This window comes from Stenotrophomonas lactitubi, assembly GCF_002803515.1.
Classification (GTDB): Bacteria; Pseudomonadota; Gammaproteobacteria; order Xanthomonadales; family Xanthomonadaceae; genus Stenotrophomonas; species Stenotrophomonas lactitubi.
The window spans coordinates 1,462,057-2,380,964 of record NZ_PHQX01000001.1; the positions used below are offsets into that span (position 1 = coordinate 1,462,057).

A 918,908-nucleotide genomic window follows, 5' to 3' on the forward strand; every position below is an offset into this window, starting at 1 on the left:
GCATTGTGATTGATGACCAGACTGTGAGCGATCTCGAGACTGTGGCCGGCTGCGGCACCCGCCTGCGCCAGGCTCGCGAGGCCGCCGGACTGACCCTCGAAGACGTCGGCCAGCGCCTGCGCATGCCGGTTCAAGTGGTGAAGTCGCTCGAGCAGGAGCAGTGGCAGAAGCTGGGGGCGCCGGTGTTCGTGCGCGGCCAGCTGCGCAGCTATGCCCGCCTGCTCGGTGTCGACGTCAGCGAACTGCTGGAACAGGCCCAGGTTGGCCCGGTGGTTCCGCCGACCCTGGTCAGCCACACCCATACCCCGCGTGCGCGCCGGATCGCCGAGAATCTCGGCCGCCGTGCGCTGTATGTCGGTATTACCGCCGTGCTGGCGGTCCCGGTCTGGTTCGCCACCCGTGGCCACTTCGATGGTGCCGCGCCTTCGCCGAACACCGCCTCGCTGGACGTGATCCCGGCCGCCGTACCGGTTACCCCGGCCGGTCCCGGGTCCGCCGCTGCCGCGCCGGCCGAAGTGACGGCCGCGCCCGTCATCAAGCCGACTGCCACCCCCTACGTCGCTTCGCTGGCCCCGGTACCACGCGCCGCGCCGGCGCCAGCCGCCAACCTGGACATGCAGTTCAGCGGCGACAGCTGGGTCGATATCGGTGGCCCCGATGGCGCCACCGTGGAGAAGGCGTTGATCAAGTCCGGTGAAAGCCGCAGCTTCACGCCGGGCCAGGTTGCCCGCGTCACCTTGGGCAATGCTTCGGCGGTCCAGGTTCAGCAGAATGGCGCTATCGTCGATCTGACGCCCTATCAGCGAGCCAACGTGGCACGCTTTCAGGTATCCTCTGAAGGCTCCGTTGTCCCGGTTTCACACTGAGGCGCGGTTTCACCACCTTCGATAATCCCAATGGTCCCTCCCGATGGGCGGGGCGAGAGTACGCATGGCGATCGACGACCTGCTCGACGAGCACGAACAAAGTGAACGCGTCCGCAGCTGGCTGCGGAAGAATGGTGCCAGCATCCTCGGTGGCGTAGTCATCGCCATCGGTGCCATTGCCGGCTGGCAGTGGTACCAGAAGGACCAGGGCGGCAAGCTGGCCTCGGCCAATGTCGAGTACCAGAAGGCCCTGGCGGGTCTGCAGGCAAACAAGCTCGATGACGCGGCCAAGGCGGTCAAGGCGCTGGAGGCTGGCCCGTCCAGCATCTACGGCGACCTGGCGGCGCTGCAGCTGGCCAAGGCCCAGGTCGATGCGGGCAAGAATGAAGAAGCGCTGGCTACCCTGCGCGCGGTGAAGGTCGAAGGCGACCTGCAGCGCGTGGTCGACCAGCGCGTGGCACGCCTGCTGGTGGCTACCGGCAAGGGCGATGAAGCGATCAAGCTGCTGGGCAGCGCCACCGACAGCAGCAGCCTGGAAATCCATGGCGATGCGCTGATGGCGCAGGGCAAGCGTGACGCGGCCCGCGAACAGTATGAGAAGGCGCTGAAGACGCTGGACGTGGCAGCGCCGCAGCGGCGTCTGCTGGAAACCAAGGTTATGGACGCCGGCGGCACCGTCGCCGCCCCTGCGGAGTCGGTTTGATGAGTCAGAAGGTCATGATCACGCGCGTCGCCACCGTACTCCTGCTCGGTATGGCGCTGTCCGGTTGCAGCACCATGAAGGGCTGGTTCGCCGGCAAGGACGCAGCAGCGAAGAAGGCACAGGAGCCGGCTGAACTGGTGAAGTTCGAGCCGACCCTGAAGGTCAACAAGGCCTGGTCGGTCAACCTCGGCAAGGGCGAGCGCCGCATCGGCGTGCGCCAGGGCCCGGCAGTGGCCAACGGTCACGTGTTCGCCGCGGCGATCACCGGTGGCGTGCACGCCATCGACCTGCAGACCGGCAAGAAGGTCTGGACCTGGGAGCCGAAGAAGGAAAAGAAGAAGGCCAAGCTGCGGCTGTCCGGTGGTCCGGGCGTCGGCGAGAACCTGGTGGTCATCGGTACCCTCGATGGCCAGGTGATCGCGCTGGACATCAACGATGGCAGCGAGAAGTGGCGCGCACGCGTGCCGAATGAAGTCATCGCCGCGCCGGCCATTGCCCAGGGCATGGTCTTCGTGCGCAGCAATGATGGCCGCGTCACCGCGTTCGATGCCGGCAACGGCACCCAGAAGTGGTTCAACCCGAGCGAGCTGCCGGCGCTGACCGTGCGTGGCAACGCGGCGGTGGTGGCCGGTCCGGGCGTGTTGTTCATCGGCAAGGACGAGGGCAGCGTTGCTGCGCTGGCCATGCAGGACGGCCGCACGCTGTGGGACCAGAATGTCGGCACCGGCGAAGGCCGTACCGAGCTGGACCGCATGGCCGACGTCGATGGCGCCCCGGTGCTCGACGGCAATACGCTGTTCGTGAGCAGCTTCAAGAACCAGACCATGGCCATCGAAGGCCCGACCGGTCGCCCGATGTGGGCGCGTGACCACGGCGGTGCCGGCGGTGTGGCGGTGTCTTCGGGCAATGTTTTCGTTACCGACAACAAGGGCGGCGTGTTTGGCCTGGACAAGGCCAGCGGCGCGGCGATGTGGTCGCAGACCGCACTGGCCCGGCGCTCGCTGACCGGTCCGGCGCTGCACGGCGACTACGTGGTGGTCGGTGACTACAAGGGATACCTGCATTGGCTGCAGGCCTCCGATGGCGCGATGGCAGCGCGGGCGAAAAGCGGCGGTGATGCGCTTCTGGCCCAGCCAATCGTCGTCGATGGGGTGCTGCTGGTGCAGAACGTTGATGGCAAGCTGACCGCATTCCGGTTGGCAAATTAATACGGAGTAATCGCGATGCTGCCTTTGGTCGCCCTGGTTGGACGGCCGAATGTCGGCAAGTCGACCATATTCAATGCACTGACCCGAACCCGTGACGCCCTGGTCCATGACCAGCCCGGCGTCACCCGGGACCGCAACTATGGCGTCTGCCGGCTTGACGAGGACAACCATTTCCTCGTCGTCGATACCGGCGGCATCGCAGAGGAAGAAGAAGGCCTGGCTGGTGCTACCACGCGCCAGGCCCGCGCTGCCGCTGGCGAAGCTGACCTGATCCTGTTTGTCGTTGATGCCCGCGAGGGCACCTCGGCGATGGACGATGAGATCCTGGCCTGGCTGCGCAAGCTGTCGCGCCCGACGCTGCTGCTGATCAACAAGATCGACGGCACCGACGAGGACACCGTGCGTTCGGAGTTTGCCCGCTACGGCTTCAGCGAGATGCTGACCGTGTCGGCTGCCCACCGCCAGGGCCTGGACGACCTGCTGGACGAGGTCATTCAGCGCCTGCCGGAAGAGGGCAGCGGCGAAGAGCTGGACAACGATCCGAACCGCGTGCGCATCGCTTTCGTCGGCCGCCCGAACGTGGGCAAGTCGACCCTGGTCAACCGCATCCTCGGCGAAGAGCGGATGATCGCCTCGGACGTGCCGGGCACCACCCGCGATTCGATTTCGGTGGACCTGGAGCGTGACGGTCGCGAGTACCGCCTGATCGACACCGCCGGCCTGCGTCGCCGCTCGCGCGTGGACGAGGTCGTCGAGAAGTTCTCGGTGGTCAAGACCATGCAGTCGATCGAGCAGTGCCAGGTAGCCGTGCTGATGCTCGACGCCACCGAAGGCGTGACCGACCAGGACGCCACCGTGCTCGGCGCCGTACTGGATGCCGGCCGCGCGCTGGTGATCGCGATCAACAAGTGGGACGGCCTGACCGACTACCAGCGCGAGCAGGCGGAAACGATGCTGTCGCTGCGTCTGGGCTTCGTGCCGTGGGCCGAGTCCGTGCGCATCTCGGCCAAGCATGGCTCGGGCCTGCGCGAGCTGTTCCGTGCGGTGCACCGCGCGCACGAATCGGCGAACAAGACCTTCACCACCAGCGAAGTGAACAAGGCGCTGGAAGTGGCCTACGAGACCAACCCGCCGCCGACCATCCGCGGCCATGTCTCCAAGCTGCGTTACGTGCACCCGGCCGGCGCCAACCCGCCGACCTTCATCGTGCACGGCACCCGCCTGAAGGAACTGCAGGAGTCGTACAAGCGCTACCTGGAGAACTTCTTCCGCAAGCGCTTCAAGCTGATCGGTACGCCGGTGCAGTTCATCTTCCGCGAGGGTGCCAACCCGTACGAGGGCAAGAAGAACGTGCTGACCGAACGGCAGGTCAAGGCCAAGCGGCGCTTGATGAAGCACGTCAAGGGCAAGTGATTCACAGGAAGGCGGCCGCAGGGCCGCCTTTTTCGTTGTGGCGCGTTACGGCGCACTTTCTCAGGCGCTGCCCCAAGGCAGCAGCACCCCGCGGAACCTCATCCTGCCCGATGCCAGGCGGTCATAGGCCTCGGTCGCGTGGTCCAAGTCAAACGTCTCGACCATCGGCTTGACCTTGCCGGTGGCGGCAAGCGCCAGCACTTCGCCAAGGTAGTGCTGGCCACCATGGGTGGCGCCGATCACGCGCTGGCGCATCATGTGGAACGGTACGCCGTCGGACGAGATCGAGAAGGGCTGGCTGAAGTCCAGCCCGCACAGCACCACGCGTCCATCGACACGCAGGCCGGTCATGGCTTCTTCGGCCGAGCTGAATTCGTTGGTGGTCACCAGCAGCACGTCGGCGCCGCCGATCGCCTTCAGTTCCTTGCCACTGGCAACGACCTGGTCGGCGCCCAACTGCAGGGCAAGTGCATGCTTGTCCGCGGAATGCGTGATTGCGATGGTCTCGAAGCCACAGGCTCTGGACAGCTGCAGGGCGACGTGGCCAAGCCCGCCGATGCCAAGTACCGCGATCTTTTCCCGTGGCTGGGGTGCCGCATCGCGCAACCCGCTCCAGGTCGTGTAGCCGGCACACATCATCGGGGCCGCGTCCACGTAGGAGAGTCCGTCAGGCAGCAGTACCGTGCCTTCGGCGGAGATCGCGATGTACTGGGCATGGCCGCCCTGCGCGGCGAAGCCGGTGGTGCGAGGTGCATCGCAGTTCATTGCCGTCTGTCCGGACAAGGGACGGTTCTCGCGGCAGTAGGGGCAACGCCCGCAGGACGACTGGACCCACGTGGTGCCCACGCGATCGCCCACCCGGCGCGAGTGCACGCCGGCGCCCACCTCCACCACTTCTCCGACTACTTCGTGCCCCGGCGTCTGGGGATAGATGTCGCCACCGTAACCCTGGGTTGCCCATACATCGGTGTAGCACATGCCGGACGCGTGAACCTTGACCAGTACCTGGCCCGGTTCGATCGCGGGTACCGGGACGTCCTGTACCTGCCACGGCTTGTTCGGCCCGGTCATCACAACCGCCTTCATCATCTTCATCGTCTTGATCCTGTCTCGGTGGATGAGCGCCGAGGGCCTGCGCCCGCGACAGCGCTGAGCGTAGAATCCGCTGACTATCAAGACAATCGCTTCAATATCTGACGACATGGTGAATCTCATTCAGCAATCGGGTGGGGGTGATCTGGCCGCCTTCACCGCGTTCCTCGCGGTGGCAGCGCATCGCAGCTTCCGCAGTGCGGCCGCGGAGTTGAACATCACGCCGTCGGCGATCAGCCATGCCATCAAGACGCTGGAGCAGCGGCTGGGCGCACGCCTGTTCAATCGCACCACGCGCAGCGTCTCGCTGACCGACGCCGGCGAGCGCCTGGCGGAAAAACTGCGGCCAGCAATGGCGTCCATCGAGGAGGCGCTGCAGTCGGTGGATACCGAAGCGGGCACGCCGCGTGGCACCGTCCGCATCAATGCCAGCGAAGGGGCGATACGGCTCGTGCTGAAACCGGTGCTTGCACGGTTCCTGCGCCAGTACCCGCAGGTGCATCTGGACATCGTCAGTGACGGCAGATTGGGCGATATCGTTTCGGACGGTTTTGATGCGGGTATCCGCCTTGCCGAAGCCGTGCCGCGGGACATGGTGGCGGTAGCGGTGACGCCGCCCATGCGGTTCGCGGCGGTTGCCTCACCGGCGTACCTGGACGCGCGCGGCCGGCCACTGCGGCCACTGGACCTGCATCAGCACGACTGCATCCGCTTCCGGTTCGAGAGCGGGGCGATCTATCGCTGGGAGTTCGAGCGCCAGGGCGTCACCGAGCGGGTGAACGTCTCCGGGCCGATCACGCTGACGGACCAGCCGCTGATGGTCGACGCCGCCGTTGACGGCATCGGTATTGCGTTCGTTCCCGAGCATCTGGCGCTGCAGCCGTTGGCCGATGGTCGCCTGCTTCGGTTGCTTGCGGACTGGTGTCCCGAGTTCCCCGGTCTTTCGCTGTACTACCCGGGCCATCGGCATGTTCCTCCCGGGTTGAAAGCGCTCATCGGTGTTCTTCAGCAGCAGGTTGGAAGCAGGCAGCCGGCATAGCGCCGGGCTACGCTTGTGGTACATCTGTAGAGCCGAGCCCATGCTCGGCTGCTTTTCGCGCATTGCCGCGCGCCAGCCGAGCATGGGCTCGGCTCTACAGATCCTGGTCAAGGCGGGCCGATGCCACGTGCGCGATAATGCGGCCATGAGCATTCCAGAGCTTTCCCCCGAGCAGGCGCGAGTGCGCGTGGCCCATGGCGCGGTGCTGATCGACGTGCGCGAGGCGCATGAGCGGGCCGGCGGCATGGCCGAAGGCGCGCGTGGCGTGGCCAAGGGCGAGTTGCTGGCTGACGCGGCCGCGCACCTGCCGCTGCCGGACCAGGAAATCCTGCTGATCTGCCAGAGCGGCAAGCGCTCGGCCGATGCGGCGCAGGCGCTGCTGGATGCGGGCTACACCAGCGTCGGCTCCGTCGCTGGCGGCACCGTCGCCTGGCGCGAGCAGGCGCTGCCGCTGGTGCAGCCGCTGACCAGCGCCGCCGACCGCGATTTCTACGACCGCTATTCGCGCCATCTGCTGCTGCCGCAGGTGGGCGAGGCCGGCCAGCGCCGCCTGCAGCAGTCGCGGGTGCTGGTGCTGGGTGCGGGCGGGCTGGGCGCACCGGCCGGCTTCTATCTGGCGGCGGCCGGGGTAGGGCATCTGCGTTTCGCCGACCACGACCGTGTCGAGCGCAGCAATCTGCATCGGCAGATCGTGCATACCGAGGCCAGCGTCGGCCAGCTGAAGGTCGATTCGGCGCGCGAGCGGCTGCTGGCATTGAACCCGTCCATCGAGGTCGAGGCGGTGCCCGAGCGGGTGACTTCGGAGAACGTGGACCGCCTGCTGCAGGATGTCGATGTGGTGCTGGACGGCTCGGACAACTTCCCGCTGCGCTACCTGCTCAACGACGCCTGCATCAAGCACGCCAAGCCGATGGTCTATGCCGCCATCGAGCGCTTCGACGGCCAGGTGAGCGTGTTCGACGCCGGCCGCCAGCGTGGCGTGGCGCCGTGCTATCGCTGCCTGTTCCCGGAGCCGCCGCCGCCGGAGTTCGCGCCCAACTGCTCCGAGGCGGGCGTGCTGGGCGTGCTGCCGGGCCTTGCCGGGGTGCTGCAGGCCACCGAGGTGCTGAAGCTGCTGTTGGGCATCGGCGAGCCGTTGGTGGGGCGCCTGCTGCGCTTTGATGCGCTGGGCATGCGCTTCCGCGAGACCGGCATCGGGCCGGACCCGCAGTGCCCGGTGTGTGCGCCGGGCGTGCCGTTCCCGGGGTATATCGATTACGCCGCGTTCTGTCGGGGCGGGTGAGCCGCGTCGGGGCGCCATCCACGCATGGCGTGGATCTACTGGGGTGGGCGAACCCGGTTGGGCCTCCTCCACGCATGGCGTGGATCTACTGTAGAGCCGAGCCTACGCTCGGCTGCTCCTCGCGCTGAGGCCAGAATCAGCCGAGCGTGGGCTCGGCTCTACAGGTCATGGCTTCGGGATTGTGCCAACCAAGGTTGGCACCTACCGAAGCATGTGCATGGTTTCGGGATGATGTTGGGGGTCGCTGTCCGCATCGTTCCATCTCCAAGACAATAAAACGCAACGTACATGCTATTGCCGTCATCGGTGTTGCTCTATCGTTGAGTCCGATTTCGATTTCCGGGGAACCCACCGCATGGCGGTAGAAGCAGCGACCAGCGAGCTGGTCAAGGTCGTCGCCCTGTTGGGCGCAGCGGTGGTGATGGTGCCGCTGTTCCGTCGGCTCGGCCTGGGCTCGGTGCTGGGCTACTTCGCCGCCGGCCTGGCGATCGGCCCGTTCGGGCTGGGCTGGTTCTCCGACCCGCAGGCGATCCTGCATACCGCCGAACTCGGCGTGGTCATGTTCCTGTTCGTCATCGGCCTGGAAATGCGGCCCTCGCACCTGTGGAGCCTGCGAAAGGAAATCTTCGGGCTGGGCACGCTGCAGATCGTCACCTGCGCGCTGGTGCTGACCAGCATCGCCAAGCTGTTCGGGCTGCCGTGGCAGATCGCCTTCATCGGCGCCACCGGCTTCGTGCTGACCTCCACTGCGGTGGTGATGCAGCTGCTGGCCGAGCGCGGCGACATCGCGCTGCCGTCGGGGCAGAAGATCGTCTCGATCCTGTTGTTCGAAGACCTGCTGATCGTGCCGCTGCTGGCGCTTGTCGCGTGGATGGCGCCGGCTGCCGGCAGCGCCGACGGTGAGGGCTCGCGCTGGATGTCGGTGGCGATCGGCGTGGGCGCCATCGTCGGCCTGGTGCTGGTCGGTCGTTTCCTGCTCAATCCGCTGTTCCGCGTGCTGGCCGAATCGAAGGCGCGCGAAGTGATGACCGCCGCCGCACTGCTGGTGGTGCTGGGTGCGGCGCTGCTGATGCAGCTGTCCGGGTTGTCGATGGCGATGGGCGCGTTCCTTGCGGGCGTGCTGCTGAGCGAATCGACCTTCCGCCACCAGATCGAAGCGGACATCGAGCCGTTCCGCGGCATCCTGCTGGGCCTGTTCTTCCTCAGCGTGGGCATGGCGCTCGACCTGGGCGTGGTGGCTGGCAACTGGCCGATGATCCTCGGCCTGGTGGTGGCGCTGATGGCGGCCAAGGCGCTGTGCATCTACGTGGTCGCGCGCATCATGGGAAGCGACCACGCGCAGGCGCTGGATCGTGGCGTGCTGATGGCGCAGGGCGGCGAGTTCGCCTTCGTGCTGTTCTCGGCCGCAGCGAGCGCCGGCGTAATCAGCCTGGACATCAATGCCAACTTCACCGCCGTGGTGGTGCTGTCGATGGCGCTGACGCCGCTGGTGGTGCTGGTCTACAAGCGCGTGGCGCCGAAGCCGACCGTCAGCCTGGAAGGCGTGGACACCGCCGATGGCCTGTCCGGCAGCGTGCTGCTGATCGGCTTCGGCCGCTTCGGCCAGGTGGCCAGCCAATCGCTGCTGGCGCGCGACGTGGACGTGACCATCATCGACAACGACGTGGAGATGATCCACAACGCCGAGCGCTTCGGTTTCAAGATCTATTACGGCGACGGTACCCGTCTGGACGTGCTGCATGCGTCCGGCGCGGGCAGTGCGCGTGCGGTCGCGGTGTGCGTGAACAATGCCGAGGATGCCGACCGCATCGTCGAGCTGGTGGCCCATCAGTTCCCGCAGGCCAAGCTGCTGGTGCGCTCGTTCGACCGCGAGCATTCGCTGCGGCTGATCCATGCCGGTGTGGATTTCCAGATCCGCGAAACCTTCGAGTCGGCGCTGCTGTTCGGGCAGGCCGCGCTCGTGGAGCTGGGTGCGGAGGAAGACGACGCGCGCGAGATCGCCGAGCAGATCCGCGAGCGCGACGCCGAGCGCTTCGAACTGGAAATGGCCGGCGGCAACCTGCGTGCCGGTGCGCACATGGTGTTCGGCAGCGCGCTGCCGGGTGTGCCGACGCCAACGCCGTTCACCGCGCCCAAGCGCAAGGCACGCACGCTCAATGCGGATGAAGTGCCGGAAGAAGAAGAGGAATGATTGCCACGCGCCGCGCTTCGCGCTCGCCGGGCATGGCCCGGCGCTACCGGGGTGTCGCGCGATTCGTGGGTAGCGCCGGGCCATGCCCGGCGAGCGCAGCGGGCGATCGCGGCGGTGGGCGAGGGGGCGTGAATCGGGGACAATAGCGTCCCCGCCGCCCCACGCCCGCACCCGATGACCGACTCCGCCCCCCAGCTTCCTGCCCGCATCCTCGATGGCCGCCGTATCGCCGAGGACCTGCTCGACAGCCTGAAGGTGCGGGTTGACGCCCGTGTTGCCGCCGGTGGCAGCCGCCCGGGCCTGGCCGTGGTGCTGGTGGGGGGCGACCCGGCCTCGACCGTGTACGTGCGCAACAAGCGCCGCGCGGCCGAGAAGGTGGGCATCGAAGCCTACGACTACGATCTGCCGGCCGGCACCACCGAGGCCGAGCTGCTCGACCTGATCGACCAGCTCAACGCCGACCCGAAGATCAACGGCATCCTGATCCAGCTGCCGCTGCCGGGCATCCCCGATGCGCGCCGCCTGATCCAGCGCATCGACCCGCGCAAGGACGTGGACGGCTTCCACCCGGAAAACGTCGGCCACCTGGCCCTGCGTGAGTTCGGCCTGCGCCCGTGCACCCCGCGTGGCATCACCACGCTGCTGGGCCACACCGACCAGCCGGTGCGCGGCCGCAACGCCACCATCGTCGGCGTCAGCAACCACGTTGGCCGGCCGATGGGCCTGGAGCTGCTGATTGCCGGCTGCACCGTCACCAGCTGCCACAAGTTCACCCCCAAGGATGTACTGGAACAGGCCGTGCGCAACGCCGACATCCTGGTGGTGGCGGTGGGTCGCCCGGGCATCGTGCCGGGCGAGTGGGTGAAGCCGGGTGCGGTGGTGATCGACGTCGGCATCAACCGGTTGGACGACGGCCGCCTGGTGGGCGATGTCGGGTTCGAGGCCGCAGCGCAGCGGGCGAGCTGGATCACCCCGGTGCCGGGCGGCGTGGGCCCGATGACCGTGGCCACGTTGATGCAGAACACGTTGGAAGCGGCGGAAGCCGGGGTCTGATCGGTACTACCGGCCGCTGGCCGGCACAGTGCCAGAGGGGTGGGATTCCTGCTGGCGTACAGGTGTCTGAGGGATTGTGCGGACCAACGGTCCGCACCCACCTAAGGCGGAGGATCTGGCCGGAAGGGCTGTTGGGGGGCCTGCTGTTGGTGGGTGCCGACCGTTGGTCGGCACAGTGCCAGAGAGTGGGATTCCTGCTGGGGTATAGGTGTCTGAGGGATAGTGCGGACCAACGGTCCGCACCCACCAAGGGCGGAGTGCATCCGCCAAGGGCAGTGATCCGGGGGCCCTGAACAGATCTTCGCCCGCGCGACACTGCGTCGCATCTACCCCCTGCCACAGGCCGCCAAAACAGGGTAAAATGTCGCGCTTCCCCACATCTCGGGTATGCCGATGCTGCGCATCCAGGCTGAAGCTCTCACCTACGACGACGTCTCGCTCGTCCCCGCTCATTCGACCATCCTGCCCAAGGACGTCAACCTCGAAACGCGGTTGACACGCGACCTGAAGCTCAAGCTTCCGATCCTGTCCGCGGCCATGGACACCGTCACCGAAGCACGCCTGGCCATCGCCATGGCACAGCTGGGCGGCATGGGCATCATCCACAAGAACCTGAGCGTGGAGCAGCAGGCCGCCGAAGTGGCCAAGGTCAAGAAGTTCGAGGCCGGCGTCATCCGCGACCCGATCACCGTCGGCCCGGAAACCACCATCCGCGACGTGCTGGCCCTGACCCAGGCGCGCAACATCTCCGGCGTGCCGGTGGTGGACGGCGGCGGCCAGCTGGTCGGCATCGTGACCCATCGCGACATGCGCTTCGAGACCGAGCTGGACGATCCGGTCCGCCACATCATGACCAAGAAGGATCGCCTGATCACGGTCAAGGAAGGCGCCGCGTCTGATGAGGTGCTGCAGCTGCTGCACCGCAACCGCATCGAAAAGGTGCTGGTGGTCAACGATGATTTCGCCCTGCGTGGCCTGATCACCGTCAAGGACATCCAGAAGAACACCGACTTCCCGAACGCTGCCAAGGACATCGCCACCCGCCTGCTGGTCGGCGCGGCCGTCGGCGTGGGCGGCGATACCGATCGCCGCGTGGAAGCGCTGGTCGCTGCCGGCGTGGACGTGATCGTGGTCGATACCGCGCACGGCCATTCGCAGGGCGTGCTGGACCGCGTCAGCTGGGTCAAGAAGAACTTCCCGAACGTGCAGGTCATCGGCGGCAACATCTGCACCGGTGAAGCCGCGCTGGCGCTGCTGGACAGCGGTGCGGACGCAGTGAAGGTGGGCATCGGCCCGGGCTCGATCTGCACCACCCGCGTCGTTGCCGGCGTGGGCGTGCCGCAGATCACCGCGATCGACCTGGTGGCCGAAGCGCTGCAGGACCGCATCCCGCTGATCGCCGACGGTGGCATCCGCTACTCCGGCGACATCGGCAAGGCGCTGGCTGCCGGCGCGTCCACCATCATGATTGGTGGCCTGCTGGCCGGTACCGAGGAATCGCCGGGCGAAACCGAGCTGTTCCAGGGCCGTTCGTACAAGAGCTACCGCGGCATGGGCTCGCTGGCTGCGATGGAGAAGGGGTCCAAGGACCGCTACTTCCAGGACGCTGCCACCGCCGACAAGCTGGTGCCGGAAGGCATCGAAGGCCGCGTGCCGTACCGCGGCCCGGTGGGCGGCATCATCCACCAGCTGATGGGCGGCCTGCGCGCCACCATGGGCTACGTGGGCTGCGCCACCGTCGAGGACATGCGCAGCAAGCCCAAGTTCGTGAAGATCAGCGGCGCCGGCCAGCGTGAGAGCCACGTCCACGACGTGACGATCACCAAAGAGCCGCCGAACTACCGCTCCTGATGCGGGACGAGCAAAGAGGAACGAGGAAGCTGATTCCCGTTCCTCTTTCTCCATCTGCCGCTGAAAAAATCTGACGTTTTCGTTTTCCCTACTGCATTGCCGGGGCGCCATGACCAACATCCATAACGACAAGATCCTCATCCTCGATTTCGGCGCGCAGTACACGCAGCTGATTGCCCGCCGCATCCGCGAGCTGGGCGTCTACTGCGAAATCTGGGCGTGGGACCACAACCCGGCCGAGATCGCCGGCTTCGGCGCCAAGGGCATCATCCTGTCCGGTGGCCCGGAATCGACCACGCTGCCGGGCGCGCCCGCCGCGCCGCAGGAAGTGTTCGACAGCGGCCTGCCGATCTTCGGCATCTGCTACGGCATGCAGACCCTGGCTGCCCAGCTGGGCGGTGCCACCGAAGCGGCTGACCAGCGCGAATTCGGCCACGCCGAAGTGAACGTGATCAACCCGGATGCCCTGTTCAAGGGCCTGAGCGACCACGGCGGCGAGCCGAAGCTGAATGTCTGGATGAGCCACGGCGACCACGTCTCCGTTGCACCGCCGGGCTTCAGCATCACCGCCACCACCGACCGCATTCCGGTGGCCGCCATGGCCAACGAAGAAAAGCGCTGGTACGGCGTGCAGTTCCACCCGGAAGTGACCCACACCCTGCAGGGCCAGGCGCTGCTGCGCCGCTTCGTGGTGGATGTGTGCGGCTGCCAGACCCTGTGGACCGCCGCCAACATCATCGACGACCAGATCGCCCGCGTGCGCGAACAGGTGGGCGATGACGAAGTGATCCTGGGCCTGTCCGGCGGCGTCGATTCGTCGGTCGTGGCCGCGCTGCTGCACAAGGCCATCGGCGAGAAGCTGACCTGCGTGTTCGTGGACACCGGCCTGCTGCGCTGGCAGGAAGGCGACCAGGTGATGGCGATGTTCGCCGAGCACATGGGCGTCAAGGTCGTTCGTGTGAACGCTGCCGACCGTTACTTCAACGCGCTGGAAGGCGTGAGCGACCCGGAAGCCAAGCGCAAGATCATTGGCAACCTGTTCGTTGAGATCTTCGACGAAGAGTCGAACAAGCTGAAGAATGCCAAGTGGCTGGCGCAGGGCACCATCTACCCGGACGTGATCGAGTCGGCCGGCAGCAAGACCGGCAAGGCGCATGTGATCAAGAGCCACCACAACGTGGGCGGCCTGCCGGAGCACATGAAGCTGGGCCTGGTGGAGCCGCTGCGCGAGCTGTTCAAGGACGAAGTGCGCCGCCTGGGCGTTGAGCTGGGCCTGCCGCGCAGCATGGTCTACCGCCATCCGTTCCCGGGCCCGGGCCTGGGCGTGCGCATCCTGGGTGAAGTGAAGCGCGAATACGCCGAGCTGCTGGCCAAGGCCGATGCCATCTTCATTGATGAGCTGCGCAAGGCCGACCTGTACGACAAGACCAGCCAGGCGTTTGCCGTGTTCCTGCCGGTGAAGTCGGTGGGCGTGGTGGGCGATGCGCGGGCCTATGAGTGGGTGATTGCGCTAAGGGCCGTGGAGACGATTGATTTCATGACGGCACATTGGGCGCATCTGCCGTATGAGTTCCTGGGTACGGTGAGCAACCGGATCATCAATGAGTTGCGGGGGGTGTCGAGGGTTGTCTATGACATCTCGGGGAAGCCGCCGGCGACTATTGAGTGGGAGTGAGTTGAACCTCAGTTGAGGCCCCTTTAGACCCAGGCGGCTGGCCCCAAGCCCGCGTAACTGCGGGCTTTTTTGTGATTTAATCCCTCTCTGGCAACTGGATGCCGTGGGCGCTTCAGACGAGTTAGCGATGGAGCTGAATTCGCGGCGCCTCAGATATTCAAGGGGAGAGGGATATGAGGCTAATTTCGAATTCTGGTTTGCAGCGCGTGCTTGAGCTGATACGTCCCTTTCTTGAGCCGGGAAATCGACTTGACTGCGTAACGCCTTCGTTTTCCCTCTACGCGTTTGCACAACTCCGAGAGGCGCTGTGCTCCGTGGAGCGAGTCCGACTAATCGTTCCTGCTGACAGTGAATCTCTTGATCTACTCGGTACGGATGATGATCGTGCCGAGAGAAATCGCCTGCAGACACGTTGGTTGGCAAATCAGTGTGCGAAATGGATCAGTGAGAAGGTGGACCTGCGTCTGGCAAAAGGACCGGTCCCGCAGGGGGCTGCTGTCATGCGGGCGTATGGTGGGGTGCCTGCACAGGCCGTACTGGGATCATTCTCCTTCAGCAATTCAGGTCTCGGTGTGACGCCGAGTAATCCTCTGAATTTGATTCAAGCCTCAGAAACTGCCGATGAAGCCCTGCAGCTCGCTCAGTGGTTCGATCGCCAGTGGGTTGGCCTGGAAGGTGTCGAAGTCCACGCTGGGCTAGAAGGCAAACAAGAATCGATTCTTGAAGCGCTAAGAGGCTTGGGCGAGCACCGCGACCCATGCACAATCTACAACTTGATGCTGCATTACTTGTTCCGTGAGAACGGTGACAGCCTCGATGAGGAGCGCATTGTCAATTCCGCCACCGGTATCCGCAACACCGTGGTGTGGAAAAAGCTTTTCAAGTTTCAGCGCGATGGCGTGGTGGGGGCCATTGACAAGCTGAATCGCTTTGGAGGGTGCATCATTGCCGACAGTGTGGGCCTGGGCAAAACCTTTGAGGCCCTAGCTATCATCAAGTATCACGAGCTGCGAAACGACCGCGTGTTGGTGTTGGCGCCCAAGCGTTTGCGCGACAACTGGACGCTTTACAAGGCCAACGACAAGCGCAACATCCTTGCGGCTGATCGGTTCAACTACGACGTGCTCAACCACACTGACCTGTCGCGTGATGGCGGCCTTTCGGGCGACATCGACCTGTCTCATGTGAACTGGGGCAACTACGACCTGGTAGTGATCGACGAGTCGCACAACTTCCGCAATAAGGCCACGCACAAGAGCAAGGAGTCGCGCTACGACCGCCTGATGCGACGCATCATCCGTGAAGGCGTCAAGACCCGCGTACTGATGCTCTCGGCCACGCCGGTCAATAACCGCTTGGCCGACCTGCGCAACCAGATTGCATTTGCCACCGAAGGCGACGACAGCGCACTGTTGGAACACGGCATCGCAAGCATTGAGGCCACGACCCGCAAGGCGCAGGCGCAATTCAATCGCTGGCTGGCGCTGGGCGAAGCTGAAAAGACCCCCAGTCAGTTGGTAGAAATGCTGGGTTTTGACTACTTCACCCTGTTGGACCATCTCACCATTGCACGCTCCAGGCGCCATGTGGAGAAGTACTACGGCACCAGCGAGACAGGCTGCTTCCCTGATCGACTGCCTCCCATCAACATCAAGGCCGATGTGGACCTTGCGGGCGAGTTCCGTGCCATCCGCGACATCAACCAGGAAATCCGTCGGCTCACCCTTGCCAGCTACGCGCCGCTACGCTATGTGCTACCTCACAAGCAGGCGGCCTACGATGCCAAGTACAGCACCCAGCTGCGTGGCGGCGAAGGTTTCTTCCGCCAGGTAGATCGTGAGGAAAGCCTGATCCACCTGCTGCGCGTAAATGTGCTCAAGCGCATGGAAAGCTGTGTGTCGGCCTTCACTCTGACCGTACAGCGCCAACTCAAGGATGTAGAGAGCACGCTGGTACGCATCGAATCCCATGTCGAAGTGCTGGAGGAAATCGACGTTGCTGACGTCGATATCGACGACCCGGCGTTCGAGGCCTTGCTGGTCGGCCGCAAGGTCAAGGTGCTACTGGGCGATGTGGATCTGATCCGCTGGAAGCAGGACCTACTGGAAGACCGCAATCGCCTGGCGACTCTGCTGGCGGCCGCGTGTCAAGTGGATGCCGCGCGTGATGCCAAGCTGGCAGCCCTGCGCGACATGATTGCCCGCAAATGCGCCCAGCCCATCAATACCCACGATGGCAAGGCCAACCGCAAGATCATCGTGTTCACAGCCTTCTCCGACACGGCGCAATATCTCTACGCCCAACTTGCCCCCTGGGCTAGGGATACGTTGAGAGTGCATTCGGCAGTCGTCACAGGCAGCGCCGGCATTCAAACCACCATGCCGGGTTTAAGTAAGCGCATGGGTGACGTGCTTTCGACCTTCGCCCCGCGTGCTAAAGAGCGGCCGCAAGACCTGGCGGATGAAGGCGAAATCGATCTACTGATCGCCACCGACTGCATCTCCGAGGGGCAGAATCTCCAAGATTGCGACTGGCTGATCAACTACGACATCCATTGGAACCCGGTGCGCATCATCCAGCGCTTCGGGCGTATCGACCGTATCGGCTCGCCCAACCAGCGCATCCAACTCGTGAACTTCTGGCCCAACATGGAGCTAGAGGAATACATCAACCTGGAGCAGCGCGTCAGCGGCCGCATGGTGCTGCTCGATGTCTCGGCTACTGGCGAAGAAAATCTGATCGAGCAGCAGTCCGGCAACGCCATGAACGACCTGGAGTACCGGCGCAAGCAACTGCTCAAGCTGCAGGACACGGTGATCGACATGGAAGACCTGTCGACTGGCGTGGCGATCACGGACCTTACCCTGACCGACTTCCGCATCGACCTGGCCCAGTTTCTGAAGAGACACCCCGGCAAGCTGGACACCCAACCGCTGGGTGCTTATGCGATCACCACCACGCTGGATGCCGACATTCCGCCCGGCGTGATCTTCTGCCTGCAAGCGTGCGGCCCGGCAGCAAAGCTCGCCACAACGCCCGACTACCCGCTGGCGCCGCACTACCTAGTGCATGTCGGCGATGACAGCGCCGTGTTGCTGCCGTACGCGCAGGCCAAGCGCATCCTGGATCGCCTCAAGCGCTTGGCACTGGGGCGCGACAGGCCAGATGACAGTGCCTGCGCGCGCTTCGATAGGGCAACCAAAGGCGGCGAAGACATGCGCCACGCACAAAAGCTGCTCGCTGCGGCGGTGGCCTCCGTCGCCGGAAAGCAAGAGGAACGGGCCGTGGCCAGTCTTTTCACGCCCGGTGGCACCCACGCCATGAAAGGCGAGTTCGCCGGTAGCGGCGACTTTGAGGTGTTGGCATTCCTCGTTGTGCTGCCCGATCAGCAATGTATTTGATTACAAGGACCAGCATGAGCTTTCGCACCGCCGAACCTGCATTGAATGATGTCCTCGATGGAATTGCATCGGGACAAATCCAGCTCCCTGACTTTCAACGCGGTTGGGTGTGGGATGACACCCATATTCGTTCGTTGATCGCGAGCCTCTCGCTCTCTTACCCGATTGGCGCGGTCATGTTTCTGGAAGCAGGCGGGGTGCCATTTAAGCCCCGACTGTTTGCCGGTGTGAACCTGCAGCCTGCGCCTGCTCCAAAGACCCTCGTCCTTGATGGTCAGCAACGTCTGACCTCCATGTACTTGGCGTTGCGCAGCGGCCAGTCAGTGCCGACGCGCACGGAGAAAGGCGCGGATATTCGTCGTCTTTATTTCCTCGACATGAGCAAATGCCTGGATGAATCGGCGGACCGTGAAGATGCCGTGCTCTCGGTGCCAGAGACGCTGCAAGTCACGTCAGATTTCGGCCGAAAGGTCGATCTGGACGTCAGTACGCCACACCAGCAGTACAGCCAGCGGCTCTTCCCCGTGGCATTGTTGTTCGACATCCAAGGGTTCATGGCCTGGGAAAGCGGCTTCAGCGCGCACCATCAGTTCGCAGCGGAAGCCATGCAGTTCATGCAGCGGTTTCGCAACGAAATCTGGCTACGCTTCCAACAGTTTAAGGTGCCCGCCATTGAACTTACCCAGGACACGCCACGCGAGGCCGTGTGCCAAGTTTTCGAGAAGGTCAATACCGGTGGTGTCACGCTGACCGTGTTCGAGTTGATGACAGCCACCTTCGCGGCGGATGAATTCAACCTGCGCGATGACTGGGATGCGCGACAGGAGCGACTAACCGCCAAGCACGATGTGCTCATGGCGGTAGATGGCACTAGCTTTCTCACCGCAGTAACGCTGCTGGCCAGCTATCGGCGTCACAAAGCGCTTGGCACATCTGTCAGCTGCAAGCGTGCCGACGTGCTGAAGCTGCCGCTGGCGGACTTCAAGGCGCTGGAATCCGATCTGGAGAAAGGATTTAAGCGGGCTGCCGAGTTGCTGGCAGAGGAGAAAATCTTCGATGACCGAAGCCTGCCGTATGCCACGCAACTCGTTCCGTTGTCGGCTATCTGTGCGCACTTGGCAGACCGCACGACGCAACATGGCGTCAAGCAAAAGCTGCTGCGCTGGTACTGGAGCGGTGTTCTGGGCGAACTGTATGGGGGCGCCAACGAAACCCGTTTCGGCATGGACATCCAGGATGCGGTCGCCTGGGTCGAAGGCGGCAGCGAACCGCGCACGGTGCGCGACGCCAACTTTTCGCCGACGCGTCTGCTGTCCCTGCAAAGCCGCCTCGCAGCCGCCTACAAGGGGCTGGCGGCCTTACTCATGAAACACGGTGGTCGCGATTTCATCAGCGGTACGCCGATCGACCTCAACACTTACTTCAACAACGCCATCGACATCCACCATGTGTTCCCTCGCGCCTGGTGCGAGAATCAGAAATTGCCCAAGGAGAAATGGAACAGCGTGATCAACAAGGCACCTCTGGCCGCTGGTACCAATCGTTTCATCAGCGGGGATGCGCCCAGCGTGTACCTCGCACGCATCCAGAAAGCCAAGCAGGTGGCCCCAGATAACCTAGACGAGTTTCTGCTCTCCCACGTGATCCCGGTGCCTGCGCTGCGATCGGACGACTTCGATGCGTTTGTCCGTCAACGCGCTACCGCACTGTTGAATCTGATCGAGCAGGCCATGGGCAAAGCCATTTCCGGGCGCGACAGCGAAGAAGCGGTCAAGGCATTTGGAGCGGCACTCTCGTGATGAACTGGTCAGATGTCGTCAGTGTCCTGAGTCTCCCGGATAGCGCGAGGGTGGATCAGCGCGTGCCCAAGAAGCTGTTGCTGGAGAACGGTGCGCCCACGGCGTCTGACAAGCGCTTGATCTCCGATGCGATTGAATACATTCAGTGGCTGGCCGCCCTGAAGCCCAACACCATCGGCGTGCCCGAGTACCGCGATACGCAGCGCGAGTACCTGGAGGTCGCGGTGCTGGCCGCCACTCTGCGCGGAGCCGCCAAGCCGGCCAGCTTTTCACGCCTTGCAGAATTGGTGCACCGGGCCGTGCCTTATCCGGTGCTGTTGCTGCTGGACACAGAACGGGCTGAAGGGGCAACACTGACTCTCTCGCTGGCGCATAAGCGCTGGGCGCAGAACGAGGCGGGCAAGATCGTGCTAGATGGCGATATGGTGTCGACCTCGCTGTTTCAAGCAGTCGATGGCAGACCTCGAGCTGATGCGAAGGCAGCTTCCCACATCGAGCAGGATTTCATGCAGTCGCTTGCGATTGCGCGTCAGCCCCAAGCTTCGCTACATGCCCTCTATGAAGGCTGGATCGTATGCGTGCAGGCCATGCACGCAGCGCGACGGACAGGAATCTATCAAACCGCTACAACACCCGAACAGACCGCAGCGCGGCGACAGGCTTTGATTGATTGCAAGTGGCTGGAACGCGAAATCAGTCGCTTGCGGGCCGAGGCGGCCAAGGAAAAACAACTGGCGCGCCAGGTGGAACTGAACCTGACGCTCAAGCGCATCCAGTCCAAGCTGGCCGCTGCACAACAACAGCTTTGAGGATTGAAAGAATGACGGAGAAGACCATGGAAAAATTCACGGCAGCCAGCCATGAAGCCCAGTCCGCCAATTTGGTGGCGGCCAATATCGAGCAACTCAAGGCGCTGTTTCCGGAGCTGATTACCGAGGGTGCGGGCGGCGCGGCAGTGAATGTGGACGTGCTCAAGGTGCTGGTGGGCGATGCCTGCGTCACCGATGCCGACGAGAAATACGGCCTCAACTGGCATGGCAAGCGCCGTGCGCGGCAACTGGCGCTCACGCCCAGCACCGGCACCCTGCGCCCCTGCCCAGAAGACAGCCTGGATTGGGAGTCCACCCAGAATCTGATGATCGAGGGCGACAACCTCGAAGTGCTGAAGCTGCTGCAAAAAAGCTATGCCGGCAAGGTCAAACTGCTCTACATCGACCCGCCGTACAACACCGGTAAGGATTTCGTGTACCCTGACAATTTTCAGGACAACATCGAAAACTATCTGAAGTTAACCGGTCAAATTGAAGGCGGGCAGAAGATCAGCAGCAATACCGAGGCCAGCGGGCGGTTTCACACTGATTGGCTGAATATGATCTATCCACGCTTGAAGGTGGCGAAGAGTTTGCTTAAGAAGGACGGTGTCGTTTTTATCTCGATCGACGACAATGAACTTCATAACCTTCGCATGCTTTCGGATGAAGTGTTTGGCGAAGAAAATTTTGTTGCCGCCGTTTCTGTTGTCAACAATATGAAAGGGCGCAACGACAAAAAGCACATTGCCGCTTGTCACGAATACGTTGTTGTCTACGCAAATCCTGGTTTTGTTTCTAACGGCTTGCCGCTGACTGAGGCGCAGCGCGCCGCATTCAAGTACGAGGACGAAAGTGGTCAAAAGTATGCACTTCGAGACCTGAGGAAGCGCGGCGGTCCGGATCGTCGCGAGGATCGCCCCAGGATGTATTTTCCTATTTATTGGGATGAGGTGACTGGCGTATGTTCGTTGAGTCGAAAAAGCGACGCCGATGTCGAGATTTTCCCTCTGCGTGGAGACGGTTCTGAAGGGTGCTGGCGCTGGGGATATGAGAAAGTGGAGCAGCATCTGGATTGGATGCACGCCAAACGATCTGGGCGTAGTGGCAGGTTGGATGTTGAGCATCGACTGTATCTTGATCCGTCGATTGCAGTAGATGATGCCGATGATGAGCCTGATGATGACGAAGACGAGGCTATTGAGCGCACTTCGAAGCCAAAGTCGGTGTGGCTTGGCGGCGAATTTTCAACCGATAGTGCAAAGCGAGCGTTGAAAGAGTTGATTCCGGGAGAATCATTCGATTTCCCTAAATCAATCGATTTTCTTCGTACCTGCGTACTGCTTGGTTCGAGTGGGAATGACCTTGTTGCCGATCTTTTTGCGGGTTCTGCAGCAGCGGGACAAGCCGTGATGCAGCAAAACGCAATCGACGGTTCTGCGCGACGCATCCTGACAATTCAGCTTCCTGAGCCGTTGAGTCCGACTGAAAAGAACCAGAAGGCAGCAGCCACGGTATGCGACAAGCTTGGACTTAAGCGAAACATCGCTGAGTTAACGAAAGAACGTCTACGTCGTGCTGGAGCCAAGGTTAAAGCGGACAATCCACTGTTCGTGGGCGACACGGGTTTCCGCGTCTTCAAACTCGATACTTCCAACATTCGCGCTTGGAATCCGAAGCCTGATGACCTAGAGGCCACGTTGCTCGGTCATCAGGATCACTTACTTGAAGGCCGCAGCGAGGCTGATGTGCTCTATGAGCTGTTGCTAAAACTAGGCCTCGACCTATGCGTACCCATCGAAAAGCGCCGCATCGAAGGGCTTGATGTGCACGCCGTGGGCGGCGGTGTGCTGCTGGCTTGCCTGGCCGAAAAGATCACCCGTGAGCAGGTGGAGTCACTGGCCCAGGGCATCATCGCTTGGCACAAGGAACTCGCACCCGCTGGCCCGGCTGGAAAGGAGAGCACCTGCGTGTTCCGCGACAGCGCCTTTGCCGACGATGTGGCCAAAACCAATCTCGCCGCCATTCTGGAGCAGCACGGCATCCAGAACGTGCGAAGCTTGTAAGGGGGGTGCCATGAGACTTCACTTCGAGCCCAACCTCGACTACCAGATGCAGGCCATCGAGGCTGTATGCGATCTTTTCCGTGGTCAGGAGATCTGCCGCACCGACTTCACGGTGACCATGAAATTGCCCGATGAAGCGCAGATGTCACTGGGCGTGGCGCAGTCCGACCTTGGCGTTGGCAACCGCTTGACGCTGCTCGACGACGAGCTGCTCAAGAATCTGGCTGACATCCAGTTGCGCGGTGGCCTCCCGCCTTCTGGCTCGCTGACTTCGGGCGACTTCACGGTGGAAATGGAGACCGGCACCGGTAAGACCTATGTGTATCTACGCTCGATTTTCGAGCTGAACAAACGCTACGGCTTCACCAAGTTCGTGATCGTGGTGCCTTCAGTGGCGATCAAGGAAGGTGTCTACAAGAGCCTGCAAATAACTGAGGAGCACTTCAAGGGCCTCTACGCGGGCGTGCCCTTCGATTACTTCTTGTACGACTCGGGCAAGCCTGGGCCGGTGCGCAACTTTGCCACGAGCGCCAACATCCAGATCATGGTGGTGACGGTGGGTGCCATCAACAAGAAGGATGTGAACAACCTCTACAAAGAGAGCGAGAAGACCGGCGGCGAAAAGCCTATTGATCTGATCAAGGCAACCCGGCCAATCATCATCGTGGATGAACCGCAGAGCGTGGACGGCGGCCTGGAAGGCCGTGGCAAGGAAGCACTGGACGCCATGAGCCCGCTCTGTACGCTGCGCTACTCCGCCACCCATGTGGACAAACACCACATGGTGTTCCGCCTGGATGCCGTGGATGCGTACGAGCGCAAGCTGGTCAAGCAGATCGAGGTGGCATCGGCCACGGTAGAAGACGCGCACAACAAGCCTTTCGTGCGTTTGGTGAAGGTGGAAAACAAGCGCGGCCGCATCAGCGCCAAGATTGAGCTGGATAAACAGGTCGCCACTGGCGTGCAGCGGGTTGAGGTGACGGTCAGCGATGGCGACGACCTTCAGCAGAGCGCCGATGGCCGCGCGATCTATGCCGACTTTCGGGTGGGTGAGATCAACACAGCTAAGGGCGAAGAGTTCATGGAACTGCGCTATCCCGGCGGCGAAGTGTTCTTGCCGCCTGGCCAAGCCCATGGTGATGTGGATGCGCTGGCCGTGCAGCGCGAGATGATCCGCCGCACGATCAAGGAGCACCTAGACAAGGAAAAGCATCTGCGGCCATTGGGGATCAAGGTATTGAGCCTGTTCTTCATCGACGCGGTGGACAAGTACCGTCAGTACGGTGCGGACGGCCAGCCGGTCAAGGGCGTGTATGCGCAGATGTTCGAGGAGGAATATCGCCGGGCCGCCAAGTTGCCCGCCTACCAGAGCTTGTTTGCCGAAATTGACCTGGCGTCCGCCGCCGAGGAGGTGCACAACGGCTATTTCTCCATCGACAAAAAGGGCGGCTGGACCGACACCGCCGAGAACAATGTGGGTAATCGGGAAAATGCCGAGCGGGCCTACAACCTGATCATGAAGGAGAAGGAGAAGCTGCTGTCCTTCAGCACGCCGCTGAAGTTTGTCTTCTCCCACTCCGCGCTCAAGGAAGGCTGGGACAACCCCAACGTGTTCCAGATTTGCACCTTGCGCGACATTCAGACCGAGCGCGAGCGACGCCAGACCATTGGTCGCGGCCTGCGTCTGTGCGTCAACCAGGATGGCGAGCGGGTACGCGGCTTCGAGGTCAACACCCTGACTGTGGTGGCCACGGAGAACTACGAACAGTTTGCCGAGAACCTGCAGAAGGAAATCGAGAAAGACACGGGCATCCGCTTTGGCATCGTGGAGCCGCACCAATTTTCCGCCATTGCCGTGACCGGCGCTGATGGGCATGCCGCACCGTTGGGCATGGAGCAATCGAAGGCGCTGTGGGAGCACCTGAAAGCTGCCGGCCATATCGATGCCAAGGGTAAGGTTCAGGATTCACTGAAAGCGGCGCTGAAGAACGGCACCTTGGGGCTGCCGGCCGAGTTTGATGCGCAGAAAGCCCAGATTGCCGAAGTGCTGCGCAAGGTGTCTGGCCGGCTGGACATCAAGAATGCCGATGAGCGCAAGCAGGTGCCGCTGCGCAAGGGCAAAGATGGCAAGGCCGTTTATCTGAGCGACGAGTTCAAGGCACTGTGGGACCGGATCAAACACCAAACAACGTACCGTGTGCAGTTCGATAACGCCAAGCTGGTGGCGGATTGCATCGCGGCGTTGCAGAAGGCCCCGGTGATTGCCAAGGCACGGCTGCAATGGCGCAAGGCCGACATCTCTATCGGCAAGGCAGGTGTCGCCGCGACAGAGAAAGCGGGCGCGGCGACCGTGGTGCTGGACGAGGCGGATATCGAGCTGCCGGATTTGCTGACCGACCTGCAGGACCGCACCCAGCTCACCCGGCGCACCCTCGTCAGCATCTTGACGGGAAGCGGCCGCCTTGACGACTTCAAGCGTAATCCGCAGCAGTTCATCGAATTGACCGCCCAAACCATCAACCGCTGCAAGCGCTTGGCCCTGGTCGATGGCATCAAGTACCAGAAGCTGGGTGGCCAGCATGTCTATGCGCAGGAGCTGTTCGAGAAGGAAGAGCTCACCGGCTATCTCAAGAACATGTTGCTGGATACACAGAAGTCGGTCTATGAGCATGTGGTGTACGACTCGACCACCGAACGCGACTTCGCCGATGGGCTGGAGAAGAACGACGCCATCAAACTCTACGCCAAGCTTCCAGGCTGGTTCAAAGTGCCCACGCCGCTGGGTACCTACAATCCCGATTGGGCCGTATTGGTAGAAGAAGACGGAACTCAGCACCTGTACTTTGTGGTGGAGACCAAGAGCAGCCTGTTTACCGATGACCTGCGCGACAAGGAAAGCGCCAAGATCGAATGCGGCAAGGCGCATTTCACTGCGCTGGAGGGGGGGGAGAACCCAGCCCGGTATGTGGTTGCGCGCTCGGTTGGTGATCTTTTGACCGAAGCGGCAAAGGGCTAGTATTTCGCTGCTACCCAAGGGATGAGAAAGGTCGACTAGTATGCGTCTCAAGCGTCCTTCGATGGATGCTTGAGACGCTGATTCTCTAGCTGCTGGACTGGAAGAATGAGCGTTACAGGCCTGAATCTAATCTAGATCGAATGCTACTTGTCGACGGGTCTTAGCGTCTTGGAAGCGCACTAGCCACGTCCCGGCGGCTGTTAGTCTGGTCGAATATCCCGACAAGCCCACTCAACCAACCCCCGGCAAGCTAGAAACAGCCCATCCACAACCCCCTCATCCAAATGCCGCTCCGGCTCCGCTGCCACCCGGCAGCGGTCTGCCGAGTGCAGCACCTCCAGCACCGTCAGCAACCCCACCAACGCGCGCTCGGTCCTCGCCAGGCTCACTCGGCGGCCGGGTGACACATCGTTCTCCGGCCAGGGCAGCCCATCAGCACCCTCGCAGCCGCGCATCCGCTTGAGGATGCCGAGCAGGGAGTTCAGGTCGGGCAGTGGAGTGTCGTCGTTGATGGGCTCAACAACGGTGTACGAGGAGAAGGTGTCGGATTCGTTCATGGCGTCGGTTTCCTTGGCTGTGCTTAACAGCGCCACCGCGCAAGCGGGGTGGCGGACGATGCGTGGCTGCAAACCGGGACGAAGTAGTGCCATGACCGGTGGGCCCGAAGACCCCCACGCACCGCCCGCCATAAAGGCCGACGGATTGCCCGCCGGCGCCGGTTAAGGACGGCGCCGACGGGCAAGCGTAAACAACAGGCACATCGAACGTCTCGGGTTTGCAGACCCGGTGCCACCCGTTGTCGGTGGCGCGCCATGGTGTTTACGCTGCCGCTTCGAATGCAAATTCAAATTCGCGAAGAAATCGCGGAATTTGAGAGCGAGTATCTATTGTTGCATGCACCCGCCGTGCAGCACGCGACGCCACAAGACGCATTCGTGCAGATGCTCTGCTGATTACGAATCAAAGTGCCGCAATCGCCCATGCCGCAAGCGGATAGCGCGACGGCCTTCTTTACAACAGTTCTTAGTAAGCTTCGGCAGACAACGGCGCCCGATCAGCCGTACACCCCGAAAATCGGTTCAAACACGACACCGCCAACGAGCTTCGCAGCCTCAACCAACGCTGTCCTCAACCACCACCGCATTCCCCACCAACAACTCAATCATCGCCCTTGCAGCCGCCGACTGCCGCCGATGCGGCGCATAGATCACCGAGAACAGCCGCGATCTTCCCCGCAGCTGCGGCAACACCTCCACCAGCTGCCCACGTTGCATCCGCTCGCGCACGATGAACTCGTAGCTCTGGCAGATGCCGATGCCCTGTTCGGCCAGCGACACCACGCCCAGCACATCGTCGGAGGTCTCGATGGACGAACTCGGCAGCCAGTCTACGTCGCGCCCGTCGTCGCGGAAGATCCATGGTGCCAGCCGCCCAGTGCGCGGCATCACGAACGGCAGGCACAGGTGCTGCTGCAGGTCGTCCAGCGTCTGCGGCGTACCGCGCCGTTGCAGGTAGTCTGGCGCGGCCACCAGCAGCAGCGGCGCGTCTTCCAGCTTGCGCGCTACCAGCCCGCTGTCCGGCAGCTGGCCCAGGCGGATGGCCAGGTCGAAGCCTTCGGCCACCAGGTCCACGTTGCGGTTGGTGATGTTCAGTTCCACCTGCACCTGCGGGAACTGCTGCGCAAAGCGCGCCAGCACGGGCGGCAGCCGGTAATGGCCATAGGTGGTGGGCACGCTCAGGCGCACGCGGCCGGCCAGCGCACCATCCTGGGCCAGTACGTCGCGCTCGGCGTCGTCCAGCAGGCCGAAGGCGGTGCGCACCTGTTCCAGATAGAGCCGCCCGGCGTCGGTCAGGCCCATGCGGCGGGTGGTTCGCTGCAGCAACTGCCGGCCCAGCCGCGCTTCCAGGCGGGTGACCGCGCGGCTCAGCACCGAGGGCGTAGTGGACAGCGCCACCGCGCCGGCGGTGAACGAGCCGTGCTCGACCACCGCCAGGAACACCTCCACATCGCCCAGGTAGACGAACTTGCGGCTCATTTGGCTCTCCGGGGAACAGATGTTTTGCGATGGGGCCAATTTATCGCCGCCGAAGCGATGAATAAAGTGGCGGCCATTCCCCGATAGGAGCTACCCCGTGAACATGATGACCCGGCTGGCCGCAGCGCTGGCCCTGACCCTGGCCGCCAGCGGCGCGCATGCCGCCAACGTGCTGGTGGTGCTGTCCGACGAAAACCACCTGGACCTGAAGGACGGCAAGGTGCTGTCCACCGGCTTCTATCTCAACGAGCTGATGCAGCCGGTCAAGCTGTTGCTGGACGCGGGCCACGAGGTGACCTTCGCCACGCCGCAGGGGCAGGCGCCGACGGTGGATGCGTCCTCGGTGACGCCGGCGTACTTCGGCAACGATGCTGCGCAGCTGACGCTGCACAAGGACCTGCTGGAGAAGCTGGCGCTGACCTCGCCGACGGCCTCGCCGGTGGTCAGCCTGGCGCGCGTCGAGCAGCAGGGCTACGCGCGGTTTGATGCGGTCTACATTCCCGGTGGCCACGCGCCGATGCAGGACCTGCTGAAGAGCCCGGCGCTGGGCCGGCTGCTGGCTGACTTCCACCAGCGCAACAAGACCACCGCGCTGGTCTGCCACGGGCCGATCGCGCTGCTGTCCACGCTGCCGGATGCTGCAGGTTTCGTGGCAAAGCTGGACGCGGGTGCGATGCCGGCTACGCCGAAGTGGATCTACAGCGGCTACCAGATGACGGTGATCAGCAACCAGGAAGAAGAGCAGGCGAAGCCGCTGCTGGGCGGCGGTGAGATGAAGTTCTACCCGCAGACCGCATTGCAGCAGGCGGGGGCGAAGTTCAGCAGCAACGTGACGCCGTGGACGGGGCATGTGGTGGTTGATCGTGAGCTGATTACCGGGCAGAACCCGGCTTCGGCGTTGGAGGTGGGGCAGCGGTTGGTGGAGCGGTTGAAGTAGGGCGGGCCTGCAACGCATGCGGTGCCGTGGCACCATGATGGGCTGGCCTCGTCCCTTTGGGCGAGGCCAGTTTTCCAGGGTAGCCAATCACCACGACATGCGTACGTCCGTCCTCTTTATTCTCTCCGCCCTCTGCCTGACCCTTCTGTCTGGCTGCGCCAGTGGGCCGGACTACCACCATTCCAGTCGCGAGATTACCGGCGCGTTCGTGGCCGACGACGGCAAGCTGTACCTGCTGCCGGTCTATGACGAGCCGATGCGCTTCGATGCAGCCCCGTTCCGTGATTACCGCGCCCTGATGGACAGCCCGCTGCGCGAGGCGGTGGTCTGCGCGCAGCTGTACTTCCGTGAGGACTGGCGCGTGCCGGCCGACAGGACCAAGGTGCATGGCAGCTACGCGCTGCTGCTGCGGCCGGAGCAGGTGACGCCGGAACAGGCGGCGCAGTTCAAGCTGGAGCGGTTGGAGATCAGCCCGCGGGTGGCCAAGGCCATCAATGGGTTGACGCGCCGGCCGTACATTCTTGAAGCCCGGACCCGTTACGAGCTGGCGGCCAACCCGGACTGCAATCTTTCCAGGCAGGGCGGCAGCTATTACAGCGCGCTGTTCGAGAGTGATGGCGAGCGGGTGACGTTGCCGGACGCTGCGGCGCTGGCCGCGAAGGCGAAGCTGGCGCAGTCGATTACCGCGCGGGCTGAGCGGATTCGGCCGGAGGATACGGACAAGCCGGGGGTTGGGACGACGGCCGGGAAGGTGCTGGGCGCGGCGTTGGTGCCTGTGGCCGTTCCGGTGTTTGTGTTGAGCCTGCCGTTTTTGGGGCCGGATCATTGGAAGTGATGGGGGGTTGAAGCCGAAGCATCCACGCGTGGCGTGGATCTACTTGGGCGTCGCCAATGCCTGAAAGTTCATCGTGGAGATCTGTGTGGCAAGCGCATTGGAAGGTGTTTTGAAGACCGTGGGCTTCATTGTCCTTGCGGCGCTTCCGTTGGTGATCCTTTGGTTCATCCTTCGGCGAATGTCAGCGACTGCCCGTTCTGCGTTGGGATCAGGGCTGCGATTGAATTCCCCTCGCCGGATTTCCGGTACGTCCATGACCTTGGTGATGGTGGATGGGAAAGAGGATCGGGAGCACTACTTCTTTGATGCGGAGTCCTTCTACCTGCGGCGCGGCCCGGTGCCCACGGCCGTTCCGCTCTCGCAGATCACCTCCGTCACCCGAACCTCCGATGTCATCTACGGGCGCTATGTCTGGCAGGTGTGCTTCAGCAAAGCAGCGGGCAGAAAGAGCGTAACGTTCACCAACAACCTGACGCTGTTCAACCGCGATTTTCTGCTTTTCCTGGAGGCGGTGCGGAAGGCCAATCCCCTGGCGACCGTTGAGCGAGCGGGCGTCATCTTCTAACCGTGGTCCGCGACATGGGTAGCGCCATTCAAGGGGGCGGGCCCGTGAGGCTACACTGGCCACATACGCCCGATGGAAGCTCGCCCATGTTCAACGGAAAGGTTGCGGTAGTCACCGGCTCCACCAGCGGTATCGGTCTTGGCATTGCCAGCGCGCTGGCGCGGCAGGGCGCCAACATCGTGCTGAATGGATTTGGCGATGCGGCGGAGATCGAACGCATCCGTTCCAGCCTGGAGGCCGAGTTCGGTGTACGGGTGGCGCATGATGGTGCCGACCTTTCGCGTGGCGATGCGGTGCGGGATATGATCGCCAACGCCGTTGCGACGATGGGGCGCATCGATATTCTGGTGAACAACGCGGGCATCCAGCACACCGCGTCGATCGAGGAGTTTCCCGTAGCGAAGTGGGATGCAATCCTCGCACTGAATCTCTCGGCGGTGTTCCACTCAACGGCGGCGGCCTTGCCTTACATGAAACAGCAGGGATCCGGTCGCATCATCAACATCGCGTCGGTGCATGGGCTGGTTGGGTCGGTGAACAAGTCGGCCTATGTGGCGGCGAAGCACGGCGTGGTGGGGTTCACCAAGGTGACCGCGCTGGAGAACGCGGGCACGGGCATCACCGCCAACGCGATTTGCCCGGGTTGGGTGCGAACGGCGCTGGTCGAGCAGCAGATCACGGCATTGGCCGAGAAGGACGGCACGGATCAGGAGTCCGCGGCTCGCGCGCTGCTGGCCGAGAAACAGCCCTCGTTGCACTTCGTGACACCCGAGCAGCTGGGGGAGATGGTGGTGTTCCTGGCATCCCATGCTGCGGCACAGATCACCGGCACGGCGCTGCCGGTGGATGGCGGCTGGACGGCGCGCTAGCTGGTCGGCTGCCCGCCGGGCATGGCCCGGCGCTACCGGGAGATCGGTGTGGGGTCCGGTGTTATCGGGAGGTTGGCGCGGTGGTTCGGCGTTACCGAAGGCGGGTGGGATCGATCAGGGGAATCTCGCCGAGGGCGCCCAACGCGATGCGATGGCTGCAGAACCCCAACGAGGTATCCGCGGCGGGCTGCACCTTGTGGCGCGGCACGCTTTCGATTTCCCGTACCTCATCGACGGCCAGAGCGAGCGTTTCCGCGCCGGCCTGCATCAGCAGCATGGCCGGGCAGCCATGGGCGAAGGCGGCCAAGCCAGTGGCCTGGCGCAGATCGACCACCGGCAGGGCGTGGCCGCGCACGGTGAGGTGCGGGCACGTACCACTGCCGGGGCGATCAAAGGTTTCCGGGCCGCGGATTTCAATCGCGGCTTCGACATCGATGGCAAACAGGTGGGTACCGGCCCGCACAACAACAACTTCAATGAAGGCCGGCGACGACGGGGCCGGTTCACCGGCCGAAGGGGAAGAGGGCTGCAAGAGGAACCTGTGGAAGGGTATTTAGACTGCGTCGCAATGATGCCGTGTTGACGTGGTGTAACGCGTGCTTGACGGGTGAGCGGCCAACACGCGTTGCATGCGTCGTTCAGCGGAATCAAGGTGCCTTCACGGGTTGGCTTGGGCCGGGGGATTGCCAGCCATGGGCTGGCATTACTGGGGTTTGGCGAAGACGTCCAGGCCTTTGCCGGTTTCCAGCAGCGACTTCAGGCTCGACAGCACGATCGGCCAGCCCTGACGGATGCCGGTATCCATGCCGCTACCCGGTTCCAGCTCGTCATGGGTCACCGTCAGCTTGACCATGTCCTCATAGGGCACGATCTCGAACGTCACCCGGCTGTAGGCCTTCGGGTTGTCTGCCTGCGAGGCGGCTGCCCAGGTGATCACCAGCCGCGAGGGTGGGGTGTTTTCCACCACTTCGCCCACCAGCTCGACCTTGCGTTCGTCGTTGGCGCGCACGTGTTGCCAGCGCGACCCGGGCTTCCAGTCCGATACGTTTTCATGGCCCCAGTAGGTGCGGGCAATCTCCGGTCGGGTGATGGCCTCGAACACCTTCTGCGGCGTGGAGGCGATATAGATCACGTGGATGAAACGGGTGGATTCAGCGCTCATCGTCATTCTCCTTCCAGTTCCTGTTTGAGGTCATGCAGCAGGCTCAGGCGCTGCTGCTCGAACTTGCTTACCCAGCGCGTATAGACGTCGTGCAGCGGCACTGGGTTGATGAAGTGCAGCTTCTCGCGGCCGCGCCTGACGGTGCTGATCAGGTTGGCGTCTTCCAGCAGGCCAAGGTGCTGGGTGACCGATTGCCGGGCCATCTGCAGGTGCTCGCAGAGCTGCCCGAGCGTCTGCCCGTTGCGCTCGCACAGCAGGTCCAGCAGCGTGCGGCGCGTGGGGTCGGCCAGTACCTTGAACACCTTGTCTGCATCCATGGGGGCCTTCAGTTCCAGTTGTCGATCTTGATGTCGTGCGGGCTGGGCTGGCCGTGGCCGGTTTCCAACAGGGATTTCAGGCTCATCAGGAAGATGGCCCACTTGGTGCTGCAGTGGTGCATGAATTCCACGCGTTCTTTCCAGCCTTCGTGAGTGAACAGCACGATGCAGTAGTCGCCGTCCTGGTGCAGGGCGAAACGCGCGGTGGTGCCGATCCATTCCGGCGGGCCGTCGATGAATTCCCACAGCACCCGCTCGTTTGGCTGCAGTTGCAGCAGCTTCATCTGCATGGCGCCGATTTCCTGGCCGTTGGCGGTGAAGCGGGCGGTCACGGTGCCGCCGGGGTGGCGGTCGCCGGTGGTGTCTTCGGCCCACCAGGCGGCGATGCCTTCGGGGGTGGCCAGAGCCTGGTAGACCTGGGCCAATGGGGCGTTGATGCCGACTCTGTGTGCGATATCCACCATGATTGCGGCTCCACGGTGGGCGGCGGGGTGCCGTCCGTGGGATCACAATAGGCAGGTAAATACCTGCATGTCAACTGCGCTGCCGTGAACGCACTACCGGTCAGCGGCGCGCAATGGACTTTTGGCCGTGGTGATGCCTGGTGCGGGGCGGCATTCTGGGCGGAGCTGGGCGATTGCAGTCGTTCGGGTTTGTTGAATGAAAGGAGCACTACGCGTGAGTGATGCAGGAAAAGAGGCGCTGACGATCCGTCGCGCCAGTGTGGCCGATGCGCCTGCGGTGCTGGGCTTGTTCGATGAGGTGATTGCGTGGTTCGTGGCCATCGGCAACCCGCAGCAGTGGGGCACCGAGGCGTGGTCGTCCATTCCGCGCCGTATCACCCAGGTGACCGATGCCTGCGGACTGCCCGGTGCGTGGGTGGCGGACACCGCGCAGGGCGAGGTGCGTGCGTTCCTGGCGTTGGGTGAGGCGATGCCGTATGTGCCTGCGGCAACCGAGCCAGAGCTGTACGTGCGCGTGCTGATTGCTTCGCGCGATGCGCTGGTGCGTGGTATCGGCCGTCGTTTGATGGCGTTCTCCGACGAGCAGGCACGCGCGGCGGGATTGGATTACCTGCGCGTGGATTGCTATGGCGGTGGTAGTGGCGAGCTGGTGCGCTTCTACGAATCGTGCGGTTACGAGCGGCTGTCGACCTTCAACGTGGATGGCTGGCCGGGACAGGTGTTGGGCCGTCGTCTGTGAGCTGACGGCGTCTCAGTTCTCTGCGTCCTGCAGCGCCGCATGCAGTTTGTCGGTGATCTGCTGCAGCGCGGCCAGGTCATCGGCTGAGAGGTGGTCGAGGAAATTCCGGCGCACGCTGGTGACATGGACCGGCCTTGCTGCGCCAAGCTGGGTGCGGCCTTCTGCGGTCATGCGGATCACCACCACATTCTCGCTGTCGGTGTCGCGCTCGATCAGGCCGCGGCCGGCCATGCGGGTGAGCTGGTGCGAGAGCCGGGTCTTGTCCCATTCCAGGTAGTCCAGCAGTTCGCGCTGGCGGCGGCAGCGATCCTTTGCCTTGCTCAGTTCCATCAGCACGACGAAGTCCGCACTGGAGAGCCCGGTGCTGCGGGTGATGTCGTGGACGATGCGGCCGGAGGTGATTTCGGCCATGCGTCGGAAGCCGCGCCAGGCGGCCCACTCGTCGGGGGTGATGGTGGGTGGGGTCATGCGCTCACGTTGCACGTGTCCGGTTGACGTGTCAACCGGAACGTTCTACGGTTGATATATCAACCATTCCATGGGCCGCCTCATGCTGCAGCATCCGCGTATCGCCATCATCGGCGGAGGCCCCGCCGGCCTGACCGCCGCCCTCATCCTGCATCGCGGCGGCCACCGCGTGTGCGTGTACGAGGGCGAGTCGTCGGGGCAGCAGCGCACCCAGGGCGGCACGCTGGATCTGCACGAGGATTCCGGCCAGCTGGCGCTGCAGCGCGCCGGTCTGCTGGACGCGTTCCGGGCCGTGGCGCGCCACGAGGGACAGGAACAGCGGACAGGCGATCCGTGGACCGGAGAGATTGTCGCCGGTGGATTCGGGCCGGAGGGGAGCATGGACAAGCCGGAGATCGACCGCGGCGACCTGCGCCAGTTGCTGCTGGATGCGCTGCCGGCCGACACGGTGCAGTGGGGCCATGGCCTGACCGAGCTGGTGCTTGCACAGGCAGGCCACCACAGCCTGCGCTTTGCCAACGGTGTGCAGGCCGGGGCGGACATCGTGATCGGTGCCGATGGTGCGTGGTCGAAAGTGCGCGCAGCGCTGAGTGCCTGCCAGCCGTTGCCGACCGGTATTACCTTCTTCGAAGGCTGGATCGCACAGCCTGCGGCGGATATCGCGGCCATGGTGGGGCAGGGCAGCCTGTTCTGCTTTGGCGGCGAGGAGGCGATGTTCGTGCAGCGCAACAGCGGCGATCGGTTCTGCGTGTATGCGGCGCTGAAGCGGCCTTCTGATTGGCTTGATGCGCAGATCGCGCAGAAAGGCATGCGCGCGCTGGTGACAGGCAGCTATACGGGTTGGGCCCCGAACCTGCGAAGGCTGCTGGACGCGTGCACCGACTTCGTGCGACGGCCGATCTACAGCCTGCCGGCGGATTTCCGTTGGGCACCGCGCAAGGGCGTGACGCTGATCGGCGATGCTGCCCATCTGATGCCGCCGGTGGGCGTGGGCGTGAACCTGGCGATGCTGGATGCCTCGGATGTGGCGATGGCCCTGTGCACGCAGCCGGATGCAGTGAGTGCCATCCGTCAGGCCGAAGCGGTGGTCTGCGAGCGCGCCAGTGCGCTGATGCCGGAAGCCATCGACGGGTTCCAGCGCTGGTTCACTACCGAGGCGAATGCTGACGGCGGTTGAGGCCGCTTGCATCGCGGCATGCGTCACTGCGTCGCAGTCTCTCTGCAGGATGCGGTACATCGGTTCAGCGCTAGAGTGGGCTCACCCCATCCAGGAAGGAGACGCGCATGTACTACAGCAGTGGCAACTACGAGGCCTTCGCACGCCCGCGCAAGCCGGCGGGCGTGGACAACAAGACGGCGTGGTTCGTCGGCTCGGGCCTGGCCTCGTTGGCCGGTGCGGCGTTCCTGGTGCGCGATGGGCGCATGCCCGGCGAGCGCATCACCATCCTGGAGCAGCAGCAGATTGCCGGTGGCGCGCTGGATGGCCTGAAGGTGCCGGAGAAGGGTTTCGTGATCCGCGGCGGCCGCGAGATGGAAGACCATTTCGAGTGCCTGTGGGATCTGTTCCGCTCGATTCCGTCGCTGGAGATCGACGATGCCAGTGTGCTGGACGAGTTCTACTGGCTGAACAAGGACGACCCGAACTATTCGCTGCAGCGTGCCACGATCAACCGGGGCGAGGACGCGCATACCGATGGCCTGTTCACCCTGAGCGAGCAGGCACAGAAGGACATCATCGCGCTGTTCCTGGCCACCCGCCAGGAGATGGAAAACAAGCGCATCAACGAGGTGCTGGGCCGCGATTTCCTGGACAGCAATTTCTGGCTTTACTGGCGCACGATGTTCGCGTTCGAGGAATGGCACTCGGCGCTGGAGATGAAGCTGTACCTGCATCGCTTCATCCACCATATCGGCGGGCTGCCGGACTTCTCCGCGCTGAAGTTCACCAAGTACAACCAGTACGAATCGCTGGTGCTGCCGTTGGTGAAGTGGCTGCAGGAGCGCGGCGTGCGGTTCCAGTACGGCACCGAGGTGACCGATGTGGACTTCGCGCTGCAGGAAGGGCGCAAGCAGGCCACGCGCATCCACTGGACGCGGGATGGCCAGGCCGGCGGCATGGACCTGGGCGCGGACGATCTGCTGTTCATGACGATCGGCTCGCTCACCGAGAATTCCGACAACGGCGACCACCACACCGCTGCGCGCTTGAATGAAGGCCCGGCACCGGCGTGGGACCTGTGGCGGCGCATCGCGGCCAAGGATGCGGCGTTCGGGCGCCCGGACGTGTTCGGTGCGCATATAGCGGAAACCAAGTGGGAATCGGCAACGGTGACCACATTGGACGCGCGCATTCCGGCGTACATCGAAAAGATTGCCAAGCGCGATCCGTTCAGTGGCAGGGTGGTGACCGGCGGCATCGTGAGCGTGCGCGATTCACGCTGGCTGATGAGCTGGACGGTGAACCGCCAGCCGCACTTCAAGAACCAGCCGAAGGACCAGATCGTGGTGTGGGTGTATTCGCTGTTCGTGGATACGCCGGGCGATTACGTGAACAAGCCGATGCAGGATTGCACGGGCGAGGAGATCACCCGCGAGTGGCTGTATCACCTGGGCGTGCCGGTGGAGGAGATCGACGAACTGGCGGCGACCGGGGCGAAGACGGTGCCGGTGATGATGCCGTACATCACCGCGTTCTTTATGCCGCGCCAGGCCGGTGACCGCCCGGACGTGGTGCCGGAGGGCGCGGTGAACTTTGCCTTCATCGGCCAGTTTGCCGAATCGAAGCAGCGCGATTGCATCTTCACCACCGAGTATTCGGTGCGCACGCCGATGGAAGCGGTGTATACGCTGCTGGGCATCGAGCGCGGCGTGCCGGAGGTGTTCAATTCCACCTACGACGTGCGCACGCTGCTGGCGGCGACCGGCCGCCTGCGCGATGGCAAGGAACTGGACATTCCGGGACCGGCGTTCCTGCGCAACCTGCTGATGAACAAGCTGGACAAGACCCAGATTGGTGGGCTGCTGCGTGAGTTCAAGCTGGTGCAGGACGACTGAGCGAGCGCGCTATAGGTAGCGCCGGGCCATGCCCGGCGGCTTCTTTCGGCACCGCTTCGCTCGCCGGGCATGGCCCGGCGCTACCGTAACGCTGCGCCATCGGTTGAGCGGCTGAGGTATTCCCAGGTATCGATGCTGTCAGTCATGGCAGCCAGCTTGCCGCGTACCAGTTGCAGGGCATCGCTGCCCAGCAGCAGGTGTGTCGGTGGGTTGGGGTTGTCGATCACCTGCAGCATGGCCTGCGCGGCCTTGATCGGGTCGCCCAGCTGATGGCCGCTCTTTTCCTCGCGTGCGCGGCGGATCGGGTCGAACAGCGCGTCGTAGTCGCCGATGCTGCGCGAGGCCCGCACCATCGAACGACCGGCCCAATCGGTGCGGAACGAACCCGGCGCGATAGCGGTCACGTGGATGCCGAACGGCGCGACTTCCTTGCCCAGCACTTCGCTGATGCCTTCCAGCGCGAACTTGCTGCCGCAGTACCAGGCGATGCCGGGCAGGGTGATGAAGCCGCCCATGGAGGTGATGTTGAGGATGTGGCCGCGACGGCGCGCGCGCATGTGCGGCAGCACGGCCTTGATCAGCGCGGCAGGACCGAACACATTCACTTCGAACTGATGGCGCAGTTCGTCCAGCGTGGATTCTTCGAGGATGCCTTCGTGGCCGTAGCCGGCGTTGTTGACCAGCACGTCGATGGCGCCGATGTCGGCTTCGACGCTGGCCACCAATGCATCGATGGCGGCGGCGTCGGTGACGTCCAACAGGCGGCCGAAGGCGTGACCCGGCGCGAGGGCTTCGAAATCCTGACGGGCGGTTTCGCTGCGCACGGTGCCGACCACGCGATGGCCGGCCAGCAGCGCCTGCTGTGCGAGGGCGCGGCCGAAGCCGCTGCTGACGCCGGTGATGAGGAGGAGGCGGGATACGGTCATGGGCGAGGGCTCGTGGCTGGGGTCTTGCACGTTAGTGGTTGAGTGCGGGGCAGCCCAGGCCTAGGATTCGGTCGTTCTTGCCTATTCCTATGGGGCGCCCGATGCGATTGACCGATGATCCGCTGCAGCATCCCGCACAGGAGCGCATGGTCGGCCTGTTGCAGGCGCTGGCGGTGGACGAGGGCTACACGCTGACGGCAGTACCCGGTGTGCGGCTGCTGCGCTCGAACCGGCCACTGGCGCGCACGCCGGTGCTGTACGACCCGGGCATCGTGATCGTCTGCCAGGGCGTGAAGCGCGGGTATCTGGGCGGGCAGGTCTACCAGTACGACGCGCAGCACTACCTGGCGGTGTCGGTGCCGGTACCATTCACCATGGAAACCGAGGCCACGGCGGAGGCGCCGCTGCTGGCGATCTACCTGCATCTGGACCTGCAGCTGGCGGCGGATCTGCTGATCGAACTGGGCGAGCGCGCCGCCAGCACTGAAGTGCCCGCACAGAGCATGATGTCCAGCCCGATGCAGGGCGCGATGCAGGCCACCGTGCTGCGCTTGCTGGAAGCGCTGGCTGATCCGTTGGAGGCAGACGTGCTGGGCCCCTCGCTGGTGCGCGAGCTGTATTTCCGGGTGCTGACCGGTGCACAGGGCGGGGCGATGCGCGAGGCGCTGGCCATGCGTGGGCGCTTCGGCCGCATCGGCAAGGTACTGCGGCATATCCATGCGGCCTATTCGACGACGCTGGATGTTGAGGCGTTGGCGGCGCAGGCGGAGATGAGCGTGGCCACGTTCCATGATCACTTCCGCAGCATTACCGGCACCTCGCCGATGCAGTACGTGAAGTCCACGCGGCTGCACCAGGCGCGGCTGCTGATGTTGCGGCAGGGCATGACGGCCGAGGCAGCATCGTTGGCGGTGGGGTACGCCAGCCCGTCGCAGTTCACTCGGGAGTTCAAGCGCTTGTTCGGGTTGCCGCCGGCGGCCGAGGTGGCGCGCATGCGGCGAAGTTTTGCGTTGCCGCCGGCGCCGGCCGATGCGGTGTATGTGTCTTCGCATTGATTGCGGCATTCGCCGGGCATGGCCTGGCGCTACCAGGGAAGCCCGTGTCAGGTAGCGCCGGGCCATGCCCGGCGAACGAGGCGGTTGACAGGACGTCTACCTACTAGTAGGTTTGCACCCATGAAAGAGACACTCTCCCCCAAGGCCCACGAGATCCTGGCCCAGGCCCGTTCGCTGCTGGAGGCCGGTGGCTACAACGGTTTCAGCTATGCCGATGTGTCCGCGCGGGTGAACATCAGCAAGGCCAGCATCCACCACCATTTCCCCAGCAAGGCCGACCTGGTGCGCACGGTCGTGGAGTTGTACCGCGCCGAAGCCCGCGAGGGCCTGGCGCTGCTGGACCGGCAGCTGGGAGACCCGTTGCAGGAGCTCAATGCGTACGTGGACTACTGGTCGACCTGCATTGCCGGTGGCACGGCGTCGTTCTGCATCTGCGCGATGCTGGCTGCCGAGATACCGATGATTCCGCTGGAAGTTGCCGACGAAGTGCGCGGGCACTTCGAGGATCTGACCAGCTGGCTGACCGTGACGCTGGAGAAGGGTGTAGCCAGCGGCCAGCTGCGCCTGCAGGGCACGCCTGCCGACGAGGCCAAGGCCTTCATGGCGTCGGTGCATGGCGCGATGCTGGCGGCGCGCGGTTTTGGTGATGCAGCGACGTTCGCGGCGCTGGCACGGTTGTCGATTGCCCGGGTGAGCGCGGCGGTCTGAGTGATTCCCGGAAGGCCTGCGCGAAGCGGGTCTTCTTTTTGTCCATCGAATCTACCTACTAGTAGGTTCATAACTCCAGCTGAGGTTGCCATGAGTCATCCGCTTTCTCCCTTGGGCGTCGTACACACCGCGATCAGCCTGATTCCCATCGTCGCCGGCGTTTACGGATTCATCCGCCATCGCGCTATTGATCCGGCTACGCGCGCCGGCAAGCTCTACCTGCTGGGATTGGTGCTGTCGGTGGTGACGTCGTTCACCGTCTCCAGCACCGGGGGCCTCAATCCAGGCCATGCGTTTGGTGTGGTGATCCTGCTGATTGCATTCGGTGGCGTGCTGGCGGCGCGGCTGCGGTTCCTTGGTCGGTTGGCGCCCTATCTGTCGACATTCGCGCTGTCTTTCAGCTTCCTGCTGTCGCTGGTGCCGGGCGTGAATGAAACGCTGACGCGACTGCCGGTGGCGCATCCGATTGCGGCCGCGCCGCTGGCGCCGGTGATCCTGCAGACGCTGCTGGGGTGTGCGGCGGTGTTTGCGATCGGCTTCGTGGCGCAGTGCTGGCGGATACATGCGCGCAACACACGCGCACGCGGCTGACGCTGCGCGGGACCGTCCGGGTGATCAGTCTGCCAGCGGTGCTGGTGCGTGTTCGCCGTAAGTGGCGTTGGCGCTGCCGCAGGTCGCGTACGCCGCCGCGTTGGCAGGCAGGCCGGTGGCTTTGACGCCACGCCGCGAATCGCCCGCGAGCACTTCCACGTAGCGCTCTGCTGCCAGCGTGTCGTCGGGCAGAACGTAAAGCAGCACGCGCTGCAGGGTGGATTGGCCGTCCAATGGCTGTGGCTGGCGGAATGCAGGAACCTGCACGCGCGCGCTGTGCCATTCCTGCGGTGCGGCGGCAGTCTGCCAGCGAACCCGCAACGGCTGCTCGAGATTCAACAGCGCGACACCGGTGGTGTGGTTGGACGCCGTGCACGCAGCGGGGGGCGCAGCAATGGGCAAGATGGCCTCGTCGCCGATGTCCAGCGTCGCGCCGTTGATTTCCAGGCGCACGATCGGCGCGGCGCCGTAGTTGTGCGTCCTGAACTGCACCAGCCCTTCCACGCGGCTGCGCTCGAGCTCGTATTCGGTAGCGCCGGCCAGACGCGCCAGCGCGGGGGTAACCTCGACGTGGTCGGCATAGTGGTAGTAGAGGTGGACGATGTCTGGCCCCCCCGATGTGCCCCACACGGGGGTGAGCGCTGTGGTATCCGGATAGGACTGGCGATGCAGTGGCAGGCGGGTGCCGGTGCCCCCGGGCGGGGCGCCGTAATGGTAGTGCTCGATGCCTGGTTTCAGTCGTGCGTTGTCGTAGGGGAAGGCGCTGTCTGCATCGGACTGTGCGTTCGGGTAGCGGTGGAAGGCAACGAAGCGCTCGGGACTATCGCCTTGCATCGGCAGGTCGGGCCCGGCACCGGAATAGGTGGAGGCATAGGGTGAGGTGTCCAGCCACAGTGCATTGCCACTGAGGTTGATGTGCGTTTCTGCGATGGCTGCGCGTGAGCCGCCGGTGGTGGTGTCCACGGTACTGTGCAGCGCGTGCCCCAGCGGAACGATGAGCAGGGCGAGGACAGTGGGCAGGAACATCAGGGCATGCACGCCGCCCGGCACGTGTCCGCGCTCGCGCACCATGTAACGGACCCAGGCCAGCAGGAGCATCACCAGCAGCGGCACGCCAACCCACAGCGCGAGGGTGACCAACGCCACTACGCCCCAGCCGAGATTCGGGGTGCAGACTGCGATCAGGCCGAGCGCGGCGAGGAAACTGGCCAGTACCAGCGAAACGCCGATACCGAAGCGGTAGTTCCTGTACGGGGTAGCAGTCATCACCGTTCCATCGGCAGGCCGGGGCGTGCCTGCATCTTGCCGGGTGGATGGCTGCGTGGAAAGACCGGGCGGCTGTCAGCAGCCCACCAGCCGGTCGGCGCTGATGCCACTGCGATGCTGGTTGCGGTATTCGATGGGGCTGGCGTCGACCATGCCGCGGAAGTGCCGACGGAACGATTCCTGCGAACCAAAGCCCGCCTGTTCGGCCACCCATTGCAGTGGGCGGTCGGTGGTTTCCAGCAGTTCACGTGCGTAGGCCACGCGCTCGCGGATGAGCCAGTCGATGGGCGACAGGCCGGTGGCTTCGAGGAACTGGCGCTGCAGGGTGCGCTGGCTCAGCGCGGCCTGTTCGGCGAGGCTGCCCAGCGAATGCGGTTCGCGCAGATTGCGCCGCATCCATTCCATCAGTTTCGCCAGCCGCGTGGGCTCGCCCAGCGGGATCGCGCGGCTGACGCGCTGGCTGCGTTCGGCATCGCGCCACGGCGCCAGCACCAGCCGCTCCGCTACGAGGTTGGCCACGCGTGCACCGTAATCCTTGCGCACCATGTGCAGCATCATGTCCATGCCGGTGGCCGACCCGGCCGAGGTGATGATGCTGCCGGCGTCCACATACAGCACGTCGTCGCGTACGTGGATGCGCGGGAACTCGCGGGCCAGTGTTTCGGTGAGCCGCCAGTGGGTGGTGGCCTGGCGGCCATCGAGCAGGCCGGCCCAGGCGAGCACGAACGCGCCTGAGCAGATGGAGGTGATGCGGGCGCCGCGCGCATGGGCGCGGGTGAGGGCATCGAGCAGGGCCTGCGGTGGGCGCTCGCTGGGTTCGCGCCAGCCGGGAATGACGATGATGTCGGCGTCGTCGACCGCACTCAGATCGTAGGGCAGCTGTACCTGTGCGCTGCCGAGCATGCGCAGTGCACCGGGCTCGCCAGCGCAGAGCTGGGTGCGGTACCAGGCCACGCCCAGTTCGGGGCGGATGGGTGCGAACAGGCCGACCGCGCAGCCGAATTCGAACAGGCCCTGGCCGTGGCAGGCCACGATGGCGACGGTGGGCGCGTTCGGTTCGGCAGGCAGGGTGGGCATGGCTTGATGCTACCGACGCAGGCACGTGCCGCTGAGTGGCGCGCGGGCATGAGGTGATGCCCGCGGGGTATATGGAGCAGTCGCTCCCTTCTTGTAGAGCCGAGCCCACGCTCGGCTCAATACCGGAAGGGGGGATGCATTCTGACGCGGTCGCGAAGAGCAGCCGAGCGTGGGCTCGGCTCTACAGACAGTAGTGCACCGGCGCGGCCGCCTAACCTCATTACCAGCGGTCATGTGGCTGGCGCGATGTGACGGTCACATGACGCGATATCCGCTGTTGCGCGTTGGGCGCGGGCCCTTGAATGGAGGTGTGTCTCCGGCCCACCCCCACGAGCCCCCATGCCTGCTGCCCATATTCCTGCGCTGTCCACGCTCTCCCTTCTGATTGCGGCCGCCCTGGCCGCTGCCCCGGCGTATGCGGCTGATGCCGATGCGCCGTCGGCGACCACTGCCACTTCTGCGAACCTTGCCGCGTCCACGCTGGATGCGGTGGTGGTGACCGGCTCGCGTACCAGTACGCGCACGGTGAAGAACAGCTCGACACCGATCGACGTGATTTCCGCCGAGGACCTGGCGGCTACCGGCCAGGCCAACCTGCTCGAAGCCCTGCAGCGCAGCCTGCCGTCGCTGAGCCAGATTGGCGGTTACCAGAGCGACCAGGAAAGCCTGATCCGCGGCTACCAACTGCGCAACCTGTCGCCGGGTTACACGCTGGTGCTGGTGAACGGCAAGCGCCGCAACGCCAGTGCGTACGTCAGTGGCGCCAACGGCGGTGGCTATCCGGGCCACGCCTGGGCCGATCTGGCGCTGATTCCGGTATCGGCCATCGACCACGTAGAGGTGCTGCGTGATGGCGCATCGGCCATCTACGGTTCGGACGCGATCACCGGGGTGATCAACGTGATCCTGAAATCGCAGGCGCACGGTGGCGATGTGTCGGTGGAGAGCGGGCAGAGCACCGATGGCGACGGCAGCCGCACCAGCGTGCGCGCCAACATCGGTCTGCCATGGGGCGAGGATGGCTTCATCAACCTGTCCGGTGAGAGCACGCGCCAGCACCATGCGATACGCACGCGTCGCTACATCGATGGCTACCTGAGCTATCCGGCGGTGGATGGCAACGGCAACCTGGTGGCGCTGCGGCCGAACAACCGGCTGCCGGCCGGGGCGTCGCCGAACCCGGCCGAGGCCGGACGCGATGCGGAGGCCAACATCATCCTCAGCTCGCCGTCGTATGCGTTGAAGGCCTTCGCGGTGAACGTGGGCCATGGGCTGGGTGAGAACGCGCAGTTCTACGCCAATGCGACGGCCAGTGACCGTACCGCGCAGGCGATCCAGAACTTCCGGCTGCCGGCGACGATCTTCACCACCTACAGGGCGCCGGGCGTGCTGAGCGTGTTTCCCGACGGCTTCCTGCCGGTGCTGGAAACCAAGGAGAAGCAGTACACCGGCACGGCCGGGGTGAAGGGCCAGGTTGCGGGCTGGGACTACGACGTCAGCCTCACCAGCAACCGCAATACGGTGCGCACCTACACCCGCAATTCGGTGAACTATTCGCTGCCATATCCCGGCTCGCCCACCGACTTCTACGACGGCAAGCTGGACTACCAGCAGGGCATCGCCAACCTCGACCTGCGTCGTGGCTTCGAGGTGGCCGCCTTCGCCTCGCCGCTGGAAGTAAGTGCGGGTGCCGAGTACCAGCACGAGCAGTACGAGCGCGGGGCAGGGCAGTGGGAGTCGTACACCGGCTTCGGTGCGGCCGCCTTCGTGGGCTATTCCACCGCCGATGCGGTGAAGGCCACCCGCAACAGCAAGGCGGTGTACGCCGGTGCGGCGACCAACATCACCTCGCGCTGGTACCTGGATGCGGCCGCGCGCTGGGAAGACCATTCCGACTTCGGCACGGTGTCGACCGGTCGGTTGACCACGCGCTTCGACTTCACCGATGCGCTGGGTGTGCGTGCCACGGTCAGCAATGGCTTCCATGCGCCGAGCTTGGGGGCGCAGTTCTACCAGGCCACTGGCAGCTGCCCGTGCGGCACCACGCTGGTGGCGCAGGTCGCTTCGCCGGCAGCGGTGGCGCTGGGCGCTACGCCGCTGAAGCCGGAGAAGGCCACCAACTACAGCCTCGGCGTGACCTGGGACCCGAGCCCGGCCTTCCATCTGGCGGTGGATGCGTACCAGATCGACATTCGCGGCCAACTCGGCCAGTCCAGCCAGATCGGCTACAACGCGCAGGACCCGGCGCGGGTGACCGACAACAGCGGCACCGTGCTGACCGCCGCGCAGAAAAATACGATTGATGCGCTGCTGGGTACGGCCGGCATCAGCATCCTGCCCGGTGATGCGTTCTACGCCAGCTATTTCACCAACGTGGGCGACACCCGCACGCGCGGTGTGGAGCTGACCCTGGAAGCGAACCAGGAAACACAGTGGGGCAAGCTGCGCTGGACCTACGCGGCCAACGTGGGCCGCACCACCATCCAGAAGGTGAGCGCGATTCCGCAGGCGCTGCAGGGGCTGCCGAACATCAACCTGCTGACCAAGTCGAGTGAGTACGCGCTGCGCTTCCGCACGCCGTCGTACACGCAGGTGGCGGGGCTGGGCTGGCAGAACGGGCGCTGGCGCTCGAACGTGGACTTCACCTACTACGGCCCGATCAAGCGCCTGAACAACGGCGTGGAGTACAAGCAGCCGCCGGTGCTGGTGACCAACCTGTCCGGTGGGGTGGAGCTGGGCGCGGGCTGGAGCGCGGCGCTGGGCATCAACAACCTGTTCGACAAGCGCACCCGCAAGGTGCCCGCGTACGCACGCAGCGCCACCGATGTGGCCAGCATCGAGACCACCTGGGACAGCGGTGATGTGCTGAGCAACGTCGGGACGTTCTGGTACGGGCGCGTCAACTACCGGTTCTGAGGTTCATGCCACACGCAGCCGAGCGTGGCTCGGCGCTACATGGGAGCGTTTCATGTCATCTGCATTGAATGTGGTTGCGTTGATTGGTTCGCCGACGGCATCGGCCAACTCGCGCACGTTGCTGCTGGTGCGGCATCTGCTGGAAGAGCTGCGCGAGCGGGTCAACATCAGCGTGGAGCTGGTCGAGCTGGCGCCGATCGCGCGCTCGCTGGGGCAGGCGCTGCAGCGCAGTGAAGTGGAGCCGCAGGTGGAGCGCGCGCTGGCCACGATTGAATCGGCGCAGCTGCTGGTAGCGGCCACGCCGGTGTATCGCGGGTCCTATCCGGGCCTGTTCAAGCACCTGATCGACTTCATCGAACTGGACGCGCTGGTGGATACGCCGGTGCTGCTGGCCGCCACCGGTGGCAGCGAGCGCCACGCGCTGGTGATCGACCATCAGCTGCGGCCGCTTTTCAGCTTCCTGCAAGCGCATACGTTGCCGATCGGGGTGTATGCCACGCCGGCCGACTTCGACGGCGACTGCATCAACAGCGCTGCACTGCAGGCGCGCATCCAGCTGGCGGCCGAGCGTGCAGCGGGACACGTGGCGCCTCGGGCGGCGGCGCTGCCGGCGCCGCTGCGCAGGATCGCCTAGGACGTGGCGGTGCAGCTGCGGCACTTGGCGTTCCTCACGCCCGGAAGCTATCTACCGGAACAACCCCGCGCGGGCCTGGACGCGACGCTGGCGTTGATCGCGTTTGCCGAACAGCTGGGCTATGACGGCGCGTGGGTGCGCCACCGCCACCTGGAGCCGGGCATCAGCTCGGCAGCGGTGTTCCTGGCGGCGGCCAGCCAGCACACCACCCGCATCGAGCTGGGCAGTGCGGTGATCCAGCTGGGCTATGAAACACCGTTCCGTCTGGCCGAGGATCTGTCGTTGCTGGACGCGCTGGCCGGTGGCCGGCTGCAGGTGGGCGTCAGTACCGGCGCGCCGCCACACGGGGAATTGGTTGGGCCACTGCTGTACGACAGCGACCCTGCGCACATCGACTTTTCCCATGGCCGGGTGGCGCGCTTGCTGGAGGCGCTGCGTGGTGAGCCGTTGGGTGCCGCAGATGCCGAAGTCGGCAACGCCGCCACGCGCTATCGCCCGCGACTGCAGCCGCATGCGCCGGGGCTGGTGGACCGGGTCTGGTATGGCGCTGGCTCTCTGCAGTCGGCGCGTTCGGCGGGGGAGCAGGGCCTGCATCTGCTGCTGGGCAACGTCAACCGCGCCGAGCTGAGTGATGACTTCTTCGGTGCCCAGCTGCAGCACCTGCAGGCCTATCGCGCGGCATTGCCGTTGGACAGCCCGCGCCGCGTGGCGGTGGGGCGGGTGCTGGTGCCCACCGATGGTGTGGATGCGGCCACGCGGCAGAGGATCGAGGCCTTCAGTGCGCAGCGGCATGCGCGCACCCTGGCGCCGCAAGGGCCTCGCCGCACCATGTTCGCGCCCGACGTGGTCGGCAGCACGGCGCAGATCATTGCGCGGTTGCAGAGCGATCCGCTGCTGCAGCAGGTGGACGAGCTGCGGGTTGAGCTGCCCTATGAGCTGCCCGAGCAGGACTACCGGCGCATCCTCACCACGGTGATCGAGGACATCGCGCCGGCGCTGGGTTGGCGCGCGCCCGCGCAAGCGGCGTGACGTTACCAGCGTCCATAACGGCCAGCAGTCTGCTTATTGCCAACCTGCATCTGCATGGCCGGATCCGACCGTGGATTGTCGAGTTCTGGCGCTGGCATGCAGCCTTCCTTCTCTAGCATCGATATCGAAGCGGCAGTGCATTGCCGGCCCCTACGAGGACGATTCCGTGGCTGTAGACGCAACCCACAAACCCATCCTGTTCCTGCTGGACCGCGAGTTCGAGGACGGCCAGTTGCCCGGACAACGCTTCTTCTGCCGGCACAGCCTGCTGCTGGAAGGTGCGCTGTCGAGCATCGACGGCCTCGACGCGCAACTGGATGTGCGCCGCATCGGTTTCAGCCGGCCGCGCCGCGAGGTGATCGCCGAGATCGGCGAGCAGGACCAGTCGCTGCCGAAGCTGGTGCTGCCGCAGGGTGTGGTCAATGAACACGCAAGTGGTGAGTACCAGCAGCGCCAGTACATCTCCGGTGCCGAACCGATCCTGGCGGCATTGAATGGCCTGCTCGGCATTCCCGTGGCCCATCCCTGAGCGAGGACGTGACCATGAGCTACCTCACCAGCGTGTTGGACAAGAGCCCGGTGGCCGACGGCAGCACGCCGGAACAGGCGCTGCGCAACAGCCTTCAACTGGCGCAGCGCGCCGAGCAGCTGGGCTATCACCGTTACTGGTTTGCCGAGCACCACGCGGCGCCGACGCTGGCCAGCCCGGCACCGGAAGTGCTGGCGGCGTGGGTGCTGGCGCAGACCCGGCGCATCCGCATCGGCAGTGGCGGGGTGATGCTGCGCCACTACGCACCGTACAAGGTGGCCGAGAACTTCAACCTGCTGGCGGCACTGGCGCCGGGGCGCGTGGATCTGGGCGTGGGCAAGGCACCGGGCGGTCTGCCGGCATCGACTGCCGCATTGGCCGCCGGTCGCCCGGCATTCGCCGATTTCGACCAGCAGCTGCGCGACCTGGAAGGATATCTGTCCGATGCGCAGGCTGATGCGCAGGCGCGGCCGATTCCACAGACGTCGCCGGAGCGCTTCCTGCTTGGCGCCAGCCCGCAGAGCGCGCGGCAGGCGGCCGAACTGGGCTGGCGCTTCGTGTATGCCGCGCATTTCGACGGTGACCCGAAGCACATCGAGGCCGCCTTCGAGGCGTATCGCACGGTGTCCGCGCACGTCCCGTTGCTGGCAACGGTGGCCTTCGCCGCGCCCACCAGCGAGGCCGCTGCGCGCCATATCGGCGCGTTGCGGGTCTACAAGCTGCACCTGGGCCCCGGACAGACGGTGAACCTGCCCAGCCCCGAGGCCGCTGCCGAGTACGCACGGCAGGTGGGTGTCAATGATTTCCGCGTCGAAGAAACACGCCCCAGCGTGCTCTCTGGCGACGCGCAGCACGTACGCAGCGAGCTGGATGCGCTGCATCGACGCTTCGGCGTGGGTGAATTCATCCTCGACGCGCCGGTGGCCGACCTCGACGCACGCCTGACGTCCCTTGAACTGCTGTCGCCCGCTCCCCGCGCGGCGGTGGCCTGACTGCTGGAGCGACCCCATGAGCACGACCCCGCGTCCCATCCCGTTCGGCATCATGCTGCAGGGCCCCGGCAGCCACATGCATGCCTGGAAGCATCCGTCCAACGTGCCCGATGCCAGCGTCAACCTGGGCTATTACATCGACATCGCGCGTACCGCCGAGGACAACGGCATCGCTTTCGGCTTCGTTGCTGACGGCCTGTACATCAACGAGAAGTCGATCCCGCATTTCCTCAACCGCTTCGAGCCGATCTCGCTGCTGTCCGCACTGGCGACGGCAACGAAGAAGATCGGCCTGGCCGGCACGCTTTCCACCTCGTACAGCGATCCATTCACCGTAGCCCGCCAGTTCGCCTCGCTGGACCTGCTCAGCGGTGGCCGTGCCGGCTGGAACGTGGTGACCTCGCCGCTGGAAGGTTCGGGCCGCAACTACGGCCGCCCGCATCCGGAACACGCGCTGCGCTACCAGATTGCCGATGAGTACCTTGAGGTGGTGCAGGGCCTGTGGGATTCGTGGGATGACGATGCGTTCGTGCGCGACCGCGACAGCGGCACGTTCTTCGCACCGGAGAAGTTCCGTCGCCTCGACCACAAGGGCCGCTTCTTCCAGGTTGAAGGCCCGCTCAACATCCAGCGCTCGCCGCAGGGGCAGCCGGTGATCTTCCAGGCCGGTTCGTCCGACGATGGCATTGCGCTGGCAGGCAAGTATGCCGATGCGGTGTTCACCCACGCGCCGTCGCTGGAGGAGACCCGTGCATTCACCCAGAAGGTGAAGAACTCGGCGATCGCCCATGGCCGCAGTGCCGGTGACGTCAAGATCTTCCCGGGCATCGGCCCGATCGTTGGCCGTACGGCGGAAGAAGCCGAAGCCAAGTACCAGGCGATTGCCGCGCTGGCCGGGCTGGACGATGCACTGGCGTATCTCGGCCGCTTCTTCGACCACCATGATTTCAGCCAGTACGACCCGGATGCGCCGTTCCCGGAGCTGGGCGATATCGGTTCCAATTCCTTCCGCTCCACCACCGACCGCATCAAGCAGGACGCGCGTGAGCAGGGCCTGAGCCTGCGCCAGGTGGCACTGCAGGCGGTCAGCCCGCGGCCGAATTTCATCGGCACGCCGGAGCATGTGGCCGATGAGCTGATCCGGTGGTTCGACGCCGGTGCCAGCGATGGCTTCATCCTCGGCTTCGCTGCGCAGCGCGAAGGCCTGGATGATTTCGTGACCCTTGTGCTGCCCTTGCTGGAAGCGCGCGGCTACCACCGCAGTGAGCTCGAAGGAGAGACTCTGCGCGACCACCTGGGCCTGCCACGCAAGGCGAGCCGTTATGCGACCGACGCCGAGCCGGCGCGGAAGGTGGGATAAGGCGATGAGCGGAGATACCTCGGTAGCGCCGGGCCATGCCCGGCGGAATTCGCCGGCAACGGGCGTACTGCCCGAGATCGCGGCACGTGCCGACGAGGCCATCGCGATCCGCCATGACCTGCACCAGCACCCGGAACTGGCCTTCGAAGAACACCGCACCAGTGCCCGCGTGGCGGAACTGCTGCAGCAATGGGGCTACGCGGTCAGCACCGGCATCGGTGGCACCGGCGTGGTCGGTACGCTGCAGCGCGGGCAGGGCAGTCGCCGGTTGGGCCTGCGCGCCGACATCGATGCGCTGCCGATCCATGAAGAATCCGGGTTGGCCTATGCCAGCCAGCGCGAAGGCCTGATGCACGCCTGCGGCCACGATGGCCACACCGCCATCCTGCTCTCGGCCGCCCACTACCTGGCACACCACGGCCGATTCGATGGCACGTTGCAGCTGGTGTTCCAGCCGGCCGAGGAAACCGGGTCAGGTGCTTCGAAGATGATCGCCGATGGCCTGTTCGAGCGCTTCCCGGTCGATGCCATCTATGGCCTGCACAACTGGCCGGGCGTTCCAGTAGGGCACTTCGGCTTCGTCGACGGACCGGCGATGGCTTCGGTGGACTGGGCGCGGCTGCGGGTGATCGGCAAGGGTGGCCACGGCGCCGAGCCGCAGGGCAGCGTCGACCCGATCCTGGCCGCTGCACACATCATCACCGCGCTGCAGAGCGTGGTGTCGCGCAATGTCGATCCGCGGCAGATGGGCGTGGTCACCGTCGGTTCGATCCATGGTGGGCAGGCCGCCAACGTGATTCCCGATGTGGTCGAGCTGAAGTTGACCGTGCGTGCGTACCTGCCGGAGGTGCGCGATACCCTGCGCCGACGGGTCACCGACATTGCCGAGCAGACCGCCGCTGCGTTTGGCGCGCGTGCCGAGATCGAATTCCCGCGCGGCTTCCCCAGCGTAATCAATCATCCGGAGCAGACGGCTTACATCCGCGAGGTGGCGGTGCAGGGCTTCGGCGCCGGGCAGGTGGTGGAGGCCTTCGCACCGCGTACCGCCAGTGAGGACTTCGCCTTCCTGCTGCAGGCGCGGCCGGGCAGTTTCGTGTTCGTCGGTAACGGCGACAGCGCGCCGCTGCACAGCCCGCGCTATGTGTTCAATGATGCGGCCATCGCCCCCGCGGCCAGTCTGTGGGCGCGTTTGGCCGAGCACTACCTGGTGGAGGACGTGGCATGAGCGTGCGGTACGACAACGATCGCTTCCTGTACACCGCGGTGGATGACCCGCTGGCGCGGCCGTTGTTTGATGGTCTGGAACAGGAATACGACAACCGCTATGCAGACGTGCGCCGGCGCATTGGTGGCAGCGCCCGAGAAGAGCTGCAGCGCTATCCTGCGGAGGCCTTCGCGGCCCCGGTGGGTGCGTTCGTGCTGCTGCTGCGCGACGGCGTGGCAATCTCCGGCGGCGCGTTCATGCCGCATCGCGATGAGGATACCGCCGAATTCAAACGCATCTGGACGCTGCCCGGTCTGCGCCGGCAGGGCATCGCCCGCCGCGTACTGCAGGAACTGGAAGACCAGGCTGCGCGGCAGGGCTATCGACGCGTGTTCCTGACCACCGGCTTCCGCCAGCCGGAGGCGGTCGGCCTGTACCTCAGTCATGGCTACACCGCGCTGTTCGATCTGGATGCGGATCCGGAAACCATCGCGCATCTGCCGTTCGAAAAACAGCTGGTGCCGCAGCCGCAGCTGGACGTCGCGCCCGCCATCGCACTGCACGGAGCGGTGGCATGAGCACACCGTCCACCGCTATCGAGGGCATTCCCCGCCAGCCGGCCACGGCGCTGAAGATCGTGCCGGCGCGGCACCCGCTGCAGGTGATCGGTACGGTGCTGGCACTGGCGCTGATCCTGATCGGGCTGCAGTCGGTGCTGGGCAATCCGCGCTGGGGCTGGGGCACGTTCGCCGAATGGTTCTTCGCCCGCCCGATACTGGCAGGGCTGGGGCGCACGTTGCTGCTGACCGCGCTCGGTACCGGCCTCGGCTTCGCGCTGGGCACACTGTTGGCCTTGGCCCGCGTCTCCGGCTCACCGCTGCTGTCGGCGGTGTCGTGGGGCTACGTGTGGCTGTTCCGTTCGATTCCGCTGCTGGTGCTGTTGCTGCTGCTGAACAACCTGGGCTACCTGTACAGCACCATCGAACTGGGCGTGCCGTTCACCGGCATCAGCCTGTTCTCGTACCCGACCACGCAGTTGATCGGCGTGTTCACTGCGGCGGTACTCGGCCTCACCTTGAACCAGGCGGCGTTCTCGGCGGAGGTGATCCGTGGCGGCATCCTGTCGGTCGACCACGGCCAGTACGAAGCGGCCGCAGCGTTGGGCCTGCCGCGCGGCCGACAGGTGCGCCGCATCATCCTGCCGCAGGCGATGCGTTCGATCCTGCCGGCGGCGTTCAACGATGTGATCGGGCTGGCCAAGAGCACCTCGGTGGTCTATGTGCTGGCGCTGCCGGAGCTGTTCTACACCGTGCAGGTGATCTACCGCCGCAACCTGGAGGTGGTGCCGCTGCTGATGGTGGCCACGGTCTGGTACCTGGTGATCCTGACGGTGCTGTCGCTGCTGCAGCGGCGGGTGGAGCAGCGTTTCGCGCGTGGCCAGCTGCAGCATGAGCGCAACGTGTCGCGGGTACCGTCGACGCCACCGCGCCCGGTGGTGCCGGCCATTGCACGCGTACCCAGCCGAGCGGCTTTTGCCGTGCCGATCGAGGCGGGCACGGGCGCCGCCGTTTCATTGCAGGGTGTGGGCAAGGCCTTCGGCGAGCAGACGGTGCTGGATGACGTGCACCTGGAACTGAAGGCGGGCAGCGTGACCGTGCTGATCGGTCCGTCCGGTGCCGGCAAGTCCACGCTGCTGCGGCTGATCAATCATCTTGAACGCGCTGACAGTGGCTTCGTAACGGTGGGCGGCCAGCTGATCGGCTACCGCCGAGACGGCGACACCTTGTACGAGCTGCCGGAAGGCGAGATCCGCCGTCGCCGCGCCGAAGTCGGCATGGTGTTCCAGGGCTTCAACCTGTTCCCGCACATGACCGCGCTGGAGAACATCATCGAAGCGCCCATCGCCGTGCGCGGCATTTCGCGTGCACAGGCCGAGCAGCAGGCGCGCACCCTGCTGGAGCGGGTGGGGTTGGCCGACAAGGCCGATGCCTTCCCGCGCCAGCTGTCCGGTGGCCAGCAGCAGCGCGTGGCCATTGCCCGCGCGCTGGCGCTGCAGCCGAAGGTGCTGCTGTTCGACGAGCCGACCTCCGCGCTGGACCCGGAGCTGGTGTCGGAGGTGCTGAGCGTGATCGAGGAGCTGGCCAGTTCCGGCACCACGTTGGTGATCGTCACCCACGAACTGGGCTTCGCCCGGCGTGTGGCCGACCACGTGGTGATGATGGACCAGGGTCGGGTGATCGAGCAGGGCACGCCGGACGCGCTGTTTGAAAACCCGCGCCAGCAACGCACCGCCGATTTCCTGGCCAAGACCCTGTAACCCCTTTCGAGAAACCCCATGAGCCCAGCATCGCAGCGACGTCCCGCACGCAGCACCCTGTTGATCGTCGGTGTGCTGGTCATCGGCATCGCCGGCATCGTCTACTCACGCGTACGCCAGGGCCCCGATGGCGTGCCTGTTGCGGCGACATCGCTGGCAGCCAGCAACGCGGAGATACTGAAGGGCACGCCCGATCCGAAGGCGCAGGCACTGATTCCGGCCGGCTACCGTTTCGTCACCCCGGGTGCCTTCACCATCGCCACCCATCCCGGCCAGCTGCCGTTGGCCGACTACGGTGCCGACAGCAAGGAAGTGGTGGGCGTGGAGCCCGATATCGCACGATTGATCGCAGACGGCCTCGGCCTGAAGCTGGTGGTGGTGCCGGTGGCCTGGGCCGACTGGCCGCTGGGGCTGGAATCGGGCAAGTACGATGCGGTGCTGTCGAACGTGACGGTCACCGAAGAGCGCAAGAAGAAGTTCGATTTCTCCAGCTACCGTTTCGACCTGCTGGGCATCTACACCCGCACCGATGGACCGATCCAGAAGATCGCCACGCCCGCCGACGTGGCCGGGCTGAAAGTGGTTGTGGGCGCCAGCACCAACCAGGACCAGATCCTGCGCCAATGGGACAAGCAGAACATCGCCGCGGGCCTGAAACCGGTGGAGTACCAGTACTTCGATGACGCAGTGATCGGGCGGCTGGCGGTGATCACCGGTCGCGCGGATGTATCGTTCGAGCCGAATGCCACCGGTGCCTATTCGGCACGCGATGGCAAGGTGCGCCGGGTCGGCCTGTTCCCGGGCGGCTGGCCGGATGCGGCGGCGATCTCGGTGACCACCCGCAAGGGCAGCGGTCTGGCCGATGCAGTGACCCAGGCCCTGAACACGCAGATCAGCAGCGGTACCTACGCGAAGGTGTTGGCACGCTGGAACGTGGCCGAAGAAGCGGTGCCGCAGTCGCAGACCAATCCGCCGGGGCTGCCGGGGTTCTAGCGATGCCGCTTGGTAGGCGTCGAGCTTGCTCGACGGAAGGCATGCCGACCAAGGTCGGCCTCTACCGGAGGGCGTGCCAACCAACGGTTGGCACCCACCGGAATGCGAGGCGGGACATGCCGACCAAGGTCGGCCTCTACCGGGGTCAGGACTGCCAATCAATGTGTTCCGGACGGGCGCCTGCATTGCCGTGAAAGAAACTGATCGCGGCAAAGCACGCTTCGACGTCGATGCACCATGCCAGCGGATATCCATCCACCTGGCCGTTGTCGAGCCGGAAATAGGCGTTGCCGGCGCGATGTTCGTTTCCGCAGGAATGGAAGCCGCCGTCGCCCGGCTCGTGCAGGTACATCAGCCACGCGTGTTCCGCATTGCGCAGCATGCGCAGCGTTGGCCCATCGGGCACCGATGCCCACAGCTCGAACTGGGGCATCGATGCGGCCAGCGCCAGTGCGCTGGCCAGCTGTTCGTCGGTCGTGGCGGCAACCGGGCCGCCATTGAGTAGAAGTTCGATCACTTCGGTTCCTGCAGGGGCGTCATTACCAGCGTGCCTCAAGCATACGGAACGGGCCATCGAGCAGCACCCCGTCCTTGTCGAAGTTCTGTACCGATCGCCCATCGACGCGCACGTCCTTCGGCAGGGTGCGGCTCGGCCACCACACACGTACCGGGCTGCCCTTGCGCAGTCCCTTGCCGAGCGAGACCTGCAGCGTTCCATCGCGTTGGCGCGCCTGCATCTGCAGGGTGCCATAGGCAGTGGGCAGGCGGTCCACGGCCAGGCCTTCACCGGCCACCCAGGAAGGCGGCGTGCCCGGCAGCAGCGACAGCGCATCATCGTCCTCGCGCATCAGCATGCCGAACAGGGTGCGGCCGTATTCGGCGCCGATCCAGGTGTGCGGCATGTCGCCCAGATAGCGTGGGAAACGCAACCGCGAATGCACGACCTCGGCCAGCACCTGCCACTCCAGCGGCCTGCGATCGTGCAGCAGGCCCTGCAGCAGTTCGTCGGCCGCTTCAGGCTGGCCCAGGTGCACGTAGCTCAGCACGTTGCGGATTTCATACGGCGTGTAGGCATACAGCGCACCGGGCTGGTTGCGCTTGCGCACATCGTCCAGGTAGCGGGCGAAGGTGGTGCGCAGGGCCTCGGCGGGCAGCACGCTCTGCGCACCGGTCGGGTCGAGTGCGATCGACACACCGGTCGGGTCGCCGTCGCCCAGGTCGGCCGATGATGGAATGAAGTCGATGCCCTTCCATGCCATGGTTGCGCGGATCGACGCATGCAGTGCGTCATACAACGCCTTGTACTGTTCGCGCGCCCACTTCGCGGTTTCGTGGTCGCCCAGTGACTCGGCCAGCCACGCGCCGTCATGCCAGCCCTTCAGACCCCAGTAGTCGTCCCAGTAGCTGTGGGTGGGCGAGGGGTAGCCCTCGTGGCTGATCGACGGCGCAAGAATGCCGGCGAAGCGCTCCGGTGCAGGCTGGTCGGCCATGTAACCCGGCACCAGCGTGCGTTCGCGCAGTTCCTGCAGGAAGCGCAGCGCGGCCTTCACCTTGGGCAGATAGGCACGTACGCTTTCGGGCCCGCCATCCAGCCGTGCGACGTCGGCCACCAGGGTGACGTACTGGCCTTGGCTGTCGTACTCGATGTCCGAGCCGAAGCCGGTATTGACGCTGCCATCGTCGTTGAGGATGGGCGACACCAGGCCGTTGCCGTGCACGCCATGTTCGCTGTACCAGGCCAGGTAGTCGCGCGCGACCTTGGCTTCGCCCATGCGCAGCAGCACGGCCGAGGTGGCCATGCCGTCGCGGATGAAGGAACGGTTGTAGTTGCGTGGGCCGGGCTGCATCGCCGGGCCGGTCTGGTTGATCAGCATGTACGCGGCCTGCGCGCGCAGCATGTCCACCAGCGACGGATCGGGCAGGCGCAGGCCGACCTGGCCCAGGCGTGCCTGCCAATCGGCGGAGGCACGGCTGGCCAGCGTGTCGAAGGCCTTGTCGCCATCGCGCGGCAACGATGTGAGGTCGAGGGTCGGTGCTTGCGGCAGCACGCCATTGGCATCGGCGGTGGCGGTGCCAAGTGGGAAGGCCACCACCACCGCATCGCTGGCACCGGGGGCCAGGCTGACGCGATAGCTCAACGCCGCCGCTGCCAGGCCTGCGCCGTCGCTTGCCTGCTGTGCGGCAGGCAGTTGCCCGCTGGCGATGGCCGACGTGATCTCGGTGTCGCCTTCGTTGCCGAAGGGCGCGGCGCCGGCGGCATCCACCGCAGTGAGTGACTGCAGCAGCGTGCGGCCATTGACGCGCACGGCGTTGCCTGCAACGGCCACCTCGCGGATCGGCGACAGCCCGCCGTTCTGCCACGGCGGGTTCATCTGCATCGGTCGCACTGCGAGGGTCAGCGTGCCTTCGATCGCCGTGCTGCCGGTGTTGCGCAGGCGATGGCGCACGAAGGTGACCGGTTGCCCGTCGCGCTCGATGGCGAAGGCTTCGCTGCGTAGTTCCAGCCCCGGTTGCGGCGACCAGGTGGCCGATGGCATCGGCTTCCAGCCATCGCGAAGGGCGTGCTGCACGGGGTGTTCGGCGGCACCCGCCGCGCGGCCATCGGCACTGCGCCAGATCGGCTGCACCAGCGGCGCACCCTTGTAGGCCTCGATGTTGCCGTACTCGTCGAAGATCGATTTCTGCCGGCCCGCGTGCACACCCACCGCGGTCCAGTAGGTCTGCTGCATGTGCAGCGACGCGGGGAACAAGGCGCGCTGCGCGCCGCTGGCGGCGATCTGGTAGCGCTTCATCGGCGTCATCACCGCCTTCGGGCCGAGCAGGCGGAGGCGCTTGATCTGCGGTGCATCGCCTTCCACGGTCAGCCGCAGCGCCTGCAGATCGAGCGGGGCGTCGGCCGCCAGCCAACTCTGCTGCCGGCTCGCTGCCTGCGCATCGCGCGCCAGTTCGTGCCAGTGGCCCTTCGCATCCTGTGCCTGCAGGCGTGCAGCGCCGTGCACGTTGGCCCAGTCCACCGCCAGCCCGGTGCTCGGCTGCGCACGGGGCAGGGTGATGTCGAGCATGTGGATGCCGCCCTTGCCAGCGGGGATGGCAACCGAGCCGCCGCCCTGCCACAACGCAGCAGACTGGGCGGCATCCAGCCCGGTTATCCGTGCAGTGAGCGCGGTGTCGAGCGGTTCCATTTCGAAGATGGAGACGCCCCAGTCGGAGGTGCGCTGCGGGCTGGCCAGGCGCAGGTAGCGGGCCTGGCGCGGTGCAAAGTACAGGGTCTCGATACCGCCCAGTGAATCGGCCATGACGTAGGCGGTCTGCCACTGCTTGCCATCGAGGGAGGTCTGCAGTGAATAGCCTTCGGGGTTGGAAACGTCCCAGGTGAGGCGGGTACCGGCCAGCATTGCCGGTTTGCCGAGATCGATCTGGAACCAGTGGCCGGGACTGAACGCGCCACCGGTCACCGTCTTCGGATCGTTGTCGATCAGGTGGCTGATCGCCATCGCCGGAACCTGCTGCGATGACGCGCTGGCCTGCCATTGCGCACGAGGTGGCAGGTTCTGTGCGCTTACGGCTGCAGCCAGTGCGAGGGTCGGCAGCAGCAGGGCCAGGGCAAGGCGCCGGTTCGGCGGGCAGGGAGCGGTCCAGCGGTCGGCGCACAACGTCATTGCGAAGGCCTCACATCAGCAGGGCCCGGGAACGGGCGGGCCTACGCTAGCAAGGGATGTAACCGGTTACATGACGCGTCGCAATATTTCCCGGACATGCTCCAGCCCGACGTTTCATGAATGCGCACAGATCCGCTCGCGCAACCAGCGATGCGCCGGATCGCGATGCACGCGCTCATGCCAGAGCATCACCATCTCGAACCCCGGCACATCGAGGGGTGCTTCAACCGCCTTCAAGGCCGGATCCTGCGCGACCAGGCGCGACGGCATCATCGCCACCAGATCCGTGCGCAGCAGCACGCTGCGCAGGAACAGGAAGTGCGGCACCGACAGCACCACGTTGCGACGCGCGCCGGCATGCGCCAACGCGCTGTCGGTGCCGCCATGGAAGCCGCCGCCATCCGGTGACACGATCACATGGTCCAGTGCGCAGAACTGCTTCAGCGTCGGCCGCCGCTTGAGTCGTGGATGATCGCGGCGCCCGGCCAGTACGTAGCGCTCCTGGAACAGCGGGCGATGATGCAGCGAGGGAGGCGCGTCGGAGGTGATGTGGAGCGCGAGATCGATCTCGCCGCGTTCGCTCTGCGCCACCATCTGGGCTGGTGCCAGGCTGACGACCGCAATGCGGGTGCCGGGTGCACGCTGGCGCAGGTCGGCCATCGCCGGCAGGACGATCGTGGTTTCGCCGAAGTCCGACGCCATGATCCGCCATGTCTGCGTGGCCTGGGCAGGATCGAACGCCTGTACCGGCGCGACCGCGCGCTGCACTGCGGCCAGTGCCTCGGCCAACGGCTCGCGCAGCGCATCGGCCCGCGCGGTGGCACGCATGCCGCGTGGCCCCGGCAGCAGCAGTGGATCATCGAACAGGTCTCGCAGGCGCGCCAGCTGCACGCTGACGGTGGGCTGGGCCAGATGCAGGCGCTCGGCGGCGCGGGTGACGTTCTGCTCTTCCAGCAAGGCCTGCAGGGTCACCAGCAGGTTGAGGTCGATACGACGCAGGGTATTGTCCATGGCAATGCCGGGGATTGCAGGAATTCATTTCAACTATAGCGCGGCGACGCCTAACGTGGCCGGCATCCCCTCCTTGGTGCCACCATGAACGTTCTGCTTGTCTACGCCCACCCCGAACCCACTTCGCTCAACGGCACCCTGAAGGCCTTCACGGTCGAGCGCCTGCAACGTGCCGGCCACACCGTGCAGGTGTCCGATCTGCATGCCATGCAATGGAAGGCGCAGATCGACGCCGACGATCACATCGGGCGGGATCCTTCGCTGCCGTTCCACGCTTCACTGGATTCTCGCGAAGCCTTCAAGACCGGCCGTCAGAGTGCAGACATCGCTGCCGAACAGGAAAAACTGCGCTGGGCCGACGCGGTGATCCTGCAGTTTCCGCTGTGGTGGTTCTCGATGCCGGCCATCCTCAAGGGGTGGGTGGACCGCGTGTACGCCTATGGTTTTGCGTATGGCGTCGGCGAGCATTCCGATCGGCACTGGGGCGACCGCTATGGCGAGGGCGCGATGTCCGGCAAGCGCGCGATGCTGGTGGTGACCACCGGCGGCTGGGAGTCGCACTACGGTCCGCGCGGCATCAATGGGCCGATCGACGATGTGCTGTTCCCGATCCAGCACGGCATCCTGTTCTATCCCGGCTTTGACGTGCTGCCCGCGCATGTGATCTACCGCAGCAGTCGTATCGATGACGCGTCGCTGCCTGCCGTGCTGGAGGGTCTGGGTGCGCGGCTGGATGGGCTGGCGAGCGATCCGGTGATTGCCTACCGGCGGCAGAACGGCGGTGATTACCTGATCCCGTCGCTGGAGCTGCGGCCGGAGTTGGCTGAGGGAGAGGCAGGGTTGCGAGTTCACCTCGAACCGTGAGTGGCGCATTCGCCTCTGGAAACGCGACGGAGATTCTGTAGGTTAGGCAGTCCAGCGGCGCTCGCTGTAGCCGCCCTCAGTGAACTCAAGGATACGCAGGTCCATTGAAGACGGAATTCAACTTCACCCTCAGATACCACTTGCCTGATACCTCGATTGATCAAGGTGTCCTCGAGCGGCGCCTGCTCGATGCTGGATGTGGAGATGCACTGCCGGGCATAGGGAGCGTGGCGAGGCTGGCGCTGGAATTCTGTCGTGAGGCGAGCAGTGCCGCTGAGGCGATGCGCTCCGCGCTGGCAGACGTCCAGCGTGCCGTACCCGATGCAGAGCTGATCGAAGTCAGTCCCGATCTGGTAGGGCTGACGGATTTCGCTGATCTGCTGGGCATGTCACGGCAGAACATGCGCAAGTTGCTGCTCGCGCACCCGCAGACGTTTCCGGCACCGGTGCACGAAGGCAGCGCGTCGATCTGGCACCTGGCCGATATTCTTTCGTGGATGCAGGCGCGCGGCAGCCAGAAGGTCAGCAGCGAGCTGGCGGAGCTCGCTGCTGCGGCGCTTCAGATCAATGTGGCGAAGGAGCAGGAACGGCTGGTTAGCCATCCCGGCTGAGGGTCGCTGCGCGACAGGCCATTACAGTTCCACCCGCTCCCACCAGCGCGTTCCCGCGGTCGGTGCCTGCATGTCCAGTGCCTCGCCCATCATCGGCGTGGCCACCGGCACGTTCTTCGCCGCAGCCAATGCGCTGATGCGTTCGAACGGCTGCTGCCATTCGTGCAGGGCCAGGTCGAAGGTGCCGTTGTGGATCGGCAGCAGCCACTTGCCGCGCAGGTCCAGGTGCGCCTGCAGGGTCTGTTCGGGCTGCATGTGCACGAACGCCCAGCGCTGATCGTAGGCGCCGGTTTCGATCATCGTCAGGTCGAACGGGCCGTACTTCTCGCCGATGGCCTTGAAGCCATCGAAGTAGCCGGTATCGCCGCTGAAGAAGATGCGGAAGTCGCCGTCCTGGATCACCCACGAGGCCCACAGGCTGCGATCGCTGTCACCCAGGCCGCGGCCGGAGAAATGCTGGCCGGGCGTGGCGGTCAGGCGCAGGCCAGCGGCTTCGGTGGACTGCCACCAGTCCAGCTGTTCGACCTTGGCCGCATCCACGCCCCAGGCAATCAGCTGGTCGCCTACACCCAGCGGCGCGATGAAGCGCGCGGTCTTGCCGGCCAGCTTCATCACGGCCGCGTGGTCTAGGTGGTCGTAGTGGTTGTGCGAGAGGATCACGCCGGCAATCGGCGGCAGTTCGTCGATGCTGATCGGCGGTGCATGGAAGCGCGCCGGTCCCATCCATTGCACCGGTGAGGCGCGTTCGGAGAACACCGGATCGGTCAGCCAGTACTGGCCGCGCAGCTTCAGCAGGATCGTCGAATGGCCGAGCCGGAACAGGCTGCGGTCAGGCGCTGCGTCCAGCGTGGCGCGGTCCAGCGTCTGCACCGGAATGGGGTGGTTGGGCACGGTGCCCTTGGGCTTGTTGAACAGGAAGGTCCACCAGATCTCCAGGCCATCGCGCAGGCCCATTGCCGGCTTCGGCAGGGCGTTGCGGAACTTGCCTTCGCGGTACTGCGGCGAATCGGGGAAGTCGGGGAGGGACCAGGATTTGCAGAAGGTATAGGTGGTCACGGCGAGGATTCCGAGCAGGAGGACAAGGAGCAGGCGCTTCATGGGTGACGTCCGCAGGGTACACTGCACAGTGTAGTTTCCGATTTCCGGAAAGTACACTGGCGGGTGTAAAATGGGTGCGTTCGTTCAGCTATCTGGTCCCGCCATGTCCCGTTCCCCGCAACGCCTTACCGACCGCAAACGCGAGGCCATCGTCCGCGCGGCGGTGGAGGAGTTCCGGTCGGCCGGCTACGAGGCGACCAGCATGGATCGCATCGCGGCGGTGGCTGGCGTCTCCAAGCGCACCGTCTACAACCACTTCCCGAGCAAGGAAGAACTGTTCGCGCTGATCCTGGAAGAGCTGTGGCACAGCAGCGTGGCCAGCGTCGAGTTGCCGTACCGTGCCGACCAGCCGCTGGAGGTGCAGCTGCTGCAGCTGCTGCGGCAGAAACTGGACCTGCTGGGCGATGCCAACTTCATTGATCTGGCGCGGGTGGCGATGGCCGAGATCATCCATTCGCCGGAGCGTGCGCAGGCGATCGTCTGCCGCATGGGCGAGAAGGAGAGTGGCGTCAGCGCGTGGATCCGTGCGGCGATTGCCGATGGGCGGCTGCGCGAGGTCGATCCGGAGTTCGCCGGCCATCAGCTGCAGGGCCTGGTGAAGAGCTTCGCGTTCTGGCCGCAGGTGACGATGGGCCAGGCGCCGCTGGCACCAGCCGAACGTACGCGCGTGGCCGAGTCGGCGGTGGCCATGTTCCTCGGCTTCTACGCGGTGTAGAGCCCGGCCTGCGCGATCAGTGCGCGCCCAGATGCCTGAGGTAAGCGCAGAACATGTCGGCCACCGCATCGGCATAAGTGCGCATCTGCGCTGCGGTGCGCGGTTCACTGGAGAATTCGCGGCCGGTGGCACCCAGCGTGGTGTCGATCAGATCGACCGCCAGCTGGCGCGTGCCCACCGAGGCCTGCGGCAGCACTTCGGCCATGAACGCGAGCATCGCATCGTCGGACTCGCTGCGTGCTTCCTGCGCTTCCGGCGCATCGCGGTACAGCGGCGCGGCATCGTTCAACGCGCCACGGGTCTGCGCTTCCTCGCATTCCGACACGATGAAGGCATGCACCAACGTGCGCAGGCGCTGCAGGTGCGGTTGCCGTGTGTCCTGCAGGATGTCGCGCAGCATCGCGCCGGTCTGCTGCCACTCATCGCGCTGCAGACGGAACAGGATTGCTGCCTTGTTGGGAAAGTACTGGTACAGCGAACCGACGCTGACGCCGGCGCGTTCGGCCACCCGCGCGGTGGTGAACCGAGGGGCGCCTTCATGCTTCAAAACCTGAGCAGCGGCTTCGAGGATGGCCGCGACCAGGTCGTTCGATCGTGACTGGCGAGGCTGTTTTCTCGAGGAAATCTGCGGCGGGCGGCGCTCGGACATGGCGGTTTTCCAATGCGAATAGGCGGAACGGGGGATCGTCCGTATTCTTGATTGCGACGAATCATTCGCATTCTAACTCCGCCACCGAGAGGAACCTCCGCCCATGTCCACCCTGATCTCCACCCCGGTTGCGCCCCTCCTGGCGCGCCTGTTCACCGAAGCCGACAGCGCGCTCAGCCCGGCCTTGACCGCTGTTTCCGCCGAAGAGCGGCAGCGACTGCTCGGCAGCCGTACCGAATACCGGCGCCTGTACGGCGAGCTGCTGAAGGACCTGTGGCTGCCGGTGTCGCCGGAAACCGGCAGCCTGCTGTACCTGCTGGCGCGCAGCAGCGGTGCCCGTACCATCGTCGAGTTCGGTACGTCGTTCGGCATCTCCAGCATCCATCTGGCCGCTGCGTTGCGTGACAACGGCGGCGGTCGCCTGATCACCACCGAATTCGAGCCGGAGAAGGCGCGCCGTGCCGCCGGCCACCTGCGTGAAGCAGGCCTGGACGACCTGGTGGAGATCCGCGTAGGCGATGCACTGGAGACGCTGGCAGTGGACCTGCCCGATACCATCGATCTGGTGCTGCTCGATGGCGCCAAGGTGCTGTACGACGATGTGCTGGACCTGCTGCAGGAGCGCCTGCGCCCGGGCGCGCTGGTGGTGGCCGACAATGCTGACGACAGCCCGCGCTACCAGCAGCGCATGCGCTCGGGCAGCGCCGGCTATCTGTCGGTCCCGTTCGCCGAGGATGTCGAACTGTCGATGCGCCTCGCCTGAAAGACGCTCATGCCAGCTGCCGGAACTGTTCCGGCGGCAGGGCGTGTGCATACAGATAGCCCTGGCCGACATCCACTCCCAGCGCACGCAGCAGTTGTTCCTGTGCCGTGGTTTCGGTGCCTTCAGCGACGACGATGGCACCGCAGCGGTGCGCCACCTCCACGATGAAACGGACGATGGACTGCGACTTGGCATCGGCCAACGTGGCGATCAGCGCCCGTTCGATCTTGACCTCGGCCACCGACAGCTGCGACAGCAGGATCAGCGTCGAGTAGCCGGCGCCGAAATCGTCCAGTGACAGGCTCATGCCGGCGGCCAATAGAACCACGACGTTGGCGTCGACGACGTCGCGCTCGACGATCTCGGTCCACTCGACGATCTCCAGCCGCAACATTGCGCCGGGTATGCGTTGCTGCTCCAGCAAGGTGCACAGCCGCACGCCGAAGCCGGGTTGGCGCAGCGATTCGGCGGACACGTTTACCGCGATCGTCAGCGTGTGCCCGTCATCCCGGCAGTGGCCAAGGAAGGCGGTGGCCGCCTGCAGCGTGGCCCATTCCAGTTCGGCCAGACGGCCGCGGCGGCGCAGCAGTGAAACCACCCGCATCGGCGCAATCAGGTGACCATCGCCATCGCGCATCCGCAACAGCGCTTCGGCGCCGACCAGGTGGCGGTCATGCAGGCGGAACTTGGGCTGGTAATACAGCGGTGCATCGGCGTGCCGCAGCCAGTGGTCAAGCGCGGTCTCGATCAGTGCATCCACCTCGCTGTCGCGCTGGATGGGATCGTCGAAGAACACCACGCCGGATTCGATCGTGTTCAAGGCCAGGGTGACGGCGCGGAACGGGATGGAGTTGTCGTCGTGCATGGGTGGGGTCAGCTCGACCACCGCACAGCGGAACACCGGGCGGAAGCCCGGCCAGTCATCGCCGATCACCGTGGACAGGCGGTCGGCCAACGCAGGCAGCTCGGCATCCGCGCGGAGATCGGCAAGGCTTGCGTCGAACAGCAGGATCGCCAGCGCGTTGTCTCCGAACTGATAGACCTCCATCGTGCCGGCCGGCCTTGCATGCAGCAGGGTACGGCGCACGGCTTCGGCAGTGTGTGGGTTCCACAGGCCGCTGTCATTCAGGGAGCCATAGCGCAGCAGCAGATCCTGCAGGTTGCCCATCTCGGTCACGATCAGGCACGCGTTGCCACGGTCTTCGCTGCTGCGCCAGTGGCGTTGCAGACGCTCGTCGAGGGCGCGCAGGTTGGGTAGGCCACTGATCGGATCGATGCGCATCCAGGCATGTTCACGTTGGCGCTGGGCATCGATCTGCGCGTCGTTGTAGACCAGTGCGAATACCGCCGCCAGCACCAGCAGCGACACCGGCAGGGCCAGCACCCGCTGGGTGGCCAGCTCCAGCAAGGGCAGCTGCGCGCTGCCGATGATCGCCACGCCCAGCGCCAGGCCAAGCAGGGTCACCGCAATGCGCACCCCCCAGGCCTGCAGGATCAACCGCAGCGAGAGGTGGGTGAGCATATGCGGGTACATCCGCCCACGCAGCCAGATGCCTGCAAGCACCTGCAGCGCCGCTTCCAGGCCGGCGGGCAGGAAATACTGGGTGCCGGAGAACTGATAGCGCGCCAGCAGGCTGGCCAGCAGGCAGGTGACGCCGCCCCGCCAGCCGCCCAGCAGGCCGCTGATCAGCAGGATGTCGATGCCGAGGTTGAGCTTGACCACGCCTTGCGCGTAGCCGGCCACGAACCAGGAGTTGAACAGATAGATCAGGCCAAGAATCGCGCCGATGTAGACGCGGCGCCCTTCGATGGCTTGACCTTGGCGGCGGGTGGCGATCAGGAACACGCCGATCATGCCGATCACTGCGGTGGCCTGCAGCAGGTACAGCGGCAGGCTGGGCAGGGCGCTGTCCAGGATCCGGGTCGAAACCCTTGATAGCGCATCCATAGCCATAGCCGGTCCTGTGTGCGGCCAACTGCCAGTAGCCGCAGGGTAAACCACGGCCGCGTGTGCGGCCAAACCGGGGTTGCCAGCCTGTGCTGAGCGTTAGTAACGCGGATCGGCGATCGCAGGCAGCACCAGCTCACGGACGAAACTGGAGGGCGAGAGCTGCAGCAGAGCGCGCACCATCGCCACCACGTCGTGCACCGGCACGTACTCGCCATTGCCGCGTGCGGCGGCCTGCTGCAGGGGCACCGACAGTGCATCGTCGGTATTGAGGTAGCCCAGCTGCAGCGTCGTCACGGCCAGCCGCTGCTGGCGGAAGCCTTCGCGCAGGGCATCGGCGACGCCGTTGAGCGCGAACTTGGACGCGCCAAAGGCCACCTCGGGGCGGCCACTGCGCGGCAGCGCCGAGGTTGAGCCGGTCAACACCAGCTGCGGGCGGCGTCCGCCGAGCACGCGCGGCAGCAACTGCTTGAGCAGCAGCAGGGTGGCGGTGATGTTGACGTCCACCAGCTGCGCCAGCGCGCTGTCACTTTCGTTGAGGAAATCGTAGTCGTCACTGAATGCGGTCTCCTCCCAGATGCCGAGATTGTGGATGAGCACATCGAGATCCGGCGGCGACTGCGCTGCGATGCTGGCGGCCGCCCGTGCCGGCTGGCTCAGGTCTGCTTCTATCCAGTGCAGGTCGACGCCCCCGCCGCAGTCCAGCTGCGTGGGGCGTGTACGCGACACACCGATGACGGTATCGCCGGGCTGGCAGAGGCCTTCCACGAAGGCGCGGCCGAGGCCTTTGCTGGCGCCGATGACCATGAGTTTCATGCGATGTCCTTTGCTGTGAAGTGTCCGCTTCGGAGAGAATCCAGGCTGTGACCGGGGCCGGAGCGGTGGAGATGGAAGCAGGATCGAGCGATGGCGGTGTCATGCCCTTGCCGTCGCAGTGGTGCAGCGCGCTGCGCGATGCAGAGATCGAGATGCAGAGCATCGGCGTGTCGCGCGCTGATGTAGCGCGGGTGCGACGCCCGGGGTTGCCGGATGCGTTCCTGAAATCGGAAGTGATCGATGCCTTCAGCGAGCTGGATGGCGAGATCCTTCGTCTGCGCTGGTTGCGGGCACAGGGACAGCCGGCGCCCAAGGTGCTGGATACGGCGGAGGAGGGGGGGCGGCGCTGGCTGCTGATGAGCGCGTTGCCCGGCCATGACCTGGCATCGTCGCCGACGCTGCAGCCCACCCAGGTGGTCGTGCTGCTGGCCGATGCGCTGCGCGATCTGCATGCGCTGCCGGTCGCCGCTTGCCCGTTCGATCATCGCCTCGCTTCGCGCCTGCCAGCGGTAGCCGCGCGCGTTGCCGCGGGGCAGATCGATGCGGATGATTTCGACGATGAGCGCCTGGGCAAGAGCGCGGAACAGGTCTATGCCGAACTGCTGGCAACCCGTCCGGCGGATGAGGATCTGGTGGTAGCGCACGGCGATGCGTGCCTGCCGAATCTGCTGGCGGTCGACGGCCGCTTCAGCGGCTTCATCGATTGCGGCCGGCTGGGCGTGGCTGATCGTTGCCAGGACCTGGCGTTGGCCGCTCGCAGCCTGGTCCACAACTACGGCGACACCCGCTGGGTCGCGCCACTGCTTGCCCGTTATGGCATCCGTGCCGATGAGGATCGGCTGGCCTATTACCGCCTGCTGGACGAGTTTTTCTAGGAGCATGCGCAGTCCGCTGGTGTTGCATGGCGCGTCAGGATCGGCCCTCAACAGCGGTTGAGGTCAAGCGCAGCGGCCTGAACGGCGACTGGCCGATAGCCTCGGTGGATCTTTTAAAAGGACGAACGTTCGTTCATTGTTTGCCGCATGAACCGTACCGACCGCAACGAACAGCGTGCCTCGCAGATCCTGCAGGCTGCCCTGCAGTGTTTTCTGGTGAAAGGCTTCCACCAGACCAGCATGCGCGACATCGCGCAGGCGGCCGGCGTCAGTCTGGGCAATCTCTACAACCACTTTCCCGGCAAGGAGGCGCTGATCCTGGCCACGGCCGAAGTCGAACAGGATGAGCTGCAGCCCCTGTTGCAACGCTTGACGGACTGCAATGGCGAACGTGCGCAGGTGCAGGTGTTCCTGCAGGATTTCCATGCCCTGTGCCGGCAGCCGGAATGGGCGCTGCTGAGTGTGGAAGTGCTGGCCGAGAGCGCGCGCAATCCGGCGGTGGCGGCGGCATTTGCGGGCAACCGCGCGCAGTTGCAGCGCGGTCTGGCCGAGGCCCTGCAGGAGGTTGCGCGGCGTGAGCGCCGGCGCCCGGCACTGGCGGCCGCGCTGCAGGCACAGGTATTGCTGGATGCGATTGAAAGCGATGCGCTGCGGCAGGGGTTGGGCGAGGGGCGCGAGGCGGATGCCGACGTGCTTGATCCCGGCCTGCTGGCAGCGCTGCTTGGGGGGCGTTCGTGAGCAGCGACGATCGACGGTTGCATGGGCTGGACCTCGCACGCTATCTCGCGCTGGCCGGCATGGTGCTGGTCAACTTCCGTCTGGCGATGGCCGTTGAAGCCGACGGTGGCGGGGTGCTTGCTGGATTTTTCCATCTGCTGGAAGGCAAGGCCTCGGCAACCTTCGTGACGCTGGCCGGGGTGGGGTTGATGCTGGCCACGCAGCGACAAGCGTGGTGGCAGGCGAGCATGCAGACCTGGCGGCGGGCAGTGTTCCTGGCCGTACTCGGTCTGCTCAACCTGACCGTGTTTCCCGCCGATATCCTGCACTACTACGCGGTGTACTTCGCGGTGGCGGTGCTGTGGCTGCGCGCCTCGCCTCGTGTTCTGCTCGGCAGCATGGTTGCTCTGGCGACGGTCTCGTTCTGGGCCCTGCTGCGCTGGGACTACAGCCAGGGATGGAACTGGCAGACGCTGGCTTACGAAGGTCTGTGGCAATGGCCGGGTGCGATGCGCAACCTGCTGTTCAACGGTTTCCATCCCGTGTTGCCGTGGCTGTGCTTCTTCCTGCTCGGCATGCTGCTGGCGCGGCTGCCGCTGTCGCAGCCACGGGTGCAGCGCGCCCTGCTGCTGCTCGGCCTGTTGTTGATGGGCGCCGGCCAGGCGTTGCAGCAGTGGGGCCACGGCACGGCGTGGCAGCTGTGGCTGGCGACGCAGCCGATGCCGCCCGGTCCGGCGTATCTGCTGACCGGCGCAGGCGCGGCGTGTGCACTGATCGCCGCGTGCCTGTGGCTGGTGCGCCTGCATCCCGGCGATTGGCTGGAGCCGTTCACTGCGGCCGGACGGATGACGCTGAGCCTGTACGTGGCGCACATCCTGATTGGCATGGGCGTGCTGGAATCGCTCGGCCTGCTGGACGGAAGCGCCAGCCTGTCGTGGGTGTTGATGGCCGCGTTGCTGTTCGTGATGCTGGCTACCGCAGCAGCCTGGTTGTGGTCGTGGCAGTTCGCACGTGGTCCGCTGGAAGCGGTCATGCGACGCGTCGCCGGCTAGTTCTTTTGTCGCAGGACACCGATGTTGTGACCCGTTAGCCTGTGCGGATGCAGGGTCATCTGCGATAGTAGGTGTCGTCACCAAAGCACGCCTGCATCCATGTCATTCGCTTCGGCGCAGCAGATCGTTGAGGTCCTGCAGCAGTCCTACGACATCAACGCGACAGCGGTGGTGCCGCGTCCGGTGGGTGCCGACGCCAACGCGTGCGTCTTCCGCATCGATGCCCGCCACGACCACTGGTGGTTGAAGTGCCGCAACTATCAGGTTGCCCCAGCGGTCTGGGACAGCCTGCATTGGCTGCGTGGCACGTTGGGCATCGAAGAGATCGTTGCGCCCTGGCCGGCATTGACCGGCGGTGCCTCGGTGCAGCGCTGGGGCCTGCAGTTCACGTTGTTCCCCTATATCGAAGGGCAATCGGGCTTTGAGGCCCCGCTGAGCCGTGCGCAATGGCGCCGACTGGGCGAGGTGCTGCGGCGCCTGCATGAGGCGGAGATTCCGACGGCGCTGCGCCAGGCTTTGCCGACGCTGCGGCTTGAAACCGCGGCCGTCGATACGGTGGGGACGTGGTTGCAGGATCCCGCAACGCTGGCGCAGGCGCAGGATCGATCCGGCAGTGCATTCCTGGCGCTGTGGCAGCAGCAGCAGCCGCGCATCGCCGAACTGCACCAGCGTGCCGAAGCGCTGCGTCGTGCGTTGCAGGACGAAGCACCCGCGCTGTGCCTGTGCCACGCCGATCTGCACGCCGGCAATCTGCTGATGGGACAGGACGACGCGCTGCACCTGATCGACTGGGACGGCCTGGCGCTGGCCCCGCGCGAGCGCGACCTGATGTTTGTTGGCGCTGCGGTGGGTGGCCGCTGGGGGCGTGAGCATCCGCTGGGCTTCGCCGAGGGATATGGCGACGACCTCGGCGATCCGCGCTGGATTGCGTGGTACCGGCATTGGCGCATCCTGCAGGACCTGATCGAGTTCGAGCAGATGCTGCTGGGGCCCAGCGCGGCGCAACGCTCGCTGCAGCAGCACCGGCAGTCGCTGCATTACCTGGGCGAGCAGTTCGCGCCGGGCAATGTATTCGATGCGGCCGAGCGCGCGTATCGGGTGCTGTAGGGGGTGCGGCCGGGCTGCGCCCGGCACCCGCAGAGGCCGAAGCCGAAGCAACAGCAACTGCCGAAGCAACAGCAACCGCGGGCATTCCTTGGGAGGGCGGGGTGGGTCCGGTTGCGGGGGACGGCGCAAGTACGTCCATGTAGCCTCGGTCGCGCCATCCATGGCGCTCACGCCCCCGCAACCGGACCCACCCCGCCCTCGACAGATCTCCGCAATCTGTTGGGATGGCATGACTTGCTCTTGGTGGGTGTCGACCTTGGTCGACACGTAGATCCACGCCATGCGTGGATGTTTTTCGATCAATTGTCGAAATGTTCGATTTCGATGGAGATTCATCCACGCATGGCGTGGATCTACCAGACACCCGGAAACTGTCAGAGGTGGGGTGGTGTCGGATTGCGGGGTGTCAGCCGCATGGATGCGGCTGCCAAGCCTACAGGGACGTATTTACGGCGTCCCCGCAATCCGACACCACCCCGCCATCCCGCGGAATGTCGCTGTTGAAGTTGCTTCGGCTCCGGCCTCTGCGGGTGCCGGGCGCAGCCCGGCCAGACCCCTTACTCTGCCGGCTTGGCTGCCGCGCTCGCGGCGACGCTCGCTGCACGCCGTGACAGCACCGCTTCGCGATGGGCGATGTAGGCGTTGGCGCCTAGGATGATGCCGGCGCCAATGATCGTCCAGCGATCAACCGTCTCGGCGAACAGCAGCCAGCCGCACAAGGTCACCAGCGGCAGCTGCAGGAAGCTGATCGGGGTCAGCGCGGAAACCTCGCCCAGGCGCAATGCGCGCGTCCACAGCAACTGGCCGATGGTACCCAGCACGCCGGTGGCCAGCAGCCAGACCCAGGCGATGCCGGCGGGCCAGATCCAGACGAACAATGCTGGAATCAGTGACAGCGGCACCCAGAACACGTAGGTGTAGAGCACCACAGTGTCGGCGCTGTCGATGCGGGTGAGCTGCTTGATCTGGATCGCCACCAGCGAGCTGAGCACGGCGGCGGCCACGGCGATCAGGCTGCCGGACGTGAAGCCGGCGGTGCCCGGCCGCACGATGACCAGCACGCCGATGAAACCGACCACCACCGCCGCCCAGCGCCGCACGCGTACCTTTTCGCCCAGCCACAGTACCGCGGCGATGGTGACGAACAACGGGGTGGAGTAGGACAGCGAAACGGCCTGCGCCAGCGGCAGGTGCCCCAGTGCCCAGAACGCGCACAGCATCGACCCCAGGCCGATCGCGCTGCGGACGAAATAGCGCGGCAGCTGCTGGGTCTTCAATGGCGCATGGCCCGGGCGCAGCAGCATCGGCAGCAGCGCAAGCAGGCCGAAGGCATTGCGGAAGAACGCCACTTCCTGGGTCGGCACGTAGCGGGTGGCATAGCGGATCGCCACCGCCATCAGGCCGAACGCCATGGTGCTGCCGAGCATCAGCAGCGCCGCCCGCAACGGGGTGGCGCTGGCGGGTAGGGCCGGTGTGCTCACCACTGTGCGCCGAGCAGGCGGGGCTCCGGTTCGATCGGCACGCCGAATTTCTCCAGTACCGAGGCGGAGATCCGCCGCGCCAGTGCCAGTAGTTCGGTGCCGCTGGCGTTGCCGTGGTTGACCAGTACCAGCGCATGGCTGGCGGCAACGCCGGCATCACCCTCGCGGAAGCCCTTCCAGCCGCAGGATTCGATCATCCATGCGGCCGAGACCTTGCGGCGGTCGTCACGGTCTGCGGGGAACACCGGCAGCTCGGGGAAGTGCTGCAGCAGCACTTCCACCTGTTCCAGCGGCAGCACCGGGTTCTTGAAGAAGCTGCCTGCATTGCCCAGCACATCCGGGTCGGGCAACTTGCGGCGACGGATCGCGATCACCGCATTGGCGACGTCCACAGCGCTGGGCAGTTCCACGCCCTGTGCCTGCAGTTCTTCGCGGATGCCGGCGTAGCCCATGCGCAGGTCATGCAGCAGAGGCAGCTTCAGTTCAATGGCGGTGATCAGGTAGCGGTCCGGCTGCTGCTTGAACACGCTGTCGCGGTAGGCGAAGCCACACTGTTCGTTGTCCAGCCGTACCCAGGTCTTTTCCTGGCAGTCCCAGGCCTCTACGGTCTGGATGAATTCGCCGACCTGGGCACCATAGGCGCCGATGTTCTGGATCGGCGATGCACCGGCCGTGCCGGGAATCAGCGCCAGGTTTTCCAGCCCGGACAGGCCTTCCTGCAGCGACCACATCACCAGCCCGTGCCAGGACACGCCGGCTCCGGCGCGGATCACGGCGTGGTCCGCACGGTGTTCAAGGAAAGTGATTTCGCGGTTGCCGAACACCAGCACGGTGCCGGGCAGGTCGTCGGCGATCAGCACGTTGCTGCCGCTGCCGAGCACCAGCAGCGGGCCGTCGGCCACGTCCGGCAGGGCCAGGACCTCCGGCAGCAGCGCGGCATCGTGCAGTTCCAGCAACTGCGCGGCGCTGGCCTGTACGTGGAAGGTGTTCAGGGCCTGCAGCGGTGCGTTGCGGGTGAGGGTCCAGCGCAGCGGTGCTGCAGTGTTGTTGGTGTCGTCCATGGGGGTACTCACAGCGGTGCCACCGCGCCGCGGCTGGGCGCCTCGCGTCGGCGCCGGATCGCCTCCACACAATCGGCAACCAGCGCCGGGCCCTTGAAGATCAGACCGCTGTAGCACTGCACCAGCGCCGCACCGGCCGCCATCTTGGCCACGGCGTCGGCACCGGACAGGATGCCGCCGACACCGACCAGCGGCACCGATTCGGGCAGGCGCGCGCGCAGGCGGCGCAGCACCAGAGTGGACTGCTCCAGCACCGGTGCACCGGAAAGCCCGCCGGCTTCATTGGCCAGCGGATCGCCGGCAACCCGGCTGTGGTCGATGGTGGTGTTGGTGGCGATCACACCGTCCACCTGCAGTTCGCCCAGTACACGTGCGGCGGCGTCGATGTCGCGCTCGTTGAGGTCAGGGGCCACCTTGACCAGCATCGGCACGCGCCGGCCATGCTGCGCGGCCAGCGCTTCCTGGCGCTCACGCAGCTGGCTGACCAGCTGCCGCAGTGCGGTCTCTTCCTGCAGTTCGCGCAGGCCGGCGGTATTGGGCGAGGAAATGTTGACGGTGATGTAGTCGGCCAGCGGGTACACCTTGTCCATGCAGGCGATGTAATCATCGGCGGCCTGTTCGTTGGGGGTGTCCTTGTTCTTGCCGATGTTGATGCCGAGCAGGCCGCGCCGGTTGCGCGCGCGTTCGACGTTGCGCACCAGCGCATCCACGCCTGCATTGTTGAAGCCCATGCGGTTGATGATCGCGTTGTGCGCCGGCAGCCGGAACAGGCGCGGCTTCGGGTTGCCGGCCTGCGGCCGCGGCGTGATCGTGCCGATCTCCACGAAGCCGAAACCCAGCGCGAACAGCGCATCGATGTGCTCGCCATTCTTGTCCAGGCCAGCAGCAAGGCCGACCGGATTGGGGAACGTCAGCCCGAACACCGTGCTGGGCATCGGCGCGATGCGTGCGGCCACCAGCGGCGTGGTGCCGGTGCGATAGGCCAGGTCCAGAGCGGACAGGCCGAGACCGTGGGCGCGTTCGGCGTCGAGCGAGAACAGGAAGGGGCGGGCAAGCGAATACATGCGTAGATTTCAGTCCAGCGTGCCGAGGAAGGCTCGGGTTCGATATTCAAAAGCGACCTGGCCGTCGACCGCGTGGTCGGCGAACAGGTCCTGCAGCGCAGCCAGCATCGGCGCGTGGCGCGGATGGCCGGGCTGCGGCGCATAGGAAGAAGACAGCAGGCGCCCACTCAGGGCGTCCAGGTCCAAGTGCTGCACGTTCGGCAGCTGCACCATGCCGCGCAGGCCGGAGCCGAACCAGGCCTGCATGGTGGCGTCGTCCTGATAGCGTTCGGCCACCGCGGTGTAGTCGGTGCCGTAGTCCAGCAGCAGTTGTTCGTAGCCGACCAGGAACGGACTGGCATCGAGCAGGCGCGAATTCCAGTAGATCAGCGCCAGCCCGCCCGGGCGCAGGATGCGCTGCCACTCGGCGCGCACGGCCACGGTGTCGAACCAGTGAAAGGCCTGCGCGGCACTGACCAGGTCAACGCTGGCATCGGCCAGGCCGGTGGCCTCGGCGCGGCCATCGACGGCGGAGAAGTGCGGATACTGCGGCGCCAGCCATTGCTCGGCGGCGGCGCGCATCGCCGCGTTGGGTTCGACGGCGACCAGTGGATGGCCGGCGGCCAGGAACTGCCGGCTGGAGATGCCGGTGCCTGCGCCGATGTCAGCAACCAGCGCGCTGGTTGCTACGGCCATGGGGCCATGCAGCCAGTCCATCAGCGCGACCGGATAGTCGGGGCGGTAGCGGACATAGTCCGCAACGCGGCTGCTGAAGCGTTCAGTGCTGTCCGGGGAGGTCATCGTGCTTTCACCAGCGCAGTCCAGGTTTGGCGTCGGCACCGGCCGCCACCATCGCGAAGATCAGGATGGCCACCAGGCCCACCGCAGCGAGGATGTTGAGCCAGCCCATGATCAGCCCGGCCAGGGCCATGCCATCGCCGTCCTGTTCGCCAGCACGGCGGCGGATCTCGGCGCGGGCCAGGTGCCCGGTGATGATCGCAACGAGGGCGGCGACACCCGGCAGCACGGTCCAGCTGCAGATGCCCGCGATCAGGCTGACCACGGCCAGGGCGTTGCTCTGTCGGGGTGGCACGCTCATCGAGTCCTCCGTGGCAGTGCCGACATGATAGTGCCTCTGCTCCGGCAATCCCATGGGCAGTGCCCTGTAGAGCCGAGCCCGTGCTCGGCTGAAGCTTCGGCTGGTACGGCATCGCCCGCGCTGCGCGCGCAAGCCGAGCGTGGGCTCGGCTCTACAGATTCAGCCCATCAACACCTGGCCGCCATCGACGTTGAGCACGTGGCCGGTGATCCAGCGCGCCAGCGGCGAGCACAGGAACAACGCGGCGTCGGCGATCTCGCGCGGCTGCCCGAAGCGGCCGAACGGAATCTTCGCCAGGGTGCCGTGGTACAGGGCGGGATCTTCGACACGACGTCGATCCCAGAGACCATCGGCGAATTCGATCGAGCCCGGTGCAATGGCGTTGACCCGGATCCGATCCGGGGCCAGTGCCAGCGCCTGCGAGGTGGTGTAGTGCGAGAGCGCGGCCTTGGCCGCCGCATACGGTGCACCGCCGGGACGCGGCTGCTGCGCGGCGATCGAAGAAAGATTGAGGATGCAGGCATCGGACGAGGCGCGCAGCCACGGCAACGCAAGGCGCGATGCGCGGACAGCGGCCATCAGGTCGATCTGCAGGCTGGCGGCCCAGCCGTCTTCGTCATCGGCCATGCCATAGCCGGTGGCGTTGTTGACCAGCACATCGATGCCGCCGAGCGTGTCGGCAGCGGCCTGCAGCCAGGCGCTGATCCGGGCAGGATCACCCAGATCGGCGGAGAAGGTGTGCAGTTGCGTGCGCTGTGCCTGCGCATCGGCCTGCAGGGCGTCGAGGCCGGCCTGGCCGCGCGCGCACGCCGAAACCTGCGCACCGGCGCCGGCAAACGCCAGCGCCAGTTCGCGGCCAATGCCCTTGCTGCCACCGGCGATCAACACCCGGCGGCCGGTGAAATCGAGGGTCGGAGCCCCTGTGGGGATCCGACCCTGAGTGGTCGGCACGGCGTGGGTCGGATCCCCGGAGGGGCTCTGACCCATGTGCATGGCCGGACCGTTTGTCATCACAGGTCGAACTTGATGCCCTGGGCCAGCGGCAGCGAATCCGAATAGTTGATGGTGTTGGTCTGGCGGCGCATGTAGACCTTCCATGCATCCGAGCCAGATTCGCGACCACCGCCGGTGTCCTTCTCGCCACCGAAGGCGCCACCGATTTCCGCGCCAGAGGTACCGATGTTGACGTTGGCGATGCCGCAATCCGAACCGGCCGCCGACAGGAAGCGCTCGGCAGTCTTCAGGTTGGTGGTGAAGATCGAGGAGGACAGGCCCTGCGGCACGCCGTTCTGCATGTCGATGGCTTCGTCCAGCGTGCTGTACTTCATCACGTACAGGATCGGCGCGAAGGTCTCGTGCTGCACCACTTCATCGCTGTTCTTCAGGCCGGTGACAATGGCCGGCAGCACGAAGTTGCCGGCGCGGTCGATGCGCGTACCGCCGGTTTCGATGGTGCCGCCGCTGGCCTTGGCCTTTTCGATGGACGCCAGGAACTGCTGCACAGCACCGTCGCTGTTCAGCGGGCCCATCAGGTTGGCCGGGTCGGTCGGATCGCCGATCTTGCCTTCCACCTGCTTGTAGGCCTTGACCAGCGTGGCCAGCACGTCGTCATGGATGGATTCGTGCACGATCAGGCGGCGGGTGGTGGTGCAGCGCTGGCCGGCGGTGCCGACCGCACCGAACACGATGCCGGGGATCGCCAGCTTCAGGTCGGCGGTTTCGTCGAGGATGATCGCGTTGTTGCCGCCCAGTTCCAGCAGGCAACGGCCGAGGCGATGCGCAACCTTCTCGGCGACCGTGCGGCCGACCTGGGTGGAACCGGTGAAGCTGATCAGCGGCACGCGCTTGTCGGCCACCATCTTTTCCGACAGTGCGGTGCCGGCGTCGTTGATCAGGAAGAACAGGTCCGGGAAACCGGCATCGCGCAGCGCTTCATTGCAGATGCGCATCGAGGCGATGGCGGTCAGCGGGGTCTTGTTGGACGGCTTCCACAGGCAGATGTCGCCGCAGATGGTGGCCAGGAACGAGTTCCATGCCCACACCGCGACCGGGAAGTTGAACGCGCTGATGATGCCGACCAGGCCGAGCGGCTGGTACTGCTCGTACATGCGGTGGCCGGGGCGCTCGGAATGCATGGTGTAGCCGTACAGCATGCGGCTCTGGCCCACGGCGAAGTCGGCGATGTCGATCATCTCCTGCACTTCACCATCGCCTTCTGGCTTGCTCTTGCCCATTTCCAGCGCGACGAGCGAACCGAGGGCATCCTTGTGCTTGCGCAGCGCTTCGCCGCACAGGCGCACGGCTTCACCACGACGCGGGGCCGGCGTGGTGCGCCAGACCTTGAAGGCTTCCTGCGCACGCGCGATGACGGTTTCGTACTCGTCTTCGGTGGTGGCGCGGACCTGCGCGATCGGCTCGCCGGTGGTCGGGTTGATCGGGGTGATCAGCTCACCGCCGGTAGCGCTCGACCACTCCCCGTTGCCCAGGTAGGTGCCAGCGTTGATCGCGTCCAGACCAAGGGACTTGAGCAGCTCGGAAGACATGCAGACTCCTGTGTTTCGTTACGTTGTGTTTGGTGCCGTCGCGGGCAGGTGGGGGCGCGACGAACTGAGCCGACGATGGTAGCAGAGGGGCAAGGAGGGGCTTTGATGCGCTGCGGGGTTGACGGTCGCCGTGCAGTGGGTCAGGCGCGAAGCGCCTGTTCAGGCAGGCAGGGCTTCGTCCATCCCGCGGGCAGCTTTGCGGGCGACCGGTTGCGGCGACCATGCGGGCGGGCTGCGATGCCACTGCCAGGCGCTTTCGATGATGGGCGCCAGTTCGGTCCACTTGGGTTGCCAGCCCAGGATCTCGCGGGCGCGGGTGGAAGAGGCAACCAGACTGGCTGGATCGCCCGGACGGCGCTCGGCCATTTCAAATGGAATCTCGCGCCCGGTCACCGCTGCGGCAGCGGTGATCACCTCGCGGACCGAGAATCCGTGACCGTTGCCGAGATTGAAGGCGTGCGCGCCGGGGGTGTGTTCCATGTACTCAAGGGCAAGCGCATGGGCCTGGGCCAGGTCCTGCACATGCACGTAGTCGCGCACGCAGGTCCCATCGGGCGTTGCATAGTCTTCACCGAACACTTTCATGGCTGCGCCAATGCCCAGCGCGGCACGCAGGACATTGGGAATCAGGTGGGTTTCGCAGGCATGCGCCTCGCCGATGCCGTGGTCGGGCAGAGCGCCAGCAGCATTGAAGTAGCGCAGGCAGGTCGAGCGCAGGCCGTAGGCCGTCGCTGCATCCGCGAGGATCCGCTCTGCCATCAGTTTGCTGGCGCCGTAGGGGTTGATGGGCGCCTTGGGATGGTCCTCATCGATTACATCTGCCTGTGGATTGCCGAAGACGGCGGCTGTGGACGAGAACACGATCCGGTCGACGCCATGGCGGCGCATGGCCTCCAGCAGGTTGAGGGTGCCGGTGACGTTGTTGGCGTAGTACGCGTAAGGATCGATAACGGATTCGCCCACCAGCGAGCGCGCGGCGAAGTGCATTACAGCGTCGAAGTGGCGACCCTGAAACGCGCGCTTCAGTGCTTCGGCATCCAACAGGTCTGCCTCAAGCAGTTCACCCCAGCGGACGGCACCACGGTGGCCGGTGGAGAGGTTGTCGAGCACGGTTACGGTGTGGCCGGTTTCGGCGAGGTACTGGGCCATGTGGCTGCCGATGTAGCCGGCGCCGCCGCAGATGAGGATGTTCATGCGATTAACCATGAGCTAGGTGGTTCAGGCTTCTCTGCGGAGTTTTGCCTGGATGAAGGACGAGAGTTCTTCCCTGAATCGGTCGGGTGCGAACTGTTCAGCCCTTGCACGACATGCCTCTGCCGAGATGGGCTCTGAAAGCGACTCAAATCGAGCAACAGCCTCATTGATTGCATCAATGGATTGTTCGTGGAAGAACAATCCAGTTGCTGCGCTGGGGTCGTCACTCTCGATCACAGTCTCAAGCGCACCACCCTTGGCATATGCGATGACTGGAGTTCCGGAAGCCATTGCCTCAAGTGGAACAATGCCGAAGTCTTCCACGCCTGGGAAAACAAGGGCTTTCGCGTTGGCCAGATGTTCTTTCAACGCGGAGAACGGTTGCCGCCCAAGTACGACAACCCTTTCCGTCGCGCGCGCGCGCATGGCAGCGAGTTGTTCGCCCTCGCCAATGATGACCAACCGCTTCCCGCTGCGCAGAAATGCGTCCATCACAAGGTCTGCCTTCTTGTACGCGGTCAACTGACCGAGAAGAAGGTAGTAGTCCTGTTTCTCAGCGCGTGCTTCAAAGTCATCCACTTCCACAGGAGGGTGAATGACTTCTGCCTGCCGGCGATAGCACTTGTCTATCCTGCGCGCGATGAACTTCGAATTCGCGATGAAATGATCGACACGCGAAGCGGAGACAGAGTCGGTGAGGCGCATGTAATGCATCAACGGCCGCATCAGAAGCCGGGTAAGCCATCCAGCATCCGCAAGGTAGAGTGGATACATATCCCAGACATACCGCATTGGGCTATGGCAGTAACAGATGTGTAGTGCATCAGGATGCGTGATGACGTTCTTCGCCGGTCCAGACTCGCTCGAGATGACGAGGTCGTATCCGGTGAGGTCCAGTTGCTCCAAGGCGACGGGCATGAGCGGGAGATATTTCTGATAGCGCTTCTGGGCACCCGGCAGCCTGGACACAAATGTGCGCTGCACGCGATGGCCTGCAAGCTTCGTGCGCTCTATCTCCGGCGTCGCCACATGCGTGAAGACATCGGCGTCTGGATAGAGTTTGAGCAGTTGCTCAATGACCTTCTCGCCACCACGCCAGGTGACGAACCAGTAGTGGATGATCGCTACTTTCATACTTCCAGTACTTTCTTATAAATGGCGGCGGTCTCCATCGCGACGACCTTCGATGAGAATCTGTGCAGCTGCGAGTGAAGTGCCTGCTCCGACAGCGCCTTCTGAAGCGGCTTTTCGTATGCAACACGCAACAATGCAGCTGTGGCTGAGTCGATATCTCCCAGCGTGTAAAGAAGCCCGACGCCATGTGTACGTACAAGCTCGACATGTCCAGTAACATTCGAGAGAACAGAAGGGATGCCAAGGGACATTGCCTCCAGTACAGCCAAGGGAAGGCCCTCCCAGCGCGAAGTCGAGAGATAGACGTCTGCGGCCGCCAAGTGGTCCAAGGGGTTATCAACCTGGCCGAGGAAGCTGATGTTGCTCACTCCCTCTGATGCAGCTCGCTCTGTCAGCGTCGGAGAGTCAGCACCGGTACCTATCCAGATGAAGTGCATGTCTGGCCGGGCCTTGGCTACGGCATAAGCCTCCAGCATGTTCTTCTGATAGTCGAATCGGCTGGCCGTGACAACGATAGGGACGCCTTCCCGGGCGCGCAGGTGTCGGCGCGCGCGGTCACGCATGGCATTGATTTCACTTGGTTCGTGGCTCGTCACGCCATTGGGGATTACGGTCGATGGCCGCTTTCGCCACAACCCGAGCATCTGTGCCTGCGATTTCTCTTCGTCTGATACGTGAACTACGTGATTCACCCAGAGTGAGCTCACATTCTCATAAAGGCTATAGAGCTTTCTGCCGATTCGACCGTACTCTCCGACGTGAATTCCGTGCGCCGTGTGAACGCCCGGAATCCCCGTTACCGCGGAAACGAAGCGGGCATACAATCCCGCGCCCTTTCCATGTGCGTGGACAATGTGAATTCCGTGGCGGCGCGCATACATGGCCAAGCGCCAAGCCTGACGAAAATCAAACTTCCTGTGGGGAATGCGGAACATTCGGCCGCCAGCAATTTCGTTGAATCGGGCCCAATAGGGCTTCTCATCAGGGCAGGCCACGTATGGCACGATCCAGTCCGCGCCATCACGCATAAGCAATTCCAGATGTCGCGGCCCGCCGCCGTGGTCGGCGCGGGCTGTGATCATCAGAACCTTTGTCATGCAGGTGGACTGCTGTGGTTTCATGTGCTGCCACTTCGGGTGCTTATGGAATGAGATTAATGAAGATCTTCTTTCACTTCCTCATCCGTGGGACCTTCTCTCTTTGTAGAGCAAGTCGGTCATAGGTTGCGATAACAATGCCCATTCCAATGAATACAATTATTTTGGAGTGTGCTATGAAGTTGTCGCCCATCCAGAAGAGAATGGAAAATGCAACCCATGGGTAAGTTAAAAGTCCAAGGGCTCGGCCAGAAGTCATGCTTTTCCATGCTCTCTGGGAAATCATGCCGATGATCAGGAAGTAGGCGATGGAGAAGATTCCAATGTCGGAATAGACATATCCGAATGCTGAAGACCAGATGTAACTTCCATCAAGTCCTGATTGCGCTACTGCTCCGAATTCGCTGAGCCAGGCATCCTCCTTGGTGGGCATCCCAAAAAGTGCAGGGAAATCAATCCATCTATTTGCAATTGGAATGTATGTCAGGAACTTGAAGGCGTGTACGCCAGTATCAGAATATGGGAGTTTCATGGCGCCATCGAGTATCGCCGCAAGTCGGTTGTAACTGGCAGCCGTATAGCCTGCTACGTTCCTCCCTAGAATCGCTACTTCATCGCTTCCTCGAAGCCAGGCCATTGCAAGGAAAAGGCCTACGACAATCAAAGAAATTGCAGCAAATGATGTAAAGCTGCCGGATAGTTTGAGTTTCCCAATGCTGTACTTATGGGAAAGATAGACAATAGCCAGTCCAAACACGCATGGGAGCAGGTCGTATCTTGCTACTTTGACAAGCGCGCTGTAGATCGCAATCAAGGTGGCGATCAACAATATGGAACGTAGTGTCCATTGGCGTGTGCCGGTAATGTACTCCCTGTCCATGGTGCGCCACAGGCCCCACCAGCAGGTGGCATAAAGTGCCGGTAGCGCGTTTGTCATGGCGCCTGTTGCGTCAAGGTCCATTTTCGCACTTCGCCCATCGCTGACCCAGCCGGTAAGTAGATTTGGGTTGTTCTCCAGCAGAAGTGCAATGGATATCAGATTAATCATCGACAATCCCACTATGGGGAGCGCAATGAAAGACGCCCGCATGGTTCGACGGTTGTCCAGTGGATCCGTTGGATTAGATGCCCTGGATCCCAGGACTGTCGCACCAAATATGAACGCGACAAGGCATCCGCCAACCAGGATGTGGGACGGAAGATGCATGAACATATAGTTGTTCTCATGCATGATGCCTTGATATGCAGACGGCGGAACCATGGTGCACGCCCAGAAGAATGCATAGGCGATCATGGCGAAGCCAACCGGCGAAATCAGTATGATTCGGGACGTGCGAATTTTCACGATACAGTGACTATTGGGCGATGGTTGTGGGGCATGGATGGACTAGGTGAGTGTGGATGCAGCAACTGGGTTGCCTGATTTCCCGCTTCCGGTAAGCAGCCTCGCTACGGGCTTTTCCACAAGCCAGTAGGCAGTAGAGGAGATCAGCAGAATGGCGACCGAGGCGACAGTAAGTACCAAACCTGCCGGGGCTCCTCCGAGACTGAGGCCGCCTTTCAGTAAGGTTCCAAGAGCCAAGGTGAAGAATCCATGCGTCAGATATATCGAATATGAGGCGTCGCCCAGCCAGCTTGCTCGACGCAACAATGGTGCGGAAGGAGCAAGCAGTGCAAGCGTTACCAGCACCGCACTGGGGAATCCATATATAACCAGCCTGTCAATGCCCGTTCCCTCAACCTCTCCTCGAAGAAAGGCGAACGCGAAGAGACCCGCTCCGATAGCCATTAAAGCCCACCGTATTGGTCGGAGGGATTGCGATGCCGGCTGATGTTTGGAGAGAGCCCATCCTATGCACACACCAAGGAGGAACTCCGCGACCAAGGGTGATGAAACCACGCTGCGTATGCCGGAAGGAATGGCGGGAAGAAGTCCTGCGCAGGCAATCAGCAAGAAGGGGAGTGCGATCCATGCAAGGCCCTTCTTAAGCCAGCCTAAAAGGATGATGGAAGAGAAAACGAGGTAGAAGTACATTTCAAACGACAGCGTCCATCCTTGGTCGAGGACGGGGTGCAACGATCCATCCGCTCTGGTCACTGGTATAAGGAGATATGAGCCCGCTATGACGGAGAGGGAGTATTGATGGGATTTAAGCGCTAGTCCGCCAAGCCACATGAGAAGCAGCACTGAAGTCCATATCCAGTAGGCAGGATAGATGCGAAGCACTCGCTTCCGCAGGAAGTTCCGTGCCGAAGAGAACCCTGACTCCAGCTTGGAAGTGCTTCTGAAGATAATGTAGCCACTTATGACGAAGAATAGGTCGACGCCCGCCGCCCCAAGCCCCGCCAGCAGGGCGAGCGTGGAGCTGAGAGAAGCAGAGTAGTAGCTGTCCAGGGTCAGTCCAACGTGATGAACTACCACTGCAAATGCTGCGACGGCCCTGAGTGCTTGAATGGAGTCAAGCTTTCCATGCCCGGTTTGGACGACGGGCTTCGGAGTGGCGAATTGGTTCATGCGGCACTTCCGAGTTGCGCGTATAGAGCGAGGTACTTGTTCAGCCACGCCTCGGTATCCATGAATGGGCGTGAAGATACCTTGGCTGCGGCTCCCATCGCCATGCGCTCTTCGGGGTTGCTTGCGACTTGATTCAGAAGGCTGAGAAGCTCGCCGTCGTTGTCTGGGTCAAAGAGGAAGCCATTCTGGCCGTGCTGGATCATTTCAGGTATCCCACCCCGGAGCGACCCCAGAACAGGCTTGCCGAAGGCGAGAGCCTCAAATACCACTCCCGGGAAGGTGTCATTCCAGAGAGAGGGTACGACAACGGCATCGACTTCCGGGAAGAAGTCTCGCTGTTTGATTCTGCCCAGGAAGCTTACCCGGCCGTCCTTGGTTTGTTCTTTGAGAGATGCTACATACTTCTGGTCGCCATCGCCTGCGATCCAGAGTTGCGCGTCCTCGTGCTCGAAGCGTGAAAAGGCCTGAAGAAGGATCTCAACGCCTTTGCTTGGATCTAGACGGCCGATGAAGCCGAAGCGAGTGCCCTTGTGTTCAATCCCAAGGGCGCCGACTTCGAGAGATTTTGGATTCCGCGTATTGTTGATGACCGCTTTGATGGGTACTTCCCGGAAGTAGCCGTGCTGAAGATGGCGATCGAGAATGAACTGGCTGACCCCGACCACGGCAGAGGGCGCGCTGCTCGCTTTTCGGTGGGGAAGGCGTAGCAACTTGCAGTCCGTACATTGAGTCTCGCAGTTGTGCTCATTGCGAAACATCGAGCTCCGGGCACAGATTGAGTACTGGTCATGCAAAACCTGTACGACGGGGATGCCCAATGATTTTATGGTCGCCCACGACGAGGCCGACCAGCCAGGCAGGCTGTGTACTGACACGACATCAGGTTTCTCCAGCTCGAGAACCTGTTTCAGGTGGCTCTGCATCAAGTGGCTGTAGCCATCCACCGTATGCCAAGCGAGTTTGGATAGCGAAGATGCGATCTTCTCCTTTGTTGGCCAGTACAAGTTGCGGATCCCTGCGCGCCAAATGCGCACGCCTTCGCGCTCGTGGAGGTCAAGCGTCCGCCCTGGCTGGGTGGAGACGAGAACACACTCGTGGCCTTTCTCCTTCAGGGCGCGGATCAGCGTCCAAACGGTAAGCTCTACGCCGCCGCCGTCTGCCGGGTCGTCATATGTGTTCAGGAACAATATTTTCATGGGTGCATTGGTTTCGGACGATTCAAAGCGGGAAGCTCTTGGAAATTCCCAGTCGAGAGTTCCTGCCGTCGCGGACTGCCCTGAGTAGCAGGCGATACCGCGGGAACCTCTGCGTCTTGATCGCAAAGAACGTCAAAAGTCCGAGGTAAATGCACTGGTTAATGTTGTACTCGATCCATGAGCTCATCCAGATTTTGCTGTCAAAGTAAGCTTGATTGCGCGCTGCGTAGAATGCGCGGAAATCTGACCCGCCCCTCAGCCAGCCTAGGAAGGTGTTGGAGTAGCTCTCCTTCAAATTCCAGGACTCCTCGAGATCTTCAAGTTCTGCGTCTGTAACAAGGCAGATCGCGCCGCCTCGAGCAGTTATGCGCCTTGTGTACTCGGTGTCATCGGCATATAGAACGAAGTCGACGTTCGGGAGGCCAATGGCTTCAAAGAGCTTTCGTGAAGCCATTAGTCCGCCATAGGGTGCATATGGGATATGAACAGCAGAGGGCGCCGCGCCGGGCGGTGTCTTGGGTCCAATGCGACGCTTGATCTTGAAGAAGAGTTGCCGATAGTGGAATCCGAAGAAGCTTGAGCGCAGAGGGTAGGCACGTTCTGGATTCATGCCTTGTGCGATATCTGCCTGATGGCTCGGCCGAAACCCCAGTGCTGCCGACCTCTCAGTCCCGTAGTCTCTGGTGGTGATCTGAAGCTGTGAATGAAGCTTCTTCAGCGCCCCCTTGCGTGGTGCGTTGTCATCGTCCATGAGCCAAATAAACTCAGCGTTGTCAGCGAGTGCTGCCTTGATTCCCACCGAGTATCCATTTGCAGATCCACTGTTACTGCTCAGGCGGACAACGCGAAGTTTATCCCCCCATTCATTCTCGATGATGCTGAGGTCGGACGTCGATGCGTTGCTCACAACGATTGCCTGATTCACTCCCTCGGATTCGAAAGCGCGGCGAAGCAGTTCACGCAGATACCCGACGCGATCCGCATAGGTTACCGTCACCAATGTGGTTGGTCGCGTAGTGGTGTCGATTTCTAGTGGCTCAATCATTGTGACGTAAACGCAGAACGATAGGGGCTGCCAGGGTTATTCCCACCAATCCGAGCGATATGGAAAGAACAAGCCTGAGCAAGGGGGATGGAATAAATGCTGCGGCTGCCATTACGGCAATTCCGATAATCACCGCTGTAAGCATGAATACCGAGGGGCGGCGTAATTCTGGGATGGCTATGCTCGAACATGCGCTGAGGAGGAGATAGTCGAGTGCCATTCTTCCGGACCAAGCTATCGCTGCGCCAATGATGCCGAAATGGTTTAGCAGTTGCCACAGCGCGACTGCATAGACGGGGAGTTCTATAAGATGCAGCTTGGCGGTGATGCTTGGGCGGCCCGACGCCTGCAGAAGTGCGTGCGGAATTCTGGCGATGGAGTTTAGGATCAGGCCGATGCAGAGCCAGTGCAACAGTGGCGTTGATTGCCGGGAGAACTCCTCATTGATCCACAGCGAAAGTCCTTCGGGCGCTAGAGCATATATGCCTAGCGCAATCGGATAGACGGCGGAGAACATCAAAAAGGCCGCACTCGTGTAGAGCGACTTCAGCTTGTTTGGCTCCCGCGCGCTCCAGCGTGCTGCGAATGCCGGGAAAAATACGCCTATGAGCGCGATTGGGATAAAGCTGAGACGATTGACCAGGTCGCCTGGCACTGCATAAAAAGGGAGCAGGTGGAGAGCGACCACGCTGCCGATCACAACCTTATCCAGTTGTGCCATTAGAGGGCTGATCAAGTTGCTCAATGTGATCCAACTGCCAAATCCGAGAAGCTCCCTTAGATTGCTTCGGTTGAAGCGACCCGAGCTGACATCCAGTGCACCTGTGTGCGCGGAGATTCGAAAGTAGAATGCCGTGGTTGCGGCTCTGGCTACAGCAAGTGCAATCGTTGCTGGCACCAGGCTATGCGACCATGTAAGCATCAGCAAGGGAGCGCCGAAGTTAAGCATTCCCATCACGAGGCGAACCCGATTGATTGCGTGAAACTCTGCTCGCGCTTCCAGTAGTCCAATCAGACCGGCCGACAGGATTACGAAAGGGAGGCCGAGAGCAAGAATTCGAAGGCTGAGCACGCTCTCGTCCCGGAGCGTGGTATCCAGCTTGAGTATCTGGACAAGTAGCGGTGCTGCGACAATCAGCAAGGCGCACGCAACGAGGCCGAGGACGCCCATGGTCAATAAGGCTGTCTTTGTGACGTCGTGTATGTCTTCGGTGCTTTTGCTTCCAAGTCTGTCAGAGACGAGCTTCGTAAGTGCGCGTCCGATGCCAAAATCGAAGATGCTGAAGTAGCCAATCAGAGCCCAAATTATCGTCAATAGGCCAAAGCGTTCGTTGCCATAGCCGGCCAATAGGCTCGGTATGGCTAAGAAGGCGAAAGCGAGCGGAATCCCGGCACCAGCCAAGTTCCATGCGATGCTATGGGCAAAGGAGTGATTTTTCTTTCTCATTGAGCCCGCATGCTGTTTGGAGCTGTTGTGCTGCGAAGGCGGGAAGCAAACTTGCTTGAATGCCAGCTTGTTCCTCGATCAGTAGGCGTTTTTGTCTATGAAACCCTTGAAAACCGTCATGACGACAATCTTCAGGTCAAACGAAAGTGACCAGTTTTCAATGTAAAAGAGATCACATTCAATGCGTTTGTGAAGATCGGTAGAACCCCGCCAGCCGTTCACCTGGGCCCAACCGGTGATGCCTGCCTTGACCATGTGCTTCTTCATGTAGGACGGAATCTCGTGCTTGAACTTGTGCACGAATACCGGCCGTTCCGGCCTCGGGCCAACAATCGACATGTCGCCCAGCAGGACGTTGATGAACTGCGGTAGCTCATCAAGGCTGGTCCTGCGCAGGAAGCTTCCTACGCGAGTAGCGCGATTCTCGCCGGCCTTGGCCCAAACCGCCCCAGACGCGCCTTCTGCGTCAACTGGCATCGAGCGGAACTTCAGCATCCAGAACGTCTTGTTGTTCCAGCTCATCCGTTCCTGTCGATAGAAGACTGGACCTGGGGAGCTGAGCTTCACTGCGAAGGCAATCGCCAACATGATCGGGGAGATCATGAGCAGGATGAGGCCGGCAAGGATGCGGTCTTCCAGTGCCTTGATCAGACGGGCGCCGCCTTGAAGCGGGGTCTGCTGAAGATTGATGACGGGAAGGCCGGCAACTTGTTCGACAGAGTGATTCAGCAGGTGCAGTCCGAACATGTCGGGCACGAATTTGATGTCGGCCGTTGAGTGCTGCAGCTGATTCAGGGCAATCGCAATGTTGTCTTCATCGCGCATCGGGAGCGCAATCCAGACCTGATCGATGTGATTGGCCTCTACATAGGCGCCGAGCCCGTCCAGCTCTCCCAGTTTGCTTGCGTGCTGAACACTGCCGCGATCAGACGGTGTCGCAAACCAGCCGCGCACGTCGATGCCTGCCCAGGTGGCCGACCTCAGGGAGCTGACGATGTGCTGCGAGTCGGTGGTGGCACCCACGATGACCGCGCTGCGCAGGTCCGTGCCTCGGGCTCGGATCCAGCCGGCTATGGTGCGAACGCCAATTCGGAGGGCAAATGCGCCAGCCAGGCTCAATCCAAACCAGGCAGCAAGCCAGATCCGTGAAAGCTCATCGGTCACCTGGATGGCAGTGGAGTAGGCGAGAAGGCCGCCGAAGATCACGGCAAGCTTCATCAGGACCTGGCCAAACTCCGCGAGCAAGCTGCGCCCGCGCCAGCTCTCGTACAATGATGACGATCCAAGGACGAGAAGTGCGAAAAGCAGCGTGATGGCGACCAGCCGGACATAGTTCATCGGCATCTGCAGTTCGCCGAATCTCAGTGCATGGGCCGCCAGTGCGGCTGCTACCAGAACGACGGGATCTCCGATCCTCAGGGCGAGACCCAGTGCGGGTCCAAACCTGCTTCCTGAAGCGTTCCAAAGTCCGGCATGGTGCCGGGCGGGCACGTAAGACATGTCGATTTCTTCCTTGTTGAGGATCTGTGCATCCAGCAATCGCCTCGCTGCCCGGGGGCTGGCGGCGCCGATCCGGCGGTCAGTCCAACCAGTTAGCTGTTACAATCGATCACACGATGATAACAGAACCTTCACCCTGTCGTGACACAGGTCCGGTTTTGGGAGTGTCAGGAGCTGGGGTGCGTCGCTCGGTTGAGCTGGGTGGCACGTTGATGCAGGTATACTGGTTGGCTAACTTTCGTATGCGAAGCGTGGGTGGCTGGCGTACGTACTTCATGTCGACCGCCAGAGGATTGGCTCATGTTCAACAAGGTGCTGTTGGTCTGCATCGGAAACATCTGCCGAAGCCCAACCGCAGAGATTCTCATGCGGCACCAGCTTCGGGATCGCGCTGGGGTGCATGTCTCCTCCGCAGGGCTTCAGGCATTGGTCGGTCGGCCGATAGATGAGACCGCAGGAGAGTTGCTTCGGGAGAAGGGGCATGATCCTGGCTCCCATCGAGGGCGTCTGGCGACACCGTCTGTGTTGTCGGCGGCCGACCTGGTGCTGGTGATGGAGCAGTCCCATGTGGCGAGAATTGCCCGTGAGGTTCCCCAGGTGAGCGGCAAGACATTCCTGCTGGGCCATTGGGATGGGAAGGCAGAGATCCCCGACCCCTATCGCCAGCAGCGGATCGCGTTTGAACACGTCTACGGTTTGATCGAGCAGGGCGTCGCCCGCTGGGCAAGCCATATCAAGTAATTGCCGCGCTGGTGCGGTGTTTTCAAGAAACGGATGCTATGACCAAGGAAACCAGTGCGCGGCCCACCCGCGAAGACGACGAGATTGACCTGCGGGATCTGCTGGGCGTACTCATTGATCGCAAATGGTGGATTCTGGGCACGACCTTCCTGTTCGTGCTGGTTGGTGCTGCCTACGCCATCTTGACGCCACCGGTGTATCGGGCCGAGGCCACGGTGCAGGTCGAGTCGAAGATGCCCACCATTCCGGGTCTTTCGGATCTGACCTCTTTGGGGGGCGGTGGCAGCACTGCGTCCACTACGGAAGTTGCGCTGCTGACGTCGCGTACGATTGTCGGTACCGCGGTTGACAAGATGCAGCTCGAGACGGTCGTCGAGCCCGTGCGTTTCCCGTTGGTGGGTGGGCTGATTGCGCGCCGCTTCTCGGGTGAAGCTGAAAACGAGGTGGCGGCTCCCGTTCTGGGGCTTTCCCGCTATGGCTGGGGTGGTGATGAGCTGAAGATTCATCGCCTGGACGTTCCTGCTCGGTTGCTTGACGAACCGATGACTCTTGTCGCAGGTGACAATGCCGGGGAGTACTCGCTTCTCGATGACGAGGGCGAGGTGATCCTTGCCGGTAAGGTCGGCATGCCTTTCGAGGCGCGCGGGATCAAGATTGAAGTGGCGAGCCTGAGCGCCAATCCGGGAATGCGCTTCAAGCTGGCCAAGCAGCGCCGCCTTGACGTCATCGCAGGGTTGCAGGAAGACATCCGTGCATCCGAACAGGGCAAGGACTCCGGCATCCTGCGCGTCAGCTATGAAGACACCGATGCGGATCGAGCCCAGGCGCTGGTGCAGAACATTGCCGAAGCGTACGTTCGGCAGAATGTCGACCGTGGCTCTGCTGAGGCGGCAACGCAGCTCGCCTTTGTGAAGGATCAGCTGCCAACCGTTCGCAAGCAGGTTGAGGATGCGCAGGCGGCCATGGCGGCCTACCAGTCCCGTTCAAATTCCGTCGACATCACGATGCAGACCAAGGGGCTGCTCGAGCAGGAGGTTGCCGTTGAGGCAAGCATCCAGCAGCTGCGCCTGAAGCAGGCGGAGATGGATCGCAGCTTCACGCGTGAGCATCCCGCCTACCGTGCGATGCTCAACCAGATCGGCGAGCTTGAGGCGCGCAAGAGTGGTTTCCGTCGTGAGGTCAGCGCTCTGCCTGATACGCAGCAGGAGCTGCTGCGACATACCCGGGATCTCCAGGTCAGCAACGAGCTTTACACTGCGCTGTTGAACCAGGCGCAGCAGTTGGATGTTGCGCGGGCTGGCACGGTGGGCAACGTCCGGATCGTGGACGATGCGATCGTCGATATCAGCAAGCCGGTGAAGCCTCGCAAGTCGTTGATCGTTCTTGTGTCGTTCCTGCTGGGCGCATTCCTGTCCACGGCTGCCGTGTTCCTTCTGCGCATGCTCAATCCTGGCGTGGAAGATCCGGCACAGATCGAAGAGCTGGGCCTGCCGGTGTATGCAGCCATTCCGCTCAGCAACTCACGCAATCTTCTGAGGGTTCAGAAGGGCAAGGGTGGCAAGAAGCGCGTGGTGGCAGATGGGCGCTCCCACCTTCTGGCTGCCGCCGAACCTGCAGACCTGGCAGTGGAAGCATTGCGCAGCCTCCGCACAAGCCTGCACTTTGCGATGCTCGAGGCCAAGAACAATATTCTGGCCATCTCGGGGCCGCGGCCCGGTGTTGGCAAGACCTTCATTTCGGCGAATCTGGCGGCCGTGGTCGCCCAGGCGGGCCAGAAGGTTCTTGTCATCGACGTTGATATGCGAAAGGGCACCCTGCACAAGGTGCTGGGCGTATCGCATACGGGTGGTCTGTCTGACGTGCTGGCCGGTAAGGTGACTCTGCAGGATGCCATCCATACCGTCGCGGGCCTGGAGGGAATGCATTACATCACCCGGGGTGATATCCCGCCGAACCCGTCCGAGCTGCTGATGCACCCGCGGTTCCTGCAGCTGCTGGAAGACCTGGCCAAGGAATACGACCTGGTGATCGTCGATACGCCGCCGATTCTTGCTGTCACCGACGCTGCCATTGTGGCCAATCATGCGGGCTCTACCTTGATGGTGACCCGATTCGGCGTGAACCAGCCGAAGGAGATCGAGCTCTCGATGAAGCGCTTCGAGCAGAATGGCGTAAAGGTGAAGGGCGCGATCTTCAACGCCGTCGAGAAGCGTGCGACGGGCTACTACAGCTACGGCTATTACGAGTACGCCTCAAACGAGAAGTGATTGCTGCAGGGCGGGGTTGGGTGAAGAGCCTTCTCCCGCAAGACAGAAAGGGCTGGTTGCACGCGCAACCGGCCCTTTCTTTTGGCTGCAGGGTGCTTGGTCAACGCAGGCAAACGAGAAGGGCCGGCTGCGCTGGCAACCGGCCCTTTCTGGGTTCTCTGTCGAACGGGGCGGGTACCCTTCAGTCGTCGATTCTGTCCAGATTGTCGAAGAAGAAGTCCGGATCCCGCTCCGACGTCAGCTGGTACAGCGCATAGTTTCGGCTCAGGCGTGCACCGCCATCTCGATACAGCGGATTCCAGGCGAACGTCGCACGCGCGCGTGTCGAACGAGGCAGCAGGAAGTCGAAGGGGATCGAGATGAAGATGCCCTTGTCGAAACTGCCTTCGCCAAAGTCCTTGGAGGAAACGTCGGTCTTGGTGGCGTATGCCCCCATGTTCACGCCGTTGTCGAAGGCGCGTGCGACCGAAACCGTGGCGCCCCAGTCCTTGGCCAGGTAGCGGCCGGCACTGATCATGCTGGTGATCTTGTGCTCATCGCCCCATTGATAATAGAAGCTGGCGTGGCCGGTGGTGGTGCTGTAGTCACGGAAGCTGAAGCGCTGATCGAAATCGCGTTGCTTCACCCAGTTCAACTCGGCACCCACCGCCCAGCGTTCATTGAGCGGGCGGTAGAGGATCTCGCCGCCCACACCGCCATACATGGCCTCGAACAGGCCGGCATAGGCGGAGCCGTACAGGTCCTTGCCCAGCTGATGATTGCTGGTCAACTGCAGGTTGGTCAGAGTCAGGTCTTCGGTGGTCAGGTAGCGACGGATGTTGGTGCGGACGCGGGGCAGGTTGCTCGGCGCGTCGTAGCGGAAGCGGTCGTAGTTGTTGTATGCGTTGTAGCTGGCGGTTCCGCTAAGCCAGGTGTTGCGCGTGAAGTGGAAATTGGCCGAGTACGTGCCTGCTACCTGGAACAGGAAGAAGCCATCCGGACCGCCCAGCTGCTGCTGGTATCCGATGTTGAAGGCGCCGTCATAGCGCCGAAGTGGCGCCGTATACAGGCTCTCACGGCGCTGCTGTGCAGGAGATGCCTGTTCGATATGGCCCGCCAACTCGTTCAGTGGGGTGCGATTGTCGAGGTAGCTGTTGAAGGTGCTGCGCTCGATGCTGCTTTCGACAACGGGTACACCCAAGCGGGTGTTCTGGATCGTGAACCACGTCGTATCGGAAGGCAGTTCTGCATCAAGAATGCGTGCCGCGCGGCCGATGCCCTGTGCCGGGTAGTAGAACCGGCGCTGTTCTCCACTGACGATGACTTCCGACCCGCGTCGGCTGATGCCCGTGACGCGAAGACCGGCGTTGTCTTCCAGGGTGCGGCTCAACGTGGGCCAGTCAATGTCGTCCATTGACTGTGCCGGCGTCGTCGCTGATGCGCGCGCGACCGGGGGAGGATCCAACAACTTGGGCGTGGACTTCGCCTGCGCCACATTGCCGCGCAGGGTGATGCCGAACATGGCCGTGTCACCACGCTCCCAGCCAAGATGCAGCTGCACGTTGTGATTCAGTGCATAGCTTGCGCCCAGGTTGATCGGGCTCCTCTGCGTTTGATTGTTGTTCTGCGGTTCGTGCTTGTAGTCGTTGCCGTCGTACTCAAGCTTCAGCTGCAGGGGTTCCCAGGGTGTCTGGTAGGCGATGCCGCCGAAGATGCCGACGGGGCCGCGGAACATGCCCTTGCTGTTGAAGTTGCCGGTGCCTTGCGCGCGCGGGCGCTCTTCAAAGCGGTCGCTGATCACCCGAAGCGGGTTCGAGAAATCGCCTCGATTGCCGATGTAGCCGGTGGCGAGGCCGAGGCTTGCATCGATAGGTCCGAACCGCTTGCTTGCAACCAGGTATTCGCTGGAGAACAGGCCGGTGCCGCCGATATCGCGGAAGCCTGCGGAAAGCTCAGGTGCCCATCGGCTTTCCTGCCACAGCCGGACCTTCAGATCGATCGATTTGTCCTTGTAGTTCTGTTGTCCGCTCAGCCATTCCGGGCCGTAGCGTCGGTTTGCCACCGAAACGTACCGGAATGCACCTTCAATCCACGGAAGGGGCTGCATCACCACGTTGTAGCGACTGTAGGGCGAGGTGTGGCTTGCGGTGAAGCTCACATCGCCGTCGTCGGCCATGCGCGCGGTCGGTGTCTGCAGCAGGCCAACGCCGCCCCAATCGCTCGCGGTGGGCGCAGGGGCGGTCTGTGCCTGCAATGCGGCGCTGACGCCCAGGCTGAGAAGGGCAACACTGGCGCGTGCCAGTGGGATGGAGCGATGGCGCATCAGTATGAAACTCCGGGTGCATCCAGCACCTGGGTGGCAAGGAAGCGCACGGCGTCCTCGTTGACATCGGGGGCGATGGCGCGGATCTTCGTCGCGCTCAATGGCACGTAGATCACGGCGCCAGGCGCCAGGTGCATGGGCGCGCTGCGGTTCCACAGCGCCACGCCGAGCTGCTGTACCTTGCCGTCGGGCTGGATGATGTAGAGATCATCCCGGCTTGCGGCGGGCAGGATCGGGCAGGCGCTGCGGTAGCTCCGCGCGTCGAGCGTGAATTGATGCCTGAGCCTGCACGGCTGAACTACCGCGCCAACAACCTGCACGGTATCGGGTCGGCCGGGATAGACAAGGCGGTCGCCCTCAAGCGAGGGCCGGTTTTCCGCGGAACTGGCTTCCAGTCGACGCGGATCAAGCAGCTGCGACTCGCGCCCGGTCACTGGCAGATCGCCGAGTTCGCGCGCCAACTGTGCAGCCGCGTCGGCAAGCTCCGGCGCATCCTCTTGAGAGGCGAGCGTTTCGAGGTCGAAGAGCAGGCCCGCTTTCAGACGGGTCTGGGGCAGCAGTGAGCGTTGCCGAAGCAGCGCCGCGCCCAGCATGTAGGCCTCTGCATCCGGAGCTGCTGCGAGTGCGGCCGCGCTGAGGCGAGCCCCCGCAGGGAGAGTGTGCGCGCCGGGATTGCGGACATGGCCAGCCGTCTCGACGCCGATCGGCGATGAGGCGTGGGCATGGAAGGTCAGGGCCAGTGCCAGCGCAAGGAGAGTCGATCGCACTGTCATCGGTTCTGCAGGTCCTGCGAGTAGGGCTTGAGCTGGACAACTTCCAGGCTGGTGTCGGGCGCGATGGCCTGGATGCTCTTCCAGATGAATCCGTTGGCAGGATCGACCCAGTAATGGTTGTCCCGTTTCCATCCGTTGCCTGAAAGTCGTTCGCGGACATGCAGCAGGTCGCGATCGCTCTCCAGTATCCGGACCTTTTCCCTGCCCAAGGTGGCCAAGGTGCCGGTGACGTTCATTCCGTACCTGTAACCAGGCATGGCGTCGTAGCGCCGCTGCACGGTCGTGCCGTCTGCTATCCGATGCAGGACGTGGAAGGGAGACTCCCCTTCAATGGTCATGTCCTGCAGTTCGGGGGTGCTGCCGTGGGTCCCCACGACGATGCCATTCCTGAGAAAGACGATGCTTCGCTCGGAGCTGTACCAGGCTTGGCGCCCGGAATCGATGTTGCCGAGTACCAGCACCGCGCCGCCCGCTGGGCCGACGACCTTGATCTGTGGGTAGCGATTGGCTGCAACCTGCGCTGCCGTGGGCTCTACGTCAGGCTTGCCCTGCAGTGCGATCTGAACCGACTTGACGCTGGTCTTGCCCACAACGCCGCAACTGGTTGCGGCGACGAGGGCAAGCAGGGCCAGCGCCACATGGCGCTGGCGGATTGCGTGTCGGGTAGCCGCCTGAGCGATCCTGCTCATGGTGCGGGCCACCTTACTTGTCCAGGTCGCTGCGCGCGCTGGCGGCGTTGCTGATGATGGAGGTGAACGGCAGCAGCTGGTTCACGAACCTGCTCCACCGGGTCACGCCAGCGGCACCGACAAACACGACGTCGCCTGGCTGCAGGTCAAACTGGCTGGCAACGGCAAATGCGGTCGGGGACTTGGCCTCCAGGTGGAACACCTGCGACGGGGTGCTCTGCAGGTCGTTCGATCCGCGGATCACGTAGACAGCGTTGCCGTTGGAGGTGGTCTGCAGCAGGCCGCGCGCGCGCCCAAGTGCCTGGCTCAGGGAAATTTCGCCCGTCTTGAAATTCATTGCGCCGGGCTGGTTTACTTCACCGACCACGAAGACTTCCTTGTGGTCGAGGTAGGGCACATAGATGTGGTCCCCGGCCTTGAGGAACACGTTGGTGTCACCGCCGCCATTGCGACCGAGCCGATCGAGGTCGATGGTATAGGTGGTGCCATCCCGCGTCAGGCGGATGCCCGACAGATCGGCCTGCGCCGGGTCCAGGCCCGCCTGGCTGATGGCATCGCCCATCGTCAGCGGGGTTACCGTCAGCGGAACGGTGGCGGCCTGGCGCGAGGCGCCGGTCACCCATACGCGCTGGCTGGCGTAGGTCAGCATGGAAACGTCGACCTGCGGCGCTTCGATGTAGCGAGCCAGTTTGCTGGAGATTTCTTCGCGAAGTTCGCCGGGCGTCTTGCCCGTGGCGGCGATCTTGCCGATATAGGGATAGAACAGCGTGCCGTCGGACTGCACGAGGCGACCGGCAGCGTTGAGCTGTTGCTGGGGGCCTGCCGGCACCGTCAGTTCCGGATGATCCCAGACCGTGATGTAGAGGATGTCGCCGGCGCCAATGCGATATGGGCCCGGTTGATACTGGACCAGGGCGGCGGGGAGGGCCGCGATATCACGGCTGGCACGCTCCATGGCGATCAACTTCGGCGTGATTGGAATCAGATCGATCTGGTCATTGCCGATGGGCTGATCATCGCGAGCGAAGGTGCTCGAGCGAAGGTGCTGGCCTGGAGCCCACATGCAGCCGGTCAGGGTGAGTGCCACCGTCATTGTGGCTACGAAACGCTTGCAGTCCATCGAAATCTGTTCCTGGCCCGAACGGGCATGAAAAAACCCTCGCCGAACGTCGCCCGGCGAGGGCGGGGTACTGCTTCGGCGGACCGATCAGTTCGTGCCGGTGGTGCCGGTGGTGCCGGTCGTACCGGTGGTGCCGGTCGGCGGGTTGGTGGTGCCGGTACCGCCATTGTTGCCCGCGTCATCCTTGCTGCTGTCCGCAGCAACGCTGTACAGCACGCCGGCGGCGGCAATGCCGAGGCCCACGGTCGCTGCAGTGGTCAGGGTGCCGGTGGCGGCAGCGCCAGCAGCTTCAGCACCAGCAACTTCGGCACTGGTTTCAGCGGCGACCGGAGCTTCCTGAGCGAACACCGGCGAGGACAGGCCCAGCAGGGCCAGGGCGGCAATCATCTTCTTCATCTACGGGGTCTCCTACTCCGTGAGGGAAATTTTTCCACCGCTATGTTGGCTGCTATTCATTTGCCCTGTCAAGGAATGTGAAGCGGTTGTGAAGCCTGGTTCGCGGAATTCAGAAGTGTTCGAAGATTTCCACCCTGCCCGAGACGAACTTCGCCAGTGCGATGACCAACTGATGCGTGTGTATGTCCGGCAGGCTGAGGGGCAGGATCACTCCGGCGACCATGGCGGCCAGTACAACAATGGCCCTGGGCCGGCCCGATGGCGGTGTGATGCGCATTGCCCATGCACCGCAGGCCAGCCCTAGCGTCAGCCCGGCAACGATCTCGGACAAACTGTGGGCATGCAATGGAATTCGTGACCAGGCAATCGCCGCTGCAAGAGCGCATCCCGCCGCCAGGCCGATTCGTCGGTGGGCGCGGTTGGGGCCTGCCAGAATCGCACCCACAACAGGATAGACAACGCTGGACATGGCCGCATGTCCTGAAAAACCGGTGAAATGCAGGCTCTTGATGCCCACCCCCCAACCCATGAAAGCCAGCTTGGAAACGAGCGTCACGGTCGCAGTAAGCACGATGGCGATCAGCCACCGGAATTTCAAAGCCCTGTCGGTGGGTGGCAGGGTAAACAGCAGCACCAGCGCCATCGGCAGCAGCCAGCGGCTGTCGCCAAGGGTGGAGAGCGTTCGCCAGACGTCGGACATCCAGTTCACAACGGGTCGCGGCGGGCCAGCATATCTACTCTGAATCCCGTGCAGAACATCCTCCGCTTGGTCCATTCAGCTGGACACGGTATCCTTTGCCGCTGCCGATGGCCCCGTAGCTCAGCTGGATAGAGCGTCCCCCTCCTAAGGGGAAGGTCGCCCGTTCGAATCGGGCCGGGGTCACCACAATCAATAAGTTAGGCAGCCGCAGCGGTGGGCATTTCCCACTGCTTCCCGGATATCCACAGGATTTGGTCCCAGCGGTCCCAACGGTCCCGCTCAGTACTTGAGCTTGGCCACTGCGCCATCGTCGCCCTCAGGCGTCAGATGCGTATAGTACTTCTCGGTCGTGGCGTAATCGGCGTGCCCAGCCAGGATCTGCACCCGTCGCAACGGCACCCCGGCCATGACCATATGGGCGCAGAAGGTGTGCCGTAGCCGATGCAGGCTGCCGCCGATTCCAGCCGTTTGTCATCCGAGGCGGACCAGTCGGACAACGTGTCCTTGTGCGCGACTACAAGCGGAGCGGGTAGGGGAGACCGGGCGCCGCACCGGTGGCGTAGTCGGGCTCACCGCACAACAGGCGCAGTTCGTTGTCAACGTTCGGCAGCAGCTGGCCTGCGGTGATCCGGTTCAGATGGCGCAGCACTTCGGCGGCAATCGCCGCGACAAGCGCCTGGATGGGATCGTCACCCGGGCCAGCCGGTGGCACCGGCAGACACCGAGAAGATCGCTGCGCGCTATGCGGACAGGCTGCTGGCGCTGCGCGGCGAGATGATCGCCCGCACGGAGTCGATCGCCGCTATGAACGCTGGGCACGAGGATGCGTTCCGGCAGCAGATCGAGGCGGAGCGACTGGTGCCCGAAAACGTGACGGGGACTTGGTCAGCCACGGGCGACGACCGGACCCGGCACAGTCATCAGGCAATGAACAATCAGGCGCGCCCCTTCGGTGTGCCGTTCCAGACCCCGAGCGGCGCGCTGCTGCGCTTCCCTGGCGACACGTCGCTGGGCGCGGGGGCGGAGGAAATCATCGGGTGCCGCTGCACGAAGCACTACCGGGTCGACATGGTGGCGGAGGTGAAGCGTGGCCAGTAAGTTCGGCGCTCAGGTACGTGCCTTCACTGAGAAGGCCAAAGTCATTCAGGGCGCCATCTTCCGAGAGTGGGCAACGAAGCTGATGGAGGCGGCCAGCACCCCGGAGGGTCAGGGCGGCAGGATGCCGGTCGACACAGGGTTCCTGCGCAACTCGGTGGCCGCCTCGGTGGAGGGCATGCCGACTGATGGCGCACAGGCGCCGGCGCTGGTGTTCGCCACCGTGGAGCTGGGCGAAACCGTGTGGGCCGCTTGGACCGCGAAGTACGCCACCCTCTGCGGCCAGATTGCGGCCATGTGCTATTCCGCCCAGATCGAAGCCGCTTACCAGAAGCTGGTCCGCATGACCGGCGCCACCGTGTCGCTGCAGGAGTTCGCTGCACTCTACGCCCACGATCCGGGCAAGAAGCGGCCCAAGACCCCGAAGGCGGTAGAGGGCGCCTTCGGGATCTATCGATCAGCTGGACGGGCTCAAGTAGAGAGAACAGGCTGATCTATACGGCTAGTTACACGCAGGTAATCGAGGTGCGAACCATCGGGCTCTTTACGCCATCACTGTCTTCCAAGTAGCGGTCCAGCACGATGACGCTGCCTGAAACTGGGTAAGCGGTGGTGCAGCGGGCCACGGCATTAAGCGTGCCTGGCGCGCTTCCAGGGGAAACATACTGCGTAGAGTTCTGGCTACAAAGATAGTTTGGCGGGCAGGTCACAACTTTGCTGCGAAGGTAGAGCGGATAGGTAGGAGACCCTACAAACTGCACGGTGTAAGGGATGTCTCTGCGGGGTGGCCCAGTGACTGCCGGCACATTGGTGATCGTCAGTGGCCGGCAATCGGTCTCACCCTTCTTGAACGTGCGGTAGCCCTTTTCCACCCCTTTCATGGCCGCTGAGCGGAACGCCGAGTCTTGAAGTGCCGCGGCGTCTTCGGTGTTGCTGTGGAATGCTACCTCGATCAGTGCGGTTGGCATCTCGGGATCACGCACTTCTGCTTTGTTACTGCCATTGACGAGGGCTGGCCTGATGACGAAGTCCGAGTAGTTCTCCAGCGCATTAATCTGTTCTTTCATGTAGCAGAGGATGTTGTTGGAAAGCTGCACAGATGATGGGTCATCTAACTGAGTCATCACCAGTGCCCCGCGTGCCGTCGGTCCGGCTGCGTTGGTATGTAGTGAGATGAAAGTTTCGGCATTGATGTGGTTGGCATACTTCGCTCGAGCCATCACGTCTTCGTCATATTCTCGAAGACTTTCATTGCCGGGTTTCCCGTTGGGATACAAATTCCAGATCTTGGGGCCTTCGTTTGGCAGTAATGACTTGATGTAATAGCGGGCGGCCAGATCCTTCCATGGAAGGTTGCTCTCCGGCTCGATGAAAGGCATCAAGATGTCACGGGTATGGCGAACGTCGGTTGCGTACATGTAACTGCGGGAGGTTAGGTACGTATCTAGAGTCGAGGCGTATTGCGGTGTGACGTCGTCCTCGTAGACGTTCGTGGTGCCGGCGTAGGGGGTGGGGCGCTCGTACTTCCACACATTCTCGCCATGGTGGAAGTACTTGCCGTGGCCTGGATTGATCAGAACCAGACCTGGTAAAGGGCCACTCGCGGCGCGGGTGCTGCGCTGGTCCTTGCGCTTTAGTAGGCGCTCTGGTGGGAAAATTTCGTTGATCGTTTTACCCCCAATTCGTGCAATAACGTACTTGAATCCGACAGTTCCGGACAGGTACTCGTAAAGCTCCGCTTCTACTTCGCCTAATTTATCGCCGAATTCTTCACTGAACTCTGTTTGTCCTTTAGGGGTATAGCCCGAATCTAGATCTATCCAGACGATGCCTGTGGAAAGGTCGGGAGTGATTCTGACGAATACATGCTTTTCTTGGCCGGGAAGTCGCGGTTGCCTATCGACAAAACGTTGTAGCTCAGGCTCGAGTTGACGGAAAATCGTCGTACTCTCCGCCACTGAGGGGAGCGGTCTTTCATCTTTGTTTTGTGATTGTTGCGAACTTGCAGTGCTGGCGAATGCCAAAGAAAGTGCTAACCCTGCGGCCATAAAAGCCGATTTCTTACTGCACGTAACAGACATCATGCATCTCCTTTGCTGATGGATCCCCGCCTTCGAGGGTATCAGCAATGGGTGTGCGATATGAACACTGCGCGTGTCTATATATGTTGAGAAAAAGTTAATGTGATCAGCGGTGGCTCTGCGAACACGAGTGTGCCCCGTAGGGTAATTCCCAGGCATCGGCGTGTGGTTGCCCAATGGTGTCGACCCGGTAGGTCGGGCATTATGGCCCTGCCGGATCCAGGGCCGAAGGCCGCTCAGCCCGGAGGCGCCTGAGTAGCGCCGCCCCGGCCCTTCCCTGAGTTGCTTAGCGGCCACGGACTTCGCCCATTTGCTCGGTCAAAACGGTTAGAGACTGCTGAAAGGCTGCGGTGAAGAGAGCGCTACTGTCATTCATATGCTTGGCGGCAATGGTGGGAAGAAGCTGTCGCCAGGCATCGGCTAGGTTGTCGGGTGCGGGGTGGGTCAGTACTACCTCGTTGTCGCGGGGATACCTTGGCTGAAGATGCCCGCACGGGTGCTCATTCGGCAGGTGCAAAGCTGTTGCTGATCCCTCAGCACAACCTGGTGCTGGCCACGCGCGGCTCTACCCAGTTCTTCCTCCGCATCTACGAGTTGGCAGGCCAGTTCCCGCGCCGACTTCACGATGGAGCAACTCTCCGCAGAGCTAGGTCTGGTCATTGACCAGCTTTGGCCGAACTACGAGAAGGCGGTAGCCGAGGCGAGTCTTCCGCTAGAGAAGCTCGGGACCGAGTTGGTGCTTGGAGGCTGGTCGCCCAAGAACGGCCGGATGGTGGCCACGGCCTATGCCACGAGCGACAGTTCCCGCAGAACTGTGGTGCAACCATTGGATGGGGGCTTGGCTTCGCCCGGAGAGCCGTTGGCAGTCAGGCCGGACAGCTTCGCCGCAGCTGATTTGCTCGCAGCAGGAAAGAGCCAAGCTGCTTGGCTCAACAATCAGGAGGGACGTCAGGTGGCTGGGGGGCGGCTGCTGGCTGGGTTCCTGCAGAAGAACCAAGCCGTCGTGAAGGACCTCGGAGCCATATGAAATTGCCGGGGGCTATAGGCAATTGTCCCCGCTTGCGCGGGGACTGTTGGTTCTGAATCGGTCAGGCGTCCTGCTTCAGCCTACTGCTGGCAGTAGAACTCGGCAGAGACTTCGTTGGTCCGGTCGTAGTAGTCATTGGGCATGTTTCCGTTGCCGGAGTAAACGAGTTCCGCGCGCCGCATGTAGCTGATGGCGTAGGTCCCAGGCACGTTACACGTTGCCGGAATTGCTCCCGTGTAAGTTTGGCCGCCGAATGTGTGCGAGTACTCGGTGCAGGAGTAGCCCCCGCCAAGATTTTCGGGTTCGGGTCTGCAGTAGCCAAAGCTTCCCCCCATATTTTGCGCCCAGCCCGTGTTCGCGTCAGACGGGCACGAGCCAAGACCCTCTGGACCCCAATCCCCGTAGGTGTAGAGGCCGGAGGGTCCTTCCACTCCGCCTTGGCACGTGTTTGTCCACGAGACGATGTAAGGCGCGATACCCTCGGTATCTAGCAGGAGCACGCGGCCAGTTTGAACCCACTGGCCTGCGAAGGCATTTTGAGCAACGCCGGCTGACATGAGAAGAAGAGATGCGCACAGTAATCGGTGACGCAACGTTGGGCGGGCAGTTCTACGATCGTTTCGCTTCGAATTCACTTCCGTCTCTCCATGAGTAGGGTAGTGCTGCACAGCACGCGAACAATCTCAGTGCGCCGGGTGGCTAGCAATCAGATAATTGCCTATACGGCTGTAGGTCGATTCCTATGGCGAAGTGCGAGATGTGCTCTGTAGGCCAGTCTGAGCGGTTAAGACTGACGATTGAGCGAATCGCAGCGGTTGAGACGTCCGGCCGTACCCTTCCGGCCATGCTTCTATCGCACGGCTATCAAGGTTTCCGCTCAGCGCCACCACCCTCTGGTTGGGTCCAGATGGGGGGCGGCTGGTTGCTATGGTGGAGCGGTCGGCAGGTCGCGCATGTGTCGCCATCCCAGGATGGCGGTGCGCGCGTGCACATGGACGTCAGGAAGATGTGGCAGACCAAGGACGTGCGTGCGGCCAACATCCAGCAGGGCAAGCGCTATGCCGAGCGGTGGTGCGCGGCCAGGCTTTACCCCGAGCTGAAGCTGCGGAAAGCGGTAGCCCGGCTAGTGGACAGTACGCCCACCGAACTGCCGCCGCCGATACCCGGATTGCCACCCACCCCAGAGCAGCTGCAGCAGGTTCGGCGTCTGGCCGAGGCGGGCACAACGGAGCTGGAGCGGGTCAAAGAAGCGCTCGAGCCGCGCAAGCCGCCGGCAGCGACCAAGCCCGAGGCGAGGGATCCGCAGAAACCGCGGGTGAGGGCAGGGCTGCAGCAGCTGCGGCGGGGCGTTTGAGCGAAGTGGCCCCGAGCCGGTCCCCGGCCACCTCTAAGCTATTGATTAATAGATAGGTGGAAGGGCCCTCCTAAGGGGAAGGTCGCCCGTTCGAATCGGGCCGGGGTCACCACAGTCGATCGTGAAAGTCCTCATGGTTCCGGCTTGCAGGTGGCAGCGCGGAACGGGGCGGGTCACGGCCTGCCGTCTTTGCTGGTAGCTGCCCTGGGCTAGAGTGCGGAGTGACATCCCCTCGCCAATGATCATGTCCGAGCACCTGCAGCCTGTGCAGTCATTGCACTACGCCACCATCGTCAGCTGGCTTGATTCGGCCGCGGCCACCCAGCGTTGGGCAGGGCCCGGCGTCGCATTTCCGCTGGCGCCGGATCGCCTGGCCCACGCCCTGGAACTGGAAGTCCGCCCTGGCTGGGTATTGCTGGACCCGCAGGACAACTGCCTTCGCTTCGGCCAGTACTGGCTGACCAGAGCCGATACCGCCCATCTCGGTCGCATCATTGTTTCTCCGCAGGCGCGCGGGCGTGGCCTTGGGCGTGTGCTGATGCAATCCTTGAGCAGGCAGGCGCTGAAGGAAGGCGTCCGGCGGCTGACACTGCGCGTGTATCGCGACAACGTGGCCGCGGTGGCCTTGTATCGCAACCTCGGATTCGTCGCGATTGAACAGGAATCTACGGCGGAGCTGCTGTTCATGGCCTGTCCCGCCGATTGAGCGGAGGGTGCCGGGCTCTGCACTCGCGGTGCACATCACCTGCACGCGCTGCTGCAGCCGGACTCGGCAGTCTGGTGGCGTCCCCAACGGTTGCCTAGGAGCGCCCCCATGAATACCCCCGGCACCCCCAAGCCTTCCTGGCGCCAGCGCAACGTGCTGCTGACCGTCGCTGCAGTGCTGCTGGTGATCGTGCTGATCCTGCTCTTCGTGCCCTGGTAGCAGCGCGGCGGCCGCCACGCGCGGCGCGATTCCCCTTCCACTTCAATGCCGCCGGTAGCCCATGGCCCGGCGGCATTTTTGTTGCGCGCGTCCACCAGGCATCTCGCCCGGGCTCCGAAAATGCGTGACGAATTGCCGGAAAGGGCGGTCGGGCTGCCGGATCCGTGCACGACGGCCGAGGGGGCGGTTGCTACAACTGTGCATGTGAGGCCGGGACGGAAATCGAAAGACCCCCGGGCTATCCACTGAGCAGCGGCCCTCGGCGGGCCGACGACGGGGAAAACAGACATGTGGCAGTCGACGACGTCGCGCATCAGCGCGGGCGGTGAATCCGTTCATCCTGGAAAAAGTGCACGCCCCGGCCGGACCGGACGATGCCTGGCCGCGGGCCTGCTGTTGCTGCTGTCGGCGATGCTGCCATCGCTGGCCTGGGCTGCAGCCTACGCGACCGGCGGCAGCAGCCCGTACCGCAACACCGTGCTGTGGCTGACCTGGGGTGGCGGCACCGACCTGGGCACGCACGGGGTGACGCTGAACAACGGGGACACGTCGTCGATTTCCATGCCGATCGCCTCCGGCATCGACCTCAACGTCACCTGCAGCCTGGCCAACATCAGCGGTGGTGGCCTCCTGCAGAGCTATCGTCCAGGCAATTTCAGCGGTGACAGTCTGGATGACCTGTACAACGTCGGTGGTACCGGCGGCGCCAATCAGCTGATCGCGGGGATATCGCGCAGCAGCGGTACATCGTCTTTCGAGATCAACTGCGTCTCGACGCTGGGCGGCACGCCCTACCGCCTGCGCGGCGTGGTGATGGCCGATGCCGAGTCGATCAACAACAGCGGCGAGTTCGTCGAGGCCACCGCGCGCGGTACCTGGAACGTGGTCGAAGTGCGCAAGAACGTCGGTGCTGGCCCATACAACGTCACCAAGTCGATGATCGGTGCGAACAGCGTGGTCCGCTTTGGACCAGGCAACGACAACAACACCGCTGCGGTCACCTTCCTCAATTTCGACAATGCCGCGCATGCGCCGGGCAGCTTTGCGGTGAACATGGGCTTTTCGATGCGCGGCAGCGGCACCACCGCCATCGCCATCGGCCTGCTGGTGCCGTACGCCGACTTCGGCGACGCGCCGCAGAGCTATGGCGATGCCATGCACGTGGTGGACGATCTGCAGTTCCGGCCAGATGGCCTGCCGCTCAACGCCACGCCCACCAACATCAATACCGCCGGCTATACACCGGGTGGTCTGGCACCGCCGCTGACCGACTTCCTCGGCACCGTTGGGCCCGATACCGAACAGCGCAGCAGCTACAGCGTCGATGCGAAGGGCGACGACAACTTCCCCGCAGGCAACCCCAACGAAGAAAACGCCTGGCCGACGACGTACGCGCTGACGGTGATGCAGGCCGGGACCCCAATCAATCAGTCGGTGGCGTGTGTGGGCACCGGCAGCGTGGCCGGCTGGATCGACTTCAACCGCAACGGCACATTCGACACGGGCGAGCGCAGCAACATCGCCACATGCAGTGGCGGCGGCGCCAATCTGAGCTGGACCGTGCCCACGCAGGTAAGTGCGGGTACCAGTTACGTGCGCCTGCGCTATGCGACCAATGCGGCGCAGATCCAGCAACCGACCGGCGTGGCCGATGACGGTGAAGTGGAAGACCACCGGATCACCATCACCGCACCCGCGCTGAAGGTGGTGAAGGGCAACAATGCCACCGGCGGCATCTGGAACTACGGCCAGGCTGGCACCCAGTACACGCTGACGATCAGCAACACCACCAATGTGCCGACCGGCAATCCGCCGAACGTACCGGCAGGTGCGATCACCGTGCGTGACCAGCTGCCGGCCGGCATTGTGCCGAACTGGACCGGCACCCTGACCAGCGGCAGCTGGAGCTGTACTGCGAGCGGCCAGGCGGTGACCTGCACCAGCAGCCAGGTGTTGTCGGCAGCCGGCACCCCTGGTGACAGCAGCAGCTTCACCCTGCCTGTGATCGTGTCCGCATCGGCAAGCGGCCTGTTGCGCAACCACGCCAGCGTCGGTGGTGGCTACGATCCGTTCAACGGTGGCAATCCGCCCGCACCGGGCGAGGCCTGCACCGACGCCAACCACTGCACCCGCAGCGATGTGACCGTTCCGGTTACCCGGGTGAGCTATGCAAAGCGCTCCAACACCACCGGTCCGGTGGCGGTGGGGGCGACGGTGAGCTACACCGTCGATGTCACCATTGCCGACGGCAACAGCCGCGACGTGCTGACCCTGACCGATACCCTCGGCACCGGCCTGGACTTCGGCAGCGTGACCAATGCCGGCGCCTTTACCTGCAATGCAGCCAATCCGCTGGTGTGCACGCTGCCAGCGGGCACCGTGCCGGGCACCTACAGCCTGACCTATGCGGCCACCGTCAACGCGCAGGCCAGTGGCCAGGTGGTCAATGCGGTGGTGGGCACCGGTACCGATACTCCCACCTGCAGCAGCAACTGCACCACCACCACGCCGGTGGCGGCGCCGCGCATTTCGGTGTCCAAGGCCAGCGCTACGGCCGGCCCGGTCGCGGTGGGCGACAGCGTTGCCTACACAGTGAGCGTGGTCGTTGCCGATGCGCGCACCACCGCGGTGACCACGCTGACCGACACCCTGGGCACTGGCCTGGACTTCGGCAGCATGACCAATGCCGGCGGCTTTACCTGCGTGCCCGGCAATCCGCTGGTGTGCACGCTGCCAGCCGGCACCGTGCCGGGAACCTACGCGTTCTCGTATACCGGCATCGTCAATGCGCAGGCTGTTGGCCAGGTGCGCAATGCTGTTGTACCGAGCGGTCCTGACAATCCGACGTGTGTCGGCGCCTGTGATACCACCACGCCACTGGCCAGCCCGCAGGTGACCTACGCCAAGCAGGCCTCCACCGGTGGACCGGTGCGGGTGGGCGACAGCATCGGCTATACGCTCAGCGTGACCGTTGCACGTTCGCGCACCACCGATGTGGTCACCCTCACCGATACGCTGGGCAGCGGCCTCGATTTCAGCAGCGTGACCAGCGCGGGCATCTTTACCTGCAATGCGGCCAACCCGCTGGTGTGCACGCTGCCCGCCGGCACGGTTCCGGGTACCTACAGCCTGAGTTACACCGCCACGGTCAACGCGCAGGCCAGCGGCACGGTACGCAATGCCGTGCTCGGCACCGGCCCCGACACGCCTTCGTGCACGACCAACTGCGATACCACCACACCGGTGGCGACGCCGGGCGTGAGCTATGCCAAGTCGGTGAACAGTGCCGGCCCCGTGTCGGTGGGTGACAGCCTGGCCTACACCTTGACCACGGTGGTAACCAACTCGCGCACCACCGACGTGGTGACGCTGACCGACACGCTGGGCATCGGCCTGGATTTCGGCAGCGTGACCAGTGCCGGCGCCTACACCTGCAATGCGGCCAACCCGTTGGTGTGCACATTGCCGGCCGGTACCGCACCGGGCAGCTACAGCCTGTCGTACACCGCCGTGGTCAACGCCCAGGCCACCGGCCAGGTGACCAATGCGGTGCTCGGCAGCGGCGGTGACAACCCGAGCTGCACCGTCAACTGCGATACCACTACGCCGGTGGCAGGCAGCCAGATCGATTACCGCAAGACCTCGGCCGCCGCCGGCCCGGTCAAGGTGGGTGACAGCATCGCCTACACCCTGACCACCGTGGTCAGCCGCTCGCGCACCACCACTGTGTTCAGCCTGACCGACAACATGGGGCAGGGCCTGGACTTCGGATCAGTCACCGCCAGCACCGGCTTCACCTGCAATGCGGCCAATCCGCTGGTGTGTACGTTGCCGGCCGCCACCGCACCGGGCACCTACACGGTCAACTACACCGCAACGGTGAATGCACAGGCCAAGGGCAGCGTCAGCAATGCCGTGCTTGGCAGCGGCACCGGTACCAATACCTGCACCACCGACTGCACCACCACCACGCCGGTGCTGGCGGCGACGGTCACCTACCGCAAGTCCTCCAGCACGGCATCGCCGGTCAACATGGGGGATGCAGTGGACTACAGCGTTGAGGTGGTGGTCGCCAACTCGCAGACCAGCGATGTGCTCACCCTCACCGATACCCTGGGTGCGGGCCTGGACCTGCAGTCGGTGACCCAGCCGGGTTCCTTTACCTGCAATGCCAGCAATCCGCTGGTATGCACGCTGCCTGCGGGAACCGCACCCGGCACCTACACGCTGGGCTACCGCGCGCTGGTCAATGCGCAGGCCAGTGGCAGCGTCCGCAACGCGGTGCTGGGCAGTGGTGGCGATACCCCGACCTGCATCGGCACCTGCAGTACCGAGCACGTGCTGGCCGAGCCGCGCGTGGTGCTGGAAAAGCTGTCCGGTCCCGCCAGTGGCAGTGAAGTGCGCCCGGGTGACCGGCTGCGCTATACCCTGCGGGCCACCGTCGAGCGTGCTTCGCTGCGGCAGCCGTTGCAACTGGTGGATACGCCCGACGCAGGCCTGAGCGTGGATACGCTGCCGGCCGGCTGCGCGCAGCAGGGGACCGACATCGTCTGCACGCTGCCGACCGGTACCCCGCTGGGACAGCATGAATTCGTCTACCAGGCCATCGTCAACCAGGAGGCACGCACCGAGGTGCTGAACCGACTGCGTGGCCAGTACCCGGATGGTTCGCCGCCGCCGGAGTGCACCACCTGCGAAACGCGGCACAAGGTGATTTCGGACTTCGCGCTGCGCATCACCAAGTCCGCCAACCCGCGCTTGGTGAAAGTCGGCGACCTGGTGCGCTACCAGTTGGTGGTCGAGAACGTCGGCAGCAGCCATTGGCGCGGCGGCGTGGTGGTCGATACACCGCCGCCGGGCTTCAGCTACGTGGATGGCTCGATGCGCGTGGCCGACGACGACGGCGCGTTCTCGCTGGGCGGCAGCCAGACCCCGCTGCGCATCGGCGCGGTCGACATTGCCGTGGGCCGCAGTGCCACCATCACCTACCTGCTGCGTGTCGGTGCGGGCGTGCGTGCCGGCAACCACATCAACCAGGCCGTGGCCACTGCCGATGACGGCACTCCGCTGTCGAACGTGGCGACCGCTGAAGTGCGCATGGACGCCGATCCGCTGCTGGAAGACAGCCTGGTGTTCGGCAGCGTGTTCGATGATCGTGATGGCGACGGCTGGCAGGACAGCGCGGAACTGACCGGTGTACGCGTGCAGGGCGGATTCGCGCCCGACGCTTACGTGCCGGGTTCGACAACGCTGGATCGTGGCGATGGCCCGCAGCCGTTGGCCGATGCCAGCGCGCCGCTGCTGCATGGCGTGCAGGTGGGCGTGGTGCATGGGCTTGCGTCTACCTCGGACACGGTCGAGAGCCACCAGGTGGTGATCCGCCAGCGTCTGCGCGAGCTGTCCTTCACCGATGATTTCGTGCTGGAAAGCGCACAGGGTCATCGCCTGCAGCTGGATGCGAAGGGTGTCACAACCGTGCAGCGCAGTGGCGAGGCGGCCAAGGGCCTGACCGCGGCCGAGCCGGTCGTGCATCGCGAGATCGCGCGGGTGGCCGAGGGCTATGAGGTTGCCTACGTGATCGGCAACCACGGCATCCAGGAGCAGGGCATTCCCGGCGTGCGCCTGGCCACGGTGGAGGGCCTGCTGATCGAGACCGATCCGTTCGGTCGTTACCACCTGGCCGATGTGCACGGTGGCGATGCGCGGTTGGGCCGCAACTTCATCGTCAAGCTGGATCCGGCAACGGTACCGGGTGGTTCCGAGCTGACCACCGAGAATCCGTTGCTGCGTCGGGTCACCCAGGGCGTGCCGACCCGCTTCAGCTTCGGCGTGCGCCTGCCGCCGTCGCCGCAGGCGGCTGCCGAGCGCGCCGAGCTGGCCTTGGGCGAGGTGTTGTTCGCCCCGGGCAGCAGCGAACTGCGCGCCAGCTATCGCCCGGTGTTGGCGAAGATGGCCGAGGTGGTCGATCGCTACCAGGGCGGCGACGTGGTGATTGCTGCCAACGGCGAAAGCCAGGCATTGGCCTTCGCCCGTGCGGTAGCCGTGCGTGATGCGCTGCAGGCCGAGGTGGCCGAAGGGTCGCGTGCTGGCCTGAGCGTGCAGCTGCGTACCGATGTGCGCGATCCGCACTCGCTGGTCGCTGGTGTCGATGCCGGTGGTGCGTTGCTGGGCAACGTGCTGTTCGACACCGACAAGGCGGTGATCCGCGAGGAGTTCAAGCCGCTGCTGGCTGCGATCGCCGCGCGCCTGGAGAACATGGGGGGCGGTCAGGTCAGCCTGGTCGGCCATACCGATGTGCGTGGCAGCCACGTCTACAACCAGGCGTTGGGCCTGCGCCGCGCCAACGCCGTGTTCGAAGCGCTGCGCGTCCAGCTCAGCCCCGCCGTGCAGCAACGTCTGCGTGTGCGCAACGAGGAGACCGCCGCCACCCGCGCGGCGGCCCGCCAACAGGAGGCCCGCCGATGAGCGCCCATCACTCTGTTGCCCGGCGTTCTGCCCGCCTGCACCGCGCTGTGTTGTACCAGGCGCTGCTGTTGGGCCTGGCAGCAACCGCGCAGGCGGCGCCACCGCCGGCCAACGCCGCGTCCAGCGACGCCGCGCCCATCCACTGCGAGAGCAACCAGTGCAGCGCCGACGGCGACCTGCTGTTCACCCTGCGCTCGCGCAGCTTCGATGAGCCGGTGACCGAAGGTACGTCGACGCGTTCGTCGTCTCAGGTACTGCAGCCGGACCGCCGCGTAAGCATCGCGCTGGATGAGCCGGGCAAGGCGGCCGTGCGTGGTGAGTTCATGATCCGCTTGCCGGAGGGCGGCGCGATCTGGGCCACCGAAGACCCCGCCATGGGCCAGCCCGAGCTGTCGATCTCGGCGCCGGGGATGGTGGCCTTCGACCAGGGCCGCATCGTGCGGCCGGTCGAATTCTTCGTGCGTGGCAACTACACCGCGTTCATCAAACGCCTGGAAGTGAGCATCTACCGCGGCAGCGACAGCGACCGGGTCGCGCCCCTGGCGACCTTTGAACTGCCGGTGGCTGCGGTCGGGCAGGGCAGTTGGGACGGTACGCTGCCGGCGTCCACGCCGCTGCGTCGTGGCGACCGCCTGGTCTATGTGCTGCGCGCGTACGATGCCGAAGGCAATGTCGATGAGACCTCGGCGCAGTCCATGCAGCTGGTGACGCTGGCCGAAGTGGAGCGTGGCAACCAGCAGCTGCGTGACGCCCTGGAAGATCGCCGCGGTACGGCCGTCGATGCCAATCAGGCCGCCTCGTTGTCGCTGCTGGAGCAGGTGTTCGACAGCAACGGCCTGCGTCAGCAGAACATTCCGGTGTACGGCTCGCGCGTGCGCCTGCGGGGTCGTGACCTGCCGCTTGGCGCGGCACTGAAGATCAACGGCGAAAGCTATCCGCTGGACCAGGACCGCAAATTCGCCGCCGAATACCTGATGCCTATCGGTCATCACGCGTTCGATGTGCGGGTCGAGCGCCCCGATGCACCAGCGATCGCGCGCACGCTGGAGGTGGATGTCAGCGGCCGCTATCTGTTCGGTGTCGGCCTGGCCGATGTCACGGTGTACCAGAACAAGGCCAGTGGTGCGGGGCGCGATGTCGCCCGTGGCGAGCGCGATGATGATGTGCTCAGTGATGGGCGGCTGGCGTTCTACCTGAAGGCCAAGACGCGCGGCCGCTATCTGCTGACTGCACAGGCCGATACACAGAACCGGCCGTTGGACGAACTGTTCACCGGCTTCACCACCGCCGATCCGCAGGACCTGTTCCGCAGCCTGGACCCGGACCTGTATTACCCCACCTATGGCGACGATTCGCTGACCCAGCGTGACGTCGACAGCATGGGCCGCTTCTACCTGCGCATGGACTGGGACAAGAACCAGGCACTGTGGGGCAACTACAACACCGGCCTGAGCGGCACCGAATACGCCCAGTACGTGCGTTCGCTGTACGGTGCTGCGCTGTTGTGGCGTTCGCGCGGCGCCAATGCATGGGGCGATGCGCAGACCGAACTGCGCCTGTTCGGCTCGCAGGCCGAGACCGCGCCGGGCCACAGCGAGTTCATCGGCACCGGCGGCAGCCTGTACTACCTGCGCCACGCCAGCATCCTGCGCGGCTCGGACCAGGTGGTACTGGAAATCCGTGACCGCACCACCGGCCGTGTCGAGCAGCGGGTGTCGCTGGTGCGCGGTGCCGACTACGAGATCGACGCACTGCAGGGACGCATCCTGCTGACCCGGCCACTGGCCCAGGTCAGCCGCGAGAACCTGCGCCGGATCAGCCGCGACGTGCCGCTGGACGGCTACGAGCAGCGCCTGATCGTCGACTACGAATGGGTACCGACCGGCTTCGACAATGACGACATCACCGCCGGCGTGCGTGGCAAGCACTGGTTCGGCGATCACGTGGCGGTGGGGGCTACCTATGTGGACGAACAGCGCGCCGGCCAGGACTATTCGCTGCGCGGTGCGGACCTGACCCTGCAGGCCGGGCGTGGCACCTACCTGAAGGTCGAACACAGCCGCAGCGAGGCGACCAGTGCGCCGGTGTTCTTCTCCGACAACGGTGGCCTGAGCTTCACCCGCCTCAACCCCGAGGGGCAGCGCGAAGGCGAGGCGACGGCGGTGGAGGCACGGGTGAACCTGCGCGAGCTGGGCTGGACCCAGCGCGACTGGAGTGCCGGTGCCTGGTGGCGGCAGGTCGAGGGAGGCTATTCGGTGGGCCGCTTCGATACCGGCCAGCGCGTGCGTGAGCAGGGCGCCGAGCTGCTGGGCTACGTGACCGACGATTTCAGCCTGTATGCGCGATACAGCGAAGCGCGGCGCGGCAATGAATCGTTGATCCAGGCCCAGGCCACCGTCGAGTGGCGGATCGGCGACAACGACCGCGTGTCGGCCGAGCTGCGCCGGGTGCAGGAAGACCGCGGCATCGGCAGCAATGCCGGTGTGCTGGCGGCAGCGCGCTACACCCATCGCATCGGTACCGCGCTGGACCTCTATGGTGGCGGCCAGCTGACCGTCGATGACGATCATGGCCGCTACGCGGACAATGATGCGGTGGTCGCCGGTGGCACCTACACCTTCGCCAACCTGTCCACGATCGGTGCCGAGGTCAGTGATGGTGATCGTGGCAGCGCCGCGCAGGTCAATGCCGAGTACAAGTTGACCCCACAGCACAGTTTCTATGGTGCGTTCACCCAGTCCACCGACCGCAGCGAGTACGACCCGCTGTTCAGCCCGAACGCGCAGGATGGCTGGACGCTGGGCCAGCGCTGGCGCCTGTCTGACCAGGTCAACGTGTTCAATGAGAGCCAGTTCCTGAAATCCGGCGAGGAATCGGGCCTGGCCAACACCTTCGGCATGGATTTCTATCCGGCGGTGGGCTGGAACGCGGGCTTCACCCTCAGCGATGGCAAGCTGGATGCGAGCAGTGGCCAGGTCGACCGCAAGGCCATCAGCCTGTCCGGTGGCCGTACGTCGCCGGGTACCGAGTGGCAGAGCAAGGTGGAGTGGCGTCGTGACACCGGTGCGGAGCGGCGCACGCAATGGGTCAGCACCAATCGCCTCAGCCATCGTCTCAATGACAGCTGGCGGATTGCCGCGCGGTTCAACTACGCCGACACCGACGATGCGATCAACCCGGTGGCCGGTGCACGCTTCATCGAAGGCAATCTCGGCTTCGCCTACCGCCCCTGGGACAATGACCGCTGGGCGTTGTTCGGCCGTTACAGCTATCTGTACGACCTGTCGACGATGGGCCAGGTCAACGGCGTGGACTACGACCAGCGGACCCAGGTGCTGTCGCTGGAGGGCGTGTACCGCATCGACCAGCGCTGGGAAGTAGCGGCCAAGCTGGCCCGCCGCGAAGGCGAGGTGCGCTATGGTCGCGGCACCGGCCCGTGGTTCGATTCAGCGACGAACTTCGGTGCCGCGCAGCTGCGCTATGACCTGTACTACCAATGGCATGGCCTGCTGGAGTACCGCCTGCTGGACGTACGCGATGGCGGTCGCCGGCAGGGTTGGCTGGCCGGTGTGGACCGCGATGTCGGCCGCAACTTCCGGGTCGGCGTGGGCTACAACTTCACCGACTTCAGTGACGACCTGACCAAGTTCGACTACACGCACCGCGGCTGGTACCTCAACCTGGTGGGTCGCTATTGATGACAGGGCAACGCCAGACCATGCCTGCCAAGCCCTCGGCGGACACTACGGGTGGTGCCAGGCCATGCCTGGCAAAACAGCAACGTCGCTACCCAGTAGTGCCAGGCCATGCCTGGCAAAACAGCGGTCCCTCACTCCTGCTTGAGCAGCTCCACCAGCTGCCGCAACCGGTAAGGCTTGGGCAGGAATTCCACCTGCTCGGGCAGCGGCGGCAACTGCGAGCGCGCATAGCCGGAAGACAGAATCATCCGCGCCTGCGGCTGGTCCCGCGCCACATGCTCGCTCAGCTCGATGCCCGACATGCCGTTGGGCATGCTGATGTCACTGAACACCACATCGAAACGCGCGCCACCCTGCAGCAGGGCGACTGCTTCCTGCGCATCCGCCGTGGTCGCCACGTCGATGCCGAAGTCGCGCAGGGCCAGGCCGATCATCTCGCGCAGATCGGTCTGGTCCTCCACCATCAATACGCGGATTGGATCATCGGTCATGTGCGGGGTCCTCGGTTGCAGGGAGCAGCAGGCTGACCGTGGTGCCGACACCGGGCGTGGTGGACACATCAACGAAGCCGCCACTCTGGGTGGTGAATCCGAACACCTGGCTCAGGCCCAGACCGCTGCCCTTGCCGATGTCCTTGGTGGTGAAGAAAGGCTCGGTCGCACGCTCGGCGATGTCCGGGGCCATGCCATGGCCCTCATCGCAGACGCTCAACGTCACATAGGTCCGTTGCCGGGATGTGTCGGCGTCGGGGTCCATGCGGTGTTCCAGCGCGGTGGCGATCAGCACCCGGCCGTCGCCAACCGTGGCGTCCGCAGCGTTGCCGACCAGGTTGGTGAGCGCTGTCTGCAGCTGCACGGTGTCGCTGAGTATCGCAGGCAGGCCGGCAGCCAGCGCGGTTTCCAGGGTGACGCCAGCAGGGCAGGTGGCCTGCAGGGCGGGCAACCAGTCGCGGATCCGCGCATTGATGTCCAGCGTTTCACGGATCAGGGTCTGCCCGGTGCTGAAGGCCAGCAGCTGCCGGGTCAGCAGCGCACCACGATCGCTGGCCGCCTGCGCGGTGGTCAACAGGGCGTTGGCGCGTTCATCATCCCCCATGCGTGCGGACAGCAGGTCCAGCGCATTGACGATGGTGGTCAGCAGGTTGTTGAACTCATGGGCCAGGCCGCGGCTGAGCTGCCCGACCGTCTCGAACTGCTGGGTCTGGCGCAGCGCCCGCTGCGCGTCGCGCAGGAGCCGTTGCGCCTGCCACTGTTCAGTGATGTCGCGGGTGATCTTGACGAAGCCCACCAGTTCACCGTTCTCGAGCACCGATTCGATGACCACGCTGGCACGGAACGGAGAACCGTCACGGCGCACCCGCCAACCTTCGGCGGCATGGTGCCCGCTTTCCGCCGCCAGTCGCAGCAGGTGCTGCGGCTCGCCGGCATCGCGATCGGCCGGCAGGTAGAAGCGTCCGAAATGGGTACCGATGACTTCTTCCGAGCGATAGCCCTTGATGCGCTCCGCGCCGGGGTTCCAGCTGCAGACGATGCCATCAGGGTCGAGCAGGTACAGCGCATGGTCGCGCACGCTGTCGATCAGCAATCGCAGCTGTCGGGAAGGGTCCGTCAGCACGGACGGCGTCGAAGCGGCAGCGACCACGATGAAATGCGTATTACCTGTGTGAGGCACGAGAACGTAGGCAGTGCAGTGTGAAGAAGATGTGCACGCAACGCCCGTGCCATAGGTCGTATGCGGCTGAATGCGACACGGAGTAACATCAGCCCCCTTTTCCAATGTGGAACCGACCTGCATGCGTCCTGGTGCGACTACGCGTGACCGCTGGATCTGGATGACCTCGGCGGTGCTGGTGACGGCGACGGCCGCGCTGGAACTGGTGGTGCCGCTGGGCTATGCCGTATGGCTGGCTTATTTCATGGCCATCGGCGTCACTGTGTTCCAGCGCAGCGCCCGGGTGCCGTTCGTGGTGGCCGTCAGCGCCTGCGTGCTGCTGGCGGTGGGCTACAACGTGGCGCCGGCCAGTACCAATTCGTCCTTCTCGTTCGTCAACCGGACCATCGGCGGCGCCGCTTTCCTGATGATCGCGCTGATCGCATCGCGTGCGATCCAGGCGCGGCGCGAAGCCATGCGCGCGCTGTGGCTGCAGGAAGCTGAGAACGCAGTGGCGCTTGGTCTGCGCGGCGAGCTGGCACCGGAACAGATCGCCGAGGCGGCGGTGACGGCACTGGCAACCCACATGCGTGCGGACGTTGGAGCGCTCTATCGACTGGATGGAGGCCGCCTGCAGCTGACCGGTGGACTGGCGTTGCCGACCGGCATCCCGGCGACGCTGGGCCTGCAGGAAGGGGTGGCAGGGCAGGTGGCCCGCGACCAGCTGGCGCGGCACCTGCAGGGGGGCGACGCGACCACGCTGGAGCTGCAGACGAGCCTGGGACGTGTGCCTGTGCGCGAGCGCATCCTCGCCCCGATCAGCAGTGACGGTGCCGTGGTCGGTGTGATCGAGCTCGGTCGCTCGGTTGTGGGTGAGCAGCGCGCGCTGGATGACGAACTGTTGGAGCGCTGCGCCGAAACGATCGGCATGGCACTGCGTACCTCGATGCTGCGCGGGCAGCTGATGGTGCTGCTGGAGGAGTCGCAGCGCCAGGGCGAAGAGCTGCAGGCACAGCAGGAAGAGCTGCGCGTGGCCAACGAAGAGCTGGAAGAGCAGAGCCGCAGCCTGATGCAGTCGCAGAGCCATCTGGAACAGCAGCAGGCCGAGCTGGAGCAGAGCAATGTGCAGCTGGAAGAGCGCACCCACGAGCTGGAGTCGCAGAAGCAGGCGCTGCTGGTCGCGCAGGGCCAGCTGGTGCGCAACAGCAACGAACTGGCCGCCACCTCACGCTACAAGTCCGAGTTCCTGGCCAACATGTCGCACGAACTGCGCACGCCGCTGAACAGTTCGCTGATCCTGGCCAAGCTGCTGGCCGACAACAAGGACGGCGCGCTCAGCGACGAGCAGGTGAAGTACGCCCGCGCCATCCTCTCCTCCAACAACGACCTGCTGGCGCTGATCAACGACATCCTCGATCTGTCGCGCATCGAAGCGGGGCACGTCGAACTGGCCGATGAAGTGGTGGTGGTCGACAGCGTGCTGCAGCGGCTGCGTGAGACCTTCGAGCCGATGGCGCGGCAGAAGGGTCTGACGCTGCAGATCGAGGCCGATGGCCTGGCCCCCAGCCAACTGGTGGCCGACAACCAGCGCCTGCAGCAGATCCTGAAGAATCTTCTGGCCAATGCGGTCAAGTTCACCGAGCACGGCAAGGTCAGCCTGCACGTTCGCAGCGGCGGCAATGGCCGGATCCGATTCGAGGTCTCCGACAGCGGCATCGGCATCGCACGCGATCAGTTGCAGCTGATCTTCGAAGCGTTCCGCCAGGCCGATGGCAGCACCCGCCGCCGTTACGGTGGCACCGGCCTGGGTCTGTCGATCTCGCGTGACCTCGCGGTACGCATGGGCGGCGATATCCAAGTGGACAGCGAGCCGGGCCGCGGCAGCTGCTTCATTCTCGAACTGCCTCTGCAGGGCGCGCCGATGGCCGAGGCCGCCGCAGACGCCGCAGTGGCCGTGCCCGTTCCCATGCAGCGGGCTCCCGCCGCGACGGTGGCACCTGCACCATTGGCCCAGCGCTCCAGCGCCACTCCGGTCGCCGCGGTGGCCGATGACCGTGGCCGGCGCCACCACGCAGGGCGGTTGATCCTGGCCGTGGAAGATGATGCGGTCTTCGCCGAAGCGCTGGTGACGCTGGCGCATGAGCTTGATTTCGACTGCGTGGTAGCCACCACCGCCGAAGAGGCGTTGGCGCTGGCGGCGGACCTGCGCCCGAACGGCATCCTGCTGGACATCGGCCTGCCCGACGTCTCCGGCCTGACCGTGCTCGAACGGCTCAAGCGCAATCCCGATACCCGGCACATTCCGGTGCACGTGGTCTCCGGCATGGACCGCAGCCAGGTGGCGCGCGAGCTGGGTGCGATCGGTTTCGCGATCAAGCCGACCACGCGCGAGCGGTTGGTGGCTGCCATCGAACAGCTTGAACAGACCAGCCAGCGCGACGTACGGCGCCTGCTGATCGTGGAGGATGACAACGACCTGCGCCGCAACCTGGAACTGCTGCTGGGCCGCGATCAGCTGCAGATCGCCGCTGTCGGCACGCTTGCCGCAGCGGTGGAACAGCTGAGCACGGTCACCTTCGACTGCATGGTGATGGACCTGTCGCTGCCCGACGGCAGTGGCTACGACCTGCTTGAGCACATGGCGGGCAACGATGACGTCGGCTTCCCGCCGGTCATCGTCTACACCGGCCGTGCCCTCAGCCGCGAGGAAGAGCAGCGCCTGCGCCGCTACTCCAAGAGCATCATCATCAAGGGCGCGCGTTCGCCCGAGCGCCTGCTCGACGAGGTGACGCTGTTCCTGCACAGCGTGGAGGCCAACCTGCCCAGCGACCAGCAGCGCCTGCTGCGCGAAGCGCGCCGCCGCGACACCGTGCTCGATGGACGCACCGTGCTGCTGGCCGAGGACGATGTGCGCAACATCTTCGCGCTGTCCAGCGTGCTGGAGCCGCTGGGGGTGACGCTGGAGATCGCCCGCAACGGCCAGGAGGCCGTTGATCGGCTGGCCCAGCGTGAGGTGGACCTGGTGCTGATGGACATCATGATGCCGGAGAAGGATGGCCTGCAGGCGATGCGCGAGATCCGCGCGCAGCGCCACCTGCAGGACCTGCCGATCATCGCGCTGACCGCCAAGGCCATGCCCGACGACCGTGAGCGCTGCCTGCAGGCCGGTGCCAACGACTACATCGCCAAGCCCATCGACGTGGACAAGCTGGTGTCGCTGTGCCGGGTCTGGTGCTCGCGGCAATGAACGAGCAGGCGCTGTTCGACCTGGAGCTGAAGGTGCTGCTGGAGGCGCTGTATCAGCGCTACCACTACGACTTCCGCAGCTATGCGGTGTCCTCGCTGCGCCGTCGCGTCAGCCAGGCCATGCAGCGCTACGAGTGCGAGCGCCTGTCGGATCTGCAGCATCGGCTGCTGCACGAACCGGAGCTGTTCGCCCAGGCCATGCAGTTCTTCACCGTGCAGGTCTCGGAGATGTTCCGTGACCCGGAGTATTTCCGGCAGATGCGCGAACAGGTGGTGCCGGTGCTGCGCACCTACCCCTCGGTGAAGCTGTGGGTGGCCGGCTGCAGTACCGGCGAGGAAGTGTGGTCGCTGGCGATCCTGCTGCATGAGGAAGGACTGCTTGAGCGCAGCATCGTCTACGCCACCGATATCAACCCCGCGGCACTGGCCACGGCCGAGGCCGGTGCCTACGGCATTGACCGCTTGGCGCAGTTCAGCCGGAACTACCTTGCCGCTGGCGGCACCGGTTCACTGTCGGACTATTACACCACCGCCTACGACGGTGCGGTCTTCGACCGCCAGTTGCGCCGCAATGTGGTGTTCGCCGATCACAGCCTGGCCACCGACACGGTGTTTTCAGAAGTGCACCTGGTGTCCTGCCGCAATGTGCTGATCTATTTCAACCGCGACCTGCAGGATCGGGCGGTGGGATTGTTCCGCGAAGCCCTGGTGCATCGCGGCTTCCTCGGCCTGGGCAGCAAGGAGTCGCTGCAGTTCGGTCGCCATCACGATGCGTTCGAAGCCTGTTCGCGGGAGCACCGTCTGTACCGGAAGGTGGCCTGATGGTGGCGATGTCCCGCCCTGAAATGGTGGTGATCGGCGCATCGGCGGGTGGCGTGGCCGCCCTGCAGATCGTGCTTGGCGCGTTGCCGGCCACCCTGCCGGTGCCGGTACTGGTGGTGCTGCACCTGCCGCGCGACCGTTCCAGCCGCATCGCCGATGTGCTGGCACCGTACTGCGCGCTGACCGTGCGCGAAGCGGAGGACAAGCAGCCGCTGCAGGCGGGAACGGTGACGTTCGCGCCGCCGGACTACCACCTGTTGGTGGAGGACACGCAGGCCATCGCACTGTCGATGGACGATCCGGTGCTGTTCTCGCGGCCGGCCATCGATCCGCTGTTCGAATCCGCCGCAGCCGTGTTCGGCACGCGTGTGCTGGCGATCCTGCTGACCGGTGCCAGCAGCGATGGCAGTGATGGCGTGGCCGCGGTGCGCACCGCTGGTGGCCAGGCCTGGCTGCAATGCCCCGAGGAGGCCGAGGCATCGATGATGCCGGCCTCCGCCCTGCAGCATGCCGGCGCCGACGCCGTGCTGCCCCTTGAACTGATGTGTCGCCGCCTGAAGGAGTTGTTTGCATGAACCTGCTGCCGCCGGACCCTGCCCAGTCGCAGGCCCCGGTCAACCTGCTGATCGTCGACGACGTACCGCAGAACCTGGTGGCGATGGAGGCGCTGCTGCGCCGCGAGGGCGTCAACCTGCTGCTGGCCGATTCCGGCGCGCAGGCGCTGGAACTGCTGCTGGAGCATGAGGTGGCGCTGGCGCTGCTGGACGTGCACATGCCGGAGATCGATGGTTTCATGCTGGCCGAGCTGATGCGCGGCTCGCAGCGCAGCCGCGACGTGCCGATCATCTTCCTGACCGCCTCGCCGGACGATCCGCACAGGGTCTTCAAGGGCTACGAGACCGGCGCGGTGGATTTCCTGCACAAGCCGGTGGCGCCGCAGGTGATCCTCAGCAAGGTCAATGTGTTCATCGAGCTCTACCAGCAGCGACAGCTGCTGAAGGCGCGCAACGAGGCGCTGGAGCGCGCGTTGAAGCTCAACGAGACCATGGCCGCGGTGCTGACCCACGACCTGCGCACGCCGTTGTCGGCCATCCTGCTATGTGCCGACAAGCTGTCGCTGGAGCTGCCGGCCGACAATGCCGGCGCGCAACAGACGCTGAGCTATCTGGAAGCCAGCACGCTGCGGATGGCGCGCATGGTCGAGCAGTTGCTGGACTTCTCGCGGATCCGCAGTGGTGGCCTGCGCCTGCAGAGCGGTGCCTGCGACCTGGCCGAGGTGACGCGTGCGGTGTTGGTGGAGGCCGGTGCCGGTCATCGAACCGATCGGATCGCACTGGATGTGCGCGGTGATTCGACCCTGCAGGGCGACATGGATCGTTTGGGGCAGATCATCGCCAACCTGGTCGGCAACGCACTCACCCATGGCGCTGATGCAGCGGTGCAGGTGCAGGTCGATGGCAGCGATGCGCGTGTTGTCGCGCTGCGCGTAAGCAACGCCGGCCATGTCGATGAAGCGTTGCTGCCGCGTCTGTTCGAACCGTTCAAGGCAAGCTTCCACCAAAGCAACGGCTTGGGGCTGGGCCTGTACATCGTTGACCAGTTCGTGCGTGCCCATGGCGGGCAGTTGAGCGCGCGCAACGACGCAGGACAGGTGGTGTTCGAGGCACTGCTGCCGCGCCGCGCCGATGGACGCAGCCCGGCCGTTTCCTGAATTCTTCAGCTGACGCGTGAGCGTACTGAGACGGACGCGTCCGCAACTGCTACCGTGGCACCACTCTTGCAAAGGAAGCTCCATGCCACTGCGTGCCATCGCCTACATCAGCCAGTCCAAGCCGGATCTTTCCGCCGAACGTCTGCAGATGCTGGTCGAGGACGCCGCGCGCTTCAACAAGCTGGCAGGGGTGACCGGCGTGCTGCTGAATGACGGCGAGCGCTTCCTGCAGTACATCGAAGGGCCACCCGATGGCATCGATTCGGTGTATGAGCGCATCCTGCAGGCTGGCAGTCATGTCGACATCGTCGAGCTCGCGCGCGGCCGGGTCGGCCAGCGTCAGTTTCCGTACTGGGCGATGCGCGTGTTGCCGGTGGACGCTGCGCTGCTGCGCCAGCTTTCCGCAGGGGACTGGGCGGGGTTCGCCCGTACGGTGAACGGTGACAGTGCACTGTTCACCGCGGTGGATCTGTTGACCGAGGTCGTGCGGCCGGCGCTCAGCGCAGGCTGATCGCTAGCGCTGCGGTGCGCAGTACGCCGCGTGCAATGCCTGAAGTACCCCCAGCGCCGGACCGTCCAGCAGCCGATAGTGCAGTGTCTGTGCCTGTCGTCGCGTTGCCACCACATCCAGATGGCGCAGCACGGCCAGATGCTGTGACAGCGCCGATGCGCTCAGGCCGGTCACCGCCTGCAGTTCCGGCACGGGTGCTTCGCTTTCCACCAGACGACACAACACACGCAGTCGCGCCGGGTGGGCCAGTGATTTCAGCAGGGCGGCCGCCTGTGCGGCATGCGCGGCCATCGCGGCGCTGTCGGTGGTGATGCTGGGCACGACTTGACCCGATAGTTCAGGAAAGTCTAATTTAGGGAAATCTAAATTAAAGGGCAAGCCGATGCGCGAGATACAGCGGGGCAGGGCGTGAACCTGCCATGGGCGGCAATTGCAGGCGGCGGCCTGATCGGTACGTCGGCAGTGGTGCTGCTGGCCACGCTCGGTCGGGTGGCCGGCATCAGCGGCATCACTGCAGGCGCCGTGGCCGCACCGCGAGGTGATCGTGGCTGGCGCTGGGCCTTCCTGCTCGGATTGATGGTGGCTGCGGCGGCGGTGCTGAGCTGGCAGGCGGGCGCTGGACAACCGGCGCGCGCGTTGTTGCGTGACGCACTGCCGGCCTGGCAATTGATCGCTGCCGGTGTACTGGTGGGCGTCGGTACGCGGCTGGGCAATGGCTGCACCAGCGGCCACGGTGTCTGTGGCCTCGCCCGTGGTTCACGACGATCGCTGGTGGCGGTGTTGGTGTTCATGGCCTGCGCGATGCTCACCACGTTCCTGGTGCGCCACGGCGGGGGTCTTGCATGAGCCGCAGCTTGTGGGCCGCATGTGCTGCCGGTGGCCTGTTCGGCGCCGGCCTCGCGCTGGCCGGCATGACCGACCCGCGTCGCGTGCTCGGTTTCCTCGATGTGGCCGGCGACTTCGATCCCACGCTGGCCTGGGTACTGGCGTCGGCACTGCTGGTCAGTGCACTGGGTCAGTTCTGGCTGCGGCGGTGGCACCGCCCATGCTGCGCCGAGCGCTTCCAGCTGCCGGCAGCGCAGGCGGTCGATAAGCGGTTGCTGCTGGGCGCGGCAGTGTTCGGCATCGGCTGGGGCTGGGTCGGGTATTGCCCGGGGCCCGCGCTGGCCGCGTTGGCGGTGAGGGCGCGCGAAGCGTTGTGGTTCGTGCCGGCGATGGCGGGTGGTTTCTGGCTGCATGACCGCTGGCTGCGCTGAGGTTTCACGTTTGCCTCACCGGTGCAGGGTTCAGATCACTTTTCCCGGGGAAAGGAGCATGGCATGGCACGGATGAAGTGGAACGGCAGCGCGTTGTTGGCGGCGGCACTGGCGACAGCGGCGATGCCGGCGATGGCCTGCACGCGCGCGGTGTATCTGGGCGACAACGGCGATGTCATCACCGCCCGCTCGATGGACTGGAAAGTGGATGTCGCCACCAATCTTTACGTGTTGCCGCGTGGCATCGCGCGCACTGGCAAGGCCGGGCCGGGCTCGATCGCATGGACTGCGCGCTACGGCAGCGTGGTGGCCACCGGCTACGACATCTCCACCACCGATGGCATGAACGAGAAGGGCCTGGTCGCCAACCTGCTGTGGCTGGTCGAGTCGGAATACCCGGCTCAGCGCAGCGGCAAGCCCGGCCTGTCGATCTCGTTGTGGGCGCAGTACGTGCTGGACAATTTCGCCACGGTGGAAGAAGCCGTGACCGCCCTGCAGCGCGAGCCGTATTCGATCGTCACCGACAAGGTGCCTGGCGAAGACCGCCAGGCGACGCTGCATCTGTCGCTGTCCGATGCCAGTGGTGACAGCGCGATCGTCGAGTACATCGGCGGACGCCAGGTGATCCACCACGATCGCCGCTACCAGGTGATGACCAATTCGCCGATCTTCGACCAGCAACTGGCGTTGAACAGCTACTGGCAGCAGATCGGTGGCACGGTGATGCTGCCCGGCACCAACCGTTCCGCCGACCGCTTCGCGCGTGCGTCGTTCTACATCAACGCGATTCCGAAAGCGGAAGATCCGGTGGAGGCGCTGGCCAGTGTGTTCAGCGTGATCCGCAACGTGTCGGTGCCGTTCGGCATCACCACGCCGGGCGAGCCCAACATTTCGTCCACCCGCTGGCGCACGGTCGCCGACCACAAGCGGCGCCTGTACTTCTTCGAGTCGGCACTGACGCCCAACACCTTCTGGGTCGACCTGACCAAGGTCGATTTCGGCGGCAAGGTGCTCAAGCTCGATCTCGGCCGTGACCAGCGCAATACGTTTGCCGGGGATGCGCTGCAGCACTTCGTGCCCAGCGCGCCGTTCACCTTCCTTGGCGTGGAGGGTTAGCGCGAGGCTGTGTCGCCAGCGCCCGGCAACGTTGCGGGCCGGTAGCGGCGCGCGCACACTCGTTGAATGGGCGCGATCTTCCATCTACGACACTACGGCCAGGCCACCGGCCTGGATCGCCACGACTATGCGCAGTGGGTGTTGCCACTGCAGGGTGAGCTGCAGTTCGAGATGGAGGGCAGGGGCGGCCGTCTTGACTTGTTGCAGGGTGCCTTCGTGGCTGCCGGCGAGGCACACGACCAGGTGGCCGACGGCCCCAACGGTTTCGTGATTGTCGACTGCGGGCCGGGTGTGCTCGATGACGCGACCCAGGAGCACCTGTGCCGGCAACGCTGGCTGCATCTACCTGCCTCATTGCGGCAGCGGCTTGCCCGGGTACAGGCAGGGCAGCCGGTGCCGGCGCTGCTGCCGGAACTGCTGCGGATGTTCGCCCCAGCGGGCAGCGGCGCGCGCCTGCAGGGTTTGTGCGCTGCCGTGGAGGCAATGCCCGGACAGGTGTGGTCGGTAGCGCGCATGGCCGCCTTTGTCGGCATCAGCGAAAGCCGTCTGCATGCGGTGTTCCGGTGTGAGTTCGGGGTCAGCCCGCAGGCCTGGCTCAGTGCCAGCCGGCTGCGCTGGGCCAAGCACCAGTTGCGGGTCAGCCCGGCATCGATCAGCGACATCGCACTGGCCGCTGGGTATTCCGAGCAGAGTGCACTGACCCGCGCGCTGCGCCGCGAATGCGGGCAGACCCCGGCAGCATGGCGGCGGGCGGGCGGCCAGTAGCCTCGGTCAATACGCCGTTCCCTCTGTCGCCTACACTTCGCGGCCTGTGCTCTCCCACCAAGAACCTGCAATGCGCAACAACCCGATTGCTCTGGGCATCGCCAATGGCATTGCCGCCGGTGCGCTGTGGGGCGTGGTCTTCCTCGCGCCCGCCGTGCTGAACACCTTCAACGCACTGCAGCTCTCCGCTGGCCGCTATCTGGTCTATGGCCTGATCGCGGTGGCCCTGCTGCTGCCGCGCTGGAAGCGCTTGGCGCCGAAGCTCGGCCGCGCCGAATGGATCGGCCTGTTGTGGCTGAGCCTGGCCGGCAACCTGGTGTACTTCCTACTGTTGGCCACGGCGGTGCAGTGGGCCGGTGGCGCCGCTGCTTCGTTGATTGTCGGCCTGATTCCGGTCGTGGTCACCCTGGTGGGCGTGCGCGAGCAGGGCGCGGTGCCGTTGAAGCCGTTGCTGCCGGCGCTGGGCCTGTGCGTGCTCGGGGTGGCGATGGTCGGCTGGGAAGCGCTGATGTCCGAACACCTGGGCACCCCCTGGCGGCAGCGCCTGATCGGCCTGCTGTGTGCGTTCGGTGCGTTGTTCTCGTGGGCGCTGTACTCCATCGGCAACAGCCGCTGGTTGGCACGACGGCCTGATCTTTCCAGCCATGACTGGTCGCTGCTGACCGGCGTCACTACCGGCGGATTGTCACTGCTGCTGGTGCCGATGGCGTTCATCGGACACGCTGGGACTCATACGGCCGCGCAGTGGAGTGGGTTCTGGGCCATCAGCGCGGGCGTTGCGGTGGTCGCTTCGATCCTCGGCAACGCGTTCTGGAACCGCGCCAGTCGCCTGCTGCCGCTGACCCTGACCGGGCAGATGATCGTGTTCGAAACCCTGTTCGCGCTTCTCTATGCCTTCGCCTGGCAGCGACGTTGGCCAAGCCTGCTGGAACTGCTGGCGATCGTGCTGCTGGTCGGCGGCGTGCTGTTGTGCGCGCATGCGCACCGCACGCCCCGCGCGATCACCGAACATGTCGGCTGAATCGACGCATTGAAGCCGACGATCACCGTTTTGTCTCAATTGCAACCAAATGCCGGCACGTTGGCCGATGATCGCCGCAAAGAAATATTGCGCCGCAACACTTGACAGCGGCCATCGTGCCGGTGTTTTCTGTACGCCATGGTCCTTGATGCCGCCAACGCCCGTCTGATCGCCCCCGCTACCGCGGGCCGTTCGACTGCGCCGGTCGCCATCACCACCACCATTACCACCACCACCGTCACCACTGCCCTGGTGCGGCCCGTCGTCTTCGTGTAACTCCCGAAAACAACGGCCCCGCACCATCCAGGTGACGGGGAAACTCGACCACCTGCATGCGACGGGGCCTCCAACCGAGGTCTGCATGTCTTCCATCGCCCCCGCCCATTCGCCTGCTGCGTCCGCTCTGGCTGCGCCGTCCACTGTCGTGCACAAGTTCGGCGGCACTTCGGTGGCCGACGCTGAGCGCTATCGCCATGTTGCCGGTCTGCTGCTGGCCCGCCCCGAGTCGTTGCAGGTCAGCGTGGTCTCGGCCATGAAGGGTGTTACCGACGCGCTGATCGAACTGGCGCACCTGGCAGCCCAGGGCGATGCCGGCTGGCAGGAAGCCTGGCATGCACTGCGCGCACGCCATCGCGGCGCCGCTGTAGCGCTGCTGGGTGAGCAGGTGGGCGACACCGTGGACTGGATCGACGCGCGCTTCGATCAGCTGGCCGAGGTGCTGGCCGCCCTGGCGGTGATCGGTGAACTGCCGCGCGAAGTGCTCGACCGCGTGCAGGGCCTGGGCGAAGTGTTCTCCGCACAGTTGCTTGGCACCCATCTGCGCGCGCTGGGTGAGGACTGCGCGGTGCTGGATGCACGCGATGTGCTGGTGGTCGGCCATGGCGAACTGGGCGTGGATGTCGACTGGGATGCCAGTGCCGGCCGTCTTGCCGCGTGGCGGCTGCAGCACCCGCAGCTGCGCGTGGTGGCTACCGGGTTCGTCGCCCGCGACCGCCAGGATCGCGTCACCACGCTGGGCCGCAACGGCAGCGACTATTCCGGTGCGATCTTCGCCGCGCTGTTCAATGCCGATGAACTGCATATCTGGACCGACGTCGACGGCGTGCTGTCGGCCGACCCGCGGCTGGTGCCGGAGGCTGTGCAGCTGCACGCGCTGAGCTACGACGAGGCCTGCGAGCTGGCCTACTTCGGGGCCAAGGTGGTGCATCCGCAGACCATGTCGCCGGCAATCCGGCTGGGCCTGCCGATCTTCATCCGCAATACGTTCCATCCCGGTCATCCGGGTACCCGCATCAGCGCCGAGCGCTCGCCACGTGGTCCGGTAAAGGGGCTGACGCTGAGCGCGGATCTGGCCCTGCTCAATCTGGAAGGCACCGGTCTGATCGGCGTGCCGGGTACCGCCGAACGCGTGTTCGCCGCACTGCGCCAAGCGCAGGTCTCGGTGGTGATGATCTCGCAGGGGTCCTCCGAACATTCGATCTGCTGCGTTGTCCGTGCTGGCGAAGCGGCGCGTGGTCGCGATGCCGTGGTGCAGGCGTTCTCGCACGAACTGGCTGCCGGCCAGGTACAGCGCGTGCAGGTCAGCGAGGGCGTCAGCGTGCTGGCCGCGGTCGGCGATGGCATGGCGGGCCAGCCTGGCGTGGCTGCGCGGCTGTTCGAATCGCTGGGCCGGGCGCAGGTGAACATCCTGGCGATCGCGCAGGGGTCGTCCGAGCGCAACATCTCGGTGGCGGTGGCAAGCGCCGACGCGACCCGCGCGCTGCGTGCCGCGCATGCGGGGTTCTGGCTGTCGCCGCAGACGTTCGCGGTGGGCGTGATCGGTCCGGGCAATGTCGGCGCCGCGCTGCTGGACCAGTTGCTGGCAGCGCGCCCGCAGCTGCTGGCCAAGGCCAATGTCGACCTGCGCCTGCGCGCGCTTGCGTCACGCTCGCGCATGCGCCTGGAGGCCGATGGGCTGCATGAAGACTGGCGGCAGGCATTGCAGGACGCCGGACAGGCCAGTGACCTGGACCAGTTCACCGAGCACCTGCTGGCCGCACATCTGCCGCATGCGGTGGTGATCGACTGCAGTGGCAGCGCAGAGGTTGCCGAGCGCTATGAAGGTTGGCTGGCCGCAGGCATCCATGTAGTGACCCCGAACAAGCAGGCCGGTGCCGGGCCGCTCGCACGCTACCAGCGCATCCGCGCGGCGGCCGCCGCCAGTGGCGCGCGCTTCCGCTACGAGGCCACGGTGGGTGCCGGCCTGCCGGTGATCACCACGCTGCGTGACCTGGTGGATACCGGCGACGAAGTGCTGGCGATCGAAGGCATTTTCTCCGGCACGCTGGCCTGGTTGTTCAATCGCTTCGACGGCAGCCAGCCGTTCTCGGAACTGGTCGCGCAGGCACGCTCGATGGGCTACACCGAGCCGGATCCGCGCGATGACCTGTCCGGTGTGGACGTCGCGCGCAAGCTGGTGATCCTGGCCCGCGAGGCCGGACACGCACTCAGCCTGGAGCAGGTGCAGGTCGAGAGCCTGGTGCCGGCGTTGCTGCGCGAGGGAAGCGTGGACGACTTCATGGCCCGTCTGGGCGCATCCGATGACGCGCTGCTGGCACGGCTGCACGACGCCCGCGAGCGCGGTGCAGTGCTGCGCTATGTCGCGCGGCTGGGACCGGACGGTGCCTCGGTCGGCCTGCAGGAGCTGCCGGCGGACCACGCGTTCGCCAACCTGCGGTTGACCGACAACGTGGTGCAGTTCCGTACCCGCCGCTACTGCGACAACCCGCTGGTGGTGCAGGGCCCGGGCGCGGGTCCGGAAGTCACCGCTGCCGGTGTGTTCGCCGATCTGCTGCGGGTGGCGGCCGGCGAAGGGGCGCGCCTGTGATCGCACGCGCCTTCGCGCCCGCATCGGTGGCCAACGTGGCCGTGGGCTTCGACATCCTGGGCCACGCCATCGCCGGTATCGGCGATACGGTGAGCGTGCGTCGCATCGACGAACCACGGGTGCGCATCGATGCGATCCGCGGCAGTGCGGTGGAGCTGCCGCTGGAAGCCACCGGCAACACCGCTGGCGCGGCGCTGATATCGCTGCGTGAGGGGCTGGGACTGGGCTTCGGTTTTGCCATCGAGATCGACAAAGGCATTCCCTTCGGCTCCGGCATGGGCGGATCGGCTGCCTCCTGCGTGGCCGCACTGGTGGCGGCCAATGCGTTGTTGGATGTGCCACTGCCGCGTGAGGCGCTGTATCCGTTCGCACTGGATGGCGAAGCCGTGGCCAGCGGTGGCCGCCATGGCGACAACGTCGGCCCACTGCTGCTGGGTGGTGTGGCGCTGTGCACGGCCGATCGCCTGGTGCCGGTTCCGGTACCGGCCAGCTGGCACAGCCTGCTGGTGCATCCACATGCGGTGCTGGAAACCCGGCGTGCGCGGCAGGCGCTGCAGGGCAGCTACGCGCTGAGCGAATTCGTTGCGCAGAGCGCCAACCTGGCGCTGGTATTGAGTGGTTGCCATCGCAGTGATGCATCGCTGGTGCGCGCCGGCCTGCGCGACGTGCTGATCGAGCCGCGGCGGGCGGGCCTGATCGTTGGCTTCGACGCGGCGCGTGACGCCGCACTGGCTGCAGGCGCGATGGGCGCAGGCATTTCCGGCGCCGGGCCCAGCGTATTCGCCTGGTTTGAAGATGCCGACCAGGCGCGCGCGGCAGCGGAACCGGTGCGTGCGGCCTTCGCCGCTGCTGGTTTCGACAGCGATGCCTGGATCTCGCCACTCGATGCACCCGGAGCCCACTTGTGCTGAATTCTCCCTTCCTACCGGATATCGATCCCATGCAATTCGTTTCGACCCGTGGCCAGTCGCCGGCTGTTGGACTCAGTGCGGCCATCGCCGCCGGGCTCGCGCCTGATGCTGGGCTGTACGTTCCGCAGGCGCTGCCGGCGCCGCGCACGCTGCAGGCCGGTGCGACCCTGGCCGACACCGCCGCTGACCTGCTGGCGCCTTTCTTCGACGGGGATGCGCTGGCCGATGCCTTGCCATCGATCTGCCGTGAGGCCTTCGATTTCCCCGTGCCATTGCGTGCGCTGGGCAACAGTGGTGATCACGTGTTGGAGCTGTTCCATGGGCCGACGGCTGCGTTCAAGGACATCGGTGCGCGTTTCCTGGCCGGTGTGCTGTCGCGGCTGCAGACCGGCAAGGACCGCGACCTGACCATCGTGGTGGCTACCTCCGGTGACACCGGCGCGGCCGTGGCGGCGGCCTTCCATCGGCAGCCCGGTGTACGTGTGGTGGTGCTGTATCCCGATGGGCGGGTGTCACCGCGACAGGCCCATCAGCTCGGCTGCTTCGGCGACAACATCCAGGCGTTGCGGGTAGCCGGTTCGTTCGATGATTGCCAGGCGATGGTGAAGCAGGCGCTGGCCGACCGCGACCTGCAGGCGCAGGTGCCGCTCAGCTCAGCCAACAGCATCAGCCTGGGCCGGCTGCTGCCGCAGATGAGCTATTACGCGCACGCGGCGCTGACCCATCATGCGCAGCATCAACGGCGCTTGAACCTGGTGGTGCCGACCGGCAATCTCGGCAACGCGATGGCGGCGGTGCTGGCACGCGCGCTGGGCGTGCCGATCGGGCAGATCGTGCTGGCCACCAATGCCAATGCGGTGCTGCCGCGCTACTTCGGTGGCGACCAGTACCAGCCCGAGGCCAGCATTGCGACCGTGGCCAATGCCATGGATGTCGGCGCCCCCAGCAATTTCGAGCGGCTGCGCTGGCTGTACCAGGGTGACGATGCCGAACTGCGCGCGGCGTTCCGCGCCTTTGCAGTGGATGACGTGACCATCCGCGCGACCATCGCCAGTGTCCATGCCAGTAATGGCGAGCTGTTCTGCCCGCACACGGCCACGGCGATAAAGGTGCTGCAGGATCTGCGCGCGGGCGGCGCCAAGGGCGATTGGGCGGTAGTCGCTACCGCGCACCCGGCCAAGTTCGAGGCGGTGGTGGAGCCGCTGATCGGCGAGACGGTGGCGGTGCCGCCGGCGTTGGAGGCGCTGCTGCAGCGTCCAGCGCATGCCGAGCCACTGGCGGCCGATTACGCGGCGTTGCGCGAGGTGTTGTTGCGTTGACGGAGGCGTCTGCGTGGTTGCCGGCCGCTGGCGGGCAACCCGATACCGATCGGGCACTCAGCCCAGCACTTCACCGGCCAGACTGCGCAGGCCATCCTCGTCGAGGATCTCAACGACGTTCAGATGGGGCAGGGCGATCAGACCCTGCTGGCGCAGCTTGGTGAAGGTGCGGCTGACCGTCTCCATGGTCAGGCCCAGGTGATCGGCGATGTCGCCGCGGCCCATTGGCAGCGAAACGCGCAGGCCATCCCCGCCCAGCTTGGCCTCGCGCGCGGCCAGGCGAAGCAGGAAATCAGCGAGTTTTTCCGCCGGTTGCAGGCGCGCCAGCGCCAGTGCGGCATCCTGCGCAGCATCCAGCTCCTGGCAGGCGCGCTGCAGCAGCTTGCGCTCAAGGTGCGGATAGCGCGCGCGCAGGCCCTTCATCTGCGGCAGGGCGACGCGGCAGACGCGGCTGTCGGCGATGGCTTCGATGTCATAGCGATGGTGGTCGCTGCCGCTCAGGCCCAGGTAATCGCCGGGCAGCACGAAGCCATTGATCTGGCGGCGGCCATCGGCAAGCGTGCGCACCAGCCGCAGCGCGCCACCGGTCAATGTATAGACATGCTGGCGCTCTTCGCCGCTGCGGGCGAGGGTGCTGCCCATCGTCAACTGCTGCGACACGGTCACCTGTTCCAGCGCCTGCACCTCATCGGGCGACAGCGCAGAGCACACCGCCAGGTGGCGTACCGAGCAGTGCAGGCAGTCCAGCGTGGCGCAGGACGGCGCGGCGGGGTCGTTGGTGGCGGGCGGAGCGCCGGAAGGCCGGGACATGTTGCGTGGGCGTATCGCGGGCGGGGGAGGGCTTTATGATACTTCAAGCGGCCGTTGGACCCCGTATTCCACGGTCACGCGATGCGGGGCGCTAGAATGTCGCCCCCTCCCACGTCCCGTTCCCGCAGGAGTTCCGCCCGTGATCAAGCCCCGTACCCCGCCCGGCACCCTTGAACTGCTGCCGCGCGAGCAGATTGCGTTCCAGCGCATGCTGGACGTCATCCGCCGCAACTACGAGCGCTTCGGGTTCCTGCCGGTGGAGACGCCGGTGTTCGAGCTGTCCGATGTGCTGCTGACCAAGTCCGGCGGCGAGACCGAGCGCCAGGTGTATTTCGTGCAGTCCACCGGCGCGCTGGCCAACGCCGCCGAATCCGGCGACCGCTCGCTGCCGGAAATGGCGCTGCGCTTCGACCTGACCGTGCCGCTGGCGCGGTACGTGGCCGAGCACGAACACGAGCTGACCTTCCCGTTCCGTCGTTACCAGATGCAGCGCGTGTACCGCGGCGAGCGTGCGCAGCGCGGCCGCTTCCGCGAGTTCTACCAGTGCGACATCGACGTGATCGGCAAGGACAGCCTGAGCGTGCGCTACGACGCCGAAGTGCTGGCGGTCATCCACGCGGTGTTTGCCGAACTGCGCATCGGTGACTTCAGCATCCAGCTGAACAACCGCAAGCTGCTGCGCGGCTTCTTCGAGAGCCTGGGCGTGGCCGAAGGCGAGCGCCAGCTGGCGGTGCTGCGCGAAGTGGACAAGCTGGACAAGCGGGGCCCCGACTACGTGCGCGAGACGCTGGTGGGCGAGGGCTTCGGTATTCCGGCCGAACAGGTCGAGAAGATTCTTGCCTTTGTCGCCGTGCGTTCGCAGGGTCATGCCGATGCGCTGGCGCAGCTGGCGGCGCTGGAAGCCGGCGCCGGTTCGTCGGAGATCCTGCGTGCCGGCGTGGCCGAGCTGCGCGAAGTGCTGCAGCTGGTGCAGGCACTGGGCGTGCCGGAAAGTGCGTATTGCCTGAACTTCTCCATCGCCCGTGGCCTGGATTACTACACCGGCACGGTGTACGAGACCACGTTGACCGACCACCCGCAGATCGGTTCGATCTGTTCCGGTGGCCGTTATGAAGACCTTGCCAGCCACTACAGCAAGTCCAAGCTGCCGGGCGTTGGCATTTCCATCGGCCTGTCGCGCCTGTTCTGGCAGCTGCGCGAAGCCGGCCTGATCGAGGGCATCGAGGCCAGCAGCGTGCAGGCGCTGGTAGCGCTGATGGACGAGCAGGGCATGCCGCAGTCGCTGGACATTGCCCGTCGCCTGCGCGCTGGTGGCATCAACACCGAAGTGCAGATGGAGCCGAAGAAGATCGGCAAGCAGTTCCAGTACGCGGCCAAGGCGGGTATCCGTTTCGTGGTGCTGGCTGGCGAGGACGAACTGGCGCGCGGCGTGGTGGCAGTGAAGGACCTGCTGCGCGAGCAGCAGTTCGAGATCTCGCGCGACGAACTGGCCAGCACCCTGCAGGTGGAACTGGAGCAGTCGCGGGTCATGGCGTGAAGCCCGCCGCCGCAGGGGCGCTGATGCTGCTCCTGCTGGCAGGCTGCCAGAGCGATCCGGCGCTGCGCAGCACCCGGATCGGCCCGGCGCAGTACCAACTGGTGGTTGATCGCTGCCACGTGATCGACCGCGCGCAGCTTGAGCAGGATCTGCAGGTCCTGGCCGAGCGTGCGTGTGCGGGTCGGGCAGGGGGGCTGCAGAACCTGCAGTCCCATCCGAGCCGGCAGGGCAGCCTGTTCGGCGAATGCCTGCGGCGCGGCGCGCTGCAGGCGGAGGTTCACTGCCAGCCCTGAGTCGGGCCAGGCTCTTTATTTGAAAGCAGAACGCCCACCATTGGTGGGCGTTTCGCGTGCCTATACGAAGAGCAGTCGAGCATGGCTCGACTCTACAAAAGCCGTTCTCGATCACTTTCCCGGCGAGATCCACCAGATCGCGGCCAACTGTCGAAGGCGGGGTGGGGCCGGTTGAGGGGGCGTGAGCCGCATGGATGCGGCGACCGAGCTTACATGGACGTACTTGCAGCGTCCCCCTCAACCGGACCCGCCCCGCAAATCCTCAGGAAACCAGCTTTTGACGTTGCTTCGGCTTCTGCGGGTGCAGGGCGCAGCCCTGCCGTACCCCCAAAGCCCACGATTTGACGCAGCGCGCAAGAATGCGTTAATGTACTAACACGCTATTACATTGATGCAAGAGTCCTGCCCGTGAAAGCCCGCCCCGACATCGCCGCCAAAGACCCGCAAGCCGATCTGGACGCCCTGGCCCAGGCCTTTGCCGCCCTGCGCGAGCCGGAACAGGTGGTCGCGTTCCTGCGTGACCTGTGCACGCCGGCCGAGCTGGAAGCCATGGCCGACCGCTGGAAGTTGGTGCCGCTGCTGCAGCAGGGCGTGCCGTACCGCGAGATCCACGAGCGCACCGGCGTCAGCGTGACCACCACCGGACGGGTGGCACGCACGCTCGAGCATGGCCATCGAGGCTATGCCGCCGCCGTCGACCGCCTTGCTTCGCGCTGATCCGCGCCCCGTTCCGAACTTCGAGACCTCCCCCATGAGTGCAACCCAGGCAGCGCCGGCGCGAGACCGGCTGCGTATCGCCATCCAGAAGAGTGGCCGGCTGGCCGAACCCGCCCGCAACCTGCTCAGCGCCTGTGGCCTGAGCTGGCGCGAGAGCCGCGACAAGCTGTTCTGCTATGGCGAATCGCTGCCGGTGGACCTGTTGCTGGTGCGCGACGACGACATCCCCGGCCTGATTGCCGATGGCGTCTGCGACCTCGGCATCGTCGGCCGCAACGAACTGGACGAGCAGGCCGCTGCGCGTCGCCAGATCGGTCTGCCGGATGCTTACCACGCGCTGCGTGGGCTGGGCTTCGGTCAATGCCGGTTGATGCTGGCGGTGCCGGAAGAGTGGCAATGGCAGGGGCCCGCACAACTGGCCGGTACCCGCATCGCCACCAGCTACCCGGCCATCCTCAAGCAGTGGCTGGTCGCGCAAGGCGTGGATGCGCAGGTGGTGGAGCTGTCCGGCTCGGTGGAGATCGCGCCGCGCCTGGGCACCGCCGACCTGATCTGCGATCTGGTCTCCAGCGGCGCCACCCTGCGTGCCAACCAGCTCACCCCGGTGCACAACCTGCTCGACAGTGAGGCCGTGCTGGCCGGTGCGGTGCGCGTTCCCGATGATGCCCGTGGCGCCCTGCGCAGCATGCTGCTGCGTCGCCTGGACGGTGTGGTGCAGCGGCAGGACCGCAAGCTGCTGATGTTCCGCGCCACAGAGGACCGCGTCGACGCGCTGGCGCAACTGCTGGCCGATGCCGAACCGTTGGTGCGTTTGCCTGCCGATGGCGGTGCGTTGCGCCTGCAGACCATGTGCCCCGGCCCGTTGACCTGGCAGCGCATGGAAGAGCTGGAGCGTGCCGGCGCCCAGGGCCTGATGGTATTGAGCGTGGAGCGGTCACTGGCATGAATCGTCTTATCTGGTCGCAACTTGATGAGGCCGCGCGCAGCGCGGCGCTGACCCGCCCGGTGCAGACCGTGGCGCAGCAGACCCGTGATGCGGTGGCCACGCTGATCGCGCAGGTGCGCACGCAGGGCGATGCCGCGTTGCGCGCGATCACTGCGCGCTTCGATGGCGTGGACCTGCAGGATTTCGAAGTTTCCGACAGCGAGTTCGCTGCCGCCGAAGCCACCGTGCCGGCCGCGCTGCGCCAGGCCATGGTCGAGGCGGCCGAGCGCATCACCCGCTTCCACAAGGCGGGGATGGGCCAGGGCTATGCAGTGGAAACCGCACCGGGTGTGGTCTGCGAGCGCATGCTGCGGCCGATCGGCCGGGTTGGCCTGTATGTGCCGGCCGGCAGTGCGCCGTTGCCGTCCACCGCGCTGATGCTGGGAGTGCCGGCGCACTTGGCCGGTTGCCCGCAGGTAGTGCTGTGCACGCCGCCGCGTGCCGACGGAACGGCCGACCCTGCGGTGCTGGTGGCTGCGCGCCTGACCGGCGTGCAACGCGTGTTCAAGCTGGGCGGTGCGCAGGCGATCGCGGCGATGGCCTATGGCACCGGGAGCATCCCGGCGAGCGACAAACTGTTCGGGCCAGGCAACAGTTTCGTCACCGAGGCCAAACAGCAGGTTGCCCAAGACGGTGCCGCCGCCATCGACATGCCAGCCGGTCCGTCGGAAGTGCTGGTGATTGCCGATGCCGGCTCCAATCCGGCGTTCGTCGCCGCCGATCTGCTGTCGCAGGCCGAGCACGGCCCGGATTCGCAGGTACTGCTGCTGACCGATGACGCGGCGATGCTGGCCGCCGTCGAGGCTGAAGTGGAACGCCAGGTGGCCTTGCTGCCGCGGCAGGACATCGCCCGCCAGGCACTGTCGGCGTCGCAGTTGATCCAGGTGGAATCGCTGGCGGATGCGTTTGCGATCAGCAACCGCTACGCCCCTGAACACCTGATCCTGGCCCTGCGTGAACCGCGCGACTGGCTGGGCCAGGTGCAGGCGGCCGGTTCGGTGTTCCTCGGCGATTACACGCCGGAAGCACTGGGCGACTACTGCAGCGGCACCAACCACGTGCTGCCCACCGCCGGTGCCGCGCGTGCCTACAGCGGTGTCAGCGTGGCCAGTTTCCAGAACCTGATCAGCGTGCAGAGCGCGAGTGCCGCCGGCTTGGCCGCGATCGGTGGCTGCGCGCGCATCATCGCCAGCGCCGAAGGGCTGGACGCGCACGAACGTGCGGTGGCGCTGCGCATGGAGGTGGCCGCATGAGCGCGGACATCGACGGCGTGCTGGCCTTGGTGCGCTCGGATCTGCAGGCCTTCGCCGGCTACAGTTCGGCGCGCAGCAGCGCTGTGCAGGGTGAGGTGTGGTTGAACGCGAATGAATCGGCGTGGGCCAATCCGGCCGATGCCACCGGCGGCAGCCGCCGCTACCCGGAGCCGCAACCGGCTGCGCTGCGTGAAGCGCTGGCATCGCTGTACGGCGTGCAGCCGCAACAACTGCTGGTAGGCCGCGGCAGCGACGAGGCGATCGATCTGCTGGTGCGCGCCCTGTGCGTGCCCGGCCGCGATGGCGTGCTGGTGACGCCGCCGGTGTTCGGCATGTACGCGGTCTGCGCACGCCTGCAGGGTGCGCCGTTGATTGAGGTCCCGCTGATCGATGATGAAGAGGGCCTGCGCACGGACCTGGATGCGGTGATTGCCGCTGCGAAGGGGCAGGGCGCCACGCTCGTTTTCCTGTGCGCGCCGTCCAATCCTGCCGGCAGCGATATCCCGCTGGCGGAGATCGAGCGCGTGGCCATCGCCCTGCGTGGGCAGGCGCTGGTGGTGGTGGATGAGGCCTATGTCGAGTACGCGCAGCGCGCATCGGCGGCCACGCTGCTGGCCACGCACGCCAACCTGGCGGTGCTGCGCACATTGTCGAAGGCGCACGCGTTGGCCGCCGCACGTATCGGCACCCTGATCGCCGCGCCTGAACTGATCGCGGTGCTGCGCCGCTGCCAGGCGCCGTACCCGGTGCCGACGCCGTGCGCCGAGCTGGCCGTGCAGGCACTGCAGCCGGCCGCGCTGGCACGCACCGCCGAACGCGTGGCCACGGTCATCGCTGAGCGCGAGCGCCTGGGCACCGCGCTGGTTGGCCTGCCGGGCGTCCTTCGGGTGTACGCATCGGCCGGCAACTACCTGCTGGTCCGCTTCGCCGATGCGCAGGCTGCGTTCGACGCGCTGCTCGCCGCTGGCGTGGTGGTGCGCGACCAGCGCGCTGCGCCGCAGCTGGGCGATGCGCTGCGCATCAGCATCGGCAGCCCCGAGGAGAACGACCGCGTGCTTGCGGCCCTGTCGGCACGGAGGGCTGCGGCATGACGCCCATCCTGTTCATCGACCGCGACGGTACCCTCATCGAGGAACCGGCGGATTTCCAGATCGATGCCTACGAGAAGCTGCGCTTTGTGCCGCAGGTGATCCCGGCGCTGCTGAAGCTGCGCGATGCCGGCTACCAGTTCGTGATCGTCACCAACCAGGACGGCCTGGGCAGCGAAGGCTATCCGCGCGCCAGCTTCGATGGCCCGAACGACCTGATGCTGCAGATCTTCGAAAGCCAGGGCATCGTTTTCCGTGATGTGCTGGTCGACTGCAGCTGGCCGCAAGACAACGCGCCGACGCGCAAGCCGGGCATCGGCCTGATGACCGCCTACCTCCAGGACCGCAGCATCGACTGGGCGCGCTCGGGCATGGTCGGCGACCGCATCACCGACCTGCAGTTCGCCGACAACCTCAACATCCGTGGCTTCCAACTGCGCACCGAACAGTTTGGTGGTGAGTGGGACTGGCCGGGCATTGCCCACGCACTTGCCGATGCGCCGCGTACGGCGGTGGTCCAGCGCAATACCAAGGAAACGAAGATCCGTGTCGAACTGGATCTGGATAGTGCCGGCGACGCGCATATCCACACCGGCCTGCCTTTCTTCGACCACATGCTGGAACAGATCGGCAAGCACGGTGGCTTCGCCCTGGACATCCGCGCCGAGGGCGATCTGCACATCGACGAACACCACACCATCGAAGACACCGGCCTTGCGCTGGGACAGGCCCTGCGCGAAGCACTGGGCGACAAGCGCGGCATCGGCCGTTACGGCTTCACCCTGCCGATGGATGAAACCCTGGCCAGCGCTGCGCTGGATTTCAGTGGCCGCCCGTATTTCGTGTTCGACGGCGAGTTCAAGCGCGAGCGTGTGGGCGATATGCCGACCGAACTGGTCCCGCACTTCTTCCGATCGCTGTGCGATGCCAGCGGCCTGAATCTCAACCTGCAGGTGCGCGGCGACAACGACCACCACAAGGTCGAAGCCTGCTTCAAGGCATTGGCGCGTGCGTTGCGGCCTGCGCTTGCGCGGCAGGGCACCGCATTGCCGACCACCAAGGGGGCGCTGTGAGCGAGGTCGTGCTGATCGATGCCGGCGGCGCCAACCTGGGCTCGGTGCGCTACGCACTGGAGCGGCTCGGCGCCACGGTGCGCTTGGTCCGCGACCCCGCTGGCCTGGCCGGTGCGCGACGGGTAATCCTGCCCGGCGTGGGTGCGGCCGGCCCCGGCATGCAGCGTCTGCATGCGCAGGGCCTGGTCGAGCCGCTGCGCCAGCTGCAGGTGCCGCTGATGGGTATCTGCCTGGGCATGCAGCTGTTGTTCGATCGCTCCGAAGAGGCCGGCGTGGATACGCTGGGATTGATCCCCGGCGTGGTGCGCAAGCTGGTGCCGGCCTGTGGCATCCGTGTGCCGCACATGGGCTGGAACCGGCTGCTGCCGTTGCGCCCGTCGTTGCTGCTGCAGGGGGTTCCCGAGCGCGCCAGTGCGTACTTCGTGCACAGCTACGCCGCGCCGCTGAACAGCCATACCGTGGCCGCCTGCGACCACGGTGGCCTGTTCACTGCGGTGGTCGAGCAGGGCCGCTACTTCGGTGCCCAGTTCCATCCAGAGCGGTCCGGCGATACTGGTTCGCTGATGCTGCGCAATTTCCTTGAGGGCACCGCTGCATGAGTTTCATCGTCTATCCCGCGCTGGATATCCGTGATGGCCGCGTGGTGCGGCTGCGCCAGGGTGACTACGCGCAGGAAACCCACTATGGCGACGATCCGTTGCCGCGTGCGCAGGCGTTCGCCGCGCAGGGCGCGCAGTGGATGCATCTGGTCGACCTGGATGCCGCACGTGCCGGTGGCTATACGCTGGCGCCGCTGTTGGCCGCAATCCGTGCGCAGACGCCGCTGCAGGTACAGACCGGTGGCGGTGTGCGTGGCCGCGACGACGTGGCGCGCATCCTCGATGCCGGCGCCAGTCGCGTGGTGATCGGGTCATTGGCGGTGCGCGAGCCCGAACAGGTGATCGGCTGGCTGGCCGAATTCGGCCCGGAGCGGCTGACCATCGCCCTCGATGCGCGCCAGGACGCGCAGGGGCAGTGGCAGTTGCCGGTGCACGGCTGGACCGAAAACGCGGGGGTGACCCTGGATGCGCTGGCCGAACGCTACGCGCAGGCGGGCATGCGCCATCTGCTGTGCACCGACATTGCCCGCGACGGCATGCTGGCCGGCCCGAACATCAGCTTGTACCAGCACCTGGCGGCGTTGCTGCCAGGCGTGGCGGTACAGGCGTCGGGCGGTATCCGCGATGTGGCCGATGTGGCTGCGGCGCAGGCCGCCGGTTGCGGCGGTGCGATTCTAGGCAAAGCGCTGCTGGAACAGCGGATGGACCTGGCGGAGGCGCTGGCATGCTGAGCCGCCGCATCATTCCCTGCCTGGACGTACGCGATGGCCGCGTGGTCAAGGGCGTGCGCTTCCGCGATCACGTCGACATGGGGGACATCGCCGAACTGGCCCAGCGCTATCGCGACCAGGGCGCCGACGAGCTGGTGTTCTATGACATCGGCGCCAGCCCGGAGGCACGGTCGGTGGACGTGGCCTGGATCGAGCGCATCGCGCGCCTGATCGATATCCCGTTCTGCGTGGCCGGTGGCATCGACAGCGTGGAGACAGCGCGTCGCGTGCTGTTCGCTGGTGCGGACAAGATCTCGATCAACTCACCCGCGCTGGGCCGCCCGGAACTGATCAGCGAACTGGCTGAAGAATTCGGCGTGCAGTGCGTGGTGGTGGGTGTCGACTCGGTGCGCGAGGAAGACGGCCAGTGGCGCGTGCGCCGATTCAGTGGCGACCCGGACAAGACCCAGGCGGTGCCGTTGCGCACGCTGGACTGGATCGTCGAGGCGCAGCGCCGGGGTGCCGGCGAGATCGTGCTGAACTGCATGGACAGCGATGGCGTGCGCCGCGGCTACGACGTGGAGCAGCTGCGGCAGGCACGTGCGCTGTGCCAGGTGCCACTCATCGCGTCGGGTGGTGCGGGTGCGATGGAGCACTTTGCCCAGGCCTTTGACCAGGCCGACGTTGACGGTGCGCTGGCGGCCAGCGTGTTCCACAGTGGCGCCATCGCCATTGCCGACTTGAAGCGCTACCTGCGCGAGCAGCAGATCGAGGTACGAGATGTCTATTGATGTGCGGCCGTCGCCGCAGGCGCTGGAAACGCTGGACTGGGACAAAGGTGATGGACTGTTGCCAGCCGTGGTGCAGGACATCGACACCCTGCAGGTGCTGATGCTGGGCTACGTCAGCGCCGAGTCGCTGGCAGCGACGCTGGCGATCGGCCACATGACCTTCTTCAGCCGCAGCAAGCAGCGCCTTTGGACCAAGGGCGAGCAGTCCGGCAATGTGCTGGTGGTGCAGGCGATCAGCGTCGATTGCGATGCCGATACGCTGCTGGTGCTGGCGCGCCCAGCAGGCCCCACCTGCCATACCGGGGCGGAAAGCTGCTTCGATGGCGCGCCGAAGGACTTCCTCGGTGGCCTGGACCAGCTGGTCGCCGTGCGTGAGGCGCTGCGTCCGTCCGGCAGCTACACCACGTCCCTGTTCGAAGGCGGCATCCGTCGCATCGCGCAGAAGGTGGGCGAAGAAGGCGTGGAGACGGCGTTGGCCGGAGTGGCACAGGACGATGAGGCATTGCTGGGCGAGGCCTCGGACCTGCTGTACCACCTGCTGGTGCTGCTGCGCGCGCGTGGGCTGTCGCTGGAAGATGCCCGCGACGTGCTGGAAAAGCGCCATCGTTGAACAAGGTGTGCGGACCAACGGTCCGCACCTACAATATGGCGTCTTCTTTTTCCCGGACCGCCCCCATGAAACTGCCTGCCGTCTGGCTGTGCTGCCTGTTGCTGACCTCGCCGGCCTGGGCCGCAGACACCGTGGTCAGCGGCAAGGTCTATCTGGAGCGTGACGGCAAGCCGGGCCGCGGTGCGACCGATCCGGGCCTGGCCGGCGTGCAGGTGTCCAATGGCGAAACCATCGTCAAGACCGCTGCCGACGGCAGCTACAGCCTGCCGGTGCGTGACGGCCAGACGGTCTTCGTCATCAAGCCCGATGCCTATTCCTTCCCGAAGGCCGCCGACGGCCTGCCGTCGTTCTGGCGGCACTACCGGCCGAACGGTTCGCCGGCGCTGAAGTACGGCGGCATCGCGGCCACCAGTGACGTCGCCCGCAACTGGGATTTCGCCCTGCAGAACGACCGGCATGACAGCCGTCGTGGCTTCCAGATGCTGGTGTTCACCGATTCGCAGACCGCCAGCCTGCAGGACATCGGCTACTACCAGCAGTCGATCGTGGCGCCGCTGGTGGGGCAGACCAAGGCGCGTCTGGGTACCACGCTGGGTGACATCGTCAACGACGATCTGACCCTGTACCCGGCGATCAACAAGGTCACCACCGAACTCGGCGTGCCGTGGTTCCACGTGCCCGGCAACCACGACCTGGATTTCGATGCGGCCAATGACGCGCATTCGCTGGACAGCTGGCGCAACATCTACGGCCCCGATACCTATGCGGTGGAAGAGGGCGGCGCCAGCTTCGTGTTCCTCGACGATGTGGTGTACGACCCCACTGCCAAGCCGAAGTATGTCGGCGGCCTGCGCGAGGATCAGTTCGCCTTCTTGGCTGCGTATCTGAAGGGCCTGCACAAGGACCGCCTGCTGGTGCTGGGCATGCACATCCCGCTGTTCGATGCGGCGCCGGGGCGCGAGACCTTCCGCCATGCCGACCGCCAGCGCCTGTTCGACCTGCTGAAGGACTTCCGCAACGTGCTGGTGCTCAGCGGCCACAGCCACACCCAGCAGCACGTCTACCACGGCAAGGCTGACGGCTGGCAGGGTGCCAGGCCGCTGCATGAGTACAACGTCGGTGCCAACTGCGGTGCGTTCTGGTCGGGCGTGAGAAATGCCGCCGGCGTACCGGACAGCACCATGAGCGATGGCACGCCGAAGGGCTATGCGCTGCTGGACGTGGCCGGCAACGGCAGCTACCGACTGCAGTACCGGGTGGCCGGTGCGGCAGCCAGCGAGCAGATCGGCCTGCATGCGCCAAAGGTGCTACGCAAGGGCGCGTACCCGGCGTGGGGCATCTACGCCAACGTGTACATGGGCGAGGATGCCAGCGTGGTCGAGTATCGCGTCGATGGCGGCGCCTGGCAGCCGATGAAGCAGGTCAGCCAGCCTGATCCGCGGCTGATGGTGGAGAACGTCGCCGACGATCTGGCCTCGACGTTGCGCGGCTACGACCGTTCGCCGGAAGCCACCGCTTCGCCGCACCTGTGGCGTGGTGCGTTGCCGACCGATCTGGCCGTGGGCAGCCACAAGGTCGAGGTGCGTTCCACCCAGCCGGATGGTGCGGTGTTCACCGCCAGCACCAGCTACAACCTGCAGACCGCGCAACCCTGAGCGCGGGCCGGGCTTCCGTCACGCACCTCCATCACGAAAGGACGCAGCATGGACATCCGCTTCATGGCCGGCACCACGCCGGTCACCCTCAGCCGCCACTGGTTCACCGGCGCGATGATGCTGCAGAGCGCCAGCGAGAAGGTCTGGGTGCAGCACCCGCTGCATCCGGGCACGCACTTCTCGTTCTCGCTGGTACAGTCGTGGCAGCGCCATATCGCCGGCCATGAAGTGCTGGTGGAGCGGACCCGGCCGCTGCTGTTCGCCGGGTTCCGTCCGCAGCGCCTACGGGTGCTGGTGGATGGCGTGCAGGTGGCCGAGCAGGAAGGCATGTGACCCTGGGTGCCGCTGTCGCCGCGCTAGGCAAAGGCCGGCCGATGCCTGAGAATCGGGACGATTCAATCGATCCAAGCAGGCCAGCGTGAACGTTGCAGCAGTGTCCCCGGTTCCATCCGAACCCGCCCGCAGCGGCGTTCCACGCAGCCTGGTCGTCGCCGATGTCGGCGGTACCTTCGCCCGTCTGGCGCTGGCCGAGACCGTGCCGGGGCAGGCGCCGCGGCTGGGCAGCTACCGCACCTACGCCTGTGCCGACCACCCCAGCCTGGCGGCGATCCTCGCCGATTTCACCGCCAGCCTCGGCCAGCCGATGGCCAGCGCGGTGGTCGCCATCGCCGGCCTGCTCGACGGCGACACCCTGATCAACGCCAATCTGCCGTGGACGGTATCGCTGTCGGCAACGCGCCGCGATTCGGGCCTGCCCGACCTGCAGCTGATCAATGATTTCGAAGCGGTGGCGCTGGCCATTCCGTACCTGCAGGCCGATACGCTGGTGCCGCTGAACGGCGACGCCGATCCGGCCAAGACCTTCCCGGCGCTGGTGCTCGGGCCGGGCACCGGCCTGGGTGCGGCACTGCGCTTCGCCGATGGCGAGCGCCCGGTGCTGGCCAGCGAGATCGGCCACGCTGCGTTGGGCGCCGGCAACGCGCTGGAACTGCACGTGCTGGGCCAGTTGCTGCAGCGCTGGCCGCACGTGGACAACGAACGCGTGCTGTCCGGCAGCGGCCTGATGAACCTGTACCCCTGCCTGTGCGAACTGCGCGGCGTGGCGCCGCAATGGACCAGCACCGAAGCGCTGATCGCGGCCGCGCGGCAAGGCGACGATGCGCTGGCGGTGGAAACCCTGCAGGTGTTCTGCGCCTGGCTGGGCAGCCTGGCCGGTGACGCCGCGATCGCCGTCGGCGCGCGCTCGGTGTACCTGGCCGGTGGCATTTCCACCCATGTGCAGGACTTCCTGGCCGACGGCCGTTTCCGTGAGCGCTTCCTCAACAAAGGTGTGCTGACCGACGTGCTGCGCCAGGTGCCGGTGTGGCGGGTGGAACATGGCCAGCTGGGCGTGCTTGGTGCAGCGGCCTGGCACGCAGCGCGGACGCCCGCGCACGATTGATCGGCGCCGCCGGCATCGGGCCGGCGGGCGCAGCATGCAGACGGAGGCGAAGATGGTGGATCGCAGGCAGTTCCTGCAGGCCGGTGCACTGGCCGCAGGTGTGGCAGCGTTGCCGGTGGTGAAGGCGCGCACGCAGGGCGGGGCCAAGGTGGTATCGACCTGGGACTTCGGCGTGCCGGCCAACCAGGCCGCGTGGAAGGTGCTGGCGCAGGGCGGCAGTGCGCTGGATGCGGTGGAAGCCGGTGCACGCTGGGCCGAAAGCGAGCTGTGCAACCCCACCGTCGGCCATTGCGGCAACCCGGACCGCGACGGCGTGCTGAGCCTGGACGCCAGCATCATGGATGGTGACGGCCGCTGTGGCGCGGTCGCTGCTCTGGTCGACATCCTGCATCCGGTGTCGGTGGCCCGCAAAGTGATGGAGAACAGCCCACACGTGCTGCTGGTGGGCGAGGGCGCCCAGCAGTTCGCCGTGCAGCAGGGCTTCGAGCGCCAGCACCTGCTGACCCCGAAGGCCGAAGCGGCGTGGCGCGAATGGCTGAAGACCGAGAAGTACGCGCCGCAGATCAATGCCGAGCGCCGCGGTCTACCCGGCAACACCGACAACCACGACACCATCGGCATGCTGGCACTGGACGCCAAGGGCAATCTGGCCGGTGCCTGCACCACCAGCGGCATGGCCTGGAAACTGCACGGCCGGGTGGGCGACAGCCCGATCATCGGCGCCGGCCTGTACGTGGACAACGAAGTGGGTGCCGCCACCGCCTCGGGTGTGGGCGAAGAGATGATCCGCAACGCGGCCTCGTTCCTGGTGGTCGAGCTGATGCGCCAGGGGCGCTCGCCGGCACAGGCGTGCCGCGAGGCGATCGACCGCGTGGTGCGCAAGCGCCCCGAGGTGAGCAGGACCCTGCAGGTCTGCTTCCTGGCAATGAACAAGCAGGGCGAGGTCGGTGCCTATGCGCTGCATCGCGGCTTCGTCTACGCGGTGTGCGATGCACAACGCCAGGATGACCTGCGCGACTCGCCGTCGATCTATGCGAGCACGCAGGCGTGAACGTGCGCCGCACGCTGGAGATCGCCAGCAATTCGGTGGCTTCGGCGTTGGCCGCGCAGGCCGGTGGCGCAGACCGCATCGAACTGTTCGACAATCTCGCTGAGGGCGGCACTACGCCGTCGTTTGCCAGCATCGCCATCGCCCGCGAGCGGCTGCAGATTCCGTTGTTCGTGCTGGTGCGACCACGCCCGGGTGATTTCCACTACGACGTGCTGGAAACCGAGCTGATGCTGCGTGATATCGCGCAGTGCCGCGCGCTGGGTTGCGACGGCGTGGTGATCGGTGCGCTGGATGTGCAGGGCGACATCGACCTGCCGCTGTGCCGGGAACTGGTGCAGGCGGCTGGTCCGCTACAGGTGACCTTCCACCGTGCGTTCGATGCCGCGCGCGATCTGCCGGCGGCGCTGGAACAGGTGATCGGGCTGGGCTGCCAGCGGGTACTGACCTCCGGCGGTCAGGCCAGCGCCGAAACCGGTGCCGAGGTACTGGCCGCGCTGGTCGCACAGGCGGCCGGCCGGATCAGCGTCATGGCCGGCGCCGGGCTTGGCCCGGGCAACATCGCCGCCGTGGCGCGGCAGACCGGCTGTACCGAACTGCACGCCTCGGCCAAGGGGCAGCGACGCTCGGCCATGCAGTTCCAGAACCCGGCCCTGCGCGGCCTGGACCCGGACTGGAGCCAGACCGACGCGGCGACAGTGACCGCACTGCGGAAGGCGCTGGACGCCTGAGAGCTGCCGGGGTTGGATCCCTTCGCAGAAGGGCTCCGACCCCGACCAAGCGCTATCGGGTCAGCACCCCTCTACGAGAGGATCCGACCCGGGTACCCCATTCGCCACGGACAAAACCGTTCTGCGCGCGAGTGTCGTGATCGTGTCATCGACATCTGCGCCGCTTCCGTAGCGATGTTTCGCAACTTATTGATTCACTTGGATACCTATAGGCGATAGCGACACGCAGCGGTCGGATGCTGCGTCGCCGCATGCCGGGCGTGGTTCAGCTGTGCTTTAGTTTGGATCGATCCACAGGGGAGGGTGATCGAATCGAGAAGGATCGATTCAACGCCCGGGATCGCCATCCGACCGCGCGCCCACCATCCAAGAGCAACCACCCATGGCTCAGTCCGTCCGCAACCGTCGTCATCTGCTGTCCCAGGCCCTCGTGCTTGCCTTGCTGCCCTTCGCAGCGGGCGCACAGGAAGCGGCCACGTCGTCCACCAAGGACCTCGATGCCGTCACCGTTACCGGTTCGCGCATCAAGCGCGCCGGCGTCGAAGGTCCGGCCCCGGTCAACGTGATCACCGCCGCACAGATCCAGAAGGAAGGCTTCGTCACCGTCTACGACGCGCTGAAGACGCTGACCGAAGCGACCGGCACCGTCGAAGCGGCGTCGCAGTGGGGCTCGCACACACCCAACGCGAGCGGCCTGAACCTGCGCGGCATGGGGCCCAACCGCAGCCTGCTGCTGGTCAACGGCCGCCGCGTGGCCGACTACCCGCTGCCCTATGGCGGCGAGACCAATTTCTCCAACTACAGCAACATTCCTGCCGCTGCCGTGGAGCGCATCGAAGTGCTGACCGGCGGCGCGTCGGCGATCTATGGTTCGGACGCCATCGCCGGCGTGGTCAACGTCATCCTGAAGACCAACTACGACGGCGACGAAGTGCGCGTGCGCGGTGGTACCTCGACCGAAGGCGGCCGCGATACCTGGGACCTGTCCTGGGCGGGTGGCAAGACCGGCGACAACTGGAGCGTGACCTACGCTTTGCAGTACACCAAGCGCGATCCGCTGTTCGGCCGCGACCGGCCGCAGATGGACGACGCTGATGATGCGCTGTACCCGTCCTGGAACATGGAGCAGCGCAAGGTCGGCTTCCGTCCCACCGCAGGCCTGGCGCTGATCGACCCGAGCAACGGCCAGCGCCTGGCACCGCCGGACGGCACCTGCGAGAAATTCGCTGGTGAGTACTACACCGCCGATCGGCTGGTCTACAACTACAACGCCAATACGGTGAGCAACACCGGCCGCCTGTGCGGCATGAGCGCCGACTACGCCAACTGGCTGCTGACTGGCGGCTCGGAGAACGTGTCGGGCAATCTCTATGGCACCTTCGATTTCGGTGATGGCCTGCAGGCCTGGAGCAACCTGGCGGTGTACCGGTCCGAGGCGATCTGGGGCACCAATCCCCCCAGCGTTTCGTTGATCGACGATGCCAACGGCTATTACTGGGATGCCAACCGCAATCGCCCGGTGCTCGGCGTGCGCCAGTTCACGCCGAACGAAGTCGGTGGCCTGGACACGCTGCGCAATACCAACCGCGAGTTGTCGTGGGATATCAGCGCAGGCCTGCGCGGACGCCTGGCCGATCGCTTCGACTGGAGCGCCACGGTTGGCCGTTCCTACTACCGCGTTGAAGAGCGGCAGAACGTGGTGGACGAACAGAAGTCGTACGACTTCTTCCTCGGCCCACGGCTGGGCACCACCGGCGACGGTGAGGCCATCTACGCATTGAACGAGGCGCGCTGGTGGAACCCGATCACCCCGGACCAGTACTGGCAGATGGGCACGGTCGCGAAGAACCGCGCATCCTCCTACGTCAACCAGGCCTCGGCCGACATCACTGGTGAACTGTTGCAGGGCTGGGCTGGTCCGATTTCGTTCGCGGCGGTGGCCGAAGTGGCGAAGCAGGGCTATCACCTCAGCCCGGATCCGCGTGCCGGCATCGATTTCGACCTGCAGAACGTTGATCGTGGCGGCGGTGAGCGCACCCGCTATTCGGCCGGTGTCGAGTTCAAGATTCCCTTGGCCGACAGCCTGATCGCCACCGCTGCGGCACGCTACGACCGTTATGGAAGCTACAAGGCCGACGGCGGCGGCGAGGCGCTGGATGTCGGCAGCCAGAAGGAAACCACCTGGAATGCCGGTCTGGAATGGCGACCGTTCGAGTCGCTGCTGGTACGCGGTTCCTACGCGACCAGCTTCCACGCGCCGGACATGCACTACCTGCTGGGCCAGGCCAGCAGTTCCGAGGTGCTGACCTACGACCGCCTGCGCTGCATCGAGAGCGGCGCGTATCTGGTCAACAACTGCGGCGTGGGCAATACCGATGTCTGGTATGCGTTCGACGTGAACCGTCGGGGCACGCCACTGCTGCGCTCGGAGACCGGCAATTCGTGGACGGTCGGCTTCGTCTGGGACGTACTGCCGAACCTGTCGATGAGCGCGGATTACTGGGCGATCAAGCTGGAAGACATGATCGTCGACGTCGGTGCGGACGAAGTACTGGCCAGCGAAGCGGGCTGCCTGACCGGCAAGAACATGGACGGTACGCCGTGGGCGAACCCGGCGGGTGGCGAGTACTGCGCCGGCATCCTCGCCCGGGTGAATCGTGACAGCAGCGGGCGGTTGGTGTCGATCGAGCGCGGGCCGTTCAACCTGGCCAGCCGTGAGGTGCGTGGCATCGACCTGAGCGCGCGTTATCGGCTGGAGACGGCCGCATGGGGCAGCTTCCAGCTGGGGGTGAACTACACCAACCAGATCTCCACGAAGGAGCAGCGCTACGCCAACGATCCGAACCCCGAGCGCCGTGACCGTGATCTGCGCAGCAAGCTGCGCGCGAGCTTGGCCTGGCAGGGCGGCAACTGGAACGCGAACGTGTATGCCGACCGCATCGGCTCGGTGCCGGGCGTGCGCTATCACTGGGGCACCGACCGCCTGGACAACCCCGGCGGCTGCCTGCCTTTCGCCGATGGCTACGTGCCCAGCGACAGTCCGTCGTTGAACTGCCTGGAGCCTGCCACCCGTCCGGATGGATCGGCCAATCCGAACCCGAATGCGGGGCAGCAGACGGCGCGCTATTACGGCCGGGTCGGGCCGTTCATTACCTGGAACTTCAATGTCGGCTACCAGGTGACCGAGTTCATGAAGGTCAATCTGTACGTGAACAACGCGTTCAACGCGACCAGCTGGAACCACAAGGACCCCTACAAGGTCGACTACGATTTCGCCCCGACGCGTCTGCTTGGTGCGGTGGGCCGCGAGTTCGCGCTGGAGTATGTGTTCACGTTCTGAGGGACGGCGGCGCCGGGCATGACCCGGCGCCAGCCACGGGGTGACGGGCAGCCACGCATGGCGTGGCTCTACTGGGCGCGCGCGGGATGACGTGCAGCCACGCATGGCGTGGCTCTGCTGCGGCTTTGCAGTAGATCCACGCCATGCGTGGATGGGCCGCTGGCCGGGCGGGGTGGATTTGACCTTCCCACGATGGCAAGGTCTAGGCTGGTCATCTCTCCAGATGGAACCAGGGAAACCAGGCCATGAGCACCTCTAGCGTTACCGCCGTCCCCGGGACGGCTTCCACCCTCAGCCTGCCGATCGAAGGCATGACCTGCGCCAGCTGTGTTGGCCGGGTCGAAGCGGCCCTGGCCAAGGTCGAGGGGGTCGCCAGCGTGTCGGTCAACCTGGCCACCGAGCGCGCGGACATCCGCTCCTCTGGCCCGGTCGACCGCGACGCTTTGATCCAGGCGGTGGAAAGCGTGGGTTATGAGGTACCGGCGGCGACCACCGAACTGGCCGTGGAAGGCATGACCTGCGCGTCCTGCGTCGGCCGCGTGGAGCGCGCGCTGTTGGCGGTGCCGGGTGTCAGCCAGGCCAGCGTCAACCTGGCCACCGAACGAGCGACCGTGCGCGGCGTCGCTGGCATCGACGCACTGGTGGCGGCGATCGACAAGGTCGGCTACGCGGCGCACGCGATCGATGGCGGCACCCAGGTCGATGAGGAAGCGGCGGAAAAGAAGGATGCCGAGCGGGTGGCGCTGAAACGCGACCTGATCCTGGCCAGCGTGCTGGCAGCACCGGTGTTCGTGCTGGAAATGGGTTCGCACCTGATTCCCGGCATGCATCACTGGGTGATGTCCACGATCGGCCTCCAGGCCAGCTGGTACCTGCAGTTCGTGCTGACCACGCTGGTCCTGGCCATTCCCGGCCGGCGCTTCTACCAGAAGGGCTTCCCGGCGCTGCTGCGCTTGGCGCCGGACATGAACTCGCTGGTGGCGGTGGGTACCGCGGCGGCGTTCGGCTATTCGGTCGTGGCCACCTTCATCCCGCACCTGTTGCCGGCGGGCACGGTGAATGTCTACTACGAAGCGGCGGCAGTGATCGTCGCGCTGATCCTGCTCGGCCGGTTCCTGGAGGTGCGCGCGAAAGGCCGCACGTCAGAGGCGATCAAGCGCCTGGTCAACCTGCAGGCCAAGGTGGCGCACGTCAGCCGCGAAGGGCGTATCGTCGATATCCCGATCAACGAGGTACTGCTGGGCGACCTGCTGGAAGTGCGTCCGGGCGAGCGCGTGCCGGTGGATGGTGAGGTGACTGAAGGTCGCAGCTTCGTCGACGAGTCGATGATCACCGGTGAGCCGATCCCGGTGGAGAAGTCGGCAGGCAGCGGCGTGGTCGGCGGCACCGTCAACCAGAAGGGCGCACTGACCCTGCGTGCGACGGCGGTGGGTGGGCAGACCATGCTGGCGCAGATCATCCGTCTGGTTGAGCAGGCGCAGGGCTCCAAGCTGCCGATCCAGGCCGTGGTCGACAAGGTGACGCTGTGGTTCGTGCCGGCGGTGATGCTGGCGGCCCTCGCTACGTTCCTGGTGTGGCTGATCTTCGGGCCGTCGCCGGCGCTGACCTTCGCGCTGGTCAATGCCGTGGCCGTGCTGATCATTGCCTGCCCGTGCGCCATGGGGCTGGCGACGCCGACCTCGATCATGGTCGGCACCGGCCGCGGCGCCGAGATGGGCGTGCTGTTCCGCAAGGGCGAGGCGCTGCAGTTGTTGAAGGACGCCAAGGTGGTGGCGGTGGACAAGACCGGCACCTTGACCGAAGGCCGCCCGTTGCTGACCGACCTGGAGATCGCCGACGGCTTCGATCGCGCGCAGGTACTGGCACGGGTGGCAGCGGTGGAGTCGCGCTCGGAACATCCGATCGCCCGCGCCATTGTCGAGGCAGCGACGGAGGAGGGCATCGCGCTGCCGGCGATGGTTGATTTCGAGTCGGTGACCGGCATGGGCGTGCGTGCCATCGTCGATGGCGCACGCGTGGAAGTGGGCGCCGATCGTTTCATGCGTTCGCTGGGCGTGGACATCGGCAGTTTCGCCGCGCTGGCCGATCGCCTGGGCAACGAAGGAAAGTCGCCGCTGTATGCCGCCATCGATGGCCGCCTGGCGGCGATCATCGCCGTCTCCGATCCGATCAAGCCGAGTACGCCGGCCGCCATTGCCGCCCTGCACCAGCTTGGCCTGAAGGTGGCCATGATCACCGGTGACAACGCCGCTACCGCGCAGGCCATCGCCCGCCAGCTCGGCATCGATGAAGTGGTGGCCGAAGTGCTGCCGGAAGGCAAGGTGGAGGCAGTGCGCCGGTTGAAGGCGGCTTACGGTCAGATCGCGTTCGTCGGTGATGGCATCAACGATGCGCCGGCGCTGGCCGAGGCTGATGTCGGCCTGGCCATCGGCACCGGCACCGACGTCGCGGTGGAGTCGGCCGACGTGGTGCTGATGTCCGGCAACCTGCAGGGCGTGCCCAACGCCATCGCGCTGTCGAAGGCGACCATCGGCAACATCCGCCAGAATCTGTTCTGGGCCTTTGCGTACAACACCGCATTGATTCCGGTCGCGGCCGGTGCGCTGTATCCGGTATGGGGCGTGTTGCTGTCACCGGTGTTCGCCGCCGGTGCCATGGCCCTGTCCAGCGTGTTCGTGCTCGGCAATGCGCTGCGCCTGCGGCGCTTCCAGGCGCCGATGGCGGACGCGTCCCATGCGGCCCACTGAAGGAGCAATTGCATGAACATCGGTGAAGCATCGAAGGCATCCAGCGTGTCGGCCAAGATGATCCGCTACTACGAGCAGATCGGCCTGATTCCGCCGGCTGACCGCACCGGCGCGGGCTATCGCGCCTATTCGCAGGCCGACGTGCATCGGCTGCGTTTCATCCGTCGCGCGCGTGATCTCGGCTTTTCGGTGGCCGAGATCACCGACCTGCTGGGCCTGTGGAACGACACGTCGCGCCACAGCGCCGACGTCAAGCGCCTGGCCGAGCAGCACATCGATGACCTGGAACAGCGCATCGAGAACATGCGGCAGATGGCCGACACGTTGAAGTCGTTGATCAGCTGCTGCGCCGGCGATGATCGACCCGAGTGCCCGATCCTGCAGCGGCTGGGCGAGGGCGAAGAGGGCGCTGCGCCGGTTGCAGCGCCCGCCGGGGCAGTACGCAGGCGCGCGCGCAGGACCTGACGAAGACAGATGGAAAAGAAAATGCCCGCCCCGGCAATTGCGCGGGGCGGGCATTGTTCATGCAGTTGGCAGCGTGATCAGGCCGTACGTGGCGGGAAACCCGCTTCGGTCAGTGCCGCGACGATCTGTGCTTGGCTGGCCGACGTCTGTACCTGCACGCGGCGGCTTGCCGGGTCGGCCGACACGGTCGCTGCCGGGTCGACCAGTTCGATCGCCTTGGTCACGCTGCGCGCGCAGCCACCGCAGGTCATGCCTTCCACATGGAATTCCATCTGTAGCTCCTTCGATTCACTTGGGGGTGGAGGCAGTGTGCACCTTGCAACGATGGCAGGGTCAAGCGTTCCCCGGAGCGAAGGCACCACAAAAAACGGCAGCCACCTGTACCAGCGCGGCTGCCGTGGAGGATCGTCCCCGCCCACAGGCGGGGGTGAGGCCTTAGAACTTCCAGTTCACGCCGAAGTACAACTGGCGGCCGGCATACAGGTTGGACAGCAGACGGGCCTGGCTGTCATTGCCGATGTAGCTGCGCAGTTCCGACTTGGTGGCGTTCAGCACTGCCGCGGTGACCGTCCAGTCCTGCGTGAGGTTGTAGGCAACGTTCAGGTCGAGCTGGCTGTACGGCTTGGTGTAGGCGGTCATGCCATTCTGCAGCCCGCCAACCACTTCACCGCGACGGTTGTACGAGGCGCGGGCCAGGATCTTGTCGTTCTCGTAGAACACGGTCACGTTGGCCTGGTTCTTGGCGCTGCCGACCAGCGGCGACGAACCGATCTCTTCGCCATCAAGCACGATCGAGGCCAGGTTGGTGTCGTTGTAGGTGTAGTTGGCCTGCACACCAAAGCCCATGTCGAAGGTGTACTGGCCGTACAGTTCCACGCCCTGCGAGACGCCATCACGGCCGTTGGCCTCGGTGCGGTACTTCTGCACGGTGACCGTCTGGCCGCCGACGGTCATCTGCTGATCGCGCACCACCGGCACGGTGAAGTTGTCCACGTTCTTGCGGAACAGCGCGACACCGGCTGCGGAACCCGGCTTGAAGTACCACTCCAGGCCGATGTCGAACTGAACGGCCTTGAACGGTTCCAGTGCCTTGTTGCTGCCCGACCCATACCAGCCGGGAGTGTCGGTGCCGCCAGCGACGCGGCGGTCGTTGCTGTATTCCTCGCTGATGTAGGTGAGGCCGCCGGGATAGGCAATGCTGGTATAGCCCGGGCGGGCGATCACTTTCGAAGCCGCGCCACGCAGCACCAGGTTGTCGGTGATATCCCAGGCGATGTTGAAGCTGGGCAGGAAGTCGGTGTAGGTCTTGTCCAACGAGGCCAAGGTGAAGACCTTGTCGCTGGCCTGGGTGTCAGGCACGCGCACGAAGCCGCCCTGGCAGCGCAGGGTGGGATCGGCGGCCGGGTCATCGCAGCTCATCGGCGCGCCGCTGGCGTTGTCCACGAAGTAGTCGTTGAAGCGTTCGACCGAATCGCTGGACTGGGCAAACTGCCTGGTGCGCACCACGCGCACGCCGACGTTGCCGCGTACGCGCTCGGTACGGAAGTTGGCCTGGAAGTAGCCCGAGTAGATCTTCTCGTTGACGTCGTAGACGAAGTCTTCCTCGGTGCGGTTATGCGAGCCGCCGTAGGTCTTGTTCAGGTAATCGATGTAGGCCGGGTAGTTGATGCCCGGGAACACGTTGGCGTTGAAGCCGCCGGCAATGTTGCTGATCGGGTTGGACAGGAAGAAGCCGGGCTGGGCATCGCCGGCAGTTGAATCGCAACCGGCCTGGTAGCGGTTGTTCTTGTAGTCCGCCGGGTCCAGGCCCTGGCACACCCAGTAGGTATTGCCGGTATTGCGGTGCACCTTGCCGTCCCGGTACTTGGTGCCGAACTGGATCGAATCCAGCCAACCGGCTTCGAACAGTTTGGTGAAATCGGCCTGGAAGTAGTTCTGCTCGACCTCGGTCTGCATCCACGACGAGTCGGTGGAGCCGGTGTCCACTTCGGCGATGCCGGCCATCAACTGCTGCTGCAGATCCGGTGAGAACTGTGCCGATGGCGTACCGGTCAGGTCCCAGGCGGTGTAATTGACAGACTGCCAATCTTTTCCGACCTTTCGGCGCGGCTTGGCCGACATCCGGAAGTTCATCGACGGGCCGCCTTCAGACCAGGTGCGGCCGCCGGTGAACGACGCCTTCCACAGCGGGCTGATGTCCCAATCGATGGTCAGGTCGGCGGTCTGCGAGAGCGCTTTTTCCTTGCTGTAGCCACCGGTCAGCTGCGGGGTAGGCATGGTGCAGTCATCCGGGCCCCAGCCGCCCGGTGCCAGGCCGGCCGCCTTCGCCTGCTCTTCGCTGCAGATATATGTCTTGCCCGGCAGCTTTTCGAACTGTGCGCCGGTCACGATGCTGCCACTGGGGTCGAAGTCCAGCCCATTGAGCAGTCGTCCGCCAGCCCAGTTCCCGTCGCCGTTGAAGCGCGCCATGCTCCACTCCGGCACCTTCAGCATGTTCTGGGTGTAGTCACCCTGCAGCTCGAAGCGGAAGTAGTTGGCGGTCAGGGTCAGGTTGTCGATCGGCTTGAACTGGAAGGTCAGCTGGCCGCCCGTGCGCTCGCGCTTCTCTTCCTTCACCGCGAAGTTCACCGAGGTCGGCATGAAGAACTCGCTGTAGTTCTTGCCGGTCTGGTTGTTGAAGCCGGACTTGCCCCACCAGTAATGGATGCCGTCCTGTTCCAGCAGGTTGCCGTTGGCATCACGGGCGGTGGTGCCGTTGCCGTACCACTGATAGTCCTCGGTGCTGGCTTCCATGGTGCGGCTGGTGCGATTCTGCTGGGTCACGCCGACCAGCACGCCGAAGCGCTCGTCCTTGCTGTGCCAGGAATACAGCGCCGACACCTGCGGGTCGACGTCGTGGCTGGTGTCGGACGAGGTGCCTTCCAGGTTCACGTAGCCGGAATTGGCTTCCATATCCAGCGGGCGGCGGGTGTGCAGGATGACCGTGCCGCCGATGCCGCCTTCGTCGATGCGAGCTTCCGGCGACTTGAACAGCTCGGCGCTGGACAGCATGTTCGACGGCAGCAGGGTGTAGTTGAACGAGCGGGTGGCTTCGTTGTTGGTTTCCGACGAGGCGACGAAGTTGCCGTTCAACTGAGTCAGGGTCAGGTCGGGCGCGAGGCCGCGCACGCTGACCGACTTGCCTTCGCCACCGCTGCGGGTGATGACCACGCCGGGCACGCGCTGCAGCGCGTCGGCCACGTTCTTGTCGGGGAACTTGCCAACGTCCTCGGCGGTGATCACTTCGACCACGGCGTTGGCGTCGCGCTTCTGCTGCAGGCTCTTTTCGATTGCGTAGCGATAGCCGGTGACCTGGACGCTGTCCAGGGTGGTGGCGTCCTGCGCGCCGGTCGTTGCCGCCTGCTGCGCGGAAGCGCCAAGCGGGGCGACGGCGGCGGCCAGGGCCAGCGCGATGGCCAGCGACAACGCGTCGTGGCCCTGCGTACGTGTTGAATGCTTCATTGCCATCTCTCCCTCTCTCCTGGATTGATCCGGTGACTGACTGACGCGGAAACTTGAATCGATCTAATTCGTGATGCCGATCTTGCCTTCGCCCTGCAGATGCAGCGAGCGCCTGGCAGATAGCGCGGCACGTCCTGTCTTGCTCCCCAACTCCGGGCCATCGCGCTGTCGTCTTGGATCGATCTAAGCGATGGGCGGGGCGATTTTTAGCACGGCAACGGCGCCGACGCATGTTGCTGCGCAATATGGCAGCGACGTGTCGTACAAATGACCCTTCGGGGAAAATTGCTGTAAGCGGTTACATGCGCAAACGGAGTGGGTCGGCCGGGCTGCGCCCGGCACCCGCAGAGGCCGAAGCCAAGGCAGCAGCAACAGCAAGGGCAACAGCCGGCTCTGGGTTGTCTGTTGGTTGGGCGGGTCGGTGTGGGTTGGCAGGACACGCCGTAAACCCATCCATGGGGCTCGATGGCGCCATCCATGGCGCCAACGGTCCTGCCAACCCACACCGCCCCGCCCCCGACAGATCTCTGGTGACGGACGGCTTATCCACGCCTTGCGTGGATCAAATTCGTCGAAATCGAATATTTCGATAGTTCATCGAAGAGCATCCACGCATGGCGTGGATCTACCGTGTCGACCAAGGTCGACACCCACCAGGAGCACCCAATGCCATTCCAGCAGATCGCGGGAAACTGTCGAAGGCGGGGTGGGTCCGGTTGCGGGGGCGTGAGCGCCATGGATGGCGCGACCGAGCTTACATGGACGTACTTGCAGCGTCCCCCGCAGCCGGACCCACCCCGCCATCCCACGGAATGCAGCTGTTGCTGTTGTCGTTGCCGTTGCTTCGGCCGTTGCCTCTGCGGGTGCCGGGCGCAGCCCGGCCGAAGCCAACCCTTCATGCTGCGCCGCAGAATGCATTGGGCGAAATTCCCATGCTCTACTTGAATCGATCTAAATCCGCCGGGGTGCGGATTTATACCGATGGAAACGAGGGCTCGGCCTGTGCGGCCGGTCCTTCGCTGCCGCCCTGCCGCCAAGGAGTCCTGCCCGTGACCAGGTTGTCCCACCGTCGTCCCGACCGCCGCCTGTCGGCACTGTCCCATCGGCCCTTCGCCCGCATCGCCTGCCTGTTGGCCCTCGCGGTGACGCCCTGGCTGCAGGCCGCGCCGGCCGCGCTGGAGCGCGAGGTCAACACCTTCATCGGCAGCAAGGATGACGGCAACACCTTCCCCGGTGCCTCGGCGCCGTTCGGCCTGATCCAGGTCAGCCCGATCGGCAGCCACTATTCGGGCTGGCGCTACGACGACGACAAGATCCGCGGCTTCGGCCACTCCTTCCTGTCCGGCGCCGGTTGCTGGGAGCAGGGTGGGCAGGTCTCGGTGCTGCCGGTGACGGGCAGCATCGGTCCCCGCGGCGACTTCGATACCGCCAACCCCAAGCAGTTCGACCACAAGGCGTATGCCTCGGCCTATACCCATGACGGCGAAATCGGCCAGGCCGGCTACTACAAGGTGCGTCTGACCAGCTACGGCGGCATTGATGCGGAAGCGACGGCGCGTACCCGCGCGGCTGCCGAGCGTTACACCTTCAGCCAGGGCAAGGGCGATGGTCACGTGCTGGTCAATGTCGGTCAGGCCAACGAGCGCCACTCGGTGATCGGCAGCGTGGTCGACGTGGTGGGTGACCGCGTGGTCGAAGGCAAGCTGGTCACCAAGAGCTTCTGTGGTGGCCATCAGTACACCACCTGGTTCCGTATCGAATTCGACCGTCCGTTCAAGGCGCATGGCACCTGGGGCGAGGGCGGTGGCCTGCCGGGCGCGCGCCACAGCATGGAAGGCGAGCAGAAGCCGAATGGCGCGTGGCTCAGCTTCGACCTGGGCAAGGGCAAGTCGGTTACTGCCGTCAGCGCGATTTCGCATGTGGACGCCGAAGGTGCGCGCAACAACCTGCGCGCCGAGGGCATGCAGGGCGGGGCGCTGCTCGGCTTCGAACGCATGCGCGCGCTGTCGCAGCAATCGTGGCGTGAGCAGCTGGCACGCGTGCGTGTGCAGGGCGGCACTGCCGACGATCGCACCGTGTTCTACAGCGCGGTCTATCACGCACTGCTGCAGCCGATGACCGGCAACGATGCCGATGGCCGCTACCGTGGCTATGACGATGGCATCCATCGCGCCGATGGCTGGACCTACTACGAGTACTTCTCGCTGTGGGATACCTACCGTGCGCAGAACCAGTGGCTGGCACTGACCCGTCCGGACGTGGCGCGCGACATCGGCCGTACTCTGCTGGCGATCGACGAGCAGGGTGGCTGGTTGCCGCGCTGGGGCTATGCCAACTTCGAGACCAACATCATGACCGGTGATCCGGTCACCCCGTTCATGGTCGACCTGTGGCGCTTCGGTGCGCTCAAAGGCCGTGAATCGCAGGCATGGGACGCGCTGCGCCGCAATGCCTTCGGCACGCCGCCGCTGAACTCGCGCATGGCCGGCCGTTCCGGCAATCCAACCTATCTGGACAAGGGCTACGTGGTCTACGACCGCGCGTTCCCGTCCAAGGGCATGGACGTTGATCCGCACCACGGTGGTTCGGCTACCTTGGAATACGCGCTGGCCGACTGTGCGCTTTCGCAGATGGCCGATGGCCTCGGCCATGCGCAGGACGCGGCGACGCTGCGTGAGCGCGGTCGCAACTGGCGCAAGGTGTGGGACCCGCAGGTGCGTGATGCCGAGACCGGCTTCACCGGTTTCCCGCGTCCGCGTACCGAGGATGGCCAGTGGTACACCCCGGCCGATGGCCACTACAGCCCGCGCTCGCACCATGGTTTCCATGAAGGCACGGCTTGGCAGTACCAGTGGCTGGCGCAGCAGGACGTGCCGGGCCTGGTCGAAGCGATGGACGGCCGCGAACAGGCCGGCCGCCGCCTCGATGCCTTCTTCGCGATGGATGCGCTGCAGGCCGACCCGCTCAATGCCGCCCGCAAGGAATGGGTGGTCGGCCCGTACAGCTACTACAACCAGTTCCGCTACAACCCCAACAACGAGCCCGACCTGCATTCGCCGTGGCTGTATACGCTGATCGGCCAGCCGTGGAAGACCGCCGCGGTGGTGCGTGCGGCGCAGCAGCTGTTCACCAATGCACCCAACGGTGTGACCGGCAACGACGACCTCGGCACGATGTCGGCCTGGTACCTGTTCAGTGCGATCGGCGTGTACCCGGCGGTGCCGGGCAGCGGCGAGTTCCTGCTGCACACGCCGCGCTTTGCCAAGGTCGAGGTCGAGCTGGGCAATGGCCGCACCCTGCGCATCGAGGCGCCAGGCGCCGATGGCCGCCGCCTGCAGTACGTGCAGGGCGTGCAGGTTGATGGCCAGGCACATGCGCCGGTATGGCTGGGCTGGAACCAGCTGCAGCAGGGCCCGAAGCTGCGCTTCGCGCTTGACGGCACGGCGCCGACGCAGGGCTGGGGCACGGCGGTGAAGGATCTGCCGGTGTCCTGGTGTGCGGCACCAGGCAGCCAGCTGCACTGAGCCGGGCTGTGCCGTTCGAGGCAACCCAGCGAACGGCACGGCACGACAGGGCCGCGATCCATTAGGCTTGAGCATCCATCGGAGTGCGGGAAGACGATGAACGACAACGGCGGCAGTTCCAGCAAGCGTTCCGGCAAGGCGGTGACGGTGACCGACATCGCCCGTGCCATCGGCGTTTCGCGCGCGACCGTGTCGCTGGTGCTGCGCGGCAGCCCGCTGGTCAACGTCGATACCCGCGCCCGGGTGGAGGCCGAGCTGCGGCGCCAGCGCTACGTCTACAACCGTGCTGCAGCGAACCTGCGGCGACGCACATCGTCCAGCATCGCGCTGGTGATCAACGATCTGTCCAACCCGTTCTTCGCCGAATTCGCCTCCGGTGTGGATGAAGCGCTGGGTGGGCGTGGCTACGTGACCCTGCTCGGCAGTACCGGCGAGTCACCCGAGCGCCAGCAGGCGGTGCTGTCCACGTTGATGGAACACACGCCTGCGGGCCTGATCCTGTCACCGGCCGAAGGCAGCGATGCCACGCTGCTGCGGCAGGCGCTGGGTGCCAATGCCAACGTATTGCTGTTCAACCGCGAACTGGACGGCGCCGAGTGGGACTTCCTGACCCTGGACAACCAGCATGGCGCCTACCTGGCCACCCGCCACCTGATCGAGCGCGGCCATCGCCAGATCGCGTTCTTCGGTGGCCACGCCGCATCGAGTTCCTGCCACCAGCGCCGCGCGGGTTTCCAGCAGGCACTGGCCGAAGCCGGGCTGGCGCTGCCGCCGGGCTGGATGATCGAATCGGCACCCAACCGTCTGGAAGCGGCCGCGCGCACCGACGAACTGTTCGTCGACGGCCATCGGCCGAGCGCGGCGGTCTGCTACAACGACACCGTCGCGCTGGGGCTGATGCTGGGCCTGAACTCGCGCGGCATCCGCCCCGGCGGTGACTTCGCGGTGACCGGCTTTGATGATATTTCCGAAGCGTCGGTCGCCGTGCCGCCGCTGACCACCTTGACCGCCGATCCTCGCGAGCGCGGCCGGCAGGCGGCGTCCCTGCTGCTGCAGCGGCTGGAGGAACCGGATGCGCCACCACGGCGCACGGTCGCCCCGGTACAGTTGCGCATCCGCGAAAGCAGTGCCGCACGTCCGAACTGATGCTCTGCTGCTGAACTGATTGCACCCTTCCACGCACCAACGACCTTTCGCGCATCGAGGCGCGTACCGCATGCCGATCTCCGCAACGCCCCGCCCATCGGGTTCCCCGGGCAACCAGCCTGCCGTCACCAACGGCAAGGCGCTGGCCGTGGTCACCACCATCTTCTTCATGTGGGGCTTCCTGACCTGCCTCAACGACATCCTGATTCCGCATCTGAAGGCGGTGTTCGAACTGAACTACGCCAAGGCGATGCTGGTGCAGTTCACTTTCTTCGGCACCTACTTCCTGATGTCGTTGCCGGCCGGGCGGCTGGTGGCAGCGCTGGGTTACAAGAAGGGCATCGTGGCCGGTCTGGTGATCGCCGGCATTGGCGCGCTGGGCTTCTGGCCGGCCGCTGAGCTGCGCGTCTATGGCGCCTTCCTCGGTGCGTTGTTCGTGCTGGCCACCGGCATCACCGTGCTGCAGGTCGCGGCCAACCCGTATGTGGCGCTGCTTGGCCCTGAGCAGACCAGCTCCAGCCGCCTGACCCTGGCGCAGGCGTTGAACTCGCTGGGTACGGCCATCGCGCCGATCTTCGGCGGCATGCTGATCCTGTCCAACACGGCCATGAGCGGTGAGCAGATTGCTGCACTGCCGGCCGCCGAACAGCTGGCCTACCGTACCGCCGAGGCGCACGCAGTGCAGGGCCCCTACGTGGGCCTGGCCATTGCGCTGGTGCTGCTGGCCCTGTTCGTATTCCTGTTCCGCCTGCCGGCGCTGAACGACACCACCGAGCAGGCTGACGAGGGTCATCAGCACAGCTACCTGGACGCGCTGCGCAAGCGCCATCTGCTGCTGGGTGTGCTCGGCATCTTCTTCTACGTCGGCGCTGAAGTGTCGATCGGCAGCTTCCTGGTCAACTACCTGTCGATGCCCACCATCGGCGGCTTCAGCGAGCAGGAAGCCACCCACTATGTGTCGGCCTACTGGACGATGGCGATGATCGGTCGCTTCGCAGGTTCGGCACTGCTGGCGCGCTTCTCGCCGAGCCGACTGCTGGCGATCTTCGCGCTGGTCAATGTCGGCCTGCTGACGCTGACCATGATGACCTCCGGCAATGTCGCGCTGTACTCGGTGGTAGCGATCGGCCTGTTCAATTCGATCATGTTCCCCACTATCTTCGCGCTCAGCATCGAGCGTCTGGGCCCGCTGACCAGCAAGGGCTCGAGCCTGCTGATCATGGCCATCGTCGGTGGCGCCGTGGTGCCTTACCTGCAGGGCGTTCTGGCCGACCACGTCGGCGTGCAGGCCAGCTTCATCCTGCCGCTGCTGTGCTACGGCTACATCATTTTCTACGGACTGGTCGGCGCCCGCGCGCCGGCTGCCGGCACGCAGGGAGGCTGAGTCGAAAATGGGTTCCATCGTCTGCTTCGGCGAAATTTTGATCGATCTACTAGCGCAGCCACCGGCCTCGGCCGATACACCGCGCGCGTTCCTGCAGTACGCAGGCGGTGCACCGGCCAACGTCGCGGTGGCCGCCGCACGGCTGGGCGCGAAGACCCAGTTCGTCGGCATGCTCGGCCGCGACATGTTCGGCGACTTCCTGGCGGAGAGCCTGAGCGAACACGGCGTCGGCACCGACTACATCGTGCGCACCGACGCGGCCAAGACCGCGCTGGCCTTCGTGGCGCTGGACGCGGGCGGCGAGCGCAGCTTCAGCTTCTACCGTCCGCCTGCCGCCGACCTGCTGTTCCGTGACAGCGACTTCCAGGCAGGCTGCTTCGATGGCGCGCAGTGCTTCCATGTCTGTTCCAACAGCCTGACCGAAGCGGACATCGCCGAAGCGACGTTCGCCGGCATGGACCGCGCACGCACGGCCGGTGCGGTGGTCAGCCTGGATCTCAACCTGCGTCCGGCGCTTTGGCCGGCCGATGTCGACCCGACACCGCGGCTGTGGCAGGCGCTGGAACGCGCCGACCTGGTCAAGCTGTCGCGCGAGGAACTGGAGTACCTGGCGGCACCGCTTGGCGATGACGGCGAGGCGCTGGTGCTGCGGCGCCTGCTGGCCGCGCAGGCACGCTGGGTGATCATCACCGACGGCGCCGCCACGCTGCATTGGTACACCCGCGAGACGCAGGGCAAGGTCACCAGTTTCCGCGTGCCCACCGTGGACACCACCGCCGCCGGTGATGCCTTTGTTGGTGGCGTGCTGGTCGGGCTGCTGGAGCGGGGTGGGGCGGGTGCGGGTTTTGCCGCGTTCTGCCAGGACCCGCAGGCGATCGCCGCCACGCTGCGCTTCGGCGCCGCCGTTGGCGCACTGGCGGTGACACGGAAGGGCGCGTTCGCTGCGATGCCCTCGTTCGATGAAGTGCAGCAATTGCTGCAGGCACAGGATCTTCCCGCATGAGCACCTCGCCTGATTTCCGTTCCCCGGCCTTCCTGCGCGCGCACATCTCCGACACCATGGCGTTCTACCACCCGCGCTGCATCGACCCGAAGGGCGGCTTCTTCCACTACTTCCGTGACGACGGCAGCATCTACGATGCCAGCCATCGCCACCTGGTGAGCAGCACCCGTTTCGTCTTCAACTACGCCATGGCTTACCGCGAATTCGGCAATGCCGAGTACCGCGATGCGGTCGAGCACGGCGTGCGCTACCTGCGCGAGGTGCATCGCAACCCGGCTACGGGCGGCTACGCCTGGACCCTGCGCGATGGCGTGGTCGAGGATGACATGAACCACTGCTACGGCGTGGCCTTCGTGCTGCTGGCCTACAGCTGTGCATTGAAAGCGGGTATCGAAGAAGCCCGCACGTGGATGGATGAGACCTGGCAGCTGTTGGAAGCGCGCTTCTGGGAAGCGGAGCACGGCCTGTACAGGGACGAGGCCGACGGCCAGTGGAACTTCACCGGTTACCGTGGCCAGAACGCCAACATGCACATGTGCGAGGCGATGCTGGCTGCATTCGAGGCCAGTGGCGAGCAGCGCTATGTCGAGCGCGCGCTGCAGCTGGCCGACAACATGACCCGCCGCCAGGCGGCCAAGGCCGGCGGTCTGGTCTGGGAGCACTACGGCGTCAACTGGAACATCGACTGGGACTACAACCTGGACGATCCCAAGCATCTGTTCCGGCCATGGGGCTTCCAACCGGGGCACCAGACCGAGTGGGCCAAGCTGCTGCTGATCCTGGACCGCCACGTGCAGGCCGACTGGCTGCTGCCGACCGCGCAGCATCTGTTCGATGTGGCCGTGGAGCGCAGCTGGGACGAGGCGCGCGGCGGCCTGTACTACGGCTTCGCACCGGAGTCGCGCCGCCAGCCCGGCATGGACGGCGCGCCGATCGGCGGCGACAGCTTCGTCTGCGACGACGACAAGTACTTCTGGGTGCAGGCCGAGACCCTCGCCACCGCTGCACTGATGGCCAAGCGCACCGGCGATGAGCGCTATTGGCAGTGGTACGACCGTATCTGGGCGTACTCGTGGGAGCACTTCGTCGACCATCAGTACGGCGCGTGGTTCCGTATCCTCGACGCAGACAACCGCAAGTACAGCGACGAGAAGAGCCCGGCTGGCAAGGTCGATTACCACACCATGGGCGCCTGCTACGAAGTGTTGAACGTCGTTCGTTGAACATCGTCCGAATGCAGTAGTGCCAGGCCACGCCTGGCAAAAACAACAGGAGTCCGCACGTGCATCGCCTTCCCCTCGTTGTCCGTCTTCTCCTGCTGCTGATCGCGGCGACCACATTCCCTGCAACCGCCGCACCGCTGCAGGCGCAATGGGAATTCCGCCTGCTGCCCGGCGACGCGCAGGGCGCGGCGCATCCGGGCCTGCAGCAGTGGCGCGCGGCCACGGTGCCGGGCAGCGTGCATACCGATCTGCTGGCGCACGAGCTGATCCGCGATCCCTACGTCGGTGCGCCCGAAGCCGAGCTGCAGTGGATCGGCCTGGCTGACTGGGAGTACCGCGCCCGTTTTGATGTGGACGCCGTCACCTTGGCCAGGCCCAACGCCGAGCTGCGCTTCGATGGCCTGGATACCTATGCCGAGGTGAAGCTCAACGGCAAGCCGCTGCTGCGTGCCGACAATGCCCACCGCACCTGGCGCGCCCGCGTCGAAGGTCGCCTGCGAGCGAAGGGCAATGAGCTTCAGATCGTGTTCCGTTCGCCGATCCGCACGCTGCTGCCGGGCGTGCAGGCGATGCCGCACAAAATCGCAGGCAATTATCCTTCGCCGTACGGCGATGAACCCAAGGACGCGATGGTCGGCAACTTCGCGCGCAAGCCGGCCTACCACTTCGGCTGGGACTGGGGCCCGCGCTACGTGACGGCTGGGGTCTGGCGCGGCGTTGACCTGCAGGCATGGGGCGCGCATCGGTTGACCGACCTGGCCGTACGCACCGATGCGCTTGATGCAGGCAAGGCCAGGCTGGCCGTGGTGCTGCAGATGGAGCAGGGCGCGGTCGCCGGTCCGGTGGCGGTAGACGTTGAGGTGCGTGATCCCGATGGCCGCAGCGTTGCACGGGTGCAGCGCACGGTCGAGCTGAAGCCCAGCCAGAACAGCGTGGAGGTGCCGGTTGAACTGGCCAAGCCGCGGCGCTGGTGGCCGGTCGGCCATGGTGCGCAGGACCGCTACACCGTAATGGCCTCGCTCGACGGTGGTGTCGATTCCACGTTGAAGCGCGAGCAGCGTATCGGTCTGCGCACGGTCGAGCTGCGCCGCGAGCAGGACGACAAGGGAGGGCAGGGCTTCGCCTTCGTGATCAATGGTGTGCCGATCTTCGCCAAGGGCGCGAACGTGATCCCGTTCGATGCCTTCCCTGCGCGTGTTGATGCTGCGCGACTGCGCCAGGTACTGGTCGCCGCGCGCGATGCCAACATGAACATGCTGCGCAACTGGGGTGGTGGTTACTACGAAGACGATGCGTTCTTCGATATCGCCGACGAACTGGGCCTGCTGGTCTGGCAGGACTTCATGTTTGGCGGTGGCATGCAGCCGGGTTACGACCCGGCATTCCGCGCCAGCGTGGTCGCCGAGGCGCGCGACAACGTGCGCCGGCTGCGGCACCATCCCAGCATCGTGCTGTGGTGTGGCAACAACGAAGAAGAAACAGCATGGAAGGATTGGGGCCACGGCCGCGACCTGAAGGCCGCAGATCCGGCGTTTGCAGCGAAGGTCTGGCAGGGTTACGTTGACCTGTTCGGCAACGACCTGCGCCAGGTGGTGAGCGAAGACGGGCTGGGCGTGCCGTACTGGTCCAGCTCGCCGAGCAACGATCTGGACGAGAAGGCCAACGACTCCACCCGCGGTGACAAGCACTACTGGCAGGTGTGGGGCAATCCGGCATTGCCGGTGCAGGCCTATCTGCGCGAGACCCCGCGCTTCATGTCCGAGTACGGCCTGCAGGCCTGGCCTGCAGTGGCGACGGTGGACCAGATCGCTACCCGTGCGGAGCAGCGCATCGACAGTCCGGTGATCCGTGCGCATCAGAAATTCATGGCCGGCGAGGGCAATACGCGCCTGCTGCACTACATCGAGCTGGGCTACGGCACGCCGAAGGACTTCGAGGACTTCGTCTATCTGAGCCAGGTGATGCAGGCCGATGGCATCGCCCTGGCGGCGTTGCACCATCGCGCTTCGCGGCCGTACACGATGGGCTCACTGTACTGGCAGCTCAACGACGTCTGGCCAGGTGCGTCGTGGTCGAGCGTGGACTACTTCGGCCGCTGGAAGGCGCTGCACTTTGCCGCGCGCCGCTTCTTCGCGCCGGTCACCGTGGTCGCGCTGCGCGATGAGGGCAGGACACGCGTGCGCCTGATCAATGACCAGGCCGCGCCGTTGGATGCGCGGTGGCGCCTGCGGGTGATGGACGTGGAAGGCAAGGTACTGCGCCGTCGCGAGCAGGCGGTGACGCTGGTCGCTGCCGGGGTGACCGATATCGGCAATTACGTGGATGCCGAACTGCTGGCCGGCGCCGATCCGGCGCGGACGGTGGCGGTGTTCGAGCTGCTGCAGGGCGGCAGGGTGACGGCGCAGCAGGTCGTTGGGTTCGTCGAAGCTAAGGATCAGGTGCTGCCACGCCAGCAGCTGAAATCAACCCTGACGATCGACGGTGACCACTACCGCCTGCGGCTGCAGAGCGCAGCGCTGGTGCGCGCGGTCTGGATCGATTTCGGCGCGCTCGACGTGCAGGTGGAAGACAATCTGCTGGACCTGCTGCCGGGCGAAACCCGTGACATCGCCGTGCGTGGCCCGGTGGATCTGACTGCGCTGCGTGAGGCGTTGAAGGTGCGCACCCTCAACGATCGTTGAGGGTGGCTGAACCACGTTCTGGTAGGTGTCAACCTTGGTTGACACATCGGCCGTATGCCAACCAAGGTTGGCATCTACCAGGAGCGGTACCCGGTAGCCGATGCCGCAGAGCCCATCGGCGGGCCGCGCTTACAGTTGGATCTGCTGGAAGTTCTCGACGCGATCATGGCCGTTGGCGGCTGCGCCGATGCGCGGCATCGGGTAGTCCTCCAGGCGATCGATCAGGCGTGTCTGCAGGCCGGCTTCGCGAGCGGCGTCCAGTTCCTCGACGACGTCGGACAGGAACAGAATCTCGCCAGCGGGAACGCCGATGGCCTGCACGATGTGGCGATAGCTGTCGGCCTCGCGCTTGCCACCGACTTCGGTATCGAACCAGCCCGACACCAGCGGACTGAGGTCACCGGCATCGCTGAAGCCGAAGAACAGCTTCTGCGCCGGCACCGAACCGGAGGAGTACACATACAGCGGCAGGCCCGAAGCGTGCCACCCCTTCAGCACCGGCGCTACTTCCGGGTAGAAGTGCGCGGTGTAGTCGCCACGACGGTAGCCCGCATCCCAGATCAGCCCCTGCAGGGCCTTCAGCGCGGTGTGCTTGCGGTCCTGGTCGATCCAGCCCTGCAGCGTCTCGGCCACCAGGCTGTCCTGGCAGGCGCCGCCGATCTCGGTGGCGACGGCGTCCAGCCAGCGACGCACCTCCGGCTGCTGGCCATGTTCGGCGACGAAGCCGGGCAGCGCCTGGCGTGCGTACGGGAACAGCACGTTCTTGACGAACGAGATGCTGCTGGTGGTGCCTTCGATGTCGGTCAGGATGACGCGGGGCTGCATTGATCAGGACGCCTGGGTCGGAATGTAACGGGGGAATTTCTGCGCGATGTCGGTGCCGGTGAAGTGACCGACCCAGCCATCCGGCTCGGTGAAGAAGCGGATCGCCACGAAGCTCGGCTCATCGCCCATGTCGAACCAGTGGGTGGTGCCGTCGGGCACGGCGATCAGGTCATCCTTCACGCACTCGATCTCGTAGACCTTGTCGCCCACGTGCAGGGTGAACAGGCCCGAGCCGGCGACGAAGAAGCGCACTTCGTCTTCCTTGTGGAAGTGTTCGTCGAGGAACTTCTTCCTCAGCTCGGCGCGGTTCGGGTTGTCCGGCGCGATCGAGGCCACGTCCACGCTCTTGAAGCCGCGCTCGGCGACCAGGCGGTCGATGTCGGCGCGGTAGGCGGCAAACACCTCGTCCTGGCTTGCGCCCGGGGCGACCGGCGCGGTGGCCTGCCAGCGTTCAAAGGTGACGCCGATCTTCTGCAGTTCGGCAGCGATGATCGCGCCGTCCTGGGTATCCAGCAGCGGCGATTCGGGGTGGGTATCGTCGTAGATGCGCAGTCGGCTCATGGCGGCAGCTTGAACGTCTCGGGGGGAGGACAGGGTAGCAGGGTGGCGTCGATGGCCAGATTCCAGAATGGCATCTGGCCTTACCGGAAACGTCAGCGGCGCAGCTTGCGCAGCTCCAGCTCGCAATGCAGCAGGAACTCGAACGCTTCCATGTGCCGGCGCGCTTCGGCCATGTCGCGGCCCCAGGCGTACAGGCCGTGGCCGTCGATCAGGTAGCCCCACAGGGTCTGCGTGTCGAGCAGGGCGTCGACCTGGGCCGACAGCACGTCCATGTCCTGGGTGTTGGCAAACACGGGGATGTCGATGGCCATCTCGTGGGTGCTGTTGCCGGCGAAGGCCTTCAGCAGTTCGTAGCCCTCCACCCGGATATGCCCCTGCGGCGCATACAGGCGCGAGGCGATGGTCTGCACCGGCGAATGGGTATGCAGCACGCAGCCGATCTCCGGGAAACGGCGATACAGCTGGGTATGCAGCAGGGTTTCGGCGGAGGGGCGCAGCGGGCGGCCGACGGCCTTGCCATCGAAGTCCACCACCATGATGTCGTCTTCGATCAGCCGGCCCTTGTCCTTGCCGGACACGGTGATCGCGGCGTGGCGGTCATCCAGGCGGTGGGAGAAGTTGCTGCTGGTGGCCGGGGTCCAGCCGGCCTGGGCCAGTTCGCGGACGTTGTCGATCAGCAGCTGGGCCAGTTCGCTCAGGCGCGCGGTGTCGTAGGGGAAGGTGGGGGCGTTCATGGGGGCGATTTTACTGGATTCGGCCAACGGCTGAGCCCCTCGTGGCTGGTCGCGTAGAGCGGTTCATGGGGTGGGCGGGGCAGGTGGGCCGTGCAGGGGACGCTGCAAGTACGTCCCTGTAAGCTCGATGGCGCCATCCATGGCGCCAAGGCCCCTGCACGCCCCACCCGCCCCACCCCTGACAGGTTCCTGCGGGCGGCCAGCCACGGAGTGAAGAAGGAAAAGCGAAAGCGGATCGCTTCGCTGCGCTTGCTCGGAGCGGAGCATGGCTCCGCTCTACAGCAGATTCGTCCCCGAGCATTCATTTCCGGGAACGCTTCATCCACGCATGGCGTGGATCTACCGACAGCTGCGTGGACCTGTCGAAGGCGGGGAGGGGGGAGGTTGCGGGGGCGTGAGCCGCATGGATGCGGCGACCGAGCTTACAGGGACGTACTTGCAGCGTCCCCCGCAATCTCACCCCTCCCCGTCAAACCCTCAGAGCCGCCGGTGCCGTTGCTCTGGCTTCAAAGGCAGGTGCAGGGCCGCAGGCCCTGCAATGCAGAAAACCTCACTTCCCCCGCAGGCGGCTGTGCTTGAACCCGTAGAAGAAATAGATCACGAAGCCGACAAACGTCCACACGCCCATCAACATCCAGTTGTGCAGCGTCATCGCCGACAGCAGCGCCAGGCAGCTCAGCACGCCCAGGCTGCAGATCAACCACGCGCCCCGGATGCGGAACGGACGCGGCAGGTCCGGCTGCGTGCGGCGCAGGATCAGTACACCGGCACAGACCGCGGCGAAGGCGATCAGCGTGCCCATCGAGGTCAGTTCACCGAGGATGTCCAACGGGAACAGCGCCGCCAGCAGGGCGATGCCGATGCCGGTGATGACCGTGTTGATATGCGGCGTGCGGTACTTCGGGTGGATCTTGGTGAACACCGGCGGCAGCAGGCCGTCGCGACCCATGATCATGAAGATGCGCGGCTGGCCGATGATCATCACCAGCACCACCGACGACAGGCCGATCAGCGCACCGATCTCGACCACCACCCGCAACCAGCCCAGCTGCGGATGCGCGGCCACGGCGGTCACCACCGGCTCATCGGTGCCCAGCAGCTGGTAGGGCACCAGGCCGGTCATGACCGCAGCCATCGCGATGTACAGCACCGTGCAGATCACCAGCGACAGCATCATGCCGATCGGCATGTCGCGCTGCGGCTTGTGTGATTCCTGCGCTGCCACCGATACCGCTTCGAAGCCGATGTAGGCGAAGAACACCATCGCCGCACCGCGCAGCACGCCTTCCATGCCGTACTTGCCGGGGCCTTCGTTGGCCGGGATGAACGGGGTCCAGTTGCTGGTGTCCACGTATTTCCAGCCGACCACGATCACCAGCACGATCAGGCCGGTCTTGAGGATGACCATGGCCATGTTCATCGCCGACGACTTGCTGATGCCGACGTAGCACAGCCAGGTCAGCAGCAGCACCAGGATTGCGGCAGGGATGTTGGCGATGGCGCCGGTGGGGCGCAGCTGCGCGTCCAACGGGGCGCTGACCAGCGCAGCCGGTAGATGGATGTCGAAATGGCTGAGCAGGCTGAGGAAATAGCCGGTCCAGCTGACCGCCACGGCCGAGGCGGATACGCCGTACTCGAGCACCAGCATCCAGCCGATGAACCAGGCCGAGAGCTCGCCGAAGGTGGCGTAGGTATAGGTATAGGCGCTGCCGGAGACCGGCACCATCGCCGCGAACTCGGCATAGGCCAGGGCGCAGAAGGCGCAGCAGATCGCGGCCAGCACGAACGACAGCATGATGGCCGGGCCGGCGTGGTTGGCGGCGGCCTGGCCGGTGATGACGAAGATGCCGCCGCCGATCACCGCGCCGATGCCGAGTGCGGTCAGACCCCAAGGGCCGAGGTGGCGACGCAGGCTGAGGCCGTTGGCGTCTTCGTGGGCGGCGTGCGGGTGCTTGGTGGCCCACAGTTGCTTGAACATGTGTGGTGGTCTTGTGCGGTGCGCCCCGTGAACGGGCGAGGGCGGAAATGCTTGCGGATATCGACGGGCCGGCGCAGGAGCCGGCCCGTCGGGAGGATCAGGGCGACTTGGCCAGCTTGCTGTGGCGCATGCCGTAGCCGAAGTAGATCAGCAGGCCCAGCACGGTCCAACCCACGAACAGGTGCCAGTGCACCACGAACGCCTGCCAGAACAGGAACAGGCACGACAGCGCACCCAGCGGGCAGATCACCCACACCAGCGGCACGCGGAACGGGCGGTGCAGCTCCGGGCGGGTGTAGCGCAGGATCAGCACGCCCACGCAGACCGTGGCGAAGGCCAGCAGGGTACCCATTGACACCAGCTCGCCGAGCACGTTCAGCGGCACCATGCCGGCCAGCGAGGCGGCGATCACGCCGACCACGATCGTGGCCCAGTACGGCGTGCGGAAGCGCTTGTGGACCTTGCCGAACACCTTCGGCAGCAGGCCATCGCGCGAGATGGTGTAGGCGATGCGGGTCTGGCCCATCATCATCACCAGCACCACCGAGGACAGGCCGGCGATCGCGCCGATTTCCACGGCGGTCTTCAGCCAGGACAGGCTCGGGTAGGCTTCCAGTGCGGTGGCCACCGGCTTGTCGGTGCCCAGCAGGTGGTACGGCAGCATGCCGGTCAGCACCGCGCAGACGATGATGTAGACGATGGTGCAGACCGCCAGCGAGCCGAGCAGGCCGATCGGCATGTTGCGCTGCGGGTCCTTGGTTTCACCGGCGGCGGTGGAGACCGCATCGAAGCCGATGTAGGCGAAGAACACGATGGTGGCCGCGCGGAACACGCCACTCCAGCCGAACTCGCCGGACACGCCGGTGTTTTCCGGGATGAACGGATGCCAGTTGGCCGGGTCCACGTGGGCCGCGCCGATGCCCACGAACAGGCAGATCACGAACACCTTGATGGCCACAATGATCGCGTTGACGAACGCGGACTGGGTCACGCCCACGTACAGCAGGCCGGTCACCGCCGCCACGATCAGTACCGCCGGCAGATTGAACAGCTTGCCGGAGGCGGCGAACTCGTGCCCGTTCCAGGCGATCGGCGCCGCACTCAGCGCGTCCGGGAACGGCATGTGCAGCGTGGTGGTGATGAAGCTGATCAGGTACGCCGACCAGCCCACCGCGACCGAGGCCGAGGCGAACAGGTACTCCAGCACCAGGCACCAGCCGATGAACCAGGCCATGCCCTCGCCGAGGGTGGCATAGGAGTAGGAATAGGCGCTGCCGGAGACCGGCATCATCGCGGCGAACTCGGCGTAGCACAGGCCCGCCAGCGCGCAGGCGATCCCGGCGAACACGAACGACAGCATCACCGCCGGACCGGCGTGGTTGGCCGCGGCCTGGCCGGTGAGCACGAAAATACCTGCGCCGATCACCGCACCAATGCCAAGCATGATGAGGTGTTTCGCCGTGAGGGTCCGTTTCAACGTGGCTTCGCCGTCCAGGCTGCCTTCGATGGGTTCGCCGGCATCGACGTGCCCGGCCGGTTCGACCGGCTTGACCCTCAACAGAGCTTTCAGCATGCAGTACTTCCTGATGATCGGATTGGGAGGGCTGCCGGTACATTGCCAGCGGCCCGAATGGTGAAGGCCGCGCAAACGGCCCGCTGTACCTTAGCCAATGCTGAAGGCACCGCACAAGCGCAAACGCAACAATGAGCGGCGATAATGACCGGTATTTTTCCGGGCACCCCGCATTCATGAGCGAAACCACCGAATCCCTTGCCGTGCTTGACGATCGCCTGCGCCGCCTGCTGCATGACTATGCGCGCAAGGAACCCGCCCACGACGCCCTCGCTGCCGAATTCGGCACATTGATCGACGATGTGGAGGATGCGTTCCGCCGCGAGCGGCTGGCAGGCCATTTCACCGCCAGCTGCTGGCTGGTCAGCGCCGATGGCAAGCGCCTGCTGCTGACCCATCATCGCAAGCTGCAGCGCTGGCTGCAGCTGGGCGGCCACGCCGACGGCGACCGCGACCTGGCCCGGGTGGCGCTGAAGGAGGCCGAAGAGGAGTCTGGCCTGACCGGGTTGGTGCTGGACGATCCGGCGATCTTCGACCTGGACAAGCATTGGATTCCGGAACGCAAAGACGTGCCGGGGCACTGGCACTACGACGTGCGTTTCGTGATCCGTGCGCTGGGCGGGGAGGATTTCGTGCTCAGCGAAGAGTCGCTGGAGCTGGCCTGGCGGCCGGTGGCCGAGGTCGCCGGCGATCCGCAGTCGGATGAATCGATGCAGCGCATGGCGCGGCGCTGGCTGGCGCGCTGAAAAAAGCATCCACGCATGGCGTGGATCTACTGGTCGCGCGATCTCTTGGTAGATCCACGCCATGCGTGGATGGCGCAGTATCCAAACGGGCGCAATGCCAGTAGATCCACGCCATGCGTGGATGGCGCAGTATCCAAACGGCCGCAATGCCGGTAGATCCATGCCATGCGTGGATGGCGCAGTATCCAAACGGGCGTAATGCCAGCAGATCCACGCCAAGCGTGGATGGCGTGGTGCCGGATGCATTCCGCCGGGGCCCGCCCGGCGGCGCGCCACTCAATACAGGATGCGCGTGCGCAACGTGCCCGGAATCGCCGCCAGCTCGTCACGCACCGCGCTGGCCTGTTCCTCGCTGGCGGTGATGTCGATCACCACGTAACCCACCTTCGGGTCGGTGCGCAGGAACTGGCCGTCGATGTTGACGTTGTGCCGCGAGAAGATCTCGTTGACCTTGGACAGCACGCCCGGCACGTTCTGGTGGATGTGCAGCAGGCGCAGGCTGTCGGCGTGCTCGGGCAGGGTCACTTCGGGGAAGTTGACCGCCGACAGGGTGCTGCCGTTGTCGCTGTAGCGCACCAGCTTGGCGGCCACTTCGATGCCGATGTTGTCCTGTGCTTCCAGCGTGCTGCCGCCCACGTGCGGAGTCAGGATCACGTTGTCGTGGCGGGTCAATGGTGATTCGAAGATATCGCCGTTGCCCTTCGGCTCGACCGGGAACACGTCCAGCGCCGCGCCACCGATGTGGCCGCTGGCCAGCGCAGCATCCAGCGCATCGATGTCGACCACGGTGCCGCGCGCAGCGTTGATCAGGTGCGCGCCACGGCGCATCTTCGCCAGCTCGGTGCTGCCGATCATCCACTGCGTGGACGGCGTCTCCGGCACGTGCAGGGTGACGATGTCGGCGCGCGCCAGCAGGTCATCCAGGCTGGCCGCGGCACGGGCATTGCCCAGCGACAGCTTGGTTTCCACGTCGTGGAAGATCACCTGCATGCCCAGCGATTCGGCCAGTACGCCCACCTGGGTGCCGATATGCCCGTAGCCGATGATGCCCAGCACCTTGCCGCGCACCTCATGGCTGCCGCTGGCCGACTTCGACCAGCCACCGCGATGGCATTCGGCGTTCTTCTGCGGGATGCCGCGGGTCAGCATGATCGCTTCGGCGATCACCAGCTCGGCGACGCTGCGGGTATTGGAGTAGGGCGCGTTGAATACCGGAATACCGGCCAGCTCGGCCGCATCCAGGTCGACCTGGTTGGTGCCGATGCAGAAGCAGCCGACCGCGATCAGGCGCTTGGCCTCGGCCAGCACCTCGGCGCTGAGCTGGGTGCGCGAACGGATGCCGACGATGTGCGCCTCGGCGATGCGCGCCTTCAGTTCGTCCTCGGGCAGTGCCTTGGTGTGCGCCTCGATCTGGCTGTAGCCGGCGGCGCTGAACACCTCCACGGCGGTCTGGCTGACCCCCTCCAACAACAGCACGCGGATATCCTGCTTCGGGAACGAGGTCTTCTTCGGCGACATGGGGCGGCACGGCCAGTGGGACAGGGGCTGACCACTATGCCAGATCGCAACGCCCATGGTGCAGTGCGCAATTGGTTGCAACTGCAGCTATTGATGGCGCTGCAGGGCTGGACGCTGGGCCCGGCCGCTGGCACGCTTGCCCGTTCTTCACGCACCGCGCTGGACCGTCATGACCGATTCCCGCATCGCCTCGTTGCAGCAGGCCTGTCCCGGCCTGAAGCTGAAGACCGACCCTGCCGACCTGGAGCATTACGGGCGCGACTGGACCCGGCGCTGGACGCCGGCGCCGCTGGCGATCGCGTTGCCGGCCACGGTGGAAGAAGTGCAGGCGGTGATGCGCTGGAGCGCGGCCGAAGGCGTGGCAGTGGTTCCGTCCGGTGGTCGCACCGGCCTGTCCGGCGGCGCGGTGGCGGCCCATGGCGAGCTGGTGCTGAGCCTGGAACGGATGAACAAGGCGCTGGACTACGATGCCGTCGACCGTACCCTGGTGGTGCAGGCCGGCATGCCGTTGGAGGCGCTGCACAACGCCGCGCTGGAGCACGGCCTCATCTATCCGGTGGACTTCGCTGCACGCGGCTCGTGTTCGATCGGCGGCAACATCGCCACCAATGCCGGTGGCATCCGGGTGATCCGCTACGGCAATACCCGCGAATGGATCGCAGGACTGAAGGTGGTCACCGCCACGGGCGAACTGCTCGAGCTCAACAAGGGCCTGATCAAGAACTCCAGCGGCTACGATTTCCGCCAGCTGCTGATCGGCTCGGAAGGCACCCTGGGCGTGATCGTCGAGGCCACGGTGAAACTCACCGACCCGCCGCCGGCCAGCAACGTGATGCTGCTGGCGCTGCCCAGCTTCGACGTGCTGATGCAGGTGTTCGCCGCCTTCCGCGCGCGACTGCAGCTGCAGGCGTTCGAATTCTTCACCGACCGTGCGCTGGAGCACGTGCTGTCACACGGCGCGCAGGCACCGTTCGATGAAGTACACCCCTATTACGTGGTGACCGAATTCGCTGCCGGCGATGAAGCGCAGGAAGCTGCGGCAATGGCCGCCTTCGAAGACTGCATGGGCAATGGCTGGGTCAGCGACGGGGTGATCAGTGCCAGCGATGCCCAGGCGGCGCAGCTGTGGCGCCTGCGCGAGGGCATCACCGAGGCGCTGGCGCGCTACAAGCCCTACAAGAACGATGTCTCGGTGCGGATCTCGTCGATGCCGGCGTTCCTGGCCGAGACCCAGGCGCTGATCGGCGACGCCTACCCGCATTTCGATGTGGTCTGGTTCGGCCATATCGGTGACGGCAACCTGCACATCAATGTGCTCAAGCCGGATGACACCAGCGATGCCGACTTCGTGACCCAGTGCGAGCACGTGACCAAGCTGCTGGCGCAGGTGCTGGCGCGCTTCAATGGCAGCATTTCGGCCGAGCACGGCATCGGCCTGGTCAAGAAGGGCTACCTGGACAGCACCCGTGGCCCGGCCGAGATCGGGCTGATGAAGGCGGTCAAGCGCGCGTTCGATCCCGAAGGGCGGCTGAATCCCGGAAAGTTGTTCGACCTTTGACACGGGCAAAGACTTCACCCAGCCGTTACGCTCCACCCACCCAATCGATGAACTCCCTGACCATGATCCGTCCGCTTCTGCTGGTTGCCCTGTTGTCCCTGCCGCTGGCCGGCTTCGCTTCGAGCTTTGCCGGCACCTCGGCCGGGTCGGCGACGGGCGCTTCTTCGGGTTCCTCGGGCAGCAGCTCGGGCGATGACAAGGTGGTGCTGGCTGCACGCGATGATGCGGCGGCTTTTGTCGCCAGCGATGGCCAGATCCGTGGCGCACGCCTGCAGGCGGCACTGGTGCACCTGCGCGAGCACGATGCAGCTGCACAGCAGCAGAGCGACCTGCAGCTGGCGCGCGCGCTTCTGGCGCGTTGATCCAGCGCCCGGGTAGTGCCGGCCGCTGGCCGGCAACCTCATGACATCTGTTCGGAGCGCAGCCACGCATGGCGTGGCTCTACTGCTGATCGCTCACGCTGCGCATGCGGCTGAGCGCCTGCAGCTGGACCCGACCGGGCTGAGCCCGGCGCAGCAGCAGGTGGCGACGCAGACACTGAGTGATGTGCAGTCGCTGCTGCCGGAAGGCCTGCTGCGGGCATTGCCCGCGCAGGTAAAGGTCGGCTGGCGTGACGACCTGCCCGCGAACGTACATGGCCGTGCCTTCGCCGGACGCATCGCGCTGCGTCGCGACCTGCTGGATGATGACGTGGCCGGTGCCCGCCGCGCGCGGCGTAGCGCGCTGGTGCATGAACTGACCCATGTCGCCGACCGCACTGTTGCGAACTGGTCGCGCAGCGCCCGCTGGCGTGACCTTGCAGGTTGGCAGCGCAAACCCTGGCACCTGGGCCGTGGCGACAACGCCTTCCGCGACCGCAGTCCCGATGCCTATGAACTGACCGACCCGACCGAGTACCTGGCGGTGAACGCCGAACACTTCGTGCTCGATGCCGAGTTCGCGTGCCGGCGCCCGGCGCTGGCGCAATGGTATCGCGCACACTTCGGTACGCCGCCATCGTTGCCTGCGCCGCACTGCGCGGGCACCGTTCCGTTGCTGCAGGCCGACGCGGAAGAGGGCGCCGCGTCGCTGCTGGCACTGGACCCGGCCCGCGTCTACGCCGTGGACTATCTGTTCGCCGAAGGCAGTGCGCAGCCGATGAGCCGCTGGGGCCACAGCATGCTGCGACTGGTGATCTGCCGTCCTGGCCGCGCACCGGGACCGGACTGCAGGCTGGACCTGGAGCATCACCGGGTGCTGTCCTTTCGCGCCTTCGTCGGCGACGTGCAGATTTCCAACTGGCGCGGCCTGACCGGTGGCTATCCTTCGCGCCTGTTCGTGCTGCCGCTGCAGCAGGTGGTGGACGAGTACACCAAGGTCGAACTGCGCGGACTGGCCTCGCTGCCGCTGCAGCTGGACCGCAGTGAGATCGCCAGCCTGCTCGAGCGCACTGCACAGGTGCACTGGAGCTATGACGGCCGCTATTACTTCGTCAGCAACAACTGCGCGGTGGAGACGGCGAAGTTGCTGCAGGCAGGTGTTCCGCGTCTGGGCGAAGCCGGCCTGGCACAGCTGAGCCCGCGCGGGCTGCGGCGACGGCTGGCGCGGCTGCACGCCCTGGACGAGCAGGTGCTGGCCGATCCCGCGCAGGCACAGGCGCAGGGCTACTACTTTGCGTCCGCGCGCGATCACTTCCAGCAGTTGTTCTCGGTTGCCGCAGCGCAGATGGCATTGCCGGCGCGCGATGTGCGCGCATGGCTGGCGCTGCCGGCGCAACAGCGCGCACCGTGGCTGCTGCGCGGTGATGTGCGTGCCAGCGCCGGCCTGCTGTTGTTGGAACAGGCGGCGCAGCGGCGCGCGGAACTGCGGTCACGCGACGCACTGAAGCGACGGTTGCTGGCCGACCCGGACAGCGCGGCCACCCGTTCGCTGCGTGCGTTGCTGGAACAGAGCGGCCAGTGGTTGCGCCCGGGCCAGTTGCTGGCCGACGCTGGTTACGGCCTGCCGCAGGCGGAAGAACAGGCGGAAGTTGCACGGGCAGTGGCCGCTGCCAGCGCACAGACGGTACCCGCCTGGCAGGCGCTGCGTGTGCAGCTGCGCGCGCAGTTGCCGCCATCACAGCAGCGCGAGCTGGATGACATCGACCGCAATCTCGCTGTGTTGGGTGCGCGGGTGCGTGAGCAGGCCGCCGAAGTGCCGCCTACTGGCGCGGCAGCTCGATGACGAAACGACTGCCTCCGGCCGTGCCCGGCGTGCAGTAGACCTGGCCGCCGTGCGCATCGGCGATGGCCTTGACCACCGCCAGGCCGAGGCCACTGCCGCCGCCCAGGCGCGATCGTGAGCCGTCGCCGCGCATGAACGGATTGAAGATGTCCGCGTGCAGGGTCGGGTCGATACCGGGGCCTTCGTCCTCGATCGCCACCTGCACGTGGGCCACGGTGTCATGCACGGCGATGCGTACCTTGCCCGGGTTGGCATAGCGGCGCGCGTTCTCCAGCAAGGCCAGCAGCGCCTGCCGCAACCGCGTCGGGTCGCAATGGGCGGGGTGCTCTTCGCGGCTGGTTTCCAGCTCCAGCACGAAGCCGGCGCTGCGGAAGGCAGGATCGACCAGGGTCATCACCGAATGCACTTCGGCCACAACGTCGGTGCGGGCGCGGCGCACATCGAGGCGGGCATTGTCGGCCAGGCTCAGTACCCGCAGGTCCTCGATCAGCCGCGACAGGCCCTCGACCTGCGCCAGCAGGCTGCGGAACTGCGACTCATCAGGCTGGAACACGCCTTCGGCGAGGCCCTGCAGGCGGCCGCGCAGGATTGTCACCGGCGTGCGCAGTTCGTGGGCGATGGCCGCGTGCCACATTACCCGTTCGCTTTCCATGTGCTGCAGGCGGCGCGCCATCGCATTGAAGTCGTCCACCAGCGCTGCGACCTCGCCGGGGGAGTTGGCCTCGGCCGTGGCGCGCGCGCCGAGATCGCCGCCGGCCAGCGCACGTACGCTGTCCACCAGTGAATTGAGCGGCGACAGGATGCGATGGGCCAGACGGAACGAGGCGGCGATCGCCAGCGCCAGCCCGGTCAGGATCACCCCGACCATCCACGCCAGTTCAGGCCCAGTCGGCAGCCATCCTTCCGGCTCTTCGGCGCTGGCCGGGAAGAACTCGATCAGTACCGCATACAGCAGCCACGAAGAGAGGATCACCATCACGATGACGCCGACGACCATCAGCGACATCGACACGATGATGTGCCGGCTGAGCCCGGAGCGGCGCATCAGCGGTCTGCCATCAGGCGGTAGCCGACACCGCGCACGCTGGCCGGAATCTGGGTGAGGCCCACTTCGTCCAGTTTGCGCCGCAGCTTGCTGACATGGCTGTCCACGGTGCGTTCCAGCGCTTCGCTTTCCGGCAGGCATTCGTGCATCAGCTCGCTGCGACTGAAGATCCGTGACGGCGCCAATGCCATGCAATGCAGCAGCTTGAACTCGGTCAGCGTCAACAGCAGCTCGTGGCTGTAGCCGTCGCCTTCCACATGCACCGCGTGGGTGGCGGTGTCGATCAGCAGCGGGCCGACGCGCAGGGCACTGGGCGCATCCGCCCGCGAACTGCGCAGCGTACGCCGCAGTACTGCGCGAACGCGTGCCGCCACCTCGGCGGGGTTGAACGGCTTGACTACATAGTCATCCGCGCCCATCCGCAGTGCGGTCAGCTTGTCCAGATCCTGGTCCAGCGCGGTCAGCATGATGACCGGCGTTTCGCCGCGCTGGCGCAGCTGGGTCAGCACGCTCCAGCCATCCAGCCGCGGCAGCTGCACGTCCAGCAGTACAAGGTCCGGGCGCATGCTGCGATGCATGTCCAATGCAATCTGGCCATCGGCCGCACGCAGGGTGCGCAGGCCCTCGCGTTCAAGGTAGGCGGCAAGAATGTCGGCGATCTCGGCTTCGTCCTCGACGATCAGGACCAGCGCCGCGAGGGCAGGGGAGGCATGCATGGCAAGGCGAGGCCGGAAGGTGCTTGCCCTCCATCGTATCTCCACAGTTCCTCCATCGAAACCCCATCATCGCCACGCACACTGCGCGCTTCATGATTCGTCAGCCGCGTCTGCGGCACTGTGCACAGCAATGAGAACCTTCAGGACTCCGGTCGCGCTGGTCGCGACCTTCGCCTTGGCCATGACGGCCTGCTCCCGCCCCGAACCCACCGTCGAAGCCGTGCCGCGTGTCAGCGTGGTTACGGTCGGCCCGCAGGTGGTGCAGCGTGATGATGAACTGCCCGGTCGGGTGGCGGCGGTGCGCACCGCGCAGATCCGTGCGCAGGTCGGCGGCATCGTGCAGCGCCGGATGTTCGAGCAGGGCGCGGAAGTACATGCCGGGGAGCCACTGTTCCAGATCGACCCGGCGGCGTTCCGCGCCGACGTCGATTCGGCGCTGGCGGCCCTGCAGCGCAGTGAGGCCGCCCTCGGCCGCAGCCGGGTGCAGTCACAGCGGCTGCAGGCACTGGCCGCCGCGCAGGCGGTCAGCCAGCAGCATCGCGACGATGCCAGCGCCGAGCACGAGCAGGCCCGCGCAGCAGTCAACGAGGCACGCGCGATCCTGGCGCGACGCCAGCTCGATCTGCGCTATGCGACGGTCAGTGCACCGATCGATGGCCGCATCGACCAGGCATTGGTGACCGAAGGCGCGCTGGTCGGCGTCGCCGATGCCGAGCCGATGGCGGTGGTGCAGCAGATCGACCAGGTCTATGTGGACGTGCGCCAGCCTGCATCGCAGCTGCAGTCCCTGCGGCGCGGTGCGGTGGACGGCGAGCTGCCGGTGACGATCATCGGCGCGGCGGGTACGCCGCTGCCCGAGCGCGGCCGGCTGTTGTTCTCCGGTGTCAATGTCGATGCACGCACCGGCGATGTGATCCTGCGCATCCTGGTCGACAACCCTGAGCGGCAGCTGTTGCCGGGCATGTACGTGCGTGCGCGGGTGCCGCGCGGTGCGCCGGCCAGCGCGCTGCTGCTGCCACAGCAGGCGGTGCTGCGCAGCGCCGGTGGCCAGGCCTATGCCTGGGTCATCGCCGCCGATGGCAAAGCAGTGATCCGCACGCTGGAGGTGGACGGTAGCGTCAACCGGCAATGGTTGGTGCGGCATGGCCTGAAGGCGGGCGAGAAGGTCGTGGTGGAAGGCCAGGAGCGCCTGCAGGAGGGCGTGCTGGTCGATCCGCGCGACTGGCAGGTGCCGGTCGCCAGCGCCAACGCCAACGCAACGCCGACACCCGCAAGCCAGGGCTGAGCCCTTCCAGGAACCTACGACATGGCTCGTTTCTTCATCGATCGCCCGGTGTTTGCCTGGGTGCTGGCGATCTTCGTCATTCTGGCCGGCGTGCTGGCCATTCCGCGGCTGGCGGTTGAGCGCTATCCGGCGGTCGCACCTCCCAGTGTCAGCATCTATGCCAGCTATCCCGGCGCCAGCCCGCAGACGTTGAATGACGCGGTGGTCGGCCTGATCGAGCGTGAGCTGTCCAGCGTCAAACACCTGCTGTACTTCGAATCGTCGGTGGACACCTCCGGCGAAGCGTCGATCACCGCGACCTTCAAGCCCGGTACCGATCCCGAGCTGGCACAGGTGGACGTGCAGAACCGGATCAAGGCGATCGAGCCGCGCCTGCCACGCAGCGTGCGCCAGAACGGCCTGTTCGTGGAGGCTGCCGACTCGGGGTTCCTGATGCTGGTGGGCCTGCGCTCACCCGATGGCAGTGTCAGCGAAGCGGCGCTGGGCGATTTCATGGCGCGCAACATCATCGAAGAGCTGCGGCGCATCGACGGCGTCGGCCGCGTGCAGTTGTTCGGTGCCGAACAGGCGATGCGGATCTGGCTGGACCCGACCCGGCTGACCGGCTACGGCCTGACCATGGGCGATGTGGCCAGCGCGATCGAGCAGCAGAACCTGGAGATCGCGCCGGGTCGCATCGGCGATTCGCCCGGTGTTCCCGGCCAGCGCATCACCGTGCCCTTGAGTGCCGAAGGCCAGCTGTCCACGCCCGAGCAGTTCGCAGCGATCGTGCTGCGCGCCGGTGCCGATGGTTCGCGGGTGCTGCTGGGTGACGTCGCCCGGGTCGAGCTGGGTGCGCAGAGCTATGCCTGGGGCACGCGCGAAGACGGCTATCCGGCGACGGCCGCCGGCGTGCAGCTGCGCCCCGGTGCGAATGCGGTGCGCACCGCCACGGCTGTGCGCGAACGCATGGCCGACCTTCAGCCGCTGCTGCCGCACGGTGTTGAGTCCAGCATTCCGTTCGACACCGCGCCCTTCGTCAAGGTATCGATCCAGAAGGTGCTGCAGACCCTGGTCGAGGCGATGCTGCTGGTGTTTGCGGTGATGTACCTGTTCCTGCAGAACTGGCGCTATACGCTGATCCCCGCCCTGGTCGCGCCGATCGCGCTGTTGGGCACCTTTGCGGTGATGCTGGCACTGGGTTTCTCGATCAACGTATTGACCATGTTCGGCATGGTGCTGGCGATCGGCATCATTGTTGACGACGCTATCGTGGTGGTCGAGGGCGTGGAGCGGATCATGGCCGAAGAGGGCCTGCCGCCGCGCGAGGCCACGATCAAGGCGATGCGTGAGCTGACCGGTGCGGTGATCGGCATCACCCTGGTGCTGACCGCGGTATTCATCCCGATGGCGCTGGCCAGTGGCTCGGTCGGTGCGATCTACCGCCAGTTCAGTGTGGCGATGTCGGTGTCCATCCTGTTCTCGGCACTGCTGGCGCTGAGCCTGACCCCGGCGTTGTGCGCGACGCTGCTGCGCCAAGGCACGCGTGGTCACCATGGCCGCGGCGGTGTGTTCGGTGCGTTCAACCGTGGCTTCGAGCGGATGACCGGGCGTTACCGGCAGGGCGTGGCGGCGGTCCTTCGGCGCAGTGGCCGGGTGATGGGCCTGTTCGCTGCCTTGCTGGTGGCACTGCTGATCGGCCTGCATTGGTTGCCGGGTGCGTTCCTGCCTGAAGAGGACCAGGGCTATTTCATGACCTCCATCCAGCTGCCGGCCGAAGCAACCGCCGAACGCACGCTGGCGGTGGTCGAAGCCTACGAGCAGCACGTCGCCTCGCGGCCGGCGATCGCGTCCAACCAGGCCATCCTCGGCTACAGCTTCTCCGGTTCCGGCCCGAGCGCAGCACTGACCTACACCATGTTGAAGGACTGGGGTGAGCGCGGCGGCAGCACCGCAGCAGACGAAGTAAAGGCGGCGCAGCAGGCCATGGCGACTGTGCCGGAAGGTGAGGTGATGAGCGTGATGCCGCCGGCCATTGACAGCCTTGGCCGATCCTCCGGGTTCTCGTTGGCGCTGCAGGCACGTACCGGGCAGGGCCAGGCCGAGCTGCGGGCCGCCCTGCAGCAGTTGCTGAAACTGGCAGAGGCCAGCCCGCTGCTGGCCGAAGTGCATGCCGATGGCCTGCCGGCGGGCAGCAACGTGCGCCTGGACATCGATCGGGCCAAGGCCGAGGCGATGGGTGTGGCGTTCACCGACATCAGTGCAACGCTGTCGGCGGCGATGGGCTCGCAGTACGTCAACGACTTTCCCAATCGCGGGCGCATGCAGCAGGTGATCGTGCAGGCCGATGCGCCGCACCGGATGCAGCTGGAGGACGTGTTGAAGCTGTATGTCCGCAACAGCGAGGGCGGCATGGTGGCGTTGTCCGAACTGGTCACCGCGCACTGGACCGAGGCGCCGCTGCAGCTGCAGCGTTACCTGGGGTTCCCGGCATTGAACCTGTCCGGCGCACCCGCCAGCGGGGTCTCCACCGGTCAGGCGATGATCGAGATGGAGCGCCTTGCACGGCAGCTGCCGGCGGGCTTTGCCCTGCAGTGGACCAGCCAGTCGCTGCAGGAGCGTGAGTCCGGCGCACAGGCGCCGTGGTTGCTGCTGCTGTCGATGCTGGTGGTGTTCCTGGTGCTGGCGGCGCTGTACGAGAGCTGGTCGATTCCGCTGGCGGTGATGCTGGTGGTGCCGTTGGGCCTGCTCGGCGCCGTTGCTGCAGTGCTGCTGCGCGGGATGCCCAATGATGTGTTCTTCAAGGTCGGCATGATCACGGTGATCGGGCTTTCGGCGAAGAACGCGATCCTGATCGTCGAGTTCGCCCGCCAGCTGCAACAGCAGGGACGCGGCCTGGTCGAGGCGACCATCGAAGCGGCACGCCTGCGGCTGCGGCCGATCGTCATGACCTCGCTGGCGTTCGCGCTGGGTGTGGTGCCGCTGATGCTGGCGCAGGGTGCTTCAAAGGAAACGCAACAGGCCATCGGTACCGGCGTGTTCGGCGGCATGGTCAGCGCGACCGTGCTGGCCGTGTTCTTCGTGCCGGTGTTCTATGTGGTGGTGCAGGGCGCGCAGCATTGGCTTGCGCAGCGCCTGCGCCGACGCCGGCCGACGCCGGGAGGAAGCGTGGATGGAAAGCAGGTGGATGGAAAGCAGGAGCCCTGAGGGCCTGTACGAGGCGCAGCTGCGCGTGCTGGAGCAGCAGCTGCGGGATGCGCTGCTGGACGGCGACCATGGCGCAGCCACTGCGCTGCTGTCACCGGTGTTGTTCATGATGGACGGACAGGGCGGTCGGATGCTCGAACTGCCCTGGCTGAGGGACTGGCGGCAAGGACGCCTGCAGATTCTTGCGCTGCAGGTGCATGCAGTTGAAACATTGCTGTGTGGACGCCTGGCATTGTTATCCGGCGATGTTCAGCTGCATGTGCACTGGCTGGGACGCGAACACGTGCAGCGCTTTCGCCTGTTGCGCGTCTGGACAAGCGCTTCCAGTGCCAGCGGCGCGCAGCTGCTGTCGATGGCGGTGCTGGCAGGCTGAACACGGTCATGCAGCTTTCAGGCCCCGTTTGCGCGCAGATGGTAGGGTCCAAGGTCTCTGTAGTTTCGACAAGGAGTCGAGCCATGCGTGTAGTTTCCAGTCTGTTGGCTGCCTCCCTCGGCCTTGCGCTGAGCGCCTGTCAGCCGGCGCAGACGCCGGCCGCCAGTGGCGCAGGCGATGCGGTCGCAACGCCGGCACCGGCACCTGTGGCTGCCGCTGTTGATGGCGGCGGCAACGAAACCCTCTATCGCTGCGGCGACCTCGATGTGCGCGCGACCTTCAACGGTGAGGACGCAGCGACGGTTGTGATCGGCGGGCGCAGTTTCGCGATGTCCTCCGAACGCGCGGCCTCCGGTGCGAAGTATGCCGACGGCAAGGGCAACAGCTTCTGGACCCGCGGCAGCGATGAAGCGCTGCTCAGCCTGAAGGGCGAAGCGGATCGTGAGTGTGCAGCGGTGGAAGCGACCGAGGGCGATGGCAGTGCCGGCAACGCGGCGTTCCGTGCCACTGGCAACGAGCCGGGTTGGCTGGCCGTCGTCGATGGTGATGCACCGGGCCTGCAGGTGGACGTCGACTACGGCGAGCGCCGCTTCGCGGTCGCCAAGCCGACCGAGGGCGCAGACGGTTGGGTTGGCAAGGCGGCCGACGGCACCGACATCAAGCTGAGCTTCCAGCGCACCACCTGCCAGGACGACATGAGCGGTGAAGCGTTCGAAGCCAAGGCCATGCTGACCGTGGGCACGCGCCAGTACCACGGCTGCGGCAACTTCGGCGGCAAGTAAGAAAAAGGGGACGGAGGGGATTAAGTCGTTTGTGCCATGAACGACTTAATCCCCTCCGTCCCCTTTTTTGCTTCAGCCCTCGCAGGGCTTGATGTCCAGCTCAAACGCAAGGTCGTAGCGACCATTGATGCCGATCAGTGCTTTGCGGATCGCGCAGTCGTTCTGGTGGCGGGCCACCAGGTCGGCGAAGATCTTCTCGCGACCCTCGCAGTACGTCGCGCTGGCCTCTTCGAGTTCCCGACGGCGCTCGTCGTCGTAGGGCTCTTCGCCGGCGAAATGCTGGCAGGTGTTTTCGCGCGCGAGAAACGCCTGCACGTCGTCGGGCATCTGACAGTAGATGCGTATGTCTTCGATGTCGTACACGTCGTTGGAGACCGCACAGCCAGCGGCAGCACGGGCCTGTTCCAGTTCCTCGTAACTCGAGGGCAGGCTGGTAGCGGAGGGCTCCTCGGCGGGTTCCTGCAGGGCCGCGGGCGACGCCGCTGCCGGTGCGATGGGAGCCACCGGATCGATCGCTACGGCCTCTGGCGTGGCACCACCTGCACCGTTGTCCGCTGCCTGCGGCGAGCACGCCGCAAGCAGGGACAGGCAGGCGATCAGCGCAGCGCGGTTAATCGGCACGGCCAGCAAATTCGCCGGTGCTGGTATTCACCAGCACACGCTCACCGTTGACGATGTATTCCGGCACCATGATTTCGATGCCGGTGTTGAGCTTGGCCGGCTTCGGGCGCTTGGTGGCGGTGCCACCCTTCAGTTCCGGTGGGGTCTCGACCACTTCCAGCACCACCGAGGCCGGCAACTGGATCGCCACCGGCAGGTCGTCGATCACCTGCACGTAGATGCCGGTCAGGCCGTCGGTGATGTAACCAGCGTCATCGCCGATCACGTCCGCGTCCAGGGTGTAGGGGGTGTAGTCCTCGTCGTCCAGGAACACGAACGCATCGCCGTCCTTGTACGAGTAGGTGGACTGGCGGCGCAGCAGTTCGACTTCGACCAGGTTGTCGTCGGCATCGAAGCTGGCATCGAGCTTGTTGCCGCCCGGCACGCTGTACATGATGAAGCGGAAGCGGACGTTGCCGCCGCGACCCTGCGGCGAGCTGCGCTCGATGTCGCGGATCTGGTAGACGCCGTTGTTGAACTCGACGACGTTGCCCTTCTTGATGTCGTTGGCTTTCATGATGATGTTGGTCGTTGGGGGAGGGCGCCGTCCCGGCGCCCGGGGGGAATCACTTCGGAGCGAGCCGGGTGGCGCCGTCCAGGCGGATGGTCTCGCCGTTGATATAGGTGTTGCCGAGGATGTGGCCGACCAGGCTGGCGAAGTCTTCCGGCTTGCCCAGGCGCGACGGGAACGGGATCGACGCGGCCAGCGATTCCTGCACGGCTTCGGGCATGCCATCGACCATCGGCGTCCAGAACACGCCCGGCGCGATGGTGTTGACGCGGATGCCGACGCGCGACAGCTCGCGGGCCATCGGCAGGGTCATCGCCACCACGCCGCCCTTGGAGGCGGAGTAGGCGGCCTGGCCGATCTGCCCTTCGTAGGCGGCAACGCTGGCGGTGTTGATGATGACGCCGCGCTCGCCGTCCACGCCGGCCTCGTTGTGCTGCATGCGGTTGGCCGCGGCCTTGGCGACATTGAAGCTGCCGACCAGGTTGACCATCACCGTGCCCTGGAACCCGGCCAGCGGCATCGGGCCTTCCTTGCCCAGCACGCGGCCAGCGCCGAGGATGCCGGCGCAGTTCATGGCGACATTCAGGCCGCCGAGGAAATCGCTGGCCTGGTCGATGGCGGCCGACACGGACGCTTCATCACTGACGTTGACATTGAAATAGCGGGCGTTGTCCTGCCCCAGCCCGGCAACAGCCGCCGCGCCCTTGGCGTCGTTGAGGTCGAACAGGGCGACCTTGCCGCCCTGGGCAACCAGGTGCTGGGCCACGGCCAGGCCGAGGCCGGAGACGCCGCCAGTGATCACGGCACGTACGGAAGACAGCTGCATTGCACGGTCCTGCAGGTTCAAGAACCGCCGATTCTAACGGAAGCGGCGGCAGCCGCCGTTGTGCACTGCGCCGCCGGCCTCAGCCCAGTTCGCGGGCGCGGCGCAGGCGGCGCTCGAAGTCCGCGGCGGGCAGGCCGTGGGCGAACAGGAAGCCCTGGCCGACGGTCACCCCCAGGTCGAGCAGGCATTGCCGTTGCGCCTCGGTTTCCACGCCTTCGGCGACCACGCCCAGGCCGAGACTGCGGGCAATCGCGCACACCGCCTCGCACACCGCCACATCCGAGCGGTTGCGGGGAATGCCTTCAACGAACAACTGGCTCAGTTTCAGCCCATGGATGGGCAGCCGGCGCAGGTAGTTCAGCGCGCTGTAGCCTTCGCCGAAGTCGTCGATGGTCAGCATCACCCCCATCTCGCGCAGGCGGGCGAAAGTGCGCAGGGTGTCCGGCGCATCTTCGATCAGCACCCGCTCGGTGAACTCCAGCTCCAGCACGCTGCCGGGCAGGCCGAACTCGTCCAGCACCTGCCGCACCCAGCGGGCAAGATCCTCACCGACGAACTGCCGCCAGGACACGTTGACCGCCACCCGCACCAGGCCGAGCCCGTCGTCCTGCCATTGCCGGACCTGCCGGCAGGCTTCGCGCAACGCCCATTGACCGATGCGCACGATGTCGCCGGTGTGCTCGGCGTGGCGGATGAACAGGTCCGGCCGCATCTGCCCCAACTGGGTGTTGTGCCAGCGCATCAACGCCTCGCAGGCGATGGTGGCGCCGCTGCGCAGGTTGACCTGTGGCTGGTAGACCAGGTGGAACTCGTCGCCATCGAGCGCCTTGTGCAGCCGGCTCTCGATCTGCAGGCGGTCATGCTGGCGCTGTGCCAGTTCCGGGGAGAACACCTGCCAGCCGTTGCGGGTGCGTCGCTTGCACTCGTACATCGCCGTGTCGGCGTTCTGGATCAGCTGCTGCGGCCGGTTGCCATCGCGCGGTGCACGGGCGATGCCGATGCTGGCGGTGACCGGGAACTCGTCGCTGCCCAGCTGGAACGGCGCCGAAAAGGCCGCAGTGATGCGCTCGGCCAGTTGTTCGGCCTGGTCCGGCTGGTCGCGCAGGTCACAGATCACCAGGAACTCGTCGCCGCCAAAGCGTGCAAGCAGGCCTTCGGTGCCGATTGCGGTGGCGATGCGCCGGGTCGCTTCGATCAACAGTTCATCACCGGCGTTGTGGCCGAGCAGGTCGTTGACCACCTTGAAACGGTCCAGGTCGATGTACAGCACGGCCACGCGGTCGTGGCTGGGGCTGTCCATGCGCACGCCCAGGTCGCTCAGCACCGCATCGCGGTTCATGATGCCGGTCAGCGGGTCGGTGCGGGCCTGCACGCGCAGGGTTTCCTCGGCCTGCTTGCGCTCGGTGATGTCCTGCACGGTGCCGGTGATGCGCGCAGCATCGACATCGCCGGCCGAGACCTCGCCGATCATCCGGATCCAGAACGAGTGGCCATCGCGGCGCTGGCCCTGCAGCTCCAGGCCGAAGCTGCTGCGGTGTTCGATGGTGTCGGCCAGCGCCTGCTGCAGGGCGGCGCGGTCGTCGCTGCGCAGGCAGTCCAGCAGGTCCGGCATGTCTTCCAGGTCGGCTGGCTGGCCGACGATGCGCCGCGCCTCATCGGTGAGGTACAGGCGCTGCAGGCCGCGATCCCACTCCCAGCCGCCGATGTGGGCCAGTGACTGCGCGCGCGCGAACAGGGTGTTGTTGCGCTTCAGTTCGGTGATGTCACTGAACATCGCATAGACATGGTCGGCCTGGTCGCAGCCATTGCCGAACACCGGCACGTTGGTGGTGGACAACCACAGCATGCGTCCGCGCGGGCGGTGGTACAGGCCGATGATGGTGCTGCGGATCATCCGCCCGGCCTGGAAGCAGCGGCTGGTCGGCCACTGTGACTGGGTCAGCGGATGGCCGTGTTCGTCGACGATGATCCAGGCTTCGGGATCGAGCATCGAATTCAAGCCCACGCCACCACCGGTGAGGCCGAGGATGCGGTGCGCTGCGGGATTGGCGGACAGAACGCGCAGATCACGGTCGAACAGGATCACGCCCTTGTCGATCGATTCCATCAACAGGCGATAGCGCGACTCGGCGCGCCAGCGCCCGCTCAGGTCGCGGGCGACGGCGACGATGCAGGGTTGGCCGCGGTCCTGGAAGCCGGCCGAGTGCACCTCCACCGGAAAGCGGCTGCCATCACCGCGCATGTTGGTCACTTCGATGACGTAGGTGTCGCCGCGGTTCAGCGCTTCCCACACCGGTTGCAGATGGTCGCTGGGCAGGTCGGGATTGAGCAGTTCAATCGGCTGGCCGACGATGTCCTCGCGCGGGCGGTCGTAGGCGACGATGCCGGCGCGGTTGACGTCCAGCACCACGCCTTCGGCGCTGAGGATGCTGACCGGGTCGGGCACGGCGTCGAACAACGCGGCATAGCGTGCCTGGGTATCCAGTTCGCGTTGCTGTGCACCGGCCAGCGCCTGCCGTGCCTGGCGCAGCAGCCTGGCCTGGGCCGGCGGCGGCGAAGCAGCCAGCGCGGCGTCCAGAGCGGCCAGCGCGTCGTCGGTTGCGGCGGAAGCATCGCCGATGGCCGGACGGTCGCGCGGGCCGCTGTCGTTCATGTCGCCGCCAGCGCCTGCCCGACGCGGCTGGCGGTAGCGCGGCCGAGCAACCCGGCCAGCCAGCGGCCGGTCTCGGCCAGCGAAGGCAGGTCGACGCCGCACTCCAGGCCAAGGCCCTGCAGCAGGTACACCACGTCCTCGCTGGCCACGTTGCCGCTGGCGCCCTTGGCGTACGGGCAGCCGCCGGCACCGGACACGGCGCTGTCGACCACGCGCACGCCTTCTTCCAGGCAGGCCGCGATGTTGGCGATGGCCTGGCCGTAGGTATCGTGGAAGTGCACGGCCAATGCGCTCATCGGGATCTCGGCAGCCACCGCCTGCAGCATCGCGCGGGCCTTGCGCGGCGTACCGACGCCGATGGTGTCGCCCAGCGAGATTTCGTAACACCCCATTTGATGCAGGGCACGGGCCACACGCACAACGTCGGCCAGCGGCACCTCGCCCTGGTACGGGCAGCCGAGCACAGTGGAGACGTAGCCACGCACGCGCACACCATCAGCCGCCGCACGTCGCAGGATCGGCTCGAAACGGGCCAGCGATTCATCGATGCCGGCGTTGGTGTTGGTGCGGTTGAAGGCTTCCGATGCAGCGGTGAACACCGCGACTTCCTGCACGCCGACGGCGCGCGCACGGTCGTAGCCCTGTTCGTTCGGCACCAGTACCGGATAGGCGATGCCCGGGCGGCGCTGGATGCCGGCATAGACCTCGGCCGCGTCGGCCAGCTGCGGGACCCAGCGCGGGCTGACGAAGCTGGTCGCCTCGATGGTGCGCAGGCCGGTGGCCGACAGGCGATCGATCAGGGCGATCTTGTCGGCGGTGGCCACGGCCTGCTTTTCGTTCTGCAGCCCATCGCGGGGGCCGACTTCGACGATGCGGACGAAATCGCTCATCGCAGCACCCCTACGGCAGGCGAGGCGGGACGGGCAGGGCGGATGGGATCGACTGGGGTCACGGCGGTTCCTGGGAAACGGGGGCGGCCCGGTCTTCGCCAGGCTGCCAGATGAGATACGCAGGCGGGTCGCACAAGCGGCCACGCCTGCGCCTGGTTGTGGCGGAAGGGCCTACCCGGGCAGGTGGCAGACCGCCTCGATGTTGTTGCCATCGGGGTCGATCACGAAGGCGGCGTAATAGTCCGGGTGGTACCACGGGCGCAGGCCGGGCGCTCCGTTGTCGCGGCCACCTGCGGCCAGGGCGGCGGCGTGGAAGGCATCAACCTGGGCGCGTTCGCCGCAGACGAAGGCCACGTGCACACCCTGGCTGAGGGGCGCCGCATTGCCCAGCCAGAAGAACGGCTTGCCGTGGTTGCCGAAACCCACGTGGTCGTGGGCGCCGGTCTGTTCGGCACTGACCTCCATCACCAGGCCGATCTGCAACGGTGCCAGCGCCTGCAGGAAGAAGGCCTTGCTGCGCGGCAGGTCGCCGCTGCTCAAACCGATATGGTCCAGCATGTCAGGCCTCCGTGACCCAGTGCGGCGCGCGCTTGTCGAGGAACGCGCCCAGGCCTTCCTGGCCTTCGGCCGACACCCGCAGGCGGGCGATCAGGGCGGCATTGTCACGGTCCAGGCTGTCGCGATCATCGGCGTCGCGCACCTGCCGGACCAGCAGCTTGGCCGACGCCGAGGCGATCGGCCCGGCTTTGTCGAGCAGGGCCAGCTGCCGCTGTACCGCTTCGTCCAGGCGTTCGGGCTCCACCAGATGGTGGATCAGGCCGATACGCAGGGCGGTGTCGGCGTCGAAGTGCTCGCCGGTGGCGAACCAGCGACGGGCCTGGCGGCTGCCGATGGCCTCGATCACATAGGGCGAGATCACCGCCGGCAACAGGCCCAGACGGCTTTCGGTCAGGCCGAAGCGCGCAGCGGTGGTGGCAATGGCGATATCGCAGCAGGCCACCAGGCCCACCCCGCCACCGAAGGCGGCGCCGTGGACCCGGGCCAGGGTCGGCTTGGGCAGCTCGTCCAGGGTGCGCATCAGCCGCGCCAGGGCCAGGGCGTCCTCGCGGTTGTCGGCCTCGCTGGCCGTGGCCATGCCGCGCATCCACTGCATGTCGGCACCGGCGGAGAAGGAGGCGCCGTGGCCGGCCACCACCACCGTGCGCACCGTGTCATCGCGGCCGGCCGCTTCCAGGGCCGCGGTCAGCCGGGCGATCAGGCCGGCATCAAAGGCGTTGTGCAGCTCCGGCCGGTTCAGCCAGAGGGTCAGGACAGCGCCATTGCGCTCGATCTGCAAAGCATCGTTCATGGGATTCCGGGGTTGCTCCATACCTGTATGGATCATAGCGGGCCATTGGTCATGGGCCATGACGCGACGCGGGAATGTTAGAATCGAGAACCATTTACATCCAGCAGAGAACACGCTAGATGACGCTGTCCGAACTGCCCCTGCACACCTCGGCCGTGGTCGATTCCGTGCAGGACCTGCATGCCAACGATGCCATCGCCCGGCGCCTGCGCGAGCTGGGCTTCGTCAAGGGTGAGGAAGTGCGCCTGGTGGCGCGGGGGCCGGTCGGCGGCGAGCCGCTGCTGGTGCAGGTCGGGTTCACCCGTTTCGCGCTGCGTATCAGTGAGGCACGGCGCGTGGTCATCGACCCGGCCACCCAGGAGCGACGCGCATGAGCGCCACCGCAACCACCGCCCCGCTGCGCATCGCGCTGGTCGGCAATCCCAACAGCGGCAAGACCGCCCTGTTCAACCAGCTGACCGGCAGCCGGCAGAAGGTCGCCAATTACACCGGCGTCACCGTCGAGCGCAAGGAAGGCCGCCTGCGTGCGCCGTCCGGCCGCGAGTTCGCGGTGCTTGACCTGCCGGGCGCCTACAGCCTGCATCCGGCCAGCCTCGACGAGGCGATCACCCGCGACCTGTGCCGGGGCTTCTACCCGGGTGAGGCCGCGCCGGACGTTCTTCTGTGCGTGATCGACGCCACCAACCTGCGTCTGCACCTGCGTTTCGCGCTGGAACTGCGTGAGCTGGGCAAGCCGATGATCATCGCCCTGAACATGGTCGACGCTGCGCAGCGACGCGGCATCCAGATCGATGTTGCCGCGCTGGAACGTGAGATCGGTGTGCCGGTGGTGGAAACCGTGGCGGTGCGCAAGCAGGGCGCGCGTGCGCTGGTGGAACGCCTGGACACGATGGTGCCGCACCTGGATGCGCCGCTGGCCGGTGTTGAGAGTGGCGCGGACTACCACGCGCAGGTGCGCGCGATCCTGGCCGCAGCCGTGCGCATGCCGGCGCGGACCGCGAAGATCGACGACACGCTCGACCGCTGGCTGCTGCATCCGGTGTTCGGCCTGATCACCCTGGTCGTGGTGATGTTCCTGATCTTCCAGGCGGTGTTCGCCTGGGCGACGCCGCTGATGGATGGCATCGAGGCCGGCTTTGCCTGGCTGGGTGAACTGGCCGCCAGCGTGTTGCCGGCAGGGCCGCTGACCAGCCTGCTGACCGACGGCATCATCGCCGGCCTGGGTGGCGTGGTGGTGTTCCTGCCGCAGATCCTGATCCTGTTCGCCTTCATCCTGGCACTGGAGGAGTCCGGTTACCTGCCGCGCGCTGCGTTCCTGCTGGATCGCATGATGGCGGCGGCGGGCTTGTCCGGTCGTTCGTTCATCCCGCTGCTGTCCAGCTTCGCCTGCGCGGTGCCGGGCATCATGGCCACCCGCAGCATCCAGGACCCGCGTGACCGCCTGGCCACGATCCTGGTGGCACCGCTGATGACCTGCTCGGCGCGCCTGCCGGTTTATGCCCTGCTGATCGGCGCGTTCATCCCCGCCGGCAAGATCGGCATCTTCAACCAGCAGGGCCTGGTGCTGTTTGGCCTGTACGTGGCCGGCATCCTCAGCGCGCTGGTGATGTCGTGGGTGATGAAGAAGTGGCGCCGCGACAAGAGCGAGCACCCGCTGATGCTGGAGCTGCCGTCGTACCGCATTCCGCACCCGCGCGACCTCGCCGTCGGCCTGTACGAGCGCGGCATGATCTTCCTCCGGCGCGTCGGCGGCATCATCCTGGCGCTGACCATCCTGCTGTGGTTCCTGCTGTCGTTCCCGGGCGCACCCGCCGATGCGACGATGCCGGCCATCGACTACAGCTATGCCGGCCAGATCGGCCATGCGATGACCGCGATCTTCGCGCCGCTGGGCTTCAACTGGCAGATCTGCATCGCGCTGATTCCGGGCCTTGCCGCGCGCGAAGTAGCGGTATCGTCGCTGGCGACGGTGTATGCGCTGTCGGCAGCCGATGACGATGCGGCGATCTCCGCACTGTCGCCGGTGGTGGCTGATGGCTGGTCGCTGGCCACCGGCCTGGCCCTGCTGGTGTGGTTCATCTACGCGCCGATGTGCATTTCGACGCTGGCCACCATCAAGCGCGAGACCAACTCGTGGAAGACGATGGGCTTCTCGGCGTTCTACCTGTTTGCTGCGGCCTATGTCGCGGCGCTGATCACCTACCAGGTGACCGTGGCGCTGGGGGGCGGCTGATGGACGCCGGCCTGCTGATCCAGTACCTGATCATCGCGGTGGCCGTGCTGGTCAGTGCCTGGGTGGTGCTGAAGAAGCAGGCGCCCGGCACCGTGCGCAAGCTGCGTGGCGCACTGGCACTGGCGCTGCTGAAGCCGGGCCGCGCGGCCTGGTTGCAGGCGCTGGGCCGGAAGATCGCGCCGCCGGCCACTGGCGGTGGCGGCGCGTGTGGCGGCTGTGACAGCTGCGGACCGACGCCGCCGAAGCAGCACTGAGCCTGCCTTTTCCGCTTTGGTGGATGCGAAGCTTGGTGTTTTGGTGGGTGCGAACCTTGGTTCGCACACCCTTGATCTTCATCCACGCATGGCGTGGATCTACTAGTCCCTGACCAGTCCGCCATCCACCACCAGATTCTGGCCGGTCACCGCGCGCGACCACGGGCTGGCGAAGAACAGCACGGCGTCGGCGAACTCGGCCGGGGTGGTGACGCTGCGCAGCGGCGTGTTGGCGGCAATGTAGTCGAATACGGCTTCCGGCGTGGCGGCGCTGGCGTCGGTCGTGCGCAGCAGGCCGCCGGACAGCATGTTGACGGTGATGCCGTGCGGGCCGAGGTCGCCGGCCAGGGTGCGGGTGAGCGACAGCAGCGCGGCCTTGGCGGCGGTGTAGTCGTGGTAGGGCACCACCGGGTTCTGGAACAGGTTGGTGCCGATGTTGATGACCCGGCCGAAGCGCCGCGCCTGCATGCCGGGCAGGGCGGCCTGCACGGTGTTGATGGCGCCGCGCACGCTGCCTTCGAACTGCGCCTGGAAGGCCGGCCAGGCGATGTCGGCGGCGCTGTCGCGGGCATCGCCATTGAACGAGAACGCGGCCAGCGCGTTGTTGACCACGGTGGTCACGCCCTGGCCGAAGTGCGCCAGGGCGTGCTGTAGCAGGTTGTCGACCTGGGCGCGGTCGGTGACGTCGGCCTGCAGGGCGATGGCCTGGCCGCCCAGTTCACTGGCCAGAGCGCGTGCGGCCGCTTCGCTGCGGTGATAGTTGATGACAACCCGCGCGCCCTGCGCGGCGAAGGCGCGGGCGATGTGCTGGCCGAGGCCGCGACCGGCGCCGGTGACCAGTACCAGCTGTTCGCTGATCTGCATGATGGTCAGGCAATCCATGGCAAAAGGGCACGCAGCGTAGCAGCGACAGTGCTTGCCGGACCATGTGTGCTGCCGCTAGCCTGCGTGCATGAACCAGACTCCCCTGCGATTGCTTATTCACGGCGCCTCCGGGCGCATGGGCCAGGCCCTGTTGCGGTTGGCCGCCGAACACCCTGATTCCCTGCAGATCGTCGCTGCGGTGACCGGCCGCGCGCCGGCCCAGCGGGTGATCGATGGTGTGCCGTTCTTCGCCGCCAGCGAGTTGCCGGGGGCGCCGGTGTTCGACGTGGCGATCGATTTCAGCCTGCCGGAGGGCTTCGATGCACTGCTGGCACTGTGCGTGGAGCGCGGCGCAGGCCTGGTGTCGGGCACCACCGGCATTTCCACTGCGCAGCGCCAGGCGCTGGAGGCGGCGGCGGTGAAGATCCCGCTGGTGTGGGCGTCGAACTTCAGCCTGGGCGTGGCGGTACTGGACGAGCTGGTGGAGCGTGCGGCGCAGGCGCTGGCCGGCTGGAACTGCGACATCGTCGAATCGCACCATACGCAGAAGAAGGACGCTCCCTCGGGCACGGCGCTGACCCTGGGCGCTGCGGCGCAGCGCGGCGGGGCTGAGCCGCAGTACGCCAGCCTGCGCGCCGGTGACATCGTCGGCGAGCACCTGGTGCAGTTCACCGGCCTGGGCGAGCGCATCGAGCTGGTGCACCGGGCCACCAACCGCGACATCTTCGCCCGCGGGGCGCTGTTTGCCGCGCGCCAGCTGCATGGCCGGGCGGCGGGCAGCTACCGGGTGCGGGACCTGCTGGACGGTCCGAACGTATGAACTGGACGGGGTCGGATCCCTTTCCGGCGGAAAGGGTTCTGACCCCATCTGTGGGCGCCCGGGGTCAGAGCCTTTCCCGTTCGGGAAAGGATCCGACCCCGCCCTGCGGCCTGCATACGCCCCCGGATTGAAATGAATGCGCAATCGCCTGTTCATGAATGGCGATAACCGCTGGCGCGCGCGCCCCGGCACCGCTACAATTCGCACTCGCCGAATCACGAAAGCCGGACCGGTCCCAGACCGTACGTCCGCGCTTTTTTGCAACCGGATTTCCGTGAAGCGCAGGCGTGACTTCGGCACCCCCTCGGTAGCCAAAGTGAGAATTCCGTGACCCAAGCCGCAATCCTCGTCCTCGAAGACGGCACCGTATTCGAGGGCGAATCCGTAGGCGCGCCCGGCCTGTCCGTCGGTGAGGTGGTGTTCAACACCGCCATGACCGGCTACCAGGAAGTGTTGACCGACCCGTCCTACGCCCGGCAGATGGTCACGCTGACCTATCCGCACATTGGCAACACCGGCATGACCGACCAGGACAATGAAGCGTCCAAGGTGTGGTCGGCCGGCCTGATCGTGCGCGACGTACCGCGCCGCCCGAGCAACTGGCGCAGCCAGGTGTCGCTGCAGGACTGGCTGATCCAGCGTGGCGTGGTCGCCATCGCCGGCATCGACACCCGCAAGCTGACCCGCATCCTGCGCGAGAAGGGCGCCCAGAATGGCGCGCTGATGGCCGGCGACGGCATCGATGTGGAAAAGGCACTGGAAGCGGCCCGCAAGTTCCCGGGTCTGAAGGGCATGGATCTGGCCAAGGTCGTGACTACCGACAAGACCTACGTCTGGACCGAGGGCCAGCTGGACCTGGATGCCAATGCCTTCGTCAGCGTGCCGGCCAAGTACAAGGTCGTGGCGTACGACTTCGGCGTGAAGACCAACATCCTGCGCATGCTGGCCGAGCGAGGCTGCGAGGTCACCGTGGTGCCGGCGCAGACCCCGGCTGCTGAAGTGCTGGCGCTGAAGCCGGACGGCGTGTTCCTGTCCAACGGCCCGGGTGACCCGGAGCCGTGCGATTACGCGATCGCCGCGATCAAGACCTTCATCGACGTGAAGATCCCGACCTTCGGCATCTGCCTGGGCCATCAGCTGCTGGGCCTGGCCTCGGGCGCGAAGACCATCAAGATGGGCCATGGCCACCACGGTGCGAACCACCCGGTGCAGGACCTGGACAGCGGCCGGGTGATGATCACCTCGCAGAACCACGGCTTTGCAGTGGATGAAGCGACCCTGCCGGCCACCCTGCGGGTGACCCACCGTTCGCTGTTCGACGGCACCAACCAGGGCATTGCCCGCACCGACGTGCCGGCCTTCTCGTTCCAGGGCCATCCGGAAGCGTCACCGGGCCCGACCGATGTGGGCCCGTTGTTCGACCGTTTCGTGGCGCTGATGGAACAGGCCAAGGCGTGATCAGTACGCCGCCGGTTCGCCGGTGGCGTCGCGATGGACCGTAAGCCTCCGCATCGCGGCTGCCCCTGGCGCGGCGCTGCGGATCAAGATTCCTGATCGACAGCGTGCGATCACCCCCCTTGTCACGCTGTACTGACTTAGAGAAGAAAATGCCCAAGCGCACTGACCTCAAGACCATCCTCATCATCGGTGCCGGCCCGATCGTCATCGGCCAGGCCTGTGAGTTCGATTACTCCGGCGCCCAGGCCTGCAAGGCCCTGCGTGACGAGGGCTACCGCGTGGTGCTGGTCAACAGCAACCCGGCCACGATCATGACCGACCCGGAGATGGCCGACGCCGTCTACATCGAGCCGATCAACTGGCAGACGGTCGAGAAGATCATCGCCAAGGAAAAGCCTGATGCGCTGCTGCCGACGATGGGTGGCCAGACCGCGCTGAACTGCGCGCTGGACCTGGCCGACAACGGCGTGCTGGAGAAGTACAACGTCGAGCTGATCGGTGCCAAGCGCGCAGCGATCATGATGGCCGAAGACCGCGAACTGTTCCGCGTGGCGATGGGCGAGATCGGCCTGGAGTGCCCGACCGCCGCCGTTGCCCACACCCTGGACGAAGCGCTGGAGATCCAGACCCGCGTCGGCTATCCGACCATCATCCGCCCCAGCTTCACCCTGGGCGGCAGTGGCGGCGGCATCGCCTACAACCGCGAAGAGCTGATCGAGATCGTCAACCGCGGCCTGGAACTGTCGCCGACCTCCGAAGTGCTGGTCGAAGAGTCGGTGCTGGGCTGGAAGGAATTCGAGATGGAAGTGGTCCGCGATACGGCGGACAACTGCATCATCGTCTGCTCGATCGAGAACCTGGACCCGATGGGCGTGCACACCGGTGACTCGATCACCGTGGCTCCGGCGCAGACCCTGACCGACAAGGAATACCAGCGCCTGCGCGATGCCTCCATCGCCGTGCTGCGCAAGATCGGCGTGGATACCGGTGGTTCGAACGTGCAGTTCGGCATCAACCCGGACACCGGCCGCGTGGTGGTGATCGAGATGAACCCGCGCGTGTCGCGTTCCTCGGCGCTGGCCTCCAAGGCCACCGGTTTTCCGATCGCCAAGGTCGCCGCCAAGCTGGCCGTGGGCTACACCCTGGACGAACTGAAGAACGAGATCACCGGCGGCCTGACCCCGGCCTCGTTCGAGCCGTCCATCGACTACGTCGTCACCAAGATTCCGCGCTTCGCATTCGAGAAGTTCCCGGCCGCCGATGCACGCCTGACCACCCAGATGAAGTCGGTGGGCGAGGTGATGGCGATGGGCCGCACCTTCCAGGAGTCGATGCAGAAGGCCCTGCGTGGCCTGGAAACCGGCAAGGTCGGCTTCGACCCGACCGGCCTGGACCTGACCAGTGAAGATGATCTGCAGACCCTGCGTCGTGAGCTGAAGGCACCGGGTCCGGAACGCCTGTTCTTCGTGGGCGATGCGTTCCGCGCCGGCATGAGCGTGGAGGACATCTTCAAGCTGTCCTACATCGATCCGTGGTTCCTGGACCAGATCGAAGAAATCATCGCCGCCGAGACCCAGGTCGCGGCCGATGGCATCGACGCACTGGATGCAGCGCGCCTGCGCAAGCTCAAGCGCGCCGGCTTCTCCGACGCCCGCCTGGCCCAGCTGACCGGCACCAACGAAGCGGCCGTGCGTGCGCTGCGTCGGGCGCACAAGGTGCGTCCGGTGTACAAGCGCGTGGACTCCTGCGCAGGTGAATTCTCCACCGGCACCGCCTACCTGTACTCGACCTACGAGGACGAGTGCGAAGCCGCGCCGAGCAACCGCGACAAGATCATGATCCTCGGCGGTGGCCCGAACCGCATCGGCCAGGGCATCGAGTTCGACTACTGCTGCGTGCACGCGGCACTGGCGCTGCGCGAGGATGGCTATGAAACCATCATGGTCAACTGCAACCCGGAAACCGTGTCGACCGACTACGACACCTCCGACCGCCTGTACTTCGAACCGCTGACCCTGGAAGACGTGCTGGAAATCGTCGAGCTGGAGCAGCCCAAGGGCGTGATCGTGCAGTACGGCGGCCAGACCCCGCTGAAGCTGGCACGCGCGCTGGAAGCCAACGGCGTGCCGGTGATCGGCACCAGCCCGGACTCGATCGACCTGGCCGAAGACCGCGAGCGCTTCCAGCAGCTGGTGGAAAAGCTGGGCCTGAAGCAGCCGCCGAACCGCATCGCCCGCAACGACCAGGAAGCCCTGCTGCTGGCGCGCGAGATCGGCTACCCGCTGGTGGTGCGCCCGAGCTACGTGCTGGGTGGCCGCGCGATGGAAATCGTCTACGGCGAATCCGACCTGGCCCGCTACGTGCGTGACGCGGTGAAGGTGTCCAACGATTCGCCGGTGCTGCTGGACCGCTTCCTCGACAACGCCGTCGAGTGCGACGTGGACATCATCGCCGACGCCCAGGGCAACGTCCTGATCGGTGGCGTGATGGAGCACATCGAAGAGGCCGGTGTGCACTCGGGCGATTCCTCCTGCTCGCTGCCGCCGTACTCGCTGTCGGCTGAAACCCAGGCAGAACTGCGTCGCCAGGTGGTCGAACTGGCCAAGGCCCTGAACGTGGTGGGCCTGATGAACACCCAGTTCGCGATCCAGACCGACGAGGAAGGCAACGACACCATCTTCCTGCTGGAAGTGAACCCGCGTGCCTCGCGCACCGTGCCGTTCGTGTCCAAGGCCACCGGCATGCCGCTGGCCAAGATCGCGGCCCGCTGCATGGCGGGCAAGACCCTGGAAGAGCAGGGCGCCACCAAGGAAATCGTGCCGGACTACTACTCGGTGAAGGAAGCGATCTTCCCGTTCGCCAAGTTCCAGGGCGTCGACCCGATCCTTGGGCCGGAGATGCGCTCCACCGGTGAGGTGATGGGCGTGGGCCGCAGCTTCAACGCCGCCTTCGCGCGTGCGCAGGAAGCCGGCGGCATCAAGGCACCGCCGGTGGGCAAGGCCTTCGTGTCGGTGCGAGACCCGGACAAGAAGCGCGTGTTGCCGGTGGCCAAGGCCCTGCTGGCACGTGGCTACAGCCTGGTCGCCACCCGTGGCACCGCAGCGTGGCTGCAGCAGCACGGCATGGATTGCGAGATCATCAACAAGGTGGTCGAGGGTCGCCCGCACATCGTCGATTCGATCAAGAACGGCGAGATCGTCTATATCGTCAACACGACCGAAGGCCGTGCCGCGATCAACGACTCGTTCTCGATCCGCCGCGAGGCGCTGCAGCACCGCGTCACCTATTCGACCACCATTGCCGGTGCCAAGGCGCTGGTGGATTCACTGGAATTCCGCGGTACCGGCCCGGTCTGGTCGCTGCAGGAACTGCACAAGGAGTTGAACGCATGAGAGCACCCATCACGATGAAGGGCGCGCAGCGACTGCGCGATGAGCTGGATCACCTGAAGTCGGTCAAGCGCCCGAAGGTGATCGCTGCGATCGCCGAAGCGCGCGAGCATGGCGACCTGAAGGAGAATGCCGAGTACCACGCCGCGCGCGAGGAACAGGGCTTCATCGAAGGCCGAATCAAGCAGTTGGAAGGCGAGCTGTCGCACGCCGAGATCATCGACGTGAGCAAGCTCAATGCAGGCTCCAAGGTGGTGTTCGGCGCCAGCGTGACCCTGGCCGACGTGGAATCGGACGAAGAGAAGAAGTACCAGATCGTTGGCGATCTGGAGGCGGACATCAAACTGGGCCTGATCGCCATTTCCTCGCCGGTTGCCCGCGCGATGATCGGCAAGCTGGAAGGTGACTCGATCGTGATCGATGCGCCGGCCGGCCAGCGCGAGTACGAGATCGTCAGCGTCAGCTACCAGGACTGATCCGTGGCGACGGCGACCCTGCTGTTGCCGGCACGCAGCCGCTTTGCGGTGGCTGCATTGCCGGATGATGTGGCGCGTGCCCTGGGCCGCGCCACCACCTCGCAGGGCGACGCCGGTGAACGGGCGCAGCTGCTGCGTCACTTCACGGTCGCCGCGCCGCACTGGCCGGTGGCCGCGTTGACCCGCCAGCGTGACGTCGGCGATGCCGCCGGCGCCTGCTGGCTGCGTGCAGATCCGGCCTGCATGGTGCCGGACATGCATGGCGCACGGATGATGGGCCATGGCGAAACGCTGCGGCCCAGCCTGGCCGATACGTTGGCCCTGCTGCCTGTGTTGCAGCCGCTGTTTGCGGATGCAGGCTTCGTGCTGGATGCACCCGATCCTTCGCGTTGGTACCTGCGGCTGCCGATCGGTACCGAACTGCCGGAGTTCGACGGTCCGGACGAGGTGCTGGGTGATGATCTGTTCTCGCACCTGCCACCGGGCGAGGCGGGCCGCCGCTGGCGCGCATTGATGACCGAAGCACAGGTGCTGCTGCATACCCATTCGTGGAACCAGCAGCGCGCTGCACAGGGGCAGCAGCCGATCAATTCGCTGTGGTTCTGGGGCGGTGGCGTGATGCCGGTATCGGTGGCCACGCCACATGCGCAGGTGCGAAGCCGCGATGCGCTGCTGCAGGGTCTGGCCCAGGCCGCAGGCGTAGCGGTGGATGGCGAGCAATCGGTCGATGCACTGGTTGATCTGCGCCAGCTGCGCTCGTTGCAGCAGCTGGGCAATGATGCGATCCGCCCGCTGTTGGCCGCGCTCAAGCGTGGTGAACTGCAGCGTCTGGTACTGGATTTCGAGGACGGCCTGCAGTTCCAGCTGGACAAGGGCCAGCGCTGGCAGTTCTGGAAGAAGCCTCGGCAACTGCACGACGGTTGAGGCAAGGCGGTAGCGCCGGGCCATGCCCGGCGGATGTGCTATTGAACATCGGTGACGTAGGTCGGCAGCTGCCAGTGCCTGCGGCTCGGGCCGGTGCAGTAGTGACCGACAAACTCCGCGCTCAGGCTCAGACGGGTTCCATCCCACGCCCAATGCCGGCTCGTACCGCAGGCATCCGTACCGGCCACGAACCCTTCTTCAAGGAACACGGCGTGCGGGTAGAGCGGAAACAGCGTGGTCCGGGCGATCAGCGTGGGTGCGAAGGGGGGACGGTCGCGGATCAGCCAGGTGCCCGCTGACACGATGTGGTGGTCGGTTGCACAGCTCAACAGGGCAAGGACATGGGTAGCATCCACCCGTTCGATGCGTAGTTGGCGCGACGACATCTGTTCGCAGGCGTTCCGCGCGGCGGCCACCGGCTGCAGTTGCTGAAGCAGGTCTGTCCGCTCAGCCAGCTGCCCATCGTCGTCATGTGCTTCGACCAGCAGGGGCGGCGCCTTCAGTGGTGGCGCGGCTACCGCGGCCGGCACCTTCGATTCCGGCTGTGCGCCCTTGCGCGCCAGTGCGCCTGGGGTGTCCAACCGACCCTGTGCTTCGTCCATCTTCAGCAGCAACGTGCGGATGCCACGATCCGACAGCGGCCAGGCGTGACCCGAGGCATCGCTCATCTCGATGCGTTTGCCATTCACCAGTGCATCGATCATCGCTGCCACGTAGCGGGAGGGTAGTTCCAGGCCAAGGTCGAGCGCTTCGCTGTGGCCGATGTCACCGATGTCCCTTCCGTCCACGCGCAGTCGCAATGCCCCTTCGGGTGCCACCGCCACAGGGGTACGAGGCGCGTCCTCGGCGCCCTCGGCCATTGACAGCCGTGCGGTGACCGCGGTCTGCGGCCCGCCGACACGTTCGAGCAGCACGCTCAGCATCAGCGGTGCCAGCGGGCCGTAGGCTGCCAGCCGGCAGGTGCGGGTGTTGTCGCAGGCCATCACGCCGTCGCCCTCGACGAACGATGTGCCGAGCGATTCAGTGGCCGAGGCAATCGGCGCCAGAGTGAGGGAGGCCAGCAGCAGGGGTGTCCGCAATAGTGAGAATGCACGCATTCAACGAACCTCGCTGATCAGCGTCGGCAGGGTCCAGTGTCCGCCCGGCATGCCACGACACAGACCGGTGCTGAAAGCGCTGGCGGGCTGGAATCCGCGGCCGTCCCATGCCCAGTCCGAGCCGGAAACACAGTCGCCGATGCCGCGGCCCTTGTAGCGTGCGTACAGCGTGCGCTCGACGCGCGAGAAGCCCTCAGCCTCCAGCGTAACCGTCTGCGGGGCGAATGGTGGCTGGTCGCGCGCGATCCAGAAGCCATTGCTGTAGTTGTACGCACCCATCTGGCACAGCGCCTGCACCAGCACATGGCGCTCGTCCAGCCGCTCGATCACCATTTCCGGGGTTCCCTTGTACTCGATCAGGCGCGGGCAGTCGTCGCTGTCGCCGAGCGTGGCAATCAACGCGTCGCGCAGCGCTTCGCTGCTGCCCAATGCGCTGTCTTCGGAGCGTGGGGCCGTCAGTGCCGCGCTCACGATCACAGGCTTGACGCGCGCAGCCGGCACGCTCGCTTCGGCACGCGTGCCACGCCGTACCAGGGCGCCGGGCGTGCCCACGCGCCCTTGTGCCTCGTCCATTTTCAACAGCACTGCAGCGGCACCACGATCGGAAATCGGCCAGCGCGTGCCCCTGCTGTCGATCACCTCGATGCGGGCCTGGCGGGGCAGGGCGGCCAGCAGGGCTGCAACCTGCGCTGGTCGCAGCGTCACTGCGTCGTCGGGCCCGGTGTCCTGCACGGGACCCAGATCGCGTCCGTTCACCTGCAGGCGCATCGATCCTTCAGGCATTGTGCTTTCGCCATCCTCACCGACCCGCAGCCGCGCCTTCACTGCCGTGCCGGGGCCGCCGGCACGTTCCAGCATCAGGCCCAGCAGGCTGTCAGCCTGTTCCGGGCCATAGCCGGCGGCACGGCAGGTGCCGGTGTTGTCGCAGGCCAGGAACCAGTCGTGGTGCACGAACTCGATACCGGGTTCCAACGGTGTGTTTCCAGCGTCGGAAACAAGTGGCAGCAGGAGGCTGGCCAGCAGTACGGACAGCGGGCGGTACATGGCGAATTCCGTTTCAGAAGCGAACAAGCATGGGCGATCAGCACGCCTGCGCCAAGCCCGCGGAGAGCCTGGCAAGCCGATCGGGGTATCCTGCGCGGGTCTTCCGTAACCCGGCGATGCCGATGTCCCTTGCCGCCGACGCTGTGCCGCCGTCTTCAGATACCCCGACGATCCGCCGCCGCGATGTCGCCGTACCCGGCGCCTGGCCGGACGGCACGCTGCCATTGTTGGCCCGCCTGTACGCCGCACGCGGAGCGCAGACGCCGGAGCTGGCGTTGCCCAAGCTGGGCAACCTGCACGCGCCGGAGCTGCTGACCGGCATCGATGCGGCCGTGGACCTGCTGGTCGAAGCCATCGCCGCCGACAAGCGCATCCTGGTGGTGGGTGATTTCGACTGCGACGGCGCAACCGCGTGCGCGGTCGGCGTGCGCGGTCTGCGCATGCTCGGCGCGCAGCATGTCTTCCACGCGGTGCCCAACCGCATGGTGCATGGTTACGGTCTGTCGCCGTCGCTGGTGGACGAGCTGGCTGCGCTGCAGCCGGATCTTCTGGTCACCGTCGATCACGGCATCGCCTGCCATGCCGGCGTGACCGCAGCCAAAGCGCGGGGCTGGCAGGTGCTGGTGACCGATCACCATCTGCCCGGTCCGCAGCTGCCACCGGCCGATGTCATCGTCGACCCCAATCTGGACGGCGACGCCTTCCCCAGCAAGTCGCTGGCCGGTGTCGGCGTGATCTTCTACGTGCTGATGGCGCTGCGCCGGCAGATGCGCGAAGCGGGTGTATTTGCCGATGGCAAAGGTCCGGACCTGACCGCGCTGCTGGATCTGGTGGCCGTGGGTACCGTGGCCGACCTGGTGGTGCTGGATGCCAACAACCGCGCCCTGGTCAGTGCTGGTCTGCGTCGGCTGCGCAACGGCCAGGGCTGCGTCGGCCTGAAGGCATTGATCGAGGCCAGTGGCCGCGACGCCGCGCGACTGACCGCCACCGATATCGGTTTCGGCCTTGGCCCGCGCTTGAATGCGGCCGGTCGGCTGGAAGACATGGCGCTGGGAATCGCGCTGCTGCTCACCGAAGATCCGCGGCAGGCCCGCGACATCGCGCAGACGCTGGAGCAGATCAACGCCGAGCGGCGTGCGGTGCAGCAGTCGATGACCGATGACGCCGAACAGGCGCTGTCACGGGTGGTGCTCGATACCGCAGGGCAGCGTCCGGTGGCGGCCTGCCTGTTCGATGCCGATTGGCACCCCGGTGTGGTCGGCCTGGTCGCGTCGAAGATGAAGGATCGCCTGCATCGTCCGGTGATCGCGTTCGCGCCGGCCGAACCGGGCGCCGACACCCTGCGCGGTTCAGCGCGTTCGATCGCCGGCCTGCATATCCGTGATGCGCTGGCCCTGGTCGATGCACGCCATCCCGGCTTGATCGAGCGCTTCGGGGGTCACGCGATGGCTGCGGGCTTGAGCATGCGTCTGGATCATCTGGCCGACTTCGAAGCTGCGTTCGTCGCTACCGTGCTGGAGATGCTCGACCCGGCGGCACTGCAGCAGCAGGTGCTCAGTGATGGCGAACTGGCAGCGGACGAACTCGATCATCGCCACGCCGATGCGCTGCGCCTGGCCGGGCCGTGGGGGCAGGGCTTCCCCGAGCCGCTGTTCGACGGCCACTTCGAAGTGGCCAACTGGCGCGTATTGAAGGAACGGCATCTGAAGCTGGAACTGCGCCTGCCCGGCGTACCGGGCACGATCAACGCGATCCACTTCGGTGGCTGGCACGGCAACGCGCCAGGCAAGCATGTCCACCTGGCCTATCGCCTGGCCTGCGATGACTATCGCGGTGGCGCCGCGATCCAGCTGATCGTCGAGCACTGCCTGCCCGCATGAAAAAAGGGGACGGAGGGGATTAAGTCGCTTGTGCCTTGTTTGCCGTTTGCGACTTAATCCCCTCCGTCCCCTTTTTCTGTGAGGTCAGCGGACCTCGGTCACCCGCGTCGGCAGTTCCCAGGTTCCACCGGGAACGCCGCGGCACAGGCCGCCGCTGATCGCCGAGGTCGCGATGAAGCGCGTGCCATCCCAGGTCCACGCTTCATCCGACACGCAGTCGGCCAGGCCGCGGCCCTTGTGCGAGGCGACGATCTGCCCGTCGCCGTAGTCGATCGCATCGCTGGTCACCCACTGCGGCTGGAAAGGCGCTTTCTCACCGATGACCCAGTAACCATCGCCGGTGTTGTAGGCCGCGCGCCAGCAGGGAACGTTGACCAGCAGGTGCTTGGCATCCAGACGTTGGATCTGCAGTGGCGAATTGCTGATCGGAAGATCCGGGTCGGCGTCGAGCAGGCCTTCGCAGCTGGGCTCTTTCAGGGTGGCGCGCAGCGCTGCACGCAGCGCCGGTGACGCGGCCAGCTTGGCGAATGCCGGGTCGTCCGGCGGCGTAGACATGGTCGCTGCCTTGCGCACCACGGGTTTGGCAACGGCGGCAGGTACGCTGCTTTCGGCCGCAGTACCCTTGCGCATCACCGCGCCCGGCGTCCCCACGCGGCCCTGGAACTCGTCGGCCTTCAGCAATACAGCCGCTGCGCCCTTGTCCGACAGCGGCCACGCATGGCCGGCGGTATCGACAACGGTGATGCCGCCATCGCGCACCAGCGCCGACAGCACTGCGGTGGTCTGCGTTGGGCTCAGCGCGTAGGTGCCTGTGTCCTTGGTCGGCGCCAGCACGCCGAGGTCACGCTGCTGGACGCGCAGGTGCAGCGCGCCCTTCGGCTGCGGCTGGTCATCGATCGGCTGCAACGACACGCGGCCGTTGATGGCTTGATCGGGGCCACCCTTCCGCGTCAGCAGCACGCTCAGGGTGCTGTCATCGCCGCTGGCATAGCCGGCCGCGCGGCAGGTGCGGGTGTTGTCGCAGGCCAGGACCCAGTCGTGATGCTGGAAATACAGCCCGGCAGGCGCATCGACGGCGCCGGCGGCCAGTGGCCAGCACAGGGCCAGCAGGGCGGGAAGCAGGGGAGAACGCATGGGCATCCTTGCGCGGGATCGGGAAGTCGCACATGGTGCGCCCAGGGGCGGCGAAGAGCCAGCATCGAATCGCGTTAACCCCATCCACCCGTTTGGTGCGTTCAAGCAATCACGATCCCACTGGAGTCCTGTCATGGTCTTCGCCCGATGCTGCACCGTACTGCTGTTGGCCCTGGCAACCTGGCCGGCATTGCCCCAAGCGTCGCGTCGTCCGGCACCGCCGATCGCCTCCACGCCGCTGCTGATCGCACCCGCAGCAGAACAGCCCGTGCAGCTGCGGCAGGCGCGTATCGAGGGCGAGGTGCAGGCCGGCATCGCCCAGACCCGGATCACCCTGGAGTTCCACAATCCCAATCAGCGCGTGCTGGAAGGCGAACTGCAGTTCCCGCTGGGCGAGGGCCAGCAGATCACTGGCTTTGCTCTGGACATCAATGGCGAACTGCGCGAGGCGGTGCCGGTGCCCAAGGACCGCGGTCGCCAGGTGTTCGAGGAGATCGCCCGTCGGGGCGTCGATCCGGGCCTGTTGGAGCAGACCGCGGGCAACCAGTTCCGGCTGCGTGTGTATCCGCTGCCGGCCGGCGGCAGCCGCCGCGTGCAGCTGGTCGTGCGCGAGCCGCTGGCATATGCCGGGCAGGGCTGGCGTTGGACATTGCCGCTGCAGTTCGTCGCCGGCGCCGCCGCCGTTGAACTGGACGTGCAGGCGCCGAAGGGTGCTGTCACCGGCAGCGCACCGTTCCGCATCGCCGATGGCCGCCTGCACTGGCAAGGGCGCGGCGCACAGTTGCCGGCCCAGCTGCAATGGACGCTGCCGGCCGAGCGCAAGGCACAGGTGCAGGTTGCACGCTGGCAGGACGGTCATTACCTGCTGGCACAGCTGCCGGTGCCGACGTCAGCCGCGCCGCGCCGTGTGCCGTCGGAAGTGGGGCTGCTGTGGGACGGTTCCGGTTCCGCTGGCCAGCGCGACCGCACTCGCGAGTTGGCGTTGCTTGATCGCTACTTCGCGGCGATGGGCGAGGGCAACGTCGCACTGACCGTGCTGCGTGATCGTGCGGAGCCTGTGCGTCGGTTCCGTATCCGCAGCGGCGACTGGAGTGAACTGCGCCGGGCGTTGATGGCGGTACAGCCGGATGGTGCCAGTGCACTGGCGCAGTGGCAGCCCCAGGCCGAGGTGAAGGAATACCTGATGGTCAGCGATGGCCTGCTGACCTACGGGCCGGAAGCACTGCCGGCGTTGGCTGCCGACCAGCGGCTGTTCGCGATCAGCAGTGCTGGTGCACGCACCGATGCCAGCCGCCTGCGCGGCTGGAGCGAGGCGCATGGCGGCAGTTTCGTGGCACTCGGCAGCGATGTCGATGCCGCCGCACGGGAACTGCTGTCGGTACCGCTGGATGTCCAGATCGATGCCGACCGTGGCGTGCAGGATGTGGTGATCGATCGCCGCAGCCAGGCCCAGGGCTGGCTGTGGTTGCATGCGCGGTTGGCGGCCGAAGGTGTTCCGATGCGGGTACGCGTGGCCGGCGGCGAGTGGCAGGCACTGCCCGCGACGCAGAAGAGCGAAGACGGTGATCTGCTGGCCGGCCTGTGGGCACAGGCACGTCTGCAGCAGTTGTCGACCGATCGACGCAGCAACCGCGAGGCGATGCAGCTGCTGTCGCAGCAGTTCAGCCTGGTGGGCCCGGACACCTCGCTGATCGTGCTGGAAACCCTGGATGACTACCTGCGCTATGCAATCCGACCGTCGGGCAAGCTGCGCGCAGAGTACGACCAGCGCTTCGCGCGCAAGGTTGCAGACCGCGATGCGGCCGACCGTCAGCGGCTCGACAAGGTGGTGACGCAGTGGCAGCAGCGCCAGCAGTGGTGGAATCGCAGTTGGCCGAAGGGTGCACCTCCGCAGGCGGACGCGAAGGCGCTGGAGGTGGCGTCTGCAGATTACGCAATGGATTCGGCGCCGGTAGCGATGCTTGCTGCGCCGTCCCCGGCGGCTCCGCCCGCCCCCGCGCCGGTGGCAGCGGCTGCCGAGCAGCGCATGGAAGCCAGCAGTGCGCGTGCACGTCGCTCAGCGCCTGCATCGAACAAGGCGCTGGATCTGATCACGCTCACCAGTGGCCTTGCTGCCCCTTCCTCTGCCGCCAACGACGGTCAGCTCGGCATCCGGCTGGCGGCATGGCAGCCAGACTCGGCCATCGCCCGGCGGCTGCGCCAGGGCCCGGCGTCGCAACTGTATGACCGCTATCTGGCCGAGCGCGATGCGCATGCCAACAGCAGCGCATTCTTCCTCGACGTGGCCGACCTGCTGATCGAACAGGGGCAGCGCGATCTTGCCCTGCGCGTGCTGTCCAACCTGGCCGAGATGGAGCTGGACAATCGCCATCTGCTGCGCGTGCTCGGCTACCGGTTGCTGCAGACCGACGCTCCGGCGCTGGCGGTGCCGGTGTTCGAGCAGGTGCTGGCGATGGGTCAGGAGGAACCGCAGAGCTTCCGCGACCTTGGCCTGGCACTGGCTGCAGCGGGCAAACCGCAGCAGGCGTTGGCGCCGCTGTATCAGGTGGTCGTGCGCCCTTGGGATTCCCGTTTCGACGGCATCGCGCTGATCGCCCTGGATGAGCTGACCAACCTGGTGGCCGGCAGCAAGCCGCGCCTGGACACCCGGGGCATCGACCCGCGCCTGCTGCAGGCGATGCCGCTGGACCTGCGCGTGGTGCTGGCCTGGGATGCCGACAACAGCGACATGGACCTGTGGGTGACCGACCCGAACGGCGAGCGCGCGTACTACGGCAACCGTCTGACCTACCAGGGCGGGCAGATGTCACAGGATTTCACCGGTGGCTATGGCCCGGAACAGTTCTCGCTGCGCAACGCCAAGCCCGGCAAGTACAAGGTGGAGGCGAACTACTTCGGCAGCCGCCAGCAGCTGGTGACCGGTGCGACGACGCTGATGCTGCGCCTGACTACTCATTGGGGCACGTCGAAGCAGAAGGACCAGATGGTGACGATGCGGCTGAAGGACCGTGCTGAGACCGTGCTGGTCGGCGAATTCGAGGTGCGTTGATCGATCCCGGGCTCTTGTAGCGTCGAGCTTGCTCGACTGCCTCGAGGTAGAGCCGAGCCTATGCTCGGCTCATGGCAGAAGCAGCCGAGCGCCGACTCGGCTCTACAGCGGCGACGACCTCATTGCACTGTCACGGCGAGTACAGCCGGCGACGACGGCGGATTGGCACGCAGCCCGAACAGCGGCCGCAGCCAGCACACACGCCGCACCAGCAGTTCGTGAATCAGAAGGCAGCCACCGACAGTGCCGATGATCACCAGCACCGGCTCCAGCCAAGCGCCCAGTTGCAGCGGCCGCAGCCAGTACAGCAGTACGATCAGCACGGTCTGGTGCAGGATGTACCAGCTGAAGACCGCCTCGCGGCAGTAGCCCAGGCCACGCCATGGCCGCGCAAGCAGGACCTGTGCCCAGCCGAAGATGGCCAGCAGGGCGCACCAGGTGTACATCGCGCGGCCGACGCGCTCGGTCTGCGCCCATGGCAGCGACAGCACCCACTCAGGCAGATCGCCAACGTCGGGCATCCGGGCCAGTGCGCGGATGCCCAGTTCGACAGTCAGCCCGATCACGGCCAATACCAGGGTCAACCGCCGGCCACGCACCAGCAGGTCCCATCCACGCTGCCAGCGCGCCGCAAGGAAGCCGCCGAGGAACAGGGGCAGCGATTCGGCGTGGACGTACAGGTCATCGACCAGCGCATGGGTTGGCGGGTGCGCGGGCAGGATGACCAGCAGTGCCCACGCCAGCCACAGCACCGGCAGCAGCAGACCCAGCGTGGCGATCCAACGGTCGCCCAGAGGCAGATCCGGCAGGCGCTGGCGTAGCGGCCGCAACATGCTGGCCAACAGGATGGCCAGCAGCGTGTAGGGGATCAGGTATGCCAGGTACCACAGGTGGTTCCAGGTGAAGCCATAGGCTGCACCGCTGAAGCTGGCGCCCGGCCACGGCCGGAATTGCCAGTAGCGCCACAGGAATGCGCCGAGCCCCGGCGTGACCTCGCCCTTGTCCACCGCCTCGCAGTAGGCCTGCAGCGAGACGACCGCGACGATGCCGAACAGCAGCGGCAACAACAGGCGCCAGCCGCGCCGCAACGCAAACTGCCAACGGCCGTGCGCGGGCAGGCACAGGCCCAGCGCGATGCCGGAAATCGCGAATAGCAGGGGCATGCGCCAGCGATTCAGCGCGATCATCGGCCACTGCAGCCACCCGGCCGTGTGAGCGCTCTTGAGGTGGAAGTCCCATCCGGCCACGTAAGCCATGGCCACGTGATAGAGGATCAACAGCCCGAAGGCGCCGATGCGCAGGGTGTCGAGGTCGTGGCGGCGGGTCATGGCGGCATCCGTGTTGGCGTTGTCGCAGAGTGGAAGGTCTTCCGGGGTGTCACCAGCAGGAGGGGGCGGCTGGATGCCCCGCAGGGCCCAATGGCGGGGCTGGGGGACGAATGGCGTACGTCACCGGGGCTGTGGTTGGCGATAATCCAGTGATGGACGAGCACAACCAGCAGGACCCGCAAGTGCGTGGCGAACCGATGGGCAGCAGCAGGCAAGGACGGCAGGTGGCCGTGTTCTGGGCCCTGTTGTTCCTGGGTACGGCGGCGGCCAACGTGCTGGCCAAGGTGATGATGGCGGCGCGTGACGGAGTGCCACCGCAGTGGATGGCGGTGACGATCGATGAATTCAGCAGTGCGCTGGTGTCGCTGCTGCTGTTGGTGTTGCTGATCCGTGCCGCCTCACGCTGGCCGCTGCATGCCGATACCTGGCGGCAGCGACTGATGCCGTACCTGCTGGGTGCGGTCGCGTGGTGGCTGCTGCACGTGAGTGGGATGGTGCTGCTGCGCAAGGCCGCGCACGCCTTGCTTGGCAGCCACTACACCTTCGGTGACTGGCCGGCGCAATGGTTCTATGAGTTCTTCAAGGACATCCAGACCTACGCGCTGCTGGTCTCGGCGGTACATGCCGTGGCCTGGTTCGGTCGGCGCAGGCAGGGCGAAGCGACCCTTCTGGCCGCCCCCGATGAGGGCCCGCCGGTCGAGCCGGTCGATCGTCCCGACCATTTCCTGGTGCGCAAGCTGGGCAAGGAGTTCCTGGTGGCCACGGCCGATGTCGAGTACGCCCAGGCCGCCGGCAACTACGTGAACCTGCGGGTGCGCGGCCATGACTACCCGCTGCGGATCACCATGGCGGTGCTGGAAGCGCGGCTGGACCCGGTCCTGTTCCTGCGCAGCCACCGCAGCTGGCTGGTCAATCGTGACCAGCTGCGCTCGATTGAGCCGCTGGATGGCGGCGAGGCCTTGCTGCACATGGCTGACGGGGCCCGGGTGCCGTGCAGCCGGCGCCAGCTGCCGCTGCTGCGGCAGGCACTGGGCGGGTAGGGCCGGGGCTGTACGAACCTGGCTTTTGCGCCGGTTCACTCCGGGCTGCGGTATCATTTGCAGTCATCTTTTGAATGCATAACCGCCGACATGATCGAACTGAATCCTGTCCGCCAGCGCATCGCCGATCTGACCGATCGCGTGTTGTCGCTCCGGGGGTATCTTTGACTACGACGCCAAGAAAGAGCGTCTTGAAGAAGTAACGCGGGAGCTGGAAAGCCCCGACGTCTGGAACAACGCCGAGTACGCCCAGAACCTGGGGCGCGAGCGCTCGACCCTGGAAAAGACCGTGGGCGGCATCGCCGCGGTGCTGGAAGGCCTGAGCGACGCCACCGAACTGCTGGAGCTGGCCGAGTCCGAGCAGGACGAGGACACCGCGCTGGCCGTGGTGGCCGACCTGGACAAGCACCAGGCGCACGTGGAGAAGCTGGAGTTCCAGCGCATGTTCTCCGGCCAGATGGACACCGCCCCGGCGTTCGTCGACATCCAGGCCGGCGCCGGTGGCACCGAAGCCCAGGACTGGGCCGAGATCCTGCTGCGCATGTACCTGCGCTGGTGCGAATCGCGTGGCTGGAAGACCGAGCTGATGGAAGTCTCCGGTGGCGACGTCGCGGGCATCAAGTCGGCCACGCTGCGCGTGGAAGGCGACTACGCCTATGGCTGGCTGAAGACCGAGACCGGCGTGCACCGCCTGGTGCGCAAGTCGCCGTTCGACTCGGACAACCGCCGCCATACCAGCTTCACCTCGGTGTTCGTGTCGCCGGAAGTGGACAACAACATCGAGATCGACATCAATCCGGCCGATCTGCGTACCGACGTGTACCGCTCGTCCGGTGCCGGTGGTCAGCACGTCAACAAGACCGAGTCGGCGGTGCGTATCACCCACATCCCGACCAACACGGTCGTGGCCTGCCAGACCGGCCGCAGCCAGCACCAGAACCGCGACAACGCGATGAAGATGCTGGCCGCCAAGCTGTACGAGCTGGAAATCCAGAAGCGCAACGCCGAGCGCGATGCGGTGGAAGCCACCAAGTCCGACATCGGCTGGGGCAGCCAGATCCGCAACTACGTGCTCGACCAGAGCCGTATCAAGGACCTGCGCACCGGCATCGAGCGTTCGGATACGCAGAAGGTGCTCGATGGTGACCTGGACGAATTCGTCGAGGCCAGCCTGAAGGCCGGCCTGGCGGTCGGCTCCAAGCGCATCGACGCCTGATGCGTGCCCGGCGACAGCGGTACCGTCCGCTGTCCGGGCCCTGCGTTGCGGGACGTCATGGGCGTCCCGCAATGCTGTTGAAACCTGCAGGGCAGGGCGATGATGCGCAGTGAAGCCGAACGCAAGGAACTGGGTGGCTTTCTCAAGGCCTGCCGCGCTCGGGTCGAGCCAGCAACACTGGGGCTGCCCGCGGGGCGCAGGCGCACGCCGGGCCTGAAGCGAGAGGAAGTCGCGCTGGCGATCGGGGTCAGCGTCAGCTGGTACACCTGGATCGAGCAGGGCCGCGAAGTTCGTGCCTCGCCCGAGGTGCTGGAGCGCCTGGCGCAGGTGCTGCGGATGAGCGACGACGAGCGCGCCTACGCGTTCGCGCTGTCCGGCTACGGGGTGCCGCTGGAGTCCCCCGACGAAACGGTGACCGACGGCCTGCGCCAGCTGGTGGAGGCGATGCAGCCGATCCCCGCCTACGTGCGCAATACCCGTTTCGACATCCTGGCCTGGAATCCGGCCATCGCCGATCTGTTTGTCGACTACGGTCAGTTGGCGCCGCATGAACGCAATACGCTGCGGCTGATGTTCCTGTATCCGCCGTACAGAACGTTGATTCTCAACTGGGAAGAAATGACCCGCGGCCTGCTGGCCAGCTTCCGTGCGGCGATGGCGCAGGCACCGGACAAGGCGCCGTTCCTGGCGCTGGCCGAGGATATCGGCACGCACAGCGAGCAGTTCCGTGAGTGGTGGCCGGAGCACGATGTGCGTCGTTTCGACGAAGGTGCCAAGAAGCTGAACCATCCCACGCGCGGGCTGCTGGACCTGCAGTACGTGGCGCTGGTGCCGGAGAGCCGGCATGACCTGTCACTGGTGACCTACCTGCCGCGCAGGTAGAGGGTTGTTCGGCAGGGCTTGCAGCCCTGCACCTGCTGTAGTGCCGGCCGCTGGCCGGCAACCTCAGTAGCAACAGCAACAGCAACAGCGGGCTGTCCCTGAGTTGGCGGGGCGGTGTCGGATTGCGGGGGCGCCGTGAACCCATCCCTGGGGGCTTGGCAGCCGCATCCATGCGGCTGACACCCCGCAATCCGACACCGCCCCACCTCTGACAGATCCCCGCGATCGGGTAGATCCACGCCATGCGTGGATGCTTTTCGATTTCAATTCGAGATATTCGATCTCGATGGAAATTCATCCACGCATGGCGTGGATCTACCGTGTCGACCAAGGTCGACACCTACCAACAGCAGCAGGAAATTGTCGAAGGCGGGGTGGGTCCGGTGGCGGGAGTGTCCGCGGCATGGATGCCGCGGACAAGCCCCCATGGATGGGTTTACGGCGTCTCCCGCAACCGGACCCACCCCGCCATCCCACGGAGTGCCGCTGTTGATGTTGCTTCGGCTACTGAGGTTGCCGGCCAGCGGCCGGCACTACCGCGGGTGCAGGGCTGCAAGCCCTGCCAGGAAACAAACCCTATTCAGGCAGGTAAGTGCAGGTCACAGGATAGACAGACGCCTTGTTGCCTTTGCCGATCGGGTCCACATTCCTTGTCAGGAAACGGGCAGCCGCCCGTTGTCGAGACAACAGGAGACCTGCATGTCCGCTTCCCCCGCAGCCCCCGCTGCCATTTCCCGCGATCCGGCCACCGGCCAGCAGATCGCCAGCCACCCCTTCGCCACTGACGCCGAGCTGGAAGCGATCCTTGATCGCGGACAGGCCGGCTTTGCTGCCTGGAGTGCGCAGTCACTCGAACAACGCGCGGGCGTGCTGCGTGCGATGGCGGCCGTGCTGCGTCGCGACCGCCAGCCCCTGGCCGAGCTGGCCACCGCCGAGATGGGCAAGGTCCACGCCGAGTCGCTGGCTGAGATCGAGAAGTGCGCGGTCCTGTGTGACTGGTACGCCGACAACGGCGCGGCGTTCCTGCGCGACGAGCCGACGGCGGTGGCCGACAACAAGGCCTATGTCTCCTATCTGCCGCTGGGCGTGGTGCTCGGCATCATGCCGTGGAACTTCCCGTACTGGCAGGTGATGCGCGCGGCCGTGCCGATCCTCATGGGCGGCAATGGCTTCCTGCTGAAGCCTGCCGAAAACATCGTCGGCACCGCCGCGCTGCTCGCCGCTGCGTGGCGCGATGCGGGCCTGCCGGAGGGCGCCTTCATCGCCGCCAACATCAGCCGCGAGGGCACCAGTGCTGCCATCGCCGATGACCGCATCGCGGCAGTGACCCTGACCGGCAGCGTCGCCGCGGGGCGCAGCATCGCCGCGCAGGCCGGGCAGGCGCTGAAGAAGGTGGTACTTGAACTGGGTGGCTCGGATCCGTTCATCGTGCTGGCTGACGCCGACCTCGATGCCGCGGTCGATGCTGCTGTGGCCTCGCGTTTCCAGAACACCGGGCAGGTGTGCATTGCCGGCAAGCGCATCATCGTCGAAGCGCCGGTGTACGAGCGCTTCGTGGCGTTGTTCTGCGAGCGGGTGCAGGCGCTGACCGTGGGCGATGGCCGAGAGGCCGGCAACCGGATCGGCCCGATGGCCCGCCAGGACCTGCTTGAACAGCTTGATGCGCAGGTGCGCGCCTCGGTCGAGGCCGGTGCGCAGCTGCTGGTGGGCGGCAAGCAGCTCGATCGCCCCGGCAGCTTCTATGCCCCCACCGTGCTGGCCGGCGTCGAGCCGGGAATGCAGGCCTTCGACACCGAGACCTTCGGGCCGGTGGCATCGATCAGCCGCGCGCGCGATGCCGATCATGCGGTGGAACTGGCCAACCAGAGCGAGTTCGGGCTCAGCGGCAATCTGTGGACGGGCGACCACGCCCGCGCGATGCAGCTGGCACGCCGTCTGCAGACCGGTGGCGTGTTCGTCAACGGCTTCTCGGCCTCCGATCCGCGCGTGCCGATCGGAGGCGTGAAGAAAAGTGGCTTCGGCCGCGAGCTGTCGCACTTCGGTATCCGCGAATTCGTCAACGCGCAGACGGTGTGGTTCGACCGTCGTTGACGCGGACCATCCACGCTTCCTGTCAGCATCCCTGCAACGTTCCATCATCACGCATTGCGAGAAGGACGTCATTCCATGTCCAAGGGTTCCGATCTGCTCGTCGCCGCACTCGAAAACGAGGGCGTCGAGCGCATTTTTGGCATTCCCGGTGAAGAGAACCTCGATGTCGTCGAGTCGCTTCGCCACTCCAGCATCGAGCTGGTCATCACCCGCCACGAACAGGCTGCCGTGTTCATGGCCGCCACCTATGGCCGCCTGACCGGCAAGCCGGGCGTCTGCCTGGCCACGCTCGGCCCGGGCGCACTGAACTTCACCACCGGTGCGGCCTATGCACTGCTCGGTGCGTGGCCGGTAATCATGATCACCGGGCAGAAGGGCATCGTTGCCAGCAAGCAGGCGCGCTTCCAGATCGTGGACATCGTCGGCACGATGAAGCCGCTGACCAAGTCCGCACGGCAGATCGTCTCGGCACGCACCATCCCGATCATCGTGCGCGAGGCGTTCCGCACGGCCCTGGAAGAACGCCCCGGCCCGGTGCTGCTGGAATTGCCCGAGGACATTGCGGCGATGGAGGTCGAGGACGTCGCAATGATTCCGCCGCACCCGGTGGATCGGCCGATTGCCAGCCCCGAGGCATTGGATCGCGCGGCGCAGATCATCCGCGACGCCAAGCGGCCGTTGCTGGTGATCGCGTCGGCGGCATCGCGGCCGCAGTCCAGCGAGGCGCTGTCGGCCTTCGTGCTGCGCGCCGGCATTCCGTTCGTCACCACGCAGATGGGCAAGGGCGCGGTGGCCGGCGGCTCGGGCCTGTACATGGGCACGGCGGCGCTGAGCGAGCGCGACTACGTGCACATGGCCATCGACCAGGCCGACGTGATCGTGACCATTGGCCACGAGGTGACGGAGAAGCCGCCGTTCGTGATGCGCCCGGGTGGCCGCACGGTCATCCACATCGGCTATTCGCAGGCCGCGGTTGAGCAGGTGTATTTCCCGCAGGTGGAGGTGATCGGCGATATCGGCCGTTCGCTGACCCTGCTGGCCGACCGCATCGAAGGCAAGGTCGACAACGCCGCGGCGCTGCTGCCGTTGCGTGCGACGATCCTGGAGCACATCGCCGATCGTGCCGAAGAGGCCGGCTTCACGCCGCAGCGGCTGGTGCATGACGTGCGCCAGGTGATGCCGCCGGACGGCATCGTTGCGCTGGACAACGGCATGTACAAGATCTGGTTTGCGCGCAATTACCGCACCCAGGTGGCGAACACGCTGCTGCTGGACAACGCATTGGCGACGATGGGTGCGGGCCTGCCGTCGGCGATCATGGCCTCGATCCTGTACCCGCAGCGCCGCGTGCTGGCGGTATGTGGCGATGGCGGTTTCATGATGAACAGCCAGGAGCTGGAGACGGCGCGCCGGCTGGGCCTGAACCTGGTGGTGCTGATCCTCAACGACGGCGCCTACGGCATGATCCGCTGGAAGCAGGCGGTGGACGGCTTCGCCGACTACGGCATGACCTTCGGCAATCCGGACTTCGTCAAATACGCCGAGGCCTATGGCTGCCAGGGGCATGAGGTGACCGCGATCGAGCAGTTCATTCCGACGCTGGAAGCGGCTTTCACCGCGGGCGGCGTGCACCTGGTGTCGGTGCCGATTGATTATTCGGAGAACCAGCGGGTGCTGGTGGACGAGCTGCGGCAGGCATTCCCCGGGAACGGGTGAATCCGGGGCATGGCCCGGTAGGTGTCGACCTTGGTCGACACGGGGGCGCCAACCAAGGTTGGCGGCTACCAGGGCGTCGGTGCCGTGATATCCGGTAGGTGTCGACCTTGGTCGACACACGATGAATCGCCAACCTGGGTTGGCGGCTACCGAGCAGGGGCGGCCCACGGCGGGGGAGGGGCCGCCCAGGGGCCGGGGCAGGGCGCTTTTGGTATGCTGGGCAACCGGCTGTGCCGGGCGCAAGACTCCCCCTCACTACACGATTCCCGCAGATCCATGAGCGAAGCTACCGATACCCCCCCCGTCGACGAAAACAAGTTGATCGCCGAGCGCCGTGAGAAACTCAAAGCGCTGCGTGGGCAGGGCATCGCGTACCCGAACGACTTCCGTCGCGAGGACTTCGCCGGCAGCCTGCAGGACGAGTTCGCCGACGCGGAACAGTGGACCGCCGAAACCCTGGAAGGCAACGGCCGCCAGGTGAAGATGGCCGGTCGCCTGATGGCCAAGCGGGTCATGGGCAAGGCCAGCTTCGCCCAGATCCAGGACGAATCCGGCCGCATCCAGCTGTTCCTGCAGGGCAGCGTGCTGGGCGATGCCTACACCGCCTTCAAGGGCTGGGACGTGGGCGACATCATTGCGGTCGAAGGTGGCCTGACCCGTACCAAGACCGGCGAGCTGTCGGTCAAGGCCGAGTCGATCCGCCTGCTGACCAAGTCGCTGCGCCCGCTGCCGGACAAGTGGCATGGCCTGGCCGACGTCGAGCAGCGCTACCGCCAGCGCTATGTCGACCTGATCGTGACGCCGGAGTCGCGCGCGGTGTTCATCAAGCGCTCGAAGATCATCCGTGCGATGCGTGCATGGCTGGACAACCGCGACTTCCTCGAAGTCGAGACGCCGATGATGCATTACATCCCGGGCGGCGCGGCGGCCAAGCCGTTCACCACCCACCACAATGCGCTGGACCTTGACCTGTACCTGCGCGTGGCGCCGGAGCTGTACCTCAAGCGCCTGACCGTCGGTGGCCTGGAGCGCGTCTACGAAATCAACCGCAACTTCCGCAACGAAGGCGTCAGCACCCGCCACAACCCGGAATTCACCATGATGGAGCTGTACGAGGCGTATGCCACGTACAACGAGATCATGGACCTGACCGAAGGCGTGATCCGTGACGTGGCGCAGGCGGTCAACGGTTCCACCACGGTGGAGTGGGATGGCGCCAACATCGACCTGGGCCCGGCGTTCCGCCGCTGGCGCATGGACGAGGCGGTGCGCCACCACAACCCGGAAATCTCCGCTGCCGACTGCACCGACCGTGATGCGCTGCTGCGCCATTGCGAGCGCTTGAAGATCCGCGTCAAGCCGTCCTACGGCTGGGGCAAGCTGCTGCTTGAGATCTTCGAAGCCACCGTCGAACACACCCTGATCCAGCCGACCTTCATCACCGATCACCCGGTGGAGGTCTCGCCGCTGGCCCGCGCCAACGACAACGATCCGGGCTACACCGACCGTTTCGAACTGTTCGTCAACGGCAAGGAGCTGGCCAACGGCTTCTCCGAGCTGAACGACCCGGAAGACCAGGCCCAGCGCTTCCAGGCGCAGGTGGCGGCGAAGGAAGGCGGCGACGACGAGGCCATGCACTACGACGCCGACTACATCCGTGCGCTGGAGTACGGCATGGCGCCGACCGGCGGCCTCGGCATCGGCGTCGATCGCCTGGTGATGCTGCTGACCGGCAGCAGCTCGATCCGCGACGTGCTGCTGTTCCCGTACATGCGTCCGGAGCAGTAACCGGCTTTTTCGGCGTCCGTTTGTGCGCGCCGTCTCGGTTTGAGACGGCGCGATTGACGCGTCCCGCACTCGGCGTATCGTTATTGCACAACCTTGACACCGGCTATGGCTTGATGGCGTCAGGGGAGGCCGCAATGTGGAGAATCCGCTTCACATTGTGACGACGATCATGAATCGGGGAGCTTGTGACGGGAGTCGAGCCGATGCAGGGTGCCAGCGTGCACAGCGGCGGGGTATCCTCGCCCGCTGACCTTTCAGCATGGTCGAGAAGGCAGGCAGAGAACGCCTTGAACATCGTCATCGTCGATGACCAGACTTCCGCACGGACGATGCTTCGTCACGTCATCGAAGACATCGCGCCGGAACTGAGCGTGCATGACTTCGGCGATCCGTTGACCGCGTTGGCATGGTGCGAATCGTATCCGGTCGACCTGCTGCTTCTCGATTACCGCATGCCGGAGATGGACGGGCTGGAATTCGCCCGCCGCTTCCGCCGGCTGCCCAAGCATCGCGATATCCCGGTAATCCTGATCACCGTGGTCGGCGACGAGCCGATCCGGCAGGCGGCGCTCGAAGCCGGCGTGATCGATTTCCTGGTCAAGCCGATCCGCCCGCGCGAGCTGCGCGCACGCTGCTACAACCTGTTGCAGTTGCGCCAGCAGACCGAGAACGTGAAGCAGCGCGCCCTGTCACTGGAGCAGCGGCTGCTGGCCAGCATGCATGAGGTGGAGGAGCGCGAGCGTGAGACGCTTTCGCGGCTGGCACGTGCGATCGAGTTCCGTGATGCCGGAACCAGTGCCTACCTTGAACGGATGGCGCGCGTGGCGGGCCTGATCGCCGAGCAGCTGGGCCTGCCGGAAGACGACGTCAAACTGATCGAAATGGCTGCGCCGCTGCATGACATGGGCAAGATCGCCATTCCCGATGCGGTGCTGCTCAAGCAGGGCAAGCTCAATGATGAGGAGCTGGCGATCATGCGTCGGCATCCGCGCATTGGCCATGAGCTGCTCAGTGGCAGCCAGAACCGCTTCATCCAGGTCGGTGCATTGATCGCGCTGCGTCACCATGAGCGCTACGACGGCAGTGGTTATCCCGATGGCCTGGTCGGCGACGCGATTCCGCTGGAGGCGCGTATCGTCGCCGTGGCCGACGTGTTCGATGCGCTGATCTCGCCACGCCCCTACAAGGAAGCGTGGACGATGGAAGCCACCATGGCCTACCTGTACGCTCAGCGTGGGCGTCTGTTCGATCCGCGTTGCGTGGATGCATTGCTGCGCGGCCGCGAGCAGCTGGAACAGATCTGCGCCGAGCACTCCATCGCCTCTGCACGGCCGGGACTGGGCGCGTGAAACGCCTGCTGTCGCGATTGCGGCTGCGCCTGTCCCAGCGACAGGACAGCGAGCACGGACAGCAGATCGTCCGCATCATCCTGATCAGTCTGATCCTGGCGTACGTGCTGCTGCCTTCGGCACGGCATGAACTGCCGCACAGCCAGTATGTCGGTGTGCTGGCGATCGTGCTGACCGGCCTGAGCCTGTCGCTGCTGTTGTTCGGCTGGCTGCTGTGGCGACCGCAGCGCTCCGATCCCCGGCGCGTGCTGGGCATGCTGGCCGACTACGGGCTGATCGCCGCCGGCATGATCCAGATGGGTGAGCCGCTGTCGTGGGTCTACATCGTGGTGATGTGGGTGACGGTGGGCAACGGCATGCGCTTCGGCAACCACTACCTGTATGTGGCTGTGGCGATGGCGATGGTCAGCTTCGGCAGCACCGCACTGTCCACCCCGTACTGGCAGCAGAACGCACGCCTGGCCATCGGCCTGTGGCTTGGCCTGGCGGCGGTTCCCCTGTATTTTTCCACGCTGCTGCGGCAGTTGACCGAAGCGATGGCCGAGGCGCGGCGCGCCAGCGAAGCCAAGAGTCGATTCCTGGCCAACATGAGCCACGAGTTTCGTACCCCACTCAATGGATTGAATGGCATGACAGAAGTATTGGCGACCACGCGCCTGGACGACGAACAGCGTGAGTGCGTGAGTACCATCCAGGCGTCATCGCGCAGCCTGCTGGCGCTGGTCGAGGAAGTGCTGGACATCTCGGCGATCGAGGCCGGCAAACTGCGCGTCGTTGCCGAGGATTTCGTCCTTTCCGAGGTGATCCAGGCCATCGGCCTGATCCTGTTGCCGCAGGCCAAGGCCAAGCGCCTGGACTATCGGGTGAAGGTAGCCGAGACCGTGCCGCCGACGTTGCGCGGCGATGTCGGGCATCTGCGGCAGATCCTGCTCAACCTGGCCGGCAACGCGGTCAAGTTCACCGATCATGGCCGGGTCGAGATCCGCGTCTGCGTTGTCCATGCAGACACGCAGGGTGGGGTGCGGCTGCGCTTCGACATTCTCGATACCGGCATCGGCGTCGCACCGGCGATGCGCCCGCGTCTGTTCGAGGCCTTCGAGCAGGCCGACGTCAGCATGGCCCGTCGTCATGAAGGTACCGGCCTGGGCACGACCATCGCCAAGGGGCTGGTCGAAGCGATGGACGGCGAGATCGGGTATCTGGACAACCCGCCGCAGGGCAGCCACTTCTGGGTGGAACTGCCGTTCGCGCCGCCGCAGCCGGTGGTCCCAGGTGCGGTGCCGACCCTTGCTGCGGGCGACGAAGCCGATGCTGGCGGCAACGTCATTGCGTTCGCCGACCCGTTCCTGCGCCATCGCGCGCGGGTGCGCAGCATGCAGATCCTGGTCGCCGACGACCACGAGGCCAACCGCATGGTGCTGCAGCGGCTTCTGCAGAAGGCCGGGCACAAGGTGCTGTGCGTCGATGGTGGCGAGGCAGTGCTCGACGCACTGGCCGAAAGCGAGTTCGATGCGGCCATCGTCGATCTGCACATGCCGGGCATGAGTGGCCTGGACATGCTGAAGGAGCTGCGGGTGATGCAGGCCGGTGGCGGCCCGCGCACGCCAGTGCTGGTGCTCAGCGCCGACGTTACTCCCGAAGCGATCCAGCGCTGTACCCAGGCCGGTGCACACGCGTTCCTGGCCAAGCCTGTGGTGGCCGTGCGCCTGCTGGACACCCTGGCCGAGATCGCCAACAACGCCCAGCTCAAGTCCAGTGCGCCGCCGATCGTGCGCACCGTCACCAACCTCGATGGCGTGCTTGATACCGGCGTGCTGGATGAACTGGCGTCGCTGGGAATGGGCGAGGGTTTCGAACGCGAGTTCATCCGCCAGTGCCTGGATGATGCCGAATCGTGCCTGCGCAAGGCCGAAGGCGATGGCGAAGCGGCACGCTGGGACGCTTTCCGCGAGCAGTCGCATGCGATCAAGGGTGTGGCCAGCAACCTCGGCCTGATACGCGCGTCCAACCGCGCCGGTGAATTGATGCGGATGGCCGATTGGCAGCTGAAAGCCGAATGGCGGCAGCGTCTTGCGGTGCTGCAGGGGGCGATCAAGGAAGGCCGGCATGCACTCGATGCGCGCGCCGAACGCAAGGCACGTGGCGTGGCCGACGACGGCGAACGCTAGCGCCGGGCCTGCCCGACCTGTGCGGCGGGTTACCCATGCTCGCGCGCCCCATAAAAAAAGCCCGGTGGCCAGCCGGGCTTGAACCCTGCGGGGGAGGGGAACGTATCAGGCCACATCCAGATTGGCGCGTCGGGTCTGCGCCTTGATCAAACGGTCCATGGTGCGCAGCGAACGATCGCCCAGGGCCAGTGCCGAATCGACCCAGACCTTGGTGATTTCCAGCAGTTCGTCATAGCTGACCGCCTGCGCCAGGTTGCGCGCGGCATTCATTGCCAGGTACGACTGCGGCAGGCGCTGCTGCTGGCGGATCATCTCTTCCACTGCACTGCGGCCTTCACCTTTCCTGACCAGAACGTCGACCACGCCCATCGCGTGCATCTCCTCGGCGCTGTAGACACGGCCGTCGAGGATGATCTTCTCGGCCAGCTGCGGTGACACCCGGCGGCACAGGAACGAATAGGCGCCCATGCCCGGGAACAGGCCGAACAGCACTTCGGGCAGGCCCATGCCGCAGCCTTCCTCGGCCACGATGGTGTGGCAGGCCAGTGCCATTTCCAGGCCGCCACCCAATGCGTCGCCCTGGATCAGGGCGATCGAGCGGACGTCGCCGCAGAAGCCGGTGTGCAGGTGGTGCACGCCTTCCACGCAGCGTTGGGCGTAGGTCAGCAGCAGGTCGCGGTTGCCTTCCCGGATCAGCCGGGTGAACAGGTCCAGGTCGCCGCCCAGGTTGTAGGCGGCGGCGTCGGAGGCCAGCACGAAATGGCGCAGCTGGCCGCTGTGGCGCTGCGCCGGGCCGCGGGTGATGGCGCTCATGTAGCTCCACATTTCGTCCAGCATGTCCTTGCGGCAGCAGGGACGCACGCCGGTGGAGGCGTCGGCGTGCATGAACAGCCAGTGGGCGGCGCCGTCGGCGCTGTCCTGGGTGCGGATGGTGGCATAGGGCGAGCCGCTGCTGGGCAGCTTTTCGATGGTACTCATGGAAGGGTCCTCGGCGGTGCGGCCCGCAGATCAAGGTGGTGGCCGGCGGGCCGAACGGTCCACTCACGCGGCGATGCTACACCGGCCCCGGGCCCACGCACGCGAAAAGGCCCGGGTCGTTGCCGACCCGGGCCTGAGCGCGTTCAACTTTCCGCAAACCCTTACGGGGCGGGCGTATCGCGGAGTTCGCGACGCAGGATCTTGCCGACGTTGGTCTTCGGCAGCTCTTTTCGGAATTCAACGATTCTGGGGTGCTTGTAGCCGGTCAGGTTGGCCCGGGCGTGTTCCTTGACCATCTCGGCGGTCAGGTTCGGGTCCTTCTTGACGATGACCACCTTGACCACCTCGCCGGACTTCTCGTCCGGTACGCCGACTGCGGCCACTTCCAGCACGCCCGGCATCATCGCGATCACGTCTTCGACTTCATTGGGGTACACGTTGAAGCCGGACACCAGGATCATGTCCTTCTTGCGGTCGACGATGTAGAAGAAGCCGTGCTCGTCCATCTTCGCCATGTCACCGGTGTGCAGCCAGTCGTCGGCGTCGATGGCCTTGGCGGTTTCCTCGGGGCGCTGCCAGTAGCCCTTCATCACCTGCGGGCCGCGGATGCACAGTTCGCCCACTTCACCCAGCGCCAGGATGTTGCCGTTGTCGTCCTTGATGCAGGCATCGGTGGACGGAATCGGCAGGCCGATCGAGCCGTTGTACTCGGCCAGGGTAAGCGGGTTGATGCAGGCCGCCGGCGAGGTCTCGGTCAGGCCGTAGGCCTCGACCAGGGTGACGCCGGTGGTCTTCTTCCAGCGCTCGGCGACCGCACGCTGCACGGCCATGCCGCCGCCCAGGGTCACCTTCAGCGAGGAGAAATCGACGGTGTCGAAGCCGGGGGTGTTGAGCAGGCCGTTGAACAGCGTGTTGACGCCGGTGATCGCGGTGAAGCGCACCGACTTGAGCTCCTTGACGAAGCCCTTCATGTCACGCGGGTTGGTGATGAGGTGGTTGCAGCCACCGAACTTCATGAAGACCAGGCCGTTCGCCGTCAACGCGAAGATGTGGTACAGCGGCAGGGCGGTGATGATCCATTCCTTGCCCATCTCGATGCCCGATGCGCTGATCCAGGCCGAGGCCTGCTGCATGTTGGCGATCAGGTTGCGGTTGGTCAGCATCGCGCCCTTGGCCACACCGGTGGTGCCGCCGGTGTACTGCAGGAACGCCACGTCGTCGTGGTCGATCTCGACCTTCGGCAGGGTGTGGCGGCTGCCCAGCTTGAGCGCCTGCTTGAAGCGCACCGCGCCCTTCAGATGGTAGTTGGGCACCATCTTCTTGATGTACTTGAGCACGAAGTTGACGATCACGCCCTTGGTGCCGAGCAGGTCGCCCAGGCCGGTGGTGACCACATGCTTGACCGGCGTATCGGCGATGACCTGTTCGACGGTGTCGCCGAAGTTGTCCACCACCACGATCGCGGCAACCCCGGCGTCGACCAGCTGATGCTTCAGCTCGCGCGCGGTGTACAGCGGGTTGACGTTGACCACGGTCAAGCCGGCACGCAGCACGCCGAAGGTCGCCACCGGGTACTGCAGGCAGTTGGGCATCATCAGGGCGACGCGGTCGCCCTTCTTGAGCTTCAGCTCGCCCAGCAGGTAAGCGGCGAACTGCTCGACCAGGGCGTCGGTCTCACCGTAGGTGAGGGTCTTGCCGAAACTGGAGTAGGCCGGTCGGTCGCGGAACTTCGCGACGGAGGCGTCGAAGACCGAAACTACCGAATGGAACTCGTTGACGTCGATTTCGGCGGGAACGCCTTTCGGATAGCTCTGCAGCCAGGGACGATCCAGACTCATATTCCCCCTCCAGGAATCGTGATGATGGGTGCGGCGCGGACAGTATCCGCCAGAACCGCTCTCCGCAGCATACCGCCCCGTAGGGAAAACGCGAAGAGGCCCGCCGCGTAGCGGCTGGATGCGGCAAAAGACGCCGGGCATGGCCCGGCGCTACCGAAGGGGGCAAAGGTGCCGGTAGCGCCGGGCCGTGCCCGGCGGAGTAGCCGCGTCAGCCGCGGCTGCGTACCGGCGCGCCGTTGGCCTTGAAGTACGGTGCAGTGCTGCGCGGCAGCGGAGTGCGGCCACGGATCACATCGGCCAGCTTCTCGGCGATCATGATGGTCGGTGCGTTGAGGTTGCCGGTGACCACCTGCGGCATGATCGAGGCATCGACGATGCGCAGGCCTTCCAGGCCATGCACGCGACCCTGGCCGTCGACTACCGCCATCGGATCATCAGCGTGGCCCATCTTGTTCGAGCAGGACGGGTGGTAGGCGGTCTCGGCATGCTCGCGCACGAACGCATCGATCTGCGCATCGGTCTGCAGCGCGCTGCCCGGCGAGATTTCGCGACCGCTGTACGGTGCCAGCGCCGGCTGCGCGAAGATCTCGCGGGTGATCCGGATCGCCGAGCGGAATTCGCGCCAGTCCTGGTCGTGCGACATGTAGTTGAACAGGATGCTGGGATCTTCGCGCGGGTCCTTCGAGCGTACGTGGATGCGGCCACGGCTCGGCGAGCGCATCGAGCCGACATGCATCTGGAAGCTGTGCGCCTTGATCGGGTTGGAGCCGTTGTAATTGATCGCCACCGGCAGGAAGTGATACTGCAGGTTGGGCCAGTCGAATTCGGCATCGCTGCGAATGAAGCCGCCCGCCTCGAACTGATTGCTGGCGCCGATGCCGGTGCCCAGGAACAGCCATTCGGCGCCGATTGCCGGCTGGTTGTACAGCTTCAGTGCCGGGGCCAGCGAGACCGGCTTCTTGCACTCGTACTGCAGGTACATTTCCAGATGATCCTGCAGGTTGGCGCCGACGCCGGGCAGGTGGTGCACCAGGTCGATGTCCAGGCTGCGCAGCAGGTCGGCCGGGCCGACGCCGGAGCGCTGCAGGATCTGCGGCGAGGCGATGGCGCCGCCGCACAACAGCACTTCGCGGCGTGCGGTGGCGCGCTGCGGCTGGTCGTTGTGCAGCCACTGCACGCCCACTGCGCGCTTGCCCGAGAACAGGATGCGGTCGGTCAGCGCGTGGGTGACGATGGTCAGGTTCGGGCGCGGTTTGGCCAGGTCCAGATAGCCACGCGCGGTGCTGGAACGACGGCCCTTCGGCGTGACCGTGCGGTCCATCGGGCCGAAGCCTTCCTGCTGGTAGCCGTTGAGGTCGTCGGTGCGCGGGTAACCGGCCTGTACGCCGGCCTCGACCATCGCCGCGAACAGTTCGTTGTTGCCGGCCTTGGGCGTGGTGACGCGCAGCGGGCCGTCGCCGCCGTGGTAGTCATTGGCGCCGATGTCGCGGGTTTCGGCCTTGCGGAAGTACGGCAGGCAGTCCAGGTAGGTCCAGTCTTCCAGGCCCGGCATGCCGGCCCAGTTGTCGTAGTCCATCGCGTTGCCGCGGATGTAGCACATGCCGTTGATCAGCGACGAACCGCCCAGGCCCTTGCCACGACCGCAATCCATCCGGCGGTTGTTCATGAAGGGCTCGGGATCGGTCTTGTACGCCCAGTTGTAGCGCTTGCCCTGCAGCGGGAAGGCCAGCGCGGCCGGCATCTGGGTACGGAAGTCGAGCCGGTAGTCCGGGCCACCGGCTTCCAGCAGCAGCACGCTGACGTCGGCATCTTCGGTGAGGCGGGTGGCCAGCACGTTGCCGGCCGAACCGGCGCCGATGATGATGTAGTCGTACTCGTTATGGGTGCTCATGGTTGCTCTCCTGCAGGCCGGGCGCGCTGCATGCAGGCGTCCCGGCGGAATGTCGGATCGGCGCGGTGGCCGGACGATGGGCGGTGCTCAGGGCGCGCCGGTCAGAACACGCTGGCGTAGTCGCCCAGTTCGACCTGCACCGACTTGATGCGGGTGTAGTGGCCGAGGGTGGAGATGCCGTTCTCGCGGCCGACGCCGGACTGCTTGTAACCACCCACCGGCATTTCGGCCGGCGACTCGCCCCAGGTGTTGATCCAGCAGATGCCGGCTTCCAGGCGATGGATGATGCGATGTGCGCGGCTGATGTCCTTGCTGACCACGCCTGCGGCCAGGCCGAAGGTGGTGTCGTTGGCGCGACGCACCACTTCGTCCTCGTCGTCGTAGGCGAGGATGCTCATCACCGGCCCGAAGATTTCTTCGCGGACAATCGTCATGTCATCGCGGCAGTCGGAGAACACTGTGGGCAGCACATAGGCGCCATCAGCCAGGGCTGCATCGGTGGCACGACCGCCGCCGGTCAGCAGGCGCGCGCCTTCGCTCTTGCCGCTTTCGATGAAGCGCAGCACGTTTTCCATGTGCGGGAAGCTGGTCAGCGGGCCGAAGTTGGTCTCGGCGGCCATCGGGTCGCCGATGCGGATGCGCTTGACGCGCTCGACCACGGCGGCCTCGAACGCGGCCAGCATGCTGCGCGGCACGAACACGCGGGTGCCGTTGGTGCAGACCTGGCCGGAGCTGAAGAAGTTGGCCATCACTGCGATGTCGGCGGCGCGGTCCAGATCGGCGTCGTCACAGATCACCAGCGGCGACTTGCCGCCCAGTTCCATCGTCACTTCCTTCAGCGACGACGACGCGGCGCTGGCCATGACCTTCTTGCCGGTGGCGACGCCGCCGGTGAAGGAGATCTTCTCGATAACCGGGTGCTCGGTCAGCCAGTTGCCGATCTCGCGGCCAGGGCCCTGCACGACGTTGAACACGCCGTCCGGCACGCCGGCTTCGGTGTAGATCTCGGCGAGCTTGATCGCGGTCAGCGGGGTCACTTCGGACGGCTTGAAGACCATCGCGTTGCCGGCGGCCAGGGCCGGGGCCGACTTCCACATGGCGATCTGGATCGGGTAGTTCCAGGCGCCGATGCCGGCGACCACGCCCAGCGGCTCGCGGCGGGTATAGAAGAAGCTCGATTCGCGCAGCGGCAGCTGGATGCCTTCGATGGCGGTGGCCAGGCCGGCGTAGTACTCCAGCACGTCGGCGCCGGTGACGATGTCCACGGTGGTGGTTTCGGCCAGTGCCTTGCCGGTATCCAGGGTTTCCAGGTGGGCCAGCTCGTCATTGCGCTCGCGAAGGATCTCGACGGCGCGGCGCAGGATGCGTGAGCGCTCCATCGCGGTCATCGCTGCCCACACCTTCTGGCCTTCACTGGCGCTTTCAACCGCGCGCTCGACATCGGCCTGGCTGGCGATCTGCACGTCGGCCAGCACCTGGCCAGTGGCCGGGTTGATGGTCTGGAAGGTCTTGCCACTGGTGGCATCGACGCGGCGGCCGTGGATGTAGAGCTGTTGCACGGGCAGGGTGGTCATCGGCTTGCTCCTGGAAGGGGTGGGGCGGGTTGCTGGCGCGCTCAGGGCGCGTTGGCCTGCAATTGGAAATCGATGTAGCCGTAGGCGATGCGGCGTGCCTTGTCGGCGTTGAAGTCACCGCCGACCAGGCTGCCACGCAGCCACAGGCCGTCGATCATGGCGGCCAGTCCGCGTGCGGACAGGCGTGCCTGCGCATGCGGCAGCTGGCGGTTGAACTGGTGACAGAGGTTGGAGAACAGTCGCTGGTCGTTGGCGCGCTGCAGCCGGGTCAGTTCCGGCTGGTGCATGCTCGCGGCCCAGAACGTCAGCCATACACGCATGGCGGTCCCGTTGGTCTGGCTGTCGTCGAAGTTGCCATCGACGATGGCGCGAAGCTGTGAACGTGCGTCATCCGGCGCGGCGTCGCGATAGCGGGCGACGGCGGCCTTCAGCTCGCGCAGGATCTGCCGCATCGCGGCATTGAGCAGGCCGTCCTTGTCGCCGAAGTAGTGGGCGACGATGCCGCTGGACAGGCCGGCCTTCTTTGCGATGGTGGCGACGGTGGCATCGGCCATGCCGATCTCGTCGATGGTCTGGAAAGTGGCCCGGATCAACTGCTCGCGGCGGACCGGTTCCACGCCTTTCTTCGGCATTGTCTCTCCACGGATTGCGACCCGGGATGCCGGGCTGGTGAAGATCATACTTTTTATTGATTGAACGTTCAATCAATAAACCCTACGATGCCGGTCGCGCCCCCACGCCATGGGCCCGGTTTCCGGTCCGGCCCCGCCCATGTGCCCCCCTGGACTGATGAGACGACCCCATGTCTTCCCTGGCTCATCCCAAGCGCTCGCCCCTGCGCTTGAACCGTTTCGTGTTCTTCAGTTCGTCGGTCTCCATCGGCATCCTCGGTGCGTTGACCGTGTTCTTCCCGCAGGCCAGCGAGCACTGGCTGCAATGGGCGCAGGCCGAGGTCTCGGCGGCGTTCGGCTGGTGGTACATGCTGTTGATCGTGGCCTGCCTGGGTTTCGTGCTGTGGCTGGCGTTCTCGCCGTATGGCCGCATCCGCCTGGGTCATAACGAGGAGTCGCCCGCCTTCGGCTACGTGGCCTGGGTGTCGATGCTGTTCTCGGCCGGCATCGGCATCGCGCTGCTGTACTACGGCGCCTACGAGCCGCTGGACCATTTCCTCAACCCGCCCGGGCAGCCCGGCGGCACGGTTGCGGCCGGCCGCGAAGCGATGGTGCTGACCTTCCTGCACTGGGGCCTGCACGGTTGGGCGCTGTACGCGCTGGTCGGCGTGGCGCTGGGCTACTTTGCCTATCGACGCAACCTGCCGCTGGCGCTGCGTTCGGCGCTGTACCCGATCTTCGGCGAGCGCATCCATGGCCGCATCGGTGACATGGTCGATGGCTTCGGCATCCTGGCGACGCTGATCTCGATGGTTACCAACCTCGGCATCGGTGCGCTGGTGGTGCAGTCCGGCCTGGTCTACCTGTTCCACATCCCGGATACGCCGCAGGTGCTGGTGGCGATCGTGCTGGTGATGATGGTCGTGGCCACCATCGGCGTCGTTGCCGGTGTGGAGAAGGGCATCGCCTGGTTGTCCAACCTCAACGTGCGCCTGCTGTGCCTGTTGCTGCTGTTCGTGCTGGTAACCGGGCCGACCCTGCATCTGTTCGACGGCCTGGTGCAGAACACCGGCGACTATCTGGGCGCGTTCGTGCGCAAGAGCTTCGACATGTACCTCAATGACCCGAAGGGGCGTGAGTGGATGGGCTCGTGGACGCTGTTCTACTGGGCGTGGTGGATTGCCTGGGCGCCGTTCGTGGGCCTGTTCGTGGCGCGCATCTCGCGCGGCCGCACCATCCGCGAAGTGATTATGGGCGTGCTGCTGATCCCTCTCGGCTTCACCCTGGCGTGGCTGTCGATCTTCGGCAACACCGCCATCGACCTGGTGCTGAACCACGGCCAGGCGGCACTGGGCGAAGTGGCCCAGCATGATGCGGCGATGACCCTGTTCAAGCTGCTGGAGTATCTGCCTGCAGCGCCGTACATCGCCGGCGCGGCGGTGGTGATCGGTTTCGTGTTGTTCCTGACCCCGGTCGATTCGGGCACGCTGATGATCGCCAACCTGTGCACCCGGCGTGTCGACGATGGCGTGGAGGATGGGCATGACGCGCCGATCTGGCTGCGCGTGTTCTGGGCGGCGGGCATCACCGTGGCCAGCGTCGGCCTGCTGCTGGCCGGCAACTTCAGCGCGATGCAGACAGCGGTGGTGCTGTGCGGCCTGCCGTTCTCGTTCATCCTGGCGTTCTATATGTGGGGCCTGTTGAAGGCGCTGCGTACCGACCCGGATGCACCGCGGCGATAAGGGTGGGTGATGAGGATTTCGTCGTTCTCTGAAAGACAGCCGTACCTGCCGACTGCAATCATCGCTCGACATGCTTCTGAAGGAGTCGCGCGATGGTCCGTACCCTGGTTGTTTCCCTGATTTTCTCCCTTTGCTGCCTGCCGGCGGCGGTGGCCGCCCCTCCTGTGCAGCTGGATTTCCCGGTGCTGGTGCTGGGTGAAACCGCGCCGGTGCGCCTGCAGCTGGCTCCGCATGCGGGCGGGCTGGCGCTCTACTCGATCCACATGAATACCATGGACAGTGGAGTGGTCAGCGGCTATCAGGTGACCGGCGTGCAGTGCCCGTCGGGATTCCAGTTCAACCTGTATCGCAATGGCCAGGGGGCGGTCTGCTACCGCATGGAGGACACCCCGCATGCGGGAGGTGTGATGGTGGTGCAGGTCATCAATGTCGATGCGGCCGACGGGCACACGCTGTGGGAAGAGGGGCTGGGCTTTCTGGATGCGCATGGGCCCCCGCAGCGGACCGCGTGGCATCTGTTTGCTGTGCGCCCATAACGTGTAAAGCAAAGGGCCGGATCTGCGAGGATCCGGCCCTTTCGTCTTTCCGCTGACAGCAGCCAGGCATGGCCTGGCTCTACCTATGCAGTGCGATCGATCAACGCGCAGCCAGCTGGCGCAGTACGTACTGCAGCAGGCCGCCGTGGCGGAAGTACTCCACTTCCTTCGGGGTCAGCAGCATCACCGAGGCTTCGAAGGTCTTCTTCGTGCCATCAGCCTTGGTCGCGGTGACCGTGGCGCGCTTGCTGGCGCCATCCTGCAGGCCGGTGACATCGATCACTTCCGAACCATCCAGGCCCAGCGACTGTGCGTTTTCGCCGTTGCGGAACTGCAGCGGCAGCACGCCCATGCCGACCAGGTTCGAACGATGGATGCGTTCGAAGCTCTCGGCGATGACCGCCTTCACGCCCAGCAGCAGGGTGCCCTTGGCGGCCCAGTCGCGCGAGGAACCGGTGCCGTATTCCTTGCCGGCCAGCACCACCAGCGGCACCTTGTCGGCCTTGTACTTCATGGCGGCATCGTAGATCGCCAGCTTTTCCGGCTGGCCGCCGTTGGCCGGGTAGTACAGGGTGTTGCCGCCTTCTTCGCCACCGAACATCAGGTTCTTGATGCGGATGTTGGCGAAGGTGCCGCGGACCATCACGTCATCGTTGCCGCGGCGGCTGCCGTAGCTGTTGAAGTCGGCCGGCTGCACGCCGCGCTCCTGCAGGAAGCGGCCTGCCGGCGAATCCTTCTTGATGTTGCCGGCCGGGGAGATGTGGTCGGTGGTGATCGAATCGCCGAACAGGCCCATCACCCGCGCGCCGTGCACGTCATCGATGGTGCCGACCTGCATGGTCATGCCGTCGAAGTACGGCGGGTTCTTGATGTAGGTGGAGGCGTCGCTCCATTCGTACAGATCACCGTCCGGCGAGGCGATGGTGTTCCAGCGGGTATCGCCCTTGAACACGTCGGCGTAGTTCTGCTTGAACATCTCCGGGCCGACGGTAGCGGCGATGACGTCGCCGATTTCCTTGTTGCTCGGCCAGATGTCGCGCAGGTACACCGGCTGGCCATCGCTGCCGGTGCCCAGCGGCTCGGTGGTCAGGTCGATGTCGGTGGTGCCGGCGATGGCGTAGGCCACCACCAGCGGCGGGCTGGCCAGGTAGTTCATCTTCACTTCGGGGTGCACGCGGCCCTCGAAGTTGCGATTGCCCGACAGCACCGAGGTCACCACCAGATCACCACTGGCGATGCCGGCGCTGACTTCGGTCGGCAGCGGGCCGGAGTTGCCGATGCAGGTGGTGCAGCCATAGCCGACCACATAGAAGCCGATCTTTTCCAGCTCGGTGAGTACACCGGCCTTTTCCAGATAGTCGGTGACCACACGCGAGCCTGGGCCGAGCGAGGTCTTGACCCATGGCTTGCGATCCAGGCCCTTGGCGGCCGCGTTGCGGGCCAGCAGGCCGGCGCCGATCATCACCGCCGGGTTGGAGGTGTTGGTACACGAGGTGATGGCGGCGATGACCACCGCGCCATCCTTCAGCCGCACCTTCCTGCCGTCCATTTCGATGTCGGCGTAGCCCTTGGCCAACTGCTCGTTGCCCACGGCGGCGCCGCCGCCTTCATTGACGAAGGTGGAGACATCCTCGCTGCGCTTGTCACGGTTGGCGGTCATGCCGACCAGCGCGTCGCGGTAGTTCTTCTGCACGTCTTCCAGCAGCACGCGGTCCTGCGGGCGCTTGGGGCCGGCCAGCGAGGGCTTCACCGTGCCCATGTCCAGTTCCAGCGTGGTGCTGTACTGCGCATGCGGGCTGTTGGCGTCGTGCCACAGGCCCTGCGCCTTGGCATAGGCTTCGACCAGGGCGATCTGCTCTTCGCTGCGGCCGGACAGGCGCAGGTAGGTCAGCGATTCGTTGTCGATCGGGAAGATGCCGCAGGTGGCGCCGTATTCCGGGGCCATGTTGCCGATGGTCGCGCGGTCGGCCAGTGGCAGGTGCTGCAGGCCGTCGCCATAGAACTCGACGAACTTGCCGACCACGCCGAGCTTGCGCAGCATCTGGGTGACGGTCAGCACCAGGTCGGTGGCGGTGGCGCCTTCGGGCAGCTTGCCGGTCAGCTTGAAGCCGACCACCTGCGGAATCAGCATCGACGAGGGCTGGCCGAGCATGGCTGCTTCTGCCTCGATGCCGCCCACGCCCCAGCCGAGCACGCCGATGCCGTTGATCATCGTGGTGTGGCTGTCGGTGCCGAACACGGTATCGGGGTAGGCGATGGCCTTGCCGTCCTTGTCCGCGGTCATCACCACGCGGGCCAGGTTTTCCAGGTTGACCTGGTGGACGATGCCGGTGTTGGGCGGCACCACCTTGAAGTTGTCGAAGGCCTTCTGGCCCCAGCGCAGGAAGCCGTAGCGTTCCTGGTTGCGCTGGAACTCGATCTTGCCGTTGAGGTCCAGTGCGTCGGGCTTGCCGAACACATCCACCTGCACCGAGTGGTCGATGACCAGTTCGGAGGGGATCAGCGGATTGATCTGTTCGGGGCGACCGCCCAGCTTGACCACGGCATCGCGCATCGCGGCCAGGTCGACCACGCAGGGCACGCCGGTGAAGTCCTGCAGCACCACGCGTGCGGGCATGAAGGCGATTTCGGTGTCGGGCTCTGCGCTGGGCTGCCAGCGGGCGACGGCCTCGATGTGATCCTTGCCGACGGTGACGCCGCCATCCTCGTGCCGGAGCAGATTCTCCAGCAGGATCTTCATCGAGTAGGGCAGGTGGGAGATGTCGAAGCGCTGGCCCAGCTTGGGCAGGCTGAAGTAGTCGTAGGTCTTGCCGCCGACGTCCAGCTGGCTGCGGGTGGAGAACGAATCGCTCATGCGGGATGACTCCTCTTGCGGATGGCTTGCAGTGGCCCGCATGGGCGGGCCTGCTTGCGTTTGCCGGTGGCACTCCGGCCCCGGATCCTGCCCAGTATCGGCGATCCAGCGCCCGGCAATGACCCGGCAGGCTTGGAACGCAAGGTTACAGCGATGTGTGTAGCCTTCGTGTCAGCGTACCCATCGTTTTTGCGCCGGCCCGCACGCAGACGGGGCGCTCATGGGCGCCCCGTCCAGGAATGCATCGGCTGCAGGAGTTACTTGCCGTTGGCGGCATCCAGCAGCGGGTTGCCGGTCTTGGCGCCACTGGTGCCGTTGCTCTTGGACTTGGCGGTCAGCACGCCGGCCTTGTTGAATTCGAAGACGGTCGATTCGTTGATGTTCTTGCCGAAGCTCTTGATCTTGGTGAAGTCGTAGTACCAGACCTGGGTGTCGCCCAGCTGCTCGCGGCGATTGGGTGCACCAAAGGCCTCGCTGACCTGCTTCTGGGTGGTCTTGCCGATCTCCGCCGCGTCCATCTGCGCCGGGGTGATCTCGGTGCCGGTTACGTAGGCACCGAACGGGTTGAAGGCGTGGGCCGCCGGGACCGACAGGGCCAACGGGGCAGCCAGCATCAGGGCAAGAGTGAGAGCGCGCATGAAACTTCCTTATTTATGGAGCGGATAGGTGCGGTAGGAGCGCCGGGGGCGTCCAGCCGGAGCGCAGCAGGGCTGCCGAGGGAGTCTAACCCCCGGATGCGACTGACGCGGGATGAAGGTCACATATCAGGTGGTTTGTTCCGGATGCGACGGGTATGTATAATTCATACATACTTTTTGAGGCGTACCCCATGGAAGCCACCGTTGCTGAACGCGGACAGATCACCCTGCCCAAGGCAGTGCGTGATGCGCTGGGCCTGACCAAGGGCACCTTGCTGAAGGTGGAGCTGGAAGGCAGCCGGATCATCCTGCGCAAGAGCGTGGACGATGCGATCTCCCGCGCCCGCGGCAAGTTCTCGCTGGACGGCTTCGAATCGGCCGACGCGGCCGTGCGCGACCTGCGCGACGAGGAGTAAGCGGTGATGATCGCCGTCGATTCACCGGTGCTGGTCGAACTGCTCAGCAACGGCCCGCAGGCCGATGCGGTGGAAGCCTGCCTGCGGCAGAGCCTGGTCGGCGGCCGCGTGGTGGTCTGCGGCGCCACCCTGGCCGAGATCTGCGCCGCCCTGCGCGGCGGTGCCGAGGTACTGGAAGCGCTGGAAGAAATGGGCGTGCACTTCAACGCGCTGGAAGCCAAATCGGCACTGCGCGCCGGTGAAATGCACCGCCGCCATCGCCAGCGCGGCAGCGGCCAGCGCCGTGGCCTGGACGAATTCATGATCGGTGCCCACGCCCTGCTGCAGTGCGATGGCCTGATCACCTGGAACGACACGTTTTATCGCGACTACTTCAAGGGCCTGAAGCTGATCGTGCCGCAAGCCTGAGCCCACTTTTTATTCACCTCACGCATTACCCGGGAGTTGTCATGTTGGAAGCCTACCGCCACCACGTCGCCGAGCGCGCTGCGCTTGGCATCCCGCCCCTGCCGCTGACCGCGCAGCAGACGGCCGATGTCATCGAACTGCTGAAGAACCCGCCGCAGGGCGAGGCCGAGTTCCTGCTCGACCTGCTGACCCACCGGGTGCCGGCCGGCGTCGATGACGCTGCCAAGGTCAAGGCCTCGTACCTGGCCGCGATCGCACTGGGCAGCGAGCAGAACCCGCTGATCAGCCGCGAGCGCGCCACCGAACTGCTGGGCACCATGCTGGGCGGCTACAACGTCGCGCCGCTGGTGCAGCTGCTGGACGACGCCAGCGTCGGCGCCATCGCTGCCGACGCGCTGAAGAAGACCCTGCTGGTGTTCGACGCCTTCCACGACGTGCAGGAAAAGGCCAAGGCCGGCAACGCCAACGCCCAGTCCGTGATGCAGAGCTGGGCCGATGCCGAGTGGTTCACCAGCAACCCGGAAGTGCCGCAGAGCCTGACCGTCACCGTGTTCAAGGTGCCGGGCGAAACCAATACCGACGACCTGTCGCCGGCACCGGACGCGACCACCCGCCCGGACATTCCGATGCACGCCCTGGCGATGCTGAAGAACAAGCGTGACGATGCAGCGTTCACCCCGGAAGAAGACGGCAAGCGTGGCCCGATCCAGCAGATCCTGTCGCTGAAGGACAAGGGCCACCTGGTGGCCTATGTCGGCGACGTGGTCGGCACCGGTTCTTCGCGCAAGTCGGCCACCAACAGCGTGCTGTGGTGGACCGGTGATGACATTCCGTACATCCCGAACAAGCGCGCCGGTGGCGTCTGCCTGGGTTCGAAGATCGCACCGATCTTCTACAACACCATGGAAGATGCCGGCGCGCTGCCGATCGAGCTGGACGTGTCGAAGATGGAGCACGGCGATGTGGTCGAGCTGCGTCCGTACGACGGCAAGGCGCTGAAGAACGGCGAAGTGATCGCCGAGTTCCAGGTCAAGTCCGAAGTACTGTTCGACGAAGTGCGTGCCGGTGGCCGCATTCCGCTGATCATCGGCCGTGGCCTGACCGGCAAGGCGCGTGAAGCGCTGGGCCTGGCCCCGACCGACCTGTTCCGCCTGCCGGTGCAGCCGGCCGATACCGGCAAGGGCTTCTCGCTGGCACAGAAGATGGTCGGCCGCGCCTGTGGCCTGGCCGAAGGGCAGGGTATGCGCCCGGGCACCTACTGCGAACCGAAGATGACCTCGGTGGGCTCGCAGGACACCACCGGCCCGATGACCCGCGACGAGCTGAAGGACCTGGCCTGCCTGGGCTTCTCGGCCGACCTGGTGATGCAGTCGTTCTGCCACACCGCGGCCTACCCGAAGCCGGTGGACGTCAAGACCCACCACACCCTGCCGGAATTCATCTCCACCCGCGGAGGCATCTCGCTGCGTCCGGGTGACGGCGTGATCCACAGCTGGCTCAACCGCATGCTGCTGCCGGACACCGTCGGCACCGGTGGTGACTCGCACACCCGTTTCCCGGTGGGCATTTCGTTCCCGGCCGGTTCGGGCCTGGTTGCCTTCGCCGCTGCCACCGGCGTCATGCCGCTGGACATGCCGGAGTCGGTGCTTGTGCGTTTCAAGGGCAAGATGCAGCCGGGCGTGACCCTGCGTGACCTGGTCAACGCGATCCCGCTGTACGCGATCAAGTCGGGCCTGCTGACCGTGGCCAAGGCTGGCAAGAAGAACATCTTCTCCGGTCGCATCCTGGAGATCGAAGGCCTGCCGGAACTGAAGGTCGAACAGGCATTCGAACTGTCCGATGCCTCGGCCGAGCGTTCGGCTGCCGGCTGCTCGGTGCGCCTGAACAAGGAACCGATCATCGAGTACCTGACCAGCAACATCACGCTGCTGAAGTGGATGATCGCCGAGGGTTACCAGGATCCGCGTTCGCTGCAGCGTCGCATCGAGAAGATGGAAGCGTGGCTGGCCAACCCGGAGCTGCTGGAGCCGGATGCCGACGCCGAGTACGCCGCCGTCATCGAGATCGACCTGGCCGACATCCACGAGCCGATCGTGGCCTGCCCGAACGACCCGGACGACGTGAAGACCCTGTCCGAAGTCGCTGGTGCGAAGATCGACGAAGTGTTCATCGGTTCGTGCATGACCAACATCGGTCACTTCCGTGCCGCTGCGAAGCTGCTGGAAGGCAAGCGCGACCTGCCGACCCGCCTGTGGGTGGCCCCGCCGACCAAGATGGATGCGTCCGAGCTGACCAAGGAAGGCGTGTACGGCACCTTCGGCGCCACCGGCGCACGCATGGAAATGCCGGGCTGCTCGCTGTGCATGGGCAACCAGGCGCAGATCCGCGAAGGCTCCACCGCGATGTCGACCTCGACCCGCAACTTCCCGAACCGTCTGGGCCGCAACACCAACGTGTACCTGGGTTCGGCGGAACTGGCCGCGATCTGCTCGCGCCTGGGCCGCATTCCGACCAAGGAAGAGTACATGGCCGATGTGGGCGTGATCGCCGCCAGCGGCGCGGAGATCTACCGCTACATGAACTTTGACCAGATCGAGGAATACCAGGACGTGGCCAACACGGTCGCTGCCTGATCCTGCTGATCGGTTGATGATGTAAACGAAGAACCCCCGGTGAAAGCCGGGGGTTTTTTTGTGGGCGCCAGCGGCGCTGGCTGCGCGTTAGACTTCGACCTGCTTTTTCAGGAGGACATGGATGTTGGCGGATCGACGACACTGGGTAGCGCTGGCAGCGATGATGGCGGGCTGGGCCATGGCACCGGCTGCAATCGCGCAGCAGGATGTGCGGGCCGATGAAGCGTCTGCCGATACGCGGATGAGCGCTGACGAGCGCAGGGTGTTCCTGCTGCAGGAACAGTTCCTGGAGATCGCCCGGGCCAACGCGTCAAGGTCTGAGACAGCCGAAAAGGTGGAAACCTACGCCTCGGTCGATGCCGACTCGCAGCGGCAGCATCCCGTGCAGCTTGAGAACCATCAGCCACCCGAGCGCGGAGCTGGTGCGGCCACGCTGCTGGTGGACGTAGACGAGCAGGGCCGCCCGTATGCTGTGGAGATCGCGCGCGGCAGTGGATCGGCGGCGCTGGATGCGGCGGCCGTGGAGGCGGCGTATCGATGGAACTACAACGCCGCCAGCAGGGATGGCGTACCGGTGCGCGGAAAGGTGCGGATCACGGTGTCGGGACCGTAACTGCGACTGCGACTGCGTGATGTGGCGGTGCCGGGCATTGCCCGGCAGGCAGTTGAAGCGGAGAACCACGGGCGCATTCCGAGGGTTGTCTGCTACTGGATGGTCCAGTCGGCAGTGCCTTGAAGGCGCTTCCCGGCAAAGAGCACATTGCCCCGGCCGCCGGAGACGTCCATCTCGAACCAGGGCAGTCCATCACGGGTAAGCGGACGCACGTAGGCCTGGCGCTTTGCGCGGTCGAATTCGATGTAGTAGCGGCGATGAACGTTCGGATACTTCGGGATCGACGCGCCTTTCCAGCTGACGCTCACCGCGCCGGGGTCTTCGCGCCCCACCAGCATCAGCATGAAGAACACATCACCCTGCTTGGCCTGGAAGTAGAACAGATCACCACTGGCGACGGCGGGTGCCAGTGGCAGTGACAGCAGTGTGGCCGTCAGCACGGCCTTCCATATCCCTGTGATCATGCGCAGCATTCCTTGTGCAATACGGCTATCAAAGCACAGATGCGGGCAGCCCGTTGAACCGAAGAACCCCGGTGAATGCCGAAGTTTTTTGTTGCGTGATGGCCGGCAGAGCCTAGCCCATGCTCGGCTTGCCGGAGCGGGGCCCGAAAAGCAGCCGAGCATGGGCTCGGCTCTACAGCCGTCCCATCAGCCGCGTGCCAGCGCCAGCAAACGCTCGGCAATGCGCTCCAGCGGTACCTGTTCCTCGGCCGCGCCAAGTTTGAACGCTGCGCCGGGCATGCCCCAGACCACGCTGGTGGCCTCGTCCTGCACCAGCGTCGGGGCGCCGGCCTGGCGCATTTCCAGCAGGCCGCGTGCGCCGTCATCGCCCATGCCGGTGAGGATGGCGCCGATGGCATTGCCACCTGCGGCCTGCGCCACCGAACGGAACAGCACGTCCACCGCCGGCTTGTGCCGGTTTACCGCCGGACCGTCGTCGACCCGACAGCGCCAGCGCGCACCGTCGCGGATGATCCGCAGGTGCTTGCCGCCGGGCGGCAGGTACGCGTGGCCGGGCAGCACCGCTTCGCCATCGCTGGCTTCGCGTACGGCCATCGCCGAATGGCGGTCCAGACGCTCGGCGAAGGCGGTGCTGAAACTGGCGGGCAGGTGCTGGGTCATCACCACTGCGGGGCCGTCGGCGGGCATGCCTTCCAGCACCACACGCAGTGCTTCGGTACCACCGGCCGACGAGCCGATGGCGATCAGACGGTCGGTGGTGCGGAACTGCGTTGCTGCCGGACGCACGGCAGGGGCGGCGTCCAGCGTGAGTTTCGGTGCAGCCACGCGCACCAGCGGGCGTACCCGTGAGCGCGCAGCCATCTTCACCTTGGCGATGATTTCATCGGCATAGGCCTGCAGGCCGCGGGCTACATCAAGCTTGGGCTTGGAGACGAAGTCCACCGCGCCCAGCCCCAGCGCCTGCAGGGTGGTATCGGCACCGCGTTCGGTCAGCGAAGAGATCATCACCACCGGCAGCGGGTGCAGGCGCATCAGGTTTTCCAGGAACGCCAGGCCATCCATGCGTGGCATTTCCACGTCCAGGGTGATCACGTCCGGAGCCAGGCGTTTGATCTTCTCGCGGGCCAGCAGCGGGTCGGCGGCAGTACCGACTACATCGATGGCCGGATCGCTGGACAGGATTTCGGTGAGCATCTGCCGCACGACGGCAGAATCGTCGACGATCAGGACCCGGCAGGGGGCGTTGCCGGTCAGGGTCATTCGAACAGCTCCACGCCACCGGTGACCGGGGCCTTGGACAGGCGTGCGCGCACGGCCGATTCGGTCGCGGCCACTTCGGCTTCGTGTGCATGCGGCAGGCGTTGCACGACGACGCGGCCGGTATCGGCGAAGAACCAGATCTTGCGCGGGTGGATGCCGCACAGGTCTTCGGCGAGGATCGGGATGTGCTCGGCCTGCAGGTACTGACGCACGAACTCGGCGTTGCGCGTGCCTACCGGATTGCTGGTGAAGCCCTTCAGCACGTTGGCACCGCCGAACACCTTCGCCTCGATGCGCTTGCGGTGGGCGCCGCGCTTGAGCATGTCGTTGATCAGCAGTTCCATCGCATAGCTGCCATAGCGTGCGGGCGCGCCGTCGCCGGCGTTGCCCTCGGGCAGCAGGAAGTGGTTCATGCCGCCGATCTTCAGCACCGGGTCGCGCAGGCATGCCGCCACGCAGGAGCCGAGGGTCGTGGTCAGCGCAGTGGTGTCATCCACCACCAGGTACTGGGTCGGCAGCAGCTTGGCGGCGATGGTCTTGAAGCGTGCGTCCTGGTAGCGCATCACATCATCGGTGCGCAGCGAAGCATTCATGCGCTGGCTCCCTGCGCGCGCCGGTACAGGGTACGGCCGCAGGGCTGGATCAGATCGGCGGCGTGCAGGTAGTTCTCCGAGTGGCCGGTGTAGAGCAGGCCGTCGTCGGCCAGGTGGTTGACCAGGCGGCCAAGAATCGCGCGCTGGGTCGGCTTGTCGAAGTAGATCATCACGTTGCGGCAGAACAGTGCGTCGAACGGACCGCCGACGTCATAGCGCGGTGCCAGCAGGTTCAATGGGCGGAACTCGATCAGCTCGCGCAGCGCCGGCAGCACGCGGCACTGGCCTTCGTTGGGACCGCTGCCACGCTGGAAGTAGCGGCGACGCAGGTCTGGATCGAGGCCAGCAACACGGTCGATGTTGTAGACACCGCGCCCGGCGGTGGCCAGGACCTGGGTATCGACGTCGGTGGCGACAATGCGCACCGGTGGCTTCAGAGTGCCGAACGCTTCGCAGGCGGTGATCGCCATCGAGTAGGGCTCTTCACCGGTGGAGGCGGCGCACGACCACAGCAGCAGCGGGCCGCGGCCGTTGCGCTGCTGCAGCTCCTCGCGCAGCTTGTCGAAATGGTGCGGCTCGCGGAAGAACGCGGTGAGATTGGTGGTCAGCGCATTGGTGAATGCCTGCCACTCGTCACCATCGCCCTGTTCCAGGTGATCCAGGTACTGCTGGAAACTGCGCATGCCCAGCGTGCGCAGCCGACGCGACAGGCGTCCGTACACCATGTCGCGCTTGGCTGGGGCGAGGGCGATGCCCACGCGCTGGTAGATCAGGTCGCAGACGCGGCGGAAATCACGGTCGGCGAACTCGAATTCGCGCGTACCGCTGACGATGGGGGTAGGGCTCTGCACGGGTGACGTGTCCATCGGCGGGGCGGCGGCCGCAGCCGCCGCGAGGATCAGAATTCCTGCCAGTCGCCGTCGTTGGAGACGACGGCGCTGGAGTGGGTACGGCGGATCGGTGCGGGCGTCGACAACGGCCGCGAAGGCGCAGGACTGGCGGCCTTCGGCGCGACCTTGGCGGTCACCGCCTTCACTGCGACGGCAACCTGGTTGTCGAGGCGGAAGATCGCCACGGCGTCGGCCAGCTGCGCGGCCTGTTCCTCCATCGCCCGCGCTGCAGCAGTGGCTTCTTCCACCAGCGCGGCGTTCTGCTGGGTGGTTTCGTCCATCTGCACCACGGTCTGGTTGACCTGCTCGATGCCGGCCGACTGTTCCTGCGAGGCGGCGGAAATCTCGGCCATGATGTCGGTGACGCGCTGCACCGAGGCGACGATCTCGCCCATGGTGCTGCCGGCCTGGTGGACCAGGCTGGAGCCTTCGGCGACCTTGCCGACCGATTCGTCGATCAGCCCCTTGATCTCCTTGGCGGCGGCGGCCGAGCGCTGGGCGAGGGTACGCACTTCGCTGGCGACCACAGCGAAACCGCGGCCCTGTTCGCCGGCACGGGCGGCTTCGACCGCAGCGTTCAGTGCCAGGATGTTGGTCTGGAAGGCGATGCCATCGATGACCGAAATGATCTCGGCGATCTTCTTCGAGGACGCTTCGATGGCCGACATGGTGGTGACCACCTGGCCAACGACGCTGCCGCCCTGCGAGGCCACGCCGTGCGCACCGATGGCAAGCTGGTTGGCCTGGCGCGCGTGTTCGGCGTTCTGGCGCACGGTGGAGGTCAGTTCCTCCATCGACGCGGCGGTTTCTTCCAGATTGGCCGCCTGCTGTTCGGTGCGACGCGACAGGTCGCTGTTGCCCGAGGCTATTTCGCCGGCCGACAAAGTGATGCTGGAAGCACTGAGCTGGATCTGGCCAACGATCTGGGTCAGCTGGCTGACCGTGGCGTTGGCATCGTCACGCATGCGCGCGAACACGCCCTGGTAGTCACCGTGCATGCGGGCGGTCAAGTCGCCGTCGGCGATGGACGACAGCAGCTGCGAGAGCTTGCCGAGGTTGTCATCACTGACCGCCATCATGGCGTTGAGGTTTTCCAGCATGGTGCGGAAATCGTGATCGAAGCGCTGTGCGTCGCCGCGCTGGCTGAAGTCACCCGCAGCTGCAGCACTGGCCAGCTGCTTGATCTCGGCATTGATGCGGCCGAGGTTGGCCTTGACCGTGTCGACGGTGGTGGTCATCGCCGCCTTTTCGCCTGGGTAGCGGGCGATGTCGCCGCTGAGGTCGCCGACGGCGTACTGCTGCACCACGTTCAGTACATCGTGCAGGGTCTGCACGTGGCTGCCGACCAGGACATTGGTTTCCTGCACCATCAGCCCGTACTCGCCGGGGAAGGCGCTGGCGTCGATGCGGTAGCTGAGTTCACCTTCATCGTGACGGCGTGCCATTTCGCGCTGGCCACTGATGACCGCGTGCAGCTGCTGCTGCATGCGTGACATCGCTTCGAGCAGGCGACCGGGTTCGTCATGCGGCTGCGGGCCGATGTGGCTGTCCAGCTTGCCGCCGGCGATGCCTTCAGCCACGGCGGTGGCCTGCTTCAGCGGTCGCGCGATGCGGTTGCCGATGACCCAGCTCAACGCCAGCACGATCAGCACCAGTACGCCGCCGGCCAGGGTCATGATGGCGGTGAAGACCAGTGCCTGCTGCTGCACGTCATCCATGTAGACGCCGCTGCTGACCACCCAGTTCCAGGGCTTGAACATGCCGGCATAGGCGACCTTTTCGACCTCGCCCTTCTCGCCGGGCTTGGCCCAGCGGTAGGCGACGAAGCCGCCGCCGGCCTTGGCCGCTTCGATCTGGTCGTAGTAGATGCGGATGCCATCGCCGGTACGGAAATCCTTCATGTCCTTGCCCACCAGATCCTTGCGGAACGGGTGCATGAGCACGTGATAGCCGGTGTCGTAGATGTTGTAGTAGTAGGTGTCGTTGTGCGCGCGCATGACCTCCAGCGCCTGCAGCGCGGCGGCCTTTGCAGCCTCTTCGCTGAGCTCTCCGGTTCCGGCGAGGCGATGGTAGTGGTCGAGGATGCCGTAGCTCAGTTCGACCTGGGTCTTCAGCGAAGACTTGCGGGTATCGGTCAGGTCCAGGTACTGCATGCGGGCAGCGATCACCGAGAGCGCGATCACGCCCAGCGCGATCAGCAGCGTGAGCAGATTGAGCTTGCGTCGGACGGAGAGATTGCTGAAGTAGTGTTGCCAGCGATGCAGGAGATTCATCGAGCAGTACCCGGGTCGTGGTGGGTGGAGGCGCCGGTGCTGGTCGGGAGCAGCGGTGACATGACCGTTATCGGCCGCGGGGGCGGGGGATTGAGGTGGGCTGTTCGAACGTATTCAGATTTTCTTGCAGCGGCGGCTGCGGCGCTGCCTGCGGCAGGCTTTTAAGGCAACAGCAGCAGCAACAGCAACAGCAACAGCAACAGCGGTTGGTCGGCTCTGCGATGTTGAGAGGGAGCCGTGCGGGGATGGGCTGGCGGGACACGCCGTAAACCCATCCATGGGGGCTCGATGGCGCCATCCATGGCGCCAACGGTCCCGCCAGCCCATCCCCGCACGACTCATCCGGCATTCCAATGGCGGACGGCAAGAGCGTTGGGTTTCCAAGTGGGAAGGGGGTCAGATCCGTTTTCCTGCGGAAAACGGATCTGACCCCGGAAGCGGTGCGGCTGTTGCTCTTGCTCTTCTTTCTTCAATCCGGGGTGGACGCGCACGGAAAGTGTCCGTGGCCGGGAGGGTGGGTTGCGCAGGGGCGTAAGCGCCATGGATGGCGCGCCCGAGCCTACAGGGACGTATTCACGGCGTCCCCTGCGCAGCCCACCCTCACGGCCAACCCTCAGCAGCCCAGGGCTTCGAGCGACCACCCCGAGGGGCTTCGCCGTTGGCTGGATAGTCAGATACTCCGGAAACAAAAACGCCCCGGCGCAGGGCCAGGGCGTCTTCGTACGTCAGGTCAGGCAGGCATCAGAACTCCTGCCAGTCTCCATCGGCCAGTTCGGTGGCCATCGGGCGGCCGCCAGCGGTGCGACGGGCCGGCGGCGCGACCGGTGCCGGGGCGGCCGGTGCAGCAGCACGATGAGCCGGTGCGGCAGCACGCGGTGCCGGCGTGCGCGTGGCGACCACGACTTCGGCTTCGTCGACCACGAAGATCGATACCGCCTCGCTGAGATGACCTGCCTGTTCTTCCATCGCCCGTGCGGCGGCGGTGGCTTCTTCCACCAGCGCGGCGTTCTGCTGGGTGGTTTCGTCCATCTGCACCACGGTCTGATTGACCTGCTCGATGCCGGCGCTCTGCTCCTGCGAAGCAGCGGAGATCTCGGACATGATGTCGGTCACGCGCTGCACCGAGGCGACGATCTCGCCCATGGTGGCGCCGGCCTTGTGCACCAGCGCCGAGCCGTCGTTGACCTTGCCGACCGAGTCGTCGATCAAGCCCTTGATCTCCTTGGCGGCGGCTGCCGAGCGTTGGGCGAGGGTGCGCACTTCGCTGGCGACCACGGCGAAGCCACGGCCCTGTTCGCCGGCACGGGCGGCTTCCACCGCGGCGTTCAGCGCCAGGATGTTGGTCTGGAAGGCGATACCGTCGATGACCGAAATGATCTCCGCAATCTTCTTCGACGAGGCCTGGATGGCCGACATGGTGGTGACCACCTGGCCGACCACTTCACCGCCCTGCGAAGCCACGCCGTGCGCGCCGATGGCGAGCTGGTTGGCCTGGCGTGCGTGTTCGGCGTTCTGGCGCACGGTGGAGGTCAGTTCTTCCATCGAGGCGGCAGTTTCTTCCAGGTTGGCCGCCTGCTGCTCGGTACGGCGCGACAGGTCGCTGTTGCCCGAGGCGATTTCACCGGCGGCCGAGCTGATCGCGCGGCTGGACTGCTTGATGCGGGTGACGATCTCGCTCAGCTGTGCGGCGGTAGCGTTGGCATCGTCGCGCATGCGGGCGAACACGCCCTGGTAGTCACCGTGCATGCGCACGGTCAGGTCACCCTGCGACAGCGCGGCGAGCAGGCCGGAAATCTGTTCGATGCTGCCCGAGTTGGCGTCCAGCAGGCCATTGATCTGCTGGGCCAGCTGCAGGAAGAAGCCTTCCTTGTCGTTGGCATCGATGCGGCCGGACAGGTCACCGGCGGCGGCCTGGGCGATCACCCGTGCCACTTCGGCCTCGACCTGTGCTTCCTGGGTACGGTCGCGCCATTCCACCACGTAGCCGACGGTGTCGCCGTCTTCGTTGCGGATGGTCGACACGACCTGGGCGAACTGGGCATCGCCGTACTGCATCGGGCGGCGGGCAACGCCATGCTGCTTGAGGTTGGCCAGCAGCGTGTTGTCCATCTCGCCACGGTGCTCGAGCACGGTGACCGGCTTGCCGACCAGCGAGGCGTGGACGTCGAAGTCCGGCAGGTCGCGGCGCAGCTCGTCCTGGTACTGGGCCAGGGTCTGCTGCAGGGCGCGGTTGCTGTAGACGATGGTGTTGCTGGGATCGGTCAGGTAGACGCCGGTCGAGCTGTAATCCAGCGCGGTGCGGATGCGCAGGTTCTCGCGGGCGATGGCCTGGTCGGTTTCGGTGCGCTCGCGCAGGTCGCGCTGCATGCGCTGCATGGCCTGCATCAGTTCGCCCACTTCGTCCTGGCGGCTGACGTCGATATGGCCATCGAGCTTGCCACCGGCGACGTCGTTGGCAACCGAAACGGCGCCACGCACGCTGCCGACCAGGGCGCGGGCGAACAGCCACACCAGCACCAGGCCGAGTGCGGCGCCGCCGAGCAGGGCGATGACGGTCAGCACGGCCGAGGCGGAGTAGGTGGAGGCGGCTTCGTCGCGCGAGGCGCGGGCGAGGCGGTTGTCTTCGGCGATCAGCGCTTCAAGCGCGGCGCCCGCCTTGCGGTGCTTGGTGCGGGTCTCGCCGACGAAGGTATCGATCGCGTCGTCGGGCAGGTCCAGCTCCAGCATCTCGGTGACGCTGTCATAGGAGGCCAGCGCGTCCTTCCAGTCCTTGGCGAAGGTATCGAACAGCTTCTTCTGCTGTGCGTTGTCGACCAGCTTCGGATAGTCCTTGATCGACGTGTCCATGCTGGTGCGCAGTTCGGCGGCCTGCTTGCGGGCGTCTGCCTTGACGTCGTCGCTGGCGCGGATCAGCTGCTGGTAGGCGCTGTTGCGATACTCGCCGAGCATGCCGCGCATCTCGCCGGCCATGCGGATGCTTTCCATGCGTGAACCGGCCAGCTCGGTGGTGACGTTGTTCAGCGAATGCAGGCCACGGTAGGCGACGATGCCCTGCAGCAGCATCACCAGCAAGAGGACACCGAAGGTCAGCATGAGCTTCGGCATCAGTTTCAGGTTGTTGATCCACGGCATGGGCGTTGCGATCTCCTAAGGCAGACGCGGCCGGGCGCGGGGCCCGGTTGCAACAGCCACGCCGGCACGCTGGCCGGCGCGGTCTGACGGACAGCGGATTACTTGATGTTGGCCAGCTTCAGGCTGGACGGCGAGCTGACTTCGATTTCCGCACGCGACGCATCGCGCTGGATCTTGCCGATCACGCACACGGTCTTGCCTTCCAGGGTTTCCAGCGGGAAGGAGAACTTGCCGCGGTTCTCGCCGGCGATACGGGCCGAGAAGGTGTGGCGCGGGAAGGCGCCGCCCATGTACAGGAAGGTCGGCTGGCCTTCGGAACCTTCTGCGAAGCGGGCCTTTTCGACCTTGCCGCAGACCATGCCGTCCTTGCCGACGGCGCGCGGTGCCATCTCCGGCGGAATCATCTCGGCCGACTGCGCGAAGGCGGAGGAAGCGGTGGTGGCCAGGACGGCAGCCGAAACGAACGCAAGCAGGGACTTCATCGGGGTGATTCTCCGGGGATGGTGATGGTGGATCCGGCCTTGGCGCGTTCCTGCGCGACCGGCTTCTGTCCCCCTATCGGCGTGGATGGGGGGAACTGAAGGGCTGCGTAACAGAAACGTGAAGAAGGTCCGTTTGATCAGGCGGCAGCGTCTTCGACGACGTTGGTCTGGCCCATGTCGGCGCTGTCCAGCAGGGTTTCGATATCCAGCAGGATCAGCATGCGGTCATCGTGGGTGCCGATGCCGGAGATGAAGCGGGTATCCACGGCTGCACCGAATTCCGGGGTCGGGCGGATCTGCTCGGCCGACAGCGGGATCACGTCGGAGACGCTGTCGACCACGATGCCGACCACGCGGTCTTCCACGTTGAGCACGATCATCACGGTGAAGGCGTCGTAGCGGGCATCTTCCAGGCGCAGCTTCAGGCGCAGGTCGATCACCGGCACGATGGTGCCGCGCAGGTTGATGACACCCTTGATGTAATCCGGGGCATCGGGGACGCGGGTGACGGCGTCGTAGCCACGGATTTCCTGCACCTTGAGGATGTCCACGCCGTAGTGCTCGGCACCGAGGGTGAAGCTGAGGAATTCGCCATCGGCGCCGGCGGCGGAGCTGTTCTTGTCGTTCATCGAGGGGTCCTGGTTCTGCCGGAAGTGCCGGTGTCAGGCTCGATATCGGCCCCGTAATGGGGGACTTTAGGTATCCATCCACGCATGGCGTGGATCTACTGGGGCCCGTATGAACGCATGGCGTGGATCTACTGGGGCCTGCATGGGCCGGCGATCGCCGCATCCACGCATGGCGTGGATCTACTGGGGATGGGTAGTGCCGGCCGCTGGCCGGCAGATCCCGAAATGGGGATGTCAGAGCTCGCCGTTGCGGCGTGCCTTGCGCTGGCGGTCGATGCGGAAGATGTAGCGCTGGATGGCGCTGTCGCCACCGCGGGGCAGTTCGTCGAAGCGCATGCCGACGCGCTTGACCTCGGTTCCGTTGGGCAGGCGTTGCGGCAGCAGGTTGCAGACCACAAGGTCGATCTGCAGGTCCGGGCCATCGGGCATCGACAGCTGTGCCCGGTAGCGCTGCTGCAGGCTGAAGATCGCGCAATCGACGGGCACGGTCACCGCCAGGCCGCCGCCACTGATGTCCACCACCCGCATCGACAACGCTTCGGCGCGAGCCTCGCCCGGCGGCAGCAACAACTGCGGTGAATCGGTGATGGGGGTCTCCAGCCGGTACATTTCACGCCGCTGCAGGTGCACCAGCTCCTCGGGGAACGGTGCCCGGAAGGCGACGTGGCCTTCGTTGTCCACGCGCTGCAGGTCGTGCAGGCGGAAACGCACCATTACCCGTTCCAGCTGGGCGAAACAAAGCAGGTGGTCGGCCTGTTCGGCGGCGCGGTTGGAGGCTTCCTGCGGGCTGCCATCGAGCAGCAGGATGTCCTCGTCGTCGTCCAGTTCGAGCAGGGCGGTCGGGAAGGAGCGATCACGCCCGTCGATATGGGCGTTGATCAGTGATCGCTGCTCGATCAGGGAGCGCAGCAGCTGCCGCACCTGGCGCGGATTGCGGACCAGAAAGCGATCGTCGGCGGCGTCGGCCGCATGGACTTCGGGCGGTGCAGTGTCGTGGCCGTCGGACATGGAATCTGTGGTCAGGGGCGGGCGCCAACGCGTGTGGGCGCGTGGCTCGAAAGAAGTATCGGCTGCGGTGCGGATTTATGTAGCACCGGACGCGTTCGACGGCTTCGTTGTGCCATGCCGGAAGCCGCAGGGCAAGTTCGAGGCTGGGGCCGGGCATGGCCCGGCGCCACCTGTCCGCTGTCGGGGTGGCGCGGGGCCACCCCGATGCTGCTGTCAGAACTCCTGCCAGTCGCCGTCGCCGGCCAGTGCTGGCTGCGCAACGGGCTTGCGCACGCGCGATGGCGTCGCGATGGGGGCGGGCGCCGCTTTGCGCGGAGCACTGCCGGTCGTGGCCATCGCTGCACGCGGCAGCGCAGTGCCTGCACTCGGTGCGGCCAGGCGGAAGCGTGCAACGGCCTCGCCCAGCTGCGCGGCCTGGTCTTCCATCGCCCGCGCTGCAGCAGTGGCTTCTTCCACCAGCGCGGCGTTCTGCTGGGTGGTTTCGTCCATCTGCACCACGGTCTGGTTGACCTGTTCGATGCCGGCCGACTGTTCCTGCGAGGCGGCGGAAATCTCGGCCATGATGTCGGTCACGCGCTGCACCGAGGCGACGATCTCGCCCATGGTGCTGCCGGCCTGGTGGACCAGGCTGGAGCCTTCGGCGACCTTGCCGACCGATTCGTCGATCAGGCCCTTGATCTCCTTGGCAGCGGCGGCCGAACGCTGAGCGAGGGTACGCACTTCGCTGGCGACCACGGCAAAACCACGGCCCTGTTCACCGGCACGGGCAGCTTCGACCGCAGCGTTCAGCGCCAGGATGTTGGTCTGGAAGGCGATGCCGTCGATGACCGAAATGATCTCGGCGATCTTCTTCGAGGACGCTTCGATGGCCGACATGGTGGTGACCACCTGGCCGACCACTTCGCCGCCCTGCGAGGCCACGCCATGTGCACCGATGGCGAGCTGGTTGGCCTGGCGTGCGTGCTCGGCATTCTGGCGCACGGTGGAGGTCAGTTCCTCCATCGACGCGGCGGTCTCTTCCAGGTTGGCCGCCTGCTGCTCGGTGCGGCGCGACAGGTCGCTGTTGCCCGAGGCGATTTCGCCTGCGGCCAGGGTGATGCTGGAGGTGCTGGCCTGGATCTGGCTGACGATCTGGGTCAGCTGGGCGACCGTGGTGTTGGCATCGTCGCGCATGCGGGCGAACACGCCGTGGAACTGGCCGTCCATGCGTGCGGTCAGGTCGCCAGCGGCGATCGCCTGCAGCAGCTGCGACAGCTGGCCAAGGTTGCCGTCGGCGACCTGCATCATGCTGTTCAGCTGCTCGATCATCACGCGGAAATCGTGATCGAAGCGCTGTGCATCGCCACGCTGGCTGAAATCGCCGGCGGCAGCAGCCGACGCCAACTGCTGGATCTGCGTGTTGATCGCCAGCAGGCTGGCCTTGGCCGCATCCATCGATTCGTGCAGGATCGCGCGGCTGCCCGGCAGGCGGCGTGCATCGGGGGCGAGGTTGCCGATGGCGTACTGGTTGAGCACGTCGATGGCATCGCGGATCGCATCGAGGTGTTCGAAGATCACCGTGTTGATGCCGCCGGCAAGCTGCCCGTAGACGCCCGGGAAGTCTTCCGGAATGCGGTGGCTGATATCGGGGCCGGCATGCATCTGTGCCATCAGCTGGGTCTGCTCGGAGAAGCGACGCAGCATCGCGGTCATCTCCGCGGTGGCCGCCAGCATGCGGCCCGCTTCATCCTTGCCGGTGGCCTGGGTGGTGAGGCTGAGGTCGCCGCGGGCGACGGCCTGGATGGCATGCACGGCCTTGCCCAGCGGACCGACCACGGCGCGCGAGATGATCACGGCCAGGGTGGTGGCGACCACGACCAGCAGCACGATGGCAGCGATGATGGCCAGCATGCTGTTGCGGTGAGTGGCATTGGCGGCGTCGATCTTGCCCTGCATCAGCGAGCTGCTGTAAGCGCCCAGTGCCTTGAGGTCTTCGAAGGCCTTGCGGCGCAGCGGACGCGACTGTTCGTCGGAGATCTGCCGGGCCACCTCACCATCGCCTGCGGTGGCAGCTTCGCGCAGCTTGGTGTTGGCGGCGAAGTAGCCATCGACGTCGGCCTGCACGGCCTGGTACAGCGCGCGCTCCTTGGCCCCGGCCGGCAGCGCGGCGTAGGCCGCCAGCTGTTCGCGCACCACCTTGGCGGTGTCGCTCATGCGCTTGTTGTAGTCGGCCACTTTCTCCGGCTGGTCCAGCATGCTCAGCTGGGCCAGTTCGTAAGTGCGGAATTCACCCAGCTGCGAACGCACTTCGCCGAGGTACTGCACCGACGGAATATCGTTGGAGGCCATCGCGCTGAGCTGCGCATTCGCTTCGGACAGGCGGAGCAGGGCGAACGCACCCAGCACGACGGTCATCAGGGTGGTCAGGGTGAATCCCACAGCCAGCTTGCGGGCGATGGGCAGATCGTGGAACCACTTCATGCAGGGTGCTCCAAGGTGGGCAGAATGCCGGCGGCGGAGCCGCTGGCAAAAGGTGGTTGCAGGAGGGAACGGTCGTGCCGGGTGGGGGTTCGGTGACTGCCGTCATGTCGAGATAGCGGCGCCCGTGCGGCGGACTTTATGGACCTGTGTCACATTCGCTGGCGTAGGGGGAGGCAACGCAAAGCACGCCATGGCGGGGCTTTCGCATCGATATCGTGGTTTCAGGCGAAACCATGCGGACGATGGAGTTCACAGTGCGCGTTGACGGAGTTCACAGTGGATCGCGCGCAGCCCTGTCAGGTACAAGCGGGAACGCCGTTGTGCACGCGCGCAAACAAAAACCGCCGCCCCGGAGGGCGGCGGTCAGGCACAGCGCGTGGAGCGGCTCAGGCGGCCTGCGGCACCCGCAGCGAACGCACGAGGCCACCGATGTCGACGATCAGGGCGACGCGGCCGTCGCCGAGGATGGTGGCGCCGGAGACACCGCCGATGCGGCGATAGTTGTTCTCGATGTTCTTCACCACGACCTGCTGCTGGCCGACCAGTTCGTCCACTTCCAGCGCGATCTTCTGGCCATCGCCTTCAACCACCACCACCAGCGATTCACTGCCGGGTGCGCGCTGCCCATAGCCGTAGTACTCGCTCAGCGACAGGATCGGCAGGTATTCGCCACGCACGCGCAGCACGCGGCCTTCGCCGGCCATGCTGCGGATGTCGTCGGGCTGCGGCTGCAGTGCTTCAAGCACGTAGGCCAGCGGCAGGATCAGGGTCTCGCCGGCCACCGCCACGGTCATGCCGTCGAGGATGGCCAGGGTCAGCGGCAACCGGATCAGCGTGCGGGTGCCGGTGCCTAGGCCGCTTTCAATCTGCACCTCGCCACCCAGCGCCTGGATGTTGCGGCGGACCACGTCCATGCCCACGCCGCGGCCGGACAGGTCGGTGACCGCATCGGCGGTGGAGAAACCGGGCTGGAAGATCAGGTCCCAGACCTGCGAGTCGGTGGGGTTGTCCGGCACGGGCAGGCCGCGTTCGTGCGCCTTGGCCAGGATCTTCTCGCGGTTCAGGCCGCGGCCGTCGTCGCTGACTTCGATGACGATGTGGCCGCCCTGGTGCGAGGCCGCCAGGGTGATCGTGCCGGTCTCGTCCTTGCCGGCATCGCGACGCACGTCCGGCATTTCCAGGCCGTGGTCGATCGAGTTGCGGACCAGATGCACCAGCGGATCGGCGATCTTCTCGATCAGGCCCTTGTCCAGCTCGGTGCCTTCGCCGATCGTGCGCAGGCGCACGTGCTTGCCGAGGCGGCCGGACAGGTCGCGGACCAGGCGCGGGAAGCGGCGGAACACCGCATCGACCGGCAGCATGCGCACGCCGATCACCGCTTCCTGCAGGTCGCGGGTATTGCGTTCAAGCAGGTCCAGGCCAGCGAACAGGCTCTCGGCATGGACCGGGTCCAGCGCGTGCGAGACCTGCTTGAGCATGGCCTGGGTGATGACCAGTTCGCCGACCAGGTTGATCAGTGCATCGACCTTGTCGACGCTGACGCGGATGGAGGTTTCCGCTTCCTGGCTGGCGCCGGTGCTGGCCGTCGGTGCGGCAGCGGCGGGTGCGGCGGCGGCCACCGGCGCGGCAGCCGGTGCCTGCGTGGCCAGGCTTGGCGGTGCGGCCGGACGGATGTCCAGTTCGCAGTCGTCCAGCACCCAGGCGAAGGTATCTTCGATCTTGCTGCGCGGCACTTTGCCGACCAGGCCCAGATCCCACGCAAGGTGGGCTTCGAGCGGGTCGAGCTGGGCAAAGCCGGGCAGGCGATCCATGCGCGCGGCCACCTGCAGCGAACCCAGGTGTTCCAGTTCGCGGATGATGCGCAGCGGGTCGTTGCCGCTCATGAACAGCGACGGCGCCGGGGCGAAGCCGATCTGCCAGGCTTCCGGCGTGTCGTCGACCTGGCTGGCGGCAGCAGGTGCGGCGGCGGCGGGTGCCTGGCCGGACAGCACCGATTCCAGGCGCGCCTTCACCGCAGCAACCGCTGCGGGATCGGCGGGCTGGCCGTGCTCGGCTTCACGCAACAGGGCACGCAGCACGTCCACCGACGACAGCATCGCATCGACGGCGTTGCCTTCCAGTGCGCGCTTGCCGGCACGCAGCTCATCCAGCAGCGTCTCCAGCACGTGGGTCAACCCGGCGATGGCATCGAAGCCGAACGTGCCTGCGCCACCCTTGATGGAGTGGGCGGCACGGAACACCGAGTTGATGATCTCCGCGTCCTGTTGTCCCGATTCCAGGGCCAGCAGGCCAGCCTCCATGGCGTCGAGGCCTTCGCGGCTCTCCTCGAAGAAAGTGGCGTGGAAGCGTTGCAGGTCCATGCTCATGGCAGTGGCGATCCGGAAGCGAAGAGGGGGAGCAGTGCGGGGCGATCAGCCCAGCACTTTCTGCACGGTGGCGACCAGCTGTTCGGGATTGAACGGCTTGACCAGCCAGCCGGTGGCACCGGCGGCCTTGCCTTCGGACTTCTTGTCCGCGGCCGACTCGGTGGTCAACATCAGCATCGGCGTGAACTTGTAGTCGGGCAGCTGGCGCAGTTCGCGGATCAGCGCGATGCCGTCCATGTTCGGCATGTTGACGTCGGTGACCACCGCATTGAAGCGCTGGCCCTTGGCACGTCCGAGCGCGACCGCGCCGTCTTCAGCTTCTTCGACGGCAAAACCGGCCGAGGTGAGGGCGAAGGAAACCATCTGGCGCATCGACGCCGAATCGTCCACCACCAAGATACGTGCGCTCATGCAGCGTTCTCCACAGATTTCAGGTTGTCATGGGTTACGTCCAGGCCCAGGGCCTGGGTGACGCCCAACAGGCGTGCAGCGTCACGGAAGGTTGCAGTGCAACCGTGGAAGCCAGTGCCCAGGCCTGCCTCGCGGCGGGCCTGTACGAAGGCACACAGCACCTGCACGCTGGCGGTGTGGATGCGACCGACCTGGCTTGCATCCAGGGTCAGCTCGCCTGCTTCCGCCACCAAGGGCGAAAGGCGGTTCTTGAGCTCGGTGCTGCTCTCGATGCCGAGATCCTCACCCAGTTCGACAGTGCTCATCGTTGCTCCGGACAAACGGTTCCAGCATTCATAACGGCACCGCGGGGTAGTTCTTTAGGGGAGGTATCGACGCGGAGCGTCGATTCACCCCAGCAGCTGCGTGGCGTCGAGCAGGATCATCGGCCGCTGGCTGATGCGGGCCACGCCGCGGAACAGGTCATTGGAGATCTGGCAGATGCGGGCGGTATCGGGCGGTTCGATCTGCGAGTCGGTCAGGTTGGCGACATCCTCCACGGCCGACACACGCAGGCCCAGGGTTTCGCCGTTCTCTTCAAGCACGACAATGCGGGTCTGCGCGTCATCCTCGGCGGACGCCGCGCCCAGGTGCAGGCCGAGATCCATCACCGGCACCACCTGGCCGCGCAGGTTCATGATGCCGAGCATTTCCGGTGCAGTGCCGCGCAATGGCAGCAACGGCACCGGCAGTACCACCTCCTGCACCTTCAGCAGCTCCAGCGCGTAGGCCTGGGTGCCGCAGCGCAGGCGCAGCCAACGCGAGGTGCGTTCGCCGGCGCGGCGGTTCTGCGGGTGCGGGCTGCTGGCGGGCTGATGCGCCTGGGCCTGCAGCTCCTGCCAGGTGCCGGGGCGGTTGCTGGATGGGGTGTCCACCGCGACCCGCGGCGGTGGTGCGACGGCGGCGCGGGCCATCGACGGCATCGGCGCAGGCGCGGGGCGCGCTGCGGCCTTGGCAGCTGCCGGCGCGGCGATGGCAGGCACCACCTCGCCGTCGGCGGCGGCTTCGAAAGCCGCCTGCAGTCCGGGGCTGTCGGTGTGCGCGAGGCTGTCGGCGGCGTCGGTTTCGTAGATCACTTCGTCCGGCAGGTCATCCCAGGTGGGTTCCGGCGCGGGCGGTGCGGCAGGGGCAACGGCCACGGGCGCGGTTTCATGGATGACATCTGCCGGCAGATCGTCCCAGGTTGGCTCGCGGTCGGCGTCGGCCGCAGGTGCGGTAGCGGCGTCGAAGGCGGCCTCGAGGGAGGCGTCGTCAATGACAGGGGGGCCCGCGACGGTGTCGGTTTCGTAGATCACCTCGGCCGGCAGATCGTCCCAGGTCGGCTCGCGCTCGGAGTCGACCGCAGGCGCAGCAGCGGCGTCGAAGGCGGCCTCCAGGGCCGCATCATCATTGGCCGGTGCGGCCACGACGGTGTCGGTTTCGTAGATCACTTCAGCCGGCAGATCATCCCAGGTGGGCTCGCGCTGTGCATCGGCCGCTGCACTCGTCGGGCGTGGCGTGGCATCTGCGGCGACCGGTGCGACCGGTGCCACGGCAATGTCGCCGAGCAGTTCGTCCAGATAGTCGTCGAGCATGCCGGTGGTGTTCATGCCGCCTGCTCCAGGGCACGTGCGTCCTCACCGAGGATCCAGTTCAACGCGCGCCGATAGGCCGCCAGGCCACGGCCCGGGTAGTCCTCGCCGATGCTCGGCAGGGTCAGGCCGGCCGCATTGCTGATGCGGGTGTCGATCGGAATCGCATCTTCCCAGACGCGGCTTGCGTGGCGGTCCTGCATGGCGCGCAGCGATTCATTGCCGGTGCGGGTGCGGCGGTCGAACAGCGTCGGCAGGATCGAGATCGGCAGCGGACGGCGGCGCGAACGCTCGACCATCTCGCCGGTGCGGACCATGCCATCCAGGCCGTGCAGGGCCAGCGGCTCGGCCTGGGTGGGGATGATCAGGCGATCAGCAGCGGCCAGCGCGTTGATCATCAGCAGGCCCAGGGTCGGTGCGCAGTCCAGCAGGATGTAGTCGTGCTGGCCCTGGTGGCGGGCGAGGGCGTTCTGCAGTGCCAGGCCGAGGCCGGGCTGGTTGGCGCTGCGCCGTTCCAGTGTGGCCAGGGAGGCCTGCGCGCACACGTAATCGAGTCCGCCGATGGTGCTGGCGTGGCTGAGCGTGGACAGGTCGGCTGGTGGTGCGCCGAACAGTTCCAGCACGCCGGCCGGTGCCGGTTCGATCGGTACACCGAAGGCGCGGGTCAGCGAGGCATGCGGATCGAGATCGATCAGCAGCACGCGGTGGCCGAGCGCGGCCAGGCCGCGACCGAGGGCGAGGGTGGTGGTGGTCTTGCCGACTCCGCCCTTCTGGTTGGCGACTGCCCAGATGCGCATCGGATTACTCCTTCATTGCCGGGGGAACGGCGGCGCCGACACGGCTGCCAGCCGGCACCGGTGGCAACTGCACCGGTGCGATGGGGGAAGTGGGGGTGGTGGCCGGCGCTGCGGCGGCCTGTTCGCTCGCGTTGCGGCTGGCCCCGGTGGCGGCATTCAGGCGTTCGCCCAGCGGGTCCACCGAATGACTGGTGTCGGCCAGGATGATGACCATCACCCGCCGGTTGCGGTTGCGGCCCTGCGCGCTGTCGTTCTCTTCGCGTGGGCGGAACTGGCCGTAGCCCACCATCGCCAGCCGCGACGGCTGCAGGCCCTGGTCGGCAAACAGATGCACAACACTTGCCGCGCGCCCGGCCGACAGTTCCCAGTTGGACGGGAAGGTGGCGGTGGCAATCGGCACGTTGTCGGTGTGGCCTTCCACGCGCACGCTGTTGGGCACGTCGCGCAGCACGCCGGCCAGGCTGGCCAGGGTGTCGCGCGCATGCACGTCCAGCGCTGCCGAGCCGGTCGGGAACAGGATGTCGCTGTTGATCTCGACTTCGATCCACAGCTCGGTGCGGCGCACGCTGATCATGCCGCGGTCGATCAGGGGTGCCAGCGCAGCGGTCAGGCGGTCGGCGATGCTGTTGAGCTGGCGCTCGGCACGCGCGATCTGCTCCTGGTTGTGCACCGACACCGGCATGCGCATCTGCGAGGCCATCGCCGGCAGCAGGGTGGGGTCATGCGACGGCGCGGGAGCGGACGGCCCGATCTTGGTGCCGGACTTGATCACCGACGGGCTGTCCCAGCCGCCGCCCTGCACCTGCTTGTTGCCGACCTGCACCGGATTGATGGTGCGCGGCGCACCACCGAAGGCATCGGTGAGGGCGTCGGCCATGATCCGGTACTTGCCCTCGTTGACCGAGGAGATCGCGTACATGACCACGAAGAAGGCGAGCAGCAGCGTCATCAGGTCGGCATAGGGGATGGCCCATGCTTCGTGGTTGGCGTGCTCTTCGTGGTGCTTGCGGCGGGCCATGTCAGTGCAGGAAGCCGGAGAGGTTGGTTTCGATGTTGCGCGGGTTCTCGCCCTGGGCGATCGAGATCAGGCCTTCGATGACCATTTCGCGGTCGCGCGAGTTGTGGGCGATCACGCCCTTCAGCTTGGCGGCGATGGGCAGGAACAGCAGGTTGGCCGAGGCGATGCCGTAGATGGTGGCGGTGAACGCCGCGGCGATGCCGTGGCCCAGCTTGCTCGGGTCGGCGAGGTTCTTCATCACCGCGATCAGGCCGAGCACGGCGCCGATGATGCCCAGCGTAGGCGCATAGATGCCCATCGCCTCAAATACCTTGGCGCCGGCCTGATCCTGGTGTTCCTGGCTGCCGAGTTCGATTTCCAGCATGTGCCGGATCGATTCGGGTTCCACACCGTCCACCAGCAGTTGCAGGCCCTTGCGCAGGAACGGATCACGCTGCGCTTCCACCTGCGATTCCAGGCCCAGCAGGCCCTGGCGGCGGGCGATGTTGCTCCATTCCACGATCTGCTGGATCAGTTCACGACGGTCGCTGTGCGGCGGGCGCACGACCCAGCGCACGATCTTGAACGCATGCTTGAACACCGCCGGCGCGGTATGCAGCAGGATGGCGGCGATGGTGCCGACGATGACGATCACAAACGCCGCAGGCGACCACAACGACGCCAGGCCGGCGCCCTTGAGGATGCTGCCACCGACCAGTGAGGCCAGGGCGAGGAAAAGTCCAATGAGGCTGAGTCTATCCATGGGTCCGGTATCGGCTTGTATGAATGGGACTTGAGACACCGGGAGAATCTGGTGTAACGGAGTTCACAGTTTCCTGTGTCGCCGGGCTGGCCCGGCGCTATTGCGTGTCGCGTTCAGGAATCGGGTCAGTCGTGTGGGCTGCGCAGTCCGTCCACGTCCAGGATCAGGGCCATGCGACCATCGCCGATCAAGGTTGCACCGGCGTAACCGCGCAGGCCGCGCAGGGCCTTGGGCAGTGGCTTGATGACCACTTCCTCGCGCCCGCGCACCTGGTCCACCACCAGCCCGAAGCGTGCTTCACCGGCCTGCAGCACCACGATGGTCAGCAGCGGCGAGGCGGCCGGCGTCACATCCAGCCATTGCCGCAGGTCGACCAGCGCCAGCGTGTGCGAGCGGCGGTCAAGCACGGCACGGCCGTCGAACCAGCCCAGCGAGGTGCGCGGCGCATGCAGCACTTCCATCACGCGGGCCAGCGGCAGTGCGTAGACGTCTTCGCCGGCCTGCACCAGCAGGGTCGGCAGGATCGCCAGGGTCAGTGGTACGCGGATCATGAAGCGGCTGCCGCGGCCCAATTCCGACTGGATCTGGATCTGCCCGCTCAGCTCGCGGATGCGCGACTGCACCACGTCCATGCCGACGCCGCGGCCGGAAATGTCGGTGACCTGCTGCTTGGTCGAGAAGCCCGGCAGGAACACCAGGTGCAGGCATTCCTCGCTGCTCAGGCGGGCGGCGGCTTCCGGATCGATCAGGCCCTTCTCGCGTGCCTTGGCGCGCAGCTTTTCCGGATCGATGCCGGCACCGTCGTCCTGCACTTCGATGCTGACGTAGTCGCCTTCCTGCTGTGCCGACAGGCGCACATGGCCCATCCGTGGCTTGCCCTGTGCTTCGCGCAGTTCCGGCGTTTCCACGCCATGGTCGATGGCGTTGCGGACCAGGTGCACCAGCGGGTCGGCCAGCGCTTCGACCAGGTTGCGGTCAAGCTCGGTCTCGGCGCCGATCAGTTCCAGGTCCACTTCCTTCTTCAGCGAACGCGCAACGTCGCGCGCCACCTTCGGGAAGCGCGAGAACACCTTGCCGACCGGCTGCATGCGGGTGCGCATCACCGCCGACTGCAGGCGTGCGGTGGCGATGTCCAGCGTCGACACGGCGCGGTCCAGCTCTTCATCGCGCAGGCGCGCGCGCAGCGTCTTCAGCCGGTTTCGTGACAGCACCAGTTCGCCGATCAGGTTGACGATGGCATCCAGGCGCTTGGTATCCACGCGCACGGTGTGTTCGGCTTCGGCGACGGGCTTGTTGGGTGCCGGCTTGCTGGCAGCTGGCGGGGCCGGCGAGGGCGCCGGTCGCGGTGCCGGTGCGGCGACAACCGCTGCGGTGGCGTTGCTGCCCGGGGCGGCGCCACCATGCAGCTGGTCGAGCAGCGCCTCGAACTCGTCTTCGCTGATCATGTCGTCGGCTTTCTTCGCCGCCGGTGCTACGGTCGTCGGCGCCTTGCCGCCGTGCAGCTGGTCGAGCAGGGCCTCGAATTCGTCGTCGGTGATCAGGTCTCCGCCGCCCGCATTCGGTGTCGCGGCCGAGGGTGCAGCTGTGCCACCGCCGTGTACATCGAACTGGGCGACCAGTTCGGGCGGGGCAAAGCCGGGCTCGCTACCTGATGACACCGCGTCAAGCATCGACTGCAGGTAGTCCAGTGACTGCTGGGCGGCATCGAAGTGATGTGCCTGCAATACGGCCTGGCCGGCACGCACGGCGCCCAGCGCTTCTTCGGCGGCGTGGCACAGTTCGACCATCGCGGTGATGCCGAGGAAACCTGCGCCGCCTTTCAGCGTGTGGTAGCCACGGAACACCGCGTTGAGCTGTTCATTGTCCTGCGGTGCCTGTTCCAGCGACACCAGCTGTTCGCCGAGGCGATCCAGGATTTCCTGGGCCTCGATGATGAAATCGGCAGTGATGTCGTCGGCTACCGCGCCCATGGTTACAGCCCCAGATCCGACAACAGGTCGTCGGCGTCGTTCTGCGAGACCGCATGGCGGTCCAGTCCCTTCAGTGCCGGCCCGGCCAGTTCCGGGTCGGTGCGATGCTGTTCCGGCGGCAGGCCGAGCGCGCCGAAGCCTTCGTGCACGCGGCGGACGATGCCGACCACGCGACGGATGATCTGTCCGGTCAGGTCCTGGTAGCTCTGGGTCAGGGCGATCTCGGTGAGGTTGTGGCGGATGCGGTCGAGCTGCACGTCCTGGCCCGGCTGCAGGCCATCGGCGCGCAGCTGTTCGGTCAGGCTGCGGCACTCTTCGGCCAGGTCCAGGGTGCGATGGGTGGCCTGTTCGGTCATCGCCACCACGTGATCCAGGCGCGCGCAGGCGTCGTCCAGCTCGCCGGCTTCATCGGGCACGGTCGGCAGTTCGCCCAGCGCCTGGCCCAGTTCGCGGGCCAGCCGCGAAAGGCCGCTCATCATCGGCTGGGTGCGTAGTGCGACCAAGCCGTCGATGCGCTGGCGCCACGCCGCTTCGTCGCCGGATTCCAGCGCGTCCAGGGCTTCCTGCAGGCGCAGGGCGAGGGCACTCTTGTCGACCGTGGTGTCCATCAAGCGCTGGCCGCCAGGCGTTCGAAGATCTTGCCGAGCTTCTCTTCCAGCGTCTGTGCGGTGAACGGCTTGATGATGTAGCCGTTCACGCCGCTTTGCGCTGCCTCGATGATCTGCTCGCGCTTGGCTTCGGCGGTCACCATCAGCACCGGCAGGGTCTTCAGCTTGGCATCGGCACGGATCGCCTTGAGCAGTTCGATGCCGGTCATCACCGGCATGTTCCAGTCGGTGACCACGAAGTCGAACGGCTGGCTCTGCAGCAACGACAGCGCGGCATGCCCGTCCTCGGCTTCGGCGGTGTTGGTGAAGCCCAGATCGCCCAGCAGGTTCTTGACGATACGACGCATGGTCGAAAAATCGTCGACGATCAGGATGCGCATGTTCTTGTTCAAAGCAGAGTTCCTTTGTTGATCAGCTCTCGAGGCCGGCGTCGGCCGCCTCGAAAATCTTCAGTCGGCCACGCAGGCGCAGGACCGCCTGGCCGTGGATCTGGCAGACCCGCGACTCGCTCACGCCGAGCACTGCGCCGATCTCCTTCAAATTCAGCTCCTGCTCGTAGTAGAGCGACAGCACCAGCTGTTCGCGCTCGGGCAGGTGGCCGATGGCATTGCCCAGCTCGCGGCCGAACTCGCCGCGTTCCAGTACCTGCTGCGGGGTCGGGCCGCCCTGGGCGACGGTGTCCAGCTCGCCCTGGTCTTCAATGCGTGATTCCAGGCTCAGCACCTGCCCGCGCGAGGCGTCCTCCATCAGGCGCAGGTACTCGGGCAGCGGCATCTCCATCGCAGCGGCCACTTCGGTGGCGCTGGCGGCGCGGCCGGTGCTCTGCTCCAGGCGGCGGATGGTGGCAGCAGCATCGCGGGCACGGCGGTGCACCGAACGCGGCACCCAGTCGCCACGACGGATCTCATCGATCATCGAGCCGCGGATGCGGATCGAGGCGTAGGTCTCGAACGAGGCGCCCTGGTCGGCGTCGTAGCTGCGCGACGCTTCGATCAGGCCCATCATGCCGGCCTGGATCAGGTCGTCCACTTCAACGCTGGCCGGCAGGCGCGCGGCCAGATGGTGGGCGATGCGCCGCACCAGGTCCGAGTGCTGGGCGATGACCTCATTGGCCGCCGTGCGCTGGACCTCTCTGTACTGGGCGGCGCCTTTCATGCGGCCACCCCACGCTGCTTGATGATGCGCTCGAGGAAGAACTCGACGCCACCGCGCGGCTCGGTCGGTGCCTGCCAGCGGGCGGTGCGGCGGGCGATCTCGGTGATCGCCAGCGCCGACGGGCTGGACGGATAGGCCTTCACCACCGGCTGCTGGCGCTGCACCGACAGGCGCAGCCAATCGTCCTGCGGCACGCAGCCGAGGTAGTTCAGCGAGACATCGGCGAGGAATTTCTCGCAGACGCGGGTCAGCTTCTCGTACAGCACGCGGCCTTCGTTGGGGTCGCGCACCATGTTGGCCACCACCTGGATGCGGTCCACGCCACGTTCGCGCGACAGCACCTTGATCAGTGCGTACGCGTCGGTGATCGAGGCCGGTTCATCGCAGACCACCACCACGGTGTCCTGCGCGGCCTGGCAGAAGGTCAGCACGCCATCGGTGATGCCGGCGGCGGTGTCCACCACCATGATGTCCAGCTCGCGCTCCAGTTCGGAGAACACGTTGACCAGGCCCACATGCTCGGCCGGGGCCAGCTCGGCCATGTGCCGGCGGCCGGACGCGGCCGGGACCACCAGCACGCCGTTCGGGCCTTCGATGATCACGTCATCCAGGCTGCAACGGCCAGCGACCAGGTCGGCCAGGGTATTGGTGGGGCTCAGGCCGAGGATCACGTCGATGTTGGCCAGGCCGAGGTCGGCGTCCAGCAGCAGGGTGCGTTTACCCATGCCGGCAAGCGCTACGGCCAGGTTGGCCGACACGTTGGTCTTGCCGACGCCGCCCTTGCCGCCGGTCACGGCAATTGTGCGCACAGGGCCAAGCGGCTCGCTGCGGGTCGCCGTCAGCGGGAAGGTGGTGGTCAGCTTGGCGTACTCACGCGACGGCATGGTTCAACTCCGGGTTGCAGGGCATATCGGCCGCGCGGCGCAAATCTTCAAGGCGAAGTACAAGATTGGCTGCACTGGCCCGGTGCAGGTCGTCCGGGACGTCCTGGCCGTCGGTCACCCAGGTGATCGGCAGCTTGTGGTCCACCGCCACCGACAGGGCGTTGCCGAAGCGACCGGTCTCGTCCAGCTTGCTCAGCACCAGGCCCTGCAGGTTGGCCGCGCCGAAGCGGCGCACCACCTCGTCCATGTCACCGAAGCTGGTGTTGGCCGGCAGCACCAGCAGGGTGCGGACCTGGCGGGCAGCGCGCAGCCACTGCAGCTGGGCGGCCAGCGCACGGTCGCGCGGGCCGAGGCCGGCGGTGTCGATCAGCACCAGCTTGTAGTCCTTCAATCGCTCCAGCAGCTGGTCCAGGTCGGTGCCGCTGTTGGCCTCGTGCACCGCGATGCCGAGCTGGCGGCCGTAGCCGTACAGCTGTTCACGGGCGCCGATGCGCATCGTATCGGTGGTGACCAGGGCGACATCGCGGGCGGCATGGGCTTCGGCGAAGCGCGAGGCCAGCTTGGCGATGGTGGTGGTCTTGCCGGCGCCGGTCGGGCCGACCAGGGCGATCACACCGCCTTCCTCCATCGGATCGACCGGGGCGATCGGCAGCTTGCGCGAGATCAGCCCCAGCATCAGGCCGCGGCCACGATGCGCTTCGGTTTCCAGCGGAATCTGCATGGCCACGTCGCGGGCGATGCCGGCGTCGAAGCCGTACTCGTCCATCAGGTCCAGCGCGGTTGCGCGCACCGGGCAGCCGCGCAGGCGCTCATCGGTGAAGCGGTTCATTTCGCGCTCGATCACCTGGCGCATGCCGGCCACTTCCTGGCGCAGGTGGCGGATCTCGGCGTCGTCGGCAACCAGAGTGAGAGCAGGTGCCGGGGCCAGGGTCGGCAGCGGTGCCGGCGCAACTTCCGTCGGCTGCACGGCAACCGGCGCATGGGGTGCTTCGTCTTCGGGCGCTGCGGCGGCCTGGCTGGCAACCGGCAGCGGCGGCGGCGAGACTGCCGGCAGCTGCGCGCTGTCTTCCAGCGGTGGATCGATCTGGAAGCGGGCGCGGTTCACCGCGGCAGCTGCGGCCGGCAAGGGCGCAACGATGGCGTCGGCAAACGGGGCGAAGATCTGTTCCGGCAGCGTCGATTCATTGACGGCGGCACGCGCCAGCGTAGCGGCGAAACCGGTGCTGCCACGGGTCGGCACGATTTCGTCGGCGCTGTCGAGGGTGCGGCCGGTCGCGCCGACGGCAGCGCGGGCGAGGGCGGCGACGGCGGAAGTGGTGGCTGCCACCGGCTCCGGTGCCGGGGTGCTGCTGCGACGGCGGGTGACCGCGGCGATCACCGCGTCGGCGGCGGTACGCGGCTTCGGTGCGGGCGGCGGCGCCACGTCGCGACGCGACGCTTCCAGGGCGCGCTGCACGGCGCTCTCATCGTAGTTGGCGGCGGCCACGATCTCGATGCCTTCCTCGATCCGGCGGTTGGACAGGATCACGGCGTCAGGACCATGTTCCTTGCGCACCAGGTTCATGGCCGAGCGCATGTCGGCGGCGACGAATCGTTTGATTTTCATGCTGTGGTCACGGGACGAAGTCGGCGGAGTGGCGGTCGGAGAACGCGGGTGGTCGGTGGTCTGCACGGTTCGGGTTCCCCTTGGAATCTGTCTGTTGCGGGTGTTTGAAAGTGGTGTCTGTTTTCTGGCGCTTTGCAGGGCGGCGTCAGCTGATCGTTCCGACCAGCTTCAGGCGCTTGTCCTCCGGCACCTCGCTGTAAGCCAGGACCGACAGCGACGGAACGCTGTGGCGGACCAGGCGGGCCAGCGCGGCGCGCACCGGGCCTGGTACCAGCACCACCGCGGGCTCGTTGCGGGCTTCCTGCTTGCTGACACATTCGGCCAGGCTCTGGTGCAGTCGCTCAGCGAGTCCGGGTTCCAGCGCGGCGCCGTTGCCCTGCGTGGACTCCTGCAAGACACGTTCCAATTGCGGGTTGAGGGTGAACACCGGCAGCTCCGCCGACATTCCGGCGATCTCCTGCACGATGAAGCGGCCCAGCGCGGTGCGCACAGCGGCGGTCAGCGTGGCCGGGTCCTGGCTGTGCGGGGCATGTTCGACCAGGGCTTCGGCGATCTTGCGCAGCTGGCGGATCGGAATGCGCTCGACCAGCAGGTTCTGCAGCACGCGCACCACCGCCGACAGCGGCAGCGCCTTCGGCGTCAGATCTTCGACGAGCTTGGGCGCGCTCTTGGCGAGGTTGGCCAGCAGGTGCTGCACTTCCTCGTGGCCAAGCAGTTCCGGCGCGTGCTCGCGGATCAGGTGCGAAAGATGGGTGGCCACCACCGTGGCCGGGTCGACCACGGTGTAGCCCAGAGTTTCTGCCTGGGCGCGCTGGTGCGGCTGGATCCAGGTCGCATCCAGGCCGAAGGCGGGGTCCTTGCCGGCGATGCCTTCCAGCGGACCGAGCGCACTGCCGGGGTCCAGTGCCAGTTCGCGGTCGGGATGGATTTCTGCGGTGGCCACCGGCACGCCATGCACCAGGACCCGGTAGCCGTTGGCCGGCAGTTCCAGGTTGTCGCGGATGTGTACCGACGGAATCAGGAAGCCGACGTCCTGGGTGAGCTTGCGGCGCACGCCCTTGATACGCGGCATCAGTTCGCCGCCCTGGTTGCTGTCCACCAGTGAGATCAATCGATAGCCGACTTCCAGGCCCAGCGGATCGACCGGGCGCAGTTCATCCCAGCTCAGTTCCGCCGTGGGCGCGGGGGCGGCGGGGCGGCCCAGCGCGTTCAGTGCGTTGGTTTCGCCTGCCGCGGTGTCGGCCTGCGCCGGCGCCAGGCCCTTGCGGTACACCTTCCAGGCGATGAAGCCGAGGATCGCGGCCAGCGTCAGGAAAGCGACGTTGGGCATGCCCGGCACCAGGCCGACCACGCCGAGGATGCCGGCGGTGATCGCCAGCGCACGGTACTGGCCGAACACCTGGCCGGTCATTGCCTGTGCCATGTCCTGCGAACGCGAGGCACGGGTAACCAGCATCGCCACCGCACTGGAGACCAGCAGCGCCGGCAGCTGCGCCACCAGGCCGTCACCGATCGACAGCAGGGTATAGGTGGCCGCGGCCTCGCCGAACGGCATGCCATGCTGCAGCACGCCCACGGCCAGGCCGCCCAGCATGTTGATGAACAGGATCAGGATGCCGGCGATCGCATCGCCGCGGATGAACTTGCTGGCACCGTCCATTGCGCCGTAGAAGTCGGCTTCCTCGCGGACCTCTTCGCGGCGCAGCTTGGCTTCCTCGCGCGTCAGCAAACCGGCGTTGAGATCGGCGTCGATCGCCATCTGCTTGCCGGGCATGGCATCGAGGATGAAGCGCGCGGTCACTTCCGAGACGCGGCCGGCGCCCTTGGTGATGACCACGAAATTGATGATGGTCAGGATCGCGAACACCACGATGCCGACGGCGTAGTTGCCGCCGATCACGAATTCACCGAACGCGGCGATCACCTTGCCGGCCGCTTCGTGGCCGTTCTGGCCGTTGAGCAGGATCACGCGGGTCGAGGCCACGTTCAGCGCCAGCCGCAGCATGGTGGTGATCAGCAGCACGATCGGGAAGATGGTGAAGTCCAGCGGGCGCTTCACGTAGACCACCGCCAGCAGCACCATCAACGAGATGGCGATGTTGAAAGTGAACAACGCATCGAGCACCGGCGCGGCCAGCGGCACCACGACCATGGCCAGCAGGGCCAGCACGATCAGCGGCGCGCCCAGACCCTGGCGGATCATCTCAAGCGCGCGGCGGGTATTGAAGCTGGAGGCCTGGGCGCTCATGGACGGCCCCCGTTGCCGAACTCATCAACCTGGATGTGTGGCGTGGACGGCATCGGGCCGGTCCGCCAGCTGCGCAGCTGGTAGACGTAAGAGAGGACCTGGGCGACGGCTGAATACAGTCTCACGGGGATTTCCTTGCCGAGTTGGCCTTCCCGATACAAGGCGCGTGCCAAAGGCGGGGCAGAGACGATGGCGACCTTGTTGCCGTCGGCCACTTCACGGATGCGCAGGGCGGTTTCATCCACGCCCAGGGCGACCACGGTGGGCGCATTCATGGCCCCACCTTCGTACTTCAAGGCCACCGCATAGTGGGTCGGGTTGACCACCACCACGTCGGCGGTGGGGACCGCCTCCATCATCCGGCGGTTGGCCATCTGCTGCTGCAGCTGGCGGATGCGGCCCTTCACTTCCGGGCTGCCTTCACTCTCCTTCATCTCCCGGCGCAGTTCTTCGCGGGTCATCTTCAGCTTGCGCATCCAATTCCAGCGCTGGTACGGCGCGTCGATGGCGGCCAGCACCAGCATCGCTCCGGCGGTGGCCAGCAGCAGCCGCAGGGTGAAGCCCAGGCCGTCGCCGATGGCGGTTTCCAGTGGCTGGTGGATCAGCCCGCGCAGGGTGTTGAAACTGGTCCACACGACCATGCCGGCGGCGACGCCGACGAAGGCTACGCGCAGCAACGACTTGATGAACTCGGCGACGGCTTCGGGGCCGTACAGGCGCTTGAGCCCGCTCATCGGGTTCATGCGGTTGATGTCGGGCATCATCGCCTTGGCCGACCAGCGCAGGCCGCCCATCACCACCGGCGCCAGGAAACTGGCCAGCAGGCAGACCAGCACCAGCGGCGCGATCACCCACATCAGCTGCAGCAGCAGGTCGCCGAAGTGGCCGAACAGGGCCTTGGGGTGCTGGCGCAGGCTCTGTTCGGGGCTGAGCGCATGGCGCATCCAGGCGCTGGCGCCGCTGGCCATCGAGCCGCTCATGGCCATCACTGCGATCACCCCGGCGCCGAACACGGCGGCCGTGCCCAGTTCACGCGAGCGTGGCAGGTTGCCCTGTTCGCGGGCGTCGCGCAGGCGTTTTTCTGTCGGTTGTTCGGTTTTTTCGCCGGCGGATTCGTTCTCGGACATCACAGGCACTGCAGCAGGGGATGCCGGGGTGCGTGCAAGAATCGTTCCGTGACGGGTGCATGTGCCAACCGAAGTTGGCGCCTGCCGGAGCAGGTACCGGTAGCGCCGGGCCATGCCCGGCGAGCGGGCAGCCTGGATCATTGCATCCGCCGGGCATGGCCCGGCGCTACCCCGGGGGCTGGTCCTGCGGGCTCTGCGCCAGTTCCACCCGTGGCCGCGGCAGGTCGTGCAGCTGCATGAAGCGGGCGGCGTCCACCGGCCGGCCCAGCAGGAAGCCCTGCAGGTAGTCGCAGCCCAGGCGCTCCAGGTAGGCGCGCTGCGCTGCGGTCTCTACACCTTCGGCGACGATATCCATGTCCAGCGCGTGGCCCAGCGCAACGATGGCCGACACGATCACCACGTCTTCGGCGCTGTGTTCGAGGTCGCGCACGAATGCATGGTCGATCTTGATCTCGGTGGCCGGCAGGCGTTTCAGGTACAGCAGGCTGGAGTAACCGGTGCCGAAATCATCGATCGAGATGCCCACGCCCAGGGCGGAGAAGCTCTGCAGCAGGCGTAGGCTGGTATCGGTATCGCGCATCACCGTGCTTTCGGTGATCTCCAGCACCAGGTTGCGCGGGGCGATCGCGTAGCGCTCGATCACCTCGCGTACGTCCTGCAGCAGGTGTGGCGAACTGAACTGCACCGGTGACAGGTTCACCGACATCGTCCAGCTGTCGTGGCCGGCATCGTGCCAGTGCCGCAGCTGCTGGCAGGCCTGGTCCAGCGCCCAGCGGCCGATCTCGTTGATCGCACCGCTGCGCTCGGCCAGGCGGATGAAGCGGTCCGGCGGAATCAGGCCCTGTTCCGGGTGGCGCCAGCGGATCAGCGCTTCGGCGCCAGCCACCTTCTGCGTGGCCACGCGGATCTTCGGCTGGTAATGCAGGAACAGCTGCTCGCTGCCGATCGCCCGGCGCAGGTCGGCCAGCAGGCGGAACTGCTGCTCGGCGCTGTCGTTCATCCAGTCGGCGAACAGCACGAACGCATTGCGGCCCGACTCCTTGGCCTGGTACATGGCTGCGTCGGCGAAGGCCATCAGCTGGCGTTCGCTGGCGGCGTGGTCGGGGCAGATCGCGATGCCGATGCTGGCGGTCACCTGCAGTTCGTTGTCCGGCAGCAGCGGGCCGCTGCCCACCGCCTGCAGGATGCGCCGGGCCAGGGTCGGCAGGTCCTCGTCGTGCTCGATGCGCACCACCAGCACGAATTCGTCGCCGCCCAGCCGTGCCAGCAGATCGTGTGGGCGCAGCAGCTGGCGGGTGCGTTCGGCCACCGCCACCAGCAGCGCGTCGCCGGCCTGGTGGCCATAGGCATCATTGACCTGCTTGAAGCCATCCAGGTCCATGAACATCACCGCGAAGCGGCTGCCGCCCTGTTCGGCCTCGGCCAGTGCCTGCACGATGCGCCGCTGCAGCAGCAGCCGGTTCGGCAGGCGGGTGAGCGGGTCGTGCAGCGCGGCCTGGGTCAGTTCCTGCTGGGCGTCGGTCAACGAGGTGCTGAGCAGCGAATTGCGCAGGCGCAACAGCTGTGCCTCCACCCGCTGGTCCAGCCAGGACACCACCAGCACCACCGCCAGGATCGCCACGGTCAGCACCACCACCAGCATCGCCAGCCAGTTGTTCTGCAGGCCATCGCCCACTGCGGCGCCGCAGATGCTGCCTTCGGGGAAACGGGCGGCGGCCATGCCGGTGTAGTGCATGCCGACGATGGCCAGGCCGAGCAGGCCGGCGGCAGCCAGGCGGTCGCCGATGCGGGTGTGCTGCGCGCGCAGGCGGAAGGCCACATACAGCGCGGTCCACGACGCGGCCACCGCAACCAGCAGCGACAGCAGCAGCCACACCGGCTGATAATCGATGCCAGGTTGCATGCGCATCGCGGCCATGCCCACGTAATGCATGCTGGCGATGCCGCTGCCCATCAGCAACGCGCCACCGGCCAGGCGTGGATGGGGCAGGGTACGCAGCGACACCAGCCAGAGCGCGAACACCGACGAGCCGATCGCCAGTGCCAGCGACAGCAGGGTGATGGGCAGGTCGTAGCCCAGCGGAATGGGCAGGTCGAAGGCGAGCATGCCGATGAAGTGCATCGACCAGATGCCCAGCCCCATCGCAAAGCCGCCGCCGAGGCGCCACCACCAGGTCGCGCCCTTGCCAGGCGCGGTGACGGTGCGCCCGGCCATCGCCAGCGCGGTATAGGACGCCATCACTGCAACCAGCAATGAGGTCGCCACCAGCCACGGGTTGTACGTGCCTACCAGCATTCGTCAGTCTCCCGGACCTGCCTGTCAACGGAAAAACTACGGTGGGGCATGCGTAAGGCGGGCGACCAGGCGCCGCCGGTTGCAGCGTCCCCCCGGTCGCTGCCCATTCACTCTAACGCGGGCACCGGGGGGGACGGCAAGCAGCAAAACGTGATGACCGCGTCAGCGGGTCACGGCACCCGCAGCCTCGAAGGCGGCATCGAACAGGCGCTGCACCGGCGGGCCCATTTCACCGACCAGCAGGGTCAGCAGGAACAGGCCCAGCAGCAGCGAGACCGGCAGGCCCAGCTGGATCGGATTCAGCGCCGGCGCGGCGCGGGCCAGTACGCCGAAGGCCAGGTTCACCGCCAGCATCGCCACGGTCAGCGGGATGGCCAGGGTCAGTGCCCCGCGCAGCACGGTCAGCAGGAAGGTCGGGGCGATGCTGAAGAAGGCGTGCGGGTCGGGCAGGGGCGCACCGATCGGCAGGGCGCGGTAACTGTCCACCACCAGCGAGATCAGCGCCAGATGGCCGTTGGCGGTGAAGAACAGCAGGCCGAACAGCAGGTAGAACCATTGGCCGATGACACCGGAGGTGCCGCCGCGCAGCGGGTCGCTCATCTGCGCAAACGCCAGGCCGGTGCCCTGGGCGACCAGTTCGCCGGCCATCGCGCCCGCCTCGAACACCAGCCGCAGCATGAAACCGATGGCCACGCCGATCGCCAGCTCGCGCGCGATGGTCAGTACGGTGGCGGCGTCGAAGCCGGTCCAGTCCGGTACCGGCGGCAGCAGGGGCGCCAACGCAATGGCCAGGGTGCCGGCCAGCATCACCCGCACCCGGCCGGGCACGGCGCGGGTACCGATCATCGGCATCGCCATGGCCACCGCGCCGATGCGCAGCATGGTCCACAGCACGGTGCCGATCATGCCGAAGGCATTCAGGCCGTCGGCAGCCATCTGGGTGGCGGCGTCCATCTGCGTGCGCGTCCGTCTAGCCGATCAGGTGCGGAATGCGCTGGAACAGCAGCGTGGTGAATTCGACCAGATGGCCGATCAGCAGGCTGCCCAGTGCGAACAACACCGCAGTGAGCGCTGCAGCCTTGGCAACGAAGGCGATGGTCGGCTCGTTGAGCTGGGTCGCGGCCTGCACCACGCCCACCACCACGCCGACCACCAGGACGGTCAGCAGCAGCGGGCCGGCTACCCAGAGCACGGTGATCAGGCCGCCACGCAGTTCGGTCAGGGCAAGTTCGGGAGACATCATGGTTCCATCGGTAGCGCCGGGACACGCCCGGCGGTGGTCAATGCGGCGGCCGGCACTGCCGGCGTCGCCGCTGTAGAGCCGAGCCATGCTCGGCTGACCTTCGGATCAGGCCGGATTGAAGCTCGCCGCCAGCGTGCCGACGGTCAGCACCCAGCCGTCCACCAGCACGAACAGCAGGATCTTGAACGGCGCCGAGACCAGCATCGGCGACAGCATCATCATGCCCATCGACATCAGCACACTGGCCACGACCAGGTCGATGATCACGAACGGGATGAAGATCAGGAAGCCGATCTCGAAGGCGGTTTTCAGTTCACTGGTGACGAACGATGCGACCAGCACCGGGAACGGAATCGCATCGGGGCTGGCGTAGGTGCCGTGCCCGGCGATGCCGGCAAAGGTCATCAGGTCGGTCTCGCGGATCTGCGCCAGCATGAAGGCGCGCAGCGGCGTGGTGGTCAGCGTCCAGGCGGTCTGGAAGTCGATCTCGCCATTGAGGTACGGCGCCATGCCGGTGCTCCAGGCCTTGTCCCAGGTCGGCAACATGATCATCGAGGTGAGGAACAGGGCCAGGCCCAGCAGCACCTGGTTGGACGGTGTCTGGCCGGTGCCCAGTGCCTGCCGCAGCAGGCCCAGCACGATGATGATGCGGGTGAACGAGGTCAGCACCAGCAGCATCGACGGGATCAGGGTGATCGCCGTCATCAGCAGCAGGGTCTGCAGCGGCAGGCTGACCGGCGCACCGCCGATCTTGCCGACGTTGATGTCCGGCAGCGGCGTGGTCGGTGCGCCCGGGGCGGCGAACGCCAGCGCAGGCAGCAGGCACAGGGCGATCAGGGTCAGCCACGGCAGCAGGGCGGCGAGACGGGAACGGGTCACACGCATGTCAGGGGTCCTTGCGCAGCCGCTGTTGCAGCAGCTGGGCGAAATTCGGCAGGTTCTTCAGATCGGGTACGCGTACCGGCGCAGGCGGCGGCAGTGGTTCGGGCAGGGTGTGCAGGGCATTGATGCCGCCGGCGGTCACGCCCAGCAGCAGCTGCTGGCCGTTGACCTCGACCACCACCACGCGCTCCTTGGCGCCAACATTCAGGCTCGCCACCAGCTTCATGCCCTCGGCCGGGCGGAAGCCGCTGCCGGGCAGACGCTTGAGCAGCCAGCCCAGGCCGATGACCAGGGCCAGCACTGCCAACAGGGCCAGCACCGCACCGAACAGGCTCGGTGCGGCCGGCGCATGCTGGCCGATCTGCGGGGCCGTCTTGGCGACGGCCAGCGCGGTGGCGGCGAGCAGGTTCAACGCAGTCTCCGGATCCGCTCGCTGGGGCTGACCACATCGGTCAGGCGCACGCCGAAGCGGTCGTTGATCACCACCACTTCGCCATGGGCGATCAGCGTGCCGTTGACGAACACGTCCAGCGATTCGCCGGCACCACGCTCCAGCTCCACCACCGAACCCTGGTTGAGCTGCAGCAGGTTGCGGATCGGCAGGCGGGCGCGACCGACTTCCAGCGACAACGTCACCGGCACGTCGAGGATCACGTCCAGGTTCAAATCCGGGCCGGTCGCCTCATCGGCCTGCAGGCTGCTGAACTGGGCCGGGGTCGGTTCGAGGGCGTCGATATCGTTCATTGCGGGTCTTCCTGGATGACGGGTACGCGCGGACGGGTGCCCGGCGGATGGGTAGCGGTGATCTTTACGGCGTTCATGCCGTTGGCGACGCCGAACTCACCGGTGAACACCGGGATGTTCTCCACGCACAGCGGCACCTGCGGGCTGAGGTCGATCGGCAGGATGTCGCCGACCTTCAGCCGGGTCAGGTCGCGCAGGGTCATGCGCTTGCTGGCCAGCACGCTGGACAGGGTGACTTCGGCCACGTTGAGCTGCTCGCGCAGGGTGCGGCCCCAGCTCTCGTCGCGGTCGTTGCGGTCGCTCTGGATGCCGGCGTCGAGCAGTTCGCGGATCGGCTCCAGCATCGAGTAGGGCAGGGTCACGTGGATGTCGCCGCCACCGCCGTCGAGTTCGACATGCAGGCGGCACACCACCACGTATTCGCGCGGCGTCACGATGTTGGCGAAGTGCGGGTTGATTTCCGAGTTGATGTACTCGAATTCCACGTCCATCACCGGCGCCCACGCTTCACGCAGGTCGGCGAAGGTCTGCTTCAACAGCAGGTGGATCACCCGCATTTCGGTGGCGGTGAACTCGCGGCCTTCGATGCGCGTCGGGTAACGCCCGTCGCCACCGAAGAAGTTGTCGACGATGGCGAACACCAGGGTCGGTTCGAACACGATCAGGCCGGTACCGCGCAGTGGCTTGAAGCGGATCAGGTTCAGGTTGGTCGGCACATACAGCGAGTGCATGTAATCGTTGAACTTGATCAGCTCGATGCCGCGCACGGACAGTTCGGCCGAGCGCCGGATCAGGTTGAACAGGCCGATCCGCCACAGGCGCGCGAAGCGCTCGTGGACCATTTCCAGGGTCGGCATGCGACCGCGGATGATGCGGTCCTGGCTGGCGAAATCGTAGGAGCGTGCTTCGCCACTGGGGGCGTCCGGCTCGGTTTCGACCGCGCCACTGTCCACGCCATGCAACAGGGCATCGATCTCATCCTGGGACAGCAGGTCATTCATCGGGGAGCCCTTACTGGGTCACGAAGCTGGTGAACAACAGGTCGTCGGCACCGTTGCTGCCGGTCTCGGCCTTCAGCACCTTCTGCACTTCGGCCAGCGAATCGGCCTGCAGCTTCTGCTTGCCGGCGATGTCGGCGATCTGCTGCGGGCTGACCTGCGAGAACAGCATCAACAGGCGTGCGCGGATGGCCGGGGCATGGGTCTTGATCGCTTCCAGCGCGGCCGGATCGCGGGTCATCAGCTGCACTTCCACCTGCAGGTAGCGCGGGCCGTCGATCGAGCCGTTGAGGTTGACCACGAACGCCGGTTCCAGTGCGAAGTACTGGGCCGGGGCCGGGGCCGGGGTGGTGGTCTTCTTCGGCGCCTGCGCGGTCTTGTCTTCGTGCTTGGACTGGGTGAAGAACCACACCCCGCCACCGGCGGCGCCGGCGGCCAGTACGGCGACCAGGGCGGTGATCAGGATCGGACTACGCGGCTTGGCGGTCTTGTCCTTCTCGGCGGTCTTCTTGGTTTTGTCAGCGGCTGCGGCCACGGGGTGAAGCTCCTGAGGGTTGCTTCACCGGGATATGCAAGGGGTGTGCCGGAGTGGCCGGCGAGGGGTGCGACGGAATTCTGTCGGGTGTTCAAATCGGTAGCGCCGGGCCATGCCCGGCGGAATGTCGGGAATCCGCCGGGCATGGCCCGGCGCAACCGTGTTCTGGTGGGGGCCGACCGTCCCGCTCTTGGTAGGTGCCAACCTCGGTTGGCACGCCTGTCAGGCGTACGCGTCCAACAACCCGCGCTGGCGGATCAGCTGCGATGCCGACACCGTGGTGTCGCCCAGTGACGGTTCTCCGTCACCACCGCGACCGCCGCCAGTCTGGCTGCCCGGATTGCCGTCGCCACTGTGCTGCTGGCCGACATCGGCATGGGCCAACTGGAAGCCCTGCTCGCCGAGCAGTTCACGCAGGCGCGGCAGGCTGCTTTCCAGCGCCTGGCGAACATCGACGTGCGGGCTGCTGAAGCTGGCATGCACCTTGTCACCGTTCATCTGCAGACGCACGTCCACCGGCCCCAGGTCTTCCGGATTGAGGCGGATGTGGGCATGACCGATCTTCTGGTCAGCCAGCCAGCCGATGCGCGCGCCGATGGCCTGGTCGAAGCCATCGTCGCCCAGTACCGGCTTCGGTGTGGGTTCGCCGTTGAAGACAGCATTGCTGGCCAGTGCGGCCTTAAGGTCCTGCAGGGCGGCGGGCAGCGGGGGCTGCAGCGGCGCCGGCGGCGCGCGGTCGCCGATCTGCAGGCTGTCGCCATCCTCGGCCCGATCCAGCGCCTTGCCACCCAGCACCAGTTCGGGCAACGGCAGGCCGCTGGCCTCACCGTCGCCGGCAGCGGATGCCGATGCGCTGACCGCGGCTGGTGCCGCTGCGGCGGGAAGTGCCGGTGCAGCCAAGGGCAGTGCACCGCCGTCGGCATCGCTGGCCGTCGGCGGCGGCACAACAGGCACCGGATCGACGCCGGTGGGCACGGCCAGCACCAGACCGGCCAACCCCAGCGGCGGCCAGGGCGCGTCGTCCGTGCTGGTCGGGGAGTCCTTGTCATCGGCAGCTGCAGACGTTGCCTGTGCAGCGGGTGTCGATGTCGCGGGGTCAGTGGCGGCGGTTTCGCCGTCGCCCGGCCGTGGCGTCGTCTTGCCCGGATTGCCATCGGAAGTCGATGGAGCGGTGGTAGGTTTCGCCGGGCTGCTGGCGGTGGCCGCAGCACCGGTAGTGCCGGTCGACGCGCTGCCACCCTGCAGCATCTGGCCGAAATCCTTGCCCGAATCACTGCTCGAGGTGCGTGCACTGCTGGCATTGCCGCTGCCGCCGGGCGTCGGTGCGCTGGCGTTGCTGCTCAGGGGGGAGGGCATCACGATCGGCCTCCCTGCTCGCCATCATCCTGGTCTTCGGTCTGCGCCAGGCGCGCGCGACGTGCGCCGATGTCATCCATCTCGCGCTGGTCGCGGCGGTCGGTCACCACCTTTTCCTGCGCGCGGTAGCTGGCGGCCAGCTGTTCCAGCACCGCCTTGTCACGGCTGGCCAGGATCAGGCGTGCGCGCTCGGCTTCGACCTTCTCGCGGTTGCCGTTGACGGTCTGCTGCTGCTGTTCCACCGCGCTGTCCAGCCGGTCCAGGAAGGCGCGCCGGTTCAACAGCTGCGCCGGACTGGTCGCGGCCATCTGCGCGTCGGCCATCTGTTGCGACGCATATTCCTCGGCATAGCGACGCAGTTCGTCCAGGCGCGACAGATGGGTGTCGAGCACGGTCTGGCGCTCGGCCAGGTCGCGGGCGACCGCGTCCTCATGTTCCTGGGCCCGCTTCAGCAGCGGATCGATGCGCTTGGACTGGATCATGTCAGCCTCTCATTCTCTTGTTCCACCAGGCGCTGCAACGCCGCCTGGCTGTGCGGTAGATCTGCGGCCTTGGCGACATCCTGGCCGAGGAATTCCATGATTTCCGGCCAGCGCTCAAGGGCTTCATCGGTCGCGGCGTCGTTGCCGCGCTGATAGGCGCCGATGGCGATCAGGTCGCGGTTGGCCGAGTAGGCCGAGACCAGCCGTTTCAGCTTGCGGATGCGCAGGCGCCACGGTTCGTCGGCGATTTCCGTGACCACGCGGCTGACCGACGATTCCACGTCGATGGCCGGGTACAGGCCGCTGTCGGCAACCCGGCGCGAGAGCAGGATGTGGCCGTCGAGAATCGCGCGCGCTGCATCGGCGATCGGATCCTGCGGATCGTCGCCCTCGGTCAGCACGGTGTAGAAGGCGGTGATCGAACCGCGGCCCTTGGCACCATTGCCTGCACGTTCAACCAGTGCCGGCAGCTTGGCGAACACCGATGGTGGGTAGCCACGTGTAGTGGGGGGCTCGCCCACCGAAAGACCGATCTCGCGCTGCGCCTGGGCGAAGCGGGTCAGCGAATCCATCAGCAGCAGAACGTTCAGGCCCTGGTCGCGGAACCACTCGGCGATGGCGGTCGCACGGTAGGCGCCATGCAGGCGGGCCAGCGGCGGTCGGTCGGCCGGGCTGGCCACCACCACCGCGCGGCGCAGGCCTTCCTCGCCCAGGGTGCTTTCAACGAAATCGCGCACTTCGCGGCCACGCTCACCGATCAGGCCGACCACGATCACGTCGGCGGCGGTGTAGCGGGTCATCATTCCCAGCAGCGTCGACTTGCCGACGCCGGAGCCGGCGAACAGGCCGACACGCTGGCCACGGCCGATCGGCAGCAGCGCATTGATCGCGCGCACGCCCACATCCAGGGGCTGGGTGATCGGTTCGCGTGCGAGCGGATTGATCGATACGCCGGCCATGCCGACGTGGCCTTCCGCGCGGATCGGACCCTTGCCGTCCAGCGGCACGCCATCGCTGTCGATGACGCGGCCAAGCAGGCCTTCGCCCACTTCCACGCCGCCACGACGGGCCGATGGCACTACCCGCGCATTCGGCAGCAGGCCATGCAGTTCGGCGCTGGGCATCAGGTAGGTGCGTTCGCCAGCGAAGCCAACCACTTCGGCATCGACCCAGCCGCCGTCGACCACTTCCACCTTGCAGCTGGCGCCCAGCGGCGCTTCGCAGCCGACCGCCTCAAGTGTCAGGCCGACCGCCCGGCGCAACACGCCCTCGCGGATCAGCCCGCGGCCGTGCGCGGTGTCGACCTTCAGGCCATCCAGGCGGTTGGCCAGGCGCAGGTTGCGGGGAATGGTCCAGTCGGCCGGCGGCGATGGCTGCGACGCGGTGTCGGTATTCATGCGATGGCTCCGGTCTGGCGGATCACGGCATCCAGCGCGCCGCGCAGGCGCGCTTCCAGCGTGCCGTCGATGCGCACCGCTTCGGCATGCACGCGCAGGTCGCCACGGCTCAGGCTGGTGTCAGGCACCAGGCGCTGCTGCGGCGACAGGGTCAACAACGGGGCGAGGGCGGTGATGTCATCCGGATGCAGGCGCACTTCCACCTCACGGTTGCTGCCGCCAACGGCGTCAATCGCCTCGCCGACCAGTTGCCCCAACAGCGCCGGGTCGGCCTCGTAGGCACGGCCGACCAGCGCACCGGCGATGCGTACCGCCAGTTCGCCGAGCGCGCCGACCACTTCATTTTCCAGGCGCGCCAGTGGCCGCCCGAAGTTGTCGAGGATGCCCTCGATCTGTGCGACCAGCCGGCGCACCTCGGCCTGGCCCTGGCTGAAACCATCGGCATGGCCGTGGTCGAAACCTTCTTTCTCGGCGCTGTCCTGGATCGCCTGGATTTCTTCCAGGGTAGGCAGCTGCAGCGGCGGCTCCGGCTCATGCTCCGGGTCCGGCTCGGTGAGTTCGAAGGCATCGTCGTGGTCCAGCACCGGTTCGGGCTGGGCCAGCAGGTCCGGGGCAAGCCAGCGCACGACGTTGCTCACAGCATCGCCTCCGCGCTGCCACCGATGGTGACGGTGCCCTCATCGGCCATGCGCTTGACGATGGCCAGGATCTCGCGCTGCGCCACCTCCACGTCGGACAGGCGCACCGGGCCGCGCGCTTCCATGTCTTCCAGCAGGATCTCGGCCGCGCGCTGGGACATGTTGCGGGTGATCTTGTCGCGCACCTTGATGTCGGCACCGCGCAGGGCCAGGCCCAGCCGCTCGCCGCTGACTTCGCGCAGCACCAGCTGCATCTCGCGGTCGTCCAGGTCCACCAGGTCGTCGAACACGAACATCAGGTCCTGGATGCGGCCACTCAGCGGCGCATCGATGCGTGCGATTTCGCCCAGGATGGCCTGGTCCTGTCCGCTGTCCATGAAGTTGAGGATGTTCGCCGCGCACTGCACGCCGCCGATGTTGGACGACTTCAGGTTCTGGTTGCCGGCGAACTGGCGTTCCATGATCTCGTTGAGTTCGTTCAGCGCATTGGGCGGAATGCCGTCGAGGGTGGCGATGCGCAGCAACACGTCCACACGGGTGCGGTCGGGCAGCAGCTTCAGCGCGTCGGCAGCCTGGTCGGTTTCCAGGTGTGCCATCACGATGGCGATGATCTGCGGGTGCTCGTTGCGCACCAGGTCGGCCACCGCACGCGGGTCCATCCACTTCAGTGCGTCCAGACCAGTGGTGTTGCGGCCCAGCAGGATGCGGTCGATCAGGTTGCCGGCCTTTTCGCTGCCCAGCGCCTGCACCAGCATGTTGCGGATGTAGTCGTCCGAGCCCACGCCCAGCGAGGTCTTCGAGCCCAGCTCACTGCTGAACTGGTCCATCACCCGTTCCACCTGTTCGCGGGTGATGTCGGACATGGTGGCCATGGCGATGCCGATCTTCTGCACCTCCTTCGGTTCCATGTGGCGCAGCACTTCGGCCGCGTCCAGTTCACCCAGCGACAGCAGCAGGACGGCGGCGCGCTGCACGCCGGTCAAGGGGGCGACCTCAGTCATTGGCCACCCAGCCCTTGACCACCTGGGCCACGCGCTTGGAGTCGGTCTTCACGGCTTCACGCGCCATCCGCAGTCGTTCCTCATAAGAATCCACCGGCAGGGCCAATGCTTCCGGCCCGCCCAGGCTTGCCCGGTCGGCGCCGAGCGCCGGCAGCGGGGTGCCATCGTCATCGACCAGCTGCACGTCCGCGGTATGCGGTTCCAGCGCCAGTTCTTCGTTCCTGCGGTTCTGCCCGGTGATGCCGCGCAGTGCCGGGCGCAGCACGCCGAACAGCAGCGCCATCACCACCAGCGCACCCAGCAGCATGCGGCCGGCATCGTGCACCCACGGCAGTTCCCACCAGGCTGGGCCTTCCACCGGCGTGGTATCACGCACGAACGGGGCATTCATCACCGACACGGTGTCGCCGCGCTCGGCACTGAAGCCGACGGCCTGCTTGACCAGTGCCTCGACCCGGGTCAGTTCTGCCGCCGACAGCGGCTGCGGCGCAACCTTGCCGTTGGCACCGGCGCGCGGCACGTTGTCCACCAGCACCGCCACCGAAACGCGCTTGATGCGGCCGGCCGGCTGCCGGGTGTGCTGCAGGGTACGGTCCAGCTCGTAGTTGCGGGTCGCGTTCTTGCTGCTTTCGGTCGGTGCCTGCGCGGTGGCCGGTGCGGCGGCCTGGCCCGGCGGGCTGTTGCTGGTGGCACCCGGTACGCCCTGCGGGCCCGGCGTGCTGCTGCTGTTCTCGCTCATCTGCTCGCTGCGCAGTTTCTGCGGCTCGCCGTTGTAGAGCTCGCGCGCTTCTTCGGTCACCGAGAAGTCCATGTCCACGCTGACTTCCGGGTTGACCCGGCCGGGACCGGTCATCGGTTCCAGCAGTTCGCGGATGCGCTGGTTGAAGGAGGTTTCCTGGCGGCGCACCTGTTCGAACTGGGCAGCGTTGACCGCCGCTTCGCTGTTCGGGTCGCTGACGCTGAGCATGCGACCGCTCTGGTCGACCACGGTGACGCGTTCCGGCGCCAGATCGGGGATGGCGGCAGCCACCATGTGCACGATCGCATCGACCTGGCTGCGTTCCAGCTGCTGGCCGCCGCGCAGTTCCAGGGTGACCGAGGCACTGGCCACGTCACGCTGGCGGGTGAACGCGCTGGGCTTGGGAATGGCCAGATGCACGCGCGAATCGCGCACCGGGCGCAGCGTATTGATGGTGCGCGACAGCTCGGTTTCCAGCGCGTGCTGGTAGCGCGCGCTTTCCACGAACTGGCTGACACCGAAACCGGGGTCGCGCTCCATCAGCTCGAAGCCGAGCTTGCCGCTGTCGGTCAGGCCCGAGCCCGCCAGTTTCAGGCGGGCATCGTGCAGGTTCTTTTCCGGCACGGTGATGCCACCGGTGGCCGGGTCCAGCTGGAACGGAATCTGTGCGGCACGCAGCAGGTCGGTCGCTTCAGCGGTGGCCTTCTGGTCCAGGCCGGTGTACAGCGGCACCATGCCCGGCTTCTGCGACCAGAAGAACACGAACAGGCCTGCCGCCACGGCCACGGCGATCATCGCCATCAGTCCGAGCCGACGGGTGATCTGCAGGCTTTGCAGCCGGTCGAACCACTGGCCCGCCTTTTCGGCGTTCAGGGATTCCTTGGAGAGCGACAGGGCCATGCGTTTCTATCCTTACAGCGGCATGTTCATCACGTCCTGGTAAGCCTGGACGAGACGGTTACGGACTTCCACGGTGGCGCGGAAGGCGATCTGGGACTGCTGCGAGGCGACCATCACCTTGGCCAGGTCGGCGCCGGGTTCACCCAGTTCGAAGGCTTTGGCGAGGGCGCCGGATTTCTGTTGCGCATCGTTGACGCCGGCGATGGCGCCGCGCAGGGTTTCGGTGAAGCTGGCAGGCTGGACCTGCGGCGCATCCAGCACCGTGCCCGGCAGGGCATTGCTACGCGGCGCTTCGGCCAGCGGGTTGAGCGCGGGCTGTCCCACCTGGGTCTGGTAGGAGCGGATCTGGGAAAGGATCGAAGTGACGGAGTGGGACATCTGCAACGGTTCCAGAAACAGGGATGGGGGTGTCTGCTGGAGCTAGTGCAAGTGCCGTGCCGAAATCGCTGATCGGTTCAGTGACGTGAGGGTTGGGGGGTGTTCGGCAGGGCTGCGCCCTGCACCTGCCGAAGCAACGGCAAAGGCCGGAGCAACAGCAGAAGCTGGCTATCCGTGGGATGGCGGGGTGGGTCCGGTTGCGGGGGACGCCGTGAACCCGTCCTTGGGGGCTTGGCCGCGGCATCCATGCCGCGGACACCCCCGCAACCGGACCCACCCCGCCTTCGACAATTTCCCGCGATGTGTCTGGGCGGCGTTCTGTGCTGCTGGTGGGTGTCGACCTTGGTCAACACAGTAGATCCACGCCATGCGTGGATGAAGCGTTCCTGCCGGCGTGACGCGTCATGGAACCGGCGTCGGTTTTTTGGCCTATGGCTGCATGGAGCGGCGCAGACCATCAACAGATATATGTGTCGACAGATACTCCGCGTGTTTCGGAGCCGGCTCGACGCTACATGGCGCGAACCTTCCGTCACAAGGAAACCGTCGGAGGCGTGGGCGGGTCAGGTTGCGGGGGCGTGAGCGCCATGGATGGCGCGACCGAGCTTACATGGACGTACTTGCAGCGTCCCCCGCAACCTGACCCGCCCGCGCATCGCGCAGGAAGCCAGCTGTTGCCGTTGCTTCAGTTGTTGCCTCTGCGGGTGCCGGGCGGGAGCCCGGCAACAACACCCCCATAAACACCAACGCCCGGGCAAGCCCAGGCGTTCGTGCCCCCTTCATGCTGGCAACGCGGGTCAGCTGGCCAGTTCGGCCGGCTCGCGTTCGATGCCGTACTTGCGCAGCTTTTCCACCAGCGTGGTGCGGCGCAGGCCGAGCAGCTGGGCGGCGTGGGCGACCACGCCCTGGGTGCGTTCCAGTGCTTCGTTGATCAGGCCCAGTTCGATGTTGGCCATGTGGTTGCGCAGGTCCAGGCCGTCGTCCGGCAACGCGGCGGGCGCTGCGGTGCGGTTGACCGCGATGCCGTGTTCGAGCGACGGCTGGTTGCCGCTGCCCGGGGTGTGGAACGAGAAGCTGCGCAGGTCCAGGCGCTCTTCGCTGGCAACCACCGGCGGCGCTGCGGCAACTGCCACGGCGGCCAGTGCGGCATCGCCGCGATAGCGTGCCGGCAGGTCCTGCACGCGCACCGAGCCACCCGGGTGCAGCACCGCCAGGCGTTCGACCAGGTTGGTCAGCTCGCGCACGTTGCCAGGCCACTCATAGCTGGCCAGCGCCTGCAGCGCTTCCGGCGTAAAGCGCACTTCGCCGCGGCCGGTGCGCGCCAGCTGGGTGGCGATGGTTTCCACCAGCGCCGGCAGGTCTTCGCGACGCTCGCGCAGGGCCGGCACGTCGATCGGGAAGACGTTGAGGCGGTAGAAAAGATCCTCGCGGAACTTGCCATCGGCAATCCGGCTTTCCAGGTCGCGATGGGTCGCGGCGATCACCCGCACGTTGCAGCGGATGGTCTGGTTGCCGCCAACACGCTCGAAGCTGCGCTCCTGCAGCACGCGCAGCAGCTTGACCTGCATCGGCAGGCTCATGTCGCCGATCTCATCGAGCAGCAGGGTGCCGCCCTCGGCCATTTCGAAACGGCCCTTGCGCGCGGTCAGCGCGCCGGTAAAGGCGCCTTTCTCGTGACCGAACAGTTCGCTTTCCAGCAGTTCCGCCGGAATCGCGCCGCAGTTGATTGCCACGAACGGACCATCGCGGCGCGGCGAGCGCTGGTGGATGCTGCGCGATACCACTTCCTTGCCGGTGCCCGATTCGCCGAGCACCAGCACGGTGGTGTCGAACGCGGCGACCTGCTCGATCATCGTGCGCAGTGCGCTGACCGCCGGACCGTTGCCGGTCGGGCCCTGGTCCTGCACGGCACCGGCCTGGTGTTCGGCATCCAGGCGCTTGAGGCTTGCGCGACGCAGCAGGGCTTCCATCTGCGCATGGCGCAGCGGCGCTTCCAGCGGCCAGATGTTGGCTTCATGCAGGCCATGCCGGTGGGCGAACGCAGTGGCATCACCGTCGGCCAGCAGCACCGGCGGCGGCAGGCTGCTGCCGCCCAGCCAGGCGTACAGCGCGGTGCTGGCGGCACTGTCGTCCAGGTTGCCGACGATCACCGCCATCCAGTCGTTCTGACGCTGGCGGGCCAGATCGAAATCGGCGGCGTCGGACACCCAGCGCGGGTTGAAGTCCATGAATTCCAGCAGGGCGACGGTGCGCTCGGCACGCACCGCATCGTTGTCCAGTACCAGGATGCGCGATTCGCTCACGACCGATCCTCCCTGAGGCCTTCCAGGATCGGCATGACTTCCTGGATGTAGGACAGCTTGCTGACGAAGTTGTCGGCGCCGGCGCGCAGCGCGTGTTCGCGGTGCTCGACGTCGTCGAAGTGGCTGGCAATCACGATGTACGGTGCATCGTCCTGCGACTTGATCAGGCGGGTGGCCTGCAGGCCGCCCATTTCCGGCATCGCCAGATCCATCAGCACCACCTGCGGGCGCAGGCTTTCCGAACGTTCGATCGCTTCCAGGCCGTTGCCGGCGCTGCCGACGATCTGCAGCCAGTCGATCTTGCGGAAGTGGCGCATCGCCGCGTTGATGAAGCCCTCGTGGTCATCGACCAGCAGAACTGTGAGCTTGTTCATGTCCAACATCCTTTTCAGCCCACCCGGGCCAGCTGCGGTTGCCTGGCGTTGACCCGGCGCCGTTCGCGGGCCGGGGCGATATCCAGTTGTTCGCGGTATTTTGCGACGGTTCGTCGGGCAATGTTCACCCCCTGGCGGGACAGCAGGCCAGCGATGGCCTCGTCCGCCAACGGGCGACCGGCGGGCTCGGCGTCGATCAGGCGGCGGACCATGGCCTTGACCGCCTGGCCGGACACGCTGGCGCCTTCCAGGCGCACGGCGAAGAAGTGCTTGAGCTCGAAGGTGCCGCGCGGGGTCTGCAGGTACTTGCCGGTGGTGATGCGCGAAACGGTGGATTCGTGCATGCCGATTTCCTCGGCCACTTCCTTCAGGGTCAAGGGTGCCATGGCTTCCTCGCCACGCACCAGGAAGGCCGCCTGCCGCTCGACGATCACCCGCGCGGTGCGCAGCAGGGTGTCGTAGCGCATCGACAGGCCGCGGCTGAACCAGCGCGCCTCCTGCAGCATCTCGCGCAGTGCCGGCGCCGCCTCGCCACTGTCGGCCAGGGCCAGTTCGTACTGGCTGTTGATCGACACCCGGCGGCTGGTGGCCGGGTTCAGTGCCACCTTCCATTGTTCGTCGGCGTGCCAGGCGACCACGTCCGGCACCACCACCGCATTGCGCTCGGGCAGCAGGCTGTCGCCCGGGCGCGGCTGCAGCGACAGGATCAGGCGAACGGCTTCGCGCACGTCGTCGATCTCGGCATCGTGCTGGCGGGCGAGGGCGGGGTAGTCGTGGGCGGCCAGGGCATCGAGCGCGCCCTCGAGAATGCGCGCGGCCAGATGCCGGGCCGGCACCACGCCGTGCAGGCTGCACAGCTGGGCCAGCAGCGATTCGCGCAGGTCCTGCGCGGCCATGCCGGCCGGCTCGCCCTGCAGCAGGTGCTGGCGGATGGCTTCAACGCCGTTTGCATCGATGTCGAACTGGGCGCTGGCCAGCAGCTGCAACTGTGCCAGCGGTGCCTGCAGGTAGCCGGCATCATCGCAGTGTTCAAGCCAGAAGGCGGCCACGGCCAGTTCGCGCTCGTCCAGGTCCAGCGCCAGGCGCTGCAGCACGCGCAGCTGCGGATCGCTCGATTCGCCAGCGGCGATGCGTGCCATGCGGTCGTCGTCGCCGTCCTGCCAGTTGGCGCCGGACACATCCCACATCGAGGATTCGGGCAGCTCGTCGAAGGCGGCCGTATCGACCGTAGTGCTGGCTGCATCGGTGGCTTCAGCGACGGGCGCTTCGGCGTCTTCGATTTCCAGCAGCGGATTGGAATCCAGCAGGCGCTGGATTTCCTGCTCCAGGTGCAGGCCGTCGAGCTGCAGCAGCCGGATCGACTGCAGCAACTGCGGGGTGAGGTGAAGCTGTTGGCCCAGCTGGGTCGAAAGTGAAGCCTTCATTGCAGTTCCCCGGCGCCGCTCCCCGACGCCTTGTGGAACACATCTTGCTTTTGATCCGGCAGGCGCGGAATCGGGGGGTTCCTGAGGGTGCTGGTGGTATTCCCGACAGCGTGTAAGGAAATCCCCTACACAAACGCGGGATTTTGACGATTCCGGTCGCTAACTCGTTGATTCGTGGTCGGTCGCCCTGCTGCTCGCCCGCGCCTGTTGTACGGAATTCCGTCGGGACTCGTGTGGGTGACGGTATTTCGTCGCTGACCCCGTGGACGTCATTCCAGCTCGTGCTGGTGGCGCGCAGCCAGCAGCAGCAGATCGTTGGCGCGACGGCAGCCCAGTGATTCCATCATGCGCGCGCGATGGGTCTCCACCGTCTTGACGCTGATGCCAAGGTCGGCGGCGATTTCCTTGTTGCTCTCGCCCTTGCCGATGCGGCGAAGGATCTCGCGCTGGCGCGGCGACAGTGCGGCAATACCAGTCGGCTTCTCGCGCCCGAGCATCGGTGCCAGCATCTTGGCCGAGATCTGCGGGCTCAGGAACACCTGGCCAGCATGCGCGGCACGCAGCGCCAGTTCCAGTTCCTGCGGCGCGGCATCCTTCACCACGAAACCGACGGCACCCCGATCGAGCGCATCGCGCACGTGGGCGGCGTCATCGTGCATGGTCATCATCACGATGCGCGTGCCGGGTGCGCGCAGGCGGATGTCGCTCAGTGCTTCCAGGCCGGTACGGCCGGGCAGCGACAGGTCCATCAGCACCACGTCCGGTGCGTGCAGCAGGGCCATCTGCAGTGCCTGTTCGGCATTGCTGGCCTCGGCGACGAGCTGCACGTCGGCAAACCCCTGCAGCAGCCGCGCCAGGCCGGCGCGAACCAGGGTGTGATCGTCGACGATGAGAACTCGCACAGGCACGCTGGAGGTTGGGGAGGGGGGTCCACCTTAACTTAGCTGAACGGGCACGCCAAGGGCCGTCTGTCTGCCTGCATGGTGGCAGATTTCAGCGTGCGCGGCGGGCCTCGGCCACCTGCCGCCGATGCAGCCGGAACAGATGCCGTTCCATCGCCATTTCCAGGCCATCGCCAAGGCGATGGAAGCGCAGCCACAGATAGTGGCCACCGCCGCCATCGGCCGCTTCAGCGATGACTTCCACTGGCAGGTCGATATGGTCGGGCAGCCAGTCGCTGGGTTGCAGGCGGACCACGCCGGCCTGGCCGGGCAGGCTGCCACTGCGCGGGCCCAGCTGCAGGCGGATGCCGCGGCGTGACCAGCGCACCGGGCGCAGCGTCGGTTCCTGGCCCTGCTGGCGGATCAGGCGGCCGAGCAGGACCATGGTCAGGTCCACCTTGGCTTCCAGGCGCTGCAGCTGCAGGCTGGCTTCACTGCGTTCTTCGTGCTCGTCGATGCGACTGTCTTCGACCAGCGCCAGGCTGCGCAGCAGGCCTTCGGCACTGCTGGTCCGGCCTACCGCGCTACCAGCCTGGAACTCGGCGGGCAGGGCCAGTTCGCAGCTGAGCGTTTCGTCGAACAGCTCGCTTTCAGCCGGGTGATGCAGGGACGTGGTCGGCAGGACGGTCATGCCAGCGATTCTGCCTGCAGGTAGGCATGCGCGGCGCGAAGGGAGCGGCGGCCGTCCTGGATCTGCACGGAGACGGCATCGCGACGCTGGCGCAGCAGGCCAAGCAGGCTCTGCTGGCGTTCCAGCAGCGCGGACAACGGTGCGTGGTCGGCGCTGCCCAGCGGTTGGCTCAGCAGTGCATGCAGGGTGCTGTCATGGCCATCGAGCAGGCTGTCGGCCTGTTCGAACGCCTCTTCGTCGAGGGCCTTCTCGAAGGCATCCAGCTGCGCATTGAGTTCAAGCAGGCTCATGGCGCCACCGCCGCGGGACGGCGCTGTTCGTGCGGAATGGCATTCCAGGCACCGTCGATCTCGCCCAGCAGCTGCAGCGATTCGTCCAGTGCAGCGCGGTCGTTGTGCAGGTTGGCCTCGGTCAGGCGCTGCAGCAGATAGTCATACAGCGCCGACAGGTTGCCGGCGATCTCGCCGCCGGCTTCATGGTCCAGCGAGCCGTTGAGGTGGGCGACGATCGCGCATGCTTCGCCGATCGCCTTGCCCTTGCCGGCCTGGTCGCCCTGCTCGAGGGTGGCCTGTGCACGGCGCACGCGCTCCAGTGCGCCGGACAGCAGCAGCGCCACCAGTTTGTGCGGATCGGCATCGGCGACCGCACTGGTCACACCCACCTGGCGGTATTGCTCGGCGTACTGACGGCTGGAACCGTACATTCGTGATTCTCCCTTGCGCGGGGTGCCGGGGTGCGGTCGAAGGGACCGTTGACGCCGGCACTGCGATGATTGCTGTTGCGTCCGTTATCGGTGCGTACGGCGCCAAACTTGAGCGCCGCGCGTGTTTCCTCAGCGGTTCAACTGGGCCAGCTGCTGCTGCAGGGCGGTGTTGCTCTGCTGCAGCTTGCCCATCAGGCTGTCCAATGCCACGAACTGCTTCTTGTAACGGGCTTCAACACCGACCATGCGCGCGTCCAGGTCCTTGCGGCGCTTGTCGATGTTGTCCAGCGTGGTGTTCAGTCCCTTGGTGCGGGCGACGAACGCGCCTTCCTTGCCGACCGTGGTGCTGACGTAGCCGTCCACCAGCGAATACAGGCGGCCGGCACCGCCGGTATCGCCGGTGACCGCCTGGCGGATCTTTTCCGGCTGGGCGGCGAGGGCAGCAGCGAACTTGGTGCTGTCCAGCACCAGGGTGCCATCGGCGTTGGGGTAGCCGCGGGTCTGCAGGCCCAGCGCCTTGGCGTCCAGCTGGTCGCCTGCCAGGTCCTTGAGCACGCCGGACATCGTCGAACGCAGCTGCGCGATCGCACCACGCATCTGTGCGTCGCCGGTCAGTGCAGCCGCTTCCTTGGTCTTCGGGTCGTACTTGGTTTCGGTGTTGATCGCCGCGACGGCCGCGTTGTAGGCGGTCACGAACTCCTGCATCACCTTGGTCGCGGCAGTGGTGTCGGTGCTGATGACCACCGTGCTCTTGCCCTGTTCCTTCAGGTTCAGGGTCAGGCCTGGCACGGCATCGGCCACGGTGTTGCTGGCACTCACTACTTCCACACCATCAATGGTCAGCAGCGCATCCTTGGCGGGGCTGTTTTCCTTCAGGCTGCCGACCAGCGCGCCCAGCTTCGGATCGCTGCCGGCGTACTCCAGCTTGATGGCGCTGGCTGCACCGGTCTTTTCCTGGGCGATGGACAGGTACTGGTTGTCGCCGGAGGTGATCAGTGTCGCCTGCACGCCTTCCTTGCGGCCAGCGGCGTCGATCTTGTTGCGGACGGTGGTAAGGGTGTCGCCTTCCTCCACCTGCACGTTCATCGTCTTGGCCTTGTCGCCCACGCCGACGGTCAGCGTCAAGGTTCCGGCACCGAAAGTGTCGGTCTTGGGCACCGAGGTGTCGGCGATCAGCTTGTGCGCCGATGCCAGGTTCTTCACCTCGATCAGATGGGTGCCGTTGGACGCGGCGGCCTTGCTGGTGCCGACGTCGTACAGCGCTACCGACGCGGTCAGCACATCGTTGGCGTTGTTGGGGCCGGCTTTGCCGGTGGCGGTGACGGTGCGGGTGTCGAAGGCAGTGGTGGCCTTCAGCGCGGTCAGGGCGGTCTTCAGCTTGTCGAAGGCCGAGGTGACCGTGCCGAGCGACGACAGCTGCATCTTGGTCTTGGACTGCTGCAGGTTCAGCGCGTTGTCGGCCGGCTTGCGGTCCGCCGCGACCAGCTGGTTGACGATGCTGGAGATGTCCAGCCCTGAGCCAATGCCACCGTATCCAAAGTCTGCCACGTCGTTTCTCCTGGTATACGGGCCTGGCCATCGTGCGGCGGCCCGTCGTCAACGAAAATAGCGGCCTGCGCCGCTGGGTCTTGAGGACTTCGTTGATGCATGCGCCGTGCCACTGGCAGGAAGGGCAGTTCTGGCACGCCGGTTGCAGGAGGTCTGGGGCAGGGTGCGGGTGGGTTCACCGCGGGCTGCCGGGGGTCTGTAAAAAACCCTCCCCCAATGCAGGGGAGGGATCAGGCTACTGACAATCGGGGGGAGACGAAGCCGCCCGGTACGTACAGTCAAAATGCACAACGCTGAAAGAGAGGTCCGCAGGGGCGGGCGATGCCAAGCCGGTTCGGGACGCTTCCCGGGCCGGGCATGGCCCGCATCTGTGTACGCCGTGGCTGTCGGGTTGCCGCTACCGTCGGTTCAAGCCGACGGTAGCGGCGCCTTCTTGCCGTGGATCAGCGCAGCAGGCTGAGCACGCCCTGCGGCACCTGGTTGGCCTGGGCCAGCATGGCCGTACCGGCCTGCTGCAGGATCTGGGTGCGGGTCAGCTCGGCGGTTTCCTTGGCGAAGTCGGTGTCCTTGATGCGGCTACGCGACGAGGACAGGTTTTCCGACGAGGTCTGCAGGTTGGCTACGACCGAGGTGAAGCGGTTCTGGATCGCACCGAGGTCGGCGCGGGTGCTGTTGATCGCACCCAGGGCCTTGTCGACCACTTCCAGCGACTGCTGGGCGCCGAGCACGGTGCTCACATCCAGCTTCTGCACGTTGGCGGCGGTGTCGGTGCCGGCGGTGTAGGCGCCGGCTGCAGCCTTCGCGCCCCACACGCCGGTACCGGCGTTCAGGTCGCTGCGCTCCAGGGCGATGTCGGCGGCCACGATGGCCTTGCCTTCCTTCACCGAGCTCAGCTTCATCGTGCCGTCGGCATTGGCTTCGGCGTAGATGCCGGCCTCACCGATCTTGGCGTTGATCGCGGTCGCGACCGCCTTCGAAGCGTCTGCGGTGGTGGCGCCGGCCTTCAGTTCGACCGTACCGATGTCCACGCCCATCACCTTGCCGGTGATGCGTGCGCCGTCGGTGCTGGCAACCAGGGCGTCAGTTGCGCCGTTGGCGAAGGTCGCGGTGCCCAGCGAGCCGGCCTTGGCGTCGATGGTCTTGTCGATGGCGATCGACTGGCCGGCGTTGGCGCCCACCTGGAACAGCTGGCTGGAGAACGAGCCGTCCAGCAGCTTGGTGCCGTTGAAGTCCGACTGCTTGGCGACGCGGTCGATTTCCGAAACCAGCTGGGTCACTTCGGCCTGCAGCGCCTTGCGGTCGCTGGCCGAGTTGGTGGCGTTGGAGGCCTGCACCGACAGCTCGCGGACGCGCTGCAGGTTGTTGCCGATTTCAGTCAGCGAACCTTCGGCGACCTGGGCCAGCGAAATGCCGTCGTTGGCATTGCGGATGGCCACGTCGGTGCCACGGATCTGGGTGCCGAAGCGCTCGGAGATTGCCAGACCGGCCGCATCGTCCTTGGCGCTGTTGATGCGCGAACCGGAGGACAGGCGCTGGATGGTGGTGGCCAGCGAGCTGCCGCTGGTGCTCAGGTTGCGCTGAGCATTCAGGGACATGGTATTGGTGTTGATGACTTGTGCCATGGTGCTTTTCCTTTGGCGAAGGTGGAACGTGTTTCAGGATCCGGGCGCCGCGTCATGCAGCGCCCGGAGGTCGATCAGAGAGCAGATCAGCGCAGCAGGCTGAGCACGCCCTGCGGCACCTGGTTGGCCTGGGCCAGCATCGCCGTACCGGCCTGCTGCAGGATCTGGGTGCGGGTCAGCTCGGCGGTTTCCTTGGCGAAGTCGGTGTCCTTGATGCGGCTGCGCGACGAGGACAGGTTTTCCGACGAGGTCTGCAGGTTGGCCACGACCGAGGTGAAGCGGTTCTGGATCGCACCGAGGTCAGCGCGGGTGCTGTTGATCGCACCCAGGGCCTTGTCGACGATTTCCATCGCCTGCTGGGCGCCCTTCACGGTGCTGACGTCCAGGTTGCTGGCGTACTTCGCTGCCGGGGCCGCAGCAGCGGCAGTGGCGGTGAAGGTGGCCTGCGTGTTGCCTGCCCAGGTGCCCGGAGTGGCAGTGATGGCCTTGAACGAGCCATCGGCATTGGCGCTGTCCTTGACCGAAGTCAGGGTCACGCCGGCGGTGCCGTTCACTTCGGCGTAGACGCCGGTTTCACCGATCTTGGCGTTGATGGCGGTCACCAGCGCTTCACGCGACGCCTTGCCGGTGGCAGCGGCGTCGGCGCCCTGCTTGACCGAGACATCGGCGATGGCCACACCGTTGATCGACAGGCCGGTGGTGGTGAAGTCCGCATTGGTGCCCGGGTCGGCCAGGACCAGCGCGTTGGTGTCGAACTTGGCGCCACCCAGGGCATTGGCCTTGGCATCGATGGTCTTGTCGATGGCGATGGCCTGACCGGCGTTGGCGCCGACCTGGAACAGCTGGCTGGAGAACGAGCCGTCCAGCAGCTTGGTGCCGTTGAAGTCCGACTGCTTGGCGACGCGGTCGATTTCCGAGACCAGCTGGGTCACTTCGGCCTGCAGGGCCTTGCGGTCGCTGGCCGAGTTGGTGGCGTTGGAGGCCTGCACCGACAGCTCGCGGACGCGCTGCAGGTTGTTGCCGATTTCGGTCAGCGAACCTTCGGCGACCTGGGCCAGCGAGATACCGTCGTTGGCATTGCGGATGGCAACGTCGGTACCGCGGATCTGCGTGCCGAAGCGCTCGGAGATGGCCAGACCGGCCGCATCGTCCTTGGCACTGTTGATGCGCGAACCGGAGGACAGGCGCTGGATGGTGGTGGCCAGCGAGCTGCCGCTGGTGCTCAGGTTACGCTGAGCATTCAACGACATCGTGTTGGTGTTGATTACTTGTGCCATGAGGAGAGGTCCTTGAGCGGTTGCACGTGAGTTGGGTTAGACGCCCCCGACGTGCCCCGGGGGCGGCTCATGTCAGCGCTGCAACAGGCTGAGCACGTTCTGCGGTACCTGGTTGGCCTGGGCCAGCATGGCCGTACCGGCCTGCTGCAGGATCTGGGTGCGGGTCAGCTCGGCGGTTTCCTTGGCGAAGTCGGTATCGCGGATGCGGCTGCGCGATGCGGACAGATTCTCCGAGGAGGTCTGCAGGTTGGCGACCACCGAGGTGAAGCGGTTCTGGATCGCGCCGAGGTCGGCGCGCACGCTGTTGACCGATTCGAGGGCCTTGTCGACGATCGACATCGCCTTCTGCGCGCCCTCGGCCGTGGTGACGTTCAGGTCCTTGACGAAGCTGGCCGTTGCGCCGGTCAGCGTGCCGCCGTTGGTGCTGGTCTCGGTCAGGCCCAGGCCGGCGATGGTGGCGGCGGTGACGCCGGCCGGCGGGGTGGCCGCGCTGACGCCCAGGGTGAAGGTCTGGCCGTCCTTGACCGACGCCAGGCTGACCACGCCGGCGTTGACGGAGGCAACCACGCCGGTTTCGCCCAGCTTGTTGTTGATCGCAGCAGCGGTGGCCGAGGTGATCGACTCGCCGGCCTTCACGGTGAAGTCGCTGACGGTGACCGTGGTGGCGGTGCCGCCCGGCGGGGTCACCGAGATCTGCAGGCCGGAGTAGGTGGTATCGGCGGTCGCCTTGTCGACAGCCAGTGCGGTGCCGGTGTAGCCGTTGGCGAAGTTGGCCGCGCCCAGCGAATCGGCCTTGGCGTTGACCACGCTGTTGATGGCGATGGCCTGGCCGGCATTGGCGCCCACCTGGAACAGCTGGCTGGTGAACGAACCGTCCAGCAGCTTGGTGCCGTTGAAGTCGGCCTGCTTGGCGACGCGGTCGATCTCGCTGACCAGCTGGGTCACTTCAGCCTGCAGCGCCTTGCGGTCGCTGGCCGAGTTGGTGGCGTTGGAGGCCTGCACGCCCAGTTCGCGGATGCGCTGCAGGTTGTTGCCGACTTCGTTCAGCGAACCCTCGGCGACCTGGGCCAGCGAGATGCCGTCGTTGGCGTTGCGGATGGCCACGTCCAGACCACGGATCTGGGTGGTGAAGCGCTCGCTGATGGCCAGACCGGCGGCGTCGTCCTTCGCGCTGTTGATGCGCAGGCCGGACGAGAGGCGCTGGATGGTGGTAGCGAGCGAGCTGCCGCTGGTGCTCAGGTTGCGCTGAGCGTTGAGCGACATCGTATTGGTGTTGATTACCTGTGCCATGGGGTCGTCTCCTCTTATGTGGAACCCGTTGGTGAAAGAAACGAAGCGCCGCCTGATTTTTTTGTTTGGCTGTGTGCTTCGCCGTTGCCAAATGAATAACGGCGCTTTGTCAACAACCTTTAGCCGGGAATTTCGTTGCAGCCGAATTTCGTCGCTGAAAGCTGTTTTTCCCTGGATTTCCGCTGGCCCGGAAGGAGCGGGGTGAACCCTGGAAGGGGCGGCCAGGCACGACCAACCCACGCAGATGAAGGTATCGGCGGGGGCCGGCTGGGCTTGATGGGCGATCCCGGAACATCCACCGGGCATGGCCCGGCGCTACCAGGGCCAACCCTTTGGTAACGCTGGGCCGTGCCCGGCGAGCGCAGCGGTACATGACCGCAGAAACGAAAAAGGCCGCGATGCAGGGCATCGCGGCCTTGGGCTCCAACGCTGGCGCGTGGAATCAGCGGATCTTGTTGAACAGTGACATCGACTGCATCTGCGAGAACAGTGTCTGTGCCGCCTGCAATGCGGTGCTTTCCAGCTGGTACTGGCTCAACGCATCGGCGTAGTCCAGGTCGCGCATCTGCGACAGCGTGGTCTTCAGCGTTACGCCATTGGCCTCGCGCATCTCCGCCGCATTGTCCAGCGCCTTCAGCTGCGCGCCACCGGCAGCGCGGGAATCGATCATCCGTTCCGCAGCGCGGCCGACATCACGCAATGCGCTCTGCAGCTCGTTCTGCTGCGCGGCCATCTTCGCCGGCGTACCCGTATCGGCGTCAAGGGCGGCGATCAGCTTGTCCATGGTGCCGAAGATGTCGCGGCTGCTGGCGGCCTGTACGTTGAAGCTGTCCCCAGTCGCTGGCGTGCCCGCGATCTGCAGGCGAACGCCATTGATCTCCAGTTCGCTGCCGGCCTTGTAGGTGCCGGTGCTGGTCACGTTGCCGGCACCGTCCAGTACTTCGTACTGGTTGGCGGCCGTGAAGCGCACACTGAACGATTGCCCGTTCCAGCTGTCGCTGCCGTCGCGGGTGATGTTGGTCAGCACGCCGTTGCCGGTGTTGCCTGCCGCTGCGCTGCCATCGACGAAGCCATCGCCGGTGGGAATGCGCAGGAAGATCTCACTGCCGGGCAGGGCATCGCGCACGTAGGTGTCCGGGCCGACTTCGACCTGGCGCTGGGTCTGGTCGCCGCGATAGACAACTTTGCCGTCAATCTTGGCGAACGGCGGATCGCTGTCGTTGGTACCACCGAACACGTAGCGGCCGGTGCCATCGCTGCTGTTGGCCAGCGACAGCAGACCGTCGCGGATCTGGTTCAACTCGGTGATCAGGGTCTTCTTGTCAGGCGCACTCAAGGCGGGATTGCTGGCCTGGATGGTCAGATCGTTGACGCGTGCCATCAGGTCGTTGACCTGGGCGAGGGTGTTTTCCTGCACGCCCAGGCGGTTCTGCACGTTGTTGCCGTTTAGCTTCATGCGTTCCAGGGCGGCCAGGCTGCGGTCCAGGCCAACCGCGGCACCTGCGGCGACCGGATCGTCCTTGGCGCTGACGATCTTGCTGCCGGTGGCGATCTGCTGTTCCAGATGGCTGAGCTTGGCCTGCTTGGCCATCATCAGCGCCACCGACTGGCTGTACATCATTCCGGTGGAGATGCGGTTGCTCATCGGCGCACGGCTCCCAGAATGGTCTGGAACATCGAGTCGGCGGTGGAGATCAGCTGCGAGGCGGCCTGGTAGGCCTGCTGCAGGCGAAGCATGTCAGCCGCTTCCTCATCCAGGTTGACGCCGGAGACTTCGTCACGCGCGGCCTGCGCCTGGTCGGCGATCACCTGCTGCGCCCCCAGCGAATATTCCGCCGAACGCGCCGCAGCGCCGACCTGGGTGGTCAGCCCGCCCAACGCGCCGCCCAGCGTTACCGTGCCGGCGTTGAACGCCTTGGCAGATTCCACCTTGGACAGCTTGGTGGCATTGCTGTTGTCCGACGAGCCGGCCGGGGTCGGGGTGATGTTGAAGGTGTCGCCGTTCTTCGGCACGCCATCCAGCACGAAGCTCCAGCCGTTGGCGCTGATGGTCTGGCCAGGAGTATAGGTCTGCGGCGGGCCACCATCGATGGTGTAGGTGGTGGCCGAGGTGAACACGATCGCAGCAGGATTGCGCAGGTTGGCGTTGGCCGAGTCGGTCACGGTCACGCCGCTCAGCTTGCCGGTACCGGTGTTGGCCAGTGCCGCAGCGCCTTTGATCGCGGCGGCCGCGGCAATGCGCGACGGATCGGTGATCGCCATCTCCAGGCTGCCGGCCACGCCGGCCGTCGGCTGCAGCAGGAAGCGATCGTTGGCCGCCGGGGTACCACCGACCACCAGCTTCACGCCGTTGATGAGCAACGGGTCGGCGGCAGTGCCGGTGCCGGTCAGCGGAACGCTCGCACCGGTGTCGGCGCGGCTGGCGGTCCAGTTGCTGCCATCGAACTTCAGGACGATGTTCTGCGCTTCCAGTTTGCCAAGGTCGCCATAGCTGGCGCTGATCGAGCCGGTGCCGGTGTTGCTGGCATTGCCGGTGACACGCGGCGTGCCGATGTTGAAGAAGTCGCCGCCCATCTTGCCGTACAGATCGATGCCCTGGCGATGGGTGCTGTTGAACGTCTCGGCCAGGCCGACAGCCAGTTTGCCCAGTTCGGCCTGGGCCGGGGTCAGCACGGTGTCGCGGAACTCGAGCAGGCCACCGATCTGGCCGCCCACGGCCTTCGGGTCCAGGGTAATGGTGCCGCCCTGGGTCTGCAGTGCGAGCTGCAGGCGCTCGGGCTGGTACGGGTCGGCCACCGTGGTGACCTTCGATGCAGTGGTGCCCACCACCAGCGCCTGGCCGCCGGCGGTGTAGACGTTCATGATGCCGCCGTCCTGGATCACCGCCGTGCCGCCGGTGTAGCCCACCAGCTGCGAGATCAACTGGTCGCGGCGATCGAGCAGGTCGGGCGCGGCGTTGGCGATGTTGGTGCCGATCGCGCCGTTGATCTGCGCGATCTCCGACGCCAGCCGGTTGACCTCGGTGGCACCGGCCATCAACCCGTTGTTGACCTCGCCATTGAGGTTGTTCAGGTGGGTGTTGAGCTGGCTGAAGCGGTTGGCCAGCGCCTTGCCACCATCAAGCATGTTCTGCCGGTCGGCAGTGCCGGCCGCGTTGGAGGACAGGCCGCTGACGGTGTCGAAGAAATTCGACCAGACCCCGGCCACGTTGGTGGCTGCGTCGGAGAACAGCGCATTGACCCGGTCGGCCATGCCCGAGAGCTGCTTCAGGCGCGCCAGCTCGCCGCCGCTGTCGAGCAGGCGCGAGATCGCCAGCTGGTCGGCCGCGCGGCGGATGTCGACGATGCGGGTGCCGTTGCCAACGTCGCCGTAGCCATAGTTCTGCGGGGTGGCAGTGGCGAAGTCGACCTTCTGCCGGCTGTAGCCGGGCGTGTTGAGGTTGGCCACGTTGTGGCTGGTGGTGGCCAACGCACGCTGGAAGGCGAGCAGGGCACTGGTACCGGTGGAAAGTACGCTGGACATGGGGTTCCTCAACGACGAGTGATACCCAGCGCCGCGGTTGCGGTGCTGGCGAAGGTCTGACCGATGCGTGAGCCGGCGTCGGCCACGGCGGCCACGGCGCGCTCGATGGTCGGGCCGCCGGCGATCGCGGCGATCTTGGCCGCGTAGCGCGGATCGGTGGCATAGCCGGCGCGTTGCAGGCCGCGCGCGAAGCCCTGCACATCGGTGCCGGCCTGCAGCGCCTGCTGGTAGCGCGGGCTGGTCTTCAGCAGGCGCACGTAGTCGGCAAAGCTCTCCGCGGGCGAGGTGTAGGCGCGGAAGCTGGCGGTCTCGTTGCGGCGCACGCCATCGACATACTCATGGGTGCCGGCGGTAGCGCTCTGGCCCTTCCAGCCGGTGGCCTTGATGCCGAACAGGTTGTGCGAGGTGCTGCCGTCGGCATGCTTGATCTGGCGCTTGCCCCAGCCGGTTTCCAGCGCTGCCTGCGCAACCAGGGCGCGGGCGTCCACGCCCAGTTCCTTGGCCGCGCTCTGCGCGTGCTGCCAGATACTGGCGACGAAGCCTTCGGGTGTGTGCGCGCCCAGCTGGGCGACGGCGGTGCGGGTGGCCAGTGCATCGGCCGGGGTGCCGCTGCTGCCGCGGTTGCTGGCGGTCGGTGCCCACTGGTCGCTGGCAGCGGCCCAATCGGCACCGCCGATGGCGCCGGCATAGGGATCGTCGGTGCCCAGCGAACGGTGCATGCTGCTGCTTTCCCGGCCCGCGATCAGGTCCAGCGCCTGCTCCATCGGTGCGACCGAAGACTGCGCGCCCTCCTGCACACCGGCCGCCATCTGCTGCAGCATGCGCACGGCCTGGCCGGCATCCTGCAGCGGCAGCGACGGCGCCGCCGGCGCATTGAGCTGGTAGGCGCGGCTGGCCTTGGCCGGATCCACCCGGGTATCCAGTGCCGGGCCATCGGCCTGCGCGCCGGACAACTGGCGGGTGATCATGCTCGACAGGCCCAGACCCTTGCCGCGGGTCATCGCCTCGGCGATCTTCTGGTCGTACATCTCCCGGAACATCTTGTTCTCGCCCGGGAACAGCGAATCGCCGAAGCTGGCATCACGCATGCTCTTGACCAGCATCTGCGCGAACTGGCCTTCAAGCTGGCGCGCGACCTTGTCGATCTTCGCCGGATCGTTCTGCTGTGCGGGGCTCAATTCGAATGCGGGAGTGATGCGCATGTCAGATCACCTCGAGCTCGGCGCTCAGGGCGCCGGCCTGCTTCAGTGCTTCCAGGATCGCGATCAGGTCACCCGGTGCCGCGCCAACGGCATTCACCGCATGCACGATCTCGTCCAGGGTGGTGCCGCCATTGAACTTGAACATGCGGCTGCCATCGTTGGTGGCGGTAATGGTGGACTGCGGCGTGGCCACGGTCTGGCCACCGGCAAAGGCGTTGGGCTGGCTGACGTTGGTGTTTTCCTGGATGGTCACCGTCAACGAACCATGCGAGATCGCGGCCGGGCCGACCCGTACCTGCTGGCCGATGACCACGGTGCCGGTACGCGAGTTGACCACCACCTTGGCCGGCGCAGCACCCGGGGTCAGTTCCAGGTTTTCGATACGGGCCAGCAGGCCGATGCGCGCACCGGCATCGGTCGGCGCACGCACAGCAACCGTGCCACCGTCCACCGCGCGGGCCGAGCCCTCGCCAAAGGCATTGTTGAGTGCACCCACCATCCGCGAGATGGTGGTGAAGTCGCTGTTGTGCAGGTTCAGGGTGATCTCGCCGCTGGCACCGAATACATCGGGCAGGGCGCGTTCAACGGTCGCACCGTTGGGAATGCGGCCGACGCTGGGCACGTTCACCGAGACGCGCGAACCATCCTTGCCCTGCGCGCCAAAGCCGCCGACGATCAGGTTGCCCTGAGCAATCGCATAGACCTGGCCATCGGCACCGCGCAACGGCGCCATCAGCAGCGAGCCACCACGCAGCGACACGGCGTTGCCGATGGAGGAAACAGTGATGTCGATCGGCTGGCCGGGCTTGGCGAACGGCGGCAGCTCGGCATGGATCGCCACGGCGGCAACGTTCTTCAGCTGCGGGTTGACGTTGGCCGGCACGTTGACGCCGAGCTCGCCCAGCAGGTTCTTCAGGCTCTGCACGGTAAAGGGCGCCTGGCTGGTGCGGTCACCGCTGCCATCCAGGCCGACCACCAGGCCGTAGCCCACCAGCGCATTGCCACGCACGCCACCCACCTGGGCCAGGTCCTTGATGCGCTCGGCGCTGGCGGGCGCAGCGATTGCCAGAAGGAGGAAGAATGATCCGTAGAGCGACGCCATGCGTCGCTGCCACGTAGAAGAGAAGAAGAGTTTCATGGCCATACTCAGAACGGCGTCAGGCCGGAGTTGAAGAAGCGGCTCAGCCAACCCATCGCGTTGGACTGCGCGACAGGGCCGCGGCCGCCATAGACGATGCGCGCTTCAGCCACGCGGCTGGAGGGCACGGTGTTGTCCGCGCTGATGTCGCCGGGGCGCACGATGCCCTGTACCTGCACCAGCTCATCACCCTGGTTTAGCCGCAGGTTCTTCTGCCCCTGCACCACCAGGTTGCCGTTGGGCAGGCGCTGCACCACGGTCACGGTCACGTTGCCCTGCAGGCGGTTGCTCTGCGCGCTGTTGCCCTTGCCGGTGAAATCACGCGCGCCCTTGGCCGTCGCACTCAGGATGTCCTTGCCGCCCAGGGTGACCGGTGCGCCGAGAATCGACGGCGTACCGAGGCTCAGGTTCGATTCCTTGTTGGTGGCGGTGTTGGCGCTGGTCTGCGCGGTGGTGTTTTCCAGCAGGGTGATGGTCAGCAGGTCGCCGACATCGCGCGCACGGCGGTCCGAGTACAGCTGCAGGGTCGGGCCGGCGGCGTAGATCGCGCCTGCGGTCGGCTCGGCCTGCGGCGGCATGATCGGCTGCAACGGCGCCATCGTCGGATAGGGGCGCACGTCGCCAGCGATCACGCAGCCACCGAGCAGGGCAGCCACGGCGCAGGCGAGGGCAGTACGGGCGAAGGAAGAAAGGGGCGACATGGCAGTTTCCCGGTGAGGGCGGTCAGAGCTTGTTGCTGAGGTAGCCGAGCATCGAGTCGGTGGTCGAGATCGCCTTGGCGTTCATTTCGTAGGCGCGCTGGGTTTCGATCATCGACACCAGCTCTTCCACCACGTTGACGTTGCTGCCTTCCAGCGCCCCCTGCACCACGGTGCCGAGGCCGTTCAGACCGGGGTTGCCGTTCTGTGCCGGGCCCGACGCGGTGGTTTCCAGGAACAGGTTTTCACCGCGTGCCTGCAGGCCCGCCGGATTGACGAAGTCGGTGAGGGTCAGCGCACCGACTTCCACCGATGCCGCACCGTCAGCCATCTTCACGCTGATGGTGCCGTCGGTACCGATGGTCACCGACTGCGCGCCTTCGGGAATCTGGATGCCCGGCTGCACCGGGTAGCCACTGTTGGTGACCAGCTCGCTGTCCTGGTTGATCTTGAACGAGCCGTCGCGGGTGTAGGCCGAGCTGCCGTCGGGCATCTGCACTTCGAAGAAGCCGCGGCCGTTGACCATCACGTCAAGCGCGCGGCCGGTCTGCTGCTGGCTGCCCTGTTCGAAGTTCTTGGCGGTGGCCACCACGCGCACGCCGGTGCCGATCTGCAGGCCGGTGGGCAACTGGGTCTGTGCCGAAGACGAACCGCCGGGCTGGCGCACCTGCTGGTACAGCAGGTCCTCGAAGCTGGCGCGGTCCTGCTTGAAGCCGGTGGTGTTGGTGTTGGCGAGGTTGTTGGAAACCACCGACATGCGCATCTGCTGCGCATCCAGTCCGGTTTTCGCGATCCACAATGCCTGGTTCATCTTCGGAGTCCTGTCTGGGTGAAGCCGGCCGCGCGATGCGGCCCATGGGGTAGGGAGTGCAAGCGGCGTGCCAGCACCGGCGCAGGCCGGTGCCGGGATTCCGTCAGCTGCCCAGGCGCAACAGGCTGTTGGCGCTGCGCGCGTTGTCATCGCCGTGCTTGATCACCTGCACCTGCATTTCGTACTGGCGCTGCAGTTGGATCATCTGTACCAGCGCGCCGGCGGCATCGACGTTGCTGCCTTCCAGCTGGCCGCTGTGCACCGCCGTGCCCTGCGCCTGGGCGAACGGCTGCAGCGGATCGGTATTGCGGAACAGGCCATCCAGGCCGCGTTCGAGGCGCTCATCCGGCGCCTGCACCACCTTGATCCGGCCGATCATCGCCATCGTCTGCGGGCCTTCGCCCTGCGGGATGATCGAGATCGTGCCGTCGTTGCCGATCTCCATCGCCTGGTAGGGCGGGATCGCGATCGGGTTGTTGTTGTCGTCCAGCACCGGACGGCCGCTGGAGGTCACCAGCTGGCCGTTCGGAGTCACCGACAGCGCGGCACCGCGGGTGTATGCCTCGCTGCCATCGGGGGACTGCACGGCCAGCCAGGTGCCGGTCTGCAATGACAGGTCCAGCGGCTTGCCGGTGATGTGCTGCGCGCCGGCCGTGCGGTTGAAGCCCGCATCGACGTGCAGTGCATCCACCCGCGAGGCAAAGCCCGGGCCACGGATCGGGAAGGCTTCGGTATTGGCCAGCGCTTCCTTGAAGCCGGGAGTGTCCGAGTTGGCGAGGTTGTGGCTGAGCGTTCCCTGCGCCTGCAGGGAGGCGCGGGCACCGGTCATCGCCACGTAAAGGGCTTTATCCATGCGGGGAGTTCCGTGACAGGGTCAGCAGGTCATCAACGGATGTTGATGACGGTCTGGGTGATCTGGTCCTGGGTCGTGATCATCTGCGCGTTGGCCTGGAAGTTGCGCTGCGCGGTGATCATGTTGACCAGCTGTTCGGTCAGGTCGACGGTGGAGGACTCGAGCGAACCGGCCTGGATCTTGCCGAGGTTGGAGGTGTCGGCGGCGCCGGTGCGCGGCGTGCCCGAATCGAAGGTCTCCACCCACAGGTTGTTGCCCTTCTGTTCCAGGCCCTGCGGATTGTTGAAGCTGGTCAGCGCCACCTGGCCCAGCGGCTTGTCGTCGCCGTTGGAATAGCGGGCGAACACCACGCCGGTTTCGGAAACGGTGATCTCGTTGAGCTTGCCGGCGGCGTAGCCATCCTGCTGGGTGTTGCGCAGGGCGAACTTCTCGCCGTACTGGGTCGAGCCGCTCACATCCAGCGTCATGTTCAGCACGCCAGCGCCGGTGGTCGGGGTGAAGGTGCCCAGGCTGATCCTGCCGTTGGCCGGTGCGGTCAGCTTGCCGGCGTTGTCGAAGGTCAGCGGGGTCGGCGCGCCGGCCGGCTGGCCATCGACGTAGTTGTGCACCGTCCACGCGTTGGTGGCCGCTTCCTTGACGAAGTAGGACACCTGGGTATGGCTGACGCCCAGCGAGTCATACACGGTGATGCCGCCGCTGGAGTGGCTGTAGCTGTTGGAATTGGTGGGGTCGAAGGTGGTCACCGTCGGCTGCTTGGCATTGCCCGGCAGGGTGAAGCCGACCTTGACTTCACTGGTCTGCTTGGGCGGGCTGTCGGTGGTCAGCAGCTGCAGATCGACCAGGCGGCCAGCATCGAAGTTGGTGCCGTCGGCGTTCGGTGCCAGCACCTGCAGGCGTGCGCCCTGCGGGTTGACCACGTAGCCGGCGGCGTCGGTCTGGAAGTTGCCCGCGCGCGAGTAAACGCGTGCACCGTTCATGTTCATGGTGAAGAAGCCCTCACCGGAAATGGCCATGTCCAGGCTGCGGCCGGTCTGCTCGTTGTTGCCCTGGATGAACTGCTGGGCCACGTTGGAGACACGCACGCCCGAACCGATCGCGTTCTTGGACAGGCCATAGCTGGTGGCGGCGAACAGGTCGGCAAATTCCGCACGCGACTGCTTGAAGCCGGTGGTGTTGACGTTGGCCACGTTGTTGGCGGTGACACTAAGGTCCGAGTTGGCAGCGTTGATGCCGGACAGGGAAATGTTGAAGCCCATGGGATGCTCCTGTTGGATGCGGTGGGTGCGGCTCAGCTGACGCGGAGCACGTAGTCGAGAGGGGCCGTGCCCAGGCCCTTGAGATTCAGGTAGAGGCCGTCGGAACCGACGGTCACGCTTTCCACCGGTGCCTGCACGAAGGTTGAAAGCTTGGTGCTCTTGCCGGTGGTGTCGACGTGGTTGGCGACGATGTTGTACTTGCCCGGCTCCATGCGCTTGCCGTTGGCATCCTTGCCGTCCCAGGTGAACGCGGTCTCGCCGGCAGCCTTGGCTTCAACGCTGATCGAGGTGACCTTGGCGCCGTTGGCGTCGGTGACGTCCACGGTGACGATGCCGGCGGCAGGTGCGGCAACCGTGCCTTCCACCGAACCTTCCTTCTCCAGCACCAGCTTTTCCGATGGCACCAGCACCTGGTGGCCGACCAGCGCCGCGCCACGCAGCACCTGGTCGCTGGCCATCGACTCCTGGAAGCCCTTCACCGACTTGTTCAGATCGGTGATGCCCTGCACGGTCGACATCTGCGCCATCTGCGAGACCATCTGCGTGTTGTCCATCGGCTTCAGCGGATCCTGGTGCTGCAGCTGTTCGGTCATCAGGCGCAGGAAGTCGGCCTGGTCCAACGTGTTCTTTTTCTTGGTGGCGTTGCTGTTGGGGGCGTTCAGGCCCAGGGCGGTGTAGACGTCCTGGTTGCTCTGGTTGTTGACGGCAGTGGTCATGACGGTGTCCGGTGCAGCGGGCCTCAGCGGCCCATGGTCAGGGTGGCCAGGGCCAGTTCCTTGGCGGTGGTCAACATCTCCACGCCGGCCTGGTAATTGCGCGAGGTCGAGATCAGGTTGACCATCTGCGCCACCGGATCGACGTCGGGCTGGTAGATGTAGCCATCGCCGTCGGCCAGCGGATGGCCCGGCTCGTAGCGCTTGATCGGCGCCGCGTTGCTCTGGGTGATTTCCTTGACCTGCACCGAGGTGATGTTCGGATCGGTCTTGCTGGTGACCGCCTGGAAGATCGGTTCCAGCGGCTTGTACACCGCGTCGGCGGAGCCGGCGATGCTGTCAGCGTTGGACAGGTTGGAGGCGATGGTGCTCATGCGCACCGACTGCGCCTGCAGTGCGGAACCGGCGATGTCGAAGATCGGGAGGTTGCTCATGGCTTATTGCCCCGTGATCGCGGTGAGCATGGAACGCACCTTGCTTTCGACGAAGCTCAGCGAAGCGCGGTATTCCAGTGCAGCGCGGCCATAGGCGGCGCGTTCGGCATCGGGGTCGACGGTGTTGCCGTCGATGCTGGGCTGCACGCCCTCGCGGGCCACCTGGAACGGATTGAGGCCACTACTGATTTCGTAGTGCTGCTCGTTGGTGGTGGTCATCAGGCCGTTGGCATCCAGCCCTTGGGCGTGGCGCAGGGCCGAATCGAAGTCCAGGTCCTGGGCCTTGTAGCCGGGGGTGTCGGCATTGCCGAGGTTGCTGGCGATCAGCTTCATGCGCTGTTCGCGCAACGGCATTGCCTGGGCATGGACGCCCAGGTAGTCGGTAATCAGGTTGCGCACGGTGCACTCCCACGGGAACATTGCCCGGGAAGCTGCAAGCGGTGTGCCAAAGGCGTGGGGTCAGATCCCCGCAGGGGCTCTGACCCCGAGGGTCACGCATTGCGATGTATGGGGTCGGAGCCCCTTCGGGGGTCCGACCCCACGGGCGGCCTTACGCCGCCATCGCCACCTTGCGCAGGCGGTCCAGCACGAAATCGGCCAGCTCGTGCGGCGAATACTTGGCGACGAAGGCATTGGCACCCACGCGCTCGACCATCGCATTGTTGAATACGCCCGACAGGGAGGTATGCAGCAGCACGTACAGCCCGGACAGGCCGGCATGCCGCCGGATTTCCGTCGTCAGCGTATAGCCGTCCATCGCCGGCATCTCGATGTCCGAGATCACCATGGCGTAGCGATCGGCCGGATTTTCACCCGAGGCATGGATCTGCAGCAGGTGGTCCAGCGCCTGCTTGCCGTCCGAGAGCAGGGTCGCACCCACCCCCAGCTGGTCCAGCACGCTGCGGATCTGCTGGCGCGCCACCCGCGAATCATCCACCACCAGCACCTGCAGCTGCGGGGCATCGGCGGGCATCGCCATGGCCGGGTCGAGCACCGCTTCACCGCGCACCTGGGCGATGTCGGCCAGCACGCTTTCCACGTCGATCACCTGGATCAACTCGCCCTGGAAGCGGGTCACCGCGGTCAGGTAGCTGGATTCGGCGCCTAGTTCCGGCGGCGGGTGGATGTCTTCCACCGCGATGTTGACGATGCGCTCCACGCCGCTGACCAGGAAGCCCTGGATCGAGCGGTTGAACTCGGTCACCACCAGATAGCCCGGTGCAGTGTCCGCATCCGGCTCGCGCTCGGGGTGGCCGATGGCCAGGCCCAGGTCCAGCACCGGCACCGAGCGGCCGCGTACATCGGCCACGCCGGCAAACTGGCCGGGCAGGCCGGGCACCTGGAACAGCTCCGGGCGGCGCAGCACTTCCTGCACCTTGAAGACGTTGACGCCAAAAAGCTGACGTCCGCCGAGGCGGAACAGCAGCAGCGCCAGGCGATTGTGGCCGGCCAGTCGGGTTCGCTGGTCGATCCGGTTGAGCAGGTCATGGGACATGGCTGCTGTATCGGCGCGGGCAGGGCGGAACTTGAGGGCCAGTGTACAGGGCCGGGCACGCAGGGATTTCCGTGCGCTGGCTGTGGCACGCAGCTTGCACGCGTCTGGGCCAGGTCTTACCGACAGGAGGCGCCATGCGCCGCATTGCTTCTTTCCTTGCCATTGCGCTGGCCGTGGCCGCGCCGTGGGCAACTGCGGCCGACTGGCAGCCGGTGGCCAGCATCCGTGCCGCGGCACTGTCGACCTTGGCCGCCGGTACCGAAGGTGAGGCTGTCGTCGCCGATGCGCTGCGCCTTCCCCGCTGCGGCGGCGCACTGCAGGTGCAGCCCACCGCCAATACGACCGTGGAAGTCAGTTGCCCCGACGCCGGAGGCTGGCGCCTGTTCGTGCCGGTGAAGGTGCGCCGCAACCAGACCGTACTGGTGTTGACCCGTGGCATTGGCACTGGAGAATCCATCGCCGCCGCCGATATCAGTACCGCCCAGCGTGACGCGGCACGGATTGCCGGCGCAGTGCTGGCCGATCCTGCCGCAGCGATCGGCCGCATCGCCCGTCGGCCGTTGCCGGCGGGAACCCTGTTGTCCAGCAACGATCTGGTGGCGCAGCGTCTCATCAAGCGTGGAGACAATGTGGCACTGGTATCGCGGCGTGGTTCGGTCGAGGTCCGCATCGCCGGGCGCGCACTGGGCGATGCCGGGCAGAACGAGCGCGTCTCAGTGGAAAACCTGTCCTCGCGCCGTATCGTGCAGGGCACGGTGGACGCGGCCGGTGACGTAATCGTGGCGCGTTGAAATAATGCAGAATTCCCCTAAAGATCACGGCCCTGCGGCCGTTATCCCTTGTGTACGGCAACTCCAGGACACCCCATGAGCCAGAAAATCGACGGCAACCTGCAGGTCCCCCAGGCACTGCGCAGCGTGACCACCCCGGCCGCCAAGCCCGGCGTGAGCACCGATTCGGCGGCACGTCCGGTCGAGGCGGCCGACAGCCTGCGCCTGACCGGCGAAGCCACCAACCTGCAGGCCATCGAGCGTGAGCTGAGCACCGCCCCGGCGATTGACGCCCAGCGTGTTGCAGCAGTGCGCGAATCGCTGCAGAACGGCACCTACAAGATCAATCCGGACGCGATCGCTTCGCGCATGCTTGAACTGGACCAGCAGCTGCAAGGATGACCGCGGCGATGAGCGAGCCGCTGCAGCGCCTTGCCCAGGCCCTGGACGTTGAACGCCAGGCCCTGGTCGAGCACGACGTGCACGCACTGATCCGTGCCACCGGTGCGAAGCTGGAAGCGCTGCGTGCGCTGGAAGGCGCGCCACCGGTGGGCGAGGGCGAGCAACTGCAGGAACTGGCCGAGCGCAACCGCGCCAACGGCGTGCTGCTGTCGCGGCGCCGGCGCGAGGTCAACTGGGCACTGCGCCAGATGGGCCGCACCGAAGAGTCCTCGGCATACGATGCCAAGGGCCAGTCGCACACCGTCACCGCGCGGCGGCCACTCGCCGTCGCCTGACAGGCCGGCGGTCGGCTGACCGTCCGATGGCGGCTGTCGGCCGCCGCATGAACGCGTATATTGGGCGCCTGTTTGATCGCCCCGAGCCGCCGTGTCTGCTGCCAACGTTCTGGTTACCGCCCCCCTTCCGCCGCAACCGGTGCTGCAGGCCCTTCTTGAGCGCCTGCGCGAAGGCTTGCTGCTGTTCACCGAAGATGGACAGGTGGCCTTGGCCAACCCGGCCGCACAGAGCCTGCTGGGCAGCGACGAAGGCGCCTTGCCGCCGCCGCAGCGCCTGCGTGAACTGCTGCCGCCGGATGCCCTCGAACATGCGCGCCAGCACGGTCACTGGAATGGCAGCCTGCCGCTGGGCGAGGGCGTGGTCATCGCCCATCTGTACTTCCATGGCGAGCCCGGTTCGGGGCACTACCTGGCGTTGTTCCGCCATATCGAAGGCCAGGAAGACTACGAGCGCGAACTGCAGCAGCGCCATGCCGAACTGCGCCAGGCGTACCTGCGCTTGAACGGCACCCAGGAAAAACTGTTGCAGTCGGAGAAGATGGCCTCCATCGGCCAGCTTGCCGCCGGCGTGGCGCACGAGATCAACAACCCGATCGGCTACGTGCATTCCAACCTGGGCAGCCTGCAGGAATACCTGCGCAGCCTGTTCACGGTGATCGAGGCCTACGAACGTGCTCTGCGTGCGCCGGACCCGAAGGCGTTGATTCCGGAAATCGACGATATCCGTGACCGCCTGGACATCGATTTCATCAGCCGCGACCTGCCGCAGCTGATGGCCGAATCACGCGAAGGCATCGAGCGGGTCACCCGCATCGTGCGCGACCTGAAGGACTTCTCCTATTCCGGTCGCGACGAGTCGTGGAAGCTGGTCGACCTGCATTCCGGCCTTGAATCGACCATCAACATCATCTGGAACGAGCTCAAGTACAAGGTGCACCTGGTGCGCGAGTTCGGCCAGCTGCCGCTGGTGGAATGCCTGCCGTCGGAGTTGAACCAGGTCTACATGAACCTGCTGCTCAACGCCGGTCACGCCATCGCCGAGCGCGGCACGATCACCGTGCGTACCGGCGTGGACGGCGACACGGTGTGGGTGGAATTTGAAGACACTGGCGGCGGCATCTCGCCGGAACTGCGCCAGCGCATCTTCGATCCGTTCTTCACCACCAAGCCGGTGGGCAGCGGTACCGGCCTGGGCCTGTCGATCTCCTACAGCATCATCAACAAGCACCACGGCCGCATCGATCTGGACAGCACGCCAGGCGTCGGCTCGCGCTTCCGCCTGGTGCTGCCGATCAAGCAGCCACGGTAAAGGCCTCTGGTAGTGCCGGCCGCTGGCCGGCAACCCGATGAAATCGGCTACCCAGCAGCTGCCGGCCAGCGGCCGGCACTACCCGTGTGCAGGTTCAGCGCAGCGGTGACCGATCCTCGCCACCATCAGCCGGCTCGGCGGCAACCGGCCCACCGTTGCTGCGTCGCTGTTCCTCGTACGTGCGGAACGCCTGGTGGATGTGCTTGCGCAGCTCGTCGTCGTTCCATGGCTTGGTCAGGAACCGGTAGATCGCACCGCGGTTGATCGCATCGGTCACCGTGTTCAGGTCGGTATAGCCGGACAACACCAGACGGATCGTGTCCGGGTACAGCATCTTCACCCGGCCCAGAAACTCGGTGCCGCTCATGTCGCTCATGCGCTGGTCGGACAGGATCACCTGCACGTCGTTGATGGCCAGCAGATCGAACGCATCGCGCACGTTTCCTGCCGCCAGGATGCGGTACCCATCGCGGCGGAACAGGCGCACCAGCGAGCGCAGCACGTTCTCCTCGTCGTCCAGCAGCAGCAGGGTGCGGTCCGGCCGGGTTTCGGCAAACGCCTCCGGTCGCAGGTAACGGCGGCGCAGGGTCATGCCGGCGGCGTCGGCCGACATCGGCTCGCCGAACAGGTAGCCCTGGAACACGTCGCAGTCGTTGCGGCGCAGGAAGCCCAGCTGCGCCTGCGATTCAACGCCGTTGGCGATCACCGTCATGCCCAGCTGGTGGCCCATCGCGATGATCGCGCGGGCGATCGCCGCTTCACGATTGCCGGCCGGCGCGCTCTTGATGAAGCTGCGGTCGATCTTCAGCTTGTCCACCGGGTAGCGCACCAGTGCACTCAGGCTCGAATCGCCGGTGCCGAAGTTGTCCAGGCTCAGGCTGATGCCTTCGTTGCGCAGGTTGGCCAGCGTTTCGTGGACGAAGTTGACGTTGTTGGTCAGCGCGCTTTCGTTGATCTCCAGCGTCAGCATCTGCGCCGGCACGCCCGACGCCTGGATCACGCCCATCACTTCGGCAAAGAAGTTCGGCCGCAGCAGCTGCAGGGTGGATACATTCACTGCGATGGTGAAGTCATCGAAGCCCTGGTCGCGCCACAGCCGGGCCTGCTTCAAGGCACCTTCCAGCACCCATGTGCCGATCTGCACGATGATGCCCAGGCGCTCGGCAGTACGCATGAACCGCTCCGGCACCAGCATGCCCAGGGTGGGCGACTGCCAGCGCAGCAGCGCCTCCATGCCCACCACGTGGCCATCGCGGGCGCTGACCAGCGGCTGGTAGCGCAGCTTCAGTTCGCCGTTGGGAATCGCATCGACAATCTGCCGCGCGATGATGCTCTCGCTGTGCGCGCTCGGCGGCGTGTCCACCGCATGGATGCGCACCGCATTGCCACCTTCGCGGGCGGCCTGGTACAGCGCGTCCTCGGCATGGTCCAGCAGGCGCGAGGCGCTGCTGGCATGCTCCGGGCACAGGCTCACGCCCAGCTTGCCGGTCATGAACAGCGTATAGGGCAGTACCGAAAGGGGCAGCTCCATCTGCTGGCGGATCTCTTCGGCGAAATCCTCGGCCAGTGGCAGATCGGCGGTGCGCGGCACGGCGATCAGGAACTCGTCGCTGCCATGCCGCCACAGCTTGCCGCGTCCGCGCAGGTAGGACTGCAGGCGCTGGGCGACCAGCACCAGGGCCTGGTCACCGACCTCCGCGCTCATGTTTTCATTGACCGAGGCGAAGTGATCGATGTCCACATGCATCAGCATCAGCGCGGTGCCTCCGGAAGCGGCTTCGGCGACCATCGCCTGCAGCTCGGGGTTGCCGGCGCCGAGGCGATCAGGCGCATCATCGATGCTGACCGGGGGCAGGTTGGGGTTCCACATGGGCTCAGTATTCCGCTGACTCGACGGCCGCGGTAACAGCGGCCTGGTAAGGAAGGTGGACATCGACGAGGGTACCGGCGCCATGCGCCGACTCGATCCGGACATGGCCACCCACGCTCTGCGCACGCTCGCGCATCACGATCAGGCCCAGGCCGCGCGGGCCATCCGGATCGAACCCTTCGCCATCGTCACGGATCATCAGGTGCAGCCCGCGCTGGTCGACGTCGCGCAGCTGCAGCACCACCTGGCTGGCGCGCGCGTGGCGCAGCGCGTTGGTCAGGCTTTCCTGGGCGATGCGGAAGCACGCCTGTTCGATGCTGTTGTCCGGGCGCGTGGGCAGCGATTCGATCTCGGCCTGCAGCTCGACGCTGGACGAGCGGAACAGCACGCGCGCCTGCCAGCTCAACGCGGCTTCCAGGCCCAGCGCATCCAGCTGCGGCGGCCGCAGCAGGGTGGAGATGTCGCGCAGCTTGGCGACGGTGGTATCGGCCAGGCTGACGATCTGCGCCAGGTCCTCGCCGCGCCGTTGCGCATCGTCCTCGTCCTGCGCCGCATAGGCCGAAAGCTTGATCGCGGTGATCGCCTGGCCGATGTCATCGTGCAGGTCGCGCGAGATTGCCCGGCGCTCGTCTTCCTGCAGCGAGAACAGACGACCGGCCATCGCCTGCAGCTCGCGGTTGCTGGTCTCCAACGCGCTGCGGGTCTGTTCCGATTCGCTCAGGTCGCGCACGATCAGCAGTTTGCAGTCACGCCCGCCGTAGCGCACGTCACCCACCGCAAGGCCGGCCTGGAAGCTGCGGCCATCGGCGCGCTGCATGGCCAGCACGCTGCTGTGGCCCGGGCTGTGCTGGGGCTGCCCAGCGCGCATCTGCGCGCGCAGCCGGGCCAGATCGCTGCCTGCCACCAAGGCTGACAGCGGCTCGCCCAGCAGCGTGTGGCTGCCGTAGCCGAACAGGCCGGCCGCCCACGCATTGGCATACAGCACATGTTCGTCGGACAGGATCACCACACCGTCGGGCAACACCCGCACCAGCTCGCGGAACTGCTCCTCGCGTTCGCGCAGCAGGCGCCGTGACTGCTCACGTTCGGTCACGTCCTGCAAGGTGCCCAGGATCCGGTCACGGCCGGCCTCATCCACACCGCTGGCCGCACGCAGGTGCACCATCAGCGCGCGGCCATCCATTGCCAGTACCGGCAGCAGCACATCCACCTGCACCTGCTCGCCGGAGCACAGCCCGGCCAGCACCTGATCGGTCTGTGCGGCGGTAGCCGGGTCGGCTGCCACCAGCAGTTCGTCGAAACGGTGCCAGCGTCGCGCCTCGGGCGGGCGACGGCCCAGCAGGCGATAGACCTGGTTGGAGTAACGGCCCTGGCCGGTGGACGGGTCCAGTTCCCATGCGCCGATCCGCGCCAGTTCGTGGGCTTCTTCCACCCGGGCCAATGCCTGGTCGCGCCGAAGCTGCGCCAGGTCTTCGGCCGTGCGGTCGATGGCGATCAGCAGGCGCGCCGTGTGCCCGTCGTAGTCGATCGCGTTCGAGCGCAGTTCCATCTGCCGCAGGCTGCCATCGCGCAGCTGCAACTGCGCACGCAGGATGCACAGCTGCTCGGGCGCCTCGCGGATCTCTTCCAGCTTGGTCTGCAACGCCTGGTCCTGGCCCGGTGGCCAGAGCACGTCGATGGTCTGCGTCAGAAGCGCGTCGCGGTCCCAACCGAAGGTGCTGCAGGCGGCCGGATTGGCATCGAGGATGGCCAGCGTGTCCAGGTCATAGACCAGGATCGGGCCGGGGTTGCCCTCGAACATCTGCCGCAGGCGCAGCTCCGAAGCCTGCAGGCGGGCATGGGTGTGCAGCACGTGCTCGGCCAGCGGCCGCAGCAGCAGGTACAACAGGCCTGCGCTGGCCAGGGCGAAGAACGCTCCCTTCATGCTCTGCCACAGTGCCGCCTGCTGCGGGTCGGGCACCAGCGCTGTCACCGCGCCGTCTGTGGCGATCATCCAGGCCAGCGCCATCGCCAGGTAGCTCAGCACCACGCGCCGACGGTCGCGCCCCAGCGCCTGCGCCATCCGCGGGTCGGGAACAGGGGCAGTGCCGGTCGGTTCTACGGGCATGGACAGGGCAGGCAGGAGGGCAGGGAAGAGGGGTGCCGGTCATCTTACCGCGCAGGTGTGCCCTGGCCACTCAATTATCCGCCGCAGGCGCCGTTAACCACTGCGTGCCCCGCTGTCGGGCGTTTCATCCGGAGCAAGATCGCGTGGACCAAGGGATCATCGCCAGCCTGCTGCAGCATCCGCTCGCCTCGGCGCTGGTCATCGTCGACCGTAGCGGGCGCCCGCTCGCGGCCAATCCGGCCGCGCGCGAGCATGGCCTGCCGGCTACGGTGGCCGCCTACGCGCCGATGCTGGAAGACCTGCGCCTGCTGGCCGCCGACGGTGGCATCGTCGCCTGCACGCTGCCAGGCGGCCCACGCGGCCACTACGATGGCCACCTGCGCGCCGTGCATGACAACAGCGGCAACCTGCTTGCCTTCACCCTCAGCGTGCCCGAGCCGGTGCCGATCGACGGCGGTGGCCGCTGGGAACTTGCGCTGGACAGCGCCGGCCACAGTCTGTGGGACTGGGACATCCCCAGCGACCGGGTGGCCCGCACGCCCGCGCTGGGTGAGGAAACCGCCACCCAGATTCTAGCGCGCGTGCACGCCGACGACATCACCCAGGTGCGTGCCGCGCTGGATGAACACCTGCAGGGTGGCAGCGAGCAGTACAGCGCCCAGTTCCGCTTTCGCCAGGCCGATGGCCAGTGGCGATGGGTGCTGGACCGCGGTCGGGTGGTGGCCCGTACCGCCGATGGCCAGCCGCTGCGCATGGTCGGCACCCATACCGACATCGAGCAGCAGAAGCAGCTGGAAGCCATGCTGCAGGAGCAGCAGCTGCACCTGCGCGAAGCCCAGCGCATCGCCAGCATGGGCAGCTGGTCGTTCGATCCGCACAGCCGCCACTTCTGGTGGTCGCCGGAGCTGCGCTCGCTGCTGGCGCTGCAGCAAGGCAGCATCCCGGGGCAGCGACGCTGGCTCAAGCAGCTGCACCCCCGCTCACGCGGCGCACTGCGTGCCGCCTGGCGGCGCCTGTGGCGTGATGGCCGCGCCGCCAACATCGAACTGGAACTGACCCGCGGCAACGAACCCTCCCAGCACCTGCGGCTGTGGATGCAACCGCTGCTGGACATGGACGGCCAGCCCAAGCGCTTGCTGGGGCAGGTGCAGAACATCACCGAACAGCACCAGACCGATGCGCTCATCCGCTGGCGCACCGAACTGCTCAACCGCGTATCCGCGCTGGGCCGCATCGGCGGCTGCGAGATCGAAGTTGCCACGCGCAACATGCAATGGACCGAGGAGTGCTATCGCATCCACGGCCTGCGCAAGGAACCGATCACCCTCGACCAGGCGCTCGCACTGTACGCCGAGGATTCGCGTGCGGCGTTCGAAGCGGCGCTGGGGCGGATTGCCGGTGGCGGCCTGCCCGAGCAGCTGGATCTGTGCTTCTACCGCCAATCCGGCCTGCGCGTATGGGTGCAGGTGCTGATCGAACTGGATCGTCGCGATGGCCTGCCGCCACGCTTCGTGGTCCTGTTCCGTGACATCACCCGCGAGCGTGAAGCCAACGAACGCATCGAGCTGCTTGCGCACTACGATCTACTCACCGGGCTGCCCAACCGGGTTCTGCTGGGTGAGCAGACGTCCGAGGCCATCGAGGAGGCGCGCGATCGCGGCACCTCACTGGCCATGCTGTTCATCGACCTGGACGGCTTCAAGAACATCAACGACAGCTTCGGCCATGCCACCGGCGATGCGCTGCTGAAGGCCGCCGCGACCCGCCTGCACCAGAACCTGCGCAACAACGACCTGTTCGGCCGTTTCAGTGGCGACGAGTTCATCGTGGTGCTGCGCGACCTGGCCGAGCCGGAAGATGCCGGGCACGTAGCGCGCAAGCTGATCAATTCGCTGGCCGAACCACTGCGTCGCGGCGATACCACCTTGAAGGTGGGCGCCAGCGTGGGCATCGCCATGCTCGGCGAGAGCCAGACCGACTTCGATTCGCTGCTGCGCGCAGCCGACGCGGCGATGTACGCGGCCAAGGAAGCCGGTCGCAATACCTATCAGTATTACAGCCAGGACGCGCTGGCGCGGATCCAGCGGCGGTTGGAGATCGAGCATGGCCTGCATGGCGCCATCGAGCGCGACGAGTTCAGCCTGGCCTATCAGCCGCTGCTGCACGCCCATCACGGAGAGCCGCCGGCAATAGAAGCGCTGCTGCGCTGGCATCGCCCGGGCATCGGCTACTGCAGCCCGGCCGAGTTCATTCCTATTGCCGAGAAGTGCGGCGAGATCGTCCGCATCGGCGACTGGGTGTTGTCCGAAGCCTGTCGCCAGGCGGCAGCATGGGACCGTGCCGGCCTGCATTTCGAGCGCATTGCGGTAAACGTGTCGGCGGTGCAGCTGCGTGATCGCGGCTTCGCTGAGCGGGTGATCGAAATCTGCCACGCGCACGGCTGGCCGCCGCAGCGGCTGGAGCTGGAACTGACCGAATCGGCGCTGATCCGTGACACCGACATCCTGCGCCACTGCTTCGATGTGCTTGAACGGCATGGCGTGCCGCTGGCGGTCGATGACTTCGGTACCGGCTTCTCCAACCTCAACTACCTCAACCGCTTCCCGGTTGGTCGCCTGAAGATCGATCGCAGCTTCGTGCAGGGCATGCTGCATGATTCCGGTACCGCCGAGGTCACCCAGGCCATCGTGCACCTCGGCCACGCGCTGGGCATGAAAGTGGTGGCCGAGGGCGTGGAAACGCACCAGGAAGAAGACATGCTGCGCCGGCAGGGCTGCGACGAGATCCAGGGCTACCTGTACTCGCGCCCGCTCAGTCCGCGGGACCTGGCGCAATGGCTGCGCCAGCAGCACGCCGCACCCGGCCGCACCGATGCCGCCAGCGAAGTGGTGCTGGCGCGCTGAGGCGCCACGACCCTGCCTTGGTGGGTGCCGACCGTTGGTCGGCACTGATGTCGGCACGCGCGATCATCCACGCATGGCGTGGATCTACACTGCTCTGGTAGATGCCGACCTTGGTCGGCATTGATGCCTGCACGCGCGATCATCCACGCATGGCGTGGATCTAGTGCGGCGCGGCAACCAGCCTCTGCGGAAACTCGGACCGCAGCCGTGCGCGCACCGCTTCGACCACGTTGGCATAGCGTCGCCGCTGGATGTAAAAGCCCATATAGAACAGCAGCAGGGCCACCAGCATCGGCGACGCCGCCGGGCGTACCAGAATGATCGGCACCATCATCAGCGTCAGGCCCAGCGCGAACCAGCTGCACAGCCCGACCACCCGCACCTCCCGGCGCCGCGCGTCGAGCATCACCCGGCCGCGCATCAGCGGAAAGTAGCGACCGCCGAAGCTGGGTGCGAAGCTCTCGCGAAAGGCGACACTGCCGTCCGGCAGCGCGCGGAACACCAGGCGAAGCCAGGTATCGGTCGGCAGGTCATGCTCCAGGCCGGCCAACGAAAGCTGGGCCAGTTCGGTCGGCGTAGCGGCGATGCGTTGGTTGAACAAGGCGATGCCGGTACGGAAGAAGAACGGCGCCCACATCACCAGCAGAAGGACTTCGACCAGCAGCAAGGTAATCAGTGCGATGGCCATCGGTCTTCCATGAACAGGACCGGCGCATCATGCCATGGGGAGCTTCATCCACGCATGGCGTGGATCTACTTCAACGCACTGCCATCCAGCCCCAGGTCCCACGCCAACCCCAGCAGGTCGTCGCCGGCCACAGCGGGGGCGGGGCGCGCATCAGCCAGCTGCTGCAGCTCCTGTATTTCTTCGCGGGCCACCTCTTCCAGCTGCCGCAGCTGCTCACGTACGCTCGCATTGCGCGGGCGTTCGTTCTCGTTGATCGGGGGCAGGGCGCGGATCAGGGTCATGGTGCGCTTGCAGGATGCATCCAAAGGCGGGTCACACGCAAAGGCCCCGGCAGAACCGGGGCCTTGCACGCTGCCGGAAGAGGCAGCGGACATCAGGATCAGAACAGCTCGACCGTACCGGCGCCCATGCTCTGCTGGGCAACCGGCTTGTGCGGCGGGCGTTCCCATTCGCTGCGCAGTTCGCGCAGGCGGCTGCCGGTGCGCTGCAGGGCCGAGGCGATTTCCTCGTCGAACACGCCGCCGTTGCGGTGCAGCAGTTCCTGCAGGGCCACCGCTTCGCGGTTGATTGCGGTCAGGCGGTCCAGGTGGGTATGTACGCCGCCCAGCGCCTGGGTGGCGATGTCCTCGAACTGCAGGGCGCGCACGGCTTCGGCTACGCTGCCATCGATCGAACGCGCGCAGTCGGACACTTCGCGCATGCCGTCACCCAGCGACGCATTGATCTGCGCCACGTTGTCCAGCATCGCCGCGGCTTCCTGGCGCGCTTCACGGGAGCGGTCCATATCGCGCGAGGCCATGTGCGAAACCGTCTCGCGGACCTTGGCGATGGCGTCCTTGGAGCTGTGTGCCAGCTTGCGGATCTGCTCGTTGAAGGTGGTCGAGCGCTCGGACAGGTTGCGTACTTCGTCGGCGACCACGGCGAAACCACGACCGGCTTCACCGGCGCGCGCAGCTTCGATGGCGGCGTTCAGGGCCAGCAGGTTGGTCTGGTCGGCAATCGACTTGACGTCTTCCAGCAGCGCGAAGATGCCATCCAGGTGCTGCGCCATCTGGTCGATGTGCTGCACGGTGGTGCTGCTCTGGCCGCTCACCTGTTCCAGCGCTTCCACCAGCTGTTCCATGCGGTGGCTGGCGTGCTGGGCGAAGCGGGCAACGTCGAGGCCAGCGCCGCCTTCGTCACCGGCGCGGTCGACGATGCGCGACAGCGCCTGGCTCTGCTGGCGCGACTTGCGGTTCATCGCATCGAAGCTGCCGCCGAGGCTGGAGACGGCCTGGCGGATCAGGTCGCGGGCGCGTTCCACTTCGCCACGCGAACCGTCGATCTCGTTGCCGACGAAGTTGCGCAGCTCGGTCAGCAGCTGGTCCTGCTCACGCAGGACACGGGCATGTTCCGGGGAACGGTGCGCCTGGGCGCGGGCGGTCCACCACGCAAAGCCGAGCCAGCTCAGCGTCATCGTGGTCAGGATCGCCCAACGCAGGGCGACCGGCCATTCGAAACCGATGGCGAAGGGGAGCAGCAGGGTCAGAGCCAGGGGGGCGGCCAGACGGATGAAAATGCGTGAGTACATGGACGTTCTCGGGAGGTGCACGGAGGATGTATCGGCCGTACCCCCCTTCTCTTTAACGTCGATGTGCTCCGAAATGCATTCTGAATGCGCCGGTTTTCCGGCGCGCCCGGGTGGTCTGGGGTCAGGGCCCTATCCCTGCAGGAAAGGGATCCGACCCCGCACTTCAGGCCAGCTGCCGGTCCACGGCCTCGACCATCGCCTTGCGGCTGAGCAGGAAATCCCAGTAGCTGCCACCCAGCTGCCGCCACAGCACCGCGGCGCGCACGGCGGCCAGCAGCAGTGCACGGATCTCGGCCACCACGCCGGCCTGGCCCAGGTAGTGCGGGTTGCCCTGCACCATCACCCTCGGCTTGAGGTGGCTGATGGTGTCCGCATACAGGCCGCCCAGCGCGGCCAGTACATCCGGGTGTCCGCTGTCTCCCAGCGCGGCGGCCTGCTGCTGGGCGCGCTCGATACCCGAGGCGACCTTGTTCACGGTGGCCCCGTCCTGCACGAACCGGCGCTCCAGCTGCAGCACCGACAGGGCCAGCTTGGGCAGGATCGGATCCTGGCCCTGGCTGCGGAAATGGTTGTGCAGCAGGCGCAGGCCGGACTTCAGTGCGTGCCGATCACCAAACACCGCCTGCGGCGAGGACGCATCGATGCGGAACACGCTGTCCACGGCGGTGCGCACGGCAGCGGCGTCGGAATGGCCGGTATCGGCGATACGGCGTACCTGCTGCAGGGCCTGGGCAATGCCGGCCAAAGCCAGAACGCGGTCGTCGACAGTGAAACTCATGCAGCGAGTACCTCAAAAGGGGAAGGGGTGGTGCGCAGGCGCTGTTCCAGCGGTGCGTCGGTGGCGGCGATCACCGCGCCACCCAGGCAGATCTCACCGTCATACAGCACCAGGGATTGCCCGGGGGTGACTGCACGCTGCGGCCGGGCGAACGAAACCTGCACGCTGCCGTCGTCCAGCACGTCCACCGTGCAGGGCTCATCCGGCTGCCGGTAGCGGGTCTGCGCGGTGCATTCAAAACGCCGTGCCGGCGGCGCACCGGCAATCCAGTGCGCGGTCTCCGAGCGCAGCCGGTTGGACAGCATCCACGGGCTGTCACGGTCCTGGTCCACGTACAGCACGTTGCTGGCCACGTCCTTGCCGACCACGTACCAGGGGGCGGCAGGGCGGCCGCGCACGCCGCCGATGTTCAGGCCTTCGCGCTGGCCCAGGGTGAAATAGAAAACGCCAGGGTGTTCAGCGATCACGCTGCCATCGCTGGGGTCCAGGATCTGCCCGGTTTTGGCCGGCAGGTAGCGTCCCAGGAACTCGCGGAAATCGCGCTCGCCGATGAAGCAGATGCCGGTCGAATCCTTCTTGGCGTGGGTCGGCAGGCTCACGTCGCGAGCAATCCGGCGCAGGTCGCTCTTTTCCAGATCGCCAATCGGGAACAGCGTGGCCGCCAGCTGTTCCTGCCCCAGCTGGTGCAGGAAGTAGCTCTGGTCCTTGGAACGGTCGGCGCCACGCAGCAGCAGCCACTGATGGCCGCGCTGGGCAATGCGCGCGTAGTGCCCGGTGGCAATCCGCTCAGCGCCCAGCTCGCGGGCAGCATCGAGGAAGTGCTTGAACTTAACCTCGCGGTTGCACAGCACGTCCGGGTTCGGCGTGCGGCCGGCGGCGTACTCGGCAAGGAAGTGTTCGAACACCCCTTGCCAGTACTCGTTGGAGAAGTCGCGGAAATGGAACGGGATGCCCAGCAACCCGCAGACAGCCACCGCATCGCGGCGATCATCTTCAGCGCGGCAGTCACCGCTGCCGTCGTCGGCCCAGTTCTGCATGAACAGACCGGCCACGGCCTCGCCCTGCTGTACCAGCCGCCAGGCGGCCACGGAGGAATCCACGCCGCCAGACACGCCAACCATCACCCGTGGGCTGCTCATGCGACCTCCCGGACCAGTGCAAGCGGGTAGCGCTGGCCGGCCAGGTAGTCGGCCAGCACCTGCCAGACCAGCGGGCTGCGCTGGCGTCCGGCGGCGGCCTGCAGTTCGGCCGGGGTCATCCACAGCGCCCGATCGATGCCGGCATCCAGCGGCCGCGCCGGGTCGTGCGAGACCGGGCGCGCGGCATAGCAGAAGCGCAGGAACGGGGTGCCGTCAGCGGCGGTCCATTGGTAGCAGCCGATGAAGGCGGTCAGTTCCACTGTCCAGCCGGTTTCCTCGACGGTCTCGCGCAGGGCGGCGGCAGCCAGGCTTTCGCCCGGCTCCAGGTGCCCGGCCGGCTGGTTCAGCACCTGCCGGCCTTCGATGGTCTCTTCAACCAGCAGCACCCGGCCGCCGTCGACCACCACGGTGGCGACAGTTGCGTGCGGTGCCCAGCGCGGGTCCGGCGAGGTGTTCAACTCAGAGGTCGTCCTTCTTGGTCAGCTCCAGCTCCATCGCATCGGCGGTGCGGATGGCCGCATCGATGGCGTCGCTGAGCTGGTCGGAGGTGGCGTCGGCATCGATCTTCACCACGAACATCGCGGTCGACTCCTGCTTCACCCAGCCGCCCATCTTGGCATCCTGCGAGTCTTCCAGCAGGCGGTTGGCCACGGCCACCGGGAACTGCTTGGTCTGCGAGGTATAACCCGGCGACCAGATCTCACGGATGTTGTGGGTACCGAAGTCTTCCACCGACGAGCGCACATAGACGATCTGGGTGCGATCGCCTTCGACGTCGAACACCATCTGGTAGTCGCCGTCTTCATCCACCTCGTAGGTGTAGCCCAGCTTTTCCAGATGACGGGCAACGGCCTTGTCGGCCTTCGCGCTGTCAGTGGTGGTCGCAGCGCCAGCAGCGCCAGCGGTGCCAGCGGCAGCCAGGGCGATCAGCAGGGCGGAGAGAAGGGTCCTTTTCATGAAGATCCTGTGAAACCAAGAGTGTGGGAAGGTGCAATTGTGACGGCGGGCGTCCGTGCCGTCCATTCCGCGCAAGGCCGACGCAGGACCGTCTCACCCCTTATAATGGACCGATGCCTCGCGAGTCCGCCCCCGATTCCCACCACGAGCACGGCGTTGCCGTGGAGCCCGCGCGCCCGGAAGTGGCGCCGCCGCCGTTCTATCAGGTCATGCTGCTCAATGACGACTACTCCCCGATGGATTTCGTCGTGGACGTCCTGCAGCAGTTCTTCAACATGGACCTGGACAAGGCCACCCAGGTGATGCTGCATGTCCACACCCGTGGCCGTGGCGTCTGCGGTGTGTTCACCCGCGAAGTGGCCGAAACCAAGGTGGCCCAGGTCAACGAGTACGCGCGGATGAACCAGCATCCGTTGCTGTGCACGATGGAAAAGGCCTGACCGCCCACGATCTGTAGAGCCGAGCCGATGCTCGGCTGCTTTCTGCCCGGGCGTATCGACCCTGGATGGAGCGTGCCCACCAAGGTGGGCACCTACCAGGGCAGGCAGAGGGTTCACGCCTCCGCCAGCGCCTGCAAAGCCATCCCGGCTACCGCCTCATCGATGTCGGCCGGGTCGCCGTCATCCCGGAACCACACCGCTGACAGCCCGGCACTGGCCGCGATCCAGCGCAGCAGCCGCGTGCGCTCGATATCAGCCAGCCGGCAGACCTGTTCCAGCCGGGCATGGAAGCGCTCTGGCCGGGTGGCCACATGGATGCCCGGCCCGCACAGGTCCGGGTTGCTGAACATCGTGGTGTAGTCGAACGCACGGTCACCCAGCAGCCGCTTCGGGTCGATCGCCAGCCAACCCCGTGCGCCGAAATCCAGCACGTTGTCGTGGTGCAGGTCGCCATGCAGCGGCCGTATCTCCTGCTCGTCCTCCAGCAGTGCCATCGCCAGCGATCTGCACTGTTCCAGCAATGGCGGCAGCGGTGCCCTTGCCTGTAGCAGATCGGCGAACCATCTACGCAGGCAGACCAGATCTTCTGGCGGTGCGCTCCGTGGCCGGTGCAGCTGCTGCAGGACCTGGCACAGGATCATGGTGCAGGCGTCGTCCTCGCCCTTGATCGAACGTTGCCGCAGCGAGTCGCCGTGCGCCCGTTCGATCAGGATCGCCGGCCCCTCGTGGGCCAGCAGGCGTGCGGCACCGTCGCCGTTCCACCAGCGCAGCAGGCGATGGCCGTTCTGTTCCTCTGTCTCCGTGCTCACCTTCAACATGGCCGCCTCGCCAGAGGCGGTCAGCACCGGCCAGAGCCGGGCATGGGGGGTGCGGATCGAAGGACCATCACGTCGCAATCGCCAGCGGCTCAGGTAGGGTTCGCTCATGGTGAGGGTGCTGTCCTGGAGTGAACGATGATCAAGCGGTTCGCACTGCTAACGCCATCTGAACGTCGCAATCCGCTAGGGTGATGGAAATCGCGTAGTCAGGCCGCATATTGTCCCCAACTGCCGCCGGAGTAATCCATGTTCAGCAAAGACCTCGAACACACCATCGGCCAGTGCTACAAGCGCGCCCGTGAGGCCCGACATGAGTTCATGACGGTCGAACACCTGCTGTTGGCACTGCTCGACAACCCGTCCGCCCAGGCCGTATTGAAGGCCTGTGGCGCCGACGCCGACCGCCTGCGCCAGGAGCTGGAGCAGGCCATCGAGGCCTCCGTGTCCCGCCTGGCCGAAGATGATGGCCGCGATACCCAGCCGACCCTGGGCTTCCAGCGCGTGCTGCAGCGGGCCGTGTACCACGTGCAGTCCTCCGGCAAGAAGGAGGTCACCGGCGCCAACGTGCTGGTCGCCATCTTCGGCGAAAAGGACTCCCACGCCGTCTATTACCTCAACCAGCAGGATGTCACCCGGCTGGATGTGGTCAATTACCTGTCCCACGGCATCGCCAAGCTGGGTGAGGAGGGCGAGCAGCCGTCCTCGTCCGAGGGCGAGGGCCGCATGGAAGGGGGCGAGGGCGAGCCCAAGGGCGATGCCCTTACCGAGTTCGCCAGCAACCTCAACGAGCAGGCCCGTGCCGGTCGCATCGACCCGCTGGTGGGCCGTGCCGACGAGATCGAACGCACCATCCAGGTCCTGTGCCGCCGCCGCAAGAACAACCCGCTGTACGTGGGCGAGGCCGGCGTCGGCAAGACCGCGATTGCCGAAGGCCTGGCCCGACGCATCGTTGAAGGCTCGGTGCCGGACGTGCTGGCCGATGCGGTCATCTATTCGCTCGACCTCGGCGCGCTGGTGGCCGGCACCAAATACCGTGGCGACTTCGAGAAGCGCCTGAAGGGCGTGCTGACCGCGTTGAAGAAGGTGCCCAATGCGGTGCTGTTCATCGACGAGATCCACACCATCATCGGCGCCGGTTCGGCGTCGGGCGGCACCATGGATGCCTCCAACCTGATCAAGCCGGCATTGGCATCGGGCGAGCTGCGCTGCATCGGCTCGACCACGTTCCAGGAATACCGAGGCATCTTCGAGAAAGACCGGGCGCTGGCCCGTCGCTTCCAGAAGATCGACATCGTCGAGCCGACCGTGGGCGAAACCTACGAGATCCTGCAGGGTCTGAAGTCCAAGTACGAAGCGCACCACGGCGTGACCTACGCCGATGAAGCGCTGCAGGCCGCCGTCGACCTGTCGGTCAAGCACATTGCCGATCGCCTGCTGCCGGACAAGGCCATCGACGTGATCGATGAGGCGGGTGCCCGCCAGCGCCTGTTGCCGGAAGGTCAGCGCAAGGAGCTGATCGACGTCGAAGAGGTCGAGGCCATCGTCGCCAAGATGGCGCGCATCCCGGCCAAGCAGGTCAGTGCCACCGACAAGGATGTGCTGCAGCACCTGGAGCGCAACCTGAAGATGGTGATCTTCGGCCAGGATCCGGCCATCGGCACCCTGGCGTCGGCCATCAAGCTGGCGCGTTCGGGCCTGGGCAATCCGGAAAAGCCGATCGGCAACTTCCTGTTCGCCGGCCCCACCGGTGTCGGCAAGACCGAGGTGACCAAGCAGCTGGCGCTGCAGCTGGGCATCGAGCTGGTCCGATTCGACATGTCCGAGTACATGGAGCCGCATTCGATCAGCCGCCTGATCGGTGCGCCTCCGGGCTACGTCGGCTTCGACCAGGGCGGCCTGCTGACCGAGAAGATCGTCAAGACGCCGCACTGCGTGCTGCTGCTGGATGAAATCGAGAAGGCGCACCCGGACATCTTCAACATCCTGTTGCAGGTGATGGACCGCGGCGTGCTGACCGACACCAACGGTCGCGAAGCCAACTTCAAGAACGTGGTGCTGGTGATGACCACCAATGCCGGCGCGGCGCAGGCCTCGCGGCGCTCGATCGGTTTCACCAAGCAGGACCACGCCACCGATGCGATGGAGACCATCCGTCGTGCGTTCACCCCGGAGTTCCGCAACCGCCTTGATGCGGTGGTGCAGTTCCAGCCGCTCGGCTTCGAGCACATCCTGCGCGTGGTGGACAAGTTCCTGATCGAGCTGGAAATGCTGCTGCAGGAGAAGCACGTCAGCCTGTCGGCCACCCCGACCGCGCGCGACTGGCTGGCCCACCACGGCTTCGACCCGCTGATGGGCGCCCGCCCGATGGCGCGGGTGCTGCAGGACAAGGTCAAGCGCCCGCTGGCCGACGAGCTGCTGTTCGGCAAGCTGGTCAACGGCGGCAAGGTCAGCATCGACGTGCGCAACGACGAGCTGGTTGTCGAGGCGCAGGCCGAGCCTGAGCGGCTGTTGCCGGCCACGGTGGAATAAGCGTCTGCCGGGCACTGCCCGGCGACGGAGGCAACGACAGGGCGGCTCAGGCCGCCCTTGTCGTGTCAGCCTTCAGCGGCTGCGCTGGCGGGCCATGCGCTGGAAGGTGGCAGCTTCGAGGGGCTCGATCCGCTCGACCGTGCAGCTGGCGCGGTCGGTTTTCAGCACGCTGCGCGAACCGCCGCACAGCTGGTTGCTCTCGCCCTGGGTTTCAAACGCCAGCCGGCGCGAGGTCACGGCGCTGTTGCAGGAGGCGGTGAAGATGACGCGGTAGTGCTGGTCACCATTGCGCAGCAGCACATCGCGATCGGCGCCGGCGCGCACGATCTGCTGGTCCTCACTCAACGCAATGCAGCTGTCGCCGGTGGTGGCTGGCGGCGTGTCGGCGGCCTGGGCGGCGGGAGCGATCAGGGCGGCAGCGATGAGTGCGAGAGCGGCGAAGCCGGCGGGCAGGGAATGCATGTTCATGGCGGGGGCAGGGGGTGGCGATCCGGACTGGATCGGGTGCCACGATGACGCCGCCGGTGCGAATGCGAATCTGCCGCAAGCATGGCTGACCGATGTCACGGTGCATTCGGTCAGGGTGCCGTCCGGCAGGGCCGGATTTCAGGCATGACAAAAGGCCAGCGTCCAGGGCTGGCCTTGTCGGGGTGGCGCAACGCGCCAGCCGCTTACTTCATTCGGTAGGTGATACGACCCTTGGTCAGGTCGTACGGGGTCATTTCAACCTTGACCCGGTCACCGGTGAGGATGCGGATGTAGTTCTTGCGCATGCGGCCGGAGATGTGGGCGATGATTTCGTGCCCATTTTCCAGACGAACGCGGAAAGTGGTGTTCGGCAGCGTCTCGCTGACGGTGCCCTCGAACTCGATGGAATCGTCTTTCGACATGTAGTCCTGTGCGGTTCAGAAAACGGCCACGTTGGGCCTAAGGCGCAGCATTTTACGCGTCAAACGCCCAGCTTGCAAAGATTGCGTTATTCCCCGGCAAAATCCGCTGCCGGCACGCGCCCGACCAGCTGAGTCCAGGCGCCTTCCCGGCCCGGTGCCTGCACCGCGCTGCGGACCTGTTGCAGAAACGGCGCGCGCGGCAGGTGCTCCGCCCCCATGCGCAGCAGGTGCGGGTTCTCCACCTGCGCATCGATCAGTGGCCAACCCCAGCCACGCAGTGTCCGCGCCAGTGCAGCCAGCGCCACCTTGGAACCGCCGCTGGCGCCACTGAACATGCTTTCGCCGAAGAACATCGCACCGATGGCCACGCCATAGATGCCACCGACCAGCGTCTGCCGGTCCCACACTTCGAAGGAATGCGCGAATCCCAGGTCGTGCAGCTGGCTGTAGGCATCCACCATCGCCGGGCTGATCCAGGTGCCGTCCTGGCCGGGGCGGGGCGCGCTGGCGCAGGCGCGCATCACCTGGCTGAAAGCGGTATCGGCGGTCACTTCCCAGCGGCTGCCGCGCAGTTGCCGGCGGAACCTGCTGCTCAGGTGCACACCGTCGGTACGGAACACCATGCGCGGGTCCGGCGACCACCACAGGATCGGCTCGCCCTCGCTGAACCACGGGAAGATGCCGCCGGCATAGGCGTTGAGCAGGCGCAGCGGATGCAGGTCGCCGCCCACGGCCAGCAGCCCGTCGGGTTGGCGCAGGGCGGTCTCGGCTGGCGGGAAGGGGGCATCCGGCGCATCGGCCAGGCGCCAGGGAAACTGACGGGTCATGCCGGCATTGTATTCGTCGTGGCGATACGCGATGTCTGGCACCATCACGCTTCACCGGCAAGGAGCCCCGCATGAGCGACCCCATCACCGCCATCCTCGATGCGTACGATGCGCCGCGCACACGCAATGACAGCCTGGGCATGCTGTTGACCCTGGCCAGCGAAGACCGCCCCCTGCTTGGCGAGCTGCTGCTGCAGGCGCTGGAGCGCCGCTCGCCCAGCTCCGCCTTCCTCGATACGGCGCTGGATCTGCTGCCGGATGAAGCTGTCGCGCCGGTCTGTATCGATGCCTGGCGGCGCTATCGTGACGGCGAGCGCAGTGAGCTGCTGACCAGCGTGCTGGAGTTCGCCAGCTACCAGGCGCCGCAGGTGCTGCAGGAGGACTGGGACGCGCTGCTGGCGGTTGCCATCGAGGATGACATCCAACTGGCCCCGCAGGTCTGGCAGGCACTGCCGCCGCCGGTCGCGGCGAACTGGGCGCATCGGTTGACCGAGGCCGATGACGATCGCGAACTGGAGCGCGCCAAGGCAGTGCTGTTGGCCAACCAGCCGGAAACCCATGCTGCCGCGCGTGGCTACCTGGCCGACTGGAGCGATCTGGATGCGCAGGTCTGGGCGCACTGGGCGGGCCTGGCCGATGGTCCCCGGCTGCACCGCCTGCATGGCCAGCAACCGCTGCACCTGCGTTTCGGAAGCAGGCAACATCGTGCACAGGTGGCCGAAGAGCCGGGCTGGCGCAAGCGGATCTGGCGGCTGCACCCCACCTGGAATGGCGGTCAGGTGCAGCATGCGGGGAGCATGGGCGGCCCGCTCGACGCCGTGTGCGGCAGCTGCCATGCACCGCTGCAGCGCCTGCTGCAGACCGACACTGCGGCGCTGGAAGAGGGAGCGGCCGGCTCGATCACCCTGGGCCTGTGCCTGGACTGCTGCGGCTGGGAAGATCCGCCCGTGCGTTTCTATCGCCACGATGCGGACGGCGTGCCCAGCTGCCACCCCAGCCAGCACCGTGAGGTGCCGATCAATCCCACCGACAGCGGGGACCTGATGCAGGCCGACGTCGGTCTTGCCGCGATGGACAGCCCTCGCTGGCAGCAGCAGGACTGGGGCCAGTCCAATCATCGGCAGAACCTGTCGCGCGTGGGCGGCGCGCCGAGCTGGGTGCAGAGCGCGCACTACCCGGCGTGCATCGACTGCGGCGAGCAGATGCCTTTCGTGATGCAGCTCGACTCGACGTTGCCGACCACCAATGAAGGCATGTTGCTGTGGGGGAGTGGCGGCATGCTCTACAGCTTCTGGTGCGCGAAGTGCCGGGTGAGCGGGCATTTCTGGCAGTGCACCTGAGCGCAGTGCCCTGAATTGCTCTGGTAGATGCCAACCTTGGTTGGCACGCTTCTCCGACGCTACGGTTCCGCACGAAACGGGCTATGCCCCTGCAGCTCCTGCTGGTAGCGCCGCACATCCCGCCGCTCCTGCCGGCACCAGTCGCGCAGCGCCTCGGCAAACTCCGCATCGGCCACCCAGTGCCGGCTTCGCACGATGGTCGGCAGGAAGCCACGCGCCAGCTTGTGCTCACCCTGCGCGCCGGGCTCGAAACGGGCTATCCCCTCGCGCAGGCAGTATTCGATGCCCTGGTAGTAGCAGGCCTCGAAGTGCAGGCCGGGCAGGGTGGCACCGCCCCAGTAGCGGCCGTACAGCGTGTCGCCACCGCGCAGGCACAGCGCGCCGGCGATGGGTTCGCCGTCCTGTTCGGCCAGGAACAGCACCAGTCCGCGCCCCAGTGAAATCGCCAAGTGGCGCAGGAAGGCTTCGGTCAGCGCTGGCGCGTTGCCGTATTCCAGGAACGTCTGCAGGTAGAAGCGGTACATCGCCTGCAGATCGGCGCGGCTGGCTTCGTCGCCATGCACCACCCGGAAGCTGATGCCCTGGCGGGTGACCTTGGCCCGCTCCTGGCGGATGTTCTTGCGGTGCTTGTGGTTCATGGCGCCGAGGAACTGCTCGAACGTGCTCCAGTCACCCGGGTTCTGCCACTGGAACTGGATGTCCTCGCGCAGCAGCCAATCGTCACTGAAGGCCGTTTCGTCAGCCACCGTGTGGAAATTGATGTGTGCCGACGACACGTCGAGTGCGGGCATCTGTTCGCGCAGTGCCGTCAACAGCGCAGCGCGCTGCGAATCGTCACGGGCCAGCAGGCGCGGGCCGGTCACCGGCGAGTACGGCACCGCGCCGAGCCACTTCGGGTAGTAGTCGCGGCCGTGGCGCGCATAGGCATTGGCCCAGGCGTGGTCGAACACGAACTCGCCATGCGAGTTGGTCTTCAGGTAGCCGGGAGCGGCGCCGACCAGGGTGTCACCGTCCCACAGGGTGAAGTGTTGCGGCTGCCAACCCCAGTCCTCGCGCAGGCAGCCGTGGGTTTCCAGGCCGGACAGGAAGGCGTGGCTGACGAACGGGTTGCGGCCGTCGTGCAGGGCATCCCAGTCGGTGGCGGGAATGGACTGCAGGGAGTCGAGGAAGCGGGCGGTGGGCATGAGGGGAAAGGATAGGGCAGGACGATCGCGAACGGTGTTGGCGGAAGCGGATTGGTTCGTTCTGCCTGAGGGTGAGGAAAGTTCGAATTCTGCGTTGATGTGCGCGTGGTGCCGAACTCCAGCGCGGTGACGGGCCAGGGTGTGTTGCGTCGCAGAAGCGGTGCATTCATTTCACGCATGGAGTAGCCACAATGAACCGAACGCTTCGCTCTGTAACACTTTCCGTGCTGCTGTCCCTGTTGGGGGGCGTGCTTATGACCAGCCCTGCGCAGGCCGCTGAATCCCGCCCCCCGATGGAGCAGGACGCGGGGCTCAACATACTCTTGACTCAGAAGGCGCGCGACATCCTCGAACGCGTCCGTCTCGTCGATGGGCAGGCGCGGAGCCGCCGGGTCGAGGTGTCAGCGGATATCGCCAACGGTGTTGTGACCGTGGCCTTGGATCGGAACTTCCTGCCTGCCGATTACGGACCGTCGTTCGAGGATCAGAGAAGCGAGATCAGTTTTGGGCTGCTGCATTGGGCCGAGCAGGCGGCTCCGTTCAGTCGTGTCATTTTTCTGTATGACGGAAAAGAGGTCGAGCACTATTTTCCTGCTGTGCAGGAGGCGGATAGCGCCGCCCGCGAGGTGCGGCGGAAACGACGAGAAAGGTCAGGAAAGGGCGCTGGGATGGCTTTCGTTGCCGCTGGGCACGGCTATTTCTACAGTCACAGATCGAACGACTGGGTGACGTCTCGTCCAGAAGTTCATGGCGTTTCCGAAGGGATCGTAACCCCGTCGTATGCAGACGAGCTGAAGCAATTGATCGAACAACGAAGCCGAATGCCGGCTGTTCGTCCCCGTGTACAGCAAGGGGGTGGTCTGGTTCACCCGCCCAGTGGAAAGGAGTGGTGGACGATGGCCGCGCGCTATGCAATAGCCGAACAATATCCCGGCAATGTCGCGATCTGGAATACCTATGCGGGCAGCACCCTGTGGGATAGGGAGGAACGTGAGGACATCAATAGTCGGCCGCTTCTGGCCAATCATATTGACGCAGAGGTGGCCATCCACCTGCACAGCAACGCAGAAGCGACGGGGAACGTACGCGGAGCGCGTGTCATCGTACAGCCGGGACAGGCGGAGGATGCGGCGTTGGGGCGGAGCGTACTGTGTGCGATGAAGGAGGTTGTCCAGGCGCAATCGGGCTACGAGTCCTTCGCCGTCGCTCCTGATGTGCATTCCGACAACAAGGGCGAGAATCGAGAGGCGCATATGCCATCGATCATCGTGGAGACCGCCTTCCACACGAACTCGGATGACGCCAAAGCGCTTCTCGACCCAGCCTTCCGGTCCGCCGCGATGAAGGGCGTTGAGAAGGGCTATCGGTTGTGGGCGGCCGGGAAGGCATGCGAGCCGCTGGTGCTAAACGCGATAGCGGATATCGATGTGCCGGTTCAATCATCACGAGCCTTTGATCTTGGCTATCTGGGCAACCCCCAGCATCCAGTGGTCGCGCAGTTCTCGCTGGCGTCCTGTTCGGAGCCTGGGGCCTGTACGCCGTGGGAAGCAACTTTTGATGACCCCGCGACGCCGATGACGATCGATCTTGCCTGCAATGGCTCCAGCCCCGGCATTGCGCGCTGGAGTGTGGTGCTTCGGGACGCGGACGGCGTTGCAGCGCCACCGGTCGAGTTCCAGCAGAGTTGCGTGCAAGCCTGAAGGCGAACGGGGCATTGCCAGGCATGGCCTGGCACTACTGAAAAGAAAAGGCCGGCGCTCTCGCGTCGGCCTTTTGTCTAAGTCGAGCATTGCTCGACTCTACAGGAGCGGATTCACCTCTCAGCTGGCCTTGCCCTGTGCATCCAGGTAACGCTCTGCATCCAGTGCGGCCATGCAGCCGAAGCCGGCCGAGGTGATCGCCTGGCGGTAGTGCTGGTCGGCCACGTCACCGGCGGCGAACACGCCTTCCACCGAGGTCTGGGTAGCGTTGCCGCCCAGGCCCGAACGGATTTCCAGGTAACCGTTGTTCATGGTCAGCTGGCCGTCGAACAGCTGGGTGTTCGGGTGGTGGCCGATGGCCACGAAGAAGCCGTGCGCGTCGATGTCGCGGGTGCTGCCGTCCAGGGTCGACTTCACGCGCACGCCGGTCACGCCGGCCTCGTTGCCCAGCACTTCCTCCACCTGGTGGTGCCAGACGGTTTCGATCTTGCCGGCTTCAACCTTGGCGAACAGCTTGTCCTGCATGATCTTTTCCGCCTTCAGGGTGTCGCGGCGGTGGACCAGGTAGACCTTGCGGGCGATGTTGGACAGGTACAGCGCTTCCTCCACGGCGGTGTTGCCGCCGCCGACCACGACCACGTCCTGGTCACGGTAGAAGAAGCCGTCGCAGGTGGCACAGGCGGAGACGCCGCGGCCCTTGAACTCGTCTTCGGTCGGTATGCCCAGGTACTTGGCGGTCGCGCCGGTGGAGATGATCAGGGCATCGCAGGTGTACTCGTGGCTGTCGCCGATCAGCTTGAACGGGCGCTGCGACAGGTCCGCGGTGTGGATGTGGTCGAAGATGACCTCGGTCTCGAAGCGCTCGGCGTGGGCCTGCATGCGCGCCATCAGGTCCGGGCCCATCAGGCCATGGGCGTCACCCGGCCAGTTGTCCACTTCGGTGGTGGTCATCAGCTGGCCACCCTGCTGCAGGCCGGTGATGACGACCGGCTTCAGGTTGGCGCGGGCAGCGTAGACGGCAGCGGTCCAACCGGCCGGGCCGGAACCGAGGATGACAAGACGCTGGTGGCGGGAGGGCAGGCTGGTGCTCATGTAGACTCGCGAAAAGGTAGATGGGACAAGGCGCGGCGATGTTTGCACAGCATCCTTGGCTGGTCATAGAGTGGCGGCTGGGGCAGGGCGATTCAAGCCGATGAACAGAACAGCGCCATCCACGGGCGGTTTCGGGTCCTGTCCCCGCTTGTGCGGCAACGGATAACTGAAAACTGACGCCGTCTCGTTTATTATCAAACACTAACAGCACATTCCAAAGGTATGGTCTAAGGTGGCGAAGCAGGTCCCCGAACGCTCCAAGTCCGACGACAAAAAGGCATCGCGTCGCACGGCGGCAGCGGCCACGACCGACAATCCACGCCGTCAGCGCCTGTGGCGAGACCTGGGTCTGATCGCCATCGCGCCGGCGCTGCTGTATCTGGCTGCAAGCCTTTTCACCTATTCAGCGACGGACCCGGGCTGGTCGCACACGGGCAGCGTGGTCGCGCCGGTACACAACATGGGCGGCCGCGCGGGCGCGTGGATCGCCGACGTGCTGCTGCAGCTGTTTGGCTATATCGCCTTCCTGCTGCCGGTGGTGCTGGGCGCGCTGGCCTGGATCGCAATGTTCGGCCTCAAGCGCGAGAGCAAGGGCGAGAACGATCTGGACCCCGCGTTGCGGCTGGTCGGGCTGGTCGGCTTCCTGATTGCCGGCACCGGCTTCCTGCACGTGCGCCTGTTCAGTGGTGACGTGTCCCATGCCGGCGGCATTCTCGGCAAGCTGGTCGGCAATTCGCTCAGCGTCGGCTTTGGCGCGCTCGGGGCGAACCTGTTCGTGCTGGTGCTGCTGCTGGCCTCGATCACCTTGGCCACAGGCCTGTCCTGGTTCGTGGTGATGGAGAAGATCGGTCGCGGCGTGATGTCACTGGCGCCGTTGCTGGAGCGCAAGAAGGAGCAGGCCACCGAGTGGCAGCAGACCCGCGTGATGCGCGAGGAGCGCCAGGAAGTGCGCAAGGCCGATGCCGAAGTGCGCGCCAAGCGTGAGCCGGTGAAGATCGAGCCGCGCCCCGAACCAGTGATCGAAAAGAGTGATCGGGCCAAGCGCGACAACCAGATCCCGATGTTCCGCGGCGTCAATGGCGATGGCTCGGACCTGCCGCCGCTGGCCCTGCTGGATGATCCCAAGCCGCAGCCCGTGGGCTATGACAAGGAAACCCTTGACGCGCTGTCGCGGCAGATCGAGTTCAAGCTCAAGGATTTCCGCATCGATGCACAGGTGGTCGGCGCCAACCCCGGCCCGGTCATCACCCGCTTCGAGATCGAGCCGGCGCCGGGCATCAAGGTCAGCCAGATCAGTTCGCTGGACAAGGACATCGCCCGCGGCCTGTCGGTCAAGTCGGTGCGTGTGGTCGATGTGATCCCGGGCAAGTCGGTGATCGGCCTGGAAATCCCCAACGTCACCCGCGAGATGATCTACCTGTCCGAGCTGCTGCGCTCGAAGGAATACGACAAGTCGGCCAGCGCCCTGACCCTTGCACTGGGCAAGGACATCGCCGGCCGCTCGACCGTGGCCGACCTGGCGCGCATGCCGCACCTGCTGGTGGCCGGTACCACCGGCTCGGGCAAGTCGGTGGCGGTCAATGCGATGGTGCTGAGCCTGCTGTTCAAGGCGTCGCCGAAAGACCTGCGGATGCTGATGATCGACCCGAAGATGCTCGAACTGAGCGTCTACCAGGGCATCCCGCATCTGCTGGCGCCGGTGGTCACCGACATGAAGGAGGCCGCCAACGGCCTGCGCTGGTGCGTGGCCGAGATGGAGCGCCGCTACAAGCTGATGAGCGCGGTAGGCGTGCGCAACCTGGCCGGCTTCAACAAGAAGGTGAAGGACGCGCAGGACGCTGGCCAGCCGATGATGGACCCGCTGTTCAAGCCGAACCCGGAGCTGGGCGAGGCACCGCGGCCGCTGGAGACGCTGCCGTTCATCGTCATCTTCATCGACGAATTCGCCGACATGATGATGATCGTCGGCAAGAAGGTCGAAGAGCTGATCGCGCGCCTGGCGCAGAAGGCACGTGCGGCCGGCATCCACCTGATCCTGGCCACCCAGCGCCCGTCGGTGGACGTCATCACCGGTCTGATCAAGGCCAACATTCCTACCCGCATCGCCTTCCAGGTCAGCTCGAAGATCGATTCGCGCACCATCCTCGACCAGTCCGGCGCGGAGACGCTGCTCGGTCACGGCGACATGCTGTATCTGCCGCCCGGCACGGCGATGCCCGAGCGTGTGCACGGCGCCTTCGTGTCCGATGAAGAAGTGCATCGCGTGGTCGAGCACCTCAAGGCGATGGGCCCGGCCGACTATGTCGACGGCGTGCTGGACGAAGTGCAGACGATGGGCGATGGCGTGGTGGTCGGTGCGACCGGCCTGCCGGAGACCAGTTCCGGCGGTGGTGATGAGTCCGACCCGCTGTACGACGAAGCGCTGCGCGTGGTCACCGAGACCCGTCGTGCATCGATTTCCGGCGTGCAGCGTCGCCTGAAGATCGGCTACAACCGCGCAGCGCGACTGATCGAGGCCATGGAAGCGGCCGGTGTGGTCAGTTCGCCCGAGCACAACGGCGACCGCACGGTGCTGGCACCGCCGCCGCCGAAGTAAGCCCTGCCGCATTCCCGACGTCCAAGGAACCGACGCATGCTTCAACCCGTTTCCTGCGCGCTGGCGCTGGCCTGCCTGCTGGCAGCCGGCCCGGCGCTGGCCGATGCCGCCGCGACAGCCGTACCCGCGGTCGCGCCGCCATCCACCGGCAGCGATGCCGAGGCCAGCAACAACTTCAGCTTCGTCCGCTATCGCGCCGACTACCAGGTGCGCCCTGATGCCGGCAACGTACAGACTGAAACCTACGAGATCCTGCTCAAGACCAAGGCCGCGGTGGAGCAGTTCAGCCAGGTGCGGTTGAGCTACAGCGAGAAGATGGAAACGCTGGATGTGGTCAACGCCTACACGCTGACCGCCGACGGCCAGCGCCGCGAGGTGCCGGCCGATCGCATCTACACCCAGGAAAGCTATTCCAGCGCCTCGGCGGCGATGTATGCCGACCGCAAGGTGCGGGTGATCGTGTTCCCCAACCTGGCGCCGGGTACGCGGCTGTTCTACCAAGTGCGGCGCACCCAGCTGACGCCGTACTTCCCGGGCTACTTCGGCCTGTGGGAAACCTTCAATGTGTTCACCCAGTACGACGATGCCGAAGTGACCCTGAGCGCGCCGGCCAACCTGCCCATGCACGTGGACAGCCGCGGCGTGCAGGGCAGCGATCGCCCGGTGGTGAAGAACGGCCAGGCGACGTGGCGCTGGCGCTACCAGCGCCGCGAACCGATGCAGGCGCAGAACTGGTCGGCGGCGGTGTGGGAGTTCGGGCCGAACATCATGGCCAGCACCTACCGCGACTGGGCGCAGATGGGTCGCGCCTATCAACTGAAGGCCGGTCCGGCCGCGCAGGTCACGCCGGAGATCCAGGCGCTGGCCGACGAAGTGACTGCCGGCATCAGTGACCGCCGCGCGCAGGCCGATGCGCTGTACCGCTGGGTCGCGCAGAACATCCGCTACGTCGCGGTGTACCTGGGTAACGGTGGCCTGGAGCCGAACAGTGCGCAGAGCATCCTCGACAACCACTACGGCGACTGCAAGGACCACGTAACGATTCTTGAGGCGCTGCTGGCGGCCAAGGGCATCACCAGTTCGCCGGTGCTGATCGGTGCAGGTGGCGGCCCAACGCTGCCGAAGATTCCGCTGCTGGGTCGCTTCAACCACGCCATCACCTATGTGCCCGAGTTCGATCTGTATCTGGACTCGACCAGTGCCTGGGCGCGCTTCGGCCAGCTGCCCGATGGTGATCTTGGCGCGCCGGTGCTGCACACCCGCGATGCGACCCTGGCGCGCACGCCGGCCAACGATCCGCAGCGCAACGCGACGGTGATGGACGTACGCTTTACCTTCGACGCACAGGGCAATCTGCGTGGCGAGACGGTGCCGCAACTGAGCGACAACGCCGAGATCGGCATGCGCGCACAGTTCGCCCAGCTCAATGCGCAGAACCGGGCGCGCGCTGAAGAATCGATCATGGCCGCGTCCGGTTTCGATGGCCGTGGCCAGCTGCAGCTGCAGGGTGTACCGGTCGACCTGACCCGGTCGTTCGGTTATCGCATGGCGTTCCAGGCCGAGGATTACGTGGACTTCGACGTGGCCGGCGGCATGGCCGTACCCGATCCGCCGGGTGGCGAATCGGTGCGCGGGCTTTATGCCAGCGCCTCGGCACCGGACAACGAGACGCCGTTCTACTGCAATGCCAGCCTGCGCGAGGAAACCTATCGCCTGCAGTTCCCGGTCAATGCCCCGATCATCGCGATTCCCGGCAGCCAGCGGTTTGCCAATGCGGCCGGCGAGTACCGGGTCGACTGGAGCCGACAGGGCCAGGAAGTGACCGTGCATCACCGCCTGCAGCAGAACGCGGTGCGCGGCGCCGAGGCGCTGTGCCAGCCGCAGGACTATGCCGCCTTCCGCGCGCTGTTCCGCGAGGTGCGCCGCGGCTTCCGTGGTCAGGTGCTGTACGGCAAGCTGCCGGGCGCTGGCGGCTGAATCGCCGATCAGCGATCAGGGCGTCATAATGGCGTCCTGATCGCCCATTCATCTTTTGCCGGGCACACTGGCACCCAACTTTCCTGGCCGCGCGCCCACAGGATTCCTGCATGAACCTTCGCCTCCGTCGTTTCCTTGCCACCACCACCCTGGCCGTGGCCTGCGCCGCCGCCGGCAGCGCCTGGGCCGGCGCCCGTGATGACCTGAAGACCTTCACCACCGGCCTTAAGGGCCTGGATGGGCAGTTCAGCCAGCAGGTGTTCGACAGCCGCGGCAAGGTCAAGGAATCCACCAGCGGCCGCGTCGCCTTGTCGGCACCGCGCCTGTTCCGCTGGGAGTACGTGCGCCCGCATGAGCAGCTGATCGTGGCCGACGGCAAGAAGGTCTGGATGTTCGAGCCGGACCTGGAACAGGCGACCGTGCGCGAGCAGGGCAAGGAAGAGCAGAACAGTCCGCTGACCGCGCTGATCAACCCGGCGCTGCTGGAGCAGCAGTACGACGTAAGTGAAGAGGCCGCACAGCGCGATGGCCTGCAGTGGCTGTCGCTGTCGCCGAAGCGCGATACCGAAGCCAGCTTCCAGTACGCCGCACTCGGCTTCAACGCGCAGGGCCTGGCGAAGATGGAGATCACCGACGCCGTGGGCCAGCGCACCGTGATCAGCTTCAGTGGCTGGAAGCGCAACCCCAGCTTCGCCGCCAACACCTTCCGCTTCACCCCGCCGGCCGGCACCGACGTCATCGGCAATTGATCGTGGCCGCCGGGCATGGCCCGGCGCTACCTGCTCTGGTGGGTGTCAACCTTCGCCCTTGGTGGGTGTCAACCTTGGTTGACACGCTTTTGATCTGCCGGCCAGCGGCCGGCACTACCGATCCTGATCCGCCTCGCAGGGCCCGGCACTACCGCCCCAGGTAGGTGCCAACCTTGGTTGGCACGCTCTCGCGGTACAATGAGCACGTGCCAAGACATCGCTCCACTTCATTCCCCGGACCCGATCTGCTGAGTGTCGATCGGGAACACATGCGCCCGCTGGCCGAGCGCATGCGCCCCCGCACCCTGGACGAAATGGTCGGGCAGAAGCGTCTGCTCGCGCCGGAGAGCGCGCTGCGCCGCGCGGTTGAATCCGGGCGCGTGCATTCGATGATCCTGTGGGGGCCGCCGGGCTGCGGCAAGACCACGCTGGCGTTGCTGCTGGCTGAATACTCCGACGCCGAATTCCGTGCCATTTCCGCGGTGCTGTCCGGCCTGCCGGAGGTGCGCCAGGTGCTGGCCGAGGCGGCGCAGCGCTTCGCCGAAGGCCGTCGTACCGTGCTGTTCGTCGACGAAGTGCATCGCTTCAACAAGGCGCAGCAGGATGCGTTCCTGCCGCACATCGAGCGCGGCACCATCCTGTTCGTTGGCGCCACCACCGAGAACCCGTCGTTCGAGTTGAACTCGGCACTGCTTTCGCGTTGCCGCGTGCACGTGCTGGAAGGCGTCTCGCCGACCGACATCGTTGAAGCACTGGAACGTGCGTTGGGCGATCGTGAGCGCGGCCTTGGCGAGGAACACATCGAGGTTGCGCCGGAGCTGCTGCTGGAGATCGCCACTGCCGCCGATGGTGACGTGCGTCGTGCGCTGACCCTGCTGGAAATCGCTGCCGAACTGGCGGGCGGGGAGGGTGGTCGCATCACCCCGCAGACCCTCACCCAGGTGCTGGCTGACCGTACCCGTCGCTTCGACAAGGGCGGCGAGCAGTTCTACGACCAGATATCGGCGCTGCACAAGTCGGTGCGCAGCTCCAATCCCGACGCCGCGTTGTACTGGCTCACGCGCATGCTCGATGGTGGCTGTGATCCGTCGTATCTGGCACGTCGACTGACCCGCATGGCCATCGAAGACATTGGCCTGGCCGACCCGCGCGCGCAGAGCATGGCGCTGGAGGCGTGGGACATCTACGAGCGGCTGGGCAGCCCGGAAGGCGAGCTCGCCTTCGCCCAGCTGGTGCTGTACCTGGCCAGCACCGCCAAGTCGAATGCCGGCTATGCCGCCTTCAACCAGGCCAAGGCCGATGTGCGCGACAGCGGTACCGAAGAAGTGCCACTGCACCTGCGCAATGCACCGACCAAGCTGATGAAGGAGCTGGGCTACGGCGCCGAGTACCAGTACGACCACGACGCCGAGGGCGGCATCGCGCTGGACCAGACCGGTTTCCCCGATGCGATGGGCGAGCGGGTGTACTACAACCCGGTGCCGCGCGGGCTGGAAATCAAGCTGAAGGAAAAGCTGGACCGGCTGCGCGCTGAGCGCGAGGCGGCGAGGGCGGCCAAGGGCGCATAGCCCGGTTCGCTTCATGCAAGGTTTCTCATTGCCCCGCCCGCCAGCATTTGGCAGACTGCGCGGCCCTGTTTTTCAAGGAACGATGCCGTGCAGGAAATGATGCTGCCGTTGAAGCGCTATGCCCAGTTCGAGGGTCGCGCCAACCGCCGCGAGTATTGGATGTTCCAGCTGTTCCTGTTGCTTGCGGCAACCGTGGTAGCCGCGCTTTCGCTCACGGTGGCGCTGGTTGCCGGCCTCGTCCTGGAAGCTGATTCCAGCTGGATGGCCGGGATCACCATCGGGGCGCTGGCGCTGGTGGGTCTGCTCTGGCTGGCCACGATCGTGCCGCTTATCGCAGTGACCGTGCGCCGCCTGCATGACTGCGGCCAGTCCGGCTGGCTGTATCTGCTGGCCCTGGTGCCGGGTGGTGGCCTGGTGATCCTGATCTTTGCGCTGCTACCGGGTACGCCGCAGGACAACCCGTACGGCCCTGTGCCTACTGGCCCCTGAGGTCGCCAACGTCGCCTCATGCAACGAAGCCGGCTCTGAGCCGGCTTCGTCGTTTCTGCGCTGCTGTCAGTGGTGCCGAGCTGCTTACTGCAGAACGCAGTCTCCCAACGCCAGGTAATCCGATCCCGAGCTGAACTGCAGCGTGCAGCTGGCGGTGAAGGAAACGCCTTCCTCCATCGCTGCGAGCTTGGCGTTCTGCTCGTCATCGGAAGCGGTCAGTCGGGCCAATACCTGGCCATCTTCGTCGCCCGCCTCAAGGACCGGCTCGCCCTGCAGGTTGCTGGAGGCGCCCAGACTCACCGCCGTGAACTGCACGGTCTGGTTGAGCTCTTCCAGCCCGAGAGAGGAATAGCCAGCCTCTTCATAGGCCGAATACAGCCCGGCAAGGCTTGGCGCGGCGTGGCCGGCCAGCGGAGCGAGGAGGCCAACGGCAAGTGCGATCAGTGCTTTGTGCTTCAAGGTGTTCTCACAATCATGGGATCCGATCCCACGGGGGTTGTGGAGCTGATGGGCGGGGGCCAGGCAGGCACCCGCGGAGGCGGGGCGATTCCTGCGCCCCGATGGCACGAAAAGTAGATGAACACGGACTTCCGGCGCAAGCGCTGGCGCACGTGCTGGCGCGCGCGTGATACACAGTGTGACGTTTGATCGATGTGATAATCATTCGCGTTTAAGGTAGACTGCGGTCCCTTGTGAACCGGTGGCCGTGTGCCGCTTTCGCCGTCACTGATGAAGTCTTCCGTCCTGCCGCCGCGCCGTGGCCCGCTGGTATCCGGCCTGGCCGCCTTGATGATGGGTCTGCTCCTGGCTACCCCGTATGCATATGCGCAGCAACGCAATCCGCTGCAGAAGATGGGCCAGACCGTGCTCGACGCACCGGCGGCCAGCTATCGCTTCGAGCGTTTCGTGATCGACAGCCCCGACCAGCAGCGACGCTGGCGGGTAAATGTTGCGATCCCGGCCAAGGCCTCGAAGACCCCGGCGCCGGCGCTGTACGCGCTGGACGGCAACGCCGTGGCAATGGTGCTGGACCAGCCGCTGCTGGCCGAGCTGGCCGCACGCAAGGCGCCGCCGGTGCTGGTGCTGATCGGCTACGACAACGATCTGCGCATCGATTCGGCTGCGCGCACCCGCGACTACACCGCGTGGATAGATCGCGCCGATGACGAAAGCGGCAAGACCCAGGCCGTCGGCGGCGGCGCGGCGGCGTTCCTGGACATGATCGAGCGCCGCATCAAGCCTGAAGTCGAGCGCCGCGCCAACATCGATCACCAGCAACAGGCGCTGTGGGGTCACTCGCTGGGCGGCCTGTTCGTGCTCAGCAGCCTGTACACCCGTCCGGCCGCCTTCCAGTACTACCTCAGCGCCAGCCCGTCGTTGTGGTGGAGCCAGGGAGCGCCGCTGGGCGACGTCGAACAGCAGTTCGTGCAGAACGCACACGGTCAGCCCGCGAAGGTGTGGCTGATGCTGGGCGGCGCCGAGCGCGTCGGCGACCGCGGCAAGCGCGACATGAGCAATCCGCGCGTGGTCGCGCATCTGCGCCGCATTGGTGGCGCCACCCCGGATGCGGCAATGCAGCTGTCCGAACGCCTGGGCAACGTGCCGGGGCTGAGCGTGCAGTACCGCGAGTTCCCTGGTCTCGGCCATGGCCCGATGCTGCCGGCGTCCTTCCACGCGGCGCTGCATGAACTGTATGGCGTGACCGATCGCAGTGCCGGTGACGGCCAGTCAACCGGTGGTGACAACGCCGCCGAATGAATCCCTCGCACGGCAGTGCCGTGCGACCCCACTACCCAGGCGGACTGTCGACGTGCAGCGGCCAAGGCAACCGATGAATCCCGCGCCACGAGGCGCGGCCTACGTGTGCAAGGAGCCTTCCATGTCGTTCCGTCCGTCTTTCCGTCTCACTTCCCTGGCTGCCGGCCTGCTGCTGGCAGTGACCGCCACCGCGCAGCCGGTGTTCGACCAGCCGGCCAGCGCCACCTTCAAGGGCCAGGTTGTCTCACGCGGTGAGAACGTGGTGCCCGGCAGCACCGCCGACGTCACCGGCCGCGGCTTCGTGCCGGGCCAGCAGGTCAGCCTGCTGCGCGGCGATACCGTGCTCAACAGCCAGCCGGTGGTGGTCGATGCCGATGGCAACTTCAAGACCCAGCTGGCCATTCCGGCCGACGCAGTGCCGGGCACCCACCCGGTGGTGGTGCGCGCCAGCCAGCCGGCCGCCGCAACCGTGCTGAAGCTGCGCGTGTCGCCGCAGTTGCCGCTGTCGGGCCAGGCGCAGTTCGCCACCCAGTCCAACAAGCTGGTGCCGGGCCTGTACCAGTCCGCCTACAGCGCCGCCAGCAACGCAGTGTTCGTGACCTCGGCCGTCGGCCGCCCGCCGGTCACCCAGTCGCAGCTGCTGAAGCTGGACCCGAAGTCGCTGAAGGTGACCAAGGCCATCACCCCGGCGCAGGTGCCGGGCAGCACCAACGGTGCGGTGTTCGCGGTGTATGGCGTGGGCGTGGATGATGCCAATGGCAACGTCTGGGTCAGCAACACCCGCCAGGACACCGTGGCGGTCTATCGCCAGGCGGATCTGTCGCTGGTGCATCAGTTCCCGGTCGGCACCGTGCCGCACGCTCGCGACGTCGTGGTCGACAGCACGCACGGCAAAGTGTTCGCCTCGGCCACCGGCGAAGACCATCTGTCGGTGTTCGATGCGAAGACGCTGAAAGCGCTGGAGCCGATCACCCTGGCCTCCGGCGTGGACGACGAGAAGTTCGTGCCGATGAGCCTGGTGCTGGATGAGCCCAGCGGCAAGCTGTTCACGGTCAGCATCGGTACCCCGGAAGCGGCGGTGATCGATGTGGCCAGCGGCAAGGTCGACAAGGTGATCGACCTGGGCAATTCGATCAGCGCCTCGGGCGTGGCCTTCGATGCCCAGCGCAATCGCCTCTACGTGGCCTCGCAGGGTACTGACAACCTGCTGATCGTCGACGTGGCCAGCGGCAAGGTCGTGCACGACGTGCCGGTCGGCGCCGGCGCGCTGAACGTGGCCTTCGATGCGAAGAGCGGCCTGGCCTACGTCACCAACCGCGGCGCCGGCACGGTCACCGCGGTTGATCGTGATGGCAAGGTGGTCGGCAACCTCGATGGCGGCACCTTCCCGAACCACGTCCGCGCCGATGGCAAGGGCAATGTCTTCGCCGTGAACAAGTCGCGTGGCGCTGAAGATCCGAAGGGTGACCGCATCACCCGCATCAGCCTGCGCCAGCCGTAAGCCACAGGGCAGGGCGGCACCCCGCCGCCCTGCCAGCAAGGAGAACCTGCATGAACATCGCTTCCCGCCTGCGCCTGTGCGCGCTCCCGCTTGCCTTTTTACTGGTGCTGGCCGCCTGTGGCGACAAGGCACCGCCGTCTTCGGGCAACCCCGACGCAGCTGCGCCGGCTGCCGCCACCGCCGAGGCCGGGGCACTTCCCGCAGGCTGGCAGCGGGTGGCGGGCAATGACGTGCCGACCCTGCCGGGGCAGCAGGCGGTGTTGCCGACCAAGGTCCAGTCCGACGATGGTGCCGGTGTGGAGGTGGACGACACCAGCCGGATCATTGCCGGCGGCGACGACATCATCGCGGTGATCGAAGCGCTGGGACTGGGCAAGCAGGTGTTCGCCGCGCCGACCAACACCACGACTCAGGCAGGCCTGGCTGCGCCGCATCAGTTCCTGTTCAACCGCACGACCGGCGTGGAAGGCGTGCTGAGCCTGCAGGGCTCGTTGTTCATCGGCAACAGCCTGCGCCGCCACACCGAGCTGGCAAAGAAGCTGCGCGAAGTGGGCGAGCCTGCGGTGGTGATTGATGACCTGCAGCCGGCACCGGACAAGGTGCGCAAGATTGCCGCCGTGCTCGGCGTGGCCGATGCAGGGCAGACCCTGGCCACCCAGGTGCAGCGTCAGCTGGATGAGGCTGCCGCGATCGGCAAGGGCCTGGGGCATGCGCCGCGGGTGATCCATGTGTCGGCGACGGGTGCAGGCGGTTCACCGACCGTGGCCGGTGCCGATAGCGCGTCGGCCAAGCTGATCGCGCTGGCAGGCGGCATCAACATCGGCACCGAGGCCGGCGTGGCCAACTATTCGCAGCTGAGCAACGAAGGCGTGGTCGCGGCGGCACCGGAGGTAATTCTGGTGACCGAGCATGACCTGCAGTTGTTCGGCGGCGCCGAGGGCCTGTGGAAGGCCTACCCGACGCTGAAGCAGACCCCGGCCGGACAGGCCAACCGGGTCTGGGTGATGCCGGATGCGCAGCTGAAGTACGCCAGCATCGGTTCCGGTGCGGGCGCGTTGGCCCTGGCCCGGGCGCTGGCGGCGCTGCCGAAAGCATGAGTCCTGCGGATCGACGCCGCCGTCGCGGGCGGACGATGTTGTTGATTGCGCTGGTCGCGTTGCTGGGTGCGGTGCTGGCGTCGTTTGCCGTGGGGCCGCTGCGGCTGCCGCCGCTGGAAGTGATGCAGGCGCTGGCGGTAAAGCTGGGCCTGCTGGATCCGCAATCGGTCAGCAGCCGTGACCTGGCCGTGGTGTGGCAGCTGCGCATTCCGCGTGCACTACTGGGTGCCATGGTGGGGGCGGCGCTGGCGATGGCCGGCGCCAGCCTGCAGGGACTGTTCGGCAATCCGCTGGCCGATCCGGGCATCGTCGGCGTCAGTCAGGGTGCTGCGTTGGGCGCGGTGGCGGCGATCGTGCTCGGTGCGGCGGGCGCAGCCGGCTGGCTGGTGCCAGTGGCGGCGTTCGGCGGTGGTGCCGCCGCGATCGGACTGACCTACGCACTGGCACGGCCGGGCAAGGGCAGTGGCAACGCCACGCTGTTGCTGGTGGGCATTGCGATGGCCGCCTTCTGCTCGGCCCTGATCGGCTTCCTGACCTACATCGCCAACGAAAGCGAGCTGCAATCGCTGGTGTTCTGGCAGATGGGCTCGTTGGCGCGTGCCAACTGGGCTGATGTGGTGGCGGTGCTGCCGCTGTTTGCCATCGGCGCATTCGCGCTGCAGCGCCTGGCCACGCCGCTGGACATGCTGGCGCTGGGTGAGCGTCAGGCTCAGCACCTGGGGCTGGATGTGGCACGTACACGGCGCCTGCTGGTGGCGTTCAGTGCACTGTTGGTTGGCTCTGCCGTGGCATTCGCCGGGTCGATCAGCTTCGTAGGGTTGGTGGTGCCGCACGTGGCACGCTTGCTGGTTGGCCCCGGCCATCGATGGCTGCTGCCGTTGTCGGGCCTGCTGGGTGCGCTGCTGATCGTGGTGGCCGACACTGCTGCACGCACATTGGACCCGCCTGCCGAGATTCCGCTGGGCCTGTTCTCTGCCGCGCTGGGCGCGCCGTTCTTCCTGTGGCTGGTGCTGCAGCAGCGTCGCAAGGCGGCCGCATGAGCGCATTCCTGCAATTGCGCGACGTGGTGGTGCGCCGCCAGCAGCGCGAGATCCTGCATGGCATCACCCTTGCGTTCCAGCCGGGCACGGTGACCGCGCTGGTGGGGCCCAATGGTGCCGGCAAGTCCACCCTGCTGGGTGTGGCGGCCGGCGATCTGCGCGCCGACGGTGGCGACGTGCATCTGCACGGACGCCCGTTGCGCGACTACAAAGCCGGGCCACTTGCGCGCGAACGTGCGGTGATGCCGCAGGAGCACGGCGTGCGCTTCGCCTTCAGCGTGGAAGAAGTCGTGGCGATGGGGCGCCTGCCGCATCCGCCGGATCCGCAGGTGGACGATGCGCAGGTGGAAAGCGCAATCGATGCTGCCGAACTGCAGGCACTGCGCCTGCGCGAAGTGCAGCAGCTGTCGGGCGGTGAATCGGCGCGGACCACCTTCGCCCGTGTGCTGGCACAGGACACGCCGTTGCTGTTGCTGGATGAGCCCACGGCTGCGCTGGATCTGCGCCATCAGGAGCGCACCCTGCGCAGCGTGCGTGCCTGCGCCGAAGCGGGCGCGTGCGTGATCGTGGTGCTGCATGACCTCAACCTGGCGGCCGGCTACTCCGATCGCATCGTGCTGCTGGAACAGGGCAGGGTGGCTGCTGACGGCACGCCATCGGAGGTGCTGACCGAGGCCAACCTGCAGCGCGTCTACCAACAGGACGTGGTGGTGCTGCAGCATCCGCGCCGCGGTGTGCCGTTGGTGGTGGTTACCTGAGGCGAAGCGGGCATGCCAGGTTGTGCCGCGTATCATGTGCGGCTCGATTTTTTCAAAGGAATGGCCTGATGAATCTCTCCCGCCCGCGTTGCGCCCTGTTTGTCGCCTTGATCGGCGTTGTCGGCGCTGCAAACGCCGCTGCGACCACCAAGGTTTCGTTGATGACTGCATCCGAGCAGGCGTCGCTGATTGAGACACGGCATTCGACCGGCGAGGGTGCAGCGGTTTCATCGTTCACCACCGAGTACTTCGGCAATGGTGAGATCGGCATGGCCTGGGAGGACAAGCGTGTGCTGCTGTTGTGCAAGAATGCGGCCTACCTCAATCTGCCTGGGATGAAGCCCGACGCCAGCAAGCTGTCGGTCGAACAGCGGCAGATGGTGGCGTACGAGGCGATGATGGCCGGCTTCGGCGGCATTGCTGCGCTGGGCGCGGTCACCGGCGAGTCGATCGAAGTGGCCGATGACGGCACCGAGACGCGTCGCCCCGGTGAATCCACATGGGCCTACGGCGTGGAGCGCTACGAGGTGGCGACCCAGCGCATGCCGGATGGCGTCCTGCGTGCGCGCGTGCGCAAGCAGGCGACGGTCAACAACGCAAAGCCGTCCGCGCCGGGTGACACTTTCAGTACCGATGAAGACCAGGCGGCGCGCCTGGCCGAACTGGCGCCCACCGGCAGCTGGACCGAAGTGCTGATCCATGGCGGTCCGCGCAAGCCGCGCACCGACCCGGCAATGTCCCTGAAGGGGTGGGTGTCGACCGTCGAGCAGCAGGCGGCGACCGTGGGTGATGCTCGCCGTCTGCACGACTGCAAGTAAGGCGCCTGTTGGCCTGCGTAGCAGCCACCCATGGGGTGGCTCTACCTTGGGGCTCATCGTTCCATCCATGCGCGCAATATTCACTTGCGCGCCAGACTGACAGGTCTAGAATGCGCCGCATGAACCGGATGCCGCTCCTGAAGTTTTTCACCCTGACCCGCGCAAGCGCGGAACGGGCGTGTCTGCCTGGAGCCCCACGAGGCCGCTGATCGCGGCCTTCGCTGGACCATCCACAGAGCGCCCTCCGGGGCGCTCTTTTCGTTTCCGCCTTCCATCCCTTAACCCGCTCGACCGCAAGGAGAACGTGCCATGCACCAGATCGCCGAGACCGAACGTCAGCCGCACACCCTGTAGCCAACCGGGGTGTGCGGCCCCCGAAGTTGGCCCAGCAGGAACCCATCTCATGAACACCAATACCCAGACTCTGTCGCGTCTTCGCAACCTCGGCATCATTGCCCACATCGACGCTGGCAAAACCACCCTTACCGAACGCCTTCTGTGGAAGACCGGCGAGATCCACCGCGTCGGCGAAGTGCACGACGGCAACGCGACCACCGACTTCTCGGCGATCGAACGCGAACGTGGCATCACCATCGGCGCTGCTGCCGTGCACGCGCAATGGGCGCCGCGCGATCTGCCGCTGCACCAGCTGACCCTGATCGACACCCCCGGCCACATCGACTTCGCCATCGAGGTCGAGCGCTCGCTGCGCGTGCTCGACGGTGCCGTGGCCGTGTTCTCGGCCGTGGACGGCGTGCAGCCGCAGTCAGAAACCGTGTGGCGCCAGGCGCGCCGGCATGGCGTGCCGTTGATTGCGTTCGTCAACAAGATGGACCGCATCGGCGCCTCGTTCGAGCGCGTGCTGGAGCAGCTCCAGGACAAGCTGCGGGCGCGCCCGTGGGCGCTGGGTATGCCGCTGGGTAGCGAAGGTGACTTCCATGGCTGGGTCGACCTGGTCGATGGCCGCGTGCTGCATTGGCAGGACGGAGGCGCGGCGACGGTGACGGCATGGAGTGACGCCGAGCGCGCGCAATGGCAGCCGCAGCGCAATGCGCTGGTCGAGGCCGTGGCCGACCATGACGATGCGCTGGCAACGGCGTGGCTGGAAGGCCGTGACATCGACGCGGCGATGCTGCGCGCAGCGATCCGTCGCGCGACCCTGTCTGGTGCCGGCGTGCCGGTGCTGGCCGGTGCCGCCTTCAAGGACAAGGGCATCGAAACGCTGCTGGATGCGGTGGTCGATTACCTGCCGTCGCCGCTGGATCGTCCTGCCGTTACCGCTGAAAGCGAGGGCGGCGACGTCCTGCTGCCGCCGGACCCGGACGGCCCGTTGGCGGGCCTGCTGTTCAAGATCACCCACCAGCAGCACGGCGCCTTGAGTTTCGTGCGGCTGTACTCGGGCACCTTGAAGGTGGGCGACAACGTGGCCAGCTCGCAGCACCCGCAAGGGCGTCGCATCAGCCGGCTGGTGCGCGTGCAGGCCGACCAGACCCAGGACATCGGGCAGGCCGTGGCCGGCGACATCGTTGCCGTGCTGGGCTGGAAGGATGCGGTCAGCGGTGAAACGCTGAGCGGGCGAGGGCAGCCGTTGCTTCTGGAGAGTATCCAGGCGCAGGCCCCTGTGCTGGCATGGCGGTTGGAACCGGCGCGTGCGGCTGATCTGATCCGGTTGGCGCAAGGTCTGGCCAGCCTGGCCCAGGAAGATCCCTCGTTCCGGGTGGAAACCGATCGCGATACGGGTGAAACCCTGGCCTGGGGCATGGGCGAGCTGCACCTGGAAGTGATGGTCGAACGCCTGCGCAGCGAGTGGAAGCTGGACATCGGCATTGGTGCGCCGCGCGTGGCTTACCAGGAGACGCCGCAGCGTGCCGTTGAAGGTGTGGTTGGCCGATTGGTCAAGCAGACCGGTGGCCAGGGCCAGTTCGCGCACGTGGTGCTGGATGTGGTGCCGCGCGACGACGGCGAGGTCGTGTTCAATGACCGCATCGTTGGTGGCGTGGTCCCGCGCAACTTCATCGCTGCGGTGGAGAAGGGCGTTCGTGCCGCGCTGTCGGAAGGTCCCCAAGGCCACCCGGTAGTCGGCATCGAAGTCAGCCTGGTGGATGGCCAGACCCATGCGAAGGATTCGTCGGAGATGGCGTTCCATCGGGCGGGCAGCGAGGGCATCAAGGCTGCACTGGCGGCCAGCGGTACGCAGTTGCTGGAGCCGGTGATGGCGGTGACGGTGCATTCGCCGTCCGCCTCGGTGGGTGACGTGGTGGGCGATCTGAATCGTCGCCATGGCCGCGTCGCCCGCATCGACGACCAGGACGGTCGCGCCGAAGTCAGCGGTTTCGCGCCGCTGGCGCAGCTGGTCGGTTACACGACCTCGCTGCGTTCGCTGAGCCAGGGACGGGCCAGCAGCGAATCGCATCTGCACGGCTACGAGCCGGTGCGTGCGTCGTAAGGAAGGAGCAGGGGAGCCCGTTCGCGGGCTCCCTTTTTTTTGTGTATTGGCGGGGGCTCATCCACGCATGGCGTGGATCTACTGATCTTGTAGTGACGGGGTCCGTATCCACGCATGGCGTGGATCTACTGCACAGCTGGCCTTCGGTAGATCCACGCCATGCGTGCATGGGTGCCATCCGTGCGCCACTCACTTGCACTGCATTGCAACAAAACTGCAGAAAAAGCTGGATTAAAGTGATGCCTCACGATAAATTGCGCACCCCCCGTTGCTTGCCGCCGCCCGCACCCTGCCCATGCGTGATGACAATGATCCCGGAACCCTGGAGCTGACCCTGCCGCGCAAACGCGGTCGGCCGCCCAAGTTCGGGTACGCAATGAGCGACGCGCAGCGGGCCGCGCGCTATCGGGCGCGGCGCGCAGGGCAGGCCAATCACGCTGATGTGCGGCACTGCAGCGACATGGTCCTGCTGGACAAGATCCGCGCGGCGGTCAGTGCGCGCGACACCGAACTGGCCGGCTTCCTGGTCCACGTTCTGTGGCAGCGTTACCCGTTGCAGCTGAAATAAGTCGGCCGCGGGGTGGCCGTTGTCACCTGCCTTGTTGATAATGCGGGATTCAGGTTGTTCCCGCTGGCGCGCCCGGGATGGCAGGCGCGCATGATCGACATGGTTTCCACGATGACCACCACCAGCGACACCACCACCGAAGCTGCGCCGAGCAGCGCGCCCTTGTTCTACACCCGTCCGGTGCCGCTGCAGGCAGACCTGCACGCCGATCTGCGCATCCTGCCGGGCAAGCTCGAATTCGCTGCCAGCAGCAACTCGATCCCGCTGGTGCTGGGCGAATTCTCGCTGGCGCTGCACCACTTCCCGATCCTGTTCGCAGGCCCGAGCGCGGTGCCGATGGCCGCCGTGGGTGTGACCACCGACAACCTGTTCATCACCGATGGCCTGTGGGACGACGAGACCTACATCCCGGCCTACCTGCGCCGCCATCCCTTCATCTTCATCGACACCGGCGCGGACAATGACTTCCTGCTCGGCATCGACGAAGACAGCCCGCGCGTTGTCCGTGGTGGCGAAGAAGGCCAGCCGCTGTTTGTCGATGGCAAGGCCACCGACATGGTTCAGCAGGCACTCGAGTTCTGCGGCCAGTTCACCCGCGAACACGAACAGACCCAGGCGTTCTCCAAGGCGCTGGTCGACAACGGCCTGCTGGTCGAGCGCAATGCAACCGTGCGCCTGCCCGATGGTCGCGAGTTCAACCTCAACGGCTTCTTCGTGGTCGACGTGGAGAAGTTCATCGCGCTTCCGGACGCGACCGTCGTCGAATGGCATCGCAACGGCTGGCTGGCGCTGATCCACCAGCACCTGATGTCGCTGGGTCGCTTCAACGACCTGACCCGCCGCCAGGCGGGCCGCAACGCCGCCTGATTTCAGGCCGCCGGCGCGGTTCCCGCACGCCGGGAGCCGCGCCAGCCTTGCATCTCGGCCAGTACCTGGCGCGCATCGTCCCACCTGGGTGGCACGCAGTCGCCCAACTCCCAGAGCTCACCGGCAAGCGCCGCCATGCCGCCCGCGCCGAGCATCTGCAACGCCCCTTGCAGTCGATGCGCGTGATGGCGCAGCCGCACGGCATCGCAATGACCGATCGCTTCATGCAGGCATTGCAGTTCGCGATCGATGTCTTCTTCGTAGGCGGCCACCAGTTCCTGGGCAATGCCCTCGCTGGTAGTGGCGGTCACAGGCTGATCGAGAGCCCGCAGCAGCGCATCGATCTGCAGCGGCTTGACCAGTACCGCATCGATACCGGCCGCCTGGCAGCGTAGTGCGTGGTCGCCACCGCTGAAGGCGGAAAGCGCAAGCAGCCGGGCACGAGGCGCTCCTTCTGCCTCATGCAGCCGTAATTGCCGGGCCAGCGAGTAGCCATCCATTCCCGGCAGGCCGATATCCAGCATCACCAGCGGGCAGGGCGCCTCCTTCTGCAGTGCCAATGCTTCGTCGGCGTTGGCAGCCTCCTGCACCGTCGCGCCCCAGCACCGCAGCTGGGCTGCAATGACCTGTCGGTTCAGCGCGTGGTCCTCGACCAGCAGGATGTCCATGCCGTCCAGCCGGGGCAGGGCGGCCGCTGTTGAAGCGTTCTGCGCATCTTCCTGCACCGGTTGCACGGGCAGATGAACAATGAAGCGGCTGCCACGTCCATGCACGCTATGAACATCCAGAGTGCCGCCCATGGCTTCGGCCAACGTGCGACAGATGGACAGGCCCAGCCCGCTGCCACCGCGCTGCCTGCCCGCGTCGGCCTGCCGGAAGGGCTCGAACAGCCCAGCCATCTGCGCTGGCGTGATGCCGATGCCGCTGTCGATGACTTCCATCAGCAATGCTGCGGGCTTTGCTGGTGCGTCCAGCTGCAGGCGCAGTTCAATGCCGCCTACATCGGTGAACTTGACGGCATTGCCGAGCAGGTTGTCGAGCAGTTGCCGCAGGCAGTCCGGGTCTGTCGCCAGCAGCGGGAACGGCGTCTGCGGCAGGCAGAGCTGCAGGGTCAGAGCTTTCTTCTGCGCCTGGGGCGCGATGGCCTGCAGTGCCTGCGTGCAGAGTGCGGGAACGTCGCAGGGCTCTCGCTTTGGCCGGAAAGTGCCGCTGGCCAGGCGGGAGAAATCCAGTGTGCGATTAAGCAGTCCGCGCAGCGCGTGGCCCGCATTTGCAGCGGAGGCCACCAGTTCGCGCTGGCTGGCCGGCAGTGGCGCTTGCCCCAGCAGGTCGATTGACGCCATGACGGCCTGGGCGGAATTGCGTACCTCATGGCTGATCATGCCGGTCATCTGTGCGTGCTTCCGTTCACGGCCCTGCTGCTGGCGCAATCTGCGCACAGCCAGCAATGGAAGCGTCAGCAGCAGGGCAGCGGCTGGCAATAGCCAGAGCGTGGCGCCATCGAAACCTCCGCGGGCCTTGTGGCCGAACGCGGTTGGCAACGCCTGCTGGGCCCAGCGCTGCAGGAGCTGGGCATGTTCTTCGATGGTGATGTCATCCAGTGCTGCCTCGATGCGCTCAAGCAGCTCCTGGTCTTCGCGCCTGGCAAGCAGGTGCAGCTGGGTCGGAAAACTGGCGTCGAGCACTTGCAGGCGCAGGCTGTGGGAAAAGTAGCGCCGCGCCATCGCACGCGCGGTGGATTCCAGACCGATCGCTGCGTCGGCAATGCCAGCATCCACCGCAGCCAATGCCGCCCGCATGCTGGGTTGGGGCAGCACGGGCACTGCGGGATAGTGCTCGGCCAGCCACGCCGGATAGGGGCCGCCGTCAACGGCAGCGATCCGCAGCGTGCCGGCATCGGCAACCCGCCGCGGCAAGCGCTCACCGATGCGGCCGGCAAGCACGCTCGCGCCGCCATGAAAGCTGCGCGATGGCGCCAGGCTGGGGCAGGGCAGGTGCGCCCCATCGCCAGCACCCTGCACCAGCACCAGATCAGCCCGTCCCTCGCAGACGGCACTCATCGCTGCCAGGGTGCTGGGAAAGGGAACTTCAACGAAGGCCAGGCCGGAATGGCGGGCAACGAGCGCAGCATAGCCATGCGCCAGCGTCTGCAGCACTTCCGTGTTGGCGGCATCTTCGGGGGCAGGGTGCAGGGTGGGTCCCGCGGCCACCCGGACCTCGCGCCCAGCCGCCCATTCTCCGTGCTGGATGTCGCCGGCAGACGTGCAGGGAAGCAGTGTGAGCAGCGCCAGCAGCAGGGATTTGCGGGCGCGCTTCAACAGCGCGGTCACAGGGCCTCCAGCTGCTGCCGCATGGCGAAGATCTCCGCGTCGTTGCGCAGCCCCAGCTTGCGCAGGGCGGCAATCTTCTGCGTGCTTACGGTCTTGACGCTGCGGTGCCGGTGCAGGGCAATCTCGGAGACGGTCAGCCCGTCCAGAACCAATCGAATGACCTCGCGCTCATTCCGGCTCAGGGCATCGCAGGGCGTCAGCAACTTGCACGAAGGCGGTATCCGGCAAAGTCCTTGCGAGACGCGCACAACCGCGTCGGAGAGTTCAGCCAAAGGCTCGGATTTGCCGACAAAGCCGCTGATTCCCGCATCCAGCAGGTGGTTGATGATCGCCACCGAATTCTGCCCGGCGAAGCCAAGCAGCGTTACCCGCGGCAGCGCCTGTCGAAGATGCTGGACGAGCTCGGCGCCGCTGATATCACCCGGCGCCAGGGTGATGTCGATGATCGCCACATCCGCGCGGCACTGCTGCAGGGCCAGCACGAAGGCCTGGCTGTCACTGTGGCTGGCGACGATCTCGAAGCGGCTGTCGTTGCCGAGATGAAAGGCCGTGCCGCGGCGGACGACGTCATGGTCATCGAGCAGCGCCAGGCGAAGCCGGCGCGGTGCAGGGAATCCGTTCATGCGCAGCAGTGTTGTCAGCGCCGAGTGGCGTGGCGCCCATTCTGGCGCTGCTGTCGCGTCGAGCATCGAAAACGTTCGATTTTTGAGACTTTTCCTAGAGCGGAGTTGGTAAAAGCTGGAGCTCTGTGTCGGGAATGGCGCTACGCGGGTCCGTCAGCGCAGCCTGTTGCGTCTTTGATCATTGCAATATTCGTGAAGCGCTCGTTGCCGTTTTCGCATGCGGCGCTCCCGAATCCGGGTGTGGCGGCGCCTATTAACGTGACGCGTCACGCTCGATGGGCGCGCCAACGACAGCGGAGCCTCAATGAACTTAAAAAAGGGGCGGCCGTAAGGCCGCCCCAATGCCGCTCAATGGGCGTGCTGCAATCAGAACCGCACCGACCACCGCGCGTTCGCGCCATGGTCGCGGCTTTCACTGCCGAACTGGCCGCTGTAGCCCAGTTCCAACTGCTGGCGCGGGCTCAGCCATGCCGACACGCCCAGTTCGGCCACCACCGCGTTGTCAGCAATGGGAGCGCCACTGACTGCAAACGCGGTGCCACCGTTGACGAAGGCGAGGTTGGCCACCTGGCTGCGGTCGCCAGATGCTTGGCGGTAGCCCACCGCACCGCGCAGGTGCAGCCAGCTTTCCTGCTGGAACGAGGCCTTCAGTCCCTTGTCGAAACGCAGGCCGGCGGTGGCCACGGTGGTGCCGGTGTCGTCGACCTCGCCCCGCAGCGCCGCCGCACCTCCGTGCTCGTTGACGCGCTTCAGGTCCACTTCCACCCGCGCAACCTGCAGATACGGCTCCAACCCGCCCTCGGGCCCGCCAAAGCGATAACCGGCTTCAAGGAAGGCTTGACGCGTGCGGCCGTCATAGCGCGCGCTCAAGGTGTCGCTGAAGCCAGTGAATGCCACCTCGCGGGTGCTTTCCACTTCGTGCTTGCTCCAGGCCACGCCGCCGCGCAGGCCGAAGCCACCCCAGTTGTGGCTGGCGTAGGCGCCGAAGTGGGTGTTGTCGATCTTCGACTTGGCACGCCGGCCATCCTGCTGCTTCACGTCGGTGCGGCCGGTGCCGGCCAGCAGGCCGACCTGCCATCCATCGAACTCGCGGTCGATGCCGACCAGCAGGCCGTTGCTGTTGGCTTCGGTACGTGCCGTTCCGGCATTGCCATCCAGCTTGCCGTTGCCGCCGATCGCCTGCACCCAGACCCCGGTGGCGTCGTTGCCACCGGCGCCTGGTGCGGCTGCGCCGGCGCGGCGCGACAACGCCGCATCACGCACATAGCGACTGCTTTCGACCAGCGCCAGCGGCGTCGCAGCGTGCAGTTCGCCACTCAGGCCATCCAGTACGGCAGCCACCTGCTGAGGGAACAGCTGGGTCAACGGCTTGGGAAGGCCCTGGTTGATCGCGAGGGTATCGGCAGCAGCGGCCACGGCGCGCTGGTTCGGAGTGCCGGCCGCGGTTGCCAGCAGGGCGCCGCGGGCCACGTCGATGCGCGTGGTATTGGCAGCGTAGGCCACACTGAACTGCAGGAAAGGCGAGAACGCGCTGAAATCGGTCTTCGAGAACTGGCCGCTCACGCCGCCATCGGCGCGCAGCACGTTGAACTGTTCGCCCAGGTAATACACTCCCGGCTCGGGTAGTGCCAGCAAGGTTCCGCCCAGCGTCGCAGTGCCGGTGACGTGCAGCTGGTCGCTGCGGCTGCCCGGTGCGAGCTCGGCCGCATAGGTGCCGGCAGCGCCCTGCACGTAGTTGCCGTTGATGGTCAGCGTGCCGATGGAATTGCCGGGCGCGATGATGCCATCCACGCGGGTGTTGCCGAGCGTGCCGATGCCCTTCAGCAGGCCGTTGGCGTCGACCGTGGTGGTGCCGCCGCTCTGCGTGCCGTTGAAGGAGACTACGCCGCCGTTGACCACCAGGTTGCTGTCCTTCAGTACGCCGCTGGCGCTGATCGTGCTGACACCGCCAGTGGTGTTCAGTGCGGTGGAAACCAGAGTGCCGTTGAGCAGGAGCTGGCCATTCTGCACCTCGACCGCTGAGGTGAGGGTGTTGCTGCCGTTCAACTCCAGCGTGCCCTCGCGCAGCACCGCACCGTTAAAACTGTTGTCGCCGCTCAGGCGCAGCCAACCGATGCCGGACTTGGTCAGCTTGCCGGGGCCTGCGATGTCGTTGGTCCAGTCGTCCCAGGCGTCACCTTCCCAGACTTTCAGGCCGCCGGCCTTCTGGTTCATTGCCACGTCGGTGTCCACGCGCAGCGAGCCATAGCCCTCGATAGCCTTGCGCAGATCGACCATGCCCCAGCCGTAGACATCGTCCACTCCCGGCGCGCCGAGGTCACGCGCCGTTGTCAGCAGGACGTCACGCACCTGCGCATTGTCCAGATAGGGGAAGCGCTCAAACAACAGACCCAATGCGCCGGTGATGTGCGGAGCGGCCATCGAGGTTCCGCTCTTCTTGACGTAGTCGTAGTCCGGCAGCAGGCTCCGCGTGTCAATCGTGACGTTGCCAGCGCTGTCCTTGGAAAGCGTGGCGTCAAGCTTGGTTTTGGAGCCATAGGTTGTGGAAAGAATTGCCGTGCCAGGTGCTGCCAAGCACCAGTTTGCCGCCAGGCCGCAGCGCATGGAGCGATTGCTCAGCTCCAGGGCTTCATTGACGTTCACGAGACAGCCAGCCAGTACGGCTCAACATCCCTCTGGGCGCGTGGCAGCGTGGCGTACATGCCTGCGATCGGCGCCTGTTGTGGAGATGGATTGGGCGCGTCGGTGTTGCCTGCAGCCCATACTTGAATGAGGCCGGTCCTGCGCGAAGCGGTGGCCATCACGGCCAGCCTGTCGGCGAAAACCGTATGCGACAGATAGACGTCCATCTGCTGGGCCGTGCTCGGCTCGGTAGCAAGCCCCCAGCTGTGGTTGATGGCCCGGATCTGCTGTTGTTCGAGCTGTTCGTACAACTGGCTGAAGGCCGCTGTAGGGGCGCTGACGGATTTGGAGTTTCGCTCGAGCGTCATTCGTGGCGAAACACTGAGATGCGCCACACTGTTGGAAAACAGGCGGGCGACACTGAGGTCGGCACCGAAGGCTACGCCGTGCATGCCGGAGCCATCCCGATTGGCAGCGATCGTCCCGGACACATGGGTGCCATGTGTTCCATAGGTGACCCCTTCAAAATAGTTGTTTCGATTGAGCAAAGCGGCGTATCGAGGCTCAAGGGTCTGATAGGTGAGCTGGACCTGATCGCCATCGGTCCTGAAGCAACTGTTGGGGCCTTCGATCACTTCTGCCGGGCACAAGCTGCCATCGGCAAGAACGCCCGCCAGGCGGATGCTCCGATGGTTCTTGCCTGCGAACTCTGGATGTCCAAGGCCGGCGCCATCGTCGAAAACACCCAGCCGGACGCCCTTGGCGGTCAGGCCGCGAGCGTAGGCGAACTCGGCGCCCATGGCAGCCAAACCCCAGTCCGCTTTGAACTCATCGGTGCGCCAGCTTCCTGGATCACCAGCATTGCCAAGAATGGCAGTGCTGGCGACCGCTGCCGGCGCAAGCGTCGCCGAGGCGGGGCCGGCAACGGATGAAACAGTAACGCTGCTGATCGTCGGCTGCGCCCATCCTTCCTGCAGCTGGCGCTGTTGCTGCCAGGCATCCAGTGATTCGGTGGCCATCGCGGGCAGCGCCGTTGCCAGCAGCAGCGAACTGATTACGGCAGTCGCCAAGGGGTTGGCAAAGGGGAGGGCGGCGAACGGTCGTGCAGCAGTCGAGTCATCATGCAGCTTCCTTGATTGGGTGACGGGACGAGGTGAGCGATTTGCGCCGGGCTTGCGGGCCAGGTGCTGTAGAGCGTGCGGAAGCGGGCGCTTGGACGGGGGTTGTGGGCCGCTCCAAGTGGTAACGTCGGCAAGTGCGCATCACCCCCAGTGGCTTGCTGATGCGATGCACGCCAACCTGCTGGTGCCGCTGGCCTGTTGCGTTCGCCGGACCCGTGGCCAGAATCTGGATGCTCGGTTGCAGCCCAGACGCGCAGATTTGATGGACGGGCCGGCGTCAGTTAAGGCTGAGCGGCTGATTGCGGCTCGGCGCGATATCTGGGTGAGAAAGCGTGTGTGAGCTCGGCAGATCTATCGGGAGACGATCGCTGGCTTCAACGGCGCGGGCGTGCTGATGCAGCGCTGGCCGAGGGCTGACCGCGGGGCTGGGGTTGGTGGCGAGCCAGGTAGACGAACTCCGGGCGTCAGCCTGGGAGATCGGCCTGGGAAGTGGTTGCAACTCAGTAGTGGGCCTGGGCAGGAGCAAGTGGCAGCCAAGTCAGCCGGCTTAGAACATAATATACATTATGCGAAATCAAGGATTGCCCGGATCTGCGCCTTCGTCGGCTCCGCATGGCAATGGCTGCGGCTCTGGCTCGGCTCCTGTCATCCTTCGCGGCCACCTGCCAAGGATGAGCTTGCAGCATGATCGAGATCGATCCCCACGACCGTACAGATCTAACCGGCCCTTGGGCCGGTTTCGGCTTTCAGGGCGGCCACATGTTCACCCCCGAAGGCCACCAGCTGGAGCCCGGCGATATGGCCTGGTGGTCGCTGACCTGCAACATCGCCCGGGAATGGCGCCTGATGATGGCCCAGGCGCGTGCCGAGATGGTCCCCCGGTCGGCGCCACCACCAAAGGCTTCTGCCACAACCAAATCCAGCGTCATCTACCTAGCCGAAGCCCTCAGAATTCGCCGAGAACGGCGGTCTGGCGTCGGTGCTCCCGGTCCCGGCGCCGAATCGTCCAATGTGGTCTACATGAGCCGTGGGCCGAGGCCGCGCCAGCGCGTGTGAGGCGCCCCCGTAGGGGCAACGCCCCTACACCCCGGCTAGAATGCGCACAGGACGCCTTGGGGGACGTATGGAACGCGAACGACCTGATTACCTGCCACCGATTCCTGCAAGACGCTGGAGCTTTCCGTGGCTGGGCCTGTGGGCGGTATTCCTGCTGGGAATGGCCGTCGCCGGAATCTGGCTACATGTGAGAACAAACGAAGCCTGGACAACACGCTTCAGCGACAAAAAAGCCCCGATCGCAGCTGCTCTACCAAAAGATGCCGAGCCAGCCATGGCTAAAGCTGCCGAAGAAGAGCGTAGAAACGCATCTGTCGCCGAAATTCGCTTGCGCAGAGCAGCCGCAGAACGTGAGATCCAGCAGCGTCGCGCCGAGATTCGCTGCATCGGCGGCGTCGCGTTCCGGCGAATCCCGGGCGGCTGGGAGAACATCCCGGGCGAGACCTGCCCGTGAGTGCTTAGTTCTTGACGCTCGTCTGCTGACGCGCGAACGCCCTATCCATCCATCGGGCAACCCAGTACTGAATATCGAACAGTCGGCTCATGGGTGAGCTATAAGGGCAATCGCACCCAGCGCGGCGAGGTGGCCCACGTAGTAGCCGTAGAACGCTCGCCCTGCCCTCGCTACGCGCCACTGGCTGTGCGCCAGCAGTGCGGCCACGGGAACAGCCATAACGGCCCAGAGGTTCCCGTTGAAGATGCACAGTGGCACGAAGGCCGCAAGAAGCGCGCCGGGCGACTTCTCACGGTAGCCGAAGTAAGTCAGCAGCACGAACCACACGCCAGACCACTGGTAGTCCACGAATGCTGGTAGCACCAGCGCAGCGACCGCGAATGCCACCAACGCTGTCCATCCGCGCTGATTGACCGCATACAGCGCCGCGGCGGAGAGCGCGAAGGTGAGCAGGATGTTCAGCGGCAGCCAGTAGCCGAAAACCACCGCGTGCACCGGCTGCGCGATGACACCCCACAACGCGAGCCTCCGAACGGACTTGCCCACGTCAGCGCCGGACTGAGCGAGGTTGTACGCCATCACCAGCGCGAACAACGGAAAGGCAACGCGCCCCGCTTCACTGAGTCCAGGCACGTACCCGCCATAGACCACCTTGGCGATGTGATCCCCAGTCATGAGGATGACCGCCAGCCACTTCAACACTTCGCGTGCGCTGCTGGTCATCACAAATCCCTAGTTGTGGGCGGCGTGACGCTGGTGCTGCTGGTGTAAACAGGCGACTCCGGGAACGAGCCAAGCGCGCGCGTCTGACGCTGAATCACGGAGCCGTTGAGGTCGCCGACACCAACCGCCCCCCTGCCCTCGCCCGCAACCTGCGGTTGAAGCTGCTGCTGTGGCTGCTGATCGCTTCTCTGGCGATAAGGGTTGTATACGGGGCCGCGGCGAGCAAGCGTGCGGCACTCAGGTTGGCTAATGTCGTATGCGGTGCCCTGTTCTGTAACGCAAGTACACGAACCCTCTACGTGATTGCCAAGACCATCCAAGCCCGCACCAGAAGACATGCAAACAAGCAACGGATCACTTGCGGTTGGCCGGGCATCAAAGACAGGCGCAGTCCAGGGCATAGTGGCAATACGCGGCAGATGATCCTTGGCGTACTCGCTCGCAGACTTCCAACGCGGCTGCGCCTTTCCAACGGATGCGAAGCCCTGCGGGGCAGCGCCAGCATCCGCTAACGCGGATTGCTTTGCGCTCCCCGCATTGCCATGCGCACTAGGGGCATCATCCAGTCGCGACCATGCAGACCATGCGAGATAGATAGCCAAGACCACAATGACGGGAAGCGCCACCAGTTTGAGAGGAAGCTTCGCCTTGATGGTGTGGACTTCAGCAGACTTGTAGCTGCCGAAACTGGCAGACGGCAGTAGCCGCGTAGTGCGCTGGGCGAGCTCGCGCTTGCCGGACGACTTGATATTTTCCTGCAACTCGCCCCAACGAAACACATCAATGAACTTCGTGCCGAACCGGCGCACAACGTGCGAGTGAGAGCCGATAAGGCCTCGGACGAAGGGGAACAGCTGGTTCGGCTGCTGGAGCGTCCAAACGAAGTCCAATCCGCGATGCCGATGCTCAGCCAGTTCAAGGACGTGCTTTGGCGTGGCCTGTCGAGAAGCATCATGCAAGTGCCCAAACCACTTCCATGACTCGTCGACAAAGATCAACGAGCCATTTGGGATTACATGCGCGGTACAAGGATCATCGGACTCAGTGTCGCTGCATGTGCAAACCTCACCGGGCTTGACAGCATTCCACTCACGGGGGTCCTTCAGCACTGTTGCCAAGCCCGGCTGTAAGCCATCAATGCCGGCAGCAAAGATGGGACGCTGAGCCTCCTTCGATTCCTTGATCAGCCGCTCCATCATCAAAGCGGTTTTGCCGTTACCGGGTTGCCCGGTGAATATCTCAATGGGCACGTCAGACCCTCCGGACCAGCACAGCGCGTGCGGCACTTACACCGAATTTCGTAACTACGGCGGACGCGATCATGGTGCAGGCTTGATCGAACTTCATGATGCCGGCATAGGCCATTAGAACGGACCCCCACTGACCGCCGGGTGTCCCGCCAGCAAGTTGTGCCTGCATGTTGTCAATCCACGGCTGTACGGCGAACTCGTGCGTAGCCCAGGCGATGCCAAGCCACGCCATTGCAGTAACGATCCATGTTCCGATCTGAGAACGGAAAATCGCAGCGAGTCCAGACAGCAACGAGGCGATAAGAAGTGGCATTAGCTGTCCTTGCTAGCAACGATTCGGAGGGAGCCAAGCGCCGCGAGACCCATGACAAAGAATGAGCCAAGAGACAGCCAGCTACAGAGCGGCGCAGCGTCGAACTGGATACTTGCGCCCATAAAATCGACTGCTGGAATGGATGGGCAAGATCCGCCGCCCCAGCCATAGCCCGACGTGTCCGGCTTGGTCGGCTGGCCCGTACCTGCAACCCATGCATCGGAGCCGGGAACGGTACCGGGGTTGACGCTGCCGCCAGTACCGGTAAGCGCGTCACGAATCGCCTTGACGTCGCCGTTGTCACCACCACCGTTGCCATTTGCAGCGGCCAGCTTTTCCAAAGCGCACGCTGAGCGCCACTGCATCAGCAGGCTGGAGTACTCCATCGCGTCGCACTTGTCACCAGTGCAGACAGGAGGCGTACTGCAAAGCCCGCCCGCGATGTTGCGGTTACGGCGCGTATTGCACTCAATGCGCCATTGAATTCGCGCCTGCCCGCACAGAATGGGAGATCCGCTGCAGGAAGGCGGAGAGTTGCAGTCATCGCCTCCAGAGAATGACTCCTTTTCGCCTGGATCATCAGGGTCGCCGTCGCCATCGGCGTCTTTCTTACATGTCCCATCAGGGCCACGAACCTCGCCAGCTGCACACTGTCCGTCGCCGGGAAGACATTTGCCGTCGGGTGATCTGACCTGGCCAGCAGGACACTCGTTGTCCTTCTTCTTGCACGTGCCATCAGGATTCTGTGCCATGCCCTCTGGGCAAGGCTCCGGCTCACACGCGCCGAGAGAGTTTGCCTTAGCACCGTCCTTGCACTTGGACTCCTCGGGCTCGCAGGCCGACATCGCCTGATTCCAGTAGTAGCCGCTGCCAAACTGGGCCTTGCATTCTTGATCGTCGTACTTACTACACGTTCCCGGATCAACGTCATACTTTCCATTGAAGTAACCATCGCCGGTCGAGAACCAAGCCTGTTTGCAGCCGTCGTTGCAAGTGACTGAGCCGTTCTTGGGCTTTCCGCCGTTGAGATAAGGATATGGCCCGTTCCAGTCGGGCCGAGCCTCACAGGTTGATCCGTAGAAGTACGCTACACCGAAGCCGCCAATAGAGCCGCCATCCTGGTTGTAGCAACGTCGCTCAACGCGGTAGTGGCGCGCGGACTCAACATGTATTGGTCCGGAAATAATGTCGCAGCGAACAGCGTTCGGTTGCATCGCCGCAATGTACGCAGCGTCATTGAGCGACTGCGAGAATGCGTGCCCTTGCTCGCAGTTCGCCGCTGGGCGGCAAGGCAGATCCGCCTCTGCTGCCTCGACCGAACGTACCGAGAGCAGGCACATTGCGAAGATCAGCGCAACGAGTGCAAACGAGCGAGCCATCAGTTGAAATCCACAAAGATGATCGCGCAGGCCACTAGCCACGCAACGAGCCAGATCCAGCCTTCCATAACGCGCCCCTACAGAATCGTGGTACCCCAAGAGACCGGTGGGAGGGAGTCGGCCCTGCCCACCGGCGAGAGTTACAGGGCGCGGCGCACCCACTTGTAGACCGCGATGCCGACGAAGATCAGGATCACGGCCTTGCCGATATCACCGACAGCAGTGCCAGCCTGTTCGATAGCGCTGACAACGCCAGCAACGTCCACGCCGCCGGTGCCGCCAGAGGCCATGGCCGGGAGCGCAACCATTGCAGTGGAGCCAACTGCGAGCAGAGCGGCACTCTTGCCCTTGAGGGACTGGATGAACTTCTTCACGTGAATCTCCTAGTGGTGGATTGATTTGCGAACGAGCCGGAGCGCATAAGCCACAGCCCACAGGAGCGCGATCTTTGCTCCTATCAACTGCGCATCCTCAACCGCCAGCTCCGGCAGAAGTGACGGCTGAGGAATCCACACCATTGCCGTGCAGGTTCCCGTTGCGGCGTCAAAGTTCGCCTCCAAGCACGCGGGCATCAACACGGCCATGGCTTACTGCTTTGCCGCCGGTGCTGCGGCCTTGGCTTGCAGCGGGACCAGATCCACGTAGCGCTTCAGGATCAGATCGCCGTACTGGCTCAGCGCGAAGGACTGCGGGTCAATGTCGTACTCGCCCGGCGGGTACGACGGACGCGAGCCGAGACCGACACGGAACGGCAACTCGAAGCCGTTGCCGAAATCGAGGCCGACCATCTGGGAACGGATGATGGAGTTGGTCTTGCTGTTGTGCCGTTCTTCGACGGCAGCGGACTTCACGCGGCAGATAGGCATAGTTCTTCTCTCACGTAGCGATGGAGTGCGTCACCCTTTGCGATACCGCGAAAACGTCCGGGGTGACCATCACGGACGACGCGGGCCAGCAGGAAGTCGGAGAACGAATCACCGAACGCTCCATGCAGAACACCGATGGCCGGGCCGACTTGGCGCTCTAACCACAGCACCATCGCCTCAGCCGAAACTTCAACTTGCTTGCGGATCGTGCGCAGCCGAGTGCACACGCCAGTAATCAGGTTCTGCAGGGCGCTGTACGCGCCGCGCAGGTAAGCGCCGGGGTTGAGCAGCACATCCAGCGGGATTTCCATATGCTTGCCGTAGAGGCGCACCTCGGCGCGCACCCAGCGAGAAGACGGCAGGCCCTCGGCTTTGCCCTTCTCATACACACACAGTTCCTTGTGGCCTTTGCCACCGACATACAGCGTGCAGCCGGTGTTGTGACCTTCATCGGAGATGAAACGATGACGCGGCGGGCAACCGCCTTCGGTAAAGCCGCCCTGTGCGGCGACTTCGCGCAGCGCATGCACGTCCAGGCGCTCGCCTTCGTAGTCGTCGTGCGCGCAATCCACGCGGGTAATCTTGGCGTCGAGCATGGCGCACTGCTTGTAGACGCGCGGCCAGTCACGAATCCACTTGCAGCCCATTCCAGTGAGACTCAGGCACACGGTGTTCTTCTTGCCGCCGATGCCGACGCGGCCAACGACTTCGTTCTCCCGGTCGATAAGGACGGCAGACTGCTCGTAGAAATTCCAGTTGCGATCCCGAATCGCACCGGCAACCACTTCGCCCTGAAAGCCGAACATGCGGAACAGCAACAGATCCAGCTTCTTGCAGTTCACTTCTTCAAGGGCGGAGAGCGGGACCACAATGGTCAGGTAGTCGATAATTGCGTCCTGCTGACCCTTTTGGCCCGTGTTACTCCCCGGGCCAATTCCCGCCGCTGCCGCCCTCCCCTTTTCACCGGGCGAAAGCGGGGAAAAGCCCTCTGCCGCCCCATCAGCGGCCATCCGGAAACGAGCACGATCAACGGTCATTGCGCATCCCCTTGTCGCGCAGCGCGAACAGCAGCGACCAATACAGGCCCGAGAGCAGCACGCCGCCGACCACATAGGCGATCAGCGGATCGCGCAAGAACTCAGTCATGACGGCCACCGTGACGGCGGGACTGGTAGCGGCCTTCATCCCGAGTGGTCCAGCCCGACGCGGCCAGTTCGGCCTGTGCCTGGGCGACAAAGGCGGCTTCATTGGCGCGCTGGATGACGGCGCAGTCGCGCCGGTCGAGCAGCCAGGACACGATGCGAGCGGCACCGACGGAAACGGCAGTGATGGCCGCGAGCAGGGAAAATGCGATCAGGGGCTGGGTCATGCCAAAATCCCCCCATCCTTATGTCGGGACCAGGGGAAGGAATGAGTGCGACAAAGCTTCCGCTGCGCTATCAGACGACTCGAGCAATCTTTGATCGACTGTCCATAGCGCGCATCATATGGCTTGCGATATTGCTCGTGGCCGCGCTGATCATCGCTAAAGGGTGGCTTACACCAAGCGGCCTCGAAATATTCGATGAACCCGGCTCCGCAGCGGACTGGGTGGCGGCGATTGGTACGTGGGTCGTCGGTTTGGCAGCGTTTGTGCTCGCTTCCGGCGATCGTCGGCTTCGATTGCACGAACGCAGAGAGCAAAAGATGCTGAGAATGAAGCTCGAGATATCCCAGCTTCGAGCGGCAATTGCGGCAACGATCTCGGCCCGAAACCGTCTGGACCGTCCGCTTCAGTACTTCAAGGCTCTGGAGGAGCATGGGGCCGCGTTCGAGAATGCTGCGCTCTACGACGTCAGTGTTGCCTTTAATGAAATTATTGATGTCGTGGGGCAGCCTATCTGGAGTGCGGAGGATCGGGCCACAGCCACAGATTCCACAGACCTCGTTATGAGTATCGCCATTCGTATTGCTAACGACTTGGCGGGTCGGATCGCCTACATCAACGACAATTTCATGCAGCACCCCCGCGAGCGAGCGGCAAGTGAGAACGAAGGAGTTATTCGGACCGTCTCCAGAGACGTGCGGATACTGGACGGGACGCTTGGCGATGCCCTTAACGGGCTTGTCGCCACGAACGAAGCGCTTGCTTGGGATCGAGATCGTCTTGCGGCGCAGCTGCGCAAGGAATTTGAAGAGTTGATCTAGGTGCTTCATGGAGGTGGCTCTGCTCCCAAGCGCTACCCCAAGGGAACCCGCCAGCGGCCTTGGGGTGCCGGTGGCGGGTGTCCCGTGTACACGGGACGGGGAGCATGTAACCTGATTGCGGGACAGATTGTCAACTAGGTACGGGACATGAGCATCGTAAGCACCCTCATCGACAAGGCTCGGCAGCGAGCCGGGATCGCATCAGATAGCGCCCTTGCGACGCAATTTGGGGTGCACCGGCAGGCCGTGTCGAAGTGGCGAAACGGCGATGCCTACCCGGATGAAGAGCACATTGCAGAGATGGCAATCATGGCCGGGGATGACCCGGTGCAATGGCTCGTAGCCATCAAGGCGGTGCGCGCCGATGGCAAGGCAGGCAAGGCATGGGCAGCGCTGGCACAGCGTTTAGCAATCACGGCTATGGCGCTGTGCCTGGCAGTTGGGTTCTCCCTGCCCCACAAGGCTCAGGCGGCAATGCCGGCCGGTTTTGATGTGGCACCGTCTATACATTATGCGCAATACTGTATCGGTCTGTTGCAGCCTTCGTCGGCTCCTCTTGGCAATGGCTCCGGCTCTGGCTCGGCTCTTGCCTTCCTGCTCGTTCCCCCGACAAGGACGAGCTCGCAGCATGATCACGATTGATCCGCACGACCGCATAGATCTAACCGGCCCTTGGGCCGGTTTCGGTTTTCAGGGCGGCCACATGTTCACCCCGAAGGGTCACCAGCTGGATCCCTGCGACATGGCCTGGTGGTCGTGGTCGCCCGATCGGTGCGGCCCCGAGAGGCTTATGCATACGCCAGTAATCAGGTTCTGCAGGGCGCTGTACGCGCCGCGCAGGTAGGAGCCGGGGTTGAGTAGCACATCCAACGGGATTTCCATGTGCTTGCTGAACAGGCGCACCTCAGCGCGCACCCAGCGGGATGAAGGCAGGCCGGATGCCGATGCGAGTGATCTTCGCGTCAAGCATGGAAACCTGCTTAAAAATGCGGGCGCGGTCGCGAATCCACTTGCACCCCATGTCGGTGAGGCTGATGCACACGGTGTTCTTCTTGCCACCGATACCAACCCGACCAACGACCTCGTTCTCATGGTCAATCAGCACCGCGGACTGCTCGTCGAAATTCCAGTGCTTCTCACGGATAGCACCGGCAACGACTTCACCCCGAAAGCCGAAAATGCGGAACAACAAGAGGTTGAGCTTCTTGCGGTTGACTTCTTCAAGGGCGGAGAGCGGGACCACAAAGGTCAGGTAGTCGATGATTGCGTCTTCCTGACCCTTTTGGCCCGTGTTACTCCCGGGCCAATCCCCGCCGCCGCCCGCTGCCTCTTTTCACCGGGCGAAAGCGGGGAATAGCCCCCTGCCCCGCCCTCGACAGTCATGCGGAAGCGAGCGCGATCAGCGGCCATTGCGTCTCCCCTTTGTTGCGCATGGCCAACACCAGCGACCAATACAGGCCTGTGAGCAGCATGCCGCCGACCACACAGGCCACCAGCGGATCGAGCAAGAACTCAGCCATGGACAGCCTCCTGCTGCTCAGCGAAGCGGGCAACGGAAAGCAGGTCGCCGCGCTTCGATGCAGCAATCTCGGCCTGATACGGCGATTCGTCATGCGGGGTCCAGCCGGTCGCGGCCAGTTCGGCGCGTGCCTGGGCGACGAGGGCCGCTTCCTTGGTGCACTGGGCGGCGGCATGATCAAGCCGATCCAGTACCACGACACGCCGATCCAGTACCACGAAACGATGCGAGCGCAGCCGATGGAGAAGCCCACGACGGCACCCAGCAGTGCGAAGGCAAGAAGGGGCTCGGTCATGCCAGAATCCCCCCACGCACAGAATCGCCGCAGGGGGGCGCAATGAGGACTTCTTCCAGAATTGAAATTTCGATATGGGCGCTGACGTGCGCTATCGCTCTGTCGTTTTGCGCTGGCGCAGTCACAACGTGGCTGCTGTTTGAGCTTGAGTGGTCTTACGGCCTTGGGGGCGGTGAAGGAAGCGACGGAGCCGATTGGTGGGCCGCAATCTCTGGGATCTTTGCTGCGCTAGGCACATGGATAATTGGTGCGGGAGCATGGAGATATGCCGGTGAGGCGCACAAGCTCCGCATGTTCGAAGTGAGGACCGAGAGGCTTGTAGGTATTGACGCGAAGTTGTTCGCTCTCAATGACCTGATCGTCAAGTTTGACATCACGAAGTACTGTATGACTCTCTTCGACGAGGACTCGCTTGACGATGGAAAATTCTATAGCGCAAACGGCTTGGCCCGCTCGATAAACGTGGGGCTTAAGCAGATAAAGCGGATGGATTGGATGGATCGCGGAGGAATCGTTCTCGATACCGACGTCATCGATGCTATGAATGCCTTCAGCATCTCGATAGAGGATTTTGAGTCGGCTTGCGCCAGCGCGACCAATGCGCTGGCGACCTCCGAAGAGGATTTTGTCGATGCAGAGAAGCCATTCCTTGTGGAGCTTCTCAGGGTGGCGTCGACGATCAAGGTTGAAGCCGATGGGATTCTTGAGCTCCTCAACGTCGAGGATGAGCGATTGGAAGGGGATCGCAAGAGAATTCGTAGTGACCGCTTTTTCGATGAATAGCTGAACATTGGTGGTCGCGGCGATCTCAGCCTGTGCGATTGCAATCAGCTCGGCCTCGCGGGACCGCTGCGAGGCGGTGTAATCTCGCCGGTCGAGCGGCCAACGAGCTTTGCGCCTCCGATGTAAACGATCAGGATGGCGGCCAGCAGAACCAAGATCAGAAGGGGCTGGTTCATGCCAGAATCCAACCATTCACCAGCGCGCCACAGGGGGGGGGGGCATGAAGACCAAAACGTTCGAGCTGTCCTTGATTGGTGTTGTGATTGCCACAACGATTGTCTTCTTCGCTGGGGCTGCTGCAGTCTGGTTGATGTTTGGTGCGGCTTGGACTTATGGCCTTGACTTCGGTACCGGAACCCGGGCCGATTGGATGGCTGGAGTCGGGACTTGGGCGATCGGAGCAGGTGCGATCTACTATGCGCATCAAACTCAGCTGCAGCGCGAGGAAGAGGGGCGGCGGGCGCGCGATCGTGATCGCGACGCGCGCGCCCGTCGCCTTGACTACATGATCTCCAAGGCCAGTCTTGCCAAGCGCCAGATCAAGGGGTTTCGAGCGCTTCCCGAAGGTCTTCCGGAGGGCGGTAACACTCTTGAGACCCTTGCCCCGAAGTTCCGTGAGACCAAAATCGCGGCGCTCGAGGCCGCAATGAATCTGGTGGTTTGGGCCGCTGAGGACGTCGCGACACTGCGCGCCGCTGACCAGGCCCGATTGGAGAATGTTCTCATCGCTATGATTGAGGTCAGGCAGTTCATGGCGTGGTGCCGGCTTGAGGAGTTCAAAGGAAAGGTCTTCTTCATGGCCGTGGAGGAAGCTTTGGAAAAGCTGACCCGTGAAGCAACCGAGCTGGAGGTTTGCTTGCTCGCGGAGGCGGATCGGGTCATGCTCGAATGAGCTTGAGTTGCTCAAGTTTCGCTGCTGCGCTTGGTGCCCATAGGTGCAGTTGATGTTCGACTGGTTTGCTGCGCGCTTGGTGAGCTGCAGATCAACAAGCGCGATGGCGATAAGTGCATCCATGTGCCTACCCCTGCCCAAGCTCCTATCCCAAGGGAGCCCGTCAGCGGCCTTAGGGTGCTGGTGGCGGGTGCGAACTGGAAATTCGGCTATTCGCTGCCGGACACGGCGATGTGCGCAACTTTGGCCAGGTTAACCGGACTACCGCTGGCCCGCGTCCTGGGGATCGTCTGACGTAAACACCTGGCCCAACAGGCTGCCGATGCGGTCCGCGAGCTGCTCGCCGAAGCGGCGGCCGAGAACACTACTCGCAGCCACAGCGGCGCCCTACGCTACTGGGCCGACTGGGATGCGGCGCGCTACGGCATCGAGGCTGCAGTTCGTGGTCGACCATGTCCAGCGCCGGTCGGCTGAGGGCGAATTGGCCTGGGAATTACCGTCGGTCGTAGATCAGGCATTGGTGGTGGCCGGCCTGAAAGTCAAACTTGGACCCTAGTCTGGAAGCAGCGAATCGGCCCCGCCCTCTCCCGTAAAGAATAGTTTCTTTTCCTTCGATAGAGAGCGTGTGCTGAAGGGCCTGAACCTAAAGGTCCCGTCTAGGATTTGGTTCTGTATTGACGTTAGCAGGGTCGTCCACTCAGCTTGACTCTTAGGGAGTGCTCCATCATCTGTTTTGTACTTGAACTGTGCCCCGCGCCTTCTCATCCGGTTGAGCGCCGCAACCGTGAAATCCTGGGGAATCATCTCCTTCGACCCCCTGCTTACGCTCCCCAGTCTGCGCAGCCTACAACCTAATCGGATTGGAAGTTGTACGCAGTTGTTGAAGGGGCAGTGCCCAGGCCACTATCCTAGCTCTGATAGGCATCCTGCCGATACCGAGCCCTACATGGAAAGTGAAAGCAGTAACCCATACAGCAAATTACTTGAGGGCTTCGAACATGCCGTCGTGCATGTCGCGGTGGTTGTACCGCCATCTTCGAAGCTTCCTACATCGGACGCTCCACGTACATCTGAAAAACCTCCTCTGCGTTTACTGTTCGCATCGGTCTGGTTCCTGGCGTCAGGAAGACAGGTCCCATCGAGACCTCCCAAGCCCTACTTCAAAAAATTCAAGGAAGAAGGCGCTATTGCGGTCGACCGTATCGTCATGACCGCGGAAGAGGCCGTCCGATGGTACCGAAGCGCATCGGAAGAACTTCATACACCTAGGCCGGTAAATGGGTTCCGGGAGGGCTCCGACGACGTACCCCTCTCCGCTGGCAGACTAAGCGACTTCCCAAGCTGGCCTGTACTGGGCGTGCCAATGGAAAGTGACGACATCACACTTAAATCTGAACGTTCTTCCATTCCGTTCCGTAACCTCGGCATCACGAGGTACTCGCGTCGAATTTCGGACAGCCAAGAATGGCCGAGCTTCCTTGGCCAAGAGGGACAAAGCAAACACTGCCAAGAAGCTTTCCAATTTCTAGAGCACCACATGCATGTCAATTTTAAGGAGTACCCTGAATATCTGGGTGGGATGGCGCTCGCCGTGCCTGACTGCGATGTGCTTTCAGTCCGACAATTCGTTGATCCTAAAGAGGGCAGCTCAGAATCGTTGTACTTCCATTTGAAGCCCCATCCAGGCCGGAAGCTTCAAGGTCTAAGCTTGACCTCAATGGAAGGCCAGGAAGGCGTACTCACCTCCTTCGATACAGTTCCGGTACCGGAGGATGGGTTGGTTGAGATTAAAAGACCATACTCTATCCACGTCTCAGGGCTAGTTCTGACGCACAAGGATCGTGGGGTGTTGATGCAAACGCCCATGCGGCAGTTCATGCGCCAAATGAACATGACGACAGAGTTGGTCGAACGACGCGTCAAGGTTCAAGCCCCTGAAACTGATAAAAAGAAGAGTCCTGTCAATGAATACTTTGCCGAAAAGAAAACGTTGGCATCCTCTCAAACATTTGGTGCGGCACCGAACACAACCGACGCCTTTCAGCGTTTGCTGGTCGCAAAAAGTGAACGATTGCTCAATCACAGCGCCCAGCTATATGATCAAACTTGGTTTACGACTGACCAGCGCAAAGAAGCACTCGAGCACGTCAGGGAAAAGCTCAAACACGCTCGCTCCACTATTTTCATCGCAGACCCCTACTTCGGCGCAAATCAAATCCCCCAATACCTGCTTGCCATAGAGCGAGACGAGATAAAGATACAAATCTTGACCTCAAGTAACGCCTTCAAGAAGATCAAGGAAGCAGATGGCGGTACTGAGGCCGGGGCTAGTGAGGGCTCCCTGGCCACTCACCAGGCATTGCTCCAAAACTTGAATGTATTCCAAGCCAATCACAAAAATAGTATTGAAGTCAAAGTAGCGAATACAGAAAGCAGTCTGTTCCATGATCGATTCCTCGCCGTCGATGGTCGCGTGTGGATGCTCGGCAGCTCACTGAACTCTATCGGCATACGGCCAACGCTTATCATGCGCATACCGCATGGTGAAAAAATCCTCAACCACCTTATGGGCCTCTACAAAAACGCCGCTCCTCTGGAGGATTTCAAAGTTCCGCGGGAAGCGCCCAAAAAGCCATGTGTGCACTGCGGGCGTGACATGGTAGGCACGAAAGAAGTGCAGTCACCAAAAACGGAGGGAGGGGGGCAGGAGCAGGGCCTGCCGAACGGACAAGGGATACAGGGCGCGGAGGTGCAAGACGCACCGGACGCACAGGCCGTTAATAATGGCTAAATTCTCGTCCCAGATTAGCGTCAGTACGACCGTGCAGGCGGTGGAGACAAACTTTACTCCGCAGTTACTCATACCTTGCGAGGCGCCCTACCGGGATGAATCACGCCACCATTTTCCCTGCATTAATGCCATCAAGGCTCGTCGTGCAATTGCGGATGTGCGGTTAGTCGAAGAATTTGAAAAAGCGATTAGTACTGCACAAAATGTATGGATAATTGACAAGCATTTATTCTCTGCGGATGGCCCAAAACCAGATCATCGCCGAAGAATTAAAAAAGTCGTGGACTGGTTTTACACAGATAATATTCAAAATGTAAAAATACTAACTGGCTATCATGATTCAAGGAAGGAAATCGAGAAGGATTTCGAGGACTTAAGGCAGCTCGTAACAGAAGACCGAGCCAAGCTCGCCCCGCCCATCACAATAGCACTCTCATTTGCCCTCAGAGACGCCGATTGCATTCACGATCGCTTTGCTATCGTTGATGACGAATTATGGCATTTTGGCGCAACCGTAGGCGGCTTTCACCGGGACGTAAATGCTGTGAGTAGAGGCTGGAATGCTCAGACTCATGGCGCAGTGCAGTTCTTTGATACAGCTTGGAAGATGGCCAGCGACAACGGGAAAAGATAGTCATGAACAAAGAATGGCAGTTGCCGCCCGCTTACGAGTCGGACTTGCACAAATCGTACACAATCGCCGAGTCGGTGATTGGAGACTTCGCAGAAGGTCGATTCGCACCTCCCGACATATTGTTCACGTCTGTTACAGAGTACTTCTGCGCCCAGGACGATTCCAGGAATGCTCTTAAGAGGTTTACCACCCAACTTGGCGGTTACAGCGAGGACTTCGATGCGTCAGACGATCCGAGAATTCAGGCGGCCTTGGTGATCGGAATTGTAACGGCCTGGGCCTCTTCAGAAACCGAAAGCCGGTACATCGCCTTCAGGGCTCTCGTCCGAAACTCATTGTGGGTTGAGCATTTGTGGACTGAGGTGGCGCTGGTTGTAGCTCTGAAAAATGATCTATTCAAAGACGCACTCTTAAATTTAGCTGAACAACATTTCGTTGATGCTGAAAAAAAACTACTTCAGGAAGATGGGGTTGACCCATCCCATCCAATCACCCTCGATGAAATTTGGTACGGACACACTAGGGAAGGTCGGATCGATGAATCCAGTTGGCCGTGGATCGAATTGCTAGCAAAGCTTGATCCCGGCAAACTCTTTAAATGGATGAATTCCACACAAAGCCTTCTTTTGATCAATCGAGTACTCGACAGTCCGGAGTTTTACCGTAACTACGATCTGTGGGAGCATTTCACACTCGGGTCTCCACCAAGCTTCCAAAGCGATGGCTCGTGGAATGGCGCCCTATTGCTTCCAAGCTTGCTCAGGCACGGGAGTACGAAAATCATCCACATAGCCAATGGCCGAGAATACCATCCGTCCGTGCTAGAGCCGCACGTCAGGTCGCTGCTCGCCTGTTTCGTAGCTACTGTCGCTAAAAGATCCGATTTCGAGGGCCTGTTCAAGCGTTGGGGCACTTGGCTCACTCGCCAGCACCTTAATTTCCCTGATAACAACTCGGATAAAATACGACCTCTGAGCAGCCAAGATATATTATGGGAATTAGCCGATAAGCTCCCACTTCCTTGCACCCCAACCGTTTGCGACCAATTGAGTTTTTCTTGGGAGCCATGGGTTTACCAATCCATGCTAGCACTTCTACATTCGAACGCCCCCAACAAGTTTCCGACACCGGACATCAGCGCCTTCATCAAAGAATGGAGCCTGACACCCACTGAGTGGAACTCCTCCAAAGGCAAGTCGCTTCGAAGCCATGTTAGTGAATATCATGCCACTCAGCCCAACAGCTATGCTTGCCGGGTGCTTGGGTATTCCGTCGCGTTGAGCGATGACTTCACCACTCACTGGCTGCGCATGTGGAACTCTAGCGTTGCGCTGAGAGAAATTCTCGAATTCCGTCCCATTTATAAGATTTCCACAGAATGGCAACCTTCGGATGCCTCAGGACTGATGCGCACGTTGGTTGACATAGGTCTGGGGATTCTGGACTGTACTACCAACGCACAGGAGACTCTCAATACCGAAGTACTTAAGCAATCCGCCGCGCTATTTCAAGCGCTGTGGGAGGCTACCACTGAGATGTTGAGCATTGACTTCTATGGTGACGACTTCTGGCCAATCATGCAGCAACACCTAGTCATTCGCAGGCTGCGGTGGACAGTCGAAGCAGAGAACGCGAATAATGAAAATTACAGCAAATGGCTAGATCAGGCCGCCACCCCGACATCACGGGAAACATTGGCCTTAGTCTCCAGCAATCCATGTTCATTCATAAGCTTGCTACCCCTGCTTGTGCAAAACAAAATTCCTAAGCAAGCCTTGAAGGAGCTGGTCAACCAGGTCGAAATTGACTTAGCTTCTCTCGCATCGAGTGCAGCCAGATACCAGAGTGGGCCTGAGAGGAAATTCAAGATATATCCTCATCACGTCCACTTGGTCGAAGAGTTGGCTTAGACCTGCAAATGATATGGGGTGAGTCGCCCCCTATTTCTCTAGGCGCTTTCAAGCTTCGAGGAAGAACTGCTCAGCCTGTCCGCGTTTGGCCTTAGCTGCCCTACATGAAGGGCAGCTAAGGCCGGCAGCTGGCTTTCCCTACCCCGATAAAAATCCCTTATCGCCGCTCCCCGAAGAAAGAGCGCCTCAGCCCGCGCTCTGATGCTTGCCGAAACCCAGCCCTACTGGCCAGCCGAAGTTGGCATCACACCCTTTCGCACAATCTCCAACCTCCCAACATCGCCAACAGGCACAAGCACAGCAGCCTTCCGCGCCGGGTCCCACATCGCATAGGAATCACCAAGTCGACCAATCAGGCTCAGGCCGTCCTGCACCTTTCCGTCAACAGTCACAGCCGTCACGTGCTTGCCGCCCCCAGAGGAAACCGTCGCGGCACGCCCGGAACCAAGCATGCTTGACACTATCGAGACGTAGACCAGCATCACCAAGGCGTAGATCAGCCAAGGGGAATCTTTCACCGCAGCGGGCACCACCGGCGAAAGTTGCACGATCAGCGCACAGATGATCGTCAGAAGAAGCCCTATCAGAAGAGGCCACGTGTTCGACCACCAAAGCAGCAGCCCTAGGCCAGTGAAGAAAAGCATCGGAAACAGCCATGCGAACAGCTTGCTCTTGGAGCTGCCGCTCGTCACCTTTATCTCCACCCAGCCGCCAAACAGCGAGGCCACCAGCATGAGAAACAACACCATGCCGATGCCTGCCAGGCCGGCTAGGGCCAGCTCGCTCACGGCGACAAACTGAAAGGGATCAAGGCCAAAGTGGCCCCAGTACGCCTTCAGATAGAGCGCGCCTTGAATCAAGCCAAACGTGACGACGGCCGAACCCCAGCCAGCCACATCGGCCATCGTTAGTTTTTTTTGCGTACTTTCCATGTACTACCCCTTTCAAGCGCCCCTGACGCATCCCGGATAGTGCCATGGCGTGGAGCGCGGCGTCAGCCACGCAGTGCAATCGGATTGCAGCGGACCAGGGCGGACCTGAAGGGTGCGTTGAGGGTTCGACCCGCCCATCCCTTTGTCGCATCCGCCCCGCTCGCAATCCCGCCGGGCGGATGCCGACAGTCCGCAGGCAGGCACAGCCGACATCGCCGATAGCATTGCAGCGCAAGGCTCCAGCGTCGCTGCGTCGTATGCAACGATTCTGAAAATGTTGAAAGTGGTGTCGGCTTCAGCCCTACTGCATTGGCATCGCGCACAACCGGGCGTATTCCTTGCTGTGCCACCTTGAACAGGTGGCCGGGCTTCGAAACCCCGGTTCTACGCTGAAGTAAACGCTTGCCAGCCGGCATCACCCATCAGGTGGTGCCGGCTGGCAATCCGTCGGCCGGCTATGGCGGGCGGTGCGTGGAGGCCTTGTGCCTGCCGGTTCCAGCGTAGACCGGGTTTCGAACCACGCACCGTCCGCCACCTTTATCGGTGGCGGCTTCTGCCTGCACGCAAGGAGCCCAGCCATGACCACGCCCTACTCCCCTGCCCCACAGCCCATCCATGAGGCGCCCTCCCCCGGGCCCGCCGTGGACCCCAACACCCTCATCGCGCTGCTGCACAGCATCGGCTCGGGCGTTGCCGCCAACGGCCAGCCCTGGCCAGAGCGCCATCAGCTACGTGGCCGGCAGATGGCCCTGGCGGATACCGATTGCTCACTGACAGGCCTGCGCGTGGTGCTGGAAGTGCTGCTGGCCGCAGAACGCACCCGCCAGAACGGCGAGCCGGAACAGTACGTTGGCGACCGGGTGATGGAAGGGCTGATCATGGCCGGCATGGGGCTCGTAGCCCACGCAAGCGAGCGGCTGCAGCCGGCAGACTGAAGGATTGCCCTGGTGAAGTGCACGGTGGTTGCGCGCACTCCGCTGATGAAGGTGCACCACGCAGTGATGTGGGTGCTTTTCCTGGCGCTGGTCGTTGCAGCACGGATTCATTGGCCAGAGCCTGAAGAGCCAGAGATCCTCGCGTACCGGGGCGTATCCGATGAGACGTTCTGGACGCTGCGCCGCCACGCAGTCCGCTTCGCAGAGGCGCGGGCGCGGGAAGGCTTCGAGTTCACAGATGGGTCGAACGCAGCGTCTTCCTTCCAGATCCAGTGCAGGGGTGTACCCGTCCTGTACGTGGAGAGGGAGCAGTCCCTTCTATTGATCAGCCTGCCACTTGGGGCCGGGCGACGGGCGCCTGCCATCTTCTTCCTGCAGGCCACGCTGGCGTGGCCACTGCAGCCATTGAGCTATCTGGATCAGGTCCTCGAGGGTGTGCAGGAGCCAACGTTGCAGGATCGATTGCTGCTGATGGTTGCTGGCGATGTGCCAGAGGATGAGCGCTGTGGCAGGTAAGAGCAGTCGAGCCGGTGCCGAAGGACTTGGGTCTAATCGTCGATGACCATGTGCCGAGGCGCCTTCGCGGGCGCCTCGGCGGCCGCTCCCTTACGCGCTGATGCGCGCCGCGGCGCTCATGGCATGCCCTTGATCGTAAGCCGCATGACCCAGCAATGGCTCCGCCACCTTGCCCTGCGCCTCACTCCAGCCGGTGCTGGCATCTCCGGCAAATCCGCCGATGGCCTCAATCAGCTGCCGCACTTCGGCACTGGTCGACGCATCCACCGCACGGGCCGAAGCAAGTGAGGTTGCTGCTGACAGCGGCTTTAGCTGGCCGGCGATCGCCGATGCCGAGATGGCGTTGCCTCCATCCCCAGGCTGCACGAACGCGATGGCGTACTGCCCGCCCTGGAAATGCTTCAGCACCCGCATCTGCTGAGCAGAATCGCCGTCAACCCGCACGAGCAGATCATCGCCATCACGGTAGTAGCTCAAGCGGCTGCGTGCGATGCCGTCGAAGTACAGCCAGTCGGTGCCGCCGCCGGTGTTATCCACGGTATCCACACCGCCACCTGCACGGTAGAAGTAGGTGTCGTTGCCTGTACCACCGAACAACAGGTCGTTGCCGTCTTCGCCCACCAGCTGGTCGTCGCCCGCACCACCGATCAGGATGTCGTTGCCTGAACCACTGAAGCTGCCATTGCCGCCTGACAGGTAGTCGTTGCCATCGCCTCCCTCGAGCTTGTCATCCCCACCCATGCCGAACAGGGTGTCGTCGCCGCCCAGCCCCTGGATACGGTCGCGGCCATTGGTGCCCACCAGCTGCTCGCCCGCGGCAGTGCCAGCAATCTGGGACGGGTAGTCGCCATCGTTGCCGCCCCCCGGGTTGCCGCCGGCACCTGGCACCAGGGCGTTGATGGCGGCCGTATTCAACGCATTGCCGCCGACAGGTTGCAGGTAGTCCAGTGCCATGTCGCCACCGAGGAAGTGATTGGTGACGGTTACCTTCTGGTTGGCATTGCCGTTGACGGTGATCACCAGGTTGTCGCCGTCACGGGCGAAGGCCAGCTTGGAGAGCGAGATGTCGTTCTGGAAGATCAGCCAGTCCGTACCGCCGCCCGTGTTGTCTATGACATCGATGCCGCCGCCATAGACGTACTGATCATCACCTGCGCCGCCGATGAGTGCGTTGCTTCCGTCCTCGCCGCGCAATGTGTCATTGCCCAGCCCGCCTTCGAGGCGATCGTCGCCTGAGCCGCTGCCGCTGCCATTGCCGCCGGACAGGTAGTCGTTTCCGTCGCCGCCGCGCAGGGTGTCATTGCCGCCCATGCCGAACAGTGTGTCGGCGCCGGCCAGGCCCTCGATGAGATCCTTGCCCGAGCTGCCCGCCAGCTGTTCGCCGGCGGCCGTTCCCTGGATGACTTGGTCGAACTGCCCGCCGGTGCCGCCACCGGCGACAATCTGGTTGATCTGCGCGGTGGTCAGGTACGAACCGCCATCCGGTTGCACATAGTCGATCGCGGCGTCGCCGCCGATGAAGTGGTTTGTGACGCGGACGGACGGCGTGGCCGCGTTGTCCAGCGTGATCAGCAGGTCGTTGCCGTCGCGGCTGAACGAAATCCGCTCGCGGCTGATGCCGCCGGTGAAGAACACACCGTCAAAGCCTCCCCCGGTGTTGTCCACCTTATCGGTGCCGCTGCCGGTGTCGAAGACGTACTTGTCATCGCCGCTACCGCCGACCAGCGTGTCGTTGCCGCCCCCGCCGACGATCGTATCGTTCCCCCCCAGCCCGTGGATGATGTTGGATTCCGCATTGCCGGCAAGGTAGTTGTCGAGCGCATTGCCACTGCCATTGATGGCACCAGCACCGTTAAGGAACAGATTTTCGATGTTGTCCGACAGCGCGTACGAGGCGCTCGACTGGACCTGGTCCTTGCCGGCACCGACGGCCTCGATCACCACGTCGGCACTGTCATCGACAATATAGACATCATCGCCGGCGCCGCCTTCCATGCGGTCGATACCTTCGCCGCCATCGTGGTAGTCGTTGCCGTTGCCTCCGTACAGAGTGTCGCTGCCGCTGCCACCAAACAGCGAATCATTGCCATCCAGGCCGTACAGCAGATCGTCGCCATCCCAGCCGCCCAGGGTGTTGGCACCGGCATTGCCGGTGATCACGTTGTCCAGCCCGTTACCATTGCCGGTCTGGATGCCGACGGCCAGAATCAGATTCTCGACCTCATCGGCAAGCACCAGGTTCGTTTCATAGCGCCGCTCTATGGTATCGACACCCTCCCCGACATGCTCGACGATCCAGTCGCCGCTGCTGTCGTTGATGTAGTAGTCGTCTCCTTCGCCACCCTGCATCCGGTCGCCACCGGCGCCACCGTCGAGGCGGTTGTTGCCTGCATTGCCGGTCAGCTGGTTGTTGCTGCCGTTGCCGGTGCCATTGATGTTGCCGGTGCCGGTCAGCACCAGATCTTCCAGGGTATCGCCGAGCACATAATCGATGCTGGATTCCACCGTGTCATGGCCTTCGTCGGCGAGTTCGACTACGACATCGCCCGCCTGGTCGACGACGTAGGTGTCGTCCCCCAGGCCACCCAGCATGCGATCAGCGCCCGCCCCGCCGTCCAGGCGATTGCTGTTGCTGTTGCCCATCAGTTCGTTGTCATCAACGCTGCCAATGGCGGTGATGGCGTTGCTCCCTTCCACCAGCACCAACCGCTCGATGTTGCTCGACAGAGCGTAGTCACTGGTGGCATGCACGACATCGAGCCCCTCGCCTGCGAGTTCGACGATGCTGTCCAGCTGACTGTCCACGTAGTAGATGTCATCACCGGCACCGCCCTCCAGGTGATCGTCCCCGGACTGGCCATCAAGCACGTCGTTGCCGCTGTCACCCAGCAGGCGGTCGTTTCCTTGGCCGCCAAACAACTGGTCATCGCCGGCGCCGCCATCCAGCCGGTTGGCACCCTCGTTACCCGTGAGCACGTTGGCCAGTTCGTTGCCGGTGCCGTCGATGTCGGCTGCACCTGTCAGGGTCAGGGTCTCCAGCTGCGCGGATAGCGCGTAGGTCGCACTGCTCAATACATGGTCGTGTCCGCCGCCGGCGATCTCGACGATGCGGTCATTGCTGCTGTCCACGACATAGGTGTCGTCACCCGCACCGCCGCGCGCCTCATCCACACCCTCGCCACCGTCGAGCCAGTCGTTGCCAGCTCCGCCCTCCAGCAGGTCGGCACCCTGTCCGCCGAACAGACGATCATCACCGGCTTCGCCGTACAGTGAGTCATCGCCGTCATGGCCATGGACCATGTCGTCGCCATCTCCGGCGTGCACGGTGTTTTGGCCGGCGTTGCCATGGATGACGTCGGCCAACGGGGTCGATTCGAGCACCGCCAGATCCAGAGCTGCAGGATCCAGCAGGCGGGTGTGGCCGCCGGCCACCAGCGACAGACCCAGGACCGCCAGGCCGGTGATCGGATCGAAATAGCGCTCAAGGCGGATCTGGTCGGCACTGCCGTCGAGGAATGTCAGGACCAGATCGGCATTGTCACGTCGCAGTACGGCCGAGGCCAGCGCCCGATCGACAAGCTGCACGGTGGTTGTGCCCTCTGTATCCAGGATCATGTCCTGGCCGTCACCGATGGCGAACCGGTACTGGTCATCACCACTGCCACCGGCCAGACGGTCATTGCCCGCATCGCCCTGCAGGAGGTCATTGCCCTCCCCGCCCATCAGCTCATCGTCGTCGGCACCGCCGCGCAGCTCGTCGTTGCCCTGCTCGCCGGCCAGCCAGTCGCGCCCCTCGCCGCCATCCAGCACGTCGTTGCCGCCACCGCCGTAGAGCGCGTCCATATCCGCGCCACCGGACAACTGGTCATCGCCTTCGCCGCCATCCAGCGTGTCGCTGCCCTGGCCGCCATCCAGCAGGTCGCTGCCATCGCCGCCCTGCAGTGTGTCGTCGCCTTCGCCGCCGAACAGCTGGTCATTGCCTTGCCCGCCGGACAGGGTGTCATGGCCACCCTCACCGGAAAGCACGTCGTCGCCTTCATAACCCTGCAGGTGGTCATCGCCGGCAGTGGCCACCTGCACCCGCTGGCGCACGGCTGCAACGGTCCATACGGTGCCATCGGCAAAGCGGATCTCATCCACACGCGAGGGTCCATTGCCGTCGTTCTGGAAGTAACGCGATACCGTCAGGCGATCGGTGCTGCCTGCACGCACCAGCAGCAGGTCGTCGCCGACGCGGCTGGCAATGATGTTCGCCGGCGCTATGTCCGCTGCGAACGAAATCGCGTCAAGGCGTCCAGCACTGTCATCATGATTGTCGATCACATCCTGGCCGAATCCAGCGGCGAACGCGTACACGTCATTGCCGTGGCCACCACGCAGCTGATCGTTGCCGACGCCGCCCCACAGCTGGTCATCGCCGGCCCCTCCATCCAGTGTGTCGTTGCCGCTGCCGCCCACCAGCAGGTCCTGGCCGTCACCACCATTGAGGCGGTCGTCGCCCTCTCCACCGTCAAGCTGGTCATTGCCATCGTCGCCGTTCAACGTGTCCGCGCCACCACCACCGGTCAGGGTGTCGTTGCCGCCGCGGCCACTGAGCCACTCGTTGCCGTCCCCGCCATGGATGATGTCGTCGCTGTCGTAGCCATAGAGATCATCCACGCCCGGCACCGGGATCAGGACCAGCGCCTTGACGTCGGCAATGCTCCACTGCACCCCGTTGGAGAAACGGATGCGATCCAGGCGATAGTCACTCTGGCCATCCGCGCGGAAGTAGTCCTGGATATCGACGCGGTCGCCGGTACTGATGATCTGGATGCACAGATAGTCGCCACTGCGCCATACCTTCAGGTCTGAAGGCAGGATGCCCGCGCCGATCTCGAGCGTGTCGATGCGGCCGCCGGAGGAATCGTAGTTGTTGATGCGGTCATGACCGCTGCCACGCCCGAACAGATAGCGGTCACTGCCTTCGCCGCCCTGCAGATAGTCATCCCCCGCGCCGCCGTCCAGAACATCGTTGCCAGCACCGCCGTAGAGTGCATCCGTGCCCAGCCCGCCTTCCAGGCGATCCGCACCGGCACTGCCGCTCAGGCTGTCGTTGCCTGCGTCGCCGTACAGCAGATCATCGCCCTCCCCGCCATCCAGATTGTCTTCACCTTCGCCTCCGGACAACAGGTCGGCACCGGCGCTGCCGGACAGGGTGTCGTTGCCTGCGTCGCCGTACAGGGTGTCGCTGCCCTGGCCGCCGTCCAACAGATCGTCGCCGGCACCGCCGAGGATGAGGTCATCACCTGCGCCGCCGCGCAGCTGCTCGCGCACATCGGAGGCCTGGTCGCGTCCAACAAGGATTCCATCATTGCTGCCCAGGTTGCCTGCCACCGAGCCGTCCGTCGCTACGCTGCTCAGCAGCAGGCCTGCGGCGGCCAGTGCCGCACCAAGGTCAGGCTGGGCCTCCGCCTGCAGAAGCCAGGTGCGCAGCATGGTCTCGCCTGCGGACCATCCGTTGCCCAACAGGAAGCGCCCCTGCGCCCGCAGCAGCTCGGCCAGGTCGATGATGGCATCGGCCTGGCTGTTGGCGAAGCGCGTGTTGAGCTTCGCTTCAAGTGGCGCAAAGGCAAAGCTGACCTGGCCCGCCTGCACATCCCAGGTGGGCTGGATCAGGTCGGTGTAGCCCTTCAGGCGCGACTTGCTGCTGAGCGTTGCGTAGAAGGCTTCAAAGATCGCATCGTAGACCTGTACATACTGCTGCACGGTCTGCGTTCCCCACCAGACATCGGTAATCGGCGCGTAGCCCATGATCGCTTCGACCACGCGCATCTTCATGGTCTGCACCTCATCCAGCCAGGTTGGTTCAGGCCATACCAGCACTTCATTGGGGCGCAGCCGCACCACGTTGGTGGAGTTGGGGTCCTCCACGCCACCGCCGCTGTTGACGCGGATGGCCTGCGAAGAGAAGTAGGGACTGGTACGCGCCCATTCCAGGATCAGATCATCAAGCAGGTCACGCTGTACCTGGCGGGTCTCTCCCGCAGAGAAGCTGACCAGCAGGGCCTGCAATGCGGGAGACAGTGCGGCGGCCTGGTGCAGAGAGCGCAGGTTGCCGATGCCGCGGCTGTTGACCAGCCCGCGGATGGCCTCCGGTACCGCAACATCCTCGGCATAGTCCGAGCGCAGGCTGTCGTTGTCGAAGTTGAAATCCTGAAGCAGATGCGTCTGTTCCGCACCATTCGCATCGCGCCGGCCAAATGTTGAAGAGCCCAGGAGTGCCCCCCCCTCCACGTCGCCGCTGGCGCCGCCCATGGTGGTACCGAGGAAGGTGATGCCCAGCTCCTGCAGGGTCAGCAGCTCCCCTGCATCGGTGATGCCGTTGCCATTGGCGTCGCGCCACACCGACAGCGACGCGAAGGACGCATCGTTCACATCGATCCGGCCGTCGGCGTTGTCATCCAATGCCGCCAGTGCCTGGAAGCCATCAGCGGCTCGCTGCCCGTTGGCCAGACGTGTCTGGTCGCCGAACAGTTCGCGACCCGAATCGATTCGACCGTTGCCATCCAGGTCACGAACCAGCAGACCATCGCGAGCATCCACCCAGCCGCTGGCGGTGCGGATACCATCGCCATCGTGGTCGAAGAGGGTGCCGGCCCAGCCTCGTTCGGCCACCGTGCGCACTTGGCCGTCTCCATCCAGATCCAGTGCCAGTGGATCGTAACGCTCGATGCGGTAGGTGTTGTCGCCGCGGATGCGCCGCGCGAGGTCCTCGAACCGATCAATGAAGCGGCCCAGGCCATTGTCCATGGCCCAGCCCATTCCCTCGCCGAGCAGGTCAAGGAACCGACCGAACCCATGGTCCATGGCCCAGCCCATCGCCTCGCTCAGCGGCGCTTCCAGGCCGGCCGCGCGCAGCACGCCGTTGATGTTCGACAGGATGGCGGCGGCAAGATCCTGCACGTAGCCGGTCACCGTACCGTCCTCGCTCTGCACCTGGACGAAGTCCTCCCCCAGCCCCAGCGGCGGATCGAACTGGTCACCCAGCGTGCCCGCCCATCGGTCAGCCTCACCGAGCTGCATATCCTGCACGGCGGTCATCACATCCTTGCCAATGATGTCACCCAGCGATTGCACATTGCCGCCCAGTACGTCGTTCACCACTGTGTTGGCAAGGTGATCGGAGCCCTGCTGGAACCATGCCTCATTGGCGTTGAGTCCATTGATCGTGCCCTGCCACATCGTGGCACCACGGACCAGGTCGCTTACCAGGCTGCCGTCATTCGCATTGATCTTGCCAGCGGCATCGAACCAGTTGGACATCTTGTTGAGCTCGGTAGCCGTGGCAGCGTCCGAGGTGCGGGCCTGGGCTGCGGCCAGATCTCTGAGATAGCGATAGGCCTCGGCATGCTGGCCTGAGTTGCTGTAGTTCTGAAGCGTTGTGCGCTGGGACGAATCGAGATTGAGAATACCGGACATGTTCTTCCTTGATGCGGCATGGTGAAGGTTGAGGGGTAAGCAAGACCGTTACGAAGTGCACTGCAAATGCATCAGGGGGCATGCCCGCCGGGCGCGATGCGCGTTCCCGTGCGCGGGCCCCTCTCGAAATCCTGTAGCGGCTGCGAGCAAGGCCGACCCTTGTACCAGGCATATGCCCAAGCCGCGAAGCGCAGATGGTCGGCGTGGCTCTCCGCGCCATATGAGTACTGCAGGTACAATCCATCCATCTGCACTTCTGCACGGTAGATACCCCTGCTCGGTGAGTCGTTCGACCATGCGGTGGCAAGCACCTCGTGTCCGCAGGGACCTATGAAGCGAAGCACGCTGTGCACCCGGGACCCGCTGTCGCGTTCCAGTCGCTCGAATCCACCGCCTTCATCAGTGACGCGCTCATCGCCTCGAAGTGACATTGACGAAGGCAGCGTGGCACCGACGCCCACAAGCAGGCGGAGGGTTGTCCATGGCGTCCCTGCTGCTCTGCCCGGTCCTTCCTTTACGCGGCCGTTGTCGCGGTTCAGGTAGACCACCACGGCGTTGGCGCCAGCCGGGTCAACGCCGGGCCGCAGCAGGTAGGGTCGAAGCATCACATGTACTGGGCGCTGGGGTGGCGGATCCTGGCACGCGGACAGGACTGCCAGCAGCGGAAGCAGGAGCAAGCGCAGAATTCGCACGAATGACCTCATTTGTAGAGTGGTATGGACGCCCGCCGCAGGCGCCAGGCGTGGATCAACGCTCGCGCAGCGACTCGCCGGCATGCTGGCGCAATGGACTCAGCAGGTAATTGATGACCCGCCGTTTCCCGGTCTTGATCTCGGCACTCAGGCTCATGCCCGCCGTCATGCGCACGCTGACACCGTCGATCTGCAGGGTGGCCTTGTCCAGTTTCACCCGAACCGGGAATATCAGGCCCAGATTCTCGTCCTGCATCGCATCGTGGGAGACGCTCACTACTTTTCCTGTGAGGTAGCCGTAGCGGGTGTACGGGAAGCTCTCCACCTTCACGGTTACCGCCTGGCCGGTGCGCACAAAGCCGATGTCCTTGTTGAGGATGCTGGCTTCAACCTCCAGCGCTTCCTCGCTGGGGACCACAGCCAACAGCGGTTGCGCCGGAGTAACTACGCCGCCCACCGTGTGCACGACCAGTTGCTGCACGGTGCCATCGACCGGGGCGCGCAGGGTCATCTGGCGGTCGCGCTGTTCCGTCCGCGATACTTCCGGAGTCATCTGCCCGATCTGTTCCTGTGCCGCGCGCAGCCCGTCCAGGGCTTGTTGCCGAAAGTCGGCCACCAACACCCTCAACTCTTCTTCAGCTGCCCGCTGGGCCGACCGGATCTCCTGCACGCGATTGCGCTGTGCGGCAAGGTCACGCTCGCCTGCGATGCGTTCCTGCTCGCGCAGCAGATAGTCGTGGCGACCCACGTAGTTGCCTTGCAACAAGCTGCGGTAGTCGTCTGCGCGCAGCCGAGAGATGCGTGCAGACTCCTCCAACGGTTTCACCGAGGCCTGGGTGGTTTCCAGTTCCGCGCGCCGCTGTGCGATCAATGCCTGCAGATTGTGGCGCTTGGCCTGCAGTGCCTCGTACTGGCTGCGCGCCAGCGCCTGCTCGGCCTGCACACGGTCGGCAGGGAGGTCGTTGTCGACACGGAACACGGGAGCCGCGCCGTCCTCCAGAGCCTCGGTGAGGGCGCGCAGGCGCAGAGCGGACATGCGCGCGTTCAGCAATGCATCGTCCGCTTTGGCAACGTCGGCCGCAGTGGCAGTGGCATCGAGCTCGATCAGCACCTGCCCTGCTTTCACCGTCTGGCCGTCACGTACCAGGATCCGCCGCACCACGCCGGTTTCCGCGGGCTGCACCACCTTGGTCCGCGAGTCCACGACGGTCCTGCCGGGCGCCACTGCGACGATATCGAGCTTGCCGAGGGTAGCCCAGAGCAGCGCCACGCAGAACAACGCGATGATGATGCGCATGGTCCACCGCGCGGTGGGCGACGCAGGTGTTTCAATCAGTTCCAGGTGCGCGGGCAGGAAGGCGCGCTCTTCGGCCTCGCGCGAAGGCGGATCCATATCGTGCCGGACACGCCAAGCGCTACGGAACACTGCCAGGTAGCGCGCTGCGAAGACACGCACTCCGTCACGGATGTGCTTCATGCCGCACCCTGTTGCAGGCGATGCAGCTGAGCGTAGTGCCCGCCTGACTGCGTCAGCAGCTCATCGTGCGTTCCGCTCTCGACGATGCGGCCGCGATCCACGACCACGATCCGGTTGGCCCTGCGCACAGTGGACAGGCGGTGCGCGATGATGATGACGGTACGACCCCTGCAGATCTCGCGCATGTTGGACATCACCGCGTGCTCCGACTCGTAATCCAGTGCACTGGTGGCCTCGTCCAGGATCAGAATGCGTGGGTCGGTGATCAGTGCACGGGCAATCGCCACGCGCTGTCGCTGGCCGCCTGAAAGGCCTGCGCCTTGCTCACCTACCTTGGTGTCGTACCCTTCAGGCAGCGCCGAAATGAACTCGTGGGCGCCGGCCAGGGTTGCCGCCTTGATCACTCGCTCGAGCGGCATGCCTGGATCGCTCAGTGCGATGTTCTCGCGCACGCTGCGGTTGAACAGGAAGTTCTCCTGCAGCACGACGCCCAGCTGCCTCCGCAACCAGGCTGGATCGGCCAGGGCCAGATCGTGCCCGTCCACCAGGACCCGCCCTCGCTCAGGCGTGTACAGGCGCTGGACCAGCTTGGTCAACGTACTCTTGCCGGATCCTGAGCGCCCAACGATGCCGATCACCTGCCCGGCGGGAATATGCAGGTCGATGCCTGCAAGGATCTCGGGGGTATCTGGGCGGTAGCGGAATCCAACCTGCTCGAAAGTGACATCACCACGGATGGGAGGCAATGCCATCCGGCTGCCTGGGAGCTCGGTGCGGGTATTGAGGATGTCACCCAGTCGCTGGACCGAGATGCCCACCTGCTGGAAGTCCTGCCACAGCTGCGCAAGGCGGATGATTGGGGCGGCCACCTGCCCGGACAGCATATTGAAGGCGATCAGTTGCCCCAGTGACAGCTTGCCATCGATCACCAGCTTCGCGCCCCAGAACAGGATGGCCACGCTGACCAGCTTCTGCACCAACTGCACGCTCTGCTGGCCGACGGTGGCGATCTTGGTGACTCCAAAGCCGGCATTCACGTACCCGGCGAGCTGGTTGTCCCAAGTGCGCGTGACGCGTGGATCGACTGCATTGGCCTTCACTGTGCCGATACCGCTGATCGTTTCGACCAGGAAGGACTGGTTGTCAGCGCCTCGTGCGAACTTCTCATCCAGCCGTTTGCGCAGTACCGGTGTGATGCCCGCCGAAATGAGCGCATACAGCGGTAACGAGATCACGACGATCAGAGTCAGCCAGCCACTGTAGTGGAACATCACTGCCAGGAAGACCACGGTGAAAAGCAGGTCCAGTACCGAGGTCAATGCCTGTCCGGTCAGGAAGTTCCGGATGTTTTCCAGCTCGCGCACGCGTGCGATGGTGTCGCCCACGCGGCGGGATTCGAAATACGCCAGCGGCAATGCCAGCACATGCCGGAAGAGGCGGGCGCCGAGCTCTACGTCGATCTTGCTGGTGGTGTGGGCGAATACGTAGGTACGCAGTCCACCGAGCACGATGTCGAAGACGGCGATGGACACCAGGCCGATGGCAATCACATCCAGTGTAGTCAGGCCTCGATGCACCAGCACCTTGTCCATCACCACCTGATAGAACAGGGGTGTGACCAGTGCGAACAACTGGATGAAGAACGAAACCGCGAAGACCTCCAGCAGCATCTTCCGATACTTGACCACCGCTGGGATGAACCAGCTGAAATCAAACCGGGCCAGTTCGCCGAGAACCGAAGCCCGCGACGCCACCTGCAGCAATCGCCCACGATAGCGTTGCTGGAGCGTCGCCATGTCGATACTCTGCGGGCGCTTCTGGGCCAAGTCGTGGATCAGCACCTGATCGCCATTGATGCGGGCGATGATGAACGCATCACCATCCTCACCGAGCGCCAGTGCAGGCAGGTTGGCCAACGCGAGGCGCGCAGGTGGCGTCGACACCATCCGCGCCTTGAAGCCCAGCTTGCGGGCCGCCAATACCAATGTTGTCTCGTCCGTGGGGGTATTGCCCAGCCCAGCGTCGTGCGCCAGCTGACTTGCGTCAGCCGCAATACCGTGGAATTGAGCAAGCAGTACCAAACCGCGCAGCGCGAGATCCTGCTGATCCTGCACATGCACTTCCCCCGGCACCGAAGGTGCCGCGTCTCCCTGTGGCATAACATCCCCTGCGCAGCTTCCATTGTGCGCAACCCCGCGCGGAGCTTGGAGCCAGTGAATAGCCCTGTCAAGTGGAAGCGGGGCTGGATACGGCTAGCCCCGTCAACAGACCCAATCTGCTTGTTGAAACTTGAGTGTCACGTGCCGGCGGGGCCCCTTGGCTTCAATGCGTGAGAGGTTTCGGTCATCTCAAGTGCGTGTAGGCGCTCTCAAGCAAAAGCGTCATCTTCGCTTGCAAGTAAAAGACGCACCGAAGACATCGGCTCAGCCACGCTACGCCAGCTCGCGCGCAAGGAACGGCGCCGTCCGGCTTCCTTTGGCGCGGGCCACCTGTTGCGGCGTTCCCTTCGCCACAATGGTGCCACCCGCACTGCCCGCGCCAGGCCCGAGGTCGATTACCCAATCTGCCTGCGCGACAGCACGCATGTCGTGCTCGATCATCACCACCGTATTCCCCGCGTCGACCAGCCGCTGCAGTTGGACCAGCAGCCTGTCCACATCCGACGCATGCAGGCCGGTGGTGGGTTCGTCCAATACGTAAAGCGTGCGCCCACGCTGGCTGCGCTGCAGTTCGGTCGCCAGCTTGATGCGCTGTGCTTCACCGCCTGACAGTTCCGTGGCCGGCTGGCCCAGCCTCAGGTAGCCCAAACCGATTTCCTGCAGCAACTGCAGCGGGCGGGCAATGGCATCCTCCTCGATGAAGAACGCATGCGCCTGCTCCACCGTCATCTGCAGGACCTCGGCGATGTTGCGGTCATTCCACAGCACGGCCAGCGTGGCTTCGTTGTAGCGGGCGCCGTGGCAGGTGGGGCACGGTGCATAGACGCTGGGCATGAACAGCAGTTCGACGCTAACGAAGCCTTCGCCCTCGCAGGTCTCGCATCGGCCCTTGGCAACGTTGAACGAGAAGCGGCCCGCGTCGAAACGCCGGCGGCGCGCGGCGGGCGTCGCGGCGAACAGCTTGCGCACGTGGTCGAACAGCCCGGTATAGGTGGCCAGGTTGGAGCGTGGCGTGCGGCCGATGGGCTTCTGGTCCACCTGCACTACCCGCTGGATTGCGTCGACATCACCTGCCAACTGGCCTCGCGTGGTTTCGATCACGGTCGGCCCGTCCGTCGGCGAGGCCTCCGCGCCATCATCCGCGGGCTCATGCCCAAGATGCAGCAGCATCAGCTCAGGCAGCGCCTGCGCCATCAGGCTGGACTTTCCGGAGCCCGAAATGCCGGTCACTGCGGTCAGCAGCCCCAGCGGCAGCTGCGCATCCACACCCTGCAGGTTGTGGCGGTGGATGCCCTTCAGTTCCAGCCAGCCCCCAGCGCTGCGTTGCCGGCTGGCAGGCGCAGGTACCTGCTCGAACAGATACAGGGCCGTGCGTGAATCCTGTACGTGCCGCAGGCCATCCGGCTCGCCGCTGTAGAGCACGCGCCCGCCATGCTCGCCCGCCTCAGGGCCTACATCCACCAGCCATTGCGCGCGGCGCATCAGCTCCAGATCATGTTCGACAACAAACACCGAGTTCCCGCCGTCGCGCAGTCGGTCCAGCGCGTCGTACAGCGCTTGGCTGTCGGCGGGATGCAGACCGGCCGAGGGCTCGTCAAGCACGTACAGCACACCAAACAGCAATGAGCTGAGCTGCGTGGCCAGCCGCAGGCGCTGCAGTTCGCCGGCCGATAGCGTTGGCGTGGCGCGATCCAGCGAGAGATACCCCAGGCCCAGGCCTCGCAGCTGGTGTACACGCGCCATGACACCGCCTGCGAGCCGCTGTGCAGCCAGACGTTTCTCCTCCGACAGTGCCGAGGTCAGCCGTACGTCGGGGGCCGAAGCATGGACAGCACGACCACTCGCTGCCCGCGTGGTGCGGTCGCGGCGGGTGGCGCTTTTGCTGGTGCGTTCACCCCGGCCATGCGCGCTGAAATCGCCCTGCGCGATGGGCTCCAGCAGGTCCGCCAGTTGATCCAGCGGCAGTCGCATGAATTCACCGATATCCACACCGGCGAAGGTGACCGAAAGTGCCTCCGGCTTCAGGCGCTTTCCGTGACAGGCCGGGCACAGCTTGCCTTCCATGTAGCGGGAGACCCGCTTCCTCATCAGCGCGCTCTGGGTATTGGCAAACGTGTGCAGTACGTAGCGGCGGGCGCCGGTGTAGGTGCCCATGTAGCTGGGCTCAAGTTTCCGCTTGAGCGCGGCACGGGTCTCGGCGGGTGTGAAGCCGGCATAGACCGGCACGCTGGGCGTTTCCTCGGTGAACAGGATCCACTCCCTGTCCTTCTTCGGCAGCTTCTTCCACGGTATGTCGATGTCGTAGCCGAGCGTGACCAGGATGTCGCGCAGGTTCTGGCCATGCCATGCCGGCGGCCAGGAGGCGATGGCGCGTTCACGGATGGTCAGCGACGGATCCGGAACCATCAGCGCTTCGGTCACCTCGTAGACATGCCCCAGGCCATGGCAGGTGCTGCAGGCGCCCTGCGGCGTGTTGGGTGAGAAGTCCTCGGCGTACAGCATGGGCTGATTGGCCGGGTATGCCCCTGCACGCGAATACATCATGCGCACCAGGCTGGACAGCGTGGTGACACTGCCCACAGACGAACGTGCATTGCTGGCGCCACGCTGTTGCTGCAGGGCCACTGCCGGTGGCAGCCCATCGATGGCATCCACATCGGGCACGCCCGCCTGGTCGATCAGGCGTCGTGCATACGGCGCAACCGACTCGAAGTAGCGCCGCTGCGCCTCGGCGAAGACGGTGCCGAAGGCCAACGATGACTTGCCGGAGCCCGACACGCCGGAGAACACCACCAGTGCATTGCGCGGAATGGAGACATCGACATTCTTGAGGTTGTGCTCGCGCGCGCCGCGTACCTCGACGCAACCGCTGGCGGCGGCAGCGCATGACGACTCGCCAAAGGGGGTGTTGGACATCTTCGCGATCCTGCGGGCAGTGAGCGACGCGCATCAGAGCGCGCCCGGTGATGCATTTTCGCTGCTGCGGGGTGAATGTGGCGAGGGAGTTCCGTCCTGGGGGCTCAACTCCGGCATCACGGGCCGACAGCCCGGCCTTCACGGCTACCACGGCACCTGCAATGCAACCATGCAGAACGCACCCTCCCCCCCCCTCGGTAACCCATGCCCCACCTTCGTCGTCTATTTGGCCGCTGGCTGCGCCTGCGTCGTCGCGTGCGTTGGCACTGGCGTGAGCACCAGGCCTCGGTGCCGGCCATCGAGGCCACCGAGGGTCCACTGCGTGCCGCGCTGTACAGCGTTGAACAGATGGAGGTGTACGGCCGCGCGCTTGCGCGCCAGCATCGCGTGCGGATGCGCCCCGGCCCGGAGCGCTTGCTCGAACGCCTGCAGGCCAACGAGCGTGTGCTGGAAGACGCCAATACGCTGCTGAGCAGCGTGGTGCGGGAACAGCGGCCAGTAACCCCGGCGGGGGAATGGCTGCTCGACAATTACTACCTCATCGAAGAACAGATCCAGACCGCGCGACGCCACCTGCCGCGCGGCTACAGCCGGCAGCTGCCGTCGCTTGTCTCGGGCCCCTCTGCCGGGTTGCCGCGGGTGTATGAACTGTCGATGCAGGCCATTGCGCACGGTGACGGCCGCATTGACGCCGATACGCTGGGCCGTTTCATCGCTTCGTACCAGTCGCTCGCGCCGCTGAGCCTGGGCGAGCTGTGGGCGGTCCCCATCATGCTGCGCCTGGCCCTGCTGGAGAACCTGCGGCGCATGGCCGCACGGGTGATGCGCGATGGGACTGACCGTCGCCTGGCTTCACAATGGGCGGACAACCTCAATCAAGCCGCTTCCGAGACCCCGACCGATGTGGTCCTGGTGGTTGCGGACATGGCGCGGTCCGCGCCGCCCTTGACCGGCGCGTTCATCGCCGAGCTGACGCGGTCGCTGCATGGCCGCGGCGGTGCGTGGGCCATGCCCGTGGCCTGGCTGGAACAGTGGGCGGCAGCGGCTGGGCAGCGCATTGACGAACTGGTCGCCGCCGAGGGGCAGCAGCAGGCGGCCGACCAAGTATCCATCGGCAACAGCATTGGCAGCCTGCGCTTTCTCTCCACCATGGACTGGCGCACCTTTGTTGAAGACATGAGTGTGGTGGAGCAGCGGCTGCGCGAAGACCCGATGGCCGTCTATGCGCAGATGGATTTCGCCACCCGCGACGCGTATCGCCACGTGGTGGAGAAGATCGCCCGCGGCAGCCGCATGGCAGAGGAGCGCGTCGCCACCATCGCGCTGGACCTGGCACGGGCGGCTGCACCACCGGAGGGACCGCGCACGCACGTGGGCTACTGGCTGGTTGGCGAAGGCGTGAACGCCACCGTTGAAGCAGTGGCCGAGGCAGCACCGCGCCACCGCAAGGCACGGCGACTGGCACATCGCGTGCCGCTTGCGCTGTACCTGCTGCCCATCGTCCTGCTGGCGGTGCTGGCTACTGCTGGCCTGCTGGCAACCGGCAGTGGCGCGGTGCCCCTCTGGCTGGCCGCGCTGCTGGGGCTGCTGGTGTTCAGTGAGCTGGGCATCGTGCTGGTGAACTGGACCGCGACGGTTCTGGTCGCCCCCAGGCCGCTGCCCAAGCTGGATTTCAGCGAGGGCATCCCTGCCGCCTGCGCCACCGTGGTCGCGGTCCCCTCGATGCTGTCCAGCGTCGACGGGATCGATGTGCTGGTCGAGGCGCTGGAAGTCCGGTTCCTGGCCAACCGCGATCCTCAACTGCGCTTCGTGCTGCTGACGGACTTTCTCGACGCGGCGGAGGCCACGGCGGCGACGGACGCCCCCCTGCTTGCGCACGCCACGGCACGGATCGAGGAGTTGAACAGGCGTTACGCGCCCGAGCGCGGCGACCGCTTCTACCTGCTGCACCGCCCCAGGCAATGGAACCCGGGCGAAGGCGTGTGGATGGGACACGAGCGCAAGCGCGGCAAGCTGGCCGCGCTCAATGCCCTGCTCCGCCTGGGCGATGCGGCCGCGTTCATGCGCATCGTCGGTGACGCAGCTGCGCTGATCGGCGTCCGCTACGTGATCACCCTGGATTCGGATACACAACTTCCGCGCGATGCGGCACGCGCGTTCGTCGCCACCTTGGCGCACCCGCTCAACCGCCCGCGCTTCGATCCGACGCTGCAACGCGTGGTGGAGGGCTACGGCATCCTGCAGCCCAGCGTCGGCACCAGCCTTGGCCGGCGCCGCACTTCGCGTTTTGCCCGGATGTTCGGCAGCGAACCTGGCATCGATCCGTACACGCGCATGGTCTCGGACGTCTACCAGGACTTGTTCGACGAGGGCTCGTTCGTCGGCAAGGGCATCTATGACGTCGAGGCCTTCGAGCATGCGCTCGAGGGTCGCCTGCCCGAGAACCGCATCCTCAGCCACGACCTGCTGGAAGGCTGCTATGCACGCGCGGGCCTGGTCAGCGATGTGCGCCTGTACGAGGACTACCCCGAGCGCTACGCCGCCGACGCCAAGCGCCGTGCACGCTGGATCCGCGGTGACTGGCAACTGTTGCCGTGGTTGATGCCGTGGACGCCGCGCCCGGGCCAGGGATGGGAACGCAACCGGCTCAGTCTGCTGTCGCGCGGCAAGTTGCTGGACAACCTGCGCCGCAGCCTGGTGCCGATCGCTACCCTGGTCTTGCTGGTGGTGGGCTGGCTGTATGCCGCAAACCCTGCTGCATGGACGGCGTGGGTGCTGGCGCTGTGGTTCGCGCCGCCGCTGATAGGCATGCTGCGCGATGCCCTGAGCGTTCCGGACGACACGCCGCTGGAGGCGCATTACATCAAGGTCGGGCGCGGTACGTTGCAGTCATTGCTGCGCGCGTCGACCCAGGTTGCGTGTCTGCCCTTCGAAGCGTTGCTGGCCAGTGACGCGGTGCTGCGCACACTCTGGCGCATGGCCGTCACACGCCGCCACCTGCTGCAGTGGAACCCCTCCAGTGAAGTCGAGCGCCGCCTGGGCAGCGACCGCGGCGCGGAATGGCGGGTGATGGCACCGGCCTCGCTGCTGGCGCTCGCGCTGGTGGTCGTGGTGGCCAGCGTGCGTCCGCAGGCACTGCCGCTCGCCCTGCCCTTGCTGTTGGCGTGGACCTTTGCGCCCGCGTTGATGGCGTGGCTGGGCCGGCCGCCAGCCGCGAGCGTGGCGGAGCTTTCCGTAACGCAGCGGGCGTTCCTGGGCCGGCTGGCGCGGCGCACCTGGTCCTTCTTCCAGGCCTGGGTGCGCGAGCAGGACCATTGGTTGCCACCGGACAACATCCAGGAGCATCCGTCGCTGGTGGTGGCGCGGCGCACCTCGCCGACCAACATCGGCCTGTCCCTGCTGGCCAATCTGTCGGCGTGGGATTTCGGCTACCTGCAGCTGGGCGCGGTCGCTGAACGTACCGCCCTCACCTTCGACACGCTGGACCAGCTGCCGCGCCATCGCGGTCACTTCCTGAACTGGTACGACACCGAAACCCTGGCGCCGCTGCCGCCGCGCTACGTTTCCACCGTGGACAGCGGCAATCTTGCCGGGCATCTGCTGACGCTGCGCCAGGGCCTGCTCGCGCTGGTGGATGCGCCGGTGCTGGCACCGCACACCTTCGATGGCCTGGCCGATACGCTGGGCGTGCTGGAAGAGGAACGGCAGCGTCATCGCCCCGACGATGCGTTGCTGGGCGAGGCGCTCAACCACCTTCGCCAGCGCCTGGCGTCAGCGCGTGTCGATCGCCCCGTCGGAAAGGCGCAGATCCTCGCCCGTCTGCAGGAGCTGGTCGACCTGGCCGACGCCGTGTCGATGCAGTGGCCGGCAGCGGAATCGCCAGAGGAAGGCGAGCTGCACTGGCCGGCCCTGTTCGCCGCCGAATGCCATGCCGCCCACGCGACGCTGGCCGACCTCCCTGCCGATGCCGGCGCGGACGCCGAGGCAGCGGTGCCAACCCTGCGCCAGCTGGCTGCGCTGCGCGGCACCGCCGGTGCGGATGCCCGTGCGCGCATCCAGCAGTTGCAGGCCCTGGCGCACCGCGCCGGGCAGTTCTCGCTGATGGAATACGGGTTCCTGTTCTACCGCACCCGCAACCTGCTCTCGATCGGCTACAACGTCGACGACCACCGCCTCGACAACAGCTTCTACGACCTGTTGGCCTCCGAAGCACGGCTGTGCGCCTTCGTCGCCATCGCCCAGGGACAGTTGGCGCAGGAGAGCTGGTTCGCGCTCGGCCGGATGCTCACCGAGGTCAACGGCACGCCGACGCTGTTGTCATGGAGTGGCTCGATGTTCGAGTACCTCATGCCGCAGCTGGTGATGCCCAGCTATCCGGACACGCTGCTGGACCAGACCACACGGCATGCGGTCGAGGCGCAGATCGTCTACGGCCGTACCCTGAACCTGCCGTGGGGCGTGTCCGAGTCCGGCTACAACGCTGTCGATGCCCGCCTGAACTACCAGTATCGGGCGTTTGGCGTGCCGGGGTTGGGGCTGAAGCGCGGCCTGGGCCAGGATCGGGTCATCGCGCCCTATGCCAGCATGATGGCGCTGATGGTGGCGCCGGAAGCGGCGTGCCAGAACCTGCAGGTGCTGGAGGGATTGGGTTTCTCCGGGCGCTTTGGCATGTACGAGGCGATCGACTACACCCCTGCCCGGCTGCCGCCGGGGCAGGATCACGTGCTGTTGCGTTCGTTCATGGCCCACCACCAGGGCATGGGCCTGCTGTCGCTGGATTACCTGTTGCGCGACCAGCCGATGCAGCGCCGCTTCCTTGCCGATGTCGAGTTCCAGGCCACCTTGCTGTTGCTGCAGGAACGCATCCCGCGCATCGGCGTCTTCCATCCACATGAGGTGGAAGCGCTGGGCGAGCACTCGGCCATGGCCGAAGACGAGACGTCCCTGCGCGTGCTGCGGGACCCGGGTGGCCCGCGCCCGGAGGTACAGCTGCTGTCCAACGGACGCTACCACGGCATGCTGACCCATGCCGGCGGCGGCTACAGTCGTCATGGCGACCTGTCACTCACCCGCTGGCGCGAGGATGGCACCACCGATGCCTGGGGGTCGTTCTGCTATCTGCGCGATGTGGACAGCGGCGAGTTCTGGTCTGCCGCCTACCAGCCCACCTGCGTGGCGGTGGACAATTACGAGGCGATTTTCTCTGACGCCAAGGCGGAATTCCGTGGTACGCGCCGCGGCTGCGAGAGCCATCTGCAGGTCGCCATCTCCGCTGAGGACGACATCGAGCTCAGGCGCCTGCGCCTGACCAACCGCAGCCGTCGCCCGCGTACGGTGGAGATCACCACCTATGCCGAAGTGGTGCTGGCACCTGCGGCGGCCGACGATGCGCATCCGGCCTTCAGCAACCTGTTCGTGCAGAGCGAGATCCTGGCGGCCAAGCAGGCCGTGCTGTGCACGCGCCGGCCCCGTTCGCACGACGAAGTGCCACCGTGGATGTTCCATCTGGTTGCGGTGCATGACGCGGAGGTGGTGTCGATCTCCTACGAAACCGACCGTGCGCGCTTCCTCGGCCGTGGCAATACACCGCGGACGCCACAGGCATTGACCACCGATACCGATCTTTCCCGCACCGACGGTTCGGTGCTCGACCCGATCGTGGCGATCCGCGTCCGCGTGGTGCTTGAGCCCGAGCAGACGGTGCAGCTGGACATGGTGTATGGCGTCGGCGCCGACCGCCCCGGTTGCGAGGTGCTGGTGGACAAATACCGTGACCGACGCCTGGCCGACCGCGTCTTCGACCTGGCGTGGACGCACAGCCAGGTGGTGCGCCGGCAGATCAACGCCAGCCAGGCCGAGGCGGCACTGTACGAGCGCCTGGCTGCCCACGTGCTGTATGCCGGTCCACTGCTGCGCGCGGGCGCCGGCGTCCTGCTGCAGAACCAACGCGGACAATCCGGGCTGTGGAGTCATGCGATCTCGGGCGACCTGCCGATCGTGCTGCTCAAGGTCACCGACGCGGACAACGTGGAACTGGTCCGGCAACTGGTGCAGGCGCACGCCTATTGGCGCCAGAAAGGGCTCAACACCGACCTGGTCATCTGGAACGACAGCAAGGCCGGCTATCGGCAGGAACTGCAGGACCAGATTCTGGGAATGGTGGCCGCCAGTTCGGAGACCGGCCTGCTCGACCGTCCTGGCGGCATTTTCGTGCGGCCGGTGCAGAACATGACCCACGAGGACCGCATTCTGTTGCAGGCGGTGGCGCGGGCGGTGATCAGCGACGAGGACGGCACCCTGGCAGCTCAGGTCGGCCGCCAACCGCTGCCTCCGCGACGGATCCCTCCGCTGACACCGCAGGCGGTGCAGGAGGAACTGGCACTGACGTCGGAGCCGACCCCGGGGCTGCCCATCATTGCCGATTCGGCCCCCGATGCCGGCTTGCCCCCGGGCGCGGAGCACGACGAGGACGTGGATGACCCGTGGCCCTTCCTTCCCTACCGCGGCGCCGGCCAATTCGACAACGGTACCGGCAGCTTCAGCGAGGACGGCCGCGAGTACGTCGTGGTGCTGCGGGAAGGCGCGCCGACGCCAGCGCCATGGGCCAATGTGATCGCGAACGCCCGCCTGGGCACGGTCGTCAGCGAGAGCGCACCGGGTTACACGTGGTTCGAGAATGCACACGAATTCCGCTTGACGCCCTGGCTCAATGATCCGGTATCCGACACGGGCGGCGAGGCGTTCTACGTGCGCGATGAGGATACCGGTCGTGTGTGGTCGCCGATGCCGCTGCCACGCAGGGGCACCGGTGCCTACCGTACGCGCCATGGATTCGGCTACACCGTCTATGAACATGTAGAGGACGGCATCGCCAGCGAGTTGTGGGTCTTCGTCGACGTCGTCGCACCGCTGAAGTTCTCGGTCCTGCGCTTGCACAACCTGTCGGGCAGGACACGGCGGCTGTCGGCCATTGGTTACGTCGAATGGGTGATGGGTGACCTGCGCGCGAAGTCGCGCATGCACGTGGTCACCGAACGCGACCACCAGACCGGGGCGCTGCTGGCGCGCAATGCCTACAGCACCGATTTCGGCGGCCGGATGGCCTTCTTCGACACCGATGCCGACGGCTGCGGCTGGACCTGTGATCGCTTGGAGTTCATCGGCCGCAATGGCAGCCTGCACGCACCGGCAGCGCTGCGGCGCGAGCGTCTGGATGCACGGGTGGGTGCGGGCCTGGATCCCTGTGCGGCGATCCAGGTGCCGCTGGAACTGGCCCCGGGCGACCGCAGTGAAACGACCTTCCGCCTTGGCGCAGGGCGCGACCGCGAGGAAACGCTGGCGTTGGCACGAAGCCGCCAAGGCGCTCAGGAGGCCATCGACGCGCTGGACGCGGTGCGCATCCACTGGCGCAATGTGCTGGCCACGGTGCAGGTGCGCACCCCGGACCCGGCGTTGGACGCATTGGCCAATGGCTGGCTGGTCTATCAGACCCTGGGCTGCCGCTACCTGGCGCGCAGTGGCTACTATCAGTCAGGCGGCGCGTTCGGCTTCCGCGACCAGCTGCAGGACGCGCTCGCCCTGGTGCACGCTCGCCCCGACCTGACCCGCGAACACCTGCTGCTGTGCGCTGCACACCAGTTCACCGATGGCGATGTGATGCACTGGTGGCATCCGCCGCAAGGTCGCGGCGTGCGCACCCGCTGCTCGGACGACTATCTCTGGTTGCCCCAAGGCGCATGCCGCTATCTGGAGGTCACCGGCGACGCCAGCGTGCTGGACGAAGTGGTCAGCTTCATCGAGGGGCGCGCGGTGACGCCGGAAGAGGAAGGGTATTACGACCTGCCTACACCGTCGACACAGCGTGACACGCTGTATGCGCACTGCGTCCGCGCCCTCGAGCGCGGTTGCCGGCTTCTCGGCGAGCGCGGTCTGCCGTTGATGGGCAGCGGCGATTGGAACGACGGCATGAACCGCGTCGGCGACCAGCAGCGCGGTGAGAGTGTGTGGCTCGGGTTCTTCCTGCATGACACGCTGCACCGCTTCATCGGGCTGGCCAATGCGCGTGGCGACGCCGTTCGTGCGCAGTGGTGCCAACAGCAGGCCGACAGCCTGCGCCAGAACCTGGAACAGCATGCCTGGGATGGGGCATGGTATCGCCGCGCCTGGTTCAACAATGGCGCCGTGTTGGGCTCGTCACAGAACCAGGAATGCCGCATCGATTCGATTTCCCAGAGCTGGTCGGTGCTGTCGGGCGTTGCCGCACCTGAGCGTGCCCAGCAAGCACTGGACTCGCTGTACACGCATCTGGTGCGAAAGGACGCCAAGCTCATCCAGCTTCTCGATCCGCCCTTCGACCAGACCACGGAGGACCCTGGTTACATCCGTGGTTATGTACCGGGCGTGCGCGAGAATGGCGGCCAATACACCCACGCGGCGGTGTGGGCGGCGATGGCATTCGCACAGCAGGGAGACGCGGTGCGTGCCTGGGAGCTGGCCGACATGATCAACCCCCTCAATCACGCGCTGGGCCCGGAGGCGGTGCAGACCTACCGCGTCGAACCCTATGTGTTGGCGGCCGATGTATACGCCGTGTCACCGCATGTGGGGCGCGGCGGCTGGACGTGGTACACCGGTTCGGCCGGCTGGATGTATCGCCTGCTGGTCGAATCCCTGCTCGGCATACGTCGTGAAGGGGACCGGCTGTCGCTTGCACCGTGCCTGCCCGATCACTGGCCGTCATTCGAACTGAGCTACCGCTTTGGCCGCAGCTTCTACGAATTCGTGGTGACCCGCACTGCGCAGGGCCAGCCAACGTTGCATGTGGATGGCATGTTGCAGCCGGACCTCACTGTCCTGCTCCGCGACGACGGCCATCACTACCGGGTTGCGCTTGACCTGGGTGCGGCCCCGGAATGAACGTTCGCCCCGAAATACAGGTGCAGCTTGATGCGCTGGCCGACATGCTGGTGCACTGGTTGGCGCAGGTGCGCCATCCGGCGCAGTTCTGGCCGCAGTTTGAAACGCTGGCTGCAGAGATTCTGGACCAATGTGAGCACGTGGAAAGGGAGCATGCTCACGCTTGCATTCAGGCCATGCTGAAGCGCCATGCGCTGGAGCTGCCGGCCTGGCACCAGCGTGACGACTGCCTGCCGCCGAGGAAGCCGGGAGAGTGACGGCTGGTGCTGTAACTGCAGGGTTTCGCATCTGCAGGCTCGCCGCGCGCGACGCGATCATCACGGCGCAACACGCATAACTCCGCAACCCGGCACTGGCCGGGAGTACCTGCCGGGCTGGTGGTTCAGCCGGCAGGGTATGATGCCGCCTTTCTCGCACTTGCCGTGATTGCAGCGGGCGCGTTCCTGTTGGCTATGCGCCGGTGCAGCTGAGACCCCATTTATTCAATGCTTGCTTCCCATTCTCCCCTCATCATCTGGGCGGCCGTGGCGGTTGCCACCGTCGGCCTGCTGTTCCGGCCGTTCCGTATTCCGGAATACGTGTGGGCGCTGGGCGCTGCCGCGTTGCTTCCACTGCTCGGGGCGGTGTCGCTCGGCACGACCTGGCACGCGGTTGCCGAAGGGCGGGATGTCTATCTGTTCCTGATCGGCATGATGGTGCTGGCCGAGCTGGCGCGGCGCGAGGGTCTGTTCGACTGGCTGGCGCTGTATGCGGTGCGGCATGCTGGCGGCTCGGGGCGGCGCCTGTTCGATCTGGTGTTCCTGGTCGGCACGGTGGTGACGGTATTCCTGTCCAACGACGCCACGGCGGTGGTGCTGACGCCGGCCGTCTATGCAGCATGCAAGGCGGCCCGCGCCAATCCCCTGCCCTATCTCTTCGTCTGCGCGTTCATCGCCAATGCGGCGAGCTTCGTGCTGCCCATTTCCAACCCGGCCAACCTGGTGGTGTACGGCAGTCACATGCCGTCGCTGCTGCAGTGGCTGGCGCAGTTCGCGCTGCCTTCGCTGGCTGCGATCGGCGCCACCTATCTGGTGCTGCGCTGGGTGCACCGCCGAGAGATCGCACAGCCGCTGGCAGCGGCGCCCGCGCACCGCCCGCTTACCCAGGGTGGGCGCCTGAGCGCGCTGGGCGTGCTGTTCACCGGCACCGTGCTGCTGGTGACCTCCGCAATGAACGGCCCACTGGGCCTGGTCACCTTCTGTGCGGGCGCGTTGAGCGTAGCGGTGGTGGCGATCCGCCAGCGCCGCAGCCCGTTGCCGCTGTTGCGCCACGTGTCCTGGGGCGTGTTGCCGCTGGTGGCCGGCCTGTTCGTGCTGGTTGAAGCGGTCTCGCAGACCGGTGTCATCCAATCTGCGGCCAGCGCGCTGCAGACGCTGGCACAGACGTCGCCGCATCAGGCCGGCTGGCTGGCCGGTGCCGCAGCTGCGCTGCTCAGCAACGTGGCCAACAACCTGCCGGTGGGTCTGGCGGCCGGCTCGCTGGGGCAGATGGCCGAGCTGCCGGCGCAGACGCGCGCGGCGTTGCTGATCGGCGTGGACCTAGGCCCGAACCTGTCGGTGACCGGCTCGCTGGCCACCATGCTGTGGCTGGTGGCGCTGCGCCGCGAAGGCGAACATGTCAGCGCGCTCGACTTCCTGCGGGTCGGTGCGCTGGTGATGCCGCCCGCGCTGATCGGGGCGTTGCTGCTGCTCTGATCAGGGCGAAGGCTGGAAACCCTCCGGCAGGCGAGCGCCTAGTCAGCAGAGCGTGTGGCGGAGGCGGCTTGCTGTCCGCCTGGAATGGCGCTGCTGGCCAGCAGCTGCTCGGCCAGCCCGCGGTAGATCGGCACCCGGCAGACCATGCCGGACACGCCCCGGGCAATCAGTACGGTAGCCAGGATCGGCAGCAGCAGATCGCCGCTGTCGGTCAGTTCCAGCGAGATCACCGCCGAGGTCAGTGGCGCCTGGGTCACGCCTGTCAGGTAGGCGCACATGCCCAGCAGCACGAACGCCTTCGGGTCCACCGCCGGCATCAGCACCGCCAGGTTGTGCCCCAGCCCTGCCCCCACCGCGAGCGCTGGCGAGAACAATCCGCCGGGGATGCCCGCCACGTAGGACGCCAGATTGGCGAGCAGCTTCATCAGGCCGAACTCGTGACCGACGATTGCCTGGCCCTGCACCAGACTGCGCGCCTGCTCGTAGCCGGTACCGAACGCACCGTCGCCGAACAGCAGGGCCAGCACCACCACGATCAAGCCACAGGCCGCGGCCAGTAGCACCGGATGGTCCCGCTTGAGCCTGCCCAGCCAGCGCGGATGACCGGACATGGTCAGCAGCACGACCCGCGCGAACAGTCCGCCCAACAGGCCGGCGACCACGCCGCACAGCACAATGGCGCCCCACGCGTGTCCCAGGGGCAGCAGCGCCGAGACGTGCCCGAAGTAGGTGTAGTTGCCCAGCAAGCCCAGGGACACCACGCCGCCAACGATGACCGCCGTGAGCAGAGTGCCCGAGAAGCGGTGCTCGAAGCGCCCGCTCAACTCTTCGATGGCGAACACGATGCCCGCCAGCGGCGTATTGAAGGCCGCGGCGATGCCGGCCGCGCCACCTGCCAGCAGGAAGTGCGACAGCTCGCGAGGATCCTTGAACCCGAACCAGCGCCCGAACAGGTACATCAGGCTGGCGCCCACGTGCACGGTGGGGCCTTCGCGGCCAACCGATGCGCCGCCGAGCAGCGACAGCGACGTCAGCAGCAGTTTGCCCACCGAAACCGCAGGCGAGAGGTTGACCCGCCGGAATTCCGGGTCGGGCTGTTCCAGCGATGCGATGACCTGCGGAATACCGCTGCCACGGGTGGGCCTGAGCGCACCGGCGGTCAGCCAGGCCAGCAGCGCGAAGATGCCCGGCGTGAGCAGCAACGCCCACCATGGGGAATGGGCAATGACACGCTGGAAGACATGGAAGGCGGCATCGCTGGCCTTGGCGAACACGATGGCAACCAGTGCTACGGCCACCGCGCCGCTCCACAATGCCGCGCGCCGGCGCCATCCTTCGGTCAGCACCATCGCTGATAGGCGAGCGCGGAGACGTTGAAGATCGAACATCGGTTGATTCTGTGAGCGCCGATGGGACCAGGGAAGTGGCGAGTGTGGCGGTTGGCGCTGCGGTATCCGGTGAAATGGCCGCCTGTTTCCCAGACACTGCTGGCGGCTGCAGGACTACATGCAGTCGACCCGTTCCTGAGCAGGAAGCCGCCCAGGCCCGCCCGGTTTCCATGACCGCAAGCCAAGGCCCCGGAGCGGTGGCGCGACACCTGGCGCCCTGCGCTGGAATCCCTAGCGGCGCAAGGCGTCGATGATCACGCCGGTCGCAATCCCCACCCACAGCCGGTCAACCTCGGCCCACGGCAAGCGATCAGCACGGCGCCACGCCTTCTTCTGCCTGCCCGGCGGTGGTGCGTCACGCTTGTGGGCCCGCCTGCATGGGGCGATGGTCCGTTGCCACGTGGATGATGCGGCGAATCTGGGCGCTCGCAAGCCGGCGCTTCGGGATGCGCGCTCTCACTTTCGAACCTGGGTGGGGTTCAGGCCCAATCGCCTCTGCAGTAGTCGCCTGAGCGTCGCAGAATCGCCGAGTCCCACCTGCGCGGTCACCTCTTCCACCGAAAGCCCGCCGCTTTCCAGCAGCACCCGCGCCCGGTTCAAGCGCACCGACTGGATCAGCTGCTGCGGCCCGTAGCCGAGTACTTTGTTCACTTGGCGGTTGAGGGTGCGTGTGGACATGTTGGCCCGCGCTGCAAGCGTGCCCACGGTGACTGGTTCCGGGAGCGTCTCTGCAATGTGGCGGGTCAACAGCGCTATCAGGCCATTCTCGGTCGCCATCATCGCCGGCGACATATACAGCGATTGGAGGCGACGCTGCTCGACCAGCAGCGCCTGGCCCAGCATGGCAGTAAGCTGCTCGCCGAAGCGCTGGCGCAGCACGTAAAGCACCAGGTCCATGTGTGCCATCGCGGCGCCGGCAGTGACCAGCGGACCATCGGCATACACCATCCGGTCAGGCTCCACACGGGTAGTGGGCGCCACGCGCCGCAGCGCAGAGGCCAACCACCACGTTGTGGTCACGCAGCGTCCCTCCAGCAATCCGGCTGCGTTGAACAGAAACACGGACGAACAGGAGCCTGCAATCGTGCCGCCCGCTCTGGCGTGGCGGCTCAGCGCAGCGACCAAGGGTGGAATGTCCGGCTGGCGCAGGCGCGCGTCGAGCTGGCAGGCATCGTCGATGTCCAGGCCCGGCAGGATCCAGCATTCATGCGCAGAGGAGCGCGCAGGCAACGTGTCCACCTGCAGGTGCAGGCCGTTGCCAAGCGGAATGCTTCCTGGCGTCACCGCGCAGACCCGCCAACGCGGCGGTGCAACCCCGACCCGGCACGCCAGCTTGGCCGCGGTGGTCAGAAGATCAAGGGTGAGGGTGACGCTGGAGGCAAAGGGGGCCTGTGGCACCACTAGGGTGAAATCATGCATTGGCTGATTCTGCGCGATTGTTGGCAAATCGGCCACTTCAGGCCCGCGCCGTAGCACGATTGAATGGGCGCTCCCTCACCCACGAGCGCTATCCATGCCCACCATCCTCATCAAGACACCCGCCGACGCACTGACCGCTCTTCAGCGCGAGCGGATGATTGCCGCGGTGAATACCGCTGCAACGCAATGCAGCGGCCTGGGGCCTGATCCCCGCCAACGCAGCCTGTGCTGGGTGATTGCCGAGGAGGTGCCGGCCGGCTTCTGGCGCTGTGGCGGCAGTGCCGACTTCCTCCATGTCATTCCGTGCCTGGTCCACGTCCTCGCACCCGCCGGCGTACTCGACGAACAGCACCGGTCCCGTTACGCGGTGGTTGTGCACCAGGCCATTCTGGAATCGCTGGCCCTGCCGGATACGCAGCGGCTGGCTGCTTCGATCATGGTGAGCGATGTCACCGATGGAACGTGGGGGCCCAACGGCCAGCTGTGGACACTGCCGCAGTTCGTGGAGGCCGCGGGGTATTCCCATCTGCAAGCACCGGTGAACCGCTGACGCCACAAGCCCTTGTCAGCAGACTGCACCAACGATCATGTTCAATCACCCTCTGGTCGCTGGCAGTAGCGGGCAAATTCCTGAAGAAAGGCCTCCGCCGGTCCGCGATTGACCGGCTCTTTTACGGCATCGGCAATGGCCTCCGGCTCCATCTTCATGAAGGGGAAGCGCAGGAACAGTTCTTCGTTGAAGCGGGAGCTGATTGTCGACAGCACAAGCCGCAGAGACGCGAGCATGTCGTCGCCGCGGTGGGATGCATGCACCAGCGCGATGGGCTTTGCAATCACAAGATCGCCCGATACGAGCCAATCGATGGCGTTCTTCAGGCCGCCCGGAATGCCTCGTGCGTACTCTGGGCTCGAAATCAGAATGCCATCGCAGGCTTCAATGCAGCGCTTGAAGTGCACAACGCTGTCATGCAAGGGCAGATCTTCAAGATCGGGAGAAAAAACGGGCAGTCCGCCGAGGCCGGCGTAGGTACTCAGTGCGATATCCGGTGGCGCGATTTCTTCCAGCGCCCTCAGCAATGCGGTGTTGGTGGACAGCCGGCGAGCGCTACCGGATAGGGCAAGGATCTTCATCCCGGCACGCTATCACAGGCACCTGCCGCCGTGTCCGGCAATGACCCGCAGCGATCCGTTGCACGTGGCAAACTAGCGGTGGTCGTTCAACGTCCATTGATCATGCACGGATGCGCATAGCCCATGACACGTCTGCTCATCATTGAAGACAACCCCGAGCTGGTTGCAAATCTCTACGCCTTCTTCGAGCCACTGGGCTACGTGCTTGACGATGCGCGGGATGGTGCCACCGGCCTGCGCAGGGCAACGCAGAACGATTACGACGCCATTCTGCTGGACCTGATGCTGCCCCGCCTTGACGGCATGGCGCTGTGCCAGACGCTCCGTCAGGAGTTCCAGAACCCGGTGCCGATCCTGATGCTGACCGCCCGTGATCCGGTGGAGGACCGCGTGCAGGGGCTCGCGTTGGGTGCGGATGATTACCTGATCAAGCCCTTCTCCCTGAAGGAGCTGGACGCACGCATCAAGGCGCTGGTCCGCCGCGCCCAGGGCCGGCAGGTCCAGAGTGTGCTGGACTGGGGCGATCTGCGCGTCGACACCCGCTCACCGCAGGCGTGGCGCCAGGGCCGCACCCTCGATCTGACCCCGACAACGCACAAGCTGCTGATGTGCCTGGTGCGGGCTGCCCCCGCAGTGGTGCGCAAGCAGGAGATGGAATACCTGATATGGGGCGACGAGCCGCCGGAGAGCGGTGCCCTGCGCACGCACATCCATGAGCTGCGCCTGCAGGTGGACAGGCCGTTCAACCCTGCACTCATTGCCACGGTGCACAGCGTTGGCTGGCGGCTGGACAGGCCGGCACTGGCACCTGCGGAGTAGTCGCTGCCGATGACTACCCGCTCGCTGAGGTCGCTCTATCGAAGCATGACACTGAGAACGCGCATCACGGTGTCGTTCGTGTTGCTGATGGCCGGTGCAATGGGCTTCATTGTGCTGGTCGAACTGGTGGACTACGACGAGGTAAGAGCCTCCGTCGTTTCGATGACACAGGACCGCGAGGTCCATCGGCTGCAGGCCGCACTGGCCAGTGGCGAGCAACCGGAACTGACGAAGGGCAGCCAGCTGTATGACGCGCGCTCGGCTCCTCAGGTGCTGCGCAGGTACGGGCCGGGCTACCACGGTGAAAAAGGCCCGAACGAATGGCATCTGCGGGTCTTCGAAAGCGACGGACAGCGCTACTACCTGCTGCAGGACGGTCAGCACTACGCCTACCTGGAACATCTGATCAACGCCTTTGCGGCACTGGTCATCCTCACCTGCGTGCTCTGCGCGTTCTGGATCGGTCGCCGAACCGCGGCCCATGTCATCGCGCCCATCACCCGTCTGGCCGAGGCGGTGCAGAACAAGCACAAGCCCTTCCCCTACCAGGATGCACGCGATGAGATAGGCGTGCTGGCGCGCGCTTTCGCCCAGCACAGCGACGAGCTTGAGCAGTTCCTGCAACGCGAACAGTGCTTTGCAGGCGATGCCAGTCATGAGCTGCGCACGCCCTTGGCGATCATCGGTGGCGCGGCCGAGACACTGGTGCACCAGCTGCCCGCCGACAGCCACCTGGTGGCCAGCGCCGGTCGCATCATGCGCACCACCCAGGAAATGCAGCGGCAGTTGACCTGCCTGCTGCTGCTTTCGCGTGACCCCAGGACGGTGCCGCGCAGCCTCGTTCCTCTGCGGGCGCTGATCGAGGAATGCATGGAGCGATGTTCGCCGTGGATCTCGGGAAAGCCGGTGCGCCTGATTCTGGATGCGCCGCAGGACGCGCAGGCGCTGACCAATGCCGAGCTGGCGCGGAGCGTGATCTGGAACCTGCTGCGCAACGCCTGCCAGTACACGGAAGAAGGTGAGGTGCGGCTCGAGCTGCGGGGTGCCACGCTGCGGATCGCCGACACCGGCCCGGGGCTGCCGCCCAGCATCGATGCGCAGCAGTTCAAGCGTTTCATGCCCAGTGCCCGGCAGAGCGGTGAAGGCCTGGGCTTGTCCATCGTGCAGCGTGCGGTCGAGCATATGGGGTGGCAGATGACGGTCGAGACATCGGCGCAAGGTTGCCTGTTCACCCTGCAGATGCACCCAGCCCCGGCGGGCACCTGACAGCTTCCTGACACGGGCCTGCACATCCTTGCCGGATTTCCACGTGAAGGCAGGACAGAAATGCAGCCAGGGCACCCCAATGGCGACGGCAAGTACCCCCACGGAAAGACCGGCCTGCGCCGCATCTTCCATACCCTGATCCATTCCCGCGATGGTTTCATCGCCACCTTCCGGGGCGAGGCAGCATTCCGGCAGCTGCTGTTGCTGCATGGCGTGCTGGCGGTCGTCGCCTTCCTGCTGGATGTCAGCCGAGGCGAGCGTGCCGTGATGCTGATGGTCTGCTTCATCAGCCTGATTGTGGAACTGCTGAACTCGGCGATCGAAGCGGTGGTCGACCGCATCTCGTTGGAACATCATCCGCTTTCCAAGAACGCCAAGGACATGGGCAGTGCGGCGCAGACCACTGCGCTGTTGATGGTCGCTACGGTATGGGCGGTGGTTCTGCTGGGCTGATCATGAAAGCTGACAACTTCCTGATAGACGCATCCAGATACTGCGCGCACTTCTCGTACAACGGATTGTGCACGTGCGTCCATGTTTCAGACTTTCCCCTCATCATCCGATCGTGCTTGTGTGGTGCACCGCGTTGTTCTTCGCGACGCTGGGAAACATAGCACTCTGGAAAACACTGTGGTCTGTCATGGACATCCATGACCTGCGCAGCGCCCTGTTCTTCTTCAGCCTGCCGGCACTGTTGTTCTGCCTGTTCAATCTGTTGTTCACGCCCATCGGCGTGCTTCCTTATGTGCGCAAGCCGGTCCTGGCGATTCTGGTTGTCACCAGTGCGGCGTGCAGCTACTTCATGCTTCATTACGGCGTACTGATCGACCGCGACATGGTGCAGAACGCGCTGGAGACCAACCAGGCCGAGATGACGTCCTATCTCTCGGTGCCACTGCTGCTGACAGTGCTGCTGCTGGGCGCCCTGCCCTCGTGCGTTCTGCTGGTGATGCGCACCGGAAACAGCGGTCGGCCCCTGCGGGCGGCGCTGGTATGGCTGGGAAATGTGCTGGCGACGTTGATGGTGCTGACGGCGGTGACGTTTGCGTTCTACAAGGAGTATTCGTCGTTGCTGCGCAACAATCGCTACATCCGCGAGCAGGTGTTGCCGCTGAACGTGGTCCGCCACACCTATGGCTATCTCAAGAGCAGCTACAGCGCCAAGGCGCAACCATTGCGGGCTATCGGCGAGGATGCAATACGTATCCCCGGCAAGCGCCCACGCCTGGTGATCGTAGTGGCTGGCGAGACGGCACGATCGCAGAATTTCCAGCTCAACGGCTACCCGCGTCCGACCAATCCGTACCTGTCACAGAAAGATGTCATCAGCTTCCGCAACGTTTCCTCTTGCGGTACCGCAACGGCGGTGTCATTGCCCTGCATGTTCTCGCAGATGACACGATCGCAGTACGACGGCGTCACCGCGGCATCGGAAGAGAACGTGCTGGATATCCTGCAACGGACTGGCGCCAGCGTGCTTTGGCGTGACAACAACAATGGCGGTTGCAAGGGCGTGTGCGATCGCGTGCCTACCGATGACATGCCTCCGCTGAAGGTGCCCGGGCTCTGCATCAACAAGGACGGTACCTGCCATGACGAGATCCTGCTGCACCAGCTGGCCGCGCGCATCGAGGCCATGCCGGGAGATGGACTGATCGTACTGCATCAGCTGGGCAGCCATGGGCCCACCTACTTTGAACGTTATCCAGCCGATGCCAGGGCCTTCAGTCCGACCTGCGACAGCAACCAGATACAGAAGTGCAGCAATGAAGCGCTGGTCAATACCTACGACAACACACTTGTCTACACGGACCGGCTGCTGGGCAAGGCCATCGACCTGCTGCAGACCTATGCGGACCAGCGCGACGTTGCCCTGATCCATGTCTCTGACCACGGCGAATCGCTTGGCGAGCACGGCATGTATCTGCACGGAACGCCCTACTTCATCGCGCCACGGGAGCAGACCCAGGTGCCGCTGGTGATGTGGTTCTCTGCCGGGTTCGCGGACAACGCACGCCTTGATCTTGCCTGCCTACGCCACGCTGCAGGCACAGGATCCTATAGCCACGACAACCTCTTCCACTCGTTGCTGGGATTGTTCGAAGTCAGCAGCAGGGTGTACCGGCCGGATCTGGATATCTTCAATGGCTGTCGAGTGCCCCTTGCCGGCCTTCTGGTTCACCCGTAGGAGGTGCCGGGACTCACCGGGTGAAGTACAGGCAACCGGCTACGGCGATTGGCGTCGGGTCGGCCTCTATCCGCTGGGCGACCAGTGCCATCACTTCGATGCCATCGCCTTGGGCTTCCGGTGCTGACTGCACCACGCGCATCCCTGCAGGCGTGTGCTGTGTCCCGCGTGCGTCGAGGGACAGCGCCTTGCTGAGATCCGCAGCAAGGGCTTCATCAAAGACAGCCACTACGGAGCTGCGCGAAAGTATCAACCGTTCGGACGGATGGCCGAAGACCAGAACCGGCGATGGAAGCTGCATTTCCGCCACAACGCCGGGCAAATCGCCTAGTGCCCTGCTGTAACCCTCGCCCCTGCCTGCGACCGATTCCCAGCCAGCCGACGGCTTTCCGCTGGATGCGATGCCACGCAACTGATAGGCCAATGTTCGGAATGCGGTGCGATCCGCCTTGCAGGACACGAGCGCCAGCGCACGATCAATGTCTTCCTGTTTGGGAACGTTCTTGCGGATCGATTCTGCTGCTGGCGCGGTGGGCGCCATGGAAAGTGCCAGGCCTGCGAACAGCAGAACCTTGTTCAACGTACGGGTGATCAACGCGAAATGCTCCTGCCTGGGGGTGCCAACACCATTCGGCACTACACCGGACGGACGGGAAGTACAGTCTCTATCGGGAAACTTCACTGCCAGCGGCAGCCTCCCGCGCGGCGATCTTCTCGACCAGCGTATCGATCGCCGTCTGCATGGCGCGCGCAGTCTGGTCACCGCTCTGGTTGGTGATGACGAAGATGCCAAGATCGTACTTCGGCATGATGTAGATGTAGCACTGGGAACGGGGCACGCCACCATGATGGGCGTAGTACACGCCCTTCAGCTGATCGCCGGCGACGATGTTCCAGAAGTAGCCGATGCTGAACTCGGAATCGAATTTGACCAAGGGGCGATGCGATTCCTTTACCACGGGCCCGTTCGCCAGCTGGAATCTGAGGTACTTCACCATCTCCGGAACAGTCGCCTTTACGTTCCCGGATGCGCCCCACGGCAACTGCGGCATCGGCGTGGTCGGCACCGGGTTGTCGCTGTGATAGCCGACTGCAAGGCGCAGCGCCTCGTCGTCGCTCAGTGTGAGTCTGAGCCCTGTCATCGCTGCGGAATCGCCAAGGTGTCCGCGCAACAGCGACGCGTAGTCGCGCTTGTAGACGGTCTCGAGGATATGCGCCGTCAGCTCCGTCCCGGCACTGGAGTACGCGTAATCCTTACCGGGCGCCCGGCCAATCTCGACAGCGTGCAGATCCTTGAAGAAATCGGCCTTGCCGTAGTGCGCGTAGATGGCGTTGAGTTCGCCTGGCGTACGATGATCGGTGAAGTCCGCCAGCACCGTGTTCGCACGCTCCGGCAACATGTTCGGCAGGCCGCTGGTGTGCGACAACAGATGGCGGATGCGGATGGGCTCACCCTTGTACTGCAGGTTCGGATAGTCCCCCTGCAGGTACTGTCGAACATCGTCGTCCAGACTCACCTTGTGTTCCAGGACGGCATTGGCCATCAGGGTGCCCGCCAGGGTCTTGCTCAACGAACCGATCTCGTAGAGGGTCGCATCGGTTGGAGGGCCTGGCTTCCCGGTTTCCATGTCGCCGCGATGACGGATGAATTCCTTGCCCCGGTACACGACGCCGATCGAGGTTGAATGAAGCAACGGCTGCCGGATCATCGTTGCGGCAACGTCGTCGATCTCCGTCCCCAGATCCTTCGTTGGAACCTTTTCGCTGGCGCAGCCTGCAGCCAACAGCGCGGCGGACACCAGGAGGCAGCTGAGCCATCGCCTGTTTCGAACACTCATCGAAGTCACGTGCATGCGTCGCCGCTTGAAGGGAGGTGCAGAATGGGGCCTTAAGATAGCCGATGGCCAAGGCCCACGCCTGTGCCGGTTCTCACGGCTGGGCAGGCTCGCACCCTACTCCGCCGCCAGCGCCTGGATCGGGTCCAGCTGTGCGGCACTGCGCGCCGGAAAGTAGCCGAAGCCCAGGCCTATGGCTGACGAGCACGCCAGTGCGGCCAGCACCGGCGCGGCGGTAAACAGAAACGGCACGCCCAGCGACAACAGGCTGAACAACACACCCGCGCTGAAGGCCAGCAGCACGCCGAGGACGCCGGCGAAGAGACAGATCAGCACTGCTTCGATCAGGAACTGACGCAGGATGTCACCCTGCCGCGCCCCCACCGCCAGGCGCACACCAATCTCGCGCACGCGCTCCTTCACCGATACCAGCATGATGTTCATCACCCCTACCCCGCCCACTATCAAGGCTACGGCGGCGATGGCCGACACCAGTGCGGCCATGGTCTGGCTGGACTTCATCACCGCCTTGCGGATCTGGTCGGCGTTGTAGATGAAGAAGTCGCGGCGGCCATGCCGCAGCTGCAGTTCGGCGGCCAAGGAAGCTTCGGCTGCGGTGGTGGAGACATTGTCGCGCACGCGCACGGTGATGCTCTCCAGCCGCTGGCTGCCCAGCAGGCGCGAGGAGGCCGAGGTATACGGCACATAGACAGTGGGCGTTGCACCGCCGGCAAATGTGCTGGCGCCGACCACGCCGATCACCTCTACCGGCATGCCGCCCAGCAGTACCGTGCTGCCGATCGGGCTGCCGCTGAACAGTGCGGTGGCGGCCTTCTGGTCGACCACGCCCACTGCGCGGTGTGCATCCACTTCAGCATCGGTGAAGAAGCGCCCGGCCTTCAGGCGCAGGCCGCGTACGCGCGGCAGATCTGCGCCAACGCCCATCACCTGCGTGTTGGCGCGTCGGCTGCCCTGTAGCGCGGCCACCGAGCCGCTCAAGGACGGACTGACGCTGTCCACGTAGCTGAGTGCGGCCAGATGGTCGGCATCAGCGACCACCAGCGTTTCGATTTCCGCCGAACGCGGGTCACCGAAATCGACGCCCGGGAAGATCTCCAGTGTGCTGGCGCCAAGCTCGTTGATCTGTGATTCCACCTGGGCCTGTGCGCCTTTGCCCAATGCCACCACGGTGACCACAGCGGCCACGCCGATGATGATGCCGAGCATGGTCAGCAACGTGCGCAGGCGATGGGCCAGCATCGAGCGCACTGCCATCTGCGCAACCTCGCGCACGCCATCCAGTCGAGCACGCCGCTCGACACGCGACGACTGGCCGCGCTCGGGCGCGGATCTGGCCTGAACGGCCGCGCGACCGCCCGCGCCGCGATCGGCCACGACGTGCCCGTCGGCGATCTCGATTACCCGGGCCGCGTGGGCGGCAACCGATGCATCGTGGGTCACCAGGATGACCGTGTGGCCCTGCGCATGCAGGCGCTTCAATTCGGCCATCACCTGTTGGCCGCTGGCATGGTCCAGCGCACCGGTGGGTTCGTCGGCCAGCACGATGGCACCGCCGTTCATCAACGCTCGGGCGATGGACACGCGCTGCTGCTGGCCGCCGGACAGCTGGCTCGGCCGGTTGCCGGTACGCTCGCCCAGCCCCAGCGTTTCCAGCAGTACGCGTGCCCGCGCCGTGCGCGTCGGGACATCCACGCCTGCGTAGATCGCTGGCAACGCGACGTTCTCGGTGGCGCTCAGATTCTCCATCAGGTTGTAGCGCTGGAAGATGAAGCCAAAGTGCTCGCGACGCAGGCGCGCCAGCTCGTCCGGCGACATCTGCTCGGTGGCCGCGCCGTCTACGCAGTAGCTGCCTTGGGTGGGGCGGTCCAGGCAGCCCAGGATGTTCATCAGCGTTGACTTGCCCGAGCCCGACGGGCCGATGATGGCGATGAACTCGCCGGCATCGATGCGCAGCGATACGTCCTTCAGCACCACCACTTCACCGGCGGCAGTACGGTAGGCGCGCGATACGCCATGTAGTTCAAGCAGCGCGTGGGTCATGTTCACATCCCCAGCAGGCTGCTGGCCTGCGGTTCGCCACTACTGGGGGCCTGGCCGACCACCACATTCTCGCCAACCCGCAGGCCGGACAGGATCTGCACGGCGGTGGCAGTGCGCAGGCCGGTGGTCACCGCGCGCTCGTGGGCGCGCCCCTTGGCATCAACCACGCGCACGCTGCCGCGACTGTCGTCGCCACTGTCCGATCCGTTCAGTGCGGTCAACGGTACCTGCAGTGCGTTGCTGGCCCGGGCCAGCTGCAGCGTCACCTTGACGGTCATCGAAGGTTTCAGCTTCAGGCCAGGGTTGCCCACATCGAACAGGCCCGCGTAGTACACCGCCTTTGGTGTCTGCGCCGAGCTGCCGGTAGCGGCCGAAGCCGCGTCGGCAATCGAGGACGGCGCGGGCTCCAGCTGCTGCAGGTGCGATTCGTAGCGCCGTCCGCTCGGCCCCAGCGTCGAAAACCACAACGGCTGGCCAACTGCGATCAGTTCCACGTCAGCCTCGGCGATCTCGGCACGCACAGTCATCGTGTCCATCTGCGCCAGCATCACGATGGTCGGCGTGGTCTGCATGGAGTTCAGCGTCTGCCCAGCCTTGGTGACGATGGCAACGATGTAGCCGTCAGTTGGCGAGAGAATGCGGGTATAGCCCAGGTTGATCCGGGCCGTTTCCACCTGGGTCACCGCCTGGTCGATCTGCGCCTGCAGTGCAGCCACCTCCGAGCGTGCCGCATCGCGGGCCACCCGCGCGGCCTCGAAGCCCTCCTGCGAGACCAGCCGCGATGCCACCAGCTGCGACTGGCGATCCAGCATGCGGCTGGTCTGCACATAGCGGGCCTGGCTGGCGGCATGCTGCGCGCGCAGTGCGTTGGTGGATGCTTCAGCACTGCGCAGGGCGATGCGCTGCGGTTGCGAGTCGACTTCGGCGATCAGGTCACCGGCCTGCACGCGCTGGCCCAGCACCACGTGCAAGCGTTTGACCTGCCCGGACACCTGCGCGCCCACCGCCACCAGTTCCTTCGGATTGACCCGGCCCACCGCCTGCACGGTCTTCTCCAGATCAGCCACCCTTGCCGGCGCGATGATCAGGGCGCCATCATCGCCATCGGCGAACGCCCACCAGCCGACACCGCCTGCCAGGACGGCCACGGCGGCGGCGATGATCAGAGTCTTGCGGGTTTTCATCGAGATGCCCGGCTGCTTGCGGTCACCCATCGCGACCGCCAAGGCCTCAGTCTGGGAGCCTTGGTTGGAGGTTTCCTGGAGCCAGTGTGGAGATCGCATGGAGCCAGGGCCTGCGTTCAGGTGTACCACCCGCCGCTGAACCCTCCAGTGCGGGTCCACACAATCTCGACACAATCTCGACCGGGCCTCCATCAAGGGGCGCTAGCCTCGCCGGGTTCTTCCGCCCCCTGCCTGCAATGAAGCGCGATATCCGCACCCATCAGATGCCTTTGATCCTGATTGCCGAAGATGAAGGCGAAATCGCCGATATCCTTTGCGCTTACCTTGCGCGTTCCGGAATGCGCAGTGTCAGGGCCAGCGATGGCGAGGCAGCGCTGGCGAGCCACCACCAGCTGCGCCCCGACCTGGTGCTGCTGGATGTACAGATGCCGAAGAAGGATGGCTGGCAGGTGCTGAGCGAACTGCGCCGGCGCGGCAACACCCCGGTCATCATGCTTACGGCACTCGACCAGGACCTGGACAAGCTGACCGGCCTGCGCGTGGGCGCCGATGACTATGTCGCCAAGCCCTTCAACCCCGCCGAGATCGTCGCGCGCATCCAGGCGGTGCTGCGCCGTAGCGCGCCTTCCGGGGCCGATGTGCCCAACGGCGTGATCCGCCAAGGGCCGTTCGAGATCGATCTGCGCAGCCACGATGTGACGGTCCATGTCGAAGGCCAGGGACATGCGTTGACTGTCACCCTCACTGAGTTCCGCCTGCTGGTGCACATGGCCCGTGCGCCGCGCCAGGTACATGCACGTGCCGATCTTCTGCACGCCTGCCTGCCCGAGGGCGATGCCCAGGAGCGCACGGTGGACAGCCACGTGAGCAAGCTGCGCCGCAAGCTGGAGGATGTGGGCGTGCGCGGCATTCCGGCGACCATCCGCGGCGTCGGCTACCGGCTGCTGGGCTGACGGATGACCACCAAAGGCAAAAGCATCGGCCGCCAGATCACGCTTTCGATCGTGGTGGCATCGCTGTGTTCGACGGTACTGTCGATCGCCGGCTTCTATCTGTTCTATTACCTGATGGAAGTCTTCTACCCGCGCTGGTACGACACGCCGCAGACGATGCTGCCGTCGGGGCTGGAATGGCTGTGGATCGGCCTCACTGCCACCGTGGTCATCGTATTGGCTTCGCTGATCGCTTCGCGCCTCACCTGGCGCATCATCACCCCCTTGAACTCGGTGGCCGAAAGCCTGCGCCGCGTGGCCAGCGGCGATCTGGATGCACGTGCGCGCGGCGACCACACCTCGATGACCGAAGCGGCCACGCTGGTGAGCGACTTCAATTCCATGGCCGAGCGGCTGAGCCGCATGTCGCAGAACCGGGTGTTCTGGAACGCGGCCATCGCGCACGAACTGCGTACACCGATGACTATCCTGCGCGGTCGCCTGCAGGGCATCGCCGACGGTGTGTTCGAGCCACGGCTGGAGCAGTTCACCAGCATGCTGACCCAGCTGGAAGGCCTGACCCGCATCATCGAAGACCTGCGGGTGGTGAGCCTGGCCGAAAGTGGTCATCTGGACCTGCGCCTGCAGCGCAGCGACGTCAGCGTGCAGGTGGCTGCGGTAGTGGAGGCGATGTCCGACGCCCTGGCCGAGAGTGGCTTTTCAGTGACGCTGGAGGCACGCGCCGCGCTGGCGGACTGCGATCCGGCACGCATCCGCCAGGCGGTACTGGCCTTGCTGGAAAACGCGCGCCGGCACGCTACTCCCTGCCCGCTGCGGGTGTATGTGAAGCTGGCCGAGGGGCACTGCAGCGTGACCGTGGACGACGGCGGACCCGGCGTGCCGGATGAACTGCGCGACAGCATCTTCGAGGCCTTCCAGCGCACCGATGTGTCGCGGTCGCGGCAGAGTGGCGGTTCCGGGCTCGGCCTGGCCGTGGTGCGTGCGATCGCCGTGGCCCATCACGGAACGGCACAGTGCCGGCCGAGCGGGCGTGGCGGCACTGTATTCGAGATCCGCTGGCCGGTGCACGCCCGTCGCTGAACGCCACCGGTTTCTCCACGCGATCTCCATCGTTCCTCCATCCCCGCTCCAAGGCGTTGCCGATACTGGGTGCGGCCGGGGAGAAGCCTTCGTCCATCCCCTGCCCCACCCTCGATCCACCCAGGTTCCCATGAAGCACCCACACGACCCGGCTGCTGCAGCCGGCAGCATCGGCCAGCAGAATGCGGCCGCTACGTTGAAAGCCATCCTGCGCACCTATCCCTGGCAGCTCACCGGAACCTTCTCGCTGGTGGCGCTGGAGAATGCGCTGCTGCTGGCCTATCCGCTGTTCGCCGGCTTCGCGGTGGATGCGATCATCCGTGGCAACGTCGGCCATGCCATTTCCTACGCCGGCGTGGTGCTGTTGTTCTGGCTGGTCGGCGCCGCCCGTCGCGCAGTGGATACGCGCACGTTCACCCGCATCTATGCCGATCTGGCAGTGAACGTGGTGCAGGCGCAGCGACGCATGGGCCAGGCCACCTCCACCTCGGCGGCGCGCGTGGTCTTGGCCCGCGAGTTCGTCGACTTCTTCGAGAAGCACGTGCCGATCATCGCTACGGCGCTGGTCTCCATGTTCGGCGCGGCGGCGATGCTGCTGGCGATCGAACCCCTGGTTGGCGCGGCCAGTCTCATTGCCCTGCTCGGTGCGCTGCTGTTGTTGCCCTCGTTCGCTCGCCGCAACGAGCAGTTGCACGGACGTTTGAACAACCGGCTGGAGCATGAAATCCGGCTGGTCGACCGGGTCAGCCCATCGGTGCTGCGCCGTCACTACGCCACGCTGTCGCGGCTACGCATCCTGCTGTCAGATCGCGAAGCCAGTGCCTTCGTGGTGGTCGGCGCGGCGGCCGCGGTGCTGTTCGCCTTGACCATTGGCCGCCTGGCCACAACCGATGGCGTGACCCCGGGCCACGTCTATGCGGTGATGACCTACCTGTGGACCTTTGTCGGCAGCCTCGACGATGCACCGTCGATGGTCGACCAGCTGGCCAGGCTGAAGGACATCGGCCGCCGCGTCAGCCCGGGGATGGACGATGCGGAGAGCGACGTTCGTCCTGGGTCATGAGCTCACCCGCACGCATCCGGTAGTGCTCCACCCATTCCATGGACTGTGCGATGCCACCGAAGGGAAATAGATGCGGGCTGACCTGCCCATGGGCTTCGGTCAACCCATCCACCAGGCGGTCCACGAACACATCCGGCCCAGCTCTACCCAGCAGGCGGCCCATGGAGATGCCATACCGCGACAGCATCGAGGTGCTTGCAGCTACGCCGCACATCGCCGCATAGCGTACAAGCCGCGCGATGCTGGCGGGCCCGGGAACGCCGACCAGCACCGGATGGGTGATGCCACGGGCGCGCAGTTCATTCAACCAGGTCAGCACGACATCGGCATCGAATGCGAACTGGGTGACGACAAGCGGCGCCATGCCTCGCGCTTCGATGCGTTGGCACTTGCGTTCAAGCACGCGCCACCGATCGGCGCTGGTCATCACCGGATGACCTTGCGGATGCGCGCCCACAGCCACGACCTTGATGCCGGCGCGCTCGAGGACACCGCTCTCGATGATCGATGCACTGTCGGCGAACGGTCCGGCAGGTGTGGAGAGATCCCCCGCGATCAGCAGACAGCGCTCGACACCGGCGTCGATCACGGCACGGTCGATGAAGTGCTCAAGCGCTGCCCGCGAGCCGATGCGGCGCGCGGAAAGGTGTGGCATCGGCTCGAAACCCAGTTCGCGCACTGTGCGTGCCGCAGCCAGTCGGGCAGTGTCGTCCTCGCTCGGCAGGTAGGGAATGGAGATGGTCGTGCCCCGCGCCATGCGCGCAGCCTCGGCGCGCAGCGCAGGCATGGCCTTGGCACTCACCTCCAATGAAACGGCGCTGACGAAGGCCTGCGCCCGCTGCGCGCGGTCAGCAGTCCCGTTCGAAGGCTGCCCCAAACGGCCGGTGCCACCTGACATCAGCCGGCTCCGCGCAGGTTGCCGGCGCTGGTGGAGCTGTGCCGTGCCAGCTCGACAAACGCCTGCAGGTAATCGATGCCGGTATCCGCCTCGCGCGCACCCAGATAGATCTGCTTGGGAATGCCTTTGGCGCCCAGCCGTACCGGCACCACGTCCATGCGGGCGGCGTACTCTTCCACCAGCCAGCGCGGCATGGCGGCCACGCCACGGCCACTGGCCACCATCTGCATCATGATGTCGGTGGTTTCAATGGCCTTGTGCCGCCGTGGCGTGATGCCGGCCGGCAGCAGGAACTGGTTGTAGATGTCCAGCCGCTCGAACGGCACCGGGTAGCTGATCAGCACTTCCTGGCTGAGCTGGCGGGGCTTTACGTAGTCGACCTTGGCCAGCGCGTGGCCCTTGGCCACCACCAGCACCTGCTCGTAGTCGAAGACGGGGATGAACTTCAGGCCGGGCTTCAGCAGCGGGTCGGGCGTGACCAGCAGGTCGATCTCGTAGCCGAACAGCGCGCCGATGCCGCCGAACTGGAACTTCTGCTTGACGTCCACATCCACGTCCGGCCAGGCGGCCAGATAGGGCGAGACGATCTTCAGCAGCCACTGATAGCAGGGATGGCATTCCATGCCGATGCGCAGCGCGCCGCGCTCGCCCTGCGCGAACTGGCCCAGCCGCTCTTCGGCCAGGTCCAGCTGCGGCAGCACCCGGTTGGCGACGGCAAGCAGGTACTGCCCGGCTTGGGTCAGCCGCAGGCTGCGGCCTTCGCGCAGCCAGACGTTGGTGCCGAGCTGCTGCTCCAGCTTCTTCATGCTGTGGCTCAGGGCTGACTGGGTCAGGTTCAGCACGCCGGCAGCGGCAGTGAGTGAGCCCTGCTGCTCGACCTGCTGCACGATGCTGAGATGGATCCGCTCCAACATGACGATGAATCTCACTCATGGATTGGTGAAGTAATACCATTTTACGTCATGGGAAGGGCTGGCTAGCATCGGCCCATGCCTTCGGTTACCTGCCAGCCCGGTCACCCCGCCGGCCTGCAGGACTGCGCCCCTGCAGATCATCCGAAGGAGCCCCTCCCCTGCTGAAAGCGAAGAGATGACCCGCCCCCTCCGTATCGTCGCCGTTTCCGGCGGGCTGCAGCGCCCCTCAAGGGCCGCGACCCTGGCCGAGCACCTGCTGGACCTGATCGGCGAAGGCGTGCCCTGCGATCAGCACCTGATTGAACTGGGTGAACTGGCGCCGCAGTTGGCCGGTGCGCTCTGGCGCTCGCAGTTGCCCGAGACCGTGGAGCGGCAGTTGGCCGCTGTCGAGCAGGCCGATGTGCTGGTGGTGGCCACGCCGGTCTACCGAGGTTCGTACACCGGCCTGTTCAAGCACTTCTTCGACTTCATCGACCAGGACGCGCTGGTCGATACCCCCATCCTGCTGGCCGCCACCGGCGGCAGCGAGCGCCACGCACTGATGATCGACCACCAGCTGCGACCGCTCTTCAGCTTCTTCCAGGCCCGCACCCTGCCCTTGGGCGTCTACGCAACCGACCGCGATTTCGCCGAAGGCCGTGTACACGACGAAGCGCTGATCCAGCGGGCGCGCCTGGCGGTACAGCGGGCGATGCCGTTGCTTGCCCTCTCCCATCGCGCAGCACCTGCCCCCCTTGTGGCTGCTGCCGCTCTCTGAATGCCGACTGCCATCGACCTGCATTCGGATGTCACCCCGCAAACCGGAACGCCGCCCATGACGACCAGCAACTTCACCTTCAGCATCAGCCGTATTCCTTTCAACGAGGATTACCAGCCTGCTGATGGCACGCGCATCACCACCAACTTCGCCAACCTGGCCCGCGGCGAATCCCGCCAGGAAAACCTGCGCAACACGCTCGGCATGATCAACAACCGCTTCAATGACCTCGCGCACTGGGACAACCCGAGCGCGGACCGCTATGTCGTCGAGCTGGACATCATCTCTGTGGAGATGCACATCGATGGCAGCGACGGCGGCGATACGTTCCCGTTGATCGAGGTGCTGCGGCCGACCATCGTCGACACCCTCACCGGTACGCGCACCGAAGGCATTGTCGGCAACAACTTCTCGTCGTATGTGCGCGACTACGACTTCAGCGTGGTACTCCCGGCCAGCAACGAGGGCAAGGCCACCTTCGGCATTCCCGACGGCTTTGGCGATCTGCACGGCAAGCTGTTCCAGCACTTCCTGGAGTCGGAGGCCTACCGTGCGAACTTCAGCAAGGCGCCTGTCATCTGCATCAGCGTCTCCAGCAGCAAGACCTACCACCGCACCGAGAACCACCATCCCATCCTGGGCGTGGAGTACCGGCAAGGCGAGTTCTCCCCCACCGACCAGTACTTCGACAAGATGGGGCTGAAGGTGCGCTACTTCATGCCGCCGGGCAGCGTCGCGCCGCTGGCGATCTACTTCCAGGGCGACCTGCTGGGCGATTACTCGAACCTGGAACTGATCGGCACCATCAGCACGATGGAGGCCTTCCAGAAGATCTACCGCCCCGAGATCTACAACGCCAATTCCGTGGCCGGCAAGGTCTACCAGCCCAGCCTGAAGCACCAGGACTACTCCTCCACCCGCATCGTCTACGACCGCGAGGAGCGCAGCCAGCTCGCGGTCAAGCAGGGAAAGTTCACTGAAGAGCACTTCATCAAGCCGCACCGCGCCGTGCTTGAGCAGTGGGCCGCCCGCTGATCCATCGATCTTCCATTCGCCCCCCAGGACACAAGACGCAATGTCGACGAAGAAACTGCTCCCCACCTCCACCGCAGGCAGCCTGCCCAAGCCCTCCTGGCTGGCCGAGCCCGAGAAGCTCTGGTCGCCCTGGAAGCTGCAGGATGAAGCGCTGAATGAAGGCAAGCAGGACGCCCTGCGCCTGTCCCTGCAGGAACAGCAGCATGCCGGCATCGACATTGTCAGTGATGGCGAACAGACGCGGCAGCACTTCGTCACCACCTTCATCGAACACCTCAACGGCGTCGATTTCGAGAAGCGCGAAACCGTCCGCATCCGCAACCGTTACGACGCCAGCGTGCCCACCGTGGTGAGCGCTGTCAGCCGCCCGAAGCCGGTGTTTGTGGAAGATGCGAAGTTCCTGCGCAGGCAGACCACGCAGCCGATCAAATGGGCGCTGCCGGGCCCGATGACCATGATCGACACCCTGTATGACGCGCACTACAAGAGCCGCGAAAAGCTGGCATGGGAGTTCGCGAAGATCCTCAACGAGGAAGCGAAGGAACTGGAGGCCGCCGGCGTGGACATCATCCAGTTCGATGAGCCCGCCTTCAATGTGTTCTTCGACGAAGTGAACGATTGGGGTGTAGCCGCCCTGGAGCGCGCGGTCGAAGGGCTCAAGTGCGAAACCGCGGTGCATATCTGCTATGGCTACGGCATCAAGGCCAACACCGACTGGAAGCAGACGCTCGGTTCGGAATGGCGCCAGTATGAAGAATCGTTCCCGAAGCTGCAGACCTCCAGCATCGACATCATTTCGCTGGAGTGCCACAACTCCCACGTGCCGATTGACCTGATCGAACTGGTGCGTGGCAAGAAGGTGATGGTGGGCGCCATTGATGTGGCTTCCAGCACGGTTGAAACGCCGGAAGACGTGGCCAACACCCTGCGCAAGGCCCTGCAGTTCGTGGACGCTGACAAGCTCTACCCCAGCACCAACTGCGGCATGGCGCCGCTGTCGCGTGAGGTGGCACGGGGCAAGCTGCGCGCGCTCAGTGCGGGCGCACAGATCATCCGCGAGGAGCTTCTGGCACAGGGCTGAGCGGGAGGGCGCATGCTGTCGAACGCGCCCGGCTTCCCCAGGCAAAGGCCGCGCGCCAGTGCGGGAGCCCTCCACTCCCGCACTGGCGCCGCCTCCCCTACCCTTGCGCTCCGATACTCAGCGCTGCTGATCCTTCAGGAACAGCCACGTGATCAGCGTGGCATCCGGACCCTTGGGGTCGGTGAACGGCAACCCGGACTGGCTGCCGCTCCAGGCATGCCCCATGCCCTGCACCACGTAATGCTGGACCAGCGTCCTGCCACCGTAGGTGTAGGTGTCGACCGTGTAGGCACGCCCACCCGGCACCTGTCCGTGGAAAGTGTTGGTCGGCACATACTTCACCGAGTCGTTGTCCAGGCCATCGTCGGCCAGGTCATTGGTCTGCAGGAACTGGCGCACGGCCTGCTGTCCATTCACCGGGTTCACCGTGGCGTCGGCGGTGCCATGGAACACCAGCACCGGGATCGGTCGCGGTGACGGCGAACCCGAGCACTGCCAGGCCAGTCGCCCGTTGCTGTCCGGTGAGTAGATGCTGCCGGCCAACAGTGCGTAGGCGCTGCCGGAGATCGTGGTCGCACCCTTGTACATGCCACCGGAATGAATCGCGCCCGCAGCGAACACATCCGAATAGCAGGCCAGCATGATCGAGGTCATCGCCCCGCCAGCGGAAATGCCGGTGACGTACACGCGATGCGGATCGATGCTGTAGCCCGCTTTCACCTTGTCCACGATGCCGGCCAGGATCGAGGCCTCGCCACTGTCGCGCGCCTGGTTGATCGGCAACTGCCAGTTCCAGCAGCGTGCCGGATTGGAGGTTACGTTCTGCCGCGGGTAGACCACGATGAAGCCTTCGGTGTCAGCCACCTCGTTGAAGCCGGAGGCCTCGCCCATCAGGTTCGGCCCGGTCACGCAGCCGTGCAGCACCAGCAACAGGGGCAGCGGTTGCGTTTCGTCGTAGCCGGCGGGCACCCATACCTGGTACTCGCGGGCGCCGAACAGATTGCCGTACAGGCCAACATCCCAATGCCCGGGTGGGTCTGCCGCAGATGCGGTACCCGTCGTCGCCAGCCAGGTGCACAGCAGCAGCATCAACGCCTTGATTGAATCGATTCCAGATTTCATGACCAGATCCTCATGCGTGAGTCGTGGATGAAGTGGTACCGGAAATCCTCGTGGACCGACCTTCCAGAGGGTGCTGCGACGCCGCTGTCAAACCCAGCCGGTGGCGTAGTAGATGCCGATCACCACGAACACCGCGAGGGTCTTGATGACGGTCACTGCGAAAATGTCCTTGTAGGCCTGGCGATGGGTCAGCCCGGTCACCATCAGCAGGGTGATGACCGCACCGTTGTGCGGCAGGCTGTCCATGCCGCCGGATGCCATCGCCGCAACACGATGCAGCACCTCCATCGGAATGCCGGCGGCCTGTGCGTTGGCGATGAAGGTCTCCGACATTGCCGCCAAGGCGATGCTCATGCCGCCCGATGCAGAGCCGGTGACGCCGGCCAGGCCGGTTACGGTGACCGCTTCGTGCAGTAGCGGATCCTTGATGGAGCCCAGCGCGTTGGCCACCACCATGAAACCCGGCAACGCGGCGATGACCGCGCCGAAGCCATATTCCGAGGCGGTGTTCATGGCGGCCAGCACTGCACCACCGATCGCCGCCTTGGTGCCCTCTGCAAACTGGGTGACCACCGGACGCCAGGCCAGCGCCAGCACCGACAGGATGCCAACCAGCAGCGCACCCAGCACGGCCCAGATTGCAGTGATCTTCGCCACGTCCTGTACCACGGGCGCGGCGCTGCCCATGATCGACGGTACGAAGCTGTGCTCGGCGCCGTACCAGTGCGGCATGCCCAGGGTGAACAGCTTGTTGGAGACGAACACCAGCAGCAGCGGCAGCACGGCAATGCCCGCATGTGCCAGTCGAGTGCCGGCAAATAGTGTGGGCTCGTTCACCAGGGTGGCCGGATCGCCGTAGCCTTCGCCGTTGCGCAGCGCAACGCGACGGCGCCACTCGAGGTAGGCCATGCCAACCGCCAACACGAAGATGCCGCCAAGCGTGCCCAGCACGGGTGCCGCCCAGGTATCGGTACCGAAGAACGTGGTTGGAATGATGTTCTGGATCTGCGGCGTTCCCGGCAGCGCGTCCATGGTGAAGCTGAAGCCGCCCACCGCCAGCGTGGCCGGAATCAGGCGCTTGGGGATGTTGCTCTGGCGGAACATTTCCGCCGCGAACGGGTAGACCGCGAACACCACAACGAACAATGACACGCCGCCATAGGTCAGCAGGCCCGACACCAGCACGATCGACAGCATTGCCCGCTGAGGTCCGAACAACCGGATCGCAGCCCCCACGATGGAGCGGGAGAACCCGGACAGTTCGATCAGCTTGCCGAACACCGCGCCCAGCAGGAACACCGGGAAATAGAGCTTGAGGAAGCCGACCATCTTGTCCATGAACAAGCCGGTGAACATCGGTGCCACCAGCGAGGGGTCGGTCAGCAGCACAGCGCCCAGTGCGGCGACGGGCGCGAACAGGATCACGCTGTAACCGCGGTATGCCACCAGAATGAGGAAGGCCAGCGCTGCAAGTACGATCAGTAACGACATACGGCGCTTCCAGGTGGGGACGCGCCCAGTATCCGGATCTGGCGACCGCTGCCGACTGGACCTAGGTCCACTCGCCGGTGCGCCACGGCGCCGCTAGCCTAGGCAGCATGGGTGGCAATGGGCCATCTGCCTTGGGGGAGGACCGAATGAAACGGAATTGCTTGAGCCTGATGATCGGCACGCTGTTGGCCACCGGGCCGGTTCTGGCGCAGGACGCACCGCAGGGCACGCCGGCGGCGGGCAGGACCGCTTCGGCGACCAACCTGGACAGCATCACGGTGACCGCGCGCAAGCGCGAGGAAACCCTGCAGGAGGTGCCGGTTGCGGTCACTGCCTTTACCTCCGAAGCCCTCGACAAGATGAACGTCCAGGACATCAGCGACCTGGATGGACAGGTGCCCAACCTGACCATCTACGCGGCGCGCGGCGCCAGCAGCACGGTCACGGCCTACATCCGCGGCGTCGGCCAGTCCGATCCCACCTGGGGCGCTGACCCAGGCGTAGGCATCTATCTGGACGACGTCTACATTGCCCGCCCGCAGGGGGCATTGCTGGACGTGTTCGACGTCTCGCGCATCGAGGTGCTGCGCGGTCCGCAGGGCACGCTGTACGGCAAGAACACCATCGGCGGTGCGATCAAGTACATCTCGCGCGGCTTGCCCACCCAGACCGAAGGCTTTGCCCAGATCACCGTGGGCAACTACAGCCAGCTCGACGCCAAGGCGGCGATCGGCGGCCCGATCGGTGACGCCGACAGTGGTCTGCGCGCACGCGTGGCGGTGGCCAGCATGAATCGTGACGGCTTCGGCGAGAACACGTTCACCAACCAGCCGGTCAGTGACAAGCAGATCAATGCGGCACGCTTCAACCTGGGTGCGTATGCGGGTGACGATTTCGATGTGCAGTTCGCTCTGGACTGGATCGATGACCAGTCCGGCATGCGCGGTTCGAAGATGCTGGCGCCCAACCCGTTCGTGCGTGCCTACCCGCCGATGGATGACCGCTACGACATCCGCTCGGGCATGCGCAACCTCAACAGCGTGGAGACCAAGGGCGCCTCGGCCACGGTGAACTGGCGGCCCAGCGAAGATGTTGCACTGAAGTACGTGGTGGCCAAGCGCGAATCGGACAGCGACGCGAACATCGATTTCGACAGCACGCCGGTCAAGCTGGCCGATGTGGGTGGCACTTACCATGACGACCAGGTCAGCAACGAGGTGCAGCTGAACTACGATGCCGGTGGACGCGTGCGCGGCGTGGTCGGCCTGTACCAGTTCAGTGGCGAAGCCGGCGGCCAGATCCGCAACAACTTCTTCAACCTGCAGTTCGGCGACACCCGCGGCAAGGTGCTCACCGACAGCATCGCGCTGTATGCCGATTGGACCTTCGACCTGACCAGCAAGCTGAAGCTGGACGTCGGCGCCCGCTACACCGACGAGGACAAGCGCGCGATCGTATTGAACCGTTTCTACGCCGACGCGACCTTCAGCAGACCCATCGCGGTGGCGGCGGATTTCGACAAGAAGACCAACTTCAAGAACGTCTCGCCGAAGGTGTCGCTGGACTATCAGATCACCCCGGACATCATGGTCTACGGGCTGGCTACGCGAGGCTTCAAGTCCGGTGGCTACAACATCCGCGCCAATGCCGTGGCGGTGCCGCGCTCGGCCGAACCGTTCGATGACGAGACCGTGGACAGCTTCGAGATCGGCAGCAAGATGGCCTTCCTCGACCAGCGCCTGTTCCTGAACCTGTCGGCGTTCCACAACAAGTACAAGGACATCCAGCTGTCGGTGTTCACCGGCATCGATACCAATGGCGATGGCGTCGACGATGCCTTCTTCGGCGACTTCACCAATGCCGGCGCCGGCACCATCAACGGCCTGGAAATCGAGTACCAGTACCTGCCCAGCCAGCACTGGCTGATCTCCGGCAACCTGGCCTGGCTGGACGCCAAGTATGACGAGTACATGGATCGTGGCGTCAACGTGGCCAAGCAGATGAAGTTCACCAACGCACCGGACTTCTCGGGCGCGTTGAACGTGGAATACCGCACCGAGCTGGCCAATGGCAGCAACCTGTCCGCTCGGGTGAGCTACAGCTACCAGAGCGAAGTGTGGCCGACCACCGACCTGAGCCCGGTGATCCGCCAGGATGGCTATGGGCTGGTCAATGCCGGCGTGATCTGGAAACTTGATGACGCCTGGACGTTCTCGTTGCAGGGCACCAACCTGGCCGACAAGGAATACCGCACCACCGGTTACAACATTCCGGCGGTCGGCACGCTGATTGGTTTCTATGGGCCGCCGCGCCAATATAGCCTCAGCGTCCGTTACGATTTCTAGGAAGCTTCTGCATGACACCGTCTTACGATGATCTGTACTGGAAAAGTGACGATGGGCTGCGCCTGCATGCGCGCGACCATGCCCCGGGTGCGGGGCGACCGCCCCGTGGCACGGTGGTCTGCATCCCCGGCTTGACCCGCAATGGCGCCGACTTCGATGCCCTTGCGCAGTCGCTGACCGCCGTCGGCTGGCGGGTGATCGCGGTTGACCTGCGCGGACGTGCGGGTTCGGAACGTGCGCCGGACCCGTCCAGCTACAACCCGCGCGCCTATGCCGATGACATGGTGGCACTGCTGCGGTCACAGAGCATCGACAAGGCGGTGTTCGTCGGCACCTCGCTGGGGGTGCTGGTCACCATCACCCTGGCCTCGCGTGTACCCGGGCTGATCGCCGCGGCGGTGCTGAACGATGCCGGCCCCAAGGTGCCGCGCCGAGCTCTGGCGCGGATCGGCAAGTACGCCGGCAAGCCCGTGCCACCGATGGACCTTTCACAGGCCACGACTTATGTTGAATCCATCGGCAAGGCCGCGTTCCCGCGGTTTACCACCGACGACTGGCGCGCGATGGCGGTGCGCACCTTCCGCCAGCGCAGCGATGGCCTGCTGGAACTGGACTACGACCCGGCGGTGATCCGCACCACGCGGCCGTGGTTGCTGTGGCTCCTGCGCCCGGTGCTGTGGCGGGCCGTGCGTGGCCTGACTTCGCGGGTACCGGTACTGGTAGTGCGCGGGGCGTTGTCGGACATCCTGCCTGTCGATGTCGCACGGCAGATGGCAGCCACCTCGCCCAACACCCTCCTCGTTGAAGTACCGGAGGTAGGCCATGCGCCGATGCTGTCCGAGCCCGAGGCGCGTGATGCGATTCTGGCCCTGCTGGAGCGCGTGCGATGAGTTCCGGCGTTTCGACGGATGAGCTGCCTGCCACCCTGCAGGCCCTGCGGCAATGGGCGGCAAGTGAACGGCTGAGCGGCAGCACGCGCATCACACAATCGCGCATCGATGCCTTCGCCGCCGCCACCGGTGATCACAACTGGATCCACACCGATCCGGTTCGCGCCCAGACCGGCCTGCCGGGCGGGCAGACCATCGCGCATGGTTTCCTCCTGCTCTCGCTTACCGTCGAGGACGATGTGGCGGCCCTGGCCGGTTTTCCCGGCATCGCCCACGTACTGAACTACGGATTGAACAAGGTCCGCTTCCTGGCGCCGGTGCCCAGCGGCTCCGAGGTGCGGGTGCGCTCGCAGCTGCTGTCACTGGAGGCACGCAGGCCCGGGCAGTGGCTGCTGACCCAGCACAAGACGGTGGAAGTGATCCCCGCCGGTGAGGTGGCCGTGGTCGCCGAGCAACTGTCGCTGATCGTGCTCGCCGGCTAGCGCCGCCCTAACCCTGCAGCGCAGCACCTGCCGGCTGCCCGCCGGACGCGGTTCTCTCTACACTGGAGCGATGTTGACGCCCTCCATCGTCCTGTTCGCCTGCATCGCGTGGACCGTGCTGCTGTTCGGCGTCGCCCTGTGGGGGGAGCGCCAGGGGCATCGGCTGTCGAAGGTCTGGCCGGCCATCTACGCGCTGTCGCTGGGCGTGCACTGCACGGCATGGACCTATTACGGCGCCGCTTCGCAGGGCGTGCAGTGGGGCTTTCCGATCCCGCCGACACTGATCGGCATGGCGCTCATTTTTGCCTTCGGCCTGCCCTTCCTGGTGCGGCTGGGGCGACTGGCCCAACAGCACAACAGTGCCACCATCGCCGACTTGGTGGTCGCGCGGCTGCGAGCCGACCAGGGGCTGGGCATCACCATCACCCTGGTCGCGCTGTTCGGCATCATTCCCTACATCGCACTGCAGCTCAAAGCAGTCAGCCAGGGCCTTGGCGCCTTGCTTGGCGATCAGTTCGCGCCCGTCGGCTGGCAGCTGGACGTGTCGTTCTGGTTCGCGCTGACGATGGCGGCGTTCACCACGTTGTTCGGCGCACGCAAAGCGTCTGCCACCGAACACAACCGGGGAATCGTGGTCGCGCTGGGCCTGGAATCGCTGTTGAAGCTGACGGCACTGCTGGCGATCGGCCTGTATGCCGCGCTCTCGGTGCACAAGTCCGGTGCGCCGCTGCTTGAAAAGATGGCGCAGCTGCCGCCGCCGGCAGTCGTGCCGGATTACCTGACCATGGTGGCGCTCGGTGCGATGGCCGCGTTCACCCTGCCCCATCAGTTCCATGTGGGCGTGGTCGAACTGCGGCAGTCGTCGGACCTGAAGACGGCGCGCTGGCTGTTCCCGGTGTACCTGCTGTTGATCGGCCTGCCGTCGGTGCCGATGGCACTGGCCGGTGCCGCGCAGTTGCCGTCTTCGGTGTCGCCCGACCTGTATGTCCTGGCCCTGCCGCAGGAACGCGGCCACCACCTGCTGGCGCTGCTGGCCTACCTGGGCAGCCTGAGCGCGGCCACCGGCATGATGATCCTGTCCGGGCTGACCCTGTCGATCATGCTCGGCAACCACGGCGTCGGCTCGCGCCTGCTGAGCGGCGTCAACGGCTTCAACAGCGGCGCTGATCTGCGACCACGTGTGCTGGCCTTCCGTCGCGCCGGCATCCTCGCCGTGTTCCTGATGTCGTGGCTGTACAGCCGCGCGATGAGCGGCACCGAGGCACTCAGCGACTTCGGCCTGATGTCGTTCACCGCGCTCTCCCAGCTGGCACCGGCAGTACTGCTGGCGGTGTACCGTCCGCGCACGCCCTCCCCAGCCATCATCGCCGGGATCGTGCTGGGCTCACTGGTCTGGTTGTGGCTGGTACTGCTGCCGATGGTGATCCCCGCCCCGCCGCCGTCGGCCAGCCCCGACGGACTGCACTGGCTGGCGATGTTCTCGCTGCGCATGCAGCCGGGCCATATCGCCATCAGCATGGGGGCGAGCCTGGCGGTCAATCTGGCGACCGTTGTGCTGGTGTCGCGTGCGGTGCGTCCCTCGATGCCACGGCAGCGCGACGCGGTGGCCGCGGCATCGTTGCGCAAGACGGCCGGTCGCTTCCTCGGCCAGGAACGGGCACGCCAGCTGATGGACGGGCATGCCGGGCAGATGCTGGATGACGAGCGGGTCACCGCCATCGAGCGGGAGCTGACTGCCGTGGTCGGTGCGGGCATGGCACGCCTGCTGGTGGAGGCGGCCCGCGATGGTGGTGCCGCACCGCTGGACGCCGTTACCCGCGCGGTCGGCGAAGCCACCCAGGTGCTGCGCTTCAACCAGCGCCTGCTGGAAGCCGCGTTGGAAAACATGAGCCAGGGCATCAGCGTGGTCGATGCGCAGCTGCAGCTGGTGGCCTGGAACAGCCGTTATGCCGCGCTGTTCAAGTTCCCGCCGGAACTGCTGCAGGTGGGACAGCCGGTGTCGAACCTGACGGCGTGGGCGTTGGGACAGCTGAAGATCGGCGACACCCCCGGCGACTCGCGCGACAAGGCGTTGCAACGGCGGGTGGTACACATGCGGCGCGGCACTCCGCATCTGTCCGAGCGGATCTTCCCGGACAACACCATCGTTGAAATCCGAGGCAACCCGATGCCCGGTGGCGGCTACGTGGCCACCTTCACCGATGTCACTGCTTTCCGGCGGGCAGAGGACGCGCTGAAGCGCAGCAACGAAACCCTGGAACGCCGCGTGCAGGACCGCACCGCGCGGCTCGAGCAGGCCGTGCATGAAGCCGAGCGGGCCAACGTGGCCAAGACGCGCTTCCTGACCGCCGTTGGCCACGACCTGATCCAGCCCCTGCATGCGGCACAGCTGCTGACCGATGCCATGTCGCAGCACATCGAATCGGAGTTCCTGGACAGCTTCCTGCGGCAGATTCGTGGTGCGCTGGACTCCACCGACGACCTGCTCTCGGGCCTGCTCGATATTTCGCGACTGGAAGCCGGCGGACTGGTGGCCGATCCGCGCCCGTTCGCGCTGTCGACCGTACTGGACCCGCTTGCACAGGAGTTCGCCGTGCTGGCGGCGGCACGCGGCCTGCAGTTCCGCCATGTACGGACCCGCGCGTGGGTGCACAGCGATCCGTTGCTGCTGCGCCGGGTGCTGCAGAACTTCCTGGCCAATGCCATCCGCTACACCCGCCGTGGCGGCGTGCTGCTGGGCGTGCGCCGGCATGGCCAGACCCTGTCGATCGGCGTGCATGACAGCGGACCCGGCATCGCGCCGGAGCAGCAGGCGGTAGTGTTCGAGGAATTCCATCGTGGCGATCGCAGCAACGGCCAGGGCCTCGGTCTGGGCCTGACCATCGCGAGCCGCATTGCCGACCTGCTGCACGCGCCGTTGCAACTGCAGAGCGCGCTTGATCGCGGCTCGACCTTCTCCATCACCGTGGTGCGGGCAGCGCCGCCTGCGGCCCCGCGCACTGAACCCGCCGCTGGCAACAGCAGCATCAAGGGCATCCGCGTGCTGGTGGTCGACAACGATCCGGAGGCGCTGGAGGCGATGCGGCAGATGCTGCTTTCCTGGGGCTGCGATGTCATCGCGGCGCGCGATGTCAATGCGCTGGGTGCTTCAGCACAGGAGGCGGCACTGTGGTTGTTCGACTACCACCTTGACGATGGCGATACGGGTGTCGCGCTGTGGAAGCGCCTTGTCGCCGTCCACGGGCCGCGGCCGACGGTGATCCTCAGCGCCGACACCGGCAGCGACACCCGCGAGGCGGTGCGCAGCGTGGGCCTGTCACTGCTCAACAAGCCGTTCAAACCGCTGGCACTGCGCTGGGCGATCAATCATCTGCTGGCAACGGCCGCTACGGCAACGCCCTGACCAAGGGTCAGGCGTCCTGCGTCTCTTCGATCTGCCGCGAAGGATCGGTCAACCCCATCTCGTGCAGCACACGGATGGCCTGCGCACGATTACGCACGCCCAGCCGGCCCATGATGCGGGTCATGTGCGCCTTGACCGTGCGCAGCTGCACGCCCAGCCGGTCGGCGATCTGCTTGTTGAGCAGCCCTTCGGCCACCAGGCTCAGCACCTTGTACTGATGCGCGGACAGGCTGGACAAGCGCGCGGCAAGATCGGCGTCCTTGTTGAAGGGCGCAACCCGCGCCACCGGCTCACGCAGCAGCGCCGGAATCCAGCGTTCACCTTCCAGCACGGTCTGCAGCGCGGACTGCAGGTCGGTCAGCCCTGAACTCTTGGGCAGATAGCCGGCTGCGCCCAGATCGATGGCGCGGCGGATCACGTGCGGCTCTTCATTGGCCGAGACGATGATGATCGCCAGCCCGGGTTGCAGTGCACGGATGGTCGCCAGCCCGGCAAGACCATGGTTGCCCGGCATATGCAGGTCCAGCAGCATCAGGTCGATCTGCTGGCTCTCGATCGCTTCCAGCACGCTGTGCAGCGAATCGGCCTCGCTGATCTGCAGGTCAGCCACTGCCTCCTCGGCCGCGCGATGCAGCGCCGCGCGGAACAAGGGGTGGTCATCGGCGATGAGCAGGGTCGGCATGTCCAGCCGAGGTTAGCAAATCGCCTGCGGTTGGGCACGGGTACCAAGGTACGCTGGCGTGCGCCGCCCGGATTGCTAGGGTGGAGCAATGAACATCCATCGCTCCCTTGCTCCGCTGTGCGCCGCGCTGGCCCTGTTGCCGGGCGGTATCTCCTTCGCCGATGCCGCCACGCCCCGCCCCGCCACCGGTGCTCCGGTGTTCGAGCAGTGGCGGGAAACCCCGCATCGCGGCAACGATGAACTGCTGACTGCGGGACTGGACATCGACGCCCTGCGCTCGACCACCGCGCCAGCCTTCAGCAACCCGGCCCAGCCCACGACAGAGGAGGCCCGGCGTCGTGCGATCTGGAGCAGCTGGCGCGGCATCGCCGACCTGACTCCCGGTGGTGGCTTCGGCGATGTCTACGGCAGCCTGCAGGCGGTGCCCGGCCGCGAGTTCTCGGCCTACGCGCGCATTACTGGCGCGCGCCAGCCCCATCGCGTGCTGGTGCAGGTACCCGACAACTTCGACGCCTCGCGACGCTGCCTGGTCGTCGCTGCGTCATCCGGCTCGCGTGGCATCTATGGCGCGATTGCGGTAGCCGGCAGTTGGGGTCTGGCCCACGGCTGCGCCGTCGCCTATACCGACAAGGGCGCAGGCAGCGACTACTACGACCTGGACGCCAAGGCCGGCTTCCAGGCAGACGGCACGCCCGCCTCACAAGGCGCGTTGGCCTTCATTCCTGCGGGTGCGGCAACCACGCAGGGGATAGCTTTCAAACATGCCCATTCGGGTGACAACCCGGAAGCAGACTGGGGCCGGCATCTGCTGCAGGCGCTGCAGTTCGGCCTGCAGTCACTGGACCGCGCCTACCCGGGATCGAAGCCATTCACAGCGGCCAACACGCGCACGCTGGGCGTGGGCGTATCCAATGGCGGTGGCGCTGTGCTGCGCGCGGCGGAGATCGAAGGCGATTGGTTCGATGCGATGGTGGCCGGCGAACCGAATGTGTCGGTGGCAGGCGCTCCGCCGCTGTACGACTTCGTCACCCAAGCCGCGTTGCTGATGCCCTGTGCCCTGCTGGCAGAGGACGATCTGCCGCAACCGCCGATGCGGGCGCAGGCCGTGCCGGTGTGGACACAGCGATGCGCCACGCTGAAGTCCGCCGGCTTGGTGCAAGGTGATGACACTGCGGCACAGGCACGATCGGCACGCCAGCAGCTGCTCGACGCCGGCTTGAGCGCCGACGCACTTCGCGCCGGCGCGTTCTCGACGGGATTCGATCTGTGGCGCGCCATCGCAGCGACATATTCGTCGGCCTATGGACGCCACGGCGCTGGCGAACATCCCTGCGCGTACAGTTTCTCGGCCACTGGGGCAGATGGCAGGCCTGGCGTGGCCGCAGCCGAGGCTCGCGCAACCTGGTGGAGTGAGGGCAGCGGCATTCCACCGGGCAACGGCGTGGTGCTGGTGGATGGCAATGCAGCCGGGGCGGCAGACAATCCGCTGCGTGGCCTGAACTGCCTGCGTGCACTCGGCAAGGGCGATAGCGCCGATGCCCGGCGGGTACGCGCCGGCATCGCCGCGGCCACCACCAAGGCGCCGCGTCGCGGCCTGCCCATCGTGGTGATCCATGGCATCGACGATGGGCTGGTGCCGATCAGCATGACCAGCGATCGCTACGTGCCACTTGCACGCAAGGCGGGGGCGCCGATCGCCTATTGGCGGGTGAACAACGCACAGCATTTCGACTCGCTGCTGGCCTTCCCGGATTACCGGAAGCGCTACGTGCCGCTGCTGCCCTACATGTTCGCGGCGATGGACCAGGTATGGGATCACCTTGAGGATCCAGCGCATCCACTGCCGCAGGATGCGCTCATCCAGCCAACGCCACGCGCCGAAGCGCCCTTGCTGCGCGAGCAGCTGTCCATTCCCGCAGCCCAGGCCATCCCCAACCGCTGACGCGCCGCCACCAGGAAACCCCACATGTCACCCGCCACCGCCACAGACGCGCCCGCCGCCGAGGCTCATGCCTATCCCCTGCTGATCAAGCAGTTGCTGCTGACGCCGCTGGCCGTGCGTCCACAGCAGGAAATCGTCTACGGCGACAACGTCCGCTTCGACTACCGCACCCTGCAGGCGCGCATCGGCCAGCTGGCCGGGCTGTTGACCTCGCTGGGGGTAAAGCACGGCGATACCGTGGCGGTGATGGACTGGGACAGCAACCGCTACCTGGAGAGCTATTTCGCCGTGCCGATGATCGGTGCGGTGCTGATGACGGTGAACATCCGCCTGGCACCCGAGCAGATTGCCTATACGCTCAATCACAGCGGTGCGCGGGTGATCCTGGCCAACCGCGAGTTCCTGCCGGTGCTGGAAGCCATCGACGAACAGCTGCCGGATGTGCGCACGCGTGTCCTGCTGGATGATGAGGATGGGCCGCTGCCAGCGGGCTTCGTGACCGAGTATGAAGCCGGGCTGCGCGAGGCCACGCCCATCATCAGCTTCCCGGACTTCGACGAGAACACCCGCGCCACGACGTTCTACACCACCGGCACCACGGGCCTGCCCAAAGGGGTGTATTTCAGCCATCGGCAACTGGTGCTGCACTCGCTTGCGGCGATGGCCGCACTCGGCAGCGCGTCCAGCCAGGGGCGCCTGCACCGCGACGACGTCTACATGCCGATCACCCCGATGTTCCATGTCCACGCCTGGGGCATGCCGTACGTGGCTACGCTGCTGGGCATCAAGCAGGTCTACCCCGGGCGTTATCTGCCGGGCAAGCTGCTGGCGCTGATCGCCCGCGAGAAGGTGACGTTCTCGCACTGCGTGCCGACCATCCTGCATATGCTGCTGGGCCATGCCACGGCGACCGATACCGATCTGCGCAGCTGGAAAGTGATCATCGGCGGTGCGGCACTGCCGCGGGCACTGGCGCAGCAGGCACTGGCCCGTGGCATCGACATCTTCGGCGGCTACGGCATGTCCGAGACCTGCCCCCTGCTCACCGTCGCGCAGATCGATGCCCACGCCCTGGACGACCCGGATGAGGAGCTGTCACTGCGTACCAAGGCCGGCATCCCAGTGCCATTGGTGGACCTGCGCATCGTGGACGAAGACATGAACGACGTTGCCCACGATGGCGTCGCTACCGGCGAAGTGGTGGTACGCACGCCCTGGCTCACGCAGGGTTATCTGCACAACCCGGACGCCTCAACGGCGTTGTGGGCGGGCGGTTACCTGCATACCGGCGACATCGGCAACATCGATGGCGGCGGCTACCTGCGCGTGGCCGACCGCATCAAGGATGTGATCAAGACCGGCGGCGAGTGGATCTCCTCGCTTGCCCTGGAAGACATCATCGCCCTGCATCCGGCGGTCAACGAGGTCGCCGTGATCGGCATCAGCGATACGAAATGGGGCGAGCGGCCGCTGCCGTTGGTGGTCCGGCAGGACGGCAGCGATGTGACCGAGGCTGACATCATCGAACTGGTCGCAGCACGCAGCCGCTCAGGCGACATCTCCCGCTACGCGATCCCCGACCGCGTCAGCTTCGTTGATTCGCTGGAACGCACCAGCGTGGGCAAGATCAACAAGAAGAAGCTGCGTGGGCTGCATGATCCAGAGGCAATTGCTGATGACCCGGGCTCACATGAAGCGGACCGTCCCAGCCATCGAGGTACTTCGGCAGCGCATCTGCAACGTCGATGACGCGCTCCCGATAGAACAGGTGCATCGTCGGCGAAAACGCTTCATCCAGCACGCCATCAGCGGCTCGAGCAACTACCGCGTTGGGAACCACGCGCATTCCAAGGCGATTGGTTCCAAACAACACATCGCCGCAGTTCAGGCAGAAGGTCTTGGAAAGCTGCTTGGACGGGTGCTGGAACCGCGCATTCTTCACCCCTGAAACGGTCACCGATTCCGCCGCCCATGCGGTGGCCGAGAGCATCGCAACGCCGTAGAAATCCCTGCAGGTTGCGCAGTGGCAGTTCGCCTGCGCAGCGGGACTGCCGTGCAGTTCCATGGTATTTGCGCCGCACAGGCAGGTGATGCGAAGGGCCATGGACGTCTCTTGAAGGGAATGGCTGGCGAGGAGTGTGCTGTTACCGCTCGCCGTTCACAAGAGGCGATGGAAGGCTGAAGCCTCTACTTCCTGGCCGGGTCCACGCCAACGTACTGGTTCCGTCGCAGATAGACCTCACCCGTCTTCATGTCCAGCAGCATGTTGAACTGCCGGAGAACACCCGCGCCGATCGTACCGTCGCCGGTGGAGGCGTCATCGTCGATTGAGAAGGATGCAGCAGGCTTGCCGATGGCCAGCCCCTGGATGCCAGCCGAGGGCACCCGCACATCCACTGCACGGATGACATTGCCCGCGCTGCCCGTAGATCGGGAGGTCCCCACCTTCTGGGTGAATACCTCCATCAGCCCATGGCGCGAGCTGTAGGCATAACTGAGATCGATGCTGCCGTTGCTTCCCGTATCCAGTGCCAGCCACGGTTTGAAGATGGCGTCGCCGTTGCCGAGCGTGACTTCGATTGCGGGTGTGTTGTCGATCCAGCGGACGTTGGCGTGGGTATAGCCGGTTACATCCGGCAGGCTACGATGGACGAGCAGCTGCTGCCGGTCGTAATCGATCTCGACCACCTTCCCTTCAAAGAACTTCCATCCCAGAACCGCATCAAAGGGACGGTTCCTGTAGTCGACCACTACCGCGCCCATGCGCGTATGCAGCCCGTCGATCTCAACGTCGTTGCGCGTGCTGTAGTCCATCGTGGTGACGCCGTCTGAACCTGTGTTCTCAGTCCGATCATCGATGACCACCGAGGCCTTCGGCACGATGGCGCGCGATATGGCCAATCCGTCCGCGCCGGTGTCCACCAGGAATCGCAAGGGCTCGGACCTGTTGACGCTGCCGCGGACGTAGATCCGGTGGTCCTTGTCCTGCTCGAACGGGATAGCCACGGGCGTGGCATTGGCGCCGGCACTCGCGCCTGAAGCGGCTGAAGTGATGGCGGCAGCCAGCAGAAAATGCAGGATTCCAGGCACGGGCGACTTCCCTTCCGTTTGGCGATAGTGGCGTGGCACCTGATGGATGCTGCCAATGCGGGAAAGGTTTAAATCGATGCCGGTGCTGCGGGTGATGCCGACCGATGGGGTGTCACTGCGGTGGCGCTGACGGAACCGGCGCATCACGTTTTTCTGGCGGCGTCATGTCGGCAGAGGCATACTCGCGCGCCTTTACGCGAAACGGGGCAATGCAGCCGGCAAGGCTGATGCAGATGGAGAGGGAAAGTGCGATCAGGGCCAGTGTTTTCATCGAGCTGCCAGGTTGTGCGGGGTATTCTTGGAGCGCCATGGTCAGGTGCTCGTGGCTATAAGTCCATAGCCATCTGCCGCTGTCGGCATACTGCCCCGTGGTAGGCTGGCCCAGCAGAAACTGCGCACGATCTCCCAGTCACGCCTCCTTCCGGGATGACTTCCATGAAGAACCCACCCGTACCTGCCGCCGAGTCGGATCGTGGAATGGAGGACCAGTCGCCCAACCTGTTTGCCGCCCTGCGCGATCTGCTGCTTCCCTACAAAACCGATCTTCTCGTCGTGCATGACGAGGACGATCACTTCTACGCCAATTGCAGGAACGTAGACGCCAAGGGCAAGGCCCAGTTTTTCGGCGCGGTGAAAGTATCGGGTCGCAGGCATTCATTCCATTTCATGCCCATCTACACCTTCCCCGACTTGTTGGCCGGCATCAGCCCGGCCCTGAAGAAGCATATGCAGGGGAAGTCCTGCTTCAACTTCGATGCCTGGGATCCAGCGTTGCTGCACGAACTGCAGATGCTGATCGAACAGGGTGTCTCCCGCTACCGGGTGGCCGGCAAGCTCTGAGCACACCACGCGGCATCTGCCGCCGGTGTGCCCACGGAGCGGACGCGGCATGGATTCAGTGCAACGGCACCTTCAGCACTGATGGCGCGGACGCGGGCGAACTGAAGGTAACCGCCCCGCCCAACTGGCTGATGCCTGCGTAACGCAGGTCCACCGTATCGACCAGCAGCGTCAGGCGACTGCCGGCGGGAATGTTCCAGCTGCTTGCTTCCAGCCGAAGATCGAGGGTGGTCGCCTGGCCCGGTGCAACGCCGCGCAGGGTGTAGGGCTTGTGGCTGATCAGCTGGCCATTGCCCAGCACATCTTCCGCGTACAGATAGGCATACAGCGTGGTGTTGGCGCGGCTGGGGGTGACGGTCACGCGCACTTCCGGCGCACCGTCCAGACGGCGTTCGTTCCAGTAGATCGGCCCCTGCCAGACGCCTGCAGCGTTGCGCCCGATGAAAGGCACGTATGCACCCGGCGGAAGGTTGATCATCTGCAGCGAGCCCGACACCATCGCCACGCCGGAATTGGCGGCGGTAGGCAGGCCACTGCCGATGCGGTAGTTCCAGCCATTGCTGCGCCCGTTTTCAGCCAGGCCTCCGGTGGGCAGAAGCAGGCCGCCGGGTGCGGTCAACGCGTAGCTGACCGCGCCACTGTTGGTGGCCTGCCAGTTCGGGTAGCTGCTCCAGCTTCCCTTCTGTGACTTCAGCTGCACCGCCGGTTCGCGGTCGATGCCGTTGGTCACGCCCTTGAGGTAATGGTCGAACCAGTCGCCCACCGAGTCGTAGACCTCGTTGGGAATGCCCAGTGCGCCCAGGGCCTCGTTGAGGGCGTGGTCGCCGTGGCGCAGCTGCAGCTGCTTGGGGCCTTTCAGCTGGTTGAAGAAATCCACCAGCTGACCCGGCGGAAACAGGCTGTCGTTGAAGGCGTTGGCCAGGAATACGGCCGGCTGGTTGGCGTTGATTTCGTTGATGCTCGCAGCGGGGCTGCGGATCGCGGCCACCGGCAACAGCGATTCCACTGCGCCCTGATAGTTGCCGACCACCACGTTGCGGTTGATCGTGGCCAGTTCGGACCCGGGGCGGCCGGTGACCAGGCCGGCGGCCACCAGCAGTGCGATTCCCTGTGCACTTGGGGTGTCGTTGGCGTACAGCGACGCCTGCAGGTCGGCCCATCCGCTGAGGGCGGCCACTGCCTTGATGCGGGGATCGCGTGCGGCCGCCAGCAGGCTGGTGCCGGCGCCGTAGGAGATGCCCGAGACGCCGATCCGCGCCGGGTCGGCCTGGGTGTTCTCCAGCGCCCAGTCGATCAATGCGCTGACATCCTCGACCGTGGCTGGCCCGGCGATGTCGATGGCCCCGCCGGACTCCCAGAAGCCGCGCGAGCTGTAGCTGATGACCACGTAGCCGCGTTTGGCCAGCGACTGTGCGACCCCTACGTACTCCACGCTGGGAACGGCCCAGCTGCTGGGCATCACCAGCAGCGGGTACTTGCCGCTACCCGCGTCCTGGGGCTCGATGACAAAGACCCCAAGGGGTGTGCCGTCCCAGCTGGGAACGGTGCGGTGGGTGGTCTTGACCGTGGCGGCCCAGGCGGTGGGCGCCAGTCCGGTCAGCAGGATCAACAGCAGCAATACCTTGCGCATCGTCGTCTCTCCCCGTTGTTGGTGGTGCAACGGGTTGGACCGTACCAGTGCGAATGGTGGCTGACACCTTGCGCCGCAACATGCGGTGGCGGCCCTGCCACCCCACGCCACGGGCCTGAATGCGCCTACAGCGTCGCCTGCGCCTGCAGGGTGAACACCCAGCTGTCGGGTCGGCTGGCATAGGCGCCGGGACGTGCCACGTACTGAACCGCCGGCCGCAGCACCAGCCACGGGGCGACCTGCACGCCGTAGTTCAACTCGACGAACTGCTCGTTGCTCTGCACATCCTTTCCGGTCAGCTGCTGATGGCGAGCGAGCCGGTCGGAGATGTCCAGCCGATTCCAGGCCAGGCTGAGCACATCATCCTCGCGCGACGCGATCACGCCGCGCCAGCTCACGCCCGCTTCCCACGAGTAGCGCATCAGCCCTGTCTTTGCATCGGCACGGGTGGCCACGCCGAACACCGAGATGCCGCGCACCGTATCGCCCTCGGGCTTCCACACGCGCTGCGCGGCCTGCACGTATGAACCGCTGCGATGCGAGGCGCGAGGTGCGGCCGGATTACCGATGTCATCGGCGTTGGAGGTGTCCAGGTAGTAGCCGACCTTGTAGGTGCCGCCATAGTCCTCGCCGGACTTGCCGTGGCTGTAGCCCACTTCCACGGGCAGGAACAGACCGGTCTTTCCCCTCGTCGAAACACGAAAGCCACTGTTGGCCTGCTTGCGCGTCGGGTTGACGTCGTAGATGCTGGTCTGTGCGTACCAGCCCGACGGATCGTTCCACTTCACCCGCAGGCCCCACTGGCCCGTCGGGTTGTCCAGCCACCCGGAGCTGTAGATCGGGCCCAGCGGATGCCCGCATTGACCGTTGTTGTTGAAGTTGCAGGTGTAGGGCAAGCCACCGAAGTCGTTGCCCATCGAGTAGAAGCCCCCTTTCAGGCTCAGCCGCTTGTCCAGCAGCAGCCGCTCGTAGGAGAGCTCGTTGAAACGCAGGTTCTGGCCCTGGCCATAGAAGGCCTGGTTCTGGATATAGGAACCGGTGGACCGCTCGTTGATGGCGTTGCCGAAGCGGTCGGAGAACACCACGCGCAGCGTACCGTCGAAGCCGAGTGCTTTGCCGGTATCGATCGTCGCGCCCAGATCGATGTGTTCGGCGGTGGACCAACCACTGCCCTTGTAACCGTCGCTGTTGACGCCGCTGCCGATCACGATGCGTGCGCTGGGGGTTACACCACGGTCCTGCAGCCAGAGGCGCACGGCCCAATCCGCACTCAGCGGCGTCTGCACGATGCTGTCGACCGGTTTGGGCTTGGCGGTGGCACTCGCTTCGGCGGCCGACACCGGGCCATTGGCCACGAGCAGGAGCAGGCCGAGGCCGTTCAAGGAGAGCAGCTTCATGCTGCGGCCCTCCTGTCCTTGCGCTTCTTCCAGGCGCGCCGCACCAGCAGCACGACGCCGACCAGCGCCAGCACGGCAACGATGAGCATCGGCAGCCACAGCCGTGCGATCTTCGCCAGCAATGGCTTCTCGCCGCCGGCGCGGGTCAGCGCCACCTGAGCCTCGGTGACCTGGTCGCCCGGCCCGAACTGTGTACGCACGTAGGTCGCCACCGCTGCGATATCGGCGTCACTCAGGTCCTGCACGAATGAGCCTTTCGAGAAATGCGGCATCAACGCGTGTTCGCCATGCACATCGCGGTCGATGCCGCCGATGATGGTGGCGATGAGGTTCTGCGGGCGGGTCATGCCGACGGTGGTGTTGTGCACCAGGGAGGGGTAGTACCCGTCCCTGCTGCCCTCGCCCCGCGATCCATGGCAGCTTGCGCACAGTCCCGAATACAGTACTCCGCCCGATGCCAATGCCGCACCTGTGCCGCGTACCGGTTGCTCGCCCGGCGTAGCGGCGGCATCGCCCCAGGCAAAGGCGGCCCGCGTGGCGTCAGGATCGGCCACCGCCGGTACCGTGCGCAGGTAGGCAACGATCGCGGCGATATCCTCGTCCTGCAGCTTGGACAGGCTGTTGCTCACTGCTTCGGCCATGCCGCCACCGGCCTGCGCCTTGCCGGCGACACGGCCGGTCTTCAGGTACTGGGCCAGTTCTGCATCGCTCCAGCCACCGATACCGCTGGTGGGATGGGAGGTGATGTTGGGCGCGTACCAGTCCCCCAGCGATCCGCCGGCGAAGGCCTTGCCGCTCACTTCCTGCATCATCAGCCCGCGCGGGCTGTGGCAGCTGGAGCAATGCGCCAGGCCTTCCACCAGATAGGCGCCGCGATTCCATTGCGCACTCTTGCCTGCATCGTGCTTGAACGTTTCCTTGTCCAGGAACAGCAGGTTCCACACCGCCATGGACTGGCGGATGCTGAAGGGGAACGGCAGTTCGGTCGCGTGCGCTTCCTCATCGACCGGCGCCACCTCCGTCATGAAGTAGCTATACAGCGCGTGGATGTCCTCGTCGGTCAGCTTGGCATACGAGGTATAGGGCATCGCCGGATACAGATGGGCGCCATCCTTGCGCACGCCTTCACGTACCGCCTTGGCGAAGTCATCTTCGCTGTAGAGGCCGATGCCATGGCTCTTGGAGGGGGTGATGTTGCTGGCCCAGATCTCACCCAGCGGGGACGCAATCGCGTAGCCGCCGGCGTAGGGTTTGCCCTGTTTCGGGCTGGTGTGGCACGCCACGCAGTCTGCGGCGACCGAGAGGTAGCGCCCACGTTCGGCGACCTCGTCTGCGCGCGCGGATTGGCTGGCTGCAGCCAGCAGCATCAGCAGAGCCGACGCGAAGGTCTTCATGCCGCACGCTCGATGGCATCTGCAGCCCGCAATGCCAGCGCGGCCATGGTCAAGGTGCTGTTGACCACGCTGGCCGATACCATCGGACCACCGCCTGGCAGCCACAGGTTCGGGTGGTCGTGCGCTCGGCAATTGCCATCGACCACCGAATCGCGCGGGTCAGCGCCCATGATGGTCGAGCCCATGATGTGGTTGTTGGCGTTGAGCGCCGTGGTGATGACGAATTCCTCGGCGTTGAACAGCGAGCCGATATGCCGCAGCTGTTTGCAGGACTCGTCATAGCCCTTGCGGGCGTAGTCGCCCAGCGAGTAGTGGATGTCCGGGCAAGCCAGGCCATGGCCATCGACCCGTGTCTTCGACAGCGTCAGCCGATTGCTCGGGTCCGGCAAGGGTTCCAGGCTGATCGAAAGATCGACGCCGAAGATCGCGCGACGGCGGATTTCTGCATCCAGCGCGTCGCCAACCAAGCCTTTCTTCAGCGCCTGGTCGGTGGCGATCGCCACGCGGCTGATGTTGTTGAGGATGATCTTGGTGGCCGAGTACTGCGAGCGGAAGGCACCGTCGCGCGGACCGACCATGCAGCTGGACTGCGCCGGTCCGCGTCCCAGCCAGATCGGGCGATCGGCGATGAACGAGCAGTGGAACCCGGAGTGATCGAGCATGTTGCGCCCGACCTGGTCGGAACTGTTGGCGATGCCGTTGGGGTTCTGCTCGTTGGCGGCAAGCAGCAGCAGTCGCGGCGTCTCCAGCGCGTTGCATGCAATCACGAAGCTGCGCCCGGTGGCCTTGTGGCTGACCTTGTTGTTGTCATACCAGTGAATGGCCGTCACCCGGTTCTGCGCATCGGTGTCGATCCTGTAGGCCACTGCTTCGGCCAGCACCTGCGCACCCAGTTTCTCGGCCGCTTCGATGGTATGGATGCCGTTGTACATCGCGCCGATCGGGCAGATCGGCTGGCAGTTGTTGTTGCCGCAGCAGGCCGGCCGATCATTCCACGGCGTGACCATGCGACCCTGCGGAATGGGCACCAGGTTGTAGCCGTGCGGATTGACCACCTCGGCGAACACCTTGTCGCCGTTCCCCCAGGGAATCATGTCGGCCAGGTACGGCTTGGATCGCTCGGAGGGGCTCTGCTTGCCCGGGTCGTTCGGCCCGGAGACACCCATGGCCTCTTCCGCGCGGCAGTAGTACGGCTCGATGTCGTCGTAGCTGATCGGCCAGTCGCGCCCTACCCCATAGGTGGACTGCATCTTGAAGTCCACCGGCAGGTGGCGCCAGCAGGAGGCGGCCCAGTGCCAGGTGGTGCCACCCACCGCCTTGATGAAGCCCTGGTGGAAGCTGCTGGCGTCCGGGCCGGTCAGGCCCACGTAGTCGTTGGCCGGGAAATACAGCGGCGCGGTGGCCAGCGGCGACTGCGGATATGGGCCCTGGAAGTCGCTGCCGATGCGTCGCTCGAAGCTGACGTTGCGCCAGTTTTCAACCACGTCGGAGCGATGCAGGCGCGGGCCGGCTTCAAGGACCAGAACCGATTTTCCGGCACGAACCAACTGATGGGCGATCAATGCGCCGACGACGCCCGAACCGACGATCACAACATCGGCATCGGCGTCGCCATCACGGAAAACCGGAGCTTTCATGAGGGGGAATCCAGATCAATTACGGGAAAGAGATGAAAGCGCTGGCTCAGCCGTGCGCTCGTACCGTCGGCGGCGGCGCAGCCGTCCACCACGCAGGGCCACCTTGTGCGTAGGTCGGCGGGAACAGACCATCGTCCACCGGGCGCTGCATCAGCGCGTCGCGATAGGAGACGGTGATCGCCTGCGGGCCCTTGCCGACGCTGCCGGTGTACCAGGCAGTGATGATGGCCAGCGCTGTGGGACGTGCATCGCCAGCCGCAGCCAGCAGTGCTTCGGGGCCTTGTGCCTGTTGCGCCTTGGCCGCGAGTGCCGGGAACCGGGCGTGCATCTCAGGATGCAGCTTGGCGAATGCGGCTTCGATGCGGCCGGCGGTCGCCGGATCGAGATCGGTCTTGCCCGTCAGCGCCTGAGACAACTGTAGAAAGCGCCCGTCCGCCGGCTTTGCTGGGGCGGCATTGGCAGCGGTTGCTGGCACCTTGCCGTTGCAGGCCACCAGCAACGAAGCCGAGCCGACGGCCAGCAGGAAGGTTCTGCGCGTCAGGCCTTGCCCACTCCCTTCCAATCCCTCGGGAACACTCATGATGTGGACTCCTGATGCGTCACTTCTTCGGCTGCCCCGGACCGCGACGCGGGGGGCACCTACAGGTGAAACTGTAACGCACCTGCTCGTCGTCGCGGGGTGAGTGGGAGGGGCGATACAAGGGCCACGTGCGCTCCCTTTCAGCGCCAGAGGCGGTGGATTTTCGTTGGTGGCAACGCGATCCCGTCACGCCCGGAGAACGCGCTCAGCGCTAGAAACAAGGGGGTTTTCCACTCTGGAGTCTGGCCATGCGGGTACTACTGTTCTGTGCCGTGGCGGTGATGGCATTGTCGGCCTGCGACCAGGCCGAACGGACCGATCAGGCACAGCATGCCGATGCGGTTCGGCAAACCGCACCAACGGGCAGCGAGCCGGCGCGCAACGTGCCTGGCGGCGGCAGCGGGACCGCAGCCTCCGAGGACCAGGCATCGGGAACGGACGCCAACGACGGAAAGGATGCCCCGCCACAGCCTCCTGCAAAGCGTTGAGCTCCAAAAGGACGACCCTCAGCTTGCCGTAAGGGTGCTCGATCCCATGCTGGCGCCATGGGGCGTTCAAAGGAAAAGCCGCCGCGACAGAACACCGTCGCGGCGGCCTGGATCAGGCGTTTTCAACGAGATGTGAAACTCGACCTGACGTGGATTCACGCCGACAGCGCTTGAGCAGTGGCATGTTTGCACCGCTACCAGAGAGGTCTGCTCCATGCCCGATACCGGACTCTTCTACGTCTTTTCAGTGGATTACGCGGCCGACGCAATGGGCGGCCCCGATCAGGTCAGCTCGATCACCTTTCGCTGCAACCAATGCCACCACGTGTCCCGCACTGAAGCCGGCGTCCAGCGTGTAAGCGGGGGTACGCTGCTGACCTGCGGAAAATGCGGCGCCCACCAAGCCGTCAGCAACGCGCGCTTCGTCGACTGCATGCCTCCGCCTGCAGCTCTGCGATCTGCAACTGCTCCAGGTGAACGGTAAGGTCGCTACCCCGGCACCTTTCGTAATCCACTACGTCCACTCCATCCCCTGACATCCATCACGCCAGCGTTGTCAGGCGTTGCGGGCTGCTCAGGTGCTGGTGGTACTGGCCACGATGCCTGCGGGCTGCTGCCGCAAGGGCATGCAATGTCTGCTCGACGGCGCAACGCGCTCGTGGGTGGCGGCGAGAACCTGGTTCACGCGATGAAGCGTGCCACGACCACCGGGTTCGATACCGATGATGTAGACGAAGCGGCCATCGCAGCGCGACTGGGCCGATTCAAGCCCCTCTGCTTCAGCAAGGACACGCTTCAACGTCTTTTCCCAGGCTCTGCCCGGAGCCGATGCCAACTCCACCACCACCGCAGTTTCCCCGCAGTCCAGCGGCATCACCTCCACGCGCAGGATGCGTGGCGTCCTGATGGTCTCGGCGCTACCCATTTTGAGTCCTCCTCAGCATGCGACGGCGGCAGTATCCACGCCCGGCGCCAAGGCGGCGTCAAGAATGGATGGCCGTTGCGTGCAGATCGGCCTCTGCCAGCTTTCCCGCGTGAGCCATTGACATCAAGGCGTGACCAGATGCTGCCCGCCCTTTTCTTCTGCCGGCGGGGGCACTGCGGGAGCGCTGACAAATTCATGGCGTGCGAGCAACCAGGCGTGATCGGCAGCCAGGGCGGCTCTCGCCTGTGCCTCCCGATCAATGACGCTGACCAGATTGCCCGTTATCCGCAACAGTGTCTCGGTGTCCACGCGGAAGGGTGAAACGTCGCCAACGTAGATATCACCGATGTAGTTGAGCTTGCCCGCCTCGATCGTGAAGCTGACTGCCTGGGGCTCGGCAATGGCGATGCCCTGCTGCCCGATGCCAACCCAGCCGATGTAGTAGCGGCCAGCCTTGATGGGGCGGGTCTTCAGGCCCTTTGCGCAGGTGGCTACGGCATCGAACCTGTACGGCCCCCAGAAGCCGGTCGACGTATTTCCAGACAGGTAGAGCTGCACGAAGTTGATCTGATCTGCGCAGGTGACCGAAGTGGCCAGAATCCCTTCGTCCGGCTTGAGCTTCTTCGATTCCTTCATGTTCTCGATACCCGCGCAGGCCGTTGTAGACAGCATCAGCAGCACTGCCGCCGCAATGATTCGCTTCATTTTCCAGGTTCCGTTGAAATGCTGGGTGTCACGCGGGGACTACCGCATCTGCAATGGTGGTGCGAGGTACGCGTTGCACTTTTCGCCGCAGGCTCTCAACTCTTCTTCGAGCGCGTCGCTGGACGGTGCGCCCTGCGCGGGAACGGCCAGCTGGCGTCGGAAGGGATACCGCGCGAGCAGCCATCCCTGCTTCTCTTCGAGAAGGCGTCGGGATTCGGCTTCGCGGTTGCGTACCGACACCCAGCGATCGCTGTTGCCGGTGTGGCTGTACAGCCCGAACACGATGATCTCGCCGACGTAGGTGATCACGCCGGGCTGAACATCGAAAACGAGCGCCTCACCTTCCTTCACCAGACCCATGAAGCCGTAGCCATGTTCGATAAGGTGGCCGATGTAGTGCCGCCCTGCCTTCATCCGCAAGGACACCAGTCCCGCCTTGCAGCCCACATCGAAGTCACTGCGCCTCTCGGCAAATGCGCCGCCGGAATCCGCGCCGCTGGGAAAGAGGGTGACGTAGTTGATGTTGCTTTGGCAGTTCATCGACATCACCACCATGCCCTCGTCTGTGGCGAGCGGGATATCGGGTCTGGCCAAGTAGGAGGTGCAACCGCTCATGGGTAGCGCGCAGAGTGCTGCGGCCGCGATGGAAGTCCATTTCATCTGCGTATGCCCTTTTTCGGGCGAGCATAGCGCCAGCGCTGCGCGGCCGCTACGGGGCATCGAGCCGCTCACTCGTGATGCGTCACGTTAATCATCGGCGAGCGCTCTGCAGGCAGGTCTCGCCCAGGCAACGGCCACGCCACTAGCAGCTCTTCTTTTCATGCATGGGTGCCCTGATCTGACAGGAGCCCAGTGCTTGCGCGCAGTCACACCTTCGCACTTTGGTCGTTGACCTGCTGGCGTCAACAAATGACGCTAACGACACCGCAGCACTATTCCTAGTGCCCTTCCGCGGTCGAGATCCCAGGCAGTACCGGCCACGGCCGGGTCGCGTCCCCAATACCTGTCACCGCATCGTCCTTCACACGGAAAGGCCTGGCCTGCCGTGGTGGACGGCTGCGCCTTGCCCATACCCATGGAGATCCGCAATGCGCCTTGCCACGTTCTTCTTTGCCCTTGTTTTCAGTACCTTTGCCGGGGCTGCACATGCTCAGGTCGTGACCCTCAACAAGGGCGGGTACGTATTGACCTATGACTGCAGCATCCACAGCGCGACCCGATACGAATACACACTGGTGGCCGACACCGGCTCGGCCGCCCGCCCGTCCAGCTTCTACAAGGACCCGGACCTGCCGGCCGGCTGCCTCGGCCAGACCAGCACCGCCTCCTATGCCAGCGTGCAGTCCGGCTATGACCGCGGCCACCTGGTGACGTCCAACCACATGGACTACGACACCACCTACATCCGCCGCGCCAACTACATGACCAACATCGTGCCGCAGGTTTCCAGCTTCAACCAGGGCATCTGGGTGAAGGCCGAGAACGTGGCCGAGTGCTATCGGGACATTGCCCCGGTCGACGTCTATGGCGGCGTGGTCTATGGCGATGCGTCCAATGACTATTTCCTGTCCAGCCATGGCATTCCGACCCCGGAATTCTTCTGGAAGACGATCATCACCAAGGATCCGAACACCGGCACCGCCAAGGCCATCAGCTGGATCATTCCCAATGAAACGGGACTGGGCAGCCTGGACAGCTATCTGGTCACCATCGCGGATCTGGAAGAGTTGCTGGGCGCCAGCTACGTGGCGATCAACGCACCGGCGTCGCTGAAGAACATGCTGCCCAGCGCCAGCTGGCCGCTGCCCAGCGGTTGCGATCTGAGCTGAGCACCCAACGGCCCGACGGAGTGCGCTCCGCCGGGCCCATCACGCCCGCCGGCTCAGCCTGGGTGACCCTCTGCTGGGCAGCCTCAAGGTGCCGCCTCGGCGCGCGAACCGAGAGCTCCGCGCCGGTAGTGCAGCGCAAACAGATACAGCCCGGTGAACAACTGCAGGAACAACGGCGGCAGCGGCGAGTACGTGATCCACGCCGGGGGCTCGCCCTGCCCGATCCCGCGCGCCACGAAGTTGGCGATCACCGCCAGGGTGAAAACGATCGAGGTCCAGCGGTGCACGGGACGCGCCCAGCCACCGGCCCTCATTGTGGCTTCCTCGCGGGGCGCTCGATCATCTTCCAGCCATTGCCGGACGGATCACGGAATCCGGCATCCACCGCACCGTAGCGCTCCACCGGCTCCTGGGTGAATTCCACGCCACGGGCCTGCAGTTGTTTGTAGCTGGCCCGGCAATCATCCACCGCCAACACCAGCGGCGGCATCGCGCCCTTGGCCACCATCTGCTGCAGGGTCAGCGCAGTGGCTGCGTCGTGCACCGGCGGCCCCGGCTTGAACAGCCCGAGCTGGAAACCGCCCTCGTCGCCCGAATGCACCGTCAGCCAGCGATAGTCGCCGCTGCCCACGTCGGTGTGCACCTGGAAGCCGAGTTTGTTGACGTAGAAATCGAGCGCTGCATCCTGGTCATGCACATACAGGCCGACCACATTCACCATGCCAGTCATAGGATCCTCCCTCAGGTGGGATCTACGCTAACAAGGCCGCTGCGACGGCGCTTCTCCAAAACTGCGATCTTCAGGTCCGGACGCTGCGCGGCACGGGCGTGGCACTCGGGAACGGGGCCCTGCGCCGGGGAGATTGCACGCTGGCGGTCGCGGATGGCGCCGGGGCTGTCGCCGGTGATGTCGCGGAAGATCCGGCCGAAGGTGCCCAGGCTGGCCCAGCCGGTCTGCAGCGCGATCTCGGTGATCGGCAGGTCGGTATCGCGCAACAGAGCGACGGCGCGCTCGATGCGTCGACTGAGCAGATAGCGGTGCGGCGGCACTCCGAACGCCTCCTTGAAGGAACGCGCGAAATGGGCCGTGGAGACCGCACTGACCTGTGCCAGCCGTGCCACCGGCCAGTCCTCATGGCTGGCCCGATCCATGTGATCTTTTGCGCGCAGCAGGCGGCGCAGCAATTCCGGACTCTGAGGGGAGTGGGCGGCCATAGGTGCGGCCTAGCCTGAGCCGTACCGCCTGCGGGGTCAATCCCCTGGTCGACGTCCGCGCAGCGGCGTGTACCCGAGGCAGATTCCGCTGCGGATTGGCGCAGGGATGTTCACCCCTGCGCCAACGCTCAACTCAGTGCGCCATGACTCGGGCCGACTGCTCACGCGCAGACTGCTCCTGTTCCCGCTCCTGCTGCGGGCTTGGCTGCTGGGCCGCTGCCGACTGCGTCTGCTCCTGCAGTTCACGCACATGCTCGCTGACCGGCGTCGCCACCGCCTGCGCGGTCTCGGTGCGGGCGATCTGTCGATCCGCGGCGTGCGGCTGGCCCTGCACCGCAAATGCATACCTGCCGTCGTCACTGAGCACGGCCTCGTCGATCCGCTGCATGCCCTTGTCCTTGGCCGCTACCAGCAGTGCCATGCCAAGGCGTTCGCTCATTTCATCCGGCTGTCGCCCCATCGCCTGGTCGAGGCTGCTGACCGCGCCTTGGCTCTGCAGCCACATGCCATGGTCCGGGCTGGAAGTGTGCCGGGGGTCCTGCCGGGGCAGCAGCGGTGACGGCGGCGCAAGTGACTGCAGGTGCTCGCCCTGAACGCCAGCGTCGATCTTCTGAAGATCCTTGCCGCCAGCCGCGGCGATGTGGAACATGCGCTCGGCCATGCCGTAGGTGGATTGCCCCTGGTTGCGCGCCAGCCCCAGGGCGAAGGCGTCCACGTCCTGCTGCGGCTTGCCGCTGCCGTCCTCTGCAAGCACCTGCCACGATGGCCCCAGCATCGGGTTGTCCTTGACCATCGACTGGGTGCGCTCCATCAGCGTGCGCATCTGGGCCTCGCTGAAACTCAGTGTGTTCAGCTCACCGGCCTTCATCGGCCCGCGATCACCGGCAGGGTCGCCGGACAGCGCCGCGTTGACCATGCCGGCAATCTGTTCGCCCTGCGCATTCCCGCGCAGGTCGAAGGTGAATTCGTAGCGGCGCTGCGCCGTATCCTCCTGGCCATCGGCGCCGTAAGTGCTGATCCGGGATGCAGGCAGGTTGCCGTTGTACTGCACGCTGCGCAGCTCGGTGCGGCTGCCGTCTTCGCGACTGACCTGCACCACATCACCGCTGTTGCGTGCACCGGCCAGGTCGACACCAAACGTGTCGCCGTAGCCGACCTTCAGCCGCGTCTGCGAACTCATCCCCAGGCGCTCGACCGTGGCCAGATCCTGCACGCCCGCGGTCTGGCTGTTCATCGTGCCGTTGTCGATGAACTGTTCATAGGCCTGGCGGCCCTCGGCGTGATCGAGGTTGAAGGTGGCGGTGCGGACGGCGGAGTGACCGAGCGCGTCCTGGCGACCAGCAATCGCGCTGAACCTGCCTGCGTTGAAGCCGATGCCATTGAAGGCCTCGACCGCCTCGTTCGGCCCGGTGGTAACGCGCACCCGGCCATCATCCAGGCGATCCACGCGGTAGCTGGCACCGCTCGCCTCGGTCGTCTGGCTCTGCATGGCGATGTTGCGGAAACTGCTTTCCAGCGCGGTGCCGGTGAACTGTTGACCATCCAGGGTGATGCTGCCGCCCTTGGGAATGGTCTGCGGATCAAACGGGTTGATGCGTGTGGGATCGACGTCCAGGGCGTCACTGGGCAGGGTGACCCTGTAGCGCCCGCGTACACCCGTGCTGCTGGTGTCCTGGAAACCGGCACCCTTCACGCTTGCACCGACCACCGACTCCATCGTCAGCAGGTAATCCCTGCCGCCATCGGGCGTCGGGCTGCCGGCCATGTTCAGCGACGTGCCCTGGAACTGCGATGCAAGACTGGACGCTGCACGCTTCTGCTCGGCACCCACTTTCAACGCACCGTCACCCTCGTTCAACGTGACCGAGTAACCGCCGGCGGCAGCGCGGACCTCGCTGTTGGCCGAGGTGTAAGTCGGATCGAACGACGCCGTGGCGGCATCGCGCGGCGCATCCGGGGTTGCGCCTTCCTTGCTGGTCTGGGCATTCATGCCGTGACCTCCTTGAACAGAGACGCGCTGATTATAGGGCGCAGGGCGCGCGGCACGTTCACATCGCGCCGCAGCAGCATCCACGATAGTGATGGCCATCCCATTCCCTGCCGAGGGTCCATGCCCCGCTCCCTCGCCCGCCCGCAGCGATGGCTCCACCATGCCCGCAAGATCCTGCCTTATCTGCTGGGCCTGTATCTGCTGTACCTGCTCGCGGGCAATGTCTTTCTCAACACGCCGCTGTTCGATCAGGTCACCAATCGCAAGCCGCACAAGTTCGTGATGACAACCGGGCCCGCGATCACGCTGCTGCCGGGCCATGTGATCGCCTGGAACGTGCAGATGCGCGGCCACGTCAATCACACGGTGTATGTGCTGCGCGCAGACCGGGCCAGTGCACGTCTGGCGTTGTTGCCACTGTTCGAGCGCGAGGTGCGCGTGCCGTCGCTGCACGCAACCGGTGTAGCCGCCGAGATCGCGCGGGTGGATGAGGCGATCCCCTCACCTCCGCGCGGCGATCGCGGCTGGACGTTGCGATTCGATGCCATTCACAGTGAGAGCATCCGCAGCTTCCGCGCCGGCAAATTGTTGATCGTCGGCGAAGGCAGCGGCACGGTCGGCTTCGTCAAGCAGCTGCGTGGCGGGCCATCGGAGCTGCTGGACTCGGAGGTGGCGTTCGCTGATGCCGATGTCAGCCTTGACGGCACCCAGCTGCTCGGCGACATGCAGCTGAAGACGCAGTTCTCCTACCCACGGCATTACCGCGACCAGGCACCCGGGCTGGCAAAGCTGGGCCTGCTGCATGCAGTGTTGGAGGTACAGGCTCGCAGCCAGGGGTTGCGGCTGGATACGGACACGCAACGGCCCTCCGTTGCCAGCGCCGCCGTGCCGGGGCAGCTGCAGGCCTCGATCACCCTGGACCAGGGCGCACTACAGCCGGGCAGCCATGCCGTCTGGCGGGTTCCATTGCAGGTGGGGGCCGGCGCACCGGATCGAGGAACGCTGGCGATACAGCTGGACGCCACTCGCGATATCCGTCTGCAGGCGCGGTTGCCGCAGCGCGATGGCACCGGTGCTGCACTGGATGCGGATCTGATAATTGCCGGGCGACAGATTCCATTTGACGATCCCAGCGAGATGCTGGGGCGCACCTCTGGCACGGTCAAGGGCGAATGGACCTTTACCTCGCTCAACTGGATTCCCGCACTGTTCGTGCAGAAGCCCTGGTTCCAGCTGCAGGGCGGTGGCGTGCTGCGGGCGGACCTGCGCCTGCAGAACGGCGAACTGGCCGCCGGCAGCAGCGTCGATATTCCCGCGGCGCGGGCGGTGGCCGAGGTCGCCGGCGTGCACATGCAGGGAACGGCCAGCGCGCATGGGCAACTGCAGGCCGGGACGCCGACGCGCGCCGTGCTGGCAGTGAAGCTTCCCACGTTCAATGCCCGTGCGGGCAACGCCAAAGGTGCCACGCTGTTCGATGGGCGCGACCTGGCGCTGACACTGACCGGTGACGGGCGCCTGCGCGAGCTGCGCAAGGGTGTGCGTGCGCAGCTGCGCTTCGATGACGCGACCATTCCAGACCTCACCGCCTACAACCGCTACCTGGGAAGCGGCCAGGTACGGCTGCTGGGGGGCGCCGGCCAGGTGAGCGGCGATGCTCAGCTTGATACCCAAGGCCGGGTCGGCAACGGCAGTGTCCGCCTGCGCAGTCAACGCGCACGCCTGCAGGTGGCGGGGCTGGACCTGCAGGGCGACGCCCGGGTGGATGGCAGGCTGAAGCGTGGCGATTTCAGCCAGCGCCGGTTCGATCTGGGCGGAAGCGTGATCGAACTGCGCAACGTACAGGTCGGTGACCAGCAGCGACCACAACCGTGGTGGGGCCGTGTCACCATCGCCCGCGGCGACATCGATGCGCAGTCCCCCTTCCAGGTGGACGCACGTGCGGACCTTGCCATGCGCGACGCCGGCCCGTTGCTGGCGCTGTTCGCCGAGCGCAGCGATTACCCGCGCTGGGCATTGTCCCTGCTCGATTCCGGCCAGGTGGACGCGCATACCCGACTGCGCTGGCGGGCCGGGCATCTGGTGCTGGATGGGCTGCAAGCGGAAAACGAGCGTCTTTCGCTGCGTGCGCGGCTGGATCTGCTGGACCAGCGCAAGCGCGGCGACCTCTACCTGCGCTGGGGCCTGCTGGGCGCCGGCATCGAACTGGATGGCCAGCGCCGGCAATGGCATCTGGCCGGCGCGCGGGAGTGGTTCGACGGTCGGCCTGCGTTGTTGCCAGCCCCTGCGCAGTCTGGCACCGGTGGCACAGCCGACTGACCGGGCGCCTGCATCCAGTCGCGACGCAACTGCGTACAACGCGCTGTCACAACCGGTGGCAGTGCAGGAGGAGATACACCATGAATGTCCGCAGGCAGGTTGTTGGTCTTCTGGGCTGGGCCGTGGTTACTTTTCTGGCTGCCGCGCTGGGTGCTCGCGCCTCTATTTCTGCGGCGGACTTCTACGCAGGCCTCACGTTGCCTGCATGGGCGCCGCCTGCCAGCGTGTTCGGTCCGGTGTGGACGGTGCTGTACGCGCTGATGGCGCTGGCCGCGTGGCTGGTCTGGCGCCAGGGCGGATGGCGCGCGGCCACGCCTGCGCTGGTGCTCTACCTGCTGCAGCTGGCCCTCAACGTGTTGTGGAGCTGGTTGTTCTTCGGCTGGAAGCAGGGAGCGCTGGCGTTTGCGGACATTCTGCTGTTGCTGGTGCTGATCGTGGCCACGGTGGTCGCCTTCCATCGCGTGCGTCCGGCAGCGGCGTGGCTGCTGCTGCCTTACCTGGCATGGGTGGCGTTCGCCAGCGCGCTCAACTTCGCCGTGTGGCAGACCAATCCGGGCGTGCTTTAGCCGGGCAATGCTTACAGAGCGTGTGGCGCCTGCCGCCACTGGCGCAGCACGCTGCCCCTGAAAGCCTGCTCGCCGCAGCCGGTCGGACAACGCAGTACGCGTGCGGCAGAGGTGCTGACCAGTCCATCGCCTTCCTGCGCCTTGAACACCAGTTCGCAGGACAGGCAGCGCGCCACCAGCGAGTAGAGATGGACGATGCGGCCGCTGCCGGGATCCTGCAGCGCGTTGACATCCAGCAGGTCGAAACGGCCGTTGTCAGGCACTGGACGCGAGGGGCGAAGCGGAGAGGACGATGGCTGCAGGTTCACGTCGATGCGTCACAGAAGGAGGAGCCTCGACTGTAGTTGCCGCGATGTGCAGCAGATGTGCACCACGGTCCTCAGCCTGCGGAAGCAGAACCCAGTCGATTGATCTGCGCACATTCCAGCACTGCTGGCGGGTCCGGCATCGTCGCCAGCACGATCATCGCGCGGCCAATGGCCTCGTTGCTGGTCACCAGCGAAGGCAGGACGCGGCCCGCCGCCGCCATCAAGGGGCCGCCGAAGCGGTACAGCGGCTTCAATGCCGCATGACGGGTGCCGGTTCCCGCCACCGGGCGTACCCCGGCTGGACGCAGCATGACGGTGCGCACCGCGAGCTGCGCCAGCGCGGCCTCGGTCTCGCCCTTGATGCGCAGCGGCATGATCCGGCTGTGTGGATTGGCGTGGGCGCCAGAGACATACAGGAACCGGCCGTCCGGATTCGCTTCCGCCCACGCTGCAGCCACAGCCAGAGTGGCATCGAGCGTCACCTTCCGATACTCATCCTCAGCGGTGCCGACCGGTGGCGCGCCGGCGCAGTAGAAACAGGCATCGAATCCGGCCAACTGCGGGCTCACGTTGCGGGCCTGCTGGAAATCCGCGAGCACGATCTGCTCGATTCGAGCGTCCAGCCCGGCCTTGCTGCGGACCAAGGCTGCGGTCCGCGCAACCTGCGGCGAAGCGAGGCAGGCACGGGCAACGCCCTGCCCGACCAGTCCGGTTGCACCGGTCAGCAGAATCCGCAGCGGGCGTGTTTCGTGCATGCGTTGACCTTGAAGAAGACTAGAGTTTGACGAAGCGCTGGATTTTTCGGGCCAGCCAACCGCTGAACACCAGCGGCGCGTCCAGCGCGGAAACGCAGATACACGGTACACCAGGCGCCGTTACCGGCTGGTGCTCGACGTCCTCGTCCAGGTCTGCAACATCGCCGGGCGCGAACAGCCCCAGCGCATCATTGTAGGAGCCTCGCAGGATCTGGGTCAGTTCGCTGCGGCCGTGGCTATGCATCGGCAGGCATTTGCCCGGCGCGATCTTCAACATGATCAGCGAAGGCATCTGCTCGGCGCGGATGCAATGCACACCGGGGGCCATCCAGCGCCAGTGCAGCCGACCCAGCGAATCGCCAAAGTAAGGATGCAGCGACTTCGGCAGATGGTCCGGATCGGCCTCGGGCCGTTCCGGCGGCATCGACCGCAGCGGGCTCGATACGATGCCGGCGTGGTCCTCACCGAGCTGCGCAAGCATTGCGTCGCGCAGCCCTGCCCGCCGCGCCTCAGCTGCCGGCGGCTGGGTCTGCTCCAGCAGTGCGGCACCGATGGCCTCCGCTTCGCGCAGGCGCTGGCGGCAGTGCGGGCACTGTTCCAGATGCGTGCCGGCGACGATGCTCAAGGGCGTCGGCAGGGCGCCGGCGGCGTAGCTCATCAACGTCGACTCATGCAGGTGATGGTGCGGATTCATGATGCACCCCCGACCTTCGACTGCAACTGCAGGAACGCTCGTCGCAGGTGCGACTTGACCGTACCCAGCGGCATGCCCAGCGCCTGTGCGATCTCGCTGTGGCTCTTGGCCTCGAAATAGGACATCCGCACCAGGCGCGCCTGTGTGGCCGGCAACTCGTTGATACGCTGGCGCAGACGGGCATGATCGGCAAACTGTTCGGCGCTGCTGCGTTCGCTGACATCTCCAGCGGCAGCATCCTCCACCGCCTCCTGCACCTGCATCCAGCTGCGCTCACGGCGCACGCGGTCGATGTGCAGGTTGCGGCCGATGCGGTACAGCCAGGTGCTCAGCGCGCCCTGCGCAGGATCGAATTCGGACGCGCGCAGCCACAGGCGCAGCAGGCACTCCTGGGCCAGTTCTTCGGCCACCGCCGCAGGTGCGCCAAGGCCGCGCAGGTAGATGCACAGGCGCGGCATGAAATGGTCGTAGATGCGCATGAAACAGTCACGGTCGCGCAGCCGGGCGACGCCGTCCATCTCGCCATTCCAGTTCGTCGGCTCGTTGCTGGGCTGCTGTGAACTGGACACGATCCGCGCGGTGTCAAAGGAAAGAGAGGGGCTGGCGGGAGGACGGTACATCGGCGGGGGCAGCCGTTGAGTGAAGAGGAGTCCTTGTCTCTACGCACAGCAGCACCGGTTGGATGCACCCCGGATGGGCGCCAGCGTGCATCCAGCCGGTGCCACCGCCCGTACAGCCGGGCAAGCCTCCCATGGATCGCCCCGATGCGTGTTGCCTGGTTGTTGATGGTTGCCCCCTGCGCCGCCGGTGCGGCGCCGCTATTGCGTTCGGAGGGCGTTGCCACCCTACCCGATGGAACCGCCGCCTACCGCGAAGTGCATTGGCAGCGCGGCGCCGGCGATGGCAGCGAGCGCTGGGTGGAGTACCTCTGCCCTGCAGGGCAGCCCTTCGCCCGCAAACAGATGCCCGCCGCCGCGCGGCTGCAGGCGCGGGGCTATGTGCTGCAGGACGCCCGCAGCGGCCAGGCGGCCCGCGTGGTGGTCGGCCGCGACGGGGTGCAGGTCGACTGGAAGGAAGACAGGTCTTCGCCATCACGAACGAAGCAGCTGCCTCTACCGGCGGATGCCGTGATCGACGTCGGCTTCGATGCCGCCGTACGGGCCCACTGGCAGACGCTGTTGGGTGGTACGCCGGTCAGCCTGCCCTTTCTGGTCCCCGGGCGGCAGCGCTTCTATCCCGTGCAGGTGCAGTACCGCGGCCTGGTGCGCTGGCAAGGGCTTGCCGCCCATGCGGTGGAGGTCCGCCTTGATACCTGGTTCGGGGCGGTGGCGCCGCGTCTTTCGCTGGTCTACGCCGATGCCGATCGCCGTCTGCTGGAGTTCCGCGGCACCAGCAATCTGCGCGATGCGCGTGGCGATTATCCGCAGGTGACCGTGCGCTTCTCGGCACCCGCAACGGAACGACCGGAGCAACGCTGGCGCGATGAACTGCAGCGACCGCTGGTATCGAGCTGCGTTGTGACAACCAAGTGAAAACACAGACGGATGCGATCCACTGCATCCAACCTGCACTACTACACGTAGAGGTAGGCAATCGACTCCCTCGGGCTTCCGTCCATGGCATCCGCAGCGCCTCCACTCCGCAGACGTTCGCGCCTGTTGCGTACCTTCCAGCGCTGGTTCGATACCGATGCCGGAAGCGAAGCGGCGGCCGACGGTGGCCAGGGTGACCGCATCGACTGGCTGCGCGCCCTGCCCTTCGCGCTGCTGCATGTGGCCTGCCTCGGGGTGATCTGGGTAGGCGTGTCCTGGACGGCCGTCGCGGTCGCGGTGTTCCTGTACGCGATCAGGATGTTCGCCATCACCGCGTTCTATCACCGCTACTTCTCTCACCGTACCTTCGAGGCATCGCGCACCGTGCAGTTCGTGTTCGCGGTCATCGGTGCCGCCAGCGTGCAGCGTGGCCCCCTCTGGTGGGCAGCCCACCACCGCCATCACCACCGCCACGCGGATCAACCGCAGGACCCGCACTCCCCTCGCCAGGGCGGATTCTGGCGCAGCCACATGGGATGGTTCCTCACCCGCGGCGCCTTTGCCACCGATCTGCAGCGCATTCCCGATCTGGCCAAATACCCTGAGCTGCGCTGGCTGGACCGGTTCGACACCGTGGTTCCGGTGTTGCTGGCCGCTGCCTTGTACGGCCTCGGTGCGGTACTGGAGCGCGTGGCCCCGGCCTTGCATACCTCCGGCCCACAGCTGCTGGTCTGGGGCTTCTTCATCTCCACCGTCGTGCTGTTCCATGCCACGGTCACCATCAATTCGTTGGCGCACCGCTTCGGCCGGCGCCGCTTCGAGACCCGCGATGACAGCCGCAACAACCTGTGGCTGGCCCTGCTGACCTTCGGCGAGGGCTGGCACAACAACCATCACTTCTTCCCCGGCACCGCGCGCCAGGGCTTCCGCTGGTGGGAGATCGACATCAGCTGGTATGGCCTGCGGGTGATGGCCGCGCTGGGCCTGGTGAAGGGCCTCAAGCCGATCCCGGCCTGGGTATTGGCCAAGGCGAGGCACTGACATGCGCATCGCGATCATCGGTTCCGGCATCGCCGGTCTGGCCAGCGCGTGGTGGCTGGACGGCGAGCATGACGTCACCCTGTTCGAGGCCAACGACTACCTGGGCGGCCATACCCACACCCATGAGGTGACGGTGGACGGACGCAGGATGGAGGTCGATACCGGGTTCATCGTCTTCAATCCGCACCACTACCCGCTGCTGTCGGCACTGTTCGATGAACTTGGCGTGGCCTCACAGCCCACCACGATGAGTTTCTCGATGCACAGCGAGCGCAGCGGCGTGGAATACAACGCCACGTCGCTGGATGGACTTTTCTGCCAGCGCCGCAATCTGCTCTCACCGCGCTTCTGGGGGATGCTGGCCGACCTGCGGCGTTTCTATCGTGACGCACCCCTGCTGCTCGGCGAGGAGAAGGGGCCTACGCTGGGCCAATACCTGCACAGCCAGCGCTATGGCGAGGCGTTCGTGCAGGAGCATCTGCTGCCGATGGCCTCTGCGCTGTGGTCGTCACCGACGGCGCAGGTGCTGGACTTCCCGGCGCGCTACCTGGCGCAGTTCATGGCCAACCACCAGATGTTGCAGATGACCGGGCGCGCGTCCTGGCGCGTGGTCAAGGGCGGTTCGGCCCGCTATGTGGATGCCCTGCGTGCACGCTGGCGGGTACACGAGCGGCTGGAATGCCCGGTGCACGCGGTCGAGCGCATGCCCTGGGGCGCGCGTGTGCACACGGCGAACGGTATCGAAGGCTTCGATGAGGTTATTCTGGCCTGCCACAGCGACCAGGCCCTGGCGCTGCTGGCCGACGCCGACCCGGTTGAGCAGGCGGTGCTCGGTGCGATCCGCTACCAGCCCAATGAGGCGGTGCTGCACACCGATGCCTCGCTGCTGCCCGCCAACCGCAAGGCCTGGGCGGCCTGGAACGCGCATGTGCCGCGCGACCCCGCTGCGCCCTGCACGGTCAGCTACTGCATGAACCTGCTGCAGGGGCTGCCCGGCGACACTCCGTTGGTGGTGACCCTCAACCGCAGCGAGGCCATCGATCCGGCCAAGGTACTGCGGCGCCTGCACTACGCACATCCGGTACATGACCACGGCGCAGTACAGGCACAGCAGCGTTGGGCCGAGGTGCAGGGACATCGCCACACATGGTTCGCGGGTGCGTACTGGGGCTGGGGTTTCCACGAGGACGGCATCCGCAGTGCCCGCCGCGTGGTCGACGCGCTGCAGGCACGCTCATTCCGCTGCCACAGCGCGCAGCAAGCGGAGGTGCCCGCGTGAGCGCCAGCGCCATCTACTTCGGCCACGTCGAGCATCGTCGCTACCACCCGCATGCGCACGCGTTCCGCTACCCGATCGCGCAGCTGCTGCTGGACCTCGACGAGCTGGACCAGGTATTCGCCGGGCGCTGGCTGTGGTCGGTCGGGCGCCGCAACCTGGCAGAGTTCCGCCGCAGCGACTACTTCGGTGATCCCGCCCTCTCCCTGGCCGACGCCGTGCGGGATCATGCCGCCGCGGTGCTCGGGCGGCGCCCCGACGGCCCGGTTCGCCTGCTGAGCCACCTGCGTTTCGGCGGCCACGTGTTCAATCCGGTCAGCTTCTACTACTGCTATCAGGCTGACGGGGAAACCCTGGACTGCATCGTCGCCGAGATCACCAATACCCCGTGGAAGGAACGGCACGCCTACGTGCTGCCGGTCGCAACCGCGGTGCAGCAGGGTCGCGCCCTGCGCTGGCAGTTCGACAAGGCCTTCCACGTTTCCCCCTTCATGCCGATGGATTGCGCCTACGACTGGCGCTTTACCGCGCCCGCTGACGACCTGCGTGTGCACATGCAGGTCTGGCGCGACGGCCAACGCCAGTTCGATGCCACCCAGAGCATGCAGCGGCGGCCCATTGATGCCCGCGGACTTGCCCGGGTGCTGGCCGGCTACCCCTTGATGAGCGCGCAGGTGGTCGCCGCCATCCATTGGCAGGCACTGCGCCTCTGGCTCAAGCGCAACCCTGTGCACGACCATCCTTCCCTCGCCGAGAAACCGCGATGAACGAAATGACCCCCTCGGCCACCCTGCCCCAGCCCGGCACCCTGGACTCGTTCCTGCGCCGACGCCTGCTGGCCCAGCTTGCGCCGCTGCACAACGGGCGTCTGTGCGTGCGCGATGCGTTTGGAGAAGTGCAGTTGGGTAACGCAGGAAGCGACCTGCAGGTCACCGTGACCATCGATGACCCGGCGTTCTACCGCAAGGTGGCGGCGAACGGCAGCGTTGGCGCCGGCGAGAGCTACATCAACGGTGATTGGCGCTGCGACGACCTGGTGGCGCTGGTGCAGCTGCTGGTCCGCAACCGCGACCTGCTGGATGGCATGGAACGCGGGCCGGCGCGCATCGGCGGCTGGCTGCTGCGCGGCTGGAACCGGCTGCGGCGCAACAGCCGCGAAGGCAGCCGTCGCAACATCGCCGCCCATTATGACCTGGGCAATGATTTCTTCGCCCTGTTCCTGTCGCCGGACCTGATGTACTCCTCCGCGCTGTTCACCGATGCCGGTGACTCACTGGAAAGCGCGTCGCGACGCAAGCTGGACCGCATCTGCCAGCAGCTGCGACTGCAGCCGGGTGATCGCGTGGTCGAGATCGGCACCGGCTGGGGTGGCTTTGCCGTGCATGCCGCGCAGCACTACGGCTGCCATGTCACTACCACCACCATCTCCGCCGAACAGCATGCCTTGGCCGCACGGCGGGTGGCCGATGTGGGCCTGCAGGATCGGGTGACGTTGCTGATGCAGGACTACCGCGATCTGCAGGGACAGTTCGACAAACTGGTTTCCATCGAGATGATCGAGGCCATCGGTGCCGAGTATCTGGACACCTACATGGCCACCCTGCAGCGGCTGCTCAAGCCTGATGGGGTGGCGCTGCTGCAGGCTATCACCATCGAGGACCAGCGCTACGAACAGGCGCGGCGCAGCGTGGACTACATCAAGCGCTTCGTATTTCCAGGCAGCTTCATTCCCTCGATCAACGCCATCCTGGCCGCCAAGACCCGGGCCAGTGATCTGCAGCTGATCGCCCAGCAGGACTTCGGCCACTCCTATGCATTGACCCTGCGCGCCTGGCGGCAGCGCTTCCTCGCGCAGTTGCCTGCAGTACACGCGCAGGGCTTCGATGAGCGTTTCTGCAGGCTGTGGGAGTTCTACCTGGCCTACTGCGAAGGTGGCTTCCTGGAGCGCTCCATCGGCGTTTCCCATCTGCTGCTGGCACGCCCTGGCTACCGCCCCGAAGCGGATTCCCATGGCGAGCGGACCGGCTGACATGCGCCGCACCTGGGTCAACGTGAGCGGCAACCAGATGGTGTGGCTGTGCGCCGTTGCCGGCGCCGGCCGTGGCTGGCAATGGCCGGCAATGCTGTCAGCCACTGTGTACATCGGCAGCCAGCTGCTCACCTCAGCGCAGCCCCGCCTGGATCTGCGCTTGTTGCTGCTCGCGCTGGCCTGCGCATTCCTGGTGGATGGCAGCGCGGCCGCCAGTGGTGGCGTGCACTACGCCGCTGCGCCGCTGGGTTGGGTGCCGCCACCGTGGATTCTCGCCCTGTGGGCTGCCTTTGCGATGACGCTGACTGCATCGATGGCGTTCCTGCAGCGACACTGGCTGCTGCCGGTGGCCCTCGGCCTGCTGGCGCCGCTGGCGTATCTATCTGCGGCGCGCGGATTCCAGGCGGTGCATTTCACCCCCCCGGCCTGGCAGGGCGTAGCAACACTGGCGCTGGGCTGGTGCATCGCGCTGTCGCTGCTGTGCGCGGTGGCACGCCGCAGACCGCCCGGCAACCACGCCACCCCATTGATTGGAGCAACCTGATGAGCAGCTTGTGGTGGGTACTGCTGTATGCCGTGCTGATCATGGCCTGGGGCTGGGCGTGGCAGCGCAGGCACCAGAACATCGGCATCGTCGATGTGCTGTGGGCAAAGGGTGTGGCCGCAGGCGCGCTGTTGCTTGCATGGCTGGGCGATGGCGCGCAGCAGCCCCGCATCGCGCTGGCGCTGCTGGGTGGGCTGTGGGGAAGCCGGCTTGCCCTGCATCTGTGGCGGCGTGTGCGCAGCGAAGCAGAGGACGGTCGCTACCGCTATCTGCGTGAGCACTGGCACGGCCACCAGGGAAAGATCTTCGGCTTCTTCATGGCACAGGCCGCGCTGGTGGTGCTGTTTGCGCTGCCGTTCGTGGCCGTGGCCAACAACCCGCGCAGCGACATGCCTGCCTGGATCGCAGCGGCGCTCGTGGTGTGGCTGCTCAGTGTAGGTGGCGAAGCACTCGCCGACCGCCAGCTGGCTCGTTTCCGTGCCGACCCGGCCAACAAGGGCCGCACCTGCCGCGAAGGGCTGTGGCGGTATACGCGCCACCCCAACTACTTCTTCGAGTGGCTGCACTGGTTCACCTATGTAGTGCTGGCAGCGGGGTCGCCGATGTGGTGGCTGGCCTGGACCGGGCCGGTGCTGATGTACGTGTTCCTGCGCTACCTCAGTGGCGTTCCCTTCACCGAGAAACAGGCGCTGCGCAGTCGCGGTGATGACTATCGCGACTACCAGCGCAGCACCCCGATGTTCTTCCCGTGGTTTCCGCGCAGCCCCAAGGAGTGATTCCGATGAACAGCACCCCGTCCCTTGCTCCGGTTGCCGATACCGAGGGCGGACTCACCGGCTGGGCCGAGCGTGGCTGGCTGCCTGATGCGGCGCTGCGCGCGGGCATCCGTCGCCTGTGCGCACAACGCCTGGCCGAAGAGTCGGCCGGCAGCATGGAGGAGCAGTCGCAGCGCTTCAGCCGCCGCATTGCCGAACTGGCCAGCAGCCCGCTCGCCCTGCACGTGGATGCAGCCAACCGCCAGCACTACGAGGTTCCTGCCGCCTTCTTCCAGGGCTGCCTGGGGCATCGCCTGAAGTACAGCAGCTGCTACTACCGTACCGGCAGCGAGACGCTGGACCAGGCCGAGGACGCGATGCTGGAACTGTACGGGCAGCGCGCCGGGCTGGCCGACGGCCAGCACATCCTGGAGCTGGGCTGCGGCTGGGGCTCGCTGACCTTGTGGATGGCCGAGCGCCACCCGAACGCGCGCATCACCGCCGTGTCCAACTCGCATAGCCAGCGCGACCATATCCTGGCGCAGTGCGAGGCGCGTGGGTTCGGCAACGTCGAGGTGCTGACCCGCGACGTCAACCAGCTGGAGCTGCCTGCAGCGGCATTCGACCGCTGCGTATCGGTGGAGATGTTCGAGCATGTGCGCAATTACGACCGCCTGCTGGGTCGCATCGCCCGCTGGTTGAAGCCGGACGGCGCGCTGTTCGTGCACATCTTCGCCCATCGCACCCTGATGTATCCGTTCGAGACCGAGGGCGACGACAACTGGATGGGCCGGCACTTCTTCACCGGCGGCCTGATGCCGGCTGCGGACACGCTGCTGCACTTCCAGCGCGAGCTGGTACTGGACCAGCGCTGGCTGCTGGACGGCACCCACTACCAGCGTACCGCCAACCACTGGCTGGCCAACCAGGATGCCGCCCGCGAGCAGCTGCTGCCGATCCTGGCGCAGACCTATGGCGACGAAGCCGCCGCACGCATCTGGTGGCAGCGCTGGCGCATGTTCTGGATGGCCTGCGCCGAGCTGTTCGGCTACGACGATGGTCAGCAATGGCTGGTCGCCCACTATCTGTTCCGCCCGCGCTGAAGGAGACCGCCACCATGCGTATCGCCCCACTGTTCACGCTGCTGGCCGTGGCCCTGTTCGGCGCAGGCTGCAGCAGCCACGACACCCGCCCCATCCCACTGCCACCGAAGGTGGACGTGCCCCGCTTCATGGGCGACTGGTATGTCATTGCCCATATTCCTTCGCGGCCCGAGCGCGAGGCCTTCGATGCCGTGGAAAGCTATGCGCTGCAGGCTGATGGGCGCATCAAGACCACCTTCACTTATCGCAAGGGCAGCTTCCAGTCGCCACAGAAGTCGATGCACCCGATAGGCCGCGTCGAGAAGCATGGCAATGGTGCGGTCTGGGGCATGCAGTTCATCTGGCCCATCCAGGCCGAGTACCTCATTGCCTGGCTGGATGAGGGCTACACGCAGACCATCGTGGCCCGCAGCAAGCGCGACTACGTGTGGTACATGGCGCGTACGCCGCAGGTGAGCGAAGCGGAGTATCAGCAGGCGGTGGCCCGCATCAAGGCAATGGGGTACGACACCGGGAAGCTGCGCCGGGTGCCGCAATCGGTGCGCTGAGACGCCTGCACGTGCTACGAGCTGCGGCTGGGGCGTCAGGCGGGCCAAGGCCCCACAACGAGATGAATGGGGGCTCGCCCGGCCGCTAGCCGGGCGTAGCCTGCCTCCTCTATAGTCAGCCGAGCACGACAGGCGTGGTGCCTGTCCGGCAACTACAGGGAGTGGGTCATGGGTCTGGTACAAGCGGTGAAGGGTGCAGTCGGCGGCGTGCTGGCTGACCAATGGAAAGACTTCTACACCGTGCCGACCGGCCTGCCGTCCACGGCAGCCCTGTTCGCAGCGGTGCCGCAGGGCACCAACGCCGGGCGCGGCTCGAACACCAGCGGCTCCTCCAACATCATCAGCAACGGCTCCAAGATCGTCGTGCCGGAGGGCTACGGCCTGCTGCTGTTCCAGGATGGCGCGATCACCGCCTTCGTCGCCGAGCCGGGTGGCTACGAGTGGCACTCGGACGATCTGAACTCACAGTCGATCTTCGCCGGCGACGGCCTGGTCAGCACCTTCATCAAGCAGAGCTGGGAGCGCTTCAAGTTCGGCGGCCAGCCGGGCTCGCAGCAGGCCGCCTTCTTCGTTTCGTTGAAGGAACTGCCGGACAACCGCTTCGGCACCCAGTCGGAAATCTACTGGGACGATGGCTTCCTCAACACCCAGGTCGGCGCGGTCACCCGTGGCTCGTACACGCTGAAGATCGTCGACCCGATCCTGTTCGTGAAGAACTTCGTTCCGGCCAGCTACCTGCAGCCGGGCCAGGTGTTCGACTTCACCGACCTGGACAACGCCGCTGCCAGCCAGCTGTTCAATGAAGTGGTGGGTTCGCTGGCGCCGGCATTCAGCCTGTACACCAACGATCCAAGCAAGGGCAACCGCATCACCAAGCTGCAGCAGGATTCGCTGGGCTTTGCGCAGAGCCTGTCGGCTGCCGTCGAGCAGGGCTACCAGTGGAAGTCCGATCGCGGCCTGGCCATCGTCAAGACCGCCATCGTCTCGATCGAGTACGACGCCAACACCCGTGAGCTGCTGAAGACCGTGCAGCGCGCCGATGCCTTGTCCGGCTCGCGCGGCAATTCCAACCTGCAGGCCAGCGTTGCCCAGGGCATCCAGTCCGCAGGCGAGAACGGCGGTGCCGCCGGCCTTGTCGGCGTGGGCATGGCGTCGGGCATGTTCGGCGCGGGCAACCTGCAGCAGCCGGCAACCCCGGCCGCGCCGGCTGCCGACGACCCGGTGGCCAAGCTGAAGAAGGCCAAGGAAATGCTGGATCTGGGCCTGATCACCCAGACCGACTATGACGCGCTGAAGGCCAAGGCGCTGGGACTGTAAGCAGACGCAGGACGCGCAACCACCATGTCCGATCCCAGAAACACGCCGCCGCCGCTACCCCGCTCCGCTTCAGCACCGCCGCCCCTGCCGGCGGCGGTGCTGGATGGGCCGGGATCGCCGCAGGACGTCCCTCCCCTGCCCGGCAGCTTCCCGCTCGATACCTCGACGCTGCCTGAGGCCATCCGCAACGAGGTCGGGGCGCCCGACCCGGTCGCCATCGACACATCCGCTGACGAACTGAAGGACGGCCTCAACCGTTGCCCGAAGTGTGGCGCTACCGATATCCGGCCCAAGCTGGGTACCGATATCCTGGTCTGCCTGTACTGCCGTCACGAATGGCATGGCGCACGGGTGGAAGAAGAATTCGGCCTGGGCGAAGCCATCGACCAGCTGCGTGGCACCGTCATCGCATCGGGCGCGCGCGATATCGATGCCGACACCTCGGCACTGATGACCTTCAAGTGCACCGGTTGCGGCGCCGAAGTCACGGTCAACACCGAAAGCACGATGACGGCGCGCTGCCACTGGTGCCGTCACGTATTTGGCGTGAACGAACAGATCGCCAATGGCGCCGTGCCTGACGCCGTGCTGCCGTTCCACATCAAGAAGGAGGATGCGGTCGCGCGCATCCGCCAGTTCGTCGACAAGCGCCGGATGTTCGCGCTCAAGGCGTTCAAGGAACAGTTCACCCCGGAAAACGTGGTGGGTGTGTACCTGCCCTACATGATCGTCGACGGCAATGTCAGTGCGGCGGTGGCCGGCAAGGGCGAGATCAAGACACGCGAATACACCCGTGGCAGCGAAAAGAACAAGCAGACCTACTACGACGCGGACATCTACCAGGTAGAACGCCAGGTCGATTTCACCGTGGACGACCTGCCGCTGGAATCGTCGGCAGAGCGCGGCAACCTCGACACGCGCGCCAACACCAACAACATCATCAACACGATTCTGCCGTTCGACACCAAGAATGCAGTGAAGTGGAACGCCTCCTACCTGGCGGGTTTCACTTCGGAAAAGCGCAACCTGGATGTCGAAAAGCTGCGGCCGCGACTGGAAGACCAGCTGCTGTCGATCGCCCGCGCGCAGGTGGAAGGCACGGTGCGCCGTTACGACCGTGGCGTGCGCTGGGAACAGGAGCAGCTGGAGGTGCACGGCACCCGCTGGGTGGCCATGTACCTGCCGGTGTGGCTGTATTCGTACCACCAGCCCGGCAAGAACGGCGGCATGCTGCACTACATCGCAGTGAACGGCCGGACCGGTGAAACCATGGGCAGCGTGCCCGTGCAGCAGTGGAAAATGCTGCTGGCGGCGCTGACCGCCGGCACGATCATCGAAGCCCTCGCAATTGCCTTCCTGGTGGCCAGCACATGAGTGATGACAGTGGTCTTTGGTTGTTGGCTGCAGGCCCGGCCGGCGCGACCGCGCTGTACTGGGCGCTGTACCGGTTCTACCGCAACACCGACAAATCGCATTCGTTCGAACACGAAACCGAGATCGATGCCAAGCCGGTGACCGGCTCGGATCGTCGCGTGGACAGCATCAGCGGGACGCAGGAAAAGCGGATCCGCGGTGACAACGTGTATGAGTACCGAAAGCGTGTGGCGCGGGTGAAGACCGGCCCGGAATAGTCGACCCGGCCGGCCAGGGCCGGCCATGACTGTGGCGTACTGCCCAGATCCGGGCGCAATGCCGTGCCTATACTGCTGCCGCCCTGGTCCGGCGGCGCCTTCGCGCCCGTCGATCCGGGCGGCGGGGCTGGATGTCCCCGTCCGGCCCGTGGCAGCAGTCACGGGCCCTTGCAGTGATTCGTAACCCGACGCGGTTGAACCAATCACCAGGGAGGACGCTATGCGTTACACACGCCGTGATTTCCTAGCAACCACTGCCACCGCCTCATTGGCCTCGCTGTTCGCGCCCAGTGCCTTGGCCAGTGCCCAGAGCGCGACCGACGGTACCGCAGTGGCGCGCTTCCACCGCTACAACGTCACCAGCCCGGAAGGCCAGCGCATGCTGGCCAGTTATGCCCGAGGCATCCAGGCAATGCTGGCGCTGCCGGCTGACGACCCGCGCAACTGGTTCCGCAATGCGTTCGTGCACCTGATGGATTGCCCGCACGGCAACTGGTGGTTCTATGTCTGGCACCGCGGCTACGTAGGCTACTTCGAACAGACCATCCGCGAGCTCAGCGGCGATCGCCAGTTCGCCATGCCGTACTGGGACTGGACTGAACTTCCGCAGATTCCGGTTGCGATGTTCGACGGCCTGTTGACCCCGACCGACAAGGCCTATACGCCCTACACCCGCAACCTGGCGGTGTTCACCCAGTTCATGAAGCCTGCGTTGCAGCGCCACTGGAACACCCTGGACAGTGGGCAGCGGCAGCAGCTGTCGCTGCGTGGCTACAACAGCGCCGAAGACGTCTGGAACGACGTCACCGGCTACAACGCCAAGGAACAGACCGGCATTTCCGGCAATGCGGCGTACGCGGTTACCTGTGGCGCCCGCTATCTCTGGCGCGAGCATCCGGGCTTCGACCCGAAGACGGCCTCCGCCGTGTCCGCCGACACCATCCGTGCCGGCCTGTCACCGGTGGAGTTCAACAACCCTGACATCAGCCGCAGCTTCACCAGCTCGCGCACCACCTCGCACGTGCTGCAGCCCGATGGGGCCACCAAGTTCTCGGTGCTGGAAGGCTTCCCGCACAACAAGGTGCACAACTGCATTGGCGGTGTCGGCGCCGTCGATCCCGGCCCTTACGGCAACATGACCAACTTCCTGTCGCCGCTGGATCCGATCTTCTACCTGCACCACGCCAACATGGATCGCCTGTGGGATGTGTGGACACGCAGGCAGCAGGCCTTCGGCCGCCCGATCATGCCGACCGACGCTGCCGAACGCCGGCAGTTCATGGACGAACCGTTCCGCTTCTTCGTCAATGGCCAGGGCCGTTACGTCGGCACGCGCCCGGCCGCGGAATTCTTCTCCACCACCGCGTTCGACTATGACTACGTCTATGGCCGCGGTGTCCGTGCCGCAGAGCAGGCCGCAACGGCTCCGAACGCCGCGAAGGCCGCGCGGCTGGTGCGCGGCAAGCGGACCGACGGCGCCGTGCGTGTAGCCGTGCCCAACGAAGCGGTTCGTGCGCATCTGGCGGCCACCGGCCCGCGCATGCTGATTGCGGAGGTGACCCTCGAGCGTCCCCATGGACTGCACAACACGCGCGAGTTCGACGTGCTGATCAATGCACCGGCCGACGTCACGTCGGTCAGCGCGGACAGTCCGTACTACGCCGGCACGGTCTCATTCTTCGGGCCGAGCATGGCGGCCATGGGCCACGATCATCCAACGACGTTCGCCGTGCCATTGCCACAGACGCTGGGGGCGCTGCGCGCGGATGCTGCCGGCGGCGGTTCGACGACGCTGGAGATCCGCCTGGTCGCCTCGTCGGGCCAGGCACCGCAATCGTTCCCGGTGCTCGACGCTGCGATCCTGGTGTCCCCGAACTAGCGGGCACCCATGCCGGGTGGCGTCGCCACAGGGCGGCGCTACCCGGGTCTGCGCAGGCAATCGACGCGGGAAATCTATCCGGCGTTCTGGCCCCGGCACATCGCCAACGCGCCACGTATCAGCGCCTGCATGCCACGATCGAACTCGGTCTCGGCTTGCTCCGGGTCGTAGGCGCGGCGTGAGGTGTCCACCGTCTCGTGCCGTGCATACACCGTGTCAGCCAACGCCACGCAGTGGTAGGCCACGGTCGACAGCAGCCAGGCGGCCTGTTCCAGCGGCAGGTCGTGCGCACGCGCGAATGCCGCATGGTGCTGGTGGATGCGCTCGACCATCTCCGGCGTCTTCGCACCATGGCTGACCAGGAAAGGTGCCAGGCCCGGGTTCTGTTCGACCAGTGTGCGCAGCGATCGATGGAAGGTGAACAGATCACCCTCGATCGTCGCACCTTTGCCCGTGGCCAACGGCGGCGCGTGCCAGCGCTCGAAGATCGCCTCGGCCACCTGCTCGCGCAGCGCCGCAAGATTGGCCACGTGCTTGTACAGCGCGATATGGCTGACGCCCAGCAACGCGGCCACGCCGACGAAGCTGAGCTTCGGCAGGGTCATCTCGATGCCGGCGTCGGCAATCCGCTCACGGGTGATGCTGGGCGGTCGTCCGCGCGTCGAGCTTTTCTTCGGTGCAGCCATGGAACTCCGGTGCGCGGCATGTGGATGGATTACGCGCCATGGTGGTCAGCACTGCCGGATTGGTCAATGCGCCAGCAACCGCATTGTTGCGGCCGCGTGAAATTAGTTTACTATGATGTAACTAATTCGCATTCGCGCAGTTGCAGGCCATATCCGATGTCCGACACCTCCATTGCCGAAGGTCCGCCCGGCGCCCTCCGCGGCGCTGACCACGATCGCGGCCTGCAGTCGTTGCGGGTCGGCGTCGTCGATGTAGTGCGACCGGCCGGCAGCCTGCAGCGGGTGACCGCGCAGCTGCCTGCGCAGGCCGATCTGGCACCCTGGCTTCGCGCGAACACAGCGGTACGGATCGCGCTGGGTGCCACGTTCGGCGATGTCTCACGCATCTATACCGTGCGCAGCGTCGACCCTGCCGCAGGTCGTTTCGTGTTCGACGTGGTGCTGCACGCATCACCGGGGCCGATGCTGGCCTGGGTCGCTGCGTTGCAGCCAGGCGACACCTTCACCCTGACCGGCCCGCGCCCGCATCTGCAGGTGCCATACAGACAGGGCGCCAGTGCGCTGCTGTTCGCCGACCAGAGCGCCATTCCTGCCCTGTACGCGCTGCTGCAGCAATGGCCTGAGGGCCTGCGCGCCGAGGCCTGGATTGCATCGGATGACCCGCTGCCGGTGGCCGAACTGCCTGCGGTCGCCGGCGTGGTCCTGCACCGCATCGAGGCGCCCTCCCCGGCTGCACCGACGCCGCTGCTGCGCACTGCGCGCGCCCGCAGCACCAGCGCGGCAAGCGTGGTGTGGGCGGCCGGTGAACGCGAAGAAATGCGTGAGCTGCGCCGCCATTTCCTGCATGACATCGGCCTGGATCGAGCGGACGTTGCAGTCGCCGGCTACTGGAAACGCGGCGAGACCACCAGCGAGACCGACCAGCGTCGCCGCCGCAACTACGAGCGCGTGCTGGCACGTGGCGGTGGCCTGCAGGATGTCGACGACCTCGCCGACGACATCTGATCCGCCCTCATATACCCGCTTCATCCTCCGCGCCCCGAAGCACGGAGATCGTTACACCGAGCCACAGATCGCCGATGTCCCCTGCCCGTCGCAGGGTGTTGCGTGCCCTCTGCCAGCCATCCCTGCAGCCCGCGTCGTCCTGCCCCCAGGCCATCGACGGCGCCGCGCTGGCCGAACGCACCGCTTCCCACGACGAGTACCCCCCATGATCTGCCTCACGTCCATCCCCACCCTTCCTCGCCTGCGCTTGCTGGCTGGCACCGCGCAGCTGGCACTGCTGCCATCGCTGCTGGCAGCGTCACTGGTACAGGCGGCCGAGCCCGATCAGGGCGCCACGCAGTTGCCGTCGGTGAACGTCCGTGCCGACAAGCGCTCACCGACGTCCCCGTATGCCGGAGGCCAGCTCGCACGCGGCAGCCGCGTCGGCCTGCTCGGCGACCTGGACTTCATGGATACGCCGTTCAACACCACCAGCTACACGGCCGAGTTCATCGACAACATCCAGGCACCGGACCTGGTGCGGGTAATCGCGCTGACCGATCCCAGTGTCTACAGCAGCGGCTCGAGCGGCGGCATCACCGACTACTTCAACATCCGCGGCTTCGGCGTGGCCTCGTCGGACATCGGATTTGGCGGCCTGTACGGGCTGATCCCCTACTATCGAGTAACACCGGAGCTGGCCGAGCGCGTCGAAGTGCTGAAAGGCCCGTCGGCGCTGCTCAACGGCATGCCGCCCGGTGGCTCGGTGGGCGGCGCGGTGAACCTGGTGCCCAAACGGGCCGACGACACGCCCTTGACCCGCTTCACCGCCAGCTACGGCAGCGATGCCCAGTTCGGCGGTCATCTTGATATCGGCCGGCGCTTCGGTGCCGGCAAGCAGTTCGGTGTGCGCCTCAATGCCGTGCACCGCGATGGCGACACCGCGACGCGCAACCAGCAGCACAGATCGCAGCTGGCATCGCTGGGGCTGGACTGGCGTGGCGAGCGCTCGCGGGTATCGATGGATCTGTTTGCCAGCCGTGACCATGTTGATGGCCTGAATCGTGGCGTATCGCTGGCGGCGGGGCTGGCGGTGCCGCACCCACCAAAGGCAGACACCCTGTTCGCGCCGGACTGGACCTTCAGCAACGTCAAGGACCAGGCAGCGGCGCTGCGCTGGGAGTTCGACATCAACGAGCAGCTGTCCGCCCACGCGGCCTACGGCCATGGCCACACCGACTTCGATTCCATCGCCAGTGGCACCACGCTGATCGTCAACAGTGCAGGCGACTTCCGCAACAACTTTGCCCATCAGCGCTTCATCTACAGCAAGGACACGGCCGAGGCCGGCCTGTCCGCGCGCTTCCGCACCGGTCCGGTCGACCACGCGCTGGCGCTCAGTGCCGCGTGGTATCACCACGACTACAAGTTTGGCTTCCAGCGCAACCTGCTGCCGCGGGACTGGATGACCAACATCCACGACCCGCAATGGGGCCCTGCGGTGGATCGCAGCTTCAGTGACGCCTCGCTGCCGAAAACCGGCGAAGTGCGCACTACCAGTGTCGGTATCGCCGACACGCTGTCTTTCGCCGGCGACCGGCTGCAGCTGACCGTGGGCATCCGTCGCCAGACCGTGCTGAGCGACACCCTGGACGGCGCTACCGGCAAGCGCACCGCGCGTTACGATGCCAGCGCCAACACGCCCGCAGGCGCGCTGCTGTTCAAGGCCAGCGAACGCCTGTCGCTGTATGCGAATTACATTGAAGGCCTGAGCCAGGGCACCACAGCACCGGTCACCGCCGCCAATGCCGGCGAAGTGTTCCCGCCCTACAAGACGCGGCAGCGCGAGATCGGTGCGAAGATGGATTTCGGCCAGTTGGCCAGCGCTTTCAGCGTGTATGAGATCGAGAAGCCCGGCTCCTATACGGACCCGGCCAGCAATGTGTTCTCGTTCGGCGGCCAGCAGCGCAACCGCGGCGTGGAATGGACCGTGTTCGGGCAGGTCAGCGATCAGCTGCGTCTGCTCGGCGGCATCGGCTGGCTGCAGCCGAAGCTGACCCGCACCCAGGGCGGCGTCAACGAGAGGCGACTGGCCACCGCCACGCCGCAATGGCAGGGCAAGCTCGGCGCGGAATGGGACGTCCCCACCCTGCCTGGCCTCACCCTCACCGGCAACGCCATCAGCATGTCCAAGGGCTACATCACCGCTGACAACAGCCAATGGGTACCAGGCCGCACGGTGTTCGATCTGGGCGCGCGCTACGCCACGCAGGCGGCGGGCCATCCGCTGGTGCTGCGGGCAAGCGTGCAGAACCTGACCAACAAGGCGTACTGGGCCGGCAGCCTCGGTTCTGGACTGGGCTCGCCGCGCACTGCGCTGCTGTCGGCCACCGTTGATTTCTGATTGCCTGCCAACCCGCGCCAGGTCCTCGGGCCTGGCGCGCTGGAGTTCGTTTCCGTGAATGCTCGTTGGATTGCCCCGGTAGCCGCATGGCTGCCGCTGATGTCACGTATCGCCGCTGCACTGTTCGGCGGCTACGCCCTGGCTGCGCTGTGCAGCGTCGCGGCCCTCGCATTGCCGATTGATCCGCAACAGGCCGTGTTCACCGGCATGCTGGCCAGCTTCCTGCTGTATGCCGGCGCGGTGATCTGGGTGTTCGCGGTGCGCTCGGCGGCACGGGCCTGGCTGGGGTTGGGGATCGCCGCCATGCTGTTGCTGCCGGCGGTTTGCCGGGTCTCTGCCGGAGCAGGCCCATGAGGTCGTCCGCCGCCGGTGCGGCGATGCCGCGCGGCATCCGCCAGACCATGTCCGACCTGCACATCTGGGTGGGGCTGCTGGCAGGCTGGATTCTGTACGCGATGTTTCTCACCGGTACCGCAAGCTACTTCCGTGATGAGATCTCCCGCTACACGCGTCCGGAAATCAACACACCGCAGGCCCTGCCCGATTCGGCAGACACTGCCACGCGGCTGACAACCCACGTGCTGGCCAACGCACCTGCAGTCACCCAGATCAACATCACCCTGCCCAGCGAACGTACGCCGTGGGCGTCAGCGATGTGGGCCAGCCCGGGTGGGCGCGGTCGCCACGGATTCGATTCGGGTCTGTTCGACGCCGCCACCGGCACACCGCTGCAGTCGCGCGATACCAGCGGCGGTGACTTCTTCTACGCCTTCCATTTCAACCTGCATTACATGCCAGCGATGTGGGGTCGCTGGATCGTCGGCATATGCGCGATGTTCATGCTGGTGGCCATCGTCAGTGGTGTCATCACCCACAAGAAGATCTTCGCCGACTTCTTCACCTTCCGCTGGGGCAAGGGCCAGCGATCGTGGCTGGACGGCCATGCGGCCGCTTCGGTGCTGGGCCTGCCGTTCCACTTCATGATCACCTGGAGCGGGCTGGTGATGCTGGCGGTGCTGTACATGCCGTGGGGACTGTCGACGCTGGACGACAAACGGCAGCAGGCCGAAGTGGTCAGCGAAATGCGGCTGTTCCTGCCACCACATCCCGCCGCCGCAAGCGCTGCGCCATTGGCGGATATCGGTGCGATGGTGCGCCAGGCAGAACATCGCTGGGGCAGTGGCGCCGTGGGCGGCATGCAGATCCAGAACCCCGGGGATGCACAGGCACGCGTGGCGGTGGTGCGCGCACAGTCCACCCGCGTATCCACCACCCCGAACTACCTGCTGTTCGATGGCACCGGTGGTGAGCTGCTCCTGGCAAAGGAGTCCTCGGGCGCCGCTGCACAGACCCAGGGCGTCCTGTACGGCCTGCACCTGGGCCGCTTTGCCGATGCCGCTACGCGCTGGCTGTACTTCCTGGTCAGCCTGGCTGGCACGGCGATGGTCGGTAGCGGGCTGGTGCTGTGGACGGTCAAGCGACGCAGCCAGCTGCCCGATCCGCAGCGCCCCTACTTCGGCTTCCGGCTGGTCGAATGCCTGAACATCGGCACGGTGGCTGGGCTGTCAGTGGCGATGGCGGCGTTCTTCTGGGCCAACCGCCTGCTGCCGGTCGCGGTGGCCGGTCGCGCGGCGTGGGAAGTCCATGTGTTCTTCCTGGCGTGGGCGGCGATGTTCGTCCATGCCTTCCTGCGCCCATCCAAACGTGCGTGGGTCGAGCAGTTCGCGCTGGCGGCCATCCTGCTTGCATTGCTTCCCGCACTGACCGCGTTCACCACCCCGCATCCGCTATGGCGGACCCTGGGCGCTGGTGACTGGGCGTGGGCCGGTGCGGACCTGACCCTGCTGGCGTTGGCGATGCTGCATGCCTACATCGGATGGCGCACCTGGCGATTCACACCCAAGGCCCGACGGCCGCGCGCATCTGCCGCCCCGCAAAGCGCATCCGTGCGTTCGGCAGCGGAGGTCGGGTGATGGTGCATGCACTGTTGTTCGTGCTTTCGCTGGCAGGGTTCGTCTGCCTGGCCCTGGCGATGGAGCGCCACCAGCGCGATCTGTGTGGCCATGCGTTCGCGCAGCATCGCAGCCTTCGCTGGCGCATTGCCGGCTGGGCATTGCTGCTGCTGGCACTGGCCACGGCAGTACTCGCGCAGGGCGTTGGCTTCGGCCTGGCCAGCCTGTCCGGACATACCAGCATCGCTGCGGGTGTCGTGGTGCTTGCGCTGATGCTGCGTGCCCGACAGCGTCCCTGACTTCCAGCCGGGGTCCTGCACACCGCCGGGACAGCGGCAGCGCGATCATCGGCCATCGATTCCACCGCCGCGCTGCCATGTCCCGTCCTACCGGCTCACGCCTTGTCATCTACGCTGCACTGGCAGGCAACCTCGCCATCGCCATTGCCAAGTTCATCGCCGCCGGCCTGTCCGGCAGCTCGGCCATGCTCAGCGAGGGCGTGCACTCGCTGGTCGATACCCTCAACGAAGTACTGCTGCTGTACGGTCTGCGCCGTGCCGAGAAGGTCCCCGACACCCTGCACCCGTTCGGCTACGGTCGCGAGCTGTACTTCTGGAGCTTCATCGTCGCCCTGCTGGTATTTGCCGCCGGTGCCGGCGTCTCGGCCTACGAGGGCATCCAGCACATCCGCCAGCCGGAGGCGGCCACCAATCACGCCATCAGCTACGGCGTGCTGGGCATCTCCATCCTGTTCGAAGGTGCCTCATGGTGGGTGGCGCTGCGCGAATTCCGCCGCGGCAAGGGCTCATTGGGATACTTCGAGGCGTTCCGCCGCAGCAAGGATCCTTCCACCTTCACCGTGCTGCTGGAAGACAGTGCCGCCCTGCTCGGCCTTGGCTTCGCCCTGGTTGGGCTGCTGGCCGCGCAGCTGCTGGAGATGCCGGTGCTGGATGGGGTCGCCTCGCTGTGCATTGCGGGTGTGCTGGCGCTGACCGCGTTCCTGCTCGCGCGCGAGACCAAGGGCCTGCTGATCGGTGAGCCGGCCCACCCGGCGGTGGCGCAACGGATCATGGCCGTGGCCGTGACCGACCCGGATCTGCGCCGCGCCAACGGTGTGACCACCCTGCAGATGGGCCCGGAACAGGTGGTGGCGATGCTCAGTGCAGAATTCGAGGACGATCGCACCACGCCGCAGATCGAGGCCTGCATCACCCGCATCGAGTCTGCGGTGAAACAGGAGTTCCCGGAACTGGTGGCATTGTTCATCAAACCGCAGACACCGGAGGTGTTTGCCGCGCGCCGGGCCGCGCTCGATCGTCCGGCCACGGCGGAGTGACGCCGCGCTGGCGACAGCTTCACCGCGGACAGGCGATGATTCCAGCATGCCGAAGCAGACCGATCCAGATGCCACGTTCGCCGCGCTGCCCGTTGACGGAGCCCGGCTCCCGCGCGCCTTCTATCAGCGGCCTTCAACGGTGGTCGCACCGGAGTTGCTTAACAAACTGCTGGTCCGCACCGATGGCCGCGTGGCGCGCATTGTCGAGGTCGAGGCGTATGCGGGCAGCGAAGATCCGGCGGCGCACTCCTGGCGCGGCATGACCGCGCGCAACGCCAGCATGTTCGGCGAAGCGGGCCATCTCTATGTCTACTTCACCTATGGCATGCACTGGGGCAGCAATGTCGTCTGCGGTGACGTCGGCGAGGGTGTTGCGGTACTGCTGCGCGCCGCCGCGCCGGTTGCCGGGCAGGAACTGATGTACCCGCTGCGCCCTGCCGCCCGTCGCGACCACGACCTGGCCAGCGGCCCCGGCAAGCTGTCGCAGGCGTTTGGCCTGGACCGGCGCTTCGACGGCGCCGACCTGGTGACCACCAGCCACGGCATCACGATACTGGACGATGGCATGGCGCCGCCGGACGACCCGGTGGTGGGGCCGCGCATCGGCATCACCCGTGCCGTGGATTTTCCCTGGCGCTGGCACGTGCGCGACCACCGTCACGTTTCGGTACGCGCGCCCCGCGCGGCAACGCGAAAGAGACCTGCATGAAACCCATCACTGAAGAATCATTGACACCAGCCTCACTGTTTCGCGCAACGGCATAACGGGCCGAGCCCTAGCGTGACCGCTGTGACCTGCCCTTCCCTGCCGGAGACGCAGTGCCTGCCATGGATGAAGCTTCCAGACTCCTCGAGATCGACCGCCTGGGTGTTCTCGATACACCGCCTGAGCCCGTGTTCGATGCCATTGTTGCCGCCGCGCTCGCTGCCACCGGCATGCCCATCGGGTTGATTTCCATCGTTGCCGCGCAGCGGCAATGGTTCAAGTCCAGCATCGGGCTGGGAGACGTTACCGAAACGCCCCGCTCGATTTCGTTCTGTTCGCATGCCATCGAGCAGGACGAGCTGCTGGAGATTCGAGACGCGAGGCAGGACCCACGGTTCGCCAGCAGTCCGCTGGTCACCGCAGGGCACCGGGTACGCCACTACGCCGGGATAGCACTGACCACCGCCCATGGCGCACGCATCGGCACACTGTGCCTGCTCGACACGCTGCCCGGCGTGCTGTCGCCGTCGCAACGGGAATTGATGGTCCATCTTGGCCGGGTCACCACGCAGGTGCTTGAACAGCGCAGCGCACTGCTGCGGCAGATCGACCAGGCGCAGGCGCTGCATCGCGATCTGAAGCGCAGCGAGGACTTCCTGCAGCGCACCAACACCGCGGCCAAGGTCGGCGGCTGGGAACTGGACCTGGACACCCGCGAGGTACGCTGGACGCGCGAGACCAAGCAGATCCACGGCGTGCGCTCCAGCTACCAGCCCACATTCGAATCGGCCTTGTCGTTCTACCGCCAGGACAGCCGCAGCATCATCCAGACTGCCGTGCAGCGTTGCGTGGAGGATGGCACGCCCTGGGAGGTGCAGCTGCCGATGAGCACAGCCGATGGACGCAGCATCTGGACCCGCGTGGTGGGCAACCGGCAGCAGGTGGAGGGCCATCCGCGGCTGGTGGGCGCGATCCAGGACGTCACCGAAGAACGCGCTGCGCTGGACGCCCTGGAGGCGAGCGAGGTGCGCTATCGGCGTCTGTTCCACTACAGCCTGGGGCTGATCTGCACGCATACGCTGGATGGCACACTGACCTCGGTGAACCCGGCAGCGCTGCAGTCGCTTGGCTACGAGGAGCGCCAGATCATCGGCCGCAGCCTGTGCGACTACATGCCAGCCGAGCGCCGCGAGGTATTCAATGCCTACCTCAAGCGTATCGAAGCCAACCACACCGATGCCGGCGTCATCGAACTCATTGCCGCCGATGGAACGCTGCGCTACTGGGCCTACAACAACGTGCTCGACAGCGAGGGACAGCCGCCCTTCGTGCTGGGCCACGCCCAGGATGTCACCGCGCTGCGCCTGCAGGAGCAGCGCCTGCGCGAACTATCGCTGAAGGATCCACTCACCCAGTGCCACAACCGCCGCTACCTGCACCGGCTCGACGAGATGACCGCCGGAACGTGGGCGTGCCTGGTATTTGACCTGGACGATTTCAAACGAATCAATGATGCGCAGGGCCACCGCCGCGGCGACGCGATGCTGGTCGAGTTTGCCGCCTTCCTGAAGGCGCCTCTGAGTGCGGGAGAGACCGTGGTCCGTCTGGGCGGAGACGAGTTCCTGGTGGTGTTGACCGCATCGGCGTCCGAACGCCTTCCCGTACTGGAGGGCTGGTACACCACCAACGCAGCGCAGTCGCCGACGGCGTTCTCGATGGGCGCGGCGGTCAGCGCGCCAGGGGAATCCGTGGCCGACACCATCCATCATGCGGACAGCCAGCTTTATGACGCACGCGCACGGGTGCGCACGCAGCGGCGCGACGACTAGCAACAGCGTCTGCTGTCACCGCAAGGCAAGACTTCATCCGGTGAGGAATCGCGTCATCCGCTCCAGTTCATCATCCAGCGCATTGCGGAACAGAACGTCCTTCATGGGAGAGGCGCTGGCGAAACCAATATCCGGCTGCAGAGCGCCATCCTTGACGGTGACATTGGCCCAGCCGACCACCTGCTCGCGCCACAACAGCGGCAGCGCGTAGTAGCCGAAGCGACGCTTGGCCGCCGGCGTATAGGCCTCGAACTTGTAGACCCAACCCCAGAATAGTTCGAATCGTCGCCGATCCCAGGCCACGGGATCGAACGGTGCCAGCAGCCGCACCTGCTCATCGGCCTGGTAGCGCCGCGAACGGGGGTTCTCCTCGGCCGGCCAGTACCAGCTGGTTCCGTCGATGACGCCGCCAGCCAGTCGCTCGCGCGCCAGCCGCAGTGCCTGCTGGATCTCAACGGACAGATGTGGAGCGCCATAGCCCAGCAGCCGCGCCAGATAGGTGAGGCTGGCCGAAGGCAACGGCGCGTACTTGCGCACCACCAGGTCGATCAGTGCGGTGGCGCGCTGCAGGCGTGCGGCCTTGCCGCCCTCGGCGAGTGCATGTGACGCAACGGCGTAGATGCGGGTACCACTGTCACGACGGGCGATGCGCAACATGCCGCGGTAGTGCATGCCATCCAGCAGATGGGTGCTGGCATTGCTGGTGCCGCCCCAGTAGTTGGTCACCCGGCCATGCGCGAACGCCTGATCGACCTCGCGTGGATGCACCGCACCCCGCTCCTGCACGAACGCAAGCACCTCGGCCGCCTTGCGCCGCGTGCTGGCATCCCACGGCCTGCGGGACACCCGCGGATGCATCAACGCCAGGTGCTCGCGCGGCAGGAAACCGTAGTTGACCAGGAAGTCTTCCTCGATCGGCAGCCGGCTGTAGCGGCGCTCAAGATCCCCGGCCTGATAGCCCTTCACCCGGTGCCGCAGGGTCAGGTCCTGGGCTCGCGCGGGTGCACGGATGGGATCGGCCTGCACGAAGCCCAGGCGACGGATCGCGGTCAGCAGCGTGGTGGGCGTGAACAGCGTGCGGGCTACGGCGTAGCGACGCAGATCGTCGAGGGTTGGCGGGGCAGGCATTGGCCGATTGTAGAGGCGAGCGTGCCTGGTGTGCGTTGCGGCCTGGAAAGACACCAGCGGCGTGATCGGGGCAGCTGACCGCTACCATGAGTGCCGTTGCTCAGCGCAGCCACTGCGCATAGGCGGCGAGGACCGCCAGGTGCCCCACGTAGTACACGTAGAACGCCCAGCGTGAACGCGGAACCTTCCACGGCACCCTGGCCAACGCCAGCACCAGCGGGATGGCCAGCAACGCCCATCCGTTGCCGTTGACCCAGCACAGCCCGCCGAATCCGAACGCCAGCAGCCAGTACGCCCGGTGGCGGAACGCGATCCAGCCCAGCATCACGAATGCCACGCCCGCCCATTGGTAATCCACGAAGAACGGCAGCAGGCCTCCCGCCACCAGCAGCAACAGCTGCCGGTTGTTGACCAGCGCATGTACCGCCACGGCGGCCAGACCGAAGGTCAACAGGATGTTGAGCGGAAGCCAGTGGCCGAAGGCGAGCATGTGCAGGGGTTGCGCAACCAGGCCCCAGGCGGACAGGCGCCGGATCGACTTGCCCAGATCGGCACCAGGCTGTGCCAGGTTGCAGGCCATCACCAGCGCGAACAGCGGGAAGGCGATGCGCCCAAACTCGCTGACCACCGGCACATAGCCACCGAAAACCACTTTGGCGACGTGGTCACCGGTCATCGACAGCAGCGCGATCCACTTCATCGACTCACGGGCACCGCTGCTGAGGGTGCCGCGCGCCAATGGGGCGTGTACGGTGACGTCCTGCGCGCTCAAGTCATTCATCCTCTGCGTCCTGCAGGGTCTCTATCGCCAGGAATCGCCGGCCATTACCCCTTGAACGCAGAGAATACTTGAACCTGACGCGGATGACGCTGACCGCTGCACCCCGCTATCCTTGCAGTCCCCGCTTGTGAGGCATCGCCATGCGCACGCTGTACCCGCCGATCACCCCGTACCGCGAGCACACGCTGCCCGTAGGTGCGCTGCACACCCTGCATATCGAAGAGTGCGGCACGCCTGATGGCATTCCGGTGGTGTACCTGCATGGTGGCCCGGGCGCTGGCATCTCGCCTACCCATCGCCGCTTCTTTGACCCGGCGCGCTACCGCATCGTGCTGATCGATCAGCGCGGCAGCGGCCGCTCCACGCCGTTCGGCGAGCTGCGTGACAACACCACGCAGGATCTGGTGGCCGACATCGAGAAGGTGCGCGAACACCTGGGCATCGAGCGCTGGCTGGTCTACGGCGGCTCGTGGGGCTCGACGTTGTCACTGGCCTACGCACAGGCGCATCCCGACCGCGCCACCGGGCTTATCGTGCGCGGCGTTTTCCTGGGCCGGGAGGAAGAGAACCGCTGGTTCGCCGAACTCAACGGCGGTGCGCGCTGGATCTTCCCGGAGCGCTGGGATCGCTACGAGGCCCACATTCCGGAGGACGAGCGCGGCAACATGCTCGAAGCCTACTGGAAGCGTCTGGACCATGCCGACGAAGCCATCCGCATTGCCGCGGCGCAGGCTTGGCTGGGCTGGGAAGACAATGCCGCCACGCTGGTGCATGACGTCGACGCGACGTCCGCTACCGATCCGCTCGATACGCTGGCCAAGGCGCGCATCGAGGCGCATTACTTCCGCCACAACACCTTCCTGGAACACGGCCAACTGCTGCGCGACATCGAGCGCGTCCGCCACCTGCCGGGCGTCATCGTGCAGGGTCGCTACGACATCATCTGCCCACCACGCAGCGCCTGGGACCTGGCCAAAGCCTGGCCGGAAGCCACCCTGGAGATGGTCATCGCCGGCCACAGTGCCAACGAAGCGGCCACGACCGATGCGCTGGTGCGGGCCACCGACGCTTTCGCGGACCGCAGCTGAACAAAAGGGGCCAACGGCCCCTTTTTCTATACCAAGGTATAGCCGGGCTAACCCACGGGCCTCTAGGCCTGCTGAATACGAGCGCGGACAATAGCGCCACTGGCCAGCGACTGGCCGCCCCACGCGGAGACGCAGATGGATCCCGACCCTGCCGGGCGCGACGCGCGCCCCTGCCTGCCTACTTGTTCACTGCTGGCGACTGACGACCGGTTCCTGTCCGTGTAAGCGATGGGAGCCCCGGGCAGCGCCTGCCCGGAGGAATCCCATGTCCTACAAGATTCTCTACATCACTGTCCGCCGCCTGATCGGTGAGCGCGATGTTTCCGCCCTGCGCAGCCTGCTGCTGCAGCACGGCCCTGTCCTGTTCGCCCGTTCGCTGGCCCTCGGCTCGCCACGGGTGGTGGCAGACGCCCTGTCGCTGCTGCCGATCAGCGAGCGCATCAACGTGCTGCGCCACCTGCCCTACCCGCTGCGCGATGCGATGAAGCCGCTGTGCATCGGCGGCAGCCAGCGGCTGCGCATGCAGCCCTGGTCACCCGCGGTGCTGGCCATGCGCCACGCCTGACGACCTGCCCCTTCCGCTCCACGCGCCGGCTCCACCCGGCGCCGTTCCAAGAGGATCTTCCCATGAGCCTGCTCAACGCCTGGTTCAACGCCTTCCTGCGCAGCCGCCGCGCGGGCAACCTGTTCGGTCGTCGTGCGATGCCCGAAGCCGGTTACGGCCGTGGCAGCACGCAGGCCGCACCGGCCACGCTCACTGCCGGACTGCTCGCGCTTGCACAGGGCAGCGAAGCCGATGCGCTGGCTACCCTGCAATCGCATGTCGACGGTCTCAGCCCGCACGAAGCCGAAGAGCGCCTGCTGCGCTTCGGCCCGAACGAGGTCGACCACGAGAAGCCGCTGCCGTGGTGGCGCCATCTGTGGCAGTGCTATCGCAATCCGTTCAACCTGCTGCTGACGGTGCTGGCGGCCGTGTCCTGGCTGACCGAAGATGCCAAGGCGACGGTGGTGATCGGCGCGATGGTGGTGCTGTCCACCTTGATCCGCTTCGTGCAGGAGGGGCGCTCCAACCGCGCTGCCGAACGGCTGAAGGCCCTGGTGGGCAATACCGCACGCGTGCTGCGCCGCGCTGCGGGCACCGAAGCGGCAGAAGTGGCCGACCAGTACTTCGGCGCACAGCTGCACAGCCGGCGGCCGGCACGGCTGCTGGATCTGCCGATCCGCGACCTGGTACCGGGCGACCATATCGTGCTGTCGGCCGGCGACATGATCCCGGCCGATTGCCGCGTGCTCGCGGCCAAGGACCTGTTCGTCGCGCAGGCTGCGATGACCGGTGAATCCTTGCCGGTGGAGAAGTTCGTGCAGCCGGGCAATGCCGAGGCTGGCCTGATGGAACAGGCCAACCTGTTGTTCATGGGTACCAATGTGGTGTCCGGCACGGCAACCGCGCTGGTGCTGGCGACCGGCAACAGCAGCTACTTCGGCACCCTCGCCCAGCGCAGCAGTGCCAGCGATCGCGCGCCGACGGCATTCCAGGCCGGGGTCAACAGCGTCAGCTGGCTGCTGATCCGGTTTGCCCTGGTGATGGTGCCGTTCGTGCTGCTGGTCAATGGCTGGACCAAGGGCGACTGGACCGAAGCCTTCCTGTTCGCGCTGTCGGTAGCGGTCGGCCTGACCCCGGAAATGCTGCCGATGATCGTCACCTCGACCCTGGCCAAGGGCGCGGTGCTGCTGTCGCGGCGCAAGGTGATCGTCAAGCGCCTGGACGCGATCCAGAACTTCGGCGCGATGGAAGTGCTGTGCACCGACAAGACCGGCACCCTCACCCAGGACAAGATCGCACTGGAGCGGCACACCGATGTGTTCGGGCAGGATTCGGAGGATGTGCTGACCTTCGCCTACCTCAACAGCCACTTCCAGACCGGCCTGATCAACCTGCTCGATCGTGCGGTGCTGGAGCATGTGGAGCTGCAGAGCTCGCTGCGCCTGTCACAGGACTACCGCAAGGTCGATGAGATCCCGTTCGACTTCGAGCGCCGCCGCATGTCGGTGGTGGTATCCGAGCGCGAGGACCATCACGAATTGATCTGCAAAGGTGCGGTGGAGGAAATGCTGGCGGTGTGCAGCACCGTGCGCGAGAACGGCCAGGACATGCCGCTGGATGAGCAGCGCCTGGCCCGCGTGCGGCAGACCACCGAGGAACTGAACGAACAGGGCCTGCGCGTGGTGGCCGTGGCGATGAAGGAAACCGCGGCCAGCCAGAGCGTGTACTCGCAGGCCGACGAGCGGGAGCTGACCCTGGTGGGCTACGTGGCCTTCCTCGATCCGCCGAAGGAGTCGGCCGCGCAGGCGCTGCAGGCGCTGGCCGCGCACGGTGTGGAGGTAAAGGTATTCACCGGCGACAACGAACTGGTCACCGCCCGGGTCTGTGCCCAGGTCGGCCTGGACGCCGACGCGATCGTGACTGGCCCGCAGATCGAGCGCATGGACGATGCGGCCGTGGCACGTGCACTGCAGGAACACCGCGTGTTCGCCCGCCTCACGCCGCTGCACAAGGAACGGCTGGTGCGCGAACTGCGTGCACAAGGCAAGGTGGTCGGCTTTCTCGGTGATGGCATCAACGATGCTCCCGCGCTGCGCGCGGCCGACATCGGCATCAGCGTGGACAGCGCGGTGGACATCGCCAAGGAGGCCGCCGACATCATCCTGCTGGAAAAGAACCTGATGGTGCTGGAGGAAGGCGTCATCCAGGGGCGGCGCACCTTCAGCAACATGCTCAAGTACATCCGCATGACCGCCAGCTCCAATTTCGGCAATGTGTTCTCGGTGCTGGTGGCCTCGGCGTTCCTGCCGTTCCTGCCGATGCTGCCGTTGCAGCTGCTGGTGCAGAACCTGCTGTATGACATCTCGCAGATCGCCATTCCGTTCGACAACGTCGATGAGGAACTGGTGCGCAAGCCGCTGAAGTGGAACCCGGCGGACATCGGCCGCTTCATGGTGTTCTTCGGGCCGATCAGCTCGATCTTCGACCTCAGCTGCTTCGCCTTGATGTGGTACGTGTTCGATGCACGCACGCCGGCCGACCAGGGCCTGTTCCAGTCGGGCTGGTTCGTGGTCGGTCTGCTGACCCAGACCCTGATCGTGCACATGATCCGCACGCCCAAGGTGCCGTTCCTGCAGAGCATCGCCGCGCCGCCGCTGCTGCTGATGACCGGGGCGATCATGGCGATCGGCGTGATCCTGCCGATGAGCCCGTTGGCGGGCTACTTCAAGCTGCAGGCGCTGCCGGCCGGCTACTGGCCGTTCCTGGTGGCGATCCTGTTCGGCTATGCGGTGCTGACCACCGCGCTGAAGAAGCTCTACATCCGCCGTTACGGCTGGCAGTAAGCGCATCGGCGCAGGGAGAATCGTCATGGACTTCAACCCCCACCTGCCCGCGTTCAACGCGGGCGCCACCCTCAGCTCGCTGATCAGCCTGTCCGTAGCCTTCGTGCTTGGCGCGCTGATCGGCCTGGAGCGGCAGTTCCGCCAGCGCACCGCCGGCCTGCGCACCAACACGCTGGTGGCGGTGGGCGCCGCCGTGTTCGTCGACCTGGCCGTGCGTTTCCACGACCTGTACGGCGGGCCGCCGTCACCGCTGCATGTGGTGGCCTATGTGATCTCCGGCGTCGGCTTCCTCGGTGCCGGCGCGATCATGAAGGATGGCGCACAGGTATCGGGCCTGAACACAGCCGCCACCTTGTGGGGCTCGGCGGCGGTCGGCGCCTGTGCCGGCATCAAGCTGCTGCCCGAGGCGGTGCTGGCTGCGGTGTTCGTGCTGGCCGCCAACACCCTGCTGCGGCCGGTGGTGAACCGCATCCAGCGGCAACCGCTGCCGGAAGCGTTCAGCGAGGCAACCTACGCGATCAACGTGGTCTGCCAGCGTGAGCAGCAGGCCGAGGTGCTGGACCGGCTTCTGCTGTTGCTGGAACAGGCGCAGTACCCGGTACGCGCGGTCGACCAGCGCCCGTTCGGCGAGCGCGATGTCGAGATCGAAGCGGTGCTGTACGCCACCACGGTCGATGGCGGCGAACTGGATGCCGTGCTGGCGACGTTGGCGGCCACGCCGGGCGTGCTGCAGGGGTTCTGGAACGCCAGCCTGGAGGAATGACGCCCGGTAGTGCCGGCTGCTGGCCGGCAACCAGCAAGAGCGTGCACACCAAGCTTCGGTAGGTGCCGACCGTTGGTCGGCACGGATCTTCAGATACCCCGGCTTCCTGCTGCTGTGCCGACCAACGGTCGGCACCCACCGCGGCACCCGCGGCCGTTCGAGGGCATAGGCTCACCTTTGCTATCCTTTCCACCCACGCCAGGGAGCCATCCGGATGCCATCGCTGTCGCCCCGCCGCCCCCTGGTCGTGCTGGCCTTGATCATCGTGATGGCGGCCATCTTCCTGGTCGATACGGTTACCGACTACGCCGTTGCCGCCGCCTGCTTCTACGCAGCCGTCATCCTGGCGGCGTCACGGCGCCTGCCCGCACGCGGCCTCATCCTGCTTGCCGCGGTCTGCATCGCGTTGACCGGCCTCAGTTTCTTCCTGACCCGCTTCGGCACCTACCGCATCGGCCTGGTCAATTCAGCAATCGGCATGCTGGTGATCGGCATCACTACCTATCTGGCATTGAAGATGGAAGCGGCCAAGGCCGCGGTGCAGGACGCACAGGCGCGCCTGCTGCGGGTTGCCCGCGCCTCCACCGTCGGCGAGCTGACCACCTCCATCGCACATGAGGTGAACCAGCCGTTGGCTGCCATCGCCAGCAGCGCCGAGGCCAGCCAGCGCTGGTTGGCCCAGGACCCGCCCAATCTGGACAAAGCACGTCAAACCATCGCCCGCATCGTCGCCGACGCCCATCGTGCCAGTGACGTGATCGCCCGCATCCGCGGCCTGACCCAGGGCGCTGCACCTGAGCGCCAGGCCTTCGACCTCAACCAGGCCGTGGAGGAAATGCTGGCGCTGTCGCACAGCGAACTGGAGCAGCATGGTGTGACGGTCGCGCTGGTGCTGGGCAGTGACCTGCCCCCTGCCCGTGCCGATCGCGTGCAGGTACAGCAGGTGATCGGCAACCTCATCCTCAACGCCGTCGACGCGATGGCCGGTACGCCCACGGGCGAGCGCAGGCTGTCGCTGCTGACCGCGCATGATGGGCACGGCCACGTCAGCCTGAGCGTGCGCGATCGTGGTATCGGCCTGCCGGCGGAGCAGCCCGACCGCGTGTTCGATGCATTCTGGACCACCAAGGCGAACGGCCTCGGCCTGGGCCTCAGCCTGAGCCGCTCGATGATCGAGGCCAACGGCGGCCATATCCGCGCCGAGCGACCCGCTGGTGGCGGCGCCTGTTTCATCTTCGAGCTGCCCACGCACATGGAAGCTACCCATGCGTAAACCCACGATACTCCCAGTGGAACCGTCACCGATCGTCTACGTGATCGACGACGATGCTTCGGTGCGTGCGGCGCTGGAAGACCTGCTGGCCTCGATGGGCCTGCAGGTACGGGCCTTCGCCTCGACCGGCGAATTTCTTGCGCAAGCGCTGGAGGATGCCCCGGCCTGCCTGGTGCTGGACGTGCGCATGCCGGGCCAGAGCGGACTGGATTTCCATCGCACCATGGCCAGCCATGGCCTGCACCTGCCGGTGGTGTTCATCACCGGGCACGGCGACATCGCCATGGGTGTCAATGCAATCAAGGAAGGCGCCATCGAATTCCTGACCAAGCCCTTCCGTGACCAGGAACTGCTGGATGCCATCCACAAAGGCATCGAGATCGATCGCCAGCGACGCCGCGAGGGCGACCTGCTGGGCGCATTGCAGCAACGCTGGGACACCTTGAACACCGGCGAGCGCGAGGTGGTCGACGGCGTGGTGCGAGGTCGCCTGAACAAGCAGATCGCCGCTGACCTTGGGGTCAGCGAGATCACGGTGAAGGTGCGACGTGCGCAGGTGATGCGCAAGATGGGCGCGCGCACGCTGGTGGACCTGGTGCGCATGTACGATCGGCTGCAGGCGGGCCTCGCCTGAACCTTGCTTGCCTGATCCTGGCTTACTCCGGGTCGGGCAAGCTGTAGGCCAGACGGTAGTCGTGACGGCCATCGCTGATGGTGATCTGCAGCGTGCCGCTCAACCCGAGCAGTCCGTCCGTGCCTGAGTCCGGCACAACCACTACGCTCAGGCTCGGTGTGCCGCGCGTCATCACGCCGGTGTGCTGCAGCGTAAACGCGCCCTGGCGTCCGGCCAGCGTGGCGGTCACCCGCTCCATCGCCACGTAGCCCGCTGAACCCTGCACCGCGCTGCGGAATGCCAGCATCTGGCCAACGCTGATACCCTGCAGGTCGCCATGGAAGATCTTGTCGATTGACATCACCCCGATCGGGCCGTTATTGCCGCCGATCGGCAACAGCGTGACCTCGAACGTACCAGTTGCTTCGCCCTGCATCCTGCTCTCCCTTGTCGATTGGCTTGATGCTACCGCTTGGTCGCCAGCACGATCACACCGGCGACCACCAAGCCGATCCCGCTCCATTCACGCAGGCTCGGCCGTTCACCCAACAGGAGGTAGGCCAGCACGATGACCAGTACCACGCTGAACTTGTCGACCACCGCAACCTTGGCCAGTTCGCCACTCTTCAGCGCGCGGAAATAAAACAGCCACGATGCACCTGTGGCCAGCGCAGACAGCATCAGGAACAACTGGGTGCGACCCGGCAGCAGCAACGGGTTGGACCATTTTCCGCTGAGTACAACCAATGGCAGGACTACTGCAGCGACTACCAGGGTGCGGATCGCCATCGCCAGATCCGAGTCGACATCCCTGACCCCGGCTTTGACGAACAAGGCTGTCAGCGCCGCAAACAGTGCTGACAACGTGGCCCATACCAGCCATTGCGGAATGTTCTGCATGCCACTCCACTCCTGCATTAGAGGGTCGACATCCGCAACGCTACTCCCATCACCGGGTTCCGCAAGCACCCAGTCGCTGGCCGCAATCAGGCGCCTTGCAGGCGCCGCTGCAACCGCGTATCCATCAGCCCCACAATCAGCAGCACAGCGCTGGTCAACCAGCCGGCTGCGAGCAAGTGCGTATGCGGCAGGACCACGCCCAGCACGACCAACGCCGCTGCCCCCAGCAGATGCGAGCGCGGCACGTGGCCGTAGACCGCCCGCTTGTACAGCGCGCTGCCCAGCAGGTAGATCAATGGTCCCGCCGCCAGCATCGCGGCATACGGCAGGGTCACCACCGCTTCCGGTTCGTCCATCACCAGGTCATTGCCGACGGCGGTGGCGATGATGCCGGCGATCAGCAGCGCGTGCACGTAGTGGAAATAGGCGCCGATGCGGCCCGGGTCGTCGGAACGGGTGATGGTGTCGGTGGCGTCCCGGCTGGAGATGCCGAAGTACAGCCACCACATCGCGAGCGTACCGGCAAAGGTCGCCAGCACCGCCGAAACCACCTCTCCACTCCAGTGTTCCACCTCGCTCAGCACGCCGCCGGTTGCCAGCAGCGTCTCACCCAATGCGACGATCACGAACAGCTGGCAGCGCTCGGCCAGATGCCCGCCTTCGATGGTCCACTCGCGGGTACGCGAACGGCCAAGGCCGGGAAACGCGAAGCCGAACATCGGCGAGATGTATTCGCAGGCGACGGCCAGTGCCCACAGTGCCAGCCGCGCATTGCCCTCGACCGCTGCACCGGCCAGCCAGAAACAGGCCGAAACGCTGACCCAGGCCAGCATGCGCCTGAAATTGGCGGCCAGCGGGTGCGCGCGCCCTACTTCCAGCAGGACGAACAGCGTCCGCCCCACCTGCATCGTGGCGTAGGCGCCGGCGAATATCCACGCGCGTCCGGCAAAGGCTTCGGGGATGGACGAAGACATCAGCAACGCCAGCAGCATCGTGACGAACAGCAGGCCGCGGATGCGCGGCGCCTCCGGGTCGAACCAGTTGCTGACCCAGCACGCGTACTGCCAGCCGAGCCAGACCGCAAACCACAGCACCAGCGTCTGCAGCACGCCCAGCAGGCCCAGGTGGTGCAGCAGGTGGTGGCTGAGCTGGGTGACGGCGAACACGTAGACCAGGTCGAAGAACAGTTCTTCGTAGGTCACCCGCGCATGATGGCCGTCGCGACGACGCAGGGCAGGAAGACGGGGTGATGCCGGCATCGCGGATCCTCGCTTCAGCGGCCCAGCCGCCAGAAAATGACACCGGCCACCAGCGCCGGAACGGCAAACACCAGCAGCAGGATCGGCAGCTCCTCGCGCACCGCATAGCCCGCCCGGCTGACCCCCACCCACATGTTCGCCACCGACACCAGCAGCCAGGTGCCGATGAAGGCCAACAGCGCCGTGGGCAGCTGCGAGCTGCCGGTGCTCCAGAGCCTGCCGAACAGGGCGAAGACGCCCAGCAGCAGGAACCCGCCGACGATCACCAGAAGCACGTGCATGGTCACTCTCCCCGATGGCTGCCCTGCAGCCTATCTGCAGCCGAGTGTGCGCGGCAGAGGGTGATCGTGGATTCACTTTCCGGCGGCCACGAACAATCCCCCGTGGCACACCCGATAGCAAATGCGAACAGTTCCCATTACTATCGTGGCACCGCGCAGGGCTGGCCTTGCGTGGCCCCGCCCCTTCCCGCCTGCGCCGCTTTCCCGGATGTCCACCCCACCGCACTCCCCACCACCTGCGCTGCCGCTGGTGTCCTCGCTGGTGCGCCACTACGAGGATCTGGTGGATTACCTGCGCCGTCGCTTCGCCTCCCCCGGGCTGGCCCGCGAGGTGGTGCACGATGTCTGCATCCGCCTGCTGGAACGCCCCGCCCCGGCCGATGTGCGGCAACCGATGGCGCTTCTGCGGCGGATGGCGCATGACGCCGCGGTTGATCGTTGCCGTGCCGAAGACCTGCGCCGCCAGTGGGTGGAACCCCGTGCCGAACTGCCCGATGCCGCCTGCGAAGGCGCCGGCCCGGCCAGGCAGGCCGTTGCCACGCAGGAACTGGCTCGGCTGGTCGAGGTCATCCATGCGATGCCCTGTCGCCGCCGCCAGGTGTTCATCCTGCACAAGATCCATGACGTGCCGCAGGCGGCGGTTGCGCGGCGCATGGGCATCGGCCTGAAGGCCGTCGAGCGGCATCTGCGGTTGGCGATGCTCGATTGCCGGCATTCGCTGGATGTGCGGGCGCTGACGTGACAGCACCACGCCGCCCGCGCACGCCACGCCCGGACAAGACCGGCGCGCCTTCGCCTGATCGTGTGCTGGAACAACATCGGGACACTCTCAAGGCATTGTTTCCGGTGCCCGGTCCGGCACAACTGTACCGGCCTCATCGCAGCCGGCGGATCGGCGGCGCCGTGCTCGGGCTGCTGCTGGTGGCTGGACTGGGCGGGCTTTACGCCTTCGATCCCGGCTGGCAACAGGGCGATTACCAGACGGCCATCGGCGAGCGCCGCAGCGTGCTGCTGGGCGATGGCAGCCGTATCGAACTGGATGCAGACAGCCATCTGCAGGTGCGCAACCACCTGCGTTCGCGCCGCACGGTGCTGGTTTCCGGGCGCGCCCGCTTCGAGGTGGCGCCGTCGCACTGGCGTCGGTTCCAGGTCGATGCCGGACCGGTGCAGGTGCGCAACTACGGCACGGTATTCGATGTGGATCGACGCGGTGACCGCAGTGAAGTCCGCCTGTGGCGCGGCAAGGTCGGCGTGCGCGTGGCTGGCCGCGATGGCGAGCAGCGCCTGCACCCTGGCCAGCAACTGCTGGCAGGGACGGGCCCGGTCCAGCAACCGCAGCCGATCGCCGCCGGCAGCGGAGAATGGACCGAGGGCCGGCTGCAGTTCGCGCAGACCCCGCTGGGCGAAGTGGTACGCAGCCTGCAGCGCTATCACCGCGGCGCAATCGTACTGGACGAACCCGGTCTGGCCACGCTGCAGGTTTCGGGCGTGTTCGATGGTGACCATGCCGCCACCGCGCTGGCGCTGCTGCCGGAGATCCTGCCGGTCGCCGTCCACCCCCGCGACGATGGCAGCGTCCACATCTCCGCACGCCACTGAATTCCGCACCGAGGGTGGGTTGTGGCCCCGCTCATCCGGCTGCTGCTTGAACCCCTCTGAAGGACCCCGCATGACCCGCATTGCCCTGCCCACCGCCCTGCGCCGCCTGACGCCTGCCCTGCTGGCCGTCAGCCTGTGCGCCGCCCTTCCGGTGGCGGCGCAGTCCACCCCCGCGACGGTGGACGTCCATCTTCCGGCAGCCCCGCTGCAGCAGTCGCTCAATGCGATGGCCAGGCAGAGCGGCATCCAGCTGCTGTTCGCTGCGGACAGCGTTGCCGGCCGCCAGGCACCAGCGCTGGACGGCCGCTACGCCCCACGCGAGGCGCTGCAACGGCTGATTGCCGGCCAAGGCCTGGACGTCGAGGAACGCTCGCCGGGTGTGTTCGTGATCCGCAGTGCGGTCGCAACCGCGAAGCCGGCGGCAAAAGCGGACAGCCCGCGCACCGCAGCAGCGCCGGCAGCCGCGACCTCGCTCGGCAGAGTGACCGTGTCGGCGTCCACCGCGCGCATGCCGCAGGGCGAGACCGCCATGCCCAACACCATCACCGTGCTCACCCGTGAGGATATCCAGCAGCAGCTGGCACTGGGCTCGGATGTGTCGCGCGTGCTGTCCTCGCAGATCCCGGCATTCGCCCCGGCACGCGAGAAGATGTCCAACTATGGCGAAAGCATGCGCGGGCGCGGCATCCTCTACATGGTCGACGGCGTGCCACAGTCCACGCCGCTGCGCGACGGCTCGCGTGACTCGCACACCATCGATCCGGCGATGATCGAACGCATCGAAGTGATCCACGGCGCCAACGCGCTGCAGGGTATCGGCGGCACCGGTGGCATCGTCAACATCATCACCCGCAGCGCGCCGAGCGAGCCGGGTGCTTTCCTGCTGGACAGCAACCTCTCACTCACTGCCGCCTCGCCGGGCCGCCGCGATGATGATGGCCAGCGTGCTTCGGCACTGGTGGGTATCCGCGGCGAACAGTTCGACCTCGTTGCCGGCCTGGCCCATGAGCGGCAGGGCCTGTACTACGATGGCGACGGCCGTGCGATCGGCACCAATGCGCAGGGCGAACTGATGGATTCGACCTCGACCAACATCTTCGCCAAGCTTGGCTGGAACATCGCCGAAGGCCAGCGCCTGCAGTTGATGGCCAACCGCTACGAACTGCGCGGCCTGGACAACTACCTGCCCGTGGATGGCAACTTCCGTACCGGTCGCCCGGCCACGTCGGTGCCCGGCGATACGCCGCTCGATCCGCCAATGAACCGCTCACGCTCGCTGACCCTGGACTACAGCAATGCCGATCTGTTCGGCGGCCAGTTCCTGGCGCAGGCGTTCGCGGTTGATTTTGAAGGGCGTTACGGTGCCAGCCAGTGGGACCCGTGGGGCAACACGGGTGCCAACGCCGCCTGGGACCAGACCCAGAACGAGTCGGACAAGCGCGGCTTCAAGCTGACCCAGAGCTGGCGTCGCATCGGCGACACGTCGCTGGACGTCACCCTGGGCCTGGATGGCCTGCGCGACCGCACCCACCAGGTATTGTTGGCCAGCGGCCTGAACTGGGTACCGCTGACGACCTACCAGAGCCTTTCCCCGTTGTTGCAGTTGCAGTGGTGGCCCACCGACCACGTCATGCTGTCCGCTGGCCTGCGTTACGAAAAGGGCGAACTGGAAGTGGGCGACTACACCACCCTGCCCCGCTACGGCGCACGCAAGGTGGCCGGTGGCAAACCGACGATGAGCGAGACGCTGCCCAATTTCGGCGCGGTCTGGTACATCAACGATCGCCTCAACGCCTACGCATCGTATTCGGAAGGCTACACCGTGGCCGACGTCGGCCGCGTGCTGCGCGCGATCAACCGCGATGGCCAGCGCGTGGACAACCTGGTGGACCTGTCGCCGGTGGTGTCGGACAACCGCGAGATCGGGCTGGAATATGACGATGGTCGCTTCAGCGGCGACATCGCGTACTACACGTCCGAATCCAAGCTGGGTTCGGTACTGGTCTATGACGCCGGCATCGATGCCTACAACGTGCAGCGCCAGGCTACGCGGGTGGAAGGCTTCGAGACCAACCTGCGCCTGCGCCTGGGCGACAGCCGCCTCGGCCTGGGCTACGCCCGCGCCAATGGCCGCTACGACGCCAATCTGGATGGCCGACTGGAAAGCGACCTGGCGGGCGTCAACATCGCCCCGAACCGGCTGACCGCGTTCTGGGAACAGAGCTGGACCTCACAGCTCAGCACCCGCCTGCAGGCCAGCCATGCCTTCGATCGCGACTTCGACCTGCGCGGCGTGCCGGTGGCCAGTTTCAAGGGCTACACCACGTTCGATCTGGTCGCCCGCTATGCGCTGGACAACAGCAGTTTCACCCTGGGCGTGCAGAACCTCGCCAACAAGCAGTACATCACCTACTACTCGCAGACCACGCCATCCAATCCCAGCTATTTTGCCGGGCGCGGACGTGTGCTGACGCTGGGGTGGCAGTACCGCTACTGAGGCATGCCGCCCTTATGGGTGCCATGAAATCTATGCGTGACGCGACGAAGGAGGCCCATGCTAGTTTCTGGGCCTCCTTCATCGGTGTCCACCCATGCGCCTGCAGACCCTCGCCATCACGCTCGCTGCCCTGCTTCCCGCTGCGGCTTCTGCCGCCGAACCGCCGCTTCCACAGCTGCGTGCCTACACCGTGGATGCGTCCTGGCTGCAGCCGATGGTGCCGCTGCAGATTGCCGACCACACCTGGCAGGTCGGCACCGAAGACCTGACCGCGCTGCTGGTGCAGACGCCGCAGGGCGCGGTGCTGCTCGATGGCGGCATGCCGCAGATGGCCGACCACCTGCTGCGCAACATGAAAGCGCGCGGTGTTGCGCCGCAGGATCTGCGCCTGATCCTGCTCAGCCATGCCCATGCCGACCACGCCGGCCCGGTTGCTGCGCTCAAGCGCGGCACCGCTGCGCAGATCGTGGCCAATGCAGAATCGGCGGTGCTGCTGGCGCGCGGGGGCAGCAACGACCTGCACTTCGGCGACGGCATCACCTATCCGCCGGCAACCGCCGACCGCATCATCATGGATGGCGAAGTGGTCACGGTGGGCGGCATCGACTTCACCGCGCACTTCATGCCGGGCCATACGCCGGGCAGTACCGCCTGGACCTGGACCGACACCCGCGATGGCACGCCGGTGCGCATCGCCTACGCTGACAGCCTGAGCGCACCGGGTTACCAGTTGAGGGACAACCCTCGCTATCCGCGCCTGATCGAGGACTACAAGCGCAGCTTCGCGACGGTGCGGGCGCTGCCCTGCGACGAATTGCTGACCCCGCATCCTGGTGCCAGCAACTGGAACTACAGCGCTGGTGCCAAGGCCGGTGCCAAGGCCCTGACCTGCAAGGCCTATGCGGATGAGGCCGAGAAGAAGTTCGACGCGCAGCTGGCCAAGGAAGCGGCCGGGGCCCGCTGATCCTGTAGCCGAGCCGATGCTCGGCTTGCCGGCCGAAAGCAGCCGAGCGTGGGCTCGGCTCTACACAGGCCGCGTGGAAGGGTGCCGGTCAGACCGACCGGCACCGCCACTGACTGTCAGCCTCCCTGCCCGTGCTGTGCGAAGGGCTGGGTGCTGCCATCGGCCAGCACCAGCTCTACGGTATACGGCTGCACATAGCCATCAGGCATTTCCATGCCCGGAGATCCGGCCGGCATCCCCGGCAGCACCAGGCCACGCGCCGTCGGCCGTTCCTTCAGCAGGCGCTTGATGTCGCTGGCAGGAATATGGCCTTCCACCACATAGCCACCGATCTCGGCGGTATGGCAGGACGCCTTGCCGGCCGGTACGCCGAGGCGCTGCTTGACCGGATGCATGTCATCGGTGTCGCGTATCTCAACCGGGAAGCCTGCGGCTTTCAGGTGGTCGGCCCACACGCCACAGCAACCACAACTGGCCGTCTTGTGGACGATCGCCAGCGGCAGTTCCGGATCGATCGTCGCCTCAGCCATCACTGCGGCTGCCGAGGCGGTTGCGGCTGCGGCTGCGGTTGCCGTGGCGGACGAGGACACGGCTTCTTCAGAGGCGCGCGCGCAGGCGGTGCCAAGCAGAACGGTGGTAAGCAACAGGCTCAGGGAAAGCGTGCGGTTCATATGTCAGGTTGTCCTTTGCAATCGCAGGCGCGAGCGCCTGCCACCCACACGACGGATTCGCGTGGGTCAGGTAAATGAGGGGGGGTACTGCAGGACGGCAGGCACGCAATGCCTGCGCGCGATCAGGCGATCGGCGGACGGATCAGGTGCGGCAGCGCAGGCGCGGGATGACCGGGTCGCAGCGCCTCGCCGGGCACTGCACGTCGCGGCGATGCAGCAACGCTTGCCGCCGACGGCAGCATGGCCACACTGGCCGGCACGCATTCGCAACCCTCGCTGCTGCACGCGCCTGCGTCCCGTTCATCGCAGCAGGCGGGCGCGGCAGAGATTGCAGTGTTGGCGCTCTCGTGGGGCGCACCGCAATGACCATCGCTGGCCTGACCGTTGATGCCGCCCGAGGCAAGCGCCAGCGCCGGTGCATTCAGCACCAGGGTCAGGAGCAGCATCAGTCGCAGCAGCAGGCCGGATATATCCACGGGCTGATGATAGCCGACGCACGAGGCACCCGTCGCCGCTGCCTGGTGTCATCATGGATGACGTTCATTGGAGCATTTCCATGTCTGCCCGCTGCGCCCCTGCCGCCCTCCTGCTGTCTGCGTTGCTGAGCTTTCCGGTCATGGCAGGCGAACGCCAATGGACCGTGCTGTCCAGCGGCGATGCTGACTTCACCCATGAGCGCTGGCAGGTGAGCGCGACGCGGTTGCATACGCTGCCCGCCTTCGACCCGGCGCGCGCCGAGCCGCCGCTGTCGGTACATCAAGCGACGGCGGCAGCGCTGGCCCACGCACGCCAGCGTTATCTCAGCGATGACTTCGTGGTCTCCGAGGTCAGCCTGCAGCGCTTCACCGCCGGCGCGGCGCCGCCTGCCGAAGACGCAGCGCGCGGCTGGGTGTACCTGGTCAGCCTCGACTACAACGCCAAGGGCTGGACCCAGATGGTTCCTGTGTTGCTGGATGGTAGCATCGTGCTGAGCGACAACGAGAAACCTTAGGGGCGGTACCCGCCGGCCTGATCGGCTGGCTGACCCGTCCCGGACTTGCGCGGTGCACCGGTCTGTGGCGATATGGCGGTCGCGCCCGCGCCCCTAGGCTCGGGCCTCCTCCAGGACACGGAATTGTCTCGATGAATGGAATCATGCGATCGCTGCTGGCGCTCGTCCTGCTCTTCGCCGCCACGTCCATCCGTGCCGACGAACTGACTGATCGCCACGCTGTTACCCGGCAGGCCACCGAACTGTTCGAGAAGCAGGATTTCGCCACGCTGGAACGACTGGGCGAACGCTACCGCACGACGGATCAGCGCTTCGGCAGTGGCGTCTGGAAACTGTCCACCTACTACGCCGGTATCTCCAGAGCGTTCAGCATCACCAACCGCGACCCCGCCTATTGGGCTGGCCGCGAGAAGATCGTGCGCACCTGGATCGAACGGCATCCGAAGTCGCCAGCGGCGCACCTGGCCATGGCCAGGATGCTGTCCAGCCACGCATGGAGCATTCGCGGCAGCGGCTATGCCAACACGGTCAAGGACCAAGACTGGGGGCCCTTCAATACCTACCAGCAACAAGCCATCGACTACCTGCAGCAGCACAAGGCCGTCGTCTCGACGGATCCATACTGGTACGAGCTGATGGAACACCTCGCCATCGAGCGCAGCTGGCCACTGGAGCAGTTCATCGCACTGCACGACGAAGGGATCAAGCGATTCCCCGGTTATTACCCGCTGTACTTCGCGGCCGTCCGCTACTTCGCGCCAAAATGGGGTGGCGATGCACAGGGCCTGGAGATCTACGCACGGCGGGTCATGGCTTTGGCGCCGCCGCGCGATCAGTACATGCTGTATGCGCGCATCTACTGGGTAGCCTCGCAGGATGAGTATGGCAAACGCCTGTTCGTCGATTCGGCCGTCGACTGGCCGAGCATGAAACGCGGCTTCGAGGACATCCTGGCGCGCTACCCGGACGAATGGAACCAGCAGGCGTTCGCCTACTTCGCCTGCCAGGCCAATGATCGGGAAACGGCCCGCGGACTGGTGACAAAGATCCAGGAGCCCATCCTGGCGGTGTGGCGGGATACCGCCGACTACTACCGTTGTTCGTTTGCCCTGGACGAAGATACCAACCCACACCTGGGCGCCCGCTAGCGCCGAGTCTACTCGACGCCACCGGCCCCGCCGGCAAGCAGGCATGACTCTCCTCTACGCTGGCACCTCGACCTGCGCGCGCATCCGTACCGGAATGGACTTCGCCGCTGGCGTACCGCTGATCCGATCGTAGTAGTCCAGCGGCAGCAGCGGGTTCAGCTCCGGGTAGTAGCCCGCCAACGCACCGCGCGGCATCGGATAGTCAAGCACAGTCAGGCCTTCGATGCGCCGCGTCACGCCATCGTCGCTGATCGTTTCCAGGCTCACCAGGGCTTCCTTGCCGAGCCCGCGCGCCAGACGGTCTTCGATGTTCATGAACACCACCATGCGGTCGTTGTACACGCCCCGGTAGCGGTCGTTGTAGCTGTAGATGGTGGTGTTGTACTGGTCGTGCGAACGCACCGTGGCCAGCCGCAGCATCTCCGGATCATCGACCACCGTGTTCACTTCCAGGCCGGGCATGACCAGGATGTTGGCCTTGCCGTTCGGCGTCGGCCACACGCGCCGGCGCGGTGGAATATCCAGGTGGAAGCCGTGCAGTGCCTGGATGCGTTCGTTGAAGCCTGTGTAGATGTCCGGGTAGACGGCGGCGATCAGGTCGCGGATCGGGCCGTAATCGTGCATGTACGCGGCCCAGTCCACCTTGCTGTCCGGCAACGCCGCCATCGCCATGCGGCAGACGATCTCCACTTCCGGCAGCACGTGCTCGCTGGCCGGCTCCAGCACGCCGCGCGACGCGGTCACGTTGGACATCGCATCTTCGATGGTGACGAACTGTTCCCCCAGTGGTGTGCGGATCCACTCCGAACGCGCCACCACCGGCAGGATCAGCGCGTCGCGGCCATGCACAAGATGGCCTCGATTAAGCTTGGTGGCGATGCCCACGGTCAGTTCCAGTCTGCGCATGGCTTCGTAGGCGCGTTCGGTATCGGGCACGGCATGGATGAAGTTGCCGCCCATGCCGATGAACACCTTGGCGCTGCCATCCAGCATCGCCGCGATCGACTCGACCACGTGGTGGCCGTGTTCGCGTGGCGGATCAAAACCGAACACCTGCTGCACCCGATCCAGGTAGCGCGCCGTGGGCTTTTCATCGATGCCGACCGTGCGGTCGCCCTGCACGTTGGAATGCCCGCGGATCGGGCCGATGCCCGCGCCCGGCTTGCCGAAGTTGCCGCGCAGCAACAGCAGGTTGGCCACCTGCTGCAGCAGCCGCGAACCCTGCTGGTGCTGGGTCAGGCCCATTCCATAGCAGATGACCGTCGCACGCGAACGGATATAGATCTCCGCGCAGCGCCGTATCTGCTCCTGCGCGATGCCCGACACCCGCACGATCTCATCCCAGTCCTGCGCCAGCACATCCTGGCGCAATGCCTCCAGGCCAACGGTGTGCTCGGCCAGGAAGGCATGATCCAGCACCTGCTCGCCCTCGGCTTCGCGCTCGAACATCACCTTCATCATGCCCTTGATCAGCGCCAGGTCGCCGCCGATACGGACATGCACGAACTCGCTGGTGATCTCGGTGGACCCGAACGTGGCCATCTGCACCACGTCCTGCGGTTCGGTGAAGCGGATCAGGGCGCGCTCCGGCATCGGGTTGACCGCCACGATCGGCACGCCGCGTTTGCGCGCTTCCACCAGATTGCTCATCATCCGCGGCGAGTTGGTGCCGGTGTTCTGGCCCATCACGAAGATCGCCTCGGCGTGTTCGAAGTCGTCCAGCACGATGGTGCCCTTGCCCACGCCGATCACCGGCGGCAGGCCCCGGCTGGTCGGCTCGTGGCACATGTTCGAACAGTCCGGGAAGTTGTTGGTGCCGAACTCGCGCACGAAGATCGAATACAGGAACGCCGCCTCGTTGGGCGTGCGGCCGGAGGTGTAGAACTCGGCCTGGTCGGGGTGGTCCAACGCCTGCAGATGGCGGCCGATCAGCGCGAACGCCTCGTCCCATTCGCAGGGAACATAGTGATCGGTGGCGGCGTCGTAGCGCATCGGCTCGGTCAGTCGGCCCTGCAGCTCCAACCAGTAATCGGTCTGCGCCATCAGCTCGGTGACGGTGTGCTGGGCGAACAGCTCGCGGGTCACCCGGTGCTGGGTCGCTTCCCAGGCCAGGGCCTTGGCGCCGTTCTCGCAGAATTCCAGCTTCTTGCGGTGGTCGGCATCGGGGAACGCGCAGCTGGGGCACTTGAAGCCACCCGGCTGGTTCATCGCCAGCAGTGCCTTCGATCCCTTGCCGATCACGCTCTGCTGCAGCAGCACCTTGGCGGTCGCACCGGCGGCCCCCCAGCCGCCTGCCGGTTGGTTGTAGGGCTTGTAACGCGGCGGCTTCTGTTCGGACATGGTCGGGAACCTGCGTTGGTGGAGTGCCTGCCTGCAGTGCCGGGCCCGCGCCCGGCTGCCGTGGCCAGTCAAGCACGCCGGCAACCGCGGCGCCATAGCCCGGCTGTGGTAACGCAGGCTGCCATGGCAACGGTTACCGCCGCGTCTTCACTGGATGGCTGCGCTATTCTGCGGGCGTAGCCTGCCCTTCTGCTTTGCCCAGGATGTGCCGCATGCCAGGATCGACGCCGCCCTCCCCTCCGCCCGCCGGCACGGCACTGCGCACGCTGCAACGCTGGCGCAGCACAGGGCAGGAGCAACAGGTGGACGTGATCGCCGAAGAAGTGCCGGTGGTGATGCGCTACAACGGTGCCGCCTTCGCGGTGATGATGGCCACGCCGTGCGACCTGGAGGATTTCGCCCTGGGTTTCTCGCTCAGCGAAGGATTGATCGAGCGCCCCGATCAGCTGCTGTCCGCCGAGGTGCAGCCACAACTGGAAGGCATCGAGCTGAAGATGACCGTGTCCGCCAACGCCCCTGGCGCAGGGCTGGACCCCGACAATGGCCGCCTGCTGCCTGGTCGTGGCGGTTGCGGACTGTGTGGTGCGCGTCAGCTGGAAGACGTGCTGCGTCCGCTGCCGCCGGTAAATGACCGCCGCACCTATCAGACGGCTGCCCTGCAGCGGGCACTGGCCGGGTTGGCCCCGCACCAGCCGATGAATGCTGCCAGTGGTTCGACCCATGCAGCGGCGTGGGCCGATGCCAGCGGCCGCATCGGCTGGGTGCGCGAAGACGTGGGCCGCCACAACGCGCTGGACAAGCTGATCGGTGCGCTGCACCACAACGAACACAGCATCGATGGCGGCCTGCTGGTGGTGTCCAGCCGTGCCAGCTACGAAATGGTCAGCAAGGCAGCACGCGCCGGTGCCAGCGTACTGGCCGCCGTCTCGGCACCCACCGCGCTTGCCATCGATCTGGCCCGCAGCGCCGGGCTGTGCCTGGTGGGTTTTGCCCGCGAAGGGGGCTTCAACGTGTATACCCACCCGGAGCGGCTGCAGGGGGATGGCCTGCACGGCCACCCACCTGCTTGACGGCGCGGCCTCAGCGCAGCGCCACCTTCGGGAAGTCCACCGGCACGTCAAAGGCCACGTTGACGTAGTTGGTGAACAGATTGAGCGCTACGTGGGCCAGGATCTCCACAATCTGCTCGTCATCGAAACCAGCCGCGCGCAGCGCCTGCACGTCAGCGTCGGCAATCTGCGCACGCTGCTCGACCACCTTCAGCGCGAAGTCCAAGGCGGCGGCGGTGGCCGGATCGCTGGACTGGCCGATCTGTGCAGCGGCCATCTGTTCGCCACTGGCGCCGGCCTTGCGCCCCAGCGCCGTGTGCGCGGCCAGGCAGTATTCGCAGGCATTGCGGTTGGCGATGGCCACCGCGATCTGCTCACCCAGCAGCGGCGACAGACGGCCGCCACCCAGCGCGCCGAATGAGCCCCACATGCTCTGCAGCGCGGCAGGCGAGTTGGCCACGGCACGGAACATCGCCGGCGTGGCGCCGAAGGCGGCGTGGACCTGGCCCAGCAGGGCCTGGCGCTCGGGCGTGGTCGAGGTCGGATCGATCAGGGGAATGCGGGACATGGGGTACTCCTTGCGATAGCGCCCGGGATTGGACGATGGGCTCATCGTAGGTAGACTCGCCGGACGAATTGAGCATTTATCTCCAGATATGTTGTCCATTCATCCATGATCGCCACACTGCCCCCAATCCCACCGTCCGACGATGTGCCTGACCGGCTGTCGACCCTGCTCGAACGGTTCCGGGTACAGGCAGCGCTGTTCCATTCCGGCCCGTTGTGCGGACGGCACGTGTTCGAACCGCAGCCGGGGCGCGCCTTCCTGCACATCCTGCGCAAGGGGGAAATGGAGGTGCATCACCCCGACGCGGACTGCATCACGCGCCAGCTGAAGGTCACCGCCCCCAGCCTGCTGCTGTACCCGCGGCCACTGCGGCATGTGTTCCTCAACGCGCCGCTGGACGGCCCTGATTTCACCTGCGCCACGCTGGATTTCGACGGCGGTGCACGCAATCCGGTCGTCCAGTCGCTGCCGCCGGTGATGGTGGTGCCGCTGTCAGCCATCGGTGAACTGGACGGCACCCTGCACCTGCTGTTCACGGAAGCCGACCGCCAGCGCTGCGGCTCGCGCCTGCTGACCAACCGGCTGTTCGAGGTTGCCCTGATCCAGGTACTGCGCTGGGTGATCGATCATCCCGATGCTGCGGGGGTAAGCCACGGGTTGATGCGCGGGCTGTCCGATGCGCGCCTGGCACGCACGCTGGTAGCCCTGCACCAGTCGCCGCAGCAGGCCTGGACCCTGCCGAAGATGGCGTCCATCGCCGGGCTGTCGCGCAGCGCGTTCGCAGCGGTGTTCAAGGACGTGATGCAGACCACGCCGGCCAGCTACCTGCTGGATTGGCGTTTGAGCCTGGCCTGCACGCAGCTGCGCGCGGGGGCAGCGGCAAAGCAGGTGGCGACCGACGTCGGCTTTGCCGATACCGCTTCATTGTCCAAGGCGTTCCGCAAGCGCCTGGGGCTCTCGCCCCGCGCGTGGCTGGCGACGCTGTAGCCCGCGGCTAGTCCTTCGGGGACTGCTCGGGAGACAGCAGCCCGCCGATCCGCTCGGTCAACTGTGCGCGCACCTTCTCGTCCAGCTGGCCTTCGTACATGGCCTCGTAGATCCACAGGCCGTCGGCGGCCAACCGCGCCACGAAATTGTCCAGCGCCGCAGGGTCGTCGCTGCCGGCGGCCGGTGGCGAAGGTGCCCAGCGCTGCACTACCGGTGCCCACGGCCGGTCGCTGGGGAACTCGGGGTCCACCGAGTCCAGCATGAACATCAGCTCGGCGCGGGTGGCGCTCTGTGCCGAAACGCGCACGAAGGTCTGGTAGCGCTCCAGCGCAGTGGCCTCGCCAGCCGACTTGCCCAGCAGCGCCTCCATCGATGCTTCCCAGCTCTGCACCAGGTGCTCGTCGATGCCGCGCAGCAACGCTTCGCGCGACGGGAAGTGGTACAGCAGGCCGCCACGGGTCAACTGCGCCTCGGCCGCCACCGATTCAAAGGTGACCGCACGCACGCCGTCGCGGTTGATCACGCTGACGGCGGCGTCGAGGATGCGCTCGCGCTTGCTGGTTCTCATTGCCGCTATTTTACGCGATCGGAAGCGCCGTCGCGGCCGCCAGCACGTCCACGCAGCAGGCGCGCGATGATCACCGCGCCGGCCGCCAGCACCGCGCTGATCACCAGCAGCACGATCTGGTAACCGCGATCGTAGGCCGCGGCTGCCAGGGCGAACCACTCACCCTGCCCCGCCTCACGCGCCACGTGCAATGCCTGGGTGAACCCCTCGCGCGCGGCGGCCGGAATGTCCGCCGACTCCGGCAGGAACGCGCCGTACATCGCAGCGCTCAGGCTGCCCAGCAGCGCGACCGCCAGCAGGCCACCGAACTCGTAAGACACCTCCTCCACCGACGAGGCCATGCCCGCACGATGCGGCGGCACGTTGTTGAGGATGGCGGTGGACGCCACCGAGATCGCAGCACCCATGCCGAAGCCGGTGATCGCCATGCCGGCTACCACCCAGCCCAGGCCGTGCGGGAAGCCCAGCGCCACCACGCCCACACCTGCCGCGCCAGCCGCCAGGCCGCCACAGATCAACGGACGCAGGCCGACACGATGCAGCACGCTGCCGCCCAGCAACGCGCTGGGCAGGCTGCCCAGCGCCACCACCGATACCAGCAGGCCCGCCTGCAATGGGCTGAGGCCGGCCACCAGCTGGAAACGCTGGGTGGTGAGCAGCTGCAGCCCGGCCATCGCAAACAGGGTGAACACTGCCGACAGCGTGCCTGCAAGGAACGCCGGGTTACGGAAGATGGCGAAATCCAGCAGCGGATAGGGCAACTGCTGCTGACGGCGGCTGAAGGCGAAGCCGGCGATGACCGCCAGCAGCAGCGAGACCGCGCCGACACCGTACGAGGGCGGCGTAGCGATCAGCGACTTGATCGCCAGCACCAGCCCGGACAGCGCGGCCAGTGCCAGCAACGAGGACAGCAGGTCCCACGGCCGCGTGCTGTCGCGCTGCCCTTCCGGCGCCAGCACCAGGGTCGCGATGAAGGCGACCACCACCACCGGCACGTTGATCAGGAATACCGAGCCCCACCAGAAGTGCTGCAGCAGCCAGCCACCGATGATCGGCCCCAGTGCCGCACCGACGATGGCCACCGAACCCCAGATCGCGATGGCGATGTTGCGCTCGCGCTCTTCATGGAAGCTGAGCCCGATCAATGCCAACGTGGCCGGCATCATCGCCGCCGCACCCACGGCGAGGAAGGCACGCGCTGCAATCAGCTGCGCGGCGGTCGCAGAGAACGCGGCCGCCAACGAGGCGACGCCGAACACCACCAGGCCGATCAGGAACATCCGCCGGTGGCCGATGCGGTCACCCAGGGTGCCAGCGCCCAGCAGCAGGCCGGCCATCACCAGCGGATAGGCGTTGATGATCCACAACGCCTGCCCGGCACTGGCCGAGAGCTCCTCGGTCAGGGTCGGCAGCGCCGTGTACAACACCGAATTGTCCAACGTGACCAGCAGCAGGCCGGCGGCGACGGTGAACAGCAGCGACCAGCGTCGGGCGCGCGACAGGGACGGAGCACCGTCCAAGGGCTGGGAGAGAGCCATGGGAACCTGGAGGGGAAGGAGTACGCCCATAACTATACAGGACGTCCTGTATAGTTATGAATGTCCCAGCGAACGCCATTCAGCTTCCGGGAGGCGCCCTGCCCGCTGCGCCACGGCCCTGGCTTACCTGCACTCCGCAGGCAATGCAGCGACCGCCTGCACTACCGGCTCCTGCATGGCCTGGCCTACTTCGGCATCCAGCTCGCCACGCAGATGGCCGTGCTGCCGCTGCATCGCCTCTTCGCACAGCGCACGCACCCGCGCACGGGCGTTGCTGCGCAGCGTGCTGCAGCGCCAATCCCCCCCTCCCAGCGGCAGCACCGAATAGACCACGCTGTTGCAGGCGTTGCCGGCGCGTTCTGGCAGCGGGCGCCCGCCGAAGTCACGCGGCGCACTGCTGCGCTGCGGGTCGAAGTAGCTGTCCGGGAAGGTGCGTGCGTACTGTTCGATATCCACCTCGATGCTGCCGCCATCGCCTGCCGGCAGGCGCAGTGGCTGGCCGCAGCCGGTAGCGTCGGCGCGGTGCTGGATGTACTGGTAGATCGGTCGGTCCAGGCTCGCATCCTGCGTGGTCACGGCGCTCACCGCCGCCAGCACCGGCAGCGACGCACGGTTGGCCATGCGTGCCAGCACTCCCGCCTGCGCCGGTTCGCAACGGTCGCGCAGCGTCGCCACCAGCAGGAACAGCAGGTCATCACGAAAGGCCTTGTCTGCAGCCATGTGATGTTCGATGCGTGCCTGCGCTTCCGCCGCCGGTGCGGGAAATGCCACTGCCGGTGGCGAGGGCGCGTGCGTTGCGTTCCACAGCAGCGCCACGCCGGTCCCTGCCAGCAGCAGCACCACGATCAGCAGCGTGACGGTGCGTGCGCGGAGCCTCGTCATCGGGTGATCGCGGAAAGCGTCGCCGCGGCTGCGTCATAGGACGCGCTGGCGATGTCCGCCTCGAAGTGCTTCACCTGCAGGCGCCCTGACAGCCGGTAGGGATCCCACAACGCGCCCATCGTGATTGGAGTGGCCAGGGTCACATGGATGATCTGGTTCGGCGGTGGCGGCGGTACGTGGATGCACGCGCCATAGAACGGCACGAACAGCAGTTCGTCCACCTGTCCCGCGTCGTTCATCGCCAGCGGCACCACATAGCCATCCAGGTCCAGCGCCCGTCCATCCACGCCATCGACCACCGCCGACGAGCCGAACTGCCGCGCGCGCACAGGGCTGGAATGATCGATGGCCTGCCCGGGCAGCGAGCCCGACCCGGTGTCGTCGATCAATCCGCCTATCCCATCCATGCCGTTGCCACGCGACAGCCCGATCTGCGGCGGAGGACGCTGGAAGCTGTCCTCCCCGGGCATCAGCGCGTCCCAGCGGTCGATCACTGCAGACGGCGCCGCTGGCGAAGCGGCAGCGCTGCTGGCCTGTGGCTGCGGAGCCTCCACGGCGGGCCGGCCACAGCTGGTCAGCAGTACACCGGGAAGCAGAACGGCAAGCACCTTCGCGCTACGGTTCATAAGGCCTCAATTCGGCGTCGGCCATGCTGTATGCCGAGCCTGCAAGATCATCGTCCACCCGCTCGGCGCGCAACACGCCGGCCAGGAAGAACGGCGAGTACATGTCGGGCATGGCGATCGGCCGCGGCAGTACCACGTGCACGATCTGGTTCGGTGGCGGCGGTGGCACGTGGATGCACGCGCCGTAGTACGGCACGAACAGGAATTCGAGCAGTCGACCATCCGCCGCATTGGCCAAAGGCACGACATAGCCCGGCAACCGCACCGCGCGATCCAGTACCGCGTCCACGGTACGGAACGTACCGAACTGGGCCATGCGCCGGTTGCCGCTGTGCTGCACCTCCGGCCCCTCGCCGCGCTCCAGTGCGGCCAGTTCATCGCCCGGCAGCATCTGCAACCAGTCCAGTTCCTGCTCGCTTTCGGTGCCAGCATTGCTCTGCACCGGCGACGGAGGCAGTGCCTGCACACCGGTATCGGTCGGCCGCGTGCAGGCGACCAGCAGCATTGCCGCAGCCAGCAGCAATCCGCGGACGCCCGGGCTCATGACGCAGGCGCCAGGCCATCGGCCAGGGTGCGCCGGTAGGCCAGCAGCGCAGGCAGCAGGCCTGCGACCGCGCTGATCAGCAGCACGCCCCCCACCCAGGCCAGTTCGCGCGCGTCCGGCCAGACGTGGGTAATCGACAGACCGAAATTGGCCAGCGCCCAGCTGCGCCCCACCACGCTGGCGCAGGTCAGCACGGCCAGCGCCAGCGCGCAGGCCATCGCAGCGGTGGCCACGGCTTCAACGACCAGCAGGCAGGCCACATAGGCTGGACGCGCACCGGTAGCGCGCAGCACCGCCATCTCACGGCGGCGCTCCTGCAGCGTCGATACCAGCAGCGCCATCAGCGAAACCATGCCCAGCAGCACCACCATCGCACTGATCAACTGCAACGCGCGCTCGGCCGTCCCCAGCGACTGCCACAGCTGCTGCAGGGTCACGCCGGGCAGGATGGCCTGCAACGCTTCGTCTGGATACTCGTTGATGCTGCGCTGCACGCCGAACGTGGCGATGCGCGAGTTCAGGCCCAGCATGAAGGCGGTGATGCTGGTCGGGGTCAGGTCGAGCTGGCGCGCCTGTTCGGCGCTGACATGCTGGCTGCGAAGGTGCACGCCGGAGCGCCAGTCGACATGGATCGCCTCGATCGCCGGCAGTGACACCAGCACGGAAGAATCCACCGGCGTGCCGGTCCGCTGCAGGATGCCGACCACACGGAACGGCTTGTCGGCATGCGTGGCCAGGGTTACCGCACCGGTGCCATGGGCCAGCACGATGTCAGCGCCCACGCCGATGTGCGCCGCCTGCGCGACTTCAGCGCCGACCACCGCGTCATACAGGTCGTCGAACGGCTTGCCCTGCGCGAATGCCAGCGGATGACCTGCGCCATACCGGTAATGTTCGAAGTAGTCGGCAGTGGTGCCGATCACCCGATAGCCACGCCAGGAATCGCCCAATGACAGCGGCACTGCCCATTTCACCTGCGGCAGCGTGGACAGTTCCTGGTAGGACTGCCAGGACACGTTGTTGGTCGGGTCTCCGATATGAAACACCGAATACAGCAGCAGGTTCACCGGCCCCGAGCGCGCGCCGACGATCAGGTCCGTGCCCGAGACGGTGCTGGCGAAGCCCTCGTGGGCCTGCGTGCGGATGCGTTCCACCCCCAGCAGCAGGACCACGCTCAGAGTGATGACCAGCACGGTCAGGCTCACGCTCAGGGCGCGGCTGCGCAGGCTGGCCCAGGCCAACTCAAGCATGTGCGCCCCCTGCCCGGTTCAGATCACCCAGCGACAGCACCTGGTCAAACAACGGCTGCAGGCGGTCATCGTGGCTGACCACCAGCGCGGTGGTACCGGCGGCGCGGCACTGCGCGGACATCAGCTGCAGGAAGGCCGTGGCCGCGTCGGGGTCCAGCGCCGAAGTCGGTTCGTCGGCCAGCAGTACCGCCGGGCGGCCGATCAAGGCACGGGCAGCGGCAACGCGCTGCTGCTGGCCAACGCTGAGCGTGCCCGCAGCACGCGCCATCAGTGCCGGGTCCAGCTGCAGCGCGCGCAGCAGGCGCGCGATCTCGGCATCCAGCCCACCGTCGATGCGCGCATTGCGCAACGGCGAGAAGCGCACGCCAAGGGCGATGTTGTTGCGTACGCTCAGGAACGGCAGCAGGTTGAACTGCTGGAAGATCACGCCCAGCTGGTCGGCGCGGAAACGATCGCGCGCGGCGGCGCCGAGCGTGTTCACTGCGTGGCCGGCGACACGGATACTGCCGCGGCCCGGCAGCAGGATGCCTGCCAGCAGGCCCAGCAGCGTGCTCTTGCCCGAGCCGCTGGTGCCGCGCAGCAGCACGCTGCTGCCCGCGCTCACCTGCAGCTGTGCGATGTCCAGCACTGCCCGGTCTGCGTAGCCGAACTGCACGCCCTGCAGGTCGATGATGGCGGCCTCGTTCATGGCGCCAGCGGCACCCGCAGGCTGTCGGCGGTCACCACGCTGCGGCCTTGCCCGGTCGACGTCGCGGTATTGACGATCACCTCATGCAGACCTGGAAACAGCGTCGGCAGCGGCAATGCCAGCCCGCGCAATGCCGCCGGGTTGGCGCAGTGGTAGCGCAGTGCTGCTGTGAATCCGGCGTGCGTGTGCTGGCCAGGCTGCGTTGCCACTGCTACTGGCGCAAACCCCTCCGCAGTCGCCTCGGCATGGTCCAACCGGCACTGCGCAGCGCTCGGCAACGTGACCCAGCTGCCGCTCTGCAGGATCGATCGCGCCCGCGCCAATGCGGCCTGTTCGCGGCTGTCGGCAGGTGGTCGTTCGAAATCGAGGATGCCGATGCCCGGCGCACGCAGTGCCAGCTCCAGCGTTCCCTGGTCCACGGCCAGATCGACATCGGCCTGGCCATGGACATGCGCATCGTGATGGCGCACGTCGTGGGCGTTCGCAGAATGAGCAGCAAGCAGCAGTAGAAGGGCGGCAGAACGTTTCATGGGGGAGCTCCGTATTGTTACTATGTAACATTATGGACCATATCCCGACCTCGCCCGCAAGGGCCCGCACCCAGCCGCCAGCTTCGGCACGCTGGCATCCCCGCTTCGATCTGGCAGGCGCCTGGCTGTCGCTGGCCTGTGCCGCACACTGCGTGGCCCTGCCCTTGCTGCTGGCCTTCACGCCCGCGGCGATGATGGCGCTGCGCTCGTTCCAGCACCCTGGCCACGCGGCGATGACCGCGCTGCTGGTGATGTCGCGCTGGGAATGGCTGTTCGCGCTGCTGGCCTCGACGATCGCCCTGCTCAGCACCGCCGCCGGGCAGCGCCGCCATCAGCGCGCACTGCCGCTGTGCGTGGCCCTTGCAGGCGCGATCCTGCTGCTGTCGGCCTGGCTGTACCTGCCATTGAAGGAATCGCTGCTCTGGCATGGCGCTGCCACCGCCTGCGGAGGGGTGATGCTGGCCGTCGCACATCTGCGCAACCGGCGGGCCCTGCGGTCCGCCGGCTGATGACCCTTCAGAACCGGTAGCCGACCTCGGCACCGACAATGCGCGGGCTGTCCACCGGCCCGTAGTAGTTGCCATCGCGGCCGAAGGCCAGGTTGTCGAAGATCAGGCCGTTGATGCGGCGCTTGTCGGTCAGGTTCTGCACGAACACGCGCGTGCTCCACGGGCCCCGCTCGTAACCCAGCTGCACGCCCAGTACGGCCACGGCCGGCTGGAACGCGCGGTTGCGCTCGTCCAGCGCGCTGGAACCGGTGAACTGCGATTCCACCCGGGCATAGATGCCGGAATCGAACTGATACCGCGCGGCCAGGTAGCCGGTGTAGTGCGGCGTCAGCTTGACCCGCTTGCCGTGCAGGTTCTCCTGCGGGCTGACCCACAGCTTGGTGTACGTCGCATCGACATAGCCGACATTGGCCATCACCGTGAACCCCGGCGCGACTTCAAACACCCCTTCCAGCTCTGCACCGCGCGAACGTATCGAGGCATCCGAGCCCACGTAGTCGGAGGAGATCGGCCGGCCGTTGGCATCGGTGGCCACCTGGATTTCCTGCCAGTTGTCCGAGCTGATATGGAACAGGGCGCCGCCGATATGGCCACGGCCGCCCGCCAGGTTCATCTTGAAGCCTACTTCATGGCTCCACATGCGTTCGGATTCGTAGCGCAGCACCTTGTCGTTGATCACATCGCTCTGCGCGGCGGCCAGGTTGAAGCCACCGGGGATATAGCCCTTGGCCGAGGCCGCATAGAACGACAGATCATCGCTGGCGTCATAGCGCAACGAGACGCGCGGCAACGTGGCCGAGAACGTATGCGCCAGGGCTGCGTCGCGGTAGCGCACCAGGCCGCCCGCACCCAGGTCGAGGAATCCGGCGCGCTGTTCGGTGGAACGGCGGGCCTGCTCGTGGCGGATGCCGAGGCTGGCGGTCAGCTTCGGCAATGCAGGCAGCGTGTAGCTGGCGGTCGCGAAAACACTGTAGTCCTCACCCTTGGAGGTCTGCCGCGGCGCCAGGTTGTAACTGTCCAGCCCGCGCAGCGCCGGGCCGACGAAGGTGCCCTGGATCGAATCCTTGTCGATGCGATAGGTCGATACACCGGCCATCCAGGTCAGCGCCTGGTCGCTGGGCGAGCTGAAGCGCGCCTCGGCATTCCATGCATCCTTCTTGTCGTAGATGTAGCCGGCCAGCGCGGAGCTGGCGGTCATGTCGAAGTCATAGCCAGCCGAGGTGGTTTCCTCGCTGCGGTACGAGGCGGCGACATCCAGGGTGCCGGACTGCAGTTGCCACTGCGCGCTGAGGCCGGCAACGGTCTCGTCCTTTTCGGTGCGCTTGGGCGCATCGTTGATGTAGGTGAAATCACCTGCATGGCGGCCACCATTGAGGCGGTCGCCATAGGTGCGGTTGTACAGGCCGGTATCCAGCGGCAGGTACTCGTACTCGAACATGCCTGGTGCGCGCGTGCGCAGGTGATAGGCCAAGGCGTTGACGGTCACGTAATCGCTGGGCCGCCAGCGCAGCTTGCCCTGCAGATAGCCCTCTTTCACTTCGCCGCGCGCGCCGTACGGGGTCAGGTTCTTCAGGTGGGCATCCTCATCGGACCCCATGAACGCCACCGAGCCCGACAGCGTGCCGTCCTTGCTCAGCGGGCCTGCCAGGAAGCCATCCACGGCCGTACCGTTACCGTTGCCGAACCAGGTGCTGCGTACGTTCACCTCACCCTCGCGGGTATCGGCCGGGCCGCGCGTGCGCACCAGCACCAGCCCCGATTCGCTGTTGGCGCCGTACAGGGTGCCCTGCGGCCCCCGCAGCACCTCGACCGATTCCACCTGGTTGAGTACCGCGTTGCTCAGCTCGCGGAACGGAATGCCATCGATGTAGACCGACGCGCGGTTGACCAGGAAAGGATTGGATTCGATGCCGCGGATGGAAATGAACATGTTGCTCAGCTGGCCCATCACGTTGAACTTCACGTTGGGGGCCAGCTTGTCCAGGTCACGGAACTCGGTGACACCGGCTTCTTTCAGCGCCTGCCGATCAAGCACGGTCACCGACAGGTCACTCTTCAGGTAGGGCGTGTCGCGCTTGGAGCCGGTGACCACCACGCCATCGAGGGTGGTGGCATCGGCGGACTGCGCGTGGGCGGGAAGAACAGGAACGAGCAACGACGCTGCGACGAGGGCAACGGAGGAAACGGGGGCTTTCAAGGGAAACCTCATGAGGAACGGAAACGCGCCTGGCGGGCCGGCTGGCGCAAACTGTTATCCTGTAACATTCGACGTTCGCCGCCACTCCATTGCAGTCAGCGCTGCTCCATTCCTGGACCCGCCATGCCCGCCCTCGCCGACCAGTTGCACCGGGAAGCCACCCAGCCCATGGAGGGAACCGTGACCAGCGAGGATGGCTCGGTCGTTCTGCTGCGCCATGGCTTCCAGGCCAGCGAAGGCGCCATGGGGCACCCGCACCAGGTGCGGCTGGGCCTGCTGCTGGCCGGCGGCGGCAACCTGTACCAACGCACCACTGGCGGGGTCCTGCAGGCGCCGTGGCATCCAGGCCAGTTCAACGTGGTACTGCCCGGCGATCATGGACACTACGCCAGCCCTGCGGTGGAGCTGCTGGGAATGGCCATCGATACCGCGCAGTGGCGCGATGCGCCTGGCGGCTTCCCGGACGTCCCCTCCCTTTCCCTGCGACTGCATCGCGACCCGGTCATCGCCTCCGTACTGCACGCGCTATGGTCCAGCGCACAGGTTGACGCCTGCGTGCCCGGCTTCCTGCAGTACGGTGCAGAAGTGGTGGTGCGGCGATTGGCCCAGCTTGCCGGCCAACCGCCCGCCCGGCCACGCATGGCTGCACCGCTGTCATCGCGGCAGCTGCGCCAGCTGCAGGGCTTCATTGAAGAACACCGTTCGCAGCCGCTGGATGTCGCAGCACTGGCCGGCGTACTCGGCATGGAACCGACCACCTTCAGCCGCGCGCTGCGCGCCGCCACCGGCATGCCACCGTATGCCTACCTGACCCAGCGCCGCATGCAGTGGGCGCAGCAGGCGCTGCAGGGCGGCCTCAGCGTGACCGAGGTGGCCATGGCCTGCGGCTACGCCAATCCCAGCAAGTTCAGCGCTGCCTTCCGCCGCGTTGTCGGTACCCTGCCGTCAGCGTGGCTACCGTAGATCCACGCCATGCGTGGATGAGCCACCACGCGGCGCCAACTCGAACGGTCACGCCAGTAGATCCACGCCATGCGTGGATGGGCCGCCGTGCGCGCGCTCCGGCTCGAACACACCCGCCACCCAATCGATGAATACCCGCAACCGTGGCGATGGCGTGCGGTTGCGCGGATAGACCAGGCTGACCGGGCTCGGCGTGGGTGGCATATCCGGCAACAGCTCCAGCAACTGCCCACGCGCAATGTACGGGTCCATCCGGTAGCGCGGTGCCTGGATGATGCCCAGCCCGGCCAGCGCGGCACCGAGGAAGGCGTCGGCGCCGGACACCCGCACGCGCGCCGGCAACGGCATATGGCGCACCTGGCCGCCCTGCTGGAACTCCAGCGGAATCAGCTGGCCGGTGGCGCTGGAACGGTAGCCGACCATCTGGTGCCCCGCCGCCAGCGACGCGATGCTATCCGGCTGTCCGTGCACCTGCACGTAGGCAGGCGACGCCACCGTGACCTCGCGCAGCAGCGCCAGGCGCCGCGCGGCCAGATCGCTGTCGGCCAGCGTGCCCACGCGGATGGCCGCATCCACGCCCTCACGCAGCAGGTCGACATAGCGGTCGCCCTCGCTGACTTCCAGTTCGATGTCCGGGTAACGCTGCAGGAAATCCGGCAGCTGCGGAAACAGCAGGTGACGGCCCAGCGTACCGTGCACTTCAATGCGCAGCGGCCCGCGCGGTGGCACGTCACGGAACGCGGCTTCGGCATCGTCCATGTCCGCGATCAGGCGCAGACAGCGGCCGTAGAAGGCCTCGCCTTCCAGCGTCGGCACCACCACGCGCGTGGTCCGGTGCAGCAGGCGCACGCCCAGGCGCTGTTCCAATGCCTTGATCGCATCGGTCACCGTGGCCCGCGGCAGCCCCAGGTCTTCGGCGGCCCGGCTGAAGCTGCGGCGCTCGACGATCCGGACGAAGGCACGCAGGGCGGTGAATCGATCCATTGTTCGGCCGGCCGGATGATGTTTCCGGATTATCCATGATTATCCGCGACGGCGGAGAGACGAAGATGGCCCTGCGCCATCCCGGCGTGACCTTCTGGAATGTGCCATGACCTCCCCCGCTTCCCGTTCTGTCGCTCTGGTCACCGGCGGCTCCCGTGGCATCGGCGCTGCGATCTCGCGCCGCCTGGCCGCCGACGGCCACACCGTGGTGATCAACTATGCCGGCCGCCGCGAAGAGGCTGAGGCACTGGCTGCCGAACTGACCGCTCATGGCGGCCACGCCATGGCCCTGCAGGCCGATGTCGCCGACCCGCAGGCTGTGCATGCCCTGTTCGACGCGATCGAGGCGCGCTTCGGTGGCATCGACGTGGTGGTCAACAGTGCCGGCGTGCTGCAGTTGGCCACACTGGCCGACAGCGATGATGCCCTGTTCGACCGCGTGATCGGCATCAACCTCAAGGGCGCGTTCAATGTGCTGCGCGAGGCCGCGCGACGCGTGCGCGATGGTGGCCGCATCGTCACCCTGAGCACCAGCGTGGTGGGCATCAAGCTGGAAAACTACAGCGTGTATGCCGCCAGCAAGGCCGCCGTGGAGACGATGGGGGCGATCCTCAGCAAGGAGCTGCGTGGGCGTGGCATCACCGTGAACGCGGTGGCACCCGGGCCGACCGCCACCGATCTGTTCCTGGACGGGAAGTCGCCGGAGCTGATCGAGCGGCTGGCGAAGATGAATCCTTTGGAGCGGCTGGGTACGCCGGAAGACATCGCCGGTGCGGTGGCGTTCCTGGCCGGTGCCGATGGTGGCTGGATCAACGGCCAGGTGCTGCGCGCCAATGGTGGGATGGTGTAGATCGCATGCCAACCAAGGTTGGCATCTACCAGCGGTGTGCGCGGTTCCGGTAGACGCCAACCTTGGTTGGCGCCGTCCATCAACGCCGGGCATGGCCCGGCGCTACCGTGGGTGTTACCGCGACATCGAATACGGCGCCTGCGCGCCCTGCCCCGGCCAGTTCTTGTTCGGTTCGGCCTGCATGGTGAAATGCAGCTCGCCACCAGCCAGGATCTCATCGTGGCGCAGGAAGGTGCGCTGCAACGGCTTGCCGTTGAGGGTCACGCTGCCGACATAGGTGTGCTTGTCGTCCAGGCCTTCGGCCACGATGGTGAACGTCTTTCCGTTCGGCAACCGCATTGCGGTCTTCGGCAGGAACGGCCGGCCGAGGATGTACTCGCCCGAGCCCGGCGCCACCGGGTAGAAGCCCAGCGCGGTGAACACATACCACGCCGACATCTGGCCCACGTCATCGTTGCCGGCCAGACCATCGGGGCGATCGGCATACTGCGTGTCCATGATCTGCTTCAGGCGTGCCTGCGTGCGCCACGGCTGGCCGGCATACGAGTACAGGTAGGCCACGTGATGGCTGGGTTCGTTGCCATGCGCATACCAGCCGATCAGGCCGGTGATGTCTTCCATGTGTTCGAAGATGGCCGGATCGACCTTGGCGTTGAACACTTCATCCAGGCGCGCCAGCAGCTTGTCGCTGCCACCATGTGCGGCGGCCAGACCAGCCACGTCCTGCGGCACGTACCACGAGTACTGCCAGGCATTGCCCTCGGTGTAGTCGGTGCCGTAGCCGCTGGCGCTGGGGTCGAACGGGGTGCGGAAGTTGCCATCGCGCTTGCGCGCACGCATGAAGCCGGTGTCCTTGTCGAAGGCATTGCGCCAGTTGCCGGCACGCTTGTCGAAGGTTGCCGCCACATCGGCCTTGCCCATCGCCTGTGCCATGCGCGCGATGGTCCAGTCATCGAAGGCGTACTCCAGCGTCTTGCTGGCCGCTTCGCCTTCTTCGTCGATCGGCACGTAGCCCAGCTCACGGTACTGCGCGATGCCATCGTAAGGACCGTAGTTGGCGGTCTCCACCATCGCCTTAAGCGCCTTGTCCGCGTCGAAACCACGGATACCCTTCACGTAGGCATCGGCGATCACCGGCACCGCGTGGTAGCCGATCATGCACCAGTCTTCCAGGCCATGGAACGACCACACCGGCAACATGCCGTAAGGGCTGTGCTCGTGATGGGCCAGCATGGAATTGACGAAGTCGCTGTTGCGCTTTTCCGGCTGCACCAGGGTCAGCAACGGGTGCAGCGCCCGATAGGTATCCCACAGCGAGAACGTCGAATAGTTGGTGTAGCCCTTGGCCTGATGCACCGCATTGTCAGAGCCGCGGTATTGGCCGTCGGCATCCATGAACAGCGTTGGCCCCAGCAGCGTGTGGTACAGCGCGGTGTAGGCGCTGCGACGCGCGTGCTCCGGCGCGTCGATATCCAGCACCGACAACGCCTGCGTCCACTCCTGCTTTGCCTGCACGCGCACGCGGTCGAAATCGAAGTCGGCCACTTCGGCATCCAGGTTGGCGATGGCGCCGGCCTCGCTGACCGGCGAGATCGCCACCTTCACCACCAGCGGCGCCTCCAGCTTGCCGAAGTCGAAGGTGCCCACCAGCTGCCGCCCCTCGATCTGCGCGCGCTGCTTCGGGTCCTTCTCGCCCGGGGGCGCAAAGCCCTTGTAGACGATGTTCTGTTCGGTGTTGTGCAGTTCGTGGCTGGCCAGGGGCCGCGAGAAGCGCATCGCGAAGTACAGCTGGCGGCCGGCGGCCCAGCCGCGGGTCTCGCGGAAGCCGGTGACGGTGCCATCGTCGCGCACGCGTACCCGTGACCACAGGATCTTGCCCGGGTAGTCATACATGCTGGTGCGCATGTCCAGCAACACCTTGGCCTCGGTGCCCTTGGGGAACGCATAGCGATGCACGCCCACGCGCGCGCTGGTGGTCAGCTCAGCACGCACCTTGTAGTCGTCCAGGGTGACTGCGTAGTAACCCGGCTCGGCCTTTTCGTCGTCGTGGCGGAAGCGCGAGGCGTAACCACTCTTGGGCTTCTCGGGGTCGCCGCGCTCCAGGCCCGGGTTCCCGGTGAACGGCATCAGCAGGATGTCGCCCAGGTCTGAATGCCCCGTGCCGGAAAAATGCGTGTGCGAGAAGCCGACGATGCTGCTGTCGTCATAGCGATAGCCCGCCGCCCAGCCATAGGCCTTCTCTCGCGGCTGGATGCGCGTGTCGGGGCTGAGCTGGACCATGCCGAACGGCACCGTTGCGCCGGGGTACGTGTGCCCCTCACCGCCGGTACCGATGAACGGATCGACCGAGGCATAGGCCTTGTCGGCGGCAGTCCTGGCCGGGGCGGCCACAGCCAGGCCGGAGGCGAACATCGCCGTAGCGGCGACAGCGATCAGGAGACGACGGTCCAGCGTGGGCATCGGCATTTGGATCGATTCAGGTGATGGTCAGATCCTAGCACCGGCCCTGCCACACCGCATGCTGCGCTGCGGCTGAATGGCTTCATTCACCGGGACTATTGAACGGAACGATTGCAACAAGTTGCATGGATCGAACCGCGATCGATCAACAGACTGTGCTCCATGCCAATCACGACCGAATCTGAGCAAAGACGACACCGTTAGTCGTGATGTGACCGCTTTCGCACTCTGTCACAGCCATGCCCCCGAAGGTCTCGAAAAATCACACCGCCTTCACTGCATCTGCGCGCTTGATTCACGCCGGCGACATGAATGCGGTCCCTTTCCGGAATTTCCATCTACCAGGAGTCCTCATGAAGATCGCTGTTCGCTGTTCGCTTGCGCTGGCCGTTGCGGCTGGTCTTGCCATTGCCCCCGCCGCTCAGTCCAGGGACCTCAACCCCGGTGAAAGCGCCACCGTCAATGCCGGTGATCCCGTCGAAGCCTGGAGAGCGATCGGCTCCGGCGCTACGCTTGCATTCACATCGGGCAGCGCGGCCTCTTCTGTCGCAGTGTTACAAGGTGCGAATCTGCAGATGGTGGGAGCGACGGTGGACGCCAGCCAAGCGTTCAGAGCAGTTGTGGTTACCTCAGCTTCGGCCCGCATCTCCGGCTCCCGGCTGAGCAATGACCTGGCCGCTGGAATGGGCGTTACCAATGGCCTGCTTCCCGATGGTTCCGGAACACTTCTGCCTTCTGCGGTGACTGCCACGGATTCGACCATCATTGGTCGTGGCGTAGGCGCATACGTTCAGGGCAGCATGCTTGAACTTTCCAATACCCGAGTCGAGTCAGCTGGAAATGATGCGCTGGGGATGCCTACAGGTCTCGCAACCGGCCTTGCGATATTCTCCAACTCGACCATCCGGATCGCCGATGGTTCGTCGGTCTCCGGCGACGATAACGGAATTGTCGTCAAGGAAGACGGCGTGGGCTCTGAAAGCCAGATTGCGGACAATACCATCACTATTGATGGCTCAACGGTCATCGGCCGCAACGGCACTGGCATCCTGGTTGGCAGCGGCGTCGACTTCGACCACACCACGATCAATGTGACCAACGGCAGTACGGTGTCTGGCGGCAACGGCGTAATCGCCGAAGTCATCGACGGCGGCACCCTGGACTTCAATGTGCAGGCCTCCAATCTGCAAGGCGACCTGCGCGCCGATGCGGCGTCGCAGATGCACGTGGCCCTGTCCGGCAACGCCAGCATCACCGGCGCCATGACCAACGTCGCCAGCGTGGCGCTGGATGCCGCTACCTGGAACATGACCGGCAATTCCACCGTTGGCCGGCTCGATCTCGGCAGCGGCACGGTGTCGCTGGGCAACGGCACAACCTTCAATACCCTCAACGTCGCGGGCAACTTCAGCGGCAATGACGGCACGATCCTGTTCAACACCGTGCTGGCTGGCGACAGCGCTGCCACCGACAAACTGATCATCGGCGGCGACACCAGCGGCAGCGCCAACGTGCGCGTCAACAATGTCGGTGGCGCCGGCGCGCAGACCGACAAGGGCATCGAGCTGATCCAGGTGGGCGGTGCCTCCAATGGCCAGTTCAACCTGGCCGGCCGTGCCGTGGGTGGGCAGTACGAGTACTTCCTGCACAAGGGCACCGGCGCCGATGGTAACTGGTATCTGCGTTCGCAGCTGCCCACCCAGCCGGAACCGTGCGAGGTCGACCCCACCCTGCCCGAATGCAATCCGGTGAATCCCGAACCCGTGCTGCGCCCCGAACCCGGCGCCTATCTGGCCAACCTGCAGGCCGCGCAGACGATGTTCCGCCTGGGCTACCACGATCGCCAGGCCGGCCAGAACGGTGGCCGTGCGTGGGCGCGCGTGGACGGCTCGCGCAACGGTTTCGATGCGGTCAGCCGCCAGCTCGACATCCGCGGCAACAGCCAGGCACTGACCGTCGGTGCCGATGTGTGGCGCCACGATTCGGGCAGCAGCGTGGGCGTGATGCTGTCCACAGGTAATGCCACCAGCACCTCCACCAATGCACTGACCGGTTACTACGCACGCGGCAAGGTGAAGGGCGAAGCGCTGGGCCTGTACGGCACCTGGCGTGGCAATAACGGCGCCGACCCGTATGCGGGTTTCTACGTGGATGGCTCGGTGCAGCGCGCCCAGTTCCGCAACCGCGTTGAAGGCATCGGCTTGGCCGACGAGCGCTATGACAGCCGTGCATGGCAGGGTGCGGTGGAAACCGGCTACGCCTTCCGTGTAGGCGGCGCCAGCAACGGCGGCATCTATCTGGAGCCGCAGCTGCAGTTGGGCTACAACCGCTGGGACGGCAACCGCCACACCGAAGCCAACGGCACGGTGGTAACCAGCGAGGATGCCGATGGCCTGTTCGGCCGCGCCGGCCTGCGCCTGTCCGGCGTGACGCGCTGGGGCAACGGAACGACAGAAGTGCAGCCGTACATCGCGGCCCACTGGCTGCACACCCGTGCCGAATCGCAGATCCGCATGGACGATGAAGTCGTGGACGCACGCATTCCGCACAGCCGTGGCGAGTTCAGTGCCGGTGCGTCGCTGAGGTTCGGCAACGGTGTGGGTGCGTGGGGTGGGCTGTCGCTGCAGAAGGCCAGCGGTTTCCACCAGACCAGTGCGCAGGTGGGTGTGAGCTACAGCTGGTAAGGCGTTTCTGGCCTTGTGAGGGCAGCCCGGGTTTGCGTGCCGGGCTGCCTTTTTGCTTTTCGGGTTGCGCGGGCGAGCGCGCTCGTCGCTGCGGAACGAGCGCATCGCGCCACATCATGGCGCTATCAGGTCGTCTGCTGGGCTGCGCGCGACATGCAGATGCTCGCGCTTCAGGTGGAGAAATTTCCGTATGAAAAATCTATTGGAACTGCGCTGGATGGCGTGTGCAGGATGTCCGCGCAGCGCGAACACCGCTGCCGGGATTGGAACCCCGGAATGAGCTACGAGAGCTGCTTGCCATGACTACGGCGGGCGGTGCGCGGCGGCCGCATGGCCCTCCGGCTTTTCTCGTAGCTCAGCCGAAGTTCCAACCCGCATCGCCCGCCACCCTCCGGTGGCCACGTACCTCAAGGAGCCATCGCATGTCGCATGAACCGCCCATCCTGACCCCGGAAATGGAATCCCTGTTCTTCCGCATCGAGCACGCCCTGAACACCGCCGAGGGCATGGCAATGATGATCGGTGAGAACGAACCGGTAGACCCACAGGCGCATCTTCGCCCGGGCTACAACCTACAGAAGATCATGGTTGCGATGATGGCGCTGAGCCAGCATGGCCGGCGGTTGCTGCATGAACTGCGCGAGCAGCATGTGCGGGTGACGCTGCATTGAAGCGTGTAGAGCCGAGCCCATGCTCGACTCTGGTGTGATCGAGCACTACGGTTGGTGACGGAGCAAGCCGGGCATGGGCTCGGCTCTACAGGAGCCGGTCAATCCGGCAGCGCGCTCTGCAGTGTGGCGAGATCTGCCGCATCCACCGGCCGCACCACGCGCGCCACTTCCTTGCCGTCACGCAACAGGATCACCGTCGGCCACAGCTTCACCTGGAACGAGCGGCCCAGCGGCTTGCCCTTGCCATCTTCGATCTTCCAGTGCGGCAGATCATGCGCATCCACGAAGGCCTGCAGTGCCGGTTGCGCGGCCTGGCAATGGCCGCACCACGGCGCGCCGAATTCCAGCAGCAGCCAACCGGCCTGCGCATCCACCTCCGCGCGGGCCGGCTCGGCGGCTACATGATCACGCATGAAGGGCATGCCGGTTACGCCTGCAGCGTGCGCTGGATGTCTTCCAGCGGCGCGTTGGTCAGATCCTTGGCGATATCGACCAGCAACCGCGCCTGCGTCTCTTTATGCAGCAACGGACGGATGCGGCCAAGCGTGGTGGGATCGGCGATCAGCACCAGATGCGCGTAGCGGTTGTTGAGTGCATCTTCGTTGAGCTGCTCGGCCACCTGCTTGGCGAAGGTCGCTTCGTTGAGCTGCGAGATCGACATGTCCTTGGGCACCGCGCCGGACGGCCCCTGTCCGGATACACCCTGCTCGCTGATGTCCTGCAGGCGCAGCTCGCCTTCCTGCTTCAAGGTGAGCTTCTGCTCGCTGCCGACGTTGGTGAACACGCGGGCCGAGCCACCATCGGCGACGATAACCAGGGTGCCTTCGGGAATGCGACGGGTCATGCGTTACTCCTTGCGTTGGTTCGCAACCACCGTAGAAGGCATGGCGTGAGCGAGGTGAGCACAACATGTTCATTCGATGTGCGTGGGTCATCTGCATGAACAGGCAACATGGAACGCTGCGTTCGTGCTGGCGCGATTCTCGGCACGCTCACACTGTAACCGTTATCATGAACACATGATCGACACGACCCACTGCGCGTCAGCACCTGTTGCTGGCATGCGGGAAGCACTGCCGACCGGCGCTTCGCTTTCCATCATTGCTTCCCCCTCGCCTTTCCATCGCCTCGCGCTGGATCCCGGCGGATGACGCCTGCGGGCCCTGCCCCGCCTGTTCTCTGCGCCTGCCACCACCCCACGTGCACTGACGCGGTCTGACACGTAATCGGACCCATCCGATTGTCCCGCGTTCTGGCAGCGGGCAATGCTTGTCGCGTGCGCGGCGTTTGATCGCACACACCATTCGCCCCGTTCCGGGCCTTCCATTCGATGCCCCTGCGCCTGCTGCGCCAGCATCGCCGTTTCCGACTTTCGGGACATCCGTACCGCCCATTCCACTCCATTTCCATTCTTCCAAGGGAGTCCCCATGCAGGACAACTCCGATGCCCACGCCCATTTCGGCTGGTTCAAACGCCGCCGCCATCTGAAGGTCGACGAGATCACCGTTGTCGACAAACCCATGCTCAAGCGCGCCGTGGGCGCCGCTGCACTGGGCAATGCGATGGAATGGTTCGACTTCGGTGTCTATGGCTATCTCGCCGTCACCATCGGCCAGGTCTTCTTCCCCTCCAGCAACCCCACCGCGCAGGTGATCGCTGCGTTCGCCACGTTCACCGTGGCCTTCCTGGTACGCCCGCTGGGCGGCATGGTCTTCGGGCCCCTGGGCGACCGGTACGGGCGCCAGAAGGTACTGGCCTTCACCATGATCATGATGGCCCTGGGCACCTTCGCCATCGGCCTGATTCCCTCTTACGAACGCATCGGCATCTGGGCGCCGGTGCTGCTGCTGCTCGCGCGCGTGGTGCAGGGCTTTTCCACCGGTGGCGAGTATGGCGGCGCGGCAACCTTCATTGCCGAGTACTCCACCGACCGCAACCGCGGCCTGATGGGCAGCTGGCTGGAGTTCGGCACGCTGGGCGGCTACATCGCCGGCGCCGGTACGGTCACCGCCCTGCACATGCTGCTGAGCAGCGAGCAGATGCTGGACTGGGGCTGGCGCATTCCGTTCCTGGTGGCCGGCCCACTCGGCCTGCTGGGCCTGTATATGCGCATGCGGCTGGAGGAAACGCCAGCGTTCCGCGCGTTCGCCGAAGAAGCCGAGAAGCGCGACCATGAGCGCCCCGGCCTGCTCGATCTGTTCCGTGTGCACGGGCGCCAGCTGATCGTCTGCATGGGCCTGGTGCTGGTGTTCAACGTGACCGACTACATGCTGCTGACCTACATGCCCAGCTACCTGAGCGTGACCATGGGGTATGCGGAGAGCAAGGGCCTGCTGCTGATCATCATCGTGATGCTGGTGATGATGCCGTTGAACATCGTCGGTGGCCTTTTCAGCGACAAGCTGGGCCGGCGCCCGATGATCATTGGCGCCTGCATCGCGCTGCTGGTGCTGGCGGTGCCGAGCCTGCTGCTGGTGGGCAGCGGCAACGACTGGCTGATCTTCCTTGGCCTGATGCTGCTGGGCCTGGCGCTGGTGTGCTTCACCAGTTCGATGCCCTCCACGCTGCCGGCACTGTTCTATACGCCGGTGCGCTACAGCGCGCTGTCCATTGCGTTCAACGTGTCGGTGTCGCTGTTCGGTGGCACCACGCCGCTGGTGACCGCCTGGCTGGTGGAGCGCACCGGCGATCCGCTGGTGCCGGCCTACTACCTGATGGGCGCGGCGGTGATCGGCCTGATCACGATGATCTTCGTGAAGGAAACCGCCGGCCTGCCGCTGCGCGGTTCGCCGCCAGCCGTGGGCTGCAACAAGGAGGCGGCGGCGCTGTTGAAGAGCGATGCCCCGGTAACAGTGGATCGCACCCTGCCGCCCTTGCCGGACGTAGCCGAACCGGAACAGGTGACCCCGGCCTGAGTGGCTGAGGCAGCGCCGGGCATTGCCCGGCGCTGCCGGTAACGCGATTACTCGGCGCGGGTCAGCTTGCCCGGCGTCCAGCGCAGGGTCCAGACATAGTCGCCATCCGGTGGGCAGACATGCTTGTAGCCCACGACATCGCAGGTGCTCGCACCGGCAACGACCTTGAACGCGACGATGATGCGGTCACCTTCGATCTTGATGGAATGCACGGCACCCGGAATCTGCTCGCCCGCATCATCGCCATAACCTGACGCGCGGATGGCGGCGAAGTCCTCTGCCTCCACAGGCGACAGGCTCTTGGGGTTTTCCTTGCCCCGAGGATCATCTGCTGCCAGTGCAGTCATCACGGCCACCACATTGCTCTGTGCGAACGAGCCACCGGTATAGGTCGACGTATAGAGATAGATGACCTCCGCACGACCATCACCGTCCAGATCGGCAACGGCCGTCCACACCGGGCGGAAATCACTCTCGATGTCATCGCCAGGGATCAGGCGCAGCGAGGCCTCGGCTGCGTTGAACGCCTGTACCAGGCTCGGTGGCGATGCCTTCGATGCCGCAAACACCGGGGCACAACCGACCAGCGTGCAAAGTGCGAATGCGGAAGGCAGCAGGATGGAACGGGAAAATGCAGGTCCGTGCATGGTGTTCTCCTTGGTGAATGGTGCAGCCGGTAACGCGATTACTCGGCGCGGGTCAGCTTGCCCGGGGTCCAGCGGTACACCCAGGCATGCTGGCCTTCCGGTGGGCAGGTCACCTTGCCACGCACGCACAGCTTCGAGTTGCGGGTGCTGTTGAAGGTGACGCGGATACGGTCGCCGTCCATGGTGATCGTTTCCATGTCGCCGGGAATGTGCACGGCAGCGTCATCGGCGTAGCCGGACGCGCGGATCAACGCGTAGGTTTCGTCGTCATAGGCGGATTTGCCCGGTGATGCGGTCTGGCCCCGCGCATCGCCTTCGGCCAGCGGGGTCATCACCACCAGTTCGTTGAGCTGCATCGCGCTGCCGGTCTGGGTCGCGGTGTAGAGATAAACGATTTCCGGGCGGCCATCGCCATCGAGGTCGGCATTGCCGGCCCACAGCGGACGGTAATCGTACTGGCTGTCGGTGCCGGGGTGCAGACGCAGGGAGGCCTCGGCGGTACGACGTGCCTTGTCGTAGCTCATCGGCTCGTTCTTCGCCTCGCTCTTCGCTTCATCCTTGGCGTCGGCCGGCGTTGCATTCTGGGCAAGCAGCGGTGCCGCCACCGTCAATGCCATGGCCGCCACCAGCGCGCGCAGGCCGATGGCCTGCCAGTGCTTCCGCTCGTACATCCCTGTTCCTCGATCACTGAATCTGCGGAGTCGGATCATCGCACAGGCGGGCCGGCAAGCGGCGTGCTGTCGGCATGCAGTTCCATCGCGCGCATGACGATGGGCTTGGCCCAGTCCGGGGTGTGCAGCAGCTCCACCACCGACACCGGATACTGCAGGCCCTGGCGATCCAGCGCCAGCACCGGCAAGGGGGCAACACGCCCATAGCGATCGGCTGGCGCGCTGTTGTCATACACATGCAGTTCGGCCAGGTGCGGCATCAGCGCCAACAGGTTCTCGCGCGCGGAATCGAAGCGTGCGCGGATCTTGTCCTGCGGAATGTCGTGGCCGCCGCCAGCAACGCGGGCGGCCACGCGGGCCACATGCAGTTCGACGGTGGCCAACCCGCAGAACCAGATCGCCACGTCGTGCTGGCTGCAGGCCTCGCGCAACAGACGCGGAATGGTGTTGCCGCCCAAGGTGGTTTCAAAGGCAAAATCGCTGCCGTCGGCGATCGCCTGGCGCAGCCGTCGTGCGCCTTCCTGCCACGCTTCAGCGTTGGCTTCGGCCAACGGCCAGCCCGCCTCCACCAGCCGCCGGGTGAAGCTGTCCGGGTTGTACCAGCCCAGGCCGTCGGCCTCCAGCCAGGTACCGAGCAGCGAACTCTTGCCGGCGCCGTTGACGCCGGCCAACGCCAGGATCCGCCCCATGAGTCAGAGCGGACGGCCGAGCGCGACCTTGTGGCCGCGGCGGATCGGCTTGCCCATCACCTTGCCCAGCCCCTCACCCTGCTGCAGCCCGGCCAGCGCCTGGTCGAACTCGGTACGCAGGCGCGAGAGCACGTCGCTGCGCTCTTCGGTGTCACTGCCGCTGGCCCTGGCCAGCAGCTCCTGGTAGGTCTTGATGTCCACGATCACCGCTTCGGGGTGGTTGTGGTTGGTGATGACCAGCGCCTGCTTCTCGCGCACGGTACGCATCAGGCTGGGCCAGCCACGGGTCTTGACTGAGGATGCCGGGGCCTTGTCGAGGCCGGGCAGGTCGAGCGGGAGGGTCATGGCACGGCTCCAGCGGAAGGATATGAGGCCACTATACCCAATTTGGCCAAATTGGGGATAAATGGACCCTCCCGCCCTACAGATCCGGTCGACGGCTCAGAACGCCCGCTCCCATTTCAGGCTCAGCAGGCTGCGATCGTGGCTGTACAGCCAGTCCACGTTGCTGTCGATGCGCGCGTAACGCAGGCTCAGGCTGGGCACCAGCCCGGCCACGGCCAGGCGCTCGCTGCGCACGATGGCGATCAGGTTCTGCTCGCTGTCCTGCCGACGCGCTTCCAGCAACGGGCTCCAGGCATCGTAGTCACGCTCACGCAGCGACACGAACACGGTGGCCGTGGTGCCGCTCCACTGGCGTGCTGCGCCCAGGCGCAGGCCGCGTTGCCGGTAGCCATTGGCCGGATCAGCGGCACTGCTGTCACTCAGGTCGACCCCGGCAAACACCGTCCAGCGTGGGTTGAGCGCGCGGAACCAGGTGGCATAGATCGCCGCCAGTTCACCGTCGTAGTTGCTGGCCAACCCCGGCTGTCGATAGCGCTGGCGTTTCCAGTCGGCTTCCAGCTTCAGCAGGCTGCGCGCATCGGCGGCGAACTGCCATTCGCCATGCACGCCGGCACCGCCCTGCAGCGCATGGTTGCCCAACCCCTGATAATCGTAGCTGGGCGCCAGCAGCACGGTATGCCGTGCGCTGCGCCAGCTGTAGCCGGCCTGCACGCTGGCATTGAGCTCGTTGTAGTCGCTGTGCCCGCGCCACGCCTGGCCGAACGCCAGCCCGCGCAGGTACAGCCCATGGTGGCCGGCCAACGGCAGGCGCCGTTCCAGGCTGGCGTCGTAGTCCAGGCCGAATGCTGCCTGTGCATCGGGCAACCGGCGTTCGATGAAACAGGTGGTGCCGTCACCGAACAGGCAGGTACGGCTGGCAGAGCTGCGGTTGATGTTGTCGCTCCAGGCCGGGCCAGCGGCGATCCCACCCTTCCAGCGCTGGCGCGCCTGCAGGGCCTGCAGGTAGCCGTCCACCCGCGTACGCACGCCCGCTGTTGCCGGATCGTCGCCATCGATACCGGCTGCGATCGCCTCGAACAGGACGATGGCATCGCGGTCGCGCTGGTCTTCGGCGTAGACACGTGCCAGTTCCAGCCGCGCCGGCAGGAAGTCCGGCTGCGCGGCGAGCACGGCCTCGTATTCGGCGGCGGCATTGCCGTGCTGTCCAGCCACCCGCGCCAGCGCGCCCTGCGCGTAGTGGCGCAGCAGCGGATCATGGCCGGGCAGTTCGATGTACTCGGCCAGGAAGGCGGCCACGGCCTGCCATTGCTGATGCTGCAGCGAGAGATAGAGCGCCTGGCCGAGGTCGTCGACAGTGCGCTCCACGCGGTACTGCTGGCCGTCGAGGGTGATGGTCGGCCGCTCGCGCTCGGCCTGGCGCAGGCGTTGCTGGTCCTGCTGCTGATGACGCAGCTCGCTGCCCTGTTCGAGCACGCGGCGCAGGTCATCCTGCTGGGCGCGGGCATCATTGAGCGGCCATGCCAGCAGCAGGACGACAAGAAAGAGAAGGTGGCGCATGTTCGATCCGGTTGAAGCACTATCGCGGGCCGAAGCAGGGACTGGCGGATCGCGGCTTGTCCCTGCCCTGCCCCGTCAGGGGCGTGGCGATCAGTTCTTGCTGCCGCCGAAGGCGGTGTCGTACTGGCTGTTGCCGGCGAAGGTGGCGATGCCGGCCAGGGTGGCGGCGTTGGCGCCGAAGAACTGGCCCTGGCTAGTGCCGGCAACCGTACCGTTGGCCGTGGCCGAACCGGCGAACGACGCGTTGGCGCTGTTGATCGATGCAGCCACGGCCACGGTCAGGCCCGAGCCGGCCAGCGCGCCGTTGAGGCGGCCGGTGCCGAAGTCAGCGCGGAAGGTACCGCTGAGCAGGTTGCTGCCGTTGAACTTGTTGAGGCCTGCGACGGCGTAGGTGGCCACGCCTGCCGGCAGCGTGGTGCCCGCGCGGTCACCGGCGAAGTAGACCTGGCGGTTGTTGAAGCCGCCAGCCGCGCCATCCTTGGACCATTCGCCGAACCAGACATCGCCGCTACCGACCTTGACGAAGTTGAAGTGGCCCATGCCGGCGTGGCTGCCCGGGGTACCGGTGATCGGCATGGCGAGGGTGCGCACGGTGGTGCCGTTGATGACCGTGGGTGCCGAGTAGGCGCTCAAGCCCTGGAAGTCCACACGCGTGCCACCCGAGACGGTGCCGACGCCAATACCGGCCTTGCCTGCCGAGTGCGGGCCACCATTGACCTGCGATTCGCCGACGTTGACGTTCAACTGCGGATCGGTGACGGCGCTGGCCGCACCGACGATATCGGCAGCGTGGGCGGCACCGGCCAGGGCCAGGCTGGCGGCGACGGCAAGCAGGGAATGGGAGATCATTTTCATGGAAAAACTCCTTGGATTGAGGGAACTACAGGTACAACGCTTGCAACGGTGAAACTCAGAAGCGCGCAGTGAGCGCAAGCTTGACGGTGCGACCCGGCGCCGGCAGCGTGGAGCGCGTGGCCGGGTCGACGTAATAGCGGTTGCCGAGATTGCTGCCGACCAGTTCAACGCTGGCGTGGTCGTTGAAGCGCCAGCGCGCATAGGCATCCACGGTGGTGATGTTTCCCCAGGTGAACGGCACGTTCTGCCAGAGCAGGCTGCTGCCACCTGCCAGCAGACGATCGCGGTAGACCTGCAGGTCGGGGTTGTCGTGACGCCGGTAGTGCACGATGCGGCTGCCCAGTTCCAGCCGCTCATCGAACAGGCGCGTGCCCAGTGACAGATTCACCGACAGCTTGGGAATCGCCTGGGTCAGCAGGTAGCCGCCCACGAAACCGTCCTGTACACAGTTCGGCACCAGCCCGCGGTTGGCGTCGAGCAGCACCGCGCTGCTCTCGTCGCACACCTCGTTTTCCAGCGTGCGCGCGATACCCAGGTCGCTGAAAAAGCGTCGATTGTCGAAGCGCGCCTGCAGTTCGATGCCACGGATGGTCTGCTTGTCGATGTTGTCGAACAGGAAGTAGGCGTCGCGCTCGATCACATCGCGCGTCTTGTGCACGTAGTAGGCCAACTTGACGTCGGCATCGGCGGTGCCGCCGAACAGCGCGGACAGATTGTGTACATAGCCCAGCTCGTAGTTGTAGGCGTGCTCGGGCTTGAGCGCGTACAGCGGATTGAGGCTGCTGGAGAAGGCAATGGTGCTCTCGAACATGCTCGGGAAGCGCACCGCCTCGCTGTAGCGCAGGTAGATGCGCGCGGCCGGCGACAGGTTTACCGTTGCCGAGAAGGTGGGCAGCCAGGCATGGTCGCGACGGCGGGTATTGCGTCCATCCACCGGCCGCGACTGCACTGTGTTGCGGATGCTGCAGACCTGGTCGCTGCCGGGGAACAGCGGCAGCGCGCCGGGGATGGCGGCCACTTCGCCATTGAGGCACGGATTGGTGGCACGGGAGTAGTTGCCGTCGGCATCGGGCAGCCAGGCGATGGTGTGCTCCACCGGCTGTGGCGTCTGGTAACTCTGCAGCAGGCCACGGATCGCATCGTCGACGAACCAGCCCATGCCGATGCTCTCCCAGAAGGCGCGCTCGGCTTCGAGCGAATCCACCTGCGCCTGCACGCTGGCTGGGCGCTCCGGCAGCTCGTTGACCCGGTAGCTCGCCTGTTTGCCGCCCACCCCGCGGGTCAGCAGTTCAGGATGCTCGCCGAGGAAGTCATCAAAGGCCCAGTAGCGGCTGTAGCGCACGCCGGCATTGAGGGTGAGGAAATCGACCGGCCGCCACTCCAGCGTGAGGTAGCCCTCGCCTTCCTGGCGACGGCCCGCGCGCGGGTACATGCGCCAGCCATCACTGACGCCGAAGTACGGGTCTCCCGACCCCAGTTTTTCATACTGCCAGTTGCCCCCCACGGTCAGGTCAAGCGTGGAATGCAGGCCGAAGCGGTTGCTCAGGGTCAACCCGGTCCGGTCGTTGCGGGCATTGGCCAGTGCGGTGTTGCGCAGGATCGGGCTGCGGCTGGGGTCCCAATCGGGGTTGCCCGAGGCGAAGTTGGGGAAACCACCGGCGGTGTAGGTATCGCTGTTGGTTTCGGTCCGCCACAGGTTGGCGCGCAGGTCGAGCCAACGGCTGCCGGCCGGCTGCCAGCGGTACTCCAGGTTCCAGGCATCGGAATCGACCCGGCTGAGCGGCCACTGGATGCGCCCGTAATCCGGCGCGGACAGGATGCGCGAAGGCATGATCTCGCCGTAGTGCGAAAGCGTGTGCCGCCAGGTGGCCTTGAGCTGCTGGTCATCGCTGATCTGCCAGGTGGCCTTCAGCAGCCACGACTCCTGTTCGCTGGACGTGTTGGGGACTTCATCACCCGGCTTGAAGTAGCGCGCCAGCGTGGTGATGTAATCGATGCCCTGGTATTCGTACTGCTCGCGCGGGTCCTGATCGTAGTAGGCACTGCCCTTGCTGCCCGAGAAATAGTTGCCGCGCTTGCGCCACGCGTAGGCCGCCATCACGTCCACCCGCTCACCGCGCCAGCCCAGCGCCAGCCGCCAGGCCTGGTCATCGCCATCGAACGGGTTGTCACCGCTGCGCGATTTCACCGGCACCACCAGGGTGCGGTCAGCATAGGGCGAGTTCGGCGACTGCTGCGGGAAACCCTCCACCGTGCGGTAGTCCTCGCCGGTGTGCAGCCGTGGCAGGCGCGGTGACACCGCATTGCTGCTGCCTTCGATCTTCAGCTCCCCGCCGAAGCGCTCACCGGCCGGCACGATGTCGTCGACGTCGAGGGTCTTGATGACCATCGCTCCGCCGATACCGCTGTGTACATCGCGCACCAACGCTGGCCCCTTGATGACCTGGATGCCACCAATCAGGTTGGGATCGATGTAGTTGCGGTTGCTGACGCCGTTGTAGCCCCGCCATACGGTCAGCGCCTGCTCGCCACCGTCGATGCTGACCGGCACCCGCCCCGGCCCCTGGATGCCGCGGATGTTGAGGTCCAGCGCGCCGCTGTTGCGGGCGTCGCCGCTGAACACACCGACCAGGTCCTTGACCACGTCGGCCGGGTTGGCGCCGCGATAGCGCTCCACCCGGTCACGCCCGGAATAGGCCGTGCTCAGGTCGAGCGCGAACACGTCGTCGTATCCCCAACGATCACGTGTTTCGCCGCCGTCGGCCTGCAGGCGCCCGCCCACTTTCAGCGTATCGGTGACCACCACCCCGCCGTCAGCGGCGGCGGCCTGCAGGGTCCAGGTGCCGCCCGGCTCCTGCTGCGCGCGCAGGCCACTGCCCTGCAGCAACTGGTCCAGCGCCTCGGTGGGGCTGTACTGGCCCTGCACTGCACGCGAGCGCCGCCCTTCCACCAGATCGCTGCGGAACACCACCTGCACCTGCGACTGGCGGCCGAAGCTGCGCACTGCGTCGGCCAAGGCCTGTTCGGGAATGGCATACGTGCGCACGGAGGCAGTAGCGGCCTGGGCGCGGGCGGTCGGCACCCAAGCGAAGGGAACCAGTGCCGTGGCGATGGCCAGGGCGAGGACGGTGGCGCGGCGATGACGGGCGGATGCCGGGAACGGCATGAACGGTGACTCCTCAAGGTGGCGGTACCGTGCGCACATCGGGTGCACGCGGCTCGGTTGGCTTGAGAAGAAACGCGGTTTCGCTCTGGCTATACCACTAGAGACAAGGGGGGGCCGGATCTGCCCACGGTTTTTTTGGTTGATCGGCAGATCATCCACGCATGGCGTGGATCTACCCGGGCTCTTGGTAAATCCACGCCATGCGTGGATGAACCCGATTCACGCAGTAGATCCACGCCATGCGTGGATGGGCCCATCCGCCACCCCTCGACATCACCACAGCAACAACGCGCCGCCCGGCAGGCGCTGGCTGCGCAGGCCGGCCTGCTGGGCCACGGCGGCAATCGCCGCATCCGGCTGCTGCAGGTGGAACAGGCCGCTCACCGCCACCTGCGCGCCCTGCCCGCGCAGAACCCAGACCGGCGCACGCCGATAGCGGGCAAGGCGCTCGATCGCCTGTTGCGCAGGCAGATCATCAATGACGATCTCGCTGCGCCGCCACGGTGCGATGGCCTCCACATCGGTCAGCTGCAGCGGCTGCAGCCAGCGGCCATCACGGAACGCGCGTGCCTGCCCGGCCTGCAGCCGCTGCGCAGCGACATGACCTGGCCTGATCTCCACTTCGCCCTGGCTGACCTCGGTGGTCACCACGGCATCCTGCAACGCAACGCTGAATGCCGTGCCGATGTCACGGATCTCGCCGCCACCGGCCTCCACCCGGAACGGTCGTGCTTCGTGCGCGACCTGGAACCAGGCGCTGCCACGCAGCAACTGCAGGCGGCGCTGGCCGGCGCTGAAATCAAGCGCCAGCGCGCTGCCTGCATCCAATATGGCAGTGCTGCCATCCTGCAGCTGCACCGTGCGCGGCGCGTTGCCGCTGCGCACATCGCTGCGGACCAGCAGCCACGCGTGCGGCGCCACCGTCACCGAAAGCAGCAGCACCGCCGCACTGGCCAGCAGCCTAGGCAGCCGACGACGCGGCTGCAGCGGCCGCAGCGCGGGTTCGGCGGTCAGTTCCGGAAGCGCAGCCAGGACATCCGGGCCGGCGGCATCCAAGCCTTGCCAGAAGGCCTGCTGCTGGCGCCAGGCATCAGCATGCCGGGGATCGGCCTGCAGCCAGCGCTGCAGGGCGCGTTGCTGGCGCTCCGGCAACCGGCCCGCATTGCACCGTATCACCCAGCGCAACGCCTGCCTGGCCTGACGCGGCGAGGGTATGGACGTAGTCATGATTGTCGCCCGCGGCACCACCAACGGGTGCGCCTTACAGTTGAGACAACGGTGAGCGGCATCTGCCCACGGCACATGCAGGTCATGCGCGGCTTCCCCGCTGGTGCTGCTGGATGAGCAGGGCTGCGCGCAGCACGTACTTGCCCACCACGCTCTTGGAAATACCCAGACGCACCGCGATCTCGCGCTCGCTCAGGCCCAGGTAGCGGTTGAGCACGAAGCACTCGCGCACCTGTGGCGGCAGCGCCAGGATGGTCTGGCTGATCTCGCGCAGCTGGGCCTGGTCCAACACCTGCGCCTCGCCATCATTGCTGGCATCGGCCAGGTCGCTGGCGTACTCCGCCATCGCCCGCCGTTCGCGCGCGTCGGCCTGGCTGCGGTTAAGCGCGTGGTGGTAGGCCATGCGGTACAGATACCCGCGCGGTTCCAGGATCGGCGGGTCGCCGGGCACGCTGCTGGCCTTCAGATAAAGGTTCTGCAGGGTGTCTTCGGTACTGGCCGGGTCGAGGTAGCGGGCAATGAAGCGGGACAACGCACGGCGCTCGCGGATCAACAGCTCGATCAGCGCCAGGGCATTGGGAGACATAAGTGCCAAGGCCGGACCGGGGAATGATGGGCGTGATGGCGACGGTCCGTACGTGGATTGTGGGCCGCGCAGCGATGCGCGGCAAGCGAAGTTCCGCACAGCATCCACGCATGGCGTGGATCTACCAGGCGACGACAGGTCCAGTAGATCCACGCCATGCGTGGATGTGGTGCCTACGGTTCCTGCAGCGCATCGAAGCGCTCGGCCAGGTAGTCGATCAACGCGCGCACTGCCGGCAGCAGGCCGCGCCGCGAGGGGAACACGGCATGCACGATGCCGTGCCTGGGTTGCCACTGCGGCAGGATCGGCACCAGCGCGCCGCTGGCCAGTTCGTCGGTGATCATCATCCGCGGCAGCATCAGCACGCCGACACCGGCCACCGCCGCACTGCGCAGCGCGATCATGTCATCGCTGACCAGCCGCGGGCGGTGGTGCACGCTGGCCTGGACCTCCTCTGGCCCAGCGTACTCCCAGACATGCATCTGGGCCGGCGATGCCAGGTCCACGGTGGGCATCATCGCCAGATCGGCAGGCACTTTCGGCGTACCCATCTGCTTGAGCAGGGCCGGGCTGGCAGCGGTACACCAGATGCGACGGGCCAGCACGCGCACCACCAGATCGCTGTCCTCCAGCGGTGGCGGGCGCACGCGGATGGCCACGTCCACGCCCTCTCCCACCACGTCCACGCGCCGGTTGGTGGCATCCAGCTGCAGGGTCACCTGCGGATGCAGGGCCAGGAAGTCAGCCAGCATGCCGCCAATGCGCGCGTGCAGCAGTGCGATCGGACAGGCCAGCCGCAGCACGCCTCGCGGCTCGGCGCGTGACAGCGCGATGGCCTCCTCGGCTGCTTCGGCCTCCACCAGCATCGCCTTGCAGTGCCGGTAGTAGTCCTGGCCGATCTCGGTGACCGAAAAGCGGCGGGTGGAACGTTGGATCAGGCGCACACCCAGCCGTTCCTCCAGCAGGGCAATGCGGCGGCTGAGCTTGGACTTGGGCATGGCCAGTGCGCGCCCTGCCTGCGAGAAGCCGCCGTGCTCGACCACCATGGCGAAATAGAACAGGTCGTTGAGGTCGCAGCGGCGGATGTCGGCGATGAACACGGGACGATCTCCTGCGGCCCTTGCCGGGCCTTCATCGTTCACAAAATAGGACTATGACGGCAAATTCTGCCGACTACCGGGCCCATTGTCACGGCGATATCGTCTCCGCAACGAAAAACAGCGACCGATTGCCCCGGTCAGGAGATCGCCATGAAGCGTGTCACCGGTACCTACAGCGCCCCCCGCCCGCACTGGGTGGGCGACGGCTTTCCTGCCCGTTCGATGTTCTCCTACAACACCCATGGCCAGCACCTGAGCCCGTTCCTGCTGCTGGACTACGCCGGACCGTACAGCTTCCCGCCCAGCGAAACCCCGCGCGGGGTCGGCCAGCATCCGCATCGCGGCTTCGAGACCGTCACCATCGTCTACGAAGGCGAAGTCGCCCATCGCGACTCGACCGGCGCCGGCGGCACCATCGGCCCGGGTGACGTGCAGTGGATGACCGCTGCCTCCGGCATCCTCCACGAGGAATTCCACACGCCGGAATTCAGCAAGCGCGGCGGCACGCTGGACATGGTGCAGCTGTGGGTGAACCTGCCGGCCAAGGACAAGATGGGTGCGCCGGGCTACCAGACCCTGCTCGATGCGCAGATTCCTTCGGTGGCCCTGGCCGACGGTGCCGGCCGCGTACGCGTCATCGCCGGCGCATTCGATGGCCATGCTGGACCGGCACGTACCCATACCCCCATGGACGTGTGGGACATCCGCCTGCTGCAGGGCCAGCACGCCGAGCTGCCGGTGGCCGATGGCCGCACCCTGGCGCTGGTGGTGTTGAAGGGAACGGTGCGGATCAACGGCGGCCAGGCAGTCGGCGAAGCACAGCTGGTGACCTTCGACCGCAGCGGCGAAGACGTGTTCATCGATGCCGACAGCGACGCCACCGTGCTGCTGCTCAGCGGCGAACCGATCGACGAGCCGGTGGTGGGCTATGGGCCGTTCGTGATGAACACCCAGGCCGAGATCAGCCAGGCCGTCAACGACTTCAACGGCGGCCGCTTCGGCCAGATCGCGCACTGATGCAGTGCATTGCGGCGGGCAACCCGCCCGCCGCATTCCGGGCCTTCGCCCCCTCCCCAGGAAACTGACCATGAGTACCCCCGCCAACTTCAACGGCGCCCGCCCGGTGATCGACCCGGACAACGCCGCGATGCTGCTGATCGACCACCAGAGCGGCCTGTTCCAGACCATCGGTGACATGCCGTTCACCTCCGTACGTGCGCACGCCACCGCCCTGGCGAAGATGGCCACGCTGGCGAAGATGCCGGTGATCACTACCGCGTCGGTACCGCAGGGACCGAACGGCCCGCTGATCCCGGAGATCCATGACGCCGCACCGCATGCGCAGTACGTGGCGCGCCGCGGCGAGATCAATGCATGGGACAACCCCGAGTTCGTCGCCGCGGTGAAGGCCACCGGCCGCAAACAGCTCATCATCGCCGGCACCATCACCAGCGTATGCATGGCCTTCCCCTCGATTGCCGCCGTCGCCGACGGCTACCAGGTGTTCGCGGTGGTCGATGCCTCCGGCACCTATTCGAAGATGGCCGAGGAAATCACCCTGGCGCGCGTGGTGCAGGCCGGCGTGGTGCCGATGGATACCGCTGCGGTTGCCTCGGAAATCCAGCGCACCTGGAACCGCGAGGACGCCCAGCAGTGGGCGGCGATCTACACGCAGATCTTCCCCAACTACCAGCTGCTGATCGAGAGCTACCAGAAGGCGCAGGACGTGCAGAAGCACCACGAGCCGCTGGATTCGCAGCGTAGCTGAGCCCACTGCGTCCAAGGCGATTCCCGCCTGCCGGCACACCGCCGGCTCCACCGCAAGCCAACCCCGACCAGGACACCCTCATGGCCAGTGAACCGATCCGTGACCCCGTCAGCGACCACCTGCTGACGCCGCAGAATTCCGCCTTCATCATCATCGACTACCAGCCGGTACAGGTGAACTCCATCGCCTCGATGGACCGCCAGCTGCTGGTCAACAACATTGTCGGCACCGCCAAGGCGGCGGTTGCCTACGGCCTGCCGATCGTGCATTCAACCGTGAACGTGCAGACCGGCCTGAACAAGCCGCCGATCCCGCAGTTGCGCAAGGTGCTGGGCGACTACCCGACCTACGACCGCACCACCATCAATTCCTGGGAAGACGTCGAGTTCCGCAAGGCGGTGGCAGCGACCGGCCGCAGGAAACTGATCATGACCGCGCTGTGGACCGAAGCCTGCCTCACCTTCCCCGCCCTGGATGCGCTGAAGGAAGGCTATGAAGTCTACGTGGTGGTCGATGCGGTGGGCGGCACCTCGCTGGCCGCGCACGATGCCGCGCTGCGCCGCATCGAGCAGGCCGGTGGCCAGTTGATCAGCGTGACGCAGCTGTTCTGTGAACTGCAGCGCGACTGGGCACGGGCGGAGACGGTGCCGGCCTTCATGAACCTCTTCATCGAAACCGGTGGTACGGCCGGAATCCAGTTCTCGTACGATCGTACGGAGTGATTCCGTGGCGGCCCCGGCTCCGGCTGGCGCCGCCTTTTCCTGCAGCCGGGCATGGTTCGGCTCTACAACCGGGGATTCCCATGGCCTACGCACGCATTGTTTCGACCGCCGACAACTACCTGCACCACATCAGCAACGGCCATTTCGATGTCGCGGCCGATGAGCCCGCCTCGCTCGGTGGCCAGGGCAAGGGCTTTGCCCCGTTCGACCTGTACCTGGCCTCGCTGGCCGCGTGTACCGCCATCACCCTGCGCATGTATGCCCAGCGCAAGGGCTGGGAGCTGGGCGAGTTCCACGCCGAGCTGCGTTCCGAACGCGATGCGGACGGGCGTTTCCACGTGCACCGCGTGCTGCATGCCACCGCCGAGCTGAGTGATGCGCAGTGGCAGCGCCTGCTGGAGGTGGTGGAAAAGACCCCGGTGACGCTGGTGATGCGCGAGGGTGCACGGATCACCAGCGAGCGCGGGGCGGCAGCATAAGCGCATCCACGCATGGCGTGGATCTACTGACCCTTCAACGCCGGGAGTGCAGCACGGTGCGCTGGCGCATGGCGTTGAACTCCTGTTCGACCTGCTGGATGTCCTCGGCCTGGAAGCCGGCGGCATCCAGCAGTTGATCGGCGGCAGCGGCAGCCAGCGGATCATCCTCACGCTGGCGCCAGCAGCGTGCCGGCAGGAAATAGCCGACCTCGCTTCGCCCGCGCATGATGACGACCGGGCGCCCTGCATACAGCAGGAATTCGGCCAGGTGCTGGCGCAACCCCTCCACCGAGACATAGGCCGGCCCGATGCCCAGTGTCTGTGCGGCGGGCTCGGAACTCTCGAACAGCTTGCGACGGCTCATCCACTCCTCCTTTGTGCAACGCGTGGTCTTCCTTCCTTAGACGGGCGCGTCGCCGCGCCCCCGCCACGCGTGTCGTGACTGCGATCACGCTGTCCGATCAGAAACCGGTGTTGAACTCCAGCTGGAACACGTCGATCGACAACGGTGGACCCGACACTTCCTTGGCCGCCATCCACTTGCCGCTGATCCAGCTGCGCGCATCCAACGCATAGGCGCCGCCGACGTAGTAGCCGCGCGCATTGGTACCGCCGAGGTGGAAGTTCGGATCGTTGTAGGCGTCAGGCAGCGCATCGGCCTCGATCCGCTTGTAGCCCAGCAGGGCCTGCCACTGGCCCTTCTCCTTCAGCTCGGTGGCGCCGAAGGTCGCCTGCAGCATCCAGGCGGTGTCGCCGCTGCGGAAGGTGTCGATGCTGGCACTGCCACCGGCGCCGTAGTTGTTGACGATGCCGTTGTTGGCCCGGGCGAACATGGCCTGCTTGTCATAGGCCAGGTTGCGGATGTAGTCCGCGTCCAGGCGCATGCCGATGTCCTGCGCAAGCTGTGTATCCCAGCGCAGGTTGAAGGTCGCCAGGCGGAATGCCGAGGCAAGGCCCACGTACTGCGGCGTGGGCGTATTGGCCGGATCCAGCGGATTGCGGGCGATGTCGCGGATCAGCATCAGGGTGTTGCCCTTCTGCATGAACGCCGGCCGCGACCAGTCGGTATCGCACCCGACCGCACCTGCGTACAGCGCGCACGGCGACGACAGGCGTCCACTGATGTTCTTGAAATCGTAGTAGCCCAGCGCTGCACGCAGGCTGTTGTCATCGTTGAAGCGCCAGTTCACCCCCACCTGTGCACCGGACAGCCACTTGTTCTCGTTGGGCGTCTTCACCCGGCTCTGGCTGGGAGCGCTGTCGGAGGTGTACTCCAACGGCACCACCGCCAGGTTGCCGAACAGGCCGACGTCGTCAGCGATGTCGTACCTGAGATTGGCCGCCAGGCCATCGAAGTTCAGGTCGTTGGAGAACAGCGTGTCGCTGGTCCAGAACGGATTGCCGAAGCGTCCGCCGCGCACCGTCACCCAGTCGGCCGGGCTGTAGGCCAGCCATGCCTGGTCCAGCCACACGTCCTTCTTGCCCAGGCCGCCGCCAAGCTGTTCGGTGGTGGACACCGGCCCGTTGCTGCTGCCACTGGCCAGGCGCACGCCTGCGGTGGTGTGCTCGCCGATCATCGCTTCGATGCCCAGCCGTGCACGGATGCGCCACAGGTTGCGGCGGTCCTGGCGGGTGTTGAGCAGCGGCGGCAGCTGCAGGTTGGTGTTGTTGTTGGTATCGAAACCGCTGCCCGCATTCACCGAGGCCCAGTTGGTTTCGATGTCGCTGTTGCGCTCGGAGTAGAAGCGCGACTCGCTGCGCACACGCATGTCACCGCTGACCTTGATGCGCTTGGTCCACTCGGCCACTTCGTTCGGCGCGGCCCAGCCCTCGGCTTTGGCCTGCGCCATCACATCCTGGCGTACTTCATCGCGGATGCCATCACGCACGCTCTGCGGCACGTACGGCACACGCACGTCGCCGGCTTCCAGCGCCACGCCCCCGCTGTTGGCTGCGCTGCCCGCGGTGCCGCGCTGCGCAGCCGCCGCCTCTGCTTCGGCCTGAACCAGCAGGGCCTGGCCGTCTTCGGGCTTGAGCGCGCCACTGGCAATCAACCCCTTGATCAGCTTGACCATGGTGGTTTCGGCAGCCATTGCACTGGCCGGCACGGCCAGGCTGAGCAGTACGGCGCAGCACAGCAGCGCCCGTCGGGCCGGCCGCGGGCGGCGGGATGCGGTTCGAGCGCGGTCGTGGTCGTTCATCACGGTTCTCATCGAAAGAAGGGAAATCACGGAAGTCATCGGTCAAGCGCCGGGGCGGCGCCCCTGGATCAGCACGCGCGCGGGGAAATCCAGCGACGCCGGTGGCATCTGGTCGACTTTGCCGATCTGCCGCAGCGCATCGAGCACGGCCACGTCGGCCTCCTCGTTGCCGCTGCCACGCACCAGTTCGACCTTCTCCAGCCGGCCATCCGGCGCCAGCCACACATTCACCTGCAGCTGGAAGGCCAGGCGCTTGACCCGCGCATCGCGCGAGATCGCCTGTTGCATCAGATAGCCCAGGTAGCGGCCATAGCTGGCATTGCCGGCACCGCCACGGCCCACACCCGACGAACCACCGCCGCTGCCCGACTGGATGCCGAAGCTGTCTCCGCCGGCCTGCGCATCGGCGTCCATGGTCACCGGGTCGGCGTTGTCCGGCGTCGGCGTCGGCTCTTCGGCCGGCGTTGGCTGGTCCAGCGGTTCCGGCTCAGGCACGGTCTCTTCCGGCGGCGTCTCCGGCTCGGGCGGTTTTTCCGGTGGCGGCGGTGGCGGCGGCGGTGGGGGCAATGCCAACATCGGCGGCTGCACCACCGGCCGGCGCGTGCTTGCGGTGTCCTTGAACAGCAGCCACCACAGGGCAACACCCAGTACCAGCAGCGCCGCCAGCACCAGCGCGATCGTCACCAGCAACTGGCGTCCGCGCGTACCAGGCTCCTGCAGGGGTGGTCGATGGCCGGCCATGCCTCAGCCCTGCGCCTTGCCGGTGACCAGGCCGACCTGGGCCAGCTCCAGCCGCCGCAGCAGATCCAGCACCTCGACCACGCGCGCGTACTGCACCTGCGCATCACCGCGCACGATCACCGGGAAATCCGGCGACGTCGCGCGTTCGGTACGCAGGCGGTCCTCCAGCTCGGCCATCGTCACCGGGTAGGCGTCCAGGAATAACTGGCCGCTGGGGTCGATGGTGATCGCCTTGGTCTTGGGCTTCTCAAGTGCGGTGCTGTTGCTGGCCTTCGGCAGGTTGACCTCGATGCCGGGAATGGAGGCGTTGCTGGTCAGGATGAAGATCACCAGCACCACCAGCAGCACGTCGACGAAGGGCGTCACGTTGATGCCCTTCTCGCGTTTCTTGATGCCGAACTTCGCCTTGTAGGCCATGGCCGGTCCCTCAGCCCTGGACCGCGGCCGGGCCGCGCCCGTCCTGCTCTTCGGCCAGGCGGGCGGCGAACTCGTCGACGAACACCGCCATGTCGGCGCCGATCGCTTCGGCGCGTGCACCCAGCCAGTTGTAGCCGAACAGTGCCGGGATCGCGACGCCCAGGCCGGCGGCGGTACACAGCAGCGCTGCGGCCATGCCCGGGGCCACCGAGTTGATGTCCACCGCACCGGCCATCGCCGCCACCACGAACACCAGCATGATGCCGATCACGGTGCCGAACAGACCCACATACGGTGCACCCTCGATGGTGGTCGACAGCCAGTTCATGCGCCGCGCCATCGCCTCCTGTTCGCGCACCATCACCGCGTCCATCGACGCGCGGATGGCGGCGATGGTGGCCGCGCTCAGATAGCCGGAGTTGCCGTCGCGCTGATGGCGCTGCTGCATTTCATCGATGGCCACCTGGTAGATGCGCCACAGCGAGCCGTCGTGCATCGCCGCCGGCACCTTGCCCTGCCGGTCCATCTCGGACAAGGTGCGCAGCGGCACGCCGGAGAGCTTGCTGAAGCTCTCGGTGAACACTGCATTGGCCTTGCTGGTACGGCCGAAATGGCGGCTCTTGGCGATCATGATCGCCCATGACAACAGCATCATCAGGCCGAGGATGGCCACCACCACCCAGGCGTCGAACGGCATCGCCTTGAGGATGAAGGCGAAGTGGCTCTGTCCGGCCGATTGCTCGTCAGCACCGTAGCTGATCAGGCGCGAATCGGCTCCCTGCGCGGTGGCATCGGCCAGCAGCAGCGCCGCCGGGCGCGCCACGCGTGAGATCCGCAGTTCATCCAGCGCACCATCGAAGTTGGCCAGCGGCTGCGTCGCACCCGGTGCATCGGCACCCACCACCGCAGCGGTGGTCAGTGCCGGCAATTCACCACTGAGCTGGGCCACCACGCGACCGTTCAGATACAGCTGCAGCGACCCCTTCTCGGCGGTAAGCGCGAGATGCGCCCACTGTCCTTCCGGGATCGGTTGTGCCGGCGTGCTGCGCTGACCATTGAGCTGCACGAAAGGCACGCGGTTGTCGATGCCCACCACCAGCTCGGCGGTGCCATCGCGCCGGGCGTAGATCGCCTGCGCGGTGGTCTGCGCGCCCGGTTTGATCCAGGCAGAAACGGTGAGCGGCGCGCCCGCTTCCTGTGCCAGCGAAGCGCTGGCCGGCAGCGGCAGCGGACCCGCGCCCAGCTGCACGCCACGCCCGATCACCGTGCTTTCCGCCGCAGGCACTACCGCACCGGCCGTGTTGCCGTAGGCCGTGGTATCACGCGCCGGCGCATTGGCTTCGGCAAAGTGGTAGACCAGCGTGTAGTCCGGATCGAACACCTGCTGGCCATTGCCGCTGGCCGGTGCTTTCGCGTTGCCGTAGTACATCCAGATCGTCTGCGGCGCGCTGGCGGTCAGCGCCGGAACGTCCACCCATACCAGGGCCAGGCCCAGGTTCGGGTCGAACTGCTCGATCTGATGGGCCAGCACGGTGCGACCGTCGGCAGAAACGAAACGCAGGTCGTTGCCACCCTCCTGGGTGCCATCAAACCCGAAGTTTCCGGTATGCAGGCGCAGCAGCAGCGGGGTACGTCCGGGATTGCCGGCCAACCCTGCGCCCTGTGGGCCGGCGTCGACGGTGATCGGCTTGCGGTACTTCCATTCGGCCTGCCACCAGTTGGCATCGGCCGCGGCGGCGGGCAGCGCGATCAGCGCAGCCAGCAGCAGCAACATTCGGGAAAGCAGACGGTCCATGCAAAAGGTCTCCGGAGAACGCATCTCAAGGGAAGGGTCAGTAGCTGGTGCTGATGTTGAAATGCAGGCGCGGGTCGTCCTTGCGCGTGACCGGGCCGTCGGCGTAAGGCCAGGCGTAGTCCAGGCGCAGCTGCAGGTGTTCGCCCAGGCGCAGCTGCGCGCCCAGCCCGACCGACGCCAGGTTGTACTTGTCGCGCTGTTCCGGCAGCGGCTGACGCAGGCGCAGGTAGGCCGCGTCGGCGAAGCTGTACAGGCGCAGGTCGGTACCGCTCCACAGCGACCACGCCGGGGTGCGCCATTCCAGGTTGGCCAGGCCACCGTAGTCGCCGATCGCTTCGGCCGAGAGGTAGCCACGCACGGTGTACATGCCACCGGCGGCGAACTGTTCGGCCGAGACCAGCGGCGCATCGGTCGCCTGCAGCGAGCCACGCGCATACCACTGCCAGTCGTTGCCGAAGGTGTGCGTATTGGAGACATCCGCCTTGAACGCTACGAAACTCGGGTCGGCCCAGTAGCGTTTCTGACCAAAATCGGTGGCGTTGCTGCCATAACCGAACAGACGCCGGGTTCCCGCCACCAGCTGCGTGTTGATGCTCAGCTGATCGCTCTCGCCCTGGCGCACGCCGACGAACGCCAGCGTGACCGGCGCGTACTTCAACGGCGTCTTCAGGCTGTCCTTGCCCATCTGCGTGTCTTCTTCGGTGTCCTTGAAGTCCACGCCGAGGCTGAGCTGGCGCCACCACTGGCTGCTGCCGGCCAGGCGGTAGTTGAGCTTGAGACCAATGGAATGACCGTTGCCGATCACGTTGGTGCCGGTGCCGGTGCCGACCTGCCCACCTGCATTCAGTACGCGGCTGTCGGACTTGTAGCCGGACGCTTCCAGGCTCCACGGCGTGCCTTCAAAGGGCATCGTGTACGAGGCCGAAAACACCTTCGCCTGTTTGGTATCTTCCGGTGCAAGGTACACACCGATGTTGGCGCTGTGCCCGCGCTTCCACAGGTTGTCGTGGGCCAGCGATGCACTCAGCCGCAGCTTCTCGGTATCGGCGCTGTGATCGTTGTTGAGCGCCGCACTGGCACGCCAGGGTGACTTCTCTTCCACCTGCAGGTCCACATCCATGGTGCCCGGCACCTTGCCTTCGCGCACCAGCGGAAGCACCTGGCGACGCCCCCCCTCGTTCAGCGCAGTCAGTTCCTTCTGCGCCTGGTCGAAGTCCGGCACCCGCCCCTCAGCCAGCGCCGGTACCCGCTCGCGGATGCGTTCGGGTGAGTCATGACGGGCACCGACCACGCGCAGCTGGCCAATGGGCGTCTGCTGCACCTTCAGCAGCACCACACCCGCATTGACCTGCTGTTCGGGCAGCTCCACATAGACCGATTGGTAGCCGGCCTGCTGATACAGCGCGTTGACTGCATCACGCGCCTTCTCGACATCGGCGAGCGTTTTGCCGGGGCCGAGGAACGGCTCGACCGCGCGTTCGATCTGGCGCGCATCGAGCACGGTGTTGCCGCGCACGATGTACTCGTTGATGTTCACCGTGGGCGCTGGCGCGGCGTCCTGCGCGAGCACTGGAAATGGCAGCGACGCCAGGGCCAGCATCAGAGGATGCAGGGGCAGCGGAAGGCGAGCGGCACGGCACGGAACGGGAGTCATCGAAGGCATCGCGTCGTATCGAAGGGAATGGCCAGGGAGCGGCGCGTGGGTCTACCAACAGGACGTGCAGGCCGCGTCAAAACCGCCAACAGTTTTGTGACAGCACTGTCATCTTTTGACGATGCTGAAACAGGCGCAGGCGGACACTTCGTCTGGCATACGTCTTCATTGCAAAGCGCTTGCTGCCTCAGGAGATTCAACATGCACGCCACCCTGCTTACGCCAGCCCGCCCTGCCCTCTGTGTGGCGTTGGTTCTGGCACTGGCCTCACCCTGGGCGCGGGCCGACCAGGCTGCCAAACAGGCAGATGCAGCGCCATGCATCGAAGTACAGGTCAATGGCGAGCGCATCCCCGCCTGGGACTGCCTGCAACGCAAGCTGGCGCCGGCGGAGAACGCAGCCGCCCGCCCTGCTCTTCCCGAGGCCGAACGCTTGATGCGCAAGCCCGGCAACCAGTTGCTGCAGTACAACCTGGAAGGCACGCGGCAACGCATGGGCGATGCGTTCGGGCGTTCGGTGGTGCCACAGCGCCCAGCGCGCTGAGCCGTGTTCAGTGCCGCCCCAGCGCGGCGGGGACGATGCCATCGGTAGGCATTGGCGGCAATTCGGGCACGGGCAGCGAGCGCGGCTGTCCTGCCTGCTGCAGTTCAATCGCGTTCGCGCTGATTGCTGCCAATACGGTAGATGGACCCAGACGTTGGCCCGGTGCATAGGCCTGGGCAGGCGCGCCATCTACCGACAGCAGCGCCAGCGGCGCGTGTTGCCCGGCCATTACGCCCAGCACGGTCACGTCGGTCTGCACAGCGCCGGGCGAGAGCAGCCGCACCAGCGGTGCGCTCGCAGCGTCGTCGAAGGCCGGGGCAGCGGGTACGGCGACCTGCACCGTGGCGGCGGCAACGCGAACCGGCGCCATGAACAGGGCGATGCTCCAGTATCCCGCCACGGTCAGCAGCAGCATGGCCGCCAGCAGGGTCAACGTGCGATTGCGATCCCAACGCCTGCCGTCCATGTTCCGCACCTTCGCCAGGTTCCTGTGCGGCCACGCTAGCAGCTGACGCTGACGCTTTTGTTTCATCATCCGCGCCTACGCTGGCAGGTATCGGCAAGGACGGGAGGCGATGTCCGATGCAACGCAGACCACGCGGCTTCACCCTGATTGAACTGATGGTGGTACTGGTCATCATCGGCATCTGCACGGCGGGCATCGGTCTTGGCCTTGGCAGCCTGCTCGACCCTGCGCGGCAGCTGCGCCAGGAATCGGAGCGGTTGGCGCAGCGCCTGCAGGTCGCGCGCGATGAAGCACGCATCGATGGTCGGCCGATCCGCTGGCAGGCCAGCGCAGAAGGCTATCGCTTCAGCCGCCGCGACAACGAAGGCTGGGTTGAACTGCGGCGAGATGACCTGCTGCACCCCCAGCAGTGGCAAACCCACGGCATAAAAGTGCAACCGACAGCCGCCATCGAGTTGAGTCCTGAATGGATCGGCGTGCCGTGGGAACTGGCGTTGTCGCTGGACGGCCGTCGACTGCGTCTTCGTGATGATGGCAGTGGGCAATTGCAGGTCGTGCAGTGAAGCGGAAGCAACACGGATTCACGCTGATCGAGGTGCTGATCGCATTGGCCATCGTGGCCATCGCCTTGGCGGCGGTGATGCGCTCGGTGGCGGTGGCGACCGATGACCAGTCGCGCCTGCGTGACCGTCGGCTGGCCCTGCTGTGCGCGCAGGACCGCTGGCAGGAGCTGCGCCTGGCCGCGCAGCCACCTGGCGATGCACGTCTGCTGTGCCTGCAGGGGCGCACCCGTTTCCTGGTGCAGCAGCACCTGGGCAGCGGCGCCGACGGGCAACCGCAGCTGGAGCTGAGCGTGGTGGCCGAAGATGCACCGAAACAATCGCTGGCGCGCCTGCAGCTGCCATGGACGGCGGCGCCATGAAACGCGCTGCGGGTGGCTTCACCCTGATCGAAGTGATGATCGCCATCACCATCATGGGCGTGCTGGCGGTGATCTGCTGGCGCGCCCTCGACAGCGTTGCCAGCACCGATCAGCGCCTGCGCCAGGCCGATGCCGAGACGAGTACGGCGATGCGGGTGCTGCAGCAGTTCCAGCGCGATATCGAGATGCGGGCCGACGATGCGCTGATGAACGGCGCGGTGCGACCGGCCGATCAGACTGCGCGGCTGCTGCCGCCGTCGTTGACCAGTGAGCGCCACCCCGATGGCGGCTTTACCCTGGAGATCACCCGCAGCGTCGGCAGTGACGGGCTGCAGTGGCAGCGCGTTCGCTGGTGGCGGCAAGGCAGCACGTTGTGGCGTGCCAGCGGTGCGCCGTCCGATCATTATCCGCTGCCTGCGCCTGAGCCGACGCGCGGGTTGATGGTGGCGCGTGATGTGCAGCGCTTCGAAGTGCGGGCATGGCAGCCGGGAGTGGGTTGGGCAATGCTGCCCAGCCAGGGGGAGGTACTGCCGGCGACCGGTCTGGAATTGCGGTTGGGGTTGCGTGATGGACGCGGGCCGTTGAGTTACCGGCGGGTGTTGGCGCTCTGAGAGGAGCATCCACGCATGGCGTGGATCTACTGAACTGCATCCACGCATGGCGTGGATCTACTGAACTGCATCCACGCATGGCGTGGATCTACTGAACTGCATCCACGCATGGCGTGGATCTACTGCGCGGCCGCCCGGTCGCCGGGCGCTGTCCCGCGCCCGGCGACGCCGTGTCGGTGGTCCTCACCGCTGATGGCTGCTCCCTGCCCTCGGTGCCGTCCTGGCTGGGGCCGCCACCGTTCCCTGGCAGCTGGCCCGATCCTCTGGTCTGCGCGTGGTGGGTGCGGACCGTGGTCCGCACCGTTCCTCATTCCACGCATGGCGTGGATCTACTGGGTCGGCTGCTTGCCTGCGTCTGCCCGGGCCTGCGGAAACTGGAAGGCGCTGTTGACGTCGTAGCCCGTGGCGGCTGCCGTGTTTCCGCGTGTTGGCGGGTCGATGCTGCTGCTGGAACTGCCGAAGCCGAGAATCTGCACGCTGATCACCGACGGCTGGTTGCGTCGCGCATCGTCCTGGCTCTTGCGCATCACGTCCTGTGCGGCCTGGCTGGCGCTGTTGGCCGCAGCGCTGGCCGACGCCAGCGCGTTGACGTTCACCGAGGCCAGTACCGGCAGGCCCTTGCTGTCGCCCTGCACCTGGATGTTGGCGGCGTTGAGCACCTGCAGTGCCGCCAGGTTGATGTTGCCCGACACACGGATACCCGCCTCGCCTGCATCGATGGTGCCCAGCGGAGCGATCAGGTCGACGTCGCCCGGCGCCACTTCGGCGATCGGGTTCAGCGTTGCGATGCCGGCGCCGCTGGCAGGGGCCTGCGGCGACAGGATCACGTTGCCCCAGGTGTCGTAGACCCGGCGCGGCGGGGTGTACAGCAGCGTGGTCTGCGAGCCGCGGCCGGCATTGATGTCGCCCTGCTCGGACCACGCCAGGATGTCACCACCAAAGGTGGTCATCACCCGCGACAGGCCCAGCAGCACGCTGTCCTGGCTGAACAGACGGATGTCGCCCTGGCCCTGGGTGACCAGGCCCGCGCTGGCCGGAGGCACCGCGCCCTGCACGCCCACCACGATCTGCCCGCCCGGTGCCATCAGCTCGATGTTGCCGCCCGCTTCGGTGCGCACGCCGGAACCGCCGTACATCACGATATCGCCAGTACGGTTGATGGTTGCGCCATTGGCATCCTTGTCTGGCATCAGCGTGGCGATCGCTTCGCGCCCGCGCAGATAGGAACCGAAACGCGGCCCTTCTGCATTGGTGTACTCACGACCACCTTCGCGCAGTTCAGCGTAGTAGACCTGGCGCAGGAAGATGCGCTGCTGCTCCTTCGGCAATGCGTCGAACACGGCCAGCGCCTCGGCGCCGTCGGCAGCCCTGCCGAAGCGCTGCTGCAGCCACTGCTTCAGTTCCTTGTCGTAGATCTTCACCGACTTGCCAGGCTGCGCCGCCAGCGACTGCGCCGGATCGGCCAGGTTGGCGCTGTCCAGGTAGCGCGCGCGCAGTGCATCGAAGTCTATGCCTTGATTGCCAGCCGTCACGGCAATGCTCGCGCCCGGGCGAGTGTCACCCTGAACGACGCCTCCCAGACTGACGATGCTTCCGGCCTCTTCCTGGCGCAGCTGGCGGCCGGCATTCACCTCGACATTGCCGGGGCCGGCCACCGACAGGTTGCTGCGGATGATGTCCCGCCCAGCGTCGATCCCGCTGATATCGGTACCGCTGGTGTTGAGCGCGGTGACATTCGCGTTGATCACATCGCGACCCGCGCGCAGTTGTACCGCCGATCCCGCTTCATACCAATCAAACAGGGTCCGGTTCGCGATACCGGTGTTCTGCATCAGCTGTCGGCGGCCACCACTGCCCAACCCGATGATGTCACCGGCAACGGCATAGAAGCGACTTGGCGAAGTGGGGTGGGATGTCAGCGCACCGGTGGTCGGGGTACTGGGGCCGAACGCGAACAATGGCAGGATCGCCGCCGGATCGGCCCCCTGCACCCCATCGTCGGAGAGATTGTGGCTGACCCGGATTCGGCTGACGCCCCGCTGGGCCATGAATGCAGGATCAAAGGGACCAGGGAGGCGGGCATCACTACCGGAACGTGCAATGCCCGTGGCATCGATCGCGGCAAAGATCGAGCCCCCGGCCAGAACCTCGAGCTGGCCGCTGGCCGAAGGCGCGAGCAGCATCACATCGCCTGTGTTCGCGCCCGGTCCGAGGCCTCGAAGCGAGGCACTGATGATGTCACCACTCGCTGCCACTGCGCTGAACCTGGACGGATACAGCCAGTAATTGATGTTGGGGGGAACGGATCGATCCTGCAGCGCGACGCCTTCAGCGAACATGTTGCTACCGGTTGCATGCAGACTTCCGGCCAGGCTTGGTGCGAGATTTCCGCCTGCCGAGAACAGGTCCAGTGCAGTGCCTCGGGTCCAGAGCGAGAACCACGTAGTGCCAGCTGCATGCTGGCCATCACTCAGAACCACGTCGTTGTAGTTGGACGTCGGTACACGCCCCGCATCTGCGGCGCCACCAAGAACAATGTCGCCACGGGCCTGCAGGCGGGCGGTGGAATCACCCAGGATGAGCACCGGCCCCGCCATCGCCACGGGTGCGTCGGCCACGAACGGATTCTTCAGGCCCAACGTTCCGTAGCTGCTTTGTACCGCGCTGAGACCACCGATGCGCGCCGCCTGCAGCAGTGTACTGCCCCGCAGATTGGTCACGGCGCCATTGAGATCCAGATCCTGCAGGAAACCTTCGGACTGCTGCGCGCTCGCACGCAGGCCCGGGTTGAGCGCACCGCCGCTTCGCAGCGTCAGGTCTCCGCCCCCCGTCAGATGCAGTTCACCGTTGCTGACGCGTCCGGTCGACCCGACCGCAGCGACGATGGCGCTGGAATGGGGCGCAGTCAACAATCCCAGGGCATTGCCCATCGAAGCGATCACCCCCGAGTGGCGGCCTGCTTCCAGGGACAGATTGCCCCCTCCCAATGTGCCGAAGCCAGTGAAGCCGACCATGCGGGGCGTCGCGTCCTGCTCGGCGCCGACGGTGCTGTAGGTGCCGAAGTTGATCCACCAGCTGGTTGCTGTGGTCTGGACACCCTCTGTCGTGCCCGAACCCTGCCGCCACAACCAGTTTCCCACCGCAGCACTTGAATGCCCCGCTTGGTCACGCTGCGCGGTGCCCGATTCGGACCGGCCCGTCCAGACATCGCCAATGATGTCTCGCCCCGCGTCGACCCTGACATCGCCACCATGATCGGGATACCAGGCACGGTAGTTGACCAGCGCCGCATCATAGCTGCCCGAGACTTGATTCTTGCCCAGCAGCGAGGTCTGCCAGGGCGCAGCCGCACGCGCCGGGTTGAACTGCGCGTCGTAGCCATCGCCCAACGACGTCGGCGCACCTGCGGTATACACACCGAAGCCGGACTTCATGCGCACGTCCTGGGCGGCCAGCAGCGTCAAGTCACCCTTGCCCGTTCGCAGCACGCTCCAGGCAGGGGCGCCCAAACGCTTGCCGTAAGTGGTCACTTCGGTCAACGTGCCGCCGCCGTAGCAATAGCCCATCGTCGCGCAGACCTCTTCTTCGGACATGCCCAGTTCGACACCCAGTTCCGATGCCGGCTTGCCGACCCACGACTCATCGCCCCACCACTGCAAGGACCCTTCCTTGTCCACCAGGCGCGGTGCCGCAATGCAGTAGGGGCCGTCGCTGCAGACCGATTCTTCCAGCACCCCCAGAAGCTCGGCGACTTCCTTGGGCGACTTGCCGACCAGGCTGTCATCTCCCCACCAGAACAGTGACCCTTCCAGGTTGAGGAGACGATCCCCTTTCCATTCCGTCGTCGTGGTCACCGTGCCGATGGTGCTGTAGTGGCTGTCCGCCAGCACGATGCTGCCCTCGCTGCCCCAGCGGCGGGTGCGCGGGTCGGCGGCGGTGGTATCCGCACCCGCCACCGCAGTCAGATCCCAGGACGTCGTGCCTTCAGGCAGCATAGCCGCCAGCGCCCAGTTGCGTCCCTGCCGACCGCTGGCATCCGCGGTCCGCAGCTTTACCGGCGCGTCGCCGGCAAGCTCCACCTTGGTCATCGAGGGAATGATCGCACCGGCATGCAGATCCAGTGCGCCGGAGAGTTTCATTGCCATGGGCAGGGCGACACCGGCCGGCCACACCTGTGCGGCCACCGGCGCTGGCGTGCGCAGGCGGAAGCCGGCACCCAGACGGGAGCCGGACTGCAATGCCAGCGCCTGTGCCAGCACGGTACCGGCCGCCATCACCTGCCCGCTGCCTGTCGTTACTGCCGCGCCCAGCACAGTACCGGCCGGCAGCAGCAGCGGCCCGGACAACACCATTTCCACCGGCAGCACGGTTCCCGCCGGCAAGGTCACGCCCTCGAATGGCAATGCATAGTTCAGCGTGGCGCCGGCGCGGAACTCGGTGCCGCGCTGCAGCTGGACACCCTCGCCGGGCACGATCAGGTCGCCGCCGAACGCGGTGTTGGGCGTACCGCTACTGCGCCCCTCCAGCAGCACCCAGCCGTCCTCATCGGGATTGGCCGGCGGCGGCGCAAAGCCGTCATTGATGCTGCCGTAGACATTGATATCGCCCTCGGCACGCAGCACCAGCGCGGCCGATTCACCGAAACCGCGGCGCGCAGGATCGAGCCGGTTCGACTGCGGTCCGTAGCGATAGCCGGACAGATCGATATCGCCGGCCACGACCAGATCGCCACGCGGGTTGTCACTGCTGGTCCGCGCCACGATCTGCACACCCGGGCGCAGGCGGTAGCTCCCCAAGGCCGCAGTGCGCTGCTGCAGGCCGGTGTTGGCCAGCGCGCCGTTCATCCAGACGCTGTTGTCCGGGTCCACCACCGTATCCAGCCAGCGCTGGTTGATCACCTGCGGGCGATGGCCATGCACATCCGGCGCGCTGGCCAGCGGTGCCGAGTCATAGATGCGCACTGCGTTGACCTGGATATCGCCGGCACCGACGATGCGGATGCCGTTGGCCACGTCGATGGCAGCATCATCGGTGCCCACGCGCGGCACATTGAGCTTGACGCTGCCGTGTGCACGTCCATCGTTCTGCCCCGCAGCGGTACCGGCCGGCACCGAGGTGCCCGCACGCAGATCCAACGCCGACGCCCCCCCAAGCTGCAGGCCTCCACTGGCCGACGTCAGCTCGATCGTCGCTCGGTTCGGGCTGTCGATGATCTTGCCGTAGCTGTCCACGCGCAGGGCGCTGCCGTGGGCATCCAGCGCTCCATCCACGCGCAGCACATCGCGTGCCGACAGGCGGATGCTGCCGACCTGTTCGCCGCTGGCATCGATGCGGCCGTTGACCTGCAGGCTGCCACCATCAAGGCTGATATCGACGTGGCGAGCCTTCACTTCATTACCGATCACCAGGTCACCTTCGCTCAACTGGAAGGTACGGCCACCCGTAATGCCACCGCTCGTCAGCCGTGTGTTGAGCCCGGCAAAGTCCTGCAGTTGGCGTGCACGCAACACCAGTTCAGCGCCGTCGTAGGGCACCTCGGTGCCGCCGGCATCGTAGCGCCCGCTTGCACCGCCCAGCAGTGTTCCGGCCAGCGCCACGCGGCCCCCCTGCTTGCCCAGTGCCTGCACCGTCAAACGACCGCCACGGTTGTTGCGTGCCGATACGTCGATGCGCGAAGCCGCATCGGCGCTGATATCGCCCTCGCTGGATGACAACGTGACATCGCCACCCCAGCTGTATTTGTCCACGTCATACAGGCTGACCTTGCGGCCGGCCAGGTCCAGCACGGCGCTGCCGCCCAACGAAATTCCCTCGCGTGCATAGGCATCGAACCGGCCGGAGGCCAGCGCCACCCGGCTGTCGATCGCGATGCGATCGGCCTTGATCGACAGTTCCGCCCCCAGCGCGTCATTGCCTGCGGTGGCGCCTGCGCCGCGCAGCTGCACGTTGCCGCCACTGCGTATCGCCAGTTGCGCGCCCGCATCGCCTGTCAGCAGCGGCGTGACGATATCCAGCGCGCCTCCCGTCAGCTGCCAGCCGCTGCCAGCCACGTAGTCGCCTTGCTGCTGGAAAACATCGAGACTGCCTTTGCCCGAGAACAGCATCCGCTCGGACGCTGCCAGCGTGACCCCGGCAAAGCCGAGGACCTGGCGATCGGCGGCCACCGACGAATTGGGCCGGGTGAACGGCGCTCGCCCCAACTGCAGCGTGCGCGTGTTGATCTCCAGCTGGCCACTGCCGAGACGACCGACCATCGCCTCCCCGCCTGGCTGTGCCTGTTCGCCGCCCGGCAACGTCGTGCCCGCCAGCGTGCCGTCCCAGACCAGCGTATCGGCAGTGATGCGCGCGCGGTCCGTGGTGGCACCGTAGCCATGGATGGCCGGTGCACCCAGTACCAGGCTGCGCAGGCTGCTGCGCCCGGTCGCGCTGTCACGGGTATCCAGGTCAACGCTGCCGAACACATTGATCGCATCACGCGCGGTCAGGCTCAGTGCTTCCAGCGCAGGCGCGCCAGACGCAGTATTGCCGCGCAGCAGCCGCTGCAGGACATCCTGGTTCATGGTCATGCCGGCCGGCAATCCGCCCGTCGCCATTGCCGCTGCAATGGCCTCGGCACTGCCCAGGTTGAGCGCGGACATGCCCAGTCCCAGCTGACGGGTGCCATAGCTCACCGCATCACCGATGTTCAAGGCGCCGTCGGTGACCACATTGATGCTGCCAGCAGACAGCAAACGGGTCTGCCCACTGCAGTCCGCCGCACAGCCACCAATATCGATCGCCACCGCCCCTGCCGCCGAACCGCCCTGTGCGCTCAGCGCCGTCAGGCGCTGGTTGGACACCGCCAGCAATCCACCCGTGACCAGGTAGGGCGCCGTGGCCTGGTCCACGCGCGAGGGATCGGCCTGGGACAGGGTGTCGATCGAGGCGCCCTGCTCCAGAAGGATGCCCTTGCCGCCGAAGGCAGCCGCGAGCAGCACCTCCTGCGCCAGCAGATTGACGCCGCTGCGCACGGCCAGGCGCGTTGCGTTGCCTTCCACCGTGCTGGTGGTCGCATCGCGGCGGAACGTTCCGCCGATCAACAAGGTTGCCGGGCGCAACGCATTGAGCGCTGCGTCGAAGACGGTGGCACCGCGTTCGGTGCTAGGCGCGCCGCGCCCGTCGCCGACGATCTCGAGCAAGGCATCCTGCGGGGCAAGGAGGTTGACCGAAAGAATGCCACCGCGTCCCTGCGCGCTGCCTGGGCTGAAGCGGGACAGTCCACCAAAGGTGACGGCCGGTGTGCCCATGCGACCCGCGCCATCGCCGAGCATCAGGCTGAGGTTGCCGGCATCCATCGGTCGCCAACGCAGCGCTTCACCGCGGCGTTCGGCCACGCCCTGCACGAATGAGCTGTAGGGTGTTTCGTTGTAGCTGGCATGGCGCCGTACAGTCTCCGCGGGCGTCAACAGCAGGTCGGTGAGCAGCGGCGAGACCGCGCCGCCGAGACCTTGACCCTGATGGCCGCTGAGCCGCCAGGAGCCGGTGCCTGTCGATACCGGCTGGGCGCTGCCGATCGCACTCTCTGCCCCGATCTCGACACGGAACGCGCCGGGCTGCAGGGCGTAGGTGGCCGGCAGCAGCGTATAGGTGCCGGCCGGGAGCCCGGGCACGCCTGCAGGCACGGTGATCTGTTGACCCACACGCGGGTTGGTGCTGCCGTCGGCTGTCGCCAGCGGTGCCTGCGCGTCTGATCGCCCCGGCACGATGGCATAGACCGCGTTGCCAGCGCGACTGAAGCCATAGCGCGGATTCGCGTCTGCCAACGGGTGTCGCAGGATGTCGACCGAGCCGCCGCGCCCGGCCACGAAAGCAGCGCCGGACAGCTCACCTCCGCCGGAAACATCCACGACGCTGCCTGTGGCGCCGTTGAACGCATTGGCTACGATGTCCACACCAATCGGGATATTGACCGATCCGGGGCCAAGCACATCGAATTCGGCACCGCCTCTTCGCCAGGTCACACCGTCCACCGTGCCGCCGAATGGCAGCGCCAGGCCGGCGCCACTGATCGAGGTCACGCTGCCGGCAAGCAGGTCGACCCGGCTGCCGCGGTTTGCGTTGAACTGACTGCCACCAAGTTGCACCCGGCCCCAGGGAGCCTGGACATTACCGCCCTGTACTACTGTCGCCGCGACCAGTTCCAGGCTGCCGAAGGCCGAATCCGGTACCGGTTGCGGGGCACCGCCAACACCATGGATACGTAGTACGGCCTCTGGATTTTCCCAGGACGGCAATCCAGAAGGGCCGATGGTCGGAACGCCTGCAACGATGCGACCCTTGGCCTGGGCCGCCGGATACAGGCGCGCGGCGCTGATATCGATCGACCCCGGGCCTGCAAGGGTGGATTCCTGCGAACTGCTGGCGACCGGGGCCAGCATGCGTATGTCGCCGCTGCTGCGCAGGTCGACGTGATCGAAGCCGGCCAGCCAGGTGACATCGCGCAGGTCGATCAGGTCGGCGGTGACATCGAAACGATGTTGCTTGCCCGCGTCGAACGATGCCTCCAGCGGACGCAGCGTGCCTTCGCCGGCCGGCTGCCACCAACGCCCCTGCGCAAGGCGGACGTAGGGCGCACTCAGCTGCAGGCGGCTGCCCTCGCTGTTGCCCGGTGCGAATCCCAGGGAACGCTCGTTCACGCCGTGGATCCGCAGGCTCTGGTCCATGCGTAGATTGACGTCACCCTGCGCCCGGACATCACCGAACAACGAGAGATGATCGAAGCCGCCCGCCGTGATCTGCTGGACCGACAGCGCGGCGTGACCGTACTCGAGGCGCGCGGGCAGCACCTCCGTCTGCAGCGTGTTCTGGGTGAGCGAAATCAGCCGTGGCGCCAGCACCTCGGAATCTTTTGCCGTGCTGCCATAGGTGCCGCCACCAAAGGCGACGCCCAACGTGCCGCCACGCGCCTGGTCACCACCTGCCGCCGCATCAAGCGCACCGTGCAGATACAGCGCATTGGCCGCACGCAGCACGATGCTGCCGCCGTCACTGTCCACCCGAGTGCGCCCGCTGCCGTCGATATCGAGCAGTGCCGATGCTCCCGAGGCATCCAGTCGCGCCCCGCGCTCGACCACCACGAAGGTGTCAGGTGGCAGGTGGCGCACGCTGCCCTGTTCTTCCCAATCCAGTGCGCCGCCGATCTCGATCGTGCCACCCTTGCGCACCTGCCCGCGCAGCTGCCCGCGCGCATCGGCGGCGGAAACTGCATCGCCGCTCACATCCAGCAGCGCCCCGTCGGCGATCGCCCAGCGGCGTTCGCGCCGTCCGTCGGCACGCACCGTCGATGGATCGAAGGCTTCATCCAGACGGATGCGACCGCCCGCCGCCTTCAGCGTGCCCGCCACATTGATGTCGCCGGAACTGAACAATTCGATCGACTGCCCTGGGTCGACGTTGAGCACGGCATTGCTGCCGATGTGCAGGTCACCGGCCGACAGCAGATGCCCGGCGCGCAGCGTCAGGCTCGCACCCGCGCGCTGGCTGACGCGACCGCTGGCAGGATCCACCATGTACAACAAGGGTGACCATGCCTGCAGACCCTGCTCACGGCTCGAGGCACTCTGCGCACCCTCGGCCAGGCGCAGGACCGGTTGTTCCACATTCAACTGCACGCCGTCTTCAACGGTCAGCCCGTTGTAGCCACCGATGTCGTAGCGGGAAAAGCCGCTGCTGAACAGCGGTGCCTGCAACCGCAGCGCTTCCGACGTCGGCGCTTCACCACCAATGGCGACCTTGCCCCCGGTCGCAAGGGTGAAGGCGCCGCTGCCGCTGCCGAGCGCACTGAAGCGGACGCCATCGCTGATACGCAGCCGACCACTGCCATCGGTGGCGACATCGGTGCTGGCCGCCAACAGGCTGACGCTGCCGCCCTTGCCTACCCGGCCCTTGCCCTTTGCATCGATGCTGCCACCCGCATCCACCGAAATACGTGCGCCCTCAGCCACGGTGATGTCATGGCTGACATTGATGCGCAGCTGTCCACCGTCAATCCAAGCCTGCGTGGCGCCGCCATCCGACACGGCAAAGGGATTGCTCCAACCACCAGCAAGATCAAACCCTGCACCAGAAGCAACATCGACCGCGCCACGCCCGGCGGACAGCAACGCGGTGGGCCGACCGAGCACCGGAAGCAGGTTGCCCGCCTCCACCTGCCCACCCGCGATCTGCACGGTGCCGCCGAAGCTGACCCGGCTACCGGTGAGAGCAAGCTGCCCGCCCTCCTGCAGCCTGAGCGTGCCATCCAGTTCAACACGTCCCGCCGTGGCGATGTCGACGCGGCCCCAGCGCTGTGCGCTCAGGACATTGCTGTCCAGCGACACCGTGCTGCGCTGTGACTCTTCCACCGGCGCCTGCAGCGACCAGGGGCGGGCGTCGGCGGCGATCTCGCCAATCCGCACGTGCGAGTCGTACACCGCATTGCGCCCGGTGTTGTCGTAGCGGCCCAGCCAGAGTTGAGCGTTGCGGGCAGCGGCCGTCTGCGCCTGCGCGTATCCATCCTGCCCCTGATCGGGTCGCCGTGTCTGTTGCAGCCCTTGGAAGGCGGCCGTGTCCACCTGCCCCTGCAGAACGGCGGTAGGCGCCGAGATCAGCAACCGACCCGCATCGCGCCCCACGGTGTAGCCATTGTCGTAGCGTTGCGCCGGTGCCACCAGCGGATTGCGGAACGATTCGGTGACGCCCCAGCGCTCCTGCTTCACCTCAAAGCCCCGGTACAGGCCGTCGTACAGCATCTCTGCCGGGGCATCATCAAGACGGTACAGCTGGCCATCGCGGCCACGCAGCCAGCTTTGCTGGACCACGCCGGACTGCACATCAAGGCTGCCACCTGCCAGATTGATACTCGAACCGGCGTGGCTGACGACTTCCTTGCCAGCCAGCTGGACGGTGCCACCCTGCGCGGCCCATTCGCCTATCGAATGTCCCTGGTTGTCGAGGTAGCCACTCACTTCCAGCAAGCCGCCACCGGCATACCAGCGAGTGCCTTCATAGCCCCCTGTCCCCGCAGCCACCTCGGTCAACTGGCGACGGTCGATCCACACCTCGCTGCTGATCAGCTTGCCGCTGTCACGGTTGTCGGGCGAATCGCGCAGTTCGTTGCCCTGCACCTTCACCTTGACGTTGTTCCTCTCCATCGCCACCTGCACGCCGACCGCACCGGCCACGTCCACGCGGGCGCCGTCGTCCAGATAGCTGCGGCGGCCCGCATCGGAAATCACCTGACCACCGGTCGCCACCGCCAGCGAGCCAGCCTGGAAGTTCACGTCGCCGCCGGAGACGATCTCGATGCGCGATTGCTCGCGTCGATCCTGCAGGCGCGAGAGGTTGTCGAAGGTGCCGCTGTTGCTGGCCCCGCGCAGCTTGTCCTGTTCACCGGACTCCTTGATGAGCGCATTACGCTGGCTGTCCAGCGCAGTGGTCTTGCCGTCATCTTCGATCAGCACCGCGGTCGTCGAACCCGTGGCCAGAGTCACGCTGCCCTTGCTGTCGGAGGACGAACTCAGCAGATGCACGGTACCGCGCTGGTTCAGCGTCGTGGTGGCAACCGCTACACCGGTCTGTTCGACCGTGCGGCCGGCAAGAGTGACGTCGCCCTCGCGCGCTTGGATCAGACCGCTGTTGCGAACGCTGCCGGCCGTGCTGTCGGTGACGAAGCGCGGCGCGATCTCATTGCCCCGCGTGGTCGAAGCCGTGTTCTGCGCCGTGCCCACGCCGCGACGGATCACGAAGCTGTCACCGGCCGCCAGCTGGGCCTGGCCCTTGCGCGTCTCGATCTGGCCCGCGTTTTCCACGCTGTGGCCGGCCAGCAGCACATAGCCACCGCCACGCGTTGCGCTGGTGGGTTCATGGGTGGTGATGCGCGCGCCACGTTCAACCATGACCTTGCCCACCGCATCGGTGAGGGCCGACGTATTCGCGTCGGCGCTGTACAGGCCGTTGTCACGGAACTGCGCGTCGCTGATCCGTGCTGCGGCGGCGACCAGGTTGCGGACGTTGACCTGGCTGTTGTTGCCGAACACCACGCCGTTGCGGTTGGCAACGAACACCGTGCCGTTGGCCTTCAGCTGGCCCAGGATCTGGCTGGGCCGTGCGTTGGGGTCGTTGACCCGGTTCAACACCGCCCAGTCCGGGTTCTGCAGGAAATTGAGGGTGGTGTTGCCACCGATGTTGAAGGTTTCCCAGTTCAGGATCGCCTGGTCAGCGGTCTGCTCGATGCTGACCTGCACCCGGCCGTCGGCGCCCTGCGACTGGATCGCTTCGCGGGCATTGATCCAGCCACGGGTCAGCGGATTCCCGTCCACCTTCAGGCCATCCTTGCCCAGCCCATCGGCCACCACGAAGCCCGCCTCGCGTCGCGCCTGCCTGGCCTGCTCCTGCATGCGCTGCTGCAATGCGATGGCCTGCGCGGCCGTGCCGAGGTTGTCGATCGACTGCTGCAGCTTCTGTCGCGCCGCATCCTGCTGCTGTGCAGGCAGCTGGAACTGGATAGGCACGCCATTGGGCATGCGGCCACTCTGCGCTGCCGCGCCCTGGGCGGCGCCGCGGTCGGCGAACCAGCCGGGGCTGAACGCCTGCTGCGCCTGGCTGGCAGGAGCAACCACGGTGCCCAGCGCCACGGCCACGGCCCAGGCCATCGGGTGGCTGCGCCACAGGGAGGCGGAGAAACGGGCAGCGGGCGAATGCGGGTGCGACATCGGGGACCTCGTCAACCTGATGGGCCGCGTTGGCGGCGGCGAGTACGAAGGGGGCCTGCGCTACGCATGCCCTGCACCTGATAGACGGTGGCCGCGGCGTGAAGACGACAGTTCAGCGCGGATGCGGTGCCACCACGAAAGAAAGCGCCGGCATTTCGGCCGGCGCTTCGATCAGCAGGTGTTGCTTTGCAGACAGTTACAGCGGACGGCCGATGCCCGAGCAGGTGCTCGGGTTGTTCACGGCGCCGGCATTGCTGGCGGTCGCGAAGCGGGTACGGACCGCATCACGCCAGGCCTTGGTCAGCGGGATGAACTTGTGCGCGCGGATGGCCGCATCGTTCGGGCCCTGCTCGACGCCGGCGACCACGACGCTGCCGTAATGGCGGGTCAGGAAGCCACGGACGTTGGCGCCAACAGTGGCGTTCTTGTAGCACTGGCCGAACACGAAGTTGGTGTAGCCAGCGATCGGATAGCCCGCGGACGGGTTGCCGAACACCGGCACCCAGTTGGCGGGGTTTTCAGCAGCGGCGCCGGTCGGCGGAGCAGCGGTCTCCAGGGTCGCCTGCACGCTCACTTCATCCGGCGAGAAGCCCTTGACCTTGGCCACCTTGGTGGCGTCGACCAGGCTCGGGATCACGTCCGGGCCAACGTAGCCGACGCGGCCGTCAACGGCGTACACCGCGTTGTACAGCGAGGTGCCACCGGTAGCCGGAGCGGCGATGAAGTTCGACGGCACGGTGGTGAACAGGTTGGCGAAGGTCGACTGCACCGAGAACGCCGGCACGCCGTTGGTCAGCTTCAGGGTGGTACCGGAGACGTCGGCCGGCTGGCAGGCGCTGGTCAGGAAGCGGGCCAGCAGCTCGCTGGTACCGCTGCTCTCGCCACGGTAGACGACCTGGATGTTGCCGCTGCGGTTGCTGTCGATGCTCGACCAGCTGGTGATCTTGCCCGAGAAGATGCCGCAGATCTGCGCAACCGACAGGTCAACCGCCGAACCGGCCTTGTTGAACGGAACGGTGACCGAGGTGGCAACCGAAGGAATCTGCACCAACGCGCCGAAGCGGTTGGTATCGCCAGCCACGTTGTAGGTGCTGTTGTAGGTGTTCAGCTCGGTGCCGCTCAGCACCGAATCACTGCCAGCGAAATGCACGGTGCCAGTGGTCGAGAACAGCGCCGAGTTGTTTTCCAGGAAGGCCTTCTTGCCGGTGCCCGAACCGGTCACGGCGTAGCTGAAGTTGGCCGGCAGGATGCTGTCGGCCTGGCCCTTGTAGAGGTCGGCCGGCAGCGAAGCGCCGCCGCCGGTGACGGCGGTCTGGGCCGAAGCGGCGCCAGCAGTGGCGAGCAGCGCGGTAGCAACCAGCGCGGCCAGGGTCTTGTACTTGTTCATGATCTTCTCCTGAAGGGTTTACTGCGAAGGTGAAACACCAAGGGAGGAACGGTCACTACACGCCTGCTGCCGCCGAGGGCCTCCCAGCCCACTCTGCGGCGACAGGGACATGCTGGTCGCCGCCGATGACAGGCCGCTTAAGAAACCTGTGGAAGATCGAAAAAAGGTGTGGAGGATTGTGTGGAGAAACCGGGCATCTGTAGATCCACGCCATGCGTGGATGCACGTCATTGCACCAGCTGGTTCATTTCCATGATCGGCATCAGCACGGCCAGCACTATGGTCAGCACCACGCCCCCCATCACCAGGATCATCGTGGGCTCCAGCAATGCCGTAAGTGCCATCGCACGGCGTTCGATCTCGCGCGAGATGGTCTGTGCAGCGCGGTCGAGCAACGGCGCCAATGAACCGGTCTTCTCGCCACTGGCCACCAGATGCACCAGGATCGGCGGATACACTTTCTGCACCTTCAACGCAGCGCCAAGCGAAGTACCCTCGCGCACGCGAGCGGCCACATCATCGGCACAGCGCGCCAGCAGCGCGTTGCCCAGTGTCTGTCGTGCGGCGTCCAGTGCGCGCAGCAGGGGCACGCCGGCGTCCAGCAGGATCGCCAGTGTCGATGCAAAGCGAGCGCTGTTCACGCCCAGCACGAAACGGCCCACCATCGGTACGCGCAACAGCAGGCTGTCCCAGCGCAGACGCAGATCCGGCCGCCGCAGTGCCAGCCGCCAGCCCACCACCAGCGCGCCGATGCCCAATCCCGTCCATACGCCCCACGCGCGTACGAAAGCACTGGCCGCCAGCATCACCTGGGTCAGCATCGGCAGCGTCTGCCGTGCCTGCACGAATGCAGTCACCACCTGGGGCACCACGTAGCTGAGCAGGAAGATCACGATCGCCACCGACACCAGGCTGATCGCTGCCGGGTAGATGAATGCCGTCAGTACCTTCGCCTGCAGCGCGTTGCGCTCTTCGATGTAGTCGGCCAGACGTTCCATCACCCGCGCCAGATCGCCGGAATCCTCACCGGCGCCCACCAGGGCACGATAGATCCCAGGGAAATCGCGCGGCCGCGCCGCCAGCGCCACGGTCAGCCGCTGGCCAGCGCGCACATCGGCACGCACTGCGGTGAGTGCCTGCGCAACGTGCGGGCGTTCGGCCTGTTCGATCACCGCGCTCAACGCGCTTTCCAGCGGCAGGCTGGCAGCCAGCAGGCTGGCAAGTTGCCGCGTGGCCCAGGCCAGTTCGCTGGCCGACAGCCTGCGCGTGCCCCAGCCACTGCCGGCATCGCGTGCGGCTGATACCTGTACCGGTGTCAGCCCGCGCCCGCGCAGTTGCTGGCGCACGCCGCGCGCGTTGTCGGCGTCCAGCTGTCCCTTCTCGATGCGCCCCTGTGCGTTGGCGGCCTGGTAGTCGAACAGTGCCATGCGCGCCTCAGTCGTCACCGGTCACGCGCAGGATCTCCTCCAGCGTGGTCACCCCGCTGTCGACCCAGCGCTGCCCGTCCTGGCGCAGGCTGCGCATGCCGGCACGCCGCGCCGCCTCGCGCAGCGCGGGTTCGCCCTGCCCTTCATGGATCAATGCCCGCACGCGCTCATCCACCACGAACAGCTCATGGATGCCGGTGCGCCCGCGGTAGCCGCTGTTCGCGCAGGCTGAGCAGCCTACGGCCCGCCACACCGTGCGCCCCTCGGTATCGAGTTCGGCACGCCGACACTGCAGGCACAGCCTGCGCACCAGCCGCTGCGCCAGTACACCGCGCAGCGATGAGGCCAGCAGGAACGGTTCCACACCCATGTCGGCCAGGCGGGTCACCGCCGAGATCGCATCGTTGGTATGCAGCGATGCCAGCACGCCATGGCCGGTCAGCGACGACTGCACCGCGATCTGCGCCGTTTCCAGGTCACGGATCTCACCGATCATGATGGTGTCCGGATCCTGGCGCAGGATCGCGCGCAATGCCGCGCCGAAGCTCATGCCGATGCGCGCGTTGACCTGGATCTGGCCGATGCCGGCGAAGTCGTACTCCACCGGGTCCTCCACGGTGAGGATGTTGCTGGTGCTGCTGTCGAGCTGCCCCAGTGCCGCATACAGCGAGGTGGTCTTGCCGCTACCGGTCGGCCCGGTCACCAGCACGATGCCATGCGGCTGGCGGATCAACCCGGTGAAGGTGGCCAGCGTATCGTCGGCCATGCCCAACCGCTGCAGCTGCAGACGCCCGGCATCCTTTTCCAGCAGGCGCAGCACCGCGCGCTCGCCATGTCCCGTCGGCACCGTGGACACGCGGATGTCCAGTGGTCGGCCGCCCACACGGATGGCGATGCGCCCATCCTGCGGCAGGCGCTTCTCGGCGATATCCAGGTGGGCCATGATCTTGATGCGCGATACCAGCGCCGCATGCAGCGCACGCCGTGGCTGCACCATGTCACGCAGGGTGCCATCGACGCGGTAGCGCACCACCGAATGCGTTTCGAAAGGTTCGATGTGCAGGTCGCTGGCGCCATCACGCGCGGCCTGCGCCAACAGCGCGTTGATCATGCGGATCACCGGCGCGTCATCCTGCGCGTCCAGCAGATCGGTCACCTCGGGCATGTCCTGCATCAGCCGGTCGAGATCGACCTCACTTTCGGCCGCGCCGACCACCGCAGCGGCATCGCCACCGTCACGATACTGTTCGCCCAACCGCTGCTGCCAGACCGCCGCATCCAGCACCTGGAACGGTACCGGCCCGTGCCGGCGGCGCAGCTCGGCCACGGCCCAGGCGGCGGTCTCGGCGGTGCCCAGCAGTACCGGCGCGCCGCCTGCTTCGGCCAGCATCACCCCGTGGCTGCGCACCCAGGCATACGGCAGCAATGGCAACGGCACGGGCATGCTCATGGCCCGATGACCAGTTCCGGGGTGTAGCCCAACCCGCGCAGCTGCTGCAGCGCCGGGTCGAGCGTGGCCGGGTCGCGCGCCACCCGCACCCGCAGACGCTGTCCCGTTTCACCCGGCGTGGTCTCGGCATAGGCCTGCAGGCCAAGCGCGCGCACCTGTGCCACGGCCTGGGTCGCACGCGCCGCATCCAGCCCCTGCGCGTACTGCACCACCTGCACATTGCCCTCGCTGGCCGGATACAACGACGCAAGGCTGCCGTTCTGCAACGGCTGGCCCTGGCCATCACGCGCATTGCCCTGGCCAAGCACCGACAGGTCCTGCGGCGGCAGCTGCGGTGCCGACAGCGCCGGCAACGCCCAGCTCTGCACCGGCTGCGCAGCGGCCTGTGCATTGCGCATGTAGTCATAGCGGTCGCGGGTCAGGCGCTGTCCGGCGGCCGGATCGCGCACCACGTGCGGGCGCAGGAACACCATCAGGTTGGTCTTGGCCCGCTTGCGCGTATCGCTGCGGAACAGCGCGCCCAGCACCGGAATCTTCCCCAGCCCCGGTACGGCGTCGCGGCCATGGCTGACGCTGTCTTCCAGCAGGCCACCCAGCACCATGATCTGGCCGTCATCGAGCAGCACGCTGGTATCCAGCGCCCGCTTGTTGGTGATGATGCCGGCGCTGCCCGAGCTCTGCGCATCGATGCTGCTGACTTCCTGGTAGATGTCCAGCTTCACCGTGCCGCCTTCGGAAATCTGCGGGCGCACCCGCAGCTTCAGGCCCACGTCCTCGCGTTCGATGGTCTGGAACGGGTTGTTGCTGCCACCGCCACCGTCGGTCACATAGCGGCCACTGACGAAGGGCACGGTCTGCCCGACCATGATGCTGGCCGCCTCGTTGTCCAGCGTCATCAGGTTCGGCGTGGAGAGGATGTTGGCGCCGCCCTTGCTCTGCAGGGCGTTGGCCAGCGCCTTCATGTTGAGGATCTGGCCGACGCCCGGCAGGTTGATCGTGCCGTCGATCACGCCGATGTTCAGGCCGTCCTTCGGCAGTACATCCAGCGTGGTGCGCGCAGTGGTGCTGATGCCACTGCCACCGGTGGTACCGCCGAAGTGGGTGCCACCGAACGTGCGGCCGTTGCCCAGCATCCATTGCACTCCCAGTTCAGCGGCATCGGTCTGGTTGACCTCCACGATCAGGCTTTCCACCAGCACCTGCGCCCGACGCTGGTCGAGCTGGTCGATCACCCGCCGCAGGTTGCGGTACACCGGCTCTGGGGCGGAAATCAGCAAGGTGTTGGTGGCGATGTCAGCCTGCACCGAGATGCCGTTCTGGCTGAAACCGCTGCTGCCGGCATCGATCGGATCACGACGCCCCGGGTCAAGCCGCGGCGATTCCAGCGCATTGCCCTTGCTCTTGCCCTGCGCAGGTTGCGCCGGCGTGCTGGCGTTGCGGCTGGTCTCGCCCGGCAATGCGGTGATACCGTCGCTGCTGCCCATCGCCGGCGCATCGCTCTGCCCTGCCACCACGCCACGCAGCACTCCGGCCAGCTGGGTGGCCTGGGCATTGCGCAGGTACACCACATGCAGGTTGCCGGACTCGTCCTGGGCCTTGTCCAGCTTCTCCACCAGCTGCCGCGCCAGGCGCGTGCGGCCCGGGCTGCTGGAGCGCAGCAGCACGCTGTTGCTGCGCGGGTCGGCCATCACCACCACCTTCTGCGCCGGCTCCGCGCCCTGCGCATCCAGCAACGGTGCGACCATCGCCGCCACGTCCACGGCAATGCCCTGCTGCAGCTTGACCACGTCGGTGTCCATGCCGGCCGGCGTATCCACGCTGGCAATTACCCGCGCGATGCGCTCCAGGTTGTCGGCGTAGTCGGTGATGACCAGCGTGTTGTTGCCTGGGTTCGCGGTGATCGGATTATCCGGGCTGATCATCGGCCGCAGCACCGCCACCAGCGCCGCCGCGCTTTCGTAGCGCAGGGCAAACGTGCGCGTGGTTATCTCGCCTCCCGCACCGCCGGCACCAACGCGCCCGCCCAGCAGCTTGGCATCGGCCTGCGGTACCACCCGGCTGACGCCCCCGCTTTCAACCACGGCAAAGCCGCGCATGCGCAATGCACCCAGCAACAGCTGGTAAGCCTGCACACGGCTGACCGGCCCATCGGAGACCACGGTCATCTTGCCGGTCACCCGTGGATCGACCAGGAACTGGCGGCCGGTGAAGCGTGCCGCCATGCGCAGCACCCCGCCGATATCGGTGTCCACCAGGTTCAGCTGTACCGGTTCGTCACTGGCGTCCTGCGCCTGCACCGCCGCCGGAAGATGGGCCAGGCCCACCACCAGTGCCAGTACCGCGCTGCAGCCCAGGCTGCGCATCGACTTCATGGATGGCCACCGCCATTGGCGGCCATCACGATGTTTCCGGAAATCCGTGCCGCCGGCATGTTCGCGTCCCCTGTGCGTTGCAGTTGCAGTTGCTGCAGTTCGATGGCCGGGTCGGCCAGCAAGGGCAGCAGCCAGTTCCAGAGCGCATCGGCGGGCACACTGCGCACCTGCAGGTGCCAGCGCCCGTCACGCGTTTCGATATGCAGGCTGCCGGCAAGGCCGGCAGCGGTGATCTGCTGGCGCAGCCCGGCAAGCGTCGGGTGCTGGCCCTGCGCCTGCTGCTGTTGTTCACGGGCACGCAGCAGCGGTGCAAGTGCCGCCGACTGTGCCTGCAGCCGAGGCAGTTCAGCCTGCCAATGGCTGCGCTGTTTCAGCAGCGGCTGCAGCCAGCTCAGCCACAGTGCAGCCGCCGCTATCGCGGCAGCCATCAACAGCAGCATCGCGCGCTCGCGCGCCGCCAGCCGCTGCCAACGCTGCTGCAATCCATGCAGGGAGGCAGCTGGGCGCAACCCGGCTGCGGTCATGGCGCGGCCCCGCTGCTGATCCGCAACCGGCCACCGGTTTCGCGCGCAAGCTGCAGCCCCTGTGCCTGCGTCGCCTGTTGCCAGCGCTCCAGCCGTTGCGCGTCCTCGGCCAACGCCTGCGCGTCGGCATCAAGTTCCATTTCCAACTGGCCCGGCTGATAGCGCAGGCTACGAATCTGGCCAGCCAACTCAGGTATGGCCTGCAGCACGCTGGCAACCTGCTGCTGCACGGCAGGAAGCGTCGGTGGCGCTGCCGGCACCGCCAGTGCCCGCCGTGCCTGCAACACCGGGTCGACCACATCGTGGATCTCCGGGAAGTGCGTGCTGAACTGCCGCGCCATGTCCTGCCGCAAGGCTTCACCCTCGCCATGCCAGCGCGATACCTGCAGTTGCAGGCCCAGCGCAGCTAGCACCGCCGCCGCCAACGCAAGGCCGATGGCCAGCCGCGGCACACCTGTACCCATGGCCGGCAACGGCAGCGACCAGCCAGGCAGCGGACCGCTGGACTGCGCCGCCTGCGCCAACACGCTGGCTGGCAGGCGCTCGGCCCAGGCAGGCGGTACGGCATCGATCCACTGCACCGCCTGCACCCCAGCCTGCTGCAAGCGTACGGCAAGCATCTGCATCACCGAGGGCAGGTCACGCCCGCTGCACCATTGCACGAAGCCACGATCACGGCCGCAGCGGACCAGTACATGCTCGCCACACAACTGCAAGGTGGCCTGCCCGGCCGACCACGGCAGCAGCAAGGGCGTCGGATGCAGCGCCTGCAACTGCAGCCCACAGTCCTGCAACTGCTGTTGTACCCGCGCAATCGCCTGCAGGCCAAGCCACGCCACCGCCACCGTGCCATCGGCCGCCTGCGTGCCATGGCCGAGCGCGACCTCCTGCAGATCATCCAGCAGCATCGCTTCCACTTCGCCCTGCAGGGCCGCCTGCAGGCGGCGCCCGGACAGCGGCGGCAGCTGCAGCTCCAGCAGGATCAGGTCCTGCGGGTCCAGGCTCGCATGCACCATTGCCTGCGGAAAGCGCTGGCCCAGCGTCGACAGACGGTCGCTGCCCGTCGCCAGTACACGGTCCTTGTCCAGCTGCGCCCATTCGACCGCGCTGTCCCCATCCAATCGATCCAGCGCCGGCAGGCGCATTCTCAGTTGCGTGCTCATGCACCGATCCTTGTCCATACCCGTTGCACACGCACGCTGTCGTCGCGGTACTCGCGCCAGATCAATGCGCGGAAATCCACCGATGCGCCGTCTGCCTGTACCTGGCCAACCGCCAGGAACCACTCGCTGTGGATACCCAGCGGCATCACCGCCATCTGTTCGTTGCTCAGCTGCAGCCGGTTGGCGATGTCACCGCGATTGAGCAGCCAGTGGCCACGATCGCGCTCGCCCAGCAGCGCCTGCAGGCGCCCGGCATCCACCCCGGGTGCAATCGCCTGCAGCACGGCGATATCACTTGTATTGGCGTTGACCAGGGTCTGTGCAGGCAGCACCACCGTGCGCCGTTCCAATGCCTGTACCGCCACCGGATCGGCGCCGGCCAGCACCTGTTCGATCAGCGACTCGCGCGGCAACGGCGCACGCGCCTGCCGCTCGCCATCGCGCAGGCGCGACTGGATCTGCGTTGCGGCGCTGGCACAGGCGGCGCGAGGCAGCCCCTGCCCGGCACACAGGGTGGTGAACGCACGCAGTGCCTCCGCTGCAGGTTGGCCGTCGGCCAGCAGCGTGCGCAGGTTGAACCTCGACTGCGCGTCCACCAGCTGCAGGTGCACCGGCAGTGGCACCTGCAGCTGCAGCGGACGCGCCCAGCGTCCGCTGCCAACAGTGGTCAATTGCTCGCGCGCGTCGTCACGCAACTGCTGCGCCGCGCGCTCGAGGGTGGCGTCCACCGCCATACGCACCTGCATGCGCAGCTGATCGCTGCGTACCGCACGCAGCTGCGCCGATTGACGGGTCAGCAGTGCCGTGGCGATCACCGCCACCAGTGCCACCACCAGCATCGCCACGATCACCGCCATGCCCTGCTGGCGGGCAAACGCACCTGGAATTTTACGGCGTGCCATTGTCTGGCCTCACAACTGCCAGGAGCCGATATCCGCGTTGCCGGCCTCACCGCCGGGCTTGCTGTCGGCCCCCAGTGAGAACACGTCGATATCGCCGTGCGTGCCGGGGTTCTGGTACTGGTACGGGTGCCCCCACGGGTCATCCGGCAGGCGGTCGAGGTAGGGCGTTACCGGCATCGCGCCGCTCCCCTGCGGCGGTTTCACCAGCGTCTGCAAGCCCTGCTCGGCGCTGGGATAACGCCCATTGTCCAGCCGGTACAGCTTCATGGCCTGCATCAGCGCGGCGATGTCCTGGCGCGCGGCCACCACGCGGGCCTGGTCGGGGCGATCCATCAACCGGGGCACGATCAGTGCGGCCAGAATGCCGATGATGACCACCACCACCATGATCTCGATCAGGCTGAAGCCCTGCTGCCGAGCCCTGCGACCACCCATCTGCGTTGCCATTGATCCGCCCTCATCATCCTGGAAGAGACCGCTGCCCCATGGTCAGCGGCGCATGTGTCAGTACGATAAACATCCTGCGGAAATCCGCTGTTCCTGCAGCCGATCACCCACGCGGCGTGCATTGGCCACGCAGGCAGCGTCCAGCAGCGACGACGGAATACGCGCAAGCGTGTCGTCCACGCAGCGGTGCAGCAGTGGCGTGGCGCACGCCTGCAGCAGGCGCATGCACTGCAGGGGCGACCAGGCCATGCCATGGTCGAAGCCGATGAACTGCCGATACACTTGGTGATAGCGAAGATCGTCGTGCAGGCGTTGCACGCTGGCGGGAGCGCGCAGTGCGACCAGCAGCACCGCACGCTGCACCATGCGCACCTCCCCGTACTCCTGCGCAAGACTGGCCATGGCCGATTCCGGCCACGGCTGCAGGCGCGCGTCCAGCGCCTGCCGCAGCAGCATCAACGGATGGCCGCTGGCATCCAACGCTGACCACCTTGCGGCGTCGGCCCAGGCATTGCTGGACAGCATCCACACCCACGGCTGTCCGTAGCGCTGCACATTCACGGGTGCATGCCGTGCCTGCTCCAGCGACTGGCTCAGGTGGCGATCCAGCTCCAGCATGCTGATCCTGCGACTGTCGGTCATCGGCGTCGCCTGCGCTCCGCGACGCGGGAGCGTCGTACTCTGCAGAAGACGTCAGCAAGGCAGCCGAAGCGACAGCACGAATGCGATGTTGAGCAGTGCGTGGCAGCATCGCGGGAATGTCACCGCAGCGTCATCCGCCTGCAGGCTTCCAGGTCCAGGCGCGGAGCATCGCCGCCACAGCGTCGGGCCAACACAGCAACGTCGCTGCGCTGTGCGAATGCGGCCAGTGCGTGCATCGCATCCGGGTCATCCAACAGTGCCGCCATCGAGGCCTGCAGCAACGGCAGCTGCCATCCCTCCATCTGCGCATCGCTGGCGGCCACGAACCAGTGCCACAACCGGTGGTAGCGCACGTGATCGTGAAGCGCCGCAAGACCCTCGATGCCATGCATCGCCATCAACAGCAGCGCGCGCGCCAGTGCAGCGGCAGGCAACGTTCCCGATTCCGAAAGCGGCAGCGCCTGCCGCTGCAACCGCAACAGCATCGCCAGCGGATGGTCCTGCGGCTCGAATTCCAGCAGCACCGCCTGCTGTCGCCACTGCAGGTCGGACACCACGCAGACCCACGGCGCGCCGTAGCGGTGCACCATCAACGGCCGGCGCTGGGTGGTTTCCAGCAGCGCCGACAGATTCCGGCGCAGATCCAACACACCGATGGTCTCGTTGCGCATCCTTGGCCTCTCCATGCATGCAGCGGCCGTGCGCGTCGCGCGCAGCCAGGGTCTTACCCCAAGACGGCAATTCCACCGGGAAAGCGACGCAGGCCGAGCGACATCGTCTGCCCGAGCTGCTCCAGCGCAGCATCCGGATCATCGATGCGGAAGCGGCCGCTGACCGGGGCGCGCGCCAGTGCCGATTCGCCCAGCAGCACCTTGCCGCGCCGGTAGCGGTTGATCTCGGCCACCACCTCACGCAGCGGCGCGCGGCGGAACACCAGCATGCCTTCGGTCCAGGCGCTGACTTCGGCCGCCACCGCTTCGGCCACCACGCCGCTGAGGCGCTCGTCATACACCGTCTGCTGGCCGGCCTGCAGCTGCAGGCGACCCTGCGGATGCTCGATGCGAACGCTGCCGCGCAGGCAGGTCACACGCACCTGGCCGTCGGTGTTGCGCACATCCAGGCGTGCTGCGCCCTCGTCGGCTACAAGGCAGCCCGGCCCGGCAAACAGTGCCAGGCGGGTCCCCGCTGCGGCGTCGATCGCCGCCTGTCCCTGCACCAGCTCGAAGCCCTCACCCTGCGCGTCGCTGCGCCGGCGCAGGCTGCTCTGCGTATCCAGTTCGATCTTCAGATGCGGCGTCGGCGCAATCAGCAGCCGCTCGCCGGTACCGGTATGGAAATCGGCCGTCATCGCCGTCACCGAAGGCCACAGGCCCAACGACGGGTGCAGCGCAGCCACCACGGCCAGGCTCGCAGGTGCCGCCACCGCCGCCCCCAGGAATGCGCGCCGGCTCCAGCGTTGCGCCGGGGTTGCCGCCTGCGGCTGGCGTGCGGCGGCAGGCAGCTGCTCGCCGGCCAGGCGTACCTGTTCCCATTGCCGCTTCGCGCGGGCAAAGGCCTGCCGGTGGCCGGGGTCGGCCTCGCACCATTGGCGGAATTTCCTGCCATCGGCCGCCGTGGCCTCGCCCGAGGTCAACCGCACCACCCACGCATGGGCCTGGCGCTCCACGGCGTCGAGCGGGCGGTGCGGTTGATCGTCAGCGTCCATGAGGGCTCTTGCCGTCCCCGCACGCTGCGGGGTTCTGCTCGGCGTCAAAGTGTAGACGGATGCCGTGCCTCAGAACCGCACCTGCCGCCCCTGCCCACTGCGTTCGGCCAGGTAATCCTGTGCGGCTTTCAGCTCACGCTGCACCAGCCGCAGCGACACGCCCAGGTGCTCGGCCACATCGCGCTGCTGCAGGCCGTCCACGCGGATCGCCAGCAATATCCGGCGGCGGCGCTCAGGCATCCGCTGCAGCAGGCCGACCATGTCTTCCAGCGCCATCTCCTGCTCGGCCGCCTGTGCCGGCCCCGGGCCGGGATCGGCCATGTCCATCAACGTATCCACTTCTTCCAGGCTCAGCAGGCGATGGTCGGCGCGCTGGCGGTCGATCACGGTGTTCATCGCCATGCGCAGCAGATACGCCGCAGGGTTCTGCACCGGGTCCAGGCGGTGTCGACGCGTGCTCAGGCGCATCCAGGTGTCCTGCAGCGCGTCGCCGGCCAGCTCTTCCGAGCCCAGCTTGCGCACCAGCCGGCGCTTCAGTTCGTCGTAGGCGCCCAGCAGATGGTCCATCAGGTCTACCGCCCCAGCCGTGCTGTTGCTCATGTTCGATTCCTTGACGTCATGGTTGGGGCGGGCGCCGGCCACAGTCGTGGCCCGCGCTGGAAGGACGGATCTGCAGGGTCACCGGCTGCGGCAGCGCAGCAGCATCGGCGCCCAGCCGCAGGGCCTGCATCGCCTGCAGAAGGCGCGCATCGCGGCGTGCGCTGCCACTGCCGGCAAGCAGTTCGGGTTCCTGCACCTGGCCATCGTTGGCAATGCGGAAGCGCAGCGTCGCCGCATAGGCTCCCGGCGCCAGGTCAGGATCGCCACAGAAAGCGGTGCGCAGCCGTTGCTGCAGGTCGCCGAAGCGGCGACGCTGCCCCAGGTCGGCGGCCACATCGGTCAGGGAGGATCCGGTGGCCGCGTGTGCACCGCGGCGCAGCACCACGCGTTGTGCACCGATCAGCTCGGCTTCGACACCCGTGTCCTGCAGCACCACCTGCAACGCCTGCAGCGGCGGCAGGCTGGCCTGCAGCGGATGGCTGCTGCGGCCCGTGCCGAGATCGCCGGGATACATCACCGACCACCCACTGACGACACTGAAGCGCTCGACCGCCTGTTCAAGCGGTTGCGCGGGAATGTCATAGGAACGGATGTCGTCCTGTGCGGCAGCAGCGAAGGCGAACAGCAACCCGGCGGCGGCGGCCACCCTCCAACGTCTGATCGCATGCTGTCCATTCAGCCCCCTGACGTAGAACACATGACCCTCGGCAGCGACATCAGCTGCAGCGGCGGAGCGCGGTGCGACCAGGTGGGTCGACCTGCACACGGCCGGCAAGCGGGTCAAACCGTAGCGGCGTCACGTGTCATTGCGATGACGGCGGCGCGCAGGGGACGCGCCGGGCCGGTTCAGACCGGCAGTTCAGTGGTCTGCTTGATCCGCTGCATGGGGATTTCGGTCTTGGTGTTCTGCACCCCGGCGATGCGGTTCAGGTGCTGTATCTGGAACTGCCGGTACGCGTCGAGGTCGGCCACCGCCACCCGCAGCAGGAAGTCACAGTCGCCAGCCATCAGATGGCATTCAAGTACTTCCGGGAAGGACTTGATGCTGTTGATGAAGTGATTGGTGGTGTCTTCGTCCTGGCCGCGCAGCCAGACACGGACGAACACGGTGAACCCCCGTCCGATCCTCGCCGCATTCAGCAGGGCCACGTAGCGATCGATGTAGCCGCCCTCTTCCAACAGGCGAACCCGGCGCAGGCAGGCCGACGGCGAGAGCCCCACCTGGCGGGACAGCTCCAGGTTCTGCAGGCGACCATCGCGCTGCAGGGCGTCCAGGATGCGACGATCCAGGTTGTCGAGCTGGTACTGCATGGAATTCCACTCCTTGACCGGATCACCGCATGATATTGCACATTCGGCCGAACCAATGGCATCAACGCAACCCGATTTCGTGATCGGACCGTTAGCATGGGTCACCCCCACTCGTTGTTGATCCATGGACGCCCGAACCACCCTGCCCCTGCCTGATCCCGCCTGCGACACCGCACCACGCGCCGAGTTCCTGCGCGGCCTGCGCGCCGCCGTACCGGTGATGATCGGCTTCATTCCCTTTGCCCTGGTGCTCGGCGCCCAGGCCGCGCAGAAGGGCCTGTCGGCGCTGGAAGTGCCGCTGATGACCGGCCTCAACTTCGCTGGCGGGTCTGAATTCGCCGCGGTCGAACTGTGGACCTCGCCGCCGCACATCGCGCTGATCGTGGCGATCACCGCGCTGGTCAACAGCCGCCACCTGTTGATGGGCGCCAGCCTGGCACCGTTGCTGCAGCACCTGCCGCGCCGTCGCGTGCTGCCGGCGCTGTTCTTCATGTGCGATGAAAGCTGGGCACTGGGCGTGGCCGATGCGCGCCGTCGCGCACTGGGCTTCAGCCTGGCCTACTACCTCGGCGTATCGGCCGGCCTGTACACCGTGTGGGTGCTGTGCACCGCGCTGGGCGCGATCGTCGGCCCGCTGCTCGGCGACATCCATGCCTACGGCTTCGACATGGCCTTCCCCGCCGTGTTCCTGGTGCTGCTGCGTGGCATGTGGCAAGGCATGCGCGCCGCCCGGCCATGGCTGGTCAGCCTGGTGGTGGCAGCGGGCACCTACCTGCTGGTGCCCGGCGCCTGGTACGTGGCCAGCGGCGCGCTGGCCGGCCTTGCTGCCGCCTGGCTGCTGGCGGAGGACGCGGCATGATCTTCAACGGCCTGATCCACTGGACCTCGGTGCTGACCATCATCCTGATGGCTGCCGCCACCTATCTCACCCGCATCATCGGTTTTCTCGCGCTGCGCAACCGCACCCTGAGCAAGCGCGCGGTAACGGTGATGGAAGCCGCCCCGGGCTGCGTGCTGATCTCGGTGATCGCCCCGGACTTCGTGGCCGACAAGCCGGCCGACCTGGCCGCGCTGGCCATCACGTTACTGGCGGCCACGCGGCTGTCGATGCTGCCGACGGTGCTGATCGGCGTGGTATCGGCGGGGGTGCTGCGGTATGTGATGGGGTGAGCGGCAGAGGACAACCCGCGCCGACAGTCAGCCTCCAGATGCAACACGTCTGATTGTGCGTGCGCCGGGGCGTCTGCAAGGATGCATCCACCGCCTTGGAAGGGTGATCTCCTGCAGATGGAATCCTGGTTGCGGCACACCACAGGCGCAGCAGCGTTGCTGCTCTGCACCAGTGCGTGCAATACCCTCGATACTCCCCCGCGCGATAGTGTCGGCGCGGACGGAGCGTTTGCGACGCTCCTGCGCGGCAACGCCTCCCAGCTGAGCGTTGGCACCGCGTCGGTGTTGCCCGGCCAGGAGAGTTCCGAACAGACGACGCGCTCGCATACTTGCCAACTGGAAACAATCGCAGTGGTGGTGCGCTGGGTCGAACCCAGCCTATCCGCTGGGCAGGCCGTGAATCTATGCACTGCCGCCGCCCACGCGGCGCGGCAACCGCTCCACGGCGCAGACCTGAACGATACGCCGGTCCGCTATCAGGTCACGATCGTCAGCGACGGTGGCGGCATCTGGCAACAGCCCGCCAGGCCGGCACGACCAGAACTGGTGGTGGCGTTCTGGTTTCCCGCCGGCGACGATGCCGATGCACTGCGCGAGCGCGTGATCTCCACCACCGCGCACGAATTCCACCATATCGCCACCGCGATGGCAGGCCAGCGTCGATGGGGCGCGCACCGGGAACCGGAGGCATACCTCGCCGGGGCATGTGCGCTGCTGGCGATTGAAGGTGAGCTTCGGCGCGAACAGCTTCCCGGCCGCCATGATCCCCGCGCTGACAGCCTGCTGCCGGCGGCTGCACGCCGCTCTGGAAATGCCGGCAACGCGATCGGCCGGTCGTTGCAGGCATTCTTCAGCGGTGATCATATGCAACGCGATGACGAAGACGGGCGCGCACTGCTGCGGTACTGCCAGCAGAGCATCGGATTCCCCGGCATCGCCCGCTAGCGCCGCCCCTTCGCCCCCCCTGCGACAGCCGGTCGCAGCCCCCTCCCGGCGCACGCTTGACCTATATCAATCCGCCCACCGCCACGGGCGCGTATCTCTATGCAGGAACCCAATACGCCGGCGTCACCGGCATCCAAAGGACCTGCGATGAGCTACACCCCCGACAACGCCCAGCTGCTCAACGCCATGCAGAACGTGATGGTGATCTCCACCACCGACCTGCAGGGCAACATCACCTATGCCAACGACCTGTTCTGCACGCTCACCGGGTTCGCGCGCGAGGAACTGATCGGCCAGCCGCACAGCATCGTCCGCCATCCGGACGTGCCCAAGGCCGTCTACAAGGATATGTGGGACACCATCAAGGCCGGCAAGACCTGGACCGGCATCGTGCCGAACCTGGGCAAGGGCGGCGTGCTCTACGTGGTCGACACCACCGTGCAGCCGCTGTTCGATGCCGAGGGCAACATCACCTCGTACATCAGCATCCGCCGCGTGGTGAACGACCTGATGCAGAACTACGACCTGGTCGAGTTCAGCAAGGAAAAGTTCGACGACTTCTACGAGGCTGCGTGAACGCCATTCCCACACGCACGCCCATCAGCCGGCTGCTGGTGGGTTTCGCCTCCGAGTCGGGCAACGCCCGCGCCCTGGCCCAGCGCCTGGGCGCGGACCCGGACCTGCAGCCGCATGGGCCGCAGGTCCTGCCGTTCAATGACATCGATGTGGCCAGCCTCGGCCACGGCGATGTGCTGCTGGCCATCTCCAGCTCGTTCGGCGACGGCGAGCCGCCGGCCAACGGCGAGCGCTTCTTCGAGTCGCTGCGCCAGGCGCCCGCCCTGCCCGGACTGCGCTATGCGGTGTTCGGCCTGGGGGATACCGGCTACCCCAGCTTCTGCGGCTTCACCAAGGCGCTGGATGCGGCGCTGAGCGAGCGTCAGGCCCAACCACTGCTGCACCGTGTCGACGCTGATCTGGGCTACGAGCAGTTCTTCCAGCAGTGGCGCCCGGTGCTGGGCCAGGTTCTGGAGGGTGATGCGGCCGCAGGCCAGGATCTGCGCCTGCAGGTGACGGCCTATGGCGAAGACAATGCCTTCAACGCCCGCATCGTCGAACGGCGACGCCTGAGCCATGGTGACCCTGCCGCCTGGCACCTGCAGCTGGACATCGCCGGCAGCGGCATGGTCTACCGGGCCGGCGACACCCTGCATCTGGTTCCGGAAAACGATCCGGCATTGCTGCAGGCACTGACCAGATGGTATGGCGATTCCAGCGCCGTCGACGCCCTGCGCGACCGCGAGCTGCGCCTGCTCAGCAAGGGCGTGCTGCGCGAGTTGGCAAAGCTGGGCGGCAGCGACGTACTGAAGGGCCTGCTGAAGATCAGCCAGAAGCGCGAGCTGGACGCCTACCTGCATGGCCTGGACCTGCTGGACGTGCTGCAGGACCACGCCAGCCCGGACAGCGTGCCGCTGGCCCGCCTGCGTGAACTCCTGTCACCACGCCTGCCCCGTGCCTATTCCATCGCCTCGCATCCGCACGATGATCAGCTGAGCCTGTGCGTGCGCGAGGTGCGCTACACCCTGCGTGGCCGCGAACGCTTCGGCACCGCCACCGGCAGCCTGCTGCACGGCGGCGACACAGCCCGTGTGTACTGCCGCTCCAATCCGGGCTTTCACCTGCCCGACAGCGGCGACGCGCCCCTGCTGCTGGTCGGCACTGGTACCGGCATCGCCCCTCTGATGGGCCTGATGCAGGAACTGCAGGCTACCGGCGACGCACGGGAGGTCCATCTGGTGTTCGGCGAGAAGCATCGCGAGCACGACTTCCTGTACCGCGAGCAGCTTCAGGACTGGCAGGCGCGTGGCGTACTGGCTGGCCTGCACACCGCGTTCTCGCGCGATGCCGCGCAGAAGGTCTATGTGCAGCATGTGCTGCAGCAGCAGGCCGCGCAGATGCAGGATGTGCTGGCCCGTGGCGGCCACATCTACCTGTGTGGCAACAAGAGCCACCTGGAAGGTGCGGTGCGTGCAGCCATCGACGCGATCGGCGGTGACGGCCATTGGGATGCCCTGCGCGGCGAGGGCCGCACCCACTGCGAGCTGTATTGAGGCGCCTCGCCCAGGGGTAGAGCCGGCCGCTGGCCGGCTGCTCCGGATTCCGTGGTTGCCGGCCAGCGGCCGGCACTACCATCACAGGTCAATCGCCGACGATTCGCCCATCCACCACCCGTGCAACCTGCTGGCCGAACACCGCCACGTCCTGATTGAACCGCCCTTCGGGTAGTGCCGGCCGCTGGCCGGCTGCTCCGGATTCCGTGGTTGCCGGCCAGCGGCCGGCACTACCATCACAGGTCAATCGCCGACGATTCGCCCATCCACCACGCGCGCTACCTGCTGGCCGAACACCGCTACGTCCTGCGGATCGTGGCTGATCAGCAGCAGCGGAATACCGGTTTCATCCAGCACGGTTTCCAGCTCTTGTCGCAGGTGCTGGCGCAGGTCGTGGTCGAGCGCTGCGAACGGCTCGTCCAGCAGCAAGGCCTGCGGCCGGGTCACCAGCGCTCGTGCCAACGCCGTACGCTGGCGCTGGCCACCGGATACCTGTGACGGCAGCAGATCCGCCACATGCTCGATACGGAACGCCTGCAACCACTGCTCAACTGCCTCGATACGGGTCCCGCGCCGCGGATTCAACCAACCCCGCTCAAGCCCGAACGCCACGTTCTGGCGCACGCTCAGGTGCGGGAACAGCGCGTAATCCTGGAACACATATCCCAAGCGACGACGCTGCGGTGGCAGATCAATCCCAGCACCTGCATCGAACAACGCCTGCCCGTGCAGGCGCACATGTCCGTGCTCCGGGCGCAACAGACCGGCCACCGCTTTCAGCGTCAGGCTCTTGCCGGCGCCCGAGGGCCCGAACAGCACCACCTGCCGCTGCTTACACTGCAGTGCCACGTCCAGTTCGAAGGTCTGGCCGGATGCCTGCAATCGCCGCTGCACCTGCAGGTCAAGCCACATCGCGCAGCTCCCGGCGGCGCCCGCCCACCAGCCGTGCGGCCAGCAGCAGGATCACGATGCATACCACCGACGTCAGGATCACCAGCGCATTCGCCTTGCCATCCTGCCCCGCCTGCACCGCTTCATAGATGGCGATCGACAAGGTCTGCGTGCGGCCCGGAATGCTGCCGGCCACCATCAGCGTGGCGCCGAACTCACCCATCGCCCGTGCGAACGCCAGCAGCAGGCCAGCCAGAATTCCGCGCCATGCCAGCGGCAGGGTAATGCGGAAGAACACCGCGGCTTCGGACACGCCCAGCGTGCGCGCGGCCTGCTCCAACTGACCATCCACTTCTTCGAATGCGGCGCGTGCCGGCTTGAACACCAGCGGCAGTGACGCTACCGCGGCAGCGATCACCGCCGCCTGCCAGGTAAATACCAGGTTGATACCGAACCACGACTGCAGCCAGGCACCGATCGGGCCATTGCGCCCGATCAGCACCAGCAGGTAGTAGCCCAGCACCGTCGGTGGCAGCACCATCGGCAGGGTCAGTATCGAATCCAGCAGTTCGCGGCCGGGAAAGCGCCGTCGCGCCAGCAGCGCGCCAAGTGCCACGCCTGCTACGAGATTGATCGCGGTGGCCCAGCCGGCCACCTTCAACGACAACCCCAGTGCACTCCAGTCCAGGTCCATCCGTCAGGGCTTGCCGAACCCGTGCTTCTGCAGGATCGCCTGGCCCTGCGCCGAGCGAACGAACGCCGCGAAGCGCTTGGCTTCCACCGGCTGCGTGCTGGCCTGCACCACCGCGAGCGGATAGGCGATGCGTCCGGCAACCGGAACGTCGAACGCGCGCCGCACGCGATCCGGCATCGCCTGCGCGTCGGTAGCGTAGACAAAGCCCGCATCCACCTCGCCCCGTGCCACGTAATCCAGCGACTGCCGCACGTTCTGCGTACTGATCACCTTGCCCTGCACTGCCGGCCACAGCTTTGCGGCCTGCAGCGCACCCTGCGCGTAGCGGCCCACCGGCACGCTGTCCGGGTTGCCCAGTGCAATGCGCTGCACGCCGGCACCCGCCAGATCGGCCAGTGCGCGCGGCGGCGCCTTCGCCTGCGGCGGCACCACCACCCACAGCGCGTTCACTGCGAAGACCGCACGCGTACCCGCTGCCAGCAGCTTCTGCTGCGCCGCCTGGTCCATCGTTGTTTCATCGGCCGAGGCGAACACATCCACCGGCGCGCCCCGCGCGATCTGCTGCAGCAGCACGCCGGAAGCAGCAAAGTTGAAGTCGACCTTGCTGCCCGGGTTTGCCTTCTCATAGGCGGCGCCCAGCTCGCGGAAGCTCTCGGTCAGGCTGGATGCCGCCGACACGGTCAGGTTGCCCGCCCACGCAGGCAGCGAGACCAGCAGCCCCAGAAACACCATTGCGCATCGCTTCATCGTCGCCTCCCAGGCCAGGTTCAATCGGGGTCGTTCTCATCTGCAACGGCCAGCGCCGCCAGCCGGTCGGGTTGCAACAGCAGGATCTCGCGCTGCTTCACCGCAATCACACCGTCATCGCTCAGCCGCCGCAGCACCCGGCTGGCCGTCTCCGGCGCCATCCGCAGATAGTTGGCGATCTCGGTGCGGGCCATGGTCAGGTTGAAGCGGGTCGCGGAAAAACCACGCCGTGCATAACGGGCCGACATATCCAGCAGGAACGCCGCCATCCGCTCTTCGGTGCGGTGGTTGGCCGCCAGCGTGGCGACCTTGCCAATCTCCGCACTGAGCAGGCTGAACAGCTTCGCCTGCAGCCCCGGCATGCGGGTGGCCAGCAGGCTCAACTTGGGGAACGAAATGCGGCACAGGTGCACCGTATCCAGTGCCACCGCGTTGCAGGGGAAACGCGAGCCATGAATCGCGTTGAGCCCGATCACCTCGCCCGGCAGCGCAAAGCCCAGCACCTGTTCGTTGCCCTGGCTGTCATCGACGAAGGTCTTGACCATGCCTGCGCGCACCGCCGCGATGGAATCGAAGGCCTCTCCCGCGCGGAAAATGTAGTCGCCCGCATGGAACGGCCCTACATGGTCAACCAGCACATGCAGTTCGCCCAGCGCCGTCTTGTCATAGCCCTGCGACATGCACGCATCGGAGAAGGCACAGGTGCTGCAGAAATGCAGCGCATCGCCATCATCGGCGGCGGCGGGATTCGGCGTGGTGCGGCCGGGTCTGGCCTGGGAAGGCGGAGTCGAAGACATCGGGACAGCACTCAAGCGATGGCGGCCGCCGGCCGGAAGCATGCGGCCATCATACGCCACAGCAACCGCCCTTCCTCGGCCAGGCGAAGCACGCCGCCGTCCCAGCGCGCCCAGCCACGCGCGAGCAGCGGTGCGAGTGCGGGCAGGGTCTCGGCGAAGCATTCATCGAACGGAACATCATTGCGCCACTCGAAGGCGGCAGCATCCAGCGCATGGTCGCAGGCGATGCTCTGCGCGACCTCGGCAGCCAGGCGTTCCCCCTCGGACAGGATCAGGCCCGCGGCCACGCCCATATGCCCCGCGTGCAGGCGGGCCTGCCAGCGCGCCAGGTCATCTTCCGTCCGGTAGAACACCTCACCGATCTGGCTGCATGCCGCAAGGCCGATGCCGATGAAATCGCTGCGATCGCGGCGCGGCACGCCGGCCAGATCGCAATGACGCTGACCGTCACCCGGGCCGTTCGGATCCGGCAGGTCGCCGCGCTGGTGATGGTCACCACCGATACCCACATAGCCCGCCTCGCGCAGCAATCGCCACGCCTGCAGCCAGCGTTCCGATGAGGGATGCTCAGGCAGCGCGCATGGCGCCGGCAGCAGCACGCGCTCGGGCGCATCTGCCAGCACGGCCTGCAATCGCCCGATGAATCCCGCATCCTCCGCCGCAGGTACACGCAACTGGTAGTAGCGCGCGGTAAAGCCCGCGTCGCGCGCCTGCGCCAGCACTGCCGGGCCAGGTGCATCGGCACGATCGATCACGTTCAGCCGGGTGCAGCCCACCGCGCGCAGTTGTGCCGGCGCCACGGCGCTGCCGGCATCCAGCCGCACCTCCACCTGCGGCCGGGCCACGGTGCGCAGGTGCCGCGGCACTGCATCCAGCAACTGCCCCAGCAGCGCCGGCGGCAGTGCTTCGGCAAGGCCCAGCTGCAGCACCATCGCCACCACCTCACGGTCCTCGGCCAGAACATCAGCCTGCAGGCGCAACGCGGCCAGCAACGTGTCCAGATAGCGTTCGGCCGGCACGTCGCGGCCCATGCGGCCGGTCTGGAAACCCAGCGTCAGTCCACGCGGAATCAGGTGCTCGTTGCTGGCGCGCACGGCGGCACGCCAGCCGCTTTCACCGAAGCCGGCACTGAACTGGTCGGGCGGCGGAAACAGCACGTGGCGGGGTTGCCGCAGCAATGCCGCCTGCAGCGCAGTGTCCTCGCTCGCATCAACATGGAAGCTCATGGCGGTCATCCTCGCGCGTTCCTCTTCGCACAGCCCTGATCGAAATCAAGCGTGACGCATTGCCCTGAGGTTGCCGGCCAGCGGCCGGCACCACCATTCAGGTGCCGCGCGCACGATCGACCGCCGCCGCATCGATGGCCTCCGGCAGGTCGGTCTCGCGATCGATCTGCGGGAAGTGTCGACGCTCCATCCGGCGGATGGCGAAGTGCATCCACGCCAGCGCGGCGGACACCACCACGAACAGCAGCATGAAACAGCTGCTCCAGATACCCAGCGCATCGTTCAACGCACCGAACACGATCGGCAGGATGAAGCCACCAAGGCCACCGATCATGCCCACCACGCCGCCCACCGCCCCCACGTGCCGGGGGTAATACACCGGGATGTGCTTGTAGACCGCAGCCTTGCCCAGTGACATGAAGAAGCCCAGCACGAACACCAGCACGGTGAACATCACCACGCCAATGGCCAGGTGGAAGTGGATCGGACCATGGATGCCCTTCACCACGTACTCGGTATCGGGGTAGGCCAGCAGGAACGTACAGATGGCCGAGACGCCGAAGGTCCAGTACATCACCCGGCGCGCCCCCATCCGGTCCGACATCCAGCCGCCCACCACGCGGAACAGGCTGGCCGGGATCGAATAGCACGCGGCCAGCATGCCGGCGGTGCCGACGTCCATGCCGTACGCGCCCACCAGGTAATGCGGCAGCCACAGCGCCAGTGCCACGAAGCCACCGAACACGAAGAAGTAATACAACGAGAACCGCCATACCTGCAGATTCTTCAACGGTGCCATCTGTTCTGCGAACGGCACCGGCTTCACCCCATCACGGCGCCGCTTCTCCAGCGAGGGGTCTTCCTTGCTGAACAGGAAAAACAGCACCGCCGTGATCGCCAGTGCCACTGCCCACACCTTGGCCACCATCATCCAGCCCGCCGCCACCATCACCATCGGCGCCAGCAGTTTGGTGACTGCCGCACCGATGTTGCCGGCACCGAAGATGCCCAGCGCCGTGCCCTGCTTGCTGGCCGGGAAGAACTTGGACACGTAGGCCACGCCTACCGAAAAATTGCCACCGGCAATGCCCACGCACAACGCGGCGAACAGGAATTGCGGGTAGGTGTGCGCATGGGTCAGCATCCAGGTGGCGACCGCGCCACACAGCATCACCAGCGCCATCACCTTGCGGCCACCGAACTGGTCGGACCAGATGCCCAGGAACACACGGCTGACCGAGCCGGTCAGCACCGGGGTGGCGATCAGCAGGCCGAACTGGGTGTCGGTCAGGCCCAGCTGCTCGCTGATCTGGATACCGATGATGGAGAAGATCATCCACACCGCAAAGCACACGGTGAACGCGAACGTGCTCAGCCACAGCGCACGCTGCTGCTGCCCGGCACTGGCGGGGGCAAGGGCCTGGTTCATGCAACCTCCTTCCTCAAGAGTGGGTCAGCCGATTTCGGCTTCGGCTTCGATCTCATCCAGCCCGCGTACCGGGTAGCGCTCCTGCAGCTGCAACAGGTAGGCCTGCACTTCGCGCTGGCGCACCTGCAGCTCCAGGTAGTCACGGATCTGTGGCAGCACTGCGTCGAACGGCAGCGGCTGCCCTTCCTCGCGCCCATCGATGCTGACCACGTGGTAGCCCCAGCGTGATTCCACCGGGAAGCCGGCCAGGCCCTCGCGCAGGCGGAACACCTGGCGATCGAACTCCGGCGTGGTCTGCCCACGCTGCAGCCAACCCAGGTCACCGCCCTCGCTGCTCGACGGGCAGCGCGAATGGCGCAGGGCGAAGTCGGCGAACAGGTGCGGCGCTTCCTTCAGTTCATTGGCCAAGCGCTCGCCCTCGGTGCGCGCCTCCAGGCGCCCGGCCACATCATCGGCCGGCGCGGCCAGCAGGATATGGCGCAGGCGCACGCGGTCCGGCGAGCGGAATCGTTCCGGGTTCTGTTCGAAATACCGTTGGCAGTCCTCGTCGGTCGGCACCCGGTCTTCAATTGCGTCTTCCAGCAGTTGCTGGATCAGCACTTCCTCATCGCTTACCCGGCCGCCGGCTGGCGCCAGCAGGCCCAGGCGCTGTGCTTCCAATCGCAGCAGTTCACGCACCACCAGTGCGCGTGCCGCCTCGGCACGCGACTGTTCCGGGCGCAGCGCCCGATGGTGTTGCATCTCGCGGGCGATGTCGGCCTCGCTGATCGCCGTGTCCTCCACGAACAACCGGCACGGTGCCGGTTGCCCAAGCGAGCGCGGACCCTGCTCTGCCCCGTCATGCTGGTGCTGGTGGGCCTCGGCCGGAACAGGCTGGGTGGAATCGATCACGGTGATCGGCAGGAACTTCGGCAGGCTGCCCATGGCTTACTCCCGCGGTCCGTAACGCAGCGCCGCCTGGCGACGGCGCACCACTTGGTATGGCCGCCACAGATAGCTGACCGGAATGCTCCAGACGTGCACCAGACGGGTGAACGGCGCGATCAGGAACAGGGTCAGGCCCAGGAAGATGTGCATCTTGTAGACCCAGCTGACGCCCTCGATGTAGTCAGCGGCACCGGCACGGAAGGTCACGATGTGCTGCGCCCACTCGGCCAGCTGCACCATCACCCCACCGTCCAGATGTCCAGCCGACACGCGGATGCTGTACAGGCCAAGACAGAGCTGGGCGAACAGCAGCACCAGCACCAGGGTGTCGCCGAAGCTGCCGGTGGCGCGCACGCGGGCGTTGGTCAGGCGGCGCACCAGCAGGATGCTGATGCCGATGAAGCACAACGCACCGAACACGCCGCCCACCACCATCGCCAGCATCTGCTTCTGCGAGGAGGTGATGAAGTGCTCGTACACCACGTGTGGGGTCAGCAGGCCCACCAGATGACCACCCAGGATGGCCAGGATGCCGATGTGGAAGCAGTTGCTGCCGATCCGCATGCCCTTGTCCGACAGCATCTGGCTGGAACCGGTGCGCCAGGTGTACATGGCCTTGTCATAGCGCGCCCAGCTGCCGATCAGCAGCACCGCCACGGCGATGTATGGGTAGTACTGGAAAGCGAATTGATGCAGGTAGTAGTTCATGGCTGGACCTCTCGATGCACAGGGCGGGCCGGTGAGCGTGTCGGTGGCTTGCAGTCTTCGGCAGGAGCTTCGGCGCCGAAACGCACGGCTTCCTCTTCCCACAGCTTGTCCATCGCCTCGGCCGTATCGTCGCGGGGCTCTTCGCTGGCGCGTTGCCGCAGCGCCTCCAGGTTGACCTTGCCGTCGCCGGCCTCCACCAGGATCTCCAGCAGCGGCACATGTGGCAGCTCGCGCTCGGCGGCGCGCGCGGCCAGCATCCCGGCGATGTGGCCGATGTGGTGCAGCCACTCCCGCGCCTCTGCCTCAGGACGATGCGCCAGGAACTCCAGCAACAGCGGCAGGTAGTCCGGCAGTTCGCGTGCATCCAGCTCGAAGCCGTGCTTGCGGTAGGTTTCCACCAGATCGACCATGGCCTGGCCACGGTCACGCGATTCGCCGTGGATGTGTTCGAACAGCAGCAGGCTCATCGAACGGCCGCGGTCGAAGGTTGCCAGCCACGCGGCCTGCGCATCCAGCGGATCGCTGTCCAGCAACTGCTGCACGAAGCCGCGCAGCTGCCTGCGCCGCGTCGGCGTCAGTGCCACCTCGTCACAGGCCGCCAGCAGTTCCCCGCCGTGCTGCCACAGTTCCTCGCGGGGGTAATCCAGCAGCACCCCCACCAGCTTCAGAACGCTCATCAGACCACCTCCTTGCGGCGGTGGTTGGGCCCGTTGTTCACCACGAAGCTGGTGCTCTTGCGCTGCCCGAACAGGTCGGCCGGGCTGTCGCCGTTGCAGCCGTTGCCGAAGGTGAAGCCGCAGCCGCCGCGTTCGCCGAACGCGTCGTTGGCGTACTCGCGGTGAGCGCTGGGAATCACGAAACGGTCCTCGTAGTTGGCAATGGCCAGGTAGCGGTACATCTCTTCAACCTGGGCCACGGTCAGTCCGGCCTGGTCCAGCACAGCGGTGTCCTCAACGCCGTCCACGTTCTTGGCCCGGCGCCAGGCGCGCATCGCCATCAGGCGTTCCAGCGCACGCACCACCGGTGCCTCGTCACCGGCCGTCAGCATGTTGGCCAGGTAGCGCACCGGAATGCGCAGCGAGGCCACGTCCGGCAACTCGCCACTCATGCCGATGCGGCCACGTTCGGCGGCCGACTGGATCGGCGACAACGGCGGCACATACCAGACCATCGGCAGCGTGCGGTACTCCGGGTGCAGCGGCAGGGCTAGCTTCCAGTCGATGGCCATCTTGTAGACCGGCGACTGCTTGGCCGATTCCAGCCAGCTGTCCGGAATGCCTTCCGCACGTGCGGCGGCAATCACCGCCGGGTCATGCGGGTCCAGGAAGATGTCCAGGTGGGCCTGGTACAGATCCTTTTCGGCGGCCACCGATGCGGCCTCGGCAATGCGGTCGGCGTCGTACAGCATCACGCCCAGGTAGCGGATGCGGCCGACACAGGTTTCCGAACAGATCGTCGGCTCACCCATCTCGATGCGCGGGTAGCAGAAGATGCACTTCTCAGACTTGCCGCTCTTCCAGTTGTAATAGATCTTCTTGTACGGGCATGCCGACACGCACATGCGCCAGCCACGGCACTTGTCCTGGTCGATCAGCACGATGCCGTCTTCTTCGCGCTTGTAGATCGCGCCCGATGGGCACGCCGACACGCACGCCGGGTTCAGGCAGTGCTCGCACAGGCGCGGCAGGTACATCATGAAGGTCTTTTCGAAGGCGCCGTAGATCTCCTTCTGCACTTCATTGAAGTTGTAGTCTCGCGAGCGCTTGCTGAACTCCGAGCCCAGGATCTCCTCCCAGTTCGGGCCCCACTCGATCTTCTGCATGCGCTCGCCACTGATCAGCGAGCGCGGCCTTGCGGTCGGCTGGTGCTGGCTGTCCTTGGCGGTGTGCAGGTTCTGGTAGTCGAAGTCAAACGGCTCGTAGTAATCGTCGATCTGCGGCAGGTCCGGGTTGGCGAAGATCTTGGCCAGCATCCGCCAGCGACCGCCAGCGCGTGGCACCAGCTTGCCGCTGCCGGTACGCACCCAGCCGCCGTTCCACTTCTCCTGGTTTTCCCATTCCTTCGGATAGCCGATGCCCGGCTTGGTTTCAACGTTGTTGAACCAGGCGTACTCGACACCCTCGCGCGAGGTCCAGACGTTCTTGCAGGTGATCGAGCAGGTGTGGCAGCCGATGCACTTGTCCAGGTTCAGCACCATCGCGATCTGTGCACGGACCTTCATCACACCACCTCCTTGGCGGCGGCCGGGACGGCCTCGCCATCCAGCCAATCCACCTTGTCCATCTTGCGCACGATCACGAACTCGTCGCGGTTGGTGCCGCAGGTGCCGTAGTAGTTGAAACCGTAGGCCAGCTGCGCGTAGCCACCGATCATGTGGGTCGGCTTGAGCACGATGCGGGTCACCGAGTTGTGGATGCCGCCGCGGGTACCGGAAATCTCCGAACCCGGTACGTTGATGATGCGTTCCTGGGCGTGGTACATCATCGCCATGCCCGGCATCACGCGCTGGCTGACCACCGCACGTGCGGCGATCGCGCCGTTGACGTTGAACAGCTCGATCCAGTCGTTGTCAACGATGCCGGCACTGTGCGCGTCGTCCTCGCTGATCCACACGATCGGGCCACCGCGCGACAGCGTCTGCATGATCAGGTTGTCGCTGTAGGTGCTGTGGATGCCCCACTTCTGGTGCGGGGTGATCCAGTTCAGCACGATCTCCTTGTTGCCGTTCGAGCGCTGGTTGAGCAGCGGCTCGATGGTGCGGGTGTTGACCGGCGGCCGGTAGCTCATGAAGGCCTCGCCGAAGTCGATCATCCACTCATGGTCCTGGTAGAACTGCTGGCGGCCGGTCACCGTGCGCCACGGAATCAGCTCGTGCACATTGGTGTAGCCCGCGTTGTAGCTGACGTTGTCGTCTTCCAGCCCGGACCAGATCGGCGAGGAGATGATCTTGCGCGGCTGCGCCTGGATGTCACGGAAGCGGATCGCCTCGTGCTCCTTGCCCACCGCCAGATGGGTGTGCTCGCGGCCGGTGAAGCCGCCCAGCGATTCCCAGGCCTTCACCGCCACATGGCCATTGGTTTCCGGGGCCAGGTGCAGGATCACTTCGGCCGCGTCGATCGCGGTCGAGATGGCCGGCCGGCCCTGGCTGACGCCCTCCTCGTGCACGGTGTGGTTCAACTTGCCGAGGAACTCCACCTCGTGCTTCGTGTCCCAGTTCATGCCCTTGCCACCATTGCCGTGCTTGTCCAGCAGCGGCCCCAGCGAGGTGAACTTGCGATACAGGTTCGGGTAATCGCGCTCCACCACCGTCATCGACGGCATGGTCTGGCCGGGGATGGCCTCGCACTCGCCCTTCTTCCAGTCGGCCACGCCGAACGGCATGCCCAGCTCGTTGGGGGTGTCGTGCAGGGTCGGCACCAGCACCAGGTCCTTCTCCACCCCCAGCACGCCGGGCGCCATTTCGCTTACGGTGCGCGCAACCTCCTTGAAGATGTCCCAGTCACTGCGCGATTCCCACGCCGGGTCCACCGCCTTCGACAGCGGATGGATGAACGGATGCATGTCCGAGGTGTTGAGATCGTCCTTCTCGTACCAGGTGGCCGTCGGCAGCACGATGTCCGAATACAACGCGGTGGTACACATGCGGAAGTCCAGCGTCACCAGCAGGTCGAGCTTGCCTTCCGGCGCCTCGTCGCGCCACTTCACTTCCTCCGGCTTCACCGCCCCCATCTCGCCCAGGTCCTTGCCCTGCAGGCCGTGGCGGGTACCCAGCAGGTGCCGCAGCATGTACTCGTGGCCCTTGCCCGACGAACCCAGCAGGTTCGAGCGCCAGATGAACATCATCCGTGGGTGGTTCTGCTGCGCGTCCGGATCGGCAAAGGCGAAGTCCAGCGAACCGTCCTTGAACTTGCCCAGTGCGTAATCGGCAGGGGCCACGCCGGCCGCTTCGGCCTCGCGCACCAGCTGCAGCGGATTGCGGTCAAGCTGCGGCGCGCATGGCAACCAGCCCATGCGCACGGCGCGCAGGTTCAGGTCGGCCAGACTGCCGCTGTACTTGCTGGCGTCGGCCAGCGGTGACAGCAGCTCGTCCACCTGCAGCTTCTCGTAGCGCCACTGCCCGGTGTTGAAGTAGAAGAACGACGTACCGTTCATATGGCGCGGCGGCTTGCTCCAGTCCAGGCCGAACGCCAGCGGCTGCCAGCCGGTCTGCGGGCGCAGCTTTTCCTGGCCCACGTAGTGCGCCCAGCCGCCACCGGTCTGGCCCACGCAACCGCACATGATCAACATGTTGATCAGGCCGCGGTAGTTCATGTCGTTGTGGAACCAGTGGTTCATGCCCGCGCCGACGATGATCATCGAGCGGCCATGGGTCTTGTCGGCGGTACGCGCGAACTCGCGGGCGATCTCGATCACCTCGCCACGCGGCACGCCGGTGATGCGTTCCTGCCAGGCCGGCGTGCCCGGCACGTTCTCATCGAAGCTCGTGGCGACATTGGCGCCGCCGAAACCGCGGTCCACGCCGTACTGCGCCAGCAGCAGGTCATAGACCGTCGCCACCAGGGTCTCGCTGCCATCGGCCGTGGCCAGGCGGCGCACCGGGATGTTGCGGTCCAGTACTTCCTCGGCCGGGGCGGCCGTCCAGCCGTCACTCTCGATGCCACCGAAATACGGGAAGCTGACCGCCTCGATGCCATCGTTGGCATCGGACAGGCTCAAGCGCAGGCGCGTATCCGCCCCGTTGCTGGCCTTCTCCTCGATGTTCCAGCGACCCTTTTCGCCCCAGCGGAAACCGATCGAACCGTTCGGCACCACGATCTGGCCACTGGTCTCGTCGTAAGCGAGGGTCTTCCAGTCCGGGTTGTTGGCCTCGCCCAATCCACCCAGCTCACTGGCGCGCAGGAAACGCCCGGCCACCAGGCGGCCGTCGGCGCGACGCTCCAGGCGCACCAGCATCGGCATGTCCGAGTACTGGCGGCAGTAGTCCTGGAAGTACTGCGACGGTGAATCGACATGGAACTCGCGCAGGATCACGTGACCAAAGGCGAACGCCAACGCGGCGTCGGTGCCCTGCTTCGGGTGCAGCCAGTGATCGGTCAGCTTGGCCAGCTCGGAATAGTCCGGGCAGATCGAGACCGTCTTGGTGCCGTTGTAGCGCGCCTCGGTGAAGAAGTGCGCATCGGGTGTACGCGTCTGCGGCACGTTCGAGCCCCAGGCGATGATGTAGCGGCTGTTGTACCAGTCAGCCGATTCGGGCACGTCGGTCTGCTCGCCCCAGACCTGCGGCGAAGCCGGCGGCAGATCGCAATACCAGTCATAGAAGGACAGGCAGGCACCGCCCAGCAGCGACAGGTAACGCGCACCGGCGGCGTAGGACACCATCGACATCGCCGGAATCGGCGAGAAGCCGACCACGCGGTCCGGTCCGTACTGCTTCACCGTATACAGGTTGGAGGCCGCGATGATCTCGTTGGCCTCTTCCCAGTTCAGCCGCACGAAACCACCCATGCCGCGCCGGGTCTTGTACGAGCGCGCCTTTTCCTTGTCCTCCACGATGCTGGCCCACGCATCCACTGGCCCCTGGGTCCTGCGCGCTTCGCGCCACAGGCGCAGCAGCGTGCCGCGGATCAGCGGGTACTTCAGTCGGTTGGCGCTGTAGAGGTACCAGGAATAGCTGGCGCCACGCGGGCAGCCACGCGGTTCGTGGTTGGGCAGGTCCGGGCGCGTGCGCGGGTAATCGGTCTGCTGGGTTTCCCAGGTCACCAGGCCATTCTTGACGTAGATCTTCCAACTGCACGAACCGGTGCAGTTCACACCGTGGGTTGAACGCACGATCTTGTCGTACTGCCAGCGCTGGCGGTAACTGTTCTCCCAGTCACGGCCTTCGCTCTTGGCAAACCCATGGCCATCGGCAAAGGGCTGGGGGTCACGCTTGAAGAACTGCAAGCGATCAAGGAAATAACTCATCGGGGGTCTCCCTTTGCGGACATCTGCATCGTGGCTGTGTGTGTCATCTGGCTGCGGTGCGTTTTCATGTCAGCAAGGCGTCTCTGCGCCGCGCCGGTAGTACCACCACCAGGTCACGGCCAGGCAGGTGACATAGAAAACGACGAACCCGTACAGCGCCATGTCGGGGCTGCCGGTCAACGTGATCGAAGAGCCGTAGCTCTTGGGAATGAAGAAGCCGCCGTAGGCACCGATCGCACCGGAGAAGCCCACGACCGCGGCCGACTCGATGCTGGCCTGGTGCGCCGACGCGGCCTTGCCTTCCGCATTGGCACCTGCCGACAGGCGCTCATGCAGCGTGCGGAAGATCACCGGGATCATGCGGAAGGTGGTGCCGTTGCCGATGCCACTGAGCACGAACAGCGCCATGAAGCTGAAGAGGAAGCCGTAGAAATTGCCGCCCTGGCCATCGCTGGGCAGGAAATGCAGCACGCCGAACACCGCTGCGATCATCAGCGCGAACACCCAGAACGTCAGCCGCGCACCGCCCCAGCGGTCAGCCATGCTGCCGCCCACCGAGCGCATCAGCGCACCCAGCAACGGGCCGATGAAGGCGTAGGCCAGCGGGTTCACGGCGGGGAACTGGCTCTTCACCAGCATCGGGAAGCCGGCCGAGAAACCGATGTAGGAACCGAAGGTGCCGATGTACAACCAGCACATCAGCCAGTTGTGCTTGCGGCGGAAAATCACCGCCTGTTCGGCGAACGAGGAGCGGGCGCTGGTCAGGTCATTCATGCCGAACCAGGCCGCCACCGCGCAGATCGCAATGGCCGGCACCCAGATGAAGCCGGCATTCTGCAGGTACAGCGGAGCACCCCCCTCCACCACCGGCTGCGGTGCACCACCGAGGGCACCAAACACGCCCACCGTGATCACCAGCGGGATCACCGCCTGTGCCACCGACACGCCGACATTGCCCAGGCCGGCATTCAGGCCCAGCGCCAGGCCCTGCTTCTGCTTGGGATAGAAGAAGGAAATGTTGGACATCGACGAGGAGAAGTTCGCCCCACCAAAGCCACACAGGATCGCAATCACCACGAACACCCAGTAAGGCGTCGCCGGGTTCTGCACCGCAAAGCCAAGCCAGATCGTCGGTGCCAGCAGTGATGCGGTGGACAGCGCCGTCCATCGGCGACCGCCAAAGATCGGAATCACGAACGAATAGAAGATGCGCAGCGTCGCGCCGGACAGGCTGGGCAGTGCCACCAGCCAGAACAACTGATCGGTGCTGAAGCCGAAGCCGATCTTCGGCAGGCTGATGGTCACCGCCGAGAACAGTACCCAGACCGAGAAGGCCAGCAGCAGCGAGGGAATGGAGATGACCAGGTTGCGGGTGGCGACCCGCTTGCCGGTGCGCTCCCAATAGCCGGGATCTTCCGGCGTCCAGTCGCTGATGACGCGACCAGGACTGGCAGTGCTGCGGACAACAGGATCGCTACCGACGGTCATACATGGCTCCAAGGCTGTGGAATGACGTGGGTACTGCTTTCAAGTTGTAACCCGTCGTCATGCAGCCATTAGGCCGTGCAGCAGTAACGACGGGGTTGATCTGGATCAATCAGGCGCGGGTTTCCCCCTCGCCCCTGACAAATGTCAAACCGATGATGCGGAACTGCGGCGCGTCACCCCGCGCTGGCGCACGCTGTCGCGCACATCCACATCGAACTGCAGCTGCAGCGTGGTGCCGTCATCCAGATACAGCGCAGAGGCCAAGCCATCGCGGCACGGCAGGCGCCCGGCAAGATCCTCCACCGATGACCGTGGCAGCACCAGCCGGCAATCGGTACCGCTGTCGAGCAGCACGGCCGATTCGCCACCATGCAGCGAAACAGCCGTACCCCAGCCGCCACTGCCGCCGAACCGGGTCACGTTCTCCACCGTCTCACCGGCCAGCAGCTGGGCCAGTTCGGCTTCGTCCAGGCGCAGGCGCATTGTCTGTTCTTGCAGCTGCACCTTCATGAGGCAACGTCCTCCCATTGGGTGGGGGTATTGCAGTTGACCAGGGCGCTTTCATCAGCGTGGGCCAGGCGCAGGGTCTGCGCGTCCAGCCGGTGTTGCAGGGCCTGCAGGGAACGCGGACCGAGGGGATCGTGGATCATGTTTTCGAGGATCGTGCGACTTTCATTGTCCACATTAAACAGCATCGGAAGCGGATGCCCGTCAAAGATCGTGCAAGCGCTGCGATGCCCGTCACGCAATTGCCGCAGCAGATCCGGGGTCAGACGGGGCGTATCCACCGGCACCACCCAAGCGGGGCCATCGGGCATCTGCATTGCCACGCTGAACAGGCCGCCCAGCGGCCCGCACCGTGTGATCTGGTCGGGCACGCCGCCGAAGGCCGGGTAGCGTCCGCTCACCCAAACACGGTCTGCCCCGGCCAGCCGCAACGTGCCGCGCATGTGCTCCAGCAGCGTGCGCCCCTGCCAGGGCAGCAGCGCCTTGTCGCGGCCCATGCGGCTGGACAGGCCACCGGCCAGCACGATGCCGGCGATGGTCGTGTTCACGCGGAAAACTCCAGTAGAGCCACGCCATGCGTGGCTGCCCCTGCCGGGCGCGACGGGAAGGCCCCATCCACGCATGGCGTGGATCTACTGGGGTCAATGGTGGTGCTCATGTGCCGGTTCACTGTCGGCGTGGCATAGCGTGCAGCCTTCGCTCCACTCGCTGTCGCCGTCTTCGTAATGTTCCTGTTTCCAGATCGGGCACTGGTGTTTCACCGCCTCGATCAGCTGCCGGCACGCGCGGAACGCTTCATCACGGTGCGGGCTGCCTGCGGCCACCACCACCGCCACATCGCCAATGCCCAAGCGGCCCTTGGCATGTGCCACGTACAACTTCAGCTTCGGCCCGAACGTCGCCTCGATCTCCGCCGCCACGCGCTGGATCTCGTTCAGCACCAGCGGTTCGAACAGGTCGTAGGTGATGCCGGTCACGGGCCGCCCCACATTGAAGTCGCGCACCTTGCCGATGAACACATCGATGCCGCCGAATGCCGGGTCGGACACCGCTGCGATGCCCTCGGCCGGATCGATGGCGCGCTGCGCGCGGTCCACCACTTTCGCAGTCACGTTGCTCATCGCTCAGCCCCCACTCACCGGCGGCAGGATCGCCACCTTGCCATCGGCGGGCAGCGCGTCGTGGTCACGCAGCACGCGCTGCTGGTCGGCAAAAGCCGAATAGTCCAGCAACCCGGCGCGGAAACCGGGAAAGCGCACCGGCAACAGCTCACGCAACGCCTGGCGCAGATCGGCCACGGTGCCGCCGGCCACCTCCAGCGCGATCTCGCGGCTGGCATCCAGATCGGAAAACGCACCGAACAACTGCAGATTCACCTGTTTCATCATGACTCCTGGGTCGCCAGCTGCAGCGGGTCCTGATGGCCCCAGCCCTGCACGCGCACCGGTGTGCCGGCCGTGGCCAGGTCACCCTCGCCCTCCAGCACCACCCAGGCGTTGGCCTGCAGCATGGATTTCAAACGGAACGATTCCTGGCCGGCCAGCACGCGTGCGCTCAAGCGCCCCTGCGCGTCCACTTCCACCCGCGCCCGCGCGTGGAAGCGCAGGCCCGGCGGCTTGCGCACGTCGGCCTGCAACGGCAGGTGCAGCAGCGGCTCGGCGGCCAGGCCCAGCAGGCGCCGCAGCACCGGTTCAACGAAGAAGCGCTGCCCCACTGCCGCCGACACCGGGTTGCCGGGCAGACCGAAATACAGCGCGCCATTGGGCAGCACTGCAAACAACAGCGGCTTGCCCGGGCGGATCGCCACTTTGTGGAACACGATGCGGGCGCCACGCGCGCGCAGCGCATCGGGAATGAAGTCGTAGCGGCCGGCCGACACCGCGCCGGTACTCACCAGCACCTGTGCCCCTGCCGCCAGCGCGTCATCCAGCACGGCATCAAAGGCAGCCACCTCATCGCCCACCGTGCCCTGCCACACCACCTCGGCACCGGCGGCCTGCAGGCGGCCAGCCAGATAGGGCCGGTTGCTGTCACGGATCTGTCCGGAGTCCAGCGCCTGCGCCGCTTCGGTCACCAGCTCCTTGCCGGTGGCAATGACAGCGACCTTCGGCCGTGCCACCACCGCCACCTCGGCCACGCCGATCGCATGCAGCAGGGTGCGTGCATTGATGTCCAGCGCCTGCCCGGCCTGCAGCACGCGCTCGCCTTCTTCCACGTCCTGTCCACGCAGACGCACGTTCTGGCCAGGCTTCACCGCGCTCTTCAACGCAATGCGGGTCGGCCGGCCATCCTCGCTGGCGAGGATCTCAACGTTCTCGATCGGCACCACCGTATCCAGCCCGACGGGCATGCGCGCGCCGGTCATGATTTCCCATGCGCCCTCGCCGCCCTCAGCACCGGCATCGCCTGCGGCCTGCCAGCCCTGCACCGCAAACCCGGTACCGCTTTCGAAGGGCGTGCCATTGGCGCGCAGCGCGAAGCCGTCCATCGCCGAATTGTCGAACGGCGGCAGCGACTGCCCGCTGATGATGTCCGTGGCCAGGATGCGACCACCCGCCTCATGCAGTGTCAGGCGCTCGGCCGGCAGCGATGTGGCTGCCTCCATCAGGTGCTGCAGCGCTTCGCTGTAGGCGATCATGCGTGGCCACCGCCATCGACCATCGCCAGCGCGTGGCCCAGCACCGGCGCCAGAATGTCCAGGCACTGCGCAGCCGCGCGCGGGCTGCCCGGCAGTGCAAATACCAGCATGTCATCCAGCTGCACCACCTCGGCACGGCTCAGCCAGGCCATCGGCGTGTGCTGCGCACTCAACGCGCGCACCATCTGCGCCAGGCCATGCACCGGTCGCGCGTTCAACGAACGCAGCGCCTCCGGGGTCAGGTCGCGCGGGCCCAGCCCGGTGCCGCCGGTACACAGGCACAGGCGTACGCCCTCGCCCGCCAGCGCACGCAGGCGACCTGCAAGCGGTTCGACGCCATCGGGCAGTACCTCGGCAGCCACCACCTCGCCACCGAGCGACTGCAGCCCGCTCACCAGCTTCGGCCCGGACTCGTCGGCATACGTGCCCTCGCTCGCGCGATCGCTCAGCGTGATCACCGCGCAGGCAGCACCGTTCAAGCCCTTCGGCGGACGCGGCCTGAAGCGCTCGCGCTCACCATCCTCCATGCCATCAGGATGCAGCCACAGGCCGCGCTTGCCGCCTTCCTTGAACAGCAGACGGATGCCCTCGATGCGCAGTGCCGGCTCCACCGGCTTGCTCAGGTCGTACAGGGTCAGCAGTGCGGCGTTCACCCCGGCCAATGCTTCCATCTCCACACCGGTGCGGGCCTCGCTGGCGCACTCGCACCACACGCGGATCGACTGCCGTTCCGGCACCGGCGCGCAGTACACCTGCACCAGTTCCAGCGGCAGCGGGTGGCACAGCGGCATCAGCATCGAGGCCATCTTCGCGCCTTGCAAGCCAGCAATCTCGGCCATCACCAGCGCGTCGCCCTTGGGCAGGCGGCGCTCGACAATCAGCGGGTAGGCCACCGGTCCGGCATTCAGCTCGCCCACCGCCACCGCGCGGCGGCGGGTAACGCGCTTGTCGCGCACATCGGCCATGTGGAAGGCCGCGTTCAATTCACCACTCATCGTGTTCCTCATCCTCCGATCGACGCCAGGTGCGGGGTCAACCCGGTCTGGCCCTGATGCAATCCGTGCCCGGCCGCTTTCAGGCCAAGCTGTGTGGTGATGCGTGCCAGCAGCGCGTCCTGGTCATCGTCGCTCTGCAGCAGCGGGCGCAGTGGCACGCCGAATTCGCCGAACAGGCACAGCCGCAGGTCGCCCTTGGCGGTCACCCGCAGGCGGTTGCAGCCCTTGCAGAAGTCACGCGAATACGGAGCGATGATGCCCACCGTGCCGCGATGCTGCGGGTGGCTGAATTCACGCGCCGGGCCGGCATCGGCCGCGCGCGGGCGCTCGTGCCAACCGGCGGCATGCAGCTGGTCGATCACGTGTTCGGCACGCAGGTGGTGCCGCTGGAAATAGGCTTCGTTGTCGCCAGTACGCATCAGTTCGATGAAGCGCACGCTGAAGGGACGGTCGCGCAGGAAGTCCATCCACTTCGGCAGCTCGTCGTCGTTCAGGCCGCGCAGCAGCACTGCATTGAGCTTGATGGCGGGCAGGCCCAGTGCCTGCGCCATCTCCAGCCCCTGCTGGATTTCCGGCAGGCGGTCGTGGCCGGTGATGGTGCTGAAGCGCTCGCGCTGCAGGCTGTCCATGCTCACGTTCAGCGCGGTCAGGCCGGCGCGGTGCCAGCCCGGCAGGCGACGCGGCAGCAGCGTGCCGTTGGTGGTGATGGCCACCTTGCGGATGCCCGGCACGGCCGCCACCGTGGCGATGATTTCGTCCAGGTCCTTGCGCAGGCTGGGCTCACCACCGGTAAGACGAATCTTGGTCATCCCCAGCATGGCAAACGCGCGCACCAGGCGCGCGATCTCGTCCACCGCCAGGAAGCGCGGGCGGCCATCGGCCTGGTAGCCATCGGGCAGGCAATAACTGCAACGGAAGTTGCAGGCCTCGGTCAACGACAGGCGCAGGTAGGGAAAGCTGCGCCCGAATCCGTCGGTGAGTTGGCTCATGGCTGGTCCACCTTGTTGTTCCACCGTCTTGCCTGTGCCCGGAACGGCCCGGATACCCTCGCCTGCTGAGACTGACGCCAGCCTACGCGGCAGGCATTGGCAACGGGATGACTTAAATCAATCGCCGCCGGCCACGCCGCGCGGGCGTTGTGGCAGCATGCGGCTTTCCGTGCCGTGTGCGTGTGACAGCCATCATGATGATGAACGATTTCCAGCAATTGCTGCAGGCCGCCGGCGAACAGGCCGAACCGCAACGCCTGCTGTTCGTATTCGCCCGCGCCGACCTGCCCGAATCGCCCACCGACGACCAGCGTGACCGGCATGACCGCCGCGAAGGCGGCACCCTGTCGCCGGTGCTGTGCGTGGACAAGCTGCCGGCCGAGGTGCCCAGCTTCCAGGCGTTGGCCAGCGAGTCCACCACCACCGGTGTGGAGTGGGACATGGTGTTCGTGGCGGCAATGGATGGACGTGCGGGCTTCGCACCCACCACCGACGAGGCCACGCGCCCGCTGCGGCTGATGGTCAACGCCATCAACGACGGCCAGATCGGCCGCTTCGCCGCCTTCGACCGCAGCGGTGAGCCGATCCAGTTCTATTGAGCCACCAGCTGCAGGGTCAGGAAGAAGATCACCAGCACCGTGTTCAGGCCCCAGGCCACGGTCAGCCCGCGCGCAGCAACGCCCAGGTTCGGGGTGCGCGCGGTAGGTGCTGCGCGCCAGACCGCGGGGATGATCCAGCCGGTGTAGAGCAGCAGCACGGCGAACACCGCCAGCACCAGTGTGGTGCGCTGGTTGGCCAGGCCCCAGAGGGCAACGGCCCAGAGAATGTTGCTGGGAATGACCCCCTGCAGCCAGAAGACGTTCCAGAGGCGTGAACGGCCTTGGGTGTCGGGCGTGGGGTGCAGAGACGCGGTGGCTGTCATAAGTCTCCTTTGTGTTTAGGAAACGTGCTGGGCAAGCCTGCGCTCGGTGGCTGGGAACGTCAAGGCACGACGCAATCGGTAGCGCCGGGTCGTGCCCGGCGGAATGCATCCGGGTTCACGGTGATGTCGCCTTCGCCCCGGCCGTCCTGCTCACTCCATGCACCCAACCACGACACCTGTCGCAGATTGCCTGGTCGCGGTGGATCATCGCGGCAATCAGCGCTGCCGGTACTTAACAGCGTGGTTCAATGCCGAAAGCGTCTCCAATCGTGAGCTATTTGCAACTCTTCTGATTGGCATTGCACAGCGACGCGGGCTCAGATGGCGTGCCACCGAAAACGGGTGGCCGGGTTTCGAATCCCGTGTTGACCTTGAGTGATTGCGCTTGCCAGTCGGCGTCCACATTCCGTGGCGCCGGCTGGCAATCCGTCTGCCGGCTATGGCGGGCGGTGCGTGGGGGCGTTCGCGCCCGCCGGCTTGAGGTCAACCCGGATTCGAACCACGTACCGTCCGCCACCTCTGTGTGGCGGCTACCGATTGCCTTGCACGGAGCCTCGCCATGAACGGATCTGACCTTCCCCATCTGCACGCCTACCGTGACCCGGCCAATGCCGATGACCTGGCAGAGGCTGTGTCCTGCGCGGATGCGAATACCCTGATTGCCAACCTGAAGCGGATCGGCAAAGGCGCTGCCGCCGACGGGCAGCCCTGGCCGGAGCGGCATCAGTTGCCCGGGCGCTGCATGGCGCTGGCCGATGCGGATTGCGCGTTGGCCGGGTTGCGGGTGGTACAGGAGGTGCTGCTGGCGGCAGAGCGGACCCGGCAGAACGGCGAGCCCGAGGACTATGTGGGCGACCGGGTGATGGAAGGGCTGATGCTGGCGTGCCTGGCGTTGAGTGCGCAGGCTGTGGGGCGGTTGCAGGTGGAGGGGTGAATGCCACACGCAACGCTTCAGCGAAGAGCGCTTTCAGCAGGCGTCAGTGCCCGCTGAAAGCGCTCCTCGGATCGAGGCAGATGATCGGTGAGAAGTCCACCGCCCACAATTCGAGCTCGAAGAGCTGATCGTGATCGTCCACATACAGGGTGGCCATCACCGGCATACCGCGACATCGACAAGCGTTGCGGTGGCAGCGTCACGGCCAAGGACCTGAGTCTTGCTGGAGAGAAACAGCACGCCCCGAGTCCGAGGACATCCGCCTGGGCGAGCGCCAGATCCTTCAACAGCTGCTCGGACAACTCGGTAGTCCCAGGCAGCATCCTCTGGATGAGGGAGACCTCGTCGGAGGTGAGCAATCTGGGCATCGGACGTCCTTCAGAGAACCGTATGCGCCATCGACAGGTTCTCGACCCGCCATGTCCTTGCATAGACGAGAATGACGCTTCCGGTCGAGCAGGCCTCGATACGGAAACACTTCAACCCGGACGACGGGTAGCCTACCGCCTTCCAACGATCAAGAAGATCGATGAGCCCCGGCTCGTCATCGTCAACCGGGGGGAAATCTATTCTCTATTCATCTACCGGAATTTCGGATCGCGATCCCCAGGCGCAGGGCTGAAATGCTCACATTTCTGGTCCAATTGGTAGTGGGAGTACTTCTGCCCTTTGGTACCCGGCGGCGTCGCCGGATCTATACGCAGTCGCTCTTGACACTTGCCACCCACCATCTCACCGAAGCTTCCAGGCCCATGGGGATTTTGAACGCAGCGGAACGCACCCGGCAGAACGGCGAACCCGAGCCGTACGTGGGCGGCCGGGTGATGAGGGGGTTGGTCATCTTCTGCCAATCGTTATGCGCGCAGGCGGCGGGGTGGTTGCAGCGGGAGGGGTAGCGTAGTGCATACCGCTCCCAGCGGCGTCAGCCAGCATCTCGCGGACGAGAGGCATTCCTGCCAATTCTTCGCCCACTCTCCTTCCCGCCACAGGATCTCTTGAGCTTCAACCATGCAGCGCAGAAAGAAAGTGCCCCAACAGCCCAGCTGCCAAGTAGCAGCGATACCGGGACGTCCCAAAGAGCAGCAATTGCCCCATATCTTTCGAAGCTGACAACGAGCCGCTGAAAGCCATCAACGATTACCAAATTGGACAGCGTAATGGCGAATGTCCCGCCTACAACGCCGGCAGCAGCCCCGATCCCAGCAACCGCGAGCACCGTCCATTCTTTGCGAATCAATGCAAAGCCATAGAATGCGAAAGACAGAATTAACGAAATCAGCACGACGTATGGAATCCGCATCCCCTCAATCTTCACAAATGCCGAAACCCATCTCCATGCCGCAATGTTGATAACAACACAAAGCATGAAACAAACTGAAGATGCCACCAACCTATCTTTCACTTGACCGGGCATTCGGCCTCCTTCGCCATATCATTCAGGACACCAGGACGGAACGTTTGAGTGATACCACACATTCCACTCAACGCACCCGACACAGAGGCTGCACACCCGAAACCACGAGGATCGCCCCATTCCTCTGCATTCTGGACCAGAGTAGCTTCCTGCTCCGGCGACAGGTGAATAACGGTGAACTCAACACGGCTTCCAGTCGCGCGCTGATACCTGCTGTATCCAGCCAAGCTAGCATCATCCCCCTCGAAAAGCCCACCAGTTCCCCGACGTCCACCGGGCGCGTACGAACCTGCTGGATCGTATAGGAAGTCGGGTTGTCCGGGCCTTGCGACATGGATCGCAGAGTGACTCCCAATTCCAAAATCGTAGGTGGTTATCAAGGTGGTCTTTAGCCCCCTCGGATCGGTGAAATTCATCGGCCTTGAAAATACATAAGCATATGTATTCACACCAGAATTCAACCCAATCGGATCACTCTGGGAATAGCGTCCCACTGCCGGGTCGTATTCCCGCTGGTAGTTGTAGAACAGCCCACTCGCATCCGTCGACTGTTGCCCGGGGAAGCGCAGCGCCAAGTCGAACGCCACGCCATCGCCATCCGGATCAGCACTAGGAATCTGATCACCGAACACTTCGCTCTTGTTGCTCCACTCCCAGATCGCAACATCGCGCACGGAGTCGATCACCACGCGCGGCGTGCCCAGGTGGTCCGGCTGGATGTAGGCCAGCTCCGGCACGCCGGTGCCCGGCACATTGATCAGTGCCACCGGATAGTTGTCCAGCCAGATCGCCTGTTGCTGCGCCTCCCCCGTGGCCGAATAGTTGCCCAGCCACTGCCCTGCCTCGCCATACAGCGTGAGCTGTGCTGCACCACCGGCTGGGGTGCGCAGCACGCGCTCGCCGCGATGGTTGTACGCATAGCTCTCCAGCACGGCGCTACCCTGCTTCACCGCGTTCATCCGGTTGGCATCGTTATAGGTGAACACCTTGCTGCCAATGCTGGTGGTGTTGCCCGATGCGTCGTGATTCCGCACCTCGCCATCCACCGCAGTCAGCCGGTGGCTGGTTGCCGGATAGGTATAGGCGGCCGTTCCAGCCGACGTAGTCAGCGAGGTCCGGTTGCCGGTGGCGTCGTAGCCGTAGGTTTCAATCGGCGTGCCGGTCGTACCGTCCTGGGTCTGGGTCAGGCGGCCGAGCGCGTCATAAGCGTACTTGGCCAGCACTTCGGACCCTGCGCCGTTCTTCAGCTCGGTGATCGAACCCACCGGATCATAGCCATAGCTCAGCGACAGGCCCCCTGCGGCCGGGTCATGCACGACCTGCGGGCGGTAGTCCAGGTCCAGCGGCCGCTGCAATTGACGGCCGTTGCCATAGGTCCAACCGGTCGCCGGGCCGAAGGCTGCATAGCTCACGTTGTTCACCACGATCTGGCGCGCTTGGCCAGGCCGGGTCAGTCCGATCTGGCTGATGCGCCCTTGGGTATCGCGCAAGTAGTCAGCCACGCTGCCGTCCGGGTAGGTCAACGACGTCAAGCGGCCCGACTTGCTGTAGGCGTAGCGCAGTGTACTGGCGACACCGTTGACAGCCTGCACCTTGCGGGTGATCTGGCCGAAGCGGTCGTAGCAGTACTGGGTGCTGCCACTGGCGTGCAGCACCTGCCCCAGGCGCCCCTTGGCGAATCGCTCATCAGCCACGCAGACGGCCGGCGCCACATCATAGCTGTAGCCCACGTCCAGATTGGGGTCCGGATAGGCAATACCAGTCAGGCGGTTAAGTGCATCGTAGTGATAGGTGGCAGTGATACCGCGCGCGTCGGTGGCGGTCTTGCGGTTGCCTGCCGCATCCACGGTGAAGCTGCTGGCGCCACTGTCCGGGCTGACCTGGCCGGTCAGATCGCCAAAGCCGTTGTAGGCGTAGGTGGTGTGCAGGCCCTTCGGGTCGGTCACCTGGGTGACCTGGTCCAGCGCGTTGTACTGGCTGCGGATTTCCGCAGCAACACCTCCCACGTCCTGCAGGGTCCGAGCCAGCCGGTTCAGGGGATCGTACTGCTGGCTGGAGACGCGCTGCAGGGCGTCGGTTATCGTCTGCGGGTTGCCGTTTGCATCGTAGGTGAAGCCAGTGGCGTGGTTGCCGGCGTCTTTCAGCGCCTTAAGCTGGCCAATCGTGTTGAAGGTGCGTGCCAGGGTGCGGCGCAGGGTACCGCCCGCATCCAGGGTGTCCTCCTTCAGGCGATTGCCGACATTGTCCAGCGTGTAATGAATGGTGTTGCCTGCGTTGTCCTCGATATCGGTCAGTCGCAGTGCTGCGTCATACACGTAGGTCACGCTGCCGCCATCCGGCTCGGTGATCTGCTGCACCTGGCCGGTGGGCCAGTAGCTGATCTGGGTGGATCGATCCTCGGCGGTGGTGGCGCCGCGTACGGTCACCGAGGTGGGCCAGCCGCGGGCATGGTAGGCGTAGTCGGTGACCACCCCATTGGCATCCTTCACCGACAACGGTCGCCCGTAGGCGTCGTAGGCCAACGTCTCCACCGTCTGACCGAGTGCATTGGTGACGCTGCGCAGGTCGCCCTTGCGATAGGTGCAGACCCCATTGGTCGCGCACCCTGCGTCGTCTGCGGCGTAGTAGGCATAGGTGCTGACGTCGGCCACGTCGGTACGTGCGCCGTCCACGCTCTTCAGCAGCCCCTCCACGGGGCAACTGCCGGCTGCGGCTACATCCGCGGCCTCGCAATAGGTATACGTGGCCGTACGCGTCTGCCCGGACGCCAGGTCCTTCAGGGTCACGCTCACCGGCTGTCTACGGGCGTTGTAGGCGGTACGCGTCTCACGCTGAGCGATGGTCGTAGCCAGCACCGCGTTGGTAACACTGTCGCGCGTGGTCTGCACAACACGCTGCTCAGGCAGGCCGACCGCATCGGTAATGGTATGTGTGTTGGCCGGTCGGCCCGTCACCGCGTCGACGCCTTCGCTGTAAGTGTGCTTGGTCTGGACGCCGCGCCGGTCCGTATAGGTATCCAGACGCCGACGGAAATCGACCGCGCCATCATAGTAGGTGCGACTGATCGAACCCTGGGCATCGGTCGTGCCCGACACCTTGCGGGGAGGTGCGCTGTCGCCACCGGCTGTCAGCGTGTAATCGGTCTGATGGCCCAATGCATCGGTGACCACCGCACCGCCATTTGGGCTGTAGGCAAGGGTTACGCCATCAGCGCCACCCGCGTGCTGGCTCGAAATGACGCGACCGATGGTGTCATAGGTGAAGGTGCTGTAGCGGCGCCCATCCTCGGCGGTAATGCCGGTCAGGTGCTGGGGGAAATCCTGATTCTCGTAGTGATAGGTGCGCACCCCGCCGCCCGCGTAGGTGACGGTAGCGACCTGCCCATGCGCAGTATAGGTATAGCTCGCCTGCGGCACGCCCGCGACCAGAACGGAGCTGATCAGGGCTTCGTAGTCGTTGGATTGATAGACGAATTCAAGCGTACGGCCACTGCTGTGCACAACGGCAGCGAGGCGCTGGCTGTTGTCATAGACGAAGGTGAGCGAGGTACCGTCCACAAAGCGCTTCGCGGCGAGCCGACCCGCATCGTCGAATGTCGAAATGGCGTCGGACGCGTACAGCGTCCAGTTTCCATTCTGGACCAGGCGATCGCCACTGCTGTCAGCAGCCTCGTAGACCTGGCCGATCTTCTTGAAGGCGCGCTGGAAACCGGTGGCTTCAACGATGCCTGCGCCACCCGCCCCATCCAGTGCCAGTTGCGCTCCAAGCGAATGTGTCCAGCCGTGGCCGAAGCCTCCGGACGAGGTGGATATTCCCGAATGGTAATAGCGCGTCAGTGCGATCCAGCCCAGATCGAAGTCCTGCGCGATCTCGTACTTCTCGCCGGTCTTTACGTCGCAGGGGTTGCCTACCGCTCCAGTGCACGGAGGCTCCTGCGATGCCGAAGTGCTGGAGGGGTTCGGGCTCATGCCACTCATGGCGCCGTTACCCGAGGTCGGACAGTTGCCATTCCCGCCATCCTTGTCGCACTGCGTCGTCTTGGAGGTAATGGTTGCTACGAACTCTTCGCTGACGCAGGCTTCGTACTTGTTGGACCACTGGGTGAAGGGGACCGGGCAATTTAGGCGCCGAGTCCGCGTCATCTGCGCATCGCTTGGATAGGGCGTGCACGGCGACTCGGCTGTGTTGTCGCCGGTCATGTATATCACTTCAAATTCACGTGTCTCGATGGTTCCTTCCATGTCCGGGCTGAGCGCATACCACTCGCTTGTAGGCGTGACGGCTGCACCCGGGCATACTGGATTGAATGCCTTGATATAAGCGAGATAGGAAGCGACCATCGCCTCTTCGGTTGGGAACATATCGGTACTGAGATACGACCATTCAGGATCGGAAGGCTGGGACTTTCCCATCCAGTAGGTAATTGAAGTATTGCCTTCCAGGTCGACCACGGTGGACTTGATCGAATTGACGGATTTCCAACCAATCTGGAACTCCGGCGGGAACGGACTCGGCGCGGGCAGGCTCTGGATCGCCTGCACCGCTGCCTGCTGGGTCTTGTACTGGGTCGAATTTCCGCCTGGCTGCGAGATGCGCCAGGTTTTTTTGCTTTCCTGCGCCTGCGCGGCAAGAGGGGCCGCGCAGCCAAGCGCGACCATCGTCAGCGCCAGACACGCCAGCTTCATTGTCCGTCCGAACATCCGTGTTCTCCTTCCTGGGCGAATACCGCGCCGGGAGGGACGAAGGCGCACAGGCGGATCACCGCCCTGTCGCGCCCTGCTTCGGATCGTCCCTGTTCCGGAATGCGGCAATGCCGCATGGCGCCTTTATCGCGCAAGACCATTACATAATCAAGTCAAGCCCTGAGATATAGGTCACGGTTATCGATAGCGAAAATGGCGGTCGACCCAGGTCGGGAGCAGCCCCCTTCCAAGCTACGTCCCACCCAACATCCGTGATAGCGTGCGCCATCAAACTTTCCAACAGGTGCAAGGATGCGCAGCAGGATTGGATATGGCCTGGTCATCACCTCCGCCTTCCTGGCGACGGACGCTCCGGCAGCACCGCCGGCCGCAACTCCCAGCGATCGGGCCCAGGACTTCGTGCAGACACAGGCGATCTCGGCGCGCTGCCAGAAGATCCTGCCTGGCCTGAAACTACAGTTGCAGGACGGCCGCGAACGTTGGCTGTCGACCTTCGATCCCGCGCAGCTTCAGGTGGCGCAGGCCTACGCTGCCAGCAAGGAGGGAAAGAGGCTCGGCAATGAGGTCGAACGTGATGCCTCCCGAGCCTTTGGCCGCAATACGCTTTCTGCCGCCGCGACCTGCATCAGCCTTCTGGGCGAGTACTCGCCGGCCCATCCCCTGCCGACTGGCTCGGCAATGCCGGCCGAGAGAGTGCAGCATTACATGTTCCATTTCACGCCGATGGCACTGGCAAGGCTGCAATGCGCGCGCCTGGACGGGATCGATGTGGCAACGCAAGCGGACGGCTCGGAGACTTGGCAGTACCGGGCCTGCGGCCGGGTGGAAACCGTGCGCATGGCGCCGGTCGGTCAATCGTGGTCGATGACCGATGCGGATCGAAACCGTCTTTTCGAGGCATTGACCCGGTAGATCGCGAGGCAACGCATGGCAGCAATGACGTTCCGACAACGTGCCAGAAGCAGCATGAGGCTGCCCATCCTCTTCGCACTCTGCTTGATACTCACCTCCTGCGATCTGGATCTGGTGATGGACAGTTCTTTCGCCACGAAGCAGGAAGCTGTTGATGCCGAGATGATTACCAAGGGCTGGATTCCCGCGTGGGTGCCCGAGGAGGCGACCGACCTGCGCGAGGTGCACGACCTCGATTCAAACGTGAGCGCGCTTGCCTTCAGCAAACCACGCAGCAAGCAGTTGTTGTTGCCGTCCGGTTGCCGGCCCGTCGACCACAGCGCTACCCAGCCGGCACTGTTCAATCGAAGCTGGTGGCCGAGTGAGGCGGCTCTGAAGCGCTCCTACTCCTTCTTTCGCTGCGAGCACGAAATAGACAGGTCGGTCTTCGTCGCAACAAGCAGAGCGGGCGATCATGTGCTCTTCTGGCGCACGTACGCTCGCTGATGCGTGTGCCCGCCCTCTCCTTCAACCCGACACTACAGATGCACATTCCAGGAACGGTCCTCACCACCCTCGCCCTTTGCCTGTTGCCCAGCCTTCCGGCTTGCGCAGAGCAAAGCACGCCTGCCGATGTGGAAGCGATCGAACAGGTGATCGAGTCCTTCCGCACCTCGCTGATCAACAAGGACAAACCGACCTACATGAGCTTGTTCTTCTCGGATAGACCGGAAGACATCGGCTGGCAGTTCGTGTCCGAGGACCGGCGATTGGCGGACATCCGCACGGCCAAGCCCGATGCGGTCAAGGCACGAAAGATCCCATCGAACAACTTCATCTCGCTCATCGATGAGGCCGTGGCCACTGCAGAGCCACGAGAGGAGAAGTTCTTCAACACGAAGATCGACACAGACGGCGATGTGGCATCGGTGTCGTTCGACTACAGCTTCCACGCCAATGGCGCGAAAGAAAACTGGGGCAGGGAAATGTGGCAGCTGGTCCGCACCGAGCAAGGCTGGAAGATCTTTTCAGTGATCTATTCGATACGCGACAAACGCAGTTCCGCGGAGAGCTGATACTTCCTTTCAGCCAGTCAACGTCAATCGCCACGAGCAGCAGAATCCTGATTCCGCAGCCGCGCGACAAAATACCGCGTAGGCGACTGCCCCAGCGCTTTCTTGAACATCGTGATGAACGCTGTCACCGACTCGTAGCCCAGGGTTTCAGAAACCCGTTGCACCGCTGCGCCGCCGGCAAGCTCGCGAATCGCAACCAGCAGATGCAGCTGCTGTCGCCAGCGCCCAAACGACAGACCGGTTTCCCGATCAATCAGGCGCGTCAGGGTGCGCTCGCCCAGCGCCAGGCGTTTGGCCCATTCACTGATGGTGCTGCGGTCCGCCGGATTGGCCGACAGCGCCGCAGCCAGCGCACGGATCTTGGGGTGATCGCTCACCGGCAGGTACAACCGCTCGGCCGGCATCTGCACCAGTTCGTCCAGCAGCACCCGCGCCAGCCGCTCGACGTGCCCGCCGCGCGGGTAGTCCTGCGGCACATCGGCCAGGTGCAGGATCATCTCGCGCACCATCGGTGAGATCGACAGCGTCACGCAGTGCAGCGGCAGGTCGACGACGCCCGGCTCGACGAACAGATAGCAGAGGCGCGCGTTCGCCGTGGCGCGATTGCTGTGCGGCAGGCTGCCGGGAATCCACACGCCGCATTGCGGCGGCACGATCCACAGGGCATTGGCCACCTCGCAGGTCACCGCGCCATGAAGCGCCAGGATCAGTTGTCCCTTGCGGTGGTCGTGCACCGGAATCTCGGCATCGTGGTCGGCCACCTGCAGGCGGCTGGCCACTGCAGGTCGATCCGTCGCGTCCGGGTCCAGATCAAAGCCAGGCAGCGAGATGCGAGTCATTCTCAATGACCAGATTCAGCGATAGGCTGGCATTCTAGCGAAATTCGGCTGCAGGTCTCGCTGAATACGATGGCGGCATGCAGATTCCCGCCCCTACCCTCCCCTGGCTTTCGCGCCCCAGTGCGCTGCTGACGTCGCCCGCATTGAAGGTCGACCGCGAAGCGGTGCTGTTCTCGCTCAAGTGCCTGCTCGCTGCGATCCTCGGGCTGTATGTGTCGCTGCGCATCGGCCTTACCCGCCCGTTCTGGGTGATCGGCACGGTCTACCTGGTGTCGCAGCCGATGTCCGGCGCGACACTCAGCCGGGGCCTGTTCCGCCTGCTGGGAACCGTCGGCGGTGCGGTCGCTACGGTGTTGCTGGTGCCGCGGTTCGCCAACGCGCCTTTGGTACTGAGCGTGGTGCTGGCGGCCTGGATGGGCCTGTGCCTGTACCTGGCCATGCTCGACCGCACACCGCGTGCGTATGCCTTCCTGCTGGCCGGGTATACCACCAGCCTGATCGGTTTCCCAGCGGTGATGGTGCCCGGTGAAGTCTTCACCATTGCCATCACCCGCGTGCAGGAGATCTCGATCGGCATTCTTGCGGCAACGCTGGTCCACGGGCTGGTGCTGCCACGCCGGGTTTCGCCGCGTGTGCACGCGCGCGTGGCCTCGATCCTCGGCGATGCGGAACGCTGGACGCAGGACATGCGCGCAGGCGCCAAGGAGACGGTACTGGCGGAGGATCGCTCCAAAGTAGCCGCGGACCTGCTCGAACTGCACACGCTGTCCATCCACCTGCCGTTCGACAGCGCGCACGGCGTTGCCCAGGTGCAGATCCTGCGCGCAATGCATGACCGGATGCTGGATGTGCTGATGCTGTCCAGCGCGGTGGACGAATCGATAGTCCAGCTACGCGCACAGCCTGTTGGCACGACAGACACAGCATGGTCGGGCCTGCTGCGTGCAGCGCTTTGCACACGTCAGGCCGAACTCGATGCTGCGCATCACGACTGCCGGCTGCTGGAAGAGCAGCTGCACGCCGCCCGCCCGGACTGGCGCCGGCGTGTGCCCGTGCACCTCGCCAGCAAGGCGAACGGCCATGTGCTGCATCGTGATCACCGGGTCGCCCTGCGCAGCGCTTTAGGTGCTTTCGTCGGCATCGTACTGAGCTGCGCGCTGTGGATCGCTACCGCGTGGTCCGATGGTGCAACTGCCGTCTCCATCATCGGCACGGCCTGCGTGTTGTTCGGGACCGCCGAGGCACCTGCCGGGCATGTCATGCGCTACCTGATCGGGTCGACCATCGGCGTGGTCATTGGGCTGTTCTACGCGCTGGTGATCTTTCCGGGCTTGTCCGATTTCGTCGGCCTGGCCATGGCGCTGACGCCCGCGCTGCTGGTGTGTGGCTCGTTCCTCGCCCGCCCGCCGTTCATCATGGCGGCGTTGGGCGTAGTGCTCACCTTCCCGCTCATTGCAGGATTGGGCGCGACCAATGCCAGCAACATCGTGGGTGCGCTCAACAGCGGCGTCGCGCTGTTCGTCGGCACGGCGGCGGCGCTGTGCAGCATGTCGCTGTTGCAGACCCTGGACAGCAATCGCAGCCGCGCGCGCCTGCAGGACGTGATCAGGCGGGACATCGCCCGTCGGGCGGCCGGGGACGTTCGAGATGCCAACGACTGGACAAGCCGCATGGTGGATCGGCTTGCGCTGCTTGCTCCTCGCCTGCGCGGCCGTGCGGATGCGGCCCGCACATTGCGGACGATGTTTGCGGACATGCGCGCGGCCAGTGCTGTGGCCGAACTGCGTGTGATCGGCAGGACGCTCAAGGACCGGGGCAGCCGCGAGTGTCATGCGCTGCTGATGCACAGGGCCACCGCCCACTTCCGCGCTCCCGCTACCCGCCTGGTGAATGCGCCGCTGTTGGAATCGCTCGAACGCACACGTGACGCCGTCAGCACTGGCAGCGCGCCCGGAACCGAGCATGTTCTTGCACTGCTTTCCGGCCTGCGCCGCGACCTGCTCGCTCATGAGGACTGATGCGATGTTCTCCGATATCTCCATCGATGGCGTCTTCGTTCCCGGCCTGCTGGCGGTGGCGCTCATCGCGCTGGCCCTGTCGATGATGGCCTCGCGGCTGCTGGCAAGCCTCGGGCTGTACCGGCTGTTCGCCTATCGCCCGCTGGTGGGCCTTTCGTTGTTCCTGATCCTGGCGGAGCTGCTGATCCAGCTCGCGCCCCTGTTCGAGAAACTGAAATGAAACACGTGCTGAGTGTTCTTGGCCGCTGGAGCGCAACGCTCTGCCTGTTCGCCGTCGCCGTCATCGCGGCCCTGTCCCTCTGGAACCGATACGAAACGCAGCCCTGGACGCGCGATGGCCGGGTACGCGCGGATGTGATCCGCGTGGCATCGGACATGGGCGGACTGGTGACCCAGGTGCTGGTGCAGGACAACCAGCGGGTGAAAGCCGGGCAGCTGCTGCTGGTGCTGGACCAACCGCGCTACGCGGCCGCGCTGGAGAAGGCGGATGCCGCAGTGAGCAGCGCGCAGGCCACGCTCACCCTCGCCCGCCGTGAATCGAAACGGGATCTGGCGCTGGGCAACCTGGTCGCCTCGGAGACACGCGAGCGCAATGCGGCCAAGGTCGATACTGAAGTGGCCGGTCTGGCCCAGGCCCATGCGGAGCGGCGGGTGGCACTGTTGAACGTGCAGCGCACCGAAGTACGCGCCAGCGCTGATGGCACCATCACCAATCTTGATCTGCATCCGGGCGACTTCCTGCAACCGGGCGCCCAGGCCCTGGCCCTGATCGACAGCAGCAGCCTGAGGGTCGAGGGCTATTTCGAGGAAACCAAGCTCAACTGCATCAGCGAAGGCGATGCCGCGGTCGCGCGCCTGATGGGCGATGGCCGCAACGTGCATGGGCATGTGGAGAGCATCGCCGCCGGTATCGCCGACGACCAGCGCGCGAGCACCCACAACCTGCTGCCGTCGGTCGCGTCGACCTATACCTGGGTGCGGCTGGCGCAGCGGATACCGGTCCGCATCCGCCTGGATGACGTTGCGCCGGACACCCGCCTGATCGTGGGCAGAACCGCCAGCGTGACCATCACCCCGCGTGCGCCGGGGGCCTGCAAGTGATCGGCACCGCATCACGCGCGGGCGTGCTCGCCTGTGCGCTGTCGCTGGCCGGCTGCGTGTCCGGCCCTGACTACACACTTCCCGCCAGCGCGGTCGCCGCCGCCCCGGCTGCCCGCCGCGCATTCGTATCGGGGCCCGAGGCGGCCTACACACAGGCCGAGCCGCCGGACCGCTGGTGGCAGCTGTACGACGATCCACGGCTAGATGCCTACGTCAGCGAAGCGCTGCGGGCCAACACCGATCTACGCGCGGCCGACGCCAACCTGCGGCGCGCCACGGCGATGGTGCTGCAGGTCCGGGCCGAGGGCTCGGTAGGCACCGACGCCGACGTATCGGCCACGCTGGCCCGCGCCGGGGGATACACCTCCCCTTCCTCGCCACCGCAGGTGTACGCGCTCGGCATCCACCTGTCCTACCCGCTGGATCTGGCCGGTGGCATCCGCCGCGGCATCGAGGCCGCCAACGCGGATGCAGAGGCCGTCGCTGCGGCACGTGACCAGGTGCGGGTGGTTGTCGCCGCCGCCGTCACCCGCGCCTATGTCGGCATCTGTTCGACCAACCTTACCCTGGCGGCGACGCAGCGGGTGCTCGATACGCAGCGCGCCACGTTGGACGCCACCACCCGCTTGGCGGCCGGCGGACGCGGAACCGAATTTGACGTGAGCCGGGCGCGCGCGGCGGTCAACCGCAGCGCGGCGGCTGTGCCGCATCTGGTTGCCGAGCGGCAGGCAACCCTGTTCGAACTGGCAGCACTGATGGGCCGACTACCAGCGGACTACCCGCAGGACGTCGCCAACTGCCAACAACCGCCGCGCCTGCAGCAGCTGATTCCTGTCGGCGATGGCAGCCAGCTGATCCAGCGTCGCCCGGATATCCGTGCGGCGGAGCGCAGCTTGGCGGCCGCCACTGCGATGATCGGCGTGGAAACGGCGGCGCTGTATCCACAAGTGAGCATCGGCGCGTCCGCTGGCATGGCAGGTTCATTCAAGAAGCTGCTGGGCAGCGACAGCATCGGCGCGTCCATCGGACCGCTGCTGTCGTGGCGCTGGCCGAACCGCCGCGCAACCCACGCACGGATCGACGCTGCCGGGGCCAACGCCGATGCTGCGCTGGCATCGTTCGATGGCGCGGTGCTGGATGCGTTGCGGCAGACCGAAACCGCGCTGTCGGCGTATGCGCAGGAGATCGATCGCGAGCACAGCCTTGCCCTCGCCCGCGACGACGCGGCACGTGCGAGCGGCCAGGCCGGGCAGCTGTACCGGTTCGGCAGGATCGGCTTCCTCGATGTGCTGTCTGCCGAGGCCGCGCTGGCCGATGCAGAATCCGCGCTCGCAGCGTCGCGTGCGCAGCGGGTGGACCGTCAGGTGGATCTGTTCCTGGCGCTGGGCGGAGGTTGGGCCGAGGCAGGCAATCGGACACTCGCCTCGGGTGGTACACAGGACTGATGGACCAGCGGTTCACGTGCAGCCAAGCATGCCTGCCGGAAACTTCCGCAACACACTTGCATCGAGCGTACCGCGCGGCGACGATGCGGTTCGGTTTAGGGGAACCCTGCATGGAATTGCTGACGCTCGACCATTTCGCCCGCCACGTCGATCAGACCTTCTCGGCGGTCATCAACGACGGCGAGGTTCCGTTTGTGCTTGTGGAGGCGCGAGCGTTGAATCCATCGCAACTGCCACCGGGCGCGGCGCGTGTGCCGTTTTCGCTGTTGTTCCGCAACGGCTCGGCCTTCCTGTTCCCGCAGCAGATCTATCAGATGCGCCATGACGACATCGGTGAGGTGGGCATATTCTTGGTGCCGGTAGCGCGTGAGCAGGCCGGATTCCTGTATCAGGCGATCTTCAACTGAGAATGTGAGCCCGCGGCCAGGCTTGCGGCGGCGTGTCGCCGGCTCAGCCCGGTGCCCAACGCAGCAGCAGATGCGAGCCTTGATCGTGGATCAGGGCAAAGCCCGCACGCCGGTACAGGCGCTGCGCAGCGACGTTGTCAGCCTGCACGTGCAGGGTCACGCCGCGACCCAGCGCGGCGGCCTCGCCCTGGCTGTGAGCAATCAGGGCCGCGGCCACACCGTGACCGCGCTCACCGGGAAACAAGCAGATATCGACGATCAGGTGATCCGGCGCACTGCGCTGCAGGTAGTAACGGCCCACCACCACGCCGTGGCGTTCGATGGCCAGGAAATCAGAGTCGCTGTAGTGCGCCTGGTAGTGCTGGTGCTGCAGTGCGAACTGGCTATCCAGAAACGCGCGCTTGCTCGCTTCGGGCCAAGGCACTGCCGCCAGTTCCTCCGCGCGGGTGCTGGCGTACAGTTCGCGCAGCCAGCTCAGGTCATCGTCGCACAGCGGCCGCAAAGCGTACCCGCGCTCGCCAAGGAGCGCGGGGACGGCCAGGTGGTCGTTGCGGCCCGCCGGAAACGAAGTGAGCTGCGACATCGCTTGCATGTTGTCAGCCAAAGCTGGGGAACACCCCCTCCAACGCGATGCAGAAGTTCGTCGCGAGGTAGGGCTGGCGGTTTTCGTGGGGCTGGCCGCCGCCAGACGGACCGATCATTTTGGGACTGAACTGTGCGTTGGCGGTGGCGCTGGGCACGAACGGTGCACCTGAGGTCGGCAGACCCAGGTAGTTGCCCGCGACCGGGGTGCCGGTGCGCTTGGTCTGGTCAGGCTGGTTGTAGATCGTCAGGGAGTGGCTGTGCGACGGCATCTCCACAGTGTTCAACGTCACCGAATTGCTGCCATAGGCCTCGCCGATGGTGTGCGGGGTCAGGCCAGGGCCCTGGCCCTGTTCGGTAGCCGCGCGGTTGACGAAGTTGGGCAGCTGGAAATTCGTTCGTCCGTCGCCACCGTACTGGGTGCCCAGCAGCGAAAACAGCGCAGTGTTCTGCTGGATCGGCAGGGTGACGCCATTGCAGCTTGCCCAGCCACGTGGCGGGAAGTTGAAGCCGAAGATCTGGATTTCGCCGATGAAAGGTTCGGTCATGGTCGTGTCCTGGAAGCGGGTATGCGCGGGTGACGACTCAGCTCTGCGACGGGAAGATGCCCGCCCACGCGATGCAGAACTGCACCGTGAGCGTAGGCATCTGGTTGTCGTGCGGCTGGTTGCCACCCATGCTGACAACTGCATTGGGCGACATGACCGCAGCATTGGCGCCGGTGATATCGGTGACATACATGGTCTCGCCCGACAGCGCCGCCGGCAGCACGGTAGCGCCAACCGCACCGGTGGTTGCCAAGGCCGTGGTGGCCATCAGCGACGGGGTATGCTGGGGCAACTGCGTCTGCAGCAGGGTGACACTTTCGTTGCCCGCCTTCTGCCCCATCACGTAGGCGCTCAATCCCGGGCCGCGGCCTTGATGGATCGGCACGCAGCCGCGCAGGTCGGGCACACCAAAAGTGGTGACGCCGTTACCGCCGTACGTGGTGCCGATCAAGGTGTACAGCACTTCGTACTCGGCAATCGATTGAAGCGAACCGTCGCATGCGAACCAGCCGTTGGGCACGCGCGCAAAACCGAACATCCGGATTTCTCCGATGTAAGGGGTGCTCATGGGGAACTCCTGTAATGGGCTTCGGAAGAATCAGTTGCGCGACGGGAAGATGCCGTTCAGTGCGATCACGAAATTGATCACGGTGTAGGGCTGCAGGTTCGCGTGCGGCTGGTTGCCACCGCCCGGCCCCACGCCATTCAGCGGAACCAGGGTGCCGTTGGCAGGTCCGAAGATTGCACTGCCGCTGGTGCCATACAGGCCGCCGGTAGGATTGCGCGCCGTACCTGCAGTGGTGGTGCCATTGACCACCGGGCTGTGGGCCGGAACCTGAGTGGGCAGCAGGGTAACGCTCTCCACGCCGCCCACTTCCCCTTGGACGTAAGGCGCAGGATTCCAGCCCCCATCCGCCGAAGGGCCGGCGCCCACCGGGGTACGCGATTGCAGATTGGGCAAGGCGAACGTGGTTCTGCCGTCACCGCCGTACATGGTCCCCAGCAGAGAAAACAGCGCCTGATTCTGGGCAATGGAAAGCAACTGTCCGTTGCAAACGGCAAATCCCTTGGGCGCGAACGCGAACCCCGTGAGCATTATCTGCCCGAGGAATACCTGGGTCATACCTTTTCCCCCGAAAGGTTGGTGGCACGGACGTCATGTCCGCTGCCGCCGCTACTCTCGCTCACACTCCACACGCCGTACAAGCGAAATCTTTGTGCGAATGCAACATTAACCATTCATGAATATATAGGCACTTTCTTTTTCACGCTGAATCCTGCTTGAATGATTGGCAGCAGTTCGCAAGGGGTGCGGTGCCGGGTCCAGCCCGGTGTCCGCGGACAGGGGTAAGGTCTCGCCGTTCTGGCTCGATGTCCCTGGGGACGGTCGAGCCCGTGCGGTGCCAACAGGGGCAGAACATGCATCAGTCATCAGCGCAACGCGTGGAGACGCCGCGTGCGCGTTCGCACGCTTTCTTTTCATCGTTCTGCTCCTGGTTCATCGTCGCGCTGTTGTGCGCGGGCAGCCTGTGGCCGCAGTTGGCGACGGCAGCCTCATCGACGTTCTGCCCGACGCTGAGCATGTCGGTGGCCAACAGTGGCTCGCAGACGATCGACATCAACCACTGTCACGGCGGCTTTGGTATCGCCGCAGGCACGGCAGCAACTCCGCACGGCAGCCGCACGGTAGGTTTGCAGTCGGGTGCCAACCTGCCGCTGACCTACACCCACAACGGCGACAGTGCCTCCACCGATACCTTCGTCATCCAGGACGACTTCGGCGGTGACATCACTGTCACCGTAACGATCGCTCCGGCGTCGGCCATCACCCTCGTCGCCACCCCCGCGGTCAACCTGACGGTGGGCGTGCCTTTCAGCACCAGCCTCAGTGCCAGTGGTGGCACCGGCCCCTATACCTACAGCCTGGACAGCGGCTCCATTCCGCCGGGGCTGAGCCTGAGCGGAAACATCATCAGCGGTACGCCGACCCAGCGCGGCGCCTACGCCTTCACCATCCGCGCCACCGACAGCGCCTCTGCCAGCGGCGTGCGCAGCTTCAGCGGTTCGGCAGCCAACCCGACGCTTACCATCGCGCCGTCGTCGCCGTCTGCCGCGCTGAACCTTCCCTACTCTGTCACCTTCACTGCCAGCGGTGGCGTGCCCGGCTACACGTTCGCGTATGAAAACGGCACCCTGCCACCCGGCCTGAGCCTGAGCGGCGCGACCCTGAGTGGCACGCCCACCACCCAGGGCAGCTACACCTTCGGCATCCGCGTCGCCGACAGCAGCACCGGCACCGGCAGCTATGCGGAGGTCAAATCCGTGACCCTGCAGGTGGTTGCGCCGCCGACCATCGTGATCAACCCGGCCACCGTTCCGGGTGCAACCGTCGCTGTGGCCTACAGCCAGACCTTTAGCGCCAGCGGCGGCACTGCGCAGTATGGCTTCGCCATCACCGCAGGCGCCCTGCCCGCAGGGATGAGCCTCAACACCAGCACCGGCGCACTGACCGGTACGCCCACCGCGGCCGGCACCTTCAACTTCACCGTGACCGCAACAGACGCCAATAGTTTCACCGGTTCCAACGCCTACACCCTGGTGGTGGCGCCTCCGGTGATCGTTATAGCTCCGACTACGCTGGCAGGCGGCACAGTCGGCGCAGCCTACAGTCAGAGCTTCAGCGCCAGCGGCGGCATCGCCTCGTACAGCTATGCGATCACCGCCGGCGCCCTACCGGCGGGGGTGACACTCAATGGCAGCAGCGGCGTCATCAGCGGTACACCCAGCGCAGGCGGCACCTTCAACTTCACCGTTACCGCCACCAGCAGCAGCACCGGCGCCGGCGCGCCGCACACCGGCTCGCGTGCCTATTCGACGACGTTCCTTCCGGCAACGGTCCTGCTGCCGGCCACCACTCTGGCCAATGGCACCGAGGGCGTGGCGTACAGCGCTGCGCTCAATCCCGCCAGCGGCGGCACCTCGTCGTACACCTATGCGATCACTGCGGGCAGTTTGCCGGCGGGCATCGCGCTGAACGCCAGCACGGGAGCCCTGTCGGGCACCCCCACATCAGCGGGCATCTCCAATTTCGCGGTAACCGCCACCGACAGCAGCACCGGCAGCGGGCCCTACAGCTCGGCGCCACGTGGCTATTCGCTACAGATCATCAACAGTCCGCCGGTTGCCAACCCGGTGTCGGCGACCGTGGCCTACAACAGCAGCGCCAATCCGATCACGCTGAACATCACCGGCGGCGTGCCGACCTCGGTGGCCATCGGCACTGCGGCGGCTCACGGCAGTGCCGTCGCCAGCGGCACCACCGTCACCTACCAGCCCACCGCGGGTTACGCGGGCCCGGACAGCTTTACCTACACCGCAACAAACACTGCCGGCACCTCGGCGCCCGCAACGGTCAGCATCACGGTCGGCAATCCGACCATCACCGTGACTGCGGGCGGCCCGATGAGCGCCCAGGTCGGCGCAAGTTACAGCCAGACGTTCACCTGGAATGGTGGAACCGCACCCTATAGCGGATTCACTGTCACTGGCCTGCCAGCGGGTGTGGGCATCAGCGGCACCACCGCCAACAGCGTGACCGTAAGCGGCACGGTGAGCGCGGCGGGCAGCTTCAGCCTCGTCGCCAGTGCAACCGACAGCAGCTCCGGCAACGGTCCGTTCACCACCGGCCAGGGCTTCACGCTGACCGTTGGTGCGCCGACCCTGAGCATGACCCCGGCGCCGGGCAACCTGCCGATGAACTACGGCGTGGCCACCACCATCAATTTCGCCAGCAGCGGCGGCATCGCGCCGTACAGCTACGCACTGGTCGCCGGCTCGCTGCCGGTGGGGGTCACCCTGACGTCGGCCGGTGTGCTCAGCGGTACGCCGACCGTCCCTGGCAACTACAACATCGCCGTGCGCACCACCGACTCCAGCACCGGCGCGGGAGCGCCGTTCTCGCTGCAGCAGAACTACACCATCGTCGTTGCCACGCCGGCAATCGCCATCGATCCGCCCAGCCTGCCCAACGGCAGCGCAGGGGTGGCCTACAACGCGCAGTTGAGTTCCAGCGGCGGTATAGCCCCCTACAGCTACGCGCTGCTCAGTGGTGCGCTGCCGATCGGCATGTCCTTCACCTCCGCTGGCGCACTGGCCGGCATCCCCCGATCGGATGGCAACTTCAGCATCACATTGGGTTCCACCGATTCCAACGGCCAGACCGCCAGCCGCGTGTACACCTTCACGATCACTCCGGCGACCGTGGTACTGACACCCGCCACCCTGCCCAGCGGCACGGTGGGCACGGCCTATTCGCAGAGCCTGAGCAGCAGCGGTGGCATCGCGCCGTATACCTATGCGATCGCCTCCGGCACCCTGCCCCCGGGCATTGCCTTCAGTTCGGCGGGTGTGTTCAGCGGTACGCCGACCACGGCCGGCAGCTATACCGCAGTGGTGCGTTCCACCGACGACGCCGGCTACAACGCCACCCAGAGCTACAGCGTCGTCATCGCTGACGCGGTACCGGTGGCAGTGGATGACAGCGCCACCACGCCATCGCAGCAACCGGTGACGATTCCGGTAACGGCGAACGACGGCGGAGTGATCACCTCGATCGCCGTGGCAGGCGCGCCGGCACATGGCACCGCCACCGTCAGCGGCGTGACGGTTGTCTACACACCAACAGGCACCTACTTCGGCGCGGACAGCTTCACCTACACCGCCACCGGCCCAGGTGGCACCTCGGCCCCGGCCACGGTGTCGATCACCGTCAACGCGCTGCCGGTGCCTGCGGGGCAGCCGCGCGCGGCTGTCGCCACCGTGGCAGGGCAGCCGGTGACCATCGACACCACGGTGGGTGCCACCGGCGGTCCGTTCACCGGTGTGACCCTGGTGACGCAGCCGGCCACCGGCACCACGACGGTGACCGGTACCAACATCACCTACACGCCGCTGGTCACCGCCTCGGGCACCGCGAGCATCGTCTACACATTGAACAACGCCTATGGCGCTTCGGCTCCGATCACCACCACGATCACCATCAACCAGGTGCCTGTGGCGGTCTCGCGTCGGGTCAGTGCAAATGCGGGTGTTGCGGCGGTGGTCGAGCTGACGACCGACGCCACCGGAGGCCCGTTCACCGCAGCCACCCTGGTGTCGCTGTCACCGGCCACTGCCGGCACTGCCACCATCGCACCGTCCGGTAGCGGCGCCAGCGCGGGCTATCGCCTGACCTTCATCCCGGCGGCTACGTTCGCCGGTACCGCCACGGCCACCTTCACGTTGGCAAACGCATTCGCGACCTCGGCGCCGGCGACCATCGACTTTGATGTGATCGGCCGACCGGACCCGACCCTGGACGCGGAAGTGATGGGCCTGCTGGGCGCGCAGACCGCTTCCACCCGTCGCTTCGCCACTGCGCAGATCGGCAACTTCCAGCGCCGCATGGAAGGCCTGCATGGTGCCGGCAGAGGCACACGCTTCGAGAACGGGCTGAGCTTCGGCGTCGACCGCGACCGTCGCTGCCAGGATGAAGTGCGACGCATGCCCGGCGGCGATTGCCGCCAGGTCACCGCGCTGGACGAATCTGTTCTGAGGGACGACGTTGCTGTCGCGCCCGTCGGCGGGGATCGCGGCAAACGTAGCGGCAATGGCGATAACGGCGCCCTGACCCTGTGGACCGGCGGTTCGATCAACAGCGGTGATCGCGATGGTCGCTCGGGCAGCGCCGGCTTCGACTTCCAGACCAGCGGCATCAGTGCTGGTGCCGATACCCGCGTGAACCAGTCGTTCGCCTTCGGCGCCGGTATCGGCTACGGCCGCGACACTACCGACGTCGGTCACAACGACACCCGCAGCCACGGCGAGAGCTACACCCTGGCTGCGTACGCCAGCTATCACCCGGGCCAGTACTTCTTCGTTGATGGCCTGCTGGGTTATCAGTTGCTGTCGTTCGATTCGCGCCGCTACGTGACTGCCAATGGCGCGATGGTGCAAGGTGACCGCGACGGCAAGCAGTGGTTCGCCTCGCTGTCGGTCGGTGGCGACTACCAGCGCGACCGGTTGTCGGTGAGCCCGTACGCGCGCCTGGATCTGGCCCGCGCCACATTGAACGGCTATACCGAACGCGGCGACGCCATCTACGCCCTGCGCTACGAGGACCAGGATGTGGATACCACCACCGCCAGCCTGGGCGTGCACATGGACTATCGCTTCCCGGTCCGCTTCGGCACGCTGTCGCCACAGGTGCGGTTCGAGTACCAGCACGACTTCCAGGACGCCAGCTCGGTGACGATGGGCTACGCCGATCTGCCGGGCGGTCCGTTCTACCGCGGCGAAATCGACGGGCTCAAGCGCAACCGGTTCGTGTTCGGTCTGGGGGCGGTGCTGCAGACCGAGCGCGACCTCAGCCTGCGGATCGAGTACCGCGGCCTGTTCGGCAGCAGCGAAGACACCGACCACGGTGTGCAGCTGAACCTGGAAAAGAAGTACTGATCACGTGGGGCGCGGCGACGCGCCCCACCCTCCCGCCGGTCGTGCATGTCGAAGGCACCGGCTGATCCTGCCGCCGATAAAGCCGGCCGGGCATGGGCCCGGCGCTACGGCACAGCCCTCAATTGGCCAGGGCGAAATCCAACCCCGCACACACCGCCGCCACCTGGGCGTCGTTGCATTCCTGCGGATTGGTGCGCGGGCTGTCCGGGTACACCTCGGTGGTGGTGGCATACAGCGCATCGGTGAAGCCGGCACAAGCACCGATGGAACGCGACTCGCCCCACACCACGCCCGGCGACTGCAGCGGCATGCCCACCAGATTGCCTTCGGCGTCGGCCGGGGCAATGTGGGTGATCGGGGCCACCGCGGCGATCAGTGCCTTTTGGAATTCGTGCTGCGGGTCTTCGCTGTTGCCGATCACGTAGAAGCCATCGGGAATGGTGTCGCGCTCGAACGGCTTGCCGTCGCGGGCGCAACGGGCCGGGTCGAACTCGTGCAGGTCGCTGTCGGTGGTTTCGTGCAGGTCCAGGTGGACCCGGATGTTGGCCTTGCGTTCGGCCACCCAGCGCATCAACGAGGCGGCTTCTTCGATCAGGCCGCCGTCACGGAAACTACGGTTGGGGTCGATGGCATTGGGATTCCAGCGCTGGATGCGCTCGTAGCCCCACGGGCTCACGCACGGGGCCACGATCAGGTTGAAGCGGCCCAGGTAACGCTCGGCATGCTGTTCCAGGAACTGCAGGGCGCCATGCACGCCGCTGGTTTCATAGCCATGCACGCCGCCGGTGACCAGCGCGGTGGGCAGAGCCGGGTTCCAGTCGTGGTTCACCACCGCAAACAGCGGGTAGTGGTCCGGGGCGTAGTCCAGCTGGCCGTACTGGACCACGTCGAAGCGCTCGTCCAGCCGTTCCAGCGCGGCCACCACGTCTTCGTGGTAGCTGCGCTGCCGCTGCTGGCGGGCCCGCCACTGCGCTCGTTCGACGTCGCCCCAGGGCTGTCCGGGGGTGCCGATCGGGTAGAACTGCGCAACGGTCATCTCAAGCTCCAGAAGTCGGGGTACGGTGGTACAGCCGACCATTTTAAGCCCTGTGGCCCGATCGTTGCTGCCCCCGCGCCCCGCCTTCATACGGCCGCCCTCATCTGGTTGTAAAATCAACGGTTTTTGGCCCCCACCCCCTTGATGGCGAACGCAGCGCAGCCGGTCCTGGGTGGACCGGACTTCCTCCGTCTGCTCGCCCGTCTCAGCGACGGCGCGATGCCGGCCTCCAGTCCCGCCCTGACCGATCGCCTCGGCCAGTGGGTGGATTGGAGCCGTGCCGTGGCCCTTGCGGGGGCGCTGGATGACCGCCTGGCTGAACCGGCCGAGGCCGCCGAAGCGCTGGATGATCTGCTGGCCGACTGCGCCCAGGCCGAAGCGAGCCTGTTGGCCTCGCTGAGCGAGGATGCCGAGGCCGAGCGCCTGCTGGACCTGGCCGAGGCCGCTGCGGCACCCAACTTCGCTTCGCTGCGGCAGCGCTACCGCGTGCTGCAGCAGGCCATCCAGACCGCCACCGGCCGCCTGCGCGGCCGCCTGCGTGACCAGCTGGTGCTGGCATCACCGGAGCTGGCGCGGCTGGCCGAGGTCGATGCGGTGATGGAACAGACCTTAAGCCCGCGCGAGCACAGCCTGCTCGCCACCGCCCCAGCAGTGCTGGGTGCCCGATTCGAACGCGTGCACGGCCAGCCCGGCTGGCGCGCGTCCTTCCGCCACGACATGCGCACGCTGCTGCTCGCCGAGCTGCAACTGCGCTTCCACCCGATCCAGGGGCTGCTTGCCGCCCTGCGCTCACACTGACCGGAACACCATGTCCAGAACTGTTTTCCACGTCCTTGTCTTCCTTGCTGGCCTGCTGGCCGTGTGCTGGATCGGTGTCGGCTATGTCTCGGTTCACCCGCTGGGTGCGGCCGTGGCAGCGATCATTGCGGCCTGCTACATCGCCGGTGGCGTGGAGCTGTACCGCTACCGGCAGGCCAGCAATGGCCTGCGCGCCGCGCTGAATGACGTTTCGCTGGCCAAGGACAGCCTGGCGCCGTGGCTGGAGCGTGTGCCGCTGAGCCTGCGCAACGCCGTGCGACTGCGCGTGGAAGGCGAGCGCACCGCCCTGCCCTCGCCGGTGCTGACCCCCTATCTGGTGGGCCTGCTGGTGCTGCTGGGCATGCTCGGCACGCTGCTGGGCATGATGGACACCCTGCGCGGCACGGGCCTGGCCCTGCAGAGCGCTACCGACATGGCCGCCATCCGCGGCTCGCTGGCCTCGCCAGTGCAGGGCCTGGCGGTGGCGTTCGGCACGTCCATCGCCGGTGTCGCCAGTTCGGCCATGCTGGGCCTGTTGTCGGCGCTGCTGCGCCGCGACCGCCTGCAGGTGGTGCAGCAGCTGGACCGCGCCATCGCCACTGACCTGCATCCGTATTCGCAAGCCTGGCAGCGTGCCGAGTCGCTGCGCCTGCTGCAGTCGCAGTCCGCAGCGCTGCCTGCGCTGGTCGATCGCCTGCACGCGATGACCAGCACCTTCGAACAGCACAGCGCGGCCGCCAATGAGCGCCTGCTGGCCGGTCAGGCCGAATTCCTTACGCAGAGCCAGGCGTTGCAGGAGCGCCTGGCCACCTCGCTGCAGCAGTCGCTGCGCGAAGGTGCCGAAGCCAGTGCCGCCGCCATCGGGGGCGCGCTGCAACCGATGGCCGAAACCACGCTGGCTGGTCTGGCCAGTCACGGCCAGGCGCTGCATTCGCGCGTCGAACACGCGGTGCAGCAGCAGTTGAAGGGCCTGACAGAGGGCTTCGAGCGCAGCCGCCTGGCCACCGAGGCCAGCTGGGCCAACGTCGTGGCTGAGCAGACCGGCGCGCAGCAGACACTGGTGTCTGAACTGCGCCAGCATCTGCAGGCCTTCAGCGAAGGCCAAAGCGCACAGAGTGAAGCGCTGGTGGTGCGCATCGGCGAGCGCCTGCAGGCCGACGCCAGCGCCAACGCCGACGCCTGGCATGCCGCTGCCGAACAGCAGCATGCGTTGAACAGTGAACTGGTCGAGCGTCAGCAGCAGGTACTGCAGCGTGCCAGCAGCCATCTGGACGAACGTGCGCAGACGCTGCTGCAGGCGCTGGATGAGCGCCACGCCGCCGGCCAGTCGCTGCTGCAGGACCACGAACAACAGCGCCTGCAGGACTGGCAGGCTGCACAGGCCGCCACCGCCACGGCGCACGCCGAACTGCAGGCGGGCCTGGATGCACGCGAACAGCAGCGCCAGCTGCGTTGGGACGCGGTGAGTACCGAGCTGCAGCAGGCGCATGCCGCATTGCAGGCTCAGCTGGTGGCCGCTGACGAACAGCGCCTGCAGCGCTGGAGCGAGGCGTTGCAGAGCGTTTCGACCGAGCTGGCCGAGCGCCTGCAGGCCAATGGCGAACGCTTGTCCGCGCAGCAGCAGCAGGTGTGCGACACGCTGGCGCAGACCGCGCAGCAGATCGGCGAGAACGGCCGCGCACAGGCCAGCGCCACGCTGGCCGAAGTATCCACCCTGCTGCAGACCGCGGCCGAGGCGCCGAAGGCCGCGGCCGAGGTCATCAACGAACTGCGCAGCACCCTGTCCGAAAGCCTGGTGCGCGACAACGCGATGCTGGAGGAGCGTGGCCACCTGCTGGCCACCGTGCAGACCCTGCTGGAGGCGATCAACCACGCCTCGCACGAGCAGCGCACGGCCGTGGACGCGTTGGTCGGTGGTTCAGCTGAACTGCTGGAACGCGTCGGCAACCGCTTCACCGACCACATCGCCGCCGAGACCGGCAAGCTCGATGGCATCGCCACCCTGCTCAACGGCAGTGCCGGTGAGGTAGGTCAGCTGGCCGGCACCTTCGGTTCTGCGGTCGAGCAGTTCGGCACTGCCTCGGCGGAGCTGTCGGGACGCCTGGAGCAGATCGGCGGGGCGTTGGATGCCTCGCTGGCGCGCAGCGATGAGCAGCTGGCGTACTACGTGGCACAGGCGCGCGAGGTGGTCGACCTCAGCCTGCTGTCGCAGAAGCAGGTGATGGAAGAACTGCAGCAGCTGGCCGCGCGCCGCGGCAAGGCCGGCAGCGCATGAGCGACGAGCTGGAGGTCGACGGCGGCTCGCACGCCCCGATCTGGGCGGCATTCGGCGATCTGATGTCGGTGCTGCTGGGCGCGTTCGTGCTGATCCTGGTCGGCGTGGTTGCGGTGCAGCTGGAGCTGTCACAACGGCTGGACCAGGAGGTCAAGCAGCGCCAGGCCGAGGCCAAGCGCCTGCAGACGCTGGAACAGGCGTTGGCTGGCCCGCTCGCCGCCGGCCGGGTGACGCTGGTGGATGGTCGCATCGGCATCAGCGGCAGCGTGCTGTTCGCGCTGAACTCCGACCAGCTGCAGCCGGAAGGCCAGGAACTGCTGCGCAGCCTGGCCGCGCCGTTGGCGGCGTACCTGGGTTCGCGCGAAGAAATCCTGATGGTCAGCGGCTTCACCGATGACGCGCCGGTGCGCGAAGGCAACCGCCGCTTCGCCGACAACTGGGAGCTGTCCGCACAGCGCTCGCTGACGGTGACCCGGACCCTGATCGCGGACGGCGTACCGGCCGATGCGGTGTTCGCCGCTGCGTTCGGCAGCGAGCAGCCGGTCAGCTCCAATGCCAACGAAGAGGGCCGCGCGCGCAACCGCCGCGTGGAGATCGCGCCGATTCCCAAGCCCAAGGCTGCTGCGCCGGGTGAAAAGAGCGGCGATGGCAGCTGAGTCCTCGCCATTGGATGGATTGCGTGCGCTGGTGCGCGATCTGGATGCCGGCTCGCGTGCACTTGCGCACTATCCGCAGGTGCCGATGCTGGACGACGTGCGCCGCGAGTGGTCCGAACTGCGCAGCGAACTGCAGGTGCGCCGCTCGCTGCGCACCGAGGCCCCGGCCGACGGCGGCCCACTGAACTCGGCAGTGCTGGTGCAGCGCATGCTGGACACGATGCAGGCAACCAGCCCCGGGTATCTGCGCCACTTCATCGACTACGTCGATACGCTGTCGTGGCTGCAGGCGTTGCAGGATGGTGCAGCCAGCGTTGCGGATACCGCAAAGCCGAAACGCACACGCAAGCCACGCAAGGCGGATTGAGCACGCGTTGACGCCGACCTCGATCGGCGCTTCTGGAAACGACGATCCTGATCCGCGCTCCTGGTAGACGCCAACCTTGGTTGGCGCTCCACAAACCGGGTAGCGCAGCGTCCATTCGACGCTGCGCATGCCAACCAAGGTTGGCATCTACCACAGCAGTGCGCCGGTCGTTCCAACGTTCAAAGCAGTGCCGCCACCCGGCCCAGTCGCAAGCACAGATGACCATGTCACCAGACAGTCATCTGTCTAGCGCACCATTTTCACGTTGATCGAACGACGCCTCCGGTGTCTGTGATCGCATCGCGTGTTTCCCCTTTCATCTGCCTGAGCTCCGCTTCCATGCGGCGGCTCGCGCCTGCCTGAGTGCCTGCTCCATGACCAAGACCCTGTTGGCTGCTGCGTTGTCCCTTGCCCTTGCGCCAACCGCATGGGCGCAGCAGGCGCCGTCGGCCACCGACCTCGATGCCGTTTCAGTCATCGGCAGTGGCGAGGCGCGCCAGGTGCAGCGCATCACCCGCGAGAACCTGGACATCCTGCCGCCAGGCACCAGCCTGCAGAAAACGCTGAACCTGCTGCCCGGCGTCAACGCGCAGTCGGCCGATGCGCTGGGTACCAACGAACAGTCGATGACCCTCAGCCTGCGCGGCTTCAACGCCACCCGCCTGGGCTACACACTGGACGGCGTGCCGCTGGGCGATGGCGCGTACAACAACTACAACGGCCTGACCATCAACCGTGCGCTGATCAGCGAGAACATGGCAGGCGCCGAACTCGCGGTGGGCATCGGCAGCCTCGGCACGCCGTCCACCAGCAACCTCGGCGGCACCATTTCCTATACCTCCGACCGACCGGCGCAGGAACTGGGCGGCCGCGTGGTGCAGACCTTCGGCAGCGATGCCAACCGCCGCACCTTCGTGCGCGTGGACAGCGGCGAATACAACGGATTCTCCGGCTACGTGTCGGGCATGAACGCGGTCTCGGACCTGTGGAACGACCAGACCGCCTACAACAAGTCCACCACCAAACAGTTCAACGCCAAGGGCGTGTGGAACTTCGGCAGCGGCCAGATCACCGGCTTCGTCGACACCTCGCGCACCAGCCAGGCCGACTACTTCTACCTTTCGAAGGACGAGATGTCCCGCGGCCTGGGCTGGGACTGGGGCGGCTACGCACCGGACTGGAACAAGGCCGTGGCCAAGGCCTACTGCAACACCGCCAGCCTCAACGCGAAGAAGTGCGACAACAGCGGTCCTGACAAGGACGCCGACGGCGCCTTCACCGCCGGGCAGATCCTGCGCGATGACAACCTGTACTACCTGGCCGGCGACTTCTTCCTCGCCGACGGCTTCACCCTGCGGGCGCTGGCCTACCACCACGACGATCGCGGCGAAGGCCACAACTGGAACAGCGGCGCCTGGTCGAACAAGGGCACTGCGCAGGAAATCCCGATCATCTTCCGCAACACCATCTACACCATCGATCGCGATGGCGGCACGCTGTCGTTCGATTGGGAACTGGGTGCGCACCGCATCGAAGGTGGCGTCTGGTACGAACGCAACACCAGCAGCGCCGAACGCTACCAGACTGCGGTGGACGGACCACGTGACCTCAGCGGCATGAACACCCTGCCCTCGGATGTGGGTGTGTTCGCCCAGCGCACGCGTTGGAAAACCCACCAGTTCTTCCTGAAGGACACCTGGCGCCTGCTTGACGACCGTTTGACCCTGGAATTCGGCGCCAAGAGTCCGCATGCCACCTCCGACGCGCAGGCACTGCCCGGCGATGCGAAGACACCGATCTCGCCAAGCTCGAACAACCAGTTCGCCACCGGTTCGCTGAAGGCCAGCAAGAACTTCCTGCCCAGCGTTGGCGCCAACTTCCGCCTCAGCGAGCATCACGAAGTGTTCGCCAGCTACGCCGAGAACATCGCCATGTTCCAGGGCGGCTTCAAACTCGGCCCGCAGGCGGTCAGCCAGGCCACCTGGAACGCGCAGGGCAACCTGAAGCCGGAAGAATCACGTTCGCTGGAGGCGGGCTACCGCTTCGTCACCGACACGCTGCAGGCATCGGTTGCTGCCTACAGCGTGCGCTTCGACAACCGTCTGCTGCAGTACAACCCCTGCGACTCGCGGCAGGCGGTCGGACCGACCTGCGGCAACCGCTTCTACAACGTCGGCGGCGTCGACAGCCGCGGTGCCGAACTGACCGTGCTGTGGACACCGAACGAGCACTTCAGCTGGTACACCTCGGCATCGCTGAACCGCTCGACGTATGCCTCCAACTACATCCAGGCTGGCGTCGAGCAGCAGATCAAGGGCAAGATCCAGACCGACACGCCCAAGCAGCTGCTGGCCACCGAGATCACGTGGCGCGACAACGGCTGGTTCGCCAGTCTGCGCGGCAAGTACACCGGCGAGCGCTTCTACACCTATACCAACGACCAGGGCTTCGGCGGCTTCACCGTGTTCGACCTGGCCGGCGGCTACGATTTCGGCCAGGTCGGCTTCGCAAAGGGCATGCGCCTGTCGCTGAACGTCACCAACCTGGGCGACAAGCGCTACGCCAGCAACCTGGATTCGAGTGTGTTCGCACCCAGCGACCCGTCGGGCAAGCTGTATGTGTTCCATGCGTCGGCACCGCGCCAGGTGTTCGGTACCATCGACATCCGCTTCTGATCACCGGCCGAGGAGTCCATCCATGTCCGCTACTGCCCTGCTGTTGGCCGCGCTCTCGGTCAGCGGCTACAACGCCCCGCATGAAGCCCGCGGCATGCCACCACGCGCGGTGGACGTGGGCAGCTTCACCTACGTGGACAAGGGATTGGTCGCCGCCGGGCGATTGCCGGCCGGCACCGTGGACTTCCTCGGCGATACGCTGGGCTCGTTCTCGTCGTTGGCGGTGCAGCCGGGTACGTGGCGACGCACCGCGCGGGGTTACGAGGGGGTGCTGTGGACGCTGCCCGACCGCGGCCGCAACGATCCGGAGGCCGGCCTGTTCTACGACTATGCCGGCCGCCTGGAACGCATGAAGCTGCGCATCGATTGGCCGCAGGGGACGTCCAAGGGCTTCGGCGTGGTGACGATGACGCCCGACAAGGGCCTGGTGCTGAAGGACTACAACGGCCATCCCTTCACCGGTGCCGACCCCGGTGATCACACGATCAACCAACGTGGCGTGGTGCTGCCCTCGCCCGCCGTGGGCCCGGGGGCCGGCAAGGTCGCACTCGATGCCGAATCGCTGCAGTTCACTGCCGACGGCCACTTCTACATCGGCGACGAGTACACCGCCAACGTCTACTACTTCGATGCACAGGGCCAGCTGCAGGGAGTGATCGTGCCGCCGCTGGCGATCCGGCCACAACGTGATGGCAAGCCTGCCTTTGGATCGTTGACCCCACCGCAGACCGGGCGCCGCAACAACCAGGGCGTGGAAGGCATGAGCCTGTCGCCCGACGGCACACGGCTGGTTGTTGCCCTGCAGAGCGCCTTGATCCAGGACAGCGCGCCGGGCAATGCCGCTGGCCGCATCAATACCCGCGTGCTGGTCTACGACGTGTCCACCAACCCGACGCCGACGCAACCGGTCGGCCATCACGTGATGATCCTGCCCGCCTATGCCCATGACGGCAAGGGCAAGCTGGACCGTACTGCTGCACAGAGCGAGCTGCGTGCGTTGGACAACGAGCGTTTCCTGATGCTGGCGCGCGATGGCAATGGACTGGGCAAGGATGGCGACGACCCGATCGTCTATAAATCAGTGCTGCTGGTGAACGTGGCGCAGGCGTCCAATCTGGTGGATACGGAATATGAGAACGGCACGGCATCGGTGCTGGCCGACCCGGCTGATGCGATCTTGAAGACCGGTATCGTTCCCGCCAACGTCAAAGAGGTGCTGAACCTGCTCGACCGGCCACAACTGGCCCGGGCCGGGCTGGACCTGGATACAGGGCGCGGCCCCCACCCGGGACTGCTGTCGGAGAAATGGGAGGCGATGGACGTGTTGCCGGCGCTTGATCCAGAGCACCCGAACGACGTACTGCTGCTGATCGGCAACGACAACGACTTCATCGCCCGCAGCTGCCGCATGCAGGGCGAGCACTGCGACAGCGCGTACGACAACGACAACCGGGTACTGGTGTATCGGCTCACCCTGCCGCAGCCACTACCCGTCACGCCACGATAGATTCTGTAGAGCCGAGCCCATGCTCGGCTGCGCTGCACGGAATGTTCCCGCATTGAGTAATAAGCCGAGCATGGGCTCGGCTCTACAGAGTGCATTCCTACCCGCGCAACGTGGCGCCACCATCCACGTACAGGTCACTCATCGCTACGTGGCCGGCCTGCTCGGACAACAGGAACATCACTGCCTGTGCGATGTCCTCCGGCGTGGCCAGCTTCCGCAACGGAATGCCCGCCTTGTAGGTAGCCGGATTGCCAGCGATCACCCGCGCCGCGCCCTGCTCGTCTTCCCACATGCCGATCTGCATCGGGGTCAACGTGGAGCCCGGCGCCACGATGTTGCAGCGGATGCCCAGCGGCGCCAGCTCCAGGCCCAGGCAGCGGGTGAACATCGTCGCTGCCGCCTTCGAGGCGGCATAGGCGGCCATGCCGTGCCGTGGCACGCCCGCCGCGTTGGAGCTGACGGTCACGATGGCGCCTTGCCTGCGCGGCGACATCACCCGCGCCAGTGTGCGACCGACATGGAACACACCGTCGGCATTGACCGCGAACACCCTGCGCCAATCCGCGTCGCTGGTATCCACGACCTCGCCGACATGCAACACGCCAGCCACGCTGGCCGCCAGCATGATCGGCCCCACCGTGGCTTCCACCTGGTCGACCAGCGCGTCCACGGCCGCGCCGTCGGTGACGTCCAGTGCGAAGGCCTGCACGCGCCCATCGTCGGTCGCCAGCGGGGGTCGCTCGCGATCGGTTGCCACGACCCGGCATCCTGCGTCCAGCAGCTGCCCCACCAGTGCCGCGCCGATACCACCGGCTGCGCCGGTCACCAGCGCCACGTTTCCTTCAAAACCCGTCAACTGCACGTTGCATTCTCCTGTTGCCTGTCCCACTGCTGCAGACGCGACGATAGCCACGGTGCCAGCTGTGCCACTGCGTCGCGGCTGGTCAGTTCGGCGTGCAGGAACGGCAGCTCGATGGCATCCACCTGCAGCGCATGGGCCTTCCACAGTGCGGACTGCAACTGCGGCCGCGCCTGATGATCGCGTCCGGCGCGTACATGCGCCAGCGTTCCCACGAAGGGTCGGTGCTGGTGTTCGCGGATCAGTCGATTGGTTCCGGTCACCGCCCGCACCACACCGTCGAGCACCACCTCGGGCAGGCTGCCCAGCGCGCTGCCGCCGCGCCGCAGGAAGGCGAGGATGCGCGCGCGGTCGTCCAGCTCGGGATGCGCGTCAGGATCGTGCCCGGCGATGGCCAACAGCGCCCGCAGCGCCGCGATCGGGTCGGGCTCCGGTTCGGCACGCCAGCATTCGCTGGGATAGGCATCGAGCAGCACCAGTTCGCCGACCTCGCGGCCGATGTCGTGCAGGCGCACCGCCATCGCCTGCGCAAGGATGCCGCCGACCGACCAGCCGAGCAGATGGATCGGCCCCTGCGGCTGCAGCGTGATCACCCGCTGCACATAGTCATTGGCCATGGCCTCGATGCTGCCTGGCAGGGGTTGCGTGGGATCGAGTGCAGGTGATTGCAGCCCGTACACCGCGCGCGTTGGCTGCAACGCACGGGCAAGCGCGCGATAGTTCCATGCAATGCCCCCCGCCGGGTGCAGCACGAACAAGGGCGCCACGGTTGGCTCGTCGGATGCAGACAGCGCAATCACCGGTCCCAACGCGTGATCGGCACGTGCGGGCGGCTCGGCAATGCGTGCCGCCAGCGCGGCAACGGTCGGCTGCGCGAACAGCGCGCCGAGACCCAGCTCGCAACGCCAGCGCTGCTCGATGGCCAGCAGCAGGTGCACGGCCGAAAGCGAGTCGCCACCGAGACTGAAGAAATCCACATCGATGGCCACGGGCGCTTCACGTCCCAGCGCCTGCGCGAACAGCCCTGCCAGTTCCCGCTCCAGCGGCGTGCGTGGCGCCTGCCCTGCGACGTCCTGCTGCGGCGGCTTCGGCAGCGCAGCCCGGTCCAGCTTGCCATTGGCAGTCACCGGCCACTGATCCACGCCTACGAACGCAGACGGCACCATGTAGTCGGGTACCCGCGTCAGCAGATGACTGCGCAGCTCCGCTGTATCCGCCTGGGTCGACGGCACATAGGCGACCAGCCGCGCCTCACCGGGAAGATCATCGCGCAGCAGCACTTCCACCCGGTCCATGCCAGGCAGCTCGCGCAACGCCGCTTCGATCTCGCCGAGTTCGATGCGCAGGCCGCGCAGTTTCACCTGGTGGTCGCTGCGCCCCAGGTATTCGACAGCACCGTCGGCCCTCCAGCGCGCCACGTCGCCAGTACGATAGATGCGTTCACCCGTCAGGAACGGATCGGCCAGGAAGCGCTCGGCCGTCAGGTCGTCGCGGCCGAGATAGCCGCGCGCCAACTGCACACCACCAAGGTAGAGGTCACCTGCCACGCCCACCGGCACGGGCTGCATCCGTGCGTCCAGCACATACAGGCGGGTGTTCCAGACCGGGAAACCGATCGGCACCGGGCGCGAGCAGTCATCGGCCGACGCCGGCCACCAGCTTACATCCACAGCAGCTTCGGTCGGCCCGTACAGGTTGTGCAGTTCGGATTGCATTCTCGCGTGGAAGCGATCACGCAGGGCGGCATCCAGCGCCTCGCCACTGGTGAACACGCGCCGTAGCTGCAGGTCCTGTGAGGCCGGTGCAGTCAGGAACGCGTCCAGCATCGACGGTACGAAATGGGCGGTGGTGATGCCATGCACGCGGATCAATCGCGCCAGCTCGGTCGGGTCGCGGTGTGCGTCCGGCCCCGCCAGCACCAGCGTCGCGCCACACAGCAGTGGCAGGAAGAATTCCCAGACCGATACGTCGAAGGTTGCCGGGGTCTTCTGCAGAATCCGGTCGTCGGCGCCGATGCCGTAGTGCTCGCGCATCCACAGCAGGCGATTGACGATGGCGCGGTGCTCGATCACCACGCCCTTGGGCTCGCCGGTCGAACCGGAGGTATAGATCACATAGGCCGGATCGTCGCCCATCGGGCCCGGCCACGGTGCGGCGAAGCTCACATCGGTCCACTGCTCCGGCGGCAGCACCGGTACGTCTGCCAACCGGGATTGTGCGCTGGCCTCTGCCAGGATGCAGACAGGTTGCGCCGACGCCAGGATGCGCGCCAGTCGCTCCGCCGGATGGGCGAGGTCCAGTGGCAGATATGCGCCGCCTGCACGCAGTACCGCCAGCAGCGCCACCACCAGTTCCAGCGAACGCGGCAGCGCTACCGCGACGATGGTGCCCGGCCCCACGCCCAGCGAACGCAGCTGCGCGGCCAGGGCGAAGCTGCGCGCCTCAAGCGTGGCATGGTCCAGCGTCGTCTCACCGAACACCAGCGCCGGTGCCGACGGATCACGGTCCATGCCCTGCTGCAGCAGTTCGACCAGGGTGGTGTCAGGCAGCGGATGGGCGGTGGCATTGAATCCATGCAGGACATGCCTGGATTCTTCCGGCGTGGCCAGCGGCACCGCCGCGATGTCTTCGGCCTGCAGCGCCGCCGACACGAAATGCAGCAGCCGCCGGGCATGCGCCTTCACCTCGTCCAGATCGTACAGGGCGGGGTTCGCTTCAATCTCCAGATCCAGCAGGGTCTGTCCATCGCCACGGAAGCCCAGTGTCAAATCGTCCACCGGCCCGGTGCTCAGCACCTCCAGCGAGGCCTGAACACCCGGCAGCGCCAGCGGCTTGTAGAAGGGCTGTACGTTGATCAACGGCCCATGCAGGCGGTGCTGTGCGCCGACCAGCCCAAGGTCACGACGCAACTGCTCGCCACGGTAGCGGCCATGCTTGCGGCCCTGGCTGAGCTGGCGCCCGATGCGCCGGCAGAATTCCTCGACGCTGTCCTCGCCGTCCGCCACCCGCAGCGGCAGTACGTTCATCACCATCGCCGGCACCCGCGCCGCAACGCTGCCCAGCCGCGCCATGTAGGGCACGCCGAGCACGACTTCCCCGGACGCGCTCATGCGGCGCACATACTCGGCGGCCAATGCAGCGAGCACATCCGGCCACGGCTGCAGCCACGATGCCGAAACCTGCAGCAGGCGCTCGCGGAAAGCAGGGTCCACCGGCTGCACCCAACGCACGGCATCGTCGCTGGCAGCGGCAGTTCCGGCCAGGCCGGTGGAGGCCGGCGCGCCCTGCAGTGCCTGCAGCCACCACTGCCTGTCGGCGTCGCGGCGCGCATCGCGGCGGTAGCTGGCATCGTCGGCCAGCACGCCCGCCAGCGCTGGCAACGCGCTACCGGTGCGGCCCGCATACAGTGCGCAGACACGGTCAGTAAACAGCGCCATGCCATAGCCATCGGTGGCCAGGTGATGCACGCGCAGGTACCAGGCCCAGCGCTGGCCGCCCAGGTTGAACAGCACCTGCTGGCTCAGTCGGTCGCGGGTCGGATCAACTACGCTGGAGCGATCGGCCTGCATCGCGGCGCATGCCGTCTGCTGCGGATCGGCCGCAGCAGCAACATCGCGCAGCTGCAGTGATGGCACCCGCGTGGATTCGTGCCATTGCACCGGCTGGCCGTCCTCGGCCTCGGCGAAACGCAAGGCCAGCGCCTCGGCCTCGGCGGCGGCCTGATTGGCGGCGGCAGTGAACGCCGCCACATCCAGCGAACCCTCGATCCACACCGCATGCGCGGTATTGAATGCAGGGTTTTCCGGTGCCAACCGCTGGGCGAACCACAGCCCGGCCTGCGCCTCGGTCAGCGGCAGCGGCAGCGGCAGTCCATTCATGCTGTCTGCGCGGCCTGCAGCTGCTGCACCACTGCCCACCACTGGCGAAGCGTGGTGTGTTCGGCCAGCTGAGAAAATTCCAGTGGCAGCCCGGTGTTGCCCCAGGCCAGCACCAGCCCCAGCATGCGCATCGAATCCAGATCCAGATCGATCAGGTTGTCATCGTCACCGATGTCGGCCGCCTGGCAGTCCAGTACGCGGGCGACGTCGGCGCGCATGCGCTCCAGGGTCAAGGTTTCGGTCGTCGCGTTCATCACAATGCTTCCAGCAGCTGGTCGGTGGTCATCGGTACGCCGCAGGTGCGGGCGATCCAGTGCAGCGCCTGATCATGGTCGGCACGCGAGAAATCAGCCACGGCATCGGCAGCGATGAAGGTCTCTATGTCGCGCTGGAACGCCTCCACCGCCGTGGCGGTGCATCCGATGTGCGCGTACACGCCGGTGATCAGCAGCTGGTCGCGGCCACGCACGCGCATCAGGGTCTCCAGATTGCTGCGCTGGAATGCGCTGTAGCGGTGCTTGACCAGCACATGCTCGCCCGTCGCAGGTGCCAACGCGTCGATGATCGGCTCGTGGTCGGCACGACGGCCCATGCCCGGGCCCCACAGATCTGCCTGCAGGCCGCGGTCACGGCGGTCCTGGTCGCCGTGCTGGGCGGTGTAGAACACCGGAATGCCGTGTGTACGGCAATGCCCCAGCAGCCGCGCGATGTTGTCCACTGCCGGCCGCAGCGGCGCATTGCCCGCATCGAAGGCGGCAAGGAAATAGCGCTGCATGTCGTGCACCAGCAAGGCAACACGATCACGCTGGGGGCGCCAGGCGCCACGCGCCTGCGGCAGTTCCGCGGCGGTCGGCAGGGAATACGGGGCAATACGGGGCAGCGCCATCAGCGCGTTCCTCCTGTCTGTTGCAGATGACGCGCACGCAGCTGCGCGCGCAGTTCGCGGCGGCTGATCTTGCCAACCGCCGTGGTATCGAAGCTGTCCACGAAGACAATCTGATCGGGCACCTTGAACGCGGCCAGGCCACGTCCGCGCATCCACGCCTTCAGCGCTGGCGCCTTGATCGCCTCGCCCTGCTGGATCACGAAGGCACAGCTGCGCTCGCCCAGATAGTCGTCGGGAATGGAGACCACGGCAGCATCGAACACGCTGCCATGGGCCAGCAGATGGTCTTCGATCTCCTCGGCGGAGATCTTCTCGCCCGCCCGGTTGATGTGGTCGCCGGCACGGCCCTGCACCACCAGGTAGCCCCCGGGCAGCTGCTGCACGCGGTCGCCGGTGCGATAGAAGCCATCGTCGGTGAACGAGCGCGCGTTCGCCGCCGCGTCATTGTGGTAACCGCGGATGGTATACGGGCCCCGCGTGAGCAGATGGCCAACCTCGCCTTCGGCAACAGGCTGGTCATGGTCATCGACCACACGCACTTCATCATCGGCGCTGATCGGCCGCCCCTGGCAGGCAACGATCAGTTCCTGCGGATCATCCAGCCGGGTGTAGTTGACCAGGCCTTCGGCCATGCCGAACACCTGCTGCAATGTGCATCCAAGGCCATCAATGACCCGCCGTGCGGCCTCCGGCACCAGCTTGGCTCCACCAACCTGCAGGACCTGCAGGCTGGACAGATCGTGCTTGCTGGTCGCCGCCGCCTGCGCCCACAGCAGCGCCAGCGGCGGTACCAGACCACAGCAGGTCACCTTCTCGCGCGCGATCAGCGGGAATGCCGCATCCGGGCCCGGGCCCGGGCTGAGCACCACGCGGGCGCCGGCGTACAGCGCACCGAAGAAACCCGGTGAACTCATCGGGAAGTTGTGTGCCGCTGGCAGCGCGACCAGGTACACGCTGTCGCGGTCGATACCGCAGATTTCGTTGCTGGCGCGGAACGAGTAGATGTAATCGTCATGCGTGCGCGGAATGAGCTTTGACAGCCCGGTGCTGCCACCGGAAATCTGCAGGAACGCCACCGACTGCGGATCAGGATCGGCCGGCAGCTGGCTGCGGTCGCCCTGCAGCGAGTCCAGCGCAACAAATTCGGCTGCGTCGCCATCGATCAACACGTGGCGTACCGCTGGCACCTCCGCCTGCAGCGCGCGCGCCAGGCCACGGTGGTCGAAACCCTCATGTACATCGGTGCTGATGTAGGCACTGGCCTCGGCCTTGCGGGCGAAGTGGGCCAGCTCGGTGATGCGGTGCGCCGGCAGCGCGTACACCGGCACCAGCCCGGCGCGGAACAACCCGCAGATGGTGCTGATGAAACTGGCGCTGTTGCCCAGCTGCACCAGCACGCGCTCCCCGGGTTGCAGGCCCAGCGCCAGCAGGCCGGCACCGATGCGCCCGGCCTCATGCCAGAGCTGCGCATAGCTCAAGCGCACATCGCCAGCCACCACCGCGATGTCATCGGCATGGCGCTCGGCGCGTTCGCGCAGGAAACCGGGGAAGGTTTCGCCACGCCAATGACCTGCAGCCCGATAACGCGCGACCAGCGCTTCGGGCCATTGCTGCTGCAGCGGCAGGCGGGAGTCAACGGTGGACGGCGTCATGCGGATACCTCGATCAGGGGCAGCGGGTCCTGCACGCCCAGTGCGTTCAACAGCGCAGCGAATTTGGCGGCGGTCTCGGCGACCTCGGCGTCAGGCTGCGAGTCGGCGACGATGCCGGCGCCGGCATACAGGCGCAGCTGGGTGCCCTGCAGGCGCGCGCAGCGGATCGCCACATACCAGTCGCCGTCACCCTGTGCATCCAGCCAGCCTACGGCGCCGGCATAGAAGCCGCGCGGTACCGGTTCCAGCGCACGGATGCGCTGCAGTGCTTCCAGCCGCGGGGTACCGCAGACGGCCGGGGTGGGATGCAGCTCGGCCAGCAGGGTCGCCGCCGAGGTGGCAGCGTCCTTCAGCGTGGCGTGGATGCGTGTTCCCAGATGCCACATGCTGGCGGTAGCGTGCAGCACCGGGCGCGGCTGCGCCTCGATGTGGCTGCACCACGGCGACAGGCCATCGACGATGGCCTCCACCACATGGCGGTGTTCGTCGTGATCCTTTGCCGATGCCAGCAACGCCTGCGCGGCGCGCTCGTCGGCGGCCGGGTCAGCACTGCGCCGGGCCGAACCGGCAAGCGGATGCGACAGTACCTGCGCACCGCGCTTGCGCAGCAGCAGCTCCGGCGTCGCCCCCACCAGCCACGCCGGTGCCTGGCCGACGTCCACCGGCAGCGGCACGGCGTAGGTTGCCACCGAAGGATCGGTGCCCAGGCGGGCCAGCAGCGTTTCCGGCGACAGCGCCTGCTGCGTGCGCGCCAACAGGCTGCGCGCCAGTACCACCTTGTGCAGCACCGGGTTGGGCGCGCGCATCGCGCTGACCGCGTCGGCCACTGACGCTGCATAGTCCTGCGCGGACGGCTCAGCGGCCAGCACTCCGGCCAACGCCGGCGCCGCCTGTGACTGCACAGGCAATGCTGGCAACAGTCGCTCGGGCTGGTACAACGCATCATCGGCACGCGGCTCGAACGGCACCGCGCCGACCAGCAGGCCCGGGCCACCGCGCTGCTGCGCGAAGAACGTCGCCACGCGCTCGGCCAGCGTGGCCAGCGCGCCCGCCGGCAAAGGTGCGCGGCAGCCCCGCGCGTGCATCTGCTGATCGGCCTGCCGCAGCAGGAACAGCGGTGCTTCAGCGGTGGGCTCCGGCAGCATCGACGCAGCCTCCGGCCATGCGCCCTGCATCAGGGAATCGTTCATGTCGTCTCCTTCATCCGATACGCTGCGGCCAGCACGCACAGCACCAGCAGCAACACGCCGACCAGCAGATAAGGCAGGCTGGCCCCGCCGCGATACAACAGGGTGCCGAGCATCGGCCCGGCTACCATGCCCAGCCCCTGTGCCGCCGCGACCGTGCCTGCCGCCGCACCCTGTTCGTGCGCCTGCACCGCATCGGCGGCCAACGCCTGGAACGAGGGAAACACGAAGCCCATGCCGAACGCCGCAAGCGCGTACGCTGCTGGCAACTGCCAGGTCTGCTGCACCGCGGCCACCGAGGCGAAGCCGATGCCGGCGATCAGTGCGCCGAGGATGATCCAGCGCCGGGGATGCACGTCCAGCTTCATCACCAGCCCCTGCGCAAGAATCAGGCCCACGCCCACTGCAGTCAGGGCGATGCCGGCCATGCGTGCGCCTTCGGCTGCATCCAGGCCGAAGCGATCGATGGCGAAGAAGCCCACCGTGACCTGCGCGATGGTGACCGACACCATCGCCACGAAGGCGGCCATCTGCGGCAGACGCAGACGCGGGTCGAGGCGCGACAGTGGTATGCGCTTGCGGTTCTGTGCGGCAGCCACCGGGGGCGTGGCCGGCAGGCGCCACGCCAGCAGACCCAGCGCGAGCAGCGGCAACAGCGCCGCCACATACAGCGCCAACGGCAGGTTCTTGTAGGCAAGCCATCCGGCAGCAGCCGGGCCCAGCACCATGCCCAGCGCATTGGCGCTGCCCAGCCGGGCCAGGAACTTGGTGCGTTGACCCGGCGGGGCCTGGTCTGCGATCAGCGCAGCGGCGGTTGGCGGCACGGCCGCATAGAACAGGCCCACCAGCCCGCGCGCACCTACCAGTACCAGTACCGAGACCAGCACCGGCGGTATCGTCTGCAGCGCGACATCGATGAACACCGCCAACGCGATGTAGACCAGCGTGTAGGCGCTCATGGCCAGCACCAGCACGCGCTTGCGGCCGATGCGATCGCTGAGCTGGCCCCAGGGGCGAGCGGCCAGCATCCACAACACCCCGGCAGCCGTGACCGATAGTCCGGCATGCCATTCAGACAGGCCCAGCAGGCGGACCACCGGGCCGATGACGGCGACAAAGGACATCATCGCCATGGTGCCGATCAGGGCAGCCAACACCAGCGCCGGCAAGCCGGGAACCACGGGACGTGCATGCATGGAACACCAACCGTAACCAAGGAGGGAACGCCGGGCGCTTCCGCACCCTGCGCGACGTCGCCCTGTCAGGCGGCGACGCCATCCTTAAATGATAACGGCTCGCATTTGCATTTGATACCCATTCGCTTAACGGGCATGCACCCGCAGGTGCATCACTGCCCTGCGCGTACCGACAGCAGGCCGCGACGCTTGAACCACCACTCCAGCGGCAGGGTCACCAGCGGCGGAATCGCGGCCAGCAAGGCCAGCCCCGTTGCCCACCATGGCCAGCGCAGGCGCAGGGCCGCAAACAGGGTCACCGCCACGTACACCATGAACGCCACGCCATGCAGCGGCCCGAACAGCTTCACCAGCGCGACGTTGGCCTGCGGGCCGTACTTGAGCCACATGCCGGCCAGCAGACCGGCCCAGGTGATGGCCTCGATGAAGGCGACGATCGCGAACAGGCGTCCGGTCGGATGCAGCGGGTTGCGGTGGGTCACGCAAGGCTCCAACAGTGGATATCAAATGCGAAAGATACGCAGATGCGAACGATCCGAACACCGAGGGTAGTGCCGGGCCATACCCGGCGAACGGTAGAGCTGTGTCCACCAAGGTGGACACCTACCGACGCGTTTCCGGCAGGATCTGCTCCCCGATCTCACGCAGCACCTCGTCCAGCGGCCGGCCGTTGTCGACCAGGTTGAACATCACATGGGCCACGCCCTGCGCGTGCACCCGCAACAGGTAGTCGCGCAGGCCATCGCGGCCCACCTTCAGACCCAGCGGCAACGGCTCTGCCGGCGCAGCCGGGTCGGCCTGCAGGTCCAGCAGCATCGACTGCACGAACGGTTTGGGCGTGCCGCCGCGTTGGGCCAGGGCCTGCTGCCAAAGACCGATGCGCCCTTCCTGCGCGGCTTCTTCGCGGTGGTAGGTCGCCCAGCCTTCGGCTTCGCGCGCGATCCACTGCAGGCTCTGCCGTGCAGTCCCGACCACCAGCATCGGAATGCGCCTGGCCGGCGCGGGAAGTACGTCGTATCCACCGGTTGCCTGCAACACCGGCGCACGCTCGGACGGTTCGGGCGACAGCGCTGCACGCAGCAGCGACCAGCGTTCGCGGAAGGTCGCTGCCCTGCTTTCCAGATCCTCGCAGAATGCCGCGAACTCTTCAGGTCGATCACCCGAGCCCAGGCCCAGCACGAAGCGCCCACCACTGATCCGGTCCAACGTCAGCGCCGACTTCGCCACCTGCAACGGGTGCCGCAATGGCAGCACGATGGCCGCAGTGCCGATCACGATGCGTTCGGTCGCCGCGGCCAGCATGCCCAGCCACAGGAATGGATCATCCAGCGCGATGGCAGTCGCATCCGGCCCCTGCGGCACCATCAACGGCACATCGCGGGTCCACAGCGCGGCGAAACCCAGATCGTCGGCCAGCCGCGCGATGCGTCGCGCCTCATGCGGATCGGCCAGGCCGTGTGCGGCCACCGGCGTCATCAGGCCAAGGCTGAGGCCCTGCGTTGGAAACAAGCGGGCATGGGCAGGATTGAAATCAGTCATGCCGCCAGCTTAGCGTGGGGCCTTGATGTCGTCCCGCCACAGGAAGTACAGCGCATGACCAGGATCCGCCCCGCCCACGTCGATGACCTGCCCGCGATCAGCGCGGTGTGCATGGCGGCGTTCACTGCAGCCGTTGCGCCCATGCTCACCGCCGAGGGCATCGCCACGTTCGGCACGGTGGCCGCTGCCTCTGCGTTCGCCGAGCGGCTGCAGGGCGACAACCACATCCTCGTGGCCGAACAGGAAGGCCGGGTGGTCGGCGTGGTGGAACTGAAGGCCGGCCAGCATCTGGCAATGCTGTTCGTCGCGCCGGAGCTGCAGGGGCAAGGCATTGGTCGTGCCCTGCTGCAGGCGGTGCTGCCGCAGGTGCGAGGCCCGCAGATGACCGTGCGCGCCTCGCTCAACGCGGTGCCCGCCTACGAACACTATGGATTCGTGCTGGATGGTGACGTCGGCCAGTTCAACGGCCTGATCTACCAGCCGCTGGTGTTGACGGTGCCCGCTTCGGCGGGTGCGGACCTGGGTCCGCACTGATCTCCAGCCCACATGCCGTGCTGCGCGTGCGACATAAGCAAACTGCATCAGCCAGCACCTCGACCGTTCCTACAATGGCCCCATCCCCCTGTCCTTCGAGATGCTGCCGATGCGCGTCGCGCTTTCCATGTTGCTGCTGGCCTCGGCCCTGAGCGCCTGCTCACCCGCTTCCGCTCCGGTGCCGACGGCGCAGGCCGCCTCCACCGCCCCGGCCTCTGCCATCGCCTGGCGCCAGGGCGATGTGGATGATGCCTTCAACGAAGCCGCCGAGAGTGGCAAGCCGGTGCTGCTGTACTGGGGCGCGGTGTGGTGCCCGCCGTGCAACCAGCTCAAGGCCGGGCTGTTCAAGGATCCGGCCTTCATCGCCCTGACCGGCAAATTCGTGCCGGTGTACCTGGACGGCGACGAGGAAGGCGCGCAGGCGTGGGGCGAACGCTTCGGCGTGCGCGGCTATCCGACCCTGATCGTGCTCGACCCGCAGCGCAACGAAATCACCCGCGTCGCCGGCGGCAACGACGCGGCCGAACTGACCCGTGCACTGACCGTCGCCGCCAGCCGCCGCAGCGCCGTCGCCGAGACTCTGGCCACCGCACTGGCGACGCCGGCCAAGCTTGGTGCCGAAGACTGGCAGGTGCTGGGCGACTACGGCTGGGAGGTCGATGCCAACCGCCTGGCCGGCAAGCGCAGCACGCAGGACGTGCTGCAGCAACTTGCCAAGGCCGCACCCGAACCTGCGCTGCAGCGTCGCTTCGCGCTGCTCGCCTTGGCTACAGCCGGGAAACCGACGACAGCGCCCACCCAGGTACGTGAGCTGTTGCAGGCCGTGCTGGCGCAGCCGGCGGAAGTACGTCGCAACCGCGAGCTGCTGGGCTATGCCGGCGCCGGGCTGGTCAAGCAGGCCAGCGCCGGTCCGGCCAGCAGCAATGCCCTCGGTCAGCAGCTGCTGGTCGCGCTGGAACGTGCCGATGCCGCGCGCGGTGATCGTGCTGACGATGCCTTGTCACGCGCGCTGACCGAGCTGGTGCTGGCCCGCCAGCAGCAGCCCGAAGGCGCGCTGCCGGCAGCCCTGGTTGAGCGGGTGAAGCAGCGCGTGACCGCCGCCGATGCCGCCGCCACGGACGCACACGCGCGCCAGGCCACCATCAGCAGTGCGGTCTACGCGCTGCGTCAGGTCGACGACGATGCGGGCGCCGAGGCCTTGCTGCTGGCAGAGCTGAAGCGCAGCGAGCAGCCTTACTACTACATGCCGGAGCTGGCCGAACTGGCCGAGCAGCGCGGTGATACCGCCGGCGCTCTGGAGTGGTTGAAGCGTGCCTACGAAGGCGCGCAGGGGCCTGCCACGCGCGTGCAGTGGGGCGTGCTGTACGTGGAAGGCCTGCTGCGGCTGGCGCCCGATGATGCAGCGCGCATCGAGCAGGCCACCGAGGCGTTGATCGCCGAGCTGGACAAGCAGCCGTCCGGCTACCACCAGCGCACGCGTCAGCGCTTCGAACGGCTGGCCGGACAGCTGCAGGCGTGGAGTGCGAAGCACAAGGGTGCGGAGACGCTGGCACGGTTGCAGCAGCGGATGCAGACCGCCTGTGGCGATCAGGTTGATAGCGCGTGCAAGGATTGGTTGAGCTGACGCCAGACGCAGAACTCGACGGATACCGGTAGTGCCGGCCGCTGGCCGGCACCCCCGACCATCACCAGCTGCCGGCCAGCGGCCGGCACTACCCGCCGGTGAGGGTTCCAAAAGCGGGTTCAGTAGTGCCAGCCCATGGCTGGCAGCTCGGAGTGTATGAAGTTGCCAGCCATGGGCTGGCACTACTGAAGCTTCGTTGCCGCTTGACCTCAACCAATGTTGAGGTGCGATAACAGTCTCCCCACGGCCACACCCCTGGCCTTCCCCACGGAGACTGTCTCGATGTCGTATTCGCTTCCCGCCCTCCCCTATGCCTACGACGCCCTCGAACCGCACTTCGATGCGCGCACGATGGAAATCCACCACGGCAAGCACCACCAGGCTTACATCAACAACCTCAATGCCGCGCTGGAACAGGCGGGTCTGCCCGCGCAGCCGGTGGAAACCCTGATCGCCGATCTGGATGCCCTGCCCGAATCGATCCGCGGCGCAGTGCGCAACAACGGCGGCGGCCACGCCAACCACAGCCTGTTCTGGACCGTCCTCAGTGCCAACGGCGGCACGGCCGATGACGAACTTGCCACGGCCATCGATCGCGACCTCGGAGGCTACGACGCCTTCAAAGAGACATTCAGCAAGGCCGCGCAGACCCGCTTCGGCAGTGGCTGGGCGTGGTTGACCGTCGATCGCGATGGCCGCCTGCAGGTCGAAAGCAGCGCCAACCAGGACAGCCCCCTGATGGGCGCAGCGGCGGGTGCCTCCGGCAATACCCCGATCCTTGCCCTGGATGTGTGGGAGCACGCCTACTACCTGCATTACCAGAACCGTCGCCCGGACTACATCGGCGCGTTCTTCAACCTCATCAACTGGGCCGAAGTCGGCCGGCGCTACCGCCAGGCCAGGGCCGCATGAACGCGGACTCTGGCGCATACGCCGGGCCGTGGGCAGGGGTCTTCCCCGCTCCGGCACCGGTGCCGTCGGTCAGCCTGCCGCCGCGTGCGCTGCGGCGGTTGCTCGGCCATTTCCCTACCGGTGTGGCGATCGTGTGCGCGCGTGATGCACAGGGAAAGCCGCAGGGCCTGACCATCAATTCGTTCGTGCCGATCTCGCTGCAGCCGCCACTGGTGCTGTGGAACCTGGCCCTGCATGCGCAGAGCCTGTCCACGTTCCAGCGCGCCACCCAGTTCGCGATCAGCGTGCTCGGCGCCGGACAGGAAGCCCTGGCGCGCCGTTTCGCCGACCCGCAGGTGCGCCATCGATTCACCGACGTGCCCTTGCTGGACGACGGCGAAGACGCGCCACCGCGTATCGCTGGTGCCGTCGTCCACCTCACCTGCACCCGCCACGCGCAGTGGCCGGTCGGCGATCACCTGCTGCTGGCCGGGCGCATCGTCGACGTGCGGGAAGAAGGCGGCGCACCGCTGCTGTTCCATCGCGGGCGCTTCCAGGCGGGTCCGGTGGAAACCCTGGTGGAGGTGCGCTGATGGACATCAACACGCTGGAAAACATGCTCGCCGCCGGCAAGGACAGCGCGCTGCTGCGCTTCGGCCTGGGCAAAAGCTGGCTGGACGCCGGCGATCCGGTGCGCGCAGCCACCCATCTGGGGCGCTGCGTGGTGCTGGACCCGGACTATTCGGCGGCGTGGAAGCTGCTGGGCAAAGCATGGCTGGCCGGTGGCCAGCCGCAGGCGGCGCGCGAGGCATGGCAGCGCGGGCTCAGCGTGGCCGGCAGCAAGGGCGACCAGCAGGCCCGCAAGGAGATGCAGGTGTTCCTGCGCAGGCTGGACCGCCAGTCGCCTGCGCTGTTGGCGAAGGCCGGCTGAAGACTCAGCCGGCGTTGGCCGATGCCGGTGCCGGCATGATGTCCGGCATCGGCAGGCGGCGCGGCTTGCTCGGGAACGCGTGGCGCAGGATGCGCCAGACCACCTGGGTGAACTGCCGCGGCAGCGAGCCGTTGTTGTAATGCTGGCCGTAACGACGGCAGATATCCTTCACTTCCTTGGCGATCGCCGCATAGCGGTTGGCCGGCAGATCCGGATAGAAGTGGTGCTCGATCTGGTGGCTGAGGTTGCCCGACAGCACGTTGATCACGAAACCGCCGCTGATGTTGGACGAACCGCGCAGCTGGCGCAGGTACCAGTGGCCGCGCGATTCATTGCGCAGGCATTCCTTCGGGAACGTTTCCGATTCGGCAGTGAAGTGCCCACAGAAGATGATCACGTAGGTCCAGATGTTGCGCAGGCCGTTGGCCACCATGTTGCCCAGCAACACCGGCAGGAAGAACGGACCGGCCAGCAGCGGGAAGAACACATAGTCCTTCAGCACCTGGCGGATCATCTTGCGTGCCACCGGACGGGTCTGCAGCCACATCGCGCGGCTGCTGATGCGGCCCTTGAACCAGCGGCCCAGGCGCAGATCCTGCGCAGCCACGCCCCACTGGAACAGCAGTGCGAAGATCGGCGCGATGATCGGCTGCAACAGGTAGAACGGCTTCCAGCGCTGCTCCGGGAAGATGCGCAGCAGGCCATAGCCGATGTCATCGTCCATGCCACGCACGTTGGTGTAGGTGTGGTGGCGGAAATTGTGGGTCTTGCGCCAGTTGTCGGCGGTGGCAACGATGTCCCATTCGTAGGTGTTGCCGTTGAGCTTGGGGTCGCCGGTCCAGTCGTACTGGCCGTGCATGACGTTGTGGCCCAGCTCCATGTTTTCCAGGATCTTGGCCAGCGCCAGCAGCAGGGTGCCGGCGATGCAGGCCGGCCACAGCAGCGGCGCCCAGAACAACGGCGAGAACGCGCCCAGGAACAGCAGGCTGCGGCCAAGCACGCCGGACCAGCGCACAGCCGCTGCGACGCGGCGGATGTAGCGGGTGTCGGACGCGCCGAGGCTGCCGATCACACGGTCGCGGATCGCATCGAGTTCCTCACCAAACGTCTGCATCTCGGCAGGGCTCAGGGCACGGTCGGTAGCGCGGGTCATGGCAGCGGGGTCCTCAGAGATCCAGGGTCAGGTCGGTGGTCGGCGCGCTCACGCAGATCCGCACCGGCACGGCCGTTTCGGACTGGGTGTCGCCGGTGCGCAGATGGCGGGTAGTGCCACTGACGCGTTCACAGGTGCAGCTGTTGCAGATGCCCATGCGGCAGCCGTGCTTGGGCGCGATGCCCTGCGCCTCCAGGCTTTCCAGCAGCGAGCGGCCGCGCGGCACGATCAGCCGCCGGCCGCTGCGGGCCAGGGTCAATGCGACCTCGCCCAGGCTGTCGGCATCACTGAGTGCTGCCGGTGGGGTAAAGGCTTCCGCCTGGAAGCCGGCCACGTGCTGGGCCAGCCGCGTGCGCGCGGCGGCAACGAAACCGTCCGGGCCGCAGGCCAGTACATGGCGCTGCGCCAGCGGGGTGTCGTCACCGGCAACGGCCAGCGTGTGGCTGTCGATACGCGCAGCCGGCACGTCGCCTTCGCGGGTGGTCAGCAGGTGCACGCGCAGGTTCGGATGCGCCGCAGCCAAGGCCAGCAGTTCATCGCGGAACTGGAACGCCGCTGCGCTGCGCTCCCAGTAGAACAGGTCGACCGGCGCAGCCAGCGGGCGCTGGCAGGCGTCGCGCAGCAGGCTGCGCATGGGCGTGATGCCGCTACCGGCCGCCAGCAGCAATACCGGCGCGGCGGCAGGCATGTGGAAATCACCGAAGGCCGCGTCCAGCCGGAACAGGTCGCCCGGCGTGGCATGTGCGACCAGATGCTGGCTGACCTTGCCGCCTTCCACCGCCTTGACGGTAATGGCCAGCTCGCGGCGGCCCAGGCGGGTCGGGCTGTAGCTGCGGCGCAATACACGCCCCTCAAGCTCAACGCCGAGGGTGACGTGCTGGCCGGCGCGCATCCCGGCCCAGTGCCGGTTGCAGCGCAGGACCAGGGTCGCGGCGCCCTCTCCGGCCGGCTCGCGCCGTACCAGGCGGGCCATCGGCTCACGCAGGGTCCACAACGGATTCAGCTGGCCCGCCCAGAAGTCGAACAGCGACGGCGACAGCCAGCGGTACGGGGAAAGCAGGGAAGGTCGGACGACAGCGCTCATGGGCGCACTATACGGCCGCACACACAGCTGTGTATACATGTGTATATTGCACCGGATTGGGTATGATTCAGCCTTGCCCCACCGGAAGTGCCATGGCCGCCGCCACCGTTCTGTCTCCGCCTGAAGATGCCAACAGCCCGGCCCGCCGTACGGTGAGCCGCGAGGATCTGTTGGCCGCCGCGTTGAAACTGATCGGCCCGCATCGCAGCCTGTCCACCCTCAGCCTGCGCGAAGTCGCGCGCGAGGCCGGCATCGCACCCAACAGCTTCTATCGCCAGTTCCGCGACATGGACGAACTGGCCGTCGCCCTGATCGATGTGGCCGGGCGCTCACTGCGCACCATCATCGGCGAAGCCCGTCAGCGCGCTACGTCCAGCGCCACCAGCGTGGTGCGCGTATCGGTGGAAACCTTCATGGAACAGCTGCGCGCCGACGACAAGCTGCTGCACGTGCTGTTGCGCGAAGGCGCGGTCGGCTCGGACGATTTCAAGCACGCGGTCGAACGCGAACTGCACTACTTCGAAGAAGAGCTGCAGCACGATCTGGTGCGCTTGGCCGCACTGGATGGCGCGGTGCTGTACAAGCCGGAACTGGTGTCGATGGCGATCACCCGACTGGTGTTTGCAATGGGCGCTTCGGCCATGGACCAGCCCCCGGAGAACGACCCGGAACTGGTCGAACAGATCTCCACGATGATCCGCATGATCATCGTCGGCGCGCGCACTCCCGCCGCCTTCCGTCGCGGCTGACCCCTTCCGGGGCATGACCACCGGCACGCTTCCGTGCGCATTGTGTAATGTTATAACACTCGAATTCGAGTAAAGACCACGGTCCCGCCGCGAGCTGAAACGGTAATATAGCAATTGCTATATTGATGACCTTCTGCTTTCATGTGCGCCAGCCAGGTCGCCCTCGCCGCCCTCCCTCCCCAAGGACGACGCCCTCATGCGCATTGCTGCCTCCCTTCTTCGCCGGCTGCCGCTGGCTGCCGGTATCGCCGCCGCCCTGCCACTGGCCGCAGTCGCTGCACCGCCCTCTCCTACCGAGCTGGACCGGGTGCAGGTGAAAGTCAGCACCGCCACCCGCAGCGAACGCCTGCTGTCGGACGTACCGATCCGCACCGAAGTACTGCGCAAGGAAGACATCGCACTGCGCGCAGCCACCGATTTTTCTCGCGCGGTGGAGCTGATCAACGGCCTGCGGGTGGAAAGCAACTGCCAGAACTGCAACACCAGCGAGGTGCAGCTGCTGGGCCTTCCCGGTGCCTACAACCAGTTGCTGTTTGATGGCATTCCACTGCTGTCCACGCTGGGCAGCGTGTACGGGCTGGAACAGATTCCCGCCGGCTTCGTCGACCGCATCGAAGTGGTCAAGGGCGGTGGTTCGTCGCTGTACGGGCCGGGCGCGGTGGCCGGTGTCATCAATCTGATTCCGCCGCTGCCTGCACGCAGCGGCGGCCATGTGCAGGCCGGCGTGGATGTGCTGAAGGGCACGCCGCAGAAAAACGCCGACGTCCGTCTGGATCTGGTCGCCAGCGAAGCCGACGCCGGACTGTCGGTGATCGCCCAGCGCAACTGGAACAGCGGCATCGACTACAACGGCGACGGCTATACCGAGATCACCCGCAAGAACCTCAAGGTGGGTGGCCTACAGGCCTGGTATGCGCCGAATCCGGGCACGCGCCTGCGGCTGGACCTGCAGGTGACCGATGAGAGCCGTCGCGGTGGCAACCGCCTCGACCAGCCCGAACACCTGGCCAACATCGCCGAATCGCTGGATACGAACTACCGTCGCGGCAGCCTGTCATGGGACCAGGAAGTGAACAGCGACGTCGACTTCCGTCTGGCCTACGCCTTCGCTGACATCGACCGCGACAGCTTCTATGGCGGTCTTGGCGATGTGGTCACCGATCCGTCGGCGCCCGGCTACGATCCTTCGCAGCTGGACCCGAACGTGCCCGGCAGTGCCGCATCACGCTCGTGGCGCCAGTACGGGCGCACCCACAACCCGCTGCAGTACATCGACAGCCAGTTGAACTGGCGGTTGGGTGCACACACGCTCGCGTTCGGCGTGCAGTACAAGCATGAGGGCCTGCGTGACGACAACCGCGATGGCGCCGGCCAGCGCCTGGCCGTGCTCGAGGATGCGACGTTCCACAACCTCGGCGCGTTCGTGCAGGACGAATGGAGCGTACGCGATGACATCGACCTGGTGCTGGGTGCGCGCGTGGACAAGAGTTCGGAACTGGACAGCGCCGTGTTCTCGCCGCGTATTGCCCTCGCCTGGCAGGCGACTCCCCGGCTGAAATGGCGTGCGGGCATCGCCACCGGCTTCCGTGCGCCGGAAATCTTCGTCGAGGATGTCCACGTCGATACCCTCGGTGGCGAACAGGTGCGCGTGCGCAACACCCGTGGCCTGAAGGAGGAGCGCGCGCTGACCACCCTGTTCGGATTCGACTGGCGCTCCGACCCGGCCGACCCGGTATGGAGCTGGGATGCCACTGCGTCCTACGCACGCATCCGTGACACCTTCGCGCTGGGCGAGATCCAGCGCGGCGATGATGGCCAGCTGACACAGCTGCGCTACAACGCGTCCGGCTCGAACGTACTGGGCATGGAAACCAACGTCGGCTGGCAGCCCTCACCGCAATGGCGGCTGACTGCCGGTGCGTCGTGGTACCGCTCGCAGTTCCGCGAGCCGCAACGCATCTTCGATGACACCGCCGACGGAGGCGATACGGTGATCGACAGCCGCGACTACCTGAAGACGCCGCGCTGGACCGGCGTGGCCCAGCTCAGCTGGATGCCGGCCGAACCCTGGGAGACGTTCCTGGCGCTGCGCCACACCGGATCGATGCCGGTGCTCAACAACCGGCTGGGCGAACTGCACCGCACCCGCGCGTTCCTGGTCACCGATCTCGGCGCGCGCTGGCATCGCCATCTGGGCGCGCAGGCACAGCAGGAAGTGTCGGTGGCGGCCGGGGTCAAGAACGTGTTCGACCAACGGCAGAAGGATCTGGAAAGCGGCGCGCTGCGCGACAGCGACTACGTGTACGGTCCGCGTTTCGCCCGCTCGTGGTACGTGAACCTGCGTTATGCGTTCTAGCTGGCTGCCCGCACTGCTGCTGGCACTGGCATGGCCTGCCGCGGCGGCCGACCTGCACGCGCAGGTCTCCGCGTCGCTGATGCGGCCCGAGCCACGTTCCCTGCGGCCGGTGCAGTGGTCGCCACCGCCGAAGCTGATCGCACTGTACTTCGGTGCCGACTGGTGCGCGCCCTGCCACGCCTTCGTGCCGACCCTGCGCGGCGTGCGCGACGCGCTGCGCGAGGCCGGCGCCGATACCGAAGTGGTGTATGTCAGCCTGGATGAAAGCGAGGCGGCGTTGCGGCGCTACATGCAGCTGCAGGACATGCCGTGGCCGGTGCTGGACCCGCGTCGCGCGAAGCGCATGCCGTCACTGCAGGCATTGGCGGGCCCGGCCCCGCCCAACCTGGTGCTGATCGATGCGCAGGGCACGGTGCTGGCCAATGGCTGGCAGGGGCGGCGCTACAGCGGGCTGCAACCGGTATTGCAGGAATGGCGGAAGCAGGCGTGTGCGCAACAGCAGGCGCGCTGCCCCACTGGCGGCGTTCAACTCCGGTAGCGCCGGGCCATGCCCGGCGAAATACGTAATGCGGCAACGCGCCCGCCGGGCATGGCCCGGCGCTACCGTTCGGCGGAACCGCCCTCGGCCTTGCGTACGAATTCGTCGAACAGAGCCAGTGTCTGTTCACTGACGTGGTGCTCGATGCCTTCGGCATCACGCCGCGCGGTATCCGGGTCCACGCCCAGCGCCAGCAGGAAGCGTTCCACGGTCTGGTGGCGCTGGCGGCTGGCATGGGCCAACGCCTCGCCCTCCGGGGTCAGGAACACGCCGCGGTATGGGCGCTGCACCACCCAACCGTCACGGGCCAGCCGGCGCAGCATCTTCGCCACGGTCGGCTGGGCCACGCCGAGACGGGTAGCGATGTCGACCTGGCGGGCCTCGCCGCCGTCGGCCAACAGGTCGGAGATCAGCTCGACATAGTCCTCCACCAGTTCCATCCGGTGTGCCTCGCGCACTTGCCGGAAGCTCTCGACCTGGCGCTCGGCCTCGATCAAGGGGGTGCTTTTCAGCGATGTCGAATCGTCCGTCTTGCCCACGCGTGTGCCTGTCCTGCAGTTGTCATCGGGTGCGAACCTGAATTCTGGACCAGTGACGCAGTAAAGACGATTGTTTCACATTGCTATGCGATATAGCAGTGGCTATATTGGCAGTCATGAACACCGTCGCACCCACCGATTCTGCCGCCTCCACTCCGGCCAGCCTGGGTGCGCTCAACGCTTCGATTGCCGTACCTGACAAAGGCCATTGGTGGTTCCGGCTGCTGGCCTTCCTTGGCCCGGGCTACATGGTGTCGGTCGGTTACATGGACCCGGGCAACTGGGCCACCGATCTGGCAGGCGGCTCGCGCTTCGGCTACCTGCTGCTGTCGGTCATCCTGATCTCCAACCTGATGGCAGTGATCCTGCAGGCGTTGTCGGCACGGCTGGGCATCGCCACCGGCATGGACCTGGCGCAGGCCTGCCGTGCGCGCTACCCCAAGCCGGTGAACCTGGCGCTGTGGGCGCTGTGCGAAGCGGCGATCATCGCCTGCGACCTGGCCGAAGTGATCGGCACGGCCATTGCCTTGAAACTGTTGTTCGACCTGCCGTTGCTGTGGGGCGCGGTGATCACCGCGCTGGACACGCTGCTGGTGCTGCTGCTGATGAACCGTGGTTTCCGCGCGCTGGAAGCCTTCGTGATCGCGCTGCTGCTGGTGATCTTCGGCTGCTTCATGGTGCAGATCGCGCTGGCCGCGCCGCCGGTGATGCAGGTGCTGGGCGGTTTCATTCCGCGCGCGCAGGTGGTCACGGATCCGCATGCGCTGTACATCGCCATCGGCATCATCGGTGCCACGGTGATGCCGCACAACCTGTACCTGCACTCTTCCATCGTGCAGACCCGTGCCTATCCACGCACCGATGAAGGCCGTCGCAGCGCGCTGCGCTGGGCAGTCACCGACAGCACCGTTGCCCTGACCCTGGCGCTGTTCATCAACGCCAGCATCCTGATCCTGGCGGCGTCGGTGTTCCATGCCAATGGCCGCTTCGATGTGGAAGACATCGAGCAGGCGCACCAGTTGCTGGCGCCGATGCTGGGCGTGGGCCTTGCCTCGACATTGTTCGCCGTGGCGCTGCTTGCTTCCGGCTTGAACTCCACCGTGACGGCGACACTGGCCGGGCAGATCGTGATGGAAGGGTTCCTGCGCCTGCGCCTGCCGCCGTGGCTGCGGCGCTTGATCACCCGCGCGCTGGCCATCATCCCCGTGGTGGTGGTGATCATGCTGTTCGGCGACCAGGGCGCGGTAAAGCTGCTGGTGCTGAGCCAGGTGGTGCTGTCGATGCAGCTGCCGTTCGCGATCATCCCGCTGGTGCGGATCGTCACCGACAAGGTGACGATGGGCGCGCTGGTGGCGCCGCGCTGGCTGGGCGGCATCGCCTGGGTGATCGCGCTGGTGATCGTGGTGCTGAACGTGAAGCTGCTGGTGGATACGTTCGCTGGCGGTTGATCCGCGCGCCCGGGCTCGGATCCCTTGCCACAGGCAAGGGCTCTGACCCCGATGATCGAAGCCATGCGTCGAAGTGGGGTCAGAGCCCTAGCCTGCGGCGAGGGATCCGACCCTGATCCTGGGCTACAGGAACTCCGCGATTGCCGCTTCGATCTGCTGCGGCGACTGGAAACCCGGCATGCGCATGCGCTCGTCACCGTCCAGGAACAGCGACAGCGTGGGGGTCTGCCGCAGGCCCAGCTCGCGGAAGAACGCCTCGCCCACCACCTCCAGCTGCACCCGCAGCAGGGTCGTGCCCTGCCCTGCAGTGCCGCTGGCCACCCGCTGCAGCGACATGTCCAGCATCCGGCAACCCGGGCACTGGTCCTTGTGGAAGTCCACCAGCACGCGCGGATGGTCGGCCAGCAACTGCTGGAACTGCTCAGGCGTGGTGGCGTCGATGATCTGCATCGGTGGTACTCCAGTAATGATCCAGGACCGCGTCGGTCCAGCTGTTGATGGCCGTGGCATGCCGACGGCCATGTGGCATCTGTTCGATCTCCAGCGGCGGATAGCCGCTGTGGAAATAGCGGATCAGCCGGTGCACCGCACCGCAGTAGTACTCCTGCCCCCACTGCGTTTCGCCCGTACCGAACACCGCCACCTGGCGCGGTCGCTGGCCGCGTTCGGCGATACCTGCTACCCACGCCTTCATCTCCGACGGCGTGCGCCCGGCGTTGTCGGTCCAGCAACCCAGCAGCACCAGGTCGGCCTCGTCCACCGGCAGCGGCGGGCACTGGCGCGGGTCGTCGGCGTCCTGCCAGTGCACGGCGTGGCCTGTGGCCCGGCAACGCTCGGCGATGTGGCGGCCGAGCTCGCGGGTGTTGCCACTGAGCGACGCCACCACGATCAGGATGCGCAGCGCCGGGCCGCGCTCAGAGGTCGTCGAAGCCGTTGTCGACGTTGGTCTTCTTGTAGCTTGCATTGCGCATCTCGAAGAAGTCGGTCTTGGTCTCGGTGAAGTTGTCGGCGTAGGCCTTGATCCACGGCATCACGTTGTCGGTGGTGTCGCTGTACAGGCGCTCGATGCCGAGCATGCCGGCCATCTTGTTGGCGCGGTACTTCACGTAGCGCACCATCTCATCCACGTCGATACCGTCGATGCCGTCCAGCACCTCCGCCGACCATTGGGTTTCCAGTTCGATGGCATGTTCGAACGACTGGTGCACGTAGGCGGTCAGCTCGTTGGTCTGCAGCTCCGGGTTCTCGCCGATGATGGCGCGGATCAGCTCGCTGATGAACTTGGTGTGGGCCAGTTCGTCACGGTTGATGAAGCTGATGATCTTGCCGGTGCCGTTCATGCGGTTCTGCCGCACCATGTTGTAGAAGTACGCGAAACCGGAATAGAAGTTGATGCCTTCCAGGATCGAGGACTGGATCAGCGACTTCAGCAGGGTTTCGGCGGTCTTCTCGCGCATGAAATCGTCATACGCCCCCATGATCGGCGCGTTGCGCTTGATGATGGTCGGGTGGGTGCGGGCGATCTCGAAGATGCGGTTCTGGTTGGGAAGATCGGTGATCGAGGCCAGCACGTAGCTGTAGCTCTCGTTGTGGATCACTTCCTGCTGACCGATGATCGCCGCGTTGGCGTGCGCGGCTGGGTCGGTGATGTATTCGGCGACGTTGTAGATGAAGCGCGTCTGCGGCGAATCCAGCGTGGCCAGCAGGCCGATGATGGAATCGTAGGCATTCTTCTCGCGCGCATTGAGCTCGCCGTACTGGCGTGCATCCACCTTCATGTCCACCTCGTCGGGGATCCAGAAGTTGGTCGACAGCTCCTTGTAGGCGCGATAGAACGACGGGTAGGGAATGTCGTTCCAGTTCAGGATGCCGCTGGTGCGGCCGTTGATGATGCCGGTGCTGCGGTTGGGGTGGCGCGGTTCGAGGATCTTGATGCGGTCGAGGGGGGTTGCCATGGTCGTTCCTGCAGAGGTAGCGCCGGGCCATGCCCGGCGGAATTTACGGTGGCCGCGCGGTGCGCTCGCCGGGCATGGCCCGGCGCTACCGCGGCTGGGGCGCAGCGGTCAGCTCGAGCACCACTCGCATTCGCTGATGTCGATGTCGTTGGAGCGCACGTAGTAGGTGGTCTTCAGCCCTTCCCGCCAGGCACTCAGGTGCAGCTCCAGCAGCGTGCTGGCGCGGATCGTGCTCGGCACGTAGAGGTTGAAGCTGATCGACTGGTCCACATGGCGCTGGCGGCGCGCGTTCTGCCGCACACTGGCGAACTGGTCGACCTTGTAGGCGCCCTTCTCGTAGTACGGCCAGGTATCCAGCGACAGCCCGGGTGCAGCCACCGGCCGCCGGAAGTCCTTCTTTTCCTCGTAGTAGAACGCGCTGTAGATCGGATCGATCGACGCGGTGGAACCCGCGATCTGTGCGGTGCTCATGTTCGGTGCCACTGCCAGCAGCCAGCCGTTGCGCAGGCCGCTGCTCGCCACCTCGCGCGCAAGACTTTCCCAGGCAGCGCCGCTGTAATCGCGGTCACGGAAATAGTTGCCGTTGTGCCAGTCGCTGCCGGCGAACATCGGGTAGCTGCCCTTCTCCTTGGCCAGCTGCGCGCTGGCCTGGATGGTCAGGAAGTTGATGCGTTCGAACAGGCGATCGGACAGTTCCTCGGCCTCGGGCGATTCCCAGTGGATCGCCTGCTGTGCCAGCAGGTGGTGCCAGCCGAACGTGCCCAGGCCGATGGCGCGGTACTTGCGGTTGGTGATGGTGGCCTGCGGCACCGGCAGCGCATTGAGATCGATCACGTTGTCGAGCATGCGCACCTGGATCGGAATCAACCGCTCCAGCACATCCGTGGCCAGCAGATCCTCGGGGGCGGTGATGGCACGGCCGAGGTTGATCGATGACAGGTTGCAGACCACGAAGTCACCGGCACGACGGGTGGTGACGATCTGGTCGCCGCTGACGATCTCCTGGATCATCCGCGTCGGGCTCATGTTCTGCAGGATCTCGGTGCACAGGTTGCTGGAATAGACCATGCCCGCGTGCTTGTTCGGGTTCTTCCGGTTCACTTCGTCGCGGTAGAACAGGAACGGGTTACCGGTTTCCAGCTGGCTGAGCATGATCCGCTTGAACAGGTCGATCGCCTTCACCGTGCGGCGGCTGATGCGTTCGTCTGCCACCAGTTCGGCGTAGCGGTCGCGGAAGCTGCCCTGCCCGCGCTTCTCGTCGTAGAAGTCCTGCAGGTACCAGCCCTTGGCCTGCTTCACCTCGTGCGGATCGAACAGGTACCAGTCGGCACGGCGCTCGACGGCCTCCATGAACAGATCGGGCACGCAGATCGCGGTGAACACATCGTGCGCGCGCAGGCGCTGGTCGCCGTTGTTCAGGCGCAGGTCCATGAAGGCTTCGATGTCGCGATGCCAGATGTCCAGGTACACCGCCACCGCGCCCTTGCGCTGGCCGAGCTGGTCGACCGACACCGCGGTGTTGTTGAGCTGCTTGATCCACGGCACGACGCCGCCGGACGAGTTGGGCACGCCGCGGATCGGCGCACCACTGCTGCGCACGTACCCCAGGTACGCACCCACACCGCCGCCGTGCTTGGACACGCGGGCAATATCGGTGTTGGAGTCATAGATGCCCTGCAGGCTGTCATCGACGGTATCGATGAAGCAGCTCGACAGCTGGCCGCCGACCTTGCCGGCGTTGGCCAGGGTCGGCGTGGCCACCGTCATGTACAGGTTGGACAGTGCCCAGTAAGCCTCGCCCACCAGCTGCATGCGCCGCACGCGGCCGTTCTCACCCGGCCCGCCCTCGTTCTGCATCAGGTACAGGGCGATGGTCAGCCAGCGTTCCTGCGGCAGTTCATACACCTCGCGGCTGCGATCGGTGGCCAGATAGCGCGTGGCCAGCAGGTACAGGCCGTTGTAGGCGAACAGACGATCGCGCTCGGGGTCGATCATCTCGCCGGCCTGCTGCAGTTCTTCCTTCGAATAGCAGCGCAGGATGTCGTTGCTGTAGATGCCGCGGTCGGCCAGGCTTTCCTGCAGGCCCACGTAGGAGCCGTATTTCAGGCTGACATCGTAGAAGCGATTGCGGCTGGCACGCTTGTACAGCCGGCGCAGGTACAGGCGTGCGGCAAACTGTTCCCACTCGGGCGCGACAAGATCGACGCGCGATTCCGCTTCGCGGATCAGCAGATCCACCAGATCATCGGCGCTGATGCTGGGCTTGCGCTCGACCATCGCCAGCACCACGCGGCGGTAGTCGGCCACATCCAGCTGTGGCAGCTCGGCATGGATCGTGTCGATGCTGCGCAGCAGGCGTGCCGCATCGTATGGCAGGCGACGATTGCCGGCTTCCTTGGTGATCCAGGTCGGCACGCGCTCGCCGCTGGCGCGCATGGCGTCGCCGGCGCCGGCCAGGTCGGCCACGCGGAAGGTACTGTCGGTCATGGTGGTGGAACTCCAGGCTCGTACGCGCGTCGGCGCCCGATGCCATGGCGGCCCTGCACGCGATACCGGCGCGCGGAGCGAACGGGTGAAGTGCCAGGGTGCAGGAACGTAGGTCGTCGGCATCTGCCTGCGCCTGCGGCCGGTATCCGGGCCGTGGGGGCGACCTGCGTCCGCACGATGGCGGCCGCGTCGACACGGCAAGCCTTCAGGGGCGGGCCGCGGGACGTTTGCTGCATGTCCGGCGGCGGCGGCTGACCGGGAGTGACAGCCACAACATAGTGGGGATGTTCGGAGTCGTCAACACAAGATGCAGTAATCACGTCATGTCGCGACCATCGGTCGCAGGATGCCGTGTTGCACCTCCATCACCTTGTTGACGCCGCACACGTCCCCAGTTCGGTATCACATCAACTTTTCCGGAACACCGCTCATGCGCGCTGCCCAGTACTCCTCCTTCGGCGACCCGGCCGACGTCCTTGCCGTTGCCGACGCCGCACTGCCCGAACCCGGCCCCGGCGAGGTGCGCATCCGCACCGTGCTCGCCTCGATCCACAACCACGACCTGCTGACCGTGCGTGGCCTGTACGGCTACAAGCCGACGTTGCCGGCCATCGGTGGCAGCGAAGCACTGGGCGTGGTCGATGCGCTCGGCGAGGGCGTCGATGGCCTGCAGATCGGCCAGCGTGTTGCCGCTGCCTCGGTGCACGGCACCTGGGCCGAAGCGTTCATCGCGCCGGCGCGGATGGTGATCCCGATGCCGGAGTCGATCCCCGACGAAATGGCCGCACAGCTGATCGCGATGCCGCTGAGCGCGCTGATGCTGCTGGAGTTCCTGCGCGTCGAGCCGGGCCAGTGGGTCGTGCAGAACACCGCCAACGGTGCCGTCGGCAAGTCGCTGGCGATGCTGGCAAAGGCGCGCGGCGTGCACGTGGCCAACCTGGTGCGCAACGCGGAAGCGGTGGCGCAGCTGCAGGCGCTCGGCATCGATCACGTGTTCGATACCTCGGTGGACGGCTGGAAGGACCGCGTGCGCGAAGCCACCGGCGAAGCACAGGCCGCGGCTGCGGTCGATTCCATCGGTGGCGATGCCAGCGGCGACCTGGTCGACCTGCTCGGTCACCACGGCACCCTGGTCTCGTTCGGCGTGATGAGCGGCGAGCCGATGCGCATTCCCGCCGGTGGCCTGATCTACAAGGAAGCCACGGTGAAGGGCTTCTGGGGCAGCAAGGTCAGCCAGGCGATGGCGGTGGAAGACAAGCGCAGGCTGGTTGGCGAGCTGCTGAAGCGCGCGGCCGGCGGTGAACTGACCTTGCCGGTGGAGCGGATCTTCGCCCTGGACGACATCGCCCAGGCCGCAAAGGCCGGTGCTGGCTCGGGTCGCAATGGCAAGGTGCTGCTGCGCCCTTGATGGCTTGGCACACCTTTCTGTAGAGCCGAGCCATGCTCGGCTGCTTTCCCTCCGGCGTGCGGACCAACGGTCCGCACCCACCGGAGCACAGGCCACTCCGCCAAGGGCGGTGACTTTCGTTAAGAACCTGTGATGTATAACTGAATGCGCTTTCGTCATTGGAAGGCGCACTGACCCGCGTGCGGTACTGACGGCTCCTCCCCCGTTTGGCGTAGTCGCTTCCATGTATCGCACCACCCTGCTTTCCAGCGCGGTCGCGCTGGCCCTCGTCGCCGGCACTGCCGGCGCCGCTGAAACCGCCGATACCGGCAAGGACAGCACCACCCTCGGCACCGTGCTGGTGACCGGCTCGAACATCAAGCGCAGCGACACCGCCGGCCCCAATCCGGTGCAGATCGTCACCCGCGAGCAGATCCTGCAGACCGGCCGCTCCACCCTTACCGACGTGCTGCGCAACCTGTCGGCCAACGCCGGCAACAGCTTCGACGAACAGTACACCGGCAGCTTCGCTGCGGGCTCGGCGTCGATCGGCCTGCGCGGCCTGTCACCGAAGAACACGCTGGTGCTGGTCAACGGCTACCGCGTGGCCAACTTCGGCTTCGCGCTCAACACCCAGGACACCTTCGTCGACCTCAACGCGCTGCCGATCAGCGCGGTCGAGCGCATCGAAGTGCTGAAGGATGGCGCCTCGGCGGTGTACGGCTCGGACGCCATCGCCGGCGTCATCAACATCATCCTGCGCCGTGATTTCCAGGGCGTGGAAGTCGGCGGTGGCTTCGGCACCGCCACCCACGGCGGTTTGAACGAGCGCAAGGCCAACCTGCTGGCCGGCTTCGGTGACCTCGAGCAGCAGGGCTGGAACGTGCTGTTCGGGCTGGACCTGCTCAAGCGCGACCGCCTCGATGCTGACCAGCGCGCGTACACCCGCGACGGCGATTTCCGCGACAAGCCCGGTGGCCGCCTCGCCGGCTGGTCCACGGCCGGTGGCAACTGGCTGTCCAATCCACGTGCGCCGCAGCCGTTCTCGCCCTGCCCCGATGGCAGCGAGCTGCGTCCCTACAGTGACTTCGGCAGCACCCTGCCCGGCCAGGCCTGCGCCTTCAACGCGCAGCCATTCAAGACCCTGCAGCCCGGCGCCGAGCGCCTGCAGGCGTCGTTGAGCGCGACCTACCGCTTCAACGACAGCATCGAAGCCTTCGCTGATGTGCTGTACAGCCACAACAAGGCCGACCAGATCTTCAGCGCGCCGCTGACGGTCGGCCCTGGCCTGCGTGCCTACAATCCCGCCACCGGCACGTTGACCGATATCGCCGCCGTGCTGCCGGTCGGCCATCCGAACAATCCGGGCAGCGCGCCGCTGCCGTTCGAATACACCTTCTTCGATCTCGGCCCGCGCCTGAAGGACAACACCCAGGTGTTCTACCGCGCCCTGGCCGGCGTGCGTGGCACCGGTGAACGCTGGGACTGGGAAGTGGCCGCACTGACCTCGCAGAGCGCGCAGCGCGAGTACGTGGACAACTTCGTGGACCGCTACGCCTTCCAGCAGATCCTGCGCGATGGCAGCTACAACTTCCTCGATCCGTCCAGCACGCCGGGCGCACTGGACGACCTGCGCCTGCAGACCAAGCGTCCGGGCTGGTACAAGCTGCATTCGCTCAACATCAAGGCATCGACCTCGTTGTGGGAACTGCCGGCCGGTGCGATCGGCTTCGCCTGGGGCGCGGAATTCCGCAAGGAATCGCTGGACGCGCGCACCAGTGCGCAGGTGCTGTCCGGTACCGAGCTGCGCCCGGCGATCAACATCGTCGACGGCGAACGCCAGGTCAGTGCCGCCTATGCCGAGTTCAGCGTGCCGCTGCACCGCACGCTGGAGCTGCAGGTGGCCGGTCGCGGTGACCACTACGATGACTTCGGCAAGGCGTTCTCGCCGAAGTTCGCGCTGCGCTGGCAGCCGCTGGACAGCCTGCTGCTGCGCGGCTCGTTCTCGCGTGGCTTCCGAGCACCTTCACTGCCGGAGATCGCACCGGGGCAGACCATCAGCTACGGCTCGGTGGTCGATCCGTTCGATCCGCTGCAGCCCGGTGGCAGCCGTGGCGTGACCAACCTGCGCACCGGCAATCCGGACCTGAAAGCCGAACGCTCGCGCAACCTCAATGTCGGCGCGGTGTGGTCACCGGATGCCGATTCCAGCATCGGCCTGGACTGGTACCGCATCGAGCAGGACAACCTGGTCAAGCCGGACAGCGCGCAGTTCATCGTCAACAACCCGGACCTGTTCCCCGGCCGCGTGCAGCGCGATGCACAGGGCCGCATCCAGATCATCACCAACCAGTACGCGAACCAGGGCGAGCTGACCACCTCGGGCATCGACCTGGAAGCGAACCGTACTTTCCGCACCGATGGCTGGGGCAACTTCACCGTGGCTGGCAGCTGGACCCACCTGCTCAGCTTCAAGCAGCCGCTGGTGGCTGGACAGGCGCCCTATGACGGCGCCGGCAACAACCGCCATGGCGCGCTGCCACGCACGCGCGGCACCACGTCGTTGAACTGGGCGGTGGGTGACTGGAGCAGCACGCTGAGCCTGCAGTACGTGAGCGGCTATGACCAGCGCGTGGCCACCGCCACCAGCAATCCGGGCCTGCGCGACAAGGTCAAGCCATACCATCAGCTGGACCTGTACGTGGCCTACGAGGGCATTCCGAAGACCACGCTGTCACTGTCGGTGCTGAACCTGACCGACAAGGATCCGCCGTTCGATCCGGCCGGCGGCTCCAGCGGCTTCGACATCAGCCAGTACAACCTGCGCGGTCAGTTCGTTTCGCTGGGCGCGCGCTACCGGTTCTGATTGAACAGCAGGGGCGGCGGTGATGCGCCGCCCCGTTCGCGTTGCCGGCCAGCGGCCGGCTCTACAGGAGTGTGCGGACCAACGGTCCGCACCCACCGAAGGCCGGGCCATGCCCGGCGTGGCGGCATCAACGGCTCAGGTGCAGGAACTGCAGGTGCCGTTCGTACTGGCTGATGATGTCGTTGATGATCTGCTTGCGGTTGTAACCGACCAGGTCGTAATCCTGGCTGCCCTCGTACAGATGTACTTCGGCACGGTAGTAGCGCTGGTTGCGCAGCTGCTGCGCGGCGAAGGACGGGGTCAGGTAGCCACTGAGGATCACCCGGTACAGGAAGTCCTGCTGCTCGCCGTGGTTGACCGACAGTTCCATGTCGCCCGCTTCGAAGCGAGTCTGCACGTCCCAGCCCTGCTCACCCAGCTGCTCGGCCACCGCCTCCATCGCCGGCTTCACCGTGTCGTCCATGAAGCGGTACACCTGGTCGCGTACCGGGAAGTTCATGGCCTGGGTCAGGCGCTGGCGCCAGCCCTGGTGGTGGCGATCATCGCCGATCAGCGGCGATGGCCTGAACTGCTGCGCGCGCTTGCGGTGCGACTCGTCACTGAAGGCACGGGTCAGGCCCCACATCATCAACAGCAGCACCGCCGAGAACGGCAACGATGCCAGCACCACCGCTGATTTCAAGGCATCGATGCTGCCGGCCAGCAGCAGGCCAGCGGTCAGCACCGCGATCACCGTGCCCCAGAACACACGCAGCCAGCGCGGGCCATCGTCCTCTGGCGCGCCGCCATGCGAGGACAGCGTGGACAGCACCACCGCGCCGGAATCGGCGGACGTCACGAAGAAGATGAAGCTGACCAGCACGGTCACCCCGATCACCGCCTTGCTCCACGGGTAGCCATCCAGCAGCGCATACAGCACCGTCGGTGGATCATCCACCGCCAGCTGCGCCAACTGCTGCTGGCCATGGTGCAGCACCTGGTCCAGCGCGCTGTTGCCGAAGATCGACAGCCACGCCAGGGTGAAACCCAGCGGAATCAGCAGCACGCCGAACACGAATTCGCGGATGGTGCGGCCGCGCGAGATGCGCGCGATGAACAGGCCGACGAACGGCGCCCAGCCGATCCACCAGGCCCAGTAGAACACCGTCCAGCCGCCCAGCCATTCCGGACGGCCACCATAGGCGTACACGTCGAAACTCTTGCCTACCACGCTGCCCAGGTAATCGCCCAGGTTCTGCATCAGCGTACTGAGCAGGTACTGGGTGGGGCCGGCGCACAGCATGAACAGCACCAGCGCGATCGCCAGCAGCATGTTGATGTTGGCCATCCAGCGCACGCCCTTCTCCACCCCGGACACCGCCACTGCGACGGCCGCGCCCATCATCGCCACCACCAGCAGGATCTGCACCAGGTTGGAGTGCGGCACATTGAACAGGTGCGACAGGCCGGCGTTGAGATGCAGCACGCCGAAGCCCATGTCCGCACCGATGCCGAACACCGTGGCGACGATACCCAAGGCGTCGACGGTGTAACCGATCGGGCCGTTGATGCGCTTGCCGATCAGGGGATACAGCGCCGAGCGCAAGGCCAATGGCAGGTTGTGCCGGTAGGCGAAATAGGCCATCGCCATCGCCGCCAGCGCGAACACGCCCCAGCCATGCAGGCCCCAGTGCAGGAACAGCAGCTGCATGGCCTGGCGTGCACCGGCTTCGCCCGCTGCGCCATCACCCTGTGGCGGCTGCAGGTAGTGGGTCAGCGGTTCGGAAACGCAGAAGAAGAACAGGGTGATGCTGATGCCTGCAGCGAACAGCATGCCGGCCCAGGAGAGGTAGCTGAACTCCGGTTCGTCATGGTCGGCACCGAGCTTGATACCGCCGTACTTGGACAACGCCACGCCGACCACGAACACCAGGTACAGGGTCATCGCCAGCAGGTAGTACCAGCCGACGTTGAGGGCGGCCCAGTCCTGCGCCTTGACCAGCAGGCGACCGGCGCCGAGTGGAAACAGGCTGACGAACAGTGCGAAGGCAACGACAACGATCGCCGCGAAGGCGAAGACGGGCCGCAGGGTTCGCACCGGCTGATGTTGAGGCTCCAGTGCTTCCATGGGCAGCCATCTCCGGATCGATCAGAAAGTAAGCCGGCGGATTCTGGATGAACAGCAGTGGACACAGGATGAAGTCGTGGCACCGCGCAGGCATGATCCTGCCCCCATCCGTGTTACTCGCGCGCCTGCACGGCGCGCGCGCCGCTCCGGCCTTACTGCATCACATGCACGGCGCACAGCTTGTTGCCGTCCGGATCACGCAGGTAGGCCAGGTACAACTGGCGCCCTGCCTTCTGCCGCACGCCAGCCGGGTCTTCCACCGCAGTACCGCCATGGGCCACGCCCGCTTCCTGCCAGGCATGCACCGCCTGTGGGTCTGCCAGCGCAAAGCCGATGGTGCCACCGTTGGCGTGGCATGCCGCCTGTCCATCGATGGGCGGAATGACCATGAACATGCGCCCATCCTTGATGTAGACCAGCTTGCCCTCGTCATCGAACACGCCTGTGCGGGCGCCGACGGCGGTGAACAACGCATCGTAGAAGCGACGGGAGATCTCCATGTCGTTGGTTCCGACGGTGACGTGACTGAACATGCGGGCACTCCGTTGCGGGAAAGCCCAAGTGTCGGCCACCGCATCGACGACGGCAACGGCGCCGGCCGCCGTGGGTTTGTCGCGGGCGCCTTCACGCGACTATAATGGGAATCATTCTCATTGACGATTGAATCCGATGGCCGTGCCCGCCACCTCCAGCTCCGTGCTGGCGGGGTTCTACCGCGAACACCACGGCTGGCTGCTGGGCTGGCTGCGGCGGCGCACCCACAATGCCGAGTGCGCGGCCGACCTGACCCAGGACACCTTCGTACGCCTGCTCAGCCGCCGAGTGGACCCTGCCGAGCTGCGCCTGCCACGCGCCTACCTGACCACCATCGCCCACGCGCTGCTGGTCAACCACTGGCAGCGCGCCGATCTGGAGCGGGCCTATCTGGCGGCACTGGCAGCACAACCGGAGCCGGTGCATCCCTCCGCCGAAGAACGCACCCAGGCGCTGCAACTGCTGCATGCCATCGCCGACATGCTGCAGGGCCTGCCCGAGCGGCCGCGGCGCGCCTTCCTCATGGCGCGACTCTCCGGCATGGGCTATGCGCAGATCGGCCAGCAGCTGGGCGTCTCCGAACGGATGGTCAAGAAGTACATGGCGCAGGCCATGCTGCATTGCCTGCAGCTCAGCGGCGACCTCCCGGCATGAGCCAAGGTATCGCCTATCCGGCGCTTGAACAGGCCGCCGAGTGGTTCGCGTTGCGCCAGCAGGGCGCCTGGAGTGGCGACGATCAATGCCGCTGGGAAGCGTGGCTGCGCGAGCATGCCGAACACGCCCGTGCATGGCAGCGGGTCGAATCCATCTGGACCTCGTTTGCTCCGCTGGCGCCGCATGCAGCCGCGCAGGCCCTGGATGCAGCGGGCCGTCGTCGTCGTCGCGCCCTGCGCGGCATCGGCAGCGCGTTGGGGCTGGGAGCGCTCTCGCTGCTCGGCCTGCAGGGCCTGCAATCGCAGCGGCAACGACTACCGCTGCGCACCGCGGCAGGACATACCGGCGCGTGGACCCTGCGCGACGGCAGCCAGCTGTGGCTCAACGCCGACAGCGAAGTCGTCGTCGATGTCGCCGAAGGCCGTCGTGCCCTGTACCTGCTGCAGGGCGAACTGCTGCTGCAGACCGGGCATGCGCCGGCCTACGCCCATCTGCCATTGACCGTACACACCGCCGGCGCCCGCCTGCAGCCGATGGGGACGCGCTTTGCGGTCGGCCGCTGCGGACCGGACAGTCGGCTGGATGTGTTCGAAGGTGCGGTCCGTTGTCTGCCCCTGCTGGGCACGGCGCTGGACGTGGTTGCCGGTAGCGGGGCGCGCATTGGTGCATTGGGTGCACTGCAGCCCGTGGCTGCCGATCCGTTGCGCGGTGACTGGACCGACGGCCGCCTGCAGGTTACCGACACGCCATTGCTGCGGGTGGTCGATGAACTGGCACGCCATCACCGCGGTTACCTGGGCTGCGACCCGCGCGTGGCGGCGCTGAAGGTGACCGCGGTGCTGCCGCGGCTGGACAGCCTGCAGGCACTGCCGTTGCTGGCGCGCGCCCTGCCGATCCGCATCGAGCAACGCTGGCCCTGGTGGACCGTGCTGCGCCCAGCCTGATCGCGTGGTTCCCTTTTCTGCCGCTCACCGGGCAGTACAGGAGAACCCATTGCGGAACACCGCCCCATGACGTCCCCCCGCCCCCTTCCCTCCCCTCGCCCACTGACACTGGCACTGTGCCTGGCCATCACCGTGCCTGCCGTCCTGCCAGCCAGTGCGCATGCACAGAACGCCGCCGCAACAGTCAGCCAGTGGCGCATCGCTGCCGGTCCGCTCGACCAGGCCCTCACCGCCTTCGGGCAGCAATCTGGCCTCAACGTTGCCGTCGATGCGCGCCTGACCCGTGGCCTGCGCAGCCCCGGCGTGCAGCGCGCGGAGTCGGTGGATGCGGCACTGTCGCAGCTGCTGGCCGGCACCGGGCTCACCTTCCAGCGCGATGCCGATGGTGTCGTGCTGCGCCACGCGCCGGCGCGCGACAATGATGGTGCTCGCCAGATAGGCACCCTGCGTGTTGGCGGTGAGGCCAGCGAAGGCGCTTCACCGTGGGGCCTGGCCGATGCCGATGCGGTCTACCGTGACAGCGGCTCGCGCGTGCATCTGGATCGCCAGCAGCTGGAGCGTTTCCGCGGCCAGTCGATCGGCGATGTACTGGCTGGTGCGGTCGGCGTGCATACCGGCGATGTGCGCAACGGCGGCGCACTGGACGTCAACATCCGCGGTCTGCAGGGCCAGAACCGGGTGCCGGTGATCATCGATGGTGGCCAGCAGGCCATCGATGTCTACCGTGGCTATGCCGGCGTGCAGCAGCGCAGCTACCTGGACCCGGATCTGGTGAGTGCGGTCAGCATCGAGAAGGGCCCGAGCCTGGCGGCGAACGCGGCCAGTGCCATCGGAGGCGTGGTGTACATGGAAACCCTCACGGCCGACGACATCCTGGACGAGGACCAGCCCTGGGGCCTGCGCGTGCGCGCCGGCGTGGCCGACAACAGCATCGACCGCACCCACGTGTTCAAGCAGGTGGCACGCGGCAACGACAACCGCAACAGCCTGCGCGATCCACGCGACTGGAACGGCAGCGTGGCCTTCGCCCAACGTGGCGAGGACTGGCAGTTCGTGGCTGCCTATGCGCGGCGGCGCCAGGGCAATTACTTCGCCGGCCGCAACAGTGCAGACCGCTACGACGACCAGCACCTGTCCAGCGGCGGCACCGGCATGACCAGCCAGCCGGTGTCATCGATCTACCACCCCGGCGATGAAGTACTGAACACCCACACCGACAACGAGTCGCTACTGCTCAAGTTCGTCTGGACACCCAACCCCGACCAGCGGCTGGAACTGAGCCATCGCTTCTTCGATTCCCGCTTCGGTGAAATCATGCCCTCGGCCATCGGCCGCGTCGGCGAGTCCAACGAATGGGTGACCTACGTGGACAAGGCCAACACCATGTTCCAGTTCGAACCCGGGCGCATGCGCGTCAACGCCACTTCGCTGCGCCACCGCTACCGGCCCGAGGCGCATCCGTGGCTGGACCTGAGCAGCACGCTGTGGTTCACCACTGCCACCAGCCGCATGTTCAACAGCAACGTGGCCAATACGCCACTGTTCAAGGACTACCCCGGCGACAGCATGCCCGACACGCTGGGCGAGACCTATGGCCCTGGCCTGCAGTCGGACGTGAAGAGCCAGCGCTGGGGCGTGGACAGCAGCAACACCACACGCTTCAGCAACAGCCTGGGCGAATGGACGCTGCGCTACGGCGCCGCCTTCCAGCATGAGGACACCGCACCGAATTCGCCGGTGCTGCCGGTGGACTTCAACAACAACCGCTACCTGCGCTCGGGCACGCGGCGCGAGGCCAGCGCCGTCGCTTCGCTGCAGTGGCAGCCGTGGGACTGGCTGTCGTTGACCGCAGGCGGGCGCTTCACCGATTACCGCACGCAGGACCGCAACCGCGTGGCCTACGTCAGCCAGTCACGCGACCTGCGCTACACGTTCGCGCGGCTGAGCAAGGACGGGCAGCTGCTGCCGGGCTGGTACAAGGAGTGGTATCCGGATGCACAGGGCGCCTACACCCTCGAGTCGCTGCGTGCCACGCCGTACGGCGACAGCACCCTGGGGCAGACCTATGACTTCGACGGTTTCCAGCGCGATCCGCGCGGTGCCAACGGCTTCTACACCAAGAAGATTCCCACCGCCTGGGGTTACCAGCCGGCAATCCGTCGTTCCGGCCATGGCTTTGCGCCCTACGCCGAAGCCCGCTTCAACCTGGATGCGGACGCCTTCTTCTACGTGAAGTACGCGCAGGGCTGGAAGATGCCCAGCCTGTTCGAATCGACCTTGGGCAACAGCACGTCGGCACCGATCAACGGCCTGAAGCCGGAGAAGAACCGTTCCTGGGACATTGGTTTCAGCCTGCTCAAGCATGACCTGTGGCGTGACGGTGACCGCCTGGCATTCAAGGTCGCCTGGTTCAAGAACGATATCGACAACGCGATCACCCGCCGCTTCGATTCCAGCAACTGGGCGTTCTATGTCGACAACGTCGACAACTACACGATCTCCGGCTACGAGCTGCAGTCCGGCTATGACGCCGGCATTGCCTACCTGGACCTGTCGGCCAGCTACTACCAGCGCGCACGCACCTGCGATGCGGCCACGGCCAAGCGCCTGCGCGAAGATCCCTATGCGAAGTGGAGCAAGCTGGACACCACGCCGGACTGCGTGGACGGCGGTTTCGGTACGTCCTTCGTCAACGCGCAGAACCCGCCGAAGTACTCGATCCACAGCACGCTCGGATTCCGCTTGTTCGACCGGCGACTGGATACCGGCATCCGCCGAATCTACAACAGCGGCCCCACCCACGAGCTGGACAAACCCTGGAACACCACCGGATCGACCGGCCTGCAGAACATCTACCTGCCGACCGCGATCTACGACTTCTATGCACGCTGGCAGTTCACCCCACGCACGGAAGTGGAACTGGCGGTCAACAACCTGCGCAACACCTACTACATGGACACGCTGGCGATGAGCCTGATGCCCGGGCCGGGACGGACCACGCGGCTGAGTTTCACTGCACGCTTCTGAGTACAGCAGAAACAGCAACGCCCCAGGGAATCCATCCCCGGGGCGCCTGCATGCGGCGGCTCACGCTCTGGTAGGTGCCAACCTTGGTTGGCACAGCGACGCGCTACTTCGCGGTACTGAGCAGCAGCACCGCCACAGTGACCAGGCCAATGCCGATCCAACCAATCGGGCGCAGGCGGTTGCCAAACAACAGGCGGCCGCAGGTAGCGGTACCGATCACGCCGATCGCGCCCCACATCGCATAGGCGGTGGCCAGGTCCATGTAGCGCACGGCCTGGCCCAGCAGGGCGAAGGCGATCCAGACCAGCACGATGGCGCCGACACCCCAGCGCCAGCGACGGAAGCCATCGGACTTGGCCACCATCATGTTGGCGGCCACATCGATCAGCGCAGAGCAGATCACGAAAAACAGGGCCATCATGTTCATCAGTGCGCCTCCCCGAGAGTGACACAGACGATGCCGACCACCGCCAGCACCAGACCGGCCAGCTGCTGCAGCGACAGGCTCTCACCGAACACGCTGATGCCGACCACGGTCAGCAGGGTCAGGCCGAGACCTTCCCACACCGCATAGGCCACGCCGACGGCGATGCGGCGTACCGACAACGCCAGGAAGTAATAGGACAGCGCAAGTGCGCCAGCCATGATCAGGTAGCCGGTCCAGCCGCCATCGCGGGCGGCATGGGCCATGAAGGACGTGCCGACCACTTCGGCGACGATCGCCACGGTCAGGCAGGCCCAGGCGACGAAGGCGCCACGGGCGGGAACAGTACGGGACATGTGAAGCTCCTTGCGGGACGGGGACCGCGCCCCCGTCTTCAATAGATCCACGCCGTGCGTGGATGATCCGGAACGCCCCGCAGACAGGGGCGACGGCGGCCAGTATCATCGCCTTTTACGGTGGTATCAAAATGGATTCCATCGACAGGAGCGATGGATCAATGCCCTATTCCCCTGAATCCCTGCAGGCCTTCGTCGAGGCCGCCGCGCTGGGCTCGTTCTCGGCGGCCGCGCGCCGGCTGCGCAAGACCCAGTCCACGGTCAGTACCGCCATCGCCCACCTGGAAGCCGACCTGGGCATGGTCCTGTTCGATCGCAGCGGCCGCTATCCACAGCTGACCGACGCCGGCCGGCAGGTGCTGGGCCACGCGCAGGAAATCCTTGCCGCCGACGCGCGGCTGCAGCAGCTGAGCGTACGTCTGGCCGCACCCGTGGAGCCACGCCTGACCGTGGTGTTCTCCGATGTCTACCAGCTCGATCCGGCGCAACGTGTGCTGCAGCGGTTTGCCGAAGCGTTTCCCGAGATCGAACTGGAATGGCTGGATGCCGAAGGGCGGGACGTACTGGAACTGGTGGATGCTGGCCGCGCCGGGCTGGGACTGCTGCCGCGGCAGGCGCAGTACCCCGATGCGCTGGTGGCCCAGCCCCTGGCCCACCACAGCGAACTGGCGGTGTATGTGGCCAGCGATCATCCGCTGGCGCAGGCCGGCGTGCGCGCGGCCGCGCAACTGGCCCGGCACCGGCAGGTGCGGCTGAGCGCGCTGGTCGACCACGCGCCGCCGATCAGCGGGCCGGCATGGACTGCGTCGGACTATCTGATGGTGATGGAGATGGCCGAGGACGGCATCGGCTGGGCCGAGCTGCCGCGTGCGCTGGTGCAGCGCTACGACCGTGGCCGCCTGCTGGAGCTGCGCGTGCCTGGCTGGCCGCGCCGCATCCACAGTGACCTGGTGTGGCGGCGCGATACGCCGCCGGGGCCGGCGGCATTGTGGTGGGCCGAGGCGCTGGGGTGATGCATCAACGGGACCCCATCCACGCATGGCGTGGATCTACTGCACGCTGAATTGCCGCATCCACGCATGGCGTGGATCTACACGCTGAAGTAGATCCACGCCATGCGTGGATGCACAGGATGTCAGCAGATCACGGGTTGGCGAGCGCGTAATCCAGCGCCGAGCACACCGCCGCCACCTGCGCGTCGTTGCACTGCTGCGGCGTCGCCCGCGGGCTGTCCGGGTAGACCTCGGTGGTGGTGGTGTACTTTGCACCGGTGATGCCGGCGCACAGGCCCAGCGGCACCAGCGCGTACTCGATCACGCCATGCGCGACCACCGGCGAACCGATGATCTCGCCCTTGTCGTCGGCCGGTGCGATATGGGTGACCTTCTCCACTTCGGCGACCACCGCCTGCTGGAACGCCGGCTGCGGATTCTCGCTGTCGTCCACAAGGTAGAAGCCATCGGGAATCAGGCCCGGTTCGAACGGCTTGCCGTCGCGCGCGGCAAGTGCGGGACGGAACTCGCTCTCGTCGCTGTCGGTGGTCTCGTGCAGGTCGATGTGCAGCACGAACTGGCCCTTCAACGGTGCGATCAGTTCGATCAGCGCCGTCGATTCGCGGGCCGGGCCGTCAGCGCGGAAGTTGCGGTTCGGGTCGATCGCATCGAAGTTCCAACGGTTGATGCGCTCGAAGCCCCACGGATTCACGCACGGCGCGACCAGCAGGTTGGCCTTGCCGGCATAGCTGGCGGCATGCTCTTCGAGGAATTCCAGCGCGCCCAGCACGCCACTGGTCTCATAGCCGTGCACACCGCCGGTCACCAGCGCGGCCGGCAATGCCGGGTTCCAGTCGCGGCTGCGCAGGGCGAACAGGGTGTAGGTCTCGCCTGCATAGTCGAGCTGGCCGTAAGCCACCTTGTCGAAGCGCTCGGCCAGTGCATCGATGCGCGGCAGCACTTCCTCGTCGTAACGGCGCAGGCGCTGCTGGCGCGCACGCCACTGCTCCCGTTCCGCCACGCCCCACGGCTGGCCAGGGATACCGACGGGGTAGAAAGCAGCAGTGGACATGGCAGATCTCAGCGGGTCAGGAGGCAATTGAACACTTTACCACCGGGCCAAAGTGCTGAACCGCGCGCCGATTCCAATGGCGAATGGAATCAGCAATAATTCTCATTTACGCCCTTCCACTGCCCGCAACGATGCCCATCCCTGCCCTGCAACCGGCCCGCCTGCCCCTGGCCGCCGCCCTCGCCCTGTGCCTGATCCCGGCTGCCAGCGCCTTCGCGCAGGACAGCGCCACCACGCTCGACAGCATCCAGGTATCGGGCAGCTGGCTGGGCACCGGCCTGCACGACAGCGTCAAAAGCTTCGCCGGCGCACGCACCGTGGTTGACCGCCAGCGCATCGAGGCCAGCGGCGCCGCCAGCCTGGGCGATGCCATGCGCCGCATTCCCGGCGTGCAGGTCACCGACAACTCCGGCACCGCCGGCAGCTCGGTGTCACTCAACATCGGCGTGCGTGGCCTGACCGGTCGCTACTCGCCGCGCTCGACCGTCCTGCTGGACGGCGTGCCGCTGGCGGTTGCGCCGTACGGCCAGCCGCAGCTGTCGTTCGCCCCGGCCAGCCTGGCCAACATCGAGTCGATCGACGTGGTGCGTGGCGGCGGTGCGGTGCGCTACGGGCCGCAGAATGTCGGCGGCATCATCAACTTCAGCACCCGTGCGATTCCGACCGTGGCCGGCCTGCACGGCGAGGCCGGCGTGCGCTACAGCGCCTACGACCACGGCGGCGGCGACAGCACCCAGTACAACGCGTTCCTCGGCGGCACCGCCGACAACGGCCTGGGCATGGCCCTGCTGTATTCCGGGCAGGACGGCCGCGGCTGGCGCCAGGGCAGCGATGACCGTTTCGACGACCTGGCACTGAAGTTCGCCTATGCCATCGATGCGCAACAGGAACTGCGCGCCAAACTCTCGTACTACGACGTGCGCTCGCTGACTCCCGGTGGCCTGACCCGCGCACAGTACGAGACCGATCCGTTCCAGAACACCCGGCCGACCGACTTCTGGAAGGGCCATCGCACCGGCATCGACCTGGGCTACACCAACACGCTGTCGGAGAACAGCGAGTTCGAGGTGCTGGCGTATTACAACGAAAGCAACCGCGCCAGCTCGCTGATCAATGCCGCCAACACGCAGATCACCGTGCAGCCGCGCGACTACCGCGTGCTCGGCATCGAACCGCGCTACACCCAGCGCCTGCACTGGGGCAGCAGCGTGCACGACATCACCGCCGGCTACCGCTTCCTGCGCGAGCGCGGCAATGACCGCAGCTACACCGTGACCCGCCGTACCGGTGCGGCCGGCGCGACCACCCGCTTCGACAACGCCACCGATGCGCACTCGTTCTACGTCGATAACCGCATCGCCATCGGCCAGTGGCGGATCACGCCCGGCGTGCGCATGGAGTGGATCGACATGGACCGCCAGCAGGCCGGTGGCGGCGCGACCTTCAGCAGCCGCAACGACAAGGCACTGCCCTCGCTCAACGTGGCCTACCTGCTGACCCCGCAGCTGACCGTGTTCGGCAACTACACCACCTCGTTCGGGCCGGTGCAGAACATCCAGCTCAACTCGCAGAGCGCGACCAATCCGCTGAACCCGGAAATCGCCAGGACCACCGAGCTGGGTGCGCGCTGGCAGGATGGCGCGCTGCGTGCGGAAGTGACCGTATTCAAGATGCGCTTCGACAACCAGATCCTGCAGATTCCGGGCATCACCCCGCCCACGTTCCAGAACATCGGCGCCACCGACCACAAGGGTGTGGAAAGCGCGATCGAATACCGCTTCGCCGAGAGCAGCGCGCTGGCCGGGCTGGAGCTGTACGCGAACTACACCTGGACCAAGGCCATCCAGCAGTCCGGCGACAATCGTGGCCTGGATGTGCCGTTCTATTCGCGCGATACCGACAGCATCGGCGCCCGTTATGCGCTGGCCGGCTGGACCTTCAACGTGTCCAGCACCCACCAGAGCGGCCAGTTCTCCGATGCCGCCAACACCTGGAACGAAACCGCCGATGCCCGCGTGGGCCGTGTGCCGGGCGTACGCCTGTGGAACGCGCAGGCGGCCTGGCAGCTGCCTTGGCTGGCCGACAGCGAGATTGCGGTGGGCGTGAACAACCTGGCCGACAAGCGCTGGTACACCCGCAACGTGGATGGCAACGCCGGCCGTATGGTGGCCGCACCGCGCACGCTCTACGTGCAGGGCCGCTACCGCTTCTGAGTGCGGTAACCGCCTGATGCGGTGACGGTGGCGCTCACGGTGGCGGCGTATCATGCCGCCACCATGTCGTCCGCCGCTTCGCCATCGCGCCTGCATCTGGCCTTCCAGGGCCTGCGTCTGCGCCTGCGCGGCAGCGACCTGTGGTTCATCGCCCTGGCCCTGCTGGTCGGTCTGATCGCCGGTGGCCTGACCCTGTTGCAGGCGGGGCTGGCACGCAGCCTGCAGACGGCGCTGTATGGCCTGGATGAGGGCATGCGCCTGAGCTCGCTGCCGGCATTGACCTGGACCGCGTTGCTGGTGCTGCCACTGGGTGGCCTGGTGGTGGGCCTGGTCAGCCTTGCTGCAACGCGCCTCAAGCGCCCCCTGCTGGATGCCGTGGAAGCCAACGCGCTGCACGGTGGCCGCATGTCGATGCGCGACAACCTGATCGTGTTGACCCAGACCCTGGTGTCGAACGGCTGCGGTGCTTCGGTCGGACTGGAAGCGTCGTACACGCAGATGGGTGCCGGCAGTGGCTCGCAGCTGGGGCGGGTGATGCGCCTGCGCCGCAACGACGTGCGCATCCTGGTGGGTGCCGGCGCGGCCGGTGCGATCGCCGCGGCCTTCGGTGCACCGTTGGCCGGGGCGTTCTACGCCTTCGAGATCGTCATCGGCGCGTATACGCCGGCGGCACTGGCGCCGGTAGCGGTGGCGGCGCTGGCCGGCGCCTTCGTTGCCGACCAGGCCGGCGTGGAGGCCTATCTGCTGCCGGCGGCATCCACCATCGACGTGCGCGCTGCCGATTATGCGATCTACGGCCTGCTCGGGTGCTGCTGTGCGATGGTCGGCATCGCGGTGATGCGCCTGATCGCCTCTATCGAGGGCACGGTCAAGCGCAGCCCGTTGCCGCTGTGGGGGCGGCCGGTGGTGGGCGGCCTGCTGTTGATTCCGCTGGCGCTGGCCAGCCCGCAGGTGCTGTCGTCCGGCCACGGCGCGCTGCACCTGGACCTGACCACCCATCTGCCGCTGATCTGGATCGGCGGACTGCTGACCCTCAAATGCCTGGCGTCGGGCATCTCGCTGGGTTTTGGCTTCCGCGGCGGCCTGTTCTTCGCCTCGCTGTTCATGGGCACCCTGGTCGGCACGCTGTTTGCCGGGCTGCTGGCGATTGCCACCGGCGTGCCGGTGGTCGACGCCACGTCGGCGGCGCTGGCGGGCATGGCCGCACTGGCCGCGGCGGTGGTTGGCGCGCCGATGACCATGGCCATGCTGGTGCTGGAAGGCACCCACGATTTCCTGCTGACCAGCGTGGTGATGAGCGCCGTGCTGGTGTCCAGCACCCTGGTGCGCCAGTGGTTCGGCTATTCCTTCTCGACCTGGCGCATGCATCTGCGCGGGGAAACCATCAAGAGCGCGCGTGACATCGGCTGGGTGCACAACCTCAACGCCGGGCGGATGATGCGCAAAGGCGTAGCCACTGCCCCGGCCGACCTCGATGCCGCCGCCTTCCGCCAGCGCTTCCCGCTGGGCTCGGGCAGCCGGGTGATCCTGATCGACAGTGAAGGCCACTACGCCGGCATCGTGCAGATCCCGCGCCTGTTCGGCGACGGCGTAAAACCCGAGGACGTGGTGGGTACGTTCGCCGAGAACCGCGACGTAGCGCTTGCCGCCAGCGCGGACGTGGTCAGCGTGATGCAGCGGTTCGACCAGACCCAGGCCGACGAGCTGGCGGTGGTGGCCGACGATGGCCAGGTACTGGGCGTGGTGTCTGAAGCATTCGTGCGCAAGCGCTATGCGGAGGAGCTGGACAAGCGCCAGCGCGAAATGATGGGCGAGCGCGTCGACGAGTAGATCCACGCCATGCGTGGATGATGTCCCCGGCACCCCCCACCTATCCACGCATGGCGTGGATCTACTGTCACCTGTGGGAGGTAGACTGCGGCCATGCGCTTCATTGAAACCTTCCAGCCCGGCCCCTTCGCCGACACCGTGGTCAGCCTGCTGGCGGCGTTCGTGCTCGGCACCCTGATCGGTGCCGAACGCCAGTACCGGCAGCGCACCGCCGGCCTGCGCACCAACGTGCTGGTAGCCGTCGGCGCCGCCGCCTTCGTTGATCTGGGCATGCGTATCGCCGGCAGCGCCGAGGCCGTGCGGGTGATCTCGTACGTGGTCTCGGGCGTCGGCTTCCTCGGCGCCGGCGTGATCATGAAAGAAGGCATGAACGTGCGCGGCCTGAACACCGCCGCGACGCTGTGGTGCTCGGCGGCCGTGGGCAGCTGTACCGGTGCGGACATGCTGGCCGAAGGCGTGCTGCTGACCGTACTGATCATCGCTGGCAACACCCTGCTGCGGCCACTGGTCAACGCGATCAACCGCATCCCGATCAACGAAGCCGCCAGCGAAGCGACCTACGAAGTGCGCCTGAGCGTGGATGCCGACGCCGTGCCGCGCGTGCGCGAGCGTCTGGTGGATGCACTGGAAGCGGCACAGTACCCCGTTGGCGACGTACAGCTGGTCGAGCACGCCGATGCACCTACCGATGTGATCGCAGTCCTGGTCAGCACGGCGGTCAGCGCCGACGAGCTGGACGTGGTGCTGGCGCGGATGGAGCAGGTGCCGGGCGTGCTGCACGCCACCTGGGAAGTCAGCACCCGCGATTGAGCGGGGATCGGCTGTTCATTCACGCATGACATGGATCTACTGCTCATCCATGCGCCACGCGCTGCTGCGCACGCAGCAGCCTGCGGAACGAGGCGCAGCGCCGAGCATTCTCCGCGTGTGGGCAGGCCGCAGCGCGCCGCAGCCGATCCTGCACCCGCTGCAACCCGCGTATCTGCCGCTGCAGCGCATCGGCCTGGGCCAGCAATGCCGTGCGGTCCAATGCGAGCCCTGTCCCCTGCGGCATCGCCGCGCCGATCTGCTGCAGCGACAGACCTGCTGATTGCCCCAGGCCGATCAGCGCCAACCGTTCCAGCACCTGTTCGTGGTACTGCCGGCGAAGGCCGCGCCGCCCCAGCACCTGCAACAGGCCCAGCTGTTCGTAGTAGCGCAGGGTCGAGGCCGGTACACCACTGCGGCGCACCACCTCACCGATATCCAGTTCCCGCATCGTGCTTGACCTCAAGTGGGCTTCAAGCGCCACCATGGTCGTACTCCCCGCGCAAGGCAAGCCCATGGCAGATTCACTCCCGCTCGATCAGAACACGCTCTGGAACGGCCCCGCTGGCGAGAACTGGGTCGCGCAGCAGACCCTGCTGGACGGCCTGTTCCAACCGATGGCCGATGCGCTGCGCGACGAACTGCCGGCTGCCGTCACGGAACTGCTGGACATCGGCTGTGGCACCGGCGCCAGCACGCTGACTGCCGCCACGATGCGTCCCGATGCGCATTGCACCGGCGTCGACATCTCCGCACCGATGCTCGCCCTCGCCCGCCAGCGTGCCGCCGCGATCGGGCGCGACATCGACTTCATCGTTGCCGACGCGCAGCGCCATGCCTTCGCGACAGCGCGCTACGATTGGATCCAGTCGCGGTTCGGGGTGATGTTCTTCGAGGACACGCAGGCCGCCTTCGCCAACCTGCACCGTGCCGCCCGAGCCGGCGCAGGCCTGCGCTTCATCGCCTGGCGCAGCGCGCAGGACAATCCGTTCATGACCACCGCCGAGCGCGCCCTTGCAGACCAGCTGGTGCTGCCGGTGCGGGTACCAGGTGCACCGGGGCAGTTCGCCTTCGCCGATGGCGAGCGGGTGCGTCGGCTGCTGCAGAGTGCCGGATGGCAGGACGTGGACGTGTCGCCGCTGGACCTGACCTCTTTCCTCACCCGTGACGCGCTGGCCAGCTACGTCGGCCAGCTCGGTCCGGTGGGCCTGGCCCTGCGTGCGCTGCCCACCGAACGCGCCGATGCGCTGCTGCAACAGGCGCTGGCCGCGTTCGCATCGTTCATCGACGGTGATCGCGTGCGGGTGGAAGCCGCCTGCTGGATGATCCGCGCCCGCGCCTAGCAACAGAAAAGGGGACGGACGGGATCAAGTCGTTCATGCCCCGGCTGTGCGGGAAACGACTTGATCCCCTCCGTCCCCTCTTCTCTACAGCGCCTCGCCTGCATCGGCCAGCCGCGATTCGATGAGCGCGTACCACTGCTCGAGCATGTCGACCAGCATGTCCAGCTCGGCGTCGGCGCGCTGCGCGCGGCCGCTGCGCAGGCAGGCCTGCGCTTCCTGCAGTTGGGTGAGGAACCCGGCAACGGTGTCGGCCTGCAGGATCAGGCCCGGCAGCCGGCGCCCGGGAATGCGCACCACCGCATGGTTGCCGAGCTGGCCGTACACGCTGAGAGTGGCTTCCGTCTTCATGGACAAGGGCAGGAATTGGGCATTCATCAGGTGCACCAGGGAAGAAACCTGCCCACCGGCAGGCGTGGAAAACGGGGGAGACGTTTCCACGTCCTGCCGGCAGAACAGGGGGGACTCGGGATGCCGGGGCGCGCCCCGGCACGGGGATTCAGTGCGGCCGGGCCACGCCGGCGATCTGCACCCGGCGGTTGGGCGCCAGGCAGGCGATCAGTTCGCGCCGGTTGCGTTGGTCGCACTGCACCAGCGGTTCCGCCGCGCCCCGACCTTCGGCACTGATGCTCGCCGCTGATACGCCGCCCTGTACCAGCGCCATGCGCACCGCCTCGGCACGCCGCTGCGACAACGTCTGGTTGTAGGCAGCGCTGCCGATGCGGTCGGTGTAGCCGACCACCTGGATCGACTGCACCTGGCTGGCCTCACGCACCTGCGCCAACACGCCCTGCACGGCCTGCTGACCAGTGGCGCTGAGCACCGCACTGTCGAAACCGAACAGCGCATCGGCAGCCAGTCGCAGCGGCTGCTCCGGCAAGGGCGCCGGCGGTGGCGGTGCAGGCGGACGCGGCGGGTCCAGTACGGCAGCGCACGATTCAGGCTTCCAGTAGCCGCCCTGGGCGATGCCCTTGTTGTCGAAGCGCACCTGGAACTGGCAGGTGAAGTATTCGGCGCCCTGTGCGGTGCGGAAGTTGAAGAGGTAGTTCCACTCGCGCACACCCCACATGCCTTCATTGAAATGCGGTGTGCCCAGCAGCGTGTACAGCTGGCGCTTGCTCATGCCCGGCGCGAACCGGCGCAGGTCGGCGATATCGGGATAGATGCCTTCCTTCAGCGAGGCCTTGCTGGCCTCCGGGAAGGTGACGGCAGTGCTGCCGGCGGGACCGTCGGCGGCCGGTGCGTGGCTGCGGCAGGCAACCAGCAGCCCTGCGGCCAGGATCAGGCCCAGCGTGGCGGCGACGCGGCCACTGCGAGCGATGCGATGCGATTTCATGTCATTCCCCCTGTAGACGTTGCCCGCTGCGCCGGGCCGCAAGTGCGACCCGGCGCGGGCGATCACCACTGGATACCGGCACCGACGGCCACACCGGCCTCGCCGCGGCTGTTGGTGGAACCACTGAACTTGTAGATCCAGCGCCCACCCTCGGAAACACCGGAGATGCCCAGGGCCACGCCGGATTCGCCGTTGTAGCTGCCGGCGGCGATCGAGGCCATGTTGCGGCCGGCTTCGCTGGGCTGCGGCAGCGACGCGGTTGCCATCGCCGAGGCGATACCGGCCGAGGCGCGGTTGTCGGTCTTGCGCAGGTCGCGTTCAAAGCCGCCCATGCGCTCATCGGTGTAGGCCTTGGACCAGTCCAGCGTCTGCGCCATGCCCGACTTCAACTGGTCGACGTTGACTGCGTCGGTACCGGCGGTGCCGGCGGCGACGTTGCGCACCGTGGTCGGGCCACTGCTGGTGCTGCCCAGAGTGACGCTGTTGTAGTTGGTAGTGCCGTTGGTGGTGGTGTCATAGCGGATCGTGCCCTGCTGCGAAGCCTGCAGCTGACGCACGTTGACCGCATCCGTTGCCTGCGAACCGTCGGCCACGTTGACCACCTGGCGTTCGGCACCGGCTGCCCCCACCGACACCGTATTGGCGCGGTTGGCGACCGAGCCTGCACCCAGCGCCACCGAGTTGTCGGCCTGTGCCTGCGACCCGTTGCCCAGTGCGGTCGAGTTCGCCCCGGCAGCGGTGGAGCCGGCACCGCCTGCGGCGGAGTTGGCACCGCTGGCGGACGGATCGGCCAGGTTGTTGCTGTTGTTGGCACGGAAGCTGCCGGCGACGTTGGTGATGTTCTGGATCTTCTGGTCGGTGTAGGACTTGGACTGGTCGATGGCGTAGTTGACGCCGTTCTTCAGCTGGCCGACGTTGGTCGCGTCGTGGTCGTCGGAGCCATCGGCCACGTGGGTGACCTTGCGCTCGCTGCCGCTGCTGCCCACCGCAACTTCGCCGGACGAGTTGCTGGCACCGGTCTGGCCGTAGGCACCGGTATAGCCGGTCTGCGCGCCGACACTGGCCACCGAGCCAGCACCCAGCGCAACACTGTTGCCTGCGCTAGCATTGGCGCCGTTGCCGACCGCCACACTGCCCGCGCCCGCTGCACTGGCCTGCGGGCCGACCGCCAGCGCTTCGGCACCGGTGGCCGTCGCCGCTGCGGCAGTGGAGTTGACCGCCAGGTATGGGCTGCCGCCACCGTTGCTGATGCGCTGGTTGAGCACCCGCAGCGAGCCATCCACGGCGGAGAACGCCGCGGTGACGTTGCTGTAATCGTTGCCGGTGATGGTGCCATCGGTAGCGATAGTGGAGATGTTGAAGGTCGGCGCGGTCCACAGCCCGGTGCTGCCGTTGTACACGGTGCTGCCACCGAAGTAGCTGGCCACGGTCTGGTGGGTGCTGAACAGCTGGTCGCCGGTGATGGCATCGCTGCTGCCCGCCAGGATGCTGCCGGCAGCCACGTTGGTGACTTTCACCGGTGCACCGCCGGTACCACTGAGGGTCACGGTATCGACCACGTTGCCACTCCCATCCACGTCATATTTCACGGCGCGCTTGTCCAGGTCATCGGTCTGGTCTGCAACGTTGGCCAGCGAATTGCTGACCGCATCGAAGGCCGTGCCGACGTCGTTGTAACTGCCCTGGCTGACGGTGCCATTGGCGGCGACATTGTTGAGCGTGTAGGTCGGTGCGGTCACCACGCCATTGGCATCCACCGCAGCGCCGCCGCCGAGATGGGTGGCCACGGTCTGGTTGGCCGCGAACAACTGCGCGCCGTTGATCGCTTCGCTGCTGGCCGCGCTGATCTGGCCGGGGCCAAGGTTGCGCAGCGTGGTGGCCGTGCCGGACTGGCCCAGCGTAGCGCTGCCGTAGTTGACGCTGCCGTCGCCGTTGAGGTCGTAGCGCAGCGCGCCCTCTTCCGAGGCCTGCAACTGGCCCAGGTTGACCGCATCGGTGCTGGCGGTACCGGCGGCGACATTGGTGACCTGGCGTTCGGCGCCTGCGGCACCGATCGACACGCTGTTGGCACGGTCGGCCAGGCTGCCGGCACCGACGGCGATGGCGTTGGCTGCAGTTGCGCTGGCGCCGGCACCGACGGCGATCGATTCGGCGCCGCTGGCCACAGCTTCAGCACCGGTCGAATTCACCCGCAGGTACTTGGTGCCGGTGTTGCGGATGTCGTTGATCTGCGTGTTGAGGTTGACCAGTGAGCCGTCCACCGCATCGAAGGCGTCGGTGACGTTGTCATACAGCCCCGAGGCCACGGCGCCACCGGTGGAGATGGTGCTGATCTCGAACAGCGGCGCGGTGAACGTGCTGGTGAGCGGATCGAATGCTGCGCGTCCGCCAAAGAACTTCGCCATGGTGTCGTTGCTGGCGAACAGCTGCGCACCGTTGACCGCCTCGCTGCTGGTGGCGTTGACCGCGCCGGCGGCCAGGTTGCCGATGGTGGTGGTGCCGGTGCCATTGCCGAGGGTGACACGGCGGTAGTTGGGGTCGCCTGCACCATCCAGGTCATAGGTGACCGCCGCTGCGCCAACCGCATCGATCTGGCTGATGGCGCCCTTCAGCTGGGCCACGTTGACCGCATCTGTGTTGGCGCTGCCGGCCGCGAGGTTGGTGATCTGCCGCTCGCCACCACCGGCGGTGCCTACCGACACTTCACCGGCCGACACCTGTGCTGCGGTCAGGCCGTAGGCGCTGTAGCTGGCCTGGGCGCCACGAAGTGCGGCCGAGCGGTAACCCAGTGCCACCGAATTGGCCTGGTTGGAGGTGCTCTCCGCGCCGAGCAGGGTTTGCCCGTTGGCGGTGCCGCTGGCGCTGTCACCGACCACCACCGAGTGCCCCATGCGCGCCGCGTAGTCGGCGGTGGGAACGCCGGTCGGATCGGTCGGATCATTGGCGCCCGCACCGGGGAAGGCCACGCTGGCATCGACTTTCGGCAGCTCATGGCGGGCATTGGCGCCGATCACCACTTCTTTCGAACCGTTGGCATAAGCGCCATCGCCCATCAGCACCTGGTAGTCCTGCGCGGCGTTGACCGCCCAGCAGGAGATGTCGGCCAGGCCGATGTCCAGGCACTTGGCCGCCCAGGCCGGCGAATCCTTGGGCAGCAGCAGGCCCAGCAGGCCGCCGGGATTGCCGTTGTTGATGTTGTAGATGTAGCTGTCGGAGGTGACGCCACCGATCAGGGTCAGGTGCGAGCTGCCACCGGTGACCGCGCCGCCCAGTCCATTGAGCGTAGTGCCGACCGGCGTGGCATTGACCACCGGCAGGCCGAGCACGCTGACCGTGGAATAGGTCTGCATGACATTGGCGGTGCTGAGCTTGAGGTTGCCGTTGGACAGGTAGCCGGTGCCGCCGAACAGGCTGGCGGTGGTCGGGCCGAGCAGTTCGGTGACACCACCCACCAGGCCACCGGTGCCGATCACCAGGCCCGCATTCGGGTCGGCGGCGGCCGGCGCCTTCGGGCTGGTCGGCGGAATGGCCGACGGCGAGGTCAGGCCGAGGCTGCCCAGGGTATTGCCGACCAGGCCGCCGACGGCCCCGCCGAGGCTGTTGACGGTACCGGACAGATCGCCGTTGAGCAGGCTGCCCACAGCATTGCCAACACCATTCAGCGCAGTACCGACGCCGTTGAGCAGGCCGCCCAGGCCGAGCGCGCTGTTCTGTGCGGCGACGGTTGCGGTGCCGGCCAGCTTGAGATTGCGATCAGCGACGAGTTCTTCGCCGTCCTTGCCCTGCACGCGCACCTTGCCCGCCACGCCGGCATCGAACGCGGCGGTGATCGCGCGGTCATCGGTGTCGCCCGGCAGCTCTTCCTTGGCCGGCAGTGTGACCGCGGCGGTGGCACCGGCCTGGCCTTGTCCTTCGATGTGGTTGCCGGCCACGACCAGATGCGAATCGACCTTGCCATCGACGGCCGCTTTCAATCCGGACGGCGTTGCACTTGCTGCGGCGGCAACCTGGGTACCGGCATCGACGCTGGCAACCGGCGTACCGGCGATGCCGACGTTGGCCTTTGCTGCCGCATTGGCAGACAGGCCCAAGGGTGCCTGCGCGGCCGGTGCGACGTTCGCGGCGACCGCGGCGACCGCGGCATCGACACGGGTGGCGGCGACGTTGCCGACGCCGATGTTGGCGCGCACGTCGGCGCCGAGCGCCGGTGCGGTCACCTGGCGCGGCGTCGCGCCGGCGGCCAGCTTGACCTGCACGGTGGCCGGCAGGACGTCGCGCACCACCGGCAGCGAGGTCGTGCTCAGCTGCAGGCCGACGCGTGCGTTCGCACTGATCGCCGGGTTTGCCTGGGCCTGTCGTGCGGCCGCTGCCAGCGCCACTTCGGCATCGACCTTCACCGGCATCGGCTGGGTGTACTTGGCTGCCAATGCCTGCAGATCGCGCAGCGATTGGCTGGACTCTGTTGCCGCCGCAGGCCCGCTGGCCAGCACGCACAGCAGTGCCAGGGCCAGGGTGCTGGGCACCAGAAGGCTGGCACGGCGGTCGCGCGGTGCGGTACCACCGCTATCGCCGGTGGCCAGTTCCGAGGCCACAACCAGAGCATTGAGCTGGCGGTTCCATACACGCCGGTAGATGCGGTTCATGAGCATTTCCCCCGTAGGCGGACAACTTGAATGTCAGTGGACTTGCCGTTAGGCAGGTGACTGACATTTCGCGCCTTTCAGCGAGGGCTGAGCACTTCATTCCGGCAGGGCAATCGCGCATTCCGGCAAATCCACGGCCGGATTCGGCAGCCGCATATGCAAAACCGGCAGGGAGGGCTGGCCGGGCTGCGCCCGGCACCCGCAGAGGCCACGTCAAAGGCAACAGCAACGGCAAAAGCAACGGCAGAAGCTGGGTTCCTGGGGGATGGCGGGGTGGGTCCGGTTGCGGGGGACGCCGTAAATACGTCCCTGTAGGCTTGGCCGCGGCATCCATGCCGCGGACACCCCCGCAACCGGACCCACCCCGCCTTCGACAGTTTCCCGCGCGCGTTGTAGTAGAGCCGGGCCATGCCCGGCCGAGGGGAAAGTCGGATCATCATTTTTCATTTAGATCGAAATAATCAATGAAAATCGAGGTTGCACTCACGCTCGCAGTGAATGCATGACAGTCAATCCAACCGTCATCGGGAAACTGTCAGGGGTGGGGCGGTGTGGGCTTGCAGGACCGTTGGCGCCATGGATGGCGCCATCGAGCCCCCATGGATGGGTTTACGGCGTGTCCTGCAAGCCCACACCGCCCCGCCAACCTACAGAAAACCCAGAGCCGGCTGTTGCTGTTGCTGTTGGGGTTGCCGGCCAGCGGCCGGCACTACCGCGGGTGCCGGGCGGCAGCCCGGCCGATGCCTTCAGGCGGGTTGGCCTAGCTGTGCGGGCGCGCGCATCAGGGTGTCGCGTGGCAGTTCGCCAAATACCTTGCGGTAGTTGTCGGCAAAGCGCGACAGGTCCCACAGCCCGCAACTGAGCGCGATGGCCTTGACCGAGCGCCGGTTGGAATCGGCCATCGACAGGCTGCGGCAGGCCGCGCACAGCCGCAGCATCGACAGATAGCGATTCGGCGAGGTGCCGAACAGATCCTCGAACGCATAGCGCAGGCCGCGTTCGCTGACGCCGGCGGCGTCGCAGATTTCATTCATGTAGATATTGCGCCGCAGGTTGAGGCGCATGAAGTTCTCCGCCCGCTGCGCGATCAGGTAATGCGTGCGGCGGGCGCGACTGCAGCTGGGCCGGTCGGCCGGGCCTGCACCGAGCAGCGCCTGGATATGCTCGTGCAGCAGGCGCTCGGTTTCTTCCGGCTGCAGCGCACCGCCCTGCCCCAGCTGTGCATGCAGCTGCTGGTAATGGCGTACCAGAGGCATTGCATCATCGCCGAGGTTGAACAACGAAAGTGCCTGCCCCGCCGGTGGCGTGCTGCGCAGGCTCAGTTCGGTCAGCTTTCGCTGCACGCGCGCGACCGGCACCAGCATCAGCGTCATCTGCGTGCCGGGGCTGAGCGTGAACTCACTGATGCCTTCGGGCATCACGGCCAGCGCCATTCCCGGCGTCAGCGGCACGCCATGGCACCAGCTCAGTGCATCATCGGTGGTGTGCAGATAACCGAGCATCGCCCAGTCGGGGGGCAGCATGAATCGGCCGCGACAATGGAAGCCGCAGGTGATACTGCAGAACAGGGCTTCCTCGTGAACGCGCGAAGCGAATGCCGCGCGCGGACCATTGCCATCAAGCAGCAACAGCTCCACATCGCACACGCGGAGCACGCCGCTCAGCGTGGCCAGGTCGATCGACCTGAGATCGCCGTCGTCGTTGTCTTCCACCCCACCATCGACCATGACAGTGTCGTCCCCCGTTTGGTCTGCTGCACGACCCCGCCCCCACTGCCTGACAGGGCGCACGCCGTTTCCAAGAGCATCGTCCGTTGCCGTGATGGTCGCTGCGTAGAACGCGCGTCCATCCATGAAAATGCAAAACCTTGAATGCGAGTATGCCCGATAATCCGCGGCCGTAAACAGGATGTTTCAAGGCTGACGGATTATCGGCCGCGTGAAGAAATTGTGTGTGCGAGTGGCATGGTTTTCGCATGCGCGCAGATCGACCTCACATTATCTGCACGAGCATGAATCGTTTTGCGCAGGAACGGATTTACGTCACAGATCGTGATCGGAATATTCAGGAATTCAACGAATCTGCCGAATTTGCATATAGGTTCCGGTTGCAGGGAACCGCCATTCAGGCAAAGTCGAATACACGGTGATCGGGCACGCAGATAGCGGCCACACCCAGGGGGACAGCATGACCATGCACGTACGACATACCGTTTCGACCACCGGCCTGGTGCCGTGCGGTCGCGGTTGCGCGGCCGCTGCCCTGCCCGGGAATGATCACCCTGCTTGAGCACAGCGGGATTGCCCGCCGTGCCTCCTCCGCCAGGATGGCAGAGGCCTACGGACGGTCCCGGCGGAGCCGGGCCACCGCCCATGCAGGTTTCCTGCAGCAACTGACAGGTAGAGGGAGACAACCGTCATGAACGCATCGATCCGCAAGTTCCTGAAAGAAGAAGATGGCGTGACCGCGCTCGAATACGGGCTGCTGGCCGCCGTGATCGCCGGCATCCTGATCGTGGTGGGCAGAACCCAGATCACCGCATTCTTCACCACGTTGTTCACCCGCCTGCAGGCCATCGCCACCGACGCCACCACCACCTAGCCGTCGCGCGGGGTGCAGCACCTGCGGTCGCTTCGATGGCGACCGCGGTGGCCGATGAAGGGGTCTGCAACTGTCCAATGACGGACGAAGAGGGTGTGCGATGACACTGCTGGGATTGCTGGCCATGGGAGTGTGCCTGCGGATCGCGATCAGCGATCTGTACGCCCGCCGCGTGCCCAACACCTGGCTGCTGGCCGCGTGCGCGATCGCCGTGCCACTGATCATCGCCAACCAGTTCAATGCAACGCGCACGACCTGGGCGCCACACCTGCTGGGCGCGGCACTTGGCCTGCTGGCTCTGCTGCCGTTCTACGCGGTGCGCTGGATGGGCGCCGGCGATGTGAAGTTCTTCGCCGTGCTCGGCCTGCTGCTGGGCTGGAAGGCATTGCTGCCGGTATGGGTGGTTGCCAGCCTGGCCGCAGGCGCCCACGCCATGCTGGTGATCGTCGGACGGCAGTTGGCCGGTCACCTGCCGCTGCGCCTGCAGATGCAGGTAAATCGCGCCAGCACGCACTGGAATGGGCACCCTGCACTGCGCGAACTGCACGCTGCGCGCGCGGGGCGCCAGGGCATTCCTTACGCGGCCTACCTGGCCTTCGCTGCGATTGGCTGGGTATTGGCAACCACTTATGGAGGCGTGGCATGAAAGCGTTCGCACGTCGCCGCCAACGCGGCGTGGCCAGCATCGAATTCGCACTGATGCTGCTTCTCGGCCTGGTGCCGCTGTTGCTGTTCACCTTTTCCGGCGTGCTGATCATGGCCGCGCAGCAGACCCTGGCCACGGCCTCGGCCGAGGGCGCGCGCGCTTCGCTGCGCTATGGCAGCGCCGGCGAGCGGCGCACCGCAGCCTGCCTGGCGGCCCGCCGCTCCATGCAATGGCTGTTGCAGTTTTCAAGGCAGAACCCGGACTGCAGCGCTGGCGGCGCCGGTGCCATCGTGGTTTCGCCGCAGGCGCCCTGCGCCGGCCTGGCGACGGTGCAATGCATGACCGTGACCGTGAGCTACGACTACAACGCCCACCCCTTCCTGCCCGGCACCGCCACGCTCTATGGCTGGGTGATGGGCGCCCCCATTCGCAGCGTCGCGGTCGCCCAGCTGGACCTTGGCAGCAACTGACGATCGGTACAGGAGACGTTCTTCATGCTCAAGTTGACCCGCATCGCCGCCATCGCCCTGATTGCACTCGCGGTGCTGCTCGCCGTGGTCGCCTTCGTGATCGGCCGCAAGCCGGCGGCCTCGGCGGACAATCCGAGCACCATCGTAAAGGCCGATGCGCAGACCTTCAGTGTCGTTGAAGCCACCGCGCGGCTACCCGCCGGTGAGCCGATCAGCGCCAATGGCGTGCGGCTGACACAACGCACCGCAGAAGTGCCGGGGGCGGTGGCCGACCTGGCAGCGGTGGTCGGCAAGGTGCCGGTACAGGACATCAGCGAGGGCAGCGCGATTGGCGCCAGCCTGCTCGCGCAGGGCTTCTCGCTGCAGCTGCGGCCGGGTGAACGGGCACTGGCGGTGCCGGTCGATGAGCTGGTCGCGGCAGGCAACCGCATCCTGCCCGGCGATTTCGTCGACGTGTTCCTCAACCTGCGCAGCGCCGCTACCAGCTACAACGGCCAGCAGGACATCGCACAGACGCGGTTGCTGCTGTCACGCCTGCGCGTGCTCAGCTACGGCCAGCAGGACATCGCGGCAGCGCCCACGAGCAGCCAGGGCGAGGCACCGGCCACGGCGCACAACGACTCACGCGCGGCCGATATCACCAATGGTTCCAGCAGCACTCACAGCAATGGAAGCGGCAGCGATGCCACGCAGCCGGCACGCACCGCGGTGCTGGCGGTACCGGTGGCAGACGCCAACCGCCTGCTGCTCGGCGCGCAGCAGGGCAAGCTGTTCCTCGCCCTGCGCAATCCCGCCGATACCGGTCTGCCGGACCTGGCGCTGTTCCCGCAGGCGCGCGGCGTGCTGGACCCGGTGCGTGGCCTGGACAACGAACAGCAGCAGGCTTTGCAGCGACCGGAGAACAACGCCTATGCCGGCCTGGATGGCGACGCACTGGCTGGCCGCGGCAGCAGCGTGCAGCGCAACGCCCACGAAACGCCGACGCGCGCACCGGTGCAGCGTCGCTCGACACCGCGACCGGCGGGCATCGAAATCATCCGCGGCGACACCGCCGCCCCCCGTGGCTCCCTTTGACCCATGCCGAGAGCACACATGACTGAACGTCGCTACTGCCTACGCCCCACTGTCCGCCAGCGCTGGCTGGCCCTGCTGCTGGTGCTGCTGGCACCGGGTGCGAGCGTGGCTGCCGACGATCTGCTGCTGCAGACCCGCGAACAGCGGCCGTGGACGCTGCCGGCCGACCTGGAACGGGTTGCCATCGCCGACCCCGGCGTGGCTGACATCGTGATGCTGCGCGGCGCGCGCCAGGCACTGCTGGTCGGCAAAGCACCGGGCACCACCACCCTGCTGCTGTGGCACCGCAAGCAGAGCGAACCGCAGCGTGTGCAGGTGCGCGTGCAGAGTGCCGTGCAAGGCGCTGCCGATACCGGTTCCAGCGGGCTGGTGTTCACCCAACAAGACCATCAAGGGCTCCTGCAGGGAAGCAGCGACAGTGTGCTGGCGCACATGCAGGAACAGAAGACCGCAGTGATGGCGCTGGGCAAGGACGGCAGCCTGGCCGACGCCTCCACCATCAGCAGCGGCGGCGTGGTGCAGGTCGAGGTCAAGGTGGTCGAATTCAACAAGACGGCGCTGAAGCAGATCGGCATCAACTTCCAGAACCGCAACGGCGGCTTCGCCTATGGATTCGCCCGACCGGGTGGGCAGCTGCCAGGCAACACCGGCATCCTCCCGGGCATGAAGGAAGGCGAGTCCAGCAACGAAAGCGAATCGCCGATCTCCTCGGCGTTCCGGCTGGTGTTTGGTTCGACCAAGGGCCTGTGGAACGCCGACGTCGACCTGCTGCAGGCCAACGGCATGGCGCGCGTACTGGCCGAGCCTACCCTTGTTGCGCTGTCCGGGCAGAGCGCCAGCTTCCTGGCCGGTGGCGAACTGCCGATCCTGGAGCCGCAGGGTCTCGGCACGACCACGGTCACCTACAAGCCGTTCGGCATCGGCCTGACCGTCACCCCCACCGTGCTCTCACCGAACCGCATTGCGTTGAAGGTCGCGCCGGAAGCCAGCGACCTGGACTACACCAATTCGATCGCGCTGAACGGCGTGCAGATCCCTTCGATCACCACCCGCCGCGCAGATACCACTGTCGAGCTTGGCGATGGCGAGAGCTTCGTCATCGGCGGCCTGGTCAGTTCCACCGTGGCGTCGACGGTCAACAAGATTCCCCTGCTCGGTGACCTGCCGATCATCGGTACGTTCTTCCGCAACTTCGACTACAAGCGCCAGGACAAGGAACTGGTGATCATCGTCACGCCGCGGTTGGTACAGCCGATTGCCCGCAATACCGAACTGCCGCTGCCCGGCGATCGCGAGGCCAAGCCGAACATGCCCGAATGGGGCGCGTGGCTGCTTGGCCCGATCAGCCGCGACCCGGTGCCCGGTTTCTCGCGCTGACCCACATGACGTCTCCGGTACCACGCCCATGCCCTACGCCACTGCCCTGCCGCTGCACCCGCAAGGACCACCGATGAACCTGGTCCTGTACGGGATCGACCGCGAACTGCTGCCGCGCCTGGCTGCCAAGCTGCCGCCGGCCACGGCATTGCATTGGCAGGACAGCGGCGAACCGACCTCGGCACAGGACCTGCAGCGTGGCCCGCAGAACCTGGTGCTGCTCGACTTCCGCCCGGAGCATGCGTCCGCATCAACGGTGCTGGCGCAGCAGCTGCAGCAGACCCAACCGGAATTGACCCTGGTGGCGGTGGGCGCCACCAGCGCCGGCCAGGTTGAAGGCGTGGTGATGGCGCTGCGCGCCGGCCTGCGCGATGTGCTGGACCTGGACAGTGACAACACCGGCATCGAGGCCGCCCTGCGTCGCGCCCTGTCACCGCGGCCCGCCGCAAGCGCACAGCAGGCGCACAAGGCGCGGCTGATCGTGCTGCTGGGCGTGCGCGCCGGCGTCGGCACCAGCACCCTGGCTGCACATCTGTCGGTGCTCGCACAACAGACCCATACCCTGGCCCAGGGCGATGCAGCGGTGCAGGACGGGCTGCTGATGGAGCTGGCGCAGCCGGCCGGCGACCTCGCCCTGTACCTCAACCTGGACAGCCGCTTCCACTACGAAGATGCGCTGCGCAATGCCAGCCGCATCGATGCCACCCTGGCGCGCACCGCGATGGCCCGGCATCCCAGCGGCCTGGTCCTGCTTGATCGCGCCAGTGGCAGCGACGCGCTGCCGCCGTCCGACCCTGGCGCGCTGCTGCAGCGCCTGCGCAGCGTGTTCGCCAGCGTGCTGTGCGATGCCGGCGGCTGTCCGCTACGGCAGTTGCCACCGCTGCTGCTGGACCAGGCTGATGAAATCTGGCTGGTGGCCGATGCATCGATCGCCACGCTGGTGTCGCTGGACCACGCCCTGAAGCACCTTTCCGGCCAGCGCGATCGCGAGAAGCGGCTGCAGCTGCTGATCAACCGCCACGACGACAACAGTGGCATGAGCCCCGAACAGATCGCGCGCCGCTTCGAGCTGCCGCTGCTGGCCACCCTGCCCGAGCGGCCACGGGTACGCACGGCTGCCAGCCATGGTCATCTGCTGCTGCAGGATGCGCCGCGCGACCCGTACCTGCGTGCCCTCGCCCCGCTGGTGCAACGCCTGGATCCGGCTGCCTGCCCGGTCCAGGCGCATGGCCTGCGGGAAAGACTTGCCCTTGCCCTGGGTGGATCGCAATGGAAGACAAAGTGACCCCGTTCCCGCACGTTGTCGCCCGCAACTCGGTGCCGGAACATGCACCGGGCAGCCTGCCGTTCGCACAGACCGAGCAGTACCAGAAGGTGCTGTCGGCCGCGCACGAGCACCTGCTCAACAGCATCGAAGACGAGCGCATCGACATCGATTCCTGGGCCCCTGACACCATCGCCCGCTGGGTGGAGGTGCAGACGGTCAGTTTCATCCAGGAATGGCGCATCCCCATCAACGAAGAAGAAATGCAGGTGGTGGCCGAAGGCCTGGTCAAGGAGCTGACCGGGTTCGGCCCGCTCGATGACCTGCTGCATGACCCCACCATCGAAGACATCCTGATCAATGGCTTCAAGGATGTGCATGTGTCCCAGGGCGGGCAGCTCAAACGCGCGCCACAGCGCTTCACCGACGACACGCACCTGCTGCGCATCCTGCGCCGCATCATCGCCCCGCTCGGCCGCCGCCTGGATGATTCCAATCCGATGGTCGATGCGCGCCTGCCCAATGGCGGTCGCCTCAACGCGATCATCTCGCCGTTGGCGGTGGACGGGCCGATGGTGTCCATCCGCAAGTTCCGCAAGGACCCCTTCACCCCCGACGAGCTGCTGGCCAAGGGCACCTTCGATGCACCGATGCAGGCGCTGCTGAAGGCGATGGTGCTGGGCCGCTGCAACATCCTGGTCTCCGGCGGCACCAGCTCGGGCAAGACCTCGCTGCTCAATGCGCTGGCCAGCTATGTGCCGGCCAACGAACGCGTCATCACCGTGGAAGACACCGCAGAGCTCTCGCTCAACCACCCGCATGTGGTGCGCCTGGAGAGCCGCATCGGTGGCGCCGAGGGCCAGGGCGCGGTCAGCATCCGCGACCTGGTACGCAACAGCCTGCGTATGCGTCCCGACCGCATCGTGGTCGGCGAGGTGCGTGGCGCCGAGGTGCTGGAGATGCTGCAGGCGATGAACACCGGCCATGACGGATCGATGGCCACCATCCACGCCAACTCGCCGCGCGACTGCCTGTACCGCATCGAGATGCTGGCCGGTTTCGCCGGCTTCCAGGGCAGCGAGGACAGCCTGCGGCGTCAGATCGCCAGTGCCATCGACTTCATCGTGCAGATCTCGCGCCTGGGCAGCGGCCGCCGCGTGCTGGTGTCGATCACCGAAATCACCGGTGTCAGCGACAACCTGATCACCACCCAGGAGATGTTCCGCCACGAAGTGCAGATCGATGGCAGCGGCAAGGAAACCGACCGTTGGATCGGCCTCGGCTTCCAGCCGCATTCGCACAAGCTGGAGCCGTTCCGGCAGTTGCTGCGCGAATCCCTGTACGGAGACTTCTGAGCATGAGTACCGGCCTGCTGCTGGGTGTGCTGAGCATCGTGTCGGTGCTGCTGGCGCTGGCCGTGTGGTTGTGGGGGACGGCCAACAGCCGCGAACAGCGCCAGGCCTCCCTGCAGCATGCCGAGCAGCAGCTGGCGCGCGGCACCGGCCCTGGTGCCAGTACCACCGCCGACGCGGCGCGGCAGGCCCCGTTGCCTGCACCTGGTCGGCGCACCCTGCCCTGGGACGGACAGCTGCAACGTGCCGGCCTGACGCCTGGCTGGAAGCTGCCACTGCTGATGCTGCTGCCGGGCATCGCCCTGTCCGCATTCGCGGTGCTGCGGCTGGGCACCGCCTGGATGTTCCCCCTGACCCTGCTGCTGTACCTGCTGGGCTGCTGGCTGTGGCTGATGCGCCGCACCGGCAAGCTGCAGGCGCAGCTGCTGCACCAGCTTCCGGACTTCCTCGACAACCTGGTACGCCTGACCGCCCTCGGCAACAGCCTGCAGGCCGCCTTCCAGGTCGCCTCGATGCAGACCAACGCACCGCTGCGTGGCCTGCTCGACACCACCGTGCGCTATGCCCGTGGCGGCATGGACCTGGACCGCGCGCTCAACCTCGCTGCACAGCCCTACCGCATGGACGTGCTGAAGGTACTGGCGGTGGTGATGGGGGTGAGCGTGCGCATCGGTGGCCGTGCCGACCAGATCCTGCAGCGCATGGGCGACTTCATGCGTGACCTCGAACAGGCCCAGCAGGAACTGGCCGCGACCACGTCTGAAACCCGCATGTCGGCCTGGGTACTGGGCCTGCTGCCACCGGCCAGCGCGGTGTTGATGGCGATCTCCAGCCCCGAATTCTTCCAGCCGGTGCTGCACGATCCGCTGGGCCACAAGATCCTGTTGATCGCCCTGTGCATGGAACTGACCGGCGCCTTCCTGCTGTACCGCCTGGCCAAATCGCTATGAACATCCCCGTCCACACAGGAGGCATCCAATGAGCGCCAGCATCTGGTTCGTGGCCGCCCTGCTGGTGCTGGCCGCCGGTGTGGCCCTGCTGGGGCTTGGCAGCTGGGTGCGCGGCCATCGCGAGGACCGCAGCGCGGCAACATTGAAAACGGCGCTGCGTCCACGCGAAAGCGATGAGGCCGGTACCGATGCGCGCAAGGATTCACTCGGCTGGCTGGAGCAGTTCGGTCGCGGACTGAGCGGCGGCCGCCTGGAAACGGCGCTGCTGGCCGGTGAAGATCGCCTGCTGCTGGACCTGGCTGGCTGGAACACCCGCCGCGGCACCGCCATCTACCTGGGCCTGCGCCTGCTGCTGGCGGTGCTGGTGCTGGGTATTGCGTTGGCGATCAGCGATGCCACGGGACTGTCCAGGATCATGGTGGTGATCGGCGCGCTCGCTGCCGGCCTGCTGCTGCCGAAGTTCGCGCTCAGTGCGTGGGTCAAGCGGCGGCGGCGTGCCGTGAACAATGAACTACCGCTGTTGATCGACCTGCTGCGGCTGCTGCAGGGCGTGGGCTTCAGCATGGACCAGAGCCTGCAGACACTGGGTGACAAGCTGCGCGACGCACTGCCGGTACTGGGCGGGGAAATCCAGGAAGCAAATGTGTCCTACACCCACGGACGCACGCGCGCGCAGTCCCTGCGGCGGCTGAGCGATGTATACGGCGACGACGACCTGTCCAGCCTCGTGCAGTTGATCCTGCAGGTGCACGCGCATGGCGGTGCCGTGCAGGAACCGCTGCGCCAGTTCAGCATCCGCCTGCGCGAGCAGCGCCGCAACGCGTTGAAGGAAAAGGTCGGCAAGCTCTCGGTGAAGATGACCGTGGTGATGATGCTGACGCTGCTGCCGGCACTGATGCTGGTGCTGGCCGGACCGGCGCTGGTCGCGCTGGCCACTACCTTGTCGAAAATGGGATGACCTTCATGCCTGTCCTGCGCCCCGCCTGCCTGTTGCTTGCCCTGGTTGCCGCCGCTGCCGGCTGCAGCTCCAGCACGCCGAAATACCTGCGCGCGCCGAGCCTGGCCGAGCCGACGCCGGCCCCGCAGGACAGTCGCAACGCCTATCTGGAATTGATCCAGCGCATGCAGCTGCAGGGCGCCTGGTACGCCTCGCTGGCGCACGTGGATGCCTTCCGTCAGCGCTACGGCGATACCCCGGCACTGCGCCTGCTGCAGGCTGATGCGCTGCGCCAGACCGGCCAGATCGATGCAGCGCTGGCGTTGTACCGCGAACTCGGCAACGGCCCACAGGCCGCGGCCGCCGCGCATGGCATCGGCCTGATCGCCGCCCTCCGTGATGATGACGACGGCGGCGAGCAGGCACTCGCACGTGCCACCCAGCTGAATCCCCTGAACACCGATTACCTGGGCGACCTCGGCTATGCACGGCTGCGCGCCGGTCGCTTCGAACAGGCGCGCGAGCCGCTGGCCAAGGCGCTGGAACTGTCGCCGGGCAACGCCAAAGCCACCGCCAACCTGGCCTTGTGGGCGCTGCTGCGTGGCGACACGGCCACCGTCGAACGACTGGCCCAGCAGGCCAGCTTCAGCGAGGAAACGCGCCGCAGCGTCGAGCAGCAGGCATTGCAGATCCGTACGCGGCTGCAGCAACGGCAGGCAGCCGCCAGTGCTGCGGCGGCAGCGACGCGACCGGTCGCTTCGGTAACCGCCAGCCCACCCGCCGCAGGCCCGCGCCTGGCCGCCGAACCCCGCCGCGATGGCCGGGACCAACGCGACCCGTCACGACTGCCACCCTCGATGCTGGAACGCTTCGGCACCACCGACCATCCCAACGGGAACACGCCATGACCTCGACGCCGCTGATCCGCTGCCTGTTGCCGATGCTTGCCGGCTTGTCTTTCGCTGCGGTTGTGCAGGCGCAGACGCCGCAGCAACCGTTGACCGGGCAGATGCTGGGCGGCGCTGCGCCCGCGCCGACCGCCGCGCCTCTGCACAGCGAGCCGTTGGCCACCGTGGACGTATCGCAGGAACAGGCTCCACCGCCTCCGCCAGCCCCTGCAGCTGCAGCTGCACCCGATTTCGGCGGCACGCAGTTGCGGCCCAACACCTCGCAGATCGGCGACACCACCCGCAGCCTGTTCCGCCTGCAGGCCTCCGGCGAGGTAGCCGGCGCCCGCCTGCCGATCCTCGGCGACCAGGCCACATCCAGCTACGCGCGTTACCTGAAGAGCTTCCAGTACGACATCCCGCAATTCTTCGAAACCGACGTCGCCAAGTCCGCAGGATCCTCCCGATCCGGACGCTGAGGTCTGCCATGAACCGAGCACGCCACATCAGCTTCAGTCGCCCGCGCGGCGGTATGTCGGTCACCATGATGCTGGTGATGATCGCGCTGCTGGCAATGCTCGGCCTGATCGAGATCGGCTTCCTGTTCTGGGCCAAGCGCGATGCACAGAAGGTGGTCGATCTGGCCGCGTTGGCAGGCGCACAACGGCTCGACCTGTGCAACGCCAGCAATGCCGACAACAGTGCGGCCCGGCAGAGCGCACTCTCGCAGAACCGCTTCCGCGGCCAGGTGCAGATCCAGTGTGGCAACTGGAATGCCACCCGCGGAACGGCTGACCACTTCAGCCCGAGCGTGGACGCCAGCAATCCACGCAACGCGGTGCGCGTCGTTGCCGAACGCGGCGTGCTGCCGTTCTTCGGCCAGAACCGCACGTTGCCCACCCTGCGCGTGCAGGCCGTGGCCAAGCGCTCGGAACCCACCGCGGTGTTCGCGGTGGGTTCGCAGCTGCTGCGCACCAATGGCAACTCCCCCTTGATGGCGACCCTTCGCCTGGTCGGCCTGGACGTCACCAACGCGACGGTCTTGTCCTACGACGGCCTGGCCCAAGCGACCATTACCCCGTCGGGGCTGCTGGCTGCACTGGGCATCCCGGTCACCGCTGACCTCAGCGTGGCCGACTTCAACCGGCTGCTGTCGATCAATCGCATCTCGCTGGCGCAGCTGGTCAATGCCACCGCCACGGTAGTCGGCCGCGAGACCGCCGTCGGCGTACAGCTGCAGGCGCTGTCCAACCTGGTCGGCACCCGCCTGGACATCAACCAGCTCAATATTCTGCTGGGCAGCCAGAACGGCGGCGGCGGCCTGTTCGCGCAGGTGATCTCACCGGACGGCACCATCGGCAGCGCGCTGGAATCACGGGTCAATGTGCTGGATCTTGTCACCGCCGCGATCTCCATCGCCAACGATGGCAATGGCGTGCAGGTGCAGGGCTTGAACCTGCTGGGCATCGACATCAAGGCCGGCGTGGTGGAGCCGCCGTCGATCGCCATCGGAGGTGTCGGCGCACGTGCGTACAACGCGCAGGTGCGGCTGATGGTGGACGTCGACAGCGACCGCCTGTTCGCGATCGGTCCGCTGTTGAACCTGCTCGGCACCCGCCTGCATCTGCCACTGCACGTGGATGTGGCCAATGCGATGGGAACATTGACCAGCATCCAGTGCGGGGCGACGCCACCGACGGCCACCGTCCAGGTCGATTCCTCGGTGCTGCGCGCCTGCGTCGGCAAGGTCAACGCAGCCGATCGTTTCTCCAAAAGCAACGTCTGTGACGCGACCCTGCAGAACGAGCAGCTGTTGAAGCTGCTGGGGCAGCCCTTGATCAACGACAAGATCACCCTGCCGGCGCTGACCAGCACGCAGAGCCTGACCCTGGCGGCCGGCCAGACCGGCTCGACCCGGATCAACCCGTTGGCCGTCGGCACCGCCGTGTCCGATCTGGTCAACGAACTGCTGCGCGTGCTGTCAGGCATGCTCAGTTCGCCCAAGCAGGGCATGAACGCCAATGACACCGCCAAGGCATTGGCCGACCGTTATCTGCAGGCCGCCTTCCCCAGCGGCGGGCGCTACAACGTGGACCAGGTGATTCCGTTGCTGCGCGATGGCGATCCGTCACGCAACCTCGCACCGTTGGGCAACTGGACAGTCCCCAAAGGTGTACCCAAGCCGTGCCTGCTTGGCCTGACCACCTGCTGGGAAGATGGCTCGGTGTGGACGGGCTACCGCACCACCGTGACCGGCCAGGGCCTTGGGTTGCTCGACGGCCTGCTTGGCTCGCTGGTTGGCGGCCTGCTGATCAACCGCTGCGACAGCCTGCTGGGCAACCTGATCGACTACAACGGTTGCGTTCGCACCAACCTGGCGTCCTATATCCAGACCGCCCCGGCAGGATTCCTCGACGGCCAGAACGGCGGCGGCGTGACCACCCCGGGCAACAACGTGACCTGCAGCGGCCTGCTGTGCGCGCTGCTGAATCCGGTGCTGGCGGCACTCAAGCCGGTGCTCAACAGCGTCGGCACCCTGCTGACCAATACCCTGGCCAGCCTGCTCGGGCTGGAACTGGGCCGCACCGATGTCAGCATGCAGTCGATCCAGTGCAGCTCGGCGCAGCTGGTCTTCTGACCCGCGCGGGCGCGGGTTGGCGGCGCCCGTGCCCATGCTAGACTCGCGGCGGGGAACCACTTTCAACTCAACCCACACTACATCCGTGGATGGTCTAGACATGCGAGAAACTTCAGGGGGCACCGTCTTCGCCCGGTATCCGCGCGGCGCAGCACTGCTGGCCGTGGCCATGATCGTGGTGGCGCCGTCGGCGCTGGCCGCACGTGGCGATCGCACTGCCACCGTCGAGCCGGCCAAGGCCGCACCGGTGGTACGCAACACCGTCGACGAACTCAAGCAGTTGATGGATGCGCAGCAGCTCACCGAGCTGCGTACCACCTACAACGGCAACTACGGCGCCAGCCTGCTGTTCAACGCCAATACCCTGACCTACTACGTGGCCCTGTTCCAGGAGAAGAACTTCTGGCGGGTGATCAAGACCGATGCCGTCGACAACGCCGAGCGTGTCTACCGCACCTTCGCGCAGCAGTCCGAACAGCTGGCGCAGGTCTACATCGACACCACCCGGCTGGAAGCCGGCAAGCGCTACACCGAGCGCCTGGTGGCCTACAACGAAGAACGCCTGCGCACCCTGCAGCAGGAAATGGAGCAGCAGCAGGCGCAGTCGGCGCAGGTCAGCGCAGCGCTGCAGCAGGCGCAGCAGCAGGCGGTCAGCCTGAGCACCGACGTGCAGAGCACCAACAGCCAGCTCGATGCGCTGCAGCGCCGGATCCAGATCCTGCAGGCCGAACAGGGCAACCCGGAGCTGAGCCTGCCCAAGCCGGATGCGGCAGCGGCGCCGGCCGCCTCCAGCGACGGCCACTGAGGCCTACCCGGCTGCAGACCAGAACGGCACCTTCGGGTGCCGTTTTTCATTGTGCTCAACGACAGGCCTCGCGTACTGCGTCATCCAGCTGCCTGCGCTGCAGGTAGTCGAGCCTACGCGGCTTGGCCAGCGTCTTCACCTGCTGCTGGCGCGCCCGATCGCAGGCTTGCGGGTCGGCCGTGATCGATATCAGTGCGGCCTGCGCGCGCCCGCGCCGTGGTATCCGCGTGGCGCCACGGCGGGCAGGCGACACGGCCGAAGGTAACGGCCCGCGCGCCTTCGATTCGGCGCTGGGCACTTCCCAGCGCCACTCCGCCCGACCCTGGCAGGGCGTCTGCTGGTAGACCGGCTGGTCACCATCGGTGCATTTGTAGACGTTGGTCTGCGCCATTGCGACAGCCGCCAACAGCAGTCCAGGCAGTACTCCCCATATCGTCATCTTCATGACTGGCCCTCGCGCGTCCGATGACCATGGTTGCCATCAGTACCGACCTGCCGCCAGAGCGAGTCGCGTCAGCGCAACGAACCCGTCAATCCGCCACAGCCGTGCAATGCACACGGCACATCGTGCGCTGTACTGCCGCAGGCGCCGGCGAACCCGCAGGCGTCTTCCCTCCCTTCCGCCAAGGAACCTGCAATGAGCAATTTCGTGACCGTCAACGATGGCGCCCGCATCTTCTACAAGGACTGGGGCACCGGCCAGCCTGTCGTATTCGCCCATGGCTGGCCGTTGTCGTCCGACGCCTGGGACCCGCAGATGCTGTTCATGGGCCAGAACGGCTACAGGGTGATCGCCCACGATCGTCGCAGCCATGGCCGCTCCAGCCAGACCTGGGACGGCAACAACATGGACACCTACGCCGACGACCTCGCTGCCGTTCTGGATGCGCTGGACGTGAAGAACGCGATCCTGGTCGGCCATTCCACCGGCGGTGGCGAAGTGGCCCACTACATCGGCCGCCATGGCAGCGCGCGCGTGGCCAAGGTGGTGCTGGTCGGCGCCGTGCCGCCGTTGATGCTGAAGACCGCCGGCAATCCGGCCGGCACGCCGCTGGAGGTGTTCGACGGCATCCGCAAAGGCACCGGCGGCGACCGTTCGCAGTTCTTCAAGGACCTGGCCACGCCGTTCTTCGGCGCCAATCGTGATGGCAACAGCGTCACCGAAGGCATGCGTGATTCCTTCTGGCTGCAGGGCATGCTGGGCGGCGTGAAGGGCCAGTACGACTGCATCCACGAATTCTCGGAAGTGGACTACACCGAAGACCTGAAGAAGATCGACGTGCCGGCCCTGGTGGTGCACGGCGATGACGACCAGATCGTGCCGTTCGACGCCTCCGCCAAGCTGTCTTCGCAGATCATCACGGACGCGGAACTGAAGGTGTACGCCGGCGCACCGCACGGCCTCACCCTCACCCATGCCGACCAGTTCAACGCCGACCTGCTGGCGTTCGCACGCAAGTGACGTAGCGCGGCGGCGCTCCGGCGCCGCCGCTCCTGCGGTAATGCCGGCCACTGGCCGGCAACCGCATCAACCTCGACCGAAACCGCGTTCAGCCGGCCAGCGGCCAGCTCTACCACGGGGCCATCAGATGTCGCTGTGGTGATGAGGCGCCGCCGCCGGCAGCGGATCATGGCCGCCGACGAAATGACGCACCACCGGGGCACGCTCACCGCGGTGCAGCGCGCGCAGCGCCTCCTGGATCGCCTTGTCGTCGGCGGTGATGCGCTCGTGCTGGCGCAGGTGCTCCAACCACGACGCCGCCACGAAATATTCCAGATGGATGCCCGGGGTCGCCACATCCTCGACCACGCCCCAGACCACGGCGCCATCGCGCCGACGGATCGTCCCCAGCGTGCGCATCTGCGCCTGGAACGCGGCACGGTCGGCGGCATCGATGCGATATTCGATGGTCACCAGCACCGGCCCGCGATCATTGGACACCGGTACCGACAGCTCCGGCGCTGGCCAGTGGCCGGCCGGGCTCAGGTTCAGATCTTCGGCACCGGCTATGCGCACGCGCCATACCAGCAGGCCGCCGATGACCGCGCCTGCGGCGGCCACCAGCAATGCCAGTTCCGGCGATGTGCGCTGCGCCAGCGCGCCCCAGCTCAGGCCACCGGCCGCCATGCCGGCCGAGAACACCATGATGTACAGGGCAAGCGCCCGTGCTCTCACCCAGGCCGGCACCGCGGTCTGTGCAGCGATCTGCAACGAAGACAGTACGGTGATCCAGGCGAAGCCATTGACCAGCATCACCAGCGGCAACACGTACCAGCTGCGGGTCAGGGCCAGGCCGGCCAGGCTTGCAGCCAGCGACAAGGTGGCCAGCAGCACCAGCAGGTCACGGTCGAGCTTCGCCCGCAGCTTCGGCAGCAGCAGTGCGCCGCCCACCGCACCGATGCCGATGCAGCCCAGCAGCACGCCATACTGTCCTGCCCCACCGTGCATCTGTCCGCGCACCACCACCGGCAGCATCGCGTTCATCGCTGCGGCAAAGAAGAAGAAACCAGCCGATTTGATCAGTACTGCCTGCAGCCGCCCGGCACGGCTGGCATAGCGCAGACCTGCCTTCAGGCCAGCACCGAACCCTTCGGGAGGCAGGCTGGACGCCTTCGGATCGCGCTTCCAGCCCCACACCACGAACAGCATTGCCGCAAAGGTGATGGCATTGAACCCGAAGGCCCATACCGCACCCAGCTGGGCCACGATCACGCCACCGATGGCTGGACCGATCGAACGGGCGATGTTGATGCCGATGGAATTGAGTGCCACTGCCGAAGCCAGCATCGGTTGCGGCACCAGCTCGGAGACGATCGCGGCCTGCGCCGGCATTGCCATCGCCGCGCCGCAGCCCATGCAGAAAGTCAGCAGCACCAGCAGTTGTGGCGTCAGCAGATCCATCGCCGCAAGCACCGCCGTCACTGCCGCCACCAGCAGCATCCAGCCCTGGGTGAACAGCAGGTACTTCCGGCGATCGACGATGTCGGCCAGGGTGCCGGCAGCCAGCGCCAGCAGCACGATCGGCACGGTGGTGGCCGACTGCACCAGTGCCACCATCAACGCCGAACCGGTGCGTTCGGCCATCACCCAGGCGGCGGCGACGTCGTTGACCCAGGTACCGATGTTGCTGGCCAGGATCGCCAGCCAGATCGAACGGAACATGCGGATCTTCAGCGGCGACCAGGCGCCATCGGCCTGTGGGGAGTGTTGTGACGCGGATGCGTTCACCATTGCCATGCTCCAACGATTGAGGCGAACAGCGTGTCCTGGCCACCGGCCTGCTTCAGTGCAGGGCCCGCATCGACCCAGGCCAGCTGCAGCTGCCATTGCCAGCGGTCATTGACCTGCCAGCGGGTTTCGGATTTGTACTGGGTGCCGATGCGGCGTGCGCCACCGGTACTGCCGGGCAGCGCAGCCAACGGTGCCGGCGTGGTGTAGACCGCATCGGCGCGCCGCTGCTTCCAGGCCAGCTGTACACCCAGTTCGGTGGTCACCGCGTCATGCAGGCGCAGCGCCAGTGTCGGTTGAAGATCCATCAGGTTGGCCGGTGCCAACAGGCTGGCTTCGCTGAAATAGGCGGATTTGGGAAACAGTGCATTGAACGTGCCGAGCCGGCCATCTCGCGGATCTGCATCGCCGCTGGCGATATCGGCCTTCAGGCCCAGGCGCGGTTGCAGCCGCAGCCGGGCCCAGCGCCAGCCGGTATCGGTGGCCAGGGTCCACGCGCGGACGTCGAGATCGCCGGTCACGGCCCGCAGCTCACCGCCCTGCACCACCAGCTCGGTGTTCCAGTCCAGCGCACCGGACTGGCCGAACCAGCGCGCGCCCAGGGTCTGCCGCCGCTCGGTACCGCTGCCTGCGGCGAAGCGCGCGCCCTCGCGGCGATAGTCCAGCAGATAGAGATCCCACTGACTACTGCCTGCGCCCTTCGCCGTCGTCGCATACACGCCGATCAGGTGTGCACCGCGCTCACCGCGGTCATCGAACGCGCCCGCGCGGTTCTCCACTGGGCGCAGCGCCATCAGGTCCAGCGCGCCCCGCCGGCCCTGCCAACCTACCCGTGCACCATCAAACGCCAAGCGGATGTTCGGCCCATCGCGCACCGACAGCAGGCGCGAGCTGCCATAGCCCGCTTCCTGCCGGCCCAGCTGCACGTGCATGCCAGCGCCAGCCCAGCGCCAGTACACCTGCTGTACGTCCAACGCACCGCGATCGGTTCGACCTGGGCCACCGGCCTTGCCGCGCTCGGCATGCGCACCCAGCTGCAGCTTCGCCTGCCAGTCATCGCGGGCGAAGCTGGCTGATGCCAGCGCACGCAGCAGGCCATAGCCATCCTCGCCGCCACCAACGCCGAACCGGCTCGGGTCGTAGTACATGCCACGCAGGCGCAGCGATGCATCCCACTGCAACTGGCCATCGCCAACCGCGGCACAGGCGCCACCGTCGCAGGCCAGTGCCAACGAAGGCAACGCCAGTGAAGCCAGGGTCAGAATGCGAAGCACGAACATCCCATCGCGCCCCAGAACGCGGTCAGGTCATCGGTTGGCGCGGCATGGCGGGCCGCATGGCCGTGCGAACCATGGGTGCTGCAGGCGGCGCCGTGATGGTGATGATGGGTCGCCGCCAAGCCAGTGGCGGCGCCGCCGACGTGGTAGCCACCGAACCGGTTCACCGGCGACCAGTCCGGCATTGCTGGAGGCAGCTGCGGCGCCAACCCGGCGTAGTCGCCGTCGCCATGCACGATGCGGCCACCCACCACGGTCAACAAGCTGGTGATGTCGGCGATCTGCGGCTCATCGACACGGAAGAAGTCCGCCGACAACAGGATGAAGTCGGCCAGCTGGCCCGCCTTCAGCGTGCCCTTCACCGCTTCGTCGCCGGAGAACCAGGCACTGCCCTGCGTCCACAAGCGCAAAGCCTGCTCACGTTCCAGCAGGTTTTCATCACCGTACAGGGCCAGGCCACCGACGGTGCGCCCGGTCACCAGCCACGACAGCGCCACCCACGGGTTGTAGCTGGCCACGCGGGTGGCGTCGGTACCGGCGCCGACCGGTACGCCCTCGGCCAGCATCCGCTTCACCGGTGGCGTGTGCCGCGCCGCCTGCACGCCATAGCGCTGCACGAACGCCTCGCCCTGGTAGGCCATGCGGTGCTGCACGGCGATGCCGCCGTTCAAGGCGCGGATACGCTCGATGTTACGCGGGGTGATGGTCTCGGCGTGGTCGATGAACCAGTGCAGGCCATCGAACGGCACCTCGCGGTTGACCTGTTCGTAGACATCGAGGATGCGGCTGATGCTCTCGTCGTAGGTCGCGTGGATGCGGAACGGCCAACGCTTCTCCACCAGCAGCTTGACCACGTCGTGCAGTTCCGGCTCCAGCTCCGGCGGCAGTTCCGCGCGCGGCTCGTTGAACAGTTCGAAATCGGCTGCCGAGAACACCAGCATCTCGCCGGCACCGTTGTGGCGCAGCAGGTCATCGCCCTGGCGCGGCTGCAGCATCTCGCTCCAGCCGCGGAAATCGCTGACCTCGCTGCCCTTGTTCTGGGTGAACAGGTTGTAGGCGATGCGCACGGTCAGCTGATCATCGCGATGCAGCTGCTCGATGACCTGGTAGTCCTCGGGGTAGTTCTGGAAGCCACCGCCGGCGTCGATCACCGAGGTGATGCCCAGGCGGTTCAACTCGCGCATGAAATGGCGGGTGGAATTGGCCTGGTATTCGATCGGCAGTTTCGGCCCCTTGGCCAGGGTCGCATACAGGATCAGCGCGTTCGGCTTGGCCAGCAGCAGGCCGGTCGGGTTGCCCAGCGAATCGCGCACGATCTGCCCGCCGGGCGGATCGGGTGTTTCCCTGGTATAGCCGCAGGCACGCAGCGCGGCGCGGTTGAGCAACGCGCGGTCATACAGGTGCAGCAGGAACACCGGCGTATCCGGGGCGATGTCGTTCAGTTCCTGCAGGGTCGGCAGGCGCTTCTCGGTGAACTGGGTGGCGGTGAATCCCCCTACCACGCGCACCCACTGCGGTGCGGGCGTGCGGTCAACCTGCGCCTTCAGCATGGCCATCGCATCGGCCAGCGAGCGCAGGCCGTCCCAGCGCAGCTCCAGGTTGTAGTTCAAGCCGCCGCGAATCAGGTGCGTATGGCTGTCATTGAGACCCGGCACCAGGCGCCGTCCCTGTGCATCGATGAGGGTAGCTTCGCTGCCCCAGTCGCGCATGATCTGTTCATCGCTGCCGACGGCGACGATGCGCCCCTCCTGCACGGCCAATGCCTGCGCATGCGGTTGCTGCGGGTCGAGGGTGGTGATGCGTGCGTTGCGGATGACCAGCGTGCTCATGCGACGTTCCTTGGAAGGGGATTCGATGGCTGCGGCGGTGCCACCAGCCAAGCCCAGCGCCAGCGCGGCACCGGTGGCCAATACCACGTTGCGGCGGCCAGGATCGAGAGGGTCGTTGCTCATGCGATGTCTCCAGAAAGAACCAGCCCATCCACCGCCCACGCGCCGGGCCCGGCCAGGGCGATGGCCAGCAATGCCAGCGTCCACAACAACGGATACTCGGCACCGCCGCGCATCCAAAACCACCCTTTGGGCACCGCCAGCAGTGCGGTGAAGGCGATGAACGCGGCAGCCACGAGCGCGGCGATCCGGGCCTGCCAGCCCAGCATCACTGCGGTGCCGGCCACCACCTGCAGCAGCGCAAGAAGCAGTGGCAGAGGAGCCGCCGCAGGCAGACCGAAGCCACGCAGTTCGCCGGCAAAGCCCGCCAGGCCAGGCCCGTTGAACCAGCCGAACAGTTTCCCCAGCGCGTGCGGCAGCAGGAATCCTCCCGCCGCCACCCGCAGGATCAGCAAGGCCAGGTCGAGGCCATGGCCGTCGCGCACGCTCAGCGCCCGCCTTCCTGCGCGCCGAACATGGTCTTGGCGTACTGGATGCCGACGCCATAGCCGCCCGCATGGTCGCGAGCGATGCCGGTGGTCAGGTCGTAGGTCTCACCGCGCGCCCAGTCGCGCTGCAGTTCCAGCAGGTACTGCACGCTGGTGATCGGCACTGCACCGGCCTGCACCATGCGGGTGATCGCGCGTTCATGCGCCTCTTCGCTCACATCGCCGCAGGCATCGGTGATCACATAGACCTCGAACCCCTGCTCCAGCGCCGACAGCGTCGGGCCGACGATGCAGACGCTGGTCCACAGTCCGGCCAGCACCAGCCGACGCTTGCCGATGCGGTTCACCTCATCGATCACCGGCTGGTCTTCCCAGGTATTCATCGACGTGCGATCGAACACCGCCTGCCCCGGGAAGATCACCGGCAGCTCCGGGAACATCGGGCCGGAGAATGACTTCTCGGCCACCGTGGTCAGCAGCACCGGCACGTTGAAGCCCTTCGCGCCCTTGCTGATCAACGACACGTTGTTGCGCAGCGCGGAGATGTCGATGGTGTGGGTGGCGAATGCCATCTGCGACTGGTAGTCGATCAGGATCAGGGCGTGGTCGGTGGGTGACAGCAGTGCTTTGGCGGGGGTGGCGGTGGCGGTGGCGAGGTTCATGGGTGGACTCCAGTGGAGGAAACAACAAGGGGAAGTGCGAGCGCCGCATCGCCGGCCAGATACTGGCCGGGGCTGCAGCCGGTCTCGGCGCGGAAGCTGCGGACGAAATGGCTCTGGTCGAAAAAACCGAGATGCTGGGCCAGGCAGGTCATCGACTGCCGGTGGGTCGCCAGCAGCTGCCGCGCACGTTCAATGCGCCGTCGACGTACATAGCGAAGCGGGCTGGCACCGGTGCCACTGCGGAACAGGCGCACCAGATGGAAACGGCTGACGCAGGCGACCTCGGCCAGCTCGGTGACCCGCAGCGGCTGCGACAGGTGCTCATCGATGTAGCGCAGCGCACGCTGCAGGGCGGCCGACTGCTGGGGCGCCAGCATGGGCATGGGCTGGGCGGGCGAAAGGACGGTAACCATGCTCGGGCGCCGCAGCGGGGGTGGCCCATGGTGCGGCGCCAGCCATCGGCGCCCTACCCCCAACGGTCGAGGTCAACACTCACCCGATCGGGGGAGGCGGCCGTCGCAACCGTCGCCGGCCGAACAGGCGCGCGTCGAGCGAATAGGCGCCCGGCCCCAGAAGCAACAGTGCCAACGGCAGCAGCGACCATGGCAACGCCGCGCCCTGCCAATAGAGCCCCGGCACCGCCAGCGCAACCGCCAGCGGCGTCAGCAGGCCGGGCAACAGCAAGCCCGTTGCCGCCAGGCACAGCCACCACAACCCACCTGCAGCAGTGCCTGGCAGCAACAGCGCGCCGGCCACGCACACTCTCAGCCACAACAATCCCAGGCCCGGACCGCGATCGGGAAACATCACATACAAGCGCTGCATCGCCGGGCTCCATCTTCCATGTCGGCGTGATAGCCGACCCCGGTGCATCGCGCCTACCCCATTCGGGTCACCTGTGCCTGCCCCGCACCTGCCAGAATGCGCGTCATGCGTGGCCACATCTTCCCTCTCCCGCGTCGCCTGCCGGCGCTGCTGTCGTGCCTGCTGTTGTGGATCGCCCTGCCCGTGCTCGCTGCACAGCACCCAGTGATCAGCGACGGCATGCCCAGCTACCAGCACACCGCGTGGCGGGTGGGCCAAGGGGCGCCCGGCGATATCTGGGACATCGCCCAGGATCGTGAGGGCATGCTGTGGCTGGCGACCGGCTCGGGCCTGTACCGCTTCGACGGTCGCCGTTTCGAGCGCCAGGCGGCACCGGCTGGCACCCGATTCCCCTCCACCAACATGGTCACGCTCGGCCTCGATGGCGAGGGCGACGGCCTGTGGATCGGTTATTTCCAGGCCGGCATCAGCCAGTTCTCGCCTCAGCGGCTGCGCAGTTTCGGGCGAGCGCAGGGCGTGCCGGTGGGCGTGGTCCCGCGCTTCGCGCATGACCACAACGGACGCCTGTGGGCGGCAGTCAATGGTGGCCTGCGCTGGTTCGACGGGCAACGCTGGCAGGCTCCAGCCGCCGATGAAGGCGTGCCACGACGTCGTGTGCAATGGCTGCTGCAGGACAGCCACGGCACCTTCTGGGTGCTGGCCGACCTGCACATCTGGAAGCGCGCGGCGGGAAAGACCGCATTTGAAAACACCGGCATCGCCGTCTCGCAGATGGCAACCCTGGTGGAAAGCCCGCAGGGCGAGATCTGGCTGGCCGACCGCATCCGCGGCACTTCACCACTGGCCAACGCGCAGGGGCTGCTGCCCCCCAGCGAGCGCGAAGCGCGGCGCATGCCGGACCTGGTAGCCGCGCGGCTGCAGTTCACCGCCGATGGCGCACTCTGGGCCACGATGAGCCCGCACGGTGGCGTCGCCCGCGTCACCTTCGATGGCCAGCAGGCCGTGCGCATCGAGCGCTTCGACACACCGCAGGGCCTCACCGCGACCTCGGCGGTGCCGGTCATCGCTGACCGCGAAGGCAACCTCTGGGTCGGCACCAACCTCGGCCTCAACCGCTTCCGCGCCCGCAGCGTGCAGACGCTGGCCGTCGGCCCCAGCGATCCTTACCGCTCGCTGGTACGCGGCAGCGATGGCCGCGTGTACGGCTATGGCGAAGACCTCAAGCTGTTCGACCTGCAGCGCCCGCTGCTGGCCGGTAGCGCGGTGCAGTTGCAGGCCGCCGCGCAGCGGGCGCCCACGCCGGTCTGGCAGTTCGACTGGATCAACCTCGCGCGCACGGTGGGCGGCCACACCACGCGCATTCCCTTGCCCGCACCGTTCACCGGCCAGCCCCTGCATGCCCTGCTGTTTGCCGACGATGACCAGGCCTGGGTCTGCGCCGGTGAGCAGGCGGTGCTGCAGTACGCGGATGACCGCTGGCGACGCGAGACGCGGCTGCCCGAGCAGGCCTGCTCGTCGCTGGCGCGTGCCAGCGACGACGCGCTGCTGCTTGGCTATTCCGACGGCACGCTGCGCCGTCTGGATACCGCATCGATCGCCACGTTCGGCGCGGCACAGGGGCTGTCAGTCGGCCCGATAACCGCGCTGCTGCAACATGACGATCTACTGCTGGTTGCCGGTGAGGCGGGCCTGGCCGCGCGCCTCGGCAACGGCCGCTTCCTGCCCGTACGCACCAACACCACCGGCATCCTCGAAGGCATTACCGGCATGGTCGCCGATGCCCAAGGGCGACTCTGGCTCAACGGCAGCCGCGGCCTGGTGCGGCTCGAAGTCGCTACCCTGCGCAGCGCACTGCGCGACGGCCAGCCCGTTGCCCCGCGCCTGTTCGATGCCGTCGATGGCATGCCCGGCATTGCCCTGCAAAGCGGCCCCATCCCGACCGCCGTACTGGCCGCCGACGGCCTGCTGTGGCTGGCCACCAACCAGGGCCTGGCGTGGCTGGATACCCTGCAGCCGCACATCAACAGCATGGCCCCCGGGGTGCGCATCGGCGACGTGCTGTATGGCACCACCCAGACGCCGTTGCAGGAGGGCTTGCGCCTGCCGGCCGGAACCTCCCAGCTGCAGATCGACTATGTCGCGCTGTCGCTGGCGCGGCCCGAGCGCAACCGCTATCGCTACCGCCTGTCCGGCGTGGACGACGGCTGGCAGGACGCCGGTGGCAGCACGCGCGCTTACTACACCAATCTGGCGCCGGGTCATTACCATTTCGAGGTGGAGGCTGCCAACGAGGACGGCATCTGGAGCCGCACGCCAGCCATCCGCAACTTCCGGATCGCGCCCACGTTCCTGCAGAGCGTCTGGTTCAAGTTGCTGTGCGTGGTGCTGGTGCTGGCCGTGCTGATGTTGGCCATCCGCATCCGCAGCGGCCAGCTCGCGATGCTGTTCCGCGCGCGCCTGCAGGAGCGCAACGGCGAACGCGAACGCATCGCACGCGACCTGCACGACACCCTGCTGCAGGGCAGCCAGGGGCTCATCCTGCGGCTGCACGCCATCAGCCAGTCCTCGCATACACCGGAGCCGGTGCGTACCCAGCTGGAGGCGGCGATGCAGTTGGCCGAACGGAATCTTGCCGAAGGCCGGGAACGGGTCAACGCACTCCGTGACGGACCGTTTGCCGGTCGCGACCTCGCCTCGGCGCTGGCCGATGTGCACGCCGAATACGCGGGCCAAGGCACCAACCCGCTGCGCCTGACCGTGGAAGGCAGCCCCCCGCCCCTGCAGACCGATGCCGCCGAAGAAGTGTTCCTGATCGGACGCGAGGCCATCCGCAACGCGTTGCGGCATGCGCAGGCCAGTGCCATCGAAGTGGAGCTGTCCTACGGCACGCGCTGCTTCCTGCTGCACGTACGCGATGATGGTGTCGGCATTGCCGACGAGGATGCCGGCCGCGGTCATTGGGGCATGCAGGGCATGCGCGAGCGCGCACATCGGCTGGGCGCGGAACTGCAGTTGTGGACCCGACCGGGCCTGGGCACCGAAGTGGCGCTGTCCGTGCCGGCCCGTCGCCTGTATCACCGCCGTCCATCGCGCTGGCGCTGGCCCTGGAGCAGACCCACCCATGACTGAATCCCTTCCTCCCATCGGCGTACTGGTGGTCGATGACCATCCCCTGCTGCGCGATGGCTTGGCGGCATTGCTGAGCACGCACACGGACCTGCGCCTGCTCGGCGAAGCCGCCGATGGCGAAGAGGCGCTTGCCCGCTACCAGCAGCTGCAACCGGATGTGGTGCTGATGGACCTGCAGATGCCACGCATGGACGGCGTGGAAGCGATCGTGCGGATCCGCGCGCTTGATCCACGTGCACGCATCATCGTGCTGACGACCTATCGTGGCGATGTGCGTGCGGTGCGTGCACTGCAGGCTGGGGCCAGCGCCTACCTGCTGAAGGACACGCTGCGCCACGAACTGGTGGACACCATCCGCATGGTGGCCAGCGGCCGCCGCGCACCGATACCGGCAGAGGTGGCGGCCAGCATCGCCGCGCATGTCGTGGAAGACCGGTTGTCGCCGCGCGAAACCGAAGTACTGCGCCACGTGGCCGGCGGCCTGTCGAACAAGCGCATCGGCGAACGCATGCTGATTTCCGAGCAGACGGTGAAGGCGCACATGAAGAGCCTGATGGACAAGCTGGGCGTCGGCGACCGCACCCACGCGGTAACCCAGGCGCTGCGCCGCGGAATCATCAGCCTGGATGACACCGGTCAGGATTGAGGGGGGTTCGGCCGGGCTGCGCCCGGCACCCGCCGAATCAACGTCAACGTCAACGTCAAAGGCGGGCTACCCGTGGGATGGCGGGGTGGGTCCGGTTGCGGGGGACGCCGTAAACCCATCCTTGGGGGCTTGGCCGCGGCATCCATGCCGCGGACACCCCCGCAACCGGACCCACCCCGCCTTCGACAGATCTCCGCGATCTGCCCGGATGACATGACCTGCTCTTGGTAGGTGTCGACCTTGGTCGACACGTAGATCCACGCCATGCGTGGGTGCTCTTCGTTCAATTGTCGAAATATTAGATTTCGATGGAGATTCATCCAGCACGGGATGGGTCCATCAGACACCAGAAAACTGTCGAAGGTGGGGCGGTGTCGGATTGCGGGGTGTCCGCGCCATGGATGGCGCGGCCAAGCCTACAGGGACGTACTTGCGGCGTCCCCGCAATCCGACACCGCCACGCCCTCCCACGGAATGCACGCACGCTGTTGCTGTTGCTTGCGCAGTGGCCTCTGCAGGTGCAGGGCGCAGCCCTGCCGAACACCCCCTCAACGCAGGCGGATCAGCAGGCTGCCACCAGCACAGATCGTCGCCAGCCACGCCACGCCCTGCCATCCCCACTGCGCCAACGCCAGGCTGCCCAATGCACCGCCGCCGGCCATGCCGATGAACATGCCGGTGAACAGCAACGCGTTGAGGCGACTGCGTGCCGGCGGCACTAGGCCGTAGACCAGGGTCTGGTGCGCGACCAGCGCCGACTGGAAACCGAAATCGAACAGCAACGCGCTGACCACCAGCAACGGCAGCAACGCAGCGGCCGGCAGCCAGGACTCGGCCAGCAACAGGGCAAAGCCTGCCAGCGCGACGGCGATCGCCAACCGCGCTACCGCAGGGCTGCCCAAGCGATCGGCGAAGCGGCCAGCAACGGGCGCAGCCAATGCACCCGCAGCACCGGCAATACCGAACGCACCCGCGGCGGCGCTGCCCAGACCCAGCCGTGCATGCAGCATCAGCGCCAGCGTCGACCAGAACGCACTGAAGCCCACCGCCAGCAGCGACTGGCTGGCCACGGCGCGACGCAACTGCGGCTGCTCGCGCCACAGTGCCAGCAACGAGCCCAGCAACGCGGGGTAGCGCAGCGTGCTGGCCGCTGCGAAGTGCGGCAGTGCCCGTGCCATCACCGCGCCCATCGCCAGCACCGAGAGTGCAGCAAGGCCGAACTGCACGCGCCAGCCCCAGGCTTCGGCCACCACGCCGCTGACCACGCGCGACAGCAGGATGCCCAGCAGCAGGCCGGTCATTACCCTGCCCACCACCTGCCCACGCTGCGCATCCGGCGCCAGCACCGCAGCGGCCGGCACGATGTCCTGCGCCAGCGTGGCCATCAGCCCGACCAGCAGGCTGGCAACAAGCAGCCCAGGCAACTGGCCGGCCAAGGCCGCCGCACCCAGGGCCAACGCCAACAGCACCGACTTCAGCAGGATCAGGTTGCGCCGGTCGAAGCGGTCGCCCAGCGGAGCCAGCAGCAGGATGCCCAGTGCGTAGCCCAGCTGGGTCAGGGTCGGCACCAGGCCCACGACGCGCTCGCCGGCACCAAGATCCTGGGCGATCAGGCCCAACATCGGCTGGCTGTAGTAGAGCGAGGCCACCGAGAAGCCCGCGCCGGCGGCCATGGCCAGCACCAATGATGGGGCGGGCGCAGCGCTGGGCGCAGTGGTGATGGTTGAGAGCGAGGGAGTGGACATGGGGGCATCCGGAAGAGAAGTGGGGCGTAGCGTGCCTATATTCGCTGCGCGTCTGTAGTAGGCTCACTTACATACTTGTCATACGTCACGCGCATGAACGACCTTGCCTTGGGTGGCGACCGCCTGGACCTGCTGCGTACTTTCCTGCGCATCGTGGACAGTGGCAGCCTTTCTGCTGCTGCCCTGCAACTGGGCACCACCCAGCCCACCGTCAGCCGTCGGCTTCAAGCCCTGGAGCGGCAACTGGGCCTGCGCCTGCTGCAACGGTCCACCCACGGCCTGCTGCTGACCGAGGACGGCCAGCGCTGCCAACGCCATGCGCAGCGGGTGGTGGACGAATGGGAAGCGCTGCAGGCCGAGCTGCACGGCCAGGCCCAGATGCTCAGCGGGCGCCTGCGGGTGATGGTGCCGCACGCATTCGGCCAGGCGCAGCTGCTGCCGACCATGCTCGATTTCCTCGCCCAGCATCCACAGTTGAGCCTGGAGTGGATCCTTGAGGACCGCCGTCCGGACTTCATCGCCGAAGGCATCGACTGCGCGGTGCGGGTCGGCACGGTCGATGAACCGCGCATGGTCGCCCTGCCGCTGGCCGAAGTACCGCGCATCGTGGTGGCCGCACCCTCGCTGGCCGACGCGGGTTCGATCACCACGCCCGAACAGGCGCAGGCATTGCCGTGGATCTCGCTGGTCACCTACTACCGCGAACGTCTGTTGCTGCACGACGCGCAAGGCCGCGCACACACGCTGTCGATCACGCCACGCCTGCTCAGCGACAACCTGTTCGTGGTGCAGCAGGCTGCACGTGCTGGCTTGGGCGCGGCGGTGGTTTCGGCTTGGCTGGTGGCCGACGATCTGGCCGAAGGACGGCTGGTGCAGCTGCTGCCGGACTGGCAGGCACCGCCGCTGCCGGTGCACCTGGTGTTCCCTGCGGCGCGACAGCAACCCCTGCGCCTGCGCGCCTTCATCGACGCGATGAAAGCCGCGCTGCCGCAACTGCATGGCATGCGGCCGGCACCGCGCTAGGCGCTGCCGGCCACATCACCGCGGGCGTGGTTCTACTTCGCCGCGGCATTCCAGCCAGCGACCTTGGCCTTGGTGTCGGCCAGCATCCTGTCCAGCGCCGCGCGATCGTACACATCGCCGCGCAGGATCACGCTGTCGATCTTTTCGGTGGCGGCGATGTCCTGCAACGGATTGGCGGTCAGCAGTACCAGATCGGCGGCTTTGCCCGTGGCAACACCGCCATAGCGCTGCATCTGGCCAAACCAGGCCGGGCCGGAGCGGGTCGCGGCCGACAGCGCCTGCGGTGCACTCAGACCTTCCTTCACGAACAGCTGCAGCTCCTGGTGCAGGCCGATACCCGGATAGTTGAACGAGTTGAGGAAGCCCGCATCGGTACCGGCGATGATCGTCACCCCCGCTTCCTGCAGCAGCGGCAGCACTGCGGCCACCTGGTGGTACTGCGCATGGCGCGCTTCGATCTGCGCGGGCGTCGCCTTTGCAGCGCGCCCCACGCGCCAGGTATAGGTCGCACGCAGGCCCGGGCCGATGTAAGCCAGATATGGGTCGTTGGCGTGGTCGTCCTGGTCGAGGAAGTCGAGGATACGGCCGCCGTTGAGCGTGGGCGTCACGAATACGCCGCGCTTGGCGAAATCACGATAGGCATGCAGCGCGGTTTCGCGATCGAAGCTGGCGTCGAGCCGGCGGTTGGCCTCGGCGCGGTCGATGCGCCCGGCGCCGAAATCGGCGGCGATCTGCGCTTCATCCTTGCTGCCAGCCTTGAAGGCATAGTCCAGGTGTTCGATCGAGGCCAGGCCTGCATCCACTGCCTGTTCCACCGTCAACGCCATCGGAATATGGCCTGAGGCCTTGAAACCCGCCTTGCGCGCGGCGCTGGCCGAGTACAGGAACAGTTCCGGGGTCAGCGTGCTGTCGGTGATCTTCACGAAGTCGACCTTGTCGTGCTGCAGGCGCTCGATCGCCTTGTCCGCGTCGGCCTTGCTGCCCACCTCGATCGTGCCTTTCCAGACCGGCTTGATGCCTTCGATCTTCGCACCGGACGTCAGCAGGCGCGGGCCGAACAGCGTGCCGTTGGCGATTTCACCGCGCCACTGCAGTACCTGCTGCGGAAGATCCCCGGAGCAGTCACGGATCGTGGTGATGCCGTGGGCGATGTACAGCGGCAGCAGCGCCTTGTTCTCTTCCACCAGCGCCGGGCCGCCACCGAAGTGCACGTGCATGTCCCACAAGCCCGGAATCAGGTACTTGCCCTTGGCGTCGATCTGGCGGCTGGTACTCCACTGGCTGCGCACCTGCGCATCGGGACCGACCGCGACGATGTCCTCGCCACGGATGACCACGCTCTGCCCGGGCATGCTGCGTGCGTGCTCGACATCGACCACCGTGGCGTTGCGGATCAGCAGATCGGCGCGTTCGGCGGCAGACGCCGACAGCGGCGCAACGGCAAGAAGGATTGCAAGGGACAACGGACGGGAACGCAACATGGAGAGCATCCTGGTGGGCACGGCAGCGTGCGGGTGGAAGGGGCGGTTGTCAGCGCGTCGCGCCGTGCTGGCGCAGCAGGGTTTCGATGTTGGTGTAGCCGCGTTGCCTAGCATGCGCCAGCGGCGTTACGCCGTCGCCATCGGCAAGCTCGGGGTTGGCACCGGCGTCCAGCAGCATTTGCACGATCTGCACGTGGCGCGGGCCGCCATCGCCAAGCAGGATCGCCTCCAGCAGCGCCGTCCAGTGCAGGCGATTGACATGGTCAACGGCGACGCCGGCGCGCAGCAGCGTACGCACGGTAGCGACGTGGCCGCGTTCGGCAGCGGGAATCAGCGCGGTACCGCCGTAACGGTTGGTGCTGTGCAGGTCTGCGCCGTGGGCGAGCGTCAGCGCCAGGATCTCATCCAGCCCGCGCGCGCCAGCGTACAGGTAGGCGCTGTCCTGCATCGCGTCCTTGGCATTGACGTCGGCGCCGGCCTCGATCAGCTCACGCGCCGCGTCCACGTTGTTGCCGTGGGTGGCCAGCAGCAGGGCCGTGCGGCCCTGGCCGTCACGCGCCTCCAGATCGGCACCCGCGTCCAGTGCCTCGCGCACGGCCTCGACATCGCCGCGGCTGGCGGCATCGCGCAGCTGCGCATCGGCATCGCTGCTGGAAGTCGCCGTGCACGCTGGAATCACCATGGCCAGCAGGCACAGCAACAGCATGCGAGCCACTGCCGAACGACGCCGCCGGGAGCGAGGGGGATGCATCATGACTCTCCTCATGCGCGATGGCGCCGGCCATTGCCGGCCCCTGCCCTGCATGGTAGAAGTCGGCACGGGTATCCAGAAGTGAAATGTTCAAATGCAAGACAGTGCCAAATCGAATAGAACAGTGTTCGAACTGGACCTGCTGCGGGCTTTGGTGATGGTCGCCGACTGCGGCAGCTTCACCACGGCTGCCACCCGCCTGCACTCGACCCAGTCCACGGTCAGCCAGAAGATCCGCCGCCTGGAGGAGCTCGCCGGTCACCGCCTGCTCGAGCGCGGCCACCGCGACGTGCATCCCACCGATGCCGGGCACACCCTGCTGGGCTATGCCCGGCGCATGCTCGACCTGAACGAGGAGCTGGCACAGGCCTTGGCCGGCGCCACCGTGGAGACCGCGGTGCGCATCGGTGTGCCGGAGGACTTCGTCAACGCTCAGACCACGCGCATGCTCGCTGCCTTCAGCCGCCGCCACCCGCAGGTCAAACTGGAAATCAGCAGCGGCCTCAGCCGTGATCTGGCCCACGGTTTCGATCATGGCGAGCTGGACCTGGTGCTGGTCAAGCAGCGCCGCAACACCCGCCAGGCCGTGCATTGCCGGCGCGAACCGATGCACTGGATCGACAGTCTGCGCAGCAGCAGCCTGCAGCAGGACCCGCTGCCACTGGTCACCTTCCCGCCACGCGGGCTGTACCGCGACGAGATGATCCAGGCCGTCGAAGCGCTGGGCCTGCGCTGGCGCATCGCGTTCACCAGTTCCTCGTTGAGCGGCATCCAGGGTGCGGTGGCGGACGGCATCGGCATCAGCCTGCTGCCACGTCGCGCGGTCAACCGCGAACACCGCATCATCGATGGCGAGCGCGACCTGCCGGTGGTCGACAACTACGAGATCGGCCTGCTGCATCGCGCCGATGCCGATGACGCGGTGCGTGCACTGGCCGCTGAACTCTGGCGGCAGGTGCAACGCGATCCGGAATAGTCGGCAGGGCTACGCCCTGCACCCATTGGTAGTGCCGGCCGCTGGCCGGCAACCTCAACAGCCGAAGCAACATCAACAGCAACAGCAGGCTTCCTGAGGGATGGCGGGGTGGGTCCGGTGGCAGGGGCCGCTGCAAGTACGTCCATGTAAGCTCGGTCGCCGCATCCATGCGGCTCACGCCCCTGCCACCGGACCCACCCCGCCTTCGATAGATTCCCGCGATCTGTGGGAATGGCATGGCCTACTCTTGGTGGGTGTCGACCTTGGTCGACACGTAGATCCACGCCATGCGTGGATGCTCTTCGACCAGATATCGAAATATTCGATTTCGATGGAGATTCATCCACGCATGGCGTGGATGTGCCAGATGACGGGAAGCTGTCGAAGGTGGGGCGGTGTCGGATTGCGGGGTGTCAGCCGCATGGATGCGGCTGCCAAGCCCCCATGGATGGGTTTACGGCGTCCCCGCAATCCGACACCGCCCCGCCTCCCACGGGATGCACGCCTTTGCTGTTGCTGTTGCTGTTGCTGTTGCTGTTGCTTCTGAGGTTGCCGGCCAGCGGCCGGCACTACAGCGGGTGCCGGGCGCAGCCCGGCCGCTACAGCCAGCGCCCGGCGACCACCACGCGTCGCTCGCCCGGCACCCCGGCTACCGCCGCCGGGCCATGGTCGGCACGCACCGCCACGAAGGTGGCCGGAAGATCGTCTGCAATGCCGTACTGCGGCAACCCGATCACCTCCGCCGCATGGGCGGTGACCATGTCCAACGCCAGCATCAGGTCCGCATCGGTGTAGAAGCCCGATCGATAGCCCAGCAGCATCGCCCGCTGCAGCAGGTCGCCATTGCCGTAGGGCCACCAGCAGTCGCGGATGTTGTCGTTGCCGGCAAACACGCGTACACCCGCGTCGTGCAGTGCGCGCAACGGCGGGAACGGATGGTCGCCCGGTGCGTTGCTCATGATCGCTACGCCTGCGGCAGCCAACGCCTCACCCACCTGCAGCGCCCGTGCCAATGGCACCTCGCCCAGCGCATAAGCGTGACTGACCGCCACCCTGCCCTGCAGGCCCGCCGCGCGCGTGCGCGCCGCGATCCGTAGCAACTGCGCCAACCCGGTCTCGCCCGGCTCGTGCAGGTGGATGTCCAGGCGCACGCCATAGCGCTCGGCCAGCCCGAACAACAACGCAAGCTGGCCGTCGGCATCCCCGTCCAGCGTGCTCGGGTCGATGCCACCCAGTACTTCCACTCCTGCAGCAATCGCCTGTTCCAGCACCGCCGCCGTACCCGGGCACGACATCACCCCCGCCTGCGGGAACGCCACCAGCTGGATGCGCATGATGTCGGCACAGCGCAGCGCCGCCTCGCGCACGGCCTGCAGATGCTGCAGGCCGGTACTGCCATCGATGTCGACGTGGCAACGCATCGCCACCGTACCGAATCCGCTGCACTGGCGGATCAGCGCCTCGGCACGGTCCGCCATCGGTGCAGCGGCGGCAATCGCGGCCTTCTCCACCGCCAGGCGTTCGCGCAGGCTGTTCACTGGCTGATGCGGATGCCAGCGGTCGCCGACGAAGCTCTTGTCCAGATGGATATGGCCGTCGACCAGTCCCGGCAGAACAGTAAAGCCGGTCAGGTCGACGCTTTCGGCCTCCTCCGGTGCGGCATCGTCGCTGTTGATGCCGACGAAACGGCCATCACGGACATGGAAATGCAGTGGGGTGCCGTCGCGATCGACGCCACCATGGACGAACTGCAGAGTCATCTGGATCTCCCGGAAAGCCAATACTGGCGCCATCCTGCCCGTCACCGCTGCCATCGGCCAACGAAATATCCGCATGCCATGCATTCACCGGCACGATGAATCCCGCCCGCGACCCTGCGCCGCAGGGACGCCGGATGCACGCCTGAACGGGTAACATGGGCGCCTGTTTCCGCTGTGATGCCGCATGGGCCCGTCCGACCGCCACGATCGTCTTCGCCGCTGGCAGGCCGCGTCCCTGTTGGCCGCCGCCCCGATCGCCAGCCTGTCCGCCACCGATGCCAACGCCAGCGCGCCCCTGCAGGCACCGCCGGGCCAGCAGCGGATCGCCTCGGCTGCGCTGGTCGAGGTGCTGCACCAGCGCGTGCTGACCGGCCAGAGCGCCACCGCCACCCTGGAAAGCTGGTGCGCCGAGCACGGCCTGGCCGAGCAGGCCCGGGTCCGCGCGGTGCGCGTGCATGGCCAGGACAAGCCGGCGCCGGCCGACGTGCTGCAGGCCCTGGGCGCCGATGCCTCCACGCCCCTGCGATACCGCCGCGTGCAGCTGGCCTGCGGCAGCCGCGTGCTGTCCGAGGCCGACAACTGGTACCTGCCCGACCATCTCAGCCCGGCCATGAACCAGGTGCTCGACACCACCGACGAGCCGTTCGGCCGCGTGGTCGGTCCGCTCGGCTTCCAGCGCCAGACCGTGACCGACCAGACGTTCTGGCCGCCGCGCGGCGAAGGCGACCATGGCGTGATCCTGGAAGTGCGCGCCCTGCTGCGCGACCGCCAGCAGCAGCCTTTCAGCTACGTCATCGAGTCGTATCTGGTGCAGGCACTGCCGTAGCGTTTCATCCGGCCGGCATATCCCGACCTACTGGGTGGTGATGCCGTTGGCAGCCGGATCGGCGGAGAACACGAAGCGGCCCGAATGCAGGTTCCGGCCCAGGGTGTACTCGGCCGTTGCGAATGCATAGACGGGGGGCGTATTGCCGTCACCGAAGGAGCGTGCCCAAGCGCTGAAGCCGTCGTCGGTCCGGCTGCGGATCTCGCCCAGGCACAGGCTGTAACCGCACGCGAACGAGACAAGGTCCGTATTTCCGTCCAGTGCAGCGGTCACCGCTGACCTGTACAGCGCGGTCAGATCCTGCGCTTCCGGGTTGCGCGCCACGTCCTGCTCGAACTGGCCGACCGCCTGTGCGAATGCTTTGTTCGAGCCGACCACCGCCTGGAATCTTTCGACGGACATCGCCCCCTCGCTCAACAGGCTCCTTTCGCCGGAGAGGAAAGCCGCACCCGATTGAGTGGCCCCCGGAGCAACGACTGCAAGCCCTGGCGAAGCGGCGGCAGTACCTGCGGGTGTTGCCGCGGCGTGTGCCGGTGTCGCTGCCTCACTCCGGTCGGCAGGCGCCATCGCAGCATCCATGGCAGCAACAGGTGGTACTTCTTGCTTGCTGCTGCAGCCCGCAACTGCCAACACCACAACCATCAGATGACGAACGTCCATGCGCTGCTCCCTCCTTGGTGAGCTTGTGAGCATGCCACTCCATGGCGCTGGAAGCGAAGTGCCAGACAAAGAAAAGCCCGGCAATGCCGGGCCTTTCGTTTTCCGCTTCGATCAACGGAACCGGTAATCCAGCTCCACCCAGAACTGACGGCCATACGGGTCGTAGTTGCCGACCGGATAGAACGGCCAACCACCCCCATTCTTGTCCGCCGGCGGCCGGCTGTCGCGCAGGTTGTTGACGATCACACCCAGTGTCAGGTTCTCGCCGAACTGGCGGAACACACTGGCGTTGTAGGTCATGTACGGCGCGATGCGTCCACTGCCATCACTCTTGGGCAACGAACCATAGCGGTTGCCATAGATCGTCGCGGTCCAGTCGCCCTGGTTCCAGGTGATGCTGCCATTGGCCTTGCTGCGCCACTGCCAGTCATCCAGCGAATTGCGGATGTCGCGCACTTCGTCATCGGCAAACTGCTTGTACTCGTGCTCCAGCACCAGCGTGTAAGCCAGACGCGTGGTGAAGCGGCCATAGCGGCCCGCATCGAAGCGCCAGTTGCCCTTCAGGTCGATGCCGCGCACCGATTCGGACGCCGCATTGATCGGGTTGATCAGTACGCGGGTCACCTGGTCCGGCTGCACGGTGGCATTGGAGGGGTTGCGGATCACCCGCGACAGCGCGTCCTGGCACAGCGGCGAACCGATGTCGCGTGCTTCGCCGCCGAGGGTGCGACCCAGCCGGCAGTCGGCCTCATCACGCAGGATGCGGCTGGTGTCCAGGCTGGTCACCTCGTTGTCGATGCGGATGTCGTAGTAGTCGGCGCTGAAATCCAGCCCGGACAGCGGCGACCAGACCACGCCGAAACCATACGACTTGGCCGACTCCGGCTGCAGCTGCGGGTTGGCGCGGTTGCTGTAGTCGATCGACAGGCCGTTGTAGTCGCAGTTGTCGTACGACTGGCCGGCGGTGCGGCACCGCCAGTAGTCGGTCATGCCCGGGTTGTAGCCACGGGTCTCGGTGGCAAACACATAGTTCATGTCCGGCGCACGGAAGCTGGTGGCCGCAGTGCCGCGGATCAGCAGGCTTTCGATCGGACGGAATTCGACACCGAAGCTCCAGGTTGCCTTGCCGAGATGCTCGCCACCGGCGCGGTACTGGTCGTAGCGACCTGCCAGGGTGGTGGTCAGCGACTGCAGCAACGGCAGCTGCAGTTCAACACCCGCCGCATAGCGGTCACGTTCGCCACCGGCACCGATGCCGGCGCTGGTGTTCCAGAATTCGCCGGTGCCCAGGCGTGGGTCCGGGCGGTTGCGATAGCCCTGGCTGCCCGCTTCGACCACCGCGGCCAACGCGGCGTCGCCACCCGGCAATGCGAACAGGCGACCATTGACCGTCGCACTGAAGGTCTGCAGCCACGCTGCGTTGCGGCTTTCCTGGTAATCGGACAGGCGACCGTACTCATCGGGCGTCAGCGGCCGGAACAGGCGCGACGGATCCGGCGCGTAGACCTCCACGCCGTTGCGTACACCGAGCTGCGGACCGAGCAGGTATTCGTTGATACCGGCCAGCAGCACCGGGCGGCGCGTACGGTTCTCGTAGCGCGAGCGGCTGTAGACCGCCTCGTAGTCCCAGCCGCTGTCACCGAACTGGCCACGTGCACCGACATTGAACGACCACGAGTTTTCCAGGAAACGATTGGCGTTGCGTGGCAGGCCACCGATCTCCTCCGGCGCGAAGCGGCGGTACCAGCTTTCCAGGTTACCCGTGTTCTGGTTGTAGAAATAGTTGCGTGACGAGGTCCAGGTGGGCGCGCGCGTGTTGTTGTGGATCCGTGCGCTGCCCACGGCGACATCGGCGAACAGATCGGTGGTGTCGTTGACGTGGAAGGTCAGCAGGCCGTAACCGTTGAGGTTGCGCTTCTCGGTCTGCACGGTCCAGTAGCTGGCAGCGGCCTCGTTGCTGCCGCAGTACGCGCCCTGGCGCGGGTTGTTGGCGCGGAACACGCTGCCACCGAAGATGGCCGAGGCCGCATCGCAGCCAGCGACACCCGGATCGATGTTGCGACCGGTGGCTGCGTTGCGACGATAGGCGATGGCCGTCGGCTGTGGCGCCTTGCCGGTAGGATCATCGTCCAGCGAATCCATGAAGTCGCGCTGCCGCGCGTGGATCGCCTTGCGCACGTCCAGTTCGAAGCCGAACAGGCCTTCCCAGCGCTCGCCCGAGCTGCCGCCCACCACCTGCACGCGCTGGTTGTCACCACCACCCTGCTGGGTGCCGCCGGCACGCACGTTGACGTCCACGCCGTCGAAACGGTCCTTGAGGATGATGTTGACCACGCCGGCGATCGCATCGGAGCCGTACACCGCCGATGCGCCTGCGGCCAGCACCTCGATGCGCTCGATCAACGCACTGGGGATGTTGGCCAGGTTGACCACGTTCACCGAGCCCTCGTAGGCCAGCGGATAGTCGGCCTGGCGGCGGCCATTGACCAGCACCAGCGTGCGGTTCGGGCCGAGGCCACGCAGGTTGATGGTGTTCGCCGCCGGGGTGAAGGTATTGCCGAAGTCCTCGCCCTGCACGTTACCGGTGTTTTCAGTGAGCGCGCTCAACGCATCGAAGGCGTTGCGGTAGCCCTGCGCATCGATCTGCTCGCGGCTGATCACCGTGACCGGCGATGGCCCCTCGACGCTGGCACGCGGGATGCGCGAGCCGGTGACCTTCACTTCCTGCAATGAGGTGGGTGCGCTTTCCTGCGCGAAGGCCGGCAACGAGGCCAGCATCAGGGACGACAAGGCAAGCACCAGCGGACGCGGGCGCAGCGCCAGGGAAGAGGCGGACATGGGCTTCCTGGGGGAGTTGGGCGGGTGGTCCGGGGGCGCTGGCGACGGTGCGCGCATAACGATCCCGTAACGAAAGTGTCCTGAACGGATGGTTGCAACGGAAATGACCAGGCCTGATGGCCTTATGCCTGAACCGAATCAGACTGCAGGCGTCGGCAACACCGCGTTTGCAACTTCTTTCATTGTTCCAGTTCGCCCAGGTGCGGCATCGTCCCACCCCATGAACCGGTATTTCCCTGCTTCCCTGCCACCGCTGCGACCGGTGCTGCGCCGCCATCTCCTGCGACTCCAGCACGGGCCCGTCGTACTGCGCCCGCTGCAGCGTTCAGACCTTTCCGCCTGGCGTCACTACCATCAGCAGGTCGAACGCAGCAGCAACCTGCCTGGCCATTTCGATGCCGAAGCCCACTTCCTCTGCGGTGTGCAGCGTTCGCAGCTGCAACACGACAACGATCATCTGCTGCTGGGCAGCTTCGATGCAGTGGGTGAGCTGCTGGACCAGCTGAATCTGCGCCTGCATTGCGCGCATGCGCGCAGCGTCGAACTGCGCTGGCTGCATGCAGCAGGCTGTCCCCGGCAACGGCAGCTGCACGCTTCGTTGCAGGCGCTGTGCACGTTCCTGTTCGAACAGGTAGGAATCCGTCGCTTGTTCGTCCTGCTGCCGCCCAATGCAGGCAGCGAACTGGTCGCTACCCTGCAGGCGATCGGCTTCGAGCGCGAAGGCCTGCTGCGCGACCACCACCTGGATGCCGAGGGCTGGCAGGACCGCCAGCTGTACGCGCTGACTGCCCCCGTCTGGCTGCAGCGGCAGCCAACGGAAAACTAGCGCACCCGCTCCAGCGAAGCATCCGCGCCGGTCAACACGCTGCAGGCATGGTCCTGCAGCTCCTCGGCGCTGGCATCGTTGCCGCTGTCCGGGTCCAGCTGCGTGGCCAGAAGGATGAAGCCGGGCGCGCCGTGCACGTCCTCGTGCCCCGCCACCAGCAGGCTCCATTGGCCAACCTTGTCCACGCCGCTCAGGCCATAGGCCAGCAGGTTGAGCGGATTGGCAGTCAGCGCTTCGCCGGGCAGCAGCCGCGCCTGGTACTGATGGCCGCGCAACAGCACCGGCAGCGGTGCCCACTGCGTGCCGAGGATCGCGCGATTGTCTTCCAACGCCTGCAGAACGTCAGCGCGCAGGCAGTCGACGTGGATGTGCAGCTGGTGCTGCGAACGGCCATGTGGCGAATTCAATGCCAGGCTGGCGACGCTGCGCGGCAGCGGCTGGCCCAGCGCCTGTTCGGTGCGCGTGCGGGCCTGCCAGGCGGCAGCGAAGTAATTGGGTGCCCGACGCCGGTACAGCGCGGGGCTTTCGATGCCGCTGACCTTGTCCAGCGGCATCAGCAGGAACTGATAGTGGCCGTGCGCATCCTTGACCAGCACATCGCGGTGATCAACGGCAGGGCGCACCTGCAGGCAATCGCCGCGTGGCGACTGTGCGCCCTGGCAATCACGCTCGATCAGGCGCCACAGCGCATCCGAATGTGCCGGTGGCGGCGCGGGGGGCACGCTGGCACAACCGGCCAGCAACATCAGGGGCAGCAGCAGGAATCGCACGGCAACAACTCGCGGGATCAGGCGCGACAGGCAGCGCCGCGCGCCATTCTAGCCAGTGGAATGTGGCAATCAGTAGGTGCCGAACGGCACTTCAACCACGACCGGTGCACCCGTAGGCAGCAACTGCAGGGTATAGCGGTCCAGTGCGCCATCATCATCGGCCAGCGGCTGGCGATGGAACTGCAGGCGATAATGGGCCTCGCCCAGGCGCACCTCGCTGCCGTCGGCGGCCAGCGCGGCGGCGTCGGGCAGCAGCAGCCCGCCCAGATCGCTGTAGGCACCGGCAACATCGGCGAAACCATAGTCGGCCAATTCATCCACCCGCTGCATCGCATAGACATGCGGCAGGTACGGGCGCGCCGGGCTGCGGCCGTTGCTCAGATCGGTCACCCCGGCCTGCGGCAGGTGGTACTGCTCGCGAAGCGCGGCAACGCCCAGCGACTCGCTGGCCACCTGCAGGCAGCACACCGCGCGCTTGCCTTCACGGTCGAGGACCACGAAGCGATCACCCCGGGTGGCGGCCTGCGGCAGCATCGCGAACGCCAGGTTGCGCTGCGCCGGCTGGTAACCAGCTTCGGTCTGCAGGTTGCGCCAGCCACCAAACACCGGTGTTTCCGCAGCCGGCGCTGCGACCGGTTCGGCGGCCACGGCTGCCACTGCCATGCAAAGCAGCGACAGCACTGCCACCGCCTTCACTGCGTTCTGCCTGCCACGCAAACTGCCTGCCGTCATACCCGATCCAACACCTGCACCGGACTGGCCCGGTCTGCCCGCCGGCACGCTGCCGGCAACGCCGGCCACTATGCAGTGCGGCGGCCGCGCGGGCAATGACCCGAACGCTGCCGGGTTTCGCGCGGTCAGTGCTATCGTGCCGCCAATCCCCTGCGCAGGAGCGCCCGCATGACCATCCGCCTGACTCTGTTGCTGCCCGCCTCGGCCTTGTTGCTGTCGGCCTGTGTCAGCACTCCCGGCCCGGAGGTCAAGGGCAGTGGCCGCTGCGATGCCAGCCAGCTGGGCTGGGCCATCGGCCAGCCGGCCAACGAGCCGAACATCCGCCGCCTGTCCAGCGAAAGCGGCGCCGGCATGGTCAATCCCATCGGCCCGGCCACCATCACCACCAAGGACATCCGCCAGGACCGCCTGCGCGTGTTCGTGGACAAGGACAACATCATCACCGCCACGCGTTGCGAGTAAGCACGCCAGCGCCGTCGCGTAGAGCCGGGCCCATGCCCGGCTCCATGGCTCAGGGCTCGGTGTAGCCCGAGCACTCCGGCAGTGGCTGATCCGGCTGGTAAGCCCCTGAGGTGAAGCGGAAGACGCGCGTGTAGCTGCACTCCGCATCCTGCTCGGTGCGCAGATCCTTCTTCTTCAACTTTCCTTTGGCCAGCGAGTCCCGCTGTGGCGATACCCCCGCCGGATAGTTGCTGGCCTCGGTCCGGTAGCGCAGCACGGGCATGCCCTGCCCCTCGGTTGCCAACGCAAGTTCCGCATCGAAACTGTACTCGTCGTGGCAGGCACCCGCGCGCTGATCGAAATCGCGCTCGCTGAAACAGGCCCGGATCATCTTGTTGGCCGACCACGCAACGGACAGCACGTCGGCGTCCACCTGGACGCCATCGTCGAGATGGCGGATGCGCGCCAGTTGCAGGGTCGATGCGCTGGCACCGCCGCCGGAATACATCGCCCGGGCCTCCAGCAGACCGCCGACGAGCACGTTCTGCAGTGCCGCCTGTTGCGGATCGGCCACGGTCTGGCCTGCACCCGGGCCGGGGGCCAGGCGCACGATGAAAGGCCAGACCCGCAGGTCGCCATCGTCAACCACCTCGATGGGGACGTGTCGCATCTTTGGTTCGGCGTCATCACCCGCACGCTCGGCGACTTCCAGCGCTGCCGGCTGGTCTTGGCCTGTTGCGGGCAACGCCCGCACGCACCACTGGCCATCGGCAGTGCAGTAGCGCTCGGGGTCGTCCGCTCTCTGCTCGCCTTGCAGCAATAGCGCTTCCAGCCGGTTGCCCGCGGCATCGTGTTGAACGGGCGCGACGTCCGCCGCTGCCGGCAGCGACGATGCCAGCAGCAGGGCGGACAGCACGGCGTAAGCAATACGCGTGGAATTCATGATCATCCTGTGCGCGCCGGCACGTCCTTGCGAGGGGCCGATGGTAGCGCAGGCGCCGCGTTGCAGCTCAGTGCCCGTCGCAGTCGCAGCTACCCCACCCCTTCGCCTTCGACGTCTGGCCGATGCCGGGGTTGAAGGTATTGCTCGGGTCCAGCGTGCGGTAGAAACCGGCCAGCGCCGGCTTGGCTGGATACAAATGGCCGACATTGTGCTCGGCCGGGTACTCGGCACCGCGCTGGTCCAGCAAGGCCCACATCGCATGCTCGATGGCCATCGGGTCTTCACCCTTGCGCGCGATGTAATCCTGGTGGAACACGTGGCACAGGAAGTGGCCGTAGTACAGCTTGTGCAGCAGGCGGCCATCGATATCGGCCGGCAGCTGCTCGAACCAGTCGGCATCGTCGCGGCGCAGCGCAATGTCCAGCGCGACGATGTCCTGCACCTGCTCGCGATGCACTTCGCGATAGCGCACGGCAGCACCGGCCACGGCGAAGCGATGCAGGAACGCCTTGCGTCCCTCGTCCGCGGTGCAGTGGAAGTACCCGCCTTCATGGTCGTTGAAGAAGCCGCGCAGCCATGTCTCGGTGGCGGCCGCATCCTGTGCGGAAACCTTCAGCAGCAGGTGATGCTCGTAACGCTGGCGGAACTCGCCCATGCGCTTGGGCAGGTGCGAAGGCAGCAGACCGGTCAGCGTCTGCATCACCCGGTCGGTGACACCGCGCAGGCCAAGCCGTTCGAACCAGCCATCGGCCCGGCTCTTCAGCGCGAACGCGGCCGGCACGCGTGCGGTGCCGAGCTTGTCGATCAGCAGGAAACTGTCCTTGCCGTAACGCTCACCGATGTCATAGGCATCTCGGTGGATGTACTCGCCGGCGATGGGCAGGCGCTCGAAGCCGGTCAGCAGCTGGCGACGGATCGCGGTCAGGCTGTCGGTGCGGTTGCTGCCGATATAGAAGACCTCGGCGGCCTCCTTCTCGAACGTATCCAGACGCACGGCGAATACGGCCAGCTTGCCCGCTGAACCGGCCGCCTCGAAATGGCGGCTGGGGTCGGCATTGAAGCGTGCCGGGGTATCCGCATCCACCTTGCGTACTTCCTCGGCGTAACGCGGATCGGAGGCGGCACGGCCATCACCGTTGCTGACATCTGCAGTGCTGTAGTCGCCGTTCTGCAGGCGTTGCAGGATCTGCTCGGGCGTATCGCCCAACGCGATGCCCAGATGGTTGACCAGCTGCAGTTCGCCCCGCGCGTCAACCTGGGCATACAGCGCCATCTCGGTATAGGCAGGGCCACGGCGCACCAGTGCGCCACCGGAGTTGTTGCAGATGCCACCCAGCACCGAGGCGCCGATGCACGACGAGCCGATCACCGAGTGCGGCTCGCGACCCAGCGGTGCCAGCGTCTGCTCCAGCCGGTCCAGCGTCGCGCCGGGAAGGCACAGTACCTGCCGCCCCTCGTTCAACAGCTGGATGCCGGCCAGGCGCAGAGTGCTGACCAGCACGATCGGCCGGCCGTAATCGTCACCATCGGGGGTGGAACCGCCGGTCAGGCCGGTATTGGCCGCCTGCAGGATGATCGCCGCGCCGCCCTGCACCGCCGCCTGCAGCACCTTCCACAGCTGCAGCAGCGAGCCCGGACGCACCACCGCCAGCACCGGGCCGTCGCCGAAGCGATAGCCGCGACGGAAGCGGCGGGTGGCCTTGTCGCCGGTCAGTACGTGGCGGTCCCCCACCGCGGCACGCAACTGCGCCAGCACCGTGTTGCGATCACTCATGGCAGGCGCACCAGCGAATCACGGCCGATATCGGCGATGCGGTGTGCACCGGTCAGTGTCATCGCCACGCGCATTTCCTTGGCGATCAGGTCCAGCAGATTGGCCACGCCGGCCTCGCCCTGTGCGGCAAGCGCGTAGACGAAGGCGCGCCCCAGCAGCACGGTATCGGCGCCCAGCGCCAGCATGCGCACCACGTCCAGGCCGGTGCGGATGCCCGAGTCGGCGAGGATCTTCAGGTCGCCCTGCACCGCATCGGCGATGGCAGGCAAGGCACGTGCGGTGGACAGCACACCATCCAGCTGGCGGCCGCCATGGTTGGAGACCACGATGCCATCGGCGCCGAAGGCGACCGCGTCACGCGCATCGTCCGGGTCGAGGATGCCCTTGATCACCATCGGGCCCTTCCAGAACTCGCGGATCCACTCCAGGTCTTTCCACGAAATGGACGGATCGAAGTTGCTGCCCAGCCAGCCGATGTAGTCCTCCAGGCCCGTTGGGTTGCCACGGTAGGTGGAAATGTTGCCGAGATCATGCGGGCGTCCGCGCAGGCCCACGTCCCACGCCCAGCGCGGATGGGTGATGGCCTGGCCGATCCGGCGCATTGCAGCATTCGGACCACTCATGCCCGAGTGTGCGTCACGATAGCGCGCGCCCGGCACCGGCATGTCGACGGTGAACACCAGGGTGGTCACGCCCGCCGCCTGCGCGCGCTCCAGCGCATTGCGCATGAAACCGCGATCGCGCAGCACGTACAGCTGGAACCACATCGGGCGCTGGATCGCCGGTGCGACTTCTTCGATCGGGCACACCGACACCGTGGACAACGTGAACGGAATGCCGCGGCTGTCGGCTGCGCGCGCCGCCTGCACTTCACCGCGACGGGCATACATGCCGGTGAGCCCGACCGGGGCCAGCGCCACCGGCATCGCCAGCTTCTCGCCGAACAGCTCGGTTTCCAGGCTCAGGTCGGACATGTTGCGCAGGATGCGCTGGCGCAACGCGATGTCGGACAGGTCGGACACGTTGCGCTTCAGCGTGTGCTCGGCATACGCGCCACCATCGATGTAGTGGAACAGGAACGGCGGCAGCCGACGTTCGGCTGCTGCACGGTAATCGGTGGAGGCGGAAATGATCATGGGGTCAACCGTGTGGGGAAGGCAGGCGCGAGGCCCGCGTACGCCGGGCTTCGTTGTCGTCGAGCGTGCGCAGCGTGGTGTGCACGAACTCAAGATGGGCATGCGCGGCGGCGCGCGCACGTTCGGGATCGCCGGCCAGCACCGCATCCATCATTTCGCGGTGCTGGTCGGACAGCGGCGAGAAGGTCCTGGCCGAGGTGTACAGCTTTTCACGGCTCTGCGAGATGTTGGTCTGCAGCAGTTCGAACAGACCACGCATCACCTGCAGCAGCACCAGGTTGTGCGACGCCTCGGCGATGGACAGGTGGAAGGCCGCGTCGGCCTCGGCTTCGCCGGTGGGGTCGTCCTTGCCATGCGCGTCCATCATGGTCTGGAACGCCTGGGCGATACGCGCGCGGTCCTCGTCGGTGGCGCGCAGCGCCGCGTGCCAGGCCGTGGCGCCTTCCAGCGCGTGGCGGATTTCCAGCACGTCGAAGCGGTATTCCGGGTCGCCCTGGAACAGCGGCAGATACGGCACCAGGGGTTCATCCAGTGCCTGCCGCGCCCGTGCGGCGGGCTCGCTCACGTAGGTTCCACCACCCACGCGTGCGGTCAGCAGACCGTGGCTGGCCAACTGTGCAATGGCCTCGCGCAATGCGGTGCGCGAGACCCCCAACTGAACCGCCAACGTGCGCTCGGCCGGCAGCCTGTCGCCCGGCTGCAGCTGCCGTTCCTGCACCAGCGCACGCAGCTGCGCGGCCACCTTGTCCGAAACCCGTTGTGTGCTCATGGCGCCATTGTGGCCCGAAGCACGCCGCTGTTGGTCGGCCTGCGCTGCATGCTCAGGGAATCATCCAGGTCAGCCAGTAGGCCTGGGCCAGGGTGATCAGGCCGACCATCGTGGTGAAGATCAGACTGTGCTTGACGGTGAAGCGGAACAGGTCCGATTCCTTGCCGGCCAGGCCCACCGCCGCGCAGGCAATGGCAATGGACTGCGGCGAGATCATTTTGCCGGTGACACCGCCGGTGGTGTTGGCTGCCACCAACAGCACGTCGGAAACGCCGATCTGCTGCGCGGTGGTGGCCTGCAGCGCCGAGAACAGCGCATTGGACGAGGTATCCGAGCCGGTCAGGAACACGCCCAGCCAGCCCAGGAATGGCGAGAAAAACGGGAACGCCTTGCCGGTGTGCGCCAGTGCCAGCGCCAGCGTGGCCGACAGGCCCGAATAGTTGGCGATGAAGGCGAACGCCAGCACCATGCCGATCGAGAAGATCGGCATGCGCAGCTCGCGCACGGTTTCACCGAAGGTCTGCAGCGCCGACCGTGCCGGCATGCGCAGGGCAATGATCGCGATCACCGCGGCGAGGATGATCGAGGTACCGGTGGCCGAGAACCAGTCGAACTTGTACACCGCCTCATAGCTCAGCGGCGCATCGACGATCGGCGGCATCTTCTGCACCATCTGGTCCAGGCCCGGCACCGGGATCTTCAGCACCCAGCCTTCAAGCGGCCCACCGGCTGCGAACAACGACTTGAACGGCTTGATGCTCCACACGGTAACCATCGCGGTGAGGATCAGGAACGGCGACCATGCCTTGGCAATCTGGCCAATGCTATGGCGCGGCGCTTCCAGTGCCTGTGCGGCCGCCTCGGCGCTGGTTTCGGTATCGAAGCGGAAGATCCGCACCGGCTTCCAGCGGCGCAGGAACAGGGTCAGGCAGACCAGCGACGCCAGCGAAGCGGTGATGTCCGGCAGTTCCGGGCCGATGAAGTTGGAGGTCAGGTACTGGGCGATGGCGAACGAGCCGCCCGCTACCAGCACCGCCGGCCAGGTTTCCTTGATGCCGCGCCAGCCATCCATGATCGCCATGATCCAGAACAGCACGATGATGGTCAGGAACGGCAGCTGGCGACCCGCCATCTGGCCGATCTCGAAGGCGTCCAGGCCTGTCACCTGCCCCGCCACGATGATCGGAATGCCCATCGCACCGAACGCCACTGGCGCGGTGTTGACGATCAGGCACAGGCCGGCGGCATACAACGGCTTGAAGCCCAGCCCGACCAGCAGCGCGGCGGTGATCGCCACCGGCGCACCGAACCCGGCCGCACCCTCCAGGAAGGCACCGAAGGCGAAGCCGACCATCAGCATCTGCAGCCGCTGGTCTTCGGTGACCGACAGGATCGAGGCGCGGATGATGTCGAACTGGCCGGTCTTGACCGAGACCTTGTACAGGAACACCGCGCCGATGATGATCCAGGCAATCGGCCACAGGCCATAGACGAAGCCGAAGCCGGCCGCGCCCAGCGCCTGCGCCACCGGCATGCGATAGAACAGCAGGGCCACGCCAAGCGCGATGGCCACGGTGATGGTGCCGGCGATCCAGCCCTTCATGCGCAGCACTGCCAGGGCAACGAAGAAGAAGGCGATCGGCAGCAGCGCGATCAGGCTCGACAACCACAGGTTGCCAGCGGGGTCGTACACGTGTTGCCAGGGCTGCATGAGGGCTCTCGACAGGAACAGGAGGTTCCCCACCGCGTGGGGGCGTCGTGTCCGTCATTATTGGTCGTACCACTTTGACCGATGATCGGACCACAGGCGCGAATTGAACCGCCAATCCTGCGAAGAGCCTATTAGACCATAGGGCTATACGAAATTATTGGTCTTACCATTTACCGGCTTACAGCTTCTTCTCAACCCGTCGGATCAGTGCGAGCACCAGCACGCACAGCACGCTGACGCCGAGTGCGATCACGTACTTGCCGATGCCCACGGCAATACCGATGGCCGCCGCCATGATCAAAGAGCTGGCCGTGGTGAGCCCGCTGACCTGGTCCTCGCGGTTTCCACGCAGGATGGTGCCGGCGGCGACGAAACCGACGCAGGCCACCACCGCTTCGATCAAGCGCACCGGGTCGACCTGCAGCAGATCGCGGTAGCGCTCCTGCTGGAAGTGTTCGGCCACCGAGTCACCGAGGCCGACGATCAGCGCAGCGGCACCGGCAATCAGCATGTGCGTGCGCAGGCCGGCAGCGTGCTTGCCCATCTCGCGCTCGACGCCCAGCACGCCGCCAAAGACCATGGCGGCGGCCACGCGCAGCAGAATGGACATGTCCTGGGTGAGTTCCATAGGGGGGGCTCCGGTAGTTTCCCGGAGCGTTGCGCGGCGGCCGTGGGATGGGGGTGAAGGCGATGGCACGCCCTCTTCACCGCACGGATTCATCCACGCATGGCATGGATCTGGTGATGACCGCCATGCGTACCCCTGTTGCACACGGTTACTGCGCCAGATAGCCACCATCGATGGCGTAGTAGGCACCCGTCGCGAACGAGGCATCGTCGCTGGCCAGCCAGGCCACCAGCGCGGCCACTTCCTGCGGCGTTCCCAAGCGCTTGAGCGCATGCCGCCCTTCCAGCGTTGCACGCACCTTGGCGTCCATCTTTTCAAGCAATGGCGTGTTGATGAAGCCCGGGCCCACCGCATTGATGCGGATGCCATCGGCGGCGTGCTCCCATGCAGCCGTCTGGGTCAGGCCGACCACGCCGTGCTTGGCCGCCGCATAGGCGGTCGAGCCGGCATAACCCACCTGGCCCAGGATGGAGGCCATGTTGATGATGCTGCCGCCGCTGCCCACCGCACGCATCGCCTGGATCTGCGCCCGCTGGCACAGGAACACGCTGGTCAGGTTCACATCCACCACGCGTTTCCAGCCATCGATCGGGTAGTCGCCACTGCTTGCCGCTGGCCCGCCGATGCCCGCATTGTTCACCGCGATGTGCACGCCGCCCAGTTCCTTCACCGTGCGCTGCACCGCCGCTTCCACCGCCGCTTCGTCGGTCACATCCAGCGCGATTCCGATGGCCTCAGCGCCCTGGCTGCGCAGCACGGCTACTGTTGCATCCACCGCTTCCTGCTTCAGGTCCCAGACCGAAATACGCGCACCGGATGCAGCGAGCGTTTCCGCTACCGCCAGGCCGATACCGGAAACACCGCCGGTCACGATCGCGGTTTTTCCGTTGAGCTGGTAATCAATCATCTGTGGTCTCCATGTGTTGGGAATCGATGCGGACACAAACGTCCGACCTCACCGACACTACGCTCTTCTTCGTGACGAAAGCGCTGCATGGGGGATACTTGCGCGCATGCCCGGCAAAGAAACTCCCATGCGTACAGCCTGCGTTCCGCTTACTGCCGATGCCGAACGGCGGCTGGACACTGATTCCTGCCTGCCCGGCGACCTGTACGAGGTGATGCTCAGCGATTCCACGGTCGATCTTCTGTTCGACAGCGGGTTCTTCACCACCCTCAATACCCGTTTCGGTCTGCTCTTTGACCGCTACGAAGACGAATCGATCACCCGCACCGAGCAGTTGCAGTACGCACGCGCATTGCTGCGCGACCTTCAACTTGGCCGTAAATGCCAATCGATTGACCCGCTGGATATCGCATTCGGGCTGGCATTGGAGAAAATGACGGGGATCTATTTCTACCTCTGAAAGCGCAGGACCGATCCGCGCTGCAGGTGCACGATGGAACGTGCGGGCACATCGTCGCCGGCACCCGTCTTTTATTGTTGAGCGCCGAGCGATGTCCCGATATTTCACGTTTGCCGATTACCGCCGTTTTGGCCAGCGACACGGCTATGACTACCGTGCCGAGCCAAGCCACCTGCGCGAAGAACAGTGGGCCGGGCACGGCGACCTGCACGAACAGACCCTGCGCGGGGGCATGAGCCTGCTCGCATCGGATGTGCACAACCGCATCGCCTATACCGCCACAGCGCACGAAAGGCCCGGCCTGGTCATCCGCGTGATGCTGCAGGGCCAGGTCGACGTGCAGGTTCCCAACCGCAGTGATTTCAGCCTGCGCGCAGGCACCGCAGTGACCACCAGCCACCGCGACCATGTGGCGATGGTCGGCGTCCATCCGAGCAATACGCGCCTGCGTGGCATCAGCCTGTTGGTGCCCGCCGACCTGGATCCGGACGTGTTCCAGCAACCGCAGCTGCAACAGGCGTTGCGCGCGTCGCTGGAATGCCGCCATTGGGCCATCCCGCACGCGATGCTGCCGACCCTCGCGCAGTTGTTCGACAGCCCTTGGCAGGACGATCTGGATGCACTCTGGCGCGAAGGCGTGGCGCTGCAGCTGCTGACGGTGGGCCTGCAGGCCGATGATCTGCACGTTGAAGGCGCACGCATGCTGCGCAGCGGCCAGCGCAGCCGGCTCGAGCGTGTGCGGGCCTTCCTGCACGATGACCCCAGCCATGCGCACAGCCTGGTCGAGCTGGCCCAGTTGGCCTGCATGAGCCCCAGCGCGCTGCGCCGGCACTTCGTCCAGGAATATGGCTGCTCGGTATTCGACTACCTGCACGAACAGCGTATGCGTCATGCCGAGCAGGGCCTTCGCGAATCCGGCTGGAGCGTGGAGCGGGCCGCTGCAGAAACCGGCTATCGGCATCCCAGCAACTTCGCCGCGGCATTCCGCAAGCGCTTCGGGCTGGTGCCCAGCCGCTGGCGCACCGGGCCATCGAAGGTCGGCTGAAGCCATCTGCTCTGGTAGGTGTCGACCTTGGTCGACACGCTTTCGCGTCATCGCGGATGCCGGCCAGCGGCCGGCACTACCGGCATCGCGCAGCCCCGATCGACATGCTATGGCTCAGCTCTGGTAGGTGTCGACCTTGGTCGACACGCTTTCGCGTCATCGCAGACGCCGGGCATGGCCCGGCGCTACCAACATCGTGCGCCGCCCCGGGTAGCGCCGGGCCATGCCCGGCGTCACCCCCTCCGCCTCAATACACCGGCAGCTCGATGTAGCTGGCCTGCGCGGCGCTGTGCCACACCCGCTGCGTGGCCTTCTGGTAATCACCCGGCTTGGCCAGGTAGATGTTGGGCACGTAGGTCTGCGGGTTGCGGTCGTACAGCGGGAACAGGCTGGACTGCACCTGCACCATCACCCGGTGGCCCTTCTGGAAGGTGTGGTTGGCATTGGGCAGGTCGAAGCGGTACGGCAGCACCTGGTTGGCCGCCAGCGCCTTGGGATCGCTGAAGCTCTCGCGGTAACGGCCACGGAAGATCGCCAGTGACACCGGCAGCTCATAGCCGCCCATTTCCGGCGTCGATGCCTCCTGGTCGGGATAGACGTCGATCAGCTTCACCACCCAGTCGCTGTCGGTGCCACTGGTGGACGCCTGCAGGTTCACCACCGGCGCGCCACCGATGCGCAGCGGCGCGGTCAACGGCTCGGTGATGAAGGTCAGCACGTCAGGCCGGCCATCGACAAAGCGCTGGTCCTTGACCAGCCAGGTGGTCCACATGTCGCGGTCACCGAAGCGCACCGGCCGCGGTACGAACGGCACCGGCTTGGCCGGATCGGACACGTATTCCTCGAAGTCGCCCTCGCCCGTCGCCGGCGCCTGGAACGCCAGCTTGCCACCGGCACGCAGGTACAGCGGCTTGCTGTTTGCCGCGCACGCCTTCTCGCAGCTGCGCGGCCAGCCCTGCAGGCGGTCCCAATGGTTTTCACCGGTGTTGTAGACCAGCACCGGTGGCGTATCGGCCTTCGGCGCGCCGTCCACCAGGTACTGGTCGAAGAACGGCTTGAGCACGTCGCGGCGGAACTGCAGCGCGGTATCGCCATCGAATTTCAGCGCCCCGAGTTGGCTGCCGTCATAGTTCACCTGGCTGTGCCGCCACGGCCCCATCACCAGGTAGTTGTGGGTGTTGCCGGTATCGCGCCCTTCCATCGCCTGGTAGGCATGGTTGGCACCCCACATGTCTTCCTGGTCCCACAGGCCCTGCAGCCACATGGTCGGCACCTTCAGCGGCGTCTTCGCCATCACAGCATCCAGCGCCTGGCCCTGCCAGAACGCATCGTATGCCGGGTGCTGCACCAGCTTCTTCCACCAGGTCAGCTGGTCCACGCCGGTGAAGTGCGCATAGTCGCCGGCCGAGCCGATGCGCAGGAAAGTGCTGTAATCGTCGTAGCCCAGCGAAGGCAGCGGCGTGCCCTTGCCGCGCTTCTCGGTCTGCATCGCAAAGTAGTTGAAATTGACCTGACGGAAGGCGCCGTAGTTGAGCCAGTCGTCGCCCATCCAGCCATCGACCATCGGGCTCTGCGGCGCTGCCACCTTCAGTGCCGGGTGTGGATCGGTCAGCGCCATCACCACGGTAAAGCCTTCATACGACGAGCCGAGCATGCCGACCTTGCCATTGGTTTCCGGCACATGCTTGACCAGCCAATCGATGGTGTCCCACGCATCGGTGGAATGATCGACCTTGGTACCGTTCAGCGGCCCGCGCAGCGGCCGGGTCATCACGTAATCGCCCTCGGAACCGAACTTGCCACGGATGTCCTGGAACACGCGGATGTAGCCGCCATCGACGAACACTTCATCGCCCTGCGGCAGCAGATCGCGCATGCGCGGAGAATCACTGCGGCTGGCGCGGCCGGCGGCGTCGTACGGTGTGCGGGTCAACAGGATCGGCGCGTTGTGGGCGCCCTTGGGTACCACGATCACCGTATACAGCCTGGTGCCATCGCGCATCGGCACCATCACCACGCGCTTGTCGTAGTCGCGGCCCACATCGGGAGCGATGAAGGGTTTTCCGCTGATGTCCGGGGTCATCGGCGGCGTGTCGGCGGCCAGCACGGTGCTGGACAGGCTCAAGGCTACGGCAACAGCAACGGCACGCACACGCATGGACATCACCTCCCGGCAGGAAAGGCCCCAGCCTACTCCCGTAGCCCCCGCCAAAGCGTGTGCCGGCTTTGCATTCTGCGGCGTTTACAGGCAGGACTGATGGCACATGTGCGGTCTGCTGCCGCTGCGTTCGCCGGGCATGGCCCGGCGCTACCCGTCCGCGACCAACCACGGTAGCGCCGGGCCATGCCCGGCGGATCCATCACGCCACCGTTACCTCATGCAGCGCCAGCCAGCGCCAGCGACCGTCTTCCTGCCGCAGCACCGCCAGCGATTCCCGCCATGTGGTTTCTCCCTCGCCTACAGCATGTCCCTCGCGGTAGCGCAGCACCGCCAGCGGCGACGGGGCGTCGACCGCCTGCACAGCCTCGACGGCGATCTGCAGCCCAGGTCGTGCACCGTGGCCACCTGCGAACAACGCCTGTACGGCACTCCGGTCCAACCTGCGTCCGGCAATGCCGACCATGCTGAAGTCCGCGCAGAAGTGCATCATCAGATCGTCCAGCGCATCGGCCGCGACCTCTGCGCGGAACCAGGCCTGCAGCTTGTCGTGCAGAAAGTGGATTTCGTGTTCGGCGGTCATGTCCATCAAGCAGTCTCCGTCGTGGAAAGGAAATGCAGCTGCGACCGGCGCAGCAGCGCCAGCGGCAACAAGGTGAGTACGGCAGCCAGGCCCAGCGCCACGCCGGTGGCATGCGCCGGCCACCACTGCATGGCCAGCGCCAGCAGCAGGGCGATGGCGGCGGTACCCAGGCAGAAGCTGAGCTGGCGGTTGAGGTTCCACAGCGCACTGGCATCGCCCAGCGCCTCGGCGTCCACACCATGGAACGCCAGTGTCTGCGCGGTGCTGCTGCACAGACTGCCACCCGCCCCCATCAAGGCGAACAGCATGGCGGCCAGCACAAACGACGGCTGTGATTGCAGCGCCATCAACAGCAGACCGCTGGCCTGCAGGACCATGCCCAGCCGCAGCACCGTGCCCGGCCCGAAGCGCGCCAGCAGTCGCCGGCTGCCGGTGATCGCCAGTGCCGAAGCCAGCGCCCACGGCAGCATCAGGGCGCCGATCTGCGCGGCGCTGTAACCGGCGTGGTTCAACTGCAGGGTACTGGCCAGCTGGCTGCCGATGAATACCCCCGGTACTGCCAGATACACCAGCATCGCCATGCGCAGGCCACTGTGTGACAGCAGCGACCAGCGCAGCAGCGGCTGCGGCTGCCGGCGCGCATGGCGCAGATGGGCGATGGCCAGCGCCACCGCCAGCAGCAGCAATCCTGCGCCGGCGAAGCGATGGCCAGGCTCACCCAGCCAGGTCAGCGCCAGCAGCAACGCGCCCAGCGCAGACATCGCGGTGGTCAACGCATAGCCCAGCAAGCGTGGCGCGCTGCGCCGGCCATCGGCTGGCATCCACGCCAGTACCAGGGCGATCGCCAGCACCGCCAGCGGCAGGCTGGCCCACAGCACGCCGCGCCAGGACAACCATTGCACCAGCAGGCCGCCAAGGGCCGGTGCCAGTGCCGGCACCAGCAACGCCACCAGCAGGATGCGCCGGGTCAGCGCACCGCGCTGTTCAGGCGTGCACTGCCGGTACGCCGCCGCCTGTGCCACCGGAATCAGCAGGCCACCGGCCAGCCCCTGCAGCAACCGCCAGCCCAGCAGCCAGCCAATGGACGGTGCGGCGCCGGCCAGGCCCGCGGCCACCGCGAACAGCAACAAGGCAACCAGCAGCAGGCGACGCTCACCGCAGCGCGCGGCCAGCCACGGTGCCAGCGGAATCACCACGCTCAGGCCCAGCATGTAGGCGGTGCCCACCCAGGCCAGGGTACCGACGTCCGCATGCAGCTCGGCCGCCAGCGCCGGATAGGCCACCGTGGCGATGAACATGTTGACCAGGTCCAGGGCGAACACCAGCAGAAAGATCGCCTCATGGCGCAGGCGCGGGGAAGGCATCAGCAGGCTCCAGCAGCGAAGGCGCCAGCATGGCGGACCGGCGTTGTTGGAAAAACACGACGGAAGCTGCAACACTGTCAAATGCATTTTGACAATTAATCGCCATGGTCAGCCTCGATCGCTTCGATATCTTCCGCGCCGTGGTCGAGGCCGGCAGCCTGACCGCCGCTGCCGAGCGCCTGGGCCTGAGCCGCGCCGTGGTCAGCTTCAACCTGAAGCGGTTGGAGCAGGAACTCGGGGTAACCCTGCTGCTGCGCAGTACCCGCCACCTTGCGCTGACCGAGGCCGGCGAACAGTTCCTGCAGCACTGCGTGCAGGCACTGGATGCCGCGCAGGCCGCGATCGATGCCGCACGCCGCGACCAGCATCAACTGCAGGGCATGCTGCGCCTGACCACCACCCCGGAGTACGCGCAGCTGCGGCTGATTCCGGCGCTGGAAGCCTTTCGCGCGCAGCATCCAGCGCTGGTGCTGCATCTATCGACCTCGCCAGCACCGGCCGACCTGATTCCCGAACGCTTCGACCTGGCGATCCGCCTAGGCCGCCTGCCGGACTCGGGACTGCATGCCAGCGAGCTGGAGCGGCATCCGCTGTGCGCAGTCGCCGCACCCGCTTTGCTGGCTCGCCTGCCATCCGCCGATGCTGTCGATGACCCCGTACAGTTGGGCACCCTGCCCCGCCTTGGCTATCCGCGTCTGGCCGATGTGCCGGTGGTCGCACCGGATGGCAGCGATGCCCTGTTCGCCACCAACCCGGGCAACGCAGTGATACGCGTGGATGGGGCCAGCAGCCTGCGCGCGTTCGCCGTGGCCGGTGCAGGTGTCACCGTGCTGCCACGCTGGCTGATCGAAGACGACCTCGCCCACGACCGCCTGCGGCCCGTTCTGCGCCAGCACCGCTTTCCGCAGCAGAGCGTGTACGCGGTATACCCGCACAGCACGCAGCCATCGCCGAAGGTGCGGCAGCTGATCGATTTCCTGCGCGTGTGGTTTGGAACATGAAAAGGGGACGGAGGGGATTAAGTCGTTTGTGGCATAAACGACTTAATCCCCTCCGTCCCCTTTTTTCACGGCCCCTTGCGGGGCCGTGTCTTCAAGCATCAACAACCCGCCGTATCAGCGCAGCACCTGCTCCACCAGCTGCACGTCCACCGTCTGCAGCGGCTCGCTGGCGTTGCGCGACAGCTGCACCTGGTAGGTGCCGCCCTCGATCTTCCACTGGCGGGCCTGTGCATCGTAATGGGCCAGGGTCTTCGGCTCGGCTTCGATGCGGATGCGGCGCTGCTCGCCCGGCTGCAGCTCGACCTTGTCGTAGCCGATCAGGCGGATCGGCGTGGTGCTGCCGGCCGGCAGCTTCAGGTACAGCTGGGCGACATCTGCACCCGCGCGCTTGCCGGTGTTGCGGATGTCGACGCTGGCGACCAGACGCGAGCCTTCCACGCTCACCTTCAGGTTTTCATAGGCGAACGAGGTGTAGGACAGGCCGTGGCCGAACGCGAAGGTCGGGGTCAGGCCCTTGGCTGCCATCCACTTGTAGCCGACGTTTGCACCTTCGATATCGAAATCGAACACATCGCCGAACGGCTTGGCCGGCTTGAAGCCGAGGCCATCGATGTGCGGGCGCGGCAGCTGCGATTCGTCCACCACCCAGGTCACCGGCAGACGGCCGGACGGATTGGCCTGGCCGGTCAGCAGTGCGGCAATGCCTTCACCGCCACGGATGCCCGGGTACCAGGCCTGCAGCACCGCCGGCACCTGTGCCAGCCACGGCGTGCGCACCGGGCCATTGGTCTCCAGCACCAGCACGGTCTTCGGGTTGGCCTTGGCCACCGCTGAAATCAGCGCATCCTGGTTGTCCGGCAACTGCATGTCCGGCAGGTCCACCGATTCGGCGGCCCACTGGGTAGCAAACACGATGGCCACATCCGCCTGTGCGGCAGCCTTGGCCGCAGCGGCAGCATTGGTGCCGTCCACATAGGTGATGGTGGCATCCGGACGCGCGGCACGCAGCGATTCCAACGGCGAAGACGGGTGGAAGATCACCGGGCCCGGCCAGGTGGTCGGCAGCACGCCCGGCACCGCATTGGTGCCCTTGGCAGTAACGCCCACCATCGACGAACCACCGCCACCGATCACGCCCTTGTCGGCATGGCCACCGATGATGACGATGCGCTTGGCGCTGTCGGCCAGCGGCAGCAGGCTGCCTTCATTGCGCAGCAGCACGCTGCCTTCTTCCACCGTGCGCTGGGCCACGGCGAAACCGGCCTCGGCGTCGACCTTCTGGTGCTGCGGCGGGTTGTCGAAGTTGCCGTGCAGGAACATCGTGCGCAGGATGCGCGCCACCATGTCGTTCAGGCGCACCTGCGGCACTACGCCGCCGTGCACGGCCAGACGCAGCGGCTCATCGAAGAACACTGCCGCATCGAACACTTCACCGGCCGACTGCTGGTCCAGGCCGGCCAGCGCCGCCTTCGAACCGCTGTGCACGCCGCCCCAGTCGGACATCACGAAACCGGGGAATTTCCACTCCTGCTTCAGCACCTGGTTCATCAGGTAGCCGTTCTCGCAGCCGTAGGTGCCATTGATCTTGTTGTAGGAACACATCGCCACGCCCGGACGACCGGCTTCCAGCGCGATCTCGAACGCCAGCAGGTCCGATTCGTGCATGGCCTGCTCGCCGATGCGCACGTCGTGGAAGTTGCGGCGGGTCTCCATGTCGTTCAGCGCGAAGTGCTTCATCGAGGAGATCACGTGCTGGCTCTGCACGCCCTGGATCAGCGCACCGACCATCGAACCGGCCAGCAGCGGGTCTTCACCGGCGTATTCGAAGTTGCGGCCGTTGCGCGGGTCACGCTGCAGGTTGACGCTGCCGGACAGCAGGATGTTGAAGCGCTGCTGCCAGGCTTCGCGGCCCATCGTTGCGCCGCCGGCAAAGGCAACACCCCGGTTCCAGGTGGACGCCGTGGACGGGCCCGACGGCATCGCCGTGGCGAAATCACCCGGGCGGATACCACCCGGATTGGTCACGCCCACGCCGGCGTCGGCCGACTGCTGCGACGGAATGCCCAGGCGCGCCACCCCCGGCACGAAACCGGCCGAACCCACCGCGCCTTCCGGCAGCTTGCCGCCATCCTTGCCCAGCCCGAAGTAGCTGTGCAGCATCTGGAACTTCTCGTCCTCGGTCATCGCCTTCAGCAGCAGCGCAGCGCGCGCATCAGCGGTGAGCGTGGTGTCCATCCACGGCTGCTCGCCGCCCTTGTCGGCGGCATAAGCCAGCGTCAACAGGGTCGCACGCAGCGTGCTGCCTTCCACCTTGAACGGCGCACTGCTGGCAGCCTGGAAACCATCGCTGAAATAGCTGGCATCGGCTTCCAGGGCCACGCGTGCCGGGTCGAAGCCGGCGGCCTTGGCCGATTCACCGGCTACCGCACCGAGCAGCACGGCCGGCGCGCCGAGCCGCGAACGCGACACCAGCGCCGGCAACTGCGTGGCACCGGCGCCCGCGTCGGTGTAGACCGCCACCGCATGGCGACCGTCATCCAGGCGCAGGTAGTTCAGGCCCGGCTGGTCCGGGCCGGATTCGGCGGCGATCGGCAGCCGGGTCAACACGGCCTGGCCGTGCTGGGTCTGGCCATCATCCTTGCCGGCGGCGATGAAACGGTACTGGTAGCCCAGACCATCGGCCAGCAGCTGCAGCGGATCGACCTGGCCGATGCCGCGCTGTACCTGGCGAACGCTGACCGCGTCCACCTGCAGGGTCTTCAACTGTGCAGCCAGGGCCGGCATCGCGTCCGCTGCCGGCGCCTGCTCCAGGGTCAGCACGGTGAAGGCGGCGGAGTCGGCCCAGGCCGGGGTGGCTAGTGCGGCAGACAGGGCCAGGGACAGGGCGAGCGGCTTTGTAAACGTTTTCATCGGCGGGCGTAATTCCGTTGCCAAGGCAATCGGTCCAGGGAAAGTGCCGCCGAAGGGTGCAGCGTCATGCCGCGCATGCGTTGCCGGGCAACGCCTTGCAGGCCAGAGGACGGACCGGTCTGCGCGCGGGACCCTCCTCCCGTGCGTGACAACCTGCCTGTCCGGGCCGCGCAGGGCGACCCATCATGTGAAGAGTGTGCGAGGGCGTTCATCGCTGTCAACAGGACCTAAGTCACAGGCGCCACCTGCACGATGGTTATCAGCCCATCACCGGCGGTCATCAGCGGGCCGCGCGAGGCTGCCGATAATGGATCTCCCCGGCGACGAATCGAGCCCATGACCGTACATCGCGACTTCGACCATCTCTGGCGCGACCGCTGTGACACCTCCAGCCAGCGCAGCCCGCGCGTGCTGATCCGGGTATTCGTCGCCCCCGGCGAGCTGGAACGCAGCGTGGCCTTCTACGAGCAGCTGCAGGGTGTGGTCGCCGATGCCGGCTTTCCGTTTCCCGAGGCGGGCCTGCGGCTGGCGATGGTCGGTGCGTTCCTGCTGATCGAAGGCTGCGACGAGGCACTGGCGCCCTTCACTTCGACAACGGGCACGTTGCTGGTCGACGACGTTCGGCCGTATCACGACAAGCTGGTGGCCGCTGGCGCCGAGATCATCTTCCCGCTGCAGGTAGTGCCCACCGGTGCGGCGTTCAATGCGGTGCATCCCGATGGCACCGTCGTCGAGTACGTGCACCATCGGCCGGACCCGCAGGGGCGCTGAGGTGGCGCGCCCCACCTCAGTAGATCCACGCCATGCGTGGATGCCTTGCACCCGGAGACATGCGGCACCATGACCGCCATCCACGCATGGCGTGGATCTACAATGCGACCATGCCCCACAACGCTCTACCCTGGAATGGCACCCTGCTGCTGGATGCACACGTTGCCGTGCTGCAGGGCCACGCCGGTGACAGCGCTGCGCATGCGCACTACGCCCATCAACTGCTGCTGAGCGAAGGCGCGCCCTGGCAGATCGAGATCGATGGCGCGCGGCAGCAGGGCCAGCGGTTATGGCTGACCTCCTTCCAGCCACACGCGATCCTGTCGGCTCCCACTGACGGCTGCACGGTGTTCCTCGAACCGGCGCATGCCGACCTCGATCAGATCCAGCAGCACCTTCAGTCGTTGCCAGGCAATGCCGCGCAGCTGCACGAATGGCTGCCACGGCTGAGCCGACCGCAGCCCCTGGACCGTCGCGTGCAGGCGGCGCTGGCCCGCATCACCCAGCACCTGCCCGGCCCGGTGCCGGCCGCCGATATCGCCGAGGCCGCGCATCTGTCGACCAGCCAGCTGCATCGGCGCTTCCAGTCCGACTTGGCCGTGACCCTGCGCGGCTGGGTGCTGTGGCAACGGCTGCGCAGCGCACTGGCGCATCATCTGCGCGGGCACAGCCTGACCGACAGCGCGCATGCCGCCGGTTTCGCCGACCTGCCCCACCTCTCGCGCAGCCTGCGCCGCATGTTCGGCATCGGCGCCGCGCAACTGCAGGGCCTGCAGCTGCACGCGGCCTGACGCACCGGTCAACCGCGCCTGCGCAGCCCCTCCGGCAGCTCCGGCACATCGCCATGCGGCAGCTCGCGGAAGGGCGCCAGCAGTTGTGCGGAATACGCCTGCGGATAGTCCGGCTGGCTGCCAATACCCAGATCACGCTGCCCCAGCCGATAGCCCGGCGCATCGAACGCCGTTCCCAGCAGTTGGTCCCACACGGTCAGGAACAAACCGAAATTGACGTCGCCCGCAGTGCCATAGCGGATGTGGTGGAAACGATGCAGCGGCGCCCATGCCATCACCCTGCCCAGCACACTCGGGCGCATGTCCACGTTGGAATGCTGCAGCAGCAACTGGATCGCAATGGCAAACGCCAGCACTGCGGCCACCGGCATCGGCATTCCCAGCAACAGCAGCGGCAATACGCCACCCACTGCTTCGGCGGCCTGGTGCAGCGGGTGTTTCATCAATCCATTGAAACCGTACATGCGGGTCACGCTGTGATGCACCGCATGCAGCCGCCACAACCAGCCGATGCGATGGCTGGCGTAGTGGACCAGGGTGATGCCAAGGTCAGCCGCGATGATCGCCACCAGCACCTGCAGCGCGAATGGCCACTGCATCGGCCAGATGTGCCAGGGCACGATCGCCGCCAGCAGCGGCACTGTGGCGATCGACAGCAGGTTCAGGCTTTCATTGACCAGCGCATGCAGGACGTCACGCAGGCGGTCGCCATGGTCGTGGTTGAACGCCGGGTCGTATGGCCACATCCGCTCGGCAGCGAACGACACCGTGATGGCCACAGCCAGCAAGGCAAGCAGCCACAGCGGATCACCGTGATGGTGACCGACCCAGCCGATGGCGGCAGCAACAAAACCCAGCAGGAACAACGGGGCATACAGGCGGAGCATCCAGTGCTTCATGGGCAACCCGGGAAGTGAGGGGCCTGCATGTTGGCGGGGCGTACAGACTGTCGGCTTGAACAAACGGCGCAACACCTCGCGTCGTCCATCCACGCATGGCGTGGATCTACAATGGCGGCCTCATCGCGGCCGGGACCGGCATGGACTCCTTCACCTTGATGCGTGCCTTCCGCCGCATCGTCGAACGCGGCAGCCTGGCCCGCGCCGCCGAAGACCTGGGCCTGTCGCCAGCAGGGCTGAGCAAGCAGCTGCGCACGCTGGAAACGCACCTGGGCGTGGTGCTGCTGCAGCGGACCACCCGCCGCATGAGCCTGACCGAAACCGGCCATGCCTATTACCGCGAATGCTGCCGCCTGCTCGATGAGCTGGACGCACTGGAGCGCGGCATCGCCCAGCAGCGCGGTGAAGTGAGCGGACGCCTGCGCGTCAATGCACCGCAGTCGTTCGCGCTGAGCACGCTGTCGCCGCTGCTGCCACGTTTCCTGCAGCAGCATCCGCAGCTTGCGCTCGACCTGGTGATGGAAGACCGGCTGCTCGATGCGGTCGGCGAAGGCTTCGATGTCTCCCTGCGCATCCGCGCCGAGCTGGAAGATTCGCGGCTGGTCGCACGCCGCCTGGCGTCGCTGCAGCAGGTGCTATGCGTGGCGCCGTCCTACCTGCAGCACCATCCGGCACCGCAGGTGGTGGAGGAACTGCAGGCGCACAGCGTGCTCGGCTACAGCCTGTCCGATTCACCCGGCAGCTGGCCGCTGCTCGGCCCCGATGGCCAGGTCACGGTGACCCTGCCGACACGGGTCACCGCCAACAACAGCCTGCTGCTGCGTGACCTGCTGGTCGCCGGCCTCGGTATCGGTGCGCTGCCCTCGTTCTTGGCCGCACCGGCGCTGGCCAGCGGCGAGCTGCAGCAGGTGCTGCCCGACCATCGCTATCCGCCGCGGTTCGTCTACGCGGTCTACCCCACCGCGCGCCACCTGCAACCGAAGGTACGCGCCTTCATCGATTTCCTACACGCCGAGCTGCCCACCTGCGCCGGCCTGGATTCGTAACCGCCAGCGAAAACTGAGCTGCCCGCCGCGTGCTGTTTCGGCCCGGCGGCGCTGCCTACTCTGCCGCCTCCCCTCTCACGGACGGCAGGCCGATGATCGCCTCTCCTTCACTGACCACCACTGCACCGGTGGTCGATTTCTTCCATGACGTGGTCTGCGGCTGGTGCTTCGTGCTGGCCCCGCGCCTGCAGCAGGTCTCGGCCGAACTCGGCATCCAGGTCCGCCACCGCAGCTTCGTGCTGCAGGACTCGCGCGAACAGATGATCGAGGTGTTCGGCTCGATGCCGCGCGCCAAGGCCATCATCCTGCGTCACTGGGCCGACTGCGCCGCGCATGAAGACAGCGCGCGCATCGACATCGAAGGCATGCGTGCCCAGGACTTCGAGTACCCCTCCGGCTGGCTCGGCGCGCTGGCCTGCCAGGCCGCCGGCATGCTCGGCGGCAACGACGCGCACGGCTCGATGTTCGATGCCGTGCAGTGGGCACACCTGCACCAGCACCGCAACATCGGTAATGCCGAAGTGCTGCTGGACATCGCCGAACACCTGGGTCATCGGCGTGGCGTCTTCGCCGACCGGATGCGCAGCGATGAGGTGCGCCAGCGCGTGCAGGCCGACCGCGCTGAAGCTGCCGCGCTCGGCATCCGCTCCATTCCCACCGTCATCACCGGCCACGGCCTGCGCCTGCAGACCCTGCCGCTGCCGCAACTGCGCCAGGCCCTGGCGCCGCTGGTCGCGGCCTGAGCCGCACCGTTTCCCCACCCTGCAAGGAGATTTCCCATGACCCCACGTACCCTGGGCACCGCCCTGGCCCTGCTGCTGGCCGGCGCCGCCGTCAGCATTCCCGTATCCGCACACGAACGCGTTCCTTCCGGCCAGCAGGTCGGCACCAGCCCCTGGGGGCCGAAGGACGAGATCGGCCGCCTCAACCTGATCACCGAGGCCTCGCGCGCGGCGATCCTGTCGCGGGTCAGCGGCGGCAAGGCCTACGATCTGGCTACCGAGTACTACGTCGGCATGCCTAGCTGGCAGGATGCCGGCGACCCGCACTACCAGTTCTGGATGACCCACACCCCGCGCGGCACAGTGATGGACGACCCGATGGGCGTGGGCGAGACGATGAACCTCACCCGCAGCTACACCGGCACCGCGTTCTCGATGTACAGCCACACCGGTACCCACATCGATGCGCTGAACCACTTCGGCATCCATGGAAAGATCTGGAATGGCTTCGAGGCCGACAAGCACCTCGGCGACCGCGGCTGGAACGTCACCGGCATCGAGAAGTTCCCGCCGCTGATCGCCCGTGGCGTGCTGATCGACGTGGCCGGCGCCAAGGGCATGGACATGCTGCCGGACAGCTACCGCGTCACCCGCCAGGACCTGAAGGATGCGCTGGCGCGCCAGCACGTGCAGTTGCAGCAGGGCGACATCGTGCTGATCCGCACCGGTCGCATGCGCCTGTTCGAACAGCCCAGGGCCTACATGGCCAACCCGCCGGGCATGGGCCTGGATGCGGCGCGTTTCCTGGTCGAGGACAGCGGCGCGATGATCGTCGGCGCCGACAACCTCAGCTTCGAGACCTTCCCTTCTGAAGTGTCGGACGACTACGTGCCGCTGCACACCTACCTGCTGGCGCAGCAGGGCGCGCCGATCATCGAACTGGTGGCGCTGGATGAACTGGCCCGCGACAAGGTCTACGAGTTCGCCTTCATCGGTGGCCCGCTGAAGATCCGCGGTGGCGACGCCGCCCCGCTGCGCCCGGTGGCCCTGCCGGTCCGCCCGTGACCCGATAGCGCCGGGCCAGGATCCGGCGGTGCCGACCTTGGTCGGTACCGCATTTCCCCCATCCACGCATGGCGTGGATCTACTGTGGCCAGGCCCCCATTCTCCAGTAGATCCACGCCATGCGTGGATGCCTTACCTCCTTCAGCAAGCTGAAACCTCACCCTCCGATTTCATTAGTAATATTACTCACAAGCCGAGTAGCATGTCCGGTCTCAGCCCCTGATACCGGCCTGTCGATACTCGTTCCATGCCTGCCGTTTCCGCCCACTCCTGTCGCTTCCTGCCAGCCCGGCGCCTCTCTCGGAGGACCGGCTGATGGGCGCCGTCGTCGCCCTCGACCGCCTGCTGGACGGCCGCCAGGTCTGGCGCGGGCCGGCACGCCAGGGCCAGGCCAGCGACCATCTGGCCAGTGGCCACCCGGCGCTGGACGCGCGCCTGCCCGGCGGTGGCTGGCCGGCCAGCGGGCTGTGCGAAGTGCTGCAGGCCGCTCCCGGGGTCGGCGAACTGGCCCTGGTCTGGCCGGCGCTGGCGAAACTGAGCCAGCGCGAACGGCCGATCGTGCTGGTCGCCCCGCCCTACCGCCCGCATGCCCCGGCATGGGCCGCTGCCGGGCTCGACCTGGCCCAGCTGCAGATCATCCACGCCACACCAAAGCAGGCCCTGTGGGCGACCGAGCAGTGCCTGCGCTCTGCTGCCTGCGCCGCCGTGCTGTGCTGGCCGCAGCAGGCCGACGATCGCGCCCTGCGTCGCCTGCAGGTTGCTGCCGACAGCGGCCAGTGCCTGGGTTTCGTGTTCCGCGAGGCCCGCGCCGCCCGCAACCCCTCCCCGGCCAGCCTGCGCCTGCAGCTCGACCACGGCCAGGTGCGGGTGTTGAAGTGCCGCGGCGGGCTGCCACCGGCGCAGCCGTTGCCGCTGGCCATCGCCCACTGAGGCCGCGCCATGCACTGGGCCTGCCTGTTGTTGCCGCAGCTGGCGCTGGACAGCGTGCTGCGCCTGCAGCCGGATCCGCAGCGGCCGCTGGTGCTGCTGCAGGGGCCGGCGCAGCGTCGTGTGCTGCGTGCGGTCAGCCCTGCCGCGCGGGCAGCGGGGCTGCGCCCGGGCATGCTGCTGTCGGCCGCGCAGGTGCTGGTGCAGGACCTGCAGCTGCACGACTACGATCCCAGCGCCGAACAGCACACCCGGCAGTTGCTGGCCAGCTGGCTGTATGCCACCAGTTCGCTGGTCAGCCTCGATTTTCCGCATGCGCTGGTGCTGGAGATCGGTGCCAGCCGTGCCCTGTTCGGCGATTGGCTGACGATCGAACAACGCCTGCGCCACGGCCTGCACGAACTGGGCTTCCGCCATCGCCTGGTCGCCGCCCCCAACCCGCATGCCGCGCGCGTGCTGGCCAATGTGCACGATGGCCTTGGCATCGATGCGCAGCAACTGCCCGCCGCACTGGCGCAGCTGCCACTGGCACGTAGTGGCCTGCCCGTTGATGCGGTGACCGTACTGGCACGCTCCGGCCTGCGCACGCTGGGCGCGGCCTTCGATCTGCCACGCGAAAGCCTGGCCCGCCGCTTCGCCCCCGAGGTGCTGCAGCAGCTGGATGCCGTGCGCGGCCTGGGCAGCGCGCCGTTGCGCTATTACCAGCCGCCGGACCGGTTCGATGCGCGCATCGAATTCGAATACGAGATCGAATCCAGCCAGGCCCTGCTGTTCCCGCTGCGGCGCCTGCTGCTGGACCTGGCCGCGTTCCTGTGTTCGCGCGATGGCGGCGTGCAGCGTTTCGACCTCCATTTCGAACACGACCTGCTGCCGGCCAGCGTACTGACCATCGGCCTGCTGGCCCCCGAACGTGATGCGGCGCTGCTGTTCGAGATCGCGCGCAACCGCATGGAAGCCTTCGCCCTGCCCGCCGGCAGCCGTGCGTTGCGCCTGCAGGCCGAGCAGCTGCCGCCGTTCGTGCCGGCCGCACGCGATCTGTTCGACACGCGCCCGGCGCAGGCAATGCCATGGACGCAGCTGCGCGAGCGCCTGCGTGCCCGCCTTGGCGATGACGCCGTGCAGCCACTGGCCGTGCAGGCCGACCACCGCCCTGAACGTGCCAGCGGCACCCAACCGCCGGCCAAGCCACCTGCCTGGTGGCCGCTGCGCCCCGGCTGGCTGCTGGATACGCCGCAGCCGCTGCGCGATCCGCGCCTGCGTATCGTCGCCGGGCCGGAGCGGATCGAATCGGGCTGGTGGGACCAGGCTGATGCGCGCCGCGACTATTACGTGGTGGAAACCGCGCAGGGCCAGCGTGGTTGGGCCTTCCGCACGCGCAATGATCCGCATGCACCGTGGATGCTGCACGGCTGGTTCGGCTGATCCCCATGCACACCGACCTGCCCGGGTACGCCGAGCTGCATTGCCTGTCGGCCTTCAGTTTCCAGCGTGGCGCCTCCATCGCCGAGGAGCTGTTCGCACGCGCTGCCGGACAGGGCTATCGCGCACTGGCGATCACCGACGAATGCTCGTTGGCCGGCATCGTGCGTGCCTGGCAGGCGGCGAAGACACACGGCGTGGCACTGATCGTCGGCGCCGAATTCCAGGTCGAGGACGGGCCGAAACTGGCCCTGCTGTGCACCGACCAGGCGGCCTATGCCGGGCTGTGCCAGCTGATCACCACCTGCCGTCGGCGGGCGGCCAAGGGCGAATACCGCTGCCTGCGCGAGGATCTGCATGAGCTCCCCGAGGGCCTGCTGTGCCTGTGGCTGGACCGGCAACCGGCGGCCACCGAACTGGAACTGCTGCGCCGTTGTTTTCCGCAGCGCCTGTGGCTGGCGGTGGAGCTGCATCACGAACACGACGACACGCGCCGGCTGCAGCAGTTGCAGGCTTTCGGCGAACGCCACCAGCTGCCACTGGTCGCCAGTGGTGACGTGCACATGCACGTGCGCCGGCGCCGCGCCCTGCAGGACACGCTGACTGCGATCCGCCACCGCTGCAGCGTGGCCGAGGCCGGCTGGCGGCTGTTTGCCAATGGCGAGCGCCATCTGCGCCCACGCACCGCACTGGCCCAGCTGTATCCACCCGAACTGCTGGCTGAAACCCTGCGCATCGCCGAACGCTGCCACTTCACCCTGGACCAGCTGAAATACACCTACCCGCGCGAACTGGTACCCGAAGGCCACGACCCGGACAGCTGGCTGCGCGTGCTGGTCGAGCGCGGCATTCCGTGGCGTTGGAAGAAGGGCATCGAGCCAGCCCAGCGCAAGCAGATCGAGCACGAACTGGCGCTGATCAAGCAGAAGCAGTACGCCTCCTATTTCCTCACCGTGCAGGACATCGTGCGCTTTGCCCGCAGCCAGGACATCCTCTGCCAGGGCCGTGGCTCGGCTGCCAATTCGGCGGTGTGTTTCGTGCTGGGCGTGACCGAGATCGACCCGGCGCGCAGCAACCTGCTGTTCGAGCGCTTCATTTCCGCAGAGCGTGATGAACCACCGGACATCGACATCGACTTCGAGCACGAGCGCCGCGAGGAAGTGCTGCAGTACGTGTTCAACCGCTATGGCCGCGAGCGTGCCGCGTTGACTGCGGTGGCGATCAGCTACCGTGGGCGCAGCGCGATCCGCGATGTCGCCCGTGCGCTGGGCCTGCCGATGGACCAGGTCAACGAGCTGGGTGCGGCAATGGATCATTGGGGCGGCAACATCCCACTGCCGGAAACCCTGCGCGAGCGCGGCTTCGATCCGGAAACACCGTTGATGCGACGGCTGCTGGCATTGACCGCCGAGCTGATCGATTTCCCGCGCCACCTGTCGCAGCATCCGGGTGGCTTCGTGATTTCCGAACACCCGCTGTCGACGCTGGTGCCGGTGGAGAACGCGGCGATGGCCGACCGCACCGTCATCCAGTGGGACAAGGACGACCTGGACGCCACCGGCCTGATGAAGGTCGACTGCCTGGCACTGGGCATGCTCACCGCCATCCGCAAATGCCTGGCGATGCTGCAGCAGCACGGCCTGCACAGCGGGCGCATGGATGCGATCCCCGATGAAGACGGCCCGACCTACGACATGATCTGCGCCGCCGACACCATCGGCGTGTTCCAGATCGAGTCGCGCGCGCAGATGGCGATGCTGCCACGCATGCAACCGCGCAATTTCTATGACCTGGTGATCGAGGTAGCAATCGTGCGCCCCGGCCCGATCCAGGGCGACATGGTCCACCCCTACCTGGAACGTCGGCGGATCCTGCGCGAACAAGGGCCGGATGCGTTGAACGATCCGGACAATCCACTCTATCCCGCCCGGTTGGAGCGCGTATTTGCCCGCACGCTCGGTGTGCCCTTGTTCCAGGAACAGGTGATGCAGCTGGCGGTGGATGCGGCCAACTACACCGCCGGTGAAGCCGATGCCCTGCGCCGCTCGATGGCCGCGTGGAAGCGTCGTGGCGGCCTGGAGCCCCATCGCGAAAAGCTGCTGACCGGCATGCTGAAAAATGGTTTCAGCCTTGAATACGGCGAGCACCTGTTCGAGCAGATCAAGGGTTTCGGCGATTACGGATTTCCCGAAAGCCACGCCGCCAGCTTCGCCCTGCTCACCTATGCCAGCTGCTGGCTGAAGTGCCATCATCCGGCCGCGTTCGCCGCCAGCCTGATCAACAGCCAACCGCTGGGCTTCTACAGCCCCGACCAGCTGCTGCAGGATGCGCGCCGGCATGGCATCACGGTACTGCCGGTGGACGTGCGCCACAGCGACTGGGACTGCACGCTGGACTTCGGCAAAGGCGCCGCGGCAATCCGCCTCGGCCTGCGCCTGGTCGATGGCTGCAGCGAACCGGCCGCGCAGGCCATCATGCGCGAACGTGCGCGGCGCCCATTCGACGATGTCGGCGACCTCTGCCAGCGCACCGCACTGGATCGCCGCCAGCAGGGCCTGCTTGCCGATGCCGGCGCCCTGCGCGGCCTCAGCGGCCATCGCCACCGTGCACGCTGGGATATTTCCGGCGTGGAGAACCGCCTGCCGTTGTTCGACCAGGCCCGCGCCACCGCCGAAGCACGCGTGGCCCTGCCCCTGCCCAGCGCCTGGGAAGACATGCAGGCCGATTACCGCAGCACCGGCACCACCCTCGGCCGCCATCCGATGTCATTCCTGCGCGCGCAGCTGCGAACCCGCGGCTGCCTGGATGCCGCGCAGCTGGCCAACCACGGCCATGGCCGGCGCGTGCGCATCGCCGGCCTGGTACGCATGCGCCAGCGCCCGCAGACCGCCAGCGGCGTCACCTTCCTTACCCTGGAAGATGAAACCGGCATGGTCAACGCCGTGGTCTGGCGACATCTGGCCGACCGCCAGCACCACATCCTGGTAGACACCCAGCTGATGCAGATCGATGGCCGACTGGAACGCGTGGATGGCGTGCAGCATGTGATCGTGCAGCGCATGCACTGCCTGGACGAACTGCTGCAGGGACTGCGCAGCCACAGCCGCGACTTCCATTGACGATACACATCGTCACACAACGCACTGGCCACGATCGACCGGATTCCGCTATCGTCGGCCACGTCCAAGGAAGGAATACACAATGGCTCGTGCCCTGACCCTGACCACCCTGGTGGTCGCCACACTCGCGTTGCTCGTTTCCGGCTGGACCGCCTGGAACCTGCATCGCAGCCAGTCACCGCAACGCGTGATCGAAGCGCGCGGCCTGATCATCCACGATGCCAGTGGCCAGCCACGGGTGATCCTCGGTGCACCGGTCCCCGATCCCCTCAGCCAGGGCCGCCCGCAGGGGCCGCGTGCCACCGCCTTGTCCGGCGTGATCCTGCTCGGCCCCGATGGTTCCGAGCGCGGTGGCTATGGCACCAGCGACCGGGGTGGCGAAGCGATGCTGACCCTTGACGATGCCACCGGCACCACCGAAGTCTTCAAAGTGGTCGCCAACCCGGACCGCGGTGCCAGCCTGATGGTCAAGCACCAGAACAACACCGGCGCCATGCTGAGTTCCTGGCAGGGCAAGCCGGAACTGGTGTTCCTCGACGACAGCGGCCAGTCCTACTACGTGCGCCCCGGCGCCAGCGCCGCGCCCTGAGCACGCTCAGCGCATCACCGCCGCCAGGTCATCGGCCAATCGCCGTTGCTGCGGCGGGCCGAGTGCCGCACAGGTGATGCGCAGCCCATGCGCCGGTGCAGCCACGGCAAAGACTTCGCCCCCGCGCACATGCCAGCCACGCGCGGCCAGCGCCAGCACCTGTGGCGTGCTGTCGGCCGGCAGTGGCAGCCACAGATTCAAACCTTCCATCGGCATGGGTGTCGGCAGCCCACGCGCCTGCAACAGCGCCTGCAGACCCTGCAGCCGCTGCTGGTAGCGTTCACCGGCCGCAGCGACCTTCGCTCGTTGCTGCGCCGACTCCAGCACCGCACTGACCGCATCCTGCAACAGATGGCTGACCCAGCCGGTGCCCGCCGCCAAGCGCAGGCGAAGGCGTGCCGCGGTCTGCCCATCACAGGCCAACCAGGCCACGCGCAGGTCCGGGCCCAATGCCTTGGACAACGAACGCAGCAGCGCCCAACGCCGACCGTCCATCGGCAGCACCGAGTGATAGCTCTGTTGCGAGAGCAGAGCGTAGTGATCGTCGATCAGCACCGCGACCTGCGGATAGCCGGCCAGCAACTGGCGCAGCGCACGCGCACGCTTCGCATCCAGGCTGGCACCGGTGGGATTGTGTGCGCGCGGGGTCAGCAGCACCGCACGTGCACCCGCATCCAACGCCTGCCGCAGTGATTCCACCTGCATGCCGTGCGCATCCACCGCCACCGGCAACGGCGCGTGCCCGGCCGCACCGAGGACATTGAGGCTGCCCAGGAAACAGGGATCCTCCACTGCAATGCGGTCCCCCGGCAGCAGCCACGCCGACAACAGGCGCTCGATGCCATCGACCGCGCCATGGGTCAGTTCCAGCGCATAGCCCGGCGGGCAATCGGCATCCAGCGAGGCCCGTGCCAGGTGCTGCATGCGTGGATCGACCGTCTCCACCCCATACAGGCGCGAGGCCGTGGCAGCTACGCGCAGGCTGGGCAGGCAGCGCGGATCCGGATTACCACCGGCCAGATCATGCAGGGCCAGCCCTGGCGCACTGCCCTCGCGTGCCATCGTCGCCGGCAGGCCGCGCACCACGGTGCCGCGACGCCCCGCCGTACTGGCCAGGCCCGCCGCATCCAGCCGCTTGTAGGCGGCGGCCACGGTATTGCGGTTGACCCCCAGCTGATCGGCCAGGTCCCGCACCGGCGGCAGCACGCTGCCCGCCGCCAGATGGCCACTGCCGATGCCCTCGCGGATGCTGTCGAAGATCGCTTCGGCGCTGCTCCCGGTGATTTTCATTTTGTCCTATGCCAAACTATATCTTGTCCTGTGCCAGTGTATCCCACCCTGGCCACCCCGCACCGGAGGTGCCCCATGTCCCTCGCCCCCGCCGACTGGCCCGTCGCCCAGTCCGTCGAACAGATCGCCGCCAACCTGGCCACCGTGCGCCAGCGCATCGCCAGCGCCTGTGCCCGCGCCGGACGTGATCCGGCCAGCGTGCGCCTGCTGCCGGTCAGCAAGACCGTCGATGAAGCGCGCATCCGCATGGCCGTAGCCGCCGGTTGCCACGAACTGGGCGAAAACAAGGTGCAGGAGGCGCAGCGCAAGGCCGAGGCCATGGCCGACCTTGGCGTGCACTGGTCGGTCATCGGCCACCTGCAGACCAACAAGGCCCGCTACGTCGCACGCTTCGCCAGCGAGTTCCAGGCGCTGGACAGCCTGCGCGTGGCCGAGGCGCTGCAGCAGCGGCTGCTGCTGGAGGACCGCACGCTGGATGTGTTCGTACAGGTCAACACTTCGGCCGAGCCCAGCAAATACGGCCTGGAGCCGGCCGCGGTGGCCGACTTCGTGCAGCAGCTGCCCGCCTTCGACCGCCTGCGCGTGCGTGGCCTGATGACCCTGGCCATCTTCACCCCCGAAGTGGAACGGGTACGCGCCTGCTTCGTGCGCCTGCGCGAGCTGCGCGACCAGCTGCAGCAGACGGCGCCGGCTGGACTCGACCTGTCGCAGCTGTCGATGGGCATGTCCGGTGATTTTGAAGTCGCCATCGAGGAAGGCGCCACCGTCGTCCGTGTCGGCCAAGCGATCTTCGGTGCACGCTCCACGCCCGACAGCTTCTACTGGCCCACCCCGGGAGCACCCGCATGAAGCGCGCCGTTGCCCTGCAGCACGTAGCGTTTGAAGATCTTGGCACCCTGCAGCCGCTGCTGCTCGCGCAAGGGTGGCAGGTGCAGGTCCTGCAGGCAGGCGTGGATGCACTCGATGCCGCCGAAGATGCCGATCTGCTGGTGGTACTGGGTGGCCCGATCAGCGTCAACGATGGAGCTGCCTATCCGTTCCTCGCCGACGGCATCGCGCTGCTGCAGCGTCGCCTGCAGCAGCAGCGACCGACGCTCGGCATCTGTCTCGGCGCCCAGTTGATGGCGCGCGCACTGCACGCCGACGTCGCCCCCACCGGTGGCAAGGAAATTGGTTTCGCACCGCTGCTGCTCACCGACGAAGGCCAGCGCTCGCCACTGCAGGCATTGCAGGGCATCCCGGTGCTGCACTGGCATGGCGAAGCCTTCGAACTGCCGGTCGGCGCACGCCGCCTCGCCAGCACGCCCGCCTGTCGCCACCAGGCCTTCGCCATCGGCCACCACGCCCTCGCCCTGCAATGCCATCCCGAACTGGACGCGCGCCAGTTCGAGCGCTGGCTGATCGGCCATGCGCTGGAACTGGCCGCGGCCGGCATCGATCCCATCGACCTGCGCGCGCAGGCCCGTCGCTATGGCGGGCCGCTGGCAGCCGCGGCGACCGCGATGTTCCATCAGTGGCTGCACGACCTGCCGGAGACCCGCCCATGCACTACCGCCTGACCATCCAGCACAACGGCATCCATTGGGGCCATGTCGACTGCGACGGTCCCAACGCGCTGCAACGCATCGATGCCATCGCCGCGCGCCTGCCCGCCGCCGAAGGCTTCACCCTGCAACGGCAGAAGGGCATCGGCGAGGAGCGCATCCTCTCCAGCACCGCCGATGGCCTGCGCGTGCTGGCCGCGCAGATCCAGTACCGCGATCTCTGACCATCGCGCCGGGTGCCGGCCAGCGGTCGGCACTACCCGGCTACCCACTCCCGTGCGAAGCTTCACGCATGTTGAAACTGTCACGCGGCACCATCGACGGCCTGCGCATTGCCCCACGCTGGCCCGCGTCACAGGTCATCGTCGAGGCCGAGGTTCTGCAACGCCTGCTCGATGCGCAGGCACGGCTGCCGTCCACCCTGCGCCTGCTGGTCACCCGCGGCTTCGAATGCAGCCAGGGACAGCTGGGCGGCTTCCGGCGCGTGGTCCGGCGGCTGGGCATCGCCATGTTCCGCTGCTGCTATCGGCATCGCCATGATGAGATCGACGCCATTTTCGGCGCCAATGGCCACGACCTGGACGGGCGTCATGTGGATGTCTCGCTGGTCCTGCACGGCCAGCGCCTGCGCCTGCTTCCGCTGGGCGTGTTCACTCCACTGCGCTGGCAGCAGCGCCGCGTCAGCCGCCATGCCGACGCCGTTGCAGCGGCCAAGGACGCACTGCAGCAGTCCGGCTTCGATCTGCACCCCAACGCCACGGAGAGCCTGCAGATCCACTGCGACTACCGCGGCACCACGCTGGCGGAACCGTCGCATTGATCGACGTTCCCCGCGCACTGCAGGCAACCTGCACCGACCTTCAGCAACGGCTGGGCCGGATCGACAACCTGTCGGGCAGTGGTGAACGCAGCCTCATCATCGCAGGAGAGCTGCTGAGGTTCCCCTATCGTATCTACGCCGACGCCACGGACCTGTTCCGGCTCGCATCCCAACTGCAGGGCGATACGCGCGCCCTCTGCCTCTGCCTGCTCTCGCGTCACTGCGACGGACATGTACGGCAACGTGCGATCGAGACGCTGGGGCCCTCACCGATGGCCTGGGTGCATGCCTTCCAGCTGACCTTGCTGGGGGAGTACGTGGACGAGATCGCATCGGCCGTGGCGATCCAGGCGCAACAGACCGGCCTGCAGCGCTATGCCGCGCTCATCGGCGAGAACCGCGCCTTCGTCGCCCTCTGCCGACAACGCGCCGCCAGCTACTGGGATGCTTACTACCGCGCCCGCTACTCCAGCCTGCGCCTGTTCCCGGCCCACAGACTGCTGCTGCAGATGGCATACGCCGCGCGCTCGCCGTAGCACTCTCTGCACCCGCCAGCGCACATCCGCTGTTGGGGGACTTAGAGATTGAGAACGGGGAAGAAACGGGATGAAACGGGATGAAATGGGACGGAAGGCCTGCGCGGCAAGCGTTCCGCCTATCGAGTGACATCTATCGATAGATAGAGCTCAGTTTGCGAAACGCGCCCTGGCTGAGCCATTTGGACAGCAGAAATGCGAAACGGCCGCCAGAGATGGCGGCCGTTTGATTTGCGTTCAAAGGGGCTTCAACGGGCCGGTGGCCCATCAGGTGGATCGCAGATGTTCTGCAGGCAGTCCTCCAATCCCTGGAGCCTGACTAACACCTGGTCGAGCTGATCCTGGCTCAGGTACTTGAGGGAAGGAACGCCCAAGCGGAACAGATCCCTCTCCACCTCCCTTTGCCACCCGTAGCGAGCTGCCAGGTCCTGGATTTCATAGCGCGCGCGAGCACGACGCAGATGCACTGGCATTGCCGGCACGGGGTCAGAAAGCCTTGTCTCCCAATGACTCCGAGGGATCGCATCCCGCAGAATCGCCCTCAGTCTACTTACCAGTTGCCGCTGCTCCTGCATCCTTTGCCCCTGTAACGATCATCCCGACTGTCTGCCGGGCAAACGGCCTTACGTCCGCTTCCGGCAGTCCCTTTTCCAGCAGCTGAGCCAGCAGAACAAGCGCCTCGCCGTACTGGGCCGGGGCCAGAACAGCATCCGCGTCATCAAGCGCCTCCTGGAGCAGTTGCGCGGCGATCTTCACAGACGACTGGCTCACTACCTGAGACTGTCGCAAGTCATTGTTTTGACGCGAAATCGTGCCGGAATCCAGACGCTCGTCGCCTGAGCCAGTCAGAAGCCAATTGGCGTTCCAGCCTTGCTGCACCAGCGCCGCCAGGCACTCCGCCCCAATCTCTCTCAGGCCGCGTTCAAAGCGCCCATAGGTGTTCTTTGACACCCCGATGAGGGTGGCCATCTCCCCTTGAGTCCTCGACCCCCGAACGGTGGTCAGTCGCGCACCAATCGACACCCATTCGGGTTTCGCTCTTTCCTCGCCGGAAGTGCGAATCAAGTTCTCTGCGTGATTCATCGTTTCGCACTTCCCGTAAGTATTTGTTTCATAAAGACAGAATCCCGAAAACACCCATTTGTGTCGTCGCCGACCAAGTGCGAAACACGTTTGGGTGTTGACAAGCACCCAAATGGGTTTAGCATCTGCCCCGTAGTCATCGCTCAAATGACAGGTACGAAATGTCAGCAACGAATACCCCGAGAAAAGCCAGTCCCGCTAAGGACTGGCATGCCGCCGACATCGTAGCGGCCCTGCATCGCAAGGAAATCTCTCTGCGGCAGATCGCGCTACTGAATGGCTACACCAACGGGGCGAGCCTGAATCCCGCTCTGCGTCGGCCGTACCCCCAAGCCGAGGCCCTGATTGCAGAGGCGCTCGGAATGGAACCCCGGGCCATCTGGCCCAGCCGGTACGGCGCCGACGGAAAGCCGAACCGTGGCCCAGGGGGCCGCAAACCACTGCTGCCCCCTGGTGCAAAGCCTAGCAGCCTGCGGACAGGCCGCAATCCACAAATTGGCGCCCCTCAATGAACAGCGCCTCTATCTACCGCTTCCCCCCGGCGCACAGGCGCCCCCACCGAGCAGGAGACGCAAGGATGAATCGTCAGCCCAGCCAGCCCCATGACTTCTTTTTGACCCCGCGCCCCCCGGCGCAGGTCAACGGCACCATGGACTACCGCAAGTCCGTCAGCATGCTGGTCGGCCAGATGCTGGAGGCGGCGCACGCTGCAGGCCTGGACCGGCACGAAGTTGCCGCACGCGCCAGCCGCCTGACCGGCCAGAACGTCTCTAAGGCGATGCTCGACGGCTACACCGCGCCGAGCCGCGAGACATTCAACATCCCTCTGTGGGTGGCCCCTGTGCTGGAGGTGATCTGCGGCGGGACGCTGTTGGCCGAGTGGCAGGCCCAGGTCATTGGTGGCCAGCTGTTGCTCGGCGCCGAGACATTGGACGTTGAAATCGGCCGCGCCCACCGTGAGCGTGTCGTCGCCAGCCAGCGCCTGCGCCAGCTGCACCGCCTGAGCGTGAGGGCATCCTGATGGCGGACGGCAACATGTCCCCCCGTTCGATGCTGGATCTGACCACCCTGGCCACCAGCCTGGGCAAGACCAAGCGAGCCGTCGAGATCCGCGCCAAGCGCGAGGGCTGGACGTTCCAGGAAAAGGCCACTCGCGGTGGCCGTCGCCGACTGTATGCCGTTGACGCGCTGCCGCCGGACGTACAGGCCGCAGTTGTCATCGCCGGCCAGGTCAGCGAAACCCCGCAGCGTGCCGTGGTGGTTCGCCAGGCCAACGTCGATTCCATCGCGTCCGCGTGGAAGCGTTACGAAGCCGTGCCGCAGCATTTGAAGGACGAAGCCGCGCGCCGCCTGCGTGCCCTGCAGGCAGTTGAGGCGCTGCAGGCAGCTGGCCACCCACTCATGGCGGCACGCCAGATCGTCGCCAGCCAGATGCAGCGCGACCAGGTCGGCGGCGTGAGCGTGGCTAGCCTGGGCCGCTGGGCCGCACTGGTCGCCAAAGCCGAGAAGCAGCACCGTCTGGCGCTGTTGGTGCCGGCATACGCCGCCACCAAGGCCAAGGCCGAGATTCATGCCGAGGCCTGGGATCTGTTCAAGGCCGACTATCTGCGCGTCGAGGCTCCGAGCGCGCAAAGCTGCTATGACCGCCTGCAGCGCATTGCCGCCACCAAGGACTGGCCTGCACTTCCCTGCGCCAAGACGTTCACCCGCCGTGTTGAGGCAGAACTGCCTCGCGCCGTCCTGGTGATGGCCCGCGAAGGCCAAGAGCGCTTCAATCAGACGTTCCCAGCACAAGAGCGCGACCGTAGCGTGTTCCATGCCCTGGAGGCAGTGAACAGCGACGGCCACAAGTTCGACGTGTTCGCACGCTGGCCGGACGGCACAGTTGCGCGCCCCATCATGGTGGGCGTCCAGGATCTCTACAGCGGCAAGCTGCTCGGCTACCGCATTGCCGAAACCGAGTCATCGGACCTTGCACGCTTCGCGTTCCGTGACGTGATCGAGCGCTATGGCATTCCCGGCAAGGTCTGGCTGGACAACGGTCGAGGCTTCGCATCCAAGATGCTGACCGGCGGCACCGCGAATCGCTTCCGATTCAAGGTGAAAGAAGACGATCCGACCGGCCTGCTGACGGCAATGGGCTGCGAGATCCACTGGGCGACGCCGTATCACGGCCAAGCCAAGCCCATCGAACGGGCCTGGCGTGATCTGTGCGACCGCATTGCCAAGCATCCGGCATTCGCTGGTGCCTACACGGGTAACAAGCCCGACGCAAAGCCCGAGAACTACGGCAGCAAGGCCATTCCGCTGGATGAGTTCGTGCGTGTCCTGAATGAGGAAATCGCAGCCCACAACGCCCGCGAGGGGCGGCGCACGCGCACGGCTGCAGGCCGGAGCTTTGATGCCGCCTTTGAGGCCAGCTATGCCCAGGCCACGATCCGCAAGGCATCACCTGAGCAGCTGCGGGAAATGCTCTTGTCTACGGACGTGGTGACCTGTGACCGCCGCGATAGCAGCGTGCGTCTGTCCGGCAACCGCTATTGGAGCGACGCAATCGCCCCGTTTGCGGGCCAGAAGGTGATGCTTCGCTTTGATCCTGAGCATCTGCACCAGGCCGTGCATGCGTACACCCTGGCCAACGTCTACATCGGCCAGCTCGATTGCATCGCCGCCGTTGGCTTCGCCGATACCGGCGCTGCCCGTGAACACGCCAGGGCGAAAAAGCAGTACCGCCAGGCAGCACGCAAGCAGCTGGACGCCGAACGCCGGATGGAAGCGGCCAGCGTCGCCAACCAGTTGCCATCGCCGATGCCCGAATCGCTGCCGCCTGCAGGCGTGATCGCACCGCTATTTGGTCGCCGCCAGTCGCCGCGCGTGCAGGAAGCCGAGCCCGCCGAACGGCTGCGCACCGGCACCGACGACAACGAAAGCGCGTTCGTGTCGCTGATGGATCGCATGCAGGCCCAGCAGCGCCGGAACAGCTTGTGGACCACGCCTGATGGGGAGGCCTGATGCAGAGCAACCCAGCTACCGGCTACCAGCGTCGGCAGGCCTACCTCCAACGCATTCGCAACGAAGGTTCGCACCCACTCCGCCACCAGGCCCAAGCGCGTTTCCGATCCGGCGTAGACACCCGGACCAACCCGAAAGCGACAGCAGCAGGCGGCGGCATCGCTCGCCGTAGATCAAAGCTCGCTGCCCTCAAACGTCCGCCCCTTCCACCCGTTGCCCCGCTGCACCCGCACCAATCCAAGGAATCAAACACGATGAATCTGGCCGTCACCCCGATCACCCCCGAAGAACTGTCACCGGAGCAGCTCGCCGATCTGCGCGACCGTCTGCGTATCACCCTGGAGGAAGACAAGAACCTGAGCCAGGCCCGCTTGGCAAAGGAATCGGACATCAGCAGCGCCACCCTGTCGCAGTTCTTGGGCGGCACCTATGCGGGCAACCAGCAAAACGTGGCTCGCAAGCTGGCCGGTTGGCTCAATGTCCGCGATGAGCGCATCAGCAACGGCAAGCTGCCCGAAGGCCCTGAGTTCGTCACCACGCCGACCAGCGAGAAGCTGCGCGCTGTCCTGCAGTACGCCCACATGGCTGGCGACATTGCAGTGATCGCTGGCGGCGCAGGCCTGGGCAAGACCGTCACGAACAAGCGCTATGCAGCCGTGAGCCCGAACGTCTGGCACGTCGAGTTGACCCCAGCCACGGGTGGCGTGCTTACCTGCCTGCAGGAGATTGCCGCAGTCATGGGCCTGCGCGACCTGGTCAACTCCGCCGCCTACATCCAGCGGGCCATCTTCCAGAAGGTGCGCAACACCAGCGGTTTGCTGATTCTGGATGAAGCACAGCACCTGACCGTGCAGGCGCTGGATATGGTCCGCGCCATCAACGATCAAACCAGCATTGGCCTTGTGCTGTGTGGCAATGATCGCGTCATCACGCAAATGACCGGCGGCAACCGCGCTCCATTCCTCGACCGCCTGTATAGCCGCGTCGGAAAGCGCCTGGTGATTCACAAGGTGGTCAAGGGTGACGCCGACGCGATCATTGACGCTTGGAACATTGCCGATGCCGGTTGCCGCGATCAGATCCGGCAGATCGCCGACCTTCCGGGCGCACTCCGCGTCCTGAATAAGGTGTTGCGCCTTGCCTCGATCTACTCCCAGGCCAAGAACGAGCGGATCTGCTGTGAGTCCATCCGCTACGCGGCCAAAGAACTGGGCGTGATGGTGTGACCACGTCCATTTCCCATCTCACGGCCGACCTGGTGTCGGCTGTGGGCGGCATCGCCAGGCTGGCATCACCGGATGCACTGCCGGCGCGCTGCCTGATCGTCCAGCGCTGCTATGCGCTGGCCACCCCCTTCGATTCGCTGACCATCGGCCAGTTGCTGCAGTGGAGCAATGAAGCCATCGCAAGCGCCGTTCAAACGGCCCCAATCGACAACCAGGAGCGTCTCCCGTGACCACCACCGACAAGAACCGCACCGCCATCCAGCACCAGCTGACCGCCGCGCTGGAGGCCATCAATGCCCTGGCCGACAAGGGCCTCACGGCTCGTTCCGTCTCAATCACGGGCGCCCGGCCCGTGATCGTAATCGACCGCCCGCGCGGCGATTCGCTGGTGGGCGCCCAGCACATCCGAGAGCGCAAGGGCGAGCTGGTGACCCGAACGAAGATGGCGACCCCCTTCCACGGCTGCCAGGTGGAGTGGGACGTGTGCCAGTCCACCCCCATCAGCGGGCTGCACTGAGCAAGACGCCATGACAAAGCATGTTCCTTTCCCCAAGTCGCTGCAGCAGCTGCTGCAGCGAATCCTGGAGGCAATCGACCAAGCCGGCGGCGGTATGACCCGCGTGCAGCTCGCCACCACGCTGCACGATGCGCGTCCGCTGGACATTGACGACACCCTGGAGGAACTGATCGACCGCAACCAGGTCGAGCGCCAGGGCGGTGATCCGCAGATGCTCTGGCTGGTCCGTGGCTCCACCGGCAGCCAGTACACAGCCGCACCGGAGCCAAAGCCCGCCAGTTGCGAGCGTCCGCCGCACACCGTGCGAGCGCATGACGTAGAACGGCGCCTGGAAGTCATTGCCCAGGATGTCCTGGACGCCGCGCTAGACGCCCGTGCAGCAGGGCTCCCTGCGCCGCTGGTGCGGTTGCTGATGCAGTGCGATAGCGCCATTGCCGAAGCCCGCAACCACCTCACCCTCTGATGAACAAGGAAACCCCACCCATGCAAGCAAACCCGATTCCCGAAGGCTACCGACAAGACGCCAAGGGGCACCTTGTCCCGGAGAAGCACATCAAGGAAATCGACAAGCTGCGCGATGAACTGGTGCAGGAGCTCGCTGAGCGCGCTCAGGATCTGCACAAGAGAATGGCCGACTTCAAGCGCCATGCATTCGACAGCATTGCCGCGTTCGTGTCCCTCAGCGCAGAGCAGTACCGCGTCCACATCGGCGGCAAGAAGGGCAACGTCACGCTGGTGGCCTACGATGGCCAGTACAAGGTGATTCGCCAGTTCCAGGAAACGATCAAGTTTGACGAGCGGCTGCTGGCTGCCAAGGCACTCATCGACCAATGTCTGGCTGAGTGGACCGAGGGTGCACGCACCGAGATCCGCACCATCATCAACGATGCGTTTCGCGTCGATCAGCAGGGCAACATCCGCACCGGGCAGGTGCTGCAGCTGAAGCGCCTGGAGATTGACGATCCGCGCTGGCAGGAAGCCATGCGCGCCATTGGCGAAGCCGTCCAGGTCATGGGGAGCAAGTCCTACGTCCGCGTGTACCAGCGGGACAAGGATGGCGCCTATCAGCCCATCACCCTCGACCTGTCGGCGGTGGCACTGTGACCGCGCACATTCCCGCCGACCTCGCAGAGCTGGCACTGGCTGTAGCCGATGCGACCGTGCGCGCCGACATCGAGCTGTTTGCCCGCCAGCAGGACATCGAAGGTTTGATGTTCTATGACCTGAGCTGTGCCGATGATCCGCGTTCACCGGAGGCCATGGGCTACATCCAGCGGGCAGTCGCCTACATCGAGGCACGCGGTGACGTGTTTCCCTGGCGACTGGTGCGCCATATCAGCGCCCCGACCCTCGTTTGCTTCCGCGATAAGGAGCCTCGCGATGTCGGCGCATAAGAAGTCACCGCTGAGCAACGAACAGTGGGCGCAAGTCGAGAAGGCACTTGCGACGCCCTACGGCGGTGACGTGGAGATGATCGCTGATGAACACCGGCTGGTGATCCAGGTACGGCAGATCAAGACGCTGCGATACGCGGTTGTCGTGTTCGTTGATGGGAAGATAAAGCAGGAGTACATGCAGGAAAGCAGCCCCATCGGCGCTAAGTTCTACCGCCCTTCTAAAATCTGCCTCTACAGCAGGGCTCAGCAAGCGCGGATGGTCAAGAGCCTGGGCAAGCGTCGCACTGCCGCTATGGTCAAGCAGGGAACGGGAACGATCTACGATCCCGGCTGGCCATCGGCAGCAGCTCTGCGCCGTCACCTCAGCCGCACCTGCACAAGCATCGAACTGATCCACGCAGGATGGTCAGCACGGGTGCCGGAGGGTCACCTATGAAACCTGCAACCGACCCGTTGCGCCGCGCACAGATCGCCAAGATCAAGGTTGCCCAGAAGGAGCTCGGCATGGATGAGGCGGGCTATCGCGCGCTCTTGCAGCGCGTGACAGGCAAGCAGTCATCCACGCAGATGTCGCCGAGCGAGCGCGACGCGGTACTGGCTGAGCTGACCCGCCTTGGCTGGAAGGCCAAGCCGGGCAAGCCTCACCCGGACCGCCCGAAGGACACCGACCAGGTTCCGATGCTGCGGAAAGTCGAGGCACTGCTGGCCAGCGCCAAACGTCCGTGGAGCTATGCGCACGCAATGTCAGTGCGCATGTTTCAGGTGGACCGCCTGGAGTTTCTCAAACATGACCAGCTGCACAGCCTGATTGCTGCGCTACAGATCGACTGCAACCGGAGGGAAGGATGAGCAATGCCGTAAGCGACGACGAACGGGCTCGGGCGCAGGTGGATGCAACCGGGGAAGCCTTGCGCGTGACCTTGGAGCGCATCGCGACACTCCCGCCGCCGCAAGTGATCCCCTATCTGAGCAGCGTTGTGCAGATCGGGATAGAGCTACTACGCGCCAATGGGCGAGAGGACGCGTATGTAAAGGGCTTTCTAGAGGCGGCTCTGGGAAGTTTGAACAGCCCGCCCACAATCAAGTTGAAGGATCTAAGGGTTCACTGATGAAAGTCACCTGTCCTGATTGTGGTTGCCAGGGCCACATCAATGCCTTTCTCCTGGAGGACGAATGCAAGCGCTTGCTGGTAGTCATGGCACCACTCCCACCGGAGCTTAGCCGTGCCCTCCTTGCCTACCTTGGTCTTTTCAAGCCGGCAAAGCACAGCTTGCGGATGGGGCACGCGATCAGGATCGCCCAGGAAGTTGCGGAACTGGTTGCAGCTGGCACAGTTTCCAAAGAGGAATGCAACGGCCCCCGCCGTCCCACCCAGGTAAGGCACTGGATCTCTGGAATTGACCAAGTCCTTGCCGCCCGAAGCAAACTCAGTCTGCCGCTGCAGTCCCATGTGGATCTACGAGCGGCTGTGTTCGGATTGGCCGATCAGCCAGGCATCGCTCCAAAGCAAGACCCGGCGGACCGCGCCAGATCGCAGCCCCAGCCCATGACCACAACCCGTATAAACGGCGGGCCGGTCGAGTCCAGGTTGGAACAGCAGCTGGCATGGATCAACCAGCGATTGAGCTTGGGGCAGATGTCCGAAGCCGAGGCACAGCGCGAGCGCGCTGACGCTCAGGCGAAGTACGGAGAAAAGTGATGATCGAGCAACGCGATTGGGTCGGAATACCGGACGCCGATGCAGCCGCCGAGCTGATCGCGGCCGCGCCGCAGGATCTGAGCGAAAAGCAATGGGAGGGCACTCTGGTCGCGTTGATCGCGGTCATGGAAGCAGCATTCCGCCGCGCCGGCCTGGATGAGAGGCAGGCGACCCGGCTGGCACTCGCCGGGATGCTGGCTCAAGCAGAGTATGCCGGTGGCCGTCAGATATACATCCCGCAAGGTATGCGACTGCGCAACGCCTTGCGGGACGCGGAAATCTACCGGAAGGCCAAGCGCGGTAACATTGCCCAGCTGGTGACCGAGTACGGCCTTACAGAGGTTCGGGTTTACGAGATTATTCGCCAGCAACGCCAGCTGCACCTCTCCAGGGCGCAGGGAAATTTTGACTTCTAAGGAGGGTAGCGTGATGAAATGGATGGGTGCGGCAATCCTCAGCGTTGCTCTGATGGCCAGCGCAGGCTGCATGGACAAGCAGAGCCCGCTCGTCACCGGGGCTGAGGGTGCGGTCAAGCAGATGCTGAAAGACCCCGGCTCGGTGGAGTTCCGGAACGTGAGCGTCATTCAGCTGTCTACCCCTGAGGGGGATGCCCCCATCGTCTGCGGGGAGTTCAACGCGCGAAACAGCCTTGGCGGCTACGTTGGATTTGAGCCATTTGCTTGGCACCCGGATGGCAAGCTAATCACAAAGGCGCTATTCCCTACTGCTGATGTCAGCATCCTGTATAACGGCATCGAAACGCTTTGCAGCGGTAAGCTCTACGAACCGTAGGGAGCCTGCGGCAGCTACACCGGCATATGCCCCGCTTTTGCGGGGCTTTTTCATTGAAGCACTTTAGTCCCCGTCCAGTTTCGCGCGCGCGGAAGCTGTGTGTACCGGGGGACGGTCAACGTGCGCAGCACGGACGCACCCCGCTTACCCATACAGCGGAGTGCACATGGAACCCAACAATCGCCGTACCCGAGCCATCGCTTACCTTGGCTCGCTGTTCGACCGCATCGGCTACATCTGGCTGTGGCTGGCACTGAGCCTGTTCCTGCTGGCCAGCGTGGCCATCCTCAATCCCATCCTGGTGGCGTCCTACGCCTGGGCGGCCGCCAAGCTGACGATGGCAGCGGTAATCGGCCACGGCGTTGACCTGACCCTGTTCCGTGGCGCTGATCCCAGGTATCTCGATGGCATCGAGAAATCCATGGCGCAAACCCGGCGCGTGACCCTGATCGCTGCGGCCATGATTGCGGCAGGGCTGATCGGATGACCCGGCACGGCCGCCCCGATCCCTGCCTGCGCCTGGCAATCGCGGTCTGCCTGGTGCTTGTGGCCATCGTAACGTGGGCCATCTGCGGCAAGGCAGAGGCTGCACCCGCCCGCGCCACCGTCAAGGTTGCCCCCGCATCAGCCTTGTATCGACATCGCGTGGAACAGGCAGCGTCCCGCGCATGGGGCGTCAACGCGAGCTCGGCGCGCCTGGCCGCACAGCTGCACCAGGAGTCCGCATTTCGGGCAGATGCGCGCTCACCTGTGGGTGCCCAGGGAATCGCCCAGTTCATGCCGTCCACGGCCCGCTGGATCGCCACGATCTATCCGACCGAGCTTGCGGGATTCGACCCCTGGAACCCGCAGCAGGCCATCCTGGCTGCCGCCCTGTATGACCGCTGGCTGTTCGACCGCGTCGCCGAGTACAGCCAGGGGCGTATGAGCGGCTGCAGCCGGTGGGCCTTTACTTTCCGCGCGTACAACGGTGGTGAAAAGGCGCTCAACCGGGAGCGAGCGCTGGCGTACACCAGCGGCGTGGATGCGAACGACTGGCGGGCTGTCGAGCCGTACCGCGCCCGAGCAGAGTGGGCGCACAGAGAGAACACCGGCTATCCGAAACGAATCCTGCTGACACTGGAGCCGGCATATCTCGCGGCCGGTTGGACGGGGGTGGCCACATGCCCCTGATCGCAGACCCGACCCGCCCCTATCGCTTCCTCTCGTTGCTGTTGGTGTTGTGCCTGACCGTTGCCGCGTTGCTCGGTATCGGGTTTGCGACGGGGCATCGCTGGGCAGTCGGATCGGCCGCCATCGAGCAGCGCGAGGGCCTGGAGCTGCAGCTGCGCCAACTGCAGGAGTCGGCCAAGACGCTGCAGACCCAATCGGCCCAGGCAACCGCCAATTACTACCGCGCAACCCAGCGCCTCAACCACATTGCCGAGCTCCAGGAGCTGGACCGTGAGAACCAACGTCAATTCAACCTGCAGCAGCAAGAGGCGCTCGCTGCGCTCCTGCGTAATCGCCCTGATCTGCGCACTGGTCATGCCGGGGCTGATGTCCTGCAGCACTGGAACCGCAGTAACGCAGGCGCCGCTACCTCTGCCGCCCGTGCCCCCAATGCCGGCAACGCTCAAGGCCGAATGCCCGGAGCTGCCGGCAGCCAAGGACGATCTCTGGGAAACCCTGCTGGGGAATCACGACCAGGTCGCGGCGCTGTACCACGACTGCCGCAACCAGCAGCGAAGGCTGACGCAGGCAGTGTCGGACTGGGAGGCGACCGCCTGGGGCTGGTACTGCACAGCGGTCACCCAGCTGCAGCTGCCCGTGGAGGCCTGTGCCCGTGAAGGCGGAACCCACGATCAAGGTCGCTGACCTGACCCGCTTGCGGAACGAGTACGAGCAGATGGTTCGCGATGCCGAAAGCGGCAGCAGGCAGCCAGGCAACGCAGGGCTCATCAACCGAGGGCGCGTGGCCACGCTTCGCGCCGTGGCGGTGGACCTGACTGAAATCATCCAAGGCAAGAGGCACCCGAGTGGCAGACGACGCTGACCAGGCCGACGTAGTAACCGAACGCGCCTGGGATCGATTCAGGCACAGCCGCCCGCAGTTCAACCCTCAACCAGTGCCCAAGCCAATGTGCGATGCCGAATGCGAGGAGTGTGGCGCCATCGTCCCAGTCGGTCGCCTACAGGCAGTGCCAGGCACCCGCCACTGCACCGCCTGCGCAGGCGCAGGGTTCCGCCCATGATCGCCGCCGCCGCATGGGATGCGTCCATCGTCATTGGGCTGCTGGTCCTGGTTGCTGGACTGGTCGCGCTCAACCTCCTGGTCGGCGTGGTGCTTTGGTGGCGCCACTCCGGTCTGGCTGATCGAGTCACGAAACTGGAGGTTCAGCACGCACACCACCTGACCCACAAGGAAACCGGCGAACTGTTTGACCGAATTGCCCGGTTGGAGGGCATGGCAGCCGCCACCAATCGCATGCTCGAAACCGTCCAAGAACACCTCATGGAGAAAGACTGATGTCCCACAAGACCTTTGCGGAGCGCCACCGCGAGGACCGCCGCCTGGTGTTGCTGCGGCTGCTCTCGGAACAGAACGGCTACCGCGCCAACAGTTCGGTACTGCATGCCGGCCTCAACGTCCTGGCCGTGGCCGCCAGCCGCGATGACGTGCTGACCGACCTGACCTGGCTGAGCGAGCAATCGCTGGTGCGCGTTGATGAGCCCGTGCCGGGCGTGATGGTTGCTGAGCTGAGCGCTCGCGGTCACGACGTTTCGCGTGGCATGGCCAGTGTGCCCGGTGTCAGCCGCCCCAGCCCCCGGTAACGACGATGAGCACCACACCACGCCGTCGCGGCAAATCCAGCATTCAGCGCCTGCCCGCAGAACAACGCACGTTCATCGAGAAGCTGTTGCGCGAAGATCGCCTCACGCTGGCCGAGATGATCGAGGCACTGCAACAGCAATTCCCAGGACAGCCTGCGGCCGACATCTCGCGCTCCGCCCTGCATCGCTATGGTGCGGGGTTTGCTGAGCTGACGGCTCGCATGCGGGAGATTGAGGCAGTGTCCCAGGCTGTGGTGGGCGAACTGGGCGAAGGTGTGGGCGAGAAGGCCGGCGCGCTCCTCGGCCAAGCCATCACCACCCTGGCCACCAATGCGGCGCTGCGGGCTCACGAAAAGGAGGACGTGAGCATTGATGAGATCCGCAAACTGGCCCGCGCTGCCAAGGACGCGATGGACACCCAGCGCGTGAGCGTCAATGTGCGGCGCGCCATCATGCAGGAAGCGCGCGATGCCATGGTGCGCGAGCAAGCCGCCAAGCTGGAGAAGGTCGTCAAGAGCGGCGGGCTGTCCGCCGCTGCCGCCGCCGACATTCGCTCTCAGATCCTGGGAATCCGCACCGAATGAATGAGCGCGCCCGCCAGCTTGTGCCGAACACTGCCGCCGCCCACGTGCCTGCGGCACTGATGCCGTATCAGCAGCGCTGGATCGCCGATCCCGCCAACCTCAAACTCATGGAGAAGGGACGCCGTACTGGCATCACCTGGGCAGAGGCTTCCGACAACGTGCTGATTGCTGCCAGTGCAAAGAGCGCGGGTGGTCAGAACGTGTACTACCTCGGCACCGACAAGGAAATGACTGAGGAATACATCCAGGCGTGCGCCATGTGGGCCAAGGCCTTCAACTACGCGGCCGGACTGGTGGAGGAAGGCTTTTGGGATGAGGAGGAGGATGACAAGCACATCAAGACCTTCACCATTCGCTTTCCGGAAAGTGGATTCAAGATCACGGCACTGGCCAGCCGACCGCGCAAGTTGCGTGGTCGCCAGGGCGTGCTGGTGGGCGACGAAGCCGCATTCGTCGATGATCTGCAGGAGCTGCTCAAGGCAGCTGTTGCGTTCCTGGTGTGGGGCGGAAAAGTTCGCCTCATCTCCACCCATGATGGCCATGACAACGCATTCAATGAGCTGATCGAGGAGATCCGCGCGGGTGGTCGTCGCGGATCGATCCACCGCGTGCCTTTCCGTGAGGCGGTCGAAGAAGGCCTTTACCGCCGTGTCTGCATGCGCCTGGGCAAGACCTGGTCACAGGAAGCAGAGGAGGAGTTTATCGCCGAGGTGTACGGCACCTATGGCGATGCCGCCGCCGAGGAGCTGGACTGCATTCCGTCGCAAGGCAGTGGCGCATGGCTCAGTGCAGCGTTGATCGAGGCGCGCATGACCGATGCCCCGGTGCTGCGCTACACCTGTCCCAAGGGCTTTGAGCAGCAAAGCGACCACGTCCGATGGGAGGCCGTGCAGACGTGGTTGGATGACGAAGTCGGACCGCTCCTGGACAAGCTGGACCCTGATCTACAGAGCGTCTATGGCCAGGACTTCGGCCGGTCAGGTGACTTGTCGGTGATGGTGCCAGCGCAGATCACCCAGACGCTCAAGCGCAAAGTTCCGTTCATCCTGGAACTGCGGAACATGCCGCACCGCCAGCAGGAACAGGTAGCCAAGTACGTTATCCACCGTTTGCCTCGGTTCGTGAAGGCTGCAGTGGATGCGCGCGGTAATGGTCATGCACTCGCAGAGTTCCTCGCCCAGGAGTTCGGCTATAGCCGTGTCGAGTTGGTCATGGCCACCGAGGGCTGGTATCGAGAGCACATGCCGCCAGTCAAGAAGGCATTTGAGGACGACACCATTTCGCTGCCGCGCGACAAGGACACGATGGCAGACCTTCGCGTGGTGCGAGTCATCAAGGGCGTGGCCAGGGTGCCCGAGCGCACCACCGGGCGCGACGGTGGCCAACGCCACGGCGACTCGGCTATCGCGGTTGCCCTTATGTACTACGCCAGTCGCCATCCAGGTGCCGAGATGGACTGGACCCCCGTGCCGCGCTCTGTGCGCGGCTTTGATTCCGTGGCCAGCCACGGGCACGAGCGTCCCGAGGACGACGATTTCAATCTGCCGGAACCGCAAGCATGGTGACCAAAACCCGCATTCTCGGCCCCGATGGCCAGCCCTTCACCGTGACCGACCTGGCACAGCCCCAGACTGCGCACGCCAACTCACTGCAGCGCGAGTTCCAGGGACACCCCTCGCGCGGCCTCACGCCCAGCCGTTTGGCCTCGATCCTGCTGGCGGCCGAACAGGGCGATTTGATCCGCCAATACGAGCTGTTTGAGGACATCGAGGAGCGCGACGCCCACATTTTCTCGGAGATGTCCAAGCGCCGCCGCGCTGTCTCCGGGTTGCCGTTCAAGATCAGTGCGCCGCCCAATCCCAGTGCGGCGGAGAAGAAGGCGACCGAGCAGCTGCAGGCGATGGTGCTGGCTATCGATGACTTCGATGGGATCGTGTTCGATACCACCGACGCCATCGGCAAGGGTTTCGCCAACCTGGAAATCGAATGGGATCGCAGCGCCCAAGAGTGGCTGCCGAAGTCCATCACCCATCGGCCGCAGTCCTGGTTCCAGCTGCACCGCGGCTATCGCCAGGAGATCCGTCTGCGCAATGGCACTGGCGAGGGGGAAACCCTGCGCCCGTTTGGTTGGATCACTCACACGCACAAGGCCAAGAGCGGCTATCTGGAGCGCGCCGCGCTGTTCCGGGTACTGGTGTGGCCGTACCTGTTCAAGAACTACAGCGTCGGTGATCTGGCCGAGTTCCTGGAGATTTACGGCATTCCAATGCGGATCGGCAAATACCCGCCAGGCGCATCCGACCGCGAGAAAATGTCGCTGCTACGTGCGTTGATGGAGATCGGCCACAACGCTGCCGGCATCATCCCGGAGGGGATGAGCATGGACTTTCCCGCTGTCGCCGAAGGTGATCCCAAGGCCTTTGAGCTGATGATGAACTGGTGCGAGCGCAGCCAGAGCAAGGCCATCCTGGGCGGCACGCTGACCAGTCAGGCCGATGGCAAAAGCAGCACCAATGCGCTGGGCAACGTGCACAACGAAGTGCGCAAGGAAATCAAGGACGCCGATGCTGGCCAGTTGGCCAGCACGCTGTCCCGTGACCTGATTTACCCGTTGGCGGTTCTCAACGGGCTGGTGCGACCAGGTGACTATCGTCGCTGCCCGCGCCTGGTGTTCGACTTGGCCGAGATCAAGGACATCGGCACCTATGCCACAGCGCTGCCCGCGATGGTCGCCATGGGCATGCAAATCCCCCGCGCCTGGGCACACACCGAGCTGGGCATCCCCGAAGCCGGAGAGGATGAGCCGATGCTGGGGCAGGTTCCCGCAGTAACGGATCAGGTGGCGTTGAGCAGTGTGCGGACTGCGACGGCTGCCGCACAGCCGGTCTCGGTGTCGTCGCGGGATCGCGAAGACCAGTTGGCGCGACTGGTGGCCACCGAGCTCGATCCGGTTGTGGCCGAATGGGTGGACGCGATCCGCGAGCTGGTGGATGGCGCTCAGGATCTGGAGCAGATCCGCGACGGCCTGCTGGCGCTCCTGCCAACCCTGAGCGCGGCGCAGTTCGGCCAGGCCATGCAGCACGCCCTGGCTATTGCGGGCGCAGCGGGCATGCTCGATGCCCTGGACGAAAGCCGTGGCTGAGATCCGGGGCAACTTCGGGAGCATGCCCGAGGCAGAGCGCTACTTTCGCGGGAAGGTGAACCTTCCCACGCGACGGTGGGATGACCTGATGCACGGGCAGCATGCGCGGGCGTTTGTGGTTGCCGGCGCCACGCGCGATGCGTTGTTGACCGACCTGCGCGAAGCAGTGGACGCAGCCATCACTCAGGGCGAGACGCTGGAGGACTTCCGCGCTCGCTTCCAGGACATCGTCCAGCGCAATGGATGGCATGGCTGGACCGGCGAAGGCAGCCCCGGCGGGCAGGCCTGGCGCACGGCGACCATCTACCACACCAATCTGCGAACGGCTTACCAGGCCGGACGCTGGGAGACGCTCAAGAATTTCCCGTTCCTGCGCTACAAGCACAACACCGTGCGCAACCCACGCGAGCAGCACAAGGCTTGGGATGGCGTCATCCTGCCGTCCGACCATCCCTGGTGGGATACCCACTACACGCCCAATGGCTGGGGCTGTCGCTGCACGGTGCTGGGCGTATCGGCCGCCAAGATGAAAGCCATGGGCTGGAAGGTCAGCGAGCCGCCCGCGCCCATCCAGGGTGACCCGCCACCGGAGTGGGCGTATCACGTCGGCCATGCCGCCAGCGGCCGACACATCGCCGACAGCGCGCTGGCAAAGGATGCTGCGGCCAAGTGGTCGGAGGTGCCAGGGCGAAGCGCCGAGGACTACGGGCGTCCCGCCCAGGTTCCGCTGGACGCTGCGATTGCGCGGCCTCTGCCCACGGGTATTCGTGATCCTCAACAGGTGCGCCAGGCCTGGCAGGAGCTGTACGGCCGCACCGCCACGCTCACCGATCCATCCGGGGCCGAGGTGCTGCTTACCGACCAGGTGATTGAGCACTGGCTGGAGAAGCCGTCACGCCTGGATGGTCGGGAGAAGTATCTGCCGCTGCTGGCTGAGACGATCCAGAGCCCGTTTGAGGTGTGGGCCAACTTCGCCCGCAACGAGGCTGGCCAGCTCGGCCTGCGCCGCTACTACGTCAAGCGGATCGAAGTCACCGAGTCCGAAGGCGGGGCGCAAAAGCGCTACGCCCTGACAGTGATTGCCGAGGTGCTGCCTGGCGGGGTGTGGGGATCGTTCGACTTCTTCCGTGGCAGCAAGGCTCAGCCGCGTTCGCGGCAGGGGCTGCTGGTATGGGGACGGCCGGAAGAATGAGCCTTTGCCTACAGACGCGCCAGACCGCTCTGCGGCGCTTCCTGCAGGGCCTCGGGGGCTGGCCCACCCTGTGGAAGGATTGCGGCTTGGCCGCTACGCCGGGGGCGGCTTTGCCCCGGCCCGTTTGCGGAGAATACCATGGCCAATGAACCCCTGATCCTCACTATCGATGCGCGCCAGGCCGAACAGTGGTTTGCCCGTCTCCTGGAGCGCAGCGTCAACCTGTCGGGCCTGATGGCCCAGGTTGGCGAGGATCTGACCGAAAGCACCCAGGCCCGATTCGACACCGGCATTGGACCGGATGGCGTTGCCTGGCAGCCGTTGGCCGATGGGTCAGGCCGAACGCCGCTCAACGATACCCGCCGCACCCGTGACGGTATCCACCCGTTGTCGGGCCCTGACTGGGTGGAGATCCGCGCCGACTCAAAGCAGGCGCGCTGGCACCAGGAAGGCACCAAGCCATACGAGATCCGCGCAAAGAACGGAAAAGCGCTCTACTGGCCCGGCATGCAGACGCGTCCAGGAAAGGATGGCCAGGAGGGGCCCGCGTTTGTGGCCAAGGTGAATCATCCTGGCTTGCCGGCCCGCCCCTTCATGGGCCTAAGCGCCGAGGATGAGCAGAGCATCGAGCGCCTGGCCGTCGCATGGCTGGAACTGGACGCAGACCCCGCCGGATTGGGCCGCGCCTAAAACGGCCTGTACGGCCCGTGGAGGCCCCCTGGGCGCGGCCACCGTCCATGGTCCACCCCCAACGGGCAGCGGCGGTCGATTTAAACGCCTTTCAAACGCCCTTGAAGGCGCCAGTTCAAGTGACCACCCCGGCGAAGGACAAAAATCACCCCGGCCGGTGTAGAGTCCCTGCCGACAACACGCCCATCGGGCCACGCCCGAAAAGCAGTGAAGGGCTTTAGTCCCGCCGCCTGATCGATGGCGGCGAATCTGGCGGGGATGAATCAGCCCGCCCGCCGCCTCCATACCGCCGTTGCCCTGGCTGCCTGCAGCTTCCTGCTGCAGGCCGACGCCGTGGGCGATGACCGCCTCATTTCCATCCAGCTGACCCCCGCCGGTCACTTCAAGCCCAGCGACGGGCGAAAGATGGATGTCCCCGCCTGGTACATCGACGCCTCGGTGGCGGCCCGCGTGATCGAGCGTTTCAACGCTCGCGCCAACCCGGCAGTGGTCGATTACGAACACCAGACCCTGCACAAAGAAACCAACGGGCAGCCCGCGCCGGCCGCTGCCTGGATGCGTGCGCTGCAATGGCGCGAGGGATCTGGCCTCTGGGCCACCACCGAGCTGACTCCCCAGGCTGCGGAGCAGATCCGAACCGGCGCCTATCGCTACGTCTCCCCGGTGTTCCTCTACGACAAGACCACCGGCGAGGTGCTGGCCATGCAGATGGCCGCCTTCACCAATGACCCCGCCATCGACGGCATGCAGGCCATGGAGCTGCGCGCAGCGGCTTGCTTTGCCCACGACATCGATCCTGACAAGGAAACCTCCATGAACCCGTTGCTCAAAGCCTTCCTGGCTGCCCTGGGCCTGCCCGAAACCACCACCGAAGCAGATGCCATCGCCGCCTGCAGCTCCCTCACCACCAGCCTGGGCGTGCTGCGCCGACTGCAGGCCGAGCTGGGCGCCGAGGGCGAGCCGGCCGTTGCAGCCTGCAGTGCCCTCAAGACCCAGGCCACCGCCACCCCGGACCCGACCAAGTTCGTCCCCATCGCCGCCCTGGAGGAAGTGCGCGGCCAGGTCGCCGCTCTGTCCGCCGAGCGCACCGCTGACAAGGTCAGTGCGCTGGTCGAGGCTGGCCTGGCTGATGGCCGCATCCTGCCGAGCATGAGGGACTGGGCCACCGACCTGGGCAAGCAGAATCTGGCCGCACTGTCGTCCTACCTGGACAAGGCCGCTCCGATCGCTGCCCTGGGCGGTACGCAGACCGGCGGCCAGAAGCCGGCCGGCGCGACCAACGAGCATGGCCTGGACGCGGCTGAAATGGCCGTCTGCAGCGCTACCGGCGTCACCCCCGAAGCCTTCGCGAAATCCAAGAAGGACACCGCCCAGGCGCAGGCCTGAGCACTCCCCCCCAGCTCTCACCGGAGTCTGCTATGAGCGCAGCCACCCAGGCTCGCAACACCCCGCGCCGGGACGCACATCGTGTCGGCCATCCCTCCAACCCCGGCACCGCGCTGCACGCGGGCACGCTGATTGCGCTGCTGGCCACCAACGGCAACGCGGTGCCGGCAGGCACTGCCGGTTCCGGTGACGCCGTCGGCGTTGCACTTCGCTCCGTCGCCGGAACCTCGGCAGGCGAGCCGGTCGAATGCGAGCGCGGCACTGGCTTCCGTTTTGACAACAGTGCCGGCGCTGATGCCATCGCCCGCGCCGACATCGGCGCAACTGCCTACATCGTCGATGACCAGACCGTGGCCAAGACCGACAACAGCGGCGCCCGCAAGCGCGCTGGTGTCGTCCTGGACGTGGATGCAGCCGGCGTGTGGATCGTGGTCGGCTGAGCTGGCCCATCCGTTCCCCTATCACCAGGACAATCCCATGATCGTCAATCGCGGCAATCTTTCGACGCTGTACGTCGCCTTCAACGCAGCATTCAACGCCGGCCTCGGCCAGGCACCATCCCAGTTCCAGCGCATTGCCACGGTGGTGCCGTCCACCACCAAGTCCAACGAGTACGGCTGGCTGGGCAAGCTGCCCAACGTGCGCGAATGGATCGGCGAACGTGTCGTGCATGGCCTGCAGAACCACGGCTACACCATCAAGAACAAGCCGTATGAGCTGACTGTGGGCGTGGACAAGGATGACATCGAGGATGACAACCTCGGCATCTACAGCCCGCTCATGCAGAGCATGGGCGAGTCGGTCGGCGCGCAGCCGGACCAGCTGACGTTCGAGCTGTTGAAGAACGGCATCTCCACCGCCTGCTACGACGGGCAGAACTTCTTCGACACCGATCATCCGGTGCTGGACAAGGAAGGCAAGGAGACGGTCCAGAGCAACGTGGACTCGGGCGGCAACGGTGCCTACTGGTATCTGCTGTGCACCAAGCGCGCGCTCAAGCCGATCATCTTCCAGAACCGCAAGCCGCCGCAGTTCGTTTCCATGGACACCGATACCGATGAGGGCGTGTTCAACAAGAAGGAATTCCGCTACGGCGCCGATTGCCGCCGCAACGTCGGTTTTGGTTTCTGGCAGATGGCCTTCGCCAGCAACAAGCCGCTGACCGAGGACAACCTGCAGGCAGCCTATACCGCCTTCACCTCGCGCACGGGCGACCACGGCCGTCCGCTGGGCCTGGTGCCGGATCTGCTGGTGTGCGTGCCGAACGACAAGTTCAAGGCCGCCAAGATCCTCACCGCCAACCAGATCGCCGGCACTGACAACGTGATGAAGGGCGTTGTTGAGGCGATGGACAGCGCCTGGTTGCTCTGACCCTCGACCACTGACCGGCACCGCAGGGTGCCGGTCGCAACTTCCCCGAACACAGAAGGAGCGGCCCATGGCCGAACAGATCCTGGTAAAGGCCCGCCTGGAGCGTGGCCGCTGGCGTGCCGGCATGCACTTCACCCGGCAGGGCCGGATCGTGCTTGTCGATGTCCTGAAGGAGAAACAGCTGGAGGCGATCAACAGCGACCCCGAGCTGATCGTGACGGAGCTGCCAGCGTCGGACGATCCCAACGAACTGGCACTGGCTCGCGAACGCAAGGCAACCAAGTCCGGCAATGCCAAGCGCAAGTGGGCAGAAGCCGAGGCCCGCGCACGCACCGCCTCTGGCCTGGCCGAGGAAGCCTGGGCGAACCAGCCGGCAGCTGACCGCGTGAGCTTGATCGAGGCAGCGCTGGAGGTCGGCGCGTAATGGCCTACGTCACCCTCACGCAACTGGCCGAGCTCCCAGGGGCGCTGGAACTGTCCCAGGTGGCGGGTGGGCGCGATGAGCGCCCGGTTGCCTCCGAGCTGATGGATGCCACGTTGCGTGGGGGTGATCGCAGCGCCTTCCCGCCAAGCGAGGTGGCCAAGGCGGATGCGGCCCTGGAGCGCATCCAAGAGGCCACCCGTCAGGCAGATGCGATCATCGACGGCTACCTGGCACGGCGCTACAGATTGCCGCTGGGCAAGGCCGTGCCGCTGCTGGCCGTTTGGTCGCGCAGCATCACGCGCTACCTGCTGCACCCTGATCGCCAGACGGACGAGCGCACCGATCCCATCGTGCGTGACTACCGTGACGCGATTCGCCTGCTACAGGAGACGGCACAGGAAAAATTCCACCTGGGCATCGAAGATCCGACTACGTCCACCGGCTCTGCAGGGGAATTCATCTTCCATGCCGGCAACAAGGTATTCGGGCGCGAGGGCCGGCCGTGACCGTTGGGCCGTTCCCGATCACCCCCGTCCTGGAGCGTCTGCGGGACCACGTGCAGGCACTACTCCTGGTCGGTGATGCCGCCGACCTGGATACGGCCCTGGACCAGCAGCCAGCCAAGGACTGTGCCGCCTACGTGACGGCCGCCGAGATGGGCGGCCGGCCTCGGTACACGGGCGATCAGCACATCCAGAACGTGGATGTCACGTTGCGCGTGGTCCTCATGGTGCGCAACTTCAGCGGCCAGGCCAGTGGCAGCGGCGCACGCCGCCAGATGGATGAGCAAGTCATTCCAGGCGTCCGCAAAGCACTGGCCGGGTGGACCCCTGTCGATGCGTTCGATGCGCTCAGCTTCCAGGCTGGCCGTGATGAGAAGTTCCGCGCCGGTTGGCTGGTCAGCCAGCAGGTATTCGTCACCAACTACCGCATGCAACACACACCGACCCCATGACCACCAAGCACACCCCTACCAGCGGTGGTGCCTGGCGCGTGATCGATGGCCAGCTCGTGGATGAGTCCGTACTGCCCGCCGAACCCGCTCCATCACCCGAGACGCCGCCACCGCCGGCATCGAGCCAGAACCGCTCGCGCCGCTCCTCCGCAACCTCACCCGAGAACTGACCATGGCCCAGCCCAACCTGGAATCCTTCAAGCGTCGCGGCCTGGCCCTGGCGCTGCGTGCATCGGCCTCGGTGCCGATTGTCCCCACGGCCGCCGCCAACGGCGTGCTGCTGTTCAACGGCAGCAGCGGCACCGAGTTCGACAAGATCGAACGCCCGGTGGATCGACCGTTCCTGACCGGCCAGCCCTTCGCAGTGGGCGCCCGGCGGGCCTTCATTGAGGGCGAGTTTGAGCTGTTCCCGCCGACCAAGCCGGGTGCAGCGGCTGACTCCGATGCCGTCTGTGCACCGCTGTTGTTGCCCGCCGGCATGACCGCCGTCAAGGACGCTGTTGCGAAAACCACACGCTACAACCCGATCAGCGCCAATATCCCGATCTCCGATGCCAAGTTCTGGCATGCAGGCACGGTCAAGCAGATCGGCGCTGCACGTCACAACCTCACCAACCTGGCGCTGGCCGTCGGTGAGCGCTTCAAGGGCAACATCCGCATCCAGGGCGACTACGACACCATCGCCGAGGACAATCTGCCCAACATCACCACCAGCACCGTGGTTCCGACCGTGGCGCGCGCGGACAACACCCGCACCACGATCACGGTTGATGGCGGAGCAGGCCTGGTCGTGTGGGCCAAGTCCCTCTCGGTGGACGTGGGCAACACGATCACGTCGAAGGAGTACACCAGCCACAAGGAAAGCGGCATCAGCGACCGCGCTCCGACCTGGACGCTGCGCCTGGCCAAGACGGCCCTGGCTGACTTCAATCCGTGGGCAGTGCGCGACTCGGCCGGCGTCCTGGTGGTTGCGCTGCGCCTGACCGAAAAGAGCAAGCTCTATAGCGAGCTGGGCATTCGGGGCCAGATCGAGAACATCAACGAAGTCGAGATTGATGGCGATTACGGCTGGGAGCTCACTGGCCCCTGCGTGGCCAGCGATGCCGGCGGCGACGAGCTGTACATCGAGTTCGGCGACAGCACGCCGCCGTAACTCGCAAGCACTGCGTTACACTCCCAACGGCCCCGCCTCTGTGCGGGGTCTTTCTTTTTCAGTGAAGCGCTTTAGTCCCGAACGGCAGCTGTGCCTGGGCAAAGTGGATCTGTCCCCGATCAAGGGGCAGTTAAACCACTTCCCAAGGACTTTCCCATGCTCCGTCTCGCCCGAACCAACACCGTGCACCTGCCGGTGGAACTGCGCATCCCCACCGACCAGCCCGACGTTTTCGCAACCGGCACCATCCAGTGCCAGGTCAAGATCCTGGCACGCGAAGAAATCAAAGCCATCCAGGACAACCCCGTTGAGGATGAGGAGTACCTGCGCAAGATCCTGGTCAGCGTCGCTGGCCTGGGCGACGCAGACGGCAAGGCCATCGAGGGCGATGCCGCCCTGGAAGAGGTCTTCAATGGTCCGTTCTTCGCCTTCCTGCAGCCGGCCATCATCGGCGCCTACTTCGACCAGTTCGGCCGGGCGCACGTAAAAAACTCGAAGCCGTCGCGCGGGCGCTGATTGGGAAGGGTCCACGCACTGACGGCGCCGACAGGAACCATGAACCTGACGGCGTCGTCAGCGCGGCGGACTTTCTGCGCGACGGAGGCGGCGGCGAGGAGCCACCGAGCGTCATCCAGGTCTTGGATGAGAACTGGGAAGTCGTCCAGCTGTTCGTGCGCTGCAAGCCCCGTTGGATCACCGGCATGCACGCCCCGGTTTACGACGGGATCGACGCCCGCGAGATCCAAGCCGCTGCCTTTCTCCAGGGCATTGCCCCGCACCTACTGCCGGACCTGATGTCATCGCTGGACGTGCTGATTGGCACCACGGCCATGGCCCATCGCGAAGCCTCGGATAGCCCGTGAACCCAACCGTCACCCTCCGCCTCGATGCCGACAATAGCCGCCTGGTGCCTGCCGTTCGGGCCTCAGACGCAGAGCTCAAGCGCCTGGGGGCGACGGCGGGCACAACCGGCGACCAGGCGCGGCGTGGTGCGGCGGGCATCTCCAGCATCGGCACGGCGGCGGATTCCACCGCTCGCCGTGTCTCTGCTGTATCCAGCGCGCTCGCCTCCGCGCGGGCAACGGTGGCCACCTACATCGGCGCACAGACGGCCGGCGCCCTCATTTCCGTTGCGGACAACTACGCCAACATTTCGGCGCGCCTCAAGCTGGCAACAGATGGACACAAGGCCTACGCCACCGCGTCTGCCCAGGTGTTCAACATCTCCCAGCGCACCGCCACTGCGCTCGACAGCACCGCCACGCTTTACGCGCGTCTGTCCCAGTCCACCGCTGAGTACGGGATCACCCAGCAACGGCAGCTGGCGCTCACTGAGTCCATCAACAAGACCTTCGCCATCTCCGGCGCCAACAACGTCGCCACCGCCAACACCATCGTCCAGCTCAGCCAGGCGCTCGCTGGCGGCGTGCTGCGTGCAGAGGAATACAACTCTGTTGTGGAGAATTCTCCGCGCTTGGCCAAGGCAATGGCCGATGGCATGGGCGTGTCGATGGGCGAACTGCGTAAGCACGTCAACGACGGCAAGGTGACGGTCGATCAGATGGTGGCGGCGCTTGAGAATCAGTCCGCCGTCATCGCCGCCGAGTTTGAGCAAATTCCGCTTACGGTCGGTCGCGCCATGGAACTGCTGCGCAACAGCGTCACGAAGTTTGTCGGCGAGTCCTCCCAGGAGCTGGGTGCCAGCGGTGGGCTCGCCCAGGGCATCGCGTTCCTGGCCAACAACATGCAGCACCTGGACCAGATTGCCGGCGTCCTGGCCGTCGCCCTGGGAAGTCGCCTGGTGGTCAGCCTGGCCAGGGCTACGGCCGAGAAGATCACGGCCGCCGCTGCCTCGCGGGCGCTGGCGCGTGAGGAGCTGGCTGCAGCCCGTGTAGCTGAGCAACAGGCTGCAGGCCGCCTGTCGGCCGCCCGTGCCGGCATGAATGTGGCCGGCGGCGTCGCTGCGGCCGAGCAAGCCCTGGCTACCGCGCAACTGCGCACCGCCGCTGCTGCCCAGGCCGCGTCCGTTGCGCTCACTGCGAAGTCTGCTGCTATGCGCGGCCTCAATGCAGCCATGGGCGCATTTGGTGGCCCTGCAGGTCTTGCGATCACCGCGCTTACGTTGTTCGTCGCCTGGGCCATGAACAGCAACCAGAAGGCGCAGGAACTGTCTAAGACCGTCACGGCCGGTTTTCAGCCAGCCATGCGGGTACTGCAGGAGTTCAATCAGCAGACTGCGAACACGTCATTCGCGGAGCTTTCAAACACCGTTGAGACCATTGAGGCAGCGCGCCAGGAGATCAAGAACCTGGGCGATGAGTATGAGCGTCTGTCTGCAACGCGCCGTTCGTTTGAAGCGCGTGATCGTGCTTTGCCATTCGGCTTCGACAAGGAACTGGAGGGCGCATCGGCGGCCATTGAGTCTGCGCGGCTTCGCCTGGACAACCTGACAAAGGGCTATGACAGGGCCATCTCGGTTTCGGCCGGTCTAGTGCTTCGCACAGCCAACGTCACCGACGCTACTGACGCCCAGCGCCGCTCCCTGGAGGAGCTGCTCAAGCGTCAGGCCAATCAGGGCCAGACTCTGGAGCAAACCCGGCCACTGCTGGAGCAGTGGGCAAAAGATCAGCTTGGAGTGGACGGCGCCAACCGCATCGCGGCGGCAAGCTTCGACACTGTGGCGTCAGCCGCGCGCAACTCTGGCGCTGCGATCAAGGCGGCATTGCAGTCGGTCAATGAAGGCCTGGACAAGCAGATCCAGAGCGTCCAGTTGGACCTGATCGAGAAGACCCAGGGCAAGGCCGCCCGCATGCGTGCGCAGTTCATCACGGAGAGCGCGCAAAAGGGGCTGGACCCAACCAGCGCCGACTATCAGCTGGCGCGGGCCAAGAACGAACAGCTCATCCAGCTCACCCAGACGCTGGACAAGCAGAATGCGGTCACCCGCGACCTGACGCGTACCCAGACCGAGGCCAAGCGCTCCGGCGAGCAGGCCGCGCGCCTGGCAGAGCAGCAGGCCGACTCCCAGGCCAAGTACACCCGTCAGGCTGCGTTGGCCGCTGCCGAGCTCTCCGGGCCAATGGCAGCTGCCCAGGAGCAGCACAAGCAGCGCATTGCCGAGCTCGACCGCGAGCTGGCCAAGCACCTCATCACCCAGGAGGCCTACGCCAGCCTGGTGAAGTCGTCAGCGGCCGAGCTGGCCAAGAATGCCGCCGAGGTCACCAAGCAGCAGCAGGCGCCTACAGCATTGCTCGATACGCTGAGCGGCGAGGTGCAGCTACTGGGCGTGGTCGGGATCGAGCGCGAGCGCCGCGCTCGCCAGCTGCGCAACGAGCAGGACATGCTCCAGGCGATCAACGAGGCCAACAAGGCCGGCGCCGGCATCAACGCTGAGGCAACCGCAGGCCTGGTCGCCCAAGCTCAAGCGTGGGCCAATGCTTCGATTCGCATCGAGCAACAAACTGCCGATCTGGAGGACTGGGCCAACGTTGGCACCCGTGGTGTGGCGGACGTGGCCGATATGCTGGCCGATATGTTCAGCGGCGGCCTGGACAAGTCTGAGAGTTTCTTTAGCCGCTTGAAGGACATCTTCAAGCGTGGCTGGCGCGACATCGTGCGCACCATGCTTGAGCAGAACCTGGTGCGCCCGTTCCAGGAGGCCCTCACCAACGCCATGAATGGCGCACTGGCTGGCGTGTCGCGCGGCCAGGCGGATGGCAACTGGCTATCGAAGATCGCTGGCATGTTCGGTGGCGGCAACCAAGGCGGTGCCGGCTCCAGCTGGATGAGCAGCCTGGCCAACATGATCGGCGGTGGCCGCAACCTCACTGGCACCAACGCCATGCTGGCTGGTGGCGGCTGGCGTGCCGGCGTGGCCGCCCCCGGCAGTATGGCGGGCTTTGGCAACAACGTCGGCGGCTTCATTGGCACTGGGGCTGCTGGCGGCGGCGCGGCGTCCGCGTCGATGGCCGTGCCGATCATCGGCTGGGTTGTCGCGGCCATGATGAAGAATGCCGAGCTGTTCGATCAGGGCTGGGACATCGCCAACGGCGAAAGCTGGGGCGGCAAGATCGCCACCCTGGGTGCGGTGGGTCACGTCGATAAGATGGCCCGAAAGCTCGGCCTGAACGCCAAAGCGGCGTCCATTCTGTCCGGCTCCTCGATCCATGCCGCCTTGTTCGGCCGCAAGAAGCCGCAGATCCAGGCGCAGGGCCTGACCGGCTCGTATGGTTTCGACGGATTCGCTGGCCAGTCCTACGCCGACATCAAGGCCAAGGGCGGCTTGTTCCGCAGCGACAAGAAGTGGACCGAGTATGGCCAGGTCGATACCACGATCACCGACGCTTTCAGCCAAGCCACCGGGCGGGCGCGTGCAGGCGTCATCAGCCTGGCCGAACAGCTGGGCGTGGACATCAACAGCCAGCTGTCCTCCGTCCGCGTAGACCTCGGCAAGGTTCAGCTCGATGCGGACCCGGACAAGGCCCAGGCGCAGCTGGAGCAGTTGATTACCGGCGCGGCCAATAACCTGACCGGGCGTGGCGTGTCGATCCTCGGTTTCGGCGACTTCCTCAACAAGGGGTTTGAAGCCGGCGACGTGATGAACAGCCTGGCTGCGTCCATCGAGCTGATGACCGGCAACGCCCAGGAACTGGGCCGCGTGCTCAATGCCCAGGAAATCGACCTGGTCAAGCGCACGACAACCATGTTCCAGCAGATGGCCAAGGCTGCCGGCAGCACCATGGAGGAACAGGTAAAGGCGATCACTACTGCCGCTTCCTCCTACGGCAGCGTAGTGGGCAACGCGCAGCAGGAGATCGCAACCGATGGTTTCAGCGGCTTCGCCAAGTCGCTGCTGGCTGTGCGCCAGGAGGAACAGGAGCGCATCCGCACGCTGCAGCAGCAGGCCAAGGCCCTGGGCGGTCTGGCCGCACGCGAGCAGGATCTGGCCACCGTTCGCCAGGCCGCCCAGCTCAAGGCCGATGCGCTGGCCAGGTCGCTGGAATCCGAGCTGGTAGGCCTGGCACTCAACCGCGTCAACGATGAAATCGAACGCCTGGGCGGTTCCATCGACGGGACCAGCAGCAAGCTGCAGGACTTCATCAACTCGCTCAAGCTGAGCAGCACGCTGTCGCCGGACACCGACACGCAGAAGCGCTCCACGGCATCGGATCTGATGCAAAGCGCCGCCAGCGCCGGCAACCTGGAGAGCTTCACCCAATACGCCCAGCAGTTCCTGGAAGTCAGCCGCAAACTCAACGCGAGTGGACAGGGCTACCAGGTGGACTACGCCCAGGTGCTGGAGCTGGCCAAGCGCTTTGGCGGTGATGGCACCGCCGCGTCGCTGCAGCAGCTGTACGCGCAAAAGGCTGCCCTGGAGCAGCAGCAGGAAGCCGCCGCCCGCCTGGAGCGCGCTCAGCGCATCGCCCAGGGCGTGGCGGATCTGGCGGGCGCCCGTGGTGGCGATCCGCTGGAGATCCTGCGCAACGTCACTGGCATCAGCGCTGAGGCGCTGGCGAAGGATTTGGGCCTGACCACGGACGAACTGGCCAAGTACCTGCAGAACCAGCAGACCGACATCACCGACCTGGCAGAAATCCTGTTCGATCTGCCCAAGCGCATCGCCCAGGAAATGGTCACGGTGCTGACCGACAGCCGCGTTCCGGTCCCGGCGTCGGCGGCGCCGGGCGTTGGCAACACGCCTGCAGCACCAGCTGCGCCGGTCGCGCCGGGGCGTGGCTACGCCGATCCCTCCTATGAGGTGCTGCTGCAGGTCCGCGACGGCATCCAGTCCCTGGCTCGCCAGGGTGAACACAACGCTTTGATGGCGCTATGAACCGGAAAGTATTGCTCGTAGAAATCGGTGGCCAGGGCCTGCCTGCAGTCACGCCTGTGACCCGGCAGCCGTCCAACTGGGTGGCGTCGGCCAAGCCCGCTGTTGTGGTTCCACCGGCCGAAGGCGTGGAGACCAAGCCGGCAGCGGATAGCGTGACCATTACCTGGAACGCCTCGCCGCTGGCTGGTGCTGTCTATGTCCTCTGGCGCGCGGCCGATGCAGGCGGTAAGCCGGGTGAATGGAAGTACGTCACCAAAACCTCAGACACGCGTTACACCTACACCGAGGCCAGTGGTGTCGTGAGCTGGTGGAAAGTCACTGTCCAGGTGAACGGCGTTTCGTCCGCAGATTCCACGCCCAAGGCTCAGGCCCCCGTGGTGCCGCCGACCACGGCGGAGCTGGTCCAGCTGCAGGGCAAGATGGACCAGGGCCTGCGTGACCTGGCACTGGCAGACGCTGCCGAGGCACAGCAGCGTATGGCGGACTTCCAGGCAGCCCAGGCACAGATCCTGGCAGAGAGTCAGAAAAGTGCGGCCGCCGTGGGCGAAGTGGCCAAGCGTGCCGAGGATCTGGCCACGAAGGTGGCCGACGAGGAGCGCGCCCGAATCCAGAGCGTGCTGAACGAAAAAACCGAGCGCACCGCCGACATCCGCGCGGTCAACACGAAAGTCCAGGACGGCCTGGATTCGATGGCGCGCTCGTTGGCCGAGGTCGCCGCAGGCAGCGGCACGCAGTTCGACTCTGCCGGCATCTGGCACTTCAACGCCGGGCTGGAAGGCTGGACGGGTGTGTATGGCGCCCCGACTATCGCTGACGGCATGCTGCGGCCAATCAACACCACCAACAACTCCGGCATCCAGTCCCCGGCGCCGCTCAATATCGACGGCGCCGCCTATCGCTTCATCAAGCTGCGGATGCGCAAGGTGGGCAATCCCGCCTGGATGGGGCTGATCCGTTGGATCACTGAGGCCGACCGGGAGTGGAACGAGTCCAAGTCCACTTCCATCCCTGCGCCCGCATTCGACGCCAACGGCGTCGCCGTGCTGGACGTTGACCGCCTGCCGTGGAATGGCCCCTCGCCACTGCGCGCCATCCGCCTGGCACTGACGGGCGCGCAGACGGCCAGCGCCTACATCGAATACGACTGGATTGCCGTGGGCCGTCCGTCGCCTGGCGCATCCGTCGCCATGGTGCAGCAGGAAAGCGATGCGCGCACCGCCGCCCTGGCGGCTGAGGCCGGCCAGCGCAACACGCTGGCCGTGCAGATGCGCGGGGACTACACCGGCAACGATCCTGCGAAGCTGACGGGCGGCCTGGCCTACAACGAGATGAAGGCGCGTGTTGGTGCAGACGATGCCCTCAGTCAGCGCCAGTCGGCTGTGGAGGTTCGCCTGCCTGCAGGGACGGGTGCGCTCGCGTCGGAGGCCAAGGTCAACACGGTCGAACAGGCAAGCCTCACCCGCGACGAAGCTATCGGCCAGCGCATTGACCAGGTCAACGCGACTCTACCTGCGATGATCGCGCAGGGCAGCAACATGATTCTCAATGGTGGCTGGGACCAAGGCAGCGCTGTGGGTTGGTCCTACAGCAACATGGGCGGTATTAGCATCGCTCCCGAAGGCCGGACAGGTAGCTGCTTGAAGGTCACCGCACCCGCAGGTGGCCGCAGCATGACTGCTAATGGTGCGACGGATCGCAACATCCCCGTGGTCATCGGCAAAAAGTATCGTGTCAGCGCGCACTACAGAACCGATGCGGCCTATAACGGCACTAACGACAACGGCAAGCTCAGAATCGCCGACCAAACTGATGCACTGATCGCCGGCCTGGGGTTCTTGGCAAATCGGACCGAGTGGACGCGACTGGAAACGGTTGTGGCAGTGACTTCAACCGGCGCACTGCGCGTGTACGTCAACACGAACCACACCGCAGGTACATTGTGGGTCGATGATGTCGCCGTTGAGGAAGTAACCGAGGTTCTAGCGGTCGCCGATGGCCTCAGCTCGCTGAGCGGAACTGTCACCCAGCAGGCGGGTCTCATCAGCGCACAGTCGGGGCTCATCAGTGCCCTGCGCACCGACGTGGATGGCAAGGCCACCAACGGCGCACTCCAAGCTCTGCAGTCCCAGGTGACGCTGCAGGGAAACACCATCACGAGCCTTGGTAGTGCCATCACCAGTGTCACTGCGTCCCTGGCAAACATCGGCGGCGACAACCTGCTGCCAAACAGCAGCTTTGAATCCAGCCAGGCGCCCACCAGCACACTTCCCGATTGGTTTGCCTCCAACAACATCGCGCAGACGGTTAGCTATGGCGATACCTACGCGGTGTCTGGCTCCAAGCGCGCGATTCAGATTGGCTCCACCAACGCATCCACTGCTGCCAGCCAGTACATTGGCGTGGAAGTGGCCACCGCCAACCGGCCCAAGATCGTAGCCGGCGCCAAGTACACCTTATCCGTGTGGGCCTGTCGCATGACGGCAACTGCGGGCAACTTGCAACTGCTGATTCAATGGCTGAACAGTGCCAATGCCGGCATCGGTAGCTCGCAGTTTGTGCAGTTCACCGATATGTCAGACGTGATGAAGCGTTACGCCAACACGTTCACCGCACCGGCCGGCGCAGTTGCGGCCCGCATCTTCGCCCGCTGTGTCTCCACGGCCTCCGCACAGTGGTTGGCGGTGGCGCTGGACAATGCAATGTTCCAGCAAGGCGAGGTCGCCACCAACTGGACTCCAAGTGCCACCGAGATTGCCGCCCAAACAAGCGCGAATGCGGAGGCAAATAGCGCTCTCAATGCACGTGTCACCAACGCTGAGGGGCAGTTACTGTCCCAAGGCGCCGCACTGACTGCGGTTCGTGCTGGCATCGGAAATGCGACTGTTTATGACATCACCGCCAATGCGATGACTGCCAGTCAGCCGACCGGGGGGCCACGATCATCTGGCACAAGAAATGCGTCCGGTGCACCAGTTGGTGGAGCGGCGCGCGGCATAAATGTGCTGGTGGTCGCGGCAGACAGCACCCTGGGCGAACGGAGGACGTTCGACACCTACGGCAATGGGCAGGCAGCCTGCGCCAGCTTCAATGATTGGTACGACAACGGCTTGGCGGACAATCAGTATTTCATTCTGTTCACCAGCGACCACACGGGAACGTTGAGCAACGCCGTCGGCGCCGACATCGTTGGTACCAGGGATCGCCTCGTCGATGCAGGAGCTTCTCGGCGCAATCTGGAGGCGCTGGCTGGCACACGCATGTTCATCTTGGTTGGGCGCAAGCGCATTGGTGAGGGCGCAGGTATCCAGCGGCTATCGCCGCCACAGACTGCTGGGCGCGTCGATCTTTGGACTGAGCTCATCGTTGAGTTCGTCAACGGCCGTCCGCAGGGGAGCCTGGACGTGTCCGCGCTGGAAAAGGCGGCGCAGGCAAACGCGGCAGCGACCTCCAGCTTGGAGGCGCGCACCCTGGCGAATGAGAACAGCGTTACTTCGCTGGGCCAGTCGATCACCAGCGTCAATGCCAGGATCGATGGCATCGGCGGCGACAACCTGCTGGCGAACAGCAGCTATGAAGTCTCGTCCAGTGACACGTCAGATCCCACGGGCTGGCAGCGCGAAGGGAACATGGCCAACGTCGTACTGAAGTACATTCCGTCCCCCTTGTCGGGTGGCGGCCGCGCGATCCGCCTGGAAGCGAATGCCACGGCAGTCGGTCAGTATCTTGGCCTTGCCACTCGCAACGACAACGGCTGGGTTCCGGTTCGGCCCAGAACCCAGTACGTGCTGAGCAGCTACGTGCGCGCCACTGCGGGAACCGGGTTGCGCATGTACGTTCAGTGGCGTAACGCGGCTGGTGTTATCAAGGCAACAAGCACCATGCCTAACGTGGTGGCGACTTCGGAATGGCAACGCTTGGTCTTTCAGGCGGACACCATGGTTGACGATGTCGTGGAGGCTCGGCTGTTCGTGGGTCGAATGCACGCGACGGCCGTCCAGGGCGTCGCCATTGAGCTGGACAATGCGCTGTTCCAGGAAGGCACCGCAGCAACCGGCTGGGTGCCCAGCGGCAAGGAAACAGCAGCGGCGGCAGCGGCAAGCTCTGCGGCGACGGCGGGCCTTACTTCGACCGTGACTCAGCAGGGGCAGCAGCTCACCGCACTGGGTCAATCCGTGACGGGCGTCCAGGCCGAGATTGCAGGAAAGGCCAGTTCCTTAGCAGTCCAAACACTTGAGGCAAAGGTCAGGAACCAGGGCGGTGCCGGCAACCTTCTTGGAAACTCCCAGTTCACTGGGCCTGATACGGCGGGCTGGCCCAATATGTGGACACCTGACAGTGCCACCGGAACGCAGAAGTACTTCGCGCGCGGACCTGGCTTCACTTCCGGCGCTGTTGATCCGGGCGTTCCATATGGGATGCAGGCCCTCATCGTGTCCGGAACCACGGCTGTTAACGGCACAGTGTTCGTTTGGCCAGCGAGCGACGCGCCAATTGAGCCGGGAAAGACCTACGTCTTTTCGGCATATGCATCAGGGCAGCGTGCAAGGGTGACGATGGAGTTCCTTGACGCCAATGGCGGCTCACTGTCACAGCACAACTCGCCTGATACCTACTTGGCTGGTGGCGGAAACAGCATCAGCTCATACAGCCGCCTTTGGGTAAAAGCAGTCGCGCCGGCTACGGCTGTGCGGGCCCGTGTAATTCTTGTCAGCCATCACGTCAACAATGCGCATTGGTTTGTTCGTTGGCTGCGCCCGATGCTGTCGATGGTAGACAAGGATTCCACCGAGCCGCCGGAATGGTCAGCAGGCGGAGCCGAGAGCAGTGCCAAGTGGGGCATTGCGCTCGATGTGGACGGCAACTTGGCCGGCATGGAGATCGAGGCAAGTGGCCATCGTAGTGAGATGCGAATTTTGTCGCAGGTATTGCGCATCATCAGTCCTGGAACGCCGGATGGAATGGAACTGCAGGATGGATACCTGCGGGTCTGGCGGGGCAACGTGCAACGCATCATCGGCAATGGTTTTGGGCCCGATGGGCTGATCGACTACTTTGGCCCTAACGTCGGCGCTGCCGGCGCCACCAAGCAGAATGCGACTGTGTGGATGGATGTGTACGGAGGGGCCTACTGGGGCGGCGCCATCGCTGCAGGCATCCGCCGCAATGCAGCGCAGTCCACCACCACACAGACCGTCGGCGTTTCGATTGTCGTTGGACCATTCAGCACCAGCGGGCGCAACAAAAACGTGGTTGTCAGCTATCAGCGGACGGTGACCCGCAGGCACGGAAACATGAATGCCACGGGCTTTGTCGCGGGCGGCGGTCGGAATGCTTGTGCGGTGAACGTCTATCGCAAGCTCGGCAACAACGCTGAGCAGTTCTGGACCAGCTTTGAAGCCAGCGGCGGTGTGATGCTGATGAACGAGCGCGATGGCCCTGACATCGCAACTTCCCGCTGGGCAGGATCGGTGACCCTTAACGACAACGAAGGCACGCAAGACCGTACCTATCGTGCCGAGATCGTTGGATTCACGGAGCAGGAAGTGCGCCACGAGTCGGGCAGCTTCACCGGCCAGGACATCTCGGCCAGCCTCTCGTTGGTGTCTATCGAGGAGTGACCCGTTCGGGCGGCCGGGCAATGCCGTTCATCCATCAAGAGGAAACAACCATGCGTTTTGATGCTCGTCTGTACCTTCGCACCGAGTCTGCTGACCAGCCCGGCGTGAACCTGCAGTTCCGCCCGGTCAGTCAGCCGAACATGCCGCAGATCAATCTCACGGTCGATCCGGCTGATGCGGCCACGCTCAGGGTCGGTTCTGTCTACCGCTTTGAGGCAATCGAAGTTCCCCAGGAGGGTTGATTCATCGTGCGTACCTTTGGCCGTTGGGCTGCGTCTCCGCTCGGTGCTGGTCTACTGGTAGAAGATGGCGGCTTGACCGTGTCCTCTCCGGGCGCGGTTGTTCTTGCCCGTGTCGCCAGGAGCACCTTCCCGCTTGCCGGTCCTGCAGGCGCAGAGTTCATGCTGTGGGGTGATGATCCTCTCACTGCGATCATCGGCCTCTGCAACAACACAGCGTCGTTGTCATCTGAGCTGGGGGCATTCAATGGGGTGGGCTGGAAGCTGCACACCGGCCAGGTGGTTCGCAACGGCGCTGTGATTGCCAGCGGCCTGCCAATCCCCCTCAAGGGAGAGGCACTGGGCGTGCGCGTGCTGCCTGGCACACCCGCACAGGCTCAGTTCTATCGCGACGGCCAGCAGGTGGCCAGCGTTGATGTCTCAGCGGGTGGCCCGTACTACTTCGCCGTGTCCATCGCCGCTACGAAAGCGCGCGGCCTGCGCTGTGTCGTGAACGCTGGCCAGTGGCAAGGGCTCAGTCCGGCCGCAGTGGCGGGATGGGCTCAGGCTGCCGATCCGATTCCCACGATCCGCGTCGCAAGTGAGGACTACATGAGCGCGGCCAGCGACTCGCCTGCGAACACCGCATTCGCTGGAGTTATCGCTACCGAGGGCCTGAGCACGATCAGCGCAGTTTCGTTCTGGATGTGGGGCAATGAGTCGCGTGCCGGCAGCGCCCAGGTCCGTGTGCAGGACGCCGCAGGGATGCTGGATGCCGCTGCGCTGTCCGCTATTCGTGACGTGCCAGTTACCGTGCGCCAGGTCGAGCAAGGACAGTCGATGGCGGGTGCTGTGCCCGTCGCCCGCTATGTGCTGGATCGAATCGAGGTGGAAGACGACAGTTACAAGCGCCTGACTTTCAAGGACGCGCACAGTGACCTGGATGAGCCGCTGAGCAGGTCCGTGTTTCTCCCGACCCACGGCGAGAGCATTGCTTGGCAGCCGCAGCCCGTGGTGATCGGACTGGTGCGAAGCGTGCCTGCCACGGCGGTAAACAGTGATGGTTCGCTGCAATGGATCTGCGATTCGCGGTTGCAATCAGTGATGAGTGTCCGGGACCGCGCAGTGGAGCTGGTTGCCGGCACCGCCTACAGCCTGGTTGCTGGTGGACAGCAGCTCTCCCTGCAGTCGCCGCCGCTCGGGCCGCTGACGGCTGACGTTTCGACCATCGGAGCCGACCGGCCGGCAACGCTTCAACAGTCGCTTTCCGACGTGTTCGGCCGTATTGGGAAAGCTGCATGGCAGAGCGCCGACGCGCTGGCCATCGACCAGGCTACGGGCTATGCCGGGGTGGGCTACTTTGCGGACGGCAACAGCACGCCGCGCGAGGCCTTGGCTGCGATCCTGGGCAGCTACTGTGCCGACTGGTGGCAGGATGGGGATGGCGTGCTGCGCCTGACGCGATTGATCGACCCTGAGAGCATTGCCGATGCAAACCTGGCATTCGAGCTCGACCTGGTCGAGCTCGCCGCTCCGCTGGTTGTGATGCCGGATCTGGCCCCCGGCCTTACCCGGCGGATGGGCTATCGGCCAAACGCTGTAGTCCTGGCCGACAGCGACATGGCCACCGGCCTGGACCAGGTGCCGCCCAGCATCCGCAAGGAACTGTCTGCCAGCCATCGTGGACAGGTGTACGCGGCCGGTGATCTTCCTGCCTGCTACCAGCACGCCGAGGCCGCGCCAGCGGTGGAGTCTTGTTTCGATAGCCGTGCTGACGCTCAAGCGGAGATTGATCGCGTCGTGAAGCTGTACGCGGTGCCCCGCAACTTCTACGCCGGCAGGATGACGGCGCGGCCCGACCTGCAGCTGCGGCCCGGCCAGGTCGGGCGCATCCGCTACCCGCGCTATGGCCTCGCCGCCGGTCGAAAGGTGATCGTCACGGCGGTAACCAGCAATCCCATCACTGGCGAACTGACCCTGAAATTCTGGGGCGCATAAGGACTGCCACATGCTTATCGGATTCTCCCCTGCAGGCGTCACCGCTGCCGTTGACGGCGCCACTGCCGCAAACCTTGCCGCCCTGGCCGATGGGCGCCCCACAAGCATCGCTCGGCTCAGCGGTGGGGCGTCGGCCGTCCGGCTGCGGTTGAGCTGGCCAGTGGCTGCAGGCATCCGCGTTGTCGGGGTGCTCGGCTTGTCCTGCCCGGTCGGCACCTCCCTCAAGCTCACGGGGCGCAAGGCTGGTGATGCCACGTTTGGCCAGGCCCTCGGTGGGGCCTCGGCCACGCAGAAGGTGGTTGAGCTGGTGGATGGAAGCCGGGCCGCCTGGTGGGTGCTTCCAGCGGGCACGGTGGCCCTGGTCGGTGTCCAGGTCGAGATTGGGGGGGCGAGCCTGGACGTGGGCGAGCTGTTCGCCCATCAGGCAGTAGACCTACCCATTGAGCCCGGCTCAGAGACGGAGCGGATCGACCCAAGCATTGTGGAGCGCACTCTGGGCGCGGGCATCAACGTGGTGGCTCGGCGTACCTACCGGCGCCTCCGATTCACCCCTCAGACCGACCGCCTGCAAGTGGCCCGCCAGGGCGGGCTTGGTGGCGGCCTGGACTGGGAGCGGCTGGCCATGGCGGCGGCTGGTGGCGCGCGGATGTCGCTGGTGCCGCGCTGGGGAAAGGATGGCGCCCTGGACACGGAGGAGCTCCATCGGACGGCACTGTATGGCACGGTGGTGGCCGGGTCCGCTGGGCACGCTGGCGGCAACCAGTTCCGCAGCGGCGGGTGGGTGGCCGATGAGCTCCCCCCGATTTGAGCCCCGCTTAAGGCGGGGTTCTAACCCCGTTTGAGGTGCTATCGAACGGTTAGGAATACGGGGCTCACAGGGTCAATTCCGCCCTGACGGGCCGGAGCTGGGGATTCTGCAAACCCCGTGTCCCGATTTCGCAGAGTGACTGTCCGCTTACATCCGCTCGGCACCGCAGCAAGACAGGCACACCCCGCCCCCACCTCTAGATGCAAATGATTCTTTTTTACTGTAAGGTAATGCCGCTGCCCTTGCCGCCGCGGGCTGTTCCCTTCCCCAGCCTTCGCCCGCCCCGTGCCCACGCCTGTCGAATCGACGGATGTCGCGCAGCTGTGCGCCGCCCATTACCGGCCGCTGCACGCCCACGTCCGTCGCAAACTCCCACAACGCAGTGACGCCGATGATGTCGTCCAGGAAACCTGGCTGCGTGTCGTCAAAGTCGCCGCCAGCGGCCTGCTCAGCAATGGCCGCGCCTACCTGTATCGCGTTGCCCACAACCTGATCGCAGACCACTATCGCCTGATCCAGCGGCGTCGCGAAGAGGCCTTGGACGACGCGCAGCTGCAGGCCATCGCCGATCCCGCCCCGTTGCCCGAGCAATGCCTGCTCGATGCCGAACAACTGCGTCACCTCGACGCGATCATCGCCGCCCTGCCGCCGCGCTCGCGCGAGGTGTTCCTGCTGGCGCGCGTCGAACAGCTCAGCCTGGCCGACATCGGCCGCCAGCTCGGCATCAGCCGGCAGACCGCGCATGGCCATCTGCTGCGCGCGCCGGACAGCGAACTGGGCGTGCGCATCGATGCCAACCGGCGTGCGTTGCAGCTGCGGCACGGCCAGGCCTGGTTCCAGGTCGCACCTGATCGCGACCGTCCGTTCCAGGTGCATACGCCGCACGGTACGGTCACGGCGGTGGGTACTGCCTTCGATATCGCGGTCAACGGCGATGCCAGCGTAGTGACCGTCACCGAACACCAGGTGCGCGTGGACAGTGGCTCGGGCAGCAGCGAAGCGGCCGCCGGCCAGCAGCTGCGCTTCGATGGCACGGCGCCCTCGGCCGCGCTTGCAGCAGCCCCGGCGCAGCTGGCATGGCGCGAACGCCGGCTGGCCTGGGTCTCCGCGCCGCTGGCTGACGTTGTCCAGGATCTGGATCGCTGGCACGGCGGCCGCACCTGGATCGCCGGCGACGCACTGCGGCGGCAGCCGGTCACGGTGCTGGCCGACGCGGATACGGCCGCGCGCAGCCGCGACCAGCTGGCCGCCGAACTGCACGTGCGCGTTGTCCGTATCGGCCCCAACCTGCAGGTGTGGCTGCCGGCGAAGGCATCGTCCGATGCACGCTGAACGCATCGACCCTGACATCCGGGCCGCTGCTGCGTCTTCCCAGGGTGACGACGCACTGCGTCACTCCCTGGAGCCCACGATGCTGTCCCACCGCCCCCTTGTTCTTGCGCTGTCTCTTGCCTGCGCCGGTATCGCCCCCGTGCTTGCTGCCACAGCGCAGGCGCAGGCAAGCGCAACCCGCCGCTACGATATTGCCGCCCAGCCGCTGGTCACCGCGCTGGACGCCTACAGCCGCCTCAGCGGCGTCGATCTGGTGATCGGCCGTGCCCTGCCGGCCAACCAGAGCGCACCCGCCCTGCAGGGGGATTTCGACGACACCCAGGCATTGGCACGGCTGCTGGCCGGCAGCGGCCTGCGCGCGCACTTCATCGATGCACGCCGTGCCACCCTCGAATCGGCGCCAGCCAGCACCGACGATGGCAGCCGCCAGACCGGCCCGCTGCGCGTGCAGGGGCGCACTGCCCATGCCATTGCTCCGGGTACCGGGGCGAGCCAGTACATTCCGGCCACGCAGGATGGCTTCGCGCCGAAGATCGGCAGCGAACGGGTCGCCATGGCCGAGCGCCAGGACGGCAACAGCCTGCTGCGCTCGATGCCCGGCACGCACAGCTTCCACTCGCGCAGCCAGCCCGGCCTGCAGGTCAACATCCGCGGCATGGCAGGTGCAGGCCGGGTCAACACCATGATCGACGGCGTCACCCAGACCTTCCGCAACAACGCCGGCCATGGCTCGGGCGGCCCATTCGCTTATGTAGACCCGTTCCTGCTGGCAGGCGTCGACGTTCAGCGCGGCGCGGTCAGCGGTGGCGACGGTGCCGGTACGCTGGCCGGCAGTGCCAACTTCCGCACCCTGGACATCGAAGACCTGGTCTCCGACGGCCGCAAGTGGGGCCTGCGTGCAGGCTACCGGCATGGCAACAACGGCTATGGCAGCGGACGTACCTTCGCCGGCGCCTGGCGCCACAGCGAAGACGGCGGCGATCGCCAGTTCGGCCTGTTGGCAGCAGCCAGCAGCAGCCGCAGCAGTGAATACGCAACGTCCCGTGGCCAGAAAAACAGCGCCGACCCCGGCAGCCAGCAACCCAGCAGCTGGCTGCTGAAGGCGCGCCTGCAGCCCAGCGACCAGCACCGCCTGGACCTGAGCCACATGCGCTATGAAAACGACTTCTACCACAACTATCCGTGGCAGATTTCCGCTCGCAACCAGCGCGCCAGCTACCACTACACGCCCTACTCGCCGTGGATCGACCTGCGCGCCAGTTTCGCCGCCAACAAGACTCGGCTGTTCTATCCGCCCGTGGAAGATTCCAGCTACATCGGCCGGCGTACCCACAGCAGCCTGAGCAGCTGGAACGTGGACAACACCAGCCGCTTCGACATCGGCGCCGTACAGGCTCGCTGGAACACCGGCATCAAGCACCAGTCGGACATCTTCGTTGCCGATACCCCCACCCTGCGTGGCGCCAACCCACAAGGGCGCAGCCAACTCGACAGCGTGTTCACCACGCTGGAGCTGCAGTACGACACCTACGCACTGTCGGCGGGCCTGCGCCAGGACCGCTACAACATCCGCGGCCACGTCCCCACCTGCTCGGATGTGCCTGGGCAATGCCTGGAGATCGGAGGTGGTGGCATCGACGTCGATCGCACCCAGCATGCGCTCAGCCCCAGCCTCTCACTGTCGGTGCAGGCCACTGACTGGATGCAGCTGTTTGCCGAAGTCTCGCGCACCTCGCGGCCGCCGCGCGTGCAGGAAATGTTCTTCGAGAAGATCCCGCTGGAAGGGATGAGCGATGCCGACGGCGTCGGCGCCAACCCCTTCCTGCGCCGCGAACGTTCGCGCAACCTGCAGTTCGGCGCCAACCTCAGCGCCAGCTCGCTGCTGGTCGACGGCGACCTGGCGCAGCTGCGCCTGACCCGCTTCGACAACCGCATCCGCGACTACATCAAGCCGCAGTACCTGCTGATCGTGCACCCGCCGGAAGTAGAACCGTTCGTGGTGCCGATCGACAGCGACCCGCAGCTCAACGCGTGGACCGACAGCCTGGACGTGGACGACTTCAGCACCACCACGCGCTGGATGAACCATCCCGGCGTGGTGCGCATGCGCGGCCTCGAACTGGAAGCGCACTACGCCAGCGAGCACTACCACGCCACCCTCAGCTGGACCCGCTCGCGCACCAGCGCGCCGGCCATCGAATTCGTCAACCTGGAAGACATCACCGCCCTGCCCGACCGCTACTGGACGCTGGATGTCGGCGGCCGCTGGTGGCAGCAGCGCCTGCAGGCCGGTGTGCGCGCCGAGTACTCCGGCCCCACCGAAGAGGGTTACGACTTCTTCCAGACCCGCAAGACCGGCGGCACCGGCGTGCTGCTGGACTTCTATGCCAGCTTCAAGCCACAGGCCAACACCACGCTGTGGCTGAACATCGAAAACCTGCAGAACAAGGCCTATGACAACAACGCCTCCATCGACAGCATCTTCAGCCCGATCCTGGACCGCGGCAACGGCCGTGGCCGTACCGTCTCGGTGGGCGTCAATGTGGCGTTCTAGCCGGCGCTGGCTGGGGCTGGGTCTGATCGCGCTGGCGGCGGCAGCCAGCGCGCAGCCGATGCCCGGCAAGGTGATCGACCTGGCCAGTGGCAAGGAGCTCGACCAGGCTGCCTTCGTGCAGCGGGTTGCTGCCGCCGAGCGCGTGCTGCTCGGCGAGCGTCACGATATCGATGCCGACCATGACGCCGAACGTTGGCTGCTGCAGGCATTGCAGCAGCGGCGTCCGCAGGGCGCGCTGGTGCTGGAGATGATCGCCAGCGAACGCCAGCCGCGACTGCAGCGTGTGCAGCGCTGGCTGGACAAGGGCAACCGGGCAGAACCGCAACGGCTGGCCGAACTGCTGGACTGGGATCCCCGCTGGCCTTGGACACGCTATGGCGGACTGGTACAGATCGCCACCGATAGCGGCATCCGCCTGCAGGGCAGCAACCTGTCGCGCGCTGAAGTCAATACGCTGCTGGCGTCATCGCCCGAGGTGGTGTTCCCGGCCGACGGCGCGCGGCAACGGTTGTCAGCAGTGGTGCTGGCCCAGCACGCCGACGCTGCGCCCATGCTCGACGGCATGCTCGCCGTTCAGCACGCGCGGGACACGCGGATGGCACGGGTGCTGATGCAGTCGCCGGCACCCGCCCTGCTCGTCGCCGGCCGCTGGCATGTGCTGCGTGGCACGGGCGTACCCGGTTATCTGCCAACCTCTGCGCCAGCGCTGGTGATCGCGCTGGCCTCAGTCGACGAAGATGTGGCGAGAGATGACGCTGATCTGTTGTGGGTGGTCGGCGATGAGTGAGCGTCGGCAGCACTGGCAAGCGGTGACGATCAGCGTCGGCCTGCACCTGCTGCCGTTGCTGCTGTTCGTCCACTGGGTGTCCACTCCGCCGCTGCCACCGCCTCCCGAACAGGACGTGCGCATCAGCCTGCGCCTGCTGGCACCGGCCACACCACCGCAGCCGGTGGAAGAACTGCAGGCCGAGCGCCCCAGCCAGGCGCAGCAATCGCGGGCGGCCGAAGCACGCAAAGCGCCCCCGCCGCCACGCGCCATGGCGGCACCCGAAGGCAACCTCGCCGCCAGCGAGAAGAATGGCGACGGCCACCAGCCCTTGCCCGTGGCCCCGCCAGCGGCCGCGACCGATGCCCGTTCCGCACCGGCATCGATCACGGCCGCACCGCCCGCCCCGGACGCACCACCGGCGGACTTCCAGGCCGGCGCCGCCAGCGACCAGTGGGAAGCCCGCCTGATGGCGCGGCTGGAGCGTTACCGCTACTACCCCGCCGTAGCGAGGTCGCGGCGCCAGCAGGGCACCGCATGGGTCAGGGCCAGCATCAGCCGTGAAGGCCACCTGCTGGCATTGCGCCTCGAGCAGCCCAGCGGACAACCGATGCTGGATGAAAGTGCGCTGCAGACATTCCGGCGCGCGCAGCCCCTGCCGCGGATTCCAGAAGAGCTGCCAGCTCCGCAGGAACTGGTGGTGCCGGTGGAGTACTACCTGCGCTAGGCGCTGTAGGCCTCGGCCTCGATCTCGAACAGCATTCCGTCCAACGCCAGCCGCGGCACCGGAATAAGCGTGCAGGTCGGTGCCGGGCGATTGGCCCAGCGCCGCCGCACCTGCCGGGCGATGATGCCCAGGCGATCCTCATCGTGGTCGACCACCAGGATCCGCAGTCGCGCAACATCGGTCAGATCCGCATGGGCCGAGCGCAGCGCGGTCTGCAGATTGTCCAGTGCCTGCGACACCTGCTCCTCGAAGCTGGGTGACAGGTTTCCCTGATCATCTTCACCACCCTGCCCAGCGATATGGATCACCCGCGCTGGCAGTCGCACCACCGCCACGTGCGAGTATCCGTTGGCACTGGGATCGTGCAGGCCAGGGGGATCGAACAGATCCAGCAGGCCATGGCTGAAGTCCGGAGTGGTCAGCAGGTTCATACCGCATGCCTCGTGGGGAATGCGAGGCAGTCTGCTACCTCAACTGCTGTTGAGGTCAAACCTATTGCATGCAACAGAGCGGCTCACCGCATGCAACGATCGGCTGCAACAACATCAGGTCCATGCCGGGTCCGCGGTGAAATCGATCGTCAGCCAGAACGTGCTGCTTCGCGCGTCCATCCGCACCGCGATCTCATCGCGCATCGCATCCACCTCACCCACCGTGCCCAGCGGCGTCGACGGCGAGGTCAGGATGTGGATCTCGATGAACCGCATGCGCCCCATCTTCGCGACATGGCTGGTGAAGCCGGCATAGCCATGCTCGGCCACGAATGCCTGCATCACCTGCTGCACACGCTCGTCCAGGTCATCGGGTGCCACCTGCAGCACTTCCCGCATGGCCTTCCACGCACTGCGCGCCGGCACCGGCAACACCGCAAGGCTGATCAGCGCCAGCACCATCGAATCCAGATACGGCACCCAGTGGTGCCACTGCCCACCGTGCAACGCCAGCGCCAACACGAAGGCCAGCACCACCGCCAGGCTCATCAATCCACCCAGCAGCCAGCCACGCACATCCAGCCACAGCAATGCCGACTGCAACCTGCGGGCACGCTGGGCCACGAACGCGGCCATGCCCAGGTTGCTGGCACTCAGCAGCACCGCCCACCAGAGGGCGGGCCCGAATTTCACTTCGTGCCCGCCGGTGGTCAATCCAATCACCGCGTTGGCCAGCGCGTACACGCAGGCCAGCGACAGGATCACTCCGCCCAGCGCCTCGACCATCGGCTCCAGATGCCAATAGCCGTACTGGAAGCGCGGGCTGTGTTCCCGCGCCACCAGCCGCAGCACCGACAACGACACCAGGGTCAGGGCTACGTCAACCAGGCTGTAGATGCCGTCGAACAGGATGGCCTGCGATCCCACCAGCAGGCCACCGATGAAGCCGACCGCGCTGACCGCCACGGTGACCCCGATCGAGAACTTCAGGATGCGTTGCTCGCGCGCGGTATCCATCGTTCGCCGAAGGGCCGACCGTACCGGCTCAGGCCTTCAGCACCTCCACCTTGTAGGACGGCACGTCGCCATCGCGCTCGATGATAAGGCCATGCACGTCCGACTCGAAGCCCGGGAAGCGCGCGTTCTGCTCGCGGGCGATGCGCAGCGACTGGATGATCGGCTCGTCGCGGTCGCCGAAGCGCTCGCCCGGCATGATCGTCGGAATGCCCGGCGGGTACGGCACCAGCATCGTCGCAGCGATACGGCCGCTGACCTGCTCGATGTCGACCCGCTCGATCTCGCCCTTCACCAGGTGGTTGTAGGCATCGGCCGGGGTCATCACCGGTGTCGGCAGGTCCACGTACATCTCGCGCATCACCTTGGCCACCGCGAACTCCTGGTTGAACGCATGCAACGCGTCACACAGGTCACGCAGGCCCCAGCCGGCATAGGCATGGGGGTAATCGGCGGCAAGCGACGGCAAGGCCTGGCTCAGCGGCGCGTTGCGGTCATACAGCTCCTTGAACGCCATCAGCTCGGTAACCAGCGTGCTCCACTTGCCCTTGGTGATGCCCATCGAGAACAAGAACAGCACCGAGTACAGGTTGGTCTTCTCCACGGTGATGCCGCGGCCCCACAGGAACTTGCTCAGCACTGCAGCCGGGATGCCCAGCTTGCCCATGCTGCCGTCCATCGACAGGCCCGGCGTCAGCAGGGTCACCTTGATCGGATCGATCAGCACATAGTCATCGACCAGGTTCTCGAACCCGTGCCAATGCGCATCGGGCTGCAGGTACCATTCCTCGCGCTTGGCCACCAGCGGCGCCGGCGTATCGCCCTTGTCCAGGCTGCGCTCGACCTTCGTCGGTTGCCACACGCTGAACCACCAGTCATCACGGCCCAGATCGTCGCGTACGTGCAGCATCGCACGGCGGAAAGCGATCGCTTCGTCATGCATTTCCTGCACCAGCGAACGACCGGCATCGCCCTCCATCATCTTCGAGGCCACATCACACGCTGCGATCACCCCGTAGTGCGGGCTGGTCGAGGTATGCATCATGAACGCTTCGTTGAAGCGCTCGGCATCCAGGTCACGGCTGGCCGAGTTGCGCACATGGATCATCGAGGCCTGCGAGAACGCCGCCAGCAACTTGTGGGTGGAGTGCGTGGTGAAGATGATCGCATCCTGCTCGCGCGGCTTGCCCTTGGCCATGCCGTAGTGATTTTCATAGAACGGATGGAATGCGGCATAGGCATACCAGGCCTCGTCGAAATGCAGGAAGTCGACCGCGCTGCCGATATCCTCAGCGATCTTCTCGGCGTTGTAGCACAGGCCGTCGTAGGTCGAGTTGGTCACCACCGCGATACGCGGCTTGGAGCCGGCCTGGTAGGCCTGGCTGGCCAGCGGATTGGCGGCGATGCGCTGCTGCAGTGCTTCCGGAGTGAACTGGTCCAGGCTGATCGGGCCGATGATGCCGTGTGCATTGCGGCTGGGCGTGAAATACACCGGCACCGCGCCGGTCATGATCAACGAATGCAGCAGCGACTTGTGGCAGTTCCGGTCAACGAACACCACGTCGCCGCGGGCCACAGTGCCGTGCCACACGATCTTGTTGGCCGTCGACGTACCGTTGGTGACGAAGAAGGTGTGGTCGGCACCGAAGTTGCGTGCTGCCTCGTTCTCGGCGTCCTTGATCGGGCCGGTGTGGTCCAGCAGCGAGCCCAGTTCCGGCACTGAAATCGACAGATCGCTGCGCAGCGTGTTCTCACCATAGAACTGGTGGAAGGCGCGCCCGACCGGTGACTTGGTGAAGGCCACACCACCGGCATGGCCCGGCGTATGCCAGGAATAGTTCGACTCGGCGGCGTGATGGATCAGCGCCTTGAAGAACGGCGGCAGCAGGTTCTGCATGTAGTCTTCGGCTGCTCGCATCACCTGCCGCGAGATGAAGCTCTTGGTATCTTCGAACAGGAAGATGAAGCCGTGGATGTACTTGAGCAGCTTGCTCGGCACCTTCTCGATGGTGCGTCGTTCGCCATACAGGAACACCGGAAGATTGGCGCGGCGCGCACTCTGTTCGCGCAGGAAGGCGGTCAGGCGCTGGAACTCGCCATCGACCTCCTCGCTGCCGTCGATCGAGATCAGCACCGCCGAAGCGGCCACGTAGGTACGGGCACCGGCACGGGCGTCATCCAGGTTCAGGCCGCACAGCACGCGCTGGTCATTGCTGCGCAGTTCTTCCACCAGCGCGCGGATGAGGATGCCGCCGATGCGCGGCGAATCGTAGTCACCATCAATGACGATGACCGGATAATCCAGGGACTTGAAATACACGTTGATTCTCCTTGTCTAACTCAGGAACGCTGCGCGCCGGCCGAAATCGCCGCCGCCTCGCGGGAACGCTGCCGCTGCTGGCGACGCTCCTCGCTGAAGAAGGGATAGAACACAGTGATGAACAGCACGAACAGGAAGGCGTACTGCACGATCGTTCCCGACGAGCCATAGATCGCCCACAGGCAGTACACGACCGTCAGGCTGGTGAGGGTCCAGAACGCACCGGTGTGCACCAGCGTGTGCGAACGTTCCACCACGAAATAGCAGGCGACGCACGAGTAGATGTACGGCAGCAGCGTCAGCACCACCGCTGCCGAGGTGATCACGTCGAACTGGGCCGAGGCGGTCTTCGAGGTGGAGGTCACCAGCACCGCCAGGGTCATCAGCACGGCCACGATCAGCACGCCCTTGACCGGCACGTCGTCCTTGTTGGTCTTGCTGAAGATGCTCGGGAACAGGCCATCATCGGACGCTGCCTTGGCACTCTGCGCGGTCAGCAGGATCCAGCCGCCCAGCGAGCCGGCGGCGCCGACGAAGGCACACAGGCTGACCAGCGCACCACCCCAGCCGCCCACGGCCTTGGCCGCTGCCAGTGCGAACGGCGCGTCGGAGGTCTGCAGTTCACCGTTGGGCACCATGCCCATGATCACCGACGAGCTGGCGATGTAGGCGATGGCGGCCAGGAACACACCGGCCAGGGTGGCGCGGGCCACGTTCTTCTCCGGATTCTCGACCACACCGGCGGTCACCGACGCCGACTCCACGCCGATGAACGCCCACAGGGTGAGTGCCGCCGCGCTGGAGATCGCACCGAAGTTGGACTCACCGGACACGTTGTAGGCGCCCTTGAAGATGTCGGCATCGAAGAAGAACCAGCCGAAGATGGCGATGCCCAGGATCGGCACCAGCGCGAAGCTGGTGGTGACCGTCTGCACGCGGCTGACGAATGCTGGCCCGATCATGTTGGCAAAGCTCAGCGCCCACACCAGGATCAGCACCGCGATGCAGCGCACCAGCGGCTCGGACAGGATCGGGAAGAAATAGCTGAAGTAGCCCACCGCCGCGATCGGGATGGCCACGTTGCCGATCCAGTTGGCGAACCAGTAGATGGTATTGGTCTGGAAGCCCATGTACGGCCCGAACCAATCGCGCGCGTACGCATACGGGCCGCCTGCCTTGGGTGCCAGCTTGCCGAGCTTGGCGAACACGAACGCCAGCAGCAGCGCCCCGGCGGTGGTGATCAGCCAACCCCATATCGAGGCGGTACCAATCTTGGCCAGGCTGGAGGGCAGCAGGAACACCCCTGAGCCCATCATGTTGCCGGCGACGAGGAAGGTGGCTCCGACCACCCCGATTTTCTTTGCTTCTGCCATGACAATCTCCTGTACCTGGCATGGGCCCGGTGAACCCGGGCGTGGGGAATGGCTACGCTGGCGTGCTGCCGCTGGCGCCTACTTGATGAAGTTGTATTGCAGGCTGCCCTGCACCCGGACCGTGTCGCCGCGCGCTCCGCCCTGCTGCTGCAGGCGGCCGTACAGCAGCTCCATGCCCATCGTCCACGACGGAGCCGGGCTCCAGATCAGGTTGAACACGCCGTAGCGGCTTTGCCGGAATGCATCGGTCGGCAGCGCCGCATTGCGCTCCAGGGTCAGCTGGCCGTAGATCAGGTTCGAGCGCCACAGATCCGACCAGTAATGGGTGTAGCCGACGAAGCCACCGTGCAGGTCCAGCGCATCGATGCGTCCATCGGCATCCACCACGGCATCCAGGCCGGAGCCGGTGAGATCGGCGGTGTAGCGGCTCAGGCCGCGACCGCCCAGCGCGCCGAACAGCAGCAGATCGCGTTCCCCCACCGAGGCCGAGCCACTGAGCTGCGCGCCACCGGCAAAGACGCGGTCACGACGGGTATCGCCGTCGTAGGCCAGATTGCGTGCCACGACGCCCAGTTGCAGATGGCCCCAGTCGCGCTCCATGCGCGCGATGGCACTCACATCCGGCAGTCGATTGACCGCCGCCATCGCGTCGCTGGCGCCGGCCAGCTCGGTGTCCGGGTCTTCGGCGGCCAGCGTCAGGGTGTTGCCCTTGCCCAGCGCAAAGCTGTGATGGATACCGGCCACCAGCAGGTAGCCGGCGCCGCCGGGGCCAGCAAAATCCAGCGTGTCGGGCAGGCTGTCCGGATCCATGAAACTGGAATAGCCATAGCCTGCGTAGGTATTGCCCAGCTGGCCGTAGGCATGGCGCAGGCGGAATTCATAGCCATCGCTGCTGCCGAAGAAATCATTCTCCAGATAGAAGCGCAGGTTGCCGTGCGTGGTTGGACGCCGCGCCTCGAAGCTGAAACGCGTCTGCTTGGCGTGGATGTTGAAGTTCGAGACGTCGCGATGATTGCCGCCCACCGGCATCGACGAGGGAATGAACTGATCCTCGTCGCCCGCCCCGCGCGAATCCGCAATCGCATCGAGCTTGGCATAGCCGCCAATGCGGATCACGGTGTCGGTGCCGGGAATGGCAAAGAAGCCTTTCAGATCCGGATCGGTGGGGCCGGCGGCGCTGTCTGGACGCGAGGCTGCCGTTGAAGGATCGGCCACCGATTCACGCTGTGGCAGCACAGGAGGCGCCACGCCAGGCACTTGGGTAGGGTGCAGGATGCCGCTGGTGATTGGCACATTCATGGTCGCCTGCGCTGCAGCGGGCATCGGCGACGACGCTGCAACGGGAGCCGCAGCTGCATGCTCTTCGCGTCGTTCAAGCTGGTCCAGACGCTGCTGCATACCCTGCAGCGTCTGCCGCATCGCGTCGATCTCCCGACGCAATGCCTGCGCATCATCCTGTGCATGCAACGGCATCGCGGCCATCGCCGCCAGACACCCCAGACTCAGTACCGCCAAGCGCATTGCATCCTCCCTGGACTGTAACTCCCGCTGCCCGGCCGTGCAGCGCGCGTGCGCGGCCCCGACCTCAACGAGCCGTTGCTGGAAATGCGGGTACTGCGTGGACGACCGTTGCCAGCCTGCACGTTGCAGGCAACAGGGCAATGACACTGTCCCGATTGCCAACACTGCGCCGGAGTCGTTCCCACTGCAGCAGTGCTGCCGAAGGGGTGGCGACCGCAGCGGACTGGGTAACAAGCGCTGGGTGAGAATGTCGTGAATGGCATTGCGCGCACGCCCTCTGCAGGGCATGACGTGTGCGACATCCATAGCGCAGTGACGCTGTATTCCATGCGCCAAGGCTAGTTCGATTGTCGTTTTTGGCCTTGATTGGGATCAAAGCGAAATGCTTGATGTCAGTCACGATTCAGACGTGACATCTGTTCGTGACGTGCGCAGCCCTCATCGCCGGGACTGTCGCAGAAAGCAACAGGCCCACACGTTGCCGTGCGGGCCTGTTGCTCAAAACAGCATGTCGAGGTGCCTCAGCGCGGGCCGAGTACCGCCTGCAGATCGTTGCCCTGCGGAAGGCCAGCACGTCGCTGCACCTGGCCCTGTGCATCCTGGAACAGGATGCCCGGCGTGCCCTGGAAGCCCATCTCCACCATCAGCACCTGGTTGGCATCCAGCTTGGCTGCGATCTCCCGGCTGATGTTGGGCAGCGGCTTGATGCCACCACGATCGAACTGGTGCTCGTTCTCCAGCAGTGCCGCACTCGGATCGCGTGCGGCCATGATCGCCGCCGCCTTGGCCGGGCTGTCCTCACGGATCACGCCGACCATGATGTGGCGCAACTGCACCTTTCCTGCGTCCACCCAGGGGCGTGCAGCCTCCCAGAATTTGTGGCAGTAAGGGCAGTTGGCATCACTGAAGGTGTACACCACGCGCGGCGCATCAGCCTTGCCATCGCGTACCCAGGCACTGGTTTCAAGCTTGCTCCACATCTTGGCCGACATCGGCGCGGCAACCAGCTTCTCCAGCGTCTCGGCTGCAACTTCGTTGCCCTCGGCGTCGAACAGGCTGCCCACCAGCACGTGCTTGCCATCGGCGGTCACGTAAGCCGCCGCCGGCTGCTGGCCGCCGACCATGCCGGCAAAGCCGCGCAGGCCACCCGGCGCATCGAATTCGGAGACCACCTCGAAGCCATGCTTCTCGATGCCCTTCAGGACAGCCGGCAACTCGCCCTTCTTGGCGGCCGCCGATGCCGAAGCCGTTGCCGGTGCAGCGGCATCCTTGCCCGTCGGGGTCTGAGCCTGGCTGCAGGCAGCCAGCGCCAGCATGGCCGGCAGCATCAGCGTATGCGCGATGCGCGGGGAAATCGACAACATGGAAACTCCGTAGTGGGATGCCAGCGCAGGCTACCGCAGCCGGCGCAGTTTGTGTTCAAGACCGGCCTGGGTCAGTTCGCCGAGATGCAGTTCCTGCAACCTCCCCTGCGCATCGAAGAAGAGCGTGGAAGGGAAAGCCCGGACGTCCAGCGTGGTCGACGCAGCCGAAGCCTCATCCAGCAGGACGTTGCCCAGCGAGAGGTGTTCAGCAGCAAGAAAGGTCTGGACCTCCACAAGGGTCTCGCCCTGGTTGAGGAAGGCGAACTGGATATCGGCATGTTTCTGCTGCGCCGTCGCCAGCACCGGCATCTCCCGGCGGCACGGGCCACACCAGCTGGCCCACAGGTTCAGTACCAGAGGCTTGCCATGAAACGTCTGCAGTTCAATCGCCCTGCCCTGCAGGTCGACCACCTGCAGCGTGGGCAGTGGCATCTGCTTTGCCTGCCAGTACGCGAGCCCCTGGCTTGCCACGCCCCACAACAGCAACCCAACCAGCGCACCTGCCAGCACCGGCGCCCGCAACGGGCGCTGCCTGCGCAGCCGCCAAAGCGCCCAGGCAAATCCAGCGCCAACAACAACGGGAAGGTGGTACCCGCCATCGGCAATCTGCAGCACGCTCCAGGGAGCTTCACGATAGAGGCTGAAATGCGCTGCGACAAACGACAGCCGGCCACACAGCAGACCAACCAGCAACATGTCCAGCACCATCCCCGCTGCGGGCGGCCGAACCTGGCCAGGCTCACCACGCGACCAGATCCGCGCAATGGCCATCGCCAGCAGCAGGAAGATCAGGATCAATACCACCGGCATCGGCACCGGCCCAACACTCGACATCAGCTCACCCGCTCTTGCCTGCACAGACCCGCATGGTCAAAGCGTCGAGCCCGCGATGCAAGCACGACGCATTGAACCTTGTTCATCAAGCGGCGCTGCGACCCAGCTGCGTGCCCGGCGAGGCGCGCAGCCCCCGCAGGCTGCCGGCCACAGCAGGCGTCAGCGGACGATCGCGGCGTTTGCTGCTGACGTGGCGACGATAGTTGGCGGGCGTCATGCCGACAATGCGCAGGAACAGCCGGCGGAATGCGCTCTGGTCGGCGTAACCCACACCCCAGGCAACTTCATCGATGCTGGCGCCCTGCTGCAGCAACGTCTGCGCCTTCGCCACGCGCAGCCGCTGGCAATACTCGATGGGCCGCAGCCCGGTCGCCTTCAGGAAACGACGCTGCAGGGTACGCGGCTCCAATCCCGAGATCTCACAGATCGCCCCCAGCGTGGCCCCACGTGCAGCCGTGGTATGCAACCAGCGCTGCGCCTTCAGCACGTCACGGTCGCCGTGGGCGAAGTTGGCACTGAATCGCTCCAGATCCTGCTGGATGCCGACCGGCACCACGATGCCCAACTGCTGTGCCACCGCGCTGGCCACGCCCTGGCCATGCAGCCGGTACAGCAGGCGCAAGCCAAGAAAGCGCCAGGCCTGGGCGCCGCCCACGGTAAGCAGATCGCCGTCATCGACGAGTGCTCGCTCACTGGGCGCCCAGCTGCCGACCTGCACCTGCAGCGCCGGATGGCGGTTGAGGTCAGGACCGGACACCGTACGCCCGGTCAGCAGACCGGCCCGCGCCAGCACACTCACCCCCTCACCTGCGGCGGCCAGCAGGCTGCCGCCGTCGTAGTGGGCCCGCAACCAATCCAGCAGGACGTCCTCGGCACGCACCGACGTGCTGGAACTGACCTGCCCCGGCAAGGCGATCACCGCAGGAATTGCCGCGTCCAGCATCTCGGCACCGGCGATGCGATGCACGCCGGTATTGCTGGCGGGCACGATCCAGCGGGTCACCAGCACCCGCTTGCAGGGCCGCCGCTGCTGCTGTGCCAGACGATTGGCGACGTGTGCCATTTCGGCAAGCACCGATGCAGCCGACGGGTCGCCTCCGGGGTATTCAACCACCGCAACCTCGACGAATCCCTCGTTCCTGATTCCCTCCACTCCCCACCTCCTCTTCCGGTTCAGGCCGTCGAGCGGCCGGTTCAGGCGCAGGGTAGGAACTGCTTTGCCTTGGGGGATATGAAGAAAGTTGCAAAGTGTGCTGAATAGGCGGCGCGGGCAAAGCCTTGACTCTTGACCAGAGTCCAGGGATGACTATGCACGGCAGGTCCCAAGGAGTCCGCCGTGAACATTGGTCAGTTGGCACGTCAGGCCGGCGTTCCCATCGATACCGTCCGCTACTACGAACGTCAGCAGCTTCTGCCCACCGCAGCGCGCTCGGCAGGTGGCTACCGCATCTTCGGCGAGCAGGACCTGCGACGCCTGCGCTTCATCCGCCGGGCAAAGGCGTTGGGCTTCAGTCTCGATGAGATCGGTGAACTGCTTTCCCTCAGCGACCATCCTCCGCAGGACATGGGCAGCGTGCGTGACACCGCACGAATACGCCTGCAGGACATCGAACTGCGGATGGCAGAGCTGCAGCGCATGCATGGCGCGCTCTCCCAGCTGGTCGATGCCTGCCCTGGACATGGCGCCCTCGACCAGTGCCCGATCCTGGCAGCGCTGACCGGGGAAGACCGCTGAACCCTTCGCTTCTGCATCGACACATGTGCTGCCCGCATGCAGAAAACGCAGCTGCGCCACCGCGCGCGCTACGTGAAGAAAAGTGCAACAAAGCGCTTGCCAACCCCCGGGGGCACAGCTATTATTTCGCTCCTCAGCGACGTGGGGCCATAGCTCAGCTGGGAGAGCGCCTGCATGGCATGCAGGAGGTCAGCGGTTCGATCCCGCTTGGCTCCACCATACTTTCGGCATTAGGCCGTCGAAAGGTCGCAAAGAACATTGATGAGATCTGCGTCCCCATCGTCTAGAGGCCTAGGACATCACCCTTTCACGGTGGCGACCGGGGTTCGAATCCCCGTGGGGACGCCACTCATCATGAACAACGAGGACCCGGCCGATAACCGGGTCTTTTTTGTTCACCGCCCACCGGCATTCAGGTTGTGGCGTCGGAACGCTCCCTGCCCTTGTGGCAATGAACGGTTCGATGAAAAAGCTTCAAAAAAAGCTTCCACAAATGTGAACAGGCAGGTATGATAGGCGGCTCGGTAACACGGGGCCATAGCTCAGCTGGGAGAGCGCCTGCATGGCATGCAGGAGGTCAGCGGTTCGATCCCGCTTGGCTCCACCACTTTCGACATTAGGCCGTCGAGAGTTCTACAACTTGAAGTTTTTCGTGCGTCCCCATCGTCTAGAGGCCTAGGACATCACCCTTTCACGGTGGCGACCGGGGTTCGAATCCCCGTGGGGACGCCAGTTTCAAAAAGGACCCTGCTCCCAGCAGGAATCCGAAGTTTCATGGGGCCATAGCTCAGCTGGGAGAGCGCCTGCATGGCATGCAGGAGGTCAGCGGTTCGATCCCGCTTGGCTCCACCACTTTCGGCATTAGGCCGTCGAAAGTTCTACAACTTGAAGTTTTTCGTGCGTCCCCATCGTCTAGAGGCCTAGGACATCACCCTTTCACGGTGGCGACCGGGGTTCGAATCCCCGTGGGGACGCCAATCTTTGAAACCCCGGCTTCGGCCGGGGTTTTTCTTTGCCTGCGATTCCGCGGTGACCGCACCTCAGAACCGGCGATACATGCCGATCGAGGCTGGCGCGGTCGGCGCAAAGCCAAACTGCGCATACAGCCGATGCGCTTCGCCATCGGCCAACAGACTCACGTACGCCGACGGCGGCAGGTTGCCCTGCATCCAGTCGCTCAGACGCTGCATCACCGCCTTGCCCAGACCCTGACCCTGCAGACGAGGCAGCACGGCGATATCGCAGACCTGCAGATGGCAACCGCCATCGCCGATGATCCGGCCCATCGCTACCAGCTCGCTGCCCTGGTAGGCACAGACGCCGAAGACGGTGTTGGGCAATGCCCGCGTCGCCGCCTCATGCGTCTTTGCGCTGAGGCCGGCCAATGCGCGCAGCTGGCAGTAGTCCTCGACCGTCGGCACCGCCTCGCGGAACTGGATCGTCTGTGGATCATTCATGCAACGTCTCCTGGAAGGTCGGGCTATCCTGCCGCATCCACGTCGCAGCCGCTGCGACCCATCTTCCGGCAGAGTCCCATGTGCTATTCCGCCCTGATCCGCGCCGACTACGCCAAGCTGGTGCGCGAGTTCGGCGCCGTCCTCTCCCTGGAGGAATTCGCCGAACTCTATGCGCATGATCCCGGCAAGAAACGGCCGAAGACGCCAAAAGCCATGGACGACGGATTTGCAGGTGCGCGTACCGAACTAGGCCGCGACATCGTGGCGAAGATCCAGCAATGGCATGCACAGGAGCGGCAGCAGCTGCAGGCCGAACTGGAACGGCAGCTTGAACGTCGCGACATCGCCAATGCGACCCTGGCCACCCGACCCACGCAGAAGGCGCGCAATGACCTGCGCGTTGCCGGCAACCGCATCGACCGCGCGCAGGCACGGCTGGACGACCTGCATCGGGAACAGCTGCTGCCACGTGACAATCGTATTTTCCCCGGTACCTATGCACCGGTGATGGTCAGCGAGAATGGCCGGCGCGTGATCAAACCCATGCGCTATCAATGCCGGCTGCCGGACAAGCCTGCGCGCAGCGATGTGCTCTACCCGGGCACCTACAATGCGCGACGGGACAGCCTGGAAGGCTATTGGCGCGGGGCCTTCGGACTGCGCCATGGCGTGGTGGTGGTACAGGCCTTCTACGAACACGTACCTCGCCACGCCATTGCCGGCCGCACCTTGCACAATGACGAGAAGGCACAGGACGCAGTGCTGGAATTCCGCCCCGACCCGCCGCGCGACCTGCTGCTGGCCTGCCTGTGGGCCGAATGGGACGGTCCGGAAGGACGCCTGCTGTCTTTCGCCACCATCACCGATGCACCATCAATCGATGTCGCCGCTGCCGGCCATGACCGGGGTGTACTGCCGATCCGCGCCGAGCATCTGGACGCATGGCTCAACCCGGATCCGGACAACCTGGCTGCACAGTACGCCATCCTCGACGACCGCGAGGACATCCGTTACGTCTACGAAGAAGCCGCTTGAGCGGCTGGGTCAGGCGTTGGCGCTGGAACGCCCAACGGCGCGAACCAAGGCCTTGGAGAGTTCCGCCGACAGGTAGGGCTTGATCAGCAGCACGCCGGATTGCATCGCGACCGGCAGTTGTTCAGCGGCCATGCCGGTGGCGAGCACGAACGGCACGCCGCGCGCAGCCAGCGCCGCAGCAACCGGTTCGCTGGTCTCGTTGTGGGCCAAGCGGTAATCCAGCAGGGCCACATCAGGGGCGGCCTCTTCCAGCAAGCGCAGCGCCTCGGCAACGGACGCGGCCAGGCCGACGACCAGAGCGCCGGACTGCACCAGCTGCATCTGCAGCAGGGCTGCACTCATTTCATCGTTTTCGACTACCAGCACCCGCAGGTCCTGCAACGCTGACATAGCGCTATCGCTCCTGTGCCTGTTAAGCCTTGCCAGTATAGCCAGCAGCCAGCTGATACCGACAATTCAACGCCATTTCGGCCCCGTTCGCCCGCACCTCTATGAACACCCGCCGAGCTCGGGTACACTAGCCCGCTGCTGCCGGTGTGGCGGAATGGTATACGCAGCTGACTCAAAATCAGCCGGGGGTGACCCCATGAAGGTTCGAGTCCTTTCACCGGCACCACGATCAAAGGCCAGGTCCACGACCTGGCCTTTGTCGTTTCCGGTCTTGCCCTGCCCGACCGACGCCGCCGACACTCGAGCGATGGCAACACACTCCAGTCCAATCCTTCCCTCAGCGCTCCAGGCCCACCTGCGCGAACTGGTCCCGCAGGACGCTGTCGCCTGGTCGAACTACCTGTCGCTGCCGGGCGTGATCGAGCACACCAGCTGGGGCGATGTCTCTGTAGAGGCTCTGCAGCGGCAGATCGTCGACCATGCGCGCAGCACGCGATGCCGCCGCTGGGCGATCCTCGACAGCGGCGACCAACTGCTCGGCACCGTCGGCCTCAACGACATCGACATCGAGCACCACCGCGCCGAACTGGCCTACGACCTGTCCCCTGACCAGCAGGGACGCGGGCTGGCGACCGGTGCGGCGCGCGCGGTCATCGCCTGGGCGCATACCGCACTGGGTTGCGTGCGCATCCAGGCCACCGTACTCGACAGCAATCTGCGATCCATTGCCGTGCTCGAACGCGCAGGCATGCAACGCGAGGGATTGCTGCAGTCGTATCGCCATGTCCGTGGGCAACCGCGCGATTTCTGGATGTATGCGCACACTCACCCGCAGCTGCATGGCGGCCAGGGCGAAGGCCGCGCCGCCCCATAGGCCGGCGCGGTCCTGCGCGCTACACCACCCGCAGCGCCGGCGCATGCACGCCATGTCCATGCCCTGCACCAGAGCCCGCGTGCACACGGAACCCTGCCACCGTCTGCAACAGCTGCGAGGACTGCTCCTCCATGCTGCGCGCGGCCGCTGAGGCCTCTTCCACCAGCGCCGCATTCTGCTGCGTGCCCTGGTCGATCAGATCCACTGCGTGGTTCATCTGCTGGATGTCGTCACTCTGCTGTTGCGCAGCGGCGCTGATCTCGGTCATCAGGTCACTGACCCGACGCACGTCGACCACGATCTCGTCCATGGTCCGCCCTGCGCTCTCGACCTGCGCCGTTCCGGCGCCGACGTTGGCAACCGACGCATCGATCAGCTGCTTGATTTCCTTCGCTGCACCCGCCGAGCGCTGCGAGAGCTCGCGGATTTCGGTGGCGACCACGGCGAAACCACGACCATGCTCACCGGCACGCGCCGCTTCCACGGCCGCGTTCAATGCCAGGATGTTGGTCTGGAACGCAATGCCATCGATCACGCCAATGATGTCGACGATGCGACGCGAAGAGGCGTTGATCACCGCCATCGTCGAGACCACTTCATGTACCACCTGGCCGCCGCGTGCGGCCACATCGGCGGCGCCGCCCGCCAGTTGGCTGGCCTGGCGTGCGTTGGTCGCAGTGCGCTGCACGGTCTCGGCCAGCCCCTTCATCGACACTGCGGTCTCTTCCAGCGACGCCGCCTGCTGCTCGGTGCGCTGGGACAGGTCGTTGTTGCCTTCGGCGATTTCGCTCGCACCCACCGCAATGGTGTCCGCGGCGAACTTGATCTGGCCGATGATTCCGGCCATTGCTTCGACCAGCGCGTTGACGCCGCCGCACAGTTCGGCGATCGGGCCGCTCTTGTCGGCCATGGCGATGCTCCGGGTCAGGTCGCCCTCCTTTGCCGACGCCACCACCTCGCGCGTCTGCGCCACGGCACGCTGCATGGCCTGGCTCTCATGCACCTGCGCGGTGATGTCGGTGGCGTACTTGACGACCTTGAACGGCCGCCCGCCCGCGTCGAGGATCGGGTTGTACGACGCCTGGATCCACACTTCGCGGCCGCCTTTGCCCAGCCGCCGGTACTGGCCTGCGTCGTACTCGCCAGAGCCGAGCTTTTCCCAGAACCGGCGATACTCGACACTGGCCCGGTAGTCGGGCTCGACGAACAGCGAATGATGCTGGCCGCGTACTTCTTCCAGCGTATAGCCGGTGGCGGCCAGGAAGTTGGCATTGGCCGTGAGGATGCGGCCATCCATGCTGAACTCGATGACTGCCTGCGATTTATCGATGGCGGCCAGCTGCCCCGCCGACTCGGCTGCCTGCTGCTTCTGCGCCGTGATGTCAGTCGCGAACTTGACAACCTTGTATGGTCGCCCGTGCTGGTCAAGCACCGGGTTGTAGGAGGCCTGGATCCAGATCTCACGCCCACCCTTGCCGAAGCGCCGGTACTGTCCTGCATCGAATTCACCGCGGCCGAGTCGCGCCCAGAAGTCGCGGTATCCGGTACTGCGCGCGTCCTCAGGATCGACGAACAGGGAGTGATGCCTGCCCTGGATCTCATCCAGGCGATATCCCACTGCCTGCAGGAAGTTGTCATTGGCCTGCAGGATGGTGCCGTCGAGCGCGAACTCGATGACCGCCTGCACCCGATGCAGTGCAGCAACCTGGGCCTCAAGCTCGACGTGTCGCCGATGCTGTTCGGCCACCTCCGTGGCGCGGCGCTGCCTGCCCAACACCCCCTGCAGCGCGCGCAGGGGAGACCAACGGGTGAGCACTTCGGCCGGCGCCTGAGCACCTTCCATGGAGCCTGAAATAAGCATCGTCTGATCCTCGGTGTCCGGGTAGCGGTTGCGACCCGCCGGGCGGGATGCCCGGCGGCAACTTCGATTGCCTGGGACTGCAGACGCCGGAAGGCGTCACTCGAGCGACTGGCAGAAACAGTACGGCAGCTGCGATCGTCATCAAACAGCGGCGGAGCACACGGCACGGGCCGCCCATCGGAGGCAGCCTCGGGTCCGGCAGCGGGAGCCAGCAGCGGGCTCCAGAGAAGGTATCGGCGCGGCGGCCAACAACTTTAGGGGGCCAGCCCCTGGTCGGCAGCGCGCCGCAGAACCCAGCGCAGCAGCATCGTTGCCAGCACCGCCGGCAGGTAGCCCAGACTGCCGCAGACGACCAGCAGGGAAGGTCCCACCAGTGGCCCGCCACCACCCAGGAACCAGTTGCGGGTGGCGAGGATGTACAACGCGAACGGCACCAGCAGCAACGGTGCCAGCCGCAACAGCTGCCACCGCCATCTGCCCGGACCGATCCAGCCAGCCAGTGCACCAAGCACGGCACCTGCGGCTACGATGGGGGCGATTTCATCCATGACGCGCTTCCGGAAGTCTTCCAGCCACCATTCTGGACCAGCGCCGACGGAAAGGGGATGCGACAGGCACGCAGAAGGTTGCAATGACCATCGGGACATCCCTTGCCGGCGCGCTGCCGGCGAGCATGTGCCCACTGACTGGATTTTTCCTGGGAGGCAGCATGCTTCGACGCTTGAACGCCATCATCATCCTCAGCCTGTGCAGTGCCGGCGCATTGGCCAGCGACGCGGGGTTCCGTCCCAGCTTTCATCCCGACCAGCTGAAGGGACCACCTGCCGGTCGCCACAACGAAGTACTGGTGCTTGGGACAGCACATCTGTCGGAACTGCCAAAGACCTTCGAGCCGGCCATGCTGGAGCCCTTGCTGCAGCGCCTGGCACGTTGGCGCCCGCAGGCGATTGCCACCGAAAACCTGTCCGGCCTGCAGTGCGACTTCATGCGTCGCAATCCCAGCCGCTATGCCGAAAGCGTTGAAACCTACTGCTACGACACCGATGAGGCCCGCGTCGCCACCGGCCTCGACGTGCCCAGCGCGAACGCCGAGATGGGACGCCTGCTGTCGGCATGGCCGGCAAGCCCGACAGCAGCGCAGCGTAGGCACCTGGCCGCGGTGTTCCTGGCCGCTGGCGAGCGCGGATCGGCGCAGGTGCAATGGCTGCGCCTGCCTGTGCAGGACCGGATCGCCGGCGACGGCCTGGATGCTGCGCTGGTCGCGATTCTCGACAAGAGCCTGACCCGCCGCAATGAAACCAACCTTGTGGCGGCAGTCCTCGCTGCCCGCCTGGGGCTGGAACGCCTGTGGGCAGTGGACGACCACACCGCCGATTCGCCCACCCCACCCGAGGACGAGAAGGCAGCACGCGAAGCGATCATGAAGGCCTGGGACAATCCGCACGCAAACGCACGGCGCGACGCCGACGAGCCGCTGTATGCAAATGTCGACAAGGTCGGTGGCGTACTGGACCTGTACCGTGCCTACAACCGCCCCGACGTCGGCTTGCAGGCCTACCAGGCGGACTTCGGCGCGGCGCTGGTCGAGCCCTCCTCCCAGGGCTTTGGTCGCAACTATGTGGGCTACTGGGAAACCCGCAACCTGCGCATGGTCGCCAACATCCGCGAAGTGCTGGGCCAGCAGCCGGGAACGCGCCTGCTGGCGATCGTTGGTGCCTCACACAAGGGCTATTACGAGGCCTACCTCAACATGATGCACGACGTGCAGCTGGTCAGCTCGGACGAAGTGCTGCGTTGACAGAGGAAACGCTGGGTGCGATATCGTGGATGGGACTGTCCACTGGAAGGAGCCGTTATGAAGAAATGGATCCCTGCCGCATTCGCGGCATTCGGCTTGGCCGCGGCGCTGCAGGCCGCTGCTTGTGACCTCACTCTCGACAACGGCGGCGACCTTGCTGGCGCGGTCGCCAGCGCGCCAGGCAAGAAGATCTGCCTCAGGCCAGGCCAGTACGTCGCCGGCCCGGCGCCTCTGGAGATTCCTGCCGGGACCACCATTGAAGGACTTGGAGCCACCATGGCCGAGGTGGTGGTCTCAGCCTACGGTGCACCACAGAAGGCCATAGGCCTCGGCAGCAACACAATGCTGCACAACTTCACGCTGACGACCGGGGCAGGCGGAAACTTCGGCGTGCTGGCCTACCACCAGGACCGCGTCATCATCTGGAGTCTGGATATCGTCGGCTTCCAGATCAGCGCCGGTGTGGTTGGAGGCAATGGCGTGGAGATCTGGGATACGTTCATGCGTGGAAACGGCATTGCCGGCAATGCGACGGCGGATCCCAATCTATGGATCACCGACTCCCGCGACGTCACGATCCTTTACGGACAGCTCACAGGCCGCAAGGATGGTCCAGGCGGCGATGGTGAGATGGCCATATACAACTCCAGCAACGTCATGATTGACGGCGCACGGGTCATCGATTCGGGGGCCAGCGCCATCTATCTAGTGAACTGTGTCGACTGCACCGTCAAGAACTCGGTGATTGAACGGCCAGGAGAATGGGGTATCGACGTCGTGCAAGGGTCACACCGATTCCTCGCCGACAACAACTACGTCAACGGCGCGAACTATGGTGGTGCGGTGTTTGAAACTTCCGGCGGCGCCACCGCAACGTTCCGCTCGAACCGATTTATTCTCAATCGACGCATGGGCGTGGGCAACTGCAACGGCATCAATGCAAAGGGAGGTACTGCAGGCATTCAGTCGATCGGCAATACATCCATGCCGTCGGGCGATCTCTGCTCATTCCCCTGAAGCACGGGCAAGGGGGCAGAAGCCATAGGCGCCTCGTCCCTGCCCGCTTTCCACAGAACGATGCTGGCCACACATATACAGGCCAGCGTCACTACCAGCAACACCAATGCTCCGCCCTGCAGAATGGGCAGAACAGCCTGCGCGCGCAGGTCATCGCGCAGCTGCTCCAGGCGCAGGCAGGCAGCCGAGGTCAGGCACCAACCGACCAGAGCAGGAGCAAAGGCGCGCATCGCCGCCGAGTCGCAGAAGTTCATTTGATCACCTGAGGATGTGGGCGTTGGCGCAGTATTCGCCGCGCCCCTCTCACAGGTTGAGATCAGCCGTCGCCAAGGTCGCTGCCGTCCGCCGGCGAGCCGCCGGGCAGTTCACTGGTTTCGCCCTGCACCTGCACGTTGTTGCGGCCCATCGCCTTGGCCCGGTAGCACTGGGCATCGGCGGCCGCGACGGCCTGGTCCACGCTCATGCCGGCAGCAAGCGGCGCGATGCCGATGCTGGCGCCGATCCGCAGCTGATGCTGGTCCCACGGAATGGACAGGCTGGACAGGGTGTGCAGCAGTTCACCACCGATGCGCGCCGCGCGCCGCGGGCTGCACCCGGACAGGATCACCGCGAATTCGTCACCGCCCAGGCGCGCCACCACATCCGAATCGCGTACACCATGACGCAGCACGCTGGCCACGGCCCACAGCACTGCGTCGCCGGCCAGGTGCCCAAAGGTATCGTTGACCGGCTTGAACCGGTCCAGGTCGATATACATCAGCGAAGCCGCCTGGCCCGTCCGCTCGACCCGTGTGATCGCCTGCTGCAGGTGCACTTCGAAGCCGCGGCGGTTACCCAGTTCGGTCAGCGGGTCCATCTCCGCCAGGTGTCTCGCCTCGCGTTCGCGTGCACGCTGCTGCGTATCATCGCGCAACACCCACACGGCGCCGCGCACATGCCCTTCGTCGTCACGCAACCAGGCCCGGGTGAGGTCCACCGGTACTGTCGCCGCCCCCATCCGCAGCAGCAGATCGGCGTGCAGGTCCACGGCATTGCTTTCCGGATCCAACAGTACGCTGACGTCGAGCTGCGATTGCGGTGCGTATTCGGTGGTCAACGAAAGCACGTCCTGCACGAGATGCCCGGCCAGTGACAGTGCGCCATCGCCGGCAAGCATTCGCACGGCAGCCGCGTTTGCATATTCGATGCGGCCATCCAATGCAACGCTGAGCACCAGGTCGGCGACGGCATCGAGGGTGATGCGGCTGCGCTGTTCGCTTTCGAACAGGCGCTGCTCGCTGCTGCGCTGCGCGCTGACATCCTGGATCTGCGACACGAAATGCAGCGGTTCGCCGCGCTCATTGCGTACCAGCGATACCGACAGCCGCGCCCATATGGTGTTGCCATCACGTCCCACGTAGCGCTTTTCAAGGTGATAGTGGGTGCGTCGCCCCGCCAGCAGATCCTGCACCAGGGCCAGGTCGGTCTGCAGATCGGCCGGATGGGTCAACCGCTGGAAATCGACCTGCAGCAGCTCCTCGCGCGGGTAGCCAAGAATGCGGCACAGCGCATCGTTGACATCCAGCCAGCGACCTTCCAGCGACACCAGTGCCATGCCCAGTGCCGCCGAGGTGAACGCACCGGCGAACTTGTCCGCCGCAAGACGTGCCTCGGCGCGGGCCTGCAGGATTTCAGTGATGTCGATGGCCATGCCGACATAGCCGATGCGCTCGCCATCGGCGCCATCCATGCGGCTGATCGACAGGCGCACTTGGCGACGCTGGCCATCCTTGCGCAGCAGCGTCCACTGCCGCGAATACGTCTGGCCGTCGGCGCGGGCACTAAGTGCCTCGAACACCCCGGGAACCTGTCCGTCAGCGGTCGCCAGCGGTCGCAGCCACGCCTGCAGTTCAACCGGGTCGTGGAAGGCGTCCAGCCGGCGCCCACCCACTACTTCAGCAGCGGTGTAGCCGAGCAGCCGCTGCGCACCCGTGTTGAACAGGGTGATGGTGCCGTCGGTGTCGGTGGCGATCACCGCCACTTCGTCGGATGCATCCACCACTGCCTGCAGGCGCTGGCGCATTTCGGCCGCGTCCTGGCGCGCCCGCTGCAGTTCGGTGACGTCGGCATGGGCACCGGCCATCCATAGCGGCCTGCCCTGCCCGTCCCACTCGAACACCCGTCCGCGGTCGTGAATCCAGATCCATTCGCCATTCCTGTGGCGCATCCGCAACAGGCAGACATAGTGGTCGGTGCGGCCATCGAAGTGGTCCTGCAGAGCCGCATCGGACAGCGCCAGATCATCCGGATGCACCAGCGCGATGAACGTCTTCTGGCAGATCGGCTCCAGCTCGTCCAACCGGTAGCCGACGATCTCGGCCCAGCGTTCGTTGACCCGCATCTGTCCGCTCTGGACGTTCCATTCCCAGGTGCCGGCCGCGGTGCCCTCGATGATCATCGCCAGGCGACGGCGCTCTTCGGCCAGTTCCTGCAGCCGGCGCTCCAGCAGTGCGTTGCCGCTGCTGCCCTGATCGGCCATCAGCCGCCTCCCCTGCAGACGCAGCTGCCCGCAGGCCGTGGCGAGGCGCCACAGCGGTCACGGAACAAGGCGGATGGTGCTGACGGCATGGCCTCCCCAGCGACAGCGGGGCCCCAAGCCCCCTTTCCAGCGCAAGTGTGCGCATTGCCGGGGAACATCGACAAGTCCCCCACCCGGCCGTGCCGGGAGGGGGACGGCAGACTCAGCTGCGCTTGGCCCTGGCGAACGCCTCGGCCAGGGCATTGTTGGCTGGCGGCGCGGCCGGTGCCGGGCGTCCGCCATTGCCCGGGTTGCGCCCCTGGCCACCACGCCCCTGCCCGGGGGTGCCCGCGTCGCGACGCGGGGCCTGCCCCTGGCTGCGTTCGTCACGGCTGCCCGGGCGGCTGGTGGCCTGGCCAGGCGTGTCATCCAGGCGACGGGTCAGGGCGATGCGTTTGCGCGGCACATCCACCTCCAGCACCTTCACCTTGACGATGTCGCCGGCCTTGACCACGTCGCGCGGGTCTTTCACGTAGGTATCGGACAGCGCCGAGATGTGGATCAGGCCATCCTGGTGCACGCCGATATCGACGAACGCACCGAACGCGGCCACGTTGCTCACCACACCCTCCAGCACCATGCCCTCGCGCAGGTCCTTGATGTCCTCGACGCCATCGGCGAAACGAGCCGCCTTGAACTCCGGGCGCGGATCACGGCCGGGCTTTTCCAGTTCCTTGAGGATGTCGCGCACGGTCGGCACACCAAACGTTTCGTCGGTGAACTGCTCGGCCTTCAACCCGCGCAGGAAACTACCGTCGCCGATCAGCGCCTTGATCGGGCGCCCGGTGCTGGCCACGATCCGCTCGACCACCGGGTAGGCTTCCGGATGCACCGACGATGCATCCAGCGGCTGATCACCATCGGCGATACGCAGGAAGCCCGCACATTGCTCGAACGTCTTCTCGCCCAAGCGCGACACCTTCAACAAGTCCTTGCGACGCTTGAACGGACCGTTGTCATCGCGGTGGCGCACGATGTTCTCGGCCACCGTCGACGACAGGCCCGACACGCGCGACAACAGTGCCGCCGACGCCGTGTTGACGTACACGCCGACAGCGTTCACGCAGTCCTCCACGCGCGCATCCAGCGCACGCGCCAGACGGTACTGATCCACGTCGTGCTGGTACTGCCCGACACCGATCGCCTTCGGCTCGATCTTCACCAGCTCGGCCAGCGGGTCCTGCAGGCGACGCGCGATCGATACCGCGCCACGGATCGACACGTCCAGGTCCGGGAACTCCTTGGCCGCCGTTTCCGACGCCGAGTACACCGAAGCCCCGGCTTCGCTGACCACGATTTTCTGCGGTGCGTTGTCACCCAGCGCCTTGATGGCTTCACCGGCCAGCTTGTCGGTCTCGCGGCTGGCGGTGCCGTTGCCGATCGCGATCAGCTGTACGTTGTGCCTGGTGCACAGCTGCTTGATCGTCTGCAGCGACTGCTCCCACTGCCGGCGGGGTTCGTGCGGGTAGATGGTATCGGTGGCGACCAGCTTGCCGGTGGCGTCCACCACGGCGATCTTGCAGCCGGTGCGGATGCCCGGGTCCAGGCCCAGCACACTTTTCGGGCCGGCCGGCGCGGCCAGCAGCAGATCCTTGAGATTGTCGCCGAACACGGCGATGGCTTCGGCCTCGGCTTTCTCGCGGGCCTGGTTGAACAGGTCCAGCAGCAGGTGCATGTGCAGCTTGGCCCGCCAGGTCAGGCGGCAGGCATCGAGCAGCCAGCGATCACCGGGGCGCCCCGCATCGCGAATGCCAGCGTTGTGCGCCACGCGCCCTTCAGCGTACTGATGCCCCGCCTCGGCATCCTTGCCCGGGTCCAGTTCCAGGAACAGGATCTCCTCGCGGCGCGCGCGGAACAACGCCAGCAACCGGTGCGAGGGGATCTTCGCCAGCGACTCGGCGTGTTCGAAGTAATCGCGGTACTTGGCGCCCTCGGTTTCCTTGCCCTCGGCAACGCGGGCACGGATCACCCCCTGCTCGCTCAACCAGCTGCGCAGTTCACCCACCAGCGTGGCGTCCTCGCCCCAGCGCTCCATCAGGATCGCGCGGGCACCTTCCAGCGCGGCCTTGGTATCGGCCACGCCCTTGTCGGCATCCACGAACGTGGCAGCAAAGACCTGCGGGTCCCGCGTCGGATCGCCCAGCAGGCCGTCGGCCAACGGCTCCAGTCCGGCTTCGCGGGCGATCTGCGCGCGGGTACGGCGCTTGGGCTTGTACGGCAGGTACAGGTCTTCCAGCCGGCTCTTGGTGTCGGCAGCGAGGATCTCGTTGCGCAGCTCATCGCTGAGCTTGCCCTGTTCGCCGATGCTGGCCAGCACCGCCGCACGGCGGTCTTCCAGCTCGCGCAGGTAGGTCAGGCGGGTTTCCAGGTTGCGCAGCTGGGTATCGTCCAGGCCGCCGGTGACTTCCTTGCGGTAGCGGGCGATGAACGGAACGCTGGCGCCTTCATCGAGCAGGCCGACGGCGGCGCTGACCTGGGCGGTCTGGGCACCGATCTCATCGGCGATGGTCTGGGCGATCTGCTGGGCGAGCTGGCGCTGGGCGTGCTTGGCGTCGTGCATTGTTTCCGGCCTGGGCCGCATTGCGGGAAAGGCCCATTCTTGCAATGCGCGGGCGGCAGGGACAAGGCGTTGACAGAACGGCGGTTCAGGCGGCGGGTCCGGATCGGACGCCGGCATCCTGGCAAGTGGGGCTCGGACTGGCCCTGGGGCTGGGATGCCGGCGCGGACGCGCGATGGTGGGGCGCGTCCTGCCGCGTATTGCGAAGGTCAGCGGTAGTGGCGGGCGGCACGCTGCATGACGATGTCGTCACGCAGGCTCTCAAGCGCCATCAGGCGGACCTTGCCGACACCCTGCAGTTCCATGAACCGCTCCGTGTAGAACTCCGGCCCCAGCGCGGTATCGGCGCGGGATTTGCTGAAGCCGTAGGGCACCACGCCCTTCTCGCCATCCTTGCTACCACCGACATAAAGAACGATTGCCATGTGATGTCTTCCTCCAAATTGCTACTGCGTACTGCACACGATGAGCGGTACTTGCGAGCCCATCGGGGTAGAGCTTACCGCGACCAAGCTGACTGGAACGTCACGAAGACTAATGACGATCGGTTGCATGCAGATGACTGCGGGATAGCAGCAGAATGCTTACGGATCTTTAACTTCCGTCTAACGAATGGAGGGATTTCCAGCCAACGGCGCAGCCCCTCGTGGGTGGGTTGGTTGGTCGCGGAATGCAAAAGCCGTCGCGCTGGTCGGCCGGGTTGGGTTCGCGGGGGACGCCGTGAATCCGTCCCTGGAGCAACTGTGTTGAGAGAGGGGCCTCGGCCCCTCCGACAGTCACGCACGGTAGTGCCGGCCGCTGGCCGGCAGCCTTTTGGGGCACGCGCAGACTGGCTTCAGGCGGGGATCGATCCGCCTTGAGCGTCACGCATGCGCGCGTTGAGAATCACCAGCATCTTCCGCATCACCGCCACGATGGCTACTTTTCCTTCTTTGCCTCGGGCTCGCAGCGACTGGTAGAAATTGCGCAGTCGAGGTTCATGCCGCATGGCCGACATGCTGGCCATGTAAAGCACCTGACGGATCTCGGCCCTGCCGCCATGGATGCTTCGTTTGCCGCGCATGGTTCCGCTGTCGTGGGACATGGGTGCTACACCGACCAGACTGGCGATGGCCTTGCCGCTGATCTTGCCCAGCTCCGGCAGATAGCTGGCCAATACCGCCTGCAGGACAGGGCCCACGCCTTTCATCGACTTCAGTACCGCCAGCTGAGGTTGCTGGGCAACCTGCTCGGCAATCTGCTGTCCCAAACGCCCAACCATCCTCTGCAGGCGGCTGATGTTGGCTTGCAGCAGTCGGCGCAACTCACGATCGGTCACCATCTCCTGCTGCTGGCGCGCTACGGTCAGGGCTTCCATCGTCTGTCGACGCGCCCGCACAAATTCCCGCAGCTTTTGCTGCCAGGGCTCCAGTGGCTGATAGGCGGGCAGTTTCACCAAGGCCGCCATCTGCGCCAATGCATAGGCATCCAGACGGTCGGTCTTGGCCACCTGGCCCATTCCCTGGGCCAGCCTGCGAGCCCGCAGCGCGTTGGCACGGACCACCGCATGACCGGCGTTGTGCAGGAAGTTCAGTACTGATTGTTCGTAGCCCCCAGTGGCCTCCAGTGGCCTCCAGCACGATCTGGCTCACCGGATGTTTCCTCAACCAGAGATCCAATTCAGCGAAACCCGAAGCGCTATTGCTGACCTGCAGCACCTCTCCGTCCGTCGTGCCGACATCCAGTTGGCGCTTGCTGACATCAATCCCGATCCCGTTCATCACCGGACTCCGTATAGTCTGGAAGGGTCGAGAGCTCCCCCGCTTGCCCAGTCTTATTACTGCGAGTGTCAGCTCCAGCAACTGTTCGGGCGGATCAAGGGAGATTCCGGCGTGGGCGCCAAGCTCCAAGGCGATCGTCGAGATCCAGGCTTACACGGCGGCCCACGCCGGCTCTCGACACCTACGTTGCCAGATTCCAATCAGATAAGGCTTGGCCGCGGCATCCATGCCGCGGACACCCCCGCGAACCCAACCCGCCCGCCCTCTGACAGATCTCTGCGGTCTGCCACCCACGGAAAAGAAAAAGAAGATCAAAAGCAAAAGCGGCTTGGCCAGCCGCTTCTTGTAGAGCCAAGCCCACGCTCGGCTGCGTTCAGGCCAGTCCGCGAAGCCGGGCGCAGACTCGGCTCTACACGAGCAAGCGCAGCGCGCGACCCGCTTCTGCTGTTCTTTTTCTTTTCCGTGGCTGGACGCACCCGGAAACTGTCAGGAGCCGGGCGGGGTGGGTTCGCGGGACCGTTGGCGCCATGGATGGCGCCATCGAGCCCCCAGGGATGGGTTTACGGCGTGTCCCGCGAACCCACCCCGCCCGGCCCAATCACATGATTCGCTCTACGCGACCACCCACGAGGGGCTGCGCCGTTGACTGGAAACTATGGCCACCAGCCATGCCCGAACCGCGCGTAATGATCAGCCGCACGCTCGAACGGATTGCGCGCGCTGACGCCGCCACACAGCAGATACACCGGCAGGTACAGCGGCCCCAGCACCAGGTACTGGTACACGTGTGCGCGCTCATGATCATCCAGCCGGATCAACGGCTCCACGCCCCACCCCGCCTGATGTGCATAGGTACGGCAGCACATGCCCAGGTCGTAGCCGGTGTGCAGGATCACGTTGCCGAGGGTAATCGCTCCGCCCGGGCCCCATGGCCAATGGTCGAAAACCACCGCGCAATCACGACCGCTCCAGCGCATCTTCGCACCACCCAGCAACCCGGCCAGACCGCCAAGCAGGCCGATCAGGGTATTGGGCACGGTCCACAGCGCGCCCAGCACCTGCAGCGCGCGCAGCCAGATCGGCCAGGGCCGGGACGCGGCGTTCAATCGGCCTCGTTGGGGATCAGCAGCCACAGCAACAGGTAGATCAGGATGCCCGGGAAGGCGGCCGATGCCAGCGAAATCACCACGTACAGCACCCGTACCAGGGTCGGGTTCCAGCCGAAACGATGGGCGATGCCGCCCATCACTCCGGCGATCATGCGGTCGTTCAGCGAGCGCGACAGGGTGCGCGGCACAGCGTTCATGGCGAGGTCTCCCGGCTGACTGGCTGCGGCCACTGTAGCGCCTGCCGTGTCTACGGCGTGCGTTGGCGCAATGCCTGCAGGCGGGCGCCGAACCACGCCGCAGAGGTCTGTTCGGGCTGGCCGGGGCAGCGGATCCGGTACGCCTTGCCACTCATGCTGCTCTGGCTCGCCGCACGCTCGATGAACTGCTCGGCGGTGTCGACCATGTCCTTCTTCAGCAGGTAGTCGTACTTGCGCTGCAGGTGCGAACGCGCATCGGCGGGACCGTACCAGCTGCCATTGCGCTGGAACTGGCACTGGGAGCCGTCCAGGCTGCCGATCAACTGTGTGATCTCGCGGCGCGCATCGGCGCTGGGCGCGGCGCCGGCAACGCCCGGTGCAAGGGCCAGCGCAAGCGCGATCAAGGGGAAATACTTCATGGCGTGCGTTCCTTCAGCCAGTTGTCGATGGTCGCCGGCACTTCGCGCTGCGCGCGGCCGGAGACGTAGATGCCGATGTGCCCACCGCGGAAACTGGACTCGGTGTAGTCCTGCGTGCCCAGCCGGCCACGCATCGCACGTGATGCATCCGGTGGCACCAGGTGATCCTGTTCGGCGTAGATGTTGAGCACGGGCAGGGTCACCTTGGCCAGGTCCACCGCCTCCTCACCGATATGCACGGTGCCGTTGACCAGCCCGTTGCCCTGGTAGAACTGCTTGATGAACTCGCGGAAGGCCTCGCCCGCCAGATCGGGCGAGTCGAAGATCCACTTTTCCATGCGCAGGAAGTCTTCCAGTGCGGCCTTGTCATCGAGGATGTCGAGCAGGCCCACGTACTTCTGCACGTTCAGGCGGAACGGCTTGAGCATCAGGTAGCTGGCATTCATCAGATCGGCCGGGATGTTGCCCAGCGTGTCCACCAGCAGATCCACGTCCACCTGCTGCGCCCAGTGCGACAGCATGTTGTCGGCGGTCTGGAAATCGACCGGGGTGACCATGGTGATGAGGTTGCCCAGCTTCTGCCGGCGCAGCGCGGCGTAGCACAGCGCGAACACGCCGCCCTGGCAGATGCCGAGCATGTCGACCGGGCCACCGCTGCGCGCGCGCAGCGCATCCACCGCGCCATCGATGTAGCGCAGCAGGTAATCCTCAAGCGTCTGGTAACGCTCGGAACGATCCGGATAGCCCCAGTCCAGCACGTACACGTCCTGGCCCAGCGCCAGCAGCTTCTGCACCAGTGAGCGATCGGCCTGCAGGTCGACCATGTATGGGCGGTTCACCAGCGCGTACACGATCAGCAGCGGCGTGCGCCGGACCGGTGCGTTCTCGCCGACGAAGCGATACAGCACCACCTTGCCATCGCGCCAGACTTCCTCGCGGGCGGTGGCGCCATAGTCGACATCCTCCACCTGCGGCAACAGCTTCAACCCTTCCATCAGCTTGCGCTGCATGGCCAGGGTCTCCTGCATCAGGTCATCGGCATTGAAGCCCAGCGGTCCTTTCATGGCTTACGACTTCCGCGTGGTGGTGCGGGAGGTGGCCTTCTTCGCTGGCGCCTTCTTCGCTGGCGCCTTCTTCGCTGGCACATTCTTCGCGGCAGCCTTCTTCGCTGGTGCCTTCTTCGCGGCAGGCTTGCGCGCGACGGGCTTCACCTTGGCAGGCGCCGGCTGGGCTACCGGATCGACCGCGTCGGTACCGGCAAGCACCGCTACCTGTGCCTGCAGCCGGCGCAGAGTACGCTCGAGCTCGGCGATGCGACGGTGGGCGGCATCCATCTCGGTTCGGGTCGGCAGGCCGATGCGTTCACTCATCTGTTCCATCTCGCGTTGCAGCCCCGCGCGCAGGCGCATCTGCGCATTGCCCAGCGCCGCGTAGATCTGCTGGAAAGGTGCCGACATGGCGACCTTGGCGTAGGCCTCCTCGGCCACTTCGATCCACAGATCGAACATCGCCCGTGCGCTGGTCAGCTGGCTGCCGGGCTGCTCATGCTCGGCCAGGCGCTGCTCGAACAGGTCGAACGCTTCTTCCAGCGCCTGCTTGATCTGCTCGACATAGGCCTGCGAGTGATGCTGGTACTCCTCCTGCGCGCGCAGCAGGGCCTGCCACCGCGCCTGGTGCTCGCGGCCGGGCCCGAACGCCGGGCTCTGCAGCCAAGGACCGGCCAGCGTCTGCAACTGCTGGAACCACGCCGCGAACTCGGGCGGAGCAGCGCCGGCATGGGTGCTGCCACGGGCGCCCTGCAGCATCCACTGCAGCATGCCGTCGCCCTGACCCTTTACCGCTTCACGCCAGGCCTGGGCAACCTCGGCACTGCTGGCATCGCGGCCGGCAAAGCGTGCAGCCACTTCCTGCATGGTGCCGTACCAGCTGCCAGCCTGTTCGCGGAACCGACGCACGGCCTCTTCCGGCGCTGCCGCCCCGGTCTCGGGCAGCAGTTGACCCCACCAGTCGAACAGGTGCTTCCAACTGCCCGGGTCGTCACCGGCGGGGGCCCCCTGCACAGTCGCGTGGCGCAGGGCATCGCCCCAGGCACCGAAGTACTGCCGGGCCAGGTTCTCGAAATCGCTGCTGCCGGCGTCGTTGGCCGAGCTGGTCATCGCGCTCCTCCGCAGGGCTGGGTCATGGCTTGGGAATGCGCAGGGTCTTGCTGATCATCAGCGACCCGGACAGCGCGAACAGCAGCACCAACGGATGCAGCTGCCAGGGGCCGATCTGCCACTGGCCCAGCCACAGGTCGTGGCCGATGGCATCGGTGCCGGCGGCGATCGCCAGCACGATCACCAGCGCCAGGCTGGTGGGGATCGGTGTTCCCTCGAAGTACTTCACCTTGCCTTCGTCACCGCTCATCGCCTCGGCGGTCACGTTGTAACGGGCCAGGCGGCTGACGCCGCAGCAGACGAAGTAGCTCAGCACCAGCCAGTCCCAGCCGCCCTGCATGCCACAGGCATAGGCCAGCGCTGCGGGTGCGACACCGAAGGAAATCACGTCCGACAGGGAGTCGAGCTCGCGGCCCAGGGTCGAACTGGACTTGCGCCAGCGCGCGATGCGGCCGTCCAGTGCATCGAAAATGAAAGCCAGCGGGATCAGCGCCATGCCGAACAGCAGATAGCCGCGCTCGCCATCCTGCAGGAAACGCATCGCGGCAAACACCGCGCCGGTGCCGCAGAAAGCGTTGGCGAGGGTGAACCAGTCCGCCAGATGGAACTCGCGCAGCATCGAGAAGTGACGTTTCATGAAGTCTCACGGGGCATCAAGGCCCACAGGGTACCGCGAGCGCCGCCACCGGCAACAGCGTGGGCTGACCCCGCCCTTCACCCGTCACTCACCGATCCTCACCGGCGGTGAATTTTTCGCCACCCATCTTGACAGCCTAGGGGGGTGGCGCCTGCCAGTGCTTATCCACAAAGTTGCCCACGCGTAATCCACACCCCCTGTGGACAAGTGGCTCTCACCGACTGCGACGCTGGACATTTCCTGATCACCTCAAGCCGGGGTTTCCCTACTTCCCAAGCCGATCGGCTGGCGCTATGGTCTGCGGCGGACCCGCCGCCGCCACGTCCGACTCCTTACCGACGGACGATGTTGATGCTGGATGCACGCACCCTGGCCGCGCAGTTGCGGCAGCCCCATGGCGAGGCCGCGCTGGCCGTGGGCGAATCGATGAACCGCAGCAACGGCGCCCTCAACCAGGCAGCAATCGCGTTGCTGGCCGTCGCTCCCGGAGAGCAGGTGCTGGAGATCGGCCCAGGCAACGCCGCCTTCGCGCCGCTGCTGCTGCAGGCCAGCGGCAGTTGCTACGTGGGCGTCGAGCTGTCCCGTGCCATGGTCGACGCCGGCAACCAGCATCTTGCCGCCAGCGGCCTTGCCGGGCGTGCCGCGCTGCGCGAGGGCGATGCCCATGCCCTGCCCTTGGCGGATGCCTGCGTCGATGCTGCGCTGGCGGTCAACACCCTGTACTTCTGGCCGAACCTGGCCCCCGTGCTGGATGAACTGGCGCGGGTGCTGCATCGCGGCGGCCGGCTATGCCTGGCCTTCGGCGATGCTGGATTCATGCGCAGCCTGCCCTTCGCCGCCGACTTCGAACTGCATGAGCTGGATGCCGTGGAGCTGGCGCTGCGGGTGTCCGGCTTCAGCGTCACGGCATGGCGCTCGCATCGCGAATGCACAACCGGCAATGACGGCCAGCAGCGGGAAAAGCACTTCCACCTGCTGCTGGCGCGCCGCCGGTAGGGCCGGCCACTTGAACTGCAAAAGACTGCTCTGCTGACGCTTGGGCGATAGCGGAATGCAGGAACGTCACAGGCCCCGCCCCGCTCCGCATGTGCTCTGGCTCAGGCTCGAACAGCAAGCCGGCGCCTCCAGCCGAAGAAGCAAAGCAGCTGCAGCAACAGCATCGCCAGCAACCCCAGCGGCCAGGCCCACCACAGCCCAGCCAAGCCATGCCGCGCCTGCAGCCACGTCGCCAACGGCAGCTCCAGCAGCAGGACAGCGGCTACTCCCGCCAGCGCCGGCAGCAGCACGAAGCCGCTGCCGCGCATCACCCCGACCAGCACCGCGCTGATTCCCATCGCCAGCACGCCCCACACAACCGTGCGCAACTGCTGGGCCGCCAGTTCCCGCACCGCCGGCGCATCCAGGATCAGCCCAGCCAGCCACGGCGCCAACCCGACTGCCAGAGCCACCACAAGCGTCAACAGACCCAGGCCCAGCAGCACACCGGTGCGGGCGATCTCCGGCAGCCGCGTCGCCCGACCCGGGCCCATCGCGTGGGCGGCGAGGATGGTGGCGGTGATTCCGAGCGACATGGCCGGCAGCTGCACCCAGCTCATCAACTGGTTGACCGCACCATACGCGGCGGTCGCTTGGTAGCCATGGTTGTTGATCCAGCCCAGCAGCACGATCTCGGCAATGGCCAGACTGAGCATCTGCAGGGAAGATGGCGCACCAATGCGCAGCATCGAACGCACCAGCGCCCCATCGAAACGAATGGCACCGAGCAGCTCCCGGCCTGGAGCGAGCGGATGACCGACGCAATGCCAGCGCCACAGCAACCAGCCCAGCGCCAGCGCTGAGGCGAACACTGCCGACAAGGCCGCACTGGCGGCCCCCAGCTTCGGCAGGCCGGCCCAGCCCAGGATCAACAGCGGTGTGCACAACAGGCCGACCACGGTAGCCAGCAACAGGGCATGCAGCGGCGTCTTCGCATCTCCCACTGCACGACTGACGGCGGTGGCCAGCCACAGCAGGAAAAAGACCGGCGCACCCAACAGCACGATCCGCGCATAGACGATGGCCTCGACCAGGATCGGCGCTGGTGTTCCCAGTGCCACAAGCAGTTGGGGCGCGAAGATGCCACCCACCGCCATCACCAGCGCCGACAACATCACCACCAGGGCCACCGCGCTGCCAGCGACAGCCTGCGCCTGTTGCGGCCTGCCACTACCCCACGCCTGTCCGATCAGCACCATGGCCCCGGTCGCCAGGCCCATCACCAATGCCAGCAGCAGGAAGAAGACGGGGAAGAACGCGGCGGCGGCGGCTACCGCCTGCGTTCCCAGCAGATGGCCAAGGTAGATGTTGTCGAGCGTGCCTGCGGCCAGCTGCAACGCATTGGTCAGCAGCATCGGCAACAGCAGGGCCAGGTAGCTGCGCCACAGCGGTGGCGTCATCGCCGGGGACATCGGGTTGGAAGCAGAGTTCATGGGATTCCATGGGCAAGGCGCCGCCCTGCCCGGCATCTCCGCCAGCAAAGGAAGCACACAGGGGATGGTGCGCAGCCCGCGATCAGGACGACTGAATCACGCGCCGCGCGGTGATTCAGTCGTCGCCGTCCGCAGCGTCATCGAAGGCAAGGCACAGGGCGTGGCTGCGCACATCCGCTGGCCAGGACTGCAGCGCTGCCTCAAGCCCGGCGCGATCATGCGCGAACAGCACGCGGATGACCTCTTCGAAGCCCGGCAGGTCACCGGCGATGGCCTGCAGGAAGTGATAGGCGCGCTCGGTGTAGCGGCGCGTGCGGTCCTTGTCCGCACCGGCGCGGCTGGCCGCTTCCACCAGCCGGCGCAGCACCACCGAGGCACCGCCCGGCTGTTCGGCCAGCCATGCCCAGTGACGAGGCAGCAGAGTCACCTCGCGGGCGATCACACCCAGCTTGGGACGTCCGCGGCCACGCGGGACGACGGACGCGTCATCGACCAGGGGGCCCTCATCCACTTCGACTGGCGCTGGAAACGCCTTGGCAATACGCACCAGCAGCTGCGCATCACTGCCACGAGTATCGAAATCGTGGGTACGGCCGGTGGCGTTGTCGAATACCAGTAGTGGACCGGGCGCGTTGTCCGCGCGCAACTGCTTGAGTGCCATTGCGGCCGCTTCCGGCGTACCAGAGACGACCAGGCGATGGCCGTCGAAACAGCTGAAAGGGGCGAGTCGGGATGCTTGCATGACAATGGCATCAGTGAGGATGCGTAAATATTACCCGGGTAATTTAATGACGTCAAATATTGCCCGGGTATTAATTAACCATCACATCCATGAGCATGCCGGGCAAGGCCGGTGCTCAATCAAGCGATCAGGATCAGCCTTCAATCTGATCTGCTCACCGCGTCAAAGACGGCTGAAGGACCAGCTCTGCATGCGTCCATCCCGGTAAGGCATCACCCCGTGGAACGGGCGCGGATCGGCATCGAACACCAGCGGCAGGAAGTTGCGGTCGCCCTCCCACATGGGCAGCGTGTCCAGCTTGTCCACGTCCACCCACTCCAGGGTGCCTTCGTGGTTGCCGCCGTGCGGGGCACCCTCGAAGCTGTCGATGACGAACACGAAACCGAACCAGTCTTCGCCATGCTTGCCGAAACCCGGCCAGCTGATGGTGCCGCGCAGGCGCATGGCGGTGCAGTCGATGCCGGCTTCCTCTGCGATCTCACGGCGCATGCCGGCGGCCACGTCCTCGGTGGGCTCGACCTTGCCGCCCAGGCCGTTGTACTTGCCCAGGTGGTGGTCACCCGGCCGGGTATTGCGATGGATCATCAGCACCTGGCGACGATCGGGCGAGAGCACATAGCCCAGGGTGGCGACGATCGGGGTATACGGCATGTGCGAATCCGGCGGCGGGTCAGCCGTGGATTATGGCCGATCAACGCACCAGCGACAGGCGACGATCGCCGGCACCCACGGTGTTGCCGTCAGGGTCAAGGCGCAGGGTAGCCACGCCATGGCCGCGTTCGGCCAGGTATTCCAGCCATTTGCCGAGGAAGGTGTTCATCCGCATGCGATGGCTGATCAGTTCGGCCGGCGGCGGGTACAGGCCCATCGTGTCCTGCCAGCGGCGGCCGACGTAGCAGTGGGTGGTCTCGGCCTGGCGCGCGTCCCGGTACAGACGGACGAAGGCCGATGGGTCAGGTTCACCGGTCACCGGGTCGGCCAGGTCGTAGGTCAGGCGCAGCTCCACCGTGTAGCGGTGGCACTCGATCACATCCAGGCGCACGTCCAGGCCGTCACCTACCGAGGAGACGTAGCTTCCCGCCACCAGCTCGGCCGGCGCGAACAGGCGCACCAGGTGGCGGTAATTCTCCGCGTACAGCCCCATCAGCCAGCTCAGCCGGCTCAGGCGGGGAATGCGCTCGGTACGGGGCAATGCTCGGGCCATGGGTTGATCCTACACGTTGGCCCTTCAACGTGGGGACAGTTCAACCCGCAGCCAAGCCGCCAACGGCGATCACCCCTGTAGAGCCGAGCCCATGCTCGGCTGCTCTTCGGCCAGAACCCGGTGGCCCAGCCGAGCATAGGCTCGGCTCTACAGGGCGCAGTTGAAGCGCCCATTGGTAGTGCCGGCCGCTGGGCGGCAGCGCGGCGCGAGGGAAAGGATCAATACAGCTCGCGCTGCAATCCCAGCGTACCCAGCACCTTGCTGGAGATCTCCTCGATCGAGGTATGGGTGGTGCTGAGGGTCGGGATGCGTTCCATCTGGAACATGACCTCCGCTGCGGCCACCTCGCGCTTGCAGGTGTCCAGGTTGGCGTAGCGCGAATTGGGCCGGCGCTCCTGGCGGATCTGCTGCAGGCGGTCCGGGTCGATGGTCAGGCCGAACAGCTTGCGTCGGTAGTTGCGCAGCCGTGGCGGCAGGCGGTCGCTCTCCAGATCCTCGTCGGTCAACGGGTAGTTGGCCGCGCGCACCCCGTAATGCAGGGCCAGGTAGATGCAGGTGGGCGTCTTGCCCGCCCGCGACACCGCCACTAGGATCACGTCGGCGTCGTCGTAATTCACCGCGATGCCATCGTCATGGGTCAGCGCGAAGTTCATCGCGTTGATGCGCCGGTGGTAGGTGTCGAAGTCGACCATGCCGTGGGCCTGGCCGACCCGGTTCAGGCGCGAGCTGGACAGTTCGCGCTCCAGCGGCTCGATGAACGGGGCGAACACATCCAGCATCAGCGCCCCGCTTTCGGACAGGATCACGCTCAGGCTCTGGTCCACGCAGGAGTTCACCACGATCGGCCGGACCTGGTACCGCTCCCCCGCCGCCTGGATCCGGGCACACGCTTCCCGGGCTTTTTCGGGGTCATCGACAAATGACATCCGGTCGGTAATGAAGCTGAACCCGGAGAACTGGGTCAGCAGGCTATGCCCAATGGTTTCAGCGGTGATACCGGTTCCATCGGAAACGTAGAACACCGGACGGATGGTCGACATGCGCGCATTTACCCCCTACGAAGCCTAAAAGGGCCGTCAACACAAGCTTGTGCCGACGGTGGTCTGCCCGGCATCATATCGGCTTCTTCCTACGGACGCGGCCATCCAAGCCCGCCTCGGGCGATGGCCAAACGGAGCATCGCGCTTGAACGAGAACATCCTGTGGTTGCACGAACTGCGTCTGGCCGACCTGGCCCGCGTAGGCGGCAAGAATTCCTCGCTGGGCGAGATGATCGGCAACCTGGCCGGTCTGGGCGTCTCCGTTCCTGGAGGTTATGCGACCACGTCTGAAGCCTTCAAGGACTTCATCGCGCACAACGACCTGTCCAAGCGCATCTTCGACAAGCTGGCCACGCTGGACGTCGAGGACGTCACCGCGCTGACCGCGGCCGGCAAGGAAATCCGCAGCTGGGTGATCGATGCGCCGCTGCAGCCGCAGCTGGACCAGGACATCCGCAGCGCCTACGCCAAGCTGAGCGCCGACAACGGTGGCGGCGACGTGGCCGTAGCCGTGCGTTCTTCGGCCACCGCCGAAGATCTGCCCGATGCCTCCTTCGCCGGTCAGCAGGAAACCTTCCTCAACGTCACTGGTGCCGACGATGTCGTGCACAAGGTCAAGGAAGTGTTCGCCTCTCTGTACAACGACCGTGCCATCGCCTACCGCGTGCACCACGGCTTCAAGCACGAAGACGTGTTCCTGTCGGCGGGCGTGCAGCTGATGGTGCGTTCGGGCGTGGGTTCGTCCGGCGTGCTGTTCACCCTGGACACCGAATCCGGCTTCCGCGACGTGGTGTTCGTCACCTCCTCGTTCGGTCTGGGCGAAATGGTCGTGCAGGGCGCGGTCAACCCCGACGAGTTCTACGTCTACAAGCCCACCCTGCAGGCCGGCAAGCCGGCGATCCTGCGCCGTTCGCTCGGCAGCAAGGCGATCCGCATGGTGTATTCGGATGTCCCCGGCGAGCGCGTCAGGATCGAGGACACCCCGGCCGAACTGCGCACCACCTTCTCGATCAACGATGAAGACGTGGCCGAACTGTCGCGCCAGGCACTGACCATCGAAAAGCACTACGGCCGCCCGATGGATATCGAGTGGGCCAAGGACGGTGTCAGCGGCAAGCTGTTCATCGTGCAGGCGCGCCCGGAAACCGTGAAGTCGCGCAGCCATGCCACCCAGATCGAGCGTTTCGCGCTGACCGAAAAGGGTGGCAACGTTCTCGCCGAAGGCCGCGCCGTCGGCGCCAAGATCGGTGCTGGCGTGGCCCGCGTGGTGAAGACGCTGGAAGACATGAACCGCGTGCAGCCGGGCGACGTGCTGATCGCCGACATGACCGATCCCGATTGGGAGCCGGTGATGAAGCGCGCATCGGCGATCGTCACCAACCGCGGTGGCCGTACCTGCCACGCCGCGATCATCGCCCGCGAGCTGGGCGTGCCGGCCGTGGTCGGTTCGGGCAACGCGACCAAGGTCATTGAAGATGGCCAGCTGGTCACCGTCAGCTGCGCTGAAGGCGATACCGGCTTCATCTACGAAGGCAAGCTCGGTTTCGAGCGCACCACCACCGATCTGGGCAACATGCCGCCGGCACCGTTGAAGATCATGATGAACGTGGCCAACCCGGAACGTGCCTTCGACTTCGGCCAGCTGCCGAATGCCGGCATCGGCCTGGCTCGCCTGGAAATGATCATCGCCAGCCACATCGGCATCCACCCCAACGCGCTGCTGGAATACGACCGCCAGGACGCCGCGACGAAGAAGAAGATCGACGAGAAGATCGCCGGTTATTCCGATCCGGTCGGCTTCTACGTGGACCGTCTGGCCGAAGGCATCGCCACCCTCACTGCCTCGGTCGCACCGAATCCGGTGATCGTGCGCCTGTCGGACTTCAAGTCCAACGAGTACGCCAACCTGATCGGCGGCAGCGGCTACGAGCCGCACGAAGAGAACCCGATGATCGGCTTCCGCGGCGCCAGCCGTTACGTCGATCCGAGCTTCTCGGCTGCCTTCGCGCTGGAGTGCAAAGCCGTGCTGCGCGTGCGCAACGAGATGGGCCTGGACAACCTGTGGGTCATGATCCCGTTCGTGCGCACCCTGGAAGAAGGCCGCAAGGTCGTCGAGGTGCTCGAACAGAATGGCCTGAAGCAGGGCGAGAACGGCCTGAAGATCATCATGATGTGCGAAGTGCCGTCCAACGCACTGCTCGCCGATGAATTCCTGGAAATCTTCGACGGCTTCTCGATCGGCTCCAACGACCTGACCCAGCTGACCCTGGGCCTGGATCGCGACTCGTCGATCGTCGCGCACCTGTTCGATGAGCGGAACCCGGCGGTGAAGAAGCTGCTGTCGATGGCGATCAAGTCCGCACGTGCCAAGGGCAAGTACGTCGGCATCTGCGGCCAGGGCCCGTCCGATCATCCGGATCTGGCAGAGTGGTTGATGCAGGAAGGCATCGAGTCGGTGTCGCTGAACCCGGACACTGTGGTCGATACCTGGCTGCGTCTGGCCAAGTTGAAGGCCAAGGGTTGAGCCGTTGATGCTTGATGGCTGACGTCGCTTTCATCGACGTCGGCCCATACTGAAGTTGCACGCAAGCCCCGCCTTCGCGGGGCTTGCTGTTTCTGGCGTCCGCGCACGCCATGTTCCTGTCGTACATGTTCCCGTTGCAAAAGGAGTCCGCATGATCGCCGCTGCCCCACCCTCGCCCGCCACGACGTCCTGGTTCCATTCGCTCGACTGGGAGCGTCTGCTGGAAACCTACGGCGTGCCGTTGCTCGCTGCCATCGTCGTGTTTCTGGTCGGGATGTGGGTCGCACGCCGACTGTCCAATGCGATGCCGCGCGCGACCACGCGCATGGGCATGGACCCGATGCTGGGCAACTTCCTGCGCAACGTGGTGTACGCCACCTCGCTGGTGATCGTAGTGCTGCTGGCCATCGATACGCTCGGCGTAAGGATCACTCCGCTGCTGGCCGTGCTCGGCACCGCCGGTCTGGCCGTTGGCCTGGCACTGAAGGATTCGCTGTCGAACATTGCCTCGGGCGTGATGCTGGTGACCCTGCGCCCGTTCCGCGTGGGCGACGTGGTGACCATCGCCGGGCAGACCGGCACCGTGCGCGAAGTACGCATTTTCCAGACCGTGATCACCGGTGCCGACAACCAGCACACCACCATTCCGAACACGCTGATCACCGCCGCACCGATCATCAACCTTACGGCAGAGCCCACCCGCCGCGTCGAACTGGTGGTGGGCATCGGTTACGAAGACAACATCCAGCTGGCCCGCGATACCGCACTGGCGCTGATGAAGGCCGACCCGCGCGTGCTGCAGACGCCCGCACCGGACGTGGTGGTGTACGAGCTGGGTGCGCACGCGATCAACCTGGGCATCCGCTGCTACGTGAAATCGGCCGATCACTTCGGCACCAAGGTCACCCTGCTGGAGCAGATCAAGCTGGGCTACGACAAGGCCGGCATCAACATCCCGTATCCGCAGCAGGACATGCACCTGTACCTGCATGGCAAGGATGGCGGCGTGGTCGAGGCAGACGCACTGGTGCGCGACAGGCCCTGATCCATCCTGGTAGTGCCGACCAACGGTCGGCACCCACCCACCAGCATCGGTAGCGCCGGGCCATGCCCGGCGGACGCGGAGTCAGGCCTCCACGGCCTCTTCCAGCGTCGGATAATCGGTAAATCCGACCGAGCCACCACCGAAGTACGTCGCGCGATCCGGCGAATTCAACACCGCGCCGGTGCGCAGGCGCTCAGGCAGATCCGGGTTGGCGATGAACGGCCGGCCGAAGCCGATCAGGTCGGCCCAGCCTTCCGCCAGCGCCTGCCCGGCACGCTCCGCGGTGTACTTGCCGGCGTAGATCAACGTGCCCGGATAGATCATCCGCAGCGCCTGCTTGAACGCCACCGGCATCAACGGGGCATCCTCCCAGTCGGCCTCGGCGATGTGCAGGTATCCCACACCCAGCTCGCCCAGCAGGTGCGCGGCAGCCAGATAGGTCGCCTGCGGCGTGTCGTCCACCGCCCCCTGCAGCGTGGTCAACGGCGCCAGACGCACGCCGACACGCTCGCCGCCAGCGACATCGACCACCGCCTGCACCGCCTCGCGCAGAAAGCGCAGGCGATTCTGCAGCGCGCCGCCGTAGCCATCGGTACGCTGATTGGCCTGCGAGTCGATGAACTGGTTGATCAGGTAGCCGTTGGCACCGTGCAACTCAACGCCATCAAAGCCAGCGGCCAGTGCATTGCGGGTCGCCTGCGCATAGTCGGCCACGATGCCCGGGATCTCGTCCTCACCCAGCGCGCGCGGCATCGAGTGCTGGATCATCTCGCCCACGCCGGATTCCGGACCGGCGCCGGTGGGGTCGACAAAGACCTTCACCCCTTCGGCCAGCAGTGCCGAGGAAGAGACCGGCGCCGCGCCGTCCGGCTGCAGAGCAACATGGGACACCCGGCCTACATGCCAGAGCTGGGCATAGATGCGACCACCGGCCGCGTGCACGGCATCGGTGACCCTGCGCCAGCCCTGCACCTGCGCTTCGCTGTGGATGCCAGGGGTCCAGGCATAGCCCTGGCCCTGCGGGCTGATCTGGGTGCCTTCGCTGACGATCAGGCCGGCACCGGCACGCTGGGCGTAGTACTCGGCCATCTCTGCGGTGGCGACATTGCCGGCAGCCGCACGCGAGCGGGTCATCGGCGGCATCACGATGCGGTTGGGCAGCGTCAGCGCGCCCAGGCGGTGGGGGGTGAACAACATGGCGGCATTCTCTTGCGGGGGATTGCCGGCAAGGATGGGGATGGCGCTGCGCGCGCAACAGGCGCGTTCGTGCAAAACAGTTGTGCCGCCGAGGCAACGATGCCGCCTCCACGCATGGCGTGGATTACAACGTCGGCTCGATCAACACCCCGCCGTGCGCGATGCGGTCATAGCAGGTGCGCACCACTTCCTCGCCGTACTTCAGCTCCAGCCGGCGCACGATGAAATGGCCACGGGCCATGTCCTGGTAGTAGTCGGTGAACATGGTATTGAGCGTGGCGCCGGCTGCCGCACCGACGATCGGCACCGCCTGCGCGGCAAACTTCTCGGTGATCACCACACCGAAGCGCGCGGCGACCTTTTCCACCAGCTTGGCCAGCAGCTTGCCGGCTTCCTTCGGCGCCACGCCCAGGGTCAGGTCGCGTCCCGTCACCACGCGCCCGGCCAGTTCGGCCGACAGGTGGCGCATCACATCGGTGGTGAAGCCACGGGCCAGGTAGTAGCCGGTCTCGCTGGCATCGTCGCGCGGCGAATTGCCGCCCAGTGCGAACACCTCCAGGCAGGCCTGGCGGGTACTGAACTGCGATAGATCGAAGCCTTCGCTGCGGGCCACATCGGCCACCGCGCGCATCATGATCGTGGTCGACACTGGCAACTCGATGAACAGCGCGGCAAAGCCGAACGCACCACCAACCGCGCCCGACGTCGCCGCCGCCAGCTTGTGCCAACGTGTCGAGGCTCCCTTGCCAGGAGTGTTGTCCATGCTCCACAGCGCGGCCTGCACGGATTTGGACAACGCCGCCTGCACCGCGCCGTGGATGCGGTTGGACACCGAGGTGGGAAGCGCCTTCACCGCGAACTCCAGCGGCGTCCCGACCAGGTTGGCCATGCGTGCGGTGATCGTGGGTGCCTCGAGCAAGGCAACCGCCCGCTGCAGGTCAGACCAGTCGCCGGCGTCGTGGGCGATATCACGGGGCAGCAGGATGGGGTCATTCATGCGGCCGATCATAGCGCCGCGGAGTTGAACGCAGCGTAGTGCCGGCCGTTGGCCGGCAGCACCTGATCCTCACCTGCGCCGCAGGGTTGCCGGCCAGCGGCCGGCACTACCCATCAAGGGGTCGGCAGGCCCGACAGTGCGCCCATGAACTGGCGGTAGTGGCGCAGTTCGTTGATCGAATCGTGCACATCGCTCAGCGCGGTGTGGTTGCTGTTCTTGCCCACGCCAGCGGCCACGGTCGGCGCCCAGCGCTTGGCCAGTTCCTTCACCGTGGACACGTCCAGGTTTCGGTAGTGGAAGTACTTCTCCAGCCGCGGCATCTGCCGGTGCAGGAAGCGGCGGTCCTGGCAGATGGAGTTGCCCGACATCGGCGACACGCCGGCCGGAATCCACTGCGCCAGGAAGGCGACTGTCTGCGCTTCGGCCTGGCCGAGCGTCGTGGTGCTGTCGATGACACGCTGCCACAGGCCCGAACGACGATGCTGGTTGCGGTTCCACTCGTCCATCGCTTCCAGTGTTTCCAGCGGATGGTGGATGGCGAACTCCGGGCCCTCGGCCAGCACGTTGAGCTGGGCATCGGTGACCACGGTGGCGATCTCGATGATCGAATCGTTGTCGGTATCCAACCCGGTCATTTCCAGGTCGATCCAGATCAGTCGCTCGTTGGCCGCGCCGTTCTCTGCCATCGTGTCGCCTCGTTGCTGGGCAGGCACGAGGCCGGCCGGTAAAGGAAAGTGGCGGCCATCATACCCTTTCGCCACTCAGCCCTCGCCAGCGCGGTCCTCCAGCAGCAGCGGCGGCTTGCCGCGCTTGGCCCGGAAATAGTTGGTCAGGCGGTTGCTCGCCTCCTTGGCCAGCACGCCGGCATGGACCTCGACCCGGTGATTGTGGCGGGCATCACCGACCAGATCGAACACGCTGCCACAGGCACCCGTCTTGGGATCGCTGGCACCGTAGACCAGGCGCGCCACACGGGCATGCACGATCGCCATCGCGCACATCGCGCACGGCTCCAGGGTGACATACAGGGTGCTGCCGATCAGGCGGTGATTGGCCAGCATCCGCCCGCCCTCGCGCATGGCCACGATCTCGGCATGCGCACTGGGATCGTGCGAGGCAATGTTGAGGTTCCAGCCCTCGCCCAGCAGCTGACCGTCTGCGCCCACCAGCACCGCGCCGACCGGGATCTCGTCGAACTCACGCTGTGCGCGTTCGGCCAATGCCAACGCGTGACGCATCCAGTGCTCGTCGGCGTCGTGCACGGGCACGCCCAGGGTGTCGGTCATGGCGGTTCTCGAATTCGAACAGTTCAGCGCGACCGCAGTGTAGCGCAGGCCTCTGTGACCAAGTCGACAGCGCCTCGCAGGCCGCCTCCAAACGGCATCTTCCCTCCAGTTCCGGCCGCTATACTTGCGTGCACTTGCGAAGCACCTTGGACATGCCCATGACCACCCTGCGCCCTTCCCGCGCTACCGATGGCGACGCTCTCGTCGACCTCTGGCGCCGGGCCGTCGACGCCACCCATGACTTCCTCAGTGCCGAAGACCGCCAGGCCATCGACGCCGAAGTCGCCGGCTTCCTGCCGCACGCCCCGCTGGTCGTGGCAGTCGACGACCAAGACCGGCCGCAGGGTTTCATGCTGATCGACGGCTCGCACATGGAAGCGTTGTTCATCGATCCCGACGTGCGCGGAACCGGCATCGGCCGCCAGTTGCTGCTGCATGCGGTGGCCCGGCACCCGCAACTGACCACCGACGTCAATGCGCAGAATGCACAGGCTGTGGGCTTCTATCAGCGCATGGGTTTCACTGAAACCGGCCGCTCGCCGGTGGATTCGCAGGGTCGTCCATATCCCCTCATTCACCTTCGCCATCAAGGCTGACCGGCGCCCGGAGCGCCGGCCGTCCGCCGATCAACCGACCGCGTCGAACGCCGGCGAGTAACGTACCTCGCCCTGCGCCATCGGCGGCTGCAGGCACAGCGTCTGGAAGTATTCCGCCGGCACGCCCGGCAGCACCAGATCCGGCACGGCACGAAAACCAAAACGCCCGTAATAGCCTGGCTCGCCCAACAGCACGCAGCCCCGCGCGCCCTGCACGCGCAACGCCTCGATCGCGGCCCGCATCAATGCCGTGCCCACGCCATGTCCCTGCTGCTCCGGCAGCACCGAAATCGGCCCGAGCCCGAACCAGCCCTGGCTGCCGTCCTGCACACTGACCGGGGAAATCGCGACATGACCGACCAGTCGGCCGGCATCCTCCGCCACCAGCGAGATGCTCAACTCGCCACGCTCACGCAATGCATCGACGATGTGGTGTTCGGTGTGGCTGCTGTGCGGTGCGTTGCGGAAGGCCGCCTCGGTCAGCGAGTGGATTCCAGCAGTGTCTGCGGGCAGTTCAGGGCGGATGGAAAGCATCGTCGGCATGTCTTCGGAACGGATTGAGTAACTTGATCATCCCGGATCACCCCGCATCGAGGAAGCAACAGTCAGCGCCTGACGCCCGCTCTACACATGTGAAATCCGGATACGAATCACAGTTCGCCGCATCCAATCCAAGTTGATAGCGTCAAAATTTCGACTATTTCACTTTTTTGCCGCGAGAATCGCGCAATCTACCCCTCCCGGGTTCGGGATCGTGGTCACCAAGGAAAGGAGACATGCCGTGATTGCCCGTCTTTCCTCGCCAGCGCGGTGCGCATCTCCGTCGCCCGCTGCGTGCCCCTTCGCGAACGCGTTCACTCCCCCGACCGGAGGCTGACCGTGCGCCGCACGTCCCTCCCGTGTCTTGTCTTGCTTCTACTGATCGCCTGCAGCCCGGAGACCGCCATGAACCAGGAACTTGCTTCCGCCGAGTCCGATGTCGCCCAGGGAGGACGTGGCCTGGCCAAGCTAAACCCTTCACCGCGCAAGGCCTATGAGTTGGTACTGCGCCTGCAGAACCCGCCGGGCAGCTTTGCCGTGGTCGAAGGCGTTGCCCAGTACGACGTCAGCAACGAAGCGCAGTGCGGCTACATCGAGCCGGCCACCGGCGCTCCGGCACGCATCACCAGCCAGGAGCCGGTGACGCTGCGCAGGGTCACCGACAACGAGTACCGCGGCACCATCTACCTGGACCGCATGCTCGACGAGGACTACTACGGCCGCGGTGTCTGCCATTGGGCTTTCAGTGGTGCCGGTGCGATGTTGAAGGCGACCGGCGCCGACGGCGAGACCCGCTTCCTGTCTTTCATCGAGGCCGATCCGTTCGTCAAGGGCCAGAGCGAGACGCGCCATTATCCGCAGGGCGATTACCCGCGAGTGGCGGACCTGCCCGACTACGGCGCTACCGGCCAGAAGGACGCCAGCCGCTTCCGCCCGGAACTGCAGGACACGCTGTTCTCTGCCACGTTGACGGCCGATGAGGTGCAGCCGTGACCCTCGACAGCCAGGACTACGCCGCGCTGTCCAACGATGCCTACCGCGACCTGAAAGTCGGTCGCCGCGCCCCCGGGCAGGAAGAGCATGTAGCGCTCAACGGGCATGACTACAAAGTGCTCGAGCATGTCAGCAATCGCTTCAATGGCTATCAAGGCACGATCTATCAGCGCGTGGACACGCAGGAGATCGTGGTCTCCCATCGCGGCACCGAGCAGATCGCGCGCGATGGCCTTCTTGCCGACGGCGGCATGGTGGTCACCCGCTACAACGTGCAGGCCGCAGACGCGCTTGCACTGACCCAACGCGCCCTCGCCTACGCTGCCAAAGAAGGGCGCGACCTCGGCCAGGCGCCGGAGGTGACCGTCACCGGCCATTCGCTGGGCGGGGCGCTGGCCCAGATCAGCGCACACCACTACAACCTGAAAGGCGAGACCTTCAACGCCTATGGTGCGGCCAGTCTTGGCTACCGCATCCCCGAAGGCGGCACCAGCGTGGTCAACCACGTCATGGCTGCCGACCCGGTCAGTGCTGCCTCGCCGCACTTCGGCCAGGTGCGTGTTTACGCCACGCCCCGGGAGATCGACACGCTGGGTGATTGGGGCTTCAGCAACAGCCGTCTGCGCATCCTGATTCCCGACAGCGCACTGGGCGCGGCCGCCAATTCCTTCGGTTCACACAAGCTGGTCAATTTCCTCGGCGACGACTCGGTGCTGGGCAGGCCAGAGACACAGGCGTTGGCGCGCGACAACGTCAAGATGATCGACGAATACCGGGACAAGATGGAGCTGCTGCGCAGTGGCGTCACCACCGGTACGCGCGGCCTGCCGGGCGGAGTGAAGGATCTCTTCGACCATCTGCGCGGCCCGCTGGAACCGGGCGAACCCGCACGCCGCGAAGCGGAACGGCAGGGGCTCCCCCTCGGCATGCTGCGCATCGACGACGCCGGTCACGCTGGCAACCCCTTGTTCAACGACGCCCTGCGCGGCGTGCACGCACAGGACGCCCGCGTCGGCCGCATGCCCGATGGCATGAGCGCGCAGCTGGCAGGCTCCCTGGCTGCAGAGATGCATGCCGCCGGAGGACAGCGTATCGACGAGGTGCTGATGAGTGCCGACGCGTCACGCAGCTTCGCCCTGCAGGGCCAGGGCGGCGACCCCGGCCATCTGCGCGTGTCGGTCGACACTACCCGTGCGATGAACACGCCGCTTGAGCAGAGCAGCCTGCGTATCGACCAGCAGGCTGCCAGCCAGGCCTTGGCGCGCGAGCAGCAGCTGGAACAGGCCCAGACGACCCAGCGCAGCCTGCACGCCTGACGATTGCTGGAATGAAAACGGGAGCCGGCACTGCTGGCTCCCGTTGTTTTCTGCGGTCGATCAGGGGCTGGAAACCGCCGAGTTCGCCGTTGGCCCTGCCAGCACGTACGCATCCGGGCCGGAGTCCGGGAAACCGCCACAGGCCTTGTCACCCGGCGCTACGGGATCGCACGGCCACTGAGCGCGCGTCACGGTATCGCGCAACTCGAAGCGGGTGCCGTTCCAGACCACGAAGGCCAGGTGCTCACGGTTCCAGTCGCTGAAGCTGTGCGGACCGGTCTTCTGCGGCGATTCCGGGTACTGCACGAACCAGCGCATGGCCGGCCCGTACTGCAACTTGCTGTGGTCGAGGCTGACCTTGCCTTCGCCGGCGCGGTGACGGGCACGATCGGCCTCGGCGATCGACGGTGCCGCCGGCATTACCTTCGCAGTGATGTCCTGCGGCACGCCGTCGCTGCCAACCAGGTAAACGCGCTGGCGGACGTAGGCCTGCCCGCAATTGCCGGCTGCGAGCCGGACCGGATCTGCAGTGTTCTCGTTTGACAGCGCGCCATCGGCACAGTCGAACGGCGCCGAGACCAGGTAGGTGGTCGTCGACGCATCCGCACCTTCAAACGAGCGCACCCAGATGTCGCCCAGGCGGGCGATGAAGTCCGGGCGCTGACCCATGCCAGCCACAGCCTTGAACCATGCCTTCTGGCGCACCTCACGCTCGCGCCAGCTGCGCGGCAGGTGGATGTCCTGCTCAGGCAATGCCACCAGCAGCGCCGCCAGATGCGGCGGCAGCGTGCCCTGGCAGGCACCGATCATCAGATCGCCCTGCGGTGCCAGGCGCCCGGCCAGATCGACCGGGCAGCGCGCACCGAGCTGGCGCTCGGCGGCCTGGTCCGGTGCCAGCGGGATGATGGGTGGTGCAACTTGGGCTGGCGGTGGGACGGGTGCCATGGCCAGTGCGGTGCCGGGCACCTGTGCAGCGGCGGCAACGGGGGCCGGCACCTGCGTGGGAGCCGGCGGGGCTGCGACAGGGGCTGTTGCGACAGGCGCAGCATTGGTGGAAGCAACGTCGGCCGCTGGTACTGCCGGTGCTGGCGCGGCAGGTTCGGCGGCGACGGCTTCCGGAGCGACACCCGTCGCCGGTTCCGCCTGCGGTGCAGGTGCGGGCGGCATGGACGGCGAAGGTGCAGCAACCACGGCCGGCATCAGCTCGGGCGCTGCGACGGGAGCCGGTGCAGGAACAGCATCCGTTGCAGTGACAGCGGGCGTCTGCGCGTCCGCTGCGGCCACGATCGGTGCCGGCACAGCCTCCTCGACGGCGGGAGCCGCCGGAGCGTCCGGTGCCTGTTGTGCGTGGGCCATGGCGGCAGCCAGTCCCAGCGGCAAGAGCAACAGTGCCGAAGCGCGACCACGCTGGGCCACGTTGGAACGCAGGAAAGTGTTTCGCATGTTGTGTCCTTACAAAGAGATCCATGTAGGCACCCGAGGGTGCTCGGTGTCGTGCGATGGGCCCGCCGGTCTCCGACCTGCAGGCGGTGCCCAGATTACAGCGATCGCGGGCGGTTCTGCTCCTGCTCGCGGGTAACCGAAGCGGCCTGTTCCTGGCGGGAAGAGGCTTCGGCCGCCAACTGCTGGCTGCTCTGCTCCAACGGCAGCTGGGCGGCGGCCTCACGCTCCACCATCGAGCGCTGCATCGCCGGGTCCCCCATGGCGCCCTGCACCGCAAACAGTGCCCTGCCATCGGTACCGGCCACCACGTGGTCGATGCGACTCATGCCGGCCTTCTGCGCGCTCAGCGCCAGGGCGCCGGCCGTATTGTCCAGCTCCTGCTGGCTGCGCAGGCCGCTCTGCGGCCCCATCTGCTGTAGATGGCCGCGAGCGTCGGTGAACAGCCGGTTGCCGGCATGGGCCGGATCGGACATATCGCGCGGGCGCTCAGGCAGCTGTGCGCGCTCACCCACTTCGCCGCGGGCAAGCCGGTCCATCACGTCAGGGGTCAGCTTCTGCTGCCACGCCTCGAAACGCTTGAGCCGATCCTCCACCCCGTTGACGGCGCCGTTGATGGCGTAGGTCGCCTCGCGCACGTCCTCGCGCGCCTGCTCCGGCACACGGTTCTGCCATTGCCACACGGCGATGCGTCCTGCATGTTCCGGCTGCGACGCCAGCTCGGGTTGATTGACCAGGTCCAGGTCCAGCGCAGTGCCGGCGCGCTGGTAGCTTTCCTTGCCGGTCAGCGGCAGATAACCGCGCCCGTGGTACTTCAGCGCATCACCAGGCGCATCGTTGCCCATCCGGCCGCCATACATCAGCTCGGCCAGGTCATCCGGACGCCCTCGCAGGGCTTCCTGGCGCGCGGACTCCAGCGCCTCGGTGCCATTGCGCCACGCCGCTTCCACCGGGATCTGCGAGATGCCCCGGGTGTAGTTGAAGCTCTCGTTGAGCCGGCTCAAGCCGCGCGACTCGTGCCCTGCCTGAGCCATGAAATTGGCCAGTTCAAGGGGGGAGTCGATGCCGGCGTTGGTCGCCTGCCGCAGCAGTTGCGACTCTCTATCGGTCGACACAGTGCAACTCCTGGATGTTCATCAGCGCGGATTCCTTTCCGCCGGTTGGAGCTTGGCTCATGGAAGCGACACCTCGGCGACACTGGACGGGTCGAAGTCCTCGAACCGCACCCTGCCCAGTTCCGCCACCGAGAAGTCCCGGATGTTGGTCGCTTCGGTCTCGATATCCACGACCTTGCGTCTCACCCCATCCACCCAGCAGGACTTGTCCGCCGATGCATAGCGGAACCGGTACGTGCTGCTCCAGCGCTCGCGGCTGCCGCCGTTGGTGATCACGCTGAAGGTGTCTTCCTCAACCATTGCATACGCAAAAGGGTCACCGGCCAGGCCACCGCGGGTAGAACACGGCACAAGCTTGTCGTTGCGCGCGGCCAGCTGCCAGCGCCCGCGCCCGTCACCGCGCAGCAACAGCAGCACCCGGTTCGGTCCGTGCTGGCCGGGCACCAGCCCTTCCGGCGTCGGCTGGTCGATGACCAGCAACTGGTACTCGATGCCATCGCCGTTGAGCTCGCCCCTGACGGCTTCGAGCAGGTTCGCACCGGATGGAACAAATGCCAGGGCATCGTCCATGTGTGCGCCAAACCTGTCTTCCATCCCCTCCCACTCCTTCAATGTCGTCTTGCCGATGCCCGCCTCCCTGGCCGGTCGGAACGCGGTGTCCCGGCTCGCCCGCGCCTGCGCAGATGCGGATCATAGCCCCGCGCACGGCGTGGCCGCGATAGTGGCAAGCGTCACCCGTCGGACGGGCGGACAGAGTCCTCATTGGACGGAAAAGCTCCTGCGTTCGGTGGCACTGGCGCGTCATTTTTATGACGCGCGGGGAGCTTACCGCGAGGAGCTTTGCCGCGTCGAAGGTCGGGAGAAGCGAAAAGCGGAATTGATCACATAAAAACTGGGCTTAACGTGAATGGTGCCCTACCTGATGAACAGATCCGCGGTGCAGGCCGTGTTGGCGATCCTGCATTGATCCTGTGGCATCTGCCGCCATGCAGCCTTCGCGCTGCATTGCTGCATCGCGACAATGACCGCACCCTGTTCGGACATGGCTGCGACGACGCTAGTGGTTTCAGTACCCAGCCCTGCGTGTGCGACCGCCACGCACTGCGCCTGGAACAGGGTCGCCAACGTGCATTCACCCTTGCCGAATTCCCTGCACTCCTTCATGGACGCGCGCTTGGCCTTGCCCCGCGAACGCATCGAGTTGCTGATGAACGTGTCGCCGCGGGCATCCATCGCCACGCCGCGCACGGTCTGCGCCCAGCTGGGGCGATTGCTGTACGGCGAGCCTGTGCTGCTCACGGGGATGGGCGCGCAACCCTGCACACCCTGGCCACCGATGGGATACATGCCCTGTGGGCAATTGCCTTCAGCCATTGCAGTAGAAGGCAGCGAGCCCGCAACCAGCAGCAGGCACGACAAGATAGCTTGGTGGATTCGCTTCATGGCTTCCCGGATTCCCGGCGGCTTGGCCTGTAGCCACGATCAGCGCAACTGCTGCGCGCACGTGGCCCCTTGAGTGGCGTAGTCACGGACGTAGCCGTCCATCGTCAGCACCGTGATATCGCAGCGGTTGTTCACGTCACTGACGACATGCCCGTATACGTTCAACCCCTGAACGCGTTCGCCACGATGCAGGTACAAGGTGCGCGAACCATCGGTCCCATTCTCCACACGGTCCGGCGTGCCCCATGTCCGCACGAACTCCTGCTCGGTCTTGCCGATCCACATGTCCATCAGATTGTTGCGGCCCACGCGGTTGGCTGCGCGAAGCGACTCATCCAGAACGCGGCTGGTCTCCTTCTGGCCACGCGCCAGATTCGCTTCCAGACTGCGCTCAGCCCGGTCCATTTCGGCGTCGGTCGGCCGATAGGTGAACGCTGGGCGCGTGCCATCCTTCCACAGATTGCCCCATATGAAATTCGCAGGTGACTGGCCGACGTCACCGATGGGCAGGAAGCCGCGCTTCATCATTTCCGCCGGCACTTTCGCCTTGGGGTCAGGCCCGACGAGGCAGGCAAAACGCACCAGTTGCACCTGCCAAGGCTCGACTGCCTCGCTGGTCGGATCGAATCTCTCCGGTGGGACATCCTCGATCGCACGGTCGCGCCATTGCACCAGACTCATCTTCATAGCCACGGTGTTACGCGCACAGTTCACCGAGTACTTCCTGATCAGCCGATTCGGCTTGATCGCGTTCTCGTAAACCGTATTGACCTGGATCTCGTACACCGGATCCGGGCCAGCGAGGGGCTCACCAGGCTTCGGCGGTTTCTTGCGGCGCAATTGCTTCAAGTACGCGTTCTGCTCTTCCGGCGTGGCACGCTGCAGAAAACCGACCAGGTCCGCGCGGCTGCTGAGCGTTTGTGCATCGACTACCCACGCTTCACGGTTGGGCATGTCGCCACCGGCGTAAATGACCCAGCTGTCGGCGGCGTGTGCTGACGAAGCCAGCGCCAGAGCGCCGACCAGCATCACTACACGAAAGGGATTCTGCATGATTCGTTCCTTCGAATGGCATGGAGACTTACGACCGCTCCGACAAGCGCAGCGCAAGCCCGCAACTTGTCCAAGCCACTACGATACCGTGCGTTGCATCAGCAACGTATCGGATTTTTCCTACGAATCACACTGATGCGTGGCCCATGTGTCGACGAAAAAATTCATCAACCAGCGTCTAGCAGGACACACCACTCAAATTATCTGCGACCGAAGACATCCCTCTCGCAGGCAAGAATGCACTTCATTTTTCGCGCAGATACGATGGCGCAGGCGCGTTCCGCTCGACGTGAATCAGAATGACTTGAAAAGGGGTTCGGTGCAGTCGGTATAACGAATTACACACGCCCCGCCGCCTCTGGAAGCGCAATACTTCAATACTTCAGCGGAAGCAACTTCCTTTGAAGGCCCAGCAGATATGGAAATGCGGCCATTGCTTCCCTTTTCTGGATCCGCGTAAGCAACACACTGGTTCTTGTATGTAATAGCTGTCGAGCAGTCAGTGGCGCCGTATGTTGCGCAGCGACCCCGCGCCTCCTTCTCCGCCTCTGACTTGGAGCGTTTTCCAACCGACGCGCCCATGCTGCCTGTAGCGTCCGACATGGAAATTGCCCCCCAAGTCTTGATCCATCGCCCATTAGGGCGCAAATCACCACCGCCGCTTCCAGCATTCGGAATCGGCGCGCAGCCCTGCACACCCTGTCCACCGATGGGATATTGACCAGCAGGACAGCCACCTTCAGCAAAGGCAGCATGCGAGGCACCGAGAAGAAACAAGGTAAATAGTGCCTTCGCCTTCATGTGACCCTCACCCATCAGACCGACAAGACAGGTCATTGATCTTGATCATCTAGATGCAGAATCCAGCATTCGGAGGAGCGAACCATACTGACTGCAAACCAACCAAGACCGACCAATTGATTCTGCAAGATGCTCGAGAGAAGTTCGGGCAAGCGCGCTGAGGATCATCGACAGCTTTGAGGCTCGCTTATTCAGGGAAACAATAATCCGAAATATTGACGACAAAGGGGGAGGCACAATCACCTCCATCCGACCATCCCTACAGCCTGGCGACGCATCGAAAACCATCAACCTACCCTTACCAAGGCATACTTCTCAATAAGAGTGAAAAAGTGGCTCCGTGCAATCGCTGTACAGAACTTCACACTGGTTTTCGTTACGAGCTGCGCAGAGCTTTAGCACTTCAGTCGAAGCAACTTCCTTTGTTGGCCCCCTCACGGCAGAAACTCGCCCCCCCGCGCTGCTCTTTTTCGGATATGCATATGCAACACACTGATTCTTATAGGCGATCAAAGCCGTACAGTCGCTAGCGCCGTAGGTAGTACAGCGATCCTTTGCTTCCTTCTCTGCTTCTGCTTTGGTTCGCTTCCCAACAGATGCCCCCATGGCACCCGTAGCGTCAGACTGGTAGATCGCTCCCCAGGTCTTAATCCAACGACCGTTCGGTTGCAGATCACCACCACCACCTCCTCCCGGAATCGGGGCGCAGCCTTGAACACCCTGCCCTCCAACTGGATACTGCCCAGCCGGACACCCTCCCTCTGCGTAGGCTGCACAGGACAAAGCGAGAAGAGAGAGAGTAAGGAGTGCCTTCATCTTCTTCATACAATTTTCATCGTCAAGCAAATTAAGGCCGCGGAGGCCGGCTTCCTGAGAAGTGACCGGTCTGCGCGCACTGCTCGGCGAAGCGCGATCTTGCCAACACTCTCGCCGAATACGCCGGAAGATACGAATTGGGACTTAGCAGCCAGCTCAATAGCTATGAAATGTTGGCTCAGTACAATCAGAGTAAGACACTGCACACGCGTCGCTTGCGCCACCACCTTGTTTACAGGCTTGTGTCGCTCGCTCAACGGCAAGCTCTTTGGTCGCTGCGGTCGAATAATACACCCCCCCCCTTCTTCCCCCTGCAGGAGCGGCAGCAGCGACACACTGATTCTTGTATGAAAAATTCTCGCCGCAGTCTTTCGCGCCGTATGTGGAGCATCGCGCTTTCGCTTCCGCAAATGCTGCGGCCTTGGATTTTTGTCCTACCGAAGTTCCCACATCAAGAGTCGAAGGCGAAATTGAAATTGCGCCCCACGTCTTGGTCCAGCGGCCATTCGGGCGCAAATCGCCTCCGCCGCTCCCAGCACTTGGTATCGGCGCGCAGCCCTGAACACCTTGCCCACCGATCGGGTACTGCCCAGCTGGACAGCCCCCTTCTGCAAAGGCAACAGATCCGCCGGCAAAGAAGACAGCAAGAGTGAGTGTGAACTTGACCAATGCTTGCATGCTGCTCGACTCCATATTCCTATGCCTACAACCTTGATCACTGCCCGCCGGAGTAGGCTCCACGGAGGCCACTGTCCTGCTTGCTAGGGCCAGTTTGCTGGGGAGTGACAACCCTCCCCATACCGAGATTAGCGTTAGCATCTCGAGATCCACTGTCCGCCTCACCCTTAGACGGAGCCGACGGCGTATAGGTACCCGCCGGTCTACCATCCGAACTCGGCGCACCGGCGGCACCGCCGCCTATCTGCGAATATGCCATGAAGGTACCCAGTGTGCCCTGGAAGAACATCGCGGCCATTGGGGGCGCAGTCAGGATCAAGGTGGTGAGAATCAGCCCCATACCGCCCTGTTGCATGGCCTGGCTGGTCATGCCGTCGGCCAGTGCGCCGTCAAGCAGATACTTGTCCACCAACGCTGTCGCCCAGAACGAACCTGCAACGCGGATGACCATGTCCAGCGCGATCGACACCATCGCTGCCAGAACCGCCATCGAGAACATCGTTCCGATTCCGTAGAACAACCATCGCTGGAACAACTGCTTGGTCTGCTCGAACAGTAGGCAAAGAATGAACAGTGGTCCCAAGCCGATGAACAGTGCCATCGCGATCTGGTACAGCAGCAACATCGCGCCCGCGGTAATCGCTGGACCACCGGTACCCAATCCGATGAAGATCTGCGCCTGGGTTTTCTGACCCTGCAGGCTTTCGTCCTTCAGCACCTGGATCGCGTCGATGCTGGACAGGGCGACCTGCATCCAGGCAAGGGATTGGTCGATCTGCTTTTCCGGCGGGTCGTCCTTACCGGTCACCACGTGGGAGATCAGCCCCTTCACATCCTTGTTGAGGAAGTCCTGCACGTTCTGACCGAACATCGCCATGGTAGTGGCCACGCTGACGATCAGCGCGGCACGCGCCATATTGGTAACCAGCACCATCATTGAATCTCGGCTGCGCCCTGTGACGATGCGGAATCCCTGGATCAGCACCCACAGCGTCATGAGGGTGAGAGCCATGAAGCCAACCCACTTCATCATGTTGCCCAGCAGCTTGATGCCAAAGTCATTGATACGGTCCTGGAGGAACTCCAGGATCAGCCGGAAGAACATGAAGTCGCCGATTGATTGGATGCGTACGGCATATCCAAGCAACTCGTGCAGGCCTCCCGAGAAGTCAAAGCTGGCAATCAGCGCGATGTTCATTTCCACAATCCTTTGGCGATTCCACTTGCCTCCGACCGGACACCCTGCCCGGCCGGTGCTTCATAGGTCCAGCTGCGATCAATCAATGCTCAAGGCGGTCTTGAGCGCAGCCGTGCGCACCAGATCGCTCGCAAGCTTCTTCGTAGGATCTCCCTTCAGTGCGGCCTGAGCGACCACGTTCTGATTGGTTTCCATCACTGCGATGTAGGCGTCGTACGCCTGCATGCGCCCCACCCATTGTTGGGACAGTGCCTGAATCTGATTACCCAGGCGCTTGGCATCACTGTCGGCCGCCTGCACGTTGCCGCTCTGGTTGCTCTGCCTGCGCGCCATGAAGTTCGCGTACATGGCCTTCTCAATTTCTTCGGACGTAGTCGTCATGAAATCGATCGAATCATTGAACTTCCGGTTCTGCATCATGCGGATGTTCACGCAGATCTGCTTCTGCTGCTGTTTGATATCTGCGGTCGGCTTGAAGCCCACCGCATCGACAAGATTGGTCAGGCTAAGTCCCGTCGCGTCCTGGCCACACGTCTCTGCCACCAGATAATTGTCCTTCACACGCTTCAGCTCCTGCGCCTTCGGCATGTTCATCATAAAACTCATAGCACTGAACAGCGAGCGCGCGTCATCAATCTGCTGTTTGACTTCATCCCAGCGTGTCTTTTCTTTGGCGTATTCATTAATCTGATCCAGCCAAGTGTATAAATCCTGCAAGATCGAGGTGTAGTCGATCACCGGCATGCCTGCGTTGGCATTTTGTGCGCTGACCAGCAGTGCACCAGAAAGGACAAATGCACCAAGACGCGAGCGGCGCGGACCGCGGCCAGTACCACGAGCCTTCTTCGGGTTATTCATTTCAATCTCCGTGTTCGAAACAGTCATCTTCGAATTCCCTGCTACCGCAATCACGCGGCGTCCGAGCGGGCAGCCTTGCCCGAGCCCTTTCGATTCTTGTAGAAATCTTCAAGCCACTGTTCCGGCGTCAATTCATCCACCGTCACCCGTGCGCGTACCGCAGCTGTCTGCAATACGCGGTGCATGATGTCGATGTTGTCGGTGGACGCCGAGATCACCGACAGAATGTCATCCATACCGCGCAGGTTGAGCTGACATACGCTGGAAGCGTGACCCTGCTTGACCAGGAAACAGCGCGAGCGCTCATCCAAGGCGGTGACCACCTTGAACTCGGCCTCGGTCAGCTTCAGGCCTTCCATGTAGTCGCTCTTGCTGGCATTGGGATTGGGCAGCAGAATCAGCGTTGCGGTCTGTTCGATCAGTGCCGCCGAGATGTCGCTCTTCAGCGCGTCTTCCGGGCTCTGCGTCGCGAAGATGCCCAGGCCATTCTGCTTACGGATGGTCTTCTGCTTGTTCTTGGCGAATTCCTTCAGGCCACCCTCGCCGTCCAGGATCTTCCAGAATTCGTCCATCACATAGATCAGCGGGCGACCGTCGATCAGCGACTCCAGGCGGTGCAGCAGGTAGTTGATGACCGGCACACGCACTTCGGGGTTGTCGATGATGTCGGTGTAATCGAAACCGATGATGTTGGCCTTGCTCAGGTCCACGGTATCCACCGGGTTATCGAACACCCAGCCCAGCGAATTGCCCGAGGTCCAGCGGCGCATGCGCGCGTACAAGCCGTCGTCACCCATGTTGGGCAGGCTCTTCTGGAAATTGGTCATGCTGCGCAGGTGCATTGGCGTGTCGAGCATGCTCTCGACCGCGCGATAGATATCCTCCTCTTCGCGGGAGCTGTACTCACGCTTGCCTGCCAGCACCTTGATCAGGTCTGCCAGAAACTGCACATTGCCTTCGTTGTTCTCACACTGGAACGGGTTGAAGCCGGTTGGCGCACCGTTCTCCAGCGCCAGATAGTTGCCGCCGCAGGCGCGCACGAAAATCTCCGCACCGCGGTCCTTGTCGAAGAAGAAGATCGTGGGCGACGGTTCGTACTTCTGCACCTGGCTGAGCAGGAAGTTGATCAGGGCGGTCTTACCGGTACCGGACTTGCCGATCACCATGGTGTTGGCGATCGCCTTTTCACCCAGCGAGTTTTCCGACGGGTGGGTGGCATGGAAGTTGAAGTAGTACGGCTGGCCGTTGGTCGTCTGCAGCGTAGTGACGCAGTCTCCCCAGGGGTTGTTGTGCTGCTTGCCGGTGGCGAAATTGTGCAGCGGCGACAAGCCGAGGAAATTCAGGGAGCTGACATTGGCAATTCGCGTACGGAAGCGCCAGTTGGCCGGGATCTGAGAGTAGAACGACGAGGTGACCGCAAGGTCTTCCTTGGTGGAGACGAAGCCGGCATTGGACAGTTCAGCGCGGGTCGTTGCCACGTTCTGCGACAGCTTTGCCTGACTGTCGCCGTAGACCGCCATGATGAAGTGGTACTCGCCCAGCACGAAGTTGCCAGAGGACAACTGATCCATCGCCTGATCGAGCTCGACGATCTGGCTGACGGCCTTGTCGCCGGAGGAGATCATCATGCCCTTGGTACGGTCCAGCACCTTCAGTGCATCTTGGCGCCCCATCGGGCTGAAAGAATGGGTAATGACGTACTCGTAATCCAGGTACTTCAGGCCGTTCAGGATGCCGGGGTAGGTCCCCTCGGCGTATTCCTTGATATTGAGGATTGCGCCGAAGTGATTGGCACCGTTGGGCGTGTTGATCACAAAATCGCCGGTCTTGGCCGAGAACATATGCCGGCTGACTGGCAGATAGTCCTTCACAGGCGCCGACAGCACCGGTACCGGCTCATCGATGCGGTTGATCAGGTAACCGAACAGCTCCAGCGTCTCAGAGAACACCACGCCATTCTTGGCCTCGTACATGCCCAGGCGGTAAGGCGCATAGTCGCGGATGACCGCCTCGACGTTGCCAGCCAGCTCCATCAATTTTTCGACCGCCTGCTCCTGCTCGGCGCGCAGCCTGTCCACATTCGCGGACTTTTCCACGAAGCGCTTACCGGCCACCACCGGACGATAGATCATCGTCAGGTAAAGCTCGTTCTGCATGATGCGCTGCGAGGACAACATGCCCATGTACTGATCGGACACATCCTGGTTGAAGCGCTGTTTGAATTGGCTCTTGCCCTTGAGCGTGCGGCGACGGCGGATGTCATGCACCCAGAAGGCGACATTGACGAAATCCGGCGCGCGCAGCGTCTGCAGCAGACGATTGAAAGTGTTGTGGCGATGCTCCAGCTCCCATTCCTCGCGACCGACGAACGGCAGCCCTTCCAGATGCCAGGTCAGCAGGTAGTCGCCGCCCGTGGTCTTCACCACGTTCGGGGCTACATGCGATGACAGGGGAACAAATTCGCTGATGGAGGTATCTGGGCTGAACATGCGACTGCTTCCAATGGGGTACTGCCGACAAAAATTCGGAGTGGCTGCGGCGGGCAACTGCTTCCCGCCGCGGCCGTTCCGGCCCTCAATCCATTCGGGCCGGCTTGTTGCGGTACTGATTCGGGTTGAACACCCACATGCCATCGTGTTCCTGGACGTTGCGGACCCTCAGCTTGAACATCAGGCGCAGGCCCAACAGACGGAAGATCATCTCGTCACGCCTGGCCATCTGCCGCATGATGAAGATGGCAACCGGAATGGTCAGCAGGAACCAGAAGTTCGTGTACATGCTGAGCAGCAACAACCCACCTGCCACCATGAAGAAGGGCAGGTAGGGAACGCCCAGGAACATCGCTGGGCGCGTGCAACCCCGGAACAGAACGTTCTTATGCACTGTAGTAGAGGATGGCGTTCTGGATGTGCAGTGCCATGCCGCCGCCAGTCGTGCCACCACCACCACACTTGCCATCGCTGCCGTCACCCAGCAGCATGCGGGCGATCTGACCGGCGGCGCCGATCAGCACGCCACCGATCAGGATCGGGGCAACATCGGCAATGCGCTTGTGCGCGAAAGCAATCTGGTAGCCGGCGAAGATGACCGCGATGGTCACCACGGCGATCGAGGCGATGTTCAACAGCCCATTGATGTTGTTGAAGAAGCCACAGACTTTCTTGTCGGTACCACCGAAGTCGGTGGCGCCGCCGGCAAACACCTGCGGGGCGAACACGGCGCCCACGAAGAGGGTAGCCATCAGCAGGGTCTTCAGCGTGCGCTGGGCCTGGACGAGGTCGATATTGATACGCTTCATGGATTGATTTCCTTGTTGATGGACTAACACAACTGAATCGACCAGCCGGGGGACTGGCCGTACCACGACTTCGTCAGAACACGAAGGCCGCATCCCCTGCGGGAATCTGTTGCGCCGGCATGGACTGCGCCGGCGCGTTATACATGTTGCCTGGAGGTGCCGAGGCGCCCTGCTGCCCCCAGGGCTGCAGCATCACTGGGCTTTCGCCGCCGCCTGCCGTCGCGCCTGGCAGCTGCTGCGGCATCATCGGCGGCTGACCCGCCCGCCCTGCAGCAGCCTGCTGCGGATAGCCCTGCTGCTGCGGGTAGCCGCTCTCCGGCTGCGCCTGCGGCTGCATCATCCGGTCGACTGAGCCCAGCACGACCCGCGACAATGCCTGATCGGCAAGATTGACCAGGCTCCCGCGCGCCATAGCGCTGGTAGACGGATAAACGGTATAGGCACGCGCAGGGTCGTTGGACGGCACATAGACCGGACCATTGGCCTGGGCGACGATCCGCGCCTGCGCCGGGGAGGCGAGCTGCGGATGATGTTCGACCTTGACGGTACGGCGCTCTCCGCGGGCTACGACGTCGATGGGCGCCACGCCATTGGACGCAACCTGCTGCCCACGACGAATCGAGTCATAAACCTTCTGCACATAGCCGTGACGGAAACCGGTCTCGAAATTGCCCGAGTAGTAGCAGCTGAACGACTTGCCCCAATCCTTGCCGGAGCGCTTGTAGCACTCGGCAAGAATGCGCGAGCCCGCCTGCAGATTCGGGCACTGCTGAAACGCTTTTTCATAGGAGTCCAAGCCATATTTGGCCAGGTTGTAGCGGTTGACCTGGGCAAGGCCGATGGAGAAGTTGTAACCCTTCTCCTCCAGCATGCGCACAGTGGCGAGCGCCTCGTCCAGCGCCTTGGGCTGGCGCGCCAGTGCACCACCAACCACGCCGATGGCGTAGGGGTTGCTCGAGGATTCCACATTGATGACGTGCTGCATCACGTCCATCGAGACGGCCATTTCCGGGCACGCCATCATTTCAAGTCCTGGCAACATCGTTCAGCCCTCCTGCCCCTGGGCGCGCCCAGGATTGAAGTCGATACCGGTGATATAGCGCGAGCCCGCGTGCGCCTTGATATGCACGACGATATCGATGGTCATCATCAACAGACGCTTGATGACGTTGAATTCAAGACCAGAGCCCTCGGTCGACGCTTTCACCATCAGCGCCAGCTGGTCCCAGGTCTGCTCGGGACTGCCCGCATGACAGCTGGTGATCGAGCCGGGATGGCCCGAGGCGCAATTACGGATGAAGTAGAAAGCCTCATCACCACGCAGCTCGGCGAGGATGATGCGCTCGGGCTTCATACGCAGGCAGGCTTCCATGCAGCTCTTGGCCGTCACGTTGCTGGCGCTTTGCCCACCCTTGGAATACAGCAGATGCACGACGTTGGGCTGGGTCAGAAACAGTTCGCGCGCGTCTTCGATGGTGACCAAGCGCTCGCTGTCCGGAATATGGTTGACCAGCGCCTTCATGAAGGTGGTCTTGCCGCTGCCGGTGGCGCCGGACACAACGATATTTTTGCGGTACATCACCGCGCGCCGGAAAAATTCGGCGTACTCACGCTGCTGTCGCAACTCAAGCAACTCGCGGTCCTGCTCACTCAGGCTGCCATCCTGCTCAAGGATCTGGTTGAAGAAACCATCCTCGTGATACTGGGTAAGCGACTTGGTGTGCTTGGAAGGCAGTCGGATCGTGATCGACACTTTGCCCGCATCGCAGGCAGGCGGGATCACGAACTGCGCACGCTGCCCGGTCGGGAAGGTCAACGACACCACCGGATCCGCATCGGTGATGCGCTGGCCGGTGTTGCTTTCGTTGACCACCGCGGTACAGAACTGTCGTGCGCGTTCGAACGTCAGGCCTGGCACATGCACGTGCTGCCACCCTGCCCGCGTCTCCAGGTACAGTTCGCCCGGACGGTTGATGCAGATTTCCGTCACTTCGGGTGAAGTCATGTACTCCGCGATGCCCAGCACTTCGTACTGATAGCGCAGGAAATCACTGGAGACGAGGGCAATGGGTGACACTTCGGCGTCCATGGTCGTTCTGCAGGTTACCGGCGGGTGCGAAGCACATCGCTGAAGTCAACGTCCTTTGCGACGTAGACGTTCACGACCGTGCCCTGGTTGATGGTGACCGTCGGCGGACGGCGCTGGCTCATGGCATCGTTGGCCAAACGCTCCATTGAACGTGCCGTGGCACTTTCATAGGGCGACTGCACCGCCATGCCGCTATTGGTGATGGTGGTGGTCTCCGGGCCATGCTCGGCCGCAGCGTATTTGAAGGCATCCGCGATCAGGCTGATCATCAACGCCTGGGCGATACGACTGCCCCAATGCGCGCTGTATTGACCTGGATGCCCGGCACCGCCAAGGCCATCAACACCGGGACTGGACATGGCCACGTCGATGCCATTGGGCGTGGTGATGCGATCCCAGATCACCTCAACGCGCTTGCCCACTGGACCACCACCATAAGCGCCGTAAATCTTCGAGCCCTTCGGCAGCAGCAGCGTACGGCCATTGATCGAATAGACAGGTTCGGTCAGAAGGCACGAAGTGTAGCCAGCCAGATCGGTGATGATGCGGGTTTCCAGCACGCAGCGTAGATAGGTACCGCGTACCAGCAGTGCATCGGGACTGTGGATGAAGCTGGCATTGGAGATGTCCTCCACATCCGGACCACGGCGAGTTTTCGTGGCGACCGGCTGCGGATTGCCTGCCTGCATCGCGGCAATCATTGCCTTGCTGTACTGGTCGGCGGGGCTCTGCGCACCATCTGCCCCATCGCCCGCCCCCACTCCGCTTCCAGCACCGATACGACGATCGAGCAGGCTCGGACCACGCTCCGGCTCACGCTCGCGATCACGATCGGGCAACTGATAAACCGAGCGACCGGTCTGCCCCGAATCCTCCGGCAACTGCGGCAGCATGGGAATGGGCTCGGCCGGGCCCGTGGGCACCGACGGAGCCTGCTCTACGCTCGGCAGCTGCGGCGTGGCAACGCGGGCGGTGTCAGGCAGTTTGGCTGGTGCATCGCTATCGCCCTTGCTGTTGCGGAAAACCAGCAGGCCCATCGCCACCAGGAGCACCACGATGCCGCCAAGGAACAGCAACGCCTTGCGGTTGAGCCGCTGCTCTTCGGCCGAGCGCAACTGCGGCGCACCCGCATCCAGGTCCGGTGCGGCCTCAGTTTGGGTGTTACCGAAATAGGGATTGGACGGAGCCTGTGGGCTCTGGTCCGGCCCGTTACCGTACGGGCCCGGATCCTCTCGCCCGTTGTTCGGATCGTTTCCAGGAGTGTTCTGCTGGCTCATTTCTTCACGTTCCTTCGCAGACCAACGACGTAGTCGCCGTGGCGGATGACCAGGTACGGGTAGGTCCCGTGGACGATCAAAGTATTCCCTTCGACGGTGGTATTCACCACGAAGTCCTCGCCGTACTCTTTCTCGCGACCGAACACGGCTGGGAAGATGCCCGTCTTGTACTCAGGCGAATTGGGCAGTTTCAGGTAGGTGAAACGACCATCGTCATAGGCATTGACCGGAATCAGCCAGCCCATCTTCTTCGCCTTGCTGGTCGAATAGGAGTAGTTGAAGTTGTACTGGCGATCCTTGGCCAGTTCGGTGCTCAGCAGCGGCTGCGCCTCTTCCTCGACCGCTTCCTGCGCCAAACCAAATTCGGTATCGCTCGGATAGGTGAAGGCAATCTTGTACTGCACGCCAGCACGACGTGCCTGCTCAAGCTGGCGCCAGTCGGTCGCCACCACCTTCAATTCGAAGATGTACGAATGGGTCTCGGTGCGCACCATCATGTTGGTGTCGACGTCAACGTTCTTCGGCTTGATATAGAACACGTTCTCGCGACGGGTCAGCTCCCAGCCGTTGCTGAAACCGGTGCTGTAGTCGAGGATCTTCTCATTCGGACTCAGTTCGATTTGGGTGGTCAGGCCCAAACCGGTGCGTACCGGATAGATGCGATCCTTCTCGTACTCGTAATGGTCCACCGCCTGTGCCATCGCCGCGGTGGAGAACACCAGCGACAGCAACGACAGCAGCGCCAATGCGCTTCCCCTGACTTTTCGACTACTCATCGGTTGCTTGCTCCATCAGCATTTCCGGTGGAATTGTTCGGTACCGGCCTCATGACCGGCTGACCAGGCATGGCCTGCCCTGGCATCTGTTGTCCCTGCACCGGCTGGCCCTGGATAGGCTGCCCCTGCATCGGTGGCACCTGGCCACCAACCGGTGCTGCCACGGGTTGCCCGGTTGCCGGATCGATCATGGTGGCTGCGGCAGGGTTGTTGGGGTCATAGATGCCCTGCGCCTGCTGCGCGGCCTGCTGGGCCTGCGCCTGGATCGCATTGTCGTCCGGAACGGGCACACCACGCGCGTAATCGTTGTCTACGCGGTACTCGGTGACTTGGAAGGCCAGCGGATTGAGCACACGATCCTGCTCGGACAGCGCGAGGTTCTGGTTGTACTCGAAGCGCATTGTCACCAGTTGGTTGTCCAGGAAGTTGCTAACTCCCGAACGCTTGTCCAGCAGGCTGCGCTGGATGCGCACCGACGCGCCGCGGAAGCTGCCATTCGGTTCCGCACCCAATGGGGTGATGCTGAGGATCTTTACCCGGATCGCCTTCTCGCGGCCATACATCACGAAGGGATTCTGCGGATTATTGCCCGCGTAACGGGCGCGCATGGTCTGCGACACAGGATCCGTCGACATGACGAATACCAGTTCCCAGTCGCGCAGCCCCATCACGGCTGAGTCATACGACTCGCGCGCCATCACATACTGGGCGACGTTGCTGCGGTTGATGGCTTCATTGGCCGTGATCGTCTCGCCACGGAAGGTGCCACTAAGGCGGGCGACCGTTGCATTGCCCGTATAGGCATCAGCCATCACCAGGAAAGGCACTTTCTCCTTCAGTGGCAGCATGTAGTAGTAGCCACCGGCCAGCGCCAGCGACATCAGCAACGAACCGGTGGCGACCCACCAGGCACGACGCTCGCTGCGCCGGGCCATGTCGGCCACGGTGATCTCGTAGCTGACCGCCTTGGCGACCGACTGCTCGACCTTGGGGCTGTTGCCTGCATCCTTCTTGCGGAACATGGGTTCTTCCGTACTGCTGAAACATCAATGGGCGCGACGCCCCTGCGCCAGGCGCGGGGTGCGGCACGTTCGATGATTTCGACGCGGTCTCAGCTGCCGCTGCTGGCTTCAGGATCCTGGGCCGACGCGGTTGGCGTCGATCCAGCGTTCTGCACGACGATCTGGTTGCCGACGATGGAGACGGAAACGCCCTGCGCCGCATAGGCCGCCGTGAGATCGATCACGGCCTGCTGTGCGTTGGTGGTGTCGATCTCCGACACCGCGCCATACAGGGTGAAATCCGAACTGAGGCGATAGTCCAGCGTGCGGCCGGAATCCTTGGCCCAGCGCTCGAGCATGGCCTTCAGCGTGCGATCCATAGGCGACGCCTGATAGACGTAGCTGGAGTACAGCGGAATCTCGGTCGGAGCCGTCGCGAAACGGTTGACCGGCTTCCAGCGCCCTCCGAAGTCGGGTGCGGGCTTGGTAGCACAACCTGCCACCATCAACGCCGCCACTGCGGCGATGGACATTTTTGCAATAAACGCCTGATTCATACGGGCTTCACTTTGACGTACGAAAAAGCAGTCCCGATGTTGGTCCCCTGGTCGTCCGGCACTGCGCGATGCACGCCGGAAACGTAACGAATGCACTGCTTAACAGCACATGGGCACGGTTCCCCTGCAGCTCGAAAGCTGCCAACCAAGTCGCGTGAAGCAACCTCATCCGAGGCCCCTTTCACGCACCCTCACCAACGTCGGAACCATCCCTGTTCCCATGGCTGAAACTCCTGGCCACTCTGAAAGCATGACGAATCACACAGATTCGCAAGCCACGCATAGAGTCGCACAACTACGCGTCAATTCGATGTCAGACAAATCTGAATTTTGACCAACGTATGGCGTTTCTTTGACGCGCCTCACTAATTCACCTCAATGAATGCGTGCATCCGTCACACTTTCATGTCTGCAACTTAGACATCAAGCATCGGCACGTCAACCTTTGGCAGTAGTCGTGACGTGAAATAGCGGTCCTTGTAGTAGCGAATCTTGTCGCATTTGACGGGATGCGGAATGCCTTCGTACAGGAAGACCTCCTTGTCCGGCCCCATCGCCTTGAGCTCCTGCGGCAGCATCAGCGCGCGGCGCTCCTCGGTGAAGCTATGGGTCTTCTCACGCGCGTGGGTGACGTTCTTCTTGCGGATGGTGGTGTAGCCCAGCATGTCCGAATAGTCGTTGGCATCCTGCTGTTCGCGCGGGGCGTACAGGATCTGCAGCGCATGGTTGGTAATGATCGTGCGTGAGACTTCTCGGCCATAGGTGGCATCGAGCTGCGACATGCTCTGGATGATCGGTAGCAGGCGCACGTTGTAACCGGCCATGTAGGACACCGCCGAGGCGATGATTTCCACCTTGCCGATCGAGGTGAATTCGTCCATCAACAGCAGGCACTGGTATTTCAGGTCCGGATTGGACTTGGGCAGTTCCTTGGTATTGAGGTTGATCAGCTGGCTGAAGAACAGGTTGATGATCAACCGGCTTTCGGCCAGCTTGTTGGGCTGGATGCCGATGTAGATGGTCATCTTCTTCTTGCGCACGTCGGTGAGCAGGAAGTCGTTGGTGCTGGTGGCCTTGTCCAGTACCGGGTTGATCCAGGGATTCAACGGTTCCTTGAAGGTGCCCAGGATCGAGGCGAAGGTCTCGTCGGCCTGGGACAGCATGTTGGCGAACGCCGAGCGCGCGTTGCTGCTCAGGAATGGACGCTCGGACAGGCTCTTCAGGAACTTCTTCAGGTCGCTGCCATCACCGGAGGACAGGCGGTAGACCGCGCCCAGGGTCGGCGTGCCCTGCCCGCCCGGGAAGCCGCTGCTGCGCTCGTCATCCCAGTTCTCGAACAGATACAGGGTGAAGGCGATGAAGGCATTGCGCGCCTGGCTGATCCAGAACTTCTGGTCTTCCGAGCCATCGGGATAGAGCATCGCACCGATGCTCATCAGGTCCGAGACGCGGAACGCCGGGTCGTCGGAGACGTAGCTGAGCGGGTTCCAGCGATGGGTGCGGCGATCTTCGGCGAACGGATTGAACAGGTAGATCTCCTGCCCTTGGCTGGCGCGCCAACCGCTGGTCAGGTCGAAGTTCTCCTGCTTGATGTCCAGCACCACCAGCGATTCGCCGTACTCCAGCAGGTTCGGGATGACCACGCCGACGCCCTTGCCCGAACGGGTCGGGGCGGCCAGGATCACGAACTGCTGACCGTCCAGCCGCACCAGCTTGCCACCATGGCTGCCGACCACGATGCTCTGCCCGCTCTTCTTGAACATGCCATGCTTGGCCAGATCGGCGCTGGTGGCAAAGCGCGCGTCACCATGCAGCGAGCGCTTGTCCTTCTTCAACAGCACGACCAGGCCGACGATGGCCAGCACCAGCAGCGGCAGGCCAAAGCCGAGGTAACCGGCCCATTTGATCTTGCCCACGAACGGGGCAACCTGCGGCTGACCGAGGGCGTGGAAATACTGGTAATAGGTATTCCAGGTGAGCAGCTTGGTATCCAGACCAAGCAGCAGCAGCGTCAGGTAACCGGAAAGCACGAACCCGAGCAGCAGGGTCGCCAGCGTGATGACGGCGATGAGCAGATACTTCTTACTGGACAACACCCGAATCCTCCATGATGCGCCTCAATGGGCGCGACGGCTTAGCGGCGGCGTCGCTGCGACGCCTTCTTCCGCAGGTTGACTTCATTCTCCAGCCCGGGCTCCACGCCCTCTTCCCGCACCAGTTCCTCAAGGTACCGGCGCGCATCGGCCAACGACATCAGGTCGGTCAGACGCTCCCCATCGTCGACGATGACCGCATGGCCGACCACATCGCCGGGAGCGTACACCGGCTCGTGGGTCACCGCTACCAGACGGAAGCGGCCGCGTAGTTCCAGCTGATGGGTGTATTCCTGCATGTCTCATCTCCCTGATGGAATCCAGATGCCATTCCTGCAGCGTCCGATGATGCCTGCACGGCCGTGGTGGCGGCATGTAGACGACCCGTACGACAATACACGCTAAGGACGGGGAGATCGCGATGGACTGGGTGGCACGCGCACGCACGCTGGCAATGGAGGCCCATACCGGCCAGGTCGACAAGGCAGGACAGCCCTACACCGGTCACGTTGGCCGGGTGGCCGCTGCCGTGCGCGGCGATGATGAGGCCGAGGTGGTGGCCTGGCTGCATGATGTGGTCGAGGACTGCCCTGCCTTCGCTGAGCGGGTGCACGCCTTCCCAGACCCGTTGCAGCACGCGGTGCGGTTGCTCAGCAGGACGTCTGCGACGGATGCCGCCACGTACTACACGCGGATAGCGGCGGATCCGCTGGCGCTGAAGGTCAAGCTGGCCGATATCGCCGACAACGCCGATGAAACGCGGCTGGCGTCTCTGGATGCCGCCACCGCCGAGCGCCTGCGTGACAAATACCGACAGGCCCTGGCGGCGCTTGGCCAGCAGGCAGCACGGGCAGCACCACCCATCGAACACTGATTTACCCCCAGCCTGGCTGATGCCTGCTGCAATGCAGCAGTACAATGTGGCGCTTCCCCGCCCCTTTGCGCCCCCGCATGAGCCCCAATTCCCCTCTGGCCGCTCGGCTGACGCCGCGCCAGCGCACCCTGATCATCCTCGCCCTGTCGTTGGGCGGCTTCGCCATCGGCACCAGTGAATTCGCCAGCATGGGCCTGATGCTGGAGATCAGCCGCGGCCTTTCGATCAGCGAAACACAGGTCGGACACCTGATCAGCGCTTACGCTATCGGCGTGGTGGTCGGTGCACCGATCCTGGCCTTCGTCGGCGCCAGCTTCCCGCGCCGCAAGCTGCTGCTGGCGCTGATGGGCTTCTATGCCGTCGGCAATCTGGCCAGCGCGTTGGCGCCGAACTACGGCACGATGCTGGTGGCGCGCTTCGTCGCTGGCCTGCCGCATGGCGCCTACTTCGGCGTGGCGATGCTGGTGGCGGCCGCAATCAGCCCGGCCGGCCAGCGCGGCCAAGCGATGTCGCGCGTGCTGCTCGGGCTGTCCGTGGCCATCCTCATCGGCAATCCGCTGACCACCTGGTTGGGCCAGCAACTGAGCTGGCGCACCGCCTTCGCCCTGGTCAGCGTGCTGGCCATCGCCACGGTGGCGATGATCGCGCGCTTTCTGCTACCCGACCCGGATGAGGTGCGGACCTCGCCGATGCGCGAACTGCGCGCATTCAACACCACCCAGGTATGGCTGGCGCTGTCGATCGGCGCGGTGGGCTTTGCCGGCATGTTCTGCGTGTTCACCTATCTGGCACCGACTCTGGTGCAGGTGACCGGCGTGGCCGAATCGTGGATGCCGCTGGCGGTGGGCGTGTTCGGCATCGGCGCGATCATCGGCAACATCGCCGGCGGCTGGCTGGTCGACAAGTTCCACTTCAAGGCCGCTGCGGTGGTGCTGCTGTGGTCGATCGTGATGCTGCTGCTGTACCCGCTGGCCGCCGAGTCGGTGTGGACCATCGGCCCGATGATCGTCACCGTGGGCACGATGGGCGCCCTCGCCGCGGTGCTGCAGACCCGCCTGATGGACGTGGCCGGCGAAGCGCAGACCCTGGCCGCCGCCTCCAACCATGCTGCGTTCAACACCGCCAATGCACTCGGCCCATGGCTGGGCGGCATGGCGATCAGCGCCGGTTTCAGCCCGGCCACCACCGGTTACGTAGGTGCGGCGACTGCGGTCGGCGGCCTGCTGCTGTGGTGCGTGTCGGTGATGCTGGAGAAGAACCGCAAGGCCGCTGTCGCCGGCAGCCGTTGAAGCACGCGACGGATCGCCTGCCGTCGCCGGAGCGACGGCGACGATCCGGTCGCAGCACTCTCCAGCTTCTCATCGCCTCGGTGATGCCCCACCATCTGCGCAGATCGGCCGCAACCGGCGGCCGAGGGTCTTGCTCAAGGATGCTCAGTGGCAGTCACTCCCCATAGACGCGAGAAGCTGCTCGATGACCTGCTTTCGCTGGGCCGCAACTGGGCCTTGGCAATCGCCATCGCCGGTGCCGGCGCGGCGGTGCACTACAGCGAAACGGTCTACGAGGCTGGACTCTGGCGCGGGCTGCTGCCCACGCTCTGCTTCCTCGTCAGCGTGGTCTGGATCGTGCTGAGCATCATCCGCTTCGACCTGACGCTGCAACAACATTTCGAACGCAAGCGCTCGCGCTGGCTCAGCCGCCTGCTGTATGTGGTACTGCTGGGTGCTGGCATCGCGGCGGTGTTCTTCGTGATGGAGCTGGCCGGGAACAACCATATCGCCAAGATGTGCGACTCCGTAGCGAACGAGCCTGGCAGCCGCATCCATCGGTCCGAGGAGTGCCAGCGGCTGTTCAAGCACCGGGCCGAATACCGGCGCCGCCTGGAAGCGGCGGACGGCGAGTTCGACTGAGGCGATCGCGATTCGCTTGCGGTAACCACACTGCAGGTTGACGAACACGCGGCGTAGATCCGCCTTGCTGCAGAGTTGCGTACGCCAGCTTCCGAAGCGCGACACAGCCCTCATGCACCGCCAGATTTCCCCCACCTGCCACGATGCGATTGCCCTGCGGGCCGGCGCGCTGGGCAGCGTGCTGGGCGTGGCGCTGTTCAAGGCCTTTGCCTTGTCCGCCGCAGCGGCCGGCTCGATGATGACGGTCGGGCTGTGGTTGCTGGGATGTGTGCTGCTGGCGGCCTGGGCGCTGGCGGCCTGCCTGACCTGCCTGGCCCTGAGTCGGCGCGTGTTCGTGTTGATGCTCGCGCTGTCGACGGTGTTCCTGATCTGCATTGCCTGACCGGCAGCGGTCAGCCCTGAGCATTGTCACAATTGTTATTCAATAACAAGTGCTGCCAGTCGGATTGCGCGTGCGCGCGGTCACGGATTGAATTCGATGGCCAGCCCGGCCCCTTCCCGAGACCCCCATGCGCCTCCTGCAGCCCCTGTTCCGCTCCGCCCTCTGCGCCCTTGTCCTCGCGTCGATCAGCGCCTGTGCCACCTATGACGATTCGGCCATGCATGCCGCCTGCCAGGAGTCGCCGCATGTGAAGGACCTGCCGCCGGAGGTTGCCGCCCGCGAAAGCCGATGCAGCAAGAGCGTTGAGGTCTGGTCGAGCGAGCGCAAAGGCAGTGACCAGCCGCTGGACCTGAGCGGCAAGAAGAAGGATCTCTGAAATAGGGCGGCGCAGCCCTGAGCGGGCTGCGCCGGGACTCAGGCAATCGCATCGCTGCCAATCGGGCTCGTCCATTCCCGTACGGCCTGCGCCAGTCCTGCCGCATCGGCACCATCACTGGCCCAGGCGACAATGCCATCCGGACGAACCAGCAGCGCGGACAGGCCCAGCGAATCGACAGCCGGCTGCGCGATGGACAGGATACGGGCTCGTTCGACATCAACCGCCTCGCACGACGAGGCAGCAGCATCGAACACGAGCAGCAACGCCTGCCCTGCGCGCAGCAGTTCACCCATGCGGCGACCATCGACCAGCAGGAAATCCGGCGTGCTGCGGCCCACCAGCGGATGGGCCTGACCCAGATCCAGCTGCTGGCCCACACCCCACACGCGCTCGGCGAGATACGTAGCGCCATCACGCGTTTCTGCCAGATCGGCCACGATCGCAGCCAATGCACGTGAACCCGCACTTGGGCGCATCAATGCGACCTGCGCGCGCGACCACTCCAGCACTCGGGCGCCGATAGGGTGGCGTTCGGCCTGATAGGTATCCAACAGCGCTTCATCTGCGTCGCCGCGCACGACGGCGGCGAGCTTCCAGCCCAGATTCATCGCATCCCCCAGGCCCAGGTTCAGCCCCTGCCCGCCCAGCGGTGAATGCACATGCGCGGCATCGCCCGCCAACAGCACGCGGCCACGGCGATAGGCGGTGGCCTGCCGTGCGCCATCGGTCCAGGTGGTGGCCAGCTGCAGCGTGGTGATCGTTGCTTCACGGCCGGAGATACGCCGCAGCAGCGCCTGTGCCGTATCGCGGTCGAGCGGCTGGCGATGGCCGGCGCCGCCGTCGAAATCAGCCAGGGCGATCGTGCCCGGCGGATTGAAATTGCACATGCCCTGCGCGGTGGTGTGACGCCCCGGGCTGAGCACCGTCGGATCCTCGAGCTCGACGCTGAGCGAGTGCCCGGTGAACTCCGGATCGGTACCGGCGAAGCTGAAACCGCACTGCTTGCGCACGGTGCTGCGGCCACCATCGCAGCCGACCAGCCAGCGCCCGCGGAAGGTCTGCCCGCCCGCCTCGACCTGGGCCTCGTCGGAACCCAACCGCACGTCCTGCACGCCCGCACCACGCAGTATCACCACGCCCAGCGCCTGCGCGCGCTCGGCCAGTACGGCCTCCAGCGCCTGCAGTTCCACCGCCATCTGCGTGCCGACCGGGCTGGGCAGCCGCCAGGGCCAGCGATCGCTGTCGACGTTGTCCAGCGCGAACGGGATACCCGCGAAGTGCCCGCCCAGCCTGCGCGGCTGCGACAACCAATGCGCGGTGCCCGGCGGCGGCGGGCCTTTCTCCGGTTTCAGCACCTGGCCGGCAGCCACGGCGTCCAGCAGACCGCGCCGGTCGAGCGCCTCCAGCGTGGGGGCATTCAAGCCGCGCAGCCCGAACGGCAGGCGCTTCAACGGCGAATCCGGCGAGGCCGCCTGCTCCAGCACCAGCACCGAGCATCCCGCCTGGCCCAGTTCGCAGGCCAGGAACAGCCCAACCGGGCCAGCCCCGGCAATGACGACGTCGTACAGCATTGGAAATCCTCGTGAGCCCCGGGTCGGCGCTCTGGCTGCGACAATGTTACACTCGGTGTACGTTTCCACAAGTGAACCGCCCATGAGCCCGCCACCCGGCCGTCGCGAGCAGCGCAAAGCCGAGACCCGCCAGGCGATTTCCGACGTCGCCACCCGGTTGATCATCGAGCGCGGCTTCGAGGCCGTGTCGATGAGCGAGATCGCCGACGCCGCCGGGGTGTCGCGCAAGACGGTGTTCAACTACTTCGCCAGCAAGGAACAGCTGGTGTTCGACCGTGATGAGGAAGCGCGGCAGCTGCTGCGCGAGGGTATGGGCTCGCGCACGTCCATGACACCGCTGGCCGCCTTCCAGGCGCTGGTGCGGGAACTGCTGGACAACGGCCATCCATTGCTGCGGATCAACGCCGGCGCAGCGTCGTTCTGGAAAACCGTGGCCCAGAGCGCGGTGCTGGTGGCCCATGCGCGGCAGCTGCAGGCGCTGCTGACCGATGACCTGGCACAGTTGATGGCTGAGTCTGCGGGCCGACCTATCGGTGACGCCGACGCGCGCCTGGCCGCGTCGATGCTGATGGCGTCGATGGTGGCCGCCTACGAACACGGGCTGCGCGAGCTGTCCTGTGGCGGCGACCCGCGGCAGTCGATGGTGCCGTTGATCGTGCGCGGCGCGACAGGGACCTTGGTGGCATTGGCCGGTACGCCGTATACCGACCCGGCGCAGCGCCTGCCCAGCGCTCTGCGGATCGGGGCGCTGGACGAGGCCCCGGCAACTACCGCCCGGGGCCCGTGATGGCAGACGTTCTACTGGACGTTGATCACCACATCGTCCGGGGCCAGGAAATTGCCGCTATTGCTGCGTGATGCCGAGATCACGTAGGTCCCGGGTGCAGTGATCGTGCCATTGCAATGCCGTACGGGCGTGGTGTTGCCACCATCCAGATTGCCGCTGGTCTCGCACAGCATCTTGCCGTTGGCGAACACGTAGAAATTGCTGGTGCCATCCACCCTCCCGCCACCGGTGATGTAGATTTCCGACGGCGATCCGGCTACGCGTGGCAACGTTCCAACTTCGAATCGTGCCTTCACCGGGTGCGGCAACAAGCTGGGACAGGTCATCACGAAACCGTCCCGCGAAAAGCAGACTTCAGCATGGGCTACTGCGGGAGCGGCCATCAGGGCCACGAGCAATACAGACGTTCTGAACTCCATTCCAGCGTCTCCAGATGATCCCAGCGGAATCGCTGGGACCACCGTGGTAGCGATGGTCGTGTTACACGGGCATGAAGCAAAGGCAAAGCGCGGCGCTGCCGGCGGATGGCCGCGCCGCTGAAAGCCGCTGGTAGCGAGCATCTACGGGAAAACGGCGCGCCGTGCACCCATGCGTGCGGGATGTCCACGGCCCCCTGCCAGATGATCGGCGCCGCGATCGTCAGCCCGAGCAGGACACCAGCATCGAGCGCGTGGCCATCTGGGTGGAGGTGAAGCCGTTCTTGTTGCCCACCGCAATGGCGTTGCCCTCGTCGCCATCCTTGCTGAAGACCACGTAGCCACCGGGGCACATCTGCCCGGCTTTCTCGTAGCAACCGCTCCAGGAACTGGAGCCGCTGCAGTCGATGGAAACGCCACGGCGGCCGTCGGGAGTGACCGTCATCTTGGCGGTGGTGCAGCCGGTCAGCGTGGCGAGGAACAGCAGCGGAACGAACAACTTCATGGTGACTCCAGGGATGGGAACTGCGAAGGGCGCCAAGGCTGGAGCGCCTGGATTGCGTGAACCTTGCGCCGCACCCTCGGTTTCATCGCGCCCCGCCATGGCCTTCCGGCAGATGCGGAGGCACGCCATGTTCACGCAATGTTCCTGTAATACGGTGCCGGCGCGTGCCGAACCGCCCTTCTACGGCCCCCTCCTGCTCAAGCCCTGCTGATGCACATCCTGTTGATCGAAGACGAAGCCGAACTCGCCACCGCCCTCAAGTCTGCCCTGCAGCGCGAGCGCTATGTGGTGGACCTGGCCAATACCTTGGCACTGGCCCGGGAGGCGGCGCTGTGCGGCCTGCACGATCTGGTGCTGCTGGACCGCACCCTGCCCGATGGCGATGGCCTGGCGTTGATTTCCCTGCTGCGCGAGCGCAACCCCGGGGTGCCGATCATCGTGCTGAGCGCGCTGGGCCAGTTGCCGGACCGGATTGCCGGGCTGGATGAAGGCGCCGATGACTACCTGGCCAAACCCTTCGCGCTGGAGGAACTGTTCGCACGGATCCGTGCTGCGGGCCGTCGCCCAAGCGGATTGCAGGTGGAGTCCATCAGCATCGGCCGATTGGTGTTCGACCCCGCCTCTGGCGAGGCCAGTGTGGGCGGCCAGCGGCTGGAGCTGCCGCGGCGCGAGATCCGGGTGCTGGCCGTCCTCGCACGGCGCCTGGGTCGCACCGTGCTGCGCGAATCCATCGAGATGGCGGTGTATGGCTTCGACGACGGCATCCATTCCAACACGCTGGATTCACACGTCTCGCGCCTGCGCCGAAAACTGGCTGACGCCGATGCCGGCGTGGAGATCCACGCCATTCGCGGGGTTGGCTATCTGATGCGGGAAAGCAAGTGATGGCGCGTCGCCCGTCGTTGAAGCGCCCACTGATCGTCAAGACGCTGATCTACCAGTTGCTGGCCCTGCTGGTGGCGTTCTTCGCCCTGCTGATGGTGCTCGTTCGTGCCGACAGCGGTGGCTACTACACCATCCAGACCTTCGCACCGGTGGCCGCCGAGGCAGTGCACCGCGACCGCAATGGTGAACTGTACGTGCAGCACACGCCGGAGCTGGCCGAACTGCTGAAGATCGTCCCCGGTGCGTGGTTCATCGCCGAGGACGAGCATGGGCACCACGTCACCTTCGGCCATGTGCCACCGGCCTATGCCTCGCTGGTCGGCGCCCTCGATGGCATCCCCTATGGCGACCTGCGCGGGCGTGATCGCAGCGATGGCCTGGCGGTGGTGGTACGCCAGCACAGTGGGCCGGCCGGCAAGCTGACCATCATGGCGCATGGCGAAACCGATTCGCTGACCATGCAGATGGCGTTGGCCGCGCACATCATCACGCTGCCGATCTTCCTGCTGCTGGGCCTGGCCACCATCATCCTCACGCCGATCATCGTGCGACGGGCACTGGCCGGTGTCGAGCGCATCGCGCAGGAAGCCCGCAATATTTCGGCCAGCCGTCGCGGCATCCGTCTGACCGAGACCGCCGTGCCGGTGGAGATCGCGCCGCTGGTGACCGCCGTCAACGATGCCTTGGGCCGGTTGGATGAAGGACACGAGCGGCAACGCCGTTTCATCGCCGCAGCGGCGCATGAGTTGCGCACCCCGATCGCGATCCTGCGGGTAAAGATCGATGCCGCTGATGATTCGACCTCGCGCAGCCTGGCGGTGGAAGTCGCGCGTCTGGCGACGCTGGCCGAGCAACTGCTGGACCTGCACCGCATGGAAGAGGACGGCCCGAAGGAAACCCTCAACCTGGCCCGGGTGGCCAAACGGGTGGCGGCCGACCTGGCACCGCTGCTGATCCAGTCGGACAAGACCGTGGCAGTCGCGGTGGAACCGCACTTCCCGGTGCTGGGAGAAGCTGGTGCGGTGGAACGGGTGATCTCCAACCTGGTGCTGAATGCCGCCGAGCATGGTGGCCGCCATATCATCGTGCGGGTGCAGGGCAGCTGCCTGGAGGTGGAAGACGATGGCCCCGGCATTCCGGTCGACCAGCGCGAACGCGTGTTCGAGCCGTTCCAGCGGCTGCGTCCGCGTCAGACCGGCGCGGGCCTGGGACTGAACCTGGTGCGGCAGGTGATCGACCGTCACGGTGGCCACGTCACGATTCTGGATGCCCCCGGTGGTGGCGCGCTGATCCGCGTCGAGTTTCCGCTGCATCCGGGCGTCACCTCGGCACCGCCGGTAGAGCACTGAAGGCGCCCACACATCCGTGACTGCCGCCTGCCCATGCGCAGCAGACAGCGGCGCTAGGCAAGGTTGCGGCAATGTTCGCTGCGCAGCATCGGACCGATGGCATCTGTGATGCCATCGCGTTCCGTCCTGACAGGAAGCCTGCACGTGACCGAAGGAGTTTCTCCCTCCTCCTCTTCTGCCCGATTCCGCGCGACGCCGGCCACATCCGGCTTGACCGCGGCTGCGTGGAATCGACGCTCGCGTGCCGATCGTACGCGCGCGCTGCCGCATTGGCCGCGCTGGCTGCGCGTGATACCCGCAGCGAATCGCCCGGACGTGCTGATGCGTGTGTTTGCCGTGCTGTTCCTGCTGCTGCCGGGCGTTGCGCTGGTGATCTCGACGCAACGCCATGCCCATGCAGCCATGGCCAGCGCCGTGCTGTTCTTCGTCGTCGCGCATGCCGCGCTGCATGCGCTGTCGGCATGGCGATCAACCACATCGCGGCTGCTCCCCGTACCTCTGCGCTACATCGACAGGCACGCGGCCTGGACGATGCTGGGCAGCGCGTGGGTACCCTTGGCGATACAAGGCGTGCACACGCAGCCGACCAGTACGCTTTCCATCGTGGGGCTGGTGATCGGCGCGCTGTGTCAGCTCTGCAGCGTACGTGTGGCTGCCGACCGCCTGCGTAACGTGCTGCTGGTGCTGGGCAGCGCCTTACAGTTCATCGCAGTAGCGCTTCTCAGCAGCATGGCCGCGGGCTGACAACCACAGCACCGCCGCAAGGTTCACGCAATCCAGCACCTCGAGACTCGACGGCCATCCACGCCCGGCACCCGGCGCGTGCATCCCTACTGCCGCGAGGACCACCGATGACCTATCCCCTCTGGATGCCGTGCCGATGAGCACCGCACCGCGCAAGCACCGCCGACTGCTTATCATCGCTGGTGCCGTACTGTGCACTTCCATTGCCGCTTGGCTCTGGCTGCGACCAGCGCCGCCGCCACCGCTGCAGCTCGCGCCCGTGGTACGTGGAAACATCGAACAGGTGGTGGAAGCCACCGGCACCCTGAAGCCATCGCGACTGGTGAGCGTGGGTGCGCAGGTCTCCGGTCGCATCGAAACACTGCACGTGAAGCTGGGCGACAAGGTAAAGGCAGGCGATCCGATTGCTGACATCGATTCGCGTACCCAACGCAATGCACTGCTGAGTGCGCAGGCGGCACAGCGCACCGCACGCGCCAATCGCGATGCATTGGCCACCGATCTGCGCCAGTACGAACTGACCCTGCAGCGGCAGCAGCAACTGGTGACATCGCAGCTGGTGGCACGTGCCGACTTCGATGCTGCAAAGGCCAAGGTGGACGCGACCCGCGAGCAGATCACCGCGCTGGACGGTGAGATCGTGCAGCGGCAGACCGACGTGGACATCGCGCAGACCAACCTGGAGTACACCCGCATCACCGCCCCCACCGACGGCACGGTGCTGGCGGTCGTCGCCCGCCAGGGTCAGACGGTGAATGCAGTACAGAGCGCACCGACCATCGTCATGCTGGGCAACCAGGACGTGATGACCGTCTATGCCGAGATCTCCGAGGCCGATGTTGTGCACACCACGGTCGGCCAGGAGGCTTTCTTCACCATCCTGGGCGATGCGGGCCGCCGCTACAGCAGCACCCTGCGCGACATCGCGCCAGCGCCCGAATCGATCACCAACGAAGATACGTCCAGCCTCGCGTCGCCAACGCTTTCCGGTGGCAGTCGTACAGCCATGTACTACAACGGCCAGTTCGACGTGGACAACACCGACGGCCGCCTGCGCAGCTACATGACCGCGCAGGTACGCATCGTACTCGGCCGTGCCCACAACGTGCTGACCATTCCCTCCGCTGCCTTGGGTGCGCGGGCTGGTGACGGCAGCTACACCGTGCAGGTGCGTGGCGCAGATGGGCGCGCCGTGGCGCGGCGTATCACCATCGGACTGGATGACCAGATCCAGGTGGAAGTGCGCGGCGGCTTGAAGGAAAGCGATCAGGTGGTGCTAACGCAGGCCAGCGACGAAGCCGCCACCGCTCCCACGCAGCCCCGATGAACGCAGCCATGAGCGAGCCATTGCTGAGCGTGCGTGGGGTGCGCCGTGAATTCGCCGCCGGTGAACAGACCCTGGTGGTACTGGACGGCGTGGACCTGGACATCCGCGCCGGTGAACTGGTGGCCATCGTCGGCCAGTCGGGCTCGGGCAAGTCCACGCTGATGAACATTCTCGGCTGCCTTGATCGGCCCTCTGCGGGCACGTACCAGATTGCCGGCCGGGAAACCGCGCAGATGTCGCCCGACGAGCTGGCCGAGCTGCGCCGCGAACACTTCGGCTTCATCTTCCAGCGCTACCACCTGCTGACCGACCTGACCGCGTTGAGCAATGTGGAAGTGCCAGCGATCTACGCCGGCATGCCCGCCGCTGAGCGCCACGCACGGGCGGCCGAACTGCTGGCGCGGCTGGGCCTGGGTGAACGCATGCAGCATCTGCCCGGCGAGCTTTCGGGTGGCCAGCAGCAGCGCGTGTCGATTGCCCGCGCACTGATGAATGGTGGCGCGGTGATCTTCGCTGACGAACCTACCGGCGCGCTGGATACACAGTCGGGCAAGGAAGTGATGAAGATCCTCGGCGAACTGCACGCCGAAGGCCACACGGTGGTGCTGGTGACCCATGACATGGCCGTGGCCGAACACGCTCAGCGCATCATCGAGATCCGCGATGGGCGGATTGTCGAAGATCGTGCCACGGCTACCGCGTCGGCAGCGGCCGTGGCGCCGACCGCTCTGCCGCAACGCGGCGATGGCAGCGGCTGGCAGGCCATGCGCGATCGCTTCGCCGAAGCCTTCCGCATGGCCTTGCGCGCCATGAATGCACATCGCATGCGCACCTTCCTGACCATGCTCGGCATCATCATCGGCATCGCCTCGGTGGTGTCGGTGGTCGCGCTGGGTACGGGCGCGCGTCAGGCCATCCTGTCCAACATCTCTTCGCTGGGCACCAGCACCATCGAGATCTATCCCGGCTCCGGCTTTGGCGATCTGCAAGCGGCACGGGTGGAGACCCTCACTCCTGGCGACAGCGCGGCCCTGGCCGGGCAACCGTTCGTGGACAGCGCCACTCCCGGCGTGGCCACCACGGGCACCGCCCTGCGCGGCAACCGTTCGGCCAGCGTGCAGGTGCAGGGCGTCAGCGAACAGTACTTCCGCGTACATGGATTGAAGCTGGGGGAAGGCGCCTTCTTTGGCACACCCGGTGTGGCTGGCTACCAGCAGGTGGCGATCATTGATGCCAACACGCGTGCGCACTTCTTCGCCGCAGCCGAGAACCCCATCGGGCAGACCCTGCTGCTGGGCAACGTGCCGGTGCGCGTGGTGGGTGTGGTGAAGAAGGATGCTGGCGCGGCCGGCGACACCTCGCTGCTACGGGTATGGATGCCCTACACCACGGCCATGGCGCGGATGCTGGGCCAGAGCCATGTGTCCAGCATCACCGTGCGCGTATCCGATGCGATCAGCATGGAAGCGGCCGAGCAGGCCATTGCGCGCTTGCTCACGCGCCGCCATGGCAGCACCGACTTCTACATGAGCAACAACGCGCAGATCCGCCAGTCGATCGAACAGACCACCGGCATCCTCACCATGATGATCAGCTCCATTGCGGCCATTGCATTGGTAGTGGGCGGTATAGGAGTGATGAACATCATGCTGGTGTCGGTGACCGAGCGCACTCGCGAGATCGGCGTACGCATGGCGGTGGGCGCGCGCCGCAGCGACATCCTGCAGCAGTTCCTGATCGAGTCGGTGCTGGTATGCCTGCTTGGTGGTGTGCTGGGTATTGGTGTGGCATTGCTGCTGGGCGCGGTGCTGGCACTGGCCGACGTAGGCTTCAGCCTGGTGTTCTCGGCGAGCTCAATCATCGCGGCCTTCGCGTGCTCCAGCCTGATCGGTATCGGCTTTGGTTTCCTGCCTGCACGTCGCGCGGCGCAGCTGGACCCGGTGGAAGCACTGGTCCGGTAGTCACTGCAATTGCCTGCGGTGACGGCAGGTTCGCGCAATGTCCGCGGTGTGTACTGCAGCTACCGACGATGTCCGCACAGGAGCTGGACGATGTTTCTGAAAACAGGAAGGACTGCACTGCTGCTGGCAGCAGCCGCACAACTACTGGTGCTGATGCCCTACTCCGGCGACGCCCATGCGCAGCGTGGCGACCGCTACAACCCGCAGTGGAACCAGGACTATCGCGACCGCGAACGCGATGACTGGCAGCGCCGAGAGCGCGAGCGGGAGCGCGACCGCGAACGTGAGCGCCGGCACGACGCCAAGACCACAGGCGTGGTGGTGGGCGTAGTGGGTGCGGCCGTGGTGGCTGGCGTGATCGCGGCGGCGGCAAAGCGCGAGCGCGAAACCCGCGAGCGTGCCGACTACTGCATGAACCGCTACGGCAACTACGACCGCCGCACTGACAGCTATCGCGACCGCGATGGCTACACCTACCCCTGCCGCTGATCTCCCCTCATTGAAGGATTACACGCAATGCGTATGAACAAGATCGCTCTGCTGATCGCGCTGTGCGCCATGCCGCTGATTGCACAGGCCGCGCCCGCCGACCCGAAACAGGCCTATATCGATTCCACGTTCACTGCGATGGACAGCAACAAGGACGGTCGCGTCGACAAGGCCGAATTCAGCGCCTATCAGCAGGCGCGCTTCAGCAAGCAGGCAGACTCGATCGATGCCGCGTTCGCTGCGATGGACAAGAACAAGGACGGGAAGATCAGCAAGGAAGAAGCGACCGTGGTGCCGGAGATCGCGAAGTACTTCACGGGGCTGGACACCGATGGTGATGGCTATCTGTCACTGAAGGAAATGCAACAGGCGATGGTGGCTGCGCAGACGGCGGATGCGCCGACAAAGTAAGTCCCTGGTGTGGCGCTGACGTGATAGGTGCCCACCTGGGTGGTCACCTATCAACGCAATGAAACGCCGCCCGCTCAGGCGGTCATCTTCAAGAAGGTCGGCACTACCCGGTTCCAGTCGAGGTACTCAAGGAGGGCCATCAACGGCTGGCAACGATACCAGGCTGCAGCCCGCCCCGATTCAGGTATCCTTGCGCACAGTCAGCCACGCCTTTCTGCGACCGTTGCGGTGCAGCATCGACGTTGCGGACGAACACACGATTCACCATGGATGTTTCAACGTAGTCACAGGGGAAAATGGATGAAGAAGTTCCTGTTCGCGGCGATCATCGCTGCGTCGCTGGTGGGTTGCACCACCAATCCGCCGCTCAATTTCTCGGTCCCGAACGTCGGGGTCAGCAGCAAGAAGATTGATGGCGAGCTGAAATCGTTGACGGTCACGCTCGCACGTCCGGATGAAGCCAAGGGCAAGATTCCCGCACAGGCCCAGCACGAAGTCCCGCAGATGTGGCAGAACGCGCTGACCGAAGCACTGAACAAGATGGCTGTGTTCCGCGACGACGCGCCGGTGAAGTTGAGCCTGTCGGTGAAGATCCTGGCCATCGACATTCCCAGCTTCGGTGCCTCGATGACCACCAAGACGATCGCCCGCTACGAGCTGATCGATCGCGCAACCGGCAGCATCGTCTACACCCAGGATGTCAGCGCATCCGGCGAAGTTCCGTTCAACTATGCATTCGCAGGCGTGATCCGTGCCCGCGAGTCGATCAGTCGATCGGCACAGAACAACATTGCCCAGTTCCTGCAGGCTCTGGAAACGGTGGACATCTCCAAGCCGATGTTCCCGAACAAGCAGGAAGCACCGTGAAGCGCCTGCTGCTGACCGCATCCGCTGCCGTGATGCTGACTGCGTGCGCACCGAACGTGCGCACCGACAGCTATTCCATCGGCTCGGTGGGACAGGTCAACCGCACCGTCAGCGGCACAGTCATCAGCGTTCGTGCAGTCAGTATTGACGGTTCGCAGGGCGGTGGCGCCGTTGCCGGTGCTGCCGCTGGCGGCGTAGCCGGCTCCACCATCGGCGGCAGCGACCAGGCGGCGGCCATCGGCGCCATTGGTGGCCTTGTGGTGGGTGCGATTGCCGGTGCGGCTTCCGAGCGCGCACTTTCGCAGGCCAAGGGCCTTGAGTACGTGGTGCAGACGGAGAACGGCAACCTGATGACCGTCGTGCAGGGCCCCGATCCGGTATTCAGTGCCGGCATGCGGGTACTCGTATTGTATGGGTCGCCGTCGCGGATCATTGCCGATCCGCGTCAACCGAAGGCAACCCCGTAGAACCCAACGACGCCCCTTGCTCAGGGGCGTCGTCATTTTCCAGGCACGTTTGAAGCTGCGAAAGGTTTCGTCAGCGATCAGTCTTGCCAGCGGATCCGGCCCGGTACCAGCGCCAGGCGCCTTATCTCCCCTGGAGCAATGACGGTGCCATCCTCCATCTCGACGTGCATCCCGGAGACGTCACCCTCGTATCCCTGCATGGCAGCGGTAACCAGAATCCTCAATGCACCCGTCCGGACATCGTAGCCGCCGGCGGTGTGCTTCAAGGTTCCCACGCTGTTCCAGTCAATTTCCATGACCAACCTTTGGATCCACACGCTTCATGCTGGCATACGCCATGTTACGGGGCGAAGCTGCGGCATGCAGTATGCGGGCACGCTACCCGCCTTTGGGTAATAGGCTACAAGCGACGTCAAGTCCCCTTATCATGAGGGATTGAGGGCCCAAGAGGCCCAATTGACGCTTGCAAGGCAGTATCTGGATGTCTATGGAATGGCGCCCCTCGGGCTGGGGCCGACGTGTGACTCGTTCGCCCCACTGGTGGCTGCGGCTCGATGGCGAACACGTCGAGCTGAATATCTCCGGCCAGCGGTACCGGCAGCGTGTGGATGACGATCATCGCGTGCAGGTCATTCCAGGCCTGTTCTGGTCACGGGTCGAACTGCAGACCGGGAATGCAGCTGGGCAGTCAGTAGACGGGCTGCCCAACCGGCAAGCATCCCGGCTTGCAGCTGCCCTGCAGCAGATGCGCTTTGCGCGTACCACGCGTGGGCGCAGGGCCCTGTTCGACACGATTCTGGAGCAGATCCAGTCGTGGTTGAGCGCAGCAGATGACCTCATCGACCGAGGCAATGCAGGCCGCCTCTGGATCACCCACGAGCAGCAGCAGGCGCTGCTGACCGAGCGCTCCACCCTGCCCCTGCAGCCCCGGGAGCTGGAGCAGCTGTTCCTCGATGAAGACGTGCATGAAGATCTGCAAGCGCATGACCATCGCGTCGCGCTGGACGCGCTGCGCGACTGGAACCTGGATTGGCCCGCCGCCTGGACCGAAGCCAATGAGGCCATGACCCGGCGCGAACTGGTGTTGGCCAAGAACTTCCTGGACCGGGTCGAGAGCAGGCCGCTGACCGAGGAACAGGCACGCGCTGTCATCTGCTTCGACAACCGGGTGCAGGTGGTGGCCGCAGCCGGTTCCGGCAAGACCTCCACCCTGGTCGCCAAGGCGGCGTATGCCATTGACCGCGGCCTTGTCCAGCCGGAGCGCATCGTGATGCTGGCCTTCAACAAGGATGCCGCCAAAGAGCTGGAAGATCGGGCACAGCGATCCTTCGAGCGGCTGGGCATGGGCGATACCGTGGTGGAGGCGCGCACTTTCCATGCACTTGGCCTGTCCATCATCGCCAAGGCGACGGGACGCAAGCCTGATATTCCCGAATGGGCCATCGATGCAACGCTGGGCTTCAACAAGCTGGCCGAGCTGGTGGACGACCTGAAGGACCGCTCGACCCACTTCCGCACCCAGTGGGACATGTTCCGGCTGGTATTCGGGCGCGATCTGCCGCCGCTGGGCACGCAGATGCTGGCCGATGGCTACGACCGCGACGGCACCCCCTACATCCGCACCCTGCAGGGTGAACGGGTGAAGAGCCTGGAAGAGTGCGTGATTGCCGATTGGCTGTTCTACAACGGCGTGGTCTACGACTACGAGCGGCGCTACGAGTTCGACACCGCCACGGATACCCATCGCCAGTATCGCCCGGACTTCTTTTACCCGGACGCCGAGCTGTACCACGAGCACTTCGCGCTGGATGCCGACGGCCAGCCGCCGCAGCAGTTTGCCAACTACGCCGATGGCGTGCGCTGGAAACGCGAGCAGCATGCCGCACGCGGTACTGCGCTGGTCGAGACCACCTCGTTCGGGCTGCGCAGTGGCGAGGCCCTGCACCACCTGTCGGAACGGCTGGGCGAATCACGCATCGAGCTGGACCCCAACCCGGACCGCGAGCTGCCCGATGCCGGCGCCAAGCCCATGCCCGATGCGGACCTGATCGGGCTGATGCGCACCTTCATTGCCCATGCCAAGAGCAACTGCCTGAGCCTGGAAGACATGGCCGAGCGTCTGCGGCAGATGCCCGAGGACCAGTTCAAGGAACGCTACCGGCGCTTCCTGGAAATCGCCGGCCCCGTGTTCCAGGCGTGGGACGACGCGCTGGCGGACGAACGCAGCATCGACTTCGAAGACATGTTGAACATGGCCGCCGGGCTGCTGGAACAGGGCCACTATGAATCGCCCTACGAGCTGGTGATGGCCGACGAATTCCAGGACGCCTCGCGCGCCCGCGCCCGCCTGTGCCGCGCTCTGGTCAACCGCCCGGGCCGCTATCTGTTTGCCGTAGGCGACGACTGGCAGTCGATCAACCGCTTCGCCGGCGCCGATGTTTCAGTGATGACCGGTTTCCGCGAATGGATGGGGCACGGCCAGGTGCTCAAACTGGAGCAGACGTTCCGCTGCCCACAGGCACTGTGCGATACCTCCAGCCGCTTCATCAGCCGCAATCCGGCGCAGATTGCCAAGACGGTTCGTTCTGCTGCGCCGGCAATGGGCCCGGTGCTGCAGGCGTTCCAGATGAACCGGCGTGAGGAGGTGCAGGATGGTGTTCGCCAGTACCTGTCCACGCTGCATCAGCAACTGCTGTCCGGCGCGGTTCCGAAGGGCCGCAACGGGCGCGTCTCTGTCTTCATCCTGGGGCGCTACCGCGCGGATCGCAGCGCGCTGCCTTCGGAGTGGAAGACGGCCTTCGGCAGCACGATGGAGGTCGAGTTCCTGACGGCGCACCGTTCAAAGGGGCGCGAGGCGGATTATGTGATCCTGCCTGGGATGGTGAATCGAGGCTTCCCGAGCCTGCGATCGGATGACCCGGTGCTCTCTTTGGCGATGCCAGATGGCGACACCTACCCGTTGAGCGAAGAACGGCGGTTGTTCTATGTGGCACTGACGCGTGCACGGCGCTCGGTTGTGATGTTCACCTTGCAGGGGAAGCACTCGCCGTTCCTGGATGAGCTGGTGAACGAAGGTGCCGTGGAGGTCACCGGGATTTCAGGGACGGCTATCAAAGAAGAGCGCTGCCCGGTATGCAAGGTGGGCGTGTTTGTCGACAGAACGGGGCCGCATGGGCCTTTCAGGTCGTGCTCCAGTTACCCGTTGTGCCATAGCAAGCCGAAAGGTGGTTTTCGTGGGTAAGCGCATCCGGCCTCATCCACGCATGCCTGCACATCTCAGGGGCGCATGCTGATCTGACGGTTCGATGACGCGCAACTGCAGCGACAACGAAAAAGCCCCTGTTTCCAAGGGCTCTTTAAGACAACTGGCGGAGAGAGTGGGATTCGAACCCACGGAAGGTTTAACCCTTCGCCGGTTTTCAAGACCGGTGCCTTAAACCGCTCGGCCATCTCTCCGTATCGGCCCAGCCTGCTGGCCTGGCACGCATTCTCGCACGGCCGGGCGATTTGCCCAAGACCGTTGTTCCATCGTCGGAGGCAGGCCTCAGCCCGCGTCCACCGCCAACGCACCCAGCGCACTGGCCTTGATGCGCTCCTTGGCCTTTTCGCAGGCGCCGCCGCAATCCAGGCGCGAGGCCTCCAGCTGCGGCGGCAGGTGCTCGGCCAGGAAGTCGATGAACACCCGCACCGCCGGCAGCAGGCCGCGGCGCGAGGCGAACACGGCGTGGCACACACCCTGCGGCAGCGACCAGTCCGGCAGCACCACTTCCAGCTCGCCATTGCGCACGGCATCGGCGCAGACCGTTTCCGGCAGCATGGTGATGCCGAAACCGTCCTTCACCATGCTCTGCAGCAGCGGGAAGTCGAAACCGGCCACGCGCGGCTGCAGGTCCACCCGGCGCACCGCGCCTTCCGGTCCGTGCAGTTCCCAGCGCTGACGCGCCTCGTCCTCGCTGATGCTCAAGGTGACGTGGTTCGCCAGCTCCTCCGGGTCCTTCGGGCGACCGGCGCGGTCCAGGTACTTCGGGCTGGCCACCAGCAGCTCCTGCACCTGGCCGAAGCTGCGCATCACCAGGCTGCCATCGTCATCCAGACGCGAACGCACGCGCAGGGCCACGTCGTAGCCTTCGTTGATGATGTCCACGCGGCGGTTGCTGATATTCAGCTGCAGCCGCACCTTCGGGTACTGCTCCAGGAACTTGGGCAGCAGCTTGGGCAGCTGCATCTGCGCCAGCGATACCGGCACGCTGGCGCGTACCAGGCCGCGTGGCTCGGCGCTAAGGCGGTCCACCACCTCGCGCGCGGCCTGCGCCTCGGCCAGCATGGTCTGGGCGTGGCGGTGCACGCTGGTACCGACGTCGGTGACGGCAAAGCGGCGCGTGGAGCGCTGCAGCAGGCGCACGCCCAGGTCGGTTTCCAGCTGGCTGATACGGCGGCTCAGGCGCGACTTGGGGATGCCCAGCGCGCGCTCGGCGGCGGCGAAACCGCCGTGGTCGACCACCATCGCGAAGTAGTACAGATCATTCAGGTCATGCATACCCGAGTTCCATTAGTAGAACAATACGTGGCATTCAACCACCTTTATCCCGCCCTTGCAACAACCTATTGTTCTCTCCGTCGGCGGCAAGCCCGCCACCCCTCCCGAACATAGGTACTGCCATGAAGCTTCTGCACATCGACGCCAGCGTGCTTGGCGACAACTCCGTCTCCCGCCACCTGACCGCCGCCGTGGTGGCCCAGTTCAAGCAGCAGATCGACGGCCTGCAGGTTGATTATCGCGATCTTGACGCCAATCCGGTACCGCATCTGCGCAGCGGTTCGCTGGCCAAGACCGATCCGGCTGAGGCCGCCGATGCTGAACAGGTGCTCGAGCAGTTCCTGGCTTCCGACATCGTGGTGATCGGCGCGCCGATGTACAACTTCAGCGTGCCCTCCACCCTGAAGGCCTGGATCGACCGCGTGGCGGTGGCCGGGCGCACCTTCAAGTACACCGAGAACGGCCCGGTGGGCCTCGCCGGTGGCAAGCGGGTGATCGTGGTCAGCAGCCGTGGCGGCATCTACACCGACTCGCCGGCGGACTTCCAGGAGCCCTTCCTGCGCCAGACGTTCGCCTTCTGGGGCATCAACGACATCGAGTTCGTGCGTGCCGAGGGCATCGCCTACTCGCCGCAGCACCGCGAAGACGCGATTGCCGGTGCACTGGCAGCACTGCCGTCGCATGAGGCGGTGGAAGTGGCAGCGGCGTAACCCGTTCCAGCGTTCGGCGCCTCTCTCCCTCGTCTGGGCGCTGAACGCGGGCCGGGATTCCCTCCCCCATCCCGGCCCACCCTACCCTGGCGGCCCTGCTTTTGCGGGGCCGCTTTTTTTTGCCACCATGGCGCGATGAACTACATCGTGACGGCTGCGCACCGCAGTGAATTTCCGCACCCGATAGCCCTGCACTGTGGGCAGGCACTGGTGGTGGGCGAGCGTTATGAGGGGCCCGAGGGTTGGGAGGACTGGTTTCTGTGCGAGGCCGAGGGGCAGCAGCCGGGGTTCGTGCCGGCGCCGGTGATCGGTCGCGATGCGCAGGGCGGCGCGTTTGCCACGGAGGACTACTGCGCGCGGGAGCTGGATGTGGACCCGGGGCAGCAGCTGCGGGGTGTGCGCACGCTCAATGGTTGGGCGTGGTGTGTGCCGGAGGCGGGGGAAGCGGGTTGGGTACCGCTGGAGAAGCTGCGCTTGGCGGGTTGATGGATTGCGCTATCCACGCATGGCGTGGATCTACTGCAAAGCCTGAGGCCCCAGGTGAGTGGATCTTGCACCCCACCGGTAGATCCACGCCATGCGTGGATGCAGCACCGCCTCAGTAGATCCACGCCATGCGTGGATGCAGCACCGCCTCAGTAGATCCACGCCATGCGTGGATGCCACACCGCCCAGTAGATCCACGCCATGCGTGGATGCCGCACCGCCTCAGTAGATCCACGCCATGCGTGGATGCCGCACCGCCTCAGTAGATCCACGCCATGCGTGGATGCCACACCGCCTCAGTAGATCCACGCCATGCGTGGATGAAGTGCCATGCAAGCATGGCACCCACCAAAGCCTGAGCAGTGCCATGCAAGCATGGCATCTACCGGGTTCAACCGATGGTGTCGATACCGCCCATGTACGGGCGCAGGGCTTCAGGCACGGTGATGCTGCCGTCGGCGTTCTGATAGTTCTCCATCACCGCGATCATCGCGCGACCCACGGCCACACCCGAGCCATTCAGCGTATGTGCCAGCTCCGGCTTACCGGTGGCCGGATTGCGCCAGCGGGCCTGCATGCGGCGGGCCTGGAAGTCGCCACAGTTCGAGCACGAGGAAATCTCGCGGTAGGTTTCCTGCGACGGCAGCCAGACTTCCAGGTCGTAGGTCTTGATGGCCGAAAAGCCCATGTCGCCGGTGCACAGCAGCACCTTGCGGTACGGCAGGCCCAGCTTCTCCAGCACCACTTCGGCGCAGCGGGTCATGCGCTGGTGCTCGGCGTCGCTGTCTTCCGGGCGACAGATCGAGACCAGCTCGACCTTCTCGAACTGGTGCTGGCGGATCATGCCGCGCACGTCGCGGCCGCCGCTGCCGGCTTCGGAACGGAAGCACAGCGAGTGGGCGGTCATGCGCAGCGGCAGGCGCTCGGCGTCGAGGATCTCGTCGCGGGCGATGTTGGTCAGCGAGATTTCCGAGGTCGAGATCAGGTAACGCTTCTGCTCACCCAGCTGGGTGATGAACATGTCCTCTTCGAACTTGGGCAGCTGGCCGGTGCCGTACAGGCTGTCGGCGTTGACGATCACCGGCACGTTGGTTTCCTGGTACTCGTGCTCGCCGCTGTGCAGGTCGAGCATGAACTGGGCCAGGGCACGGTGCAGGCGCGCGATCGGGCCACGCAGCACGGTGAAGCGCGAGCCGGACAGCTTGGCCGCGGTCTCGCCGTCCAGCCACTTGTTGCGCGCGCCCAGTTCGACGTGGTCGAGCACCTTGAAATCGAACTGGCGCGGGGTACCCCAGCGCGACTGCTCGACGTTCTCGCTCTCGTCGGCGCCGGCCGGTACGTCATCGGCAGGAAGGTTCGGGATGCCCATCGAGATCGTGTCGATCTTCTCGCGCAGCTCATCCAGGGCCACTTCCGAGGCCTTCAGTTCATCGGCGAAGGCGGCAACCTCGGCCATGATGGCCGAAACGTCCTCGCCCTTGGCCTTGGCCTGGCCGATGGCCTTGGAGCGGCTGTTGCGAAGGCTCTGCAGCTCCTGGGTACGCACTTGGATGCGCTTGCGATCCGCCTCCAGTGACTCCAGGGCAGACACGTCGAGCTCGAAGCCGCGGCTGGTGCGCAGGCGTTCGGCGAGGTCGGCGGGCTGGTGGCGGAGCAGGGCTGGATCAAGCATGGCAGGCGTCGTGGTGGGTAACAGGAACGGGATTATCGCCTGTTATACGGAATTCTGCCGCCCGGTTCATTCCGGCCGTGGCAGAATCGAGGCATTCCGTACTGGTCTGGTCCATGTCTGCTCCCCGTCCGTCGCCTGCCAAGTCGTTCACCGTGCATATCCCGCGCAACGCCCTGAAGATCGCCGGCATCGCCTTCGGCGTGGGCATCCTGCTGTTCGTGCTGGTCTGGCTGACCGGACGCGACAAGCAGTTCTTCCGCGCCGACCCTGCCGCGCAGACGCCGCAGGAAACCGCCCAGGTGGAACCGCTGCCCGAGCCGCTGGCCGCAGCGGCAGGCTCCAGCGACATGCCCGACGCCAAGCCGGCCCCGGTGCCGGACGAAGAAGATGCGCCGAAGTTGGTGGAAACCGCCCCGCCGCCGCCGCCGGCCACGGTTGAACCAACCCCGGCGGCGCCGGGCACTGCGGCCCCGGCAACCGCCAATGCGCAACCGATGCCGATTGCCGGCCAGTCGCCGCCACCGGCCTACCCGGCCGCCGCCCTGCGACGCGGTGAAGCCGGCAGCGTGGTGGTGCGGGTGGAGGTGGACGCCACCGGATACCCGAACAACGTGACGGTGATCCAGCGCAGCGGTTCGCGTGAACTGGACCGCGCGGCAACCGACGCGGTGCGTCGCTGGCGCTTCAGCCCGGCAGTGAGCAATGGCCAGCCGGTGCCCGGCAGCATTGAAGTGCCGTTCGATTTCAAGCCGCAATAACTGAACGTTTCCCCGCAGAAAAGCTGAACCTTGCAGGACGCGTTGACGCAACACTGACACGCTGCGACGCCGCCTCGGGCAACACTCTGGGCGTCGTTACTGACGCGAGGAGTTTGCGATGACTGCTACTACCCACGAAAACCTTCATTCCCCGCAGCTGCAGCAGGATGGCACGCTTGAGCCCCGCTCGGCGTCTCCTTGGCTGTGGCTGGCACTGATCGTGGCGATGTTCGCCGCGGCACTGGTCTGGCTGCGCTTTGCCAACCATGACGACGTTGCGCCTGCGCCGGTGAGCGAGCGCATGCTGCCGGCTACTGAAACGCCGGTTGCCATCGCACCGGCCCCGGCTACGCGCCAGGCCGCGCCTGCGCAGAGCCAGCGCAAGGCGGCCCCGGCCGTACGCAACCGTGAGGCGCGCCCGCTGGCCAGCAACAGCAAGCCCAGCTATCCGGCCGCCGCGCTGCGTAGTGGCGTGCAGGGCAGCGTGGTTGCCAGCTTGAACGTGGATACCCGTGGCAACGTGACCGATGCGGCGATCGTGTCGCGCAGCGGTGAACGCAGCCGCGACCTGGACCGCGCCGTGTTGAACACCGTGCAGCGCTGGAAGTTCGAGCCGGCCGTGCAGCAGGGCCGTGCCGTGGCCAGCGTGGTGCGGGTTCCGGTGGATTTCCGCACCCAGCGCTGATCGTCGGTAACGCCTGAAATGAAAACGGAGGCTTCGGCCTCCGTTTTTTTTGCGCAGAAGCATGCCAACCAAGGTTGGCACCTACCAGGCCATGTGATCCGCCAGGCCACGCCCGGCGGATGCGGTGCCGGTCAGGACAGGTTGAAGCCGGCGCTGCGGGCCAGGCCGTCGAAGTCCGGGAAGGACGTTGCGACGTTGGCGATGTCGTTGATGCGCACTTCGCCATGACTGATCTGGCCGGCAATGGCGAAGGCCATCGCGATCCGATGATCGCCGTGGCTTTCAATGGTGCCACTGCCCAGCGATACGCCGCCGTGCAGGGTGGCGCCATCTTCGGTTTCGTCCACCTGCATGCCCAGCGCGCGCAGGCCGGTCGCCATCGCCGCCAGACGATCGGATTCCTTCACCCGCAGTTCGGCGGCGCCGGTCACCACGGTCTGCCCTTCAGCGGCGGCAGCAGCCACGAACAGTGCCGGGAACTCGTCGATCATGTCCGGCACCAGTTCCTCCGGAATACGCGCGCCCTTCAGCGGCGCGTAGCGCACCACCAGATCGGCCACCGGTTCGCCGCCCTGCTCTGCTGGGTTCTCTTCGGTGATGTCCGCGCCCATCAGGCGCAGCGCGTGCAGCAGGCCGGTACGGCGCGGATTGAGGCCGACCTGCTTCAGGCGCAGCTCGGAGCCGGGAATGATGCTGGCGGCGACCAGGAAGAATGCGGCCGAGGAGAAGTCGGCCGGCACCACGATGTCGGTCGCTCGCAGGCGCTGGCCACCACGCAGGCGGGCCTTGCCCGGCGAGAATGCGATGTCCACGCCGAACGCGGACAACATGCGTTCGGTGTAGTCGCGGGTCGGGTGCGGTTCGGTCACGCTGGTCTCGCCATGCGCGTACAGGCCCGCCAGCAGCACGGCGGACTTGATCTGCGCGCTGGCCACCGGCGAGGCAAAGTCGATGCCGTGTAGGGTCTGCCCGCCATGCACGTGCAGCGGCGGCGTGCCGTCTGCCTCGGTGTCGATCTTCGCGCCCATCTGCGACAGCGGGCCGGTGACGCGGCGCATCGGACGGCCGGACAGCGATTCGTCGCCGACCAGCGTGCAGTCGAATGCCTGACCGGCCAGCAGGCCGGCCAGCAGACGCATGCCGGTGCCGGCATTGCCGCAGTCCAGCGGCGCGCTGGGTGCCTGCAGGCCATCGATGCCGACCCCGTGCACGATCCGCTGCGACGCACTCGGAGTTTCGATGCGCACGCCCAACTGGCTGAAGATGCGCGCGGTGGCGCGGGTGTCTTCGCCTTCCAGGAAGCCTTCGATATGCGAGGTGCCGTCGGCCAGCGCGGCGAACATCACCGAGCGGTGCGAGACCGACTTGTCGCCGGGAATGGTCAGGCTGCCCTGCAGGGGCTGGCCCTTGCGGGCGATCCAGTGCTGCGCGTTGCTCATCGTTGAATTGTTCCGTAAACGCCGGGTCGCCGGCGGTGCATCAGGGGCGGCGGCCGCAGCCGCCGCAGCAGGGATCAGGGCACGGCCACCGGATAGGAGCCAAGCACCTTGATCTGCGCCGAGTGCGCTTCCAGTTCCGCCAGTGCGGCCTGCATCGGTGCGTCGTCGATGTGGCCGGCCAGGTCGATGAAGAAGCCGTATTCCCACTTGCCATGGTGCGAGGGCCGCGACTCGATGCGGTTCATGCTGATGCCATGGCGCGCGAACGGGCTGAGCACATCGAACAGCGCACCCGGCTTGTCATGGATGAACACCAGCACCGAGGTACGGTCGTGGCCGGAGGTCGGGAAGATGTTGCGGCCCACCACCAGGAAACGGGTGGTGTTGTCGGCATCGTTCTGGATCGGCTTGGTGACGACCTTCTTCAGGCCGTACACGTGGCCGGCGCTCTCGCCGCCGATGGCCGCGGCGTCGTCGGCATTGCGCGCACGGCGCGCACCTTCGGCGTTGCTGGCCACCGGGATCTTCTCGGCCTTGGGCAGGTTGGCGCGCATCCATGCCGAGGTCTGCATGAACGACTGCGGATGGCCGTAGACGCGTTCGATGTCTTCGATGCGGCCGCTGCGCGACATCAGGTACTGCTGCACGCGCAGTTCCACTTCGCCGCAGATTTTCAGGTTGGAGGTGAGGAACATGTCCAGGGTGATCTGGATGGTGCCCTGCCCCGAGTTCTCCACCGGCACCACGCCGAAATCGGCGTTGCCCGCTTCCACTTCCTGGAACACTTCTTCGATGCTGGCCATCGGCAGGCCCAGCGCAGAGCGGCCGAAGTGCTTGAGCACGGCCTGCTGGCTGAAGGTACCTTCCGGGCCGAGGTAACCGATCTTCAACGGCTCCTGCTGGGCCAGGCAGGCCGACATGATTTCGCGGTAGACGTGCACCAGCAGCTCATCGCTGAGCGGGCCTTCGTTGCGGTCCACCACCATGCGCAGCACCTGCGCTTCGCGTTCGGGGCGGTAGTAATCGACGGCGGCGGCGAGCTTGCCCTTGGCCTTGCCGACCTGGTGGGCGAACTGTGCGCGCTCGGCGATCAGGCTCTGGATGTCACGGTCGATCTGGTCGATCTTCGAACGCACATCAGCCAGCGCCAGTGGCGCCAGTGTCGGCACCGCGGTTGCCTTCGACTTGCCCTTGGGCTTGGAGGTGGCGCTGTCCTTGACCGGTTCGGCCTTCTTCGACGCCTTCTTGCTGGGTTTGCTTGCCATCGGAATTCCTTGTTGCGGGGCGCGCACCCGACGATGCGCGCCGTTCATTGCTCAGCCGTGACGCTGCTGGAAATCGGCCATGAAGGCGACCAGCGCCTCGGCCCCGGCCAGCGGCATGGCGTTGTAGAGCGACGCACGAATGCCGCCGACCACCTTGTGACCCTTCAGCGCCAGCAGGCCGGCGGCCTTGGCTTCGGCGACGAAGCGGGCATCGAGGTCGGTGCTGGGCAGGAAGAACGGGATGTTCATCCGCGAGCGCGCCGAATGCGCGACCTCATTGCGATAGAAACCGCCGGAGGCATCGATGGCGCCGTACACCAGCGCGGCCTTGGCGGCGTTGCGCTTGGCGAACTCGACCACGCCGCCTTCGGCGAGCATCCACTTGAACACCAGGCCGGCCAGATACCAGTTCCAGGTCGGCGGCGTATTGAGCATGGAATCGCGGGCGACGTGCGAGCGGTAATCGAAGATGTCCGCACGCGGCTGGCCACTGCGCTCCAGCAGGTCGCGTCGGATGATCATCACCGCGATGCCGACGGGGCCAAGGTTCTTCTGCGCACCGGCATAGATCACGCCGTAGCGGCGCACATCCAGCGGCTCGCTGGCGATGGACGAGCTGAAATCGGCCACCAGCGGCACGTTGCCGGTCTCGGGCACATCACGGAACTCGACGCCGTGGATGGTCTCGTTGGCGGTGATGTGCACGTAGGCGGCATCGGGCGAAAGCTGCCAGCCGGCGCGCTCGGGCAGCTGGCGATAGCCTTCGCCCTCGCTGCTGGCGGCGACGTTGACGTCCACGTACGGGCTGGCCTGCTTGACCGCGGTCTTGCCCCAGTGGCCCGTGACCACGTAGTCGGCACGCTGGCCGGGGCTGGCGAAGTTGAGCGGAATCAACGCCTGCTGGGTGGTGGCACCACCGGGCAGGAACAGCACCGCATAGTCTTCGGGGATGTCGAGCAGGCGGCGCAGGTCGGCCTCGGCCTCGGCGGCCACGGACATGAATTCCGGTCCGCGATGGCTCATTTCCACGATGGAGGCACCGCTACCGTGCCAGTCCAGCATTTCCGCCTGCGCCTGGCGCAGGACCGATTCCGGCAACGTTGCAGGGCCGGCACTGAAGTTGAACGCGCGCGTCATGGCACACCTGTGGGGCAAGACCCCTAGTATGCCGCACTGCACCAGCCTTGCGGCCTAGTGTCGCAAGGGAAATTTGGTTGCATCCGTATCCATTGGCCGCGCGCGGTGCGGGGCCGTGCATGGTCTTGGTAGCCGCCAACCTTGGTTGGCGTACGCCGGCAGGCGTCATGGGTGCGGAGGGAGCGTGCCAACCAAGGTTGGCATCTACCAGAGCGAAGGCCGGTAGCGCCGGGCCATGCCCGGCGGATGCGGTTCAGCGCGCGCCGAACCACAGCAGCAGACTCAGCACCGCCGCCAGCAGCAACGCACTGCCCAGCAGCCAGGGCCAGCGGCGCACCCGACGCGGGGCCGCAGGCACCACCGGCGCCTGTTCGGCTTCGTCGCTGCCTTCGTCATCAGCCAGCGGCGGGCGGCGGCGCGGGTCGTGCGGCACTTCCAGCACGAACCGGTGCTGGCCATCGAACACGACCTGGTCGCCAGCCTGCAGCCAGCAGTGGCGCACGGCTACGCCGTTGACCCGGGTGCCGTCGGCACTGCCCAGGTCACGCAGCAATACCCGCTCGCCGTGCACTTCCACCCGCGCGTGCTGTTCGGCGAAAGCAGGCTCATCGATCTCGATGTCGACATCGCTGCCGCGGCCGATCACCCGCGTGCGCGACAGGGGGTAGCTGCGGCCGTGATGCAGGCCACCGACACCGCGCAGCAGGCGCTGCTCGTCACCGTTGCCTTCGATGCTGGCAGCCGGCGCCGGTGCCTGCAGCAGGGTGTCGACCTCGCCCTGCAGGACCATTTCCACGCCGTCCACATATACCGCGTCACCGGCCCGCAGCAGGGCCATGCGCCGTACCGGACGGCCGTTCACATGGATGCCGCGGATACCGTTGCCGACCTGCAGCCAGAGGCCGCGGTCGTCCATGCAGAACTGCGCGAGCAGCAGCGCGCCGTTGCCGGCATCGCCCAGGCGCACGCTGCCGTTTGCCTGGCGCACGATGCGCTGCACCCCGGGCCGTAGCGGCTGGTCGGGCTGTTGTTGTTGACTGAAGTGAACTAGCAGGTTCTGCACGCGGCGCAGACTAGCAGGTTGGCCGCCCACGAAGAAGAACCTGGGATGAGCGCTTGGCGTGGGCGCTGTCGATGCGCACAATGCTCGCCCTCTCAATTGATCCCCGCCCTGCGCCAGGAGCCTGCATGTCCACCATCGATGTCCGCCACGCCCATACCCTGCCCGACACCCAGGCACGTGAAGCGATCGAACAGGTTGCCGCCAAGCTGGGCGAACGCTTCGGCCTGAAGTCGTCGTGGGCCGCCGACGTGTTGAACTTCTCCGGCAGTGGCGTGGACGGTGCGATCGAACTGCAGCCGGGCGCGGTGCGGGTAACGGCCAAGCTGGGCTTCCTGCTGTCGGCGATGAAGGGCATGGTGGAAAGCGAGATCCAGCGTGTGTTGAAGGAAAAGCTGGGCTGAACCTGCGCTGCGGCCATCACGGCCCAGCAACGTCGGCGCGCGCTACTCTCGGGGGTAGGCCCAACTCCCCCGGGAAGTGCGATGAACCGTTACGAGAATGACGACCGCCGCGACGACGATGCCGGCTTCGGCGACCAGGCAGAACGCTTTTCGCGCAAGCTGAGCGATTCGGCACAGCAGGTCTGGCTGGCCGGACTTGGCGCCTTGGGCCGCGCGCAGGCAGAAGGAGGCCGGTTCTTCGATGGCCTGGTGAAGGAAGGCGAAGCCTGGGAGGCCCGCCGCCGTGAGCGTACCGGCGAGCAGGAACCGGGCTGGCGCGACAACGTCGAGCACTCGCTGGACGAAGCGCGCGAGAAGGCCTCCGGAACGTGGGGCAAGGTCAACAAGGCGTTCGATGACCAGGTGCAGGGTGTGCTCAAGCGTCTGCACGTGCCGACCGCCGATGAAGTGACCGCGCTGGAAGCACGCATCGACGCGCTGACCGCGCGCCTGGCCAAGCTGGAACATCGTGCCTCCACCGACGTCGATGCCCCCTCGCCGGGCAGCCACCAGTCACCGGGCAGCACGCCCTGAACCGCCTTTGTTGCAACGCAATAAATTTTCGTTGACAATCGCGTAGAACCCGCCAATCGCTTCGGCTGCCGTTTGTTCCCTCCCCTCACGGCTTCAGGATTGGCGGGTTTTTCGTGTCTGGCGCGTGCAGATCTGCGGGCTGCATCACGCTTGCTGTCGGGAGCACCCTGACGCAATCGACCGGTCGGCCCCTTACACTGTGGGCTTCCGTTTTCGCCCCTTCCGTCGTCGCCCTGCATGCTTCCCTGGATTCTGGCCCTGCTGTCGGCCCTGCTTACCTGCACCCTGGCCACCGTCTACCTCTGGTGGGTCAAGCGCCGACGTACCGAAATGCAACTGGGCCTGCAGGCCTTGGCTGGCATGCACTGGCGCGAGTTTTCCACCCTGATCAAGCGCATGCTGCGCGAGCAGCGCGGCCTGCGTGAACTGCAGGACCCGAGCGAGGAAAGCCGTGAGCCGAGCAGCGATTTCCTGCTCAGCGATGGCCCGAACACCTGGCGGGTGTCGTGCAAGCACGGCCTGGCCTATCGCATCGGCACCGCTGCGGTGAACGAACTGGGCGCTGCCGCCCGACTGGCGGGCGCCAAGGGCGGCATGCTGATCACCGAAGGCCGGGTTGAGCGCGATGGTCTGACCGCCGCAGAGAAGCAGGCGGTGGAAGTGATCGACGGTCCGCGTCTGTGGCCGTTGCTGCAGCCCTACCTGCCGACCGATGTTGACACCCGCGTGCGCGCGATCGCCCGCCATGAAGCGCTGCGCCGCATCGCCATCGCTGCACTGGCTTCAGTGACGCTGGGCCTGCTGGTCGGGCTTGGCCTGCAAGGCCTGCGCACCGAACAGGCGGATCCAACTCCCGCACCCGCCGTCGCGTCTGTCGGGCCCCCGGCCGCACAGCCGTTGCCGACGCCCGCCGAGCCGGACAAGGTTGCGGATGCACCTGCTCAGGCGGCTGCCGCACCCGCATCCGTGCCGCAGAAAACCGACGACGCGCGCAGCAATCCCAACCCCGACGCTGTCACGCTGGACCGCTACCAGGCTGAACTGGCCCGCGCCCTGGCCGGGCAATCCGGCATCGCCAGCGGCGTCTGGCTGACCCGGCAGACGCTGGCGATCAACCGCACTGGAGAACTGGAAGCGGTGTGGCCACGCGTGTGCCAGGAAGTGCTTCGCTACCCCGCCCTGCGCAACGTGCGCGTGCAGCTCAACGCCCGGCCCGGCGTCGATGAGCCGGTGCGCTGGCGGCAGTGCGCGACGTATTGATCAGGCAGCATCCACGCATGGCGTGGATCTACCCGGGGTTCTCGCGCACCGCGTAATCCAAACCGGGATTCAGTAGATCCACGCCGTGCGTGGATACGACCCTATCGCGCCCCGGGCGAGAAGCGGGCGACCAGATCCCAGGCATCCCCCAGGAACATTTGACGCACGCGGGTGATCGGCTGTTCGCCGCGCCAGGTCAGGCGCTCGATCACCAGGCAGGCGGTACCGGGTTTCACGTCCAGCAGCTTGGCGGTGGGCGCGTCGGCGCCCCAGGCGCTGATGCGATGCTGGGCGCGCGTCCACGACACGTTCTGCAGCAGCCAGCTGCCCGGCGCGGTGGTGCTGAAGTCCACTTCCAGCACCTCGGGCACGCCGACTGGGCTGATCAGGCGATGCTCCAGCGCCAGCGGCCGGCCATCGGCCAGATGCAGGCAGCGCATCGCCAGCAGCTGTTCACTGCCCGCCAGTTCAACTTCACCGGCATTTGCTGCCTCGGCCAGGCGCAGTTCACGCTGCAGCAGGCGGTAGCCGTACTGATGCCCGCGCGAGCCGACCTCCATGGCGATATCCGGGATCTCCAGCGCCACCTGTTCCAGGTGCGGCGGCTGCCGGGCCACGAACGAACCCGCTCGGCGGCGGCGCTCGATCATGCCGCTCTCCGCCAGCGCCGTCAGCACCTTGTTCACCGTCATCCGCGAGCAGCCGTACTGCTCCATCAGCTCGTGCTCGTACGGAATACGGAAGCCCGGCGCCCACTCCCCGCTGAGGATGCGGCTTTCCAGGTCGCTGCGGATGCGCTGGTTGAGCGTGGCGGACTTGCTGGCCTTCACGTAGTGGGGTCTCGATGGTGGGAGGCGATCAGCCCAGCACGCCACGCAGGGCAGCGGCGAAGGCGGTGGTGATGGCCTCGCGCTGCAGGTGGCGGCCCTCGGCCACGCACTGGCGGCCATGGCGCCAGACCGATCGCAGCGCGCCATTACGTGCGGCGAACACCCAGCTGTCAAGCCATGCGTCACCGTGTCGCGCCTGCAGCGCGGGATGCGCTGCATCCAGTTCAACCATGTCTGCACTGGCACCCACCTGCAGGCCTGCAGACACGCCCAGCGCCTGTGCACCGCCCTGCAGCGCCCCTTCAAACAGGAAGCGCCCGGTGCTGCGGCCCGCATCCGGGGCCAACACGTTGCGACCCCGCAGGGTCAGGCGCTGGCCGTATTCCAGCAGGCGCAGCTCCTCTGCGGCATCGATCAGCACGTTGGAATCGGAGCCGACGCCGAAGCGCCCGCCCTCGCGCGCGAAGGCCTGCATCGGGAACAGGCCGTCACCCAGGTTGGCTTCGGTAATCGGACACAGGCCGGCCACGGCCTTGCTGGCGACCATCTGCGCACGCTCGTCGTCGGTGATGTGGGTGGCGTGCACCAGGCACCAACGCGCATCGACCGGGGCATGTTCGTACAGCCACTGCACCGGGCGCCTGCCGCTCCATGCCAGGCAGGCTTCGACCTCGCGCACCTGCTCGGCGATATGGATGTGAACCGGCCCGTCGGTCAGCGGCAGCAGCGCGCTCAGCTCGTCGCCGGTCACCGCGCGCAGGCTGTGCGGTGCGATGCCGAGCACCGCATCGGGCAACGTGGCCAGCGCGGTGCGGGCACCATCGAGCAGCTGTGCGAATCCGTCCACGTCATGGATGAGGCGGCGCTGTGCCGGGTTCGGCGGCGCCCCACCGAAATCGGCGTGGGCGTAGAACACCGGCAGCAGGGTCAGGCCGATGCCGGTCTGCTCGGCCGCAGCGGCAATCCGCACGCTCATCTCGGCGCGGTTGGCGTAGGGCCGACCGTCGGCATCGTGGTGCAGGTAGTGGAATTCGCCGACGCGGGTGAAGCCGCTCTCCAGCATCTCCATGTAGGCCTGGGCGGCGATGGCCTGCACTGCGTCCGGGCGCAGATGGGCCAGGAAGCGGTACATCAGTTCGCGCCAGCTCCAGAAGCTGTCGCCGTCGCCGCCGCCGATCTCGGTGAGCCCAGCCATGCCGCGCTGGAAGGCGTGGCTGTGCAGGTTCGGCAGGCCCGGCACCAGGATGCCCACGCAGGTATCACCGTCCTGCGCTGCCTGCCCGCGCGTGACCGCCGCGATGCGCCCTTCCTGCACCTGCAGGCGGACATCGGCGGCCCAGCCGTCGGCCAGCAGGGCGTGGGCGGCATGGAAGGAGTGCGGGGAACGCGAATCGGACATGGCTGGACAACCCGAATTGGACGCCTATATTGTATAGACATATAAGCACAGCCGCGTTGTGGATGCCATGCACGTCGATACCCTCTGGTCCAACGTCCACCTGATGACCCTCGATGGCGAGGGGTTGGGTGTCCTTCGCGATGCAGTCCTGGCCGCCACCGATGGCCGCATCGTGCATGTCGGCCCCGCCGGCAGCGATGCCCACCTGCAGCCGACCACCCGCATCGACGGCGAAGGCCGCTGGATGTCGCCGGGCCTGATCGACTGCCACACCCACCTGGTCTACGCCGGCAACCGTGCCAACGAATTCGAGCAGCGCCTGCAGGGTGTGAGCTATGCCGAGATCGCCCGTGCCGGCGGCGGCATTGTCTCCACCGTACGCGCCACCCGCGCCGCCTCGCCAGAGCAGTTGGCACACGAGAGCCGCCCGCGCCTGTTGGCGATGCGTGCCGAAGGCGTGACCACCATCGAGATCAAGTCCGGCTACGGCTTGACCCTGCAGCACGAGCGCAAGCAGCTGCAGGTAGCACGCGCGCTGGGCGAGGAGTGCCGGGTGAACGTGGTGCCGACCTTCCTCGGTGCGCACGCGGTGCCGCCGGGCCGCGAGGCGCAGGAATACACCGACGAGGTGTGCGAGGTGATGATCCCCGCCATCGCTGCCGAAGGCCTGGCCGAAGCCGTGGACATCTTCTGCGAGAACATCGCGTTCTCGCCGGCACAGGCACGCCAGGTCTTCGAAGCCGCGCGCGCGCATGGGCTGGCCATCAAGATCCACGCCGAACAGCTGAGCAACCAGCATGGCGCCGAACTGGCGGCCGGTTTCGGTGCGCTGTCAGCCGACCATATCGAACACCTGGACGACGCCGGCATTGCCGCGATGGCCACCGCCGGTACCGTCGCCGTGCTGCTGCCCGGCGCGTTCTATTTCACCCGCGACACCACCCTGCCGCCGATCGCTGCGCTGCGCGCGGCCGGCGTACCGCTGGCGCTGGCCACCGACAGCAACCCGGGAACCTCGCCGCTGACCAGCCCGCTGCTGGCGATGAACATGGGCGCCACCCTGTTCCGCCTGACCGTGGACGAATGCATCGCCGGCTTCACCCGTGAAGCGGCGCGCGCGCTGGGCCATGGCGAGCGCATCGGCCGCCTGGCCGTCGGCATGGACTGCGACCTGGCGATCTGGGACATCGACGCGCCCGCCGACCTGGTCTATCGCATTGGATTCAACCCGCTGCACGCGCGCGTGGTGCGCGGACAGCCCGACCTGCCTGCCTCCTGGAGCAACACATGAGCAACACCCTGGTTCTTCGCCCCGGCCATGTCACCCTCGCCCAGTGGCGGCAGGCGTATCGCGGTGCGCCGCTGTCGCTCGACCCGGCCGCGTTGCCGGCGGTGCGCGCCAGCGCTGCGACGGTGGCTGCCATCGTCGCCAAGGGCGCACCGGTCTATGGCATCAACACCGGTTTCGGCAAGCTGGCCAGCGTGCGCATCGAACGCGAGGACCTGGCCACCCTGCAGCGGAACATCGTGCTTTCGCATGCCGCGGGCGTGGGTGAGCCGATGCCGGCGAATGTGATGCGGCTGATGATGGCGTTGAAGCTGGTCAGCCTGGCCCAGGGTGCTTCCGGCGTGCGCGAGGAAACGCTGCTGCTGCTGGAAGCAATGCTGGTGAAGGGCGTGCTGCCGGTGGTGCCGGCGCAGGGCTCGGTCGGTGCTTCGGGCGACCTGGCGCCGCTCTCGCACCTGGCCAGCGTCATGATCGGCGTCGGCGAGGCCTTCGTTGGCGATGAGCGCCTGCCCGCCGTGGATGCACTGGCGCGTGCTGGCCTGCAGCCGGTGGAACTGGGCGCGAAGGAAGGCCTGGCCCTGCTCAACGGCACCCAGTTCTCTACCGCGTACGCACTGGCCGGCCTGTTTGAAATCGAAACCGTGTTCCAGGCCGCGCTGGTCACCGGCGCGCTGTCGGTGGAAGCGGCCAAGGGCTCGGACACGCCGTTCGATCCACGCATCCATGCCCTTCGCGGACAGCGCGGGCAGATCGCCACCGCCGCCACCCTGCGCACACTGATGCAGGACTCGGGTATCCGCGAATCGCACCGCGACAACGACGTGCGCGTGCAGGATCCGTACTGCCTGCGCTGCCAGCCGCAGGTGATGGGTGCGGCGCTGGACATCCTGCGCCAGGCTGCGACCACGCTGGAAATCGAAGCCAACGGCGTGTCCGACAACCCGCTGGTGTTCACCGATACCGGTGAGGCGCTGTCCGGCGGCAACTTCCACGCCGAGCCGGTGGCCTTTGCCGCTGACATGCTGGCGATGGCGGTGTGCGAGATCGGCTCGATCAGCGAACGCCGCCTGGCGATGCTGGTGGACCCGGCGCTGTCCGGCCTGCCGGCCTTCCTGACCCCGCGCCCCGGTTTGAATTCCGGCTTCATGATTCCGCAGGTCACCGCCGCTGCGCTGGTCTCGGAGAACAAGCAACGCGCCTACCCGGCCAGCGTCGATTCGATCCCGACGTCGGCCAACCAGGAAGACCATGTGTCGATGGCCGCGCACGGCGCACGCCGCCTGATGCAGATGGCCGAGAACGCGGCCAACGTGATCGGCATCGAGCTGCTGGCCGCCGCGCAGGGCTGTGACTTCCATGCGCCGCTGCGCTCTAGCGCCGCGCTGGAAACCGTGCGCGCCACGCTGCGCGCGCAGGTGCCGACGCTGGAAGAAGATCGCTACTTCCACCCGGACATGGTGATCGCGACCGATCTGGTTCGCAGCGGTGCACTGGCCAAGGGCCTGGTAGAGCTGCTGCCCACGGTGGAACCGCAGGCATGAATGCCCATCCCGAATGGCTGACCGTGCACGAGGGCGATGCCCCGCTGATCGTCAGCTTCCCGCACACCGGCAGCGAACTGCCGCATGATCTGATCGGCGACTTCCACTCACCGTGGTTGGCGCGTCGCGATGCCGACTGGTGGGTGCATGAGCTGTACGACTTCGCACGCGGTATGGGCGCGACCACCGTGCGCTCGGCCATCTCGCGCTCGGTGATCGATCTCAACCGCGATCCCAGCGGCGTGTCGCTGTACCCGGGCCAGAACACCACGGGCTTGTGCCCGCTGACCACCTTCGACAACCAGCCGCTGTACCACGCGGGTCGCGAGCCGGACGATGCCGAGATTGCCCGCCGTCGCGACACCTATTTCGCGCCGTACCACGACGCACTCGCCAAGCAGATCGCACGCCTGCGTGCACGCCACGGCACCGTGGTGGTGTACGACGCGCATTCGATCCGCTCGCACATCCCGCACCTGTTCGATGGCGAGCTGCCGCAGTTCAACCTCGGCACTGCCGGGCCGTCCGGTGCACCGGACACCTCCTGCGACAACGCGCTGAGCGATGTGGTCGAAAACCTGCTGGCGCTCAGCGGCATGAGCCAGGTTCGCAATGGCCGCTTCAAGGGCGGCTGGATCACCCGCCACTACAGCAGCATTGCCGGAGGCGTGCACAGCCTGCAGATGGAACTGGCCTGCCGCGGCTACATGCACGAGCCTCTGCCCGACCAGGTGGACGAGCACAGCTGGCCCACCCCGCTCGACCCCGACCACGCCGCACCGTTGCGCCACACCCTGGCGCAGGTGCTCAACGCCTGCCTTGAATTCGCTACGAACCGGAGCGCCGCATGACCCGCAACGACCCGTCCCGCACCATCGCCGCCCCGACCGGCACCACGCTCAGCGCAAAGAGCTGGCTGACCGAAGCGCCGCTGCGCATGCTGATGAACAACCTGCACCCGGACGTGGCCGAGCGGCCGCAGGAACTGGTGGTGTACGGCGGCATCGGCCGCGCCGCACGCGACTGGGAAAGCTTCGACGCCATCGTCGAAACCCTCAAGCGCCTGGACGATGACCAGACCCTGCTGGTGCAGTCTGGCAAGCCGGTGGGCGTGTTCCGCACCCATGCTGATGCACCGCGCGTGCTCATCGCCAATTCCAACCTGGTGCCGCGCTGGGCCAACTGGGATCACTTCAACGAGCTGGATAAGAAGGGCCTGGCGATGTATGGCCAGATGACCGCCGGCAGCTGGATCTACATCGGCGCGCAGGGCATCGTGCAGGGCACCTACGAAACCTTCGTGGAAATGGGCCGCCAGCACTACAACGGCAGCCTGGCCGGCAAGTGGCTGTTCACCGGCGGGCTGGGTGGCATGGGCGGCGCGCAGCCGCTGGCCGCCGTGATGGCCGGCGCCTCGTGCCTGGCGGTGGAATGCCGCAAGAGCAGCATCGAAATGCGCCTGCGTACCGGCTACCTGGATACCTGGACCGACAACCTGGATGAGGCCCTGCGCCTGATCGAAGAATCGTGCACCGCCAAGAAGCCGCTGTCGGTCGGCCTGCTCGGCAATGTCGCCGACGTGCTGGACGAACTGCTGATCCGCGGCGTGAAGCCGGACCTGTTGACCGACCAGACCTCCGCCCACGACCCGGTCAACGGCTATCTGCCGCAGGACTGGACGGTGGAAGAATGGGATGCCAAGCGCGTAACCGCGCCGAAGGAAGTGGAGAAGGCCGCGCGTGCGTCGATGGCCAACCACATCCGCGCCATGCTCGGCTTCCACTCACTGGGCGTGCCGACCGTGGACTACGGCAACAACCTGCGGCAGATGGCGCTGGAAGAAGGTGTCGAGGACGCGTTCGATTTCCCGGGTTTCGTGCCGGCCTACATCCGCCCGCTGTTCTGCCGTGGCATCGGCCCGTTCCGTTGGGCGGCGCTGAGCGGCGACCCTGAAGACATCGCCAAGACCGATGCCAAGGTGAAGGAGCTGATTCCGGACAACCCGCACCTGCACCGCTGGCTGGACATGGCCGCTGAGAAGATCAAGTTCCAGGGTCTGCCGGCGCGTATCTGCTGGGTCGGGCTGGGTGATCGCGATCGCCTGGGACTGGCCTTCAACGAGATGGTCGCCAACGGTGAACTGAAAGCACCGGTGGTGATCGGTCGCGACCATCTGGACAGCGGCAGCGTGGCCTCGCCGAACCGCGAAACCGAAGCGATGGCCGACGGTTCCGATGCAGTGTCCGACTGGCCGCTGCTGAACGCCCTGCTCAACACCGCCAGCGGTGCGACCTGGGTGTCGCTGCACCACGGCGGCGGCGTCGGCATGGGTTTCTCGCAGCACGCCGGCATGGTGATCGTCTGCGACGGCACTGAAGCGGCGGCCAAGCGGATTGCACGCGTGCTGTGGAACGACCCGGCGACCGGCGTGATGCGCCATGCGGATGCGGGCTATGAGATCGCGATTGAGTGTGCGAAGGAGAAGGGGCTGGATCTGCCAGGAATCCTCGGCTGATCGAGCGTCGCCGGGCACGGCCCGGCGCTACCGGAAACGTGTGGTAGTGCCGGCCGCTGGCCGGCTCTCCCTGATGCGGGAATCGGTGCTCTTGACCCGCTCTCCCGCCGTGACCAAGATGCGCCATCGCCGCTGACGGAACACCGCGATGTACCGCGTGCTTGCCGCTGCACTCTTCTGCGCCCTGGCAGTCACCTTGCCCGCTTCGGCACGTGATGTTCCCGATGATCTTTTGGCTCGTCTGGACGCCCAACTGCAGGTCAACCGCGAGCGCTACGGCATCGCCGGCCAAGCCGTGCTGGTCGCCCACAACGGCCAGGTGCTCTACCAGGGCGCCAGCGGCGAACGCGACCCGGCTACCCACGCGCCCGCCACCATCGATTCCATATTCGCCGCGCAGTCGGTAGCGAAACTGCTCACCAGCACGCTGGTGATGCAGTTGGTGGACCAGGGCAATGTGGATCTGGATGCTCCGGCCAGTCGCTATGTGCTGGACCTGCCGCCCGCATGGCAGAAGATCCATGTGCGCGACTTTCTCAATCACAGCTCGGGCATCGCCGAGTACTACGACCGGGTCGACAACCGCTGGATAAGCAAGGGCTACACCGGCATAGCGCCCGACCTAGCCGCCGCACTGAAGGTCGCCGCTGCGGCGCCGATGCAGTTCGTACCCGGCAGCCGCGTGCAGTACACGCAGGCCAACTACCTTGTGCTCACAGCGTTGCTGGAAGCGCATTACCGCAAGCCCTATCCGGCCATCGCGCGCGAACGCATCCTGCAACCGCTGAAGATGCGCAGTACCTCGTGGGGCACGGCCAGCGTGCCGGCGCAGCGCGCGGCCGTGCCTTACATCGGCAAGGACGGCCAACTGCAGCCGGCCAACGAAGATCCGTGGCCGAACTACGGCTGGGGCCATGCCGACCTGCAGACCACCGTGGGTGACATGAACCGCTTCCTGCAGGCGCTGGCGACCGGCAGGCTGGTGCGTACGGCAACACTGGAGAAACTCTGGCAGCCGCAGAAACTGAGCGGTGGCGGCAGCAATTTCTTCTCCACCGGCTGGGATACCACCCGCAGCGACGGCTACACCCAGCTCGGCCACGACGGCGGCACGCGCGTACGTGCGCGGCTGGCCTACAAGGGCACGCTGGCCGGCGGCTACTGGGTGTTCGTGTACCTGACCAACGGCAGCGCCCGCAATGTGTGGTCGAGCACGCTGGTGGAAAGCACGATGGCGGTGGCCGCGCCGCAGGAGTTTCCGCATGCAGTGCTTTCCGAGCGGCTGATCGGCTACGCGCTGGATGAAAGCACCGATGCGACACAGGCGATGCGTAGCTGGCTGCGCGACAGCAATGGGGTTCCCACGGGCGAACTGGAGCGTGCGATCAATGCCGATGGTTACGCTATCCGCGAGCGCCTCGGGGCACGCAAGGCATTGAAGGTGTTCACGCTCAACACCGAGCTGTATCCGGGGTCGGCCAACGCGTGGGACAGCCTGGCCGAGTGCCATGCCGCGCTGGGGGAGAAAGAAACCGCTGATCGGCTGTATGCGCAGTCGAAGGCGCTGGCGAAGCCTTCGCCGTAAACCCTGTAGAGCCGAGCCCATGCTCGGCTGCTTTTCGTTGCGATTGGAGAAAGCCCGCGCTGCGCGCGATAGCCGAGCGTGGGCTCGGCTCTACAGCGACACTGCGGGCGGCCATACGCGGGTGGAGGGTGACGTGGGGCCATCGACCTGTTAACTTGCACGCCACTTTCGTGGTTTACAGCATTTCCGCATGCCGCTCTCGCCGTACCGCCCCACCCCGTCGCTGTTGTTCCTGGCCGTAACCCTCGGCCTCGCCACTACCGCCCAGGCCGCGCCACAGGCCACCACACTGGATGCGGTGCAGGTCACCGCCGCCGATGCCAGTGCGCAGGCGCGCGAGGCACTGAAGCGCGTACCAGGCGCCAGCAACGTGATCGACGTGGCCAAGGCGGACAGCCGCCTGGCCAGCAGCGCCGATGTGCTGGCCTACCAGCCGGGCATCAGTGCGCAATCACCGGGCAACGAAGGTACCAAGGTGTCCATCCGCGGTTCGGGCATCAACCGCGGCCCGGGCGCGCATGCTTCCGGCATCGCGGTATCGATCGACGGCCTGCCGCTGACCGGCCCGGGCGGCACGCCCTACGAACTGCTGGAACCGTTGTGGCTGTCGCGTGTGGAAGTCCTGCGCGGCGCCAACGGCTTCGAACGCGGTGCCCTGGCGCTGGGCGGTGCCATCGACTACATCAGCCGCAGTGGCCGCGATTCGGCTGGCGTGCAGCTGCACTACGAAGCCGGCAGCCGTGGCTACCAGAAACGCGGCCTCAGCTGGGGCGGCGTCAGCGGTGACGTCGACTACTTCCTGGCTTATACCGATACCGAATTCGACGGCTACCAACGGCATGCGTCCGGCGATGGCAAGGGCGCGATGGCCAACATCGGCTGGCAGATCACCCCCGATCTGCAGACCCGCTTCTTCGTGCGCTACCGCGAAACCAATCACGAAACACCCGGGCGCCTGACCCGCGAACAGATCCGCAACGATCCGCGCGCGGCGAACCCGGCCAACCTCGCCATCGATGCGCGCCGTCCGCAACCGGGCAGCACCTGGGTGGGCAATGTCACCACGCTGCAGATCGATGAGGATTCGTCGCTGCAGGCCGGGCTGGTCTATCACAAGTATCCGATGGACTTGAACGAAAGCCTGTACCGCCAGCAGCTGGACTACGCCAACCTCAACGCCACGCTGGACTACCGCCGCCGCCATTCGCTGTTTGGCCTGGACAGCGAGACCATCATCGGCCTGCGCGTTACCCATGACCTGGATGCCGATGTGCGCGAGTCGCTGCGCTTTGCCAACAACGGTTATGCCGCCGGCACCCGCACGCGCGACTTCCGCCACCATGGCACCGACAGCACGCTGCATATCGGCAACAACCTGGCGGTGAATGAGCGCCTGCGCGTGCAGACCGGTTTGGCGCTGATCAACACTCGCCGCGATGTGCAGGTCACCTGGCCGAGCACTGGTGGCCGCCTGCGCGACCACGACTGGGATTACGCACCGCGGCTGGGCTTCACCTGGCAGCAGACACCGCAGACGCAGTGGTTCGGCAACCTCAGCCGCTCGGTGGAAGCGCCACATCCATGGTCGATGATCTGGGGCTCGAACCAGTACTTCGGCGCGGGCAATGGTCCGTCCAGCGGCCGCCAGCGCGCGCCGGTGGCGATGCAGAACCAGACCGCCACCACGCTGGAACTGGGTGCACGCGGCGACGCCGCGGTGGGCCGCTGGGAACTGACCGGCTACTACGCGCACGTGAGCCATGAACTGCTGAGCGTGGAACTGCAGCCGGTGCCGAACCTGTTCATTGCCGAGAACAACGCCAGCCCCACCGTGCACCGCGGCCTCGAGGCCGGACTGGACAGCACCTTGTGGCAGGCGGCACCGGGCCGTTTGTCGCTGCGCCAGGCCTATACCTTCAGCGATTTCCGCTATCGGCATGACACACGTTTCGGCAGCAACCGCCTGCCGGGTCTGCCGCGCCATGCGTACCAGGCCGAACTGCGCTTCGACCACGCCTCGGGTCTGTATGCCGCACTGAACACCGAATACGCCTCGCGCATCGCAGTGGACTACGCCAACAGCTACTGGGCCGGCAGCCACGTCATCTTCGGCAGCCGCATCGGTTACGACGCACCGGGCGGCCGCTGGCAGCTGTGGGCGGAGATGCGCAACATCGGTGACCGCCATTACGCCGCCACCGTCACCCCCGGTTACAACGATGCCGGCAAGGACGTGGCGCGCTCCACGCCCGGCGAAGGCCGCGGCGTGTATGCAGGCGTGCGCTGGCGCTTCGATTGATTCGTAACGGGAGCGCCGGACATGGCCCGGCGCCCCCTGGGATCACGCAATGCGCCAGGACGGCAGGCGCTCACTGCGCCGCCAGACCGTGGGCGCGAAG

807 protein-coding genes, 10 tRNA genes and 7 pseudogenes (1 of these 824 running past the window's edge) are annotated in these 918,908 nt (G+C 65.7%); 407 read left to right on the forward strand and 417 right to left on the reverse strand.

The genetic code is table 11. The annotated features are described in order from the left end of the window. Positions 1-5: 5 nt before the first annotated feature. From CR156_RS07115 to der, 4 genes are all read left to right on the forward strand, one after another. Complete coding sequence (locus tag CR156_RS07115; protein ID WP_100552315.1) at positions 6-866, forward strand: helix-turn-helix domain-containing protein; 861 nt, start codon at positions 6-8, stop codon at positions 864-866. Between the two features lie 64 nt (positions 867-930). Beyond that, positions 931-1,569, forward strand: a complete 639-nt coding sequence (locus CR156_RS07120; RefSeq protein WP_100552316.1) for a YfgM family protein — start codon at positions 931-933, stop codon at positions 1,567-1,569. After that, the gene (gene bamB / locus CR156_RS07125; RefSeq protein ID WP_088100629.1) at positions 1,569-2,777 is read left to right on the forward strand and encodes an outer membrane protein assembly factor BamB; all 1,209 of its coding nucleotides are present in this window, start codon (positions 1,569-1,571) and stop codon (positions 2,775-2,777) included. Before CR156_RS07120 ends, bamB begins: the two co-directional genes overlap by 1 nt. Positions 2,778-2,792: 15 nt before the next feature. After that, positions 2,793-4,190 carry a ribosome biogenesis GTPase Der gene (gene der, locus CR156_RS07130; RefSeq protein WP_025874993.1) on the forward strand — a complete coding sequence of 466 codons (1,398 nt, stop codon included), beginning with the start codon at positions 2,793-2,795 and terminating at the stop codon, positions 4,188-4,190. Between the two features lie 60 nt (positions 4,191-4,250). Here the strand turns inward: der and CR156_RS07135 are convergent, their stop codons facing one another. Beyond that, positions 4,251-5,285, reverse strand: a complete 1,035-nt coding sequence (locus CR156_RS07135; RefSeq protein ID WP_207761051.1) for an alcohol dehydrogenase catalytic domain-containing protein — start codon at positions 5,283-5,285, stop codon at positions 4,251-4,253. A 118-nt stretch (positions 5,286-5,403) separates the two neighbouring features. On the opposite strand from CR156_RS07135, the gene CR156_RS07140 reads away from it, so the two are divergent. The 11 genes from CR156_RS07140 to CR156_RS07190 all read left to right on the forward strand — a co-directional run bounded on the left by CR156_RS07140 (position 5,404) and on the right by CR156_RS07190 (position 25,464). Then, positions 5,404-6,321: a LysR family transcriptional regulator gene (locus CR156_RS07140; RefSeq protein WP_409349566.1), complete on the forward strand. Its 918-nt coding sequence runs from the start codon at positions 5,404-5,406 to the stop codon at positions 6,319-6,321. Positions 6,322-6,466: 145 nt separating this feature from the next. After that, positions 6,467-7,603 (forward strand): molybdopterin-synthase adenylyltransferase MoeB, encoded by a 1,137-nt coding sequence (gene moeB, locus CR156_RS07145; RefSeq protein ID WP_100552318.1) that lies wholly within the window; start codon positions 6,467-6,469, stop codon positions 7,601-7,603. Between the two features lie 355 nt (positions 7,604-7,958). Further along, the gene (locus tag CR156_RS07150; RefSeq protein ID WP_100552319.1) at positions 7,959-9,794 is read left to right on the forward strand and encodes a monovalent cation:proton antiporter-2 (CPA2) family protein; all 1,836 of its coding nucleotides are present in this window, start codon (positions 7,959-7,961) and stop codon (positions 9,792-9,794) included. A gap of 174 nt (positions 9,795-9,968) precedes the next feature. Beyond that, positions 9,969-10,847 (forward strand): bifunctional methylenetetrahydrofolate dehydrogenase/methenyltetrahydrofolate cyclohydrolase FolD, encoded by an 879-nt coding sequence (gene folD, locus CR156_RS07155; protein ID WP_100552320.1) that lies wholly within the window; start codon positions 9,969-9,971, stop codon positions 10,845-10,847. 393 nt (positions 10,848-11,240) lie between these two features. Further along, positions 11,241-12,698: an IMP dehydrogenase gene (gene guaB, locus CR156_RS07160; protein ID WP_100554092.1), complete on the forward strand. Its 1,458-nt coding sequence runs from the start codon at positions 11,241-11,243 to the stop codon at positions 12,696-12,698. A gap of 109 nt (positions 12,699-12,807) precedes the next feature. After that, positions 12,808-14,373 carry a glutamine-hydrolyzing GMP synthase gene (gene guaA / locus CR156_RS07165; protein WP_100552321.1) on the forward strand — a complete coding sequence of 522 codons (1,566 nt, stop codon included), beginning with the start codon at positions 12,808-12,810 and terminating at the stop codon, positions 14,371-14,373. 452 nt (positions 14,374-14,825) lie between these two features. After that, a complete protein-coding gene (locus CR156_RS07170; protein WP_243381733.1) occupies positions 14,826-17,774 on the forward strand; it encodes a helicase-related protein in 2,949 nt (982 codons plus the stop codon). Positions 17,775-17,788: 14 nt separating this feature from the next. After that, entirely contained in the window at positions 17,789-19,573 is a 1,785-nt protein-coding gene (locus CR156_RS07175) for a DUF262 domain-containing protein (RefSeq protein WP_100552323.1), read from the forward strand. Further along, complete coding sequence (locus tag CR156_RS07180; protein ID WP_100552324.1) at positions 19,573-20,382, forward strand: DUF4391 domain-containing protein; 810 nt, start codon at positions 19,573-19,575, stop codon at positions 20,380-20,382. The genes CR156_RS07175 and CR156_RS07180 overlap by 1 nt, the downstream gene beginning before the upstream one ends. 11 nt (positions 20,383-20,393) lie before the next feature. After that, a complete protein-coding gene (locus tag CR156_RS07185) occupies positions 20,394-22,448 on the forward strand; it encodes a site-specific DNA-methyltransferase (RefSeq protein WP_243381737.1) in 2,055 nt (684 codons plus the stop codon). A 10-nt stretch (positions 22,449-22,458) separates the two neighbouring features. Beyond that, entirely contained in the window at positions 22,459-25,464 is a 3,006-nt protein-coding gene (locus tag CR156_RS07190) for a type III restriction-modification system endonuclease (protein WP_100552325.1), read from the forward strand. Positions 25,465-25,664: 200 nt separating this feature from the next. Here the strand turns inward: CR156_RS07190 and CR156_RS07195 are convergent, their stop codons facing one another. Then, positions 25,665-26,021, reverse strand: a complete 357-nt coding sequence (locus CR156_RS07195) for a hypothetical protein (RefSeq protein ID WP_100552326.1) — start codon at positions 26,019-26,021, stop codon at positions 25,665-25,667. Positions 26,022-26,276: 255 nt separating this feature from the next. Between CR156_RS07195 and CR156_RS22915 the strand changes: the two genes are divergently transcribed. Beyond that, a complete protein-coding gene (locus CR156_RS22915) occupies positions 26,277-26,417 on the forward strand; it encodes a hypothetical protein (protein WP_165780974.1) in 141 nt (46 codons plus the stop codon). A 159-nt stretch (positions 26,418-26,576) separates the two neighbouring features. On the opposite strand, the gene CR156_RS07200 is transcribed toward CR156_RS22915, so the two are convergent. Then, complete coding sequence (locus CR156_RS07200; RefSeq protein ID WP_100552327.1) at positions 26,577-27,500, reverse strand: LysR family transcriptional regulator; 924 nt, start codon at positions 27,498-27,500, stop codon at positions 26,577-26,579. 97 nt (positions 27,501-27,597) lie between these two features. Between CR156_RS07200 and CR156_RS07205 the strand changes: the two genes are divergently transcribed. From CR156_RS07205 to CR156_RS07220, 4 genes are all read left to right on the forward strand, one after another. After that, positions 27,598-28,437, forward strand: a complete 840-nt coding sequence (locus CR156_RS07205) for a type 1 glutamine amidotransferase domain-containing protein (protein ID WP_100552328.1) — start codon at positions 27,598-27,600, stop codon at positions 28,435-28,437. A 97-nt stretch (positions 28,438-28,534) separates the two neighbouring features. Then, the gene (locus tag CR156_RS07210; protein ID WP_100552329.1) at positions 28,535-29,272 is read left to right on the forward strand and encodes a hypothetical protein; all 738 of its coding nucleotides are present in this window, start codon (positions 28,535-28,537) and stop codon (positions 29,270-29,272) included. A gap of 85 nt (positions 29,273-29,357) precedes the next feature. Continuing rightward, a complete protein-coding gene (locus CR156_RS07215; protein WP_243381739.1) occupies positions 29,358-29,837 on the forward strand; it encodes a hypothetical protein in 480 nt (159 codons plus the stop codon). 86 nt (positions 29,838-29,923) lie between these two features. Then, positions 29,924-30,706 (forward strand): 3-hydroxybutyrate dehydrogenase, encoded by a 783-nt coding sequence (locus CR156_RS07220; protein WP_100552331.1) that lies wholly within the window; start codon positions 29,924-29,926, stop codon positions 30,704-30,706. A 91-nt stretch (positions 30,707-30,797) separates the two neighbouring features. On the opposite strand, the gene CR156_RS07225 is transcribed toward CR156_RS07220, so the two are convergent. From CR156_RS07225 to CR156_RS07240, 4 genes are all read right to left on the reverse strand, one after another. Beyond that, entirely contained in the window at positions 30,798-31,238 is a 441-nt protein-coding gene (locus CR156_RS07225) for a chemotaxis protein CheW (protein WP_100552332.1), read from the reverse strand. 171 nt (positions 31,239-31,409) lie between these two features. Further along, complete coding sequence (locus CR156_RS07230) at positions 31,410-31,868, reverse strand: SRPBCC family protein (protein WP_033830924.1); 459 nt, start codon at positions 31,866-31,868, stop codon at positions 31,410-31,412. A 2-nt stretch (positions 31,869-31,870) separates the two neighbouring features. After that, complete coding sequence (locus CR156_RS07235) at positions 31,871-32,185, reverse strand: ArsR/SmtB family transcription factor (RefSeq protein ID WP_100552333.1); 315 nt, start codon at positions 32,183-32,185, stop codon at positions 31,871-31,873. Between the two features lie 8 nt (positions 32,186-32,193). Further along, positions 32,194-32,649 carry an SRPBCC family protein gene (locus CR156_RS07240; protein ID WP_100552334.1) on the reverse strand — a complete coding sequence of 152 codons (456 nt, stop codon included), beginning with the start codon at positions 32,647-32,649 and terminating at the stop codon, positions 32,194-32,196. A 214-nt stretch (positions 32,650-32,863) separates the two neighbouring features. Between CR156_RS07240 and CR156_RS07245 the strand changes: the two genes are divergently transcribed. Next, a complete protein-coding gene (locus tag CR156_RS07245) occupies positions 32,864-33,388 on the forward strand; it encodes a GNAT family N-acetyltransferase (protein WP_100552335.1) in 525 nt (174 codons plus the stop codon). 12 nt (positions 33,389-33,400) lie between these two features. Here the strand turns inward: CR156_RS07245 and CR156_RS07250 are convergent, their stop codons facing one another. Continuing rightward, positions 33,401-33,856 carry a MarR family winged helix-turn-helix transcriptional regulator gene (locus CR156_RS07250; RefSeq protein WP_100552336.1) on the reverse strand — a complete coding sequence of 152 codons (456 nt, stop codon included), beginning with the start codon at positions 33,854-33,856 and terminating at the stop codon, positions 33,401-33,403. Between the two features lie 70 nt (positions 33,857-33,926). On the opposite strand from CR156_RS07250, the gene CR156_RS07255 reads away from it, so the two are divergent. Together CR156_RS07255 and CR156_RS07260 are read left to right on the forward strand one after the other, a co-directional pair. Next, complete coding sequence (locus tag CR156_RS07255) at positions 33,927-35,033, forward strand: FAD-dependent oxidoreductase (RefSeq protein WP_243381741.1); 1,107 nt, start codon at positions 33,927-33,929, stop codon at positions 35,031-35,033. A gap of 107 nt (positions 35,034-35,140) precedes the next feature. Further along, entirely contained in the window at positions 35,141-36,910 is a 1,770-nt protein-coding gene (locus tag CR156_RS07260; RefSeq protein ID WP_100552337.1) for an oleate hydratase, read from the forward strand. Between the two features lie 80 nt (positions 36,911-36,990). Here CR156_RS07260 and CR156_RS07265 read toward each other — a convergent pair whose 3' ends face one another. Further along, positions 36,991-37,836: an oxidoreductase gene (locus CR156_RS07265; protein ID WP_100552338.1), complete on the reverse strand. Its 846-nt coding sequence runs from the start codon at positions 37,834-37,836 to the stop codon at positions 36,991-36,993. Positions 37,837-37,937: 101 nt separating this feature from the next. On the opposite strand from CR156_RS07265, the gene CR156_RS07270 reads away from it, so the two are divergent. From CR156_RS07270 to CR156_RS07280, 3 genes are all read left to right on the forward strand, one after another. Next, positions 37,938-38,891, forward strand: a complete 954-nt coding sequence (locus tag CR156_RS07270; protein ID WP_207764190.1) for an AraC family transcriptional regulator — start codon at positions 37,938-37,940, stop codon at positions 38,889-38,891. Positions 38,892-39,011: 120 nt separating this feature from the next. Next, complete coding sequence (locus CR156_RS07275) at positions 39,012-39,599, forward strand: TetR/AcrR family transcriptional regulator (protein ID WP_100552339.1); 588 nt, start codon at positions 39,012-39,014, stop codon at positions 39,597-39,599. A 90-nt stretch (positions 39,600-39,689) separates the two neighbouring features. After that, entirely contained in the window at positions 39,690-40,190 is a 501-nt protein-coding gene (locus tag CR156_RS07280; RefSeq protein ID WP_100552340.1) for a hypothetical protein, read from the forward strand. Between the two features lie 24 nt (positions 40,191-40,214). Here the strand turns inward: CR156_RS07280 and CR156_RS07285 are convergent, their stop codons facing one another. Both CR156_RS07285 and ftrA read right to left on the reverse strand, forming a co-directional pair. Beyond that, on the reverse strand, positions 40,215-41,456 hold the full coding sequence (locus tag CR156_RS07285) for a hypothetical protein (RefSeq protein ID WP_100552341.1): 1,242 nt from the start codon (positions 41,454-41,456) through the stop codon (positions 40,215-40,217). A gap of 75 nt (positions 41,457-41,531) precedes the next feature. Further along, positions 41,532-42,533, reverse strand: coding sequence for a transcriptional regulator FtrA (gene ftrA, locus CR156_RS07290; protein WP_100552342.1), 1,002 nt, complete (start codon positions 42,531-42,533; stop codon positions 41,532-41,534). 339 nt (positions 42,534-42,872) lie between these two features. On the opposite strand from ftrA, the gene CR156_RS07295 reads away from it, so the two are divergent. From CR156_RS07295 to CR156_RS07340, 10 genes are all read left to right on the forward strand, one after another. Beyond that, entirely contained in the window at positions 42,873-45,449 is a 2,577-nt protein-coding gene (locus tag CR156_RS07295; RefSeq protein WP_100552343.1) for a TonB-dependent receptor plug domain-containing protein, read from the forward strand. A gap of 52 nt (positions 45,450-45,501) precedes the next feature. Next, positions 45,502-46,083, forward strand: a complete 582-nt coding sequence (gene msuE / locus CR156_RS07300; protein ID WP_100552344.1) for an FMN reductase — start codon at positions 45,502-45,504, stop codon at positions 46,081-46,083. A gap of 3 nt (positions 46,084-46,086) precedes the next feature. Continuing rightward, entirely contained in the window at positions 46,087-47,112 is a 1,026-nt protein-coding gene (locus CR156_RS07305) for an LLM class flavin-dependent oxidoreductase (RefSeq protein ID WP_207764191.1), read from the forward strand. 166 nt (positions 47,113-47,278) lie between these two features. After that, complete coding sequence (locus CR156_RS07310; protein WP_089240600.1) at positions 47,279-47,641, forward strand: DUF3088 family protein; 363 nt, start codon at positions 47,279-47,281, stop codon at positions 47,639-47,641. 14 nt (positions 47,642-47,655) lie between these two features. Next, positions 47,656-48,633 carry an LLM class flavin-dependent oxidoreductase gene (locus CR156_RS07315; protein ID WP_100552345.1) on the forward strand — a complete coding sequence of 326 codons (978 nt, stop codon included), beginning with the start codon at positions 47,656-47,658 and terminating at the stop codon, positions 48,631-48,633. Positions 48,634-48,649: 16 nt separating this feature from the next. Next, on the forward strand, positions 48,650-49,993 hold the full coding sequence (locus CR156_RS07320; protein ID WP_100552346.1) for an LLM class flavin-dependent oxidoreductase: 1,344 nt from the start codon (positions 48,650-48,652) through the stop codon (positions 49,991-49,993). Positions 49,994-49,997: 4 nt separating this feature from the next. Then, the gene (locus CR156_RS07325; RefSeq protein ID WP_100552347.1) at positions 49,998-51,218 is read left to right on the forward strand and encodes a M20 aminoacylase family protein; all 1,221 of its coding nucleotides are present in this window, start codon (positions 49,998-50,000) and stop codon (positions 51,216-51,218) included. After that, positions 51,215-51,775, forward strand: coding sequence for a GNAT family N-acetyltransferase (locus CR156_RS07330; RefSeq protein ID WP_100552348.1), 561 nt, complete (start codon positions 51,215-51,217; stop codon positions 51,773-51,775). Before CR156_RS07325 ends, CR156_RS07330 begins: the two co-directional genes overlap by 4 nt. After that, positions 51,772-53,514, forward strand: coding sequence for an amino acid ABC transporter permease/ATP-binding protein (locus tag CR156_RS23285; RefSeq protein ID WP_100552349.1), 1,743 nt, complete (start codon positions 51,772-51,774; stop codon positions 53,512-53,514). The genes CR156_RS07330 and CR156_RS23285 overlap by 4 nt, the downstream gene beginning before the upstream one ends. 18 nt (positions 53,515-53,532) lie before the next feature. Further along, a complete protein-coding gene (locus CR156_RS07340; RefSeq protein WP_099821301.1) occupies positions 53,533-54,507 on the forward strand; it encodes an ABC transporter substrate-binding protein in 975 nt (324 codons plus the stop codon). A 145-nt stretch (positions 54,508-54,652) separates the two neighbouring features. On the opposite strand, the gene CR156_RS07345 is transcribed toward CR156_RS07340, so the two are convergent. From CR156_RS07345 to CR156_RS07355, 3 genes are all read right to left on the reverse strand, one after another. Then, positions 54,653-55,024, reverse strand: a complete 372-nt coding sequence (locus tag CR156_RS07345; RefSeq protein WP_165780975.1) for an Imm1 family immunity protein — start codon at positions 55,022-55,024, stop codon at positions 54,653-54,655. Between the two features lie 22 nt (positions 55,025-55,046). Beyond that, the gene (locus CR156_RS07350) at positions 55,047-58,166 is read right to left on the reverse strand and encodes a discoidin domain-containing protein (protein WP_100552351.1); all 3,120 of its coding nucleotides are present in this window, start codon (positions 58,164-58,166) and stop codon (positions 55,047-55,049) included. Between the two features lie 114 nt (positions 58,167-58,280). Further along, a complete protein-coding gene (locus CR156_RS07355) occupies positions 58,281-59,177 on the reverse strand; it encodes a LysR family transcriptional regulator (protein WP_100552352.1) in 897 nt (298 codons plus the stop codon). An 84-nt stretch (positions 59,178-59,261) separates the two neighbouring features. On the opposite strand from CR156_RS07355, the gene CR156_RS07360 reads away from it, so the two are divergent. Beyond that, entirely contained in the window at positions 59,262-60,041 is a 780-nt protein-coding gene (locus CR156_RS07360) for an NAD(P)H-dependent oxidoreductase (protein ID WP_100552353.1), read from the forward strand. A 104-nt stretch (positions 60,042-60,145) separates the two neighbouring features. Further along, the gene (locus tag CR156_RS07365) at positions 60,146-60,652 is read left to right on the forward strand and encodes a helix-turn-helix transcriptional regulator (protein ID WP_100552354.1); all 507 of its coding nucleotides are present in this window, start codon (positions 60,146-60,148) and stop codon (positions 60,650-60,652) included. Between the two features lie 21 nt (positions 60,653-60,673). Here the strand turns inward: CR156_RS07365 and CR156_RS07370 are convergent, their stop codons facing one another. Continuing rightward, entirely contained in the window at positions 60,674-61,750 is a 1,077-nt protein-coding gene (locus CR156_RS07370; RefSeq protein ID WP_100552355.1) for an MBL fold metallo-hydrolase, read from the reverse strand. 103 nt (positions 61,751-61,853) lie between these two features. Here CR156_RS07370 and CR156_RS07375 point away from each other — a divergent pair, with 103 nt between their 5' ends. Continuing rightward, entirely contained in the window at positions 61,854-62,465 is a 612-nt protein-coding gene (locus tag CR156_RS07375; RefSeq protein ID WP_100552356.1) for a TetR/AcrR family transcriptional regulator, read from the forward strand. 16 nt (positions 62,466-62,481) lie between these two features. Here the strand turns inward: CR156_RS07375 and CR156_RS07380 are convergent, their stop codons facing one another. Continuing rightward, the gene (locus CR156_RS07380; protein ID WP_100552357.1) at positions 62,482-63,114 is read right to left on the reverse strand and encodes a TetR family transcriptional regulator; all 633 of its coding nucleotides are present in this window, start codon (positions 63,112-63,114) and stop codon (positions 62,482-62,484) included. A 103-nt stretch (positions 63,115-63,217) separates the two neighbouring features. On the opposite strand from CR156_RS07380, the gene CR156_RS07385 reads away from it, so the two are divergent. After that, a complete protein-coding gene (locus CR156_RS07385) occupies positions 63,218-63,877 on the forward strand; it encodes an O-methyltransferase (protein ID WP_100552358.1) in 660 nt (219 codons plus the stop codon). 7 nt (positions 63,878-63,884) lie between these two features. Here the strand turns inward: CR156_RS07385 and CR156_RS07390 are convergent, their stop codons facing one another. Both CR156_RS07390 and CR156_RS07395 read right to left on the reverse strand, forming a co-directional pair. After that, positions 63,885-65,825 carry an EAL domain-containing protein gene (locus CR156_RS07390; protein WP_100552359.1) on the reverse strand — a complete coding sequence of 647 codons (1,941 nt, stop codon included), beginning with the start codon at positions 65,823-65,825 and terminating at the stop codon, positions 63,885-63,887. Between the two features lie 99 nt (positions 65,826-65,924). Continuing rightward, the gene (locus CR156_RS07395; RefSeq protein WP_100552360.1) at positions 65,925-66,641 is read right to left on the reverse strand and encodes an SDR family NAD(P)-dependent oxidoreductase; all 717 of its coding nucleotides are present in this window, start codon (positions 66,639-66,641) and stop codon (positions 65,925-65,927) included. 101 nt (positions 66,642-66,742) lie between these two features. On the opposite strand from CR156_RS07395, the gene CR156_RS07400 reads away from it, so the two are divergent. From CR156_RS07400 to CR156_RS23385, 5 genes and pseudogenes are all read left to right on the forward strand, one after another. Next, complete coding sequence (locus CR156_RS07400; protein ID WP_409349567.1) at positions 66,743-67,516, forward strand: APH(3')-II family aminoglycoside O-phosphotransferase; 774 nt, start codon at positions 66,743-66,745, stop codon at positions 67,514-67,516. A gap of 147 nt (positions 67,517-67,663) precedes the next feature. Beyond that, on the forward strand, positions 67,664-68,254 hold the full coding sequence (locus tag CR156_RS07405) for a TetR/AcrR family transcriptional regulator (RefSeq protein ID WP_100552362.1): 591 nt from the start codon (positions 67,664-67,666) through the stop codon (positions 68,252-68,254). Beyond that, on the forward strand, positions 68,251-69,285 hold the full coding sequence (locus CR156_RS07410; RefSeq protein WP_100552363.1) for a DUF418 domain-containing protein: 1,035 nt from the start codon (positions 68,251-68,253) through the stop codon (positions 69,283-69,285). The genes CR156_RS07405 and CR156_RS07410 overlap by 4 nt, the downstream gene beginning before the upstream one ends. Positions 69,286-69,384: 99 nt before the next feature. Beyond that, the gene (locus tag CR156_RS07415; RefSeq protein WP_100552364.1) at positions 69,385-70,392 is read left to right on the forward strand and encodes an aminoglycoside phosphotransferase family protein; all 1,008 of its coding nucleotides are present in this window, start codon (positions 69,385-69,387) and stop codon (positions 70,390-70,392) included. 558 nt (positions 70,393-70,950) lie between these two features. Continuing rightward, positions 70,951-71,031 (forward strand): annotated as a pseudogene (locus tag CR156_RS23385) (hypothetical protein); the annotation flags it as partial. A gap of 17 nt (positions 71,032-71,048) precedes the next feature. Here the strand turns inward: CR156_RS23385 and CR156_RS07425 are convergent. The 16 genes and pseudogenes from CR156_RS07425 to CR156_RS07500 form a co-directional block, all read right to left on the reverse strand. Continuing rightward, positions 71,049-71,876, reverse strand: a pseudogene (locus tag CR156_RS07425) (DMT family transporter); the annotation flags it as partial. Next, entirely contained in the window at positions 71,870-72,934 is a 1,065-nt protein-coding gene (murB, locus tag CR156_RS07430) for a UDP-N-acetylmuramate dehydrogenase (RefSeq protein WP_100552366.1), read from the reverse strand. The gene murB and the pseudogene CR156_RS07425, both read right to left, overlap by 7 nt. A gap of 8 nt (positions 72,935-72,942) precedes the next feature. Continuing rightward, the gene (locus CR156_RS07435) at positions 72,943-73,998 is read right to left on the reverse strand and encodes a quinone-dependent dihydroorotate dehydrogenase (RefSeq protein WP_089240644.1); all 1,056 of its coding nucleotides are present in this window, start codon (positions 73,996-73,998) and stop codon (positions 72,943-72,945) included. A 9-nt stretch (positions 73,999-74,007) separates the two neighbouring features. Then, positions 74,008-74,778, reverse strand: coding sequence for a class I SAM-dependent methyltransferase (locus CR156_RS07440; protein ID WP_100552367.1), 771 nt, complete (start codon positions 74,776-74,778; stop codon positions 74,008-74,010). Between the two features lie 7 nt (positions 74,779-74,785). Next, on the reverse strand, positions 74,786-75,076 hold the full coding sequence (locus CR156_RS07445; RefSeq protein ID WP_025874887.1) for a DUF4190 domain-containing protein: 291 nt from the start codon (positions 75,074-75,076) through the stop codon (positions 74,786-74,788). 159 nt (positions 75,077-75,235) lie between these two features. Then, positions 75,236-76,063 (reverse strand): SDR family NAD(P)-dependent oxidoreductase, encoded by an 828-nt coding sequence (locus tag CR156_RS07450; protein ID WP_409349542.1) that lies wholly within the window; start codon positions 76,061-76,063, stop codon positions 75,236-75,238. Between the two features lie 23 nt (positions 76,064-76,086). Further along, complete coding sequence (amaB, locus tag CR156_RS07455; protein ID WP_100552369.1) at positions 76,087-77,619, reverse strand: L-piperidine-6-carboxylate dehydrogenase; 1,533 nt, start codon at positions 77,617-77,619, stop codon at positions 76,087-76,089. Between the two features lie 159 nt (positions 77,620-77,778). Then, positions 77,779-78,813: a UDP-glucose 4-epimerase GalE gene (galE, locus tag CR156_RS07460; RefSeq protein ID WP_100552370.1), complete on the reverse strand. Its 1,035-nt coding sequence runs from the start codon at positions 78,811-78,813 to the stop codon at positions 77,779-77,781. Positions 78,814-78,837: 24 nt separating this feature from the next. Then, positions 78,838-79,947, reverse strand: a complete 1,110-nt coding sequence (locus CR156_RS23140) for a glycosyltransferase (protein ID WP_100552371.1) — start codon at positions 79,945-79,947, stop codon at positions 78,838-78,840. Further along, on the reverse strand, positions 79,944-81,044 hold the full coding sequence (locus CR156_RS07470; protein ID WP_165780976.1) for a glycosyltransferase: 1,101 nt from the start codon (positions 81,042-81,044) through the stop codon (positions 79,944-79,946). The genes CR156_RS23140 and CR156_RS07470 overlap by 4 nt, the downstream gene beginning before the upstream one ends. A 73-nt stretch (positions 81,045-81,117) precedes the next feature. After that, positions 81,118-82,338: a hypothetical protein gene (locus CR156_RS07475; RefSeq protein WP_100552373.1), complete on the reverse strand. Its 1,221-nt coding sequence runs from the start codon at positions 82,336-82,338 to the stop codon at positions 81,118-81,120. 93 nt (positions 82,339-82,431) lie between these two features. Next, a complete protein-coding gene (locus tag CR156_RS07480; RefSeq protein WP_100552374.1) occupies positions 82,432-83,559 on the reverse strand; it encodes an acyltransferase family protein in 1,128 nt (375 codons plus the stop codon). Further along, positions 83,556-84,755, reverse strand: coding sequence for a glycosyltransferase family 4 protein (locus CR156_RS07485; RefSeq protein WP_100552375.1), 1,200 nt, complete (start codon positions 84,753-84,755; stop codon positions 83,556-83,558). The genes CR156_RS07480 and CR156_RS07485 overlap by 4 nt, the downstream gene beginning before the upstream one ends. A 22-nt stretch (positions 84,756-84,777) precedes the next feature. After that, the gene (locus CR156_RS07490; RefSeq protein ID WP_207764192.1) at positions 84,778-85,752 is read right to left on the reverse strand and encodes a glycosyltransferase; all 975 of its coding nucleotides are present in this window, start codon (positions 85,750-85,752) and stop codon (positions 84,778-84,780) included. Between the two features lie 40 nt (positions 85,753-85,792). After that, positions 85,793-87,247, reverse strand: a complete 1,455-nt coding sequence (locus tag CR156_RS07495; RefSeq protein WP_100552377.1) for a flippase — start codon at positions 87,245-87,247, stop codon at positions 85,793-85,795. A 78-nt stretch (positions 87,248-87,325) separates the two neighbouring features. Next, positions 87,326-88,747 carry an undecaprenyl-phosphate glucose phosphotransferase gene (locus CR156_RS07500; RefSeq protein WP_100554098.1) on the reverse strand — a complete coding sequence of 474 codons (1,422 nt, stop codon included), beginning with the start codon at positions 88,745-88,747 and terminating at the stop codon, positions 87,326-87,328. A 300-nt stretch (positions 88,748-89,047) separates the two neighbouring features. Between CR156_RS07500 and CR156_RS07505 the strand changes: the two genes are divergently transcribed. Both CR156_RS07505 and CR156_RS07510 read left to right on the forward strand, forming a co-directional pair. Then, positions 89,048-89,488, forward strand: a complete 441-nt coding sequence (locus CR156_RS07505) for a low molecular weight protein-tyrosine-phosphatase (protein ID WP_100552378.1) — start codon at positions 89,048-89,050, stop codon at positions 89,486-89,488. A 38-nt stretch (positions 89,489-89,526) separates the two neighbouring features. Further along, on the forward strand, positions 89,527-91,755 hold the full coding sequence (locus tag CR156_RS07510; protein ID WP_100552379.1) for a polysaccharide biosynthesis tyrosine autokinase: 2,229 nt from the start codon (positions 89,527-89,529) through the stop codon (positions 91,753-91,755). Positions 91,756-91,936: 181 nt separating this feature from the next. On the opposite strand, the gene CR156_RS07515 is transcribed toward CR156_RS07510, so the two are convergent. The 6 genes from CR156_RS07515 to CR156_RS07540 form a co-directional block, all read right to left on the reverse strand. Continuing rightward, entirely contained in the window at positions 91,937-94,057 is a 2,121-nt protein-coding gene (locus CR156_RS07515; RefSeq protein WP_100552380.1) for a YjbH domain-containing protein, read from the reverse strand. After that, positions 94,057-94,830: a capsule biosynthesis GfcC family protein gene (locus CR156_RS07520; RefSeq protein WP_100552381.1), complete on the reverse strand. Its 774-nt coding sequence runs from the start codon at positions 94,828-94,830 to the stop codon at positions 94,057-94,059. Before CR156_RS07520 ends, CR156_RS07515 begins: the two co-directional genes overlap by 1 nt. Then, a complete protein-coding gene (locus tag CR156_RS07525) occupies positions 94,827-95,519 on the reverse strand; it encodes a YjbF family lipoprotein (protein WP_100554099.1) in 693 nt (230 codons plus the stop codon). Before CR156_RS07525 ends, CR156_RS07520 begins: the two co-directional genes overlap by 4 nt. Before the next feature lie 13 nt (positions 95,520-95,532). Beyond that, entirely contained in the window at positions 95,533-96,639 is a 1,107-nt protein-coding gene (locus tag CR156_RS07530; protein ID WP_100552382.1) for a polysaccharide biosynthesis/export family protein, read from the reverse strand. A gap of 87 nt (positions 96,640-96,726) precedes the next feature. Further along, positions 96,727-97,035, reverse strand: a complete 309-nt coding sequence (locus tag CR156_RS22920) for a hypothetical protein (protein ID WP_165780977.1) — start codon at positions 97,033-97,035, stop codon at positions 96,727-96,729. Positions 97,036-97,144: 109 nt separating this feature from the next. After that, positions 97,145-97,735 carry a phosphatase PAP2 family protein gene (locus CR156_RS07540; RefSeq protein WP_100554100.1) on the reverse strand — a complete coding sequence of 197 codons (591 nt, stop codon included), beginning with the start codon at positions 97,733-97,735 and terminating at the stop codon, positions 97,145-97,147. Between the two features lie 109 nt (positions 97,736-97,844). On the opposite strand from CR156_RS07540, the gene CR156_RS07545 reads away from it, so the two are divergent. After that, positions 97,845-97,921, forward strand: a tRNA-Arg gene (locus tag CR156_RS07545). A 93-nt stretch (positions 97,922-98,014) separates the two neighbouring features. On the opposite strand, the gene CR156_RS07550 is transcribed toward CR156_RS07545, so the two are convergent. Both CR156_RS07550 and CR156_RS22700 read right to left on the reverse strand, forming a co-directional pair. After that, a complete protein-coding gene (locus CR156_RS07550; protein WP_341476971.1) occupies positions 98,015-98,149 on the reverse strand; it encodes a hypothetical protein in 135 nt (44 codons plus the stop codon). Between the two features lie 100 nt (positions 98,150-98,249). Continuing rightward, positions 98,250-98,447 carry a hypothetical protein gene (locus CR156_RS22700; protein ID WP_133120065.1) on the reverse strand — a complete coding sequence of 66 codons (198 nt, stop codon included), beginning with the start codon at positions 98,445-98,447 and terminating at the stop codon, positions 98,250-98,252. Between CR156_RS22700 and CR156_RS07555 the strand changes: the two genes are divergently transcribed. Continuing rightward, positions 98,441-98,833 (forward strand): phage minor head protein, encoded by a 393-nt coding sequence (locus tag CR156_RS07555; RefSeq protein ID WP_100552383.1) that lies wholly within the window; start codon positions 98,441-98,443, stop codon positions 98,831-98,833. The two genes, CR156_RS22700 and CR156_RS07555, sit on opposite strands and share 7 nt — an antisense overlap. A 292-nt stretch (positions 98,834-99,125) precedes the next feature. Then, positions 99,126-99,275 (forward strand): annotated as a pseudogene (locus tag CR156_RS23445) (SOS response-associated peptidase family protein); the annotation flags it as partial. 61 nt (positions 99,276-99,336) lie between these two features. Here the strand turns inward: CR156_RS23445 and CR156_RS07565 are convergent. After that, complete coding sequence (locus CR156_RS07565; RefSeq protein WP_165780978.1) at positions 99,337-100,914, reverse strand: N-acetylmuramoyl-L-alanine amidase family protein; 1,578 nt, start codon at positions 100,912-100,914, stop codon at positions 99,337-99,339. A gap of 622 nt (positions 100,915-101,536) precedes the next feature. Between CR156_RS07565 and CR156_RS07570 the strand changes: the two genes are divergently transcribed. After that, on the forward strand, positions 101,537-101,938 hold the full coding sequence (locus tag CR156_RS07570; RefSeq protein WP_243381744.1) for a hypothetical protein: 402 nt from the start codon (positions 101,537-101,539) through the stop codon (positions 101,936-101,938). An 80-nt stretch (positions 101,939-102,018) separates the two neighbouring features. On the opposite strand, the gene CR156_RS23290 is transcribed toward CR156_RS07570, so the two are convergent. Next, complete coding sequence (locus CR156_RS23290) at positions 102,019-102,147, reverse strand: hypothetical protein (RefSeq protein ID WP_263407383.1); 129 nt, start codon at positions 102,145-102,147, stop codon at positions 102,019-102,021. Positions 102,148-102,944: 797 nt separating this feature from the next. On the opposite strand from CR156_RS23290, the gene CR156_RS07580 reads away from it, so the two are divergent. The 5 genes from CR156_RS07580 to CR156_RS07595 all read left to right on the forward strand — a co-directional run bounded on the left by CR156_RS07580 (position 102,945) and on the right by CR156_RS07595 (position 114,380). Beyond that, positions 102,945-103,292, forward strand: coding sequence for a hypothetical protein (locus CR156_RS07580; protein ID WP_331273743.1), 348 nt, complete (start codon positions 102,945-102,947; stop codon positions 103,290-103,292). A gap of 7 nt (positions 103,293-103,299) precedes the next feature. Next, positions 103,300-103,404 (forward strand) — tRNA-OTHER (locus CR156_RS22925). A gap of 132 nt (positions 103,405-103,536) precedes the next feature. Then, on the forward strand, positions 103,537-103,998 hold the full coding sequence (locus CR156_RS07585; protein WP_100554102.1) for a GNAT family N-acetyltransferase: 462 nt from the start codon (positions 103,537-103,539) through the stop codon (positions 103,996-103,998). A gap of 507 nt (positions 103,999-104,505) precedes the next feature. Then, positions 104,506-110,682, forward strand: a complete 6,177-nt coding sequence (locus tag CR156_RS07590; protein WP_243381746.1) for a CshA/CshB family fibrillar adhesin-related protein — start codon at positions 104,506-104,508, stop codon at positions 110,680-110,682. Beyond that, a complete protein-coding gene (locus CR156_RS07595) occupies positions 110,679-114,380 on the forward strand; it encodes a TonB-dependent receptor (protein WP_100552386.1) in 3,702 nt (1,233 codons plus the stop codon). Before CR156_RS07590 ends, CR156_RS07595 begins: the two co-directional genes overlap by 4 nt. A gap of 131 nt (positions 114,381-114,511) precedes the next feature. On the opposite strand, the gene CR156_RS07600 is transcribed toward CR156_RS07595, so the two are convergent. Next, a complete protein-coding gene (locus CR156_RS07600; RefSeq protein ID WP_089240789.1) occupies positions 114,512-114,871 on the reverse strand; it encodes a response regulator in 360 nt (119 codons plus the stop codon). After that, positions 114,861-116,021, reverse strand: coding sequence for a two-component system sensor histidine kinase NtrB (locus CR156_RS07605; protein WP_409349543.1), 1,161 nt, complete (start codon positions 116,019-116,021; stop codon positions 114,861-114,863). Before CR156_RS07605 ends, CR156_RS07600 begins: the two co-directional genes overlap by 11 nt. 151 nt (positions 116,022-116,172) lie before the next feature. On the opposite strand from CR156_RS07605, the gene CR156_RS07610 reads away from it, so the two are divergent. From CR156_RS07610 to CR156_RS07630, 5 genes are all read left to right on the forward strand, one after another. Beyond that, entirely contained in the window at positions 116,173-119,277 is a 3,105-nt protein-coding gene (locus CR156_RS07610) for a response regulator (RefSeq protein WP_100552387.1), read from the forward strand. After that, complete coding sequence (locus CR156_RS07615) at positions 119,274-120,098, forward strand: CheR family methyltransferase (protein WP_100465185.1); 825 nt, start codon at positions 119,274-119,276, stop codon at positions 120,096-120,098. Before CR156_RS07610 ends, CR156_RS07615 begins: the two co-directional genes overlap by 4 nt. A gap of 8 nt (positions 120,099-120,106) precedes the next feature. Continuing rightward, positions 120,107-120,673: a chemotaxis protein CheB gene (locus CR156_RS07620; RefSeq protein ID WP_409349544.1), complete on the forward strand. Its 567-nt coding sequence runs from the start codon at positions 120,107-120,109 to the stop codon at positions 120,671-120,673. Beyond that, positions 120,670-121,809: a hybrid sensor histidine kinase/response regulator gene (locus CR156_RS07625; RefSeq protein WP_100552389.1), complete on the forward strand. Its 1,140-nt coding sequence runs from the start codon at positions 120,670-120,672 to the stop codon at positions 121,807-121,809. The genes CR156_RS07620 and CR156_RS07625 overlap by 4 nt, the downstream gene beginning before the upstream one ends. A gap of 82 nt (positions 121,810-121,891) precedes the next feature. Then, positions 121,892-122,320, forward strand: a complete 429-nt coding sequence (locus CR156_RS07630; protein ID WP_100552390.1) for a BLUF domain-containing protein — start codon at positions 121,892-121,894, stop codon at positions 122,318-122,320. Between the two features lie 3 nt (positions 122,321-122,323). On the opposite strand, the gene CR156_RS07635 is transcribed toward CR156_RS07630, so the two are convergent. After that, positions 122,324-122,611, reverse strand: coding sequence for an ArsR/SmtB family transcription factor (locus tag CR156_RS07635; RefSeq protein ID WP_100554105.1), 288 nt, complete (start codon positions 122,609-122,611; stop codon positions 122,324-122,326). 117 nt (positions 122,612-122,728) lie between these two features. Here CR156_RS07635 and CR156_RS07640 point away from each other — a divergent pair, with 117 nt between their 5' ends. From CR156_RS07640 to thrC, 9 genes are all read left to right on the forward strand, one after another. After that, a complete protein-coding gene (locus CR156_RS07640) occupies positions 122,729-123,166 on the forward strand; it encodes a YeeE/YedE family protein (protein ID WP_100552391.1) in 438 nt (145 codons plus the stop codon). Continuing rightward, positions 123,163-123,576 (forward strand): DUF6691 family protein, encoded by a 414-nt coding sequence (locus CR156_RS07645; RefSeq protein WP_100552392.1) that lies wholly within the window; start codon positions 123,163-123,165, stop codon positions 123,574-123,576. The genes CR156_RS07640 and CR156_RS07645 overlap by 4 nt, the downstream gene beginning before the upstream one ends. 63 nt (positions 123,577-123,639) lie before the next feature. After that, positions 123,640-124,692: a linear amide C-N hydrolase gene (locus CR156_RS07650; protein WP_100552393.1), complete on the forward strand. Its 1,053-nt coding sequence runs from the start codon at positions 123,640-123,642 to the stop codon at positions 124,690-124,692. Positions 124,693-124,758: 66 nt separating this feature from the next. Beyond that, positions 124,759-125,457: a helix-turn-helix domain-containing protein gene (locus tag CR156_RS07655; RefSeq protein WP_100552394.1), complete on the forward strand. Its 699-nt coding sequence runs from the start codon at positions 124,759-124,761 to the stop codon at positions 125,455-125,457. 70 nt (positions 125,458-125,527) lie between these two features. After that, complete coding sequence (locus CR156_RS07660) at positions 125,528-126,478, forward strand: DMT family transporter (protein WP_100552395.1); 951 nt, start codon at positions 125,528-125,530, stop codon at positions 126,476-126,478. A 138-nt stretch (positions 126,479-126,616) separates the two neighbouring features. Further along, positions 126,617-126,754: a hypothetical protein gene (locus CR156_RS22930; RefSeq protein WP_164745120.1), complete on the forward strand. Its 138-nt coding sequence runs from the start codon at positions 126,617-126,619 to the stop codon at positions 126,752-126,754. 85 nt (positions 126,755-126,839) lie between these two features. Beyond that, positions 126,840-129,344: a bifunctional aspartate kinase/homoserine dehydrogenase I gene (gene thrA, locus CR156_RS07665; protein WP_100552396.1), complete on the forward strand. Its 2,505-nt coding sequence runs from the start codon at positions 126,840-126,842 to the stop codon at positions 129,342-129,344. Then, entirely contained in the window at positions 129,341-130,255 is a 915-nt protein-coding gene (locus CR156_RS07670) for a homoserine kinase (RefSeq protein WP_100552397.1), read from the forward strand. The genes thrA and CR156_RS07670 overlap by 4 nt, the downstream gene beginning before the upstream one ends. 29 nt (positions 130,256-130,284) lie before the next feature. After that, a complete protein-coding gene (gene thrC / locus CR156_RS07675; RefSeq protein ID WP_100552398.1) occupies positions 130,285-131,574 on the forward strand; it encodes a threonine synthase in 1,290 nt (429 codons plus the stop codon). A gap of 57 nt (positions 131,575-131,631) precedes the next feature. On the opposite strand, the gene CR156_RS07680 is transcribed toward thrC, so the two are convergent. After that, on the reverse strand, positions 131,632-132,384 hold the full coding sequence (locus CR156_RS07680) for a Crp/Fnr family transcriptional regulator (protein WP_100552399.1): 753 nt from the start codon (positions 132,382-132,384) through the stop codon (positions 131,632-131,634). Positions 132,385-132,523: 139 nt separating this feature from the next. Here CR156_RS07680 and hisS point away from each other — a divergent pair, with 139 nt between their 5' ends. From hisS to cueR, 19 genes are all read left to right on the forward strand, one after another. Further along, positions 132,524-133,921: a histidine--tRNA ligase gene (gene hisS, locus CR156_RS07685; protein ID WP_100552400.1), complete on the forward strand. Its 1,398-nt coding sequence runs from the start codon at positions 132,524-132,526 to the stop codon at positions 133,919-133,921. Beyond that, positions 133,918-134,214, forward strand: coding sequence for a hypothetical protein (locus CR156_RS07690; RefSeq protein WP_243381748.1), 297 nt, complete (start codon positions 133,918-133,920; stop codon positions 134,212-134,214). Before hisS ends, CR156_RS07690 begins: the two co-directional genes overlap by 4 nt. Before the next feature lie 408 nt (positions 134,215-134,622). Beyond that, positions 134,623-134,931, forward strand: coding sequence for a YerC/YecD family TrpR-related protein (locus tag CR156_RS07695; protein WP_100552401.1), 309 nt, complete (start codon positions 134,623-134,625; stop codon positions 134,929-134,931). A gap of 34 nt (positions 134,932-134,965) precedes the next feature. Continuing rightward, positions 134,966-135,877, forward strand: coding sequence for an ATP phosphoribosyltransferase (hisG, locus tag CR156_RS07700; RefSeq protein WP_100554107.1), 912 nt, complete (start codon positions 134,966-134,968; stop codon positions 135,875-135,877). Beyond that, a complete protein-coding gene (gene hisD / locus CR156_RS07705; protein WP_100552402.1) occupies positions 135,874-137,169 on the forward strand; it encodes a histidinol dehydrogenase in 1,296 nt (431 codons plus the stop codon). The genes hisG and hisD overlap by 4 nt, the downstream gene beginning before the upstream one ends. Further along, a complete protein-coding gene (gene hisC / locus CR156_RS07710; RefSeq protein WP_100552403.1) occupies positions 137,166-138,260 on the forward strand; it encodes a histidinol-phosphate transaminase in 1,095 nt (364 codons plus the stop codon). The genes hisD and hisC overlap by 4 nt, the downstream gene beginning before the upstream one ends. Beyond that, entirely contained in the window at positions 138,257-139,330 is a 1,074-nt protein-coding gene (gene hisB, locus CR156_RS07715; protein WP_100552404.1) for a bifunctional histidinol-phosphatase/imidazoleglycerol-phosphate dehydratase HisB, read from the forward strand. Before hisC ends, hisB begins: the two co-directional genes overlap by 4 nt. Beyond that, entirely contained in the window at positions 139,327-139,929 is a 603-nt protein-coding gene (gene hisH / locus CR156_RS07720; protein ID WP_089240831.1) for an imidazole glycerol phosphate synthase subunit HisH, read from the forward strand. Before hisB ends, hisH begins: the two co-directional genes overlap by 4 nt. After that, the gene (gene hisA / locus CR156_RS07725; protein WP_100552405.1) at positions 139,926-140,660 is read left to right on the forward strand and encodes a 1-(5-phosphoribosyl)-5-[(5-phosphoribosylamino)methylideneamino]imidazole-4-carboxamide isomerase; all 735 of its coding nucleotides are present in this window, start codon (positions 139,926-139,928) and stop codon (positions 140,658-140,660) included. Before hisH ends, hisA begins: the two co-directional genes overlap by 4 nt. Continuing rightward, complete coding sequence (hisF, locus tag CR156_RS07730; RefSeq protein ID WP_089240835.1) at positions 140,654-141,430, forward strand: imidazole glycerol phosphate synthase subunit HisF; 777 nt, start codon at positions 140,654-140,656, stop codon at positions 141,428-141,430. The genes hisA and hisF overlap by 7 nt, the downstream gene beginning before the upstream one ends. Further along, positions 141,420-142,040 carry a bifunctional phosphoribosyl-AMP cyclohydrolase/phosphoribosyl-ATP diphosphatase HisIE gene (gene hisIE / locus CR156_RS07735; protein WP_100552406.1) on the forward strand — a complete coding sequence of 207 codons (621 nt, stop codon included), beginning with the start codon at positions 141,420-141,422 and terminating at the stop codon, positions 142,038-142,040. Before hisF ends, hisIE begins: the two co-directional genes overlap by 11 nt. 65 nt (positions 142,041-142,105) lie before the next feature. Continuing rightward, complete coding sequence (locus tag CR156_RS07740) at positions 142,106-143,695, forward strand: calcineurin-like phosphoesterase C-terminal domain-containing protein (protein ID WP_100552407.1); 1,590 nt, start codon at positions 142,106-142,108, stop codon at positions 143,693-143,695. Positions 143,696-143,743: 48 nt separating this feature from the next. Then, positions 143,744-144,028, forward strand: coding sequence for a hypothetical protein (locus tag CR156_RS07745; protein ID WP_025874818.1), 285 nt, complete (start codon positions 143,744-143,746; stop codon positions 144,026-144,028). 85 nt (positions 144,029-144,113) lie between these two features. After that, positions 144,114-145,136, forward strand: coding sequence for a glucokinase (locus CR156_RS07750; protein WP_100552408.1), 1,023 nt, complete (start codon positions 144,114-144,116; stop codon positions 145,134-145,136). A gap of 52 nt (positions 145,137-145,188) precedes the next feature. Further along, positions 145,189-146,187, forward strand: a complete 999-nt coding sequence (locus tag CR156_RS07755) for a N(4)-(beta-N-acetylglucosaminyl)-L-asparaginase (protein ID WP_100554108.1) — start codon at positions 145,189-145,191, stop codon at positions 146,185-146,187. Then, positions 146,184-146,915, forward strand: a complete 732-nt coding sequence (locus tag CR156_RS07760; protein WP_100552409.1) for a copper homeostasis protein CutC — start codon at positions 146,184-146,186, stop codon at positions 146,913-146,915. The genes CR156_RS07755 and CR156_RS07760 overlap by 4 nt, the downstream gene beginning before the upstream one ends. Before the next feature lie 382 nt (positions 146,916-147,297). Then, entirely contained in the window at positions 147,298-150,255 is a 2,958-nt protein-coding gene (locus CR156_RS07765) for a TonB-dependent receptor plug domain-containing protein (protein WP_100552410.1), read from the forward strand. A gap of 245 nt (positions 150,256-150,500) precedes the next feature. Next, positions 150,501-153,002: a heavy metal translocating P-type ATPase gene (locus tag CR156_RS07770; RefSeq protein WP_100552411.1), complete on the forward strand. Its 2,502-nt coding sequence runs from the start codon at positions 150,501-150,503 to the stop codon at positions 153,000-153,002. Between the two features lie 12 nt (positions 153,003-153,014). Further along, complete coding sequence (gene cueR, locus CR156_RS07775; protein WP_100552412.1) at positions 153,015-153,467, forward strand: Cu(I)-responsive transcriptional regulator; 453 nt, start codon at positions 153,015-153,017, stop codon at positions 153,465-153,467. Positions 153,468-153,544: 77 nt separating this feature from the next. On the opposite strand, the gene CR156_RS07780 is transcribed toward cueR, so the two are convergent. Both CR156_RS07780 and CR156_RS07785 read right to left on the reverse strand, forming a co-directional pair. After that, the gene (locus CR156_RS07780; RefSeq protein ID WP_100552413.1) at positions 153,545-153,739 is read right to left on the reverse strand and encodes a heavy-metal-associated domain-containing protein; all 195 of its coding nucleotides are present in this window, start codon (positions 153,737-153,739) and stop codon (positions 153,545-153,547) included. Between the two features lie 163 nt (positions 153,740-153,902). Continuing rightward, a complete protein-coding gene (locus tag CR156_RS07785; protein ID WP_100552414.1) occupies positions 153,903-156,974 on the reverse strand; it encodes a TonB-dependent receptor in 3,072 nt (1,023 codons plus the stop codon). Between the two features lie 1,043 nt (positions 156,975-158,017). On the opposite strand from CR156_RS07785, the gene CR156_RS07790 reads away from it, so the two are divergent. The 6 genes from CR156_RS07790 to CR156_RS07815 all read left to right on the forward strand — a co-directional run bounded on the left by CR156_RS07790 (position 158,018) and on the right by CR156_RS07815 (position 167,929). Further along, positions 158,018-160,492 carry a GH92 family glycosyl hydrolase gene (locus CR156_RS07790; protein ID WP_409349545.1) on the forward strand — a complete coding sequence of 825 codons (2,475 nt, stop codon included), beginning with the start codon at positions 158,018-158,020 and terminating at the stop codon, positions 160,490-160,492. A 96-nt stretch (positions 160,493-160,588) separates the two neighbouring features. Beyond that, the gene (locus CR156_RS07795) at positions 160,589-161,638 is read left to right on the forward strand and encodes a LacI family DNA-binding transcriptional regulator (protein ID WP_100552415.1); all 1,050 of its coding nucleotides are present in this window, start codon (positions 160,589-160,591) and stop codon (positions 161,636-161,638) included. Positions 161,639-161,708: 70 nt separating this feature from the next. Continuing rightward, entirely contained in the window at positions 161,709-163,022 is a 1,314-nt protein-coding gene (fucP, locus tag CR156_RS07800; protein WP_100552416.1) for an L-fucose:H+ symporter permease, read from the forward strand. 7 nt (positions 163,023-163,029) lie between these two features. Beyond that, positions 163,030-164,025 (forward strand): carbohydrate kinase family protein, encoded by a 996-nt coding sequence (locus CR156_RS07805; RefSeq protein ID WP_100465219.1) that lies wholly within the window; start codon positions 163,030-163,032, stop codon positions 164,023-164,025. Next, complete coding sequence (locus CR156_RS07810; RefSeq protein ID WP_100552417.1) at positions 164,022-165,248, forward strand: AGE family epimerase/isomerase; 1,227 nt, start codon at positions 164,022-164,024, stop codon at positions 165,246-165,248. The genes CR156_RS07805 and CR156_RS07810 overlap by 4 nt, the downstream gene beginning before the upstream one ends. A gap of 59 nt (positions 165,249-165,307) precedes the next feature. Then, positions 165,308-167,929, forward strand: coding sequence for a beta-mannosidase (locus CR156_RS07815; protein WP_100552418.1), 2,622 nt, complete (start codon positions 165,308-165,310; stop codon positions 167,927-167,929). Between the two features lie 129 nt (positions 167,930-168,058). Here the strand turns inward: CR156_RS07815 and mtnC are convergent, their stop codons facing one another. The 5 genes from mtnC to CR156_RS07840 all read right to left on the reverse strand — a co-directional run bounded on the left by mtnC (position 168,059) and on the right by CR156_RS07840 (position 173,600). Then, on the reverse strand, positions 168,059-168,754 hold the full coding sequence (gene mtnC / locus CR156_RS07820) for an acireductone synthase (protein ID WP_100465222.1): 696 nt from the start codon (positions 168,752-168,754) through the stop codon (positions 168,059-168,061). Positions 168,755-168,757: 3 nt separating this feature from the next. After that, positions 168,758-169,315, reverse strand: coding sequence for a 1,2-dihydroxy-3-keto-5-methylthiopentene dioxygenase (locus CR156_RS07825; RefSeq protein ID WP_025874787.1), 558 nt, complete (start codon positions 169,313-169,315; stop codon positions 168,758-168,760). Positions 169,316-169,407: 92 nt separating this feature from the next. After that, complete coding sequence (locus CR156_RS07830; RefSeq protein ID WP_049467062.1) at positions 169,408-170,049, reverse strand: methylthioribulose 1-phosphate dehydratase; 642 nt, start codon at positions 170,047-170,049, stop codon at positions 169,408-169,410. Between the two features lie 550 nt (positions 170,050-170,599). Then, positions 170,600-172,027 carry an amino acid permease gene (locus CR156_RS07835; protein WP_100552419.1) on the reverse strand — a complete coding sequence of 476 codons (1,428 nt, stop codon included), beginning with the start codon at positions 172,025-172,027 and terminating at the stop codon, positions 170,600-170,602. 97 nt (positions 172,028-172,124) lie between these two features. Further along, positions 172,125-173,600, reverse strand: a complete 1,476-nt coding sequence (locus tag CR156_RS07840; protein ID WP_100552420.1) for an amino acid permease — start codon at positions 173,598-173,600, stop codon at positions 172,125-172,127. A gap of 176 nt (positions 173,601-173,776) precedes the next feature. On the opposite strand from CR156_RS07840, the gene CR156_RS07845 reads away from it, so the two are divergent. Further along, positions 173,777-174,346: an NUDIX hydrolase gene (locus CR156_RS07845; RefSeq protein WP_191077770.1), complete on the forward strand. Its 570-nt coding sequence runs from the start codon at positions 173,777-173,779 to the stop codon at positions 174,344-174,346. 276 nt (positions 174,347-174,622) lie between these two features. On the opposite strand, the gene serA is transcribed toward CR156_RS07845, so the two are convergent. Continuing rightward, a complete protein-coding gene (gene serA / locus CR156_RS07850) occupies positions 174,623-175,864 on the reverse strand; it encodes a phosphoglycerate dehydrogenase (RefSeq protein ID WP_089240876.1) in 1,242 nt (413 codons plus the stop codon). A gap of 169 nt (positions 175,865-176,033) precedes the next feature. On the opposite strand from serA, the gene CR156_RS07855 reads away from it, so the two are divergent. From CR156_RS07855 to CR156_RS07865, 3 genes are all read left to right on the forward strand, one after another. Then, positions 176,034-177,422: an FAD-binding oxidoreductase gene (locus tag CR156_RS07855; protein WP_100465227.1), complete on the forward strand. Its 1,389-nt coding sequence runs from the start codon at positions 176,034-176,036 to the stop codon at positions 177,420-177,422. Positions 177,423-177,484: 62 nt separating this feature from the next. After that, on the forward strand, positions 177,485-177,784 hold the full coding sequence (locus CR156_RS07860) for a DUF2388 domain-containing protein (protein WP_100552422.1): 300 nt from the start codon (positions 177,485-177,487) through the stop codon (positions 177,782-177,784). A gap of 40 nt (positions 177,785-177,824) precedes the next feature. Then, positions 177,825-179,624 (forward strand): DUF7844 domain-containing protein, encoded by a 1,800-nt coding sequence (locus tag CR156_RS07865; RefSeq protein ID WP_100552423.1) that lies wholly within the window; start codon positions 177,825-177,827, stop codon positions 179,622-179,624. Here CR156_RS07865 and CR156_RS07870 read toward each other — a convergent pair. Both CR156_RS07870 and CR156_RS07875 read right to left on the reverse strand, forming a co-directional pair. Continuing rightward, entirely contained in the window at positions 179,602-180,669 is a 1,068-nt protein-coding gene (locus CR156_RS07870) for an ATP-binding protein (protein WP_100552424.1), read from the reverse strand. The two genes, CR156_RS07865 and CR156_RS07870, sit on opposite strands and share 23 nt — an antisense overlap. Beyond that, positions 180,669-181,385, reverse strand: a complete 717-nt coding sequence (locus CR156_RS07875) for a response regulator (protein ID WP_089240884.1) — start codon at positions 181,383-181,385, stop codon at positions 180,669-180,671. Before CR156_RS07875 ends, CR156_RS07870 begins: the two co-directional genes overlap by 1 nt. A 130-nt stretch (positions 181,386-181,515) precedes the next feature. Between CR156_RS07875 and CR156_RS07880 the strand changes: the two genes are divergently transcribed. From CR156_RS07880 to CR156_RS07895, 4 genes are all read left to right on the forward strand, one after another. Further along, entirely contained in the window at positions 181,516-182,670 is a 1,155-nt protein-coding gene (locus tag CR156_RS07880; RefSeq protein ID WP_100552425.1) for an efflux RND transporter periplasmic adaptor subunit, read from the forward strand. Positions 182,671-182,691: 21 nt separating this feature from the next. Beyond that, positions 182,692-185,856, forward strand: coding sequence for a multidrug efflux RND transporter permease subunit (locus CR156_RS07885; protein WP_100552426.1), 3,165 nt, complete (start codon positions 182,692-182,694; stop codon positions 185,854-185,856). After that, entirely contained in the window at positions 185,837-186,229 is a 393-nt protein-coding gene (locus CR156_RS07890) for a nuclear transport factor 2 family protein (protein ID WP_100552427.1), read from the forward strand. Before CR156_RS07885 ends, CR156_RS07890 begins: the two co-directional genes overlap by 20 nt. A gap of 83 nt (positions 186,230-186,312) precedes the next feature. Beyond that, positions 186,313-187,011, forward strand: a complete 699-nt coding sequence (locus tag CR156_RS07895) for an MliC family protein (RefSeq protein ID WP_100552428.1) — start codon at positions 186,313-186,315, stop codon at positions 187,009-187,011. Between the two features lie 72 nt (positions 187,012-187,083). Here CR156_RS07895 and CR156_RS07900 read toward each other — a convergent pair whose 3' ends face one another. From CR156_RS07900 to CR156_RS07930, 7 genes are all read right to left on the reverse strand, one after another. Continuing rightward, a complete protein-coding gene (locus tag CR156_RS07900; RefSeq protein WP_100554110.1) occupies positions 187,084-187,632 on the reverse strand; it encodes a hypothetical protein in 549 nt (182 codons plus the stop codon). Then, positions 187,622-188,188, reverse strand: a complete 567-nt coding sequence (gene yeiP / locus CR156_RS07905; RefSeq protein WP_089240894.1) for an elongation factor P-like protein YeiP — start codon at positions 188,186-188,188, stop codon at positions 187,622-187,624. The genes CR156_RS07900 and yeiP overlap by 11 nt, the downstream gene beginning before the upstream one ends. Before the next feature lie 49 nt (positions 188,189-188,237). Further along, positions 188,238-189,008 (reverse strand): SDR family NAD(P)-dependent oxidoreductase, encoded by a 771-nt coding sequence (locus tag CR156_RS07910; RefSeq protein ID WP_100552429.1) that lies wholly within the window; start codon positions 189,006-189,008, stop codon positions 188,238-188,240. 79 nt (positions 189,009-189,087) lie between these two features. Beyond that, positions 189,088-191,661: a sensor domain-containing protein gene (locus CR156_RS07915; RefSeq protein WP_100552430.1), complete on the reverse strand. Its 2,574-nt coding sequence runs from the start codon at positions 191,659-191,661 to the stop codon at positions 189,088-189,090. Next, on the reverse strand, positions 191,658-192,551 hold the full coding sequence (locus CR156_RS07920) for a hydroxymethylglutaryl-CoA lyase (RefSeq protein WP_100552431.1): 894 nt from the start codon (positions 192,549-192,551) through the stop codon (positions 191,658-191,660). The genes CR156_RS07915 and CR156_RS07920 overlap by 4 nt, the downstream gene beginning before the upstream one ends. Before the next feature lie 171 nt (positions 192,552-192,722). After that, entirely contained in the window at positions 192,723-193,109 is a 387-nt protein-coding gene (locus CR156_RS07925; protein ID WP_100552432.1) for a VOC family protein, read from the reverse strand. A 1-nt stretch (position 193,110) separates the two neighbouring features. Next, positions 193,111-193,899, reverse strand: coding sequence for an enoyl-CoA hydratase-related protein (locus tag CR156_RS07930; protein WP_089240904.1), 789 nt, complete (start codon positions 193,897-193,899; stop codon positions 193,111-193,113). 119 nt (positions 193,900-194,018) lie between these two features. Between CR156_RS07930 and CR156_RS07935 the strand changes: the two genes are divergently transcribed. From CR156_RS07935 to CR156_RS07945, 3 genes are read left to right on the forward strand one after another with little or no spacing between them, the layout of a single operon-like run. Then, the gene (locus CR156_RS07935) at positions 194,019-194,273 is read left to right on the forward strand and encodes a FeoA family protein (protein WP_100552433.1); all 255 of its coding nucleotides are present in this window, start codon (positions 194,019-194,021) and stop codon (positions 194,271-194,273) included. Continuing rightward, complete coding sequence (gene feoB, locus CR156_RS07940) at positions 194,270-196,132, forward strand: ferrous iron transport protein B (protein ID WP_089240908.1); 1,863 nt, start codon at positions 194,270-194,272, stop codon at positions 196,130-196,132. Before CR156_RS07935 ends, feoB begins: the two co-directional genes overlap by 4 nt. Next, the gene (locus CR156_RS07945; RefSeq protein WP_089240910.1) at positions 196,132-196,386 is read left to right on the forward strand and encodes a DUF6587 family protein; all 255 of its coding nucleotides are present in this window, start codon (positions 196,132-196,134) and stop codon (positions 196,384-196,386) included. Before feoB ends, CR156_RS07945 begins: the two co-directional genes overlap by 1 nt. A 102-nt stretch (positions 196,387-196,488) precedes the next feature. On the opposite strand, the gene CR156_RS07950 is transcribed toward CR156_RS07945, so the two are convergent. After that, positions 196,489-197,250, reverse strand: coding sequence for a 3-oxoacyl-ACP reductase (locus CR156_RS07950; RefSeq protein WP_100554111.1), 762 nt, complete (start codon positions 197,248-197,250; stop codon positions 196,489-196,491). An 88-nt stretch (positions 197,251-197,338) separates the two neighbouring features. On the opposite strand from CR156_RS07950, the gene dapB reads away from it, so the two are divergent. The 5 genes from dapB to CR156_RS07975 all read left to right on the forward strand — a co-directional run bounded on the left by dapB (position 197,339) and on the right by CR156_RS07975 (position 204,317). Further along, positions 197,339-198,070: a 4-hydroxy-tetrahydrodipicolinate reductase gene (gene dapB, locus CR156_RS07955; protein ID WP_100552434.1), complete on the forward strand. Its 732-nt coding sequence runs from the start codon at positions 197,339-197,341 to the stop codon at positions 198,068-198,070. Between the two features lie 327 nt (positions 198,071-198,397). Then, entirely contained in the window at positions 198,398-199,528 is a 1,131-nt protein-coding gene (carA, locus tag CR156_RS07960; RefSeq protein WP_089240920.1) for a glutamine-hydrolyzing carbamoyl-phosphate synthase small subunit, read from the forward strand. A gap of 149 nt (positions 199,529-199,677) precedes the next feature. After that, positions 199,678-202,920: a carbamoyl-phosphate synthase large subunit gene (gene carB / locus CR156_RS07965; protein WP_100552435.1), complete on the forward strand. Its 3,243-nt coding sequence runs from the start codon at positions 199,678-199,680 to the stop codon at positions 202,918-202,920. Between the two features lie 8 nt (positions 202,921-202,928). Continuing rightward, entirely contained in the window at positions 202,929-203,393 is a 465-nt protein-coding gene (gene greA, locus CR156_RS07970; protein ID WP_176022519.1) for a transcription elongation factor GreA, read from the forward strand. Positions 203,394-203,396: 3 nt separating this feature from the next. After that, entirely contained in the window at positions 203,397-204,317 is a 921-nt protein-coding gene (locus CR156_RS07975; RefSeq protein WP_100552436.1) for a phosphoglycerate mutase, read from the forward strand. 38 nt (positions 204,318-204,355) lie between these two features. Here CR156_RS07975 and CR156_RS07980 read toward each other — a convergent pair whose 3' ends face one another. Then, on the reverse strand, positions 204,356-205,414 hold the full coding sequence (locus CR156_RS07980; RefSeq protein WP_100552437.1) for a DUF1176 domain-containing protein: 1,059 nt from the start codon (positions 205,412-205,414) through the stop codon (positions 204,356-204,358). Beyond that, on the reverse strand, positions 205,415-206,458 hold the full coding sequence (locus CR156_RS07985) for a DUF1176 domain-containing protein (protein WP_100552438.1): 1,044 nt from the start codon (positions 206,456-206,458) through the stop codon (positions 205,415-205,417). A 122-nt stretch (positions 206,459-206,580) separates the two neighbouring features. Here CR156_RS07985 and recJ point away from each other — a divergent pair, with 122 nt between their 5' ends. Then, positions 206,581-208,338 carry a single-stranded-DNA-specific exonuclease RecJ gene (gene recJ / locus CR156_RS07990; RefSeq protein WP_100552439.1) on the forward strand — a complete coding sequence of 586 codons (1,758 nt, stop codon included), beginning with the start codon at positions 206,581-206,583 and terminating at the stop codon, positions 208,336-208,338. Between the two features lie 84 nt (positions 208,339-208,422). On the opposite strand, the gene CR156_RS07995 is transcribed toward recJ, so the two are convergent. Beyond that, positions 208,423-209,472 (reverse strand): DUF1176 domain-containing protein, encoded by a 1,050-nt coding sequence (locus CR156_RS07995; protein ID WP_100552440.1) that lies wholly within the window; start codon positions 209,470-209,472, stop codon positions 208,423-208,425. A gap of 133 nt (positions 209,473-209,605) precedes the next feature. Here CR156_RS07995 and CR156_RS08000 point away from each other — a divergent pair, with 133 nt between their 5' ends. Continuing rightward, a complete protein-coding gene (locus CR156_RS08000) occupies positions 209,606-212,521 on the forward strand; it encodes a VIT domain-containing protein (RefSeq protein WP_100552441.1) in 2,916 nt (971 codons plus the stop codon). Between the two features lie 119 nt (positions 212,522-212,640). Here CR156_RS08000 and CR156_RS08005 read toward each other — a convergent pair whose 3' ends face one another. Next, entirely contained in the window at positions 212,641-213,849 is a 1,209-nt protein-coding gene (locus CR156_RS08005; protein WP_100552442.1) for an acyltransferase family protein, read from the reverse strand. Between the two features lie 197 nt (positions 213,850-214,046). On the opposite strand from CR156_RS08005, the gene CR156_RS08010 reads away from it, so the two are divergent. From CR156_RS08010 to CR156_RS08050, 8 genes are all read left to right on the forward strand, one after another. Beyond that, entirely contained in the window at positions 214,047-214,889 is an 843-nt protein-coding gene (locus CR156_RS08010) for a LytTR family DNA-binding domain-containing protein (RefSeq protein WP_100554112.1), read from the forward strand. A 90-nt stretch (positions 214,890-214,979) separates the two neighbouring features. Then, positions 214,980-216,105, forward strand: a protein-coding gene (prfB, locus tag CR156_RS08015) for a peptide chain release factor 2 (RefSeq protein WP_099818762.1) whose coding sequence is annotated in 2 segments (ribosomal slippage) — positions 214,980-215,054 and positions 215,056-216,105 — 1,125 coding nt in all. Because the reading frame shifts where the segments join, the coding sequence is not laid out codon by codon here. A 99-nt stretch (positions 216,106-216,204) separates the two neighbouring features. After that, positions 216,205-216,987, forward strand: coding sequence for a helix-turn-helix transcriptional regulator (locus CR156_RS08020; RefSeq protein ID WP_100465254.1), 783 nt, complete (start codon positions 216,205-216,207; stop codon positions 216,985-216,987). A gap of 699 nt (positions 216,988-217,686) precedes the next feature. After that, positions 217,687-219,078, forward strand: coding sequence for an NAD-dependent succinate-semialdehyde dehydrogenase (locus CR156_RS08030; protein ID WP_100552444.1), 1,392 nt, complete (start codon positions 217,687-217,689; stop codon positions 219,076-219,078). A 75-nt stretch (positions 219,079-219,153) separates the two neighbouring features. After that, entirely contained in the window at positions 219,154-220,794 is a 1,641-nt protein-coding gene (locus tag CR156_RS08035) for an acetolactate synthase large subunit (RefSeq protein ID WP_100552445.1), read from the forward strand. A gap of 276 nt (positions 220,795-221,070) precedes the next feature. Beyond that, a complete protein-coding gene (gene lysS, locus CR156_RS08040) occupies positions 221,071-222,582 on the forward strand; it encodes a lysine--tRNA ligase (RefSeq protein ID WP_100552446.1) in 1,512 nt (503 codons plus the stop codon). 203 nt (positions 222,583-222,785) lie between these two features. After that, positions 222,786-223,931 (forward strand): response regulator, encoded by a 1,146-nt coding sequence (locus tag CR156_RS08045; protein WP_100552447.1) that lies wholly within the window; start codon positions 222,786-222,788, stop codon positions 223,929-223,931. Next, positions 223,928-226,099, forward strand: a complete 2,172-nt coding sequence (locus CR156_RS08050) for a response regulator (RefSeq protein ID WP_100552448.1) — start codon at positions 223,928-223,930, stop codon at positions 226,097-226,099. The genes CR156_RS08045 and CR156_RS08050 overlap by 4 nt, the downstream gene beginning before the upstream one ends. Positions 226,100-226,204: 105 nt before the next feature. Here CR156_RS08050 and CR156_RS08055 read toward each other — a convergent pair whose 3' ends face one another. The 5 genes from CR156_RS08055 to betI form a co-directional block, all read right to left on the reverse strand. Next, entirely contained in the window at positions 226,205-227,077 is an 873-nt protein-coding gene (locus CR156_RS08055) for a crotonase/enoyl-CoA hydratase family protein (RefSeq protein ID WP_100552449.1), read from the reverse strand. A 161-nt stretch (positions 227,078-227,238) separates the two neighbouring features. Continuing rightward, positions 227,239-228,915 carry a long-chain fatty acid--CoA ligase gene (locus CR156_RS08060; RefSeq protein ID WP_100552450.1) on the reverse strand — a complete coding sequence of 559 codons (1,677 nt, stop codon included), beginning with the start codon at positions 228,913-228,915 and terminating at the stop codon, positions 227,239-227,241. A 208-nt stretch (positions 228,916-229,123) separates the two neighbouring features. After that, positions 229,124-230,806 (reverse strand): choline dehydrogenase, encoded by a 1,683-nt coding sequence (betA, locus tag CR156_RS08065; protein ID WP_100552451.1) that lies wholly within the window; start codon positions 230,804-230,806, stop codon positions 229,124-229,126. 101 nt (positions 230,807-230,907) lie between these two features. After that, complete coding sequence (betB, locus tag CR156_RS08070) at positions 230,908-232,380, reverse strand: betaine-aldehyde dehydrogenase (RefSeq protein ID WP_100552452.1); 1,473 nt, start codon at positions 232,378-232,380, stop codon at positions 230,908-230,910. 41 nt (positions 232,381-232,421) lie between these two features. Then, positions 232,422-233,012, reverse strand: a complete 591-nt coding sequence (betI, locus tag CR156_RS08075; RefSeq protein WP_100465265.1) for a transcriptional regulator BetI — start codon at positions 233,010-233,012, stop codon at positions 232,422-232,424. Positions 233,013-233,182: 170 nt separating this feature from the next. Between betI and CR156_RS08080 the strand changes: the two genes are divergently transcribed. Both CR156_RS08080 and CR156_RS08085 read left to right on the forward strand, forming a co-directional pair. After that, on the forward strand, positions 233,183-234,733 hold the full coding sequence (locus CR156_RS08080; RefSeq protein ID WP_089240960.1) for a BCCT family transporter: 1,551 nt from the start codon (positions 233,183-233,185) through the stop codon (positions 234,731-234,733). Between the two features lie 92 nt (positions 234,734-234,825). Beyond that, the gene (locus CR156_RS08085) at positions 234,826-235,269 is read left to right on the forward strand and encodes a hypothetical protein (RefSeq protein ID WP_223880084.1); all 444 of its coding nucleotides are present in this window, start codon (positions 234,826-234,828) and stop codon (positions 235,267-235,269) included. 100 nt (positions 235,270-235,369) lie between these two features. On the opposite strand, the gene acnA is transcribed toward CR156_RS08085, so the two are convergent. Next, on the reverse strand, positions 235,370-238,123 hold the full coding sequence (acnA, locus tag CR156_RS08090) for an aconitate hydratase AcnA (RefSeq protein ID WP_100552453.1): 2,754 nt from the start codon (positions 238,121-238,123) through the stop codon (positions 235,370-235,372). Positions 238,124-238,380: 257 nt separating this feature from the next. Next, positions 238,381-238,761, reverse strand: a complete 381-nt coding sequence (gene bamE, locus CR156_RS08095) for an outer membrane protein assembly factor BamE domain-containing protein (protein WP_100552454.1) — start codon at positions 238,759-238,761, stop codon at positions 238,381-238,383. Positions 238,762-238,952: 191 nt separating this feature from the next. Here bamE and CR156_RS08100 point away from each other — a divergent pair, with 191 nt between their 5' ends. The 4 genes from CR156_RS08100 (at position 238,953) to CR156_RS08115 (ending at position 242,831) form a co-directional block, all read left to right on the forward strand. After that, positions 238,953-239,177 carry an AbrB/MazE/SpoVT family DNA-binding domain-containing protein gene (locus CR156_RS08100; RefSeq protein ID WP_025878955.1) on the forward strand — a complete coding sequence of 75 codons (225 nt, stop codon included), beginning with the start codon at positions 238,953-238,955 and terminating at the stop codon, positions 239,175-239,177. Between the two features lie 6 nt (positions 239,178-239,183). Next, complete coding sequence (locus CR156_RS08105) at positions 239,184-239,585, forward strand: type II toxin-antitoxin system VapC family toxin (RefSeq protein WP_089240966.1); 402 nt, start codon at positions 239,184-239,186, stop codon at positions 239,583-239,585. A gap of 41 nt (positions 239,586-239,626) precedes the next feature. Further along, entirely contained in the window at positions 239,627-242,218 is a 2,592-nt protein-coding gene (gene acnB, locus CR156_RS08110; protein ID WP_100552455.1) for a bifunctional aconitate hydratase 2/2-methylisocitrate dehydratase, read from the forward strand. Positions 242,219-242,339: 121 nt separating this feature from the next. After that, on the forward strand, positions 242,340-242,831 hold the full coding sequence (locus CR156_RS08115) for a TonB family protein (protein WP_100552456.1): 492 nt from the start codon (positions 242,340-242,342) through the stop codon (positions 242,829-242,831). A gap of 92 nt (positions 242,832-242,923) precedes the next feature. On the opposite strand, the gene CR156_RS08120 is transcribed toward CR156_RS08115, so the two are convergent. From CR156_RS08120 to CR156_RS08440, 63 genes are all read right to left on the reverse strand, one after another. Beyond that, positions 242,924-243,295 carry a hypothetical protein gene (locus CR156_RS08120; protein ID WP_133120067.1) on the reverse strand — a complete coding sequence of 124 codons (372 nt, stop codon included), beginning with the start codon at positions 243,293-243,295 and terminating at the stop codon, positions 242,924-242,926. A gap of 186 nt (positions 243,296-243,481) precedes the next feature. Continuing rightward, positions 243,482-244,555 carry a protein-glutamate methylesterase/protein-glutamine glutaminase gene (locus tag CR156_RS08125; protein ID WP_100552458.1) on the reverse strand — a complete coding sequence of 358 codons (1,074 nt, stop codon included), beginning with the start codon at positions 244,553-244,555 and terminating at the stop codon, positions 243,482-243,484. Beyond that, positions 244,552-245,148 carry a chemoreceptor glutamine deamidase CheD gene (gene cheD, locus CR156_RS08130; protein ID WP_025878962.1) on the reverse strand — a complete coding sequence of 199 codons (597 nt, stop codon included), beginning with the start codon at positions 245,146-245,148 and terminating at the stop codon, positions 244,552-244,554. Before cheD ends, CR156_RS08125 begins: the two co-directional genes overlap by 4 nt. Next, the gene (locus CR156_RS08135) at positions 245,145-246,014 is read right to left on the reverse strand and encodes a CheR family methyltransferase (protein WP_099818374.1); all 870 of its coding nucleotides are present in this window, start codon (positions 246,012-246,014) and stop codon (positions 245,145-245,147) included. Before CR156_RS08135 ends, cheD begins: the two co-directional genes overlap by 4 nt. Positions 246,015-246,046: 32 nt before the next feature. Then, positions 246,047-248,311 (reverse strand): methyl-accepting chemotaxis protein, encoded by a 2,265-nt coding sequence (locus CR156_RS08140; RefSeq protein ID WP_100552459.1) that lies wholly within the window; start codon positions 248,309-248,311, stop codon positions 246,047-246,049. A gap of 741 nt (positions 248,312-249,052) precedes the next feature. Continuing rightward, complete coding sequence (locus CR156_RS08145; RefSeq protein WP_100552460.1) at positions 249,053-251,443, reverse strand: methyl-accepting chemotaxis protein; 2,391 nt, start codon at positions 251,441-251,443, stop codon at positions 249,053-249,055. A 98-nt stretch (positions 251,444-251,541) separates the two neighbouring features. Further along, complete coding sequence (locus CR156_RS08150) at positions 251,542-251,925, reverse strand: hypothetical protein (RefSeq protein WP_025878966.1); 384 nt, start codon at positions 251,923-251,925, stop codon at positions 251,542-251,544. A gap of 137 nt (positions 251,926-252,062) precedes the next feature. Next, positions 252,063-252,554 (reverse strand): chemotaxis protein CheW, encoded by a 492-nt coding sequence (locus tag CR156_RS08155; RefSeq protein ID WP_025878967.1) that lies wholly within the window; start codon positions 252,552-252,554, stop codon positions 252,063-252,065. Between the two features lie 234 nt (positions 252,555-252,788). Further along, positions 252,789-253,562: a flagellar brake protein gene (locus CR156_RS08160; protein ID WP_100552461.1), complete on the reverse strand. Its 774-nt coding sequence runs from the start codon at positions 253,560-253,562 to the stop codon at positions 252,789-252,791. A 213-nt stretch (positions 253,563-253,775) separates the two neighbouring features. Next, positions 253,776-256,022 (reverse strand): methyl-accepting chemotaxis protein, encoded by a 2,247-nt coding sequence (locus CR156_RS08165; protein WP_100552462.1) that lies wholly within the window; start codon positions 256,020-256,022, stop codon positions 253,776-253,778. Between the two features lie 386 nt (positions 256,023-256,408). Next, a complete protein-coding gene (locus CR156_RS08170; RefSeq protein WP_100552463.1) occupies positions 256,409-258,388 on the reverse strand; it encodes a chemotaxis protein CheA in 1,980 nt (659 codons plus the stop codon). 45 nt (positions 258,389-258,433) lie between these two features. Continuing rightward, positions 258,434-258,799, reverse strand: a complete 366-nt coding sequence (locus CR156_RS08175) for a response regulator (RefSeq protein ID WP_025878971.1) — start codon at positions 258,797-258,799, stop codon at positions 258,434-258,436. Next, the gene (locus CR156_RS08180) at positions 258,796-259,104 is read right to left on the reverse strand and encodes an STAS domain-containing protein (RefSeq protein WP_100465280.1); all 309 of its coding nucleotides are present in this window, start codon (positions 259,102-259,104) and stop codon (positions 258,796-258,798) included. The genes CR156_RS08175 and CR156_RS08180 overlap by 4 nt, the downstream gene beginning before the upstream one ends. A gap of 84 nt (positions 259,105-259,188) precedes the next feature. After that, a complete protein-coding gene (locus CR156_RS08185) occupies positions 259,189-260,427 on the reverse strand; it encodes a chemotaxis protein CheW (protein WP_100552464.1) in 1,239 nt (412 codons plus the stop codon). Beyond that, positions 260,424-261,206, reverse strand: coding sequence for a ParA family protein (locus CR156_RS08190; RefSeq protein ID WP_100552465.1), 783 nt, complete (start codon positions 261,204-261,206; stop codon positions 260,424-260,426). The genes CR156_RS08185 and CR156_RS08190 overlap by 4 nt, the downstream gene beginning before the upstream one ends. Positions 261,207-261,210: 4 nt before the next feature. Beyond that, positions 261,211-262,224 carry a flagellar motor protein MotD gene (motD, locus tag CR156_RS08195; protein WP_100552466.1) on the reverse strand — a complete coding sequence of 338 codons (1,014 nt, stop codon included), beginning with the start codon at positions 262,222-262,224 and terminating at the stop codon, positions 261,211-261,213. Between the two features lies 1 nt (position 262,225). Continuing rightward, complete coding sequence (locus CR156_RS08200) at positions 262,226-262,966, reverse strand: flagellar motor protein (protein WP_089240989.1); 741 nt, start codon at positions 262,964-262,966, stop codon at positions 262,226-262,228. A gap of 125 nt (positions 262,967-263,091) precedes the next feature. Continuing rightward, positions 263,092-264,936 (reverse strand): chemotaxis protein CheA, encoded by a 1,845-nt coding sequence (locus tag CR156_RS08205; protein ID WP_100552467.1) that lies wholly within the window; start codon positions 264,934-264,936, stop codon positions 263,092-263,094. A gap of 2 nt (positions 264,937-264,938) precedes the next feature. Then, complete coding sequence (locus tag CR156_RS08210; RefSeq protein WP_025878978.1) at positions 264,939-265,544, reverse strand: protein phosphatase CheZ; 606 nt, start codon at positions 265,542-265,544, stop codon at positions 264,939-264,941. Beyond that, positions 265,544-265,936, reverse strand: a complete 393-nt coding sequence (cheY, locus tag CR156_RS08215) for a chemotaxis response regulator CheY (protein WP_006365466.1) — start codon at positions 265,934-265,936, stop codon at positions 265,544-265,546. The genes CR156_RS08210 and cheY overlap by 1 nt, the downstream gene beginning before the upstream one ends. 19 nt (positions 265,937-265,955) lie before the next feature. After that, on the reverse strand, positions 265,956-266,699 hold the full coding sequence (locus CR156_RS08220; RefSeq protein WP_025878979.1) for an RNA polymerase sigma factor FliA: 744 nt from the start codon (positions 266,697-266,699) through the stop codon (positions 265,956-265,958). Continuing rightward, positions 266,696-267,583, reverse strand: coding sequence for a MinD/ParA family ATP-binding protein (locus CR156_RS08225; protein ID WP_025878980.1), 888 nt, complete (start codon positions 267,581-267,583; stop codon positions 266,696-266,698). The genes CR156_RS08220 and CR156_RS08225 overlap by 4 nt, the downstream gene beginning before the upstream one ends. Beyond that, a complete protein-coding gene (flhF, locus tag CR156_RS08230) occupies positions 267,570-269,189 on the reverse strand; it encodes a flagellar biosynthesis protein FlhF (protein WP_100552468.1) in 1,620 nt (539 codons plus the stop codon). Before flhF ends, CR156_RS08225 begins: the two co-directional genes overlap by 14 nt. A 145-nt stretch (positions 269,190-269,334) precedes the next feature. After that, a complete protein-coding gene (gene flhA / locus CR156_RS08235) occupies positions 269,335-271,437 on the reverse strand; it encodes a flagellar biosynthesis protein FlhA (RefSeq protein ID WP_100465286.1) in 2,103 nt (700 codons plus the stop codon). Continuing rightward, the gene (gene flhB / locus CR156_RS08240) at positions 271,434-272,564 is read right to left on the reverse strand and encodes a flagellar biosynthesis protein FlhB (protein WP_089240997.1); all 1,131 of its coding nucleotides are present in this window, start codon (positions 272,562-272,564) and stop codon (positions 271,434-271,436) included. The genes flhA and flhB overlap by 4 nt, the downstream gene beginning before the upstream one ends. A 166-nt stretch (positions 272,565-272,730) precedes the next feature. Then, complete coding sequence (locus tag CR156_RS08245; RefSeq protein ID WP_100552469.1) at positions 272,731-274,860, reverse strand: putative bifunctional diguanylate cyclase/phosphodiesterase; 2,130 nt, start codon at positions 274,858-274,860, stop codon at positions 272,731-272,733. 162 nt (positions 274,861-275,022) lie between these two features. Beyond that, positions 275,023-275,814, reverse strand: coding sequence for a flagellar biosynthetic protein FliR (fliR, locus tag CR156_RS08250; RefSeq protein ID WP_089241001.1), 792 nt, complete (start codon positions 275,812-275,814; stop codon positions 275,023-275,025). 16 nt (positions 275,815-275,830) lie between these two features. Next, complete coding sequence (locus tag CR156_RS08255; protein ID WP_005413254.1) at positions 275,831-276,100, reverse strand: flagellar biosynthetic protein FliQ; 270 nt, start codon at positions 276,098-276,100, stop codon at positions 275,831-275,833. 108 nt (positions 276,101-276,208) lie between these two features. Beyond that, complete coding sequence (fliP, locus tag CR156_RS08260; protein ID WP_100552470.1) at positions 276,209-276,988, reverse strand: flagellar type III secretion system pore protein FliP; 780 nt, start codon at positions 276,986-276,988, stop codon at positions 276,209-276,211. A 1-nt stretch (position 276,989) separates the two neighbouring features. Continuing rightward, positions 276,990-277,397: a flagellar biosynthetic protein FliO gene (fliO, locus tag CR156_RS08265; protein ID WP_100552471.1), complete on the reverse strand. Its 408-nt coding sequence runs from the start codon at positions 277,395-277,397 to the stop codon at positions 276,990-276,992. Beyond that, positions 277,394-277,729: a flagellar motor switch protein FliN gene (gene fliN, locus CR156_RS08270; RefSeq protein WP_089241007.1), complete on the reverse strand. Its 336-nt coding sequence runs from the start codon at positions 277,727-277,729 to the stop codon at positions 277,394-277,396. The genes fliO and fliN overlap by 4 nt, the downstream gene beginning before the upstream one ends. Continuing rightward, entirely contained in the window at positions 277,726-278,730 is a 1,005-nt protein-coding gene (gene fliM / locus CR156_RS08275) for a flagellar motor switch protein FliM (RefSeq protein WP_025878989.1), read from the reverse strand. Before fliM ends, fliN begins: the two co-directional genes overlap by 4 nt. Positions 278,731-278,740: 10 nt before the next feature. Then, a complete protein-coding gene (locus tag CR156_RS08280; RefSeq protein ID WP_100552472.1) occupies positions 278,741-279,262 on the reverse strand; it encodes a flagellar basal body-associated FliL family protein in 522 nt (173 codons plus the stop codon). Positions 279,263-279,484: 222 nt separating this feature from the next. Further along, positions 279,485-280,618 carry a flagellar hook-length control protein FliK gene (locus CR156_RS08285; RefSeq protein ID WP_100552473.1) on the reverse strand — a complete coding sequence of 378 codons (1,134 nt, stop codon included), beginning with the start codon at positions 280,616-280,618 and terminating at the stop codon, positions 279,485-279,487. Beyond that, the gene (fliJ, locus tag CR156_RS08290; RefSeq protein ID WP_089241011.1) at positions 280,618-281,100 is read right to left on the reverse strand and encodes a flagellar export protein FliJ; all 483 of its coding nucleotides are present in this window, start codon (positions 281,098-281,100) and stop codon (positions 280,618-280,620) included. The genes CR156_RS08285 and fliJ overlap by 1 nt, the downstream gene beginning before the upstream one ends. Then, a complete protein-coding gene (locus CR156_RS08295) occupies positions 281,097-282,497 on the reverse strand; it encodes a FliI/YscN family ATPase (RefSeq protein ID WP_100552474.1) in 1,401 nt (466 codons plus the stop codon). Before CR156_RS08295 ends, fliJ begins: the two co-directional genes overlap by 4 nt. Further along, positions 282,494-283,135, reverse strand: coding sequence for a FliH/SctL family protein (locus tag CR156_RS08300; RefSeq protein ID WP_099818397.1), 642 nt, complete (start codon positions 283,133-283,135; stop codon positions 282,494-282,496). Before CR156_RS08300 ends, CR156_RS08295 begins: the two co-directional genes overlap by 4 nt. After that, positions 283,132-284,118: a flagellar motor switch protein FliG gene (gene fliG, locus CR156_RS08305; RefSeq protein WP_089241304.1), complete on the reverse strand. Its 987-nt coding sequence runs from the start codon at positions 284,116-284,118 to the stop codon at positions 283,132-283,134. The genes CR156_RS08300 and fliG overlap by 4 nt, the downstream gene beginning before the upstream one ends. 10 nt (positions 284,119-284,128) lie before the next feature. After that, complete coding sequence (fliF, locus tag CR156_RS08310; protein ID WP_100552475.1) at positions 284,129-285,775, reverse strand: flagellar basal-body MS-ring/collar protein FliF; 1,647 nt, start codon at positions 285,773-285,775, stop codon at positions 284,129-284,131. Between the two features lie 12 nt (positions 285,776-285,787). Continuing rightward, positions 285,788-286,153 carry a flagellar hook-basal body complex protein FliE gene (fliE, locus tag CR156_RS08315; RefSeq protein WP_025878997.1) on the reverse strand — a complete coding sequence of 122 codons (366 nt, stop codon included), beginning with the start codon at positions 286,151-286,153 and terminating at the stop codon, positions 285,788-285,790. Positions 286,154-286,950: 797 nt separating this feature from the next. Then, positions 286,951-288,456: a sigma-54 dependent transcriptional regulator gene (locus CR156_RS08330; RefSeq protein ID WP_100552476.1), complete on the reverse strand. Its 1,506-nt coding sequence runs from the start codon at positions 288,454-288,456 to the stop codon at positions 286,951-286,953. Next, complete coding sequence (locus CR156_RS08335; protein ID WP_049460600.1) at positions 288,453-288,830, reverse strand: response regulator; 378 nt, start codon at positions 288,828-288,830, stop codon at positions 288,453-288,455. The genes CR156_RS08330 and CR156_RS08335 overlap by 4 nt, the downstream gene beginning before the upstream one ends. A gap of 14 nt (positions 288,831-288,844) precedes the next feature. Further along, on the reverse strand, positions 288,845-290,254 hold the full coding sequence (rpoN, locus tag CR156_RS08340) for an RNA polymerase factor sigma-54 (RefSeq protein ID WP_100552477.1): 1,410 nt from the start codon (positions 290,252-290,254) through the stop codon (positions 288,845-288,847). Between the two features lie 269 nt (positions 290,255-290,523). After that, entirely contained in the window at positions 290,524-291,156 is a 633-nt protein-coding gene (locus CR156_RS08345) for a response regulator (RefSeq protein WP_089241023.1), read from the reverse strand. 91 nt (positions 291,157-291,247) lie between these two features. Beyond that, the gene (locus CR156_RS08350; RefSeq protein WP_089241025.1) at positions 291,248-291,826 is read right to left on the reverse strand and encodes a PilZ domain-containing protein; all 579 of its coding nucleotides are present in this window, start codon (positions 291,824-291,826) and stop codon (positions 291,248-291,250) included. Continuing rightward, positions 291,823-292,116 (reverse strand): hypothetical protein, encoded by a 294-nt coding sequence (locus tag CR156_RS08355; RefSeq protein WP_100552478.1) that lies wholly within the window; start codon positions 292,114-292,116, stop codon positions 291,823-291,825. Before CR156_RS08355 ends, CR156_RS08350 begins: the two co-directional genes overlap by 4 nt. Further along, positions 292,113-292,529, reverse strand: coding sequence for a flagellar export chaperone FliS (gene fliS, locus CR156_RS08360; protein ID WP_089241027.1), 417 nt, complete (start codon positions 292,527-292,529; stop codon positions 292,113-292,115). The genes CR156_RS08355 and fliS overlap by 4 nt, the downstream gene beginning before the upstream one ends. A 129-nt stretch (positions 292,530-292,658) precedes the next feature. Further along, positions 292,659-294,077: a flagellar filament capping protein FliD gene (gene fliD, locus CR156_RS08365; protein WP_100552479.1), complete on the reverse strand. Its 1,419-nt coding sequence runs from the start codon at positions 294,075-294,077 to the stop codon at positions 292,659-292,661. Between the two features lie 443 nt (positions 294,078-294,520). Then, positions 294,521-295,699: a flagellin gene (locus CR156_RS08370; RefSeq protein ID WP_100552480.1), complete on the reverse strand. Its 1,179-nt coding sequence runs from the start codon at positions 295,697-295,699 to the stop codon at positions 294,521-294,523. Positions 295,700-295,785: 86 nt separating this feature from the next. Continuing rightward, positions 295,786-296,976: a flagellin gene (locus CR156_RS08375; RefSeq protein WP_100552481.1), complete on the reverse strand. Its 1,191-nt coding sequence runs from the start codon at positions 296,974-296,976 to the stop codon at positions 295,786-295,788. 72 nt (positions 296,977-297,048) lie between these two features. Next, a complete protein-coding gene (locus tag CR156_RS08380) occupies positions 297,049-298,266 on the reverse strand; it encodes a flagellin (RefSeq protein ID WP_100552482.1) in 1,218 nt (405 codons plus the stop codon). Positions 298,267-298,708: 442 nt separating this feature from the next. Then, complete coding sequence (flgL, locus tag CR156_RS08385) at positions 298,709-299,911, reverse strand: flagellar hook-associated protein FlgL (protein WP_100552483.1); 1,203 nt, start codon at positions 299,909-299,911, stop codon at positions 298,709-298,711. Continuing rightward, positions 299,908-301,788, reverse strand: coding sequence for a flagellar hook-associated protein FlgK (flgK, locus tag CR156_RS08390; RefSeq protein ID WP_100552484.1), 1,881 nt, complete (start codon positions 301,786-301,788; stop codon positions 299,908-299,910). Before flgK ends, flgL begins: the two co-directional genes overlap by 4 nt. Positions 301,789-301,796: 8 nt before the next feature. Further along, positions 301,797-302,990 carry a flagellar assembly peptidoglycan hydrolase FlgJ gene (gene flgJ / locus CR156_RS08395; RefSeq protein ID WP_100552485.1) on the reverse strand — a complete coding sequence of 398 codons (1,194 nt, stop codon included), beginning with the start codon at positions 302,988-302,990 and terminating at the stop codon, positions 301,797-301,799. Between the two features lies 1 nt (position 302,991). Continuing rightward, complete coding sequence (locus CR156_RS08400) at positions 302,992-304,134, reverse strand: flagellar basal body P-ring protein FlgI (protein ID WP_100552486.1); 1,143 nt, start codon at positions 304,132-304,134, stop codon at positions 302,992-302,994. A gap of 2 nt (positions 304,135-304,136) precedes the next feature. Next, on the reverse strand, positions 304,137-304,829 hold the full coding sequence (gene flgH, locus CR156_RS08405) for a flagellar basal body L-ring protein FlgH (protein WP_025879104.1): 693 nt from the start codon (positions 304,827-304,829) through the stop codon (positions 304,137-304,139). Positions 304,830-304,851: 22 nt separating this feature from the next. Next, positions 304,852-305,637, reverse strand: a complete 786-nt coding sequence (flgG, locus tag CR156_RS08410; RefSeq protein WP_025879105.1) for a flagellar basal-body rod protein FlgG — start codon at positions 305,635-305,637, stop codon at positions 304,852-304,854. A 103-nt stretch (positions 305,638-305,740) separates the two neighbouring features. Beyond that, positions 305,741-306,490, reverse strand: coding sequence for a flagellar basal body rod protein FlgF (locus tag CR156_RS08415; RefSeq protein WP_089241045.1), 750 nt, complete (start codon positions 306,488-306,490; stop codon positions 305,741-305,743). 32 nt (positions 306,491-306,522) lie between these two features. Then, positions 306,523-307,746 carry a flagellar hook protein FlgE gene (flgE, locus tag CR156_RS08420; RefSeq protein WP_100552487.1) on the reverse strand — a complete coding sequence of 408 codons (1,224 nt, stop codon included), beginning with the start codon at positions 307,744-307,746 and terminating at the stop codon, positions 306,523-306,525. Between the two features lie 32 nt (positions 307,747-307,778). After that, positions 307,779-308,462, reverse strand: a complete 684-nt coding sequence (locus CR156_RS08425; RefSeq protein WP_100552488.1) for a flagellar hook assembly protein FlgD — start codon at positions 308,460-308,462, stop codon at positions 307,779-307,781. A gap of 23 nt (positions 308,463-308,485) precedes the next feature. After that, positions 308,486-308,893 carry a flagellar basal body rod protein FlgC gene (gene flgC, locus CR156_RS08430; RefSeq protein WP_025879109.1) on the reverse strand — a complete coding sequence of 136 codons (408 nt, stop codon included), beginning with the start codon at positions 308,891-308,893 and terminating at the stop codon, positions 308,486-308,488. 3 nt (positions 308,894-308,896) lie between these two features. Beyond that, positions 308,897-309,292 (reverse strand): flagellar basal body rod protein FlgB, encoded by a 396-nt coding sequence (gene flgB / locus CR156_RS08435; RefSeq protein ID WP_089241053.1) that lies wholly within the window; start codon positions 309,290-309,292, stop codon positions 308,897-308,899. Positions 309,293-309,443: 151 nt separating this feature from the next. Beyond that, positions 309,444-310,388, reverse strand: coding sequence for a chemotaxis protein (locus tag CR156_RS08440; RefSeq protein ID WP_089241055.1), 945 nt, complete (start codon positions 310,386-310,388; stop codon positions 309,444-309,446). A gap of 134 nt (positions 310,389-310,522) precedes the next feature. Between CR156_RS08440 and flgA the strand changes: the two genes are divergently transcribed. The 4 genes from flgA (at position 310,523) to CR156_RS08460 (ending at position 313,204) form a co-directional block, all read left to right on the forward strand. Continuing rightward, positions 310,523-311,179 (forward strand): flagellar basal body P-ring formation chaperone FlgA, encoded by a 657-nt coding sequence (gene flgA / locus CR156_RS08445; protein ID WP_100552489.1) that lies wholly within the window; start codon positions 310,523-310,525, stop codon positions 311,177-311,179. A gap of 75 nt (positions 311,180-311,254) precedes the next feature. Then, positions 311,255-311,560, forward strand: coding sequence for a flagellar biosynthesis anti-sigma factor FlgM (gene flgM / locus CR156_RS08450; RefSeq protein WP_025879113.1), 306 nt, complete (start codon positions 311,255-311,257; stop codon positions 311,558-311,560). Next, complete coding sequence (locus tag CR156_RS08455; RefSeq protein WP_025879114.1) at positions 311,557-311,895, forward strand: flagella protein; 339 nt, start codon at positions 311,557-311,559, stop codon at positions 311,893-311,895. The genes flgM and CR156_RS08455 overlap by 4 nt, the downstream gene beginning before the upstream one ends. Before the next feature lie 91 nt (positions 311,896-311,986). Beyond that, complete coding sequence (locus CR156_RS08460; protein WP_099818410.1) at positions 311,987-313,204, forward strand: ATP-binding protein; 1,218 nt, start codon at positions 311,987-311,989, stop codon at positions 313,202-313,204. Positions 313,205-313,298: 94 nt separating this feature from the next. On the opposite strand, the gene CR156_RS08465 is transcribed toward CR156_RS08460, so the two are convergent. Then, entirely contained in the window at positions 313,299-315,074 is a 1,776-nt protein-coding gene (locus tag CR156_RS08465; protein WP_089241062.1) for an EAL domain-containing protein, read from the reverse strand. A gap of 4 nt (positions 315,075-315,078) precedes the next feature. After that, the gene (locus CR156_RS08470) at positions 315,079-317,181 is read right to left on the reverse strand and encodes a sensor histidine kinase (protein ID WP_100552490.1); all 2,103 of its coding nucleotides are present in this window, start codon (positions 317,179-317,181) and stop codon (positions 315,079-315,081) included. Positions 317,182-317,324: 143 nt separating this feature from the next. Here CR156_RS08470 and CR156_RS08475 point away from each other — a divergent pair, with 143 nt between their 5' ends. Continuing rightward, positions 317,325-320,084, forward strand: a complete 2,760-nt coding sequence (locus CR156_RS08475; RefSeq protein ID WP_100552491.1) for a bifunctional diguanylate cyclase/phosphodiesterase — start codon at positions 317,325-317,327, stop codon at positions 320,082-320,084. A 160-nt stretch (positions 320,085-320,244) separates the two neighbouring features. Here CR156_RS08475 and CR156_RS08480 read toward each other — a convergent pair whose 3' ends face one another. The 7 genes from CR156_RS08480 to CR156_RS08510 form a co-directional block, all read right to left on the reverse strand. After that, positions 320,245-320,772, reverse strand: coding sequence for a hypothetical protein (locus CR156_RS08480; RefSeq protein ID WP_100552492.1), 528 nt, complete (start codon positions 320,770-320,772; stop codon positions 320,245-320,247). Between the two features lie 65 nt (positions 320,773-320,837). Further along, positions 320,838-321,053 (reverse strand): hypothetical protein, encoded by a 216-nt coding sequence (locus CR156_RS08485; RefSeq protein ID WP_100552493.1) that lies wholly within the window; start codon positions 321,051-321,053, stop codon positions 320,838-320,840. A gap of 98 nt (positions 321,054-321,151) precedes the next feature. Then, entirely contained in the window at positions 321,152-322,342 is a 1,191-nt protein-coding gene (locus CR156_RS08490) for a methyl-accepting chemotaxis protein (protein WP_100552494.1), read from the reverse strand. A 163-nt stretch (positions 322,343-322,505) separates the two neighbouring features. Then, positions 322,506-323,120 (reverse strand): high frequency lysogenization protein HflD, encoded by a 615-nt coding sequence (gene hflD / locus CR156_RS08495; protein WP_100552495.1) that lies wholly within the window; start codon positions 323,118-323,120, stop codon positions 322,506-322,508. Beyond that, positions 323,117-324,259 carry a tRNA 2-thiouridine(34) synthase MnmA gene (gene mnmA, locus CR156_RS08500; RefSeq protein ID WP_100552496.1) on the reverse strand — a complete coding sequence of 381 codons (1,143 nt, stop codon included), beginning with the start codon at positions 324,257-324,259 and terminating at the stop codon, positions 323,117-323,119. Before mnmA ends, hflD begins: the two co-directional genes overlap by 4 nt. Then, a complete protein-coding gene (locus tag CR156_RS08505) occupies positions 324,256-324,717 on the reverse strand; it encodes an NUDIX hydrolase (RefSeq protein WP_089241080.1) in 462 nt (153 codons plus the stop codon). The genes mnmA and CR156_RS08505 overlap by 4 nt, the downstream gene beginning before the upstream one ends. 1 nt (position 324,718) lies before the next feature. Next, positions 324,719-325,216: a hypothetical protein gene (locus CR156_RS08510; RefSeq protein WP_100552497.1), complete on the reverse strand. Its 498-nt coding sequence runs from the start codon at positions 325,214-325,216 to the stop codon at positions 324,719-324,721. Positions 325,217-325,329: 113 nt separating this feature from the next. Between CR156_RS08510 and clpS the strand changes: the two genes are divergently transcribed. Then, complete coding sequence (gene clpS / locus CR156_RS08515; protein ID WP_025879127.1) at positions 325,330-325,656, forward strand: ATP-dependent Clp protease adapter ClpS; 327 nt, start codon at positions 325,330-325,332, stop codon at positions 325,654-325,656. Between the two features lie 113 nt (positions 325,657-325,769). Here the strand turns inward: clpS and CR156_RS08520 are convergent, their stop codons facing one another. Then, on the reverse strand, positions 325,770-326,582 hold the full coding sequence (locus CR156_RS08520; protein WP_100552498.1) for an APH(6) family putative aminoglycoside O-phosphotransferase: 813 nt from the start codon (positions 326,580-326,582) through the stop codon (positions 325,770-325,772). Positions 326,583-326,720: 138 nt separating this feature from the next. Between CR156_RS08520 and clpA the strand changes: the two genes are divergently transcribed. Continuing rightward, positions 326,721-329,003: an ATP-dependent Clp protease ATP-binding subunit ClpA gene (gene clpA, locus CR156_RS08525; protein ID WP_049467362.1), complete on the forward strand. Its 2,283-nt coding sequence runs from the start codon at positions 326,721-326,723 to the stop codon at positions 329,001-329,003. Between the two features lie 72 nt (positions 329,004-329,075). Here the strand turns inward: clpA and CR156_RS08530 are convergent, their stop codons facing one another. The 3 genes from CR156_RS08530 to aat all read right to left on the reverse strand — a co-directional run bounded on the left by CR156_RS08530 (position 329,076) and on the right by aat (position 330,720). Next, a complete protein-coding gene (locus CR156_RS08530; protein WP_100552499.1) occupies positions 329,076-329,471 on the reverse strand; it encodes a hypothetical protein in 396 nt (131 codons plus the stop codon). A gap of 203 nt (positions 329,472-329,674) precedes the next feature. Continuing rightward, the gene (gene infA / locus CR156_RS08535) at positions 329,675-329,893 is read right to left on the reverse strand and encodes a translation initiation factor IF-1 (RefSeq protein ID WP_005409596.1); all 219 of its coding nucleotides are present in this window, start codon (positions 329,891-329,893) and stop codon (positions 329,675-329,677) included. A gap of 86 nt (positions 329,894-329,979) precedes the next feature. Further along, positions 329,980-330,720: a leucyl/phenylalanyl-tRNA--protein transferase gene (gene aat, locus CR156_RS08540; protein WP_100554114.1), complete on the reverse strand. Its 741-nt coding sequence runs from the start codon at positions 330,718-330,720 to the stop codon at positions 329,980-329,982. Between the two features lie 71 nt (positions 330,721-330,791). Between aat and CR156_RS08545 the strand changes: the two genes are divergently transcribed. Next, a complete protein-coding gene (locus tag CR156_RS08545; RefSeq protein ID WP_100552500.1) occupies positions 330,792-332,060 on the forward strand; it encodes a hypothetical protein in 1,269 nt (422 codons plus the stop codon). A gap of 59 nt (positions 332,061-332,119) precedes the next feature. On the opposite strand, the gene CR156_RS08550 is transcribed toward CR156_RS08545, so the two are convergent. Continuing rightward, positions 332,120-333,244 (reverse strand): GNAT family N-acetyltransferase, encoded by a 1,125-nt coding sequence (locus CR156_RS08550; RefSeq protein WP_100552501.1) that lies wholly within the window; start codon positions 333,242-333,244, stop codon positions 332,120-332,122. A 191-nt stretch (positions 333,245-333,435) separates the two neighbouring features. Here CR156_RS08550 and CR156_RS08555 point away from each other — a divergent pair, with 191 nt between their 5' ends. Then, on the forward strand, positions 333,436-334,944 hold the full coding sequence (locus tag CR156_RS08555) for an N-acetylmuramoyl-L-alanine amidase family protein (protein WP_100552502.1): 1,509 nt from the start codon (positions 333,436-333,438) through the stop codon (positions 334,942-334,944). Positions 334,945-335,064: 120 nt separating this feature from the next. On the opposite strand, the gene trxB is transcribed toward CR156_RS08555, so the two are convergent. Next, positions 335,065-336,036 carry a thioredoxin-disulfide reductase gene (gene trxB, locus CR156_RS08560; protein WP_025877237.1) on the reverse strand — a complete coding sequence of 324 codons (972 nt, stop codon included), beginning with the start codon at positions 336,034-336,036 and terminating at the stop codon, positions 335,065-335,067. A 232-nt stretch (positions 336,037-336,268) separates the two neighbouring features. Between trxB and CR156_RS08565 the strand changes: the two genes are divergently transcribed. From CR156_RS08565 to CR156_RS08585, 5 genes are all read left to right on the forward strand, one after another. Then, a complete protein-coding gene (locus CR156_RS08565) occupies positions 336,269-338,632 on the forward strand; it encodes a DNA translocase FtsK (RefSeq protein ID WP_100552503.1) in 2,364 nt (787 codons plus the stop codon). A gap of 36 nt (positions 338,633-338,668) precedes the next feature. After that, entirely contained in the window at positions 338,669-340,609 is a 1,941-nt protein-coding gene (locus CR156_RS08570; RefSeq protein ID WP_100552504.1) for a DUF3857 domain-containing transglutaminase family protein, read from the forward strand. A 110-nt stretch (positions 340,610-340,719) separates the two neighbouring features. After that, on the forward strand, positions 340,720-341,358 hold the full coding sequence (lolA, locus tag CR156_RS08575; RefSeq protein ID WP_100552505.1) for an outer membrane lipoprotein chaperone LolA: 639 nt from the start codon (positions 340,720-340,722) through the stop codon (positions 341,356-341,358). Between the two features lie 269 nt (positions 341,359-341,627). Continuing rightward, positions 341,628-342,926 (forward strand): replication-associated recombination protein A, encoded by a 1,299-nt coding sequence (locus CR156_RS08580; protein ID WP_223880159.1) that lies wholly within the window; start codon positions 341,628-341,630, stop codon positions 342,924-342,926. An 87-nt stretch (positions 342,927-343,013) separates the two neighbouring features. Next, a complete protein-coding gene (locus tag CR156_RS08585; RefSeq protein ID WP_100552506.1) occupies positions 343,014-343,415 on the forward strand; it encodes a DUF805 domain-containing protein in 402 nt (133 codons plus the stop codon). An 84-nt stretch (positions 343,416-343,499) separates the two neighbouring features. Here the strand turns inward: CR156_RS08585 and CR156_RS08590 are convergent, their stop codons facing one another. Next, a complete protein-coding gene (locus CR156_RS08590) occupies positions 343,500-343,874 on the reverse strand; it encodes a hypothetical protein (RefSeq protein ID WP_100465333.1) in 375 nt (124 codons plus the stop codon). Between the two features lie 270 nt (positions 343,875-344,144). Between CR156_RS08590 and CR156_RS08595 the strand changes: the two genes are divergently transcribed. The 9 genes from CR156_RS08595 (at position 344,145) to CR156_RS08635 (ending at position 354,268) form a co-directional block, all read left to right on the forward strand. Beyond that, a complete protein-coding gene (locus CR156_RS08595; protein WP_100552507.1) occupies positions 344,145-345,173 on the forward strand; it encodes an alpha/beta hydrolase in 1,029 nt (342 codons plus the stop codon). A gap of 121 nt (positions 345,174-345,294) precedes the next feature. Beyond that, a complete protein-coding gene (locus CR156_RS08600) occupies positions 345,295-346,674 on the forward strand; it encodes a Vgb family protein (RefSeq protein WP_100552508.1) in 1,380 nt (459 codons plus the stop codon). Positions 346,675-346,724: 50 nt separating this feature from the next. After that, entirely contained in the window at positions 346,725-347,771 is a 1,047-nt protein-coding gene (locus tag CR156_RS08605) for a heme/hemin ABC transporter substrate-binding protein (protein WP_100552509.1), read from the forward strand. Continuing rightward, positions 347,768-348,811, forward strand: a complete 1,044-nt coding sequence (locus CR156_RS08610) for a FecCD family ABC transporter permease (RefSeq protein WP_089241109.1) — start codon at positions 347,768-347,770, stop codon at positions 348,809-348,811. The genes CR156_RS08605 and CR156_RS08610 overlap by 4 nt, the downstream gene beginning before the upstream one ends. Next, a complete protein-coding gene (locus CR156_RS08615) occupies positions 348,808-349,569 on the forward strand; it encodes a heme ABC transporter ATP-binding protein (protein ID WP_100552510.1) in 762 nt (253 codons plus the stop codon). Before CR156_RS08610 ends, CR156_RS08615 begins: the two co-directional genes overlap by 4 nt. 68 nt (positions 349,570-349,637) lie before the next feature. After that, a complete protein-coding gene (locus CR156_RS08620; RefSeq protein ID WP_100552511.1) occupies positions 349,638-350,387 on the forward strand; it encodes a hypothetical protein in 750 nt (249 codons plus the stop codon). Between the two features lie 403 nt (positions 350,388-350,790). After that, on the forward strand, positions 350,791-352,833 hold the full coding sequence (fusA, locus tag CR156_RS08625; RefSeq protein WP_100552512.1) for an elongation factor G: 2,043 nt from the start codon (positions 350,791-350,793) through the stop codon (positions 352,831-352,833). 295 nt (positions 352,834-353,128) lie between these two features. Further along, positions 353,129-353,401, forward strand: a complete 273-nt coding sequence (locus CR156_RS08630) for a hypothetical protein (protein ID WP_025877210.1) — start codon at positions 353,129-353,131, stop codon at positions 353,399-353,401. Positions 353,402-353,512: 111 nt separating this feature from the next. Continuing rightward, on the forward strand, positions 353,513-354,268 hold the full coding sequence (locus CR156_RS08635; protein ID WP_100554115.1) for a SapC family protein: 756 nt from the start codon (positions 353,513-353,515) through the stop codon (positions 354,266-354,268). 2 nt (positions 354,269-354,270) lie between these two features. Here CR156_RS08635 and CR156_RS08640 read toward each other — a convergent pair whose 3' ends face one another. From CR156_RS08640 to CR156_RS23390, 4 genes are all read right to left on the reverse strand, one after another. Further along, positions 354,271-356,598: an ATP-binding protein gene (locus CR156_RS08640; RefSeq protein WP_243381752.1), complete on the reverse strand. Its 2,328-nt coding sequence runs from the start codon at positions 356,596-356,598 to the stop codon at positions 354,271-354,273. Next, the gene (locus CR156_RS08645; protein WP_331273760.1) at positions 356,595-357,287 is read right to left on the reverse strand and encodes a response regulator transcription factor; all 693 of its coding nucleotides are present in this window, start codon (positions 357,285-357,287) and stop codon (positions 356,595-356,597) included. The genes CR156_RS08640 and CR156_RS08645 overlap by 4 nt, the downstream gene beginning before the upstream one ends. Positions 357,288-357,587: 300 nt before the next feature. Then, the gene (locus tag CR156_RS08650; RefSeq protein WP_409349547.1) at positions 357,588-359,864 is read right to left on the reverse strand and encodes an autotransporter domain-containing protein; all 2,277 of its coding nucleotides are present in this window, start codon (positions 359,862-359,864) and stop codon (positions 357,588-357,590) included. Then, positions 359,861-360,970, reverse strand: coding sequence for a S8 family serine peptidase (locus tag CR156_RS23390; RefSeq protein ID WP_409349569.1), 1,110 nt, complete (start codon positions 360,968-360,970; stop codon positions 359,861-359,863). Before CR156_RS23390 ends, CR156_RS08650 begins: the two co-directional genes overlap by 4 nt. Before the next feature lie 678 nt (positions 360,971-361,648). Between CR156_RS23390 and CR156_RS08655 the strand changes: the two genes are divergently transcribed. Together CR156_RS08655 and CR156_RS22710 are read left to right on the forward strand one after the other, a co-directional pair. After that, complete coding sequence (locus CR156_RS08655; protein ID WP_207764194.1) at positions 361,649-362,020, forward strand: DUF3653 domain-containing protein; 372 nt, start codon at positions 361,649-361,651, stop codon at positions 362,018-362,020. 67 nt (positions 362,021-362,087) lie between these two features. Next, positions 362,088-362,474, forward strand: coding sequence for a hypothetical protein (locus CR156_RS22710; protein WP_133120068.1), 387 nt, complete (start codon positions 362,088-362,090; stop codon positions 362,472-362,474). Positions 362,475-362,561: 87 nt separating this feature from the next. On the opposite strand, the gene CR156_RS08660 is transcribed toward CR156_RS22710, so the two are convergent. The 8 genes from CR156_RS08660 to CR156_RS08695 all read right to left on the reverse strand — a co-directional run bounded on the left by CR156_RS08660 (position 362,562) and on the right by CR156_RS08695 (position 368,374). Continuing rightward, complete coding sequence (locus tag CR156_RS08660) at positions 362,562-363,197, reverse strand: TraX family protein (RefSeq protein WP_100552513.1); 636 nt, start codon at positions 363,195-363,197, stop codon at positions 362,562-362,564. After that, the gene (locus tag CR156_RS08665) at positions 363,197-364,447 is read right to left on the reverse strand and encodes a zonular occludens toxin domain-containing protein (RefSeq protein WP_100552514.1); all 1,251 of its coding nucleotides are present in this window, start codon (positions 364,445-364,447) and stop codon (positions 363,197-363,199) included. Before CR156_RS08665 ends, CR156_RS08660 begins: the two co-directional genes overlap by 1 nt. 1 nt (position 364,448) lies before the next feature. Then, on the reverse strand, positions 364,449-364,760 hold the full coding sequence (locus CR156_RS08670) for a DUF2523 family protein (RefSeq protein ID WP_100552515.1): 312 nt from the start codon (positions 364,758-364,760) through the stop codon (positions 364,449-364,451). Beyond that, a complete protein-coding gene (locus CR156_RS22715; protein ID WP_133120069.1) occupies positions 364,760-366,181 on the reverse strand; it encodes a hypothetical protein in 1,422 nt (473 codons plus the stop codon). Before CR156_RS22715 ends, CR156_RS08670 begins: the two co-directional genes overlap by 1 nt. Before the next feature lie 98 nt (positions 366,182-366,279). Then, entirely contained in the window at positions 366,280-366,513 is a 234-nt protein-coding gene (locus CR156_RS08675; RefSeq protein ID WP_243381754.1) for a major capsid protein, read from the reverse strand. Positions 366,514-366,726: 213 nt separating this feature from the next. Continuing rightward, on the reverse strand, positions 366,727-367,005 hold the full coding sequence (locus CR156_RS08685) for a single-stranded DNA-binding protein (protein ID WP_100552517.1): 279 nt from the start codon (positions 367,003-367,005) through the stop codon (positions 366,727-366,729). Then, positions 366,987-368,042, reverse strand: coding sequence for a replication initiation factor domain-containing protein (locus CR156_RS08690; RefSeq protein WP_100552518.1), 1,056 nt, complete (start codon positions 368,040-368,042; stop codon positions 366,987-366,989). The genes CR156_RS08685 and CR156_RS08690 overlap by 19 nt, the downstream gene beginning before the upstream one ends. A gap of 101 nt (positions 368,043-368,143) precedes the next feature. Further along, positions 368,144-368,374 carry a hypothetical protein gene (locus tag CR156_RS08695; RefSeq protein WP_100552519.1) on the reverse strand — a complete coding sequence of 77 codons (231 nt, stop codon included), beginning with the start codon at positions 368,372-368,374 and terminating at the stop codon, positions 368,144-368,146. Positions 368,375-368,415: 41 nt separating this feature from the next. Between CR156_RS08695 and CR156_RS08700 the strand changes: the two genes are divergently transcribed. Next, positions 368,416-369,192 (forward strand): hypothetical protein, encoded by a 777-nt coding sequence (locus CR156_RS08700; RefSeq protein WP_100552520.1) that lies wholly within the window; start codon positions 368,416-368,418, stop codon positions 369,190-369,192. 147 nt (positions 369,193-369,339) lie between these two features. Next, complete coding sequence (locus CR156_RS08705) at positions 369,340-369,834, forward strand: DUF3693 domain-containing protein (RefSeq protein WP_100552521.1); 495 nt, start codon at positions 369,340-369,342, stop codon at positions 369,832-369,834. A gap of 262 nt (positions 369,835-370,096) precedes the next feature. Here CR156_RS08705 and CR156_RS08715 read toward each other — a convergent pair whose 3' ends face one another. Then, on the reverse strand, positions 370,097-370,435 hold the full coding sequence (locus CR156_RS08715) for a hypothetical protein (RefSeq protein WP_100552523.1): 339 nt from the start codon (positions 370,433-370,435) through the stop codon (positions 370,097-370,099). A 136-nt stretch (positions 370,436-370,571) separates the two neighbouring features. After that, positions 370,572-370,712, reverse strand: a complete 141-nt coding sequence (locus tag CR156_RS22935) for a hypothetical protein (RefSeq protein ID WP_165780979.1) — start codon at positions 370,710-370,712, stop codon at positions 370,572-370,574. Between CR156_RS22935 and CR156_RS22940 the strand changes: the two genes are divergently transcribed. After that, positions 370,711-371,052: a hypothetical protein gene (locus tag CR156_RS22940; RefSeq protein ID WP_165780980.1), complete on the forward strand. Its 342-nt coding sequence runs from the start codon at positions 370,711-370,713 to the stop codon at positions 371,050-371,052. The genes CR156_RS22935 and CR156_RS22940 overlap by 2 nt on opposite strands. Further along, complete coding sequence (locus CR156_RS22945; RefSeq protein ID WP_165780955.1) at positions 371,049-371,789, forward strand: hypothetical protein; 741 nt, start codon at positions 371,049-371,051, stop codon at positions 371,787-371,789. The genes CR156_RS22940 and CR156_RS22945 overlap by 4 nt, the downstream gene beginning before the upstream one ends. A gap of 44 nt (positions 371,790-371,833) precedes the next feature. On the opposite strand, the gene CR156_RS23295 is transcribed toward CR156_RS22945, so the two are convergent. Beyond that, positions 371,834-371,965 carry a hypothetical protein gene (locus CR156_RS23295; protein ID WP_279324074.1) on the reverse strand — a complete coding sequence of 44 codons (132 nt, stop codon included), beginning with the start codon at positions 371,963-371,965 and terminating at the stop codon, positions 371,834-371,836. Positions 371,966-372,009: 44 nt separating this feature from the next. Between CR156_RS23295 and CR156_RS08725 the strand changes: the two genes are divergently transcribed. The 5 genes and pseudogenes from CR156_RS08725 to CR156_RS08750 all read left to right on the forward strand — a co-directional run bounded on the left by CR156_RS08725 (position 372,010) and on the right by CR156_RS08750 (position 378,016). Further along, complete coding sequence (locus CR156_RS08725) at positions 372,010-372,681, forward strand: hypothetical protein (RefSeq protein ID WP_100552524.1); 672 nt, start codon at positions 372,010-372,012, stop codon at positions 372,679-372,681. Positions 372,682-372,984: 303 nt separating this feature from the next. Beyond that, positions 372,985-373,234: pseudogene (locus CR156_RS23145) on the forward strand (integrase); the annotation flags it as partial. 393 nt (positions 373,235-373,627) lie between these two features. Continuing rightward, on the forward strand, positions 373,628-375,472 hold the full coding sequence (locus CR156_RS08740) for a VPA1262 family N-terminal domain-containing protein (RefSeq protein ID WP_100552526.1): 1,845 nt from the start codon (positions 373,628-373,630) through the stop codon (positions 375,470-375,472). Further along, positions 375,465-376,106, forward strand: a complete 642-nt coding sequence (locus CR156_RS08745) for a hypothetical protein (protein WP_100552527.1) — start codon at positions 375,465-375,467, stop codon at positions 376,104-376,106. The genes CR156_RS08740 and CR156_RS08745 overlap by 8 nt, the downstream gene beginning before the upstream one ends. Positions 376,107-376,108: 2 nt before the next feature. Continuing rightward, complete coding sequence (locus CR156_RS08750) at positions 376,109-378,016, forward strand: hypothetical protein (protein WP_100552528.1); 1,908 nt, start codon at positions 376,109-376,111, stop codon at positions 378,014-378,016. A gap of 221 nt (positions 378,017-378,237) precedes the next feature. Here the strand turns inward: CR156_RS08750 and CR156_RS08755 are convergent, their stop codons facing one another. Further along, the gene (locus tag CR156_RS08755) at positions 378,238-378,948 is read right to left on the reverse strand and encodes a hypothetical protein (RefSeq protein ID WP_100552529.1); all 711 of its coding nucleotides are present in this window, start codon (positions 378,946-378,948) and stop codon (positions 378,238-378,240) included. Positions 378,949-379,526: 578 nt separating this feature from the next. Here CR156_RS08755 and CR156_RS08760 point away from each other — a divergent pair. Together CR156_RS08760 and CR156_RS23150 are read left to right on the forward strand one after the other, a co-directional pair. Beyond that, positions 379,527-379,883 (forward strand): hypothetical protein, encoded by a 357-nt coding sequence (locus CR156_RS08760; RefSeq protein ID WP_100552530.1) that lies wholly within the window; start codon positions 379,527-379,529, stop codon positions 379,881-379,883. A 12-nt stretch (positions 379,884-379,895) separates the two neighbouring features. Beyond that, positions 379,896-380,399, forward strand: coding sequence for a hypothetical protein (locus CR156_RS23150; RefSeq protein ID WP_223880157.1), 504 nt, complete (start codon positions 379,896-379,898; stop codon positions 380,397-380,399). A gap of 90 nt (positions 380,400-380,489) precedes the next feature. Here CR156_RS23150 and CR156_RS23300 read toward each other — a convergent pair whose 3' ends face one another. The 4 genes from CR156_RS23300 to CR156_RS08785 all read right to left on the reverse strand — a co-directional run bounded on the left by CR156_RS23300 (position 380,490) and on the right by CR156_RS08785 (position 395,104). Then, on the reverse strand, positions 380,490-387,860 hold the full coding sequence (locus CR156_RS23300; RefSeq protein WP_207764195.1) for a calcium-binding protein: 7,371 nt from the start codon (positions 387,858-387,860) through the stop codon (positions 380,490-380,492). Between the two features lie 747 nt (positions 387,861-388,607). Then, a complete protein-coding gene (locus tag CR156_RS08775; protein WP_100552531.1) occupies positions 388,608-390,029 on the reverse strand; it encodes an HlyD family type I secretion periplasmic adaptor subunit in 1,422 nt (473 codons plus the stop codon). Beyond that, on the reverse strand, positions 390,026-392,188 hold the full coding sequence (locus CR156_RS08780; RefSeq protein ID WP_100552532.1) for a type I secretion system permease/ATPase: 2,163 nt from the start codon (positions 392,186-392,188) through the stop codon (positions 390,026-390,028). The genes CR156_RS08775 and CR156_RS08780 overlap by 4 nt, the downstream gene beginning before the upstream one ends. 273 nt (positions 392,189-392,461) lie before the next feature. Next, positions 392,462-395,104, reverse strand: a complete 2,643-nt coding sequence (locus CR156_RS08785) for an excinuclease ABC subunit UvrA (protein WP_100552533.1) — start codon at positions 395,102-395,104, stop codon at positions 392,462-392,464. 204 nt (positions 395,105-395,308) lie between these two features. Between CR156_RS08785 and CR156_RS08790 the strand changes: the two genes are divergently transcribed. From CR156_RS08790 to CR156_RS08800, 3 genes are all read left to right on the forward strand, one after another. Continuing rightward, on the forward strand, positions 395,309-404,020 hold the full coding sequence (locus CR156_RS08790; protein WP_100552534.1) for a glycoside hydrolase family 94 protein: 8,712 nt from the start codon (positions 395,309-395,311) through the stop codon (positions 404,018-404,020). 20 nt (positions 404,021-404,040) lie between these two features. Beyond that, complete coding sequence (locus CR156_RS08795; RefSeq protein ID WP_100552535.1) at positions 404,041-404,277, forward strand: hypothetical protein; 237 nt, start codon at positions 404,041-404,043, stop codon at positions 404,275-404,277. Between the two features lie 228 nt (positions 404,278-404,505). Beyond that, positions 404,506-405,753, forward strand: a complete 1,248-nt coding sequence (locus CR156_RS08800) for an arsenic transporter (RefSeq protein WP_100552536.1) — start codon at positions 404,506-404,508, stop codon at positions 405,751-405,753. A gap of 38 nt (positions 405,754-405,791) precedes the next feature. Here the strand turns inward: CR156_RS08800 and CR156_RS08805 are convergent, their stop codons facing one another. The 3 genes and pseudogenes from CR156_RS08805 to CR156_RS08815 form a co-directional block, all read right to left on the reverse strand. After that, entirely contained in the window at positions 405,792-407,141 is a 1,350-nt protein-coding gene (locus tag CR156_RS08805; RefSeq protein WP_100552537.1) for a chloride channel protein, read from the reverse strand. 231 nt (positions 407,142-407,372) lie between these two features. Next, positions 407,373-407,560: pseudogene (locus CR156_RS23345) on the reverse strand (RcnB family protein); the annotation flags it as partial. Between the two features lie 37 nt (positions 407,561-407,597). After that, on the reverse strand, positions 407,598-408,596 hold the full coding sequence (locus CR156_RS08815) for a GlxA family transcriptional regulator (protein WP_207764196.1): 999 nt from the start codon (positions 408,594-408,596) through the stop codon (positions 407,598-407,600). Positions 408,597-408,654: 58 nt separating this feature from the next. Between CR156_RS08815 and CR156_RS08820 the strand changes: the two genes are divergently transcribed. Further along, positions 408,655-409,110: a tautomerase gene (locus tag CR156_RS08820; protein WP_100552539.1), complete on the forward strand. Its 456-nt coding sequence runs from the start codon at positions 408,655-408,657 to the stop codon at positions 409,108-409,110. Between the two features lie 41 nt (positions 409,111-409,151). Here the strand turns inward: CR156_RS08820 and CR156_RS08825 are convergent, their stop codons facing one another. Then, complete coding sequence (locus tag CR156_RS08825; RefSeq protein ID WP_100552540.1) at positions 409,152-409,691, reverse strand: NADPH-dependent FMN reductase; 540 nt, start codon at positions 409,689-409,691, stop codon at positions 409,152-409,154. 123 nt (positions 409,692-409,814) lie between these two features. Between CR156_RS08825 and CR156_RS08830 the strand changes: the two genes are divergently transcribed. From CR156_RS08830 to CR156_RS08845, 4 genes are all read left to right on the forward strand, one after another. After that, positions 409,815-410,510 carry a response regulator transcription factor gene (locus tag CR156_RS08830; protein ID WP_100552541.1) on the forward strand — a complete coding sequence of 232 codons (696 nt, stop codon included), beginning with the start codon at positions 409,815-409,817 and terminating at the stop codon, positions 410,508-410,510. Positions 410,511-410,555: 45 nt separating this feature from the next. Continuing rightward, positions 410,556-411,776 (forward strand): sensor histidine kinase, encoded by a 1,221-nt coding sequence (locus CR156_RS08835; protein ID WP_100552542.1) that lies wholly within the window; start codon positions 410,556-410,558, stop codon positions 411,774-411,776. 60 nt (positions 411,777-411,836) lie between these two features. Then, positions 411,837-412,229: a diacylglycerol kinase gene (locus CR156_RS08840; RefSeq protein WP_100552543.1), complete on the forward strand. Its 393-nt coding sequence runs from the start codon at positions 411,837-411,839 to the stop codon at positions 412,227-412,229. Between the two features lie 118 nt (positions 412,230-412,347). After that, positions 412,348-413,964, forward strand: a complete 1,617-nt coding sequence (locus tag CR156_RS08845) for a phosphoethanolamine transferase (RefSeq protein ID WP_243381961.1) — start codon at positions 412,348-412,350, stop codon at positions 413,962-413,964. 13 nt (positions 413,965-413,977) lie between these two features. Here the strand turns inward: CR156_RS08845 and CR156_RS08850 are convergent, their stop codons facing one another. The 4 genes from CR156_RS08850 to CR156_RS08865 all read right to left on the reverse strand — a co-directional run bounded on the left by CR156_RS08850 (position 413,978) and on the right by CR156_RS08865 (position 419,044). Next, on the reverse strand, positions 413,978-414,559 hold the full coding sequence (locus CR156_RS08850) for a hypothetical protein (protein WP_100552545.1): 582 nt from the start codon (positions 414,557-414,559) through the stop codon (positions 413,978-413,980). Positions 414,560-414,629: 70 nt separating this feature from the next. Beyond that, positions 414,630-415,763 (reverse strand): serine hydrolase domain-containing protein, encoded by a 1,134-nt coding sequence (locus CR156_RS08855; protein WP_243381758.1) that lies wholly within the window; start codon positions 415,761-415,763, stop codon positions 414,630-414,632. A gap of 153 nt (positions 415,764-415,916) precedes the next feature. Next, on the reverse strand, positions 415,917-417,860 hold the full coding sequence (locus CR156_RS08860) for a MacB family efflux pump subunit (protein ID WP_100552547.1): 1,944 nt from the start codon (positions 417,858-417,860) through the stop codon (positions 415,917-415,919). Positions 417,861-417,862: 2 nt separating this feature from the next. Next, positions 417,863-419,044, reverse strand: coding sequence for an efflux RND transporter periplasmic adaptor subunit (locus CR156_RS08865; protein WP_100554122.1), 1,182 nt, complete (start codon positions 419,042-419,044; stop codon positions 417,863-417,865). A 236-nt stretch (positions 419,045-419,280) separates the two neighbouring features. Between CR156_RS08865 and CR156_RS08870 the strand changes: the two genes are divergently transcribed. The 3 genes from CR156_RS08870 (at position 419,281) to CR156_RS08880 (ending at position 422,140) form a co-directional block, all read left to right on the forward strand. Beyond that, positions 419,281-419,997, forward strand: a complete 717-nt coding sequence (locus CR156_RS08870; RefSeq protein ID WP_100552548.1) for a response regulator — start codon at positions 419,281-419,283, stop codon at positions 419,995-419,997. A 3-nt stretch (positions 419,998-420,000) separates the two neighbouring features. Then, positions 420,001-421,077 (forward strand): ATP-binding protein, encoded by a 1,077-nt coding sequence (locus tag CR156_RS08875; protein ID WP_100552549.1) that lies wholly within the window; start codon positions 420,001-420,003, stop codon positions 421,075-421,077. A gap of 130 nt (positions 421,078-421,207) precedes the next feature. Continuing rightward, on the forward strand, positions 421,208-422,140 hold the full coding sequence (locus CR156_RS08880; protein ID WP_100552550.1) for an ABC transporter six-transmembrane domain-containing protein: 933 nt from the start codon (positions 421,208-421,210) through the stop codon (positions 422,138-422,140). Here CR156_RS08880 and CR156_RS08885 read toward each other — a convergent pair. Then, entirely contained in the window at positions 422,091-423,038 is a 948-nt protein-coding gene (locus tag CR156_RS08885; protein WP_100552551.1) for a methylenetetrahydrofolate reductase, read from the reverse strand. The genes CR156_RS08880 and CR156_RS08885 overlap by 50 nt on opposite strands. Further along, positions 423,038-423,952: a LysR family transcriptional regulator gene (locus tag CR156_RS08890; protein ID WP_100552552.1), complete on the reverse strand. Its 915-nt coding sequence runs from the start codon at positions 423,950-423,952 to the stop codon at positions 423,038-423,040. Before CR156_RS08890 ends, CR156_RS08885 begins: the two co-directional genes overlap by 1 nt. Before the next feature lie 175 nt (positions 423,953-424,127). Here CR156_RS08890 and msuE (CR156_RS08895) point away from each other — a divergent pair, with 175 nt between their 5' ends. Genes msuE (CR156_RS08895) through CR156_RS08905 form a run of 3 tightly spaced genes read left to right on the forward strand, consistent with a single transcriptional unit; the run spans position 424,128 to position 426,825 of the window. Beyond that, positions 424,128-424,709: an FMN reductase gene (gene msuE / locus CR156_RS08895; protein ID WP_100552553.1), complete on the forward strand. Its 582-nt coding sequence runs from the start codon at positions 424,128-424,130 to the stop codon at positions 424,707-424,709. A 57-nt stretch (positions 424,710-424,766) separates the two neighbouring features. Beyond that, positions 424,767-425,744, forward strand: coding sequence for a DUF1852 domain-containing protein (locus CR156_RS08900; RefSeq protein ID WP_100554123.1), 978 nt, complete (start codon positions 424,767-424,769; stop codon positions 425,742-425,744). Between the two features lie 40 nt (positions 425,745-425,784). After that, positions 425,785-426,825: a methionine synthase gene (locus CR156_RS08905; RefSeq protein ID WP_100552554.1), complete on the forward strand. Its 1,041-nt coding sequence runs from the start codon at positions 425,785-425,787 to the stop codon at positions 426,823-426,825. 117 nt (positions 426,826-426,942) lie between these two features. Here the strand turns inward: CR156_RS08905 and CR156_RS08910 are convergent, their stop codons facing one another. Together CR156_RS08910 and CR156_RS08915 are read right to left on the reverse strand one after the other, a co-directional pair. Continuing rightward, on the reverse strand, positions 426,943-427,947 hold the full coding sequence (locus CR156_RS08910) for an extracellular catalytic domain type 1 short-chain-length polyhydroxyalkanoate depolymerase (protein ID WP_100552555.1): 1,005 nt from the start codon (positions 427,945-427,947) through the stop codon (positions 426,943-426,945). Between the two features lie 87 nt (positions 427,948-428,034). Then, positions 428,035-429,438 (reverse strand): GntP family permease, encoded by a 1,404-nt coding sequence (locus CR156_RS08915; RefSeq protein ID WP_100552556.1) that lies wholly within the window; start codon positions 429,436-429,438, stop codon positions 428,035-428,037. A 170-nt stretch (positions 429,439-429,608) separates the two neighbouring features. On the opposite strand from CR156_RS08915, the gene CR156_RS08920 reads away from it, so the two are divergent. The 4 genes from CR156_RS08920 to CR156_RS08935 all read left to right on the forward strand — a co-directional run bounded on the left by CR156_RS08920 (position 429,609) and on the right by CR156_RS08935 (position 436,558). Next, entirely contained in the window at positions 429,609-431,783 is a 2,175-nt protein-coding gene (locus CR156_RS08920; protein ID WP_100552557.1) for a TonB-dependent receptor, read from the forward strand. Between the two features lie 11 nt (positions 431,784-431,794). Further along, entirely contained in the window at positions 431,795-432,673 is an 879-nt protein-coding gene (locus CR156_RS08925; protein ID WP_100552558.1) for an alpha/beta fold hydrolase, read from the forward strand. Next, positions 432,670-433,155: a MaoC family dehydratase gene (locus tag CR156_RS08930; protein ID WP_100552559.1), complete on the forward strand. Its 486-nt coding sequence runs from the start codon at positions 432,670-432,672 to the stop codon at positions 433,153-433,155. Before CR156_RS08925 ends, CR156_RS08930 begins: the two co-directional genes overlap by 4 nt. A 70-nt stretch (positions 433,156-433,225) precedes the next feature. After that, positions 433,226-436,558 (forward strand): hybrid sensor histidine kinase/response regulator, encoded by a 3,333-nt coding sequence (locus CR156_RS08935; RefSeq protein ID WP_100552560.1) that lies wholly within the window; start codon positions 433,226-433,228, stop codon positions 436,556-436,558. Positions 436,559-436,565: 7 nt separating this feature from the next. Here the strand turns inward: CR156_RS08935 and CR156_RS08940 are convergent, their stop codons facing one another. Next, positions 436,566-437,240: a response regulator transcription factor gene (locus CR156_RS08940; RefSeq protein ID WP_100552561.1), complete on the reverse strand. Its 675-nt coding sequence runs from the start codon at positions 437,238-437,240 to the stop codon at positions 436,566-436,568. Between the two features lie 88 nt (positions 437,241-437,328). Here CR156_RS08940 and CR156_RS08945 point away from each other — a divergent pair, with 88 nt between their 5' ends. Both CR156_RS08945 and CR156_RS08950 read left to right on the forward strand, forming a co-directional pair. Then, entirely contained in the window at positions 437,329-439,182 is a 1,854-nt protein-coding gene (locus tag CR156_RS08945; RefSeq protein ID WP_100552562.1) for a 3-hydroxybutyrate oligomer hydrolase family protein, read from the forward strand. A 24-nt stretch (positions 439,183-439,206) separates the two neighbouring features. Then, positions 439,207-440,931 (forward strand): fatty acid--CoA ligase, encoded by a 1,725-nt coding sequence (locus CR156_RS08950; protein WP_100552563.1) that lies wholly within the window; start codon positions 439,207-439,209, stop codon positions 440,929-440,931. Between the two features lie 19 nt (positions 440,932-440,950). Here CR156_RS08950 and CR156_RS23305 read toward each other — a convergent pair. The 3 genes and pseudogenes from CR156_RS23305 to CR156_RS22720 form a co-directional block, all read right to left on the reverse strand. Beyond that, positions 440,951-441,286: pseudogene (locus CR156_RS23305) on the reverse strand (GFA family protein); the annotation flags it as partial. 83 nt (positions 441,287-441,369) lie between these two features. Further along, positions 441,370-442,416 (reverse strand): aspartyl protease family protein, encoded by a 1,047-nt coding sequence (locus CR156_RS08960; protein ID WP_100552565.1) that lies wholly within the window; start codon positions 442,414-442,416, stop codon positions 441,370-441,372. Beyond that, positions 442,385-442,582, reverse strand: coding sequence for a hypothetical protein (locus CR156_RS22720; RefSeq protein ID WP_133120070.1), 198 nt, complete (start codon positions 442,580-442,582; stop codon positions 442,385-442,387). The genes CR156_RS08960 and CR156_RS22720 overlap by 32 nt, the downstream gene beginning before the upstream one ends. Before the next feature lie 125 nt (positions 442,583-442,707). Between CR156_RS22720 and CR156_RS08965 the strand changes: the two genes are divergently transcribed. Next, on the forward strand, positions 442,708-443,112 hold the full coding sequence (locus tag CR156_RS08965; protein ID WP_133120071.1) for a hypothetical protein: 405 nt from the start codon (positions 442,708-442,710) through the stop codon (positions 443,110-443,112). Between the two features lie 55 nt (positions 443,113-443,167). Here the strand turns inward: CR156_RS08965 and CR156_RS08970 are convergent, their stop codons facing one another. From CR156_RS08970 to CR156_RS09015, 8 genes are all read right to left on the reverse strand, one after another. After that, positions 443,168-444,742, reverse strand: coding sequence for an alpha/beta fold hydrolase (locus tag CR156_RS08970; protein ID WP_100552567.1), 1,575 nt, complete (start codon positions 444,740-444,742; stop codon positions 443,168-443,170). Between the two features lie 125 nt (positions 444,743-444,867). After that, positions 444,868-446,139, reverse strand: a complete 1,272-nt coding sequence (locus CR156_RS08975; protein ID WP_100552568.1) for a carbohydrate porin — start codon at positions 446,137-446,139, stop codon at positions 444,868-444,870. Then, a complete protein-coding gene (locus CR156_RS08980; RefSeq protein ID WP_100552569.1) occupies positions 446,136-447,533 on the reverse strand; it encodes a c-type cytochrome in 1,398 nt (465 codons plus the stop codon). The genes CR156_RS08975 and CR156_RS08980 overlap by 4 nt, the downstream gene beginning before the upstream one ends. Beyond that, entirely contained in the window at positions 447,530-449,170 is a 1,641-nt protein-coding gene (locus CR156_RS08985) for a GMC family oxidoreductase (RefSeq protein ID WP_100552570.1), read from the reverse strand. The genes CR156_RS08980 and CR156_RS08985 overlap by 4 nt, the downstream gene beginning before the upstream one ends. Before the next feature lie 46 nt (positions 449,171-449,216). Further along, positions 449,217-449,750, reverse strand: a complete 534-nt coding sequence (locus tag CR156_RS08990; RefSeq protein ID WP_100552571.1) for a sugar dehydrogenase complex small subunit — start codon at positions 449,748-449,750, stop codon at positions 449,217-449,219. A gap of 1,062 nt (positions 449,751-450,812) precedes the next feature. Beyond that, the gene (locus CR156_RS09005; protein WP_100552574.1) at positions 450,813-451,163 is read right to left on the reverse strand and encodes a hypothetical protein; all 351 of its coding nucleotides are present in this window, start codon (positions 451,161-451,163) and stop codon (positions 450,813-450,815) included. A 123-nt stretch (positions 451,164-451,286) separates the two neighbouring features. Beyond that, positions 451,287-451,868 carry a hypothetical protein gene (locus CR156_RS09010; RefSeq protein WP_100552575.1) on the reverse strand — a complete coding sequence of 194 codons (582 nt, stop codon included), beginning with the start codon at positions 451,866-451,868 and terminating at the stop codon, positions 451,287-451,289. Between the two features lie 39 nt (positions 451,869-451,907). Then, the gene (locus tag CR156_RS09015; RefSeq protein WP_133120072.1) at positions 451,908-452,528 is read right to left on the reverse strand and encodes a hypothetical protein; all 621 of its coding nucleotides are present in this window, start codon (positions 452,526-452,528) and stop codon (positions 451,908-451,910) included. A gap of 428 nt (positions 452,529-452,956) precedes the next feature. Between CR156_RS09015 and CR156_RS09020 the strand changes: the two genes are divergently transcribed. Further along, a complete protein-coding gene (locus CR156_RS09020) occupies positions 452,957-453,697 on the forward strand; it encodes a DNA/RNA non-specific endonuclease (RefSeq protein WP_100552577.1) in 741 nt (246 codons plus the stop codon). A gap of 83 nt (positions 453,698-453,780) precedes the next feature. On the opposite strand, the gene CR156_RS09025 is transcribed toward CR156_RS09020, so the two are convergent. The 4 genes from CR156_RS09025 to CR156_RS09040 form a co-directional block, all read right to left on the reverse strand. Further along, a complete protein-coding gene (locus CR156_RS09025) occupies positions 453,781-454,011 on the reverse strand; it encodes a hypothetical protein (RefSeq protein ID WP_100552578.1) in 231 nt (76 codons plus the stop codon). After that, on the reverse strand, positions 454,008-454,427 hold the full coding sequence (locus tag CR156_RS09030; RefSeq protein ID WP_100552579.1) for a VOC family protein: 420 nt from the start codon (positions 454,425-454,427) through the stop codon (positions 454,008-454,010). The genes CR156_RS09025 and CR156_RS09030 overlap by 4 nt, the downstream gene beginning before the upstream one ends. An 11-nt stretch (positions 454,428-454,438) precedes the next feature. Continuing rightward, positions 454,439-454,912 carry a helix-turn-helix domain-containing protein gene (locus CR156_RS09035; protein ID WP_100552580.1) on the reverse strand — a complete coding sequence of 158 codons (474 nt, stop codon included), beginning with the start codon at positions 454,910-454,912 and terminating at the stop codon, positions 454,439-454,441. Between the two features lie 133 nt (positions 454,913-455,045). After that, on the reverse strand, positions 455,046-456,902 hold the full coding sequence (locus CR156_RS09040; RefSeq protein WP_100552581.1) for an XVIPCD domain-containing protein: 1,857 nt from the start codon (positions 456,900-456,902) through the stop codon (positions 455,046-455,048). Positions 456,903-457,022: 120 nt separating this feature from the next. On the opposite strand from CR156_RS09040, the gene CR156_RS09045 reads away from it, so the two are divergent. Together CR156_RS09045 and CR156_RS09050 are read left to right on the forward strand one after the other, a co-directional pair. Next, a complete protein-coding gene (locus CR156_RS09045) occupies positions 457,023-459,218 on the forward strand; it encodes a hypothetical protein (RefSeq protein WP_223880154.1) in 2,196 nt (731 codons plus the stop codon). Between the two features lie 80 nt (positions 459,219-459,298). Beyond that, entirely contained in the window at positions 459,299-459,784 is a 486-nt protein-coding gene (locus tag CR156_RS09050; protein WP_100552582.1) for a TspO/MBR family protein, read from the forward strand. Between the two features lie 11 nt (positions 459,785-459,795). On the opposite strand, the gene CR156_RS09055 is transcribed toward CR156_RS09050, so the two are convergent. From CR156_RS09055 to CR156_RS09070, 4 genes are all read right to left on the reverse strand, one after another. Then, positions 459,796-460,092: a hypothetical protein gene (locus CR156_RS09055; protein WP_100552583.1), complete on the reverse strand. Its 297-nt coding sequence runs from the start codon at positions 460,090-460,092 to the stop codon at positions 459,796-459,798. A 71-nt stretch (positions 460,093-460,163) separates the two neighbouring features. Continuing rightward, complete coding sequence (locus CR156_RS09060) at positions 460,164-460,847, reverse strand: NAD(P)H-binding protein (protein ID WP_100552584.1); 684 nt, start codon at positions 460,845-460,847, stop codon at positions 460,164-460,166. Positions 460,848-460,866: 19 nt separating this feature from the next. Then, positions 460,867-461,541, reverse strand: coding sequence for a ChrR family anti-sigma-E factor (locus CR156_RS09065; protein ID WP_100552585.1), 675 nt, complete (start codon positions 461,539-461,541; stop codon positions 460,867-460,869). Then, the gene (locus CR156_RS09070; protein WP_100552586.1) at positions 461,538-462,161 is read right to left on the reverse strand and encodes a sigma-70 family RNA polymerase sigma factor; all 624 of its coding nucleotides are present in this window, start codon (positions 462,159-462,161) and stop codon (positions 461,538-461,540) included. The genes CR156_RS09065 and CR156_RS09070 overlap by 4 nt, the downstream gene beginning before the upstream one ends. A 144-nt stretch (positions 462,162-462,305) precedes the next feature. On the opposite strand from CR156_RS09070, the gene CR156_RS09075 reads away from it, so the two are divergent. From CR156_RS09075 to CR156_RS09135, 13 genes are all read left to right on the forward strand, one after another. After that, a complete protein-coding gene (locus CR156_RS09075; protein ID WP_100552587.1) occupies positions 462,306-463,073 on the forward strand; it encodes a hypothetical protein in 768 nt (255 codons plus the stop codon). A gap of 84 nt (positions 463,074-463,157) precedes the next feature. Then, positions 463,158-464,114: an acyl-CoA desaturase gene (locus CR156_RS09080; protein ID WP_100552588.1), complete on the forward strand. Its 957-nt coding sequence runs from the start codon at positions 463,158-463,160 to the stop codon at positions 464,112-464,114. A 1-nt stretch (position 464,115) separates the two neighbouring features. Continuing rightward, entirely contained in the window at positions 464,116-465,393 is a 1,278-nt protein-coding gene (locus CR156_RS09085; protein WP_100552589.1) for an NAD(P)/FAD-dependent oxidoreductase, read from the forward strand. After that, positions 465,390-466,157 carry a DUF1365 domain-containing protein gene (locus tag CR156_RS09090; RefSeq protein ID WP_100552590.1) on the forward strand — a complete coding sequence of 256 codons (768 nt, stop codon included), beginning with the start codon at positions 465,390-465,392 and terminating at the stop codon, positions 466,155-466,157. The genes CR156_RS09085 and CR156_RS09090 overlap by 4 nt, the downstream gene beginning before the upstream one ends. Further along, positions 466,154-467,419, forward strand: a complete 1,266-nt coding sequence (locus CR156_RS09095) for an SAM-dependent methyltransferase (protein WP_100552591.1) — start codon at positions 466,154-466,156, stop codon at positions 467,417-467,419. The genes CR156_RS09090 and CR156_RS09095 overlap by 4 nt, the downstream gene beginning before the upstream one ends. Before the next feature lies 1 nt (position 467,420). Beyond that, positions 467,421-467,963: a DUF2878 domain-containing protein gene (locus CR156_RS09100; protein WP_100554125.1), complete on the forward strand. Its 543-nt coding sequence runs from the start codon at positions 467,421-467,423 to the stop codon at positions 467,961-467,963. Continuing rightward, positions 467,963-468,739: a DUF1295 domain-containing protein gene (locus tag CR156_RS09105; protein ID WP_100552592.1), complete on the forward strand. Its 777-nt coding sequence runs from the start codon at positions 467,963-467,965 to the stop codon at positions 468,737-468,739. The genes CR156_RS09100 and CR156_RS09105 overlap by 1 nt, the downstream gene beginning before the upstream one ends. A gap of 5 nt (positions 468,740-468,744) precedes the next feature. Next, a complete protein-coding gene (locus tag CR156_RS09110; protein WP_100552593.1) occupies positions 468,745-469,821 on the forward strand; it encodes an SAM-dependent methyltransferase in 1,077 nt (358 codons plus the stop codon). Between the two features lie 14 nt (positions 469,822-469,835). Continuing rightward, a complete protein-coding gene (locus CR156_RS09115; RefSeq protein ID WP_100552594.1) occupies positions 469,836-470,369 on the forward strand; it encodes a lipocalin family protein in 534 nt (177 codons plus the stop codon). Between the two features lie 168 nt (positions 470,370-470,537). Continuing rightward, complete coding sequence (locus CR156_RS09120) at positions 470,538-471,686, forward strand: SPFH domain-containing protein (protein WP_100552595.1); 1,149 nt, start codon at positions 470,538-470,540, stop codon at positions 471,684-471,686. A gap of 24 nt (positions 471,687-471,710) precedes the next feature. Further along, a complete protein-coding gene (locus CR156_RS09125; protein ID WP_100552596.1) occupies positions 471,711-473,060 on the forward strand; it encodes a hypothetical protein in 1,350 nt (449 codons plus the stop codon). Continuing rightward, entirely contained in the window at positions 473,057-473,317 is a 261-nt protein-coding gene (locus CR156_RS09130; protein ID WP_099818559.1) for a hypothetical protein, read from the forward strand. Before CR156_RS09125 ends, CR156_RS09130 begins: the two co-directional genes overlap by 4 nt. A 220-nt stretch (positions 473,318-473,537) precedes the next feature. Then, positions 473,538-475,196 carry a tyrosinase family protein gene (locus CR156_RS09135; RefSeq protein ID WP_100552597.1) on the forward strand — a complete coding sequence of 553 codons (1,659 nt, stop codon included), beginning with the start codon at positions 473,538-473,540 and terminating at the stop codon, positions 475,194-475,196. 74 nt (positions 475,197-475,270) lie between these two features. Here CR156_RS09135 and CR156_RS09140 read toward each other — a convergent pair whose 3' ends face one another. Further along, positions 475,271-475,882, reverse strand: a complete 612-nt coding sequence (locus CR156_RS09140) for a TetR/AcrR family transcriptional regulator (RefSeq protein WP_100552598.1) — start codon at positions 475,880-475,882, stop codon at positions 475,271-475,273. A 156-nt stretch (positions 475,883-476,038) separates the two neighbouring features. On the opposite strand from CR156_RS09140, the gene CR156_RS09145 reads away from it, so the two are divergent. The 8 genes from CR156_RS09145 (at position 476,039) to CR156_RS09180 (ending at position 485,093) form a co-directional block, all read left to right on the forward strand. Continuing rightward, positions 476,039-476,887, forward strand: coding sequence for a siderophore-interacting protein (locus CR156_RS09145; protein WP_100552599.1), 849 nt, complete (start codon positions 476,039-476,041; stop codon positions 476,885-476,887). 205 nt (positions 476,888-477,092) lie between these two features. After that, a complete protein-coding gene (locus CR156_RS09150) occupies positions 477,093-479,270 on the forward strand; it encodes a TonB-dependent receptor (protein ID WP_100552600.1) in 2,178 nt (725 codons plus the stop codon). Between the two features lie 54 nt (positions 479,271-479,324). Next, entirely contained in the window at positions 479,325-479,624 is a 300-nt protein-coding gene (locus CR156_RS09155) for a DUF3649 domain-containing protein (RefSeq protein ID WP_243381760.1), read from the forward strand. After that, positions 479,621-481,243, forward strand: coding sequence for a PepSY-associated TM helix domain-containing protein (locus CR156_RS09160; protein ID WP_243381762.1), 1,623 nt, complete (start codon positions 479,621-479,623; stop codon positions 481,241-481,243). Before CR156_RS09155 ends, CR156_RS09160 begins: the two co-directional genes overlap by 4 nt. After that, on the forward strand, positions 481,243-481,521 hold the full coding sequence (locus tag CR156_RS09165; RefSeq protein ID WP_100552602.1) for a DUF3325 domain-containing protein: 279 nt from the start codon (positions 481,243-481,245) through the stop codon (positions 481,519-481,521). The genes CR156_RS09160 and CR156_RS09165 overlap by 1 nt, the downstream gene beginning before the upstream one ends. Before the next feature lie 77 nt (positions 481,522-481,598). After that, positions 481,599-482,558: a cation diffusion facilitator family transporter gene (locus tag CR156_RS09170; RefSeq protein WP_100552603.1), complete on the forward strand. Its 960-nt coding sequence runs from the start codon at positions 481,599-481,601 to the stop codon at positions 482,556-482,558. A gap of 46 nt (positions 482,559-482,604) precedes the next feature. After that, positions 482,605-483,267, forward strand: coding sequence for a DNA-3-methyladenine glycosylase (locus CR156_RS09175; RefSeq protein WP_100552604.1), 663 nt, complete (start codon positions 482,605-482,607; stop codon positions 483,265-483,267). 119 nt (positions 483,268-483,386) lie between these two features. After that, the gene (locus tag CR156_RS09180; protein ID WP_100552605.1) at positions 483,387-485,093 is read left to right on the forward strand and encodes a sensor domain-containing diguanylate cyclase; all 1,707 of its coding nucleotides are present in this window, start codon (positions 483,387-483,389) and stop codon (positions 485,091-485,093) included. A 33-nt stretch (positions 485,094-485,126) separates the two neighbouring features. Here CR156_RS09180 and CR156_RS09185 read toward each other — a convergent pair whose 3' ends face one another. Together CR156_RS09185 and CR156_RS09190 are read right to left on the reverse strand one after the other, a co-directional pair. Next, positions 485,127-486,221 (reverse strand): DNA glycosylase AlkZ-like family protein, encoded by a 1,095-nt coding sequence (locus CR156_RS09185; protein WP_100552606.1) that lies wholly within the window; start codon positions 486,219-486,221, stop codon positions 485,127-485,129. Between the two features lie 100 nt (positions 486,222-486,321). Beyond that, entirely contained in the window at positions 486,322-487,002 is a 681-nt protein-coding gene (locus CR156_RS09190) for a TraX family protein (protein ID WP_100552607.1), read from the reverse strand. Positions 487,003-487,142: 140 nt separating this feature from the next. On the opposite strand from CR156_RS09190, the gene pip reads away from it, so the two are divergent. The 6 genes from pip to CR156_RS09220 all read left to right on the forward strand — a co-directional run bounded on the left by pip (position 487,143) and on the right by CR156_RS09220 (position 494,147). After that, a complete protein-coding gene (gene pip / locus CR156_RS09195) occupies positions 487,143-488,090 on the forward strand; it encodes a prolyl aminopeptidase (RefSeq protein ID WP_100552608.1) in 948 nt (315 codons plus the stop codon). A 265-nt stretch (positions 488,091-488,355) separates the two neighbouring features. Next, positions 488,356-488,655 carry a hypothetical protein gene (locus CR156_RS09200; protein WP_100552609.1) on the forward strand — a complete coding sequence of 100 codons (300 nt, stop codon included), beginning with the start codon at positions 488,356-488,358 and terminating at the stop codon, positions 488,653-488,655. A 62-nt stretch (positions 488,656-488,717) separates the two neighbouring features. Then, complete coding sequence (gene mgtA / locus CR156_RS09205; protein WP_100552610.1) at positions 488,718-491,477, forward strand: magnesium-translocating P-type ATPase; 2,760 nt, start codon at positions 488,718-488,720, stop codon at positions 491,475-491,477. A 25-nt stretch (positions 491,478-491,502) separates the two neighbouring features. Then, entirely contained in the window at positions 491,503-492,240 is a 738-nt protein-coding gene (locus CR156_RS09210) for an MgtC/SapB family protein (RefSeq protein WP_100552611.1), read from the forward strand. Positions 492,241-492,454: 214 nt separating this feature from the next. After that, a complete protein-coding gene (locus CR156_RS09215) occupies positions 492,455-493,513 on the forward strand; it encodes a sensor histidine kinase (protein ID WP_100552612.1) in 1,059 nt (352 codons plus the stop codon). After that, on the forward strand, positions 493,506-494,147 hold the full coding sequence (locus tag CR156_RS09220) for a response regulator transcription factor (protein ID WP_100552613.1): 642 nt from the start codon (positions 493,506-493,508) through the stop codon (positions 494,145-494,147). The genes CR156_RS09215 and CR156_RS09220 overlap by 8 nt, the downstream gene beginning before the upstream one ends. A gap of 22 nt (positions 494,148-494,169) precedes the next feature. Here the strand turns inward: CR156_RS09220 and CR156_RS09225 are convergent, their stop codons facing one another. The 4 genes from CR156_RS09225 to CR156_RS09240 form a co-directional block, all read right to left on the reverse strand. Further along, on the reverse strand, positions 494,170-494,562 hold the full coding sequence (locus CR156_RS09225) for a DUF3224 domain-containing protein (protein WP_100552614.1): 393 nt from the start codon (positions 494,560-494,562) through the stop codon (positions 494,170-494,172). Between the two features lie 29 nt (positions 494,563-494,591). Continuing rightward, entirely contained in the window at positions 494,592-495,026 is a 435-nt protein-coding gene (locus tag CR156_RS09230; RefSeq protein WP_100552615.1) for an EamA family transporter, read from the reverse strand. Positions 495,027-495,112: 86 nt separating this feature from the next. Further along, the gene (locus CR156_RS09235) at positions 495,113-496,285 is read right to left on the reverse strand and encodes a low temperature requirement protein A (protein WP_100552616.1); all 1,173 of its coding nucleotides are present in this window, start codon (positions 496,283-496,285) and stop codon (positions 495,113-495,115) included. 14 nt (positions 496,286-496,299) lie between these two features. Next, positions 496,300-496,566, reverse strand: a complete 267-nt coding sequence (locus CR156_RS09240) for a hypothetical protein (RefSeq protein ID WP_100552617.1) — start codon at positions 496,564-496,566, stop codon at positions 496,300-496,302. 208 nt (positions 496,567-496,774) lie between these two features. On the opposite strand from CR156_RS09240, the gene CR156_RS09245 reads away from it, so the two are divergent. The 4 genes from CR156_RS09245 (at position 496,775) to blaL1 (ending at position 501,626) form a co-directional block, all read left to right on the forward strand. Further along, a complete protein-coding gene (locus CR156_RS09245; protein WP_100552618.1) occupies positions 496,775-497,308 on the forward strand; it encodes an RNA polymerase sigma factor in 534 nt (177 codons plus the stop codon). After that, complete coding sequence (locus CR156_RS09250) at positions 497,305-498,165, forward strand: FecR family protein (RefSeq protein ID WP_100552619.1); 861 nt, start codon at positions 497,305-497,307, stop codon at positions 498,163-498,165. Before CR156_RS09245 ends, CR156_RS09250 begins: the two co-directional genes overlap by 4 nt. 70 nt (positions 498,166-498,235) lie before the next feature. Further along, positions 498,236-500,662, forward strand: a complete 2,427-nt coding sequence (locus tag CR156_RS09255; protein ID WP_100552620.1) for a TonB-dependent receptor domain-containing protein — start codon at positions 498,236-498,238, stop codon at positions 500,660-500,662. A 94-nt stretch (positions 500,663-500,756) separates the two neighbouring features. Beyond that, complete coding sequence (blaL1, locus tag CR156_RS09260; protein WP_100552621.1) at positions 500,757-501,626, forward strand: L1 family subclass B3 metallo-beta-lactamase; 870 nt, start codon at positions 500,757-500,759, stop codon at positions 501,624-501,626. Between the two features lie 116 nt (positions 501,627-501,742). Here blaL1 and CR156_RS09265 read toward each other — a convergent pair whose 3' ends face one another. Together CR156_RS09265 and CR156_RS09270 are read right to left on the reverse strand one after the other, a co-directional pair. Continuing rightward, the gene (locus CR156_RS09265; RefSeq protein ID WP_100552622.1) at positions 501,743-502,297 is read right to left on the reverse strand and encodes a DUF411 domain-containing protein; all 555 of its coding nucleotides are present in this window, start codon (positions 502,295-502,297) and stop codon (positions 501,743-501,745) included. 122 nt (positions 502,298-502,419) lie between these two features. After that, complete coding sequence (locus CR156_RS09270; RefSeq protein WP_100552623.1) at positions 502,420-502,773, reverse strand: CopL family metal-binding regulatory protein; 354 nt, start codon at positions 502,771-502,773, stop codon at positions 502,420-502,422. Positions 502,774-502,853: 80 nt separating this feature from the next. On the opposite strand from CR156_RS09270, the gene CR156_RS09275 reads away from it, so the two are divergent. Both CR156_RS09275 and CR156_RS09280 read left to right on the forward strand, forming a co-directional pair. Beyond that, positions 502,854-503,288, forward strand: a complete 435-nt coding sequence (locus CR156_RS09275) for a hypothetical protein (RefSeq protein ID WP_100552624.1) — start codon at positions 502,854-502,856, stop codon at positions 503,286-503,288. Positions 503,289-503,431: 143 nt separating this feature from the next. Then, positions 503,432-504,436: a DUF4034 domain-containing protein gene (locus tag CR156_RS09280; protein WP_230109290.1), complete on the forward strand. Its 1,005-nt coding sequence runs from the start codon at positions 503,432-503,434 to the stop codon at positions 504,434-504,436. Positions 504,437-504,490: 54 nt separating this feature from the next. Here CR156_RS09280 and CR156_RS09285 read toward each other — a convergent pair whose 3' ends face one another. After that, a complete protein-coding gene (locus tag CR156_RS09285; protein WP_100552626.1) occupies positions 504,491-506,776 on the reverse strand; it encodes an FdhF/YdeP family oxidoreductase in 2,286 nt (761 codons plus the stop codon). Between the two features lie 212 nt (positions 506,777-506,988). On the opposite strand from CR156_RS09285, the gene fdhD reads away from it, so the two are divergent. Further along, positions 506,989-507,846 carry a formate dehydrogenase accessory sulfurtransferase FdhD gene (fdhD, locus tag CR156_RS09290; protein ID WP_100552627.1) on the forward strand — a complete coding sequence of 286 codons (858 nt, stop codon included), beginning with the start codon at positions 506,989-506,991 and terminating at the stop codon, positions 507,844-507,846. A 10-nt stretch (positions 507,847-507,856) separates the two neighbouring features. Here fdhD and CR156_RS09295 read toward each other — a convergent pair whose 3' ends face one another. Then, a complete protein-coding gene (locus tag CR156_RS09295) occupies positions 507,857-508,393 on the reverse strand; it encodes a carboxymuconolactone decarboxylase family protein (protein ID WP_100552628.1) in 537 nt (178 codons plus the stop codon). Positions 508,394-508,498: 105 nt separating this feature from the next. Here CR156_RS09295 and CR156_RS09300 point away from each other — a divergent pair, with 105 nt between their 5' ends. Next, positions 508,499-509,380 (forward strand): AraC family transcriptional regulator, encoded by an 882-nt coding sequence (locus tag CR156_RS09300; protein WP_100552629.1) that lies wholly within the window; start codon positions 508,499-508,501, stop codon positions 509,378-509,380. 7 nt (positions 509,381-509,387) lie between these two features. On the opposite strand, the gene CR156_RS09305 is transcribed toward CR156_RS09300, so the two are convergent. From CR156_RS09305 to CR156_RS09340, 8 genes are all read right to left on the reverse strand, one after another. Then, positions 509,388-509,948, reverse strand: coding sequence for a TetR/AcrR family transcriptional regulator (locus CR156_RS09305; RefSeq protein WP_100552630.1), 561 nt, complete (start codon positions 509,946-509,948; stop codon positions 509,388-509,390). A 5-nt stretch (positions 509,949-509,953) separates the two neighbouring features. Next, a complete protein-coding gene (locus tag CR156_RS09310) occupies positions 509,954-511,486 on the reverse strand; it encodes an MFS transporter (RefSeq protein WP_100552631.1) in 1,533 nt (510 codons plus the stop codon). Between the two features lie 123 nt (positions 511,487-511,609). Further along, the gene (locus tag CR156_RS09315) at positions 511,610-512,368 is read right to left on the reverse strand and encodes a hypothetical protein (protein WP_243381764.1); all 759 of its coding nucleotides are present in this window, start codon (positions 512,366-512,368) and stop codon (positions 511,610-511,612) included. Beyond that, positions 512,365-512,994, reverse strand: coding sequence for a DUF3299 domain-containing protein (locus CR156_RS09320; protein WP_100552632.1), 630 nt, complete (start codon positions 512,992-512,994; stop codon positions 512,365-512,367). The genes CR156_RS09315 and CR156_RS09320 overlap by 4 nt, the downstream gene beginning before the upstream one ends. Continuing rightward, the gene (locus CR156_RS09325) at positions 512,984-513,538 is read right to left on the reverse strand and encodes a DUF3299 domain-containing protein (RefSeq protein ID WP_100552633.1); all 555 of its coding nucleotides are present in this window, start codon (positions 513,536-513,538) and stop codon (positions 512,984-512,986) included. Before CR156_RS09325 ends, CR156_RS09320 begins: the two co-directional genes overlap by 11 nt. Continuing rightward, positions 513,535-514,788 (reverse strand): ABC transporter permease, encoded by a 1,254-nt coding sequence (locus CR156_RS09330; protein ID WP_100552634.1) that lies wholly within the window; start codon positions 514,786-514,788, stop codon positions 513,535-513,537. Before CR156_RS09330 ends, CR156_RS09325 begins: the two co-directional genes overlap by 4 nt. Further along, positions 514,781-515,476 (reverse strand): ATP-binding cassette domain-containing protein, encoded by a 696-nt coding sequence (locus CR156_RS09335; protein ID WP_100552635.1) that lies wholly within the window; start codon positions 515,474-515,476, stop codon positions 514,781-514,783. The genes CR156_RS09330 and CR156_RS09335 overlap by 8 nt, the downstream gene beginning before the upstream one ends. Beyond that, positions 515,473-516,006, reverse strand: coding sequence for a ZrgA family zinc uptake protein (locus tag CR156_RS09340; RefSeq protein WP_100552636.1), 534 nt, complete (start codon positions 516,004-516,006; stop codon positions 515,473-515,475). Before CR156_RS09340 ends, CR156_RS09335 begins: the two co-directional genes overlap by 4 nt. Before the next feature lie 32 nt (positions 516,007-516,038). Here CR156_RS09340 and CR156_RS09345 point away from each other — a divergent pair, with 32 nt between their 5' ends. Beyond that, positions 516,039-516,515 (forward strand): MerC domain-containing protein, encoded by a 477-nt coding sequence (locus CR156_RS09345; protein ID WP_100552637.1) that lies wholly within the window; start codon positions 516,039-516,041, stop codon positions 516,513-516,515. A 7-nt stretch (positions 516,516-516,522) separates the two neighbouring features. Here the strand turns inward: CR156_RS09345 and CR156_RS09350 are convergent, their stop codons facing one another. Beyond that, positions 516,523-518,712 (reverse strand): TonB-dependent receptor, encoded by a 2,190-nt coding sequence (locus CR156_RS09350; RefSeq protein WP_100552638.1) that lies wholly within the window; start codon positions 518,710-518,712, stop codon positions 516,523-516,525. Positions 518,713-518,835: 123 nt separating this feature from the next. Between CR156_RS09350 and CR156_RS09355 the strand changes: the two genes are divergently transcribed. After that, positions 518,836-519,675: a helix-turn-helix transcriptional regulator gene (locus CR156_RS09355; protein ID WP_100552639.1), complete on the forward strand. Its 840-nt coding sequence runs from the start codon at positions 518,836-518,838 to the stop codon at positions 519,673-519,675. Between the two features lie 48 nt (positions 519,676-519,723). Here the strand turns inward: CR156_RS09355 and CR156_RS09360 are convergent, their stop codons facing one another. Continuing rightward, a complete protein-coding gene (locus CR156_RS09360; RefSeq protein WP_100552640.1) occupies positions 519,724-520,659 on the reverse strand; it encodes a LysR family transcriptional regulator in 936 nt (311 codons plus the stop codon). Positions 520,660-520,765: 106 nt separating this feature from the next. On the opposite strand from CR156_RS09360, the gene CR156_RS09365 reads away from it, so the two are divergent. Next, positions 520,766-521,509: an SDR family oxidoreductase gene (locus CR156_RS09365; RefSeq protein WP_100552641.1), complete on the forward strand. Its 744-nt coding sequence runs from the start codon at positions 520,766-520,768 to the stop codon at positions 521,507-521,509. 114 nt (positions 521,510-521,623) lie between these two features. Here the strand turns inward: CR156_RS09365 and CR156_RS09370 are convergent, their stop codons facing one another. After that, positions 521,624-523,975: a GH92 family glycosyl hydrolase gene (locus CR156_RS09370; RefSeq protein WP_100552642.1), complete on the reverse strand. Its 2,352-nt coding sequence runs from the start codon at positions 523,973-523,975 to the stop codon at positions 521,624-521,626. An 848-nt stretch (positions 523,976-524,823) separates the two neighbouring features. On the opposite strand from CR156_RS09370, the gene CR156_RS09375 reads away from it, so the two are divergent. Continuing rightward, positions 524,824-526,653: an autotransporter family protein gene (locus tag CR156_RS09375; RefSeq protein ID WP_243381767.1), complete on the forward strand. Its 1,830-nt coding sequence runs from the start codon at positions 524,824-524,826 to the stop codon at positions 526,651-526,653. A gap of 422 nt (positions 526,654-527,075) precedes the next feature. Next, positions 527,076-527,324, forward strand: coding sequence for a hypothetical protein (locus tag CR156_RS09380; RefSeq protein ID WP_100552644.1), 249 nt, complete (start codon positions 527,076-527,078; stop codon positions 527,322-527,324). Positions 527,325-527,422: 98 nt separating this feature from the next. Here the strand turns inward: CR156_RS09380 and CR156_RS09385 are convergent, their stop codons facing one another. Both CR156_RS09385 and CR156_RS09390 read right to left on the reverse strand, forming a co-directional pair. Further along, positions 527,423-527,746, reverse strand: coding sequence for a thioredoxin family protein (locus CR156_RS09385; RefSeq protein ID WP_100552645.1), 324 nt, complete (start codon positions 527,744-527,746; stop codon positions 527,423-527,425). Positions 527,747-527,751: 5 nt separating this feature from the next. Continuing rightward, positions 527,752-528,168 carry a baeRF12 domain-containing protein gene (locus CR156_RS09390; RefSeq protein WP_089235798.1) on the reverse strand — a complete coding sequence of 139 codons (417 nt, stop codon included), beginning with the start codon at positions 528,166-528,168 and terminating at the stop codon, positions 527,752-527,754. A 584-nt stretch (positions 528,169-528,752) separates the two neighbouring features. Here CR156_RS09390 and proP point away from each other — a divergent pair. Further along, complete coding sequence (gene proP / locus CR156_RS09395) at positions 528,753-530,240, forward strand: glycine betaine/L-proline transporter ProP (protein ID WP_100552646.1); 1,488 nt, start codon at positions 528,753-528,755, stop codon at positions 530,238-530,240. 47 nt (positions 530,241-530,287) lie between these two features. Here proP and CR156_RS09400 read toward each other — a convergent pair whose 3' ends face one another. From CR156_RS09400 to CR156_RS09445, 10 genes are all read right to left on the reverse strand, one after another. Further along, positions 530,288-530,887: a hypothetical protein gene (locus tag CR156_RS09400; RefSeq protein ID WP_100552647.1), complete on the reverse strand. Its 600-nt coding sequence runs from the start codon at positions 530,885-530,887 to the stop codon at positions 530,288-530,290. A gap of 38 nt (positions 530,888-530,925) precedes the next feature. Next, positions 530,926-531,558, reverse strand: coding sequence for a hypothetical protein (locus CR156_RS09405; protein WP_100552648.1), 633 nt, complete (start codon positions 531,556-531,558; stop codon positions 530,926-530,928). Positions 531,559-531,593: 35 nt separating this feature from the next. After that, positions 531,594-532,247 carry a hypothetical protein gene (locus CR156_RS09410; protein ID WP_100552649.1) on the reverse strand — a complete coding sequence of 218 codons (654 nt, stop codon included), beginning with the start codon at positions 532,245-532,247 and terminating at the stop codon, positions 531,594-531,596. A gap of 3 nt (positions 532,248-532,250) precedes the next feature. Continuing rightward, on the reverse strand, positions 532,251-532,592 hold the full coding sequence (locus tag CR156_RS09415; RefSeq protein WP_089235803.1) for a type II toxin-antitoxin system prevent-host-death family antitoxin: 342 nt from the start codon (positions 532,590-532,592) through the stop codon (positions 532,251-532,253). Between the two features lie 96 nt (positions 532,593-532,688). Next, complete coding sequence (locus tag CR156_RS09420) at positions 532,689-534,149, reverse strand: porin family protein (protein WP_100552650.1); 1,461 nt, start codon at positions 534,147-534,149, stop codon at positions 532,689-532,691. Between the two features lie 90 nt (positions 534,150-534,239). After that, positions 534,240-535,004, reverse strand: coding sequence for a Slam-dependent surface lipoprotein (locus CR156_RS09425; RefSeq protein ID WP_100552651.1), 765 nt, complete (start codon positions 535,002-535,004; stop codon positions 534,240-534,242). 55 nt (positions 535,005-535,059) lie between these two features. Further along, positions 535,060-538,170, reverse strand: a complete 3,111-nt coding sequence (locus CR156_RS09430) for a TonB-dependent receptor (RefSeq protein WP_100552652.1) — start codon at positions 538,168-538,170, stop codon at positions 535,060-535,062. Between the two features lie 273 nt (positions 538,171-538,443). Then, a complete protein-coding gene (locus CR156_RS09435; RefSeq protein ID WP_100552653.1) occupies positions 538,444-539,397 on the reverse strand; it encodes a FecR family protein in 954 nt (317 codons plus the stop codon). An 82-nt stretch (positions 539,398-539,479) separates the two neighbouring features. Next, a complete protein-coding gene (locus CR156_RS09440; protein WP_100552654.1) occupies positions 539,480-539,983 on the reverse strand; it encodes an RNA polymerase sigma factor in 504 nt (167 codons plus the stop codon). Positions 539,984-540,156: 173 nt separating this feature from the next. Beyond that, positions 540,157-541,083, reverse strand: a complete 927-nt coding sequence (locus CR156_RS09445) for a LysR family transcriptional regulator (RefSeq protein ID WP_100552655.1) — start codon at positions 541,081-541,083, stop codon at positions 540,157-540,159. Between the two features lie 150 nt (positions 541,084-541,233). Here CR156_RS09445 and CR156_RS09450 point away from each other — a divergent pair, with 150 nt between their 5' ends. The 4 genes from CR156_RS09450 to CR156_RS09465 all read left to right on the forward strand — a co-directional run bounded on the left by CR156_RS09450 (position 541,234) and on the right by CR156_RS09465 (position 544,052). After that, complete coding sequence (locus CR156_RS09450; RefSeq protein ID WP_100465561.1) at positions 541,234-542,100, forward strand: pirin family protein; 867 nt, start codon at positions 541,234-541,236, stop codon at positions 542,098-542,100. Positions 542,101-542,170: 70 nt separating this feature from the next. Next, positions 542,171-542,851 (forward strand): hydrolase, encoded by a 681-nt coding sequence (locus tag CR156_RS09455; RefSeq protein ID WP_100552656.1) that lies wholly within the window; start codon positions 542,171-542,173, stop codon positions 542,849-542,851. 80 nt (positions 542,852-542,931) lie between these two features. Next, positions 542,932-543,573 carry a hydrolase gene (locus tag CR156_RS09460; protein ID WP_100552657.1) on the forward strand — a complete coding sequence of 214 codons (642 nt, stop codon included), beginning with the start codon at positions 542,932-542,934 and terminating at the stop codon, positions 543,571-543,573. An 80-nt stretch (positions 543,574-543,653) separates the two neighbouring features. Further along, positions 543,654-544,052: an OsmC family protein gene (locus tag CR156_RS09465; RefSeq protein ID WP_025874386.1), complete on the forward strand. Its 399-nt coding sequence runs from the start codon at positions 543,654-543,656 to the stop codon at positions 544,050-544,052. 34 nt (positions 544,053-544,086) lie between these two features. Here CR156_RS09465 and CR156_RS09470 read toward each other — a convergent pair whose 3' ends face one another. The 6 genes from CR156_RS09470 to CR156_RS09495 all read right to left on the reverse strand — a co-directional run bounded on the left by CR156_RS09470 (position 544,087) and on the right by CR156_RS09495 (position 550,860). After that, positions 544,087-544,416, reverse strand: coding sequence for a hypothetical protein (locus CR156_RS09470; protein WP_089235815.1), 330 nt, complete (start codon positions 544,414-544,416; stop codon positions 544,087-544,089). Between the two features lie 97 nt (positions 544,417-544,513). Further along, positions 544,514-546,253, reverse strand: coding sequence for a putative porin (locus CR156_RS09475; protein WP_100552658.1), 1,740 nt, complete (start codon positions 546,251-546,253; stop codon positions 544,514-544,516). 42 nt (positions 546,254-546,295) lie between these two features. Next, a complete protein-coding gene (locus tag CR156_RS09480; RefSeq protein ID WP_100552659.1) occupies positions 546,296-546,994 on the reverse strand; it encodes a cell envelope integrity protein TolA in 699 nt (232 codons plus the stop codon). Positions 546,995-546,997: 3 nt separating this feature from the next. After that, positions 546,998-547,411: an ExbD/TolR family protein gene (locus CR156_RS09485; RefSeq protein WP_100552660.1), complete on the reverse strand. Its 414-nt coding sequence runs from the start codon at positions 547,409-547,411 to the stop codon at positions 546,998-547,000. A gap of 10 nt (positions 547,412-547,421) precedes the next feature. Continuing rightward, positions 547,422-549,206 carry a DUF2341 domain-containing protein gene (locus CR156_RS09490; RefSeq protein ID WP_100552661.1) on the reverse strand — a complete coding sequence of 595 codons (1,785 nt, stop codon included), beginning with the start codon at positions 549,204-549,206 and terminating at the stop codon, positions 547,422-547,424. Between the two features lie 37 nt (positions 549,207-549,243). Next, positions 549,244-550,860, reverse strand: a complete 1,617-nt coding sequence (locus tag CR156_RS09495) for a ShlB/FhaC/HecB family hemolysin secretion/activation protein (RefSeq protein WP_100552662.1) — start codon at positions 550,858-550,860, stop codon at positions 549,244-549,246. A 201-nt stretch (positions 550,861-551,061) separates the two neighbouring features. On the opposite strand from CR156_RS09495, the gene CR156_RS09500 reads away from it, so the two are divergent. After that, positions 551,062-551,403, forward strand: coding sequence for a hypothetical protein (locus CR156_RS09500; RefSeq protein ID WP_100552663.1), 342 nt, complete (start codon positions 551,062-551,064; stop codon positions 551,401-551,403). A gap of 7 nt (positions 551,404-551,410) precedes the next feature. On the opposite strand, the gene CR156_RS09505 is transcribed toward CR156_RS09500, so the two are convergent. Continuing rightward, a complete protein-coding gene (locus tag CR156_RS09505; protein ID WP_100552664.1) occupies positions 551,411-551,869 on the reverse strand; it encodes a general secretion pathway protein in 459 nt (152 codons plus the stop codon). A 116-nt stretch (positions 551,870-551,985) separates the two neighbouring features. Here CR156_RS09505 and gspH point away from each other — a divergent pair, with 116 nt between their 5' ends. Genes gspH through CR156_RS09520 form a run of 3 tightly spaced genes read left to right on the forward strand, consistent with a single transcriptional unit; the run spans position 551,986 to position 553,402 of the window. After that, a complete protein-coding gene (gene gspH, locus CR156_RS09510; protein WP_100552665.1) occupies positions 551,986-552,432 on the forward strand; it encodes a type II secretion system minor pseudopilin GspH in 447 nt (148 codons plus the stop codon). After that, on the forward strand, positions 552,429-552,791 hold the full coding sequence (gspI, locus tag CR156_RS09515; RefSeq protein ID WP_100552666.1) for a type II secretion system minor pseudopilin GspI: 363 nt from the start codon (positions 552,429-552,431) through the stop codon (positions 552,789-552,791). Before gspH ends, gspI begins: the two co-directional genes overlap by 4 nt. Next, positions 552,788-553,402, forward strand: a complete 615-nt coding sequence (locus CR156_RS09520; protein ID WP_100554128.1) for a prepilin-type N-terminal cleavage/methylation domain-containing protein — start codon at positions 552,788-552,790, stop codon at positions 553,400-553,402. Before gspI ends, CR156_RS09520 begins: the two co-directional genes overlap by 4 nt. Positions 553,403-553,731: 329 nt before the next feature. Here the strand turns inward: CR156_RS09520 and CR156_RS09525 are convergent, their stop codons facing one another. The 15 genes from CR156_RS09525 to CR156_RS09595 all read right to left on the reverse strand — a co-directional run bounded on the left by CR156_RS09525 (position 553,732) and on the right by CR156_RS09595 (position 580,063). Continuing rightward, on the reverse strand, positions 553,732-566,133 hold the full coding sequence (locus CR156_RS09525; RefSeq protein WP_100552667.1) for a filamentous haemagglutinin family protein: 12,402 nt from the start codon (positions 566,131-566,133) through the stop codon (positions 553,732-553,734). Between the two features lie 196 nt (positions 566,134-566,329). After that, positions 566,330-567,520 carry a substrate-binding domain-containing protein gene (locus tag CR156_RS09530; protein WP_100552668.1) on the reverse strand — a complete coding sequence of 397 codons (1,191 nt, stop codon included), beginning with the start codon at positions 567,518-567,520 and terminating at the stop codon, positions 566,330-566,332. Between the two features lie 227 nt (positions 567,521-567,747). Beyond that, a complete protein-coding gene (gene gspF, locus CR156_RS09535; protein WP_100552669.1) occupies positions 567,748-568,947 on the reverse strand; it encodes a type II secretion system inner membrane protein GspF in 1,200 nt (399 codons plus the stop codon). Positions 568,948-568,954: 7 nt separating this feature from the next. Further along, positions 568,955-570,391 carry a type II secretion system ATPase GspE gene (gene gspE, locus CR156_RS09540; protein ID WP_100552670.1) on the reverse strand — a complete coding sequence of 479 codons (1,437 nt, stop codon included), beginning with the start codon at positions 570,389-570,391 and terminating at the stop codon, positions 568,955-568,957. 2 nt (positions 570,392-570,393) lie between these two features. Continuing rightward, the gene (gspD, locus tag CR156_RS09545; protein ID WP_100552671.1) at positions 570,394-572,769 is read right to left on the reverse strand and encodes a type II secretion system secretin GspD; all 2,376 of its coding nucleotides are present in this window, start codon (positions 572,767-572,769) and stop codon (positions 570,394-570,396) included. Next, positions 572,766-573,293, reverse strand: a complete 528-nt coding sequence (gspM, locus tag CR156_RS09550; protein ID WP_100552672.1) for a type II secretion system protein GspM — start codon at positions 573,291-573,293, stop codon at positions 572,766-572,768. The genes gspD and gspM overlap by 4 nt, the downstream gene beginning before the upstream one ends. Further along, positions 573,290-574,456 carry a type II secretion system protein GspL gene (gspL, locus tag CR156_RS09555; protein ID WP_100552673.1) on the reverse strand — a complete coding sequence of 389 codons (1,167 nt, stop codon included), beginning with the start codon at positions 574,454-574,456 and terminating at the stop codon, positions 573,290-573,292. Before gspL ends, gspM begins: the two co-directional genes overlap by 4 nt. Next, the gene (gspK, locus tag CR156_RS09560) at positions 574,453-575,358 is read right to left on the reverse strand and encodes a type II secretion system minor pseudopilin GspK (protein WP_243381769.1); all 906 of its coding nucleotides are present in this window, start codon (positions 575,356-575,358) and stop codon (positions 574,453-574,455) included. Before gspK ends, gspL begins: the two co-directional genes overlap by 4 nt. 9 nt (positions 575,359-575,367) lie before the next feature. Next, positions 575,368-575,805 (reverse strand): type II secretion system major pseudopilin GspG, encoded by a 438-nt coding sequence (gene gspG, locus CR156_RS09565; RefSeq protein ID WP_100552675.1) that lies wholly within the window; start codon positions 575,803-575,805, stop codon positions 575,368-575,370. Between the two features lie 57 nt (positions 575,806-575,862). Further along, the gene (locus CR156_RS09570; RefSeq protein ID WP_100552676.1) at positions 575,863-576,447 is read right to left on the reverse strand and encodes a hypothetical protein; all 585 of its coding nucleotides are present in this window, start codon (positions 576,445-576,447) and stop codon (positions 575,863-575,865) included. Between the two features lie 119 nt (positions 576,448-576,566). After that, positions 576,567-577,118: a hypothetical protein gene (locus CR156_RS09575; RefSeq protein WP_100552677.1), complete on the reverse strand. Its 552-nt coding sequence runs from the start codon at positions 577,116-577,118 to the stop codon at positions 576,567-576,569. A gap of 53 nt (positions 577,119-577,171) precedes the next feature. Beyond that, positions 577,172-578,152: a FecR family protein gene (locus tag CR156_RS09580; protein WP_100552678.1), complete on the reverse strand. Its 981-nt coding sequence runs from the start codon at positions 578,150-578,152 to the stop codon at positions 577,172-577,174. A 69-nt stretch (positions 578,153-578,221) separates the two neighbouring features. Then, positions 578,222-578,752, reverse strand: coding sequence for an RNA polymerase sigma factor (locus tag CR156_RS09585; RefSeq protein WP_089237960.1), 531 nt, complete (start codon positions 578,750-578,752; stop codon positions 578,222-578,224). Between the two features lie 16 nt (positions 578,753-578,768). After that, on the reverse strand, positions 578,769-579,449 hold the full coding sequence (locus CR156_RS09590) for an STN domain-containing protein (RefSeq protein WP_100554129.1): 681 nt from the start codon (positions 579,447-579,449) through the stop codon (positions 578,769-578,771). Positions 579,450-579,598: 149 nt separating this feature from the next. Next, a complete protein-coding gene (locus CR156_RS09595; protein WP_025874361.1) occupies positions 579,599-580,063 on the reverse strand; it encodes an Lrp/AsnC family transcriptional regulator in 465 nt (154 codons plus the stop codon). A gap of 124 nt (positions 580,064-580,187) precedes the next feature. Between CR156_RS09595 and CR156_RS09600 the strand changes: the two genes are divergently transcribed. From CR156_RS09600 to CR156_RS09620, 5 genes are all read left to right on the forward strand, one after another. Next, on the forward strand, positions 580,188-580,922 hold the full coding sequence (locus tag CR156_RS09600; RefSeq protein ID WP_100552679.1) for an AzlC family ABC transporter permease: 735 nt from the start codon (positions 580,188-580,190) through the stop codon (positions 580,920-580,922). Next, positions 580,919-581,233 carry an AzlD family protein gene (locus CR156_RS09605; protein WP_033831264.1) on the forward strand — a complete coding sequence of 105 codons (315 nt, stop codon included), beginning with the start codon at positions 580,919-580,921 and terminating at the stop codon, positions 581,231-581,233. Before CR156_RS09600 ends, CR156_RS09605 begins: the two co-directional genes overlap by 4 nt. 117 nt (positions 581,234-581,350) lie before the next feature. After that, complete coding sequence (locus tag CR156_RS09610; RefSeq protein WP_133120074.1) at positions 581,351-582,178, forward strand: hypothetical protein; 828 nt, start codon at positions 581,351-581,353, stop codon at positions 582,176-582,178. Between the two features lie 147 nt (positions 582,179-582,325). Continuing rightward, positions 582,326-582,754 (forward strand): PAS domain-containing protein, encoded by a 429-nt coding sequence (locus CR156_RS09615; RefSeq protein ID WP_032128130.1) that lies wholly within the window; start codon positions 582,326-582,328, stop codon positions 582,752-582,754. Beyond that, entirely contained in the window at positions 582,751-584,286 is a 1,536-nt protein-coding gene (locus CR156_RS09620) for a diflavin oxidoreductase (RefSeq protein ID WP_100552681.1), read from the forward strand. The genes CR156_RS09615 and CR156_RS09620 overlap by 4 nt, the downstream gene beginning before the upstream one ends. A gap of 243 nt (positions 584,287-584,529) precedes the next feature. Here CR156_RS09620 and CR156_RS09625 read toward each other — a convergent pair whose 3' ends face one another. The 19 genes from CR156_RS09625 to moaA all read right to left on the reverse strand — a co-directional run bounded on the left by CR156_RS09625 (position 584,530) and on the right by moaA (position 604,286). Further along, positions 584,530-585,198, reverse strand: coding sequence for a sulfate/molybdate ABC transporter ATP-binding protein (locus CR156_RS09625; protein WP_100552682.1), 669 nt, complete (start codon positions 585,196-585,198; stop codon positions 584,530-584,532). Further along, positions 585,188-585,871, reverse strand: coding sequence for a molybdate ABC transporter permease subunit (modB, locus tag CR156_RS09630; protein ID WP_089235839.1), 684 nt, complete (start codon positions 585,869-585,871; stop codon positions 585,188-585,190). The genes CR156_RS09625 and modB overlap by 11 nt, the downstream gene beginning before the upstream one ends. Before the next feature lie 3 nt (positions 585,872-585,874). After that, entirely contained in the window at positions 585,875-586,618 is a 744-nt protein-coding gene (modA, locus tag CR156_RS09635) for a molybdate ABC transporter substrate-binding protein (protein WP_100552683.1), read from the reverse strand. Positions 586,619-586,638: 20 nt separating this feature from the next. Next, positions 586,639-587,415: a helix-turn-helix domain-containing protein gene (locus tag CR156_RS09640; RefSeq protein ID WP_089235841.1), complete on the reverse strand. Its 777-nt coding sequence runs from the start codon at positions 587,413-587,415 to the stop codon at positions 586,639-586,641. Between the two features lie 11 nt (positions 587,416-587,426). Continuing rightward, positions 587,427-588,641: a coproporphyrinogen III oxidase gene (locus tag CR156_RS09645; RefSeq protein ID WP_100554130.1), complete on the reverse strand. Its 1,215-nt coding sequence runs from the start codon at positions 588,639-588,641 to the stop codon at positions 587,427-587,429. A gap of 97 nt (positions 588,642-588,738) precedes the next feature. After that, complete coding sequence (locus CR156_RS09650) at positions 588,739-590,070, reverse strand: MFS transporter (protein ID WP_100552684.1); 1,332 nt, start codon at positions 590,068-590,070, stop codon at positions 588,739-588,741. A 24-nt stretch (positions 590,071-590,094) separates the two neighbouring features. After that, positions 590,095-590,994 (reverse strand): peptidylprolyl isomerase, encoded by a 900-nt coding sequence (locus CR156_RS09655; protein ID WP_099818662.1) that lies wholly within the window; start codon positions 590,992-590,994, stop codon positions 590,095-590,097. A gap of 3 nt (positions 590,995-590,997) precedes the next feature. Then, positions 590,998-591,705: a respiratory nitrate reductase subunit gamma gene (gene narI / locus CR156_RS09660; protein ID WP_100552685.1), complete on the reverse strand. Its 708-nt coding sequence runs from the start codon at positions 591,703-591,705 to the stop codon at positions 590,998-591,000. Beyond that, the gene (gene narJ, locus CR156_RS09665; RefSeq protein ID WP_100552686.1) at positions 591,702-592,382 is read right to left on the reverse strand and encodes a nitrate reductase molybdenum cofactor assembly chaperone; all 681 of its coding nucleotides are present in this window, start codon (positions 592,380-592,382) and stop codon (positions 591,702-591,704) included. The genes narI and narJ overlap by 4 nt, the downstream gene beginning before the upstream one ends. Continuing rightward, complete coding sequence (gene narH, locus CR156_RS09670; RefSeq protein ID WP_100552687.1) at positions 592,382-593,926, reverse strand: nitrate reductase subunit beta; 1,545 nt, start codon at positions 593,924-593,926, stop codon at positions 592,382-592,384. Before narH ends, narJ begins: the two co-directional genes overlap by 1 nt. Next, on the reverse strand, positions 593,926-597,669 hold the full coding sequence (locus CR156_RS09675) for a nitrate reductase subunit alpha (protein ID WP_100552688.1): 3,744 nt from the start codon (positions 597,667-597,669) through the stop codon (positions 593,926-593,928). The genes narH and CR156_RS09675 overlap by 1 nt, the downstream gene beginning before the upstream one ends. Before the next feature lie 69 nt (positions 597,670-597,738). After that, a complete protein-coding gene (locus CR156_RS09680; RefSeq protein WP_033831277.1) occupies positions 597,739-599,157 on the reverse strand; it encodes a NarK family nitrate/nitrite MFS transporter in 1,419 nt (472 codons plus the stop codon). A 144-nt stretch (positions 599,158-599,301) separates the two neighbouring features. Beyond that, positions 599,302-599,667, reverse strand: a complete 366-nt coding sequence (locus CR156_RS09685) for a hypothetical protein (protein ID WP_100552689.1) — start codon at positions 599,665-599,667, stop codon at positions 599,302-599,304. Beyond that, positions 599,664-600,212, reverse strand: coding sequence for a molybdenum cofactor guanylyltransferase (gene mobA / locus CR156_RS09690; RefSeq protein WP_279324076.1), 549 nt, complete (start codon positions 600,210-600,212; stop codon positions 599,664-599,666). Before mobA ends, CR156_RS09685 begins: the two co-directional genes overlap by 4 nt. Positions 600,213-600,305: 93 nt before the next feature. After that, positions 600,306-600,785 carry a molybdenum cofactor biosynthesis protein MoaE gene (locus CR156_RS09695; RefSeq protein ID WP_100552691.1) on the reverse strand — a complete coding sequence of 160 codons (480 nt, stop codon included), beginning with the start codon at positions 600,783-600,785 and terminating at the stop codon, positions 600,306-600,308. A 3-nt stretch (positions 600,786-600,788) separates the two neighbouring features. Continuing rightward, positions 600,789-601,049, reverse strand: a complete 261-nt coding sequence (locus CR156_RS09700; protein ID WP_100552692.1) for a MoaD/ThiS family protein — start codon at positions 601,047-601,049, stop codon at positions 600,789-600,791. After that, on the reverse strand, positions 601,049-602,302 hold the full coding sequence (locus CR156_RS09705; protein ID WP_100552693.1) for a molybdopterin molybdotransferase MoeA: 1,254 nt from the start codon (positions 602,300-602,302) through the stop codon (positions 601,049-601,051). The genes CR156_RS09700 and CR156_RS09705 overlap by 1 nt, the downstream gene beginning before the upstream one ends. Next, the gene (gene moaCB, locus CR156_RS09710) at positions 602,299-603,297 is read right to left on the reverse strand and encodes a bifunctional molybdenum cofactor biosynthesis protein MoaC/MoaB (protein WP_100552694.1); all 999 of its coding nucleotides are present in this window, start codon (positions 603,295-603,297) and stop codon (positions 602,299-602,301) included. The genes CR156_RS09705 and moaCB overlap by 4 nt, the downstream gene beginning before the upstream one ends. Before the next feature lie 8 nt (positions 603,298-603,305). Further along, positions 603,306-604,286 carry a GTP 3',8-cyclase MoaA gene (moaA, locus tag CR156_RS09715; RefSeq protein WP_100552695.1) on the reverse strand — a complete coding sequence of 327 codons (981 nt, stop codon included), beginning with the start codon at positions 604,284-604,286 and terminating at the stop codon, positions 603,306-603,308. 194 nt (positions 604,287-604,480) lie between these two features. Here moaA and CR156_RS09720 point away from each other — a divergent pair, with 194 nt between their 5' ends. Further along, the gene (locus CR156_RS09720) at positions 604,481-604,885 is read left to right on the forward strand and encodes a ribonucleotide reductase subunit alpha (protein ID WP_089235854.1); all 405 of its coding nucleotides are present in this window, start codon (positions 604,481-604,483) and stop codon (positions 604,883-604,885) included. Here the strand turns inward: CR156_RS09720 and CR156_RS09725 are convergent. Then, on the reverse strand, positions 604,879-605,208 hold the full coding sequence (locus tag CR156_RS09725; protein WP_100552696.1) for a hypothetical protein: 330 nt from the start codon (positions 605,206-605,208) through the stop codon (positions 604,879-604,881). The genes CR156_RS09720 and CR156_RS09725 overlap by 7 nt on opposite strands. Positions 605,209-605,767: 559 nt before the next feature. On the opposite strand from CR156_RS09725, the gene CR156_RS09730 reads away from it, so the two are divergent. After that, positions 605,768-606,142 carry a hypothetical protein gene (locus CR156_RS09730; RefSeq protein ID WP_100552697.1) on the forward strand — a complete coding sequence of 125 codons (375 nt, stop codon included), beginning with the start codon at positions 605,768-605,770 and terminating at the stop codon, positions 606,140-606,142. A 43-nt stretch (positions 606,143-606,185) separates the two neighbouring features. Here CR156_RS09730 and CR156_RS23395 read toward each other — a convergent pair whose 3' ends face one another. From CR156_RS23395 to CR156_RS09750, 3 genes are all read right to left on the reverse strand, one after another. After that, positions 606,186-606,308: a DUF6984 family protein gene (locus CR156_RS23395; protein ID WP_409349548.1), complete on the reverse strand. Its 123-nt coding sequence runs from the start codon at positions 606,306-606,308 to the stop codon at positions 606,186-606,188. A gap of 756 nt (positions 606,309-607,064) precedes the next feature. After that, a complete protein-coding gene (locus tag CR156_RS22725) occupies positions 607,065-607,556 on the reverse strand; it encodes a hypothetical protein (RefSeq protein ID WP_133120075.1) in 492 nt (163 codons plus the stop codon). Continuing rightward, entirely contained in the window at positions 607,541-612,256 is a 4,716-nt protein-coding gene (locus CR156_RS09750) for an RHS repeat-associated core domain-containing protein (protein ID WP_100552699.1), read from the reverse strand. Before CR156_RS09750 ends, CR156_RS22725 begins: the two co-directional genes overlap by 16 nt. A 294-nt stretch (positions 612,257-612,550) precedes the next feature. Between CR156_RS09750 and CR156_RS09755 the strand changes: the two genes are divergently transcribed. Genes CR156_RS09755 through CR156_RS09765 form a run of 3 tightly spaced genes read left to right on the forward strand, consistent with a single transcriptional unit; the run spans position 612,551 to position 614,226 of the window. Beyond that, positions 612,551-613,171, forward strand: coding sequence for a hypothetical protein (locus tag CR156_RS09755; RefSeq protein ID WP_223880147.1), 621 nt, complete (start codon positions 612,551-612,553; stop codon positions 613,169-613,171). Positions 613,172-613,225: 54 nt separating this feature from the next. After that, positions 613,226-613,657, forward strand: a complete 432-nt coding sequence (locus CR156_RS09760) for a hypothetical protein (protein ID WP_100552700.1) — start codon at positions 613,226-613,228, stop codon at positions 613,655-613,657. 38 nt (positions 613,658-613,695) lie between these two features. Then, on the forward strand, positions 613,696-614,226 hold the full coding sequence (locus tag CR156_RS09765; protein WP_100552701.1) for a hypothetical protein: 531 nt from the start codon (positions 613,696-613,698) through the stop codon (positions 614,224-614,226). Between the two features lie 23 nt (positions 614,227-614,249). Here CR156_RS09765 and CR156_RS09770 read toward each other — a convergent pair whose 3' ends face one another. Then, complete coding sequence (locus tag CR156_RS09770; protein WP_279324077.1) at positions 614,250-614,987, reverse strand: AraC family transcriptional regulator; 738 nt, start codon at positions 614,985-614,987, stop codon at positions 614,250-614,252. A gap of 155 nt (positions 614,988-615,142) precedes the next feature. Here CR156_RS09770 and CR156_RS09775 point away from each other — a divergent pair, with 155 nt between their 5' ends. The 5 genes from CR156_RS09775 to CR156_RS09795 all read left to right on the forward strand — a co-directional run bounded on the left by CR156_RS09775 (position 615,143) and on the right by CR156_RS09795 (position 620,036). Beyond that, entirely contained in the window at positions 615,143-617,083 is a 1,941-nt protein-coding gene (locus CR156_RS09775; protein ID WP_100552703.1) for an FUSC family protein, read from the forward strand. Between the two features lie 4 nt (positions 617,084-617,087). Further along, positions 617,088-617,303 (forward strand): DUF1656 domain-containing protein, encoded by a 216-nt coding sequence (locus tag CR156_RS09780; RefSeq protein ID WP_100552704.1) that lies wholly within the window; start codon positions 617,088-617,090, stop codon positions 617,301-617,303. Continuing rightward, complete coding sequence (locus CR156_RS09785) at positions 617,300-618,184, forward strand: HlyD family efflux transporter periplasmic adaptor subunit (protein ID WP_100552705.1); 885 nt, start codon at positions 617,300-617,302, stop codon at positions 618,182-618,184. The genes CR156_RS09780 and CR156_RS09785 overlap by 4 nt, the downstream gene beginning before the upstream one ends. Next, complete coding sequence (locus CR156_RS09790) at positions 618,181-619,629, forward strand: efflux transporter outer membrane subunit (protein ID WP_243381774.1); 1,449 nt, start codon at positions 618,181-618,183, stop codon at positions 619,627-619,629. The genes CR156_RS09785 and CR156_RS09790 overlap by 4 nt, the downstream gene beginning before the upstream one ends. 110 nt (positions 619,630-619,739) lie before the next feature. After that, positions 619,740-620,036, forward strand: coding sequence for a DUF6916 family protein (locus CR156_RS09795; RefSeq protein WP_100552706.1), 297 nt, complete (start codon positions 619,740-619,742; stop codon positions 620,034-620,036). 43 nt (positions 620,037-620,079) lie between these two features. Here the strand turns inward: CR156_RS09795 and CR156_RS09800 are convergent, their stop codons facing one another. Genes CR156_RS09800 through CR156_RS09815 form a run of 4 tightly spaced genes read right to left on the reverse strand, consistent with a single transcriptional unit; the run spans position 620,080 to position 622,289 of the window. Continuing rightward, a complete protein-coding gene (locus CR156_RS09800) occupies positions 620,080-620,619 on the reverse strand; it encodes a GNAT family N-acetyltransferase (RefSeq protein WP_165780982.1) in 540 nt (179 codons plus the stop codon). Between the two features lie 13 nt (positions 620,620-620,632). Then, on the reverse strand, positions 620,633-621,166 hold the full coding sequence (locus CR156_RS09805) for a phage tail protein (protein ID WP_100552708.1): 534 nt from the start codon (positions 621,164-621,166) through the stop codon (positions 620,633-620,635). A gap of 37 nt (positions 621,167-621,203) precedes the next feature. Then, entirely contained in the window at positions 621,204-621,734 is a 531-nt protein-coding gene (locus tag CR156_RS09810; RefSeq protein ID WP_100552709.1) for a phage tail protein, read from the reverse strand. A 30-nt stretch (positions 621,735-621,764) separates the two neighbouring features. After that, complete coding sequence (locus CR156_RS09815) at positions 621,765-622,289, reverse strand: phage tail protein (protein ID WP_100552710.1); 525 nt, start codon at positions 622,287-622,289, stop codon at positions 621,765-621,767. A 296-nt stretch (positions 622,290-622,585) separates the two neighbouring features. Between CR156_RS09815 and CR156_RS09820 the strand changes: the two genes are divergently transcribed. Continuing rightward, positions 622,586-627,658, forward strand: coding sequence for a putative Ig domain-containing protein (locus tag CR156_RS09820; RefSeq protein ID WP_165780983.1), 5,073 nt, complete (start codon positions 622,586-622,588; stop codon positions 627,656-627,658). A gap of 118 nt (positions 627,659-627,776) precedes the next feature. Here the strand turns inward: CR156_RS09820 and CR156_RS09825 are convergent, their stop codons facing one another. After that, the gene (locus CR156_RS09825; RefSeq protein ID WP_100552712.1) at positions 627,777-628,694 is read right to left on the reverse strand and encodes a M14 family metallopeptidase; all 918 of its coding nucleotides are present in this window, start codon (positions 628,692-628,694) and stop codon (positions 627,777-627,779) included. Positions 628,695-628,838: 144 nt separating this feature from the next. Here CR156_RS09825 and CR156_RS09830 point away from each other — a divergent pair, with 144 nt between their 5' ends. The 6 genes from CR156_RS09830 (at position 628,839) to CR156_RS09855 (ending at position 636,972) form a co-directional block, all read left to right on the forward strand. After that, positions 628,839-629,492 (forward strand): DUF3348 family protein, encoded by a 654-nt coding sequence (locus CR156_RS09830; protein ID WP_100552713.1) that lies wholly within the window; start codon positions 628,839-628,841, stop codon positions 629,490-629,492. 10 nt (positions 629,493-629,502) lie between these two features. Continuing rightward, the gene (locus CR156_RS09835; RefSeq protein ID WP_100552714.1) at positions 629,503-631,767 is read left to right on the forward strand and encodes a DUF802 domain-containing protein; all 2,265 of its coding nucleotides are present in this window, start codon (positions 629,503-629,505) and stop codon (positions 631,765-631,767) included. Continuing rightward, positions 631,764-632,423 carry an OmpA family protein gene (locus CR156_RS09840; protein WP_100552715.1) on the forward strand — a complete coding sequence of 220 codons (660 nt, stop codon included), beginning with the start codon at positions 631,764-631,766 and terminating at the stop codon, positions 632,421-632,423. The genes CR156_RS09835 and CR156_RS09840 overlap by 4 nt, the downstream gene beginning before the upstream one ends. Then, positions 632,320-632,790, forward strand: a complete 471-nt coding sequence (locus CR156_RS09845; protein WP_100552716.1) for a DUF2894 domain-containing protein — start codon at positions 632,320-632,322, stop codon at positions 632,788-632,790. Before CR156_RS09840 ends, CR156_RS09845 begins: the two co-directional genes overlap by 104 nt. 374 nt (positions 632,791-633,164) lie before the next feature. Beyond that, a complete protein-coding gene (locus tag CR156_RS09850; RefSeq protein ID WP_100552717.1) occupies positions 633,165-635,465 on the forward strand; it encodes a TonB-dependent receptor in 2,301 nt (766 codons plus the stop codon). Between the two features lie 22 nt (positions 635,466-635,487). Next, positions 635,488-636,972, forward strand: a complete 1,485-nt coding sequence (locus tag CR156_RS09855; RefSeq protein ID WP_100552718.1) for an esterase-like activity of phytase family protein — start codon at positions 635,488-635,490, stop codon at positions 636,970-636,972. A gap of 97 nt (positions 636,973-637,069) precedes the next feature. On the opposite strand, the gene CR156_RS09860 is transcribed toward CR156_RS09855, so the two are convergent. The 9 genes from CR156_RS09860 to CR156_RS09900 all read right to left on the reverse strand — a co-directional run bounded on the left by CR156_RS09860 (position 637,070) and on the right by CR156_RS09900 (position 648,169). Continuing rightward, positions 637,070-637,834: a 2,3-dihydro-2,3-dihydroxybenzoate dehydrogenase gene (locus CR156_RS09860; RefSeq protein ID WP_100552719.1), complete on the reverse strand. Its 765-nt coding sequence runs from the start codon at positions 637,832-637,834 to the stop codon at positions 637,070-637,072. Beyond that, positions 637,825-641,709, reverse strand: coding sequence for a non-ribosomal peptide synthetase (locus tag CR156_RS09865; RefSeq protein ID WP_100552720.1), 3,885 nt, complete (start codon positions 641,707-641,709; stop codon positions 637,825-637,827). Before CR156_RS09865 ends, CR156_RS09860 begins: the two co-directional genes overlap by 10 nt. Continuing rightward, positions 641,706-641,963: a phosphopantetheine-binding protein gene (locus CR156_RS09870; RefSeq protein WP_089235878.1), complete on the reverse strand. Its 258-nt coding sequence runs from the start codon at positions 641,961-641,963 to the stop codon at positions 641,706-641,708. Before CR156_RS09870 ends, CR156_RS09865 begins: the two co-directional genes overlap by 4 nt. Beyond that, positions 641,963-642,595 carry an isochorismatase family protein gene (locus CR156_RS09875; protein ID WP_100552721.1) on the reverse strand — a complete coding sequence of 211 codons (633 nt, stop codon included), beginning with the start codon at positions 642,593-642,595 and terminating at the stop codon, positions 641,963-641,965. The genes CR156_RS09870 and CR156_RS09875 overlap by 1 nt, the downstream gene beginning before the upstream one ends. Further along, entirely contained in the window at positions 642,595-644,247 is a 1,653-nt protein-coding gene (locus CR156_RS09880) for a (2,3-dihydroxybenzoyl)adenylate synthase (protein ID WP_100552722.1), read from the reverse strand. Before CR156_RS09880 ends, CR156_RS09875 begins: the two co-directional genes overlap by 1 nt. Further along, entirely contained in the window at positions 644,244-645,437 is a 1,194-nt protein-coding gene (locus tag CR156_RS09885) for an isochorismate synthase (RefSeq protein ID WP_100552723.1), read from the reverse strand. The genes CR156_RS09880 and CR156_RS09885 overlap by 4 nt, the downstream gene beginning before the upstream one ends. Then, positions 645,434-646,630, reverse strand: coding sequence for an MFS transporter (locus CR156_RS09890; protein ID WP_100552724.1), 1,197 nt, complete (start codon positions 646,628-646,630; stop codon positions 645,434-645,436). Before CR156_RS09890 ends, CR156_RS09885 begins: the two co-directional genes overlap by 4 nt. Positions 646,631-646,782: 152 nt before the next feature. After that, positions 646,783-647,112: a DUF3817 domain-containing protein gene (locus CR156_RS09895; RefSeq protein WP_230109969.1), complete on the reverse strand. Its 330-nt coding sequence runs from the start codon at positions 647,110-647,112 to the stop codon at positions 646,783-646,785. Between the two features lie 121 nt (positions 647,113-647,233). Further along, a complete protein-coding gene (locus CR156_RS09900; protein WP_100552725.1) occupies positions 647,234-648,169 on the reverse strand; it encodes a TIGR03571 family LLM class oxidoreductase in 936 nt (311 codons plus the stop codon). Between the two features lie 54 nt (positions 648,170-648,223). Here CR156_RS09900 and CR156_RS09905 point away from each other — a divergent pair, with 54 nt between their 5' ends. The 5 genes from CR156_RS09905 (at position 648,224) to CR156_RS09925 (ending at position 652,149) form a co-directional block, all read left to right on the forward strand. Next, a complete protein-coding gene (locus CR156_RS09905; RefSeq protein ID WP_100552726.1) occupies positions 648,224-648,703 on the forward strand; it encodes a GNAT family N-acetyltransferase in 480 nt (159 codons plus the stop codon). Positions 648,704-648,803: 100 nt separating this feature from the next. Further along, positions 648,804-650,327, forward strand: a complete 1,524-nt coding sequence (locus tag CR156_RS09910; RefSeq protein WP_100552727.1) for a thioredoxin family protein — start codon at positions 648,804-648,806, stop codon at positions 650,325-650,327. Positions 650,328-650,609: 282 nt separating this feature from the next. Next, positions 650,610-651,239 carry a superoxide dismutase gene (locus CR156_RS09915; protein ID WP_100552728.1) on the forward strand — a complete coding sequence of 210 codons (630 nt, stop codon included), beginning with the start codon at positions 650,610-650,612 and terminating at the stop codon, positions 651,237-651,239. Next, a complete protein-coding gene (locus CR156_RS09920) occupies positions 651,236-651,811 on the forward strand; it encodes a flavin reductase family protein (RefSeq protein WP_100552729.1) in 576 nt (191 codons plus the stop codon). Before CR156_RS09915 ends, CR156_RS09920 begins: the two co-directional genes overlap by 4 nt. Then, positions 651,811-652,149, forward strand: a complete 339-nt coding sequence (locus tag CR156_RS09925) for a tetratricopeptide repeat protein (protein ID WP_100552730.1) — start codon at positions 651,811-651,813, stop codon at positions 652,147-652,149. The genes CR156_RS09920 and CR156_RS09925 overlap by 1 nt, the downstream gene beginning before the upstream one ends. A 4-nt stretch (positions 652,150-652,153) precedes the next feature. Here the strand turns inward: CR156_RS09925 and CR156_RS09930 are convergent, their stop codons facing one another. Together CR156_RS09930 and CR156_RS09935 are read right to left on the reverse strand one after the other, a co-directional pair. Next, complete coding sequence (locus tag CR156_RS09930; protein WP_100552731.1) at positions 652,154-653,302, reverse strand: fatty acid desaturase family protein; 1,149 nt, start codon at positions 653,300-653,302, stop codon at positions 652,154-652,156. Positions 653,303-653,315: 13 nt separating this feature from the next. Further along, positions 653,316-654,386, reverse strand: a complete 1,071-nt coding sequence (locus CR156_RS09935) for a ferredoxin reductase (protein WP_409349549.1) — start codon at positions 654,384-654,386, stop codon at positions 653,316-653,318. Positions 654,387-654,478: 92 nt separating this feature from the next. Here CR156_RS09935 and fabR point away from each other — a divergent pair, with 92 nt between their 5' ends. From fabR to CR156_RS09950, 3 genes are all read left to right on the forward strand, one after another. Next, positions 654,479-655,135: an HTH-type transcriptional repressor FabR gene (gene fabR / locus CR156_RS09940; RefSeq protein ID WP_033831321.1), complete on the forward strand. Its 657-nt coding sequence runs from the start codon at positions 654,479-654,481 to the stop codon at positions 655,133-655,135. Between the two features lie 196 nt (positions 655,136-655,331). Then, positions 655,332-657,491 carry a TonB-dependent receptor plug domain-containing protein gene (locus CR156_RS09945; protein WP_100552733.1) on the forward strand — a complete coding sequence of 720 codons (2,160 nt, stop codon included), beginning with the start codon at positions 655,332-655,334 and terminating at the stop codon, positions 657,489-657,491. Beyond that, positions 657,481-658,029: a thioredoxin-like domain-containing protein gene (locus CR156_RS09950; RefSeq protein WP_100552734.1), complete on the forward strand. Its 549-nt coding sequence runs from the start codon at positions 657,481-657,483 to the stop codon at positions 658,027-658,029. The genes CR156_RS09945 and CR156_RS09950 overlap by 11 nt, the downstream gene beginning before the upstream one ends. 62 nt (positions 658,030-658,091) lie before the next feature. Here the strand turns inward: CR156_RS09950 and mntR are convergent, their stop codons facing one another. After that, positions 658,092-658,568, reverse strand: coding sequence for a manganese-binding transcriptional regulator MntR (gene mntR / locus CR156_RS09955; RefSeq protein WP_100552735.1), 477 nt, complete (start codon positions 658,566-658,568; stop codon positions 658,092-658,094). A 116-nt stretch (positions 658,569-658,684) separates the two neighbouring features. Between mntR and CR156_RS09960 the strand changes: the two genes are divergently transcribed. Further along, the gene (locus CR156_RS09960) at positions 658,685-660,016 is read left to right on the forward strand and encodes an Nramp family divalent metal transporter (protein ID WP_100465632.1); all 1,332 of its coding nucleotides are present in this window, start codon (positions 658,685-658,687) and stop codon (positions 660,014-660,016) included. Positions 660,017-660,139: 123 nt separating this feature from the next. Here the strand turns inward: CR156_RS09960 and CR156_RS09965 are convergent, their stop codons facing one another. The 4 genes from CR156_RS09965 to CR156_RS09980 all read right to left on the reverse strand — a co-directional run bounded on the left by CR156_RS09965 (position 660,140) and on the right by CR156_RS09980 (position 664,407). After that, positions 660,140-660,466 carry a thioredoxin family protein gene (locus tag CR156_RS09965; RefSeq protein ID WP_032975313.1) on the reverse strand — a complete coding sequence of 109 codons (327 nt, stop codon included), beginning with the start codon at positions 660,464-660,466 and terminating at the stop codon, positions 660,140-660,142. Next, entirely contained in the window at positions 660,438-660,905 is a 468-nt protein-coding gene (locus CR156_RS09970) for a flavodoxin (protein WP_409349570.1), read from the reverse strand. The genes CR156_RS09965 and CR156_RS09970 overlap by 29 nt, the downstream gene beginning before the upstream one ends. A 25-nt stretch (positions 660,906-660,930) precedes the next feature. Next, a complete protein-coding gene (locus tag CR156_RS09975) occupies positions 660,931-661,971 on the reverse strand; it encodes a ribonucleotide-diphosphate reductase subunit beta (protein ID WP_025878567.1) in 1,041 nt (346 codons plus the stop codon). Positions 661,972-662,079: 108 nt separating this feature from the next. After that, positions 662,080-664,407, reverse strand: coding sequence for a ribonucleoside-diphosphate reductase subunit alpha (locus tag CR156_RS09980; RefSeq protein WP_243381964.1), 2,328 nt, complete (start codon positions 664,405-664,407; stop codon positions 662,080-662,082). 481 nt (positions 664,408-664,888) lie between these two features. Here CR156_RS09980 and CR156_RS09985 point away from each other — a divergent pair, with 481 nt between their 5' ends. Then, positions 664,889-665,866 carry a zinc-binding dehydrogenase gene (locus CR156_RS09985; RefSeq protein ID WP_100552738.1) on the forward strand — a complete coding sequence of 326 codons (978 nt, stop codon included), beginning with the start codon at positions 664,889-664,891 and terminating at the stop codon, positions 665,864-665,866. A gap of 223 nt (positions 665,867-666,089) precedes the next feature. Then, positions 666,090-668,711 carry a TonB-dependent receptor gene (locus CR156_RS09990; protein ID WP_100552739.1) on the forward strand — a complete coding sequence of 874 codons (2,622 nt, stop codon included), beginning with the start codon at positions 666,090-666,092 and terminating at the stop codon, positions 668,709-668,711. A gap of 127 nt (positions 668,712-668,838) precedes the next feature. Here CR156_RS09990 and betT read toward each other — a convergent pair whose 3' ends face one another. Together betT and CR156_RS10000 are read right to left on the reverse strand one after the other, a co-directional pair. Beyond that, the gene (gene betT, locus CR156_RS09995; RefSeq protein ID WP_099818721.1) at positions 668,839-670,818 is read right to left on the reverse strand and encodes a choline BCCT transporter BetT; all 1,980 of its coding nucleotides are present in this window, start codon (positions 670,816-670,818) and stop codon (positions 668,839-668,841) included. Positions 670,819-670,970: 152 nt separating this feature from the next. Continuing rightward, the gene (locus CR156_RS10000; RefSeq protein WP_100552740.1) at positions 670,971-671,351 is read right to left on the reverse strand and encodes a VOC family protein; all 381 of its coding nucleotides are present in this window, start codon (positions 671,349-671,351) and stop codon (positions 670,971-670,973) included. A gap of 136 nt (positions 671,352-671,487) precedes the next feature. Here CR156_RS10000 and CR156_RS10005 point away from each other — a divergent pair, with 136 nt between their 5' ends. The 3 genes from CR156_RS10005 to CR156_RS10015 all read left to right on the forward strand — a co-directional run bounded on the left by CR156_RS10005 (position 671,488) and on the right by CR156_RS10015 (position 675,977). Further along, a complete protein-coding gene (locus tag CR156_RS10005) occupies positions 671,488-672,006 on the forward strand; it encodes a sigma-70 family RNA polymerase sigma factor (protein WP_100552741.1) in 519 nt (172 codons plus the stop codon). Beyond that, positions 672,003-672,950, forward strand: coding sequence for a FecR family protein (locus CR156_RS10010; protein ID WP_100552742.1), 948 nt, complete (start codon positions 672,003-672,005; stop codon positions 672,948-672,950). The genes CR156_RS10005 and CR156_RS10010 overlap by 4 nt, the downstream gene beginning before the upstream one ends. A gap of 66 nt (positions 672,951-673,016) precedes the next feature. After that, on the forward strand, positions 673,017-675,977 hold the full coding sequence (locus CR156_RS10015; RefSeq protein WP_100552743.1) for a TonB-dependent receptor: 2,961 nt from the start codon (positions 673,017-673,019) through the stop codon (positions 675,975-675,977). Positions 675,978-676,080: 103 nt separating this feature from the next. Here the strand turns inward: CR156_RS10015 and CR156_RS10020 are convergent, their stop codons facing one another. Both CR156_RS10020 and CR156_RS10025 read right to left on the reverse strand, forming a co-directional pair. Continuing rightward, positions 676,081-676,404: a DMT family transporter gene (locus CR156_RS10020; protein WP_100552744.1), complete on the reverse strand. Its 324-nt coding sequence runs from the start codon at positions 676,402-676,404 to the stop codon at positions 676,081-676,083. Further along, on the reverse strand, positions 676,404-676,757 hold the full coding sequence (locus CR156_RS10025; protein WP_089235904.1) for an SMR family transporter: 354 nt from the start codon (positions 676,755-676,757) through the stop codon (positions 676,404-676,406). Before CR156_RS10025 ends, CR156_RS10020 begins: the two co-directional genes overlap by 1 nt. A gap of 161 nt (positions 676,758-676,918) precedes the next feature. Here CR156_RS10025 and CR156_RS10030 point away from each other — a divergent pair, with 161 nt between their 5' ends. Next, the gene (locus CR156_RS10030) at positions 676,919-677,770 is read left to right on the forward strand and encodes a LysR family transcriptional regulator (RefSeq protein WP_100552745.1); all 852 of its coding nucleotides are present in this window, start codon (positions 676,919-676,921) and stop codon (positions 677,768-677,770) included. 130 nt (positions 677,771-677,900) lie between these two features. Here the strand turns inward: CR156_RS10030 and CR156_RS10035 are convergent, their stop codons facing one another. Continuing rightward, entirely contained in the window at positions 677,901-678,821 is a 921-nt protein-coding gene (locus CR156_RS10035; protein ID WP_100552746.1) for a M14 family metallopeptidase, read from the reverse strand. Positions 678,822-678,952: 131 nt separating this feature from the next. Between CR156_RS10035 and CR156_RS10040 the strand changes: the two genes are divergently transcribed. The 3 genes from CR156_RS10040 (at position 678,953) to CR156_RS10050 (ending at position 683,674) form a co-directional block, all read left to right on the forward strand. After that, positions 678,953-681,034, forward strand: a complete 2,082-nt coding sequence (locus CR156_RS10040) for a TonB-dependent receptor family protein (protein WP_100552747.1) — start codon at positions 678,953-678,955, stop codon at positions 681,032-681,034. 63 nt (positions 681,035-681,097) lie between these two features. Continuing rightward, positions 681,098-682,864 carry a chloride channel protein gene (locus CR156_RS10045; protein WP_223880146.1) on the forward strand — a complete coding sequence of 589 codons (1,767 nt, stop codon included), beginning with the start codon at positions 681,098-681,100 and terminating at the stop codon, positions 682,862-682,864. A 93-nt stretch (positions 682,865-682,957) separates the two neighbouring features. After that, positions 682,958-683,674 (forward strand): MgtC/SapB family protein, encoded by a 717-nt coding sequence (locus tag CR156_RS10050; protein WP_025878554.1) that lies wholly within the window; start codon positions 682,958-682,960, stop codon positions 683,672-683,674. A gap of 43 nt (positions 683,675-683,717) precedes the next feature. Here CR156_RS10050 and CR156_RS10055 read toward each other — a convergent pair whose 3' ends face one another. Next, the gene (locus CR156_RS10055) at positions 683,718-684,122 is read right to left on the reverse strand and encodes a MerR family transcriptional regulator (protein WP_100552749.1); all 405 of its coding nucleotides are present in this window, start codon (positions 684,120-684,122) and stop codon (positions 683,718-683,720) included. A 64-nt stretch (positions 684,123-684,186) separates the two neighbouring features. Here CR156_RS10055 and CR156_RS10060 point away from each other — a divergent pair, with 64 nt between their 5' ends. Next, positions 684,187-685,014, forward strand: a complete 828-nt coding sequence (locus CR156_RS10060; protein ID WP_100552750.1) for a class I SAM-dependent methyltransferase — start codon at positions 684,187-684,189, stop codon at positions 685,012-685,014. Between the two features lie 84 nt (positions 685,015-685,098). On the opposite strand, the gene CR156_RS10065 is transcribed toward CR156_RS10060, so the two are convergent. The 4 genes from CR156_RS10065 to CR156_RS10080 form a co-directional block, all read right to left on the reverse strand. Next, positions 685,099-685,389, reverse strand: coding sequence for a DUF6959 family protein (locus tag CR156_RS10065; RefSeq protein ID WP_170929478.1), 291 nt, complete (start codon positions 685,387-685,389; stop codon positions 685,099-685,101). Between the two features lie 121 nt (positions 685,390-685,510). Further along, positions 685,511-686,347 carry an OmpA family protein gene (locus tag CR156_RS10070; RefSeq protein WP_100552751.1) on the reverse strand — a complete coding sequence of 279 codons (837 nt, stop codon included), beginning with the start codon at positions 686,345-686,347 and terminating at the stop codon, positions 685,511-685,513. A gap of 62 nt (positions 686,348-686,409) precedes the next feature. Further along, positions 686,410-690,990 carry a YadA-like family protein gene (locus tag CR156_RS10075; RefSeq protein ID WP_100552752.1) on the reverse strand — a complete coding sequence of 1,527 codons (4,581 nt, stop codon included), beginning with the start codon at positions 690,988-690,990 and terminating at the stop codon, positions 686,410-686,412. 746 nt (positions 690,991-691,736) lie between these two features. Then, positions 691,737-692,717, reverse strand: coding sequence for an AraC family transcriptional regulator (locus tag CR156_RS10080; protein ID WP_100552753.1), 981 nt, complete (start codon positions 692,715-692,717; stop codon positions 691,737-691,739). A gap of 691 nt (positions 692,718-693,408) precedes the next feature. On the opposite strand from CR156_RS10080, the gene CR156_RS10085 reads away from it, so the two are divergent. From CR156_RS10085 to CR156_RS10145, 13 genes are all read left to right on the forward strand, one after another. Then, positions 693,409-693,591 carry a Flp family type IVb pilin gene (locus tag CR156_RS10085; protein WP_025878547.1) on the forward strand — a complete coding sequence of 61 codons (183 nt, stop codon included), beginning with the start codon at positions 693,409-693,411 and terminating at the stop codon, positions 693,589-693,591. A gap of 100 nt (positions 693,592-693,691) precedes the next feature. After that, complete coding sequence (locus tag CR156_RS10090) at positions 693,692-694,237, forward strand: A24 family peptidase (protein WP_100552754.1); 546 nt, start codon at positions 693,692-693,694, stop codon at positions 694,235-694,237. After that, on the forward strand, positions 694,234-694,707 hold the full coding sequence (locus CR156_RS10095; protein ID WP_089235916.1) for a TadE/TadG family type IV pilus assembly protein: 474 nt from the start codon (positions 694,234-694,236) through the stop codon (positions 694,705-694,707). The genes CR156_RS10090 and CR156_RS10095 overlap by 4 nt, the downstream gene beginning before the upstream one ends. 24 nt (positions 694,708-694,731) lie before the next feature. Continuing rightward, a complete protein-coding gene (gene cpaB / locus CR156_RS10100; protein ID WP_100552755.1) occupies positions 694,732-695,781 on the forward strand; it encodes a Flp pilus assembly protein CpaB in 1,050 nt (349 codons plus the stop codon). 18 nt (positions 695,782-695,799) lie between these two features. Beyond that, positions 695,800-697,158, forward strand: coding sequence for a type II and III secretion system protein family protein (locus CR156_RS10105; protein ID WP_100552756.1), 1,359 nt, complete (start codon positions 695,800-695,802; stop codon positions 697,156-697,158). 28 nt (positions 697,159-697,186) lie between these two features. Further along, a complete protein-coding gene (locus tag CR156_RS10110) occupies positions 697,187-698,443 on the forward strand; it encodes an AAA family ATPase (RefSeq protein WP_089235919.1) in 1,257 nt (418 codons plus the stop codon). Next, on the forward strand, positions 698,428-699,777 hold the full coding sequence (locus CR156_RS10115; protein WP_089235920.1) for a CpaF family protein: 1,350 nt from the start codon (positions 698,428-698,430) through the stop codon (positions 699,775-699,777). Before CR156_RS10110 ends, CR156_RS10115 begins: the two co-directional genes overlap by 16 nt. Before the next feature lie 2 nt (positions 699,778-699,779). Next, positions 699,780-700,724 carry a type II secretion system F family protein gene (locus CR156_RS10120; protein ID WP_100552757.1) on the forward strand — a complete coding sequence of 315 codons (945 nt, stop codon included), beginning with the start codon at positions 699,780-699,782 and terminating at the stop codon, positions 700,722-700,724. Positions 700,725-700,752: 28 nt separating this feature from the next. After that, positions 700,753-701,682, forward strand: a complete 930-nt coding sequence (locus CR156_RS10125; protein WP_100552758.1) for a type II secretion system F family protein — start codon at positions 700,753-700,755, stop codon at positions 701,680-701,682. 5 nt (positions 701,683-701,687) lie between these two features. After that, positions 701,688-702,569 carry a tetratricopeptide repeat protein gene (locus CR156_RS10130; RefSeq protein WP_100554133.1) on the forward strand — a complete coding sequence of 294 codons (882 nt, stop codon included), beginning with the start codon at positions 701,688-701,690 and terminating at the stop codon, positions 702,567-702,569. Beyond that, positions 702,566-703,027 carry a DUF3613 domain-containing protein gene (locus tag CR156_RS10135; RefSeq protein ID WP_100552759.1) on the forward strand — a complete coding sequence of 154 codons (462 nt, stop codon included), beginning with the start codon at positions 702,566-702,568 and terminating at the stop codon, positions 703,025-703,027. Before CR156_RS10130 ends, CR156_RS10135 begins: the two co-directional genes overlap by 4 nt. A gap of 8 nt (positions 703,028-703,035) precedes the next feature. Beyond that, positions 703,036-705,186 (forward strand): TadG family pilus assembly protein, encoded by a 2,151-nt coding sequence (locus tag CR156_RS10140; protein WP_100552760.1) that lies wholly within the window; start codon positions 703,036-703,038, stop codon positions 705,184-705,186. A gap of 100 nt (positions 705,187-705,286) precedes the next feature. Next, positions 705,287-705,991 carry a DUF2968 domain-containing protein gene (locus CR156_RS10145; RefSeq protein WP_100552761.1) on the forward strand — a complete coding sequence of 235 codons (705 nt, stop codon included), beginning with the start codon at positions 705,287-705,289 and terminating at the stop codon, positions 705,989-705,991. Positions 705,992-706,046: 55 nt separating this feature from the next. Here the strand turns inward: CR156_RS10145 and CR156_RS10150 are convergent, their stop codons facing one another. Continuing rightward, positions 706,047-706,436, reverse strand: a complete 390-nt coding sequence (locus CR156_RS10150) for a DUF4124 domain-containing protein (RefSeq protein ID WP_100552762.1) — start codon at positions 706,434-706,436, stop codon at positions 706,047-706,049. 192 nt (positions 706,437-706,628) lie between these two features. Between CR156_RS10150 and CR156_RS10155 the strand changes: the two genes are divergently transcribed. Beyond that, on the forward strand, positions 706,629-707,453 hold the full coding sequence (locus tag CR156_RS10155) for an alpha/beta fold hydrolase (protein WP_100552763.1): 825 nt from the start codon (positions 706,629-706,631) through the stop codon (positions 707,451-707,453). Between the two features lie 123 nt (positions 707,454-707,576). Here the strand turns inward: CR156_RS10155 and CR156_RS10160 are convergent, their stop codons facing one another. The 7 genes from CR156_RS10160 to CR156_RS10190 form a co-directional block, all read right to left on the reverse strand. Then, complete coding sequence (locus CR156_RS10160; protein WP_100552764.1) at positions 707,577-709,223, reverse strand: MFS transporter; 1,647 nt, start codon at positions 709,221-709,223, stop codon at positions 707,577-707,579. Continuing rightward, the gene (locus CR156_RS10165) at positions 709,217-710,500 is read right to left on the reverse strand and encodes an alginate export family protein (protein WP_100552765.1); all 1,284 of its coding nucleotides are present in this window, start codon (positions 710,498-710,500) and stop codon (positions 709,217-709,219) included. Before CR156_RS10165 ends, CR156_RS10160 begins: the two co-directional genes overlap by 7 nt. Further along, positions 710,479-712,326, reverse strand: coding sequence for an amidohydrolase (locus CR156_RS10170; protein ID WP_207764218.1), 1,848 nt, complete (start codon positions 712,324-712,326; stop codon positions 710,479-710,481). The genes CR156_RS10165 and CR156_RS10170 overlap by 22 nt, the downstream gene beginning before the upstream one ends. Before the next feature lie 119 nt (positions 712,327-712,445). Continuing rightward, the gene (locus tag CR156_RS10175; protein WP_100552767.1) at positions 712,446-712,871 is read right to left on the reverse strand and encodes a DoxX family protein; all 426 of its coding nucleotides are present in this window, start codon (positions 712,869-712,871) and stop codon (positions 712,446-712,448) included. A gap of 2 nt (positions 712,872-712,873) precedes the next feature. Continuing rightward, a complete protein-coding gene (locus tag CR156_RS10180; RefSeq protein WP_100552768.1) occupies positions 712,874-713,536 on the reverse strand; it encodes a hydrolase in 663 nt (220 codons plus the stop codon). Next, positions 713,533-713,913: a helix-turn-helix transcriptional regulator gene (locus CR156_RS10185; protein WP_223880144.1), complete on the reverse strand. Its 381-nt coding sequence runs from the start codon at positions 713,911-713,913 to the stop codon at positions 713,533-713,535. Before CR156_RS10185 ends, CR156_RS10180 begins: the two co-directional genes overlap by 4 nt. A gap of 115 nt (positions 713,914-714,028) precedes the next feature. After that, complete coding sequence (locus CR156_RS10190) at positions 714,029-714,361, reverse strand: hypothetical protein (protein ID WP_100552770.1); 333 nt, start codon at positions 714,359-714,361, stop codon at positions 714,029-714,031. Positions 714,362-714,457: 96 nt separating this feature from the next. Here CR156_RS10190 and CR156_RS10195 point away from each other — a divergent pair, with 96 nt between their 5' ends. Together CR156_RS10195 and CR156_RS10200 are read left to right on the forward strand one after the other, a co-directional pair. Then, positions 714,458-717,490 (forward strand): sensor histidine kinase, encoded by a 3,033-nt coding sequence (locus CR156_RS10195; RefSeq protein ID WP_100552771.1) that lies wholly within the window; start codon positions 714,458-714,460, stop codon positions 717,488-717,490. After that, a complete protein-coding gene (locus CR156_RS10200) occupies positions 717,483-718,136 on the forward strand; it encodes a response regulator (RefSeq protein WP_100552772.1) in 654 nt (217 codons plus the stop codon). Before CR156_RS10195 ends, CR156_RS10200 begins: the two co-directional genes overlap by 8 nt. A 548-nt stretch (positions 718,137-718,684) precedes the next feature. Here the strand turns inward: CR156_RS10200 and CR156_RS10210 are convergent. Further along, positions 718,685-719,881, reverse strand: a complete 1,197-nt coding sequence (locus CR156_RS10210; RefSeq protein ID WP_100552774.1) for an MFS transporter — start codon at positions 719,879-719,881, stop codon at positions 718,685-718,687. Between the two features lie 93 nt (positions 719,882-719,974). On the opposite strand from CR156_RS10210, the gene CR156_RS10215 reads away from it, so the two are divergent. Further along, positions 719,975-720,904 carry a LysR family transcriptional regulator gene (locus tag CR156_RS10215; protein ID WP_100552775.1) on the forward strand — a complete coding sequence of 310 codons (930 nt, stop codon included), beginning with the start codon at positions 719,975-719,977 and terminating at the stop codon, positions 720,902-720,904. A 32-nt stretch (positions 720,905-720,936) separates the two neighbouring features. Here CR156_RS10215 and CR156_RS10220 read toward each other — a convergent pair whose 3' ends face one another. Then, complete coding sequence (locus tag CR156_RS10220) at positions 720,937-722,385, reverse strand: amidohydrolase family protein (RefSeq protein ID WP_100552776.1); 1,449 nt, start codon at positions 722,383-722,385, stop codon at positions 720,937-720,939. Positions 722,386-722,434: 49 nt separating this feature from the next. Next, on the reverse strand, positions 722,435-723,136 hold the full coding sequence (locus CR156_RS10225) for an ankyrin repeat domain-containing protein (protein ID WP_100554134.1): 702 nt from the start codon (positions 723,134-723,136) through the stop codon (positions 722,435-722,437). 94 nt (positions 723,137-723,230) lie between these two features. On the opposite strand from CR156_RS10225, the gene CR156_RS10230 reads away from it, so the two are divergent. Next, positions 723,231-724,112, forward strand: coding sequence for a LysR substrate-binding domain-containing protein (locus CR156_RS10230; RefSeq protein ID WP_100552777.1), 882 nt, complete (start codon positions 723,231-723,233; stop codon positions 724,110-724,112). A gap of 599 nt (positions 724,113-724,711) precedes the next feature. Here CR156_RS10230 and CR156_RS10240 read toward each other — a convergent pair. Next, positions 724,712-725,872 (reverse strand): amidohydrolase family protein, encoded by a 1,161-nt coding sequence (locus CR156_RS10240; RefSeq protein ID WP_100552779.1) that lies wholly within the window; start codon positions 725,870-725,872, stop codon positions 724,712-724,714. 184 nt (positions 725,873-726,056) lie between these two features. Here CR156_RS10240 and CR156_RS10245 point away from each other — a divergent pair, with 184 nt between their 5' ends. After that, positions 726,057-726,698, forward strand: coding sequence for a hypothetical protein (locus CR156_RS10245; protein ID WP_089235942.1), 642 nt, complete (start codon positions 726,057-726,059; stop codon positions 726,696-726,698). Between the two features lie 27 nt (positions 726,699-726,725). Here CR156_RS10245 and CR156_RS23175 read toward each other — a convergent pair whose 3' ends face one another. Together CR156_RS23175 and CR156_RS10255 are read right to left on the reverse strand one after the other, a co-directional pair. Next, positions 726,726-727,100 carry a hypothetical protein gene (locus CR156_RS23175; RefSeq protein WP_236510668.1) on the reverse strand — a complete coding sequence of 125 codons (375 nt, stop codon included), beginning with the start codon at positions 727,098-727,100 and terminating at the stop codon, positions 726,726-726,728. Positions 727,101-727,469: 369 nt separating this feature from the next. Next, complete coding sequence (locus CR156_RS10255) at positions 727,470-730,196, reverse strand: TonB-dependent receptor domain-containing protein (RefSeq protein ID WP_100552781.1); 2,727 nt, start codon at positions 730,194-730,196, stop codon at positions 727,470-727,472. A gap of 220 nt (positions 730,197-730,416) precedes the next feature. Here CR156_RS10255 and CR156_RS10260 point away from each other — a divergent pair, with 220 nt between their 5' ends. Beyond that, positions 730,417-731,022 (forward strand): GNAT family N-acetyltransferase, encoded by a 606-nt coding sequence (locus CR156_RS10260; RefSeq protein WP_100552782.1) that lies wholly within the window; start codon positions 730,417-730,419, stop codon positions 731,020-731,022. On the opposite strand, the gene CR156_RS10265 is transcribed toward CR156_RS10260, so the two are convergent. Together CR156_RS10265 and CR156_RS10270 are read right to left on the reverse strand one after the other, a co-directional pair. Continuing rightward, entirely contained in the window at positions 731,019-731,792 is a 774-nt protein-coding gene (locus CR156_RS10265) for a CDP-diacylglycerol diphosphatase (protein WP_409349550.1), read from the reverse strand. The genes CR156_RS10260 and CR156_RS10265 overlap by 4 nt on opposite strands. A gap of 69 nt (positions 731,793-731,861) precedes the next feature. Then, positions 731,862-732,524, reverse strand: a complete 663-nt coding sequence (locus CR156_RS10270) for a decarboxylase (protein WP_100552783.1) — start codon at positions 732,522-732,524, stop codon at positions 731,862-731,864. A gap of 168 nt (positions 732,525-732,692) precedes the next feature. Here CR156_RS10270 and CR156_RS10275 point away from each other — a divergent pair, with 168 nt between their 5' ends. Continuing rightward, on the forward strand, positions 732,693-732,986 hold the full coding sequence (locus CR156_RS10275; RefSeq protein WP_025878511.1) for a hypothetical protein: 294 nt from the start codon (positions 732,693-732,695) through the stop codon (positions 732,984-732,986). Between the two features lie 49 nt (positions 732,987-733,035). On the opposite strand, the gene CR156_RS10280 is transcribed toward CR156_RS10275, so the two are convergent. From CR156_RS10280 to CR156_RS10310, 7 genes are all read right to left on the reverse strand, one after another. Next, a complete protein-coding gene (locus tag CR156_RS10280) occupies positions 733,036-733,881 on the reverse strand; it encodes a hypothetical protein (protein ID WP_243381784.1) in 846 nt (281 codons plus the stop codon). 94 nt (positions 733,882-733,975) lie between these two features. Then, positions 733,976-735,682: a D-lactate dehydrogenase gene (gene dld / locus CR156_RS10285; protein ID WP_100552784.1), complete on the reverse strand. Its 1,707-nt coding sequence runs from the start codon at positions 735,680-735,682 to the stop codon at positions 733,976-733,978. Next, entirely contained in the window at positions 735,679-736,818 is a 1,140-nt protein-coding gene (gene lldD / locus CR156_RS10290; protein ID WP_100552785.1) for an FMN-dependent L-lactate dehydrogenase LldD, read from the reverse strand. The genes dld and lldD overlap by 4 nt, the downstream gene beginning before the upstream one ends. A 4-nt stretch (positions 736,819-736,822) precedes the next feature. Further along, positions 736,823-737,587, reverse strand: a complete 765-nt coding sequence (lldR, locus tag CR156_RS10295; RefSeq protein ID WP_100460307.1) for a transcriptional regulator LldR — start codon at positions 737,585-737,587, stop codon at positions 736,823-736,825. Between the two features lie 52 nt (positions 737,588-737,639). Further along, positions 737,640-739,298 carry an L-lactate permease gene (gene lldP, locus CR156_RS10300; protein WP_100552786.1) on the reverse strand — a complete coding sequence of 553 codons (1,659 nt, stop codon included), beginning with the start codon at positions 739,296-739,298 and terminating at the stop codon, positions 737,640-737,642. A 178-nt stretch (positions 739,299-739,476) separates the two neighbouring features. Then, positions 739,477-739,926 (reverse strand): MgtC/SapB family protein, encoded by a 450-nt coding sequence (locus tag CR156_RS10305; protein ID WP_100460309.1) that lies wholly within the window; start codon positions 739,924-739,926, stop codon positions 739,477-739,479. 148 nt (positions 739,927-740,074) lie between these two features. Further along, positions 740,075-740,833 (reverse strand): SDR family NAD(P)-dependent oxidoreductase, encoded by a 759-nt coding sequence (locus CR156_RS10310; protein ID WP_100552787.1) that lies wholly within the window; start codon positions 740,831-740,833, stop codon positions 740,075-740,077. Positions 740,834-740,939: 106 nt separating this feature from the next. On the opposite strand from CR156_RS10310, the gene CR156_RS10315 reads away from it, so the two are divergent. Both CR156_RS10315 and CR156_RS10320 read left to right on the forward strand, forming a co-directional pair. Further along, positions 740,940-741,293: a hypothetical protein gene (locus CR156_RS10315; protein ID WP_133120077.1), complete on the forward strand. Its 354-nt coding sequence runs from the start codon at positions 740,940-740,942 to the stop codon at positions 741,291-741,293. A 91-nt stretch (positions 741,294-741,384) separates the two neighbouring features. After that, positions 741,385-742,338: a helix-turn-helix transcriptional regulator gene (locus CR156_RS10320; protein ID WP_100552789.1), complete on the forward strand. Its 954-nt coding sequence runs from the start codon at positions 741,385-741,387 to the stop codon at positions 742,336-742,338. Between the two features lie 247 nt (positions 742,339-742,585). On the opposite strand, the gene CR156_RS10325 is transcribed toward CR156_RS10320, so the two are convergent. The 3 genes from CR156_RS10325 to CR156_RS10335 all read right to left on the reverse strand — a co-directional run bounded on the left by CR156_RS10325 (position 742,586) and on the right by CR156_RS10335 (position 746,443). Beyond that, positions 742,586-744,496, reverse strand: coding sequence for a CocE/NonD family hydrolase (locus CR156_RS10325; RefSeq protein WP_100552790.1), 1,911 nt, complete (start codon positions 744,494-744,496; stop codon positions 742,586-742,588). 202 nt (positions 744,497-744,698) lie between these two features. Then, the gene (locus tag CR156_RS10330) at positions 744,699-745,085 is read right to left on the reverse strand and encodes a DUF4440 domain-containing protein (protein ID WP_100552791.1); all 387 of its coding nucleotides are present in this window, start codon (positions 745,083-745,085) and stop codon (positions 744,699-744,701) included. Next, positions 745,085-746,443 (reverse strand): MFS transporter, encoded by a 1,359-nt coding sequence (locus tag CR156_RS10335; protein WP_100552792.1) that lies wholly within the window; start codon positions 746,441-746,443, stop codon positions 745,085-745,087. The genes CR156_RS10330 and CR156_RS10335 overlap by 1 nt, the downstream gene beginning before the upstream one ends. Before the next feature lie 104 nt (positions 746,444-746,547). Between CR156_RS10335 and CR156_RS10340 the strand changes: the two genes are divergently transcribed. After that, a complete protein-coding gene (locus CR156_RS10340; RefSeq protein WP_100552793.1) occupies positions 746,548-747,444 on the forward strand; it encodes a LysR family transcriptional regulator in 897 nt (298 codons plus the stop codon). A gap of 114 nt (positions 747,445-747,558) precedes the next feature. Here the strand turns inward: CR156_RS10340 and CR156_RS10345 are convergent, their stop codons facing one another. Beyond that, complete coding sequence (locus tag CR156_RS10345) at positions 747,559-750,354, reverse strand: beta-glucosidase family protein (RefSeq protein ID WP_100552794.1); 2,796 nt, start codon at positions 750,352-750,354, stop codon at positions 747,559-747,561. A 336-nt stretch (positions 750,355-750,690) separates the two neighbouring features. Between CR156_RS10345 and CR156_RS10350 the strand changes: the two genes are divergently transcribed. Beyond that, positions 750,691-751,125, forward strand: coding sequence for a VOC family protein (locus CR156_RS10350; protein ID WP_100552795.1), 435 nt, complete (start codon positions 750,691-750,693; stop codon positions 751,123-751,125). An 86-nt stretch (positions 751,126-751,211) separates the two neighbouring features. Beyond that, on the forward strand, positions 751,212-751,916 hold the full coding sequence (locus tag CR156_RS10355; protein WP_100552796.1) for a helix-turn-helix domain-containing protein: 705 nt from the start codon (positions 751,212-751,214) through the stop codon (positions 751,914-751,916). Between the two features lie 8 nt (positions 751,917-751,924). On the opposite strand, the gene CR156_RS10360 is transcribed toward CR156_RS10355, so the two are convergent. Further along, complete coding sequence (locus CR156_RS10360) at positions 751,925-752,803, reverse strand: sterol desaturase family protein (RefSeq protein WP_243381788.1); 879 nt, start codon at positions 752,801-752,803, stop codon at positions 751,925-751,927. A 107-nt stretch (positions 752,804-752,910) separates the two neighbouring features. On the opposite strand from CR156_RS10360, the gene CR156_RS10365 reads away from it, so the two are divergent. From CR156_RS10365 to CR156_RS10395, 7 genes are all read left to right on the forward strand, one after another. Then, positions 752,911-753,861 (forward strand): LysR substrate-binding domain-containing protein, encoded by a 951-nt coding sequence (locus CR156_RS10365; RefSeq protein WP_207764197.1) that lies wholly within the window; start codon positions 752,911-752,913, stop codon positions 753,859-753,861. Positions 753,862-753,953: 92 nt separating this feature from the next. Beyond that, on the forward strand, positions 753,954-754,604 hold the full coding sequence (locus tag CR156_RS10370; RefSeq protein ID WP_100552798.1) for a DsbA family oxidoreductase: 651 nt from the start codon (positions 753,954-753,956) through the stop codon (positions 754,602-754,604). Positions 754,605-754,640: 36 nt separating this feature from the next. Continuing rightward, a complete protein-coding gene (locus CR156_RS10375) occupies positions 754,641-755,648 on the forward strand; it encodes a cyclase family protein (protein WP_089235963.1) in 1,008 nt (335 codons plus the stop codon). Positions 755,649-755,963: 315 nt separating this feature from the next. Continuing rightward, complete coding sequence (imuA, locus tag CR156_RS10380; protein WP_100552799.1) at positions 755,964-756,578, forward strand: translesion DNA synthesis-associated protein ImuA; 615 nt, start codon at positions 755,964-755,966, stop codon at positions 756,576-756,578. A 9-nt stretch (positions 756,579-756,587) separates the two neighbouring features. Continuing rightward, positions 756,588-757,997, forward strand: a complete 1,410-nt coding sequence (locus tag CR156_RS10385; RefSeq protein WP_100552800.1) for a Y-family DNA polymerase — start codon at positions 756,588-756,590, stop codon at positions 757,995-757,997. A 5-nt stretch (positions 757,998-758,002) separates the two neighbouring features. Then, the gene (locus CR156_RS10390) at positions 758,003-761,113 is read left to right on the forward strand and encodes an error-prone DNA polymerase (protein ID WP_100554138.1); all 3,111 of its coding nucleotides are present in this window, start codon (positions 758,003-758,005) and stop codon (positions 761,111-761,113) included. A gap of 82 nt (positions 761,114-761,195) precedes the next feature. Beyond that, positions 761,196-761,702 carry a hypothetical protein gene (locus CR156_RS10395; protein ID WP_100552801.1) on the forward strand — a complete coding sequence of 169 codons (507 nt, stop codon included), beginning with the start codon at positions 761,196-761,198 and terminating at the stop codon, positions 761,700-761,702. Positions 761,703-761,708: 6 nt separating this feature from the next. Here the strand turns inward: CR156_RS10395 and ptsJ are convergent, their stop codons facing one another. Further along, positions 761,709-762,992, reverse strand: a complete 1,284-nt coding sequence (gene ptsJ / locus CR156_RS10400) for a MocR-like B6 salvage transcription factor PtsJ (RefSeq protein WP_100552802.1) — start codon at positions 762,990-762,992, stop codon at positions 761,709-761,711. Positions 762,993-763,067: 75 nt separating this feature from the next. Between ptsJ and CR156_RS10405 the strand changes: the two genes are divergently transcribed. From CR156_RS10405 to CR156_RS10425, 5 genes are all read left to right on the forward strand, one after another. Then, entirely contained in the window at positions 763,068-763,841 is a 774-nt protein-coding gene (locus CR156_RS10405) for a YggS family pyridoxal phosphate-dependent enzyme (protein WP_099821507.1), read from the forward strand. Next, entirely contained in the window at positions 763,838-764,551 is a 714-nt protein-coding gene (locus tag CR156_RS10410; protein ID WP_100552803.1) for a glutamine amidotransferase, read from the forward strand. Before CR156_RS10405 ends, CR156_RS10410 begins: the two co-directional genes overlap by 4 nt. Continuing rightward, positions 764,536-764,760 carry a hypothetical protein gene (locus CR156_RS10415; protein ID WP_032975245.1) on the forward strand — a complete coding sequence of 75 codons (225 nt, stop codon included), beginning with the start codon at positions 764,536-764,538 and terminating at the stop codon, positions 764,758-764,760. Before CR156_RS10410 ends, CR156_RS10415 begins: the two co-directional genes overlap by 16 nt. A gap of 68 nt (positions 764,761-764,828) precedes the next feature. Then, a complete protein-coding gene (locus tag CR156_RS10420) occupies positions 764,829-765,356 on the forward strand; it encodes a hypothetical protein (RefSeq protein ID WP_100552804.1) in 528 nt (175 codons plus the stop codon). Continuing rightward, a complete protein-coding gene (locus CR156_RS10425) occupies positions 765,353-765,892 on the forward strand; it encodes a hypothetical protein (protein ID WP_100552805.1) in 540 nt (179 codons plus the stop codon). Before CR156_RS10420 ends, CR156_RS10425 begins: the two co-directional genes overlap by 4 nt. Before the next feature lie 546 nt (positions 765,893-766,438). On the opposite strand, the gene CR156_RS10435 is transcribed toward CR156_RS10425, so the two are convergent. After that, positions 766,439-766,861, reverse strand: a complete 423-nt coding sequence (locus tag CR156_RS10435) for a hypothetical protein (protein ID WP_133120078.1) — start codon at positions 766,859-766,861, stop codon at positions 766,439-766,441. 275 nt (positions 766,862-767,136) lie between these two features. On the opposite strand from CR156_RS10435, the gene CR156_RS10440 reads away from it, so the two are divergent. The 45 genes from CR156_RS10440 (at position 767,137) to CR156_RS10655 (ending at position 809,183) form a co-directional block, all read left to right on the forward strand. Then, the gene (locus CR156_RS10440) at positions 767,137-767,487 is read left to right on the forward strand and encodes a helix-turn-helix domain-containing protein (RefSeq protein ID WP_100552808.1); all 351 of its coding nucleotides are present in this window, start codon (positions 767,137-767,139) and stop codon (positions 767,485-767,487) included. A gap of 65 nt (positions 767,488-767,552) precedes the next feature. Further along, on the forward strand, positions 767,553-767,996 hold the full coding sequence (locus CR156_RS10445; RefSeq protein WP_100552809.1) for a hypothetical protein: 444 nt from the start codon (positions 767,553-767,555) through the stop codon (positions 767,994-767,996). Between the two features lie 14 nt (positions 767,997-768,010). Next, on the forward strand, positions 768,011-769,987 hold the full coding sequence (locus CR156_RS10450) for a transposase domain-containing protein (RefSeq protein WP_165780984.1): 1,977 nt from the start codon (positions 768,011-768,013) through the stop codon (positions 769,985-769,987). Between the two features lie 254 nt (positions 769,988-770,241). Beyond that, positions 770,242-771,213: an AAA family ATPase gene (locus tag CR156_RS10455; RefSeq protein WP_165780985.1), complete on the forward strand. Its 972-nt coding sequence runs from the start codon at positions 770,242-770,244 to the stop codon at positions 771,211-771,213. Beyond that, entirely contained in the window at positions 771,210-771,443 is a 234-nt protein-coding gene (locus CR156_RS10460; protein ID WP_100552812.1) for a hypothetical protein, read from the forward strand. Before CR156_RS10455 ends, CR156_RS10460 begins: the two co-directional genes overlap by 4 nt. Further along, entirely contained in the window at positions 771,440-771,730 is a 291-nt protein-coding gene (locus tag CR156_RS10465; RefSeq protein ID WP_100552813.1) for a hypothetical protein, read from the forward strand. The genes CR156_RS10460 and CR156_RS10465 overlap by 4 nt, the downstream gene beginning before the upstream one ends. 10 nt (positions 771,731-771,740) lie before the next feature. Then, a complete protein-coding gene (locus CR156_RS10470; RefSeq protein WP_100552814.1) occupies positions 771,741-772,193 on the forward strand; it encodes a hypothetical protein in 453 nt (150 codons plus the stop codon). Next, positions 772,193-772,834, forward strand: a complete 642-nt coding sequence (locus CR156_RS10475; RefSeq protein ID WP_243381790.1) for a DUF3164 family protein — start codon at positions 772,193-772,195, stop codon at positions 772,832-772,834. Before CR156_RS10470 ends, CR156_RS10475 begins: the two co-directional genes overlap by 1 nt. Beyond that, a complete protein-coding gene (locus CR156_RS10480) occupies positions 772,831-773,124 on the forward strand; it encodes a hypothetical protein (protein ID WP_100552816.1) in 294 nt (97 codons plus the stop codon). The genes CR156_RS10475 and CR156_RS10480 overlap by 4 nt, the downstream gene beginning before the upstream one ends. Beyond that, a complete protein-coding gene (locus CR156_RS10485) occupies positions 773,111-773,563 on the forward strand; it encodes a hypothetical protein (RefSeq protein ID WP_100552817.1) in 453 nt (150 codons plus the stop codon). The genes CR156_RS10480 and CR156_RS10485 overlap by 14 nt, the downstream gene beginning before the upstream one ends. Next, a complete protein-coding gene (locus CR156_RS10490; protein WP_207764198.1) occupies positions 773,560-773,976 on the forward strand; it encodes a gp16 family protein in 417 nt (138 codons plus the stop codon). The genes CR156_RS10485 and CR156_RS10490 overlap by 4 nt, the downstream gene beginning before the upstream one ends. Beyond that, entirely contained in the window at positions 773,973-774,236 is a 264-nt protein-coding gene (locus tag CR156_RS10495) for a hypothetical protein (RefSeq protein ID WP_100552818.1), read from the forward strand. The genes CR156_RS10490 and CR156_RS10495 overlap by 4 nt, the downstream gene beginning before the upstream one ends. Further along, entirely contained in the window at positions 774,236-774,826 is a 591-nt protein-coding gene (locus tag CR156_RS10500) for a hypothetical protein (protein WP_100552819.1), read from the forward strand. Before CR156_RS10495 ends, CR156_RS10500 begins: the two co-directional genes overlap by 1 nt. After that, complete coding sequence (locus CR156_RS10505; protein WP_100552820.1) at positions 774,826-775,242, forward strand: Mor transcription activator family protein; 417 nt, start codon at positions 774,826-774,828, stop codon at positions 775,240-775,242. Before CR156_RS10500 ends, CR156_RS10505 begins: the two co-directional genes overlap by 1 nt. 13 nt (positions 775,243-775,255) lie before the next feature. Continuing rightward, positions 775,256-775,618 (forward strand): hypothetical protein, encoded by a 363-nt coding sequence (locus CR156_RS10510; RefSeq protein WP_100552821.1) that lies wholly within the window; start codon positions 775,256-775,258, stop codon positions 775,616-775,618. A 166-nt stretch (positions 775,619-775,784) separates the two neighbouring features. Beyond that, complete coding sequence (locus CR156_RS10515; protein WP_049436660.1) at positions 775,785-776,105, forward strand: hypothetical protein; 321 nt, start codon at positions 775,785-775,787, stop codon at positions 776,103-776,105. Continuing rightward, a complete protein-coding gene (locus tag CR156_RS10520; protein ID WP_100552822.1) occupies positions 776,102-776,791 on the forward strand; it encodes a transglycosylase SLT domain-containing protein in 690 nt (229 codons plus the stop codon). Before CR156_RS10515 ends, CR156_RS10520 begins: the two co-directional genes overlap by 4 nt. Next, positions 776,782-777,447, forward strand: a complete 666-nt coding sequence (locus tag CR156_RS22730) for a hypothetical protein (RefSeq protein WP_133120079.1) — start codon at positions 776,782-776,784, stop codon at positions 777,445-777,447. The genes CR156_RS10520 and CR156_RS22730 overlap by 10 nt, the downstream gene beginning before the upstream one ends. Positions 777,448-777,738: 291 nt before the next feature. Next, a complete protein-coding gene (locus CR156_RS23400; protein ID WP_133120080.1) occupies positions 777,739-777,852 on the forward strand; it encodes a TraR/DksA C4-type zinc finger protein in 114 nt (37 codons plus the stop codon). After that, entirely contained in the window at positions 777,849-778,127 is a 279-nt protein-coding gene (locus CR156_RS10535) for a hypothetical protein (RefSeq protein WP_049436662.1), read from the forward strand. The genes CR156_RS23400 and CR156_RS10535 overlap by 4 nt, the downstream gene beginning before the upstream one ends. Further along, positions 778,127-778,432, forward strand: coding sequence for a VpaChn25_0724 family phage protein (locus CR156_RS10540; protein ID WP_049436663.1), 306 nt, complete (start codon positions 778,127-778,129; stop codon positions 778,430-778,432). Before CR156_RS10535 ends, CR156_RS10540 begins: the two co-directional genes overlap by 1 nt. Before the next feature lie 5 nt (positions 778,433-778,437). Next, complete coding sequence (locus tag CR156_RS10545; protein WP_100552825.1) at positions 778,438-779,016, forward strand: phage protein Gp27 family protein; 579 nt, start codon at positions 778,438-778,440, stop codon at positions 779,014-779,016. Continuing rightward, positions 779,013-780,581, forward strand: coding sequence for a hypothetical protein (locus CR156_RS10550; RefSeq protein WP_207764199.1), 1,569 nt, complete (start codon positions 779,013-779,015; stop codon positions 780,579-780,581). Before CR156_RS10545 ends, CR156_RS10550 begins: the two co-directional genes overlap by 4 nt. Further along, positions 780,575-782,158 carry a DUF935 domain-containing protein gene (locus CR156_RS10555; protein ID WP_100552826.1) on the forward strand — a complete coding sequence of 528 codons (1,584 nt, stop codon included), beginning with the start codon at positions 780,575-780,577 and terminating at the stop codon, positions 782,156-782,158. Before CR156_RS10550 ends, CR156_RS10555 begins: the two co-directional genes overlap by 7 nt. Next, entirely contained in the window at positions 782,151-783,350 is a 1,200-nt protein-coding gene (locus tag CR156_RS10560; RefSeq protein WP_165780986.1) for a PBECR2 nuclease fold domain-containing protein, read from the forward strand. The genes CR156_RS10555 and CR156_RS10560 overlap by 8 nt, the downstream gene beginning before the upstream one ends. Positions 783,351-783,488: 138 nt before the next feature. Next, entirely contained in the window at positions 783,489-784,040 is a 552-nt protein-coding gene (locus tag CR156_RS10565) for a phage virion morphogenesis protein (protein WP_100552828.1), read from the forward strand. A 258-nt stretch (positions 784,041-784,298) separates the two neighbouring features. Continuing rightward, on the forward strand, positions 784,299-785,426 hold the full coding sequence (locus CR156_RS10570) for a phage protease (RefSeq protein WP_100552829.1): 1,128 nt from the start codon (positions 784,299-784,301) through the stop codon (positions 785,424-785,426). Between the two features lie 32 nt (positions 785,427-785,458). Then, on the forward strand, positions 785,459-785,866 hold the full coding sequence (locus CR156_RS10575) for a hypothetical protein (protein ID WP_100552830.1): 408 nt from the start codon (positions 785,459-785,461) through the stop codon (positions 785,864-785,866). A 37-nt stretch (positions 785,867-785,903) separates the two neighbouring features. Further along, positions 785,904-786,797, forward strand: a complete 894-nt coding sequence (locus tag CR156_RS10580; RefSeq protein ID WP_100552831.1) for a Mu-like prophage major head subunit gpT family protein — start codon at positions 785,904-785,906, stop codon at positions 786,795-786,797. Between the two features lie 67 nt (positions 786,798-786,864). Continuing rightward, positions 786,865-787,221 (forward strand): hypothetical protein, encoded by a 357-nt coding sequence (locus tag CR156_RS10585; protein WP_100552832.1) that lies wholly within the window; start codon positions 786,865-786,867, stop codon positions 787,219-787,221. Further along, positions 787,221-787,727, forward strand: coding sequence for a DUF1320 domain-containing protein (locus CR156_RS10590; protein ID WP_100552833.1), 507 nt, complete (start codon positions 787,221-787,223; stop codon positions 787,725-787,727). Before CR156_RS10585 ends, CR156_RS10590 begins: the two co-directional genes overlap by 1 nt. After that, positions 787,724-788,176, forward strand: coding sequence for a phage tail terminator protein (locus CR156_RS10595; protein ID WP_100552834.1), 453 nt, complete (start codon positions 787,724-787,726; stop codon positions 788,174-788,176). Before CR156_RS10590 ends, CR156_RS10595 begins: the two co-directional genes overlap by 4 nt. Continuing rightward, positions 788,173-788,346 (forward strand): hypothetical protein, encoded by a 174-nt coding sequence (locus tag CR156_RS22950; RefSeq protein ID WP_165780987.1) that lies wholly within the window; start codon positions 788,173-788,175, stop codon positions 788,344-788,346. Before CR156_RS10595 ends, CR156_RS22950 begins: the two co-directional genes overlap by 4 nt. 2 nt (positions 788,347-788,348) lie before the next feature. Next, on the forward strand, positions 788,349-789,329 hold the full coding sequence (locus tag CR156_RS10600) for a hypothetical protein (RefSeq protein ID WP_100552835.1): 981 nt from the start codon (positions 788,349-788,351) through the stop codon (positions 789,327-789,329). A 156-nt stretch (positions 789,330-789,485) separates the two neighbouring features. Beyond that, positions 789,486-789,845 (forward strand): hypothetical protein, encoded by a 360-nt coding sequence (locus CR156_RS10605; RefSeq protein ID WP_100552836.1) that lies wholly within the window; start codon positions 789,486-789,488, stop codon positions 789,843-789,845. 122 nt (positions 789,846-789,967) lie between these two features. Next, positions 789,968-790,192: a DUF1799 domain-containing protein gene (locus CR156_RS22955; RefSeq protein WP_165780988.1), complete on the forward strand. Its 225-nt coding sequence runs from the start codon at positions 789,968-789,970 to the stop codon at positions 790,190-790,192. Next, positions 790,189-795,162, forward strand: a complete 4,974-nt coding sequence (locus CR156_RS10615) for a tape measure protein (RefSeq protein WP_100552838.1) — start codon at positions 790,189-790,191, stop codon at positions 795,160-795,162. The genes CR156_RS22955 and CR156_RS10615 overlap by 4 nt, the downstream gene beginning before the upstream one ends. Continuing rightward, complete coding sequence (locus CR156_RS10620; RefSeq protein ID WP_100552839.1) at positions 795,159-800,780, forward strand: hypothetical protein; 5,622 nt, start codon at positions 795,159-795,161, stop codon at positions 800,778-800,780. The genes CR156_RS10615 and CR156_RS10620 overlap by 4 nt, the downstream gene beginning before the upstream one ends. A 20-nt stretch (positions 800,781-800,800) precedes the next feature. Further along, positions 800,801-801,022, forward strand: coding sequence for a hypothetical protein (locus tag CR156_RS10625; protein ID WP_100552840.1), 222 nt, complete (start codon positions 800,801-800,803; stop codon positions 801,020-801,022). Positions 801,023-801,466: 444 nt separating this feature from the next. Next, positions 801,467-802,996 (forward strand): hypothetical protein, encoded by a 1,530-nt coding sequence (locus CR156_RS10630; protein ID WP_133120082.1) that lies wholly within the window; start codon positions 801,467-801,469, stop codon positions 802,994-802,996. Between the two features lie 10 nt (positions 802,997-803,006). Continuing rightward, positions 803,007-803,804, forward strand: coding sequence for a hypothetical protein (locus CR156_RS10635; protein WP_100552842.1), 798 nt, complete (start codon positions 803,007-803,009; stop codon positions 803,802-803,804). A 285-nt stretch (positions 803,805-804,089) separates the two neighbouring features. Further along, positions 804,090-805,136 (forward strand): sigma-70 family RNA polymerase sigma factor, encoded by a 1,047-nt coding sequence (locus tag CR156_RS10640; protein WP_243381793.1) that lies wholly within the window; start codon positions 804,090-804,092, stop codon positions 805,134-805,136. Positions 805,137-805,215: 79 nt separating this feature from the next. Next, positions 805,216-807,690, forward strand: a complete 2,475-nt coding sequence (locus CR156_RS10645) for a TonB-dependent receptor (RefSeq protein ID WP_100554141.1) — start codon at positions 805,216-805,218, stop codon at positions 807,688-807,690. Next, positions 807,677-808,477 carry a ChaN family lipoprotein gene (locus tag CR156_RS10650; protein WP_100552843.1) on the forward strand — a complete coding sequence of 267 codons (801 nt, stop codon included), beginning with the start codon at positions 807,677-807,679 and terminating at the stop codon, positions 808,475-808,477. Before CR156_RS10645 ends, CR156_RS10650 begins: the two co-directional genes overlap by 14 nt. Next, positions 808,470-809,183 (forward strand): energy transducer TonB family protein, encoded by a 714-nt coding sequence (locus tag CR156_RS10655; protein WP_100552844.1) that lies wholly within the window; start codon positions 808,470-808,472, stop codon positions 809,181-809,183. The genes CR156_RS10650 and CR156_RS10655 overlap by 8 nt, the downstream gene beginning before the upstream one ends. Here CR156_RS10655 and CR156_RS10660 read toward each other — a convergent pair. From CR156_RS10660 to CR156_RS10695, 8 genes are all read right to left on the reverse strand, one after another. After that, positions 809,180-809,614: a RidA family protein gene (locus tag CR156_RS10660; protein ID WP_049464364.1), complete on the reverse strand. Its 435-nt coding sequence runs from the start codon at positions 809,612-809,614 to the stop codon at positions 809,180-809,182. The genes CR156_RS10655 and CR156_RS10660 overlap by 4 nt on opposite strands. Positions 809,615-809,728: 114 nt before the next feature. Continuing rightward, entirely contained in the window at positions 809,729-810,631 is a 903-nt protein-coding gene (locus CR156_RS10665; RefSeq protein WP_100552845.1) for a cation diffusion facilitator family transporter, read from the reverse strand. A 28-nt stretch (positions 810,632-810,659) separates the two neighbouring features. Next, the gene (locus CR156_RS10670) at positions 810,660-812,948 is read right to left on the reverse strand and encodes an Orn/Lys/Arg family decarboxylase (RefSeq protein WP_100552846.1); all 2,289 of its coding nucleotides are present in this window, start codon (positions 812,946-812,948) and stop codon (positions 810,660-810,662) included. Positions 812,949-812,968: 20 nt separating this feature from the next. After that, a complete protein-coding gene (gene adiC, locus CR156_RS10675) occupies positions 812,969-814,321 on the reverse strand; it encodes an arginine/agmatine antiporter (RefSeq protein ID WP_099821496.1) in 1,353 nt (450 codons plus the stop codon). A gap of 78 nt (positions 814,322-814,399) precedes the next feature. Further along, a complete protein-coding gene (locus CR156_RS10680; protein ID WP_100552847.1) occupies positions 814,400-815,842 on the reverse strand; it encodes a DcaP family trimeric outer membrane transporter in 1,443 nt (480 codons plus the stop codon). Between the two features lie 521 nt (positions 815,843-816,363). After that, on the reverse strand, positions 816,364-817,206 hold the full coding sequence (gene dsbG, locus CR156_RS10685) for a thiol:disulfide interchange protein DsbG (protein ID WP_100460336.1): 843 nt from the start codon (positions 817,204-817,206) through the stop codon (positions 816,364-816,366). A gap of 30 nt (positions 817,207-817,236) precedes the next feature. Continuing rightward, complete coding sequence (locus CR156_RS10690) at positions 817,237-818,040, reverse strand: TlpA disulfide reductase family protein (protein ID WP_100552848.1); 804 nt, start codon at positions 818,038-818,040, stop codon at positions 817,237-817,239. 85 nt (positions 818,041-818,125) lie between these two features. After that, a complete protein-coding gene (locus CR156_RS10695) occupies positions 818,126-819,193 on the reverse strand; it encodes a GlxA family transcriptional regulator (protein ID WP_100552849.1) in 1,068 nt (355 codons plus the stop codon). 183 nt (positions 819,194-819,376) lie between these two features. Between CR156_RS10695 and CR156_RS10700 the strand changes: the two genes are divergently transcribed. The 7 genes from CR156_RS10700 to CR156_RS10730 all read left to right on the forward strand — a co-directional run bounded on the left by CR156_RS10700 (position 819,377) and on the right by CR156_RS10730 (position 820,752). Then, a complete protein-coding gene (locus CR156_RS10700) occupies positions 819,377-819,775 on the forward strand; it encodes a MerR family transcriptional regulator (RefSeq protein ID WP_089235984.1) in 399 nt (132 codons plus the stop codon). 143 nt (positions 819,776-819,918) lie between these two features. Then, positions 819,919-819,994, forward strand: a tRNA-Ala gene (locus CR156_RS10705). Between the two features lie 53 nt (positions 819,995-820,047). Further along, positions 820,048-820,123, forward strand: a tRNA-Glu gene (locus CR156_RS10710). Positions 820,124-820,306: 183 nt separating this feature from the next. After that, a tRNA-Ala gene (locus tag CR156_RS10715) sits at positions 820,307-820,382 on the forward strand. 49 nt (positions 820,383-820,431) lie between these two features. Continuing rightward, positions 820,432-820,507: transfer RNA gene (locus tag CR156_RS10720), tRNA-Glu, on the forward strand. 44 nt (positions 820,508-820,551) lie between these two features. Beyond that, a tRNA-Ala gene (locus CR156_RS10725) sits at positions 820,552-820,627 on the forward strand. A 49-nt stretch (positions 820,628-820,676) separates the two neighbouring features. Next, positions 820,677-820,752, forward strand: a tRNA-Glu gene (locus CR156_RS10730). Positions 820,753-820,815: 63 nt separating this feature from the next. Here the strand turns inward: CR156_RS10730 and CR156_RS10735 are convergent. Next, positions 820,816-821,232, reverse strand: a complete 417-nt coding sequence (locus tag CR156_RS10735) for a GNAT family N-acetyltransferase (protein ID WP_100552850.1) — start codon at positions 821,230-821,232, stop codon at positions 820,816-820,818. A 78-nt stretch (positions 821,233-821,310) separates the two neighbouring features. Here CR156_RS10735 and CR156_RS10740 point away from each other — a divergent pair, with 78 nt between their 5' ends. Continuing rightward, positions 821,311-822,267 carry an SOS response-associated peptidase family protein gene (locus CR156_RS10740; protein ID WP_165780989.1) on the forward strand — a complete coding sequence of 319 codons (957 nt, stop codon included), beginning with the start codon at positions 821,311-821,313 and terminating at the stop codon, positions 822,265-822,267. A gap of 9 nt (positions 822,268-822,276) precedes the next feature. Here the strand turns inward: CR156_RS10740 and CR156_RS10745 are convergent, their stop codons facing one another. Next, positions 822,277-822,657 (reverse strand): response regulator, encoded by a 381-nt coding sequence (locus CR156_RS10745; protein ID WP_100460341.1) that lies wholly within the window; start codon positions 822,655-822,657, stop codon positions 822,277-822,279. Between the two features lie 140 nt (positions 822,658-822,797). On the opposite strand from CR156_RS10745, the gene CR156_RS10750 reads away from it, so the two are divergent. After that, positions 822,798-822,883, forward strand: a tRNA-Leu gene (locus CR156_RS10750). A gap of 81 nt (positions 822,884-822,964) precedes the next feature. Continuing rightward, positions 822,965-823,531 carry a GNAT family N-acetyltransferase gene (locus CR156_RS10755; protein ID WP_100552852.1) on the forward strand — a complete coding sequence of 189 codons (567 nt, stop codon included), beginning with the start codon at positions 822,965-822,967 and terminating at the stop codon, positions 823,529-823,531. Positions 823,532-823,550: 19 nt separating this feature from the next. On the opposite strand, the gene CR156_RS10760 is transcribed toward CR156_RS10755, so the two are convergent. Together CR156_RS10760 and CR156_RS10765 are read right to left on the reverse strand one after the other, a co-directional pair. Next, the gene (locus tag CR156_RS10760) at positions 823,551-825,392 is read right to left on the reverse strand and encodes a methyl-accepting chemotaxis protein (RefSeq protein WP_100552853.1); all 1,842 of its coding nucleotides are present in this window, start codon (positions 825,390-825,392) and stop codon (positions 823,551-823,553) included. Positions 825,393-825,646: 254 nt separating this feature from the next. After that, positions 825,647-825,940, reverse strand: a complete 294-nt coding sequence (locus CR156_RS10765; protein ID WP_100552854.1) for a hypothetical protein — start codon at positions 825,938-825,940, stop codon at positions 825,647-825,649. 161 nt (positions 825,941-826,101) lie between these two features. Between CR156_RS10765 and CR156_RS10770 the strand changes: the two genes are divergently transcribed. Then, entirely contained in the window at positions 826,102-827,190 is a 1,089-nt protein-coding gene (locus CR156_RS10770) for a DUF5694 domain-containing protein (protein ID WP_100552855.1), read from the forward strand. A 57-nt stretch (positions 827,191-827,247) separates the two neighbouring features. Then, on the forward strand, positions 827,248-828,207 hold the full coding sequence (locus CR156_RS10775) for a right-handed parallel beta-helix repeat-containing protein (RefSeq protein ID WP_100552856.1): 960 nt from the start codon (positions 827,248-827,250) through the stop codon (positions 828,205-828,207). Here CR156_RS10775 and CR156_RS10780 read toward each other — a convergent pair. The 11 genes and pseudogenes from CR156_RS10780 to CR156_RS10830 form a co-directional block, all read right to left on the reverse strand. Further along, complete coding sequence (locus tag CR156_RS10780) at positions 828,153-828,461, reverse strand: hypothetical protein (RefSeq protein WP_223880108.1); 309 nt, start codon at positions 828,459-828,461, stop codon at positions 828,153-828,155. The genes CR156_RS10775 and CR156_RS10780 overlap by 55 nt on opposite strands. A gap of 62 nt (positions 828,462-828,523) precedes the next feature. Next, positions 828,524-830,725 carry a PAS domain S-box protein gene (locus CR156_RS10785; RefSeq protein ID WP_100552857.1) on the reverse strand — a complete coding sequence of 734 codons (2,202 nt, stop codon included), beginning with the start codon at positions 830,723-830,725 and terminating at the stop codon, positions 828,524-828,526. A 202-nt stretch (positions 830,726-830,927) separates the two neighbouring features. After that, on the reverse strand, positions 830,928-833,324 hold the full coding sequence (locus CR156_RS10790; protein WP_100552858.1) for a Tex family protein: 2,397 nt from the start codon (positions 833,322-833,324) through the stop codon (positions 830,928-830,930). Positions 833,325-833,531: 207 nt separating this feature from the next. Next, the gene (locus CR156_RS10795; RefSeq protein ID WP_025879252.1) at positions 833,532-833,747 is read right to left on the reverse strand and encodes a hypothetical protein; all 216 of its coding nucleotides are present in this window, start codon (positions 833,745-833,747) and stop codon (positions 833,532-833,534) included. 410 nt (positions 833,748-834,157) lie between these two features. Continuing rightward, positions 834,158-835,082 (reverse strand): annotated as a pseudogene (locus CR156_RS10800) (IS110 family RNA-guided transposase). Positions 835,083-835,735: 653 nt separating this feature from the next. Beyond that, on the reverse strand, positions 835,736-836,188 hold the full coding sequence (locus CR156_RS10805) for a hypothetical protein (RefSeq protein WP_100552859.1): 453 nt from the start codon (positions 836,186-836,188) through the stop codon (positions 835,736-835,738). Then, positions 836,185-836,388, reverse strand: coding sequence for a PspC domain-containing protein (locus tag CR156_RS10810; protein ID WP_089235996.1), 204 nt, complete (start codon positions 836,386-836,388; stop codon positions 836,185-836,187). Before CR156_RS10810 ends, CR156_RS10805 begins: the two co-directional genes overlap by 4 nt. Positions 836,389-836,438: 50 nt before the next feature. Then, positions 836,439-836,807 (reverse strand): YfeK family protein, encoded by a 369-nt coding sequence (locus CR156_RS10815; RefSeq protein ID WP_100552860.1) that lies wholly within the window; start codon positions 836,805-836,807, stop codon positions 836,439-836,441. Then, positions 836,804-837,871, reverse strand: coding sequence for a class III poly(R)-hydroxyalkanoic acid synthase subunit PhaC (locus CR156_RS10820; protein WP_100552861.1), 1,068 nt, complete (start codon positions 837,869-837,871; stop codon positions 836,804-836,806). The genes CR156_RS10815 and CR156_RS10820 overlap by 4 nt, the downstream gene beginning before the upstream one ends. A 3-nt stretch (positions 837,872-837,874) precedes the next feature. Then, complete coding sequence (gene phaE / locus CR156_RS10825; RefSeq protein WP_100552862.1) at positions 837,875-838,963, reverse strand: class III poly(R)-hydroxyalkanoic acid synthase subunit PhaE; 1,089 nt, start codon at positions 838,961-838,963, stop codon at positions 837,875-837,877. A gap of 22 nt (positions 838,964-838,985) precedes the next feature. Beyond that, positions 838,986-839,600 (reverse strand): CDP-alcohol phosphatidyltransferase family protein, encoded by a 615-nt coding sequence (locus CR156_RS10830; protein ID WP_025879258.1) that lies wholly within the window; start codon positions 839,598-839,600, stop codon positions 838,986-838,988. A 345-nt stretch (positions 839,601-839,945) separates the two neighbouring features. Here CR156_RS10830 and CR156_RS10835 point away from each other — a divergent pair, with 345 nt between their 5' ends. Further along, positions 839,946-840,596, forward strand: coding sequence for a class I SAM-dependent methyltransferase (locus CR156_RS10835; protein WP_100552863.1), 651 nt, complete (start codon positions 839,946-839,948; stop codon positions 840,594-840,596). 101 nt (positions 840,597-840,697) lie between these two features. On the opposite strand, the gene CR156_RS10840 is transcribed toward CR156_RS10835, so the two are convergent. The 5 genes from CR156_RS10840 to ppsR form a co-directional block, all read right to left on the reverse strand. Next, positions 840,698-842,068, reverse strand: coding sequence for an MATE family efflux transporter (locus tag CR156_RS10840; RefSeq protein WP_100552864.1), 1,371 nt, complete (start codon positions 842,066-842,068; stop codon positions 840,698-840,700). Between the two features lie 115 nt (positions 842,069-842,183). Continuing rightward, the gene (locus tag CR156_RS10845; RefSeq protein ID WP_100552865.1) at positions 842,184-842,810 is read right to left on the reverse strand and encodes a DUF2239 family protein; all 627 of its coding nucleotides are present in this window, start codon (positions 842,808-842,810) and stop codon (positions 842,184-842,186) included. A 162-nt stretch (positions 842,811-842,972) separates the two neighbouring features. Then, on the reverse strand, positions 842,973-843,461 hold the full coding sequence (locus CR156_RS10850) for an NUDIX hydrolase (protein ID WP_100552866.1): 489 nt from the start codon (positions 843,459-843,461) through the stop codon (positions 842,973-842,975). A gap of 40 nt (positions 843,462-843,501) precedes the next feature. Continuing rightward, a complete protein-coding gene (locus CR156_RS10855; RefSeq protein ID WP_100552867.1) occupies positions 843,502-844,014 on the reverse strand; it encodes a DUF1249 domain-containing protein in 513 nt (170 codons plus the stop codon). A 218-nt stretch (positions 844,015-844,232) separates the two neighbouring features. Then, positions 844,233-845,054 carry a posphoenolpyruvate synthetase regulatory kinase/phosphorylase PpsR gene (gene ppsR, locus CR156_RS10860; RefSeq protein ID WP_089236004.1) on the reverse strand — a complete coding sequence of 274 codons (822 nt, stop codon included), beginning with the start codon at positions 845,052-845,054 and terminating at the stop codon, positions 844,233-844,235. A gap of 145 nt (positions 845,055-845,199) precedes the next feature. Between ppsR and ppsA the strand changes: the two genes are divergently transcribed. After that, positions 845,200-847,578 (forward strand): phosphoenolpyruvate synthase, encoded by a 2,379-nt coding sequence (gene ppsA / locus CR156_RS10865; RefSeq protein ID WP_089236005.1) that lies wholly within the window; start codon positions 845,200-845,202, stop codon positions 847,576-847,578. Positions 847,579-847,729: 151 nt separating this feature from the next. Beyond that, positions 847,730-848,623 (forward strand): mechanosensitive ion channel family protein, encoded by an 894-nt coding sequence (locus CR156_RS10870; protein WP_100552868.1) that lies wholly within the window; start codon positions 847,730-847,732, stop codon positions 848,621-848,623. A gap of 81 nt (positions 848,624-848,704) precedes the next feature. On the opposite strand, the gene CR156_RS10875 is transcribed toward CR156_RS10870, so the two are convergent. From CR156_RS10875 to tadA, 4 genes are all read right to left on the reverse strand, one after another. After that, positions 848,705-849,820: an alkene reductase gene (locus CR156_RS10875; RefSeq protein ID WP_100552869.1), complete on the reverse strand. Its 1,116-nt coding sequence runs from the start codon at positions 849,818-849,820 to the stop codon at positions 848,705-848,707. A 124-nt stretch (positions 849,821-849,944) separates the two neighbouring features. Beyond that, positions 849,945-850,817, reverse strand: a complete 873-nt coding sequence (locus CR156_RS10880; protein WP_100554142.1) for an EcsC family protein — start codon at positions 850,815-850,817, stop codon at positions 849,945-849,947. Positions 850,818-850,930: 113 nt separating this feature from the next. Further along, the gene (gene orn / locus CR156_RS10885) at positions 850,931-851,503 is read right to left on the reverse strand and encodes an oligoribonuclease (RefSeq protein ID WP_100460358.1); all 573 of its coding nucleotides are present in this window, start codon (positions 851,501-851,503) and stop codon (positions 850,931-850,933) included. A 75-nt stretch (positions 851,504-851,578) separates the two neighbouring features. Further along, positions 851,579-852,103, reverse strand: coding sequence for a tRNA adenosine(34) deaminase TadA (gene tadA / locus CR156_RS10890; RefSeq protein WP_100552870.1), 525 nt, complete (start codon positions 852,101-852,103; stop codon positions 851,579-851,581). Positions 852,104-852,261: 158 nt separating this feature from the next. On the opposite strand from tadA, the gene CR156_RS10895 reads away from it, so the two are divergent. Then, entirely contained in the window at positions 852,262-852,699 is a 438-nt protein-coding gene (locus CR156_RS10895; protein ID WP_100552871.1) for an acetyltransferase, read from the forward strand. 30 nt (positions 852,700-852,729) lie between these two features. Here the strand turns inward: CR156_RS10895 and CR156_RS10900 are convergent, their stop codons facing one another. Then, entirely contained in the window at positions 852,730-853,233 is a 504-nt protein-coding gene (locus CR156_RS10900) for a GNAT family N-acetyltransferase (protein WP_100554143.1), read from the reverse strand. A gap of 345 nt (positions 853,234-853,578) precedes the next feature. On the opposite strand from CR156_RS10900, the gene CR156_RS10905 reads away from it, so the two are divergent. Both CR156_RS10905 and CR156_RS10910 read left to right on the forward strand, forming a co-directional pair. Beyond that, the gene (locus tag CR156_RS10905; RefSeq protein WP_100552872.1) at positions 853,579-854,232 is read left to right on the forward strand and encodes a hypothetical protein; all 654 of its coding nucleotides are present in this window, start codon (positions 853,579-853,581) and stop codon (positions 854,230-854,232) included. Next, complete coding sequence (locus CR156_RS10910) at positions 854,229-855,548, forward strand: XVIPCD domain-containing protein (RefSeq protein ID WP_100552873.1); 1,320 nt, start codon at positions 854,229-854,231, stop codon at positions 855,546-855,548. The genes CR156_RS10905 and CR156_RS10910 overlap by 4 nt, the downstream gene beginning before the upstream one ends. 60 nt (positions 855,549-855,608) lie before the next feature. Here the strand turns inward: CR156_RS10910 and CR156_RS23180 are convergent, their stop codons facing one another. From CR156_RS23180 to CR156_RS11015, 21 genes are all read right to left on the reverse strand, one after another. After that, positions 855,609-856,991 (reverse strand): hypothetical protein, encoded by a 1,383-nt coding sequence (locus CR156_RS23180; protein ID WP_223880110.1) that lies wholly within the window; start codon positions 856,989-856,991, stop codon positions 855,609-855,611. Between the two features lie 95 nt (positions 856,992-857,086). Further along, the gene (locus tag CR156_RS10920) at positions 857,087-858,103 is read right to left on the reverse strand and encodes an XVIPCD domain-containing protein (protein WP_100552874.1); all 1,017 of its coding nucleotides are present in this window, start codon (positions 858,101-858,103) and stop codon (positions 857,087-857,089) included. Positions 858,104-858,160: 57 nt separating this feature from the next. Continuing rightward, the gene (locus CR156_RS10925; protein ID WP_100552875.1) at positions 858,161-858,697 is read right to left on the reverse strand and encodes a hypothetical protein; all 537 of its coding nucleotides are present in this window, start codon (positions 858,695-858,697) and stop codon (positions 858,161-858,163) included. A gap of 321 nt (positions 858,698-859,018) precedes the next feature. Further along, positions 859,019-859,402, reverse strand: coding sequence for a DUF4189 domain-containing protein (locus CR156_RS10930; RefSeq protein ID WP_243381798.1), 384 nt, complete (start codon positions 859,400-859,402; stop codon positions 859,019-859,021). A gap of 183 nt (positions 859,403-859,585) precedes the next feature. Continuing rightward, positions 859,586-860,599 carry a hypothetical protein gene (locus CR156_RS10935; RefSeq protein WP_100552877.1) on the reverse strand — a complete coding sequence of 338 codons (1,014 nt, stop codon included), beginning with the start codon at positions 860,597-860,599 and terminating at the stop codon, positions 859,586-859,588. 294 nt (positions 860,600-860,893) lie between these two features. Beyond that, a complete protein-coding gene (locus tag CR156_RS10940) occupies positions 860,894-861,400 on the reverse strand; it encodes a DUF4189 domain-containing protein (RefSeq protein WP_100554145.1) in 507 nt (168 codons plus the stop codon). Between the two features lie 315 nt (positions 861,401-861,715). After that, positions 861,716-862,225, reverse strand: a complete 510-nt coding sequence (locus tag CR156_RS23310) for a DUF4189 domain-containing protein (RefSeq protein ID WP_331273746.1) — start codon at positions 862,223-862,225, stop codon at positions 861,716-861,718. 147 nt (positions 862,226-862,372) lie between these two features. Beyond that, a complete protein-coding gene (locus CR156_RS10950; protein WP_331273747.1) occupies positions 862,373-863,035 on the reverse strand; it encodes a DUF4189 domain-containing protein in 663 nt (220 codons plus the stop codon). After that, positions 862,932-864,092: a TrbL/VirB6 family protein gene (locus CR156_RS10955; RefSeq protein WP_100552879.1), complete on the reverse strand. Its 1,161-nt coding sequence runs from the start codon at positions 864,090-864,092 to the stop codon at positions 862,932-862,934. The genes CR156_RS10950 and CR156_RS10955 overlap by 104 nt, the downstream gene beginning before the upstream one ends. 78 nt (positions 864,093-864,170) lie before the next feature. Then, positions 864,171-864,977, reverse strand: coding sequence for a hypothetical protein (locus CR156_RS10960; protein WP_133120084.1), 807 nt, complete (start codon positions 864,975-864,977; stop codon positions 864,171-864,173). Positions 864,978-865,000: 23 nt separating this feature from the next. Then, a complete protein-coding gene (locus CR156_RS10965) occupies positions 865,001-867,439 on the reverse strand; it encodes a VirB4 family type IV secretion/conjugal transfer ATPase (protein ID WP_100552881.1) in 2,439 nt (812 codons plus the stop codon). 85 nt (positions 867,440-867,524) lie between these two features. Then, positions 867,525-867,833 carry a VirB3 family type IV secretion system protein gene (locus CR156_RS10970; protein ID WP_100552882.1) on the reverse strand — a complete coding sequence of 103 codons (309 nt, stop codon included), beginning with the start codon at positions 867,831-867,833 and terminating at the stop codon, positions 867,525-867,527. Further along, a complete protein-coding gene (locus CR156_RS10975; RefSeq protein ID WP_100552883.1) occupies positions 867,826-868,248 on the reverse strand; it encodes a TrbC/VirB2 family protein in 423 nt (140 codons plus the stop codon). The genes CR156_RS10970 and CR156_RS10975 overlap by 8 nt, the downstream gene beginning before the upstream one ends. A gap of 73 nt (positions 868,249-868,321) precedes the next feature. Beyond that, entirely contained in the window at positions 868,322-869,290 is a 969-nt protein-coding gene (locus tag CR156_RS10980; protein WP_100552884.1) for a lytic transglycosylase domain-containing protein, read from the reverse strand. A 3-nt stretch (positions 869,291-869,293) separates the two neighbouring features. Beyond that, positions 869,294-870,337 (reverse strand): P-type DNA transfer ATPase VirB11, encoded by a 1,044-nt coding sequence (gene virB11, locus CR156_RS10985; RefSeq protein WP_100552885.1) that lies wholly within the window; start codon positions 870,335-870,337, stop codon positions 869,294-869,296. Positions 870,338-870,351: 14 nt separating this feature from the next. After that, entirely contained in the window at positions 870,352-871,614 is a 1,263-nt protein-coding gene (locus CR156_RS10990; protein ID WP_100552886.1) for a TrbI/VirB10 family protein, read from the reverse strand. Continuing rightward, positions 871,611-872,390, reverse strand: a complete 780-nt coding sequence (locus tag CR156_RS10995; RefSeq protein WP_100552887.1) for a TrbG/VirB9 family P-type conjugative transfer protein — start codon at positions 872,388-872,390, stop codon at positions 871,611-871,613. The genes CR156_RS10990 and CR156_RS10995 overlap by 4 nt, the downstream gene beginning before the upstream one ends. After that, on the reverse strand, positions 872,387-873,412 hold the full coding sequence (locus tag CR156_RS11000) for a VirB8 family type IV secretion system protein (protein WP_100552888.1): 1,026 nt from the start codon (positions 873,410-873,412) through the stop codon (positions 872,387-872,389). Before CR156_RS11000 ends, CR156_RS10995 begins: the two co-directional genes overlap by 4 nt. Positions 873,413-873,501: 89 nt before the next feature. Beyond that, a complete protein-coding gene (locus tag CR156_RS11005; RefSeq protein ID WP_099784623.1) occupies positions 873,502-873,948 on the reverse strand; it encodes a hypothetical protein in 447 nt (148 codons plus the stop codon). A 416-nt stretch (positions 873,949-874,364) separates the two neighbouring features. Beyond that, positions 874,365-876,044: a type IV secretory system conjugative DNA transfer family protein gene (locus tag CR156_RS11010; RefSeq protein ID WP_100552889.1), complete on the reverse strand. Its 1,680-nt coding sequence runs from the start codon at positions 876,042-876,044 to the stop codon at positions 874,365-874,367. Between the two features lie 38 nt (positions 876,045-876,082). Further along, a complete protein-coding gene (locus tag CR156_RS11015; protein ID WP_099820666.1) occupies positions 876,083-876,340 on the reverse strand; it encodes a hypothetical protein in 258 nt (85 codons plus the stop codon). Between the two features lie 122 nt (positions 876,341-876,462). Here CR156_RS11015 and CR156_RS11020 point away from each other — a divergent pair, with 122 nt between their 5' ends. The 5 genes from CR156_RS11020 (at position 876,463) to CR156_RS11040 (ending at position 879,583) form a co-directional block, all read left to right on the forward strand. Then, complete coding sequence (locus CR156_RS11020) at positions 876,463-876,915, forward strand: phosphohydrolase (RefSeq protein WP_100552890.1); 453 nt, start codon at positions 876,463-876,465, stop codon at positions 876,913-876,915. Between the two features lie 77 nt (positions 876,916-876,992). After that, on the forward strand, positions 876,993-878,204 hold the full coding sequence (locus CR156_RS11025) for an MFS transporter (RefSeq protein ID WP_100552891.1): 1,212 nt from the start codon (positions 876,993-876,995) through the stop codon (positions 878,202-878,204). A gap of 147 nt (positions 878,205-878,351) precedes the next feature. Next, on the forward strand, positions 878,352-878,825 hold the full coding sequence (locus CR156_RS11030) for a hypothetical protein (RefSeq protein WP_100552892.1): 474 nt from the start codon (positions 878,352-878,354) through the stop codon (positions 878,823-878,825). A gap of 112 nt (positions 878,826-878,937) precedes the next feature. Next, complete coding sequence (locus CR156_RS11035) at positions 878,938-879,207, forward strand: hypothetical protein (protein WP_089236035.1); 270 nt, start codon at positions 878,938-878,940, stop codon at positions 879,205-879,207. 127 nt (positions 879,208-879,334) lie between these two features. Beyond that, entirely contained in the window at positions 879,335-879,583 is a 249-nt protein-coding gene (locus CR156_RS11040; protein ID WP_100460364.1) for a hypothetical protein, read from the forward strand. Positions 879,584-879,621: 38 nt separating this feature from the next. On the opposite strand, the gene CR156_RS11045 is transcribed toward CR156_RS11040, so the two are convergent. After that, complete coding sequence (locus CR156_RS11045) at positions 879,622-881,157, reverse strand: FAD-dependent monooxygenase (RefSeq protein WP_100552893.1); 1,536 nt, start codon at positions 881,155-881,157, stop codon at positions 879,622-879,624. 82 nt (positions 881,158-881,239) lie between these two features. Here CR156_RS11045 and CR156_RS11050 point away from each other — a divergent pair, with 82 nt between their 5' ends. Continuing rightward, positions 881,240-881,944 carry a TetR/AcrR family transcriptional regulator gene (locus CR156_RS11050; RefSeq protein WP_100552894.1) on the forward strand — a complete coding sequence of 235 codons (705 nt, stop codon included), beginning with the start codon at positions 881,240-881,242 and terminating at the stop codon, positions 881,942-881,944. Between the two features lie 11 nt (positions 881,945-881,955). Here the strand turns inward: CR156_RS11050 and CR156_RS11055 are convergent, their stop codons facing one another. After that, positions 881,956-882,327, reverse strand: coding sequence for a hypothetical protein (locus CR156_RS11055; RefSeq protein WP_243381972.1), 372 nt, complete (start codon positions 882,325-882,327; stop codon positions 881,956-881,958). 256 nt (positions 882,328-882,583) lie between these two features. After that, positions 882,584-882,865 carry a hypothetical protein gene (locus CR156_RS11060; protein ID WP_033831436.1) on the reverse strand — a complete coding sequence of 94 codons (282 nt, stop codon included), beginning with the start codon at positions 882,863-882,865 and terminating at the stop codon, positions 882,584-882,586. Between the two features lie 210 nt (positions 882,866-883,075). Here CR156_RS11060 and CR156_RS11065 point away from each other — a divergent pair, with 210 nt between their 5' ends. From CR156_RS11065 to CR156_RS11105, 9 genes are all read left to right on the forward strand, one after another. Further along, positions 883,076-883,750, forward strand: coding sequence for a response regulator transcription factor (locus tag CR156_RS11065; protein WP_100552896.1), 675 nt, complete (start codon positions 883,076-883,078; stop codon positions 883,748-883,750). Beyond that, positions 883,750-885,099, forward strand: coding sequence for a sensor histidine kinase (locus tag CR156_RS11070; protein WP_100552897.1), 1,350 nt, complete (start codon positions 883,750-883,752; stop codon positions 885,097-885,099). The genes CR156_RS11065 and CR156_RS11070 overlap by 1 nt, the downstream gene beginning before the upstream one ends. A 144-nt stretch (positions 885,100-885,243) precedes the next feature. Beyond that, complete coding sequence (locus tag CR156_RS11075) at positions 885,244-885,843, forward strand: hypothetical protein (RefSeq protein WP_243381801.1); 600 nt, start codon at positions 885,244-885,246, stop codon at positions 885,841-885,843. Between the two features lie 136 nt (positions 885,844-885,979). Further along, positions 885,980-887,170, forward strand: coding sequence for an efflux RND transporter periplasmic adaptor subunit (locus tag CR156_RS11080; protein ID WP_100552898.1), 1,191 nt, complete (start codon positions 885,980-885,982; stop codon positions 887,168-887,170). 8 nt (positions 887,171-887,178) lie between these two features. Beyond that, a complete protein-coding gene (locus CR156_RS11085; RefSeq protein ID WP_409349551.1) occupies positions 887,179-889,131 on the forward strand; it encodes a MacB family efflux pump subunit in 1,953 nt (650 codons plus the stop codon). A gap of 90 nt (positions 889,132-889,221) precedes the next feature. After that, positions 889,222-889,620, forward strand: coding sequence for a hypothetical protein (locus tag CR156_RS11090; RefSeq protein WP_100552900.1), 399 nt, complete (start codon positions 889,222-889,224; stop codon positions 889,618-889,620). Positions 889,621-889,653: 33 nt separating this feature from the next. Further along, positions 889,654-890,031 (forward strand): EF-hand domain-containing protein, encoded by a 378-nt coding sequence (locus CR156_RS11095; protein WP_100554148.1) that lies wholly within the window; start codon positions 889,654-889,656, stop codon positions 890,029-890,031. Between the two features lie 300 nt (positions 890,032-890,331). Beyond that, positions 890,332-890,898, forward strand: a complete 567-nt coding sequence (locus tag CR156_RS11100; protein ID WP_100460374.1) for a putative periplasmic lipoprotein — start codon at positions 890,332-890,334, stop codon at positions 890,896-890,898. Further along, positions 890,895-891,365, forward strand: a complete 471-nt coding sequence (locus CR156_RS11105; RefSeq protein ID WP_229978641.1) for an outer membrane lipoprotein — start codon at positions 890,895-890,897, stop codon at positions 891,363-891,365. Before CR156_RS11100 ends, CR156_RS11105 begins: the two co-directional genes overlap by 4 nt. 77 nt (positions 891,366-891,442) lie before the next feature. Here CR156_RS11105 and CR156_RS11110 read toward each other — a convergent pair whose 3' ends face one another. Then, positions 891,443-891,661, reverse strand: coding sequence for a hypothetical protein (locus CR156_RS11110; RefSeq protein WP_100552901.1), 219 nt, complete (start codon positions 891,659-891,661; stop codon positions 891,443-891,445). 191 nt (positions 891,662-891,852) lie between these two features. Here CR156_RS11110 and CR156_RS11115 point away from each other — a divergent pair, with 191 nt between their 5' ends. Then, positions 891,853-894,606, forward strand: a complete 2,754-nt coding sequence (locus CR156_RS11115; protein ID WP_100552902.1) for a UvrD-helicase domain-containing protein — start codon at positions 891,853-891,855, stop codon at positions 894,604-894,606. Between the two features lie 125 nt (positions 894,607-894,731). Here CR156_RS11115 and CR156_RS11120 read toward each other — a convergent pair. Then, a tRNA-Ser gene (locus CR156_RS11120) sits at positions 894,732-894,821 on the reverse strand. Between the two features lie 88 nt (positions 894,822-894,909). Further along, a complete protein-coding gene (locus CR156_RS11125) occupies positions 894,910-895,902 on the reverse strand; it encodes a LysR family transcriptional regulator (RefSeq protein ID WP_025878750.1) in 993 nt (330 codons plus the stop codon). A gap of 122 nt (positions 895,903-896,024) precedes the next feature. On the opposite strand from CR156_RS11125, the gene CR156_RS11130 reads away from it, so the two are divergent. Together CR156_RS11130 and CR156_RS11135 are read left to right on the forward strand one after the other, a co-directional pair. Then, complete coding sequence (locus CR156_RS11130; protein WP_100552903.1) at positions 896,025-896,612, forward strand: FMN-dependent NADH-azoreductase; 588 nt, start codon at positions 896,025-896,027, stop codon at positions 896,610-896,612. Positions 896,613-896,747: 135 nt separating this feature from the next. Then, a complete protein-coding gene (locus CR156_RS11135) occupies positions 896,748-897,098 on the forward strand; it encodes an SH3 domain-containing protein (protein ID WP_100552904.1) in 351 nt (116 codons plus the stop codon). Between the two features lie 391 nt (positions 897,099-897,489). Here CR156_RS11135 and serS read toward each other — a convergent pair whose 3' ends face one another. Further along, entirely contained in the window at positions 897,490-898,770 is a 1,281-nt protein-coding gene (gene serS, locus CR156_RS11140) for a serine--tRNA ligase (protein ID WP_100552905.1), read from the reverse strand. 113 nt (positions 898,771-898,883) lie between these two features. On the opposite strand from serS, the gene CR156_RS11145 reads away from it, so the two are divergent. Continuing rightward, positions 898,884-899,528: an energy transducer TonB gene (locus CR156_RS11145; RefSeq protein WP_100552906.1), complete on the forward strand. Its 645-nt coding sequence runs from the start codon at positions 898,884-898,886 to the stop codon at positions 899,526-899,528. Positions 899,529-899,646: 118 nt separating this feature from the next. Next, the gene (locus CR156_RS11150) at positions 899,647-900,213 is read left to right on the forward strand and encodes an energy transducer TonB (protein WP_100552907.1); all 567 of its coding nucleotides are present in this window, start codon (positions 899,647-899,649) and stop codon (positions 900,211-900,213) included. A gap of 131 nt (positions 900,214-900,344) precedes the next feature. Here the strand turns inward: CR156_RS11150 and aroA are convergent, their stop codons facing one another. From aroA to CR156_RS11170, 4 genes are all read right to left on the reverse strand, one after another. Further along, positions 900,345-901,652 (reverse strand): 3-phosphoshikimate 1-carboxyvinyltransferase, encoded by a 1,308-nt coding sequence (gene aroA / locus CR156_RS11155; protein ID WP_100552908.1) that lies wholly within the window; start codon positions 901,650-901,652, stop codon positions 900,345-900,347. Positions 901,653-901,726: 74 nt separating this feature from the next. Beyond that, positions 901,727-902,917 (reverse strand): prephenate dehydratase, encoded by a 1,191-nt coding sequence (pheA, locus tag CR156_RS11160; RefSeq protein WP_100552909.1) that lies wholly within the window; start codon positions 902,915-902,917, stop codon positions 901,727-901,729. A 51-nt stretch (positions 902,918-902,968) separates the two neighbouring features. Next, positions 902,969-904,054, reverse strand: a complete 1,086-nt coding sequence (gene serC, locus CR156_RS11165) for a 3-phosphoserine/phosphohydroxythreonine transaminase (RefSeq protein WP_100552910.1) — start codon at positions 904,052-904,054, stop codon at positions 902,969-902,971. Positions 904,055-904,307: 253 nt separating this feature from the next. Then, positions 904,308-905,117 carry an FHA domain-containing protein gene (locus CR156_RS11170; protein ID WP_100552911.1) on the reverse strand — a complete coding sequence of 270 codons (810 nt, stop codon included), beginning with the start codon at positions 905,115-905,117 and terminating at the stop codon, positions 904,308-904,310. Between the two features lie 125 nt (positions 905,118-905,242). On the opposite strand from CR156_RS11170, the gene CR156_RS11175 reads away from it, so the two are divergent. The 3 genes from CR156_RS11175 to CR156_RS11185 all read left to right on the forward strand — a co-directional run bounded on the left by CR156_RS11175 (position 905,243) and on the right by CR156_RS11185 (position 907,351). Beyond that, a complete protein-coding gene (locus CR156_RS11175; RefSeq protein ID WP_025876985.1) occupies positions 905,243-905,518 on the forward strand; it encodes a polyhydroxyalkanoic acid system family protein in 276 nt (91 codons plus the stop codon). A gap of 81 nt (positions 905,519-905,599) precedes the next feature. After that, entirely contained in the window at positions 905,600-906,091 is a 492-nt protein-coding gene (locus CR156_RS11180; protein ID WP_100552912.1) for a phasin family protein, read from the forward strand. A gap of 237 nt (positions 906,092-906,328) precedes the next feature. Further along, on the forward strand, positions 906,329-907,351 hold the full coding sequence (locus tag CR156_RS11185) for a restriction endonuclease (protein WP_100552913.1): 1,023 nt from the start codon (positions 906,329-906,331) through the stop codon (positions 907,349-907,351). 101 nt (positions 907,352-907,452) lie between these two features. Here the strand turns inward: CR156_RS11185 and hutC are convergent, their stop codons facing one another. Continuing rightward, a complete protein-coding gene (gene hutC, locus CR156_RS11190; protein WP_089236064.1) occupies positions 907,453-908,181 on the reverse strand; it encodes a histidine utilization repressor in 729 nt (242 codons plus the stop codon). A 28-nt stretch (positions 908,182-908,209) separates the two neighbouring features. Beyond that, positions 908,210-909,580, reverse strand: a complete 1,371-nt coding sequence (locus tag CR156_RS11195; RefSeq protein WP_100552914.1) for a formimidoylglutamate deiminase — start codon at positions 909,578-909,580, stop codon at positions 908,210-908,212. A gap of 67 nt (positions 909,581-909,647) precedes the next feature. Between CR156_RS11195 and hutI the strand changes: the two genes are divergently transcribed. The 6 genes from hutI to CR156_RS11225 all read left to right on the forward strand — a co-directional run bounded on the left by hutI (position 909,648) and on the right by CR156_RS11225 (position 918,808). Beyond that, positions 909,648-910,871: an imidazolonepropionase gene (hutI, locus tag CR156_RS11200; protein ID WP_100554150.1), complete on the forward strand. Its 1,224-nt coding sequence runs from the start codon at positions 909,648-909,650 to the stop codon at positions 910,869-910,871. Beyond that, complete coding sequence (gene hutH / locus CR156_RS11205; RefSeq protein WP_100552915.1) at positions 910,868-912,409, forward strand: histidine ammonia-lyase; 1,542 nt, start codon at positions 910,868-910,870, stop codon at positions 912,407-912,409. The genes hutI and hutH overlap by 4 nt, the downstream gene beginning before the upstream one ends. Further along, entirely contained in the window at positions 912,406-913,260 is an 855-nt protein-coding gene (gene hutG, locus CR156_RS11210) for an N-formylglutamate deformylase (protein WP_100552916.1), read from the forward strand. Before hutH ends, hutG begins: the two co-directional genes overlap by 4 nt. Continuing rightward, positions 913,257-914,924 (forward strand): urocanate hydratase, encoded by a 1,668-nt coding sequence (hutU, locus tag CR156_RS11215; RefSeq protein WP_100552917.1) that lies wholly within the window; start codon positions 913,257-913,259, stop codon positions 914,922-914,924. The genes hutG and hutU overlap by 4 nt, the downstream gene beginning before the upstream one ends. A 148-nt stretch (positions 914,925-915,072) precedes the next feature. Further along, positions 915,073-916,509: a serine hydrolase domain-containing protein gene (locus CR156_RS11220; protein WP_100552918.1), complete on the forward strand. Its 1,437-nt coding sequence runs from the start codon at positions 915,073-915,075 to the stop codon at positions 916,507-916,509. Between the two features lie 190 nt (positions 916,510-916,699). Then, positions 916,700-918,808 carry a TonB-dependent receptor family protein gene (locus CR156_RS11225; protein ID WP_100552919.1) on the forward strand — a complete coding sequence of 703 codons (2,109 nt, stop codon included), beginning with the start codon at positions 916,700-916,702 and terminating at the stop codon, positions 918,806-918,808. Between the two features lie 42 nt (positions 918,809-918,850). On the opposite strand, the gene CR156_RS11230 is transcribed toward CR156_RS11225, so the two are convergent. Beyond that, positions 918,851-918,908 carry the 3' end of a hypothetical protein gene (locus CR156_RS11230; protein ID WP_100552920.1) on the reverse strand. The gene runs 458 nt beyond the window's last position, so only the last 58 of its 516 coding nucleotides appear in the window; the start codon falls outside the window, past its right edge; the stop codon is at positions 918,851-918,853.

What these genes read in the sequence shown, in the direction of transcription:
- CR156_RS09865 (WP_100552720.1), bottom strand. Translation starts at nt 641,709, where the DNA reads ATGAATGGACTGCCGCTGCCGCTGCCGCTGACCGAGGCGCAGGCCGGG.
- fliM (WP_025878989.1), bottom strand. Translation starts at nt 278,730, where the DNA reads ATGAATGACCTGCTGTCCCAGGATGAGATCGATGCCCTGTTGCATGGC.
- CR156_RS10835 (WP_100552863.1), top strand. Translation starts at nt 839,946, where the DNA reads ATGTTGATGCTGGATGCACGCACCCTGGCCGCGCAGTTGCGGCAGCCC.
- adiC (WP_099821496.1), bottom strand. Translation starts at nt 814,321, where the DNA reads ATGGCAGAAGCAAAGAAAATCGGGGTGGTCGGAGCCACCTTCCTCGTC.
- fdhD (WP_100552627.1), top strand. Translation starts at nt 506,989, where the DNA reads ATGCCAGGATCGACGCCGCCCTCCCCTCCGCCCGCCGGCACGGCACTG.
- CR156_RS22945 (WP_165780955.1), top strand. Translation starts at nt 371,049, where the DNA reads ATGAGGACTTCTTCCAGAATTGAAATTTCGATATGGGCGCTGACGTGC.
- CR156_RS10185 (WP_223880144.1), bottom strand. Translation starts at nt 713,913, where the DNA reads ATGCTGGCGCCCCAGCAGTCGGCCGCCCTGCAGCGTGCGCTGCGCTAC.
- CR156_RS10960 (WP_133120084.1), bottom strand. Translation starts at nt 864,977, where the DNA reads ATGACTGTTTCGAACACGGAGATTGAAATGAATAACCCGAAGAAGGCT.
- CR156_RS10980 (WP_100552884.1), bottom strand. Translation starts at nt 869,290, where the DNA reads ATGTTGCCAGGACTTGAAATGATGGCGTGCCCGGAAATGGCCGTCTCG.
- CR156_RS09025 (WP_100552578.1), bottom strand. Translation starts at nt 454,011, where the DNA reads ATGAGGGCCGGTGGCTGGGCGCGTCCCGTGCACCGCTGGACCTCGATC.
- CR156_RS10535 (WP_049436662.1), top strand. Translation starts at nt 777,849, where the DNA reads ATGATCGCCGCCGCCGCATGGGATGCGTCCATCGTCATTGGGCTGCTG.
- CR156_RS09870 (WP_089235878.1), bottom strand. Translation starts at nt 641,963, where the DNA reads ATGAACGCGACGACCGAAACCTTGACCCTGGAGCGCATGCGCGCCGAC.
- CR156_RS10320 (WP_100552789.1), top strand. Translation starts at nt 741,385, where the DNA reads ATGTCCCGATATTTCACGTTTGCCGATTACCGCCGTTTTGGCCAGCGA.
- ptsJ (WP_100552802.1), bottom strand. Translation starts at nt 762,992, where the DNA reads ATGAAAATCACCGGGAGCAGCGCCGAAGCGATCTTCGACAGCATCCGC.
- CR156_RS07340 (WP_099821301.1), top strand. Translation starts at nt 53,533, where the DNA reads ATGAGCCCAGCATCGCAGCGACGTCCCGCACGCAGCACCCTGTTGATC.
- CR156_RS08840 (WP_100552543.1), top strand. Translation starts at nt 411,837, where the DNA reads ATGCAGCCAGGGCACCCCAATGGCGACGGCAAGTACCCCCACGGAAAG.
- modB (WP_089235839.1), bottom strand. Translation starts at nt 585,871, where the DNA reads ATGGACCTGGACTGGAGTGCACTGGGGTTGTCGTTGAAGGTGGCCGGC.
- CR156_RS07255 (WP_243381741.1), top strand. Translation starts at nt 33,927, where the DNA reads ATGGGCCGCCTCATGCTGCAGCATCCGCGTATCGCCATCATCGGCGGA.
- clpS (WP_025879127.1), top strand. Translation starts at nt 325,330, where the DNA reads ATGCCTCGCGAGTCCGCCCCCGATTCCCACCACGAGCACGGCGTTGCC.
- CR156_RS09405 (WP_100552648.1), bottom strand. Translation starts at nt 531,558, where the DNA reads ATGTACGAGCGGAAGCACTGGCAGGCCATCGGCCTGCGCGCGCTGGTG.
- CR156_RS09010 (WP_100552575.1), bottom strand. Translation starts at nt 451,868, where the DNA reads ATGAAGCGAATCATTGCGGCGGCAGTGCTGCTGATGCTGTCTACAACG.
- CR156_RS10875 (WP_100552869.1), bottom strand. Translation starts at nt 849,820, where the DNA reads ATGTTGTTCACCCCCCACCGCCTGGGCGCGCTGACGCTGCCCAACCGC.
- CR156_RS07415 (WP_100552364.1), top strand. Translation starts at nt 69,385, where the DNA reads ATGTCATTCGCTTCGGCGCAGCAGATCGTTGAGGTCCTGCAGCAGTCC.
- CR156_RS07270 (WP_207764190.1), top strand. Translation starts at nt 37,938, where the DNA reads ATGCGATTGACCGATGATCCGCTGCAGCATCCCGCACAGGAGCGCATG.
- CR156_RS08690 (WP_100552518.1), bottom strand. Translation starts at nt 368,042, where the DNA reads ATGACCGTTGATCGTGCTCGTTTCCGGATGGCCGCTGATGGGGCGGCA.
- CR156_RS09465 (WP_025874386.1), top strand. Translation starts at nt 543,654, where the DNA reads ATGGCCTACGCACGCATTGTTTCGACCGCCGACAACTACCTGCACCAC.
- gspM (WP_100552672.1), bottom strand. Translation starts at nt 573,293, where the DNA reads ATGACCGCAGCCGGGTTGCGCCCAGCTGCCTCCCTGCATGGATTGCAG.
- CR156_RS07360 (WP_100552353.1), top strand. Translation starts at nt 59,262, where the DNA reads ATGAACGTTCTGCTTGTCTACGCCCACCCCGAACCCACTTCGCTCAAC.
- phaE (WP_100552862.1), bottom strand. Translation starts at nt 838,963, where the DNA reads ATGACCAGCTCGGCCAACGACGCCGGCAGCAGCGATTTCGAGAACCTG.
- murB (WP_100552366.1), bottom strand. Translation starts at nt 72,934, where the DNA reads ATGGACGACACCAACAACACTGCAGCACCGCTGCGCTGGACCCTCACC.
- CR156_RS08600 (WP_100552508.1), top strand. Translation starts at nt 345,295, where the DNA reads ATGTCGTTCCGTCCGTCTTTCCGTCTCACTTCCCTGGCTGCCGGCCTG.
- hflD (WP_100552495.1), bottom strand. Translation starts at nt 323,120, where the DNA reads ATGAGTTTCACTGTCGACGACCGCGTTCTGGCTTTGGCCGGCATTGCC.
- CR156_RS09310 (WP_100552631.1), bottom strand. Translation starts at nt 511,486, where the DNA reads ATGGCTCTCTCCCAGCCCTTGGACGGTGCTCCGTCCCTGTCGCGCGCC.
- CR156_RS10490 (WP_207764198.1), top strand. Translation starts at nt 773,560, where the DNA reads ATGAAACCTGCAACCGACCCGTTGCGCCGCGCACAGATCGCCAAGATC.
- CR156_RS08870 (WP_100552548.1), top strand. Translation starts at nt 419,281, where the DNA reads ATGAAGCGCGATATCCGCACCCATCAGATGCCTTTGATCCTGATTGCC.
- CR156_RS09320 (WP_100552632.1), bottom strand. Translation starts at nt 512,994, where the DNA reads ATGAACCGTAGCGCGAAGGTGCTTGCCGTTCTGCTTCCCGGTGTACTG.
- dsbG (WP_100460336.1), bottom strand. Translation starts at nt 817,206, where the DNA reads ATGTTGTCGATTTCCCCGCGCATCGCGCATACGCTGATGCTGCCGGCC.
- CR156_RS09225 (WP_100552614.1), bottom strand. Translation starts at nt 494,562, where the DNA reads ATGCAGGGCGAAGCAACTGGTACGTTCGAGGTCACGCTGTTGCCGATC.
- CR156_RS07645 (WP_100552392.1), top strand. Translation starts at nt 123,163, where the DNA reads ATGAGCCGCAGCTTGTGGGCCGCATGTGCTGCCGGTGGCCTGTTCGGC.
- CR156_RS09475 (WP_100552658.1), bottom strand. Translation starts at nt 546,253, where the DNA reads ATGAACGACCACGACCGCGCTCGAACCGCATCCCGCCGCCCGCGGCCG.
- CR156_RS07745 (WP_025874818.1), top strand. Translation starts at nt 143,744, where the DNA reads ATGGACATCCGCTTCATGGCCGGCACCACGCCGGTCACCCTCAGCCGC.
- CR156_RS09170 (WP_100552603.1), top strand. Translation starts at nt 481,599, where the DNA reads ATGTCCCGTCCTACCGGCTCACGCCTTGTCATCTACGCTGCACTGGCA.
- CR156_RS09385 (WP_100552645.1), bottom strand. Translation starts at nt 527,746, where the DNA reads ATGCCCTTCATGCGTGATCATGTAGCCGCCGAGCCGGCCCGCGCGGAG.
- CR156_RS08415 (WP_089241045.1), bottom strand. Translation starts at nt 306,490, where the DNA reads ATGGATAAAGCCCTTTACGTGGCGATGACCGGTGCCCGCGCCTCCCTG.
- CR156_RS07485 (WP_100552375.1), bottom strand. Translation starts at nt 84,755, where the DNA reads ATGAAAATATTGTTCCTGAACACATATGACGACCCGGCAGACGGCGGC.
- CR156_RS09845 (WP_100552716.1), top strand. Translation starts at nt 632,320, where the DNA reads ATGCCAACGAAGAGGGCCGCGCGCGCAACCGCCGCGTGGAGATCGCGC.
- CR156_RS09875 (WP_100552721.1), bottom strand. Translation starts at nt 642,595, where the DNA reads ATGGCGCTGCCCCGTATTGCCCCGTATTCCCTGCCGACCGCCGCGGAA.
- CR156_RS09490 (WP_100552661.1), bottom strand. Translation starts at nt 549,206, where the DNA reads ATGGACCGTCTGCTTTCCCGAATGTTGCTGCTGCTGGCTGCGCTGATC.
- CR156_RS08055 (WP_100552449.1), bottom strand. Translation starts at nt 227,077, where the DNA reads ATGAGTACCATCGAAAAGCTGCCCAGCAGCGGCTCGCCCTATGCCACC.
- CR156_RS07195 (WP_100552326.1), bottom strand. Translation starts at nt 26,021, where the DNA reads ATGAACGAATCCGACACCTTCTCCTCGTACACCGTTGTTGAGCCCATC.
- CR156_RS09685 (WP_100552689.1), bottom strand. Translation starts at nt 599,667, where the DNA reads ATGAAGGTGCAGCTGCAAGAACAGACAATGCGCCTGCGCCTGGACGAA.
- CR156_RS07635 (WP_100554105.1), bottom strand. Translation starts at nt 122,611, where the DNA reads ATGGCCGCGCATGCCGCACAGGCGGCCGCCCTGCTGAAATCACTGGCC.
- CR156_RS08780 (WP_100552532.1), bottom strand. Translation starts at nt 392,188, where the DNA reads ATGCCACAGGGAGACGCGGCACCTTCGGTGCCGGGGGAAGTGCATGTG.
- CR156_RS07915 (WP_100552430.1), bottom strand. Translation starts at nt 191,661, where the DNA reads ATGAACGACAGCGGCCCGCGCGACCGTCCGGCCATCGGCGATGCTTCC.
- CR156_RS09190 (WP_100552607.1), bottom strand. Translation starts at nt 487,002, where the DNA reads ATGAATGACTTGAGCGCGCAGGACGTCACCGTACACGCCCCATTGGCG.
- CR156_RS08370 (WP_100552480.1), bottom strand. Translation starts at nt 295,699, where the DNA reads ATGGCACAAGTCATCAACACCAATACCATGTCCCTGAATGCTCAGCGC.
- CR156_RS08550 (WP_100552501.1), bottom strand. Translation starts at nt 333,244, where the DNA reads ATGCCCACCGCCCGCTTCCTCGACTCCCTGCAGTCCATTCCCGCCACC.
- CR156_RS08190 (WP_100552465.1), bottom strand. Translation starts at nt 261,206, where the DNA reads ATGCGCATCTGGGCAGTCGCCAACCAGAAGGGCGGAGTCGGCAAGACC.
- CR156_RS10040 (WP_100552747.1), top strand. Translation starts at nt 678,953, where the DNA reads ATGCCCATCCCTGCCCTGCAACCGGCCCGCCTGCCCCTGGCCGCCGCC.
- mnmA (WP_100552496.1), bottom strand. Translation starts at nt 324,259, where the DNA reads ATGAGCAGCCCACGGGTGATGGTTGGCGTGTCTGGCGGCGTGGATTCC.
- CR156_RS10880 (WP_100554142.1), bottom strand. Translation starts at nt 850,817, where the DNA reads ATGAATGACCCCATCCTGCTGCCCCGTGATATCGCCCACGACGCCGGC.
- CR156_RS10770 (WP_100552855.1), top strand. Translation starts at nt 826,102, where the DNA reads ATGCTTCGACGCTTGAACGCCATCATCATCCTCAGCCTGTGCAGTGCC.
- CR156_RS08615 (WP_100552510.1), top strand. Translation starts at nt 348,808, where the DNA reads ATGAGCGCATTCCTGCAATTGCGCGACGTGGTGGTGCGCCGCCAGCAG.
- CR156_RS08350 (WP_089241025.1), bottom strand. Translation starts at nt 291,826, where the DNA reads ATGACCGTCCTGCCGACCACGTCCCTGCATCACCCGGCTGAAAGCGAG.
- CR156_RS08820 (WP_100552539.1), top strand. Translation starts at nt 408,655, where the DNA reads ATGCCCACCATCCTCATCAAGACACCCGCCGACGCACTGACCGCTCTT.
- CR156_RS09425 (WP_100552651.1), bottom strand. Translation starts at nt 535,004, where the DNA reads ATGAAAATGATCTCCCATTCCCTGCTTGCCGTCGCCGCCAGCCTGGCC.
- CR156_RS10455 (WP_165780985.1), top strand. Translation starts at nt 770,242, where the DNA reads ATGAATCTGGCCGTCACCCCGATCACCCCCGAAGAACTGTCACCGGAG.
- lldP (WP_100552786.1), bottom strand. Translation starts at nt 739,298, where the DNA reads ATGCAGCCCTGGCAACACGTGTACGACCCCGCTGGCAACCTGTGGTTG.
- CR156_RS08985 (WP_100552570.1), bottom strand. Translation starts at nt 449,170, where the DNA reads ATGAAAGCTCCGGTTTTCCGTGATGGCGACGCCGATGCCGATGTTGTG.
- acnA (WP_100552453.1), bottom strand. Translation starts at nt 238,123, where the DNA reads ATGAGCGATTCGTTCTCCACCCGCAGCCAGCTGGACGTCGGCGGCAAG.
- CR156_RS08915 (WP_100552556.1), bottom strand. Translation starts at nt 429,438, where the DNA reads ATGTCGTTACTGATCGTACTTGCAGCGCTGGCCTTCCTCATTCTGGTG.
- CR156_RS11025 (WP_100552891.1), top strand. Translation starts at nt 876,993, where the DNA reads ATGAGCCCCAATTCCCCTCTGGCCGCTCGGCTGACGCCGCGCCAGCGC.
- CR156_RS10545 (WP_100552825.1), top strand. Translation starts at nt 778,438, where the DNA reads ATGAGCACCACACCACGCCGTCGCGGCAAATCCAGCATTCAGCGCCTG.
- CR156_RS10585 (WP_100552832.1), top strand. Translation starts at nt 786,865, where the DNA reads ATGGCCGAACAGATCCTGGTAAAGGCCCGCCTGGAGCGTGGCCGCTGG.
- CR156_RS11185 (WP_100552913.1), top strand. Translation starts at nt 906,329, where the DNA reads ATGCTTCCCTGGATTCTGGCCCTGCTGTCGGCCCTGCTTACCTGCACC.
- CR156_RS10470 (WP_100552814.1), top strand. Translation starts at nt 771,741, where the DNA reads ATGACAAAGCATGTTCCTTTCCCCAAGTCGCTGCAGCAGCTGCTGCAG.
- CR156_RS07630 (WP_100552390.1), top strand. Translation starts at nt 121,892, where the DNA reads ATGCCACTGCGTGCCATCGCCTACATCAGCCAGTCCAAGCCGGATCTT.
- CR156_RS09365 (WP_100552641.1), top strand. Translation starts at nt 520,766, where the DNA reads ATGACCTCCCCCGCTTCCCGTTCTGTCGCTCTGGTCACCGGCGGCTCC.
- CR156_RS10330 (WP_100552791.1), bottom strand. Translation starts at nt 745,085, where the DNA reads ATGGACATGACCGCCGAACACGAAATCCACTTTCTGCACGACAAGCTG.
- CR156_RS09030 (WP_100552579.1), bottom strand. Translation starts at nt 454,427, where the DNA reads ATGACTGGCATGGTGAATGTGGTCGGCCTGTATGTGCATGACCAGGAT.
- CR156_RS09065 (WP_100552585.1), bottom strand. Translation starts at nt 461,541, where the DNA reads ATGAATCCGCACCATCACCTGCATGAGTCGACGTTGATGAGCTACGCC.
- flhF (WP_100552468.1), bottom strand. Translation starts at nt 269,189, where the DNA reads ATGAAAATCAAACGATTCGTCGCCGCCGACATGCGCTCGGCCATGAAC.
- CR156_RS07945 (WP_089240910.1), top strand. Translation starts at nt 196,132, where the DNA reads ATGGACGCCGGCCTGCTGATCCAGTACCTGATCATCGCGGTGGCCGTG.
- CR156_RS09645 (WP_100554130.1), bottom strand. Translation starts at nt 588,641, where the DNA reads ATGAGCTTCCATGTTGATGCGAGCGAGGACACTGCGCTGCAGGCGGCA.
- CR156_RS08580 (WP_223880159.1), top strand. Translation starts at nt 341,628, where the DNA reads ATGCGCCCGCTGGCCGAGCGCATGCGCCCCCGCACCCTGGACGAAATG.
- CR156_RS09980 (WP_243381964.1), bottom strand. Translation starts at nt 664,407, where the DNA reads ATGCGCGCCAGCGGCGAGCGCGTGCCGACCTGGATCACCAAGGAAGCC.
- CR156_RS10065 (WP_170929478.1), bottom strand. Translation starts at nt 685,389, where the DNA reads ATGAATGCCCAATTCCTGCCCTTGTCCATGAAGACGGAAGCCACTCTC.
- CR156_RS07135 (WP_207761051.1), bottom strand. Translation starts at nt 5,285, where the DNA reads ATGAAGATGATGAAGGCGGTTGTGATGACCGGGCCGAACAAGCCGTGG.
- CR156_RS07315 (WP_100552345.1), top strand. Translation starts at nt 47,656, where the DNA reads ATGAGCTACCTCACCAGCGTGTTGGACAAGAGCCCGGTGGCCGACGGC.
- CR156_RS07200 (WP_100552327.1), bottom strand. Translation starts at nt 27,500, where the DNA reads ATGAGCCGCAAGTTCGTCTACCTGGGCGATGTGGAGGTGTTCCTGGCG.
- CR156_RS08335 (WP_049460600.1), bottom strand. Translation starts at nt 288,830, where the DNA reads ATGAACAAGCTCACAGTTCTGCTGGTCGATGACCACGAGGGCTTCATC.
- CR156_RS09965 (WP_032975313.1), bottom strand. Translation starts at nt 660,466, where the DNA reads ATGCAGATCATCGACGCCACCACGCCTGAGCAGTTCCAGCAGTTGCTG.
- CR156_RS10660 (WP_049464364.1), bottom strand. Translation starts at nt 809,614, where the DNA reads ATGAACCTGCTGACCACTCCGGACTTCAGCCATGGCCTGCTGGATCTG.
- CR156_RS09820 (WP_165780983.1), top strand. Translation starts at nt 622,586, where the DNA reads ATGCATCAGTCATCAGCGCAACGCGTGGAGACGCCGCGTGCGCGTTCG.
- CR156_RS10375 (WP_089235963.1), top strand. Translation starts at nt 754,641, where the DNA reads ATGACCCCACGTACCCTGGGCACCGCCCTGGCCCTGCTGCTGGCCGGC.
- CR156_RS09040 (WP_100552581.1), bottom strand. Translation starts at nt 456,902, where the DNA reads ATGAATGCCCAGACCAGCAAGGAAGGCGCAACCCCGGATGCGCCGCGC.
- CR156_RS08655 (WP_207764194.1), top strand. Translation starts at nt 361,649, where the DNA reads ATGATCGAGATCGATCCCCACGACCGTACAGATCTAACCGGCCCTTGG.
- der (WP_025874993.1), top strand. Translation starts at nt 2,793, where the DNA reads ATGCTGCCTTTGGTCGCCCTGGTTGGACGGCCGAATGTCGGCAAGTCG.
- CR156_RS07445 (WP_025874887.1), bottom strand. Translation starts at nt 75,076, where the DNA reads ATGAGCGTGCCACCCCGACAGAGCAACGCCCTGGCCGTGGTCAGCCTG.
- CR156_RS09020 (WP_100552577.1), top strand. Translation starts at nt 452,957, where the DNA reads ATGCGCCTTGCCACGTTCTTCTTTGCCCTTGTTTTCAGTACCTTTGCC.
- CR156_RS09675 (WP_100552688.1), bottom strand. Translation starts at nt 597,669, where the DNA reads ATGAGTTATTTCCTTGATCGCTTGCAGTTCTTCAAGCGTGACCCCCAG.
- serA (WP_089240876.1), bottom strand. Translation starts at nt 175,864, where the DNA reads ATGTCGCCGAAGAAGACCTCGTTCCCGAAGCAGGATATCCGCGTGCTG.
- CR156_RS09835 (WP_100552714.1), top strand. Translation starts at nt 629,503, where the DNA reads ATGTCCAGAACTGTTTTCCACGTCCTTGTCTTCCTTGCTGGCCTGCTG.
- CR156_RS10790 (WP_100552858.1), bottom strand. Translation starts at nt 833,324, where the DNA reads ATGCACGACGCCAAGCACGCCCAGCGCCAGCTCGCCCAGCAGATCGCC.
- CR156_RS08255 (WP_005413254.1), bottom strand. Translation starts at nt 276,100, where the DNA reads ATGTCTCCCGAACTTGCCCTGACCGAACTGCGTGGCGGCCTGATCACC.
- CR156_RS11060 (WP_033831436.1), bottom strand. Translation starts at nt 882,865, where the DNA reads ATGAAGTTGTTCGTTCCGCTGCTGTTCCTCGCCACGCTGACCGGCTGC.
- CR156_RS07390 (WP_100552359.1), bottom strand. Translation starts at nt 65,825, where the DNA reads ATGGATGCGCTATCAAGGGTTTCGACCCGGATCCTGGACAGCGCCCTG.
- CR156_RS10635 (WP_100552842.1), top strand. Translation starts at nt 803,007, where the DNA reads ATGCTTATCGGATTCTCCCCTGCAGGCGTCACCGCTGCCGTTGACGGC.
- CR156_RS10000 (WP_100552740.1), bottom strand. Translation starts at nt 671,351, where the DNA reads ATGTTCAGTCACGTCACCGTCGGAACCAACGACATGGAGATCTCCCGT.
- CR156_RS07440 (WP_100552367.1), bottom strand. Translation starts at nt 74,778, where the DNA reads ATGACCTCCCCGGACAGCACTGAACGCTTCAGCAGCCGCGTTGCGGAC.
- moeB (WP_100552318.1), top strand. Translation starts at nt 6,467, where the DNA reads ATGAGCATTCCAGAGCTTTCCCCCGAGCAGGCGCGAGTGCGCGTGGCC.
- CR156_RS10820 (WP_100552861.1), bottom strand. Translation starts at nt 837,871, where the DNA reads ATGAAAGGACCGCTGGGCTTCAATGCCGATGACCTGATGCAGGAGACC.
- CR156_RS09920 (WP_100552729.1), top strand. Translation starts at nt 651,236, where the DNA reads ATGAACGCGGACTCTGGCGCATACGCCGGGCCGTGGGCAGGGGTCTTC.
- CR156_RS09825 (WP_100552712.1), bottom strand. Translation starts at nt 628,694, where the DNA reads ATGACCGTTGCGCAGTTCTACCCGATCGGCACCCCCGGACAGCCCTGG.
- CR156_RS08160 (WP_100552461.1), bottom strand. Translation starts at nt 253,562, where the DNA reads ATGTCCGACGGCCACGACACTGCACCGCCCGAAGTCCATGCGGCCGAC.
- acnB (WP_100552455.1), top strand. Translation starts at nt 239,627, where the DNA reads ATGTTGGAAGCCTACCGCCACCACGTCGCCGAGCGCGCTGCGCTTGGC.
- CR156_RS23295 (WP_279324074.1), bottom strand. Translation starts at nt 371,965, where the DNA reads ATGAACCAGCCCCTTCTGATCTTGGTTCTGCTGGCCGCCATCCTGATC.
- CR156_RS07625 (WP_100552389.1), top strand. Translation starts at nt 120,670, where the DNA reads ATGAACCTGCTGCCGCCGGACCCTGCCCAGTCGCAGGCCCCGGTCAAC.
- CR156_RS07475 (WP_100552373.1), bottom strand. Translation starts at nt 82,338, where the DNA reads ATGATCGCCTATGCATTCTTCTGGGCGTGCACCATGGTTCCGCCGTCT.
- CR156_RS10475 (WP_243381790.1), top strand. Translation starts at nt 772,193, where the DNA reads ATGAACAAGGAAACCCCACCCATGCAAGCAAACCCGATTCCCGAAGGC.
- gspL (WP_100552673.1), bottom strand. Translation starts at nt 574,456, where the DNA reads ATGAGCACGCAACTGAGAATGCGCCTGCCGGCGCTGGATCGATTGGAT.
- CR156_RS07505 (WP_100552378.1), top strand. Translation starts at nt 89,048, where the DNA reads ATGTTCAACAAGGTGCTGTTGGTCTGCATCGGAAACATCTGCCGAAGC.
- CR156_RS10070 (WP_100552751.1), bottom strand. Translation starts at nt 686,347, where the DNA reads ATGAAATCGCATCGCATCGCTCGCAGTGGCCGCGTCGCCGCCACGCTG.
- CR156_RS09900 (WP_100552725.1), bottom strand. Translation starts at nt 648,169, where the DNA reads ATGACTGATTTCAATCCTGCCCATGCCCGCTTGTTTCCAACGCAGGGC.
- CR156_RS08170 (WP_100552463.1), bottom strand. Translation starts at nt 258,388, where the DNA reads ATGAGCATGGACCTGCAACGCTTCCACGCCACTTTCTTCGAGGAGAGC.
- CR156_RS09255 (WP_100552620.1), top strand. Translation starts at nt 498,236, where the DNA reads ATGACCCGCATTGCCCTGCCCACCGCCCTGCGCCGCCTGACGCCTGCC.
- CR156_RS08885 (WP_100552551.1), bottom strand. Translation starts at nt 423,038, where the DNA reads ATGTCAGGTGGCACCGGCCGTTTGGGGCAGCCTTCGAACGGGACTGCT.
- CR156_RS11055 (WP_243381972.1), bottom strand. Translation starts at nt 882,327, where the DNA reads ATGGCCGCTCCCGCAGTAGCCCATGCTGAAGTCTGCTTTTCGCGGGAC.
- CR156_RS09730 (WP_100552697.1), top strand. Translation starts at nt 605,768, where the DNA reads ATGAACGGATCTGACCTTCCCCATCTGCACGCCTACCGTGACCCGGCC.
- CR156_RS11000 (WP_100552888.1), bottom strand. Translation starts at nt 873,412, where the DNA reads ATGTTCCGCAAGAAGGATGCAGGCAACAGCCCCAAGGTCGAGCAGTCG.
- hisB (WP_100552404.1), top strand. Translation starts at nt 138,257, where the DNA reads ATGACGCCCATCCTGTTCATCGACCGCGACGGTACCCTCATCGAGGAA.
- CR156_RS09375 (WP_243381767.1), top strand. Translation starts at nt 524,824, where the DNA reads ATGCCTACAGGTCTCGCAACCGGCCTTGCGATATTCTCCAACTCGACC.
- CR156_RS10760 (WP_100552853.1), bottom strand. Translation starts at nt 825,392, where the DNA reads ATGCTTATTTCAGGCTCCATGGAAGGTGCTCAGGCGCCGGCCGAAGTG.
- CR156_RS07495 (WP_100552377.1), bottom strand. Translation starts at nt 87,247, where the DNA reads ATGAGAAAGAAAAATCACTCCTTTGCCCATAGCATCGCATGGAACTTG.
- CR156_RS07180 (WP_100552324.1), top strand. Translation starts at nt 19,573, where the DNA reads ATGAACTGGTCAGATGTCGTCAGTGTCCTGAGTCTCCCGGATAGCGCG.
- fabR (WP_033831321.1), top strand. Translation starts at nt 654,479, where the DNA reads ATGGCCGCCGCCACCGTTCTGTCTCCGCCTGAAGATGCCAACAGCCCG.
- CR156_RS10030 (WP_100552745.1), top strand. Translation starts at nt 676,919, where the DNA reads ATGCCCTATTCCCCTGAATCCCTGCAGGCCTTCGTCGAGGCCGCCGCG.
- CR156_RS09060 (WP_100552584.1), bottom strand. Translation starts at nt 460,847, where the DNA reads ATGCACGAAACACGCCCGCTGCGGATTCTGCTGACCGGTGCAACCGGA.
- hisIE (WP_100552406.1), top strand. Translation starts at nt 141,420, where the DNA reads ATGTCTATTGATGTGCGGCCGTCGCCGCAGGCGCTGGAAACGCTGGAC.
- CR156_RS10225 (WP_100554134.1), bottom strand. Translation starts at nt 723,136, where the DNA reads ATGCATCCCCCTCGCTCCCGGCGGCGTCGTTCGGCAGTGGCTCGCATG.
- CR156_RS08125 (WP_100552458.1), bottom strand. Translation starts at nt 244,555, where the DNA reads ATGACCCTGACCGGCAACGCCCCCTGCCGGGTCCTGATCGTCGACGAT.
- CR156_RS10580 (WP_100552831.1), top strand. Translation starts at nt 785,904, where the DNA reads ATGATCGTCAATCGCGGCAATCTTTCGACGCTGTACGTCGCCTTCAAC.
- CR156_RS08775 (WP_100552531.1), bottom strand. Translation starts at nt 390,029, where the DNA reads ATGAAGCACATCCGTGACGGAGTGCGTGTCTTCGCAGCGCGCTACCTG.
- CR156_RS07355 (WP_100552352.1), bottom strand. Translation starts at nt 59,177, where the DNA reads ATGGACAATACCCTGCGTCGTATCGACCTCAACCTGCTGGTGACCCTG.
- virB11 (WP_100552885.1), bottom strand. Translation starts at nt 870,337, where the DNA reads ATGGACGCCGAAGTGTCACCCATTGCCCTCGTCTCCAGTGATTTCCTG.
- CR156_RS08455 (WP_025879114.1), top strand. Translation starts at nt 311,557, where the DNA reads ATGACCGCGGCGATGAGCGAGCCGCTGCAGCGCCTTGCCCAGGCCCTG.
- CR156_RS08875 (WP_100552549.1), top strand. Translation starts at nt 420,001, where the DNA reads ATGACCACCAAAGGCAAAAGCATCGGCCGCCAGATCACGCTTTCGATC.
- CR156_RS09245 (WP_100552618.1), top strand. Translation starts at nt 496,775, where the DNA reads ATGTCCACCCCACCGCACTCCCCACCACCTGCGCTGCCGCTGGTGTCC.
- CR156_RS23175 (WP_236510668.1), bottom strand. Translation starts at nt 727,100, where the DNA reads ATGTCCGTCGAAAGATTCCAGGCGGTGGTCGGCTCGAACAAAGCATTC.
- flgE (WP_100552487.1), bottom strand. Translation starts at nt 307,746, where the DNA reads ATGGGCTTCAACATTTCCCTGTCCGGCATCAACGCTGCCAACTCGGAC.
- CR156_RS07520 (WP_100552381.1), bottom strand. Translation starts at nt 94,830, where the DNA reads ATGACAGTGCGATCGACTCTCCTTGCGCTGGCACTGGCCCTGACCTTC.
- CR156_RS07985 (WP_100552438.1), bottom strand. Translation starts at nt 206,458, where the DNA reads ATGTACCGCCCGCTGTCCGTACTGCTGGCCAGCCTCCTGCTGCCACTT.
- CR156_RS22930 (WP_164745120.1), top strand. Translation starts at nt 126,617, where the DNA reads ATGGTCCTTGATGCCGCCAACGCCCGTCTGATCGCCCCCGCTACCGCG.
- CR156_RS10785 (WP_100552857.1), bottom strand. Translation starts at nt 830,725, where the DNA reads ATGGCCGATCAGGGCAGCAGCGGCAACGCACTGCTGGAGCGCCGGCTG.
- CR156_RS11040 (WP_100460364.1), top strand. Translation starts at nt 879,335, where the DNA reads ATGCGCCTCCTGCAGCCCCTGTTCCGCTCCGCCCTCTGCGCCCTTGTC.
- CR156_RS09185 (WP_100552606.1), bottom strand. Translation starts at nt 486,221, where the DNA reads ATGCCTGCCCCGCCAACCCTCGACGATCTGCGTCGCTACGCCGTAGCC.
- CR156_RS10485 (WP_100552817.1), top strand. Translation starts at nt 773,111, where the DNA reads ATGTCGGCGCATAAGAAGTCACCGCTGAGCAACGAACAGTGGGCGCAA.
- fucP (WP_100552416.1), top strand. Translation starts at nt 161,709, where the DNA reads ATGCCGATCTCCGCAACGCCCCGCCCATCGGGTTCCCCGGGCAACCAG.
- CR156_RS09625 (WP_100552682.1), bottom strand. Translation starts at nt 585,198, where the DNA reads ATGTGGCTTGACCTGCAGGTGCAGCGGCGATTGCAGGCATCCGGCCAG.
- CR156_RS09370 (WP_100552642.1), bottom strand. Translation starts at nt 523,975, where the DNA reads ATGCCGATGCCCACGCTGGACCGTCGTCTCCTGATCGCTGTCGCCGCT.
- gspE (WP_100552670.1), bottom strand. Translation starts at nt 570,391, where the DNA reads ATGCCCGTGCCGTTGCCATTGCTGCCGTATGCCTGGGTGCGCAGCCAC.
- CR156_RS07910 (WP_100552429.1), bottom strand. Translation starts at nt 189,008, where the DNA reads ATGCAGCTGTCTTCCGTACGTGCCGTGATCACTGGCGGCGTCTCCGGC.
- CR156_RS07835 (WP_100552419.1), bottom strand. Translation starts at nt 172,027, where the DNA reads ATGTTCAAGCAACTGTGGGCCACCAAGCACCCGCACGCCGCCCACGAA.
- CR156_RS07175 (WP_100552323.1), top strand. Translation starts at nt 17,789, where the DNA reads ATGAGCTTTCGCACCGCCGAACCTGCATTGAATGATGTCCTCGATGGA.
- CR156_RS07510 (WP_100552379.1), top strand. Translation starts at nt 89,527, where the DNA reads ATGACCAAGGAAACCAGTGCGCGGCCCACCCGCGAAGACGACGAGATT.
- CR156_RS09570 (WP_100552676.1), bottom strand. Translation starts at nt 576,447, where the DNA reads ATGACCGACAGTCGCAGGATCAGCATGCTGGAGCTGGATCGCCACCTG.
- betB (WP_100552452.1), bottom strand. Translation starts at nt 232,380, where the DNA reads ATGACCACCCTGCCCGTGCAACAGCTCTACATCCACGGCCGCCGCGTC.
- recJ (WP_100552439.1), top strand. Translation starts at nt 206,581, where the DNA reads ATGTCCCTTGCCGCCGACGCTGTGCCGCCGTCTTCAGATACCCCGACG.
- CR156_RS10145 (WP_100552761.1), top strand. Translation starts at nt 705,287, where the DNA reads ATGCGAGAAACTTCAGGGGGCACCGTCTTCGCCCGGTATCCGCGCGGC.
- CR156_RS10270 (WP_100552783.1), bottom strand. Translation starts at nt 732,524, where the DNA reads ATGACGGCAGGCAGTTTGCGTGGCAGGCAGAACGCAGTGAAGGCGGTG.
- CR156_RS08960 (WP_100552565.1), bottom strand. Translation starts at nt 442,416, where the DNA reads ATGCGCCGGTTCCGTCAGCGCCACCGCAGTGACACCCCATCGGTCGGC.
- CR156_RS10350 (WP_100552795.1), top strand. Translation starts at nt 750,691, where the DNA reads ATGACCGTACATCGCGACTTCGACCATCTCTGGCGCGACCGCTGTGAC.
- CR156_RS10385 (WP_100552800.1), top strand. Translation starts at nt 756,588, where the DNA reads ATGCACTGGGCCTGCCTGTTGTTGCCGCAGCTGGCGCTGGACAGCGTG.
- CR156_RS11195 (WP_100552914.1), bottom strand. Translation starts at nt 909,580, where the DNA reads ATGTCCGATTCGCGTTCCCCGCACTCCTTCCATGCCGCCCACGCCCTG.
- CR156_RS10355 (WP_100552796.1), top strand. Translation starts at nt 751,212, where the DNA reads ATGGCGTGGATCTACAATGCGACCATGCCCCACAACGCTCTACCCTGG.
- CR156_RS10840 (WP_100552864.1), bottom strand. Translation starts at nt 842,068, where the DNA reads ATGAACTCTGCTTCCAACCCGATGTCCCCGGCGATGACGCCACCGCTG.
- CR156_RS08285 (WP_100552473.1), bottom strand. Translation starts at nt 280,618, where the DNA reads ATGCCCTCCCCCCTGAGCAGCAACGCCAGCGCACCGACGCCCGGCGGC.
- CR156_RS07230 (WP_033830924.1), bottom strand. Translation starts at nt 31,868, where the DNA reads ATGAGCGCTGAATCCACCCGTTTCATCCACGTGATCTATATCGCCTCC.
- hutH (WP_100552915.1), top strand. Translation starts at nt 910,868, where the DNA reads ATGAGCAACACCCTGGTTCTTCGCCCCGGCCATGTCACCCTCGCCCAG.
- CR156_RS10180 (WP_100552768.1), bottom strand. Translation starts at nt 713,536, where the DNA reads ATGAACCTCGCCACCGCCACCGCCACCCCCGCCAAAGCACTGCTGTCA.
- CR156_RS07525 (WP_100554099.1), bottom strand. Translation starts at nt 95,519, where the DNA reads ATGAGCAGGATCGCTCAGGCGGCTACCCGACACGCAATCCGCCAGCGC.
- CR156_RS08060 (WP_100552450.1), bottom strand. Translation starts at nt 228,915, where the DNA reads ATGAGTCTGGATCGTCCCTGGCTGCAGAGCTATCCGAAAGGCGTTCCC.
- CR156_RS08930 (WP_100552559.1), top strand. Translation starts at nt 432,670, where the DNA reads ATGAGTTCCGGCGTTTCGACGGATGAGCTGCCTGCCACCCTGCAGGCC.
- CR156_RS08205 (WP_100552467.1), bottom strand. Translation starts at nt 264,936, where the DNA reads ATGGGCGCGGTAGCCGACGACATCACTGCCGATTTCATCATCGAGGCC.
- CR156_RS10735 (WP_100552850.1), bottom strand. Translation starts at nt 821,232, where the DNA reads ATGAATGATCCACAGACGATCCAGTTCCGCGAGGCGGTGCCGACGGTC.
- CR156_RS22950 (WP_165780987.1), top strand. Translation starts at nt 788,173, where the DNA reads ATGACCACCAAGCACACCCCTACCAGCGGTGGTGCCTGGCGCGTGATC.
- CR156_RS09610 (WP_133120074.1), top strand. Translation starts at nt 581,351, where the DNA reads ATGGAATCCTGGTTGCGGCACACCACAGGCGCAGCAGCGTTGCTGCTC.
- CR156_RS08105 (WP_089240966.1), top strand. Translation starts at nt 239,184, where the DNA reads ATGATCGCCGTCGATTCACCGGTGCTGGTCGAACTGCTCAGCAACGGC.
- CR156_RS10135 (WP_100552759.1), top strand. Translation starts at nt 702,566, where the DNA reads ATGACCTCGACGCCGCTGATCCGCTGCCTGTTGCCGATGCTTGCCGGC.
- CR156_RS09340 (WP_100552636.1), bottom strand. Translation starts at nt 516,006, where the DNA reads ATGAAACGTTCTGCCGCCCTTCTACTGCTGCTTGCTGCTCATTCTGCG.
- CR156_RS10665 (WP_100552845.1), bottom strand. Translation starts at nt 810,631, where the DNA reads ATGGATACCGCGCGCGAGCAACGCATCCTGAAGTTCTCGATCGGGGTC.
- CR156_RS08120 (WP_133120067.1), bottom strand. Translation starts at nt 243,295, where the DNA reads ATGATCACAGGGATATGGAAGGCCGTGCTGACGGCCACACTGCTGTCA.
- CR156_RS23395 (WP_409349548.1), bottom strand. Translation starts at nt 606,308, where the DNA reads ATGCCGGTGATGGCCACCCTGTATGTGGACGATCACGATCAGCTCTTC.
- CR156_RS09045 (WP_223880154.1), top strand. Translation starts at nt 457,023, where the DNA reads ATGCCCCGCTCCCTCGCCCGCCCGCAGCGATGGCTCCACCATGCCCGC.
- trxB (WP_025877237.1), bottom strand. Translation starts at nt 336,036, where the DNA reads ATGAGCACCAGCCTGCCCTCCCGCCACCAGCGTCTTGTCATCCTCGGT.
- CR156_RS10275 (WP_025878511.1), top strand. Translation starts at nt 732,693, where the DNA reads ATGACCATCCGCCTGACTCTGTTGCTGCCCGCCTCGGCCTTGTTGCTG.
- CR156_RS08725 (WP_100552524.1), top strand. Translation starts at nt 372,010, where the DNA reads ATGAAGACCAAAACGTTCGAGCTGTCCTTGATTGGTGTTGTGATTGCC.
- CR156_RS09145 (WP_100552599.1), top strand. Translation starts at nt 476,039, where the DNA reads ATGTCCGACACCTCCATTGCCGAAGGTCCGCCCGGCGCCCTCCGCGGC.
- bamB (WP_088100629.1), top strand. Translation starts at nt 1,569, where the DNA reads ATGAGTCAGAAGGTCATGATCACGCGCGTCGCCACCGTACTCCTGCTC.
- CR156_RS08740 (WP_100552526.1), top strand. Translation starts at nt 373,628, where the DNA reads ATGGAAAGTGAAAGCAGTAACCCATACAGCAAATTACTTGAGGGCTTC.
- CR156_RS08635 (WP_100554115.1), top strand. Translation starts at nt 353,513, where the DNA reads ATGACCACCACCAGCGACACCACCACCGAAGCTGCGCCGAGCAGCGCG.
- CR156_RS09380 (WP_100552644.1), top strand. Translation starts at nt 527,076, where the DNA reads ATGTCGCATGAACCGCCCATCCTGACCCCGGAAATGGAATCCCTGTTC.
- CR156_RS09495 (WP_100552662.1), bottom strand. Translation starts at nt 550,860, where the DNA reads ATGACTCCCGTTCCGTGCCGTGCCGCTCGCCTTCCGCTGCCCCTGCAT.
- CR156_RS07385 (WP_100552358.1), top strand. Translation starts at nt 63,218, where the DNA reads ATGTCCACCCTGATCTCCACCCCGGTTGCGCCCCTCCTGGCGCGCCTG.
- CR156_RS09640 (WP_089235841.1), bottom strand. Translation starts at nt 587,415, where the DNA reads ATGTCTTCGACTCCGCCTTCCCAGGCCAGACCCGGCCGCACCACGCCG.
- serC (WP_100552910.1), bottom strand. Translation starts at nt 904,054, where the DNA reads ATGACGCGCGCGTTCAACTTCAGTGCCGGCCCTGCAACGTTGCCGGAA.
- CR156_RS09470 (WP_089235815.1), bottom strand. Translation starts at nt 544,416, where the DNA reads ATGAGCCGTCGCAAGCTGTTCGAGAGTTCCGAGCCCGCCGCACAGACA.
- CR156_RS09335 (WP_100552635.1), bottom strand. Translation starts at nt 515,476, where the DNA reads ATGAACGAGGCCGCCATCATCGACCTGCAGGGCGTGCAGTTCGGCTAC.
- CR156_RS07610 (WP_100552387.1), top strand. Translation starts at nt 116,173, where the DNA reads ATGCGTCCTGGTGCGACTACGCGTGACCGCTGGATCTGGATGACCTCG.
- CR156_RS07250 (WP_100552336.1), bottom strand. Translation starts at nt 33,856, where the DNA reads ATGACCCCACCCACCATCACCCCCGACGAGTGGGCCGCCTGGCGCGGC.
- lolA (WP_100552505.1), top strand. Translation starts at nt 340,720, where the DNA reads ATGAACCTTCGCCTCCGTCGTTTCCTTGCCACCACCACCCTGGCCGTG.
- CR156_RS07325 (WP_100552347.1), top strand. Translation starts at nt 49,998, where the DNA reads ATGAGCGGAGATACCTCGGTAGCGCCGGGCCATGCCCGGCGGAATTCG.
- CR156_RS08375 (WP_100552481.1), bottom strand. Translation starts at nt 296,976, where the DNA reads ATGGCACAAGTAATCAACACCAACACGATGTCGTTGAATGCTCAGCGT.
- CR156_RS11095 (WP_100554148.1), top strand. Translation starts at nt 889,654, where the DNA reads ATGAACAAGATCGCTCTGCTGATCGCGCTGTGCGCCATGCCGCTGATT.
- hisC (WP_100552403.1), top strand. Translation starts at nt 137,166, where the DNA reads ATGAGCGCGGACATCGACGGCGTGCTGGCCTTGGTGCGCTCGGATCTG.
- CR156_RS08530 (WP_100552499.1), bottom strand. Translation starts at nt 329,471, where the DNA reads ATGAACATGCATTCCCTGCCCGCCGGCTTCGCCGCTCTCGCACTCATC.
- betI (WP_100465265.1), bottom strand. Translation starts at nt 233,012, where the DNA reads ATGCCGAAGAAAGGCGTGGAACCGGTCCGCCGCGAGCAGTTGATCCGG.
- CR156_RS08185 (WP_100552464.1), bottom strand. Translation starts at nt 260,427, where the DNA reads ATGAACACCACCGGCATGCTCGACGACTATCTGGACGAACTGCTCGGC.
- flgA (WP_100552489.1), top strand. Translation starts at nt 310,523, where the DNA reads ATGCGCCGCATTGCTTCTTTCCTTGCCATTGCGCTGGCCGTGGCCGCG.
- CR156_RS07185 (WP_243381737.1), top strand. Translation starts at nt 20,394, where the DNA reads ATGACGGAGAAGACCATGGAAAAATTCACGGCAGCCAGCCATGAAGCC.
- CR156_RS07590 (WP_243381746.1), top strand. Translation starts at nt 104,506, where the DNA reads ATGTGGCAGTCGACGACGTCGCGCATCAGCGCGGGCGGTGAATCCGTT.
- CR156_RS09695 (WP_100552691.1), bottom strand. Translation starts at nt 600,785, where the DNA reads ATGAGCAACGTGACTGCGAAAGTGGTGGACCGCGCGCAGCGCGCCATC.
- CR156_RS10310 (WP_100552787.1), bottom strand. Translation starts at nt 740,833, where the DNA reads ATGATTGATTACCAGCTCAACGGAAAAACCGCGATCGTGACCGGCGGT.
- CR156_RS10940 (WP_100554145.1), bottom strand. Translation starts at nt 861,400, where the DNA reads ATGAAGGCGAAGGCACTATTTACCTTGTTTCTTCTCGGTGCCTCGCAT.
- CR156_RS09595 (WP_025874361.1), bottom strand. Translation starts at nt 580,063, where the DNA reads ATGCAGTACCAGCTCGACAACCTGGATCGTCGCATCCTGGACGCCCTG.
- CR156_RS10170 (WP_207764218.1), bottom strand. Translation starts at nt 712,326, where the DNA reads ATGAGCACGCTGGTCATCCGCAACGCACGCATCACCACCCTCGACCCG.
- aroA (WP_100552908.1), bottom strand. Translation starts at nt 901,652, where the DNA reads ATGAGCAACGCGCAGCACTGGATCGCCCGCAAGGGCCAGCCCCTGCAG.
- CR156_RS08145 (WP_100552460.1), bottom strand. Translation starts at nt 251,443, where the DNA reads ATGCCGTGGATCAACAACCTGAAACTGATGCCGAAGCTCATGCTGACC.
- CR156_RS10050 (WP_025878554.1), top strand. Translation starts at nt 682,958, where the DNA reads ATGCGCTTCATTGAAACCTTCCAGCCCGGCCCCTTCGCCGACACCGTG.
- CR156_RS09275 (WP_100552624.1), top strand. Translation starts at nt 502,854, where the DNA reads ATGTCTGCCCGCTGCGCCCCTGCCGCCCTCCTGCTGTCTGCGTTGCTG.
- CR156_RS10500 (WP_100552819.1), top strand. Translation starts at nt 774,236, where the DNA reads ATGAAAGTCACCTGTCCTGATTGTGGTTGCCAGGGCCACATCAATGCC.
- CR156_RS09325 (WP_100552633.1), bottom strand. Translation starts at nt 513,538, where the DNA reads ATGAGCCCGGGCGTCCGCGGATTGCTGCTGGCTGCGGCAATGCTGCTG.
- msuE (WP_100552553.1), top strand. Translation starts at nt 424,128, where the DNA reads ATGACCCGCCCCCTCCGTATCGTCGCCGTTTCCGGCGGGCTGCAGCGC.
- CR156_RS09035 (WP_100552580.1), bottom strand. Translation starts at nt 454,912, where the DNA reads ATGGCCGCCCACTCCCCTCAGAGTCCGGAATTGCTGCGCCGCCTGCTG.
- CR156_RS09285 (WP_100552626.1), bottom strand. Translation starts at nt 506,776, where the DNA reads ATGTCCGAACAGAAGCCGCCGCGTTACAAGCCCTACAACCAACCGGCA.
- CR156_RS07925 (WP_100552432.1), bottom strand. Translation starts at nt 193,109, where the DNA reads ATGCTGGACCATATCGGTTTGAGCAGCGGCGACCTGCCGCGCAGCAAG.
- CR156_RS09840 (WP_100552715.1), top strand. Translation starts at nt 631,764, where the DNA reads ATGAGCGACGAGCTGGAGGTCGACGGCGGCTCGCACGCCCCGATCTGG.
- CR156_RS10245 (WP_089235942.1), top strand. Translation starts at nt 726,057, where the DNA reads ATGGGCCCGTCCGACCGCCACGATCGTCTTCGCCGCTGGCAGGCCGCG.
- CR156_RS08520 (WP_100552498.1), bottom strand. Translation starts at nt 326,582, where the DNA reads ATGAGCGAACCCTACCTGAGCCGCTGGCGATTGCGACGTGATGGTCCT.
- CR156_RS07600 (WP_089240789.1), bottom strand. Translation starts at nt 114,871, where the DNA reads ATGACCGATGATCCAATCCGCGTATTGATGGTGGAGGACCAGACCGAT.
- serS (WP_100552905.1), bottom strand. Translation starts at nt 898,770, where the DNA reads ATGCTTGATCCAGCCCTGCTCCGCCACCAGCCCGCCGACCTCGCCGAA.
- CR156_RS10575 (WP_100552830.1), top strand. Translation starts at nt 785,459, where the DNA reads ATGAGCGCAGCCACCCAGGCTCGCAACACCCCGCGCCGGGACGCACAT.
- CR156_RS09305 (WP_100552630.1), bottom strand. Translation starts at nt 509,948, where the DNA reads ATGAGAACCAGCAAGCGCGAGCGCATCCTCGACGCCGCCGTCAGCGTG.
- CR156_RS07980 (WP_100552437.1), bottom strand. Translation starts at nt 205,414, where the DNA reads ATGCGTGCATTCTCACTATTGCGGACACCCCTGCTGCTGGCCTCCCTC.
- CR156_RS10080 (WP_100552753.1), bottom strand. Translation starts at nt 692,717, where the DNA reads ATGGTCGATGGTGGGGTGGAAGACAACGACGACGGCGATCTCAGGTCG.
- proP (WP_100552646.1), top strand. Translation starts at nt 528,753, where the DNA reads ATGCAGGACAACTCCGATGCCCACGCCCATTTCGGCTGGTTCAAACGC.
- fliF (WP_100552475.1), bottom strand. Translation starts at nt 285,775, where the DNA reads ATGGCCCTGTCGCTCTCCAAGGAATCCCTGAACGCCGAAAAGGCGGGC.
- CR156_RS09600 (WP_100552679.1), top strand. Translation starts at nt 580,188, where the DNA reads ATGGACGCCCGAACCACCCTGCCCCTGCCTGATCCCGCCTGCGACACC.
- CR156_RS09075 (WP_100552587.1), top strand. Translation starts at nt 462,306, where the DNA reads ATGCGTGTTGCCTGGTTGTTGATGGTTGCCCCCTGCGCCGCCGGTGCG.
- CR156_RS09420 (WP_100552650.1), bottom strand. Translation starts at nt 534,149, where the DNA reads ATGCGCCACCTTCTCTTTCTTGTCGTCCTGCTGCTGGCATGGCCGCTC.
- lldD (WP_100552785.1), bottom strand. Translation starts at nt 736,818, where the DNA reads ATGATCATTTCCGCCTCCACCGATTACCGTGCAGCAGCCGAACGTCGG.
- CR156_RS08785 (WP_100552533.1), bottom strand. Translation starts at nt 395,104, where the DNA reads ATGTCCAACACCCCCTTTGGCGAGTCGTCATGCGCTGCCGCCGCCAGC.
- CR156_RS08020 (WP_100465254.1), top strand. Translation starts at nt 216,205, where the DNA reads ATGATGCGCAGTGAAGCCGAACGCAAGGAACTGGGTGGCTTTCTCAAG.
- CR156_RS07480 (WP_100552374.1), bottom strand. Translation starts at nt 83,559, where the DNA reads ATGAACCAATTCGCCACTCCGAAGCCCGTCGTCCAAACCGGGCATGGA.
- CR156_RS07280 (WP_100552340.1), top strand. Translation starts at nt 39,690, where the DNA reads ATGAGTCATCCGCTTTCTCCCTTGGGCGTCGTACACACCGCGATCAGC.
- CR156_RS10765 (WP_100552854.1), bottom strand. Translation starts at nt 825,940, where the DNA reads ATGGATGAAATCGCCCCCATCGTAGCCGCAGGTGCCGTGCTTGGTGCA.
- CR156_RS10965 (WP_100552881.1), bottom strand. Translation starts at nt 867,439, where the DNA reads ATGTTCAGCCCAGATACCTCCATCAGCGAATTTGTTCCCCTGTCATCG.
- CR156_RS09815 (WP_100552710.1), bottom strand. Translation starts at nt 622,289, where the DNA reads ATGACCCAGGTATTCCTCGGGCAGATAATGCTCACGGGGTTCGCGTTC.
- CR156_RS09140 (WP_100552598.1), bottom strand. Translation starts at nt 475,882, where the DNA reads ATGGCTGCACCGAAGAAAAGCTCGACGCGCGGACGACCGCCCAGCATC.
- CR156_RS10420 (WP_100552804.1), top strand. Translation starts at nt 764,829, where the DNA reads ATGTTGAAACTGTCACGCGGCACCATCGACGGCCTGCGCATTGCCCCA.
- CR156_RS11045 (WP_100552893.1), bottom strand. Translation starts at nt 881,157, where the DNA reads ATGCTGTACGACGTCGTCATTGCCGGGGCTGGCCCGGTTGGGCTGTTC.
- CR156_RS07595 (WP_100552386.1), top strand. Translation starts at nt 110,679, where the DNA reads ATGAGCGCCCATCACTCTGTTGCCCGGCGTTCTGCCCGCCTGCACCGC.
- flgM (WP_025879113.1), top strand. Translation starts at nt 311,255, where the DNA reads ATGAGCCAGAAAATCGACGGCAACCTGCAGGTCCCCCAGGCACTGCGC.
- CR156_RS10510 (WP_100552821.1), top strand. Translation starts at nt 775,256, where the DNA reads ATGAAATGGATGGGTGCGGCAATCCTCAGCGTTGCTCTGATGGCCAGC.
- CR156_RS07585 (WP_100554102.1), top strand. Translation starts at nt 103,537, where the DNA reads ATGTCCGAGCACCTGCAGCCTGTGCAGTCATTGCACTACGCCACCATC.
- CR156_RS11125 (WP_025878750.1), bottom strand. Translation starts at nt 895,902, where the DNA reads ATGCATGACCTGAATGATCTGTACTACTTCGCGATGGTGGTCGACCAC.
- CR156_RS08800 (WP_100552536.1), top strand. Translation starts at nt 404,506, where the DNA reads ATGCTTGCTTCCCATTCTCCCCTCATCATCTGGGCGGCCGTGGCGGTT.
- CR156_RS09975 (WP_025878567.1), bottom strand. Translation starts at nt 661,971, where the DNA reads ATGGCAACCCCCCTCGACCGCATCAAGATCCTCGAACCGCGCCACCCC.
- CR156_RS10955 (WP_100552879.1), bottom strand. Translation starts at nt 864,092, where the DNA reads ATGAACATCGCGCTGATTGCCAGCTTTGACTTCTCGGGAGGCCTGCAC.
- CR156_RS10315 (WP_133120077.1), top strand. Translation starts at nt 740,940, where the DNA reads ATGCCCGGCAAAGAAACTCCCATGCGTACAGCCTGCGTTCCGCTTACT.
- guaA (WP_100552321.1), top strand. Translation starts at nt 12,808, where the DNA reads ATGACCAACATCCATAACGACAAGATCCTCATCCTCGATTTCGGCGCG.
- CR156_RS09925 (WP_100552730.1), top strand. Translation starts at nt 651,811, where the DNA reads ATGGACATCAACACGCTGGAAAACATGCTCGCCGCCGGCAAGGACAGC.
- CR156_RS11080 (WP_100552898.1), top strand. Translation starts at nt 885,980, where the DNA reads ATGAGCACCGCACCGCGCAAGCACCGCCGACTGCTTATCATCGCTGGT.
- CR156_RS07935 (WP_100552433.1), top strand. Translation starts at nt 194,019, where the DNA reads ATGACGCTGTCCGAACTGCCCCTGCACACCTCGGCCGTGGTCGATTCC.
- CR156_RS10010 (WP_100552742.1), top strand. Translation starts at nt 672,003, where the DNA reads ATGAGCCAAGGTATCGCCTATCCGGCGCTTGAACAGGCCGCCGAGTGG.
- CR156_RS10005 (WP_100552741.1), top strand. Translation starts at nt 671,488, where the DNA reads ATGGCCGTGCCCGCCACCTCCAGCTCCGTGCTGGCGGGGTTCTACCGC.
- CR156_RS09455 (WP_100552656.1), top strand. Translation starts at nt 542,171, where the DNA reads ATGAGTACCCCCGCCAACTTCAACGGCGCCCGCCCGGTGATCGACCCG.
- CR156_RS09080 (WP_100552588.1), top strand. Translation starts at nt 463,158, where the DNA reads ATGGCATCCGCAGCGCCTCCACTCCGCAGACGTTCGCGCCTGTTGCGT.
- CR156_RS09520 (WP_100554128.1), top strand. Translation starts at nt 552,788, where the DNA reads ATGAAACGCGCTGCGGGTGGCTTCACCCTGATCGAAGTGATGATCGCC.
- CR156_RS10255 (WP_100552781.1), bottom strand. Translation starts at nt 730,196, where the DNA reads ATGTCCGCCTCTTCCCTGGCGCTGCGCCCGCGTCCGCTGGTGCTTGCC.
- CR156_RS08085 (WP_223880084.1), top strand. Translation starts at nt 234,826, where the DNA reads ATGGTCCGTACCCTGGTTGTTTCCCTGATTTTCTCCCTTTGCTGCCTG.
- CR156_RS23400 (WP_133120080.1), top strand. Translation starts at nt 777,739, where the DNA reads ATGTGCGATGCCGAATGCGAGGAGTGTGGCGCCATCGTCCCAGTCGGT.
- CR156_RS10140 (WP_100552760.1), top strand. Translation starts at nt 703,036, where the DNA reads ATGAACCGAGCACGCCACATCAGCTTCAGTCGCCCGCGCGGCGGTATG.
- CR156_RS09230 (WP_100552615.1), bottom strand. Translation starts at nt 495,026, where the DNA reads ATGCAGAACATTCCGCAATGGCTGGTATGGGCCACGTTGTCAGCACTG.
- CR156_RS09240 (WP_100552617.1), bottom strand. Translation starts at nt 496,566, where the DNA reads ATGCACGTGCTTCTGGTGATCGTCGGCGGGTTCCTGCTGCTGGGCGTC.
- CR156_RS07565 (WP_165780978.1), bottom strand. Translation starts at nt 100,914, where the DNA reads ATGATGTCTGTTACGTGCAGTAAGAAATCGGCTTTTATGGCCGCAGGG.
- CR156_RS10210 (WP_100552774.1), bottom strand. Translation starts at nt 719,881, where the DNA reads ATGTCCACTCCCTCGCTCTCAACCATCACCACTGCGCCCAGCGCTGCG.
- pheA (WP_100552909.1), bottom strand. Translation starts at nt 902,917, where the DNA reads ATGGCAAGCAAACCCAGCAAGAAGGCGTCGAAGAAGGCCGAACCGGTC.
- CR156_RS08990 (WP_100552571.1), bottom strand. Translation starts at nt 449,750, where the DNA reads ATGAGTGTTCCCGAGGGATTGGAAGGGAGTGGGCAAGGCCTGACGCGC.
- gspG (WP_100552675.1), bottom strand. Translation starts at nt 575,805, where the DNA reads ATGGCAACGCAGATGGGTGGTCGCAGGGCTCGGCAGCAGGGCTTCAGC.
- CR156_RS07765 (WP_100552410.1), top strand. Translation starts at nt 147,298, where the DNA reads ATGGCTCAGTCCGTCCGCAACCGTCGTCATCTGCTGTCCCAGGCCCTC.
- CR156_RS09785 (WP_100552705.1), top strand. Translation starts at nt 617,300, where the DNA reads ATGAAACACGTGCTGAGTGTTCTTGGCCGCTGGAGCGCAACGCTCTGC.
- fliP (WP_100552470.1), bottom strand. Translation starts at nt 276,988, where the DNA reads ATGCGTGTGACCCGTTCCCGTCTCGCCGCCCTGCTGCCGTGGCTGACC.
- CR156_RS07995 (WP_100552440.1), bottom strand. Translation starts at nt 209,472, where the DNA reads ATGCGTTCTCCCCTGCTTCCCGCCCTGCTGGCCCTGTGCTGGCCACTG.
- CR156_RS10195 (WP_100552771.1), top strand. Translation starts at nt 714,458, where the DNA reads ATGCGCGTCATGCGTGGCCACATCTTCCCTCTCCCGCGTCGCCTGCCG.
- fliR (WP_089241001.1), bottom strand. Translation starts at nt 275,814, where the DNA reads ATGGACGCCGCCACCCAGATGGCTGCCGACGGCCTGAATGCCTTCGGC.
- CR156_RS07840 (WP_100552420.1), bottom strand. Translation starts at nt 173,600, where the DNA reads ATGCTGAAAGCTCTGTTGAGGGTCAAGCCGGTCGAACCGGCCGGGCAC.
- CR156_RS08115 (WP_100552456.1), top strand. Translation starts at nt 242,340, where the DNA reads ATGTTGGCGGATCGACGACACTGGGTAGCGCTGGCAGCGATGATGGCG.
- CR156_RS10220 (WP_100552776.1), bottom strand. Translation starts at nt 722,385, where the DNA reads ATGTTGCGTTCCCGTCCGTTGTCCCTTGCAATCCTTCTTGCCGTTGCG.
- CR156_RS07870 (WP_100552424.1), bottom strand. Translation starts at nt 180,669, where the DNA reads ATGCGCCGCTCCGGGCTCAGCCGGCACATCATCGTGTCGATGTCGCTG.
- msuE (WP_100552344.1), top strand. Translation starts at nt 45,502, where the DNA reads ATGTCATCTGCATTGAATGTGGTTGCGTTGATTGGTTCGCCGACGGCA.
- CR156_RS09110 (WP_100552593.1), top strand. Translation starts at nt 468,745, where the DNA reads ATGAACAGCACCCCGTCCCTTGCTCCGGTTGCCGATACCGAGGGCGGA.
- CR156_RS08245 (WP_100552469.1), bottom strand. Translation starts at nt 274,860, where the DNA reads ATGCTGGTAGGCACGTACAACCCGTGGCTGGTGGCGACCTCATTGCTG.
- CR156_RS09210 (WP_100552611.1), top strand. Translation starts at nt 491,503, where the DNA reads ATGGACTTCAACCCCCACCTGCCCGCGTTCAACGCGGGCGCCACCCTC.
- CR156_RS07785 (WP_100552414.1), bottom strand. Translation starts at nt 156,974, where the DNA reads ATGGCAATGAAGCATTCAACACGTACGCAGGGCCACGACGCGTTGTCG.
- flgL (WP_100552483.1), bottom strand. Translation starts at nt 299,911, where the DNA reads ATGAGCAACCGCATCTCCACCGGAATGATGTACAGCCAGTCGGTGGCG.
- CR156_RS10450 (WP_165780984.1), top strand. Translation starts at nt 768,011, where the DNA reads ATGTCCCCCCGTTCGATGCTGGATCTGACCACCCTGGCCACCAGCCTG.
- CR156_RS09915 (WP_100552728.1), top strand. Translation starts at nt 650,610, where the DNA reads ATGTCGTATTCGCTTCCCGCCCTCCCCTATGCCTACGACGCCCTCGAA.
- CR156_RS22720 (WP_133120070.1), bottom strand. Translation starts at nt 442,582, where the DNA reads ATGGCGCTCCAAGAATACCCCGCACAACCTGGCAGCTCGATGAAAACA.
- CR156_RS10200 (WP_100552772.1), top strand. Translation starts at nt 717,483, where the DNA reads ATGACTGAATCCCTTCCTCCCATCGGCGTACTGGTGGTCGATGACCAT.
- CR156_RS10360 (WP_243381788.1), bottom strand. Translation starts at nt 752,803, where the DNA reads ATGCTCCGCCTGTATGCCCCGTTGTTCCTGCTGGGTTTTGTTGCTGCC.
- CR156_RS11090 (WP_100552900.1), top strand. Translation starts at nt 889,222, where the DNA reads ATGTTTCTGAAAACAGGAAGGACTGCACTGCTGCTGGCAGCAGCCGCA.
- CR156_RS09725 (WP_100552696.1), bottom strand. Translation starts at nt 605,208, where the DNA reads ATGACAGCCACCGCGTCTCTGCACCCCACGCCCGACACCCAAGGCCGT.
- CR156_RS10395 (WP_100552801.1), top strand. Translation starts at nt 761,196, where the DNA reads ATGGCTCGTGCCCTGACCCTGACCACCCTGGTGGTCGCCACACTCGCG.
- CR156_RS09910 (WP_100552727.1), top strand. Translation starts at nt 648,804, where the DNA reads ATGCTGCCGATGCGCGTCGCGCTTTCCATGTTGCTGCTGGCCTCGGCC.
- fliN (WP_089241007.1), bottom strand. Translation starts at nt 277,729, where the DNA reads ATGAACGATATCGACGCCCTCGAACCGACCCCGGCCCAGTTCAGCAGC.
- CR156_RS08880 (WP_100552550.1), top strand. Translation starts at nt 421,208, where the DNA reads ATGAAGCACCCACACGACCCGGCTGCTGCAGCCGGCAGCATCGGCCAG.
- bamE (WP_100552454.1), bottom strand. Translation starts at nt 238,761, where the DNA reads ATGCGCGCTCTCACTCTTGCCCTGATGCTGGCTGCCCCGTTGGCCCTG.
- CR156_RS08790 (WP_100552534.1), top strand. Translation starts at nt 395,309, where the DNA reads ATGCCCCACCTTCGTCGTCTATTTGGCCGCTGGCTGCGCCTGCGTCGT.
- CR156_RS10815 (WP_100552860.1), bottom strand. Translation starts at nt 836,807, where the DNA reads ATGAAGTATTTCCCCTTGATCGCGCTTGCGCTGGCCCTTGCACCGGGC.
- CR156_RS10690 (WP_100552848.1), bottom strand. Translation starts at nt 818,040, where the DNA reads ATGTCGAGTGTTGGGCCGGTGCCGATGCCGGTGGTATTGATCCTGATC.
- CR156_RS07895 (WP_100552428.1), top strand. Translation starts at nt 186,313, where the DNA reads ATGCGTGTAGTTTCCAGTCTGTTGGCTGCCTCCCTCGGCCTTGCGCTG.
- CR156_RS08980 (WP_100552569.1), bottom strand. Translation starts at nt 447,533, where the DNA reads ATGAAGACCTTCGCGTCGGCTCTGCTGATGCTGCTGGCTGCAGCCAGC.
- CR156_RS10020 (WP_100552744.1), bottom strand. Translation starts at nt 676,404, where the DNA reads ATGAACATGATGGCCCTGTTTTTCGTGATCTGCTCTGCGCTGATCGAT.
- CR156_RS07680 (WP_100552399.1), bottom strand. Translation starts at nt 132,384, where the DNA reads ATGTCCCGGCCTTCCGGCGCTCCGCCCGCCACCAACGACCCCGCCGCG.
- hutI (WP_100554150.1), top strand. Translation starts at nt 909,648, where the DNA reads ATGCACGTCGATACCCTCTGGTCCAACGTCCACCTGATGACCCTCGAT.
- CR156_RS07660 (WP_100552395.1), top strand. Translation starts at nt 125,528, where the DNA reads ATGCGCAACAACCCGATTGCTCTGGGCATCGCCAATGGCATTGCCGCC.
- CR156_RS08825 (WP_100552540.1), bottom strand. Translation starts at nt 409,691, where the DNA reads ATGAAGATCCTTGCCCTATCCGGTAGCGCTCGCCGGCTGTCCACCAAC.
- CR156_RS07930 (WP_089240904.1), bottom strand. Translation starts at nt 193,899, where the DNA reads ATGAACGATGCTTTGCAGATCGAGCGCAATGGCGCTGTCCTGACCCTC.
- CR156_RS23180 (WP_223880110.1), bottom strand. Translation starts at nt 856,991, where the DNA reads ATGCGAAACACTTTCCTGCGTTCCAACGTGGCCCAGCGTGGTCGCGCT.
- CR156_RS10345 (WP_100552794.1), bottom strand. Translation starts at nt 750,354, where the DNA reads ATGAAAACGTTTACAAAGCCGCTCGCCCTGTCCCTGGCCCTGTCTGCC.
- CR156_RS08950 (WP_100552563.1), top strand. Translation starts at nt 439,207, where the DNA reads ATGTCACCCGCCACCGCCACAGACGCGCCCGCCGCCGAGGCTCATGCC.
- CR156_RS10625 (WP_100552840.1), top strand. Translation starts at nt 800,801, where the DNA reads ATGCCGTTCATCCATCAAGAGGAAACAACCATGCGTTTTGATGCTCGT.
- CR156_RS11070 (WP_100552897.1), top strand. Translation starts at nt 883,750, where the DNA reads ATGGCGCGTCGCCCGTCGTTGAAGCGCCCACTGATCGTCAAGACGCTG.
- CR156_RS07865 (WP_100552423.1), top strand. Translation starts at nt 177,825, where the DNA reads ATGACATCTGTTCGGAGCGCAGCCACGCATGGCGTGGCTCTACTGCTG.
- CR156_RS07780 (WP_100552413.1), bottom strand. Translation starts at nt 153,739, where the DNA reads ATGGAATTCCATGTGGAAGGCATGACCTGCGGTGGCTGCGCGCGCAGC.
- CR156_RS07770 (WP_100552411.1), top strand. Translation starts at nt 150,501, where the DNA reads ATGAGCACCTCTAGCGTTACCGCCGTCCCCGGGACGGCTTCCACCCTC.
- CR156_RS09945 (WP_100552733.1), top strand. Translation starts at nt 655,332, where the DNA reads ATGCGCATTGCTGCCTCCCTTCTTCGCCGGCTGCCGCTGGCTGCCGGT.
- CR156_RS09095 (WP_100552591.1), top strand. Translation starts at nt 466,154, where the DNA reads ATGAACGAAATGACCCCCTCGGCCACCCTGCCCCAGCCCGGCACCCTG.
- CR156_RS09810 (WP_100552709.1), bottom strand. Translation starts at nt 621,734, where the DNA reads ATGAGCACCCCTTACATCGGAGAAATCCGGATGTTCGGTTTTGCGCGC.
- CR156_RS10600 (WP_100552835.1), top strand. Translation starts at nt 788,349, where the DNA reads ATGGCCCAGCCCAACCTGGAATCCTTCAAGCGTCGCGGCCTGGCCCTG.
- CR156_RS10505 (WP_100552820.1), top strand. Translation starts at nt 774,826, where the DNA reads ATGATCGAGCAACGCGATTGGGTCGGAATACCGGACGCCGATGCAGCC.
- CR156_RS10105 (WP_100552756.1), top strand. Translation starts at nt 695,800, where the DNA reads ATGACTGAACGTCGCTACTGCCTACGCCCCACTGTCCGCCAGCGCTGG.
- betT (WP_099818721.1), bottom strand. Translation starts at nt 670,818, where the DNA reads ATGGAAGCACTGGAGCCTCAACATCAGCCGGTGCGAACCCTGCGGCCC.
- CR156_RS09300 (WP_100552629.1), top strand. Translation starts at nt 508,499, where the DNA reads ATGATCGCCACACTGCCCCCAATCCCACCGTCCGACGATGTGCCTGAC.
- CR156_RS10015 (WP_100552743.1), top strand. Translation starts at nt 673,017, where the DNA reads ATGACGTCCCCCCGCCCCCTTCCCTCCCCTCGCCCACTGACACTGGCA.
- CR156_RS07885 (WP_100552426.1), top strand. Translation starts at nt 182,692, where the DNA reads ATGGCTCGTTTCTTCATCGATCGCCCGGTGTTTGCCTGGGTGCTGGCG.
- CR156_RS09200 (WP_100552609.1), top strand. Translation starts at nt 488,356, where the DNA reads ATGTCCTACAAGATTCTCTACATCACTGTCCGCCGCCTGATCGGTGAG.
- hisA (WP_100552405.1), top strand. Translation starts at nt 139,926, where the DNA reads ATGAGTTTCATCGTCTATCCCGCGCTGGATATCCGTGATGGCCGCGTG.
- betA (WP_100552451.1), bottom strand. Translation starts at nt 230,806, where the DNA reads ATGAGCACCCATAACGAGTACGACTACATCATCATCGGCGCCGGTTCG.
- CR156_RS10060 (WP_100552750.1), top strand. Translation starts at nt 684,187, where the DNA reads ATGGCAGATTCACTCCCGCTCGATCAGAACACGCTCTGGAACGGCCCC.
- CR156_RS08965 (WP_133120071.1), top strand. Translation starts at nt 442,708, where the DNA reads ATGAAGAACCCACCCGTACCTGCCGCCGAGTCGGATCGTGGAATGGAG.
- CR156_RS07275 (WP_100552339.1), top strand. Translation starts at nt 39,012, where the DNA reads ATGAAAGAGACACTCTCCCCCAAGGCCCACGAGATCCTGGCCCAGGCC.
- CR156_RS09930 (WP_100552731.1), bottom strand. Translation starts at nt 653,302, where the DNA reads ATGACCCGCGCTACCGACCGTGCCCTGAGCCCTGCCGAGATGCAGACG.
- CR156_RS07240 (WP_100552334.1), bottom strand. Translation starts at nt 32,649, where the DNA reads ATGGTGGATATCGCACACAGAGTCGGCATCAACGCCCCATTGGCCCAG.
- flhA (WP_100465286.1), bottom strand. Translation starts at nt 271,437, where the DNA reads ATGAGCGCCCAGGCCTCCAGCTTCAATACCCGCCGCGCGCTTGAGATG.
- CR156_RS10650 (WP_100552843.1), top strand. Translation starts at nt 807,677, where the DNA reads ATGTGGCGTTCTAGCCGGCGCTGGCTGGGGCTGGGTCTGATCGCGCTG.
- CR156_RS07890 (WP_100552427.1), top strand. Translation starts at nt 185,837, where the DNA reads ATGGAAAGCAGGAGCCCTGAGGGCCTGTACGAGGCGCAGCTGCGCGTG.
- CR156_RS11135 (WP_100552904.1), top strand. Translation starts at nt 896,748, where the DNA reads ATGAACTACATCGTGACGGCTGCGCACCGCAGTGAATTTCCGCACCCG.
- CR156_RS07830 (WP_049467062.1), bottom strand. Translation starts at nt 170,049, where the DNA reads ATGAACGCCCCCACCTTCCCCTACGACACCGCGCGCCTGAGCGAACTG.
- CR156_RS07375 (WP_100552356.1), top strand. Translation starts at nt 61,854, where the DNA reads ATGTCCCGTTCCCCGCAACGCCTTACCGACCGCAAACGCGAGGCCATC.
- CR156_RS09680 (WP_033831277.1), bottom strand. Translation starts at nt 599,157, where the DNA reads ATGACCGTCGGTAGCGATCCTGTTGTCCGCAGCACTGCCAGTCCTGGT.
- CR156_RS07395 (WP_100552360.1), bottom strand. Translation starts at nt 66,641, where the DNA reads ATGAAACTCATGGTCATCGGCGCCAGCAAAGGCCTCGGCCGCGCCTTC.
- CR156_RS09330 (WP_100552634.1), bottom strand. Translation starts at nt 514,788, where the DNA reads ATGCTTGAGTTGGCCTGGGCCAGCCTGCGCAGCCGCGCCCTGAGCGTG.
- CR156_RS07540 (WP_100554100.1), bottom strand. Translation starts at nt 97,735, where the DNA reads ATGTCCGACGTCTGGCGAACGCTCTCCACCCTTGGCGACAGCCGCTGG.
- CR156_RS09800 (WP_165780982.1), bottom strand. Translation starts at nt 620,619, where the DNA reads ATGTCGCAGCTCACTTCGTTTCCGGCGGGCCGCAACGACCACCTGGCC.
- CR156_RS07470 (WP_165780976.1), bottom strand. Translation starts at nt 81,044, where the DNA reads ATGACAAAGGTTCTGATGATCACAGCCCGCGCCGACCACGGCGGCGGG.
- CR156_RS10775 (WP_100552856.1), top strand. Translation starts at nt 827,248, where the DNA reads ATGAAGAAATGGATCCCTGCCGCATTCGCGGCATTCGGCTTGGCCGCG.
- CR156_RS10085 (WP_025878547.1), top strand. Translation starts at nt 693,409, where the DNA reads ATGAACGCATCGATCCGCAAGTTCCTGAAAGAAGAAGATGGCGTGACC.
- fusA (WP_100552512.1), top strand. Translation starts at nt 350,791, where the DNA reads ATGAACACCAATACCCAGACTCTGTCGCGTCTTCGCAACCTCGGCATC.
- CR156_RS09960 (WP_100465632.1), top strand. Translation starts at nt 658,685, where the DNA reads ATGAACACCGTCGCACCCACCGATTCTGCCGCCTCCACTCCGGCCAGC.
- CR156_RS08210 (WP_025878978.1), bottom strand. Translation starts at nt 265,544, where the DNA reads ATGGACACCACGGTCGACAAGAGTGCCCTCGCCCTGCGCCTGCAGGAA.
- CR156_RS09655 (WP_099818662.1), bottom strand. Translation starts at nt 590,994, where the DNA reads ATGGGCAGCCTGCCGAAGTTCCTGCCGATCACCGTGATCGATTCCACC.
- CR156_RS09775 (WP_100552703.1), top strand. Translation starts at nt 615,143, where the DNA reads ATGCAGATTCCCGCCCCTACCCTCCCCTGGCTTTCGCGCCCCAGTGCG.
- CR156_RS08755 (WP_100552529.1), bottom strand. Translation starts at nt 378,948, where the DNA reads ATGGAAAGTACGCAAAAAAAACTAACGATGGCCGATGTGGCTGGCTGG.
- CR156_RS10995 (WP_100552887.1), bottom strand. Translation starts at nt 872,390, where the DNA reads ATGAGTAGTCGAAAAGTCAGGGGAAGCGCATTGGCGCTGCTGTCGTTG.
- CR156_RS10645 (WP_100554141.1), top strand. Translation starts at nt 805,216, where the DNA reads ATGCTGTCCCACCGCCCCCTTGTTCTTGCGCTGTCTCTTGCCTGCGCC.
- CR156_RS10550 (WP_207764199.1), top strand. Translation starts at nt 779,013, where the DNA reads ATGAATGAGCGCGCCCGCCAGCTTGTGCCGAACACTGCCGCCGCCCAC.
- CR156_RS08045 (WP_100552447.1), top strand. Translation starts at nt 222,786, where the DNA reads ATGCAGGGTGCCAGCGTGCACAGCGGCGGGGTATCCTCGCCCGCTGAC.
- CR156_RS10045 (WP_223880146.1), top strand. Translation starts at nt 681,098, where the DNA reads ATGTCGTCCGCCGCTTCGCCATCGCGCCTGCATCTGGCCTTCCAGGGC.
- CR156_RS08220 (WP_025878979.1), bottom strand. Translation starts at nt 266,699, where the DNA reads ATGAAAGGCGCCGCCCAGTACAGAGAGGTCCAGCGCACGGCGGCCAAT.
- narJ (WP_100552686.1), bottom strand. Translation starts at nt 592,382, where the DNA reads ATGAGCGTTCTGAAGCTGGTGGGGGTGCTGCTGGATTACCCCCGCGAG.
- CR156_RS08400 (WP_100552486.1), bottom strand. Translation starts at nt 304,134, where the DNA reads ATGGCCATGAAACTCTTCTTCTCTTCTACGTGGCAGCGACGCATGGCG.
- CR156_RS07450 (WP_409349542.1), bottom strand. Translation starts at nt 76,063, where the DNA reads ATGGGTCAGAGCCCCTCCGGGGATCCGACCCACGCCGTGCCGACCACT.
- CR156_RS07795 (WP_100552415.1), top strand. Translation starts at nt 160,589, where the DNA reads ATGAACGACAACGGCGGCAGTTCCAGCAAGCGTTCCGGCAAGGCGGTG.
- CR156_RS08465 (WP_089241062.1), bottom strand. Translation starts at nt 315,074, where the DNA reads ATGTGGAACCCCAACCTGCCCCCGGTCAGCATCGATGATGCGCCTGAT.
- CR156_RS07150 (WP_100552319.1), top strand. Translation starts at nt 7,959, where the DNA reads ATGGCGGTAGAAGCAGCGACCAGCGAGCTGGTCAAGGTCGTCGCCCTG.
- CR156_RS09005 (WP_100552574.1), bottom strand. Translation starts at nt 451,163, where the DNA reads ATGGGTAGCGCCGAGACCATCAGGACGCCACGCATCCTGCGCGTGGAG.
- CR156_RS10975 (WP_100552883.1), bottom strand. Translation starts at nt 868,248, where the DNA reads ATGAAGCGTATCAATATCGACCTCGTCCAGGCCCAGCGCACGCTGAAG.
- CR156_RS08355 (WP_100552478.1), bottom strand. Translation starts at nt 292,116, where the DNA reads ATGAGCCTGCTTGAACTCAATGCGCAGCTGGATGCCTTCGAGAAGGCC.
- CR156_RS09355 (WP_100552639.1), top strand. Translation starts at nt 518,836, where the DNA reads ATGCCCGCCCTCGCCGACCAGTTGCACCGGGAAGCCACCCAGCCCATG.
- CR156_RS10780 (WP_223880108.1), bottom strand. Translation starts at nt 828,461, where the DNA reads ATGAACTTCTGCGACTCGGCGGCGATGCGCGCCTTTGCTCCTGCTCTG.
- CR156_RS10900 (WP_100554143.1), bottom strand. Translation starts at nt 853,233, where the DNA reads ATGCTTTCCATCCGCCCTGAACTGCCCGCAGACACTGCTGGAATCCAC.
- CR156_RS07120 (WP_100552316.1), top strand. Translation starts at nt 931, where the DNA reads ATGGCGATCGACGACCTGCTCGACGAGCACGAACAAAGTGAACGCGTC.
- cueR (WP_100552412.1), top strand. Translation starts at nt 153,015, where the DNA reads ATGAACATCGGTGAAGCATCGAAGGCATCCAGCGTGTCGGCCAAGATG.
- CR156_RS10850 (WP_100552866.1), bottom strand. Translation starts at nt 843,461, where the DNA reads ATGCCGTATACCCCGATCGTCGCCACCCTGGGCTATGTGCTCTCGCCC.
- CR156_RS10390 (WP_100554138.1), top strand. Translation starts at nt 758,003, where the DNA reads ATGCACACCGACCTGCCCGGGTACGCCGAGCTGCATTGCCTGTCGGCC.
- hutG (WP_100552916.1), top strand. Translation starts at nt 912,406, where the DNA reads ATGAATGCCCATCCCGAATGGCTGACCGTGCACGAGGGCGATGCCCCG.
- CR156_RS07860 (WP_100552422.1), top strand. Translation starts at nt 177,485, where the DNA reads ATGATCCGTCCGCTTCTGCTGGTTGCCCTGTTGTCCCTGCCGCTGGCC.
- CR156_RS08470 (WP_100552490.1), bottom strand. Translation starts at nt 317,181, where the DNA reads ATGCCCGTAGAACCGACCGGCACTGCCCCTGTTCCCGACCCGCGGATG.
- CR156_RS07350 (WP_100552351.1), bottom strand. Translation starts at nt 58,166, where the DNA reads ATGACGTTGTGCGCCGACCGCTGGACCGCTCCCTGCCCGCCGAACCGG.
- CR156_RS10120 (WP_100552757.1), top strand. Translation starts at nt 699,780, where the DNA reads ATGAGTACCGGCCTGCTGCTGGGTGTGCTGAGCATCGTGTCGGTGCTG.
- narI (WP_100552685.1), bottom strand. Translation starts at nt 591,705, where the DNA reads ATGAACTACTACCTGCATCAATTCGCTTTCCAGTACTACCCATACATC.
- CR156_RS08425 (WP_100552488.1), bottom strand. Translation starts at nt 308,462, where the DNA reads ATGACCACTGCCGTCAACAACCAGAGCAACCAGGACGTCTACACCGCC.
- CR156_RS09070 (WP_100552586.1), bottom strand. Translation starts at nt 462,161, where the DNA reads ATGTACCGTCCTCCCGCCAGCCCCTCTCTTTCCTTTGACACCGCGCGG.
- CR156_RS10025 (WP_089235904.1), bottom strand. Translation starts at nt 676,757, where the DNA reads ATGTCCCGTACTGTTCCCGCCCGTGGCGCCTTCGTCGCCTGGGCCTGC.
- CR156_RS07855 (WP_100465227.1), top strand. Translation starts at nt 176,034, where the DNA reads ATGACCGATTCCCGCATCGCCTCGTTGCAGCAGGCCTGTCCCGGCCTG.
- CR156_RS10095 (WP_089235916.1), top strand. Translation starts at nt 694,234, where the DNA reads ATGAAAGCGTTCGCACGTCGCCGCCAACGCGGCGTGGCCAGCATCGAA.
- CR156_RS11115 (WP_100552902.1), top strand. Translation starts at nt 891,853, where the DNA reads ATGGAATGGCGCCCCTCGGGCTGGGGCCGACGTGTGACTCGTTCGCCC.
- CR156_RS10340 (WP_100552793.1), top strand. Translation starts at nt 746,548, where the DNA reads ATGGTCAGCCTCGATCGCTTCGATATCTTCCGCGCCGTGGTCGAGGCC.
- CR156_RS08610 (WP_089241109.1), top strand. Translation starts at nt 347,768, where the DNA reads ATGAGTCCTGCGGATCGACGCCGCCGTCGCGGGCGGACGATGTTGTTG.
- CR156_RS07380 (WP_100552357.1), bottom strand. Translation starts at nt 63,114, where the DNA reads ATGTCCGAGCGCCGCCCGCCGCAGATTTCCTCGAGAAAACAGCCTCGC.
- CR156_RS11130 (WP_100552903.1), top strand. Translation starts at nt 896,025, where the DNA reads ATGAAGCTTCTGCACATCGACGCCAGCGTGCTTGGCGACAACTCCGTC.
- CR156_RS10795 (WP_025879252.1), bottom strand. Translation starts at nt 833,747, where the DNA reads ATGGCAATCGTTCTTTATGTCGGTGGTAGCAAGGATGGCGAGAAGGGC.
- lldR (WP_100460307.1), bottom strand. Translation starts at nt 737,587, where the DNA reads ATGAGCACACAACGGGTTTCGGACAAGGTGGCCGCGCAGCTGCGTGCG.
- CR156_RS08970 (WP_100552567.1), bottom strand. Translation starts at nt 444,742, where the DNA reads ATGCGCAAGGTATTGCTGCTGTTGATCCTGCTGACCGGACTGGCGCCC.
- CR156_RS09485 (WP_100552660.1), bottom strand. Translation starts at nt 547,411, where the DNA reads ATGGCCTACAAGGCGAAGTTCGGCATCAAGAAACGCGAGAAGGGCATC.
- dld (WP_100552784.1), bottom strand. Translation starts at nt 735,682, where the DNA reads ATGAGTGATCGCAACACGGTGCTGGCGCAGTTGCGTGCCGCGGTGGGG.
- pip (WP_100552608.1), top strand. Translation starts at nt 487,143, where the DNA reads ATGCGCACGCTGTACCCGCCGATCACCCCGTACCGCGAGCACACGCTG.
- aat (WP_100554114.1), bottom strand. Translation starts at nt 330,720, where the DNA reads ATGACCCGTCAGTTTCCCTGGCGCCTGGCCGATGCGCCGGATGCCCCC.
- CR156_RS10845 (WP_100552865.1), bottom strand. Translation starts at nt 842,810, where the DNA reads ATGCAAGCATCCCGACTCGCCCCTTTCAGCTGTTTCGACGGCCATCGC.
- CR156_RS09525 (WP_100552667.1), bottom strand. Translation starts at nt 566,133, where the DNA reads ATGTCGCACCCGCATTCGCCCGCTGCCCGTTTCTCCGCCTCCCTGTGG.
- CR156_RS10870 (WP_100552868.1), top strand. Translation starts at nt 847,730, where the DNA reads ATGATCGCCGCTGCCCCACCCTCGCCCGCCACGACGTCCTGGTTCCAT.
- CR156_RS10370 (WP_100552798.1), top strand. Translation starts at nt 753,954, where the DNA reads ATGATCGCCTCTCCTTCACTGACCACCACTGCACCGGTGGTCGATTTC.
- CR156_RS10325 (WP_100552790.1), bottom strand. Translation starts at nt 744,496, where the DNA reads ATGCGTGTGCGTGCCGTTGCTGTTGCCGTAGCCTTGAGCCTGTCCAGC.
- CR156_RS10165 (WP_100552765.1), bottom strand. Translation starts at nt 710,500, where the DNA reads ATGTTCGTGCTTCGCATTCTGACCCTGGCTTCACTGGCGTTGCCTTCG.
- tadA (WP_100552870.1), bottom strand. Translation starts at nt 852,103, where the DNA reads ATGACCGACACCCTGGGCGTGCCCGTGCACGACGCCGACGAGCACTGG.
- CR156_RS09985 (WP_100552738.1), top strand. Translation starts at nt 664,889, where the DNA reads ATGCGCGCTGCCCAGTACTCCTCCTTCGGCGACCCGGCCGACGTCCTT.
- CR156_RS09530 (WP_100552668.1), bottom strand. Translation starts at nt 567,520, where the DNA reads ATGAACAAGTACAAGACCCTGGCCGCGCTGGTTGCTACCGCGCTGCTC.
- CR156_RS09120 (WP_100552595.1), top strand. Translation starts at nt 470,538, where the DNA reads ATGGGTCTGGTACAAGCGGTGAAGGGTGCAGTCGGCGGCGTGCTGGCT.
- CR156_RS09950 (WP_100552734.1), top strand. Translation starts at nt 657,481, where the DNA reads ATGCGTTCTAGCTGGCTGCCCGCACTGCTGCTGGCACTGGCATGGCCT.
- CR156_RS10090 (WP_100552754.1), top strand. Translation starts at nt 693,692, where the DNA reads ATGACACTGCTGGGATTGCTGGCCATGGGAGTGTGCCTGCGGATCGCG.
- motD (WP_100552466.1), bottom strand. Translation starts at nt 262,224, where the DNA reads ATGGCCCGCCGCAAGCACCACGAAGAGCACGCCAACCACGAAGCATGG.
- CR156_RS09415 (WP_089235803.1), bottom strand. Translation starts at nt 532,592, where the DNA reads ATGACCCTCCCGCTCGACCTGCCCGGCCTCGACAAGGCCCCGGCATCC.
- CR156_RS07220 (WP_100552331.1), top strand. Translation starts at nt 29,924, where the DNA reads ATGTTCAACGGAAAGGTTGCGGTAGTCACCGGCTCCACCAGCGGTATC.
- CR156_RS09880 (WP_100552722.1), bottom strand. Translation starts at nt 644,247, where the DNA reads ATGACGCCGTCCACCGTTGACTCCCGCCTGCCGCTGCAGCAGCAATGG.
- CR156_RS08705 (WP_100552521.1), top strand. Translation starts at nt 369,340, where the DNA reads ATGAGCATCGTAAGCACCCTCATCGACAAGGCTCGGCAGCGAGCCGGG.
- CR156_RS09105 (WP_100552592.1), top strand. Translation starts at nt 467,963, where the DNA reads ATGAGCAGCTTGTGGTGGGTACTGCTGTATGCCGTGCTGATCATGGCC.
- lysS (WP_100552446.1), top strand. Translation starts at nt 221,071, where the DNA reads ATGAGCGAAGCTACCGATACCCCCCCCGTCGACGAAAACAAGTTGATC.
- CR156_RS10405 (WP_099821507.1), top strand. Translation starts at nt 763,068, where the DNA reads ATGTCCCTCGCCCCCGCCGACTGGCCCGTCGCCCAGTCCGTCGAACAG.
- flgC (WP_025879109.1), bottom strand. Translation starts at nt 308,893, where the DNA reads ATGAGCAACCTCCCGATCTTCGACATCGCCGGTTCCGCACTGCAGGCG.
- CR156_RS07190 (WP_100552325.1), top strand. Translation starts at nt 22,459, where the DNA reads ATGAGACTTCACTTCGAGCCCAACCTCGACTACCAGATGCAGGCCATC.
- CR156_RS09295 (WP_100552628.1), bottom strand. Translation starts at nt 508,393, where the DNA reads ATGTCCCGCATTCCCCTGATCGATCCGACCTCGACCACGCCCGAGCGC.
- CR156_RS09580 (WP_100552678.1), bottom strand. Translation starts at nt 578,152, where the DNA reads ATGGACGCTGACGATCAACCGCACCGCCCGCTCGACGCCGTGGAGCGC.
- CR156_RS23285 (WP_100552349.1), top strand. Translation starts at nt 51,772, where the DNA reads ATGAGCACACCGTCCACCGCTATCGAGGGCATTCCCCGCCAGCCGGCC.
- mgtA (WP_100552610.1), top strand. Translation starts at nt 488,718, where the DNA reads ATGAGCCTGCTCAACGCCTGGTTCAACGCCTTCCTGCGCAGCCGCCGC.
- CR156_RS09700 (WP_100552692.1), bottom strand. Translation starts at nt 601,049, where the DNA reads ATGAAACAGGTGAATCTGCAGTTGTTCGGTGCGTTTTCCGATCTGGAT.
- CR156_RS08155 (WP_025878967.1), bottom strand. Translation starts at nt 252,554, where the DNA reads ATGAACGACAAGAACAGCTCCGCCGCCGGCGCCGATGGCGAATTCCTC.
- CR156_RS08670 (WP_100552515.1), bottom strand. Translation starts at nt 364,760, where the DNA reads ATGCCACTTCTTATCGCCTCGTTGCTGTCTGGACTCGCTGCGATTTTC.
- CR156_RS10130 (WP_100554133.1), top strand. Translation starts at nt 701,688, where the DNA reads ATGCCTGTCCTGCGCCCCGCCTGCCTGTTGCTTGCCCTGGTTGCCGCC.
- CR156_RS10515 (WP_049436660.1), top strand. Translation starts at nt 775,785, where the DNA reads ATGGAACCCAACAATCGCCGTACCCGAGCCATCGCTTACCTTGGCTCG.
- infA (WP_005409596.1), bottom strand. Translation starts at nt 329,893, where the DNA reads ATGTCGAAAGACGATTCCATCGAGTTCGAGGGCACCGTCAGCGAGACG.
- CR156_RS09085 (WP_100552589.1), top strand. Translation starts at nt 464,116, where the DNA reads ATGCGCATCGCGATCATCGGTTCCGGCATCGCCGGTCTGGCCAGCGCG.
- CR156_RS08175 (WP_025878971.1), bottom strand. Translation starts at nt 258,799, where the DNA reads ATGAGCGCACGTATCTTGGTGGTGGACGATTCGGCGTCGATGCGCCAG.
- rpoN (WP_100552477.1), bottom strand. Translation starts at nt 290,254, where the DNA reads ATGAAGGCTTCACTTTCGACCCAGCTGGGCCAACAGCTTCACCTCACC.
- amaB (WP_100552369.1), bottom strand. Translation starts at nt 77,619, where the DNA reads ATGTCTTCCGAGCTGCTCAAGTCCCTTGGTCTGGACGCGATCAACGCT.
- CR156_RS10605 (WP_100552836.1), top strand. Translation starts at nt 789,486, where the DNA reads ATGCTCCGTCTCGCCCGAACCAACACCGTGCACCTGCCGGTGGAACTG.
- CR156_RS10230 (WP_100552777.1), top strand. Translation starts at nt 723,231, where the DNA reads ATGCAAGACAGTGCCAAATCGAATAGAACAGTGTTCGAACTGGACCTG.
- imuA (WP_100552799.1), top strand. Translation starts at nt 755,964, where the DNA reads ATGGGCGCCGTCGTCGCCCTCGACCGCCTGCTGGACGGCCGCCAGGTC.
- flhB (WP_089240997.1), bottom strand. Translation starts at nt 272,564, where the DNA reads ATGTCCGAGAACGAATCCGCCGGCGAAAAAACCGAACAACCGACAGAA.
- CR156_RS08485 (WP_100552493.1), bottom strand. Translation starts at nt 321,053, where the DNA reads ATGACCCTGATCCGCGCCCTGCCCCCGATCAACGAGAACGAACGCCCG.
- CR156_RS09410 (WP_100552649.1), bottom strand. Translation starts at nt 532,247, where the DNA reads ATGGGGCGGATCCTGGCGTTGGCCGGCGTCAACGGCGCCGGCAAGAGT.
- CR156_RS11220 (WP_100552918.1), top strand. Translation starts at nt 915,073, where the DNA reads ATGTACCGCGTGCTTGCCGCTGCACTCTTCTGCGCCCTGGCAGTCACC.
- CR156_RS08910 (WP_100552555.1), bottom strand. Translation starts at nt 427,947, where the DNA reads ATGAAATCTGGAATCGATTCAATCAAGGCGTTGATGCTGCTGCTGTGC.
- CR156_RS10410 (WP_100552803.1), top strand. Translation starts at nt 763,838, where the DNA reads ATGAAGCGCGCCGTTGCCCTGCAGCACGTAGCGTTTGAAGATCTTGGC.
- CR156_RS07295 (WP_100552343.1), top strand. Translation starts at nt 42,873, where the DNA reads ATGCCTGCTGCCCATATTCCTGCGCTGTCCACGCTCTCCCTTCTGATT.
- CR156_RS07655 (WP_100552394.1), top strand. Translation starts at nt 124,759, where the DNA reads ATGGGCGCGATCTTCCATCTACGACACTACGGCCAGGCCACCGGCCTG.
- CR156_RS09480 (WP_100552659.1), bottom strand. Translation starts at nt 546,994, where the DNA reads ATGGCCGGCCATCGACCACCCCTGCAGGAGCCTGGTACGCGCGGACGC.
- CR156_RS10110 (WP_089235919.1), top strand. Translation starts at nt 697,187, where the DNA reads ATGCCCTACGCCACTGCCCTGCCGCTGCACCCGCAAGGACCACCGATG.
- CR156_RS08905 (WP_100552554.1), top strand. Translation starts at nt 425,785, where the DNA reads ATGTCGACGAAGAAACTGCTCCCCACCTCCACCGCAGGCAGCCTGCCC.
- moaCB (WP_100552694.1), bottom strand. Translation starts at nt 603,297, where the DNA reads ATGAGTGGTGAATTGAACGCGGCCTTCCACATGGCCGATGTGCGCGAC.
- CR156_RS09175 (WP_100552604.1), top strand. Translation starts at nt 482,605, where the DNA reads ATGCCGAAGCAGACCGATCCAGATGCCACGTTCGCCGCGCTGCCCGTT.
- CR156_RS08925 (WP_100552558.1), top strand. Translation starts at nt 431,795, where the DNA reads ATGACACCGTCTTACGATGATCTGTACTGGAAAAGTGACGATGGGCTG.
- CR156_RS10810 (WP_089235996.1), bottom strand. Translation starts at nt 836,388, where the DNA reads ATGAACGCTGTGCCGCGCACCCTGTCGCGCTCGCTGAACGACCGCATG.
- CR156_RS10520 (WP_100552822.1), top strand. Translation starts at nt 776,102, where the DNA reads ATGACCCGGCACGGCCGCCCCGATCCCTGCCTGCGCCTGGCAATCGCG.
- CR156_RS09755 (WP_223880147.1), top strand. Translation starts at nt 612,551, where the DNA reads ATGCGCAGCAGGATTGGATATGGCCTGGTCATCACCTCCGCCTTCCTG.
- CR156_RS11005 (WP_099784623.1), bottom strand. Translation starts at nt 873,948, where the DNA reads ATGAATCAGGCGTTTATTGCAAAAATGTCCATCGCCGCAGTGGCGGCG.
- fliJ (WP_089241011.1), bottom strand. Translation starts at nt 281,100, where the DNA reads ATGATCCAGTCCAAGCGCATCGATCCGCTGCTGAAGCGGGCCCAGGAA.
- CR156_RS07400 (WP_409349567.1), top strand. Translation starts at nt 66,743, where the DNA reads ATGCCCTTGCCGTCGCAGTGGTGCAGCGCGCTGCGCGATGCAGAGATC.
- CR156_RS10335 (WP_100552792.1), bottom strand. Translation starts at nt 746,443, where the DNA reads ATGCCTTCCCCGCGCCTGCGCCATGAGGCGATCTTTCTGCTGGTGTTC.
- CR156_RS08660 (WP_100552513.1), bottom strand. Translation starts at nt 363,197, where the DNA reads ATGACCAGCAGCGCACGCGAAGTGTTGAAGTGGCTGGCGGTCATCCTC.
- CR156_RS11015 (WP_099820666.1), bottom strand. Translation starts at nt 876,340, where the DNA reads ATGCAGGAATACACCCATCAGCTGGAACTACGCGGCCGCTTCCGTCTG.
- CR156_RS09265 (WP_100552622.1), bottom strand. Translation starts at nt 502,297, where the DNA reads ATGAACCGCACGCTTTCCCTGAGCCTGTTGCTTACCACCGTTCTGCTT.
- CR156_RS10435 (WP_133120078.1), bottom strand. Translation starts at nt 766,861, where the DNA reads ATGGCCACCCTCATCGGGGTGTCAAAGAACACCTATGGGCGCTTTGAA.
- CR156_RS07755 (WP_100554108.1), top strand. Translation starts at nt 145,189, where the DNA reads ATGGTGGATCGCAGGCAGTTCCTGCAGGCCGGTGCACTGGCCGCAGGT.
- CR156_RS10950 (WP_331273747.1), bottom strand. Translation starts at nt 863,035, where the DNA reads ATGCTAACGCTAATCTCGGTATGGGGAGGGTTGTCACTCCCCAGCAAA.
- CR156_RS09575 (WP_100552677.1), bottom strand. Translation starts at nt 577,118, where the DNA reads ATGCGCAACGAGACCATCGGTGTGTTGGATCTGCGCCGGAATCTGTCG.
- CR156_RS08760 (WP_100552530.1), top strand. Translation starts at nt 379,527, where the DNA reads ATGACCACGCCCTACTCCCCTGCCCCACAGCCCATCCATGAGGCGCCC.
- CR156_RS11085 (WP_409349551.1), top strand. Translation starts at nt 887,179, where the DNA reads ATGAGCGAGCCATTGCTGAGCGTGCGTGGGGTGCGCCGTGAATTCGCC.
- CR156_RS10305 (WP_100460309.1), bottom strand. Translation starts at nt 739,926, where the DNA reads ATGGAACTCACCCAGGACATGTCCATTCTGCTGCGCGTGGCCGCCGCC.
- CR156_RS09460 (WP_100552657.1), top strand. Translation starts at nt 542,932, where the DNA reads ATGGCCAGTGAACCGATCCGTGACCCCGTCAGCGACCACCTGCTGACG.
- CR156_RS09705 (WP_100552693.1), bottom strand. Translation starts at nt 602,302, where the DNA reads ATGATCGCCTACAGCGAAGCGCTGCAGCACCTGATGGAGGCAGCCACA.
- CR156_RS09450 (WP_100465561.1), top strand. Translation starts at nt 541,234, where the DNA reads ATGAAGCGTGTCACCGGTACCTACAGCGCCCCCCGCCCGCACTGGGTG.
- hisG (WP_100554107.1), top strand. Translation starts at nt 134,966, where the DNA reads ATGAGTGCAACCCAGGCAGCGCCGGCGCGAGACCGGCTGCGTATCGCC.
- CR156_RS10445 (WP_100552809.1), top strand. Translation starts at nt 767,553, where the DNA reads ATGAATCGTCAGCCCAGCCAGCCCCATGACTTCTTTTTGACCCCGCGC.
- CR156_RS11180 (WP_100552912.1), top strand. Translation starts at nt 905,600, where the DNA reads ATGAACCGTTACGAGAATGACGACCGCCGCGACGACGATGCCGGCTTC.
- CR156_RS10055 (WP_100552749.1), bottom strand. Translation starts at nt 684,122, where the DNA reads ATGCGGGAACTGGATATCGGTGAGGTGGTGCGCCGCAGTGGTGTACCG.
- CR156_RS08140 (WP_100552459.1), bottom strand. Translation starts at nt 248,311, where the DNA reads ATGAATCTCCTGCATCGCTGGCAACACTACTTCAGCAATCTCTCCGTC.
- CR156_RS08805 (WP_100552537.1), bottom strand. Translation starts at nt 407,141, where the DNA reads ATGTTCGATCTTCAACGTCTCCGCGCTCGCCTATCAGCGATGGTGCTG.
- fliS (WP_089241027.1), bottom strand. Translation starts at nt 292,529, where the DNA reads ATGTACGGTTCCAGCCGTCAGTACGCCGAGCAATACCGCCAGGTGGGT.
- CR156_RS10240 (WP_100552779.1), bottom strand. Translation starts at nt 725,872, where the DNA reads ATGACTCTGCAGTTCGTCCATGGTGGCGTCGATCGCGACGGCACCCCA.
- CR156_RS08830 (WP_100552541.1), top strand. Translation starts at nt 409,815, where the DNA reads ATGACACGTCTGCTCATCATTGAAGACAACCCCGAGCTGGTTGCAAAT.
- CR156_RS08920 (WP_100552557.1), top strand. Translation starts at nt 429,609, where the DNA reads ATGATCGGCACGCTGTTGGCCACCGGGCCGGTTCTGGCGCAGGACGCA.
- CR156_RS10125 (WP_100552758.1), top strand. Translation starts at nt 700,753, where the DNA reads ATGAGCGCCAGCATCTGGTTCGTGGCCGCCCTGCTGGTGCTGGCCGCC.
- CR156_RS09235 (WP_100552616.1), bottom strand. Translation starts at nt 496,285, where the DNA reads ATGCCGGCATCACCCCGTCTTCCTGCCCTGCGTCGTCGCGACGGCCAT.
- CR156_RS10740 (WP_165780989.1), top strand. Translation starts at nt 821,311, where the DNA reads ATGTGCTATTCCGCCCTGATCCGCGCCGACTACGCCAAGCTGGTGCGC.
- CR156_RS09280 (WP_230109290.1), top strand. Translation starts at nt 503,432, where the DNA reads ATGCGATCGCTGCTGGCGCTCGTCCTGCTCTTCGCCGCCACGTCCATC.
- CR156_RS07950 (WP_100554111.1), bottom strand. Translation starts at nt 197,250, where the DNA reads ATGCAGATCAGCGAACAGCTGGTACTGGTCACCGGCGCCGGTCGCGGC.
- CR156_RS10115 (WP_089235920.1), top strand. Translation starts at nt 698,428, where the DNA reads ATGGAAGACAAAGTGACCCCGTTCCCGCACGTTGTCGCCCGCAACTCG.
- CR156_RS09890 (WP_100552724.1), bottom strand. Translation starts at nt 646,630, where the DNA reads ATGCATGCACGTCCCGTGGTTCCCGGCTTGCCGGCGCTGGTGTTGGCT.
- CR156_RS08940 (WP_100552561.1), bottom strand. Translation starts at nt 437,240, where the DNA reads ATGCCGACCCTGCTCATCGCCGATGACCACCCCTTGTTCCGCGCGGCG.
- CR156_RS09100 (WP_100554125.1), top strand. Translation starts at nt 467,421, where the DNA reads ATGCGCCGCACCTGGGTCAACGTGAGCGGCAACCAGATGGTGTGGCTG.
- CR156_RS09130 (WP_099818559.1), top strand. Translation starts at nt 473,057, where the DNA reads ATGAGTGATGACAGTGGTCTTTGGTTGTTGGCTGCAGGCCCGGCCGGC.
- CR156_RS07265 (WP_100552338.1), bottom strand. Translation starts at nt 37,836, where the DNA reads ATGACCGTATCCCGCCTCCTCCTCATCACCGGCGTCAGCAGCGGCTTC.
- CR156_RS09115 (WP_100552594.1), top strand. Translation starts at nt 469,836, where the DNA reads ATGCGTATCGCCCCACTGTTCACGCTGCTGGCCGTGGCCCTGTTCGGC.
- CR156_RS09765 (WP_100552701.1), top strand. Translation starts at nt 613,696, where the DNA reads ATGCACATTCCAGGAACGGTCCTCACCACCCTCGCCCTTTGCCTGTTG.
- CR156_RS09905 (WP_100552726.1), top strand. Translation starts at nt 648,224, where the DNA reads ATGACCAGGATCCGCCCCGCCCACGTCGATGACCTGCCCGCGATCAGC.
- CR156_RS09615 (WP_032128130.1), top strand. Translation starts at nt 582,326, where the DNA reads ATGAGCTACACCCCCGACAACGCCCAGCTGCTCAACGCCATGCAGAAC.
- CR156_RS09885 (WP_100552723.1), bottom strand. Translation starts at nt 645,437, where the DNA reads ATGAACGATTCCCTGATGCAGGGCGCATGGCCGGAGGCTGCGTCGATG.
- CR156_RS07650 (WP_100552393.1), top strand. Translation starts at nt 123,640, where the DNA reads ATGGCACGGATGAAGTGGAACGGCAGCGCGTTGTTGGCGGCGGCACTG.
- CR156_RS10160 (WP_100552764.1), bottom strand. Translation starts at nt 709,223, where the DNA reads ATGGTGAACGCATCCGCGTCACAACACTCCCCACAGGCCGATGGCGCC.
- CR156_RS10190 (WP_100552770.1), bottom strand. Translation starts at nt 714,361, where the DNA reads ATGCAGCGCTTGTATGTGATGTTTCCCGATCGCGGTCCGGGCCTGGGA.
- CR156_RS08685 (WP_100552517.1), bottom strand. Translation starts at nt 367,005, where the DNA reads ATGCCTATCTGCCGCGTGAAGTCCGCTGCCGTCGAAGAACGGCACAAC.
- CR156_RS11065 (WP_100552896.1), top strand. Translation starts at nt 883,076, where the DNA reads ATGCACATCCTGTTGATCGAAGACGAAGCCGAACTCGCCACCGCCCTC.
- hutU (WP_100552917.1), top strand. Translation starts at nt 913,257, where the DNA reads ATGACCCGCAACGACCCGTCCCGCACCATCGCCGCCCCGACCGGCACC.
- CR156_RS07845 (WP_191077770.1), top strand. Translation starts at nt 173,777, where the DNA reads ATGAGCGAAACCACCGAATCCCTTGCCGTGCTTGACGATCGCCTGCGC.
- CR156_RS09935 (WP_409349549.1), bottom strand. Translation starts at nt 654,386, where the DNA reads ATGAGCGCTGTCGTCCGACCTTCCCTGCTTTCCCCGTACCGCTGGCTG.
- CR156_RS11110 (WP_100552901.1), bottom strand. Translation starts at nt 891,661, where the DNA reads ATGGAAATTGACTGGAACAGCGTGGGAACCTTGAAGCACACCGCCGGC.
- CR156_RS07500 (WP_100554098.1), bottom strand. Translation starts at nt 88,747, where the DNA reads ATGTCTTACGTGCCCGCCCGGCACCATGCCGGACTTTGGAACGCTTCA.
- CR156_RS07285 (WP_100552341.1), bottom strand. Translation starts at nt 41,456, where the DNA reads ATGACTGCTACCCCGTACAGGAACTACCGCTTCGGTATCGGCGTTTCG.
- CR156_RS10415 (WP_032975245.1), top strand. Translation starts at nt 764,536, where the DNA reads ATGCACTACCGCCTGACCATCCAGCACAACGGCATCCATTGGGGCCAT.
- CR156_RS09215 (WP_100552612.1), top strand. Translation starts at nt 492,455, where the DNA reads ATGCCATCGCTGTCGCCCCGCCGCCCCCTGGTCGTGCTGGCCTTGATC.
- thrA (WP_100552396.1), top strand. Translation starts at nt 126,840, where the DNA reads ATGTCTTCCATCGCCCCCGCCCATTCGCCTGCTGCGTCCGCTCTGGCT.
- fliE (WP_025878997.1), bottom strand. Translation starts at nt 286,153, where the DNA reads ATGTCCCACTCCGTCACTTCGATCCTTTCCCAGATCCGCTCCTACCAG.
- CR156_RS09500 (WP_100552663.1), top strand. Translation starts at nt 551,062, where the DNA reads ATGCACGCCACCCTGCTTACGCCAGCCCGCCCTGCCCTCTGTGTGGCG.
- narH (WP_100552687.1), bottom strand. Translation starts at nt 593,926, where the DNA reads ATGAAGGTCCGTGCACAGATCGCGATGGTGCTGAACCTGGACAAGTGC.
- CR156_RS08700 (WP_100552520.1), top strand. Translation starts at nt 368,416, where the DNA reads ATGAGTGCGACAAAGCTTCCGCTGCGCTATCAGACGACTCGAGCAATC.
- CR156_RS07740 (WP_100552407.1), top strand. Translation starts at nt 142,106, where the DNA reads ATGAAACTGCCTGCCGTCTGGCTGTGCTGCCTGTTGCTGACCTCGCCG.
- CR156_RS08480 (WP_100552492.1), bottom strand. Translation starts at nt 320,772, where the DNA reads ATGGCCATCGCACTGATTACCTTGCTGCTGGTCGAAGTCCTTCTGCTG.
- CR156_RS08935 (WP_100552560.1), top strand. Translation starts at nt 433,226, where the DNA reads ATGTTGACGCCCTCCATCGTCCTGTTCGCCTGCATCGCGTGGACCGTG.
- CR156_RS09315 (WP_243381764.1), bottom strand. Translation starts at nt 512,368, where the DNA reads ATGACGAGGCTCCGCGCACGCACCGTCACGCTGCTGATCGTGGTGCTG.
- CR156_RS10035 (WP_100552746.1), bottom strand. Translation starts at nt 678,821, where the DNA reads ATGTCCACTGCTGCTTTCTACCCCGTCGGTATCCCTGGCCAGCCGTGG.
- CR156_RS07875 (WP_089240884.1), bottom strand. Translation starts at nt 181,385, where the DNA reads ATGCATGCCTCCCCTGCCCTCGCGGCGCTGGTCCTGATCGTCGAGGAC.
- CR156_RS08555 (WP_100552502.1), top strand. Translation starts at nt 333,436, where the DNA reads ATGAACCGAACGCTTCGCTCTGTAACACTTTCCGTGCTGCTGTCCCTG.
- CR156_RS08010 (WP_100554112.1), top strand. Translation starts at nt 214,047, where the DNA reads ATGGGCAGCAGCAGGCAAGGACGGCAGGTGGCCGTGTTCTGGGCCCTG.
- ftrA (WP_100552342.1), bottom strand. Translation starts at nt 42,533, where the DNA reads ATGCCCACCCTGCCTGCCGAACCGAACGCGCCCACCGTCGCCATCGTG.
- CR156_RS09390 (WP_089235798.1), bottom strand. Translation starts at nt 528,168, where the DNA reads ATGACCCGTCGCATTCCCGAAGGCACCCTGGTTATCGTCGCCGATGGT.
- hisD (WP_100552402.1), top strand. Translation starts at nt 135,874, where the DNA reads ATGAATCGTCTTATCTGGTCGCAACTTGATGAGGCCGCGCGCAGCGCG.
- CR156_RS08100 (WP_025878955.1), top strand. Translation starts at nt 238,953, where the DNA reads ATGGAAGCCACCGTTGCTGAACGCGGACAGATCACCCTGCCCAAGGCA.
- yeiP (WP_089240894.1), bottom strand. Translation starts at nt 188,188, where the DNA reads ATGAAAGCCAACGACATCAAGAAGGGCAACGTCGTCGAGTTCAACAAC.
- cpaB (WP_100552755.1), top strand. Translation starts at nt 694,732, where the DNA reads ATGCTCAAGTTGACCCGCATCGCCGCCATCGCCCTGATTGCACTCGCG.
- hisF (WP_089240835.1), top strand. Translation starts at nt 140,654, where the DNA reads ATGCTGAGCCGCCGCATCATTCCCTGCCTGGACGTACGCGATGGCCGC.
- CR156_RS09015 (WP_133120072.1), bottom strand. Translation starts at nt 452,528, where the DNA reads ATGAAATGGACTTCCATCGCGGCCGCAGCACTCTGCGCGCTACCCATG.
- CR156_RS10755 (WP_100552852.1), top strand. Translation starts at nt 822,965, where the DNA reads ATGGCAACACACTCCAGTCCAATCCTTCCCTCAGCGCTCCAGGCCCAC.
- CR156_RS09440 (WP_100552654.1), bottom strand. Translation starts at nt 539,983, where the DNA reads ATGTCTCCCAATGCCCTGGCGCTGATCGAGCTGTTGATCCGCGAGCGC.
- CR156_RS22915 (WP_165780974.1), top strand. Translation starts at nt 26,277, where the DNA reads ATGGTGTTTACGCTGCCGCTTCGAATGCAAATTCAAATTCGCGAAGAA.
- CR156_RS07810 (WP_100552417.1), top strand. Translation starts at nt 164,022, where the DNA reads ATGAGCACCTCGCCTGATTTCCGTTCCCCGGCCTTCCTGCGCGCGCAC.
- CR156_RS09505 (WP_100552664.1), bottom strand. Translation starts at nt 551,869, where the DNA reads ATGGACGGCAGGCGTTGGGATCGCAATCGCACGTTGACCCTGCTGGCG.
- CR156_RS09585 (WP_089237960.1), bottom strand. Translation starts at nt 578,752, where the DNA reads ATGAGCAACAGCACGGCTGGGGCGGTAGACCTGATGGACCATCTGCTG.
- CR156_RS08005 (WP_100552442.1), bottom strand. Translation starts at nt 213,849, where the DNA reads ATGACCCGCCGCCACGACCTCGACACCCTGCGCATCGGCGCCTTCGGG.
- CR156_RS10365 (WP_207764197.1), top strand. Translation starts at nt 752,911, where the DNA reads ATGGCGTGGATCTACAATGGCGGCCTCATCGCGGCCGGGACCGGCATG.
- CR156_RS10855 (WP_100552867.1), bottom strand. Translation starts at nt 844,014, where the DNA reads ATGGCCCGAGCATTGCCCCGTACCGAGCGCATTCCCCGCCTGAGCCGG.
- CR156_RS09805 (WP_100552708.1), bottom strand. Translation starts at nt 621,166, where the DNA reads ATGACCGAACCTTTCATCGGCGAAATCCAGATCTTCGGCTTCAACTTC.
- CR156_RS23300 (WP_207764195.1), bottom strand. Translation starts at nt 387,860, where the DNA reads ATGTCCGGTATTCTCAATCTCGATTCGTCCCAGCGCACAACGCTTCAG.
- CR156_RS09795 (WP_100552706.1), top strand. Translation starts at nt 619,740, where the DNA reads ATGGAATTGCTGACGCTCGACCATTTCGCCCGCCACGTCGATCAGACC.
- CR156_RS07235 (WP_100552333.1), bottom strand. Translation starts at nt 32,185, where the DNA reads ATGGATGCAGACAAGGTGTTCAAGGTACTGGCCGACCCCACGCGCCGC.
- CR156_RS10155 (WP_100552763.1), top strand. Translation starts at nt 706,629, where the DNA reads ATGAGCAATTTCGTGACCGTCAACGATGGCGCCCGCATCTTCTACAAG.
- CR156_RS08440 (WP_089241055.1), bottom strand. Translation starts at nt 310,388, where the DNA reads ATGTCCCATGACCTGCTCAACCGGATCGACCAGCGAACCCGACTGGCC.
- CR156_RS09430 (WP_100552652.1), bottom strand. Translation starts at nt 538,170, where the DNA reads ATGCCGTTCCCGGCATCCGCCCGTCATCGCCGCGCCACCGTCCTCGCC.
- CR156_RS10260 (WP_100552782.1), top strand. Translation starts at nt 730,417, where the DNA reads ATGAACCGGTATTTCCCTGCTTCCCTGCCACCGCTGCGACCGGTGCTG.
- CR156_RS08490 (WP_100552494.1), bottom strand. Translation starts at nt 322,342, where the DNA reads ATGTACTCACGCATTTTCATCCGTCTGGCCGCCCCCCTGGCTCTGACC.
- CR156_RS07805 (WP_100465219.1), top strand. Translation starts at nt 163,030, where the DNA reads ATGGGTTCCATCGTCTGCTTCGGCGAAATTTTGATCGATCTACTAGCG.
- galE (WP_100552370.1), bottom strand. Translation starts at nt 78,813, where the DNA reads ATGAACATCCTCATCTGCGGCGGCGCCGGCTACATCGGCAGCCACATG.
- CR156_RS22940 (WP_165780980.1), top strand. Translation starts at nt 370,711, where the DNA reads ATGGACAGCCTCCTGCTGCTCAGCGAAGCGGGCAACGGAAAGCAGGTC.
- CR156_RS08295 (WP_100552474.1), bottom strand. Translation starts at nt 282,497, where the DNA reads ATGAATACCGACACCGCGTCGCAGCCATCGCCGCCGGCCGACTGGACC.
- CR156_RS08890 (WP_100552552.1), bottom strand. Translation starts at nt 423,952, where the DNA reads ATGTTGGAGCGGATCCATCTCAGCATCGTGCAGCAGGTCGAGCAGCAG.
- CR156_RS09160 (WP_243381762.1), top strand. Translation starts at nt 479,621, where the DNA reads ATGAGGTCGTCCGCCGCCGGTGCGGCGATGCCGCGCGGCATCCGCCAG.
- CR156_RS09050 (WP_100552582.1), top strand. Translation starts at nt 459,299, where the DNA reads ATGAATGTCCGCAGGCAGGTTGTTGGTCTTCTGGGCTGGGCCGTGGTT.
- CR156_RS07210 (WP_100552329.1), top strand. Translation starts at nt 28,535, where the DNA reads ATGCGTACGTCCGTCCTCTTTATTCTCTCCGCCCTCTGCCTGACCCTT.
- CR156_RS07615 (WP_100465185.1), top strand. Translation starts at nt 119,274, where the DNA reads ATGAACGAGCAGGCGCTGTTCGACCTGGAGCTGAAGGTGCTGCTGGAG.
- ppsR (WP_089236004.1), bottom strand. Translation starts at nt 845,054, where the DNA reads ATGTCGACCATCCGTCCGGTGTTCTACGTTTCCGATGGAACCGGTATC.
- CR156_RS08000 (WP_100552441.1), top strand. Translation starts at nt 209,606, where the DNA reads ATGGTCTTCGCCCGATGCTGCACCGTACTGCTGTTGGCCCTGGCAACC.
- CR156_RS09605 (WP_033831264.1), top strand. Translation starts at nt 580,919, where the DNA reads ATGATCTTCAACGGCCTGATCCACTGGACCTCGGTGCTGACCATCATC.
- moaA (WP_100552695.1), bottom strand. Translation starts at nt 604,286, where the DNA reads ATGAGCCAACTCACCGACGGATTCGGGCGCAGCTTTCCCTACCTGCGC.
- CR156_RS07550 (WP_341476971.1), bottom strand. Translation starts at nt 98,149, where the DNA reads ATGGTCATGGCCGGGGTGCCGTTGCGACGGGTGCAGATCCTGGCTGGG.
- CR156_RS09830 (WP_100552713.1), top strand. Translation starts at nt 628,839, where the DNA reads ATGGCGAACGCAGCGCAGCCGGTCCTGGGTGGACCGGACTTCCTCCGT.
- CR156_RS08750 (WP_100552528.1), top strand. Translation starts at nt 376,109, where the DNA reads ATGAACAAAGAATGGCAGTTGCCGCCCGCTTACGAGTCGGACTTGCAC.
- CR156_RS10895 (WP_100552871.1), top strand. Translation starts at nt 852,262, where the DNA reads ATGACCACCCTGCGCCCTTCCCGCGCTACCGATGGCGACGCTCTCGTC.
- modA (WP_100552683.1), bottom strand. Translation starts at nt 586,618, where the DNA reads ATGAAGCGATGCGCAATGGTGTTTCTGGGGCTGCTGGTCTCGCTGCCT.
- CR156_RS07570 (WP_243381744.1), top strand. Translation starts at nt 101,537, where the DNA reads ATGGAGCAACTCTCCGCAGAGCTAGGTCTGGTCATTGACCAGCTTTGG.
- CR156_RS10075 (WP_100552752.1), bottom strand. Translation starts at nt 690,990, where the DNA reads ATGAACCGCATCTACCGGCGTGTATGGAACCGCCAGCTCAATGCTCTG.
- CR156_RS22920 (WP_165780977.1), bottom strand. Translation starts at nt 97,035, where the DNA reads ATGAAGAAGATGATTGCCGCCCTGGCCCTGCTGGGCCTGTCCTCGCCG.
- CR156_RS08180 (WP_100465280.1), bottom strand. Translation starts at nt 259,104, where the DNA reads ATGAGCACTGTCGAACTGGGTGAGGATCTCGGCATCGAGAGCAGCACC.
- CR156_RS07320 (WP_100552346.1), top strand. Translation starts at nt 48,650, where the DNA reads ATGAGCACGACCCCGCGTCCCATCCCGTTCGGCATCATGCTGCAGGGC.
- CR156_RS10655 (WP_100552844.1), top strand. Translation starts at nt 808,470, where the DNA reads ATGAGTGAGCGTCGGCAGCACTGGCAAGCGGTGACGATCAGCGTCGGC.
- CR156_RS07405 (WP_100552362.1), top strand. Translation starts at nt 67,664, where the DNA reads ATGAACCGTACCGACCGCAACGAACAGCGTGCCTCGCAGATCCTGCAG.
- CR156_RS08150 (WP_025878966.1), bottom strand. Translation starts at nt 251,925, where the DNA reads ATGAAGTCCCTGCTTGCGTTCGTTTCGGCTGCCGTCCTGGCCACCACC.
- CR156_RS10540 (WP_049436663.1), top strand. Translation starts at nt 778,127, where the DNA reads ATGTCCCACAAGACCTTTGCGGAGCGCCACCGCGAGGACCGCCGCCTG.
- CR156_RS10620 (WP_100552839.1), top strand. Translation starts at nt 795,159, where the DNA reads ATGAACCGGAAAGTATTGCTCGTAGAAATCGGTGGCCAGGGCCTGCCT.
- CR156_RS07530 (WP_100552382.1), bottom strand. Translation starts at nt 96,639, where the DNA reads ATGGACTGCAAGCGTTTCGTAGCCACAATGACGGTGGCACTCACCCTG.
- CR156_RS08165 (WP_100552462.1), bottom strand. Translation starts at nt 256,022, where the DNA reads ATGAAGTGGTTCCACGATCTGCCCATCGCCCGCAAGCTGGCTGTGGGA.
- guaB (WP_100554092.1), top strand. Translation starts at nt 11,241, where the DNA reads ATGCTGCGCATCCAGGCTGAAGCTCTCACCTACGACGACGTCTCGCTC.
- folD (WP_100552320.1), top strand. Translation starts at nt 9,969, where the DNA reads ATGACCGACTCCGCCCCCCAGCTTCCTGCCCGCATCCTCGATGGCCGC.
- CR156_RS10215 (WP_100552775.1), top strand. Translation starts at nt 719,975, where the DNA reads ATGAACGACCTTGCCTTGGGTGGCGACCGCCTGGACCTGCTGCGTACT.
- CR156_RS09855 (WP_100552718.1), top strand. Translation starts at nt 635,488, where the DNA reads ATGTCCGCTACTGCCCTGCTGTTGGCCGCGCTCTCGGTCAGCGGCTAC.
- CR156_RS07825 (WP_025874787.1), bottom strand. Translation starts at nt 169,315, where the DNA reads ATGAGCCGACTGCGCATCTACGACGATACCCACCCCGAATCGCCGCTG.
- feoB (WP_089240908.1), top strand. Translation starts at nt 194,270, where the DNA reads ATGAGCGCCACCGCAACCACCGCCCCGCTGCGCATCGCGCTGGTCGGC.
- CR156_RS22730 (WP_133120079.1), top strand. Translation starts at nt 776,782, where the DNA reads ATGCCCCTGATCGCAGACCCGACCCGCCCCTATCGCTTCCTCTCGTTG.
- CR156_RS10570 (WP_100552829.1), top strand. Translation starts at nt 784,299, where the DNA reads ATGAATCAGCCCGCCCGCCGCCTCCATACCGCCGTTGCCCTGGCTGCC.
- flgJ (WP_100552485.1), bottom strand. Translation starts at nt 302,990, where the DNA reads ATGCGCATCACTCCCGCATTCGAATTGAGCCCCGCACAGCAGAACGAT.
- flgK (WP_100552484.1), bottom strand. Translation starts at nt 301,788, where the DNA reads ATGTCCAGCGTACTTTCCACCGGTACCAGTGCCCTGCTCGCCTTCCAG.
- CR156_RS08630 (WP_025877210.1), top strand. Translation starts at nt 353,129, where the DNA reads ATGCGTGATGACAATGATCCCGGAACCCTGGAGCTGACCCTGCCGCGC.
- CR156_RS22935 (WP_165780979.1), bottom strand. Translation starts at nt 370,712, where the DNA reads ATGGCTGAGTTCTTGCTCGATCCGCTGGTGGCCTGTGTGGTCGGCGGC.
- CR156_RS07330 (WP_100552348.1), top strand. Translation starts at nt 51,215, where the DNA reads ATGAGCGTGCGGTACGACAACGATCGCTTCCTGTACACCGCGGTGGAT.
- CR156_RS07260 (WP_100552337.1), top strand. Translation starts at nt 35,141, where the DNA reads ATGTACTACAGCAGTGGCAACTACGAGGCCTTCGCACGCCCGCGCAAG.
- CR156_RS09720 (WP_089235854.1), top strand. Translation starts at nt 604,481, where the DNA reads ATGATGATGAACGATTTCCAGCAATTGCTGCAGGCCGCCGGCGAACAG.
- CR156_RS11020 (WP_100552890.1), top strand. Translation starts at nt 876,463, where the DNA reads ATGGACTGGGTGGCACGCGCACGCACGCTGGCAATGGAGGCCCATACC.
- CR156_RS10935 (WP_100552877.1), bottom strand. Translation starts at nt 860,599, where the DNA reads ATGCAGAATCCCTTTCGTGTAGTGATGCTGGTCGGCGCTCTGGCGCTG.
- CR156_RS08545 (WP_100552500.1), top strand. Translation starts at nt 330,792, where the DNA reads ATGAGCGACCCCATCACCGCCATCCTCGATGCGTACGATGCGCCGCGC.
- CR156_RS08510 (WP_100552497.1), bottom strand. Translation starts at nt 325,216, where the DNA reads ATGAAAAGGACCCTTCTCTCCGCCCTGCTGATCGCCCTGGCTGCCGCT.
- CR156_RS10565 (WP_100552828.1), top strand. Translation starts at nt 783,489, where the DNA reads ATGGCCAATGAACCCCTGATCCTCACTATCGATGCGCGCCAGGCCGAA.
- gspH (WP_100552665.1), top strand. Translation starts at nt 551,986, where the DNA reads ATGCAACGCAGACCACGCGGCTTCACCCTGATTGAACTGATGGTGGTA.
- thrC (WP_100552398.1), top strand. Translation starts at nt 130,285, where the DNA reads ATGCAATTCGTTTCGACCCGTGGCCAGTCGCCGGCTGTTGGACTCAGT.
- CR156_RS08945 (WP_100552562.1), top strand. Translation starts at nt 437,329, where the DNA reads ATGAACATCCATCGCTCCCTTGCTCCGCTGTGCGCCGCGCTGGCCCTG.
- CR156_RS10745 (WP_100460341.1), bottom strand. Translation starts at nt 822,657, where the DNA reads ATGTCAGCGTTGCAGGACCTGCGGGTGCTGGTAGTCGAAAACGATGAA.
- CR156_RS08035 (WP_100552445.1), top strand. Translation starts at nt 219,154, where the DNA reads ATGTCCAAGGGTTCCGATCTGCTCGTCGCCGCACTCGAAAACGAGGGC.
- CR156_RS07370 (WP_100552355.1), bottom strand. Translation starts at nt 61,750, where the DNA reads ATGAAGCGCCTGCTCCTTGTCCTCCTGCTCGGAATCCTCGCCGTGACC.
- CR156_RS09165 (WP_100552602.1), top strand. Translation starts at nt 481,243, where the DNA reads ATGGTGCATGCACTGTTGTTCGTGCTTTCGCTGGCAGGGTTCGTCTGC.
- CR156_RS09400 (WP_100552647.1), bottom strand. Translation starts at nt 530,887, where the DNA reads ATGCACGGACCTGCATTTTCCCGTTCCATCCTGCTGCCTTCCGCATTC.
- CR156_RS08860 (WP_100552547.1), bottom strand. Translation starts at nt 417,860, where the DNA reads ATGACCCACGCGCTGCTTGAACTACATGGCGTATCGCGCGCCTACCGT.
- CR156_RS08835 (WP_100552542.1), top strand. Translation starts at nt 410,556, where the DNA reads ATGACACTGAGAACGCGCATCACGGTGTCGTTCGTGTTGCTGATGGCC.
- cheD (WP_025878962.1), bottom strand. Translation starts at nt 245,148, where the DNA reads ATGAATGCTTCGCTGCGCACCGATGATGTGATGCGCTACCAGGACGCA.
- CR156_RS09135 (WP_100552597.1), top strand. Translation starts at nt 473,538, where the DNA reads ATGCGTTACACACGCCGTGATTTCCTAGCAACCACTGCCACCGCCTCA.
- CR156_RS09780 (WP_100552704.1), top strand. Translation starts at nt 617,088, where the DNA reads ATGTTCTCCGATATCTCCATCGATGGCGTCTTCGTTCCCGGCCTGCTG.
- CR156_RS11035 (WP_089236035.1), top strand. Translation starts at nt 878,938, where the DNA reads ATGCACCGCCAGATTTCCCCCACCTGCCACGATGCGATTGCCCTGCGG.
- CR156_RS10990 (WP_100552886.1), bottom strand. Translation starts at nt 871,614, where the DNA reads ATGAGCCAGCAGAACACTCCTGGAAACGATCCGAACAACGGGCGAGAG.
- CR156_RS11225 (WP_100552919.1), top strand. Translation starts at nt 916,700, where the DNA reads ATGCCGCTCTCGCCGTACCGCCCCACCCCGTCGCTGTTGTTCCTGGCC.
- CR156_RS08745 (WP_100552527.1), top strand. Translation starts at nt 375,465, where the DNA reads ATGGCTAAATTCTCGTCCCAGATTAGCGTCAGTACGACCGTGCAGGCG.
- CR156_RS09435 (WP_100552653.1), bottom strand. Translation starts at nt 539,397, where the DNA reads ATGACTACGTCCATACCCTCGCCGCGTCAGGCCAGGCAGGCGTTGCGC.
- carB (WP_100552435.1), top strand. Translation starts at nt 199,678, where the DNA reads ATGCCCAAGCGCACTGACCTCAAGACCATCCTCATCATCGGTGCCGGC.
- CR156_RS09360 (WP_100552640.1), bottom strand. Translation starts at nt 520,659, where the DNA reads ATGGATCGATTCACCGCCCTGCGTGCCTTCGTCCGGATCGTCGAGCGC.
- gspK (WP_243381769.1), bottom strand. Translation starts at nt 575,358, where the DNA reads ATGGCACGCCGTAAAATTCCAGGTGCGTTTGCCCGCCAGCAGGGCATG.
- CR156_RS08225 (WP_025878980.1), bottom strand. Translation starts at nt 267,583, where the DNA reads ATGCCGTCGCGTGAGTACGCCAAGCTGACCACCACCTTCCCGCTGACG.
- CR156_RS10590 (WP_100552833.1), top strand. Translation starts at nt 787,221, where the DNA reads ATGGCCTACGTCACCCTCACGCAACTGGCCGAGCTCCCAGGGGCGCTG.
- CR156_RS08570 (WP_100552504.1), top strand. Translation starts at nt 338,669, where the DNA reads ATGCTTCAACCCGTTTCCTGCGCGCTGGCGCTGGCCTGCCTGCTGGCA.
- CR156_RS11050 (WP_100552894.1), top strand. Translation starts at nt 881,240, where the DNA reads ATGAGCCCGCCACCCGGCCGTCGCGAGCAGCGCAAAGCCGAGACCCGC.
- blaL1 (WP_100552621.1), top strand. Translation starts at nt 500,757, where the DNA reads ATGCGCCTGCAGACCCTCGCCATCACGCTCGCTGCCCTGCTTCCCGCT.
- CR156_RS22725 (WP_133120075.1), bottom strand. Translation starts at nt 607,556, where the DNA reads ATGCCCGGTCAAGTGAAAGATAGGTTGGTGGCATCTTCAGTTTGTTTC.
- gspF (WP_100552669.1), bottom strand. Translation starts at nt 568,947, where the DNA reads ATGGCACTGTTCGACTACCAGGCCGCCAACGCACAGGGGCGCATCGAG.
- CR156_RS09220 (WP_100552613.1), top strand. Translation starts at nt 493,506, where the DNA reads ATGCGTAAACCCACGATACTCCCAGTGGAACCGTCACCGATCGTCTAC.
- CR156_RS08620 (WP_100552511.1), top strand. Translation starts at nt 349,638, where the DNA reads ATGAATCTCTCCCGCCCGCGTTGCGCCCTGTTTGTCGCCTTGATCGGC.
- CR156_RS10150 (WP_100552762.1), bottom strand. Translation starts at nt 706,436, where the DNA reads ATGAAGATGACGATATGGGGAGTACTGCCTGGACTGCTGTTGGCGGCT.
- CR156_RS09760 (WP_100552700.1), top strand. Translation starts at nt 613,226, where the DNA reads ATGAGGCTGCCCATCCTCTTCGCACTCTGCTTGATACTCACCTCCTGC.
- clpA (WP_049467362.1), top strand. Translation starts at nt 326,721, where the DNA reads ATGTTCAGCAAAGACCTCGAACACACCATCGGCCAGTGCTACAAGCGC.
- flgH (WP_025879104.1), bottom strand. Translation starts at nt 304,829, where the DNA reads ATGTCGCCCCTTTCTTCCTTCGCCCGTACTGCCCTCGCCTGCGCCGTG.
- mtnC (WP_100465222.1), bottom strand. Translation starts at nt 168,754, where the DNA reads ATGCAGCCCCGCGTCATCCTGACCGACATCGAAGGCACCACCAGCAGC.
- CR156_RS09345 (WP_100552637.1), top strand. Translation starts at nt 516,039, where the DNA reads ATGGACCATATCCCGACCTCGCCCGCAAGGGCCCGCACCCAGCCGCCA.
- CR156_RS08865 (WP_100554122.1), bottom strand. Translation starts at nt 419,044, where the DNA reads ATGAAAACCCGCAAGACTCTGATCATCGCCGCCGCCGTGGCCGTCCTG.
- CR156_RS08975 (WP_100552568.1), bottom strand. Translation starts at nt 446,139, where the DNA reads ATGAAGCTGCTCTCCTTGAACGGCCTCGGCCTGCTCCTGCTCGTGGCC.
- CR156_RS07515 (WP_100552380.1), bottom strand. Translation starts at nt 94,057, where the DNA reads ATGCGCCATCGCTCCATCCCACTGGCACGCGCCAGTGTTGCCCTTCTC.
- CR156_RS09990 (WP_100552739.1), top strand. Translation starts at nt 666,090, where the DNA reads ATGTATCGCACCACCCTGCTTTCCAGCGCGGTCGCGCTGGCCCTCGTC.
- gspD (WP_100552671.1), bottom strand. Translation starts at nt 572,769, where the DNA reads ATGAAGTCGATGCGCAGCCTGGGCTGCAGCGCGGTACTGGCACTGGTG.
- CR156_RS22710 (WP_133120068.1), top strand. Translation starts at nt 362,088, where the DNA reads ATGGAACGCGAACGACCTGATTACCTGCCACCGATTCCTGCAAGACGC.
- CR156_RS09850 (WP_100552717.1), top strand. Translation starts at nt 633,165, where the DNA reads ATGACCAAGACCCTGTTGGCTGCTGCGTTGTCCCTTGCCCTTGCGCCA.
- CR156_RS11150 (WP_100552907.1), top strand. Translation starts at nt 899,647, where the DNA reads ATGACTGCTACTACCCACGAAAACCTTCATTCCCCGCAGCTGCAGCAG.
- CR156_RS07920 (WP_100552431.1), bottom strand. Translation starts at nt 192,551, where the DNA reads ATGAGCGATTTCGTCCGCATCGTCGAAGTCGGCCCCCGCGATGGGCTG.
- CR156_RS08900 (WP_100554123.1), top strand. Translation starts at nt 424,767, where the DNA reads ATGACGACCAGCAACTTCACCTTCAGCATCAGCCGTATTCCTTTCAAC.
- CR156_RS10440 (WP_100552808.1), top strand. Translation starts at nt 767,137, where the DNA reads ATGTCAGCAACGAATACCCCGAGAAAAGCCAGTCCCGCTAAGGACTGG.
- CR156_RS07435 (WP_089240644.1), bottom strand. Translation starts at nt 73,998, where the DNA reads ATGTATTCGCTTGCCCGCCCCTTCCTGTTCTCGCTCGACGCCGAACGC.
- CR156_RS11100 (WP_100460374.1), top strand. Translation starts at nt 890,332, where the DNA reads ATGAAGAAGTTCCTGTTCGCGGCGATCATCGCTGCGTCGCTGGTGGGT.
- CR156_RS09125 (WP_100552596.1), top strand. Translation starts at nt 471,711, where the DNA reads ATGTCCGATCCCAGAAACACGCCGCCGCCGCTACCCCGCTCCGCTTCA.
- CR156_RS10495 (WP_100552818.1), top strand. Translation starts at nt 773,973, where the DNA reads ATGAGCAATGCCGTAAGCGACGACGAACGGGCTCGGGCGCAGGTGGAT.
- CR156_RS10925 (WP_100552875.1), bottom strand. Translation starts at nt 858,697, where the DNA reads ATGGAAGACAGGTTTGGCGCACACATGGACGATGCCCTGGCATTTGTT.
- CR156_RS10555 (WP_100552826.1), top strand. Translation starts at nt 780,575, where the DNA reads ATGGTGACCAAAACCCGCATTCTCGGCCCCGATGGCCAGCCCTTCACC.
- CR156_RS23310 (WP_331273746.1), bottom strand. Translation starts at nt 862,225, where the DNA reads ATGAAGAAGATGAAGGCACTCCTTACTCTCTCTCTTCTCGCTTTGTCC.
- CR156_RS08645 (WP_331273760.1), bottom strand. Translation starts at nt 357,287, where the DNA reads ATGCTCGACGCGACAGCAGCGCCAGAATGGGCGCCACGCCACTCGGCG.
- CR156_RS08080 (WP_089240960.1), top strand. Translation starts at nt 233,183, where the DNA reads ATGTCTTCCCTGGCTCATCCCAAGCGCTCGCCCCTGCGCTTGAACCGT.
- CR156_RS08135 (WP_099818374.1), bottom strand. Translation starts at nt 246,014, where the DNA reads ATGGACACGTCACCCGTGCAGAGCCCTACCCCCATCGTCAGCGGTACG.
- CR156_RS08695 (WP_100552519.1), bottom strand. Translation starts at nt 368,374, where the DNA reads ATGACCCAGCCCCTGATCGCATTTTCCCTGCTCGCGGCCATCACTGCC.
- flgG (WP_025879105.1), bottom strand. Translation starts at nt 305,637, where the DNA reads ATGAACCAGGCATTGTGGATCGCGAAAACCGGACTGGATGCGCAGCAG.
- CR156_RS10680 (WP_100552847.1), bottom strand. Translation starts at nt 815,842, where the DNA reads ATGCGCTTGGCGGTACTGAGTCTGGGGTGTCTGGCGGCGATGGCCGCG.
- dapB (WP_100552434.1), top strand. Translation starts at nt 197,339, where the DNA reads ATGAACCAGACTCCCCTGCGATTGCTTATTCACGGCGCCTCCGGGCGC.
- CR156_RS11175 (WP_025876985.1), top strand. Translation starts at nt 905,243, where the DNA reads ATGTCCACCATCGATGTCCGCCACGCCCATACCCTGCCCGACACCCAG.
- CR156_RS23140 (WP_100552371.1), bottom strand. Translation starts at nt 79,947, where the DNA reads ATGAAAGTAGCGATCATCCACTACTGGTTCGTCACCTGGCGTGGTGGC.
- CR156_RS08380 (WP_100552482.1), bottom strand. Translation starts at nt 298,266, where the DNA reads ATGGCACAGGTAATCAACACCAATACGATGTCGCTCAACGCTCAGCGC.
- CR156_RS07880 (WP_100552425.1), top strand. Translation starts at nt 181,516, where the DNA reads ATGAGAACCTTCAGGACTCCGGTCGCGCTGGTCGCGACCTTCGCCTTG.
- CR156_RS08595 (WP_100552507.1), top strand. Translation starts at nt 344,145, where the DNA reads ATGAAGTCTTCCGTCCTGCCGCCGCGCCGTGGCCCGCTGGTATCCGGC.
- CR156_RS08200 (WP_089240989.1), bottom strand. Translation starts at nt 262,966, where the DNA reads ATGGATAGACTCAGCCTCATTGGACTTTTCCTCGCCCTGGCCTCACTG.
- CR156_RS09150 (WP_100552600.1), top strand. Translation starts at nt 477,093, where the DNA reads ATGATCTGCCTCACGTCCATCCCCACCCTTCCTCGCCTGCGCTTGCTG.
- CR156_RS09650 (WP_100552684.1), bottom strand. Translation starts at nt 590,070, where the DNA reads ATGAACCAGGCCCTTGCCCCCGCCAGTGCCGGGCAGCAGCAGCGTGCG.
- CR156_RS10830 (WP_025879258.1), bottom strand. Translation starts at nt 839,600, where the DNA reads ATGAAACGTCACTTCTCGATGCTGCGCGAGTTCCATCTGGCGGACTGG.
- CR156_RS08030 (WP_100552444.1), top strand. Translation starts at nt 217,687, where the DNA reads ATGTCCGCTTCCCCCGCAGCCCCCGCTGCCATTTCCCGCGATCCGGCC.
- CR156_RS07580 (WP_331273743.1), top strand. Translation starts at nt 102,945, where the DNA reads ATGTGGCAGACCAAGGACGTGCGTGCGGCCAACATCCAGCAGGGCAAG.
- CR156_RS07620 (WP_409349544.1), top strand. Translation starts at nt 120,107, where the DNA reads ATGTCCCGCCCTGAAATGGTGGTGATCGGCGCATCGGCGGGTGGCGTG.
- CR156_RS11145 (WP_100552906.1), top strand. Translation starts at nt 898,884, where the DNA reads ATGTCTGCTCCCCGTCCGTCGCCTGCCAAGTCGTTCACCGTGCATATC.
- orn (WP_100460358.1), bottom strand. Translation starts at nt 851,503, where the DNA reads ATGGCAGAGAACGGCGCGGCCAACGAGCGACTGATCTGGATCGACCTG.
- CR156_RS09750 (WP_100552699.1), bottom strand. Translation starts at nt 612,256, where the DNA reads ATGTTCGGACGGACAATGAAGCTGGCGTGTCTGGCGCTGACGATGGTC.
- CR156_RS09180 (WP_100552605.1), top strand. Translation starts at nt 483,387, where the DNA reads ATGGATGAAGCTTCCAGACTCCTCGAGATCGACCGCCTGGGTGTTCTC.
- CR156_RS08605 (WP_100552509.1), top strand. Translation starts at nt 346,725, where the DNA reads ATGAACATCGCTTCCCGCCTGCGCCTGTGCGCGCTCCCGCTTGCCTTT.